A 907622-nucleotide genomic window follows, 5' to 3' on the forward strand; every position below is an offset into this window, starting at 1 on the left:
GGGGAAGAGGAGCCGGAATTTCCGCATCCCGCGCCACCGCATAATCCCCACGAATTGAGAACATTGCTTGGGGCCACCTATGGCGTGCCTCTGTTTCAGGAGCAGGCGATGAAGCTGGCCATCGTCGCCGCGGGCTTCACCCCGTCGGAGGCGAACCAGCTACGCCGCGCCATGGCGACCTTCCGCAATGTCGGCACCATCCACCATTTCCGCGAAAAGCTGGTCAAGGGCATGACCGCGCGCGGCTATCAGCGCGATTTCGCCGAACGCTGCTTCAAGCAGATCGAAGGCTTTGGCAGCTATGGCTTCCCCGAAAGCCACGCGCTCTCCTTTGCCCGGCTGGTCTATGTGTCGGCCTGGCTCAAATGCCATCAGCCCGCGGTCTTTGCCTGCGCGCTTCTCAATTCGCAGCCGATGGGCTTCTACGCGCCCGCGCAATTGGTCCGTGACGCGCGCGTCCATGGCGTGACCGTGCAGGGTGTCGATGTGAATGCCAGCCAATGGGATAATGGGCTGGAGCCGATCGACCGGGCGCGCCGGACCGATCGGGGGGAGGGGACGGGTAAGGCCTTGGCGCTGCGGCTGGGGTTGCGGCAGGTTGACGGGTTTCGCGAAAGCTGGGCGGCGCAGATGGTGGCGGCGCGGGCCGACGCCCCCTTTACCAGCATTGAGGATCTGGCGCGCCGGGCGGGCCTGCCTGCGCGCGCGCTCCGCCTGCTCGCCGACGCCGATGCCTGCCGCTCGCTGGGGCAGGACCGGCGTGCCGCCTTGTGGGAGGCGCGGCGCACGCCGTCCGACGAACTTCCCCTCTTCGCGGCGGCGCGCCGACAGGACCGGGCCGCGCGCGAACTGGGCGAGGAACCGGACGCCATGCTGCCCGCCATGCCGCTCGCCGAGCAGGTGGCGACCGATTATCAGGTGACGCGCCTGTCGCTCAAAGGCCATCCGATGCAATTTCTGCGCCCGGCCTTCGCCGCTGAGGGTGTGCTGAGCTGCGCGCAGGCGAGCGCGGCCAAAAATGGCGCGCGGGTGCAGGTGGCGGGCGTGGTGCTGGTGCGGCAACGGCCGGGCAAGGGCAATGCCGTCTTCATCACCATCGAGGATGAAACCGGCGTCGCCAATATCCTGCTCTGGGCACGGCTGTTCGAGATGCAGCGGCGCGCGGTGATGGCATCGCGGCTGATGCTGGTGGAGGGTGAAATCCAGCGCAGCAAGGAAGGCGTCGTCCACCTGATGGCTGTTCGCGTGCATGACCGCAGCGACGCGCTCGGCCGCCTGACCCACAGCGGCGACGGCACCGGCAGCCCCCCACCGCGCAGCGCCACCCACCCGCGCCAGGTACGGATATTGCCGGGCTCGCGCGACTTTCATTGAGGGGATGGCGAGTGGCTCAACAAAAAAAGGGGCCGCGCACCGCGCAGCCCCTCCCTTTACGACCTGATGCTGGATCAGAAGGCGTAGCGCGCCATGATCTGGAACACGGGGCCGGCCTTTTCGCTTTCCAACTCATATTCGTCGAAGTTGCGATCGATCTGGTCGGCCAGATTGTCGAACTTGTTGAATTTCTCGGCCTTGGCACCGTTCAGCAGGTTGGAACCGACCGCGCGAATGGTGAAGGTCTTGCCGAAGCGCTTTTCAACGAAGATTTCGAGGTCCGCGCCATAGGTGGTGGTCACTTCCTCGGCGATCACCCGGCCAAAGGCGCTACCCTGTTTGCGATAGGTCGCACCGAACGCCGCGCCCGCTTGCGGCAGATCCTGGATGAAGCCGAAATTATAGACATATTTCGACTGATCGTTGAACCGCCGTTCCCCCAGCGCGTCGGTGATCTTGCTGTCGAGCAGCGAGAGGTTGCCGAAGATGCCGGTATTGGGCAGGCCGATGAAGCCAAGGTCCGACGACAGATCGAACTCCACGCCCCATACCTTGCCGTCGCCGACATTCATCGGCTGGTACACGAACGTACCTTCGCCTTCGGAGCCTTCTTCGCCGGTATTGGTCAGTTCGATCAGATTCTTGACGTCGCGATAGAAGAAATTGACGCCGAAAATGCCGCCCGTTCCCATGCGATGTTCATAGCCGATGTCGAAGCCCCAAGCGGTTTCCGGGCCAAGCTGCGGATTGCCGAGCAGGTCGCTGTCACCCACTTCTTCTTCCAGAACCGCCGGGGTCAGATAGTTGAATTCAGGGCGACGCAGCGTGCGCGCGACCGATCCGATGATGCGGTCATTACTGGTCAGCGAATATTTGAACGACGCCGATGGCAGGAAAGCGTCATAGCTGCTGTCCTGGTCAGCGATCGCCGCCGCGACCGTATAGTCGGTGATACGGACCTTGGTATTTTCATAGCGCAGGCCCGCTTCCCACTTCAGGCTGCCGCTGTCACCCTCGATCAAGGCAAAGGCATCGCGACGCTTTTCCTTGATGCGGTTATCGCCGCCGTCGATCGCTTCCACATCATCAAAGGCGGTGGCAAGATCGGTCGGATCCTGGCTGAACTGATCCCAGGTGAAGCTGCCAGTGCCTTCCTGCTCAGATTCGAAAATGCCGCTGCGGCGATTCTTGTCCTGATAGAAGCCGCCGAATACGAATTTCATGCTGTCGTTCAGCGGAACCTCATGCTCCAGCTTGGCCGAAAATTCGCTGTCCTTGATATCCGTCTGGGTCAGCGTGCCTTCAAATTCAGGATCGTCCCCTTCGTCCACGTCGAAGCCGATCTCATATTCGGTTTCGGCCCGGTCTTCGATGAACTTGGCATAGCTCAAACGCAGCGACGTTTTACCCGCCGCCCATTCATGGCTTAGCTTGCCGTCGATCGAGAAATTCTCCTGGTCGATCTTCGAGACGTTCGCGTTGTCGCTCAGCAGATTGCCGACGGGAACCGGGCCATTGATTGCGGTCGGATCGTCATATTCAAAGCTGCGTTCCGTTTCGGTCCGGTCGGTCTTCACATAAAAGCCGTTGAGCTTGAACGTCGTGTCGCCAGCATCGATCTGATAGCTACCGTTGAAGCTGTAATCCTTGCCGTCGCGGGTATCGCTCTGGTCCTCGCGATTGTCGAAATCGTCGGTCACATAGTCGGCGTTATTTTCCGGCGAATCGCCGTAGCGCAGGCTCTTCTTCTGCTTGGGATTGTGACGGCCCTGCAGGTTCGCGCCCAGCAGCAGACGGCCGGGACCAACTTCCCCGCCCCAGACCAGGCCCAGGCTAGGCTCGATTTCCTTGTCGTCATAATAGAGGCCGCCCGCACGGACATAACCGCCATTCAGTTCATAGCCGTCACGCAGATTGATGTTGAGCGATCCCGCAACCGCATCACCCGTGCGACGCGCGGAGGAGGAGCGGACGATCTCGACGCTGGAGATCAGTTCAGCCGGAATGCGGTCGAGGAAGAAACTGCGGTCGGCGCTGCCGCCGGGGACGCGCTCGCCGTTGATCAGGATCTGGGTATAGCCCGGCGGCAGGCCGCGCAGACGCGGCGCGTCGCTTTCGATCACGTCCGACAGGAAGGTGACGGAGGGCACGCGCTTGAGCGCATCGCCAGCGGTCAGCGGCTCGAAACGCTGGAAATAGTCGGTGCCATATTTCAGCACGGGTTCGGGGGTGTCGGTGCGATCACGATAGCCGATGCCGGCGATGACGACGATGTCGGCCGCCTGGGTAATCGGCCCGTCCGTCTTGGCGATCTCGTCGGCGGCAGCAGGTGCCTGCGCCTGCGCGGAAACGGAAAACAACGCAATCGATGCGCAACCAAACAACAGCCACTTACTCGCGACCATATCTGCCCCCTATTGAGAATAGTTTAATTGACCAGCGGGCCGTGTCTTGTATCTAGCCCGTCGAATTGGGCCGCTAGGAGGTATTCGTGACCGCATCGCGAAAGAAATATTACAGTTCGATGATTTCGGGTTTCACTTTTATTACATTGTCGGCCTGTGCCGCCGGCGAAGTCGAAGTGCCTATCGCCGTGCGCATCGCCAACGCCACCCCGGCGGTGTCGGTGACCGCGCGTGGCGAAACGACGCCGGTCGGCACCACCAATGCCGATGCGGCCGATGATCCGGCGATCTGGCGCAATGCGGCGAACCCCGCCGCCAGCCTGATCGTGGGCACCGACAAGAAGGCGGGCGTCTATGTCTATGGGCTGGACGGCAAGGTGCGCGACTTTCTCGACGCGGGCCGGGTCAATAATATCGACCTGAAGGATGGCGTCGCGATCAACGGCGGCACGGGCATCCTGGTCGTCGCCTCCGACCGCAACGATGTGGCCCGCGCCAAGCTGGCGCTGTTCCGGCTTGATCCGGCGACGGCCAAGCTGACCGCGCTCGGCACCATCGATGGCGGTGCGGGCGAAGCCTATGGCTTGTGCATGGGGTCGGACGCGGCGGGCCTCTATGCCTTCATCGTGCTCAAGGACGGGACGATCAACCAGGTCGCGCTCGATGCGTCGGGTGCGACGCCCACGGGCCGCATCGTGCGAACGATGAAACTCGGCACCCAGTCGGAAGGCTGCGCGGTCGATGACCGTACCGGCACGCTCTATGTGGCGGAAGAGGATGTCGGCTTATGGCGCTTCGACGCGCGGGCGAGCGGCAGTACCACACCCACGAAGATCGCCGCTGCAGACGACAAGAATATCGTCGCCGATGCCGAAGGCGTCGCCATCGCCCCGATCGGAGAGAAGGACGGCTATGTCCTCGTTTCCAGCCAGGGCGACAATGCCTATGTCGTCTATCGCATCAGCGACGACAGCTATGTCGGCCGCTTCCGCGTGGTCGACGGGGCGATCGGCGGGTCGGAGGAAACCGACGGCATCGAACTGATGTTGGGCGATTTCGGCCCCGCCTATCCCGGTGGCCTGTTCATCGCGCAGGATGGCCAGAATGGCGCGGCAGCGCAGAATTTCAAGCTCGTCGCCTGGGCCGATATCGTCAAGGCCCTGGGCCTGCCGCAATAAGGCTTCGGGCCGGGACGACCTAAACCGTCCCGGCCCGGCGACTGCCCCCTTGGTCTTGACCGGGGCTTCCTCTATGGCGGCAAACGTCTTGCCACTAAGGAAGCCGATTTGATCCTGGACCTTGCCGCCGCCGCTTCGAGCGCCATTCGTTTCGAGGATCTGGGGCTTAGTCCCGTTGCCCTCGACCTGGGGTTCTTCACGCTGAAATGGTATAGCCTTGCCTATCTGGCGGGCATATTGATCGGCTATTGGTATCTGCTGCGGCTAATCGCGCAGCCAGGATCGCCGATGGCCCGGCGGCATGCCGACGACATGATCTTCTATGCGACGCTGGGCATCATCATCGGCGGGCGGCTCGCCTATGTGATCTTCTACCAGCCGGAAATCCTGCAAAATCCGCTCGATATCCTCAAGCTCTGGAATGGCGGCATGTCCTTCCACGGCGGCGCGGCGGGCGTGTCGCTCGGCATCCTCTACATGGCGCGCAAGGAGAAGCTGTCCTGGCTGCGCATCCATGATTATGTCGCCTGCTGCGTGCCCTTCGGCCTGTTCTTCGGCCGCCTCGCCAATTTCGTGAATGGCGAATTGTGGGGCAAGGAAACCGATGTGCCATGGGGCATCATCTTTCCCACCGGCGGACCGTTCCCGCGTCATCCAAGTCAACTCTATGAAGCCGCGCTGGAGGGGGCCGTGCTGTTCGCCATCCTCGCCTTCGCCTTCTGGCGCACCCGCGCCCGCTATCAGCCGGGGATGCTGGTCGGCATCTTCCTGCTCGGCTATGGCTGCTTCCGCTTCGGCGTCGAATATGTGCGCGAGGCCGATGCCCAGTTGATGGAATTCGCTGCGCGCACCGGCCTGCATATGGGCCAGTGGCTGTGCGTGCCGATGATCCTGGGCGGCCTCTACCTCATCTTCACCGCCAAGGGCCGCCGCGTGCGGGTGGAGCCGATCGCGGGCAGCGCGAGTGTCAGCTGAGCCGCTACCGCTGGCGGAACGACTGACGCGGCAGATTGCGGCGGGCGGGCCGATCTCGGTCGCCCATTATATGGCCGAATCGAACCAGCATTATTATGCGACCCGCGACCCGCTGGGGCTGGAAGGCGACTTCACCACTGCGCCTGAAATCAGCCAGATGTTCGGCGAGCTGGTGGGCTTGTGCCTGGCCGATGTCTGGATGCGGTCGGGGCGGCGGCCCGGTGCGCTCTATGCCGAGCTGGGGCCGGGCCGCGGGACGTTGGCCGCCGATGCGCTGCGGGCGATGGAGCGCGCGGCGCTTGCCCCCCGCGTCCACTGCGTCGAGACCAGCCCTGTCCTGCGCGACCGGCAACGCGGGCTGATCCCCCATGTCACCCATCATGAGACTATCGACAGCTTGCCCCATGAAGGGCCGCTGCTGGTCGTCGCCAATGAATTTTTCGATGCGCTGCCAGTCCGCCAATGCATCCGCGTCGGCGACGAGTGGCGCGAGCGGGTGGTGATCCGGCGCGAGGCGGATACCGCCTTTCTGCCCGTGCCCGGCTATCGCCGCATCGAATCGGGCCTACCGCCGATCGCCGCGCAGGCGCAGGATGGCGCGATCATCGAAACGCCGATCGTTGGGGCTGGCATAGCCTATGCCCTGGCGCAGCGCATCGCCAAGCAAGGCGGGGCGGCGATCATCATCGACTATGGCTATGAAGGGCCGCTGCTGGGCGACACGCTCCAAGCCGTCAAGGCGCACAAGTTTGCTGATCCCTTTACCGATCCGGGCGAGGTGGACCTGACCACCCATGTCGATTTCAGCGTCATCGGCAATATGGCGCGACAGGCGGGGCTGCGGGTGCATGGCACGGCGGGGCAGGGCGATTTCCTGCGCCAATTGGGCATCGATCCGCGCGCCGAGCAACTGGCCCGCGCAACGCCCGCGCGCGCGGGAGAGATCGAGGCGGCACGGGTGCGGCTGACCGATGCAGCGGCGATGGGCACGTTGTTCCGGGTGATGGCCTGGACGCACCCCGACTGGGCCGACCCGGCGGGCTTTGCCGCCTGACCCTAAAAACGGTCGTCAATCGTCCTGATGATAGCGGCCAAGGCGACGGATGAAGCCAATCAGGCCGGTCTGGCGGCTGCGCTTCATGCGTTCGGCATGCAGGATGGTCTGGACCCGGCTGAAACAATCATCGGCATCGACATTGCACAGTACATAATCATAGCCGTCCCAATGCGCGATTTCGCCCGCCGCGCGCGCCATGCGGCCTTCGATCACGGCGTTGCTGTCGGTTCCGCGCCCGCGCAGGCGGCGTTCCAGTTCTTCCATCGAGGGCGGCAGGATGAAGATGCGGACGACATCGCCCCCGGCAATCTGGTGCAATTGCTGTGCGCCCTGCCAATCGATGTCGAACAGCACGTCCTTGCCGGACTTGAGCATCGCTTCGACCGGCGCGCGCGGCGTGCCGTAGCGCTGGCCAAAGACATGCGCCCATTCGAGAAATTCATGGTCGGCCGTCATCTGGCGGAAGGCTTCCAGATCGACGAAATGATAATCCTTGCCATCGACCTCGCCCGGCCGCATCGGCCGAGTGGTGGCGGAAACGGACATGGACAGGTCCGGTTCGGCGGCGAGCAGCTTGCGCGCGATCGTGGACTTGCCCGCGCCCGAAGGCGAGGACAGAACGAAGAGAACGCCACGGCGCTGGAAATCGGGCGTTTCGATCGGGATATGCTCGGCCATGGCCGCTAGTGACGCTTGGGACAGGCTTTGGCAAGAGGCCGGATGACGGAAGGAACAGGATATGCGCCGCAAGCACGCCGCCAATCGTCGGGGTTTCATCCTTGCGGGGCTGATCGTCGTGATGACCGGCGTCATCCTCTTCCTGATGCAAAGGCCGCCGATTTGCGCCTGTGGCACCGTGGAATTATGGCATGGCGCGCTCGATAGCGGCAATAGTCAGCATATCGCGGACTGGTATAGCCTCAGCCATATCATCCATGGCTTTCTCTTCTACGGCGGCACCTGGATGGTGCTGCGGCGGCGTCCCATCGGCATTCGGCTGGCGGTTGCGGTGGCGATCGAGTCGGCCTGGGAAATTCTCGAAAATTCGCCGATCATCATCGACCGGTATCGCACTGCGACGATCGCGCTTGGCTATTCGGGCGATTCGATCCTCAATTCGGTGAGCGACATCGGCATGATGGCCTTGGGCTTCCTATTCGCATCGCGCGCGCCGGTCTGGCTGACGGTCGTGGTCGGCGTCGGGTTCGAGCTATTGGCGCTCGCCGTCATCCGCGACAATCTGACGCTCAATATCCTGATGCTGACCTGGCCGATCGACGCCGTGCGCGACTGGCAGGCCGCGCTCTAACCTTCGCGGGCCTTGCGCGCCTTATCGATCGGGATCGGTTCGGCTGGGGTCGGCTCGGCGCTAAGATCGGGCAGCAATTTGGTGGCGCGCTTGCGGTCGGCTTCGCGCTTCGCCTCATAGAGCTTGCCCGCCATATAGGCCCCGGTGACGAACAGCGCCCCGGCCGGGAACCGCATGATGACCCGCTTGGCCCCCATGCCTGCGACCAGCCCCAATATGCCGGCCTTGCCTGTTGCTGCGGCTACACGCGTCGCCACGACGGTTGCGCCGACGCGGGCGACCTTTCGCAATATGCCTGCGCGCTTGGGCGAACGGACGGTGACGAGCGGGGCGGAGGGGGTGCGCAGCTTCTTCATAGAGGGTTAATGTATCGGAGGCCCACGGGTTCCACCAGCGCCATATGGATCACACCATATTTTCCGGGCGCACCAGCGCATCGAAGGTCGCCTCGTCCACCAGTCCCAGTTCCAGTCCGGCTTCTTTAAGCGTCTGACCAGTCTTGTGGGCCTGTTTGGCGATCGCCGCCGCCTGGTCATAGCCGATCGCAGGTGCCAGCGCCGTGACCAGCATCAGCGACCGATCGACCAGTTCGGCGATCCGCGCCTCGTTCGCCTCCAGCCCTTCGACGCAACGTTCGGCGAAACTGTCCATGCCGACGGCAAGCAGGTGGATCGAGCGCAGCACCGCCGCGCCGATCATCGGCTTGAACACATTGAGTTCCAGATGCCCCTGCATGCCCCCCACCGTCACCGCCTGATGATTGCCGATCACCTGCGCGGCCACCATGGTCAGCATTTCGCACTGGGTCGGGTTGACCTTGCCCGGCATGATCGAACTGCCTGGCTCATTGGCGGGCAGGTCCAGCTCACCAAGGCCGGAGCGCGGGCCGGAGCCAAGCAGGCGGATATCGTTGGCGATCTTGGTCAGCGCGACCGCCAGCGTGGCGAGGGTCGAGGAGAGGTGAACCAGCGGATCATTGGAGGCCAGCGCCTCGAACTTATTGTCGGCGGTGCGGAACGGCAGTCCGGCAATCGCCGCAATCTCCGCCGCGACCGCGACGTCGAAGCCTTTGGGTGCATTCAGCCCCGTGCCGACCGCCGTGCCACCCTGCGCCAGCGCCATCATGCCGTGCATCACGGCCGGTTCGATGCGGCTTTTTGCGCGATAGAGCTGATGCGCATAGCCCGAAAATTCCTGCCCCAGCGTCAGCGGGGTCGCATCCTGCAAATGGGTGCGGCCGATCTTGACGATATTCGCCCAGGCCTGCGCCTTGGCATCGAGCGCGGCGTGCAGCCGGTCAAGCGCGGGAAACAGCGCTTGCACCGCCGCCAAGGCCGCCGCGATATGCAGCGCGGTGGGAAAGCTGTCATTGGAGGATTGGCCGAAGTTCACACCGTCGTTGGGATGCACCGGCACCTTGCCGCCACGCGTGCCGGTCAGCGCTTCATTGGCGATCCCGGCGATCACTTCATTGACGTTCATATTGGTCTGGGTGCCGCTGCCGGTCTGCCAGATTACGAGCGGAAACTGATCGTCATACTCCCCCGCCGCAACCGCCGCCGCCGCCGTCTCGATCGCATCGGCTTGTATGGCGTCCAGCCCGTGATGCCGGTTCACCCTCGCCGCCGCCTGCTTCACGATCGCCATGGCATGGACAATGCCGATCGGCATCCGCTCGGTATCGCCGAACGGAAAATTCTCCATGCTCCGCTGCGTCTGCGCGCCCCAATAGGCGGCGGCGGGAACGTCGATCGGGCCGATACTGTCGGTTTCGGTACGGGTGGCGGGCATGGGCTTCTCCTGGTCGATGATCATGCGCATCAACATGGTCAGCATGTGGGGCCGGGCGAGAGAAAACCAAGAGTGGTCGCAGGGTGGCACTATGCGGATATCTAACCGGTGGCCATGGTTGTCCGACCACATCATGTCATGGGCTGATACGCCCTAAAGGCCGTATAGAAGATGCAAGAAATTGGTTCGATACCGGCATGATCGAGGCAAGATGCTTCGTGCTATCCCACGGTGTTATGGGTATCTTCTCTATGCCCGCCTAATCCATATGATCACGTGGCCAGCGAAGTAAAGATGCATCGATATAATGCTCATCATTCGCTTATCGCGATTTTGTTCAGGGGTCTATTATGGATATGATTACGGCAGGCCAATATCTATTGGTCTATAACGCATTTTCGTTCACATTCGCCTCGATGGCTGCCGCCACATTATTCTTCTGGTTTGGACGATCGCAGGTCGGGCCAGCCTATAAGACGGCATTGACGATCACGGGATTGGTCACGGCGATCGCGGCCTATCATTATTACCGCATTTTCGAGAGCTGGTCGGAAGCCTATGCTTTGACCGATGGCGTCATCACGGCGAGCGGCGTCGCCTTTAATGATGCCTATCGCTATGTCGACTGGCTGTTGACCGTCCCGCTGCTGCTGATCGAACTGGTGCTGGTGATGCGCCTGTCGCAAAGTGCGACGGTGTCCACGTCGGTTCGCCTGGGTTCGGCTGCGGCGCTGATGATCATCCTGGGCTATCCGGGCGAAATTGCCGACAACAACAGTACGCGGGCCTTGTGGGGCACCTTGTCGTCCATTCCCTTCCTCTACATCGTGTGGGAATTGTTTAAGGGCCTGGGCGATGCGATCGAGCGGCAGCCGGAAAGCGCACGCGGGTTGATCAAGCAGGCACGGTTGCTGACCTTCGCGTCATGGGGCTTCTATCCCATCGTCTATATGATCCCCTACACCAACCTGGCCGGTGGTGCCGTCGAAACGGGCGTGCAGATCGGCTACACCATTGCCGATCTTATCGCCAAGGCCGGCGTGGGCATCCTCGTCTACATGATCGCCGTGCGCAAATCGGCGGCCGAATATGGTGAGCCGGGCAAGCCCGCCGCCGTAACGGCGACGCATTGAGACCGGCTATGAACCGGCAGGTTGCAACTAACCTGCCGGTTCATGCCAGGGAGATGGTGATGGGGCAGAGCCCGACCCGATGGGACGATTGGCGCATCGCCGGTCTGCTGGTAATTACCGCGACCGCCATCTGCCTATATTGCTTTGGCGTGTTGCTCGATACGTCGACGATGACTGCCCTGGCGTCGGCGACATTGCTGATTTTTGGCATGCCGCATGGCAGCTTCGATCTGGCGTTGCTGCAAAGGCATTCAACAGGCAGGGGCCTGTTCGGGTCGCGGATCGCGCTGATCCTCCTCTATCTGACCTGTGCGGGTGCCATGTATCTTCTGTGGCGCGTCGCACCCGTTGCGGCCTTGATGGCCTTCCTCTTCATGTCGGTGATCCATTTTGCCGAGGATTGGGAAGGATGCGGTTCGCCGTTCATTGCCGGTGGAATCGCTCTCGCCTTGATTTCCGCGCCATCCCTGTCGCACGGCGACAGCCTCGGCACCCTGTTCGTGACATTGTCCGGGCGCGCCTCGGCCGCCATCCTCGCTGACTGCCTGCTTCTGGTAGCGCCTACGATGATGCTGCTCGCCATCGCAGGGTTTGCGATGCTGTGGCATATCGACCGCCGCAGACTGGCGCTGTCGGCGGCCTGTGCCTTGCTGGCGATGCTGGTGCTGCCGCCAGTCATGGGATTCGCCCTATTTTTCTGCCTCGTCCACTCACCCATCCAGTTCCGGTCTCATGCCACCGCGCTCGGATTGCGGGGGATCGACCAATGGGGTGGGACCGTCATTCCGCTCAGCCTGGGCGGACTGGGCATTGCCGTTGCGATCTTCGCCTTGGGTAGCGGGCAATCCCTGCCCGAAGGCATTTTCGCCAGCAGCTTCATGGCCCTGTCGGTCCTCACCGCGCCGCATATGGCCGTGCCGATGATCCTTCGGATGGCGCAGGGCCAGAAAGCCCCAGTCCATATGTGACAGGGGAACGTGCCGTTTTGCTGCAATGATGCAGCCGCCCCGACCTATTTCTTTTTGCCGAAGTCCACGCTGACGACGTTGGAGCCGTCTTCACTGGTGACGACCGGGCCGTCATTTTCGGCTTCGTCATGCGGTTCGGGCAGGGCGTCTGTCTGCACCTGGAACTGCAGGGCGAAGTTGACGGCGGGGTCCACGAAGGCGGTGATCGCGGCAAAGGGGATGTAGAGGTGGGCAGCGACCTGGTTGAAGGTCAGGCTCACCTCGACATGCTGGTCGCTGACCTTCAAATCCCAATATTTATTCTGCAGGACGATGGTCATTTCGTCCGGGAAGCGCTCGATCAGCCGCTTGGGAATGTCGACGCCGGGTGCCTGCGTCTTGAAGGTGATGTAGAAATGATGGGCGCCGGGCAGGCCGCCGCTGCGTTCTACCTCACCCAGCACGCGGCCGACCACGGCGCGCAGGGCTTCCTGCACGATTTCGTCATAGGGAATCAGGCTGTCGGGCAGGTCATCGCTCATGGCCCAATGTCCTAACGGCGCGAATCATGCGGTCAACCCCCGCACGCGCAGATTGCATGGCGCGCACCACACGCTATAGGGCAGCCATGCGCACGGCCGAGATTCACCGCAACACGGCGGAAACCCAGATCGACGTGACCGTCAACCTTGACGGCACTGGCCTCTATTCGGTGTCGACCGGCATCGGTTTCCTCGACCATATGATCGAACAATTGTCGCGGCATTCGCTGATCGACATGACAGTCAAGACGGTGGGCGACCTGCATGTCGACCAGCATCACACGACCGAGGATACCGGCATCGCCATCGGCGAAGCGGTGGCGCGGGCGCTGGGCGACAAGCGGGGCATCAGCCGCTACGGCAGCGTCTATTCGCCGATGGATGAGACGCTCAGCCGCGTGGCGCTCGACATTTCAGGCCGTCCCTGGCTGGTGTGCAAACTGCCCTTCACGGTGCAGAAGATCGGCGAATGGGACGCGGAGATGGTGGAGCATTTCTTCCACAGCTTTGCGCAAGCCGCCGGGATCACGCTGCATATCGAATTGCTTTATGGTGCGAACAACCATCATATCGTCGAAAGCGCGTTCAAGGGGCTTGCCCGCGCGCTGCGTCAGGCGGTCGAGATCGACCCGCGCAAGGCGGATGCGATCCCTTCGACCAAGGGCATGTTGTAAGGCATGACCATTGCCCTGATCGACTATGGCGCGGGCAATCTCCATTCGGTGCATAATGCCTTGCGCAAGGCGGGGGCGCAGGATGTGGTCATTACCGCTGACGCCGATCTGGTCCGCCGGGCCGATCGCATCGTGCTGCCCGGTGTAGGCGCATTTCGGGCGTGTCGCGACGCGCTGGTGGTGATCCCCGGCATGGTCGAGGCGATGGGCGAGGCGGTGGGCAGCCGCGCGGTGCCGTTCCTGGGCGTATGCGTGGGGATGCAGTTGTTGGCGGACGCCGGCGAGGAATTCGGGCGGCACGAGGGACTAGGCTGGATACCGGGCACAGTGCGGCTGATCGAACCGGCCGAGCCTGGTATCAAGGTGCCGCATATGGGCTGGAACGATGTGATCCTGCAGGGTTCGCCGCCGTTGCTGGAGCCGGGCGAGGCGTATTTCCTGCACAGCTATCATTTCGAAGCGACCGACCCGGCCCATGTCGCGGCGATCACCAGCCATGGCGGCCCGCTGGTCGCGGCGGTGGCGCGTGACACGATCATCGGCTGCCAGTTCCACCCGGAAAAGAGCCAATCCTATGGCCTTTCCTTTCTTTCGCGCTTTCTGGAGTGGTGTCCTTGAGCCTTATCGTCTTTCCCGCCATCGACCTGAAAAATGGCCAGGTCGTCCGCCTGGCCGAGGGCGATATGGACCGTGCCACCGTCTATGGTGACGATCCCGCCGCGCAAGCGATGCTGTTCGCGCAGGCCGGCGCGCAGCATATCCATGTCGTGGACCTGGACGGCAGCTTTGCGGGGCGTGCGGTCAATGCCGATGCGGTCGAAGCGATCGTCGAGGCGTTTCCGGGCCATGTGCAATTGGGTGGGGGCATTCGCAATCGCGAGGCGGTGGAGCGCTGGTTCGATCTGGGTATCTCGCGGATTGTGATCGGCACGGCGGCGCTGAAAGACCCGGCGTTCGTGAAGATGGCGGCGCGCGACTTTCCCGGTGGTATCGTCGTGGCGGTCGATGCGCGCGACGGTTTCGTCGCGACCGACGGCTGGGCCGAAAAGTCCGACATGCCGGTGATCGACCTTGCCCGTCGGTTCGAGGATGCAGGCGTCGCCAGCCTGCTCTTCACCGATGTTGGCCGTGACGGGATGCTCAAGGGCTGCAACATCGACGCCACCGTCGAACTGGCGCGCGCGACCGATATTCCGGTGATTGCCAGCGGCGGCGTGGCGGGCATCGCCGACATCCGCATATTGAGCCTGCATGCCGACGACGGGATCGAAGGCGTGATCACGGGCCGCGCCCTCTATGACGGGCGATTGGACCTGAAGGCCGCGATGGCGGTGGCGCGGGCGGCGGCGTGACCGTTCGCACGCGGGTCATACCCTGTCTCGACGTCGCCAATGGACGCGTGGTCAAGGGCGTCAATTTCGTTGATTTGAAGGACGCAGGCGATCCGGTCGAACAGGCGCGGCTCTATGATGCGGCCGGGGCGGACGAACTATGTTTTCTGGATATCACCGCGACGCATGAAGCGCGCGGGACCATTTTGGACGTGGTGCGGCGCACGGCGGAAGTCTGCTTCATGCCGGTGACCGTGGGCGGCGGGGTGCGCAGTGCCGAGGATGCGCGCGCGCTGCTGCTGGCGGGGGCGGACAAGGTGGCGGTCAACAGCGCGGCGGTGGTGCGGCCCGAACTGGTGGCCGATATCGCCGATCGCTTCGGCAGCCAGTGCATCGTCGGATCGGTCGATGCGCGCCAGGTTGCGGAAGGCCGCTGGGAAATCTTCACCCATGGCGGGCGTCAGCCGACCGGAATCGACGCGCTGGACCATGCGCTGCGGCTGGCGGACCTCGGCGCGGGCGAATTGCTCGTCACCTCGATGGATGGCGATGGCACGCGCAAAGGCTATGACCTGGCGCTGACCCGCGCGATTGCCGATGCGGTATCGGTGCCGGTGATTGCCAGCGGAGGCGTCGGCACGCTCGATCATCTGGTCGAGGGCGTAACGCTGGGTCATGCCAGCGCGGTGCTGGCGGCGTCGATCTTCCATTTCGGCCAGCATACGATCGGCGAGGCGCATCAGGCGTTGGCGGCGGCCGGCGTGCCGGTTCGCGGCGGCTGAGCACCGCCAAAACGTCGATTTACTTTACAGTAACCATATTCGCCATCGCGCTGTTAACCGTTATTTTCGGCGTAAAAGCTGGCATTTTGCGGTTCGGCACGCGCTCTGCATTATCCTTCTGCGTCTATCGTCAACCAATGGGGGTTTGGCGCAGGGAGGGTAAGGAAATGACTTTGAACAAGATGCTTTTGGCGGTCGGCGCGGCGGCATTCATGGGCGTTGCGGTGCCCGCACCGGCGCAGGCGACATGGTGCTGGTTCGGCAAGTGCGGCGGCACCAGCACGGGTGGCAACACGTCCACCGGCGGCACCAGCACCGGCGGCTCGTCGGGCGGCACGCCGACCCCGGTGCCTGAGCCGGAACAGATGGCGCTGTTCGCGATGGGCGCAGCGGTTCTGGTCGGTCGCGTCATGGTGTCGCGCCGCAAGCGCAAGTAAATTTAGATTGACGGGTCGCGCGCTCGGCGCTTGATGCGCGGCATGCGCGCGACCCTTCACACCCTTGAACAAACCATCCGCCAGCGGCGGACGGCGGACCCTTCCACCTCCTATGTTGCCAAGCTGACGGCGCGCGGCCGTGGCAAGATTGCGCAGAAGGTCGGCGAGGAAGCGGTCGAAACGGTGATCGCCGCGATGGCGGGCGATCGGGACGGCGCGATCGGCGAAAGCGCCGATCTATTATTTCATCTCATCATATTGCTGGCCGACCTCGACATCAGCCTGGACGAGGTGATGGACGAACTCGACCGGCGCGAAGGGGTGTCGGGGATCGTTGAAAAGGCCGCGCGCCCCGCAGACTGACTCTTTTCCATCGGATAGATGTTGCGCGCCAAGCGTTGGGGCGTCAGCTTATTATCCTTACGGGGGAGATTATCATGGTGCGTACTGTTATCGGCGGCCTGGTCGGCGGGTTCGCCTTGTTCATTACCGGCTTCATCTTCTGGGGTACGCCCTTGAGCGCGCTGGCGCTCAGCCGCACCGACGAACAGGCAAGCGCCAATCTGCAGGCTGCCATGGCCCAAGCGCTGACGCCGACCGGCACCGGCGTCTATACCATTCCCGATCCCTCCTCCGCGCAGGGCACCGTGCTCTATGGCAAGGGACCGGTCGCCCAGATTTTCTACAATGAAGGCGGCTTTCCGGTGATGGACAGCGGCGCGCTGATCGGCGGGTTGATCCTGGCGCTGATCGTCGGCGTGATCATCGCCATGGCCTTGCGCTTCATCGCGGCGAATTTTGGCGACCGGATGCGCGTAGCGATCTTGTTCCCGCTGGCCGCCGTGCTGTGGATGCATGTCGGCCAGGCCGTGTTCAACCACGCGCCCTGGGGCTATATCCTCTATCTGGCGTTCAGCGACTTCGTCGGCGTCGCGATTGCGGGCGTGATCGCGGCCAAGCTGATGGAGACGAAGGCGACCATGGTGGGCACCGATCCCATCCATTAAGCCGCTTCCTGCGCCAGGCGGATCATGCAGGCGGCGTGGCGGCGGGCGATCAGCATCCGGTCCTCGCCATAGCCGCCGCCCATGGTGCTGGCGAGCGGGATGCCGCGCGCTCTGGCCTGGCGCATGACATAGCGATCGCGTGCATCAAGGCCCGCATCGGTCAGCGCCAGCCGCCCCAGTCGGTCGTCGGCATGGGGATCGACGCCAGCCTGATAGAGAATGAGGTCGGGCGCAAAGTCATCGAGAATGGGTGGCAGCGTGTCGGCGAGGATGGCCGCATAGGCGGCATCCTCCAACCCATCGGGCAGGGCGATGTCGAGCGTCGAGCGCGCCTTGCGCACCGGGAAATTCTTGTCGGCATGGATCGACAGGGTGAAGATGTCGCCGCGCCCCGCCAACAGGGACGCGGTGCCGTCGCCCTGATGCACGTCGAGGTCGAGGATCAGGATGCGCGCCGCGTCACCCTCCGCGATCAGGCGGTTGGCGGCGATGGCAAGATCGTTGAACACGCAATAGCCCGCGCCGCTGTCGGCCAGCGCATGATGGCTGCCGCCTGCCGCATTGGCGCCATAGCCATGCGCCAGCGCCAGCTGCGCCGCGGCCCAGGTGCCGCCGGGCGACAGCAGCGATCGACGCATCACCCGTTCCGTGACGGCAAAACCGATCCGCCGTTCCTTGTCGGGCGGGACGGACAGGGTCACGACCTGCTCGACATAGGCGGGATCATGCACTGCCTCAATCCAGGCACGCGGCATCGGATCGGGCTGATGCACGGTGATGGGTGCGCCGGATTCGCGCAGCGCCTCCATCACCAGTCCATATTTGTCGAAGCGGAAGCGGCTGCCGGGTGTTGCTGGAGAGACATAGGCGGAATGGTGAACAACGTGCAGCATGATCTTTTCCGCTATGGTCGTTTGAACGATGGCCGCTTTGCGCTATCTGGTCCAGCATGAACCGCTCCCCCCTGATCCGTATCTCGTTGCTGGCCTTGCTTGGTGCCAGTGCCCTTTCCTTGGCCTCACCGAGCATTGCTGCACCGCCTGTCGTAGCACCGACCCTACCCACGCCAGCGCAGCCAGCGCCGACTTCGCCCGCGCCCGGCATGGTGCAGGCGATTCCGGCCGCGCCCTTGCCCGCACCGATCCCGCCCTTGTCGGCGGCGCAGGAGGCATGGGCCAATGACTGGCTGAAGCAGGGCGCAGCGCAGGGATTGATGGCGCGGCAGAAGGCGAGCGGGCCATTGTCGGGCGAGGCGCTGGTGCGCGCACTGCTCGACCGCGCCAAGGCGCTGTCCACCGGGCGCGTCGATACCGCCGATTTCCTCGAAGTCTGGGCGCTGCGCCCCGCGCCGTTCGATCCGCGCCCCTCGCTCGCGCGCGCGGTGGCTGAGGACCGGCTTGCGCAATGGGCGAGCAGCCTGACGCCGCCCTATGCGGGCTATGAAGGATTGCGCCAGGGTCTGGTCCGCTACGAGACGATTCGCGATCAAGGCGGCTGGCCGACGCTGACCGCGCAGTCCGCGCCCGACGTGGTGCGCGCGCGTATCGCGATCGAGGATAGCGCCGTGACGCCAGGCGAGAAGCTGAGCAACGTGTTGCAGCGCGCGCAGCGCCGCTATGGCCTCAACCCCACCGGCCTGCTCGACACCCGCACGCTGGCGGCGCTCAACGTCAGCGTGGATGACCGGATCGCCGCAATCATGGCGAATATGGAGCGGTGGCGCTGGATGCCGCGCAACTTGCCGGTCAACCGGGTCCAGGTGAATATCGCGGCGGCCGTACTGACCATGTTCGAAGGCGACCAGCCAATCAGTTCGATGCGCGCCGTCACGGGCAGCCCAGACAATGCGACGCCGATGCTGATGTCGAACATCCATTCGATCGTCGTCAATCCGCCGTGGAACGTGCCCATGTCGATCGCCCGGCGGGAACTGTTCCCCAAGGGGCGGGCGACGCTGATCAAGCAGGGCTACAAGATCGTCAAGACGCCCGAAGGCGGCGAGCGGATCGTCCAGCCTGCCGGACCCAACAGCGCGCTTGGCCGATTGAAGTTCGATTTCGCCAACCCATTCGCCGTGTATCTGCACGACACGCCCTCGCGGGGCAAGTTCTCCAGCTATGACCGGCTCGCCAGCCATGGCTGCATCCGCCTCGAAAAGCCGGTATCGCTGGCCGAACTGATGGTGGCGAGCGACCCGGCGTTAAATGGCCAGATCCAGAGTCTGATCGACGAAGGCAAGACCCAGCGCGTGTCCCTGCCCAAGGATGTGGCAGTCTATCTGCTCTATTGGACTGCCTTTGCCAGCAACAATGGCACGATGAGTTTTCGTGCCGACCCCTATGGCTGGGACAAGCTGCTCGCGAGCAAGATCGAAGCGTCGAGCCGTCGCGTCGATCCCACTGCTGCCCCCGCCGCCACCATAGCTTTGAAGGATTGATCCCCCATGCGTAAAATTGCCTTTGCCGCGCTCATCGGTGCCCTTGCCTTGTCGGCGTGCGGCAAGAAGGAAGAAGAAGCGCCAGTCGTCAACAATCTGGTCGAACCGCCGGTCGAAAATGTGATCATCGAAGAGCCGGATACGGCGATGCCGATGCCGTCGAACAATGCCGTCGCGCCGACGCCCGCAGCGCCGCCATCGGTGTCGGAGCAGCAGCAGATTCTCGACGACGCCGATGCGACCGGCATGACCGCGCGCCTGCCCGATATGCGCGATGATGCGCAGCCAGCGGACGAGGCGAGCGGTACGGAGGAATGAAGCGCATCGCCCCGGTCTTGGACCGGGGCGTTCCTTTTGGTATAGCGTGCGGATGGATCGCCGCTATTTCACGAAATTCGCCTTAAGCGGATTCGCCCTGACATTTCTGCCCGACACGATGGGCAAGGCTGCGCTGCCGACGGCGCCCCAACCTGTACCCGTTCCCGCGATGCCGCGCGCCGCGCCGCTGCCCCCCTATGCGGGACTGCTCGCACGCGCGAAAGCGGCATTGGACCGCCATGCCGGTGCCGTCCTGCTGCGAGACCGGGTGGCCATCGCCGATTTCGATGCCCCGTCGAAGGATTTGCGCTTCCATGTCGTTGATCTGATGAACGGCCAGTCCAGCAGCTATCTGGTCGCGCATGGTCGCGGGTCCGACCCCGCCCATTCCGGCTGGCTCCAAAGCTTCTCCAACGAGCCCAATTCGCTCGCCAGTTCGTCGGGCGCATTTCGGACGGGTGAGATGTATGTTGGGCAGCATGGGCAGGCGATGCGGCTCGCGGGCCTCGACCCGCAGAATAATAATGCGGAGCCGCGCGCCATCGTCCTGCACGGTGCGGATTATGTGGGCGAGGACCATATCGCCGCATGGGGAAAATGCGGGCGCAGCGAAGGTTGCTTCGCGGTCGCGCCGCATATGCTGCCGCACTTGCTGGGGCTTCTCGGCACGGGTCGCCTGCTCTACGCCGACAAGATCGGAGCGGGTTGAGGGAGCTTCAGCGCCCCCTCAACCCTTCAACCTCTTAGCCAGCCTGGGGCGCGCCGGTCAGCGCCTGTGCCGAAGGCTTGTTGCTCGCATCGACGCTGCCGTCAGCCAGCATCTTCTTGGACATTTCGACGGCTTCGGCCTGAAGCGCGGTGTCGCTGGTCGACTGGCTGGCACCGATCAGCGCGGACAGCAGGATATTCTTGCTGACATTGTCGGTGGCATTTTCGGCAACCGACTTGCGGGCCAGTGTCAGCGCTTCGCTATAGAGCGGGGCCGATCCAGCCTTGTCCTGCGCGCCCAGTTTCTGATTGCCCATCTGGATCAGGATACCGGCCAGGATGTTGCGGCTGGCCGCGTCGGTTGGCTTGGCTTCCACGACCTTGCGCCAATAGGGCAGCGACTCGCCATAGAGGGCGATCGTCTTGTCCAACTGGCCCATCGCGCCATAGGCAGCGGCGTTGGCGTACAGCGCGTTGGCGAGGAAATTGACATTGTCCATCTTGGACGGGTCGGATTCGACCGCCGTCTTGATGGCGGGGATGGCCGCTTCATATTTGGTGATGGCCGTCGCGTTGTCGCCGCTCTGCTGCGCGCTCTGCCCGGCGGTGAAATCGGTGACGGCCGTGTTGAAGGCGGCGATCTGTTCCGGCGTCATCGCGGTTGCTGCAGGCGCGGCCTCTGCGGGCGCGGCGGGATCGGCCGGCGTCGTGGCGGCGGGTGCCGAAGCGGCGGGCGCGGCGGGCGCTTCCTGCGCAAATGCAGGGGCGGTCATCGCCGTCGAAAGGGTCAGAAATGCGATCAGTGCGGACTTTGGCAACGTCAGGGTCTCCTTGTTCGTCGTCTAAAAATATCGGTTGGGCATCATTGCTGCCCCGCAACATCTTTAATGAACGAAGGAACGATGGAGTTCCCACCCCGTCAAACTCAGCTCATCGCGCAAAAGGCTCCGGCCATGGAAAATTCGCTTTTACGCCGTGCGCTGCGGGCTGCCGCTTGCGCATCTTCGCCCCATTGTTCGACCTGCCAAGCCTCGTCGATCTCGGCGATCGGCCATATTGCTTCAGCACTATGGCTATTTTCCACCACCGCCAAGCCGCATACAAGCGACCCGCTCAGCGTTACCAGCGTGGACAGGCCTGCCAATCGGAACGGATCATGCCCTGCAACCACGGCGTGAAGCCGGGCGAGCGTCGCTTCGGGCTGGGCGACTGGCAGGATGCCCTGCGTCACCACGAAGGCCACATCATAGCGCGCGCGCGCCCAGTCGAGCAGTGGATCCCACGCCGCCGCCTGCCGCGCGACCAGCGTTTCGGGCGAATGGGCACGATAGCAGAGCAGGTCGCTTTCGCCATAGCGCGCGATCCCGGCGGCAAATTGCGCGCGATTGGGTACGATATGATCGATCGCCGCATTGGCGAGGCCGGTGAACGGCATGGACGCTGGATCGACCGTATCCCCCTGCGCCCGCCATTCCTCGGCAACCGCCTGCGCCAGCGCCAATGTCGGCAGCGTCAGCAGCGCGCGGGCGGGGGTGCGGACCGGACGATCATCGAGGCGAATGGCATGGCCATCACTCTCGGCCACGATCGTCACATCCTTGTAGAAGCGCTTCATGCGCCCGTCCGCTTGAACAGGGCCAGCATCAGGCGCGGCACCACCAGGAACTGGAACAGGCCGACCACGACCATGATCGCGCCGAACGCCTTGGCCTTGTCGCCTTGCACCCAGGAAAAGCGCTGCATGATGGCGAGGAAGCCGATCATCACGACGAACGCGCCCGACAGGCGGAACAGGCCGATGGCGAAGTGTCGCTGGCGCGCGATCTTTTCGCGATCGATGGGCGGAATCGGGGGCATATCGGTCATGGCGCGCCGATATGGCCGCGCAAAGCCGCGCTGTCCATCGCCACGGCCTGCGCGCCCGATGCGAGCAGTTCTGCTGGCGGGTGATAGCCCCAGGCGACGCCGATACTGCGCACGCCCGCCGCGACCCCCATGTCGATGTCGAAACTGGTGTCGCCGATCATGACCGTTGTGTCGGGCGCGGCTCCGGCCTCGGCCATGGCGGTCAGCAGCATGGAGGGATGCGGCTTGGACGGGTGGCGATCGGCGGTCTGGAGCGTCACGAAACGGTCGATCAGGCCATGATGGGTGAGGCACAGCGCCAGCCCGCGATCGGACTTGCCGGTCGCGACACCCAGCAGCCAACCTGCCGCATCCAGTTCCACCACCAGATCCGCGATACCGGGATAGAGCGGTTCGCATACGCCCTCCTCCCGCCGCATCGCCTGAAACGCCAGCTTGTAGCGGTCGGACAGATGATCGTGGAAATCCGCCTCCGCGTCGGGCAACAGCCGGGCGATGGCGAGCGGCAACGACAGGCCGACGACCGAGAGGATGGCGGGCCGGTCGGGCGGGGCCAGCTTTGCCTCCTCGAACGCTCGCGTCATGGCGGTGCAGATGCTATGCTGGCTATCGACCAGCGTGCCGTCGCAATCGAACACGACAAGCGGATTGCTCATGCCAATGTCCCCCGCATCAGCGACCCCAGCGCGCCTTCGCCCACGGCATCCAGCGCGTCGGCGACGCCGATACGCGCCGCTTCCGGCTTGTCCTGCCCCAGCTTGGCAGTGCCGTGGATAGCCTCGACCTGCATCGCAAAGCCGACCAGCCCGGTCATGGTCTTGTCGAACAGGCCATCGCTCATCTTGTCGCGCGTCCATAATGGCTTGGGTGCCAGCCGCTGCTCCTGCTCGTGGCTCAGCGCGTCGATCTGCGCGATGGTTTCGGCCTTGTCCAACCGCACCATCGGCCCGCGCAGTTCAGCCGCGACATAGTTCCAGGTCGGCACCTTGTCGGGCAGGCCATACCAGTCGGGACTGATATAGGCCTGATCGCCGGTGACGACGATCAGCGCGTCCTGCCCGTCCAGATGCGGCACGATCGGGTTGGCGCGATGGAGGTGCAGGCCGATCCGCCGCTCGTCCAGCCAGATGAGCGGCAAATGGACGGCATGCATCCGGTCGGGCGCAGCGACGCAGAGCAGGCCGAAGCCCGTCTGCGTCACGAAATCACGGATCGCGGCCTCATCGGTCCAGCGATAGGGCGCGCCTGGCGTCATTCGTCGCGAGAACCTCCGCGCGACCGGCGCTCGCCCTTGCGGTCCTTGCGGACCTGCTTGGCATGCTGGCGCGCAAACTTCTTTTCATCCTCGCGGGTCGGGGTCCGGTCGATCTCATCGTCCAGCAGCATGTCGCCAAGGCTGAGGTCGAAGCCCATGTCCGCGAGGCTGGCGGCGAAATGCGTCGGCGGCTCAGCCATCACGTCGACCCGTCCACCATCGGGATGATCGACGCGGATGCGGCGGGCGTGGAGATGCATCTTGCGGCTGATCGACCCGGTCAGGAAACTGTCCTTGCCGCCATATTTGCCGTCGCCCACGATCGGATGGCCGATCGCCGCCAGATGCACGCGCAACTGATGCGTGCGGCCGGTATAGGGCTGCAGTTCGACCCAGCAGGCGCGGTTGCCAGCGCGCTCGATGATGCGATAGCGGGTGCGGGCGGGCAGACCTTCTTCCTCATCGACATGCATCTTCTCGCCACCGGTGCCCGGCTGCTTGGCGAGCGGCAGTTCGATCATCCCGTCGGAGATGGACGGCACGCCGATCACCAGCGCCCAATAGACTTTGCGCGCGGTGCGGCTGGAAAAGGCCTTGGCGAAATGCGCGGCGGCGCGGCTGGTACGCGCGATCAGCAGCGCGCCCGACGTGTCCTTGTCCAGCCGGTGGACCAGCTTGGGACGCGATTCGGAATCGAACATCAGGCCGTCGAGCAGCTTGTCGACATGCTCGTCGGTCCTGGTGCCGCCCTGCGTCGAAAGGCCCGGCGGCTTGTTGATGACAATCGCCTGCGCGTCGCGATGGATCACCATCTCCTGGACAAAGGCAATCTCGTCCTCGGTCAGGTCGATGACGCGCTCGCGCTTGGGGCGTTCGGCGGCGGGTGCCTTGGCTTCGGCGGGCGGTACGCGGATCATCTGCCCTTCGGCAACGCGGTCCCCCGGCGCGGCACGCGCGCCGTCGATGCGCAACTGGCCGGTGCGCGACCAGCGCGACACGATGTTGAAGCCGACATCGGGCAAATGCCGCTGGAACCAGCGGTCGAGGCGGATGCCGTCATCGTCGGGCTGCACCCGATATTGCCGCACGTCGAGCGAGACGCCCTTGGCCACGCTGGGCTTTGCAGGCGTGGATGGTACGATAGCGACTTTCGCCACGGCCGCTTTGGCGGCGGGCTTGCCCGCTGGCTTAGCGCCGGATTTGAAGGGAGCCTTGAAGGCGGGTTTGCCGCCTTCGCCCTTGCGTGCGGTTGCGGCCTTGGCCCCGCCACGGGCGCGACCGGGCGCGCCCGATGGCTTGGAAAAGGATCTGGCGCCGCCGCCGGGCTTGCCATCAGCGGCCTTGCCGAACCCCGACTTGCTCCCAGCGGGTTTGCCGCCAGTGGATTTGCCAGGCGCGGCAGGCTTGCGACCGCGCGGGGCGTCGTTCTTGGGTGGGGGACGACCCTTCATGCCACGACACTCCGCATCACGGTGAGGCCGAGCGCAAGCGCCACGACTGCGCCGATCACCGACGCCAGCGCATAGCCCAAGGCGACGATCATCTGGCCGCGCTCGAACATCAGCAGCGTTTCCAGGCTGAAGGCGGAAAAGGTGGTGAAGCCGCCAAGTAGGCCGACGCCGAGCAGCAGCCGGATCGGTTCGCCCGCCACCGCGCTGCCGCGCGCCAGCCATCCGGCGAGCAGTCCCATGGCGAAGCCGCCGATCAGATTGGCGGCGAACGTGCCCCAGGGCCAGGTCGCGCCAGGCGTCAAATGCCCGGCGAAGCGCCCAAGCTGGTAGCGCAGCGCCGCGCCAATCGCGCCGCCGCCCATTACGAGAAAGATATTGGTCATGACTATCGCCCTATAGCGATTCCGCCAAAGGGGAAAGGTCGATGGTGAAACAGTCTTTCCGCGTCTGAAGCGCAGAGAGCAGACGCCCGTTACTTTCCGTTGTCGGCGATGATGTCCACGCCGGTCTTGCCGCCGGGCGCATCGGTGAAGAGGATGAAATAGGCGCTGCCATCGGCCTTGCGCGTGCCGCCCAGCACATGGTCGCCGCCCAATATCTTATGCTCGCCGTCATAGCCCGCGCGGCGGGCCACGGTATAATAATAGTCCATCACCCCCTGGCGTGGGGCGGGGGTGACGAAGCTGGCCGCGCGCAGGGTGCAGCCGTCGGTCTCCGCGCCGGCCGCTTCGGTCAGCTGCGCGCCGGGATAAAGGGCGAAGGGGTCGGGCAGGCGCTGCGCCCATTCCATGCCGTAAGCGAGTTTCTTCGAGCAATTGGCCGTGCCGCCACGCCGGGTAGCCTGTTCGCGCGCGACCGCGCCCAGCGTGACGCTCGACGCCATGGCGGTGCCTTCGCTGGCGGCAGGCGCCGGGAGCAGCTTGCCGCCCGCCTGCTTGACCGCTTGCGCCTGCGCCTGCGCCGCACCGGCATCGCCCGACAGCACCGGCACTGCGCCATTGGCGGGCTGGTCGGCGGGGCGCACGGCGTTGCGGTTGGACTGGCCCACCAGTTGCGGATCAACGACGATCGGGTCGGCCAGCGCGCCCTTGAGCGCCGGGTCGACCGCATTGTTGGTGAGTTGCGCATCGAGCGCGGCGAGATTGGCGTCCTTGTCGCCCTTGCCGCAGGCGGCCAGGCCAACCATAAGCGTGAGCAGGGAAACAGACCGGAAAAACGCCATTCTTCACTCCTTCGTAAACAAGCCATGAAGAACGGAGGTTAATTTTTCGTTAGGACATTTGGTGAATCCCGAAAAATTCCCCTATCGCAAGGCCAGTTTCTGCGCATTGGCCCTGTCGACCGACTTGTTCGCGCGCGGCGAAAGGATCATCTGACCATCATGCTCAACATATTGTCCGGCTTTATCGGCCTTGTCACCCTTATCATGATGATCCCGGCGGTCTTTCCGTTTCTGGGCGCGCTCAACTGGATCTTCGTGCCCATGGCGCTGTTCGGCGCCTTTATCGGCATGTTCTCCTCGAAAAATGGCGGCCGCAATTTCTGCCTGATCGTCGCGGCCTTCGGCGCGTTGCGGCTGTTCATGGGCGGGGGGCTTATCTGACCGACGCGGACGCCAGTATACGCCGGGGATTGCTCGCGGCGCTGGGCGCTTATGGGCTTTGGGGGCTGCTGCCGATCTTCTTCCGGCTGCTGCACCATGTCGATCCGGTGGAAATCATCACCCAGCGCATACTCTGGTCGCTGCTGCTGATCCTGACGCTGCTGGCGCTGCGCAACGGCATCGGCCCGATGATTGCCGTGCTGCGCGACCGTCGCCTGCTGCTGGCGCTGGCCGGGTCTGCGGTGATGATCGCGATCAACTGGCTGGTCTATGTCTGGGCGGTCAATGACGGCCATGTCGTGGCGACCAGCCTTGGTTATTTCCTCAACCCGCTGGTCAATGTGGCGCTGGGCGTATTGGTGCTCAAGGAACGCTTGCGGCGTGGGCAGATGCTGGCGATCGGCTTTGCGGCGGTGGGTGTCGCCATCTTGGCGGCGTCCGCGATTACGACGCTGTGGATCAGCCTGACGCTGGCTTTCAGCTTCGCCTTCTATGGCCTCATCCGCAAGATGACGCCGGTAGCCCCGATGACGGGGTTGGGGGTCGAAACGCTGCTCCTTGCGCCGCTGGCGGTCGCCTATCTCGTCTGGGAAGCGAGCCATGGTCCCATCGGCTTTGGACAGGATGTATCGACCACCGCCTTGCTCATCATCGCAGGCGTAGTGACCACCGTGCCGTTGGTGCTGTTCGCCACGGCCGCGCGCAGCCTGCCCATGGCGACGCTGGGCGTGCTGCAATATCTGGCGCCGACGCTGCAATTTTTTTGTGGCGTCCTCTTGTTCGGCGAGACGCTGAGCCGGAGCCAAATGCTGAGCTTCGGCCTGATCTGGGTCGGCCTGATCCTGTTCGCGACGGACAGCGTGAAGGCCGCCCGCCGCAATCGGGTCGTGACGGCTTAGGAAAACTCCGTCGCTTCGAACCGCACGGGTTCGCCCACCGCAGCATTGGCGAGCGCATCCTCCCACATCACACGATGGCCGCGGATGATGGTGCCGACCGCCTTGCCGGTCAGGTCCATCCCCTCGAACGGCGACCAGTCGCAGCGCGAGGCAAGCCAGTCCTTGCCCACGGTCCAGCGCTTCTTGAGGTCCACCACGGTAAAGTCGGCATCATAACCAAGCGCGATCCGGCCCTTGCCGACCAGCCCGAACACCCGCTGCGGCCCCGACGAGGTCAATTCGATGAAGCGGCGCAGCGTCAGCCGCCCCTCCGCCACATGGTTGAGCAGCAGCGGCACGAGCGTCTGCACGCCCGGCATCCCGCTGGGGCTGGCGGGATAGGTCTTGGCCTTTTCCTCGATCGTGTGCGGCGCATGGTCACTGCCCAGCACGTCGGGCACGCCCTGATTGAGCCATTGCCACAGCCCGTCGCGATGCGCGGCGCTGCGGATTGGCGGGTTCATCTGCGCATAGCTGCCAAGGCGCGGATAGGCATCCTCCCCCGCCAGCGTCAGATGCTGCGGCGTCACTTCGCAGGTCGCAATATCCTTGTTCTGGCCGATATATTCTAGTTCTGCCGGCGTCGTGATGTGCAGGATGTGGATGCGTCGCCGCGCGGCGCGGGCGAGGGCGATGATCCGCTTGGTCGCGATCATCGCGCTTTCATCGTCGCGCCAGACGGGATGCGACGATGGATCGCCCTCGACCCGATAGTCCTTGCGCGCGTTCATCCGCGCCTCATCCTCGGCATGGATGGCGACGCGGCGGGTACCGCTGGCCAGCACGCGCGACAGGGCATCATCATCATCGACCAGCAGGCTGCCGGTCGAGGCCCCCATGAAGATCTTGACGCCTGCCGTGCCGGGGATGCGTTCCAGTTCGCGCAACTGTTCGGCATTGTCCGCCGTCGCGCCGACATAGAAGGCATGGTCGCACCACATGCGATGCCGGGCGCGGACCAGCTTGTCATGGACGCGCGCGGCCGTGTCGGTGTTGGGGTTGGTGTTGGGCATTTCGAACACGGCGGTCACCCCGCCCAGCACCGCCGCGCGGCTGCCTGATTCCAGGTCTTCCTTATGTTCCAGGCCCGGCTCGCGGAAATGCACCTGGCTGTCGATGCAGCCGGGCAACACGTCCAGCCCGCTACAGTCGATCACCTCGCCCGCATCACCCAGGCCGGAACCGATCGCCACGATCTTCCCCGCGCGCACGCCCACGTCCGTCTGCTCCGCGCCACCCGGTGTATGGACGGTGCCGTTCTTGAGGATCAGGTCGAAAGTCTGGGTCATGGCGTGGTTCCGCTTGTCAAAACCCGTTCGGCCCGAACGGGTTGGTTATTCAGCGCGACTGTCCTACCTAAAGCCGATGACCGGCACCACCCTCACCGACCGCGCGCTCCTCAGAATTTCGGGCGAGGAGGCCAAGCCCTTCCTGCAAGGGCTGCTGACTCGCGACGTGCTGACGCTCAAGCCGGGGGAGGCGCGCTGGACCGGGCTGCTGACGCCGCAGGGCAAGGCGCTGTTCGACTTCCTGCTATGGAGAGACGGCGAGGATGTGCTGATCGACTGTGAGGCGGCGCAAGCCGATGCGCTGGCGAAGCGCCTCACCCTCTATCGCCTGCGCCGCAAGGTCGTGATCGCGCGGGACGATGCGTTGGCGGTGCATTGGGCGCCCGACGCGCAGGACAAGCCGCTTGACCCGCGTCTGCCGGCGCTTGGCCATCGCTGGATCGCGCCAGCGGGGGAGGGGGACGCCTCTGCCGCCTTCCGCGCGCATCGGCTGGCGATCGGCGTGTTCGAAGGTGTGGGCGAACTGGGACAGGATCAAACGCTTTGGCTCGAAACCAATGCCGGGGAGCTGCATGGGGTCGATTATGACAAGGGCTGCTATGTCGGTCAGGAAAATACCGCGCGGATGCATTATCGCGCCAAGGTGAACCGGCGGCTGGTCGCGGTGCCGCTGGCGCAGGCCGAGGAGAAGCGCCAGCGCGCCGCCTTGCCCGAGCTTGGTCTGTCGATCGAATTGCGGCGGGTGGAAGATCTGGACCCCGCGCTACTGCCGGACTGGCTGGCGCAAGCCATAGCGGCGCAGGTGGCGGAATGACCTGCCGACGCATGGGGCGGATGCTCCTTCTCGCCCTACTCGCCCTCATCGCCACGCCAGCCCTGGCCGATACGCCTTGGACGCTGGTCAAAACATACCCGCATGACGAGACCGCCTTTACCCAGGGTCTCTTCTTCCACGACGGCGCGCTTTACGAAAGCACTGGGCTGGAAGGGCGGTCGGACATCCGCAAAGTGGCGCTGCGCACGGGCAAGATACTGGCCCGCCGCACGATCGAGCGGCCCTATTTCGGGGAGGGCATGGTCAATTGGAACGACCGGATCGTCAGCCTGACCTGGCGGCACCGGCGCGGCTTCGTCTGGCGGCTCGATGATTTCGCGCCGATCGCCGACTTCCGCTATGAGGGCGAAGGCTGGGGCCTGACGCAGGATGGCAAGAGCCTGATCATGAGCGATGGCACCGCGCAGCTGCGCTTCTTCGATCCTGACACGATGACCGAACAGCGCCGCATCACCGTAAGCTGGAACGGTCGGGCGGTCGATCGGCTCAACGAGCTGGAATATGTGCGTGGCGAAATCTGGGCCAATATCTGGTATGACACGAAGATCGCCCGGATCGACCCCAGCAATGGCGCCGTGATCGACTGGGTCGACATCGCCGCGCTGCGCAAGGCGGCGGGGGTGACGGACAGCGAGGCGGTGGCCAACGGCATCGCCTGGGACAGTAAAAGGGATCGCCTGTTCGTGACCGGCAAGAACTGGCCCAAGCTGTTCGAGATAAAGGTCGCCCGCGCGGCCGAATAGACCAGCCATGCGGTTGACAGGAAGCGGCCGAATCGCTAGTGGCGACCGATCCCGACACGCAGGTGACCGGCAGTGCTCTGCGCACTGACCGTCTTTTTTGCGTCTCGGAGGATAGTATGGATCGTGCGTTTCCGCCAGGAAAACCGGCCTTTGACGCTTTGAGATGGGGTGACGCCAATCGCCCCGTGGAGCAGGAGATTTAAGTACCATGGCACGTATTGCGGGTGTTAACATCCCGACCAACAAGCGCGTAATCATCGCGCTCACCTACATTCACGGCATTGGTCGCAAGACCGCCGTTGACATCGCCACCAAGCTCGGCATCGACCAGAGCCGTCGTATTCAGGATCTTTCGGACGCCGAAGTGCTCCAGATCCGTGAAACCATCGACGCCGACCTGACGGTCGAGGGCGATCTGCGTCGCAACACCGCGATGAACATCAAGCGCCTGATGGATCTGGCCTGCTATCGCGGCCTGCGTCATCGTAAGGGTCTGCCGGTTCGCGGCCAGCGCACGCACACCAATGCGCGCACCCGTAAGGGCAAGGCAAAGGCGATTGCCGGTAAGAAGAAGTAATCGTTGAGGGTCGCAGGCTTTTTGGCCTGACCCTCCGGCGACTTCTCCTTTTAAACGATTTCAGTAGGATAGAGCAAAATGGCACGCGAACCCCAGCGCATTAAGCGCCGTGAGCGCAAGAATATCTCGGCCGGCGTCGCGCACGTCAACGCCAGCTTCAACAACACCATGGTGACCATTACCGACGCCCAGGGCAATGCGATTTCCTGGTCCTCGGCCGGCATGATGGGGTTCAAGGGCAGCCGCAAGTCGACCCCGTACGCCGCCCAGGTTTGCGCCGAAGACGCGGGCCGCAAGGCCGCCGAACATGGCGTCCGTACCCTGGAAGTCGAAGTCAAGGGCCCCGGTTCGGGTCGTGAATCGGCTCTGCGCGCGCTGCAGGCCGTCGGCTTCCACATCACCTCGATTCGCGACGTGACGCCGATCCCGCACAACGGCGTGCGTCCGTCCAAGCGCCGCCGCGTCTAACCACGGCTGAGCGATATGGCGGGCGGCGGACGCGCCGCCCGTTACCCGTCTGCATCGGCCGCAACGTCCTGTCGGGTCCAGGATCATAAGCGTTTCGGCCACATCCCCAGGGGAATTACATGACTGTCAACATGAAGAACTGGCAGGAATTGAAGAAGCCCAACGCGCTGGAAATCAAGCCAACCAGCGACGGCAAGCGTAAGGCGACTTTTGTCGCCGAGCCACTAGAGCGCGGTTTCGGCCTGACGCTTGGCAACGCGCTACGCCGGGTTCTTCTTTCCTCGCTCCAGGGCGCGGCGGTCACCTCGATCAAGATCGAGAACGTCCTGCACGAATTTTCGTCGCTCGCTGGCGTGCGTGAGGACGTGACCGATATCGTCCTCAACATCAAGCAGGTTGCGCTGCGGATGGAAGGCGACGGGCCAAAGCGCCTGCAGCTTTCCGCCACCGGCCCGGCCGTGGTCAAGGCAGGCGACATCAGCGTCGTCGGCGATATCGAGGTTATGAACCCCGATCTGGTCATCTGCCATCTCGACCAGGGCGCCACGCTCAACATGGAACTGACGGCTGACATCGGCAAGGGCTATGTCCCCGCCGTTGCCAACCGCCCGGCCGACGCGCCGATCGGCCTCATCCCGATCGACGCGCTTTACTCGCCGGTCCGTCAGGTCGCCTATAAGGTGGACAACACCCGCGTCGGCCAGGAACTGGACTATGACAAGCTGTCGCTGACCGTCGAAACCGACGGCACCGTCACGCCGGAAGACGCGGTGGCCTTCGCTGCCCGTATCCTGCAGGACCAGCTCCAGCTGTTCGTCCACTTCGAAGACGCACTGCCGACCGCAGCGCCGTCGCAGGGCGGACATGCCGTCGCATCGACGTCGGACAGCGAAGGCGACACCAACCAGATCAACCGCTATCTTCTCAAGAAGGTGGACGAACTGGAATTGTCGGTTCGCTCGGCCAACTGCCTCAAGAACGACAACATCATCTATATCGGCGATCTGGTCCAAAAGACCGAAGCCGAGATGCTGCGCACCCCCAATTTCGGCCGCAAGTCGCTGAACGAAATCAAGGAAGTGCTGTCGTCCATGGGCCTGCGCCTGGGCATGGACATCCCCGGCTGGCCGCCTGAGAATATCGAGGAAATGGCCAAGAAGCTCGAACAAGAGCTGCTGGGCTAAAGAAAACTCCGTCATCCCCGCGAAAGCGGGGACCCATCTCCTGGCCTTGCGCCTGGGGATGGGGTGGGAGATGGGTTCCCGCCTGCGCGGGAATGACGAACAATGGGGCGGTCCCGTCACCGCCTGGTCTGGGGTACCTCGAACGGCCCCTTAACGAACGAAGGAAGAGATTATGCGTCATAAAATGGGTCAGCGTAAGCTGCAACGCGCCACCGGCCATCGTAACGCACTGCTGCGCAACCTCGCCGCCTCGCTCATCAAGCATGAGCAGATCATGACCGGCACGGTCAAGGCAAAGGCGCTGCGTCCCTATGTCGAAAAGCTGATCACGCTGGCGAAGAAGGGTGGCCTGTCCAACCGTCGTCTCGCCCATGCGCGGCTGCAGGACGACACGCAGCTGATCAAGCTGTTCGAGACGCTGGCCGAGCGCTACAAGGATCGTAACGGCGGCTATACCCGCGTGATCAAGGCCGGTTTCCGCGCGTCGGACGCTGCGCCGATGGCGATCATCGAACTGGTCGATCGCGACGTCAGCGCCAAGGGTCAGGATTCCGGCCCGCTGCAGAATGAAGACGAGGACGAGCTGGAAGCAGCCTGATCCGTCAGTTTTGACTGTCGGCATGACCTGACAGTCGGACCATATTGCTTTATCAACAGGCCGCGGCTCTCAAGGGAGCTGCGGCCTGTTGGCGTTGAAGAAGACTGTGAGAGGATGCGCGCGTGTTTCGCCTGACCCTGCTGCCGCTGCTGCTGGCGGCGACGCCTGCGCTGGCCGGGCCGAACGCAGCCATCATCGACGCGGGCGCGCAGGATAGCAGTCTGCGCTACCCCGCCGCGCGACGGCTCGATCTGGTCGAGGATCATTTCGGCGTGAAGGTCGCCGACCCCTACCGCTGGCTCGAAAACGACCTGCGCGCCGACCCGGCGGTGCGCGACTGGGTGGCCCAGGAAAATGCGCTGACTCGCCGCTATATCGACGGGCTGCCCGGCCGCGATGCGCTCAAAGCGCGGATGCAGGCCTTGTTGTCGCATGGTCGCTACACCGTGCCGCGCAAGGCGGGTGGCCGCTATTTCTACGGCTATAACAAGGGTCTGCAGAACCAGACCCCGCTCTATGTGCGCGACGGGCTGGCGGGTGCGCAACGCTTGCTGCTCGATCCCAATGATTGGGCCAAGGACGGCGCGAGCGCGCTCGCCGAATGGGCACCGTCCCCCGACGGCCGCTACCTTGCTTATGCGATGCAGGAGGCGGGGAGCGATTGGCGCACCCTGCGCGTGCTGGACGTGGACAGCGGGCGGACGCTGGACGAACGGGTCGAATGGGTGAAATTCTCGCAGATCGCCTGGGACGGGCGGGGTGAGGGGTTCTTCTATTCCCGCTATGCCCCGCCAGCGGACGGCGAGACGTTTCGCTCCGCCAATGAGGGGCAGCAGCTTTTCTACCATCGGATCGGCACGGAACAGGCGCAGGACCAACTTGTCTACGAAACGCCCGACCGGCCCAAGCTCAGCCATCAGGCGCAGGTGACGAGCGATGGCGGCTGGCTGGTCATCAACAGTTTCGAAGGCATCGACAGCCGACGCGAAGTCCATGTCGCTGCGCTGGATGGCGGGCCAGTCAAGCCGCGCCAGCTGGTCAAGGGACCAACGCATGACTGGCGGCTGGTCGGCAGCCGGGGGACGATGCTCTACTTCATCACCAACAAATCCGCTGCTCGATCGCGGCTGGTGACTCTGGACGCCGCGCGGCCGCGCCGGGGGGCGAGGGAAGTGGTGGCGGAGCGGACGGAAACGCTGGCGGGCGGGTCGCTCGTCGGCAACCGGCTGGTCCTCGCCTATGTCAGCGAGGCGGAGACGATCGCCGAACTGGTCGAGCTGGACGGACGCAAGGTAGCGGATGTCCCCCTGCCGGGCATGGGCACAGCGGCGGGCTTTGGCGGGCGTGACGGCGACCCGGAAACCTTCTTCAGCTTCTCCGGCTTCGTAACGCCGTCCAGCATCTATCGGTTCGACACCGCGACCATGGAAAGCAGCGTGTTCGCGCAGCCCGAACTGCCCTTCAACCCCGATGATTTCGGTATCGAACAACGGCTCTACCCCTCCAAGGATGGCACGCCGATCCCGATCACCATCATCCGCAAGAAGGTGCTGGCGGACCGGGCGATCGCCGCGCCGACCATCCTCTATGGCTATGGCGGGTTCAACATCAGCCTGACGCCCGGCTATTCGGCGACGCGGCTTGCCTGGCTGGAGCAGGGCGGGGTCTATGCCATCGCCAATCTGCGCGGCGGTGGCGAGTTCGGCAAAGCCTGGCATGAGGCCGGACGCGGGGCGAACAAGCAGAATGTGTTCGATGATTTCATTGCGGCGGGCGAATGGCTCAAGAGCAATGGCTATACGCCCAAGGATGGCCTGGCGATCGAGGGGCGCTCCAATGGCGGGCTGCTGGTCGGCGCCGTGGTCAACCAGCGGCCCGACCTGTTCGCCGCTGCCCTGCCCGCGGTCGGAGTCATGGACATGCTGCGTTTCGACCGTTTCACCGCCGGGCGCTATTGGATCGATGATTATGGCTCGCCGGGCCGGGCCAAGGATTTCCCGCTCCTCTACGGCTACTCGCCCTATCACAATATATTGGACGGAAAGGACTATCCTGCCATCCTGGTGACCACGGCCGACACGGACGACCGGGTCGTGCCCGCGCATAGCTTCAAATATGCGGCGGCCCTCCAGGCGGCAGCGGTTGGCGACAGGCCCCGGCTATTGCGGGTGGAAAATCGTGCGGGCCATGGCGCGGGCAAGCCGATTGACAAGCTGATCGACGAATATGCCGACAGCTATGCCTTCGTGGCGCATTTCACCGGACTGACGATCCAGCGAAAGCCCCAATGACGCGCCCTCAATAATCCTTCGAATAGCGAAGGTTGGCTGACGACCCGGCGTTGGTTCCGGTCTTGGACAGCAGGCTGAGCGTCTTCGACAGGGCGATTTCCAACTGGGTCGCCGTGAAGCCGCGCGAATCGGTGATGATCTCCACATAAATATCGTTGGAGATGCGCTGGCCGACCGCGAGTGACGTGCCGCGTCCGGTCTGCTCGTCGCCTCCGACGATGCCGATCCGATCGATGCCGGTCGCGCCCTGCAGCTTGCCCATCGGGTTGAGTCCCCCGCTGCCGCCGCGCAAGCCGTTCAAGGCCGCTGCCAACTGGATCGCCTGCGTCGCCGACAGGTTGGCGACATTGTCGCCGAACAGGATGCGCGAGAGGATTTCGTCCTGCGGCAGGCTGGGTGTCGAGATGAAGGCGATGTCGGGCTGTTGCGCGCTGCCGGTGACTTGCAGGCCCGCCGTGACCGTATCGATCCGCGTCTCGGCCTTGATCGCCAGCGTCGGGTTCATCATCGGCCCGTTGAAGGTGATGATGCCCTGCTCCAGGTCGAACTGCTTGCCGGAGAAGCTGTAACGGCCCCGCAGCACTTCCAGCTTGCCGACGACGCGCGGATTGGCGGTGGTGCCGGTGACGCGCATGTCGGTCTTCCATTCGGAATCCAGCCCCATGCCGGTCACATAGATTTCATTGTCGGCCCGCACGCGAATGTCGAGCTTCCAGTCGGCTGGCTGTGCCGCAGTCTTGCGCGCGGCCATACGCTGGTCGAGGATATCGACACCCTCGCCCTTGCGACGCACACCCTGGAGCTGACGGATTTCCGTGCCGCCCTGCCATGCCACCTTGTAGCGGGTTTCGGGCAGGCTGAGGTCGCCCTTGATCAGCCCGCCATTGGCCGCGCTGTTGGTGATGGCCAGCGACCCGCTGACCACGCTGGTAATCGCTTCGCTGCGCGCGAGGCGTGCGCGGTCGAGCTTGACCGCAATGTTCATCGGGAAACCGCTCTCGGCCGCCAGTCCGACCGTGCCGGATGCCTGCACCGTGCCGTCGCCAGCGCGCCCTGAAAAGTCGCGAATGTCGAGCCGGTCGTTGGTGAAACGCCCGTCGAGTTTCATCTGCGTGACGCGGGTGCCGAACGTCTCATTCTCATAGGTCAGCGCATTGGCGCGGGCGATGCCGTTGACGCGCGGGGCCGTCAGCCGCCCGCTAAAGTCCGCAGCAACGGCGAGGCCGCCGGTCAGCTGCTGGTCGGCGAGTCCTGCGAAGGAGAAGAGGACATCGGCCGGGCCGGAATAGCGGATGCCGCCGCCCAGCGGGGCGGACTGGAGCTGTTCGCTCCAGCTTGCGCCGGGGCCGGGGGGGGCGAGCGTCGCGACGAAGCGGCCAAGCGTCGCGCTGCCGCGCCGGATCAGCCCGCGCATGTCGCCGCCTGCGGCGGACAGTTTGCCCTCCATCGTCATCGACACGGGGTCGGATACGGCCGACAGGCTCGACCGGCGGAAATCGGCGATGGCGAGGCGCGTGGTCGCGGTCGGGAAGGCATTGCCCTCCTGCACATAATCAAGCGCGCCCGTCATGCGACCGCCAATGCCCATGCCGGGGGCCGCCATGTTGACGATGGCGAGATCGAAATCCTTGAAGCGCGCCTGCACCGCGGTCGTGCCGCCGAAGCGCCCGGCCAGATCGACCTTGCCCTGCGGCAGGACCAGTGTCGCCGGGTCGAGGCGATAGCCGCTCGGCTCGGTGCGGATGATGGCGGGCTGGGCTAGGCGGAACGGGATGTTGCCCGCCTTGCCCTGCAACGCCACGGCGTAGAGATTGGAGCGTAGCGCGGCGTTGGCGGCGATCGAGAAGGGCACGCCACTGGAGCCGTCCGCAACCAGCTGGGCCTTGCCGCGCCCGCCCTGATATTCGAGCTTCGCCCGCGCCTTGCGGACGATATAGTCACCATAGGCGGCGTTGGCGATCTGGGCATCGGCGATGATGCGCGGTTGGTCGGTCAGCACCATCGATGCGGTGACGATCGCACGGCCGATCAGGATTTCTGCGTCGCCGGGCAATTTGGCGTTGCTGGCGGTCGCATTGACGTTCACGCCCTGCGCCTGACCGACGGCGGCGAGCCGGATCGCACCGGTGATGCCGGAGCCGTTCATCGCCAACTGGCCGGTAAAGGGACCGGCGGCGCTCTGCTGGATGCGGCCGTTCATGTCCACACCGGCAAAACGCGCGCGGGTGACGTCAATGGTGAGTGGACCTTGGGCGGTGCGGATCAGCACATTGGCGAAGAAAGGCCCATAGGGCGACCCACCGGTGGCTTCCAGGCGATAGCCCGCCGCTTCGCCATTCAGTTTTGCGACCACGTCGGACAGTTGCACGCCGACATTGGGCCGCGATGCGCGCAGCACCGCCTGCGGCCGTTCCATCGTCCCGCGCACGGTCAGCGCAAGCGGGCCATATTGGCGCGAGGAAGCTGTCGCGTCGAAGGCGATCGCGCCATCCGTATCATAGCTGCCCGACCCCGATTGGATCGTGAAGTTGGGCGCTGCGCCCTTGAGGCCTGCGAGCGTGAACTTGCCCTCCGGCGTCATGCCGATGCGGCCGCTGGCCACGGCATTGCCGCCCAGGAAATCGCGGACGGAGGCGTTCTCCCAGCGCGCGGTGCGCACGCCGAAGCGACCGGACAAGCCAAAGCCGCCCTTGGGGCCGGGCACCAGTTCGACATCGGTATTGAGATTGACGATACCCACACCGTCGATCTTATAGTCGTTGACCCTGCCTTTAAGCGCGCCGCGATAAAGGGCGTTGTCGAGATCGGCGAGGATGATCGCGGTGGCGTCGATCCGGTCGCTGTCGATCTTGAGATTGTCGCTGATCAGCTTGCCGCCCGCATAGGCGAAGTCGCCCTTCACGCGCAGATTATTCATCAGACCGCCTGCCGCGGCATTAAGGCCGGTTACGCGACTCGCCGTGGCGTTTACGGGAATGCGGATGCGGTCGGTGTCGATCACCGCGCGGCCAGAGGCCTTCAGATTTTCGATGCCGGTTGCATCGAACGCCAGATTTCTGGCGGTGATGTCATAGTCGATGAAGGGCGTCGCCATCGGCCCGTCGAGAATGATCGAGGCGCGCACATCGCGGCCGCGCACCTTCTCCATGATCGCGCCGGGGGTCAGCAGCGCGGCGTTGATCCGCAGCGCGCTAAAACGGCTGGCGGCAAGGTCGATGACGCCCTGTGCATCGGCGGATAGAGCAGGCGAGCGCAGCGTGCCTTTGAGGTTCACACGGCGTTCGTTGAGACCCGCAAACAGATCGACATCTAGTTGCGGTGCGGTCAGGCGATCGACGGTGCCCGCCATGACCAAGCCCGGACGCACCGGACCTTTGGCGGTGAAATTGCCATCGCGCGCGGCGATGGCGACGTTGGCAAGTTCGCCCCTGGGGCTGGTGGCGACGATGCGCCCGTCCCACGCCTGCCATGTGCCCTTGCCATCCAGGGTCGCAGTCATGCCATCGGTCAGGCCCGACATGGCGGCGATGACGCCGCCCTTGGGCGCGGTCAGCGTGCCGCTCATGGCCAGGCGGTTTTGCGACGGCACGGCGTCCAGCTTCGCCTGCAAACGGTCGCCGCTATCGACGATCGCATCGGCGGACAGGATCGCGCGGCCATCGGCGATATGCGTGACGCCATCGATAGCGATCTCGCGCTTCTGGCCAATCACGGGCCGGGCAAGGATGAACTTGTCGATCTTCATCCGGTCAACGTCGATGTCGAGGTCGGGCAGGATCGGCGCGTTGGGGTCGGTCGGCGTTTCGTTGAATTGGGGGCTGCGCGCCAGCACCACCAGCGGGGTTTCGAGCAGGCTGACCGAAATATGATTGTTGATGTAGCGGAATGGCTTCCACACCACATGCACGCGCGGGCTGACCGCGAACACGCCCTTGGGGTCGCGCAGGATCAGGTCGTGAATGACCATGTCGCTATAGATGGACCCGTCGATCCGCCCGACCTCGATTGCCATCCCCGATTCCATCTGGAACGCGGCGATCTGCTGGATCAGGAATTTCTTGCCCGGCTGGGTGTTAAGGCCAAGCAGCAACACGCCCGTCAGCAAGACCAGTGCGACGATCAAGCCGACAACGCCGATCACGATCTTTTGCCACAAGGGGCGACCCTGACGCACGGTGTCGATCCGGTCGGGGGTGAGGGTGTCGTCCTGCGTCATCAGAAAGCCTGCCCGATCCCGATATAGACGGCGAATTTGGATTCGCCCGGTTGCCGGTTGATCGGCATGGCGATGTCGGCGCGGAACGGACCGAAATTGGTATAGAAGCGCCCACCCAGACCCACGCCATAGCGCATGTCGGAAAATTCGGGGACCTGGCTTTCATACACCTGCCCCGCATCGACAAAGGCGACCACGCCATAATTGCCGAAGCGATAGCGCCCCTCGACCGCAAATTCATTGACGGATCGGCCGCCGATCGGGTCCGCGTTTACGTCCTTCGGTCCCAATTCCTGGAACCCGAAGCCGCGCACCGATCCGCCGCCGCCGGCATAGATGCGCCGCGATGGCGCGACATCGTCACGGGCCACACCGTTGATGGTGCCAAGGCGCGTGCGCGCGGCAATGACCAGGCTGTCCGACACCGGGAAATAGCCGCTCAAGTCGAACGTGCTGCGCACATAGGGCGAAACATTGCCCTGCAGCGAGGCTTCGGGCGACACGCGCAGATTGGCGCGGAAGCCCCTTGTGGGGTTGAGCAGGTCGTTGGACCGGTCATAGCCGACCTGCACCGGCAGCGCGCCGATGAAATAGGTCAGCCGGTTATTCTCGCCGGTGGCGGCGTTAATCGTGGTCTGTTCGTTCGACAGCAGGATTTCCGCGCCATAGCTATAGGTCCAGCGCTTCTGAAAGATCGGCGTCGATTGGCGCGCCCAGGTGATGTTGAGGCCAGCGGTAAAGGCTTCATAGGCATCATATTTCTGATGGTTGAGCAGCGCGCCCGCCTGGAACGTGCGGTCACGCTTGCCTGCATTGGAGCGGCGGAACGTGCCTGCCACGCCCTGTTCCTGCGTGCCCGCAACCACGCTGGCGATCAGCGCGCCTTCGGCCGGAAAGAGGTTGCGGTGGGTCCAGGTGCCTTCTGCGCGAAAGCCCTGGCCGGTGCCATAGCCAGCTTCGCCAGCCAACGTGCGCGGCGGACCTGCCTCCTGCTCGACATGCAGATCGACATATTCAGTTCCGTCCGGCCCGGCTTCGCCCGTGCGCACCGGATCCACGCCGACGCTGGCGAACAGGCCCGTCGCCACCAGTGCCTTGCGCAGGTCATCGACCTTGCGGCTGTCATAAAGTTGGCCTGGCTTGTAGCGGCGGATGACCTCCATATGGTCGGCGCCAAAGGCCTGCTTGTCGCCGCTCGTGGTGATCTTGCGGAATGTGCCACGCGGGCCGGTGTCGACGGGCAGGGTATAGTCGCCCGTTATGGTCGCCGGGTCGAGCAGGATGTCGCGCTCGCCCACCTTGGCAAAGGCATAGCCATTTTCCGGCAGCTTCAGCGCGACATTGGCTTCTGCACCCTCGATCGTGGTGGCGACGATATAATCGCCGGTCTTGAGCGGCAGGCTGTCACGGACCAGCCCCGGCGGTACGGTTTGCCCGGCGGTGATGACGATATCGCCGAGCGTGTAGCGTTTGCCAGGCGTCACCGAAACGACCGCCTTGAGCGTGCCGTCACCGGTCTGATCGAGGCTGGCGAGCGCGGTCGCGTCATAATAGCCTTCGGAATAGAGCAGCCGCACGGCGAGCTCCTCATCCTCCTGCGCGCGCGCCTGCACCATGGCGGCGGTTTCCGCCTTGCCATCGCCGTCGATCAGGGTCGATGCGTCCTTGAACGCATCCTCCAGGCCGGTCTTGCCGAACCCGTCGATGCTGGTCGCATAGCGGATGTCGGGCTGCTCGGCATTGGGATCATCGTCGGACGCGGCATTGGCGGGCACGGTGACGCTGTCGAGCGGGGCCAAGGGCTGGGCGAGTTCCACCTCCTGCGCGGGTTCGGTCGCAGGCGGCAACTGCGTCGGGGCGTCGGCCTGTAGTGGCATCTGCTGGTCGATCCAGCTGTCGATGGAAGGAAGAGGCGCCGATGAATCCGTATTTTCGACCTGCGGCAGGCGCGCCTCGAACTGATCGTCGGGCAGGATCGGTTCTTCGCTCGATGCCGCGTCATAGGGGAGCGCAGGCACAGGATCACTGGTCGTCTGCGCCATGAGAGGCAGGGGCGATGCGGTGACGAGGATAAGGCCCAACATGCGCCGGACATGATGTGCCTGCCGTCTGATCATGAAAATGCGATGCCCCTTCATCGCCAGCCCTGCAATTGGCCGACGAACTTCCAATACGCGCAACGGGTTGCGACGGTTCCGTTCCGGCGACGATTAGCCGCGACGGGGGCGCTTCCCACCGGCCCAAGGCCCGTCTAGAGCAAGCGCATGACATTTGCGCTCAATATTTCGCGATCCCTGATGGGCCAACCCTGGCGTTGGCGGGGGGAGGGGGCGGACGCGCGCGACCCCGGCTATCTGCCCGATGACCTGGTGACGCAATTGCTGATGGCGCGCGGCTGCCCGCGCGAGGCGCTGGAGGCGCATCGCAACCCGACGATCCGCGCCTTCATGCCCGATCCCAGCCTGTTCCGCGACATGGACGCGGCGGCCGAGCGATTGGCCGATGCCGTGCAGCGCGGCGAGGATGTGCGCATCTTCGGCGACTATGATGTGGACGGCGCGACCAGCGCGGCGCTGCTGATCCGATTGCTGCGCGATCTGGGGCTGGAGGCCAAGCCCTATATCCCCGATCGCCTGATGGAGGGCTATGGCCCGTCGGGCGAGGCCCTGGTGCGCCTGGCGGGCGAAGGGGCGACCCTGATCGTCACCGTCGATTGCGGTGCGCAGGCGTTCGAGGCGCTGGCGATGGCGAAGGCCACCGGCGTCGATGTCGTGGTAGTCGATCACCATAAATGCAGCGCGGCGCTGCCCGAAGCCCTGGCGCTGGTAAACCCCAATCGGCTGGACGAGGGGGACGAAGCGGCAACGCATGGCCATCTGGCTGCCGTCGGTGTCGCATTCCTGCTGGGCGCGGCGCTGGTGCGGCTGTTGCGCGGGCGCGGCTGGTTCGCGACGCGGGCGGAACCCGCGCTGATGGAATTGCTTGATATTGTCGCGCTCGGCACGGTGGCGGACGTAGCGCAACTGCGCGGCCTCAACCGCGCCTTCGTGGCGCAGGGGCTCAAGGTGATGGCCAAGCGGCGCAACATCGGCCTCGCCGCCCTGATCGACGCCAGCCGCCTGACCCGCGCGCCGCTGTGCCATGATCTGGGCTTTGCATTGGGGCCGCGCATCAACGCGGGCGGGCGCGTGGGGCAGGCGGATCTTGGCGTGCGGTTGCTTACGACGCTGGACCCGTCGGAGGCGGCGCGGATCGCGGGACAGCTCGACCATTATAATGAGGAGCGCCGCGCGATCGAATCGACGGTGCAGGAACAGGCCGAAGCGCTGCTCGACGCGCAGGGCAATCGCGCCGTCGCGGTGATTGCCGGGCTGGGCTGGCATCCGGGCGTCATCGGCATCGTCGCGGGACGGATCAAGGAAAAGACTGGGCGACCGGCGATCGTTATCGCGCTGGACGAGGATGGCGTGGGCAAGGGGTCGGGCCGGTCGATCTCCGGCGTGGATTTGGGCGCGGCGGTGATGGCGGCCAAGGATAGCGGTCTGCTGGTCGCGGGCGGCGGTCATGCCATGGCGGCCGGGCTGACCGTCGCGGCAGACAAGGTCGATGCGCTCGCCGATTTTCTGGACGAACGACTGGCAAGCGCTGTGGCGCGCGCGCGCGACGACCGGGCGTTGTTGATCGACGCGGTGCTGGCCCCGGCGGGCGTGAACCCGGAATTTGTCGCCGCGATCGAGCAGGGCGGCCCCTATGGCGCGGGCTGGCCCGCCCCCCGGATTGCCGCTGGCCCCATGCGCGTGGTCAAGGCCGATGTGGTCGGCAATGGCCATCTGCGCGCGATCATGGCGGGCGCGGACGGCCGGTCGATCAAGACCATCGCCTTTCGTCAGGCCGAAAGTGACATGGGCCAGGCGATATTGGGCGCGTCCTACGACCGGCGGCTGTGGGTTGCGGGACGCGCGAAAATCGACGACTGGGGCAGCCGTCCCGCCGCCGAACTGCATCTGGACGACGCCGCCTGGGCCGACTGAGTGGCAGGCGCGTTTTTGCCCGCAAAAGGGGTTGACCGCCGCGCCGTCTCCTCCTAATGCCCCCCTCACTTCGCAGCGCCGCTTGGCCGGTCGTTGTATGTGGTCCCATCGTCTAACGGTTAGGACACTGCCCTTTCACGGCAGCGATACGGGTTCGAATCCCGTTGGGATCACCAGTTTCTCTACAGCGAAGATGCCGGAAAGCGCCTGAATGGCATTTCCCTCAATGTCATTTACGCAAAACGTTCCATACCAAAGCGCTCGTCGTCGTCATATGACTACAGGGCGCTGATGATGGGTGCCGATATGACCGGTTTCCTGGCTTCTGATCCGGCCAGAACATCCAAGGCATGCAGGGTTGTTCCCTCCCCTAACTCAGGCGAAACAACGCGCTGGCATGCGGCGCAAGGCGCGTGACTACATGGCCCGTGACCGGACCCATGTCGCGTCGCTTCCACAGATCGCGCGCCGCTGCAGAACCGTCGACACCGACATTCGCCAGCGGCACCGAAACGTCCCGCGTCTTGGTCCCAAGGTTGAACAGCGCAAGATAGCGCGCCTTCCCGTCCTCGGACGCCGCCGACCAGACCCGCAATCCGTCTTCAAGGAAGTGCGGGCGGTTGTCCTGGCTTGCCTGGTTGACTGCCAGCACTTCGGGGTTGGTCAGCAGCGCCAGCGTGGCCGCATCGAGGTGGCGCAGGTCGCCGCCCATGATCAACGGCGATCGGGTGATCGACCATAAAGTCATCAATGTCTGCTGTTCGTCGGGCGTGAACCGCGACATCCGCTCGCCCAAGGCAATGCGACCGAGCGGCAACATGTCCGCATCGGGCCAGGCGCCGGGACCACGAAACGGCGTCCAATTCTCCAGCCGGGTGAACTGCGCTTCCAATTGCGCCCATTCGTCCCAGAAATCGTCGGAAATGCGCCACATCTGCGCATGACGGCGGACATGGTCGCCGCGCAGAAGCGGCGTCTCGCCGGGCGACAGGCTCAGGATCATTGGCCGCCCGCAGCGGGCAATGGCTGTCGCCGCCGCTTCGATCTCCGGCGCGCGGCTGTCATAGGGACGGCTCATATCGTCCATCTTGATGAAATCGACACCCCATGAGGCATAGAGTTTGAACAGCCCGTCATAATAGGCCTGCGCGCCGGGCTTCGTCATGTCGACGCCATACATGTCCGGGTTCCACGCACAGATGGATGTGGTGTCGGCGATATCCTGCGCGCGGACATTCGTGCCGAGGATCGGCAGGTTCAGCTTCACCGCTTGGCGCGAAATGCCGCGCATGACATGAATGCCAAATTGCAGCCCCATCGCATGGACCTTCGCGGCAATCGGCGCGAAGCCCTCACCACCCTTGGCCGATGGAAAGCGATTGGGCGCGGGCACCAGCCGCCCATGGGCGTCCAGCGCCGGAACCGGGTTGGCATTATAGGTGTAGCTGCTCGCTTCCGGCTCATACCACTGAATGTCGATCGTGAAGACGTTATAGCCCGATGGCAGCAAGGCGTCCCGCATGATCGCAGCGGTCTCCAGCGCCTGATCCTCAGTGATGGTGCCCGCAAAACTGTTCCAGCTGTTCCAACCCATGGGCGGGCGCGGGGCCAGTACAGCCCCTTGCGAGCCTGAGCGCGAGGGGGACATCGGCGTCTCCGCGACGGCTCGTTGTGCAACGCCTGCAAGAGAAGCCGCAGCCGTAGCGAATATAGCTGTTCGACGGGAGATATCCATGAGTAGGCCTGTCCTCTGCCAGCAGAAATCAGGCCATATTTGTCAGACAATATCCGGCGGCGCAACTTGGGAGGACAAGGTCTCGGATCAACACCGCAGACCTAGAGCTGAAAATGGATGAGCGCAGCGTTAATAATGGCTTAGTCCCTCCCGGCGACCTTGATCTCTTTGCCCAGCATCGATTGCACATACAGGCGCTGCACCGCGACGAACACGACCACCGTCAGCGGCGCGGCCAGCAGCACGCCGAGGAAGCCGAACAGCAGGCCGGCGGCGAAGACGGCGAACAGCAGCACCGCCGGGGGCACATCGACGGCATGTTTCTGGATCATCGGCTGCAGGAAATTGCCCTGCAATTGCTGGATCACCAGAAAGAGCAACAGGGTCCACAGCGCGGTCATCGGCGACACGGTGAAGGCCAGCAGCACGGCGGGTACGCCCGAAATGACCGGTCCGATCATCGGAATGATGTCGAGCAGGCCAGCGATCACGCCCAAGCCGCCCGCAGCAGGTACGCCCAGCAAGGCAAGCCCCGCCCAGGTGAACGCAGCGACGACCAGCGAGGACACCGCTTGCCCCACCATCCATCCGCGCAGCCCGCCCGACGCATCGTCCAGCGCCAGCGCGACCGTCTCCTCGGCCCTCTTCGGGATCAGCAGCAGCAGGCCCCGGCGATAGGTGGCGGGATCGCCCGCCAGGAAGATCGCGCCGACCAGGACCAGCACGAAATCGGCAAGGCCGCTGCCCGCTGCCAACGCATAGCCGCCCGCCTGCGACACCAGTTGCGACACATCCTTGCCGCCACCCTCGACCAGTTGCCGCGCCCGTTCGCCAAGGCCATAGCGGTCGAGCAGCCCCTCCACGCTTTGCAGCGCGCGGGGGACGGTTTCGCGGATCGTATCGAACTCCTGCGCCAGTTGCGACCCGAACAGCGCGAACGCGCCCACGAACAGGGTGATCATGCCGATGACCGACAAAGCGAGCGCCATCGACCGCTTCATGCCGGTGATGCGGCACAACCAGTTGGCGATCGTGTCGAACACCGCACCAATCACGATCGCCGCGAACACCAGCATCAGGAAGCGGGTCAGTTCGACCATGATCCATGCCAGGCCGACGATACCGACGACCACCAATGCGGCATTGGCAACCCGGCCGGGGCTGTAGGATGTTGCGGAAGACGCCGGTGCCGGCTGTGATTGCGCCGTGGCGGCGTCGTCATGATCAAGGGTCATGCACGCCTTCTATCGTGCATGATCCATCGTGCAACCTGTTGCTGGCGCGAATGCGCCACGGGCTATTCCGCGGTCGGCCCGGCCAACGCCTCGCGCATGATATAATAGAGGCTGTGCTGCTCGATCGTGCCCTTGACCAGATGTGCCATCGGCCCTGAAGCACGGGCGAGGACATCGTCGCCGCCATGGGTTTCGGACCCCAGCGGCACCAGCGCCTGCTGGCGATAATCGAGTGCGGTGGTGTCGGTCTGGAGCGGGTCGGCGCGCGGCGTGTCGATCGTCGCGCCCGGTCCATTGGCATAGCCCAATGTCGTATAGCCCTTGCCGTCCTTGGCCTTGAGCGCCTGGCCGCCATTGGTCACCGCGCCCAGGATAGGGTTGCCCCGGCCGGGATAGCCGCTCATCGCGAACGTGTGGCTATGGTCGGCCGTGACCAGCACCAGCGTATCGGCGCGATTGGTCATGTCCATCGCGACCTTCACCGCCTCATCGAGCGCGATCGTGTCTTCCAGCGCGCGGCGGGCGTTCCCGGCATGGTGGGCATGGTCAATCCGGCCCGCTTCCACCAGCAGTATATAGCCCTTGTCGCGGCTGCCCAACATCGTGATCGCCGAACGGGTCATGTCCGCCAGCGACGGTTCGCCGCCTGTGTCCTTGGCGCGGTCGGCCTCATATTGCATATGGTCGGGCTCGAACAGGCCTAGCAGGCGGGGCGTGCGGGTCAGGTCGACCTTGGCGAAATCCGCGCTGTTCCAGACATAGGCCCCGCGCGGATTGCGCCGCTGCCAGGCCTTGGTCAGGTCTTTGCGGTCGGTGCGCTTGCCCGTCATGGCGGCATATTCGGGATCGCGGCTGGTGGTCGGCAGGAAATTGGCGCGCCCCCCGCCCAGGATCAGGTCGAGCCGCGCGCCGACGTCGCCCTCCACCATCTGCCGCGCAATGTCGATGCAGCCCTGCGCGCGGGCGTCGGGCGTCAGGTCGCCATCGGCTTCCCAGTCGCGCTGGGCGGTGTGGGCATAGGTGGCGGCGGGCGTCGCATGGGTGATGCGCGCGGTCGAGATCACGCCGGTCGCCATGCCCTGACCCTGCGCAAAGCCGAACAGCGAGGGCAGGCGATGCGCCTTGCTCGTCGCGCAGTCATTTTCCGGCACTTCCGGGCCGACGCCGATGACGCCGTTGCGGGTCTTGACCCCGGTCAGGATCGCCGTCGCGGTCGGCGCGGAATCCGACACTTGCCCGTCATGCGAATAGGTTTTGACCTGCGCCGTGCTGGACAGCCGGTCCATGGTCGGCACGAAGGATTCGCCGTCCACGCCCTGGCGCTGCCCCTGATGGATGCGCGCCGCCGTCAGCGTGCTGACCCCCATGCCATCGCCGATGAACAGGATGATGTTGCGCGCCTTGCCGACGACCGGCGCGTCTGCCTTGATCCGCTCCAGCTCGGCCATCGCCTGCGCGCGATAGGCGTCAGTAGTGCTGGCATGTTGCGCCAGCGCCGGGCTGGCAGCGAATAGCAAAGCAAGAACGGACGAACGGGCAAGACGGCGGGCAGCGACCATGAAGAGACTCCTTTGCCGCACCCCCTTTCATCCAATCATGACAGAGATGCTACATTATCGGAATATTTCGATACCTCTCGAAATGTCGTTGACGAGCCCTTGGCAGCGCCATATTTCGACAAATATCGAATAAAGGACTCGCCATGGATCAGGACAAGGCCGTCGCGGCGCTGGCCGCGCTGGCACAGGACACCCGCCTTTCGGTCTTCCGCCTGCTGGTGAAGGCCGGTCCTGATGGCATGATTGCTGGTGCCTTGGCCGAAGCGATGGATGTCCCGCCCTCGACCATGTCGCATCATCTGGCAAAGCTGGAACAGGCAGGCCTCACCACCTCCTGGCGCACCAGTCGCCTCATCCATTATGCCGCCGACTATGCCGGGATGCAGGCGCTGCTCGGCTTTCTGATGGCCGATTGCTGCCAGGGCGATCCGACGCTGTGCGCCGGCCTTCTTTCTTCCATTACGTGCGACGCCGTTTCCGAAGGAGCCCCAGCATGACCGACAAAGTCTATAATGTCCTGTTCCTGTGTACCGGCAATTCGGCCCGCTCGATCCTGGGCGAAGCGCTGATGAACAAGCTGGGCGCGGGCCGGTTTCGCGCCTGGAGCGCGGGCAGCCAGCCCAAGGGTGCGGTCCATCCCATGGCCCTGTCCGTCCTGTCGGGGTTTGGGTTCGAGACGGAGGGCATGCGCTCGAAAAGCTGGGACGAGTTCGCCGCGCCCGGTGCGCCGCAGTTCGATTTCATCTTCACCGTCTGCGACAATGCGGCCGGCGAGGCCTGCCCGGTGTGGATCGGCCACCCCATGACCGCCCATTGGGGCATCGAAGACCCGGCTGCTGTGGACGGGGAGGGGCAGCGCGACGCTTTCCTCACCGCGCTGCGCTATCTGCGCAACCGCATCACGCTCTTTTTGGAACTGCCGCTCGACGCGCTGGATGCCATGGCGACGCAGCGCAGGCTCAAGGAAATCGGCCAAGGCGAGGGTGCCAGCGCGCAGGCGGGAGCAAACGCATGACCCACGACATCATCATCTATCATAACCCCGAATGCGGCACATCGCGCAACACGCTGGCGATGATCCGCAATGCGGGCATCGAACCGCATGTGATCGAATATCTGAAAACGCCACCGTCGCGCGCGCTGCTCGAAAGCCTGATCGCCCGCGCCGGGATGACGCCGCGCGCCCTGCTGCGCGAAAAGGGCACGCCCTTTGCCGAATTGGGGCTGGACGATGACAGCCTGTCCGACGCCGCACTGATCGACGCGATGATGGCGCACCCCATCCTCATCAACCGCCCGCTGGTGGTCTCGCCGTTGGGCGTCAAACTCTGTCGTCCCTCCGAAGCGGTGCTGGATATCCTTCCGGCGGCGCAGCAAGCGGCCTTCGCCAAGGAAGATGGCGAGCAGGTGATTGACGCCATGGGCCAGCGCAGCCCCAAGCCGGTCGGGAGCGAATAATCATGGCCACCGCATCCGCCTCGCCGCTCGGCCTGTTCGAACGCTGGCTCTCGCTCTGGGTCGCGCTGGCGATCGCGGTTGGGATCGTGGCGGGCAATGTCGCGCCCGGTGCCTTCGCGATGCTGGCCGGGCTGGAAATAGCCTCGGTCAACCTGATCGTCGCGGTGCTGATCTGGACGATGATCTATCCGATGATGGTCGGCGTCGATTTCGGCAGCATCCGCGACATCGGCCGCAAGCCGCGCGGCCTCATCATCACCATCGTCATCAACTGGCTGGTCAAGCCCTTCACCATGGCGGCGCTCGCCGTCCTGTTCTTCGACTATCTCTATAGCGGCCTTATTCCGCGTGGCGATGCCGACCAATATATTGCCGGGCTGATCCTGCTGGGCGCCGCGCCCTGCACCGCGATGGTGTTTGTCTGGTCGCAGATGACGCGCGGCGACCCGGCCTATACGCTCGTGCAGGTGTCGGTGAACGATCTGGTGATGATCGTCGCCTTCGCACCCATCGTCGCGCTGCTGCTCGGCGTCACGGACATCGTGGTGCCGTGGGAAACGCTGCTGCTCTCGACCCTGCTCTATGTCGTGATCCCGCTTGCGGCGGGGGCTTTGACGCGGCATCGCGTGATCGCCGCGCATGGCGGCGATGCGGCCGCGGTCGACGCCTTCACCGCCCGGCTCAAGCCCTGGTCGATCATCGGCCTGTTGGCGACCGTGGTGCTGCTCTTCGCTTTCCAGGCCGAAACCATCGTCGGGCAACCGTTGCTGATTGCGCTGATCGCGGTGCCGATCATCCTCCAATCCTATGGCATTTTCGCGCTCGCCTATGCCTGGGCCTTCGCCTGGAAGGTGCCGCACCGAATCGCGGCACCCTGCGCGCTCATTGGCACGTCCAACTTCTTTGAACTGGCGGTCGCGGTCGCGATCGGCCTGTTCGGCCTGTCGAGCGGCGCGGCGCTGGCGACGGTGGTGGGCGTGCTGGTCGAAGTGCCGGTGATGCTCTCGCTGGTCGCCTTCGCCAACCGCACCCGCTCGCGCTTTGCGGAGGATGCTGCATGAGCGCCACTATGCCGTTCGCCTATCTCCGTCCGCTCGCCGATCCCGACCATCTGCCCGCGCTGCACCCCGACTATGCGCATCGCCAACCCGCGCTGGGCTTAGGCGCTCTCGACCCACCGCCGCGCATCCTGCTGCTCTATGGATCGCTGCGCGAGCGCTCCTATTGGCGGCTGGTGGTCGAGGAAGCCGCGCGCCTGCTGCAGTTTTTCGGCTGCGAAACCCGCATCTTCGACCCGCGCGACCTACCGCTGCCCGATCAGGTGGCGGGCGACGATCACCCCGCCGTCCATGAACTGCGCGCCCATTCGCTCTGGTCGGAAGGGCAGATCTGGTGCAGCCCCGAACGCCATGGCCAGATCACCGGCATCATGAAGGCGCAGGTCGATCATCTGCCGCTGGCCTATAAAGGACTGCGCCCGACACAGGGGCGCACGCTGGCGGTGATGCAGGTGTCGGCCGGATCGCAATCCTTCAACAGCATCAACACGCTGCGCGTCCTTGGCCGCTGGATGCGGATGTTCACCATTCCCAACCAGTCCTCCGTCGCCAAAGCCTATGAAGAATTTGACGAGGCCGGTCGGATGAAGCCATCCCCTTATTATTACCGCATCGTCGATGTGGTGGAGGAACTGGTCCGCTTCACCGTCCTGCTGCGACCCCATGCCGAGCAGTTGGTGGACCGCTATTCGGAGCGCAAGGATCGCAACGAGCCGGTGGCGACCCATGTCGAGAAGGCCGGGCTGGCGACATCCGACTGACTCGTCGTCCGCGCCCGTCACTCTTGCGCCGATCAGGCATCTTGGATAAGGCGACCGCATCCATTGGACCCGGCATCGTCGGGTGGCTCGGCCCGGCGCCTATCCCCGGGATAACCATTAGCGAATTTGGGCTTCGCTTTTCCGAGTTTTGAGCGTTTCCGCGCACACACGCGATGCCCCGCTAGCCAATCTAGGTTTTTCAAATGCTGTCCATCGCCTCGCTGCAACGCGAATGGCTCGCCAATCCGCGCGCCGACATCCTCGCCGGGATCGTCGTCGCCCTGGCGCTGATCCCCGAAGCCATCGGCTTTTCCATCATCGCCGGCGTCGATCCGCGCGTCGGCCTCTACGCCTCCTTCTCCATCGCCTTCATCATCGCCTTCGTCGGCGGCCGCCCCGGCATGATCTCCGCCGCCACCGCCGCCGTCGCGGTGCTGGTGGTGCCGCTCGTGCGCGACCATGGCATCGAGTATCTCTTCGCCGCCACCATCCTAATGGGCATCATTCAGGTCATCGCTGGCTTCCTGCGGCTCGACATGCTGATGCAATATGTGTCGCGGTCGGTCATCACCGGCTTCGTCAATGCGCTCGCGATCCTGATCTTCATCGCCCAATTACCGCAGCTTATGGGCGTGACCTGGATGACCTATGCGATGGTCGCGGGTGGCCTTGCCATCATCTACCTCTTCCCGCGTATCACCAAGGCGGTGCCCTCGCCGCTGGTCGCGATCGTCATCCTGACGATCCTGTCCATCTATGGCGGGCTGAATGTCAACACGGTGGGCGACATGGGCGAACTGCCCTCGACCCTCCCGGCCTTCCTCATCCCCAACGTCCCGCTGACGCTGGAAATGCTCCAGATCATCCTGCCCTATTCGCTGACCATGGCGGCCGTCGGCCTGCTGGAATCGATGATGACGGCGCAGATCGTCGATGACCTGACCGACACCGGGTCGGACAAGCGCCGCGAGATGAAGGGCCAGGGCATCGCCAATTTCGCCACCGGCTTCCTCGGCGGCATGGGCGGTTGCGCGATGATCGGCCAGTCGGTCATCAACGTGAAGTCGGGCGGTTCGACCCGCCTGTCGACCCTCGTCGCAGGCACCTTCCTGCTATTCCTGATCGTCGTGCTCGGCCCGTTCGTGGCCCAGATCCCGATGCCCGCGCTGGTCGCGGTAATGATCATGGTGTCGATCGGCACGTTCAGCTGGCGCTCGATCAAGGATCTGCGGACCAATCCGTGGCAATCCTCGGTCGTCATGATCGCCACCGTCGTCATCGTCGTGTGGACGCATGACCTGGCGCAGGGCGTGCTGGCGGGCGTCATCCTGTCGGGACTGTTCTTCGCGAGCAAGGTCAAGCGGCTCTTCACGGTCACCTCCGAAATATCAGCCGATGGCAATGCGCGCACCTATCGCGTCGCAGGCCAGGTCTTCTTCGCCTCGTCGGACAGCTTCACCTCTGCCTTCGACTATAAGGAGGTTCTCGACCGCGTCGTGATCGACGTGAGCGACGCGCATTTCTGGGACATTTCGGCAATCGGCACGCTCGATAAGGCGATCCTGAAATTCCGCCGCGAAGGCACGGCGGTCGAGGTGATCGGCCTCAATGACGCCAGCGCCGCGATGGTCGAACGCTATGCCCTGCACGACAAGCCGGGTGCGGACGCGCGACTCGGCGCGCATTGAGGAGAGACGCCATGACCAAGATACTCGCCTGTATCGACGCCTCGGCCTATGCGGCCAGCGTCTGCGACCTCGCCGCCTGGGCGTCTAAGCGCCTCGATCTGCCGGTCGAACTGCTCCATGTCGTCCAGCGCCGCGATGCCGTGGCACAGCGCCATGACCTCAGCGGCGCGATCGGCCTGGGGGCCAAGAGCGAACTGCTGGAGGAATTGACCCGGCTGGAGGAAGCCGACTCCCGGCTTCAGATCGAACGCGGTCGCGTGCTGCTCGCCACCATGGCCGATCGGCTGCGCGCCGACGGGGCCACCGCCATCGCGCCGCTCCATCGCCATGGCGGCATCGTCGAAACGATTATCGAGCGGGAAGCGGATGCCCGCGTCGTCGTCATCGGCAAGCGCGGCGCGAGCCATGAATTCGCCACCGACCATATCGGCTCGAAGATCGAGCGCGTCGTGCGCGCCAGCGCCAAGCCGGTGCTAATCGCCGCGCGTGCGGCGCAAGCCCCGCAGTCCGTGGTCCTCGCCTATGACGGCAGCAAACCCGCCGACCGCGCGTTGGAACGGGTCGCCAATTCGCCCTTGTTCGCCGGGCTGCCGATCCAGGTCGTGACGGTCGGCCCCGACGACGACAAGCATCGCGCCCTACTCGACAAGGCCCGCACTGCTTTATCGGCCAGCGCGACCGTCACCCTGACGATCCTGCCGGGCAAGCCGGAGGATGCCATCGCCGAACTGATGGCCGCAACGCCGCAAGCGCTATTGGTGATGGGCGCCTACGGCCACTCCCCGCTCCGCACCCTGATCGTCGGCAGCAGCACCACCACCCTCATCCGCACCGTCCACGCACCGGTTCTGCTGGTGCGGTGAGAAGGGCTGGCCCGTCAGGCGGCGTCGCGAGTGTCGATGTCGCCTAGCCCCGTCAGCGTGAACGGGCCAGTGCCAGGCAGTTCGACGCGCAGTTCGAGCGTCCCGCCCGCCGCCTCCACGAAGCGGCGCAAGGTCGAGAGGTAGAGATCGGTCTGCCGCTCGATCTTGAGGACGGAGGGTTGCTTGATGCCAAGGCTTTGCGCGATTTGTTCCTGGCTGCGTCGGGCGAGCAGGCGCAGCGCCTTCAACCCTTCCACCTCGGCGTAAAGCTCCGCCGCGCGCGCCTTGATTCGGTCCTGCCGCTCCTGGGGGAGGCGGGCCATGATTTCGTCGTGGGTGACTGCCATGTTGCTTATCCTTTCAATGTTTCCAGATGCTCGGCAAAGCGGGCATCGGCTTTGGCAACCAGCGTCTTGTAAAAGCGCTTCTGGGCGACCCCGGCCTTGTCGCCTGCGACAAGGATTATGGCGCGACGTTTGGGGTCGAACGCAAAGGCCACCCGCCACACCCCATCCTGGGCCGTAAAGCGTAGCTCCTTCATATTGGCATGGCGGGATCCCGCCAGTGTGTCGGCATGAGGGCGACCCAGCGTTGGCCCAGCCAATATCAATAACTCGGCGATGGTCAGCAGCCCGTCTTGAACCACCTCTGGCAGCGCCTCCATCTCCGGAACAAACGCCTGATGATAGAGGACCGTCCACGCCATAAGCGGATAATAGCTTATAGCCTATATTATGTCCATAGGCTTTAGGCTATATACCTCAGGCCGCCTTCCCCTTCAGCGCCTTCTGCCGCCGCCGTTGCACCGACGATCCAATCCCCATCGCCTCGCGATATTTGGCGACGGTGCGGCGGGCTATGTCCATGCCGCGCGCACGCAACAGCTCGACCAGCGTGTCGTCGGACAGGATGGCCTGCGGCTCTTCGGCCATGATCAGCGTCTTGATATGGCTCTTGACCGCTTCGGCCGAGACGGAGCCGTCGCCTTCCGCGTTCGACACGCCGCTGGTGAAGAAATATTTCAGCTCATATTGCCCGCGCGGGCAGGACAGATATTTGTTCGATGTCACCCGGCTGACGGTCGATTCATGCATTTTGATCGTGTCGGCGACGGTGCGCAGCGTCAGCGGTTTCAAATGCGCCACGCCCTTGCGAAAGAAATCCTCCTGGCAGCGGACGATCTCGCTCGCGACCTTGATGATCGTCTTCTGCCGCTGGTCGAGCGCCTTGACGAGCCAATTGGCGCTGGCCAGGCAATCGGCGAGCCACGCCTTGGCATTCTTGTCCTGCTTGCCCGTCGCCAGTTCGACATAATAGCTGCGGTTGACCAGCACGCGGGGCAGGGTGGCGCTGTTGACCTCGATGCTCCATCCCTCGGCGGTCGGGCGCACGAATAGGTCGGGCGTGACCGGCGCAGCGCGATCGCTGGAGAATTTAAGGCCAGGCTTGGGGTCATAGCCGCGCAATTCGGCGATCATGTCGGCCATATCCTCCTCATCCACCCCGCAGATGCGGCGCAACTGGGGCAGCGCGCCCTTGGCCAGCAGGTCGAGATTGGCGAGCAGGCGCGCGATGCACGGGTCGTAGCGGTCGGCTTCCTTGGCCTGCAGCGCCAGGCATTCGGCCAGCGACCGTGCGCCGATCCCGGTCGGGTCGAAGCTGTGGATGACGCCCAGCACCCGTTCGACCTCGACCAGCGGCAGGCCCATCGCATGGGCGGTCTGCAACAGGTCCGCCTCCAGATAGCCCGCCTCGCTGATCTGGCCGATCAGTTGCGCCGCGACGATCAGGTCCACGCCCGACAGCGCGGCGCGCGCCTGATCCATCAAATGTTCCTGCAGGCTGGCACTGGGCGCGGCGAAACTGTCGAAGTCCGGGGCTTCGTCGCCATAACCGCCCGTCATCGCGTCCATGCCGCCGCCACCGGCGCCGAGTGCGCTCGCCATCCGGTCGCCGGGGCCATCGTCGATGAACGTGTCCGCGCCATGATCGACGTCGAGCGGGCTGTCCGCGCCGCCCAGCCCCTGCGCGATCAGATCGTCGCTCGCCCCGGTTTCGGCGGCCAGCGTGGGGCGCTCAAGCTCGCGGTCGATGCCGTCGGCGGGCGGGGGACCGTCATCGCCGCCACCCGATTCGAGCAGCGGATTTTTCTCCAACTCGCCCGCGACGAACGCCTCGATCTCCAGATTGGACAGCGCCAGCAGCTTGATCGCCTGCTGCAACTGCGGCGTCATGACAAGCGACTGGCTCTGCCGAATGTCGAGGCGTGGGCCGAGCGCCATCAGGCAGCGCGCCTTGTGCTGGCGCACCGGCTCGCGCCCCCACCCGGACGCCCAGCCAGCCTATACTGTGGGAGGCCGGGTGGGGGTGCGGGCCGGTGCGGCTCAGAAAGAAAATGCCCCCGCTTCATCTTACATCACAACGAGAAATTCTCGCCGAGATACAGGCGGCGGACGTCGGCATTGGCGACCAGTTCGGTCGGGCTGCCTGTGAACAGCACTTGCCCGTCATAGATGATGCAGGCGCGGTCGACGATTTCTAGCGTCTCGCGGACATTATGGTCGGTGATCAGCACGCCGATGCCGCGCGTCTTCAACTGCTTCACCAGGTCGCGAATATCGGCGATCGACAGCGGATCAATGCCCGCAAAGGGTTCGTCCAGCAGCACGATCGAGGGATTGGCGGCCAGCGCGCGGGCAATCTCGCAGCGGCGGCGCTCGCCCCCCGACAGCGCCATCGCCGCCGAATCGCGCAACCGGGTCAGGCCGAATTCGTCGAGCAATTGTTCCAGCCGCGCGGCGCGCGATGCCTTGTCGGGCTCCGCCATTTCCAGCACCGCGCTGATATTCTGCGCGACGGTCAGGCCACGAAAGATCGAGGTTTCCTGCGGCAGATAGCCAAGGCCCAGGATCGCGCGGCGATACATGGGCAGGCTGGTAATATCCTGCCCGTCGAGCAGCACGCGGCCGCGATCGGGGCGGACGAGGCCCATGACCGAATAGAAGCAGGTCGTCTTGCCCGCGCCATTGGGGCCAAGCAGGCCGACGACTTCGCCTTTGCCGACGGTCAGCGACACGTCCGACAACACCACGCGATTGTCGTAGCTTTTGGCGATCGAGATGACCGACAGGCCATCGCCCAGCTCGTGCGGGACGGGAGGGCGGGGGGCGGCGGGCCGTTCCTGGGTGGTGACGTCGTGCATGGGTCCATCCTTGCGGCCGGACGGCGAACCGCCCGCGCCAGTTGGCATCCTTTGTGCATGGGATCGCCGCCGGGGCAAGGGGAAAATGGCGCGACCGCCGCGCTGCGAGGTGAGGCGACGTCGCCTTTCACCCTCGCTCAAACAAAAATGGCGGTCGTTCCGGGGTTGGAGAGGAACCCGGAACGACCGCCATATCATCATGGAGCGCAGCGAGGAGACGCCACGCCCCATGGGCACTCAGTCAAACTTGAAGCGGACACCCAGAGCAAAGGTCCGGTCGATCAGCAGCGTGCTGGAGTTGAACTCGGTCGGATTGCCGACATCGCCGAACTTGTAATAATTCTGCTGCTTCGCCTTGGATGTGTTCACCGCGTCGAAGGTGATGCCGATATCTTCGTTCACGTTCAGCGTCAGTTGGAAGTCCAGGCTCTTTTCAGGCGCACGCCACATGCCGATCGGGTTGGCAAAGGCCCGCGCTTCATTGTTGTTCAAGAAGCCCTTGCGCCAGATGTAGGACAGGCGCGCGCCGATCGGGCCTTTGTCATAGGCCAGCGTGGCGTTGTAGGACAGCTTCGACACGCCGAAGAAGGCGGACTTGGCCGTGCCGGTGATTTCGCCTTCATTGTTGACGACCGGGATCGTCTGTTCGGAATCCAGGATCGTCGCGCTGCCGGTGAAGCCAAGGCCGTCAAGCACGGAGGGGTAGGTAGGAGGGGAAGTAGGTCAGCCCCAGTTCCAGCCCCTTGAGCGTGCCATCGGAAGCGTTCGCCGGACGGGTGATGTTGAAAAAATTCGGTATAGGTCTCGTTGCGCGGCAGATAGTTGTTCGGGATGAACTCGCGAACGGTCAACGGCACGACCAGACCTTCGATCTTGCGGCGGAAGGCGGTCGCATAGATGGCGCTGTTGCGGTCGAAATACCATTCGATCGCCAGATCCATATTCTCCGACTTGGTCGCCCGCAAATTGGGGTTACCCGAAGACCCGGTGCCGAAACCGATGCGCGACAGATCGCCGCCGAGCGCCAGATTGGGATTGAGGTCGCCGAACGCCGGACGACGCAGCGTTTGGCCATAGTTGAACCGGATGCGCAGATTGTCGGTGATGGCATAGCGCGCGGTAAAGGACGGCAGGAAATCGTCGGAACCGGTCGACACGCCGGTCCGGGCGAAATTCGCGCCCCGGTCGAAATATTCATAGTCGGTATCGATCGCGACATAGCGCACGCCACCCTGCAATTGCAGCGGACGCCCGAAAATCTCGACCTCGGCATCGGCCACGATATAGGCGGCCAGGTTGCTTTCCTCGATGCCGAACACGCGGCCGAAGCTCAGCTGGTCAGACAGCAGCAGACCGGGCGCGACGGCGCGATACAGGCTGCGCACGCCATCCCTGTCCATGCTGCGCGGATCGGCCAGCACCCAGCTGGTCGGGATATTGGCACGGCCGTCGAAGAAGCCTTCGTTGGTGAAGGGGCTGCCTTCGCCAAATTCCAACAGACAGGGGAACGGGGATGCGGTCCGGGTTCGCCGGACTGACTGGGCGCGTTGGATCATAGGCAGGGGTTGGGCAACGTATGCACCGGCACCCTGATCGCGGACATAGCTGTCGGCCGAACGCTTGTCATAGCGCCAGCCCGCCTTGATGCGGCGCAGGAAGCCCTCGTCCCACTCATATTCGCCGTCCAGCATCATCGTCAGCGCGCTACCGGTATTCTTGGTGCCGCTGTCGAACAGGTTGCCGACAGTCCACTTGCTCGCGTCGGTCAGGACGTCCTGATTGCCAAAGCTATAGGCGGGCAGGCCGCCGCCGGCGTTGAAATCGACATCGATGTCGAGCGGGCCGCGATCGGTACGGATGGCAAAGAAGCTCGTCTCGTTCTTGCTGTCCTGATAGGCGATGTCGGCCGAAATCTTGCCGCGCTCACCCACATCCCACTTGGCGTTGAAGGCATAGACATAGCTGTCGGTGCGGCTGGTCGCCCGGTCGCCGCTGTTGAAGCCCGCGACCGCGCCGGCTCGCCGCGACTTGATGATGTTGGTGCCTTCGAACAGTTCGAAGCTGTTGGCCACGTCAGTAGGCAGGTTGCCCCACCAATCGACAAAGCTGAAGTTCAGGCTGTTGAACGTCTCGCCCTTGAACCCCCGTGTAGAAGACCTCAGCGGTGTAGACCGAGCTGTCGTTCGGCGCCCATTGCAGCGCGGCGTTGATCGCCTTCCGATCGCGCTTGCCATAGACATCGGATGCGATGACGTGTATGCACCGGCACCCTGATCGCGGACATAGCTGTCGGCCGAACGCTTGTCATAGCGCCAGCCCGCCTTGATGCGGCGCAGGAAGCCCTCGTCCCACTCATATTCGCCGTCCAGCATCATCGTCAGCGCGCTACCGGTATTCTTGGTGCCGCTGTCGAACAGGTTGCCGACAGTCCACTTGCTCGCGTCGGTCAGGACGTCCTGATTGCCAAAGCTAAAGCTATAGGCGGGCAGGCCGCCGCCGGCGTTGAAATCGACATCGATGTCGAGCGGGCCGCGATCGGTACGGATGGCAAAGAAGCTCGTCTCGTTCTTGCTGTCCTGATAGGCGATGTCGGCCGAAATCTTGCCGCGCTCACCCACATCCCACTTGGCGTTGAAGGCATAGACATAGCTGTCGGTGCGGCTGGTCGGTCGCGGTCGCCGCTGTTGAAGCCCGCGACCGCGCCGGCTCGCCGCGACTTGATGATGTTGGTGCCTTCGAACAGTTCGAAGCTGTTGGCCACGTCAGTAGGCAGGTTGCCCCACCAATCGACAAAGCTGAAGTTCAGGCTGTTGAACGTCTCGCCCTTGAACCCCGTGTAGAAGACCTCAGCGGTGTAGACCGAGCTGTCGTTCGGCGCCCATTGCAGCGCGGCGTTGATCGCCTTCCGATCGCGCTTGCCATAGACATCGGATGCGATGACGGCGTCGCGGGCGAGATAATAGGGGGTTTCGACGCCATTGATGTTGAGCGTCGATCCCGGCGCGGTCGGCAGGCCCGCGTCGAGACCAGGCGTCCAGTTTTCATTGGTAGCACCGGGGAAGATGCGTTGCAGCGGGGTCAGGCCCGACCCTTCCGGCGGCGTTTCGGTGGCGAACGGCACCATGGCACCGGCCTGCAAATTCTGGTTGCGAAATTCGGCGCGGGTGTAGCTGCCATTCACCAGGAAGCCGATGTCGCCGATGCCGGTTTCCCAGCGGTCGCTGACCAGCAGCGCGACATTGGGGTTCACCTTGTCGGCAAGTTCCGAATAAACGCCGCGCGCCAGGCCCGAAATGGTGAAGCCGTCAAAGTCGAGCGGGCGACGGGTCTGCACGTCGATCTGGCCCGCCAGGCCGGTTTCCAGCTGGTCGGCCGAACGGGTCTTGTAGACATCGACCTGCTTGACGAGGTTGGCGGAGATGTCCTGCAACGCGAAGGACGTGCCAGCAGCGGTGAAGATGTTGCGGCCATTGAGCGTGGTCAGCGGATCGGTCAGGCCGCGAATGGTGATGGTCGCCGCTTCGCCGCCGGCGCGGTCGGTGACCTGGATGCCGGTCACGCGCTGCAGGGCTTCGACGACATTATTGTCGGGCAATTTGCCGACATCTTCCGAAACGATCGAATCGACGATCTGGGTCGATTCCCGGCGCACGTTGAGCGCGCCGACGATCGAGGCGCGGACGCCGGTCACGACGATATCGGCGACTTCCTCTTCCGGCGCTGCCTGCGGCGTTGCGGGGGCGGTTTGGGCCTGGGCAGCGCCCGCCAGCATCAGCGCGAAGAGCGATGCGGAACCCATTACGATCGGCTTGAGGGCCATGTCAGATATCCTCCCTGGAGCTGGCCCTTGGCCATGCGTGAATTACTCGGACTAATTATTGCTCCGACAAATGAATCGCAAGCGGAAAATGAGGGCGTCGCGACACGAATGTCCGGCGCTAGTTACATTATTGCCACAGGCCACGAGCTATCGGGTGTCGATCGGATACCCACATAAGCGAAGGGGCCGGTCTCCTGCTGGAAACCGGCCCCTGGCACCACCTATTTGTCAGACATATTATGGAATGTCAGTCCGCACGCCAGTAAGCCGTAGCGTCCCGGCTCGGCACCAGCCGCAACTGATCGCCGACGGTGCCGATCGCCTTGCCCGGCGCGGAGATGGCGACGAAGCGCAGCGCGTCGCTGGCCTTTTCCTCGAAGCGGACGAACTGGCTGCGCAGCGCGAAATCGGCGCTCTTGCTGTCCTTTTCCAGGCTGATCGACCCATCCTTGGCCGCGACCAGATAATGATCGGGCATCAATATGGGGGACAGCATGATGCTCTTGGCCCCGGCACGGCCGGGCGACTGGCGGAACTGCGTCTGAGGCAGGGCCGGGTTGCCCGCGACCAGGCGGGTGCCGTCATGCGCCATCAGCCGCTTGGGGTCGGCCACCGCGATGAACCGTTCGGGCAGCGGGCCATTGCCCACCGGCACGCCGAAATCGGGCGTGCCATCGGCGGTATAATAGAGCCGCTGGACGCGGGTATGGCGGTCGGGGTTGAGCAGCGGATCGCCCTGGATCGTCTCATAGTCGCGCCCATGATAGACCAGGATGTCACGGCCCTGCTCATCCACGGTGAAGCTGTTGTGGCCCGGCCCATAGACGCTCGTCGCCGCATTGGTGACGAACACCGGCTGCGGCGATTTGACCCAGCTCTTGGCATCCAGCAGGTCGGCATTCTCGTCCGCCGTCAACAGCCCCAGGCAATAGCGCGCATCGGTCGCGCTGGCCGAATAGGTCATGAACAGGCGACCATTGCGATGCAGGACGGCGGGCGCTTCGGCGACCTTGTAGCCGCGGATTTCCCAATCCAGCGTCGGCACGGCGATCCGCGTCGCCTTGCCCAGCTTGAGCGCCGATTCCAGCTTGGCGATGTACAGGTTGCTGTTCGTTTCGATGCCCGGCTCGCGCTGCGCCCACGCCATATAGCGCGTGCCCTTGTGCGTGAAGATGGTCGAATCGAGGTTGAAACTGTCCCAGGGCGTCTGCAATTCGCCCAGAACGCTCCATTTGCCGACCATCGGGTCGGGGCCGTCGCACACCACCGCATAGGTGCGGATGCGAAACACATCCTCGCCACCGCCGCTCGGACCAGCGGCGAAATAGACGATCCATTTGCCGTCCACCATATGCAGTTCGGGCGCCCACAGGAAACCCGACATCGGCCCGGTCTTTTCATGCCGCCACAGCACGGCTTCGGTCGCGGTAGCGAGGCCCGCGATTGTCTTCGACCGACGCAGCACCAGCCGGTCATATTCGGGGACCGACCCGGTCATATAATAATAGCCATCGTCATGGCGGAAGATCTGCGCGTCGGCGCGCTGCTTGATCAGCGGATTGACCGGAACGGGGCCGTCAGCGGTCGGTGCAACGGGTATGGCGCCCAGCTTGCCGCAGGCAGTCGGTAATATCGCGGCACCGGCCAGGAAGAGGCGGCGGTTGATGTGGTTCATAGCGTCGTTTCCTCAATAATCTGCGACGGGCCAGCCGTCCGCGCCCCAGCGCACCGGCGCGATGCGCAGGGTGGGGGCACCGTCGGCTTGCTTGTCATAAGCGTGGTAGACGACATAATCTTTGCCGTCCTTATCGTGCAGCCACCCGGCATGGCCGGGGCCACGGAAACGCTGCTGCTCCTGCAAATCCGCGCGCAGGAAGATGGTGCCGCCACCCTCCATCATCGCACTGCCATCCTTGCCGAGATACGGCCCGGTGATGTCCTTGGACCGGCCGATCACGGTATAATAGGTGCTGTTCACGCCCTTGCAGCAATAATCATAGGACGCCATCAGCCAATAATAGCCGCCATGATCGACGATAAAGGGCGCTTCGACAGGAGCAGGACCACCAGCCGGAGCCGCGCGGCGCGCGATCGACACAGGCTTGGCCGTCGCATCCTTGGGCTTGCCGCTCTTGGGGTCCAGCTCGAACAATTTGAGGCCGGTCCAGAAGCTGCCGAGCGAGAGCCAGTGGCGGCCTTCGCGGTCGATGATGAAATTGGGGTCGATGGCATTATAGTCATCGTCCTTGGTGGACATGACGACCATGCCTTCATCGCGCCATTTGAAGTCCGGCGACTTCGGGTCGAGCGTCGGACTGGTGGCCAGGCCGATCGCCGAGCGGTTCGAACCAAAGGTCGAGACGGAGTAATAAAGCCGGTAGCGGCCATCCACGAAGCTGATGTCGGGCGCCCACATGCCATCGCTGCCGGGGATCGCCTGCTTCGCCCAATCGGGCAGCGCGGTGAATACCGGCGGCCCGGCCGTCCAGCGCACAAGGTCGGGCGAGGTGCGCGTTTCGATCAGCCGCTGGCCATGGCCAGTGCCGAACACATGATAGACATCACCCTGCCGGATGATCACCGGATCATGGGTAGGGGCGAGGTCGCCGGTCAGGCGGCTGTTGAGCGTCGGCGCGCTCGGCGGGGCAGCGGCGGGCTGGGCGAGGGTCGGGCCAGCAAGGCTGATCGCCGCAAGACAGGCGAATTGAGCAATTTTGAACAATGTCTGTCCTCTTCACAGATAGGGGTGGCGAAAAATTCCGTCCCACCAACCCGTTCGGGCTGAGCCTGTCGAAGCCCTGCACTTTTACCCGAAGGGAAGTGCGGCCCTTCGACAAGCTCAGGGCGAACGGGGAGGGGAGGTCGAACCTCCCCTCCAGATCGCCTTATTGCAGGTCCAGCACCACCACCGACATCGGCGGCAAGGTGACGGTCAGCGTGCCGCCATTCACCTGCGCGCCGGTAAAGGCGGCGGGCTTGACGGTTTCGGGCGCATCGAACGTGTTATGCGCGTTCATCGCGCCAGCGGTCAGGACGCGGCCCGATACCGTTCCGGCGGTCAGGCCATCGAGCTTGACGGTCACCGTATTGGGCTGGGTCGGGTCGAGGTTGGACAGGCCGACATGGACCTTGCCATCCTTGCCCCGCACCGCCGAACCGCTGACCGCGGGCATCACGAACTGGTCCTTATTATACCAAGGCGTGTCGATGCTGATCGGTAGAACCGTCGCATCCTGCCAGGGCTTGTACATTTCGAACACATGATAGGTGGGGGTCAGCACCATCTTCTTGCCGTCGGTCAGGATCATCGCCTGCAACACGTTCACCATCTGGGCGATGGCGCTCATCTTCACCCGGTCGGCATGTTTGGCGAAGATGTCGAGATGGATGGACGCGACCAGCGCATCGCGCAGCGTATTCTGCTGACGCAGGAAGCCAGGGTGCGTGCCGGGGTCTTGCGCATACCAGGTGCCCCATTCGTCCACCGCCAGGAAGACGCGCTTCTTGGGATCATATTTGTCCATGATGGCGGTATGCTTGGTGATAAGCTCATCCATATGGACGGCCTTGGCCAGCGTGTCGGCCCACAAAGTCTCGTCGAAATTCACCGGGTCCGCCTTGGGCGGCCAGCCACCCTGGGGCAGGGTGTAATAATGGAGCGAAACGGCGTCGAGCTGATCGCCCGCCTCCCGCATCATCACCTCGGTCCAGTTATAATCATCGACATTGGCACCCGCCGCGATCTTGAGGATCTTGGTGCCGGCAGGCGCCTTGATGAAGGTGGCATAGCGGCGCGTCACGTCGGCGGCATATTCGGCGCGCATATTGCCGCCACAGCCCCACAGCTCGTTGCCGATGCCGAAATAGGGAACCGCCCACGGCTCCTTATGTCCGTTCTTGGCGCGCTCGTCGGCCAAGGTCCCGGCGGGCGAGGTCATATATTCGACCCATTCGCCCATTTCCTGCGGGCTGCCATTGCCGACATTGCCCGCGACATAGGCCTCCGCGCCGATCTGGCGGATCAGTTCGAAAAATTCATGGGTGCCGACCGTATTGGGTTCGGTCACGCCGCCCCAATGGGTGTTGATCTTGACCGGGCGCTTGGCCTTCCCGCCAATGCCTTCCCGCCAATGATATTCGTCGGCAAAGCAACCGCCCGGCCAGCGCACGACCGGCACCGACAGATTCTTGAGCGCCGAGATCACATCGTTGCGAAAGCCGTTGGTGTTGGGAATCGACTTGTCGTTGCCGACCCACAGCCCGCCATAGATGCCATTGCCCAGATGCTCCGCAAATTGCGTGAAGATGCGCTTGTCATAGACCGGGCCGGGCTGCGCCGCATTGATCGTCGCGGTGGTCGGCTTGCCGTTGGTGTCGGCAAAGGCACTGGTCGTCAGAGCACTGGCGCAAAGCAGCAGTGCGGCGGTGGTACGGCGCAGGGTTTTTATCATGTCGTCCTCTCCCATTTGGAAATCAGTCGTGAAAAGCGTCGGTCGGTTCGCGGCGGCCGCGCAGGAAGGCGTCGGCGACCAGCCGCAACGGGCTGGTATCGACATCGCAGCGCCCACCCCGGATCAGCGTGGCGAACCGGCTGTAGAGGCCCGGATATTCGACATCCTCGCCATGTTCGGTGCCACTGGGCAGCGTCAGCACCGCGCCGCCATGCGCCAGTTTCAACGTACCGGCATCGGTGTCGATGATGATGTCCCAGCTTTGCGGCCCGGTCTGCCGCCAGTCGAGATCCATGTGGATCGGCGCGCCGCCGGTATCGCGGAAATGCAGGTCGGCGGCGATCGGCGCAGCGCGGTTCTCCGGCAGCACCAATGTCGCCTCTTTCAAGAAGAAGGGGCGCGGCAGGATATGGGTGACGATCGAAAGCGCGTTGATCCCCGGATCGAACACGCCAAGTCCGCCCGGCTGCCAAATCCACGCCTGACCCGGATGCCATACGCGCACATCCTCCCGCCAGACGATCGATACCTTCTCGATTCGGCGCTCGGACAGCCAGGCGCGGGCCGGGGCGACCCCCGCCGCGAACCGACTATGCCAGGCGGCGAACAGCGTCGCATCGACCTTGTCGGCCTGGACTTTCAGCGCCTCGACCTCCGCCAGCGTCGCGCCGGGGGGCTTTTCCAGAAAGACGTGGATGCCTTTGGCCAAGGCCTGCGCCGCCAGATCATAGCGAACCTGCGGCGGGGTGCAGAGCGCCACAGCGTCGACCGCCGGACCTTCGGCCAGCAGCGCATCGAGGCTGGCCAGATGCGGCACCCCCGTCAGCCCGGCATCATGCGGGCTGACGGTCGCGGCCAGGCTGAAGGCATTATTGCCCCGGATCGCCGGGACATGCTGGTCGCGCGCGATCTTGCCGATGCCGATGATCGCGATACGGATCGGGTCCATCGCTTCAGAGCGCCTTGACGGCCACTTCCTGCGGCGCGGCGCGCGTCAGCACATTGCGCACCGGCAGGGTGAAGGGCGCGGCGAGGATTTCGAACACATCGCCCTCTTGGCAGGCGACGCCGTCGCTGAACGACAGGGTCGCGGTGCCGAAGAAATGGACATGAACGTCGCCCGCGCGACGGAACAGGTCATATTTGAAATGATGATGTTCCAGGTTCGCGAAGCTGTGCGACATATTCCCTTCGCCCGACAGGAACGGCTTTTCCCAGATCGTCGCGCCGTCGCGCCTGATGCGGCTCGAACCCTCGATATGCTCCGGCGGTTCGCCGACCAGCAGTTCGGGGCCAAGCGCGGCCTGGCGCAGCTTGGAGTGGGCCAGCCACAGATAATTATGCCGCTCGGTCACATGGTCGGAAAACTCGTTGGCGAGCGCGAGGCCGAGGCGATAGGGCGTGCCATCCTCGCCGATGATGTAGATGCCTGCCAGCTCCGGTTCCTCGCCGCCATCCTTGGCAAAGGCGGGCATGGTCAGCGGATCGGTCGGACCGACCAGCTGCGACCCGTCGCCCTTGTAGAACCATTCGGGCTGCTGTCCCGTCTCGCCGGGGGCAGGCTTGCCGCCCTCCAGGCCTTCCAGGAACATGCGCATCGAATCGGTCTGCTTTTCGACCGCCGCCGCCTCGCGGTGCATCTTGTCGCGACCTTCGGCGGAGCCGAGATGGGTGAGGCCGGTGCCGGTCAGCAGGATATGCGCGTCATCATCATGGTCGATCGGCGCGAGCAGGCGGCCCGCTTCGAATTCGGCGGCGATGTCCACCGCGTCGCCCTTGGGCGCGGCTGCCACGGCGGCGGTCAGGCTGATGCCCTGCGCGATGGCATGCAGCGCCAAAGCGCGGATCGAGGTGAAGCCGACCACGAAGGCGGCGCTGTCGCCTTGCGCGGCGATAACGCCCCGTTCGCCGCTTGGGGCACGGTGCTGCAACAGGCGCAATGTCATGAAAATCTCTCCTCCCGCGCGCCACTGACGGCGCTGAACGCTTGCCGAAGACACGCCATCGTCCACCTCGACCAAAGCCGGGGCGGCAGTGAATCTCCGAATTACTCCGACATATTACAGGAAGATGGTAATGGCAATGCTTGTATTATAGACGGAGTTGTGCCTGATAGTTGGGGGGCGAGAGGAGCAGGAATGGCGAAGGAAGATCCGTCTTTGCACGGGGATGGGGCGGAGACGGGCGCATCGGCGAAGATTGCGCGTGGCCCCGGCAGGCGGCTGCACGGCGCGATCGCGCACAAGCTCGGCACCGCCATCTTGTCCGGCCAATATGCCCCCGGCGACGTCCTGTCGGGCGAAGTCGCCTTCGCCGAGGAACTGGAAGTCTCGCGCAGCGCCTATCGCGAAGCGATCCAGGTGCTGACCGCCAAGGGGCTGGTGGAAAGCCGCCCCAAGGCCGGAACGCGGGTCTTGCCGCGCACCCGCTGGAACCTGCTCGATCCCGAAGTGCTGGCCTGGGCCTTTGCCGGGGAACCGGACATCCAGTTCGTGCGCGACCTGTTCGAACTCCGCGCCATCGTCGAACCGGCGGCGGCGCGGCTGGCGGCACAGCGGCGTGACAAGGAAGATCTGCGGCTGATGAAGGAAGCGCTCGCCGCGATGCGCCGCCACACGCTGGCCACCGAATTGGGCCGCGCGGCCGACCGCGATTTCCACAATGCCATCCTGAACGCGACCCGCAACGACGCGCTGCAGGTGCTGTCCGCCAGCATCGGCGCGGCGGTCAACTGGACCACCCAATATAAACAACGCGCCCGCGCCCTGCCGCGCAACCCTATCCCCGACCATGTCCGCGTCTATGACGCGATCGCCGCCGGCGACACGGCCGCCGCGGCCGAGGCGATGGGCGTGCTGGTCGACCTGGCATTGGAAGACACCGCCAGCGCGATGGGCGGCTAATCCTCCCCAATATCTAAATCCTCCCCTGTAAGGGGAGGGGGACCGTTCGCGAAGCGAATGGTGGAGGGGTGTCACGCTATCGATAGGGCAACACCCCTCCGTCAGGGCTACGCCCTGCCACCTCCCCTGCCAGGGGAGGATTTCATACAAATAAAAAAGGCCGGAGCGGACATCCCGCTCCGGCCTTTTCAGCGCCTCAACTGCGACCCCTGGGCTTTATTCCGCCACGGCCTGTTGATCGGGCAAGGCGTTCGTAACCTTCGACCCCCACAGCGCGTAGAAGAGAATGTACAACTCGCACGCAGCGGTCAGCAGGAACGACCATTGCAGACCATATTCGTCCGCCAGCCAGCCCTGCACCACCACCAGCGCGCCACCGGCGATCGCCATGATCAGCAGGCCCGAACCCTCTTCGGTCAACGGCCCCAGGCCCTTGATGCCGAGCGTGAAGATGGTCGGGAACATGATCGAATGAAACAGGCCGACGAGGATCAGCGCCCACATCGCGATCGGCCCCGTGGTGAACACGGTGACCAGCATAACGATGAACGCGCCGATCGAGAAGGCCGCCAGCACATGGCCCGCATCGAACTTCTGCATGATCGCGGCGCCCAGGAAGCGGCCGATCATCATGCCCGCCCACAGGAAGGTCAGATAGCGCCCGGCCTGTTCATAGGTCAGGTTGGCAATGTCAGGCTGGCTGACGAAATTGATGAACAGGTTGGCGACGCCGATTTCCGCGATTAGATAGATGAAGATCGCGGGCACGCCCCACACCAGATTGCGATGGTTCCAGAGGGAATGTTTCTTGCGCTCTTCCTTGCTGTGGCGCGACGTCGCATTGCCCATGGCGGGCAGGGGAAAGCGCGCGATGATCACCGCCAGCGCCACCAATATGACGGCGACGATGATATAGGGCAGGATCACCGACTGCGCATCGGCCAGCCGTTCGGCCTGCGTCAGCACCGTGCCGGTTTCGGCCGTGCCACCCTTGGACCGGCCCAGGATCAGATAGGCCCCGAACAGCGGCGCGAGCATCGTGCCCGCCGAGTTCATCGCCTGCACCAGATTAAGGCGCGAAGAGGCGGTTTCGGGCTTGCCGACGACCGCGACATAGGGGTTGGCCGCGACCTGCAACAGCGTGATGCCACTCGCGATCACGAACAGCATCAGCAGCGTGACGCCATAGGAGGGGATCGACGCCGCCAGCGTCATGCCCAATGCGCCCGCCGCCATGACGAGCAACCCCACCACCAGCGATTTCTGATAACCGACCCGCTCGATCAGCTTGGCCGACGGGATGGAAGCGACAAAATAAGCGATGAACCATACCGATTCGATCAACGTCGTCTGGGTGTAGCTCAAGTCGAACACGCTGCGCAGATGCGGCAGCAGCGTGTTGTTGATGACGGTGATGAAGCCCCACATGAAGAAGAGGCTGGCGAGCAGGCCCAGCGCCGGGCCATAGCGCGTTGCGGGATTATGCGTCGCGGTGACGCCCGCGCCTGATGTTACGGGTCCTGCCATCCATCCTTCTCCACTGCATTTCCGGGGACGGGCGACCCGGATAGGGGTTGCGCCCGCTTATTTTGTCGGAGTATATTCCCCGAAACCGCGCGTCAATGGGCGGTCGGTATCGGGAGGAAGTCCATGCAAAAGGTCATCATCAAAACAGCGCTGTCATACGCATTGGCCATGGCGCTGACAAGCACGGCGGCGCTGGCCGCCGACGCCAGCCGCGCGCCCGCAGGCACGTTGGCGGACGGTACGGCAGTGGAAACGATCACGCTGACCAATGCTGCTGGCGTATCGGCCAAGATCCTGACCTATGGCGCGACGCTGCAGTCGCTGTCGGGGCCGGACAAGGATGGCAAGATCGCCGACGTGCTGCTCGGCTATGATGATCTCAAGGGCTATGTCGATCATCCCAATTATTTCGGCGTGACCGTGGGCCGCTATGCCAATCGCATTGCGGGCGGCACCTTCAAGCTGGGCGACACCAGCTATCAGCTTCCGCTCAACGACAAGACCAATTCGCTGCATGGCGGCGACAAGGGCTTCGACAAGCTGCCCTGGAAGGTCGTGTCGGTAAAGAGCGGCCCGACCGCCACCGTGGTCCTCTCCCTCGTCAGCGCCGATGGCGATTCGGGCTATCCGGGCAAGCTCGACACGACCGTCACCTATACGCTCGACGAAGCGGGCAATCTGGGCATCGTCTTTGCCGCCAAGACCGACAAGCCCACCATCGTCAACATGACCAACCACGCGATCTTCAACCTCGCGGGTGAAGGATCACCCGATGGCGCGCTCGGCCATATGCTGACGATTCCGGCCAAAGCCTATACGCCGGTGGACGAAAAGCTGATCCCGACCGGCGAATTGAAGTCGGTGGACGGCGGCGTGTTCGATTTCCGCGCGCCCCGCCGCGTCGCCGATGGCATTCGCGACGGCCGCGACCAGCAGATCGTCTATGGCCGCGGCTATGACCATAATTGGGCGCTCGACAAGGGCGCGACCAAGGCACCCGAACTGGCGGCCCGGCTGGAAGATCCCGTGTCGGGCCGGGTGCTCGAAGTGCTGACCACCGAACCCGGCGTGCAATTTTACGCCGGCAATTTCCTCGACGGCACATTGGTCGGCAAGGGCGGCCATCTCTACCGCATGGGCGACGGCATCGCGCTGGAGCCGCAGAAATTCCCCGATGCGCCCAACAAGCCCGCTTTCCTGTCGGCGCAGGTCGATGCCGGCAAGCCCTATCGCCATGCGATGGTCTATCGGCTGTCGGTCAAGCGCTGATGACGGCCTGGCGTCTGATCGAACGGGGCGTTGCCGACACGCTGGGCGAGGGCACGCTCTGGTCGGCGCGCGATAATGCGGTCTATTGGGTCGATATCCTGGCCCCGGCGCTCAACCGGCTGTCCCTTGCGGACGGCACGGTCGAGCGCTGGGCCATGCCCGAACCGCTCGGCTGGGTGGTGGAACGCGAAGGGGGCGGCTTTGTCGGCGGCTTCCAGAGCGGCTTTGCCGACATCCGCCTCGATCCGCTCACGATCACGCCCTTCGGCGACCCCGAACCGCATTTCCCCGGCAATCGCATGAATGATGGCAAGGCGGATGCGCAGGGGCATATCTGGTGCGGCACGATGGACATGGCCGAGGAACATGATCGCGGGGCGCTCTACCGGCTCGCACCCGACCGCAGTTGGAGCGTGATCGACGCCGACTATCGCGTCCCCAATGGCCCTGCCTTCTCGCCCTGTGGCCGCTGGCTCTATCATAGCGATACCGCCAAGCGGCAAATGTATCGCTTCGCCCGAACGGCGGATGGCGCGACCGATCGCCAGCCCTTTATCCGTTTTGCCGAGGAATATGGCTATCCCGACGGCATGACCGTAGATGCTGACGGCCATATCTGGGTTGCCCATTGGGGTGGCGGGCGGGTGAGCCGTTTCACCCCCGACGGCGTGCTGGACCGATCAATCGCGCTGCCCGCGCGGCAGGTGACCAATATCTGCTTTGGCGGGGCCGATCTCGACCGCATGTTCGTCAGTTCGGCGACCATCGGGCTGGACAATGCCACGCCGCACGACGGCGGCTTCTTCGAAGTCGATTGCGGCGTGCGCGGCCTGCCGACCCACCAATATGCAGGCTGACGCCTAAAGAGCGCGCGCAAAGGGGCTTGCGGCCCGGCGCGGAATCTGTTTTATGGCGCGAGACAGCGTTGTCATACCTCTCCAAAGTGAGGCAGCGCTGCAATCCCGGACGGCCCGCTACGGCGAACTGCACGCGCCATGGGTCGTCCGGGACGATTTTTTCCTTATCCCTGCTTCAATCGCGCCAGCCCTCGGCGGACCATCGGCATGGTCAGCATCGTGCTGCCGATCGCCATCAGCAGCAGCGCTGTAAAGCTGGTCCCGGTGATGATCTGCCGGTCGAGCAGGATATTTGCGAAGATGATCATGATCAGCGCCTTGGTTTGCAGCAGCCAGCCGATCACCCCGGCCTCGCCCTTGGGCCAGCCCAGGATTCGCCCGGCCAGCGCCACCCCGGCCAGCTTGCCGACCACGGCAGCGGCCAACAGCAGCAATGCGCCGCCGATCACCTCGAACCCGCCCATATCCCATTGGGTGCGCAGCCCCGTGCTGAGGAAAAAGACCGGCATCACCGTCAACAGCATATGGTCGCGCAGCATATCCATCTGCGCTTCGTCGAACCACTCCTTGTCCAGAATCGCGCCCGCCAGGAAGGCGCCGACCATGAAATGCAGCCCGGCCCAATCGGCGGCAAAGCCCAATAGCGCGAGCGAGAGCATCCCCAGATACAGCCGGTCGCGCCCGCCGATTCGCCGCATCACCGCGCGCAGCCCCCAGGCGACGAACGGGAACAGCAGCAGGAATCCCGCCTGCCGCTCCACCCGCGCCCAATCGAGCAGGATCAGCGCCAGCACACCCCAGATGGCGATATCGTCCAGGCTGGCATAGCGCAGCACCCGTTGGCCCAGCGGCTGGCGCAGGATGGTGAGCCGATCCATCAGCAAAACCAATATGGGCAGGGCGGTCACCGCGCACGCCATCCCCATCCCCAGCAACGCCTGCCAATGCTGCCCCTTCGCGCCGATCCAGCCCGGCTGCGTCAGGATCAGCGCGGCGGCCAGCGCCCCCAGCGCCAGCGGCGTCACCAACGCCAGCCCCGCCGTCGTCCATGTCTCGCGCCGCGCGACCCAGGCCTGGTGCAAGTCCAGTTCGATGCCCGCCAGCCAGACGAAGATCATCACCGCCCACCAGGCGATGCCGTTGAGCGCGGCGATGACGCCGGGCGGAAACAGGAAATCATGCACTTGCGGCAGCGCGACGCCCAGCACGCCGGGGCCAAGCAGCACGCCCGCAACGATCTGCACCACCACCAGCGGCGCCCAATTGTCGGTGCGCAGCACGCGCCACACCAGCCAGGGCAACCCCATGACAAGCGCCAGCGCGAGCAGAAAAGTCTCCGTGATCGTCATGCCCCGCTCCCCTTATCGGCAGGCAGGATTAGCGACGACCCGCGCGCTACGCCAGCGCTATGCCCCAAGAGCGTCGGCCCTTCGCAGCCGCAAAAAACATCCTATATGGATGCCGAGCCTTTTAGGGAGATTTTATGGACACTGACCCCCGCGCCGTCACCCGGCCCGTCGACCCCCTGTTTCTCGACCGCTGGTCGCCCCGCGCCTTTGACGCGTCGGCCCTGCCGCAGGCGGATCTCGACACCTTGCTCGACGCGGCCCGCTGGGCACCGTCGGCCTTCAACTATCAACCTTGGCGCTTCCTCTACGCGCATCGCGACAGCGCCGACTGGGCGCGGTTCCTTGGTCTGCTGCTGCCCTTCAACCAAAGCTGGGTGCAGCATGCCTCGGTCCTGACCTTCATCCTGTCCGACAGCCTCTCTTCGGCCCCCGGCTCGCAGGAAACCAAGCCCTCGCACAGCCACAGTTTCGACGCAGGCGCCGCCTGGGCGCTGCTGGCGCTGCAGGCGACGCGGATGGGCTATCATACCCACGCCATGACGGGCGTCGATTTCGACGCCGCCCGCCGCGAACTCGCCGTGCCGGACCGTTTCCGCATCGAAGCCGCCGTCGCCATCGGGCGCATGGGCGACAAGGCGACATTGCCTGAAGCCCTGCAGGCGCGCGAAGCCCCCAGCGGCCGCAATCCGATCGACAGCTTCGCCTTTGCCGGCAATTTCGTCGCCTAAAACGCCACTTAAGTCACTTGCCCCCGGCACCTGGACCGATCGACCGCCTCGAAACCGCGTGTTTTCGGCAATATGTCACCGGAAATGCGCCGAAATTCGCCGTTAGGCGATGGACCGGCGGATGCGAACGGGCTAGGGCAGGGGGCATCACACTTGAAGAGGACGTCCTATGAATAACAGTGACCTGATCGACACCGTCGCCACCGCCCACGACCTTTCGAAGGCGGACGCCAAGAAGATCATCGACGGCGTGATCTCGGCGATCGTCGACGCGGCGGCCAAGGGCGAAGAAATCTCGCTCAACGGTTTCGGCAAGTTCAAGGTCAAGGAAAGCGCCGCGCGCGAGGGCCGCAACCCCGCCACTGGCGAGACGATCCAGATCGCCGCGTCCAAGAAGCTGGGCTTCACCGCTGCCAAGGCGGTCAAGGACAAGCTGAACGGTTGATCCACTATGCAATTTGACGACCAACTGCGTCGCTATTTCGGCCGCACGGACATTGACGCCGTGCCCGCCGAAGCGATCGCAGCGGGCGTTGAGCGCATGCGCGTCGACCTTGGTCTGGAAAAGGACCGGGGTCGACGTTTTGCGTTGTGGTGCCTGCTCTTCCTGATGGGCGACGCCCCCGACCTCGACATCGCCTTCAAGGACGCGGCCGATCGCGACGCCGCCCGCAATTTCATGGATCTCGCGCAAGGCGATCCACCGCTCGATTAGGCCTCTTCGGGCCATTCAAGCGTCCAACGATCCACATCCCCCTTTCCGCCATCGGGCGATCATCCACTGTGCGCCTGTCATTTTCCGGCACATGCTGCCTGCGCACGCCTGAAAAACGGCATCCGGCGGGCCGTCGCTGACATAGCCTGTGTGCCAGGGCCATTAGGGCCACGGGAGATGATCGATGAAACTGTCACGCATCCTTGCTGTCACCGTCGCCGGATCGGCGCTTCTGGCCATGGCCGCCCCCTTGAGCGCGCATGGCATCTGGTTCGCCCAGCGCGCGACGCAGATCGCCCTCATCTATGGCGTCGGCGCTGACGATCTCGACGCGGTCAAGCGCCTGCCGCTCATCAAGACCGTCACCGGCTATGATGCCGACTGGGCACCCGTCACCACCAGCCTGCGCACCGCCGGGCCGATCCCCGTCGTGGACAGCGAAGAGCCGGTCGCGGCGGTTGCGGCGATCATGGACTATGGCCTGTGGAGCAAGACCCCCGACGGCAAATGGCACAATAAGGGCCGCGACGAAGTGCCTACCGCCAGCCTTGCCGAACATAATTGGAAATATGCCGTCCACCTGACCAAGGTGCCGACCAGCCCCGTGCCCCTGTTCGAAGGACATAAGCTGCAGATCGTCCCCGTCGATCCCGCCATCCCGCAGAAGATGGGCGAACCGATGAAAGTGCGCGCCTATTATGAAGGCAAGCCGATCGCGGGCGCGACCATCATGTCCGACTATGTTAACGATCCCGACGAAGTCGCGGTCAAGACCGGCGCAGACGGCACTGCCACCATCACGCTGCGCAATCAGGGGCTGAACGTGCTGATGGGCATCTATGTCGGGCCGGCCGACGACAAGGCGAAGGTCGACCATGTCGAATATCGCTCGTCGCTGTCCTTCGTGCTGCAGCATCTGCCCGAATAAGGCCGCACCGCCACCTTTTGTCGCTACCCTGTAAGGAGACACCCATGAAACTCGACCTGATGAAGCTCGGCCTCGCGGTTGCTGCCCTCGCCCTGACCCCCACCGCCGCCTTCGCCCATGGCAGCATGAAGCCCCAGCATGGCGGCCTCGTTCAGATGTCGGGCGAAACCATGGTGGAACTGGTCGCCAGTCCCAAGGGCGTCGATGTCTATATCAGCGAAGAGGATGAGCCGCTGCCCGCATCGGCCTACACCGCCACGCTGACGCAGACCGCATCGGGCCAGAAAAGCCAGGCCGCGCTCAAGCCCGCCGGTGGCAATAAATTGTCCGCCCCCGGCTTCAAAGCGGCCAAGGGTGCCAAGATCGTCGTCGCGCTCGTCAACAAGAGCGGTGCCAAGGTCTTCACCACCTTCCAGACCAAGTAAGCGGCGATCATGCGCAGCGCGATCCGCCCCTTGCCCATCCCCCTCGGTATGCGGCGGGTCGCGCTGCTGCTGCTGGGGCTCATGCTGGCCTGCATCGGCCAGGCGCTCTTGGCCCATGGCGTAAACGAGAATGACCGCGCCTTCATCGAAGGCGCATCGGGGGTCAACATCATCCCCTATATGTATCTGGGCGCCAAACATATGGTGACCGGCTATGATCATCTGCTCTTCCTCGCCGGGGTCATCTTCTTCCTCTATCGGCTGAAGCAGGTCGGCACCTACGTCACCCTGTTCGCGATCGGCCACAGCACCACCTTGTTGCTGGGCGTCATCCTCGACCTGCGCGCCAATCCTTTCCTGATCGACGCGATCATCGGCCTGTCGGTGGTCTATAAGGCGATCGACAATCTCGACGGCTTCCGCACCTGGTTCGGCATATCGCCCAATCCCAAGGCGGCGGTGCTCATCTTCGGCTTCTTCCACGGCTTTGGCCTCGCGACCAAGCTGCAGGATCTCACCCTGTCGAGCGACGGGATGATCCCTAACCTCGTCGCCTTCAACATCGGCGTCGAAATCGGCCAGTTCATCGCGCTCACCTTCATCCTGCTCGCCATGACCTTCTGGCGCAGGACCGACAGCTTCCGCCGCAGCGCGGTCCTCGCCAATGCGGCGCTGATGACCGCGGGCTTCGTCCTCGTCGGCTATCAATTGACCGGCTATCTGATCGAAAGGGGCCTGACATGACCAGCAGCCACCAACCCGCGCCACCCACGCGCATCACGACCCCGCCCGCCACGCTCGCCAAGGCCACCGGTGCCGCCGCGATCGGCGCGGTCGCCATCCTGACCCTGTTCGTCCTGCCCGCCGAATATGGCATCGACCCGACCGGAGTCGGTGGCGCGCTCGGCCTCACCGCCATGGTGGCCGAACCAAGTGCGCCTGCGCCAGCAGCCGCCCAGCCCGTAGCCAGCACCGCGCCGACGCTTCCGACCAAGGACAATATCGCCCGCACCGCCCCGTGGCGGCAGGACAGCATGACCATCACCCTCGCGCCGCACAGCGGTCAGGAAGTGAAGGCGCATATGCAGCAGGGCGATAGTTTCGTCTTCGAATGGCAATCGACCGGCGGCCCGGTCAAGGTCGACATGCATGGCGAAGCCCCCGATGCAACCGACGGCGCCTTCACCAGCTATTGGGAAGAGCGCGAACAGACCAGCGCCAGGGGCAGCTTCACCGCGCCCTATGCCGGCACCCATGGCTGGTATTGGCGCAACAAGGGCGACACGCCCGTCACCGTCACGGTCAAGACGACCGGATTCTACAAGGATCTGTTCCAGCCCGCGGGCGCATGATCCCATCAAACGCAACCTGCGCCGGAGCATCCCGCCCCGGCGCAGGCCTTTCAGCTTAGAAGCGATAGCCGACCGTCGCGCCATAGGTGCGCGGCGGCAGGTAGGTCACACCGATGATGCGGCCCGTCGAGATGGCGAAGGTGCTGCTTTCGCGCAGCGTATCGCCGATATTCTTGACCCACAGCGACGCCGTCACCGTATCGGTCTTGTCCACCCAGCGCAGCGACGCATCGAACATCGTGTAAGCGCGCGTGCCTTCCACCAGCCGCTTGAACTCGGTGAAATAGATGTTGCTGCGCCCGGTCATGTCGCCGCTGATGGTGAAGGTGCCCGCCTCCTGCATGATCGGCAGGTCGACTTCGATCCCCGCGCTGTAGGACCAGGTCGGCGAATTGCGCGTCGGGTTGCCCGCCAACTGGATGTTGCACGGCGCATTGGCATTGAGCGCATCGGCCCCGCATGGCGCGCCAAAGGCGGTGGGATCGGGATTGGTGACCGGGTTGTAAGCAGGCTGCCCCGCCTGCGCCACGTTCACTGGATCGAGCGGATCGACCGTGATGAAATCATCATATTTGCTGTCGGTATAGGAAACCGACCCGCGCAAGCGCACGCCATCGACCGGCCGTGCCAGCAGGTCGGCTTCGACGCCGGTCGCCGATGTCTTCGCCGCATTTTCGAATATGGTGGTGAAGCCCGCCGGGCCACCGCCGATCGTCTTGTTGATCTGCAGATCGTCCAGCTTGTAATGATAGGCGGCCAGATTGACTTGCAGGCGACGGTCGAGCAGTTCCGCCTTCACGCCCAGTTCGTGGTTCTTCATCTTTTCCGGCCGCACGATCGTCGTGCTGCCCGCCGCATTCTCACCCGACCCGGCCTTGAAGCCTTCGGAATAGGTGTAATAGAGCAGCAGATCGCTGTTGGGCTGCCATTGCAGGCCGATTTCCGGGGTGAAATCCTTGAACGTGCGTTCGCGATAGGTGCCCTCGATGGTCGTCTTGCGCACCTGCGCCACGGCGGGATTGCCGTTGGCGGTCAGGATGATCGACGGGTTGGCGCTGTCCACCTTTTCATGGCTGTAGCGTCCGCCCAGTTTCAGCGACACGCCATTGAGGCCGAACGCAGCGCCCAAGTCGAAATTCAACTGCCCGAACGCCGCATAGGCGCGGGTGCCAAGGCTGGACTTCAGGCAGACGCGATTGGGCGATGTGCCCGCCGGGAAATTGCACATCGCTTGCGCTTCGGCCAGAGTCACCGATCCGACGGGAGCGGCCACATTGTCGATGAAGGTCGGCCGCGTTGCCAGCACGGTGATGTTGGACGCCAGATCGTTGGTCGAACTCAACCCCACCTGATCGCGCGGCCGCTGCCGCTCGTGGAAATAATAAAGGCCGACGACACCCTTCACGATGTCGCTGTCATATTTGAATTGCAGCTCGTTGCTGAACTGCTGCGCGTCGATCGTGCGCGTCTGGATCGACGTGGAGTTGGGCAGGGTGGCGACCAGCGCCGACCCGTCCAGATCCTGGATCAGCTGCGTCTTGAAATCGCGATAATTGGTGATGTTGCCGATGCTGAACGCATCGCTCAGCTCGATGTTGAGCGTCCCGGTGACCGAATAGCTTTTGGTATCGACCGAGGGCGGCTCGTCGCTGCCCAGATCGCGCGGGTTGGTCGCAAAACCGCCGGTGCCGGTGGGCGCGAGGCGCGGCACGCCGGGGAAGGCGGGGCCACGATAATGGACCGCGCCGCTATTGTCGTTCTGGCGGAAATATTCGCCCGAAATCAGATAGTCGATTTTCTCCGACGCGATCAGGTGGATCTGGCCGCGCACCATGTAGCGATTAAGGTCATCGACATCGGCACCGCCCTTGAACGGGTTGCCGCCATAGCCGTCGCGCGCCTCGACCTTGCCCGCCAAACGAAAGCGGATCGCATCGATGATCGGCCCGCCGATCGCCGCTTCGCCGGTCATCGCATTATAATTGCCATAGCCCAGCCGGCCATAGCCTGTGAACTCGGCGGTCGGCTTGGCGGTGATCAGGTTGATCGACCCGCCGACCGCGTTACGGCCATAAAGGCTGCCCTGCGGCCCGCGCAGCACTTCGACCCGCTCCAGATCGAACAACGACGTCAGCTGCGCTTCGGCGCGCGCGACATAGGCGCCATCGACATGCAGCGCGACGCCGGTGCTGGACCCGGTGGTGGAGGTATTGGCGCCCACGCCGCGAATGAACACCTTGGCCTGGTTGAAATCATTGCCGAACGTGACCGACGGGACGAGCTGCTGAATGTCCTGCAAATTGCTGACCCCGGCATTGGTCAGCGCGTCGCCGCTGACCGCCGACACCGCGACGCTCACATCCTGCAACGACTGGCTGCGCTTCTGCGCGGTGACGATGATGTCCATGCCATCGGTCTGCGCCTGCGCCATCGAGGCGAGGCCAAGGCTCGAAACGGAAGCGAATAAGGCGCAAATCGCCCGCGAATTACTGGATGCAATCATGGCGTCCCTCCCTGAAACCGGACATCGTGTTAATTGTGTCCCGCTGAAACAATTAGCATGAGTGCTACCCCCACGCAATTTGCATCCAGCGACTGTCCCAAGGTGCATGTGAATTTCGGGTGATGTGCTAAAATTGCATCAGGCCTTGCCCAGTTGCCTTGGCGTCGAAGAAAGGCAAATGCAGGATTGATGTGCATTTCGGCGCAATTATGCCTCGGCGAAGAGGCGCTGTGGCATTCGACGAAAAAGCGCGCGCTCTACCCTGCGCGCGCCAGCATTAGCGAAAACAATCCCTCCTTATCGGTCCATTCACGCACCGGCTCCCAGCCACCCGACCGCAGCAGCAGTCGCCCGTCGCGCTCCCCATATTTATGGCTGCTTTCGGTGTGGATCGTCTCGCCCTGTCCCATGCGGAACCCTTGGCCCGCCACATGGAAATGCAGCGGCTGCACCGCCTCCAGATGCATTTCGACCCGCGCCTTGTCGTCATTCCAGATCGCGCGATGGGCAAAGCCGTCGATCGGCAGGTCGCCCTCCAACTCGCGGTTGATCCGGGTGAGCAGGTTCAGGTTGAACGCAGCCGTCACTCCCGCCGCATCGTCATAGGCCGCGATCAGCCGGTCGCGATCCTTGATCCGGTCCACGCCGATCAGCAGCATCGCCTCATCGCCCAGCAGGCGGCGCATGGCGCGCAGCAGGTCGACCGCCGCATCCGGCTCCATATTGCCGATGGTCGATCCGGGGAAGAAACCCAGCCGGGGCATGGCTTCGATCGCATCGGGCAATGTCAGCGGCCGGTTGAAATCCCCTTCCACCGGAATCACCGGCAGGTCGGGAAAGGCCTGCGCCAGGGTCGCGCTGCTCGCCCGCAGAAAATCGCCGCTAATGTCGATCGGCACATAGGCACCCGGCGCGATCGCGCGCAACAGATGTGGCGTCTTGCGCGAACTGCCCGCGCCAAATTCCACCACCGCGCGGCCTTCGCCCACCGCGTCGGCAAAATCTGCACCATGATTCTCCAGCAGCGCCGTTTCGGTGCGCGTGGGATAATATTCGGGCAGGTCGGTGATCGCCTCGAACAATTCCGACCCATGCCGGTCATAGAACCAGATGGGCGGCGTCGCCTTGGGGCTGCGCGACAGACCTTCGATGATGTCGCGGCGAAAGGCCGGGTCGACCGCATGGGCTACGGTCGGAGCGTCGTCTGTCAGCAGCATGGTCGTTACAGATCCTTCGCCAGTCGCAGCCCGGTGAACTGCCAGCGTTGATGGGGATAAAAGAAGTTGCGGTAGCTCGCCCGCACATGCCCGCGCGGCGTGGCGCAGCTACCGCCCTTCAGCACGAACTGGCCCGACATGAACTTGCCATTATATTCACCGACCGCGCCCGGCGCAGCGCGAAAGCCGGGATGGGGACGGTAGGCGCTGCCGGTCCATTCCCACACATCGCCGAACATTTGCGTCAGCGATGCGGTGGCATCGGCGGGGTGGGGACGGGGGCAGGCGGCATCATCCAGCAGATTGCCCGACGTCGGCGCGATATTCTGCGCCGCACTTTCCCATTCCGCCTCGGTCGGCAGCCGCGCGCCCGCCCAACTGGCATAGGCGTCGGCTTCATACAGGCTGATATGCGTCACCGGCGCGGCCGGATTGACCGGCTGGCGGCCATCGAGGCCAAAGCGGGTCCAGCCCTGTTCGCCCTGCGCCCAATAGGCTGGCGCATCGACGCTTTCCGCCTGCACCCAGGCCCAGCCATCGGCCAGCCAGTGCGCCGCCGTGCGATAACCACCATCCTCGATAAAGGCGATCCATTCGCCATTGGTGATTGGCCGGTGCCCCAGCGCATGAGGATGCAGCAACGCCTTGTGCCGTGGCCCTTCGCAATCGAAGGCGAAACCGCCCCGGCCTTCATCGCCAATCTCGACCAGCCCTTCGCGCCCCTCGATCCAGTGCAGCGCATCGGGCAAGTCCATGGAGGCAGCAGCGGGTCCGGCGAACAGCGCGGGTTCCATCGGATTGAGCGAAAACAGATGCAGCAGGTCGGTCAGCATCAATTCCTGATGCTGCTGCTCGTGATGCAGCCCCAGCGTCACCAGCGTCCTAGCCTCGCGCGACAGCATGGGGATTGCCGCCAGGAGCGCCGTATCGACATGCGCGCGATAGTCGCGGACCTCGTCCAGCGACGGCCGCGTCAGCATCCCCCGCATCGGCCGCGCATGGCGCGCGCCTTCGGCCTCATAATAGCTGTTGAACAGGAAGGCGTAGCGCGGATCGAACGGCCGATAGCCCGGCATATGATCGCGCAAAACGAAGGTTTCGAAGAACCAGGTGCCATGCGCCAAATGCCATTTGGCAGGGGACGCATCGGGCATGGACTGGACCGTCGCATCGGCGTCGGACAGGGGAAGCCCAAGCGCCTGTGTCAGCGCCCGCACCTCGCGATAGCGCGACATCAGCGCGTCCCTGTCCAACTCGGTCCAGCTTCTGGCCATGCCTGCCCCTTACGCTATGCTCGCATGATGATGGAGCAAAAAGCGCATGACTGCCCTTTAGGGTTCCCCGCCTTTTTCAGCAGCAGACCGGTTGGGCGGCGCGGCAGACGCGGTCGCGGCCCTGTTGCTTGGCATCGTAGAGCGCCTGATCCGCGCTCGCGATCGTCTCGTCGATCGGCGTTCCCTGCCAGCGGGCGACACCGGCGGAAAAGCTGATCGCGCGGCCATTGACCTGGCCGATCGGATCGTCGCGCATCTGCGTGGCGATCCGCGACAGCGACCAGCAGGCCTCATCCTCGATACAGTCGGGGAAGAAGACCATGAACTCCTCGCCGCCCCAGCGCGCGACATGATCGACCCGGCGCAACTGCGCCGCCAGCCGTTGCGCAAAGGCCGCCAGCACCCGGTCCCCCTCGTCATGGCCCATCCGGTCGTTGACCTGCTTGAAATGGTCGATGTCGATGATCGCCACGCACCCCTTGCGCCGCGCCTGCGGCAGCATGTCGATCTGCATCAGGAAGCCGCGCCGGTTGGCGATACCGGTCAGCGGGTCTTCATGCGCGGCGACGTTCAGATCCTGCATCTGCGTGCGCGTCACATGGGCGGCGCGATGCACCCCGGCATAGAGCGTCTGGATGACATCGCCGACTTGGGGCAGGGGCGTGGGGTCGCTATCTTGCCCCTGCAATGTCTGCGCTAGCGCATGGATGGGATTGAGCAACGCGCCGATCCCGTACAGCGCAATGCCGGTGCCGATCACCGTCGCCAGCGTCAGCAGCACGAACTCGGCCAGCGCCAGCCGCCCTGTCGCCAGCCCCCAGGCCATATAGCCCAGCAGCGGCAAATGGGTGGCGACGAAGCAGAGGGTGAACAGCCGGAGCCTGAGCGAGCGGGGGAAAATGAAGGAGGTCGCGAGGTAGAAATGCATATCAGCCCAGTCATGATTATAGACCGGGCGGAAAGTCGTCGGCGCGTCTAAACGCATCCTGAAGAAACAGGGTTAACGCGCATCCCTGCGACCAGCCGTGCCGCGCATGAGTCGAGCGACCCGACCGCTCAGCGCGATGCGCCCGGCACCCATTTGACGTCGCGCGCGCCATTGTCGTTCAGGCGGCGTGCCATGACGAACAGCAGGTCGGACAGACGGTTGAGATAAATGAGCGCCTGCACGTTCAGCGTCACATCGACCGCCGCCGCCGTCGCGCTGCGCTCGGCCCGCCGCGTGATCGCGCGCGCCAAATGCACCGCCGCCGCTGCCGCCGATCCGCCCGGCAGCACGAAACTGTCGAGCGGCGCCAACTCGGCGTTCATCGCATCGATCTGCTGTTCCAGCCGCTCGACCTGGCTTTCGATGATCCGCAAGGCCCAGGGCGGGTCGCCCGCATCGGTGATCGGCGTCGCCAGATCGGCCCCCAGGTCGAACAGATCATTCTGGATCATCGTCAGCGACGCCGCTTCGGGCGCATCGCCGATCGCCAGCACGGCAAGGCCGATCGCGCTATTGGCTTCATCGACATCGCCCACCGCCTGCATGCGCGGCGCATATTTGGGCAGGCGCGTACCGTCGGCAAGGCCGGTGGTCCCCGCATCACCGGTGCGGGTGTAAATCTTGTTCAGCTTGACCATGTAATCTTACCCGTTGCCCTTCATCAGCAGCAGGAGCGCGACGATCACGATCGCGATGGCCTGAAACAGCACGCGGTTCATCATCGCCTTATTCTGCTTCAACCGCGATGGACCGGGACCGCTGCCTTCGGGCGCGTTCAATTCTTCCTTCGTCGTCTGAAGGAAGCTGATGATGCCACGGATCAGCGCGAACAGCGTCGCGGCCATGGCAAGGATGAGGGCGATGACGAGGACAATGTTCATGAATGCAATCTAGGCGCTTGCCAGCCTGATTCCAACCGGAAAGCGTCTGCCTCTTAGGGCAGCCGCAAGTTCCGCGGGATCGACGCCCTGCGCGCGCAGATCGGCAAGCGCGATCGACCCGTCCCGCTTGGCCAGCCGCCTACCATCCGGCCCGACCAACAACGGATGGTGGCAATAGGTCGGGGAGGGCAGGCCAAGCAACGCCTGCAACAGCCGATGAATATCCGTCGCCCCTTTCAGATCATCGCCGCGCAGCACATGGCTCACCCCCATCGCCGCATCGTCCAGCGTGCAGGACAGATGATAGCTCGCCGGCGCATCCTTGCGCGCCAGCACGACATCGCCATGCGCCAGCGGATCGGCGGAATGCAGCGTCTCACCCTTTTCATCGTCATCCCCGCGCAGGCGGGGACCCATCTCCCAACCTGGCGTTGACATGATAACGTGGGAGATGGGTTCCCGCCTGCGCGGGAATGACGACAGAGACAAAAAATCCACCGCCCGCCACCGTACCGCCCCAACCCGCGCCACCGCCGCCGCCATATCGATCCGCCACGCATGCGCGTGCCCCGCCGCGATCCGCCGCGCTCGCTCGTCCTCGCCCAACCCCCGGCATGTCCCCGGATAGACAGGTCCCTCCGGCCCATGCGGCGCGGTCAAACTCGCCTGAATGTCGCTGCGCGTGCAGAAACAGGGATAGAGCAGCCCCATGGCCCGCAACCGGTCGAGCGCCGCTTCATACGCCCCCAGCCGCTGCGACTGGAACAGCACATCGCCATCCCACGCCACGCCCAGCCAGCGCAAATCCTCGATGATCCCCGCCACATGCTCGGCCCGGCTGCGTGTCCCGTCAATATCCTCGATCCGCAGGCGAAAAGCGCCCCCCGCCGCGCGCGCCATGTCCATGGCCAGCAACGCCGACCAGCCATGGCCGACATGCAGCCGCCCGGTCGGGCTGGGGGCAAAGCGGGTCACCATATGCGGTAGGGTGTTCGTATCGGTCATACAGGCTCTTGACGGACGATATTGGTTGATGCTGTCATGCGGATGTCATGTTGCTGGTTAATCAGCGGCGTCGGCAAGGGGGTAGAAGGTTTCTATGTACCATCCCGACCTTATACGGCACCCGGAAAACTGCCCGGCGCTCGTACTCAATGCGGATTACACCCCGCTCAGCTATTATCCGCTGAGCCTGTGGCCGTGGCAGACGGCGATCAAGGCGGTATTTCTCGACCGCGTGGACATCATCGCCAGCTATGAGCGGCAGGTGCATAGTCCCAGCCTGGACATGAAAATCCCCTCGGTCATCGCGCTCAAACAATATGTGCGCCCGTCCGAACATCCCGCCTTCACCCGCTTCAACCTGTTCCTGCGCGACAAGTTCGCCTGCCAATATTGCGGCGTCAGCACCGACTTGACCTTCGACCATGTCGTGCCGCGCCGGTCGGGCGGGCGCACCACCTGGGAAAATGTCGCCACCGCCTGTTCGCCCTGCAACCTCAAAAAAGGCGGACGTACGCCAAAGCAGGCAGGCATGCGCCTCCATGTTGAACCGATCCGCCCGACGACCTGGCAGCTACAGGAACATGGCCGTGCCTTCCCGCCCGGCTATCTCCACGACAGCTGGCGCGACTGGCTCTATTGGGATGTCGAGCTGCTGGCATGACACGGATGCTGCGGCTTGCTCTGGCCGTGCTCCTGCTTGGCCCCGGCCCGCTCGCCGCGCAGGAGGACCATAGCGGCCTGACCCGCGCCAAATATGTGCAAAACTGCCTGATGTGTCATAATCGCGCCGCGCCGGAAGGCCTGTCGCCCGACATCCTCGCCCGCCTTGCGCCGCAACCCGAGCTCAAGCCAGCAGTCGCCATGCCCGGCGTCACCTGCTGGCGCCGCTGCGACCGCTGCTTCGCGCCCGCGCCACGGCAGGAATAGAAGGTTAAGCCTCTCAAAAAATACCGTTCGTCCTGAGTAGCCATTGAGCGAAGTCGAAATGGCGTATCGAAGGATCATGCGCAGCCGCCAGGTGCTTCGATATGAGCCTTCGACAGGCTCAGGCTCTACTCAGCACGAACGGAAGGAAGAGTGCCTGCATCAAGATCAGATCGCTATCCGACCGGCAACCAGTCCAGGTCCATATCCTTCTGCCGATTGGTATAATGGCCGATTTCCTCCAGCCGTGCCAGATCGCGCAGCGTGATGCGGCCGTTCGTCCGGCTGATCAGCCCTTCCTCCTCCATCTGCCGGATCATACGGTTCACATGCACCGATGTCAGGCCGATCGAATCGCCGATTTCCTCCTGCGTCAGCTTCAGGTCGAAACTGTCGGTGATGGCATCGTCGGTGACGCGCAGCCGATCGAACATGTCGAGCAGGAAGGCGGCGACCCGCGCCTTGGCCGATGTCCGCCCCAGCGACGCGAGCCGGTCGGTCATCGCCACGCGCTCCGCATTGGACAGCAGGAACAGCAGCGCGGCAACACGCGGGGATTCATCGAGCAGTCGGCGCAGCGCATGCTTGTCGAACGGACAAATAATCGCGTCGGTCAGCGCGATAAGCGATTCGGGCGCGCGGCTATAGATGGTGCTGGCCGACCCGATGAAGTCGCCCGGAAAATAGACGCGCAATATCTGACGGCTGCCGTCGGGCATGATGACGAAGCTCATCATCCGGCCTTCGCGCAGTACGAACAATTCTGTCACCGTATCATTGACACGCTGAACCATCGCCCCGCGCTTTACCTTACGGGGGTTTTCCTCCAACCGTGCCAGTGCCGTCTTTTCCGCGTCCGACAGCGGCACCTGTTTGGCCAGCCTTGCGGCGAAACAACTCGTTGCCACCAATAACACCTTCTTCCAATTCTCGTTACGATGGCAGAACGCCTCAAGCGCCTTTTGGCTGCATTTGCGCCCGTCGCACTAAACTCGATCAAGCTGGCGACGAATGTTGCCGTTATATTGCGCGCGCACCGCGCATGGGTGACGAATGCTACGGCGTCCGCCTTGCGCGGCGCGCATTTGCCGCTATTAACCCTGTCCGATGGACCGCATTGATATTCGCGGCGGCAACGCACTGAACGGCCGCCTTCCCATTTCCGGCGCGAAAAATGCGGCTTTGACGCTGCTGCCCTGCGCCTTGTTGACCGACGAACCGGTAACTCTGCGCAATCTGCCGCGCCTGGCCGATGTCGACAGTTTCGGCCACTTGCTGAACCAGTTGGGCGTCTCGACCATGATCGAGGGGGCAAGGCCGGAGGATTTCGGCCGCGTCCTCACCATGCGCGCAGGGCGCGTCACCTCGACCGAAGCGCCCTATGACATTGTGCGCAAGATGCGCGCGTCGATCCTGGTGCTTGGCCCCTTGCTTGCCCGTGCAGGCGAAGCGCGGGTCTCGCTGCCGGGCGGCTGCGCCATCGGCAACCGACCGATCGACCTGCATTTGAAGGCGCTCGAAGCCTTTGGCGCGGTGCTGGAGATTACCGCAGGCTATGTCCGTGCCAGCGTGCCCGATGGCGGCCTGCCCGGCGGTCACTTCACCTTCCCGGTGGTGTCGGTCGGTGCGACCGAAAATGCGCTGATGGCCGCATCCTTGGCCAAGGGCACCTGCATCCTCGACAATGCCGCGCGCGAACCGGAAATCGTCGATCTGTGCAACTTGCTGATCGCCATGGGTGCCGATATCGAAGGCGTGGGCACCGACCGGCTGGTGATCCATGGCCGCGAACGGCTGCATGGCGCGACCTACAGCGTGATGCCCGACCGGATCGAAGCGGGCAGCTATGCCTGCGCCGTCGCCATCGCCGGGGGCTCACTCGATCTCGCCGGGGCCAATGAAAACGACATGCACGCCATCATCGTCGCGCTGCGCGAGGCCGGCGTGCAGGTCGATCCCTATAAGGGCGGCATCCGCGTCGCCTCGGACGGCAAGCTGCGCCCGCTCACCCTTTCCACTGCACCTTTCCCGGCCTTCCCGACCGACATGCAGGCGCAGTTCATGGCGATGCTGACCATGGCCGATGGCGCATCGGTGCTGACCGAAACCATCTTCGAAAACCGCTACATGCATGTGCCCGAACTGGCGCGCATGGGGGCCGACATCGCCGTCAATGGCCGCACGGCCGTCGTCCGCGGCGTGCCCCGCCTCGTCGGCGCGCCGGTGATGGCGACCGACCTGCGCGCCTCGATGAGCCTCATTCTCGCGGGCCTCGCTGCCGAAGGCGAAACCCAAGTCAACCGCGTCTATCATCTCGATCGCGGCTATGAACGGCTCGAAGAGAAATTGTCCGCCGTCGGCGCGGATATCGAACGGGTCAGCGATGGCTGAGGGCCGCGGCCTGGAGACGGATCGTGCCGCGCTGCTCGCGCTCTACGATCTCGATGCCGGTGGTTTCCGCAATCTGGACGAGATCACGGAGTTCGCGGCAACGCTGTGCGACGCGCCGATCGCGCTGGTCAGCATTGTCGAGGATGTGCGCCAGCGCTTCCTGGCCCGCACCGGGCTGGATGCGGAGGAGACCCCGCGCGACGTCTCCTTCTGCGCCCACGCCATGCTGGGGTCGGACATTTTCGTCGTCCCCGACGCGACGCAGAATCACCGCTTCGCCGACAATCTGCTGGTCACTGGCCCGCCGCATATCCGCTTCTATGCCGGGGCACCGCTGGTCGGGGCCGATGGCGTGCCGCTCGGCGCGCTATGCGTCATCGATACCAAGCCGCGCGCCGACCTGACACCGATGCAGCGGCAGGGCATGGTCCTGCTCGCGCGGCAGGTAATGGTCGAACTGGAAGGGCGTCGCCGCGACCGCGACATCATCACCTTCCAGAATGAAAGCGCAGCGGCGCTCGCCACCAGCGATCGCATGTTCCACACGCTGGCCGACACCATGCCGCAAATGGTCTGGTCGACGCTGCCCGATGGCTTTCACGATTATTATAATGCGCGCTGGTACGAATATACCGGCACGCCTGCCGGCTCGACCGATGGCGACGGGTGGAGCGGCGTCTTCCACCCCGACGATCAGGAGCGCGCCTGGGGCCGCTGGCGCACCAGCCTCGTCACCGGCGAACCCTATGAGATCGAATATCGGCTGCGCCACCATAGCGGCGAATATCGCTGGACCCTGGGCCGCGCCTTGCCGATCCGCGATGCGGAAGGCACGATCACCCGCTGGATCGGCACCTGCACCGACATTCACGAACAGAAATTGATGATGGAAGAGCGCGAGATGATCGCGCACGAACTCTCCCATCGGATCAAGAACATCTTTTCGGTCATCGCTGGCCTCATTGGCCTGTCCGCGCGCCAGCATCCGCAGATCAGCGATGTCGCCGACGACTTGCGCGACCGCATCCTCGCCTTGGGTCGCGCCCATGATTTCGTGCGCCCGCACAGCGCCGAATCCGCGCCGCAGCCGGGGCAGGGGGTCGGCAGCCTGTCGGGTATCCTCAAACAGATTTTCGCGCCCTATCGCGGCACGGACGGTTCGCGCATCCTGCTGTCGGGCGACGATGCCGCGATCGACGACCGTTCCGCGACGCCGCTCGCGCTGCTCTTCCACGAACTCGCCACCAACGCCGCCAAATATGGCGCGCTCTCGGTGCCGGACGGACGCGTGCTTCTCCATGTCAGCGTGGAGGGCGATGACGTACGCATCGACTGGCGTGAAGAGGGCGGGCCGAGCGTGGCGCCTTCCAGCACCGACGGGTTCGGCAGCCGCCTGATGACGCTCAGCGTCGAACGGCAGCTGGGTGGCAAAATCGAGCGCGAATGGCGCTCGGAGGGCCTTGCGATCAGCCTCTCGATTCCGCGCCGTTCGATGAGTCGGACGGCAGGAAAGGAATAAAGCCCGCAATATCGGCGGCGCAGGGTTCCGGCGTTTCCTCTGCCGCCAGCTGCAGCGCGGCGACGATGCTATGCGCGCGAAACGGCTTGGTGATGACGCCCAGCGCCGCCACCGAAGCCGGGCCGATCTGCGCGGGATTGGCGGTCACATAGATGACCCGCACGCCATGCTGCATGGCCAGTTCCATGCCGATCGCCGGACCCGTCGGTCCATCGCGCAGGTTCAGATCGACGAGCGCGATGTCGCACGAATCAGCGCAGGCCAACGCGGCATCCCGGTCGGCCGCGATCGCGCCGACGTCGAATCCGGCGTCCTCGACGATCTGCTCGATTTCCAGCGCGACGAATATCTCGTCCTCGACGATCAGAACCTTCTTGCTCATTCCCATTTCCATATAACCTGGATCAACGGAATGTCCCGCGCGCGGATTCAGTTCCCCCGCTGGCGGATAAAGCCTTGAAAACTACACTATTGGACAGGCCTCACGCCGCCTCGCTGGTCCACAGCGTCTCGAACTCGGTGCCCTTCATCAGCAGCACCGACGCCGGATAGCCGCCCTCGCTTGCCTGCCGCGCCGTCGCCGTCGCGCTCTCGACCGCCGCCTCTTGGGTCGCGAACGGGCCATAATAGCTGTTGTTCAGATTGATCTTCCACGCCCCATCATGGTGCAGGACAATGTAGCGGGCATGCGGCAGTTTGGGGGGCAGTGTCTTGGTCATAATACCTCGATGTTATAATGGTGCCAGGCCATGATCGCCGCCGCGCCGCGATGCGGTCGCCAGGCGTCGGCCAAAGCGCGGGTCGCTTTCTCGCTCGGCCGTTCGGGCAATCCCAATATCCGCCCGGTCTCGATCTGCACCGCCAGGTCGCCCGCAGGCCAGATATCGGGTCGCCCTTCGGCAAACAACAGATAGATTTCCGCCGACCAGCGCCCGATCCCCTTGATCCGCACCAGTTGCGCAATCGCGTCCTCGTCATCGGCGGGCAGGTCGTGGAGGTCCAGCGCGCCCGAAACCACCATTTCGGCCAGGCTCCGCGCATAGCCCTGCTTCTGCCGCGACAGCCCGCACGCGCGCAACGCATCATAGTCCCGCGCCAGCAGCACGTCCGGCGCGCACCCTTCGCCCAGTTCCGCCTCCAGCTTGCGCCACACCGCACCTGCCGACGCGACGCTGACCTGCTGTCCGACGATCGTGCGCAGCAACGTCTCATAGCCCGGCTCCCGCACCCGCGGCTCAGGATAGCCCGCCCGCGCCAGCGCGGCGGCGAAGCCCGGCTCGATGGCGGCGATCGCGTCCAGGCTGTCGCGCAGCTGTTGCGCCGTCGTCACCATGATGTTTCCCTCAGCAGCGCTTGATTTCCGGCCGTCCCTCCGTCAGAGCAGCGGATATAATTTCCTAGGGGACTGGATAGATGCCGAAACTGATCGTGGTCAACCGTGCGGGCGAAGAACAGGCTGTCGAAGGCGACAATGGCCTGTCGGTGATGGAAGTCATCCGTGACAACGGCTTTGACGAATTGCTCGCCCTGTGCGGCGGTTGCTGCTCCTGCGCCACCTGCCACGTCTATGTCGATCCCGACTTCGCGGACGTCCTGCCCGCGATGACCGAGGATGAAAACGACCTGCTCGACAGCTCCGACCATCGCAACGACACCAGCCGCCTGTCCTGCCAGGTCGTGCTGAGCGACGCGCTCGACGGTCTGCGCGTCACCATCGCCCCCGAAGACTGATCTCAAAAAATCCTCCCCTGCAAGGGGAGACGGAGGGGTGTCACCCTATCAACAGGGCGACACCCTTTCCTTTCTGCTACCGACTCGCCGCCGCATAGAGCGCGATCGCCGCCGCATTGGAGACGTTCAAACTCTCCATCCGCGGACTGATCGGCAGCTTCGCCAATATGTCGCAATGCGCCATGCTGTTGTGCCGCAAGCCTTCGCCCTCGGCCCCCAGCACCAGCGCCACGCGCGATTCGCCGATGGCGTCGCCCAGCACCGTATCCGCATCGCCATCCAGGCCGATGCGCCAATAGCCTGCCTCGGCAATCTCATCGAGCGCCCGCGCCAGGTTCACCACCCGCACCCACGGCATGATTTCCAGCGCGCCCGACGCCGCGCGCGCCAGCACGCCCGATTCGGGCGGCGCATGCCGGTCCTGCGTGACGATGCACAAAGCGTCGAACGCCGCGGCCGACCGCAGGATCGCGCCGACATTGTGCGGGTCCGTCACCTGGTCCAGCACCAGGATCGGGCGCTTGTCGTCGCGGCCCTGTTCCAGCACTTCGTCCAGCCAGACATCGTCCAGCGGTTCGACTTCGGCGACGATGCCCTGGTGCGGCGCGTCCGACGGGACCATCCGGCCCATGTCGGCGACGTCGGCATAGACGATCGGCAGCACCGGGGGCAGGTCAAGCGGGGCCAGCGCTTCGCGCGTGCCCCATATCTTGCGCACGACGCGATTGGGGTTGGCGAGAGCCGCGATAACGGCGTGACGCCCATAGAAGCGCGGGAAGGCGCCCTTGGGCTTGGCGGAGCGATGACCTCTTTTCATGATTGCGCTCATTTCACATCCACCCATTGACAGGCAAGCCTCGTTTCGCCATTGAGCCGCCTCCGGCGCGATGAAAGGCAGTTTTCTGTCATCGCACAGGGTACTGGACAGGTGGCCGAGTGGTTAAAGGCAGCAGACTGTAAATCTGCCGGGCTACGCCCTACGTTGGTTCGAACCCAACCCTGTCCACCACCCTTGCGCGTTGCGCCCCGGCGCGCGGCCTCTTCCGGGTTTCCGGCTGGCGCGCCCTCCCACCGAGCCCGCTGAGAGACGAAAGGGAAGCGCCCATGGCGTGGCTTATCCTCGGCATCGCCGTGTTCACTGAAATCTGCTGGGCCTTGAGCCTCAAATGGGCCGCAGGGGTCGCCACCTGGCAGGCATCGATCGTGCCGATCGCGCTCAGCTTCCTCAACATGGGCCTCCTCGCCCTCGCCATGCGCGGCATCCCCGCCGGCACCGCCTATGCCGTCTGGACCGGCCTTGGCGCCGTCGGCGTCATCATCGGCGGCATCCTCTTCTTCGGCGACCGCGTGAACGGCGTGCAGATGATTTTCATGGCGCTGATCGTGGTGGGCGTCGTGGGGACGAAGTTTTTCGCGAGTGCGTGAGGGGGGGGGTGGATATGCGCCACTCTTGGTATTCGTCATTCTAAAATCCAATTTTGGGGTAATTTCTGTTTTACCCCCAAAGCGGTATAAAATTATAATTGACCCAATTTCGGTTGAATGGCATTGAAGTGATATGGTTCAATCTACTTCATCCTTTGCCGTTCTCATGGGCGATCTCGTAGGTAGCGAAAGACATACGAACCCTGAAAATCTCCATGCCCAATTCAATGCTGCGATTGATCGTCAGAACAAATCTCTCCGCGCGGACATGATGTCGCCTTTAACGATAACTCTTGGTGACGAATTCCAAGGATTACTCAGTTCGCTCGTAGCTGCTGCTCACGCAGCGCGTGAGATCCGCTTTGAGTTGATGCGGGAAAATATAGACTGCCGATTCGTGATCGGTGGCATTGAACTAAAGACCCAAATCAATCGCGAGCGCGCCTGGAACATGATGGGACCAGGCTTTGCTGACGCCCGCGAACGCCTCGGTGAGAAACGGTCTCCAAGTCGCTATCGTTTTTCCATTCAGCAAGACGAACTTCTCGAAACTATGCTTGAAGCGAGCGGCGCAAGCGTGACCGCTATCGAGCGCGACTGGTCCGAGGTCCAGCGTGATGACATTATCAAGTTGCTGGCTGGCGCTTCTGTCGCTGAAGTAGCGCGCGCGCGCAATGTCAGCGCGCACAATGTTTACAAGGTACGAAGCGCTGGTGATTTTGACCTTTATGTGATGCAATGGAATGCAATCTACAAAGCTCTTGCCGAGCTTGACCATCGTTATCAAATGCCGGGGGCTGATAAATGGGGCACGCACTATTTTACACCAGCATAGCTCTGGTACTGTTAACTTGGGTCGGCAACCTAATCTGCCGGAGCATTTTCCACCTCACCGGCTTGAAGCAAGCGATAGCGAATCTCCCTACGCCTACGCATAGCGCGGGGCGCTGGATCGGTGTCTTCGAACGTTTAATTCTAGCTCTTGGCATCATCATCCATAGCTGGGAAATCCTTGCCGCAGTGATCGCATTAAAGACTGTTGCGCGTTTCAAAGACATGGACGAACGCGACTTTGCTGAATATTTCCTCGTAGGATCGCTGTTCAGCATACTTTGGACGATGCTCGTGACCAGTGCGTGGCTGGCCTATGATCACAGGATCGGGATCGACATAAGGACGCACACCGAACAATGGCTTGGTATCGAGACAGATAAATAATGACCGAGCTTTGACGTCCGATCAAATTTGCGCAGTTCAAATTTTGGGGCGGGTAAGGTCTGCTTCCGCAATCGAAGTGCCTGGCAGCAACCAATCCCCTACCAGCCAAAAATCCCTGTCCTACATCCCCCACCCCATGCCACACTCCCCCCACGCTCTTTCTCCCCGTCAGCCTCTCCCCACCCTGCGGCCCGTCCTCCGCACCCACCCACTTCGCAAAAATTCGCCTATTGCGAAATTCGCGCCACCCGTCTGTCCCCACGCTTTTGCGTCGGCCACGACACTGTATACCCGCAACCAGCCGCGCCCTTGCAAAACGCCGCTTCCTGCCTTTGCTGCACCGCACGCCCATGCTAGGGGCGCGCCATGCTTAATCTGAATGCCATCACCGTGCGCCTGGGCGGCCGCATCATCCTTGACCGTGCCGCCGCCGCGCTGCCGCCCCGGTCGCGCGTCGGCCTCATCGGCCGCAATGGCGCTGGCAAGTCCACGCTGATGAAGGTGATGATCGGCCAGCTCGACCCGGACGAAGGCAGTTGCGACATGCCGCGCGACACGCGCCTTGGCTATATCGCGCAGGAAGCCCCGTCTGGCACCGCGACCCCGTTCGAAACCGTGCTGGAGGCGGACAAGGAACGCGCCGCGCTGATGGAAGAGGCGGAGCATACGCAAGATCCCGACCGCCTCGGCCATATCTATGAGCGGCTGACGACGATCGACGCTTACACCGCGCCCGCCCGCGCCGCCCGCATCCTGGTGGGCCTTGGCTTTGACGAGGAAATGCAGGGCCGCCCGCTCGACAGCTATTCGGGCGGCTGGAAGATGCGCGTGGCGCTCGCTTCCCTGCTCTTTTCCAACCCCGACCTGCTGCTGCTAGACGAACCCTCGAACCATCTCGATCTCGAAGCGACGCTCTGGCTCGAAAATTTCCTCAAAGCCTATCGCGGCACCGTGGTCATCATCAGCCATGAACGCGACCTGCTCAACAATGTGGTCGACTATATCCTCCATCTCGAAGGCGGGAAGGTCACCCTCTATCCCGGCGGCTATGACGCCTTCGAACGGCAGCGCGCCGAACGGCTGGCCCAGCTCGAATCGGCCCGCACCAAGCAGCAGGCCGAGCGCGAGAAGTTGCAGGAGTATGTCGCCCGCAACTCCGCCCGCGCCTCGACCGCGAAACAGGCCCAGTCCCGTGCCAAGGCGCTGGCCCGGATGCAGCCGATCGCCGCCGCCATCGAAGATCCGACGCTGCATTTCGGTTTCCCCAGCCCTGCGGAACTACGCCCGCCGCTCATCACCATGGACATGGCCTCGGTCGGCTATGGCGACACGCCGATCTTGAAGCGCATCAACATGCGCATCGACCCGGATGACCGGATCGCGCTGCTGGGCCGCAACGGTAACGGCAAGACGACGCTGGCCCGCCTCATCGCCGCGCAACTCGCGCCGATGGAAGGCGAAATGGCCAGCAGCCCCAAGATGAATGTCGGCTATTTCACCCAATATCAGGTGGAAGAACTGGACGTCACCGACACGCCGCTCGAACATATGACCCGTGTCATGAAGGGCGCGACCCCCGGTGCCGTCCGTGCCCAACTTGGCCGCTTCGGCTTTTCCGGCGAGCGCGCGGTGCAGAAGGTCGGCTCCATGTCCGGCGGCGAGCGCGCCCGCCTGGCGCTCGCCCTCATCACCCGCGACGCCCCGCACATGCTGATCCTCGACGAACCGACCAACCATCTGGACGTCGACAGCCGCGAAGCCCTGGTCCAGGCACTCAATGACTATTCGGGCGCCGTGGTGATCGTCAGCCATGACCGCCACATGATCGAACTGGTCGCCGACCGGCTGGTGCTGGTCGACAATGGCACGGCCCAGCCGTTCGACGGCAGCCTTGACGATTATACCGACATCATCCTGCGCAAGGCCGACGGCAACAGCAGCAGCGGCGACGCGCCCAAGGTCGATCGCAAGGCCGACAAGAAAGCCGCCGCCGAATGGCGCGAAAAGCAGAAGCTGCTCAAGAACGCGGTCAACAAGGCCGAACGCGAAATGACCGCGCTCGCCGCCGAACGCACCCGCATCGACGCCGCGCTCGCCAACCCCGCCAAGGCAACGGCCAAGACCAGCGACCTGATGGTCCAGCGCGCCGCGATCGAAAAGAAACTCGCCGCCGCCGAAGAAGTGTGGATGGAAGCGGGCGCGGCGCTCGAAGCGGGCTAGAAGCAGCGCTCCAGCAGCATCAGCGCCGGGTCGCCCTCGACCGCGCGGGCGGTAAAGCCCATTTCCCGCTCCAGCGAGATCGCGGCATGATTGTCGCGGCTCTCGATCGACTGGAGCTTCTTGATGCCCCAATGCCGCGCTTCCTGCGCCATATGGTCGAGCAGGGTCCAGCCAATCCCCTTGCCCTTGAGTTCGGGCAGGATCGAAATGGCGACCTCGCCAATGTCGCCCGCCTTGTCAGCCGCCAGCGTCGCCGCCGCGATGATCGTCGCGCCGCCCGGCTCGAATGCCAACACCGTTTCATGCCGGTGATGCTCGAACGCGGTAATGTCATGCAGTTGCGCCGGGCTGACATGACGCACCGCGCTTAGAAAGCGGAAGCGCCGGTCCTCGTCGGACACTTCGTCGAAGAAGGCGGCGAGTGCGACCTCATCGTCATGGGTGGCCGGGCGCACCGTGAAGGGAAAGCCGTACCGGGTTTCAAGCGCGATCATCAGATAATATCCTTTTGCATTCAGGCCGCCGCCAACGCTTTCACCAGGAAGGGCAGGGCAGCGCCATCGGGTTCGATCAGGGTGATCATATTGCCCGCCCGGATCGCTTGCGCGTCCAGCCGGAACAGCCGTTCGTCATCCTCCTTGCCCGGCGCATAGGCCAGCGCCCAGCCTTCGGCCGTGCGCAACAGGCTGCCGTGCCGGTCGGGTTCGTTGGGCCAGAAACGCCGCACCGTCGCCAGTTCAGGATGGGCGCGATAGGCTGGTTCGTCGATCACGCCATCCTCTCCCAGCGGCAACCGCAGCACATAGCTGCGCGCCACTGACCCCTTGGGAAAAGCAGGAGAGCTGGCCAGTTCCAGGCGTATCGTGGTCCACGTCATGCTGGAGTGAATCGGATTTAGGCGCAGAAAATTCTATAAGGACTATCCCTGATGGTGCGCGCGCCGGGGGACGCCTAGCCATCAAGGGGCGATAAACCCTGCCGGGAGACGTGCGATGAAATCGATCCTGCTGCATATTCATGATGATGTCGGCGCGGACAGCCGCCTGCAGGCCGCCTGCGACCTCGCCCGCGCCTGCGATGCCCATGTCCATTGCGTCCAAGTGACGCCGCTGCCCGATTTGGTCGCGGCCGACGTCTATGGCGGCGCGGGCTATGCCCCCTCGATCGCGGCCGAACTGCATGAGATTGACGAAGCCTATCGCACCAAGATGGAGGCGCGGTTGGGGCAGGAGGATATCGCCTGGGACTGGCGGCAGATCGACGGCGACAGCGTCGCGGGCCTGCTCTCCGCCGCGCGGCTGAGCGACGCGATCGTCGCGACCCTGCCCGAAGGCGGGCGGGTTCACCTGTCCGATCCCTTGCCGATCGTCGCCGACCTGGCGCTGGGCGGACGGACGCCCGTGCTCGCCGTGCCGCAGGCATGCAAGGGCTTTGCCGTTACCGGCACCGCGCTGGTCGCCTGGGACGGGTCGCCCGAATCCTGTGCCGCCCTGCGCGCTGCCGTTCCGCTGTTGCAACGGGCGCAGGCGGTGGAGATCGTGTCCGTCGAGGAAGCCGACAAGGCGGAATTTCCCTCGACCGCCGCACCCGAATATCTCGCCCGCCACGGCATCAAGGCGCAACTGCATAGCTGGCCGCGCAAGGGCCGGGCGGTGGACGCGGCCCTGCAAGAGGCGATCGGCACGCTGGCGGCGGACTGGGTGGTCATGGGCGCATTCGGCCACAGCCGCTGGCGCGAACTGGTGTTCGGCGGCGTCACCCGCGCCATGCTGCGCGATACGCGTGTGCCCCTCTTGCTGGCGCACTGAAAGAGGGTCATGGTCGGCGCATGGCTGTAGCGGATGATGATAGCGATGCGCTGACTGACGCGCACAGTCTGGAACAGGCTTTGCTGGGGTCCATCCTGGCGACCATTCCCGATGCGCTGATCGTCATCGACATGCGCGGGCGCATCGTGTCGTTCAGCGCCGCGGCGCAACGCATGTTCCAATATAGCGAAGCCGACGTGCTGGGCGAGAATATCTCGATGCTGATGCCCTCGCCTGATCGCGAGCGGCATGACGGTTATATCGGCCATTATATCGACACGGGCGAAAGGCGGATCATCGGCATCGGCCGCCTGACCGCCGCGCGGCGGCGCGACGGGTCGACCTTTCCCATCGAATTGTCGGTGGGGGAAGTGAATGATCAGGGCCAGCGCCTCTTTACCGGCTTCATCCGCGACCTGACCGAACGGCAACAGGCCGAACGGCGCGTCGCCGACTTGCAGGCTGAACTCGCCCATGCGGGGCGGGTGACCGCGATGGGCACGCTCGCCTCCGCGCTGGCGCATGAACTCAACCAGCCCTTGACCGCCATCGCCAATTATATGGAGGCAGGCCGCGACCTGCTCGCCGCCCCCGGCGACATTGACCGCGCCATGCTGGGCGAAGCGATGGACGAAAGTGCGCACCAGGCCCTGCGCGCGGGCGAGATCATTCGCTCGCTGCGGGAGTTCATCAAGCGCGGCGAAACCCTGCGCCAGCCCGAACCGCTGCGCAGCCTGCTGGCCGAAGGCGCAGCGCTGGCCTTCATCGGCACCGACAGCCGGGGCATCGACATGGACGTGCAGGTCGACCGCCACGTCGATCTGGTGCTGGCCAATCGCGTGCAGTTGCAGCAGGTGATCATCAACCTCGTCCGCAATGCGGTGGACGCGATGCAGGACAGCCCGGCCCGCATCCTGCGCCTCACCGCCGCGCCCGCCGACGATGGCAAGGTGGAGGTGGTCGTCGCCGACAGCGGCCCCGGCCTTGACCCCGGCATGTCGCGCACGCTCTTCACCCCCTTCACCACCACCAAGGCCAATGGTATGGGGGTCGGCCTGTCGATCAGCCAGACGATCGTCGAAGGCCATGGCGGGCGCATCTGGGCCACGCCCTCGCAATGGGGCGGCACCGCCTTTCATTTCACTTTGGACCGGGCGGACGACCTATCATGAGCGAACCCTATCCCCTCTATGTCGTGGATGATGACGACGCGATCCGCCGCTCGCTCTCCTTCCTGCTCAAGACCAGCGGCTTTGGCGTGCAAGTCTTCGAAGGCGGACTGCCCTTCCTGAAGGCTGCTGCGACGCTGCCGCAGGGTTGCGTCCTGCTCGACGTGCGGATGCCCGACATAGACGGGCTGGAGGTGCAGCGCGAACTGCGCGCGCGCGGCATCATGCTGCCGGTCATCATCATGACCGGCCATGGCGACATCGACATGGCTGTCGCGGCGATGAAGGCGGGGGCGAGCGATTTCATCGAAAAGCCTTTCGAAAAAGCGACCCTGCTCGCCTGCATCGAATCGGCCCGCAAACAATCGATCGCCACGCGCGGGGTCGGCGCGCGGGCGCAGGAGGCGCAGGCCCGCCTCAACATCCTGACCGACCGCGAACGCGAAGTGCTGGACGGGCTGGTCGAAGGCCTACCCAACAAGACCATCGCCTATGACCTGGGCATCAGCCCCCGCACCGTCGAAATCCACCGCGCCAACCTGATGCAGAAACTGGAAGTCCGAAGCCTAGCCGAAGCCCTCCGCATCGCCTTTCACGCTGTCGAAGGGGCACCGGTGGGATAGGGCGATCCAAGCGCCAGGCCGCATGAACTAAAATCCTCCTCTGACCGGAGAGGAATTTTTAGAAACTTGCTTTCAGGCCGTCGATTACGAATTGGGCGGCAAGCGCCGCCAGCAGGACGCCGAGCAGGCGCGTGATGACGGCTTCGATCTTGCGGCCGAGCAGTGCCATGAGCGGGCCCGCCGCGAGCAGCGCGCCGAGCATCAGCGCTAGCGTCAACAGCACAGCGCCCAGCACCACCATCCGCTCGGTCAGATCGTGGGCGCGCGACATCAAGAGCATCACCGTGGCGATCGATCCCGGCCCGGCGATCATCGGCATGGCCATCGGAAAGACCGACACATCCTCGACATGGGGTTCTTCGTCGGTGAGCTTCTGCGCTCGGTCCTCGCGCCGCTGGGTGCGTTTTTCGAAGACCATGTCCATGGCGATCATGAACAGCATGATGCCGCCCGCGATGCGGAAACTATCGAGTTCGATGCCCAGCACGCCGAGCAGTTGCTTGCCCCACAAAGCGAAGACCAGCAGGATGGCGGCCGCGATGCCGACTGCGCGGATCGCCATGGCGCGCCGTTCGGCGGCGCTCGCCTCGCCGGTCAGGCTGGCATAAATGGGCGCGCAGCCGGGCGGGTCGATCACCACGAACAGGGTGACGAAGGCCGACAGGAATAATTCGATCATGTTCCGGCCCCTACCCTGTCCGCGATGACGACATCATAGCTGCTGCCATTCCATATTTGCACATTGACGGTGCGGCTGCCATCGGCGGCGACGTCAGCGCTCCAGAGCAGGCTGTCGTCGGGCGGTGGCGGCAGGTCGTTCTTGCCCGTCTTCCCCCCCGGCGGTGGCCCCCCGGCACGCGGCGGCCGCTTGCAGGTCGCGACCTTGCCGGTCAGAAATTCAGGCGCGGCGCGGGGGCTGGCGAGCGGGGCGCGATGATCGAAGATCCATTCCCACCTGCCCTTCTTGTCGCGCCGCCAGATGGTGGTGAAATAGCCGACCGATCCGTCCGTGGCGGTCCAGTTGCCGGTACTGGCGGCGAGGCCACCATCGCAGCCGACATAGACGATCGAGGGGGACCAATTCATCGGCGCGGGCGGGTCGGCACGGCCCTTCAGCCAGTCCTTTGCTACTACACGCTGCGGCACGACCATCACCGCGTCATCGGCGGCGGCGTCGCGAAAGGCGGTCCATTGCCCCTTTTGCTTGGCCAGCCGGTTGAAGGCGATTTCGGCGGCGATGACCGAACTGGGGTCGGGCTGAAAGCGCAGCGGCGGGCGGGCGGAGACCGGCACCGCGAGCAGCGCCAGCGCGCTGAGCGTCAGGAGGGCGGCGCGCGCCCTCACAAGCCCTCCGGCTTGGGCAGCCCCGCGCGGGCATGGGCCGCGACCAGCGTGTTGCGCAGCAGCACCGCGATCGTCATCGGGCCGACGCCGCCGGGGACGGGCGTGATCGCGCGGACATGGGCGAGCGCTTCGGCGGTGGCGACGTCGCCGACGATCCGGCTCTTGCCATCCTCGGTATCAGTCACGCGGTTGATGCCGACGTCGATCACAGTGGCGCCAGGCTTGATCCATTCGCCCTTGACCATTTCGGCCCGGCCGACGGCGGCAACGACGATGTCGGCGCGGTGGACGATGCTGGCAAGGTCGCGGGTACGGCTATGCGCGATGGTCACGGTGCAGCTTTCGGCAAGCAGCAACTGCGCCATCGGCTTGCCGACGATATTGGAGCGGCCGACCACGACCGCCTCCAGCCCCGACAGGTCGCCCAGTTCATCCTTCAGCAGCATGATGCAGCCCATCGGCGTGCAGGGGACCAGCGCCTCCTGCCCGGTCGCCAGACGGCCGGCATTGACGACATGGAAGCCATCGACATCCTTGGCCGGGTCGATCGCGGCGATGACGCTGGCTTCGTCGATATGGTCGGGCAAGGGCAACTGAACGAGGATGCCGTCGATGCGGTCGTCCTGATTGAGTTCCGCGATCAGGTCGAGCAGGTCGTCCTGGCCGATGGTAACCGGGCGTTTGAATTCATAGCTTTCCATGCCGACCGCGACGGTCAGCTTGCCCTTGGAGCGGACGTAGACGCTGCTGGCCGGGTCTTCGCCGACCAGCACGACGGCGAGGCCGGGCTTGCGCCCCGCCTGTGCGGCGAAGACGGCGACGCCCTCGGCCACCGTGTCGCGCAGCCCCGCCGCATAAGCCTTGCCGTCGATGATCTTGCCGATGGTCATGTCGCTTGCACCCATATGTCGATGATGGTGGTGAGGCGCGCCGCAGCATTCGCCCCATCCCGTATTCGCAGCCGCTTTAGCCGGTTGGTGTCGCCCGATTCCAGTAAAATCGCGCTTTTGGGCCAATCGAGCGCCTTGGCCAGCAGCGCGATCAGCGCGCCATTGGCGCGGCCCTTTTCGGGTATGGCGCGCACGCGGGCTGATAGCCACGCCGCACCCTTCTCGTCTGTCCAGCCGCCGCCGATCGCATCCTTCTTAGCGCCCGGCGTCAGCCGGACGGCGAGCAGCAGATCGTCGCCCGCCAGCGACCAGACCGCGGTCAGATCGTCGCGCGCATCAGCGCCCCGAACAGATTTTCGCGCACCGGCCCCTGCAGGATGATGACCGCGAGCAGTACGACCATCGGCGACAGGTCGAGCGCGCCCAGATCCGGCAACACCTTACGCACCGGGCGGTAGAGCGGCTCGGTCATGCGATCGAGCGCGTAGAGGCCGTTGCGCACATATTCGTTGGAGGTGTTGATGACGTTGAAGGCGATCAGCCAGCTCAGCACCGCCTGGACGATGATGATCCACCACACCGCTTCCAGCACGATATAGACGATGCCGTTGAGGGCGTTCAGAAGTTCGTACAAGCTATCGTTCTCCGCTGGTCACCCGCCACGGGGGCGGGTTCTTCGGTCTATGCTTTAGCGCAGGCGGCAGGCCGTCCACAAGCGGCAGCACGCGCCCTTAGCGCCGGATCAGCGTGCCTGCGCCGCGGCGGGTGAAGATTTCCAGCAGCATCGCGTGGGGTACCCGACCGTCGAGGATGACGGCGGCGTCCACCCCGCCCTCGACCGCGCGGACGCAGGTTTCGAGCTTGGGGATCATGCCGCCACTGATCGTGCCGTCCTGTTGCAGGACTTCGATCCCCTGCGGATCGAGGTCGGTCAGGAGGTTCTTATCCTTGTCCAGCACGCCCGCGACGTCGGTCAGCAAGAAGAAGCGCGATGCGCCGAGCTCGGCGGCGATCGCGCCCGCCATCGTGTCGGCATTGACGTTATAGGTATGGCCATCCGCGCCGATGCCAACGGGGGCGACGACGGGGATGATGCCGTCCTGCGTCAGCGTGTCGAGGATGCGGCGGTCGACCTTCACGGGATCGCCAACGAAGCCCAGGTCGACATTGCGCTCAATCCCCGAATTGGGGTCGGCCTCGCGCTTGCCCAGCACTTTTTCGCAGATGATGAGATTGCCGTCCTTGCCCGAAATGCCGACCGCCCGGCCACCGGCCCCGGCGATCCAGCCGACGATTTCCTTGTTGATGGAACCGGCCAGCACCATTTCGGCGATCTTGGCGGTTTCCGCATCAGTGACGCGCAGGCCGCCGACGAACTCCGATTCGACGCCCAATTTCTTGAGCATCGCGCCGATCTGTGGTCCGCCGCCATGGACGACGACGACATTGATGCCGACCGCCTTCATCAGCACGACATCCTCGGCGAAATCACGCGCCGCTTCGGGGTCGCCCATGGCGTGGCCGCCATATTTGACGACGAAGGTCTTGCCCGCATAGCGCTGCATATAGGGCAGTGCTTCGACCAGGGTTTCGGCCTTGGCGAGGAGCGCGGGATCGGGGGCGTGATTGCTGTTCATGCGCGGGCGCATAAGCCCTAAGCGGGGGTATCGCAAGGCCGGGACCGTACAGCGACCCGGACAAGGGTCGCGTGTTTTTCGATTTTGATTAGTTAGCCAACTAATCAAAGTGTCACCCCTCAGGCGCGATCGAGCCGCCGACCAAGGCCCACCAGCTCAGCCATGCCGTGACCGAATAATTTCGCTATCGTATCTTTTAAAATTACTATAACATTAACCATAGGGGGATCTTACAAAGAGTATCTTTGTGTTGATTGATCTTCCGTCACTGTGCCTTGTTCTCGATGAATCCAAAAATGCCTGCCTTTGACTGACACCTCTCTATTTTCTTATCTTTACCATGAAGATGCCGGAGGTTCTCTGAAGGGCCGGATAATTGAAAATAGTGGGAGAGAGCCATGTCATACCCTTATCGCGGTGCAGCATTTACTTCGCTAATTCTTATGGGTTCCGCATTGATGGCCTCAAACGCGCTCGCTCAGCAGGAGCGGCCGTGTGAGACATGCGAAGCGAGCGATCCGGCTAATCGATCGGCCAAGGCTATCGGCATGCCGATGCAAATGCCAAGAGGCCCGGCTGGCCCGGAGCGACCTGACTGCTGCCCGCCGGTGATCGCGAACAAAGCCTATCTGGGGACCAGCTTCGCCTTCCATCAGCTTCCTGGCGAAAATTCAAACCAGCATTACGGTCTGAGCTACACGCCCAATGCGGCGTTCAATGCGCAAATGACGCTGTGGGCGCCCTATGCCGCCAGCGCCTTGGCAGTGCCGGGCTGGACCCCCCAGGCGGTCGTCATGGCGGCGGAAATGCGAACGGACGCGCCATCGACCATCGCCGTCAACTATTCTACCCATCCAGCCTGGAACAACTGGCCGCCTACGATCGCGGATTTCGCCGCTGGTACGACGGTGCGCGCGCCCGTCTATATCAGCGCGTGGTGGACCAATTCCACAACCTGGCATGACAATAACGAATTCCATGATCAGGCATCTGGCTGGACCGCACCGCCCAATTTCCACATGGTACCCGATGGCCGCCGCTACATGATGGCCTTCTCCTTCTACATGTTCGAATGGAGCCACGACCGGTGGCGCTTGCGCCCGATCGACTGTCAGACGCCGATGCTGAGTTGGCGGTTCAATGGTATGAACCTGCGGGCGACAGGTGGCGCAAAGCCGATGCTGCAACCGATCATGGCAGTCGGTAGGCTCAAGGCACCCGAATTGCAGCCGGGCAAGGACTTGATCGAGCAAGCCCAGCGTATGAGGAAATAATCGGCCAATTCCTGTAATCCGAAACTGAAGTGCGTTGCATAACCCTGCCCGGCAGGAGCGACGCACTTTGGCTTCGGGTCATGCGCGATCGAGCCGCCGTCCGAGGCCCACCAGCAGATAGATGACCGGCGGGACGAGCAGCGCGGACAGCACGACCTTGGCCAGCATCTGGCCCAGCAGCAGTTCGCCGATCGGGAAGATGCCGTAAAAGGCGATCGAGACGAACAGCAGCGTATCGACGATCTGCGAGAGGATGCTGGCGACGGCGGCGCGGAGCCAGAGCATCCGGCTGCCCTCCTGCCCCTTGAGCGCCGCGAACAAAGTGACGTTGAGCGTCTGCGAAATGCCATAGGCGATGATGCCGCCGAGCCAGATACGCGGCGTGCCGCCCATCATCATGGCAAAGGCTTCGGCACGGGCCGGGTCCATGTCGCCCGCCGCGGGCACCGACAGGACGATGATCGACAGCAGGATCGAGGCGATGAGCGGGAGAAAGCCGATCTGCACCAGCCGGTTGGCGACCGCGCGGCCATGCAATTCGGCCACCGCGCTGGAAATCGTCACCAGCAGCAGAAAGGCGAAGATGCCCGCCTCGACCGCCAACGGTCCCAAGCCAACCATAGGGCCAAGCGCCGAAATCGGCCCCAACGTCACCTGCTTGTTACCCAGCACGCCCGCGATGCAGACCATGCCACCATAAAAGATCGCGAAGGAAAAGAGCGAGCGGCTGATCAGCGCGGGAGAGGTGGTCATCGTCAGCCTTTAGCTAGATTTGCGGACGTGGGAAAGATAGCGCGGGTCAGGCGGTCAGTTGATATTTGACGCTCATGGCCTGGGCCAGATGGCGCAAGCGGCGTTCGACGGCTTCGCCGAACAGGTCCGCATCGTCCTTTTGCAGCGACAAAGTGAGCAGGTCGCCTTCGCGCGCCAGCCGCGATAGGTTCAATGGCCCTTCGACACCGCCCGATAGACGCTGTGCGAGGCGGATCGCGAGGCCCCATAGCGCGGCGTGGTGTAGCGCTTCGGGCGAAGCGAGTTGTTCGACGCCGAGCGGGGTGGACAGGCCGCCGCCGAAATTGCTGTGGAGCGCCTGCGCCAGCATGGCGCGTTCCGCTGCGGTAATGCCGACCCAATTGCTGTGCAGCGCGATCTCCACCCCGCGTTCGGCGCGGAAATCGGGGTTGGCGCGCCAGCCGACATCGGCGAGCAGGCAGGCGGCGCGGCGGATGCGGCGCAGATCGGCGCTGTCGTCCAGAAAGAGCGGCGCGATCCAGCGTTCGATGCGGTCGCCATGGCCGCGGAAGCGCGACTGGGCCTCGCCTTCCGCTTCAGCCGCGACCAGCAGGGGGTCATCCTGCCGAATATCGGCGGGCAGATCTTCGTAGAGCAGCCCTTCGCGCAGGCCATAGGCCGACACTATCAGGCGGCTCGACCGTAACTGCCGCACGACGACCGACAGCAGGGCAGCGGCGTTGGGCAGGGTCGGGATACGCGATCCGCTCATCGCCGGGATGCTTTTGAGCCGGGCGCGGCCGACATGCGAGACGATGCGGGTCAATTGTTCGGCGCGCGCGGCGGTCATCTCATATTGATGGACGACGGGCAGCGGGAAATTGGTCAATTGCATGTCGAACCGTGCCAAGGCACGCCACGATCCGCCGACTAAGTAGAAAGGCAGGTCGGGTTCGGGCTGCCAGCCCGCTTTCTCCATCATCCCCTTGACCCGCCGTTCCAGCGCGCCCGGTCCCTTGGCGCGGATGGCGGGCAGGCGCAGGACGCCCAAGGGCAGCGATATCGTCTGTTCGACCGCGCCGTCGCGAATCCGCGCCAGTTCCAGGCTGCCGCCGCCCAGATCGCCGACGATGCCGTCTGCGCCCGGAATACCCGACAGCACGCCCATGGCCGCGCCGATCGCTTCCTGCGCGCCGGTCAATATTTCGACGGTCAGGCCCATGGCGGCGGCACGGGCGATAAATTCATCGCCATTGGTCGCATCGCGCACCGCCGCCGTGGCGACGCAGCGGATATGGGCGACCTTCATATCCTGGCACAGATGGGCGAAGCGGCCGATCGCGCGCAGGCCGCGCTCCATCGGCTCTTCCTCGATCCGGCCGGTCCGGGCGAGCGAGGCGCCCAGCCCCGCCATCACCTTTTCATTGAACAGGATGAAGGGCAGCCGCCGTGGGCCGTCATAGACGACGAGGCGCACGCTGTTGGAACCGATGTCGATGATCGCCGTGCGCGCAGTGGCTGGCTGGGGCGAGGTCGCCATGGTCTGGGCAGCGGCGCGGACCCGGCTGAGCATCGAGTTCATGAGGGTCAAACCCGCCCGCGCAGGCGCAGGGTCGGCACCGCTTCATTGTCGAGCGCGGCGCCGCGCCCGGACAGCGACGGGTTGGTCATGAAATAGCGGTGCAGGTTGAACGGCTTTTCGCCCGCATCGACGCGCGCATAATGGCCATCGCTATCGAGTTCCCAGCTTTGTTCGGTGTCGATGAGGTTGGCGACCATCACCTGGTCGAGAATCTGGTCATGGACGGTGGGATTTTCGATCGGGGCCATGAATTCGACGCGCCGGTCGAAGTTGCGCTGCATCCAGTCGGCCGAGCTGATATAGACTTTCGCGCCATTATTGGGCAGCGCCTTGCCATTGCCGAACACGGCGATGCGGCTATGTTCCAGGAAGCGGCCGACGACCGATTTCACCCGGATATTTTCCGACATGCCCGGAACGCCGGGACGCAGGCAGCATATGCCGCGCACGATCAGGTCGATCTGAACGCCCGCATTGCTGGCGGCATAGAGTTTTTCGATGATCGCCGGGTCGACCAGGCTGTTCATCTTCGCCCAGATATTGCCGGGTCGGCCGGCACGGCAATGCTCGATCTCGTCATCGATCAGCTGGCACAGGCGGTCGCGCAGGTCGCGTGGCGACATGACCAGCTTTTCCAGCCGCTTGGGTTCGACATAGCCTGTGATATAGTTGAACAGCGCGGCGGCATCGCGGCTATAGGCCGGGTCGGCGGTGAAGAAGCTGAGGTCCGTGTAGATGCGCGCAGTGATCGGGTGATAATTGCCCGTGCCGAAATGGCAGTAGCTGCGAAACTGCTCGCCCTCGCGCCGGATCACCATCGAAATCTTGGCGTGGGTCTTCCAGTCGATGAAGCCATAGACGACCTGCACCCCGGCGCGTTCCAGCGCATCGGCCCACAGGATATTCTGTTCCTCGTCGAAACGGGCTTTCAACTCCACCACGGCGGTCACGGACTTGCCCGCCTCCGCCGCGTCGATCAGCGCGCGGATGATCGCCGACTGTTTGCCCGCGCGATAGAGCGTCTGCTTGATCGCCACCACATCGGGGTCGATCGCCGCCTGTTTCAGGAAGGAGACGACGACGTCGAACGCTTCATAGGGGTGGTGGACGACAATGTCCTTGGCACGGATCGCGGCGAAGCAATCGCCGCCATATTCGCGGATGCGTTCGGGGAAGCGGGGCGCATAGGGCTCGAATTTGAGGTCGGGCCGGTCCTCGTCAACGATGCCGGACAGGTCGCCGATGCCGACAAATCCTTCGACCTCGGCGATGATCGCCTCATGCCCCTGGATCATGTCCTGCAGCATTTCCTCGACCGGTTCGGGGATACGCTCTTCGATTTCCATGCGGATCACGCGGCCACGACGGCGGCGCTTGATCGCGCTGCGGAAGTGGCGAACCAGATCCTCGGCCTCTTCCTCGATTTCGATGTCGCTGTCGCGGATGATGCGGAACACGCCGCTGTTGCGCACCTGATAGCCGGGGAAGAGATCGCCCGAAAAGCGCCGCACCACCGCTTCCAGCGCGATATAGCGGGCCGTTGGCCCCGGCACGCGCACGAAGCGGTCAAGCGTCGCGGGGATCATCACCAGTTCGCGGATCGGCTGCTTGTCCGACAGGCGTTGCAGGTCGAAGACGATCGACAGCCCCTGATTGGGGATGAAGGGGAAGGGATGCGCCGGATCAAGCGCCTGGGGCGTCAGGATCGGGAAGATTTGCGTCAGGAAATGGTCGCGCAGCCAGGCTTCGCACAAGGGGTCCATGGGGCTGGACGGGCCGATGACTTCGATGCCGACCTGCCCCAGCTCGCCGTGCAATATGCCCCAGACCTTTTGCTGCGCCGCCATCAGCCGGGCGGTTTCGGCGGCGATCGCGGCGAGTTGCTGCCCGGCGGTCAACCCGTCGACCGAGCGCAGGTCGACATCCTGCAACTGCTGCCCTTTGAGCCCCGCGACGCGGACGGAGAAAAATTCGTCCAGGTTCGCGCCGGAGATGGACAGGAAGCGCAGCCGTTCCAGCAGCGGATGGGCGCGGTTCATCGCTTCTTCCAGCACCCGCTGGTTGAAAGCGAGCCAGGAGAGTTCGCGGTTGAAATAGCGTTCGCTGTGCAGCGACAGGCTGGGTGTGGGATCGGCTTCGGCCACGGATTACTCGCGGTTGGCGGTGGAAGGATCGGGCGGCACTATAGGCAGAAATCCGGCAGCTTGCAGAGCCTCTTTCGCCAGTGCGGTGGAAATCTTACGACCAGATGACAGCGCCGCCGCGTCGAGCAGACGGGTGACGGCGTCGATCGCGCCATAGCTACGCTCTATCCGGCGCAATAGCCAGTCCGGCAGATCGGCGGCATAGCCCGCACCGGCGTGGTCGAAGGCGCGGGCGATCAGCGCTCGGGCAAGCGCTTCGTCGGGTTCGGTGATGGCGACATGCGGCACCGCCGCCAGTCGGGAGCGCAGGTCGGGCAAGGCGACGGTCCAGCTGGCGGGCGGAGTGCGCCCCACCATCAGCAGCGGTCGCCGGTCGGTCTGCGCCGCGTTCCAGGCGTGGAACAGGCGATGTTCGTCCTGCCCCTGCGCCTCGTCGATGATGGTGCCGCCGCTCAAGCGCGCGAAATGGCGGGCGAGCGTCGAGCGCCCCGATCGCGGCGGGCCGGTCAGGACGCTGACCGACAGCGGCCAGTCGCGCCAGCGTTCCAGATGGGTGACGGCCTGGGCATTGGCCTCGCTGACCAGGAAATCCCCGTCGCGCGCATCGCCATGCCAGTCGAAGGGCAGGCTGATCTGGCTCATTGCGCGGCGGGGGCGGGTCCGGCGGGCGCGGCGCGACGGCTGATCCGCAGCGTGGTACCGGACGCCGCGACGGTATAGCCGCGTGCCTGGAGGCCCGCGCGGAGCATTTCGACCGTGCCCTCGAAACTGACCTGCATCACCGATGTCCCGCCGAGCGCCAGGCTGCTGGTCGTCGCCGAGCGGACGCCCGGCACCGCGCGCACCGCCGCCTCGCCTTGCGTCACCGATCCGACATCGGGCGTGTCGAACTGGATCGCAAAGCTGGTGCCGGTCGTGGCGGCGGTGGGCAGTTCGGTCGTTTCGACGATCGCCTCGGTCACATTTTCCAGCTCCAGCGTGGCGGGATCGACCGGTTCCTCGATGATCAGCGAGGGGTCGGGCCGCAGGCGGCCGTCGTTGAGCGCGCGGATATAGAGTTCATCGAGCCGCCGGGCGCCTTCGTCCAGCATCTTGGGCAAGCCGCTGTCGTTGGACGCGCGTAGCGTGACGCTGCCGATCAGACTGTTGTCGGGGCCATAGCGCGCAGTGAAGGTGGCGGTCACGGGGCCGCCGGGATAGGCGCGGTCGAGCCGGGCGATCGGGATCACCACATCGGCCGCGCCATATTGGTCGAGCAGCACGCGCCACCATAGCCGCCCGCGCCGTCCGGTCTGTCCGGCGTTCAGCAGGATCGGGTCGGCGATCGACCCCGCGACGCGGACATAGTCGATGGCGCTGTCACCAGTGCGATACCGTGCCCAGGCCTTTTGCCATTCATTGGTGCGTTCGTAGGAGACCGCCGAGCCGCCATCCCACATTACGGGAATGACGAGGAGAGGCGGCGAACGCATCGCATTGCCCGATACGCCAAGCAACTGGCCGGTGCGGGCGCGGTCGAACAGGATGCTGAGCGTCGCGACATAGCGCGTCGGCCCGGCCTGTTCATAATCAATCTCGATGCCCGACACCATCGCCTCGATCTGCGAATCGGACAGGGCTGGCGCACCCGCGCCGCTATGCGTGCGGCTCCACAGCATCCGCCACGCCTGCCGCTGGGCCATGCGCCAGCCCGCATAGCGGGCGGTATCGGCATCCTTGGCGACGACATCGACCTTGACGCCGCGCACTTCGAAATCGCCGCCGCTGGCGATCGGCGGTACGCCACGCTCCCCCTCCATCTGCGCGAACAGCGCGGCGGCCGCGAGGCCGAGCGCGATGGCGAACAGGATCTGTGCCGGACGCGACAGGGCACGCAGCATGGTGCCGGGCGACAGAGAAAGGCGGGACAAGGTCTGGGCAAGGCTCACGCGCGCCCTTTTGGCGGGATTTGCCCTATATGCCAAGCGCCAACCCATGCATCCTTCCGTTTTCGCATCGATTGCTCTAGGCGCGTCTCCCATGACCGATACCGAATCCTACAGCTACGCCAAGGCTGGCGTCGACATCGCCGCCGGCAATGCGCTGGTGCGCGCCATCGCTCCTTTGGCCAAGGCCACCCGCCGTCCCGGTGCGGACGCCGAACTGGGCGGCTTTGGCGGCTTTTTCGACCTCAAGGCGGCGGGCTTTACCGATCCACTGCTGGTCGCGGCCAATGATGGCGTGGGCACGAAGCTGAAGCTCGCGATCGACCATGGCCGCCATGATGGCGTGGGCATCGACCTGGTTGCCATGTGCGCCAACGACCTGATCGTGCAGGGTGCCGAGCCGCTATTCTTCCTCGATTATTATGCCACCGGCAAGCTGGAGAGCGGCGTGGCCGAGCGCGTCATCGCCGGGATTGCCGAGGGTTGCCGGATCGCGGGCTGCGCGCTGATCGGCGGCGAAACCGCGGAGATGCCGGGCATGTATGCGCCGGGCGACTATGACCTGGCGGGCTTTTGCGTCGGCGCGGTCGAACGGACCAAGGTGCTGACCGGCAACCGGGTGAAGGCGGGCGACGTGCTGCTGGGCATTGCTTCGTCGGGGGTTCATTCCAACGGCTTCTCGCTGGTCCGCCGCCTGGCCGCCGACAAGGGGTGGAAGCTCGATCGGCCCGCCATCTTCGACAATGAAGTGCTGCTGATCGACGCGCTGATGGCGCCGACGCGCATTTATGTGAAAAGCCTGCTGCCGCTGGTCCGCGCGGGCATGGTCAATGCGCTGGCGCATATCACAGGCGGCGGTTTGCTGGAAAACATCCCCCGCGTGCTGCCCGATGGGTGCCATGCGATGGTCGATGCCGACACCTGGGAACAGCCGCGGCTGATGGCGTTCCTGCAGGCGCAGGGGCATATCGACCCCGCCGAAATGGCGCGCACTTTCAACTGCGGCATCGGCATGGTGCTGGCCGTGGACGAAGCCCATGTCGCGGGCGTCACCACGTCGCTGGCGGCGGCGGGCGAGAGCGTCCACCGCATCGGCGTGGTGCAGGCGGGCGACAAGGGCTGCACCGTGCGCGGATCGACCGAGACCTGGAGCGCGAAGGCCGACTGGTCAGCGACGCATTTGGGGTAAGATAAGACAAATTTGCTCCGTTCAGGCTGAGCCTGTCGAAGCCCTGTTCTTTCTTTTAAGAAAAGTAAGGCCCTTCGACAGGCTCAGGGCGAACGGAGTTAAACTGATGGCTAAAGCCAAAGTCGGCGTCCTGATTTCCGGGCGCGGGTCCAATATGGCGGCGCTGCTCTACGCGGCCAAGGCTGACGACTGTCCCTATGAAATCGTGCTGGTCGCCGCCAATGATCCGCAAGCACCGGGGCTGAAACTCGCCGCCGCCGAAGGGATCGCGACCTTTGGCCAGAGCCATAAGGGCTTGAAGCGCGCCGATTTCGACCAGATCATCGATGCGCAGTTGCGCGCGGCGGGTGCCCAATTTGTCGCGCTGGCGGGCTATATGCGGCTGCTGTCGCCCGAATTCGTCGCGGGATGGGAAGAGCGGATGCTCAACATCCACCCCAGTCTGCTGCCCAAATATAAGGGGCTGGACACGCATCAACGCGCGATCGACGCGGGCGACAGCCATACGGGTTGTTCGGTGCATATCGTGACGGCGGCGCTGGACGATGGCCCGGTGCTGGGCCAGACGCCGGTCGCGATCCTGCCCGATGACGATGCCGATACGCTGGCCGCCCGCACACTGATCGCGGAGCATCAGCTCTACAGCCGCACCCTCGCTGCGTTCGTCAGCCGCGAGCGCCACCCGGACTGGCTGCTCAACAAGGTGCGCGAAACTGCGCTGGCCTTGCCGCAGGCGGACGAGATCCTCTCCCACGGCATGCCCTGCTTCGGCATCGTCAAAGGCAAGAAATTCGCCTATTTCACCCGCGACCATCATGGCGACGGCATCCTCGCCCTGCTGGTCAAGACCACCGCGCCCGAAGAACAGGCGAGCCTGATCGAAGCCGACCCGGCGCGCTATTATCGACCCGCTTATTTCGGCACCGATTGGGTCGGCATCCGCCTGGACCTGGGCGATACGGACTGGGAGCATATCGCAGAACGGCTGCGCGCCAGCTGGCGGCAGGTTGCGCCGAAAAAGCTGCTGGGGCTGATGGATATTGCGGAGGAGTTTTAAGGGGGGGCTTTTTAGGGTGGGAGAATTTCCCCCGCCCGCTGGCAGGACTGTTGCAAATGCCTGCGATCGGGATCGCATCGAAGGGGGCTAAACGTCTTAAAATCGGCGCATTTAGTAATCTACCCCTGGTAGGGGAGGTGGCTGCGCAAAGCGCAGGCCAGGGGTGTCGCCATCTCGATAGGGTGACACCCCTCCATCTCGTCGTGGTCCTCAAACCGAGGCACATGACTCCGCTCGGCCCCTTACAGGGAAGGATACACTATCAGCTCCGAACGTCAGCCTCGGTCACCGGCGAGATTTTGATCTCCACCCGGCGGTTGGCGGCCTTGCCTTCTTCGGTCGCGTTCGACGCGATCGGCTGGGTCTCGCCGAAACCGCGCGTGCCCATGCGGGCCGACTGGACGCCACGGCTCACCAGATAGCTCGACACCGCCTGGGCGCGGCGTTCGGACAGGATCTGGTTGTAGGCGTCGGCCCCGTCGCTGTCGGTGTGGCCGAACACGTCGATATAGGTTTTGGGATATTGCGCCAGAACCGACGCGACATCGTTCAACGTCGGCTGGAACTGGGGCTGCACATCGGCCCGGTCATAGGCGAAGGTGATGCCCGACGGCATGCGCAGAAGCAGGTCGTCGCCATCGCGAATCACATCGACGCCGGTGCCGGCTGTTTCTTCGCGCAGCTTGCGTTCCTGCGCATCCATATAGGCGCCGATGCCCGCACCCGCGACCGCGCCGATGCCCGCGCCCAGAATCTTCTCGGTCCGATCGCTGCGCCCGCCGACCAGATCGCCCAGCAGATAGCCGCCCAATGCGCCGCCGATGCCGCCGATCGCGGCCTTCGAAATCGTGCGCTGACCCGTGGTCGGGTCGGTGGTGCAGGCGGTGGTGGCCAGCATGGCAGCCAAACCGGCCGCACCGATGATGCGATGTGAAATCCTCATGAAACTATTCCCTTATCTTATCGCCCTGTGGAGCGGATGTCCCCAAATCGCTGAGCGGGCATCTTTGTTCCACAAGCGAACTGAACTCTTGATGATGGGATGGTTGTGCAAATGAAAGAATAGAGGGTATAGCCTTTTCCTGACCACCATGGCCACGATACCCCTCCCCAATCCGACGCCCTTTCCTTGGGCCGATCTTGTCATCATCCTCGCGCTGGTGGCGTTGAACGGCGTCTTCGCGATGTCCGAACTCGCCATCGTCTCCGCGCGCAAGCCCCGGCTGCAGGGCTTGGAGAAGGCCGGGCGCAAGGGCGCGACGACGGCGATCGCGCTCGCCAGCGATCCCGGCAAATTCCTCTCCACGGTCCAGATCGGCATCACCCTCATCGGCATCATCGCCGGTGCCTATTCCGGCGCGAGCCTGGGCGGGCCGGTGGGCGAGCGGTTGCAGTGGCTCGGCCTGTCGGCCGATGCCTCGCAGACGTTGGGCTTCGCCGTCGTGATCGGCCTGACCACCTATGCCTCGCTCATCATCGGCGAACTGGTGCCCAAGCAATTCGCCCTGCGCGCGCCCGAACCGATCGCGGTGCTGGTCGCGACGCCGATGCTGTGGCTCTCGAAGATCACCGCGCCGATCGTCTGGATATTGGACGGGTCGAGCAGCCTGATCTTCAAGCTGTTGCGCATGGACCGCGAATCGGAAAGCCATGTCACGGCCGAGGAACTGCATCTGATCGTCGCCGAAGCGAGCAAGTCGGGCGTGATCGAGGAAAGCGAGCGGGCGATCATTTCGGGCGTCGTGCGCCTGGCCGACCGTCCGGTGCGCGAAGTGATGACCCAGCGGATGGACGTCGACTGGATCGACATCGCCGCCGACGAAGACACGATTCGCGCCCGCCTGCTGGAAACGCCGCATACCCGCCTGCCGGTCGGCCGCGGATCGGTGGAAGACATTATCGGCATCGTCCAGGCCCGCGACATCATGAGCGCGCTGTTCCGGGGCGAAGCGCTCAATGTCGGCGCGCTGATGCGCAAGGCGGAGGTCGTGCCCGATCAGGTCGATGCCATGGATGCGCTCGAAGTGCTGCGCCGCTCCGACGTGCCGATGGTCATGGTCCATGACGAATATGGTCATTTCGAAGGCATCGTGACCCCGGCCGACCTGCTGTCGGCGATCGCCGGACATTTCGCGTCGGACCGCGATGCGTTCGACGAACCCGATCTGGTCGAGCGCGAGGATGGCAGCCTGCTGGTGTCGGGCCAGATGCCGATGGACCAACTGGCCGAACGCATCTGCATCGACCTGTCCGAAGACCGCGACTATGCGACCGTCGCCGGCCATGTCCTGTGGCTGATGAAGCGCTTGCCCGAAGTCGGCGACTATATCGACGATCAGGGCTGGCGCTTCGAGATCGTCGACATGGACGGACGCAAGATCGACAAGCTGCTGGTAGCGGAACGCTAAGCGAGACCAAGTTCCTCCCCGGTAAGGGGAGGGGGACCGGCGAAGCCGGTGGAGGGGTGTCACCCTATCGATAGGGCGACACCCCTCCGTCTGGCCTGCGGCCATCCACCTCCCCTGCCAGGGGAGGATGCAAGCGACAGACGTCAACCTTGCCCTCTCCCGTCTTCACGGGAGAGGGAGGGGCCCGCGCCGCAGGCGTGGGAGGGTGAGGGTCTTACAGGCATCTGGAAGAAAGGACCCTCACCGACATCGACTAGGCAGCAAGCTGCCAAGTCTCCGTAGCCTCTCCCGTGAAGACGGGAGAGGTGTACATCAGTCGCCACCTTCCGGCACGCCCACCCCACAAACAAAACGGGCGCGACAACAAGTGCCGCGCCCGTCAAATCCGCAAGGCGGATGGTGCCACCTGAAACCGATTATTCCGCCGCGTTGGCTGCGTTCTCGGCCGGGGCTTCGGCGGCGTTGGCGGCATTGCCTGCCTCGGCCGCATTGTCACCCTCGGCGGCCGGTTCGGCATCGGCAGCGGGCAGGGGCAGGTTGGAGCCCTGCGTGTTGAGCCAGGCGATCAGGTTGGCGCGATCGACGGGGTTGCCAAGGCCAGCAAAGGTCATCTTGGTGCCCGGCGCATATTCGCGCGGGCTCTTGAGCCACTTGTCCATCGCTTCGAAGGTCCAGTCGCCTGGAACCGACTTGAGCGCTTCGGAATAGGCAAAGCCTGCGACATGGCCATGCGCCTTGCCGACCGTCGCCCACAGATTGGGGCCAATGCCGTTCGCACCGCCCTGGTTCACGGTGTGGCAGGCGGCGCACTTGGCGAACACCTTTTCGCCCGCCGCGACGTCCGCGCTGGCGAGCAGGGTGTTGAGGCTGGGACCGGCAGCGCCGCCTTCGCCTTCGGCTTCGACGCCCTCGATCGCATAGCCCATGGTTTCGGGCCGTTCGTCATGGAAAACTTTGGAACTGACGATCGCGCCGCCAAGCGCGATGATGCCCGCGAACAGTGCCCAGCCCGCTACGGTATTGAAACGATCGCCCATTTCGCTCGATTTCCCTTGCGTATCTTTTCGGGCGGCTATGTTCCGGCCCCCTCTTGAGGGCTGCCATAATGGCGGACACGCCAAGGTGCAAGCCGGGTTGACGCGGGAAATATGTCAGTCCTGTTCACTGCCGCCCTGCCGATGCTTGCACAGCGCCAAGCAAATGCATAAGCGCGCAGCCACCCATGGACAATTATCCCGCCCCCGCCCGCATCATTGTCGCCGACCTCGCGGCCAAGGCCGCCGCCGATCCGGCCCGTGCCGTCGCCTATCAGGGCGCGCCGGGGGCCAATTCGCACCTCGCGGCCTTGGGCTATGCGCCCGATTGCGTGCCTTTGCCCTGTTTCGCGTTCGAAGATGCGATCGATGCGGTGCGCAATGGCCTCGCCGCGCGCGCCATCATCCCGATCGAAAACAGCCTGCATGGGCGGGTGGCGGACATGCATTTCCTGCTACCCGAATCGGGGCTGGCGATCGTCGACGAATATTTCCTGCGCATCCGCCATTGCCTTATGGCGCCCGACAATAGCCCGGTGAAAAGCGCGATCAGCCACCCCCAGGCGCTTGGCCAATGCCGCCACTATCTGCGCGAGCGCGGTATCCAGCCGGTTGCCTATGCCGATACGGCGGGCGCGGCGGCGCTGGTGGCGGAACGCAAGACGCCGGGCGAAGGGGCGATCGCGCCTTATCTGGCGGCGGAACTCTACGGCCTGCGCCTGATCGCCGAGAATATCGAGGATAGCGACGATAATATGACGCGCTTCCTGGTGCTGGCGCGCGAACCCAAAATGCCGATCGCCAATGTCGGCCCGGTCATGACCACCTTTTTGTTCGAGGTGAAGAATGTCCCCGCCGCGCTCTACAAGGCGATGGGCGGCTTTGCGACCAATGGCGTCAATATGACCAAGCTGGAAAGCTACCAGCGCGGGGCGAGCTTCGCCGCGACCGAATTTTTCTGCGATATCGAAGGGATGCCGGGCGATCCGGCGGTCGACCGGGCGCTCGCCGAACTGGAGTTCCATACCAAATGGGTGCGGGTGCTGGGCAGCTATCGGCAGGCGCGTCCCCGCACTTAAGTGCAGGCTCCCGCTTTCGCAGCCGCGCAATCGCGCCTATAGGCGCTTCATGGTCGCAGCTATTCTTTTGTCCGCCCTGGCGATGAGCGCCATTGTCGGCGTGCGGTATCTGTTGGCGAGCGGGGGCTTTGCGCTGGCGACCCGGATTCGCCAGCCAGGCCTGTATCGCGGCCTGGAAAAGCAGATGGGGCGGGAGATCGCCTGGTCGCTCGCCTCCGCGCTGATCTATGGCATACCCGCGGGCGTGGTCGCCTGGGGCTGGCAGGCGCATGGCTGGACGCGCATCTACACCGATGTCGCCGCCATGCCACTCTGGTATCTGCCGCTGTCGGTGCTGCTCTATCTCGCCGCGCACGACACCTGGTTCTATTGGACCCACCGCTGGATGCATCGGCCCAAGCTGTTCCGCGTTGCCCATGCGGTGCATCATGCCAGCCGCCCGCCCACGGCCTGGGCAGCGATGAGCTTCCACCCCTGGGAGGCGCTGACCGGCGCGGTGGTGATCCCGGCGCTGGTGTTCCTCATCCCCATCCATGTCGGCGCGCTTGGCGTTGTGCTGACGATCATGACGGTCATGGGGGTCAGCAATCATATGGGGTGGGAGATGTTCCCGCGCTGGCTGGTGCGCGGGCCGATCGGCGGATGGCTGATCACCGCGACGCATCATCAGCGGCATCATGACCGCTATAATTGCAATTATGGCCTCTATTTCCGCTTTTGGGACCGACTGTGCGGCACCGACCAGGGGCTGGGCGATTTCACGACGAAGGCGCGCGCATGATCGGGCGGTTGGCGATGGCTGTCATCGCGCTGGCGGGATTGAGGGGGGCTGCGCCGCTGGGCCAGCCCCAGTCGGTCAGCATGGCGCTGGAAGGCCTGCGATCGGGCAAGGGGCAGATATTGGTCTGCGTCACCCGGATGCCGGAATATTTCCCCGACTGCACCAAGGATCCCGACAAGCGCCATTTCGCCGTCGCGGCGCAGGGCGGGGCGGTGGCGTTGGGTGCCATGGCGCCGGGCCGCTATGCCATCGCCATCATCCATGACGAAAATGCCAATGGCAAATTGGATACCTTCGCCGGGATACCGCGCGAAGGCGTCGGCTTTTCCCGAAACCCGGCGCTGCGCTTTGGCGCGCCGAGCTTTCAATCGGCCAGTTTCCCGGTCGCGGGGGCGCCGGTCGAACAGGATATAAAGCTCAAATATTTCCTGTGACTTGATCGGTTGGCCGCATCGGCGGGAACCTGTCACCCGCCCGAAACATTCAGAACCCTGAACGCACGTTAAAAAACAACAGGGTCATTCATGCCATTTTTCCGCTGCTCGCTGGCCGCGACATTCGTCGCGACCCTGTCCCTCGCCGCGCCCGCACTGGCGCAGGAAGAAGAACAGCATAGCACGCTGACCATCGGGGCCGGTGCCGCCATGATCCCGAGCTATGAGGGGTCGGACGAATATCGTGTCCTGCCCATTGCCCAGGCGCGCGGCAAGGTGAACGATATCGCCTTCTGGACACGCGGCACCGCCCTCTATGTCGATGCCATTGCCGATCCGACCGGGCCAGGCGTCGATTTCGAACTGGGGCCGGTCGTCAACCTGCGATTTGACCGTACCAGCCGCAAGGCCATCAAGGATGACGCCGTGCAGGCGTTGGGGAAGCGGGACTTCGCGCTGGAAGTGGGCGGCTTTATCGGCATCGGCAAGACCGGGGTGATCACCAGCGATTATGATAATCTGTCGGCCCGCGTCGCCGTGACCAAGGATGTTGCGGGCGCCCATGGCTCCTTCGTCATAACGCCGTCGGTCGAATATTTCACGCCGCTGTCGATGACCACCTTTGTCGGCCTGGGCGTGTCGGCCGATTATGTCGGCAAGAAATATGGCCGCTATTATTTCGACATCACGCCGCAGGATAGTCTGGCCAGTGGGCTGGACGTCTATGACCGTGCAGGGCGCGGATCGGGCTTTCGCCGGATGAACGTCAACCTGTCGGCAGGCAAGTCGCTGTCGGGCGATATCCGCACGGGCTGGGCGATCTTCGGTGTCGCCGGCTACACCCGCTTGCTCGGCAAATATGCCGATTCGCCGATCGTGTCGGATGTCGGATCGCGCAACCAGTTCGTCGGGGCGGTCGGCGTCGGCTACACCTTCTGACAGGCGATCTTGCGGGACAAGGGTGACGCGCCCCATATGGCGATATATGGAGGCGGCGACACACCGCATTGGCAGGAGATTGAAGCGTGGCGACCCTGGGATTGAGCGAGGCCGACAAGGCGGCGATTGAGGCGTTTCGCCAGGACGTGGTGGAGCCGTCGCGCACCCAGCTGGTGATCGTCGATTTCTGGGCCGAATGGTGCGGCCCGTGCAAGCAACTGACCCCGATCATCGAGAAGGTCTGCGCCGACTATGCGACCAAGGGCGTCAAGCTGGTCAAGGTCAATGTCGACGACAATGGCTTCATCGCCAGCCAGTTTCGGGTCCAGTCGATCCCGACCGTCTATGCCGTGTTCCAGGGCCAGCCCGTCGCGGATTTGACCCAGGCGCGGACCGAAGGCGCGCTCAAACAATATCTCGACCAATTGCTGTCGCAACTGCCGATCGAATCGGAAGAAAGGTCGCAGGCGCAGGAAATCGCGCCGTTGATCGCCATGGGCGAGGAATTGCTGGCCGAGGGCGACGCCGAGCGCGCGCTGTCGGTGTTCACGCAGATCGCGCAAATGGCCCCCGACATGGTCGAGGTGGTCGCAGGACAAGCGCGGGCGCTGGTGATGCTGGGCCAGCTGGACGAGGCCGAAGCGCTGTTGGCGGCCTTGCCCGCCGAGATCGCCCGGCATGGTGCGGTCGATCAGGCGCGCGCGGCGATCGCGCTGGCGCGCGACGTCAAGCCATTGGCCGACCTCTCGGCGGTGGAAGCGAAAGTTGCCGCCGATCCCGACGATCATGAAGCCCGGTTCGAATTGGCGGGCGGTCTGATGGCCAATGGCGACCGCGACGGGGCCGCCGACGCGCTGCTGGAAATCGTGCGGCGCGACCGGACCTGGAACGAAGGCGCGGCGCGCGCGCAACTCGTCACCATCTTCGAAGCCGTTGGGCTGGAAGATCCTTGGGTATCCGCGCAGCGTCGCAAGCTGTCGCAGATTCTCTTCGCCTGATGCCCCTCGCGCGCGTCTCGATCTTTCCCTTGTCCGGCGCCTTGTTGTTGCCGGGCATGGACCTGCCGCTGCATATTTTCGAGCCGCGCTACCGGGCGCTGATCCATGACGCGATGGCGCGCGACCGGCGCATCGGCATGATCCAGCCGCGCGAAGGCGGCCCGGTGCCTTCGCTGTTCGACATGGGGTGCCTGGGCCATGTCAGCCATATCGAGGCGATGGAGGATGGGCGGTTCAACATCATCCTGACCGGCCTCGCCCGCTTCCGCTTCGTCCGCGAACTGCCGGTGGCGACGCAATTCCGCCAGATCGAAGCGGACATTGAGCAGGCGCCGCAGGAAGAAGAAGTGCTGCACGCGGTCGAACGCGCCGCGCTGGAGCAGGAATCGCGGCGCTTTGCCGATGCGCTCGGCTATGTGGTGGACTGGACCGCCGTGTCGCGGCTGGACGACACGTCGCTGGTCAACGGCATCGCTCAGATCGCCCCGTTCGACCCCGCCGCCAAGCAGACCTTGCTGGAAGCCGACACGCTGTCCGAACGGTCGGAGCGCATCATCCAACTGATGCAGATCGTCGGCCGCGCCGACCGCGATGGCGGCGCGACGATGCAGTGAGCGAGACTGCAGTAAGCGAGGCTGGGCCAATCGACCCCTGGCTCTTCGCCAAGCTGGTATGCCCGGTAACCCGCACGCCCTTGCGCTGGAACGCGGTGCGCGGCGCGCTCATATCGGAAGCGGCGGGCCTGGCCTATCCGGTCCGCGACGGCGTCCCGGTACTGTTGGCGCGCGAGGCTGTGGCTATCCCATGATGCCTTTCACAGTCCCCCGTTCGTCCTGAGCCTGTCGAAGGACGCGCAAAAGCGATGGCCTTCCACGCCTATCTTCTTCGATGCAGCGACGGCAGCTTCTATGCCGGGCATACGGATGACCTGGAGAGCCGGATCGCGGCGCACGAAATGGGGATGATCCCCGGCTATACCTTCGCGCGTAGACCGCTCCATCTGGTCTGGACCGAAAGTTTCGGCACCCGCGACGAAGCCTTGACGGCAGAGCGGCGGATCAAGGGCTGGAGCCGGGCGAAAAAGCAGGCACTGATTGATGGTGACTGGGCGCGGTTGAGCCTGTTGGCACGCAATCGGCAGAGTCAGGGATAGGTTGGCGCGCGTCCTTCGACAGGCTCAGGACGAACGGCGGTTGGTGAAGCATAGGCCGCGATACATTCCACTTCCAGCGGCGCGCCGAGCGCCAGGCCGTCCGCGCCGAAAGCACTGCGCGCGGGCAAGCGCTTGCCGGCAAAATAGGGCATATAGGCGGCGTTGAAGCGGGGCCAGTCGGCCATGTCGTCCAGCATGACCGTGCATTTGACGACATCGCCAAAGTCGAGACCATTATCCTTGAGGATACCGCCAATCGCATCCATCGCGCCCCTGACCGCCGCGTCGAACCCTTCCTTATGCGCGTCCATGCCTTCGGGCACCTGGCCGATCTGCCCCGACATATAGAGAATATCGCCCACTCGGATGGCGGGGGAGAAGGGCAGGCTGGCGGGCATCGGCTGCGGCGCGGCGGCAGGCTGCGCAAACGAAGGCGTGGTAGCCAGCAGCAGGGCGGCGGGGATCAGGCGGACCATCAGTCTCTCCAAATATCAGGCACGGGGCAGGGCGGCGAGCAGCCGTTCGGCATCTGTCGCATCGTTGAACACCGAAGGCGAGACGCGCAGATGATGATCGTGCAACGACACCCGCACCCCCGCCTTGGCCAGCGGGTCCGACAGCCGCGCCTTGGCATCGGGCAGCAGCGCGGTCAGCAGCGGCGCGGTGGTGCCGGATGGCGTGATGATCGCATAGCCCTTGGCGCGCAGGCCTTCGCGCAAGGGGGCGATCAATTGCTGGGCATGGGCCTGGATGGCGGGCACGGTAAGGCGGCCGATATAGTCGAGCGAATGGTCGAGCGCGGCGACGATCGCCTGCGCATAGGTGCCGGTCGCGAAATGGCCGAGCGCGCCTGTGCGGACGGCATAGCTGACCGGCGCGTCGCCCGGCGGGTCGAGTGGATAGGCGTGGGTCTGCGGCGGCGACAGGCCGATGCCCGGCGGGGCGTCGGGCGCGGCAAAGCCATAATAGCCATATTCGGTGCGGGGTAGCTCATCCCACACGCCGCGCCGGGTATAGAGGAAGCCAAGCCCGAAATCGCCCATCAGCCATTTATAGCTGGCGCAGGCGGCGAAATCGACGCCGCTGGCATGGAGATCGACCGGGACCGCCCCCGCCGCATGAATGATGTCGGCATAGACCAGCGCGCCGACCTTGTGCGCCAGGTCGCACACGGCCTTCAGGTCATGTTGGAAGCCATTATAGGTCGATACGAGCGAGAGGCTGACGAGCCGGGTGCCGGGCGTAATGGTGCGGGCCATGTCGTCCAGTTCGATGCGCCCCGCGCGCGCCTGAACCCAGTCGACATCGACGCCCTGTTTGGCCATTTCCAGATACATGGGGAAGGCGGCATAGAAATGCAGCGTGTCGGTGACCACGCGGCCCTTGCTGCCGGGAAAGCCGAGCGCGCGCAGCACCGCCTGCTCGCCCATGGTGGTGGATTGGACCCAGGTGATTTCATCCGCGTCGGCGTTCACCAGGCGCGCGAATTTGGCGATGACTCCTGCCCGATCAACCGGCTTGCGCGCGAGCGCGGCAGGATCGAGCGTCCGCGTCGCGACATAGGCGTCCATCGCGGCGCGCGCGCCCAGGCTGATTGGGTGCGTCGATGCGCTGTCGAGATAGGCGACCTGGGTGGCGGCAAAGCTGCCCCTGTCGGGAAGGGTGGGCGTCGCGGCGCGCGCTGTCCGCGCGGCCAGCGGCAGGGCCACCGCCGCGCCCAGCGCCTCGCGGCGGCTGAGGCTCATGCCAGCGCCTTGAGCAGTCCGGTTTTGAACGCCTGCATTTCGGCTGGCGTGCCGAACGAGACACGGACCCAGTCGTCCATATGCTTACGCGGCCCGCCAATATAGATTTTCTGCGCCGCCAGCGCGGCGGTGACGTCTGCGCCCGAACGGCCGACATGGATCATCGCGAAGCTCGCCTGCGAGGGCAGGTAGCGCAACCCCTGCGCGTCAAGCCAGCGATAGAGATCATCGCGCACCGCCTTATTCTCAGCCTTGCGCGTGGGCAGCAGCATGGGATCGAGCAGGCTCGCCTCCGCCGCGACCACGGCGGGCATGGGCGTGATGTTGGTGCCATAGCGGGCCATGCCGTCGAGCAGATCCTTGCGCCCCGCGATCAGGCCGCAGCGCAAGCCCGCCAGGCCGTAAATCTTGGAAAAGGTCCGCGTCACCAGCACGTCCGCGCCGCTGGCCACCAGATCGAGGCAGGTGCGGGCATCGCTGAAATCGATATAGGCTTCATCGATCAGCAGGACTGCGCCCTTGGGCTTGTTGGCGAGCAGCCAGTCGATGTCGGTGCGCGCGGTGACAAGGCCGGTCGGGTTGTTGGGATTGCACAGATAATAGACGCCCGCATTCGGTGCAGCGGCCAGCAATGTGCGGGGGTTCCCGGCGAAATCGCCCGACAGCGGCACGGCGACCGATCGCGTCACGCTCTGGTTACCAAGGCCCAGAAACCCCTGGTCGAAGGTCGGCTCGAAATAGGCGATGGGCCGGTCAGTCGAGGAATAGGTCAGCGCGACCGAGCGGAGCGGCATGAAGGAGCCGGGATGGACCTGCACCTGTGTCGGCGAGAGGCCATTCTGCCGCGCGAACAAGCTTTCCAGCTTGCCCGCGAACGCCATGCCATAGCGCCCCGACAAGGGCGGCAGCTTGGCCAGTGCGACAAGCGCCGCAGCGCCGGGGCCGATGGGATGTTCATTGCTATTGAGGAAGATGCCGTCGGTCAGGCTGGCGACCATTGCGACGGGATCGTCGGGCAGATCGACCTTGGGCCCGCGCTGGGCGAGGGCGGGCGTGGCCGTCGCGATGGCGGTGGCACCCATAGCCCCGCGCATCAGCATGCGGCGGGACAGGCTGTCGGACGATCCGGTCATGCAGGCACCCTCCATAGGAAAAGGGCCGGTTCGTTCCCGAACCGGCCCTTCGTCATGATATGATTTAGAATTTGAAGTCGATACGCGCGTAATAATAGCCGCCCGCCGAACCATAGGCACCATGGCCATATACCGCGTTCCAGGCACCCGATCCGCTTTCATAGGGCGACTGGCCTGGCAGTACCGTCACGCCCTCCAGCAGCTTGGGCGTTTCCGGGCGCTTGTCGAACAGATTGTTCGCGCCAAGCGAGAAGCTGACATAATCGGTGAAGTTATAGCTCAACTCCAGATCGGTAATGCCAGTAGCCTTCACGATACCGTCACGCAATTGGGGCTGGCCGTTCATCGCCGCAGCCGACAGAGCGGAGCGGACAAGGATGCTGGTCTTGCCATAGAAGGTCTGGCGCAGATTGGCATTGAACGGCCCGCTGGCGAAGTTGATGCCCGCGACGACCTTATATTCAGGCGATGCGTCTTCGATATAGCTTTCCGACTGGGCGTTGAACAAGGCCGTGTTCTTGTTGTCGGTGATATTGGTCTTGTTGTAGTTGGCCAGCAGCGACAGGTCGAGCTTGCCAAAGTCCAGCGCGACCGGATAGCGGGCGGCAAAATCGATGCCGTAGGTTTCCGTATCGATCAGGTTGGTGAAGCTGGCTACGCCCAGTGTTTGCAGGCCGGTATCGAGTACAAGTCCGGTCGAGGCGATCGCGGCGAGGATGCTTTCGGCACCCGCGACAGGAAGGCCACCCTGGATGGCAGGCAACGATGCGGTGGCCGAGATGCGATCCTTGATCTTGATATAATAGCCATCGATCGTGATCGCGAGGCGCGGAATCGGCCGCACCACGATACCGGCCGAGAAGTTGGTCGATTTCTCCGGCTTCAACGCATTGAAGCCCAGCAGCAACGCAGCAGGCGAGCCAGCCGGAAGTTGCAGAACGGCGCTGGTCGGTCCGACATTCACGGTGGAATAGAAGGATTCGGCCAATGTCGGCGCGCGGAAGCCGGTGCTGGCCGTAGCGCGGATCGCGAAGGCGTCCGAGAAATCGTAGCGCGTGGTGATCTTGCCGATCTGGGTATCACCAAAGTCGCTATAATCTTCGTAGCGGCCGGCAAGATCGAGGGTCCAGCCTTCGATCGGGTTGGCGATCAGGTTGAGATAGACCGCCTTGGAACTGCGGCTATGGTCACCGGCATCGACATCCTTATAGCCAGGGAAGGACTGGACGCCTTCCTTATAGGTGGAAGCGAAATCGCCCTGCACGATTTCATAGGTGTCGCGCCGATATTCGCCACCGAAGGCGAGGGTTAGTGGACCCGCCATGCCAGCATCGAATTCCTTGCGGATGTCGAGCGTGTTCGTGAGCTGGCTGAGCTTGAACCCGCCGTCATAGGCGTCGGATACGGTGCTGGGGGTTACGGTCGATCCGGGCAGCAGTGATGCCTGGTAGGATTCGATCCACAGCGCGCGATGCGCCGATTCGATGGTCCAGATCTTGTTCTGGTCATAACCATAGGTGGTGCTGACATCATAGTTCCAGCCGCCACCGAATTCACCCTTGGCCCCGACCGTGAAGCTATATTCCTTCTGCTCCACCTTCTGCTGCGGAACCATGCCGAATGTGCCGGTATCGCCGAAGCAGGTCGACAGGTCGGTCGTGCTGGCGCAGATACGGTTGGGCGGGCGATAGCCCTGCTTGGCATAGCCTACGCGGCGGGACACGTCACCGAAGCTGTAGAGTTCGACGCCGCCGAAATCATAGCCCATATTGTAGAAGAGCAGGTTGAGTTGCGACTTGGCCTGTCCACCATTGATACCGTTCAGGTCGAGGTCGGCCCAGGCGGGATCATAATAGCCGCTCGTGCCGCCGAACCAGCCGGTCGGCGTTGCGCCTGCAGGGACCGTGTAGGGATTGCCGTTGATGTCGGCCATCGAAACCTGGCCGGTGCCGTTCGACGTATAATTTTGGCGGCGATGGAAGGCGGTGACATTGAAGAAGCCGTCTTCACCCAGTTTGAAGCCGACATTGCCCGATGCGGAGAAGAGTTCGCCTTCGCTGTTATAATATTGGCCACCGGTAACCTTGAAGCTGCCGCCTTCGCTTTGATCCTTGAGGATCATGTTGATCGCACCGGCAATTGCGTCGGTGCCGTACACGGCGGCCGCGCCGTCCTGCAGCACTTCGATGCGTTCCACCGCGTCTGGCGGGATCAGGTCGATGCTGGGTGCGGCCGAACCCTGGAATGGCCCCGCGATCACTTGCAGAATGGCCGAACCGTGGCGGCGCTTGCCATTGACCATGACCAGCGTGTGGTTGGGGCTGAGGCCGCGCAGGCGAGCCGAGAGCGCGAAGTTGGACATGTCCGTGCCCTGCGTCTGGGCGGTGAAGGACGGGACCAACTGGGTCAGTGCCTGATTGAGGTTCGGCTGGCCGACGCGGCTCAGGGCCTCCTGGCTGAACACCTGCACGGGTGCGGCGCTGTCGGCGGCCTGCATGCCAACGGCACGGGTGCCGGTGACGATGATGGTGCCGCCGTCCTCGGTCTGTGGTTCCTGCGGTGCTTCCTGCGCCAATGCGCAAGCGGACCAAGACGAAGCGAGAATCAATGAAAGTTTAAGCGCTGACAAGCGTGTCATTCATGCCCCCTGTTATTGCATTGTTGATGACAGGGGGTTTGACGATTGGCTCAGGCAAAGCCTCTATTGCGCCGCACAATTTTTAAGTAAAAATGCAATAATTGCCGCTGCTTATCTGAGCAGCGACTCAACAGGATAATTTTCTTCTACACTCTTACGCAATTGCCAATTTTGCACTGACGATCATGCATTTTGCACGCAGCTGGCATGGTGGATTTTTTCGCTATGTTCGTTTTAGTGCGCCTTGGTCTTTCGGATCAGGAAGCCATCGCGGCGTCGATCAGCGCCTTGGCTTCCGCCCCTTCCCAATCCATCGCGCCGATGACGCGCACCATTTCCTTGCCCTGCGCATCATAGAGGACGGTGGTGGGCAACAGGCCGGTGGCGTAGTCGAAACCGAACTGGTTGTCGGGGTCTGCCCAACCCTTCAAATGCGGCAGGTCATGCTTGGCGAAAAAGGGTTTTACTGCCTTTTCACCCTGATTGTCCTGCGAGATGGTGAGGACGGCCAGCCCCTTGGGACCATAGGTGGCCGCGATCCGGTCAAGCGTGGGCATTTCCGCAACGCACGGCGTACACCAGGTCGCCCACAGATTGACCAGCATCGGCCGCCCGGCAAAATCCTGCAGCGTCGCCTCGCCGCCATCGGGGTTCTGGAAGGCGAAGGTCGGCGCGGCCGTCCCCGCCTTGCTGCGATCGAGCCGATAGTTGAACGCTTCGCTGTCCGTTGTCGCATTTCCCGATGCCGGAACCTCGCCGCTCATGCTTGCATTGGCTTGCCCAGCGGGCGGCGATTGCCTATCGCAAGCCGCCAGACCGGCAGCCAGGAGCAGTATCATTAGCGCGCGCGAAACAGGTTCCAAGGGAGAAGGCTCCAACAGCATGTGGGGTGGCCGGTTTGCGGCCGGCCCCGCGTCGATCATGCGCGAGATAAATGCCTCCATCCCGTTCGACAAGCGTTTGTGGCAACAAGATATCGCCGGGTCAAAGGCGCATGTCGCGATGCTGGCCCAGCAGGGCATCGTCGATGGCGAGGATGCGCAGGCGATTACCGAGGGGCTGAACCGGATCGCGGCGGAATATGCAGCCGATGGCGTGCCGGTCGATCTCGACCTCGAAGATATTCATATGGTCACGGAATCGCGGCTGGCGCAGCTGATCGGGCCGACCGCCGGACGGCTGCATACCGCGCGCAGCCGCAACGATCAGGTTGCGACCGATTTTCGCCTGTGGGTGCGCGATGCGATCGACGAAGTGGCGGCGGGCCTGCTTGGCCTGCAACGCGCGCTGTTGGCGCGGGCGGAGGAGCATGCCGATGCGGTGATGCCGGGCTTCACTCATTTGCAGTCGGCGCAACCGGTGACGCTCGGCCATCATCTGATGGCCTATTATGAAATGGTCCGTCGCGACCGCAGCCGCTTTGCCGATGCGCGGGCGCGCGCCGACGAATGTCCGCTGGGTGCGGCGGCGCTCGCTGGCACCGGCTTCCCCATCGATCGCCAGGCGACGGCGGAGGCGCTGGGCTTTGCCCGGCCAACCGATAACAGCCTGGACAGCGTATCCGACCGTGACTTCGCGCTCGATTATCTGATGGCGGCAACGCAGGCGTCGCTGCATCTGTCGCGGCTGGCGGAGGAATTCATCATCTGGGCGAGCCAGCCCTTCGGCTTTGTGAAGCTGCCCGACGCCTATTCGACCGGCAGTTCGATCATGCCGCAGAAGCGCAATCCCGATGCCGCCGAACTGGTGCGCGGCCATGCCGGGCGGATCATGGGCTGCATGACCGCGCTGTGCGTGACGATGAAGGGCCTGCCGCTCGCTTATTCCAAGGATATGCAGGACGACAAGCCGCCGGTGTTCGAGGCGCACGACCTGCTCGGCCTGTTGATCGCGGCGATGACCGGCATGATCGAGACGGTGACCTTCCGCACCGACCGGATGCGCGGCCTCGCCGAAAGCGGCTTCGCCACCGCGACGGACTTGGCCGACTGGCTGGTGCGCGAAGGCGGCATTCCCTTCCGCGAGGCGCATCATATCACCGGGCGCGCCGTGGCGGCGGCGGAGGCGGCAGGCGTGCCGCTTGATCAACTGCCGATCGCGACGCTCAAGGATATCGACGCGCGGATCGACGATCGCGTCTATGCGGTGCTGACCGTCGATGCCTCCGTGGCGAGCCGGACGAGCCATGGCGGCACGGCCCCGGCGCAGGTTCGGGCGCGGATCGCCCAGGCGAAGAAGGAACTGGACTCATGAGGACGCGCACGCTCGCCGGGTTGGCTGTGGCCACATTGGTGCTGGCGGGCTGCGGCGGACGGCCTGCGCTCAAGCCGCTCAAGGACCAGAAACTGCCCGCCGTACCCGTGGGCGCGGCGACCGCCCCCACCGGCGGCGAACTGATGGCACCGTCCATCCAGGCGCGGCCCGAACGCAACGTCGAATTGCTGACCCAATCGCGCCAGCGGAGCGACGACCCGTTCGACCTGCCGCCCGAAAAGCAGCCGCAATAAGCCTGTAAGGACTGGAAATTGGACCATTTCGACTATGTGGACGGCACCATGCGGGTGGAGCAGGTGCCGATGGCGGTGATCGCCGATGCGGTCGGCACGCCGGTCTATGTCTATTCGACTGCCACGCTGGAACGCCATGTCGGCGTGTTCCGCGAAGGGCTGGCCGCGCTCGACAATCCGCTGATCGCCTTTGCGGTCAAGGCCAATCCCAATGCCGCCGTCCTGGCGACGCTGGCGAAGCTGGGTCTGGGCGCGGACGTGGTGTCCGGCGGCGAACTGCTGCGCGCGGTGGCGGCGGGCATCCCGGCCGACCGCATCGTCTTTTCTGGCGTCGGCAAGACCGCAGACGAAATGCGGCTGGCGCTTGACCATGGCATTTTCCAGTTCAATCTGGAGAGCGAACCGGAAGCCGAGATGCTGTCGCAAGTCGCGCTGTCGATGGGCAAGCGCGCGCCGGTCGCCTATCGCATTAATCCCGATGTCGATGCGGGCACCCATGCCAAGATCTCGACCGGCAAGTCGGAAAACAAATTCGGCATCCCCTATGACCGCGCGCTGGAGAGCTATGCCGCCGCCCGCGATCTGCCGGGGCTGGATGTGCAGGGTGTCGCCGTCCATATCGGTAGCCAGCTGACCGATCTCGCCCCGCTGGAGGCCGCCTTTACCAAGGTCGGCGCACTCATCACGGCGCTGCGCGAAGCGGGCCATGACATTCGCACCGCTGACCTGGGTGGTGGCCTGGGCGTCCCCTACGACCCGTCGCAGCCGCTGCCGCCCAGCCCCGCCGATTATGGCGCGATGGTGTGCCGCGTGACGCAGGGCTGGCCCGTGCGGCTGATGTTCGAGCCTGGCCGCGTGATCGTGGGCAATGCGGGCGCGTTGCTGTCGCGCGTGGTGCGGGTGAAGCAGGGGGCCAAGGCACCCTTCGTCATTGTGGATGCGGCCATGAACGACCTGTTGCGGCCCAGCCTTTATGACGCCTGGCATGATATTCGCGCGGTCGCGCCATCGGGCAAGCAGGCAGCCGCCAATGTCGTCGGACCCGTATGCGAGACGGGCGACACCTTCGCCATGGGACGCGATATGGACGTGGTGGAAGCGGGCGATCTGGTCGCCTTCATGACCGCAGGCGCTTATGGCGCGACGATGGCGGGCACCTACAACAGCCGCCCGCTCACGCCTGAAGTGCTGGTGTCGGGCGACCGCTGGGCCGTGGTCCGCGCGCGTCCGCCGATCGAGACGTTGATCGAGGGCGATTCGATCCCCGACTGGCTGGCAGATTGATGCACAGCCTGCCCGTGTTCTTGCGCCTGACGGGCAGGCCCGTGATCCTGACCGGCGAAGGCGAGGCGGCGGACGCCAAGCGCCGCCTGCTGGAACGGGCAGGCGCGCGGATCGTGGGCGAAGAAGATGGCGATGCGCGGATCGCGATCGTGTCCGATGGCGATGCGGTGACGGCCCAGCGCCTGCGCGTACGCGGCGTGCTGGTCAATGCGACCGACAATCCCGACCTGTGCGACTTCACGCTGCCCGCGATCGTCGATCGCGATCCCGTACTGATCGCGATCGGGACGGGCGGCGCGTCGGCGGGATTGGCGAAGGCGTTGCGGCAAAGGCTGGAGACGCTGTTGCCTGCGGGCCTTGGCGCATTGGCGAGGGGATTGTCAGCGGCGCGGGGCGCGATCCGCGCGCGTTGGCCCGATGGGGGCGATCGACGCCGGGCGATCGATGCCGGGCTGGCGGCGGGCGGCATGATCGATCCCTTGCGCGCGGGTGCGGCCGATGCCGTGCCGCGCTGGATCAAAGGGCAGGGCGATGCGGATGCGACGCGGCTGGAGCCGATCCGGCTGACATCCAACGATCCTGACGATCTGACCTTGCGGGTGGCGCGGCTGTTGGGGGAGGCCGACCGGGTCTATCACCAGCCAAGGGTCGCGGCCGTGATCCTCGACCGGGCGCGGGCCGATGCGGTGCGGATCGCGGTGGACGCGCCCCCTGCTGAGCCGGGTGTGGGCCTGTCGCTGTGGCTGGCCCTGGGCTGATGCCTAGCCCTGCTGGGCGGTGACCCGTTCGAGCTCGTCGTGCAAGGCCTGGATCGAGGAGACGAGCCGAGCACGATCGATCTGTAATTCGCGCAGCGTTTCGCGGGTTTCGCCCAATTCCACGGCACGGCGCGCGATGCGGGCGTCGAGTTCGGCATTGTGGCGCGAGAGCGCGCCCATCTGTTCGGCACGCTGGCACAGATGGCGCAGTCGCGCGTCGAATATGTCGAAGTCGAACGGTTTGACGACATAGTCGTCCGCGCCCGCGTCCAGCGCTTCGACAGTCGCCTGGCTGTCGAGCCGCCCGGCGATCATGACGAAACAGGCGGAGGCGGCGAGATTGGCGGCGCGGATCTGCTTCATGGTCGCGACGGCGGGCAGCATCGTCAGCCCCATGTCGATCAGGATGATATCGGCCCTATGCGTTACGAGCAGGCTGAGCGCGCTGAATCCCGTGTCGGCGAGGGCGACGTCATAATTGAGGTGCGACAGGCGACGGGCGATGACAGCGCGCGCGGTCGGATTTTCGTCGATCAGCAGCACGCGCAGGCGGCGCTGGGCGCGCGCGCGACCCTCCGCATCGGGTGCATCGAACTGCGAGGCTTCGTTCCGTTTGAAAAATGGCATCGTCTGTCCTTCCGCCCGTCATGGAAGGATAGGAACGCACCGCAAAGAAATGGTTAACGGTTCGCGCTGTTCGGTTCGGGCGCATAGCCGCGCAGGAACAGGTCGACGGCCAGATCGACATCGGCCTGCATCTGCGCTGACGAGGGTTCCGTAATCTGACCGATCATCAACTGCTGATGGCTGCCAGCCATGGTCAGGGCCATCAGGACGCGCGCCGCGTCGGCGGGGTCATCCCGCCGCAACTGGCCCCGGTCCATTGCGCCGCTTATATAGTCGGCGAGCAGGGCGCGGGTGTGACGGGGCGCAAGTTCGAAGAATATCCGGCTGAGTTCGGGAAATCGACCACTTTCGGCATAGATCAGCCGATGCAGGGCGATCGCTTCGGTCGAGCAGACCTTGTCGAGCAGGCTGCGACAGGCGCGCAGCAAAGTGGGTTCCAGCACGCCGCACGGGTCGAGGATTTGCGACAGTTGCGCGCGATAGGCGGTAGCGACGCGATCGAGGACCGCCGAAAATAAGTCTTCCTTTGAAGGGAAGTGATTCCACAAAGTGCCCTTGGACCCGCCCAGCGCCGCGGCGATGCCCGACATGGTCGTCCCGGCATAGCCATGTTCCAGGAAATAGGCCTTGGCCACGGTCAATATGGCATCGCGCCGATCCAGTCGACGTGCTTCCCTTCGGCTAGTGGGGGGGATGGTGGAAGCGCCTGTCATGAAACCGTACCATAGAGTATGATAAAGATCTTGACAAGCGGGAGCCGCGACGCCAGATGCATTTTTCATACTAGATGGTACGGTTTTTATGTCGGTGAGTCGCCTTTCCCCGCCCGTTCGTCCGCTGGTCCTGGCGACGATGATGTCGTTGCTGGCGGGGTGCGCGGCGGTCCCTGACCTTGGCACCAAGCCCGAAATTCGCGCGGCGGACACGATCGCCGCGCAGCAGAGCCTCGCCGCACCGCAGGCGGCATGGCCCGCTACGGACTGGTGGCGCGCCTATGGCGATCCGCAACTCACCGCGCTGATCGAGGAAGGGTTGCGCAACGCGCCCGACATGGCGATCGCCGCCGCGCGTTTCCGCCAGGCGCAGGCGCTGGCGCAACAGTCCGGCGCGGCATTGCTGCCTTCCGCCAATCTCGATGCCAGCGCGGCCGCCACCAAGCAAAGCTATAATATGGGCATGCCCAAGGAGTTCGTGCCGCAGGGCTGGCTCGGCACCGGACGGCTGGCGCTGGACCTGGGGCTTGATCTCGACCTGTGGGGCAAGAACCGCGCGGCACTGGCGGCGGCTACGTCGCAGGCGCGTGCGGCAGAACTCGACGCGCAGCAGGCGCAACTGGCGCTGACCACGGGCATTGCCGACGCCTATGCCGACCTTGCCCGGCTTTATGATGAGGCGGACATTCAGCAGCGCACGCTCGCCATCCGCATGGCCAGCCAGAAGCTGGTTGCGGATCGGCGGCAAAATGGGCTGGAAACGCGCGGCAGCGTGCGGCAGGCCGACGCCACGGTCGCGTCCGCGCGCGCGCAACTGGCCGGTGCGCGCATGGCGATCGCACTGCGCCAGCATCAGATCGCGGCGCTGATCGGCGCGGGGCCGGATCGCGGCGCGGCGATTACCCGGCCCACGCCCGGCGCACTGGCACCGCTTGGGCTTCCCGCCGACGTCACCACCAATCTGATCGCGCGCCGTCCCGACATCGCGGCGGCCCTCGCCCGTACCGAGGCGGCGGCCAAGCGGATCAAGGTCGCGCGCGCCGATTTCTTCCCCGCCGTGCGGCTGAGCGCGCTGATCGGTTTGCAGTCGCTGGGCTATAACACGGTCTTCGCCAATGGCGGCGCGATCGGATCGGCCCAGCCGTTCACGAACAATCTGTTCCAGAAAGACTCGATCTTCGGCAATGCCGGGCCAGCGATCAGCCTGCCGATCTTCCACGGTGGCGCGCTGCAAGGCCAGTATCGCGGTGCGCGCGCGACCTATGACGAAGCGGTTGCAAGCTATGACAAGGCCGTACTGACAGCCTATCAGGAGGTGGCGGACGCCGTCACCAGCCGCCGCACGCTGGACGCGCGTCTGGTCGATGCCCGTGCGGCCGTGGCCGCGTCGCAGGACGCCTATGGCATCGCCAAGAAACGCTATGATGGCGGCCTGTCCACCTATCTGGATGTGCTGAATGTCGAGGATCAACTCCTCGCCGCGCAGCGTACCGTTTCCGGGCTGGAGGCAAGCGCCTTTTCGCTCGATATTGCCCTGATCCGCGCGCTGGGTGGTGGTTTCGCCCCTGACGCCGCCCTGTCCAAGGACGCACCCCATGGCTGACGCCACTCCCGAACTTCCCGCCCCGACCGATGAAACCCAGGCCGATCGCAGCAGTGCGCGCAAGACCTGGCTGACCCGGCTGGCGCTTGCGGTGATCGTCGCTGGCCTCCTCTGGACGGCCTGGTATGTCCTAGTTGGCCGCAACCATGTCAGCACCGATAATGCCTATGTGAATGCCGAGATGGCGCAGGTAACGCCGCTGATTTCCGCGCAGGCGATCGAGGTGCTGGTCAGCGATACGCAGGCGGTCAAGCGTGGCGACATATTGGTGAAGCTCGATCCCACCAACGCCCGCATCGCCATCGCGCAGGCACAGGCGGACCTGGCCGAAGCACAGCGCCGCTTCCGTCAGACGTCGGCCACCAGCGGCGCGCTCTCGGCGCAGGTCGATGCGCGCGGCGCGGATATCATCCAGGCGCGGGCGCAACTCGCCAGCGCGCAGGCCGATGTCGAAAAGGCGCGGGTCGATCTGCAACGGCGTGAAGCGCTGGTCGGCGACGGGGCGGTATCGGGCGACGAAGTGACGAGTGCGCGCACGGCCTTTGCCGCCGCCCGCGCCGCGCTTGATGTCGCGCGCGCCAGCGTGACCACGGCGCAAGCGACGCGCAGCGCGGCAAGCGGGCAACTCGCCGCCAATGATGCACTGGTGCGCGGATCGCAGGTCGATACCGACCCTGCAGTGATGGCGGCGCAGGCAAAGCTCGACGCGGCAAAGCTCGACCTGGAGCGCACCGTCATCCGCGCGCCGATCGACGGCGTCGTGACCAAGCGCCAGGTGCAGGTCGGCCAGCGCGTCGCGCAGGGCAGCCCGATCATGACGATCGTCCCGCTCGCCCAGGTCTATGTCGACGCCAATTTCAAGGAACGGCAGCTGGGCAAGGTGAAGGTCGGCATGCCCGCCAAGGTGACCGCTGATATTTATGGCGGCGACGTCGTCTATCATGGCAAGGTTGTCGGCTTTTCCGGCGGCACCGGCGCGTCGCTCTCGCTGATCCCGGCGCAGAATGCGACCGGCAACTGGATCAAGGTGGTGCAGCGGCTGCCTGTCCGCATTGCGCTCGACCCCAAGGAATTGGCGGCGCACCCGCTGCGCGTGGGCCTCTCCACGGAGGTCGAGATCGACCTTTCCGGTCACTGAAGGGTCGACAGGTGAGCGACGAGGACAGCATCTTTTCCCGGCTGACGCCGCGCCAGCGCACGCTCGCCGGGCTGGTGCTGGCGCTCAGCAATTTCATGGTCGTGCTCGACCTGACCATCGCCAACGTTTCGGTGCCGCACATAGCGGGCAATCTGGGCATCACGCCCGATCAGGGGACGTGGATCATCACCTCCTATGCGGTGGCGGAGGCCATCTGCGTGCCCTTGACCGGCTGGCTCGCCCAGCGGTTCGGGGTGGTGAAGATGTTCATCTCGGCGATGATCGGCTTCGGCATCTTCTCGGTGCTGTGCGGCCTGTCCATGTCGCTCACCATGCTGGTGGCGTGCCGCATTGGCCAGGGGCTATGTGGCGGCCCCATCATGCCGATGTCGCAGACGCTGTTGCTGCGCATCTTTCCGCCCGATCAACGCGCGCGGGCGATGGGCCTATGGGCGATGACCACGCTGCTCGGCCCGGCAATGGGGCCGATCATCGGCGGCTATATCAGCGACAATTGGAGCTGGCACTGGATCTTCTTCATCAACGTGCCGATCGCGATCCTGTGCGTGGTGGCGGCGATGGCGCTGCTGCGGCCGGTGGAAACGGAAACCGCGCGCGTGCCGATCGATCGCATGGGCCTGTTCCTGCTGGTCTTCTGGATCGGTTGCCTGCAAATCATGCTCGACATCGGCCGCGACCATGACTGGTTCGGCGATCCGCTGATCGTCATCCTGGCGATCCTGGCCGTGATCGGCTTTGCCGCCTTCATCATCTGGGAATTGACCGAGGAGCATCCGATCGTCGATCTGCGGATATTCCGCCACATCGGCTTCACATCGGGCGTTTTCTCGCTGGCGCTGGGCTTTGGCGCCTATTTCGCGGGCATCGTTGTCATTCCGCAATGGCTGCAAACGTCGATGGGCTATACCGCCACCGACGCCGGCATATTGACCGCCATGACGGCGGTGGCGGCCCTGATGGCCGCGCCGATCGCCGCGCGCATGACGGGGCGGGTCGATCCGCGCATCATGATTTCGGGCGCGCTATTTTGGCTGGGGCTGATGACCCTGTGGCGGGCGCATTGGACCAGCTCGATCGATTTCTGGTCGATGGCCGCGCCGCAATTCGTCCAGGGCTTCGCCATGCCTTTCTTCATGATCCCGCTGACGACCCTGACGCTAGGGTCGGTGCGGCCCGACGAGACGGCATCGGCGGCAGGGTTGCAGAATTTCCTGCGAACCATGGCGCTGGCGATCGCGACGTCGCTGGTGCTGACCGGCTGGGGCAATGGCCAGCGCGTCTCACGCAGCGAGATGGCGGGCACGTTGCAACCGGCCGATACGCAGGCGCAACTGAGCGGCATGGGCATGTCCTTCGAGCAAGCGCGGCAGGTCATCTCCAATCTGGTCGATCAGGAGGCGTTGGCGATCGCGGTGGATCATGTCTTCTTCCTGTCGGCGCTTGTGCTGTTCCTCGCGACGGCGATCGTCTGGCTCGCACCCAAGCCGACCGGGCCGGTGGATACGTCCGCCGCGCACTAAAGCGGCAGGGCGATCCGCCGAGTGATGCCGATCGCGTCCAGAAAAGCCGCATCATGGCTGACCACCAGCAGCGCGCCGTCATAGGCGTTCAACCCCTGTTCGATCGCGGCGATCGAATCGAGGTCGAGATGATTGGTCGGCTCGTCGAGCAACAAGAGCGGCGGCGGCGCGGCCCCGCCGAGTACGCAGGCCAGCCCCGCACGCAATCGCTGCCCGCCGCTTAGCGTCCCTACCTGTTGCAGCGCCAGGTCGGCGCGAAACCGGAAGCGGGCCAGCGCGGCATGGACCGCATTGCGGGTCGTGCCGGGGTGCAGCCGGGCGAAATTGTCGGCGATACTGCGTGCCGGATAGAGCAGCGCAACGTCCTGATCGAGCAGCGCGCAATCGACAGGGCGGTGAACCCGGCCCGCCATGGGTGGTAGGTCACCCGCGATCAAGCGCAGCAGCGTCGATTTGCCCGATCCGTTAGCCCCGGTGATCGCCACCCGTTCCGGGCCGCTGATCGTCAGGCTGATGTCGCGCAGGACCGGGCAGTCCGGCGCATGGCCCGCCGTCACCGCGTCGAGCGTCAGGATGATGCGACCCGCCGCGACGTTGGCGGAGGGCAGGGCGATGCGGATCGGCTCCAATATCTCGATCCGCGCGCGCGCCGCGTCGATCGCCTGCCGCGCTTCGCCTTGTTGCTGCCCGGCGCGGCGCACGGCATCGCCGCCCGATTGTTCGGCCTGCTGCTTGCGCTGGCCAAGCAGGATGCGGGGCATGCCGCCCTTGGCCGCGTCGCGCTTACCTGCGCCATCGCGCCGCTGCTTGCGCTCGGTCAATTGCTGGGTCTTGCGCGACAGGGCCGCCGCCTGCTTTTCGGCATGGTCGAGATCATGATGCGCGGCGGCCAGTTCGAGCGCCTTGCGCGCCGCATAAGCGGACCAGTTGCCGCCATAGCGGGCGATACCCAGCGTGGTGAGTTCGGCGATGGCGTCCATCGTCTCCAGCAGCGCGCGATCATGGCTGACGACGATCGCGCCGCCGCGCCAGCGCGCGAGCAGCGTGATGACGGCCTCGCGACCCTCGGCATCCAGATGGTTGGTCGGCTCGTCCAGCAGCAGGAAATCGGGCCGGGTAAAGAGCGCGGCGGCGAGCGCGGCACGGGTGCGCTGGCCCCCTGACAGGGTCGTAAGCAGCGTTGCCGGATCAGCGCTCAGCGCCACGTCCGCCAGCGCATCGGCAATGCGCGCGGGCAGCGTCCAGTCGCAGGCATCTAGTTCATCGAGCGTCGCGCTGCCCACCTCCGCCCGGTCGATCACCGCCAAAGCCTCGCGCGCGTCGAACAGGTCGGCAATGGTCGCGCCCGGCGCTGGTTCAAGATTTTGGCGCAGCACGGCGATGCGTCCGTCGATCGTGACATGCCCGTGCGTCGGGGTGCGCTCCCCGGCGATCAGCGCAAGCAGGCTGGATTTGCCGACGCCATTGCGACCGATCAGGCCGATGCGTTCGGATGCAAAGCGGAAATCGAGCCCGGCCAGAACGGCAGTACCGTCGGGCGCGGACCATCCAAGGGTCGAAAGGATAATGGCAGGCATGGACACAGGCTTTCCTGAAGGCAGAGCGGGTGGGCTAAGCGGTCAGGGCGATGTCCATGGCGGGTTCCTTTTAAGATGATTGGGCAATGTAGAGGCTAAGGCATCGGTTGGCAAGATAGGCGGCGGCACGCCATCCCTCCACATCATGAAAGCTAGGGATATTTACGCATAGGTCGGTGTCCGCCGTCGCGTCATGCAGCGGACATGGACATGCAATTTGACGTGGCGCAAAATGGCGCTCTTTCGCTGATGACGCGCCCTTGTGCGCCCCAGTCCTGCGACCAGTGCGGGGTGCGCGATCGGGCGATTTGTGCTGATCTGTCAGAAACGGATCGCGACGCGCTCAGCCGGATCGGCCGGCGGGTGACGTTGCATGCCGGGCAGACGGTGATGTGGGAGGGGGACGACAGCATGGTTGTCGCCAATGTCATCGAAGGGACGCTCAAACTGGCGACATCGACCGGCGATGGGCGCGAGCAGATCGTCGGCGTGGTCTATGCATCCGATTTTATCGGCCGCCCCTTTGGCGCGCGCACGCCCCATAGCGTCACCGCGCTGACCGATGCGCGGCTGTGCCTGTTTCCGCGTGGGCGCTTCGATGGCTTCGCGCGCGACCATGGCGACCTTCAGCATCGGTTGCTCCAGCGCACGCTCGACGATCTCGACCGGACCCGCGCCTGGATGCTGCTGCTCGGCCGCAAGACGGCGCGGGAGAAGGTCGCGACCTTCCTGCTCGACATGGCGCGGCGGTTGCAGGTCGACCCGACAGGGACGATCGAACTACCGCTCTCACGCCAGCAGATTGCCGATATTTTGGGGACGACGATCGAAACCGTGTCGCGGCAGATGAGCGACTTCAAGCGGCGCGGGATCATCGCGCTGGTCGGGCGACGCGGCGTGCGGCTGGTCGATAGCGCGGCGCTGGAGGCATTGGCGGAAGGGGTTTGAGGTTAAGATTTGGCGGGCTTCGTAGTATTTCGCCGCCCGCCCCCACCCCAACCCTTCAAACGAGTCACGTGCCTCGTTTGAACCTGAAGGGGAGGGGCTTTAAGTGTCGCGCCCGTCGCGTCAGGCTACATCCCCCCCTCTCTACGCACTATCCCGTAAAGACCCGCGCCCGGCGGTTTGACAGAGGTCAATGCATGGGGGCGGCCTGTCGAACAGAGGGACCGCCGAGCCTTTGACGGGGAATATCATGGACCGATTGGTAATGAGGACGGGCGGCTGGTTCGCGCTCGCGCTGGCGGCCTTCGCGGCGATGCTGGGCGCGGTGGACAGCGGGTTTGCCGTTCATATGGGGATCGTCTGCGCGGTCGGACTGCTGCTGGCGATCCTGACGATGCGCGGCGCGGATTATGCCGGGATGGCGCGCGGCATGCTCAAAATGCCGGCCGACCAGGGCAAATATGATGATGACCCGATCCGCTGGGGGGTGATCGCGACCGTGTTCTGGGGTCTGGCGGGTTTTCTCGTCGGGCTGGTCATCGCATTTCAGCTGGCCTTTCCAGCGCTCAACCTTGGGCTGGAATATACCAGCTTCGGTCGTATGCGGCCGCTGCATACATCTGCGGTGATCTTCGCCTTTGGCGGCAACGCGCTGATCGCGACGAGCTTCTATGTGGTGCAGCGCACTTGCCGCGCGCGGCTGGCATTCCCGTCCATGGCCCGCTTCGTCTTCTGGGGCTATCAGTTGTTCATCGTGCTGGCCGCGACCGGCTATCTGATGGGGATTACCGAGGGCAAGGAATATGCCGAGCCCGAATGGTATGTCGATCTGTGGCTGACGGTCGTGTGGGTCTGCTACCTGCTGGTGTTCGGCGGGACGATCCTCAAGCGCTCCGAACCGCATATCTATGTCGCCAACTGGTTCTACCTCGCCTTCATCATCACCATCGCCATGCTGCACATCGTCAATAATCTGTCGATGCCGGTCAGCCTGCTGGGGTCCAAGAGCTATAGCGCCTTTGCCGGTGTGCAGGATGCGCTGACCCAATGGTGGTATGGCCATAACGCGGTGGGTTTCTTCCTGACCGCCGGCTTCCTGGCCATGATGTATTATTTCGTGCCCAAACAGGCGGAACGGCCGGTCTACAGCTATCGCCTGTCGATCATCCACTTCTGGTCGCTGATCTTCCTCTATATCTGGGCGGGGCCGCACCACCTTCACTATACCGCGCTGCCCGACTGGGCGCAGACGCTGGGCATGGTCTTCTCGGTCATGCTGTGGATGCCGAGCTGGGGCGGGATGATCAACGGTCTGATGACGCTCAACGGCGCCTGGGACAAGATCCGCACCGACCCGATCATCCGCATGATGGTGATGGCGCTGGCCTTCTACGGCATGTCGACCTTCGAAGGGCCGCTGATGTCGATCAAGGCCGTCAACAGCCTGTCCCATTATACCGACTGGACGATCGGCCATGTCCATTCCGGCGCGCTGGGCTGGAACGGCATGATCACCTTCGCCTGCCTCTATTATATGACGCCGCGCCTGTGGGGCCGGGAACGGCTCTATTCGCTGCGGCTGGTGAACTGGCACTTCTGGCTCGCGACGCTGGGCATCGTTCTCTACGCCTCGTCGATGTGGGTGGCGGGCATCATGCAGGGCTTGATGTGGCGCGAATATGGGGCCGATGGCTATCTGGTCTATGCCTTCTCCGAAGTCGTGACCGCCATGTTCCCCATGTATCTGATCCGCGGTGCCGGTGGCCTGCTTTACCTGGCCGGGGCGATCATCATGGCCTGGAACATCGGCAAGACCATCGCAGGCAGCAAGCTGCGCGAAGAGAAGCCGATGCACGACGCCGCCTTCGATCCGGCGGCCGACAAGCCGCTCCTCGCTGCCCAGCCTGTATAAGGAGACGCCGACATGGCATCCAAATTCTTCGACCATGGCAAGCTGGAGCGGAATGTATCGCTGCTCGGTATTGCCGCCCTGATCGTCGTCGCCATCGGCGGGATCGTGGAAATCGCGCCCCTCTTCTGGATCGACAATACGATCGAGAAGGTGGAGGGGATGCGGCCCTACACCCCGCTGGAGTTGGCCGGGCGCAACATCTACATCCGCGAAGGCTGCTACAACTGCCATAGTCAGATGATCCGCCCGTTCCGCGACGAAACCGAACGCTATGGCCATTACAGCCTGGCCGCCGAAAGCATGTATGACCATCCGTTCCAATGGGGGTCCAAGCGGACCGGGCCGGATCTGGCGCGGGTCGGTGGGCGCTATTCCGACGAATGGCATGTCCAGCATTTGAAAGACCCGCGCGCCGTGGTGCCGGAATCGATCATGCCGACCTATCCTTTCCTCGCCGAGCGCGAGCTGAAGGCGGGCGACATGACGGCGGACCTGACGGCGCTGAGCCGGGTCGGGGTTCCGTACAGCGATGCGGACATAGAAAAGGCCAATGACGACCTCAAAGCCCAGGCCGATCCCAACGCCGATACGACTGACCTGATCAAACGCTATCCCAAGGCGCAGGTGCGCGATTTCGATGGCGATCCGAACAAGCTGACCGAGATGGATGCGCTGGTCGCCTATCTCCAGATGATCGGCACGCTGGTCGATGTCGATGCCGCCAAGCCGCTCGAAGGCCAGCCGCAGCCAAAGGAGGGGACGCGATGAGCTACGACGCCTTGCGGCATTTCGCCGATAGCTGGGGCCTCGTTTTCATGGCCCTGACCTACATCCTCCTCATCGGCTGGCATTTCCTGCCGCATGGCCATCACGCCAGCAAGCGGGCAGCCGCGATGATCTTCGACGCGGACCCGGAAAAGACGGAGGCCGACCATGGCTGACGACAAGAACCCCAAGATCGACGCCGCCACCGGCACCCAGTTCAAGGGGCATGAGTGGGACGGTATTCAGGAACTGGACACGCCGCTGCCGCGCTGGTGGCTGTGGACCTTCTATGCCAGCATCATCTTTGCGATCGGTTATGTGATTGCCTATCCGGCGATCCCGATGCTCAACGACTATACGCGCGGGATGCTCGGCTGGTCGAGCCGCGGGGCGCTGGAACAGGAACTGGCCGCGCGCGCCGATCAGGTGGCGCCCATTCACCAGGCGATCGCTGCGACGACGATCGAGAAGCTGGCCGGGCAGCCGCAATTGATGCAGGCCGCGATCGAGGGTGGGCGCGCTGCGTTCAAGGTCCATTGCGTACAATGCCATGGCTCTGGCGCAGCGGGCGGCAAGGGCTATCCCAACCTCAACGACGATGACTGGCTGTGGGGCGGCGATCTCGCCACGATCGAAAAGACGCTGATCGACGGCATCCGCAATCCGGGTCATGACGCGACGCGCGTGTCGATGATGCCCGCCTTTGGCCGCGACCAGTTGCTCACTGCGCCGCAGGTCGATGATGTCGTCGCCTATGTCCGGGTCGCCAGCCGACAGGATAAGCCCAGTGCCGCCGCGCAGCGCGGGGCGACCCTGTTCGCCGACAATTGCGCGGTCTGCCACGGCACGGATGCCAAGGGCAATCGCGCGCTGGGAGCGCCCAACCTGACCGATGGCATCTGGCTCTATGGTGGGGACACCGAGTCCATCCACCAGAGCGTGTGGAACAGCCGCCAGGGTGTGATGCCGCGCTGGGACGACAAGCTCAGCCCCGCGACCATCCGCATGCTGGCCGTCTATGTCCATAGCCTGGGCGGTGGCGAAGCGACGCTGGTGGAAGCGGCGGCTGCGGCGGACAATGGAGTAGAAGGCAATGTGGCCCAATAAAGCCCCGATCCTTGCCTGGAAGGGGAGGGGGTGCGCCTTTAGCGCAAGGCTTGCGCAGCATTGCCTGCCCCCTCCGTCTGACCTGCGGTCAGCCACCTCCCCGTGCCGGGGAGGGTTGGGCGCATGTTGATGCCGACCGACACGGGCGATCTCTATGAGAAGCGCAAGGGCGTCTTTCCCAAGGCGGTGGATGGTTTTTACCGCCGCCTGAAATGGGCGATCATGGTGGTGACACTCGGCATCTATTGGGTGACGCCGTGGATACGCTGGGATCGCGGCCCCTATGCGCCCGATCAGGCCGTGCTGGTCGATATGGCCAATCGCCGTTTCTACATGTTCGATATCGAAATCTGGCCGCATGAATTTTACTATGTCGCCGGGCTATTGGTGATGGCGGGCGTCGGGCTATTTCTGGTGACGTCGGCGGTGGGTCGCGCCTGGTGCGGCTATGCCTGTCCGCAGACGGTGTGGACCGACCTGTTCCAGCATGTCGAACGCTTCATCGATGGCGACCGCAATGCGCAGGTGCGGTTGGCGAAGGCGCCCTGGACCCCGTCCAAGCTGGCGCGGCGGCTGGTCAAATGGAGCGTGTGGCTGATCATCGCCTTCCTGACCGGGGGGGCGTGGATTTTCTATTTCGCCGATGCACCGACGTTGCAGCAGGAATTTTGGAGCGGCACCGCCGCGCCGGTCGCCTATGGCACTACCGCGCTGCTGACCGCGACGACCTTCGTCCTGGGCGGCTTCATGCGCGAACAAGTGTGCATCTATATGTGCCCGTGGCCACGCATCCAGACCGCGATGCTCGACGAGAAATCGCTGGTCGTGACATATAAGGACTGGCGCGGCGAAAAGCGCGGCAGCGTCAAGAAGGCGGCGGCGCATCCGGGCGAATTTGGCGACTGCATCGATTGCGACCAGTGCGTCGCGGTCTGCCCGACCGGCATCGATATTCGCGAAGGGCCGCAGATCGGCTGCATCACCTGCGCCTTGTGCATCGACGCCTGCGACAAGGTGATGGCGCAGGTCGGGCGGCCACGTGGGCTGATCGATTATTGTACGCAGGATGATGCCGATGCGGAGAAGCAGGGGGCTAAGCCCCGACCGGTACTCAAGACATTGCTGCGCCCACGCACCATCGCCTATCTGCTGGTATGGAGCAGCATCGGCGCGGCGATGCTGTTCGCGCTGGGGGCGCGCACCCGGCTGGACATCGCCGCACAGCAGGACCGCAATCCCATCTTCGTGACTCTGTCCGATGGGGCGGTGCGCAACGCCTATACCATCAAGATTCGCAATATGGAGACACGCCCTCGGCCGATGACGGTGCGCGCCGAAGGCTTGCCCGGCGCGCTGCTATGGACCGATGCGATGGCGCGGGAGCAGGCCCGCGCGGCGGTGGACGTCACCGTACCGCCGGACAGCGTGGCCAAGTTGCGCCTCTATGCCGCCGTGCCCGCCGCCGGACCACAGCGGCAGGATTTCCGCTTCGTCCTGACCGCCACCGACCGCGAAGGCGGCACCGCCAGCGAACCCGCCCGTTTCGAAAGGCCTCAATGATGCGTAGCTCCACCCCCCGCCGCTTCACCGGATGGCATATGACCGGCATATTGGTGGCCTTCTTCGCCGTCGTCATCGCCGTCAACATGCTGATGGCGACGCTTGCGGTGCGGTCCTTTGGCGGGGTGGTGGTCGACAACAGCTATGTCGCCAGCCAGAAATTCAACGGCTGGCTGAAGGCGGCGCGGGCGCAGGAGGCGCAGGGCTGGCGCGAGACGATCGCGATCGACGCGCAGCGGCGGGTGCAGGTCAGCCTCGCCGATGTGGCGGGCGCGCCGCTCAACGGCGTGGCGGTCACCGCTACCGCCGCGCATCCACTGGGCCGCGCACCCGACATTGCCTTGTCGTTCCGTGAGGTGGCACCTGGTCGATATAGCGCCGACCGGACACTGCCTGCCGGGCGCTGGCGGTTGTCGCTCACAGCTGCCGATCATCGCTTCGTCCAAGAGATCGACTGATGGCCAGCCAAGCCCTGATCCTGCCCGCAACGGACACCGAAACGGACATAGGCACGACGCAGATCAGCCTTTTCGCGGTGCCGGGGATGCATTGCGCGGGCTGTATCGGTAAGATCGAGAATGGCCTGACCCGCACCCCCGGCATCGCGTCGGCGCGGGTCAATTTGTCGGCGAAGCGCGTCACCATCCAGCACGATCCCACGCTCAGCCCGCCCGACTTGCGCGCTGCCATCGCCGCGCTGGGTTTCGAGGCGGAGCCGCTCGCCGATCCCGGCGTCGATGTGGCGGCGGCGGAAAACCGCATGCTCATCCGCGCGCTGGCGGTGGCGGGCTTTGCCGCGATGAACATCATGCTGTTGTCCGTGTCGGTCTGGTCCGGGGCGGAGGGCGGCACGCGGCAGATGTTCCACTGGCTGTCGGCGCTGATCGCGTTGCCGACGGTGGCCTATGCGGGGCGGCCCTTCTTCCGCTCGGCCTGGGCGGCGGTGCGGCAGGGGCGGACCAATATGGACGTGCCGATCAGCATCGGTGTGCTGCTGACGACCGGCATGAGCGTCTATGAAACCCTGATCGGCGGCGAAGACGCCTGGTTCGACGGGGCGGTGATGCTGCTCTTCTTCCTGCTCGCCGGGCGCTGCCTCGACAGCCTGATGCGGGGCCGGGCGCGTGCTGGTGTTGCCGCGCTGCTCAAACAATCCGCGCCGGGTGCGATGCTGCTGGACGATAGCGGGCAAAGCCGTTGGGTCGCGGCGAGCGCGCTGCGGCCGGGCATGATGATGCTGGTCGCCGCGGGCGAAAGGCTGGCCGCCGACGGGCGCGTGATGGAGGGCGACAGCGGCATCGACATCGCTTTCCTGACCGGGGAGAGCGCGCCGGTGCGCGTGCGTCCGGGGGATTTGGTGCAGGCCGGCGCGCTCAATATCGATGGGCCGATCCGCGTCGTGGTGACCGCCGCCGGGCCAGACACAGTGATCGCCGACATCGCCCGGCTGATGGAGGAAGCGGCGCAGGGCAAGTCGCGCTATGTCCGCCTCGCTGATCGGGCGGCGCGCTATTATGCGCCGAGCGTGCATCTGCTGTCGGCGCTATCCTTTGCCGGGTGGATGATCGCGGGCGCGGGCGTGCATCAATCGCTGCTGATCGCGGTCGCTGTGCTGCTCATCACCTGCCCCTGTGCGCTGGGGCTGGCTGTGCCGGCGGCGCAGATCGTGGCTTGTGGGGCGCTGATGAAACGCGGGGTGCTGGTCAAGGACGGTTCGGCGCTCGAACGGCTGGCGGAAGTGGACGAGGCATTGTTCGACAAGACCGGCACGTTGACGCTCGGCCGACCGGTGCCGCGCGACTTGGCGGGACTGGCGGCGGAGGACCGCGCCGTCCTGCTGGCCCTGGTGCAGGGCAGTCGTCATCCGTTGAGCGTCGCGCTCCGTCAGGCTTTGGAGGGCGAGGGTGTCGTCCCGGCGGCGCTGACCGACCTGCGCGAACAGGCTGGCGAGGGGATGACGGGCCGGTTGCGCGATGAGGTGGTAGCGCTTGGCCGCCCGCGCAGCCTCATCACCCTTTTCGATCTGGCGGCGGAATATCGGCGCGGCGACCGGGCCGTGCTACTGCGCTTCACCGATGCGCTGCGGCCCGACGCGGTCGAAACGCTCGCTGATCTGCGCGCCATGGGCCTCAAAACGCTGATCGCCAGCGGCGACCGGCCCGAAGCCTTGACCGAGATTGCGCGCCAGACCGAGACCACCGCGATCGGCCATCTGCGCCCGCAGGACAAGCTGGCGCTGATCGAGCGGCTGCGCGCGTCGGGGCATAGGGTGCTGATGGTGGGCGATGGCCTGAACGATGGCCCCGCGCTCGCCGCAGGCCATGCCAGCATGGCACCGGCCTCGGCGAGCGACGCGAGCCAATTGGCGGCAGATGCGGTGTTTCTGGGCGATCGGCTGGCCCCGGTGGCGATGGCGGTGCGCGCGGCGCGGCGGACGGTGCGGGTGGTGAAGCAGAATTTCGCGCTCGCGATCGGCTATAATGTCTTTGCCGTGCCGCTGGCGATCGCGGGCCATGTCACCCCGCTTGTCGCCGCGGTCGCCATGTCGACCAGTTCGCTGATCGTCATCGCCAATGCGCTGCGGCTCAAGGGGGCGGCGCGATGACCGGCCTCACCGTCCTCATCCCCATCGCTCTGTCGCTCGGCCTGCTGGGCCTCGCCGCCTTTTTTTGGGCGCTAGGCAGCGGCCAGTTCGACGATAGCGATGGCGCGGCGGCGCGCATCCTGATCGACGATGACGAGTGATCAGCGCCCAACGAGGATGAAGGGCGCCCAGATATAGGGCTGCACCGCGCCGGGGCGCTTTGACCGCATCAGTTTCAGCATCGCGCGTTGCAGCGCGACCGCGCGGGGCAGGCCGCGCTCCGCCCCCTTCACCGTTTCCAGCGTGACGAAGGCGCTGGCATCGTCGCGCACCGGCCAGTGCGAGACGAGTAGCGAACCAGCGCCCGCATAGCGGAACGCCTGCGCCAGCCCCGAATAAGCGGGCGCCTGCGCACTGTCACCCGCCGCTGTGTTGCAGGCGGACAGGATCACCCAGTCCGCGCCGATCCGCATCGCGGCGACTTCGGATGCGGTGAGCAGCCCATCCTCGCCGGTCGCGCCGGGGGCGGGGGGCGAGAGGACCAAGGCGGGTTCGGTCACGCCCTCCATCTGTCCGCTCACCAGCCCGTGCGTTGCGAACAGGATGACGCCATAGTCGGACAGGTCGAGCGCGCGCAGGGCGCTTTCGCTGGCCGCTTCGCCCAGCATCAGGGTCGCGCGTTGCGCGCCATAGCGGCTGGCGACGCCGCGCACTTCGTCGGCTGATCCCGGCAGCGGCGGCAGGTGCGAGAGCGCTTCGCCATCGGCCGCGCCGCCCCGGAAATACTGGTTCGCGGCCATCAGCGCGGGACGGGGTGTGGCGTTCGCCGCCGCTGGAAAGGGAAGCGGCGCGCCGATGCCCAAGAAGCGGGATGCGGCGACCTGCATGGGGCGCTTGTCCGCCTCCATTGCGAAGGAGGGCTGCACCGCCAGCGCATAGCGGCGGATCAGCCAGGGCGTGTCGCGCTCGGCGGCGGCGACGGGCCGCTCAGGCAACAGCGCGAAGGGGAGCGAGGCGAAGGCGCCGGTCGGTACGATCCGCAATGACCGTGCCTTGCTCAGCGTCGCGCGGATGGCGGGGGTGAAGATCTGGCCATAGAGCGTATGGGCGGCGGGCAGGTCCATGCCGCCCGGCGTCATCGTCGCGCGCAGCCGATCGACCAGCGCGACCATGGCGGCGCGGCTCATCACCGTGCGTTCGACCCGCGCGCCGGTGCGACTGATCGCCAGCAGATAGACATGGCCAAAGGCGGGCGTGACCGCCAGCAGTGCCTCATCCTTGCCAAGCCCCGCCTGCACCTGCGCCAAATCGGGCTTCACCCCGCCGCGCGCTTCGGCCCAGCGGGGATAGTCGCGGCTGATCGCGGCGCGCAGGCCGTTCACTTCGGCATCGAGCCGGTCGCGCGCGCTGCGGGTGGCGGCGACATCGCCTGCGGTCGCCAGCGCCCGCAGCATCGCGCGGTCTGCGGTCTGGAGCGCGCGCACCTTGTCCTGCAATGCCCGCACCCGCTCGCCAAGCGCCGGATCAGCGACCAGCCTTTCGGTGACGAGGCGGTTGGCCTGCGCGATCTTCGACCCGGCCAGGATCGCCATGGCGTCCAGCGCCAGCGCCGCATCCTGGCTGTCCGCCGCGATGGCGAGGATCGAATCGAGCGCCGCGCGCTGTTCGTCGGCCAATTCGCCATCGTCGCGCAGATTCTGCTCGTCGCGCAGGAGGGCGGCAAGCTGGGCCGCAGAGGCGGTGCGGCCCGGATCGCCATCGGCCCAGCGCTGCATCATGGCGGCATTGGCCAGCGCGAAGGCGGGGCTATTGTCGAGCGCGGCGGTTTCGTCGGCATAGTCGCGCGCCGCCGCCGCTGCCTTATCCCGCTGTTGTAGATCGAGCAGCACCGGGATGAGATGCGGATAGACGCGCTGGCCCATGTCGCGGTCCTGCGTCGTGGCCGCGCGCACGCGGGCGAGAGCGGTTTCCAGCTTCGTCGCGGCCTCTTCCGGCCGTCCGCTGGCCTGGTCGATCAGGCCCAGTAAAGCGAGCGATCGGGCCGCCTGCGGGCTGGCTTCGCCCTCCACTGCGCGAAACCCCTTTTCCGCTTCAACGTAGAGCGGCGCGGCATCGGCATAGCGTTCCAACGGCAGCAATATGCCGCCCAGATTATAGAGGCCATAGTGGAAATAAAGGCTCTTAGTCCCCACCGTCTCGCGCTTGATCGCAATCGCGCGCTGCAGATAGGCCAGGCTTTCCACCCGTCGCCCGGTGCGCGACAGGAGGATGCCCAGCATTTCCAGCGCCCGGGCATAGCTTGGATGTTTGGTATCGATATGGGCGGTCGCGACCTCCACCGCCTGGCGCGCATAGCGTTCCGCCTCGGCATTGCGGTCGGCGCGAAGCAGCATTTGCGCATAGGTATAATAGGAAGCGACCGTGTCGGGATCATGCGGCCCAAGCCCGGTGATCCGCGCCTCCATGCTGCGCTTCTGCGCCTCCACCGCATCGCTGTTGCGGCCAAGGCGCGAATAGGCCTGCGCCAACGAGAAGGCGATATTGGACTTGAGCATATAGTCGCCCTTGTCCAACGTCTTGGGATCGACCTGCGCGAAATGGCGGTCGGCATAGGCGCTGCCCTCCGCCAATGTCTGCGCGCCGGTCGCGACGTCGCCATTGATCGACTGGATATAGCCCTTGATCGACAGCCCCTGCATCCAGGGGATCGGATAGGCGTCGCTAAAGGGGGCGAGCAGCGCCAGGCCCTTTTCGGCCATCGCCAGCGCTTGCGGATTCTTGCCTTCGATCTGGTCCATCGACGCCAGGTTGATCGTCGCCACCGCCGCCAGCGGATGGGGCAGGCCGTTCACCTTGACCCGGCTGGCCGCGGCGACCAACTTGTGCCAGGCATCGCGCGTCGCCGGACCCATCGCCTTGTCGAAATCGTCATTTTCGAACAGGGCCGTGCCGCGTGTCTCCATCGCGCGCAGATTGGCATAGCGGGCATCGTCGCGCTCAAAACCGCGCATCGCGTCCGGCGCGGCCAACGCCTGTGGCGCGGCCAGCGCCAGGAGCAGACTGATTGCGCGCGTCGAAAGCCTCATGCCCATGCCCCCAAGGATTCCCCGGCGTCAGCATAGGCGCGCGGCGCAGTGCCGCGTCAAGTCACAACCGCAGCCGTTACGATCCTTGCGTCAGCGTCAGCCGCCAGTCCCAGCGCAGCGGATCGCCATCCATCACATCGACGCCCTGCGCGATCAGCGCGTCGCGGATCTCGTCCGACAGGGCGAAATCCTTGTCGGCACGGCCAGCGGCACGGCGCTCCAACTCCGCCTCGATCGCGTCGGGGGTGATGGCGGCATCCTTGGGTCGCAGGCGCAGGTCGGCGCGGCTGAGCGTCATCAGGTTCAACCCCAGTGCCGCGTCGAAGGCGGCGATCAGGCAGAGCTTTTCATCCACCGGGATCTTCTTGATCGCGATCGCTTCCTCCAGCAGCGGCAGGGCGCGGGGCGTCATCAGATCGTCGGCGATCGCTGCGTCGAATTGCTCCAGCAACGGCACCAGCTTGGGATGGAGGTTGGCGCGCAGATAATCGAGCCGTGGCGATTGCCAGGTCACGCCCTCGGCCCGTGCCTTCAACCCTTCGACGCCCATCACCAGCCGCTTGAGGCGCGTCAACGCAGCGGCCACGCCCTCGGCGCTGAACTCCAATTCGCTGCGATAATGGGCACCCAGGCACAGCAGGCGATAGGCGAGCGGATGCACGCCTGCGTCGATCAGCGAGAACAGGGTCGTGAAGCCGCCCTTCGACTTGCTCATCTTGCCGCTGCGGTCGACCAGGAAATTATTGTGCATCCACCAGCGTGCGCCGGTGAAGCCCGCCTCCGCCGCGCCGACATCACCGCCGCAGCAGGCGTGGAACGCCTGATTCTGGGCAATCTCATTGGGATGATGGATTTCGCGATGGTCGATGCCGCCGGTGTGGATGTCGAACGGATGGCCGAGGCGCGCCTGACTCATCACCGAACATTCCAGATGCCAGCCCGGCGCGCCCTTGCCCCATGGGCTGTCCCATTCCATCTGCCGCTGTTCGCCGGGCGGTGATTTACGCCAGATCGCGAAGTCGGATGCGTTGCGCTTGCCCGCGACCGGATCGATCCGCGCATGCGCGGCATCGTCGCGGCCGCCCGCCAGCGCGCCATAATCGGGCACCGTCGAACTGTCGAAATAGAGGCCGCTGTCTAGCTCATAGCAATGGGTCGGCGCGATCTTTTGCGCAAATTCGATCATCTGCGGCACATAATCGGTCGCGACCGTCCACTCGCTAGGCGAAAGGATATTGAGGTCGGCGATATTCTGCTTGAACGCCTGGGTATAATGGGCCGCGATGTCCCAAATGCTCTTGGCACTGGCGCGCGCCGCCGCTTCCATCTTGTCGTCGCCCACATCGGCGTCCGACGTCAGGTGGCCGACATCGGTGATGTTGATGATGTGGGTGACCGACAGGCCCTTCCACAACAGGGTGCGGCGCAGCGTGTCGGTGAAGACATAGGCGCGCAAATTTCCCAGATGCGCATAATTATAGACGGTCGGCCCGCAGCTATAGATGCGCGCATGGCTGTCCTCGATCGGCGCGAACGGCGCGATCGTGCGGGTCAGGCTGTTGAACAGGCGCAGCGGCGCGGTGATATGCTGGTCGTCGGACATGGCGCAAAGCGATGGCGCGAAGCGGCGCGGGGGTCAACAACAAGAAATCCTCCCCCGGCGGGGGAGGGGGGCCATTTGCGCAGCAAATAGTGGAGGGGTGTCACCCTATCGATAGCGTGACACCCCTCCGTCAGGGCTGCGCCCTGCCACCTCCCCTGCCAGGGGAGGATTTGAATATTTGTAATAAAATGTTACATCTGCGCCCGGCCCTTGCACCGGCGCGTTCCTCCACCAATATGCTTGATGCGGGCCGGGCCCCTCTGACGATCTGGATTTCTCCCCCTTGTCCATATCGTGATGTCGGACCGCATCGGGTGCGCCCGGTGCAGGTTTTGCGGCAGTTGCCCCCTCAATGTCGCAAGAGACCGCACCGGGCCACTCGATCCACCGTCTTGATGGAGTAAGAGTAGCCGTGAATAATCCCGTTCGTATGCCGGGCTATGGCGCGAGCCGGACGGCGCAGACCGACGCCGGGCTGCGCGCGCATATGCTGGGCGTTTTCCGCAATATGGGCCTGGGGCTGGTGATCACCGGCCTGGTCGCCGCGTTCATCGGCAATACGCCGGTGCTGGCCGCCGCGATCTTTGGCACGCCGCTCAAATGGGTGGCGATCTTCGCGCCGCTGGCCTTTGTGTTCTTTTTCAGCTTCCGCATCGACAAGATGACGACGGCGGGCGCGCGGATGGCGTTCTTCGCCTTCTCCGCCGTCATGGGCGTATCGCTGGCCAGCATTTTCCTGGTCTTCACCGGCGGCAGCATCGCGCAGGCCTTCTTCTCGGCGGCGGTCATGTTCCTCGCCATGGCGCTGTGGGGCTACACGACGCAGCGCGACCTGACGAAGATAGGCAGCTTCCTGATCATGGGCCTGATCGGCATCATCGTCGCCAGCCTCATTAACCTGTTCATCGGCTCGTCGGCGATGCAGATGGTCATCTCGATCCTCGGCGTCGTCATCTTCACCGGCCTGACCGCCTGGGATACGCAGCGCATCAAATCGGATTATTTCGCCTATGCAGGCCATGAAATGGCGGCCAAGATGCAGGTCATGGGCGCGCTGTCGCTGTACCTCAATTTTGTCAACCTGTTCCAGATGTTGCTCAGCCTGACCGGCGAGCGGGAGTAAATCTATGCGTGATCAAGCGGCGGTCTCCGCCATGCTCTGCCCGGTCTGTCATGTCGGATTGGCGATGACGGACCGGCAGGGGGTTGAAATCGACTATTGCCCGCAATGCCGGGGCGTGTGGCTGGACCGGGGCGAACTGGACAAGATCATCGAGCGATCGGGGCCGGGCAATGTCGTTGCGCCGCCGGTGGCACCGCCAAGCTATCGCCCGGATCGCGATTATCGTGACGATGGGCAGGGCTATCAAAAGAAGCGGAAGAAGAGCTTTCTGGAAGAGCTGTTCGATTGAGGGGAGGCCGGTCCGGCGAGGATCGGCCTTTTCGTTAGCGCCGGTCCTTCACCTTCATGCTTGGAGCCAGTTGGTTCGCGCCGATCTTCACCGCGTCGTCGGTGAAGTTGGCGACGAAGGTGGAGCCGCGTTCCAGGCCGGGCACGAAACCGGCCTTGTTGCCTTCGATCACCAGCCCGCTGCTGTCATGTTCGCGGCCTTCGGGGGCGACGGTGATGAAGGCCGACCAGTTATCCTTGTCCTTGCCTTGGACCATTTCATTGCCGCGGATGAGGCCGCTCGCGCCGTTGGACAGGTCGATCATGTAGTTGGTCAGCTTGCCGCCGCTATCATCGAAACTATTGCCGGTGATGGTGACGCGGGCGGTGCGGGTCTTGAGATAATGGCCGCCATCGCCGAGGTCGAAGCGGCTGTTGGTGACGGTCAGGCTGTCGAGCCGCCCGATATAGATGCCGTGCGCGCAATCGAGGTCGCGGTCGCAGCGGCCCAAGTGGCGGAAGGTCGACTTGTCGATGCTGACCTGGCCGCCGTCATAGTCGCCGGTCAAAATCCCTTCCTCGCTGTTGCGGAACAGGCTGTTGCGGACGGTGAGATTGCCGCTTTCGAGGCGGATGCCCGCGCCATTGCCATCGGGCACGCGGATGTTCTGGAAGATGATGCCATCCACCACGCTCGCCCGGCCGCGCAGCACGAAGGCGCCCTTGCCCTCGCACGGCACGCCGTCGAATATGACGCTGCCCGGCGTCGCGGCGCGGATGGTGACGTCGCCGCCCTGCTGCACCGCGCATTGGCGATAGGTGCCCGGCGCCACGACCACCGTGCCCCGCCCGTCGCCGATCGCGCCCAGCGCATCGGCCAGCGACCCGAAGGCGCGGCCCGATTCGGCGATGGTGAAGGGGGCGGGATTGCCCTGTGCCAGTGCGGTCGAGGCGATGGCGAGGGAGACGAGCAGGCTGGTGGACATGATGCGCATGGCGCGCAGGATAGGCGCGGGCGACGCGCCGACCAAGGCGAGAAGGGGGTTAATGGCGCGCTGCCCCGCTATGGGACAGAGTGACAGGCAAAGGTTGCGGGCGGCGGTGGCGGTTGCCGGTGCCCTGCCCGTCCGCGTGCCGATCAGGGTCACAGCCACGCGACGGCGGGGAAGTTCACACCGTTGCAGCACCCTATTTTCGGGCGAATCCGGGCGTAAAGTGCCGATAAAGCCCCCGCGACGCGACGGTGACGCGCCTGTTGGGTCACAATGACGCGACAGGGACGCGCCACCCACGCGTCAGCGACGCGCCGCCCTGGGGGCGGGTGGCGGGGCGAAGGGATCGGCCAGGCTTTGCGCATGAAGCGCTAATGCGCGGTCCCATGTCCGGTCGAACGGCGTGCCCGCCAACCGCCGCCGCAACCGATGCGCGCTGGCGCGCGACATGCCCGCGGTGCGGGCGGCGTGCGTGACATTGCCGGTGGCGAGCAGCGTGGCGAGGAAAAGCCGCTGCCGGTCCGGCGTCCAGCGGGCGCGATCGGTGGAGGCGGGCGCGGGGCGCGCGGGCGGATGGGGGGTGGGGTGCTGGTCCATCTATGAGGATAGACCAGAGGATTTCCTACATTGGAAGGGGGATTTTTGGGTGGATTCATGACAGGGTCTTTTCAAGTAGCCAGACGCCGAAAGCCGTCGTTTATTTGCATGACGCATGCTAAACTGTATCTATGACGACCGCTGAAATCATCTCCATTGGCGCAGCCACTGTAGCGCTAATCGGTGCATCGGCTGCATGGGGCGCAATTGTGGCAAACCGCCAGATTGCTACCAAAACTATACGCGCGCAAATCGACATCGCAGCACGCAACTCGCGTGCAACGGTCGTGAGCGCGAATAGGCAAAAGTGGATCGATGCTGTCCGAGAAGATGTAGCAGATTTTATCTCCATCCGGTCGCAGATTGAGACATTGAAGTCTGCCGGTAGTTTCCACGGTGCAGGACAAGACGCGCTACTCACAGAGGAGCGAGGCCTTCGGACTAAATTGGTGATGTTACAGGCCAGAATCGAGATGCGGTTGAACCACGGTGAGGAAGATCACCTTGCGCTGCTCGCAGCGTTAGACCGTTACGATCAGGAAGTATCCACCGAAGCGGCTACAACCTTGCGAGCGGCGGGCCGCAAAATATTCAAGGAAGAGTGGACCCGGCTCAAGAAGGAAGCGAGCGGAATCAATCCGTTTGCAAAAGAGGGCGTCCCGTCCCGGCGGGTTTAGGGCTCCCACGCGATCGCTGTAAACGGTAAGACTTGGTCATCCTCAGTCATCCTCCCCCTAGCACGGAGGTGGCTGGCGTAGCCAGACGGAGGGGTGTCACCCTGTCAATGGGGTGACACCCCTCCACCATTTCGTGGCCCCTTCAACAGATTCACGTGCCTCTGTTGAACCCTACAGGGGAGGATTTTCGGGCAAACGCGGGCATTACGCTTTGCCTTCCCCCTCTCGTCATGCCGGGCTTGACCCGGCATCCCGCTTTCCTTCGGTTGCGCCGGAGGAGAAGCGGGACCCCGGCTCAAGGCCGGGGTGACGTTGATTGGGGGCGAGTAGGAGTGAACGGTTGTTTGTGTCGGGCTTGGCTGGTTGGGTGGTCAAGTCAGCGTGTCGAACAGGTCGCGCCAGTTCGGGTTGCCCTGTTCGACAAGCGCGAACTTCCAGGGGCGACGCCAGCGTTTTATACGCTTTTCATGGTCGATGCAGTTTGCGATGTCATCGCCGCGCTCCGCCCAGACGAGGCGATGCAGGCCGTAGCGCGCGCAAAAGTCTGAGCCGGTGCCGGAGCGATGCTGGTGGATGCGGGCGGCGAGATCGGTGGTGACGCCGACATAGAGCGTGCCGCGATAGCGGTCGGCCATGATGTAGACCCAGCCGCCTTTATGTTCGCGATCCATGGGGCGGGTTTTAGAAGGCAGCGGGACCCCGGCTCAAGGCCGGGGTGACGTAGCGTTGGACGGTGGGATGCTGCGCATTTTCAGTCCGACTGATCACCCGACGCATCTCCTTCCATCCCGCTCAACTTCTCTAATTCAACACATCGCAATCATGTCTGCTTGCGGGCGGATCAGCAAGCCAGATAAGCGGCAAGAAATGGCTGATGTCAGCCAGTAGGCAGATGCCGTGCAAGCCGCTCCTCCAGCAATGCCACCAGCGCCGGGTCCATGAATACGAACTCATCTGGTATGTCGAGACAGATCATCCGCTTTCCATTGAGCGAAGAACGGAAGCGTTTTTGGACCTTGGTGCGGTGCATCTTTTCCATGACCACGATCACGTCGGCCCACTTGATCAATTCCGATGTGAGAGGGTTCTCAGCATCATTATTTGTGCCTGCCGATGAAACTTCGAGGTCCGGTCGCCCAGAAAAAACCTGCTCAGCAGTCGGGCTGCGAAGACGGTTCTGACTGCAAACAAACAAAATATTTTTCACGGGCATAGCCTCCCGGCCCAACGGATGCCCGCGATGTACTGTCAGCTTTGGGGGAAGGTCAATTGAGCTGGAAACAGCTTGATGTGGTCGTTCATTCCCATCCGCCTTCCTCATGCCGGACTTGATCCGGCATCCCGCTTTCCTTCGGTTGCGCCGGGCAAGAAGCGGGACCCCGGATCAAGTCCGGGGTGACGTGGAGTGGGATGGGGAGGTCGTGCCGATTTTCAGTCCATCTGGTCACCAGACTTACCCTCCTTTCGTCATGCCGGGCTTGACCCGGCATCCCGCTTTACATCGATAGAAGGGGTGATGCGATACAGCGGTTCCCTACCGAACCGGCCCACTCACCCCCGCCCATTCACTCCCACTTGGCCGTCGCCTTTTGCGTCTTGGCGTTCCAGAAGATCTGGATTTTGCTGATCGTGCAGAGGTCGAAATTGGTCCACTGGGCTTCGTCGCCATCGGTGAAGATGACTTTGAGGTCGTAGTTGCAGACGGCGTTCTTGGCGTTGAAGGTGATGGGGACCGAGGCGGTGTCTTCCAGCACTTCGTCTTCCATCACGTCGTCGCCCCAGGCCTTGGCATCGGCGGGTGAGACATAGACTTCGGCGATGTCGTAGCCGGTCTTGTTGAACAGGGTGAAGTCCTGGTCCCCGGCGATGGCGGGCGCGGCGAGAAACAGGGCGCAGGCACCCAGGATGGTGGCAATCGGTTTCATGAATAATCCCCCCCGTGCCGATGCATGCCATCGGCGCGGGGTGGGTGTAGGATATTGCGCTGACCGTAACAAGCGCCTGTTTCGGGGCGCTTAATCCAGATTGGGACGCAGATAGCGTTCGGCCGTTTCCAGGTCGATGCCGCGCCGTCCCGCATATTCCTCCAACTGATCGCGGCCGACGCGGGCGACGCCGAAATATTCCGATTGGGCGTGGCCGAAATAGAAGCCGCTGACCGCCGCGGTGGGGAGCATCGCGAAACTCTCGGTCAGGGTGATGCCGGTCGCGTGATGGGCGTCGAGCATCTCGAACAGGATCGTTTTGAGGCTATGTTCCGGGCAAGCGGGATAGCCGGGCGCGGGGCGGATGCCGCGATATTGTTCCTTGATCAGCGCTTCATTGGTCAGTTGCTCGCCCTCGGCATAGCCCCAGAGCGCGGTGCGGACATAATGGTGGAGGCGTTCGGCGAAAGCTTCGGCGAGGCGGTCGGCCAGGGCTTTCAGGAGGATGTCGGAATAATCGTCGATGGCCGCCTTGAACTTGGCGAGATGCGGCTCGATGCCGTGGATGCCGACCGCAAAGCCGCCCATCCAGTCGCCATCATGGCTGATGAAATCGGCGAGGCACATATTGGCGCGGCCTTCGCGCTTCTGGATCTGCTGGCGCAGCATGGGGAGGGTGTAGTGTTTCTCATCCTCGACATGGACGATGATGTCGTCGCCCTGGCGGCGGCAGGGCCACAAGCCAGCGACGCCGCGCGCGGTGAGCCATTTTTCGGTGACGATTTTGTCGAGCATCGCCTGCGCATCGGCGAACAGGCTGGAGGCGCTTTCGCCCACGACCTCGTCGGTCAGGATCGCGGGATAATTGCCCGCCAGTTCCCAGGCGCGGAAGAAGGGGGTCCAGTCGATATATTGCACGAGATCCTTCAGATCCCAGTCGGGGAAGCGATGGACGCCGGGCAGGCGCGGGCGCGGGGCCTTGAGGCTTTCGTCGATCTCGAAGGCGTTGGCGCGGGCGTCCTCGATCGACACGAGCGCGCTTTGCCCCTTGTTGGCGCGGGCGACGCGGACATGCTCATAATCATCCTTGGTCTTCTGAACGAAGGCGGTCTTTTGCGTGTCCGAGACGAGGGCGGTGGCGACGCCGACGGCGCGGCTGGCGTCGAGCACATGCACGACCGGGCCGGTGAAGGCGGGGTCGATGCGCAGCGCGGTGTGGACGCGCGAGGTGGTCGCGCCGCCGATCAGCAGCGGCATGGTCATGCCCGCGCGCTGCATTTCGGTCGCCACGGTCACCATCTCGTCGAGCGAGGGGGTGATGAGTCCCGACAAGCCGATCATGTCGGCGTCATTCTCGTTCGCGGCCTTGATGATGTCCTGCCAGGGGACCATCACGCCCATGTCGATCACGTCGAAGCCGTTGCATTGCAGGACGACGCCGACGATATTCTTGCCGATGTCATGGACGTCGCCCTTGACCGTGGCCATGATGATCTTGCCCTTGCCCTTGGCGCCCGGTTCCTTGGCGGCCTCGATATAAGGGAGCAGGTGGGCGACTGCCTTCTTCATGACGCGCGCGGATTTGACGACCTGGGGCAGGAACATCTTGCCCGCGCCGAACAGGTCGCCGACGACGTTCATGCCGTCCATCAGCGGGCCTTCGATCACTTCGATCGGGCGGGCGGCGACGAGGCGGGCTTCCTCGGTATCCTCCACCACATACATGTCGATGCCCTTGACGAGCGCATGTTCGAGGCGGCGGGCGACGGGCCAGCTGCGCCACTCCTGCGCGGCTTTTTCGGTGGCGGCGTCCTTGCCGCGATAGCTTTCGGCGAGGGTGACTAGGCGGTCGCCAGCTTCGGGATCGCGGTTGAGGAGGACATCCTCGCAGGCGGTGCGCAGCGCGGGGTCGATGGCGTCATAGACGTCGAGCTGGCCGGCGTTGACGATCGCCATGTCGAGGCCGGCTGGGATGGCGTGGTAGAGGAAGACGCTGTGCATCGCCCGGCGGACGGGTTCGTTGCCGCGGAAGGAGAAGGAGAAGTTGGACAGGCCGCCGGAGATATGGACATGCGGGCAGCGCGCCTTGATCTCGCGGCAGGCTTCGATGAAGTCCAGGCCGTAATTATTATGCTCCTCAATGCCGGTCGCCACCGCGAAGATATTGGGATCGAAGATGATGTCTTCGGGCGGGAAGCCGATGCCCATCAGCAGGTCATAGGCGCGGGCGCAGATTTCGACCTTGCGTGCTTTGGTGTCCGCCTGGCCGGTTTCGTCGAAGGCCATGACCACGACGGCGGCGCCATAGGCCATGCATTTGCGGGCGTGGAAGAGGAAGGCTTCCTCGCCCTCCTTCATGCTGATCGAGTTAACGATCGGCTTGCCGGAGACGCATTTGAGGCCTGCTTCGATGACGTCCCATTTGGAGCTGTCGATCATCACCGGTACGCGGCTGATGTCGGGTTCGGAGGTCATGAGCTTGAGGAAGGTCGTCATCGCCTCGACCGCGTCGAGCAGCCCCTCGTCCATGTTGACGTCGACGATCTGCGCGCCATTTTCCACCTGCTCGCGCGCAATGTCGATCGCGGCGGCGTAATCGCCCGCCATGATCAGCTTCTTGAACTTGGCCGATCCGGTGACGTTGGTGCGTTCGCCGATATTGACGAAGGTGGCGGTGGATTTGGTGGTCATTTTTTCATGGTCCGTTCGCTTCGAGCGAAGTCGAGAAGCATTCGCGCCCGTGTCTCGACTACGCTCGACACGAACGGAGGTTGGGTTCAGGCGGCGATGTGCATGGGTTCGAGGCCCGCGAGGCGGGTGACGACTTCCAGCTTTGGCACCACGCGCGGCTTTTCGCCCGCCAGCGCCCTCGCCACCGCGCCGATATGCTCCGGCGTCGTGCCGCAGCAGCCGCCGACCATGTTGACCAGCCCTTCATCGACCCATTGGCGGATCAGCTTTGCGGTGGTTTCGGGCAGTTCGTCATATTGGCCGAGTTCGTTGGGCAGGCCTGCATTGGGATAGGCCAGGATCAGCGTGTCGGCATTTTTCGACAGGTCGGCGAGATAGGGGCGTAGCAGGTCCGCGCCGAACGCGCAGTTCACGCCGATGGTCAGCGGCTTCAAATGGCGCATCGAATACCAGAAGGCGTTGATGGTGTGGCCCGACAGGTTGCGGCCCGACATGTCGGTGATGGTGAAGCTGAGCATCAGCGGGACCGGGCGGCCCGCCGCTTCCTCCGCCTCGCGCGCGGCCATGCCAGCGGCCTTGGCGTTCAGGGTGTCGAAGCAGGTTTCGACCAGCAGGAAATCGACGCCGCCTGCGATCAGCGCTTCGCACTGTTGCCGATAATCGGCCTTGAGCGTGTCATAATCGACCTCGCGATAGGCGGGGTCGTTGACGTCGGGCGAGATGGACAGCGTCTTGTTCGTCGGCCCGATCGAGCCGCACACGAAGCGGGGGCGGCCATCCGCCGCGGTCGCGGCGTCGCAGGCGTTGCGCGCCAGCGTGGCGGCGGCGATATTGATGTCCCATACCAGATGTTCGCAGCCATAATCGGCCATCGCGATCTTGGTCGAGCTGAACGTGTTGGTTTCGATCATGTCCGCGCCCGCCGCCAGATACGCGGCATGGATGCCCTGCACGATGTCGGGCCGGGTGAGGCAGAGCAGGTCGTTATTGCCCTTCTGATCCTTGGGCAAATCGAGGGTGCCGCGATAATCGGCTTCGGTCAGGCCATGTTTCTGGATCGACGTGCCATAGCCGCCGTCGAAGATCAGGATCTTTTCGGCGGCCAGGGCGCGTAATTGTTGTTCAGCGTTCATCAGTCAAACTCCGTTCGCCCTGAGCCTGTCGAAGGGCCCCACTTAACTTCAAGAAGGATTGGGCTTCGACAAGCTCAGCCCGAACGGGGAGGGACATCATCGTCATGCCGCAACGTCCGCTGTCGCCTTTGCCCGCAGCCCCAGCAAATGGCAGATGGCAAAGCTCAATTCCGAGCGGTTGAGCGTGTAGAAATGAAAGTCGCGCACGCCGCCTGTGTAGAGTTTCTGGCACAGTTCCGCCGCGATCGTGGCCGATACCAGCTGGCGCGAGGCGGGGTGGTCGTCCAGTCCTTCGAACAGGCGCGCCATCCAGCTGGGCACCTGCGTATTGCACATGGCGGCCATGCGCTGGGTCGCGGCGAAATTGCTGACCGGCATGATGCCGGGCACGATGTCGGCGGTGATGCCCGCGGCCAATGTCTTGTCGAGGAATCGGAAATAGGCGTCGGGCGTGAAGAAGAATTGGGTGATCGCGCGGATCGCCCCGGCGTCCAGCTTGCGCTTGAGATTATCCAAGTCGCTTTGCGCGCTGGCGGCTTCGGGGTGGACTTCGGGATAGGCCGATACCGAAATTTCGAACGGGTGGCGCTTGATGAGGCCTTCGACCAGTTCGGCCGCGCCCCTATAGCCCTGCGGGTGCGGTTCGAACGTGCCACCGACTTCGGGCGGGTCGCCGCGCAGCGCGACGATGTGGCGCACGCCCGCGTCCCAATAGGCATCGGCGATCTCGCCAATCTCATCCTTGCTCGCGCCGACGCAGGTCAAATGCGCGGCGGCGGCCAGCGGCGTTTCCTTCGCGATCCGCGCGACCGTATTATGGGTGCGTTCGCGGGTCGATCCGCCCGCGCCATAGGTCACGGACACGAATTTGGGAGCGAGCGGCGTCAACGTCTCGATCGCGGACCAGAGTTGCGCTTCCATCTTTTCCGACTTGGGCGGGAAAAATTCGAAGCTGACCTGGCAGTCGCCCGCCAGGTCGGCGTAGAGCGGGGCGGCAGGATCGTTCAGGGTCATGCGGAAATCCGTCCTTCGATGGGCAGGATGCGGGCGCCCTTGCGCCGTCCCAGCCAGAGTTGCACCGTCAGTTCCTGGCCCGGCAAAGTCTCCACCCGCTCCAGCACCAGCCCTGCGGCCGCGAACCAGCCGCCGATCTGATCGTCGGAGAAGCCGAGGCGGGCATGTTGGTCGCGCAGGCGCAATTCCTCACGCTCATGCGGGGCGAAGTCGGCGATCAAAACGCGGCCGTCGAGCGCGGTCACGCGCGCGGCTTCGGCAATCACCTGTTCGGGGGCCTGCGCATAATGCAGCACCTGATGCAGCACGACGGTATCGACGCTGCCCGGTTCGAGCGGCAGGTCGAGGAAATCGCCCAGCAGCAGCGCATATTTGTCGCCGGCATCTTCGGGCAGCTTGGCGCGCGCGAGGCGCAGCATGTCCGGGCTGCGATCGATCGCGGTCACGGCGCGGGCGGCGGGGCCGAACAGTTCGACCATCCGGCCGGTGCCGGTGCCGATGTCGAGCAGATGGCCGATCGGGGCGCTGGCGAGCAGCGCGGTCATCGCGGTTTCCACCTGCGCCTCGGCAACGTGGAGCGAGCGGATCGCATCCCATTCCTCGGCATGGTCGGCGAAATAGCTTTCGGCGGCGCGGGCGCGATCGGCGCGCACGGCAGCAAGGCGCGCCAAATCAGCCTGTTGCCATAATTTTTCGGCGTCCGATGGCGTCAGATGATCGAACAGGGCGATGAAGGGGGCGAGGCCTTCGCCTTTGCCGAGGCGCAGGAACACCCAATTGCCCTCCTTGCGCCGCTCGACAAGCCCAGCCTCGGCCAGGATGCGGACATGGCGCGATACGCGCGGCTGACTTTGCCCCACGACCTGTGCGATTTCGCCGACCGCCAGCTCCATCGCGCGCAGCAAATGAATGATCCGCAAGCGGGTCGGATCGCCAAGGGCGCGGAAAATGTCGAGCGAAGCTGCCATGCCAGCATCATATAAAGAAATCTTTATATGCGTCAACAACTCTCATTTTCCGGCTTTTGACCGGCAAAAGCATGGGCCTATCGCCTTGCTGTTGCATGAATGGGATTGCCTTGCCCCGTCCAAGGCATTACGAATCGCCCCGCAGGCGCAATGGGGGGTGAGCTTTTCTCCGAGAGTGGTCTGCACCGTTTTTTTCTCAGAGAGGGGTTTTTGCCCATGACCAAGTCTATCGCTCTTTCGCTCGTTCTTGCCGCTTCGCTCGGCCTGGCTGCCTGCTCGGGCGCCGAAACCGAAAACGCCGCCAACGCCGCTGCCAACTCGGCCGAGAACGCGTCGAACGCTGCCGACAACGCCATGAACGCGGCGATGAACGCTGCCGACAACGCCGCCAACGCCGCGTCGAACGCCACCAACAACGTCGCCAACGCGATGTAAAACCCGCAAGGGTTTGTTGGACGAATGTGATTGGGGGTCGCACCGGCAACGGCGCGGCCCCTTTTCTATTGGGGACAGAAAGATGATCCGCGCCTTACTCATCGCTACAGCACTGCTATCGCTTGGTGCCTGTGGTTCAGAGCCGTCCGATGGAGTCGGTGGGGTGAGCGCCAGCGAGGCAGAAGCGCTGAACGATGCGGCCGCGATGCTCGATGCGCAAAGGGGTGTGGCGCAGAGCGGTGATGCTGGTCTTAATCCCGCAGCCAGCGCGGCCGCAGGGGCCGATCGTGGCCGGGTTGCGCCGCAGCCTGATCCCAAACCTTGACGCAAAAAGGCCGCCCCTGACGGGACGGCCTTCTTACTTGGCTCAGAATTCAGCAGTTACGGTCGATCGCCCGGCCGGCGAGGGCACCAACGCCTGCGCCGATGATCGCGCCGGTCGTGCCGTCACCGCGACGGCCATAGCGGCCCGAACCCTTGCCCACTTCATTGCCGAGCAGGCCACCGGCGATCGCGCCGATGATGGTGCCGCCCGTGCCATTGTCGCGGCAGCGATAGCCGCCCCGATAGCCATTATTGCGATAATAGCGGTCGCCGCGATAATATTGGTTACGGTTGCCGCGATAGCCACGGTCACCCCGGTAGCCGCGATTGTCGCCGCGATAATAATCGCCGCGATCATAGCCACGGTCGTAACCGCGATAATAGCCATTTTGCGCCATTGCGGGTGTGGCGGTCGCCACCATGGAGGCTGCGCCCATTGCCAGGGCTGCGCCCAAATTCAAAAGAAACTTCATCTTCATCGCGCTTCTCCTTCCTGTGTCAGCATCAGAGGGGCGATGTCCGATTACGGGATTGCCCATCGAGTGACGTCTTTATGGCCGATTCGGGTTGAGCCATCCCTGAATGGCGATGACAGCCATTGTTCACATGGCAGGTCACGTGGCAGGGGTTGGCCATTGCCCTGCTGCGCTTCGTCGACGGAGCCGCTATGGCGGGCGGGATGACGCGAATCCTGATCGTGCTGGCGCTGGCCATCCTGCTGTTGCCAGCGCCGCATCCCAGCAAGCCGGAAGCGGTGCAGGCAGGGGCGTTGCTGGTATCGGCGCGCGCGCTGCCGCTCAGCAGCATCGACCCCGCGCTGCGGCGCGTGGGAGCGCTGGACTATCTCGGCGGTTGGGAATTGCGCAGCGCCAATCCGGGCTTTGGCGGCATTTCAGCGCTGCGGGCGACCGGCGGGGGCGACATATTGGCGTTGAGCGATTCCGGTATCCTGATGGGTTTTCATGTGGGGTCGGGCGAGGCGTCGCGGCGGCCGTTCATCGCGCCCTTGCCGGTGCGGCCCAAGGACCGGGACCGACCTTGGTGGGCGTGGGATTCCGAAGCGCTGACCTATGATCCGGCCACCGACCGCCACTGGGTGGGGTTTGAACTGCAACAGTCGATCTGCCGCTATGCGCCGGGTTTCGCGCGGGTGGAGGCGTGCCGCGTCTGGCCCGCCATTCTGCGCTGGCCCAAGACGGGATCCATCGAATCGCTGGCGCGGTTGCCCGATGGCCGGTTCATCGCGATTGCGGAGATGGGGATGACGTCGGACGGGGCGCATCAGGCGCTGCTGTTCGCGGGCGATCCGGCCGAGAGTGCGACGCCCGACCCCATTCCGCTGCGCTACACGCCGCCGCAGGGTTATCGGCCGACCGATGCGGTGGCGCTGGACGATCGGCGGTTGCTCGTGGTCAATCGCCGCCTGACGCTGCAGAATCTGTTTACCGCCACCATCGCGATCGTCGACCTGCCAGGGAAGTTGGCGCCGGGGGCAACGCTCAAGGCGCGGACGCTGGCCCACCTCGCGCCGCCGTTGCTGGCCGATAATTTCGAGGGGATCGCGATCAGCCGGGAGAGCGGGCGGACAATGCTATGGGTCATCTCCGACGATAATCACGAATTTTTCCAGCGGACATTGCTGTTGAAGTTCGGGCTGGCGGATCAACCATCGGCAAAGCCGAACGGCGCGCGCGTTCCGCGATAATCGTCGGGCAGCATGTCGCGGCCGATCGGCGGGGCGGCGCGGGCGAGGCAGTGGGGCCGGTGGCAGAGGCGACAAGTGACGCCGATCGGCGTGGGGTCCGGGGGCGGGCTGCCTTGGGTGTAGATCAGGCGATGGGCATGATCGGCGGCGCAGCAGAGCGCGATGGCGCGGTCGACCTTGGGCGATCCCCAGCCACCACCGCCCGCCGTCACCGTGCGCGCGATCGAGAAGAAACGCTGGCCGTCGGGCAATTCGAGCCATTGGGTGACGACCTGACGTGGGGTTTCGAACACGCGATGCACCGACCAGAGTGGGCAGGAGCCGCCATGGCGAGCGAAGGGGAAGCCCGCGCCGTCGAGCCGCTTGGAGACATTGCCCGCCGGATCGACGCGGAGAAAGAAGAAGGGGACGCGCTCTTGTCCCGGTTTTTGCAGGGTGGTGAGGCGGTGGGCGGTCTGTTCGAAACTGGTGCCGAACTGGCGGGCGAGCGCTTCGACATCATAGCGGCGCGCTTCGACCGCTTTGGCGAAGGCGGAATAGGGCATCAGGATCGCGGCCGCGCCATAGCTGGCGAGCGCGCGGCGGGCGAGGCGGCGGCTGCTTTCGTTGGCGAACTGGCCGTCCTTGAGGATGGCGTCGAAGGCCTTACGCATTTCCAGATAGGCGATCTGGAGCGCCAACTGGAATTGCGCGCTGGCGGTGTCGAGCGTGTCGTCGAGGAGTATTGCGTCGCGATGCCGATCATAGCGGCGGAGCGACCAAGCCATGACGTCGGCAGGCAGGCGGCGGACGCGGAGGCTATGCCGGGCGCGCAGCCAGCCGGTGAGGCCGCCTTCCGTCTCGGCATCGGCGGCGAGTTTTTCGGCCATGTCGTCCAGCGTCGGGAAGCTGTTGCGGCGGGCGGCGAGGAAGCGGCGCGATTCGGCGACCGGATCGGGCGTATCGTCGGGGGCGGCGCCCTGGTCGGCGAGGGCCAGATGCTCCTGGCGATAGCTGGTGTAGAGGCGCAGCAGGGCTTCGGTGATGCCGGGATAATTGACCGCGACATCACCAGTGGCAAGCGCGGGCAGGTCGAGGTCTGCGAACATCGGGTCTTTGAGGACAGCGTGGAGCCGCGCGGTCTGTTCGGTGCCGCCGTCGCCCGCGACCTCCGCCATGTCGAGTTTATAGGTGCGCGCGAGGCGCAGCAGCATGTCGGCAGTCAGCGGCCGCTGGTTGCGTTCGAGCAGCGCGACATAGGAGGGAGAAATGTCGAGATCGGCGGCCATGTCGGCTTGCGTGAGACCGAGGTCGCGGCGCAGCCGCCGCAGGCGCGGCCCCATATAGACCGGACTATCTTTACGCATCGGGCCGACTCCTGTCTAGGCTTTACAACTTTACAGCAGATTTTTGTAAAGATCGACAACTGAACTTCACAAGGGCTGCCGCGCCGTGCGGGCGGGGGGTAGGGGCTGTGCATCAAGCCCATAGCTCAAGAGGGAACGGCCCATGTCCTACCAGGAAAATATCGCAAAGGCGCAGGCACTGATCGGCAGCCATCCCGGCACCTGGGACGGCATCAATGCGGAATCGGTTGCGCGCATGCAATTGCAGAACCGGTTCAACACGGGGCTCGACATCGCCAAATATACCGCGGGTATCATGCGCCGCGACATGGCGGCCTATGATGCGGACCCGGCCGAATACACCCAGTCGCTGGGCTGCTGGCACGGTTTTATCGGCCAGCAGAAGATGATCGCGATCAAGAAGCATTTCGGCACGACCAAGCGCAAATATCTCTATCTGTCGGGCTGGATGGTCGCGGCGCTGCGCAGCGACTTTGGCCCGCTGCCCGACCAGTCGATGCATGAGAAGACCAGCGTTCCGGCGCTGATCGAAGAGCTTTACACCTTTCTGAAGCAGGCCGATGCCCGCGAATTGGGCATGTGGTTCCGCGATCTCGACGCGGCGCGCGCTGACGGTGACGAGGTCAAGGCGCAGAAGGCGCAGCATGCGATCGACAATTTCGAAACCCATGTCGTCCCGATCATCGCCGACATCGATGCGGGCTTCGGCAATGCCGAAGCGACCTATCTGCTCGCCAAGAAGATGATCGAGGCGGGAGCCTGCGCGCTCCAGATCGAGAATCAGGTGTCGGACGAAAAGCAGTGCGGGCATCAGGACGGCAAGGTCACGGTGCCGCATGAGGACTTCCTCGCGAAGGTCCGCGCCTGCCGTTACGCCTTTCTGGAACTCGGCGTCGATGATGGCATCATCGTCACGCGGACGGACTCGCTGGGCGCTGGCCTGACCAAGCAGATCGCGGTCAGCAACGAGCCGGGCGATATCGGCGACCAGTATAACAGCTTCCTCGATTGCGAGGAGATCGACCCGGCGACGGCGAAGAATGGCGATGTCATCCTGAACCGCGACGGCAAGCTGCTGCGCCCCAAGCGGTTGCCGAGCAACCTGTTCCAGTTCCGCGAGGGCACTGGCGCGGATCGCTGCGTCCTCGATTGCATCACCAGCCTGCAAAATGGCGCGGACCTGTTGTGGATCGAGACGGAAAAGCCGCATATCGAGCAGATCGCGTCGATGGTCGACCGCATCCGCGAGGTCGTCCCCAATGCCAAGCTGGTTTATAATAATTCGCCCAGCTTCAACTGGACGCTGAATTTCCGTCAGCAGGTGTATGATGCCTGGGTCGAAGCGGGCAAGGATGTCAGCGGCTATGACCGGGCGCGCCTGATGAGCGTCGATTATGATGCCACCGATCTGGGTCGGGAAGCCGACGACCGCATCCGCACCTTCCAGAAGGATGCGGCGGCGCGGGCGGGGATTTTCCACCACCTCATCACCTTGCCGACCTATCATACGGCGGCGCTCAGCACCGATAATCTGGCCAAGGAGTATTTCGGGGAGGCCGGGATGCTGGGCTATGTCGAGGGCGTGCAGCGCAAGGAAATCCGCCAGGGTATCGCCTGCGTGAAGCATCAGAACATGTCGGGCAGCGACATTGGCGATGATCATAAGGAGTATTTCGCGGGTGAAGCGGCGCTGAAGGCCGGTGGCGCGCACAATACGATGAACCAGTTTGCGGCCTGAGACTCTCGCGCTTTGTCAGGGGGCGATGTCGGGAGATCGGTCCCCGCCTGCGCGAGGATGACGGCCGCTTTACGGGCCAGCTCGCGGGGAATTCGACACTCCCTTCGCGGGTTTGGGTGGAAGGACTGGACGGCCCGGCGGGAAACTGCCGGGCCGTTTTTTCAACGTTGAAATCCTCCCCCTGGAAGGGCAGGGGAATCGCATATGGGCTTGAACGATTGATCGAATGGGATTCTTGGGTGGTCTCCATAGTTGGAGGCGACCGATGGATGATTTTTTCGGCATATTTCGGTGAGGTTGACGATCCGCGCGCGGGCAATGCGCGGCACAATCTTCTCGAACTGATCTTCGTTGCGCTTGCGGCGGTTCTGTGCGGTGCCGAAGATTGTACGGATATGGCGGAGTTTGCCCGTGCCAAGCTGGGCCTGCTGGTCAGGTGGTGGATCTGGAGCATGGTCCACCGAGCCACGACACGTTCAGCCGGGTCTTCCGGTTGCTCGATCCCGAGCCGTTCGAAGCGGCGTTTGCACGCTTTACGGCGGCATTCGCAGGTGCCCTCGAAGGCGTGGGTGGCGATTGATGGCAAGGCGTTGCGCGGGGCGTATGAACGTGGGCGCAAGGCGACGCCGCTGCATCTCGTCAATGTCTGGGCAGCCGAGAAGCGTCTGGTCATTGGCCAGCGGCTGGCACCCGGTCGCAATGAAGTCGCCGGCGTGCTGGAGGTGCTGACGCTGTTGCGTCTGGACGGCTGTATCGTCACCGCCGATGCCCTGCATTGCCGACCCGACACAGCGCAGGCCATTCTCGCAACCGGTGCCGACTATGCCCTGGCGATCAGGAAAAAACCGGCCAAAGCTGCTAGCCAGCGCCAAAGCGCTGATCGCAATGGGCGAGCAGGCGGATGTCGCCACGATCCGGTCAGGCCCGGCCCATGATCGCACGGAAATCCGACACGCGATCGTGGTGCCCGCCGAAGCCCTCGACTTCCCCGGCATCGCGGCGGTGGGGCAAGGTGGAAACGTGCCGCCGCAACGCTGGTCGGGACGAGCCACCGGTCAAACGCTGGTTCCTTCTGTCCCGACCTTTGACCGCCAAACGGCTGATCGAAGTCGCGCGTGCGCATTGGACCATCGAAAACCAACTGCACTGGGTGCTCGACGTCACCTTCGAGGAAGACGCCGCGCGAAGCCGAAAGGACTATGCCCCGCAAAACCTCGCGCTAATCAGGAAACTTGCGCTCAACATCTTGAGAACCCACCCGGACAAGGGATCAATCAAAGGCAAAATCAAACGGGCGGGCTGGAACGATGCATTCCTTCTCTCAATGCTTGGTCATATGCGATAGCCCTGCCTGGAAGGGGAGGGGACCGCGCCCGAAGGGCGTGGGGAGGGCGTCGCCCTATCGAGAGCGTGACACCCCTCCGTCTGGCCTGCGGCCATCCACCTCCCCTGTAAAGGCAGGCAGGGGAATCGCATATGGGCTTGAACGATTGATCGAATGGGATTCTTGGGTGGTCTCCATAGTTGAGGCGACCGATGGATGATTTTTTCGGCATATTTCGGTGAGGTTGACGATCCGCGCGCGGGCAATGCGCGGCACAATCTTCTCGAACTGATCTTCGTTGCGCTTGCGGCGGTTCTGTGCGGTGCCGAAGATTGTACGGATATGGCGGAGTTTGCCCGTGCCAAGCTGGGCCTGCTGCGTCAGGTGGTGGATCTGGAGCATGGTCCACCGAGCCACGACACGTTCAGCCGGGTCTTCCGGTTGCTCGATCCCGAGCCGTTCGAAGCGGCGTTTGCACGCTTTACGGCGGCATTCGCAGGTGCCCTCGAAGGCGTGGTGGCGATTGATGGCAAGGCGTTGCGCGGGGCGTATGAACGTGGGCGCAAGGCGACGCCGCTGCATCTCGTCAATGTCTGGGCAGCCGAGAAGCGTCTGATCATTGGCCAGCGGCTGGCACCCGGTCGCAATGAAGTCGCCGGCGTGCTGGAGGTGCTGACGCTGTTGCGTCTGGACGGCTGTATCGTCACCGCCGATGCCCTGCATTGCCGACCCGACACGGCGCAGGCCATTCTCGCAACCGGTGCCGACTATGCCCTGGCGATCAAGGAAAACCGGCCAAAGCTGCTAGCCAGCGCCAAAGCGCTGATCGCAATGGGCGAGCGAGCAGGCGGATGTCGCCACGATCCGGTCAGGCCCGGCCCATGATCGCACGGAAATCCGACACGCGATCGTGGTGCCCGCCGAAGCCCTCGACTTCCCCGGCATCGCGGCGGTGGGGCAAGTGGAAACGTGCCGCCGCAACGCTGGTCGGGACGAGCCACCGGTCAAAAACGCTGGTTCCTTCTGTCCCGACCTTTGACCGCCAAACGGCTGATCGAAGTCGCGCGTGCGCATTGGACCATCGAAAACCAACTGCACTGGGTGCTCGACGTCACCTTCGAGGAAGACGCCGCGCGAAGCCGAAAGGACTATGCCCCGCAAAACCTCGCGCTAATCAGGAAACTTGCGCTCAACATCTTGAGAACCCACCCGGACAAGGGATCAATCAAAGGCAAAATCAAACGGGCGGGCTGGAACGATGCATTCCTTCTCTCAATGCTTGGTCATATGCGATAGCCCTGCCCTGGCAGGGGGAGGATTTTTAGGCTATCCCCGCCCGTTGCCGGACAGTCTGCTTCAATATGTCGAGCGGCATCGCGCCCAGCGTCAGCACATCATGGAAAGCCTTGATGTCGAAGGCGTCGCCCTGCTTCTTCTGCACTTCGCCACGCAAATCGTTCCAGACGGTGTGGCCGATCTTGTAGCTGCAGGCCTGACCCGGCCAGACGGTATAGCGGTCGATTTCGCCCTGACTGCGGCCGCGGGCTATGCCGGTGGTGGCGATGAGATAATCGGTGGCCTTTTCGCGGCTCCACCGTTTGACGTGCATGCCGGAGTCGACGACGAGGCGGGTGGCGCGGAAGAGGAGCGACTGGAGATAGCCGACCTGACCCAGCGGGTCGCCTTCATACATGCCCATTTCGTCGGCGAGCTGTTCGGAATAGAGCGCCCAGCCTTCGCTATAGCCGCTATAGCCGCCGCGCCGACGGATCATCGGGATGGCGTCCGATTCCAGTGCGACCGACACCTGGAGATGATGGCCGGGCACGGCTTCATGATGGGTCAGGGTCGCGAGGCCGAATTTGGGCCGGTCGAACGTGTCACGCAGGTTGATATAATAGATGGCGGGGCGTGAGCCGTCGAGCGAGGCGTTCTGATAATAGCCGCCCGGTGCGCCCGCCTGGATGGTGACCGGCACGCGGCGGACCTCCACCGGGGCCTTGGGTACGGTGTTGAAGGCTTCGCCGAGCCGCTTCTGCATGGCGATGATCTGGACATTGAGCTGGGCGAGCAGCGCTTCGCGGCCCGGATCGGTATTGGGGAAAAGCTGGTCGGGGCGCTTGTTGAGCGCGACGAGGCGATCGCCAACCGTCCCCTGGCTCATCCCTTCGCCCTTGAGGATCGTGTCGATCCGGGCGCTGATCTGCGCGACCTGATCAAGGCCGATCTGATGGATTTCGTCGCCGGTGAGCGCGGTGGTGGTGGCCGCTTCGGCGGCGGCAGCGTAGAAGGCCTCGCCTTCGGGCAGACGCCACACGCCCGCGTCATGGGTCGCCTTGGCGCGGAGGTCCTGCACCAGGGCGCGCTGGCGATCGAGCGCGGGGAAAATCTTGTCGGTGACGATCTTTTCGGCCTGCGCGGCGCGTTCTGGCGGCAGGCCGGCGGCGGCGAGCTTCTTCACGAAGGAGGCGACGAGGACGGTCTGCGCGGCGGGCTGATCGCGCAGCGACGCCTGCATCTTGAGCGTCGTGTCGAGAATATAGTCGGGCGCGAACACGCCCTTGGCCGCATCCTCCTTCTGCCGGGCCAGTTCGCCGTCCATGGCGGCCGGGAAGGCTTCGAGGCGGGCGAGATAGGCGTCGGCATCGGCGGCGTTGGCGACGCGATGCTGCGAATCGAGGAAGTCGGGGGTTTCGCGATAGCTGCCAGTGAGTTGGCTCAGCACATAGGGGGCGTAGCGGCCCGCCGTCTCGCCATAGCCGAAACGTTCGCCGCCGATCGCGCGGTCAAGCTGATAGGTGACGACGTCATAGTCGAGCTTCGAGGCATCGCTGAGCGATGTGCGGTCGATGGTCGCGAGTTGCCTGGCCTGCGCCTTGCTGCGGGCGAGGTCGCGGGCGACCCCGGCGGCGGAGGTGTCGCTGAGCTTGCCGCGCAGCGCGGCGCGCTCGCCGGTGTCGAGGCCAAGGCGGGTCGCCTGTTCGGGCGAGTCGGCGAGCCGTTCGTAGAAGAAGCCGTCGAGCATGGCGCGCAGCCGGGCGTCGGCGGAGCCAGCTTGGGCGAAGGCGGGGGAGGCTGTGGCGGCGGTCAGCGCGGTGGCGCCGCTGGTGGCGAGAAATTGGCGTCGGTTCACGACTATGGGCTCCACAAATCGGGGAAGGGCGGCGAGGGCGTCGCCCGTGATGCCCCCTTGTGCCGCGATCCCAAGGGCTTGGCTAGGGGCAGTCCGATGCAAAGCCACTGGCGCTATACGCTGCGATGTCGATGGGATAAGCGACCCGCGCTTCCAAGGGAGACTTGCCATGGCCTACACGCTGATCACCGCGAACCGCAATTATAGCAGCTGGTCGCTGCGCCCCTGGGTGCTGATGACCGCGTTGGGCATCCCGTTCATCGACCGGATCGAGCCGTTTTTGCAGCCGACCAACTATGCCGCCTTCCGTAGTTTTTCGCCGACGGGGCAGGTGCCTGCGCTGATCGATGGCGAGCGGACGGTGTGGGATTCGCTGGGGATCATCCTCTATCTCGCGGATCGCTATGCCGAAGTGTGGCCGCGGGACGAGGCGGCGCGGGCCTGGGCGCTGTGCGCGGCGGCGGAGATGCATAGCGGCTTTGCGACGCTGCGGAATGATTGCACCATGAACGTCGGTGTGCGGGTGGAACCGCATCTGCCCTCGCCCGCGCTCAACAAGGATATCGCCCGGCTGACCGAGCTTTGGGCGGAGGGCCTTGCGCGCTTTGGCGGGCCGTTCCTGGCGGGGGATGCCTTTACCGCCGTCGATGCTTTTTATGCGCCGGTTGCCTATCGGGTGCGGACCTATGGGCTGGATGTCGGCCCGGGGGGGCAGGCCTGGGTCGAGCATATGCTGGCGCTGCCCGCGATGCAGGAGTGGGAGACGGCGGCGCTCGCCGAAACCTGGCGCGAGGATGGGCATGAGGCGGAGATCGGCGCGGCCGGGCGCATCGTGGCGGACTATCGCGCCTCATAAAATCCTCCTCTGCCCCGCTGGGGGAGGATGAATTATGCCTGTCCACCGCCTCAATCGTAACATTCTTGCCCGCCAGATAGATAAAAGGGCATATTGCGGCGCGCTTCCCCCTTTTCCCCCTGCCATTCCGGGTCTAGGGGGGAGCCACTATGGTTAAACCCCGCACCCTCTATGAGAAGATCTGGGACGCGCATGTCGTGGAGCGTCGCCCGGATGGCACTTGCCTCATCTATATCGACCGGCACCTTGTCCATGAAGTGACGAGCCCGCAGGCATTCGAGGGGCTTCGTCTTGCCGGGCGCAAGGTGCGGCGGCCCGATCTGACGCTGGCAGTGCCGGATCATAATCTGCCCACGACCCCGCGTCGCGACGCCGATGGCAAGCGTATTCCGATTGCCGATCCGCAGAGCGCGCAGCAGCTGGAAGCGCTGGAACGCAATGCGCCGGAATTTGGCGTCCGCCTGATCGGCGACGCCGATGTCGAACAGGGCATCGTCCATGTGGTGGGGCCGGAACAGGGCTTCACGCTGCCGGGCACGACGTTGGTATGCGGCGACAGCCATACCAGTTCGCACGGCGCGCTCGGCGCGCTGGCGTTCGGGATAGGCACGTCGGAGGTCGAGCATGTGCTGGCGACCCAGACCCTGCTGCTCAAACAGTCGAAGACGATGGCGGTCGTGGTCGAGGGCGAACTGGGCTTTGGCGTTACGCCCAAGGATGTCGCGCTGGCGATTTGCGGGCGGATCGGCACGGCGGGCGGGACCGGCTATGTCATGGAATATCGCGGGTCCGTGTTCCGCGACATGTCGATCGAAGGGCGGCTGACGGTCGCCAACATGTCGATTGAGGCGGGCGCGCGGTCGGGCCTGTTTGCGCCAGACGAGACGACCTTTGCCTATTTGCAGGGCCGTCCGATGGCACCCAAGGGCGCGGATTGGGACGCGGCGGCCGCCTGGTGGCGCACGCTCGTCACCGATGAGGGCGCTGTCTTCGACAAGGTGGTGGTGATCGACGCTGCCGATATCGTGCCGACCGTGACTTGGGGCACCAGCCCTGAAGATGTGGTTGCGGTGACGGGCGTGGTGCCCGACCCCGACAGTTTCGAGGATGCGTCCAAGCGGGCGGCCGCGCAAAAGTCGCTCGATTATATGGGCCTTACCGCCGGGCAACGGCTGGCCGACGTGGCGGTGGAGCATATCTTCATTGGCAGTTGTACCAACAGCCGGATCGAAGATCTGCGTGCGGCGGCGGCGTTGCTGGACGGTCGGCGGATCGCCAGCGGGATCAAGCATGCCATGGTCGTACCAGGCTCTGGCCTGGTCAAGCGACAGGCGGAGGCCGAAGGGCTGGACCGCATTTTCGTGGCGGCCGGGTTCGAATGGCGCGAGCCGGGCTGTTCGGCGTGCCTGGGCATGAACCCGGACAAGGTGCCTGCCGGCGAGCGCTGCGCATCGACCAGCAACCGCAATTTCATGGGCCGTCAGGGACCGGGTGCGCGTACGCATCTGGTGTCGCCTGCGATGGCTGCGGCGGCGGCGCTCACCGGGCGTCTGACGGATGTGCGCGAGTTATTGAAAGACCAAGAGGGGATGACGTTGTGAAAAAGATATTCTGGCTGCTGACGCTGGGCGCGCTGGCAAGTGCCGCGATGGCCGCCACGCTCGGCCGGGCCGAAGATCTGACCGCAGCGGAAGCCAAGCAGGCGCGCTGATGGAGAAGCTGACGACCGTCGAGGGGAAGGCCTATCCGTTCGGGATGAAGAATGTCGACACCGACATCGTCATCCCCTCGCACTGGCTCAAGACCATTTCGCGCACCGGCCTTGGCAAGGGCGCGTTCGAGGTGTTGCGCAAGGAACCGGGCAATGTCTTTGACGATCCGGCCTATGCGGGCAGCCCGATCCTGATCGCGGGCGACAATTTCGGTTGCGGGTCGAGCCGCGAACATGCCGCCTGGGCGCTGGGTGACCTGGGCATCAAGGTGGTGATCGCGCCGAGCTTTTCCGACATCTTCTCCAGCAATGCGTTCAAGAACGGCATATTGACTGTGGTGCTGCCGCAGGCGGCGATCGACCGGCTGATGGAAGTCGCACGGACCGACGAAATCCATGTCGACCTGGAGCAACAGACGGTCACGACGCAGTTTCAGGACCGTTTCGCGTTTGAGATCGACCCTTTCCGCAAACATTGCCTGTTGGGCGGCTTGGACGAGATCGGCCTGACGCTGGGCGATGCGGACGGGATTGCCGTCTATGAAAAGAGCGTCGCGCAGGATCGCCCCTGGATGATCCCTGCCGTTGCGTAATTACGCGCTTCTGCCTATCTGATTTTCGATATCCGCTTTGAACAGGGCTTTTGGGCATGACGACTTTCGACGATCGCGAACGGGCATTCGAAAATATGTTCGCGCATGACCAGGAAATGCAGTTCCGCATTCAGGCGCGCCGCAACCGTCTGCTGGGCGAATGGGCGGCAGCGAAGATGGGCCTGACGCCCGAAGAGACCGACGCCTATGCCAAGGCGGTGGTGCAGGCCGATTTCGAGGAAGCGGGCGACGAGGATGTGATCCGCAAGCTGGTGGGCGACATGACATCGGCCGGGATCGAGATTGACGAGCCGGGCGTCCGCGCCGCGCTGGAAGAGCAGGCGGTCGTCGCGCGCCGTATGTTCATCGAAGCGCAGTAAGGCCGCCGCGATGCCGATGGCCGCCGACGAAATTGCCGACATGATCCGCGCTGCCATTCCCGATGCGCAGGTTGAGATTACCGACCTGGCCGGTGACGGCGACCATTATGCCGCGCGCGTGGTGGCGGAGAGCTTCCGGGGCATGAGCCGGGTGGCGCAGCAGCGCGCCGTCTATGCTTCGCTGGACGGGCGGATGGGGGGCGTGCTGCACGCCTTGCAACTGACCACGGCGGTTCCCAACTAAGATCGCATGGATAGTATGCGTCCGCCTATCGCGACGCCAGACAGGAATGGACTTTCGATCATGACCGACGCCGTGCATCAGCGGATCGCCGAACTTGTGGGTGCCCATGACGTGGTGCTTTTCATGAAGGGCACGCCGCTCTTTCCGCAATGTGGCTTTTCGAGCCGCGCCATTGCGATCCTGGAGCATCTGGGCGTGGCCTATGACACGGTCGATGTGCTGCAGGATCAGGCCGTACGGCAGGGGATCAAGGCTTTTTCCGATTGGCCGACCATTCCCCAGCTTTATGTGAAGGGCGAATTTGTCGGCGGCAGCGACATCATGATGGAAATGTATGAAGCGGGCGAACTGCACCAGCTGATGACTGATCAGGGCGTTGCCGCCGCGAGCTGATCGCGATGGATAAGGCGAGATTGAAGGAGGCGGTCCAGTGCGGGCCGCCTTTTTTTGTGGCTGATGGGATTGGCCGCCGCTTCTTCGCTTTTCTGCGTTGACTACGCATGTAATCGATGCGATTACAGATGTAGTTGAACGGGAGACGCAGGCGCGTGGCGGACATAGGCGACAAGATCAGTGAAGCCGAGCTGGTGGTGATGGAGGCGCTGTGGGAACAGTCGCCGCAGACCGCCACTGATGTCGCCGACCGCGTCGCGGCTGCGCGCGACTGGAGCGTCCAGACGGTCAAGACATTGCTGTCGCGGCTGATGGCCAAGGATATCATCGCCGCCGACCAGGATGGTCGCCGCTTTCTCTATCGGCCGATGGTGGCGCGCGATGATTATGTCGCGGGCGAATCGGGGCGGCTGGTCAATCGCCTGTTCGGCGGCCGCATTTCGCCACTGGTCGCGCAGCTGGCGAGCCAGGATCAGTTGACGGCGGAGGACATCGCCGAGCTGGAGGACATCCTCAAAGGGCTGAAATCATGAGCGTCTGGATCGTCGAAACGCTGATCGCCACCAGCTTGCTGATGGCGCTGGTGATGCTGCTGCGCCGCCCGGTCGCGCGCTGGCTGGGGGCCGGGGCGGCGTACAGCCTCTGGGTCTTGCCGTTGCTGCGCATGGTTTTGCCGGTGCTGCCGCAGGAGGTGGCTGCGCCTTCGCCGCTGCATATCGCGGTCGATCAGTCGGGCCTGCCCGGATTGCTGGCGCTTTCAAATAACCCGCAAGCGGCCTCGGCATCAGGTTTCCCTTGGCTGGAAACGGGGATTGCGCTCTGGTTCATCGGGTTGCTGGCGTTTCTGCTGTTCCAGGCGGTGGGCTACATCCGTTTCCGTCGCCATATGCTCGATGGCTCCGTATTGCTGGGGCAGGAGGGGCGCATCCGCACGATCGCCAGCCCGCAGGCATCGGGGCCGCTGGCCTTTGGCGTGCTGCGGCCGATGATCGTCCTGCCGGTCGATTTCGCGCAGCGCTATGACGATCTGGAGCAGGAAATGGCGGTCGCGCATGAGCGCGCGCATCATGAGCGCGGCGACCTGCTGGCCAATATGGTCGCGCTGCTGCTGCTTGGCGTTCATTGGTGCAACCCGATCGCCTGGATCGCCTACCGCGCCTATCGCGCCGACCAGGAAACCGCCTGCGATGCGCGCGTCCTCTCGCTTTATGGCCGCGACCAGGCCCATGCCTATGGCCGCGCCATCCTGAAAGCCGCAGGCGGGCGGCAATTCGTCGCCGCCTGTCATCTCAATCGCATTGCTACACTCAAGGGGAGGCTTGCCATGCTTTCGCACCATGAAATTTCGCTCCAGCGGATCAGTTGGGGCATGGCGGCTGTCGCCATCGTCACCGCCACCGGCCTCGCGCTCACCGCATCGGGCAGCCGCGCCGCGCAGCAAATGGCGGCGATCAGCGAGACCGTCGAATCCGCTGATCTGGCCCGGCTGGGCGATCTGGTCGCCCGGCCCGCCGCTGCGACCGTGCCGGAAGTGCCAGCCGTTGCAACCGTCCCCGACGTGCCGACCGCTGCGACCATCGCGGCCGAAACCGCGCCGATGACGCCCGTGCCGCCAGAGCCGATCGTGCCTGCCGCCGACATGATCGCACCTGTGCCGCCAGTGCCCCCTGCGCCGCCGGTGACCTGGCGCGAGGAAAGGGCGCGTATCAGCGTAAGTCGTGCCAATCAGTGGGGACAGACCCCTGCCATCCCGACCGAGGCGGACATTGCCCGGATGGTGCCGGTGGTGGATGTCCGCAAGGGTTGCGATGGCGACCGGACGGTTAGCCAGCGCGAGACGGTGGACAGCAATGGTCGCCGCGCCATCCGCATCCGCATTTGCGAGGCGCAGATCGAAGCACAGGCGCTGCGATCGGCGCGCGCGGGGTTGATGAAGGCGCGGGCGAAGGTGGAACGGGCAACGCATATGTCCGATCGTATTCGCGCCGACGTACTACGCGACCTGGACGAGGAAATCGCGCAGATCGACGGTCAGCGCAACTGATTGCGCGCCGTCAGCGGCTGAGGATGCGGGCCACGGCTACGAAATCCTCGACGCTGACGGTTTCGGCGCGGCGCTGCGGATCGATGCCGACTTCTGCCAGCGCGTCGAGCGCGCCGGGTAGGCCCTTGAGGCTTTGCCGCAGCATCTTGCGGCGCTGACCGAAGGCAGCGGCGGTCAGGCGTTCGAGCATCTTGAGCTGGACGCCGTCCGGCGAGGGTTTCGCGGTGATATGCACGACCGCCGACATGACCTTAGGCGGGGGAGTGAAGGCGCTGCGATGCACCTTCATCGCGATCCGCGCCTCGCTGCGCCACTGCGACAGGATGGCCAACCGGCCATAATGGTCGGTGCCGGGCTGAGCGACGATGCGTTCGGCCACTTCCATCTGGAACATCAGCGTCAGGCTGGACCACCAGGGCAGCGGTTCCCAGGCCGCCGACAGCCAGCCGACGAGCAGGGGCGTGCCGACATTATAGGGGAGGTTGGCGATGATATGCGCGCCCTCACCAGCCTCGGCACGGGCATCCACTTCCATCGCGTCGCCGGACATCACACGCAACTGACCCGGAAAGGCCTCCTCCAGTTCGGCAAGCGCAGGCAGGCAGCGATGGTCGCGCTCGACCGCGACGAGCCGTGCGCCTGCGCGCAGGATGGCACGGGTCAGGCCGCCGGGTCCGGGGCCGACCTCGAAGGCGGGCTGCCCATCCAGGGGGCCGGGAATGGCAGCGATCCGGTCGAGCAATTGTTCGTCGAGCAGGAAATTCTGACCCAGCGCCTTGCTGGCGGCGAGGCCATGGCGCGCGATCACGTCGCGCAGCGGCGGCAATGCCGGGCGGGTTTCAACCATAAGCGATGCGGGCGCGGGCGGCCGCTTCGGCCATGCGGATCGCTGCGATCATCGCGCCCGGATTGGCGCTATCGGTCCCGGCGATACCGAAGGCTGTACCATGATCGGGCGAGGTGCGGACGATCGGCAGGCCGAGCGTGATGTTGACACCATCGTCGAAATTCAGCGTCTTGATCGGGATCAGCGCCTGATCATGATACATGCACAGCGCCACGTCATAGGTTTCGCGCGCGCGGGCGTGGAACATGCCGTCGGCGGCCAGGGGGCCGACAATGTCCATACCCTCGGCGCGCAACTGTTCGATCGCAGGGCGGATGATCTCGATCTCTTCACGTCCCAGTGCGCCATTTTCCCCGGCATGGGGGTTAAGCCCAGCCACCGCCAGGCGCGGGCGGGCGATGCCGAAATTCTTCTGCATCCCCTTGGCCGTGGTGATGGCGCGGGCGCGGATCAGATCGATGGTGAGCGCGGCGGGCACATCGGCCAGCGCGATATGGATGGTGATCGGCACGACCTTGAGCGATGGTCCGGCCAGCATCATCACCGCATTATGGGCAGAAACGCCGCAGCGTTCGGCGACGAATTCGGTCTGGCCCGGATGGGTGAAGCCGACGCCATACAGCTGTTCCTTGCCCACCGGCGCCGTGACGATGCCAGCGGCCGAACCGGAACGGGCTAGGCCAACCGCGACTTCGAGCGCCTGAAAGGCGATGCGCGCGCCATCGACGCTGGGCGCCCCCGGCACGATCTCGCCCGCCTTGGCGATTTCGAGACAGGGGAGGCCGGTCGCAAAGGCCGCCGTCGCTTCTTCCGGCGCGCTGATCGGGATGATCGGGCCGAGCCACACGGCGCGCAGGGCGGCGGGGTCGCCCACCGCGAAGAAGGGGGCAAGGCCGCGTGCCTCACGCATGACCCAGCTTTTGGCGACGATCTCCGGCCCTATCCCGGCCGGATCGCCCAGCGGCACCGCGAAGGGTGCTAAAGAGACGGCCTCAATTATATTCGATCACCGCATCGCGACGCAGATCGCGCAGATAGATGCGCGCACGCCGGTTGACCCGTTCTTCTTCCAGTTGCGCCTGGATCTGTTCGGCATTGGGCGCATTGGCCGATGCCGGATCGTCGCGACCGCAGACGATCAGCACGCGCACGCCTTCGGTAATGGAGCCGAAGGGCGGCGTGGCTTCGCCGACCTGGAGGTTCAGCAAAATATCCTGCAACTGCGGCGGCAGATCGCGGATTTTCACATTGTCATTGTCGACCACGTCGGCCCCGATCCGCGCACCGACTTCGTTCGCCTGGCCACAGCCTTTGATCTCCTTGATCGCGGCGGCGAAGCTGGCGGCCTTGGTGCTGGCCTGTTCCTTGGTCGTGCCCTTGGGGAAGAGGACCGAAAGCTGCTTGAGGCTGAGCAGCGAGTCGCGCGGATCGGCGGTCAGCACCTTGCGCTTGTCCATGACGTAGAGCAGCGACACGCCGCCGACGGTTTCGATGGGGCCAGCGATCTGCCCGACCTGCATTTCGGCGGCTGCCTGTGCCAGTTCGGGGGGCAACTGCGCGGGGCGAACCCAGCCCAGGTCGCCGCCGACTGCCGCCGTCGAGGCTTCGGAAAACTGGCGGGCATAGGCAGGGAAGCTGCCGCCCTGCTGGATCTGCTGAATGATGTTGCGCGCATTGGCGATGATCTGCGCCCGATTTTCCGGCGTTGCCGACAGATAAATTTCGCCGATCCGATATTCGTCGCTGCCCTTGGCGGCGTTCAGCCGGTCGATGACCGATTGCACTTCGTCTTCCGACACGTTGACGAAGGGCTGGACATTGCGACGGAGCAGGCGGCTCCACGCCAGTTCGCCCTCGATCTGGCGTTTGATGCTGGCCGATGAGCTACCCTGCGTGCGCAGATAGGCTTCGAACTGGGTCGGCGACTGGCGGAAATTCGCTGCGACCCGCTCATAGCTTTGCTGGATTTCGGCTGGATCGACCTTGATGTCGTTGGCGGCGGCTTCCTGGATCTGGAGCGTTTCGTCGATCAGGTTGCGCAGCACCTGCAGGCGCAGCCGCTCCTTTTCTTCCGCTTCGACCTTGCCGCCATTGGCGGTGATGATCAGCGCAAGCCGCTGGTCGATGTCGGTGCCGGTCAGGATGCGGCCGTTGATGATCGCGGTTGCCTTGCGCACATTGGGATCGCTCTTGCCAAAGACGGTGACTTCCTTCGGCAGGTTAAGCTGCTGGTTCGCGACATCGCCCCCGTCATCGACGGTCTGTGCGACGACGCCCTGAACCCCCATGCTGAACAGCGCGCTGGAGGCGAGCGCGGTGCGCAGGCCGGAGCGCAGGGAATGGCGGATGCGGTAAGGCAGGGGAACCAGGGGCAGCATCGTCGGCAAAAATCTCCAATACGGTCCTGCGTCAATGCGCGGGGCCGCCTTAACCAGTCCTGACGGGACGCGGGAAGGCTGATCCTTATATGCCAATATTGCGGAAAGCTAGCCGTAGCTGGAAGCCATTGCCCTTTCGCGCGTCGCCATTGGCCACATAATCGCGGCGCCAGGTGAGGCCAAGCGTCAGGCAATCATCCTCATAAGCGACGCCCAGCCGGTGGCGTACCGGCTCATAGCCGTCCGCCGCGCTCAACGGATCTTCCTTGGCATCGGTCAGGTCGATGACGGTCGACCCGAACACCGACCAGAAGCGCGCAAACTGCACCCGGCCGCCCAGCCGCACTTCCTCGCGGTCCTGCAGATCCTCCAACGTGTCGTCGGCATCGCGGTTGAGGCGCAGATAGCCGACCATGACATAGGTGCTTTTGCTGCCGACCGTCGCATCGACTTCGTTGCGGCGGACCGCCAGATTGTCCTTGTCCGCGCGGAAGCGGTGGGTGAGGCTGATGAAATCCTTGTAGCGTGCGGTTACCCGGCCGACGATGTCGGATGTGCGACCCGACAGGCCGGTGCCGTCGGGCAGGATATTTTCCCGGCTGTCCAGGCGATAGCTTTGCCCGACGATGCTCTGGAGCGAGAAGTCGGGGAGATCCAGGCCATATTCCAGGCCATAGGTGATGCGCGTCGAATCCTCGAACCGATCATAACCGGCGAAGCGATTGAGCGCGAAGAGGTTGCTGTCTTCCAGATCGACGGCGCGGGCGTCTTCATTGGGCAGCGACAAATTGGCGAGACGTGGCGCAGCGACGATCTGGATGCGGGGCGCGATGCGCTGTACCCCGCCAAAGGCTTCGCCCACGAACGGCCAGCGCATATCGACGGCGGCCGCCGCAATACCGCGACCCTGCCAGCCCGGACTGCCCGCATAGGTGTCGACGGTGGTCAGATCATTGTCGCTACTATGATAGACGTCGCCGCGCAGATAGCCGGTGAAGGTCACTTCCTGGCCAAGGCCGGTCAGCGTGCGCAAATTCCATTCGGCGGCGGTGAAGGCGCGCTGCGTATCCTGCCCATGGGTGCGGGTGATGGCCAATGTGTTCGCCTGCAATTGCAACACACCGCCCAGCAGCGGGTCTTTCAGCCGCAGCCGATAGTCGATCAGCGGCAGGGCGATCGGGGTCTGGCCCTGCGAATCGCCCGCGCGCAGCGTCTGCACGGCCCAGCCGCGAATCGAGAAATAGCTGTTGTCGCCGATCCGTTGTGCGCCAAGGGTCGAACGGAGCCGGTCATCGCGGCTGATGTCGTAGCGGCGAAGGAAGGTGCGGTCGGACGCGAAGCGGATCGACCCGTCCAGGCTCCATTCCGGCGTCAGCTGCATCGCCCCGGTGGCGTCAATATAGCCACGAATATCTTTTTGCGCGTCGACCGGGGTGGTGCCGATCGGGCTGTCGCCGGTCGCGACGCGGCTGCCATAAGTGAGGAAGCCGGTGGCTTGATAGGCGCCGCGATCATAGAGATGGCGGTAGTTCGCCTCCAGCATGGGCAGCGCATTGGTATAGACATGCGGCGTGAGCGTCAGGTCGCGGTTGGGCGCGAGCTTGAAGAAATAGGGCAGCGCGACTTCGAAGCCGTTATTGCGGTCATAGCGCAGATTGGGCATCAAAAGACCACTGCCGCCCGCTTCGCCGACCGGATGGGAGAGGCCCGGCAGCGGGATGAGCGGCAGGCCGAACAATTCGATATTGGCGTTAGTATAGCTGACCCGTTCGCGCCTCGGATCGTAGATGACCTTGACCGCATTGATCTGCCAGGTGGGTTCCTTGGGGCAGCCCTTGCTGTCTTCCACCGCGCAGCCGGTATAGGCGGCGCGGTTGAGCGTATAGACGCCGTTGACGCGCGTGCCCGTCGCCGATGCCAGCCGCCCGCCCGACTGCAGCACCAGCAGCATATTGTCGACCATGCCGTCCTTGAGCGTGTCGGTTACGTCGAACCGGTCGCCATAGGCGATATTGCCCTCCGCGTCGGTAAGCGAGACATTGCCCAGCGCTTGGACCTTGCCGGTATCGCGGTCCCACACCACCTTGTCGGCGCGCAGGCGGTTGCCCTCGCGCAGCAACTGGACATTGCCGCTGGCGGTGACGACTTCCTGATTGCTGTCATATTCGAGCGCGTCGGCGGCGAATCCGATCTGGTCGTCATTGGTGGGCACGGGCGCATCGGGCGCGCTTATGGGTGTTGGCGGCTCGTTGAGTTGCTGGGCCAAAGCCTGCGGGGCCAGCGCCAGCAGGGGCAAAGCGCTGCCCAGCAACAAAGCGGAACGAAACGGGAAAAGGGGCGTGACCAACAAAAAGAGCCTCAAAACGGGGGCGCATATCGTCCCGCCTATCGCATTGCTTCGCCCGCGCCGCAATCATGCGACCATGGTCTTTTGCGGTAAATCGGTCGAACGGCTTTGCCAGACACGGTTCGCCGCACTATCTGACGAACATCAGCGGGCCAGACGCCCCCAAAGCCGTCCCCATAGCAAGAAAAGGTCCATCCATGGATATCGTCATCAGCCCGACCCGTCCCGACACTGACAGCCTGGCCTTTGCCGTTGCCAAGGGCGCGCTGGCCAGCCTGCCGCTCGTCGCGTCCGCGACGCTGGTGGCAGGCGCCGCCGCTGCGCGCTTCACCGGTGAAGCCGGGTCCAGCTTCGAGAGTTTCGTGGAAGAGGGCGGCAAAATCCTGCGTATCGTGCTGGTGGGCACCGGCAGCGGCAGCGACGCCGACATGGAGCGCGCGGGCGGTGCGCTGACGGCGAAGCTGCTGAGTAGCGGCGCGACTCATGTCGCGGTGGAGTTCGTCGGCGACGTGACGGGCGAGGGCGCGGCGCGGCTGGGCTTCGGCGCGCTGCTGCGCAGCTGGCGGATCGACACCTACCGCACCAAATTGGCCGAAAAGGCCAAGCCCACGCTGGAAACGGTGACGATCGTGTTGGACGATGCGGGCGCGGCCTGGGATCGTTGGGCAGCGGTGGCGGCGGGCGTTGCCTTCACCCGTGAACTGGTGTCGGAGCCCGCCAACATTCTTTACCCCGAAAGCTTCGTGGAGCGCTGCCGCCACCTGGCGGACCTCGGCATCAAGATCAGCGTGCTCGACCGCGCGGCGATGGAAGAATTGGGCATGGGGTCGCTGCTCGGCGTGGCGCAGGGGTCGGTGCGCGAAGCGCGACTGCTGGCGATGGAATGGGACGGCACCGGCGGCACTTCGGACAAGCCGGTCGTGTTCGTCGGCAAGGGCGTGACCTTCGACACCGGCGGCATCTCGATCAAGCCGGCGGCCGGCATGGAAGACATGAAGTGGGACATGGGCGGCGCTGGCGCGGTCGCAGGCGCGATGAAGGCGCTGGCCGGGCGCAAGGCCAAGGCGCATGTCGTGGGCATTTGCGGCCTCGTCGAAAATATGCCCGACGGCAATGCGCAACGGCCTGGCGACATCGTCACCTCCATGTCGGGGCAGACGATCGAAGTGCTCAACACCGACGCCGAAGGGCGGCTGGTGCTGTGCGATGCGCTGACCTGGGCGCAGAAAACCTATGTGCCCGAAGTCGTCATCGATCTGGCGACGCTGACCGGCGCGATCCTGGTGTCGCTGGGCGACCAATATGCGGGCCTCTTCTCGAACGACGATGGCCTGTCCGATGACCTGATCGCGGCGGGCAAGGCCAGCGGCGACGAATTGTGGCGGTTCCCGCTGTCCGACGCCTATAACAAGCTGATCGACAGCCCGATCGCCGACATGAAGAATATCGGCGGGCGCTATGCCGGGTCGATCACCGCCGCGCAGTTCCTCAAGCGCTTCATCGACGATGGCGTCAAATGGGCGCATCTCGACATCGCCGGCATGGTATGGTCCGACAAGCCCGGCGCGACATGGGACAAGGGCGCGACCGGCTATGGCGTGCGCCTGATCGACCAGCTGGTGGCGGACAAGTTCGAGCAGTAAGATACCCCCACGCCCGTTCGGGCTGAGCTTGTCGAAGCCCTGTCCTTCTGTGCAAAGAAGAACAGCCCCCTTCGACTGCCTGCTAAGGCAGGCGCTCAGGACAGGCTTCGACAGGCTCAGGGCGAACGGGGTTAGGATTTTACGATCATGCAGGTCGATTTCTACCAGCTGAGCCGCGATCCGGTCGAACAGGTGTTGCCCGCCATCGCGGCGCGCATCCTGGGGCTGGGTGCGCGGCTGCTGGTGGTGGCGGATACGGCCGATCGGCGCGAGCGGATATCGCAAGGCTTGTGGGCCGGGCCGCCCGAAAGCTTCCTCGCCCATGGACAGGCAGGCGAGGGGGATGAGGCGGTGCAGCCGATCCTGCTCGCCCCGACCTGCGCGGCCGCCAATGGTGCGCGGCATGTGGCGCTGGCCGATGGCGTGTGGCGCGACGAGGCGCTGGAATTCGAGCGGGCCTTCTATTTTTTCGATGTTGATACGATCGATGGTGCGCGGGCAAGTTGGCGGACCCTGTCGAAGCGTGAGGGCGTCGAACCGCGCTTCTGGCGGCAGGAGGGCCGCAAATGGGTGCAGGGGCCATAGATCACCTCCGGTTTAAGCCTCTTGCAGCGCAGCACGGCCCCGTCTAAAGGCGCGGCCAGCATTTCCACCCATTCGGAGTATCGAGGGCCATGGCCGTCACGCGCACCTTTTCCATCATCAAGCCCGACGCGACCCGTCGCAACCTGACCGGCGCCGTCACCAAGATGCTGGAGGAAGCAGGCCTGCGCGTCGTCGCTTCCAAGCGCATCCGCATGAGCCGCGAACAGGCCGAAGGCTTTTACGGCGTTCACAAGGAACGCCCCTTCTTCGCCGACCTCGTCGCCTTCATGATCTCCGGCCCGGTCGTCGTCCAGGTGCTGGAAGGCGAAAATGCCGTGCAGCGCAACCGCGACATCATGGGCGCGACCAACCCGGCCAATGCCGACGTCGGCACGATCCGCAAGGAACTGGCCGAATCGATCGAAGCCAATTCGGTCCATGGTTCGGACAGCGAAGAAAATGCCGCGATTGAAATCGCCTATTTCTTCAAGTCCGAAGAAATCGTCGGCTAAAGCCCGATCCTTTCGAGCGGGAAAAGCCCGGTCCTTCCACGAAGGGCCGGGCTTTTTCGTGGAGCCGCGTCAGTTGCGCGCGGTGACGACGGCCGCCCAGCGCGCATCGACGGTCGCGGCGGGGGACTTGCCGTTTTCGCGCGTGACCAGCGACAGGCCGCGCAGCGTCACGTCATGGCCCGACAGCCAGCGGCCCGATATGCCATAGCCGATATCGTAGATGGCGCGATCTTCGCGTGCCTCGCCATTCACCACGAAGCGGGTGGTGATGAACACGGGTAGCTTTTCGTCGCCCACGCTATTGTCGGGCAGCTTGGCCTTGTCCCGCGCCCGTTTGAGCGCATTGTCGAACCAGCGTGCCTCGATCCGCGCTTCGCCGGTGGTCGATACGGGCGCAATATCCAGCGCGGTGGGGAAGAGAAAGGTCTGGCTCTGCACGATCTGGTCGGCAGCGGCCGGGGTCAATATCAGCCGGTCGTCGCCATCCGCGCGGGCATTGAGCACCAGCTTGGCGGCGCGGACGGATGCCTGGCGGCTTGCGATCGCCTTTTCCGCGCGCTCGTCTTGCTTGTCCGACCAGTTGAGATAGAGGGTCAGCCCGGAAATGCTGACCGCCAGCAGCGCCAGCATTTCGCCCAGCGTGATCCAGCGGCGGCGAATCGCGGCGGCTTCAGCGGCACGTTGTTCGGTGGGGGTGTCGGGCGTGTCCGTCATTGCCTCACGCCACCTGGGGCGGCACCTCGAACTTGTCGATCACCCAGTCCTCCGCCTGTGCCCCGCCGATCCATTCCTGCATCCAGGGATGGGCGATGATCGCCTGCATATAGGCCTGGGCAAAGCGGGCGACGGGCAGTTGGTAGGTGATGAAGCGGGTGACGACCGGCGCGAACATCACATCGACCGCGCTGAACGCGCCGAACAGAAATTCGCCCTCGCCACCATGGCGCGCGCGGGCCTGCGCCCACAGCTGCATCATGCGGAAAATATCCTGCGCCACCGCTTCGGAGGGCGGCACGGCGTCGTAGATGCGGCGGATGTTCATGCTATGCTCGCGACGCAGTGCGGCAAAGCTGCTGTGCATTTCTGCCGCCATCGAGCGGGCCATGGCGCGCGCGGCAGGGTCGGTCGGCCAGAACAGGTCGCCGCTGGTCTTTTCATTGAGATATTCGATGATGGCGAGGCTGTCCCACACGACGATATCGTCGCCATCCCACAAGATCGGCACCTTGCCGGAGGAGGGTGCGAACTCGTCGCCCTCGCGCCTTTTCTCCCACGCCTCGTCATAGAGGGGGACCACGACTTCCTCGAATGGCAAGCCCGACAGCTTGCACGCCAGCCAGCCGCGCAGCGACCAGCTCGAATAGGCCTTGTTACCGATAAACAGCTTCATCATGTGCCCCTCTTAGCCGGGAGCGGCGCGGCAAGTCGAGGCCGAGATGGAATTCAATGCAGAATGGCTCTGCTTTAATTTTCAACTATGTAGTGAAAATCAGATGAGAGTGATAGGCCGCCAGAAAGGCCCAGTTTGGTCATGCTGCAATCTGGAATCAGATCGGCGTCCTAACCACTTATACCATAGGGCTGGATCAAAGCGGACGACACGCGCAGGCGGCTTGGGGAAGGAATAAAACAGGAAGGTCGGCCTTGTTCGGGGCGCCCTTTTCATCGGCTGACTATGCCGCCTCTTTCTCTTCGTTGAATCCATTCAACGTCCCATCGGACAGACGTGGCTTTGTGCCAGATCGGCATCAGCGCAGTCATTCTCCGGTGCGGAGGGCAATCAAATTTTAAATCGCTACTTATTTGCGCTTAGCCCCTGAGCTACAAGATCGCGTACTGCTTCAGGCGCGCTCATTGGGCACCCATATTCGTGTCACCTCGTCGGCACGGCCTTGCGCGCGTCAGTGGCGCGGGAAGGGGAACTTGCCCGCATCAACCGCCGCGAACCCTGTGCGTTGCCAGCGTGCGGATCGCGGCGCACTTCCATGAATAGGTCGATTTGATCCTTTCGGTTTGACCGGATCGCGCTGCGGCATGATCCTGTGATCCAGAAAAACGGCGGAGGGGTAAGACGATGCGCGCTGATACCATATTGCGGCTGGGCGATTAGCGGCATGGCAGGCCAAACCGCGTCTGACCCTGTGCCCGGCACGCTGACCGGGATCGCGCTGCTGTTGCCGATCACCCTGTCGACCATGGCGATCGTGCTGCTTGCGCCGATCCTGCCGCAACTGCTGCATGAATATCGCGCAGTTCCGGGTTTTGAATTTTGGGTGCCGATGATCCTGACGGTCCCGGCGCTCTGCGTCGCTTTTCTCTCGCCGATAGCCGGATTGCTGGGGGACCGCTTCGGCCGACGCCGCCTGCTGCTGGCCGCTTTCCTGCTCTATGCGATGACCGGCGTTGCGCCGGTCTTTCTCACCAGCCTTCCCGCCATCCTGGTGTCGCGCGTTGGCGTGGGCATTTCCGAAGCGCTGATCATGGTATTGTCGACAACATTGATCGGCGATTATTTCACGGGTGCGGCGCGCGATAAATGGCTGGCGGGGCAGACCGCCTTCGCGTCCATGTCGGCGCTGCTCTTCTTCAACATCGGTGGCCAACTCGGCGTCTTCGGCTGGCGTATGCCCTTCTGGGTCTATACCTCCGCGCTGCTCATGTTTGCTCTGGTCTTGCGCTTTACCTGGGAGCCCAAGGGGGACCGCAGCGGCCCAGCGGCGGTGGCGCAGGCGCCTGTTGCGCCGCTGATGTTCCCCTGGCGACGCATGATGATGATCCTCGCGATCACCGTCTATGGTTCGATCTTCTTCTATGCGGTGCAGATACAGGCATCGTCGGGGCTGGTGCATCTCGGCCTGACCGACCCCGCCCGTATCGGCCTGTTGACCTCGATCGCCAGCATCGGGGTACCGCTGGGCACATTCGTCTATTCCCGCATCGGGCGTTGGTCCATTCGCCGCCTGCTGCTGATCGAATTCGGCCTGCTGGCGGCGGGCTTTGCGACCATGGGGCTGGCGACGGGGGCGACGTCCTTCCTCGTCGGCTGCTTCCTCAATCAAGTCGGTGCCGGCCTGCTGCTGCCCACGCTGCTCGTGTGGTCGATGAGCCTCTTGTCTTTCGAGATACGGGGGCGGGGCGCTGGCATGTGGCAGAGCGCCTTCGCCTTCGGCCAGTTTCTCAGCCCCGTCATTGTCACCCTGCTGGCACGGCCGGCTGGCGGGTTGATGGGGGCGTTCCTGCTGTTGTCGGTTGGCGCGCTGTTTGGCGCGGGCATCGCGCTCGTCGCGCCCTTCCGCCGCGGCGCGCAGCCAGTGGAAGGCATGGTCGTCCATGGCTGAGCGGCTGAAGGGCAAGGTGGCGGTGGTCACAGGCGCGGCCAGCGGCATTGGCCAAGGCTGCGCGCGGCTCTTTGCAGCGGAAGGTGCCAAGGTCATTGGCTTCGACCGGGCAGGGGCCGACGAGCACTGCGACCTGCTTGACGAAGCGACGACCGATGCGCTGTTCAACAGGATCGGCACCGACCATGGTCACATCGACATCCTCGTCAACGCCGCTGCTTTCGCCATCTTCGATTGGATCGAGCATCTCTCCTACAGCCATTGGAGGACGACGCTGAGCGGCGAACTCGACATCGTCTTCCTTGCGACCCGCGCCGCCTGGCCTTGGCTCAAGGCAAGCGGTCGTGCCTCCATCATCAATTTCGCATCGGCCAACGCTCGCCACGCGCTCGAAGGCTCGCCTGCGCTCGCCCATTGCGCCGGCAAGGGCGGGGTGCTGGCGATGACCCGCCAACTCGCGATGGAAGGCGCGCCGCATAATATCCGCGCCAACAGCATCGCGCCCGGCTTCATCCGGACGGCCGCGACTGGGCGTCATCTGGATGAGGATCCGGCGCTCGAAGCGAAGGTGCTGGCGAAAAATATGCTCAAACGGCTGGGCGAACCCGACGACATTGGCTGGTGCGCGCTGTGGCTGGCCTCCGATGAGGCCCGCTATGTGACCGGGGCCGACATCGCGGTCGATGCGGGCGCGACCGCCTGGTGATCCGACGAAGGAAGGAATGGACATGATCAAGGAGATAGCCCGGATCGACATTGATCCGGCCAAGGCCGCTGCCTTTGAAGCAGCCGTCGCGCAGGCGCAGCCGCATTTCCGTGCGGCACCTGGTTGCCGCAGCTTCGCGCTGGAGCGCGCCGTCGATCGGCCAGGCCATTATCTGCTGGTGGTGGGCTGGGACAGCATCGACGCGCATGTGGTCGATTTCCGCGCGTCCGACGGCTTTCAGGCGTGGCGCGCCCTTGTCGGCCCGTTTTTCACAGCGACGCCCGACGTCTTCCACATCGAAACCGCGATCGACGGATTTTGACGCATTTTCGGGCCGGGACGGCCCCCTCAGAAGGAACGAACATATGGCACATTATCTCAAGCGCGGTGCCACCGCGCAAGCGAAGGCCGATGCCGACCGGAAGGTCCGCGACATCGTCGAAGCGACGCTGGCCGACATCGAACAGCGTGGCGACGCAGCGGTGCGCGACCTGTCGATCAGGTTCGATGGCTGGGATCGGGACGATTATCGCCTGAGCCAGGCGGAAATCGACGCCTGTATCGACAGCCTGACGCCACAGGCGCGCAAGGACATAGAATTCGCCCAGACCCAGGTTCGCAACTTCGCGCAGCTTCAGCGAGACAGCCTGCATGATGTCGAAGTCGAGACGATGCCGGGCGTGATTCTGGGCCACAAGAACCTGCCGCTCAATTCCGCCGGTTGCTATGTGCCGGGGGGCAAATATCCTCTGCTCGCATCTGCCCACATGTCGGTCATCACCGCCAAGGTCGCGGGCGTACCCCGCGTCATAACCTGCGCCCCGCCCTTCCAGGGGCAGCCTGCCCGCGCGATCGTGGCGGCGCAGGCGATGGCGGGCGCAGACGCCATCTATGCGCTGGGCGGCATCCAGGCGGTGGGCGCGATGGCGCTCGGCACGCAGAGCATCGACCCGGTCGATATCCTGGTTGGCCCCGGCAATGCCTTCGTCGCCGAAGCCAAGCGCCAGCTTTATGGTCGGGTCGGAATCGACTTGTTCGCCGGGCCGACCGAGACGCTGGTGATCGCCGACGAGATCGGCTGCGACGCCGAACTCGCGGCGACCGACCTGCTGGGCCAGGCCGAACATGGCCCGGACAGCCCGGCCGTGTTGCTGACCACGTCGGAAAAGCTGGCGCGCGAGACGATGAAGGAGATCGAACGCCTGCTCCAGATCCTGCCCACCGCCGATTATGCACGGCAGGCGTGGGAGACGTTCGGCGAAGTAATCGTGGCGGAAGATGAGGCCGAAATGGTGCGGATCGCCGATGAGCTGGCATCCGAACATGTCCAGGTAATGACTGCCAATCCCGATTATTTCCTGCAAAACATGACCAATTATGGCGCGCTGTTCCTCGGCGCGCGCACCAATGTCAGCTTTGGTGACAAGGTGATCGGCACCAACCATACCCTGCCGACGAAGAAGGCCGCGCGCTACACCGGCGGGCTGTGGGTCGGCAAATTCATCAAGACCTGCACCTACCAGAAGGTGCTGACGGACGAAGCCTCCGCGCTGGTAGGCGAATATTGCAGTCGGCTCTGTGCGCTGGAAGGCTTTGCCGGCCATGGCGAGCAGGCCAATATCCGGGTACGCCGCTATGGTGGCCGCAATGTCCCTTATGCCGGGACGGCTGAACCCACGTCGGCGACGGCCGCCTGACGATGGAGGCCTTGCCGAAGACACCCAGCTTCCGGCTGGATGGCAGGCGCGCGCTGGTGACGGGGGCGGGGAGGGGCATCGGCCTCGCCTGCGCCGCCGCACTGGCGCAAGCCGGCGCGCATGTGACTCTGGCCGCCCGCAGCGGCGAGGAGATCGCGGCTGGTGCTGAGGCCATCCGGGCCGCGGGCGGGCAGGCGGATTGGGTCCGTCTGGACGTCAGCGACGTGGCGGGCACGGCCCGATCGCTCGATGCGCTGGCGCCCTTTGACATCCTGCTCAACAATGCAGGGACCAATCGCCCCAAGCCTTTCACCGAGGTATCGGAGGAGGATTATGACGCGGTGCTGGGCCTTAACCTGCGCGCCGCTTTCTTCGCCGCGCAGATCGTGGCGCGGGGCATGATCGCGGCGGGCCTGCGCGGCTCCATCATCCATATGGGCTCGCAGATGGGCCATGTCGGCGGTGCGCGAAGGTCGCTTTACTGCGCATCCAAATGGGGGCTGGAGGGGCTGAGCAAGGCGATGGCGCTGGACCTCGCGCCGCATGGCATCCGCTCCAACACCATCGCTCCGACCTTCATCGAAACCCCGATGACCCGGCCCTTTTTCGAGGACAAGACGTTCCTTGCCAGTGTGCTGGACAAGATCAAACTGGGTCGGCTCGGCTCGGTCGAGGATTTGATGGGCGCGGTGGTCTTCCTCGCGTCCGACGCCAGCGCGCTGATGACCGGCACCAGCCTGATCGTCGATGGTGGCTGGACCGCCGAGTAATGAAAGGCCCGGCGGCTGCGTCCGCCGGGCCTTCAGCCGCGCTCAATAATGGTTCGCCAGCCGGTGCAGTCCCGCGCCCAGCGCCGCGCCGACCGCTTCGGGCGGATCGCCTGCCAGCTGCATCTTGCCGACCGCGATGCTGGTTTCCACCACATGCCGACACCGATCGTAACGTCGCGCTTCATAGGCCTCCAGGCCCGCCTCGATACTCGCCGCCCGGTCCAGTTCCTCGGCCAATACCAGCGCGCTTTCCACTGCCATGCCTGCGCCCGACGCCATGTGCGGGGTGGTCGCGTGAACCGCGTCGCCCAGCAGCACGATATGCCCCATATGCCAGGGACCAGGCTGCAAGGCGGCGGCCAGCGGGCGATAGTTGATCCAGTCATGGCGGGTCATATTCTCCCGCACCCACGCGATATTGCCGCCGAAATCGGCCAGATTGTCGTGCAACCGCGTGAACAGCTCCTCGTCGGTGAAGTGAACCTCGCGATGTTCATGCGGCGTCAGCATCCACAGATAGACCATGTCCTGCGCGCACCGATTGATGCCGACAGGGAAGCGATGACCAAGATAGATCTCGCCGTTCTCCAGCGCCGGCGGCCGCTTCATCGACACGCGCCAGCATCCCTGGCCGGTGGGTTGCGCTTCGGCCATGTGCGGGAAAGCCATGCGCCGCACCGCCGAATAGATGCTATCAGCACCAACGACCAGGTCGAAGCGCCCTTGCGTTCCGTCGGTGAAGGCCACGTCCACGCCGCCATCGCGGTTGTCGAGCGCGCTGACCGACAGGCCCAGCCGGACATCGATCCCTAGCGCATTGACCCGCGCCTGCATGATCCGATGCAATTTCGGCCGCATGATGCCACCGGTGGCGGGCAATCCTTCCTCCAGCGCGGGTTCATCCAACTGCTGCAAGCGCAGCCCGTCATAGCGGAAGATGGTCGCCCCCTCGGCAATTGCGCCCTGCTCCTTGATCGCGTCGAGCAGCCCCAGATGGCGATAGGCACGCAATGTCGGCCCGGTAATGGTGATGCCCGCGCCATAGACCCGCCATTCCGGGTCGATGTCGATCAGCGTAACCTTCGCGCCCAGTTCGGCGAAGCGGATCGCCGACGCCATGCCGCCAATGCCGCCGCCGACGATCAATATCTGTTTACCCGCAATCATGATGTCGTGCCTCTCCCGGAAAACCTTCTGACCCTTGCTGCTATCGGGAGCCGGACGGCGGCGAAAATGCTTTGCCTCAATATCTGCTATCGGAAAGCTGGATAGACAGGCCGATCGTTTCGCCGTCGTTCGTGCGTGCAGATAGGTCGCATCCAGAAAATCAATGCGACAGCAGCCCGCCTCAGCGATCAATATTGCGCCAAATCAAAACCATTCAGGGAGAGGGCAATGCTCAAGATTCTGTTCGCCACGACGGCCTCCGTCGCTACGATGGCTATTATTCCGGCCGCTTGGGCGCAGGTCGCCGAACCGGCTGCCGACCAGTCGTCGGCCGGCATCGACGAAATCGTCGTGACGGCCCAGCGCAAGGCGGAAAGCGCTCAAAAGGCTGCGATCGCGATCGACGCGGTCACCGGCGACACACTGATCCAGCAGGGCATCGCCAAGGCGGAGGATATCACCAAGAGCGTCCCCGCGATTACCGTTACCAATGGTGGCGGCTCCAACACCTCCATCTTCATTCGCGGCGTCGGCAATATCACGTCGAGCAGCTATAACGACCCCGCGGTCACCCCCAGCTATGACGGGGTCGTGCTGGGCCGTGCGGCGGGTGCCTTCGGCTCCGCCTTCTATGACCTTGCCCGTGTCGAGGTGCTCAAAGGGCCGCAGGGCATTCTCTATGGCCGCAACGCGACCGGCGGTGCGGTCAACATCATTCCTGCGCGCCCCGAACTAGGCAAGAATGGCGCGGGCTTCAACGTCTCCCTCGGTAATTACGACGCGGTCAGTGCTGACGGCTATCTGAACCTCGCCACCAGCGACACCAGCGCCCTGCGCGTTGCCGCCACGCGCCAGGTGAGCGACGGCTACAACCGGGACGGCAGTGACGACTTGAAGCGCACCGGCCTGCGCGGGCAGTTCCTGATCGAGCCTTCCGACGCGATCAGCCTGCGCATCGGCGCGGACTGGACGAAGATTGGCGGCGTCGGACCGGGTGGCAGCTATATCGGTTCCTACTCGCCTGGCCCGTCGGGCTACACATTCACGCCCAGCGGATTCGACACGTCGGAAGGGTTCAATACGGACGCCGCCAACGCCTATCGCCAGACCTTGGTCGGCGCGCCAGGCTTCGGCTTCCTCGATGCGATGAACCAGCAGCAATCGGTCGACTACACCTATTGGGGCGTGAACGCCGAACTCAACTGGAAGACCGACATCGGCACCTTCACGCTCGTCCCCGCCTTCCGCAAATCGAAGGGCGACAGCTTCTTCTACGGTCCTGCCTTCAATACCGCCTATAGTGCTGAAACCGACAAGCAATATAGCCTGGAAGCGCGGCTGGCCGGGTCCGTCGGCATGGTCGATTATGTGCTGGGCGGCTTCTATTTCAATGAAAGGATCGACGCGCAGACGGAATATAATCAGGAATTCGTCCTGCCGATCCAGTCCTACACGCACAAGACCAAGAGCTGGGCGGCTTTCGGCCAGCTGACCGCCAATATCAGCGACCGCTTCCGCCTGGTCGGCGGCGCGCGCTATACCCGCGACAAGAAGTCGATGGACGGCATCATCAACAATTTCATCACCTTCTGCGGCGGCCTGCCGCCTGCCAACATCACCCCGCCTGCCTCCTTCGCCGCGGGTTGCGCCGCACCGGGCGCGCTGCCGCGCTATCCTAATCTCCTGACCACCGGGGGCACGGTTAACTGGCTCGTCAGCAATGGCTGGATCGCGGCAGGCAGCACCGATCAGGCCAACCCGCAGGTGTTTCCGCTGCTGAACGGCGTCGGCACCATCCTCAAAACCTATAATCCGGTGGTCGACAGCGGCACCTATTCGCGCATCACCTGGAAGGCGTCGGCGGAATTTGATCTGGGTCCGCAGAACCTCCTCTATGCGACCGTCGAAACCGGCTATCGCGCGGGCGGCTTCCAGTTGGCCGAAGGCAAATCCAGCTATGATCCGGAATTCATCACCGCCTACACGGTGGGATCGAAGAACCGCTTTTTCGACAACCGCGTCCAATTGAATGTCGAGGGCTTCTACTGGAAATATAAGGACCAGCAGATCACCTATTTCACCGTGGATACCAGCGGCACGCTCATCAACTCCAACGAGAATGCCGGCAAGTCCACGATCAAGGGTTTCGACGTCGATGCCATCGTGAAGGCAACGCCGACGACGACTCTGAACGCCAAGGTGCAATATTTGAGAGCCACCTATGACGACCTGCATCTCTACACTGCTTCGCCCCGCGACAATATCGCCTGCCCCTTCACTCTGACGGGGGCCAGCGCAGGGGGTGCGCCGGTCAAGGACTTCAACTGCTCCGGCAAACCCCTGCTCTATTCGCCCAAATGGACCGTGAATCTGGGCGCGGAACAGGTTGTGCCGCTCGGCCGCTCGCTCGAACTGGTGGGCAATGTCGCGACCGCTTGGCGCGACGATCAGTGGGGCGCGTTCGAATATCTCGATTTCGAACATATCCGCGCCTATTGGCAGACCGACCTCAACCTGACCCTGCGCGCGGCCGACGGCGGCTGGTCGCTCGGCGCCTTCCTCTACAATCTGGAAAACAAGCGCCGGGTCGCCACGCCGCAACGCTCGCCGATCGGCATGGCGATCGCCCGCTACACCGCGCCGCAAACCTATGGCGTGCGCTTCTCGGCGAATTTTTGAGCGAACGGTGGATGACGAAAAGGTGCGGGATCATTATGCGGATCGGTATTAGATCATGACAGTCATCGTCACTGGCGCAGGCGGTTTCGTCGGCCGCCAACTGGTGCGGCGGCTGTTGGCGGCGGGTCATGACATTGTCGGCATGGACAGCGCAGCGGGCGGCATCCCCGCCGGTGCGCGCGCGGTCGCGGGTGACATCGCGTCCCCCGCCGTCCGTGCCGACGCCTTGCGCGACGGGTGCAGTGCGATCGTCCACCTCGCCACCGTGCCGGGCGGTGCAGCCGAAGCCGATCCCGCCGCATCGCGCCGCATCAATATCGACGCGATGTACGACCTGCTGGACGAGGCGAAGGCAGCGGGCCATCGCCCCCGCATCGTCTATGCCAGCTCGATCGCTGTGTTCGGCGATCCGTTGCCCGCCGGTGGCGTCGATGACCAGACCCCGCTTGCTCCGCGCATGGTCTATGGCGGGCATAAAGCGATGATGGAAATCGCTGTCGCCATGATGCACCATCGCGGCGAAATCGACGGGATCAGCGTCCGCCTGCCCGGCATCCTTGCCCGGCCCAAGGGACCGTCGGGCATGAAATCCGCTTTCATGAGCGACCTGTTCCACGCCCTGCGTGCGGGCCAGACTTTCGTCTGTCCGGTGTCGCAGGGCGCGACCATCTGGGCGCAATCGGTCGCCTGCTGTGCCGACAATCTGGTCCACGCGCTGACCATGGACGCATCGCTGATGCCTGCCACCCGCGTCGTGACCCTGCCTGCTCAGCGCATCACCATGGGCGATCTTGCCGCCGAAATCGCTAGCCAGTGCGGCGTATCGGCCGATCTTGTCAGCTATTGTCCCGACGTCGGGCTGGAGGCGGCATTTGGCGCCCATCCCCCGCTCGCCACGCCCGCCGCCGACCGTGCCGGCTTTGCCCATGATGGCGACCCTGCTACATTGGTCACCAACGCATTGTCGGTGATAGCGGCAGGCTGAACGGGAGACGGACATGCGCTTCGACAGGCTGGACCTCAACCTTCTGGTGGCGCTCGACGCGCTACTGGCTGAGCGCAGCGTCAGCCTCGCGGCGGATCGCATCTGCCTGTCCCAGTCCGCTACCTCATCGGCATTGGGCCGCCTGCGCGATTATTTCGCCGACGACCTGCTGGTGCAAAAGGGGCGTCAGATGGTGCTGACCGCGCGCGCGGAAGGGCTGGTGGAGCCGGTCCGCGCAGTGCTGGAACAGATCCGCTCGACCATCGCCGTGCCGCCGCCGTTCGACCCCGCCACGTCCGACCGGACGATCCGCATCATGGCGTCGGACTATATTACCGAAGTGCTGCTGGCCGTCTCCATGATCGACCTGCAACAGCAAGCGCCCGGCATGCGGTTCGAAATCCAGTCGCTGAGCGAGTCTCTGCTGGAATCGCTTGAGCGCGGCGCCGTCGACCTTCTCATCACGATCGACTATGCGATTTCCGCCGACCATCCCAGCCAGATTTTGTTCGAGGATGACTATGTCGTCGTCGGCTGGAACGGTAATCCGGCCATGGCCGGGCCGATGACCAAGGAGCTTTATTTCGCGCTTGGCCATGTGACCGCCCGTTTCGGCCGCGCCCGCGTTTCCGCGTTCGAGGACTGGTTCGTGCGGCGGCAGAAGCGCCAGCGGCGGCTGGAGATCGTCACCCATAGCTTCCTGTCGCTTCCCGGCCTGGTCATCGGCTCCCAGCGGATCGCGACGATGCACCGGCGATTGGCGACCCGTATGGCGGCCTATCTGCCGCTGACCCTGCGCGAAGTACCGATGGATATCCCGCCCATTCGCGAAGCGATCCAGTGGCATATCTCCAGCAACAATGATCCGGCCATCCGCTGGGTCGTGGAACGGATCATGTCCGATGCGCAGATGCCCGTTGTGCCGAAGCGCGATCAGTCCGTCATATCGCTGGACGAAGCGCGTGTGTCGCGCGAGGAATTGGCGGCGCAATTTCAGAGCGACACGACACCCAAGTCGCGCGGCTAAAGCCTTTGTCAGGCAGGTGGAATTACCGGCTGACCCGGAAAAATGCGGCAAACCAAAAACGTAGAGCAGCTACGCCGATGCAATCGGATCGGAAGCGGCTCTAATCCTCGTCCATCCTGTCGAAGGCCGCTCGCGCCTCATGGATGCGCGCGCCGCTGGCCTGCACCCAGCCCAGCAGTCGGCGCGCTTCCCCGACCAGCTCGATGCCTAAAGGCGTCAGTGCATAGCCCACCTTGGGGGGCACGTCTCCGCTCACTGATCGCGCCACCAGGCCATTGCGCTCCAGCAGCCGCAATTTGAGCGTCAGCATCCGCTGGGAAATCCCGCCTTCCGCGCTCAACCGGTCGAGCAGCCTGCGCAACTCCGCATGGCGAAAGGGCGCAACCGCCAGCAACAGCAGCAGCAGCATCGACCAGCGATCCCCCAGCAGCCCGAATATGCTGCGGATCGGCCCATCGCGCTCTGCGCCATGATCCGCCATATCCTGTGCCAGCGCCGCCAGCCCTGCGCGCGCGGGCGCGTCGAAATCGTCGAAATCCATGGTCCGTCCACATTATGGAGGGCACAAAAAAGTGCCGTCTTCCCGCCTTTGCTGCGCAGCATATGATGCCCGCCGACAAGAGCAAGAGAGGAGAGGGCGATGCAGGCTGATGCGATCCGGCTGGACGGGAAAGTGGCGATCATCACGGGCGGCGCGGGCGGGATCGGCGCAGCGACGGCGCAACTGATGGCAGCGCGTGGCGCGCGCGTGGCGATTGCCGACATCGCCTTTGACGCCGCGCAGGCGCTGGCGGCGACCTTGCCCGATGCGCTGGCCATTGCGCTCGACCTGGAGAGCGAAACCTGCACGCAGGACATGATCGCTGCCACCGTCGCCCATTTCGGTCGGCTCGACATTCTCCACAATAATGCGGCCCTGCTTGGTCCCGACATCGCGCAGCAGGATGGCGATATCGAGCATATGGCGACCGCGCTGTGGGATCGGACCTATGCCGTCAATGTCCGCGGCACCATGGTCGCCTGCCGCGCTGCGCTGCCCCATTTGCGCGCCACGCGCGGCAATATCGTCAATACCGTCAGCAATCTGGCGCTGCAGGGGCATATGATCCAGGCGGCCTATAGTTCGTCCAAGGCAGCGATCATCCAGATGACCCGCTCGATCGCCGCCAGCCACGGCCCCGATGGCATACGCTGCAACGCGGTCGCGCCCGGCATGACCATGACGCCCGCACTCCGCGCCGCCTTCCCGCCACCCTTGCGCGAAGCGGTGGAGGCCGAAACCCTGCGTGACCAGCTCGGCGACCCGGACGACATAGCGCAGGTCGCCGCCTTCCTGGCGTCCGACGCCGCCCGCAACGTCACCGGCCAGTTGATCGTCGCCGATGGCGGCTGCGCGTCGCACGTCCCCGGCATCGCCCAATTCCGCACCTTCTTTGGAGAGCATCAATGAGCAATTACGACATCGTCGTCATGGGTGCGGGCCATAATGGCCTGACTGCGGCGGCCTATATGGCGAAGGCCGGCAAGAAAGTGCTGGTTCTCGAACGCAAGCCCCATTTCGGCGGCGGCGTGTCGACCCGCGAACTCATCACGCCGGGCTACTGGCATGACGAACATAGCAATGTCCACATCATGATTCAGGGCAATCCCATGATCCGCGAGGATGAACTGGGACTGATCGGCAAATTCGGCCTCGATTATATCTATCCCGAACTGCCCCATGTCAGCATCTGGGACGACGGCACGGTCATGCGGTCGTGGAAGGATCTCGACCGCACCTGCCAGGAAATCGCGCAATATAGCCCGCGCGATGCGGAGGCCTATCGCACATTTGTCGGCATCAGCCAGGGCGTGCTGCCGATGTTCATGGGCGGCCTTTATGCGCCACCTTTCCCGATGGGCGCGTTCGTCGCGATGATGGACCAGTCCGACGAGGGCCGCTTCCTGCTCGACGTGATGCAGCGCTCCGCCCTCGACGTGGTGAACCAATATTTTGAAAGCGACCGGCTGAAAATCCATATCGTCCGCCTCGTCACCGAAAATCTCCAGATGCCCGACGAACTGGGCACCGGCATGGGCGCGCTGCTGATGCCCGGCATCATCCACACCTATGGCGTGTCGATGCCAAAGGGCGGATCGGGCGAACTCAGCAAGGCGCTGGTCCGCGCGATCGAGCATATGGGCGGCGAAGTGCGCTGCAATGCGGAGGTGAAGCGCGTCATCGTCTCGTCCGGCAAGGCGACGGGGCTGGAGCTTATCGACGGCGAAACCATCATGGCGAAGGATGGCGTCATCGGCGCGATCCATCCCCATGTCCTGCGTCGCTTCGTGTCCGAAACGCCAGAGCCGGTGCTGGCGCGGGCCGAGCGGGTCACGCCGTCGACCTTCTCGATCAACCTGCTGCACATGGCCTTGAAGGAAAAGGCGAAACTGCGCTGGAGCGAAGGAGAGGGCGGCGTCATGACCGAATTGCTCCAGACCCACACGATGCGCGACATGCTGCTCGATTATGATCATCTGCGCCGGGGCGTGGTGCCGCCGCGCCGCCTGATCGCGGGCGGCGACAATAGCTCCAACGACCCCAGCCGTGCGCCAGCGGGGGGCGGCATATTCTATGGCGTAACCTTCGCGCCCTACGATCTGCACGAAGGCGGTCCGGCGGCCTGGGACCGGATGAAGGAGGAGATCGCGGCAGAAAGCCTGCGCCAATATCGCCTCTTCTATAGCAATCTGGACGAGGATAATATCATCGGATCGCTGGTCCGTTCCCCGCTCGACCATGAACGCGACAGCCCGGCCAGCTTCGTCAAGGGCGACATCCATGGCTGCGCGCCCTTCATGTACCAGACGGTCGGTCACCGCCCGACGCCGGATCTCGGCCATTTCCGCGTGCCGGGGATTGAGAGTCTCTATCTCGTCGGTCCCTTCATGCATCCGGGCGGCGGCGTGTTTGGGGCGGGGCGCGCCACCGCGATCCAGATGATGGACGATATGGGCATGGATTATGACAAGGTCTGCGCAGGAGCGGTGCAATGAAAAATGGCAAACCCCCGATCATGAAAATCCTCGACGGGCAGGACAAGGAACTGATGACCGTCCGCAAGATCGAGCGGGACGGCAACGCGCTGATCATCCGGGGCAAGATTTTCGGCGCGATGCCGATGGTGGCCAAACTGACCCCCGGCGAAGCGCGCGCCGCGCTCAAACTGCTGGACGCGCGCACGATCCTGTTCCTGCTGACGATGCTGTTCCGGCGGGGGTAGGAGCCATAATAGCCCCTCCCCTTCAGGGGAGGGGTTGGGGTGGGGCCATCGACAAAAAGCAGCGCGCGAGACACGCCCCACCTATCCGCCCCACCGATAGCAGCCCCCCATGAAATGCGTTTCCGCGCTGCCAGCCTCACCGCCATGATGACGCTCAGGATGAGGAGTCATGCATGAGTATATTGGGCGTTGAGAGCGCAATTTTCGGGGTCGCGGACTTGGGCGAACATACCCGTTTCTGGACTGATTTCGGCCTGCCGCTGGAGCAGGCGAGCGATGAGGAGGCGACGTTTCGCCTCGCCTCCGGTTCGCGCATCATTCTTTATCGGCATGGCGATCCGCGCTTGCCCTCGCCCGATCCCTTCCCCGGCGATGGCTTGAAAGAAACCGTCTGGGGTGTGGACGGTGCCGACGCGCTGGACCGGATCGCCGCCAGCCTCGCGAACGAAGTCGCCGTGCGCCGCGACGATGACGGCACCATCCATTGCACCTGCCCCGACGGCCAGCCGATCGCGCTGCGCGTCTGGGCCAAGCGCCCGGTGGTCAGCGAAGCCAGTCCGGTCAACACGCCGGGCAACTATCCCCGCTTCAACCAGCACCGCATCTGGCGTCAGCGAGCCATTCCCAAGACGATCAACCATGTCGTCTTCTTTTCGCCCGACTATGTCAGCAGCTTTGAATTTTACGAACGGCATATGGGCTTTCGCTATGTCGACCATAGCAAGGGCACCGGCATCTTCGCCCGCGCTGATGGCACGTTTGAACATCATGCGATCTTCTGGGTCAATTGCGACCTACCGATCGCGCCGGACCATTTCAAATTCATGCATATCGCCTTTGGCATGGACGATATTGACGAGGTGATGCTGGGCGCCAACATCATGGAGGCAAAGGGCTGGAAGAACCGGTCGATGAACAGCAGCGGCGGCATATCGCGTCACCGCATTTCGTCTGCCATCTATTATTATTGCGACATGCCGGGCAAAGCGGGTGAGGCGGAATATCACGCCGATACCGATTATCTCGACGATAATTGGGTGCCGCGCGCCTGGGATTTCCGCTTCGGCTCTCTGCTCTGGTCGAACAATGCGCCGCCCATCTTCCGGGGTGACGATATCCCCTGGGACATGGCCTTCGACGCTGACCGCGCCAGCTTTGAAGCCTATCGCAAGACCAGCCCCGGCAAGCGGCCGGTGGAGGGCAAGCTGGCCGACATCACCGAAGCGGACGAACACGCTCTCTGAGGAAAGACCCTCTCCCCAGCGGGGAGAAGGATATGCAGCCTTACCCGCGCGGAGGGTTAGGCGAAGTCGGATGCGGGGGATCGCCGCTTGTGCCTATGGCAAGCTCATCCCTCATCCTGTCCTACACGCCTCGATTCTGTTAGGCTTGGCCATGGCTCTTTCCCACCGTCCGACCACGCCTGAATGCACCATAGAGGATAGGGGCGCAGTCAGTGCGGTTCTGTGATACAAAATGTCGCAATGGCGCACTATAATGTCGAAATTGGCGGGAAATATGCGAAGTTAAGCGCCGACAATCCTATTTCTCAAGCCGCCGCTTCCTCGACAAATTCGATCAGATTGCCCGCAACATCGCGCAGGAAACATCCCTTGCCGAATGCTTCGAGCACGACAAAGGCGATGTCCGCGCCCTTGCCTTCCATCTCGACCAGAAACGCCTCCAGATCATCGACCTGAAAGGCGACATGCTTGTTGCCATGGGTCTTGAGGTCGGACGGCGGATGGCGGCGTTCTTCGGGCAGCGGGGCCGCGCCCTCCACCTCGAACAGCTCGAAGCGCAACGCGCCCTTGCGCATCATCGCCGCATGCGCCCGCGCCGCTTCGATATGGAAGCGTTTTTCGACCGCAAAGCCCAGCACCCGAGCATACCAGTCGATCGCGGCGTCCAGGTCTGGCACGCTGACCCCGCCATGATGAAAGCTGAAATCGGCCATCAGTCCATCTCGGCGAAGGTCTGCGCGCACCAGTCGGCGATATAATCGCGCATCCCCGTGCCATTGTCCGCGCCGCAATGCTCCACCTCGAAATCGGCCTTGGTGAACATGCGCAACGTCCGCTTGGGGCTGTTGACCGCCTGGTCGTAACTCAGCTGCGCGTTGAACGCGGGAATCTGCCGGTCATTCTCGCCATGGGTGATAAGGAAGGGCACCCGGATCTTTTCGACCTGCCTGTCCAGCGTGATCTGGTCGGCATAGGCCAGGAAATCCGCCTGATTGTCGAAGCCGAACACCCACATGACATGATCCCAATAATGGGGAACGGGGTTTTCGCCTTCATTGGCGACCCGCTCGCGCTGCCGCTGGCCCCAGACATGGTTCGCGCCCATGACCGCACATAGCGCGTAGCGCGGATCGTTGGCGGCAATCCGCGGCGCATGATAGCCGCCAAAGGACAGGCCGAAGATGCCGATCTTGTCATGGATGACATCCGGCCGTGTCAGCAGATAGTCGAAGGCGGGCGATCCCCAGCGCTCGGCATCGAACACCGCCGTCAGCCCGCGCTTGCGCAGTGCCTCGCCCGTGCCTGGCTGATCCACGAACAGGGTGTTGATCCCCCGCTCCAGATTGGACGCGCCATGGCCCGCCATATTGACCTGTTCCTTCATGGAATCGAGGCCGTTGACCGACACCAGGGTCGGTCGCGGCGTCCCCGACCCATCATGGACGAAGATGGCGGTGTAGGCGCTCCCTTCATAGGGTATCTCGACGAAGTCGACATGCAGGCCGCGCAATGCGCACCCTTTGCGATAGAGTTCCAGCCCGCGGTCATAAGCTGCCCAGCGCGGCGCATAGTCGCGGCTCTGCATCCGTTCGGCCGCCAGATAATAGCCTGACGCACGCAGATATTTGGAGCCGGCCGACAGATCGAAGCCCGCCACTTCGTCCGCCGCCGCATTGGCAGCGACCTGGTCCGCCACGCGCAGCCAACTGTCGAACATCAGCGCGCTGCCCGCGTCCGCCCCAGCCTTGGCGGCCTCCATGATCGGGCGGTTCGCTTCGTCGATCTCGCCATGATTGCCACCGCATACCAGCGCCAGGTTGGTGGCAAGATTCCAGACGTAATTTCCGGGGAAGGGCTCGAACATGCAGATCCTCTCGACTGTCGCGCCGCCGATATGCGGCAGCTTCATCCATCGCATCACAGACGCGCATGCATCGCGCGGATCAAATTGAAACCGTGGAAGCCCACTATCCACCATTTGGCTTTGACCATGCCGCCGCCCTGTCCCATCGGTTTGGCGACAAGAGCGAGAGGAGAAGCGATGCGGCTGGCGACGATCAGAAATGGCGGCAGGGACGGGCGACTGATCCTCCTGTCACCCGACGGCAGCAGCTATGCGGAACCCGCCGTCACCACGCTTCAGTCGGCGCTCGAACAATGGACGGACATTGCGCCAGCGCTCGCGGCAATTACGGATTTCCCGCATCCTGTCGATCCCGCCCAACTGGCCGCGCCCCTTCCGCGCGCCTGGCAGTGGCTCGATGGCTCGGCGTTCGAAAGCCACGGCGCGCTGATGGACAAGGTGCTGGGCATTGCGCCTGAAAAGACCGGGCGTCCGCTCATGTATCAGGGCGTCTCGGATCATTTCTACGGTCCGCAGGACGATGTCCCCATGCCTGACGAGAGCCTCGGCATTGATTTCGAGGGCGAGTTCGGCGTCATCGTCGATGCCGTGCCGATGGGTGTCACGCCTCAAGATGCCATGGCGTATATCCGCCTGATCGTTCAGATCAATGACTGGTCGCTGCGCGCGCTCGCCGGTCCTGAAATGAAGACCGGCTTTGGCTGGGTCCAGGCCAAGCCTGCCTGTTCCATGGCGCCCTTTGCCGTGACACCGGACGAACTGGGCGACCAGTGGCGCGATGGCCGGGTGGCCATGGACCTGCTGGTCGATTGGAACGGCCAGCGCTTTGGCGCGGCCAATGGCGACGCGATGGGCTTTGGCTTCCATGACCTGGTCGCCCACGCCGCGCGGACCCGCCATCTGGTGGCGGGCACGGTGATTGGTTCCGGCACTGTTTCCAACGCCAATTTTCGTGAAGTCGGCTCCTCCTGCATCGCCGAACGGCGCGGGATCGAGATTGTCGATGAAGGCGTCGCCCGCACCGCCTTCATGCGCTTTGGCGACCATATCCGCATGGAGGGACGCCTCGCAGACGGCCGCGCGCCCTTTGGCATCATCGACCAGCAGGTCATCGCCTATCGAGGAGAGCAATAATGACCGAGCTTAGCGATTCAGGCCTGCCCCCGATCCAGTGCGTTGTCACGGGTCACGACGCCGACGGCCGAGCGATCTTCAAGTCTGAAGATGTCACGCCCACCCGGATGATCCCATCGGGGGATGCCGCTTTCCTGCTTATTTGGACGACGGCGACGGTGCCGGCTGACAATAATGACGAGACGGACGGCCGCCTGCGCGACGCCGGCCTCACCCTCAACCAGGGATCGGTGATCCGCATCGTCGACATGCTTCCGGGCAAGGAATCGCCGATGCACCGTACCAACAGCATCGATTATGGCATCGTCATGTCTGGCCAGGTCGAGCTGGAACTGGATGACGGCCGCAAGACGACGGTGCGGGAAGGCGGCGTCATCATCCAGCGCGGCACAAATCATCTCTGGCGCAACATAACCGACAGGCCCTGCCGTATCGCCTTCATCCTGATCGAGGCACCCGCTTATCGGCATGACGGCCAGCCGCTCCCGGAGGAGAAGCCAGAGGACAAGCATTGATGGGCCTGTTCGATCTTTCCGGCAAAGTCGCGATCGTCACAGGATCGACCCGCGGCATAGGGCTCGCCATCGCGCAGATGTTTCAGGGCCATGGCGCGCGGGTCACGATCTCCAGCTAAGATCCTGCAGACTGCGAGCGGGCCGGGTATCGGCTGAAAACGCTGGCGATCCCGGCTGATGTCGCCGACGATGCGCAACTCGCGGCGCTGGTCGATGGCACGATGGCCCATTTCGGTCGTCTCGACATTCTGGTCTGCAATGCCGGGATCACGGGGCGCGCCGGCCCCTTCGCGACTATCGACATGGACGATTATGACCGGGTCATGGCGGTCAATTTGCGCAGTCAGGTTCGGCTGTGCAACCTCGCCTTGCCCCATATCGCCGCAACGGGTGGCGGCGCGGCAATCCTCGTTTCCAGCCTGTCGGGCCTGCGCGGCAATGGCGCGATCAACGCCTATGCGCTAGCCAAGGCGGGGGTGGCGCAACTCGCCCGCAACCTCGCGGTCGAGTGGGGCCCGCGCAATGTGCGCGTCAACGCCCTGTCGCCGGGCCTCATCCGCACCGAACTGTCCGCGCCGCTTCTGGCCGACGATATATTCATGGCACGGCGAATGCAGATGACGCCGTTGCGCCGACCGGGCGAAATGGACGAGGTGGCAGGAAGCGCCCTCTTCCTCGCTTCACCGGCTGGTGCTTTTGTGACTGGCCACAATCTCGTTGTCGATGGGGGCACCCTGATCACCGATGGCAGTTAGCGAAAGGACACATCTGCCATCTGGCTACGCCCAAAACGCAATTTCCGATCCACCCTGTTGATGCGATAATTGATTCGCCACAATTTGCCGCCCCTTTGGGGTTGACGAGCAAATGCGAACCTTGGGCGGCGGCGACCTTGCACAGCTGGTTCGCAGGCTTTGCGTTTCGGATAGCGGTATCGGTCAGCACGGTTGGGGGCATAGCGAAGCCCCCAAATTAGGCCCCACCGTCCGCACCTGCGAACAATCAGCGAATACCCATAAACTACCGGAAATCAGGGATTTTTCAACTGTTGGCAGGCTTCGCCAGACAGGATTTTGGAGCGAGCCGGAATCCAATCCACGATGTTTCTGTTTTTATTTTCAAATATGTAATGAAAATGAGGTGGTTAATAAGGCCCCCAGAAAGGCCCCAGTTCGTTCTTGCTGGAATCGGGAATCACATTGGGTTCCCAATTACTTACCGCAAGGCTAGGCACAAGGGAACGGACCATGAATGGAGCCAGGTAGCAGTGAATGCCCGCCGCTCATCGTCGCGCGACAGATCATCTTCTTTACGACAATGCAGCCGACGACAGACGTAAAAAGGACGCGGCATCTTTATCCCGCGCCCTTTCCTATGCGATGGCGTCGCGCTTACAGCTTATCGGTCAATTCCGGCACGATCTTGAACAGATCGCCCACCAGACCGATGTCCGCCACCTGGAAGATCGGTGCATCCTCATCCTTGTTGATGGCGATGATGGTCTTGCTGTCCTTCATCCCCGCCAAATGCTGGATCGCCCCGGAAATACCCACGGCAACATAGACTTCGGGTGCGACAATCTTGCCGGTCTGCCCGACCTGATAGTCGTTCGGCACATAGCCCGCATCGACCGCGGCCCGGCTCGCCCCGACCGCAGCACCGAGTTTGTCGGCCAGCGGATAGATGAATTCCTCGAAGGTAGGCCCATCCTTGAGCGCCCGGCCACCCGACACGATGATCTTGGCACTGGTCAGCTCCGGCCGTTCCAGCTTGGCGATCTCCGCCCCGACAAAGGACGACAGCCCCTTGTCCCCGGTCGAAGCCACCGCTTCCACCGTGCCGGAACCACCCTCACGAGCCGCCTTCTCGAACGCCGTACCGCGAACGGTGATGACCTTCTTGGCATCCTTGCTCTTGACCGTGGCAATCGCATTGCCCGCATAGATCGGCCGCGTGAACGTGTCTTCGCTCTCGACCGACAGGATATCGCTGATCTGCATCACGTCGAGCAAAGCCGCGACGCGCGGCGCGATATTCTTGCCGTTGCTGGTGGCAGGCGCGATGAAGGCGTCATGATGCCCCATCAGCTCGACAACCAGCGGCGCGATATTCTCGGCAAGCGCATGGCCATAGGCGGCATCGTCGGCAACATGCACCTTGCCCACGCCCGCAATCTGCGCAGCGGCGGCGGCAACGCCATCGACGCCTTCGCCAGCGACGAGCAGATGGACTTCGCCCAGCTTCGCAGCAGCGGTGATGGCGGAAAGCGTCGCGTCCTTGACCGCGCCGCCCTCATGTTCAACCCATACAAGCGTCTTCATGCGGCAACTCCCATGGCCTTGAGCTTGGCAACCAGTTCATCGACATCGGCGACTTTGACGCCAGCGGTTCGCTTGGGCGGTTCGACCACCTTCAGCGTCTCCAGCCGTGCGCTGATATCCACGCCATAATCGGCCGGCGTCTTCTGCGCGAGCGGCTTGGACTTGGCCTTCATGATGTTGGGCAACGACGCGTAGCGGGGCTCGTTGAGGCGCAGGTCAGTGGTGATGATCGCCGGGGTCGACAGCTTCACCGTCTCCAGCCCGCCATCGACTTCGCGCGTCACCGACACGCTGCCGCCTTCGACCTCGACCTTCGAGGCGAACGTGCCCTGCGGCAGGTTCAACAGCGCCGCCAGCATCTGGCCGGTCTGGTTGCTGTCATCGTCGATCGCCTGCTTGCCCAGGATGATCAGGCCAACGCCTTCCTCTTCCTGCACCTTGGCCAGCAGCTTGGCGACGCCCAGCGGTTCGACGTCTTCATCGGTCTGGATCAGGATCGCCCGGTCAGCGCCCATGGCCAGCGAAGTCCGCAGCGTTTCCTGCGCCTTGGCAACGCCGATGGACACCGCAATTACTTCGGTCGCCACGCCCTTTTCCTTCAAGCGGATGGCTTCTTCGACCGCGATTTCGTCGAACGGGTTCATGCTCATCTTGACGTTCGCCAGATCGACGCCCGTACCGTCCGCCTTCACGCGCGGCTTTACATTATAATCAATCACCCGCTTCACGGGCACAAGGATCTTCATGGCTCGCTCCATTTTCATAATGGTCCGACCATTAAAGAGTGATAGGCGTCTGTCAATCCCGTTCGGTCCGGCCATTGCGCCTTTCTCGGCGTCGGCTATAGATTTGCGCATCTCTATCGGAGCGTACTCTATGGCATCGTCCCCGTCCTCCAAGCCCAGTTTCGCTCCCATCAAGACGCGCCGCGCGTTCGAGGTGATCTGTGAACAGATACGGGAGCAATTGGCGGCGGGGACGCTCAAGGCGGGGGACAAGCTGCCTGCCGAACGGGAATTGGCGGTCGAGTTTCAGGTCAGTCGCAGCGCGTTGCGGGAAGCGCTACGCAGTCTGGAGGTCGCAGGAATCATCCGCAATGTGAAGGGCGCGAAGGGCGGGGCGTTCGTGCAAACGGCCGAGCCGGACCGGATCGTGCAGGCGATGCAGGATTATGTCCATCTGAGCGATATTTCGCTTGGCGAACTGACCGAGGCGCGGCTGGCATTGCAGGATATCATCGTCCGCCTGGCGTGCGCGCGCGCCACGGAAACCGACCTGGCGGACTTGGAGGCGATTGCCGAACGGACGAAGCGGGAAACCAGCGTGGAGGCGCGCTATGCCTGTGCGGTGGAATATTATGCGGTGCTGGCCCGCGCGACCAAGAACCGCATCTTTGGCATCTTCGTCGATTCGCTATCGGCGATCCTGCACGAATTTGTGCGGGGGCCGGACTATGAGACGTTGCAGCAGTCATTGATCGAATCTCGGTTCAAGCTGGTGCGGCATTTGCGGGCGAAGGATGAGGAAGCGGCCGTTGCGGAAATGCGCAAGCATCTGGAACGGGTGCATCGCCATGTCCGCAAGAACAGCAAGGCCGCCGCCAAGGGCTGATTGACCGCGCCATCTTTGCCATGCAATAGGTAGGACCATTAAATATATGGATCCATAGGTAGGTGCGGCATGGCGGATGATGGCAAGATTGTGATGGCGGGCGCGCTGGACGGCGTGCGGGTACTGGATTTCACCAGCGTCATGGCCGGGCCTTTCGCCACCCGGATGCTCGCAGACCTTGGCGCGGAGGTCATCAAGGTGGAATCGCTTGAGGGCGATCAGGTCCGTGCGCGGCCGCCCAAGCGAGACGGGCATAGCGCCTATTTCGGCAATCTGAACGCGGGCAAGCAGTCGATCGCCTGCAACCTCAAATCGCCCGAGATCATCGCGCTCATGAAACAGCTCGTCGCCACCTGCGACGTGCTGGTGGAGAACTTCCGGCCCGGCGTCATGGCGCGCTTCGGCCTCGACTTTGCGACGCTGGCGGCGATCAATCCGCGGCTCATCTATTGCTCCATCTCCGGCTATGGCCAGACCGGGCCAAAGGCGCTGTTCCCGGCCTATGCGCCGGTCATCCATGCGGCCAGCGGTTTCGACATGGTGAACCTGCGCTATCAGGACGGGGCGTATCGGCCCGCGACCAGCGGCATTTTCATCGCTGACGTGCTGGGCGGCACCCATGCGTTCGGCGCGATCCAGGCCGCGCTCTATCAGCGGGAGCGAACGGGGCAGGGGCAGCATATCGACCTGTCGATGCTGGAAGCGATGGTCGGCATGCTCGTGTTCGAGACGCAGGAGGCGCAATTTCCGGGCGACGCGCGGCGGCCGCTCTATACGCCGCTCAAGACCAATGACGGTTTCATCATGGTCGCGCCGACCAGTCCGCGCAATTTCGAGCAATTGTCGGACGCCGTAGGTCATCCCGAATGGCGCGACGATCCGCGCTTCCTGACCAATGCGGATCGCAATGCCAATTGGGCGACGTTGCTGGCGCTGACCGAGGCGTGGACGATAGAGCGCAGCGCGGCGGAGGCCGAGGCGATCCTGTCGCGCCATGGCGTGCCATGCGCCCGCTATCGCGAGATTGGCGAGTTGCTGGACGACCCGCAACTCGCGGCGCGCGGCGCGTTCGCGCAGGTGCATGACGGCGCGGGTACGTTCAAAGTGCCCAATCCGCCTTTCCGCATGAGCGGATCGCGGGTCGAGGCACGGGATCATGTCGCGCGACTGGGCGAGGATGGCGCGACGGTGCTGGCCGGGCTGGGCTTGAGCGCGGAGGTTGTCGCGGCGTTGCGGGCCAGCGGCGATCTGGGCTGACACGCGCGTTTGTAAAAGGTGCGAAGTTCACACCGTCGTGGGCTACGCATTTGCGTGGATGCGGAATGGTGGCGTGAATTTCGCAATAGGAGATTTTTTGCGAAGTTAATGCGTGTCCCTGTGCGGACGGCGCGCGGGGTGGAGACGGACGGTTGGAAAGAGCCGGGGTGGATTATGGCATGAGGTCGGGATGTAGGACAGGGGGAGGAGGGCCGATTTCGGAATGTCGCCTTACCGGCGGGTAGGAAGGGATAGCCGCCGGTCCCCCTTAGGGCAGGCGACACGATCATGAACGGAAGTGGCTGCCTGTCGCCCATCGACCAAGGTAAGACTTCTGTCCCTATCGATCCAAGCATGCCAACGTCAGCCCAACGATCCAAGCGTGACCGCGCGTTTGATCCTGCTATGGCCGAGCGCGGGCAGTGTTCAATCATGGCGTAGCCCTAGTAGGAGAAGATGCATGCTTTTTCACACGATGGTGGGGTCGAACGACATCGACCGGGCGAAGCGCTTTTACGACACGGTGCTTGGTACCCTCGGCGTTGGGGAGGCGACGATCAACGTGGCCGACAGTGGCCACACGCGCCTGATCTACAACAGCGGGAATGGGGCCAATTTCATTGTCACCCAGCCGATCAATGACGAACCGGCAACTGTCGCGAACGGCAGCACCATTGCTTTTTCATGCAATTCGTCAGAGCAGGTGAAGCAGTTTCATGATGCTGCAGTTGCCAATGGTGGCATGTCGATCGAGGTAGCGCCCGGTCCTCGCGAAACAGCGTCTATGGGTACGATCGTACTCGCGTACTTCCGCGATCCAGATGGAAACAAGCTATGCGGCATCCACTTCCCCAAATGACGCTGCTTGGCATCGTTTAGCCTGATTCAGCTGCCCGCCAATGATTTGGTGGGGCAGCTGGTCGCTCTCTTCCCGTTCCATTTTGGCCGATTGCGGAATGTCGCGTTACCGGCGGGTAAGAAGGGATAGCCGCCGGTCCTCTTTAGGGCACGCGACACGATCGTGGGCGGAAATAGCTGCCTGTCGCCCATCGACCATTGTTGGTCACCCCTTCACACCATCCCCATCCCTGATACCGGTCATTCATTTCGACGGCGGGTCGAAGAGTGAATGACGAAATCTCATGGTTAGCGGACAGCCGAAGCTCAGGCCCGCCAGTTCTCCAAGCGCCTCAAAACATAAGCAGGAATAAGGCTGGCAGTGCCGATATTCTCTCGGCGCAGCGTGAAGTCGAACGTCAGGCCCTTATCGCGAATGGTGAAGCTACAATCGAACCTCTCATGCCCATTGATGTCTGGCGAACCTTGGCACGAGGGAACTCGCCAGTTGGGCGGTAGGCTTTCAACACCCTCGCGGGGAACGAGGTAGAAAAGGGAACCGGCCTGTCCCGGCGTCCCCTCCTCGCCCACGAGCCAATACACCCTGTCCCACCCGGTAGTGGGGTCACGCTGTCGAAGTTTGCCGTTGGCGAGTTCCTCTCGAACCTTAGTAATGTCGCTGCTCCGGTCAGCAGGAAACTCGCGCGCTTCCATTCCGCCAAGCACATTGACCACCATGTCGGCTTCAACATCGCTCGAATACCCGTGAAAGAAGCGATTGTAGCCCTGCACACCGCCCGAAAGTTCAGAGGCCGGAAGCAAGAGCCAAACGGACTCATCCGGTTCCTTATCCAGCCCTTTGACGCCTACGAGCCACGGCACGCTGAAGTTGCGCACGAACTCGTATTTGTGGGGAACAGCGTAGGGCGCGTCGTTGAGCCGGTAGCGCGTAGAGCCGAGATAGGATTCGGCCATAGCTGCCGCGCCGATGCTTGCGATTGCGAGGACAAAGATGTGGGCGCGTTTCACCGCCGCATGGTTCCCCATTTGTCGTATGTCCGCAATGGGGCGGTGGCCGACCGTCTGCTTTTCTAACACCTGAACCTGAACGAATGACCGCTTCCAAGAAGCAGAAATCGCCCTCTGAACGGCGACAAGTGGCGCATACCAGCCATTAGGCGGGAGACGCCCTACAGCCCTCCCGCCCACACCCTCTTTACCGCAACAACTCCCGCGCAATCGTATTGCGTTGAATCTCCGACGACCCCTCGTAGATCCGCGTAATCCGAATGTCGCGGTACAGGCGCTCGATCGCAAAGCCCCGGCAATAACCTGATCCACCGAAAATCTGGACTGCCGTGTCGACCGTGCGGCTGCCGGCTTCGGTGGCGAACAATTTGGCCATGGACGCCAGCTCACGTTTTTTCTCACCCTGGTCGTAGCGCCAGCAGGCGTCGAGCAGGATCAGGCGTGCAGCGCGCATGTCCGTCGCCATGGTGGCGATATAGTGGCGGATCGCCTGAAAATCGGAGATGACGCCGCCAAAGGCGGGGCGCTGTTTCGATTCCTCGATCGCCAGTTCCAGCGCATATTCGCCCATGCCGACGGCGGTCGCGCCGACATTCATGCGGCCCTCGTTCAGGCCTTCGAGCGCATAGTGGAAGCCGCGCCCTTCTTCGCCGAGCAGGGCGTCGGCGGGCAATTGGCATTCGTCGAAGGTCAGTTCATAGACGCCCGGCGTTGCGGTGCCCATCAGTTCGATCGTGCCAGTGACGGCAAAGCCGGGCGTGTCGGCGGGCATTAGGAAGGCGGAAATGCCGCCGCGTGGCCCGGCGGCCTTGTCGGTATAGGCATAGACGATCACATATTTGGCGTTCTTGCCGTTGGAAATATAGGTTTTGGAGCCGTTGATGACCCAGCCGTCGGCATTGCGGGTGGCGGTGGTGCGCATCGAGCCCGGATCGGAGCCGCTATTGGGTTCGGTGAGGGCAAAGGCGATCGGGATTTCGCCTGACACCATGCCAGGGATCAACTGCTGCTTTTGCGCTTCCGAGGCATGATAGACGATGTTGCGCGCGCCCGGACCCATGAGCGGGCGCAATTCGGTCCAGAATTGGGGGGGAAGGCGGGCGAGTTCTATCTGCACTGCCGCCTGCGCGAGTGCGCCGAGGCCCAGGCCGCCATATTCTTCCGGCAGCGACAGGCCGAAATAGCCATTATCGACCAGCGTTTGCCGCACGATCGGCGGCACTTTGCCGGTGGCCTGAAATTCCGTTTCATAAGGCAGCAGGTCGCGCACGATGGCGCGGGTGACGTCGCAAAATTCCTTGATGTCGTCGGGCAGTTCAAAGTCCATGGGTGCCTCCTTTTTATCCGAATCCGTCGGGCGGCCGTGCGCGCCTCTCGCTAATGGTCCTACCATTACGGTAATGGTCAGTCCATTAGAATTTCGGCTGATTTGGGCAAGGGGCCGCTGTCCTTTGGGGCAGTTGTCCGGTAAGGCCGCGGTCGCCCGATGACGCCACAGCGCGCGGGCGCAGGGTAACAAGAGTAAGCGGCATGGCGACCGATCCATTCGACCTCAATTTGCGCCACCTGCGCGCGCTGCTGGCGATCCGCGAACATGGCAGCATCACCGCCGCCGCCGATGTGGTCAGCCTGTCGCAACCGGCGCTGACGCAGGGGCTGGCCAAGCTGGAGCGGCAGTTCGGCTACACCTTTTTTGAGCGTCGGTCGGGCGGGATGGTGCCAACGCCCATGGGCGAGATCGTGATCGAGCGGGCGCGCGCGGCGCTCGATCATCTGTCGCAGGCGGCCAAGGGCTTGTCGGGCGTGTTCCATTATCCTGAGCGGCTAATGACGATGACGCAGTTGCGCGCCTTTCTGGCGTTGGCGGAGGCAGGGAGTTTCGCGGCGGCGGCGCATGGTAGCACTCTGTCGCAGACGGCGGTGCATCGCGCGGTCGGCGACCTGGAGCAGATGATCGGCGGGAAGCTGGTCGAACGGCGGGGGCGGGCGGTGTGGCTCAATCCGGCGGGGAAAAGGCTGGCGCGCGGGACAAGGCTGGCGGTGGCGGAGATCGTCGCGGCGCTGGCGGACATCGGGCGCGATAGCGGGAGCGGGAGCGAGCTGATCGCGTTCGGGGCGCTTCCATTGGCGCGGCCTTATCTGGTCCCCGCCGCCATGGCGCGGATGGCGCGGAGCGATCCGCGCGCGGCGTTCAAGGTGCTGGAGGGAAGCTGGCGCGAGCTGGTGGAGCCGCTGCGCGACGGAGTGATCGACATGGTGGTCGGCGCGTTGCGGCCGTTCGAGATTGCTGATCTTTATCAGTTGCCCTTGTCGGAGGATCGACTGGTGATTGCGGCGGGGAGCCAGCATCCGCTGGCCAAGGTGGACAAGCCGACGATGGAGCAACTGGCCAGCTATCCCTGGATCGTCGCGCCTGCCAATTCGCCGTTGCGCGAACAGTGGGAAAAGCTGTTCGGGGAAGGCAAGGTGCCAGCGACGCCGGTCGAGTGCGGGTCGGTGATGATCATCGGGCGGTTGCTGACGGAGGGGGATTTCCTGACGCTGCTGTCGCCCGATCAGGTGGCGCTCCAGATCCGCAGCGGGCTGCTGACGCAGGTCGGGCCGCCGCTGGAAGGCAGCAAGCGCGTGGTGGGGATCACGACGCGGCGCAGTTGGCGCCCCACAGCGACCCAGCGCCGCTTTCTCGACATGCTGAGCGAGGCGGCCAAGGGCGAGCGCGTGGCAGGCGCGCCGCCGGACTTGCGGGAATCGGGCTGGGTGTGAGGCTATCGCGGGTTGTTGGCCTCAAGCGCGGCGATGCGGCCCTTCAGACGATCAGCGAGCGAAGGGCGGATCGGCTGTCCGGCGAGCAATTTGCGCCATGTATTGTAACTGATGCCGAAGCGGGCGTTAAGCGCTTCGTCGGTGCGGCCAGTCACCAGCCTTTGCATCTGGAGGATCATCTCCTCCTCCAGATGCACGCCATTGCTGTTGTCCTGCTGCACGATGCGCGCCTCAGTCCAGGTTGATCCAGACCGCCTTCGTTTCCAGATAATCCTCGATATGGTGCGCGCCGGACTCGCGGCCGAAGCCGCTCATGCGATAGCCGCCGAAGGGGACGGCGGGGTCGAGCATCTGGTAGCAATTGACCCAGACGGACCCGGCGCGGATGCCGCGCGCCATGCGGTGCGCGGTGGCCAAGTCGCGGGTCCATACGCCGCCTCCCAGGCCAAATTCGGTGGCGTTGGCGCGGGTTAGAACCTCCTCTACGTGCTCGAATGTGAAGGCGGAGAGCACCGGGCCGAAAATCTCTTCCCGCGCGATCGTCATGTCGTCGGCGACATGGGTGAAGATGGTGGGTTCGATGAAATAGCCTGCATCATAGCCCGCGCCGCTCATGCGATTGCCGCCGGTCAGCGGGCGGGCGCCTTGCGTGTTGGCGCTGGCGATGAAGCCGAGGATCTTGTCCATTTGGGGCAGGGAAACGACCGGCCCCATCTGGGTGGTCGGGTCCAGGGGGTCGCCGACCTTGATCGTCTTCGTGAAGGCGGCCAGGCGCTCCATGAATTCGTCGTGGATTGTGCTTTGCACGAACAGGCGCGTGCCCGCGCTGCAAATCTGCCCGGCATTGGCGAACACGGCCATGGCGGCGGCAGGGACGGCCTTGTCGAGATCAGCGTCGGCAAAGACGATGTTGGGCGACTTGCCGCCCAGTTCCACCGTTACGCGCTTCATCGTTCCGGCGGCGGCGTGCAGGATTTTTTCACCGACGCCGGTGGAGCCAGTGAAGGCGATCTTGTCGACGTCCGGGTGGCTGGAGAGCGCCGCGCCTGCATCGCCAAGGCCCGTGACGATGTTGATGACGCCGTCCGGTACGCCCGCTTCCAGGCATAGTTCGCCAAAGCGCAGCGCGGAAAGGGGCGTCTGTTCAGCGGGCTTCATGACGAGGGTGCAGCCGGTAGCGAGTACCGGCCCCGCCTTCCACACCGACATGCCGATCGGGCCGTTCCATGGGTTGATTGCTGCGACCACGCCGATCGGTTCCTTGAGCGTCTGGGAGAGGACGTCGCCCATCGCGCTATTGTCGATCGTGTCGCCCGCGATCAGCGTTGCCTGCCCCGCATAATAGCGCAGCAATGCGCCTGCGCGGGCTTTGCCCATGATCGTGCGGCTATAGGGTGCGCCAAGGTCCAGCGTGTCGAGCATCGCCAGTTCCTCGAAATGCTGCTCCACCAGATCGGCGAGGCGCAGCATGATGCGCTGGCGCTCCACCGGCTTCATGCGCCGCCATGGTCCCTCGAACGCGGCGCGGGCCGATTTGACCGCGCGGTCGACATCCTCCGCCCCGCCCTGCGCAACGGTAGCCAACAGATCGCCGGTGGCGGGGTTGCGGGTCTCGAAACGCTGCCCCGACAAAGCGGGGACGCGCTGGCCGCCGATCAGCATGTCCTGATGCGGGGTGTCGAGCAAGGCGGGGCGCGGGGGGATGATGAGTTGGGTCATGGGAGCTTCTTTCAGGCGGCGATGTTGGATGTGACGGCGTCTTGCAGGATGAACTGTGCCGCGCGCTGGGCGATCATCATGGTGGGGGCGGAGGTGTTGCCGCTGATGATGTCGGGCATGACCGATGCATCGACGACGCGCAGGCCGGATACGCCGCGCACGCGCAGGCGATTGTCCACGACGGCCATCGGGTCGCTGTCCGGCCCCATCTTGCAGGTGCCGGTCGGATGATAGGCAGTGTTGACGATCTTGCGCAGGGCGGCGCCGATCTCGGCGTCGCTTTGATGCTGCGCGCCCGGTTCGATTTCTGCGCCGGTCATGGCGGCGAGCGCGGGCTGGGCGAAGATATGGCGGCAGGCGCGAAACCCGGCGATCAGCGTCTGCATGTCATAGGGATCGGCAAAGAAATTGGGATCAATGACCGGCTTGTCCTCCGGCCGGTTGCTGGCCAAGCGGACCGACCCGCTGCTTTTGGGACGCAGCAACTGAATGAGCCCCATATAGCCGTGGCGGCGGGGGACCGAACGGGCGTCGAGCTTCAGCCCGGCGAGGAAGGTGATCTGGATGTCCGGGCGACCCGTTCCGTCGGTGCAAAGGAAACCGCCGGCCTCCGCGACATTGGACGCCAGCATCCCTTCGCGTTTCAGCAGATATTTGAACGGGCTGGCCAGGATGCGGGGCAGAACCTTGGCCGATACGGCATAGGATTCCGCCGACGGGTTCTCCATCGCGACATGGACGGTGGGATGGTCCTGCAAATGCGCGCCGACGCCGGGCAAATGGTGGACCAAGTCGATGCCCATCTCGCGCAGATGATCCTGCGGCCCGATGCCTGACAGCATCAGCAGTTGCGGCGAATTGGTCGCACCCGCGCACAGGATGATTTCCCGCCGGGCGGCGATGGTGCTGCGCGCGCCGCCCGTCTCGATCTCCAGCCCTACCGCGCGACCCCGGTCGAACAGGATGCGGCGGACCATGGTGTCCGCCATGACGGTCAGGTTGGCGCGATCCAGCACGGGGTGGAGGAAGGCGCGGGCGCTCGACAGGCGGGTGCCGTTGCGTTGGTTGAGGTCGTAACGGCCAAAGCCGTCCTGCCGATCGCTGGCGAAATCATCATTGCGGCGATGCCCGGCTTGTTCTGCCGCGTCGACGATGGCGGCGCTGACGGGGTTCCAGCTTTTGGGCTTCTGCACGTCCAGTTCGCCGCCCTTGCCGTGCCAGGGCGTATCGGGACCGGCGTAATTTTCGACCGCCTTGAACGCGGGCAGGACATCGTCATAGGCCCAGCCATCATTGCCCGCATCGGCCCAGGCGTCATAGTCCGCCCGTTGCCCGCGAATGTAGACGCCACCGTTGATGGCGCTGCATCCCCCGAACAGCTTGCCGCGCGGAAAGTTGATCGTACGGTCGTTGACGGCGGCGTTGCCGGTCAGCGCCTGTTTCCAGTTATATTTTGCGTGCGGCAGCAGGAAGATATTGCCGACCGGCATCGCGGTCTTGAGGTTCACCGGCCATTGTTTGTCGGATGGCCCGGCTTCGATCAGAGTGACGCGGTTGGCCGGGTCGGCGGACAGGCGATTGGCCATCAGGCTGCCCGCCGAGCCGGAGCCGATCACGATATAGTCGAAGCTGTCGCTCATATCTGTGCATCCTTGCGGCCGATGGCGGGCACATGGCCCCGCACGGCGATGAAGCCCAAGGCGTTGACCAGCATCAGGGCGGCGAGCGCGCCGAAGAAGCCGAGATTGCCCCAGTCGATGAGGAGCGCGCCCGCCACCGCGCTGACGATCGCGCCGACCCGGCCCGCCGCGCCCATCAGGCCCAGGCCACGGGCGCGCAGGCCGGTGGGGAAAGCGTGTGCGCCCACCGCGAACATGGCCGACTGGGCTGCACTGGCGAACAGGCCGAGCGCACCGAGGCAGGCAAGGACAGCCCCTTCGTTCCGCGCGCCGCTGATGGGGAGCAGGGCGAGGGTGGCGCAGACGGCCGCCCCGACGATCGCCATCAGGATCAGCACCGGGCGCGATCCGAAGCGGATGATGGCCAGCGACGCGATCATCGCGCCGGTGGTGCCACCAATGTTAAAGCTGGTCAGGCCAAGGCTGGCGGTCTGGAGGCCGAAGCCCGCGCTGGTGAGCATGGTCGGCGCCCAGTTGAACATGAGATAGATCATGAACATGCCGGAGAACATCGCCACCGACAGCGCCAGCGTGTCGCGCAACAGCGCCTTGCCGAACAGGTTGCGCATCGGTTCGTAGCGGGGCGCTTCCCCGGCGGCGAGGGGGCTGTGGGCGACAGAGGTGGGATCAGGGTGGCCGATGCGGCGCAAGATGCGGTCGAGTTCAACGGCGCGATCCGGCCGGTCCGCCAGATAGCGGGGGGATTCGGGCAGGATGAACCAGAGCCATGCGACGAAGATCATCGTCACGCTGCCGCCGATATAGAAGAGCCATCGCCAACCAAGGCCCGGCAGGATAAGCGCGGCCGCGACCCCGCCCAATATCCCGCCGATCGACACGCACACCACGCCGAAGGTGACGGCGACGCTGCGCCAGCGGACGGGGGTGAATTCGGCGATCATGGCGCTAGCGGTGCCGGGGACGCCGCCAAGGCCCACGCCCGCCAGCGTCTTGAGCGCAGCAACCTGCCACAATGCCGTGGAAAAGCCGGTAAGCAAGGTCGCAATGCCGAAGATGGCGACGCCGATGATGAGCGCGCCGCGCCGTCCGAAACGGTCGCCGACCCAGCCCGACGTCAGCGTGCCGATGGCCATGCCGACAAAGCCCAGCGCGAACACGGACCCCAATGCCGTGCGGTCGATGCCCCATTCCTGGAGCAAGGAGGGCGCGGCTAGGCCAAGCATCTGATTGTCGAGGCCGTCGAGAATGACGGTCGCGGCGATCATCAGCACGGACCAGATCTGGTAGGACGACATGGGTATGTCATCCAGCATCCCCTTACTGCTGCCTTTCATTGGGACGACCGCCAACACCTTCTCCTTATCCTGGGCCATGTGTGGCCGCTCTATTCATTTATCGACAGGCAATTGAAAAACCGGAATATCGCAATCAGATGTCGAGGACGAGGTTGGCACTTTTCGACCCCGAACAGCAGACCATGATCGACCTGTTGGCGGCTTTGTCGTCATCCGACAGGAAATGGTCGCGATGGTCGGGAATGCCGTCCAGCACCTTGACCTCGCAGGTGCCGCAAATCCCTTCGGAACAAGCGAAGCCGACATTGACACCGGCGCTGAGCAGCGCGTCGAGCATCGTTTCGCCTTCTTCCACCGCGATGGTCTTGCCGCTCCTGGCCAGTTCCAATGTGTAGCCGCCCTCGGTCGCCATTTCGGTTTCGGCCGAGAAATATTCGATATGGGCATGCCCCTTGGGCCGGTCGCAATTGATCGCCATGAAAGCATCGAGCATCCCGCCCGGACCGCAGCAATAGAGATGCGCGTCGGCCGGCGCAGCGGCGCAGATGGCTTTCAGGTCCAGGCGGTGGCCGCCCGGAATGCCGTCATAGGCGATTTCCACCTGGTCATAATCGGACAGGCGATCGACATAGGCGGCGCGCTCAGGCGAGGCGGCGACATAATGGAGTTCCCAGCTACGTCCAAGTTTTTCGAGGCGCGCGATCATGGGCAGCATCGGCGTGATGCCGATCCCGCCACCGATCATCACGGTGTGGCTGGCATCCTCCACCATCGGGAAATTGTTTTTCGGTTCCGAAATGTCGAGGATCTGGCCGACCTGCCATTTTTCATGGATGTGGCGCGATCCGCCGCGACCGTCGATCGCATGATGGACGGCGATCTCGTAATAGCCGCGAATGGCGGGGTCATTGACCAACGAATAGCTGCGCGCCAGACCGGGGGAAAGCTGGACGTCGATATGCGCGCCGGGATCGAAGGGCGGCATCAGCCCGCCATCGACGGCTTCGAGGATGTAGCTGTTGATCCCTTCGGCCTCCCAGCGGATATTCTTCAATCGTACGCGCATCACCCTCTCCGTCCGGTGCGATGCGTCTCTTGGCAGGGCCGGGGCGCCATGGATCGGCGAACCGGACAAACCGCAATGCGTGTCGTCACCTCTATCATCCTTGTCCGAGGCACCGGGGCATGGATCGCCCCGGCCCTTATATATGTGTCACTCAGCCGCTTCGACCTTGTCGGGCCAGCGTACCGCCTTGGCCAGTGCCGATTCATAGGCGTTGGCGAGCGTGTCGCTGGGGTCGTGCAGGAAGGAGCCGGCGCGCGCACGGTAGAAGATGCTGGGGTCTTCGATCCCCGGTGGCAGCTTGCCCTTGTTGGCGAGCGCGCGGGCGGCGAGCAGCACACGGCGGCGCACGCGGGCGATCATCTGGTCGGTCGGCGCCAGATTTTCAAAGCTGTGGTCGGTGATCGGTCCCATGCTTTCGGTCACCGCCTGATCCTGCATCGTGATGTTGGGGATGCCGGTGAACTGGGTGCCGTTGCGCTGGGATTCCCGGTCGATCGCCCAGTCATTCTTCTCGCTATCGGGCGAGCGCCAGCGGCCAAACCAGTCGGTGGTCGTCGGCGCATATTCCAGCGGCGCGAACAAGGGCGTGCCGTCCTTGAGTGTCGACGTATAGGCCGGGTTGCCCGCGTCCACGCCGCAGGTGATGTCGAACAGCATCGAATGTTCGTCGTCCATCGGCACCCAGGCGCGGGCGATCGCGCGGGTGGCGAAGCGATTGTTGGGCGTCTGCGTCCAGAAGGGGAACATATAGTGGGCGACGCGCCAGCTCATCTGGCCATCATCATTCGGGCGATAGCCTCCATACATGACGCCCCAGTCGGCCTGCGCCACTTCATAGTCGGGCGCGCGGTTGAGGACGGTGGGACGCATCGGATGATCCTCATCCAGATCGTCCGCCTCGATCGATCCGACATGCAGGAAGCCGACATGGCTGGTGTCGATGTCGCCCTCCAGCGCCTGAAGCCAGTTGCAGTCGCGCTGCAGGCACCAGATTTCGGCGTCCGAGTGCATCGTTGCTTCGATTTCCGGCAAGGGCGGCGGCGCGGACTGGTTTTCGCCCATATAGACCCAGATCAGGCCGTTGGCTTCGTGCGTCTTATACGCTTTGGCATGGACCTTGTCCTTGAAGTCCATGCGGGCGGGGACGGACGGCATGTCGACGCACTTGCCGTCGACGTCGAACTTCCAGCCATGATAGACGCAGCGTATGCCGTTTTCTTCATTGCGGCCGATGAACAGCGATGCGCAGCGATGCGGGCAGCGATGGTCCATGATGCCCACGCGGCCTGAGCTGTCGCGAAAGGCGATCAGCTTTTCGCACAGGATCATCAGGCGCAATGGATCGCCGTCAGCGGTAACTTCGGACGAAAGGCAGGCGGGCAGCCAATATTGGCGCATCATCGTGCCCATGACCGTGCCCGGTCCTACCCTGGTCATGTCTGCGCTATCTGTGGACTGCATGAGTTTTTCAGCCTCTTCCTTGCTTTTCGTTATCGGCGCGGCGTGAATCGAAGCCAGCGCCATTCCCTGATCCCTGACTAGAGCCACTGCACGCCCCGCCCCAATCGGAATGTGGTCGGACCATTCAATAACCGGGACGATGCTATTGCGCCTCTTTTGTTTTTGCTGCTTCACGGTTGGCAGACGGCATCAAGCCGTGTTGTCAAGGGAGAGTCCGGGAATGCCTTTCAGCTTCAAAACATCCTGCGCCATGGGCGCGATCATCGCCGCGATGACGAGCGTTTCGGCCTTTGCGCAGGCCGATCAGCCAGTGCCGCAGGACGCCGCGCCCCAGCAGGCGATCTTCCCCGAAGACATCGTCGTCACTGCCGAGCGGCGCGAATCGACGGTGCGCGAAGTGCCTTTTTCCATTGCGGCGTTCGGCGGCGAATTGCTGCGCGAAGCGCAGGTCTACAGCCCCGCCGCGCTGACGCAGCAGATGCCGGGCATCACCATCAACACCGCCGACAAGTCGCTGTCGATCGTCGCGATCCGTGGCAATGTGTCGACATTCCGTACCGCCACGCTGGACACGCCGGTCGCCTTCTTCATGGACGACGTCTATTATGTGTTCAACAATGACCTGAACGCCAATTTCTACGACACCGACCGCGTCGAAGTGTTGCGCGGCCCGCAGGGGACATTGTTCGGGCGCAACGTGGTAGGCGGCGCGATTGCCGTCATCACCAATAATCCCAAATTTGAGGACGACTATTTCGCGCAGGTCACTGGCGGCAATGGCGGCTTCGTGCGGACCGAAGGGATGCTGAACGGCGCGCTGGTCGAGGACAAGATCGCCGCTCGCTTCGCGTTCAGCACCGAACATAGCGATGGCCTGATCGACACGCCCAACCAGTCGGGACGTTACGGCAAATATGACAGCTATTCGGCGCGCGGCAAGCTGCTGTTCCAGCCGACCGATAGGCTGCAGGTCGTCCTGTCGGGCGACTATAGCTATACCAAAGGCAATGGCGGCGCGATCCAGCTCGGCATTGGCGGCAATCAGGTCATCCCCGATACGTTCGGCGCCTATACCGACGACGAATGGACCAATAACGACTTCGTATCGTCACCCTATCGCCAGCGGCTGCGCGGCGGCTATCTGCGCGGCGACCTTGACCTGCTCGGCGGCACGCTGACGTCGATCACCGGCTATCGCATGAACGACAGCCGCGCGATCAATGACGACGTGCCGGTGGGGACGGTCGTGCCGGTGTTCGACCGCCGCCAAGTGGTCAAGAACCGCAGCTTCACGCAGGAAGTGCGCTTCGCATCGGCACCGGGCCGCTTCTCCTATGTCGTGGGTGCCTATTTCCTGTCGGCGGATGTTTCGACGACCAACATCTTCTTCTACAGCCCGCTGCCCGGATCGGCCGTGCCCGGCAGCATCCGCCGCAATCCTGACGTCACCAACATCACGCGCGTCCAGGACGGCAATGTCCGCAGCCTGGCCGTGTTCGGCGAGGCGACGTTCGAAATCACTGACAATCTGGCCGTGGTCGCGGGCGGTCGTTATACGTCGGATCGCAAGAAGGTCGATTATCGTGCCTTTTCGACGACGGATGCAGGGACCATTCCCGGTTTCGGTTTCCCCGGCGAAGTGCGCGCATCGGGCGGCCGCACCTGGGATGCCTTCACGCCGCGCTTCACGATCAAGTTCGAGCCGACCGAACAGATCAACATGTATGCGACCTATGCCAAGGGATTCAAATCGGGCGGCTTCGTCGACAATGCCTATCGCGACCCGACCATCCCGCTGGCGCCGGAAAATGCCGAAAATTATGAAATCGGCGCAAAGTCCCGCCTGTTCGACAACAGACTGGATCTGAACGTCGCGCTGTTCCACCAGACGACCAAGAATCTCCAGAATTTCTCCGGCGCGGGCGGTATTGCCCATACCTATAATGGCACGCTCAAGATGAAGGGCATGGAGGTCGAATCCGTCATTCGACCGGTCGAGGATCTACGCCTGACCGCCAATTATACGCATCTGGTCGGCACCTATACCGATCTGCGCGATCCGCTGGTGAACCTCGATTATTCGGGCAATCCCGCCAAGTTCGCACCGCGCGACAGCTTCACCGTCGGCGCGGCCTATACCGGGCGGCTGGGCAATGGCGCGACGCTGACGCCGCAGGCGGATTTCAACTTCTCCACCCGCATTTCGACCGACGACGCCAATACGCTGCGGCTTTATGACAATCTGCATCGCGATACGCGCGGCCGGACACTCAATGCCCGTCTGAATTATGAAACAGCCGATGGCCGGTTCCAGATCGGCCTGTGGGGCAAGAACCTGACCAACAATTATCAGATCGTGAATGCGGACGACATCACCGCCTTCCTGGCCGTACCGGGCAATGGCACGACTTATTGGAAGATCTTTACCAACACGCCGCGGACCTATGGCCTGACGCTGTCGATCCGCCGCTGACGAACGGCATGGGCGGGGAGGGCGCGGCCTTCCCCGCCATTTTATTGCAGGACGATATCATGAGCGATCATTTCACGCTGCCTGCCAATGGCAGCTTTTCCTTTGCAGGTCGCACCGCGCTGGTGACCGGCGGCGGCCGTGGTGTGGGCGAGGCGGTGGCGCGCGAAATCCACGCCGGGGGCGGTCGCGTGGCCGTCAGCGATGTGGACAGCGCTGTGGCGCAGGCGGTCGCGGCCTCGCTCGATCCGTCGGGCGCGACGGCGATCGCCTTGACGCTGGACGTGCGGGAGAAGGCGCATTTCCTCGCTGCGCGGGATCAGATGGCGGGCCTGTGGGGCAAGGTCGACATCGTGGTGAACAATGCCGGCTTCGCCAAGCGCACGCCGACGCAGGACATCAGCCCCGAAGAGTTCGACGCGATCGTGCAGATCAACATGCGCAGCGTATTCCTGAGCTGCCAGATATTTTCCGACCATATGCGCGAGAATGGCTATGGGCGGATCGTCAATATCACGTCGCTCGCCGGGCAGAATGGCGGGACGGTGGCCTCCCCCCATTATGCCGCGTCCAAGGCCGGGGCGATCATGCTGACCAAATATTTCGCCCGCTATCTGGCCGGGACCGGCGTGACCGTCAACGCCATCGCGCCGGGACCGATCGACACGGCCAAGGCGCGACTGTCGGCGGAACAGATCGCACAGGTCGAGGGCGAGGTGCCGGTCGGCCGCTTCATGGAGGTGGGCGAGATTGCGGCGGCGACCGCACTGCTGGCTTCGGATCGCGGTGGGTTCTTCGTGGGCGCCACGCTGGACATGAATGGGGGGCTATATTTGCGGTGATCCCGCTTTACCGTCTTTGTTTCCCGCTTTTCTTATGGCGTTATGGGATTGCGATTGGCGGTTCTGCGCGGGCTATCCATAATCACCACCAACAATAGGGTAGCGCCGGAGCCGTGAACGGCCCGGCCGGATAATGGAGAGCAGCATGTTCATTTACAACGCATGGTATGTGGCCGCTTTCGCCGCCGATATCGAAGCCGGCAAGACGCTTGGGCGCAAATATCTGAACAAGGCGGTCGTGCTGTTCCGCACCGAAAGCGGCGAGATCGCCGCGCTGGAGGACCGGTGCAGCCATCGGGCGATGCCGCTCTCTTCGGGCCATGTCGATGGCGACGTCATCCGCTGCTGCTATCATGGCGTGGAATTTGACGGCAAAGGCACCTGCACCCGCATCCCCAACCAGGCGCGTATTCCTGCCGCCGCCAATGTCCGCCATTATCCGGTGGTGGAAAAGGATCATCTGATCTGGATCTGGATGGGCGAACCGGCGCTGGCCGATCCGTCGATCATCGTCGACAGCCCGGAACATGATGATCCGGCCTGGACGTGGCGGCCCTATAATTTCCCGGTGAAGGCCAATTGGCAGCTGATCATCGACAATATCATGGACCTGACCCATGTGCCTTATATCCATGCGCGCACGATCGGCGGGAACCCGGAGCAGCATTATAATGCCGATACCAAGGTCGAGTTTGACGGTCGCAAGGTCACGTTGCTACGCAAGATGCCCAATTCGATCCCGCCCAAATCCTATATCGACGCTGGCGGCTTCAAGGGCCGGGTCGATCGCTGGCAGGAAGTGCGGTTCGAGCCGGGCATCGGCATGACGTGCCGCGTCAACGCGGGGGGCTGTGACGCTGGCACCGGCGCCTATGAAGGCAAGCGCGACCATGGCTTCATGCTGGCCAACAACCATTTCATCACGCCGGAAACGGAAACGACCAGCCATTATCTGTGGACTATCTGCACCACCGCGCCAAAGGAAAGCGGTGTGCCGGACGTGCTGTTCGACCAGTTTTTCGATACCATCACGGAGGATGAGGTGACGCTCGAAGCGCAGCAGCGCCGGATCGACGACGAACCGGAACGGGCATTTGTGGGCATCGCCAGCGATGGCGCGGTCAACCAGGCGCGGCGGCTGCTCAGCGCGATGCAGGAAGCGGAGGATGGCGGCAAGGTCGCGGCCTGAACCACCAAGCCTTGCGTATATAAGTAACATAGCGGCTTGCCCTGTCCGGTGCGCCATGCTGTAGCGCCATCATGAAGATGCGCGAACTGGAGGATCGGACAGGGGTTCATCGGGAGACAATCCGTGTCTATCTGCGCGAAGGATTGATCCCGGAGCCAGAGCGGCCGCGCAAGACGGTTGCCGATTATGGGGAGGAGCATGTCCAGGCGATCCTGTCTGTGCGTCGGCTCCAGCGTGAGAACCGGCTGACACTGGCACAGATTAAGGCGATCATCGGCGGCGAGGGCACCGAAGGCCGGGTCGAGGCCAGCGCGTTCGACCAGCTGGAGCAACTGGTCGCGCATCGCGTCGGCGTGGACGGGCCGCCGGTGACGATCGCGTCGCTGCTGGAACGCCATCCGCATGCGGCGGAGGATGCCCGCACGCTGGCGAAGATCGGCATATTGGATATCATCGAAACGGATCAGGGCGAGGCGCTGAGCATCACCTGCGCGCAGCTGGTGCGTATCTGGGGCGACATGCGCAAGGCCGGGTTCGATCAGCGGCTTGATTATACGCCCGACATTCTGGGTTTCTACACAGAGGCAGCGGATTTCGTCGGACGCTGGGAAGCGTCGACCTTCATGGAGCGGGTCGACGGGCATATCGATGTGGCTGAGGCAGCCACCATGGTCGAACATGCGCTTCCGCTCATGCTCGATTTCTTCGGCCTGATGCGGCAGCGCGCTTTCTTCCGCCATGTCGAGGCGATCCGCGCCGGCAAGGAAACGGATCGCCCGGCGGGCAAGGTCACGCCATCGTCAGTACAGCCTTGACGCAGCGGCCATCATGCTGGTCCTCGATCGCTTGGTTGATGTCTTCCAGCCTGTAGGTCGTTATCAGCTTCTCGAATGGGAACAGCCCTTTGGCATTTAGCGCGATCAGTTCGGGCAGGAACGTCTGCGGGTCGGCATTGCCTTCGGTCACGCCGCAGATCGAGATGCCAAGCGACAGGAGGGTCAGGATGTTGAGGCTGATCGCCGCATCCAGCGCCTTGGGCACACCGACGATGGCAAGACGCCCCAGAGGGGCAAGAGAGGCCACGCCGGCGTCGATCGCCGGGACCGCGCCCGACGTGTCCAGCACGCAATCGACGCCTTGGGGCAACAGCTTGCGCAACTGTTCGGCGGTGTCGCTCGCGGTCACGTCGATGACATGGGTCGCGCCCAGGTCGAGCGCCATGGCGCGGCGTGTTGCCAAAGGATCGGCGACGATGATCTCCCCTGCGCCCGAAGCCTTCGCCGCCATGACGGCGCTCAGACCGACGGGGCCGCCGCCAGTGATCAGGATGGTCTCGCCAGTCTGAAGTTTGAGCGCCTTCATCACCGCGCCTGCCCCGGTCATGATACCGCAGCCCAGCGGGCCAAGCAGTTCGAGCGGTGCTTCGGCCGGTACCTTCACCAGATTATGGGCGGCCGCGATGGCGTGGCTGGCGAAGGAGGATTGGCCGAAAAAGTGACTGCTGACCGGCGCTACGCCGTCATGCAGGCAGGTCGAGCCGTCCGCCCGGCAGCCACCGAAGTTGAGTGCGGAAAAATCGCGGCAATAGGCTGGGTGCCCCGCAACACATTGGGGGCATTGGCGGCAGGCGGCAAAGCCCATCACGACGCGATCACCCGGCACGAGTGTGGTGACATCCGCGCCGACTGCCTCGACGATGCCTGCACCTTCATGGCCCAGCACAGCGGGCAGGGGCGTCGGCAGCAACTGATCGCGCACGACGATATCGGTATGGCACAGGCCCGTCGCGACGATCCGCAACAGCACTTCGTCGGCGCGCATATCGGACAGGGTGAGCTGCTCTAGCGTAAAGTCACCACCCGCTATCCGGGCGACAGCTGCCTTCACTTCCATGGGTCTTCTCCTATTCAATCTTTGGGTTCGTCATTCAGTTTCGGGAATAGGAACGGATGATTTGCGCCGTAAAGCCGCGTATTTTCTGCGATTTCCGTCCCTGAAAGGCTGAATGGTCCGACCTCTTTTTACGATTGACGAATTCGCTTGTCTATAGTTACGTAATGACAATACGCAATACGCAAGTGTCCTTGGGGCATCGTGTAGGAGAGGGTAGTTTCATGGCGACTTCGCTGGATGCCGACGTGCGTCCCATCATCCCCGACGACATTGCGCGGATCGTGATCGCGCCTAAAAGCTATACGGACGACGCGACGATCTATGGCGCTTTTCGCTGGCTGCGCGAACATATGCCGCTGGGTATCGCACAGGTGCCTGGCTATGACCCGGTCTGGGTCGTCACCAAACATGCCGACATCAAGGAAGTGGAACGCAACGGCAAGCTGTTCCACAATGCCGATCACAACCCGATCCTGGTCGATCAGGCATCGGACGCCTTCACGCGGGACATCAACGGCGGGTCGATCCGCATCTTGTCGTCGCTGACCTTTATGGACCCGCCCGAACATGCGTCCTACCGCACGCTGACGTCCAACTGGTTTCTGCCCGGCAAGATCAGCAAGCTGGAGGATCAGATCCGCGTGCTGGCGCGCCAGTCGGTGGACAATCTGCTGAGTTTTGACGGCGAATGCGATTTCGTCCGCGATTTCGCGCTGCACTATCCGTTGCGCGTCATCATGACGCTGTTCGGCGTGCCACCCGAAGACGAACCGCGGATGCTCAAGCTGACGCAGGAATTTTTCGGCGTGCATGATCCCGAAGAACAGCGGCCCGAAATGGCGGCGGACCCGGTGGTCGCGGCAAAGCAATGGGCAGCCTCGATCGAGGATTTCTACACCTATTTCGACAAATTGAGTGCCGACCGCCGGGAAAGGCCGACCGATGACCTGTTGTCGCTGATCGCCAATTCGCGGATCAACGGCGCGCCGATCCCGCGCGATGAGGCGAACGGCTATTATGTCGCGATCGCCACCGCGGGCCATGACACGACGTCGTCCTCGACCGCCGGTGGGCTGCACGGGATGATGGTCTATCCCGAAAATTGGGCCAAGGTGAAGGCGGACCCGTCGCTGATCCCTGGCCTCGTGGATGAGGCGATCCGCTGGACCAGTCCGGTCAAGCATTTCATGCGCAATGCCACCGCCGACACGCAGGTGCGCGGCATGGATATTCGCGCGATGGAACGGCTGATGATCTGTTACCCGTCGGGCAATCGCGACGAGGCGGTGTTTGACGACGCTGACCGCTTCGACATCACCCGCTCGCCCAATCCGCACATCGCCTTCGGCTTTGGTCCGCATATGTGCCTGGGCCAGCATCTCGCCAAGCTGGAGATGCGCATCCTGTTCGAGGAATTGCTGCCGCATCTCAGCTCGGTCGAAATGGCGGGCGATCCCCGCATGGTCGAGACGAACTTCGTCGGCGGGTACAAGGCGCTGCCGATCCGCTTCACGAAGAACTGACGCACATCGCCGCGGGATCACCGCCAAGGCGGGACCGGCGCACAGGCCCAGGATGGGAACATCCGGGCGATAAATGGGAGGAGTCTGAACATGACCAAGAGGTTTATCACGCTGGCCGCCACCGTATCGGCCGTTGCATTGCATGCTCAGGCCTGGGGCCAGACCGAAGCTGCGCCACAGGTGACATCCTCAGGCCTTGGCGACATCGTCGTGACGGCACAGAAGCGCGAGCAGGCGATCAACGATGTGCCGCTGTCGATCACCGCGGCATCCGGCGAGAAGCTGGCGAACCAGGGCATCACCAATGTCGCGGATCTGGTAAAGATCGTGCCGGGGTTCAACTATACCGAGAGCGCGTTCGCAACGCCAGTCTACACATTGCGGGGTATCGGCTTTTACGACACCAGCCTGGCCGCCAAGCCGACGGTCAGCATCTATCAGGATCAGGTGCCGATCCCCTTTTCCATCATGACGCGCGGCGCGACGCTCGATCTGGAGCGCGTGGAAGTGCTGAAAGGGCCGCAGGGCACGCTGTTCGGATCGAACGCGACGGGCGGTGCAATCAACTATATCGCCGCCAAGCCGACATCGACCTTCAAAGCCGGTCTTGACGCGGGTCTGGACAGTTTCGGACAGGTGTCGGGTGGCGGCTTCATCAGCGGGCCGATCAGCGATACGCTGTCCGCACGCGTGGCGGTGCGGACCGAGCAGGGCGGGGCATGGCAACGCAGCTACACGCGCGATGAAAAGCTCGGTGATCGCAACTTCACCACGGGCCGTATCCTGATCGACTTCGAGCCGTCCGACAGCGCACGCTTTTCGCTTAACCTCAACGGTTTCATCGACAAGAGCGATGGGCAGGCTGCGCAACTGATCGGCGTGGTGCCGCTGGGCAATCCCGCGCGGCTGGGGCCTCTGGCCACCTATCCTATCGCGCCGCGTAACAATCGTGATGCCGACTGGACGCCGGAACAAAAGCCCCAGCGTGACGACTGGTTCTATCAGGCCTCGTTTCGGGGGGATATCGATCTGGCCGACGATGTGAGCCTGACCTCGATCAGCAGCTGGTCGGAATATCATAATGACCAGGATATCGACCCGGACGGCGTCGCCCTGCGTGACTATTTCTACAACACCACCGGAAAGATCACGGCACTGTCGCAGGAATTGCGTCTGCAAGGGCGGACTGGCGGCCTGACCTATATTCTGGGTGCCAATTATGCGCGCGAAAAAACCTATCAGCAGGATGATGCCGGTCCCTATGACCAATCGACATCGGCCTATAATTTCGTCGACGCCGGCCTTGGCATCCCCTTTTTCGTCTATAGCCAATATGCGCGCCAGAAATTCGTGAACAAAGCGGTGTTCGCCAATCTGGACTATGACATCAGTGACAGCATCACCCTGCATGGCGGGGTGCGTTATACCAAGACCAATATCGATTTTGCCGGTTGCACGGCCGATCGCGGCAATGCGTTGGGGCTGGGGATCGAAAATCTGATCAACTTCATTCGCGGCGGCGCAGGGCTGGCGCCCATCGATATTCCCACCAATGGCTGCGTCACGATCGACGGAGCGACGCTGACCGTGGGCGAGGTGCGCAAGTCGCTGGACGAGGATAATATTTCCTGGCGTGCGGGTGTCGATTACAAGCCGAGCAGGGACGTGCTGCTCTACGCTTCCGTCAGCAAAGGGTACAAGTCGGGTAGCTTTCCGCTGCTGTCGGCCAGCGATGCCAACCAGTTCAATCCCGTCACGCAGGAATCCGTGACCGCTTATGAACTCGGCGCGAAACTGACCTTGCTGGAGAACACCGCCCAGATCAACGGCGCACTCTTCTATTACGACTATAGCGACAAGCAGTTGAAGGGCCGCGTGATCGCAAGTCCCAATGTGTTCGGCCCTCTCGAAGCGTTGGTCAATGTCCCGAAAAGCCGGGTAAAAGGTGCGGAAATTCAACTTGACCTCGCGCCGACCGATGGCCTGCGCGTCAGCATCGGCGCGACCTATCTCGACACGCGGATCAAGGGCAGTTTCGTCAACTATGACAGCTATGGCAGCCAGCTGGATTTTGGCGGATCGGCCTTTCCCTACACGCCCAAATTTCAGATCGTGACCGATGCCCAATATGACTGGGCGCTCAGCGACGATGTCGAGGCTTTCGTCGGTGCCAATCTGAATTTCCAGAGCGATACCAAGGCGGTGCTGGGCAACGCCCGCGCTACGCCATCGGCGGACCTAAGCGCGCAGGGTGGCCTGACGATCGAGGATTATACGCTGATCGATCTGCGCGCTGGCCTGTCCTTTGCCGACAAGCGCTACAAGATCAGCGCCTTCGTGCGGAACCTGTGCAACACCTACTATTGGTCCAACGCCACGCGCATCACGGACACGACGGTCCGTTTTGCCGGACGACCACGCACATTCGGCGCGACCCTGTCGGCGCGCTTCTGACCTGCTCCCCCTGGGCCGCGCCCTGAAAGGCGGGCGCGGCTCTTTCTTGATCCCCGGAGACATGTTCCATGACTGCACCCGTTTTGATCGCCGCTGGATTACATGGTGACGCCGGTTTCAAGGTCCGCCTTCCACAGCAAAAAATGTTGATCGGCCAATCATGGGAAGCGGCCGCGGACGGCCGCGTCATCGATGTGGAAGACCCAGCTACCGGCAAGGTGTTCGCCGCTGTTCCCGCAGGAACGGCCGCCGATGTCGATCGCGCCGTCAGGGCAGCGCGGACCGCGTTCGAATCAGCCGCCTGGAGCCGGATGCGCCCGCTCGATCGCGGCCGGATCATCGAGGCGATCGCGCGCAAGATCGAGGATCATTCGCAGGAACTGGCGCTGCTCGAAAGCTATGACAATGGCAAGGCGGTGCATCATGCGCTGGCGGTGGACGTGCCCGCCGCCGTCGATATTTTTCGCTACATGGCGGGCTGGGCATCTAAGATTTATGGGCAGGTGAACCCCATTTCCGGCGATGGCCGCCAATATCACAGTTACTCGGTGCGCGAGCCGATCGGTGTTGTCGGCCAAATCGTGCCGTGGAATTATCCGCTGGCGATGGCGGCCTGGAAGATCGCGTCGGCGCTGGCGGCGGGCTGCACCATTGTGCTGAAGCCGTCCGAAGTCACCCCACTGACCGCGCTGCGCCTCGCGGAACTGGCGCTGGAGGCGGGGCTGCCTGACGGTGTGCTGAACATCGTCACCGGCTATGGGCATGAAACTGGGCAGGCGCTGGTTGAGCATCCCGGCATCGACAAGATCGCCTTTACCGGATCGACCCGCGTCGGCAAGCGGATCGTCCAGACCTGTGCGAAAGACCTCAAGCGCGTCACGCTGGAACTGGGCGGCAAGTCGCCCTCGCTCATCTTCGCCGATGCCGATCTCGACAAGGCGGCGATCGGCGCGGCGCTCGCCATTTTCTTCAACTCGGGCCAGGTTTGCTTGGCCGCCTCGCGCCTCTATGTCGAACGGTCGGTGTTCGACAAGGTGATCGACGGTATCGCGCAGGTCGCTAAGAGCTTCAAACTTGGCCATGGGCGCGATCCTGACACGATGCTCGGACCGCTGGTATCGAAGGTGCAGCAGGGGCGCGTGCTGGACTTTATCGCGCAAGGCAAGGCGACCGGCGCGGACCTTGTCACAGGTGGCGGGACCGGGGACCGGGACGGCTATTTCGTCGAGCCGACGATCTTCGCCAATCCCGATGCTGATGCCAGCATCGTGCGGGAGGAGATTTTTGGCCCGGTACTGGTTGCGACCCCCTTTGACGATATCGATGACGTGGTCAGGCAAGCCAATGACACCCGCTACGGCCTGGCTGCCAATATCTGGACCCGCGACCTGTCCCGCGCTCATCTGACCGCAAGACGGCTTCAGGCCGGCACGGTCTGGATCAATACGCACGGGATGAACGATCCCTCCGCCCCCTTTGGCGGGGTCAAGGAATCAGGCTGGGGCCGGGAGGTTGGCGAAGAAGGTGTCCTCCATTACACGGAGACAAAGACCGTGACAGCACTTTTGGCCGATTGAAGCCGCGCCGCGAATGATGGTTGTGGCGGGACGAGGATGATCGTTTTAAGCGTGATCGTCGTAGACGACCCATGAGGGCAAAGAACGTCTGGCGCTGTCTGGGAAACAGGGAAATTATTACGGGCGAGATCGTGGTCGATCTTCCCCTCTCCAAATAGGCGCGCTTTGCAAATCGTCCCATCGGTATTGCTTCTCCGAATCAGGATGTTAATCTTGCTTCGCGTCGCGAAGGCGGCGCCGAGGCTTGAGAACCTCGCTTGGGAAAATGAATTAACCCGCCATCGACGCGGCCGGGTGGCCGACGCGCATGTCCAAGCCGCTTGCGGCCAAAGGCGTCGGCGCATGTCTCAAGTCGATTTCCACACCTGGGCGCTGCTCAAGGGCGTAGCGATATCGACATTGCTCGGCGTCGGGGCGAACGTCACCTTCTCCGGTGAAAGCGATCTTGTCCAAGCGATCCGTCAATCCACGCAGCAGAATGTGTCCCGCGCCGGAGACCAGATCACATCCCGCAATCTTCAGATCCAACCGACCATCACCATTCGGCCCGGTGCCCCGGTCCGACTCATAGTGCATCGCGATCTCATTTTGGCCCCGTGGACAGAATAGGAGCACGATATGACGGATATTAAACTTGGTCGTCTGCCCGACAGAACGCCGGTCAAACTAGCTATCAGCGTCCCGCCAGACCTTCATTTGGCGTTGGCGGATTATGCCACCATCTATCATGAGACCTATGGCGATGATCAGGCGATCGCCGATTTGGTCCCGCATATGCTTTCTGCCTTCCTCGCGAGTGACCGCGGCTTTGCCAAGGCGCGGGCAGGGCTAGCCGCACGGCGTAAATAACGACAGGCAGCGACAAAATACAGCATGTCGACTGAGCCGGTTATCCCTATCGGTATGTGTCAAACACCGCGAAGGCTTTAGAAGATCGTGACAATCTCAGCATTCTGACATCCGGCCGCAGGCGTAAATTTAGCTAATGGCCAGCATCAATGGTTCAGCGTGTGAGCCGGAACGCACGCTTACCTTGGTAATCGATAAGCAAGGAGATGCACATGGAAGTGCTAGCAATCTCTATTAACGACACCGCTAAGGTGCTCGGTATCGGTCGGTCGTCGGTTTATGCCTTACTCAAATCTGGCAAACTTGATGCGATCAAAATCGGTAGGCGAACCTTGCTGACCACTGAGTCCATCAAGCGGCTGGCACAATCCCGAGATATGGCTTGATACGCCAGCGCTACACGGCTCTTGCTGAAAAATTGCCCGCGGTAGAGTAGGGCAGGGCGGGCCTGTCATCTGTTTCCGCCCTTTCGCAGTTCATCCATATAGTCGCTCCACCACTGCGCCATTTCAACACGTTCGGCCCAATAGGCGGACTGGTTATATATGCGACGTACGGACCCGGCCACCATATGTGCCAGTGCGCGCTCGATGGCATCCGGGTTCCATTTGCCGGATTCGTTCAACAGCGATGATGCGGACGTGCGGAAGCCGTGGGCCGTCATTTGCTCTTTGGAATAGCCCATGCGCCGCAATGCCGCGTTGATGGTGTTTTCGCTGATCGGTCTTGCTCGGGTGCGGATCGAAGGGAACACATAGCGCCCGGAGCCGGATAAGGATCGCATGGCTTGCAGTATCGCGAGAGCCTGCCGAGACAGAGGCACCGAATGGGGCTGGCGCATTTTCATCTTTGTTACCGGGATCGTCCAGACAGCTTTGTCGAAATTGACCTCAGCCCATTCCATTTGCCGCAGTTCGCCCGGACGCTGGAAGACATGGGGTGTCAGTTTCAAAGCATAAATGACGGCGGGGTCACCCTGATAATCTTCGATAGCGCGCAGGAGAGCGCCGAACTCGTCCGGATCGATGATAGCGGCGAAGTGTTTGACCCGCGGCGTGGTCAATGCGCCGATCAGAAGTTGCGCCGGATCACGTTCTGCACGGGCCGTTGCAACTGCAAAGCGGAAAACACGGCTGGCAAAGGCGCGCAGGAGATTGGCGGTTTCCAAGCGGCCCCGCCGTTCATGCTTCTGCAGTTCATGAAGAAGTTCTTGAGGCGTGATATCGGCGACAGGCCGCTTTCCGAAGTCTGCTCCCATCAGTTTTACAAACCAGCGCATCTTCTCCAGCGTTGGCTCAGCCAACCCCTCGCGCGCTTTCTTCTCTATCAATTCCTCGGCCACGCTAGCGAAGCTGTTGCTGGCCCGAATGCTCGCCTCAATGCGGGCTTGTCGTTTGGCTACGTTGGGATCGATCGCATGAGCCAGCTGCCTACGGGCGGCATCCCTGGCAGCGCGCGCCTCGGCCAAGGTAATCTCGGGATACGCCCCGAGCGACAATTTCCGTTCTACGCCGTCGATCCGGTATTTGATTCGCCACAGCTTGCTGCCTCTTGGATTGACGAGCAGATACAAACCTTGGGAGTCAGTAACCTTGTAAGGCTTATCTGCGGGCTTGGCATTGCGGATAGCGGTATCGGTTAGCACCATTGGGGGCCTCGATTCTGCTGGGGCCTTTGAGGCCCCCAAATTAGGCCCCCATCATCCGCAATTGCAGGCAAACAAGGGCATCCACTGACAATCAGCGAATGCCCATAAACTACCGGAAATCAGGGATTTTTCAACTGCTGGCAGACGTCGCCAGACAGGATTTTGGAGGCCCGAGCCGGAATCGAACCGGCGTGCAAGGATTTGCAGTCCTCTGCGTAACCACTCCGCCATCGGGCCTCAGTCAAGTGGGTGGCCGCAAATGTGCGGCTTTGGCGGCAAAGTCAAGCGGAAGGGCAGCGGCCCGCCCTAAGAATCTCGCATGCCGTCATGTAAAGCCGCTTGGCGCGGGGGCTGCGCTGATTTAGAGGTCCGTTGATCCCCTTACTGTATTGCATTGCCAATACAGTTGTGCCAAGCCCACTGGACCAAGCGAGAAACTATCGTGACCGAGCAGAAACATTCTTCGATGCGGGCCGCCATGGTCGAAAGCCAGCTGCGCACCAGCGACGTCAACGACCCGCGCGTGATTGCGGCGATGGCGAAGGTGCCGCGCGAGGACTATGTGCCCGCGCATCGCCGCGCCATGACCTATATCGACCGCGCTATTCCGCTGGACGGCGGGCGGGCGATCAACCCGCCGCTGGCCACCGGCCGCTTATTAACCGAGGCGCAGGTCGTGCCGGGTGACAAGGTGCTGCTGATCGGGGCGGCGACCGGCTATTGCGCCGCGCTGCTGGCCGAAATGGGCGCGCAGGTGGTTGCGGTCGAGGAAGAGGGTGGGCCTGAGAGCGTTGGCGCTGCGGTTACGCGCGGGCCGCTGAGTGCCGGGGCGGTCGATGGCGCACCCTATGACCTTCTGGTCATAGATGGCGCGGTAGAGGAAGTGCCCGCGACGCTCGTTCAGCAGCTTGTCGATGGCGGACGGGTGGTGACCGGCCTGGTCGAGCGTGGCGTGACGCGCTTGTGCAGCGGCCGCGTGGTCGGCGGCGTGCTGGGGCTGTCCAGCATCGCCGACCTGGAAATGGTGGTGCTGCCGGGTTTTGCCACGCCGGAACAGTTTGTTTTTTGAGACAGGGATCATGACAGCAAAGCGACCATCATTTGGGCGGGTCACCGCTACAGCCTTGCTGTTATTGTCCACCAGCCTGTCGGGGCAGGCCATGGCCGAAACCCTGCAGGGTGCGCTGGCCAAGGCCTATGCCTCGAATCCCACGCTGACCGGTGCGCGCGCCGGGCAGCGGGCGACGGATGAGAATGTGCCGATTCAAAAGGCGGCGGGGCGTCCCGGTGCCGAAGTGACCGGCAGCTATTCCGAAAGCATCCTCAAGCCCACCATCAGTTTCACCTCGCCCCAGCGGACGGTGAATGCACAGGCACAGCTCAACGTGCCGCTCTATGCCGGGGGTGCCGTGCGCAACGGCGTCAAGGCGGCGAAGGTCCGGGTCGAAGCAGGGCAGGCGAACCTGCGCGGCACCGAGGCGAGCATTTTTTCGCAGGTCGTCGCCGCCTATATGGATGTGATCCGCGATAGCGCGATCGTGTCGCTGAACCTTGCCAATGTGCGCGTGCTGGAGGTCAATCTTCAAGCGACCAATGACCGCTTCGAAGTTGGCGACCTGACCCGCACCGACGTGGCGCAGTCACAATCGCGCCTCGCGCTGGCGCAATCGGATTTGCAGACGGCGCAGGCCAATCTCATCACCAGCCGGGAAAATTATATCGCGCTGGTCGGCAGCGCGCCGGACGATCTGGCACCGCCCCCGGCGCTGCCCGGCCTGCCTGCCACGCCGCAGACGGCGGTGCAGGTCGCGCTGGCCGACAATCCCGACATCATCGCGGCGGAAAAATCCCGCGACGCGGCCCGTTATGATGTGAAGGTGGCCAAGGCCGGCAATCTGCCGACGCTATCGGCCTTCACCCAGGCGGGCTACACCAACTATCTCGATACGCTGGAAAATGGCACGGTCGGCGGTGGGTCGCAGATCAACAAGCAGGCGCAGGCCGGGGTGCAGCTAAGCATTCCGCTCTATCAGGGGGGCCGAGTGGCGGCGCAGGTGCGACAGCGGCAAGCGCAACTGTCGCAGACGATGGAGCAGGAGATCGAGACGGAGCGCAGCGTGATCTCCCAGACCCGCGCTGCCTATGCCAGCTGGCAGGCGTCGCTCCAAACGATCGAATCGAGCCAGAAGGCCGTCGATGCATCGAGCCTGTCGCTGGAAGGCGTGCGCGCGGAAAATTCGGTCGGCAGCCGCACCATTCTCGACATCCTCGATGCCGAACAGGAAGCGCTTAACGCTCGTGTCCAACTCGTGACGGCGCGGCGCAATGCCTATGTCGCAGGGTTCAGCCTGCTGGCAGCCATGGGCCATGCCGAAGCGGATGATCTGGGTCTGGAAGGGGGCGCGCTCTACGACCCGATGGTCAATTATGACCGGGTGAAGGGCAAATGGTTCGATTGGGACTATGGCATTACGCCTACGCCCGCCGCGACACGCACCGTTGACAGCGTGCCACAAAACGCCAATGTGAATCCCGAAACGGCACAGCGGCCCTGATCGGCTGCGGTCGGCGGCCGGACAAATTGGGGGCGACATGGGCGATATGAGCAAAGAACCCTCGATGGAAGAGATACTCTCGTCCATCAAGCGGATCATCGCCGAGGAAGGCGAGGAAGCGGCGCAGGCTGCTCCCCGCCGGGTTCGCGCCGATTCGGTGCGCCCGGTCGCAGCGCCTGCGCCCGTCGATCTGGACAGTGATGAAATATTGGAACTGACCGAAGAGGTCGGTGTAGAGGACGCCATGCCTGCCCCCAAAGCCGCGTCGCCTAAGCCCACCAAGCCAACCACTGCGGCTGCCACCCCGAGCGCTGAGACGATATTGTCGGTCGAAAGCGAAGTGGCCGCGCGCCACTCGCTCTCCGCTTTGTCCTCAATGCTGGTCGCGCCGCAGGATGGTGGGGACAATACGCTCGACGGGCTGGTGCGCTCGCTGCTCAAGCCCATGCTCAAGGAATGGCTGGACGCCCGGCTGCCGGCCTTGGTCGAAGAGATGGTGGCCAAGGAGATTGCGCGGATTACCGCGCGCTGATCCTGTCCTAGCGCAAACCGCTGACGCAATTCCTTTTATCATGCTATATCTAACCCGGTTCTGATGGCTGGGGGGATGGCAGCATGATGGTCCTGATCGCGGCGACGGCCTTTGTCGGTACGCATTTCATATTGTCTCATCCCTTGCGTGCGCCACTGGTGGCGCGCCTTGGGGAGAAGGGCTTTCTTGGCGTCTATTCGCTGGTTGCGGCGGTTACGTTGATCTGGATGATCGTCGCCTATCGCGCTGCGCCGGTCACGCCGTTGCTGTGGCCGGTCGGCGATGGATTGTGGGTGATCGCGACCCTCATCATGCTTGTCGCCTCGATCCTGCTGCTGGGGTCATTGGTTGGCAATCCAGCCATGCCCAACCCGGACGGGCCGATCATGGTCCCGGCGGAGGCGAAGGGCGTGTTCGCCATCACCCGTCATCCGATGATGTGGGCTTTCGCGATGTGGGGACTGGCGCATATCTTGGTTTATCCCGTGGCAGCGAATATCATCGTATCGGCGGCGATCATCCTCCTGGCGCTGGTCGGCGCCGCCTTGCAGGACCGCAAGAAGAAAGTGCTGACCCCTGCGGCCTGGCAGCATTGGGAATCGCGGACAAGCTATTGGCCCTTTGCCGCGATCCTGGCTGGGCGCGCGCGGTTCGGACGGTTCGGGATGCATGCGCTGGCGGGCGGGCTGGTCGTCTGGTTGGCGGCGACCTGGGCGCATATGCCGCTGGCGGGCTGGCCTGCGGGCATATGGCGCTGGTTGGGCTGATCTTTCGGCTGGAATGGGGCGGCAAGGCGCATTAAGGCCCGTGCCATGACCGAACTGCCCAAAACATTCGACCCCGCCGCAATCGAAACCCGCTGGTACGCCCATTGGGAGGAAAAAGGCCTGTTCCGCCCCGAACGGCCGGACGCGCAGCCCTATACCATCGTCAATCCGCCGCCGAACGTAACCGGCAGCCTGCATATCGGCCATGCGCTCGACAATACGTTGCAGGACATCATGATCCGCTACGAGCGGCTGCGCGGCAAGGATGCTTTGTGGGTGGTCGGCACCGACCATGCAGGCATCGCGACGCAGATGGTGGTCGAGCGGCAGATGAATGCGAAGGGCGAGAAGCGCACCGATTATAGCCGCGACGAATTCATCGCCAAGGTCTGGGACTGGAAGCAGGAAAGCGGCGGCACGATTACCGGCCAGCTGCGCCGGCTGGGCTGTTCGATGGACTGGAGCCGCGAACAATTCACCATGGATCCGCATTTCAGCAAGGCCGTGGTCAAGGTGTTCGTGGAACTGCACCAGCGCGGCCTGCTCTATCGCGACAAGCGACTGGTGAACTGGGACCCGCATTTCCGGTCGGCCATTTCCGATCTGGAGGTGGAGACGAAGGAGACGCAGGGCGGCTTCTGGCGGTTCAAATATCCGCTGGCCGATGGCGTTCGTCTGGCCGACGGGGCGGACCATATCGTCGTCGCGACGACGCGGCCCGAAACGATGCTGGCCGACATGGCGGTCGCGGTCCATCCCGACGATCCGCGCTATCAGAGCGTGATCGGCAAGGAGATTTTGCAGCCGATCACCGGGCGGCGCTTGCGGATCGTGGGCGACGATTATGCCGATCCGGAACTGGGGTCCGGCGCGGTCAAGATCACGCCGGGGCATGATTTCAATGACTTCGAGGTCGGCAAGCGCGCAGGGATCGCAGCGGGCCAGATGCTCAACATGTTCGATGCCGATGCGAAGGTGGTGCAGACCGCTGACGGGCTGGTGCCGGAGGCGTTTCTAGGGCTGGATCGGTTCGAGGCGCGCAAGGCAGTGGTCGAGGCGATGAAGCCAGATTTCTTGGTGCCGCATGTCACCAGGAACAAGGAAGGCGAGGAAGTCGCCGCCGACTCCGAGCCGCGCGTGATCCAGACGCCTTTCGGGGACCGCTCCGGTGTTGTGATCGAACCGTGGCTGACCGACCAATGGTATGTCGATGCGGCTAAACTGGCGGTCGCGCCGATGCAGGCGGTGCGCGACGGGCGGATCGAGATCGTCCCCAAGACGTGGGAAAAGACGTTTTTCAACTGGATGGAGAATATCCAGCCCTGGTGCGTGAGTCGCCAGCTTTGGTGGGGGCATCGGATTCCGGCTTGGTTTGGGCCGCCAATTTGGGAAAAGGATGGCGTTCGCTACCATTTTTATCCGAACGATGAACACTTTGATTCAAACCGTAATCAGCTTGAAGATCAGCAAGCCTTCGTTGGTGAAACTGAGCAAGATGTCTTCAGTCAAGCGAAGGAGTTTTATCGCAGCGAAAAGCTGCCCAACCCTAACATTATTTTCGCCAATGATCGGGCTGAAGCCGCTCAAATTAGCGATGGGACGACTATAGCTCTTGTTCGCGACCCCGACGTCCTCGACACCTGGTTCTCCTCGGCGCTGTGGCCGTTCGGGACGCTGGGTTGGCCTGAGGGCGCAACAGAAAAGCCCCTCCCCTTTCAGGGGGAGGGGTGGGGTGGGGCCATCGACCAGGCACAGGATTTGGGGCACGCCCCACCCCAGCCCCTCCCCCCAAAGGGGAGGGGAGCCAATCACTCGTATCCCGCCACTACCCCAACGACCTCCTCATTTCCGGTTTCGACATCCTGTTCTTCTGGGACGCGCGGATGGCGATGCAGGGCATGGAGTTCATGGGTGACGTGCCATGGCGCAAACTCTATCTCCACGGCCTCGTCCGGGCGGCGGACGGGCAGAAAATGTCCAAGTCCAAGGGCAATGTGGTCGATCCGCTCGGCCTGATCGACAAATTCGGGGCCGATGCGCTGCGCTTCTTCATGGCGGCGATGGAGAGCCAGGGCCGCGACGTGAAGATGGATGAGAAGCGGGTCGAGGGCTATCGCAACTTCGCGACCAAGCTGTGGAACGCCGCACGCTTCCTGCAGTCGAACGGCGTGACGGCCTCGACCAGCCATGAGGCTTCCGCCGCACAACTGCCGGTCAACCGCTGGATCATCGCCGAGACGGTCGCGACCGTGCAGGCGATCGACAGCGCGCTTGCCGACCTGCGTTTCGATGCGGCGGCCAACGCCATCTATCATTTCGTCTGGGACCAGTTTTGCGACTGGTATATCGAGCTGACCAAGAGTGCGATGGACGATGAGACGCGCGCGGTCGCGGGCTGGGCGTTCGATCAGATATTGGTGATGTTGCACCCCTTCATGCCCTTCATCACCGAAGAGTTATGGCACCTGACCGGCGCGCGCGCGAACGAACTGATCGTTGCGCAATGGCCGCAGGCGCTGGCCGCGGTGGACAGTGAAGCACAGGCGGAGATCGACTGGCTGATCCGGCTGGTGAGCGCCATTCGTACCGCGCGAACCGAACTCAACGTGCCGCCGGGCGCAAAGCTGCCGATGGTGGTGAGCGACGGGTCGGAGGAGACGCATCGCCGCCTCGATCGGCAGGGCGCAGCGCTCGCACGGCTGGGTCGGATCGAGAGCCTGACCTTTGGCGAAGCGCCGACCGGCGGCGCCGCGCAGATCGTGGTGGATGAAGCGACCTTCATCCTGCCGCTGGAAGGCGTGATCGACATCGCGGCGGAAAAAGCGCGGCTCGCCAAGGCGCTGGCTGCAGCGCAGAAGGAGCGCGATGCACTGGGCGGGCGCCTGTCCAACCCCAGTTTCGTAGAGAAGGCCAAGCCCGAAGCGGTCGCCAAGGCGCGTGAGGACCATGGCGAAAAGAGTGCCGAGGCGGAACGGTTGCAGGCGGCGCTCGACCGGTTGGGGTGAGATTGGGGCACGCCTATTGAAATCCGTTCGGGCTGAGCTTGTCGAAACCCCTTTCTTTGAAGAAGAAAGACCCTTCGACAGGCTCAGGGCGAACGGGGGGACGGGAATCTTCTCCAAGGCGTTGGTGGGATTGAGGAATGAGCATGGCGGCAGGCAAGACGGGCGCAAAAGACCTGACGCAAGGGCCGATCGCGTCCACGCTGATGTTGTTCGCCATGCCCACATTGGCGTCGAACATCCTCCAGTCGCTCAATGGATCGATCAACGCCATCTGGGTCGGGCGTTTTCTGGGGCCGGAGGCGCTGGCGGCGACGGCCAATGCCAATATCATCATGTTCCTCATGTTCTCGGTCGTCTTCGGCTTCGGCATGGCGTCCACGGTGATGATCGGCCAAGCCATGGGCCGGCGCGACTTAGACGCGGCGCGTCGCGCCTTTGGGTCGGCTGTGGGCTTCTGCATGGGCCTGGCGCTTGTCGTATCGACCCTCGGCTGGGTGGGTGCGCCCGCGCTGCTGCGGCTGCTTTCGACCCCGGTCGAAGCCTATGCCATGGCGCTCGTCTATCTGCGCGTCATCTTCATCGCCATGCCCGCAACCCTCTTGTCCGTCATGATCATGATGGGCCTGCGCGGCGTCGGCGATGCGCGCACGCCGCTCATCTTCATGATCGTCAGCGTGGCGGTGGACCTGATATTGAACCCTGTGCTGATCCTGGGGCTGGGACCGTTCCCGGCCATGGGGATTGCGGGGTCGGCGACGGCGACCGCTGTGGCCGGTTTCGTCAGCCTGATCGGGATCATCGCCTATACCTATGCCAAAGATCTGCCGTTGCGGCTACGCGGATTGGAGCTGGCCTATCTGCGCCCGGCGGCCGAACAGATGCGCGTGCTGCTAGGCAAGGGGCTGCCAATGGGCCTCCAAATGATCGTCATGTCGGCGTCGGGGCTGGTGATGATCGGCCTCGTCAACCGTGAGGGACTGCTGGTGACGGCGGCCTATGGCGCGTCGCAGCAGCTATGGACCTATCTCCAGATGCCGGCGATGGCGATGGGCGGCGCGGTCAGCGCCATGGCGGCGCAGAATATCGGCGCGGGGCGGTGGGACCGGATCAGCCGCATTACCGGCTATGGCATCGGCTATCAGTTGCTGATCACCGGCACCATGGTCGCGGTGATGCTGACCTTCCACGAAGCGTTGCTGGGCCTGTTTTTGGGCGACAATGACGCCGTGATCGCGGAAGCGTGGCATATGCAGTTGCGGGTGAGCTGGAGCTTCATCGCTTTTGGCTGCACCATGATCCTGTTCGGCGTGATGCGCGCCAATGGCGTGGTGATAAAACCGCTGATCATCCTGATCTTCACCCTGTTCGCGGTGCGGATCGGTTTCTATTATCTCGCTTATCCCCGGATCGGTGCCGATGCGTTGTGGTTCAGTTTTCCGGCGGGATCGTTCGTCTCGCTGCTGCTCGCCTATCTGGTCTATGCCCAGGGCGACTGGCGCAAGGCCAAGCTGCTGGTGCCGGTGCATGAAGAAGAATGTCGGGAGAGTGTGAACAGCGACGCCGAACCCGCCGGACGGATTGCGCCGACTGGGTGATTAGCGCCCCTGGTTGCGCCAGCGGGTGATGGTGCGGTCGAGGATAGCCTGCTCATCGCCCGACTGCCGCCAAAGCTCGGTAAAGCTTGGGTCGCCGGACGCGGGGCGGCGATGTTCTTCCAGATTGTCGAGCGCGACGCGGATCGGCACTGCGACGCCTTCGCCGCAGATGATCGCTTCGCGGTTGCGCAGCGCGGGGATCGAATCGAGGAAGCCGCGCGCCCCTTCGGGCATGGCGGCCTTGACGAAGGCCTGATCGCGGTCGTTGTTCAGGCGCATCGCGATGATCGTACCGCATTGCGACAGCACGCCTTCGGCCAGATCCGACGGACGCTGGGTGATGAGGCCCAGCGAAACGCCATATTTACGGCCTTCCTTGGCGATCCGCTCCAATATCTTGCGCACCGCCTGGCCGTTGCCGCTGGTCGAATTGGGGATGTAGCGATGCGCTTCTTCGCAGACGAGCAGGATTGGCCGTTGCGGTTCGTCGCGCGCCCAGATGGCATAGTCGAACACCAGCCGCGACAGTACCGACACGACGGTCGAGGTGATGTCCGACGGCATGGCGGACACGTCGATGATCGAAATCGGCTTGCCGTCCGATGGCAGGCGAAAAATCTTCGCGATGAAGTCCTGCATCGTGTCAGCGACCAGCATGCCGGAGAACATGAAGCTGTAGCGCGGGTCGGCCTTGATCTCGTCGATCTTGGTCTTGATCCGCATATAGGGTAGCGACCCGGTGCCCTTGTCGAGCTTGCCCATTTCATTCTGGAGAATATTGGTGAGGTCCGAGAGTAGATAGGGGATCGGCGAATCGACGGTCAGGCGACCAATCTGTTCGGCAAGCCTGTTCTTCATGCGCGCCGCGAGCAGGCATTTGGCCAGAATGTCGCAATCCACCGTGCGTTCGGAGCCGGAAGAAGTGACAAACACCTCGCAATGTTCCTCGAAATTCATCAGCCAATAGGGCAGCGCCAGATTGCTGATGTCGAACACCGCGCCATTGCTGCTGAAGGCCGCGCCATATTCGCCATGGGGGTCGATCATCACGATATGCCCCTGCGGCGATAGGTCGCAGATACGGTGCAGAATCAGCGCGGCACTGGTCGATTTGCCGGTGCCGGTGGAGCCAAGCAACGCGAAATGCTTGCCCAGCATCTGATCGACATAGAGCGCGGCGCGCGTGTCGGTGGTGGGATAGACGGTGCCGATCTGGACATGCGGCCGGTCATCGGCGGCGTAGATCTGCTGCATATCCTTGCTCGACACCGGGAAAATCTCGGTGCCGGGCGTTGGATAGCGGGTGACGCCGCGCCGGAAGTGAAAGATGCGACCAGTCAGTTTCTCCTCATCACCTTCGCCCAGAAAGTCGATGTCGGCGACGATGCTCTGGCTCGCCTGGTCCAGCATCATGGCGCGGACGCTGGCAACCAGCCACACCGTGCCGACGCGCATCTTGACCTGGCTGCCGACCTGGCCCGCCATGGCGGTGCAGGGGTCCATGTCCTGCCCCAATAGGGCGAGCCGTTGCGGATCGATCAGAATCTTGGAACTGGACCCGGCGATCTGGAACACCATGCCCATAGATTGTGCCATGGCCAGGGACGCGGGCGTCGCTGTCGGCGTGAAGTGATGCGCACCCGGCATATGGGTCATGAGCCTTTGTCGTCCCTTGGCCCGGAAAGACTTCCGGCAAACACATGACGTCTAGGCGGCGAAGGTAAAGATTAGCTTATGCATGGGTCGATCATCGCTTGATCGGACAATTTGGGGCATGGCTTCTTACCAAAAGGTAGCGGTTGGTCCGAAACGGATCGGATCGGATCGGGGCCGGGGAACAGGACAGGCTTTGGGGAATTGAGCCTGCGCCACTACAGGATATTTTCGTGCCCGAAACGATACCGGACCATGGAGCGCGACGCTCCGACGCGATTGCCATAGCCCGTGTCATCTGCATCCTCGGCGTGGTCTATGTCCATGCCTGGACCGGCTTGAACGGGGAAGCGCTCGATGCCTTGCGCGGAACGGCGCAGGAAAATCTGCGCTGGCTGTTGATGGAATTATTCGGGCGTAGCGCGGTGCCGTTGCTGGGCCTGATATCGGGCTGGCTGGTGGCGGGGTCGAGCGGTACGCGCAACTGGAGCGGGCATGTCCGGCGCAAGGCGCGGACGATCCTGCTGCCCATGATCCTGTGGAATGGCATTGCTATCCTGCTGGTATCGAGCGCCGCGCTGACGCTCGGCCTTTCCGCACCCGTGCCCCAGTCGCTCTGGTGGACGGTGGATGAAATGCTGGTCCTCACCCACAATCCCGACATCAATGTCCAGATGGGATTTTTGAGCGACCTGTTCCTGTGCATGGTCGCCGCGCCGCTGCTGGTGCGGGCGCCGGGCTGGGCATTAGGGATCATCGCGCTGGTTGCGGCGGCCTGCCACGTCACCGGATTGGGGCCACCCGTGCTGATGCGCGCGTCGATCCTGTTCTTCTTCACACTTGGCATAGTGGCACGGCGCGGCGCGTGGGAGGGGCGGATCATTCGCTTGCCCTTGTTGTTGGCGCTGTTGCCCTTCGCGCTGCTGATGGGAGCGCAGCTGTATCGTGCGATCATGGTCGGCGATGGCGAGGCGGTGCTGGCGCAGCGGACGTTGGATTTGGCCGTTCGCTTGAGCGCCGTGGTTGCCTTCTGGCGTATTGCCTGGGCACTGGCGCGCAGCAGGGCGCGCGCAACGCTGCTGCGGATCGAACCGTTCGTCTTCCTGCTCTTTTGCGCGCACCTGATCCTGATCTGGCTCGGCGGACCATTATTGGGCAAGCTGACTGGCCCGCTGGGATCGCCGCTTTATCCGCTCTACCTGATCCTTCAGCCGCTCTTGGTGCTGGTCGCAGTGGTGGCGCTGGGCAGGATACTCCGCCGGGTCGCGCCGCGCGCCGCCGCCTTGCTCAGCGGCGGCCGCTTATAGCGCGAGTTCGGGCGCGGTGATCGCCTGCGCTGCCGCCATGGCGATGGCGAAGCTGCGCTTGCGGGCTGCGGTATCGAAAATCTGCCCGGTCAGGATCAGTTCGTCCGCGCGCGTGCGGCGCAGGAAGGCACCCAGGTCACGCTCGATATCGGCTTGCGTGCCGATGCTCGATGCGCTCAGCACATCTGCCAGAATCGCCTGCGCCTGAGGCGGCAGCATGTCGTAATAATCCGCCACGGGGGGCTGAAGCTTGCCCGGCTGGCCCGTGCGCAGCCGCACGAACGCCTGCTGCATCGAACTGGCGAGCAATTGCGCGTCAGCCATGCTGTCGGCGGCGAAGACATTATAGCCCGCCATTACATAAGGCTCCTTCAGCTGGGCCGAGGGGCGGAAATCGCGGCGATAAATTTCAATCGCTTCATCCAGTGCAGCGGGCGCGAAATGCGAGGCGAAGGCGTAGGGGAGGCCCAGCGCCGCAGCGAGTTGCGCGCCATAGAGGCTGGAGCCCAGAATCCACAGCGGCACGTTCGCGCCTGCGCCCGGTGTCGCCTGAATACCCAGCCGATCGTCGGCAGCGAAATAGGCCTGTATTTCCATCACATCGCGCGGGAAATTATCAGCGCCACCGACAAGCGTGCGGCGGATCGCCTGTGCCACTCGCTGGTCCGACCCCGGTGCACGACCCAGCCCCAGATCAACCCGGCCGGGGAAGAGCGCGTCGAGCGTGCCGAACTGTTCGGCGATCAGCAGGGGCGCATGATTGGGCAGCATGATGCCGCCCGCGCCAATACGGATCGTCGATGTCGCCTGACCGATATGTGCCAGCACCACAGACGTCGCGGCCGATGCGATGCCCGCCATGCCATGATGTTCGGCGACCCAGAAACGTTGATAGCCCAGCCTTTCGGCATGGGCGGCGAGGTCAGCTGTATTGGCGAGCGCGGTAGCAATGCTGTCGCCTTCGCGGACGGGGACGAGATCGAGCAGGGAAAAGCGTGTCATGCTCTCCATATGGGGGCATGATGGGTTTTATTTCAATACGTAAATTCAGATGGCGCGGCCAAAGCCCTGGGCCGGCGTTTCGGTACGGCGACCGAACGTCACGGGACGGCGCGCGACCAGCGGGTTGGCGTCGCGATCCAGCAGCGCCAATGTTTCGGTGAAGCAGGGGCGTAACGCTACGACCGTTTCGATCAGTTCGTCGGGCTGTTCACGGTTTTCGACGCAGCGGCGGGCGACCATTTCAATCTCTTCGGCCATGGCGCTCAAGCGATAGGCACCGAACTGCGCCGATTCCCCCTTGAGCGTGTGCGCGGGCGTGACCAGTGCGACGGCGTTGCGCGCGCGGAATGCCTGCTCGATTGCCTGGATCGACTTCACGCCATCTTCGCGAAAATAGCCCAATATGCGCGGAAATGCGGCACCCAGCTCATGCCGGGTCCGGGTAAATTCGGTCCAGTTGACCAGATCGGTCTCTTGATGGGGCACGCGCACCGCTCCTTTGGCTACCGTCTGGAAATAGGCAGGCTGCGTAAACAGGCGGTTAAAGCGGGATGATGATCAGCCTGGGCGGCGCAGTGAAAAGCGATGGTCGCTCAGCGCCTCGAACGCCCAGCCTTGCGCCGTTGCCAGCGCCGCGAGTTCGGCAGGCGCCATCGGATCATCGGCCTCCACCAGCACCGCATCGGCCCCGCGCATGGCCCGTGCTGCGCGCAGCACGGGCCAGGGGCATTTCATGCCGCGCACGTTGACCGACACCGGCTCATTTGGTGGCATAGGGATTCTTGGCGCTCCGCAGCGTCAACCGCACCGGCACCGCGCCAAAGCCGAGTTCCCGCCTTATGCCGTTCACCAGATAGCGGCGATAGCTTTCGGGCAGATCATCCAGCCGCGTGCCAAACAGCACAAAGGTCGGCGGGCGGGTCTTGTTCTGGGTGATGTAGCGCAGCTTGATCCGCTTGCCGCCCGGTGCCGGCGGGGGATTGGCCTCCAGCGCGGTTTCGAACCAGCGGTTGAGCACGCCGGTCGACACGCGCTGCGACCAGGCGGTGCGCGTTTCGAATGCGACGTGGATCAGGTCGTCCAGGCCCTTGCCGGTGGCAGCCGACACGGTCATGATGGGCACGCCGCGCACCTGCGCCAGCCCGTCGTCCAGCGCTTTCTTGATGCCCTGATACAAGGCCGAACCATGTTCGACCGTATCCCATTTGTTGAGCGCGACGACGAGCGCGCGCCCTTCCTCCAGCACCTTGTCGGCGATGCGCAGATCCTGCGCCTCCAGGCCACGGGTCGAATCGAGCAGCAGCACCACGACTTCGGCAAAGTTCACAGCGTTCAGACCGTCGGTCACGGCCAGCTTTTCCAGCTTGTCCTGCACCTTGGCATGTTTGCGCATCCCCGCCGTGTCGATCAGGCGGACGGGGCGCTCCACGCCCTCCCGGCTGGTCCACATCCAGTCCACGGCGATGCTGTCGCGGGTGATGCCTGCTTCCGGCCCGGTCAGCAGGCGATTTTCGCCCAGCAGGCGGTTGATCAGCGTGGACTTGCCCGCATTGGGGCGGCCGACGATGGCGAGCTTGAGCGGCGCGCTCTCGTCATCCTCGTAAAATTCCCGCTCGAACGGTTCGTCGCCTTCGCGCTCGACATGGGGCAGCAACGCCTGGAACAGGTCGGCCATGCCCTGGCCATGTTCGGCCGAAAAGGGGACAGGTTCGCCAAGTCCCAGGCTGAAGGATTCCATCACGCCATCATCGGCGGCTTTGCCCTCCGCCTTGTTGGCGACCAGGATGACCGGCGCATCATTGGCGCGCAGCCAACGGGCGATTTCTTCGTCCAGCGGGGTGATGCCCGCGCGCGCGTCGATCATGAACAAGGCGACGTCACAATTTTCCACCGCCGCTTCGGTCTGCATCCGCATCCGGCCGGGCAGGCTGTTGGCGTCCTCATCTTCATAACCGGCGGTATCGACGATGGTGAAGTCGAGGCCGAGCAGGTGCGCCTCGCCCTCCCGCCGGTCGCGGGTGACGCCAGGCTGGTCGTCGACCAGCGCGAGCTTCTTGCCGATCAGGCGGTTGAACAGGGTGGACTTGCCCACATTGGGCCGACCGACAATGGCTACGATGGGCAGCATGGAGGCCCGTTTCCTTCTTATCTAAAAAACGCAATGCTCCTGCGAAGGCAGAAACCCAGTCCAAAAGCGGAGGAACTGGGCTCCGGCCTTCGCAGGAGCATGCTTAGCACGAATATTGGGTTTAGCGGAACGCCGTCAGTTTGCCGTCATCCGCCAGAACATAAAGTATATTATTGGCGACGATCGGCGAGAGCGACATGGAATGTTTCATGTCCACTTCCGATTGCACCGTCCCGGTTGTGGGGTCGACATAGACCATCTGGCCGCGCGTCGACACGACGATCAGGCGGCCACCTGCCAGCACCGGGCCAGTCCAGCGGATCGCCTTGTCCTTCTTCTTTTCCTTCTGCCAGCGGCGCAACTGGCTGACCCAACGGATCTTGCCGGTCGCGCGGGCGACGCAGAGCAGGCGCGCATCGCTCGTGACCGCGAACACCCATTCGCCCACCACCCAGGGGGTGGAGATGCCCGCAATATTGATTTCCCACAGGCGCTGACCGCTGGTCAGTTCATAGGAGGCCATGCGGCCGCCCTGGCCGATCGCGAAGACACGGCCACGGTCGATGACCGGATCGGCGTCGATGTCAGTCAGGGTCGCAACCGCCGTGGAAATGCTGGTGCGCGAGAGCGCATCGCCCCAGAGCGTGCGGCCATTTTCGTAGCGATAGGCGTTGATTTCGCCAGAGCTATAGCCCGCAACCACCGTGCCCTGCGCGGCGGCAGGGGCGGCGACGCCGAAAATGCCGGTGACCTGCAAGGTGCCGCTGTCGGTCCACTGGGTTTCGCCATCGGACTGGTTCAACGCAAAAATCTGGTTATCCTGGCCCATCACATAGACATGGCCATTTTCCAGCGTCGGCGCGCCGCGCAGCGGCCCGGCCAGATGCTTTTTCCAGATGATTGCGCCATCGGTGGCATTGAGCGCAAACACGTCGCCAAGACCCGTGCTGGCGAACACGCGATCGCCGACGACGCTGACGCCGCCGCCGAACAGCGACCGGCCATTGCCCTTGCCCTCGGCAGGCAGGTTGGTCTGCCACAATTTCGATCCGCTGGCGGCATCGAACGCAATGACATGGGCGCCCGCATCCGTCACGAACAGCTTGCCACCCGCCACGACGGGCGAGGCGGCGAGCCGGGCCTGCGGCGAACTGCCATCGATGCTCGCGGTCCATAGCTGCGTCGGAGAGCCGCCCAGCGCGACATGGCCCATCGCCTTGGACGGATCACCGCCTGGCTGCGACCAGTTTTCGTTGACGGCGGGGGCGGGGAGGGTGACCTGCACGTCGGCTAGGCTCGGTTCGACCTCGACACCCTGTTCGCTGGTCAGGATGGATACGCGATTGCCGACCACGGGGGTCTTGGGTCCGCCCTTCTTGCCGCCGATGATGCCGCACCCGGCGACCATCATGATCATGGCGGTGAGCGTCAGGGCGCGGCCCATGGGCGCAAATCTCTTCATCTTATGCTGTCCCATTTGCTCGTTACCCTTCCGTCGGTTCGGCCGGTATTTCTACCGCGTCGATCCCCATGACGCCTGCCATCTGACGCGCGCGTGAACGGATCGACTGCGGCACATTGCTGTCCTTGGCCAGCGCGGCGAACATGGGGCCTGCCAGATCGGTCTTGCCCATCTTGGCATAGGCGATGGCGACCAGTTCGCCTGCGCTGCCAAACCAGGGCGCACCCTCGACCGCGAGCGGCTTGAGGCGATCGACCACTTGCTGGGGTTTGAGCGTCTCAAATTCCAATGCGGTCTGGCGGATCAGCGCCAGGTCGCGATAGGGTTGGTCGAGGCCAGTGTCGGCGGCCATGGCTGCGTATAGCGCGATCGCGCTCTTGGCGTCGCCCTTGCGCGCGGCCACGCCCGCCTTGAGCAATTGCGCCGACGCGCGGTAGCCCGGTTGGTCAGCCTTGGTCAGCGTGTCGAGCTGCTTGGCATCGGGCGTTCCGCCACCAGCAGCTGTCGTCAGCACTGCGTCCATCTCTTCGGACACGGCATGGGACTGGCTCTGCTGATGCTGCTGCCAATAGAGCCATCCGCCAAAAGCCGCGAGGCCCAGCACCAGAACGACCAGAAGCACGCGGCCATAGCGCTGCCAGAAGGATGTCAGCTGGTCCTGCCGGACGGCTTCGTCGACTTCACGCATGAAGGCTTCACTATTTTGCGGCGTCAGGGCCACTGCATTCTCCGGGACATGGATCAGAAATATGTGAGGGCAGAAGGCGCGACCAATAGCGGCGCTTATGCCACAGGCAAATCACTTTTTCGGGCGATAGACCTGTTCTTCGGTGGGGAAGGCGCGGCTGCGCACATCGGCGGCGTAACGCTGGGCGGCGCCGTCGATGCTTTGGGCGATATTGTCGAATCGCTTTACGAACCGGGGGACGCGCTCGAACATGCCCAGCATATCCTCCGTCACCAACACCTGTCCGTCGCAATGGGCGGACGCGCCGATACCGATCACCGGCACATCGACGCTGTCGGTGATGGCGACGGCCAGTTCCTCCATCACCCCCTCCAGCACCATGGCGAAGGCACCGGCATCGGCGACGGCGCGCGCATCGGCCATGATCTTGGCATGTTCCTGCTGGCTCTTGCCCCGCGCGCCATAGCCGCCCAGCGCATTGACCGCTTGCGGGGTCAGGCCGATATGCGCCATCACCGGGATGCCGCGCTGGCCAAGGAAGCTGATCGTCTCCGCCATGGCCTGCCCGCCCTCCAGCTTGACCGCCGCCGCGCCGGTTTCCGCCATGATGCGGCTGGCGCTGGCAAAGGCCTGCTGCGGGGAGGCTTCGTAGCTGCCAAAGGGCATGTCGATGATGACGACGCTATGATAGCTGCCGCGCACGACGGCGGCGCCATGGGCGCACATCATGTCGAGCGTGACGGCCAGCGTGGATGGCAGGCCATAGATGACCTGTCCCAGCGAATCGCCGACCAGCAGCATGTCGCAATGCGGATCGAGCAACTGCGCCTGGCGCGCGGTGTAGGCGGTCAGCATCACCAGCGGCTCTGTCGTCTTGCCCTCGAACTTGCGCCGCTGGATGGCGGGCACGGTCAGCCGCTTCATGGGGGCCGGGGTGGGCGTGGCGCGGCTGGTCGCCGTGTCGATCGTGAAGGTCGTGGACATGGGTGCGCTCTACCCCACCCTGGGCCGGGCCGCAAATGCGCAAAGAAACGGGTGCGATCCAGGGAATCGCACCCGCAGGGTGGGAGCCTGTCAGAAGGAGAATTTGATCGTACCGCCCCAGGTTTGCGGATCGCCGGGCTGGCCCGCGATCAAGCCGGTATTGCCCGGCGCGACCTGCAATGTTTCGATATAGTTGACGTCGAAGGCATTGCGGACCCAGCCAAAGACATCGAATCCCTCGCCCCGGAAGCCCGCACGGACGTTGGTGAGCGCATAGCCCTTGACCTCGGTATAGATTGAAGGCGAGGCGTTCGAATTCCAGCGCGACCGATAATTGCCATCGACGCCGAGATAGACCTGGCCCTCCTTCGCCAGCAGCGTGATCGGTGCATTGACCTCCGCGCCGTAGGAGAAAGCCCATTTGGATACGCCGGGCAGTTCCTGCCCCGAAATATCGCACTGGCGCGGGCTGAGCGCGCCGGGGACACCGGCTTGCGAATAATCGGGCGTTGCGCTGGCTGGCTGAAGCGTACCGCCCGACAGTTCGGGCGGGCAGGGTGCGTTGGTGAATCTCTTATACTTCGCATCCGTATAGGCACCGTTGGCATAAGCGCTGAAGCGATCGCTCGGCGTGATCTTGAAGTCGGCTTCGATACCTTGCGACCTGACCTTGCCCGCATTGGCGAGATAGCCGCGCACCGTGCCGAACTGGCCGCCATTCACCGTCGCCTGAAAATTCCTGATGTCGGTGCGGAAGGCGGAGAGGTTGAAGGTCGCCCGGCGATCCCACAACTGGGTCTTGAGGCCGATTTCATAGTGGTTGACCGATTCGGGCTTCACCGTCCCGGCATCGTAATTCACGCTATTGTCGGCGTTGAGCGGCAAGCCGTTCTGGTTGATGCCCAGCGTCTTGAAGCTCTTGGCATAGGTCGCATAGGCGAGAACATCGCGCGCGAACTTGTAGTTCACGTTGAAGTCGTAGGTGAAGTTCCAGGCGCTGTCCGATGGCGCGCTGACCTGCGGCTGGTAGACGCCGCATTGCGCGGCCAGCACTGATCCGGTGGCCGGGGTCGGGGAGCAGCTGATGAGCTGGCCCTGGCCGTTGGTCACCACACGCTCGTAGAAGCCCGACTTCTTGTCATAGTTGATGCGTGCGCCCGGCTGGATGGTCAGCGCATCGGTCACCTTCCAGCTGAGCTGCCCGAACAGCGCTGCGCTGTCACTCTTGAGATATTGCGTGTTGCTGGCGGTCAGGCCTTGCAGCACGCTGGGATCATGGGCCAGCGCACCGGTCAGGCTCCACCGGGTGGCGTCGGCACCTTGCTGTTCCGTGCCTTGGGTGTCGATCCGCTGCTTGAAGCCGAACAGGCCGACGACAAAATCGATCTTTTCGCCTTCCTGGCTATAGCGAAATTCCTGGCTATATTGATCCTGTTGCGAGGGGTTTTGCGATCGGGACACGATCGACAGGCCGGTAAAGTCGCGATCATTTTCCGGCTTCCAGTCCCAGAACCGCCAGGCGGTCACGGAGGTGAACTTGCCCGCGCCAAGATCCCAATTCACCTTCAGCGATGCGCCACCGATCTTGTTGCCGGCGTTCAAGCTGGAGTCGAGATCGGTCAGCCGATCATAGACATTGCGGCTGGGCGTATAGGTACGACCGGGATTGGCGGCGTTGATCGCGGCAACCAGGGCGTCATATTGTCGGTTGAGCGCGCGCTGGGTGCGGCCGACCCGCACGAAGGCGGTGCCGAACCCTTCTGGGTCTTGCTTGCTGTAATCGCCCGACAGGGTGATGCTGAGGTCTTCATTGGGCTTGAACAGCAACTGGCCGCGGAGGCCCAGATTGTCCTGCTCGTTGATCCACCGGTCGCTAGTGGTGTTGAACAATGTGCCGCGCCGACTGGTCGAGGCGATGGCGATGCGCGCCGCGATCGTGTCGGACAGCGGGCCGGATATGGCGGCCTTGGCCTGCTTATAGTTGAGATTGCCGACGGTCAGTTCGGCGCGCCCCTCGAAGTCGAAAGTCGGCTGGTTGGTGGTGATGTTGATCGCGCCGGCGGTGGTGTTCTTGCCGTACAGCGTGCCCTGCGGCCCGCGCAGGACTTCGACCTGGGCCACGTCCAGAAAATCGAACGTCGCAGCGGCGACGCGCGAATTATAGACGTCATCGACATAGATGCCCACGCCCTGTTCGAACCCGTCGCTGGTCAGCCCGAACGGCACGCCAAGACCACGGATATTGACCGACGTGTTGCGCGGGTTGGTGGTGTAGACCTGCAACGTGGGCGCAAGCTGTTGCAGCTTGACGATATTGAAATTGCCGGTGGACTCGATGCTGTCGCCCCGGATGACCGAGATGGCGAGCGGCACTTCCTGCGCCGTCTCCTGGCGACGCCGCGCAGTGACGACGATCACATCGCCGCGCACCTGCTGCGCCTCGGCGTCGGTCTGGTCCGGCGCCCCGTCGGGGGCTTGCGTCTGCGCATAAGCGGCAGGCGCGATGATGGAAGCACTCGCCACGCTGGCGAGCAACAGGAAACGCGCAATCATAAATATCCCCTTGATGTCCGGCTGTTCGGTGGATGTGTGATCGCGGCGATTCCGGTGGTCCGGTCATAGCCGATAGGTCGGGCTTCAAGGCCCCGTTGTAATGCCCCGGTCCTGTTGTCAGGCGGTGAGGCGGGTCTTTTCCGTGACGTCGATCTGCACCACGCGGGCGTCATGCACGGTCAGCGTGATCGAGCCGAAGCGCAAATCCTGGAGGACGTCGCGCACCTTTTCGATGCTGGCAGCGATGTCGATGCGCGGCGTGTCGGCGCGGCCATGGTGCAAATCGAACGGTCGTTGGTCGGTCATCTGTACCTCCTGCCCCTTCTTATCTCAACTCATTAAGTAGACAAAATATGAAAAGTAGCAGGCCGACAATCAGAGCTTCTCGCCTTTCGGCTTAGCGAGGGGCGACGCCAGATAGGAAAAGAGGAGCATGACCGCCTGGTCATGCGCCTCCCGAAGTACATCGAACGCGCCGAACCTACCAGGGATAGATCAGCCCATAATATTGATAGACGTTGCGGCCATAGCCATCGTCATATTCAGGCCGCTGTGCATCGGCATAGCGGGGGGCATCGTCCAGCACGGACTTGTCCAGTTCCACTACATAGCCGCCCTGCGCGACATCATAGTCGAGCATCGACCAGGGCAGGGGATAATGATCCTCCCCCATGCCCAGAAAGCCGCCGAACGACAGGACGGCATAGCGCACCTGTCCGCTCTTCTTGTCGACCATGAAGTTGGAAATCTTGCCGAGTTTCTCGCCTTGTTTGTTGAAGACCGTGGTGCCTTCGACCCGGTCCGATGCGATCAGGTCGCCGCGATTGTGCATAGCCAGTTCGGCCATCGTCACTCTCCTCACATAATGTCGCTATACTGATGCAACCATGCGGGCGGGCTGGGGTTCCATGGCTGACACAAGAGGAGTGACACGATGAAGATCAATCGCAACGGTTCGGCGGCCTGGAGTGGTGGCCTCAAGGACGGCAAGGGCAGCATCTCCACCCAGAGCGGCGCGCTCGACGCCTACCCTTATGGCTTTGCCACGCGCTTTGAAGGCGTGCCGGGCAGCAACCCCGAAGAACTGATCGCCGCTGCCCACGCCTCCTGCTTCACCATGGCGCTGTCGCTGATCCTGGGCGAGGCCGGGCTGACGGCCGACAAGATGGAAACCAATGCCGTCGTGACGCTGGAAAAGCAGGATGACGGTTTTGCCGTGACGGCCAGCCACTTGACGCTCAAGGCGACCATCCCCGGCACCGACGATGCGACGTTCCAGGAACTGGCGGGCAAGGCTAAGGCGAATTGCCCGATCTCCAAATTGCTGAAGGCCGAGATCAGTCTGGATGCGGAACTGCTGAACTGACGACTAATTGCCTGGCGCGACGATGTTCGCGCCAGGCAATGTAAAGCCCGCTGGCGATGATCAGGCTCGCGCCGATCCAGGTCGTGATCATGGGCCAATCCTCGCCGATCGCCACGCCCAGCAGGGTGGTCCAGATGATCGCACTATAATCCATCGGCAGCACCACCGACACCGGCCCCCACCGCAACGAGGCGGTGAGACAAAGCTGCGCGATCCCGCCGACACAGCCGATCAGCAGCAGCAATCCCCATGTCAGCGGATCATGGCTCTGCGCAAAAAAGGGCATGGCAATGCCCAGCGGGATCATCGACAGCGTCGTGAACCAGAACACCACCACCCCAGCATTTTCCGTCCGGCCGAGCGCGCGCAGCACCAGGCTGACGCTGGCGGTCACGATCGCGGCGACGATCGCGACGGCGACGCCTTGCATCGGGAAATGCCCCGCTTCGGGCCGGATCATCACCAGCACGCCGACAAAGCCGATCAGTACCGCACTCCAACGATGCACGCCCGTCGCTTCGCGCAGGATCAGCGCCGACAGGATCGTGCCGAAAATCGGCATGGTGAAGCCGATCGTGGCCGCTTCGGCAGGCAATAGCAGGATATAGGACAGGAAATTGAGCAGCATGCCGGTCATGCCCAGCAGCATCCGGCTGGCATGCACGCCGATCCGCTGTGTCCGCACCGCACCCAGCCCACCGGACAGGTACAGCCAGGCAATGACGAAGGGCAGGGCAAGCGCCTGCCGGTAGAAGAGCGATTCGACGATATGCACGCCGCGCTGATCGACGATCCGCACCGTCACGAACATCGCCGACAGGCAGATTACGGCGGTCAGGCGCAGGCCGATGGCCAGGAGCGGGCGATGGGGGCGGGCGGCAAGGGTCACGCCCCCGCCTTAGCCCGGTCGCGCGTTGACGCAACCGGGCTTGGTCAGGAAAGACCTATGCCGCAGGCTTGCGGAATTTGAGCGTCATCCGGTCACTCTCGCCAATAGCGAGATATTTGTCGCGATCGACCTCCTTCTGGCTGAGGCCCGGCGGCAGGGTCCACACGCCCTTGGCCCAATCGGCCGTATCCTTGGGGTTGGCATTCACCTCCGACGCCTCGACAAATTCAAAGCCTGCCTCCTGCGCAATCCGCTTGATGGTCGAGACTTTGAGATAGCCGCTGCTCTTTTCCAGCGCGCTGTCACGATCTTCGGGCAGGCGGTGATCGACCACGCCCAGCGTGCCGCCGGGCTTGAGCATCGCGAAGAAGGCCTTGAACGTGGCCGCCTCATTGCCCGCCATCACCATATTATGGACGTTGCGGAAGGTCAGCACCGTATCCACGCTACCCGCCGGGATCGTGCCGGCTGCATCGGGATGGGCGACCAGCGTCACCTTGTCATAGACGGTCGGCTTGGCGGCCAGGAACGTCTTGTAGCCATCCAGATAGCGGCCGCTAGGCTGGAGCGCGTAGAAACGCCCCTTGTCGCGCAGCAGGGGTGCGAGGATTTCGGAATACCAGCCACCGCTGGGGCTATATTCCACCACGGTCTGGGTGGGGGTGACGCCGAAGAAGGCCAGCGTCTCGGCCGGATGGCGATATTGGTCGCGCGCGACATTGGCCGGGGTACGGCTCGGTGCGGCGACAGCGGCCGCGATCGGGTCGGCAGCCTGATGCGCGGCATGATCGGCATGCTGGGCGGCCAGCGGCAGGAGGGGAAGGCAAAGGGCGGTTGCAACAAGTGCGGTACGGGCGAGACGGTTCATCGGGGATCCTCTCTTATAGGGAGAGGCTGATGTGCCGTCCGCCCGTGCCAAGCGCAAGGGGAATGGAAGGGAAAACCCCTCCCGAACATCATAACTTACAGACACGCCTCCAGAAACGGCTGGTCGAAGCCGAACATCCGCGCCTTGTCGAGCGTATAGGGACGCAAGCCCATCGAGCGATATTCGCCGACGATCTTCCCGCTGTCATCCTCGTCATGATATTCGAATTTGAACAATTCCTGGGTGACGATGACGTCGCCCTCCATACCGATGACTTCGGTGACGTTGGTGATGCGGCGGGATCCGTCGCGCAGGCGTTTCACCTGGATGATCAGGTCGACCGAATCGGCAATCTGCTTGGAAATTGCTTCCTTGGGGATTTTGATGTCGCCCATCAGGATCATATTTTCCATACGGCCCAGGCATTCGCGCGGGCTGTTGGCGTGGAGCGTACACATGGAGCCGTCATGGCCGGTGTTCATCGCCGCCAGCAGATCGAAACATTCCGCGCCACGAATTTCGCCCAGAATGATGCGGTCCGGCCGCATACGCAGGGCGTTCTTGACGAGATCGCCGATGGTGATGGCGCCATTGCCTTCCAGATTGGCTGGGCGGGTTTCGAGCGGCAGCCAATGCGGCTGTTGCAGGCGCAGTTCGGCAGCATCCTCGATCGTCAGCACGCGCTCACCCGGATCGATCATTTTCGACAGGGCGTTAAGCATCGTCGTCTTGCCCGAACCGGTGCCGCCCGAAATGACGATGTTGAACCGGCAGGCACCGGCAATCTTGAGCGCGGTCGCCATTTTGGGGCTCATCGCGCCCCAATTGGCCAGCATGTCGAGCGTAATCGGCTTGGCGGAAAATTTACGGATCGAGATCGCCGTGCCCTTGAGGCTCAGCGGCGGCACGATCACGTTGACGCGGCTGCCGTCGGGCAGGCGGGCGTCGGCCAGCGGTGTAGTCTGATCGACGCGGCGGCCGACCTTGTTGACGATCCGCTGCGCGATCTGGAACAGATGCTCCTCATCGCGGAACTTGATCGGGGCGATGACCAGCTTGCCCTTTTTTTCGATATAGGTCTGGTCCGGGCCGTTCACCATGATGTCGGTGATGTCCGGGTCGTTCAACAATTCTTCGAGCGGGCCGAGGCCCAGCAATTCATCGACCAGCACCTTTTCCAGCGCGAATTGTTCGCGCCGGTTGAGCGTGAGCTTGAGTTCGGCCAGCACCTCCAGGATGATCGGGCGGAATTCCTCCGCCAACTCATCCTTGGTCAGCGTCGCCGCGGCTTCGGGATCGACACGTTCCAGCAGGCGGGGCAGCACCTGCTCCTTGATCTTGTGGACGCTCGCCTCGAACCCTTGCGGCCCGGCGTCGGGCAGATGCTCGGCATTGGCGCGATCGGACAGGCGCATCATCGCATCGGCATTGCGCTGCATCTGGCTGGTCGGGGCAGACAACGAGTCGAAACTCTCGCCCGGCAGCGACGCTATGTCGAGCGGCGGGAACTGGTCGCCGCCGCGCGGCTCCTCCTTCGCGCTGCCGCCGTGCATCGGTCGGGCGACGCCAAAGCCGGGCTTGATCGCGGCAGGCCCATTTTTCCGTCCAAAGGCGCTCATATATCTCCGCCAGCAATTCGCGACCGTCGCCGGCCTGATGGTGTCGGATAAGGTGAATAGATTGGAAACTTTGACAAATGGCTAATGGCGCATTGGCCAATCAGTGCCCGCCCCTTGGTGGTGGACATAGGGCTACAATAAAAAGGGGCGCCAACAGCGCCCCTCCTCATGCGGTTGGGCCAATGCCCGCCGCTCTATCGCTGAAGGATCAACCGGCCTTTTCGGCCAGCACCGTCAGGCCCTTTTCATTGACCTCGGCAAAGCCGCCCTGGACCGGAATAATCTCCGGCGTGGCCCCTGCCGACGCATAGATCTGGATGCTGCCATCGCGCACAGTCGACATGAAAGGCGCATGGCCCTCCAGCACGCCGAAGTCGCCATCGGTGCCCGGCACTACGACCTGCCACACGTCCGCCGCGCGAACGAGCTTTTCGGGGGTCACGAGTTCAAAATGCAGTGCCATGTTTTCGATCCTCTTGCCCTCTCCCGCCTTAGCGGGAGAGGCTACGAAGACTTGGCAGCTTGCTGCCTAGTCAAAGTCGGTGAGGGTCTTCCTGTCTTTCCGCTCATTGCCAGAAAGAGAGAAAGACCCTCACCCAACCCTCTCCCGCGAAGGCGGGAGAGGGCTAGATAGGTTCTGCTTATGCCGCTTCGGCCGCCAGCTTCTTGGCCTTCTCGACCGCTTCGTCGATGCCGCCGACCATGTAGAAGGCGTTTTCGGGCAGATGGTCATATTCGCCATCGACCACGGCCTTGAACGACTTCACCGTGTCTTCGATCTGCACGAACTTGCCGCTGATGCCGGTGAAGACTTCGGCGACGTGGAAGGGCTGCGAAAGGAACTTCTGGATCTTGCGCGCGCGGGCGACGGTCAGCTTATCCTCTTCGGACAGCTCATCCATGCCCAGAATGGCGATGATGTCCTGCAGCGACTTATACTTCTGCAGGATCGACTGGACCGCGCGGGCGGTGTCGTAATGTTCCTGGCCCACGGTACGGGCGGTCAGCATGCGGCTGGTCGAATCGAGCGGATCGACCGCCGGATAGATGCCCAGTTCCGAAATCGCGCGGTTGAGGTTCGTGGTCGCATCAAGATGCGCGAACGAGGTGGCCGGCGCCGGATCGGTAAGATCGTCCGCAGGAACGTACACGGCCTGGATCGAGGTGATCGAGCCCTTGTTGGTCGAGGTGATGCGCTCCTGCAACTGGCCCATGTCGGTCGCCAGCGTCGGCTGATAGCCCACGGCCGAAGGAATACGGCCGAGCAGAGCAGACACTTCCGCGCCCGCCTGGGTGAAGCGGAAGATATTGTCGACGAAGAACAGCACGTCCTGATTTTCGACATCGCGGAAATATTCGGCGATGGTCAGGCCCGACAGGGCGACGCGGGCACGCGCGCCTGGAGGCTCGTTCATCTGGCCATAGACCAGCGCAACCTTGGAGCCTTCGCTGATCGCATTGCCATCGGCATCCTTGGCGATGACGACTGCGTCGAGGAATTCATGGTAGAGATCGTTGCCCTCACGGGTCCGCTCACCCACGCCTGCGAAGACCGACGTGCCACCATGGCCCTTGGCGATGTTGTTGATCAGTTCCTGAATGAGAACCGTCTTGCCCACGCCCGCGCCGCCGAACAGGCCGATCTTGCCGCCCTTGGCATAGGGGGCGAGAAGGTCGATGACCTTGATGCCGGTGACCAGGATCGAGCTTTCGGTCGACTGGTCCACGAAATCGGGGGCCTTGGCATGGATGGGCGAGCGCATCTCGGTCTGCACCGGGCCGCGTTCGTCGATCGGTTCACCGACGACGTTGAGAATGCGGCCAAGCGTGGCCGGACCGACGGGAACGCTGATCTGCGCGCCGGTGTCGGTGACTTCCTGGCCGCGGGTCAGACCTTCGGTCGAATCCATCGCGATGGTGCGGACGGTGTTTTCGCCCAGATGCTGGGCGACTTCGAGCACCAGCCGCTGTCCGTTATTGCTGGTTTCCAGCGCCGAGAGAATGAACGGGAGCGCATCGGGGAAGGTCACGTCGACGACGGCGCCGATGACCTGCGAAATGCGGCCTACATTGTTGGTGGTTGCCATGACTGCTTCCTTGCGTGCGTGTACTTAGAGGGCTTCCGCGCCCGAGATGATTTCGACCAGCTCAGTGGTGATCGCGGCCTGGCGGCTGCGGTTATACTGGATGGTCAGCTTGTTGATCAGATCGCCGGCGTTGCGCGTGGCATTGTCCATCGCATTCATCGATGCGCCCTGTTCGGATGCGTTGTTTTCCAGCAGCGCCTTGAACAGCTGGATCGCGATGTTGCGCGGCAGCAGATCGTCCAGGATCGCTTCCTCGCTCGGCTCATATTCCACCGTCGCGCCGATGGCGTTGCGGTCGGCGTCGGCCGGGATCTTGACGGGAATGATCTGCTGCTCGGTCGGGATCTGCGACAGGGCAGACTTGAAGCGCGAATAGAAGAGGTGCGCCATGTCGAACTTGCCGTCCAGATACATGGTGGTCAGCTCGTTCGCGATCGCCTGCGCCTGATCATAGCCGGGCTGTTTCGCGCCGGTGGTATCGAACTGGGCGACGATCGCACCGGGGTAGAGGCGATTGATCACCGGACGACCCTTGCGCCCGATCAGGTAGAATTTCACCGTCTTGCCCTGCTCGATCAGGGCATCCGCCTTGACCCGCGCGGCCTTGACGATGTTCGCGTTGAACGCGCCTGCAAGGCCACGGTCGGAGTTGGCGACGACCAGCAGATGCACTTCATCCTTGCCGGTGCCCGCCAGCAGCGGCGACGCGCCTTCGCCCGAACCGCCCGCGATCTTCGAGGCAAGGCTGGCGACTACGGCTTCCAGACGGCTGCTATAGGGACGCGCGGCCTCCGCTGCGGCCTGCGCCTTGCGCAGCTTCGCGGCGGCGACCATCTGCTTCGCCTTGGTGATCTTCTGGGTCGATTTGACCGACCCGATCCGGATCTTCAGTTCTTTCAGACTTGCCATTTCACGTCAGTCCATCAGCGAGTTCGGTCATATCGACTGGCGCAGCGAGCCAGTCCTCGTAGCTCTTGAACACCGCGCGCGTGTAGGGTTGCGCGTGATGCATCTCGAACGCTGCCTTGTCAGCCCAGCGCTCGTAGATGAAGATCGTCGGTGACCCGTCCGCAGCCGGATGGGGATCGAAACGCTCGCACCCCGTTTCCGACCGAGTCTCGGCAACGATCGACCCTACGGCCCGACAGGCTTCATCGAAGCAGTCGGGCTTGAGGCTGATCTTGGCGAGATAGGCCAAAGCCATTAGGCGAACGTCTTGCCGAAGCTGTCGAGCGCGGCCTTGAGCTTGCTCTTGGCTTCGTCACCCAGATCCTTGGTATCGCGGATCATGCCCAGCACGTCGGCATGTTCGTGGCGCAGATAGCCCAGCATCATCTCTTCATAGCGGTTCACGTCGCTGACGGCGATGCCGTCGAGATAGCCGTTGGTGCCAGCGAAGATCGACGCGGTCTGCTCTTCAAACGGCAGGGGCGAGAATTGCGCCTGCTTGAGCAGCTCGGTCAAGCGCGCACCCCGGTTCAGCAGCTTCTGCGTCGAGGCATCAAGGTCCGAACCGAACTGGGCGAATGCCGCCATTTCGCGATATTGCGCCAGCTCCAGCTTGATCGAGCCGGACACCTTCTTCATCGCCTTGGTCTGCGCGGCGGAACCGACGCGCGACACCGACAGGCCGACGTTGATGGCCGGGCGGATACCCTGGTAGAAGAGGTTGGTTTCGAGGAAGATCTGGCCGTCGGTGATCGAAATCACGTTGGTCGGAATATAGGCCGACACGTCGCCCGCCTGGGTTTCGATGATCGGCAGTGCGGTCAGCGAGCCCGAGCCATTGTCGCTGTTCATCTTGGCGGCGCGCTCAAGCAGGCGGCTGTGCAGATAGAAAACGTCGCCGGGATAGGCTTCGCGGCCCGGAGGACGACGCAGCAGCAGCGACATCTGGCGATAGGCTACGGCCTGCTTGGACAGATCGTCATAGACGATGACGGCGTGCATGCCGTTGTCGCGGAAATATTCGCCCATGGTCACGCCGGTATAGGGCGCGAGATACTGGAGCGGGGCAGGCTCGGAAGCGGTCGCGGCGACGACGATCGAATATTCCATCGCGCCATTTTCTTCGAGCTGCTTGACGATCTGCGCCACGGTCGAGCGCTTCTGGCCGATCGCGACATAGATGCAATAGAGCTTCTTGCTCTCGTCATCGCCCGCATTCGCGGTCTTCTGGTTGATGAAGGTGTCGATCGCGACGGCGGTCTTGCCGGTCTGGCGATCGCCGATGATCAGTTCGCGCTGGCCACGGCCGACGGGGACGAGCGTGTCGATGGCCTTGAGGCCGGTCTGCACGGGCTCATGGACCGAGGTGCGCGGGATGATGCCGGGCGCCTTGCGCTCGACGCGCATGCGCTGGTCGGACACGATCGGACCCTTGCCGTCGATGGGATTGCCAAGGCCGTCCACGACGCGACCCAGCAGGCCCTTGCCGACGGGCACATCGACGATGGTGCCGGTGCGCTTGACGGTGTCGCCTTCCTTGATCTCGCTATCGGACCCGAAGATCACGACACCGACATTGTCGGCTTCCAGGTTCAGCGCCATGCCCTGAATCCCGTTGGCGAATTCGACCATTTCGCCCGCCTGGACGTTGTCGAGGCCATGGACGCGGGCGATGCCGTCACCCACGGTCAGAACGGAACCGACTTCGCTGACCTGCGCTTCGGTGCCGAAATTGGCGATCTGGTCCTTGATGACCTTCGAAATTTCTGCGGCGTTGATATCCATGTTCAGCCTTTCATCGCCATAGCGAGACTATTCAAACGGGTACGAATGGAGCTGTCGATCATCTGGCTGCCGATCTTGACGACCAGCCCGCCCAGGATCGCGGGGTCGACCTTGGCATCGACGGCAACGGTGCGGCCGACGCGGGCGCGCAGATTTTGTGCCAGCGCGGCGATCTGCTGCGCGTCGAGCGGATGCGCGCTCGTCACTTCGGCGCGGGCCTCGCCCTTGTGATTCGACAGCAGCGTTTCATAGGTGCGGATGACCGCGCCCAATTGGCTGAGGCGACGGTTCTGCGCGAGCACGCCCAGAAATTTTGTCGTCAGCGGATCGATGCCCATGGCGGATGCCACGGCCGCGATCGTCTTGCCCGATGCGTCCCGGCTCAGCACGGGGCTGTTGATAAGGCCCTTGAAATCAGGGGATTGGGCGATAGCCGCCTTCAACCCGGACAGGCTTTGCGCCACCGTGTCGAGCGCGTTCGCGTCGCGAGCCAGATCGAACAGCGCCACCGCGTAGCGGCCGCTGAGGCTGGCCTGTATGCCGCCATTAGTCTCCACGCGCTTGCCGTCCTCCGTTGACTTCCCTGGCAGGTGATTTGCCGGTCATGCAAAAAGAGAGGGGAGCAGTTACGCCCGTCCCCCTTGTTGTCGGGCCGGTTAGCAGCGCGATTATGACTATGCAAGTCATGGTGCGCGATTCCATCATTAGTCGGAAGGGCGCGCCATTTGCCTGAGTTTTTATCGCCCGCGCGAATCGGCTATTGCGCCGCTTCGGCCGGGGCAAGCCGTCCCTTCTGGCAATGATAGACGATCCGCTCATTGGGCTGGGCGGGCAGCAGCGCGGTCAGGTCCGATTGCAGCGTGGCGATGCGCGCCAGGGCTTCTGGGTCACTGCCGCAACCGGGGAAAGGCTTGTCGCCCAGCAGCGCGCGCGCCTTGGCCATGTTCTCCATGTCGGGCAGCCAGCGCTGCACGCGCAGGGTGCCGCTGACCGGATCGAACGCGCTCATGGTCACGAAATTGCCCTGCGCAGGGATGCTGGCGCGCTGCCATTTGGTCCCACTCGCGACATATTGCGTGTCGCCATCGACGCAGCCACCTTCGGCCCAGTTGAACCCGATATCATTGGGCTGCGATACGGTGAGGCGGCTGCGCTGCAGGTCGACCCGGCAGATATTGTCCCCGGCCCAGGCATAGGCACCATTGCCGGTAATGCTCTTGTCCTGTGGCAGGGCCGTGCGTTCTTCGATCGTGTCGAAACTCGGCTTGAACACGAACAGGGCCAGGGCGGCGAACAGCAACGCCCCGCCGCCGCCAATGCCCCATATGGCGGGCTTTTCCTTGCCCTGGCTGTAGAATAGACCGCCTGCGCCCAACCCCAGCACCGCGAGTGCCAGCAGCACGGCCGCTCCCGCCATGGCGTTTTCGCGCGCGGTGATGACATCGCGCTCGGCGGCGTCGCGCGCGCGCATCATCGCTTGCTCGCGCGCATCGGCGCTGGCCCGGTTCTTCTGCTCGCTGGCCTGCGATTCGCGCTGGGTGATCGATGCTTCGGCGGCGTCCGCCTCCGCCATCGACCGGCAGGGGACGACGGTGCGTAACGACGCGACGCCGGCCTGCCGCAGGAAAGAGGCGATCTCGCGCCACGACACGGCGAAGCCGAATTCGGCGTCATTGCCGTCCGAAATCGAGCCGAAACTGTTGACCCCCAGCACCCGGCCGCAATCGTCCACCAGCGGCCCGCCGCTATTGCCCGCGGCCAAAGGTGCTGTGTGCAATACCGTTTCGAAGCTCTGGCTCGCGCGCCCCGCCGACACAGTGCCGCTGGTCTTCACCGTCGCCAGCGGCTCTACCAATTGCTTGAGGCCAAGCCCTTGCGCCCGATCGACCGTGCCGGGATAGCCGATCGCGGTGACATGCTGCCCGTCCGATATCGCCCCGGCGTAAAAAGTGCTGACCGGCAGGCTGCCTTCCTCAAGCTGAATGAGGGCAAGGTCGTTACCCGGCGAAAAGGCGATGATGCGCCCGCCATAGGTCTTGGTGCCCTCCGACGGGATCACGCCGATGACCAGATTCTTCTCCTCGCGCGCCAGTTCGACAACATGGGCGTTGGTCAATATCTTGTCGGGCGCGACCGCCAGGCCGCTGCCATGGCCGACGAAATAGGCTTCGCTGCCGTCGGTCGCGACCAGCACCACCCGCACCACCCCGCGCGCCGCCGCAGCAATATCCTGCTGTTCGGCGTGGGACGTTGCTGGCACAAAAAGCGCGATCAGCAGGGCGAAGCGGCGGAGGAGGGCGATCATGAGCGGGCATACATATTGGATGGCGGGCGCGGCGCAATCGGGAAATGCCGCAATGGTTTGAAAGCAAGACGCGGGAAGCATGGCCAAGCGCCAGCGTCTATTCCATAGGCATGACCCTGATGACCGCCCTTGCCGACTCCATGCCTGACGATGCGACCTGCTGGGCCGCCTTCGTTGCGCGCGACCGCACCATGGACGACCGCTTCGTCGGCTGCGTCGCCACTACCGGCATTTATTGCAAGCCAAGCTGCGCTGCCCGCCATCCCAAACGCGAGAATATGCGCTTCCTGCCAGACCCGGAGGCCGCGCGGGCAGCAGGGTTCCGCGCCTGCCTGCGTTGCCGCCCGGACGAGGTTGGCCGCGACCGAATCGCCGTCGCGGCGGCGTGCGCGCTGATCGAAGCGGCGGAGGACGCGCCCCGGCTGGAAGCGATCGCCGCTCATGTCGGCTATGCCCCGCATCATTTCCACCGCCTGTTCAAGCGCGAGACGGGCCTAACCCCCGCCGCCTATGCCCGCGCCCTGCGCGCCGACCGACTAAAGGCGGCGCTTGATTCGCCTGGCAGCGTGACGAGCGCCATCTATGCAGCGGGCTATAATGCGCCGAGCCGCGCTTATGCCGACGCCGACCGCCATCTCGGCATGACGCCCAGCGCCTGGAAGGATGGGGGGCGCGGCGCGCTGATCCGCTGGCGCACGATCGACAGCAGCCTGGGACCGCTTTTGGTCGCGGCGACGGCGCGCGGCCTGTGCCGTATCAGCTTCGGCGAGGGCGAGCCCGAACTGCGCGCCCGCTTCCCCAACGCCGATCTCCAGCCTGCCGACGCCACTCTCGACCAATTGGCGCAAGCCGTCGTGGCGCTGGTGGATCACCCCGGCGAAACGCCCGATTTGCCGATCGACGTGTGCGGCACCGCGTTCCAACAGGCCGTCTGGGCCGCGCTGCGCGCCATCCCGCCGGGCGAAACGCGCAGCTATAGCGAGGTCGCGGCCGCCATCGGTCGCCCGCAAGCCGTCCGCGCGGCGGGCAGCGCCTGTGGCGACAATGTGCTGGCGGTCCTCATCCCCTGCCACCGCGTCCTGCGCAGCGATGGTACGCTGGGCGGCTATGCCTGGGGACTGGACCGCAAGCAGGCGCTGCTCGCTCGCGAAAAGGGCGAGTAGCGGGCCGATTGTATCTTTCCTTCGTGCCATCGCTCGGCCACTCTGAAGGCTGGGCCAAATGGGGGATAGGATGCGATTCTGGTTGAAAGCGCTGGCGACGATGATGCTCGCGCTGCCCGGCGTCGCACACGCGACCTGGTGGCAGGCAAAGACCGACCATTTCACCGTTTACAGCGAGGGCAAGGACGAAACGCTGCGCGGCTTTGCCGAACGTCTGGAGAAGTTCGATTTCCTCCTGCGCCGCCTCTATGGCGTCACGGATCGGCAACAGGGCAGTCCGGTCAAAGTCTACCTCTTGTCCAACGACCGCAAGGTGCAGGATCTGGCGGGCAACCGCAATCTCAAGGGCTTTTACACCACGTCGCAACGGAACGCCTACGCCTTCCTCTCACGCGAAACGAAAAGCGGTCGTTTCGGCATAGGGGCGGAGGAAATTCTTTTCCACGAATATGCCCATCATTTCATGCTGCACTATTTTCCAGCCGCCTACCCTGCCTGGTTCGTGGAGGGGTTTGCCGAATTTTTCTCCGTCGTGAAGTTCCCCAAAAACGGATCGATCGAGTTCGGCCATATCCCGATGGCGCGGGTGCCGGGCCTCGTGCTGGGCCAGCCCTATCCCCTGACGCAACTGCTGGCGCGCGAAACCAAGGGACTGAACCTGCGAGACGGCGATCGCTTCTATGGCACCGCCTGGTTGCTGACCCATTTCTATTTTCAGCACGCGTCGAATCGGAAGGCGGAGATCAACCGCTATCTGACAGAGATCGCCAAGGGCACGACGGACGGCGATGTGGCGCACTATTTTGAGGGCGGGCTGGACGGTCTCGAAAAAGACCTCAAAGCCTATATGCGTAAAAAGCATTTCATCAGCGTGCTCACGCCCAAGGATATGGCGATCGGAGCGATTACCGTGACCGCTGTTGACCCAGCGCAGGCGGCTTTGGTCGAGGATGAGCTACGCTTGACCCACCGCCCCAAGACGGAAGACCTGCCCGGCATTGTCGCGGCTATCCGCGCCATTGCCGACCAATATCCCGGCGACGCCTATGCGCAGGCGTTGCTCGCGGAAGCGGAATGGAAGGCGGATCAGGCAGACGCAGCGCTGGCCGCCGCTGACCGCGCCATCGCCAGCAACCCCCAATCCGCGCGCGCCCAAGCTGTTCGCGCAGAAGTGTTGCTGGAACGCGCCAATGACAGCGACAAGGCGGACCACTGGAAGGCTGCGCTGACGGCGATCGTGCGCGCCAACCGCGCTGATACCGAGGACCCGGTGCCGCTCGCGCTCTTCTATCGCTATCATGCGATGCGGGGCGGCAAGATGCCGGACCTTGGCTATGACGGTCTCTACAAGGCGTTCAGCCTGCTACCGCAAAACCCCGGCTATCGCTTCAATTTTGCTCAGGCGATGGCTTTTAGGGGTGACTATGCCAGCGCCTCGACCCTGCTCGATCCGATCGCCTATTCGCCCCATGAATCCGGGATGCGCGAAAATGCGCTCAGGATGAAGGCTCAGTTCGACGCGGAGGCGGCGAAAAAGCCGAAGGATGCGGCGAAGGCGCAAAGTCCTGCACCCGCGTCATGACGGCGGCGCGCTGCGCGTCGGTCATGCTGCGCCAATGGACGATCTCGTCGATCGTCCGGCCGCAACCGGTGCAGGTCGCGCGCGCCGCATCCAGCGCACAGAGGTTGCGGCAGGGTGTCTCCATCACATGAAGCTGTAGGGATCGACGTCCACCGCCACCCGTGTCCCTGATTTCCACACGATCTGGCTTAGCCACTCACGGATCGCGGACTGGATATCCACCTGCCGCGTGGCGTGAATCAGCAACCGGTGGCGATGCCGCCCGCGCAATACCGACAGCGGGGCCGGGGCCGGGCCATAGACCCGCATCCCCTCAATAATCGGCGCGGACTTGCCGATCAGCCGGGCGACCTGCGCGGCTTCGTCGGCATCCTCGCTCGAAATGATGATTGCGGCAAAGCGGCCAAAGGGCGGTGCGTTGGCCCGTCGCCGATGCTCGGTTTCCACCGCATAGAATCGCTCGGTATCGCCATCGATCAACGCCTGGATGACTTCGCTGCTTGGCATCCGCGTCTGGATGAATACCCGCCCCGGCTTGGCACCGCGCCCCGCACGCCCCGCGACCTGGACGATCTGCTGGAAGGTCCGTTCGGCCGCGCGCAGGTCGCCGCCCTCCAGCCCCAGATCGGCGTCGATCACCCCCACCAGCGTCAGGTTGGGGAAATGATAGCCCTTGGTGACCAACTGCGTGCCGACGATGATGTCGATTTCGCCCGCCTCCACCGACTTGACGAAATCGGCGGCCTTGGCGGGCGAAAACAGCGTGTCCGACGTAGCGATCGCAATCCGGGCCAGCGGCCACAGCGCCTTCACCTCGTCCGCGATCCGCTCGACCCCCGGCCCGCAGGCGACCAGGCTGTCCTCTTCCTTGCAGTCCGGGCAGAAACGCGGCGCGGGCACGACATGGCCGCAATGATGGCAGGCCAGCCGATGCGACAGCCGATGCTCGACCATCCAGGCGGTGCAATTGGGGCATTGGAAGCGATAGCCGCAATGGCGGCACAGTGTCAGCGGCGCATAGCCACGCCGGTTGAGGAAGAGCAGGCTCTGCTCGCCCTTTGCCATCGTCTCGTCGATCGCCTTGACCAGAGGCGGGGCGATCCAGCGCCCGCGCTCGGGCGGATCGGTGAGCAGGTTGATGCCCTCGATATGCGGCATTTCCGCCCCGCCATAGCGCGACGGCAATTTGATCTCGGCATAGCGGCCCAGTTCCACCTGATGCCGCGTTTCGATCGCGGGGGTGGCGGATGCCAGGATGACCGGGAATTTCTCGATCAGGCCGCGCATCACCGCCACGTCGCGCGCGTGATAATGGACGCCATCCTCCTGCTTGAAGCTGGCCTCATGCGCCTCATCGACGACGATGAGGCCAAGATTGGGATAGGGCAGGAACAGCGCCGACCGGGCACCCACCACCACCTGCGCTTCGCCTGCTGCAATGGCCCGCCACGCCCGCCGCCGCTCGGTCTGGCGCAGCCCGCTATGCCAATTGACCGGCACCGTGCCGAACCGCTTTTCGAACCGCTCCAGAAACGGCTCGGTCAGCGCGATTTCAGGCAGCAGCACCAGTACCTGCCGCCCCGCCCGCATGGCGGCCGCAATCGCCTCGAAATAGACCTCGGTCTTGCCCGACCCAGTGACGCCGTCGAGCAGGAAGGGCGCGAAGTCGTGTGCCCGCACCGCATCGGCCATGGTGGTCGCCGCCGCCATCTGCGCGTCCGACAAGGCAGGGGGCGCATGATCGGGGTCGGGCAGGGGAAAGGGCGTATCGACGCTGACCTCGACGGCCTCGAACACATCCTGATTGATGAGGCCACGGATCACCGCGTCGCTGACCCCGCCGATCATCGCCAGTTCGCGCACCAGCCCTTGCCGCTCGCCGATCCGCTCCAGCGCCTGCGCGCGCTGCTCGGTCATCCGTTCCGGCACGGCGCCGGTCGCCTTATATTCGATGACGGTGCGCGTCCCCTCCAGCGCCGCCATCGACGCCAGCGCCATCCGCAGCACCGCGGCGGGCGGGCTCAGATAATAATCCGCCGTCCATTCGATCAGGCGGCGCAGCGGCGCGGGCAGGGGCGGCGCATCGACCAGTTCGAGCAAGTTGCGCAGCCGGTTGTCGCCCACGCTCTTCACATCGGGGAAGCTCTCTTCCTCCCACACCACGCCCACCAACTGGCGCGGCCCCAGCGGCGCGACGACGACGCTGCCGGGTTTCACGTTCATCCCGTGCGGCACGCGATAGTCGAGCGGCCCCAGGGCGGCATTGAGCAGGAGGACACGGGCGCGGGACATGGGACCGTCCTTAGCCCCTCCCGCCCGCCACGCAAATGCCGTGCGTCAGATCCGCCAGCTCAGCGTCAGCCACGGCACATGCGATACGACATCGGGCCGCCCATCGCGAAAATTCTGCTGCCGCATGTAGAGAAGCTGCGCATCGACCCCCTTGGCGATCGGATGACGCAGGCCGATCTGGTGGCGCATCGTCGCCAGGCCGGTCTTGTCGCTTGGCCGCCCGCGATTGAGATGGAAGAAGATTTCGGTCGCGGCGATCACCCTCCATTGCTTGGCCGTATCGATCGGGACGCTCGCCTGCAGCCGTTGGCGCAGCCGCCACACCGGCGCATCGACGGTATCGAAGAAACGCTGCTCCATCCGGGTGCGCGCCATCCAGATGCCCTTGGTCAGTGTTACTTGCTGGAACAATCGCAATTCTTCGTCCTCCTCGCTCTTGAGATAGGCAAAGCCGCCACCCAGTTGCACGGCCGGGGCGATGCGGTGGTCGATGGCGATCCGGCTGAGAAACTGCTCGCCGCCGCTCCGACTGTCCGACCGCGCGCGCTGGCTCGAATCGATCGTGATGATGTCCGCCGGACCCACCTTGATCGTCACCATCTCGGTCAGCCACGCCTGGCTTTCCTGTGTCGCCGCATGAACGGGCAACGGCATGGCCAACACTGACACGGCAATAATCAGGCGGCACAGCATCATGGCATATCCTTTGGCTGGGTGCCCGCGGCTTAGGCATGTTGCTGCTTTGTTGCAATTGCCGCCCTGCGCCGCCGACGATGGCGAAACCGGCGGCCAGCGGCTAAAGGGGACCGACTCATTCATCCCCGGAGCGTTAGACCCATGAAATTCTTTGTCGACACCGCCGACACCGCCGACATTCGCGACCTGGCCGCTACCGGCCTGCTCGATGGCGTCACCACCAACCCGTCCTTGATCCACAAGTCGGGCCGCGCCTTCCTCGAAGTGGTCGAAGAAATCTGTGGCCTGGTCGACGGCCCCGTCTCCGCCGAAGTAGTCGCGCTCGACCATGAGACGATGATGAAAGAAGCAGAAGTCCTGCGCAAAATCGCGGACAATGTCTGCATCAAGGTGCCGTTGACCATCGACGGGCTCAAGACCTGCAAGGCGCTGACCGACGAGGGCACGCTGGTCAACGTCACGCTCTGCTTCTCCGCCAATCAGGCGCTGCTCGCGGCCAAGGCCGGCGCGTCCTTCATCTCGCCCTTCGTTGGCCGCCATGATGATAATGGCTTCGACGGCATGGCGCTTATTCAGGACATCCGCCTGATCTACGACAATTATGGCTTCGACACCGAAATCCTGGTCGCCAGCGTCCGCCATCCCATCCATGTGCTGGAAAGCGCGCGCATCGGCGCCGACGTCATGACCGCGCCGCCCGCCGTCATCCGCATGCTGTCCAAGCATGTGCTGACCGACAAGGGGCTCGAAGGCTTCGCCGCCGACTGGGCCAAGACCGGCCAGTCGATCCTGTGATCTGAACAGGCGGGGCGGCAACCGCCGTCCCGCCTTAAGGAAAATCCCATGAGCCACGATCCCGACAAGCCCGATTTCGGCTTTCTCTGGTTCTCGCTGCTGCTCACCATCGTCGGAATGGCGCTGCTCATGGTCATGGGTGGTGTCGGTTGTCAGCAAGACTGCTCCTGACCCCCCAGAGTTTCCGGTGCTTTTGTCATCAGAGGATCACGGCTGATTTTCAACTTCTGCTCCTCTGGAAGGGGGGCATTGTCAACTTCTGCTCCGATCCTTGTTTTATGGGCGCGGCAAAGGGGTCTGCTGGCGGACAAGTGTCGCTGGCGGCCATGCCGACAAATCAGATTCACGAAGATCGCGGCGAGGTCCGGGGTAGATCGCGGACACGTTCGGCGCTCAGCGGCATCATATCAATGATGACGAATGACGGAGCGCTTCTGAGGTCCATGTAGGCATTGCCGATGAAGCGGCCTCACAAAGCCTCTGCCTGATGTGCTGTGTTATTCCGATGGTTCTGTAATGCCCATAAGACGGGGGTTGGCTATTTTGGCAAATTGCGCCTTGTGTCTGGGCTGGTATGTAAATTTATTCGAATGATACTTATCGGCGCCATGATGTATATTCGATCGCATCATAGTTTAGGTAAAGTTAATCCGTGATGATATGGTGTATCAGTGCGCTATCATGGCACAATGATCTGATGTAACATTCAGAAACAGTCCAATATGCCGCGATTTTACTTTTGCAGATGACATTCTGCGGAAAGCCTACTATGTAGCCTGTCATGCGCCGCTTGGGACGTTTCCTGCTCTGCCTGATTTCGTTGTCCATGCTGACGACGACGATGGTGCATGCTCAGGAAGTTCCTAACGCTCAGGCGCCCACGATCGAATGCTCCGGTTACGTGCATAGCGATGGCGATGCCGACCAGACGCAGGGTGATGCCGACAAGGGCATGCCGCACCATCATGGTGGTTGTCAGGGCGCTCCGGCGTTTGTGCCGGCTTCGGCCAGCGATGATGTGCTCCCCTCCGCGGTGAACGCTCCTGCGTTCATTCCTGCGCCGATCCCGTCCAAGCGCTGGGCCATCGGTCCCGACCTACGCCCACCCATAGCCTGACAGAGCCATAGTGGACCGTTGCGCCTGAATTCAGGCCGCCGGTCGTCCATGACTCGTGTTCAGGATTCCTATTCATGTTCCGATCCATTGCAGCCTTATTGGCTGCCGTGTCCTGCGTCGCTGTGGCGCAGGCACAGGAGATGCCCGCTGCGGTAGCGGGGGCATCACCCTATACGCTTGATCAGGCGGTTGCCGCCGCTGGTGGCAGCGCCCCGGCGGCTGAAGCCGCGCAGGCCAATGTCGAAGCGGCCCGCGCCGCACGTACCGTCGCTGGTCTTCGTCCCAATCCCACCGTGCAGACGCAGGTGGAGAATATCGCAGGAAGCGGACCGTATCGCGGCGTTGGTAGCGCCGAGTCGACGGTCAGCATGGCTGTTCCCATAGAACTGGGTGGCAAGCGGTCCGCACGCATCGCGGTCGCTAATGCCCAGACCGACAAGGCGCTGCTAGTCTCGGCGATCACGCAGGCAGACATCAGGCTGCAGGTCACGCAGCTGTATATCGAAGCGGCTGCTGCCGAACGGCGTGTCCAGACGGCGCGCGATCAGGCGCGCATAGCCGGCGACGCCGCGAACGCTGCGAGTGTACGGGTAAAGGCCGGGCGGGCCTCTCCAATCGAGGAGCAGCGCGCCAATGTCGCGAAGATCAACGCCGATGCCGAACTGGTTCGGACTATCCGGCTGGCACAGGCCAGCCGCGCCAATCTCGAGCGTCGGATTGGGCAACCGATGGGCGGACCGCTCGATACGGCCTGGTTGGAGCGTTTGCCACGTGGTTATGGTCCCGAAGTCCCACCGAGCGCGGTAGGTACGCTGGCCCTGGCGGCCGCAGATGCGGACCTTGCCGTGGCTGATGCCAATGTTCGACTCGCCAATTCTCAACGAGTCCCCAATCTCGAAGCTGGCCCCGGTTTACGCAGGCTGTCAGCCACCAACGACACGGCCTTGATCTTCACGGTCACGATGCCGATCCCGATCTTCAATTCGGGCAAGGCAGCTGTCGCGCAGGCTCGCGCGCAGCGCAATCAGGTGGAAGCCCAGAAGCGGATGACAGTGCTCGATGTCGAGCAGGCAATCACCGACGCGCAGACATCGGCATCGAATGCCGCAGTCACTGCACAGACGGCTATTGGTCCTGCCCTTGAGGCGGCCCAGGAAGCAGCCCGTATTGCGCGCATCGGCTATCGCGAAGGCAAGTTCGGCCAGCTCGATCTGCTCGATGCCGAACGCACGCTGGCCCAGACGCGCCTCGCCGCCATCGACGCACTTGCCTCTTATCAGAATGCCCGCGCGCAACTGGAGCGCCTGACAGCGCCCGCGCCGGAACAGGGGAACTGATCCATGACATCCAAGAAGATCATCTACGCCGCCTTGCCCCTGTCCCTGATGCTGGCGCTCGCCGCTTGCGGAAGCGGTGCCGAGGAGAACCCGACCAACGAGGCGGCGCCCGCTGCTGAAGCAAAGACAGGGGATAAAGCCGAAGAGGGCAAGATCACGCTCTCGGCCGATCAGATCGCATCGGCTGGCATTCAGACGGCGCGCCCGATGATGGGCGGCTCGGGCACGATCGAGCTCCCCGCTACCATCGATGGCGACCCTCAGGGCACGCAGGTGGTATCGGCCGCGATCGGTGGCCGCGTGGTTTCGCTGACCCGTAACCTTGGGCAGTCGATCGGTCGCGGCCAGACGCTTGCCGTGATCGAGAGCCGCGAGGCCGCCTCGCTCAACGCCGAGACCGAAGCTGCTCGCGCACGGCTGTCTCTGGCGAACAGCAATCTCGCCCGCGAACAGCGTCTGTTTTCGCAGCGCGTCTCGCCTGAGCAGGATCTCATCGCTGCACGCACCGCAGCGACCGAAGCCCGCATCGCCCTTCGTCTGGCGCAGCAGCAGGTTTCTGCTGCGGGCACGGGTGGCGGCGGCCTCAATCGCATCGGCATCGTGGCGCCTATGTCGGGTCAGGTTATCGGCCGCAGCGTGGTGCTGGGGCAGACGGTCGCGGCGGATGCTGAATTGTTCCGCGTCGCCAACCTTTCGAGCGTGTCGCTTTCGCTCAACCTGCAGCCGCAGGATGCGGGCCGGGTGCGTCCGGGCGCAACGGTGAATATCAAGGCAGCTGGTCGACAGGCGACCGCGAAGGTGACGTTCGTGTCGCCGGCGCTCGATGCCAATACGCGACTGGTTCCCGTCATCGCGACTCTCGACAATCGTGATGGCCTCTGGCGCGTCGGCGAGCCGGTTACGGCATCGGTCGCGCTCACCGGCAGCGGCGGCGATGGCGCGATCCGTGTGCCGCTGACTGCCGTGCAGACGGAAGAGAGCCGGTCGGTCGTCTTCGTCCGGACCAAGACCGGGTTCCAGGCAACCGCCGTCCAATTGGGCGACAGTGCCGGCGACAGCGTGATCATCAAGTCGGGCCTGAAGGGCACCGAGGAGATCGCCACCGTCAATAGCTTCACGCTCAAGGCCGAACTCGGCAAGAGCGAAGCCGCGGAGGACTGAGCCGATGATCGCCCCAATCGTAACATGGGCGGTTCACAAGCGCTGGCTCGTCCTGCTGCTGACCGCCATTGCCGCCGTGATCGGCGCCGCCGCCCTGTCTCGCCTGCCTATCGACGCAGTGCCGGACATCACCAACAATCAGGTGCAGATCAACGTCCGTGCGCCCGCGCTTTCGCCCGAACTGGTCGAAAAGCAGGTGGCGTTCCCGATCGAGACTGCGCTCGCCGGCATTCCGGGCCTCGAATATAGCCGTTCGCTTAGCCGCAATGGTTTCGCGCAGGTGACGGCGGTCTTCTCCGATCAGACGGATATCTTTTTCGCCCGCCAGCAGGTCGGCGAGCGCCTGACAGGCGTGTCCGAGAACTTGCCCGATGGCGTAACGCCCGAAATGGGCCCGATCGCCACCGGTCTGGGCGAGGTCTATATGTGGACCGTCCGTCTGGAGCATCGCAAGGACGACAAGCACCAGCCGGGTGAACCCGGCATGCAGCCCGATGGCAGCTACATCACGCCGGAAGGCGAACGGCTGACGAACGACACCGACAAGGCGACCTACCTGCGTACCGCGCAGGACTGGATCGTTTCGCCGCTGCTGAAGAACACTCAGGGCTTGGCCGGCGTCGATTCGATTGGCGGCTATGCCAAGCAGTTCCTCGTCGTGCCCGACGTCCAGCGCCTGGCTTCGATGGGGATCACGCTGACGCAGCTCAGCACAGCCCTCGAACGCAACAACAACAGCGTCGGTGGCGGCTTCGTCAATCGCAATGGCGAAGGTCTGGCAGTCCGTGCGGACGCTCTTGTCCGTAACGCCGACGAACTTTCCAAGATCGTGGTGGCCACCCGGGAAGGTGTACCCATCACCCTTGGTCAGGTTGCATCTGTTCGTACCGGTCAGGCGATTCGCATGGGGTCGGCGTCCGAAAACGGAACTGAGGTCGTCGTCGGCACCGCCATCATGCGGATCGGCGAGAATAGCCGCACCGTCGCGACCGCAGTCGCCAACCGGCTGGAGGAGATCAACGCCTCACTGCCGCCAGACGTAATCGTCCAGCCTGTGCTGAACCGTACGGCGCTGGTGAACTCGACCATCAAGACGGTCGCCAAGAATCTGGGCGAAGGCGCGGTCCTTGTCATCGTGGTGCTGTTTCTGCTGCTCGGCAACTTCCGTGCCGCGCTGATCGCCGCCGTCATCATCCCGGTGACCATGATGCTGACCGGCTTTGGCATGTTGCGTGCCGGGGTGTCAGCGAACCTCATGAGCCTTGGCGCGCTCGACTTTGGCCTCATTGTCGATGGCGCCGTCATTATCGTCGAAAATGCCCTGCGACGCATGGCTGAGCATCAGCATCACGAAGGGCGTCTGCTCACCGTGAAGGAACGGCTGGATACGGTCGCTTCTGCTGCCCGGGAGATGATCAAGCCGTCGGTCTATGGCCAGGCGATCATCATCCTCGTTTATGTGCCGCTCCTCACCCTGACCGGTGTCGAGGGCAAGACCTTCGTGCCGATGGCGCTTACCGTCATCATCGCGCTGGTCTGCGCCTTTATCCTCTCCCTGACCTTTGTTCCCGCCGCGATCGCCCTGTGGCTGTCCAAGCGGATCGAAGAGAAGGAAGGACGGATCATGAGCTGGCTCAAGGCCCGCTACGAACCCGGTCTCGACCGGGCGATGAAGCGGCCTGTCGTCACTGTCGGCGCGGGTGTCGGCGGCTTCGTCCTTGCAATCCTGGCCTTCATGTCTCTGGGACAGGTTTTCCTGCCGCAGCTCGATGAGGGCGACCTGTTGATCCAGGCCCTGCGTATTCCGGCGACGTCGGTACAGCAGAGCCAGGCGATGCAGGTGCCGCTTGAACAGATGATGTCGAAGCAGCCGGAGGTGAAGTTCGTCTTCTCCAAGACGGGTACGGCCGAACTGGCATCCGACCCGATGCCGCCAAATGCCACGGACATGTTCGTCATCCTCAAGGACCGGAAGGAATGGCCGGACCCCAGCCTGAAGAAGGAGGAACTCATCTCTCGGATCGAGGGTGAGCTCGCCAAATTCCCGGGCAACGCCTACGAGATCACTCAGCCGATCCAGATGCGCTTCAACGAGCTCATCGCCGGCGTGCGCGGTGATATCGCGGTCAAGGTCTTCGGCGACGACTTCAACTCGATGAATGCGACGGCGGAGAAGATCGCCAGCGTCCTGCGCCGCACGCAGGGGGCGGCTGACGTGAAGGTCGAGCAGACCACGGGCCTTCCGATGCTCGACATCCGCGTCAATCGCGATGCCATGGCCCGCCTCGGCGTTACCGCTCAGGACGTGCAGGACATCGTGAACGCAACGCTGGGCGGCCAGCAGTCGGGCATGATCTTCGAAGGCGACCGCCGTTTCCCGGTGGTGATCCGTCTTTCCGAAGCGCAGCGCGCCGACATATCGCTGCTGAGCCAGGTTCAGGTGCCGACTCCGGGCGGGCAGTTTGTCCCGCTGGCCAGCGTGGCGGATATCCGCGTCGTTGACGGTCCCAACCAGATCAGTCGTGAGAACGGCAAGCGTCGCGTCGTCGTCCAGGCGAACGTGCGTGGGCGTGACGTCGGCGGCGTGGTCGCAGATGCGCAGGCTGCCATTGGTAAGGAAGTGCGTCTTCCTCCAGGCAGTTATCTCGAATGGGGTGGCCAGTTCGAGAATCTGGCATCGGCTCAGGAACGCCTGCAACTGGTGATCCCGGCCTGCTTTGTCCTGATCCTGCTGCTCCTCTATGGAGCGTTGGGGTCGGTCCGTGATGCAGCGATCGTGTTCACCGGCGTTCCGCTCGCTCTGGTGGGTGGCGTGCTGGCCCTCTTCTTGCGGGGCATGGACTTCTCCATCTCCGCAGCGGTCGGGTTCATCGCGCTGTCCGGCATCGCGGTCCTGAACGGCCTCGTCATGGTGTCCTCCATTCAGGATCTCATGCGAACCGGCATGGACCGCGCCGAAGCCGCTCGGGTGGGCGCGCTTCAGCGTCTGAGGCCGGTGGTCATGACGGCGCTGGTTGCGAGCCTTGGCTTCGTGCCGATGGCCCTGGGCAGTGGTGCTGGCGCCGAAGTCCAGAAGCCGCTGGCGACGGTCGTAATCGGCGGCCTGATCTCCGCGACGCTCCTGACCCTGTTCGTCCTGCCGACGCTCTACGCGCGATACGGCCGCACGACGATGGTCGAGGAGGATGATCCAGAGATCGAGGTCTCCCCGTCTGTTCAACCGCAGCACTGATGTGACGGGAGGGCAGCAACTGCCCTCCCGCCTCTTCCTGATCGAAGGAAAGGATCAGACCGATGAGAGAGGAAACCATGTTCAGTCCTCAGATCTCGCGTTTGCGGGCGTGGACGCTGTTGGCCGACCTCAATCGCTATGAAGCATGGCATCCCCACTATCGCTTTGGCGCGGGGGTCGTCGAACTTGGGAACAAGATCGACATGACCTGGACGCTGATGGGCAAGCAGGCATCGCTGGAAGCCAGAATTGTAGCCAATGATAAGCCCGATATCATCCGCTGGAGAGCAGCCACATTGCCGCTTTTCAGCATCGAAGAGGGGTATGAAATTTATGAGGATGAGACCGGTCTGCATGTCCGGCATAGCTTCGAATGCAAGGGTATCCTTGGATTGTTGGCACGCCCGCTAGCCACAGGCCTTCGCCGTCAAATGAGAACGCAGGATGCGAGTTTCATGGCGGCGGTGAAGCGCACGATCCGCGCAGTCTCTCCAGTCAATCGCCACAAGCGGCGCTCGCTCAGCGTGATCAAGGGCAGGGGGAAGAGCGATGGTTGAGACCGTACGTTCCGGCGATCAGAGGATGGAACGCAAGACGCTCTGGATTGTGCTGATCCTGAATGTCCTCATCTCTGCTGCCTTCTTTGTCGTGGGCTTTACTGGAGACTCCAGCGCGCTCATCGCCAATGGCGTCGACAATCTGTCGGATGCTCTCGTCTATGCGCTGAGCCTTGTAGCTTTGAGCCGAGGACTCATGTGGAAGAGCAGGGCGGCAATGTTCTCCGGCTCCATGCTGCTGGTCTTTGCAGTCGGCATCCTTATCGATGTCGGCCGTCGCTATGTTTATGGCAGCGAGCCGATCGGCACAGCGATGATGGCGATGTCGGCTGTGGCAGCCGTCGTCAACTTTATCTGCCTGAGGCTGCTGCAACGGCTCGAGCAGCCCGACGTCAACATGCGTGCTGCGACCACCTTCAGCTTCAACGACTTCATCTCAAATGGCGGGATACTGATCGCAGGCGTGCTGGTCTGGTGGCTCGGCACAAACTGGCCGGATCTTCTCGTTGGCGTCGCGACTGCGCTGATCGCCATCAAGGGCGGGATCGAGATCCTCAAGGATGCCCGTAGCGAAATTCGGGAGGCCAAGGGCCGCCCAGAAATCAAGGAAGCCTGACATGACGAACCCTACCCCTTCGAACGGACTGCCCTGTCCGGTGTGCAAAGTCGACCTGCTCATGAGCGAGCGGCAGGGCATCGAAATCGACTATTGCCCCCAGTGTCGTGGCGTTTGGCTCGATCGTGGCGAACTCGACAAGATCATCGAACGCAGCATCAGCGAAACTCAGCCGGTCGAACGGCGTGAAAGCACGCTTGGTGTGTTCGGCTCAAAGCATGGAAGCGATCGTGGTGACGGCCATGGATCTCGGGGCGGCCACCACGGTCGTCGCAAGGGCTTCCTGCGTGAACTGTTTGACTGATGACCAGTTTGGCCGCCGCACCCACCCCTGTGTGTGAGAACGGCCCGCGTCATGGGCGGCCTCCATTGCCGCCCATGACGACAGTTTACCCTCCGGATCCGGGAAACAACATGCGCCTGAAACAGTATCGTTTGAGCCGTCTCTCCCTGACTGGAGGAGTTCTGATGCTCAGCCTGATGGGATGTCAGCAGAATAGCGGCGGTGATGAAAGTCGCCATGATCGTAATTCAACGCCAGCGTTAGTGGGCGAGCATCTCTATGTCTGCGAGGATGGCACCCAGATCGATGGGGATTTCCTGGTCGACGGACTGACGCTAGATCTCGCCATCCTACCGGATCAGAAGCCTATCCGGCTGACCGCACCCGACACGGGCCTGACCTATGTCGGCAACAAGCTTAACGTCAGCCTAACCGGCGTAGACACGTTGAAGCTGGTACGCGCCGATCAAAAACCGCTGATCTGCAGGAGAACTCGGACGATCAGCAAGCAGGGACGCCTGCATCCACCCTGATGGTAACTGCTTTTACCGAAGATAGCGTGCCCCAACCAGGATTATGGTCATGATTGAAAAACTCCGCCTCGATGTCCCCCTGCTGCTCCCCGAAGTCATCGACACGGCTGATGGCTGCGTTTCGCGCCTGATATCCTTGATCGAAAGCCGTCCCGGCGTCGCTGAAGTGCATGTAACCAAGGAGTCAGCGGGCACACTGCCGCAGCTGTGCATCCATTATGATCCGGACGCGATCTCACTTCCGCGTATCCGGGAGCTTGCGAAGGCGGCGGGGACGCAGATCGCAGAGCGCATCGGCCATGTGGTGTGGGAGGTCGACGGCATCGGCCACCAGAGGCGGGCCAGGTCCATTGGCGAAACGCTTCGCGCGCTGTCAGGCGTGCTCGAAGCCGAAGTGAAGCGCCCCGGGTTTCCAGGAGGCTCCAACTTGTGAGAAGGAGCATCCGTTATGAGCAAGACAACCAACAAATTTTCACCTGAAGTCCGCGAGCGGGCGGTTCGTATGGTGGTGGAGCAGCGGGCCGAGTACGGCTCGGAATGGGAAGTGATGAAGTCGATCGCGGCGAAGATCGGCTGCTCGCTGGAGACGCTGCGCCGGTGGTGCCGCGAGGAGGCGAGCCGACGAGCGGGGCCAGCGGCGCTGGCGGCGGATGACCGGGAACGCCTGAGATTGCTGGAGCGCGAAGTGAAGGAACTACGCCGGGCCAACGAGATTTTGCGCAAGGCATCTGCGTATTTTGCGATGGCGGAGCTCGACCGCCCCGGGAGATGATGATGGCGTTCATCGACGTCCATCGCGAGGATTTGGGTATCGAGCCGATCTGCCGGGAACTGGCAATCGCCCCATCCTCCTACCATGAACACGCCGCGCGTAGTGCCGATCCCGGCAGGCGTCCAGCACGTGCGCAGCGTGATGACGAGATCAGGGAGCAGATCAAGCGGGTCCATGAGGCCAGCTTCGGTCTCTATGGCGCACGCAAGGTCTGGCACCAGATGCGGCGTGAAGGCATCATGGTGGCGAAATGCACGGTGGAACGATTAATGCGCGCCATGGGGCTGGCAGGCGTCCGTCGTGGGAAGAAGACGATCACCACCATCAGCAACCCGAAGGCGCCGTGTCCGCTGGACAAGGTCAATCGGGCATTTCGCGTCAGCCGGCCAAACGCCCTGTGGGTCGTCGATTTCACCTACGTGCATACTTGGGCAGGCTTCGTCTATGTCGCCTTCGTGATTGATGCTTTTGCCCGGCGGATTGTCGGATGGAAGGTCAGCACGTCAGCCACTGCCAGCTTCGTTCTGGATGCCCTGGAGCAGGCGATTCATGCCCGCAGGCCAGATCCCGATGATGGACTGATCCACCATAGCGATAGGGGAGTTCAATATCTTGCGATGAACTATACCCAGCGCTTGGCCGAGGCCAAACTCGTCCCCTCGGTCGGTAGCGTAGGTGATTCCTACGACAACGCCTTAGCCGAGACGATCAACGGCCTTTACAAGGCCGAGGTCATCTGGCGGCAGCGATCATGGCCAAGCGTTTCGGCCGTGGAAATGGCAACGCTGCGCTGGGTCGATTGGTACAATAATCACCGGCTCTTCGGCCCTATCGGGCACATCCCGCCCGCTGAGGCCGAAGACAATTACTATGCAGCCCTCGAGAACCTCGATATGGCTGCATAGCCAAATGAAAACTGCCTCCTGAAAACCCGGGGCGCTTCAAAGCCATTCTTCCTGGGACAGTGCGGGTCGAGTTCGATCGTATGCTCACTTCGGAAGATGGAATTCTTACGGCGCTTCGCGATGCAGGTGTAAGCCCGAGGGCTCTCACCGCTCCGGACAAGAAGCCGTCGGCACATGACCATGACAAGGATCACGATCACCCGGCAGGCGAGAAGCACGATCACGATCATGGGCATGGCGGACTGCTTGGACCCAACACCGAGCTGATTTTCGCTTTGGCCTGCGGCGGCGCACTGGGCGTGGGTTACCTCATCGAGACGTTCCTGACGGCACCCGCCTGGGTTCCGTTCGCTCTCTTCATCGCAGCTTATGTCTTCGGCGGCTTCTACACCGTGCGTGAGGCTATCGAAAATCTGCGTCAGAAGCGCTTCGAGATCGACACGTTGATGCTTGTGGCAGCAGCAGGTGCGGCCGCTCTTGCGGCATGGGCCGAAGGTGCTTTGCTGCTGTTCCTCTTCAGTCTGGGGCATGCGCTAGAGCACTACGCCATGGGTCGCGCAAAGCGTGCAATCGAAGCGCTGGCCGAACTGGCGCCGCGGACGGCTACCGTTCGACGGATGGACGGTGGCTCCAGCGTCGTACCGGTCGAGGAACTGGTCCTTGGCGACGTGGTCATCATCAAACCGGACGAACGCATCGCGGCCGATGGCTTCGTCATCAAGGGCAATTCTGCGGTCAATCAGGCGCCTGTCACTGGCGAAAGCATCCCGGTCGATAAGGAGCCGGTCGAAAGCGCGGACGCTGCTCGGGCCAATCCTGATCGCGTCGCTGCAGCCAGCCGGGTCTTCGCCGGGACGATCAACGGCAGCGGCCTGATCGAGATCGAGGTCACGCGGCTGTCGAGCGAAAGCACGCTGGCCAAGGTTGTGAAGATGGTCAGCGAGGCGGAGACGCAGAAGTCGCCCACGCAGCGGTTTACGGATCGCTTTGAGCGCTTCTTCGTGCCCGCAGTCCTTGCACTCGCCTTCCTGCTGCTATTCGCATGGGTGGTCGTCGACGAGCCTTTCCGCGACAGTTTCTATAGGGCGATGGCCGTCCTTGTGGCCGCCAGCCCTTGCGCGTTGGCCATTGCGACGCCGAGCGCCGTGCTGTCGGGTGTTGCCCGTGCGGCGCGTGGCGGCGTCCTGGTGAAGGGCGGTGCCCCACTCGAACTGCTGGGTTCGCTCGACGCTATCGCATTCGACAAGACCGGCACGCTGATGATGGGCGAGCCGCGCATCCAGCAGATCATCCCGGCGCCTGGCGTCACCAGGGAAGAGCTGATGGCGCTGGCGGTGGCTGTAGAAAGCCTCAGCGACCATCCCTTGGCCCAGGCAATTGCGCGAGATGGGCGCGAGCATATTGGCGATCATCCAGTTCCGGAGGCTGAAAATCTGAAAAGCCTCACGGGTCGCGGCATCTCGGCTCTTGTCGGTGAGGACGAAGTTCTCATTGGTAAGGCCGAGATGTTCGGCAGCGACGGCATCGCCCCGCTGTCCGCCGAGATGGATGCTGCGATCAAGACGCTCCGGGAGGCAGGACAGACCAGCATGGTCGTGCGCAGCGGCTCGCGGGATATGGGGGCTATCGGTCTTCTGGATACGCCGCGCGAAGCAGCCCGCGCGGCGCTGGAACGCCTGCGCGAGATCGGCATCAAGCGGATGATCATGATCTCGGGCGATCATCAGCGTGTGGCTGATGCCATAGGCAAGCAGGTCGGGATCGATGAAGCCTGGGGCGATCTCATGCCTGAAGACAAGGTCGAGGCCATCAAGAAGCTGCGGGCCGAGACCAAGGTCGCCATGGTCGGCGACGGCGTGAACGACGCACCAGCTATGGCGACCGCAACCGTGGGTATCGCCATGGGCGCAGCCGGCTCAGATGTTGCTTTGGAGACAGCCGATGTGGCGCTCATGGCCGACAATCTGTCGCACCTGCCGTTTGCGGTGGGCCTCAGCCGGAGCACGCGCTGGGTTATCAGGCAGAATGTGTTCGTCAGCCTGGGTGTCGTCGCCTTCCTCGTACCGGCGACCATCCTGGGTCTTGGCATCGGACCGGCTGTCGCCCTTCATGAGGGGTCAACGCTGTTGGTGGTTATCAACGCGCTGCGGCTTCTGGCGTATCGAGATCCGGTCCGTGTCTAAGCAGAACGCGGACCACCATCGAGAAGCGACGTGAGGATCGGAAGATTCGACGCCATCTTCGTCGGGACAGGCATACTGATATGCGTCGCTCTCGCTGTGGTGGGAGTGTGGGCGATGTCCGGCGGACTGCACGCATCACTCAATGATCCTCCCGCCACGAAGCGTGTGCACTTCACGATCCAGCCGGGCGAGACGCAACGCGTAGCAGCCTATGTCGCCGGAGCCGGGACCGTAAGGTTCGTAAGCGAGAGCCGCGGCGCGAAGGTCCGCTATCGCCTTCGCCTGGAAGATGGGCACCAGGGCTCCATCCTCGCCGATACAATTGCGTCGGGCGCTCAGCGTGGGGAATTACGACCGCAGCATGGCAGCTTGTACGAATGGTCTTGGAACAACCTATCGCCCAAGCCGGTGCACATTGGCTTCTTTGCCGAGGGCAACTTCGACATCCTGAACCGAACAGGCGCTCGTCAACCTGAATCCGCGCTCATCCCCTGATTTTAAGGATTGGACGCTATATTTCTCATATCATAGACAATGGAGCACCGCGATGATCGTCGGAGCGCGTCCCCGCCTGCAGCAGATCATACTCGAAATCTGGAAGCCACTGACCATCCTGTTCGCTTGGGATGTGGCGGTCACCATCTTTCACCGATACATGCCGATCAAGGAGCCGGCGCTGCCGGTCGCACTGTTCGGCACGGCCATCGCCTTGTTTCTCGGCTTCCGGACTAACGCGGCCTATGCTCGTTGGTGGGAGGCGCGCACCTTATGGGGCGCCTTGATCAACGCCTCGCGCAGTATGGCTCGGTTATGCCGCAATGTGCTGCCAGCTGGCCCGGAAGCGGAGGCCATCGTGTTGCGGCAGATATCCTTCGCGCACGCGATGCGGTGCCGGCTGCGGGGGCAGGATCCGACAGAGGATATTGAGCGGCTGGCGGGTAAGGAGGCGGCCGAAGTCGCTGCTGAGCGTACTAACCGCCCCAATGCGCTGCTCGAGGATATGTCCCGCATTGTGTCTGGAGCGCGGGTTGACGGGAAGATCGACACCATACAGCAGTCCCTGTTTGAACGAGTGATGATCGACATCGCCAATGCCCAGGGTGGCATGGAGCGGATCAAGAACACGCCGCTGCCCAGCGGCTTCGAGTTCATGCCGAACTTCTTTACGCGACTGTTCTGCGTGTTGTTGCCGATCTCGTTGGTGGAGACGTTGGATCTCTACACACCGATAGGATCGACCCTGATCGGGATGATCTTCTTGGCTGCGTTGCGGATCGGACAGGATCTGACGGATCCGTTTGCCAACACCGTCCATGACGTGCCGCTATCTACGATGTGTCGGACGATCGAAATCGACCTTTTGGAGTCTCTGGGGCGGAAGGGGCCTGGGCCGCTTCCTCCTGTGGCGGGAACGCAGTGGTAGGGGAGGGTGGGACAAGCTCACTCGACTTACGAATGCACGCTGCTGCATTAATTCGTCGGTTGGCGGGGACTAAGTGACTCGATGATGAGGCAGTTGCCTATGGTGCTGCCGGTGCAAGCGTCGAGCCGTAAAAGCAGTTGGTCGCGTAAGGCTGTCAGATCTTCGATCTTCCGGTCGATTTCAGCGATGTGGCTGGCCGTTATGGCATCGACTTGCGCGCACGGAGCGTCCCGGTCATCTGCCAGCTTCAGCAGTTTGCGAACCTCATCCAATGTGAAGCCAAGATCGCGGGAGCGGCGAATGAAGGATAGCCGCTTGAGATGGGAGTCTTCGTAAATCCGATAGTTGCCAGCATTTCTTGACGGGACAGGGATCAGGCCTTCCTTCTCGTAAAAGCGAATGGTCTCTACCCGTGTGCTGGTCAGTTTTGCGAGATCGCCAATTTTCATAGCTTGACCCTATAGTCACTTCAGGGTGCATAAGACAGGTCCGACATCGTGAAGGACCGCATAAATGGCGCATGATTGCTGCTCGAAGAAAGGCGATACTCTCGCAAAACTGGCTGAAAAGCGGGATCAGCGGCGCGTCCTGATCATTGTTATGGTGATCAATCTCGTGATGTTCATTGCTGAGTTCGGCGGCGGCGTTGTTGCCCGCTCCTCGGCCTTGATGGCGGATTCCGTCGACATGCTGGGTGATGCGTTTGTCTATGCTCTTAGCCTCTATGCACTGCATCGCGGTAGCCGGTGGGAGGCTGGTGCCGCGATTGCGAAGGGGGCAATCATTCTGGCATTCGGCGTCGTCGTAATCTTCGAGATCGCGGACAAGATCGTCAACGGAGTGCCGCCATCGTCCGGCCTGATGATGATCTTTGGAAGTATTGCCCTAGCGGCCAATCTGGCTTGCCTGGCGCTCTTGTGGCGGTTCCGCAAACTCAACGTCAACATGTCCAGCACCTTCGAATGCTCCCGCAACGACGTCGCGTCGAATGTGGGGGTACTGGTAGCTGCGGGCCTGGTAGGGATCACGGGTGCGGCATGGCCAGACATCGCCATTGGCGGGATCATTGCGATTATCTTCCTACGCTCGGCGTGGAAAGTCCTGGCGGAGGCTATACCCTCTTGGCGACGGACGTCTGCCTGATGAGCTTGGATCAAAGGCTGAGCGTGGCCGTTACATCTTCCAACGAGCGCTAAGGGCTAGAAATCAATCGTTACGATCGCGTTGGGCGCCGGCGATAGACGGTTCCTATCTGCTTCGCGCGCCCATTCATGTGAAGGAGTAAGAAGTGGCAACTGCAAGCGTAATCAGCACGCAACCGGCCCCGGACGAGGCCTTGCAGCGTCTGGTCGACGGCAATGAGGCATTCGTGGCCGATGCGCCGGTGCCGGCCGACTTGTCACGCGAGCGGCGACTGGCGCTCGCCGAAGGTCAGCAGCCGTTCGCGACGCTCGTGGGCTGTTCGGACTCTCGCGTTGGCCCAGAACAGCTGTTCGGCGCCGGCCTCGGCGAACTGTTCATTGTCCGGACTGCCGGTAACAACGTGGACACCGCCGGCATGGGGTCCATCGAATATTCGGTGGCCGTGCTGAAGGTGCCGCTCATCGTCGTGTTGGGGCATGAGAAGTGCGGCGCCGTTGCGGCTGCGGCCGACGTCGTGACGAAGGACACACGATTCCCGGGCAGCATCGCTCGTATGATCGAGCCGATCGTACCGGCCGTTCTGGCTGCTCAGCGCAATGTCGGCGAAGACAAGCTGGTCGATACCGCTGTCGAGGAAAATGTCCGGCGCATGGTCGAACGCCTGCAGAAATTTTCGGAGCCGATGCTGATCGAACCGCAGGAGCGTGGCGAGTTGAAGGTCGTGGGTGCTGTGTACGAATTGTCGACCGGCCGGGTTCGCTGGCTCTGATGAATTCGTGATGCTGCCCCACATCTTCGCATCTCGAAGATGTGGGGCAGAGTCGGGCAAGCAAAGGTTCAGAGGAAGGCGGGCGTCTGATTAGCGCGAGGCGATAGCCCGATCGAAGCGAAGATCCCTTCGAGCATCAAGCTACTGAGATGAGCGGCACATGCGAGGTGCAGCCAAGCGCAAGGATGCTGGGGCCAACACAACAAACTGCTGACCATTTCGGTGCTGGACAACGAGCAGGGTATGCACAAGAAAGTCTTGAGATGGAAAATCCGCATATGAAACTTTATTTTGGGACGTATGAGCAGCACATTTCCTGACGTTGTCATATTTCTGCCTGGGATAGCCGGATCCACATTGGTCCGGGGAGGCAAAGTCCTTTGGAATTTAACGTCGGGTTTCATTCTAAAGACGCTGCGAGAGCATCAGCTTGAAGATCTAATCATCTCAAGCGAATCACACGACATTGATCTTGGAGATGGGATTCGACCGGGAGAGGTGATTGGTGGCATTTCCATGATCCCAGGGCTCATGAAGTCCGATCTGTACGGTGGTTTCGGGCAGATGCTGCGGCAGTCAGTAGGGCTGAGGCAGGGAGAGAATTTCTTCCCGTTCGCTTACGACTGGCGTCGCGACAACCGTGTCAGCGCCAAGCGGCTGGCTACCTTCGTCGATGAGAAGCTGGCCAATTGGCGCAAAGCCTCGGGGAATGACGCTGCGAAGGTCATTCTTATCGGCCACTCGATGGGTGGGCTGGTATCGCGGTACTACATCGAATGTCTTGGCGGCTGGCAGAACGTCCGCCGGCTGTTCACCCTAGGAACGCCTCATAGAGGATCTCTGAACGCGCTGGGTTTCCTAGCTAATGGTTTATCGAAAGGGATTGGACCGCTCCATGCCGATGCCACCCTTCCGCTTCGATCTTTTGCGTCGGTTCACCAGTTGCTGCCGACATATCCGTGTATCATGCAGGGAGGGCAGCATCATCGCGTTAGCGAGACTGAAGTACCGAATCTAAATCGGGCTATGGTGGAGAAGGCTGCGTCCTTCCATAGCGAGATCCAGGACGCGATCGCACAGAACCGGCAGCTTGACGGCTATAGGGCGGATTATCTTTCCCCTGTGATCGGAGTTCGTCAGCCGACATTCCAGTCGGCAAGTCTCACCAGCAACGGCGTCGAACTGCTGACCGATATGGAAGGCATCGAACTGCGCGATATCGGTGGTGATGGAACGGTGCCAGCACCATCGGCGCTCCCCGTCGATCTGGACGCTGGCGTGGCGACCCATGTTTGGGGTGCCCATTCCAGCCTCTGCAAGGAAGAGAGCGTTCGTGAGCATATGCTAGCGGCGGTAAAATTCATGGGGCTGGATATGGACAAGTTCCGATCAGCACCCCCACGGCGTGGCGTGAGTCTCTGGTTGGACGACGCATACGAAGCTGGGATCGCATTTCCATTGATCGCCACTGTGCAAGGTGGCGTGAACGAGCAGCAATTGGTCGCTCAGGCCGAGACCGAAGATGGATCGCCGGGGCCATCGACCGTACTTCACAAAGATGGCGAGAGCTATGTCGGTGAATTGACACTACCAGAAGGCGCATGGCGACTGCGAGTTTCCGGGAATATTGTCCCCGGGATTGAAGATGTCGTCTTGGCCGCCTAGGCGCGCGCGGTGGGGGCATACATGACCGATGACCATATCGACTACGGCGTTTTCAGTTGGGAGACGGTCGAGGAATTGACCGCAAAAGTGCTTGCGCGTCTTGCACGCGAGATCCCCGGCCAGGTCGACTCTTTGAAGATCACCTTGAGCGGCAAGTTCGCTCGCATCGAAGGCCAGGTTCATTCTGAGCATGCGCGAACGGTAGCGATCCGCATGGTGGCGGCCTTTCTTACAAAGCATGAGATCAAGGCTGAGATTGAAGTTGCAGGAACCCTGGAGCCTGCAACCAACGATTGGTATCTCGTCGACCCCTGGGATAATTCGGGTGATGATGGGAAAAAAGGCTCCTCCGGGAACGTGCCGCCTAATGCGAGCCCGGTAATTCGATACCCGGAAGTTTCTACCTCGGATAAGCTGATAGCAGGGCACGAGGTGACGATTACGATCGACCTGAAGGTTCACTGCCCTGATGTTGCAACTTCCCCGCTCAACCTGGGTATATTTGAGCAAGGTTGGAACAAGATCGAGGTGATGGCACAGGTTTCATCCTCTGCCTTCGAGGCCGTGGGCGGTGAAGGCAGGATCACCATTTTTGAAGATGGCTGTTGAGTTGCACTGAGAAGTGACCCGGGATTTTCATTGAGAAGTGACCCGGGTGGGCGAGGTTGATGTGCTGCCTGCGACGAGCAGGGTCAAGCGGGTGATTTGTCCTTTCTGGGTTTTGGGGCGGCGGAACTGGCCCTAAAGCGGAAGCTGTCATTGCCGGTTTCAAGGATGTGGCAATGATGCGTGAGGCGATCCAGCAGGGCGGTGGTCATTTTCGCATCGCCAAAGATACTGGACCACTCGCTGAAGCTCAGGTTGGTGGTGATAACAACGCTGGTCCGCTCATAGAGTTTGCTGAGCAGATGGAACAGCATGGCCCCGCCTGAAGGGCTGAAGGGTAGATATCCCAGCTCATCAAGGATGACGAGGTCGAGGCGCAACAGACGCTCGGCCAACTGGCCCGCCCTGTTTGCGGCCTTTTCCTGCTCCAACGCATTGACCAGATCGACGGTAGAGAAGAAGCGGATCTTTTTGCGGTGATGCTCAACCGCCTGGACGCCCAAAGCCGTCGCGATGTGGCTTTTGCCGGTGCCTGGTCCGCCGATCAGTACGACGTTGTCGGCGCTATCCATAAAGTCACCACGATGAAGTTGACGCACGAGCGCCTCGTTGACCTCACTGACGGCAAAGTCGAAGCCTGCCAGATCCTTGTAGGCCGGGAACCGGGCTGCCTTGATCTGGTAAGCAATGGACCTGACCTCGCGCTCGGCCATTTCCGCTTTGAGAAGCTGGGAGAGGATCGGAACGGCAGCGTCAAAGGCTGGCGCGCCCTGCTCGATCAGATCGCCGGCGGCTTGCGCCATGCCATACATTTTGAGGCCGCGTAGCATGACAACCACAGCGGCGCTGGCGGGATCATGACGCATGGCGTAACGTCCTCAGCGTGTCGTAGCGTTCGACATCGGCCACAGGCTCCTGGGCGAGGCGCAGGGCTTGCGGGGCATCGATTGGGGATGCCGGTGGAGCCTTGCCATCGATCAGGCGGTGCAGAACATTGAGGATGTGGGTTTTGGTCGGCACCCCGGCTTCAAGGGCCAGTTCGACTGCGCTGAGTACAGCCTGCTCATTATGCTGTAGAACGAGGGCGAGGATTTCGACCATCTCCCTGTCACCACCAAGCCGTTTGAGCAGATGCCCCTGCAGTTGCCGGAAGGCTTCGGGCATTTCCAGGAATGGCGCTCCATTGCGCAAAGCGCCAGGCTTGCGCTGAACAACTGCCAGATAGTGCCGCCAGTCATAGATCGTCTGCCCCGGCTTCTGGTGAGAGCGGTCGATAATTCGGTTGTGCTCGCACAAGATTTGCCCCTCGGCCGCGATAACCAACCGATCGGGATAGACCCGCAGGCTCACTGGCCGGTTCGCAAAGGAAGCAGGCACGCTATAGCGATTGCGCTCGAACGCGATCAGGCAGGTGGGCGACACGCGCTTGGTATGCTCGACAAAGCCATCGAAGGCCCTTCCCATCGGCATCAGGCTGATAATCTCAGCGGCGTGCACATCGGCAACTGTGCCGGGCAGGACGCCATGCTGGATTTCTCCCCATTGTGCGATGCACCGCTCTTCCAACCAGGCATTGAGGGCATCAAGATCCGGGAAGCTGGGCATTGGCTGCCATAACCGCCGACGCGCATCCTGAACGTTTTTCTCGACCTGGCCTTTCTCCCAGCCTGAGGCCGGATTGCAAAAATCCGTCTCGAACAGGTAGTGACTGGCCATGGCAGCGAACCGCGCATTGACCTGCCGGATTTTACCCTTGCCGATCCGGTCTACAGCCGTCTTCATATTGTCGAATATACCACGCTGCGGCACGCCGCCCAGCACCCGGAATGCATGCGTCAGCGCATCGAACAACATCTCGTGGGTTTGAAGCAGGTAGGCTCGCGTAATGAACGCCCGACTGTGGGAGAGCTTGGTATGGGCCACCTGCAGCTTGACAGGTCGGCCATTCAGAAGGGCATAATCCTCACTCCAATCGAACTGGAAGGCCTCACCGGGCTGGAAGATCAGCGGTACGAATGTACCGCGCCCGCTGGTTTGCTTTTCATATTGGCGTTCGGTCTTCCACGCTCGGGCGAAGGCGGCAACACGGCCATATGACCCCTCGTAGCCCAGCATAACCAGATCAGCATATAGCTGCTTGGCTGTTCGCTTCTGCTTGCGCGACTTGCCGGATTCCACCCGCAGCCACGTCGTCAATTTTTCTGCAAACTGATCAAGCTTGCTCGGCCGTTTGGGAACCTTGAACGTCGGCTCCACCGCGTCATCGCGCAGATATTTGCGGATCGTGTTGCGCGATAATCCAGTCCGCCGCCTGATCTCGCGAATGGGGATGCCTTGCCGAAAATGCCAGCGGCGGATCACACTGAGTAAGTCCATGTCGATCACTCCGATGCCTCCTGACTGTCAGCCAGGGGCTAGGAAAACATGGGTCAATTCTCAGTGAAAACTTATAACCCTTCCGGGTCACTTCTCAGTGCAACTCAACATGCACCGGACTTGTATCTGCGTACCGCCCAGCTTCCTGAGGGCATCGTCGGGCCATGGAAGTTTGAAGAACTTCATTTCGTGGAGCTTCGAGCTGGTCTTTGTCCGCTCGTAAGGTTGCATGGTGTCTTCAACCAGTAGCGTGAGGGCGTTGTCGGCGCTGTTAAACAGGCGGTCTTCGTCTGGGATGCCCCAGCCATAGCAGGAAAGGATATGATAGGCGGCACGCGATTCCGACATCCCACGGCGAACGAGCAATTTCATCCGCGCTTCCATGGCTTCGGTCCAGCGCGCCGAATTCACGATGAGGCCACGTACTGTTTCTGGGCGGATTCCCGGATAGCGATGCATCACCTTCGCTGCGAGCCGGGCAGCGGCTGCCGTGGCCGCACTGGTTTCGCCTGTTATGGTGATTGGCATCTTCTGGAAGTCGCGGCCAGTGGTCATGACCATATCGTTCGGGTGCGGCTGTGATGTCTTACCGCAGCTGCGGATTATATGATTCCCGCCTTCCATGACGATGTCAGGCTTGTGCGCGCGCTCGTCGTCCCAACTCAAGGCCGTGCGTGACGTAGGCGACAAATCACCGACCGGCGCTACGAGATTGGCGATAGAGCGCAATTGGGTAGCAGCCCCGACAGACAGCGCATTGAACGATTGAGCTGGCGATTGAATTCCATGAAATTCGTTCAGGCGATCATATTGGCTGATCTGGTAGGGGTTGGTTGCAGCGGTATCGACGTTTCCGACCGCTGTACAAAAGAGACGAGTGTCTTCCCCATCGCCGAATGCTAATTTGTCGAGTGTTGCCGACGTGCTGGTAGGAATCCCGGATTCTGCTTCACCTACGGAAGTGGCAGCCAGACAATAGACACGATTACCGGGATTTCGTTCCACCAGATTTACCGCCCGCGCCAATGCATCCCTCGCTGGTAGCCGTGCGTTGCTTCCAGGTTCGGAGACGGTCACGCTTTCGAGGTTTGCAGTGAGAGTTATCGGCCCTGTGGAGTTGAGTGCTGATGAAAGGTCTCCAAACAAGGCCACACCGGCCATGCAGGTTCCGTGACCATTGGAATCGAATGGGTCCCAGCGCGGATTGACTGTATAGCATCGGTTGGCAGGTAGTGACTGCTTGAGGAGAGGATGCGTCCGGGCAACGCCCGTGTCTAGCAGAGTGACGATTGGATCTGTCACCTGCGCAGATTGCACTCGTGCTGCCAGTTCGTGGACTCGTTCTTGGCGCAGACTCGGGGGTATGTCGTGATCCCGTGCCACGAAATTCGAAGCGCCCCGTAATTCTACGATTGCGCCAGTGCCAATGATGAGCTCTTGGATTTGGGCACGTGTGGCAAGCATGTTGTGAACGGCGATATCTTGGAATTCTGTCACATTCCCACGACTGCTGATTTCAAGCTCACGCATGGCGTCGTCGAGCTCTTCGCTTAACGAAGCTCGGGTCCAGACTTCCCATTCCGCGCGCTTCGCGGTCCTGGGCATTCTGCCGCGATCGTCGTTCCAATATCCTTCGATACCCATCTCGTCGAATGACTCAGCACCTTCGAACAGCCAGAAGTTTAAAGGTCGACGAGGCCTGCCCGGCTTCCAGTCGATGTATTCGTCCAGACGGTTCAGCAACTGCTCGAACCCTTTTTGGGTGTAGAAAACACGGGCCTGCTGGCGCGTAGTTTCATTCTCGTTGCTATCGTGATTACGCCTTGTTTTGATTAGTTTGACGCCGAGGACAGAGTAATCACGGGTTTCGAGTTTAAGGGTGCCGACATCAAGGGGCTGCCCTGGTCTGGACGTTATCGATATCGCACTGCCGCGCTTTTTCTCCGGAATGCCATAAAGTGCTTGGCGCTCCATTGAACTGGCGAACATGGCGCGGAGCTGGTCGAGATCCCGTGCCAACCGTTGACCGTGCTCACGCCGGCGCTCGACAAACGTCGGGCGTGATTTACGTCCGACGTCGGGAGATGCGAACTCTGCAGATGCAACGCCCAGGTTGCGAAGACGAATATGATCGTAACGTGCCATTTGGCCCCCTTTCCGATGTGATTACTCACATTGGATCGAAGGTCAACGCGCTCAATGCTTCAAGTGCTTGAGTTCGAATGAAGTTGTGCTCGATCGCTTATCGACCTCGAGAGATTTGCCGTTTCGATGACACCGTCATTGTCGAGTACAGCATGGCGGGCTGCATCTTTCGCGGCAGCTGCAAGGTCCGCTTGGCTGAGGCCCAGCGCAACGGACGTTAACTCATGCCAGTTGATGTTGCCTAAGTCGAACTGCAGGAGATTAGAACATAGGACGCGTTCGATCTCATCGGAGGTCGGATGCTGGTAGACTAGGGCGGCATCAAAACGGCGGAATATTGCTGAATCGAGCAGGCCGGGATGGTTGGTCGCTGCAATCAGAATGCTTCCGGAGGAGTCCTCGTCGAGAAACTGCAGCAAGGAGTTCAGCATCCGCCGAGCTTCGCCGATGTCGTTGTCAGCGCCTCGGCTGGTCGCCAAAGCGTCGACCTCATCGAAAAGGTATACGCCCCGCACCGATTGGACGGCGTCGAAGATAAGGCGCAGCTTGGCTGCGGTTTCACCCATGTACTTGGTGATCACGCCGTCTAGCATAATGGTGAACAACGGAAGCCCGAGTTCGCCAGCCAGTACAGCAGCAGTCGTGGTCTTGCCCGTCCCCGGGGGGCCGGAAAGTAGGATTTTTCGGCGCGGAGTGAGGCCGTGCTCTGCCAAGGTCTCACGGGCGTTGTGTTCCCGAACGATACTGCGGATGCGTGCATCAAGCGACTCGGGCAAGATTAGATCCGAAAGGCGTGCCTCGGGATAGGCGGCCCGCATCAGTCCGGCGAGTTCACCGCGCGGTGCCGAAATGGGTGTGGGTCGGGTCGCTGGTCGACGCGTCTCGGTTTCGGCGCGCAAGTTCTTGATCAGACCGAGAAGTTCGCCGGCCATTCGTGTTCGGCCAGCTTTCTCAGCGTCAAGTGCGATGTGTTCCGCGATGGCCAAGAAACGAGAATCGTCCCCTGCGGCGTGACTGCGGATCATTCCGATGAGTTGCTTGCTGCTCGCCATCTTCAGACTCCTACCGCGCGGCCTCTAGGCGGTTCAATGCTCTACGGACAGTCATTTCTACTTCGCTTCGAATTCTATCCACCTCTGCCAGAATATGCAATGCTTTATGCAACGATTCGACAGGGTTCTCATAATTTCCATCGAGCTCCTTAGAGAGTTTTTCACTTAGGCCTTTTGAAAATTCTTTGAGCTTCATCGAGCGGGTCAAAGTGCTAACGCTAATATTCAAGCTTTTTGCCAGTTTTGTCGCCGAAATGCCCTGATTTTTGAGGTGTGCATCGACCTGGGCGGCAAGGTCGGCGTCTGATTTGCGGGCTGGGCGAGGCATGGCGCACTTATTGCAGTTTTGAATAAAAAAGCAACAGTTTATGCAACGAACTGGTGCTGCATCGTCGTTGCTGTTTCAAGGCCAGCTGGTCATTAGGATCGGCAAGCCGTATGCGTTCGGCTACAGCGGCGCCCAGGTGGGCTGTTAAGGCCGTAAGGGCCGGCGCATTCTCAGTCGCAAGGGCGATCGCCTCTTCTCAGGTTAACTTAGAATGACGAGATCAATGTGTCCCGCGAACCGGGCTTTTCTCTGTGTTCGATGAGAAGGTAGCGAGATGCAGGCGGCTTTCGTGCGATAAATCTCATCGCTTGGATCACGCGTTCCAAAATTTATCCCACATTTTCGCGATTCAAGAAAATGTGGGATAAATCACTGCATTCCTGTCGGTTATGCCACGGTTGCGACTTCGACGGTGAGGTGTTGAAGCTCATGAACGGGCACAAGGCGTCGCCGGATTTCCGTCGCATCTACGCCCGGTTGGGCAGAGACGCCGACGATCGCTGAGTGGGCTTCGGGGCCGACCTTCCAGACGTGCAGATCCGTGATCCGGGCATCGCCTGTCGTTTCGACCAACTCGCGGACTTCATCGGCTACGTGGCGATCTGTGCGGTCCAGGAGAATGGCGGCCGTGTCGCGCATCAGCGACCGTGACCAGCGCGCAATCACGATGGCGCCGACGATGCCCATGATTGGATCCATCCACACCCAGCCCAGATAGCGGCCGGCCAACAGAGCTGCGATTGCCAGCACCGATGTCAGGGCATCAGCGAGAACATGCATATAGGCGGAACGCAGGTTGTTGTCGCCACCATGGCTGTGGCCATGCGAATGCCCATGATCGTGGTGGTGGTGATGACCATGGTCGTGCCCATGACCACCAGATAGGAGGAAGGCCGACGCTATGTTCACGAGCAGTCCGAGGATTGCGATCCATGTGGCTTCCGCGAAGGCGACGTTGATAGGCTCAAACAGCCGCATGACGGACTCAACGCCGATAGCGAGGGCGATGATGCCCAGGACGAGGGCCGATGCGAAGCCGGCGAGATCCCCGACTTTCCCGGTGCCGAAGCTGAAGTCGCCGTTATGAGCATTGCGTTTCGCGTAGGCATAAGCCGCGGCTGCAACACCAAGCGCTCCGGCATGGGTGGCCATATGGAAGCCATCAGCCAGTAGGGCCATCGATCCAGTAGTGTAACCAGCGACAATCTCTGCCACCATCATGAGGGCGGTGAGCACCACGACCCAGAGTGTCCGGCGGGCATTGTCGTCATGGCTGGCGGCCAGGAACATATGTTCGTGCGTCAGGTGGCCGGTGTCGGCCAGCACGGCGGTCTTGGTGCTCACTTGCTGTACCTCCGGATGATCGTGACGAGGTCCTCTGCGCCTTGCTGGCGTTCTTCGGGCGACAGACCGTCGCGTGCGACATGGGCCTCCAGATGTTCGACGATGATCTCATCGAGAAGCCCATTCACGGCGCCGCGAACGGCTGCGACCAGATGAAGGACTTCGGTGCAATTCGCATTGCCGCCAAGCGCGCGCTCTACTGCGCCAACCTGGCCCGCGATGCGCTTGATTCGCCCGAGTAACGCGTCTCGGTTTTCATTGATGTGAGCCATTTTCCCTCGACAGCCTCGATGTCATGCAGCAAATTGCTGCTGGTAGGATGATGCTGTATAGGGTAGGGGGGTATGGTATTCAATTAAATTCGATGGAACGATCTGTGCGCTCGCCTTGCATTGACCTTTGTGGTTTCGACGCCTCGTCCGGCTGGTGCCGTGGTTGCGGCCGTTCTCGTGAGGAAGTGCGCCGTTGGCGTAATCTGCGCCCGGGCGAGGCGCGCAAGGTTGCTGCGGATCTACCGCAGCGCCTGTCCAAGCTGCGCGCAAAGGGCCTGACGAATGATCGCACCGATGACTGACCGGCCTTTCGGCTGATGTCGTCGGTGCGATGGGTGGCAAGCGGAAGCTGTTAGCCAGGCGCGACCTTCAACTGATGATCGTCGCCGTACCGGATGCGGCAGGAATAGCCGTGGCCGCACTCGGTGTGCATCTGAGACACAGCGGCTTTGGTAAGACGCTGTGTCTGGCCACTATCTTCGATTTCAATCCGTTCGACCGATTGGAAATCGAATGGCGCAACGGGGACATTTTCCCGACCCTGTTTGATGAGCACCCCATAGTGCGCCGTGCCTTTGAAATAGGTCACACGGATGTCATGGGAGCTTTCGTTCTTCCATCTGGGATGGACGGGACCGCATGCGGACAAGCATAGGGCCAAGGCGGTCAGTAAGATCGTCGGTTTCATGGTCTCAATTTCTTGCGGGATTGCTGTTCCTAACAAATCCGCCCTAACCGGGCATGAATGCCTAACCCTCAGGGGCGACGCGATCTGGTCGCATCAGCGCCATGTTCACCACATCGATCCAGTTCCCGCCCATGAAGAGCGCGTTGCGTGAGGTGCCCTCTTCGACAAAACCCAGCCGATGGTACAGCCGCCGTGCGGGTTCGTTATGGGCGAAGACGTTCAGTTCGAGCCTGCTCAGGTTGAGATCACGCCAGCAATATTCAATGGCGACTGCCATCGCGTCTGCTGCCAAGCCTTTGCCGCGGTCTTCGACCTCACCGATGCGGATGCCGATAAGGGCCGATCGATGGATGGCGTGGATTTTGTGGATTTGGATGAATCCCACAATATGCGGAGCGTCCTGCACGCGAATAGCGAAGAAGACGCGTGAGGCGTCCTGATCGGCATTTAGCCAGAATGCTTCCTGATGCTGCCAGTTAAGCGGTCGGTAGGGTTCATTCAGGCGAGCGTCGTCGGCATTGTCCATCCAGCGGAACAGGCGCTCGAGATCGACAGGGAAAATGGGGCCGAGGGCCACGGTGTTGCCAAAGAGCATATTGGGTCTTTCATGATGTGCAGATGGCCGCGCGGATGGCGACCGAAGAGGAAGCTCGATCAGACTGGCTGGGGGCTAAGAGCCCGATCCAAAAGTTGTTGAGCAATACCAGCATGTTATGATTCACGCCGTCCTTGCGAGAGATGGAGTGATCAATGGCATGGACTGGCATTGCTCGAGATGAGCATAGCCGCAAAGGACTGCGGTATCCAAGCGACATGACGGACAGAGAGTGGGCGCTGGTGGCACCGTTCATTCCTCCGGCAAAGCACGGCGGTCGGCGTCGCAGCACGAATATGCGTGAAGTGGCCAACGCGTTGCTCTACCTGGCCTCGGCCGGATGTGCCTGGCGCCTGCTGCCCAAGTGCTTTCCACCGGTCTCGACGGTCCGGCGCTATTTCTACGCCTGGCGTAACGCGGGATTGTTTGAGGTGATGAACACGCTGCTGGTCATGAACCTGCGAGAGATCGAGGGGCGCGAAGCCTCTCCCAGTGCGGGCATCATCGATAGCCAGAGCGTGAAAACGACCGAGAGCGGCGGTCCGAGTGGGTATGACGCAGGCAAGAAAGTCAAAGGTCGAAAGCGTCATATCCTGACCGACACCTCCGGCTTTCTGATCTCCATCCTCGTGCACACCGCCGATATTCAGGACCGGGATGGCGCCGTCGACGTGCTCAAAAGGATTTGCCAGCGCTTCCCTTGGCTGCGCCATATCTTCGCCGATGGTGGCTACGCCGGTGACAAGCTCAGAACGGCACTCGCCAAAGCCGGGAACTGGGTGATCGAGATCATCAAACGATCTGATCAAGCCAAGGGCTTTGAAGTCCTCCCGCGCCGCTGGGTCGTCGAGCGCACCTTCGCCTGGCTGGGACGGTGTCGCCGCCTCGCAAAGGACTGGGAAGCGACCATCGCCTCTTCAACCGCCTGGGCTATGATCGCTTCTATCCGCATGCTCATCCGCAGAACCGCAAGGTATTGCTACGCCTGAGAAACTTTTGAATCGGGCTCTAAGGCGCCTGAGCCACCATGTTCGGATGGCCCGCTCCGCAGGTGCCTCGATGCTGTGGTGCAGGAGGGCTGCCAGACCAAGCATCGTTGCCGACGTGACGATGACCCCCGCGAAGGGGCCTATCTGTGCGCGGTCGATTGCCCGGAGCAGCACGAAGCCGGCGTGATGGTGGATGAGATACAGCGGGTAGCTGAGAGCGCCGAGATACAGCAGAATAGGATGAGTGATCGCGGACAGGCGGCCGTTGATGGCCAGCCAGAGCATCACCTGAATTCCAACCCCGGCGATCAGGAAGGCGGCGCCGCCATTGAAGCTCAGTATCGCCAACGCCATCGCGAAATAGGGAAGTTGGTCGAGATAGCGCCGTTGTGCTGACCACGCTCTGTAGGTGAGCACACCAATGGCGAAGAACGGGCTGTATTGGTTCACCAGGAGCATCTGTACCCGATACGGCGCTATCTCGGAGACGGAGGCGATCGCGCCAACTGCCATCCAACCAGAAAGCAGGTACTCGATGCGCACCCGCCTGCGCGCCATCCATGCGAGGGCGGCGCAGATGTAGAAGGCAAGTTCGACAGTCAACGTCCAGTACACGCCATCGACCGACGGGACGAAGAAGAAGCCTTGCAACATGGTGAGGTTGATCAGGATCGTTTCGAATTCCGCCTGTAGACGTTCGGTCCCGCTCCATTGCACGACCAGCGTCGTGATCAGCACCGCCGCCCAATAGGCTGGGAAGAGCCGGGCAACACGCTTGATGGTGAAGTCGGCGATGCCCGCGGTGTTTTCCAGCGTCCGACTGATCACGAAACCGGAGATGCCGAAGAACAGGAAGACGCCATAGCCTCCGGCATCGAATCTCACTCCGATGTTGCGGTGCTCGGGAAAGAAGTCGGGATAGATCGAGGTGTAGTGGAACAGCATCACGCTGATCGCTGCGATCCCGCGCAGGGCGTCGAGTTCCTTCAGCCTGTTCCTGAACGGGCCGCTGACCGGTTGTTGTTCAAGCCGATCAGAACGCACATCGACCTTCTGTTCAACGAGGGTCATGGCCGCCCCCCTTGAAAATCTTCCCAACCATGTTGCGGACATCTTGATAGAATGGGCCGGTATCGTCCTTGTCGAAGACATAGTAGCGCATGTTCGGGCGCACGAAGTCTGCGAGGTAGGATCGTAGCTCATGCAGGCGGCTATATTTAGCGACGCGCTCATCTACGCTCGATTTCCCGACGAGCAGGCGCATCAGCCTTTTCGTTTCAGGGATCATGTAGCGCGCCTGAATTATGTCCTGTCGGCCCATTGGCGCGTCGACGACCTGGCCCAGGACCGACCGGCGATAGGCTTCCCAGGCGAAGAGTATGTCACAGTGGCGAGCGAGAGGGAGGCTGCCCCAATAACGGCCGTTTACTTCCATGAGCCAATAGCGCTTCCGCGCAGCATCATAGCGATACTCGACCATGGCCGGGCCCTCCCACTCCAAGTCCTGAAGCAGGCGCTCCGACAATTTCATCTGCGCTTGATGTTGATAGAGTGGCTCGTTGTAGCAGAGCGTCGACACCCCACCTTCTGGCGGCCATTCATGTAGGCGCACATGCTGAAAGCGCAGCGTCGCGCGATTGCGCGCCATGTAGAGCATTTGACCGAGCCCCACGCCATCGCAATAGGACTGGATCAGCGGCCAGCGGCCTATTGTTTGGAAGCGATCAAGCAAACGGTCGAGTTGGCCGACATTGCTGATGAACTCTGCCTTCTCCCATTTGAGGCCAGCCTCTTCGAGAAGGGGGAGGATGTCATTTGGGTTGTCCCACTTGGCGATAGCGGGGAAGGTCTGCTCAGCGATCCGCGCGGCGAAATCTTCGCCGGCTCGAGGTTGCCATGTCTGCGGCACGTCGAACCCGAGCTTTCTGGCTGCGCTCAGTGTGTCGCTCTTGCTGAGCGCCCGCTGCAATTGCTCCAAGCGGGGCGTCAGAACTTCGCACTTGCCGATGTACTTCGGACCTGACGCCAGTTGCAGCAAATCGGTTTCGGACACAGCGAATAGTGCCATCGCGCCCGTGCGACGTACGATGTCGGGCATCCAGGACATGATTGGCCCGGCCGGACGGATGATGGCTTGCGAGCAATGTCGTGAGGCTGCAGCCATTGAGGTTGCGGCCGTCCCGACGCCGATGACCGGCACGCCCTTTTGGCCGAGTTCACGGATGATGCTGAGATTGATCGCGCTATCGAGCCCGAGCACGATAGCAGGTGGGTGCGGGCGCAAAGGACGCCCGCCAGAATGCAGTGTTGCCACAGAAGATGCCTTTCGAACGTGCCGAAGGCAGCGACGGACGCAAAGCATCACAGCCGCTGCCAGACTGGCAGGTCAGACCAATCGGAAGATCGGGCGCCCTACGAAAAGGGCGCGGCGGCATCAGGCGGAGGGCGGCTCTAGTAGCGGAGGGGAGGGGACGATCGTCAGCTGTTGGTCATCAGACCGACGGAACTGACGCTTGAGAATACGGCGGTGCCGGTCGCCCACACCAGCTATCCTGACGTCGTCTGCTGATCCGTGCGTGTGATGGCCGGTGTGACGGTGAGAACCGTCAGGGAGTTCGTCCGTCTGCCCGTCAACCAGATCCGCCGGCTCAGTGTGCGCCTTACCTACTGGATCGGTATGGGTATATTCGTAATGATGTCCCTGAAGCGGCGCGTGCGGCAGGGCGGCTCCAGCCGCTCCTTGAGCGAGGATCGCCAGAACTGTCAGCATTATGCAGCGGATCAGCTGTGTCATGTCGCCTCGGCTCACATGCTCAGTTCGGGTTGCGCTCGGAGGCCTATAACAGAAATGGCCTCACAGATATCGTGAGATTGCCCGGAATTCTTCAACAGCCTTGGAGACGCCGCCGCTATCCTGGCTATGGCTGAGGCAATGATCGATATGGTCGTTGATCAGGGTCTTCTTGGCGTTGACGATCGCACTCTCGACTGCTTGCAGCTGCTGAGCGATCTCGACGCAGGAGCGTCCTTCTTCGATCATCGTCACGATGCTGCGCAGGTGGCCGCCAGCGCGGTTCAATCGCTTTATGATCGCAGGGTGCGTCTCGTGCTGATGATCAGCCATGCAGAATCTACTCCAGGAATGAGGCTTGCAGTATCCTCCCCGGGGGGATACTGCAAGCCTCATTCATATCCCCCCGGGGAGGATGATTCGTGATGAGGTCATGCAATGCTTTCGGTGTTGAGCAATCGGACATACCGTCACCTGTTCCTGGCGCAGGTGGTGGCTTTGGTCGGAACCGGGCTGGCTACGGTCGCGCTGGGGCTGCTCGCCTATGACATTGCCGGCGGATCGGCAGGCGCAGTGCTGGGGACCGCGCTGGCCATCAAGATGATCGCCTATATTGGTGTGGCTCCCGTCGTAGGCGCCTTTGCCGACAGGCTGCCGCGTCGCGCCTTTCTCGTCACGATGGATGTGCTGCGCGCCGCCGTCGCGATCTGCCTGCCGTTCGTCAGCGAGATCTGGCAGATCTACGTCCTGATCTTCGTGCTTCAGTCTGCATCGGCAGCGTTCACGCCCACTTTTCAGGCGACCATTCCCGATGTCCTGCCGGAAGAGCGCGACTATACCAAGGCGCTCGCCCTGTCGCGGCTGGCTTATGATATGGAAAGCCTGACGAGCCCGATGCTTGCGGCTGCCCTGCTGACTGTCATCAACTTCCACTGGTTATTCTCGGGCACGGCGGTCGGTTTCGTCGGTTCGGCCATTCTGGTCCTGTCGACCACCTTGCCTCGAGCGCTTAACCGTAAGGAAGTGCGCACCGGCATTTATGCCAAGACCACCAGGGGTATGCGGATTTACCTCAAGACGCCACGGCTGCGCGGCCTTCTCGCTTTGACCTTTGCGTCGGCGGCGGCGAGTTCGATGGTGATCGTCAACACTGTCGTCATTGTCCGGGACCAGCTTGGCCTTGGCCAGCGGGACGTTGCCTTCACACTAGCAGCCTTTGGTGGAGGCTCTATCCTCGCTGCGCTGGGGTTGCCCCGTATTCTCGACCGCATATCCGACCGCTCGATCATGATCACTGCCGCAGCAGTGCTGGCTTGGGGGCTTGCGATCATGGGTGCCCTCACGCACTGGTTCGGCAGTTCTTCCAACTATTGGTCCATACTGCTCGCGGGTTGGTTCGTCCTGGGTATGGCCTATTCGATGAGCGTCACCCCGTCGGGACGGCTATTGAAACGGTCGGCCAATGCGGAAGATCGGCCTGCACTCTTTGCGGCGCAGTTTGCCCTGAGCCACGGAAGCTGGTTGATCTGCTATCCGCTTGCTGGCCAGCTTGGCGCGAGAGAAGATCAGGTAATGACGTTCATTGCCATGTCGATCATCGCGCATTTTGGTGTGATCGCTGCTTATTTGCTGTGGCCGAGCGCGGATCCTGACGAACTTCCGCATGATCACGTCGATCTCGATGCAGACCATCCCCACCTTCGGGACAAGCATGGCCAAAGCGCTGGCCACGCCTATGTGATCGACGATCTTCATCAGCATTGGCCAAGATCATGACTCGTTCTTTCGGTCGATCCGGCTTGCCGAGCGCATGTGACGAAGATAGCGTGCGCGCCATGCGAGCATTGCACTCATCCCGGCGTAACAGCACGGCGCTCATATGGCGTCGGCGCGTGTCGACGCTGTGCGGCCTGCTCGCTTTGTTGGGTGTGACCCTGTTGACCACTTGGCATGACACCCTACCTCAGGCGCATGCGGCCCAGCAGGTCGCGTCCAGCGTCGCCGATCACGATCATCACCATGACCGGCATGAGACGAAGGACCAGCCTGACCTGGCAGACATGATGCACATTGCTGCACATGCCGCGCATCAGTCGACAGATCTCCCGTCGCAGCCCGTAATAGTTGCAGATGTTGCGCCGGTCGCTGGGCGTTGGGAGCTGTTCCACGCTGCCGCGTTGGGTTCCACGGGGCCAGCCTCTCTCTTGAGACCACCCGAGGCCTGATCCCTGGCGCGCATCTGCGCGCATCTTTTGATCAGACCTACGAGGGAATTACACAATGCAAGCCTTTCGAGGCTGGCTGCCGCGTATTGCGGTATCCGGCGCGGTCGTTGCGACCTGCCTTATGGCGGGTGGCACGGCTGCAAGCGCGCAAGTCGCGCCACCATTTGCCGAGCTTTTTCGGCAAACCAGCGAAGCGCCACGTCAATTGGAGCTCGAAGCCGAAGTAGATCGTGCCGAAGGATTGGCACGGCAGGCACGCGCCTATCCCAATCCGACCGTGAGCGTCATGACGGAGAATGTGGGGGGGCAACGCCCTTACAACCGCTTCGGTCGTGCGGAAAACACGCTCCAGGTAAACCAGCCGCTTGAGCTGTTCGGAAAGCGCTCCGCTCGCATCGCGGCAGGCGAAGCAGGCGTGGTCGCTGCTCAGGCGCGTACGCGTGACGGGCGGCTGTCCTATGCATATGAACTGGCGCGTGCCTATGCTGGCGCTGAAGTAGCCGATCGCAGGATCGGGCTGGCTGAAGATGAACTGGAAGAAGCAGAAGCCGATCTTAAGGCCGCCCGCGCTCTGGTTGAAGCGGGCAAGGAAGCCCGGCTTCGCGGCCTTCAGGCTGAAACCGAAGTGAATTCGCTAAAGGCTGTCGTCGATACGGCCAAAGCAGAGCGGGTTGGCGTCTATTCCCGCCTGACTGCGCTCAGTGGTCAGTCGGTGTCTTATTCGACGCTTGCCGAACCCATGTTGGACCGGTTGGCGCCGATGAAGGGGCAGGGGCCCATCGACCCGACGCAGACGGCGCCGTATCTGGCAGCGAAAGCTGACGCAGAAGCCGCCGCGCGGCGGGTGACATCCGCCAAGCGGCAGGCCATTCCTGATGTGACGGTGTCCGTCGGCGTCAGACGGCTTGAGGTCGATAACGCGAATGCTCTGCTGGCAGCTGTGAGCGTGCCATTCCCGCTCTTCGACAGGAATCGCGGCAACATCGATGCTGCGCAGGCCGAACTGCGCGGCGCGCAGGCACGGGAGGCGGCAACCCGGTTGGAGGCCGAGGCTGCAATCCAGGCTTCGCTTGCTCTCAACGAAGCGGCAGACGCCAGAGCAGCGGCTGCGGATAGAACGCTGTCTACGGCCGAAGAAAGTTACCGGCTTGCACGCATCGCCTATGAAGCGGGGAAGTCCCCGCTGATCGAATTGCTAGCTGCCCGCCATGGCCTGGGAGCTGCTCGCGGCGTGGTGCTCGATGCCCGCGCTGCCCAGTTTGACGCCCGCGCCAGCCTTGCACGGCTTGAGGGCCGCACCATCACCGGAGAACCCGTCCAATGAAGTCCGACAACAAACTCTATGCCGGCGCTGCGGTCGGCCTCATTCTGGCGGCACTGGCCGGCTTCGGCGTTGCACGCATGACAGCGCCCAGCGCACCGGTGGCTGAGGAAAGCGCTGCGGAAGCAGAGGCCCAGCCTGCCGATACCGTGGAGATCACTGCGGACGGCATCAAGACCTCGGCAATCTCGGTTGAAGCTGTCTCCGGCTCCAGTCTCTCGGGGATCGTCATGGCGAGCGCCACGGTCGAAGCCACGCCTGATGCCGAAGCTGTTCTAACCGCGCGAGCGCCAGGCACGGTGACGCGCATCTTCAGGCGTATCGGTGATACGGTTCAGGCCGGTGAGGCGATCGCGCTGGTGGAAAGTCGTGATGCCTCGGCAATCGCGGCTGATCGGGGAACTGCGGCGGCGCGGGCGACACTCGCTGCGCGGCAATTGGCCCGCGAGAAGAGCCTGCTCGCGCAAGGTGTATCGGCGCGGGCGGACTATGAAACGGCCGAAGCCAATCTGGCGGTAGCTCGGGCCGAAGCGCGCCAGGCGGACGCGGCTGCGCGTGCAGCACGGGTTGCTGGCGATGGTCGGTCCGTATCGGTCGTGAGCTCGGTCTCCGGTCGAATCACGTCGGCGACGGCCAGCCTTGGTTCGTTTGTGCAGGCGGAGACCGAACTGTTCCGGGTCGCAGATCCGCGCAGCATCCAGATCGAGGCCGCGGTGCCCGTGGCTGATGCTGGTCGGGTCAAGGCTGGGGATCGGGTGGAACTCACGACATCCGACGGCCAGAAGGTGGAAGGGCGCGTGCGCTCGGCGACGGGTGTTGTCGACACGCAGACCCGGCAAGCCACGGTGGTCATCACCCCGAGCGGTGGTGGCAGCGCGATCGCTCCGGGACAGCTTGTGCAGGCACGTATCTTTGCCAGCGGTGGTCAGGGCGCGAGCGGTGTCACGGTGCCGCAGGATGCGGTCCAGACAGTCGGCGAACGGACAGTGGTTTTTGTCCGCACGCCCAAGGGCTTCAAGGCACAGACCGTTCAGGTCGCCAGTCGCAGTGGCGGCATGGTTGCGATTGCGGCTGGCCTGAAGGCGGGACAGCAGATCGCGACGACCAACGCCTTCCTCCTCAAGGCTGAGCTTGAGAAGGAGTCGGCAGAATGATTGCGCGCATCCTCAGTCTATCCGTCAGGATGAGATGGGCGGTGTTGTTCCTGACACTCGCCATTGTCGGATTTGGCGGCTGGCAGATAACCAAGCTGCCGATCGATGCCGTGCCGGACATCACCAACCGTCAGGTGCAGGTCAACACCTTCAATCCCACGCTCGGCCCGGTCGATATGGAAAAGCAGGTGACTTATCCGGTCGAGACGGCCCTTGCCGGCATTCCAGGTCTCACCATGACCCGGTCGCTCACGCGTAACGGGTTCAGCCAGGTGACGGCGATCTTCACGGATAGCACAGACATCTTCTTTGCTCGTCAACAGGTCACCGAACGTCTTGCGCAGGCAAAGGATAGTCTGCCTTCCGGCGTTCAGCCCAATCTGGCGCCGCTCAGCACCGGCCTTGGTGAGATCTTCTTCTACTCGGTGGCGTTCCGTCATCCCGATGGGAAGAACGTCAAGATCGTCAATGGCCAGCCTGGCTGGCAGTCGGACGGCAGCTACCTCACGCCTGAAGGCGAGCGACTGACCACCGAACTGGCAAAGGCGGCCTATCTGCGCACCGTGCAGGACTGGATCATCCGTCCGCAAATGCGCAATGTCAAAGGCGTGGCCGGCGTCGATTCCAACGGTGGCTTCGTGAAGCAGTATCTGGTGCAGCCCAATCTCAACGCGCTGGCCACCTATGGCCTGTCGGTGACGGAACTGGCTGATGCACTGCAGCGGGCGAACCTGTCGGCAGGGTCCAATTACATCAAGCGGGCCGGGGAGAGTTTTCTGGTTCGTGCCGATGCGCGTCTGAAGTCGATCGAGGAGATCGAGGAGGCGGTTGTTGCGACCCGTGCTGGCGTGCCGGTGCGTGTGCGTGACGTCGGCGAAGTGGTTATCGGTGGCGCGGTCCGCACCGGCTCCGGCAGCCGCATGGGATCCGAAGCTGTGATCTCGACCGTCCTGATGCTGGTGGGCGACAACAGCCGCATCGTGGCGATGAGCGCGGCGGAAAAGCTCACGCAGATCAACAAGGGGTTGCCGCCAGATGTCTTTGCAGAGCCGGTTTATAACCGCTCGAAGCTGGTGAATGCGACCATTTCGACGGTCGAGAAGAACCTGACCGAAGGCGCGCTCCTCGTCATCGTGGTGCTTTTCCTGCTGCTGGGCAATATCCGGGCGGCGCTGATCACGGCGGCGGTCATTCCGGTGACCATGCTGATGACGGCCAGCGGCATGAACGCCATCGGGGAATCCGGCAACCTCATGAGTCTTGGCGCGCTCGACTTCGGTCTGATCGTCGACGGCGCCGTGATCATCGTGGAAAATGCGCTGCGACGGCTCGCTGAACGGCAGGAGCATGAAGGGCGTCTGCTGACGTTGTCGGAGCGGCTGGGCGAGACGACGGAGGCTGCGGTCGAGATGGTGCGACCTACCGTTTACGGGCAGCTCATCATCTTCCTCGTGTTTGTGCCGTTACTGACCTTCCAGGGTGTCGAGGGCAAGACCTTCTCGCCGATGGCGGTCACGCTCATGATCGCTCTGGCCTCGGCCTTCATCCTCTCGATTACCTTCATCCCTGCGATGATCGCCATCGTGATCAAGGGGAAGGTGAGCGAGACGGAAGTGAAGCCGATCCGCTGGTTCAAGGAAAAGTACGAGCCGCTGCTGAAGAAAGCCGTGGCGCGTCCCTTGCCGTTCATTGCGGCCGGCGGTGGCATGTTCCTGGCAGCCGTCCTGTGCTTCGGCCTGCTGGGCGAGGAGTTCATGCCCCAGCTTGACGAGAAGGACATAACGGTCACCAACTTCCGCGTACCATCGGCCTCGATCGACCAGTCGACCGAGATGCAACTGCGGATCGAGAATACGCTCAAGACCTTGCCGGAAGTGGCGCTCGTCTTCTCGAAGAACGGCAACGCGGATCTGGGTACCGACCCGATGCCGCCAAACGCCTCGGACACCTATGTCATCCCCAAGCCCGAAAGTGAGTGGCCGTCGGATGTGAAGAGCAAGGACGATATCCTCAAGCGCATCGAAGCGAGGATGAAGCCCCTGATTGGCAACCGGACGGAAATCCAGCAGCCGATCCAGATGCGCTTCAACGAGCTTATCGCCGGCGTTCGGGCTGACGTGGCCATCAAGCTTTATGGCGATGACCTCGATCAGATGAGCCAGCAGGCGCAGCGCATTGCCGCGGTGGTTCGGAAGATCCCCGGTGCTGGCGATGTCAGTGCCGAGCAGACGTCTGGTGCGCCGACGTTTGACGTGAAGATCGATCGACTGGCGGTCGCGCGTTACGGCCTTTCGGTCGAAGAGGTCGCCAATACCGTTGCGGCTGCTCTTGGTGGCCGGGAAGCCGGGCTGCTGTTCGAAGGTGACCGTCGCTTCTCAGTCGTGGTCCGTTTGCCCGACGCGCAGCGCGATGATCTGGAAACGCTGGGGTCCATCCCGGTGATGTTGCCTACCCCCGAAGGTCAGGTGGCAAGGTCCATCCCGCTCCGCGAGGTGGCACGGTTCAGCTTCACTTCGGGGTTGAACCAGATCAGCCGCGAGAATGGCAAGCGTATGGTGATCGTGCAGATCAACGTGCGTGGTCGGGATCTGGGCGGCTTCGTCACAGAGGCGCAGCAGAAGGTGGGCGAACTCCAACTGCCTGCTGGCATGTACACCGATTGGGGCGGCACATTCGAAAGCCTTCAGTCGGCGCGTCTGCGCCTGCTGATCGTGGTGCCGATCTGCTTCGCCGCGATCTTCGCACTTCTCTACATGGCATTGGGCGGCGCTATCCCAGCAGCGATCGTGTTCAGCGCCGTGCCGATGGCTCTGGCGGGGGGTGTCTTCGCCCTGCTGCTGCGCGGGATTCCGTTCTCCATCACAGCTGCGGTGGGCTTCATTGCTCTCTCCGGTGTCGCGGTGTTGAATGGCCTCGTCATGATGAGCGCCATCCGCAAATATCGGGAAGATGGGGCAGAGGAGGATCAGGCGATCATCGGCGGCGCGATGGAGCGCGTGCGGCCGGTGCTGATGACTGCGCTTGTGGCCAGCCTCGGCTTCGTGCCGATGGCCCTCGCCACAGGAACGGGTGCCGAGGTGCAGCGACCGCTCGCTACGGTGGTCATCGGTGGCCTCATCACCTCGACGGCGCTGACCTTGCTCGTGTTGCCGGCGATCACGGCATTCATGGGGCGCCTCAAGAAGAAACAGGCGCAAGAGTCGTCGGGTAATTCCGAACCGGCAACTGCGTAATCGAAAGGCAGACGGCGGCGGAGCTGCCGCCTGCTTCATCTATGATTTGCTCAACGCCAGACCCTCGAGGATTGGAAAGTGCCATGTTCCTTGACGAACGTTCTCGATTTTCTGTCCGGTCAGGCCAGCTGGCTATCGTAATGATGGCGGCGCTGGCGGCCGGGGCATGTTCATCTGGCGATGGCAATGGCCAACTCAGTCCCGACGACCAGGCGCTGCTCAGTGATCGCGAAGCGCATCATGAATTTCAGTGCAATGATGGCTCCCTTCTCCACGCGGCGTACCGCGATGAGGGGCTGGTGATGATCCTGAGTGGACCCGCGCAACCGCAGCCGATCCGCCTGACTGCTCCGGCTCAGGGGCTGACCTATGTCGGGGAAGGCATCACTGCCACGATCACCAATCGCGTCCTGCGCATCAGCGAAATAAACCGGCCGGAGCGCATCTGCACCTCGGGCAAGCCCTTGGGCCTTAGCCCTGTAGAACCAGCCGACGACTTGGTTCGTGACGAGAATAGGTCATCTGGCGCTCGCAATTTTGTTGAGAATCATTCGCGATAATCTATCGTGTGTGCGGTTTGGCGCCCGTTGAACGGCCGTTTGGATGAATGAGAGAAGGAAGGAGTGACGAATGCGAACTTATCCATTCCTCTCTGTCCTGCTCGTAATCGCTATGATGATCTCACACGGCTCGTTGCTGACCGTGTCACAGCATTTCCACAAAAGCGACCGATCATCCGTTGAGGCTACTACAGAGCATCAACATTTTTCAGAAAACCATGAGGAGCCGGGCAGCGCTACAGGAGGCGGTCACGTTCATCTAGTCGGTGATCGCGTGCCAGATGACCATGGGCTGAAACCTGTCCCAACTGGGAAGGCTATCCATAGCGGCGCGCATCGCCAGCCTTTTATGGCGCCATTCACCATGGCTCCGCTACTCGAGCCGCCATCGATATCCTGAAGCATGGCAGTGCGAGGCGTTGGTCTCGCACTTGGTGCTGATCTGCCGGCGTCGAGGCGCTGGCGACCATACGGATATCTATATGAAACTCAGACTGGCTCGACCGTGGGCATGTTATGCTGCGGTCTTTACAGCCTTGGCGTTTTTCGTCGTCGATGTGGCCTTGGCCCATGGCGTTGCGGAAGGCGACAAAGGCTATATCGAAGAAACGACCGGCCCTCAGATAGGAGCGTTTCTCTATCTTGGCGCCAAGCACATGGTCACCGGATACGACCATTTGCTGTTCCTGTTCGGCGTCATCTTCTTCCTCTACCGGATGCGCGAAGTGGCATCCTATGTCACGCTGTTCGCCATCGGTCACAGCACGACCCTGATTGCAGGGGTGCTGCTGGGAACGAATGTCAGCGCCTATCTTGTTGATGCGATCATCGGCTTGTCGGTCGTTTACAAGGCGCTCGACAATCTTGGCGCGTTTCAGCGCTGGTTCGGGTTCCAGCCGAATACGAAGGCGGCCGTGCTAATCTTCGGCTTCTTCCACGGCTTCGGTCTGGCGACGAAGCTGCAGGATTTCGCGCTATCGTCTGATGGTCTGATCACCAATCTCATCGCTTTCAACGTCGGCGTTGAGATGGGTCAGATCCTGGCTTTGTCGGCCATCCTCATCATCATGGGTTATTGGCGGCGTACTCGCAGCTTCGCCCAACATGCCTTCACCGCGAACGTCGTGCTGATGACCGCCGGCTTCGTTCTCACCGGCTATCAGCTTGCCGGCCTGTTCTTGGGAGACCCCTCATGACCCGACCCCACTCGCCCATGCCGGGCGAACTGCCCAGCCTTGGCCAACTGAATCGGGCTACACTCATCGCTTTCGGTGCCGCTGCGGTCATCTTGGTGACGACCGTGCTGCCTGCGGAATATGGCGTCGATCCGACCGGCGTCGGTGGCGCCCTCGGCCTCACCCCGATGGGCGAGATGAAGCAGGCTGAACATGATGCTGCGCCAGTGGCGTCGTCCGCACAGGCTACGCTAACGGCGTCCAAGCCGGCCGTGGCTGCCCCGGGTGAACCGGTCCAGGTCGTCATTACGCTCAAGCCCAACGAAGGGCGCGAAATCAAGGCAGTAATGACCGCCGGCAGCGCGATGCGCTACGCTTGGAAAACCGATGGCGCGAAGATCCGCTACGAATTGCATGGCGAGGAATTCAACGCGCCTGAAGGCGAATACACCAGCTACGAGAAGGGCACGTCGGCCGGTGAAAGCGGATCTTTCACAGCCCCCTTCGACGGTACGCATGGCTGGTACTGGAAGAACAAGACCAGCGAGCCTGTCACCATCACTGCATCTGCGACCGGTGGCTTTTCCGCCTTCGCAGCCAAGCCCTGACCCAATTCATAAAGAGAGAAGGAAAATCTGATGCGTAAATTCATTATCGCAGCTGCCGTTGTTCTCGCCCCCGTGTCCCCGTTGATGGCGCATGGCAATCATGATGAAGAAGAGCAGGATCGTCCTGTTCAGCAGGTGGCGAAGGACAATGTCATCAAGCTCATCACCAAGGGTACATTGCCGGCGAGCTGGTCAAAGGCGAAGTTCGTAGAAACGAAGTCGCGTACCGTTCAGGGCGCCCGTCAGGATGTGGTGATCTTCCGCAACGACGCTGAACCGGAAGCTCGCAAGCTGTTGTACGTTGCGTTGAAGCCGGACGGCACCTTCGTTTCGGCGAACCATAAGCTGAAGTGAGAAGTGATGGGCGCGGTCGATTGGCCGCGCCCATATTTCTGTCGTCATGAAGATCCGACGGCAACGATATCCAGCAGGAAGTCGGATCTTCTGATCAAGCCCGGAATTAAGCCGTTGGAGCCCTGCGACCATCGGCGGCACCTTTTAGAGATCGATTTCAGCGGACGGCATGTCCATATCTCTCTTATTGCGCACGCTTATCGCTAGGCAGCGTTGACAAAGTGGATTCCCAATCTGCCTGATTTCTGATTCACAGCTTCTCTTTGCGAGGAGCGATGATGGGCCGAGGCGATCTGACGGACGAGGAATGGGATGTGATCGCGGGGCTTCTGCCGTCGGAGCGCGGCCGCAAGTCCCGTCCTGCCCATGACAACCGGCGTTTCCTCAACGGCATGCTGCATGTTTTGCGGGTCGGCTGTCCGTGGCGGGATATGCATGAACGCTATGGTCTGTGGAATTCGGTCTATGTGCGGTTCCGGCGCTGGGCCGAACAAGGTGTGTGGGATGCAATCCTGGCGACATTGGTGGAATTGGGACTGACCGACGACTGGCAGCACATGATCGACAGCACCATAGTTCGCGGCCACGTATCGGCAGTGGGCGGAAAAGGGGGGCTTGTGCGCAAGCTCTTGGTCGATCACGCGGCGGCTTTACGTGCAAGGTCCACGCCCGCTGTGACAATCAGGGTCGCCCTATCGGCTTCATCCTGACGGGCGGTGAAGCGTCCGACTATGGCGCTGTCGATGCCCTGATGGCGATCCCTGTCACCAAGCCAAAGGCGCTGTTGGCCGACAAGGGCTATGACGGTGATGCTGTCCGCGAAAATCTGCTGATGCACGGCATCCTGCCGATCATCCCGCCCAAGGCCAATCGCCGAGAACCCATTCCCTGCGACTTCCGTCGCTATCGTGACCGCAACCGCATCGAGCGCATGTTCGGGCAACTCAAGCAGTTCCGCCGTATCGCAACCCGTTACGACAAAACCGCCTTATCCTTCGCAAGCTTCCTGAACCTCGCCGCCATTCGCAAATGGCTGCCGCACTTTGTCAACGCGACCTAGGGAAATTATGCCGAATGAGACAGACTAAGCCGTTTCAACGCGAATGGATTGTTTCAATCCTGGTTATGACATTCGCGCTAACGCTTGCCATCGGGATTGGTTTTCTGGCGGGTCATTATATCCCGTCGGCTTCTGACGATATGTAGGAGATCTGTCGAAATTTGCCAAAGAAAGGACCGATGGCGGATTGTATCGCTCTACGTTCAGCAGTTGCTACTGAGCAGGCGACATCGACAGCGCAATGGGGTCTGATGATCGCGGTTGGCTCGCTTTGCGCTAGCAGCGCGGCGCTGTTGGGATTGATCAGCGCCTTCAAACAAGGGCAGCGTACGATCGGGATAGCCACCGACGCGAACCGCATAGCTATGGAATATGGGCGGGCGCAGGCCCGCGCATATGTCGTGGTTCAGTCGGTGGAGGCAAAGCTTAGTGAGCTGGGCGATCTGACTGCCAAGGTAACTTTCCAGAATTCTGGCGCATCGCCTGCGCGCCGGTTACGCTGGCTATACAACGCACATATTGTCGCTGTTTATGGCGATAACACTCGGCGCGGCATGATGCTTGGCGATCAACCAGACCTGGAAAGATCGCACTGGCGGCAGGACATACCTTCGGCGGATTCCTGGACATCATATCCGCTTGGATTGCGTTCTCAGGATGGCGTTGCGGCCCTGCTCGAGAAGGCTACCTTTGTCGCGATCACGATAAAGGTTGTGGCAGATTTTCAGGACGTGTTCGGCGAAACACACCGGGAGATCGCCTGTTTTGAGGGACGGGTAAATCCCAGCGAGCGAGACGCGTCATACACAGCGCTACATAGTGCGCATGACAACGCATTGGACGACAAAACAGAATCCCCTGCAGCTTGATCTGCTGCCAGGCACTTGCGAATTTTGCCACTAATCGCGCAGGCGTCGAACCAGCCGTTTCCAGCTTACCTCGCTGTTTATGCAGTCAGGCCGGTCCGGCTGTCGAGGCTCTGAAGACGCGCTTACTTCTGTCAGTCGTCGGCAAGGAGAGACGCGAAGCCATGAATCGTGAATGGCATGGCGGCGTCAGGCACTTTCGCCTCACTTGGAACTTCATGCATGAGCAGCAGCATGCCCTCATGCGGGAGATAAGCGCAGCCGAAGCCCTTCTCCCGTCGCTGTTGCGCGGCTTCGAGAACGGCTGCGCGGTAGGCGTCATGAACCTTATTTCCGACATGCAGCTTGGTTAGATCGATAAAGCCCAGTGCATCGCCATTCGGACCCTCTTCGCTGACGCCGAAGATCATAGTTTCATCGGGCATTTCGAATCCTCATTTCATTTCGCGAACATTCGCGAAGTGTGTTTCCAAGCATGATGACGTCGGCGCGCGGGGCCTCAATGATCATCTGGTCGCGCGCCATTGCGCCTTTAATCGCGGCCTCGACCGCGAGGCATAGCAAAGCTGTGCTGTTCGCTTGCATCTGGATCTGTGCGGCCTTTCGGCTTGATGGCCAATTCGAACTTGATGTGGCTCGCCTGCGAGGCGATCCCGTGAGTAACTGCCTCAGATAGGTAGGAGCCCTCCGCGTCACCCCCGGCAATTTCAGATTCCCGATCAAGGTCACTGGGCGCCGGCTCTCGCGCTTGAGAAGCAAGGCGCTCCAACCGCGCATCCAATGCTGCAGCCCCAGGGCCACCGGTTCGCGCCCAAGTAGCCCCTAAATCGATCCCCGCCCGATGGAATTCTGACACTCGCTCATAACGGCCGACGGCTGCCATCGCGATGTCCTGTTGACCCAGGCCGTCCTTCTCCAGTGTTCGGATGCCCATGCTGGATACGAGTTCCTGAGCGGGCTTGGCGATCGCCATGCCTCGGCTGACGCTTAGGACTCCGCCTCGGCCGATCAGTTCGAGGCCACGCGCCTCTTCCTGAGTGGCGACGTCGTAGAGGATCATCCGGGCCTTTTCATTTGGCGAGAGGGTCCCATTCGCCGCCTCGTGGATTTCCGCACGGACGAAGGCGCGTTCGGTCGCCGCAAAGCGGTGCTCATTGAGAGGCATCCCGGCATCGCCAAGGGTCAGGACCGCGCGTTCAAGGGCTGGATCAACAGCGATCGTATCGTCGCGGTAGCGAAGCTTGTCCTGAACGGTTCGAATTTCAGCGGCGGCGCGGACCAACTCAGCAAGCGTCAAAGTCCGGAAAGGGCGATACTCTTCCGCCTGAGGGCCGGTGGCCATCTCCAGCCGCGCCAAATCGAACGCTTCAACGCCGGAAGCTGCGGCTGTCTTCGCCGCAGCGCCTATGGCAGCTGTCGTGGCATTCTGTCGTTCCTTCGGCATCGCGTGCCGTTCAGGCGCATCAGACAGCCATTCCTCAATTGCTCTGAAGTCCATTGTAATGCTTCCCTGCAAGACCGGGAGTAATTGTCTCAGACCGATTGGGCAAATTCCAGACCCCCTTCAGCACAGGTTGCATTGGATATGGAACAGGATGCTTCGAATCCTACGGAAAGCGGCTTATGCGTCGCAGTTATCGGCGGCGTTGGATTGAACCGATGGGCTGACCAGGCTAGTCCAATGGGGGACTATTCGTTATGGACTTCAGCGCTTCCGAGGCAAGATAGAGTTCGTCTTGGGCTGCTTCCCATTCACGGCGGGCTTCATCCCAGCGCCGCTTAGCGATGAGCAGGCGATCTTGCGCTTCCTGTTGTTTATTCCGTGTACGGGTGCGTTCCCTCGTTCGGCTCAGCGGCAACCGATAGACGTCGTTGTCGGTCAGCTTTCGACCGCACGACTTTGGGCTATGTTGATTGCGTATGTGGCCCCATGATCCTTGCAGCTTGCGGACGGAATTACCGCAGCGCTTGCAAAACCATTCGCGCTCAATGCGATCGGCCCTCACAGCAGCACTCCGATCATCAGGCCGACGAGCATCCATGCGAGGCCGGTCATGACTTGCACGGGATCGCGCCAGTATGCGCGTTCAATTATGGCAGAGCTGCCGCTGGCCACATCCCTGAGATCGTCGCGACACCCGGGATAGGGATATTCCTCATCCAGATGGTTTGCGAGACGTTCGAACGCGGCTTTCTTGTCGGGGGGAATATTCCCGGGCATGCTTTCCTCAATCGCTATCGGCTATACGATAGTAATCGTCGGATTTTCCGGCGAGACCCTCGTTGAGCTTTTGCACTGGTCTGCAGCAGGACCGCGGGTTCGGATTTGCGGCAGTCAGGCATCGCACCTGGGCAGTGGACGCAGCTGGCACATGCATCTTGCATGGGATATTATCGGTACCGGAGCAGGGATGTCGCAGGCGGGCTGCACATTTCTAAGATGGACCGGGATCCACGGAAGGGATGGAGCGGTATGATCATCACCCTCTCAGACCTTTTAGCGGGAATCCGAGAGCGCAAGGCTGCCTTGGGGTTAGCGTCCGCGCTCGTGGTGTAATTTCCGGTGTAGATTGAGGTTGTCGCATGGGGTGGGGCATGCCCCACCCCATGCGATTTCGATCTCGGTGGCCACCGGGCTCATCGGTAAGGTGGAGTTACCACACTTCACACGCCCACCGAGGAGTTGATCCCGATGACCGACGACAGACTACCGCTTGCTGAACTGATGGCGAAGACCGGAGATGGAGATTTCCTGCGCACGATCGCCGAGAGCGTGCTGCAGATCATTATGGAGGCCGATGTCGACGGTCTCGTCGGCGCTGGCCGGCACGAACGCTCCGGCGAGCGCACGACCTGGCGCAATGGCTACCGTGACCGCAGCCTCGATACCCGGCTCGGCACGCTCAACCTGAAGATCCCCAAGTTGAGGACCGGCGCCTACTTTCCCGGCTTTCTGGAGCCCAGGAAGACCGTCGAGAAGGCGTTGGTCGCGGTCATCCAGGAGGCATGGATCGCTGGCGTCAGCACCCGGCGCGTCGATGAGCTGGTGCAGGCAATGGGCATGACCGGCATCTCCAAGTCCTCCGTGTCGAAGCTGTGCAAGGACATCGATGAGCGCGTCCATGCCTTTCTCAAGCGACCGCTTGCCGGCGACTGGCCCTACCTCTGGCTCGATGCCACCTATCTCAAGGTGCGCGAGGGGGGGCGGATCGTCAGTGTCGCCGCGATAATCGCCGTGGCCGTCAACACCGAGGGCAGGCGCGAGATCGTCGGCCTGCACATCGGCCCTTCCGAAGCCGAACCGTTCTGGTCGACCTTCCTCAAGGACCTTACCCGCCGCGGCCTGACCGGCGTGAAGCTGGTCATCTCCGATGCCCACGAGGGCCTCAAGGCCGCGATCACCCGTGTGCTCAGCGCCACCTGGCAGCGCTGCCGCGTCCACTTCATGAGAAACGCGCTGGCCTACGTGCCCAAGGGCCAGAACACGGTAGTCGCTGCTGCCATCCGCCAGGTCTTCCTTCAGCCCGACCATGCCGCCGCAACACAAGTCTGGCGTCAGGTCGCTGATCAGTTGCGCGCCCGCTGGCCAAAGCTGGGCGCGTGCATGGACGATGCCGAGCATGACGTCCTCGCATACATGACCTTCCCCGAGCAGCACCGGGTCAAACTCCACAGCACCAATCCGCTGGAAAGGCTGAACAAGGAAGTGAAGCGCCGCGCCGATGTCGTCGGCATCTTCCCCAACGAGGACAGCATCATCCGCCTCGTCGGCGCCGTCCTCCTTGAGCAGAACGACGAATACCAGCTCCAGCACCGCTACATGCAAATCGAGGGCATGGCCGCACTTGCCACACCAACAATCGAGGAGGTTCAGCCGCTACAGATTACACCCAAGGCCGCCTGACAATGCAGCCCGCTGGCCACACCCGAATTTACACCACGTTGACGGACGCGACCGCCTTGGGCATCATCGATACCCCAGAGCGTACCGATGCCATGCGCAATAGCGGATCGCGCCGAACAGCGCGCAAGCGTGCTATGTTGGCCCGGATCGAGGAGCGCTCACGCGACGCGGGCGCCGTCTAGCCTGACCAAGCGCCTTGTTTTGTGATCTTGGCGAAGCTCATGCGGCAGTAGCCAGCATCATGTATCGTCGGCAGACCGACCTTCCGCGCCCATTTTTGTGCTGACTGGGGAGGCAGTCCCATCCTGTAGCCGATCTCGACCGATCCTATGATCTCTGCCGCGGTCTGAAGAACATCCGCCGCGAGATATGCTTTGCCGTGGCGACGTATGAGGCCGGTGGCGACAAATTTGAGAAACTGTTTGGCGGCCAGGTTGAGTATCTCGCTGGCATCGGCGCCTGATAGCTCATCCTCGACATGGGCGCCGGACAACGGGTTTTCCAACATCCGCAAAGTGTCGATGAGTTCGGCCGGGATTAGTATCTGGTGGGACAGGTCCGTCGCCTCGGGGGCCAGACCAAATCGACCATCCGGCCCCAGAAGCCAGGCGAAGATGCCGGCCCAGGGCTTGGCGCGACCGCCAATAGCTCGTGCTGCGATTTGCAGCGGAACGCCGTCAATCATAGCGGGATCGGCTTTGGCTTGGATCTTTGCCTCGAATGCCGCCCAGGCCTGCGTGGTGGTATTGCGGACGCCATATCGCGCCTCCCAATAAGGGTGGGTCAGCGGGGCGAGCAATCCAGATTGCATCAACTGCGCTATGGCATAGCGGGGCAACTGAGTTGACTGCGACACGGCGGTCAAAGGCAGACGGTCAGGCTTGGTACGTGCCAGTTCCTCGATTTCTTCGGGATCATGGAACGGTCTAACCACGCCATGAACTCGCACGTCGGTTAGCTTGAAGACGCCGGCGGCTCGCAGCTTCGCGATAATGGTATCCGTCTCGCGCAGCACACGCACGGCTGATTTGGCGGAAATCAGTCCAATTATGTCATTCCCCTCGTCGGCCGACGGGAGGTCGGTCAGATCAGGGCTTTGACTGAGATCGGGCTGCTCTTGCTGCAGGCCATGTAGAAACATCGCGAACAGGGCTTTGACGCGGGGCGAGGAGCGGCCGATCCTGGCTTGCTTGACGGCGTGTCCCAGCTTGTTCGACCAGTTGTCCCCTTCGCCTGGAGTTGGAAGTAGCTGGGCTGGAACGATGGGCCATTGGCGCAGCAGCGTTACAGCGTCATGAAGCGCGCTGATGACCGCCATGGTAAGGTCAAGATTGGTCAGCCATTTTCCGCGCAGTTGGTCGTTTAGCCAGGGGGAGAGCTTCAAAGCCAAGTCGGCAATGTCGTGCGGCTCCAAACGCGCAATCGGGTCAGGAAACTGTGATCGCGAAGCGGTACGTACATCGGAATCATGGCTGAAGAGGCCAGCATAGATGCCCAAATTGTCGCGCATCTCGAGAGGGATGAACTCGGCCGGTCCCTCACGCAGGTCCGCGCTGCAGACATCTTGGTCGCAGGTGGCAATGCCGTTGGCGTAGCGCCACCGCTGGGTGACGCCGCATTCGTGACACTCACTGCGCAAGACCTGAAAGGTTTCCGGGCAGAATGGGACGGAGGCCAACTGCCAAATCGCACGATGATGAGCCGATAGGGCAAGGCTGGCCGGTGCATATCGGCGGATGGTGGTTCTCAGTTCGCTCTGCCACGCGCGTCCACCAAACCAATGTATGATCGCGCTGCCTTCTGGACCGTGGGCATGGTGCAGTAATTGGGGGTAGGGCACCACCAGAATGTCAGCCAGCGCCGGTAGCTGTTCGGCGTTGGTTGTGGCCGCCGTCGGCTTGTTGTCGTAAACCCAGCCAGCCTCGGACAACAGCGTTCCCGTCCGTGGATACCCGTTCTCGGCAGTCACACGGGCGACAAGGCCCATGAGACTTTCGCCAGCGATCGGCGCGAGCGGGTATTTTACATGGCTCAAGCTTCGATCTCCACGAACGGATTATAGTCGATGAAGCTATGGGCGATGGCCCAGCTGTTCACCGCCATGGCGAGATCGTTGCGGGTAATAGCATTCCGACCTTCACGCACCACGTTTATGGCCGCCGTTTCCACGATGCGGCACGTACGGCCGATGATTCCGCTGCTTGCGAGACAAAGGGGACGAGCGATGTCCTCTTCGACCAGGCCGCTGGCGACCTTCATGATCTGCTTGTCGACCATGGCGGTATCGAGGTCTTCGACGAAGTCCAGGAACAGATCCCGATCGTCATCCGCCCACCAATCAAGCGGCGGGAGCGTAAGAGGCGGGAACAGGCGGCTGTTCAGCTCGTGGCTGGACTGGAACAGCTTGTCCGCGTCGTGGGTGCCGAAAAAGGCGATAGGCACAAGGCCAGAATCAAGGAACGTCTTAAGGCTGTCCGTGACATGGGTTGCGGCTGATGACCGGCGCGACAGATGTTGGATTTCATCGATGACGAGCAACTGCACGTTATCCCGTTTGATGGCTTGCACGGCGCGCTTGTGCAGGTTGGGTTCGGTGCCGCGGTCATAAAAGGGGTCGTCCAGGGCCTGCAGGATGGAAGAGAATAGCGACCTGGCGGTGCCAGTGCTCATGAGCTTGACGATCAGGACGGGTCGGCTGCCTTCGGGAAGTTCGCCCAGGCGTTCGATGCCGTCCCGGAAATGTTCGGCTGCTGTCGTTTTGCCGGAACCGCTTTCAGCCAGGAGGGTGATGCCATATTGCCGCTCGCCACGGGTGGCGATGCCAGAGCGCCTGACCTCATCCAGCCCTGCAATGATAGCCTCTTGGCGAGGATGAACAATCTTGATCTGGCGGAACGCGCTGCGGGCATCTGCCACGCGTTGAGAGCGGGCAGCGGCTTCATTCGGCCGTACAACGGGCGGGTTTGATGTGGTGGTAGTCATGTGTTGCCTTTTAGGTAGGGGTTAGAAGTAGCTGCTGTCGTTTGAGCGCTTTTTGCGTTCACGGCGTGGTTCGGGGTCAGTGGTCGACGCGTCCGGGGTGGGTGGCGGCGCAGGAGCACGCCGGTCGCGATCCGGCATGTCCTCTGGCGTCGCCTCTCGGGCATTGGCGGCTTTCGCCTTCTGCCGGTTGCTCCGCCGTTTAGCCGCGGTAGGGGCAGCTTTCTGTGGGGCGGGGCGACGAGACAGGGTGTCGGCATCGTGCATCTCGTGCTCGATCACGTCTGCATAGATGATCGGGATGTCGACAGGTTCAGGGCGCTCCCGCTGCAGGCTGGCGAGTTCACCGGTGATGCTGCGGATGCGCTTGTTTTCGTACAGCTTGGCCAGAAGCTTGCGTTCACGCTCCTTGGCTTCGGGCGTCAGCTGGTCGATGGCGTCGAGAAGCTCGGCGCGGCAGGCGTCACGCCATTCCCGTGAGTTGAAGTCGGCGGCTTCCGCCTTGGCCTTCTCACGGATCTGCTCGTGCATCCACAGGCTGATCGGCTCGTCGGTATAGCCGGCCGTCTGGCAGTACAGCTCGACGTCCTGATTGGTTTTGCGGTTGATCACCCAAATCTTGCGCAGATCGTATGGGTCATAGCGGAACGACACCGTTGCAGTGGCATTCTTCAGGCGCTGACGCTTGCCTTCCAAGGGGACAAGATCGGCGAGAAGGTCAGGCACGGCTTTATAATCGCCGAAGCGCAGGCCATTCCACTCGATGCCAGCGTGGGTCAGCCGGTGCGAATTGATCTTGGGGAGGAGGGCCTTCTCGAAGATGCGAGGGTCACGCGGTAGAACGATCCCGTACTGGGCGGTGCCCTGTTTCCAACAGAGCAGAGGCTGTTTCTCGTTCAGGCCGCCATGCGGGGTCGTGTGATAGACCGCGATGGCGAACATGATGAGTGCCTCGAGTTCGTCGAGTGTCAGCACGGCATCCACGGCGGGGTCGTAATCATACTCGCGGGAGAGGGCGATCGGCAGATGGGCGCCGGCCACCTTCGATGACACGTAATTGTGGATGGTGAGGAAGATGCGCTCAACAAGGGCTCGTTCGCGCGGCTTCTTCCGACCACTGATGCGGATCGTTGCACCGGTCGCCTTGCTCATGCTCTCCATATCGTGGCTGCGGAATTCCATACCGCCATCCACGTGATATGTGCTGCACAGGCCGCAAACGTCCTGGGCTTCAGGGTGCTTGTTCTTGATGATCGGCGGCACGATCTTGGGCAGAACAGACCGGCGAAGCAACTCCGACACAGTGGCGTATGATGGGGCGTTGAATGACAGCATGTGCGAGAGCACGACCCTGCTGAATCCATCAACAAGTGCGGAGAAAGTCGGGCGGCCCAGGATGATGGCGCGTTCCACGTCGATGACGAGGAGAGCGGGTATGGGTGTGTGATCCATAAGCCCGAATTCCAGAGGGCGCTCCGCCTGATGGCCTTTCCCTGCGCCACGCCACCGAGAGTAGGCCGCTTGCTTGCCGTGGCGGGCCGCAACCGTCTGTTCGCACTCCAGCTTTTTGATATCGCGATATGTGGTGCTCATGCTCACCGGGAGGAGCGGCTCTGTAGGCATCTCGTATTCGAGCGAAGTGCCATCGTTAACGCGGCTAATCTCGGCGTTGGTCAGCACATTGATATCGGTGACGCTCTTCTTCGACACATAGTAGGTCAAAGCCAGGCGCTGGCGGATTTCCATGCGAATGCCATCTTCATCATAGCAATGGTGCCCCTGGGCGCTTGTGGCCTCACGAGCATCGCGATCGCCAACTTTACCGCGCTCCCGCATCCAGCGTTTCACGGTGTGCGGATTGGGTGCCTCGCCATATTTGGCGTGCAGCTCGGGTGTCCAGTGCTCGGCAAATCCCGCAGAGATTGCCTTCACGCCGGTCATTACGCCGTTCCGGTCGAGCAGCCGTAACGTTGCCAGCCGAAGTGCGCTTTCGGGATCGAGTTCCTCACATTCGGCGGGCGTGAGATGTGATTCAGCGATCTTGTTCTTGGCCGGCGACTGCCCACGATCTGCCATCTGGAAGAATTGACCGTTCTGAAGCAGCTCTCGAAAGCGCTCCTGGTCCATTGGACGGACGACGCCGGCGTCATCGAGATATTCGACGGGCTTGCCTGTGGCAGCATGTTCGAAGTTCAGGCGGGTGCCATATCCGTGTGATGTAAAAACACAGGGTTGACCTTCGATACTGTATAGCTGATTGCGTTTGAGCTTATAGGGGAAGTAATTCACGTATCTCTCCCGAGATTTGGGCATTCTGAGGGCGCGCAAAATCCATCAGCAGTAGATATTTCTACGCTGCGAATGGCATTGCTTCTGTTGTGATGGGTGCCTGCGGGTTCGTCAGGTAGTTATGATTTCACTCTAGGTCATGGTTGAATCCTTCCTGGGGTATTTGATCTATGATCAGATGAAGCTGACAGGCATCTCATCGATGAAAGGCTGCGTGAGATCGATCGACACGATGCGCCTCACCAGCATGGCGAAAGTGATTGCCCGCCCTTGGACAAAATTTCCGGGCGCCATCAGCTCAGCGAATTCGCCCAACTGCATGTCATCGCCTTTGCTGCGGAGGCTTTCGACGAGCCGCTTCTGCGACGATGAGATGGCCGTGCGGCGCATCGAGCTGGCGAGGCGTACGTTGAAGCGGTGGCGGCTATTCTCGAAAATTTCGGAACCGAAGGTGATACGGAATTCGTGGCCTACCCGGCGGCAAATCTCTGCGACGCCGGCAAGCTTCAGCCGATATTCCGGATCTCGGAGGTCTGCATCGTCGCCTTTGACCTCGACAACCGCCAGGCGGCCATCGGCGTCCAATATGTCGACGTCGCTTGTGTACCGCTCCTTCTTCCTCAGGATGAATTCGAAGCGGCGAGCCTCTGATTGGTAGTGGACGACATTGGGGTCCGTCTCGCACCGCTCGATCAGTGCAAGCTGATGCAGGCTCTCATAATGCTGTGTGCGGCCGACCTTCACGGAAGGGTACCAGCCACTCGCATGGTGCGTTCCGCCAGAGACTGTTCGGAGCGATCCATTGTCGTTGGCGACCACAATGCGAGCCATGGTGTTGACCAGGCTGTTGTGCTTCCTCAGCAAGGTTTCGGCGCGCAACCGGCCAGCGGAAGGTTCGTATGACGGGTTGCGCAGCATGAGGTTGATAGCGGCGCGAACGTCGATCTCAGCCAGTTCTTCATATGCGTCAGTCATGCCAGAACGTCCAACCGCGACGGTTGCTGTTGGGCCATTTGGAGCGAGAACGACTCCACGTCTTAACGCGCTGCTGTCGTTCAAAATGTCGAATGATCTCGATCAGATACTCTGTATAAACGATTGAAACGAGGTTGTTTTGATCTGCACTTCGCGGTTTAGTCGTCATCGCACTGTCTCCATGTTGGTCACGATACTGTGCATTTAGGAACGCTAAAATGACCGTGATGGCAACAGGAATGTGGTTTCAACTGCACAGTATCGTGACCAACTCACTTGACGATGCGTGCCTTACTGTTCTAATAAGTCATGGATGAACAGTAAGAAAAACGGCACGCGCGACGTTGGTTCGGACCGGTCGGCCCTCGAAACTGACGAGGAGTTGGTCAAACGGCATGCCGCTTCAGGCTTTTCTGGCGAATCAGAGTACGCCCTGTTCCTGTCTCTGGATGATTCTAAGCGGGAGGCGGTGATCGCCAGACTGAGGACGATGGACCTCTATCTTCGCGACGATGACCCCATGCCCGTGGGCGACGCGTGCAGCGCGCTCGATATGGAGCAGCGCAATTTTTACCGACTGCTGAAGAAGCTGAAGGATCTGGGCCCGACACGAGGTCTGTCACCGAGCTTCCGGGTGAAGGCTGTCGCGGCACCAGCACAGAAAGGCTTCGCACCCGTTGCCGAGCGTGCGCTGCGCTGGAAACTGCAGCATGAGCCCGCGGCTTCGCCCGCGTCGATCATACGCTGGATATTTGAATCCTGCGCGGACGCGGGCGAGGCGCCTCCGTCTGCATCCTCGATCCAGCGACGCATAAAGGTACTCCGCCGGGAAGGTGTCGCAGAGCCGGCGGCTGGGGCTGCTGGTCTTCAGATCCTGGTGGACCAGACCGCAGTCGATGTGATGGTTCAGATCAGCGGCCGGGTGGAATTGGCTACGGCTACGTTCATTGTCGATACCAGCTCTAGGATGATCCTTGGATTGGGGGTGGGCGATCCGCTGATTCCGGAAGACGGGCTCATGCGCGCTACCCGCAATATGGATGACGACCTCATGCGCCATCTCGTGCAGCACACGCAGGTGCATTTCGATCGCGTGGAGTCGATCGACTTTATCGCGCCTCCAGGCGGGGCGCGGCAGAGCAAGCAGTTGCAGAAGCGCTTTCGGGTCTTCAACCGCCGAGTGTCGTTTGACATTCATGCAGGCGGAAAGTGGCGTCACGGCACACAGCTGGTCCGCTACCTGGGCGACACGCTGGGGCCGTATCAGTTCAAACCGCGGTTTACAGAGGAGGGGGCTCCTCTCAGCAACTCGATCAGCGAGGGGATTGAGCAGGAGATCATAGAGCGGGCGTTGCTCGTGGAGGCGATGCGCTGGAACGAAAGCCAGTGGCAGCAGGTGGAGCCGACGGTCGAAAAGTCGCAGCGCATGCGTGAAGAGCGCGCGAGCGCGATCACGGCGCTATTCCGCGATGTGGTGATGCGGCCAGAATTTTGATCGAAGCTATTAATCGGTAGTGCGGCATGGAGTGGATCAGACTGAAATGCTGTTCAACTTCATGCCCCACTCGAGTTTCTCGACCGTGATGGCCGTACATATGCGAGCTTTGAGGCTGGTAGACAGATTGTTAGGTGCTGCGTAGCCGCCGCAGGATCCTACCTAAATGTCAAAGCCATTGTGAGCCTGGGATCTCGCTAGTCCCTTTGACGGCGACAAATTATACGCTGCCTATTTTAAGTCGGCCCCACCCGCCATCGGGATCGATGGCATTCAGGCGGTCGATAAGCGCTCGCCATTCTTGACCTGCGCTCGTTGACGGAATGGCCTGAATAACGGGCGCGTCTGAGGCATAACGCGCCTGCATCTTGCGGTTCATGGCGAGAGCGTAGGCAAAGCTGTCAATTAAGATGTCGAAATCTGACTGACTCATATGTTTTTGCTACCTTATGTATTGCGCCGGATTGCTGGAATGCCAGTTTTGGCCTCTCAATATTACTCTGCCATTTCGATAAGAAGCGCGATCGTGTGTCCCATGGCGGTCACTGTAACGGTTTCAACATCATTGATGAGGATACCGTCATTGCGGTCGGCAATCACATCGCCGACTTGCACCCTTCCGGAGAGCGGCACGACATAGCCGAAATTGCCTGCCTCAAAGCGGTAATCCGCAGCGCCGCCATCAGCCAGCACAACTCGCGATAGACGGGCGTTGGCTCGCATCGGCAGTGAATTACCTTCATTGTCGAACCCGCTGGCTAATGTAGCGAACTGGCCCTGCTCACGATCGTCAGCGAACCCCCTTACAACAGAGAAGGGCTCGCCGCCCTGATGGTTGGGTATCAGCCAGATCTGGACGAATTCGACCGGGTCGGCCTCGTCTGGATTGCCGCGCCGGATAGCGACGCCCGTACCAGCGGATATGACTTGGCAATCGCCTGCTTGAAGCGCCCCGACATTGCCCAGGATATCTTCGTGATAGAGCATTCCGCTCGTGACGTAGGTCAGTATCTCGGTGTCGGAATGCGGAGTTTGCGGCAGTCCGGCACGGGGAGAGATCGCCTCCTGATTCCACATGATCATATCGCCCCACTGCATCGGGTGTCCGCCACAGCTTTCAGGCCCGAAATGCTGGAGGCTTTGGAAATGCTCCAGGCGGAATATGCCGAAGTCACGGGCCGGGCGTAAGGCGATCATCAGGGTTCCAGTGCGAATAGGTGTGGCTAAAGCGGGTTTGAAAAATCCCCTCAAGCTTTGGACAGGCAGTTGCTATGCAACTGCGCTGCATTTCCGGGTGGACGCGCAGCTAGACGCTGGCGTTGGGCAAAGCCTTGCCCACCCTGCGACCCAAAGCGGCCGCATGCGCAGAGAGCCCGCGCGCAAGGATGTTGATTGCATTGTTGGTGCCTCGTGGGACATCGACGCCGCAGGCACAGATGTGCCGCTCACCGTCATTGCTTTCAGAGGATGGTGATCCGCATGCATTGCACTTTGGCGCAATGCGTCTCGGATCCACAATGATGACCGCGCCGCCAGCCTTTTCAGCTTTGTAGCGGATCATTTCGAGAAGGCGCTTTGGTCTCACCTCCGCCAATATTTGACCGTTTTCCCGCGTCGCGATTGCCCCGATGCCGTCTGACGGGCGTCGTGTGCGTGATGGACGGGGAAATTGTTTGAGGTCGAGATCTTCGACCACGATCGTCTCAAATCGATTAGTGATCGCCGCCGAAATCTGATGAAGCCGCGTGGAACGGAGGTTTATCACGCGTTGACTGGCGCGGTCTCGGCGTTCGCGCAGCATTTTGCTTCGGCGGGAGTTTTTCTGGCATCTTGCCAGTGCCCGGTGGGCCCGCCGCAACGCAGCATTTTGAGTCGTCCATCGGACTGTATCGTTGAAGAGCGAGCCGTCCGATAGCGATGCCAGGTGATCTATGCCGAGATCGACGCCACACGCGCTGCCAGGATTTTGGTGCTCTTGGCCGCCGGCTTTGCAATCAACCAGGATTGTGACATGCCATCGACGCGCTCTGCGGGTGAAGGTGAGTCCGGCGAGGCGAGCGTCAGCTGGCAACGGGCGATGCATGCGCACCCGCAATTTGCCCACGATGCCATCCACCGACAGGTAGCTGTCCGCGACGACACAGCCTCGTACGCCGTGGACGCCAAAACTGCGCCAACGCTCTTCGGAGCGGAAGCGCGGGAACCCGGCGTTGGGGTTGGCCGTCAGGCGATCACGATACCTCGTCATTGCGGTATCGACGCAGCGCAAGGTCCAATTGTTAATGCCCCAGGGCAGGGCAGTATGCTGGCGGTTGGCCATTCTATACGCAGGGAGAGACTTGGTATCGTCTTCGTATGTGAGATGGACGCCGCGCTGATAGGCTGCACGCCGATTTTGGAGCGCGTCGTTGTACAAATTTCGCTGTAGCTGCAGGATCGACGCCAAGCGCGCATGTTGCGCCCTGCTTGGTTCGATCGGAAATTTATACTGCAAGAACATGTGCTTGCATGTGACGCGCAAAAGTTAACGCAAGGTGGATGTTCGAAGATCAATCAGGCGGAATGGGGAATGACGGTTGGGATCCCATTCAGCCAGCGCGCTGCGACAATCCCACCTGCCGCTAAAGTGCTACCTGGTCGGGGACAGAGGTCGGGCATAGGCGACTTCAGTTGGCTTTGCTTTCGCTGGCCCCTTGGTAATCGCTTGGATCGCTGCTGCGGCTGATACGGCGGGCTCGGCCTCGCGATTGATCTGCAGGCCAGCGTGATAGCGTTCCAGAAGCAGAGCAACGGCTGGACGCACGACAGGCAGAGGCAGAGTTTCCCGAATTGCGAATGGGATGGAAGGATTGCGGCGAGGATTGAGTGGCACGCGGCCGAGCTTGGTGCCAAACATAGCAGTGAGGGCCAATCCTGGCCGACGAGAATCTACCTGAACGTCTGACTGGGTGATGCCGAGTGAGCGTAACTGGGCTTTCGTACGCGGGTCATCGACAGGAGCGTTCCGGTACATCGCCAAAGATGCGCGTGCGGGTGATGCGGAACTCGTCTTCTCAGCTGCCTCGGTGACCAACTGGAGGATGTCGTCGGCAGTTGGCCGATCTGCAGTCACCACATGGGCAAGAGCGATACCACGGTTGACGTCGATGAACGCGGTGAGGACAGCGTGATAGGGGATGTTATCGGGGCCATCGACCGCCACATCGAGTGGCGACATATCGATGGCGTAGTCGGTATTCATGCCGGTGTAGGACGCGATATCGGTCACTTCCATGGGCAGATTGAGTCTCGTGCGGACTGCCCGTTTGCTTGGTGGACTTATTTTACGCTTCTCGCACAAGGCTTCGGCGGCAGACTGGATCGCCCCTGGCCGAGCGCCCGGGCCGGCGTGCGCGATGGCTTCTTCGAGAGCTGCTCTCGTTTCAGCAGGAAGCTGACGGGGGTAGTTGGACAGAACCTGATCGTTCAGCTGGAGCGAGTCCTTGTACGCCCGAATGATCTTGAAGAAGTTGCGCTCCTTATACCCCAGCCGAGTGGCGGCAGCGGTAACAGCTGCTGCCATTCGCCGACTGCCCTTCCTGGGGAGCTCTTCAACTTCCAGAGCACGCCGGTAAGCTTCCGGCCATTGCTGAGGCGTGAAGGTCACCATGTAGTGGGCAATGCGATCTTCCATTTTTCTTCACTCCTGAGTTTCGAGGAGCGAAGCAGAGCGTATTCAGAAAATTCAGGGCGTCACTGAGGCTAAGCCATTGAGGTATGTGCCGATGGACGACGCTGCGGCTGTATCAGCCCGATAGATCACCTGTTTTCCCGCACGGCGCGAGGAAACAAGGTGGGCGCGCGATAGAATTCCCAGATGGGAAGATAGCGTGTTTGCAGCGACATTGAGGTGGCGCGCAATTTCTCCCGCCGGCAGGCCTTCAGGCGCCCGGGCGAGTAGGCGGTAGATATCATGGCGAGTCGGTTGCCCTAGCGCAGCCAGGGCCTCGACCATTGCTGATGAGTCCATGGGCCAGACTATCAGCGATCCATCCCAACCGGTCAAACGGTTAGTGACGGACAGATCCGTCAGCCAAACCAACAATGTACCGGCCGATGTCCGTTTCGACGTCCGTTGAAACAGAAAATCGGACACCGTTCAATTCTATAATTCCAGAATCATTGAAATGAATGTACAAGTCTGCAAGTGGAGCAAGCGACTCGCGCAGGCTTCTTTTGAAAAGGATGGTGACAGAAAGGGTTTCGCAATGCTGACGCATGAGATGTACGAACAGAGAATAGCTGCCCGGACCCAGCGCTCAGCGCTGGATTACTTTACCACTTCAGCTCTGTTGGGACGCCCTGATCCGCTAGCCAGCGATAGCCCCGACGATGTGTCATTCGATTTGACCTACAAGATGGTCGATCGCCTCGTGATCGCGGCCGTTGAAACCGGCGCTCGGTTTGAGCGTGACAGCTTGCCGTCCGATCCATTGGCCTGGCTGTATAGCCCGCAGCCTCCGTTTGACGGGGCGCGACCGCTGGAAGCGTGTTTGACCGCGCCGGGGTTGATGAGGTGCATCATGTTCCACTCGCTCGATCTGGAACTGGGCATGCCAAGTGATCTGGTCGATCAAATCCTCCGTCGTGACGCGGGCATGACCGGAGAGACGGTGGCCGGGGGGCTCTGGAATATCGGCAGGGACCGGGACAGTGTCGAACATGGTCGGACGCTTTACACCGCGACGATCGTCGATGTGCAGGTGAGCCAAATCCATCATGTCTACCATGCGATGATGGCCTGCGATCTCGCCGAGGCGAGAGGATTGCTCAGACTTCGTTATGGAAGACAGTTGGCGGACCAGGCTGAGGTCCGCAGAGGGTACGACGCGAGCAACCCGCTGGCGGTCTCTATGGTGTCGGACGCGATGGGCGCGATCTTGGCGATGGTGGCCAGCAACCCCCAAAGTGCGTTGGCTGAGGGGCTGGACCTGCAGCTCGAGTCTAGGTTCGCGCCGTAGAGATGGCGCGCAGGCCATGATGGTCGTCACGATCACAATCTGGCCGGGTGGCGATGAGGCAGCGGCTTTCGATATCGCTCAGATGAAGATCGAGAACGAGAGCAGGCTGGCGGACGTCAGCGACTATACCGCCCGCATCGTCCAGTGCGAAAACCGCCGGCTAGGGGTGCAGGGGATAGATACCCGGGTGGAGATATTATCGCATCCTAGGCGAGATGGGCCTTGGGCGTTGCTCAAGCGGATACTCGATCAGGTCCAGTTTCATCGAGTTGGCCAGACTCCCGCGACCTGACGGAGCGGGAGGTGGCGTGTGGTCCAGATTACGGGTATCTGGTGCACCGCTCAGAGGAGGGGCGGGAGGCCCCGCTGCCAAGCGAAGGTCAGACAGAAAGGGAGTAGAATGATCATCACACTCTCCGATCTCCTATCCGGTATCCGGGACCGCAAAGTGCAGTTGGGTGTCCGGCGTCAGCACCCATGGCACAGATTATGGGTTGAGATTTAAGGAGGGTTTGGGCTTCGTCGTAGTGACGAAGGAACGCATCTATGGACGCCTCCCGCGCAAGGTAGTGTCTCGATGTTGCTCCGGCATTGGATGCGTGAATCTATCCGGCCTGTTGATCGAGGCAGACTTGCCCCTGGCCATGATGGGAATCCGCTCGTTTCAGTGCCTTTTAAGATGAGCGGCCTCGAAGGCCATCGTTCCTTTCAGGCTGTGAAGCGGCGGTCCGTGCCGTTACACCATCAAGTCTTCCACCTCGCATTCGAACCTCTGATCAGATTGCGGCCTGCTGCCAAACGGTCAGGCCATTTTGTAGCTTTCGCCGCTTCGCAACATCGCCCAGGCCATGCGAGCAGTCTTGTTCGCCATGGCGACGAGTGTCTTGTTGTGACCGGCCCTCGATTGCAGTTCCTGCGCCCATTTTGAACGCCGGTCGTCATGCTTGGCGATCCGCAGCAACGCAGACCGTGCACCATGTATCAGCTGGCGCCTCAGGTAATGATTGGCTCTGTTCCCGATACCACCGAGCCTTGGCTTGCCGCCAGTCGTGTATTGTCGCGGAACCAGCCCAATCCAGGCAGAAAGGGCTCTGCCCGAATTGAAGTGCCGACCATCGTCAATCGCGGCGACGAGGGAGGTTGCAACGATCGGTCCCACACCGGGTAGTGTCATGAGACGTTTGCAACGTTCGTCTCTCCGACAGATATCAACCAGCATGTCATCCAGAGTGGATACTCTGGCATCCAAGTCGCGATACTCCTCGACGAGCTTCAGGAACAGGTCCTTCGCCAAGTGCGAGAGTTCGGCAATTTCGATCATCTTGTCGACCTGCAGCCGGAACCGGGACGCACCTGCCGGCATGACGACGCCATACTCGGCCAGAAGGCCTCGAGTGTGATTGATCAACGCGGTGCGCTGCACAATCAGCCTGTCGCGCGTGCGGTGCAGAGCTTGAAGATCCTGCTGCTCGACGCTCTTCAGCGGCACGAACCGCATGGTTGGCCTGTTGGCAGCTTCGAAAATGGCTTCGGCATCAACCGCATCATTCTTCGATCCCTTCACGAATGGCTTTACGAAGCGCGGATGGATCAGTTGTACAGCGTATCCCTGAGCGTCGAAGACGCGGCCCCAATGGTGCGAGCTGGCGCAAGCTTCCATCGCGACCGACTGCGGTTGCAATCTGGTCACCGCACCGACCAGCTTTGCCCTGCTAACCTTCCGCGAGATTATCTCACCTTCGCAAGTAATCCCGTAGATGTGAAAGGATTGCTTGCCCAAATCGATCGCTAGCATTTGCATGTGATGAACTCCTCTCCCCGGTCGCTGTGGCAACATGCTCGGCCCGATTGCGGGAGGCGTCCATCCCATAAGATGAAGCCCAAACCCTCCTTGCGAAAATCGCCGACGAAGGCCTCTGCCGAAGCCGTGGTGAAGGATATTCGCCGACAGACGCGGCGGCATTTCTCGGCCGAAGACAAGATCCGCATCGTGCTCGACGGATTGCGCGGCGAGGACAGCATCGCCGAACTGTGCCGGCGTGAAGGCATTGCCCAGAGCCTCTACTACACCTGGTCGAAGGAGTTCATGGAAGCCGGCAAGCGCCGTCTTGCCGGTGACACCGCCCGCAGTGCGACAACGGGCGAGGTTCAGGACCTGCGCCGCGAAGCCCGTGCCCTCAAGGAATGCGTGGCCGATCTGACGCTGGAAAACCGTCTGCTCAAAAAAAGCATGATCGCGGATGGGGGCGACGACGAATGAGGTACCCTGCCGCAGAAAAGCTGGAGATCATCAGGATCGTCGAGCAGTCGCACCTGCCCGCCAAGCACACGCTGGATAAGCTCGGCATTCCCCGCCGGACGTTCTACCGCTGGTATGATCGCTTCCTCGAAGGCGGCCCCGAATCGCTGGAGGATCGCCCCTGTGCGCCAGGCCGGGTGTGGAACCGCATTTCCGAGGATGTCCGCGAGCAGATCGTCGAGATGGCGCTTGATGCGACCGAACTCTCCCCCCGCGAACTGGCCGTGCGCTTCACCGACGAGAAGCGCTACTTCGTGTCGGAGGCCACGGTTTACCGCCTGTTGAAGGCGCACGACCTGATCACCAGTCCGGCCTATACCGTGATCAAGGCCGCCGACCAGTTCCACACGAAGACCACCCGGCCGAACGAGATGTGGCAGACAGACTTCACCTACTTCAAGATCATCGGGTGGGGCTGGATGTACCTTTCGACCGTGCTCGACGACTATTCGCGCTACATCATCGCCTGGAAGCTGTGCACCAACATGCGCGCCGAGGACGTCACCGACACGCTCGACCTCGCTCTCAAGGCCTCGGGTTGCGATAGTGCCACGGTGCTGCACAAGCCCCGGCTGTTATCGGACAACGGCCCCGGCTACATCGCGGGCGAACTCGCCGAGTACATCGAGGCCCAGCAGATGAGCCACGTTCGCGGAGCCCCGTTGCATCCGCAAACTCAGGGCAAGATTGAGCGCTGGCACCAGACCTTGAAGAACCGCATCCTGCTGGAGAATTACTTCCTGCCCGGCGACCTCGAGGCCCAGATCGAGGCGTTCGTGGAGCACTACAATCACCAGCGCTACCACGAGAGCCTGAGCAACGTGACCCCGGCAGACGCCTACTTCGGCAGGGCTCCCGCCATCATCAGGCGCCGCGAAACCATCAAGCGAAAGACCATCGAACATCGCCGCTTGCTTCACCGCAAGCTCGCCGCCTAACATCAAGCCCCAGACGAGGCCCGCTCTCCGCTAATCCACGATCCCATCTGTGCCAAATGTTTCGACGACGGACATCCGGGACCGCAAAGTGCAGTTGGGCATCGTCGACACGCCTGAGCGTACCGAAGCTATGCGCAACAAGGGGTGCAATCGGACCCCGCAAAAACGCGCAATGCTGGCTCGGATTGGTGCGCGTGCCCGTGATGACAGCGCGGACTGCTCGATCTAGGTCTGCTTGGGTGAGAGGCGTGCTTTCGCCATTCGCCACGTTTTGACCCTTTCGCTTGTCTCACGCTCTCCGATGAGGGTGGAGAATGGATTGTTGGAACGCAGCAATCTTCCTTCCGCATCGTCGGCGGTCATGCATGCAAGAATGAAGCTGTGCGGCTGGTCGAGTAGTGCGTGCCACAGGCGTTGACCTAAGGTAGCTTCGCCATCGTCGATCAGGTGTGCGATCTGCTGCTTGGCTGATGCAACCAAGGCAGGGTTCGTCAGAATGACGTCGCGGTAGGTCTCGGCGCGGATCAGGCGTTCCATATCGGTGATGTCGTGCGCGGTGACCTGCGATTCCGACGGACTGGTGGCCGGCAATCGACGCGCACGACCGACGGACCGCCGGGTATTGGCGGGCTGAGCCGTTGAGCGGCGTTGATCGAGCTGTTGGGCCACGCTTTTCCTCCTCACTTTTGGATTCTAGCCGACACGCTGAAAGAAGTGAAGAAGGGCAACGAATGGCGTTGGGCAAAGCCTTGCCCGCACCGCGACCCGTAGCGGCCGCGTGCGCGGTGAGGCCGCGCGCAAGGATGTTTAGGGTGACAATCCGCGCGTTCCGGAGGGCCAACAACGGCGTTTCAATGAGGCAAAGAAAACCGAAAATGGCAGAAATTGGCCATTCTTGCAGCTCAGAGGATCACGAAAATGAAGTAAAGGAGCAGTCTTACTGACAACCGAAAGGTGGATGGTGACCCCGGCGTGACTCGAACACGCAACATCCCGCTTAGAAGGCGGGTGCTCTATCCAGTTGAGCTACGGGGCCTTGGGCAGGCTCGATAGCGACGCTGGGGACAGCTTGCAATCACCCGACTGTGCGATATGCAGGGCGTTATGAACGACGGGGCGGTTCACAGGGTCGATGCAGGCGCGCTGGGTGCGCGGCCGCTACGCTATTATGATTTCGTGATGGCGGCCTTCGTCGCGATCCTGCTGCTATCCAACCTGATCGGCGCGGCTAAATTGTCGAGCCTGGGTGGCTTCACCTTCGGCGCTGGCATCCTCTTTTTCCCGCTCGGCTATGTGATCGGCGACGTGCTGACCGAAGTCTATGGCTATGCCCGCGCGCGCCGCTGCGTCTGGGCGGGCTTTGCCGCCATGCTGTTCATGGCGGTGATGAGCTGGGTCGTGGTCGCGCTGCCGCCTGCCGAAGGCTGGGCGGGCCAGGCATCCTATAAAGCCGTGTTCGGCAGCACCTGGCGCATCGTCTTTGCTTCGCTCATCGCTTTCTGGGCGGGCGAACTGGCCAACAGCTTCGTCCTCGCCCGCATGAAATTGCTGACGCAGGGCAAGCATTTGTGGATGCGGACGATCGGATCGACGATCGTGGGGCAGGGCGTGGACAGCCTGCTCTTCTACCCGCTCGCCTTTTACGGCAATTGGACCGATGCGCAGGTGCTGACCGTCATGGTCACCAATTGGGCGATGAAGGTCGGCTGGGAAGCGCTGCTTACGCCTGTCACCTATGTCGTCGTCAATGCGCTCAAGCGGCGCGAAGGGCTGGACGTTTACGACGCAGGCACCAACTTCACCCCGTTCCGTGCGCGGCTCTGATTTCTTTCGTCCAGCGAGCATGAGATAAGGCCCTGTTTACCCTCCCGGTCGCATGAGGGGGTATGAGCAGGCAGTCGCATCGGCATTTCGATCAATCGAACATCGAAGGAGGCGTCGCCTCCATTTCTCACGACCATCTCGTCGCCGAATTGGCGCTTGCGCAACGCCGGTTCGAGGCGACCTTTTATCATGCGCCGGTGGGCATTGCCCATGCGGGCCTGGATGGCCGCTTCCTGCTGGTAAATCCCCGATTCTGCGAAATCAGCGGGCATGATGCCGATACGCTGTTGCAGGTCGGTTTTCAGCGGATTACCCATCCCGACGATCTCGATACCGACGAAGCCTTACTGGCGCGTCTCCATGCCGGTGAGATACCGCGTTATACGCTGGAAAAACGTTATATCCGCGCCGATGGCGGCATCGTCTGGGTCAACCTGACCGTGTCGATGGTGCGCGATGCAGCGGGGCAGCCCGAATTGTTTGTCGCCGTGATCGAGGATCTGTCCGACCTGCGCCGTGCCAGTTTCGAAGCCGTGCATGATCCGCTGACCGGCCTGCTCAACCGGCGCGGGCTGGCGAACCGCGCTGACGCCATTCTGGCCGACGCCGCGCATACAGGGCAGCCGGTCAGCCTCATCTTCCTCGACCTCGACGGGTTCAAACAATTGAACGACAGCCGCGGCCATGCGGCGGGTGACGCCTGCCTTGCCGATGTGGCAGCGTTGTTGATGGATCATACCGGGGCCATCGATGCGGTCGCGCGGGTGGGTGGCGACGAATTTCTGCTCCTGCTGCCCCTGCGCGACGCGCCGACCGCGACGGCGCTGGGCGATCAATTGCGGCATGCGCTCACGGCGCGCTGCGGCGGGATCAGCGGCTCGTTCGGGCTGGTCACCGCAAGCGGTGCGCTTGATCTCGAAGCGCTGATCGATTGCGCCGACACCGCCATGCTCGCCGCAAAGCGCGGCGGGCGCAATCAACTCAGGACGGGTTATCTTCCCTGACCGGATAATGTGCCGCCGCGAAATAAAGCCCATCGGGCGGGGCATTGAGCCCCAACGCGGCGCGATCCTTCGCCTCCAATGCCGCGCGCAGATCGTCGGTCGACCACCGTCCATAGCCCACCAACGCCAGGCACCCGACCATCGATCGCACCTGATGATGCAGGAAGGATCGCGCGTCTGCGTGAACGGCGATGCGTTCGCCATCGCGCGCGACGTGCAAGCGGTCGAGCGTCTTGACGGGGCTGGCCGATTGGCAATGGGCCGACCGGAAGGTGGTGAAATCATGCAGCCCGACCAACAACTGCGCCGCCGCCTGCATCGCGTCGGCGTCCAGCGGCTTGGCCACTTGCCAAGCCAGCCCCCGTTCGACCGTCAGCGGCGCCCGCCGATTGACGATGCGATAGACATAGGAACGGCCAAGGCAGGAAAAACGCGCATGCCAGTCGTCCGGCACGATCTCGCACGCCAGGATCGCCACCGGATGCGGCCGCAATCGCGCATTGATCCCCCCCATCAGCCGGAATGGGGTGATCGCCTTGGCTATGTCGGCATGCGCCCGCATCGCCAGCCCATGCACGCCCGCATCCGTCCGCCCGGCGGCATGCACCGCCACCCGTTCGCCCGTCACCGCATGGATGGCATCCTCGATCGCCTGCTGCACGCTTGGTCCATGGTTCTGCCGCTGCCACCCCATGAAGGGCCGCCCGTCAAATTCGACCGTGAAGGCGAAGCGGGTCAGGCCCGTCTCCGGCTCATCCATCCACCCGGCTCCTCGCGGGCATGTCGAACCCGCGCAGCAGATCGTCCGGCGTCATCGCTGCCTTGCCTGCGCGCTGGATCAGCGTCGGGCGGATCGCGCCATGACCGCACCCGATCAGCAGCGCATCGTCCAGCATTGCGCCCGCTGCGCCATCCTCATGCTCGACATGCGCCGCCAATATGCGAAACCGCTCGCCGCCATATTCGAAAAAGGCACCCGGAACGGGATTGAAGGCGCGGATCTGGCGCTCGACCTGAATCGCCGGGCGCGTGAAATCGATTCGCGCTTCGGCCTTGTCGATTTTGGCGGCATAGGTCACGCCTTCCTCCGGCTGCGGCATCGCCGGGTGCAGGCTGATGTCGTCCAGCACCTCGACCATCAGCGCCGCACCCGCCTGTGCCAGTTCCTCGTTCAACGCGCCCGCCGTTTTCCCCTCGACCGACGTCACATATTTCGCCCGCATCGGCCCGGTGTCGAGGCCCGCTTCCATGTCCATGATGGTGACGCCTGTGACATTGTCGCCCGCCAGCACCGCCCGCTGGATCGGTGCCGCCCCGCGCCAGCGCGGCAACAGCGACGCATGGATGTTCATGCAGCCATGACGCGGCGCATCGAGAATCGCGCGCGGCAGGATCAACCCGTAAGCTGCCACCACCGCGACGTCGGCGTCGAGCGCGGCAAAGGCCGCCTGCACCTCTGGCTCTTTCAGCGACACCGGCGTCCGCACCTCTATCCCCAGCGCTTCGGCACGCTGATGGACGGGCGAGGGCCGCAAGGCCTTGCCGCGCCCGGCGGGCCGGGGCGGCTGACTGTAGACCGCAACGACCTGATGCCCGGCCGTAACCAGCGCGTCGAGCGCGGGAACGGCGAAATCGGGAGTGCCCATATAGATGATACGCATAGCTTTATCCGGGTTTCCGCACCGGCCCGTTCCCCCACCCGGCCGCCCGCAGGATAATGCCATTGGGTGGTCGGGTGGGGGAGCGGGCCGGCACCGCATCCGAAATGCGCAATTCGCGCATTTCCAAAGAAGCTTCTCAAAGCTCTTGTCGGGACGGGTTGCAACCCCTTATCTCGCAGCATGGCCTCTCCCGAAATCGAAGCGTTGACCCAGGCGCTCTCCCGCCTGCCCGGCCTTGGCCCGCGTTCGGCGCGGCGCGCGGTGCTGCACCTCATCAAGAAGCGCGAGGCGGCGATGGCCCCTTTGCTGCGCGCGCTGGAGGCGGTCAACGAGCGGCTCGTCACCTGCCATGTCTGCGGCAATGTCGATACGGTCGATCCCTGTGGCATATGCACCGATGCGCGCCGCGATCCCCGCGCGCTCTGCGTGGTAGAGGATGTCGCCGACCTGTGGGCACTCGACAAGTCGCGGCTGTTTCCCGGCCGCTTCCATGTGCTGGGCGGAAGGCTGTCCGCGCTTGAAGGCATCCGGCCCGAAGACCTGACCATCGACGCGCTGGTCACCCGGCTGGAACAGGGCGGGGTGGACGAAGTCGTGCTGGCCATGAACGCCACGCTCGAAGGCCAGACCACCGCCCATTATCTCGCCGAACGGCTGGAACGCTTCCCCATCCGCTTGACACAACTGGCCCATGGCGTGCCCGTCGGCGGCGAACTCGACTATCTCGACGAAGGCACCCTCGCTCAGGCACTCCGCGCCAGAAGGCCGGTGGGGTAGGGGGCAACCTCTCCAGTCATCATGATCCTCTCAATCCGTCATCCCGGACTTGATCCGGGATCCATTAGCCTCACCCTGTCGATAGCGAACGACCATCAGGCCCGGTCGGAAACACCGTCACCGCAAAAGCTGGCCTATCGCGCCAGTCCTGCTATGCGCAGGCCATGCAAAATATGCACAACCTTGCTGGCAGCATCGACGTCGATGGCGAATCCTATGAATGGGAACTCCGCCGCGAACCCCAATGGAGCGACATCGACGGGTGGAAAGGCATGGCCATCGCCTTGCAGCAGAAAGACACGCAACGCGGCGCGCTCCTCGAATTTCCGCCGCCCAAGCGCTTGCTGAAAGGCCTGCAACGCGGCCGCCTGCAGATCAACGACGCCATCATCGCCCGCGGCATCCGCGCCGCGCTGGAAGCCGGCTGGGAACCCACCTCGCGCGGCAAACCCATGGTGTTCACCGTCGACGCCGAGGGCAATTAGGGGCAGGGTCGGCCTTCCTGGCCGGCCCTCCCTGCGAAAGCCACTAGCTGACCTGTTCTCCACCTTCCGCTAGACCCACCTCAAGAACCACAGGAGGGATGCCCCGATGATCGACCTGACCCGCACCCATCACAAGGGTATTGCCGTTGCCGATATCGACCGCGCCGTCGCGGACTATGGCGCGGCGCTCGGCCTGACGTTCGCGCCCGTGCGCGATTTCGATCCGCTGCCTTTCTGGACGCCCGAAGACGGCCTGCGCGACCTTCGCGTGCGCGCCACCTATTCGCTGGGTGGCCCCATTCATATCGAACTGGTGCAGGGACAGGGGCCATTCTACGATCCCGCCAGTGCCGAAACGGCCCGCCATATCGGCGTCTGGGTCGATGATCTGCCGACCGAAACCGCACGGCTGGTTGATCTCGGCTGGATCGTCCGCGCCGCCAATGCCGCGCCCGCCGATGGCTATGGCCTCATCGCCTATCTCGCCTCGCCCGATGGCGCGCTGCTGGTCGAACTAATCTCCACTGCGCTCAAGCCCGCTATCGACGAATGGCTGGGCGAATAAGCGGAGGCGACTCGGCGGGCGGCTTGAAATTCCGTGCCATTCCGCTATTTTGTCACGATGGCCATACTTCCTATCCTTGAGGCGCCCGATCCGCGCCTGCGTACCATTTCGACCCCGGTCGAAGCGATCGATGACGATCTGCAACGGCTGATCGACGATATGTTCGAAACGATGTACGACGCGCCCGGCATCGGGCTGGCCGCGATCCAGGTCGGTGTGCCCAAGCGGGTGCTGGTTATGGACCTGCAGGAACCCGAATCCGACGAGGAAGGCGCGCCCCCGGTCAAACGGCCGATGGTCTTCATCAACCCGGAAATCCTGCGCGAATCGCAGGATCTATCGGTCTATAATGAGGGCTGCCTGTCGGTTCCGGAGCAATATGCCGAGGTCGAGCGTCCCGCGACGATCCGCGCCAGCTGGATGGATCGCGATGGCCGCATCCATGAGGAGCAGCTTGAAGGCCTGCTCGCCACCTGCCTTCAGCATGAGATGGACCATCTGGAAGGCGTTTTGTTTATCGATCATCTCTCGCGCATGAAGCGCGACATGCTGCTCAAGAAGCTGACCAAGGCCCGCCGCGCCGCCTGATCCGATATAAAGGGGAAGCCCCGGTCATGCCGACCGGGGCTTTCTGTCATGTCACGCTACGCCGTCGGTATCCAGCGCATAACCCGCTGACCGTACCGTGCGGATGATGTCGGTATAGACGCCATCGGCATTGATCGCCTTGCGCAGACGACGAATATGCACATCGACCGTGCGCAGCTCGATATCGCTATCCTGCCCCCACACGCTGTCGAGCAGCCGTTCGCGCGAGAAGACCCAGCCGGGATGCTCCAGAAAATGCTTGAGCAGCCGGAATTCGGTCGGTCCCAACGGGATCACCTGTCCGCCGCGCCGCACCTTATGCCCCACCGTGTCCATCTCGACATCGGCAAAGGTCAGCGTCTCGCCGGCCAGGGCCGGACGCACCCGCCGCAGCACAGCGCCGACGCGCGCCACCAGCTCGCGGGGCGAGAAGGGCTTGGTGACATAATCGTCCGCGCCGGTTTCCAGGCCACGAACGCGATCCTCTTCCTCGCCGCGCGCGGTCAACATGATGATCGGCACATTCGCCGTGCCGGTCATCCGCCGCAGCCGACGGCACACCTCGATCCCCGACAGGCTTTCGACCATCCAGTCGAGCAGTACGATGTCAGGCACATTTTCCTGCGCCATCAGCAAGGCTTCTTCGCCATCGACCGTATGGGCGACGTCGAAATCCTCGCGCTTGAAATGCCAGATGAGCAATTCGGCCAAAGCCGCGTCATCCTCCACCAGCAGCATCTTGGCCCGTCCCATGGTCAGATCTCCGCCTGGACTTCAGTGCCGCCGCGTTCCCGCTCCGGCATGGTCTGGCCAGTCGCGGCATAATAGACCATCTCGGCGACGTTGGTGGCATGGTCGCCGATCCGCTCGATATGTTTGGCGACGAACAGCAATTGCGCGCATTCGCTGATCGTCTTGGGGTTTTCGACCATGAAGGTCACCAGCGTGCGGAACACGCTATTGTAGAAATCATCCACTACCGCATCGCGATCGACCACCGCCTGCGCCAGATCAGGGTCGCGCGCGGCATAGGCGTTCAGCACGTCATGCACCATCTCGGCGGCCACCTGTCCCATGGAGGGGAGGAGCGACATGGGTTCCAGCAACCGCTTGTTGGTGGCGATCAGCGGCACCCGCTTGGCGATATTCTTGGCATAGTCGCCGATCCGCTCGATCACGCTGACGATCTTGAGCGCGGCGATCACGTCGCGCAGGTCGTTGGCCATCGGCGCGCGCAGCGCGATGACTTCGATCACCAGCTTCTCGACTTCGGCCTCGATCGCGTCGATCCGCTTGTCGCCCTGGACGACCTCGGCCGCCAGCGCCAGATCCTGCCGTTGCAGCGCCAGCATCGCATTTTCGATCGCCGCTTCCGCGCGACCGCCCATTTCGGCGATCAACCCGCGCAGCCGGTCGATTTCGTCGTCAAATGCCTTGATCGTATGTTCAGCCATGTCTTGTCTCTCTCCGCCCGATCAGCCGTAACGACCGGTGATATAGTCCTTGGTCCGCTCCTGGCGCGGATTGGTGAAGATGTCCGACGTCACCCCATATTCGACCAGTTCGCCCAGATGGAAGAAGGCGGTCCGCTGCGACACGCGCGCGGCCTGCTGCATATTATGGGTAACGATGACGATCGCGTAGCGGCCACGCAGTTCGTGGATCAGTTCCTCGATCTTCGCCGTCGCGATCGGATCGAGCGCCGAACAGGGCTCGTCCATCAGGATGACTTCGGGCTCGACCGCGATCGCGCGGCCGATGCACAGACGTTGCTGCTGCCCGCCCGACAGGGCCGTGCCGCTGTCATGTAGACGATCCTTGACTTCTTCCCACAGCCCGGCGCGGCGCAGTGATTTTTCGACCACCACGTCCATGTCCGCCTTCGATGCGGCCAGGCCATGAATGCGCGGCCCATAAGCGATATTCTCGTAGATCGACTTGGGGAAGGGGTTGGGCTTCTGGAACACCATCCCCACCCGTGCGCGCAACTGCACCACGTCCATGGACGAGGCATAGATATCCTCGCCGTCCAGCGTGATCTCGCCTTCGACCCGTGCCGAAGCGACGGTGTCGTTCATGCGGTTCAAGGTCCGCAGGAAGGTCGACTTGCCACAGCCCGACGGGCCGATGAAGGCAGTGACATTGTCCATGTCGACATCGATCGACACGCGCTTGATCGCCTGCTTCTCGCCATAGAAGACGTTGACGTCGCGGGCCGACATTTTCGGATTGGCGATCGCCAGGTTGATTTGGTCTTGGGTCATGGGTGTGGTTACCACCGTGTTTCAAACTTGTTGCGCAGATAGATGGCGAGGCCGTTCATCGCGAGGAGGAAGGCCAGCAGCACGATGATCGCGGCCGATGTCTTTTCGACAAAGCCCTTCGACACTTCGTCCGACCATAGGAAGATCTGGACCGGCAGGACGGTTGCCGGATCGCTGATCCCGCCGGGCGGGGTGGCGATGAAGGCGCGCATGCCGATCATCAGCAGCGGCGCGGTTTCGCCGAGCGCACGGGCCATGCCGATGATCGTGCCGGTGAGGATGCCGGGCAGGGCGAGCGGCAGCACATGCTGGAACACCACTTGCACGGGACTGGCCCCGATGCCGAGTGCCGCGTCGCGGATGCTGGGCGGCACCGACTTGATCGCGTTGCGCCCGGCGATGACGATAACCGGCATCGTCATCAGCGCCAGCGTCATGCCGCCGACCAGCGCCGCCGATCGCGGCAGGTGTAGCAGGTTGAGGAAGATCGACAGGCCGAGCAGACCGAAGATGATCGACGGCACCGCTGCGAGGTTGTTGATCGACACTTCGATGATGTCGGTCCACCACGCCTTGGGCGCATATTCCTCCAGATAGAGGGCGGTTGCCACGCCCACAGGGAAGCTGAGCAACAGCGTCACCAGCATCGTCAGCAACGTGCCCTTGAACGCACCCCAGATGCCGACCTGCGCCGGATCGGTGCCGTCACTGGCGGACAGGAAATTCCAGTTGAAACCCGTCGTCAGCACGCCTGCCTTTTCCAGCCGCGCGACGGCGGCCTCGGCTTCGGGGGGGCCTTCGCTCTTGGCCGCCAGGTCAATGCCGGTCGACGCGGGCAGGGCGATCGTCTCGGTCCGGCTCAGGATCGAGGGATCGGCCTTGATCGCGTCGCGGATGGTGATCCAGGCGGTCGACGACAGGAGAGAGTCGGCGTCCGGCCCCAACGCCTGCTTGGCAACCGCGCTGGTCACCATCGGCAGGTTCGCCTGATTGAGCGATTCGTCCGTGATCGCGGCGGGATCGAGCAGCAGCGGCGAGGCCGGGAAATCGACCGTCAGCGCAATCTCCGTCCGGGTAAAGCCGCGCAGGCCATTGCCCATCATGGTGAAGAGCAGAAAGGCGAGGAAGGCGGCGGACAGAACCACGGCGCCAAGGCCGATCAGCCGGAAACGGCGTTCCTTGGCATAGCGTCCCGCAATCCGCTTGCGCATCGCCTCCGACTTCCAGTCGGTGGGCAGACGTTCGACGGTCATTCGTAAGCCTCGCGATATTTCTTCACGACCCGCAGGGCCACGATGTTGAGCAACAGAGTGATGATGAACAGCACCAGCCCCAGCGCAAAGGCCGCCAGCGTCTTGGCGCTGTCAAACTCCTGATCGCCGGTCAGCAACTGGACGATCTGCGTCGTCACCGTGGTCACGCTGGAAAAGGGATTGAGCGTCAGGTTGGCGGCAAGTCCTGCGGCCATCACCACGATCATCGTCTCGCCGATCGCACGGCTGACGGCGAGCAATACGCCGCCGACGACACCCGGCAGGGCGGCGGGGATGAGGACGCGCTTGATCGTCTCGCTGGTGGTCGCGCCCATCGCCAGGCTGCCGTCGCGCATCGACTGCGGCACGGCGGCGATGCTGTCATCGGCCATGGAGGAGACGAAGGGAATGATCATCACGCCCATGACGAGGCCGGCCGCCAGCGCGCTTTCCGACGATGCACCGGAAATGCCGATCATCACTGCAAAGTCGCGTAGCGCAGGCGCAATGGTGAGCGCCGCGAAATAGCCATAGACGACCGTGGGCACGCCCGCGAGCATCTCCAGCGTCGGCTTCATCCAGCGGCGCACCGTGGGACTGGCATATTGGGTCAGGTAGACCGCGCTCATCAGGCCCAGTGGAATGGCGACGATCATCGCGATGATCGCGCCGACGAAGATCGTGCCCCAGAAGAGCGGGATCGCGCCGAACGCATCCTCATTGCCATAGCCCATCGCCGCCGATTGCGGGCTCCACTTGGTCCCGAACAGGAAGTCGATCGGGTTGACCATCGAGAAGAAGCGGAAACTTTCCCACAATAGCGAAGCGACGATGCCAACAGTGGTCACGATCGCCAGCAATGATGCCACCAACAGCAGAGCCATCACAAGCCGCTCGACCCGCGTGCGCGCCCGGAAATCGGGACGGATGCGGGTAAAGGCATAGGCGCCCCCGGCGAAAGCCAGCACCAGCGCCAATATCGCGCCTGCCAGCCCGAACTTGTCGAGCGCCCGCGTATAAGGCTCGACCAGCGCTTGCGAGGCCGGATTGAAGGCACCCGCCTGCATCCCCGTCGCGATCGCCCGTGCCTCGCCCAATATGGCGGAGCGAGAGAAGTCGTCGAGCGGCAGAGCCTGCGCGGCCGGATCAGCCAGCACGGCCTGCGTCACCAGACTGGGTGCCACATTGGCCCAGACGACCAGGAAAAGGGCAGCGGGCAGCAGCGTCCACAGCGCCACATACCAGCCATGATAGCCCGGCAGGCTGTGGACGGCGTCACGCCGCCCGGTTGTCCGCGCCACCGCCTGCAAACGCATGGCGCGGGCGCGGGCACTGACCCAGGCGATCGCGCCCAGGCCTGCCAGCAGCAGGAGGATTGCGGGTCCGGTCATGGGGTCTCGCTTATTTCAGCTGCGCGCCGTCAAGCACGGTCAGCGCCTTGACGGTTTGCTCGTTCGCCTTGCGGACATCCTCCGGCGCGGCGACCATGCCGCGCTTGGTGAGTGCGCCGCCCGGCGCCCAATTGGTCGCAAAGGTGTTCAAGAAGCCCTGAAGGCCCGGAATGGCGGACATATGCGCCTTCTTCACATAGATGTAGAGCGGGCGCGCGCCAGGATATTGGCCCGACGACACCGTCTCATAGGAGGCTTCGATCCCGTCGATCGGAATATCCTTCAGCGTGGCGCGATTTTCTTCGAGGAAGCTGAAACCGAACACGCCGACCGCATTGGGATTCGCACCCAGCTTCTGCACGATCAGATTGTCATTTTCGCCCGAATCGACATATTTGCCGTCTTCGCGCACGCGGGTGCAGGTCGCCTTATATTCGTCCTCGCTCTTTTCCTTGAGCGCTTCCATTGCCGGATCGCTCTGGCATCCTTTTTCCAGGATCAACTCGGCGAGCGAATCGCGCGTGCCGCTGGTCGATGGCGGGCCGAACACCGAAATCGCGATGGCGGGCAGGCTGGGGTCCACATCCTTCCAGGTCTGCGTCTTGTTCGGACCCTTGCCATAAGGATTGGCGGCCAGCGCCTCATAGACGATCTTGGGGGTCAGCTTGTAGCCAGGGCCATTCTTCGCTTCGGCAAAGGCCAGACCATCGACGCCGATCTGCACTTCGATGATGTCCTTGACGCCATTCCCCGCGCACAGGTCGAACTCGGCCTTCTTCATGCGGCGCGAGGCGTTGGCGATGTCGGGATATTGCGCGCCGACGCCGCTGCAAAACAGCTTCATGCCGCCGCCGGTGCCGGTCGATTCGATGATTGGCGACTTCATGCCGGCATTGGTCTGCACGAACAGTTCGGATGCGGCCGTGGCGAAGGGATAGACGGTGGAGGAACCGACCGCGCGGATCTGATCGCGGGTCGCCCCCGCGCCGCCCTGATCGCCGCAAGCGGACAGGCTAAGGACGCTCAGCGCCGTGGCGGCGAGCAAGGCGAATCTCTTCACGGAAAACCTCCATCAACTAAGGCCGCGATTCGCATGTCGCCGCCCCCCATGGAGCAAGCGTCTAGCTGCGGACCATCGCGCCTTTGTGACAGTCAGGTTGCAGTTTCATGACACCGTGCCCGAAAGCGCCGATGGCCGCCTTCGTTCATCGGCCTTTGCCACCCCTTCATCGGCCGCTGGCGGCAGCAATATGGTGATCGTCGTGCCCTTGCCCAACGTGCTGGCAATATCCAGCCGACCGCGATGCCGCTCGATAATATGTTTGACAATGGCGAGGCCAAGCCCCGTGCCGCCCATCGCACGGCTGCGGCCTGAATCGACGCGATAGAAACGCTCGGTCAATCGCGGCAGGTGATCGGGGCCTATGCCTTCGCCCTCGTCCGCCACGGCCAGCCGCGTCATGCCGCTCGGTCCCTCGGTCAGCGTGACGCGGATCGGCGTGTCGGGCCGACCATATTTCACCGAATTGCCGATCAGATTATGCACCAGCTGCGACAATTGCGCGCGGTCACCCAGCACGGGCGGCAGCGAATGGGCGATCTCCATCTCCACATCGCGGCCGCGCGGCCCATGGCTGGACCGGAATATGCCGACCACTTCGGCAACCAGTTCGGACAGGTCGACAGCACCATCTGGCGCCCGATATTTTTCCGCCTCGATCCGCGAAAGCGAGATGAGATCGTCGATCAACCTCTGCATCCGCCGCGCTTCGCCATCCATGATCTTGAGGAAACGCTGCCGCGTCTCATGGTCCTTGCCCAGTTCGGGGTCGGCCAGCGTCTCGATGAAGCCCAATATCCCGGCCAGCGGCGTGCGCAGTTCGTGGCTCGCATTGGCGACGAAATCGACCCGCATCCGCTCCGCCGCATGGGTGCCGCTATGATCGACCAGATGCACCAGCCGCCGCATCGACGTCACCGCGCCCACCGGTGCCACGCGCATCTGCCAGCGCTGCTCGCGACTGCCGAGGCCCACCAGTTCGATCATGAAGGGATCGGCCAGCGGCGCGGTGCTGGCCAGCCGTTCGGCTGCAGCTGGATGACGAATGGCGATCCGCGCATCGTCGCCTTCTATGTGCGCGCCCAGCAACCGCTGCGCCGCCCGATTGGCGCGCACGATCTTGCCCTTTTCCACCAGCATCAGCGGATCGGAAATCCCTTCCAGCAATGTCGGGAAATCGGGATGGTCGATCAGGTCGGGCTGTTCGGGCGGCGGCGCGGGCTGGTCCGGCTCCGGGTCATGGCCGTGTGCCGCGATCAGCAACACGACCAGCCCCGCCAGAATCGGCAGGGCAATGCCGACGGGCGAAGCGCCAAGCAACAAGGCGCCGCCCGTGCCTAGCATAAGCACGGCCAGCGACGCGGTGATCTGGGAAATGCTGAGTCGATTCATGGTTACCGCACTGGATTTGTCGCGCAAACACTGCGAAGACCTAAGCCCAATAGCGTGCAATCATTACGCTTTGGCAAGCGCGAGATGCGGAACAGGACGATATGAGCGAGCAGATGCCCGATCAGGACGGTCCCCAGATGGACGAAACCGCCGCTGAACCGGCCGTCGCCTCGCGTCGCCAACTGTTGATGGGCGGGGCCATGGCGGCGTCCGCCATCGTCTCGATCCGCCCCGCGCTCGCCAACACCGCCGCCTCGGTCCTGAACTGCACAATCCCCGTGCCCGACAATGGCCGCGCTGGCAATTTCATCGCGCCCAACGGGCATGTGGTGCCTGCGGGCACCCCCGGCGCTTTTCCCGGCACGGGGCGCAGCTTCACCGGCGAACAGGTGAAGCAAGCCCTGCGAGGCCGTCCGCTGCCTGGCACCAGCTATCAGCAGAACCAGGCCTATCTCAATTATATCCGCCGCCTCCAATCGGGGCAGAGCGGCTTCACCTGCTACGCCTCGCTGCAGATGCCGCGCTGAAGCGCCGCTTTTCCGCGACTACGATACCTGTAGCGATCAGGACGAATACGGCTTCGCCGCGTTGAGGACGTCGAACCTGCGAAGGTTCGATCCAACGCAAGGGCAGCCCCATGTTCCACTTCCGCCAATCCCCGGCGCATGCCCTGTCGGTCGCAGTCTATCTCTACGAGCCGGGCGATGGCGGGCTTGATCGGGTCGCGATCCTGCTTGCCAATCATCTTCTGCGTCGCGGCGTTCGCGTCGAACTGTGGATGACCCGCACCGATGGACCAACGGCGCATCTTATCGACCCGGCGCTGACCGTCCGCCGCCTTCCCGCGCCGGGCGGCAACCGGCGGCTGGCGATGATCGCGCAATGGCCAGCACTCGCCCGACTGGTCCGGCGTCATCGTCCCGACATCCTCTATTCGGCGGGCAACCAGAGCAATATGCTGGTCGCGCTCGCTGCGCTGGGTACTGCGACACAGGCGGTCGCACGGATTTCCAACCCGATCCAGCGCCCCGGCAGCCACGGCGTAGCGGCCCAGGCCCGGCTTGTCCGCTTCCGCACGATCGCGCGGCTCAGCGCCCTGACGATCGTGATGGGCCAGCATGACCGCGCCCTGCTGGCCGACAGTGGCCCCGTGCGCCTGCTCTCCCGTCCGACCGTCACCCCCATGATGGATCAGGCCCGCGCCGCCCGCTTGCCCCGCGATCCCGCCGCGCCCGTGCGCCTGCTGATGGTAGGCCGCCTGACCGCACAGAAGGATCAGGCAACGGCGCTCGAAGCCTTGGCGCTGCTCCCCCATTGCGACTGGCAGTTGACGATCGCAGGCCAAGGGCCACTGCGCGCCGCCCTCCAGCAGCAATGCGCCACGTTAGGCATCGCCGACCGCGTGCATTTCACCGGCTTTATCAGCGACCCACATGAACTCGCCGCCCTGATGGGCCACGCCGACCTGCTGCTCCAGCCTTCTCGTTGGGAAGGCCTCTGCGCCACCCTGATCGAAGCCCTGGCTTGCGGTGCGGGTGTGGTCGCGACCGACAGCACGCCCAACATCCACCCGGTTCTCGCCGCCGCCGCCCAGCATCCCCCGGTGCCAACCGGCGACGCCGTCGCCTTCGCCCGCGCCATCGAACGCGCGCTGCGCCAGCCCGCCGACCCCTCAACGCTCGCCGCCGCCGTGCGCGACCATCATGTCGATCGTGCGCTCGACGGCTATTGGCGCGCCTTCGCCGCTCTCGCCGATCGCCCCGAAACCCACGCCCTGCCATCGCCAGCCCTGCGCTGATACGTTAGGCACTTGGCTACGCTTCCGCGCTAGAGGGAGCCAAAGCAGCAGGGTGCCGGACTATGGACAACAGCCTATCCTATCGACGCGATCCGGCCGACGCGCTGCTCAGTTGCGCGCTCGAAGATCTGACGCTGCTCTATCATCGCCGGTCGGGCCAGACCCATATGGTCATCAGCCCCGTGCCCGAACTGCTCGACCGCATGGCCGACGGCACCCCCGTCACCGCGCAGGCGTTGCATGACCGACTAGCGCAGGACTTCGACCTCGGCCCCGCCGACGAAGCGCTCGCTGAAATCGCCACCCATCTCTATGCGCTGGCCGCGCTCGGCCTGGTGCGTCCGGCATGAACCACGCGCTGACCCTGCGCATCGGCCCCGCCACTTTCCGTATCGGTTCGGCCTGGCCCCAGCCGATCGCGCAGTTGCAACACCTCTACGCCGCCTATCCCGATGTGACGGAACAAATCGCCGACTTCACCGTCCGGCTCCAGCCGACCAGCATGGTGCGCCGCTGGGTCCGCCCTTCCATCTTCATCACCGGCGACCATGGCCTTGCCGATGCCGCGCCGATGAGTCTGTCCCACGGTCTGCTGGCGGCGGAGATGGGTATGAACCTCCAGATGGCGCTCGGCTGGCGACGGCATCTGCTGCTCCACGCATCGAGCGTCGAAAAGGACGGCCGCGTGCTGGTGATGACCGGCGAGTCGGGGTCGGGCAAATCCACCCTGGCGGCGTTGCTGGGCGAGCGCGGCTGGCGCTTCATGGGCGACGAATTTGCCCTGCTCGATCTCGACAGTGGCGCGATCCTGCCATTTCCCCGCCTTGTCAGCCTCAAGAACCGCGCGATCGAGGTCGTCGCCGATACGGTCGGGCAAGCCCGCATGGGTCCACTACTCGCCGCGACCGCCAAGGGCGACATCCGCCACATGGTCCCCCGCGCCGATGCCGTCGCGCGCATGGGGGAGGGGGCGATGCCCGCCCTGCTGCTCTTCCCTCGCTTCGGCCATGCCGCCGATATCCGTCCGGTCGGGCAGGGCGAAATCTTCATGCGTCTGACCCAGGCCTCGACCAACTATGTCGCGCTCGGCGAACCCGCCTTCGCCGCCCTGACCCGCTTCGTGCGCGACGTTCCTGCCCGCGCCATCGACTTCCCCACCGGTGAGGACGCCATCGCCATGGTGGAACGGCTGTGGGAGGAGCGGGCATGAGCGCCGCGCTGTTGGTAAGCGCGCTGCGCGACCCCGCGTCCGTCACGACACTCGATGCAACCGGCTGGAACGGCCTGATCGCCGCAGCCCGCGCCGAACGGCTGATCGGCACGCTGGCCTTCCGCCTCGCCGACGTCGCCGTGCCGCCAGCGGTGCAACCGATCCTCGCCGACGCGCGCACCGACGCAGCCCGCGAAGCGCGCCAAGCCCTGTGGGAAGCCGACCGCGCGGTCCAGGCGCTGCGTCCCCTCGACGTGCGGGTCATCCTGCTCAAGGGCACCGCTTATGCAGCGGCCGGACTGCGTGCCGGGCAGGGGCGCTTCATCGGCGACCTCGACATACTCGTGCCGCGCGACCGGCTCGCGGCGGTCGAGCAGGCGCTGATCGCGGCGGGCTGGGAATGGGTGAAGGAAGACGCCTATGACGACGCCTATTATCGCCAGTGGATGCACGAACTCCCCCCGATGATCCACCGCACCCGCGACCGGATGATCGATGTGCATCACACCATCCTGCCGCTCACCGCCCGTCCCAAGCCCGATGCAGCGGCGCTGATCGTTGACGCTGAACCAATAGCCGACGGGTTATATATGCTCTCGGCGGAAGACCGCGTCTGTCACGCCGCCGCGCATATGCTGGCCGACGGGGATCTCCAAGGCGGGCTGCGCAACCTGTGGGACATATATGGCCTGCTAGCCGAATGCGATCCGAGCCTGTTGGACCAGCGCGCCGCCCACCACGGCCTGCGCGCCCATGTGCAGCAGGCGCGGCGGCTGGCGCTGGCGCTCTATGGCGACGGCGCACGCCTGACTCTGTGGGACCGCCTCGTCCGCGCCCGCCTCCTCGCCCGCGACGGCTGGGGCCGCGAAACCCGCAAGGCGCTCGTCTTCGCCTTCTTCCTGCGCTCCCACTGGCTCCGCATGCCCCCCCTGATGCTCGCCCGCCACCTCTGGACCAAATGGCGCAAGGGCCACCGGCCGACATGATATGTTCGCTGTTCCGTTCGCCCTGAACCTGTCGAAGGGCCTTGCTTGTTCCCGCTCTACCGACATGATATGTGTATGATTCTCTAATCGGATACACATCATGCGCACCAATATCGTAATTGACGACGAACTCATGGCGCAGGCCATGCACGCGACCGGCATCAAGACCAAGAAAGAGGCCGTGGAACAGGGGCTGCGCACCCTGCTGCGCCTGAGCGAGCAAGCGGAATTGCGGTCGTTGCGCGGCGCGATCGACTGGGACGGTGATCTTGACGCCCAGCGCTGCGACGGATGATCCTCGTCGATAGCAGCGTCTGGATCGACTATTTTCGCGGCATCGCGACGCCACAAGTCGACCGTCTCGACACTCTGCTGGGACGGGAACCCTTGCTGTTCGGCGATCTCATTCTCGCTGAAATATTACAGGGCATTAGTGCCGACCGGGAGTTCGATCGAGTCCGCCGCCTGCTCCTGACTATGGATGTGATCATCATCGGCGGAGCGGAGGTGGCGGTCGATGCTGCTCGGCACTTCCGCCACCTCCGCGCATTGGGCATCACTGTCCGCAAGACGATCGATACGCTGATCGCCACCCGATGCATCCGCGACGGCCATGCGCTGCTTTTCAGCGATCGTGACTTTGATCCCTTCGTAGCGCATCTGGGGTTGAGGACCGCGATGGCCTAGAAGCAGGATGCGGCGCTAAGCCCCGCTCCCCTATTTCTCCTTCAATATATCTAGCGCCAGCACCGTCATCGCCTCGCTTGCCGAGGCGATCACCTTGTCGGCCTGCGGTGCCCAGAAGGGACTGTGGAGTGACGGAAGCGTCGCCTGTCCCGCAGCGGCCGCCGCCATCTTGTCGGCCGGCACGCCACCGACCCAGAAGATGAAGCTGTTGATGCTCTTGTCCGCGCGATAAAATCGTCCGAAATCCTCGCCCCCCATCACCGCCGGGGTCTTGACCACCCGATCATCGGCGAAATGGGCTTTCAGCACGCCTGCCATCTGTTCGGCAAATTCGGGCGGGTTGAACGTCGACGGGGTGAACTCGTCCTTCACGCTCACCACCGGCATCCGGTTGTCCGGGATGCCCGCCGCAATCGCCTCGCCGCGCGCGATCCGTTCGATCCCCTTGATCAGCTTCTCGCGCGTCTCGTCCGAATAGCTGCGGATCGTCAGCAGCAGCTTGGCTTCGTCGGGGATGATATTATGCTTGGCCCCGGCCTGGAAACTGCCGACCGTCACCACGGCGGGGTCTTGCGGCTCCTGCTCACGGCTCACCAACGTCTGCAGCGACCCCACGATCCGCGATCCCAACACGATCGGATCCTTGGTCGTTTGCGGATAGGCCCCATGGCCGCCGACGCCCTTTACGAGGATGTCCACGCTGTCGACATTGGCCAGCGCAAAGCCCGGCGTATAGCCGATCTTGCCCGCCTCCAGATTGGCGGCATCATGGAAAGCGATGGCATGGGTCGGCCGGGGGAAGCGCGTGTAAAGCCCGTCTTCCAGCATCAGCCGCGCGCCGCGCCCGACTTCCTCGGCGGGCTGCAGGATCATGACCAGCGTGCCTTTCCAGTCATCCTTGCGCGTCGCCAACAGCTTGGCGGTCTGGATGAAGGCGGTCATGTGCGTGTCGTGGCCGCAGGCGTGCATCACGCCCGTTTCCACGCCTTCGGGCGTCTTGGTGCGGACCTTGGACGCAAATTCCAGCCCCGTCTGCTCGACCACCGGCAGGCCGTCCATATCGGCGCGGATCAGCAGCACTGGCCCCGACCCATTCTTCATCACCGCCACGACGCCGGTGCCGCCGACCTTCTCGGTCACGTCATATTTCATCGCCTTCAACCGCTTGGCGAGCTTGGCGGCGGTGTTGACTTCCTTTTCAGACAGTTCGGGGTTGGCATGCAGGTCGCGATAGAGCGCCATCAGCCCGTCCATATCCTTGGCGATCGCCGCACCGATCTCGCTTTGCGCCGGCGGCGCTGCGGCGACGGGGGCATCCGTGGTCTGGGCCGTGGCAATGGACGAAAAGCTGACGGCGGCCATGATGGCCGTAAGCGCGTGGCGCATGCTGATATGTCTCCCTTGGATCGGGGGAGCATAAGCCTATTTTGCGCCGGTTAAAAAGGGGCTGTTTCCAAGGCTGCCCTTGTAAACTTGCGCATAAGAGACTATTTCACATGTGAAAGGAACGATCCGTCGCACGACGCGGCCCGATGATCGTCCTCCCTGCGGCACTTCTCCTTTTTTGGCCCTGATTTTGGCCCTGCCGCCACCAACGCCCCATTCCTCGCACTAGGAGCCTGATCCATGGCCCAGACATCGGCATTCTGCCTCACCCAGCAGTCGCTCCATATCGCCCGTTCGCAGTCGGAAACCTTGCCCAACACCCGCCGGATCGCGCTTGCCGCTGCCGATGCCTGGGGCAAGGAAGCGGCGCTCGCCGCCAATGCCGAACGCCGCCGCGCAACCCGCACGGTCGCGAGCGAAGATGAAGCCATCGTCGCAGAATTTCAGGCCGAAGACGAAGCCGCCGCGCGCGCGGCCGGCTGACCTTTTCCCCTAATCGAAGGAATGGACGATGGCCAAGAGCCAGAAGAAATCGAACAAGGAAGTGCGCAAACCCAAGGCGGAAAAACCGCCCAAGGCCAATGCGTCCAACCCATCCAGCAAGCCTGCGCCGGTCGGCATCGTGACGTTGAAGAGCTGATCGATGACGACGCAAACACCTGACGCCGCCGCCACGCCAACGCCCGCGCGCACCGCGCCCGGCCGACGTTTCACGCCCCGCAACGCCGTGCGCCTCGCACCCGATGCGGCGGAACGGCAAGGTCGCGTCACGCGCCTTGCCATCGAGGCACTAGGCGCTTCCGCCGCGATCCTGTTCCTCAACAGCGAACATGACGGCCTGTCCGACCGGCCACTTCCGCTGGCGACCGCCAGCGAAGATGGCCTGCAATCGGTGCTGCGCCTGCTGGAGCCAGCGGCCGCCTGAACGAACCGGCGACGGCGCTTTATTGCGCCGTCCAACCCCCATCGATGCTCATATTCGCGCCGGTGATGTTCGCAGCGGCGTCGCTGCACAGGAACAGAGCCATGGCCGCGACCTGTTCCACCGTCACGAACTCCTTGGTCGGCTGTCCCGCCAGCAGCACGTCGTTCATGACCTGCTCGCGCGTCATGCCCCGCGCCTTCATCGTGTCGGGAATCTGGTTCTCGACCAGTGGCGTCCAGACATAGCCCGGCGAAATGCAGTTGGCGGTGATCCCGAACGTCGCGACTTCCAACGCGACCGTCTTGGTGAAGCCAGCCAAACCATGCTTGGCGGTGACATAAGCGCTCTTGAACGGCGACGCCGCCTTGCTGTGCGCGCTTGCCGTCTGGATGATCCGCCCCCATTTCTTCGACTTCATATAGGGCACGGCCAGCCGGGTCGTGTGGAAGGCGCTGGTCAGGTTGAGCGCGATGATCAGGTTCCATTTGTCGACCGGAAAATCCTCGACCGGCGACACATGCTGCGTACCGGCATTGTTGATCAGGATATCGACCCCGCCAAAGGCCTCCGCCGCCTGCGCCATCATCGCCTCGATCTCGTCGGCCTTGGTCAGGTCATGGCCGCTATAGAGCGCCTTGACACCGCTCAGCGATTCCAGTTCCAGCCGTTCCTTCTCGATCGCATCGGCATCGCCAAAGCCGTTGATGACGACATTCGCGCCTTCGCCCGCCAGCACCTTGGCATAAGCGAGGCCAATGCCCGACGTCGAACCGGTAATGAGGGCGGTCTTACCTGTCAGGGACTTGCTCATGCCTTTTTCTCCTTGAGATGATCGGGGGCGTCGAGGTCAAAGGTCGAACTCTTGCCATTCAGGATGTTGCGCGCGATCAGGTCGCCCTTGTGCATCACTTCCTCGACGGCATCGCGACCCTGCGCCCAATGGTCGAGCATGGTCGAGCGCGAAAATTCAAAGTCCTTCGCCCCGCTTTCCCAGTCGCGCGTGCGGTAGATGAGGTGGACGATGTTGACCGACCCGACATCGAGGATGTCGCGCAGCGTCTGCGCTTCCGGTTCGCCCTGCAAGGCGGGCGGCAGCTTGTCGAGCAACGCCTTGATCGCGCCATGCTCGCGCCGCAGCCGCAGATATTGGTCGGTCACCTGGCGGGTACGGCTGGAAAATTGAATATCCTTCGCCCGCGAATAGACGTCGGTCATGTGGCGCGGCATCGGCCCTTCGGCGGGGAAGAGGTCGACCTGGAATACCAGCATGTCGTCGGTCTGGTGATCGAGCACATGGGCGAGCGGCGTGTTCGACACGATGCCCCCGTCCCAATACCAGCGCCCGTCAATCTCGATCGGCGGCAGGCCAGGGGGCAGCGCGCCCGACGCCATGATGTGCCGCGCGTCGATCCGCGTATTGCCGCCGGGGCCGCGCGTATCCCAATAGGCGAAATTGCCGGTCTCGACATCGACCGCGCCGACCGACAAGCGCACCGGGCCGTCGTTGAGCAGATCCCAATTGACGCAGGCGTCCAGCGTCTCCTTGAGCGGCGCGCTGTCATAGAAGCTGATCGCACCTGCCGTGCCTTCGGGCATCAAAGTCGCGGGCCACAGGCGGGGGCGGAACATGCCCGGCACGCCGAAACTGGCCACTGTGCCCGCGGCGAGCAGATGCATTGCCTCGCGGATCTGGTCGATTTCGGGCAGGATGATGTTCGGCATGCCGCCCGACACCGTATACCAGAATTTCTTGAGACGGCTGATCCGGCGGTGCGGTTCGTTCCCCGCGATGATCGCCGCGTTGATCGCGCCGATCGAAATCCCCGCGACCCAGGTGACGTCCACGCCCAGTTCGTCGAGTCGCTCATAAGCGCCGGACTGGAAGGAACCCAGCGCACCGCCGCCCTGCAGCAACAGCGCGACTTCGCGGGGAAGGGGGAGCGGCGTGCGCGCACGGCGCAGCGGCTTGGGGTGGATGGGGGGATCACTGTCAGCCATGTCGCACTGCAATATAGGGTTTAGGCCTGGCAATCCAACGCATAGTAGCAGGTAAATTATTCACCGCCTTGCAACCGCATGACCCTTGCGGTGGTTTCCAGCCGTCAGGGAATCGCGTAGGCCGCGATGACGAGAGGGAGGGCATCATGCGGCTCGACGACGAACAGGAAAGCGGCAATTTCGAAGTGCAGGACGGCCGGGGCGGAGGCGGCGGCCTTGGCGGAGGCCTCGGCATGTTGTTGCCGCTGATCGGCAGCCGCTTTGGCTGTGGCGGCATCGCCGTGGTGTTGGTCATCATGGTGGTGATGGGCATGAACCCGCTCAGCCTGATCGGCGGCGGTGGTGGTGGCCAGTCTGTTCAGACGGAGCGCCCGGCGACGACCGAACTGACGGACATCCAGCGCACCTCGCTGAAGGTGCTGGGATCCACCGAGCGCCGCTGGGCGGACATCTTCGAGGCAGAGGGGCAGCAATATCCGCCGCCCACCTTGGTCTTCTACACGCAGAACGGCCAGTCGGGCTGCGGTGCGGCACAATCGGCCATGGGACCATTCTACTGCCCGGCCGATCAGCGCATCTATATCGACACCGACTTCTTCAACGAGATGGAAAGTCGCTTCAACGCGCCGGGCGACTTCCCGATCGGCTATATCATAGCGCATGAGGTAGGGCATCATATCCAGACCATTACCGGCACCGCCGAGAAGGTCCGCGCCGCCCAAAGCCGGGCCAGCGAGGCGGAAGGCAATGCGCTCCAGGTCAAGATGGAGTTACAGGCCGACTGTTATGCCGGCGTCTGGGCCGCGCGCGATACCAATTTGATGGAAGCGGGCGATCTGGAAGAAGGCATGCGCGCCGCCGAAGCGATCGGCGATGACACGCTGCAAAAGGCGGCCGGGCGTCGACCCGTGCCTGAGAGCTTTACGCATGGCAGCGGCGAACAGCGCATGGTCTGGCTACGCAAAGGCCTGTCGACCGGCGACCCCGCTCAGTGCGACACGTTCAGCGGCGCGATCTGACGGTCATTCCGCGTTGGGCGACCCCGGCGGCGCGGAACGGGACGAAAAGATCGGCCCGCTGGCTGTCGTGGGCATATTTGAACTGGGCACGATCAGCGGCTGGCCCGCGCCCGGAAGCGGCTGGCCATAATCGGGCATCGCCGCGACGGGTGGCGCTTGAGGCATGACGATGGGAGGTGATGGCGGGACCGGCGTGACTGGCGCGGGGGCCGCCGTCGCCGCGCTGGTCTCCGCTGCAGGTTGCGACTTGGGCACCACCGCTTCCACGACCATGACAAGCAAGGGCGCGCCCAACAAGGTGGCAATGGCAAAGTTGCGATAGAGCATGGAGCCGTCCCAAATCCCGACGATAATGCCGTCTGCTATTAGGGATCAGAGGTAAAGAAACTGCTGCCTTACTAGGCGACGAACCATTTCAATGATGGTCGAGCTTCTTGAGCAGCGCCATCATATCGTCGGGCAAACTGTCTCGCGGCGGGCTGTAGGTCTTGCGCAAGGCATTGCCGATCCCCTCATAAGGGGCGGGCAGCGCCACGGTGACGATCCGGCCTTTGTCGCCGTCTCCACCGATTGCCGATCGGCAAGCATATTTGCGCTGCATTTCCATAATCCACAGAACGGTCGTCGGGCCAAAAAGTTGCTGGCATTCGTCGCATGGTCACGCGATAGCCCGCGCAAAGACGGGAGAGAGTGCGTGACGGACTGGCCGCAGACACAAGCACGGATACGGGCACATTCGCCCTTTTTGGCGCGGGTGGTGGATCGCTTGCCGACCCTGGCCGATTGCCTCGCGACCGGGGATTTCGACGCCGCGCTGGCCATGGCCCATGCGGCGGGTAGCCCGGAGGACGGGGTGGCCCGATCGCTGCGGCGGCGGCGCAACGCCATCGCCCTGACCGTTGCGGCCGCCGACCTGTCGGGGGCGTGGGATCTGGACCGGGTCACCCGCACTTTGTCCGACTTTGCCGACACCGCGCTGGAAGAGGCGCTCGCCGCCGCCATGCAGGAACGCTATCCTGACATGCCCCATCGCGGCTTCGTCGTGCTGGCGCTTGGCAAGCATGGCAGTCGCGAACTCAATTATTCCTCCGACATCGACCCGATTCTCCTCTACGATCCGGCGACCCTGCCGCATCGCGATCGAGAGGATGTCGCCGATGCCGCCGTGCGGATCGCGCGGCGGATGACAGAGTTGCTGAGCGCACCCGATGGCGACGGCTATGTCTTTCGCGTCGATCTGCGGCTGCGCCCGTCACCCGAAGCGACGCCGATCGCGCTGCCGGTGGAGGCGGCGATCGGCTATTATGAATCGATGGCGGTCGGCTGGGAACAGGCCGCCTTCATCCGTGCGCGTGCTGCGGCGGGCGACATGGAACTGGGCGACTATTTCCTGCGCCAGATCCGCCCCTTCGTGTGGCGGCGCAGCCTCGACTTCGGCGCGATCGACGCCATCGTCGACATCAGCCGCCGCATCCGCGACCATTATGCGCAGGGACAGGCGTTCGGCCTGGGCTATGACTTGAAGCGGGGCCGTGGCGGCATCCGCGAAGTCGAATTTTTCGCGCAGGTGCATCAGTTGATCCATGGCGGGCGCAACCCCGCGCTGCGGTCAGGCAACACGCGCGAAGCGCTTAGCGCACTGGCCGACGCGGGCGTGATAGAACCCGACGTCGCGGCGCGGCTCGATGCCGCTTACATCCTCCTGCGTACCATCGAGCATCGCCTCCAGATGGTCGAGGACCTCCAGACCCACGAATTGCCCAAGAGCGACGCAGCGCTCGACAATGTCGCGCGGCTGCACGGCCTTGCCGATGGTCCGGCGCTGCTCGACCTGCTGACACCGCATGTCGAGTGGGTCGGCCGCAATTATGACCGGCTTACCCCGCAGACCGATGACACATCGCTCTCGCATGACGAGGATCGGCTGAAGGACCAACTGCTCGCCATGGGTTTTGTCGATGCTGACACACCGCTCGCCCGCATCGCCCGTTGGCGCGGCGGCACGATCCGCGCGCTGCGCAGCGGCCCCTCGCGCGAGGCGCTGGAAGCGCTGCTACCCGGCCTGATGCGCGCGATAGCCAAGGCACCCGATACCGCCCGCGCGCTCAACCGGCTCGACGACATGATCGCCCGGCTGCCGAGTGCGATCAATTTCTTCAAACTGCTTGCCGCTCGCCCGGCTTTGGTCGAACTGCTTGCCGAGATACTAAGCCATGCCCCAACGCTGGCCGATGCGCTCGCGCGCCGGGTCGAACTGATCGACGGGCTGATCGACGCCACCGCCTTCGACCCGCCGCCCTCGGTTGAAGGGCTTACCGCCCAGCTTGGCGCGCTGGAGCCGGGCGAGGATTATCAGGCACTGCTCGACCGCGTGCGCCAGCGGGTGGGCGATCGCCGCTTCGCGCTGGGGGTACAGATCATCCGTGGCGGCGATCCGCTCGAAGCCGCGCGCGGCTATGGCCGCGTGGCCGAGGCTGCGATCGAGACATTGGCCAATGCCACCATCACCGAGTTCGAATCCGCCCATGGCCGGGTGCTGGGCGGCGAGTTGGTCATATTGGCGCTGGGCCGGATGGGCGGCGGCTTACTGACCCATGCCTCCGACCTTGATCTCATCTATCTCTTCACCGGCGATTTTCAGACCGAGTCCGACGGTGCCCGACCGCTCGGTGCGACGCTCTATTTCAATCGCCTCGCCCAGCGCGTCACCAATGCGCTGTTGGTCCATACCGCCTCTGGCCCGCTCTATGAGGTCGATACCCGGCTGCGGCCATCCGGTGCGCAGGGACTGCTGGCGGTCAGCTTCGACAGTTTCGCCAAATATGAACGCGAAGCCGCCTGGACCTGGGAGCATCTGGCGCTCACCCGCGCCCGGCCGGTGTTCGGATCGCCCGAAGCCCGCACCGCGCTGAACGCCATCCTCGCCGAAACATTGCACCGGCCCCGCGACTTCGATGAACTGGCGCGGCAGGCGGTGCAGATGCGGCGGGACATCGCCACCCACAAGCCGCCTGCCAGCGACCTCGACGTCAAGCTGGTGCCCGGTGGCCTGGTCGATCTCGAATTTCTAATCCACGTCTCGCAATTTCGTTACGGCATGGCGTTCGACCCGGATCTGGGCAAAGCGCTCGCGGACCTCGTCGCTGCGGGGCATCTGCCCGCCGATCTCATCGCCGCGCATGACCTCATTACCCGCTATCTCGTCGTCTCGCGTCTCGTCGCGCCCGGATCGACCGAACCGGCCGAAGCGACCCGTCCGCTCGTCGCGCGCGCCTGCGGGGCTGACCATTGGGACAGTCTGCTTGAAAGCTATGCGCAGGCGCGGCAAAGCGTCGGCCAGGCCTGGGCCGCGCTCGCCGCGCCCTATTCGGAGGATATATGATGCTGCAACAGGGCGACGCCATCCCCACGGGGACGATCAAGGATGCCGATGGCGTGGAGTTCACGCTGGACCGCTATGCAGGCAAGCCGCTCGTCGTCTATTTCTATCCCAAGGCGGACACGCCGGGCTGCACCAACGAAGCCAAGGATTTCACCGCGCTGGCCGACGAATTTGCGGCGGCGGGCGTCCCGGTCGTCGGCGTGTCGAAGGACAAGCCCGCCAAGCTGCGCAAATTCGCCGACAAATATGGCCTGTCGGTGATCCTGGCCTCCGACGAGGAAGGTACGCTGTGCGAAGCCTTCGGCACCTGGGTCGAAAAATCCATGTATGGCCGCTCTTATATGGGCATCGAGCGCGACACCTTCCTGTTCGACGCCGATGGCCGCCTGCAGCGTGTCTGGCTCAAGGTGAAGGTCAAGGGCCACGCGCAGGAGGTGCTTGAGGCGGCGCAGGCACTTTGAGCCTGCCTGCTGGCGTTACCAGCGTGGGCGCCGCCTGTGCCCATGTCCTGCTGACCGCCGATCCCATCGCCAAGCTCATGGCCGCCCGCGCGACCGCGCGGGCGTGGCGGCTCGGACATCTGGCCCATGATTTCGATGTGGCCATGCCCGATCGACCCGCGCGCCCGGCCACGCCTGAACTGCTGCCGCCAGCCCAGATGCCCCGGCGCGGCAAGATCGGGTCGGAACGGGCGCGGATCGCCATGATCCACGCGCTCGCCCATATCGAATTTGTCGCAATCGACTTGGCTTTCGACCTGATCGGCCGCTTCGGCAGCCAGTTCCCGCCGGCCTTCACCGACGAATGGATGCGCGTCGGCGCGGACGAAGCGATGCATTTCGCCTTGCTCGACCGGCGGTTGCGCCAGATGGGCAGTCATTATGGCGCGCTGCCTGCGCATGACGGTCTGTGGCAGGCGGCCACCGAAACAGCGGAAGACGCGCTCGCCCGCCTCGCCATCGTGCCCATGGTGCTGGAGGCGCGCGCGCTCGACATCACGCCCGCGACGGTCGCGCGCTTCGACCAGGCAGGCGACGCGCCCACTGTTAAAATCCTTGAGCGCATCCTCGTCGACGAGATTCGCCATGTCCAAGCCGGGACGAACTGGTTTGTCACGGAGGCGAACCGAAGGAACCTAAATCCACCGATTCATTACCAAATGCTGGTGAAACGCCATTTTCGGGGCAGCGTTAAGCCGCCGTTCAACGACTCGGCGCGTCGACAGGCCGGTTTGACCCACGAATTCTACGCCGCGCTTGCAACCTGACCGCCAATTTGCAGTCTATGTCTGGCGGGGGCGATCTAGGTCGCCAAGAAAAACACGGGAAGCGCCGACGGGCAATCAAGCCTGCGGTGACATAAGTCGGGGTCGGCATGCTGTTTCTTCAATCGATCAATGCTGGTGCATCCAATTTGTTCCAGAGTGCAGCGAAAGCCGCGAAAATTTTTGGAAGCATCGCAATGGTCGGAACGCTCTGCGCGGCGATGCCCGCGCACGCGACCGAAGATGACGATCCTTATGGCGAAGTGACCGACGCGGCGGCGACCACGCCTGCCGCGGTCGATCTCGCCTTCTCCAACATCTTCTCCAGCCTGCAGCGCATGGATGGCACGCCCAAGGCGACCGCCTACATCCCGTCGGGCCGCCCGGTCGAAAAACTTTCGCTTACCTCCAACTACGGCACCCGCTCGGATCCGTTCAATGGCCGCGCCCGTATGCACAAGGGCATCGACATTCCCGGTCCCGTCGGCACCCCCATTTACGCGACCGCCGACGGCATCGTCAGCCGCTCCGGCTGGGCCAGCGGCTACGGCAACCTCGTCCAGATATCGCATGGTGGCGGCATGGAAACGCGCTACGGCCATATGTCGAAGCTGGTCGTTGCAGCCAACAGCTATGTGAAGCGCGGCCAGGTCATCGGCCTCATGGGCTCGACCGGCCGTTCCACGGGCAGCCACCTTCATTATGAAGTCCGCGTCGATGGCGCTGCGATCAACCCCATCCCCTTCGTTGCCGGTCCCGACTATCTGGTCGCAGCCAACACCAAGCCGCCGGTCGCCATGGGCGGCCCGACCACGGCGCAGGAAAAAGCGGCCGATTGATTGCCCTTTTTCGACTTTCGCAAAAGGCCGGGCGCCCCATGGGTTGCCGGGCCTTTTGCTTGATCCTATCTAAGGTCCATGACCGACATTGATATCACCCCGTCTGCCGCCGCGCGTGTCGCCGCGATCGCTGCCAAGCAGGGCAAGCCCGCGATCCTGCGGCTGGCCGTGGAGGGGGGCGGCTGTTCGGGCTTCCAATATCGGTTCGGCCTCGCCGATCAGATCGATGCCGAGGATATATCGGTCGAGCGCGACGGCGTGACGTTGGTGGTTGATGACGTGAGCCTCGACCTGGTCCGCGGATCAGCGGTGGATTTCGTCTCGGACCTGGGCGGCGCGGCCTTCAAGGTGACCAACCCCAATGCGACCGCCGGTTGCGGCTGCGGCACCAGCTTCTCGGTCTGATAGCCAAGCGCCGTTCCAGCCTCTAGGGACGGGGACGAGGAGAATCGTCCATGCGTATCGCCACCTTCAACATCAACGGCATCAAAGCGCGGCTGCCGCGCCTGCTGGAATGGCTGGACGAAACGCGGCCCGACATCGCCTGCCTGCAGGAGATCAAGACCTCCGACGAAACCTTCCCGGTCAAGGATATCGAAGAGGCCGGCTATGGCGTGATCTGGCACGGGCAAAAGGGCTTCAATGGCGTCGCCATCCTCGCGCGCGGCGAAAGTCCGGTCGAAGTCCGGCGCGGCCTCGACGGCGAGCCGGAGGATGAGCATAGCCGCTATCTGGAGGCTGATGTGAAGGGCGTACGCGTCGCCAGCATCTACCTTCCCAACGGCAATCCGCAGCCCGGCCCCAAATTCGATTATAAACTCCGTTGGATGCAGCGCCTGCGCACCCGCGCCGCCGAAATATGGGCGGAGGAAGTGCCCGCGATCCTGGCAGGCGACTATAATGTCATTCCCCGCGACGATGACACCTATTCCGTCAAGGCGATGGCAAACGACGCGCTGATGCAGCCCGAAAGTCGCGCCGCCTATCGCCGCATGCTGGCCGATGGCTGGACCGACGCGCTGCGCAGCCGCCACCCTGCGGGCGGCGTATGGACCTTCTGGGATTATCAGATGAACAGCTGGCCACGCGACGCAGGCTTCCGCATCGATCATCTGCTCCTAAGCCCCGCCGCCGCCGACCGCCTGATCGACGCACAGGTAGACCGGGACTTTCGCGGCCGGGAAAAAGCCAGCGATCATGCCCCAACCTGGGTGGAATTACGCGACGCTTGAAGCGGGGACGCCGACCATCCTACGCACCGCCGTCATCCCGCACTTGATGCGGGATGCATTGGCCTCAACTTCTCCATGACGCTCGACCGCAGAGCGAATGGATGCCGGGTCGAGGTCCGGCATGACGGCGAATGGCATTGGCAGGGTAGCCGTCAACGATCAGACTATCACGCCGCCAACCGCAAAAACGGCACCGGCTGGGTCGATCGCAGCACGATCGGCTTGCCCTCCGACGCTTCGAACAATTCGCCGTCCAGTATCACGCTGCTATGATTGCCTTCGATACGGATGGTGTCGCCCTGTTCCAGGTGGATGCCCTGCATCTGCCGCTTGCCCACCCGCTTGAAGATGCTGGCCCACATCAGCCGCAACAGCGCCGGCAAATTCTGGTCCACGGCCATCAATTTCATATTGCCGCGCCGACTGTCGCCCGGCTGTACGCCCAGCAGCAACCGTTCGAGCGTTGTGACGATCAGCACTGAAAAACGCCCGACCAACTGGCCGTCGCGGATCAGCGAGATGCTGACCGGCTTGCTCGATGGCGGCAGGAAACGGGCGCTGATGCCGAACAGCAGCGACACCAGCACCGCCATCGCGGTGATGAAGTGGCTCAGGCCATTGGAAAGCCCCAGCGGATAAATCTGGTTGCGGCAATAAAGCATATAGTCGGCCAGCCCCGCGCCGCCCAGGAACATGCCCAGCACCGGGCGGCTGCCGACCTGTCCGTCCGACAGGGCAATAAGCTCCCGCGCAACGACATGATCGTCCACGCCCGCCTTGGCGATCGCGACGATCCGCTCCAGCGCCTTGATCGGGTCGCCATGGATGCCCAGATCCAGCGCGATCAGGTTGGTCTTGCCATTGGGCAGCACCGCGATCGGCGGCACCCGGCCCTTGAAATGCTCACCCTGATAGAGTTCGGTCAGCGACGCCTGCACCGTCCCGTCGCCGCCGTTGATGACGATGACGACCGGATCGACGCGGGCGATGGTCTGAAATGCGCGGCCGATCTGTTCGACATGCTCCACTTCATAATGGAAGATGTCGGGGTTGCTTGCGCAATAGCTGCGCACGCGCGGAAGCGACTGCCGGTTGCCCGTGGATTTGGGATTGGACAGGAGGGCGACGCAAACCATGGCTTTGGGGTCACATATATTTGAGGGTGATCGTGATTTTCGTCACGCCGGGACCGGCATAGAAAGCGGCTTTCTCGACACCGGGCTTGCCCAGGTTGAAGATGCTGATCGACGGATTGTTGGAAAACCCGCCGCCGTCGCTGGAAATGTCGGTCTTGCCATTGCCGTTGCGGTCATGCCGCACGGCGATGCCATATTTGCCCGGCTGCGGCACCGGCATGCAGAATCGCATGGCACCGTTGGCGGGACGCACCGCGGTATCGATGCGGTGCAGCCATTGACCCTTGTTCAGCCAGGCGGCCTTGGTGCCGGGATAGGATTGGACGCGCACCTTGCCGGTGGCGGCGGCAAAACCGCGTACATCGACCAGCACTGCCGGTCCGCTGGCGCTTGCCGCGCAACGGTCCAGATCATTGGCAATTTCCTGGCCATGGGCGAATGCGGGCGTCGCAGCGACCAGCGCTGCTCCCGACATCAAACCCATTGCAACTTTTATCATGACCATCAGACTCCTGGAAGCTATAGCCACCGGCATGGGCCGGATGGCGAGCCCCTGTTCGCCCCGCAACGCTATGCCGTTTGATATGGGCGGGGTTTGCGGCCAAAACATGGTGATGGGACGACGACTTAGAGAATGCTGACCGCCACCGACCGTTATCTCGCCCGCCTGATCGCGGTGCCCATGCTGGGTACGCTGGTGATCGCCGCGATGCTGCTTGTCCTCGACAAGATGCTCAGCCTGTTCGACTTCGTCGCGGCGGAGGGCGGGCCAGTCAGCGTCGTGTGGCGCATGCTGGCCAATATGCTGCCCGAATATCTCTCGCTTGGCATCCCGATCGGCCTGATGCTCGGCATATTGCTGGCCTTTCGCAAGCTCGCCATGTCGTCGGAGCTGGACGTCATGCGGGGTGTCGGCCTGTCCTACGGCCGCTTGCTGCGTGTGCCCTATATGTATGCGATCGCGCTGGCGCTGCTCAATTTCGGCATCGTCGGCTGGGTCCAGCCTTTATCACGCCACGCCTATGAGGCATTGCGCTTCGAACTGCGGTCTGGTGCGCTCGGCGCGTCGATCAAGGTCGGCGAGTTCACGAATCTGGGCAAGCGGATGACGATGCGAATCGAGCGCAGCCTGGACGAAGGCCGCAATCTCCAGGGCATTTTCGTGCGGGCGACAAGCCGCGACGGCCAATCGGTGGCGGTAACGGCGGCGCAAGGCATGTTCCTGGCGACCGACGATCCGGACACGATCATCTTCCGCCTGCGCAACGGCGTGCTGGTCAATGATGCGCCCAAATATAAGACGCCGCGTATCCTGTCCTTTTCCAGCCATGACCTGCCGATCGACCTGCCGCAGATCGAGAACTTCAGGGGCCGCGACGTGGATCGGGAAAAGACGATCCCCGAACTGGTGGTGATCGGCCGCAGCGCCGCCACGCCCGACAAACTGCGCGACGAAGTGCGCGCTAACTTCCATTTCCGCATGGTCGAAGTGGCGATGATGCTGCTGTTGCCGCTTGCCGCGCTGGCCTTTGCCATTCCGCCGAAGCGATCGACATCGGCGCTCGGCGTCTTCCTCTCGATCGTCTTCATCGTAACCTATCACAAGATCAACCAATATGGCGAAGGCATCGGCGCGCTTGGCAAGATCGATCCGATCATCGCCCTGTGGGGACCGTTCGTGCTGGTGTCGGGGCTGATCTTCTGGATGTATCATGTGGTGGCGCATCGCCCCGGTGGGCAGCCGATCGGCGCGCTGGAATTCGCCTTCGCCAAATTGGGCAAGCAGGTCGCGCGCCTGCTGCGGCTGGGCCGTAAACGGCGACCTGCTATGACCGTGGAAGGAGCGGCCTGAGGCCATGCAGTTTAATTTCTTCCCGTCGACGCCCATCACCCTCTATATGGCGCGCCTGTTCCTGACCCGGACGTTCGCCGTCCTGGCGCTGCTGGTGGTGGTGCTGCAGACGCTCGACCTGCTCGGCAATTCGGGCGACGTGCTGGCCTATCCCGGCAATGGCGACGCGCAATTATGGCATTATGTCGGCCTGCGCGCGCCGCAGATCATCGCCCGCTTCCTGCCCTTCTCGGTGTTGCTCGGCACGCTGGTCATGCTGGCCACGCTCAACCAGAATAGCGAGATCATCTCGATGAAGGCGGCGGGCCTGTCCGCGCATCAGATATTGGCACCGCTGATTGCCGCGGCGCTGGGCGTCTCGCTGATCAGCTATGTGTTCAACGAGCGGGTGGTGGCGCGGTCGACTGCGGCGCTCAGCGCCTGGGAAGATGTGGATTATGGACCGATCCCGCGCGACAGCGGGGTCAAGAGCAACCCCTGGGTCCGCGACGGCAACAATCTCGTCAACGCTGCAATCGTGGCGGGGCGGGGCACGGAAGTCCAACTGCGCCAAGTTCGCATCTACAACCGCATCAACAACAGCCTTACGACCATCGTGGAAGCGCCGCGCGGTCGCTACGACGCCGCCAGCCGCAGTTGGCTGCTGGAAGGCGCGCGGCAGTTCGACGTCGCGCGCGGCACGGTCACCAATGTCGGCACCGTCCGCTTCGGCCGCGACATTCGCCCCGACCAGTTCACCCTGGCCAAGGTCGATCCTGACGCGCTGACTTTCGCGCAGCTCAAGGCGGCGATTGCCGACCTGCATGACGCCGGGCGGCCGACGGCGGAGCTGGAGGCAAGCCTGTGGCACAAATTATCGGGGCCGCTGTCCGCACTGCTGATGCCGATCCTGGGGTCCGTTGCCGCCTTCGGCCTCGCCCGGTCCGGCCAATTGTTCGTGCGCGCGGTGATGGGCATGGCGCTTGGCTTTGCCTATTTCGTCGCTGACAATTTCTCGCTGGCGATGGGCAGCCTGGGTGCCTATCCGCCCTTCCTTGCGGCTTGGGCACCCTTCTTCCTGTTCCTGCTGGTCGGCGAAACGGTGCTGTTCAGGACCGAGGAATAAGGCTCAGCGCGCGCCCATCGTGCTGCGCGCGATCTTGCCTACCAGCGGGGTCATCCCCGGATAATTGCCACGATGATAGGGGGAATTGACGTCCAGCGTCGCAATCAGCCGGGCATGCGCCTTGCCCAGCGCATGATAGGGGACGCTCGGCAGCAGATGGTGGAGCGCATGATAGCGCAGGCCCACCGGCGCCCATAGTTCGGGCAAGGCACCGGGCGGCGGCACATTGACCGAATCGAGATATTGCGCGGTCACCGTCATCGGGTCGCCCTCATTCTCCCACAGATGCGCGACCAAGGTGCGCAACTGGTTGACGACGGTCATCGCCGAATGGATCGCCATATAGACGAGCAAAGGCTTCCAGCCGAAGACGAATACGCTGCCCACCAGCGCCAGCGCGAACAGGCAGGCACCCGCTTCCTGCCACGCCCACATGCGCGCAAAGTCACCCTCCGGCGCGCGGCGGCGATAGGCAGGATTAATCGACAGCGCCGACAGTTCCGCCACCACCTTGCGGCGCAAGGGCGGCAGGATGAGGCTGAGCGGCGTCAGCAGCCCGAAGCGCAGGATCAGGCCGACGGGCGCCAGCGACGCGACCAGAATGAACAAAGGCAGCGACCAGGGCTTCATCAGCGCCAGCGGCAGATATTCGGGGTCTTCCGCCGTGCCATAGCGGGTGCGGGCATGATGCTGGGTATGCACGCCTTCATAGAGGAAGGACGGGATCATCAGCGGAATGCCGACGATCAGGTTCCAGCCGAAGCGAAAGCCCGGCAGCGCACCTTTACGGATATGCGTCAGCTCATGGATGAAGCTCGCCGCGCGATACAACGCCATCATCGCAACCAGGCCACACACAATAGCGATCGCCATATTCTCCGCCACGATCGCGCCTGCCATCGCGGCCCAGCCGATCAGCGCTGAACCCAGCATGTCGGGCCAATAGATGCGCGGATTGGCGACGCTATAGTCGCGCATCAATTCCGCTGCGGCCCGCAGCATGGCGGTGTCGTCGGGAATGGTCGCCCGCGCGCGCTGGGCGGCGGCCAATATGGGATCATGCACTGTCATAAGACCGTCCTAAACTCCAAATGCGCTGATATCGTGGCAGCACCATGACATCCGCGTCCCGATACGCCGCCAACCCGCGCCCGTGATTGACATTGCGCAAACAAGCGGCGAACTGCATCCCATTCCCATCATCAAGGCGGCAACCGTGGCGCAATCCGATCTGGTCATCACTCCCGTTTCCGGCAAGGCCGACCTCAAGGCTTTTATCGACCTGCCCTGGTCCCTCTATGCGAACGATCCGAACTGGGTGCCCCCGCTCAAGGCCGAGGTGAAGGCGCTGCTGACGCCCGGCGACAATCCCTTTTTCGACCATGCCGAAGCGCAATATTTCCTCGCGCGCCGCGGCAACCGCGTTGTCGGCCGCATTTCGGCGCATATCGATCGTCTGGCGCTGGCCCAACCGGCCGAACAAGGCATGGGGCCGGGCACGGGCAATTTCGGCCTGTTCGAAGCGACCGATGCGGACGTAGGCGCGGCGCTGATCGCGGCGGCCGAGGACTGGCTGCGCACCAAGGGCATGACCCGCGTGCTGGGGCCGATTTCGCTGTCGATCTGGGAAGAGCCTGGCTTGCTGATCCAGGGCCATGATCATCCCCCAACGGTCATGATGGGGCATAACAGCCCGACCTATCAGGGGATGATAGAGGACGCAGGCTATGCCCCGGCCAAGCAATTGCTTTGCTACGAACTGGACATCACCAACCAATTCCCGCCGCTCATCCAGCGGATCGTCGCGTCGGGGCAGAAAAATCCGCGCATCCGCATCCGCAAGGTCGAAAAGGCGAAGTTCGACAAGGAAGCGGCGATCATCCTGTCGATCCTGAACGACGCCTGGGGCAGGAATTGGGGCTTCGTGCCGATCACCGATGCGGAAGTCGCGCATACCGGCAAAAAGCTGAAACCCATCGTGTTCGAAGATCTGATCATGATCGCCGAACTGGATGGCGAGCCGGTCGCCTTCATGATGACCCTGCCCGACCTCAACGAGGCGCTGGGTCCGCTCAACGGATCGCTTTTCCCGTTCGGTTGGCTAAAATTGCTGCGCTGGCTGCGCAAGCCCAAGGTCCGCACCATGCGCGTGCCGCTGATGGGCGTGGTGCAACGGCTGCAATCCTCGCGCATCGCCAGCCAACTCGCCTTCATGATGATCGAACATATCCGGCTCGACGCGATCGAACATTATGGCTCGACGCGGGGCGAGATCGGCTGGGTGCTGGACGATAATCAGGGGATGAATGCGATTGCCGAGGCGATCAACAGCACGGTCAACAAAGTCTATCAGATATACGAAAAGCCGCTCTGATCACGTCTCGACCGGCACCGCCACCTCGATCGCGCCCGCCGCGATCCGGGCGGTGACCGGCGTTTTCGCCAGCACTTCGCCATCGATCGAGATGCGCTGGGTCGGGCGGGTCGAAATCTTGAACGATTTGCCGGTAAATTCCTGCGTGTGGGAATCCCGGTCGCGCAGCTTGAAGAATTTGGCATACCAGTCCCAGGCGAGCCGGACATGGCTGCGTCCGACCACCGCCTGGACAACGATTTCGCCCGTGTCCACATCGGCATGGTCGGACAATTCGACCCCCCCATGAAAGGGGCCGTTGAGAATACGGACTTCGGTCGACCAGAGCCGATGCTCCTTCTGCCCATCGTCGATCACGAGGCGAAAGGCACGGAACCCAACCGAGCATTTGACCGCCCAGACCAGATAACCGATCCGGCCGAGATAGCGTTTGAGCTTGTGCGGCACGGTCTTGCCGATCATCGGCGACAGACCGAGCGAGGCGGCGTTGACGAAATAATCCCGGTCGATCATGCCCAGATCGACACGTCGGCGGCGGCCATGGGCAATCACCTGCACCGCGCCGCCCAGATCGAGCGGCAAGCCCAATGTGCGGGCAAAGCTGTTCGCGGTGCCGAGCGGCAGCACGGCAAAGACACAATCCTTGCCCACCAGTTCATCGACCGTGCCCGACATCGACCCATCGCCCCCGCCGACGATCACCATCGGCGCGCCATCGGCAATCGCCTGGCGGACCGTCCTATCCATTTGGCTGGGATCTTCGACCGCATGCGCGGCAACCAGCCGGACGCCTGCCTCTTCCAGCTTCTGCTTGGCTTGCGCGTAAAGATCCTGGCCCCTGCGGCTATGCGCGTTGACGATCAGCGCGGCCTCGCGGGGGAGGGGGCGAAGAACAGGGCTGGGGGGCGCTTTCGTTTCCATGGCACAACAACACGGCAAGAGGGGATTTGGGTCCAATGGAAACCATCTGCTTACACTTCGTTACCCTTTAATGGCCCGCATCGCACATCTCTCCGACATTCACTTTGGCGCGAACGATCCCAGGATCGTCGACGCCGCCACCGCCTGGCTGGAGGAGCGCCGACCGGACCTGGTCGTCATCAGCGGCGATTTCACGCAGCGCGCCCGCGTCGATCAGTTCCGGGCGGCGTCCGCTTGGCTCAACCGCCTGCGCAGCGCAGGCCTCAAATTGCTGGTCGTGCCGGGCAATCATGATGTGCCGCTCTATGACGTGGTGCGGCGCTTCATGGCCCCGCTTGATCGCTACAAACGCTATATCAGCAGCGACCTGTGTCCCTTCTATGAAGATGCCGAGGTCGCCATTCTGGGCCTCAACACCGCGCGCTCGCTGACGATCAAGGATGGCCGGATCAATCATGATCAGATGGAAATATTATGCCAACGCCTCGCCACCGTCGCGCCGGACAAGACGCGGATACTGGTGACCCACCACCCGCTGTTCGCCATGCCGATCGGCCGGGGCGGCGAATTGAGCGAAGCGGTCGGCCAGCATGAGGACGCGATACAGGCGGCGCGCGAAGCTGGGGTGCATCTCGCACTGGCGGGCCACTTCCACCAGACCTATGCCGAATCGGCGACCAAGATGGTCGAGCAGGCGGGCGGCGCGCTGGTGATCCAGGCCGGCACCGCCACCTCTACACGCCTGCGCAACGACGAACCACAAAGCTTCAACTGGCTGCACGTCCACCGAAACAACGAAGTGGAACTGCAGGTGATCGTCTGGGACGGCACAGGGTTCCAGCGCGCCAGCCATGTCGCCTATCATCAGCATGGCGATCGCTGGACCGGCGAGGCGGTTGATCATCCGGCGAGCGTGGGTGCCATCGCCTGACATCGCCGTGGCTGCTTTTGTCGGATAGCGCGATACGCTAGGACGCGGCCTATGAGCGTTCGCAACCGGAATCCGCGCTGAGATGGCGATCGTCAGAAGCCTGTGCGGCCAGTGCGGCATGGGGTGCGGCGTGCGGGCGATGACCGGCACTGATCGCGACCTGCGGACCGAGGGTGACAAGGCGCATCCCGCCAATGCCGGGCGGTTGTGCGATCGGGCAGACATGCTGACCGCCATGGCGGACCTGGGCGGGCGATTGCTGCATCCGCTGGTCGAAGGTAAGCGCGCGACATGGGACAAGGCCATCGCGCTGATCGCCCGGCGTCTGGCCGCCGTGCAGGCGCGTCATGGACCAGGCAGCATCGCACTGCATGTCGGCGGCGGCTTGCTGACCGAGGACTATTATGTCGCCAACAAGCTAATGAAGGGCTTTTTGGGGTCGGCCCATATCCATGCCCCCTGGCGCGGCGTGATCGGCGGCGTGCAGCGCGCCGCCTATGGCGAAGATGTGATGCCCGCCACGCTGGAGGATATCGACCGCGCCGACCTGATCCTGATCGCCGACGTGCCCGCGTTGCTGGCGCATCCGCTCTTGTTGGAGCGGGTGCAGGAGGCGCGCACGACGCGCGGTACGCGGCTCGTGGTGCTTGGCACGGGGATCGACGCCGACATGCAATTGCCGGTGCGTGCAGGGAGCGTCGCCCGCTTGCTCTCGGGGTGGCTGCTGCACAGCATCGATGGCGGCCTGATCGATGCGGATTTCGTAGCCGCGCATGTAACCATGCCCGATGACTTTCGGGATCGGCTGGCACCCGGCCATGATCTATGGTCGGTGGCGCGGGCCTGCGGCATCGAGCCGGGACAGGTGCGGGATTTCTACGATGCGATCGGGCCGGTGGATCGGCTAGTGACCCTGTTCGGCGAAACGGCGGGCGCGGAGGTTGCGGCGGCGGCGATCAACCTGCATCTGCTGTCGGGGCGGATCGGACAACCGGGCGCGGCACCCTTCGCGCTGCCTTCCGGCGCGAACGGCATGGGCGCGCGCGAGGTGGGTTGTCACGCCGCCGACCTTGCCGCCCATGGTGATTTCTCCGAGCTGACGCGCGCCAATGTCGCCCGCTTCTGGGGCGCGCGGCAGTTGGTGGAGCAGCCCGGACTGGAGGACGACGCGCTGCTCGACGCCGTGCGCGACGGGCAGGTGCGGGCGTTATGGAGCATCGGCGCGGATGACGGGGCAACGGACTGGTTGCGCGCCGCGCGAGCGGTGGTGCCACTGTCGATCCGCTCGACCGACCGTGCGAAAGAAGCCGAGGACGGCTGGACCCTATGCCTCCCTTCGGCGAACTGGATCGAAAAGGATGGCACGATAACGGGGCTTGACCGGCTGGTCAGTCGCCAGCGACGCTTGTTCGACCTGCCCGGCGAGGCGCGGCCCGACTGGTGGATGCTGACGCGGGTGGCGCAAGCCATGGGCTGGGGCGATGCTTTTCATTATGAACAGCCTGCCGATATTTATCGCGAACATGGGCGGCTGACCGCCTATCGCAATGATGGCACGCGGCTGCTCAACCTGCGTCGCCATGCGCCCATTTCCAACCCCGCCTATGCCGAGTTGACGCCCTGGCGCTGGGGCGAAGTGCCGTTCGACGGCGGGCATTTTCCGACGCCCGACGGCCGGGCGCGGCTATTGCCGATCGCGGGTCAGGCCGATGCCGCGATCCCCTGAAGATGCGCTAGCAGCGCGTCGCCATTGGCCGCCCAGGTAAAGCGCAGCGCCGCCTCGCGCACCGTTTCGGGTGCGGGTGGATCATCGAGGATAGTACGAATGGCCGCCGCGATGGCCTGCGGATCGCGATCGACGATCTGCCCAGCTTCGGGCCGATCGAGCAGTTCGCGCGCGCCGCCCACGTCGCTGATGACGATCGGCGTGCCGCAGGCGAGCGATTCGACCCAGGCATTGGCCAGGCCTTCGGACGATGAAGGCAGCGCCATCACATCGGCGGCGGCAAAGATGCGTGGCAATTTATGATGCGGCACGGACCCCAGGAAACCGACGCGGCGTTCGACGCCCAATTCCTGCGCCAGATTTTCCAGCGTCCGCCGATATTGTCCCTGACCCGCCAACAGCAAGGTGACATCGGGCAATGCGGGCAGCGCGCGGACGAGCAGTTCCTGCCCCTTGCGCGGGATCAGCGCGCCGACGCACAGCACCACCGGCCCGCTGAAATCGAGCGCTTCCTTCGCCGCTGCGCGATCGGACAGTTCGAACGTGTCGAGATCGACCCCGGTATAATGGACCCGGATCTTGTCGGCATCCATCCCCATCCGCGCCATCGACCGGCGCATCGCGTCGGACACGGCGAGCAGGCCCGCCGCCTGGTCGCCCGCTTGGGCCACCATCTTGCGGGTACTGCGCTGCGTGCCCCAATGGTGAATATCCGCGCCGCGCGCCTTGACCGAATAGGGGATGCCGAGCGCTTTCGACAAGCGCTGCGCCACTGGCCCATCGGGGAAGAAGAAGCTGGCATCGATCACATCGAACGGCGTCTGCGCGTGGAGCCGACGCACCAGCGGCAGGATCGCCCGTGTCATGGTGATGACATTGGTACGCCCGCCAAATTTGGGGATGATCGGAAAGGTCGGACGATAGACGGTGAGTTCGCGCCAGCGTTCCTTGCGCGGCAGCGCGCGCAGCGGCGCATAGCGGGCGCTGAGCGACAATGGCCATGGCGGCAGGCCGACCGGCGCGACGACGGTGACCGTCGCCTCCGCCCGGCTGGCCAGTTCGCGCGCCTGCCGTTCCACGAACACGCCGAAATTGGGGCGGCTGATATCGGGAAAGAGGGTCGATAGCATGAGGACATTGAGCGTCATGGTCTTGTCTTTCGCGGATCAGCCATTGCCATCGGGTTAAGCGGCGCTTGTGCTTTTGGCTAGAGCCGCCGGACGAGTTGCACGGCGACTGCGGCCCATGGCGGGTCAGTCAGCACCAATTGCCGCGCGCCCGACCCCAGCGGCAGCAGTTGCAGCCGGTCGCCTTCCCGCCCGATCAGCCGCCCGAACAGGAAGCGCCCGGCGGGACGCGGAAAGAGAATGTCGCGGTTGAGCGCGCTGGCGAATTCTTCCGGCCCGATGCGGCGGCACCAAATCGCGTCACCGCTGCGATAATCGCCGATGCTGGCGCTGACATGCACGCCGACCATGCCGTCGCTTGGCGCGGGCGAGGGGAAGGCGAGCGGCCGGGTCGGCGCGCGCACGCCATCAGGGCCGAGCAACGCGGCGACCGGCACTTCGGCCTGGCCCGGCAACGCGACCAGTTCGGACGTGGTAACGCCCAGCGCCAGCGCGATGCGGTTGAGCCATTTCACCGATACGGTGCGCGTGCCCGTTTCCAGCCGCCCGATCGTCTGCGCCGTCGTCGGCGGATCGCACAGCGCCCCAACCTGTTCGAGCGTCAGCCCCTTCGCCTTGCGGACTTCGCGGATGCGGGTGATCATCCCATACCTCAATAATAACCTATTTGGTTTTCTCTTTCCTACAAATGATCCTCCATGGCAAGAGCGGCTCTTCCGATTCTTGGGCGACAGGAGGTGGTGATGGCCGCAACGCATATCGAACAGACGATCGAAGGCCCCGATGGCCGGGCGCAGCGGGTGATGGTCAATCTCGGCGAATCCCCGCTCGCCTGGCTGCACGCGCGCGGGCATGTGAGCGAACGCCAATATCTGGCGGGCGAACGCCTGCGCGCCGACTGGGAGAAAGCGGGCCTCGGCGCACGGGTGACGATGTGCTGGGACGAGGCCCCGCGCGAGGGCGGACGGCGTGGACCGGGACGGCAAGCCGACCCGACCAGCGCGCAACTGTCGGCGCGCGACCGTTTCGATGGCGCGGTCACGGCCGCCGGGCCGGGCCTCGCCGACATATTGTGGCGCGTGGTCTGTGCAGGCGAAGGCCTCGTCGCGGCGGAAAAAGCGCTGGGCTGGCCGAGCCGCGCAGGCAAGCTGGTGCTGACCCTCGCCCTGGAGCGCGTGGCCGACTGGTATCGGGTGGCCTAAGCCATCATCCCCGCGCCCAGCAGCAACAGCAGCTTAACGTCCATCGCATAGCCCTGCGCGCGCCACTCCGCGATCTGGTCGGGCAGGGTGGCAAGCGGGATGCGGTGAACGATAATATCCTCGCCCTCCACACCGCCGCCGTCGCCGGTCTTCTCCAGGCCATGGGCGCGGAACAGGGTGAAACTTTCCGACACCATGCCGGGCGAGCTGAAAAACTGGCCAAGCGATTCGAGCCGGGCCGGGCGATAGCCCGTCTCTTCCTCCAACTCGCGCGCGGCGGCGATGCTGGCGTCCTCGCCCGCTGCCTCGTCACCCACCAGGCCAGCGGGCAGTTCGATGCAGCGCCGACCCAAAGGCACGCGATATTGATCGACCAGCAGGACATGGCCGTCATCGATCGCCAGGATCACGGCCGCCCGGATGCCGCGCGCGCGCCCCACATATTCCCATTTGCCGCGCTGTTTGGCGGTGATGAAGCGGCCCTGCCACATCACCTCTTCGGGCGCATCGCGATCCGGGTCGGTCATAATTCGATCAGCCTGTCGGGCAATTCGTTGATGTCGTCTTGCGCGCGCGGGAAATGCGTCGCCAATATCGCGCCGACCTGCCGCACTTCGGCCGCCAGCCCTTCGCCGGGGCGACCGTCGCGGATCGCCACGATCAGCGCCGCCATCGCCTCGCCCCAGGCTTCGGGCGCGACCTTGTCGTTGATGGCGCGGTCGGCCACCAGTTCGGCGCGATGTTCGTCGAGCGAGAGATAGAGGAGAACACCGGTGCGGCCATGAGTGCGCGCCTCGACCGCCGAACGGAACAGCAGGATGGCCCGGCGGCGCACGCGACGCGCCTTGGTCGCGCGCGGCGTGGCCCACATCCGCAGCGCCGGGATCGCCAACAGATAACGGATGACCAGGAAATTGAGCAGCAAGTCGCCCAGCAACACGGTCAGCAATTTCCAGTCGGCAACCTCATGCTCCCAGTCGCTGAGCAGCATCGCGGACAGATCGCGCAAATGGTTAGGGAAGGTCGCGAACCAGCCTAGCGTCAGAAACACTGCCGCCACGGCCCAGATCAAGCCGACATCATGATAGGCGTCCGACCGGCGCGCGACGATGGTGACGATTTCGCCCGACGTCAGCGCTTCGGTTTCCGCGACCGCGGCGGAAACGAGGTCATGGTCGGCCTGGCTAAGGTTAAGCTGCATCACCAGTCCCCCGACGCGCCGCCGCCGCCGAAGCTGCCGCCGCCCGAAAAGCCGCCGCCACCACCGCCAAAGCCGCCACCACCGCCCCAGTTGGAGCCGCCGCCCGACCCCCCAGCCGGACCCGCCAGCACCCGGACCCAGGGATGATCGGCATGCTGCTCCCGCCTCGGCGATAGCGCTTCCCGCCGCCCCCGCCGGTGCCGCGCGACATCAGCCGCATGGCGATGAAGAGGATGATGAACAGGATCGGCCACAAACCCAATATCGCACTGCCGCCGCGATCGGCGGCCCGCGCTTCGGTTTCTGCAGCGGCCGCGCGGGCCTTGGCCTCTTCGGGCGGCAGGGCGAGCAAGGCGGTGATCTGCTCCACGCCCGCCACGATGCCACCGGGCATGTCGCCCGCCTTGAAGCGCGGGGTGATGGCATTGCGGATGATCTGGGACGAAAGCGCGTCAGTCAGCACACCTTCCAGGCCATAGCCGACCTCGATCCGCACCTTGCGATCATTGGGTGCAATGATCAGCAATGCGCCATTGCTGTCCTTGTCACCAATGCCCCAGGCGCGACCCAGCCGATAGCCATAGTCGGCAATATCATAGCCCTGCAGATCGGCTATGGTCGCGACCACCAGCGAACGTCCGCTGGCCTGCTTCTGCGCGATCAGCGTCTGGCTAAGCGCCTGTTCCTGCGCCGGATCGAGCAGGTTGGCGGCATCGACCACGCCCTTGTCGTCGAACTTCGGAAAATCCTGCGCCCACGCCGTCGAGGCGAGCGCGAGGAGAAGGAGAAATAGGCCAGACAGTGCCGTGCGGAGCAGGCCTGTCGATACTCCTCCCCAACGAAAGGAAGGGGCCTTCGACAGGCTCAGGCCGAACGGAGAGGAAGGCATGGTTCCTATGCTCAACTACCGAAATCGACCTTGGGGGCTTCTTCCGCGCCGGGGGTGGTGGCCTGGAACGGCGTCATCGGCTTGGCCCCATGGATGATCTTCGCGCCGATCGCATCGGGGAAGGTGCGGATGCGGGTATTATAAGCCTGCACCGCGCCATTATAGTCGCGAATGGCGACGGCGATGCGGTTTTCGGTGCCCTCCAGTTGCGACTGGAGCTGCAGGAAATTCTCATTGCTCTTGAGGTCGGGATAGGCTTCGACCGAGGCGAGCAAACGGCCAAGCCCCTGGCTCAACTGCGCCTGTGCTGCCTGGAACTGCGCGACCTTGGCGGGGTCGGACAGGTCTTCGGCATTTACCTGTACCGACGTGGCCTTGGCCCGCGCTTCGGTTACCTGGACCAGCGTGTCCTGCTCCTGCTTGCCCGCCGCCTTGACCGTGGCGACCAGATTGCCGACCAGGTTGGAGCGGCGCTGATATTGCGCCTGCACGTCGGCCCATTTGGCCTTCGCCTCTTCCTCGGCCGTCGGAACACTGTTGATACCGCACGCGGACAGGGCGAACGCCCCAAAGAGCGGCAGCAGAAAGGTGGAGAAGCGGCGCAGGCGCGTCATGGGACATCCTTGGCGATTGTTTCGCTGCTGGAAATAGGGCGTTGAACTGATCCGCGCAACGGGCCATGCAGATATTATCGCAGATGGTAAAAGGGCTTAAACCATGGGGCTGCTTTCGGAATTCAAGACTTTCATCAATCGCGGCAATGTGATGGACCTCGCGGTCGGCGTCATCATCGGTGGTGCCTTCGCGACCATCACCAAGTCGCTGACCGATGACCTGATCATGCCGGTGGTCGGCTATATTTTCGGCGGCGCCGACTTTTCGCGCTACTTCATCCGCATGGGTGATCTGCCGGCGGGTTTTCAGGGCAATCCCGAAAGCTATGCCGATCTGAAGGCTGCGGGCGTTGCCATGTTCGGCTGGGGCGAATTTCTGACCGTGCTGGTCAATTTTATGATCCTCGCCTTCATCATCTTCCTGCTGGTCAAGCTGGTCAACAGGCTGACCGCCAAGCAGGAGGCCGAAGCCCCCGCTGCGGCACCCGCGCCCACGCCCGAAGACATCATGTTGCTGCGCGAAATCCGCGATTCCCTCAAAAAATAATCGTTTATGCGACGAAGCGAGACTGCGACGGGAACCATCCCCGGCGCGACCGGTTGATCGCGGTCAGGGCTGAAGGCTGCGTGTGCGGCCTGGAAGCCTTGCGAAGTAGGTAGCCCCAGGGGGCGCAACAGGAGAACAACGCCGTGAAAACCTTCGTCAAAGTCCTTGGCCTCGCCAGCCTTGTCGCGCTCGCAGCGTGCGATTCCGCCAAGGAAAACCAGGTCGAGAACGCTTACGAAAATCAGGCGGACGCCCTCGACAACCAGGCTGACAATATGGAAGCCATGGCCGACAACCTGACCGGCAACGCCGAAATGTCGGCTGAAAATGCTGCCGATGCGCTGGAAAACAAGGCCGACGCCACCCGCGAAGCGGGCGAGAAGGCTGAAGAAGCGGTCGAAGACCAGCAGTAATCTGCTCTCGTCATTCAAGCGGAGGGGCGTCGTGACATGGTCACGGCGCCCCTTTTGCCGTCTGCGTCCCGGCTTTTAACGGCCCTTTAACCACGTCCCGCCAAAGGTGCCTGTCGCGCGCATCGGTGGGGCCATGGCAATGGACGAGTTACTGCAGGAATTCATATCGGAAACCCAGGAAACGCTTGAAGCGTTGGCTGGGGAGGTCGTGGCGTGGGAAGCCGACCCGTCCGACCGCGACCGGCTCGATGCGATCTTCCGTTTCTTCCACACGGTCAAGGGCAGCTGCGGCTTCCTCAACCTCCCCCGGTTCGAACGGCTCAGCCACGCTGCCGAAGATGTGCTGGCGGATATTCGTGCCGGCAAGCGCGGCGCTGATCCCGCAACGGTGAGCGCGGTACTGGGCCTGATGGACCGGATCGGCGAACTGACCGAAGCGGTGGCCATGGGCGCGGCGCTCCCCAACGAAAATGATGATTATCTGATCGCGGCGCTCAACGCCCCAGTGGACCAGCCCACGCCCCAGGTGCAGGCGGCTCCGGTCGCGGTGGCGCGGCAAGCGGGACAGGCTGGCCCCCGCACCATCCGCCTGCCCTTGAGCCTCATTGACCAGTTGATGAACGGCGTGTCGGACATGGTGCTGGCCCGCAACGAATTGTCGCGCAAACTGCGCGAGCGATCCGCCGATCCTGAACTCGACAATGTGTTCGAACGGCTGTCGACCTGCGTCGCGGACATGCGCGACGTGATTTCCAAGACGCGGATGCAGCGGGTCGAACGGCTGTTCGCTGCCATCCCGCGCATGGTTCGCGATCTCGGCCGGGATCTGGGCAAACGCATCGACCTGACGCTGGAGGGCGGCGATGTCGAAATGGACCGCGAAATGGTGGAGATGGTCGTCGATCCGCTCACCCATATCGTCCGCAACGCCATCGACCATGGCATCGAATCCCCCGAACAGCGTCGCGCGGTCGGCAAGCCGGAAGCCGGCGCGCTGCGCGTGGAGGCCCGCCAATCAGGCAATCAGATCGTCATCACCATCAGCGACGATGGCGCAGGCATCGACACCGCGCGGCTGGTGGACAAGGCGATCGGCGCAGGTCGCCTGACCGCCGAAGCGGCGGCGCGGATGACCGAGGTGGACAGGTTGGACCTGATCTTCCACGCCGGACTGTCCACCGCCGATCAAGTGACGTCAATCTCCGGCCGCGGCGTCGGCATGGACGTGGTGCGCGCCAATGTGGAGCGGATCGGCGGCGTCATCGCGCTCGACAATCATCCGGGCCAGGGGCTGTGCATCACCCTGCGCGTGCCGCTGACGCTGACAATCATTCCGGGGCTGGTGGTGCGGGCGGGCGGCCTGCATTTCGCCATCCCGCGCGCTGCCGTTGTCGAAATACTGCATGATAACAATGCGATGCTCCAAATCAGTTGCATCGGCGGCGCACAGATCGCGACGATCCGCGGCGTGCGGCACTCGATGATCGAGCTGGAGGATGTGCTGGGCATGGACCGACCAGCACAGGCCGGACCCCGCGCCATCATGGTGGTGCGGTCGGGCAGCGGCGTGCCCTATGCAATGGGCGTCGCCGCAGTGGACAATCATGAGGAACTGGTAATCCGGCCAGCCTCGCCATTGATCATGGCGACCGGCGTCTATGCTGGCATGACTTTGCCGGACAATGGCAAGCCGATGCTGCTGCTGGACGCGGCGGGCATTGCCAGCGCGGCCCAACTGCCCACGATCCTGGACGATCAGGCCGCACGGCGGACAGAGGAGCAAGCGGACGCCAACGCCGGGGTCGAAATGGTCGCGGCGCTGCGGTTCGAGGAAATGACCGGCGAAAAACGGCTGCTCAAACTGGCGCTGATCGACCGGGTCGAAGATATCGATGTCGGGCTGTTCGGCCGGTCGGGCGACCAGGCCTATGTCCGGCTCGACGGGCGATTAATCCCCGTCGTCAATGGCTTGTCCCAGTTCGATCGGGCCAAAGTGTCCGCTTTGCGCCTGCGCGATGGCACGCAGGAAGCCTGCTACCCGGTCGCCGCCGTGCTGGACATCGTCCAGATGCCGCTGGTCCCCGACATGGTCGCCATGCACGGAATCCTAAGCGGCGTTGCCGTGATCGAAGGCGAGCATCTGGAGGTGATAAACCCGTTTGCACTGTTCGCTTCGCTGTCCGGTTATGACATGGTCGAGGGTCAGGGCGGCCGTTGCCTGCTGGCCGATGCCGAGGATGGTTGGACCCGCGAGATATTGGCACCGCTGTTGCGGCAGGCGGGCCACGACGTGGTGCTGGGCCTGCCGGAAGACGGCGTGATCGACCCGCGCGACGTATTGCTATGCCATGATGGCGAAGGGTCGAAAGTCGCCGGGATCATGGCGGAGATGACCGGATGCCGCGTGGTGCAACTGCGCGCCTCGCCCCGTGCCGCCGGGCCGCGCGACGCCAGCATCTATCGCTATGACCAGGACGCACTGATGGCGGCGATCACCGCCGGACAGGGATAGGGCCATGAACCGACTATATCTTTTCGCCACTTTGGCGGGCACCCGGATCGCGGTGGAAACCGACGAGGTGGAGGCGGTCGTCAAGCTGACCGAAATTTCGCCGGTGCCGGGCATGGGCGCGCATGTCGCGGGCCTTTCCGCCCTACGGAGCCGGGTGCTGACGATCATCGATACGGCGGCCTTGATCCAGGGGATGGCGTCGCCGAGCCGCGACGCGGGCCTCGCCATCATCGCCAATATCGCCGGGCACAGCTATGGTCTGATGGTCGACAGCGTCTCCGACATCTGCCGCGTGCCGGAGGGAGAATTGCCGCTGCGCGGTCAGTTGGATCGGCCCTGGGCACCCTATGGCCGCGCCATCGTGGAACAGGATGGTCATCCCTGGCTGCTGGTATCCTTGGCCAGCTTCATCGACGGCGGCTGCCAGGCCCAGGCGGCCTGAACTGTTTTCCAGCACGTTTACCAAAAACTCGCTTTTGCCCGTTAGGTCTCGATTTTCGGGCCATAAATTCCAAAGGGACGCATCATGAAGAACTGCCTGGTCGTCGACGATTCGAAGGTTATCCGCAAGGTGGCCCGCCATATTCTCGAATCGCTCGACCTGTCCGTCACCGAAGCGGTGGATGGGCAGGACGCCCTGACCCAGTGCGAAGCCTCCGCACCGGACGTGGTCCTGCTCGACTGGAACATGCCGGTGATGAGCGGGATGGAGTTTCTGCAGGCCCTGACGACCGCCAAGATGACCGCCCGTCCCAAGATCATCTTCTGCACCACGGAAAATGGCATCAGCCATATCAAGGCTGCGGTCGAGGCGGGGGCCGACGAATATGTGATGAAGCCTTTCGATCGCGAAACGCTGGAAAGCAAATTGGTGATCGTTGGGGTCATCTAGCCCGACAGCCTGCACTCCAATCCAGGGAGCAACCTCCTACCTTTTCGTCTTCGTGCAGAGAGCCTCGTGATGACCGTCAACATGCCGATCATGACCAATATAAGGAGACAGCAGGGTGCCGTGCGCACCTTGATCGTCGATGATTCGGTGGTGGTCCGCACGGTGATCGAGCGGATACTCAACAACGAGCCAGCCTATAGCGTGGTTCACAAGAGCAACAGCGCGGAACTGGCCCTGGGCTATCTGGCCGATCATGCGGTCGATCTGGTTCTGCTCGACATCGAACTGCCGGGGCAGAGCGGCCTGGCCGCGCTCCCGGCGATATTGAAGGCGCAGGCCGACGTGAAGGTCGCGATCCTGTCGGGCAAGTGCGAGGAGGGCAGCGCGGCGGCGGTCGAAGCGCTGGCGCTTGGCGCCAGTGACATCGTGTCGAAGCCCGGCAGCGGCAGTTTCGGCTACCAATTCTCCCAGGGCTTGATCGACCGGCTCAACCGCCTGTTCGACCAGCGCGTCATGGCTGTCCTGTCCACCGCACCGGTTGTCCCGCCGGTCGCGCGCCCTGCGCTCCAGCCGCTGGCTTGTCTGGGCATTGGCGCTTCCACCGGCGGTATCCATGCGCTCGGCCAATTGTTCGAAGGCCTGTCAGCGCCGATGGGGGTGCCGCTGCTGCTGACCCAGCATCTGCCCGCGAGCTTCACCGTTTATTTCGCGCAACAACTGATGCGCATGACCAGCTTGCGCGTGAAGGTGGCTGAAACCGGGGATATCTTGCTCCCCGACACCATCTATGTCGCGCCGGGCGATGCCAATCTGCAGGTGCGCCGCGGCCTCCACGGCCGGGTCATGGTGCAACTCAATCCCGAACGCACGCCAGCGGGCAACCTGCCCGGCGTCGATCCCATGTTCGCCAGCATGGCGGAGGTCTATGGCGCGGGTGCAGCCGGGGTCGTGCTGACCGGCATGGGGCGGGACGGCACGGTCGGCGCGCGCGATATCGTCGCAGCGGGCGGCTGGATCGTGGCGCAGGACGAAGCCAGCAGCGTCGTTTGGGGCATGCCGGGATCGGTGGCGGGCGCTGGGCTGACCTGCGCCTTGATGGAGCCGCACCAGATGATGGACTTCGTCGCCCGACGCGGCAGGGTCGGCGCATGAAAATGGCGCAACCGGCCGCCATCTTCGAAGGCGCAGCCCGCGTTCTGGCGGCGCTGCTCGAAGCCCGCACTGGCCAGGCCTTGTCCGAAGGGCGTGCCTGGCGGATGGAAACCGCGCTACGCCCGGTGTTGCGACAGCATAAGCTGGCGGACATGGACGAACTGGCCGGACGGTTGACGCGCAAGAGCGACCCCCGGCTGGAGGAGGATGTGGTGAACGCGCTGCTCAACAATGAAAGCAGCTTCTTTCGCGACCTTCAGATCTTCGACATGATCCATCGTCAGATCCTGCCTGCGATCCAGGCGGATCGGTCCAATCGCACCTTGCGCATCTGGAGCGCGGGCTGTTCGACCGGACAGGAAGCCTATTCGCTGGCGATCCGCCTGCGTAATGATGCCGCGCGTTGGAGCGGCTGGCGGATCGAGATCATGGCCACCGACATTTCGACCGCGGCGATCGATCAAGCGCGCGCCGGCATTTTCTCGCAAATGGACGTTCAACGCGGCTTGGCGGTCGGCGACCTCATCAAATGGTTCGAACCTCATGGCGAAGATTGGCGCGCCAGCGCGGAACTGCGCCGCATGATTGATTTCCGCCACGACAACCTGTTCGATGCCAAGGCACCAAGCGGCGAATATGATCTTATCCTGTGCCGCAACGTCCTGCTCTATTTCTCGCCGGAGCGGCGGCAGGCGGTGCTGCGGCTGCTGGGCCGACACAGCCATGCCCGGTCGGTATTGCTCTTGGGTGCAGGCGAAACGGTGATTGGGCAGGGCGACGATTTCACCGCCCATCCTGAATTTCGCGGTGCCTATGTTCGGCAGGCGGCGTTGCCGGAGGGGACGATCGGCCGGACGCGGTTGGCAGGCTGACCGTTCCGGCCCCATAGGCAAGGCTGCCCGTTCTTAACCATGCTTGATTGCGGCGTCGCGCTGCGCCATTGTCATGGTCAGGCCGCCGGATCGACGGTGCAGGCCGAAAGGGCGTGATGACCAAGCTGCCGATGATCGAGACGCCGTCGCCCAATTATGACGAGCGCAGCCTGCCCATCACCATGTTGGTGCTGCATTATACCGGGATGCCCGACGCGGCGAGCGCGATCAACTGGCTGGCCAACCCGGAATCGAAGGTGTCGGCCCATTATGTCGTGACCGAGGATGGCCAGATCATCCGCATGGTCGATGAGGCCAAGCGCGCCTGGCACGCCGGGCGGTCGCACTGGCGCGGTATCGACGACATCAACTCGGCCAGCATCGGCATAGAGATTATCAATCCGGGGCATGAATGGGGCTATCGCCCCTTTCCCGAAGCGCAGATGGGGTCGCTGATCCCGCTGGTGCATGACATCACCCAGCGGCACCGGATCACGCGCGGCAATATCGTCGGCCACAGCGATATCGCGCCTGCGCGCAAGCAGGATCCGGGCGAGTTGTTTCCCTGGGGCCAACTGGCGCGGCTGCGACTGGCGCTGCCCCGGCCGACCAAGAATCTGATGGACCCACACTGGACCGATGGCGGCTTCATGCTGGCGCTCGAACGCTTCGGCTATGACATTGCCGAACCGCAGGCGGCGGTGGTCGCGTTCCAGCGCCGCTTCCGCCCGGAACGGATCGACGGGGTGATCGATGGCGAATGCCGCGCCATCCTGCTCGCGCTGTTGCTGCCCAAGCCCAGGGGCGATGAATAAGCAGGTGACGCCGGACCCGAACGGCGCTAGGGACGTGTCTGCCAGAGGGCTGGGCGGCCGCGGCGTGGCGGGTAACTTCCACGGCGAGGAAAGTCCGGGCTCCACGAAATGACGGTGCCGGTTAACGACCGGCTGGAGTGATCCAAGGGACAGTGCAACAGAAAGCAGGTCGCAACGGCTTAGGCCATGCGAAATTGAAAGGGTGCGGTAAGAGCGCACCGCGTCTGCGGCAACGCAAGGCGGCACGGTAAACCCCACCGGGAGCAAGACCGAATAGGGACGGCGCGCAGTTTCGGCTGCTAGGTCTGTTTCGACCGAGATCGTCCGGGTTGGTTGCTTGAGGGGCGGAGTAATCCGTCCCCTAGAGGAATGGTCGCACATCTCCGCAAGGAGAGGACAAAACCCGGCTTATAGGCCCTCTGGCACATTTTTTGGCGATCCCTTTTGCGCTGCAGCGGGGTGGCGTTTTTCTGACGGAATCCTTACCTGTAACTAATGTCTCGTAACGGCCGATCCAATGACTGGGGCTTTCCCCGCTGGCGCAGCTATGGCGCATCGCGTGAAGCCCAGGCGGTGCGCGGCTGCGATCGCTTTGGCTGTGACCAGCCGGGCAACTGCCCCGCGCCCAAATCCCCCAACAGCCCGGAACGCTGGTATTTCTGCCCCGAACATGCGGGCGAATATAACCGGAACTGGGATTATTTTCAGGGGCTGGACGACGAAGAGCGGGCGAAGCGCGAACATGATGAGCGGCGCGATGCAGGCGGCTTTCAGTCGAGCGCCTATCATGGCTGGGGTGGGCCGGGCGATGGCAACCGGTCGCGCGACGAACTGCATGCGCTCCAAGCGCTGGAGCTGGAAGATGACGCCGATTTCGAAGCGGTGAAGAAAAGCTGGCGTCGATTGGCCAAGGAATTCCACCCTGACGTAAAGCCCGGCGATGCCAAAGCGGCGGTCCAATTCCAGACGATCCAGGCCGCCTATGAAGTTCTGCGCGCCGCCGAGGAGCGGCGGACGTGGAAACCGCGTGGCGCGGTAGATTGAAGGCCGATCGATGAAGGATCATGTCCGTTCCAACTGGCGCAACGCCGTGCTGGTGTGCCGCAAATGTGCCAAGAAACTGGACGGTGGCTTTGGCCCAGATGGCGATGAGCGGCTGGCCAAGGCGCTGCGCAAGCATCTGACACTGGGCAAAGGGCGCAAAGCGGCGGCCGGGATTATCGAAGTCGATTGCCTGGGCATCTGTCCCAAGGGCGCGGTGACGGTGGTCAACGGCGCGGCGAGTCGCGAATGGTTGCTGGTGAAACCGGGCGCCGATCTGGATGAACTAGCTGTCACTTTGGGCATCGGTGCGGCGAAACAGCCTTAATATTATCCTTACCATTCAATCCTATCCGGATGGAATGACATTTTTTGCGCGCTTGCGTCCTGGCACGTCCCTATCCGTTCAATGCTGCTTGGTGATGAGCAGCCTGGCCATGCTTTACGCCATGCCCCCCGTCAGCGGACGCATGCTGCTGATGCCGATGACCCAGGATGGGCGCGCGGGGCTTGCGCGCGTCGCAGTGGCCCATGGTGCGCGGCTGATCGCTGCCGGGCCATGGGCGGGATCGCTGGTGGTGGAGGGACGGCGTGACGCCTTGGCGCGGCCCTTGTTCATGGCAGGTGTCCTGGCCATTGCGGCTGACGCTGGTGGTTGCGGAGATCTGGGCTGATGAACGCGATCAGCAGTCTTGGCCGTCTGCGCTTGCAGGGTCTGCGTATCCTGTTGCTCGCCAACTGGGTCTGGACCGTGGTGCTGGGCCTGATGGCCATGGCGATGGGCGAAGAGGACAGCATCAAGGCGATGTTCCTGTCCGCCTTGGTCAATGCGCTGCCCACGGTGATGGTCCTGCGCGGACGTCGGGATCTGGAAGCGCGCATGGTGATGGGCACACTCGCGGCGGTGCAGCCTGCCATCGGTGTCGTGCTGCTGTCCGGCCATGGCTGGCAAATGGACGGCCATATGTATTTCTTCGTAGCGCTGGCGGGGCTGGTGCTGCTCTATGACTGGCGGCCGATCGTGCTGGGTGCGACATTGGTTGCGCTCCATCATCTGCTGCTCAACTATCTTGCGCCGTCGTGGGTCTTTCCGGGGCAGGGCAATCTTGAACGGATCGCGCTCCATGGTGTGGCGGTGATCCTGCAGGCGTCGGTGCTCTGCTATCTGAGCGTTCGCCTGCGCGAAATGCTGCTGGCATTGGACAGCCATGTTGCGGGCTCGGCGGAGTTGGCCGAACAGGCCCAGGCCGGGCGCGCGGCTGCGGAAGCGGCGATGGCGGCGCGGCGTGAGGCTGATGCGCGCGAAGCGGCGCTGCGGATCGAAAGGGAGCGGGAACGCGAACAGATGATGGCGGATCGCCGCGCCGAAACGCTGGCATTGCTCGCGGCCTTCCGCCAGTCGATCGCCGAAGTGGCCGATGCCGTCAGTGCAGCGACGGGCGAATTGGAGGAGTCGGCCCTGTCCCTGAACGATCTCGCGCGTCGGGCAAGCGCGGGCACGGGCGAGACTGTCCATGCCGCCGAACAATCCTCGGCGCGGGCTGCCATGCTGGCGCAGCGGATCGATCAATTGTCCGAATCCATCACGGCCATTGCCTCGGCCGCGCATCAGCAGGCGACGCTGGGTGGCGAGGCGCAACGTGTGTCCAACGCCGGACATGAAGCGATGCGCGACATGGAAAATCATACCGCTTCCATCACCAGCTTTGCCCATTCGATCACCCAGATCGCGTCGCGTACCAATTTGCTGGCGCTCAATGCCACGATCGAAGCAGCGCGCGCCGGGGATGTCGGACGTGGCTTTGCCGTGGTGGCGGGCGAGGTGAAGCAATTGGCGGGGCAGGCGGCCAATGCGACAGGGGAGATCCAGTCGCTGGCGTCTTCGGCGCAGCAGGGCGCAGGAGTCGCCCAAAACGCGCTGTCCGATGTCGCGAGCGCAGTCGAGCAACTGGCCGATGCCGCCGATGCGATCCAACGCGCGGTGGCGGATCAGCGGGATGCGACGGCGGCCATTGGTGCGACGGCGCGGGATACGGCACAGGACGCCACCATCATGGCCGGACGAATGGAGCAAGTGGCGGACATGGCCCGCAGCACGGAAAGCCTGTCGGGGCGGGTGTCGAGTGCCGCTTCCGGTCTGTCGCGCACGGCGCAGGATTTGCAGCGCGCGACAGACCTGTTCGTGGCGCAACTCGAAGCGGCCTGAGCCCGGTCAGCTTGCCCGTGCGACCGGTGGCATGGGGCGTCGTTGCTGGTCCGCCAATGGATAGAGGGTGCGATTCTCGCGGTCGACCTGTTCGGCCAGCGCCGCCAGGATCAGCCGGGTTTCCGCACAGAAAGCGGACCATTCGCGGGCGATGCGATCATCGCTCCACTCGGCCATATAGCGGGTGAAGCGATCGGCCAGTGCGCCGGTTTCGCTCTGCAATTGGGCGGCTGTCTTGCGTGCGGCCAAGTCCGGCGCCCGTTGCATGGCGGGATAGAGGATGCGATCCTCCAGCGCGAGATGCGCGATCAATTGTCGCGCCAGTGACCATCGCAGCGCCGCAACGCTTTGCGGTGTGCCTGTGTCACTCGTGGCCTGCGCCAGTTGCCGGGCGGTCAGGCTGATTTGTTCATGCTGCCCCCGCAGCGCCGTCATATCCATCATATGTCGCCCCTCCCTAAAGGACAGGCGATGATGCGCTTCGGGGTTTAACAAAAGATTGTGTAAGGTCCGTAACGGCGCAAAAAAGTGGGCGGCCCTTTGTAGGACCGCCCTTGTGCATCAGGCCGGCTGGTCGGCGCGGCTGGCGCCTTCGCCATCCAGGTTCAGCGCCGCAAAGTCCCAGTTGATTGCGTCTTTGAGGATGCGGTCGGCATAGCCGGGGCGTGCGTTGCGATAGTCGATATAATAGGCATGTTCCCACACATCGACGATCAGCAGCGGGGCATGGCCCTCATGCGCGACCGGCGTGTCGGCGTCATGATAGCTGGTGACTTCCAGCTTGCCGTCCTTGAGGATCAACGCGGCCCAGCCGCTGGCGAAGTGGCCCACGGCCTCCGCCTTCATCTTCTCGATCAGCGCATCGACCGAACCGAACGCCTCTTCGATCTTGGCCAGCAGGTCACCGGTCGGCGCGGTCTTGGTCGGCGACAGCGACTGCCAGTAGAATGTGTGGTTCCAGATCTGGCCGACCTGGTTGAACAGGCCGCCCTTGGTCGACTTGATCAGCTCGACCAGCGACTTGCCCTGATGGGCGGAGTCGGCGGCGACCAGTTCATTGGCCTTCACCACATAGGCGTTATGATGCTTGCCGTGGTGATAGTCGAAGGTTTCGGCCGACAGGATGTCGCCAAATGCATCCTTGGCATAGGGCAGGTCGGGCAGAACAAAAGCCATGGCGGAACTCCTAAGGTTCGGTGGGACGGCCGCACGATGACTGGCGCGGTCGATCTATTATGGGTCCAGGCGGGACGCGAAACGCCGCCGCGCCCTTCCATATGCGCACCCGCACGCGGAAAAAAAGGCCTATATGCCTATTGCGAAACGATCGCAGAAATAAGGGCTTAGCGGGCGGTTCAACCCTGGGGCGGGGTCGTCTCGCCCAGATCGTCGCTGGCAGGCTCGTCGCCCAGTTTCAGTCCATGGCGCATCAGCATCGGGATATTGGCGGCGGCGAAGATCACCGACACGATCGTCACGCCCCAAACCTTGACCGCGAGCCAGGTGTCGAAGCTCAGCGACCGGCGCATCGCTTCGTTCGCGATCGCCATGGCGACGAAGAAGAGCGCCCAATTGCGCGACAGCTTCATCCAGCCGGGGTGGCTGAGGCCATCATAGGCGGCCTGCAACAGATATTTGAGCAGCGGCTTGCCCCGTGCCAGCCCGGCGAACAGCATCAACGCGAAAAAGGCGTAGATGATGGTCGGCTTCAACTGGATGAAGCTCTGGTCATGGAAATAGATGGTCAGGCCGCCGAAGAACAGCACCAGCGCCGCCGATAGCCAGAGCATGGGCGAAACTCGACCCAGCTTCCATTTCGACACGATCACCGCGATGACGATGGCGATCATGAAGGCCGCCGTGCCGACGATCATGCCGAGAAATTTATAGCCGAGGAAAAAGACCAGCAGTGGCCCGAAATCGAGCGCGAGGCTGAGCGTGCCGCTATGGGCGGGCTGTTGCGTGGATTTGCGCTGGGTCATCAAAATTGCTCCGTCATCCCAGCAAACGCTGGGATCCCACTTTTCTTCGCGGCGATCAGAAGGAAGGGAGATGCCAGCTTTCGCTGGCATGACGAAGGGACTGCATCAGCGGGCATAGGCTGTTCCTGCGATAGCGCGCGCCATGTCGCCGGGATCGAAGGGCCGCAAATCCTCGATCTTTTCACCGACTCCGATGGCATGGATGGGCAGGCGGAATTTCTCTGCCGCCGCGACCAGCACGCCGCCGCGCGCCGTGCCGTCGAGTTTGGTCATGACCAGGCCCGTGACCTGTGCGGTTTCCTTGAACACTTCGATCTGGTTCAGCGCATTCTGGCCAGTGGTCGCATCCAGCACCAGCACGACGTCATGCGGCGAAGCCGGGTTCAGCCGGCCCAGGATGCGGCGGATCTTGGCCAGTTCGTCCATCAACTCGGTCTTGTTCTGCAAGCGCCCTGCGGTGTCGACGATCAGCACGTCGATGCCGGTGGCGGTCGCCTGCTTGACCGCATCGAACACGATACCCGCCGCGTCGCCGCCTTCCTTGCCCGCGACGATCGGGATGCCCAACCGCTCGGCCCACACCTTGAGCTGGCCGATCGCCGCAGCGCGGAACGTATCGCCCGCCGCCAGCATCACGCCATAATCCTGTTCCAGGAAATTATGCGCGAGCTTGGCGATGGTGGTGGTCTTGCCCGATCCGTTGACGCCGATGACCAGGATGACCTGCGGCCGGGGGAAGGCTTCGATCTCCAATGGCCGGGCGACGGGGGCCAGTACCTTCTCGATTTCCTCCGCGATGATCTCGCGCAGATAATCTTCGGTCAGTTCCTTGTTGAACCGGCCTTCGGCAAGCCGCTCGCGCACCCGCACGGCCATGGCCGGGCCAAGGTCGGACAGGATCAGCGCTTCCTCGATCTCGTCGAGCGTCTGCGCGTCCAGGGCGGCCTTGCCGAACAGGCCGGTGAGATTATCGCCGAGCTTGTCGGACGTGCGCTTCAAACCGCCAAAGAGGCGGTCGCGCCAGGAAATGTCAGCCATGTTCATCCACCATCGTCATCCCCGCGCAGGCGGGGATCCATCTCCCGACGCAGCATCAAGCGCGGCGGTTGGGAGATGGGTTCCCGCCTGCGCGGGAATGACGGAAAAAAGAGCGTCATTCTTGAACCGCCTCTTGCGCGATCAGCGTGTCCTTCTCAAGCCCCGTGATGCGGGCGGTGACGATGGTCGAGGGCAGTTGCTGGCTTGCAAAGCGCACGGGGGCGAAGTTTTCGGCATGGCCCGACAGGCCGCTGCGTTCGACCAGCACCGACTGGGTCGTGCCGATCAGGCTGCGTAGCCAGGCTTCGCGTTGGATCGTGCAGGCAGCGCGCAACTGGGCGGCGCGGGCCTTGATGGCCGTGCGATCGACCTGCGGCATCCGTGCGGCGGGTGTGCCAGCGCGCGGCGAATAGGGGAAGATATGGCCATGGACGATGTCGCAGTCGGCGATCAGCGTCAGGCTCCGTTCGAACATCGCCTCATCCTCGGTCGGGAAACCGGCGATGATGTCCGCGCCGATGCTGATGGCGGGGCGGGCGGTCTTGAGCCGTTCAACGATGCGGACAGCGTCGGCGCGACTGTGGCGGCGCTTCATCCGCTTGAGGATCATGTCGTCGCCCGCCTGGAGCGAGAGGTGGAGGTGCGGCATCATGCGCGGTTCGTGGGCGATCAGGTCGAACAGGCGGTCGTCTATCTCCACGCTGTCGATCGAGGAGAGGCGCAGGCGGGGGAGGTCGGGGACGCCGGTCAGGATGCGCTCGACCAATGAGCCAAGCGACGGGCTGCCCGGCAGGTCGGGGCCGTAGCTGGTGACATCGACGCCGGTCAGCACGATCTCGCGATAGCCCGCCGCGGCCAGTTCGCGGGCCTTGTCCAATACCGCGCCTGCGGGGACGGAGCGGCTGTTGCCCCGGCCATAGGGGATGATGCAGAAGGTGCAGCGATGGTCGCAGCCATTTTGCACCTCCAGGAACGCGCGGGCATGGTCGGCAAAGGCGGACGCCATGTGGGGCGCGGTGTCGCGCACGGCCATGATGTCGGCGACACGGACTTTGGGCATCGCTCCAAAAGCGCCGTTCGCTTCGAGCGAAGTCGAGAAGCGCTTCTCGACTTCGCTCGAAGCGAACGGACGTTGGTATGTTTCCGCCTCTAGCTTCTCCCGGTTGCCGATCACCGCATCGACTTCGGTCATCGCCGCGAAGGTCTCCGGCTCGGTCTGGGCGGCGCAGCCGGTCACCATGATCCGCGCGTCGGGCCGTTCGCGCCGGGCGCGGCGGATCGCTTGGCGGGTCTGGCGCACGGCTTCGGCGGTGACGGCGCAGCTATTGACGACGATCAGGTCGTCCTGCCCCTGCGCCAGGTCACGGATCGCCTCGCTCTCCGCAATGTTGAGGCGGCAGCCCATGGTGATGATGGCGGGGCCGCTCATCAGAAGCGCGCCCAGTCAGCCTCGCCATCGAAGACATGGGTGGCGGGGCCGGTCATGCTGATCGTGCCGCCCGGTGCCCAGCCGATGACCAGATCGCCGCCGGGCAGGCTGACAGTAACGGGGCCGCGTACCAGCTTGCGGCGGATGGCGGCGACGGCGGTGGCGCAGGCGCCGGTGCCGCAGGCGCGGGTCAGGCCAGCGCCGCGTTCCCACACGATCAGGCGGATATGATCGTCGGCCATGACCTGCGCGAAATTGACGTTGATGCGGGCGGGAAAGAGCGGGTCGGTCTCTATGAGCGGGCCGAGCCGCTCGAAGTTCACACCGTCCCAAGCGTCCATGAAGAAGATGACATGGGGGTTGCCGACATTGACGGCGGCAGGCGGGGGCAGGTCTTCCCAACTCGCGCTCATGGTCAGCGTGTCCATGGGGTAGGCGAGCGGGATCGCGTCCCATGCGAAACGTGGCGCGCCCATGTCGACGCTCACGCCGCCATCGACGGCCTTGGCTTCGAGCAGCCCTGCCTTGGTGCGGATCGACACGTCGCGGCCGACGAACAACGGCACGCAGCGGGTGGCGTTGCCGCAAGCCTCGACCTCGCTGCCATCCGCGTTGAAAATCTGCATCGAAACGTCCGCATCGGGCGCGTTGCCGATCAGGATCAGTTGGTCGCAGCCGATCCCGGCATGACGATCGGCAATGGCGCGGGCGAGATTCGGGGTCATTTCGATCGCGTCGCTGCGCGCGTCGATCACGACGAAGTCGTTGCCCAGACCATGCATTTTCGAGAAGCGTCCCATGATCGCGCATGTAGGGGGTGGGGCGGAAAAAGGCCAGTGGGGGCATTCCCCTTCATTTCGTTCAGCCTGAGCTTGTCGAAGGCCGTCTCTATTTTATGATGTCACGGGTGTCTGGAAATCGATTAACGATAGCTTTCAGTAAAGGGCTTCGACAAGCTCAGCCCGAACGGAAGGGGGAGGTCAATAATGGCGCTTAAGATGCACGCTTCGCTGGCGGTTCATCCCAGCGACTTGATCGTCACTGGACCGCAGTCGCCCGTTTCTGCCCGTACAGAAAATACACGACCAGCCCCAGCGCATTCCACCCGAAACACGCCAATATCGTGTCCCTCGGCAGGCTGATGAACAGATAGGCGCAACCGGCGATCGCGCCTAACCCCACGAACCAGGCGGCGGGGGTGCGGAAGGGGCGGCGCAGGTCGGGGCTGCGGCGGCGCAGGACTAGGAGGCAGGCACCGACCGCGGTGAAGGCGATCAGGGTGCCGGCATTGGCGAGGGCGGCGATCTCATCGATGGGGAGCAGGCCCGCGATGATGGCGACCAAGACGGCAGTGACGATGGTGATGCGCACAGGGGTGCCGCGCCTGGAGATTTTGGCGAGGCTTTGGGGCAGGAAACCGTCGCGCGCCATCACCAGGAAGATGCGGCTCTGGCCGTAGAGGAAGCCCAGCAGCACGGTCGGCAGGGCGATGACGGCGGCGATGGCGACGATCCGCGCCACCTCTCCGCGACCCATTTCGCGCAGGATCAGCGCGAGGGGTTCGGGGCTGTCGGCAAAGCGGGTGAAGGGCATGGCCCCGATCGCGGCGGCCGCGACCAGGACATAGATCAAGGTACAGACGATCAGCGACCCGACGATGCCGATGGCGAGGTCGCGGTCCGGGTTCTTGGCTTCCTCCGCCGCCGTCGAAATGGCGTCGAAGCCGTAGAAGGCGAAGAAGATGATCGCGGCGGCCGCCATCACGCCGCGCTCGACCCCGTCCGGTCCCATGGCCTTGGCGAAGCCGAAGGGCATGAACGGTTCAAGATTCTGCGCATCGAAAGCGGGCAGGGCGACCCAGACGAACAGGCTCAAGGTCGCGATCTTGATGAGGACGAGGATGCTGTTGAGGCGGGCGCTTTCATGGGTTCCGAGCATGAGCAGGCCAGCGACCACGGCGATGATGAAGATGGCGGGCAGGTTGACGAGGCCGCCCAGTTCCGGCCCCTGCGTCAGCCCTTCGGGAAAGCCGATCCCGGTCAGCAGCGGCGCGGCATAGCCCGACCAGCCGACCGCTACGGTCGAGACGACAAGGCTATATTCGAGGATCAGGCTCCATCCCACGATCCAGGCAATGCCTTCGCCCAGCGCCACATAGGAGTAGCTATAGGCGCTGCCCGCTGCGGGCATCATGGTCGAGAGTTCGGCATAGGCTAGCGCGGCGCAGGCGCAGATCGCGCCGGCTATGGCGAAGGAGAGGAGGACGGCCGGCCCGGCACGGTCCGCGCCGACGCCGATCAGCGTCAGGATGCCGGTGCCGACGATCGCGCCGACGCCCAGCGCCAGCAGATGCGGCCAGGACAGGGTGCGGGCCAGGCGATGCTGGTCCCCCGTCGGCGTCATCGCTTCGATCGACTTGCGGCGTGTCCAACTCATATGTCTCAGGCTCCCCTCATCTTGTCGCCCTTCGCTTCGCACATTTCCCGCAGATTTCGACATAAAATTACGCGGCCTTGATCCTATCGGAAAGTCGGGGGCGGAGCGCATGGGGTGCGGGGGGAGTATAGCGGCTCAGGTGCGGGTAGGACAGCGGTGCGTGATGGGGATTATTTTAGGACGCCGGATCGAGCAAAATTAACAAAAATTTGATGCTGTAAGATTACGCCTGCAGCATGACCGATCGAAGCAAAATCCAGCTATTGTGCGTGGCCTTAGTGGGTATCATCGCGTTCGGCGTTTATAAAATTGGGTTGGCTCTCAGCACCGGAATTTTGGAAACAAGGTTGGCGCGCGCTTCGTGGATCGACAACCCGGCTGGCTTTATTTTCTATCTAACTATTTTTGTGGTGGGCACCGCGGCATTTTCCGCCTGGTTGTTTGTCATCATTCATGGTGAGCGGTCCGCACGCCAGCACGTCAAAAACCAGTTGCCGACGTTCGACAGACCAGAATACCGGTCACCCGCCCCCGACAAGTCGCGCTGCGACGAACGTCCGTAATCAGCCCTCTGCCGTCATGCCGGGCTTGACCCGGCATCCATTGGCTCACGGGTGAGACGTCATTGCTAGGTTGAGGCTCATGGACCCCGGATCGAGCCTGTTCTGAGCCTGTCGAAGGGTCCGGGGTGACGGCGGGGGATGGGTGTCTGCGAACCACCCATCTCGTCATTTCCCGCGAAGGCGGGAAGCCATCTTCTTGCAGCCTCCCAAGTGCGGCGCTGGGGAGATGGATCCCCGCTTTCGCGGCAATGACGACCGTGGCGCGGCTCTTCCACCAGTCCGTCCGCGCGCTGCGCTTGCCATTCCGCCCGCTTTCCTCTAAGCGCACGCCAGCAATCGGGCGGTTTGCCGTTCGGTCCCTGACAAATCCATTGAGCGCGCATCCTGAAAACAGGATGCACCAGGCGTTTTGTATGGACGCTGGTTGGCGAGGTTTCGCCCACCGGCGATTTTGTCGTTTTGGCAGGGTAGCTGCTGTTTTCCGGGCCTTTTGGCCCAATTGAGGTGATGATGTTCGATTCGCTGAGCGATCGTCTGGGTGGGGTATTCGATAAACTGCGGGGGCGTGGTGCGCTCACGGAGGACGATGTCCGCGCCGCGATGCGCGAGGTGCGAATCGCGCTGCTCGAAGCCGATGTCGCCTTGTCGGTCGTGCGTCAGTTCGTCGATCAGGCGACCGAACGGGCCGTTGGCAGCGACGTGCTGCGGTCGGTTACGCCGGGGCAGATGGTCGTCAAGATCGTTTCCGACACGCTCACCGAAACGCTGGGGTCCGAAACGTCGGACCTGATGATCGACGTGACCCCGCCCGCCGTTATCATGATGGTCGGCCTCCAGGGGTCGGGCAAGACCACGACGACGGCCAAACTCGCCAAGCGCCTCAAGGAGCGCGAGCGCAAGAAGGTGCTGATGGCGTCGCTCGACGTGCAGCGCCCGGCCGCGCAGGAGCAGTTGGCCGTGCTGGGTACGCAGTGCGATGTCGCGACGCTGCCGATCATCGCCGGGCAGCAGCCGGTCGATATCGCCAAGCGCGCGCTGCAGGCGGCCAAGCTGCAGGGCTTCGACGTGGTGATGCTCGATACCGCCGGGCGTTTGCATGTCGATCAGGCGCTGATGGACGAGATGAAGGCTGTCGCTGACGCGAGCAGCCCCGCCGAAATCCTGATGGTGGTCGATTCGCTGACCGGCCAGGATGCGGTGAATGTCGCGCAGAATTTCACCGCGCAGGTGCCGCTGACCGGTGTCGTGCTGACCCGGATGGATGGCGATGCGCGCGGTGGTGCGGCGCTGTCGATGCGGGCCGTCACGGGTCGCCCGATCAAATTCGCGGGCACGGGCGAAAAGCTCGACGCGATCGAGCCTTTCCATCCGCAGCGCGTGGCGCAGCGCATTTTGGGCATGGGCGATGTCGTGTCGCTGGTCGAGCGGGCGGCTGAAAGCATCGACGCGGACGAGGCCGACAAGCTCGCCAAGAAGATGGCCAAGGGTCAGTTCGACATGAACGACCTGCGCAGCCAGTTGAACCAGATGCGCCGCATGGGTGGCCTGGGCGCGCTGGCGGGCATGTTGCCGGGCCTCAAGAAGGCGCAGGCGGCGATGGCGAACAGCGGCGCGAACGACAAGACGCTGATCCACCTCGACGCGATGATCGGGTCGATGACGCCCAAGGAGCGGGAACGGCCCGCCCTGATCAACGCCAAGCGCAAGATCCGCATCGCCAAGGGCGCCGGGCGGACGGTGCAGGACGTCAACCGCCTCCTGAAAATGCATCAGGAGATGGAAGGCGCGATGAAGAAGATCCGCAAGATGGGTGGCCTCAAGGGGCTGGCCAAGATGTTCACCGGTGGCGGTGGAATGGGCGGATTGGGTGGTCTTGGCGGGCCGGATGGCGGCGCTGGTGGGCCTGACCTGTCGGGCCTGGGCGGGCTGGGTGGCAATATGCCAAAACTGCCGCCGGGCTTTCAGAATTTCATGAAGAAGTGAAGTAACCTGTCATCCCAGCGCAAGCTGGGGTCTCACTTCTTCAAGGGGAAGAGAGATCCCAGCTTACGCTGGGATGACGAAATCAAACATATATATTCAAGTCAGAAAGGTTAAGTTCCATGGCAACGTCCATTCGTCTCTCGCGCGGTGGTTCCAAGAAGCGTCCCTATTATCGCATCGTCGTGGCCGACAGCCGCGCGCCGCGTGATGGCAAGTTCATCGAGCGTATCGGCAGCTACAACCCCGTCCTGCCCAAGGGCGACGAAAAGCGCGTCATCCTGGACGTCGAGCGTGCGAAGCATTGGGTTGCCGCTGGTGCGCAGCCGACCGACCGCGTTGCCCGTTTCCTCGACGCCGCTGGCGTGAAGGAGCGGATCGTCCGCAACAACCCGAACAAGGCCGTGCCGGGTCAGAAGGCCAAGGATCGCGCCGAAGACCGTGCGACCAAGCTGGCCGAAGCCGAAGAAGCGCGCATTGCCGCTGAAGAAGCTGCCAAGGCGCCTGCTGAAGCGCCGGCTGAAGAGGCTCCCGCCGAGGAAGCCGCGACCGAACAGGCCGAGGGCTGATTGTCTTGACGGACAAGCCCGTCACGCTCGCCGCGATCGTCGGGGCGCATGGGGTGGCGGGCGAAGTCCGTCTCAAGCTGTTTGGCGAAGGGGCCGAAAGCCTCAAAGCCTATGGCAGCTTCGATGCGGCGGGGCGCACATTGACGTTGAAGTCGGTGCGCCCCGGCCCCAATGGCGCGGTCGCCCGCTTTGCCGAGATCGGCGATCGCGGCGCGGCCGAAGCCCTGCGCGGCACGGCGCTGACCGTCCCGCGATCCGCCCTGCCGCCGCTGGCCGAGGGCGAATATTATCATGCCGACATTATCGGCCTGCCTTGTCTTTCGAGCGAGGGGGAAGCGCTGGGCGAGATCATCGCGATCGAGAATTTCGGCGCGGGCGATATTGTCGAAGTGCAGCGACCATCGGTCGAGGGCAAGCCCGGCAAGCGTTTCATGGCGCCGATGCATGCGGTGACGCTGGAGGCGGAGCGGGCGGTGATTGACGCGCTGTTCGTGGAGTAGTATATACGCTCCGTGCATACGGAGGCGTGGCGATGGGCGAAGAATATCGAGCCAAGATTTTCAAGTCTGGCAATTCCGTCGCATTGCGTTTGCCCAAGGCTTTGGGCCTGTCCGACGGCGAAGAGGTCGTACTGGTCCCCCATGAGGATGGCAGCTTCTCCTTCTGGAAGGAGGATCAGGCCCGCGACATCTTCCTGGCGCTATATGGCAGCATGTCGAGCGACTTCATGCAGGAAGGGCGCGGCGATATCGACCAGGGTGAACGGGACTGGACGTCGAACACGCCCCAAGCCGCATGACCAGTCGCTATCTGCTCGACACCAATGTCTGCATCGATTTTTTGCTGGGGCGAAGCGCGTCCTTGGCCGAACGGGTCGGTCAGGCTTTTGGTGGCTTGGCGGTATCGGCCATCACCGCAGCGGAGCTACGGGTTGGCAGTCGCGCGTCCAGTGATCCGAAGGGCGACATGCGCCGGGTCGATGCTTTCCTGGCGATGCTGGATGTCCTGCCGTTCGATGATCGGGCGGCGGCGACCTATGGCGCGGTCGTCCGACAGGTCGGCGTGCGCCGCAAGAGTTTCGATCGGCTGATCGGGGCACAGGCGCTGTCGCTGGACGTGCCGCTCGTCACGCGCAACGAACGCGATTTCGCCGACATACAGGGGCTGAGGCTGGAGAATTGGACGATATGATCCGCGCGATTGTCGCTGCCTTTTGCATCGCGGCGGCCCCGGTGGCCCATGCCGCCGACGCACAGAAGATCGCCGCAGCCATCCCTGAGATCGACCGGCTGTTTGCCGATTTTCAGGTGGATAGTCGGGCACCGGGACTGGTTTATGGCATCGTCGCGGACGGCAGGCTGGTCCATGTGAAGGGCTTGGGCGTGCAGGATCTGGTGCATAAGCGGGCCGTTACGCCCGACAGCCTGTTTCGGATCGCGTCGATGACCAAGGCGTTTACCGCGCTCGCCATCCTGAAATTGCGGGACGAGGGCAAGCTCGGCCTCGATGATCTGGCCGAAACGCATGTGCCGGAAATGCGGGGATGGACCTATCCGACCAAGGACAGTCCGCGTATCCGTATCCGCGACCTGCTGACGCACAGCGCTGGGCTGGTCGATGATAACCCCTGGGGCGATCGGCAAACGCCTCTGCCCGAAGCCGACTTTACCCGGATGTTGCAAACCGGCGTGCCGTTCAGCACTACACCCGGCACGCGTTATGAATATAGCAATTTCGGCTATGCGCTGCTGGGGCGGATCATCGCCAATGTGTCGGGCCAGCCTTATCGCCTTTATGTCGAAGGCGAGCTGCTGGCCCCGCTCGGCATGGCGTCGAGTGGCTATCAGGTGCGCGAATGGCCGGTTGAACAGCGCGCGATGGGCTATCGTTGGGAAGAGGGGCGCTGGACGGTTGAACCGACCATGGCGGACGGGGCGTTCGGGGCCATGGGGGGCTTGCAGACCAGCGCCAAGGATTATGCGCGCTGGGTCGCCTTCCTGCTGTCCGCCTGGCCCGCGCGCGATGATGCGGAGGCGGGGCCGGTGGCACGCGCGTCCGTGCGGATGCTGGCGCAGGGGAGCAATTTCATGGGGGTCGCCCAGCGCAATGGCGCGAGCGGGGCGACGGCATGCCGACAGGCGGCGGCCTATGGCTTTGCGATGCGGGTGGCGCAGGATTGCGACCTGGGGCTGACGCTGGCCCATGGGGGTGGCTATCCGGGCTATGGCAGCCATGTCATGTTGATGCCGGACTATGGCGTGGGCATCTTCGTCTTTACGAACCGCACCTATAATGGCGGCAGCGGCCCGGCCTGGGACGCGGCGGTGGCGCTGCACAAGGCGGGGGCATTGATGGCCCGAACGATCCCGGTGTCGGCGCTGCTGGCGGACGGTTACGCAGCGGCGGGGCGCATCTATGCGGCGGGCGATGTGCTGGCGGCGCGCGATCGGCTGGCGATGAATTTCCTGATGGATCACGACGCGGCGCAATGGGGTAAAAGGATCGCGGCGGTGAAGCAGGAGGTGGGCGCATGTGCGAGCGATGCGCCGGTTGTTGCGACTGGCGCTCTGGCGGGGCGGTTCACCTGGACATGCGAGCGCGGACGGGTGGCGGGTACGATCTTGCTGGCCCCGACGCCCGATGCGCAGATACAGGAACTGTCCTTCACGGTGCGGGCACCCTGACAGCAGCCGTCTGGACGCTGCGGCTGGCATCGCCTAAGCGCAAGACATGCCCCAGATATTCACCGCCCTCTATCTGATCGCCATGCTGGCCGCTGGCTGGCGCTTGTTCGGCCTTGGCTGGTCGCGCGGCCTCAAGATCGCGGCTGCGGTGGCGCTGGTCTGCCCGGTGCCGCTGCTGGTGCTGCTGCCCGGCCTCATTCATCCTGAGCGGCCTTTTGCCGACCTGTTGCGGACCATAGGCCTCACGCTGCTGTTGTGCGGGGCATTGTGCCTGGGCGGAGGCTGGTCCGCCGCCAAGATGCGGGCGCGGCGGCGATGAGCTTTACCGCGCAAGTCCTGACGCTCTACCCGGAGATGTTTCCGGGGCCGCTTGGTGTGTCGTTGGCTGGGCGGGCGCTGGCGGAGGGGAAATGGGCCTGCGATCCCATCCACATCCGCGATTTTGCGGCCGACAAGCATCGCACGGTTGACGATACGCCCGCAGGCGGCGGCGCGGGGATGGTGCTGCGCGCCGACATATTGGCAAAGGCGGTCGATCATGCGCTGGAGCGGCGACCTGACCTGCCCGTCCTCGCCATGACGCCGCGCGGGGTGCCGATCACGCAGGCGCGGGTGCGCGAACTGGCGGAGGGGCCGGGCGCGACGATCCTGTGCGGGCGGTTCGAAGGGTTTGACGAGCGGATTTTCGATGCCCGGCCGATCGAGCAAATCAGCATGGGCGACATCATATTGTCGGGCGGCGAGATGGGCGCGCTGCTGCTGCTCGATGCTTGCGTCCGGCTGCTTCCCGGTGTAATGGGCGCGGCTTCCAGCGGAGTCGAGGAGTCCTTTGAAACGGGGCTGCTTGAATATCCGCATTATACCCGACCGGTCGAATGGGAGGGACGTATGATCCCGCAGGTGTTGCGATCGGGGGATCATGCGAAGATCGCCGCCTGGCGGAAACAAAGGGCGGTCGATGATACACGGCTAAGGCGGCCGGACCTTTGGGAACGTCACAGCGGCGTTCGGGTCCAGTCGCCCTCTGGTGCGCAACGCGACTTGAAGGACTGACGTTTCATGAACATCCTCCAGCAGATCGAGGCGGAAAACATCGCCGCCCTCGGCAAAGAAATCCCCGAATTCCGCGCCGGCGACACGCTGCGCGTCGGCGTGAAGGTCGTCGAAGGCGAACGGAGCCGCGTCCAGAATTACGAAGGCGTGTGCATCGCGCGTTCGAACAAGGGCATGGGTTCGAACTTCACCGTGCGCAAGATTTCGTTCGGCGAAGGCGTGGAGCGCGTATTTCCGCTCTATTCGCCCAACATCGATTCGATCACTGTCGTCCGTCGTGGCGTGGTGCGTCGTGCGAAGCTCTATTATCTGCGCGGCCGCACCGGCAAGCGCGCTCGCATCGCCGAGCGCCGCGACGTGCGCACCGAGGGTTGATCCTTCGGCTGTCCCACGGGATAGCGTAGAAACAGGAAAGGGCGGCGCTCCATCGGAGCGCCGCCCTTTTTCTTTTGCGGCGGATTAGCGGCGGCTGGTCCACCACAGGCCTGCCAGGCTGATCGCGGCGGCGGCGGACATATAGAGGCCGACAAATTCGACGCCCTGGACTGCGATCAGCCAGGTGGCGACGATCGGGGCGAGCGCGCCGCCCAATATGCCGCCCAAGTTGAAGGCGAAGGACGCGCCGGTGTAGCGGAGCTGGATCGGGAAGAGGGCGGGGAGATAGGCCCCCAATGGCCCGTAGACGAAGCCCATCAGGAATAGCGCGAGGCTGAGGATCAGGAAGATTGGCAGCAGCGTGCCCGCGCCCATCATCGGGCCAAAGATCAACCCCATGAAGACCGTGCCGACACAGCCCCAGGCAAGGACGCGGGTCGGGCTGGTCTTGTCCGCCCACCAGCCTGCAATGAGGATGCTAAGCGCCATGAACAGGATCGCGCCAAGCTGGATCGAGAGGAAATCGCTGCGGTCGATGTCGAGCGTGGTGGTGCCGTAGCCGAGCGCGAAGGCGGTCGCGATATAATAGATGGCGAAGCAGGCGACGACGGCGAAGGTGCCCGCGATCGCTGCGCCCAGATGATGTTTGAACAGCGATGCGAGCGGCATGGCAGGTGGCGGTGCTTCGGCCTGGGCGGCGGCGAATTCCGGGGTTTCGGTGAGCTTGAGGCGGACCCAGAGGCCAAGGAATACCAGCACAGCGCTGCCGAGGAAGGGCAGGCGCCAGCCCCAGGCGAAAAACTCCTCTTCGGTGAGGATGGTGCCCAGGATCAGGAACAGGCCATTGGCGGCGATGAAGCCGACCGGCGCGCCCAGTTGCGGGAACATGCCGAAGCGCGCGCGCCAGCCGGGCGGGGCATTCTCCACCGCCAGCAGCGCCGCGCCGCCCCATTCGCCGCCCAGGCCCAGCCCCTGGCCAAAGCGCAGCAGGCACAGGATGAGCGGCGCCCACCAGCCGATCTGCGCATGGGTGGGCAGGAAACCGATGGCCAGCGTGCAGCCGCCCATCAGCATCAGCGAAGTGACCAGCGTTACCTTCCGCCCGACGCGGTCGCCATAATGGCCGAAGACAGCGGCACCCAGCGGCCGGGCGAAGAAGGCGAGCGCCAGGCTGCCATAGGAGGCCATCAACTGCGCCGTGGGCGAGGAGGAGGGGAAGAAGAGCGCCGGGAAGATCAGGCTGGCGGCGGTGGCGTAGATGTAGAAGTCGTAAAATTCGACCGCCGTGCCGACCAGGCTGGCCGTCAGCACGCGCTTGTGCCGCCACATTTCGCCTATGCCGCTCATCTGTTTCATCTCGCTTTCCCCCCTCGTCATTCCAGCGAACGCTGGAATCTCCCTTCTGTTAGCCACTCCCAAAAGAATTGAGATCCCAGCTTTCGCTGGGATGACGGCTATCCTTTTTTGCGTTTCTGGTTGAGCAGTTCATAGGCCATCACTGCCGTCGCTACCGCCGCGTTCAGGCTGTCGGCCTTGCCCAGCATGGGCATCTTCACCAGCAGGTCGCATTCGGCTTCATAGGCTTCGGGCAGGCCCTGCGCTTCATTGCCGACGAGCAGGAAGGACGGGCTTTGGTAGCGCGGTTCCTGATAGTCGTGGGTTGCCTTGAGGCTGGTGCCGATCAGTTCGCCGGGGCCAGCGCGCAGCCAGGTCATGAATTCGGGCCAGCGCGCCTGGGTGATCGACTGGGTGAACAGCGCGCCCATGGAGGCGCGGACCGATTCGACCGAGAAGGGGTCGACGCAATCGTCGATCAGGATGAGGCCGCCTGCGCCGACCGCGTCGCCGGTGCGCAAGATGGTGCCAAGGTTGCCGGGGTCGCGCAGCGATTGCGCGACGATCCAGATGTCCGCTTTGGTACGATCGAGCGCATCCAAGGGCGTCAGCCGGTCGCGATAGACGCCGACCACGGCCTGCGCATTATCCTTGCCGCTGATCTTCGACAGGATGTCCGCGCTGGTTTCGATGACGTCACCGCCCGCCGCTTCCATCGCCGCAATCAGCTCGGTCGCCAGCGGATGGGTGGACCCGGCGTGGAACAGCATTTCGGGCAGCACGCCTTCCTCGCGCGCTTCGGTCAGGATGCGCAGGCCTTCGGCCAGGAACAGGCCTTCGGCCTTGCGGAACTTCTTTTCGCGCAAGGATCGGACACGCTTCACCAGCGGGTTTGAAAATCCGGTGATTTCGCGTGCCACGGTTGCTCGACGTCCCAATTGCCCAAGGAATGGGCTTCTCTATCGACGGAAACGACAAAAGGACAGAGGGCAGGGTCGGCTGGTCGTTCGGAGATGGATTTGATTGCCGAATCTTGCGAAGGAGCGGGCATGGATTCCCAAACGCCCCCACCGCCGCTGCACGTCTCGCCCAAGATAGAGGATGGCTTTTTCCTGGGCGTCGTCGTGCTGGTGTCGATCGCTTTTCTGCTGGTGATCCAGCCCTTCTTCGCGGCGATATTGTGGGGGGTGATCGCCGCCATTCTGTTCGCGCCGATCTATCGCAATATATTGGAGAAAATGCCGACCCATCGCAACGGGGCGGCGTTGATCACGCTGTTCCTGATCCTGGGGATCGTCATCATCCCGGCCTTCGTGCTGGGGGCGGCGCTGTTGCAGGAAGCGGCCTATTTCTACGGCAAGGTCCAGTCGGGGGAGATCGACTTCGCCCGGCTCTTCTCGCAGATGATGGCGGCACTGCCCGACTGGTCGCGCCCCTATTTGCGACGGTTGGGCCTGAGCAATTTCGATGCGGCGCAGGCGATGGTGACGAAGGGCATCACCAGCAGTTTCCGGGTGCTCGCGGCGCAGGCGTTCCAGATCGGCCAGAGCGCCTTCAGTTTCTTCATGGCGCTGGGCGTGATGCTGTACCTCTCCTACTTCCTGTTGCGCGATGGCGAAAAATTGTCGCAGCGCATCGTCGCCGCCGCGCCGTTGCGGGCCAGCCAGCGCCAGGCGTTGATCCAGCAATTCGTCATCGTCATCCGCGCGACGATCAAGGGCAGCATCGTCGTCGCCATCGTCCAGGGCTTGATCGGCGGCATCGTCTTCTGGGCCTTGGGAATCGAAGGCGCCTTGCTCTGGGCGGTGCTGATGGGGGCGTTTTCGCTGTTGCCCGCGGTCGGCACGGCGATCGTGTGGGTGCCTGTCGCCATCTACCTGTTCGCCAGCGGCGCGATCTGGCAGGCGATCGTGCTGGTGGCGTGCGGGGTGCTGATCATCGGGATGGTCGACAATGTGTTGCGCCCGATCCTGGTCGGCCGCGATACGCGCATTCCCGATTATGTGGTACTGATCACGACGCTGGGCGGGATCGAGCTGTTCGGCTTCAACGGCATCGTCATCGGCCCGGTGATCGCGGCGCTGTTCATCGCGACGTGGAACATCTTCACTCGGATGCGGCAGGTGGGTGGCCTCGCGGAAGGGTAAGGCACCGAGCGCTGGCCCGGCCCGCCGGGTGGCCGGCCGGGTGACGCTCGCTTTCCGTTAATCCCCGAAGCTGCGGGGCGCGGGCGCGATGACGGTCATGTTGCCTGCGCCGATTTCGGTCACTTCGAGCGCGCGTTCGGCAACGCCGGAGCGCGAGAAGCGGAATGCGCCGTCGATGCCGGAAAAGCCGCCTGCGTCGCGCAGGCGCGCGGCGGGGAAGGCGCTGCCGGGCTTCCAGTCCTGCGCGATCCGCACCGTCAGCAGCACGGCGTCATAGCCAAGCGAGGACAGGCGGAAGGGCGCGCTGCCGTAGCGGGCGCGATATTTGGTGGCGAGCTGGCGATAGAGGCTGTCGGAAACGCTGGCGAACCAGGCGCCGCGCAGCACCGGGCTCGCCGACAGCGAGCCTTCGGTATTCCATAATTCGGTGCCGAGCAGCCGCGCCGTCGCGCCGCCATTTTTGCGCACGATCGGCGCGATCTGCAACGCGACGCGGCCACTGTCGGCGATCAGCAGCGCGTCATAGCTGGAGGAAGCCTGCAATTTCTTGACCGCCGCCGTCATCGACGCGGGGCTGCGGTCGAAGGTCTGCATCGATACGACCGTGCCGCCCGCCTGCTCGACCGCGCGCAGCAGGGCGTTGCCCGCCCGCTCGCCATAGGTGCCGCGCGGGATCAGCGCGCCGAACTGGCTCAGCCCCTTTTGCCGGGCAAAGCCGACGACGCGCTCGATCGACTGATTGGGGTTGTAACCCATGATATAGACGCCGCTGCCCGCAACGCCGCTGTCGTTGGAGAAGCTGATCACCGGCACATTGGCGCGCGCCGCGATCGGCCCGATCACGCGGGCGTCGTCGGCCAGCAAGGGACCAAGGATCAGGCGGTTGCCATCGGCCAGCGCCTTGTTGGCCGCCGCCGCAGCACCCAGCGCGGTGTCATAGGTGGTGATGCGGACCTTGTCGGTCTTGGTGTCCATCAGCGCCAGCGTGGTGGCGTTGGCGATCGACTGGCCGACGCCCGCATTGGTGCCGCTCATCGGCACCAGCAGCGCGACGCGATGGCGCATGGTGTCGGTCGGCAGGCCTTCGGTCACGGTCGGGCCGGACGGTTGGGCCGGGCCGGTGGGCGTCGTCGGGGCCGGTCCCTTGGGGACGATCGACTGACAGGCGGCGAGCATCAGGGCGCTCGCGGCGAAAGCCAGCCGTGCGCCGCGTTTGAGGGAAGCGAACAAGTCCGCTTGCCGGGAGGCATCCGTCTCTGTCATCTGGCGTCCTTATGGAAACTCAATCATCGGGTCTTGAACCTGGGCTTTATATCGTCGCGGGGCCGATCGGCAACCTTGGTGACCTTACTCCCCGCGCGGCGGAGGTGTTGCGGCTGGCCGATGTCGTCGCGGTCGAGGATACGCGGGTCAGCGCGCGGCTGCTCCGCCATGCAGGCTCTGATCGGCCGATGCTGCCCTATCATGACCATAGCGGCGAAAATGTGCGCCAGCGGCTGGTCGAGCGGATGGCGGGCGAATCAGTCGCCTTGCTGTCGGATGCGGGCACGCCGCTGATTTCCGATCCGGGCTACAAGCTGGTGCGCGACGCGCGGGCGGCGGGGCGCAGCATCACGACGCTGCCAGGGCCAAGCGCGGCGATCGCGGCACTGACCTTGTCGGGCCTGCCGACCGATCGGTTCCTGTTCATGGGTTTCCTGCCGAGCAAGGCCAAGGCGCGGGGCGATGCGCTGGATGAGGTGGCGGGATTGCGGGCGACTCTGGTCTTCTACGAAAGCGGGCCGCGCCTGTCGGAAAGCCTGTCGGCGATGGCGGCGCATCTGGGCGACCGGGAGGCAGCGGTCAGCCGGGAAATCAGCAAGACGTTCGAGGAAACGGCCTGCGGGACGCTGAGCGAACTGTCCGCTCGCTATGCCGATGCCGCGCCCAGGGGCGAGATCGTGGTGACGGTCGGGCCACCGGGCGAAGCGCCCCCCGCCACCGCCGAAGATGCCGACGCGGCGCTGCGCGAGGCGCTGACCCGGCTGTCCGTGTCGAAGGCGGCGGGCGAGGTGGCGAAGAAACTGGGGCTGGACCGGCGCACGCTCTATGACCGGGCGACGGAATTAAAGGGGTGAAGCGCGAAAGCGCCGAGCGACGCGGACGGCAGGCGGAGCGGATCGCGGCCTGGTGGCTACGGCTCAAAGGCTGGCAGATTGTTGGGCGGCGGATGCGGACGGCAGCGGGCGAGGTCGATCTGGTCGCGCGCAAGGGCACGATGCTGGCGTTCGTGGAGGTGAAGGCGCGCGCCACGGCGGCGGAACTGGACCTGGCGATCGACGAACGGCGGTTGCGCCGGGTCGCGGCGGCGGCGGAAATCTTGTGGCATGACCTCGGCAAAGCGGGCGACGATATGCGAATCGACGTCATCCTCCTTGCGCCGGGCCGCGCGCCACGCCATCTGGCGAATGTCTGGCATGGGGGGTGATCTGTCCTTCCATACACCCCTTCGTCACCCTGAACTTGTTTCAGGGTCCATTGGCTCTGCGGCTGCGGATATACGCGGCGGTAGGACGAATGGATGCTGAAACAAGTTCAGCATGACGAGTCATTATATGAGGATGACCCCAATGACGCAGCTCAACCCCCTGACCGTCGCGGTGCAGATGGACCCGATGGAGGGCATCAAGATCGCGGGCGATTCGACCTTTCACATCATGCTGGCGGGGCAGGCGCGGGGGCACAGGCTCTACCATTATCTCGCCCATGACCTGACGTTCCGCGACGGCCGGGTGCTGGCCAAGGCGCGGCCGGTGCATGTGCAGAAGGTGGATGGCGATCATTTCGCTTATGGGCCGGAAGAGATGATCGACCTTGGCCGCGATGTCGATGTCGTGCTGATGCGGCAAGACCCGCCCTTCGACCTGTCCTACATCACCGCCACCCATTTGCTGGAGCGGGTGCAGGATGAGACGCTGGTGGTCAACGACCCTGCCAGCGTGCGCAATGCGCCGGAAAAATTGTTCGTGCTGGATTATGCGCGCTTCATGCCGCCGACGATGATCACCCGCGACCTCGCCGAAGTGCGATCTTTCCTCGCCGAACATGGCGAGATCGTGGTCAAGCCGCTATATGGCAATGGCGGCGTGGCGGTGTTTCATGTCGGTAAAAATGGCGCCAACCTCTCCTCGCTGGTGGAACTCTTCAACGCCTCATGGGTCGAGCCATTCATGGTTCAGGCTTTCATTCCCGGCGTCGCGGAGGGCGACAAGCGCATCGTGCTGGTCGATGGCGAAGTCGCGGGGGCGGTCAACCGCATTCCCGGCGCGGGTGAGATCCGGTCCAACCTGGCGGTCGGCGGCTCTGCGGCCAAGACCGTGCTGACCGACAAGGAGCGCGAAATATGCGCGGCGATGGGGCCGGAACTCAAGCGGCGCGGCCTGCTGTTCGTGGGTATCGACGTGATCGGCGGCGAATGGCTGACCGAGATCAACGTGACCTCGCCGACTGGCATCGTGTCGATCGAAGCGTTCGACGGGACTGACACCGGCGGGCTGATCTGGGACGCGATCGACGCCCGACTCGCAGCGCGCGTGGCGGTTTGAGGCTTTTGTGTTACCCTTCGCCCGTTCGGGCTGAGCCTGTCGAAGCCCTGTCCTTTCTTTCAGGAAGTGCGGCCCTTCGACAAGCTCAGGGCGAACGGAGGATAGGTCGGTACTTCGTTGCGGACGTCAGCGGCCTGCTGGCTGGTGGGCTGTGAGCGATATATGACTGACTGGGTGCTGCGCCTGATCGATGCGGGCGGCTATTGGGGCATTTTCCTGCTGATGGTGCTGGAAAATGTCTTTCCGCCGATTCCGTCCGAACTGATCATGGGCATTGGCGGCATTCGTGTCGGCCAAGGGCGGATGGACATGGGCTGGCTGCTGCTGGCGGGCACGATCGGCACCACGGTTGGCAATTATTTCTGGTATATGGTTGGCCATGTGCTGGGCTTTGCCCGGTTGAAGCCGCTGGTCGATCGCTATGGCCGCTGGGCGACGCTGGAGTGGGGCGATGTCGAGGCGCTGGACCGCTTGTTCGGCAAATATGGCCAGATCGTCGTCTTCGTCTTCCGCTTCATGCCCGCGCTGCGGACGATGATCTCGCTGCCCGCCGGACTGTTTCGGATGGGGCATATCCGCTTCCTGCTGTGGACTACCGGCGGGGCGCTGATCTGGAACATCATCCTGGCTTATGCTGGCTTCGTACTGGGCAAGAATTTCAGCGAGATCGACAAATATATCGGCCCGGCCGCGACAATCTGCGTCGTAGGGGCGGTAATCCTCTATCTGTGGCGTCTAGCAACATGGAAGCCCAAGGCGCCTGTTTGCGAGGAGCGATAGCCACAGCGCTTCGTTCGTCGGTCAGGTGCCTAAACCCGGCTGACTATCGGAGTTTGTTTTGATGTTGATGAAAACCGCGACACTATTGAGCGCTATGTTTCTGGCGCTTGCCCCTACCTCTGTTCTTGCCCAGCCGGGACAGCAATCGGGGAGCACTATCGGACGCAAGGACGATGACCGTCGCGGACCGCAGAAGGCGCAGACCAGCAACCGTGACGACCGCCGCGCTCCCGCCGCCAGCCGGAACGACAATGGGCGGAACAGTGGCCAGAGCCGCCATGGCAATTGGGACAGCAAATGGGGCATCCGCCCGTCCGATCCGCCGCGCAGCTGGGGCAATCGCAGCAACTGGTATCAGCATGTGCGCGCCTGCCAGCAGCGCTATCGCAGCTATAATTCGCGTACCGACCAATATTTCGTGCGTCGGGGCGTAAGCCGCACCTGCACGCTCTGACGCCGCTTCACGCCCGCGGATGGGCGTTACGATAGACGTCCATCAAATGTGCTGCATCGACCTGGGTATAGACCTGGGTCGATGACAGGCTGGCATGGCCGAGCAACTCCTGCAAACTGCGCAGGTCCGCGCCCCGCCCCAGCAAATGCGTCGCGAAACTGTGGCGCAGCGCATGGGGCGTGGTGCGGTCCGACAGGCCCAGTCGACCACGCGCGCCCTGCACCGCGCGGCGGATCAGCGCAGGCGACAGCGGACCGCCGCGCGCGCCGCGGAACAGCGCTTCGTCGCGGGTCATGGGGAAAGGGCATTGTTCGACATAGGCCTCGATCGCCTGGCGCACCTGCGGCAGCAGCGGGACTTGCCGGGTCTTGTTGCGCTTGCCGGTGACGCGCAGCGTATCGGCGAGCGGCAGTGCCGCACCGGTCAGCCCCATGGCCTCGCCAATGCGCAGGCCCGCGCCATAAAGCAGGAGCAGCACCGCCCAGTCGCGCGCGCCGATCCATGGCAGGCGCGCGGTTTCGGCTATGTCCTGCGCCAGCGCGACGGCTTCGTCGGGCGAGATGGGGCGGGGGAGGCCGCGCTTGACCCGTGGCCCCTTGAGCAGCGGCACGCGCGCATCCTCGCCGCCGATAAAGCGTAGAAAACCGCGCACCGCGGAAAGCTCGCGCGCCGCTGACAGATTGCCGATCCCGTCCATCCGCCGCACCGTCAGAAAGGCGCGCAGGTCCGCCTGGTCGATCCGGGCCAGACTGGCGGGGGTCACCGCCGCGCCATGATGGCCCTCCAGAAAGGCGACCAGCCGCTCCGCCGTCGCGACATAGGCGCGCACCGTATGCGTCGACCGGCGGCGGTCGAGCGCGAGATGGTGACGCCAGCGGTCTATGAGGTCGGGGGAGGGCATGGGCGGAAGGATAGGGCAGGTTGGGGGAAATGGGAAATGCGGGATCGGCTTCGCGCATGTCCCTAAAATCCTCCCCTGCAAGGTTCAACAGAGGCACGTGACTCTGTTGAAGGGGACCGGCGAAGCCGGTGGAGGGGTGTCACCCTATCGAGAGGGTGACACCCCTCCGTCAGGGCTACGCCCTGCCATCTCCCCTACCAGGGGAGGATGACAACAAGCAGCCCCCACCTTGAAATCCGGCCGGAAATAGGCACATGGGAAGCATGGCACCTCCTTTCGATCCGGCCGACCTGCCGACCGGCGTTCAGATGCCGCTATCCCCCCTGGTGGGGCGGGTGCTGGCGCCCAATCCGTCGCCTTTCACCTTTACCGGCACCCAGACCTATGTGGTCGGGGCGACCGATGTGGCGGTGATCGACCCCGGACCCGATGCGCCCGATCATCTCGCGGCACTGACGGCGGCGATCGCAGGGCGGCCCGTCGTGGCGATCCTCTGCACCCACACGCACCGCGATCACAGCCCGGCGGCGCGACCGCTGAGCGAGGCCACGGGCGCGCCGGTGATCGGCTGCGCGCCGCTGACGCTGGAGGATGACGGGCCGCGCGCCGATGCGGCATTCGATGCGGCCTATCGCCCCGACCGGGTGCTGGGGGATGGCGAACAGGTCGCGGGCACCGGCTGGACCCTGGAAGCGGTGGCGACGCCGGGGCACACGTCCAACCATCTCTGCTTCGCGTTGGCCGAGGAAGGCGCATTGTTTACTGGCGATCATGTCATGGGCTGGTCGACCAGCGTGATTTCGCCGCCCGATGGCGACATGGCCGCCTATATGCGATCGATGCAGCGGCTGCTGGAGCGCGAGGATGGGATCTATTATCCCGCCCATGGCGACCCGATCGACAATCCGCAGCGGCTGGTGCGTGGCATGATGGGCCATCGCAAGCAGCGCGAAGGGCAAATTTTGCGCTTTCTGGCGCGCAATGGCGACAGCCTCATCCCCGACATGGTGCTGGAAATGTATAAAGGCGTCGACCCGCGCCTGCATCCCGCCGCCGGGCGATCGGTGCTGGCGCATCTGATCGACCTGGATCAGCGCGGGCTGGTGACCGCGACGGAGGACCGATGGCAGATGCGCTGAAACGCTATGCCGGACCGATTGCGGCGGCGGTCATCCTGTTGCTGGTCGGCGGCGCGATGCTGATCGGCTGGCAGCGCTATGACCGCGACTATGTGGTCGCGGTCGAGGAGGATGGCGTCGCGGTGACCAAGGTGATCGCGGCGAAGATCGCCGGGGTGAGCAGCCTCAAAGTCTCCGAACTGTCCGGCACGGTCCAGAGCACGGCGCAGGATGTGCGCGGCTTTGGGCTGTTGAAGTCCGATCAGGTCGTCAAAATGCCCTTCTCCGTCGATTATTTCGTCGAGGTCGGCGGCCTTGGCGAAGGCGATTTGGAATGGAACGAGGCGACCCGCACGCTGATCGTCAATGCGCCCGACGTGAAGCCGGGCAAGCCCAATGTCGATGAGAGCCGGCGCACGCTGGTCCGCACCCAGGGCATGTTCGTGACGCGGCAGGCCGGCGAGGAATTGAGCCGTCGCGTGTCCGCCCATGCGCAGAGCCGCGCCCAGCGCGAGGCGCAGGCACCCGAACGCATGGCGCAGGCGCGCGATTATGGCCGCACGGCGCTGACCACATTGATGGCCGCGCCGTTGGCGGCCGCAGGCTATGGCGACGCGCGGGTGATCGTGACCTTCCCGCCCGAACGGGCCGGGCGCAATCGCGAACGATGGGACGTCACCACGCCCGTCAACGAGGTGCTGGCCAACCGGCAGGCTCGGCGCTAGGGCGCTGTTAAGGGACCGAGGAGTTTTAGGCACATGAACGCTTTTACCGGCATTCCGCAGGGCATCGACCTGCGCGGCGAGATCGAGCGGCTGCGCAAGGAGCGCAATGCCGTGATCCTGGGCCATTATTATCAAAGCCCGGAAATTCAGGACTTGTCCGATTTCGTCGGCGATTCGCTGGAACTCTCGCGCAAGGCGGCGGAGACGGACGCGGATGTGATCGCCTTTTGCGGCGTGCGCTTCATGGCCGAGACCGCGAAGATCCTGTCGCCCGACAAGATCGTCGTGCTGCCCGACATGGATGCCGGTTGCAGCCTGGAGGACAGTTGCCCGCCCGCCCAGTTCAAGGCGTTTCGCGAAGCCCATCCGGACCATATCGCGCTCAGCTACATCAACTGTTCGGCCGAGGTAAAGGCGCTGTCCGACATCATCGTGACATCCTCGTCCGCTGAAAAGATCCTGTCGCAAATCCCGCTGGACCAGAAGATCATCTTTGGCCCCGACAAGCATCTGGGCGGCTATCTCGCGCGCAAGCTCGGCCGTGAGATGCTGTTGTGGCCGGGCGTCTGCATCGTGCATGAGGCGTTCAGCGAGACCGAATTGCTCAAGCTCAAGGCGCAGCACCCGGACGCGCCGGTCGCGGCCCACCCCGAATGCCCGCCCTATATCGTCGATCATGCCGATTATGTCGGGTCCACCAGCGGCATCCTCGACTTTGCCAAGACGATGCCCGGCGACACGCTGATCGTCGCGACCGAACCGCATATCATCCACCAGATGGAAAAGGCGGTGCCGGATAAACAGTTTATCGGCGCGCCGGGTGCGGACGGCAACTGCAACTGCAACATCTGTCCCTATATGGCGCTCAACACGATGGAAAAGCTGTACCTCGCCCTGCGCGACCTGCAGCCGCGCATTGAGATGGACGAGACGCTGCGCCTGGGCGCGAAGAAGAGCCTGGACCGGATGCTCGAAATGGCGAGCGCCACGGTGGGCCTGGGCGACGTAGGACCACGGTGAAGGGGCGCGCGGTGAAGGCCGCACGGCGATGATCGCCCGGCTGCGCGCGCGCTGGCAGGAAACCCGCGCCAGCTACTGGTTCTATCCGGCGCTGTTCACCACGCTGGCGGCCATCATGGCGTTCGCGACGGTGTGGATCGACCGCCATGGCGGATCGGTCTGGCTGGCGCGGCACGAGTGGATCGATATCGCCCGGCCCGAAGGCGCGCGCAACGTCCTCAATGTCATCGCCGGGTCGATGATCGGCGTCGCCTCCACGGTCTTTTCGATCACCATCGCCGCCGTCGTCTATGCATCGGGCAGCTATGGTCCGCGCTTGCTGTCCAATTTCATGGAGGATCGCGGCAACCAATTGTCGCTGGCAACCTTCATCGCGACCTTCGTCTATGCGGTGCTGGTGTTGCGCGTGGTGCGCGATGCGCAGGAAAGCGCGGGCGATCCCGGATTCGTGCCGCAAATATCGTTGCTCATCGCCACACTGTTGATGGGCATATCGATCGCCATCCTGGTCTATTTCCTCAACCATGTGCCGTCGAGCATCCGTATCAACGCCGTGCTGGAAGGCATTGGCGACCGCCTGCTGCGCGAAGTCCATGGGCGCTTCCCCGACGATTGCGTCGAGGAGACCGCCGATGCCCCGCCCCAGGGGGAGCCGATCGTCGCAGCCGATACCGGCTATATCCAGATCGTCGATTTCGCCGGGTTGAACGAGATTGCGCGCGATGCCGGATGCCGGCTGGAGTTGCGGTTGCGGCCGGGCGATTTCGTCCATCCCGGCATCGTGCTGGTCGGCGTCGTCGGCGCGAAGATCGACAGCGCGATGCGCGACGCCGTCCGGTCCTGCTTTTCGACCGGGGCGATGCGGTCGCCTGCGCAGGATATTGAATTTCTGATCGACGAACTGGTGGAAATCGCGTTGCGCGCCTTGTCGCCGGGCATCAACGATCCGTTTACGGCAGTGACCGCGCTCCATTGGCTGGGCGCGGCGACGGCGGCGATCGGCCAGCGCGACCTGCGCGGCGGGCCGGACCGGGGCGATTATGACTGGAACCGGGTGGTGCCGCTCAATGACGATTTCGACCATTTCGTTGCGCGCGGTTTCGGTGGGATCATGCCCGCTGCTGCGACCAGCCCGATCGCGGCGGCGCAGTTCCTCGATGGCCTGCGGGACGCCGCAGCCCCGCTGACGCTTGCCTCCCGGCGCGCGCGGTTGCAGGCGGAGGGCATGCGCCTGATCGCGCAGGCACGCCTGGCGCTGGACGGCCCGGCATTGGAGGAATTGGAAGCGCGCTATTGCGATTTTGTCCAAGCCATGGAAAACGGCGCGCATGACCGGCTTTGCTCTTGATGGTTTCGATCTGAACGCCTTTGTGACCGCCACGCTGGCCGAGGATCTGGGGCCGGACCGGCGCGATGTCACCAGCGAGGCGGTGATTCCCGCCGATGCTATCTTCGATGGAGTCATGGATGCGCGCGATCCGGTGACGCTGGCGGGGCTGCCGATCGCGGTCGCCTTTTTCCGGGCGCTCGATCCCGATGTCGAGATCGAACAGCTGCACCAGGATGGCGAGCAGGTGGCGGCGGGGACCGACATATTGCGCATCCGGGGACGGGCGCGCGCGATGCTGACGGCGGAGCGGTCGGCGCTCAACACCGTGCAGCATCTCAGCGGCATCGCGACCATGACGCGCGCCTATGTCGATGCGATCGACGGCACCGGCGCGATCCTGCTCGACACCCGCAAGACCATCCCCGGCCTGCGGAGGCTTGAAAAATATGCGACGCGCATGGGCGGGGCGACCAATCATCGCATGGGGCTGTGGGATGCGGCGATGATCAAGGATAATCATGTCGCTGTGGCGGGGTCGGTCGAGGAAGCGGTGCGCCGCGCGGTCGATGCCGGGGTCGAGCGCATCATCGTCGAGGTCGACCGGATCGACCAGATCGAACCCGCGCTGGCGGCGGGGGCGACCCATTTGCTGCTCGACAATATGGATGCGGCCATGCTGCGGCAGGCCGTAGGACTGGTCGATGGCCGTGTCCCGACCGAGGCGTCGGGCGGCGTGACGCTGGACACGATCCGCGCGAAGGCCAGCACGGGCGTCACCTATATCAGCGTCGGACGGCTGACCCAGTCGGCGCCTGCGGCCGACATCGGGCTGGACTTCGCTTATGCTTAAGGCGCTGGCAGTCTTGGCTCTGGTCGCGCTGCCGGGCACCGCGCTGGCGCAATCGGCCCAATGCCGCCCGCCATCGCAGATCGCTCGACCCACGATCGAAGGACCGACTGCCAAGGAACCCAAGCGCGTGCTGCCGATCGGCAGCTATACGCTGGCGCTCAGCTGGTCGCCGCAATTTTGCTCGACTGCGCGCGGCAACAAACATGCGCTGCAGTGCGGGGGCAAGGCGGGGCGCTTCGGCTTCACTCTGCATGGCCTGTGGCCCGACGGGTTCGGCAAGGAATGGCCGCAATATTGTCGCCCCGCCGACCTGGTCCCGCGCGAGGTGATCCGCGCCAATCTCTGCACGACGCCGTCGGTGCAACTGATCCAGCATGAATGGGCCAAGCATGGCACCTGCATGACGACCAAGCCGGAACTCTATTTCAACCTGTCGCGCGCCTTCTACCAATCGATGCGCTACCCCGACATGACCGCGCTCGCGGCAACCAAGAATTTGACCGTCGCGAAATTCGCAGAGGCCTTTGCGCGCGCCAACAAGGGGCTGCGCGCCGACATGCTGCGGGTGACGACGACGCGCGGCAATTGGCTGAGCGAAGTGTGGCTGTGCATGGACCGGGCGATGGCCTTCACCCGCTGCCCGGCGCATCAGGGCGGTGCCACCCCGGCCAGCCTGTTGCGGATCGAGCCAGGCCCGCGCATCGCCTATAGCCGTCCGGCAATCTCCGTGCCCAGGCAAGCCAAGCCCGCCGTCACGCCCGCCCGCAAGCCGGGACTGATCCTCGACCTCGATCCCAACGTCCAGCCGCTCTCCAACGCCAGCGCGCCGTAGAGTATGATGACTTTAAATCGCATCACTCCGTTCGCCCTGAGTAGGGGCTGAGCTTGTCGAAGACCCGTATCGAAGGGTCGGCTGCGCTTTATATCCTTCGATACGCCATTTCGACTTCGCTCAATGCCTGTCCTGAGCGCCTGCCTTGGCAGGCAGTCGAAGGGGCTACTCAGGACGAACGGTTCTGAGTAAAGTCATCACGCTCTAAGGATCAGGCGTCGATCGTCGCGGTCGATGGGTGATGCTTGTCGAGATGCTTGCGGATGATGCGCAAATTCTTGGTGTTCGACTTGTAGAGAAAGTCGAAAATGTCGCCCGCAAAGGGAATCGCGCCGATCAGCGTATCGACGCCGACATTGCCCGCCATGCGCGTCAGCTGCCATTTCGACATGCCAAGGTTGCGCGCTTCCCACACCATCCACGCGCCCATGGCGGCGGTGGCGAGGTCGCCGACCACCGGCACCAGGCCGACGAGGCTGTCGAGGCCGACGCGGCGATTGGTGCCGGGGATGACGAACAATCCCTCCAGCACCGCTTCCATTGCCTCTATCCGGCGGCGGATCGACGCGGGGTCGCGGCCGAAACCGGGCATGTCGCGCACCACGCGCTCGAACTGATCCTGTGATACTGCCATCTGCCTGTCTCCTTCCCCCTTAATTGGGGCGACGGAACAGATGGTTCAATGGGTGGCGCGCACGACGCGATGGCTGAAAGCCGCTCAACCGTTTGGACACCAGCGACCAGCGGATCGGCGCACCCAGCGCGATATAGCCATTATGCGCCTGCATCAGCGCTTCGGCCTGGGAGATATGGGCGATCCGATTGTCGCTATCGCTGGCAAGGCTTGCGGACTGCAACGCCGCGTCGGCGGCATCGCTGCAATGGACCGCACGGGCGCATCCGACGCGGCCGAGATACCAGAGCGCACTGTCATAGGGTGCCACCTCGTCGATCAGGCGCAGGTCCGCATCCTTCTGGTTGATCGCCACGCGCACGGCGGTCAGCCCGATCGCGGCCAGATCGCGCCGCAACAGCCCGAAGATCAGCGTAGCGCCCGGTCCCTGCGGCAGGGCGATACGCAGCGGCGGTGGATCGCCATTGTCGGCCCGCCACCGCGTCATGGTGGCGCTGGCCAGCGCGCGGCGCTCATCCATCGACTGCCCGGCCCAGGCGGGGGCGGTGGGCGAGCGGCCAAGGTCGAGCGCGGAGGGCAATATCTGTTCGCTGGTGGCCCAGCCGCCGAGCGGGAACAGGGCGGACAGGCTGGCGCGGTCGATCGCCATATTGATCGCCGCGCGGACATAATCATCATCCAGCAGCTTGCCGCGCCCGGTGACGGCCAGGCCCAGCAGGCCCTGGACCGGGTCGGTCCGCACCGTATCGCGCTCGACCCCGGCGGGCAGCAGCAGCGGCAGGTCGGCAAAGCGCCCGCCCAGCACCAGCGCCGCCTGTTCCTCGCGAAACCGGATGATGGCGAGCGCGGCATTTTCGGCGCGCAACACTCGCGTCTGCGACGGCGGGATCGGCTCGTCATCGGCCGTTTCATCGTCCCCGGTCGCGCGATCGATGGGGGTCAGGAACAGCGCCTGGCCCTGTTGCGCGCGGCGATAGGGACCAGTGCCCCCCTCGCGCGCCAGGATCGCCATTTGCGGCTGGGCCAATATCTGCAGCAGGAAGGGGCGTGCGACCGTCAGTTTGATTTCGATCACTTCGCCCGTCATCGGCACGACGCTCTGCACCGCGTCGAACGGCCCATCCGGGTCGAGCCGCCGCTGCGCCACGATCCGCGACAGCAATATCCGCGCGACGTCGCGCGCCGTGACGCGCGTACCATCGGGCCAGAAAGCACGACGCAGGCGGAAAATATAGCTGCGCCCGTCATCCTCGACGATCCAGCGCTGCGCCAGCGCGGGCAGGATTTCGCCACTGGCGTCGAATGCAACCAGACCTTGCGCGGTCGCTTCCAGGATCAATTTGGCCGCCGGGTTGGGCAATCGCTGCAACGGCTTGGTCACATCCGCCCGGTCGCCCACCACACTGACGACAACCGGCCCGCTCCCCTCCCGCGAACAGCCGCCAATCGCCGCCAGCGCAGCGACGGCGGCGAACAAGGGGCGATAACGACGCGGCAGGGCAGGGCGGACGAACATGGCGATAACCAGACCTACCCCGCTATCGCCCCGCCGCCAACCATCATGGCGGGAAGGGGAGGGGATGGGGTGATTTTTTACGGTCCGGGATATTGCGACCTCACTGGAACGCCCCTTCTCCCCGCCGGGGAGAAGGATAGGAAGCCTCACCGACTACCGTGAGGATAGGTGTAGTTGGATGAAGGCGGACGCTGATGCCGCGCGCGCTCCGACATACTCAACCTGTTCCGACTAGGCCGCGTGCAATTAGCAATGTCCCGATGAAAATACTCCCCTGCCAGAGGAGGATCATCGAAACGACCATTTGTTTCCTTAGACATGAGGCGCTTACTGCCTAATTGCAGACGCTGGCTGGCGGTCTCGGCGTTCGGGAATCAGAGATGTAGAAGGAATGATTGCAGAGAATGCCATTAGGGCGCACGGACGCACATTGTGAGCGTTTGCTCTCTCACGTTCAGGTCCCTAAGCAGCTAGTCCCCTTCCAACTCCCTTGCCGTCATGCCGGGCTTGACCCGGCATCCATTGGCTCTAGGGTCCGGCGTCATTGCGAGGGTGAGGCTCATGGACCCCGGATCAAGTCCGGGGTGACGGCGTTTGATGGATGTCTGCAACCCACCCTTTGCCATCATGCCGAGCCTTAATTCGGCATCCATGGATGCAAATCTGGCGCTGATATGATCGGTCAAAACCAAACGCTGCCACCTCTCATCCCACGAAAAAGGGCGGCCCCGCGAGGAGCCGCCCGATATCGCCCGGCCAAAACCGGAACGTTGTGCCCCGCATGACGCGGGGCGCACCGATTACTTGAGTTCGACGGTCGCGCCAGCTTCTTCAAGCTGCTTCTTGACCTTCTCGGCCTCGTCCTTGTTGACGCCTTCCTTGACGGCCTTGGGAGCCGATTCGACCAGCGTCTTGGCTTCGGTCAGGCCCAGGCCGGTGATGGCGCGGACTTCCTTGATGACGTTGATCTTCTTGCCACCGTCGCCGGTCAGGATGACGTCGAATTCGGTCTGCTCTTCAGCAGCCGGGGCAGCGGCAGCGGCCGGGCCAGCGACGGCGACGGCAGCAGCGGCGCTAACGCCCCACTTTTCTTCCAGAGCCTTCGACAGGTCGGCGGCTTCGAGGACGGTGAGGGCCGAAAGCTGTTCGACCAGTGCGTTGATGTCTGCCATGTGCAATATTTCCTTACTTTGGGGCCGTTTGCCCCGTCAGATAATGAGTCAAACGAAAAGGGGTCGGGGGCAGCCCTTAGGCTGCGTCCTTCTCCGCATAGGCGTTGAAGACCCGCGCGAGCTGCGAAGCCGGTGTCTGGATGACGGTAGCGAGCTTGGTTGCCGGCGCCTGGATGAGGCCGATAATCTTTGCACGCAGTTCGTCCAGCGACGGCATCGATGCGAGCGCCTTGACGCCCTCTGCATCGAGCAGCATTCCGCCCATCGCGCCGCCAACGATTTCGATCTTGTCGTTGGTCTTTGCGAATTCGACTGCAACCTTGGCGGCTGCAACCGGATCGGCCGAGGTGGCGAGGCCGACAGGACCGGTCAGCATGTCGCTGAGGCCGGCATAGTCGGTGCCATCAAGGGCGATACGAGCGAGGCGGTTCTTCGTAACCTTGTAGGTCGCGCCCGCTTCCCGCATCTTCTGGCGCAAAACCGTCGACTGGGCGACGGTCATGCCGAGGTTGCGGGTCACGACGACCACGCCAACTTCTGCCAGCTCTGCGTTCAGCTTGGAGACGACCTCAGCTTTCTGATTACGATCCATGCCATTCTCCACTTTCTGTTCGGCGGAAATCCGACGAACGCTTAAAACCCGTGGGGTAAGCCACGGGGCACTAAGTCCGAAGGGGAGAGATCGACTGGCCCGCATCCGTTTGACGGGAACAGGCAGACCCGAATCAGGCACGCGGCCCGTTCGGTAAAGAACTTTTCCCCGTCTAGGCTGGACATTAAGAAGGGCATATTCCCTTCACCAACTGTCTCGGACGGTGAACCCCGAAGGGTTCGCTGCCGGGCCGTTAGCGGAAGGGGCGCGCTTTGTCACGCGGAAAGTGGATAAGAGCGGCCTGCTGGAGCCCTGGCTGCGGGATGGCGAAGCAAGCAAAGCCTACGGCATTGACCGGCCACCGCGCTATGGCCAGACGGAGACGAACGACCTGGTTCGTAAAGGAGAGGCATGATGCGGACGAAGATGAAGCTGGCTGCGCGCGCGCTGCTCTGTGGCGGGCTGATCATCGTTACGCCCGTTTACGCGGTGTCCGCCGCGCGATCGGCCCAGGATACCGCGCAGCCCAGGTTGATTGTGCTGACCGACATCGGCAACGAGCCCGACGATTCGGAATCGATGGTCCGGCTGCTGACCTACGCCAATGACATACAGATCGAAGGACTGGTCGCTTCAACATCACGCCATCTGCCGGTCGGCACGAATAAAGGGATGATCGAAGAACGATTGGCCGCTTATGGGCAATCTTTGGCCAATCTGAAGATTCACGATGATCGCTATCCCAGCGTCGAGCGGTTGCGAGCAGTCACACTGTCGGGGAGCGCGGTCTACGGAATGCTCGGCGTGGGACCGGGCAAGGACAGCGCGGCTTCCCGCCTGATCATCGAGGCAGTGGATCGGCCTGACCCGCGCCCGGTGTGGATCGCGATTTGGGGCGGCGCAGCGGATCTTGCCCAGGCGCTCTGGACCGCGCGCGCAACGCGAACGCCGGCGGAACTCGACCGGTTCGTCGCCAAACTGCGCGTCTATTCGATTTCCGACCAGGATGATGCAGGGCCGTGGGCGCGGGCCTATTTCCCCAAATTATTCTGGGTCGCCAATGTTCATGGCTTCACGCGCTATCGGCTGGCGACCTGGACCGGCATTTCCGCACCGGCGCTGGGTGCTGATCCAGAGCCGGTCAGCAAGGCGTGGCTGAGCGCCAATATCGTCGCCAAAGGCCCGTTGGGGGCCAGCTATCCGCTGCCCGCCTACATCATGGAGGGGGACACGCCGTCTTTCCTGAACCTGATTTCCAACGGCCTTTCGGTTCCGGAGCGGCCGGATTGGGGCGGTTGGGGCGGACGCTACGAACGGCTGACGGACGATCTGGGGCTGTGGACGACGACGGCGGACACGGTCGTCGGCGCCGACGGGGCGTCGCATTCCACGCCGCAGGCAACGGTCTGGCGCTGGCGTGCGGCTTTCCAGAATGATTTCGCCGCGCGAATGGCTTGGTCCGTGTCGCCGCGCTATGCCGATGCCAACCATGCGCCAACGATTGTGATGAATGGCAAGGATGGTGTGGCCCCCGTCGAAATAACAGGGTGCGCGGGCGTGCCCATCAGCCTGTCGGCCATCGGGTCGCGCGATACCGACGGCGATGCGCTGACATATCGCTGGTCCTGGTATCGTGAAGCGACCGGCCTCTTCGCGCCGGAGGTCACGCTGTCCGCGCAAACGGGGACTGAAACCAAGATTGTCATCGGCCAGACCGTCCAGATTGACCAGTTCACACCCCCATCGACCTACCAAATCCACGTCATATTGGAGGTGCAGGATTCCGGCACGCCAAAGCTGACGCGCTATCGGCGGGCGATCATCACGGTTCCGGGTGCCGACCATGGCGACAAGGCCAATTCCTGCGCGGTGACGCCTAACCCGCCCGGCCATTAATCGCTACGCAAGACGCTAAACCCTGTCCGCCTGCACGACCACGTCGATCGCGCGCAGCGCTGACAATATCCGCATCAGATGCTGCGCGTCGGCGACTTCCAGGTCGATGACGTCGGTGTGGAACGGGCCTTCGCGGTTGACCAGTTGCAGGTTGAGGATGTTCGCCTTGGTCGCGCCGAACACATTGGCGACGGCGGCGAGCGCGCCGGGCTGGTTCTTGACGATGACCGAGAGGCGGGCGGTGCCGCCCTTGGACTTGCTGTCCCAGCTCAGATCAATCCAGTCGTCGTCCTGCCCCGCTTCGAGCGCGCGGCAATCGATGGTGTGGACCTCGATCGGCTCGCCGGTGCGGCGCACGCCAACGATGCGGTCGCCCGGCACCGGATGGCAGCAATCGCCCAGATTATAGGCGATGCCGGGCGTCAGGCCGCGGATCGACACCGGGGCATGCTGGCGGGGGTGGGTTTCCTCCATGCCGATGGCGCTGGTCGAACCGGGGACGAGCGCTTCCATGACTTCGGAATCGAGCAGGCGATGCGTAGCGATGGCGACCATCAACGCGGCGCGATCCTCCAGCTTCAAGCGTTTCAGCGCCCCGGCCAGCGCCTTGTCCCCCAATTCCTTGGCCAGGTCAGGCGAGAAGCGGCCGAGAATCTCGTCATAGAGTTTCTCGCCCAGCTTGATCTCCTCGCCGCGCTGCTTCTGGCGGATATAGCGGCGGATCGCCGCGCGCGCCTTGCCGGTGATGGCGAAGGTCAGCCAGCCGGGCTGCGGCTCCTGCCCGTCCGATTTAAGGATTTCGACCTGATCGCCATTTTCGAGGGAGGTGCGCAGCGGCACGACCCTGCCATTGACCTTCGCCCCCACCGTCTGATTGCCGAGCGAAGTATGGACTGCATAGGCGAAGTCGACCGGGGTCGATCCCTTGGGCAACTGGTGCAACTCGCCCTTGGGCGAGAAGGCGAAGATGCGATCCTGATACATCGCCATGCGCGTATGTTCGAGCAGCTCGTCGGCATCCTGGCTCTGTTCCAGAATTTCGACCAGGTCGCGCAGCCAGGCGGCCTGCTGATCCGTGGCGTCGCCCTTCTGCTTATAGGCCCAATGTGCCGCCAGCCCCAATTCGGCATGATTATGCATGTCGCGGCTGCGGATCTGTACCTCGATGCGGGCATTGTCCTGATGGATGACCGTGGTGTGGATCGACCGATAGCCGTTACGTTTCGGGGTGGAGATATAATCCTTGAAGCGGCCCGGCACCATTTTATAGGTCTGGTGGATGACGCCCAGCGCGCGATAGCAATCTTCCGGGCTGTCGGTGATGACGCGAAACGCCATGACGTCGGTCAGCTGTTCGAAGCTGATGTGGCGTTCCTGCATCTTGCGCCAGATCGAATAGGGATGCTTCTCCCGTCCCGACACGGTGACCGGCAGGTCGCGGCTGCCCAGCAATAGCTGCAATTCCGCGCCGATGCGATCGACCTTGTCATGGCCGCCTTCCTTCAGCTGCTCCAGCCGCTTGGTGATGCTGTCATAGGCATCCGGTTCCAGCTCGCGGAAGGACAGAAGCTGCATCTCGCGCATGAAATCATACATGCCGATCCGCTCGGCGAGCGGGGCATAGATGTCCATCGTCTCCTTGGCGATGCGGCGACGCTTGGTTTCATTCTTGATGAAATGCAGCGTGCGCATATTGTGCAGCCGGTCGGCGAGCTTGACCAGCAGCACGCGGATATCGTCGGACATGGCGAGCAGGAATTTGCGCAGATTTTCCGCCGCCCGCTCATTTTCGGACATGGCTTCGATTTTCGACAGCTTGGTGACGCCATCGACCATGCGGGCGACATCCTTGCCGAACGCGGCCTCTATCTCTTCATAGGTGACCAGCGTGTCTTCGATCGTGTCGTGCAGCAGGGCAGTGACGATGGTCTGATCGTCGAGATGGAAGTCGGTCAATATCCCCGCGACTTCAATCGGATGGCTGAAATAGGGGTCGCCGCTCGCGCGTTTCTGGCTCCCATGTTTCTGCACCGAAAACACATAGGCGCGGTTGATCATCGCTTCGTCCGCATCGGGGTCGTAGCGCTTTACTCGTTCGACAAGTTCATACTGGCGTAACATCGTTTCCCGATTGTGTGGGAAGTGCCTTGTTACGCAACAAAAAAATCCCATTTCCTCAAATAAGGCTGCACTTTTGCAACGCCTGTGGCTTTGCGCTATATGCTATGACGATGAAACATAATCTCGCCCAGGATCTGGAACAATGCGCGCTGCCCAGCGCGCTGGAGATGATGGGCGAACGCTGGTCCTTCCTGATCCTGCGGGGCGCCTTGTCGGGCATCCGCCATTTCGAGGAATTTCAATCGACGCTGGGCATCGCCCGCAACATCCTGGCCAACCGCCTGTCGCGGCTGGTGGAAAATGGCATCATGCTGCGCCAGCCGATGCAGTGCGACCGGCGCAAGGTCGAATATCGCCTGACGCAAAAGGGCGAGGATCTCGTACCGGCAATGATCGCGCTGCGCCAATGGGGCGAACGGTGGGGATGCGGCACCATGTCGTGCCAGGTGCTGGCCGACAAGCGCGATGGCCAGCCGATCCGTCCCATCGCCATCCACGCGCATGACGGACGGCCGCTCAGCTTCGCCGATCTGGTGTGGCTGTGCCCGGATGAAATCACGCCGATGGCGGAAGAACCGGCAGCCGCAGCCTGAACCCGGCTTCACCCCCGCGCGGAAATCGCCTAGTCTCCCGCGCGATGTCCGTACCCCGTATCCAGCCTCAGCCCTTTTTCGCTGACAAGAACCGTGCTTTCTGGAACCTGCAATCGCTGGGATGGGCTGGTGCCTTCCTGCTGCGGGGCTCGTCCACGATCGCCAATGGCCAGTCCTTCTCCAGCCTGGTGCCGGTGATGATCTCCACCGCGACCGGCTATTCGGTCACGCTGCTGATCGCGGTGATGTTCCGCTTCCTGCTCAAACAGCGGCCGATCATCACCTGGGGCGTATCCATCCTCGCCGTGCTGATCGCCGCCGGGCTGGTAGCGTTCATCGACGCCTGGGTCTTTTCGACGCAGAATAAGGGCAGCGAGACGGCCGGGGTGCAATTGTTCCTGGGTGCTTTCTACCTGTCAGTCACGCTGATCGGGGCCTGGTCCGCGCTTTATTATGCGATCAACTTCTATCTAACGGTGGAGGAACAGGCCGACCAACTGCTCCGGCTGGAGGCGCAGGCGGCGAATGCGCAACTCGCGATGCTGCGCTATCAGCTCAACCCGCATTTCCTGTTCAATACGCTCAATTCCATCTCGACGCTGGTGCTGCTCAAGCAGACCGATCGCGCCAATGCGATGCTCTCGCGCCTGTCCTCCTTCCTGCGCTACACGCTCGTCAACGAACCGACCGCGCAGGTGACGATCGAACAGGAGATCGAGACGCTCAAACTCTATCTGGAGATTGAGAAGATGCGCTTCGAGGAGCGGTTGCGGCCGGTCTTCATCATCGATCCGGCGGTCGGCCATGCGCGCCTGCCATCGCTGTTGCTGCAGCCGCTGGTCGAAAATGCCATCAAATATGCGGTCACGCCCAAGGAGGAGGGGGCGGAAATCTCGGTCAGCGCGCAGCCTGCCGGTGAAAATGTGCGGATCGTCGTATCGGACACCGGTCCGGGATTGAACGAAGGTGGAATGAAGCCGCACATGATGGTGAGCGAGGGCATGGGCGTGGGCCTGCCGAACATCCGGGACCGGTTAATTCAGGCTTTCGGGGAACGACAGCGCTTTGAAACACGTTCCAGCCCAAGCGGATTTTCGGTCATCATCGAAATTCCGCTGAACATGGAAGACAAACCGAAAGTGGCCGCATGACCATCAGAACTATCCTCGTCGATGACGAAAGCCTGGCCATCCAGGGCCTTGCCCTGCGTCTGCAAGCGCATGAGGATGTCGACATCATCGAAACCTGCACCAATGGCCGCGAAGCCATTCGTGCGATCAAGACGCACAAGCCCGACCTCGTGTTCCTCGACATTCAAATGCCTGGATTCGATGGATTTTCCGTCGTGCAGGGGATGATGGAAGTCGAACCACCGCTGTTCATCTTCGTGACCGCCTATAGCGACCATGCCATCCGCGCGTTCGAAGCGCAGGCGATCGACTATCTGATGAAGCCGGTGGAAGAAGGCCGCCTGGCCGATGCACTCGACCGCGTGCGGCTGCGCCTGTCCGACAAGCGCCAGGTGCAGGAAGCGGAAAAGCTGCGCGAAGTACTGGCCGAAGTCGCGCCCCAGGCGATGACCGATTTCGCCGCGGGCGATGAAGAGGGGCCAGCCTCCAACCGCTTCGAAAAGCTCATCAACATCAAGGATCGCGGCCAGATTTTCCGGGTCGACGTTGATTCCATCGAACGGATCGACGCGGCCGGCGACTATATGTGCATCTACACCGCCGACAACAGCCTGATCCTGCGCGAAACGATGAAGGATCTGGAAAAGCGCCTGGACCCCCGCAACTTCCAGCGCGTCCACCGCTCCACGATTGTCAACCTGAGCCAGGTGAAGCAGGTCAAGCCGCACACCAACGGCGAATGTTTCCTGGTCCTGGAATCCGGCGCCCAAGTCAAAGTCAGCCGCTCTTACCGCGACGTGGTGGCGCGTTTCGTGCATTGAGGTGAGGACTCTGCCCTCTCCCGCCTTCGCTTACTGCGATCGGTAAGGCTTCCTATCCTTCTCCCCGATGGGGAGAAGGGACTTTTGTTTAGGGGCCTGCCAAAAAAGGCGGTCGGCGCGGTCAATGCCCCTCCCCAACTTTGCCGAATCGCTTTAGGCACATTGCCATGATCCGTTTTGCCGCAATTCTCGCCCTTGGCCTGCTCGCCGCCTGTTCCGCCCCGCAAGCCGCGCCCGACAATGGTGCGCAGGCGCAGGCCGTGCCTGCGTTGCTGCCGGTGGTTATCCGCACCGCAAAGGGGGCGCATCGGTTCGATGTCGAAGTTGCGGATACACCGCAGGCGCAGGAGAAGGGGTTGATGTTCCGCAAGGAGCTTGGCCCCAATAGCGGCATGTTGTTTCCGATGGACCCGCCGCGCACGGCGAGTTTCTGGATGAAGGACACGCTGATCCCGCTCGACATGATCTTCATCCGCACGGACGGGACGATCGCGTTCCTGCAGGCCAATACCGAACCCTATTCGCGCGTGCCGGTGTCGGCGGGCGTGCCGGTGGCGGCGGTACTGGAACTGGCGGGCGGGCGCGCTGCGGCGCTCGGCATCAAGGAAGGCGACCAGGTTGCGTGGGGCGGGTGCGCGGTGTCGGGGGACAAGGTGACGACCGAGCGCAATTTCTGCCCGTCCGCCTCTCGGTAAAAGACGCACAGCCACCAACCGTTCGCTTCGAGCGTAGTCGAGAAGCCTCTCGCGCTGTGCCATGCGTTTCTCGACTTCGCTCGAAACGAACGGATAGGGATGGATCGACCCCGGCCCTCCGCATCCCCATCCGCCTCTCGATTCTCGCATATCCGCCTTGCCAACGCCCCGCTCCAGCGGCTAAGCGCTTGGGCCATGGGAATCCTCGGCAAGATCTTCACCTGGTGGGATGGCGCGACCATCGGCACTTCGCTCTTCACCGCTCGCAAGGGCAGCAAAGTGGGCGAGGATCATCAGGGCAATGTCTATTATCAGGGCGGCGTCGATGGGAATGGCCTGACGCGGCGCTGGGTCATCTATAATGGTGCCAATGACGCCAGCCGGGTGCCGGCCGAATGGCATGGCTGGCTGCACCATTCGATCGAGGGTGCGCCCGAAAGTTTCCTGCCGCCGCCGCGCATCTGGGAACGCGAATATACCCCCAACGCGACCGGCACGGTCAATGCCTATCGCCCGTCCGGCGCGATGGAAAAGGGTGGCCTGCGCCAGAAGGCGACGGGCGATTATGAAGCGTGGAGCCCCGACGCATCATGATCGGGCGTGCGGCGGGCATTGCCCCGTCGATCCTGATCGGCGCGTCGCTGCTCGCGCTTGCCGCCTGTAGCGATGGCGAGGTGCCCGTGGCCAACCAGACCGGCCCGGTCAAGGTGCAGGGCACCGCGATCCGCTCCGCCGACAAGGACAGCCTGCCCGGCACGCCGATGGCCGAACGTAGCGCCGTCGTCGGCCTGCTCAACAAGCGCAACGGGCTGACCCGCGACCTGACGCTCAAGCCCGGCGAAGCGGTGCGGGTCGGGGACGCGATCGTGCGCCTGCAGGCCTGCGAAACCAGCGCGCCGTGGGAAAATGTGCAGGACACCGGCGCCTTCGTGCAGCTCGACGTGCGTAGCAGCGCCGATGGCAAATGGCGGCGCAATTTTTCCGGCTGGCTGTTCCGCGACCGGCCCGACCGCAATGTCGTCCAGCACCCGATCTATGACATCTGGGTCAGAAGCTGCACGATGGCATGGCCCGAAAGCGGGCCTGAATCTGTGACATTGGGCGCGAAAGGCGAACCGGCATCGGCGCGCCCGGCGAGCGGCGCGAATGCCAGTTCGGCGGCGGCCCCGGAACCCGAACCCAGCGCCTCGGCCCCTGCGCCCAGCGCCGCATCGCCCACGGCCGCGCCCAGCAACTGAAGATAGTCGCGCTGGCTGATTTCGACCGCGCCCATCGAATGGAGATGGTCGGTCATGAACTGGCAGTCGAGCAGGGTGAAACCGCCAAAGCGTAGCCGCGCCACCAGCCAGGCGAGCGCGACCTTCGACGCATCGGTGCGCCGCGACACCATCGATTCGCCGAAAAAGGCGCGGCCCAGCGCCACGCCATAGAGGCCGCCGACCAGTTCCTCCCCGTCCCACACTTCGACCGAATGGGCGTAGCCGATCGCATGGAGGTGGCGATAGGCGGCCTCGATCTCGCGGTTGATCCAGGTCGAGGGCCGATCCGGTGCGGGCTGGGCGCAGAGCGCCAGCAGGTCGGGGAAGGCGCGATTGGCGGTGACGCGGAACGGATCGCGGCGGATGGTCTTGGCGAGCGAGCGGGACAGATGGAAGCCGTCGAGCGGCAATATCGCGCGCTGCTTGGGTTCGACCCAATAGACTTCGGCGGCATCGCGGTCGTCCGCCATGGGAAAGACGCCGATCGAATAGGCCTGGAGCAATATCGCGGGATCGATCATCATTGCCCGTCTTATGGCGCACATTCGGCACCGGGCGAAAGCGCTTTGGGCGGCGCGGGCGATTTTTAGCCATTGACGTGGGGGGGGGCCACCATAGGCTCCAGCGCCATGATCCTGTTTCGCCTGATGGCCCTGTCGCTGCTGCTCGCCCCGCTGCCGCTCCACGCCGCTCCCGATCCTCATGCGGCGCGCATCGCCCGTATCTTGAGGGCCACGCCGCTGATCGACGGGCATAATGACTGGCCCGAAGCGCTGGCGGAAAAGGCGAAGGACGCACGCTGGACGATGGACCTGACCCGGCTCGATCCGGCGACCTATCATACCGATCTCGATCGACTGCGCGCGGGTGGGGTCGGCGGGCAGTTCTGGTCGGTCTGGGTGTCGGCGGACCTGCCGCAGGTGCGGCAGGTCAAGGATACGCTCGACCAGATCGGCATGGTGCATAGCCTGGCCGCCCGCTATCCCCGGCGTATCGCGCTGGTCCGCACGGCGGCGGAGCTGCGCGCGGCGCACAAGGCGGGGCGGATCGGTTCGCTGATCGGGGTCGAGGGCGGTGGCCAGATCGACGGCAGCCTCGCGGTCTTGCGCGCCTATCACCAGCTTGGCGCGGCCTATCTGACGCTCACCCATAGCCGTACTATCGCCTGGGCCGACAGCGCCACCGACAATCCGCAGCATGACGGGCTGACCCCGTTCGGCGAAGAGGTGGTGCGCGAACTCAATCGGCTGGGCATGTTGGTGGACCTCAGCCATGTCAGCGAAGCGACGATGCTCGACGCGCTGCGCGTGACGAAGGCGCCGGTGATCTTCTCCCACTCCAACGCCCGCGCGCTGTGCGACACGCCGCGCAACGTGTCGGACACGGTGCTAAAGGCAGTCGCGGCCAATGGCGGGGTGGTGATGGTCAATTTCGCTGCGCAATATGTCTCCGAAGCCCGGCGCATCTGGGGCGCGGATCGCAGCGCCGAAATCACCCGCAACAACGCCCCGCCCTTTGGCGGCCTGCATATCGGCGATCCCAAAGGCGCGGCGCAGGCGCTGGCCGACTGGGAAAAGGCGCATCCAGAACCCGTCACCACGATCGCGCAAGTGGCCGACCATATCGACCATATCGTCAGGGTGGCAGGCATCGACCATGTCGGCATCGGCAGCGACTTCGACGGCGTCGGCGCGTTGCCGCAGGGGTTGGGCGGCGTCGAGACCTATCCGGCGCTGCTGTCCGAACTGATGCAGCGCGGCTGGAGTGATGAGAATATCGCGAAGCTGGTGGGCGAAAATGTGCTGCGCGTGATGACGGCGGCGGAGAAGGTGGCGTCGGAGAAGTAGATGCTGCCTGTTTTTCCCTCTACAGCCCTCGCCGACATGACGTGGGAAAATTACGGCCGGTTTTTAATGCGTCCGACGGACACAGCAGCAAAGGCGGAGAAAAAAGGACAGGCTGCTAACGACCATCTGTTGCCGTCTATGCCGCTTGCGGCGCTGCCCAGAAGCAGACACATATAGCTGGCATATTCAACGTGAAGAAATATGAAGGCGGCATTCTGGCGTTTCGCACATATGCGTTACCAAGGGCACCATGCCTTACTCCACCTGATCCACGCGCCAGTGAATCAGGAAAACCATCCCCTCTTAAGATGCTGATTGGGTTTGGATCCTAGCGACAGCTTTTGAAGTCACATTTTGATATCTGGCGCGGATCTCCGAAAGGCAAAGAACGATACCAGTTGTCAAAGCCAGTCTCTGGCCCAAAGCTAGGTAACGTCGGTTCAATACCTTCTGTCACTGGATCGTCGGTAATTTCTACATAGACGCGCGTTAAACGGGTGCCTGAGCCAAAGCTATTGGTAAGATCGGATGGGTCGACAATTTCGATTGTTTTAGGATCGTTTTGATCGCGAAATCGGACCATTTTTGGGCAGCTTAGGCCGATCCATGCCGGGTTTACACATTGTAAATCGCCGGTGGCACCTACCATCGTTTTTATGTGACGAATGTCATCCATGCGATCTTTGAAACGGGGTTTGATCAGGCGATCGCCTAACGGTGCTCTACGTCGATCGCTAAAGATATTTTCCGGATACCCGGAATCTGCAGCCACTAAAGCGTAAAGATAGCCACGGCCCGGAATTACCACCCTAACCGCTTCACCTCGAAATCGAGCATTATAGGGGCTTGCTAATGGAAGGATGGCCTTGGCTACAGCAATGGACCAGACCGCCGAACCAGACCGTTTAGTACCTCGATCATCGACCTCTACAGTTACGCGATAGCGCACTTCGGCAGCCCGCTGACATCCTGCAAGCGTTGCAAAGGCTACTGCCATGACGGCTACGAGCCATAGTCGATTAGATTGTCGCATCGTCGCTCTGATACTTTCTTTCGATGAACAAAATATGCTTCTGCCAGCCTTTCGCTAACCATAGCTGCGACCGCATATGCTTGATCGTATAGACCTCAAAAAATGGGCGATGTCGGTTCATGCGATGTTGCTCTCGTAAGCCGACAGTCCGCCATCCACCCCTCTTCGTCATTCCCGCGACCCGAAGGGCGGCCGCAAGCCAACGCGGGAACCCATTTCCTGCGCTCACCCCACGCACGACGCTGCGGAGATGACTCCCCACGTAGCCCTGCCGTTCACGGGGATGACGGGATAGATGGTGCGTGCCCACTCCACCCAAAACCCTCTTCCAAAATAGGATTTCGTCTGATCTATCCTTATCGATGAACCCCGATCCCGCCGCCGATCCGCCCGCGCCGTGCGCGACAGCCTCCCGCCCCCACGACCCCGCAGTCGCGTCGCCGACGCGCAGGTGGCGCGTCCCTGTGACCCTACAGGCACCTCATTGTGACCCAACAGGCGCGTCACCAGGGCTTCGTCGGCACTTTCCGCGCCTTTACACCCCATTTTCCCGCGCAAAATCACGCCAGCGACGGTGTGAACTTGCGCCCTGTGACCCTGCCGTGCCCCAGGCCCGCTATTCCTCCTCCTGCGCCAGCGCCTCGCCCGGCGCGGCGTCCACCCAGCGGCGCGCCACGGCATAATCATGGCCTGCGCGCAAAAAGGCGGCGATCGCTTTCTCGCGCTGCTTGGGGTCGAGCGGCGCGGTCGCATAGGGGCCGACCCGCTTGCGCCGGGCAAAGCGGTCCGCCGCCGCCCAGGCTTCGGCCGCGATCTGTGCGTCGGCCTGCACCCGGTCTTCCTCGCCGATGCCGGCCGCGCGCAGATCCTGGTCGATCCGCCGCGCGCCATAGCCGCGCCGGGCGAGCGCCCCGCTCTTCATCACCGCATAGCCTGCATCATCGATATAGCCGATCTCCACGAAGCGATCGGCCAGCCCGTCCGGGTCGGCAGGCTGTTCACCGCCCCAGCCACGCTCCTTGATCTTGCGCTTCAAATAGCTGAGCAGCTTGCCCCGGCTGGTCGCAAAGCGGGCGACATGGCGCAGCGCCATGTCGCGCATCGTCGCCTCATCGAGCGGCGGAGGGAGGCGTTTGCCGGACATATTCGCTTTCATGGGCCATGCGCCATGTTTATGCCACAGTCGGGCCGGAATTTTACCGTTCCTGGTCCGCTAAGAAGGAAAGCTGGAGTGCAATATCCGGTGCATGTCGCAGTCAAAGATGATAGCGGCCGCGCTTTCACGATTTTTAGACCATATGGTCACGCCAATATGACGGGTTCGCAAGAGATGATGGCACCAACGCCGACCACCGATGACCTGCCGCGCCGCTTCTCGGACTTCGAGACGCTGGGCGAGGCGCTGGACTATGCGGCGCGCGGCAAGCGGGGCCTGAATTTCCATGATGCGCGCGGCAATCTGGCGCGACCCTATCCGTTCAGCACGTTGCGCGACGATGCCGTCGCCTGCGCCCATCGCCTGATCGCTCATGGCGTCAAGCCCGCCGACCGCGTCGCCCTGGTCGCCGAAACCGGGGCGGATTTTGCCCAGCTCTTCTTCGGCATCGTCTATGCCGGGGCCTGGCCCGTGCCGCTGCCGCTGCCGACCAGCTTCGGCGGCAAAGAAAGCTATATCGACCAGCTCAATGTCCAGCTGACCAGTTGCGATCCGATGCTGTTCCTCTTCCCCGCCGAACTGGCCGACATGGCCGGGGAATCGGGTCGGCAAAAGGCGGTCGAAAGCATCGCGTTCGAGGATTTCATTGCCCGCGACGCCACGCCCTGCGCTTTGCCGCAGGCGCGCAGCGACGAGATCGCCTATCTGCAATATAGCAGCGGATCGACCCGCTTTCCCCATGGTGTCGCGGTGACGCATCATGCGCTGCTGTCTAACCTGTCGGCGCACAGCCACGGGATGCAGGTGCAGGACAGCGACCGCTGCATCAGCTGGCTGCCTTGGTATCATGACATGGGCCTCGTCGGCTGCTTCCTGTCCGTCGTCGCCAATCAGGTGTCGACCGATTATATGAAGACCGAGGATTTCGCCCGCCGTCCACTCGCCTGGCTCGACCTTATCAGCCGCAACGAAGGCACCTCGATCAGCTATTCGCCGACCTTCGGCTACGACATTTGCGCCCGCCGCATGTCGAGCCAGACCAAGGCGCAGGATCGTTTCGACCTGTCGCGCTGGCGGCTGGCGGGCAATGGCGCGGACATGATCCGCCCCGACGTGATGCAGAGCTTCGTCGATGCCTTTGCCGATGCAGGCTTTTCGCCCAGCGCCTTCCTGCCAAGCTATGGCCTCGCCGAAGCGACGCTGGCCGTCACCATCATGCCGCCGGGCGAGGGGATCATCGTCGAACTGGTCGAGGAAACCGACCTGTCCGGCGGTGACGCGACCGAAGGACGGCCGCAACGCTTCCGCTCGATCGTCAATTGCGGCAAGCCCGCCAAGGACATGGTCGTGGAAATTCGCGACGAAGATGGCGGCCCGCTGCGCGAGCGCCAGATCGGCAAGGTCTGGACTACGGGGCCATCGCTGATGGTTGGCTATTTCCGCGATCAGGCCGCGACCGACGCCTGCATGGCCGCCGATGCCTCTGGCCGCGTCTGGCTCGACACCGGCGACATGGGCTATCTGAGCGACGGCTATCTCTACATCGTCGGTCGCGCCAAGGACATGATCATCATCAACGGCAAGAATCACTGGCCGCAGGATATTGAATGGGCGGTCGAACAATTGCCCGGCTTCAAGCAGGGCGACATCGCCGCCTTCGCCATCACCACGCCGGGCGGCGAGGAAGCGCCCGCCGTGCTGGTCCATTGCCGCACCTCCGACAATGAGGAGCGCTCGCGGCTGCGCGACCAGATCCGTGAGCGCGTGCGCGCCATTACCGGCATGAACTGCGTCGTCGAACTGGTGCCGCCGCGCACCCTGCCGCGCACCAGTTCAGGCAAATTGAGCCGGTCCAAGGCGCGCAACCTCTATCTGACCGGGGAAATCCGCCCCTACGACATCGCCGCCTGACAAAGTCGGATCGAGGTTACCAAATCATAACCCATAGCCGTTATCGCGGCACGGTGGGCAAGAGGGATCATCAGCAACGCGACGCGGATGGCCGGGCGCGGATAAGTCTCCGGGCGATGACGGGTCTGGGCACCATTGCCGACGACGCGCAATATCGCGTGCTGGAGGCGCAGTTCCGCGCCGCCGACAGCGTCGCACTGCTCCGCCATGTGATGAACCTGCTGGGCCTGATTTTCGTCTGGACCGTTTTCGCCCATTGCTGCTCGCCGATCTTGCTGGCCGGGTGGAGCGTGGCGCTGATCGGCACGATAATGTTGGGACTATGGCTCGACCGCAATCGTCGCCTTTCAGCCAATGTCGGCCTGACTGCACGGGATTTGCGTCGCCATGGGATGGGGGGCTTGGCGCTGGGCCTGTCCTGGGCGGGATGCATGATGATCGTGGCCCATGCCGGGGAGACAGAGGAACTGGTCGCGCTCTGGACGCTGGTCAGTTGCATCATGGTCTGCAGCGCGATCAGCTATGCCGCCACGCCGCTGGCGGCGACGGCGTTTCTGCTGCCCTGCATCGGCGGCTTGTTCGCTATGTTCGGCGACGGCCTGCAACTGCCGCTGCACGCGCTCGCGACCAGCTATGCGCTCTCGCTGCTCGCTGGCTGCTTCATCTATGCGCGCACATTCGCGCACCAGCATAGCAGCACCGCGCAACTGGCGGAAAAATCCGAAGTCGTCAGCCTGCTGCTGCGCGAATATGAAGAGGGCGGCTCGGATTGGCTGTGGCAGACCGACACGATGCGCCGCATCAACGGCGCATCCAAGCGCTTTGCCGAGACGCTGGGATTGCCGCCCGAACAGTTAGAGGGCGTGCCGCTGGTTCAGATATTGGCGGGTAGCGCGTGGGAAAGCGGACGCTTCGCCGCCGGACTGCACAGCCTGGCCGACCATCTCAAGCGGCGCGAAAGCTTTTCCAATCTGGTGCTACCGGTCGAGGTGGCAGGCAAGACACGCTGGTGGGAATTGTCGGCCTCGCCCCGCTATGACGATAATGGCGCATTCCTTGGCTTCCGTGGCGTCGCCTCGGATGTGACGGTACAGCGCGAATCGGCGGACAAGATTGCGCAACTGGCGCGTTTCGATCCGCTGACCGGTCTGCCCAACCGCAGCCATCTGCGCGAAGTGCTGGACCAGGCGGTGACCGCCGCAGGCGCGCGCCGCCCCGGCTGCGCTTTCCTGATGGTCGATCTCGATCGGTTCAAGTCGGTCAACGATACGCTAGGCCATCAGATTGGCGATAAATTGCTGAGCGAGGTCGCACGCCGTTTGAGCAAGGCCTGTCGCGGACAGGAATTTTGCGGACGGATCGGCGGCGATGAATTTGCCGTGGTCGTGCCGTCCGCTCTGGACAATCATGCGATCGCGCAACTGGCGGACAGCATCATCGCCATATTATCGGCCTCTTATCAGATCGATGGCCATATCCTCTATATCGGCGCGTCGATCGGATCGGCGCTGTCACCGGTCGATGGTCGGGATTCCGAAGCGCTGATCCGCAGCGCGGACTTGGCGTTGTATCGCGCCAAGGATGATGGCGGCGGTGTCCATTACGCCTATGAGCCACAACTCCATGCCAAGGCCGAGGAGCGCCGCCTGTTGGAACTGGCGCTGCGCGCGGCGTTGGAAAAGAACCAGATGCACGTCCTCTATCAACCGGTGGTGCAGGCCGATAGCGGTCGGGTCGTCGGTTTCGAAGCTTTGGCCCGCTGGACGCATCCCGAACTGGGGCCGATCTCGCCCGCCAAATTCGTGCCGGTGGCCGAAGAAGCGCGGTTGATCACACCCATCGGTGAGTGGGTTTTGCGCACCGCCTGCATGGAAGCGGTGAACTGGCCCGATGACGTGCGGATCGCGGTCAATGTATCGGCCGAACAGTTGAGCCATCCGAGCTTCGTCGCGACCGTCGTGTCCGCCTTGGCGCAGAGTGGCCTGGACGCACGGCGGCTGGAACTGGAAGTCACCGAAAGCGTGTTCATGAACGAAGATGCGGGTGCTTTGCGCGTGCTGGATCAGTTGCTTGGGCTGGGTATCCAGCTCTCGCTCGACGATTTCGGCACTGGCTACAGCTCGCTTGGCTATCTCAGCCGCACGCGCTTCACCACGATCAAGATCGACCGCAGTTTCGTGGTCGGCGCGTCCAAGGATGTGGCGGAAAGCCTGGCCATCATTCGCGCCGTCGTTACACTGGCCGATAGTCTGGGGATGGCGACGACGGCGGAAGGCGTGGAGACAGAGGCGGAACTGGCGATGGTATTGGCGCTGGGCTGCAAGAAGGTACAAGGCTTCTATTTCGGACGGCCCATGTCCGCCGACGACGCAGGCGCTCTGTTCCTGGCGGCGCCCGAACGGCTGATCGCTTGATCAACCGCCCCGCAGCAACCGTTCGACGGTAGTCCAGAGCGCGGCAAAATCCTTGGCCGGGGGCGAATTGGGCGCGAAGCTCCCCAGCGGCTTGCGGCGCACCGTCATCTGCTCGATCATACTGGCCATCGGGATAGCGGGCCAACCAGGATGTTCGTCCAGCGCCTTGCGATGCAGGCTGCGGCGGCGATCGACCATCGAATAGACCGGCAGGATAGGCGCATGCGCCCCGCCGCGTTCGACCAGATAGCGTGCGACCTCGCCCATGGCCCGCTGCGACAAGGGGGAGGGGATGACCGGAATGACGATCAGGTCAGCGGCGCGCAGCACCTGCTCGCTGGTTTCAGTGAGGCCCGGCGGGCAATCGAGAATGATGCGGTCATAATCCTTGCCCAAGCTCTCGATCAGCTTGGACAATCGCTTCTTCTTGTCCATCTCCCGGAAAAGATGATCGAGGCTGCGCAGCGACGTGTCCGCCGCGATCAGGTCCAGCCCCGGCACGGTCGAAGGCTGGATCAGTTTCCTGACCTCGACATCCTTGCTGAAGATCGCCTGCGCGGCATCGCGACTCTTGCTGTCGGTGGACACAAGCCAGCTGGACGCCGCCTGCGGGTCGAGATCCCACAATAGGGTGCGCCGCTTCGATATGCTGGCCGATGCCCAGGCGAGGTTGATCGCGAATGTGGTTTTGCCCACGCCACCCTTGAGACTGTAGACCGCGATGGTCGCCAATGCCGGTTCCTTTGCCATGAGGCGTGAAGCTACGGCTTCCGTCCGCCAAAGCAAGCGCTCAATCATCCTCATGTTACGCGACGGTGACGGTGACGCAATCCATGGCGATTGACAGTGTGGGCGCGAAAACGCATATGGCGACCGCGAATCATTCGCAATATCAATATAAGCAGATCATCGGGGGGCATCGTCATGCCAAAGTCGCACGTCATTCTTTTGTCCATCACGGCATCGCCGCTTGCGCTGTTGCTCGTCGCGCCCGCACAGGCGCAGACCTCTGCGCCGACCGATCCGACGGAAGCAGACCAGATCATCGTCACGGGTTCCTACACCACCAATGAGAAACTGGGGTCAGCGACGGGACTGGGCCTAAGCATTCAGGAGACGCCCCAGTCCGTCACGGTGATGACGGCGCAGCGGATGGAGGATCAGGCGATCCGAACGCTGAGCGATGTCATGAACAATGCGGCGGGCGTTTCGGTCAAGGCGCTGGACAGTTCGCGCAACGGCTTTTCGGCGCGCGGCTTCGACATCAATATCTATCAGATTGACGGCATCCCTGTGCAATGGGACCAGGGCTTCAGCGCGGGCGAATCCAATCTGGACGTCATCATCTATGAACAGGTCGAGATCGTGCGCGGGGCCACGGGTCTTCTGACCGGCGTCGGCAATCCCTCGGCTTCGGTCAACCTGGTGCGCAAACATGCCGACAGCGACCATCTGACCGGAACGTTGACCGCTTCTGCAAGCCGCTGGGACAATATTTTCGTCATGGGCGACATCAGTGCGCCCATCACCGCCGATGGCGCCGTGCGCGGACGGGTCGTGGCCAAATATGAGGAAGGCGACAGTTTCATTGACCGCCTCCACAACAAGAAACTCGTCCTGTACGGCGTGATCGACGCCGATGTCACGGTGGACACGCATCTGCGCTTGGGGGCCAGCTATCAGGATCATGATGCCAGCGGCACCCAATGGGGCGGCTTGCCGACCTGGTTTTCCGATGGTTCGCGCACGGATTGGAGCCGGTCCCAAAGCATCGGTGCGGACTGGACGACATGGCCCGCGAAAAATGCCACCTATTTTGCCGATGCGACGCAGCAACTCGGCGAACGGTGGCAATTGCGCGTTTATGGCAATTATACGCAGAACAGCAGCGACATGCGATTGCTGTTCCTGTCGGGGCAGCCGGACAAGGATACGGGTCTTGGCATGACGGCCTCGCCCAGTCGCTTTGACGCGCGGCGCAACCAGTTCGATGTCGGCATCCGGCTGAATGGCAGCTACGCGCTGTTCGGTCGCGACCATGAATTGATGGTCGGGGCAAGCTATGCCAAGCAGGATATGGACTTTTTCGGCTATGCGCGCAGCAATGTCGCGACGCCGGGTAATTTCCTGACCTGGGATGGCAGCTATGCCGAACCGACCTGGGGCGCGCGCAGCCATCAGGTGGACCTCGCCACCAAGCAATGGGGCTATTTCGCATCGACGCGGGTCAATCTCGCGGATTCGCTCAACCTCATATTGGGCGGGCGACTGAACAGCTGGGATCGCACCGGCGGCTATTATGGCATGGCGATCGATTACGGCATCCGCGACAAGTTCACGCCCTATGCCGGGCTGCTGTACGATATTGCACCGGGCCATACGCTCTATGCCAGCTATACCGACATTTTCCAGCCGCAGCAGATACGGAACCGCAACGGCCAGTTCCTCGATCCACTATCGGGCAGCACCTATGAGGTCGGGCTCAAGAGCAGCTTCTTTGGCGGGCGACTGAACACGGCGCTGTCGGTTTTCCGCATCGAGCAGGATAATTTCGGCGTGCTGGACGGCGACGTCCCCGTGCCGGGTACGGAAAATGAGCAAGCCTATCGCGCGATCAAGGGCGCGAGAAGCACCGGATTCGAAGTCGAGGCCAATGGCGAACTGCTGCCCGGCTGGTCGGTCAGCGGCAACTACACCCAGTTTCGGGCCAAGGATGCGAACGGCGCGCGTATCAACACGCTGTATGCGCAAAAATTGTTGCGCCTGTTCACCACCTATAAGTTGAACAGCCTCACAATAGGCGGCGGGGTCAATTGGGAAGGGTTAAGCTATACCGACGCGGTCAATCCGGTGACGGGCGCGGCGGAACGGTTGGAGGTCAAGCCCTATGCGCTGGTCAACCTGATGGGCCGATATGAGTTCAAGCCTGGCCTGTCGGCTCAGGTCAATGTCGAAAATCTGTTCGACAAACATTATTATTCGCAGATTGGTTTCTACAACCAACATGCCTTCGGTGAGCCACGCAACGTCACGCTGACGCTGCAATATCGCTTTTGAGAAGGCGGAGGGCAGGCACATCGCCTGCCCTTCGCTCCAGCGTCACAGAACGTCACGCGCCTTTTCGGGCGGCCGGGCAATGACCGCGCCCTTTTCCGTGATCACGATCGGTCGCTCGATCAGGATCGGGTGCGATGTCATTGCATGAAGTATGTCCGAATCGCTGTCCGTATTGAGGCCGATCTCCTTCACCACGGCCTCTCCCTTGCGCAGCGCCTGCGCGGGGGTGACGCCAGCCTTGGCGAACAGCGCTTCCAGTTCGGCGCGGCTCGGAGGGGTCTTGAGATAGTCGACAATCTCGACCTCCACGCCCGGCGTCGCTTGCAGGATCGCAAGCGCCTCGCGCGATTTCGAACAGCGGGGGTTATGCCAGATGCTTGCCTTCATGGCTGGCCATCGCGGGCCAGCCATTCCTCCAGCCACTTGATCGTATAGTCGCCGTTGAGGAACTCAGGATCGCGCAGCAGCGCCTGATGCAGCGGAATGGTGGTCTTCATCCCCTCGATCACATATTCCTCCAGCGCGCGTTTGAGGCGCATGATCGCGCCCTCGCGGGTGCGGCCGTAGACGATCAGCTTGCCGATCATGGAGTCATAATAAGGCGGCACCTTATAGCCTTGATACAGCCCGCTATCGACGCGGACGTGCATGCCGCCGGGGACGTGATAGCTGGTCACGGTGCCGGGCGAGGGGGCGAAGGTACGGGGGTCTTCGGCATTGATGCGGCATTCGATCGCATGGCCCGAAAAGACGATATCTTCCTGCGCGACTGACAGCGGCCTGCCCTCGGCAATGCGGATCTGTTCGCGCACCAGATCGACGCCGGTGATCATCTCGGTGACGGGATGTTCGACCTGCAGCCGGGTGTTCATTTCGATGAAGTAGAATTCCCCGTCTTCCCACAGGAATTCGATCGTGCCCGCGCCGCGATAGGCCATGTCGGCCATCGCCTTGGCGCAGATGCCGCCGATACGCTCGCGATCGGCCTGGCCCAGCACCGGGGAGGGGGCTTCTTCCAGCACCTTCTGGTGGCGGCGCTGGAGCGAACAGTCGCGCTCGCCCAGATGGATGGCATTGCCCTTACCGTCACCGAACACCTGGATTTCGATATGGCGGGGGTTGCCCAGATATTTTTCGAGATAAACGGTCGCGTCGCCGAACGCGGCCTTCGCTTCCGACCCGGCCTGCTGCATCAGCGTTTCCAGATCGTCGGGCGAGGTGCAGACCTTCATGCCGCGACCACCGCCGCCGGACGCGGCCTTGATGATGACCGGATAGCCGGCCTTCTCCGCGATCGCCTTGGCTTCTTCCAGGTCGCTGATCGCGCCATCGGAGCCGGGGACGAGCGGCAGGCCGAGCGCGCCAGCGGTGCGCTTCGCCTCGATCTTGTCGCCCATGGTGCGGATATGTTCGGGCTTTGGCCCGACGAAGGCGATGCCATGCGCTTCGACGATCTCGGCGAATTTGGCGTTTTCGCTCAGGAAACCATAGCCCGGATGGATCGCGTCCGCGCCGGAGATTTCGGCGGCGGAGATGATCGCCGCGACGTTCAGATAGCTGTCGCGCGCAGCGGGCGGCCCGATGCAGATCGCCTCGTCGGCGAGGCGCACATGCATGGCGTCGGCGTCGGCGGTGGAATGGACCGCGACCGTCTTGATGCCCATTTCATGGCAGGCGCGATGGATGCGGAGCGCGATTTCGCCGCGATTGGCGATGAGCAGCTTTTCAATGGCCATGGGGTATAGCGGCCTTATTCGATCACGATGAGCGGCTGGTCGAATTCGACCGGCTGGCCGTTGTCGACGAATACGGCCTTGACCGTGCCCGACACCGGCGCGGGAATTGCGTTCATGACCTTCATGGCTTCGACGATCAGCACGGTTTCACCCGCAGCAACCTGCGACCCGATGCGGGCGAAGGGCGCGGCGCCGGGTTCGGCCGACAGATAGGCGGTGCCGACGATCGGCGAGCGGACCAGCGTGCCGGCGGGCATGGCGGGTTCAGCGGCTGCCGTTACAGGCGCAGCGGCGGGAGCGGCCGCTGCGACGGGCGCTGCGGGCGGCGCGGCATAGACGGGGGCCATGGCCCCGGCCTTGCGGGCGACGCGGATCTTGCGATCGCCGTCTTCGACCTCGATTTCGGTCAGGTTGGTGTCGTCCAGCAGCGCGGCCAGTTCGCGCACCAGGGTAACGTCCACCTGCATCGCGCCCTTGTCTTGCTTGTCGTTCATGGTTGACCCTTGTTTGCCATTCTAACGTATCTCTAGCGGCCAGCGCCTATGCCGGTTTGCGGCAAAGCGCAACTTTGTAACGTCCGGCCGATCGAGCGCAACGCCGTATCCGCCGATGCTATAGTTCCAGCGCAGCTTCGAGCGCGAGCATATAGGAGAGCGGCCCGAAGCCCGCGATCGTCCCCTTCGCCGCCATGCCGACATAGCTTTTATGGCGAAAAGGCTCGCGGGCATGGGGGTTGGACAGGTGAATTTCGATCACCGGCACGCTGATCGCCTTGATCGCGTCATGCAGCGCGACCGAGGTGTGGGTCAGGCCGCCGGGATTGATGATGACCGCATGTGCCCCTTCGCCATGGGCTTCCTGTAGCCAGTCGATCAGATGGCCTTCATGATTGGACTGGCGAAAATCGAGGACGACATGGGCGCGGGTTGCGGCATCCTCCATTCGTTCGGCGATGTCGTCGAGCGTGTCATAGCCATAGATTTCTGGCTCTCGCGTGCCCAGCAGATTGAGATTGGGGCCGTTGAGAACATAGATTTTGCGACTATCCGCCATGGCGATCCCCCTTGCATGTTGCGGCTGGGGCGATGCCGCCCCTATATGCGGCTCAATCCTTAGCCTTTCGTGCCGCGCCAAGTCGAGGCACGTTTCCTTTTTGCAAGAACGGGACCGCATATCGTGAGCGTCGACGGCACCATATCCATCCACATCAATGGCGAGCATCGGCGGGTGCGTGAAGGGCTGACGCTGGCCGCGCTGGCGAGCGAACTGGGCTTCGTGCCGGAAAAGGTGGCGGTGGAACGCAATCTCGCGGTCGTGCCGCGCTCGACGTTGCAGGACGTGATGGTCGAGGATGGTGATGAGCTGGAAATCGTGCATTTCGTCGGCGGTGGCGACATCGCTCCAGCGGCCGACGATAGCTGGAGCGTCGCGGGCAAAACATTCCGCTCGCGGCTGATCGTCGGCACCGGCAAATATAAGAGTTTCGAGCAGAATGCGGCGGCGGTCGCTGCGTCGGGGGCGGAGATCGTCACGGTCGCCGTGCGCCGCGTCAATGTGTCGGACCCCAAGGCACCGATGCTGACCGACTATATCGACCCGAAGGTCATCACCTACCTGCCCAATACGGCGGGCTGTTTTACGGGCGAGGACGCCATCCGCACGCTTCGCCTAGCGCGGGAAGCGGGCGGCTGGGAATTGGTGAAGCTCGAAGTGCTGGGCGAAGCGCGGACGCTCTATCCTGACATGGTCGAAACGCTGCGCGCGACCGAAATATTGGCCAAGGAAGGCTTCAAGCCGATGGTCTATTGCGTCGATGATCCGATCGCGGCCAAGCGGCTGGAGGATGTCGGCGCAGTGGCGATCATGCCGCTGGGCGCGCCGATCGGGTCGGGGCTGGGTATCCAGAACCGAGTGACGATCCGGCTGATCGTGGAGGGCACCAAGCTGCCGGTATTGGTAGATGCAGGGGTCGGCACCGCGTCGGAAGCGGCGCAGGCGATGGAACTGGGCTGTACCGGGGTGCTGATGAACACGGCAATCGCCGAGGCGAAAGACCCGGTGCTGATGGCTGCGGCGATGAAGGCCGGTGTCGAGGCGGGCCGTATGGCCTATCGCGCCGGGCGCATGGGCAAGCGTATGTATGCCGACCCGTCCAGCCCTTTGGCAGGATTGATCTGAGCGCGGATTTCGCCATCGCAGCAAATTGACCGGTGGCCCGCTTGTCCCCTATGGGCAGGATCAAGTTGAGGAGGAGAATAAGCGATGGTGAACAAGCTCTACCCTGATGCGGCATCGGCTCTGGAAGGCCTCCTCTTCGACGGGATGCATCTATGTGCGGGCGGATTTGGGCTGTGCGGCATTCCCGAACGGCTGATCGATGCGATCCGCGATTCGGGCGTCAAGGATTTGACCATCGCGTCCAACAATGCCGGGATCGACGGCGAGGGGCTGGGCAAGCTGTTGCGCACCCGGCAGGTCAAGAAGATGATCTCCTCCTATGTCGGCGAAAACAAAGAGTTTGAGCGGCAATATCTGGCGGGCGAGCTGGAGGTCGAGTTCTGCCCCCAGGGGACGCTGGCCGAACGTTGCCGCGCAGGGGGCGCTGGCATTCCGGGCTTCTACACCAAGACGGGCGTCGGGACGGCCGTGGCCGAGTGCAAGGAAGTCAAGAATTTCGACGGGCAGGATTATATCCTGGAGCGCGGCATCTTCGCCGACGTGGCGATCATCAAGGGCTGGAAAGCCGATGAGAGCGGCAACCTGATTTTCCGCAAGACCGCGCGTAACTTCAACCAACCGATGGCGACTGCCGCGAAGATCTGCGTTGCCGAGGTCGAGGAAGTGGTGCCGGTCGGCTCACTCGATCCCGATACGATCCATCTGCCCGGCATTTATGTGAAGCGCATGATCGTCGGCGCGCCCTATGACAAAAAGATCGAATTTCGCACCGTAAGGCAGCGGGAAGCGGCGTGAGAGCAGTGGCGCTGCGCGCGTTAGCGGTAGCATCGTCGTTGGCGATGCTTGCCGCCTGTGCGCCCGGCCCCCAGACTGTCACCCCGCCGCCCGCCAATCCGCCCGCCGGGATGCAATATCTCTACGGGTCGGGCGAGGCGGCTGCGCTGTCGGTGCAGGCCTTTGCCATGCTGGTGTCCCATGCCACCGCGGCGGCCAAGGCACGACCGGCGCAGTCCGTCGTGCTGGCATCGGGTGCGTCGCTCGACCAGCCGCGCTTCGTGCCGTGCGGAGACAAGCCTTTGGCCGCCGTGTTCGATGTCGATGAAACCGTGCTGCTGAACATCGGCTATGAATATCATGATGCGCGGTCGGGCAAAGGCTATGACGAAGCGGCCTGGGATGCGTGGGAGCGCACCGGCGCGGGTGCGGTCAGTCCGGTGCCGGGCGCGGTCGCGGCGCTGGCGCAATTGCGGGCGGCGGGCGTGACTGTGGTCTTCAATACCAATCGGTCTGCCGCCAACGCAGCTGCCACGGCGCAGGCGATCAGCGCGGCGGGCCTTGGGCAGGCGGTGCATGGCCAGACATTGTTCCTGAAGGGCGATGATGCCATGGGATCGGGCAAGGATGGCCGCCGCGCCACGATTGCCGGGCGCTATTGCGTGATCGCCATGGGTGGCGACCAGCTCGGTGATTTTTCCGATCTGTTCAACGCTGGTCAACCGGTTGCCGCCCGACGTGCGGCGACGGCATCGCCTTCGATGGCGGCCTTATGGGGGAGGGGCTGGTTCATCCTGCCGAACCCCGTCTACGGCAGCGGCCTCAAAGGCGGATTTGACGATGTTTTTCCAATGGATAGAAGGTGGGCCTTGCCCACCGATGGGGAGAAGTGAAGATGCCCTGGACTCGTGACGAAATGGCCGCGCGTGCGGCAAAGGAACTCAAGGACGGCTTCTACGTCAACCTAGGGATCGGCATCCCCACGCTGGTGGCCAATCATATCCCCGCCGGGGTCGAAGTGATGTTGCAGTCGGAAAACGGCATGTTGGGCATTGGCCCGTTCCCGTTAGAAGGCGAGGAGGATGCCGACCTGATCAATGCGGGCAAGCAGACGATCAGCGAATTGCCGCAGACCGCCTATTTCTCCTCCGCGGACAGCTTCGCGATGATCCGCGGCGGGCATATCGACCTGACCGTGCTGGGCGCGATGGAGGTCGCGGAAAATGGCGACATCGCCAACTGGATGATCCCGGGCAAGATGATCAAGGGCATGGGCGGCGCGATGGATCTGGTCGCTGGCGTCAAGAAGATCATCGTGGTGATGGAGCATACATCCAAGAACGGCGATCCAAAATTCATTCCCGCATGCACCCTGCCGCTGACCGGCCGCAATGTCGTGGACATGATCATCACCGACCTGTGTGTCTTCCAGCGCCCCGACCATGACAGCCCGTTCAAGCTGGTCGAACTGGCCCCCGGCGTCACGGCCGAGGATATCGCTGCGAAAACCACCGCGCATTTCGTGCAATAAGGGGCGGCTGATGAGCCTCGATGGCACCTATGATGCGGGCAATCCATTCGCCCTGATCATCGCGGGGAAAATCCCGGCGACCAAGCTGTATGAGGATGACGACACGCTCGCCTTTCTGGACATACAGCCGCAGTCTAAGGGCCATGCGCTGGTCATTTCCAAATGGTCGAAGGCGCGCAACATCCTGGAGATTGAGCCGGAGGCGCTGGCGCAGGTGATGGCGACGGTGCAGAAGATCGCGCGTGCCATCCGTTCCGCACTGAAGCCCGACGGATTGCATATCGCGCAGTTCAATGGCGCACCGGCCGGACAGACGGTGTTCCACCTGCACGTCCATATCGTGCCCCGCTGGGATGGGCAGGCCGTCGGCTTTGCCGCGCATGGGCAGGGCGCGTTCGCCGATGCCGACGCGCTCGGCGCGCTTGCCGACGAGATCCGCGCGCAACTTTGATGGTCTGGCTCCCGATCATCGGCGCGCGCTGACATGGTGCTGCGTCCTTTCAATGCTCCCGGCGCGCGGCTCGCGCTGCGGTCCAAGCGTGCCAGCCCAAACCTGACCGGCGGCGCGGGCGATAGCGAGATCATCCTCGATCTGTCGCGGCTGCTCTCGCGCTCCTTTCATGCAGCACCCACCGGAATTGACCGGGTCGAATATGTCTATGCGCGCGAATTGCTGGAGCGCATGCCCGATCGCCTGTCCTTTGCGGCGGTTCATCCGGCGGGCGGCTATTATGGGCGGCTGAACAGCGCCGCGGTGCGCCAATTCCTGGCCTCGACAGCGGCTAAATGGCGCAATCCGGGCTTATATGATGCGGCCGAAGGCAAAGCGGCGGCGATCCGCCATATGTTCGCCACCCGGCCGCGCCCGGTGCCGCGCGCTACCCGACCACGCATCTATCTGCAGGTTTCCCCACACCATCTGGACGATCCCAAGCAGGTCGGCGCGATCCTGCGGGCGGAAGGCGCGAAGCTCGTGACCTTGGTGCATGACGTGATCCCGCTCAGCCATCCAGAGTTCGCCCGACCGCAGGGGGCGGAGGAGCATGTGCGGCGCGTGCGGTCCATCGATGCCTTTGCCCATGGGATCATCGGCAACAGCCAGGCGACGATTGACGCGCTTGCCCCGCATATGCGGCGCGGGCTGGAGGGACGAGCGATCCGCGTCGCCCATTTCGGCGCAGACGCGCCCGACATATTCGGCGCCCCGCGCGAGGACGTCCCCGACCGCCCCTATTTCGTCTACATCTCCACCATAGAGCCGCGCAAAAATCACCTGCTGCTGCTCAATATCTGGCGGCGCTTGATCGAGACGATGGGCGATGACGCACCCATGCTGGTGCTGATCGGTCGGCGCGGCTGGGAAAACGAGAATGTCATCGACATGCTGGAGCGCGGCGAAGTGCTGCGTGGCCATGTGATCGAAGCGGGCGAGGTTTCCGACAACCGGATGCAGGCCTTGCTCGCCCATGCCCGCGCGATGCTGATGCCGTCCTTCATCGAAGGGTTCGGGATGCCCGTCGTCGAAGCGCTCGCGGCGGGTGTGCCGGTCATTTGCAGCGACATTATCGCCCATCGCGAAGTGGGCGGTGATGCACCCGATTATCTCGATCCACTCGATGGATTAGGCTGGATGCGGATAATCTGTGCCTATGTCGCTGAGGATTCGCCGGAACGCGCGGCGCAGCGCGCGCGTATTGCGCAGTGGCGCGCGCCGACCTGGCGCGACTATTTCGACATTATCACGGGTCTTCTGGAAGAAGTGACAGAGTCTGTTTCTTGACCTGCGACTGGCCGCCGCGCATGGATGAACAGTGACGCTATCGCCTTCGGATATGACAGCAGGGGCTGCGCGCCAGCCCCTAACTTTCCCGCCCTTTCTGCGGTCGCCCCCGTTTCCCGGCATTGCGCCATCGGTCGCTGCGATCAGTGAGGCGGCCATCGAGTGCGAAGGCGAGGTTGCTGACGACTTGCTCGACCTGATCCGAGACGCGCGCGTCGGTGGGGCATTCTGGGCCGGAGCGAACGACCCTTGGACACAGGTCGCGCAAGCACGGCGCATAAAGGCAAGCGCCGACGATGACGTGGCGCTGGTTGCTGGACTGCTGGATGTGCCAGTGATTGGCCCGGATGGCGTGCGGATCGATCCTGCCATGCTCCGCGCGACGCTGAAACGGCGCATTGCCGCGGCCCGCTACCGTGACTGTTTCAGTGGCGCGCCTGTCGATGTGGTGCAGGCGGTAGCGCAACTGGCGGAATGGCGGCGGCATTTGGACGGCAATCGAGGGATCGCAGCCGCCTGTGGCATGGCCTTCTGGAAGCGGGAGGCAATGCGCCACTTTCTTTGGGATGGACAGCGTTCACCGCCGTTCCTGTCTGCAGCGCAGGGGTTGCGTCGTGCCCGTTATGGGCGCGGTGCGCTGGCCATCTGGCCTTCGCGGGTGCCATCGACGCTGGTGGCGGACGCGCAGGCGCAGGGCGTGCAACTCGTGCGGGTGGAGGATGGCTTCCTGCGCTCACGCGGGCTGGGTGCGGCGCTGCATCCGCCGGGATCGATCGTCGTGGACCGCAGCGGCATCTATTATAATGCACTGGCCGCCAATGACTTGGAAACGTTGCTGGCGACGCAGGATTTCTCCCCCGCTCTTGTGGAACGTGCCGCACGCCTGCGCGCGCGTATATGCGTCAGCGGGGTCACCAAATATGGGCAGGATACGGGGCGGTTGCCTGATTTACCCACCGGACGCCGCACGGTGCTGGCGATCGGGCAGGTCGATGATGATTTGTCGGTGCAACTTGGCGGGGCAGGGGTCGCGGGCAATCTCGATTTTCTTGACCGGGTGCGACGCGCCGAGCCCGATGCCTGGATCATCTATCGCCCCCACCCCGATGTGGAGGCGGGGCATCGCAAAGGGCATCTGGCCGATGCGACCGTGCTGACATATGCCGATGCCATCGACCGTGGCTCGCCGCTCATGGCTCTGGTGCAGACGGTCGATGAAGTCCATGTCCTGTCTTCGCTGACCGGGTTCGAGGCTCTGATGCGAGGGTGTCGCGTGACGGTGCATGGTATGCCTTTCTACGCAGGCTGGGGTTTGACGCGCGATCTTGCCCCACCGGTTGCGCGGCGCGGGCGGCAATTGTTGCTGGACGAACTTGTCGCCGCCGCCCTCATTCTCTATCCACGGTATCTGGACCCGGTAACCCGGTTGCCCTGCGGCCCTGAAGTGATGACGGATCGCTTGGCAAATGGCGCTGTGCCACCAACGACATGGCTGATCCGGTTGCGGTCCATGCAGGGAAAGTTACGACGGTTTATGACTTTGACGGCTGAGTATCTTCATGGCTGACGTGCCAACCAAGACCTTTCTCTTTCTGCAAGGGCCGCACGGCCCCTATTTCGCAATGCTGGCGGATGCCCTTCGGACGCGTGGGCATATAGCCCTGCGGATCAATATCAATGGCGGCGACAAGATCGACTGGCCGGGGGACGCCACGGACTATCGCGGCACGTTCCGCAACTGGCCGCTATTCTTCGATGATTTCGTCGTCAATCATGGCGTCACCGACCTTATTCTCTACGGCGATTGCCGCCCCTACCATGCGTCCGCGCATGGCATGGCGCGGCTGCGGGGCTTGCGTGTCCATGTGATGGAGGAGGGCTATATCCGCCCTGACTTCCTGACCTTGCAGGATGACGGAGTGAACGGCAATTCCACCCTGCCGCTCGATCCGCAATGGTATCTTGATCAGGCCGAGCAGCTCTCTCCCTATGATGGCGACTTGCCGCCGGTGCCATCGACTTTTCGAGCGCGCGCGCGCAATACCATGCGGAACGGCATGGCATCGGCCTGGATGCGGCCCTATTTTCCCTATTATCAGACCCATCGTCCGCACAGTTTCCTGCTCGAATCCGTTGCCTGGTGCTACAAGCTACTGACGCGGCAGAGCGAAATTCAGCGTTCGGCGGCCGTTTGGGAAGCGGTCAAAGACAAGCCCTATTTCACGCTGCCGCTCCAGCTCAATTCCGACTATCAGATCCGGGTTCATTCGCCCTTTGGTAACATGCGCGCCGCGTTGCGTTTCGTGATCAAGAGCTTCGCACAGCATGCGCCCGAAGGCGTTTCTCTCTTGGTGAAACGGCATCCACTGGATGCAGGTCTTGTCGCCTGGCGCAGGCTGACACACCGGATTGCTAAACATTACGGCGTGGCAGACCGTGTATCCTACCTACCTGACTGGGACATTGCCGAGGTAGTGAGCAAATCTTTGGGCGTGGTGACCGTCAACAGCACTGTGGGTACGCTGGCTCTGAACAGCGGCAAGCCAGTCGTGGTGCTGGGACATGCAGTCTACAAAGTGCCAGGTGTTGTGCACCAGGGCAATTTGGATGATTTTTGGGTGGCACCCCGTCAGCCGGACCTGAAACTCTATTCAGCGTTTCGTCGCGTTTTGGTGGATCGGTGTCTGATCCGTGGCGGTTTGCTGAGCGAAGAAGGGCTTGAGCTGCTTGTAGCCAATGCGGTTGAGCGCCTTGAGAAGGACCCGTCGGAAGTCCTGGCTCTTCCACGGCAAAGTCGCCGAAGTCAGCGCCAAATAGCTATTGTACGGGGCGATGCAGCCTGATGGACGATGCATCCTAGCTAAACTTCTACTGGATGGATGGAAGTATTTTGGATGCCCGACGAGGATTCGAACCTCGATTAACGGAGTCAGAGTCCGTTGTCTTACCTTTAGACGATCGGGCATTATAAGCGAGGATGCGCCGCGCTTGGGAGGTCGCAGATAGGCGGCGATGCTCATTCGGTCAAGAGCTTCTCGATGATCTGGAATGACTTTTTGGCCGATCACCTAGCCCACCGGGATCGAAAGATTAGCTCAATCCCGTGATATTAACAATCGGCGACGCTTGCTCTTACGCTTTAATAATTCTCCGCCAATCACCGTAATGCTCGCGCGTCGCTCCTTAAATTCCGGCGACTCAAGGATTGAACGAAGCATGTCGATCTTTGTCACGCCACTGCTTAACAGCGCAAGATGGTGCGAAAGACCAGCGGGATCAGCGCGACGACCAAGTGCGTGTTGATAAAATTTCTCAATGAACGCTTCATTATCTAGCGCAAGGATCGAAGCAACATCGACAGTGGCATCGGATTCGCGCCAAATTTTTTGCGTTGCACCTCCACCCACATCATCTCTTGCAGAAGGCGAAGCGAGGGAAGAAGATTGCGATGCCGCATTTCCGACCGAATGACGAAAACGCAACGTGTCCCCGTCCTCAATGCGGTCCATCAGTCGATCATATAGGTCAGGACTAGACGTCAGGCTGGTGGCAAATTCGAATAGTCCCCGTGACCACTCATTCCAGTCGCTTGGTTCACGTTCGACCACGGCAGAATGGCCGAAAGCCACAGCAGCCCGCACTAATTCAGGTAGTTCGCTGTCGCTTTCATAGAGATATATGCCTTCAGCCGATGAAAAGGTGGCAAGAATCTCGCGTGTAGCTGGAATGTCGCGAGCAACCACAGGCTTACCTAGTGCGAGGGCGTGCATAAGTGAAAGGCCAAACCCCTCATAATATGATGGTAGAATGACCACACTACTTCCTGCCAAAATATCGTTCATGTCTTTTTCAGGAACGACGCCAGCATGGAGTTCGCGTAGATTTCGGAGAGGCGTTTCGCTCCCATGCCCCATAACAATGACGGAAACGCTTGGAATAGCATTGGCAATGATTCTGCCGGTGCTACCAGCCGCCTTGTGTGCAAAATGGTTCCCCATCACAAGTACATGCTCTCTCCCGAACGTGACGCCCTCATAGCGAGAGGCATAGGATTTCGGGCTGGTAGGCAAAAGACGGGTAAATTTTTCAGACCGGTCTTTCCGAAGAAATCGATGGCGGAAGGTGTCTTCGGCAAATTGACTGATGAAAAACAGGCCGCTCGCGTTACGTGCAACGTAGGACCACAACGGCTCCACGTTGCTATCATGGCGAAGATTGCTGCAATCCAGCGCAATTACATCCAGCATTCCATATATATTAATGGGAGCCAGATGCTCCATCACGTTTATATGGTGTAGGTCAAAAGGCTGTCCAAAGAAGATAGCCGCGGCATATGTTGGCGATATTTCAGCTCGAACTTTAACATGTTCAAGTTGATCAATGCCGTGAAATTCAGCGACGGAATTATCACAAATGGCATAAACTTCAAATTCGTCAAATTCTCTTTTATCGCACCAGCGTAAGAAATTAACGATTAGTTCGTTAGTACCATTGTGATGACGTCCCATTGTCAGTAAGTTCAGAGCAACCTTAAGCTTACCTTCAACAGTGGGTACCAAATTTTTGACTTGGGTCATGGCCCGATATTCTGGCGACCGCTCAAAATCTCGAACTAGCGGCAAAAATTCGGGGTGCCGCTCCATAATCTTTTGAAGATTATGTTGTTGCTGGCCTTTCAGGTCGATTTCGTGAAGCATGAAAGACGCCGATCCCGAATGATAGGCGTAGGCGTGATTAGCGAGCGCAGCGCGATAACCTACTTTGCCAGCACGCATAACGAGATCATTTTCTTCTTCATAGCCTGTGCCAAAGGCCTCTTCGAGATAGCCAAAATTGGCGACGACTTGGGGCGAAATGAGCATGTAGAAGCCGACAGCTGTGGGCGCTAAGGTATAGCGGGGTAAATATCGGTAGACTGTTTCCCAACTGATATAGCATATTTCCGGGGTGGTCGCGATGCCGGATAAATTATTTGGAGCCTGGGGGAATGTTGCGATAGCGGCGTTGTTTGACCGCGGGCAGACAAAACCTATCTGTGGATCCGATAACATCACCGCAACGCATTCCATCAACGTATTTTTGTAGGTAATGGTGTCGCTGTTGATCAGTAGGGCGCCAGCGCCATCTTTCCGGCTAATTGCTAACCCTTTGTTGACGCTCTGAACGAAGCCGACGTTGGCAGTGTTACGAATATAGATGTCAATCAGACCCGTTGCGTGACAGTCGGCAAGATACTTATTGACGGCCTGATCATCAGGCGAATCGTTAATAACGATGACCTTAGGATTATATGCCCGAATTTCATCCAGATTTGCGCTTATCGATTCGAGGCAAGTCTTAACCAACTCGACATTGCGATAAACGGGTATGATGAGATTGAGTTTCATCAAAGGTCCTTGATAACTTGCTCACTCCGCCTTGGTTCAGGCGGTTCGAAGGAGGTCGGGTTCTATTAGCCACCCAACTCAGCACGGTTCATCAATGGACGCCACCAGTCTTGGTTATCCAGGAACCAGTTGAGCGTATCAGCAAAACCCTGCGGGAAATCACGCGATGGAGCGTAGTCCAATTCGCTGCGAATTTTGGTTTCGTCGATGGCATAGCGACGGTCATGGCCCTTGCGGTCCTGCACATAGGTCATCAGGTCGATCGACGGGCGGCCCTGCGCGGCGGGTGCATCGGGGAAGATGGTGGCAAGGCCTGGATTGCGCTCGAAAGCGGCATCCACACCGCGACAGATTTCGCGAATCACTTCGATGTTAGGCAATTCCTGCCCGCCGCCGACATTATAGGTTTCGCCGATCCGGCCCTTGCGCAGAATGAGTTCGATGCCGATGCAATGATCTTCGACATGCAGCCAGTCGCGGATATTCATGCCATCGCCATAGATAGGCAGATTTTTGCCCGACAGCGCATTGATGGTGAACAGCGGGATCAGCTTTTCGGGAAACTGGTAGGGACCATAATTGTTCGAACAATTGCTGGTCGTCGTTTCCAGCCCATAGGTGTGATGGTAGGCCCGAACCAGATGGTCCGATCCCGCCTTCGACGCCGAATAGGGCGAGTTGGGGGCATAGGGGGTGGTTTCGCTGAACGCCGCATCATCCAGTTCCAACGTGCCATAGACTTCGTCGGTCGAGACATGGTGGAAGCGATGGGGGCGGCCGGTGCCCTTGTCGAGCCAGGCGGTCTTGGCCGCCTTGAGCAGGCTGTGCGTGCCGATGACATTGGTCGTCACAAAGGCGTCAGGGCCAGTGATGGATCGATCAACATGGCTTTCCGCCGCGAAATGAACGATCGTGTCGATATCATGATCGGCCATCAGTCGGGAAACGAGGTCGGTATCGCAAATGTCGCCGACGACCAATTCGACGTTGGGCACATCGGTAATGTTGGCAGGATTGCCTGCATAGGTCAGCGCATCTAGGACGACGATCCCGTCATCGGGAGACGCTTTGCGCCAGTGACGGACGAAATTCGCGCCGATGAAGCCGGCTCCTCCAGTGATGATCAGATTGGCCATATGCCCGTATTTCGCTCCCTCAAGATCCCCGCGCCGAAGAAATAGCCCACCTAGCCTGTTCGGATCACGAACGACTTGTGATTCCCCTACGCCTGGTAAAGCAGTAGCCGTAAAATACGCCGCACTGCAATCAGAACGCCTATTTTTTCGTCACTTGACGAAAGGTATCAATGCTCGACATAAAATTCTCCTGCGGGGGTATTTTGCGTCCGTTCACGTCGCCCGGCGAGGACATAATCCTGATTGCAATAAGGAAGCCAACCGGGATTTCGTATCGTGGCCAAATTGGGAGACGTAGAAAGACCGGATAGTCGCCCTTGCGGGCGAAAATGACCAACCAAACTTTGCTGGGTCAAGTCGAAGTTTCTCACTGATATATCGCTATGCTCTAGATCTACATTTCATACCAATAGTTCGCCCTTTTTGAGAAGGAAGTATAGGGCTGCATATTAGCTTTTTTTGACATGTTACGTCAGATTCCGAGTCCGCTGATGACTGCCGGAAACATGTATCAGTTCGCCTGAACTGCTGAATACCTTCCAACGTGATCCAGCAGGCATCTAGGATCAGGACCTAGTAAATTGCTTAAATAGGTGATGTTTGGTTGATTCAATAGCGGTGCAAGGAGGCGCAGCAATGAGTGATTTGATCTGGCTTTCGCAGGCGCAAATGCGCTGGATTGAGCCGTATTTTCCGTTATCGCACGGGGTGACGCGTGTCGATGATCGTCGGATCATCAGTGAGATCATTTTTGTGACCAGGAACTGATTGCGGAGGCGAGATGCGCCCGCAGAGTACAGTCCGCCCAAGACGATCTACAATCGGTTCATCCGGTGGAGCCGCCTTGGCGTTTTCAACAAGATTTTAGCAGGCTTGGCACAAAGGGCGGGAAGCCAGACCAGTTGATGATCGATGCAACCCACCTAAAAGCACACCGGACGGCGGCAAGCCTACTTAAAAAGGGGATGTTCCCCGACGTATCGGACGCACCAAAGGCGGCCTGAACTCCAAGCTACACGCTGTCTGTGATGGTCGTGTCCCAGGAGGTGGTGTAGGTTTTGAGGGTAGCGAAGCTGACCGGACGCGCGCTCATCGATAAAGCGCTGTAGCGGCCGGTCAGTTTCGCGGGTGGTCACCGGCGAACTTCGGATAAGTTTGGGTTGCGAAGCTCAACTTACGGAGACCTCCGATGACCAATGACAAGATGGACCTGCACGCTCTGGTTGGGAAGACAGCCGACGGCGATTTTCTACGCGACATGATCGGCTTTGCCGCGCAGCGGCTGATGGAACTGGAAGTGGGCGGTGCGACCGGCGCTGCCTATGGTGAAAAAGATCCTGAGCGCCTCGCGCAGCGCAACGGCTATCGGGATCGGGACTGGGAGACGCGAGCAGGGACGGTCGAGCTGCGGATCCCCAAGCTGCGCAAGGGAACATATTTTCCAGGGTTTCTGGAGCCCCGCCGTATGGCAGAGAAGGCACTGACGGCCGTCATCCAGGAAGCTTATATCCAGGGGATCTCGACCCGCTCTGTGGACGATCTGGTCAAAGCCATGGGCATGAGTGGGATCTCAAAGAGCCAGGTCAGCCGACTGTGCGTGGAGATCGACGAGCGGGTGAAGGCCTTTCTCGATCGTCCGATCGAAGGCGACTGGCCCTATCTCTGGATGGACGCGACCTACATCAAAGTGCGGCGAGCCGGTCGCATCGTCTCTGTCGCGGTCATCATTGCCGTTGGCGTTAACAGCGATGGCCGGCGCGAAGTGCTCGGCATGGCGATCGGTCATTCCGAAGCGGAGGTCTTCTGGACCGAGTTTCTACGCAGCCTTGCTCGTCGCGGTCTGCGCGGCGTGAAGCTGGTGATCTCAGATTCCCATGAAGGCATAAAAGCCTCCGTCGCCAAAGTGTTCAGCGCCACCTGGCAGCGATGCCGGGTTCATTTTATGCGCAATGCGCTGGCCCATGCCGGCAAGAGTGGACGCCGGGTCGTGTCGGCATTCATCGCCACCGCTTTCGCCCAGGAAACTCCAGAGGCCGCAAAGGCCCAATGGCGTAGCGTCGCCGATCAATTGCGCCCTACCGTGCCAAAACTCGCTACTCTGATGGACAGCGCCGAGGAGGATGTGCTGGCCTACATGACCTTCCCAGCCCAACACCGCACGAAGTTGCACAGCAACAATCCGATCGAGCGGCTCAATGGCGAGATCAAGCGGCGCACCGATGTTGTCGGTATCTTCCCCAACGAAGAGGCGATTACCCGTCTCGTCGGCGCTATCCTTCTGGAACAGAACGACGTGTATGGACCACCCCCACCTTGCAAGGCTTTTCAACAGATTTCGACGATTTCGGATCTTGCGGTCGTGTATCCGGCCTTGTTGTGCGGCATAACACGCCGCAGGCCCCTATGGTTTCCGCGGATCGACGGCCGGACAAATGGACGAACTCAAATTGGTTCGCATCATTTCAGTGACCTTTGTCGATCCCCGGTGATACCGGTTCGCCATACTCTGTCGTTGCCCTCGCAAGTCGGCACCATCACATCGGCGCCGAACTGGTTAGGCCGCCATCGGCAAAGGCGATGGACGGCGGTATACCTCATTCCTGGTCAACATGGCCCAGATCGAGCGAGCCGTCTTGTGAGCGACGGCTGTTGAGGCTACATTCACGGGCCTCCTGTCGACCAAAGCTTTAAGCCAGGGCCGAGGTGTCACGTCCTTGCGGAACGTTGTTCCTACAACGGCCCGAGCTCCATGGATCAAGAGCGTTCGGAGATATCGATCGCCGCCTTTGCTGATCCGACCAATCTTCTCTTTTCCCCCGCTCGCTCGAATCCGTGGCGTCAGGCCAAGCCAAGCTGCAAAATGACGGGAAGACTTGAACTGACTGCCATCGCCGACGGCTGCCACAATCGCTGTCGCCGTAATTGGGCCCACGCCCGGAGCAGTAGCCAGACGCTGGCTGTCCGGGTTTGATTTGTGCCAGGCGACGATCCGCTTCTCCATCTCGCCAAGCTTATCGGTTAATGTGTCGATGTGCCGGAAAAGACATCGCAACGCTTCTCGCGCTTCGTCCGGGACGACGGTCTTGTCCGAGGTTGCAAGACGCTCGCTCAATATCGCGAGCTGTCGCACGCCCTTGCCCGCGATAAGCCCGTATTCGCCCAGCAGTCCGCGCAGTGCATTGATCGTCGCCGTTCGCTGTCGGACCAACAGGCTGCGGACACGATGCAAAGCCAGAACCGCCTGTTGCTGCTTCGTCTTGATAGGAACAAACCGCATGTTCGGCTTGGCGACGGCCTCGCATATGGCCTCCGCGTCGGCGGCGTCCGTCTTGTTCCGCTTCACGTACGGCTTAACGTACTGAGGTGGAATGAGCTTGACCGTGTGGCCGATCTCCACAAGCAAGCGCGCCCAGTGATGCGCGCTAGAACACGCTTCCATTCCGACTAGGCACGGCGGCTGCTTTTTGAAGAAGGCCGCCATATCGGCCCGAGAGAGCTTTCGGCGAAGCACGGTTAAGCCGGCCTCATCTACACCGTGAACTTGGAAAACCGTTTTGGCCAGATCAAGGCCAATCGTAACAACTGACATCGCGCTTCCTCCACTTTAATGGCACCATATAATATGATCGTTTGCATGGGGGTGGTCCATGCCATCAAATGGGCCGTCCAACGCTGCCGCTACATGACACTTGAGAGCGTCTCAGGTTTAAGCGATAATCCCATCATCACGTTGCCTGCCATGGCAGCATGATCAATCCGGCTTAGCCGGAGGTCGCTGTGGCTATCCCAGCGAACCTACACCACGCTGTGGGACACGATCGTCTGTGATAGCAGAGGCCGACCGCTCATCATCCTGCTCAGTGAAGGCCAGATGAGTGATTATAAGGGCGCTGCGCTGATAATCGATGTCTTCTCGAAGGCAAAGGTCCTGCTGGGCGACAAAGGCTATGACGCCGACTGGTTCCGCGCGGGACTGGTCGACAGCAGGATCGCGGTCTGCATCCCGTCAAAGGCAAACCCGGAAGTGCCCATTCCACACGACACGGCGCTCTATCGACAGCGGTACAAGATCGAGAACATGTTCGGCAAATGGGCCGTCCAACGCTGCCGCTACATGACACTTGAGAGCGTCTCAGGTTTAAGCGATAATCCCATCATCACGTTGCCTGCCATGGCAGCATGATCAATCCGGCTTAGCCGGAGGTCGCTGTGGCTATCCCAGCGAACCTACACCACGCTGTGGGACACGATCGTCTGTGATAGCAGAGGCCGACCGCTCATCATCCTGCTCAGTGAAGGCCAGATGAGTGATTATAAGGGCGCTGCGCTGATAATCGATGTCTTCTCGAAGGCAAAGGTCCTGCTGGGCGACAAAGGCTATGACGCCGACTGGTTCCGCGCGGGACTGGTCGACAGCAGGATCGCGGTCTGCATCCCGTCAAAGGCAAACCCGGAAGTGCCCATTCCACACGACACGGCGCTCTATCGACAGCGGTACAAGATCGAGAACATGTTCGGCAAGTTCAAGGACTGGCGGCACATTCACACGCACTACGATCGTTGGGCCTATACATTCATGTCCGCCATTTCCACCGCCGCAACCGTTATATTCTGGATCAATTAATGAGCCCGGGCCCTAGTTCCAGCGCTTATCTAACAACGATATAAGTAATACCTTGATGAAGACCTCGCTGTTACCTCTGATCGAAAATCAATATCCTATGTAGCAGGAGTCAAATGTAAAATTTGTCTGCAAATATAACAATAGAAATGCAAAATCGGAAATAGAGAAATCAGAAAAATAATAAAATGAGAAAATTTAGCATATAGCCTTATTATCATGCAAATTTTTTTGAAAATTATCGTATTTTTGTAATATTCATACAGAAAATTTCTGTAGATTTAAATAAATATAGTTCAATATATATTAAGTTTCGTCTGTCTTTATATCACCATATGAAATTACTGAATAAAATTCAATTTTATCTATTTTATCTGATGTCAAACGGTCGAATTTGATCAGTTGGTACCGTTCATTGTGGTCTGCCCATAAAATAATAAATCGTAAGTCAAGGGCAGTGCAAATTAATCATGAATACCATAATTTCAGGCCAATCTTAGGCCTCAAAATATCATGATAACGCGTATGCTTGCCTAACCGCAATACTCATTGGATCCTTCAACCAACGTCGATAGATATGAGTCCAATCCCTAACACTCTGGTGTCTAGACTGTCGCCAAAGGCGGCAGGAGAGAATGATTTATCTTGTTGAGTTTGCAACAAAATATCACCGTTACAGATGCAAGAGGGAGGTAACCGCAACCTTATTATCTGCAATCCTCCAGGTAGATCGAAACTGCCGAGGAAATAGCCATTTGCTAAAATATCGATATTCTGATGGCTCATGCCTGGTGGTACGAAGCATTGGAGGGCGAGGTGGACGGTTGCATATCCGCCGCCGTAGCCTTCCATTGCGAACCGCAGTTGCTGAATTGAATCACGACCCCACACACCCCATTCTTCTCGGGCGTACCAACCGCTGACCAATATATCATCGACACCGACAGTTTGGTTATCGCGAAGCGTGCCGAAAAATACCGGCATGTTGCGGGGGATGAGGGGAAAGCCTGCGCTGGACCAGCTTGATTGGCCTTGAGGCTTCGTCGCGTCGTCACGGCGACGGGCGTGGGTTTCTGCAAATGACAATTCAGCCAGATGCTGCAATTGATCGATCCGACCAATAATCTCCGCCGTCATCTGCTCTAGAGTCGTCAAACGTTGCCGCATCTCCTCTATGACAAACAAAGTGCCTGCGGGTTCAACTGAATCAGCGGTTCGGCCATCGCCGCCTGGCAGATCAATTTCTGGCTCTTGCATCGCGTTTCCAATGACTGGCAATTGGCATGTTGTCGACCGCAAAAAAGGAGAAATGCGTCAGTCTATTGGCATTTCCAAGGTGAGATCTGGCTGAGTGGACGTGTATGGCTCTTCGCTCGGCGAGGAAGCGAAACCTTCGCAGATATTTCCGCTATCATGATCAGCCTTTACCCTTGAGCGCCGCGGCGAGCGACACGGTGGCGCTGCCGCGTCGAGCAGGGGCGGCCTGGCTGGCGTCGGGTTTCCAGCCGGACAGATAGACGATCGCCATCTGTTCAGCCGTCCGGCCGTCCGCGTCCGCTGCCTGCGCGAAATGCGCGCCTGCGCTTGCCAGCGTTTCGCGGTTCAGTAGCGGTGGTTGCTCGGCCAACCGGTTGCCCGCGCCCATGCCGCGCAAGTCACGCATCAGCCGCACTATGTCGCCATAGCGCACGACGAGCGTCTCGCCATCGGCGACCGGCATGGCAAAGCCCGCTCTGCTGAGCAAATCGCCGGCCGCGCGGACATCAATCTGGGGATGGATATGCTGGCCTGGCCGGTCGCCCTCGCCCGCCAGCAATGCGGCCTTGAGCCTTGGCAGGCTGCCCGCGCCACTGAAGGCGGCGAGCATCAATCCGTCGGGTCGCAGGATGCGTCGCATCAGGATCAGCGCGCCGGGCAGGTCGTTGACGCTGTCCAGCGTGCCGCAGGCGATGATGAGGTCGAAACTGTCATCGGCAAAGGGCAGGGCATCTTCGTCGCCCTGCACGCCGTTTGCCCCGCGCGCGGCGAGGAAGCCAGGATCGATGCAGGCGACGCGCTTGCCCATCGCTTCCAGCGCCGCCTTTGCACTGCCATCTGGGCAGCCGATCATCAGTGCTTCGGGCAGGTCGCGCTGCACGTCGGCCAGTCGGTCGAGCAATTCCTCCAGCATGGCGCGATAGAGAAAGTCGTGATCGGCAAAGCGGGCGATCATACGGTCGCGACCCTGGGCGCGGCGCGATCGGTCGAATATGTCGGGGGCGGTCATGGCGGGCCTTGTGCATCGGGCGGCAAGCGGGGACAAGCAGATGATGTCCGTCTTGCCGCTTCTCAAGGGCGCGATCCGTCCGCTGGTCGATTATGCGCTGCCCCCGCGCTGTCCCGGTTGCGGCGCGATCGTGCAGGAGGATTTTGCTTTCTGCCTCGATTGCTGGGGCGGAATGGAGTTGCTGGGCGAACCTTGTTGCGCGCGCTGCGGCCTCCCCTTTCCCCATGATATGGGGGAGGGGGCGGAGTGCGCGCGGTGCCTCGCCGATCCACCGCCCTTCGACAGCGCGCGGGCGGTGCTGGCCTATGGCGATGTCGCGCGCACCGTTGCGCTACGGCTCAAATATGGACGACGGATCGGCCTGGCGCGGCTGATTGCGCGACAGATGGTGCGGCATGTGCCCGATCATGGCGACGATCCGCCGCTGATCGTGCCGGTGCCGCTGCATCGCTGGCGATTATGGGGGCGGGGGTTCAACCAGTCGGCGCTGATCGCCGATCATCTGGGCCGCCTGACCGGGTTCCGGGTCGAAAAACATCTGTTGCTGCGGACCCGTCGGACCCAGCCCTTGCGGGGCATGAACCCGGCGGCACGGGCGAAGACGGTGCGCGGTGCTTTTGCGCTGGCGGATAGGCATGGAGTGAAGGGGCGGCGCATACTGCTCATCGACGATGTCCACACCAGCGGCGCGACAGCCGGAGCCTGCGCAAGGGTTTTGCATCGTGGCGGGGCCAGTCATGTGCGTTTATTGTGCTGGGCGCGGGCCTTGCCGCGCGACGCTGCGGATTGACAAAGCGGTGCGCGCGCCCAATTTCGGACGCTAAGGAGTATGACAGGCATATGGCGAAGGTCGAAATCTATACCAAGGCATTTTGCGGCTATTGCGCGCGCGCCAAGGCGTTGTTCCGCGACAAGGGCGTCACGTTCGAGGAATATGACATCAGCATGGGCGGTCCCAAGCGCGAGGAAATGCTGGCGCGCAGCAATGGCGGGGTGACCGTGCCGCAAATCTTCATCGATGGCGCCCATATCGGCGGCAGCGACGACATGGCGACGCTCAACCGACAGGGCAAGCTCGACGCCTTGCTCGGCCTCTGACCATCATGCGCGCCGCGCTGTTCCAGATGACCAGCGGCATCGACCCCGCCGCCAATGCCGCCGCGATTGTGGAGATGATCGCGCGCGCCAAGGGCGAGGGGGCGGACATGCTCTTCACGCCCGAAATGGCCGGCTATCTGGATCGGGACCGGGTGCGCGCGGCGGCGACCTTGCGTTGCCAGGCGGAAGATGGCGTGCTGGCGGCAGTGTGCGAGGCGGCGGCGCGCGAAGGGCTGTGGGTGCATATCGGTTCACTGCCGCTCAAGGACGAGCGAACGGACGGGCGCTGGGCCAATCGCAGTTTCCTGATCGACGATACCGGCGCGATCCGCGCGACCTATGACAAGATCCATCTGTTCGATGTCGATCTGGCGACGGGCGAGAGCTGGCGCGAATCGTCGGTCTATGGACCGGGGGAGCAAGTGGTCGCGGCGGATACACCCTGGGGCCGGATGGGTTTTTCGATTTGCTACGACATGCGCTTCCCGGACCTGTATCGCGCGCTGACTAATGCTGGGGCAACGATCCTGTTGGCACCGGCCGCCTTCACCGTGCCGACGGGGCAGGCGCATTGGCATGTGCTGCTGCGTGCCCGCGCGATCGAAGCGGGCTGCTTCCTGATCGCGACAGCGCAGGTCGGTCATCATGCGGATGGCCGGACGACTTATGGCCATAGCCTGGTGGTCGATCCATGGGGCGATGTTCTGCTCGACATGGGCGAGACGGCCGGGCTGGCGCTCGTCGATCTCGACCTGTCGCGGATCGAGGCTGTGCGGGGGCGGGTGCCCGCCATTGCCAATCGCCGCCCGATCCCGGCGCAGGTGACGCTCGCATGATCGTGTTCGACCTCAAATGCGAAGGGCAGGGCCATGTGTTCGAAGCCTGGTTCGGCTCCAGCAACGACTATGCCGACCAGCAGGCGCGCGGCCTGATTGCCTGTCCGCTTTGTGGTGACGCGCGCGTGATGAAAGCGGTGATGGCCCCGGCCGTTGCGGCCAAGGGCAATAGTCGCGCGGTGGTACCGCGCCCAGAAGCCACAACCCCGGTGGTCGCCAATGGCGGCGACGAGGCGAAGATGCGGGCGCTGGTCGATGCGCTGGCGCAGGCGCAAAGCAAGGCGCTGGAGGGATCAACCTGGGTCGGGCGCGGCTTTGCCGAACAGGCCCGCGCCATGCATTATGGCGAGCAGGATCGCGCCAGCATCCATGGCGAAGTCGCGCCGCAGGAGGCCAAGGCGCTGATCGCCGAGGGGGTCGAAGTCGCGCCGTTACCTTTCCCGGTCATCCCGCCCGAAGCGAAGAATTGACCGCACCGTTCGCGCATAATAGAGCGACCGATGTGTGCACCCGTAGCTCAGCAGGATAGAGCATTAGATTCCTAATCTAAGGGCCATGGGTTCGAATCCCGTCGGGTGCACCATCTTTTTTGGCCTCAAGCGCCGGCGCGGGCATCCGCCCGCTTGTCTATCCTCGCATAAGCTCGGGCGGCCGTTCGGCCTTGCGAACCCTGACGGGTTCGAAATCGCTCTTACCGGGTGCACCATCTTCCTACAGCCATTTGAGCTTGCGGAAGCGGGCATAGAGTAGGCTGCAGATGATTGTGATCACGCCCAACACGACGAAATAGCCGTAGCGCGTCCGCAGTTCGGGCATATTGTCGAAATTCATGCCATATATGCCCGCGATCGCGGTCGGCACCGCCAGAATCGCGGCCCAGGCGGCAAGTTGCCGAGTGATCGCGCCGGTCCGCTGCTGTTCGAGCAGGTTGCTGAATTCGAACACGGACATCAATATCTCGCGCAGATCATCGACCATGGTCTGGACCCGGCGGACATGATCGCGCACGTCGCTGAAATAGGGTCGCGTATCCGCGTCGATGCACGGCAGGTCCAATTTGACGAACTTGTTGGCGACTTCATGCATGGGCGTCAGGATACGCTGGAAACGCATGACCTGTCGGCGCAGATTGAAGATCCGGGTTATATCTTCCCGCCCCAGGAACTGATCGACGGTCTGTTGCTCCATCGCCAGCACTTCGTCCTCCACGCCCTCGATGACGGGCAGATAGCCATCGACGATGAAATCGAGGACGGCATGCAGCACATAGTCCACGCCTTGCGCCAGTCGATCCGGCACGGCTTCCAATTCCTGCCGCAGGGCGCGATGGGCACGAGCCGATCCATGGCGGACGCTAATAATATGGCTATGGCCGACGAAGATCGCGGTCTCGCCATAACAGATGCTGCCTTCCTCGACATGAGCGGTGCGCGCGACCACGAAGATTTGGTCGCCATAAATATCGACCTTGGGCAGCTGATTGGCCTTGATGGCGTCTTCGATCGCCAGCGGGTGCAGGTCGTAGCTGCGCCGCAGAGTCTCCATTTCCGCAATCGTCGGTTCGGCCATGCCGATCCAGACAAATTCGGATTTGTCATGCGCGCAGTCGATCCGCTCGTCGATCGTCACCGGCCTGACGCGGCGGCCATTGCGATAGAGATAGGCGGCGATGACGGTCATGAGTGATCCTACATGTGGAGTCGGACATGCCGATTAGCAGATGGCCTTTCCCGCGTCCTCCAGGCACGCCCATCTGTTCGTCGCTCGCCAGCCTCGCCCGGCGCAATTTTATCGGGAACTATCGCTAGCTGACTTCGCTCTGACACAGTCGAGCGCGAAAGGGATGTATCGATGCGGGCACCCAGGCCGGGATAAACCGGGTCACGCGCACAGTGGAGCTACATCCGTGTCTATCCTGACCATTGATTTCGAGGCGTCCTGCCTCCCGCGCCATGGTCGGTCCTTCCCGATCGAGGTCGGCATTGCGGTGGAAGGCTGGTCGTGCAGTTGGTTGATACGGCCGCATCAGGATTGGGAAGATTGGGGCTGGACGCAGGAGGCGCAGGCTTTGCACGGTCTTGATCGATCGACGCTCGTGCAAAAGGGCTTGGATGTCGATGCGGTATTAGCCTTGCTGAGCGATGCCGCAATCGGTCGGCGCGTGGTGGCCGACAGCCGCATCGATCAACAATGGCTGGACACGCTCGCCACCGCTGCGGGGCGACCTACGCCCTTCCTGATCGAGCATGTGTCCGCGATTGTTGCGGAACGGCACGCCGACGATGCGCAAGTCCGTGAGTCCGTGGCGATCGCCGATCGCCGATGCCCCACACGCCATCGCGCGGGCACCGACGCCTTGTGGCTCGCCACCATGCTGGCGCATCTCCCCGCCGCTGCACCACCGCAGATTGGGACGAAAATGCCGGAATTATCGTCGGTTTGACGCTGCTGTGTCGCCTGCGCAATAATTTGTAACGTTCGGCAAATTTCAGAGACATTCAGGCGATCTAAGTCCGGCCGCGTTGTGGGCGCATTGGGGGCGTCTGTCTGTTTCTGGAGGTACGCGCATGATCGGCGATCGAGGCAAGTGTGGATGGCACGATCTTTGGGCATGACCCCGCCGCTCATCCTGGTGACGGAAACGGAAGCCGCGCAGCAGCAAGCGGTCCGCACGCATCTGGAGGAAACCGGCTTTAGAGTTGTGCCAAGCGGTGGTGCTGCCCAAATTTTTCAGGCGCTGGCCACCATGCCCGTTGGCGTCATAGTGCTGGACGCCGCGCTTCGCGGCGCGGATGGCATGGACTTGTGCCGAGACGTGCGTGCGCGGAGCGAGGTGCCGGTGATCCTGGTGGGGGCCAATAGTTCGGAGGTCGATCGCGTCGTCGCATTGGAGCTTGGCGCGGACGACTATATCAACAAACCCTATTCCGCGCGTGAACTGGCTGCGCGCCTGCGTGCCGTCCTGCGGCGGGGGCGGGGCGAGCGCGCGATCGGCCTGCCGCGCCAATCCATGGCGTTCTTCGACGGATGGACTGTGGATTTTTCGCGCCGCTCCCTGGCTGATCCGGCCGGCGCGACTGTTGGTCTGACGGCGGCCGAGTTCGCGTTGCTTGGCGTATTGCTTGATCATCCGCAAATCGTGCTCACGCGCGCGCGACTGATGGAGTTGGCAGGTGTGCGCGACGCGCCATCGTCCGATCGCAGCATCGACGTGCTGGTCAGCCGTTTGCGTCGAAAGCTGCAATGGGGCAACGAACCTGCCCCAATTGTTACCGTAAGACGTGCAGGCTATATGTTCAGCGCGGCAGTGGAGCGACGCTGACCCACTAAAACGCCCGGAATTGCTGGTTTTTCGCGATGGCGATCACCCCGTAACGATTTTGCCATCCAGACATGTTTTTTAACAAAGCCGCTGCGACGCAGCAAAACCCGACCTCTATTGTCCGAGACTGAGCCGGTGCCCCCTGACCGGCATAGCAATAGAAGGATAGACCCCATGAACGAGCTTCTAGGCCGCGTCTTCAGCTTCGAAAAGCATGTGTTTCCTAATGAAAGCGCGCTTTACAATCGGCTGGCCAGCGATGGGCAGAGCCCCAAGGCGCTGATGATCTCCTGCGCCGACTCGCGGATCGTCCCCGAACATATCATGCAGGCACAGCCGGGCGATCTGTTCGTATGCCGCAATGCCGGCAATATCGTGCCGCCGCATGCAACGCAGAATGGCGGCGTCACCTCCACCGTCGAATATGCGGTGATGGTGTTGGGCGTGCGCGACATCATCGTATGTGGCCACAGCGACTGCGGTGCGATGAAGGCGATGTCGACCAATGCCGACCTCTCCAAAATGCCCAACGTGGCGGCTTGGTTGCGTCATGCCCATGCCGCGCAGCAGGTTTGCAGCGAAAGCTATCCCGACACGCTGACCGACGCGGAAAAGTTGCGTAACATGGCGCTGGAAAATGTTGTCGTCCAGCTGGCCCATCTGCGCACCCATCCATCGGTCGCTTCGGGCATCGCGCGTGGTGATATCGCCTTGCACGGTTGGTATGTGGACATTCATGCCGGGCAAGTTCTGGGCCTCGACGGCGATACCGGCCGCTTCATGCCGCTCCGCGAGGATCAGCCCATGCCGATCGCGCTTCCCCACGCCCGTCGACTGGCTGGCGATAGCGAATATGCCCTGGCGGCGGAGTAAATCATGCTGAAAGCCTTTTCCGGCGGCACCTTCGGCCGCGACTTCACGGCGTCGATCGTCGTCTTTCTGGTGGCGATGCCGCTCTGCATGGGCATTGCCATTGCCTCCGGCGTTCCGCCGGAAAAGGGTCTGATTACCGGCATCATCGGCGGCATCGTCGTTGGCCTGCTGGCGGGTTCTCCGCTGCAGGTCAGCGGACCCGCCGCTGGTCTTGCGGTCATCGTCTTTGAAATCGTGCGCGAACAGGGTCTCTCCGCACTTGGGCCGATCCTGATTCTGGCGGGTGCCATCCAGGTGGTGGCGGGCCTGATGCGCGTCGGCGGTTGGTTTCGTGCGATTTCGCCGGCCGTCGTCCATGGCATGCTGGCTGGCATCGGCGTGTTGATCGTCGTTGGCCAGTTTCATGTGCTGTTCGACGATACGCCCCTGTCGAGCGGTCTAGCCAATTTGCTGGCCATGCCTGCGCAGTTGCTCGGTCTTTCCACTGGCGACACGGTAACGGCCTTCACCGTCGGCCTGGTTACCATTGGCGGCATGCTCGGCTGGGAGAAGTTCCGCCCTGCGTCGCTGAAGCTCGTCCCCGGCGCACTGGTGGGCGTCTTGCTTGCGACCCTAGTTGCCTTCTTCCTCGCCCTTCCCGTCGCGCGGGTCGTAGTGCCCGAATCGATCGTGGCGGCTGTGAGCCTGCCGGACGCAGGGTTGTTCGCGACGATGATGGACCCTGCGGTCATCACGATCGCCATCGCCATTGCGTTCATTGCCAGCGCCGAAACATTGCTGTCGGCCGCCGCCGTCGACCGGATGCATGATGGCGTGCGTACCGATTATAACCGGGAACTCAGCGCTCAAGGCGTCGGCAACCTGCTGTGCGGCTTTGCCGGTGCATTGCCCATGACCGGCGTTATCGTTCGCAGCTCGGCCAATGTGCAGGCGGGCGCAAAGACCCGCATGTCGGCGGTGCTGCACGGCGTCTGGATTTTGGGCTTTGTCGCCTTGCTGCCTTGGCTGCTGCGCGAAATCCCGATGGCTGCCCTGGCTGGCATTCTCGTCGTGACCGGCGTGCGCCTCGTCAGCGTCGATCACGTCCGGCACCTGCTTCACCGTTACGGTCCGTTGCCCGCGATCGTCTGGGCGGCCACGCTGATCTGCGTGGTTACCATGGACCTGCTGACGGGTGTTCTGGTGGGTATCGGCCTTTCGATGCTGGAACTCATCCCTCACCTCAGCCGCCTGCGCCTCAAGCTGGAGGATGAAAGCCGGGGTGATGCGCATGAAGTGGCTCTGCGCGGCAGCGCGACCTTCCTTACGCTACCCAAATTGTCGGCAAAGCTCGATTCGTTGCCAAAGGGTGGCCTTGTCATCCTCAATGTCGAACGTCTGGGCCATATCGATCATACGACCGCAGAGATGGTCCGCGAATGGGTCGAGCGTCGGCGCGGCAGCGGGCTTCCGGTGGAATTGTTCGGTGCGACCGGACGGATGCGCCAACTGGTCGCCTGATTTTTCAAAATATCGGGCGATACAGGGTGTCGCCGCGCCACTACCCCCGGCGCGGCGGCATTTTTTTGATTTTGTATCAGCGTGGCAACGCATTGAACTGTGCCCGTTATGCAACAGCGATACGCGCCATCTCGCAGATGCGAGAAAAACCTGTTTGACTGTGGGGCTATTTTGAATAGGCAAGGGTCATCCACCGGCACTGAGTGCGCAAGCAACAGACTTTCGGGTTGAGTGGAAGCAGGACGGAACATTCTTTCGTAAAGGGGAATGTTCATGAAGTATAAAATCGCCTGTGCCGCCCTTGCGCTCATGTCCAGCGTACCGGCCTTTGCTCAGGAAGAACCCACCAGCCCCGTCACCGTGACCGGCAGTGTAGCGATGGTCTCTGACTATCGTTTCCGCGGCGTTTCCATGACGGACAAGGGTATGGCTATTCAAGGTGGCTTGACTGTCAGCCATGAATCCGGTGCTTATGCTGGTGCCTGGGGTTCCAATCTTTCAGGCTGGGGCACATTCGGCGGCGCGAACATGGAACTCGACCTGTTCGCCGGTTACGCTATTCCGCTCAACGAGACGACGACGCTCGATGTTGGCTTGACTTGGTATATGTACCCCAGTGGTCTCGACATCACTGATTTCGCAGAGCCTTATGTCAAGCTTTCCAGCCAAATCGGGCCGGTCAAGGGTTTGGTCGGCGTTGCTTACGCGCCTAAGCAGGAGGCGCTCGGCAACTGGTCGAATACGCCGCAGAGCCGCGTGGGAGATAAGGAAGACAATCTCTACATCTGGGCAGATGTTAGCGGTTCTGTGCCTAACACGCCGGTCACTTTGAAAGCGCATCTCGGTTATTCGAATGGCAACCCAGGCTTGGGGCCAAATGGTACGTCACTGGCTCCAACCGGTAAGTATGTCGATTGGCTGGTAGGCGCGGATGTCGCTGTTCCGGGTACGCCGCTTACGCTGGGCATCGCCTATGTCGATACGGATATCGCGCGCGTCGAGGAAAATTATTTGCGTCCGAACTTCTCTGACGCTGACGGTTCTTCGATTGCCCGCAGCCAGGTGGTCTTCTCGATCTCGGCCGCATTCTAATAGCCTAAGGAACGCCGGGGCCAGCAACTGGTCCCGGCGTTTTCGCATCTGCGTGGCTTTACTTCACGCATGACAAATTGTTGCTAAGCCGCTGGCAAGCGTCCGGTGCGTCTGATCCGGTTGACCCCCGAAACGGTCGGCCCTATCCCATGGCCATGACATCACGCGCCTTGCAGCATTCATGACCGCTCCGTCGATCATCCTCGTCGAAGACGACCCGCCGCTTCGCACTCTGACCGCCCGTGCTTTGCAGGAGCATGGTTATGAAGTGCGTCCCGCTTCGTCTGGCCCGGAAATGTGGGTTGCGTTCGATGCTGGCCCTGTCGATCTCGTCGTGCTCGACGTCATGCTGCCCGGCACCAACGGCATCGACCTGTGCCGCCAGATCCGCCGCAAGAGCGATGTCCCCATCATTTTCATCAGCGCCAAGGGCAGCGAAACGGACAGGATTGTCGGCCTGGAATTGGGTGCGGATGATTATCTGCCCAAGCCATTCGGCACGCGCGAACTGATCGCCCGCATCAGGGCCATCCTGCGCCGGGTGGGACTTGAGCGTGGCCCGGACGAACATCGCGAGAATGAAGCGCGGTTCGACGGCTGGGTCGTGAATTTTCCGCGCCGCGAGTTGCGATCCCCGACCGGCGGGCTGGTCGATCTGACGGGCGCGGAATTCGATCTGCTTGGCAGTTTTCTGAGCCATCCACAGCGGGTCATCGCCCGCGAGCGCCTGATCGAACTGTCGCGGACCCGCATGGGTGACAGCAGCGATCGCAGCATCGACGTGCTGGTCAGTCGCCTGCGTCGCAAATTATCGACCGAGGATCGGGGCGCTCCGATCACGACCGTGCGCGGCGTAGGCTATATGTTCAATGCAGAGGTCAGCCGCGCTTGAGGTGGCACATGCACGGATCGCTGGGGCTGGTTGGCCGCCTCTTCGCGATCCTGCTCCTGACCTTGACGCTGGAATTTGCCGTCGGCACGCTGATCTACGAACGGGCAAGCCAGATATCGCTGCAGGATGACGAAGCACGGCGGCTGGCCGAACATCTAGTCATCGCCCGAAAATTATTGACCGAACAGCCGCCTGCTGAGCGACGCGCCATGGGCGTTCAACTGACCACCGATCGCTACGATGTCCACTGGTCGGCTGCATCGCCGCCGCCGCCGCCGCTGTCGCCTGAACTGGAACGGATGCGGCAGCAGATCATCGCGTGGGAGCCGACACTCGAACGCTCGCGCCTCTGGCTGCGGCTCACGTCGCCCAGCCGCCATTCGGAAATCAACGGCGGACTGCAACTGCCCGATGGCAGTTGGCTTTATTTCGGCATGCATCATGGCGGTGGCAAATGGGCCTTCACCATCGGCCGAATGGGCCTCGCCCTGATCCCGGTGCTGGCGCTGTTGGTGGCAGGATGGATATTGATTCGTCGCACATTGGCACCACTACGGGAACTGACGCGCGCAACGGAAAAGATCGGGCTTGGTGCCGAAGTCATCCTGCCGGAAGCGGGAACCAGCGACGTGCGCGAACTGATCCGCGCTTTCAACGCGATGCAGACCCGCATCCATCGCCTAATCAACGAACGCACCGAGACATTGGCGGCGGTCGGCCATGACCTGCGCACCCCGCTTTCCCGGTTGCAGTTGCGGCTGGAAACGGTACGGCAGGATGATGTCCGCGAAGCCATGGACGGCGATCTCGAAGAGATGGGCGCCATGATCGAATCACTGCTCGATTTTCTGGGCGGCGAGAAGAATCCTGAGCCTCTGGTCCGGGCGGACCTGGCCGTCACGATCGCGACCGTGGTTGATGCTTTTCAGGATCATGGGCAGGATGTCGATTATAGCGGGCCGGACCATCTGGAGATGGAGATCCATGCGCTTTCGCTGCGACGCGCGGTGCGCAATCTGATCGAAAATGCGCTCCATTATGGGCAGCGGGCGCGCGTCTCCCTGCTGCGGGTGGGGGATGAGGTGCTGATCCGTATCGACGATGATGGCCCCGGCATACCGCGCGACCAGATCGGCGAAGTGCTCAAGCCTTTCGCCCGGCTCGATACCGCGCGGCAGCGGAATACGCGCGGCCTGGGGCTGGGACTGGCGATCGTACAGAAAGCGGTGGAACTGGAACGCGCGCAGTTGACGCTGATCAATCGCCCCGAAGGCGGGCTGCGGGCAGAAATCTGCCTGCAGCGGCCCAAGAACGTGCGGCGCTAACACCGCGTCATCTTCCCACGCAGCTATCTCCCTCGCCCGCGATCAGATCCAGGCAGCGCCCATCGATCTGGTCCTGCGCGATCGACAGGCCGATCAGCGCGGCCAGACTGGGCATGATATCCACCGTCTCCACGCCCAGCGGCTGCTCGAAGCCGCGCATACCCTTGCGCCAGAACAGGATCGGTACGCGGCGGTCACTATCCCATGGGCTGCCATGGGTGGCGACTGAACCCATTACCGCCTGTTCGGGGATCGACATGACCCGCGATTTGAGCAGCAGGAGCAGGTCGCCCGACCGCGTCGGATCGAAGCTGGCCCGCGCCTTCTGGATCAGAGTCCAGTTTTCGGGCGGACCGGCAGGGGAGGGGGTGGCAGCGATTTCCGCCTTGGTAAAGGCAGCGGCGACCTGCGGATGGACGCGTAGCAGCGCGAGCGTGGCAGCCTCCACCTTCGCGCGCTGGGCGGACGTCAGCCCTTTGTCGAAATAAAGGTCGCCCGACGGTCCATCGCCCCAGATCAGTGTCTTGCCCGCCAGGCCGGTGCGCTGCGCTATGGCCGCGTTCAGCGCCTTGGGCGTCAGCGCGGTGTCGACGCGGCTCTCCATCGGCATGGCGTTCAGGCGATGCCGTTCGGGCAAGTCATGCCCGCCATGATCCGCGGTCAGCACCACGACATAATCGATGCTGTCCTTGTCGAGCCGGTCGAAAAAGGCACCCAGTTCCCGGTCCAGACGATCGACCTGGATACAGCTTTCGGTCCCTTCGGTGCCGTAGCTATGGCCGATATAGTCGGTAGCGGACAGGCCGATGGAGATGATGTCGGTCTGTGTCTGCTGGCCCAGCGCCATGGTCTCGACGGCGGCCGCCGCGAACGCGAGCGTCATGGCATCCTGTTCCGGCGAGATGCGGAAGCCCTTATAATCGCCCGCAGCACGCGCAAAGCGACCTGTGCCCACCGTGCGGTCGCCTGCGCGTACCGCAAAATCCTTGGCCACGCATTGGGCGGGCAGGTCGAAGCCGGGATTGGGCTGTGCCAATTGCCGGGCCATCGCCTCATTCACCTTGGCGACCAGCGGCGGGGTAGCTACACCCTTGTAGCTGACATAGCCCTGAGGCCCTCCCAGCCACCAGACCTGGTCTGCGGTCGGCCCGCCCATCATGATCGCGGCCCGATCCTTGCCGGAAATCGACACCACGCGGGTCGCCGGATTGGCGGCTTTCATGCGTCCGCCCAATGTCGGCACTTTGAGATGTACGGGCGACGCGACATAGGCGTCGCTGCTGCTGTCCGGCTGGGTTTCGTCCTCGGCGCAGTAGATCGCTTTGTCGGGGCGCGCGGCGTTCAGGTCGAACCAGCTATTGGCGATGATGCCCGTGCGCGACGGACGGCTACCGGTCAGGATGGTGCTGTGGCCGGGGCAGGTTTCGGTCGCGGCATGGCTTTGAAAGCCGTTCGGAAAGACCGCGCCCTGGGTCAGTCGCTTGAGACCGCCGCTATAATATTGGCGATATTCGCTGAACAGGTCGGCGGAAAATTGATCGACGCTGATTGCGACGATCAGCTTCGGCGGAGCGGCGGTTGTCGCCGGGGCAGGCGTCTGCGCCGCAATCGGCATGGCGGTGGCCAGCAGCAGGGCGGCGGCGACATGTTTCAACATTTCCTGTACCTTCTCCAGCCTTGACGGCGAACGCCCCCGGACCTAGCCCGCTCTCACCCACTCGACCAGAGGCCCGATGCGGATTTTTCATGGCATATTGATGACGTTGGCGTTGCTGTTCGCCGCGCCCGCTGCGCTGGCCCAGGGCGCGTTCGGCGGCGGCGCACCGCATATCGCCGCGCGGCTGATGGCCGAAAGCGCTGCGCCGCAGCCGGGTAAGGGCACGACCATCGCCTTTGCCATGACGCCGGAGGCGGGATGGCACGGCTATTGGGAAAATCCGGGCGATGCAGGCCTGGGGATGAGCGTCGAATGGACGCTGCCGAAAGGCGTCAGCGTTGGGGCGTTGCGTTACCCCGTCCCTGAAACGCTGCTGATCTCCGGCCTGATGAACCATGTGTATGAAGGCCCCTATGGCCTATTGGCGAACCTAACCGTCGCGCCCGACGTGGCACCGGGCACCCGTATGCCGGTCCGGGTGAAGGCGCAATGGTTGGCTTGCACCGACAAAGTGTGCGTGCCTGAACGCGGGGAAATGGCGCTCGATCTGGTGGCGGGTGAGGGGCAGGCCAGCGCCGCTGATCGCGCCCGGTTCGATGCCTGGCGCACGCATCTGCCTCGGCCTTTGGGCAGTATGGCGACCTATGCCATCGCCGACGGCAAGTTGCGCCTGTCAGTGCCGTTTCCAGCGAATGCCCAGGCGCGCGATGTCCATCTCTTCCCGTTGGCAGAGGGGCTTACCCGCTATGCCGCGCCGCAAAGCATCACCCGCGATGGTGATCGCCTGCTGATCGAGACGGACGCGGGCGAAGGCGGCAAGGGCGGTAATGTTCAGGCGGTGTTGCGAACCGACGAGCATGTCGGTTTCCTGGTGACGGCGCAGCCGGGCGCGGTTGCCGCATCGTCGGGCGGGGGGCAGGCGGTGGCGATCCTGGCCGCGCTCGGTGGCGCCTTGCTTGGCGGCTTGCTGCTCAACATCATGCCCTGCGTCTTTCCGATCCTGGGCCTCAAGGTCATGAAACTGGCCAAGGCCGGAGGCGACGAGCGCGTGGTCCGGCAGGAAGCGCTGGCCTATACGGCGGGTGTCATCATGACCTGCCTTGCCCTTGGTGGCATTTTGCTCGCCTTGCGCGCTGCGGGGACGGCGGCTGGCTGGGCGTTCCAGTTGCAGGATCCACGCATCATCCTCGGCCTGTTGTTGCTGGTGACGCTCATCGCCTTTAATTTGGCGGGCCTGTTCGATTTTCGCGCAATTGGCGGCGGTGATCGATTGGCGGGGAAGGGCGGCTTGGCCGGGTCGTTCTGGACCGGCGCGCTGGTCGCTTTCGTCGCGACTCCCTGCACGGGGCCGTTCATGGCGGCTGCCATGGGCGCGGCGCTGCTGCTGCCGCTGGTCGCCGCGCTGGCAGTGTTCGCTGGCTTGGGGCTGGGACTGGCGTTGCCCTTCCTGCTGCTCGCCTATGTCCCCGCTTTGCGGCGGCGTTTGCCCAAGCCCGGCGCGTGGATGGGTCGCCTTCAGAAAATTCTCGCTATCCCGATGTTCCTCACCGCGCTCGGCCTTGCCTGGCTATTGGGGCAGCAGCGCGGCGTTTCGGGCATGACGATCGGTCTGGCGGCAGCGCTCCTGCTGGCGCTTCTGCTCTGGTGGCTGGGCATGCGGCAGCGCGCAGGTCGGGGGGGCGGACTGATTGCGGCGTTGCTCGGTGTGGTGTTGCTGGCCGCAGCAGCGGTGACATTGCCGACGCAAGCCCCCGCGGAAACAGCAAGCGCCAATCATGTCGCGTTCGACGAGGCGCAGCTGGCCAGTCTGCGCGCGGCGAACAAGCCCGTTTTCCTCTATTTCACCGCCGACTGGTGCCTGACCTGCAAGGCCAATGAAGCCGCCGCCATCGACCGTGCCGAAACGCGAGCGCGTTTCGAACAAGGCGGTGTAACCGTCATGGTTGGCGACTGGACCAATGCCGACCCCGCCATCACCCGCTTCTTGGAAGCGCAGGGCCGTTCGGGCGTGCCGCTCTACCTCTGGTATGCGCCGGGTAAGGAGGCGCAGACCTTGCCGCAATTGCTGAGCGTAGCGACGCTGACCGGACTGGTACGCTGATGGCCAAGATACGCGCCGATCAGTTGCTCGTCGATCTGGGCCTGGCGGAAAGCCGCGCCCGCGCGCAGGCGTTGATCCTGGCAGGCCATGTCTTCCTCGGCGATCGCAAGGTGGAGAAAGCCGGTCAGCAGGTCGCGCCGGACGCTGCGATCGACGTGCGCGGCCGCGACCATCCCTGGGTCTCGCGCGGGGGCATCAAGCTTGCCCACGCGCTCGATACATTCGCTATCGACGTGACCGGCCAAGTTGCGATCGACGTGGGCAGTTCGACCGGCGGCTTTACCGACGTGCTGCTGACAAATGGCGCGGCCAAGGTCTATGCGGTCGATAGCGGCACCAATCAGCTCGCCTGGAAATTGCGCTCGGACGATCGGGTGATCGTCCACGAACAGACCAGTGCGCGCATATTGACGGAAACGCACATCCCGGAGCCGGTCGATTGTATCGTCTGCGACGCGAGTTTCATCGCTCTGTCCAAGGTGCTGGAACGCCCGCTGACCTTTGCCCGGCCCGGCGCGGCCCTGGTAGCGTTAATCAAACCGCAGTTCGAAGCGGGACGTGGCGAAGTCGGCAAAGGCGGGGTCGTGCGCGATATCGCGATCCACGATCGGGTTTGCGCGGAAGTCCGGGCATGGATCGATGCGCAGGGTTGGACCGTTATCGGCCTGACACAAAGTCCGATTACGGGTCCACAGGGCAATGTCGAATTTCTCATCTACGCCCGGCTTGGTGGATAAACGCCCCATGTTCGTTTCTCGCCAGTAAGTTCATCCAGCGGCAAAAGGTCATGTTGTGCCGCTTGCAAAGGCCCGTTAGCCCCCTCCTATGCGATTTCCCCATCTCCTCGCCTTTACAGCGCTTTGCCTTGCCGGTTGCGGCAGTGAAAAGGCGCAGCAACCGCGCGCCGTTCCGCTGGTGGAGGCGGCACCGGTCGCCACCGCAACCTTTACCGACCGCCTGGAAGCAGTCGGCACGGCCCTTGCCAACGAGCAGGTGGTTTTGTCCGCGCCGGTGACGGAGCGGATCACATCGATTAATTTTGCCGATGGCGCTTATGTCAAAAAAGGGCAGGTGATCGCGACGCTGGCGGTTGGCCAGGAAAAGGCCGAGCTTGCGGCCGCCGAAGCGCAGGCCTTGCAGGCCCGCCAGCAGTTGGAGCGGGTCCAGTCGCTCAAGACCCGCGGCTTTGCGACCGCGTCGTCGCTCGATCAGCAACTCGCGCTGGCCAACGCAGCGCGCGCCACTGCCGATCAGGCGCGTGCGTCTATCGGTGACCGGGTGATCCGCGCGCCCTTCGCGGGTTGGGCCAGTCTGCGGATTGTCTCGCCCGGTGCGATCGTGTCCGCAGGCACCGCCATCGCGACGGTCAGCGACGTGTCACGCATCAAGCTGGACTTCACCATCCCGGAGACACGGCTATCGTCGATCCAGGCCGGTCAGTCGATCAAGGCTATTTCCGCCGCCTGGCCCGACAGGCCCTATACTGGCACGATCGCGACGATCGATCCCGTGATCGACCCCGCCACGCGGGCAGTGCGGGTCCGGGCGATCTTGCCTAATCCTGACCGGACCCTGAAACCCGGCATGTTGCTGACCGTCAGCGTCGCATCGCGCCAGCGCCAGTCTCTGGCCTTGCCCGAACTGGCGATCGTCGGTGATGGCGAGGACCGGTTCGTGTTCCTTCTCGAAGGTCGCAAGGTGAAGCGGGTCAAGGTCGATACCGGCATTCGCCAGGATGGACAGGTCGAGATTTTGGGCGGCCTGAAGGCGGGGCAGCAGGTCGTGACCGAGGGTGTGGTGAAGCTGAGCGATGGCGCGACCGTGCGCCTGGCGGGTGACAAGCCAGCGCCTTCGCGCAAGCCTGCGGGCTAGAGCAGTCATGCAACTGTCCGATCTCTCCGTCCGCCGCCCGGTCTTCGCGGCTGTTATCGCCATCTTGCTCTGCATCGTCGGCGTGGTCGGCTATTTGAGCCTGTCGGTGCGGGAATATCCCGATACGGACCCGCCGATCGTCTCGGTGGAAACAGGATATACCGGCGCCGCCGCGTCGGTTGTCGAAACCCGTATCACCCAGTTGATCGAGGATGCGGTCGCGGGTGTGCAGGGCATCAGGACGATCACCTCCCGGTCGCAGGACGGCACATCCGACATCAGCATCGAGTTCGATCCGTCACGCGACATTGATACGGCGGCTAATGACGTGCGCGACCGTGTCGGTTCCGTGGTGGAGGACTTGCCCGAAGACGCGTTGGCTCCGGAAATTCGCAAGGTCGATGCGGATGCGCGGCCGATCCTGTTTCTGGCCTTCTCCCGCCCCGGTTGGACCTCGATTCAACTCAGCGACTATATCGACCGCAACGTTGCGGACCGCTTCTCTGCCATCGATGGCGTGGCGCGGGTTACCATTGGTGGCGAGGCGCGGCCTTCGACCCGTGTGTGGATGAATGCCGAGCGGCTGGCCGCGTTCGGCCTGACGCCCGCCGACGTGGAAAACGCCCTGCGTGCGCAGAACGTCGAACTGCCGGCCGGGCGCTTTGAGTCGAAGGATCAGAATCAGACGCTGCGCGTCGAACGTGCCTTTGCCACGACCGCGCAGTTCGCCAGCTTGGTCGTCGGCCGTGGTGCCGACGGCTACCAGGTCAAGCTGGGCGACGTAGCACGGATCGAGGAGGCGGCGGAAAATCCCTACAACAGCTTCCGCTCCAACGCCGGGACGGCGGTAGGATTGGGCATCGTGCGCCAGTCGGGTGCCAATACGCTGGACGTCGCCGACAAGGCGAAGGCTTTGGCGGAGGAATTGCGACCGACCTTGCCCGAAGGCATGCGCGTTGCCGTCGGGTCCGACGAGTCCCTCTTCATCAGCCGTGCCATCGCCAACGTCTACGACACGCTGATCGAGGCGGCGCTGCTCGTCATTCTCGTCATCTTCCTGTTTTTGGGCTCGGTGCGGGCTACCATCATCCCGGCCATCACCGTGCCGATCTGTCTGTTGGCGACCTGTGCTGTCATGTGGTTAGCGGGCCTGTCGATCAACCTGCTGACATTGCTGGCGTTCGTGTTGGCCATTGGCCTCGTCGTGGATGACGCCATCGTCGTGCTTGAGAATGTCTATCACCGCATCGAACAGGGCGAAGATCCGCTGGTCGCGTCCTATCTTGGTACGCGGCAAGTAGGTTTCGCCATCATCTCGACCACTTTGGTCGTGTGTGCGGTGTTCGTGCCGGTGATGTTCCTGGCCGGACAGACGGGGTTGCTGTTCCGTGAACTGGCTATCGCGATGGTCGCGGCCATTGCTTTTTCCGGCTTCATTTCCCTCAGCCTCGCACCGATGCTCTGCTCCAAATTGCTCAACAATGCGGAGCGCGGGCGTTTGGCGCGCTGGGTCGATGCACGGTTTCAGAGGATCGAAGGGGGCTATCGCAAGTGGCTGGACCGGGTGCTCAACAAGCCCCTGATCCCACTCATCGGGGTCGGCCTTTTCCTCGCCATTGCAGGTGGTTTGTTCACCCTGTTGCCCAACGAATTGGCACCGGCCGAAGACACGGGTGTCGTCGACAGCCAGATCAGCGCACCCGAAGGCACCGGCTATGCCCGGATGCTGACCTATATGCGCAAGATCGAGGATGAACTCTCGCCGTTGCGCAAGGATGGCACGCTTCAAAATCTGATTATCCGCACGCCAAGCGGCTTTGGTACGACCGATGACTTCAACGGCGGCAATGTCATCGCCTTCCTCCGACCATGGGAGGATCGCACGATCACCACGGCGGAAGTCGCGACCATCATCAACAATGTCATCGCCAACCAGCCAGGCGTGCGCGGCAACGCCGCACCGCGCTCTGGCTTGGGACGCGGGCGCGGCCTGCCGGTCAATATCGTGCTTGCAGGCTCTACCTACGAAGGCCTGGTCGCGGCACGCGATCGCATCACCGCGGCCGCCGCCAACTATCCGGGTTTGATCAACCTCGACAGCGACTATAAGGAAACCAAACCGCAAATGCGGATCGACGTCGATCAGCAGCGCGCCGGCGATCTGGGCGTGTCGGTTAACGATGTCAGCCAAGCGCTGCAAAGCCTGCTCGGCTCCCGCCGCGTGACTACCTATGTCGATCGGGGCGAGGAATATCGTGTCATCGTGCAAGCCGAAGACGAAGGGCGGCAAACCCTCGCCGATCTGGAACGCATCAATGTTCGGACCCGTACCGGGGCGCTGGTGCCGCTGTCTTCCGTAGTCACGGTGCGCGAAGTCGCAGGGCCACGTCAGCTTAACCGGTTCAACAAGCTGCGCGCGATCACTTTGACCGCGGCCCTTGCACCGGGAACCTCGCTTGGGGACGCGCTCACATTTCTGGAGAATGAAGCAAGGCAAGCGCCCGAAGTGCTGGCCGTCGGCTATCGCGGCGAAAGCCAGTCGTTGCGGGAAACCGGCGGGTCGATCTGGTTGATTTTCGGCCTCACCATCCTCGTCGTCTTCCTGCTGCTCGCAGCGCAATTTGAGAGCTTCATCCATCCCGGCGTCATCATCGCTACAGTGCCGCTCGCCGTGGCCGGCGGCGTGATCGGGCTGATCATCACCGGGGGCACGATCAACCTCTACAGCCAGATCGGTATCGTGATGCTTGTGGGGCTAGCAGCCAAGAACGGCATTTTAATCGTCGAGTTCGCCAACCAGTTGCGCGACGAAGGCATGGAGGTGGGGCAGGCCATTCGCGAGGCCGCGACCCGCCGCCTGCGCCCCATTCTGATGACCTCGATTGCAACGGTCATCGGCGCGGTGCCGCTGGTCATACGCGGCGGGGCAGGGGCGGCGGCGCGCCAGTCGATCGGTGTGGTCATCGTATCGGGGGTCAGCCTGGCGACGCTGATCACATTGTTCCTCATCCCCATCTTCTATTCGCGCGTTGCCAAGCGCACTGTTTCCCCGCAAACCGTCGGCCGAAAGCTGGATTCGGCGCTGAAGGACGCGCCTGAACCGGCGGAATGAGGGTTATGGAGAAGCGTTGCCGATGAACGAGATCGCGTCCCCCGGCCAGTTGCGCCTCGCTTATCTGCGGTGGTCCCTGCTTACCGTTCCGGCCATTGTACTGTTAGGCTTCCTGTCGGGGCGCCTCGCCAATAGCGGCTATGGCAATCGTTGGTTCGATGCGTTGGAAAAGCCCGCATTGATGCCGCCCGGCTGGCTGTTCGGTGTCGCCTGGACCATTCTCTACATATTGATGGGTCTGGCGCTGGCTATCGTTCTGCATGCGCGCGGCGCGAAGGGGCGGGGGCCGGCGATTGTCCTGTTCCTGGTGCAGCTGGTCATGAACCTTGCTTGGTCGCCGCTCTTCTTCCGCGCGCATCAGGTCGGCAGCGCGCTGATGTTGATATTGGCGCTGATCGTCGTTGTCGCGATAACCATATGGCTGTTTGGCCGGATACGCCGTGTCGCCGGTTTGCTCCTGCTTCCCTATCTGGCGTGGCTCGCCTTTGCTTCCTTCCTCAATTATGAGATCGGACGGCTCAATCCCGATGCCGAGACCCTTGTCGCACCGGCGCTTAGCACCCAGATATGATTTTTGGCGCAGGTTCCATCGCGCCGCCGCAAAGGACAAGAGCAATGCAGAGCGAAAACCGCTTTTTCGACGATCTGGCCAAGCTGGTGAACGGTGCCGCCGGTACGGTTGCGGGCATGAGCCGCGAGTTCGAGGCCAATGCCCGTGAAAAGGCCAAGGAATGGATTGGCGGCATGGAGTTCGTGTCGCGCGAGGAATTTGATGCGGTCAAGGCCATGGCCGCCGCCGCGCGCGAAGAGGTTGAATTGCTCAAGGCCCGCCTTGACGCGCTGGAGGGGCGGACGTCCGAACCCGTCACCAAGACGGTCAAGGCGAGCAAGCCAAAGGGAAGCGACGCGCTCTGATCCTGTCTGTCCTTTCGCCTTATCCGGTGATAAGGCGCGGCGATGATGGATAGTGACGAGTTTGAACATGGCGGTCAGGAGGCCGCTCCGATCGATATGCTGGCGGCCTTTTACGAGGCGCATGGCTGGAGTTACGAGCAGGTTGGCGAGGATGAGATCGTCGCCAACACGCAAGGTTCTTGGGCGCAATATGAATTGCGCGGCATTTGGCGCGACGAAGACCAGGTGTTGCAGCTATTGGCCATGCCCGACATCCGCGTCACCGATGAGAAGCGCAGCGTCATTTACGAGACGCTGGGCCTAATCAACGAACAGCTCTGGCTCGGTCATTTCGAACTCTGGTCTTCGAGCGGCATCATCCTTTTCCGTCATGGTGCGCTGCTGGGCGCAGGCGGCACGCTAACGCTCGATCAGGCGCAACTGCTGGTCGAAACGGCGATTGACGAATGCGAACGCTTCTATCCCGTGTTCCAGTTCGTGCTGTGGGGCGGCAAATCCCCGTCGGAAGCGATTTCCGCCAGCCTGATCGAAACGCGCGGCGAAGCCTGAGCCGATGCCGGTGACGCTCTGGCCCGATCATCTCTTTCTTGTCGGCTGTGGCAATATGGCGGGGCAGATGCTGTCGCGCTGGCTCGCCTGCGGCCTTGATCCCGCGCGCGTGACCGTCCTGCGGCCAAGTGGCAAGGCGGTAGCGGATGGTGTGACGGTGAGGACGGATTATCCCGCCGCATTGCCCGCTGGAACCACGGTGCTGCTCGGCATGAAACCCTATCAGATCGGCGGTGTGGCGGAATCACTTGCGCCCCTATGCGCGGCCGACACGAGGATCGTGTCGATCCTGGCCGGCACGCTTTTGGCGGATCTGCGCGCATGTTTCCCGCAGGTTCGGGACATTGTTCGCGCCATGCCCAATCTGCCCGTGGGGCTGGGCGAGGGCGTGACCGCGCTGTTCACGGATAGCCGCACTGCGCCCTCGGCGAGGGATGCCGTCGATGCCCTTATCCGTCCGTTGGGCCTTGCCGAATGGGTGACGGACGAAGCGTTGTTCAACCAGGTCACGGCGCTGTCCGGTTGTGGTCCGGCGTTCGTCTTCCGCTTCATCGACGCGCTCGCCCAGGCAGGCGAAGCGCTTGGCATTCCCGCCGATCAGGCCGCTCGGATGGCGCTGGCGACGGTTCAAGGTTCGGCCAATATGGCGGCCCGCGCCAGCGATAGCCCTGGCCAGTTGGCCGACCGAGTCGCCAGCCCCGGCGGCATGACGCGCGAAGGCATGAACGTCCTCGACGCCAACGACCGCCTGCGCACGCTGCTGGTCGACACATTGACGGCGGCGCGGGATCGCGGCGAAGCGATGGCGCGGGGGGAATAGGCCGGTTCCGGCACGGGCGGATTTGCGCTAGGGGCATGTCTTCCCTGTTTGGAGCTTTCCCATGCTGTCGCCCGACACCCCCATATTGCTGCTGACCACCGGCGGAACGATCGACAAAGTCTATTTCGATGCGCTGTCCGACTATCAGGTGGGCGAAACGGTGATGGCCAAGCTGCTGGACGTGGCACGGGTCAAGCGGCCGTTTCGGATCGAGGAAGTGACCCGCAAGGATAGTCTGGAACTGGACGATCGCGATCGCGCGCTCATCTATGCGCGGATCGCCGCAGCGGCGGAAAAGCATATCGTCATCACCCATGGCACCGATACGATGACCGATACGGCCAAGGCGTTGGCGGGCATCGAGGGCAAGACGATCGTCCTCGTCGGCGCGCTTGCGCCCGCGCGCTTTGGGGAGAGCGATGCGAGCTTCAACCTCGGCATGGCCTTCGCCACTGCGCAGGTGGCGGAACCCGGCGTTTACATCACCATGAGCGGTTCCGTGTTCCGCGCCGACAAGGTCGTCAAGGATCGCGCCAAGGGGGCCTTCGTGTCGATACCAACCTGACAGCCATGGCCTTTCGGGTTGGTTTACCGCGTGGTCGAGCCGTTTAAATCAGCGACATACACAGGATCAGGACCAGCATGATGCGTCACAGGATTGCCGCTACCTTAGCCCTCTCTTTTCTGGCGACGCCTTTGGGCGCGCAGGCGTCGGATATTTCCACCCATGTTCTCGATCTGGCGCAGGGCGTTGGTGGGGCCGACATTCCTGCGACGCTGGAGCGCAAGGATGCGGCCGGCAACTGGACCCGCGTCGCCACCGCGCGCACCGATGGCAATGGACGCATCCGCAGCTTTGGCGAAGGGATCGATACGCCGCCCGGCATCTATCGCATCAGTTTCGACATGACCGCCTATACAGGGTCGGCGGCGAAGCCATTTTTCCCGGAAATCAGCGTCACGTTCCGCGCCGACGAGGCGAAGGCCCATTATCATGTGCCGGTTGTCGTCAGCCCCTATGGCTATAGCAGCTATCGCGGCAATTGACCGGCCCGGACGAGGAAGGGGCGCCCCGATGATATCGGAACGCCCCTTTTCCGTTAGGCCAGCCGCTAGCGGCCTAAGCCAAGCCGATCAGCCTTCGACCTTGGCATATTTGGGTGCGGCTTCGTTGAGGATCGCGAGGATCTTTTTGAGCGCGGTAGGCTCGTCGGTTTCTTCCATCGCAGCCAGTTCGCGGGCGAGGCGGCTGGACGCCGCTTCGAAGATCTGACGCTCGGAATAGCTTTGTTCGGGCTGGTCGTCGGCGCGGAACAGGTCGCGGGTCACTTCGGCGATCGACACCAAGTCGCCCGAATTGATCTTCGCTTCATATTCCTGCGCGCGGCGCGACCACATGGTGCGCTTGACCTTTGGCTTGCCCTTCAATGTTTCCATCGATTCTTCGAGCGTCTTGTTGGACGACAGCTTGCGCATGCCGACGCCTTCGGCCTTGTTAGTCGGTACGCGGAGCGTCATGCGCTCTTTTTCGAAACGGAGCACGTACAGTTCCAGATCCATGCCTGCAATCTGCTCTTTCTGCAGTTCGATTACACGGCCTACGCCATGCTTGGGATAAACGACATAATCACCAACGTCAAAGGACAGCGCTTTGGCAGCCATTTGCAACCTTTCCAATTCAACCGGGGAACGGGGCCGACGCAGGGCACATGCGATAGGGGTCACATGCAGGGAAGACCGCGACACCACCGTCAAGACATGAAGCTAATACTCCAGGGGCGAGCGCATATGCCCGTCCGTTGTGACGGCTTTTAGCAGATTCGTAACAAAATTACCACCCCCGGACATAAAGGGCGGGCGTGTGGCGCAAAATGGGACGGCGAAGGCGGCGACAGCGCGCCCGTCAGCTACCCGTGCCGGGTTCCGGCGAGAAGAACTGTTCCAGCTTGTTCTCGACGCCCTTCATGGCGTCTGCGTCGACTGGGGCATCGCCCTTGACCGTGATGTTGGGCCATTCGGCCGAATATTTGGTATTCAGCTCCAGCCATTTTTCCAGGCCATTTTCGGTATCGGGCAGGATCGCTTCGGCCGGGCATTCAGGCTCGCACACGCCGCAGTCGATACATTCGCTCGGATTGATGACCAGCATATTCTCACCCTCGTAGAAACAATCCACGGGGCAGACCTCGACGCAATCCATATATTTGCAGCGGATGCAGTTGTCGGTCACGACATAGGTCATTGTCTGGTCACTCTTGGTTGGAAAAGCGCGGTCCTGCTATGCGCAGGCACGGCCAAGGTCAATGAGGATAATGTTGCCGGGGGTTTAGGCCCGGTTTCCTGCGGCCCGACTCGAAAGTTCACACCGTCGCAGGGGTGCGTCGCGGGGGCGGGGTGGACGAAGGGGAAGAGCGGTGCCGGGCAGGGATAGCATGGCTCCGCCTAGGTGCCTTCGGCACCAAGGCTGCATATCCTTCTCCCCGGCGGGGAGAAGGGGGTAATGCGCCGGGGGAGGGGTACCGTTGCGGACGGTTGGCATGGTGAGAAGGTGAAGCCTCTCAAACTGCGTCACCCCGGACCCTTCGACAGGCTCAGGACAGGCTTGATCCGGGGTCCATGAGCCTCTCCTTCTCGGTGACGTCGAATCGTTGAGCCAATGGATGCCGGGTCAACCCCGGCATGACGGCAAGGGGTGGTTGGCGGACTGACGGCTTTCCAGCCCGAAAGTGCGAAAGCGGACCTTTAGTAGGCGGTCAACATATCGTTGTCGTTGGTTACCGTATGACCGACGCTTGCGCTATGGTGGAGCCAAATGGTTAGAGAGATTGAGGGCAATTGTCTTGGCGGCGTTAGTAGATTCGACAACTTTAGACCTGTAGCCCCTGAGAATGAGTAACTCCCGAACTCGTTCATGGCAGGCTGCAGCCATGGCCACCGCCGCGATCACAGGATCGGTCTGCCTTTACGCAGGGTTCTGGCCGGGCTGGATATCTGCTGATTGGACCAGCACCGAGGCAGTGCCGTTTCCTGTGAGGGCAAAGCTGGAGATCGCATCACGGTGGTATCCGCTAAAGCGGAGCGCGGTGTCATTGTTGTGCGGACCAGACGGAACTTATCTTATGCTGAGGACCCGGCTTCCGATGCCGAATTTCATTCGTGAAAATATGCGACCTTCGACAGCTTTTACCTCACACACCGAAATTATCCTCGATTGGCAACGCGTCCCCGGTGGCATCAGTGTTCATTCATTCAAAACGAAATCAGCAATCGTTGCGTTAGTATCCATTGATACTATCGTTAGCCAGCCGCTGACGAAGATCGACCAAACTACGCTGCTGGACTGGCTTCACCGGGGAGCGCCTCAGGGGCTAACATACGCAGTGTTTGAAAGCAGCGTCGGCAAGCACAAGACCGTAACTGACGCGGGAACCGTCTCGACATTCTTCCAAAAATGCGGGTCGCGCTCTTAGTGGCTGACAATAGATGTCCGGTTTCGAGCGGAGCAATCCGTCAAGCGAAGAGCAAGAAGTGGTCGATTGCGGATGGCCCACCCGCCCCCGCCCGTCACCCACCCACCGTCAGTTCCTCATAGCAGCCGCGCGCTTCCGTTGCGGGGCCGCGTCTGGTGGGGAGGTGGGTGATGCGGACGACGCGGACGGTGGTGCCGTGGGGGAAGGTGATGAGATCGTGCGCGCGCACGGGGGCGTGGGCGCGGTCGATGCGGCGGCCGTTGAGGCGGATATGGCCGTCCTCCGCCAGTTTCTGGGCGCTCGACCGGCTGGAGCAGAGCCGGACGAACCAGAGATATTTGTCGATGCGCAGCGTCGGCGCATGGCCGGGGGCTGCGCCCGGATCAGCCATTGCGACCAAGCAGCTCGGCCAAGCCGGCAAAGGCATTGTTGGCGGGCGCGGGGCTGCCGCCGGTGGGGTTCGGGCGCGAGGGCGCGGGTGTGCCGTCCTTGCCGCCGCGACGGCCATGGGCGGGCTTGTCGCTGCGTGGCTTCTGCTCATTGTCTGGTCGGCCGGTGTGCGGACGGGTGTGCTGGGCGCGTTCGGGGCGGGGCTTTTGGCGGCCCTTAAACACCCAGTTGGCGGCGCTGACGGGGGGCGCTTCTGCTGGCTCAGCTCCTTCGACAGCTTCCTCGGCCGGGGCCGGGGTGGGCGCTTCGACCGGACGGAAGCCAGCGGCGCGCATCAGTTGCAGGAAAGCGGGTTCGAGCAGGCCAAGCGAGACGATCTGCGGGCTGACCGCGGTGAAGGCTTCGCCCTTGGCGATCGCCTCATGCGCGGCGCGGGCCATGCGTTCGGCCATGTCGATGCGCAGCATCTGGTCACCAAAGCCGCGAAAGCCAGCGATTCGCGCGCCCATCTGCGCGAATTTGTCGCCAACCGGCAGCAGGGTGAGGCCGGGCAGTGGCAGCGGCAGGCAGGGCTTGCCGAGTCGCGCCGCCAGCAAGGCGGAGCGCCAGCGCGCCGCGCCGGGCTTGAGCAGGCCGGGATGATAGATGTCGAGCACGCCGATATCGATGCCCGCGCGGCGCAGCAAATGGCGCTGGTCCTTGTCGAGATGGCCGAGCGCGGCGTCGAGATCGATCCGTGCCATCACGCCGCCGCCATCGGCGAGCTGCGCGAACACCGCGCGCACCACGGCGGGGACTGCCGGATCGGCGGCGCTTTCGGCCATTTTTACCAGTGGTAACAGATGCTTCTGCTTTTGCGCGTCAAGCCAGGTGGCGAGCCGCGCGGCGACCTGCTTCTGCAAATCGGGGGCCAGTTCGAGCAGGGCGCGGTCGAGCCGGATTTCGGGCGTCAGCAGGGTCGGCCCCACCAGCAGGGTCGCGACCGTCGCCTGCCCCCAGGCGATGCCCGGCACCTGTCCCGCTTCGTCCAGCAGGGCAAAATCCGCATCCGCCGCCGCAACCAATTCATCTGCCTTCACACGCAATACCTTTCCAAGGCGCCTTTCCGCCGCCGCCAACAGCATCTTCCTGTCCTGATGCCGCGTAGCGGGATCGACCGAGAAACGAAATCCGTCAAGTCGCCCAATCGATTCTCCATCGACGCACACATTGCCGTCGGGTTCGACCGTAACCGGCAGGCTGCTCGCATTTTGACCCAGATCGCGCAACAGCACGGTGGTGCGCCGGTCCACGAAACGCTGCGTCAGCGCGGCGTGGAGCGCATCGGACAGCTTCTCCTCCAGCGCGCGGGTGCGTTCGGCCATTTCGGCGGGATCGGCGAGCCAGTCGGCGCGGTGGGCGATGTAGGACCAGGTGCGCGCCGCGGCGATCCGGCCGGCGAGCGTGTCGATATCGCCCTGCACCGAATCGAGCCGGGCGATCGCCTGCGCGAACCAGTCGCGGGGGATGTGGCCATTGCCTTCGGACAGGAAGCGCCAGATCCGCGCGACCGCCCGGCCATGATGTTCCGTGCCGAGCTTCTGGAAATCGGGCAGGCTGCACGCCGCCCAGAGCCGTTCGACCTGCCGCTGGCCACGCGCGCGGTCGATGACGAGGGGATCGTCAGCCAGCCGCTTGAGGACGGACAGGTCGACTGCCTGCGGCGCGGCGCGCAGTTCGGGGCGGTCGGGCCGCTCCTCCAGATCGGCGATCAGATGGTCGAGCCGGTCGGTGCGCGGGGTGCCGTCGCGCCAGAAAAGATGGTCCACCGGCGGGAAGCGATGCGCCTCGATCGCTTCGATCTCTTCGGGGGTGAAGGCAGCGTCGCTATCTTCGCCGCCCAGCGATCCGAACGTGCCATCCTTGTGATGCCGCCCGGCGCGCCCGGCGATCTGCGCCATTTCGCTGACGGTCAGGCGGCGGGTGCGGCGGCCGTCGAACTTGCGCAGCGAGGCGAAGGCGACATGGGCGACGTCGAGGTTCAGCCCCATGCCGATCGCGTCAGTGGCGACGAGATAATCGACCTCGCCATTGAGGAACATCTGCACTTGGGCATTGCGGGTGCGGGGGGACAGCGCGCCCATCACCACGGCGGCACCGCCCCGGAACCGTCGCAGCATTTCGGCGACGGCATAGACTTCCTCGGCCGAGAAGGCGACGATGGCGGAGCGTTTGGGCAGGCGCGAGAGCTTCTTCGCGCCCGCATAGGAGAGGGTGGAGAAGCGCGGGCGGCCGATGATCTCGACATCCTTGACCAGCGCCTTGACGGTGCGGGCGATGCTGGCGGAACCCAGGATCATGGTCTCTTCGCGCCCGCGCGCGCGGAGCAGCCGGTCGGTGAAGATATGGCCGCGTTCGGGGTCTGCGCCCAGTTGCGCTTCGTCCAGCGCGACGAAGGCATAATCGCCGGTGATCGGCATGGATTCGGCGGTGCAGAGGAAATAGCGGGCGTGGGGCGGGACGATCTTTTCCTCGCCGGTGATCAGCGCGACCTGCGCCGGGCCTTTGATCGCGACCACCCGGTCATAGACTTCGCGGGCGAGCAGGCGGAGGGGGAAGCCCATCATGCCGCTGCTGTGCCCGCACATCCGCTCGACCGCGAGATGGGTCTTGCCGGTATTGGTTGGCCCCAGGACGGCGGTGACGGGCGATCGGGCAAAGGCAACCATGGTAGCCCTCTGTCGAGCATGGGGGGCGATGGAGCAAGGAGATTCGCGGGTTCCCTACCATGGTGCATTCCTGTCGGGTCCGTGGCACGGGTCGTCGCAGGCGCGTGCGTCATCGGCGCGTCTTAAATTGACTTTAACCCTGTCGCTTCACAAGGGTCTGGCCCGACGCATGGCGCGGGGGCCGTTGCGTCGCCAAGCAATGCTATCATGCCCCTGGGGGTCGCGGTTTGTTTCAGGATAGCCAGTTCGGATCGCAGCAGGGCGGCGCCACCATGTCGCTATGGCTGGCCGACTCGCTGCGCCAGCCTGCGCCGGTGCCGCCGCGCGACTGGCGGATGCGGCTGCGCGAATGGGCGGACGAGGTGGAACTGGTCCCCGACCTTGCCCAGCGGATCGGCAGTCCGACCTGGTTCCGGGGGCTGGCCACCTGTTTCGGGCTGTGCGCGACGGCGCTGTATCTGTCGCCCGGTTTCAAGCCGATTCCGGGGCTGCCCGGCCGGACGATGGCCGAAGCGCACTATGACGAAGTGCGCAGCCAGATGATCACGCCGCTGGCGCTGGGCGCGGATAGCGGGCGGCGGATGGGCGCGACCGATGCGGTGCAGCCATTGCGCCAGACGCCCGAACGGCCGCAGATCGAACTCAATGCCCAGGTCGGCAGCAGCGACACGCTGGCACGCGCCTTGTCGCGGGCGGGGGTCAGCAGCGGGGACGTGGCGACGATCAACGCGCTGGTTGGCGCGGACATCAGCGACGGGGTGAAGCCCGGCACGCGGCTCGATATCATATTGGGCCGCCGCGCGAGCCGTGACCGGCCCCGGCCGCTTGATCGGCTGGCGTTCCGCGCGCGGCTTGACCTGGCGCTGGAACTGGAGCGGGCGGGCGGCGTGCTGTCGGTACGGCGCATCCCGATCCGCGTCGATAATACGCCGCTGCGCATTCAGGGCGTGGTGGGCGACAGCATTTATCGCTCGGCGCGTGCCGCCGGTGCCCCGCCCAAGGCGGTGCAGGCCTTCCTGCGGGTGATTGCCGGGCAGGTCGATCTGGGCGGCATCGGCGCAGGGGACCGCTACGACATCGTGACCGAATATCGTCGTGCGGAGACGGGCGATATCGAAGTGGGCGAGCTGCTCTATGCCGGGTTGCAGCGCGCGCGCGGCAAGTCGGTCGATATGCTCAAATGGACCAGCAATGGCCGCACCGAATGGTTCGAAGCGTCGGGCGTGGGCGAGCGGCGCGGCGTGTTGTCGGCCCCGGTCGCCGGGCGCATGTCGTCCAGCTATGGCATGCGGCGGCACCCGATTTTGGGCTATAGCCGGATGCATGCGGGCATCGATTTCGCGGCGCGCTATGGTTCGCCCATCTATGCGGTGACCGATGGCGTGATCGCCTATGCCGGGCGGCATGGCGGGCATGGCAATTATGTGCGCATCCAGCATGGCGGCGGCATCGCGACGGGCTATGCGCATATGAGCCGCATCGCCGCCGCGCCGGGCCAGCGTGTGCGCCGGGGCCAAGTGATCGGCTATGTCGGCTCGACCGGCCTGTCGACCGGGCCGCATCTCCATTATGAACTCTATCGCGGCGGTGCGACGGTCAATCCGCTGTCGGTGAAGTTCACGACGACGGCGCAACTGGCGGTCAATGATTTGCGGGCGTTCCGCGCGCAACTGGCGCGCTACAAGGGGCTGCCTGTGGGCCAGCGCCAGGCCTTTGCCGAAGTGCCATCGGCCGCGCCGGTCGCCAGCGGTAAATAAGCCGCTTCCCGCGCGGGTGTCGCTTGGGTAACGAGCGGGGATGATTGCTTCCGCTCCGGCTTCCGTCACTGCCATCCTGCTTGCGGGTGCGCGGCCCATTCCCGATCCGCTGGCGATCGCCGCCGGCGTGCCGGTCAAGCCGCTCGCGCCGGTCGCGGGCGAGCCGATGATCAATCGCCCGGCGCGCGCGCTGCTCGATCATCCCGCCATCGGGCAAGTGATCGTCCTGACGCAGCGGGCCGATGCCTTTGCCGCTGATCCGGCGACGGCGTGGCTGGGCGCGCATCCGCGCGTGCGGTTCGAACGGGGCGGGGCGGGGATTGCCTCGTCGTTGCTGGCTTTGATGGAGGCGGGCGATCTGCCCTTTCCGCTGTTGCTGACCACGGCGGATCATGTGCTGCTGGATCGCGCGATGCTGGACCAGTTCATTGCCGAGGCGACGGGCGCGGATATTGCCGTGGCCATGGTCGAGCGGGCGACGCTGCTGGCGCGCTATCCGCAATCGCGGCGGACCTGGCTCAAATTCCGCGATGGGGGCTGGTCGGGTGCCAATATCTTTTGGTTCGGCAGCGACAAGGCCCGGCCGGTGATCGCGCTGTGGCAGGAGGTGGAGCAGGACCGCAAGAAGGGCTGGAAAATCCTGTCCGCCTTCGGGCCGCTGGCGCTGATTGGCGCGCTGTTGCGGATTTCGACGTTGCGCGGCGGCATGGCGCGGGTCGGGCGGCGCTTTGGCCTGGTGGCGCGGCTGGTGGCGATGGCGCAGCCCGAGGCGTGCATCGACGCGGACAAGCAGGCGGATGTGGATCTGATCGCGGCGATATTGGCGGGTCGGTAGGCGCTATTCCTGGTTCCGTTCGTTTCGAGCGTGGTCGAGAAACCGGCGCGAGGGTTTCTCGACTGCGCTCGAAACGAACGGCAGGTGGTGGCTTACTTGTCGCCCGCCACGGCCCGACGACTGGCCCAGCCCATCATCGCGAAACCGCCAAGGGCAGCGACGATATTCGCGACCGCCGCGCCGATCGTGCCGTAGAGCGGCAGCAATGCGGCTTGCAGGCCGAGCAGCAGCAGGGTCGCGACGAAGGTGATGCGCAGCGACAGGCCCGCGCGATCGGTCGCCATCAGCAGCGGGCGGTAGCTGACGCCGATCAGTTCGATGCAGGCAGCGATGCCGAGCAGCAGCAGCAGCGGATAGGCGGGCAGGAAGTCCGGCCCGGCGATGAAGCCCAGCAACGGACGGCCGATGGTGGCAATCAGCGCGATGATGACCGCGCCCGCGATCAGGGCCAGCCGGTTGGTGCGGCGGAACAGCGCGCCGAGCGCTTCCTTGCCATGACTGCTGGTGCGCGACAGTTCGACGAAGATGCTGCGCGACAGCAAGCTGCTGATCTTGGTCAGCGAATTGGCGAGCTGATTGGCGAGGCGGTAGAGGCCAGCGCCCACCGGGCCGACGAAGGCGCCCACGATCAGCACCGCGACCTGCTGGCCGATCGAGGACAGGCTGGTCTGGAGGTTGGTGGCGGTCAGGAAGCCGATGATGCCGGGATTTTCGCGGCGCGCATCAATCGCCCTTCCGGCGCGCCAATGGCCGATGCGGCCGTGGCCGACACGCAATGCCAGTCCCCAATAGCTGAGCGCGCAGAGCAGTTCGGCAAAGGCCCAGGCGATAAGGAAGCCCGTAATGTCGGGCATCCACAGCAAAGCCGCTCCCGCGCCGATCATCCGCCCCACCGGAATCATGGTTTCGGCGAGCGCGGCGCTGTCGAACCGGTCGAACAGGCGCAACAGGCCGGTCGGGCTGGAGCGGATGGTGATCATCATCACCATGCAGAAGAGCCAGACCTGCCAGGCCATATGCGGTCCGACCTCCAGCAGGTCAGCGAACAGGAGCAGGATGGCGGCGGCGATGAGCCCGCCCGCGACCGCCGATGCGAGATCGATGAGGATGCAGAAGCGGAGCACCCGGTTGAGCGCATCGCCATGGCCCGCAGTCAGATGCGGCTGGCCATAGCGCACGACGATCTGCCAGCTGTCGAACGACACCAGCGTCTTGATCACCTGCGCGGCGCTCAGCACCAGGGCGAAGCGACCGAAATCGGCGACGCCGAGCGTCCGGGTGACGATAGCGAGATAGGCGATGCTGAGGATCGCGCCGACGCCCTTGCCGCCCAGCAGCCAGCCGGTATTGGCCAGGATGCGCGAAAAGCCGTCGCCTGCCTGCCCCGATCCGCGTTTGACCTTCACGTCTGCCCTGGCCTTTCACCCGGATGCCGGTCATCCGGCGTGCGCCTGTCTAGGGGGTTCGGGCCGTCGTGCAAACCCCGCCTTTTTTTCGGCCAAATTGCGGTTTAAGGCCGCGCGCTATGACGATCAGCAAAGCCATCATCCTTTCCGCCGGGCAAGGCTCACGCCTGTTGCCGCTGACCCGCGACGTGCCCAAATGCATGATCGAATTTAACGGGCGTACCCTCATCAGCTGGCAGGTCGCCGCGCTGGTCGCCAATGGCGTGACCGACATCGTGGTGGTGACGGGTTTCCGCACCGAGCGGGTCGAGGATCATGCGTTGCAGCTCTATCGCGAGACAGGCGCGCGCATTCGCACGGTGTTCAATCCTTTCTTCCAGGTTGCCGATAACCTTGGTACTTGCTGGATCGTGCGGGAAGAGATGGACCGCGACTTCATCATCCTGAATGGCGATACCATCGTGTCGGACGAGATCGTCGCCAAGCTGATCGCCGGGGCGACCGATGCGATCACCGTCACCGTCGATGTGAAGCCGGATGGCGACTATGACGACGATGACATGAAGGTGAACCGCGACGAGAGCGGCCGCCTGCACCATATCGGCAAGCGCTTGCTGCCGCCCGACACCAATGCCGAATCGATCGGCATGTTGGCTTTCACCGGCGAAGGCCCAGCGATCTTCCGCAACCAGATCAACCAGATGATGCGGACGCCCGAAGGCGTCGAGCGCTGGTATCTGCGCGCGATCGACATCATCGCGAAGGGGAACCGGGTCGGGACCGTGTCGATCGACGGGCTGCCGTGGCAGGAGGTCGATTTCCCGCAGGATGTGGAAGCGGCGGCGGCGCTGACGGCGCGGTGGGTCGATGAGGGGCGCTATCGGCGATAGGGCTTAACTTCGCACTTTTCCCGTAGATTTCGACATTTAATTTCTTGTTCTCGATATTTTATTACAAACTTATCGGGATGTCGGATTTTAGCATTGTTGCCGGTTGTAGGACAGAGGCAGGCCGCGTTGGCCGGTCCGGCGCAGGTGCCTACATGAAAAAAGGCCTCCGTTTTGCGGAGGCCTTTTTCATTTGCGCGAGGTGGCGGCGATCACATGTGGATCGGTTTGCCGGTGACCGCCATGGCGGCTTCCTTGATCGCTTCGCTGTGCGTGGGGTGGGCGTGGCAGGTGTAGGCGATGTCTTCGCTCGATGCGCCGAACTCCATCGCCTGTGCCGCCTGCGCGATCATCGTGCCGGCGGGGGTGGCGATGATCCAGACGCCCAGCACCTTGTCGGTTTCGGCATCGGCGATGATCTTCACGAAGCCTTCGGGTTCGTGGTTGGTCTTGGCGCGGCTGTTGGCCATCATCGGGAATTTGCCGACCTTGATCGCGCCCTTTTCCTTGGCGGCTTCTTCGGTCAGGCCAACGCCTGCGATTTCGGGCTTGGTGTAGACGACCGAGGGGATCAGGTCGTGGTTCACGATGCCGGTCAGGCCCGCGATATTTTCCGCGACCGCAATGCCTTCATCCTCGGCCTTGTGCGCCAGCATTGGGCCAGGAATGACGTCGCCGATGGCCCAGACGCCGGGCACCTTCGTGCCGAATTCATGATCGGTTTCGATCTGGCCGCGCGCGTTCAGTTCCAGGCCGATCTTGTCGAGGCCAAGGCCATAGGTGTTGGGCCGACGGCCGATCGATACCAGCACGACATCGGCTTCGATCGTTTCAGCATCGCCACCGGCGGCGGGTTCGACGGTCAGGGTCACGCCCTTGTCATGCGCCTTCGCGCCGGTGACCTTGGTGCCGAGCTTATAGTCGAAGCCCTGCTTCTTGAAGATCTTGTTGGCTTCCTTGCGGACTTCGCCGTCCATGCCGGGCAGGATCTGGTCGAGATATTCGACGACGGTGACCTTGGCGCCCAGGCGACGCCATACGCTGCCCATTTCCAGGCCGATGACACCGCCGCCGACGACCACGAGATGGCCCGGCACCTTGTCCAGCACCAGCGCGCCGGTCGAATCGACGATCTTGGCGCCGTCATTGTCGACTTCGACACCGGGAAGTGGCGTGACCGACGAGCCGGTGGCGATGACGATATTCTTCGCCGTCACCTTTTCGCCGTTGATTTCAACGGTGTTGGCTCCGGTGAAGCTGGCCAGGCCTTTGAGCCAGGTCACCTTGTTCTTCTTGAACAGAAATTCGATGCCGCCGGTCAGGCCCTTGACCGCATCGGCGCGCTGGCCCTGCATGGTCGTGAGGTCGAGGCTCATCTTGTCGATCTTGACGCCGAGCTTGGCGAGCGTGCCATTGGCCGCTTCGTCATAGAGTTCGGAGGCGTGCAGCATCGCCTTGGACGGGATGCAGCCGACATTGAGGCAGGTGCCGCCCAGCGTATCGCGGCTTTCGGCGCAGGCGGTCTTGAGACCCAACTGCGCGGCGCGGATCGCGGCGACATAACCGCCGGGGCCGGACCCGATCACCAGAACGTCATAGTCGAAATCGGACATGTTATTCTCCGTTCGCCCTGAGCCTGTCGAAGGGCATTACTGCTTCTTTTGTCCTTTGCACAGAAAGGACGGGGCTTCGACAGGCTCAGCCCGAACGGATATGGTGTCTGATTGTGACTTTTACAGGTCGATCAGCAGGCGGGTCGGGTCTTCGATCGCGTTCTTGACCGCGACGAGGAAGGTTACCGCTTCGCGACCATCGACCATGCGATGATCGTAGCTGAGCGCCAGATACATCATCGGACGGATCACGATCTGGCCGTCGCGAACGACCGGGCGGTCCTCGATCCGGTGCAGGCCGAGAACGCCCGACTGGGGTGGGTTGATGATCGGGCTGGACAGCAGCGAGCCGAACACGCCGCCATTAGAGATGGTGAAGGTGCCGCCCTTCATATCTTCCATTGTCAGCTTGCCTTCCTTGGCCTTCTTGCCAAAGCCGCCGATGGTCTTTTCGATCTCGGCAACGCTGAGCGATTCCGCGTTGCGGATGACCGGAACGACGAGGCCGGTGGGGGCCGACACCGCGACCGAGATGTCGCAGAAATTATTGTAGACGATCTCATCGCCTTCAATCTGCGCATTGACGCCCGGAATGTCGCGGAGCGCCATGCAGACGGCCTTGGTGAAGAAGCCCATGAAGCCCAGACGGACGCCATGCTTCTTTTCGAACAAGTCCTTATATTTGGCGCGCGCTTCGATGATGTTGGTCATGTCCACGTCGTTATACGTGGTCAGCATCGCCGCCGTATTCTGCGCTTCCTTCAACCGCTTGGCGACGGTCTGGCGCAGGCGGGTCATCTTCACCCGTTCCTGCGCGCGGGTCGGGCCAGCGGCAGGGGCATCGGCGGCAGGGGCGGAGGCCGGCGCGGACGCGGCGGCCTTGGCGGTGCCGGCGGCGACGGCGGCGGTGACATCGTCCTTGGTCAGGCGGCCGTCCTTGCCGGTGCCCTTGATCTTGGAGGGATCAAGACCATGCTCCAGCACCAGGCGGCGCACGGCGGGGGAAAGCGTCAGATTGCCGCCTTCATCGTCGTCCGACGCGGTTGGCGCAGGGGCCGATGCGGCAGGTGCGGGGGCCGCAGCCTCCGCCTTGGCGGCGGGGGCAGGCGATGCAGCAGGGGCGGCGGCTGCGGCCGCGCCCTCGTTGACCGTGGCCAGCAGCGCGCCGACATTCACGGTGTCGCCTTCCTTGGCGATGATGTCGCCCAGCGTGCCCGCGACCGGCGAGGGCACGTCGACCGCGACCTTGTCGGTTTCCAGGCTGACGATGGGTTCGTCGAGCGCGACGGCTTCACCGGGCTTTTTGAGCCACTGGCCCACGGTTGCTTCGGTAACGGATTCGCCCAGGGTAGGGACTTTGACTTCGGTAGCCATGAGCTTGTTCAGCCTTTCTTCTGGCGTCGGATTTCTTCACGGACGCTGTGACCCAGCGCATCGGCGACGAGGGCGCCCTGTTCGGCGACATGGCGTTTGGCGAGGCCCGTTGCGGGCGACGCCGAGGCCTTGCGACCGGCATAGCGGGCGCGCATCGGTGCCTTGCCGACGTCCGCCAGAGCTTCCTCGATATAGGGCTCCACATGGAACCACGCGCCATTATTGCGTGGCTCTTCCTGGCACCAGATCACTTCTTCCAGCTTGGGCATACGTTCCATGCGGATGGCGAGTGCTTCGGTGGGGAAGGGATAGAGCTGTTCGATGCGGACGATCTGGGTGTTCTTGTCCCCGGCCGCATCGCGCGCTTCCATCAGGTCGTAGGCGACCTTGCCCGAACAGAGCACCAGCCGCTTCGTTTCCGCATCGGGTGCCGGATTCATGTCCGACAGGATGCGCATGAAGTGGGTGTCGCCCTGGAAATCCTCGGCCTTGCTCACCGCCAGCTTGTGCCGCAGCAGCGACTTGGGCGTCATGATGATCAACGGCTTGCGGAAGGGACGCAGCATCTGGCGGCGCAGGACGTGGAAATAGTTGGCCGGGGTCGTGATGTTGGCGACCTGGATATTCCCTTCGGCGCAGAGCTGAAGGAAGCGTTCCAGACGGGCCGAACTATGTTCCGGTCCCTGGCCTTCATAGCCGTGCGGCAACAGGCAGACGAGGCCGTTGGCGCGCAGCCACTTGCTTTCCGACGAGGCGATATATTGATCGAAGATGATCTGCGCACCATTGGCGAAATCGCCGAACTGCGCTTCCCACAGGACCAGGCTCTTGGGGTCGGCCAGGGCATAGCCATATTCGAAACCAAGCACGCCATATTCGGACAAGGGGCTATCCAGCACCTCGAACCGGCCATGACGGACGGTGGAGAGCGGGATATATTTCTTTTCCGTATTCTGATCGACCCAGACCGAGTGACGCTGGCTGAACGTGCCGCGTCCTGAATCCTGGCCCGACAGGCGCACGCCATAGCCTTCCGACAGGAGCGAGCCAAAGGCCAGCGCCTCGCCGGTTGCCCAGTCGAAATTCGCGCCGGTCTTGAACATCTCCGCCTTGGCATCCAGCACGCGCTGGAGCGTCTTGTGGACGGCATGGCCTTCGGGAACGGTGGTCAGCGTCTTGCCCAGGCTTTCCATCAGCTTGGGCGCGATGGCGGATTCGACGCTGCGGCGTGTGGTTTCCGCGTCGGCCGGCTTGTGCAGGCCCGACCAGCGACCGGCGAACCAGTCGGCCTTGTTGGCCTTGTAGCTCTTCGACGCTTCGAACTCGTCTTCCAGATGGGTCACGAACTCGTTGGTCGCGCTGGCCACGAAATCGTCGCCGATCACGCCCTGTTCCTTGAGGCGCGAGGCATAGACGTCGCTGACCGGCGGATGCTGGCGGATCTTCGCGTACATCAGCGGCTGGGTGAACGAAGGCTCGTCGCCTTCATTATGGCCAAAGCGGCGATAGCACCACATGTCGATCACGATGTCGCGGTGGAAGGTCTGGCGATATTCGACCGCCAGTTTGCAGGCGAAGGTCACCGCTTCGGGATCGTCGCCATTGACGTGCAGGATAGGCGCCTGAACGCCCTTCGCCACGTCGGACGGGTAGGGCGAGCCGCGCGAGAATTGCGGGCTGGTGGTGAAGCCGACCTGGTTGTTGACGATGAAGTGGATGCAGCCGCCAGTGTTATAACCGGCCACACCGGAAAAGCCGAGGCATTCCCAGACGATACCCTGACCCGCGAACGCTGCGTCGCCATGGATCAGCACGGGCAGAACCTGCTCATGCTTGTCGAGGTCGTCGCGGAAGGTCTGCTGCGCGCGGACTTTGCCGAGGACGATCGGATCGACCGTTTCGAGATGCGAGGGGTTGGGCACCAGCGACATATGGACCTTGATCCCGTCGAACTCGCGATCGGTGGAGGTGCCCAGATGATATTTCACGTCGCCCGAACCGCCGACATCTTCGGGGTTGGCGGTCCCGCCGGAAAATTCGTGGAAGATGACGCGGAAGCCCTTGGCCATCACATTGGCGAGGACGTTGAGGCGGCCGCGATGGGCCATGCCATAGACGATTTCGCGCACGCCCGACTGGCCGCCATATTTGATGACGGCTTCGAGCGCGGGGATCATGGATTCGCCACCGTCGAGGCCGAAGCGCTTGGTGCCGACATATTTGCGGCCCAGGAACTTCTCATATTGCTCGCCCTGGATGACCTTGGCCAGGATCGCCTTCTTGCCTTCCGGCGTGAAGATGATTTCCTTGTCCTTGCCTTCCATCCGGTCCTGCAGGAAGCGGCGCTCCTCCACATCGGCGATGTGCATATATTCGAGGCCGACATTGCCGCAATAATTGGCGCGCAGAATCGCGACGATCTCGCTGACGCTGGCAAATTGCAGGCCGAGCGTGCCGCCGAGATAGATTTTCCTGTTGAGGTCGGTCAGGCCGTGAAATTCCGGCGTCAGGTCCGCCGGCAGATCGCGATGGGTCAGACCCAACGGATCGAGATTGGCGGCCAAATGACCGCGCACGCGATAGGTGCGGATCAGCATCATCGCGCGGATGGAATCTTCGGCGGCCTGCGCTATGTCGGCATCCGACACCGCCTTGCCCGCAGCTTTGGCGGCGGCCTTGACCGCGACCTGCATCTGCGTGGGGTCAAGCGCCCCGGTGAGGTCGTCAGTGTCCGACAACGGCCAATTCGGGCGCGCCCAGCTGGGGCCTTGCTCGATCTCGAAATCCTGGTTTTCGTAACCCATAATATCTTGTCCGATCCGTGCCGCGTGCAGTCGCGGTGCGGGAAGTGAGCGGCCAGGGTGCAGCCCGGCCGCCTCTATATATAGTCGCTTTTTAGCCGTTCAGCACTTCGAGCAGAGTCGTGCCGAGTTCCGAAGGGCTGGCGGCGACCTTGATCCCGGCGGCTTCCATCGCCGCGATCTTGCTTTCCGCGTCGCCCTTGCCGCCCGATACGATCGCACCGGCATGGCCCATGCGACGGCCCGGAGGGGCGGTGCGGCCCGCGATGAAGCCGGCCATCGGCTTCTTGCGGCCACGCTTGGCCTCATCCATCAGGAACTGGGCGGCCTGTTCTTCCGCATCGCCGCCGATTTCACCGATCATGATGATCGATTCGGTTGCGTCGTCGGCCAGGAACAATTCCAGCACGTCGATGAAGTTGGTGCCGTTGACCGGATCGCCACCGATGCCGACAGCCGTGGTCTGACCCAGGCCCGCGTTCGACGTCTGGAACACGGCTTCATAGGTCAGCGTGCCGGAGCGCGAGACGACGCCGACGCTGCCCTTCTTGAAGATGCTGCCGGGCATGATGCCGATCTTGCACTCGTCGGGGGTCAGGACGCCGGGGCAGTTGGGGCCGATGAGGCGCGACTTGCTGCCCGACAGCGCGCGCTTGACGCGCACCATGTCAAGGACAGGGATGCCTTCGGTGATGCAGATGATCAGCGGGATTTCCGCGTCGATCGCTTCGAGGATCGAGTCGGCGGCAAATGGTGGCGGCACATAGACGACCGATGCATCGGCGCCGGTCTTGGTCTTGGCTTCCAGCACGGTGTCAAACATGGGTAGGCCGATATGGGTCTGGCCGCCTTTGCCCGGGGTAACGCCGGCCACCATCTGCGTGCCATAGGCCAGCGCCTGTTCGGTATGGAAAGTGCCGGTGGCACCGGTCATCCCTTGCGTGATGACCTTGGTATTCTTGTTGACGAGAATGCTCATAGACGGCCTCTGTCCTTAAAATTCGCGCCCAGGCGGTGGCTGAGGGCTGGATGAGTTGTGGGACTGGACCCCGGCCTTCGCCGGGGGAACAGTTAAACGTTAGGCCAGCGAAGGATCGATCGCCTTGCAGGCGTCCAGCAGTTCCTTGACCGCGTCGACCGACACCTGGAGGTTGCCCTTGGCTTCTTCGTTCAGCTCGATCTCGATGACCTGCTCGACGCCGTCCTTGCCGATGATCACGGGCACGCCGACATAGAGATTGTCGACGCCATATTGGCCGGTGAGGTTGGCGGCGCAGGGCAGCAGGCGCTTCTTGTCGCCCAGATAGGCTTCAGCCATGGCGATCGCGCTGGTGGCCGGCGCATAGAAGGCCGAGCCGGTCTTGAGCAGGGCGACGATTTCGCCGCCGCCCGAACGGGTACGCTGCACGATGGCGTCGATGCGCTCCTGCGTTGAGCGGCCCTGCTTGATCAGGTCGGGGACGGGGATACCGGCTACGGTCGAATATTCGATGACGGGGACCATGGTGTCGCCATGGCCACCCAGCACGAAGCTGGTGACGTCCTTGGCCGACACCTGGAATTCCTCGGCGAGGAAATGGTTGAAGCGCGAGCTGTCGAGGACGCCCGCCATGCCGACGACCTTATTGTGGGGGAGGCCGGAAAATTCGCGCAGCGCCCATACCATCGCGTCGAGCGGGTTGGTGATGCAGATGACGAAAGCGTCGGGGGCGTTGGCGGCGATGCCTTCGCCCACGGCCTTCATCACCTTGAGGTTGATGCCCAGCAGATCGTCTCGGCTCATGCCCGGCTTGCGGGCGACGCCGGCGGTGACGATGATGACGTCGGCGCCTGCGATGTCGGCATAGTCGTTGGAGCCAGTGATCTTGGCATCGAAGCCTTCGACCGCGCCGCACTGCGACAGGTCGAGCGCCTTGCCCTGGGGGATGCCTTCGACGACGTCGAACAGGACGATGTCGCCAAGGCCCTTCAGAGCGGCGAGATGCGCCAGCGTGCCACCAATATTGCCAGCGCCGATGAGCGCGATCTTCTTACGGGCCATATATCTGTCATCCTCCAAGTCTTGACTACTGGAATTGATGCCTCGCCTACGCCCTTCGACCGGGGGTTTCAACCTGTCAAAGGTGGGAAGTCGGATTTATCTTTGCAATTCATTCGCAGTTGCATTAAAGGCGATTCACACGCTGTCGCTCCCGGCTCCTACCCTGGCCGGTGAGCCTTCCCTGCAGCGCTACCCTGCCGGATGCCTTCCCGACGGAAGGCATCCGGTCTATTTTTCGCAGGATTTGGACAAGAAGATTGCGCCGTGATGACGGCGATGCGCGCTATAACGTGCTGCGCAACAGGCAGTTAGGGGTTGGTTCGTGGGGCAGGGGTGGCGTGTCGCTGATGGGGTGATACCCCTCCGTCAGAGCTTCGTCCTGCCACCGCCCCTGCCAGGGGAGGATGTTATTTGGGGCCGTGGCCGAGCGCCAGATAGTCGTCCGACTGCATTTCCATGAGGCGCGAGACGGTGCGTTCAAATTCGAATGCGCCATCGCCCTGCGGATAGAGCTGGGCCGGTTCCGCGTCGGCCGAGGCCAGCAATTTGACCTTATATTCGTAGAGCGAGTCGATCAGCGTGACGAAGCGGGCGGCTTCGTTGCGGTTTTCCGGGCCAAGCACCGGGATGCCGACGATGATGACGCTGTGATATTTGCGCGCGATCGCCAGATAGTCGGGTGCGCCGCGCGCCTCCGCACACAGGCGCTTGAACGAGAAGACGGCGACGCCCTTAAGGCTTTTGGGCACATGCAGTGTGCGGCCGCCCTGCACGGGGATGTCTTCGGACGGGACATGGGCGCGGTCGGACGGCGGATAGTCGGTCAGGCGGAAGAAAGCGGTGCTGAGCGCGGCGGTGGCGGCATCGCCATTGGGGCAATGCCACAGCGTCGCATCGCCCAGCCGGTCGCGACGATAGTCGGTCGGGCCGTTCAATGTCTGCACATCGAGCCGATCCTTGATCAGGTCGATGAAGGGCAGGAACAACTGGCGGTTGAGGCCGTCCTTGTAGAGATCGTCGGGGACGCGGTTCGACGTGGTGACGATCGTCACGCGCTTTTCGAGCAGTCCGGTAAACAGCCGCGACATGATCGCAGCGTCGGCCATATTATTGACCACCATCTCGTCGAAGCATAGCAGCCGGGCATTCTCGGCCAGCGCCTCGACCACCGGCGGGATGGGGTCGCCGCTTTCGGACTTGCGCGCCTGCGCCAAGCGGGCGTGGACGTCGAGCATGAACTCGTGGAAATGGGCGCGGGCCTTGCGCGGGATTTTCACCGTGTCGAAGAACAGGTCCATCAACATGGATTTGCCGCGCCCGACGCCGCCCCACATATAGAGGCCGCGCGGCGGTTCGGGCGCCTTGCGCAGCAATCGCCATAGCGTCGAGCCGCGTTCGGGCGCGGCTTCCAACTGCTGTTGCAGGGTATCGAGCCGCACGGCAGCGGCGCGCTGATCGGGATCGGCGCGCAATTCTCCGGCAGCGATCAACGCTTCATAGCGAGCAAGGACACCAGTCATTTTGCGGGCGGCGCCTTGCGGATGGTGGCGGTGGAAGCGGCGACGGGTTCGCCATCCTGCGTCATCAACATCCGCAGGAACAGCAGGCGACCGGTTTCGCGCAGCAGGTCGACTTGCGCCAGCAGCAGCGGGCCGACGCGCCCGGCGCCCAGATATTGCATCGACAGGTCGATGGTCACGCCATGGATCTGATCCTTATGCCCCATCGCCCAGAGCGCGCCAAAATAGGCGTGGTCGGCAAAGGCGGCGAGGAAGCCGCCATGGAGCGTGTCGAGCCGGTTGCGATGGCTGGAGCGGGTTTCCAGCGCAACTTCCGCCCGGCCGGGCGAAAGTTCGCGCATATAGCCACGACCGATCGCTTGCAAAAACGTATCGGGGTGCGGGTCGGACCATGCGATCCAGCCCGCCCATTGCCCGTCCGTCAGTGGCTGACCCCCGGCGACACCATCACTGTTCAAGATCAAAGCTGCCGTTCGACCATCATCTTCTTGGTCTCGGCGATCGCCTTGGCCGGCGACAGACCCTTGGGGCAGACATTGGCGCAGTTCATGATGGTGTGGCAGCGATAGAGGCGGAAGGGATCTTCCAGCTCGTCGAGGCGGTCCCCGGTATATTCGTCGCGGCTGTCGGCCAGCCAGCGATAGGCCTGGAGCAGGATCGCCGGACCCAGGAACTTGTCGCTGTTCCACCAATAGGAGGGGCAGCTGGTCGAGCAGCAGGCGCACAGGATGCACTCATAAAGGCCGTCGAGCTTTTCGCGATCGGCGGGCGACTGGAGTCGCTCCTTGCCCGATGGCGGCGGCGACACGGTCTTGAGCCAGGGCTGGATCGAGTTGTACTGGGCGTAGAAATGCGTGAAATCAGGCACCAGATCCTTGATCACGTCCATATGCGGCAGTGGCGTGATCTTCACATCCTTGCCCGAACATTCGTCGATCGCGGTGGTGCAAGCGAGGCCGTTCTTGCCGTTCATGTTCATCGAACAGGAACCGCAAATACCTTCGCGGCAGGAGCGGCGGAAGGTCAGCGTGGTGTCATATTCATTCTTGATCTTGATCAGCGCGTCCAGAACCATCGGTCCGCACTGGTCGAGGTCGACCTCGAACGTGTCGTAACGCGGGTTTTGCCCGGAGTCGGGATCATAGCGATAGACTTTGAAGCTGCGCACATTGGTTGCGCCTGCGGGGGCGGGGTGGGTCACACCCTTACCGCTGATCTTGCTGTTCTTGGGCAACGCAAATTCGGCCATCGCTCGTCGAGCCTCTTTCAGAGTGTCGTTCGGTTGCGGCCCGCATACCAAAATATGGGCAAAGGTCCAGCACCTACAAAAGGGAATGCGACGCGCGCCCTTGCAAAAGCCCCTATATCGCCGCTAGGCCTCCAGCCCGTCTGGAGTGGCTTTCGCGCATGGACATCGCCTTTCTCGCCATTGCCGAAGCGCAGCAGCTTTATCACTGGCTGCCCGCCGCGCTGGAACTGGCGCGGCGTCCGGGGGTGCGGGTGCATGTGCTGTCGCCATCGGACGCCATACTGGATCTGGTGGCGGGGTATGACACAGAGCAGCGGTTGCGGCCGGTACGGCTGCGGCGCTTTTCGGGCCAAGCCGACTCGCTATTCCGCCAGCCTTCGCGGATATGCACGCTGCTCTGCAATTACCGCGCGATCGCTGCTTTTCCGCTGCTGGTGACGACGGAGATTTCCACCGCTTGGTTGCGGCGGGTGCCGGGTTTCAAGTCCCGGCTGGTCTTGATCAAACATGGCGCGGGCGACCGGGAGGGGGGCTATAAAAAGCGCCATGCCGATTTCGACCTGACGCTGGTGGCAGGTGAGAAAGACCGTCGCCGGATGATCGAACGGGGGCTGTGCGCGGCGGACAAGGTCGTGGTCGGCGGCTATGCCAAGTTCGAGTTGAAGGCGGCGCGGCAGCGATTCTTCGCCGACGACAAGCCTGTGCTGCTCTATAATCCGCATTTCGACCCTGATCTGTCCTCCTGGGTGCGGCATGGCCCGGCGATGCTGGCGGCACTGGAGTCGCTCAAGGGCTGGAATGTCATCATCGCGCCGCACACCAAGCTGGCGCAGGCGGTCGCGCCGATCGTCAGCGCCGCGCCGCATATCCGTGTGGACATGGGCAGCCGCCATGCGATCGACATGAGTTATACGATGAGCGCCGACGTCTATCTGGGCGATGTATCGAGCCAGATATATGAGTTTCTGATCCAGCCGCGGCCGTGCATCTTCCTCAATCTCGACCGGCGCGATGCCAGTGGCGACGCCTTTGCGCATTGGCGGTTGGGGCAGGTGATCGAGACGCCGGACGCGCTGGCCGATGCCCTGGCGCGGGCGCAAGACTTGCAACCCGGCTTCGTTGCTGCGCAGGAAGCGGCGATGGAGCAATCCATCGACCTGTCGCCGATTCCCGCGTCGCGGCGGCAGGCCGACATCATAATGACCTTCGCGAAAGCGCCTGCATGACTGAGACGATGACCACTGCCCTTGGCCCCATTCGCATGCTGGGGCAGAATACCACGCCGATCTGGGGCATGACCAATGCCGAACGGAACCGCCGGATGGCGGAAAGCGCGGCGAAGAATGGCAGCGCGCTGGCACCGGGGCATGAACTGATCTTCAACCTCACCTATGCGTTCGATCCGTTGCTGCTGCGGCTGGTGCTGGAGACGCCGGGGACGGTCTTTGCCTGGGGTGGCGTGCCGGTCGTGGGGCAGGTGCCGCAGGGACATGATCCGATGCAGGTAGCGGTGATCGACCTGTCGGACGGGCGCAAACTCTATAACCGGCAGTTGCGCAAGCTGGAGCAGCCGATGGTGCGCGAACTGACTCCCGCGACCCGGCGCGCGATCGAGCGGCACAGCTATTTCGGCGCCTATAAGGGCGTGACGGATGTGCTGACCAAATATCTGTGGCCCGAATTGGCGCTGGTGCTGACGCGGATCGCGGCGCAGCTCAAGATGACGCCCAATATGGTGTCGGTGATCGGGGTGACGCTGTGCCTGATCGCGACCTTCCTATTTTCAGAAGGGATGTACTGGACCGGCTTCCTGTGCGGTTTCATCTTCATGGTGCTGGATACGGTGGACGGGAAGCTGGCGCGCTGCACCATCACCTCGTCCAAATGGGGCAATGTGATCGACCATGGCGTCGATCTGGTTCACCCGCCCTTCTGGTGGTATTTTTGGGGAACGGGGTTGGCCGCCTGGGGCCTGTCGCTGACGGGGCAGGCGTTCATCCTGGTGATGGCGGCGGTGGTCGTCGGCTATGTGCTGCAGCGGTTGATCGAGGGGGCGTTCCTCAAGGATTTCGGCATGGACATTCATGTCTGGCGGCCGTTCGACAGCCAGTTCCGGCTCGTGACGGCGCGGCGCAACCCGAATATGGTGATCCTGTTCGTGGCGCTGCTGTTGGGGCGACCCGATATCGGGCTGGTGGCGCTGGCCTGGTGGACGGTGATTTCGCTGGTCGTCCACGCGGTGCGGCTGGCGCAGGCCTATGGCGTGAAGCGGTCGGGACGGCCGATCGTCAGCTGGATGGATGAGGCGGCAGCATGAACGAGACGATACTGAAGTTCGGCTGGCCCGGCAGCCTGATCGCAGAGTTTGAGCATTGGGTGATATTGCTACGCCCGGCGCAGCCGACGCTGGGGTCGCTGGTGCTGGCGGCCAAGAGCGATGCGACGGCGTTCGGGGATTTGCCAGCGGAGGCCCATGCCGAACTCAAGACCGTGACCGGGGCGATCGAAGCGGCGTTGCGGGCGGCGGTGGGCTATCAGAAGATCAACTATCTGATGCTGATGATGGTCGACCCTTATGTCCATTTCCATGTCCTGCCCCGTTATGAGGGCGAACGCAGCGGCGGCGGGCTGACGGTGCGTGACGCGGGCTGGCCGGGGCAGCCGGATTTGAGCGCGGCGGTCACGTCCGATGCAGCGCTGCGCGATTGGGTCGCATCCTATTTCGAGGCTGCGCAGGCCTGAGGCCTTAGCCGCCGAAATCGGGTTTTCGTTTGGCGCGGAAGGCGGACACCCCTTCGGCGAAGTCGGGCAAGGTGAAGGCGTCGCGGAAGAGCGCGAGCGTGCCTTCGTCATCGTCGGCCTGGCCATCCAGGATGCGGCGGATGATCGCCTTGGACGATCGCACGCTGTGCTGGGCGTTGGCGGCGATGGTGTGGGCAAGGGCGTCCGCTGCCGCCAGCGGATCGGCGGCGATCTGGTCGATCAGGCCGATGGCGAGCGCGGCGTCCGCGTCGTGCAGCGCGCCGGTGAAGAGGATGCGCTTGGCGCGGGCCGGGCCGACGAGATCGACCAGCAATTTCGTGTCGAACAGCGAATAGACGATGCCGAGCTTGGCGGGCGTGATGCCCAGCCGCGCGGCGGGGGCGGCGATGCGCAGGTCGCAGGCGATGGCGAGGCCACAGCCGCCACCGACGCAATCGCCGTCGATCGCGGCGATAACCGGCTTGTCGGCATGGGCGAGCGCATATTGGGTATTACGGATCGCTGCCTGGTTCGCGACGCGCCAGTCGGGGTCGCCGGAGCAAGTCGCAAATTCATCGATGTCCGCCCCGGCGCAGAACAGGCCGGGGGTGGCTGAGGCGAGGATCAGCACGCGGATGGCCTCGTCGGCCATGGCTTCGCCGACGAGGACCGGTAGCATCTCCCACATTGCCTGCGTCATGGCGTTGCGCCGGGCCGGGCGGTCGATCAGCAGCCGGGCGACCGGGCCGTCGCGCTCCAGCCGGAGGGTCATTGCGGCCAGCCTTGCAGCAGGGGCAGCAATTCGTCGAAATGGTGGATGATGGCGTCGGCCTGCAACTCTTCGACCGGGCCGTCGAGGAAGCCGAAGCTGACCGCGACGCTGGCGACACCCGCATTGCGCGCGCCCGCTATGTCGTTGATCGTGTCGCCGATAAAGATCGTGCGGCCGCCGCCTGCGCGTTCGATCATGGCGTGGATCGGCGCGGGATCGGGCTTGCCGACGCCGACCGTATCGCCGCCGATGATGCTGGCGAAGCGGTGCGACAGGCCAAGCTGATGCATCAGCGGCAGCGCGAAACGCTCCGCCTTGTTGGTGCAGATGGCGAGCGTGACGCCCGCCGCCGTCAGCGCATCCATCGCGTCGATGAGGCCGGGATAGGGGGTGGAATGGGCGCTGAGATTCGCCTGATAATAGTCGAGCAGCACCGGGAGCAGTTGCGCGAGCAAGGCATCGTCCTGCGCGTCTGACGCCGCCAGCGCGCGTTCGAGCATGACTTTTGCGCCCTTGCCGACGAAAGGGCGGATCGCCGCGACGGGGAAGGGGGGCAGGCCGACCGTGCCGATGGCATAGTTGACCGCGGCAGCGAGATCGCCGCTGGTGTCGATTAACGTGCCGTCGAGGTCGAAGCCGACGATATCGAAAGGAATAGTGGCCATGGCCGCGCCATGCCGCGTGGGCGGTGGCAAAGGCAAGCCAAACATGGCAGAGCCGCATGATCCAACGCACTTATCAGGGACAAAGCCATCGTGACTGCCGCCCGCCCTCTCGCCGTCATCATCCTTGCCGCAGGCCAAGGCACGCGCATGAAATCCGCGCTGCACAAGGTTTTGCACCCGGTCGCCGGGCGGCCGATGCTGTTGCACCTGCTCGCTAGTGTCGCCGCGCTGGAGCCGGAGCGGCAGGTGGTGGTCGTCGGCGCAGGCCGGGAGCAGGTGGAAGCGGCGGTAGCGGGCACCGGCGCGGTGATCGCGGTGCAGGACAAGCAGTTGGGCACTGGTCATGCGGTCGCCCAAGCCCATGAGGCGCTGGCCGGATTCGCGGGCGATGTGCTGATCCTCTATGGCGATGTGCCGCTGGTGAGCGCCGGAACGATGCGGGCGATGCTCGATCGGCTGAACCGGGGCGATGATCCGCGCGCGGTGGTGCTGGGCTTCCGCCCCGATGACGCCGCCGCCTACGGCCGGATCATCGCCGACGGACAGGGCATGATCGGCAAGATGGTCGAATATAAGGATGCGAGCGAGGCCGAGCGCGCGGTGACGTTGTGCAATAGCGGGCTGATGGCGGTGCGATCGACCGACCTGTTCGTGCTGCTCGACCAGATCGGCAATGACAATGTAGCTGGCGAATATTATCTGCCCGACATCATCATGCTGCCCGGCGCGCAGAGCGCCGTCATCGAGACCGAAGCTTGGGAAGTGGCGGGGGTTAACAGCCGGGTCGAACTGGCGGGCGTGGAAGCGATGTGGCAGGCGCGCCGCCGGATCGAGGCGATGCGCGAGGGCGTGACCTTGGTGGCGCCGGAGACGGTGTTCTTTGCCCATGATACGGTGCTGGGCCGCGACGTGGTGGTGGAGCCGAACGTCGTGTTCGGACCGGGCGTGACGGTGGCCGATGATGTCGTGATCCACGCCTTCTCCCATCTGGAGGGTGCGCGCATCGAGCGCGGCGCTGCGATCGGACCCTATGCGCGGCTGCGGCCTGGTGCGGAGATCGGGGTCAAGGCCAAGGTCGGCAATTTCGTCGAGATCAAGAAGGCGCGGCTGGGCGAGGGGGCGAAGGTCAATCACCTGTCCTATATCGGCGATGCGGGCGTGGGCGCGGGGGCCAATATCGGCGCGGGGACGATCACCTGCAATTATGACGGTTTCTTCAAATATCGCACGGAAATCGGCGCGGGGGCGTTCATCGGATCGAACAGCGCGCTGGTCGCGCCGGTCAGGATTGGCGATGGCGCGATCGTGGCGGCGGGCAGCGTGGTGACGCAGCCGGTGGGCGATGATGCGCTATGCCTGGTGCGGCCCGCGCAGGTTGCAAAGCCCGGCTGGGCTGCGGCGTTTCGCGAGCGGATGGTGGCGAAGAAGGCGGCGAAGTGAGCAGCAGGACGCTATCGGCGTCGTGAGGCTTGTTGGCCCATTAGGAAAGTGGAGCATTGCTCAGTGGATGATGACCTCGCTTTGATAATTTCTGCCACGTGTATCAAGGCTGCGCGAGACATTGGTGACTTGGCGCGATTGATACCAGAAGACAGAAAGGATCTGAAAATAGCGATCGCATCTGCCGTTCATGAAATTCATGCCAGCATTATTGATCCATTATTCAATGAAAATCCGGCGTTGAAGGACGGTATGGCGAGAAGATTGTCGCAATATGATCGCTATATATGATGGTAGCCGTGAGGTGAGGAAGGATTTGGTGCTCCTGCGAAAGCAGGAGCCTAGTGTGCAGGGCAATCCGATCGACCCTGGGCTCCTGCTTGCGCAGGAGCACGTCGTTCTTTGAGCATACGCCGTAAAATTCTTTGGACGCTGCTGGCGCTGGTTCTGCTTGCGGGCGGGCTCGCTCTCTGGCTCATCCTCAATGCGCGCGCCATGCCGGTGGTGCGGCGCGCGGAGGTGGCGTTGCCCTTTCCGGCCGATGCGCCGCGTAGCCCGGTCACGGTCGCCTTGCTGACCGACACGCATTTGTCGGGGCCGGACAATAGCCCGGCGCGGATGGCGCGGATCGTGGCGCAGATCAATGCGCTCAAGCCTGACCTCATCCTGCTGGGCGGCGACTATATCGGCGATGCCAAGGGTGGCGCGACCTATGATGCGCGGGCCAGCATCGCGCCCTTTGCAGGGCTGCGCGCACCTCTGGGCGTGGTCGCGGTGCTGGGCAATCATGACAGCCGCAGCCAGAAGAACCAGCGCGCTTTGCGTGGCGCGGACTGGCAGGCGGCCTTTGCGCGCATGGGCATCACCCTGTTGCAGGATGGCGCGGTGCGGCGCGGGCCGCTGGCGATCGGCGGGTTGCAGGATGTCTATACGCGCAGGATCGACCTGCCCGCGACGCTGGCGGCGATGGCGCGGGTGGGCGGTGCGCCGCTGATCCTGTCGCACGGGCCGGATGTGTTTCCGGCTTTGCCCGATGTGCCGTCGCTGACGCTGGTGGGGCATACACATTGCGGGCAGGTAGCGCTGCCCTTTGCCGGAATCGTCTACGTCCCGTCGAAATATGGCACCCGCTATGCCTGCGGCCTGTATCGCGACCGGGCTAGGACGATGATCGTGGCGGGCGGGGTCGGAACCAGCGGATTGCCGATTCGGATGCTGGCACCGCCGGACATCTGGCTGATCACTGTCCGGCCACAGTGAGACGCCTGTTGACATGATATCATGATATGATATCAATCTATCATCATGCGCTTCCTGGCCGATATTCCCGACGAAGACGTCAAATGGCTCGACCAACTGGCCCGCGAGCAGGGTAAGTCGCGCGCGGCGGTGTTGCGGGAGGCGGTGCGGGATTACCGCGTGGAAACGGAGTCCGTGACCAGCAAGAAATGGCTCGATATTGGCTTTGGCGCATGGAAAGAGAGTGTCGATATAGGCGATGCGGTCGCGTGGCAGCGGCGGGAGCGGGCCTCATCGACCCGGCCCTGGGACGACGACTACGAAGACACCAAGGCGGAGTTCCCTGACTTGTTCGACGCGGAGGATGATCGCCAGCGCCAGATTTATCTCGATATGGTGGCGGGCAACTATCCCGGCTCTCAAAAGCCGGCGTCCCGGTGAGCGGATTTAGTTTCGATACCAACATCATCATCGATGCGCTGGCGGGCTTTCCACCGGCGCGCGCGGAGATTGATCGCGCGACCGATTTTGGCGCGCGGGCATGGATCAGCCGGGCGGTCTGGATCGAAGTGATGTCGAAGGGCGTGGGCGACGGGCTGTGGCGGGCCGAAACTTTGTTGTCCGGTTTCGGGGTCGATGAGATCGATGCGGAAGTCGGCCGACGCGCGGCGGCCTTGCGCCGCGAACGCGGTCGGCTCAAAGCGATGGACGCCATCATCCTGGCCACGGCCCAGTTGCGCGGCCGCGTGTTGGTGACCCGCAATATTAAGGATTTTCCGGCAGAGATGCCGGGCATTCGCGTTCCCTATATCCTCTGAAAGGCTCTCCGGCACATGTGCGGCATTATCGGTATCATCGGCAGGGACGACGTGGCGGAGCGGCTGGTCGATGGCCTCAAGCGGCTGGAATATCGCGGCTATGACAGCGCGGGTGTCGCCACGGTCCATGACGGCGCGATCGAGCGGCGGCGGGCGGAGGGGAAACTCGCCAATCTGGTGACCGAATTGCGCGACGAACCGCTGCCCGGCACCACCGGTATCGCTCATACCCGCTGGGCGACGCACGGCGCGCCGACGACCAGTAACGCGCACCCGCATGCGACGCGCGAAGTGGCGCTGGTCCACAATGGCATTATCGAGAATTTCAAGCCGCTGCGCGCCGAACTCATGGCGCGCGGGCGCATCTTCGACAGCCAGACCGATACCGAGGTGGTCGCCCATCTGGTGAGCGAACTGGTGGAGCAGGGCGTGTCGCCGCGCGATGCCGTCGCGCAGGTTTTGCCGCGCCTGCACGGGGCCTTTGCGCTGGCCATATTGTTCCGCAGCCATCCCGACATGTTGATCGGCGCGCGGCTGGGGTCGCCGTTGGTCGTGGGCTATGGCGATGGCGAGACCTATTTGGGGTCCGATGCACTGGCGCTGGCCCCGTTGACGCAGCGGATCGCCTATCTGGAGGAGGGCGACTGGGTCGTCATCACAGCTCAAGGCGCGGAGATTTTCGACAAGGATAATCAGCCGGTCGAACGGCCGGTGACGCTGTCCGGGGTGTCGGGGGCGATGATCGACAAGGGCAATCATCGCCACTTCATGCAGAAGGAGATTTTCGAACAACCAGTGGTCGTTGCCCAGACGCTGCGCGCCTATCTGCGCCGGATGGAAAATGAGGTCGCCATGCCCGACATGGATTTCGACCTGGGGTCGGTGAAGCGCATCACCATCGTCGCTTGCGGCACCAGCTATTATGCCGGGCTGGTCGCCAAATATTGGTTCGAGAAATTCGCCCGCGTCGCCGTCGATATCGATGTGGCAAGCGAGTTCCGCTATCGCGACCCGGTGCTGGAGCCGGGCGGGCTGGCGCTGTTCATCAGCCAGTCGGGCGAGACGGCGGACACGCTGGCGGCGCTGCGCCATGCCAGGGCAGAGGGGCAGATCATCGCGGTCGTGGTCAATGTCCCCACCAGTTCGATGGCGCGCGAGGCCGACCTGTTGCTGCCTACCCATGCCGGGCCGGAGATCGGCGTCGCGTCTACCAAGGCGTTCACCTGCCAATTGGCGGTGCTGGCGGCGCTGGCGGCCAATCTGGCGCGGGCCAAGGGCAAGTTGAGCCCTGAGGAAGAGGCCGAGATCGTCTGGCACCTGTCCGAAGCGCCCGCTGCGCTCAACGAGGCGCTGAGCCGCGACGGCCAGATCGAGGCGATGGCGCATCTGATCGCACCGGCGCGCGACGTGCTGTATCTGGGGCGCGGGCCGGACTATCCGATGGCGCTGGAAGGAGCGCTCAAGCTTAAGGAAATCAGCTATATCCATGCCGAAGGCTATGCCGCTGGCGAGATGAAACATGGGCCGATCGCGCTGATCGACGAACTGGTGCCGGTGATCGTCATCGCGCCGAGCGGGCCGTTGTTCGAAAAGACCGTCAGCAACATGCAGGAAGTGCAGGCGCGCGGTGGCAAGGTGGTGCTGATTTCCGACGCGGAAGGCATTGCGCTGGCCGGTGAGGGCTGCATGGCGACGATCGAAATGCCCAAAGTGCATCCGCTGATCGCGCCGCTCGTCTATGCGGTGCCGGTGCAGTTGCTGGCCTATCATGTCGCGGTCGCCAAGGGCACGGATGTCGATCAGCCGCGCAACCTCGCCAAGTCGGTGACGGTGGAGTGAGCGAGGATATGTTCGCGTCGCCGGTCATCCCCGGCCCGGACATATTGACCGTCAGCTTCGACCATTGGGAAGGCCCGCTCGACCTGTTGCTGACGCTGGCGCGGGGGCAGAAGGTCGACCTGCGCGAGATTTCGATCCTGGAACTGACCGAACAGTATCTCGCCTTCATCGATGGCGCGCGACAATTGAAGCTGGAACTGGCGGCCGATTATCTGGTGATGGCGGCGTGGCTCGCCTATCTGAAATCCTCGCTGCTGCTGCCCCGGCAGGAACAGCCCGATCCCAGCCCCGAAGAAATGGCGCTGCGCCTGCAATTGCGGTTGCAGCGCCTGAACGCGATGCGCGATGCCGCCGCGCGGCTGATGGCGCGGGATCGGATCGGCCGCGACGTGTTCGTGCGGCGCAAGCCCGAAGGGCTGCGGCTGGTGCGCAAGACGCAGTGGCGCGCAAGCCTCTACGACCTGATCCAGACCTATGGCCAGATCCGCGCGCGCACACGGCCGGTCGTTCACACCATTGCGCGGCGACCCGTGATGACGCTGGACGAGGCGATCCAGCGCGTCGGCGCGCTGGTCGGCACGGCGATCGACTGGACGCGGCTGGAGTCGTTTCTGCCCGAAGATCTGGACGGTCCCAAGGCGAAGTCGGCGCTGGCGAGCAGTTTCGTCGCGGCGCTGGAACTGGCGCGGCAGGGGCGGGTGGAATTGCAGCAGGACGGGATTTTCCAGCCGCTCTATCTTCGCGCGGCGACACCGGGGGCAGGGGCATGAATGAAGAACCCGACGATTTCCGGCGCGCGGTGGAGGCGGCGCTGTTCGTGGCGGAAGCGCCGATGACGCCTGCGGACCTCAAACTGCATGTCGGCGAGGGCGACCTGACGGCGGCGCTGGCGCGACTGGCGGATGACTATGCCGGGCGGGGCGTCAATCTGGTCGAGCGCGGCGGGCGCTGGCATTTCCAGACAGCGCCGGACCTGGCGCATATCCTGCGCCGTGAAAAGGATGAGCCGCGCAAATTGTCGCGCGCGGCGATGGAGACGCTGGCGATCATCGCTTATCATGAGCCGGTCAGCCGCGCCGAGATCGAGGCGATCCGGGGCGTACAGGTGGCCAAGGGGACGCTCGACGTGCTAATGGAAGCGGGCTGGGTGCGGCCCGCCGGGCGGCGCGAAGTGCCGGGCCGTCCGCTCATCTATGCGACGACCGTAGACTTCCTGTCACATTTCGGGCTTAGCAGCCGCCGTGACCTGCCGGGCGTGGACGATCTGCGCGCGGCCGGGCTGCTCGATCCGGTGGATTTGGCGCTGGAGGGTCTGGGCGGCCAATCCGTTCTGGAAACTGACGATGATGTGGCCTAGATAGGTCTGCTTGCTGGAGTATTGAAAATGGGTTCCTTTTCGCTGATGCACTGGGTCATTGTACTCCTGGTCGTCATGCTGCTGTTCGGTGGCGGTCGGATTTCCGGCCTGATGGGTGACGTCGCCAAGGGTATCAAGAGCTTCAAGAAGGGCATGGCCGACGATGATGACGCCACGCCGACCAAGCCTGCCAGCCGTATCGAGGGGCAGCGCGTGTCCGAACAGGATGCGAGCGTGACCACGGAAGACAAGACCAAGGTCTGATTCGCACAATCTGGTAGACCAGTCCCATGTTCGGCATCGATTCCACCGAGTTTCTGGTGATCGTGATCATTGCGGTGATCGTGATCGGGCCAAAGGACTTGCCGCGCGCGCTCTACAAGGTGGGGCAGTTGATCGGCAAGGCGCAGGGCATGGCCCGCCATTTCCGCACGGGCCTGGACGCGATGGTGCGCGAAGTCGAACTGGAAGAACTGGAAAAGAAATGGGCCGACCAGAATAAGCGGATCATGGCCGAGCATCCGCCCGAAAGCGCCGCCCCTGCTATGGAAGCGCTGGACGCGCCAGCGGCGGCTGACGAGCATCCACCCTATGTCGCGCAGTCGGCCGTGCCTGCGCCAGTGGAAGTGCCGCCGTTCGTGGCAGAGTCTGCGCCTGTCGCCGCCGCGCCGATCGCGGCATCGGATGGTCCGCCCTATGTCGCCGACGCATCTGCGGCCTCCAAGGGAGACGCAGCGGCATGATCGGCGATATTGACGAGAGCAAGGCCCCTCTGCTCGACCATCTGATCGAATTGCGCGGTCGGCTGCTCAAATGCGTCTACGCGTTGGCTCTGACCGGGGCGCTGTGCTTCTATTTTTCCGAACAGCTTTTCGCGATCCTGGTGCATCCGCTCAAGGAAGCCTTTGGCGATGGCGGCGGCAAGCTCGTCTATACCAAGCTCTACGAAGCCTTTTTCGTGCAGGTGAAGATCGCCTTTTTCGGGGCCTTCTGCCTGTCCTTCCCGATCATCGCCAACCAGCTTTGGGCGTTCGTGGCGCCGGGGCTCTATGCCAAGGAAAAGAAGGCGCTGCTGCCCTTCATCCTGGCGACGCCCTTCCTGTTCGGCCTAGGCGCAAGCCTCGCCTATTTCGTGGTGATGCCGACGGCGTTTCACTTCTTCCTGGAGTTTCAGGGCAATAGCAGCGGCCTGCAGGTCGAGGCGCTGCCCAGCGCGGACGCGTATCTGGGGCTGGTGATGCAGTTCATCCTGGCGTTCGGGATCAGTTTCCTGATGCCGGTGCTGCTGATGCTGCTGAACCGCGCGGGCTTTGTCAGCCGGGCGCAATTGATCGGCCTGCGCCGCTATATGATCGTGGCGGCCTTCATCGTCGCGGCCGTATTGACGCCGCCCGATGTCGTGTCGCAGCTGATGCTCGCGATCCCGCTGCTGCTGCTGTACGAAATCACGATCATGGCGATCTGGTTCACCGACCGGCGCAAGGCCAAGGGTGAAGAGGCGGAAGAGTCGGCGGCCTGAACTCGCAAAAAAGAGGCCTGCCCCTTGGGGGCAGACCTCATTGATGCCTGGGAGGCAAATCAGAAAATCGTGCAGGTCAGTCGACCGCGCGTTCGACCGCTTCGCCCGCGCTCTGTACGTCGCGGCCAGCGCCTTCGACGGTGTTGCAGGCGGCGACCATCAGCGAACCGGTGAGCAGCAGGGCTGCGAAAATCTTCTTCGTCATAGACCGTCTCCTTGAGAAACTTCGCGACCGGTTGGTTTGCGCCATGCCGGTGACGCAGATCAGAACCCGCCGCCCGACAAAGCGTTCCGGCGGTGGAAAATATAATGATTTCAAATATTATCTTGCCCGGAAAAAGGTTGAGCCCGGAACGCGTCGGGGGGGGAAGCATTCCGGGCTCATAATATTGGACAGCAAGAGCGGGGGGCAAAAGATTTGCTGTCCTGAATATAGAACCCACAAGCCCGAAATCTGGTTCCAAACCGGGGTCAAAAATTTGCACTTTTTATCGCGCGTCTTTTCAAGGACTTTGATGGTCAACCGGCCGTTAAGATTAAAACAGGGTGCCGGCCATCATCAAAAGTCAGATCAGCGGCCGGCCGCTATTGCGATATTCCGGGCGGATCGTCGATTCCGGCAGGCTGTCATCGACCTGGGGCGCAGGCGGCGTCCAGCCGATTGCAGGCGCAGCCTTGGCTGGCGCTGGGGCGCTATAGGCGGGGGCAAGCAGTTCGACGGGGGCCACTGGGCGGGTAGGCCAGACGCGGCGCGCCGGGCCGGACTGGGTTTCCCGGCCCAGATAGACCGCGCGAAAGGCAGCGGGTGTGCCGTTGAAGCCGGGATTGCGATAGAAGATATGCGCGCCGATGACCGCCACGGCATGCAGGCGCGACGACCAGTCCGGGCGGACGGCGAGCGTGTGATAATGGGTGGCGAGGCCGACCGGCGCATAAACGGTGCCGCTCAGCGCCTCCTGCGCGACGCGGCGGGCGCGGTTCCATGAAGCGGCCGCAGGCAGCCTAGCCATCGCGCCGTCGCAGCTGAAGGTGAATTGGCAGCGATAGTCGGTGCGTTCGGACCCTTCATAGACGACGCCGCACACGGTATCGGGCCAGAGCTGGCTGCGCACCCGGTTGAGCACGACTTGCGCGACGGCGCGCTGGCCGTCTTCCGGTTCGTTTCCGGCTTCATAATAGATGGCCGAGGTCAGGCAGTTGACCGCGCGATAGCTGTCGAGCGGGGTGAGGCCGCGAAAGATGGTGGCGGGGGCGGCCTTGACCGCATCGAGGCCCAGCACATGCTGGCTCTGCACGGTTTCGACGCCCGGCACGGGATCGAACGCGCCTTGTGCGAAGAAAAAGGCGGAGCCGGGAAAATTCGCCGCCGATTCTTCGGCGGGGTCGGCCGACGCGCGGCCCTGATCGCCATCGAGCATGTCGAGCGGTGCGGCGGTGATGAAGCGCGGCGCGGCCAGCGCCAACAGCGCAAGTCCTATGACCGCGCTGCGTCCCTTACATCCGCTGAACCGTTCGAGCCGCTGCATTTCAAGACCTTATAGCCGCAGCCATGGGCTGCCTGCGCTGCCCCATAAGCCAAAATGCTAAAAATTGCCTGCCGGATTTTGCGCTGTGCCGCGATGGGACGTTAACCAGCGGCCGCGTTAACAATCGGCTCTTTCACCGGGCCATCATTCCCTTGCTTGGCAAAGGTGCATGGCGTCCGCTATGCGTCACGCCATGCTGCTCCAGAACAATAGTCTCGCGCTGATTGGCAACACGCCGATGGTGCGCCTCACCGGCCCTTCCCAGGAAACGGGCTGCGACATCTTCGCCAAGTGCGAATTCGCCAACCCCGGCGCGTCGGTCAAGGATCGCGCCGCGCTGTTCATCGTCAATGATGCCGAGGAACGCGGGCTGTTGAAGCCGGGCGGGACGATCGTCGAGGGGACGGCGGGCAATACCGGCATCGGTTTGGCGCTGGTCGCCAATGCCAAGGGCTATAAGTCGATCATCGTCATGCCCGAAACGCAGAGCCGCGAGAAGATGGATACGCTGCGCGCGCTGGGCGCCGAATTGGTCACGGTGCCGGCTGCGCCCTATTCCAACCCCGGCCATTTCGTCCATACCTCGCGCCGCATGGCGGAGGAGACGGAAGGCGCGATCTGGGCCAACCAGTTCGACAATATCGCCAATCGCAAAGCGCATATCGTCGGCACGGCGGAAGAGATCTGGACCCAGATGGAGGGGCGGATCGACGGCTTCACCTGCGCGGCGGGGACCGGCGGGACGATTGCGGGCGTTGGCCTCGGCCTCAAGGCCAAGGATGAGGGCATCACCATCGCGCTCAGCGATCCGCACGGCGCGGCGCTGTTCAACTATTATGCCCATGGCGAATTGAAGGCCGAAGGGTCATCGGTCGCCGAAGGGATCGGGCAGGGCCGGATCACCGCCAATCTGGAAGGCGCGCCGATCGACACCCAGTTCCGCATCTCGGACGAGGAAGGGCTGGAATGGGTCCGCCGCCTGCTGAGCGAGGAAGGGCTGTGTCTGGGCCTCTCGTCGGGGATCAATGTCGCGGGCGCGGTAGCGCTGGCGCGGCAATTGGGGCCGGGCAAGCGGATCGTCACCATATTGTGCGACACGGGTTTCCGCTATCTCTCGACGCTCTATAATCGCCAGTGGCTCGAAGCGAAGGGGTTGACGGTCTTCCCTTGGCTCGCGCACAATGGTTAATGCGCCGACACGGGTCGCGGCGACAAGAAAATGAGCAAGTTCATGGCTGAGACACCCCGCCGCGTGGAAGGGTTGCAGCGCGTCCAGATCGGCCTGACCGGACTGGCGGGCGTCGTGTTGCTGGTGGGCCTTGCCAATATCGTGATCGAAAAGGCGCGGGTGGACGATGCGGCGCTGCCGCCGCCAGCGGTGCCGACGATGGCCAGCAATGCGGCCGTGTCGCCCAGAGACCCGCTCGCCGAACTCGGGGTACAGCCCGCGCCGGAGCAGGCGCCTCTGGTCCCCGATCTTGAGCCGGACCCCAATTTGCGTAATCCCATGGATCGCGACCCCGCGCAGCCGTCGCGCTGACGCCGATGAACAGGATCAGGGGAAGCCGCCCATGATGGCGGTGCTGAAGCGAGTCCTGATCCTGTGGCTGCCGGGCCTGGCGATTTTGCTCGCCGGACTGCAGCGCGCTTTTGTGACTGGTCAGACCGACCCATGGGAGTGGGCTTGGCCCGCGCTGGCGGTAATGGCGGCGATGGGGCTGTTGCTGGCAAGGCGGGGATGGCCGTTGCTGGCCTGGGCCATGGGCGGCGTCGTGTCTGCTTTGCTTTTCTGCGGGGTTGCGGCGGGGCGGTGGCCTGACCCTGTGGCGGCGATCGGGTTGATCCTGGTTGCATTATCAGCGGCTTTTGGTGGCGCGTTGGTCCGGCAGGGTGCGCCATTGCGCGCAAAACGTGTGGCCGGTGGCATTGCCTTGCTGGCTCTGGCGGCCCTGTTGGCGTGGCGCGGCCCGGCGCAACCGATCGAACCTGTCGTCGATCGCCCGGCCCTGGCGGTGATCACCGCCCTGCCTTTGTTCTGGGATGCGCAGGGACGGGCCGACGCGGCGATCGTCACCGTGCTGCGCACCCGTTTCACCGTCCAGCCGATCGATGATGCACAGCAATTGGAGCCGTCGCGTGCGCGCCTGCTGCTGCTCGTCCAGCCGCGCGCGATGACGCCCGAAGCCTTGGTGGCGGTCGATCGCTGGGTGCGGGGCGGGGGCAGGGCGGTGGTGCTGGCCGATCCGCTGCTGCGCTGGCCGTCCGACCTGCCCATGGGCGACCGTCGCCGCGCGCCCGCCACCAGCTTGTTGGAGCCGTTGCTGGGCCATTGGGGCTTTGCGTTCGACCGCATCGAAGACGGGGAGCGGCGCTGGTTCCTGCCGGATGGCGCCCTTCTCACCCTGTCGGGCGCGCAGATGGCGGGGGACATGGTGCAGCGCAAGCGGATCGGCCGGGGTGAGGTCGTGCTGTTGGGCGATGCGGACCTGATCGATGATCGGCTGTGGCTTGCCGATCCCGCCCGTCCGCTCGACCCCCGCGTCTGGAGCGCCGACACGCCCGCGCGCATTGGGCAATGGTTGGGCGCAGCGATCCCCGACGACCGGCGCTGGATGCGCGAAGGGGCGGATGTGGTCGCGGCGCTGCGCTGGGCGATTCTGGCTGGGCTGGGCTGGGCCGTGATGGGTGCGGGGCTGTTGCGCGGGGTCAGGCCGGGCGGCGGCACGAGAACAAAGAAGGTATATCCCGAAGGAGAAGCGCCAGAAAGCGGTTGATCCCATTTTTGACCGGGTTTTCCCGGTAAATCCCGAAAATTCCCTTTGCAGCCCAGCCCATGCTTGATAGGTAATCTCGCATTGGGGTTCATCAGGCGTTGATCAGTCCTGTGCATCGGGATTCGCGATCGCGGTTCCGTGGGCAGGAAATCTGTGCCCCATGGAAAAGGGGCCGCTAGTCGCCGTGTCGGACGCAATTCTCTATTCAGGCAACGCAATCAGCGTCGCGGACGGCAAAGGCCGGTTCGTGCTGCCTCTGGAGATGCGCAAGCAGGTCAAGCAGGCGAGCGGCGGCGAGAACCGGCTGTGCCTGTCGATCCACATGGCCAATGGCTGCGCCACCGGTTTTGGCCTGTCATACAAGCAGTTCCTGTATGATGAAGTCGCCGAGCTGGAACGGCTGGCGCGCGAGGCGAACCGCCCCTTCAACGGCGATCTGGAGCGCGAAAATCGCCTGAGCATGATCGAAGACGTGAATTTCGACGATGGCGGCCGCTTCTTCCTGCACCCCGATATCAAGGAAGAAGTGGGCATCACCGACGCGGTCGTCTTTCTGGGCGTTGGCCTTTATTTCCAGCTCTGGGACCCCAAGGCGCTGGTCGCCAGCCCCGATCGTCCGGCGGTCATCCGCAACAAGGCGAAGCGCTGGCTCGACGCGCGCGCGGCAGAGGGCGGCAAGTGACCGAGGCCGTTCCGCATATCCCCGTACTGCTGGATGAAGTGCTGGACGCCCTGGCCATCGCGCCGGGCGAGACCCATGTCGATGGCACGTTCGGCGCGGGCGGCTATTCGCGCGCCATGGCGGGCAAGGGCGCGCGCGTCATCGCCTTCGATCGCGACCCCGATGCGATCCGCGAAGGCCAGGCCGTCGCCGCGGCGAACGACATCCTGCTGATCGCGGGCGAGTTTTCGCGGATGCGCGAATTGCTGGCCGAACAGGGCATCGAATCGGTGTCGGGCCTGACGCTCGATATCGGCGTATCCTCGATGCAGCTCGACCGGGCCGATCGCGGCTTTTCCTTTCAGGCTGACGGCCCGCTCGACATGACGATGAGCCAGGCGGGCATGAATGCCGCCGATTTCCTGAACGAAGCGGCCGAAGAAGAGATTGCCGACGTCATCTATCGCTATGGCGACGAGCCACGGTCGCGCCGGGTCGCTCGCGCGATCGTGATGGCGCGTCCGCTGGAGCGCACGGCACAGCTTGCCAGCGTCGTGCGTCGGGCGCTGGGCCACAAGCCGCATGACAAGAAAGACCCCGCGACCCGCACCTTTCAGGCGATCCGCATTCATGTGAATCGCGAACTGGAGGAGCTGGAGCGCGGGCTGGAAGCGGCCGAAGCGCTGCTGGAGGAGGGCGGTCGCCTGGCGATCGTCACCTTCCACAGCCTGGAGGACCGCATCGTCAAACAGTTCCTGCGCAATCGCAGCGGGGGCGAGGGGGGCGGATCGCGCCATATGCCTGAAAAGCAGGCGAGCGCCGCCCCGACCTTCGCCAAGCCGGCCAAGGCGGTGCGGGCCGGTGAAGCGGAACTGGCGCGCAACCCCCGCGCCCGGTCCGCCACTTTGCGCAGCGCCGTCCGTACCGCTGCCCCCGTTGCCCAATCCCCCGTTATCCCGTCCGCCCGGAGTGCCCGTCCATGATCGCCGTCAAGAGGTTGCAGAGCCTGATCTGGGTGATCCTGGTCGCGCTGGGCGCGCTGGGGGCCTATATGGTGTCGCTCAAGGTCGCGACCGAGCGCAACGAATTGATGCGGGTACGCGCGCAGATCGCGCGGACGCAGGGTGAGATCCGTTATCTGGAAACGGAATTCAGCGCGCGCGCCTCGATGCGGCAGCTCGAAAGCTGGAACCAGCATGATTTCATGTATGGCACGCCGACCGCCGGGCAATATCTGGCGGGTGAGCGCGCATTGGCGCAGCTGGACGGCGTGCAGCCCAATGGCCCCGACTATGTCGCGCCACCCGTGATGGTGGCGATGGTGGAAACCCCCGCCGACCTGCCGTCGGCGCCGCAGGCCGCGCCCGCCAGTCCCGCCGCGACCCAGATCCGCAGCGACATCGCCGTCATTCGCGAAGCCCATGCCGCCGACAATGTCGAGAAGCTGGCCAAGGCCACGCCAGCCCGCACGCCTGCGGTACAGGCCAAGGTTGATGCTGATGTGTCGAAGCCCAATCCGGTCGCGCGCAAGGCGGAACGGATGGCGATGCTCGACGCAAAGTTGCTGGATGACAGTACGTTGGGCGATTTGAGCGCCAAGGCGGCGCGCGAACGCAAGAAGGGGGCGCGCTGATGGCCACGATCATCGTTCAGCCCGGCCATGCCCGTGTCGGGCGGCAGCGCGTCAGCCTGACCGCCGTCGCGCATAACCGGCTGATGCTGTTGCTGATCCTGTTCATGCTCATCACGTTGATCGTGATCGGGCGGCTATTCTGGGTCGGTATCTTCACGCAGAGCGGGCAGGGCGATGATGCGCTGTCGGCCTTTTTGCCCGCGCGCGCCGATATTGTCGATCGTAACGGGGTGCCGCTGGCGCGGACGATGGATGCCTATTCAGTGGCGGTGCGCCCGTCCAAGCTGATCGGCGAACCGGCTGAACTGGCGCGCAAGCTGCACGAAATCTTCCCCGACGAAGCCGAGGCAGTCTTCTACAAGAAGCTGACCGGCAAGGGTTGGGCCTATCTGCGCCGCCGGGCGCTGCCCGAACAGGTTGCGGCGGTAAATGCGCTGGGCGAAATCGGCATCGAATTTCCGCGCGAAAAGGAACGTCTCTATCCGCAGCGGACGCTGGCAGCGCATGTGCTGGGCTTTGCGCCCAACGCCAACGGCGTCGGCGGGATGGGCGTCGAATCGGCGTTCAACGATCGGCTGACCGACGCGACGCTGCGCGGCAAGCCGTTTGCCATTTCGATCGACAGCCGGGTACAGGGCGCGCTGGAAAGCGAGCTTTATGCGCAAATGGTGTCGCAGCGCGCGCGTGGCGCGGGCGGGATCATCCTGGACGTCAACACCGGCGAAGTGATCGCCATGGCCTCCATCCCGGTGTTCGACCCCAACAAGCTGCAAAATTATGCGGGCAAGAGCTGCAGCCAGTCGCCGCTGTGCAACCAGATCGTGCAGGCGCGCTACGAACTGGGTTCGACCTTCAAGCCGCTGTCGATCGCCGCCGCCATGGACAAGGGCGTCGTGACGTCGATGAGCAAGCGCTATGATGCGACCGCGCCGATCGCCATCGCCGGGTTCCGCATCAAGGACGACCACGCCATGGGGCGTTGGATCAACGTGCCGGAAACGCTGGTTCATAGTTCCAACATCGCGACCGCGCGCATCGCCGACGAACTGGGGGCGGCCCCGTTGCAGGATTTGTTCCGCGCCCTGCATTTCGACCAGCGCGCGCCGATCGAACTGAAGGAGCGCGCCGGGACGCTGTGGCCCGCCAATTGGGGGCGGATCACGACGATGACCGTATCCTATGGCCATGGCATCGCGGTGACGCCGCTGCATCTGGCCAGCGCCTATGCCGCGCTCGTCAATGGCGGGATGTGGCGGCCCGCGACGTTGCGCAAGCTGGATGCGGACGATGTGCCGCAGGGTCGCCGCGTTTTCACCGCCGCAACGAGCGCGCGGATGCGCCAGCTGTTGCGGATGATCGTGTCGGAGGGTACAGGACGCAGCGCCGACGCCAAGGGTTTCCGGGTGGGAGGCAAGACGGGCTCCGCCGAGAAGCCCGAAGAAGGTCGCTATAACAAGAGTTCGCTGGTGACGACGTTCGCCTCTACCTTTCCGATGGATAATCCCCGCTATGTCGTCCTGGCGATGATGGACGAGCCTAAGGGCAATGCGGAGACGTTCGGCCTGCGCACCGCCGCCTGGACCGCGTCGCCCGTGGTCAAGCGCGTGGTCGAACGGGTCGGGCCGATGCTGGGCGTGATGCCCGATGAGCGGCGCGACGTGGATATTTCGGACCTGATGCCGCTGCTGTGGAAGGCCAAGGGAGAGAGCGAATGACACGGCTGGGTTCCCTGATCGACGGTCTGGACCCTCATGTCGGGGCGGACGCCGACCTCGACCGCAATGTCACGGGTTTCGCGATCGACAATCGCAAGGTCGCGCCGGGCACGGTGTTCGGCGCGTTCCAAGGGCTGCGCGTCAATGGCGAGGATTATATTGCCGATGCGGTGAAGGCAGGCGCGATCGCCGTGGTCGCCCGGCCGCAAGCGGTGGTCGAGGGTGCGATCCATATTGCGCACGCCAATCCCCGTCGCCTGTTTGCGCAACTGGCCGCCCGCTATTTCGCGCCTTTTCCCGATGTAACCGTGGCCGTGACCGGCACAAACGGCAAGACGTCGACGGTGGAACTGGCGCGGCAATTGTGGCGGATGATGGGGCATCATGCCGCCTCCATCGGCACGCTGGGCGTCACGACGTCGGTCGATCAGGTTTCCACGGGTCTCACGACGCCGGACATCGTCACCTTCCTCGCCAACATGTCGGGCCTGCGCCGTGAGGGCGTCAGCCATGCCGCGTTCGAGGCGTCGAGCCATGGGCTGGACCAATATCGGACCGAAGGATTGCCGGTCGTCGCGGGGGCGTTCACCAATTTGTCGCGCGACCATCTCGACTATCATGGCGATATGGACCGCTATTTCGACGCCAAGATGCGGTTGTTCGATGAAGTGGTGGCGGCAGATGGCGCGGCGGTTGTGTGGGCCGACGATGCCTGGTCGGACAAGGTGATCGCGCGGGTCGCGGCGCGGGGGCTGAAACTGCTGTCGGTCGGCGAAAAGGGGGAGGCACTGCGCCTCGTCTCACGCACGCCGACGCAATTGGGGCAATTGCTGGAGATCAATGTCGAGGGCAAGCGTTACACCGTCAATCTGCCGCTGATCGGTGCGTATCAGGCCGCCAATGCGCTGACCGCAGCCGGGCTGGTCATCGCGACCGGCGGCGACGTGGTCAAGGTGCTGGAATTGCTGGGCCGGGTGCAACCCGTGCGCGGGCGGCTGGAACGGGCCGTCATCAGCAAGACGGGTGCGCCGGTCTATGTCGATTATGCGCATACGCCCGACGGCCTGAAAGCCGCGATCGAGGCCTTGCGCCCGCATACCAAGGGGCGGCTGATCGCGCTGTTCGGTGCAGGCGGGGATCGCGATGCGGGCAAGCGGCCATTGATGGGGCAGGTTGCGGCGGAACTGGCCGACCATGTGATCGTGACGGATGATAATCCGCGTTCCGAAGAGCCTTCCGCGATCCGTGCCGCCGTGATGGCGGGCGCGCGAGGAGCCGAGGAAATTGGCGGACGACGTGCCGCCATTGCCGCCGCGATCGCGCTGGCGGGCAAGGACGACATCGTGCTGCTGGCCGGCAAGGGGCATGAGCAGGGCCAGATCATTGGCGACCGGGTGCTGCCCTTTGACGATGTGACCGTGGCGCGGGAGTGCGCGGAGTGATGTGTCTGTTTAGGCCTTCTCATTTCCTAAAGCCCCTCCCCTTCAGGGGAGGGGTTGGGGTGGGGGCTGTCGTCTTGGCATTGCGTCTGGGGCACGCCCCCACCCCCCTCCCCTGAAGGGGAGGGGCTATAATGTTGCTCTGGACCTCCGCAGACATCGCTCAGGCAACGGGCGGCGCCGCGTCGGCGCCTTTTGCCGTTTCGGGCGTGGCGTTCGACAGCCGCGAAGTGACGGATGGCGACCTGTTCGTCGCGATGAAGGGCGAAGCGACCGACGGGCATAAGTTCCTCGACAAGGCCTTTGCCCAGGGCGCGGCCGGGGCGATCGTCAGCGAGCCGGTGGACCATCCCCATATCCTGGTGCCCGATAGCGCCGCCGCGCTCGAAGCGCTGGGCCGCGCGTCGCGCAAGCGCATGAGTGGCAAGGTGATCGGCATCACTGGGTCGGTCGGCAAGACCGGGACCAAGGAAGCGCTGTTCCAGGCGCTGGATCGCGCGCATCCGGGGCAGGTTCACCGTTCGGTCAAAAGCTACAACAACCATGTCGGCGTGCCGCTGAGCCTGTCGCGGATGGCGGGTGACACGGCGTTCGGCGTGTTCGAAATGGGCATGAACCATGCGGGCGAACTGGCCGCGCTGACTCGGCAGGTGCGGCCCCATGTCGCGATCGTCACTGCCATCGCGCCCGCTCATATCGAATTTTTCGGCACCGAGGCTGCGATCGCCGAGGCCAAGGCGGAGATTTTCGAGGGGCTGGAGCCGGGCGGCACCGCGATCATCCCCTATGACAGCCCGCATGTGGCGCTGCTCTACAACAAGGCGGAGCGTCATGCCGGGCGCATTCTGACCTTCGGCACCAGTCCGCAGGCCGATGTCCATGCGCGCGAAACGGTGCCCGCGCCGGGCGGCGGCACGCTGGTCACGGCCAAGCTGCCCGACGCCGAACTCTGCTTCACGGTTGCCGCGCCGGGCGATCATTGGGTGTCCAATGCGCTGGCGGTGCTGGCGGCGGTCGATGCGGTCGGCGGCGATCTGGCCGCAGCGGGGCTGGCGCTGGCCGAGATGCCGGGCCTGCCGGGCCGGGGCGAGCGGCGGACCGTCTCGGTTGGCGGCGGCACGGCGTTGCTGATCGACGAAAGCTATAATGCCAATCCGCTGTCGATGGCGGCGACGCTGCGCCAGTTGGGTCGCGAGACGGCCGACCGGCGCCTGGCAGTGCTGGGCGGGATGCGCGAACTTGGCAGTCGCAGCGCGGAACTCCATGCCGACATCGCGCCCGTGCTGCGCGACAATGGGATCGACTACGTCATTCTGGTCGGCACGGAAATGCAGCCGCTCGCCGATGCGCTGGACGGCGTGCTGCCCTTCGCGCATGTCGCCGATACGGCGAGCGCCATCCCCATCATCCAACAGGAACTGCGCGCGGGCGACGCGCTGCTGGTCAAGGGATCGAACGGCATCGGCCTGTCCCGGCTGGTCGCGGCCCTTGCCGAGGGAGAACAAGACTGATGCTGTACTGGCTTGCCCAGACGATGGATTTCGAGGGTATTTTCAACCTCATCCGCTATTTGTCCTTTCGCGCGGGCGCGGCGATCTTCACCGCGCTCATCATCGGTCTGGTGATCGGCCCCAAATTCATCGGCTGGCTGCGCGTGCGCCAGGGTAAAGGGCAACCCATTCGCGATGACGGCCCGCAGACCCATCTGGCCAAGCGGGGCACGCCGACCATGGGCGGGCTGATGATCCTGACCTCCATGATCATATCGGTGCTGCTGTGGATGGACCTGTCGTCCACCTATGTCTGGGCCTGTCTGTTCGTGACATTGGGCTTTGGCGCGATCGGTTTTCTGGACGATTATGACAAGGTGACCAAGGCCAGCCACAAGGGGCTGTCGGGCAAGATGCGGCTGGCGTTCGAGTTCCTGATCGCGGGTGTCGCGGCGTGGATGATCGTTAACAGCCATGGCAATACCGCGCTCTACGTGCCCTTCTACAATGGCCCGGCGATCGAGCTTGGGCCATTTTACTTCTGCTTTGCTGCCTTCGTCATCGTGGCGTTCGGCAATGCGGTGAACCTGACCGACGGGCTGGACGGGCTGGCGACGATGCCAGTGATCATCGCCTGCTTGGCTTTCATGCTGATCGTCTATCTGGTGGGCCGCGCTGACTTTGCCGAATATTTGGGCATCCCGCATGTGCCGGGTGCGGGCAACCTGACGATCTTGTGCGGCGCGATCATCGGCGCGGGGCTGGCCTTCCTGTGGTTCAACGCGCCGCCCGCCGCCGTGTTCATGGGCGATACCGGATCGCTGGCGCTGGGTGGAACGATCGGCGTGATCGCGGTGACGGCGCATCATGAGATCGTGCTGGGCATCATTGGCGGCCTGTTCGTGGTCGAAGCGATGAGCGTCATCATCCAGGTCTTCTTCTACAAGCGCACGGGCAAGCGCGTGTTCAAGATGGCGCCGATCCATCATCATTTCGAGCAATTGGGCTGGGCCGAGCCGACCGTGGTGATCCGCTTCTGGATCATCGCCTTCGTGCTGGCGCTCGCCGGTCTTGCGACGTTGAAGCTGCGATGATCGTTTCGGACGTCTTTGCGGGCAAGACCTATGCGGTGCTGGGGCTGGCGCGGTCCGGCCTTGCCACGGTCGAGACGCTGCTGGCCAGTGGCGCGCGGGTCGTGGCGTGGGATAGCCAGGAAACGGCGCGGGCGCAGGTCGAAGGCCGCGCTGAACTGGGCGATCCGATGGAGATCGACCTGACCGGCTTCGATGGGATCGTCGTGTCGCCGGGCGTGCCGCTCAATCGGCATCCCATCACGATACGCGCCAAGATTGCGGGCGTGCCGATCATCGGCGACATCGAACTGTTCGCGCTGGCCCGCCCGACGCTGCCGCCGCACAAGGTCGTCGGCATCACCGGCACCAACGGCAAGTCGACCACGACCGCGCTGATCCATCATATCATCGAACAGGCGGGCTATCCGACGGTCATGGGCGGCAATATCGGCCTGCCGGTGCTGGGCCAACCGCCGCTGGAGCCCAATTTGCAGGGCGTGGGCGTCTATGTGCTGGAATTGTCCAGCTATCAGATCGACTTGACCTATAGCCTCGACTGCGATGTCGCGGTGCTGCTCAACATCACGCCGGATCATCTCGACCGCTATAATGGGTTTGAGGGTTATGTGGCGTCCAAGGCGCGGCTGTTCGCGATGCAGTCGGCAGGGCATGTCGCGGTGATCGCGACCGAGGATGAATCGAGCCGAGCGATTGCTGAAAACCTCCGTCATTCCAGCGCACGCTGGAATCCCACTTCTTCTTCGGCAACGGACGAAAAGAGAGATCCCAGCGTTCGCTGGGACGACGTGATTGAGGTTGGGGTCAGAGACATCGATCCCGATACCCAATTGGGCTGGCCCGCGTTGCAAGGCCCGCACAACGCGCAGAATGCGGCCGTCGCCATCGCTGTCGCCAAGGCGCTCGATATCGATGACGCGACGCTGGCCAATGCGCTTGTCAGCTACGCCAGCCTCCCCCACCGGATGCAGGCGGTGGCGACCCGTAACGGCGTTCTTTACGTCAACGACAGCAAGGCGACCAACGCCGCCTCGACCGCGCCCGCGCTCGCCGCCTGGCCCGCGAAGGACGGTAAGCCCCGCATCCACTGGATACTCGGCGGTGTCGCCAAGTCCGACAATCTGGACGAGTGCGCGCCCCATTTCGGCAATGTCGCCCATGCCTATACGATCGGCGAAGCGGGGCATATGTTCGCTGACTTGCTGCGCTCCTCTATGGCGGTGGACGATAGCGAGATGCTAAGCGCCGCCGTCCGCCGCGCCGCGCGCATTGCGCAGCCCGGCGACGTGATATTGCTCTCGCCCGCCTGTGCCAGTTTCGACCAGTTTCGCGATTTCGAGGCGCGCGGAGATGCGTTCGTCGCCGCCGTCGCGGCGCTCGACTAGACGGCATCGGGGGGCAGGGCATGAACAGGGAAGGGACGACGCGCATGTCTAGAGCTGGCGACCTGGTGAAGGGGTTTCGCACCCGCACCGTGCCGCGCGAACGCACCGCGCTCGCCATCTGGTTCTGGGAGATTGACCGCGTCCTCCTGTCGCTGATCGTCGCTTTGATGGCGATCGGGCTGGTGGCGGTTGCCGCTGCCTCGCCGGTGGCCGCGATCGATCGGTCGACCGCGCAGATCGCGGTCAATCCGCTTATCTATTTCTATCGCCAGCTCTTCTTCGTGCTGCTGGGCCTGCCGATCATGCTGGTCATTTCCATGCTGCCCCGGCCGCAGGCGCGGCGGCTGGCGACCTTCATGGCTATGTTCTTCTTCGTGATGCTGCTGGTGGTGCCGCTGCTGGGCAGTACGGTGAACGGGGCGAAGCGGTGGATCGACTTGCCGGGCTTCCGTTTCCAGCCGTCGGAGTTTCTGAAGCCCGCTTATGTGGTGACGCTGGCCTGGTTGCTGTCGCTGCGCGGCAAGGACCAGACTTTGCCGGTCATCCCGCTGACCGGCGTGACCACGGCGCTGATCGCGCTCGTCCTGATGCGCCAGCCCGATTTCGGCCAGACGGTGATCTTCTGCGCCTGCTGGGGCGTGTTGCTGCTGTTGTCGGGCGTGTCGATGCGGGCGATCGGCGCGCTGATCGGCGCAGGCCTCGCGGGGTTGGTCGCGGTCTATATGTTCTATGAAAATGGCCGTCAGCGTTTCAACGACTTCCTGGGCATCGGCGTGGACGAGAGTGCGGGGCCGGACCAGACCGACCTTGCCTTCCGCACCATCACCCATGGCGGCTTTACCGGCGTCGGGCCTGGCGGGGGGCAGCATAAGTTTCGCCTGCCCGAAGCGCATACCGATTATATCTTTTCGGTGATTGGCGAGGAGTTCGGGCTGCTCGCCTGCATCGCCATTGCCTGCGTCTATCTCGCCATCATCGTGCGGGTGCTGCTGCGCCTGCTGGACGAGGAGGATGTGTTCACCATTTTGGCCGCGGCGGGCCTCACCACCCAGTTCGGATTGCAGGCGATCATCAATATGGGCGTCAATGCGCAGATATTTCCGTCCAAGGGCATGACGCTGCCCTTTATCAGCTATGGCGGCTCCTCTATGCTCGCGCTTTGCATCGGCGTCGGCCTGTTGCTCGCCTTCACGCGACGCAACCCCTTCATGGGTCGGCATACGGTCGTCAAATGGAGTGGTCGATGAGCATTTCCCGTCACTTCGTCCTGGCCGCTGGCGGGACGGGGGGTCATATGATTCCCGCCCATGCGGTGGCCGAGGAACTGATGGCGCGCGGCCATCATGTCGCCTTGGTCACGGATGAGCGGGGCGCGAAGATCCCCGGTATCTTCGACCGGGCGCAAGTCCATATCATGCCGGCGGGGCGCATGACCAAGAACCCGGCGAGTTGGCCGGGGGCGTTGAAGGCGATCCTCGCCGGGCGCGCCATGTCGCGGCGGCTGAACGAGACGTTTCGGCCCACGGCGGTTGTCGGCTTCGGCGGCTATCCCGCCATGCCAGCCTTGCTGGGTGCCTTGGCCGATGGCATCCCGACCGCGATCCATGAACAGAATGCGGTGCTGGGCCGGGTCAACCGTCTCCTCGCCGGGCGGGTCGATGCGATCGCGACGGCCTATCCGGGGGTCGAGCGGCTCAAGCCCAGATATGATGCGAAGGTCCATCTGATCGGCAATCCGGTGCGCGAAGAGGTGAAAGCCCTGCGCGACGAGGATTTCCCGGCGTTGACCGACGAAAGCGTGTTCCGGGTGCTGGTGATCGGCGGCAGCCAGGGGGCGTCTATCCTGTCAAGCGTCGTGCCCGAAGGCCTGTCGATGCTGCCGGTCGCGCTGCGTCGGCGGTTGCAGGTGACGCAGCAATGCCGCGCCGAGGATATCGACCGGGTGCGCAAAACCTATGCGGAGATGGAAATCCCCGCCGACCTCGCCACCTATTTCAACGATGTGCCCGAAAAGCTGGGCTGGGCGCATCTGGTGATCGCGCGGGCGGGGGCTTCGACGCTGGCGGAGCTGACCTGCGCCGGGCGGCCCGCGATCCTGATCCCCTTACCAAGCGCGATGGACGATCACCAGACCGCCAATGCGCGCGAGATGACCGAGGCAGGCGGCGCGCGCACGATCACCCAGGCGCGCTTTACCGCCGTCGAACTGGCCAAGCAGATGCAAAAGATGGCGATGGAGCCAGGCGCGTTGCAGAACGCTGCCAAGCGCGCATGGAACTGCGGCCGTCCCAACGCTGCGCGCGACATGGCGGACCTGCTGGAAAGCATCGGCCATGCGCCGATCGTCAATGATCCGGTGCGGGTCGGGCCGATGCCGACGACGCTCAATCTGGCGGGGGTTCCGGCGTGATGGCTTCCCTCTTCCGTCATGCCAGCGAACGCTGGCATCCCACTTCTTCTTTCTCCGTCGCTCTTGAAGAAAAGAGAGATCCCAGCCTGCGCTGGGATGACGGTATTGTTTCGGAGATTATCGCATGAAGGGTGTCGGCACGGACATCGGCACGATCCATTTCATCGGCATTGGCGGCATCGGCATGTCGGGCATTGCCGAGGTGATGCACAATCTGGGCTATGATGTTCAGGGATCGGACGTGGCCGAAGGCTATGTGGTCGAGGGACTGCGCGCCAAGGGCATCCGGGTGATGATCGGCCACAAGGCGGAAAATCTGGGCGATGCCGCCGTGGTGGTGACGTCCACCGCGATCAAGCGCGGCAACCCGGAGGTCGAGCTGGCGCTGGAAACACGCGTGCCGGTTATCCGCCGGGCGGAGATGCTGGCCGAGTTGATGCGCCTCAAATCCACCGTTGCCGTTGCAGGCACGCATGGCAAGACCACGACGACGTCGATGGTCGCGGCGTTGCTCGATGCTGGCGGGGTGGACCCTACGGTCATCAATGGCGGCATCATCAACAGCTATGGCTCCAACGCGCGGCTCGGCAATAGCGACTGGATGGTGGTGGAGGCCGATGAGAGCGACGGCAGCTTCCTGCGGCTGGACGGCACCATCGCCGTCGTCACCAATATCGACCCCGAACATCTCGACCATTATGGCAGCTTCGACCGGGTGAAGGACGCTTTTGTCGAGTTTGTCGGCAATGTGCCTTTCTATGGCGCGGCGTTGCTGTGCCTCGACCATCCCGAAGTGCAGGCGATCTTGCCGCGGGTGCAGGACCGGCGGATCGTCACCTATGGCTTTTCGGCGCAGGCCGATATTCGCGGCGACAATGTGGTCAGCTTCCCCGGCGGCAATCGCTTCGACATTCAGGTGCGTGAGCGCGACGGATCGACGCGGAAGATTGAGGGCATCGAAATGCCGATGCCCGGCCGCCACAATGTGCTGAACGCCATGGCGGCGATCGGCGTGGCGCTACACATGGGCATTGACGATGCGACCATCCAGACGGGCTTTGCCAAGTTCGGCGGGGTCAAGCGGCGCTTTACCAAGGTCGGCGAGATTGTAGTCGGCGATGGCAGCGCCATCGTGATCGACGATTATGGCCACCATCCGGTCGAGATCAAGGCCGTGCTGGCGGCGGCGCGCGAAGGCGCGCAGGGTCGCGTGATCGCCGTGGTCCAGCCGCACCGCTTCACGCGACTGCGCGATTTGATGGATGATTTCCAGCAAGCGTTCAACGATGCGGACATGGTTTACGCAACGCCGGTCTATACTGCTGGCGAGCAGCCGATCGAGGGTGTGGACAGCGCGGCGCTGGTCGCGGGGTTGAAGCGCCGGGGGCATCGCCATGCTTCGACCGTGGCGGATATGGACGAACTGGTCGATGCGATCGCCGTCGATATCCAGCCGGACGACATGATTGTCTGCCTGGGCGCGGGCGACATCACCAAATGGGCGGCAGGCCTTGCGACGGCGGTGTCCGCCAAGGTCAAGGAGGCGGTCTGATGTTCGAACTCTTCGCCGTTGGCCTGGAAATGCAGAAGCGGATGATCGACGTGCAGATGCAGGGCGTGGAAGCCGCGCGCGACATGATCGATGCCGCACAGCAAAACGTACAGGCAGGCATGGCCGCGACCCAGGCGCAAGAGGCTGGCATTAAGTCCATGAAAAAATGGATGAATATGTGGGGAGTGCGCGGTTGAGCCTGGCCCTTCCTGCTGTCCGTGGCACGATCAAGCCCGATGCGCCGCTGGCCCCGCTCGTCTGGTTCAAGGCGGGCGGCGCGGCGCAATGGCTGTTCGAGCCGAAGGATGCGCAGGACTTGTCCGATTTGCTGTCCGCGCTCGATCCGGCGGTGCCGGTGATGGCGATCGGCCTTGGCTCCAACCTGATCATACGCGATGGCGGCGTGCCGGGCGTGGTGGTGCGGCTGGGCAAGCCCTTTGCCACCGTCGAGGCGCTGGACGCGACCACCCTGGTCTGCGGCGGCGGGACGTCGGGCATTCTCGTGTCCTCGACCGCGCGGGACAAGGGCATAGCGGGCCTCGAATTTCTGCGCTCCATCCCCGGCACGGTCGGCGGGTTCGTGCGGATGAACGGCGGTGCTTATGGTCGCGAGACATGCGACATTTTGGTGTCGTGCGACGTGGTGCTGCGGTCGGGCGAGCGGGTCACGCTTTCCAAGGATGAACTGGGCTATAGCTATCGCCACTCGACCCTGCCGGAGGGGGCTGTCGTGGTCAGCGCTTGTTTTCGAGGCGTTCCGGGCGAACCCGCTGCGATCCAGGCGGAGATGGACAGGATCGCCGCTGCGCGCGAAGCCAGCCAGCCGCTGCGCAGCAAGACCGGCGGATCGACCTTCAAAAACCCCGATGGGCACAAGGCCTGGGCGCTGGTGGACGAGGCGGGCTGTCGCGGGCTGCAACTGGGCGGCGCGCAGGTGAGCGAGAAGCACACCAATTTTCTGCTCAACCTGGGTGACGCCACCAGCGCGGACATCGAAGCGCTGGGCGAAGAAGTGCGGCGGCGGGTGAAGGACAAGAGCGGCGTGGAACTGGAATGGGAAATTCAGCGGGTGGGGGTGCGGAAGTGATGATGGGTAGCCAATTCCTCCCCGGTACGGGGAGGTGGCAGGCCGAAGGCCTGACGGAGGGGGCTCGCCCCGCTGTACGCCCCCTCCACCACTGGCTTCGCCAGCGGTCCCCCTCCCCGTGCCGGGGAGGAATGCGATGACCCGTGGTCCGTGGCATGTCGCCGTCCTGATGGGCGGCTGGTCGGCGGAGCGGCCTGTTTCCCTTATGAGCGGGGAGGGCGTTGCCAAGGCGCTGGAATCGCGAGGGCATAGGGTCACGCGGATCGATATGGATCGCGATGTCGCGGCGCGTCTCGCCGAGGCCAAGGCCGATGTGGTGTTCAACGCGTTGCATGGTGTGCCGGGGGAAGATGGCACGGTGCAGGGTATGATGGACCTGATGGGCCTGACCTACACCCATTCGGGGCTGGCGACGTCGGTCATCGCGATCGACAAGCAACTGACCAAGCAGGCGCTGGTGCCGCATGGCATCCCCATGCCCGGCGGCAAGATCGTGGCGAGCGAGAGCCTGTTTGCGGGCGATCCGTTGCCGCGTCCCTATGTGTTGAAGCCGGTCAATGAAGGCAGTTCGGTCGGCGTGGCGATCATCACGGCGGAGGGCAATTATGGCGATCCCATCGGTCGCGACAGTGTCGGTCCATGGCAGGATTTCCTCGAATTGCTGGCCGAACCCTATATTCGCGGGCGCGAATTGACGACCGCCGTGCTGGGCAATGAAGCGCTGCTGGTCACGGAATTGCGCCCCAAGAGCGGCTTTTACGATTTCGATGCCAAATATACCGATGGTATGACCGAGCATGTCTGCCCGGCCGATATTCCGCCCGACATCACTGAAGCCTGTAAGGCGATCGCGCTGCGCGCGCATCAATTGCTGGGCTGCCAGGGGGCGTCGCGCGCCGATTTTCGCTGGGACGACGAACAGGGGATCGAGGGGCTTTATCTGCTGGAGGTCAATACCCAGCCGGGCATGACGCCCTTGAGCCTCGTGCCTGAACAGGCGGCGAAGCTGGGCATTGACTATGCCACGTTGGTAGAGACTATTGTCGAGCAAGCGCTGTCGCGCGCCGGGGGGACGGAACATGGCTGAGACACGCATCAGACGGGGCGGCTCCACGCGATTGAGCAGCGCGCGCGATACCGCGGCCAAGGGTCGGCGCGGCCGCACGCTCAAGCGGCAATCGACGCTGGACCGGGTGATCGAGGCACTGCCGGTCAGCGAAGCGACGCTGCAACGCATGGCAAGCTGGGCGATCGTCGGCATTTTCGGCGCGGGCGTGGTCGGCGTCGCGATGTTCTTCGGCGTGCCCGCCATGGCGCACAAGCAGGCGGCGCTGCTGGCCGCGCGCGCCGGGTTCGAGGTCGACAAGGTCGAGGTGCGCGGCGTCGAGCGGATGGACGAGCTGCCGGTCTATAATATCGCGCTGGGCCAGGTGGATCGGTCGATGTTGTCGCTCGACCTGCCCAAGGTGCGCAGTGAGATGCTGAAACTCGGCTGGATCAAGGATGCGCGCATTTCCCGCCGCCTGCCCGATACGCTGGTGGTGGACATCGTCGAGCGCGATCCGGTCGCGGTGTGGCAGCATGGCGGGCGGCTGCACCTGATCGACGTGACGGGCGTGGTGTTGCAGCCTGTGTCGGCCAATGCGATGCCTGACCTGCCGCTGGTGGTGGGGCCGGACGCCAATCGGCAGACGGCGGGGCTGAATGCGCTGATGGACAATGCGCCGGCGTTGAAGCCGATGCTGGCAGGCGCAACCTGGGTCGGCAATCGCCGCTGGGATCTACGCTTTCAGTCGGGCGAAACCCTCTCCCTGCCCGAAGGCGACAAGGGGAGCGCGGCGGCTCTGGTGAATTTCGCGCGCATGGATGGTGTCAACCGCCTGCTTGGGCGCGGGATCGTGAAGTTCGACATGCGTGACCCCGATCGTTTCGTCCTGCGCCTGCCGCAGGGCAAGGTCGAGGACAAGCCGATGGCCACCGACGGCAAGACCGCGAGCGCTGCGCCCGCGGAGGAAGAGGGCTAAACCGCATGGCGCAGCCCAAGGTCGAAAAGCTGATCACCGCGATCGATATCGGGTCGTGGAAGGTCTCCGCCTTGATCGCGGGGCGGACCGACACGGGCGAGCTGGCGATATTGGGCACCGGCCAGCGCGAGAGCCGGGGCGTGCGGCGGGGTTTCATCGCCGACATGGAGCGCACCGAACTCGCCGTGCGCGAAACCATCGAGCAGGCCGAGCGGGTTGCGGGCACCAATATCGAAGATGTCTGGGTCAGTTTTTCGGGCGGTAGCCTGGTCAGCGATGTCGTCACGGTCGAGCGCGACATGGCGGGCTATCGCATCGAACAGGCGGATATCGATGATCTGCTGACCACCGGACAGCAGGGCATCGACCCCGATGGCCGCGTCGTGCTGCATGCGCAGCCGACCTGCTTCACCATCAATGGCCGGGTGCCGGTGAAGAAGCCATTGGGGATGCATGCGGACCTTTTGGGCGTGGATATCCATGTCGTGCTGGCCGATGGCGCGCCGCTCGCTAATCTCGACCTGTGCGTGCGGGGAGCCTATCTCAACGTCAATTCGATCGTCGCCGCGCCCATCGCGACCGGGCTTGCCTGCCTGTCCGAGGAAGAGCGGGATCTGGGCGTCGCGCTGGTGGAGATCGGGGCGGGGGTGACCAATGTCTCGCTCTATGCGGGCGGCATGCTGGTGGGGCTGCACAGCATCCCGATCGGCGCGGCGGACATTACCGACGATATTGCGTCGGCCTTTGGCATTCGGCGCAGCCAGGCAGAGCGGATCAAATGCTTCTATGGCTCGGCGATGCAAAATCCGCGCGATTTCCGCGAGATGATCGAGATTGCCGCGCCCCATGGCGAAAGTGCGGCGGCGGGGCAGGCGGCCGGGCCGAATGCGGAAGGCGGCAAGATCACCCGCGCGGCGCTGGTCGGCGTCATCTGTGAACGGTTGAACCAGATCATGGCCGAAGTGAATACGGCGCTGGCGGGCATGGGGTTCAACACGCCGACAGGGCGGCAGGTGGTGCTGACCGGCGGCGGCGCGGAAATGAAGGGCATTGCCGATTATGCGCAGGGCGCGCTGGGCCGCGCCGTGCGGATCGGGCGGCCAAGGGGCTTGTCCGCCATGCCCGAAGCGCATAGTGGCCCCGCCTTTGCAACTTTGGCGGGTCTGGCGCTTTACGGTGCTTCCAACCCGGTTGATCTCCGAACGATGGCGCCGTCGCCGCAGACGGTGCATCGTCTGGGGACTCCGCTCTGGTGGCAGCGGATGATGCGCGCGATGAAGACAAACTATTGACCGAATTTGGAATGAAACGAAAATAGCTGGTGAAATCCCCTATTTTCTGGTGTTAACAATTAATGACGGTTTCGCTTCCTGACGAGGAAGCTGAGGGAGCAGAATATATGAGCATTGAGATCAGCCCACCGCATGTGGACGAACTGAAGCCGCGGATCGCGGTGATCGGCGTCGGCGGCGCGGGCGGCAATGCCATCGCGAACATGATCGCCGCCAATGTCGAGGGCGTCGATTTCATCGTCGCCAATACTGACGCGCAGGCATTGAACAGCTCGCCGGCCGAACGCCGTATCCAGCTTGGTCCGCAGATCACCGAGGGCCTGGGCGCAGGATCGCGTCCCGAAATCGGCAAGGCGGCGGCGGAAGAAACCATCGCCATGGTCGAAGCGGCGCTGGAAGGCGCGCATATGTGCTTCATCACGGCGGGCATGGGCGGCGGCACCGGCACCGGCGCTGCTCCCGTCATCGCCAAGGCGGCACGTGAGCGCGGCATCCTGACCGTTGGCGTCGTGACCAAGCCCTTCACCTTCGAAGGCAATCGCCGCATGAAGTCGGCGGAAAGCGGCATTGACGAGCTGCAGAAGCATGTCGACACGCTGATCGTCATTCCGAACCAGAATCTGTTCCTGATCGCCAACCCGAACACGACCTTCAAGGAAGCGTTCCAGATGGCGGACGAAGTGTTGCAGCAGGGCGTGCGCAGCATCACCGACCTGATGATCATGCCCGGCCTCATCAACCTCGACTTTGCCGACGTGCGGTCGGTGATGGGCGAAATGGGCAAGGCGATGATGGGCACCGGCGAAGCGGAAGGCGACGGCCGCGCTTTGCAGGCGGCAGAAAAGGCGATCGCCAACCCGCTGCTCGACGGCGTGTCGATGCGCGGCGCGAAGGGCGTGATCGTCTCCATCGTCGGTGGCGAAGATATGCGCCTGATGGAAGTGGACGAAGCCGCCAACCATATCCGCGAGCTGGTGGATCCGGACGCGAACATCATCTGGGGCAGCGCGTTCAACGACAATCTCAACGGCAAGATCCGCGTGTCGGTGGTCGCCACTGGCATCGACAATGAGATCGGCAACCATGCCGCGCCGTTGACGCAGCCGTTCAGCTTTGCCAGCCGTCCCGCCGTGTCGGTGCCGCAGCAGGGTGGTGCGCCCAAGGCCGCAACGCCCGCGCCGCAGCCTGCGCCGGTCGCAGCACCTGCGCCGGAACCCGAAACACTGGAACTGGACGTCCCCGCGCCGCCTGCACCTGCGGCCGTCGAAGCGGCCCCCGCGCCCTTCGCCGCGCCCAAGCCTGCAGCGGTGTTTTCCGACGAAGGGCCGGATCAGGACGAACTGGTGCTGGGTGCCGACAATGCCGCGCCAGCCGCTGCACCTGCCGCACCGCGCGTTGCGAGCGGCGGGACATTGTTCGAGCGGATGGCGGGTTTGACCCGTGGCGCGGACAAGGTGCCGGGTGGCGATGACGCTGCCGGTGTCGACATTCCGCGCTTCCTGAACCGCCAGAACAACCAGTAAGATCATCGCGCGCGGTTCGCGCCGCGCCGGTCATGCAGCGCGCCGTCTGTCCTATGGGGCAGCACGGCGCGCTTTTTTGTTTGGGCGATTTCCTATTCGCGCCTTGTTCCGCTAGAGGGCGGATGTGACACAATATCTTTCATGGATTCTTGGCGGCCTGCTGATGGCCGGAACTGCCCAGGCGCAAACCGACCAGGCCCAACTGGTCCGTCCCCTTGGCGCCGCCGACCTCAACAGTAATTTGGCGCGCCTGTCGGCCAATCCGCGCGACGTGGATGCGTTGATCGGGGCAGGGGAGGCGGCGCTTGCGCTGGACGATCCGCGCGCGGCGGCGGGTTTCTTTGCGCGTGCCGATACGATCACCAGCGGCAATGGCCGGATCAAGGTGGGGTTGGCGCGGGTCAATCTGAAGCTGCAAAATCCGGCGGAAGCGGTGCGGCTGTTCGATCAGGCGGGGCGGTTGGGCTTTGCCGACGCGACGATTTTGGCGGATCGCGGGCTGGCGCGGGACATGACCGGCGATCAGGCCGGGGCGCAGCGCGACTATCAAGCCGCGTTGCAGCGGACGCCCAATGACGCTGAACTGATCCGCCGCTATGCCGCATCGCTGGGCATATCGGGGCAGGTAGCGGCAGCCGAGCGGGCTTTGGAGCCTTTGCTCTACAAGAGCGACCGGGCGGCATGGCGCTATCGCGCGTTCATTCTGGCGATGAACAACCAGCAGGCCGAAGCGCGCAAGGTGGCCGACCAGACCATGCCCGCGCCACTGGCTGCGGCGATCGTCCCTTATATGCAGAAAATGCCTTATCTGACCGCGCCGCAAAAGGCGGCGGCGGTGCATTTCGGGCAATTCCCGGCGCAGACCGGCACGCGCATAGCGGCGATCACGCCGACCCCGCCAGCGCCCGGCACGCCGCAGGTCGTGGTGCCAGCCGCACCGGTTGCGGTCGCCGCCGCGCCGACCAGTCGGCCACAAAGCGCGCGGGAGCGTCGGGCCGAACAGCAGCGCCAGCGGCGCGAGGCTGCACGCCTGGCCCGCTCTGAAACACCCGCCCGCGTGGCGATGGCACGGGCGCAAACGCAACGTCAGGTGATGCCGACGGTTCGGCCCACGCCCACGCCCACGCCCACGCCCACGCCCACGCCCACGCCCACGCCCACGCCCACGCCCACGCCCGCGCCGCCTTCGACGCCGATGGTTCAGCCGACCCCAAGCCCTGCGCCAGCGCAGACGGCACCGGCGGCGGTTGCGCCATCCGTCCAGGCAAGCGTGCCGACCCCGGATCAAACGCCGCCGCCAGTGCGGCAGGCGAGTGCGCCAGCTACAGCGGTGCAGGGGCCGCCCGCACCCGGCTTCGAATCGGTAGCCACTGTCGCGCCTTCGCCTCAGGCCGCGCCGCAGCCGGCCATGGTCCAATCCGTGCCCGCTGCGCCGCCGCAGCCGGACCCGGAGGCGACGCGGACGCTGGCCGACATCATCCGCGCGATCGACGTTCCCGAAGCGGAGCGGCAGACGCGTGTCGCCGCCGTCGATCTGGAGGAGATTGCTGCGCTGCAGGCAGCGCGCCGCGCCGAACGGCAGGCGGCCGCCGAGAAGGTGAAGAAGGCGGCACTGGCCAAGGCCAAGGCGGAAGCCGACGCCAAGGCGAAGAAGGAAGCCGAAGAAAAGAAGAAACTGGCCGACAATCCGTCACGCAACTGGCTGCAGATCGGCATCGGGGCGAGCAAATCGGGCCTGGCTTTCACGCTCAATGCGCTGCGCAAAAAATATGACAGCCTGTCCGCGCAGGATGGCTGGAGCGCGAGCTGGGGCCAGACCAACCGCCTGCTGGTCGGGCCATTCCCCAACTTTGCGCGCGCCAAGGCGCTGGAGGACAAGATCAAGGCTGCCGGTGGCGATGCCTTTGCGTGGAAAAGCAGCGCGGGAGAGGTGGTCGAAAGGCTGGGCGGCCAGTAAGAGGACGTCCCATGACGATCCTTGCTTCCTATGCCTGCCACCCCGCCGCCAGCCGGGGTCGGCTTCACGCCGAACCGGGCGGAGAGGTGCGCGGGCCGCGGGACATGTTCCAGCGCGACCGCGACCGCATCATCCATTCGATCGCCTTTCGTCGGTTGCGCCACAAGACGCAGGTGTTCGTGTCGCCCGATGGCGATCATTTCCGCGTCCGCCTGACCCATAGTCTGGAGGTTGCACAGATCGGCCGCACCACGGCGCGGACGCTGGGCCTGAACGAGGATCTGACCGAGGCGCTGTGCCTGGCGCATGATATCGGCCATCCGCCCTTCGGCCATGCGGGCGAAGATGCGCTGGAAGTGGCGATGGAGGATCATGGCGGGTTCGACCATAATGCCCATACGCTGCGCACGCTGATGCTGCTCGAAAGCCCCTATCCGCGCTTCAAGGGGCTGAACCTCAGCTGGGAGATGCTGGAGGGGTTGGCCAAGCATAACGGGCCGATCGACCATCCCGGCTGGGCGATGCGCGAACTGGATGCGCTGTTTCCGTTGAACCTGAAGAGCCATGCCTCGCTGGAGGCGCAACTGGCGGCGATTTCGGACGATATTGCTTATGATAATCACGATATTGACGATGGGTTGCGGGCGGGGCTGTTGACGCTGGAACAGTTGCTGGAGGTGCCGTTCGTCGCCTCCTGCTGGGACCGGGTGCGGACCCGCTATCCCGATGTGCCGCAGGACGGCCTGTTGCGCGAACTGGTGCGCGAGCAGATCGGCGTGATGGCCAATGACCTGCTGGCGGCGACGCGGGCGAATATCGCGGAATCGCGCGTCGAAACGGTCGAGGATGTGCGGGCGCTGGGCCGCACGCTGGTCGGCTTTTCGCCGGAACTGGCGGCGCAGGAGCGCGACCTCAAACGCTTCATGTATGCCACCCTCTATCATCATCCAGAGCAAATGGCGGCGGCAGACAGGGCGCGGGTGGTCGTGACCGACCTGTTCCGCGCCTATCAGGAGGAGCCGGGCCTGATGCCGCCTGAATGGCGCGACGAATGCGCGTTGGCCGAACCGGCGCGTAGCCGCCACATCACCGACTTCATCGCCGGGATGACGGACCGTTATGCCGAGAAGCGCCACGCGGAGATTTTCGGGTAGGCCGGGAAAGGCCGTCCTCGTTTCTTGAAGAAAGGAAGGGGGCTTCGACAGGCTCAGCCCGAACGGGGTGGGGTTGGGGAGATAGGCGTAGCTTCCGACATGCTGCCCGCCGCAGCCATCCCGCCCCAAGGAGAGGATGATAGGCGATTGACGTGCCCTGTCCTTTGACGCAATGCCCTATGTGTCTCCGGCGTCGAGGATTCGGCGCTGGGCATGATGCGGGAGAGCATGGGTGGCCTTTGAGGTCGTGCCCGTCGCCGAAGGAGCAACCGCCCCGGAATCTCTCAGGCCAATGGACCGCATCGCGCGCAAGGCACTCTGGAAAGCGGACGGGCTATCTCGTCCCACCGAAGGGGTAAGCCATGTGGCCGCAAGGCTGCTGGTCAAAGCTCTCAGGTTCCCGTGACAGAGGGGGTGACGAACAGAAGCGGTCCGGTGCGGGCCGGGCTGAACGTCGCTATTACCCTCTCACGGAAAGGCCGTCCGATGACCGCCACCTATGACTCAAATGATGATGTAGCTACGCTCGAAGAGGCCTTGCCGCTCGAAGCGCTGCCGCTCGACGCCTGGAACCGTGCGCAGGGCGCGCGCATGGTCGGCTTTGCGGGCTATCATATGCCGATCCACTATGAGGGCATCATGGCCGAACATAGCTGGACCCGCGAACATGCCGGGTTGTTCGATGTCAGCCATATGGGGCAGATCGGTTTTTCCGGCGAGGGCGTGGACGAAGCGCTGGAAATGCTGTTGCCGAGCGACATCAAGGGGTTGAAGCCCGGTCGCCAGCGTTATTCGATGCTGCTGGATCAGGATGGCGGCATTCTCGACGACCTGATGGTCGCGCGCCCGGCCGATGGCGCATTCGATGGCGCGGCGATCTATATGGTTGTCAATGGTGCGACCAAATATGACGACATGGCCTGGATGATCGAGCATCTGCCCGACGAGGTCGTGATGAACCATATGGACGAGCAGGCGCTGCTGGCGTTGCAGGGACCGGAGGCAGGCGAGGCGATGGCTACGCTGGTGCCGGGTACGGCGGACCTGACCTTCATGCAGTGCGGCGCGTTCGACTGGAACGGCGTGGCGCTGTGGATCAGCCGGTCGGGCTATACTGGCGAGGACGGGTTCGAGATCAGCCTGCCCGCGGACGCCGCTGTGGCGTTGGCTGATGCGCTGTGCGCGCTTCGCCAAGTCAAGCCGATCGGCCTTGGCGCGCGGGATTCGCTGCGGCTCGAAGCCGGGTTGCCGCTTTATGGTCATGACCTGACCCCTGCCGTCAGCACGATTGGCGCGGATCTGGGTTTTGCGATCGGCAAGCGTCGCCGGGCGGAGGGCGGCTTCATCGGCCATGGTCGGGTGATGAAGGAACTGGCCGATGGCCCCGGCACGAAGCGCGTCGGCCTGAAGATCGAGGGGCGATTGCCAGCGCGGGAAGGCGCGCAAATCTTTGTCGGCGACAATCTGGTCGGGGAAGTGACGTCGGGCGGCTTTGCGCCGAGCCTTGGCGCGCCGATCGCGATGGGCTGGGTCAGCCTGCCGCACAGCGCGCTCCACACTGCGCTGGAGATCGACGTGCGCGGCAAGCGCATCAGCGCGACGGTGGTGCCGATGCCGTTCGTGCCGCATCGCTATCGCCGCGCGACCGCCGCCTGATTTTTCGTTCCGACTTTGTGTCAGTCATGATTTTCAAGCACATCATTCCGGGAGTATCATCATGAGCCGTTATTTTACCGAAGAACATGAGTGGATCGACGTCGAGGGCGAGATCGCCACGGTCGGCATCACCGATTTTGCCCAGGAGCAATTGGGCGACATCGTGTTCGTCGAACTGCCGGTCGAAGGCGCGACCTTCGACAAGGGCGATGACGCCGCCGTGGTGGAATCAGTGAAGGCCGCGTCCGACGTCTATGCGCCGATTTCGGGCGAAGTCGTCGAAGCCAATGGCGCGTTGGAAGACGAGCCTGCGCTGGTGAACAGCGATGCCGAAGAGGATGGCTGGTTCTTCAAGCTGCGCATCACCGACATGAGCGAGCTGGAAGGGCTGATGACCGAAGCGGCGTATAAGACGTTCGTCGCTGCGCTTTAATCATATCACCGTCATCCCCGCGAAAGCGGGGATCCATCTCCGCCACGTTCGTCTTGGCGCACCGTTGGGAGATGGGTTCCCGCCTACGCGGGAATGACGCCGCAGGAAAATATCATGCGCTACCTACCCCTTACCGACATTGACCGGCAGGCGATGCTTGCCACTATCGGCGCGGCGTCGATCGATGATCTGTTCGTGGATGTGCCTGCCGAGGCCCGGCTTTCCGGCCAGATCGAAGGCCTGCCCGATCATGCCAGCGAATTGGCGGTCGAGCGGCATATGAGCAAGCTGGCGCGGCAGAATTTGTCGGCGGGGGAAGCGCCCTTTTTCCTCGGCGCGGGTGCCTATAAGCATCATGTGCCTGCCAGCGTCGATCATCTGATCCAGCGCGGCGAGTTCCTGACCGCCTACACCCCCTATCAGCCGGAAATCGCGCAGGGGACGTTGCAGGTTCTGTTCGAGTTCCAAACGCAGGTGGCGCGGCTGCTGGGCTGCGACGTCGCCAATGCGTCCATGTATGATGGCTCGACCGCCTGCTGGGAAGCGATCGGCATGGCGCGGCGCATCACCAAGCGGGGCAAGGCGATCCTGTCGTCGGGCCTGCACCCCCATTATGTGTCGGTCGCGCGGACGATGGCGAAGTTCACTGGCGACATGCTGGCGCATGAGGCACCCACGCTGACCGCGCAGACGGACATCGACACGCTGATTGCGGCGATCGACAAGGATGTAAGCTGCGTCGTGGTGCAATATCCCGACATTTTGGGGCGCATTGCCGACCTGACGCCGCTGGCCGATGCGGCGCATGCGGCGGGTGCCTTGCTTGTGGCGGTGGTGACGGAGCCGGTGGCGCTGGGCGCGCTGGTGCCGCCGGGCGAGATGGGCGCGGACATCGTCGTGGGCGAGGGCCAGTCGATCGGCGTCGGCCTGCAATTTGGCGGTCCCTATCTCGGCCTGTTCGCGTGCAAGCAGAAATATGTGCGGCAGATGCCGGGGCGCCTGTGCGGCGAGACGGTGGACGCAGCGGGCAAGCGCGGCTTCGTGCTGACGCTGTCCACGCGCGAGCAGCATATCCGCCGCGAGAAGGCGACGTCGAACATCTGCACCAATTCGGGCCTGTGTGCGCTGGCATTCAGCATTCACATGACCTTGCTGGGGGAACGCGGCTTGCGGGATATGGCGACCTTGAACCACGGCCTGGCGGTGCAGGCCGCCGATCGGCTGGCGCAGGTGACGGGTGTGACCTTGCTCAACGACAGCTTTTTCAATGAGTTCACCCTGGTCCTGACCAAAGACGCACGCGATGTGGTGCGCAGCCTGGCCGACAAGGGCGTGCTGGGGGGCGTGTCGCTGGGGCGGCTGTTCCCCGATGCACCCGCGATCGGCAAGGGGCTTGTCGTCGCAGTGACCGAAACGGTGACGGCAGAGGATATAGAGGCGCTGGCCACGGCGCTTGAGGAGGAACTGGCATGACGATCTCTCCTTATTCCGTTCGGGCTGAGCTTGTCGAAGCCCTGTCCTTCTCTCCGAAGAAAAGTGCAGCCCTTCGACAAGCTCAGGGCGAACGGTTTGTGGTGAAAGGTTTGTTCGTATGACCATGCTCAAGGAAGGCCGTCCCACCACGCCGGTCGCGGTTGCCCACGCGCATATGGCTCCGGCGACGGTGACGGGTAATCGCGCGCTGATGCTGGAAGAGGCGCTGATCTTCGAGATCGGATCGACCGAGACGACCGGCGTCGATTTCGCGCCCGCGCCCAAGGTTGTCAGCCGTCTTGGCGGGCTGGAACGCAAGGCGATCGGGCTTCCGGGCCTGTCGGAACAGGAAACGGTGCGCCATTATACGCGGCTGTCGCGGCAGAATTATGCGATCGACCTGGGCCTGTTTCCGCTCGGCAGTTGCACGATGAAGCACAACCCGCGGCTGAATGAAAAGGTCGCGCGGATGCCCGGTTTTGCCGACCTGCATCCGCTGGCCCCGCAATCGACGGTGCAGGGCGCGCTGGCAGTGATCCATGAACTGGCACAATGGCTGGTGACGCTGACGGGGATGCATAGCGTGGCGATGAGTCCCAAGGCGGGGGCGCATGGCGAATTGTGCGGGCTGCTGGCGATCCGTGCAGCATTGGAGGCGCGGGGCGATGCGCGCTCGGTCGTGCTGGTGCCTGAAAGCGCCCATGGCACCAATCCGGCCACGGCGGCCTTTTGCGGCTATCAGGTCGAAGATATTCCCGCGACGCCCGAAGGCCGCGTCGATCTGGCGGCGCTGACGACGCGGCTTGGCCCCGATGTGGCGGCGGTGATGATCACCAACCCCAATACGTGCGGCCTGTTCGAGCGCGACCTCAAGACGATTTCCGATGCCGTCCATGCGGTCGGCGCGTTCGTCTATTGTGACGGGGCGAACTTCAACGCCATCGTCGGGCGGGTGCGGCCGGGCGATCTGGGCGTCGATGCGATGCATATCAACCTGCACAAGACCTTCTCGACGCCGCATGGCGGCGGCGGTCCCGGCTCTGGCCCGGTGGTGTTGTCGGAAGCGTTGGCCCCCTATGCGCCGCTGCCATTCGTCGAAAAGCAGGGTGACCAGTTCGTCCTGATCGAGGAGGAATCCGCGCAGGATCATCATGGCGGCACCTTTGGCCGGATGGTCGCTTTCCACGGGCAGATGGGCATGTTTACCCGCGCGCTCGCCTATATCATGAGCCATGGCGCGGACGGGTTGCGGCAGGTGGCGGAGGATGCGGTCCTCAACGCCAATTATATCCTGCGCAGCTTGGACGATGTGCTGGACGCGCCGTTCGGCACCAGCGGGCCGTGCATGCATGAGGCGTTGTTCAGCGATAAGGGGCTGGCCGAGGGCTTCACCACGCTCGACATCGCCAAGGGACTGATCGACGAGGGCTTCCATCCGATGACCATGTATTTCCCGCTGGTCGTCCATGGCGCGATGCTGATCGAGCCGACCGAGACCGAGAGCAAGGCGGCGCTCGACCAGTTCATCATGGCGCTGCGGTCGTTGGCGGAACGGGCCAAGGCCGGAGACGAGGCGTTGAAGGGCGCGCCCTATCATGCGCCACGTCGTCGCCTGGACGAGACGCTGGCGGCGCGCAAGCCGGTGCTGACTTGGGAAGCGCCGGTGATGGCGCAGGCGGCGGAATGACGGCCTGGATTCCGGGCGAAGCGGACGGCGAAGCGTACAAACGTTACGCCCCCGCGACGCTGCGGAACCGGGATGCGATATTGGCGGTGCTGCGTGCGGCATTGCCATCGTCCGGGTTGGTGCTGGAAGTGGCGAGCGGGAGCGGCGAACATGCGGTGCATTTCGCCGCTGCGCTGCCTGCGCTCGACTGGCAGCCGAGCGATCCCGATCCGGCCGCGCTGGCGTCGATCGAGGCGTGGCGCGCGGAAGCGCGTCTGCCCAATCTGCGTGCGCCGATGCTGCTGGATGCAGCGGCGGACTGGCCGATCGACCGGGCGGATGCGATGGTGTGCATCAATATGACCCATATCAGCCCATGGGCAGCGACGGTGGGATTGTTCACGCATGGCGCCAGGCTGCTTCAGACGGGCGCGCCGCTGATCCTCTACGGTCCCTATTTTCAGGCCGATGTCGCGCCAGCGCCCAGCAATGTGGAGTTCGATGCCAGCTTGCGCGCGCGCGATCCGCGTTGGGGGATAAGGGCGTTGGAGGATGTGGCTGCGCTGGCGACGACGCAGGGCTTTGCGCTTGATTGCGTTGAGGCGATGCCCGCGAACAATCTGACGCTGATCTTTCGCCGCAGCTGACCTGCCGCTAGTCACAGCTTGTCAGCGCGTGGCCCTGCGATAGCTTCTCGCCCGATAAAGAGGGCAAGGGGAGGCAGGGTTAATGCAGAGCATGATGGTGCGGCCGGCCCATGTTCCGGCAGACCGAATCGTCGATTTCGACATTTTCGCGCCGCCCGGTGTCGAACAGGATTATTTCGCGGCGTGGCAATCGCTGGTGCGGGAGGATGGTCCCGGTATCGTGTGGACCAGCGCCAATGGCGGCCACTGGATCGCGACGCGCGGCGAGATTGTCCGCGCGCTCTGGGCGGACAATGTCCGGCTGTCGAGCGAAGTGCTGGCGGTGACGCCGGGGCTTGGTGAGGTGATGCGTTTCATTCCGCTGCAACAAGACCCGCCGGAGCATCAACCCTTTCGCATGGCGGTGATGAAGGGCTTTGCCTCGCGCTTCGTCGTCGCGATGGAGCCGCAGGTGACGCAGGTCGCGCGCGAATTGATCGACGGACTGATCGACCGGGGGTCGTGCGATTTTGTGGCGGATTTCGCCGAAATATTGCCGCTGCACATCTTCCTGACGCTGATCGATGTGCCCTTGTCCGACCGGCCGCGCTTGCGGGCGTTGGGGTCGCAACTGACGCGGCCCGATGGGTCGATGACCGTCGAGCAACTGCGCGATGCGGCCGATGATTATCTCGCCCCCTATATCGCCGCGCGCATGGCCAATCCGGGGACCGACCTGTTCAGCCGCATCCTGTCCGAACCGGTCGAGGGCCGGGCATGGAGCGAGGATGAGGCGCGGCGCATGTGTCGCAACCTGCTGTTCGGCGGACTGGATACGGTGGTAGCGATGGTCGGCATGGTTGCGCTGCATCTGGCACGGCATCCGCAGGATCAGGCCTTGCTACGAGATCGGCCGGACCTGATCCCCGATGCCGCCGATGAATTGATGCGCCGCTATCCCACCGTTTCGGTCAGCCGCAACCTCGTCACCGATGTCGAGGTGGATGGCGTGACGCTGAAGGCGGGCGATATCATCTATCTGCCGAGCGTCCTCCATAATCTGGACCCGGCGAGTTTCGACGCGCCCGAAGCCGTGCGGTTCGACCGCAAGCTCAATGCGACGCGGCATACGACGATGGGCGTGGGCGCGCATCGCTGCGTGGGGGCGGGGCTGGCGCGGATGGAGGTGATCGTGTTTCTGCGCGAATGGCTGGGCCGGATGCCGACCGTTCGGCTCGATCCTGATCGCCCGGTGACGATGAAGGGCGGCAATGTCGGTGCCTGCACTGCGCTGCCCTTGCGCTGGGACTGATTGCCCCTCTTCATTTCGCGCGCGATCCGCTCTAAGGGCGGGCCAATGCCCAACTCCCTTGTCGATCTTGTCCGCGCCGAATTGCTCCAGCCTGCCGATCCGCGCGCGGCGGCGATGGCGGGCGCGATCGCGGCGCGTTATCCGCAGGCGTCACGGGCGGTGCTGTTCTATGGATCCTGCCTTCGCGAAGCCAATCTCGACGGGCTGATGCTCGATTTCTACCTGATCGTGTCGGACTATCCGGCGGCCTATGGCAAAAGCTGGTTGGCGCGCGCCAATGCGCTGATCCCGCCCAATGTCTTTCCGTTCGAACATCAGGGGTTGATCGCCAAATATGCCGTCCTGTCGGAAGCGGACTTTGCGCGGTTGAACAGCGTGGCGGCGGACAATGTCTCGGTGTGGGCGCGCTTTGCCCAGCCTGCGCGGCTATTATGGGCGGCCGACGATCTGGCGCGGCAGCGGGCGATCGTCGCGGTGGCGCAGGCCGCGCCGACGCTGTTGTCGCTGGCCCGGCCGATGGCCGATGGGAACGACGACGTGCTGGACCTGTGGCGCTGCGGCTTTACGCTGACCTATGCGGCGGAATTGCGCGCGGAGCGGAAGGGGCGATCGCTCTCGATCGTCGATGCCGATCCCGATCGCTACCGGCGGTTGGGCGAGGCGGCGCTGGGGCAGGGCCTGCCACCGTCGCCCGCCGATGCGCCGGGACGCTGGCAGGCGCTGCAGCGGCGCGGCAAAAGGCTTTCGGTGGTGCGCCTGGCCAAGGCGAGCTTCACCTATGCGGGCGGGATCGATTATCTCGCCTGGAAGATCAACCGCCATGCCGGGACGGCGATCACCATCAAGCCGTGGCAGCGACGCTGGCCGCTGCTGGGTGCCATCACTCTGCTGCCTGCGCTGTTCCGTTCCGGGGCGATTCGCTGAGCGCTTGGCCCAGCGCCTGGCCCAGCGCCATCAGCGTATAGGGTTTGCGCAGCACGGCATGGCCCGCGAAATCGGCGCTTTCGGTCATGTCGCCGGCATAGCCGGTCACGAACAGCACAGGGATATGGGCATAGGCGGCGGGCAGCGTCTTGACCATTTCCGGCCCGGTCAGGTCGGGCATCAGCACGTCGCTGATGATGAGGCCGATGTCGCTATTATGGGATAGCAGCCGGGCGGCCTTCGACGGATGATCGCAGGCGATCGGCAGATGGCCAAGTTCGCCGAGCGCCGCCATCGTCTGATTGAGGACGCGCGGGTCATCCTCTACCACAAGGATGCGGGTCGGCGGATGTTCGACGGCGGTTTGGGCGGCCTGCGCCTGTTGGCCCAGCGCATCGGCAGCGTCGCCGGTGCGGCGGGGCATGTAGAGATGGACGCTGGTGCCTTCGCCCGGTTGCGAGTCGATGCGGATTTCGCCCTCGCACTGGCGCACGAAACCGAAAATCTGGCTGAGGCCAAGGCCGGTGCCCTTGCCCACCGGCTTGGTGGTGAAGAAGGGTTCGAACACGCGCGTCAGCACGTCAGCGCTCATGCCGCAGCCGTCGTCGGTGACGGTCAGCGTCACATAATCGCCCGCGGGGCACTCGCCAATCTCGTCCGCCGCCAGCGTTGCGCGGCCGGTAGACAGGGTCAGTTGACCGCGCCCGTCCATCGCGTCGCGGGCATTGACGCACAGGTTCAGGATCGCATTTTCCATCTGATGCTGATCGACGAAAATGCGCCACCCCTGCGCATTCTGCGTGAAGCTGACGCGGATCTGGTCGCCGATGGTGCGGTCGATAAGGTCGGCCATGCCTGACAACAGCGCGTCGGGATCGACGGCGCTGGGCAGCAGCGGTTCGGCGCGGGCGAAGGCGAGCAGGCGGCGGGTGAGCGCGGAGGCGCGGCTCGCCCCCTCCATCGCATTGTCGAGATGACGACCGGCTTCCTCCGGCTGTACCCGCATCTTGCGCTTGGCCAGTTCCAGTCCGCCGACCACGACCGCCAGCATATTGTTGAAGTCATGGGCGATGCCGCCGGTCAGCTGGCCGACCGCATCCATTTTCTGCATTTGCCGCAGATGGTCTTCGGCCGCTTCGCGTTCGGTCGATTCCTGCTTCAACCGTTCATAGGCTTCGGTCAGTTCGGCGGTGCGCGCGCGGACGGCGGTGTCGAGCCGGTCGGCGCGTTCGCTTTCCGCTTCGGCGAGCCGCCGGGCATTACGCCGGTCGGTCAGCGCATTATTGGCAAACCAGGCGGCAAAGAGGACGCAGACCAGCAGGGCGAGGCCCAGCAGGCCAGAGGTGCGGCCCATCGTCTGGGTACGATCTCCTGCCAACGTCACCGCCAGGCTGCGTTCGCGCAGGCGCGCATTTTCGGCCTTGATGACGATGTCGAGCAGGGCGGTGATACGCTTCAAGTCGCGCGAACTGCCCGCCTGATGAAAGCGGCCGAGCGCGCCGATCTTCTGACCATAGGTCGTGCGCAGGGCGATTTCGTTCAGCGTCTTGGTGCGGTCGTCAAAGGCCCGTTGCAGCGCCTGCACATTGCCGCGCTGCCAGCCGCTGTGGCGCGTGGCATAGTTCAGCGCCTTGAGCTGGCTGGCAGCGCCGCGCCACTGGTCCTGGAAGAGCCGGCCGGTGTCGGTGTCCAGGCTGATGACATAGCGCGCCAGCGTCACTTCGGCGCGGGCGGTGCGCGCTTCGAACGCGCGGGCGAGGGCGATGATGTCGAAGCTGCGGCGCTGCTCCACCAATGCCTGCTGATGATCGCGGGTGGCGTTGCTGGCGCTGTAGATGAGCGCGCCGAGCGAGCCGATCAGCAGCAGGACGAGCAGCAGCGGCAGGGCGCGGCGGGCCATGCCGCGCGCGCCGCTACGCTCTGTGTCGGTGAAGTCGCCCTGTGCCATAGCTTTTCACCGTAGCCCAACCGCACCGCGAGCGAAACAACCTAGCGCAATTGTCAGGCGATGGCGCCCGTCGCCTTGCCAGCGACTTCGAACATCTTGATGATCTGTTCGACCTGTTCGTCGCTATGCTCGGCGCACAGCGAACAGCGCAGCAGGAAGGTGCCGGTCGGGGTTGCCGGAGGGCGGGCCATGTTGACGTAGAGGCCGAGTTCCAGCAGCGACTGCCAGATGGCGACGGCCTGCGCCTGATCGGTCAGGATGACCGCGATGATCGCCGATTGCGGGGTCTTGGTGCCCAGCGTGAAGCCGAGATCGGTCAAGCCCTGGTGCAGCCGCTTGCTGTTCTTCCACAGATGCGCGCGCTTGTCGCTCGCATGCATCAGCTTGCGGATGCTGGTGGCGGCGGTGGCGACGACGCTGGGCGGCAGCGAGGCGGTGAAGACATAGGGGCGGCAGACGAGGCGCATGATCTCGAACTTGGGATGGTTGGAGACGCAGAAGCCGCCGACCGTGCCGACCGATTTGGAGAAGGTGCCGACAACGAAATCGATATCGTCCTCGACGCCCTGCTCCTCATAGACGCCCCGGCCATTGGGGCCGAAAAAGCCCATGCCATGGGCTTCATCGACCAGGATCATGCAATTGGGATGCTGGCGGATCGCGGCGACCATCTCAGGCAGCGGGGCGATGTCGCCCAGCATCGAATAGACGCCCTCCAGCACGACGAGCTTCAGCGCATCGGCGGGCAGGCGGGCCAAGCGCTTGGCCAGATCCTCGACGCTGTTGTGGCGGAAGCGGACGATCTCGGCGTCGCCCAGGAAGCAGCCGTCATAGATGGAGGCATGGCTGTCGGCGTCGAGGATGATATAGTCGCCCTTGCCCGCCAGCGTCGAAATGATGCCGAGATTGGCCTGATAGCCGGTCGAGAAGACCATCGCCGACGAGGTGCCGTAAAATTCCTTGAGCGCATCCTCGACTTCGCGATGGCCCTGATAGGTGCCGTTGAGGACGCGGCTGCCGGTCGTGCCCGCGCCGAATTCGTCGAGCGCCTTCTTGCCGGCGGCGACCACATCGGGGTCGAACGTCATGCCCATATAATTATAGGTGCCGAGCAGGATGGTTTCCTTGCCCTTGATGATCGCGCGGGTGGGCGAGAGCACCTGGTCCATCACGATCGAGAAGGGATCGCGCACGCCGGTCGCGAGCAGCGCTTCGCGCTCCGCGATCAGGGGATCGAATTTGGAAAACAGGTCGCGCGTGGGGGTGAGCGTTGCGGCGTCGGTCATGATATGGTCCTCAATCCGTTCGTGCTGAGTAGGGACTGAGCGAAGTCGAAGGCCCGTATCGAAGCATCTGTGCTCCGGCCGGTCCTTCGATACGCCATTTCGACTGCGCTCAATGGCTACTCAGGACGAACGGTATAAAATTAGTTAGGCGGACTTCAGCTTCGCTACCGCGTCCACCAGCTGGCCGACCGTTTCGATCTCCGCCTGCATGTTCATGGTGATGAGGATGTCGAATTCATCCTCGATGGCGGCGACGAAATCCATCACGGTCAGGCTGTCCCATTCCAGGTCGCCTGCAAAGCTGGTGGTTTCGGAGAGGTCCACGCCCTTTTTGTTGAAGGGAGCGATCTGCGCCGCGACGCTGTCGAAAATTTCGGTGCGATCCGTCATTCTGGTCATTCTTTCCGTGAAAGCACGGCTTTTGCCGCCCGTGACCGCTCTTTGGCAAGGGAATAAGGCGGCAATCGGGCAGCATCGCGCCCGGAAATTGCGCGAGGGGCGCGGCGCTTAGCGGAAATTGTCGGCGTAGGCCTGCAATTTCAGTGTCTTGGGTGGGGTGGGGATGACGGTGTAGGCGATCCCCTGCTTTTGGGCATAGGCGATGGCGGCTTCCTGCGACGGGAAGCTGAGCTTCAATTGCTGCTGCGTGTCGCCTGATCCTGCCCATCCGGTCAACGGATCGGGCGTCTTGGCTTGCGCGGGCGCATAGTCCAGCACCCATTTATGGGTCAGCGCCTTGCCCGACTGCATGGCATTTTTCTGGATCTGATAGATGCGCGCGTTCATCGCGAAGGACTCCGGTAAATCGTCCTGCTGCGTTGCACCACGGAGCGCGCGCAAGTCAAGACTTGCGGCGGGCATCTGCATTTTTGGTGCGCAATGTGGCGCTGGCGGCGGTGGGATCGTCGGGCCAGGGGTGGCGCGGGTAGCGGCCGCGCATTTCCTTGGCGACGTCGCGCCAGTTGCCCGCCCAGAAGCCCGGCAGGTCGCGGGTGGTCTGGATCGGGCGGCCCGCGGGCGAGGTGAGCGAAAGGACAAGCGGGATGCGCTGATTACCGACGGTCGGATGATCGGCGAGGCCGTAGAGTGCCTGGACCCTTAATTCGACGCGCGGGCCGCCTTCGGCCGCATAGTCGATCGCATGGGTGCTGCCTGCGGGGGAACGGAAATCGGGTGGGGCGAGTCGGTCGAGCTGTTGCTTGCCGTCCCAGCCGATCAGGCCTTCCAGTACGGTGGACAGATGCGCGCGGTCGATGTCGGACAGGCGGCGCTTGCCCGCCAGGAGCGGGGGGAGCCAGTCTTCGAGGCTGGCGAGCAGCGTATCGTCGGATAGCGCCGTGATCCCGGCGAAATCGGCGCGCATCCGCAGCGACCGGGCGGCCTCCGACCAGGGGAGGAGGGTTAGGCCGCCTTGTCGCACGCCATCGATCAGCGCGGCGACCACGGCTTGCGGGTCGGGGCTGTCGTCGGAGCCGGAGGAGAGGCGCACCGCGCCCAGGCGGCGTTCGCGCAGCGCTTCGATCCCGCCATTGGCGGCGCGAAAGCGGACGGTGCGGGTGGTCGCGATCCGATCGGTGAAGAGGGCCAGCACAGATTCTTCGCTGATCGGCGCGGCGGACAGGATGCGCGCGCCCGCCGCGCTGCCCTGCACTTCGCCCACGGCCAGCCATGGTTCGCGGGCGAGGGGCGAGAGCGGGTCGAGCCGGAAGCCGCGTCCGCCGACGCTGGTCCAGTCCGCGCCGTCGGCGGAGCGGCGTTTCGATACGCGATCGGGGAAGGCGAGGGCGAGGCAGAGGCCGACATGGTGGTCGATAGAAGTAGCACCCACCCCAACCCCTCCCTTTGAAGGGAGGGGCTTAGGAAGGTTCGCCCATCTCTTTGCCAAGGCGCGTCCCGCGTCCGCGCGTTTGCCGGTTTCGCGGCGCCAGCGCTGGAGGCGCTGGGTGAGGTCGGTGTCCTGGCCGCCGATGCCGCGTTCGCCGAGCAGGACGGCGATCTCTGCGGCGGTCTGGGCGAGGCCCATTTCTCCTGCGCGCACCAGCATATGCGCGATGCGCGGGCTGAGCGGCAGTTTCGCCAGCGCCTTGCCATGGGGGGTGATGCGGCCATCGGCGTCGAGCGCTTCGAGTGCGGTCAGGCGGGTGCGGGCTTCGGACAGGGCGGCGGGCGGCGGCGGATCGAGCCAGCGTAGCGTCGCGGGATCGTTTACGCCCCAGAGCGCGCAGTCGAGCAGCAGGCTGGAGAGGTCGCTTTCCAATATTTCCGGCGGGTCGAAGGGGGGCATCCCGGCATTCGCGGCGGCTTCCCACAGGCGATAGGCGACGCCGGGCCGCTGACGCGCGGCGCGACCGGCGCGCTGAGTGGCCGACGCTTGGCTGGCGCGTTCGGTGACGAGGCGGGTGACGCCTGCGGCCCGATCATAGCGGGGGCGGCGGGCGAGGCCGCTGTCGACCACGATCCGTACGCCGTCGATGGTCAGGCTGGTTTCGGCGATGGAGGTGGCGAGAATGACCTTCCGCGCGCCGGAGCGGGACGGGCGGATCGCGGCGCGCTGGGCGGCGGGATCGAGCGAGCCGTGCAACAGGTGGACGTCGAACGGGCCGCCCTCGATCCGTTCCGCCGTCCGTTCGATCTCGCGCACGCCGGGCAGGAAGGCGAGCAGGTCGCCGTCGGCTTCCTCGCTGATCGCGCGGCGGATGGCGGCGGCCATCTCATCCTCGATCCGCTTTTCGCCGTTGCGGCCGATATGGCGCAGGTCCAGCGGCTGGATGCGGCCCTCGCTCTCGATCACCGGCGCGTCGCCCAGCAAGGCGGCGAAGCGCGCGCCGTCGAGCGTGGCGGACATCGGCACGATGCGCAGGTCGGGGCGCAAGGCTTCCTGGGCGTCGAGCGCGAGGGCGAGGCCGAAATCGCTGTCGAGGCTGCGCTCATGGACTTCGTCGAACAGGACTGCGGATATGCCCGCCAGTTCGGGGTCGTCCTGGATACGGCGGACGAAGATGCCTTCGGTCAGCACGAGCAGGCGGGTGCGGGCCGATTGCTTGCTGTCCATCCGCGTCGCATAGCCGACCGTGCCGCCGGGCTGTTCGCCCAGCATTTCGGCGATCCGCTCGGCCGCGGCGCGGGCGGCGAGGCGGCGGGGCGAGAGCAAGAGTATCTGTCCGCTGCACCAGGGCTGGTCGAGCAGGGCGGGGGCCACCGCCGTCGTCTTGCCCGCGCCGGGCGGCGCGACCAGCACGGCGTTGCTGCCGGTGCGCAGTGCGGTCAGCAATTCTGGTAGAACGTCATGGATCGGCAGGGCGGTCATGGCCGGTGCTGTTGCGCCAATCGGCCGCCTTCGCAAGCCCAGAACGGGCAATTTCTCATTGGGATTATAGTGTTCCCCGGCGCAGACCGGGGGCCAGTCCCATGCTCCGAACTGGACCCCGGCCTGCGCCGGGGAACAGATGCGGTCAGCCGAACAGGTAGATGTGGATCGGGTTTTTGGGGTCGATCAGCATCTTGGTGGTCAGCGCGAGCGACATGATGATCAGCAACGGCTTGATGAGCGTCGAACCGAAGCGCATCGCGAGGTGCGAGCCGATCTGGCCGCCGATGATGCTGCCGATCGCCATGGTCAGGCCCGCGATCCACAGCACATGGCCGCCCGCGACCATGGTGAGCAGGCCCGCGACATTGCTGGCGAAATTGGCGGCTTTCGTCTGCGCGGTGGCGCGCAGGATCGACAGGCCGCCCAGCGCCAGGAAGATGGTGGTGTAGAAAGCGCCCGCGCCCGGCCCGAAGAAGCCGTCATAAAAGCCGATGACGCCGACCAGGCCGCTGAGCGCCCAGATGCCGACGCGGGCGTGCCGGTCTGCATCGCCGAGCTTGGGCGAGAAGGTGAAATAGGCGGCGATGATGATCAGCAGCGCGGGCATCAGGCCGGCCAGGATCGAGGGATCGACTCGTTGCAGCAGCCATGCGCCACCGACCGAACCGATAAAGGCGGCGATCACCGGCCCTTTATAGGTTTTGAGGTCCATATGGCCGCGCCGGGCATAGGCAAGGCACGCGCCGAAGGTGCCGAAACAGCTTTGCAGCTTGTTGGTCGCGACCGCCTGCACCGGGGGGATGCCCGCCGCCATCAGCGCGGGCAGGGTGATGAGGCCGCCGCCGCCCGCCATCGCATCGATACAGCCAGCCATCAGCGCGGCGGCCATGAGGAAAGCGATGGTTTCGGGGGTCAGGATCATGGGCTGCTTGGCCTGCCAGCCTCATCCCGTTCGGGCTGAGCCTGTCGAAGCCCTGTACTTTCTCAAGGAAGGCCCTTCGACAAGCTCAGGGCGAACGGGGTGTGTTGGGTTGGACGAAATACTGGCCCGAACCCTCAATAGGCGCGCAGGGTGGCGAACTCCACCGCTTCGGTCAGCGCGGCTTTGGCCTTGCCATTGTCGAACATGCCGAGCGCGTCGATCGCGCGCTGGCCATAGTGGCGCGCACGGGCGAGGGTGTCGGCGATCGCGCCGGTGCGGCGCAGCAGGCCGGTGGCGTGGGCGAGGTCTTCGTCGCTGATCTTGTGGCCAGCGATCGCCGCCTTCCAGAAAGCACGATCCTCGTCGCCGCCGCGCGCATAAGCGAGGATGACGGGCAGCGTCACCTTGCCATCGCGGAAATCGTCGCCCGCATCCTTGCCCATGGTCGCGCCATCCGATTCATAGTCGATCGCGTCGTCGATCAACTGGAAGGCTATCCCTAAGTTGCGGCCATAGACGTCGAGCGCATGCTCCTCCTTGTCATCGCGGTCGGCGACCACGGCGGAGATACGGCAGGCGGCAGCGAAGAGCGCGGCGGTCTTGGCACCGATAATGTCGAGATAATGATCTTCGCTGGTGTCGATGTTGCGCTGGGCGGTCAACTGGTTGACCTCGCCCTCCGCGATCACGGCCGAGGCATTGGCGAGGATCTTCAACACCTTGAGCGATTCCGCCTCGACCATCAGTTCGAAGGAGCGGGAAAAGAGGAAGTCGCCGACCAGCACGCTGGCGCTGTTGCCCCAGATGATGTTGGCGGTCTTGCGGCCCCGACGCAGGCCAGAGCCATCGACGACATCGTCGTGCAGCAGCGTGGCGGTGTGGATGAATTCGACGGCGGCGGCGAGCTTGTAATGGCGGCTGCCCGCATAGCCGACCAGGTCGGCGCAGGCGAGCGTCAGCATCGGTCGCAGCCGCTTGCCGCCGCCAGCGATCAGATGCCCTGCCAATTCCGGGATCAGCGGAATGCGCGATTGCATCCGGTCCAGAATCACGGCGTTGACCTGGTTCATGCCGTCGGCAACCAGATTCATGATGGGGGCCAGCGATGGCGCGCTCTTGGCGCGGCCGATCGGGTGGACGTTACCGGGGGCGGGTGCTGTCATGACAAGCGCCATGTGGCGGTGCAAAAAGCTAAAGGCAAGCGGGAATAGCTTGCCTGTAGGGCCATATGGCGCAAAAAGCCCGCGAGTGGAACCAAAGGAGCATCCCGTGACCGACATGCTGCAACGCTATCGCGAAAGCATCGACAATATCGACGCGGCGCTGGTGTTCATGCTGGCCGAACGGTTCAAGGTGACCCAGGCGGTGGGCGAATATAAGGCGACCCATGCGCTGCCCCCCGCCGATCCTGGGCGGGAGGAGCGGCAGGTTGCCCGGCTGCGGCAACTGGCGCTCGATGCGAAGCTGGACCCGGATTTCACCGAGAAATTCCTGCGCTTCATCATCGACGAAGTGATCCGCCATCATGAGCAGTTGCGGGACGGCTGATCCCCTGTGCGGCGGTCAATCCGCCGGGTAGCTTTCGTGCCCGGCATTGGGCCAGAGGAAATTGGTGTAGGTCAGCATGGTGCAGAAACTCTCCGACCGGACCTGATGCCACCAGCCGATGGGAATGAAGAGCAGGTCACCGGGCGTCAGCAGCAGATCATAGCGTAATATGTCGCGCGCCGCCGGATGGGCGGCCAGTCGCGCGGGGTCGGTCACGTCATGCACGTCGCTGAACACATGGCGGCGATGGGCCAGGTGCCTGGTCTGCGATGGCGGGATCAGGACGATCCGCTTGGTGCCGGTCAGTTGCGCCAGCAGATTGTTGGTGAGGTCGAAATGGAGCGGAGTGAAGGCGCCCTCGCCGCCGATCCATAACATGCCGGGTGCCGGGGTCAGATAAGCATCGATCGTGCCGAGATCGGATTGCAGCGGTGCGAGCGCGGGGCCGTTTGCCGCGCTATTATAGGCGGTGAGATAGGCGTCGTTGCCGCCATCGCGCACCAGGTCGATAAAGGCGCGGAACGGGCCGCGCTGCCGGTGGCGGTCCTTCATCAGTTCATAGTCGCCAGCGGCGGTGCGGCCGCCCTGATATTCCACGGTCGCGTCGCCCACCGCATTGGCCAGATAGTCGGGCGTCCAGCGCGTGAGCGCAGGCCAGTCCGCCAGCGCACCTTTGATCAGCACCGGGCGTCCGGTCGCGTAGAAGCTGTGCAAGAAATCCTCGCCCGACAGATTTTCCGCGGTCAGCAGGCCGGAGGCGTAGGGGGACAAGGCGCGTTGCCGCTCCATCACGTCGAGCAGCCATTCGCGGCGGCGCAGCGTGCGGGTGAGATCGGGCGCGGGTGGCGCGGTCTTGGGCGGATCCTTGATCGCGTCGAAGCCGGTCTGTCGCAAGGCCATCTGCATCCGCATGTCGACCGGCGGGAAGGGGCGGGAGGGGGGAGGTTTGGCCATATTGTCCCTTATCGCCCGATCATGACGGGCCTGTTGCAGAGGATGACAATCAGGTGACGGTTTCGGCGGGGTCGGCGACGGGCGGCCGCTTGCCGCGCGAACGGCCGAGCAGCACGCCGCCCAGCGCCAGGGCAAAGCCGATCAGCTGGATCGGGCCGAGCCGTTCGTTGAACAGCAGCCAGGCCTCGATCGCGGCGAGCGGGGGCACGAGCAGCAGCAGCATCGACATGGCGGTCGGTCCCTGATGCCGCACCAGCCAGACGAGCAGGCTGAGGCCCGCGGCGGACAGGCCGAAGATCGACCAGCCAAGGCCGAGCCACAGAACCGGGTCATTGTCCCAACGCCATTCGCCCACGATCAGGGTCGCGGCGATGGCGACCAGCGCGCCGCCTGCATTCTGGACTGTGCCCGAAATCAGGATCGGATCGCCCGCGATCGCGCCGCGCTGAATGAGCGTGCCGCCGGTCATGCCGATGACGGCGACGATTCCAGCGACCGCCGGAATCAGGCTGATCGAGCCTGCGCCACTGCGCAGGATGATGGGCAGGAGGACGCAGGCGACGCCTATGATGGCGATGGCGAGGCCGGTCCAAGTGCGGGCTGGCAGCCGGTCGCCCAGCAGTGCGACGCTGGCGACCGCGACCATCAACGGCTGGAGCGAACCGAGCAGCGACATGACGCCTGCGGGCATGCCATGGCTGACCGCCCACCAACTGACCGTGAGATAGACGCCATGCAACATCGCGCCAGCGCCCAGATGCAGGGCGAGCCGCCGCCCGCGCGGCAGTGCCTGCCGAGCGTAGAGCGCCGCGCCTCCGAGCAGCAGTGTCGTGAGGGTGAGGCGGATCGCCAGCACCAGTTCGGGCGCACCATGGGGCACGACGGCACGCGCGACGATGAAGCCGGTGGACCAGATGAGGACGAACAGGATCGAGGCGGCGAGCGCGAACATCACGCGCCTTTGGCGCAACCGCAGGATAATGTCGAGCGAGGGCAGGCCGGAAACGGGCGCGCCCTAAGTCGTCCATTTTCCTCCAACGCGATAATGGCGACGGGGACTATCGGCCGGTCTGGGGCATCCAGATCAGGGGCGATGGCGGCGGGTTGCAGGCACGCGGCGCCTTGGGCGTGCAGGTGCGGGCGCGATCCCGGTTCGATTTTTGCGCATACCAGTGGAGTTGCCCCTGCGCGGGGCCGCTTACGCCATTCTGGCGGACGGTTGTCGAGAGGGTCGTGGCGTCGTCCAGGCCCTTGGGGATAGCGATGGCAGCTGCCTTGGCAGGTGTGCGGGCGGAAGCGAGCATCGGGGCGCGCCACGGTGCGGTATCGAGTGTCGCCGGATCGAGCGCTAGTTCCTGGCGATCCTTGGCTGATGGCACAGCCCGGACATGCATGGTTCCACCGCGGCCCTCTTCGTCGATGAATGTGGCCGACGGCAGGTTGGGGATGGAGCCGCCACCTTTAATTTCGCTTCGCGAACGGGCCGTCGCAATCGATTTCGACACCCAGCCGCGTCCGTCGTAGCGGGCGGCGAACACGGCATTGCGGCCCCCGTCGCCATATTTGGTGTAGAGGATGAGGGGCTGGCCCGATGGCGCAATCGCGATCTTGGCGTTGTTGACCAGGCCTTTGCCTTCGCCAGGCGCATCGACGCGCTGCATGGTGCCGGGTGCCAACGGCCCAGTCGCGCTTTTGCCCCCGCTGCCGACCCACCAGGACCGGAAATCGGCGGTAGAGGCGTAGGTCACCGCAAAGTTGGTGGCCACGTCCGACGTGCGGCGCCAAACCACCGCGACATGGAACCGGCCGTTTGAATCTTGGACGAAATCGCTGGGATAGGCGCTCACCGGGCCTTTTTCGTCCCGGTTGGCGAAGAGCGCACCGATATGTTGCCACTGCCCGTCCTGCCATCGGTTCAACCGCCATATGCCGTTGCCCGAACTGCCGTCGCGATAGAGAAAGAGGAGATTGCCCCGGCTATCCTGCATGAAGCGCGGATAGGTGACCGCCTTTTCGTTCCGCCCGGTCATGGGCAGAAGCCGCAGCTTGCCAAGGTCGTTGACCGGGCCGCGCGCGTAGACGAGTGCGCTGTCATGCATGTTGCCCGACACATGAATCTGGTCGTTGCGGTCGATGGCGACGACCAGCGCATTATGCGCGTCCCAGCCAGCGAAGCGGGACTCCAGCCTTTGGCTGCATCGCTTGCCGGAGCGTGGATCATAGGTCGCGACGGTCAGATAACGGTCGGGATCATAGTAAGCGACGACAAGGCGGCCATCGCGAGTCGTGGCCGACCCGGCGCCTGTACTGACGCCCGCCCAGGTTTTACCCACGGTTACGGTGTTGGAACCGGATTGCGGGCTGATCACGGCGCAGTTGGACGCCGACTGCGCACCGGAGCCACAGGCGGCGATCGCAAAAGCGACAGCAACGGAAAGGGGGCGGAGCTGGCGCATCATGCTGTCATGTCCTTCGGGTCGTCTTGGCGGTATCGTCAGGCAAACCCGGCCGACGGGCAAAGGGTTGCATCGGCACTTTAGCGACTGCCCCTATTCCCGTCCCGCGCGGATCGCTGCGCCGCCTGCGAAGGGGGTGAGGGCGACCAGCAGGAGCGAGGCGGCGGCGAGGAATTTGAGGGCTGCGCCGCTGCCGTCGCCGAGCGTGCCTGCGCCGAAGATCAGCAGCGGCACGGCGAGCGGCAAGGCGAGCAGGCCGGCCAGCGCGCCGCTCGATCGGAGGCCAGCGGTCAGCGTGGCGACCAGCAGGCCGAGCGCGGCGAGCGCGGGGGTGCCGACCAGCAGGCCGAGTTCCAGCATCCAGATGGTGCCGCCGTCGAGCTTCAGCAGCGCAGCGGCGGGCAGGGTCGCGATCATCAGGGCCGGGCCGAAGCCCAGCCAATGGGCGATCAGTCGGGCGAGGACGACCATCTCCTCGCCGATGCCGCGCAGCGCGATCTGGTCCAATATTCCGGCGTCCCGGTCCGGCGCGATCAGGCGATCGACGGGCAACAGGCTGGCGAGCAGCGCGGCGATCCACAGCATGCCGCCGCCCGTCCGCGCCAGCAGCGCGGCGTCCGGGCCGACCGCGAAGGGGTAGAGGCTGGCGACGAGCAGGAGGAAGGCGACGGGGAGCCAGAGGCCGCCCGATGCCCAGGCTTGGGCCAGATCGCGCCGCGCGAGGAGCCAAAGCAGCCTCATAGCGTGTCTTCCAGGGCGCCGGGCAGATAGTCGGCAAGCGCTAACGTCAGCGGGGCGGTCATCGGCAGCGGCTGGTGCGAGGCGGCGACGACGATGCCGCCGCTCGCCAGATGCGCGGCTACCGCTGCGCCGAGCAGGTCGGTCGAGGCGCTGTCCAGCCCGTTGCCCGGTTCGTCAAGCAGCCAGATGGGAGCATTGCTGGCGATCACCCGCGCCAGCATCGCGCGCTTGCGCTGACCGGTGGAGAGCATGCGGACCGGCACATCGGCCAAGCGCGTGAGCGCCATCGCGTCGAGCGCCGCCGACACAGCCTCCGGCTCGGCCCGGTCGAGTTGTGCCCAAAAGGCGAGCGCCGTGGCGAGGGGCAGGTCCATGTCCAGCGCGAGCCGCTCGTCGGTCAGCGCGATGCCGCCGCGCCGATCGACCGTGCCGGCAAATGCGGGGAGCAGCCCGGCGCACAAGCGCAGCAGGCTGGATTTGCCGACGCCATTGGGGCCGGTCAGCAGCGCACTTTCGCCCGGTCCCAGCGTCAGGCTGACGCCGCGAAACAGCATCCGCCCGCCGCGCAGGCAGGCGACATCGGTCAGCCGCAAGGCCGCGTCGCTCATGACCCGACCATATCCTCCAGCACATGCATGTCGAGGTCCGACAGGCCGAAATGATGGCCGATCTCATGCACCACGACATGGGTGATCAGCGCGTCGAGCGGGACGCCGGTTTCGACCCATTCGTCGAGCAGCGGGCGACGGAACAGATGGACGGTCGGCGGGGTGTCGCCGGTCTGCGGCTCATGGCCCACCGGGCGGCCGGTATAGAGGCCGGTCAGGCCATAGGGATCGCCGATCTCCATCTCCTTCAGGATCGCCGGATCGGCAAATTCCTCGACGAACAGCACGACGTCGGACAAATGATCGCGGAAGGTTTCAGGCAGGCGCGCCAGCGCGCCAAGCGCCAGCGTCTCGATCTCCTGGATCGTGGGGGCAAAGCGGGGCGGTTGACCATGATGCGACATGGCTGCCACATAAGCCAAAGCATATTAAGAGGATAGGGACATGATTGCCACATTGACGCAAGAACAGCGCGCCGCAGCCTTGGCCGAACTGCCGGAATGGACGGTGGTGGCCGAGCCGGACGGCATAAGCCGACGCTTCGTCTTCCGCGATTTCGTCGCAGCGTTCGGTTTCATGACGCGGGTGGCGATAGTGGCAGAGAAGGCCGACCATCATCCCGAATGGTCGAACGTTTATAACCGGGTGGACATTATTCTGACCACGCATGACGCCGGTGGCCTGTCGCAGCGCGACGTCGATCTGGCGCGCGCGATCGACGGGTTGTTAGTATAGCCCAGCCTGTTTCGGCATGCGCTTTTCGATCTGATCCTCATAGCTGCGCAGGGCAGCGGTGACGGACGGATCGGCGGCGTAGCGCTGGCGCAGCAGCGCCAGTTTCGTATCGGTGCCGCGACACAAAGCGGCGATATTTTCCGCGATATAGGCGCGGCGTTCGGCGTCATAGGGCTCTTCGCCCCGGAAATGGTCGCAACTGTCGCGCGACACCATGAACTCGGTGACTTCGCGCGGGAAGGGCGCGGCGCTGGCGGCGACGTCTGAAGGGGGCAGGTCGAGCGGGAAATAGGGCGCGGGCTGGGCGCGGACCGTGACGGTCGGCGAAACCCGCGCCGGTGCGGCGGGTGGCGGCGTCGGCGCGGCTACGGGTTCGGGTGGCGGCGGGGTCGCATTGTCGGCGATTTGCGCCACGGCGGTCGCGACAACGCCATTGTCCGCCTGCGCCGTATCATCCGACGCGCGGCAGCCAGCGACCAGCGCCAGCAACATGATAATCGGCACCAGCACAACAGGCCTGCTCACCCGATTTCCTCCCGCAAGCTGGCGATCAATTCCGCGACATGCGGCAAGCGCGATTCTTCCTCGTCCAGGATCGCCAGAAACGCAGATCGCCTATAGGCGTGGACCCTGTCGGGCGAAAGGCGGCTTGCGGTGGGTATGGCCGAATTCACGATGTCCAGCAGCCGCTCGACCCCGTGGAGACGACCCCAGAGATAGTCATTCTCCCGATAGGCGCGGCTGAAAAAAGCACCGAAATTGTTGAATTCTATGCCTTTCAGCGTCGCCTGTGCGCCGCCTGCGCGGATGGCGGAACAGTCTTCGGGCGAAATCCGGTCGACCTTGACCGGATCATATTCGTCCAGAGTGTCACCCTGGAGCAACGGTAACGTAGCGATATCGGTGAAGGGGAAGCCGAGATAAGCGAGCAACATGGTGCGCCGGGCCGGCTTGGGCAGCGCGGCAAAGGCTTCGGCGAGCAGTGTGTCGGCCGAATCATCGCGCGCCTGAAGGTTGCGGGCTTGTGCGACGGCCTCCAACGCAGCGGCGGCGTCGGTCGGCACCTGGCGCGCGGCGGCGATGACGGTGGGGCCATGAAAGTCGGCATCCTCGCATTCGGCATAGAGGGCGAGGGCGGCGTAGATCGCGTCGTGCATGGCCTGCACCTCGACCGCTTCCACCGCGCTCTCGCGCTCCAGCGTTTCGGCGAGACGGCGCGCGAGGAAGCGCAGGCGGCGGATGCGGAAGGCGAGGTCGTGGGTGCGGAAGAAGGTGACCGGGGCGGAGGCTGACCCGCCATGGTCGGTCAATTGGTCCGCGCCGGTCGCGCGCACCTGTGCCCAAATCGCCCGGCGATAGGTTTCGCGCATCATTGCGCTGTCCTCCCCCGACAGGCGGAACAACAGAGTCGAAAGCGCCTCGACAATGCCCGACAATTTGAGGTGGCCATAAGCGGGGAAGGCGAAGCCCGCCGATCCGGCGGCGCGCTGCTGTGCCTTGGCGCGCCAGGCGGAGAGGCGCGCGGGCGTCGGGCGATCGAGAAAGAGCATACGCCCGATCGCGCTTTCGACCTCCGCCTCCATGCCGGGCCTCAGCGTGTCGAGGATGCGGCGCATGCGGCGGATATGCGCCGAATGACGGTCGATCACTTCCAGATTGTCGCGGATCGGCTGTTCGCGCGGAATGTCGGACAGCGCGCCGAAGATGGTGCGGAAAAAGCCGGGCAGGGGGGCGTCCGCGCCGGTCGGCGCATCCTCGGCGTCGCCATGGCGATTGAGCCGGATCGAGCGGTGGCCGGGCTTGGGATCGATATAGACGAAGCGGCGATCGACTTCCCGGCGGGAGGGGCGGTTGCGCAGCGCGCCGATCGCCTGGGCGAAGGGGGCGTTGGCCAGCACCGATCCGTCGATCAGCACGGCGTCCTCCGCCGTCCCGCGCGCTGCATGGCGGGGCAAGGCGCGGTGGAGGAAGGCGTCGCGCGTCGGCCAGGCGCGATGGCGGCGTTTGAGGACGCGGTCGAGTTCGCGCACGGTGAAGGGCGGGAAGGCACCGGGAAAGCTGGCGGTCGCGCGGGCGGCGAAGACCAGTTCGGCGGCATCGGCGAAGGCCCGCGGGTCGCCATTGGCTGCCCGGCCGCGCGCGCGAAAGCCGATCGACAGGCGATGCTCGGTCTCGATCACCTGGGGCGGGCTGTTGAGATTGAGGCTTTGCGGATGGCCCTCGAAATCGGTGACGGTGACGAACAGGTCGAGCGGATGCCCGGCCGGGAGCAAAGGCGGGCCACGCTCCGCCGCCGCCATCGCATCGAAGGCGTCCATCAGCATGCCGGAGAAAATCTCCCCGCCAAAGGGCGGTTCGAACCAGCGCGAGCGGATGAAGCGGGAGAGTTTGTGCCGCACCTCCTCGCGGGTGTCGGGGGCGACGGTGCGTTCGATGGCGTCGCCAGGGCGGCGGGCGGCCATCCAGACAAGTGGGGTGGCCCAGAATTTGGTGAGCGCGCGGGCGGGGCGGGCGTCAGGGTCGAGCAACCGATCGACATCGGCATTGTCGAGCCACATGTCGGTCAGTGGATCGAGCGACTGGCCGGTCTCGATCGCTTGCGCCAGGAAAATGCCGTTGATGCCGCCCGCGCTCGCCCCTGCGATGATGTCCGGCATGACGCGCAGGCGGATGCCGGCCTTGGCCTCGATCTCCTGCAACATCTCTCGATAGACGGATTCGCTGCCGGTGGAGGCAGGCGCGCCATCGTGAAAGGCACGGCTGGCGCGGGCGAGCCGCCACACTTCCTTGGTGATGCCATGCATGTAGATCGCCAGGCTGATGCCGCCATAGCAGACCAGCGCTAACCTGAGTTCCCGCTCCTTCATGGCCCATGGATCGCAGAGGGAGAGGATATTGTCGAGAGGCGGATCAAAGGCGGAATTCGGCCCAGATCGGCAGATGGTCGGACGCCTTGCGTGCCGCCGCGCTCATATGGACGCCGCATTCGACCAGGGTGAGGCGATCGCAATGCATGATCCGGTCGAGCTGGGCCACAGGCGCGCGGGCGTGGAAGCTGCGTCCGCAGGGCGCGAAGCTGTAATGGCGGGCAAAATCGGCGAGGCAGCCGCGACCCGCGCTCCATTCGTTGAGGTCGCCCATCAAAATGGTGGGCATGGCTTCGCCCTGCGCAGCGGCGTTGATGACGGCGGCCGCCTGCCGCCTGCGCCACAGGCCCGACAGGTCGAGATGCATGCCGAACACGCGGACGGTCGTGCCGCCCAGCGTCACTTGCGCCATGGTTGCGCCGCGTGGCTCCAGATAGGGGATATGGAGGACGTCATGCGCGTCGATCTCGGCATCTTTGCGCACCAGGATGGCATTGCCATGCCAGCCCATCGAATCGGCCTGCACGTCGAGCGGGACCGCCTTATAACCACTATGGCTTTCGAGCATCCGGGGTGGAATGGCGGCGGAGCGGATGCCGAAGCGCATGTCGGCCTCCTGTAAGGCGACGATGTCTGCGTCGATCTCGCCCAGCACCTCCAGCACCCGTTCCGGCATGCGTCGCCGGTCGGTGCCGACGGCCTTGTGGATATTATAGCTGGCAACGCGCAATGTCTTCATGGGGCACCAATGCCCAAGGCGCAGGCATGTTTCCAGTGGCGAACGGATGTTCTTGCAATGTTCGCGTCTCAACGGCATATCCGGGCCATGGCCAAGACAAAGCGCAAATTCGTCTGTCAGCAATGCGGCACCGTTGCGGCCCGGTGGCAGGGGCAGTGCGAGGATTGCGGCGAATGGAACAGCATCGTCGAAGAAGCGCCACAGACCGCCTTTTCCGCGCGGCATGACCTGCATACGGGCGGGCGCGCGATCACGCTCGTCGGGCTGGACACGCAGGTCGAATTGCCGCCGCGCACCAGCACCGGCATTGCCGAGTTCGACCGGGCGCTGGGCGGGGGAATCGTCGCGGGATCAGCCATATTGATCGGTGGCGATCCGGGCATCGGCAAATCAACCTTATTGCTCCAGGCGGCGGCGCGGGTCGCGGCGCGCGGATTGTCGGTGGCCTATATCAGCGGCGAGGAAGCGGCCGACCAGGTACGGTTGCGCGCGCAACGGCTGGGGCTGGGCAACGCGCCGGTGATGCTGGCGAGCGCGACGTCGGTGCGCGACATTTTGACGACGTTGAGCCAGGGCGAGCCGCCCGCCTTGCTGGTGATCGATTCGATCCAGACGATGCACAGCGACCTGATCGAAGGCGCGCCGGGGACGGTCAGCCAGGTGCGCGCCTCGTCGCAGGAATTGATCAAATTCGCCAAGCAGCGCGGTACCGCGCTGATCCTGGTCGGCCATGTGACCAAGGATGGCAGCATCGCCGGGCCGCGCGTGCTGGAGCATATGGTCGATACCGTGCTGGCGTTCGAGGGTGAGCGCAGCCATCAATATCGCATCCTGCGTGCGATCAAGAACCGCTTTGGCGGCACCGATGAAATCGGCGTGTTCGCGATGGTGTCCGAAGGACTGGAGGAGGTCGCCAACCCATCCGCGCTGTTCCTGACGCATCGCGACGAGACGGTGACGGGCGCGACGGTGTTCCCCGCGCTGGAAGGCACGCGGCCGGTGCTGGTGGAGATCCAGGCGCTGGTGGTGCGGCTGTCGAGCGGGGCGACGCCGCGCCGCGCAGTGGTCGGATGGGATAATGGGCGGCTGGCGATGGTGCTGGCGGTGCTGGAAGCGCGCTGTGGCCTTAGCTTCTCGACCTGCGAAGTTTATCTGAACGTAGCGGGTGGTTATCGGTTGTCGGACCCGGCGGCGGATCTGGCGGTGGCGGCGGCCTTGGTGTCGGCGCTGTCGGAAAAGCCCTTGCCCTCCGACGTCGTGCTGTTCGGCGAGATCGCGCTGTCGAGCGAAATTCGCCCCGTGGCGCATGCGCCGCTGCGGTTGCGCGAGGCGGCGAAGCTGGGGTTCAACCGCGCCTTCATCCCGGCGTCGGCGACCGACGGGGTGAAGGGGATAGCGGTCAGCGGCTTTCGGACCCTCGCGCAACTGGTTGACCAGATGCTGGGCGGGGGATAGCCACGCGGGCGATGAACGCCGTCGATATCATCGTCCTGCTCGCCATTGGCGGCAGCGCCATATTGGGCCTGCTGCGCGGGTTCGTGCTGGAAACCCTGTCGCTGATGGCGTGGGTGCTGGCGATCTTCTGCATCCGGCTGTTCCATGCCTCGGTGGCCGATCTGCTGACCCCCTTCGTCGGCACGGCGAGCGGCGCCGCCATATTGGCGCTGGTGCTGGTGTTCGGTGTTACCTTCGGCGTCGGCAAGATGGTCGCGCACGCGATCGGTCGGCGCACCCGTCAGTCGGTGCTGGGCCCGGTCGACCGGGTGCTGGGCGGTGGATTCGGCGCGGTCAAGGGACTGATCGGGGCGACGCTGGCCTTCCTGGCGTTCAGCCTGGTCTATGACACCATGTATGGCAGCGGCGCGCGGCGTCCCGACTGGCTGTCGGATGCGCGGACCTTTCCGCTGCTCAATGCCAGCGGGCAGGCGGTCAGCGAATTTCTGGCGGAACAGCGGGCGAAGAAGCCGGTCGAGGCCGACTAGCCTCCGTTCGGTTCGAGCGTGTCGAGAACGACCTTGTTTTCGACAAACTCGAACCGAACGGCATGAGGCGATGTGCGCCGCCTAGAGCCAGCCCTTGGTGCGATAGGCCTGCGCCGTCGCCTTCAATCCCTCTTCGGTCGGGATTTGCGGCATCCATAGCTGCTTGGGGACATGCGCATCGGCGGCGGCGACCCAGTCGGCGTGGCAGAAATAATCGACACGGTCGGGGGTCAGCTTGGCCCCATTGCCGCGAAACAGGCGATCCGTGCGCGCAGCGACGCCGAGCAGCCAGGCCGGAGTCGCCAAGATACGCACCGACCGGCCCACCGCGCGACCGATGGCGGCACCGAAATCCCTATGGTCCCAGCCGGTGGGCGTGCCGTCATCGGGTTCGTAGGTCTGGGCGAGGCTGAGGTCGCGATCGTCGGCCAGCGCCAGCAGCAACTGGGCAAGATCGGCGACATGGATCACCGACAGCCGTCCGCCCGGCGGCAGCAGCATGATGCCGCGTTTGGCCATGCGGAAAAGTTCGAGCATTTCGCGATCATTGGGGCCGTAGATGGCGGGTGGACGGACGATGGTCCAGTCGAGGCCGCTAGCCCTCACATGGCGTTCGGCCAAGTCCTTCGACCAGCCATAGTCGGACAGGCCCGGCTCGCGCGCGGCGAGCGAGGAAATGTGGATCAGCCGCCGGACCCCGCGTTTGCGCATGGCGTCCACCACCGCCATCGTGCCGCGCGCATTGCCCATTTCAAAGCCGTCGCGATCGGGCGCATTTACCACGCCTGCAATATGGATCACGACATCGGCGTCGCGCACCAACGTATCGAGGCCCGCCGCCTGGTCGAGCGAGCCAGGCACCCATTTGAGGCGCGCGCGCGGCGGCTGCGCCCGGCGGGTCAGCGCGGTAACATGGTGCCCGACGGTCAGCGCCTGATCCAAGGTTCCAGCACCGACGAAACCCGTCGCGCCGGTCATGGCAATGCGGAGGGACATGCGTGTCAGACCATTGCCATATGGTCGCGATGGACCAGGACCGATCGCGGCATTTCGCCCAGCAGCGCGGCGATATCCTCGCTGCGGCGGCCCGCAATCTTGGCGGTGGCATCGCTATCATATTCGATCAACCCGCGGGCGATAACCCGGCCGTCCTGCGCCACGATATCGACCACATCGCCGCGCGCGAACACGCCTTCGACAGCGGCGACACCGGCGGGGAGCAGGCTGTTGCCCTTGGACAGCGCGGTTTCCGCGCCCGCGTCCACGATGATGCGGCCGCGCACGGTGAGGCGGCCGGCGAGCCAGCCCTTGCGCGCGCCTTTGCCTTGCGCGGCCAGGAAGATCGAGCCCTTGCCGCCCTGCGTCCAGTGCGACAGCGGCGCATCGACCTTGCCGGAGATGATGGCGAGGTGCGCGCCCGCGCCAGTGGCGATCCGGGCGGCCTCGATCTTGGACGTCATGCCGCCCGATCCCATGCCGGAGGCGGAGCCACCATCGGCCATGGCCGCGATTCGCGCGTCGATGCGGTCTATGGTTTCGATCAGCATGGCGTTCGCATCGACGTGCGGGTTGGCGGTGTAAAGCCCATCGACATCGGAAAGCAGCACAACCGCGTCAGCCCGTGCCGCCTGTCCGATACGCGCCGCCAACCGGTCATTATCGCCGAAGCGGATTTCGGCGGTGGCGACGCTGTCATTCTCATTGACCACCGGCACGACATGCAAGGCCATCAGCCGTTCGAGCGTTGCCGAGGCGTTCAAATAGCGGCGGCGATTTTCAAGGTCATCGAGTGTCACCAGCATTTGCGCGGCCGTAATGCCGCGCTCGTCGAGCAGGCTGGCCCAGCATTGCGACAGGGCGATCTGTCCCGTGGCGGCAGCGGCCTGCGCATCCTCCAGGCTGCCGCGCCCGCCCTTCGACAATTTGAGGCGGCGCGCACCGAGCGCGATCGCGCCGGACGAGACGATGATGATCTGCTGCCCCGCCCGAGTCCGCGCCGCGACGTCTGCGACCAAGGTGCGCAACCAGTCGATCCGCACATTGCCCGCCGGATCGACAAGCAGAGCCGAGCCGATCTTGATGACCAAGCGGCGGATCAGGGTGGGGGGGAAGCCGGAGAGGGAGGGAGTCACAGGCAAATGGTCCGTTCGGTTCGAGCGAAGTCGAGAATCGCCATGCACCCGCTTCTCGACTTCGCTCGAAGCGAACGGGTGTCATGCAGGTCGCTTATAGCGGCGACCATGTCCCGTCTTCGTCGTCCTGTGCCTCCTGCCGCGCGGCGGCGCGGGCTTCGCCCAGGATCGGCAGGATGGCGTCGAGCAATTTGCCCACGCCATCGCCGGTCGCGCCGGAGATGATGAACACATCCTCCACGCCGACCTGATCGCGCAGTTGCTCGGCAATGTCCTCCATCAGTTCGGGCCCCAACAGGTCACCCTTGTTGAGCGCGACGATCTGCGGCTTTTCGTCCAGCCCCTCGCCATAGGCGGCGAGTTCGTCGCTGACGATCTGAAACGCCTCGACCGGATCATCGACAGTGGCGTCGATCAGATGCAGCAAGACGCGGCAGCGTTCAATATGGCCCAGGAACCGGTCGCCAATGCCGACGCCTTCGGCCGCGCCCGCGATCAGGCCGGGGATATCCGCCAGCACAAATTCGCGATCCTTGTGCAGCACCACGCCCAATTGCGGCTTGGTGGTGGTGAAGGCATAGGCGCCGACCTTCGCCTTGGTATTGGTCACCTGGTTGATCAGGGTCGATTTGCCCGCATTGGGCATGCCGACGAGGCCGACATCGGCCAGCAGTTTGAGCCGCAGCCACACCCACATTTCCTGGCCCGGCCAGCCCGTGCCATGCTGACGCGGGGCGCGGTTGGTGCTGGTCTTGTAGGACATGTTGCCGCGGCCGCCATCGCCGCCGCGCAGGAAGGTGACGCGCTGGCCGACTTCGGTGAAATCGGCGAGGATGTCCTGATCCTCATAATCGGGGATGCCGTCTTCGTCCTCGCTGCCTTCGATCGGTTTGGGGTCGGAGAGGATCTGAGTGCCGACCGGCACCTGGATGATCAGATCCTTGCCGCCCGCGCCATAGCGATTCTTGCCCATGCCGGGCGTGCCGCGCTGTGCCTTGAAATGCTGGGTGTAGCGAAAGTCGATCAGGGTGTTGAGGCCCTGGACCGCTTCGAAAATAATGTCGCCACCCTTGCCGCCGTTGCCGCCGTCGGGGCCGCCATATTCCTCATATTTTTCGCGTCGGAAACTGACCGCGCCGGGGCCGCCCCAGCCGGATTTGATGAAGATTTTGGCTTGATCGAGAAAATGCATGGGCGGCCCATAGCGCCATCGCGCGAAAAGTTAAACCTCGGCCTGCGCGGCAAGCGTCGCCGCCTCCTGCATCAGGGCAAAGCTGAGGCTGCGCGTGGCCATTTCACGCGCCTTTTCGCGGGGAAGCCCCAGCGCGCCCGCCATCGGCCCGCCCATTTGCGAATCACCCAGCGCCAGCAGGACGAGCATCAACGTGTTGTCGCGGATGAGGTCGGCGAGATGCGGGGTCAGTGCGGTGGCGGTCAGCTTGTCGACCAGCCGGTGGATCGCCTCCACCACCGGGTCGAGCGCGTCTTCATTGCCGAGCGCCAGCATCCAGCTCGCCAGCGCGCCTGCGCCTTCGCGGTCGAAGGCGTCGAAGGTCATGTCGACGATCGTGCGCGGACTGACCTTGCCGCGCCGTGCCGCGTCCACGGCTTCGCCGATGGTGGCGGTGATGGTGTCGCCAAGATAAGCGGCGAGCGCTTTGTGCAGCCCTGCCGCCGATCCGAAATGGTGGAGCAGATTGGCATGGGTGCGGCCGATCTGCGCGGCGACGGCCTTGAGGGTCACGGCCTGGGGGCCAGCTTCGATCAACAGGATGCGCGCGGCCTCCAGCGCGGCGAGGCGGCTTTCATCCGGGCTGAGGCGGACACGTTTTATTGACATAGGTGTCAGTAACTCTTATTTACATCAATGTAAGTAAGGAGTGCGAGATGACCCCGACCGACCTCACTATCACGCCGCGCGACCGCCGTTTCGGGCGGGACCGCGCTGCGGCCCGACATTGGCTGAATGGCGATCCGATCGCCACGGCTTTCTTCAACGCCCTGTCCGTGACCTTTCCGCGCGGCGAAGCCTATTTCATCGAGAGTGTCCGCGCCTTTCGCGATGGCGCGCCGGACCGGCTGGCGGGCGAGATTGCGGCCTTCATCAAGCAGGAGGTGGTGCATAGCCGCGAGCATCTGGCCTTCAACCGGCAGGTGGCGGATCATGGTTATGAATTGTCACGGCTCGACGCCGATGTCGTGCGGGTGCTGGACCTGGCGAAGCGGCGTCCGCCGATCGTCAGCCTGGCCGCGACCATGGCGCTGGAACATTTTACCGCGATCCTGGCCCATGAACTGTTGCGCGACCCGCGTCTGCTCGACGGGGCGGACCCGGAGATTGCAGCGCTGTGGCGCTGGCACGCGGTCGAGGAGATCGAGCATAAGGGCGTGGCGCATGATACCTGGGTCCATGCGACGCGCGACTGGAGCGGGTTTGCGCGCTGGCGGCTGCGGTCGCTGATGATGCTGATCGCCACCAAACATTTCCTGCATCATCGTGCGCGGGGGATGATGGACCTGTTGCGGCAGGATGGCGTGACGGGCGTGCGCGCCTGGGGCGGATTGCTCCGCTATGCGCTGGTGCGGCCGGGTATCTTGCGCCGGGTGGCCGGGCCGTGGCTCAGCTATTTCAAGCCGGGCTTTCATCCTTGGTCGGTCGATGACCGGGCGCTGATCGCGCTGGTGGACAGCGACTATGCCGACGCGCGGATGACCGGGCCGCTGCCGTCGGCGGCTTGACGGGCAGGGTGGGGCGCGATCTTATCGAGCCATGACCGATGCGCCCACGCTCCACACCGACCGCCTGATCCTGCGCCCGCACGGCATCGCCGATTATACGGCGTGCCGCGCCTTATGGGCGGACGCGCAGGTCGTGCGCCATGTCGGTGGCGTGCCGCTGGACGCGCAGGCGGTGTGGTTTCGCCTGCTCCGCTATGCCGGCATGTGGTCGCTGCTGGGCTATGGCATGTGGGCAATCGAGGATCGGACGACCGGCGCGTTTTTGGGCGAGGGCGGCCTGCTGAGCGCCGCGCGCGGCCTGCCCGAACTGGAGGGGGTGCCGGAAGCGGGCTGGGTGCTGGGGCCGCAGGCTTGGGGCAAAGGCGTGGCCAGCGAAGCGATGGGTGCGGTGGTCGGCTGGGCCGACGCCCATCTCGATGCGCCATCCCTACGCTGCATCATCGCGCCGGACCATAGCGCGTCGATCAGGGTCGCCGAGAAACTGGGTTTTGTTGCGCTGGTCGACAGGATGCTGGGTGACAAGCCGACGCGAGTGTTCGATCGGCCCCGGCGGCCGCACTCGGCGTGACGGGCGGGGAAAACTCCCCCGCCCGCATTATCAGGCCGCCATCGCCTGTGTGGCGTCGCGATAGAGGTCCATGGCAGGGTCCGGGTGCATGCCGTGGGTTTCGCCTTCTTCGAACAGCAGCGAATCGACCATCGTCTGGCGGGCGAGGCTGTAGCGTTGCTCGACCCGGCCGGTGAAGCGGAAGCCGATCTTGCGCAGGACATTGCCCGACGCGGGATTGTCGAGGAAATGCGCCGCGCGAACGCCTTGGACACCATGGGCGCGCGCCATGCTGAGGACCGCGCGGGCGGCTTCGGTCGCAAAGCCAAGTCCCCAATAGGGCCGCGCGATCCAATAGCCCAGTTCCGGCGTGCCATGCGCGTCCAGATGAATATCGCAACCGCCGACCAGACGCGGCGCGCCGCGCGTGCGGGTGAAGGCGAGCAGGCGCGGCAGGCGCGAATCATGGGGCAGCGACAGGAAGGCCTGCGCATCATCCAGAGCATAAGGAGCAGGCGCGTGGGTCAGGTTGCGCAGGATGGCAGGATCACTGATCGCATGAGCCAGCGCGGGCGCGTCTTCCATCCAGCCTGGACGCAGCAGCAGGCGGGGGGTGCGGGCGAACATTCTTCTCTCTCCTCTTGGGCGTGCCCATAGCCGCCAATGATGACGGCTTGACGACGGTCGATGTCTGGCATGTTCCCCGCCTGCATGACGCGTGAGAAGGCGTGGAGTTCCAGTGGGTTGAGGGAATTTAAGAGGATGTTTCGCCCAACGGAAAAAGGGCGCCCCTCTGATGGAAGGAGCGCCCCTTAATCCCTCGAACATCGTCACTTGAACCTAAAGGCTCGCGTAACGAAAGGACCGCCCCTTGAAAGGACGACCCGTCATTCGTCGTCCGTTATTCTGCCGCTTCGGCCATCGCGTCGACCGACACATATTTGCGGCCGAGCTTGCCAGCGTGGAATACCACGCGGCCTTCACCCAGCGCGAACAGCGTGTGGTCCTTGCCCATGCCGACATTGCGGCCGGGATAGACGCGCGTGCCGCGCTGACGGATAATGATGTTGCCGCCGATCACTTCCTGACCGCCGAACTTCTTGACGCCAAGGCGCTTCGATTCCGAATCACGACCGTTGCGCGACGAACCGCCAGCTTTCTTATGTGCCATTGTCTAAACTCCTAGAATATCAGGCGCGAAGCGATCAGGCTTCGGCAGCAGCCGGGGCTGCGTCTTGGGTCTTGGCCTCGGCCTTGGCGGCCTTCTTGTCTTCGGCACCGATTGCGACGATGCGCAGGATCGTGTGGCGCTGACGATGGCCGTTCTTGCGGCGATAATTGTGGCGGCGGCGCTTTTTGAAGACGATGACCTTCTCGCCCTTCGCCTGCGCGATGATCTCGGCTGCGACGGTCAGACCGGCCACATCCTTCAGATCGCCGCCTTCACCGGCCAGCAGGACGTCGTCCAGCGTAATCTTGTCACCGGCTTCACCGGCCATCTTTTCGACGACGATCTTGTCTCCGGCGGCGACGCGATACTGCTTGCCGCCTGTGCGCACGATAGCGAACATGGCTTGTCTCTTCTCGTTCAAATCTGCTTTACGCAAATCACCAAAGACATGACGCCTTGCCGACCCGCGCGGGAATGTGGCCCGTTAGTGGAATGACTCGCGGGTGTCAACCGATGGCGGCGCGGAACCGGGGTGGTTTTCGGTTCGCACAGGCCCTATCTTGTCCGCGAAAGGACCGAAGCGAGCGATGCGGCATATAACAGGCGAGACAGGAAAGGGCGATCGGCAGCTTAGCCGCTATAGCCTATTCGTCGCCTTGTGGATGCTGATCCTGGTGACGCTCCTGTCCGCGCTGGCGCCCATCGGCCCGCCGCTCAGTCGCCCGACCGGCTCCGCTTTCAATCCTGCAACGAGCGATGTGGTGATCAAGGCGCGCGCACCGACGCCGCCGCACGTCGCGCAGGCCGCGCGCGTGGATGGCGATGACACGCCGCCTATCCTTCTTTTCTGCATCATCGCGACGTTGGCGCTCGTCGCCTCCGTAGGCCGCTTGCGAATTTTCTTTTCGCCGCCGCAGATTGCGGCGGCACCTCTGCTATTGTCCGGCGGCCATCGTGCGCGCGCCCCGCCTGCCGCCTTCTGACGATCTGAACGGCCCGTTTCGACGGGCATCGTCGAAAGGAGGACCATGAAGATGTCCGATAAGCCTGAGCCCGGCGGCAAGCGTCGTCGTCCGCCCTGGTGGTTCATGCCCGCTATCATGACAGGTCTGGCTGCGGCCGCCCTGCTGCTGGCGGTCCTGCTCCATCCCCTGACGTTCTGATATAGCGTGATTCGCATCGAAAGGCTTGCATGCCCCATCACACGCCCCTGATCGGCACCATCGTCGCCGGCCTCGTCGTCGCCTTCATCATGGGCGCGATCGCCCACAGGCTCCGCATGTCGCCCCTGGTGGGCTATCTCGTCGCCGGGATCATGGTCGGTCCCTTCACGCCGGGTTTCGTCGCCGATAGCGGACTGGCCAATGAACTCGCCGAAATCGGCGTCATCCTGCTGATGTTCGGCGTCGGGCTGCATTTCTCGTTCAAGGATCTGATGTCGGTCAAACATATCGCCGTGCCGGGTGCGCTGGTGCAGATTGCGGTGGCGACCGGCCTTGGCATGGGGCTGTCCGCCCTCATGGGATGGCCGCTGATGGGCGGCATCGTCTTTGGCCTGGCCCTGTCGGTCGCCAGTACGGTGGTGTTGCTGCGGGCCTTGCAAGGGGCCGATCTGGTCGAAACGCGGCGGGGGCGGATCGCGGTCGGCTGGCTGATCGTCGAAGATCTGGTGATGGTGCTGGCGCTCGTCCTACTGCCTGCCCTGGCCGCCGTCATAAGCGACGCGGACTCCGGGGCCGGGGCGGGCGCGCTGATCGCGCCGCTGGTCGGCACGCTGCTCAAGGTGGCGGGCTTCGTCGCGCTGATGATGATCGTGGGGCGGCGGGTCATTCCCTGGACGCTGCATTGGGTCGTGCATACCGGATCGCGGGAGCTGTTCCGGCTGGCGGTCTTGGCGATCGCGCTGGGTGTCGCGTTCGGTGCGGCTTATGCGTTCGACGTATCCTTTGCGCTGGGTGCCTTCTTTGCGGGCATGATCCTGGGCGAAACGCCGCTCAGCCGTCGCGCGACGGAGGAGACGCTGCCGCTGCGCGATGCCTTTGCGGTGCTGTTCTTCGTGTCGGTCGGCATGTTGTTCAATCCGGCCGTGCTGTGGGAACAGCCGCTGCCGCTGCTGGCGACGGTCGCGATCATCATCGTGGGCAAATCGATCGCCGCCTATGCCATCGTCCGTTTGTTCGGCAAACCGGGCGACACGGCGATGACCATCGCGGTCAGCCTGGCGCAAATCGGCGAATTTTCCTTTATCCTGGCGACGTTGGGCACGGGGCTCGGCGTACTTCCGGCCGAAGCGCGCGACCTGATCCTCGCAGGCGCGATCGTGTCGATCTTCCTCAACCCCATCCTCTTCTCGCTGGCCGTGCGCGGCCGCAAGCAGGAAGAAGTCGTGGCGGAGGCCGCGCGCGTCGCGGCGGCGCGGCCCGCGATCGGACATATCATCCTGGTCGGCTATGGCCGGGTCGGCAAGCTGATCGCCGATCGGCTGACCGAGCGGCAGATGCCCTTCACGGTGATCGAGGATGATGCCGAGAAGGTGGAGGAAGCGCAGGAGGCCGGGCTATCCGTCGTGCGCGGCAATGCGTTGGAAGACAAGGCGCTGCTCAGCGCGGGGATTACCGAGGCCCATCATCTGCTGATCGCGGTGCCCGAAGGGTTCGAAGGGGGCGCGATCCACGAACATGCTCGCCACCTCAACCCCAAGCTGGAAGTGATCGCCCGCGCCCATTCGGATGCGGAGGTCGCGCATCTCGAAACGCTGGGCGTGCGGCATATCGTGATGGGCGAGCGGGAACTGGCCGGGCGGATGCTGACGCTGTGCGGTGCGACCTAATCGAGGGAGTCGAGGAACCGTGCCGCCTGTTCCCGGATGGCGGTACGGTCCTCGACGGGCATCCTGTCCAAATTGCGATAGGGCAGGGCCATGCGCGGGTTGGACGCCAGCTTGCGCTGGTTGCGGGCCAGGAAGTCCCAATAGAGCGCGTTGAAGGGGCAGGCGTCCTTGCCGACGCGCTGCTTCACATCATAGCGGCATGACCCGCAATAGTTGGACATGCGGTTGATATAGGCACCGCTCGACGCATAGGGTTTGGAGCCGAGCAGGCCGCCATCGGCAAATTGGCTCATGCCCAGCGTATTGGGCAGCTCGACCCATTCATAGGCGTCGGCATAGACTTCCAGATACCAGATATGCACCTGATGCGGGTCGACACCGGCGAGCAGGGCGAAATTGCCGGTGATCATCAATCGCTGGATATGATGGGCATAGGCATGGTCGATCGTCTGGCCGATCGCCTGGGACAGGCAGTGCATGTCCGTGTCCCCGGTCCAGTAGAAGCCGGGCAGGGCGCGGGTCGCCCCCAGCGCATTGCGCTGGGCATAGTCCGGCCCTTCATGCCAATAGATGCCGCGCACATATTCGCGCCAGCCGATGATCTGGCGAATGAAGCCTTCGGCGGCGTTGAGCGGCACCTTGCCCGCCCGATAGCGTTCCTCGACGGCGCGGCACAGCGCCAGCGGATCGAGCAGCCCGGCGTTGATATAGGGCGAGAGGATCGAGTGCCACAGGAAGGGTTCGCCGGTCAGCATCGCGTCCTGATAGTCGCCAAAGCGGGGTAGCGCTTCATCAAGGAAATGGCGCTGTTGGCGCATCGCTTCCTCATGCGTCACCGCGAACTGGAAATGGTCGAGACTGCCGATATGGTCGGCAAAGCGCGTGGCGACCATGGCCAGCACATCCTGCGTGATCGCATCGGGCTGGAAGCGGATGGGGCGGGGCATCAGCAGGTCGCGCGCGGGTGGCGGTTTGCGATTGTCGGCGTCGTAATTCCACTGGCCGCCTTCGGGCTGGCCATCCTCGGTCAGCAGCAGCCCGGTCTTGCGCCGCATGTCGCGGTAGAAAAATTCCATCCGCAACTGCTTGCGCGCGGCGGCCCAGCTATCGAATTCGGCATGGGTGCAGAGGAAGCGGTCATCCTCATGGATGGTGACCGGCAGGCCGAAGCGCAATTCCCAGCTTTCCAGCATCGCCCGGACGCGCCATTCCCCGGCCTCGGTCACATGGATGGCGGCGGGCTTGTGCCGGTCGATGGCACGCGCGACTTCGCCGGTGAAGCTGCCGCTATTGGCCGGGTCGTCTAGCTTTACATAATCGACCGTCCAGCCCAGCCCGCGCAGCCGATCGGCATGATGGCGCATGGCGGACAGGATGAAGGCGATCTTCGCCTTATGATGGCGGACATAGGTGGTTTCTTCGGCTACCTCCATCATCAGCACCACGCTGCGCCCTTTATCAGCGTGGCGCAGCGCGGCGATGTCGGGGTCGAGCTGGTCGCCCAGTACGGGAATAAGAAAAGGGCCGTCGGTCATGCGTGCTGCAATGACCGACGGCCCCGATAGCTCCCACCTGTCTTTAAGGGGCGTCAGGCCTTCATCCACACCGTTCGTCCTGAGTAGCCGCTGAGCGAAGTCGAAGCGGCGTATCGAAGGAGGGGGCCGGGCGATGCTTCGATACGGGACTTCGACTTCGCTCAGCCCCTACTCAGCACGAACGGGTGTTGAAATATCCTACATTTAGCCCCGGCTGCGCGGCGGACCCTTGCGCGGGCCACCGGCGCCAGCGCCCTTGAAGGGACGTGGGCTGTGCGGCGACGCGCCGCCGCGCGATCCGGCACCGGGACCGCCACGGGGCGGGCCGCTGCGGTTGGGACGATCGCCATTGGCGGGGCGCAACTGCTTGCGGTTGCCACGGGCTTCCTCGCGCGGTGCGCCATCGATGGGATCGAACATCACATCCGCGCCCTCGTCACCCGCTTCGCCCGTGCGGCGGACAGCGGCCAGGAATTTGGCCGAGATCGCCTTGGGGATTTCGAACATCGTGTCAGTGGCGGTGATGCGGATCGCGCCGATGTCGCCGCGCGACACATGGCCGCGACGGCAGATCAACGGCAAGATCCAGCGCGGATCGGCATTTTGCGTGCGGCCGATATTCATGCGGAACCACTGGGTATCCTCGAAACCGGGACGCGGTCCTTCACGGCGAGCCGGGGCGTCGCTACCGTCGAGCAGCTCTTCGGGCGCAGGCAGCGCGCCGCGCGCCGACCGCACCAGCATCGCCGCAATTTCCTTGGCGCTCTTGGCTTCGAGCAGTTCGCCGCCCAGCGCCCAATCGGACTCTTCCAGTTCCATGGGTTCGAGCAGGCGGGTGCGCAGCCGTTCGGCGTCCTGCGCCGCAATGGCTTCCTTGCTGGGTGCGGACGTCCATTCGACCGGGATCTTGGCGCCCTTGAGCATCCCTTCCACCCGGCGACGGCGCGGATAGGGGACGATCAGGACAGCGGTGCCCTTTTTGCCGGCACGCCCGGTACGACCCGACCGATGCTGCATGGTTTCGGCATCACGCGGGATTTCGACATGGACGACGAGCGTCAGCGTCGGCAGATCGATACCGCGCGCGGCGACGTCGGTGGCGACGCAGACGCGAGCGCGGCGATCACGCAGGGCCTGCAACGCATGGTTGCGTTCATTCTGGCTATGCTCGCCCGACAGCGCGACGGCGGCAAAGCCCCGCTCGGTCAGGCTGGCGTGCAGATGGCGGACATTGTCGCGGGTGGCGCAGAACAGCATCGCCGTTTCCGCCTCATGGAAGCGCAGCAGGTTGACCACGGCATTTTCAATGTCGGACGGGGCGACGGTCATCGCCTGATAGCTGATGTCGCCATGGCCACGCTCGGTCGAGGTGGTCGCGATCTGCAGCGCGTCCTTCTGGTAGCGGCGGGCCAGCGCCACGATGGGCTTGGGCATCGTCGCCGAGAACAGCAGGGTGCGGCGGCCATCGGGGGTGGCGTCGAGAATGCCCTCCAGATCTTCGCGGAAGCCCATGTCGAGCATTTCGTCGGCTTCATCCAACACCGCAGTCTTGAGCGCCGAGAGGTCGAGCGCGCCGCGCTCGAGATGGTCGCGCAGACGGCCCGGCGTACCAACGACGATGTGCGCGCCCTGCGCCAGCGCCTTGCGCTCGCGGGCGGCATCCATGCCACCGACGCAGGTGGCGATTCGCGCACGCGCACCAGCATAGAGCCATTCGAGTTCGCGGCTGACCTGCAGCGCCAATTCGCGCGTCGGCGCGATCACCAGCGCCAGCGGCCAGGCCGGTGGGGGCAAGCGGCCTTCTTCGTTCAGCAACTCGCCCGCCATGGCGAGGCCGAAGGCGACGGTCTTGCCCGATCCGGTCTTGGCCGACACGATCATGTCGCGGCCAATCGCTTCGGGTTCGATCACGGATGCCTGCACTTCGGTCAGGGTTTCATAACCCTTGGTCGTCAGCGCCTGGGCGAGGATGGGCGGGAGGGTATCAAATGCCATGTCTAGTTTTTCTCGTCGGTTAAGCGACCCGCCTCTTCCGACGGATACTCGTAAGACCTGTGCCTTACGCCTGCCAAAGCAGACGTTCAGAGTGATAGGCCACACACCCTGATTTTCACATTCCCACCCGGCAAGGGCAGGAGCCGCCAGCATGGCTGGTGGCGAAGGGGTTTGCCCCTTTCGTTCGCGTTGCATCTCTCCGTCCGGCTTTCCGCCAGCTGCCTCCCGGTCAGGGGAGGATCATTTGAAAACAGGAAAGCCTCCTTCCCCATTTCGAGGAAAGAGGCTTGTCCTTAGTCTATAGCATGAAAATCAGACGGCGGCGACTTCTGCCACGTCGACCTTCACGCCCGGACCCATCGAAGACGACAGGGCGATCTTGCGGACATATTTGCCCTTCGAACCGGTCGGCTTTGCCTTGACGATCGCATCGACGAAAGCGTCGAAATTCTTGCGCAGGTCTTCGGCGGTGAAGCTCGACTTGCCCAGGCCCGCATGGATGATACCGGCCTTTTCGACGCGGAATTCGATCTGGCCACCCTTGGCGGCCTTCACGGCTTCTGCGACGTTCGGGGTCACGGTGCCGAGCTTGGGGTTCGGCATCAGGCCCTTGGGACCGAGGATCTTACCCAGGCGACCGACCAGGCCCATCATGTCCGGCGTCGCGATGACGCGCTGGAAATCGATGTTGCCAGCCTGGATCGATTCCAGCAGGTCTTCGGCACCCACGATGTCGGCACCGGCGTCGAGCGCGGCTTGTGCCTTTTCGTTGCGCGCGAACACGGCGACGCGAACGTCCTTGCCGGTACCTGCGGGCAGGGTGACGACGCCACGGACCATCTGGTCCGCATGACGGGGGTCAACGCCCAGGTTGATCGCGATTTCGACGCTTTCGTCAAACTTGGCGGTCGCATGGGTCTTGATCAGGCCCAGGGCCTCGTCAACGCCGTGCAGCTTTTCGCGGTCAACCGCGGTGGCCAGCGCCTTCGCCTTCTTGGTCAGCTTTGCCATGATAATCAGCCCTCCACCACGTCGAGGCCCATCGCGCGAGCGGAGCCTTCGATGATCTTCGTTGCAGCGTCGATGTCGTTCGCGTTCAGGTCAACCATCTTGGCCTGGGCGATTTCCGCCAGCTGCGCACGGGTGATCTTGCCAGCGACGATCTTGCCCGGTTCCTTGGAACCCGACTTGAGGTTCATCGCCTTCTTGATGAGGAAGGTGGCAGGCGGCTGCTTCATCGTGAAGGTGAAGCTGCGATCGGCATAGACGGTGATGATCGTCGGCAGGGGGGTGCCCTTTTCGACGCCAGCGGTCTGGGCGTTGAACGCCTTGCAGAATTCCATGATGTTCACGCCGCGCTGACCCAGTGCTGGGCCGATCGGCGGTGCAGGTTTGGCGTCTCCAGCGGGCACCTGGAGCTTGATGTAGCCCGTAATCTTCTTGGCCATTGTCACTCACTCTGTTGCTGGGCGTACCCGAAGGCGCGCCCGGTTCAAGTTTAGCGGTCCAAACGAAGGCCAGACCTTCTCCCGCATCCATTCCCGGTTGCCCGGAAATCTCTTTGATCGTCATGCCAGCCAAAGCTGACGAAACGAAAAATCTTCTTCTCCGTCATCCTGACGAAAGTCAGGATCCATTTGCTCTACGCTGGCTTGTTCCTGCCGCGCTGAGGCTCATGGACCCCGGATCAAGTCCGGGGTGACGGAAACATCGTTATTTCGATAGTTCGACCTGTTCGAAATCCAGTTCCACAGGCGTTGCGCGACCGAAGATCGACACCGACACCTTGACCCGGTTCTTTTCGAAATCCAGTTCCTCGACCACGCCGTTGAAGCTGGCGAAGGGACCGTCGAGCACCTTGACGCTGTCGCCGATTTCGTAATCGACGCTGACCTTGTGCTTGGGTGCGGCTTCGGCTTCCTTGCGGGCGCCGAAATAGCGCGCAGCCTCGGTCTCGCTGATCGCCTGCGGCTTGCCCATCGACCCCAGGAAACCAGTCACCTTGGGCGTGTTCTTGACCAGGTGATAAATATCGTCGTTCATCGCCAGCTTGGCGAGGACATAGCCCGGCATGAACTTGCGTTCGACCTGGACCTTCTTGCCGCGCTTGACTTCGGTGACGGTTTCAACGGGCACTTCGACCTGTTCGACCAATTGGGTGAGGCCCATGCGCTCGGCTTCGGACAGGATCGATTCCTTGACCTTGTTCTCGAAGCCCGAATAGGCGTGGATGATGTACCAGCGCGCCATGTTACCGTGTCAAACTCCCAAAAACCAAGGCTGCCATGCTCAAGCCTGACCCGCCGCAAGGCCCAGCAGCCACTGGACGATCGCGCCGAAGAAGGTATCGATGCCAAAGAAGAACAGGCCGAGCAGCGTCGTCATGATGACGACCATCACGCCGGTCATCATCGTTTCGCGGCCGGTAGGCCACACGATCTTCGACGCTTCGGTCTTCACCTGATTGACGAATTCGCCGGGGGATACCTTCGCCATCGCCTGCCTCTATCTTCAAAACCAACGCCAATTCGCGAAGCAACAGTCCGCCCTCCCGTTCCCGTCCTATGGGACGTCCGGGGGAAGCGGCCGCATGCTTCGCGACACATGTTCGCCTGCGCACCTAGTCGCGAAACCCTGATACTACAAGGTTTAGCGGACTTGGCGCTTGGCAGGAGTGGAGGGACTCGAACCCACGGCATTCGGTTTTGGAGACCGACGCTCTACCAACTGAGCTACACTCCTGTGCCGGCGAAGGAGGGCGCTTTAGCGTGGCATGGGTGGTAGGGCAAGCAGGATTATGCAGCATCCGTTACGGGCGTGGCAACGCTGGTATCGACGCTGGTCTGCCGCTCCGCTTCCGCATTGATCTGCGCGCCGAGCAATACGACGTAAGCGGAAACGAACAGCCATAGCTGCAGCACGACGACCGCGCCCAATGATCCATAGGTCTCGTTATAATTGCCGAAGGTCGAGACGTAGAAGGACACGCCAAGCGTCACGATCAGCCAGAACAGCGTCGCCGTGACCGACCCGACCGTCAGCCATTGCCACTGCGCCTGTTGGCGATTGGGGCCGAAGCGGTAGATGAGGCCGAAGATGACGCTGGCGAGCAACCCCGCACAAATCCAGGTCGCAGCCTTGATCGCGAACAGCACGCCCGGTCCCCAGTCGGTCAGGAATTTCTGGATGAGGCCGATCACCGTCGCAGTGAACACGCCCGCTACCACGACCAGTACGGCCGAACAGGTGATGCCCAGCGACACGCGGTAAAAGGCAAAGATATTGCGCCGTTCAAGCTGGCCATAGACGATGTTGAGCGATTGCATCACCGCCGACGCCGCGCGCGTCGCGCCATAGACGGCGATGGCGAGGGCGGTCAGCAGGCCGAAACCGATTGCAGGCTTGGCGGTGCTGACGACACCCAGCAACTGATCGTTGATGAGTTGGGCGGCGTCGGTGGGCACGACGGCGATGATCGCCTGCATATGCCGCCCGACCATCGCCGGATCGCCGAACAGGCCATAGGTCAGCACGACGGCGGCGAACATCGGCGCGATCGAGAGAAAGGCATAATAGGCAACGCCCGCAGCTAGTAGACCGACATTATTGGATCCGAGCGACGCATAGACGCGCTTCAATATTTCCCACCAGGCCCGTGGCGGAATTTTCCACGGCGCATCGACATGCACCTGCTGCGCGATCTTCTCGGTCATGGACGTCCCCTGCTGCTCCATAGGGCAAGCGCATGAAGGGGGAGGGGGTTCCGCCGCAGCTTGGGTCGTTTCTAGCGACGCCGGGAAAGGGGTGGTTAGCGGAAAGGCGGCTTTTGGTGCCAGTCGAACGATTACTGCCGCCAAATCGTAGCGGCGAGTTCATCGCCTCTTCGGATGCATGGTCAGTGAGGGGACTGCTTTGAGCCTAGCAATGAGGCACGATCTCGCAGCGTCATCGGTCGCTTCGTCGAAACGAAAACCGATATAGCTGAATTGTGGCGGACGCGGCATGTGGTGGTAAATGAAAACGCTTATATTCGCCTTGCAAATTTCAGAGGCGATTTTTGTTTCGTTTTCAGTTTCCTTTGGCAGCCAGTAAGTGCCTGTTTCTGGCACGTCCCAATCGACCGTGTAACCTTCAGGCCCGGTGATACCGCGCTCCGAAAATTGATGCTGCGCTGAGGATGTTGCACATCCCGCCAGCAGGCCCAACATCACAATAAAAACGAGACAAGTTGTTGAACGCATTCGAGCAGCTCCAAGGGAACGTGTCTTTGTAGCTCGTTGCCGAACGTCTGCAATTAGTGATGCCCTGAGCAGCCTTTAACGGCAAAAATGCTCGATCCTGATCAATCCGCTTTCTTAGTGACCTTATCGGCATTGCGCCTGTGCATCTCAGCGACTTTTATTCGTCCTTTTTCGACCCATTCCATCGCGTCGTGATCACCCTCAGCGAACATGGCATCAACCTCGCCTTTGGACTGATTACCTGAGATGCTCTTCAAAGTTTGATGCTTGCTTCTGCTCATGACGGCAGATCGTGCCAGAGCAAAAACATGTCCGCAATCGGCAAGTCTATAAGAGGACGGCAACGGCAACAAATGTCTGTAAAGGGCCTCCCTTCGATCCTACCCCCTACAGGAACACCCCACCCTTCATGATCCGCCGCGCGCGGCCCTGTACCGGCATGCGGTCGAATGGGGTATTGCCCGCCGCCGCCGCCATCCTGGCCGAATCCACGATCCACGGCGCGTCGGGATCGATGAAGATCAGGTCGGCGGCGCTGCCCGGCGCGAAATGGCCGGCATCGACGCCCAATATCCGCGCGGGATTGGCGCAGAGCAGGGTCATCAGCCGGTTAATGCTCACATGCCCCTCGCGCACCAGATTGAGCGAAAGCGCCAGCAGCGTCTCGGCCCCGGCCATGCCCGGTGCGGCGTCGGCGAAGGGCAGGCGCTTGTCCTCCGCCCCGCGCGGATCGTGGCTAGAGGTGATGACGTCCACCGTGCCGTCGGCCACCGCCGCGATCGACGCCTTGCGGTCATCCTCCGAACGGAGCGGGGGGGAGAGGCGGGCGAAGGTCCGGAAATCGGTGACGGCATTGTCGGCCAGGAACAGATAGGCGGGGCTGATGCCGCAGGTGACGCGCAGCCCTTCCGCCTTGGCCGCGCGGATGAGGTCGAAGCCCGCCTTGGTCGTCACCAGCCGGAAATGGATCGCCGCGCCCGTGTGGCGCGCGAGCAGCACGTCCCGCGCGATCGCCATCGCTTCGGCGCAGGCGGGAGCGTGGGGCAGGCCAAGCCGCGTGGCGGTTTCGCCGCTGGTCGCGACCGCGCGCGCGGTCAGCCCGCTATCTTCGGCATGGGATATGACAGTGAGGCCAAGGCCCGACGCATAGGACAGGACGCGCAGCATCACGCCCGAATCGGCGATCCACTGGCGACCCGTGCCGACCGCCTTGGCACCTGCCGCCTGCATCATGCCGATCTCGGCCAGTTCGGTGCCTTTGAGGCCGCGCGTGGCGGCGGCGATGGGGTGGACCCAGAAATCGGGCTTGCCCGCGCGCGTCGCCTGCCGGATCAATGCAGCATCATCGAGCAGCGAGGATTGGTCGGGCATCAGCGCCGCGCGGGTGATTCCGCCGAAATGGAAAGCGGGCTTGTCGGTGGCGAACACGCCAAGGTCGACGAGGCCCGGCGCGACGACCAGCCCCGCCGCGTCGATCCGTTGCGCGTCGTCGGGCAGCGTGACGTCACCGGACGCGACGATGCGGTCGCCCTCGATCAGGATCGCGCCGGGGACGAGCGCGTCGCCCGCCGGATCGGCGAGGCGGCCGTTGATGATGGCGATCTTGGTCATGCCCATCCCTCCACGCCGCGCGCCCGCCGCGTCAGCACGTCCAGGCACGCCATGCGGATGGCGACGCCCATCTCGACTTGTTCGGTGATCGCCGACCGATCGGGATCGTCGGCAACGTTACTGGTAATTTCCACGCCCCGGTTCATCGGCCCTGGATGCATGACGATCGCGTCGGGTTTGGCGATCGCCAGCCGTTCGGGTGTCAGCCCATAGAGCATATGATATTCGCGTGCCGAAGGGATGAACGCGCCGTCCATCCGCTCATTTTGAAGCCGCAGCATCATCACCACGTCCGCGCCCTCCAGACCTTCGTCCAGCCGGGTGAAGGGCGTCGCGCCCAGCATCTCGACCTCAGGCGGCATCAGCGTGGGCGGCGCAACCGCGCGCACCTGCGCGCCCAGCGCGGCGAGGCACAGCATGTTCGACCGCGCCACGCGGCTATGCAGCACATCGCCGCAAATGGCGACGATCAGCCCCTCGAACCCGCCCTTGCGCCGCCGGATGGTGAGCGCGTCGAGCAGCGCTTGCGTCGGATGCTGATGCCAGCCATCGCCAGCGTTCAGCACCGCACAGTCCACCTTGTCCGCGATCAGCGCGACCGCACCCGAACTGGCATGGCGGATGACCAGCACATCGGCGGCCATGGCGTTGAGCGTCATCGCCGTGTCGATCAGCGTTTCGCCCTTCTTCACGCTCGACTGGCCCGCATGCATGTTGACGACATCCGCCCCCAGCCGCTTGCCCGCAATCTCGAACGACAGCAAAGTGCGCGTGCTGTTTTCGAAGAAAGCGTTGATCTGGGTCATGCCCGCCAGCCGATCGTCATGCTTGCGCGCCTTGCCGCGATTGGCCGTCGCCCATTGCTCGGCTTCGTCCAGCAGGAAGCGGATTTCCCAAGGCTTCAAGTCAGCGATCGACAGCAAATGCCGATGCGGAAACAGCGCCCGACCGGTGAGGTCAGACGAAAGCGGCGCGGCGGTGATGTCGGGCATGGCCGCGCTTTAGGACAGCAGGACGCGAAGGGCAAGCTGGCGCGCGGCGGGATGGCGTAGAGAAGAAGGATTGGCTGGGGCGGCAGGATTCGAACCTGCGCATGGCGGCATCAAAAGCCGCTGCCTTACCGCTTGGCGACGCCCCAGCAGGCCGACCATCGTCGGCGCGGGTCGCCATATAGCGCGTCGGGCGCGAAAGGAAAGCCTAGTCATCACAGTTTCGCGACGGCACTATGACGCTTCTTGGCTTCGTACCGGATTACCACAACCATGTCCGCTTCCTCCTCCCCCACATCCGCGCAGATGGCGCCTGCATCGCCGCTCTTCCTGCGCGAGGATGAAATCCGGCGCGGCATCGAAATGCTCTATTTCGGCTATTCCGCGCTGACCCGCTCGATCGACGAGGGGCTGGCGGCGCAAGGGCTGGGGCGGGCGCATCATCGCGCGCTCTATTTCATCTCGCGCCAGCCCGACCTGACCGTCAAGGATCTGCTGCGGCTGCTGTCCATCACCAAGCAATCGCTGGGCCGGGTACTGAACGACCTGATCGAGCGCGGCTATATCGAGACGCGGCCGGGGGCCAGCGACCGGCGGCAAAAATTGCTGCGGCTCAGCGCGGAAGGGGCGGCGCTAGAGGCCGAGCTGTTCCGGGCGTTGCGGGAAAAAATGGCAGCGGCCTATGCGCAGGCAGGGCAGGGATCGGTCACCGGATTCTGGCGTGTGCTGGAAGGATTGATCCCCGAATCGGATCGTTCGATGGTGTTCGGCCTGCGCGGGCGATAGCGCACGGGACGCAACCTAATCGGCCTTCCTGCGCTTATCGGACTCCATTCATTGGCAAGAGGAGCCATCATGCGTCACAAATTTCTCGCCGCACTGGCGGTCGTTTCGGCGGTCAGCCTGTCGGCCTGTTCGGAAAAGACCGAGGACAGCATCGAAAATGCCGGTTCGGCGATCGGCAACGACATGAGCAGCGCGATGGATCGCGCGGGCGACACGATCGACAACGGGCTGGATGATGCGGGCCGTGCGATCGACAATGGCGCGGCGCGGATGGGTGCTGCGACCGACGAAGCGGCTGAGGATGCGGATCGCACGGCGGATGAAGCCAAGCGCGATGTCGGCGATACGCTGCAGGAAGCGGGCAGCGACCTCAAGAACGACTGATTCGATGGGCCACGCATGACTGTGCGGTTATGCGTGGCCCATGCGCGCGCTTGACGGCGCGCTGTATTGCGGACAGCGCGGCATTATGTCGTCCGCTGCGCCCGCCCCAACTAGCACCCGCCTGATGATCGGCCGTGCCGAACTCGCCCTGATCGGCATTACCATCCTGTGGGGCGGCACATTCCTGATCGTGCATCATGCGATGCGCGAATCGGGTCCATTTTTCTTCGTGGGATTGCGCTTCGGGACGGCGACGCTCGTCACTCTGCCGCTTGCCTGGCCGCTGTTGCGCGGCCTCACGCGGCAGGAACTTGGTGCTGGCCTCATGATTGGCCTTAGCATTTTTGCGGGCTATTCGCTCCAGAGCTGGGGCCTGCAAACCATATCGAGCAGCACGTCTGCCTTCATCACCGCCGCTTATGTCCCGTTGGTGCCGATCCTTCAATGGATCATCCTGCGCAGGCGACCGCGAATCGCCAGCTGGGTCGGGGTCGCCCTGGCGTTCGCTGGCCTCATGCTGATCGCCGCGCCGCAGGAGGGGATGGCGCTGGGCACGGGAGAGGTGCTGACCCTGATCAGCACGCTCGCCATCGCGCTGGAGATCATTTGCATCAGCCTGTGGGCGGGGCGCGTGAATGTCGCGCGCGTGACGCTGGTGCAGTTGGCCGTGACCGCGCTGCTGGCCTTCGCCTGCATGGTCCCGGCCGGAGAAGCGGTGCCGCCCTTGTCCTGGACGGTCATCCTGTCGGCCTGCGGGCTGGGGCTGGTCACGGCGCTCATCCAGTTCGTGATGAACTGGGCACAGCGCAGCGTGTCGCCGACCCGCGCCACGCTGATCTACGCGGGCGAGCCGGTCTGGGCCGGGATCATCGGGCGGATCGCGGGCGATCGCATGCCGCCTTTGGCGCTGGCGGGCGGCCTGCTGATCGTCGCCGCCATGATCGTGAGCGAAATGCGGTTCGGAAAGCGCGACCGCGCCTCGACCTAGCCCCGCCGAAACACCGGCGCGCGCTTTTCGAAGAAGGCGGCAAAGGCTTCCTGCGCTTCGGCGGATCGCAGCGTATCGCGGAACAACCCCGCTTCTTCCTCGATCCGGGCGGTGAGTGCCGCCGGATCGCCCTTCATCAAGCGGCGGGTGGTGGCGAGCGCCTGGGGCGGCTTAGCCACCAATATTCTGGCCTTTGCGCGCGCATGCGCCAGCAGTCCGTCGGCGGGCACGACCGCCGTGACCAGCCCCGCGCGATCGGCCGCCTCGGCATCCATCGGCTCGCCCAGCATCAGCATCGCCGCCGCCTTGGCATGGCCCAGCGTTGCAGGCGCAAGCAGGCTCGACCCGGCTTCGGGGACCAGCCCCAGATTGACAAAGGGCATGATGAAGCGGGCGTCGGGCGCGGCATAGATGAGGTCGCAATGGAGCAGCATCGTCGTGCCGACCCCTACGGCCAATCCCTGCACGGCGGCGACGATCGGCTTGTCGAAGGCGGCGATGGCGCGGATGAAGGCGAACGCCGCCGCGCCGCCCTCCGGCCCGGCCATGAAGTCCTTGAGGTCGTTGCCCGCGCAGAAGGCGTCGCCATTGGCGGTGAACAGTACCACCGCAATGTTCGCGCGCGCCGACGCATCGGCCAGCGCGGCAGTCATCGCATGATACATGGGGGCGGTCAGGGCGTTCTTCTTGTCGGGGCGGTCGATATGGATTTCGATGACGCCGGCGATATCTTCGATGATCGCGATGGACTCGCTCACGATGCGCTCTCCCTTATGTCTCTGTCACTACCGATGGGCATTGATCGGACGATGGAGACTATTGTTCCCCGGCGAAGGCCGGGGTCCAGTCCCACGCTCTGAACTGGGCCCCGGCCTTCGCCGGGGAACAGCTTACCATCCAGATCACTGACCACGCCTGCATGTCTCTGGCGAAACTGTTGGCGCAAGCGGCGGGCCGCGTCTATCCCCCCGCCGTCTGTCAGCCCAAGGCCTAGCTTCATGATGAACCGACTGCGCCAAGCCCTCGATCCTTTCCTGTTGCTGCTGCTGGCAACCGTTGCCCTAGCGTCGATCCTGCCTGCACGCGGCGAGGGCGCGCAGATCACCGGGATGCTGGCGGACGCTGGCATCGTGCTGCTTTTTTTTCTGCATGGCGCGAAATTGTCGCGTGCGGCGATCTGGGACGGGACGCGGGCGTGGAAGTTGCATCTGGCGGTGCTGGGGACGAGCTTCCTCCTGTTCCCACTGATCGGCCTCGCGACCCAGCAGATCGGTATCATCCCCGATGACATGCGCGTGGGCCTGCTGTTCCTGACGCTGCTGCCCTCGACCGTGCAGTCGTCGATCGCCTTTACCGCGATCGCACGGGGCAATGTCGCCGCCGCTGTGGTCAGCGCGTCCTTCTCCAATCTGCTCGGCATCGTCGCGACGCCGCTGCTGGTCGCGCTGCTGATGCGGCAGGGCGGGGCGAGCGTGTCGCTGGCGTCGATCGAGGGGATCGTGCTGCAACTGCTGCTGCCCTTTCTGGTCGGCCATTTGGCGCGACCTTGGATTGGCGGGTTCGTGGCGCGGCACAAGGCGAAGATCGGATGGGTGGATCGTGGATCGATCCTGCTGGTCGTCTATGCCGCTTTCTCGGCGGCCGTCGTAGAGGGGCTGTGGCAGAGCGTGTCGGGCGGCGAACTGGCGCTGCTGGCGGGTGTCTGCTGCCTCATGCTGGCAACCGTACTGGTTCTTACGTTCGGACTGGGGCGGCTGATCGGACTAAGCCGCGAAGATGCGATCGTGCTGCAATTTTGCGGGTCGAAGAAAAGCCTGGCGACCGGCGTTCCGATCGCGGGCGTGTTGTTTCCCGCGGCGGCCGTCGGGCCGATCCTGCTGCCGCTGATGCTGTTCCACCAGATCCAGCTGATGGTCTGCGCCGTGCTGGCGCGGCGCTATGGGGCGCAGGTCGCTGAATGACAAAGGGCGGAAAGCGCGATGTTGCGCCTTCCGCCCCTTTCGTTTCAGTGGGGGTTTCCTCCCCACGCTTTTGTGCGCAGGGAGGATCGATCATCAGAACCGCACGCGGCTTTCAATACCGATGACGCGGGGCTGTGCGACGGACTGGGCGTAGCCACGATAGATCACGCCATCATTGACGAAACCGTAGCGGGTCAGGTCGTTACCCACGCCAGTGATCGCATATTTATCGAAGATATTATTGGCGAACACACCGATTTCGTATGCCTCGGTCTTATAGGTCACGTTGGCGCGGCTCATGGTGTACGACGGAATGCGTTCACCGCCACCACGAAGGCCTGGTCGAGTATAAATGCCGCCGGAATAGGTGGTCGTCCAGCCCAGTACCAACGCGTTGTCGCCCATCGGCATTTCGTAAGTCACGCCGATCGCACCGCTATTCTTGGTCGAACCCGGCAAGCGATCGCCCGCAAAGACATCGACTAGGTCGCCGCCCTGGACAGACAGAAGCGCGGGTACGTCTTCGGTCAGTTTCGCGTCCAGATAGCTATAATTGCCCCGGATGCTGAGACCTTCGATCGGACGGGCATCGAAGGAGAGGTCTATCCCCTTGGACTCCGCAGCACCGCCATTGGAGATGATACCGATCGCACCGTTGACCGTCTGGCCATCAAGCTGAATCCCTTCCCATTTGATCTGGAATGCTGACAAGCTCACTGACAGTTTACGATCGAACAATTGCGCGCGAACCCCGATTTCGGCGTTCTTCACTTCATCGGGGCCGTAGAAAAGCTCATTTTCCAGCGCGCACAAATTTTGCTTATCAGGATCGAGCGGCAATACGCAGGGCGCAACCCGGTTGACGCCGCCGATGCGGTAGCCTTTCGAATATGTGCCCCATATCATCAAGTCCGGCGTGATATTGTAGGAAGTGTTGAACTTCCAAACCGTCCCATCCTGGCCCGTTTCGCCTGCGCGCGACCGGAAGTTGATGGCAGGAAAGGTCTGGAACAACGGCAACGCGGTGCCGCCAATGACATCGGCCTGATATTTGAAATAACGGATACCGGCCGTGACCTGCCATTCCGGTGTGATCTTGAAACTGCCTTCGCCGAAGATCGCCTTCTCATCGAGCTTGGTGTTGACATAGGATGCATATTCGACCTCGTCGGGACGATCGATGCCTGCATAGGCTGGATAGCCGGGGACGATTTCACGATAGTCCGAAGCTGTACTTTGTCGATTCCAGAAGCCGCCCACGACCCAGCTGAATGGACCGCCATGGGTGGAGATGAGGCGAACTTCCTGATTATATTGCTCGTCCGTACCGCGTGAGCGGGTATAGCCGTTGAAGGCGGGGAAGAGTTCGTAGTCATAATCGAGATCGAGCAACAGATCGGTGACGTCAACGGAACTGCGGCGCTTTTTGTTGGTGTAGGCGGAGACGAACACGGCTTGAGCGACATCCGCGATGTTGCCCTGCACTTCGAGCGAGATGAGGTGCGATGTACGCTTGGACGGTTCTTCGGACCGCCATGGCGCTTCATATTTGCCTTCGCCTACGATGTTTCCACCGGTTGCCTGACGTCCGCCGGTCTTGGTCTGCTGGAAGGCATAGGTGAAATAGGCTTCGAAGTCAGGACTGACGAAGCCCAATTGGTTGCGGCTGGTGAAGGTCTTCTCGAAATTCAGATCCTTCTTGCCGGCAAAGTTGGCCGCTTTGTCAGCATCACTGCCCATGGGATTGTCCACCCCACCTGGCTGGGGCAACGAGACGCCCGGTTCCTTGAGCAGGAAGGGATAATCGATAAAGCCGGGATCATAATAATAGCCGGTCACTGTGCGGAAGGCGATAGAGTCCGCAACAATCGGGAGGTTCAGGACGCCATAGCCGACATAGCCAAGCCCCTTCGAATGGGCGACATCATAGAGGCGGCCATAAACTTCGCCGCTGAATTTCGTTGGGTCGGGCCGATTGGGAATGTAGCGGATCGCGCCCGCCAAAGTGCCCAGACCATAAAGCGTACCCTGAGGCCCTAGCAGCGTTTCTACGCGCTCCAGGTCGATCAATTTATAGTCGGTATAAAGCGGTACATCGCCCAAATAAATGCCGATGGCAGTATCGCTGTTGCCGCCTGTTGAACTGGTGTCGCTGGCCGACAGGCCGCGCATGACGATGTTCGCCGCGCCATAGGGACCAGTATCGGTGATGGTAACGCCGGGCGTGAAGGCCGCAATGTCCCGAATGTCGTCAATGCGCTCATTGGCGAGTTGCTCGGCACCTACGGCCGAAATATTGATCGGCGTTTCCATCAGCGTGGTGGAGCGGCGGGTGCCGGTGACGACGATGACGTCGCTTTCTGCGTCGGCGGCGGCCTGCGGCTCCTGTGCCAGGACCGGCGTGGCGAAGGCGGCGCCCGATATGATGGTGGCGGACAGCAGCCCCATTTTGAGTTTTGCGCGATACGACATGGTCTTCCCCTTTTTGTCCATTGTCTTCCCTGCTTTCGATCCCCTCCCGGATCGACCGCCCCGCGCTTGGTGCGGCGGCAGCGGCTGGCATCGGACGGCACGGACTGCCGCCTCCTTTTCTTCTGATCTGGGGTAGAGGCTATGGAGTGCGCAGGCAGTCAGACATGGGGCATTTGACGTAGCCTGTTCGTCCGGGTCACCATGGGCCTATCCTACGTCAAATGCCCCATTGGGCTTGGGGACCGTCCCCGCCTACCCCTTGGGCGAGGGGCGGGAAAACCTGCTCCATATCTGTTGCCTATGCCCGCATCGCGCGATTGCGGTGGACCGGGCCGGAGAATGACATGCCGTCTTTGAGCGCCGTCACAGGATGGAGCATGGCCGGGATCGCGGCCATCGGGGCTGCGGTCGCGGGCGACCTGCCGCTGCAAATGCCCAATGCAGGAACACCCGCGCCGCAAATGCCGGCCGAGGATGATATGGGACGGCCCAAGCCGCTCGAACTGCCCAAGGATGTCGAGGCCAAACTGGCAGGCGTCGACAAGGCGAAGATCGATTTCCTCAAGAGCGGCGTGACCGGGCGCTATGTCGAAAAGGACGCGCTCTTCGCCCGCATCCGCACCGGCAAGCCCGAAGAAATCAGCGCCTATATCGACGCGATGCAGGCGCTCCATGCCCAGGTCGAGTTCAAGGCCGGGCGCGATGTCGCGGCGATCCCGCTCGACACCCGTTCCCCTTGGTTCAACGCCTGGAAGGCCAGGCGACCGAACAGTATGGACCCCAAGCGGGACGTCGGGCCGATCGAACTGACGCGCTATGTCGGCGGCTGGGGCGGTGGCTTTGCGACTTTTGCGGGCGCGCCGGTGGCGATGACGCCGGAGGATTTGAAAGCGGGCAAGGTCGATGTCGCGATCGTCGGCGCGCCGCTGGACATGGGGTCGGGCTGGCGCAACGCGATCGACGGGCCGCGTGCGATGCGGATGACCGGGGGCGCGGCCGGCAACGACATGTATTCGATGATCAACCCCAATGCCGCGCTCAAGATCGTCGATTATGGCGATATCGCCATCGACCAGAACAGCACCGAGCGCAGCGTCGATCATGTGCGGGAAATGGTGGCGGAGATCGCGCGCACCGGCGCGATCCCGATCGTCATCGGCGGCGACCATAGCCTGGAATATCCCAATGTCGCCGCCGCCGCCGATGTGCATGGCAAGGGCAATGTCGGCGTCATCCATTTCGACAGCCATTATGACATTGGTCGCGGCCGCGTTCATCTGCTCGACCATGGCCAGCCGGTCTATCGCGTCATCAACGAAGGCCATGTCCGCGCCAGCGACTATATCCAGGTGGGCCTGCGCGCGCGCGGGCCGGATCTGGAGACGTTCGGCTGGATGCGCAACAAGGGCATGAAATACCACACGATGGTCGAAGTCGAGAAATGGGGCTGGGACAAGGTGATGGCCCGCGCGCTCAAGGAAGCACGCGGCAGCACCAAGAAATTGTGGATCAGCTTCGACATCGACGTGCTGGACCCGGCCTTCATGCCCGGCACCGGCACGCCGGTCCCCGGTGGGCTGACGATGCGGGAGGCGCAGCCGATCATGCGCAACCTGTGCGCGGAAAATGACATTGCCGGCATCGATATCGTCGAAGTCGCGCCCTATCTCGACACCAGCTACAAGACCGCGCTCAACAGCAATTTCCTGTTGAACGCCTGCCTGGCGGGGATCGCCATGCGCAAGAAGGGCTTGAAGCCCGGCTATCTCAACCCTGTCTCGGTCGATCACGGCCTCGACAGCTATTATGGGAAGAAGAATTGATGGCACGCACCCCCTTGCTGGCGCGGTGCGCCGCCGCTGCCCTGGCGATCGCAACCCTGTGCGGCCCGGCCCATGCGCAGGCCAGCGACCCGCTCGCCACATTGTCGCCGGAAAAGAAGGCGTTTCTGTCCGATCCCGTGATGCTGACGCGCTTTGGCCTGACGGCGGAGAAACTCCAGGTCGCGCTCACCGGGCGCAGCGCCGCTGATGTCGATGCCTATGCCACCGCGCTGATGGCGGTGGTCGAGGACAGCAAGTTCAAAGCCGGGCGCGACCCGTCGGAGATCGCGCTCAACCCGCAGGCGCGCGGATGGAATGCGGGCACCACCGTTCGCCCCAAACTGTTCGACAAGTTGAAGCGCGACGACGGGCCGTTCAGCCTGAAACGCTATCAGTTCCAGAAGGGCGGCATCCCGACCTTCGCCGATGCGCCCGTCGCGATCCGCAAGGAGGATCTTGTCGCGGGCAAGGTGGAGGTCGCCTTTGTCGGCGTGCCGCTCGATTTCTCGTCGGGCTGGCGCGACGCCAAACATGCGCCAATGGCGCTGCGCGGCATGGATGGGCTGGTCGGGGCGGATGCCGATGGCGGGATCGATCCGGGCCTCATCCTGTCGATCGCGGACTATGGCGACCTGACGCCCGACTATATGGCGCCGGACCGGGGGCTCGATCATATCCGCGCGATGATCGCTGAGATGGCAAGCGTAGGCACGATCCCCTTCATCGTCGGCGGCGATCATACGGTCATGTTCCCCGACGTCGCGGCGATGGTGGACACCTATGGCGCGGGCAAGGTGGCGCTGGTGCAGTTCGATGCGCATGCCGATGCCGACCTGAACGACGCGCATATGATTTCCGATACGCAGACGCTGACCCGGCTGATGGAACAGAATCTGTTGCGCGGCAGCGACGTGACGCTGGTGGGCCTGCGCGGGCGCGGCGCGGACGTCGCCACGCAAAAGCGGCTGACCGACAGCGGCGTGCGCATCCTGTCCACCGCGGCCGTGACGGAGCGCGGCTGGCAGGCGGTGACCGACGATATCCTCTCCGGCCTCAAAGGCGGGCCGGAAAACATCTTCATCTCGTTCGACATGAGCGTGCTGGATCCGGGTGATGCGCCCGCGTCCGGGCGACCGGTGCCGGGCGGCATCTCCATGCGGGAAGCGATCCCGATGGTGCGGCAACTCTGCGCCCAGACCAAGGTGGTCGGTTTCGACCTGCTCGACGCCGCGCCGATCCTGGACCCGACCTATGTCAGCCGGATGAGCGCCAATTACATCTTGCATGCCTGCCTGTCGGGCATCGCGATGCGCAAGACGGGCATGCCGGTCAAGACCGCCAAGCGTTGAGGGAGAAGAAGCGATGCCGTCGATCAACGCCATAACCGGATGGAGCATGGCGGCGGCCGCTGCCGCGACCTCCGTTCTGGCGGGGGATGCGTTCGACACGCCCAACCCGCCACCGCCCATCCCGCAGGAAGACATCATGGGCGAACCCAAGCCCGTGGAGCTTCCCGCCGATGTCGCGGCCAAGCTGACCGGCATCGCGCCGGAAAAGGTCGCGCTCATCAAGCAGGGGCGCACAGGGCGTTACGTCGAAAAGGACGTGTTGTTCGACCGCATCCGCACGCTGCCCGCCGCCGAATTGGTCACCTATATCGACGCGATCGCGGCGCTGCATGAGCAGGTCGAATATAAGGAAGGGCGCGACGCCAAGACGATCCCGCTCGATACCCGATCGGCCTGGTTCAACGCGTGGAAGGCCAAGCGGCCGCTGGTCATGGACCCCAAGCGTGATCCGGGGCCGATGGACCTGGGCCGCTATATCGGCGGGCGGCGCGGCGGCTTTGCGACCTTCGCGGGGGCGCCCGTCGCGATGACGCCCGAAGATCTGCGCGCGGGCAAGGTCGATGTTGCTATCGTCGGCGCACCGCTGGACATGGGTTCAGGCTGGCGCAACGCGATCGACGGGCCGCGCGCTTTGCGCATGACCGGCGGGGCGGGCGGCAACGACATGTATTCGATGATCAACCCCAGCTCCGTGCTGGAGATCGTCGATTATGGCGATATCGCGATCGACCAGAACAGCACGGAGCGATCGGTCGCCCATGTCCGCGAGATGGTGCGCGAAATCGCGCAGACGGGCGCGATCCCGATCGTCATCGGCGGCGATCATAGTCTGGAATATCCCAATGTCGCCGCCGCCGCCGATGTCCATGGCAAGGGCAATGTCGGCGTCGTCCATTTCGACAGCCATTATGATGTCGGTCGCAACGGCGTCCATTGGATCACCCATGGATCGCCAGTCTATCGCGTGCTGCATGAGGGGCATGTCCGCCCGCAGGATTATGTCCAAGTGGGGCTGCGCGCACGCGGGCCGGACCTCGAAACATTCGGGTGGATGCGCAATAAGGGCATGAAATATCACACGATGGTCGAAGTCGAGAAATGGGGCTGGGAAAAGGTGATGGAACGCGCGCTCAAGGAAGCACGGACCAACACCAAGAAGCTGTGGATCTCGTTCGACGTCGATGTGCTGGACCCCGCCTTCATGCCCGGCACCGGCACGCCGGTTCCCGGCGGCCTGACCATGCGGGAGGCGCAGCCGATCATGCGGCGGCTGTGTGCGGAGAATGACATTGCCGGCATCGATATCGTCGAAGTCGCCCCTTATCTCGACACCAGCTACAAGACCGCGCTCAACAGCAATTATCTGCTGAACGCCTGTCTGGCGGGCATCGCGATGCGCAAGAAAGGCCTGCCGCCCGGCTATTTCAACCCGGTGTCGGTCGAACATGGCCAGGACGCACATTACGGGCCGCAGAAGAAAAGCTGAAAAATCTTGACGGTCGTCCAGTTTGATATGGCGGATTGTCATCGGGCCATACGTCATTTGGGCAATGGCGCTGCCGGGGCACCTGCCTAGGCTCTGGGTCGACGCGGACAGGGATCGCGTAAAGGGGGACATAGGGTGAAGCGGACAACGGTCTCGAAATTCGGCTTGCTGGCCCTGTTCTCCGCGTCGGTCGTCTTTGCCCAGGCGGATGGCGGGCCGGACGGCGTGGCGATGAAGGAAAGCGATCCGGGCATTCCGGTCACTGACCCGCTGGTTCAGGAGAAATGCGGCGCCTGCCACGCGCTCGATGCCAAGGGGAATATGTCGCGGATCAGCTGGGTGCGGACCACGCCCGAAGGCTGGGCGCAGGTGATCAAGCGGATGGTGCGCCTCAACGGCCTGCCGATCACACCCGAAGAATCCCGCGCCGTGGTCAAATCGCTGTCCGCCTCGCATGGCCTCGCACCGCAAGAGGCGTTGCCGGTCATGTATCTCGCCGAAAAGCGTACAATCGACGAAACCAACATCCCCAACGAAACGATGCGCGGCGCCTGCGCCGTCTGCCACAGCTTCGCCCAGCCGCTATCCTGGCGTCGGTCCAAGACGGAATGGAAGTCGCTGCAGGATCTGCACGTCGCCATGTATTCGCAGGCGGACGCCCAATATCGCCGCCCGGCCGAGGACAGTGAGCAGCCTGCGGGCCGCGATCCCAAGGACAAGATGCTGCGCGGCGAATATGCACTGGGCTATATGGCCAAGGCCGCGCCGCTGCACACGCCCGAATGGGCCGCCTGGCGATCGCGTCAGAGCGTGCCGCGCCTGGCGGGCGAATGGCTGGTCGTGGCCTCCGCACCGGGGCAGGGGCGCTTCGTGGGGGCGTTCAGCGTCAAGCCCGGCAAGAGTGCCGACGAGTTCGTTACCAGCAGCACCCTCAAGTCGCTGACCAATGGTGGAACCGTCAGCCGCAGCGGCGCTGGCATCGTCTATGCTGGCTATAGCTGGCGCGGCTCGTCCAAGGGCGCGGCCGCCGCAGGCAAGCCCGACGATCTCGCCAGCGCCGCGCGCGAAACCATGTGGTTCGCGCCCGATCAGCAAAGCGCACAAGGTCGCTGGTATTGGGGCGACTATCAGGAATTCGGCCTCGACGTGAAACTGATCCGCGCCACCGCCGCGCCCGCCGTGCTCGCGGTCGTGCCGGGGCCGGTCAAGGCCGGAACCAAGGGCGCGCAGTTCCGCATAATAGGCCATAACATGTCCGCTTCGCTGTCCGCTTCCGACATCGACCTGGGTGCAGGCGTCACCGCGACGAAGATCGTTTCGGCCAATCCGCAGGAACTGGTCGTGACCGCCGATGTCGCCGCGAACGCGCCATCGGGGCAGCGCGACGTCGCGATCGGCGGCGCGGTGCTGGAAAAGGCCTATCCGGTGTACAGCAAGATCGACTATATCAAGGTGACACCCGAAACGGCCGTGTCGCGCCTCGGCGGGATCAAATTCCCCAAGGGCTATGCCCAGTTCGAGGCGATCGGCTTCGAAAATGGCATGGATGGGAAGCAGGGAACGCCCGATGACGTCGTGGTCGGTCCGGTCGATGTCACCTGGTCGACGCAGGAATTCCTGGCGGTCTATTATGACGACGACGCCAAATATGTTGGCGCGCTCAGTCCCGCCGCTTTGTTCACCCCCAATGTCGAAGGGCCGAACCCCGAACGCCGCTTTGGTCGCAACAATTATGGCGACGTCTGGGTCGTCGCGACGGCCAAGAGCGAGAAGGACAAGTTCGGCAAGCCGCTGAGTGCGCGCGCCTATATGGTGGTGACCGTGCCCGCCTATCAGAAATGGGATCAACCGGAGGTGTCGCAATGACCGTGATGCAGGCACCCACCTATCGCCGGGCGGAATATCATGGCTTCGATGCAGGCGGCAGGGACTTCGTCTACCTCGTCAGCGCGGGCGCGATCTTCGAAATCGACGCGGATGTCCGCGCGGTGCTCGACCGGCTGGATGGGCAGGAACTCACCCACGCCATGCTGGTGCGCGAACTGGTGAGCGAAGGGCGGGCGCAGGAGGAAGCCGACGGGCTGGTGCGCGAATTGCGGCAGGCGCGGCTCATTCATCTCGGCCATGGCATGCCGGTAGCGGAAGTGCCGCAGGCGCCGCCCGCCGACTTCCCGCTGCAGGCATTGGTTCTCAACGTCACCAACCAGTGCAACCTCGCCTGCACCTATTGCTATGAGTTTGGCGCGGACAAGATTGCGACGCCCGCGGGCAAGCCCAAATATATGACGCTGGATACGGCCAAGGCGTCGGTCGACCTGCTCATCGCCGAGGCGGTCGGGCGCAAGGCGGTGCATATCACCTTCTTCGGCGGCGAAACGCTGATGAACTTCAAGCTGCTGCGCGATGTAGTGGACTATGCCAATGCAGCGACCGCAGCGGCGGGGAAAGCGATCACCTATAGCCTGACCACCAATGCGACGCTGCTGACGCCGGAGATCGTCACCTTCCTGTCGGACAATCGGGTCGGCGTGACCGTCAGCATGGACGGCCCGCCGGAATTGCAGGACAAGCATCGCGTCTACAAGAATGGCAAGGGCAGCTATGCGGTCATCGAACCGCGGCTGCGCACGCTGATCACGCATCACAAAACGCGCGCCATCACCGCGCGGGTGACGCTGACCGAGGGTGTGACTGATGTGGTCCGCATATTCCGCCATCTGAAGGATGATCTGGGCTTCCACGAAGTCGGCTTTGCGCCGGTCACGACGGGGGAGGAGCGCGCCTATTCGCTCGACGGCAATGGCATGGACAGCGTGCTGGCGCAGTTCAACCTGCTAGCCGAAGAATGGCTCGAATATGCCCTCCGCGGTGAGTCCCACGGCTTCACCAATGTCAGCGAAACGATCAGCGAGCTGATTTCGGGCGTCAACAAATCGCATCCATGCGGCGCAGGCTTGGGCCTGATGGGGGTCAGCCCATCGGGCGACCTGTCGCCCTGCCACCGGTTCACCGATGCCGACACGCACAGCATGGGCCATGTCTCCAGCGGCATCGACCGCGCCAAGCAGGGCGAGTTTCTGGCCAAGGGGCATGTCGAGGCGAAATATGATTGCCAAAGCTGCTGGGCGCGGCCGCTCTGCGCGGGTGGGTGCCACCATGAGGCGTTCGTGCGCTATGGCGACACGGGCCATGCCAACCTCCATTATTGCGACTGGATACGCCAGTGGACCGACACTTGCCTGCGCATCTACGGCGTGCTGTCGGTGCGTAATCCAGGCTTCCTCGAACGCTTTGCCGAAAGAAAGGGGCTGTCATGAAGCATCTTCGGGCCATCAATAAAAAGGCGCAGCGGATCGACGAGGCCGTGACGCAGATGAAGGCAGCGGTATCGCCCGACGCCGACATGGAGGAGGATGTCGTCGCCCTTCAGCAGGCCCCGCGCCCGCATGTACCGATGGGCTGTTCTCTCTCTTTTTCGCCCGGCTGGGAAGTCGATGCAGGCGGCGGCACGGCGGGCCTTTGCCAGCCGGTCGAGCGCGACATTTACGACTGCTATGTCACCTGTTTCTGGCCGGTGCAGGTGCCCGACCATGTCAACTACTCCCCCGACTGGGCCAGCAATTGCGCCACCGCCACGAAGGACTGGCGCAGTCTTGATCTCGTTTTTCCATGAGGCGCGCGATGCAAAAATATCGTCTGATGCTGGGCGCTGGCCTGGCCCTGTTGAGCGCCATTCCCGCGTCCGCCGCGACGCTGTTCATGGGCTCCTATCCCGACCGGCTGCTGGTGTTCGAAGAGGGCAAGGGCGCGGTCACCGGCACGATCAAGCTGGACACGGGTCTGCCTACATCGATGCAATTGTCCGACGATGGCAAGCGCATCTATGTGACCACCATTACCACAAGCGGGATCGAGGTGATCGACACCGCGACGCGCAAGGTGATCAACAAGTTCAGCCTGAACGACGGCACCACCCGCTATCGCTTCTGGGGCGGGGTGCCCGATCCGACCGGGCGCTTCTTCTACACCGTCATCTCGAAGTTCGAGAAGGGCATTGATCGCTATACCGTCAGCAAGCCGATGTATGGCGTCATCGACCTGAAGCTGCAAAAGGTCGTCCGCACCGCCGCGCTGGAAAAAGAGGAAGAGCGGGCCGGGGGACGCGGCGGATACAAGGTGTCGCCCGATGGCAAATATCTCTATTCCTTCGGCGAGAAGATCGTGATCGTCGATCTGGCGACATTGAAGGTCGCCGACCGCATCGACCTCGCCAAACCCGAAGGCATGGGGATGGAGAATATCGGCTTTGGCGGCATGCTCGATGCCGTGCGCTCGTCGGGGCAGTTGGTCGCCCTGTTCAACGCGGCCGACCCCTATGTGCATAACAAGATGTTCGGCATGGCGCGCTTCGACCTGTCCACCCGGCAGTTCGATTTTACCCCGATTGGCCCCGCGCCCGATGCCATGGCGGGATTGCAGGTCACGCCCGACGGCAAACACGCCTATACCGTGGTGACGAACGGGAAGCTCGGCAATAAGCGCTGCGAATTCTGGCATATGGACATGGCCACCAATGCCGTGGTCGATAAGGCGGAGTTTCCTTGCCGCTCGCGCTTCCGGCTGGGCATGTCGATCGATGGAGCCAAGCTCTACATCTATGGCGCGAGCTATGACCTGGAGGTCTATGATGCCAGGACGCTCAAGCATGAGACGACGCTGGACCTGGGCTATGACACCACCGGCGCGGGCATGGTTGCGGTGGAATGACCGACAGGCGCATGATCGTCGGCATAAGAGGCAGCGGGATTGCCGCGACGACATGCGCGTATTTGCTCAAGGCAGCGGGCCTCCGGGTCGCAACCAAGGTCGTTCATCGTCCGCCCGTCCCAACGATCATGCTGAGCGATGCGGCTCTCGCGCTGCTGCGCGACATATTTCAGCGGCCTGACCTGTTCGCCGACAGTCCCCGGATCAAGCGCCGTGTTGTCGCCTGGGGGGGCGGCGCGCCGGTCGTCGTGCCCCATGGCGCGGCGCTGGCGTCGGAGGACCAGGTGCAGGCTGTGCTGGCGCAGGACCAGCCTGCACCGGAGGATAGTCCCGTGGATTTCACCATCCACGCTGCGCCGCCGATGCCGGAGGGGGAGACGCATGTCTTCGGCGACCGGCGGGCCGTTGCGGCCAAGGTCGGGCTGCTCGATCCGTCGTGCAGCGAAGAAGGCCGGGTCGAGGCAGTGGCCAGCGGCTGGCTGTTCCTGGTCCCGGCGGGAGCGGGGAAGGCTGGCTGCTGGGGGTGGGCGGCGCGCTGGACGATCTGCTCGCTGACAGCCGCCTGATCGCGCCGGTGGTCGATGCTGTGGGGCCGCATCGACGCCATTCCTCGCCGCGCCGCGCCTGCATTTGCCGTTGCGCGGCGAGGACTGGCTCGCCTGCGGCACGGCGGCGCTGGGCTTCGACCCGATCTGCGGGGACGGAACGGCGCAGTCGGTGCGCGAGGCGATCCTTGCCGCTGCGGTGGTGACCGGCATCGCCGAAGGGCAGGACGCCACTGCGCTGCTGACCCATTATCAATCCATGCTGATCGCGGCGATGCGGCGGCATCTGTTGCTCTGCGCCCAATTCTACACGACCGGCGGCACGGGGGATTGGTGGCGGGCGCAACAGGAGGCGCTGCTGGAGGGGCATCGCTGGTGTACCGGGCTTCTCGCGAAGATGCCGGAGCCGGCCTTCCTGCTGGAAGGGACGCGGCTCGCGCCCCGGCAGCAGGCGGCATGAGCGACGGGACGCGTGCGCCGGTAGCGGACTGGGGCGCCTATAAGCGGCTGACCCCCTTCCTGAAACCCTATCGCGGGGCGCTGGTGGTCGTGCTGGCGATCAGCCTTGTGTCGACCATGCTTGGGCTGGCGCAACCTTATCTCTCGAAACTCATGATCGACGAAGCGCTGTTGCGCCGGGACATGGGTGCGCTGGTGAAGATCGCGGCGATCATGATCACGGTCACCATCGCCGGGTTCGCGGTCAATATCCTCGCCAGCTATCGCTATGTCGCGCTGTCGGCGGCGATGCTCTACGACATTCGCGCGGCGCTGTTGCGCCATCTCCAGACGCTCTCGCCGCGCTTTTATGGCAGCTTCCGGCTCGGCGATCTGGTGTCGCGGATGAACAGCGATGTGAGCGATGTGCAGCGGATCGCGTCCGACACTCTGCTATCGGTGGTCAGCAATCTGCTGTTCTTCGTCGGCTGCGTCGCGATGATGCTGTGGCTCGACTGGAAATTGTTTCTGGTGAGCGTCGTGTTGGTACCCGCCAGCCTTGCGACCTTCGCTTATTATCAGCGCCGCCTGACCGCGCTGACCCGCGACATGCGCGAAAAGGGCGCTGACCTTGGCAGCCTGCTGGTCGATACGGTGATGGGAATGCGCGTCGTCGCCTCGCTGCGCGCGGGCGAGCATGAGGTGGAGCGGTTCAAGGGACGCAACGATGCCTTTGTCGGCGCCATGCTCAGGATGCAGGTTGCCTCCTTCATGACCGGCGCACTGCCCGGCACGCTGATGACGGCGGCGACATCGGCGGTGATCCTCTATGGCGGCTGGCGCATCATCGAAGATGGGATGAGCATCGGCACGCTGGTTGCCTTCATGACCTATCATATGCGTCTGCTCTCGCCGATCCAGACGCTGATGGGACTGACATCGGGCCTCGCATCGGCGCGGGTGTCGCTGGGGCGGATTTTCGAACTGTTCGATACGAAGGCGGAGGTAGTCGAACGGGATGATGCGGTCGCGCTGGACCGGGCAGGGGCGATGCGGTTCGAACAGGTGGCGATGCGCTATGATCGCGATGCGGTGTTGCGCGACATCGACCTGACGATTCCCGCTGGCAGCCTGTGCGCCATTCTCGGCCCCAGCGGCGTGGGCAAATCGACCATGGCGGACCTGATGGTGCGCTATCTTGATCCCGATGCCGGGCGGGTGCTGGTCAATGGTCGCGACCTGCGCGCCTATCGGCTCGACGATGTCCGGCGCGAGATCATCCTGGTCGATCAGTCGCCCTATCTGTTCAACGATACGATTGCGGCGAATATCGGTTTTGCCCTGCCCGACGTGAAGCGCGAGCAAATCGAAGCGGCGGCGCATGCGGCGGGGCTGGATGGCTTCATCGCCAAGCTGCCGCTCGGCTATGCAACGCGCGCCGGGGAGCGGGGCATGGCGCTGTCGGCGGGCGAACGGCAGCGGATCGTGCTGGCGCGCGCCTTGCTGCGGTCACCCAGCATCTTGATATTGGACGAGCCGACATCGGCGCTGGATGGCGAGACCGAGCAATTGATTGCCGGGCGGCTGCGCGGCGCGCTGCCCGATGCGACGATCATCATCATCACCCACAAGCCTGCCATGGCGCGAATGGCGGATATGGTCGTCACCCTGGCCGACGGTCATGCGCGGGTCGAGCAGCGCGGCGAAATGGTCGATGCCTGATCCGGTTCGCGTCGCCATCATCGATAGCGGCGTCCATCCCGACCATCCGCATATCGATGCGGCGCGGCTATTGTCCGGCTTTGCCGTGGCGCGCGATGGTGCGGTAACGGAGAACGATACGCTCGACCGGCTGGGGCATGGAACGGCGGTGACGGCGGCGATCATGGAGCAGACCCCCGCTGCGCTATGCCTGCCGATCCGGGTGTTTCACGATGGGCTGCGGGCCAGCGCGCGGGCGCTGGTGCGCGCGATCGACCTGGCAGTGGAAGCGCGGGTCGATATGATCAACCTCAGCCTTGGCACCGTCAACCCGGCGCACGCTGCGGCCTTCGCGGCGGCGGTGGAACGAGCGGCAGCGGCAGGCGTGCTGATCGTGGCCGCGCACGATACCGAAGGGCAGCAATGCTATCCGGGCAGTCTGGATGGGGTGTTGGGCGTCGCCCTGGACTGGGACTGCCCGCGCGAAACCTATGATGTGCGGGACGGGATCGCCCATGCCTCCGGCCATCCCCGCCCGATCCCCGGCGTGGAGCAACGGCGCAACCTCTATGGCGTAAGTTTCGCGGTAGCCAATGTCAGCGGGATCGTCGCGCGGGACCGTTTGGACGATCAGGCGATGCCAAACCCCGCAACCCGCTCGACCATCCAGAAGCAGCCGATCACGCCGACGGCGTAGAGCGCCGCGACCCGCACCGGCGCGGCCAGCGAGAGAACGCGCAGGCCCGCCAGCGTCGCCATGATGGCCCCGACGAACAGCAATTGCCCCGCTTCCACGCCGATGTTGAAAAAGATGAGCGCAGGCAGTTTCTCGCCCGCCTGCACGCCGAGTTCGCCCAGTGCGGTTGCAAAGCCCAAGCCGTGGAGCAGGCCGAAGAGCGACACCACGGTCAACTGACGACGGAAGGCGAAGGCTTGTTCGCCTTTCCCGACCAGCAAAGCCTCACGTGCCATGAAGGCGATCGACAGGGCGATGGCGGCTTCGACCGGGGGAACGGGAACATGGACCAACTCGAAAAAGGCGACTGCCAGCGAGATGGAATGTCCGGCGGTGAAGGCGCTGACCAGCCAGAGCAAATCTCGCCCGCGCGCCAGCAGAGCGAGGCAGAGAACGAACGCCAGATGGTCCCAGCCCAGCCAGATATGCCAGACGCCCTGGGCCAGAAATTCCGGCGCGATCTGCGTCAGGGCGCGTTCGCCGACCGCGGTTTCGCCCACTGGAACGGCGATGCCTTTCGCGTCGCCGGTCAGGCTGCGATCGACCTGGCTGCCCATGACATTGGTGACGAAGCGGCCGCCATCGGCCTTCCACGGCGTCTGGATGACGTCGCCCGCGCTGAAAGGACGTTCGCAGGCGAATTCATAGGCATATTGCGCCCGGCCGCCGCTGGATTGGCGCGTCATCGCGGTCTGGCGACAGCCCTGCGGCCAAACGATCGGCGCGGGCTGGCCCACCGTTTCGGGCATGGCGGCGGTGAATTCATAGCTGTTCGCATCCTCGCCCCGAGTCAGCGCGAAATCAGCGGACAGGAAGATGTCGGCCATCGCCGTGCCCGGCAGCAAGGCCGCCAGCGCGAGCAGGAGGGCGGCCAGACTATTCTTCCACATCATATTTCTCCTTGAGGCCCGACAACGCCTTGTCGATGGCGGCTTCGCTATGGGCAATCATATAATCCTGCCGCACCTGGTCCTTGATCGCGGGGAAGGGGACCATGGCGGCGGGGATGCTCTCGCTCTTGCGCACGAAATGCCAGCCGCGTGGCGACTGGACCGGGCCGAACCAGCGCCCATCCGGGGCGGTCTTGAGCGTGGCGACGAAGGGCTGGCCGAATATGCCGCGCACCATCGAATCGCCATAGCGCGGGAAGGCGCGACCCAACCAGAAATCGTCGCCGGGGATCGTCTCCCCGGCATTGAGCTGCGCCAGCAGCAGCGCCGCGTCGGCGGGCTTTTGTGCCCGGTAAACCTGGGTGAAGCTGGTGCGGGGTTCGGCGCGATACTGCGCCAGATTATCGGCATAATGATTGACCAATTGTTCGTCAGTCGGTTCGGGCGGAGCGCCCGCGATCAGGTAGCGGACCTTGTCGACCAGCCGCTTACGGGTTTCCCCGTCGGTCAGGTGCATGTTGCGGTCGATCGCTTCGCGGAACAGCAGTTCCTCGGCCAGATAGTCGCGCTTGATCCGCGCCTTGTCGGCGGCTGTGGCAGGGCGGCCGACAAGCAATTCATAGTCTTCGACCATCGCCTGTTCGACCTGGGGCGTGAAGACGACCGGCGGCTTTTGCGCGCGTTCGATGATCTGATAGCCGCCGAACAGAGCCACGCCCGCGACCAGAAAAGCAAAGAGCGGATCGCGCACGGCTTTGCCGACCCGGCTGCGCATGGGGCGCAATGCTTGGCCGGGCGTCGCCCCCGCGCCGTCGCTGTCGATCCCCATACTCTCTGCCCTGCCCGCCATGGTCCCAACTCTAGGCGCAAGCGCTTCGCCCTGCCTACGTCAAATGACGCATACGGGGGATAGCCCGCATTCCATAGCCTTGATCCCATCCAGAGTGCCGCAGCGCCACCACCGGCCTGCCAGGGGGAGACCTACACATCATGATCCGTTCCAGGCTGCTTATGCTTGCCACTTCCGCCTGCGCGCTGGCGCTGGCCTCCTGTTCCGGCGGCGGCGACAATGCGAGCGCGCCTGCGGGCGACAGCGTGTCGGTGGGCGTGCTCCAATCGCTGACCGGCACGATGGCGATCAGCGAGATCACGGTGAAAAATGCCGAGATGCTGGCGATCGAGGAGATCAACGCGACCGGCGGCGTGCTGGGCAAGCAGATCAACGCCCTGGTCGAGGATGGCGCGTCGGACCCGTCCACCTTCGCGCAAAAGGCGTCGAAGCTGATCGAAAGCGATGGCGTGTCGACCGTGTTCGGCGGCTGGACCTCGGCCAGCCGCAAGGCGATGCTGCCGGTGTTCGAGCGGACCAAGAATCTGCTCTGGTATCCGGTGCAGTTCGAAGGCAACGAATGTTCGCCCAACATCATGTATTCGGGGGCGCAGCCCAACCAACAGGCGCTGCCCGCGCTCGAATGGGCAGTGGCGCAGGGCTATAAGAGCTTCTTCCTCGTCGGGTCCGACTATGTCTATCCCCGCACCGCCAACCTGATCCTGAAAAAACATATCGAAAAGGGCGGGATGCAGGTGCTGGGCGAAGCCTATGTGCCCTTGGGCGGCACCGATTTTTCAGGCGTGATCGCCAAGATCGCGCAGGCCAAGCCGGCGATCATCATCAATACGCTGAACGGTGACAGCAATGTCGCTTTCTTCAAGCAGATGCAGGCCGCCGGGATCAGCCCCAAGACGATGCCGGTCATGTCCTTCTCGATCGGCGAGCAGGAAGCCCAGGCGATGGGTGCGGGCCTGGTCGAGGGCAGCTATGCCGCCTGGAATTATTTCCAGAGCCTGACGGGCGAGGCGAACGCCAAGTTCATCGCCGCCTATAAGGCGAAATTCGGCAAGGATGCGGCGATCACCGATCCGATGGTCCATGGCTATCTCGACGTCTATGCGTGGAAGGCGGCGGTCGAGAAGGCCAAGAGCTTTGAGCCGGATGCCGTGCGCAAGGCGGCGGCATCGCTGGGCGGCTTTGTGACCCCCATGGGCACGGTCAGCTTCGCGGCCAACCAGAGCCTGGTGCAGAAGGCCTATATCGGCAAGCTCAATGCCGATGGCCAGTTCGAGATCATCGCCGACAGCGGCAAGGACATCGCGCCGGAACCGTATGACGCGCTCGCCTTCCCCGGCAAGACTTGCAAGCTGTAAAATGCCCAACAACGCCGTCATCCCCGCGAAGGCGGGGTTCCATCTCCGGCCCTATCGAAAGACGGAAGGTTGGGAGATGGGTTCCCGCCTTCGCGGGAATGACGGAGGGCGATGATATGCCACAGCCCCTTCTGATCGCGAGAAGCGCAGCATAATGGACGCCCTCTTCCTCAACCAGTTGTTCAATGGCGCGTCGCTCGCGTCGCTGTACCTGCTCGCGGCGCTTGGCCTGGCGCTCTCCTTCGGGCTGATGCGCGTCATCAACATGGCGCATGGCGAAATGCTGATGCTGGGCGGCTATCTTGCCTGGATGACCCTGCTGGTGGTGCCGGGGGCGATGGGGATCATCCTCGCCATTCCGGTCGCCTTCATCGGCGCTGCGGCCATGGGCGGGTTGATCCAGTCGACGTTGATCCGCCGCCTGTCGGCACGGCCGCTCGATACGCTGCTGGCGACCTGGGGCGTCAGCCTGATCCTGCAACAGGGCGCGCGCGACCTGTTCGGTGCGGTCGGTGTCGAAGTGCGCGCGCCCGAATGGCTGACGGGCAGCTTCGTGGCGTTCGGCGTGACGCTGCCATCGGCACGGCTGTTCATCATCGCGATCGCCGCGCTGGTGCTGGGCGCGCTGGCGCTCGTGCTGCTCAAGACCCGCATCGGGCTGCTGGTGCGGGCGGTGAATCAGGACCGGATGATGGCGTCGGCGACCGGCATCGATGTGCGCCGGGTGGACCTGACCGTCTTCTGCCTGGGTTCAGGCGTAGCGGGTCTTGCGGGCGTCATGCTCGCGCTGCTTGGGCCGGTGACGCCCAATGTCGGGCAAAGCTATATCATCCCCGCCTTCCTGGTCGTCGTGATGGGCGGGCTGGGCAGCATCGTCGGCACGACCGCGTCGGCGATCATCCTGGGGCTGTTCGCCGCGCTGGCGCAGATTTTCGTCGATGTCAGCGTCGCGCAGATGCTGCTGCTCGTCTTCGTCATCCTTTTCATCCAGGTGCGCCCGCAAGGCGTCGTCGCCGTAAAGACCCGCCAACTCGATGCCTGATATTTCCGCCCTCACCGCGCGCTTCGCGCCGGTCAAGCCGCTGCTGCCCTGGCTGCTGCTGGCGCTGGCCCTCGTCGCGCCGTTCGCGCTGTCCAGCTATGACCTCAACCTGCTCGCCCGTTTCATGGCGATGGGGATATTGGCGCTCGGTCTGGTTCTTATCTGGGGCCATGGCGGGATATTGAGCCTGGGGCAGGGCGTGTTTTTTGGCCTTGGCGGCTATGCCATCGCCATCCATATGAAACTGGCCGACCTGCCGGATGGCGAGATCCCCGATTTCATGGTGTGGAGCGGGCGCGAAAGCCTACCTATATGGTGGGAGCCGTTCACCAGCCCGCTCTTCACGCTGGCCGCGATCGTCATCATCCCGACGCTGGCCGGGGCGCTCTTTTCCTGGGCGGTGTTTCATCGCCGCGTGGGCGGCACCTATTTCGCGCTGATCACGCAGGCGCTGAGCCTTGCGTTCGCGACACTGATCATCAGTCGGCAGGATGTGACCGGGGGCTTTAATGGCCTCACCGACTTCTACTCGATCTTCGGCGTAGGGCTGGCTAGTCCCGGCACGGGATCAGCGCTCTACTGGGTCACGCTGGCGGTGCTGTGCGTCGCGTTCATTGCGCTGCGCTGGCTGCTGGCATCGCGCTTTGGCATATTGCTGCGGGCGTCGCGCGATGGCGAGAACAGGGTGCGGTTCCTGGGCTATAATCCGACCCCCTTCAAGGTGACGGCCTTCGCCATCGCAGCGATGCTGGCGGGGATTGGCGGCGCATTGTTCACGCTGCATGCGGGCGTCGTGTCGCCCGCGCTGATCGGGGTCGTGCCCTCGATCGAGATGGTGGTGTGGGTGGCGATCGGCGGGCGCTACAGCCTGGCGGGCGCGATCGTCGGGGCGCTGCTGGTCAATCTGGCGCGCGATGCGGTGTCGAGCGCTTTCCCCGAATTGTGGCTCTATCTGATGGGCGCGCTGTTCATCTTCGTCGTGACCCTGCTGCCGCGCGGCCTGGCTGGCCTGGCCAAGGGGAAGGCGGCATGAGCGGTTCGGCGGTTTCCGAGCTTCTGCTCAGCGTAGACGGTGTCACCGTCGACTATAGCGGGTTCAAAGCGCTCGATGGTTTTTCGATGACGCTGAACCGGGGCGAGACGCGGGTCGTGATCGGTCCCAATGGCGCGGGCAAATCGACGCTGTGCGATACGATCATCGGCCGGGTGCGGCCGAGCCAGGGGCGGGTCGTCTTCAAGGGCGAGGACATCCAGAATCTGCCCGAACAGGCGATCGTCGGTCGCGGCATTTGCCGCAAGTTCCAGGCGCCCGGCGTGTTGCCGACCTTGAGCGTGCGCGACAATCTGGCGCTGGCGGCGCGGCGCGACCGGCGCTGGTGGAAAAGCCTGGGCACCGGCATCCCGGTGGAAGAGCGGGCGGCGGTCGAAGAAGCGCTGGAGGCAGTGGCGCTCACCCATCGCGCCGATGTGGAGGCGGGCACGCTGGCGCATGGCGAGAAGCAATGGCTGGAAATCGCCATGGTGATGGCAACGGGCGCGGAACTGCTGCTGCTGGACGAGCCGACCGCAGGCATGGGACCGGCCGAAACGAGCCGTACCGCGCAATTGATATTGGGCCTGGGGGATAGCCGCACCGTGCTGGTGATCGACCATGATATGAGCTTCGTTGAGCAATTGGCCGCGCCGGTGACGGTGATGCATCAGGGCAAGTTCTTGAAGCAAGGCAGTGTCGCCGAAGTGCGCGCCGACCCGCAAGTCGCCGCCGTCTATCTGGGCCATACGGCATGAGCGCGCTGCTGGAGATTGCGGGCCTTTCGAGCGCCTATGGCCAGAGCCGGGTGCTGTGGGACGTCGACCTGCCGCTGGAACGCGGGCAGGTGATGGCGCTGATCGGGCGCAACGGGGTCGGCAAGACCACCTTGCTGCACACGATCATGGGCACGCGGCCGGTGACCGGTGGGACGCTGCATTTCGACGGGCGCGACATGACCGCCATGCCCGCGCATGGCCGGGCGCGGGCGGGCATCGGCTTCGTGCCGCAGGGACGGCATGTGTTTCCGCAACTCACCGTCATGGAAAATCTGGAAACCGGGCTGTCGGCGCTGGCGGGGCGCGGCAAGCGCGGTGCCCAGGTGCCGCAGCATATTTTCGACCTCTTCCCCAAGTTATGGGATATTCGCGGTCGGGCGGCAGGCTTCCTGTCCGGCGGCGAGCAGCAGCAATTGGCGATCGGTCGGGCGCTGGCTGGGGAACCGAGCCTGTTGTTGCTCGACGAACCGACCGAGGGCATCCAGCCCAATGTCGTGCAGCAGATCGAAGCGGCTTTGGTTCATGTGCGCGACGAACTGGGCATGACGGTGCTGGTGGTCGAACAATATCTGGATTTCGTGTGGCGCTTTGCCGACCGCTATTGCGCTATGCAAAATGGTCGGATCATCCGGCAGGGCAAGATCGCCGACGAGAGCGCGAAGGATGTCGCGCATCTGGTGCAGATTTAGCAGAAGCACATAGAAACTTTGTCATTCCCGCGCAGGCGGGAATCTATCTCCCGACTTTGCACCAGTGGATAGCGACGGAGATGGATCCCCGCCTTCGCTGGGATGACGATAAAGGATCGGGGAGGAATATCAGCCGCCCGGTTCGGCCAGCGCGATGTCCATGTCGGCGAGGGCCAGGCGCAGCAGTTCGGCCATGCCCGCGCGAGCCGCCGCCGTGTCGCGCGACGCTATGGCCTGATAGACGGCGCGGTGGTCGGGCAGGGGGTCGCGGGGGAGCAATTTCTTGCGATGCTTGAAGGTGGTGGTCCAGCTGACCGCTGCGCCGACCGAACTGGCCAAAGCCTCCAGCGCATCATTATGCGTCGCCGCCAGGATCATATTGTGGAAGCGCTGGTCGGCGGCGCGGCCTTCGGGCGTGGACAGGCCATAGCGGCCCATTTCCGCCAGCGCCGCTTCCATCACCGCCAATTGCTCATCGGTGCGGCGGCGCGCGGCGAACTCCGCTGCTGCCGGTTCGATGACGCCGCGCAGTTCGAACAGGTCGCGGATGAAGTTGGCATCCGGCTCGCCCGCAAACATCCAGGCGAGCATTTCAGGATCAAGCACGTTCCAGCGGTTGCGCGGCAGGACGCGGGTGCCCGCCTTTGGGCGGCTTTCCAGCATCCCCTTGGCGATCAGGATGCGGACAGCCTCGCGATAGGCGGTGCGCGATACGCCGAGGCGATCGGACGCCTCGATCTCGCCTTCGAACAATTCGCCCGGTTTGTGCTTGCCGGTCAGGATGGCCGTGCCCAGGTCGCGGGCGATCGTCTGATGGATGCGGAGCGTGCTTTCGTCCGATCCGAACTTGCGCCCGCTGCCCAAAACCTTGCTCCCTTATCAGTCCTCGAACACAGCCGTAGGACAATGTCGGCCGCAAAGGAAGGCATCGGCGACAAGACGGAGCGGGGCAATATCGGCGTCGATCGCCCGGTCAGCCACCAGAGCGACGAAACGGCGATACATGGCGGGATATTCCTCGTCCGGGGCCTTGAGTTGAACTTCACCGTCCAGCCGCAATGTGTTGCCGCCTTCGGACAGGAGCAGGCTGCCATTGTCGGTGTCAACGGCGATGTCCCAGGTCTGCGGCCCGGTCTGACGCCAATCGAACACGGTATCGATCGGTGCGCCCGACGCGGTGGCCATGGCGAGCGTCGCCCCGATCGGGGCGTCCTTATTGGACGGCACTTCCAGATTGGCGGACAGGACGGTGACGGGTTCGGGCACGATCTCGGTCAGGATCGACAGGGCGTTGATGCCCGGATCGAACACGCCAAAGCCGCCCGCTTCCCAGATCCAGGGCTGGCCGGGGTGCCAGTGGCGCACATCCTCGCGCCATTGGATCGAAATCCGTTCGATTTGGCGCTGCGCGATCCAGGCTTTGGCCTGCGCCACGGCGGCGGCATAGCGGCTGTGCCAGCTGGCATAGAGGGTGACGTTCTGCGCCTTTGCCAGTGCGATCAGCGCCTCGACTTCGGAAACGGTCGCGCCCGGCGGCTTTTCGAGGAAAACATGTTTCCCCGCCAGCAACGCCTGCCGCGCCGCATGATAGCGGGCCTGCGGCGGCTGACACAGGATCACGGCGTCGAGGTCGGGCTCGCCCGCCAGCATCGCGCCGAGGTCGGGGTAATTATTCACCCCTTCCCCGTGCGCGTTGCGGCTGGCGACGGCGACCAGATCGATACCGTCGGTCTTGGCTATTGCGGGCAGGTGCTGGTCGCGCGCGATTTTACCCAGCCCTACCAGACCTGCCCGGATGCTCATGCCGCAGCGACCAACTTGCCATCGACGCGGCGCGTCAGGCCGAGCGGGTTGGCGTCCTGCAAGGCGGCTGGCAACAGCGCGTCGGGCACGTCCTGATAGCAGACGGGACGCAGGAAGCGCATCATCGCCAGCGTGCCGACCGAGGTCGAGCGGCCATCGGCGGTCGACGGGAAGGGACCACCATGCACCATGGCATGCGTCACTTCGACGCCCGTGGGCCAGCCGTTGGTCAGGATGCGGCCGACCTTGCGCGACAGTACGGGGAGCAGCTTGGCGGCATCCGCATTGTCGGCTTCGGTCAGTTGGAGCGTTGCGGTCAACTGGCCTTCGAGACCGGCGATGGTCGCAATGACTTCCTCGATGCTGCTGCATTTGATCAAAACGGACGACGAACCGAACACTTCTTCGGCCAGAAGCGGGTTGGCCCCGAAGGTCGCCGAGTCGGTCGCGAAGAAGGCAGCCTGGCCACGGTTGCAGCCTTCCGCTTCGGTGCCGCGCGCGACGGTGGTGACGCCATCCGCGCCGGACAGGGCAGCGACGCCCTTTTCATAGGCTTCGTGGATGCCGGGCGTCAGCATGACCTGCGGCTGGGCGCCGGACATGGCCTGGGCTGCGGCTGCAACGAACGTGTCGAGGTCCGGGCCGTCAAGCGCGATGACGAGGCCGGGGTTGGTGCAGAACTGGCCCGACCCCATGGTCAGCGAGCCGACGAACGCCGTGCCCATGGCTTCGGCCCGCTCGGCGAGAGCGCCAGGGAGCAGGACGACCGGGTTGATGCTCGACATTTCGGCATAGACCGGGATCGGCTCGTCGCGTTCCGCCGCGATCTTCATGAGCGCAACGCCACCACCGCGCGATCCGGTGAAGCCGACCGCCTTGACGCGGGGATCAGCGACCAGGGCGCCACCCAAAGCGCGGTTGGCGCCGGGCAGGTAGGAGAAGACGCCTTCGTGCAGGCCACATGCCTTGACCGCTGCCTGAATGGCGCGGGCGACCAGTTCGCCGGTGCCGGGATGGGCGCTGTGGCCCTTCACTATGACGGGCGAACCAGCGGCGAAGGCCGATGCGGTGTCGCCACCCGCGACCGAGAAGGCGAGCGGGAAGTTGGACGCGCCGAACACGGCGACCGGGCCGACCGAATGGTTGACGCGGCGCAGGTCTGCGCGCGGCATCGGCGCGCGATCGGGCATGGCGGGGTCGATCGTGGCATCGAACCAGTCACCAAGGCGGACATAGCTGGCGAACAAGCGCAACTGGCCAACGGTGCGGCCCCGCTCGCCTTCCAGACGGGCGCGCGGCAGGCCGGATTCGGCCATGGCGGTTTCGATCAGCAGGTCGCCGATGGCGACGATATTGTCCGCGACGGTTTCCAGGAAGGTCGCGCGGGCGTCGGGTGCCAGGGTCGAAAAGCTGTCGAATGCGGCATCGGCCAGCTTGGCGGCTTCTTCGACTTCGGCGGGCATGGCGCTGGAGAAGGCGACGTCGCCCTTTTCGCCGGTCGCCGGGTTGATGGCGTAGAAAGTCTCTCCGCCCTGACGCTCGTTTGCGCCGATGAGGATGGCTCCGTTGAACATGGGATTCTCCTGAAATGGGTTCATGATGCTGTTCCCCGACGTGGGCCGGGGAACAGGGAAGGGGTCAGTGATTGTCGCGCGGCAGGCCCATGGTCTGGGCGATGCGCTGATATTTTTCTGCGCCTTCGAGGATCGCGCCGGTATCCATCTGGCCAACGACCGACCGCTGGATTTCCTGCCACGGCGTTTGCGACGCGGGATATTTGAACCCGCCAGCGGCCTCCAGCTTCGCGCGGCGTTCCGCCAGCTCCTCGTCCGAAATCAGCACGTTGACCGTGCCGGTGTTGAGATCCATCCGCACCCGGTCGCCGGTTTCGAGCAGCGCGAGGCCGCCCATGGCCGCCGCTTCGGGCGAGGCGTTGAGGATCGACGGGCTGCCCGACGTTCCCGATTGGCGACCATCGCCGATGCAGGGCAGGGCCGAAACGCCTTCGGTGATGAGATAGGCAGGGGGACGCATATTTACAACTTCGGCTGCGCCCGGATAGCCGATCGGCCCAGCGCCGCGCATGAAGAGCAAGGTCTGATCCGTGATGCCGACCGAGGGATCATCGATGCGGTGATGATAATCTTCCGGCCCGTCAAACACGACCGCCGGGCCTTCAAAGGCATTGGGGTCTTCGGGATTGGAGAGATAGCGGTCACGGAATTCCGGGCTGATGACGCTGGTCTTCATGACGGCGGCGTCGAACAGATTGCCCGACAGGACCAGGAAGCCTGCATCCTCGACCAAAGGCTGGTCGAAGGGACGGATGACCTTTTCGTCTTCAATCTCCACGCCGCGGCAATTGTCGCCCATGGTCTTGCCATTGACGGTCATCACATCCTCGTGGATCAACCCCTGCGCGATCAGCTGTGCGACCACGGCAGGGACGCCACCGGCGCGATAATAATCCTCGCCCAGATATTCGCCCGCCGGCTGAAGGTTGACCAGCAGCGGAATCTTGTGACCGACCGTCTCCCAATCCTTGAGCGGCAGGTCGACGCCGATATGGCGGGCGATCGCGGCGAGATGGATCGGCGCGTTGGTCGATCCGCCGATAGCGCTGTTGACCATGATCGCATTGTGGAAGGCATCACGGGTCAGGATGTCGGAGGGTTTCAGATCCTCGGCCACCATCTCGACGATCCGCTTGCCGGTCAGATAAGCGACTTCCTGGCGATCGCGATAGGGGGCAGGGATCGCGGCCGATCCGGGCAGCATCATGCCCAGTGCTTCGGCCAGCGAGTTCATGGTGGAGGCGGTGCCCATCGTGTTGCAATAGCCGGTGGACGGGGCGGAGGAGGCGACGAGCTTGATGAAGCCTTCATCGTCAATCTTGCCCGCCGCCAGCAACTGGCGCGCTTTCCAGACGATCGTGCCTGAACCCGTGCGTTCGCCCTTGAACCAGCCGTTCAGCATCGGGCCGACCGACAGCGCGATGGCGGGGATGTTGACGGTTGCCGCCGCCATCAACAGCGCAGGCGTGGTCTTGTCGCAGCCGGTGGTCAGGATCACGCCATCGAGCGGATAACCATACATAGCTTCGACCAGGCCGAGATAGGCAAGGTTGCGGTCAAGGCCGGCGGTCGGGCGCTTGCCGGTTTCCTGGATCGGATGGACCGGAAATTCGAGCGCGATGCCGCCCATTTCGCGAATACCGTCGCGCATGCGTTCGGCCAGGACCATATGGTGGCGGTTGCAGGGCGACAGGTCGCTGCCGGTCTGGGCGATGCCGATGATCGGCTTACCGCTGCGCAGTTCGTCGAGGCTGAGGCCGAAATTGAGATAACGCTCCAGATAGAGCGCCGTCATGTCGATATTGTCGGGGTTGTCGAACCAGGCGCGGCTACGCAGTTTGGGGGCGGAGTTGGACGAATCGCTCATTGGGGCATCCTGACGAGAATAAGGCATGGCGCTTTTTGCGCGCTCGCCATTCCGATATACTCATACAAATACAGTTTCAAGCGTGCATGCGACCGATGCGGCAAATTTGGCGTCGATCCGGGGTGCCCATCGCCGCTTGCGTACCCGGCCCGGCGGCTGGCCTGCCCATTTGTCCAGCGCATGCGCTCTTGAAACGCGCCAGGCATCGGCGCATGGACCGGCCATGACCGCGACCTTCCCCCGATCGTCCGCCGCGCCTGCGCCGCGCGCCATCGCCCGCTGGCTGCTATCGGTAGCAGCGCTTGTGTTCCTCATGGTCGTGGTCGGCGGGATCACGCGCCTGACCGAATCCGGCCTGTCGATCACGCAATGGAAGCCGATCACCGGGGCCATTCCCCCGCTGACCCATGAACAATGGATGGAGGCGTTTCGCCTCTACCAGCAAATCCCCGAATATCAGCAGATCAACCGGGGCATGAGCCTCAATGATTTCCAGTTCATCTTCTTCTGGGAATGGGCGCATCGGTTGCTGGGGCGGCTGATCGGATTGGCCTTTGCTGTGCCCTTGCTCTGGTTCGCGTGGAAGCGCGCCATTCCGCAGGGCTATGGCTGGCGGCTGGTGGCGCTGCTGGCGCTGGGCGGATTGCAGGGGGCGATCGGCTGGTGGATGGTGCAATCGGGCCTTTCGGAACGCACCGACGTCAGCCATTATCGGCTGGCCGTGCATTTGCTCAATGCGCTGCTGATCATCGGTGGGTTGGTGTGGACCGCGCTCGACTTGTTGATGTTGGCGCGGGACCGGAATGCGCGCCCGGCGACGCTGCGGCCCTTCGCGTTGGTCGTGTTGATTGGGCTGTTCGTGCAATTGCTGTTCGGGGCATTCACCGCCGGACTGAATGCGGGCTATGTCGCCAACACCTGGCCGCTGATGAATGACCGTTTCGTGCCGGACGGCATGGCCTGGATGGGGTCGCTATGGGCGACGCTGTCAAGCGACCCTTATCTCGTCCATTTCATCCATCGCTGGTGGGCCTGGGGTGCCGCCATCCTGGCCGTGATGCTGGCGCGCCGGGCGAAGCGGGCTGGACAGCGCGGTGCGTCGATCGCGATCAATGCCAGCGTAGGTACGCAAATCCTGCTGGGGATAGCCACGGTGATGAGCGGTATCGCGCTGCCGCTCGCCGTGCTGCATCAGGCGGTCGGCGCGATCGTCGTGGCGGCGCTCGCATGGGGCGCGCACAGCATCGGACGACGCCGGGGTTAGAGCGTCAGCCTCAGGGCTTCGGCGCGCTCGCCGCATTGGCGGCGGCTTCGGGCGCGGCGGCCGGTGTCGCGGCGGGCAATAGTCGCAGGCTCCGCAACAGCGCGTCCGAAATACTCTGATATTGTTCACTCAGCATTTCGGGATAGACGAAGGTCGCGGTCACGATCGATCCGTCCGGCTGGCGCAGCAGGCGCACGGCGACATTATTGCCTTCGCCGTCATTGGCGGTGCCGCGATATTCATTGTCGCCGATGAAATCGCCATCGACGCCTTCGGCCCCGTCGCTGACCGCCTCGACAATCTGTTGCAATGTCTGGTCGCCGTCATTCTTCTGCCAGAAGACGCGCACGTCCGCGCCGGCACCGGGATCTTCATAGACCACGCCATCGGCATTGCTGGCGCTTTCATCCTTCACCCAGCCTTCGGGGAGCGTGACGGAAAAGCCGCGCGCGGCATTTACATAATCGAGCGATTCCAGGCCTTCGTCGCTCTGCTGCGTGGCGAGCGCTTCTGCCGCGGCGGCATTGGCGGCGGCGGCCAATTCCTCCTGGCTCGGCATATCGGCAACCGGCTCGGTGCGGCCGCAGGCGGCGAGCAACAGGAAGGGCAGGCAAGCGGTAAGGGGAAAACGGTTCATGCGCGATCCAAAGCATAGGCGCGGCCATAATTCAACGACATTGCCCGAAAGGAGGCGACAGGACGTCATGTTCACCGGTCAGGCGGCGCTGTCGATGCCCAGTTCGGCCAATTTGCGGTACAGGGTCGATCGCCCGATCCCTAGCCGTCGGGCGACTTCGGTCATGCGACCGCGATAATGGCCGATGGCGAGGCGGATGACGTCCGCTTCGATGTCCGCAAGCTGGCGAACATGGCCGTCGCCCTCGAACAGGGTGATGCCTGCGCCGTCTCGATGCGACTGATTGGCGGCACGCGGGCGGATGGACAAGCGATCGAGCGGGTCGCTCGCCTTGATCTGGGCAGCGATCTGCGGGAAATCCTGCGGCGTCAGGGCGTCGCCCTCGCACAGCACGGCGGCGCGGAACAGCGCGTTCTGGAGTTGGCGGACATTGCCGGGCCAGCCATGCTGCATCAGCAGCGCGAGCGCATCGTCGGTGAGGCCCAGGCCACGCAGACCCGGCTGGGCGGCGATCCGCGTCAGCAGGTGGCGGCACAAAGCCGGAATGTCGCCCATGCGTTCGCGCAACGGGGGAATGGTAAGCTGGACGACGTTGAGGCGATAATAAAGATCCTCGCGGAAGCGCCCGGCCTCAATCTCTTCGGCCAGCTTTTTGTTGGTGGCGGCGATGACTCGCACATCGACATGGATCGGACGGCGCGCGCCGATCGGCTGGACTTCGCCATCCTGTAGTACGCGCAGCAATTTGACCTGCGCATCCATGGGCATTTCACTGACTTCATCGAGGAAGAGCGTGCCCATGTCCGCGCTGGCAAATTTACCGACATGCCGGTCGAAGGCACCGGTGAAGGCACCACGCTCATGGCCGAACAGTTCCGACTCGACGAGGTTGGCTGGGATGGCACCGCAATTGACGGTGACCATCGCCTGCTTGTGGCGCGGGGAGGCGGCGTGGATGGCGCGCGCGATCACATCCTTGCCGACGCCGCTTTCGCCTTCGATCAATACCGGCACGCGGGCGCGCGCTGCCTTGGCCGCGATGGCAAGGGCCGCGCGGAATTGCGGCGCGGACCCGACGACATCCTCGAAGGATAGGGGGGCGGTGATCTTTTCCGTGAGTGGGCGCAGTTCGCCGTCGCTGCCATCGGTGAGCGTGGCATTGAGTGCGGCGAGCAGGCGTTCGGGCGCGATCGGCTTGGAAAGATAGTCGGTGGCCCCGGCCCGCATGGCATCGACCGCGACGGCGACATTATTATGGGCGGTGAGGATCAGGATCGGCAGCGCCGGGCGACGGGCACGAATCTCGCCGACCAAGCCGGCTGGCTCATAATCCGGGCTCCATTGGTCGAGGATGATCGCGTCAAGCTGCATCCCGTCCTGCGTGCCGAGCATCGCGATGGCGGTTTCATTGTCGCCTGCAAAGATGGTGCGCCAGCCCGCACGCGCCGCGAGCGCCGATACCAGCCGCCGCTGCGCCGGTTCGTCGTCGATCAACATCAGCATTGGTATGCCGTCGCGCGCCATTCGCACCCCTCAATTGCAACAGGCGACCGACGATAAGGACGCGGGGTAAAGGCGCGCTTAACTGCGAAAGATTTTCTTGGCCTTGGGCGGGTTGAGGGGGGGGCAGGTTGCGGATAAGAGGTTGGCCTGATTTTACCACAATAGGGAGACCCAGCATGGCCACGGACGGAAATATCAAGGATGCGACCCAGACCTATTCGGGGTTTGTGGGGCTGATGAAGTGGGGCACGATCGCCTCGGTGGCGGTGGCCGCGATCGTGGTGCTGCTGATCTCCAGCTAAGCACGGCGCGACGTACAGGGAGGGGATGCCATAATAATGAAAATAGCAGTGGTGAAAGAACAGGCAGCGGGCGAAGCCCGTGTTGCCGCGACGCCGGAAACGGTGAAGAAATTTATCGGCCTTGGCGCGCAGGTCGCCGTCGAGGCGGGGGCCGGGCTGACCGCGTCGATCGCCGATGCCGACTATGCGGCGGCGGGCGCGAGCGTCGCCGATCGAGCCGCGACGGTTGCAGGCGCGGACATCGTGCTGGGCGTGCAGGGGCCGGATGTGGCCAGCCTGTCCGGCGTGAACCCAGGTGCCTGGATCGTGGCAGGGCTTAACCCGTTCGGTGACCGGGCACGGGTCGATGCCTATGCGGCGGCCGGCTATGAGGCGCTGGCCATGGAGTTCATGCCGCGCATCACCCGTGCGCAGTCGATGGACATATTGTCGTCCCAGTCGAACCTGTCGGGTTACAAGGCTGTGCTGGATGCTGCCGCCGAATATGGCCGGGCCTTTCCGATGATGATGACGGCGGCGGGCACGGTGTCGGCCGCGCGCGTCTTCATCATGGGTGTGGGCGTGGCAGGCCTGCAGGCGATCGCCACCGCCAAGCGGCTGGGTGCGCAGGTCAGCGCGACGGACGTGCGCGCCGCGACCAAGGAGCAGATCGAGTCGCTGGGTGCCAAGGCGATCTTCGTCGAGAAGGTCGCGGGCATCGAGGGCGAAGGATCGGGCGGCTATGCCACCGAAATGTCCGACGAATATAAGGCCGCCCAGGCCGAACTCGTGTCAGCGCATATCGCCAAGCAGGACATCGTCATTACCACCGCGCTCATTCCGGGGCGGCCCGCGCCGCGCCTGATCAGTGACGCGCAGATCGCGACGATGAAGCCGGGCAGCGTGATCGTCGATCTGGCGGTCGAGCAGGGCGGCAATGTCGAAGGCGCGGTGCCCGGCGAAGTGGCCCTGCGCCACGGCGTCAAGATCGTGGGCCACCGCAATGTGCCGTCGCGACTGGCGGCGGACACGTCCGCTTTGTTCTCGCGCAACCTGTTCAACTTCCTGTCCGCCTTCTGGGACAAGGAAAAGGGGGTGCCGGTGCTGGACGAAGAAATCGGCAACGCCATCCGCCTGACGCAGGGTGGCAAGGTCGTGAACGAGCGGCTGTTGGCGAGCTGATGGCGAATTTTGCCCCTATAATCCTCCCCCATGGGGGGAGGTGGCAGGGCGAAGCCCTGACGGAGGGGTGTCACCCTATCGATAGGGTGACACCCCTCCGTCACGCTGCGCGTGCCACCTCCCCTTACAGGGGAGGAATATAGGTGCTGCAAGGCGGCGATGTCGGCATGTTGAGGGCCAAGTCTCTCAGGCAGGCCATGTCGCTACCCGAAGTGTTGCTGTGGAATGCGTTACGCGATCAAACTAATGGCCTGAAATTTCGCAGACAGCATCCATCTGGTCCTTATGTGGCAGACTTTTACTGCCATCAGGCCCGGATGATCGTTGAAGTGGACGGCGAAGCCCATAATCGTGGCGATGCGCCACAAAGCGATGCAATTCGCGATGCTTGGTTTGCGGAACGCGGCATTCATGTCCTTCGCATACCCGCCATCGCAATATTGAACGATCTGGACACAGTCGTCGCCGGGGTAAAGGCGATGGCCAAAGAGAGAATAGGGGAGGACTAGAATGGACTTTATTTCCATCCTGTCGGTTTTCGTGCTGGCGTGTTTCGTCGGCTATTATGTGGTGTGGTCGGTGACGCCCGCGCTGCATACGCCGTTGATGGCGGTCACTAACGCCATTTCATCCGTCATCATCGTCGGCGCGCTGGTCGCGTCGGCGGAGGCGGGGAGCGCGGCGGCCAAATATCTGGGGCTGCTCGCGGTGGTCTTTGCATCGGTCAACATCTTCGGCGGCTTTGCCGTCACGGAACGGATGCTGGCGATGTACAAGAAGAAGGAGCGCAAGTGATGCATGAGATCGCACAGATCCCATGGGGCGTGAGCCTCGCTTATCTGGTCGCAGGCGTCCTGTTCATCCTGGCCCTTCGTGGCCTCTCCAGCCCGGCCACCAGCCGTCGCGGCAACCGTATGGGCATGATCGGCATGGCCATCGCCGTCGCCACAACGCTCTACACCCATGACGTAGTGAGCCTGCCCGAAATCATTGGTGCCATCGTCATCGGCGGCGGCATTGGCTTCATCATCGCGCGGCGGATCGCGATGACCGACATGCCGCAGCTTGTCGCGGCGTTTCACTCGCTCGTCGGCATGGCCGCCGTGCTGGTGGGCGCAGCGGCGTTCCTCAACCCTGGAGCGTTCGGGATTTTGGATGCCGTGACGGGTGAAATCCATGGTGCCAGCCGCATCGAAATGGGTCTGGGCGTGGCGATTGGCGCGATCACCTTCTCCGGCTCGGTGATCGCCTTCCTGAAGCTCAACGGCAATATGTCGGGCAAGCCGATCATGCTGCCGGGTCGTCATGTCATCAACCTGGGCACGCTGGCGGCGATATTGGGCCTGATCGCCTATTTCGTGACCGACCAGAGTCCGTGGATCTTCTGGACCGTGACGGTGCTCAGCTTCATCATCGGCTTCCTGCTGATCATCCCGATCGGTGGGGCGGACATGCCGGTCGTCGTGTCGATGCTCAACAGCTATTCGGGCTGGGCGGCCGCCGCGATGGGCTTTACGCTGGGCAACAGCGCGATGATCATCACCGGCGCGCTGGTGGGATCGTCGGGCGCGATCCTGTCCTACATTATGTGCAAGGCGATGAATCGCAGCTTCATCAGCGTGATCGCGGGAGGCTTCGGCGCGGAGTCCGGGCCCTCGGGCGCAGGTGGGCCGGTTATCGACCGTCCCTACAAGCGCGGCTCGGCCGAGGATGCTGCCTTCCTGATGAAACAGGCCGACAGCGTCATCATCGTGCCGGGCTATGGCATGGCGGTGAGCCAGGCCCAGCATGCGCTGCGCGAGATGGGCGACCTGCTCAAAAAGGAAGGCGTCAGCGTCAAATATGCGATCCATCCCGTCGCGGGCCGGATGCCAGGACATATGAACGTGCTGCTGGCCGAAGCGAACGTGTCCTATGACGAAGTGTTCGAACTGGAGGACATCAACAGCGAGTTCGGCCAGTGCGACGTCGCCTTCGTCATCGGCGCGAACGACGTCACCAATCCGGCGGCCAAGACCGACAAGACGTCGCCCATCTATGGCATGCCGATTTTGGACGTCGCCAACGCCAAGTCGGTGCTGTTCGTCAAACGCTCCATGGGCGGGGCTGGCTATGCCGGCGTCGACAATGAAGTCTTCTACATGGACAACACTATGATGCTGCTCGCCGATGCCAAGAAGATGGTCGAGGAAATCGTCAAGGGGCTTGCCCATTAAGCCGGGCTTCCCCTAACCATCATGGGGACGGCCGGGCGACCGCTCGGCCGTCCCTTTTTCATTGCGGGGCAAGAACATCAGATGCGCAAGATCGGCCTGATCGGGGGAATGAGTTGGGCGTCCACGGCGCGCTATTATCAGATCATCAACGAAGCGGTGCAGCGGACCAAAGGCGGCTTGCACAGTGCGCCACTGGCGATCGAAAGCCTGGACTTCGCGGCGGTGGCGCAATGCGTGTCGGACGATGATTGGGACTGCGCGTCCGTCCCGTTGGTGACGGCGGCGCGGCGGCTGGAGGCGGCCGAGGCGCAGGCGCTGCTGATCTGCGCCAATTCGATGCATCGCGTCCATGACCGGGTGCAGGCGGCTGTATCCATTCCGGTCATCCATATCGCCGACGTGGTGGGGCAGGCGATGAAGCGGGACGGCATCACCACCGCGGCGCTGCTCGGTACGCGCAATGTGATGATGGAGAAATTCTATCGCCAGCGGCTGGTGGGCCATGGCATGTCGCTGCTGCCGCCCGATCCCGCGTTGGCCGACCGGATCAACCACATCATGTATGAGGAATTGTCGGCGGGGCGGATCAACAAGGATTCGCAGCGCTTCATGAAAAGCGCGCTGACCGACATCGCCAAGCAGGATGTGCAGGCGGTGGTGCTGGCCTGTACCGAGCTGGAACTGATCGTCGACGTGAAGGCGAATGTCTTGCCGATCTACGACTGCACCAGCATTCACGCGATGGCAGGCGTGGATTTCATCCTGGGGGAATGAAGCGGCACGTGTGACCGGTCGTCAAGCCAAGCGACCGGTATGCGCACGTTCAGGCCAAGGGCGTTGCTACGTTTTTACCGCGTTGGCGTCCAGGTCTGGGTTTTGCAAAGGAACGCGATGCAACCCTGAACCTTCAAGGTACCATTGGGGTTGCGGTTTATCTTGGACTTGTAGCTCTTGCCGCTTTCGGGATCGTAGATCGTCCCTTTCCAGATGTCGCCCGCGTCAGAAAAGCCGGTCAGCAAGGGCAGGCCCACCAGCGGGCGCGAGCGTAGCGCAGGATCGCTGTTTTCCGCGTCGGTGTGCGGACGGCCGGGGGTGGGTTTGAGGATCTTTTCGATCTTGCCGCACAGGCTTTTGCCGCACGGTGCGATGTGGACGATCGCCTTGCCATCGACGGTGGTCCAGCGGCCGGTCACGGGCTGAGCGGCCTGGGCCGGCAGGGCCGTGACGGCGGCCAATGTGGCGATGGTGAATGCGATGCTCTTCATGCGATCCTCTCTCTTGGTCTTGGGACCAGAGATAGGCGGGATGCGCGGTGCCCGCCACCGCCATTTATGGCGGAAGCAGGCAGTTTGGCGCGAAACGCTACGGCATCGCGCAGCACGTGGCCGCAATTTTTTAGAAGGCCTCGCTGATCGAGCAGGCCGCTGGCCCCAGGATGACGACGAACAGGGTCGGCAGGATGAAGAGGATGAGCGGCACGGTCATGATCGCGGGCAAGCGCGCGGCCTTTTCTTCCGCGCGCATCATGCGATCATGACGAAATTCGGCGGAGAGGACGCGCAGCGCGGAGGCAAGCGGGGTGCCATATTTTTCGGTCTGGATCATGGTCGTCACCACGCCCTTGACCGCATCCAGCTTTACGCGCGTCGCGAGATTTTCAAACGCCATGCGCCGTTCGGTGAGGAAGGACAGTTCGATCGCGGTCAGCTGAAATTCGTCGCCCAGTTCGGGATAGGCCTTGCCCAATTCGCGCGCGACGCGGTTGAAGGCGGCATCTACGGTCAGCCCCGCCTCGGCGCAGATGACCAGCAGGTCGAGCGCATCGGGCAGTCCCTTGCGGATGGCGGCCGAACGCTTGGTCACCTTGTTGTCGATGTAGAGATCGGGCGCCTTATAAGCGAGTATCAGGGTGATGGCGAAGGCGAAGAAGCGCTTCAACGGTCCCCATTCCGGCTGGATGCCGACGACATAGAGCAGGGTGACGGCCAGTCCGCCGATGATGATCGGCATGAACATGCGGCCGAAGATCACGGCGACAGCGAGATCCTTGGACCGGATCCCGGCCTGGGCCAGGCGGATCTGGGCGTCCTTGAGCTGGTCGTCCTGCAAGACCTTCAGGCTCGACAGGAAGGAGCGCATATTGTCGGTCGTCTGGTTCTTCTTGACCAGACTGGCGCGGCGCTTGCCGGTGGAGGCGGTGATGCCCGCCTTCAACTGTTCGCGCCGTTCGTTGAGCGCCTTGACCCGCTTGGCCATCGGATCGCGCACGGTCATCACCGCATAAAGGGCAAAGAGCATGGCGAGCGTCGCCAGCGCGGCCAGCAGGGTGCCGACGTCAGTGGCCGTCAGGCCAAACAAGGTGCCGACTGGGGCAGGGGCGTCCATATCTTTTCTCCCGTCCCGATCAGATTTCGAAATTGACCATTTGCGCCATGATGAACGCGCCGATGCCCATCCAGCAGAAGCCACCTATGCCCACGACCTGCATCAGCGAAAGGCCAAAGAGGCCCGCCGGGTCTGGTGTGAAGAAAGGGCTCATATAGTCGAAGTTGATGTAGCAGATCATCCCGAACACCAGAAAAGGCAGCGCGCCGATGATATAGGCCGACGCCTTGGATTCCGACGACATGGCGCGGATCTTGAGCTTCATCTGCGCGCGCTGGCGCAGGACCGTCGCCAGATTGGACAAGGTTTCGGCCAGGTTGCCGCCGGTTTCCCGCTGGATCGACAAGGTGATGACGAAGAATTGAAATTCAGGCGTGCCCAGGCGATCGGCGGTTTCCTGCAACGCCTGTTCCATCGACCGGCCGATCTTGATCCGTTCGGTGATGAGCTTGAACTCTTCGCCCACTGGTCCGGGCACTTCGCTCGACACGATGCCCAATGTTTCCGCGATCGGCAGGCCAGAGCGCAGGCCGCGCGTCAGCAGTTCCAGGGCATCGGGGAATTTGGCGGTGAACTGATTGACCCGCTTGGTGATCAGGCGACCGACCCACCAGTGCGGCAGGCCAAGGCCCGCGGCGAGACCGAACATCAGCGCCATCAGCGGCGGAAATCCGCGTAGCATCAGCAGGGCGGCAAGCCCCAGGAAGATGAACGCACTGGCCGTCATATATTGGCTGAGCGTCCATTTCTTGCCGGTCATCACGATCCGCTTGGTCAGATTTTCCGGGTTGGGGATGAGCGAAACCAACATCTTGGTTTCGATGGTGGTGGAGCGGTTGGAAATCGCCTTGCGCATGCGCGCTTCCAGCAATGCTTCGGCCGAATCGCTGTGACGGCCGCGGATCATCGCGACGCGGCGCTTACGCGCCTTTTCCGGTGATGGACCGGCAAAGGCGACGACGGCGAGGCCCATGAGGGTCGCCATCAACACCATGATCAGGATGAAATTGCCGTCCATTATCTACCCCGTCCTTCATGGGCTGCCGTCGCCACCGGGCGACCTGCGTCGTCAATCTTCCAGCGCGGCGGCCTTGTCCTTGCGTCGCGACGGCATCATGGCCCTGAAGTCGATCTTGCCGAGCAGGGAGTCGCCCTTTTTCGCGGCAGATTTTCCACCGGATTGGGCCGATTCCGACTCTGCTGCACCCAATATCTCTTCGAGCAGGCTGGAGCAGGCTGCCCCGATTTTGCTGCCCTTGGCGGTTTCGGCCAGCGTCTTGCCGAGCTTTGCCGCCTGCGATGCCACGCGCAGGTCGAAGGGGATGAGGACATCGACCTTGCGCTCGATCGACTGTTCGAAATCCTTGCGGCTGATCTCCGGCGATCCAGGGTGGACGCGGTTGGCGACCACGACGACGCGACTGTTGGGCGCGTTCGTCTTGAGCCAGGACAGAATGCGGATCGTGTCGCGCGCTGACGCCAGCGTCAGTTCCGTCACGACCATCGTGACTTGAATCTCGCTGATCAGATGGGGGTGCTGAATCAGCATGGCGCGCGGCAGGTCGATGACGCTGCATTCGAAGACCGAGCGGAACTCCTCCAACAATTGGTAGAAGGCACCGCCATCGGTCAGCATCGGCTGGCTGATGGGGGCTTCGGCCGAGAGGATCGCTAGCGTGTCGCTAGCGCGGACCATGGCGCGTTCGATGAACAGGCCGTCGATCCGGCTCGGATTTTCGATCGCGTCGGTCAGGCCACGGCCCGGCTCCAGGTCGAGCGCGAGCGCATCGGTGCCGAAATGCACGTCGAGGTCGAGCAGCGCGGTCTGGCGCTTCTTCTTGTCCGACAGCAACCAGGCAAGCGAGGTCGCCAGGCTGGACGCGCCGACGCCGCCGCGCGTGCCGATGACCGCGACGGCCATATGCGGCCGGTCCGGCGTCGCATCGCGCGGGGCCATGAACACGGCCTGCGCATTGGCCAGCGCATCGCGCAACTGGTCGGCGCCGAACGGCTTAAGCAGATAATCCTGAATGCCGCTGGCAACGAGATCGCGATAGAGGCGCACGTCGTTGACTTGGCCCGCCGCGATGACGACGGTGCCCGGTTCGCACACTTCGGCGAGGCTGTTGATGTCGTTGAGCGGATCGCCGCTTTCGGACATGTCGACGAACAGGATCTGGGGCGAAGCGGTGATCGACAGGCTCTGGACGGCATTGCGCATCCCGCCCTTGTTCACTTTTTCAGGCGCCCAGCCCATTTCGGCCGCCACGGCGCGAACCATGTCGAAGCTATGATCGTCGCAGACGAAGGCGTGGAACGGATCGCGTGGACCAGCCGCGCCGGGTTTCCAGGGTGCGTTCATGTTACTCGCCTCCTCCGGCTTGCATTTCCTTGAGTTCGCCAGCACCGGTCGGCGGCTTTTCGCGATACGTCGTGATGGCGCGGTTGGAGGTCGCCGTCCGCAAATTGCTGTCGGTGCCCTGGCCGCGGACCAGATCTTCGGGATTGGCGACCATCGCCGCCAAATTGCTGTTGACGCCGCAGCCATAATTGCTCGACGCGCCCATATTCATTTCGGCTTCCTGCTTGGCCGACCAGTCGGGACAGCCAGGCACGGTTGCCGTGGCGCGGCGCACGACCAAGCGGAGCATGCCCTGCGGCGCGACGCCGGCCGCTGCCGAACTGTCGGTGCCGACCAGGAGACCCCGGCGCGCCGCCACGTCGGCGATGCCGTCATGCAGGGCGGGACCATAATAGCCGTCCGATACGATCGCCACCTGATCGCCATAGCTGAGGCCAATGGAGGTGAACCAGTCGTCCAGTCGACGGGTTTCGGCGGGCGTCAGCATATCGCCAGCGCCAGCCTGCACATCATAGGTGTAGGCGGCGTAGCTGACGACCGGTTGATGAACCGAATCGACGCTGCGGTTCTGGCTATCGGTCACGCAGGCTGTCAGTGGCAAAGCCATCAGGGCCAATACGGCCAGGGACTTGCGCGATAGACGGGTCGGGAGAGGGGAGGTCATGTCGTTCGTCCTTCCGTCAGAAACTGAAGCCAGGGGCGGCCGCGCCGGATTTCCCGGCCTTGCGGCTGTCGGCGCTGGCAACGACCGGGGCCGGGGTCGCCATCGCCTGCGGGCCGGGGGTCGGCACGCCGCCACCAGGCGCGCGGGTCGGCATCGGCGCGCGAGCGCCGCTGACGCCGTCATGGCCCTGCTGCAGGAACAGACCCTGGCCGACATCCGCGTTGCGGAAGCCATCGGTCGGCAGGCGCACGTCCGATGCGTTCATCGGCTTCACCAGATAGGGGGTGACGACGATGACCAGTTCGGTCTCGCTGCGCTGGAATTGGCGCGATTTGAACAGGCTGCCCAGGATCGGGATATTGCCGATGCCGGGCACCTTGTTGATGCCGTTGCTGGTTTCATTGTTGAGCAGGCCAGCAATCATGAAGGCCTGGCCCGACCCCAGTTCCACCGTGGTTTCGGCGGTGCGGCTCTTGAGCGCGGGGACGTCGGCATTTAGCGTGAAGTCGAGCGTCGACACGGTCGGGCGAACCCGCAGCGAAATGCGTCCATCGGCCAGAACCGTGGGGGTGAATGCCAACTGCACACCATATTGTTTGAACTCGATGCTGTTGCCCTGCTGACCGTTGTTGATCGTGTAGGGATATTCGCCGCCTGCGAGGAAGCTGGCGGTTTCGCCCGACAAGGCGGTCAGGTTCGGCTGGGCCAGCGTGCTGGCAAGGCCGCTCGATTCGGCGAGGTCCAACGCACCGGCAATGTCCATGCCCAGGATGCGGGCCACGCCGCCGAGGCTATAGCCGCCGTTTGCTGGCGTCGTGAACTCCCAGAAGCCTTCCTCGCGGTTGTAGGTTGCGAAATCCCTGGTGCCGCCGCCGACATTACCGGCAACGCGGCCGCCGGAACCATCGATACTGGCGAAATTCGTGCCGATCTTGTGCCCGACATCCTTGGCGACTTCGGCAATCTTGACTTGCAGCATGACCTGCAACGGCGTCGCCATGCGCAGGCGGCTGACCACGGTCACATCCTTGCCGACGAAAGCCTGCGTCAGCCGTTCGGCTTCGGCGGCGTCTTCGGGTGCCTGGATCGTGCCGGTCAAAAGGACCATGCCGTTCATCTTGTTGACCGCGACCTGCGCGCCGGGCATCGCCAGACGCAGCATGTCGTCGATGCTGGTCAGGTTGTTGCCGACCCGCACCGTGCCGGAAAACAGCACCTTGCCATTGGTGGCGGTGGCAAAGACCGTGGTTTCCCCCGGCTTCTTGGCGATCAGATAGAGCTGGTTCTGCGAGCGGACATGCACGTCGACCACATTAGGATCGCCGATGACCACATCGGACATCTTGGCACCCAGATTGACGACCCGGCTGCCGCCGACCGACATGAGGATGGCATTGTCCTGCGCGCTGGACGGGGCGGCGTTGACGGCCGTGCCGGGAACGGCGGTCGCCAGAATGGCAAGGCCGATGGCGAGGGCCGGGGCAGCGAGCGGCTTGACCGCGATGCGCCGTGCGAAGCTGTGCATGGTCTTCATCTTACTTCCCCCCGACCGGAACTTCGGTCACGCTGGTGCCGCGGGCCACGCGGATGACTGGGCCTTTGAAGGCGACCGTGCCCATCGGTGCGCCATTGGCGGCGACCATCGGTGGCATAGGCGCTTCGGCCTTGGCGGGGACGGAACTGCGCTGATAGCGCGAGACGTCGGCGCCGGTGGAATAGGTGGCACCACGATCGACCGGGCGCGACGCGAGCTTTGCAAGCAGTGCCTTTTCGGCGTTCGGGCTGGCCCCATCGGGCAGATCGACATCCGTGCCGGCAATGGCGGCATCGAGGTCCGATGAGTTGTCGGCCAGCGACCGCAGCGACAGCGACAGGGAGCCGACCGTCTGGGCAACCGCGATCTTCTCCGCGATCTTGGGCGTCACTTCGATCGTAACGTTGGAATAGGTCTGTACGACCGGCTTGCCGTCTGGCCCCATGGCATCCATGCGCTGGTCGGTAGCCAGGACGCGGATGTTGCGCAGGATGGTTTCGGACACGCGGAGCGGTTCGCCATCGCCCCCGCCCGCAACGCTTTGCGTCAGGACGAGGTCGATGCGGTCACCCGGAAAGACGAAGCCTGCGACCGAGCTTTGCGCCGAAACGGGCACGGTCACGGCGCGCATGCCAGCGCCAAGGGCGGCGGCGAGGAAGCCCCGATCGCCCGGCTTGACCAGGCCACCCTGGGTCAAGGGCTGACCGGCGGAGATGGCGGTGCGCACGACGCTGCCTGCAAGCTTGACCGGATCGGCCTGCCCCTTGAGATAATAGGCCTGTTCGATCAGATCCTTGGGCCAGGGCTGGAAGCGGAAACTTTCCGCGTCGAGGATGGTGCCGACGGGCAAGGCCTTGGTCGCAACCAGCACATGGGGCTGATCCGCTTCGGTCGGCATCGACGAGGCGGTGGCCTGCGGCGTGCTCGAAGAACTCAACATGTTGCGTGCAAGCAAGGCTGTAGTGACTGCTATGATAAGCGCCCCCACCAGCAGCACGATCTTCTTGGCATCCATGACGAAATTCGCCTCCCTCAAGCGGCTACACTGCCCCCAGTGCCCTACTCATCCCGTAAATTGGTTAAGATATCGTTGGCCAAGGTAGCAGCCATAAAGCGGCGAGCGAGATCGCCACGCCATAAGGTATTTCGGGCTGGCCCAGCCGCCGGGTCATGCGGTGATGGATCACCGTTATCAGGGTGACGAGACCGCCCAGCAGCGCCATCAGCACCAGCAGCGAGATGACCGCCTGCCAGGGAAACCAAAGCGCCAAAGCCGCGAGCAGCTTGACGTCGCCACCGCCCATCATGCCCATCGAGAATAGAGCGGCGAAGAGGATGAAGACGATGCCGCCCACCAGCAGTTGCACCGCGACATCGGGCCACAGGTTGAGGCCGCAGGCGATCCACCAGAGCGGTGCGAGAGCGGCGATGACGAAGTTGAGCCGGTTGGAAATGATCCGCGCGCGCAAATCGGTGATCGCCGCCGCAATCAGCAGCGCGCCCAGGGCGGCGATCAGCGCCAGCCGGAAATATTCCCCTAACATGGGCACTATTCCCTAGACCTGATGACTTACCAAACCGTAACCATGCGGTTCATGGATTCGCCCCTTTCTCCGGCTCCGGCCTTCGACACACCGGTTCTGGACCGGCGCGCCTGGCCGATGGGCGGGCGGCTGGACTATTGGACCGCGCCCGACGGCTGGCCGATTCGCCGTTACCAATTGGGCAGCGGCGCGCGCGGGCGCATGCTCGTCATGGGCGGGCGCGGCGACATGATCGAAAAATATTTGGAGGTCATTGCCCATTGGGCGGCGCGCGGTTGGGCCGTCACCAGTTTCGATTGGCGCGGGCAGGGCGGGTCGGGGCGTCTGACGGATGACCTGCTCTGCGGCCATATCGACGATTTCGCCGACTATATCGCGGACCTTCGCGCGCTGGCCGATGATTGGCGGGCGCTGGGTAGCGGACCAAGCGCGATGGTGGCGCATAGCATGGGCGGCCATATGCTGTTGCGGGCGCTGGCCGAGGGGATGACGCCACCCGATGCGGCGGTCGCGATCGCTCCGATGCTGGGCCTGCACAGTGCGCCGCTGCCCCGCTGGCTGGCGGTGATGGTCGCACAGCGAATGATACGACGCGGCAAGGGGCGGCTGCGTGCCTGGACGCAGAAGGAGGATTCGGAGCGGCAGCGGCGGATGCGGCAGAAGCGCCTGACGCATGACCCGGAACGCTATGCCGACGAACTATGGTGGCGCGACCATAGTCGCGAGATTGCCCTGGGGCCGCCAAGCTGGAACTGGGTCGCGCAGGCGCTCGAATCGACGCGGGCACTGAGCGAAGGCGATGGCCTCACGCAGATCGACGTGCCTTTGTTGATATTGGCGACGCGCGTGGATCAGCTGGTGTCCACCCCCGCCATCCGGGCGGCGGCGGCCCGCATTCCGGGCGCGCAACTGCATGTCTATGGGCGCGAGGCGGCGCATGAAATCCTGCGCGAACTGGACGGGGTACGTCTGGATGCGCTGGGGCGGATCGATGCTTTTCTGGATGAGGCCGCCCGGTGAGCCTGCCCGATATCGTGATTGTCGGTGGCGGGATGGCGGGGGCCAGCCTGGGCGCTGAACTGGCGGCGCATGGCCGCGTGCTGGTTCTGGAGATGGAGCGGCAGGCGGGCTATCATGCGACCGGCCGGTCCGTGGCCTTTTGGGAAGAAACCTATGGCGGTCCGGCAGTCCAGCCGCTGACCACGGCATCGGGGCCGATGCTGGCGGCCCCCGATCCCGACTTTCATGACGGCAGCTTCCTGTCGCCGCGCCGCACCCTGCATATCGGGCGGGCTTCGGATGAAGCGGCGCGCGATGCGCTGATCGCCGATTTTGCGGGCAGGGTGGATTTGCAGCTGGTCGATCCGGCCGCCTACGTGCCGGGTCTAAGGCCCGACTGGACGCTGGGCGTGATGGAGGCGAGTTGCCGCGATATCGATGTCGCGGCGCTGCATCAGGCCTGGTTGCGGCAATTGCGTCGGCGCGGCGGGGCGATGCAACTGGGCGCGCGGCTGATCAGCGCACGGCGCGAGGGGAGTGGCTGGCGGATCGAGACAGCGGACGGGCCGCTGGATTGTGGGCTGATCGTCAATGCAGCGGGCGCCTGGGCGGATGATGTCGCGCAGGCCTGTGGTGTCGCGCCGGTCGGGATCACGCCGTTGCGGCGGACGGTGGCGCAATTGCGGGTGCCGTCCTTGCCATCGCCTGACCTGCCACTGGTGATGGACCTTGGTGGCGGCTTTTATTTCAAGCCGGAAGGGCGCGACCGTGTGTGGCTGACCCCGCATGACGAAGTGCCTTCACCGCCCTGCGATGCTGCGCCGGAAGAGATGGCCGTGGCGCAGGCGGTGGCGCGGTTCGAGGCGGTGGTGGACTGGCCGGTGGCAGGCATTGAACATCGCTGGGCCGGGCTGCGCAGCTTCGCGCCGGATCGCGCGCCGGTCTATGGCTTCGATCCCGACATGCCGGGCTTTTTCTGGTTCGCGGGGCAGGGCGGTTTCGGCATCCAGACGGCACCGGCTGCTGCGATGTTTGCGGCCAGCCTGATCCGGGGTGTGGCACCGCCAGATTCTCTCGCGCCAATCGATGCTGCTACCTATGATCCGGCCCGGTTTCGATCGTCAATCGCGCGGCTTGTGCTTTGAAAGCAGATAGCGCCACACGCCGACGGCGTTGATGACCAGCAGCGCGACATTCTGCCAGCCAATCCCCTCGCTATCCTCGGCCAGAAAGCCCCAGCCGATCAACGCGATCGAGCTGGTGACGAACAGCACGAAGGCCCAGCCGGTGATCCGTCGGCCAAGGTTCAGTGAGACGATCAAGGCCGCCAACGTAGCGGCGCCCGCGCCATAATATTGCAGGGCAGTGAGGATGGTGTCGGACATGGATCTTTGAACGCCGCGCCAGCGCCATGGTTGCGATCAGGCAGGCAGCGGCCTAGGCAGACGCGCATGATCGCCAGCATCGACCCGTTCCACGCCATCGCCATCAGCCGCGAGGCCCATGCCCTCGAAGCGCAGGGCCGTTCCATCCTGCATATGGAATTCGGCCAACCATCGACCGGCGCACCCGCCGCCGCTATCGCCAGGGCGCATCATGTGCTCGACACCGATCCGATGGGCTATTGGGAAAGCCCGGCGCTCAAAGAGCGGATCGCGCGCCTTTATGCCGAACGGCATGGGGTGGCGGTGGAGGCCGAGCAGGTGCTGTTGACCTGTGGCGCGTCGCCGGGTCTGGTGCTGGCACTGACCAGCCTGTTCGCGCCCGGCGCACGGGTGGCGACGGCGCGGCCGGGCTATGTCGCCTATCGCAATACGTTGAAGGCGCTCTACCTGGAGCCTGTCGAGGTCGGATGCGGCCCGGCCGAACGCTATCAGATCAGTGCCAAGGCGCTGGCGGCGATCGATCCCGCGCCCGATGGGCTGATCCTGGCCAGTCCGGCCAATCCCACCGGCACCATCATCCCCGCCGACGAACTCGCGCGGATCGCGCAGGTCTGTGCCGATCGCGGCATCCGCATCGTGTCGGACGAAATCTATCATGGGCTGAGCTTTGCCGAGCCGGCCCATTCAATGCTGGAATATGCGCCCGACGCGGTGGTCGTGAACAGCTTTTCCAAATATTTCAGTATGGCCGGGTGGCGGCTGGGGTGGATCGTCGTGCCGCCCGCGCTGATCGACGCGGCGCGGGCGCGGATGGGCAATCTGTTCCTGACGCCGCCGGTGCTGGCGCAGCAGGCGGGGCTGGCCGCGTTCGATTGCGCCAACGAGTTGGAAGCGCATGTCGAAACCTATCGCCGCAACCGGCAATTGCTGCTCGACGCGCTGCCAGCACTGGGCCTGGCACGGATCGCGCCGCCCGATGGCGCTTTCTATATCTATGCCGATGTCGGGCATCTGACGCAGGATAGCCTCAGCTTTTGCCAGCGGCTGTTGCGCGAGACGGGGGTGGCGACCGCGCCGGGGATCGATTTCGATCCGGTCGACGGGCATCGCTTCATCCGCTTCAGCTTTGCGGTGTCGACCGACCGGGTCGAGGATGCGATCGCGCGAATGATCCCCTGGTTCGCGGCGCAGCGCCGCGCTTAGCCCCGCGTCCGGTCGAACGTCGCCATCTCATAGGCGATCGACGCTTCGACCAGTTGCTCCCATAATTCAGCGATGATGTCGGCGGGGGCACCCAGCCGCTCCGCCTCGGCGCAGGCATTGGCGATGACCTGCGCCTTGCGGGCTTCGTCGCGCACGGCGCTGCGATCGGGCTTGATGCGGGCGGCGGCGCGCATATGCGCAAAGCGCTCGGCAAGCAGCGCGACGAGCTGGCGATCCAGCGCATCGACGCCCGCGCGCACCTGCGCCATGGAGGTATAGTCGTCAGGGTTCATGACCGCCGGATTAAGCCGCGCGTCCAGCCCTGTCGAGGGTTGACATGCCCGGCCCTTCTCTCCATAGGCGCGCCTTCGCGATTGGTCCCGCATCCCGGTGAAGCGGTGGCCCTGCCCCTGAGCGTTTCGACGCAATACGGACGTAGGCGATACCGGGGGTAACATTCACCCTCCCCGAAAAGTGGGAACCGGTTTTCGGATCAGGGGGGTGAACAAACGTCGTTAGCAGTTGTTAGGAAATATCTATGACGAAGCGCACAAGCGCCAAGTATAAACTCGACCGTCGCATGGGCGAGAACATTTGGGGCCGTCCCAAGTCGCCTGTCAACAAGCGCGAATATGGTCCGGGTCAGCATGGCCAGCGCCGCAAGGGCAAGGTGTCCGACTATGGCATCCAGCTGCGCGCCAAGCAGAAGCTCAAGGGCTATTATGGCGACATCACCGAGAAGCAGTTCAAGAAGAACTATTTCGAAGCGAGCCGCATGAAGGGCGACACCGGCCAGAACCTCATCGGTCTGCTGGAGCGCCGCCTGGACGCCGTCGTCTATCGCGCCAAGTTCGCGCCGACCATCTTTTCGGCCCGCCAGATCGTTTCGCACGGCCACATTTATGTGAACGGCGTCAAGTGCAACATCGCGTCGCGTCTGGTGAAGCCGGGCGACGAGATCACGCTGGGCAAGAAGGCGCAGGAAATGGCGCTGGTGATGGAAGCACAGGCCCTGGCCGAGCGCGACATCCCCGACTATGTCGCGCCCGACGGCGCCGCCAAGGTCAGCTATGTCCGCGTGCCGACGCTGGATGAAGTGCCTTATCCGGTGAAGATGGAACCGAACCTGGTCGTCGAATTCTATTCGCGCTAATCGGTTTTCCGACAGGCTCCACGAAAAAGGGCGGTTCCGCAAGGAGCCGCCCTTTTTCTATCTGGGGCTATTTCCCCGCCGCCAGCAGGAAGTCGGCGCTCTGCTGGAGCATGTCGGCGCGCGCATCGCTGTCGTTCAGGCTGTGCGCCAGCCCGTCATAGATGACCAAGCGGCTGCGCTTGCCCGCGCCTTCCAGTTTGCCTTGCATGATTTTTGCCTGGCTGATGTCGACATTGCCGTCGTTTGTGCCGTGAAACATCAGGACCGGGGCGCGGAACTGCGCGGCATGGCTGGATGGCGAAGCGTCTTCGGCCTCCGGGCCAGTGCCCATGCGCTGCTGCTGAACGAGGTAACTGCTGTCATATTGCGCGCGGCGCAATCGATCGCCGAAATCCGTGACGGGCGCGATGGCGACCACCGCCTTGAACAGATCGGGGTCGATGACCTGCGCCTGCAGCGCCGCATAGCCGCCATAGGACCAGCCCGCGATGGTCAGCTTCGCCGGGTCGGCAATGCCCTGTGCCACCAGCCATCGTCCGGCGTCCACGACGTCGCCGATCGCCTTGCGCCAGGATCGATAGCCATTTTGCATCAGCCATTGTTCGCCAAAACCATAGGAACCGCGAAACTGCGGCTGGATGACGGCGAAGCCGCGTGCCGCATAATATTGCACCAACCAGTCGAAACCCCATTCGTCCCGCGACTCCGGGCCGCCATGGGGCAGGACGATGGCGGGCAGACCCTTGGCGCTTTCTTTGCCGGGCGGCAGCGTCAGATAGGCTGGGATCGTCACCCCATCGCTTGCCTTGAAGCTCGTCGATTGCATCGTGGCCAGTTGGCGGCCAGCCAGTTCGGGGCGATCCGGCATCAGGGGTGACAATTTGCGCGCCGTCCGATCGAACAGATAATATTGGCCCGGATCGATGTCGCTACCGGCCCATACCAGCACCCGCTGCCCATCGCTGCTCATGTCGCCGATGTGAACAGCCTTGCCACCCAGCGCCTTACCCAATGAGGTAACAAGAGAAGCTGCGTCTTTGTCGAAATACACGGCTTCGCGATGCTCCAGCACATAGCTGACGCCCACGACCCGGCGCTCCCGCCCGACGCGGATCAAACCGGCGACATCGACTTGCGGATGGGCGAAGACGACTTTCTTTTCCTGCCCAGGGTCAAGCGCGATCGATACGAGCGCCCTACGCCCGTTGGTCTTTTCAAAGCCATAGGCAATATTCTGCTGCGGCTCGACCGCGAGAGGATAGAAGCCGCTATAGTCGCGCACGTCATAGGTGGAAAGGTCGTCCCAGCCCGACTTGCCTAGCGGTCTGTAGAGGAATTTATAGGTGCCCCTGGCATAGCCCGTGCCCTTATTCTCTTGCAGCCCCATGATCCGGACAGTGCCGGTACCATCCGAAATATAGTCGATCGCCAGTTTGGCCGGTGTTTCAACCCGCTTGCCGCTGCCACTGCGGGTATCGATGCGATCGACACCGAGCCCCTCCAGCCGCTTCTCTACAAGGCTGCCGATCTTGGCTTCAGGGACATAGGATCGGGTCATCAATATCGCGCCGTCTTCGCCGGGCAGCAGATCGACGATGTCACCCCCGCGAAAATCGGCATGCAACGCATTTTGGCCCCGCCGCTGGCTCAGCAGTTTGGCGTTGCCGCCGGATGCATCCACCGCGAAAATGTTGCTGAAGCCATAGACGTCGTCGGCATAGCGGCTTTCGCCATAAATCTGGCAAGCTAGGCGATCGGTCGCGACCCAATCGCAGCTGGAGAGATATTCCGGTTTACCGGTGGTCGTGGCCGCCACCGTCAACTCCGCACCTTCCTTGGCCTCCAACACATAAGCGCGGCTCGTTCGTCCTGGCCCCGCCGAAATCAGTGCGATTTTCTGGCCATCGGGCGAAATGCTGGCGGAAATCACAGTTTCGCGCGCGCCAAAGGCCTTGGCGAGGGCATCAGGCGGGGTTTGCGCCAGCGCAACCGGCGCGGTTCCGGTGGCCAGCGCCGCCATGATCACTGCCTTGCGAAATCCGATCATGCCCATTCACTCCCCCATTGCCCCAGTAACAAATGGCTAGGCGAGCGCTGCAGACTTGGCAACGGCCTTGCTTGCCCTGTGTCCCGCACAGTGGCATCACCCTGCTATCACAAGAATAAAGGGTGCCTTTCATGCGTAGCTCCATCGCGGCGATTGCCGCCGTTCTCGCCCTTTCCGCCTGTGCCACCGATGGCATGGATGCGCCGCCCGCGTCGGTCGCTGCGGCACCCGATGCCGCCGAGCCATCAATCGATACGATGAAGCGGCTGGTGCAGGAAATGTCGTCCGACGCCTATGAGGGCCGCGCGCCTGGCTCTGCGGGCGAGGAGAAGACGCTGGCGCTGCTGGTGGCGGAGTTCAGCAAGCTGGGGCTGAAGCCGGGCAACAAGGGCAGCTGGTTTCAGGATGTCCCGCTGGTCGAGATCAATGCCAAGAATGTGTCGCCGCTGACTTTCATGGGCGGCAAGAGTGCGGTCAGCGCCAGCTATGGCCCCGAAATGGTGGTCGGCACTTATCGCACGACCCAGCCCAGCATCGCGGTCAAGGACAGCCCGGTCGTGTTCGTGGGCTATGGCATCAACGCCCCCGAAAAGGGGTGGAACGACTATGCGGGCGTGGATGTGAAGGGCAAGACCGTCATCATTCTGGTCAATGATCCCGACTATGAAGCGACGGGCCTGACCGGGCCGTTCAATGGCCGGGCGATGACCTATTATGGCCGCTGGACCTATAAATATGAGGAAGCGGCGCGGCAGGGCGCGGCCGCCGCGATCATCGTGCATGATACGGTGCCCGCCGCCTATGGCTGGAACGTCGTGCAGTCGAGTTGGACTGGCGCGCAGCATGTCGCCGACAGTGCGGATGGCAATGCCAAACAATCTTCGGCGATCGGCTGGATTCAAAAGGACAAGGCAGCGGCCATGTTCGCCAGCGCCGGGCTGGACCTGACCGCGCAGATGGCGGCCGCCAAGCAAGTGGGGTTCAAGGCGGTGCCGCTGGGCGCGGTCAAGGCGTCGGTGTCGTTCGACAACGACCTGCGCAAACATAGTTCGAAGAATGTCGTCGCGCTGCTGCCCGGCAAGACGCGGCCCGATGAATATGTCCTCTACAGCGCGCATTGGGACCATCTGGGCCGGTGCCAGGCCGCGCCCGATGGCGATGACATCTGCAACGGCGCGGTCGACAATGCGACCGGCACGGCGGCACTGGTGGCGCTGGCGGAAGCCAATGTGAAGGCGGGGCCGACCGATCGCAGCCAAGTGTTCCTGGCGGTGACGGCGGAGGAATCGGGGCTATTGGGGTCGGCCTATTATGGCAGCAATCCGGTGGTGCCGTTCAACCAGACCGTTGGTGGCGTGAACATGGATGCACTGTCGGTCGCGGGTCGCGCCAAGAATGTGGTGGTGATCGGCAAGGGCAAGTCGCAGCTAGACGCCTATCTCGACCGCGCCTTGGCCGCGCAGGACCGGGTGGCCACGGTGGAGCCGACGCCGGAAAAGGGCTATTATTATCGCTCCGACCATTTCAGCTTCGCCAAGCACGGCCTGCCGATGCTCTATTTCGAAGGCGGCGAGGATCTGGTCAATGGCGGCACGGCGGCGGGCATGGCCGCAGCGGAGGATTATACCAAGAACCGCTACCACGGGCCAAAGGATGAATATGATCCCAATTGGGACTGGACCGGCGTGCTGGCCGACCTGAAGCTCTATTATACGGTCGGGCGCGATCTGGCGAATACGACCGACTGGCCCAATTGGGTGGATGGCGACGAATTTCGCGCGATCCGCGACAAGGATCGGGCAGGGAAATAGTCAGTCAACAAAGCTACGTTCGTTTCGCGCGAAGTCGAGAAACGCAGGCACCGCGCTTCCGCTTCTCGACTTCGCTCGAAGCGAACGGCGATTTTGTGCGTCACTCACCGGCCGGGGCATAGGTCCAGTTCTGCGCCCGGCTGCCGTCCATATTCGCCGTTTCGGCCATGAGTAGGCGCCCCTCCCGCCAGTAGCGGATGCGTTGCGGATAATCATGGGTGGGATTGGCAAAGCTGATGTCGCGCACCCCTTCGGCTATCGCAGGGAAAATGGTTGCAGGACCACCTTCGGGGGCGCCGTGGAATGCGAGCGATCCGTCGGCTGCGCGAACGATGCGCATCACTTCCCAGGATTGCAGCTTTTCGCCGCGCCCGGTGCGTCCCACGCCGATCATCACGCCGCCGCGCGGCAGCGTCCACACTTCCTCGCTCCAGCGATCGTCGCGCTTCTGCACCCATTCCCCGGTCAGCCAATCGGGCAATTCGCCTGCGCTGCCGTGGACGGGCAGCGCCAGCAGCAGCGCCGCTATGATCGTCGAAACTCTTCTCTTCATGGCTCCCGCCCTCTGTCCAGACCCGATCCGGCACGCTATGGAGCGCGCCTAACGCCCGCTATCACGGATCGGCCTTTCCGCCGAGTAAGGACGACATTGCATGACTTTTCGTATGCCTGCCGAATGGGCACCGCACGACTGGACCTGGATCGGCTTCCCGACCAACCCGCAGGAATGGCCCGGCGCATTTGACGAAGCGCGGGCGCAGATCGCCGCCTTTGCCAGTGCGCTCCACGCTGAAGGACGCGGCGAAGAGGTGCGGCTGGTCGTGGCGAACGAGGGGGACGCCGACGCCGCGCGCGCCTTGGTCGCGCCCGGCGTGTCGATCGTCGTGCAGGCGCTGGGCGACGTCTGGCTGCGCGATACCGCGCCGATCGCCGTGTTGGACGGCAAAGCGCGGGCTTTGGTCGATTTCGGCTTCAACGGCTGGGGCGGCAAATATCAAATGGCGGGCGACGAGGATATCGGGGCGCGGCTGGCGGCGATGACCGGCGTGCCCACATCGACGCAGCATTGGGTGTTCGAGGGCGGGGCGGTCGATACCGATGGCACTGGCCTGTTCGTGACCACCGAACAATGCCTGCTCCATCCCAATCGCAACCCGGACCTCGACCGGGGCAAGATCGAAACGCTGCTGGCCGGGAGCCTCGGCCTCTCCGACATGCTCTGGCTCGGTGATGGATTGCTGAACGATCATACGGACGGGCATGTCGACAATCTAGCGCGCTTTGTTGGCGAAGGGCTGCTGGCGCTGCCGATCGCGACGACGGAGGATGATCCCAATGCGGCGATCTACGCAGATGCGCGCGCGCGGGCGAGCGCCCATGGCGTTACCGTGGTGGACATGCCGTCGCCGGGGCGAGTGATCGTCGATGGCGAGGCGATTCCCGCGAGCTACATGAATTTCTATGTCGGCAACGCGGCCGTCATCGTGCCCATCTATGGTCAGCCCAATGATCAGGCGGCGCTCGATACGCTGGCTCCTTTCTTTCCGGGGCGGGATATTGTCGGGCTGCGCAGCGATGCCATATTGTCGGGCGGCGGCAGTTTTCATTGCTGCAGCCAGCAAATGCCAAGTGTTTAACATCAACCGTTTGGGCTGAGCGAAGTCGAAGCCCGCGCCTGAGCGCAAGCGAAGGTACCTCGCTATCGCTCGGTGGAGCCCTTCGACAGGCTCAGGGCGAACGGAGAAATAGACGACATGACCAAAGTGACCGTTGCCGCGCTCCAGCTCAGCTTTTCGGACGATATGGGCGAGAATATCGCCAAAGTGGCCGAGCATGTGACCAAGGCCGCTGCGCGCGGCGCGAAGATCATCCTGCCGCCCGAATTGTTCGAAGGCCCCTATTTCTGCCGTGTCGAGGACGAAGCGCTGTTCGCGCTGGCGCAGCCGACCGACAGCCATCCGGCGGTGCAGGAAATGCGCAAGCTGGCCAAGGATCTGGGCGTTTATATCCCGACTAGTTACTTTGAGCGTGACGGCCCGCATCATTATAATTCGCTCGCGATGATCGACGATCAGGGCGAGATCATGGGGGTTTATCGCAAGAGCCATATTCCCGATGGACCGGGCTATGAGGAAAAATATTATTTCCGGCCCGGCAATACGGGCTTCAAGGTGTGGTCGACTAAATATGGCACCATCGGCGTCGGCATTTGCTGGGATCAATGGTATCCCGAATGTGCGCGGGTGATGGCGCTGATGGGTGCCGAGATGCTGTTTTATCCGACCGCCATCGGATCGGAACCCTATGATGCGGACCTCGACACCAGCCGCATGTGGCGGCGGGCGATGATCGGCCATGCGGTCAGCAATTGCATGCCAGTGATCGCCGCCAACCGCATCGGCGAGGAGGATGGCCAGCGTTTCTACGGCCACAGCTTCATCAGCGACGAATGGGGCGACCTGATCGCCGATGGCGATGCCAAGGATTTCGGTGCGCTGGTGGCGACGCTGGACCTAGCGCAGGCGCGCACCCATCGCGCAGGCATGGGCTTCTTCCGCGATCGGCGGCCGGAGCTGTACGGGCGGATCGCGCAGGATATCTGACGCGAGGCAGGCGTCAGCGGCGGAAGCTCTCCGCCGCGGCGCAGGCGAGCTGGTCGGCGCGCTCATTTTCCGGGTGACCGGCATGGCCCTTGACCCATTGCCAGGTCACTTGATGCCGCGCAGTGGCTTGCACCAATAGCTGCCAGACTTCGGCATTTTTGACTGGCTTGCGGTCGGCGGTCTTCCAGCCATTTTTCTGCCAGCCGAAAATCCATTTGGTGATGCCGTCCATCACATATTTGCTGTCGGTATAGAGCGTCACGCGGCAGGGTTTGCTCAGCGCATTGAGCGCCTCGACCGCGGCCATCATTTCCATCCGGTTGTTAGTCGTCTGCGCCTCGCCCCCCGATATTTCCTTTTCCATGCTCCCAAAGCGGAGCACCGCGCCCCAGCCGCCGGGGCCGGGATTGCCCTTGCACGCGCCATCGGTGAAAATCTCTACGGTGGGCAGGTCGGTCATGCTGTCTCCTCCGATCGCGTCGAAAGAGGCGATCGGATCATGGGTTATGCGCCGAGCAGGTCGGCTGCGTCGGCGTTGGCGTAAAAGTCGAGCCTGCGCAGATAGGCGAGCGGGTCTTTGCGCGTCACCAGCGCGTCGGCCGGCGTGTTGATCCAATCATAGGCGCGGGTCAGCAGGAAACGCAGCGCCGCGCCCCGGCACAGGACCGGGAAGGCAGCGCGTTCCGCATCGGTTAGACCGTGCGCCTGGGCATAGCCCGCACCCAGCGCCACGGCCCGGTCGCCAAAGAAGGTCGCGCCATCATGGCTGAACGTCCAGGCGCTATGGGTGATGGCCAGGTCATAGGCACGGACATCGGTGCAGCTGAAATAGAAGTCGATGAGGCCGGTCACCCGGTCGCCCAGCATCAGCACATTGTCGGGGAACAGGTCGGCATGGATGACGCTTCGCGGCAGGTCGGCTGGCCAGTGGGCGTCGAGAAAAGCCAGTTCATCGGCGACCCGCGCGGCGAGGCCGGGGGCAATCTGGTCGAAATCGGCACCGCATTTGCGTGCCAGATCATGCCAGCCCGCCTTGTCGAGCGCGTTGGGGCGTTCGCTCGCAAAGCCGTCGGCCGCGCGATGCAGTTCGCCGAGCGCCTGGCCCGCCGCGCGCGATTGCGCCGGGGTCGGCTCGGTCACGGAAATGCCGGTCAGGAACTCGATCAGGCAGGCCGGGCGTCCCGCCAACTGCTGCAATCGCTGGCCGCTGCGATCGGCGATGAAGCGGGGGACAAGGCAGCCGCGCGCGCCCAGATGGTCGAGCAGGTCCATGAAGAAAGGCAGGTCGGCTTCATCCACCCGCTTTTCATAGAGGGTCAAGATGTAGCGATGGCCTGACCCGTCCGCGCCGGTGGTTTCGAGCAGATAATTGCTGTTTTCGACCCCTTCGGCGATCCCCTTGGCGGACACGAGGCGACCAGCGTCATAGCGGGTGAGGAAGGCGTCGATCTCTTCGGCCGGAACCTGGGTATAGACGGCCATGGATCAGACGGCCTCCAGCCCGCGCGGCAGCTTGAAGGCGATGCTTTCGCGCGCGGTTTCGACGATCTCCTCGGTCACGTCATAGCGCGCCGCGAGGCCATTCACGACTTCGCGGACCAATATCTCCGGCGCGGACGCCCCAGCGGTCAGTCCCAAAGTCGTCACGCCGTCGAGCCAATCGAAGTCGATTTCATCGGCGCGCTGGATCAGCCGGGCGCGGGTGCCCTCGCGCTCGGCGACCTCCACCAGTCGCAGCGAGTTGGAGCTATTGGGCGCGCCGATGACATAGAGCGCATCGCAACGAGGCGCGATCGCCTTGACCGACGTTTGGCGGTTGGACGTGGCGTAGCAAATGTCCTCGCCCTTGGGCGCGGCGATATCGGGGAAGCGGCGCTGGAGGACGGCGACGATCGCGGCAGTATCGTCCACCGACAGCGTCGTTTGCGTCAGGAACGCCAGATTGTCGGCATCGGTCGGCGCGAACGCTTCTGCGTCCTCCACCGTTTCGATGAGCGTCATCGATCCGTCGGGCACCTGGCCGAACGTGCCGATGACTTCGGGATGCCCCTTATGCCCGATGAAGAGGATGTGGCGGCCAAGCTCTACCTGCCGTTCGGCCTGGCGATGCACCTTGCTGACCAGGGGGCAGGTGGCGTCGAGATAGGACAGGCCGCGCTCCTCCGCCTTGGCCGGGACCGCCTTGGGCACGCCATGGGCGGAAAAGACGACCGGCACGCCATCGGGCACCTGGTCCAGTTCCTCGACGAAGATCGCGCCCTTCGCCTTCAGGCTGTCGACCACATATTTGTTATGGACGATTTCATGGCGGACATAGACCGGCGCGCCATAGGCTTCGATCGCCTTTTCCACGATGATGATGGCGCGGTCGACCCCGGCGCAAAAGCCGCGCGGGGCAGCGATCAAGAGAGTCATTGGCGGGCGGGCGGCGGTTGGCTCGGTCATGTCTTCGCGCTTAGGCGAATGTAAGCCATGAGGAAAGCCGCTTCCTTCCGGTTGCGTGGGGGGCGGCGGATGGATAAGGAAGCGCGATGCTTTCGGCCGATGGGCCATGCCAAGGATTATCTGCCTGTGCCAAGGAACGTCTGTCTGTCTCGTGTCGCCCTGACTGCCATGCTGGCTTTGACTCTGGCGGGCTGTTCGCGCCGGGGAGAAATCGATGCGTCCGGCGGTATCGTCGCAGTGCGGTCTGCTTGCCCGGTGGCGGCGGTGCCAGCCTATACCGGTGACATTACGCTGTTCAACCCGGCCAACAGCACGGATGCCTCGGCGATCGACGTGGTGGCGAACATCACCGACCTGCGATCGACTTGCACCGACGGCGCGCAATTCTATACCGAAGCGACCTTCACCGTGAACGCCCGGCGCAGCGACGCGAGCGCGGCGCGACAGGTGACGCTGCCTTATTATTCCGCCGTTGTGCGCGGCGGCAATGCCGTGGTCGCCAAGCGGGTGGGCCAGGTGACTCTGAATTTTGCGCCCGGCGATTATCGCGCCAGCGCGCAGGCGAAGGCCGCCTCCTATGTCGAGAAATCCTCGGCCACGCTGCCCGCCGACATCCAGGCGAAGATCGTCCAGAAGCGCAAGGCCGGTGACGCCGATGCCGCGATCGACCCCTTCGCCCAGCCGGACGTCAAGGCCGCGCTGGCACGAACCAGTTTCGAACTGCTGGTCGGGTTCAACCTGACCCAGGATCAGTTGCGCTATAACGCGACCCGCTAATCTTACCCGATTAACCTATCTCCGTTCGTGCTGAGTAGGGACTGAGCGAAGCCGAAGGCCCGTATCGAAGCATCACACGCTGCGCAGATCCTTCGATACGCCATTTCGACTTCGCTCAATGCCTGTCCTGAGCGCCTGCCTTAGCAGGCAGTCGAAGGGGCTACTCAGGACGAACGGCATTTTGTGATGCAGGATATAATCTGATGTCCCTTTACACCCGTTTTACCGCTCACCTCGATGCCGTGCTGGACGCGCTGGAGGCTGATGGCATTCTGCCCGCTGGCCTCAACCGCAAGCCGGTAACGGTCGAGCCGCCGCGCGACCCCAGCCATGGCGACATGGCGACCAATGCGGCGATGGTGCTGGCCAAGCCCGCGGGCACCAACCCGCGCGCCTTGGCCGAAGCGATCGTTACCAAGCTGCAAGCGCTCGAAGAGGTCGACAGCGCCTCGATCGCCGGGCCGGGCTTCATCAACCTGACATTGACCGATGTGACATGGCGCGCGGAACTCGCGGCGATCCAGACCGATGGCGATGATTATGGCCGGTCCGATGTGGGGCAGGGCATCACCGTCAATATCGAATATGTCTCCGCTAACCCGACAGGCCCCATGCATATGGGCCATTGCCGGGGCGCAGTGGTGGGCGACGCGCTTGCCACGCTGCTGGAATATGCCGGGCATAAGGTGATCCGCGAATATTATATCAATGACGCGGGCGGGCAGGTCGATGTCCTCGCCCGGTCGGCGCACCTGCGCTACCGCGAAGCGCTGGGCGAAACGATCGCCATCCCCGAAGGCCTGTATCCGGGCGATTATCTCGTCCCGGTGGGCCAAGCATTGGCCGCCGAATATGGCGATCGGTTCGTGGATGCGCCGGAGGGTGATTGGCTGGTGACCTTCCGCACCTTCGCCGTGGCGAAGATGATGGACATGATCCGCGATGATCTCGCGCTGCTCGGCATCCATCATGACATTTTCTCGTCCGAGGCGGAATTGCAGGCGGCGGGCAAGCCGGAACAGGCCGAAGCCTGGCTGCGGGCGCAGGATCTGGTCTATGATGGCGTGCTGGAAGCGCCCAAGGGCGAACTGCCCGACGATTGGGAACCGGTCGAACTGCCGCTGTTCCGCTCGACCAAGTTCGGCGACGATCAGGACCGGCCGATCAAGAAGTCGAACGGCAGTTGGACCTATTTCGGCGCCGACATGGCCTATCATTACCAAAAGGCGCAGTATGCTGACCAGTTGATCGACATTTGGGGCGCGGACCATGCCGGGACTGTCAAGCGCATTCAGGCGGCAGTCGCTGCGCTGACGGAAGGCAAGGCGCGGTTCGACGTCAAGCTCATTCAGATGGTCCGCCTGCTGCGCGATGGCGAGCCGGTGAAGATGTCCAAACGCGCGGGTAATTTTGTGACGCTCGCCGATGTCGTGGGCGAAGTGGGCAAGGATGTCGTGCGCTTCACCATGCTGACGCGCAAGGCCGATGCGCAGATGGATTTCGATTTTGCCAAGGTGGTGGAGGCCTCGAAGGATAATCCGGTCTTCTACGTCCAATATGCCCATGCGCGCATCTCGTCGCTCGGACGGCGGACGCAGGAGGCAGGGATTGCGCTTCCCGCAGCCGACCTGTCCCTTCTTGGGACGGCGGAATTGGGCTTGGTCAAGCTCGCCGCGCAATTCCCGCGCGTGGTGGAAGGGGCAGCGCAGATGCGCGAGCCCCACCGTATTGCCTTTTATCTCAATGACTTGGCGTCCGCGTTCCATGGCTGGTGGAATATGGGCAATGACGATCCGCGCGCGCGGGTGATCCTGGCCGACGATCCGGCGATGACGGCGGCACGGCTTTCCCTGGCGCAGGGAATAGGGCAGATTATCCGCAACGGCCTCGCCCTGATGGGCGTGGTCGCGCTGACCGAAATGCAGTGAATGAAAGCGGAGTGAAGTGACGATGAGCGACTATGGGCGCGGTCGACTCGATTTCGACGATGAGGACCGGCTGCCCTGGCTGGAGCCCGCGATCGACGATAGCGACCCGGAAAGCCTTTCGCCGCTGCGTCTGCTCGGCTTGATCCTGCTCGGCCTGATCCTGGTGGGCGCGGTCGTCGCCGGTGTGTGGTGGGTGCAGAATCGCAACGGCGCTAATCTGGCTGGTGAAGGGCAACTCATCGCCGCGCCGCCGCAGGACTATAAGATCGCCGCAAACGAAGCCGATGCGCGCAAGTTCGATGGCGAGGGCGATGCCAGCTTCGCCGCGAGCGAAGGCGTGGCGCGTGACGGGCGGATCGACCCCAGCCGCGTGCCTGAAACGCCGATGGCCAAGGGCACGCCTGCGCCCACCGGCACTAGGCCAGTCGTGCCGGTCAAGCCTGCGCAAAGCGTCTCCGCGCCCGTGACCGACGGCACGAGCGACACGCCCGTTGCCGTCACCAAGGCCGCGAGCGGCGGCGCGATGATCCAACTGGGCGCCTATGGCAGCGCGGCGGGTGCCAAGGATGCGTGGAGCCGTCTATCCAAGCGCTTCGCCTATCTCGCGCCGCTCGCCATGACCGTCGAACCGGCCCAGGTCGGCGGCGGCACCGTCTATCGCCTGCGCGCCAGTGCGGGCGGACAGGCGAGCGTCATTTGCGGCAAGCTCAAGGTAGCGGGCGAAAGCTGCCTGATGGTCAATTAGGATCGGATAAAGCCCTTCGACAGAAGGGCCGCATATCGTTACCGTCGATGCCATGAAGCCTGTCATTTTCGGCCTGTCCGGCCCAGCCCTGACCCCTGACGAGCGCGCCTTCTTTGCCGAGGCGCAGCCCGCAGGCTATATCCTGTTCAAGCGCAACATCGTCGATCGGGCGCAACTGCGCGCGCTGACCGACGATCTGCGCGCCTTGCATGGGCGCGACGATCTGCTGATCATGATCGATCAGGAAGGCGGTCGCGTGGCGCGGATGGCCCCGCCGGTCTGGCCAGCCTTTCCGCCCGGCGCTGTGTTCGATCGCCTCTATGATGTTGCGCCGTCGAGCGCGATTGCGGCGGCGCGGGCCAATGCCCATGCTATCGCCCTGACGCTCGCCGAAGTCGGCATCACCGTTGATGCGCTGCCGTTGCTCGATGTGCGGCAGGAGGGCGCAAGCGACATCATGGGCGACCGGACGCTGGGGGCCGAACCGATGCGGGTCGCTGCGCTGGGCCGCGCGACGCTGGAGGGGCTGGCGCAGGGCGGCGTGGTCGGCATCGTCAAACATATGCCGGGGCATGGTCGCGCCCTGGTCGATAGCCATCTGGAACTGCCGGTGGTAAAGGCCGACCTCAATGTGCTGGAAACCGATCTTGGCCCGTTCCGCACGTTGAACTGGGCGCCGATGGGGATGACGGCGCATGTCGTCTATACCGCCTGGGATGCAGAGCAGCCCGCCAGCCTGTCGCCCAAGGTCATCGGCGGGATCATTCGCGATGCCATCGGCTTTGACGGCCTGCTGATGTCCGATGATCTCGACATGAAGGCGCTGGATGGCAGCATCGCGGAGCTGGCCGCAGGTGTCGTTGCGGCCGGATGCGACCTCGCGCTCAACTGCTGGGGGCGGATGGACGACATGGTCGCCATTGCCGGGGCGCTGCCGGACATGCAGATAGAGTCGCGGGCGCGGCTCGATCGTGCGATGGCCAGCGCCCCGCGCGGCGCGGATCAGCCGCCGCTCGAAGCGCTGCTGGCGACGCGCGACCGGCTGCTGGAACCGGTCGCGGCCTGATCGCCTCAGCCGCCGCCCGGTGAATTATGGCCGCCGGCGGGAACGGGGCCGCCATTGGGCGCATGGCCATGGTCGGGATTGCTGTCCCATTCGATATGATAGAGGTCGAAGCGCCGGTCGCGCAGGTTGCGGACCGTCCCTTCGGCCCGTGCCCAGCTAAGGTCGGCCAGGTTCACGTCGGCCATCGTCAACGTCTCGACATTTTCGGTCGATTCCGCCGCAATGCCATCGCGCGCAAAGGGCAGGTCGCACGGCGTCAGGATCGCGCTCTGGGCATATTGAATGTCCATATTGTCGACATTGGGCAGGTTGCCGACATTGCCTGACATCACGACGTAGCATTGATTTTCGATCGCCCGCGCCTGCGCGCAATAGCGCACCCGCATATAGCCAAGCCGCGAATCGGTGCAGAAGGGCACGAAGATGATCCGCGCGCCCTGATCCACCAGGCGGCGGGCCAGTTCGGGAAATTCGCTGTCATAGCAGATCAGCACGCCGATCGGCCCGCAGTCGGTCTGGATCACGTCGAGCGAATCGCCACCCTTGATGTTCCACCAGAAGGATTCGTTCGGGGTGGGGTGGATCTTTTCCTGCGTATGGACGGAGCCATCGCGCAGCGCGACATAGGCGATATTCTGGATATCGCCATCGTCGGCGCGGGTCGGGTGGGAGCCGCCGATGATATTAATATTATATTGCAATGCCATCCGCGTCAGTTCCTTGGTCAGGCGCGGGGTATAGCTGGTGAGCTTGTCGATCGCCTCCATCGGGTTGAGCTTCTTGGTCTCGAACGACAGTAGGGGCAGGGTGAAAAGCTCAGGGAAGACGATGAAATCGGAGCGATAGTCCGCTGCGACATCGACGAAATATTCGATGTTGCGGACGAACCCTTCGAAATCCTCGACCGCGCGCGCCTGCAACTGGCAGGTGGCCAGGCGGACGCTTTCGACGCCGCGCGGCACGCGCATTTCGGGCGCTTCGTCGGGATCGACATAGGGGTTGCGCCAGACGAGATGTGCGGCGTGGCCATCGGACTGCTTGTCTTCGGGCAGATAATTTTCCAGCACGCCCAGCGGTTCGAACTGGTTCTTGAGCTGGAAGCTGACGACCTGATCGCGGATCTTGCCCGCGGCGACCTTGTCCAGATAATCTTTGGGGCCTTCGACCTTGCGCTTGGCGCGCAGATAGCCCGGCATCCGGCCGGCAATGACGATGCCGTGCAAATCGAGTTGCTCGGCCAGTTCCTTGCGTTCGTCATAGAGGCGCTGGCCGATGCGCAGGCCGCGCAGCTTGGGGTCCACCGCCATCTCATAGCCATAGAGCCATTCGCCCGCCGCGCTGTGGCGCGTGCCAAAGCCGTTGGCGGTGATTTCCTCCCAATCATGCCAGGCAAAGGCCATGCCCTTGCTGACCCGCATCGTCGCGCAATAGCCCACGACCTTGTTATCGTAGAGCGCGACGAAGCAGCCATCGGGGAAATTGTTGATCTGGCCGCGCACGGTGGCGGGGGAATAATTGGGTAGGCCCGGATAGACGCGGGCGATAAGTCGGATGATCGCGCGCACGTCGGTCGGCACCGCCGGGCGCACCTCAAGGCGTTTCTGCGTGGCTGTCGTCATGGCTTCATTCCCTCGGCGCGATGGCTATGGAAAAGGCGGCACCGAATAATCGGCACCGCCTCATTCCGTTTCCGTACTGAAAGCTTCAGAAGCCTATCAGTTCCACTTGCCCATTTCGGCTTCCAGATTGACGCGGATCTGTTCGAAGAACTGTTCCGTCGTCATCCATGCCTGTTCCGGGCCGATCAGCAGCGCCAGATCCTTGGTCATCGCGCCATCTTCGACGGTCTTGATGCAGACGCGCTCAAGCGTTTCGGCGAATTTGGTGACTTCGGGCGTGCCGTCGAACTTGCCGCGGAAGGACAGGCCCTGCGTCCAGGCGAAGATCGATGCGATCGGGTTGGTCGAGGTCGCCTTGCCCTGCTGATGCTGGCGATAGTGGCGGGTCACGGTGCCATGCGCCGCTTCGGCTTCCACCGTCTTGCCGTCGGGCGACAGCAGGACCGAGGTCATCAGGCCGAGCGAGCCGAAGCCCTGCGCCACGGTGTCGGACTGGACGTCGCCGTCGTAATTTTTGCAGGCCCAGACGAACTTGCCGCTCCACTTGAGCGCGGACGCGACCATGTCGTCGATCAGGCGATGCTCATAGACAATGCCCGCCGCCTTGAACTTGTCGGCGAATTCGGCGTCGAACACTTCCTGGAACAGATCCTTGAAGCGGCCATCATAGGCCTTGAGGATGGTGTTCTTGGTCGAAAGGTACAGCGGCCATCCGCGATCGAGCGCATAGTTCATGCTCGCCTTGGCGAAATCGCGGATCGATTCGTCCAGATTGTACATGCCCATGGCAACGCCAGCGGCCGGGAAGTCGAACACTTCCTTTTCGATCTTCTCGCCATTTTCGCCGTCCCAGATCAGGCGCAGCTTGCCGGGGCCGGGGACCAGGAAGTCGGTCGCCTTATACTGGTCGCCAAAGGCATGACGGCCGATGACGATCGGGTCGGTCCAGCCTGGGACCAGACGGGGGACGTTCTTGATGACGATGGGTTCACGGAACACCACGCCGCCCAGGATGTTGCGGATCGTGCCGTTGGGCGACTTCCACATCGACTTGAGGTTGAATTCCTCGACGCGCTGTTCGTCGGGCGTGATGGTCGCGCACTTCACGCCGACGCCATATTGCTTGATCGCATTGGCGCAATCGACCGTGATCTGGTCGTTCGTCTCGTCGCGCTTCTGGACGGACAGGTCATAATATTTGAGGTCGATGTCGAGATAGGGGAGGATCAGCCGCTCGCGGATCCATTCCCAGATGATCCGGGTCATTTCATCGCCGTCAATCTCAACGACCGGGTTCTTCACCTTGATCTTCGCCATGCGCCTGTTCGCCTTCTTCATCGTGGGTGGATTTGGCAATCGCCCTAGGCAAAGCGGGCAGAATGTTCAACTCCGCACGCACAGTTATATGACAGAGCGGAGCCTTCGCCGGGATCGGCCGTTGTCAGGGGGAAGCTCTCTCCCTAAAGATGGTGGCCATGGACAATAACGAAATCACGATCGCCGCTGGCGGCAATGTCAAATGGCGCTTTCCTTCGGTTCACCCGGAAGGGATGAAATTCGGCCTGATCGCAGTCGCGATCACGGCGCTCCTGTTCCTCGTGGGATGGGAGGTGCTGGGATGGCTGATGCTGATGGTGACGATCTGGGTCTTCGCCTTCTTCCGCGATCCCGTGCGCGCCGTGCCACAGGATGAAGGCGCGATCATCGCGCCTGCGGACGGCCTGGTGACGCTGATCCAGCGCGTGCCCCCGCCGCGCGAGATGGCGGGCGTCGATGGCCTTGGCGATCAGCCGATGATCCGCGTGTCCATTTTCATGAGCGTGTTCGACGTCCATATCAATCGCACGCCGATTGGCGGCACGATCAAGTCGGTCGTCTATATTTCGGGCAAATTCCTCAATGCCGATCTCGACAAGGCGAGCGAGGATAATGAGCGCCAGCATATATTGGTCGAACGCCACGATGGCGTCCGCATTGGCTTTACCCAGATTGCGGGCCTCGTGGCACGCCGGATCGTGCCTTTCGTCAAGCCTGGCGACATGGTTGCTGCGGGGCAGCGGATCGGCCTCATTCGCTTTGGCAGCCGGGTCGATGTCTATCTGCCCGCCGGAACCGCGCCGCGCGTGATCCTGGGCCAGCGCACCATCGCCGGGGAAACCATCCTGGGGCAAATGGGTGATCGCCGGGTCGTCGCCGGTATTCAGCAATGAGGCGGCGGCGCGCCGTGCCTCAGGGCATGCGGCGGGGCATCACCCTGCGCATGCTCGCGCCCAATGCGGTGACGGCGATGGCCTTGTGCTTCGGTCTGACCGGCGTTCGCTACGGCATATCGGGCGATTGGGAACGGGCCGTGCTGTCGATCATCTTTGCCGGGGTGCTGGATGGCCTCGATGGCCGGATCGCGCGGATGCTGCGCGGCGAAAGCCGATTCGGCGCGGAACTGGATTCGCTGTCCGATTCGATCGCCTTCGGCGTTGCGCCGGCCTTGATCCTCTATCTCTGGTCGCTGCACGCCATGCCGAAATTCGGCTGGATCTTCGCGTTGGCCCACGCCTTGTCCTGCGCGCTGCGCCTGGCGCGCTTCAACGCCAATATCGATGCGGAACAACAGCCGCATAAATCCGCCGGTTTCATGACCGGCGTTCCCGCGCCGGCCGGGGCGGGCCTGTCCTTCGTGCCGCTCTATCTGTGGTTGGTGACGGGCGAGGATCTGTTCCGCGCCTGGTATGTCGTGGCACCCTGGACGGCGTTCGTCGCCTTCCTGATGATCTCCAACATCGCAACCTATAGCTGGTCGGCGCTGCGGTTGCGCAAGCGTATCCGGTTGGAAGTCATTGCCTTTGCCGGGTTGCTGGCGGCGTTGCTGGTAACTGATCCTTGGCTGACGCTGCTGTTGCTCTGCGCCGTCTATGTGGCCCTGATACCGTTCGGCATCATCTCCTATGCCAAGGTCGTGCGGACCCGCGAGGCGGAACCGCCAACGCCCGCCTGAGAAAATGATCAGGCCGCGAAAATGCCGTTCGGTACTCGGACGGCGGAAACGCGGTCTGCATCGGCGGCACGGGGACGACGGATACGCACATGGTAAACAGGCGTGTGCGGGATCGGCTCGAACTGGAGCGCGGCGATCATCTTGTCATGATAGAGCAGGAACATCCATGCGATGGTTCCCACGGCCATCAGGAATGCGCCAAGAAACAGGGTCGCTGCAACGAATGTGAACATAACGGTCACTTTCCATCTTGCCATTTGCACGGCTGGCCTCACTATGACGGTTTCAACGGCAGCTAACCGCCTTTGTTCCGTTTGTTCACTTTATGTTCCGGTTTGCGGTGCAAGTCAAGCCTTGCACATTATTTTCTGCGGCGTTAAAGGCGCGCCTCATTCCACATGGGGATCATCATATCCGGTGCTGGCAGTGGTCTTTCAGACCATCTGCGGTTCCCGATTCCCAGAGGCATTAACCGGAAGGAGATTATCTTATGGCGGCTCCTGTTGTCACCATGCACCAATTGATCGACGCTGGCGCGCATTTCGGCCACCAGACCCATCGCTGGAATCCGCGCATGAAGCCGTATATTTTCGGCGAGCGCAACGGCATCCACATCCTTGACCTGTCGCAGACCGTGCCCCTGTTCGGCCGCGCGCTCGATTTCGTGTCGGGTACGGTTGCCGCCGGTGGCAAGGTGCTGTTCGTCGGCACCAAGCGCCAGGCGCAAGACCCGATCGCTGAAGCCGCGCGCAAGTCCGGCCAGCATTTCGTCAACCATCGCTGGCTGGGCGGCATGCTCACCAACTGGAAGACGATTTCCGGTTCGATCAAGCGCTTGAAGACCCTTGAGGAAAAGCTGCAGGGTGACACCCACGGCCTGACCAAGAAGGAAGTGCTTCAGATGACGCGCGAGCATGAGAAGCTCGAAATGTCGCTCGGCGGCATTCGCGACATGGGCGGCATTCCCGATGTCATGTTCGTGATCGACGCGAACAAGGAAGAACTGGCAATCAAGGAAGCCAACACGCTGGGTATCCCGGTCGTCGCGATCCTCGATTCGAACGTCTCGCCCGACGGCATCGCCTTCCCGGTCCCCGCGAACGACGACGCCAGCCGCGCCATCCGCCTCTATTGCGACGCCATTGCGGCCGCCGCGACCAAGGGCAACCGTGGTGCGCAGCAGGCTTCGGGCGTCGACCTTGGCGCGATGGACGAGCCGATGGCGGAAGAGGTTGTCGCCGAAGCCTAAGAGCGTCGCGCAACTGAAAGAATGACAGGCTAGGGCGCGCTCTTTCAGAGACGCGCCCTGCCGCATATTTGAACCACACTGATTTAGGAGCCGAAACATGGCCGATATTACCGCCGCTTCCGTCAAGGAACTTCGCGACCGTTCGGGCGCGGGCATGATGGATTGCAAGAAGGCGCTCACCGAAGCCAATGGCGACATCGAAGCGGCAACCGACTGGTTGCGCGCCAAGGGTCTGGCCGCTGCGCAGAAGAAGTCGAGCCGCACCGCGGCCGAAGGTCTGGTCGGTGTTGCCGTTGCCGGGACCAAGGGTGTTGCCGTCGAAGTGAACAGCGAAACCGACTTCGTCGCCAAGAACGAACAGTTCCAGGATTTCGTCCGCACCGTCTCGACGATCGCGCTCGAAACCGGCGCTGCCGACGCCGAAGCGCTGTCAGCCGCTGCCTATCCGTCGGGCGGCACGGTCGCTGAAAAGCTGGTCGCCAACATCGCCACCATCGGCGAGAACCAGACCGTGCGCCGCGTCGGCCATGTCGAAGTGAGCCAGGGCGTCGTCGTTCCCTACGTCCACAATGCTGCTGCGCCGGGCCTCGGCAAGATCGGCGTGCTGGTCGCGCTGGAAGGCGATGCCTCGGCTGAGGTCATGGAGCCTTTGGGCAAGCAGATCGCGATGCACATCGCCGCTGCCTTCCCGCTGGCGCTGGCCGCGTCGGACATCGATCCGTCGCTGCTGGAGCGTGAGCGCGCGATCGCTGCTGAAAAGGCCGCCGAATCGGGCAAGCCTGCCGAGATCGTCGCCAAGATGGTCGATGGCGCAGTGGCCAAGTTCGCCAAGGAAAACGCGCTGCTCTCGCAGCTGTTCGTGATGGACAACAAGACCCCGGTCGCCGACGTCGTTGCCAAGGCCGCCAAGGAAGCCGGCGCATCGATCAGCCTGAAGGGCTATGTCCGCTTCCAGCTGGGCGAAGGCATCGAAAAGGAAGTCAGCGACTTCGCGGCGGAAGTCGCGGCGGCTGCCGGCGTCTGACATACGGACGTACAGTCTGAAACAAGGAAAAGAGCGCCCCGCTGGGCGCTCTTTTTTTTGGCGACCGTCGCATCGGGCGATAGGCGCCATTGAGCAATCTTCTCGTCTACTGAATTGCCAACACCGTGCCGTCTCTGCCGCAGACGTGGCTTCGGGGGCGTGCGCGGCTGGATGGCTATCCGCCTGCCTGTCTCCGACTTTGGCGGAGTTTGCATTGTCGATGCACAAGATATTGTCCGGCGCGCTGGCGTCGCTGCTATTATGTACGGCCCCCGTGCTGGCGCAGGGCGGGATGGGTGGCGATATGCAGGGCGGCGGCACTGGTGGCCCTCCCGGCGGCGGCGGACCACCCGGCGTTAGGGGCGGGCCGCGCCAACCTACGCCGCCCAAGCCGATCAAACGGGCGCAGTTCGACAAGGTCGTGACGGCGATGTTCCGGGAAGGCGACGTCAACCGCGATGGCATGGTCATGATCGCCGAATTGCGTAGCCTGTTCGATGCCCGGCGCGAGACCCTCATTCGCGCGCGCTTCACCAGGATCGACAGCAATCATAATGGTGCGGTGAGTTATGAGGAATTCGTCGCCTGGCAGCGGCAAATGGGTTCGGTGGCCTCGTCGGAAGTGGCCGGGACCGGTGACCGGGACGGTCCGATCGCCGAAGTCCTCCTGCCCGATGTCGGCGATGACCCTGGCAGCATGAGCCTCGCCGCGCTTATCGAGCCGCTCAGCGTCGGCCTGATCACCAACGCCAACAGCAATTATGACGCGGGCCTCTCGCTCGAAGAATTGCTGGCCTATCAAGGCAAACGGTTCGATGCGGCCGATGCCAATCATGATGGCTGGCTGACCATGGATGAGTTGCGGCCCCCGTCGCGGGGCGGGAAGGCTCCACGGGGCAGTGGCGGACCGCCCTGCCTGCCCGATCGTCCCTGCTGACGGTCCCACGGGATGACGGTAATTGCGGGACAGCAAAGGCCATCCCATGGCGCTGCGTAATATTTGACGACAAACGCCCCTTGGCATTGGGCGCTGGGCTGACTAATGATCGCTGGCCTTCCCGCTAGCAACATGGACTCCCCACCGCCTATGACCCGGCCTGCCTACAAGCGCATCCTGTTGAAGTTGTCCGGTGAAGTCCTGATGGGGCAGGGCCAGTTCGGCATCGAGCCGGAAACCGTCAATCGTGTCGCAGGCGAGATTGCGGCGGCGCGTGATGCGGGATTCGAGCTGTGCGTCGTCGTGGGCGGCGGCAATATCTTTCGGGGGCTGGCTGGTGCAGCGAAGGGGTTCGACCGAACCAGCGCCGATTATATGGGCATGCTGGCCACGGTCATGAACGCGCTGGCGGTGCAGAATGCGCTGGAAAAGCTCGGCTACGACACCCGCGTACAGTCGGCGATCCCGATGGCGTCGGTGTGTGAACCCTATATCCGGCGCAAGGCGGTGCGGCATATGGAAAAGGGCCGGATCGTCATCTTCGCGGCGGGCACCGGCAACCCCTTCTTCACCACCGACACGACCGCCGCTTTGCGGGCCGCCGAAATGAATTGCGACGCGATCTTCAAGGGCACCAGCGTCGATGGCGTCTATAATGCCGATCCCAAGAAGGTGGCCGACGCGACCCGCTATGACGAGATCAGCTTCGACCAAGTGCTGACCGATAACCTAAAGGTTATGGACGCAAGCGCCATTGCCCTTTGCCGCGAAAATAATATTCCCATCGTCGTGTTCAACATCCGCGAAACCGGCAACCTGGCGACAGTGTTGGCGGGGCAGGGCGTCGCGACGATCGTGCATAATCAGGAGCGCTGACATCATGGCCCAATATGACAAATCCGATCTGGAACGCCGCATGGCCGGTGCCGTCGAATCGCTGCGTGGCGATCTGTCCGGCCTGCGTACCGGCCGCGCCAATGTGATGCTGCTGGATCCGGTGACCGTCACCGTCTATGGCGCATCCATGCCGTTGAATCAGGTCGCGACCGTGTCCGCCCCTGAGCCGCGCATGTTGTCGGTCCAGGTGTGGGACAAGACCAATGTCGGCCCGGTCGACAAGGCGATCCGCTCGGCGGGCCTCGGCCTCAACCCCATTACCGATGGCCAGACGCTGCGCCTGCCGATCCCCGATTTGACCGAAGACCGGCGCAAGGAACTGGCCAAACTCGCCAGCAAATATGCCGAGGGTGCACGCATCGCTGTCCGCAACGTCCGCCGCGACGGCATGGACAGCCTGAAAGCCGATGAAAAGAAGGGCGAAATCAGCGAGGACGAGCGCAAGCGCCTGGAAACCGAAGTTCAGAAGTTGACCGACAGCATCATCGCCGACATCGACGCCGCTGCGACGTCGAAGGAAAAGGAAATCCTCGGCCAGTAAGCCGGGGCTTTCCTTTCGTGGCCATTGCCCGCATCCTGATCTGATGGCCACGCAAGCCAAACCCGACCTGACCAGCACCGCGCTTGCCCATGGCGCACGCCATGTCGCCATCATCATGGATGGCAATGGCCGCTGGGCCAAGAAGCGCCTGCTGCCGCGCATCGCCGGTCATCGTGCCGGGGTGGAAGCGGTGCGCCGGGTCGCGCGCGCGGCCCGCGACATGGGGCTGGAATGTCTGACGCTCTACGCTTTCTCGTCCGAGAACTGGAAGCGCCCACCCAGCGAAGTGGCCGACCTGATGGGTCTGCTGCGCCATTTCATCCAGGCGGATCTGGACGAATTTCACGCGAATGGCGTCCGGCTGCGGGTGATCGGCAATTATCGCGTGCTCGACCCGTCGCTGGTTGATCTGATCGAGGCGGCCGTTGCGCGTACCGCCGCCAATAGCGGCCCGGTCATCGCCATCGCGCTCAACTATGGCGCGCAGGACGAAATGGTGCGCGCGGCCCAGCAACTGGCGCAGCGTGTCGCCTGCGGCGAGATACGCGCGGACGAGATTGGCGTTGAGACGATCGGCGCGGCGCTCGATACCGCCGATCTGCCACCGCTCGACCTGCTGATCCGCACATCGGGCGAACAACGGCTCAGCAACTTCATGCTGTGGCAGGCCGCCTATGCCGAACTCTATTTCACCGACATGCTGTGGCCCGATTTCGATGCGGCGGAACTGGCACGCGCGCTTGATGCCTTCCGTCTAAGGGACCGCCGTTTCGGCGGCTTGTAGGCGATGGCGAGCGAATTGAAGACCCGCGCCATCGTCAGTGTCGCCTTGATCGCGATGGCGGTCGGTGCCTTGCTGTCGGGCGGTCTGCTCTTCTGGCTGCTGCTCGCGGTCGCTGGCGTATTGATGCAGGGCGAATGGGCGGACCTGAATGGCGCAACCGCCGAACAGCGAAAGCTGTCTATGTTCGCCGTCTCGGTGCCGCTGGCGATCCTGTGCCCGCTGGCGGCTGGCGTGGACGGCTTTGCAGTCGGCCTGATGATCGCGGCCTTCCTGTTCGTGATGGCCGCGACGCGCGGATACAGGCTGGCGTGTGGCATATTCTATGTCTGCGTGCCGGTGATGGCCTTGCTGTTCCTGCGCGGGCAGGAACCCAATCTTTACGGACTTCTGCTCGCCTTCTGGGCGCTGGCGCTGGTTTGGGCGACCGACATTGGCGCCTATTTCGCGGGTCGCTCGATCGGCGGTCCCAAGCTCGCGCCGCGCATCAGCCCGTCCAAGACCTGGGCGGGGCTGGCCGGGGGTGTCCTTGCGGCTTTGATCACGGGCTTTCTGTTGCATCGTTTCGCTGGCCTGCCGATCCAGTTGGCGGCGGCGAGCGGCCTGCTGGCGGTGGCGGCGCAATTGGGCGATCTGTTCGAAAGCGCGATGAAGCGGCGCGCAGGGGTCAAGGATAGCGGGATGCTGCTGCCCGGCCATGGCGGGGTGATGGACCGGCTGGATGGCGTAGTGGCCGCCGCGCCACTCGCTGCCTTGCTCTATCTGATGGTGGGACAGGCGTGATGCGGACGGTGTCGATCTTTGGCGCGACCGGCTCGGTGGGCATGTCCACGCTCGACCTCATCCAACGCGAACCGGATGCTTATCAGGTCGTCGCGCTGACCGCGAACAGCGATGTCGAGGGGCTGGCGCAAGCAGCTAAGGCAACCGGCGCGCAGATTGCTGTGATCGGCGACCCGGCGCGCTATGACGCGCTCAAGGCTGCACTGGCCGGGTCGGGTGTCGAGGCGGCCGCGGGTGAAGAGGCGCTGGTCGATGTCGCGGGGTCCGGGGCCGACTGGACCATGGCGTCGATCGTGGGTTGCGCCGGGCTGCGGCCTACCATGGCCGCGCTCAAGGCGGGCGGTACGGTGGCGCTGGCCAACAAGGAATCACTGGTGTCGGCGGGCGGTCTGATGATGGAGGCGGCGCGCGCTTCCGGCGCGACATTGCTGCCGGTGGACAGCGAACATAATGCGATATTCCAGTGTCTTGCAGGCGGCACCCTGGACGATGTCGCAAGGATCATCCTGACCGCCAGCGGCGGCCCGTTCCGCACCCGCAGTCGCGCCGAGATGGCGGACATCACGCCGCAGCAGGCGGTCGCGCACCCCAACTGGTCGATGGGCGCGAAGATCAGCGTCGATAGCGCGACGATGATGAACAAGGGGCTGGAATTTATCGAAGCGGCCTATCTCTTCCCGGTTGGACTCGATCGGATCGAGATATTGGTCCATCCCCAATCGGTGATCCACTCGATGGTCGAATATCGCGACCGGTCGACCTTGGCGCAATTGGGCTCGCCCGACATGCGTATTCCGATCGCCCACGCCCTGGCCTGGCCCCGGCGGATCGCTACGCCGTGCCAACCGCTCGATCTGGCGCGGATCGGTCGGCTTGATTTCGAAGCGCCAGACCCCGATCGCTTCCCTGCGCTGCGCTTAGCGCGGCAGGCGGCCGAGGCGGGCGGGGCCGTTCCGGCAATCCTGAACGCTGCCAACGAAGTCGCGGTGGCCGCTTTTCTCGCCGGGCGCGTCCGCTTCCTTGATATCGCCATGATTGTGGAGGAAGTGTTGACCCGCTATAGCGCGCCTGCGCCTCATGCCATTGCGGATGTGCTGGCGGCGGATGCTGCGGCGCGCGTCATGGCGGGCCAAGTGATGGAAAGATTGACGGCTTGTTAGAAAATCCCGGTTTCCTGCTGACCGTTCTCGCTTTCGTCGCGGTCATAGGGCCGCTCGTTTTCGTGCATGAGTTCGGCCATTATATCGTCGGGCGCTGGTGCGGCGTGAAGGCGGAGGCCTTCTCCATCGGCTTTGGCCCCGAACTGCTGGCCTGGGTGGACAAGCGCGGCACGCGCTGGCGGCTCGCGGCGCTCCCCTTGGGTGGCTATGTCCGCTTCAAGGGCGACATGAACGCGGCCAGTCAGGCCGATCCCGCCTGGCTGCAAATGTCGGCGCAGGATCGGGCCGAGAGCTTTCCCGCCAAGCCGGTATGGCAGCGCGCAGCGATCGTCGCGGCGGGGCCTGCGGTCAATTTCCTGTTCGCGATCCTGCTGCTGGGCGGCCTTGCCTATTGGAAGGGCGATCCGGTCAGCCCGCCCGTGGTCCAGCAGGTCGCGCCCGCATCGGCCGCTGAAAAGGCAGGCCTGCGCCCCGGCGACCGCATCGTGTCGATCATGGGGCGTCAGATCGACAGCATCACCGACATCGCGCCGATCGTGTCGCTGCGTCCGGGTGAAGTCCTGCCCTACGTCATCGAACGCGATGGTCAGCGCACCGCCATGACGATCGCGGCTGGCGAGCGGATCGAAAAGGACCGGTTCGGCAATATCTTCCGCCTCGGCCAATTGGGCGTGATGTCCGACAAGGTCGAATTCCGCGACATCGCGCTGTGGGAGATCCCGGTGGTCGGTACATTGCGGACGGGCCAGATGTTCGTGTCCGCCATGGACGGCCTCGGCCAGATCATCACCGGACGCCGATCGGTCAAGGAATTGGGCGGACCGCTCAAGATCGCCGATGTCTCCGGCCAGGCCGCGATGATGGGGCTGTTCGGCTTCCTCACCTTCATGGCGCTCATCTCGATTAACTTGGGGTTCATCAACTTATTGCCAATCCCGATGCTGGATGGCGGGCATCTGCTGTTTTACGGCATTGAGGCGCTGCAGCGTCGGCCGGTCAGCCCGCAGGTGCAGGAATGGGCCTATCGATCGGGCTTGGCGCTGCTGATGACGGTAATGGTTTTGGTGACTTTCAACGATTTGTCGTCTTTCGGGCTGTGGAAGAGCCTGTCCGGCTTGATCGGTTGACGCGCATCGGGCAGGGAAGCCCGGTTTGGCGACGTCTGTTGCGGCGGAAACAAAATTTTTCGAGTTTTTGAGGTGATGCGGGTGACAGCGATGAACAGCAGCAAAAGGCAGCGCCCGGTCATGGTCGCCCTGTTGGCGACGACGATGATCGCAGGTCTGTCTGCGCTCCCGGCCATGGCACAGGATGCTGCCGCGCCCGCGCCCGTGGTTGCGCCCGCGTCGCTGCCCGCAGCACAGGGCACGATCAGCAGCATCACCGTCACCGGCACGCAGCGGCTCGAATCCGGCACCGTCCTGTCCTACACCAAGCTGCGCATCGGCCAGCCCTACAGCCAGGAAAGCCTCGATCAGGGCTTGCGCGACCTGTATGAGACGGAATTGTTCGCCGACGTCCAGATCCGCAACGACAATGGTGCCCTGACCGTCGAGGTGAAGGAAAATCCGGTCATCAACCGCATCGTGCTGGAAGGCAATAAGCGGCTGAAGGACGACAAGATCCGGCCGGAAATCAAGCTCGCCCCGCGCCAAATCTATACCCGGTCCAAGGTGCGCGCCGACGTCGCACGCATTGTCGAACTCTATCGCCGCCAGGGCCGCTTTGCCGCGACGATCGAGCCGAAACTGGTGCAGTTGGACCAGAACCGCGTCGATATCGTCTATGAGATCAGCGAAGGCCCTAAGTCCAAGGTCCGCCAGATCAACATCATCGGCAACGAGAAGTTCAAGGACGGTGCGCTGCGCAGCCAGATGGTGACCAAACAGTCACGCTGGTTCCGTCTCTTCTCGTCGGGCACCAGCTATGATCCCGATCGCTTGGCCTATGACCAGCAGAAGCTGCGCCAATATTATCTGACCGAAGGCTATGCCGACTTCCGCGTGATTTCGGCGGTCGCCGAACTGACGCCGGACAAGCAGGACTTCATCATCACCTATGTGGTGGAAGAGGGCGAGCGCTACAAATTCGGCGATGTGAAGGTCGAATCGGACATTCGCGACCTGTCGGGCGATGGCCTGACCAAGCGTCTGCCGATGAAGAAGGGCGATTGGTATAACGCCAAGCAGGTCGAGGATACGGTCGATACGCTGAGCGAGACTGCCGGCCTGTTCGGCTATGCCTTTGCCGAAGTGTCGCCGGACTTCAACCGCGACAAGGATACGCTGACGATGGGGATTAATTTCCGGATCGCCAACGCCCCGCGCGTCTATGTCGAGCGCGTCGACATCAACGGGAATACGCTGACGCAGGACAAGGTCGTCCGTCGCGAATTCCGTCTGGCCGAAGGGGATGCGTTCAACAGCTTCCTGGTCAAGCGGTCGAAGGACCGGATCAATTCGCTCGGCTATTTCCAGGAAAAGCTCGATGTCGAGCAGAAGCCGGGTTCCGCGCCCGACCGCATCGTCCTCGAAACCAACGTGCAGGAAAAATCGACCGGCGAATTGTCGCTGTCGGCGGGCTTCTCGTCGCTGGAACGCTTCATCGTGTCGGCGTCGATCACCCAGCGCAACTTCCGCGGCAAGGGCCAGGAACTGCGCACCTCGGTCAATTATTCGGCCTATTCCAAGTCGATCGAACTGGGTTTCACCGAACCCTATTTCATGGACAAGAATATCGCGCTGGGCGGCGACATCTATCGCCGTGACCTCAACAGCTTCCGCTATCTGACCAGCAACACGCGCGACACGACCTATGAGAATACGTCGACGGGTATCCAGTTGCGTGCGGGTGTGCCGATCACTGAATATATGTCGCTGGCGCTGCGCTATCAGCTCAATTTCGATGATACGACGCTGGACGAAGATACTTATTATTCGGACACGGACGGCGACGGCACGCGCGAGTGCGATCCCCTCATCGCGGGTCGTTATCTGTGCGATGCGATCGGCAAGCGCACCACGTCGTCGCTTGGCTATTCGCTGATCTACGACACGCGCGACAACCGCATCCGCCCGACACGCGGGCACAACGTCGTGCTGAGCCAGGATTTTGCCGGGCTTGGCGGTAACGTCAAATATATCAAGACCCGGATCAACGGCTCCAAATTCTTCCCGCTGGGCAGTGGCTTCATCTTCTCGGTCTCGGCCGAAGGCGGCTATATCCACAGCCTGGAAGGCGAACGCCGCGATGCAACCGGCGAACTGGTCGAAAAGGTCCGGCTGGTCGATCGCTTCTTCCTGGGTGAACCGCAGTTCCGTGGCTTCGACATTCGCGGTGTCGGCCCGCGCGTAAAGCGCTTCTATCTGCAACCGCAGACCAACGACGATGGTTCGACCAGCTATGTTCGCGACAATAGCAACAATAACGTGTCCGATGACGCGCTGGGCGGCAAGATCTACTATCTCGCTCGCGCCGAAGTCGAAATTCCGCTTGGCTCCGGCGCACGCGAAATGGGCCTTCGTCCGTCGATCTTCATGGATGTCGGTGCCGTCGCTGGGTTGAAGAACCCGACCCTTGTGAATGGCGATGGCACATTTGCGGGCTATTGCACCGTGGCGCCTGCACCGGGCAATACCGGTTCGACGACACAGGTCCGGGCGCCTTCCATCGGCAACTGCGACGCGGCGCCGACCGGGTTCGTGGCCAGTTATGCTGGTGGTGCCTTCGAAGAAGTCTATCTCGGCGATACGCTCAAGCCGCGTCTGTCGGTTGGCTTTGGCGTCAACTGGAATTCGCCCTTCGGCCCGTTCCGCATCGACATTGCCAGGGCGCTGCTCAAGGAACCTGGCGACGATAACAAGCTCATTACCTTCAACGTAGGGACTCAATTCTGATGAAGACCATGTTCAAAGCCGCGGCGCTCGCTCTTGCGCCCATGACCGCCATCGCCCTGACCGCCATGCCGGCCGTTGCCCAGACCAAGTCGGGCCTCGCCGTCGTCGATCTGGAAGAAGCTGTTGCCAAGAGCACGGCCTACACGACCGCGATCAGCCAGATGCAGACCACCTACAAGCCGCAGATCGACGCGCTCAACACGCGCCGCACTGCGATCGAAGCGGACCTCAAGACCAAGGGCGATGCGCTCCAGGCCGCATTGACGGCAGCGGGCAACAAGCCGACCCCGGCGATCGAAACCCAGTATCAGCAATATCAGCAGACGCAGCAGACTGCGCAGGCCGAACTGCAGCGCATGGGCCAGCCCATCGCCATCGCGCGCGCCTATGTCGAGGAACAGCTCGTCGCCAAGCTAAACGATGCGCTGAAGGCGGCAACCGCCAAGACCAAGTCGGAAATCGTGGTCAAGAAGGCCGCGACCGAGAGCTTCGGCGCAGGCGCGGACATCACCCCGGCCGTCATCACCGAACTTAATGCACTGGTTCCCAGCGTGTCGATCACCCCGCCTGCCGGTTGGCAGCCCGGTGGTCGCCAGGCAGCGCCCGCCGCTGCCCCGGCGCAGGCTCCCAAGTCGCGCTGATAAGAATGACGGGAGAGGTTGAAACGACCGCGCTTGGCCCGATGGATGTCCGTCGGGTCATGGCTGCGCTGCCGCATCGCTATCCGATGCTGCTGATCGATCGCGTGGTGTCGCTGGTGCCCAACCAGTCGATCCACGCGATCAAGGCAGTTTCGGTAAACGAACCCTTTTTCCAGGGGCATTTCCCGACCCGGCCGATCATGCCTGGCGTCCTGATCGTCGAAGCTATGGCGCAGGCGGCTGGCGTGCTGGCGGTGGAATCGATGCAACTCGCCGACACCGGCAAGCTCGTCTATTTCATGAGCATCGACGGCGCGAAGTTCCGCTCGCCGGTGGAGCCGGGCTGCCTGCTCGACCTGCATGTCGAAGTGACGCAGAATCGCGGCGCGATCTGCAAGTTCAGCGGCAAGGCGATGATCGGCGACAAGCTGGCCGCCGAAGCGCAGTTCGTCGCGATGATCGCCGATCCGCCCAAGGATTGAGCCAACCCTCCGTCATCCCAGCGTCCGCTGGCATGACGACTGGGGGTTATCCCTTGCCAAGGCGCGCCGAACCCGCTAACGGCGCGCCTTCGCTATTTACAGCATCCACAGCCGGTCGGAACCGGCACATACGGAGCGTTACGCCATGAAGGCCAATACCCACCCCGACTACCACATGATCACCGTGCAGATGACCGACGGCACGACCTTCCAGACCCGCTCGACCTGGGGCAAGGAAGGCGACACGCTGGCGCTCGACATCGACCCCAAGTCGCACCCGGCCTGGACCGGCGGCAACCGTCAGATGGACACGGGTGGCCAGGTGGCACGCTTCAACAAGCGTTTCGGTGGTCTGACGCTGAAGAAGTAATCGGCCTTCCATGGTTGAACGAAAAGGGCGCCCACTGGGCGCCTTTTTTAGTTTTGGGAAGAGAGGTTCCGTTCGTTTCGAGCGAAGTCGAGAAACGTCCGCACAGTGCTTGCCGCTTCTCGACTTCACTCGAAGCGAACGGAAATGACTTCCGATAATATATGTCGTTGCGGGCGCGAGGGCGTTACCCCGCCCGATCCGCATCCAGAAATGCTGCCACATCGTCCAGCACGACATCCTTCGACAGGAATGTCTGGCCGACGCCGCGCGCCAGCAGGAAGGGCAGGGTGCCCGCCGCCATCTTCTTGTCGTGCAGCATATGGCCCACCAATGCTGCGCCGTCGGCGGTGACATGCGCGGTGGCGAGATCGTAGGGCAGGCCGACCGACCGCAGATGCGCGGTCACCCGGTCGGCATCCGCCTGCGGGCACAAGCCAAGCCGCGCCGAATAGCGAAACGCCAGCGCCATGCCCGCCGCAACGCCTTCGCCATGGAGCAATGTGTCGGAAAAGCCGGTATCCGCCTCCAACGCATGGCCGAATGTGTGGCCAAGGTTGAGCAGCGCGCGGCGACCCGATGTCTCGCGTTCGTCATCGGCGACGATCGCCGCCTTGGCGCGGACGCTGCGTTCGATCGCATAGGTCCGCGCGGCGGGGTCGCCCGCCAGCAGGTCGCCGGCATGCGCCTCGCACCAGGCGAAGAAGGCGGGATCGTCGATCAGGCCATATTTGACGACCTCGGCATAGCCCGCGCGGGTTTCGCGCGGCGGCAGGCTGTCGAGCGTCGACGGATCGATCAGCACCAGAGCGGGCTGGTAGAAGCTGCCGACCAGATTCTTGCCCGCCTGCGTGTTGATCGCAGTCTTGCCGCCCACCGATGAATCCACCTGCGCCAGCAAAGTGGTCGGCACCTGGATAAAATGGCAGCCGCGCTTGAGGATCGACGCGGCAAAGCCGACCAGATCGCCGATCACGCCGCCGCCCAGCGCCACGACATGGTCGCCGCGCTCGATCTCCAGCGCTAGCAGCGCGTCGAGCAATTGCTCCAGATGCCGCCAGCTTTTGGTCTGTTCGCCCGGCGGCAGGATGATCGGCTCGGCCATGATACCAACCGCGCGCAGGCTGGCGTCCAGCCGTGGCAGTTGCGCGGCCGCGACATGCGCGTCGGTGACGACCACCAGCCGCCCGTTGCGGGCATAGGGGCTGAGGAGATCGCCCGCACGATCGAGCGCGCCCTGTTCGATCGGGATGTCGTAACTGCGCGCACCCAGCGCGACCTGCACTATTGCCATGCCGTCAATTGCTCCATGATGCGTTCGACCGTCACTTCATGCGGTGCGGCGACGCTTTTGACGTGGATGGGGGCGAGCGCATAGACCGGATTGCGCACCGCCGTCAGTTCGGTCAGCACCGTGCGCGGATCGCGATCCTTGAGCAACGGCCGCCCCTCCCGCCGCGAAACCCGGTCCACCAACACATCGATATCCGCATCCAGCCAGATCGCCGTCGCCTGCTCCAGGATCAGCGCACGGGTGTCCTCCTGCATGAAGGCGCCCCCGCCAGTCGCGATCACCTTGGGCGCGCCATCCATCAGCCTTGCGATCACCCGCCGCTCGCCATCGCGGAAATAGGCTTCGTCATAGCGGGCGAAAATCTCGCTCACGCTCATGCCCGCCGCCTTTTCGATTTCCTCATCGGCATCGACGAACGCCAGCCCCAGCCGGGCCGCGAGCCGCCGCCCGACCGTCGATTTGCCCACGCCCATCATCCCCACCAGGACGATGGGACCGCGCCGGTCGACGGATGGGAGGAATTTGCTGTTTCGCTGCATGCCGAGCGGGGCTATACAGCCCCCCGTCACAGAGGCAAATCGCATCTTTTGCTCGTCGCCCGGCTCAGCCGCAGAAGGACACATGAAGAAAAATCGCAATTTCAGCAGTTTTGAAGGCAGCAGCCGCCGCCGTGGCACCAACTTGCCGATCCTGCCCATCGCCCTTGTCCTGCTGGTCATTCTTCTGCTCGCCTTCTTCTGGTCACGCGGCGGCGAACAGCCGCAGGTGCAGGTCGAAAAGGCCATCCCCGCTGAGAAGCTGGGCCAGTAAGGCATATGCGGGTCAAGGGGGGCACGTCTAAAGGGAGCAGAGCGAAATGGGCGCTGGGCAGCTTTGCCCTGGCCCTCGCTTTGCCTGTGGTCGCGCAACAGGCACCCGAATCGCTCTTGCCGCCGGGCTTTGGCGATGCGCCCGAAGCGCCGACGCCTGCACCAACGCCCGCGCGTCCGGCACCTGGCACGCCCGCAGCGCCCGCCTTGCCGACCCTCAACCCGGCAACGCCGCCGGATCTGTCGTTGCTGGCCGAAGCGGACAATGCAACCGCCGAAGAAGAACTGACGCCCGAAGAACTGGCGGCGGAAAAGGCGAAATATGATCTGCCGGATAGCGCGCGCCGTTCGCTCGCCCGTATCGGCGCACTGACGCCGCAGACGCGCGGGCTGGAGCCGGATGCGTTCGGCAACCAGTCGGGCAAATATCTCGCCGCGCTGATGAAGGAGACGCATGCGCCGATCCTGTCGCGCTGGGCGTCGATCCTGCTGCGGCGCACGCTTTTGTCGGCGACGGATACGCCGGCCGACATTGATGGCGCGGACTGGGCGGCCGAGCGCGCCTGGCTGCTGCTGCGCATGGGGGAGGCGGACAGCGCCCGAACCATGGTCCAAAGCGTCGATCCCGATCGCTACACCCCGCGCCTCTACGCCGTTGCCATGCAGGCCTATCTTGGCAGCGCCGATCCGGCCGGGCTTTGCCCCCTGTCGGAAGGCGCGCTGCGGGTCAGCAAGGAACCCGGCTGGGACATGACGCGCGCCATATGCGCTGCCTTGTCGGGGGATCAGGGCACCGCCAGCGGCGCGCTCAACCAGGCGCAGCGACGCGGCGTGGTGCGCGGCATCGATTACCGGCTGGCGGAAAAGGTCGTCGGCACCGGCTTCAACGCGCGCCGGTCCGTTAAGATCGAATGGGACACGGTCAGTCAATTGACTGCCTGGCGCTTTGGCCTCGCGACGGCGCTCAATGTCGAGATACCCGATACGCTGTTCGGCACGGTGGGTCCGCATGTCCGCGCCTGGGAAGCGCGCGTGCCTGCCCTGAGCGCCGTGCGGCGGCGACCCGGTGTCGAAGTCGCGGCGCGCCTTGGCGTATTTTCCAGCGCGGCGCTGGTCGGCTTCTATGGCCAGATGAGCACCGAAGGCGACACGCCTGCCGACATGGCGGACCGGATCGACGCGCTGCGCACTGCCCATGCCGGGGCGACGGTGGGCAATCGCATCGGCGCGATGCAGCGCTTGTGGCGTGACAATGGCAATCCCGACTATGTCGGCCTGATCACGACCGCACGGGCGGCAGCGGCGCTGCCGGTGGCGCAGGCCGACGCCCGCGATGCGGCCAATCTGGTCGCATCGATGCTGACGGCAGGCTATGACCGCAATGCCGCGCGTTGGGCGCGGGCGCTGGGCCAAATCGACGGCGATGGCGCGGCCCAATTCTGGGGCCTGCTCGCGGTTGGCGCACCCAGCCCGGTGGTTGACATCAGTGACAGCCGCATATCGACCTATATCGGTGAGGCCGGACCAGAAAAGGGCCGGATGCTGATCGCGGCGTTGGCAGGCCTTGCGCGACTGTCGGCCGACGATGCCGCATCGCTGGCACAGGACAATGGCGTGACGCTGGCTGCCAACAGCCGCTGGGCGCGCGCGATTGGCGCCGCGGCGCAGCGTGGCGAGAAGGCGACCGTGGCCCTGCTCGCGGCCGTCGGCATGCAGGGGCGCGACTGGCGCCGCCTGCCGCCTGCGCATCTCTATCATGTCGTCGCTGCGCTTCATCGTGTCGGGCTGGACCCCGAAGCGCGGATGATCGCAGCGGAGGCGATCAGCCGGACCTGACGATGGCGGATGATGACGCCCTGATCGACCGCTTTCTGGAAATGATGGCGGCGGAACGTGGTGCGTCGCGCAACACGCTGCTGGCCTATCGCGCGGATTTGAACGGCGCCGCTGCCATCGTCGGCGGCCTGGTGGCGGCGAGCAAGGAGCGGCTGGGCGATCTCGCCGGGGCATGGGCGGCACTCGCCGCCTCGTCGGTCGCGCGCAAATCCTCTGCCCTGCGCGCCTTCTACGCCTTTCTCGAAGAGGAAGGGCTGCGCCTCGATAATCCCGCTACCGCGCTTCCTCGTCCAGTGACGCGGCGATCCCTGCCCAAGATCTTGTCCACCGCCGAAGTTGATTCGCTCTTCGCCTTGATCGACGAGCGGTTGGCGGTGGACCATCCTGCGCCGCACGACCGGCGGCTGTCGGCCCTGATCGAACTGCTCTATGGGTCGGGCCTGCGTGCGACCGAACTGGTGTCGCTGCCGCGCCGCGCGCTGGCGTCGGATCGACCCTTCCTGATCCTCAAGGGCAAGGGCGGGCGGGAGCGGCTGGTGCCGATCTCCGATCGTGCCCGCGCCGCCGTCGCAACCTGGCTGACCCATGTGCCGCTCGACAGTCCCTGGCTCTTCCCCTCCGGCAAATCCTATCTCAGCCGCATCCGCCTCTATCAGCTGGTCAAGGCGTTGGCCGCCGCGGCGGGTATCGCGCCGGAACGGGTTAGCCCCCATGTGCTGCGCCACGCCTTCGCCACCCATTTGCTGGAGGGCGGCGCGGATCTGCGCGCGTTGCAATCGATGCTGGGCCATGCCGATATCGGCACCACGCAAATCTACACCCATGTCGACAGCCGTCGCCTGATCGAATTGGTCAATAGCCGCCATCCGCTGGCGACGATGGTGCAACGCTGCGTTGACGACGGCGCGTCGCCGCCCTAACGCCAGCGCCATGGTTAGCTTTCTGGAATTTGAAAAGCCCATCGCCGAACTGGAGGCGCGCATCGTCGAATTGCGCGCCACGGCGAGCGCGGGCGACATTAACATTGACGGCGAAATCGCGACGCTGGAGCAGCGCGCGGCCAAGATGCTGGGCGACACCTATGCCAAGCTGACGCCGTGGCAGAAGACGCAGGTCGCCCGCCACGCCGAACGGCCGCATTTCAAGGATTATGTCGCCGGTCTGTTCGACAATTTCATGCCGCTGGCGGGGGACCGCGCTTTCTCTGACGATCAGGCGATCGTCGGCGGCTTTGCAACGCTTGGCGATCGGCGACTGATGGTCATCGGCCATGAAAAGGGCGACGATACCGCCAGCCGGGTGCGGCATAATTTCGGCATGGCCAAGCCCGAAGGCTATCGCAAGGCGATCCGCCTGATGGAACTGGCCGATCGCTTCGGCCTGCCCGTCGTCACGCTGGTCGATACGTCCGGTGCCTTTCCGGGCGTGCAGGCCGAAGAGCGCGGCCAGGCTGAAGCGATCGCACGCTCGACTGAAGCTTGCCTCAAGCTCGGCGTGCCGATGGTCGCCGCCGTGGTTGGCGAAGGCGGATCGGGCGGTGCGATTGCGCTGGCGGCTGCCAATCGCGTGCTGATGTTCGAACATGCAGTCTACTCGGTGATTTCGCCCGAAGGCTGCGCCTCGATCCTGTGGCGCACAGCGGCCAAGGCCAGCGAAGCGGCGACGGCGATGCAGGTCACGGCCCAGCATCTCAAGGCGCTGGGCGTCATCGACCGGATCGTGCCGGAACCGATGGGCGGCGCGCATCGCGACCCGGTTCAGGCGATCGCCAATCTGGGCACCGCGATCGAAGCTGAACTGGATGCGTTGTCGAACATGGATGCCGGGGCGCTGCGCACTGACCGGGCCGATAAATTTCTGGCCATAGGCGCCTGAACTACCGTCTTTTTTGGAACAGCTGACCCCTTTTTCTCGTTACGTGTCGGTAATGGGAATGGGATGGGATAAAGTGATGAACCGGAAGATGATGTTTGGCTGTTCGGCCGCCGCCCTGGTCGTGGCCGCCAGCGCGCCTGCCGTGATCGGGCAGCAGCGGGCGATCCGCACGGTGAGTTCGATCAGCGCGCAGGACAAGAGCAGCGGGGCCAAGCAGCACCCCGAATTGCTCAAGGAATTTGGCGGCGGCTATAGCGGTGCCCAGGCGAAATATGTCGAAAGCGTCGGGCGGCGGATCGCTGTCCAGTCCGGTCTCTCGAACGCGCAAAGCGACTTCACCGTCACCCTGCTCAACTCGCCGGTCAACAACGCTTTCGCGATTCCTGGCGGCTATGTCTATGTCACGCGCCAGCTGATGGCGCTGATGAATGACGAGGCGGAACTGGCCGGCGTGCTGGGGCATGAGGTCGGCCATGTCGCCGCCCAGCATGGCCAGCGGCGGCAAAAGACCGCGCAGCGCAACGCGATCGGCGGCGCGCTGCTCGGCGCTTTGGCGGGCGCCTTCCTGGGTGATTCGGGCTTCGGCAACCTCATTCAGAAGGGCATCGGCACCGGCAGCCAGTTGTTGACGCTCAAATTCTCGCGCAGCCAGGAATATGAGGCGGATGATCTGGGCATCCGCTACCTGGCATCGGGCGGCTATGATCCCCGCGCTTTGTCCGACATGCTGGCTTCATTGGCGGCACAGAGCAATCTGGACGCCCGTCTGGCGGGCAGCGCCCGATCGACCCCGGAATGGGCCAGCACCCATCCCGATCCCGCTTCGCGCGTCAACCGCGCGGCACGCGGCGCGGGCGGTAGTGGCTCAAAGGCCACTGTGCGCAATCGCGATGTCTTTCTCGCCGCGCTCGATGGCATCCTGTACGGCGATGATCCCAAGCAGGGCATTATCGAAGGCAGTCGTTTCCGCCACCCCGACCTGCGCCTCAGCTTTGCCGCTCCCAGTGGCTTCGGCATGGAAAATGGGTCTGATGCGGTGTCGATCATGGGCTCCGGCGGGCAGGCACAATTCAGCGCTGCCCCTTATTCGGGCAATCTGGCCAGCTACATAGACGGTGTCTTTGCGCAGATGGGCGGCGGGCAGGGGAATGTCCCCACCGGCACCGTCAGTCGCACCACCGTCAACGGCCTGCCCGCGGCATGGCGGACCGTGCGCGCCACCAGCCAGTCTAAGCAGGTTGATGCCACGGTATTCGCCTATGATTTCGGGGGCGGGAAAGCCTATCATTTCCTGCTGCTGACGCCCGCGGGCCAGGGGATCGCGCCATTCAGCGCGATGGTCCAGTCGATGCAGCGGCTATCCGCACAGGATGCAGCGACCATCAAGCCGCGCCGCATCGATGTCGTGACTGTAAAATCCGGCGACACCGTCCAGTCGCTGAGCCAGCGGATGGCCTATCCCGACTATAAGCTGGAACGGTTTTTGACGATCAACGCGCTGAACGCCAACGCATCCTTGCGCGCCGGGCAAAAGGTGAAGATCGTTATCTGATTCAATGCAAACAAGGGGGAGAATTGCTTCTCCCCCTTATTCAAACAGTAATAGCATCGAGCCAGATAAATCTTAGGTACCGCTTTTCGTGTTGCCATTGGCGATAGCAGTTGACGTCTTGGTGAAGGTCGTCTTCAGATTGTCGCCGAGGCTCGTCATGGCAGTGATAGCCGCGACAGCGATCAAGGCAGCAATCAAGCCATATTCGATCGCGGTCGCGCCTTCTTCGTTCTTCAACATCTTGCGAATGAACTGCATTTTAAATCTCCTGATGGGAAACGTTGTGTAACTACCCGGCCGCCCCGCCTTGGAAGTTCGTGGTCAGCGAAAATTTTTCTAGCGAATATCAGTTGATGAATCTTTAATGCCGAGAAAAATTGTAAATTGATTATGGTTAAATCGCATTAACTTCCTCAGCCATGTTGTTCCACATGCTTGTAGTGTTGCTCGCCATGCTCTCGACCGCGACCATGATCAATAGCGTGATCATCGCGAGAATGAAGGCATATTCTATCGTCGTTGCAGCTCGTTCACACCGTAGCGATTGCAAGCGGTCGATGATTTTACTCAGCCCACGCATACGGCCCCCAGTTCGCTACAGACAGTCCCGCGTAGGCCTGTAAAGCATGCGTAGTTAACAAAGCCCTTGTCTGGATGAAGATGACGAAAATTTCGCCGTTGCTCGTGGTCGCGGTCGCCCTGATCGACGCGGATGGCCGCGTCCTGCTGCAACAACGCCCGCCGGGGAAGGCGATGGCTGATCTGTGGGAATTTCCGGGGGGGAAGGTCGAACTGGGCGAAACGCCCGAAGCCGCGTTGATCCGCGAACTGGAAGAAGAACTGGGGATCCGCACCCACTCCAGCTGCCTCGCCCCCGCAACCTTCGCCAGCGAGCCGCTTGATGACCGGCATCTACTGCTATTGCTCTATGTCTGTCGCAAGTGGGAGGGGGTGCCGCATCCCCATCATGCGACGGCGCTCAAATGGGTGCGCCCCGCGCAAATGTATGCGCTTCCCATGCCGCCGGCAGACCTACCGCTGATCGGCATATTGGAAGCCTTGCTGTAAAGCGAAGGGCACCGGTGTCCCGGTGCCCGTGAAGATCAGTCTTCCTTCGCCTTGCTTTGCAACTGGATATAATTCTGAATGCCCATGCGTTCGATCATTTCGAACTGGGTTTCCAGCGTATCGACATGCTCTTCCTCGCTTTCGAGGATATATTGGAACAGGTCGCGGCTGACATAGTCGCGGATCGTCTCGCAATAGGCGATGGCGTCGCGCAGCACCGGCAGCGCCTCATATTCCAGTTCCAGATCCGACTTGAGGATTTCCTCCACCGTCTCGCCGATTTTGAGGCGGCCGAGCAGCTGGAAATTGGGCAGGCCGTCGAGGAAGAGGATGCGCTCTGCTACCTTGTCGGCATGCTTCATCTCGTCGATCGATTCGGAATATTCGAACTTGGCGAGCTTTTCGATGCCCCAATGATTGAGCATGCGATAGTGCAGGAAATATTGATTGATCGCGGTCAACTCGTTGCGGAGCACCTCGTTCAGATAATCGATGACTTTCGGGTCGCCTTTCATGGCGTTTACTCCGGCTGTTAGGAAAGCCGGATGTATAACCCCTGTGCAGGGTGCTGTTAAGTCAAAAAACCTAGGAAAATCAAGGTTTTTTGGGACGCTATTGCGTCAAGGTCGCGATTGTTTCGTGCGGATGATTTGCAATGCTATCAGGCCGAAGCGCGCTCCGCCGCGATGATTGTGCGGGCAAAGGGAACGCACTGGCCGCATTTGGGGCGACGCCCAAAACGCGCATAGGCGCTGCACGGCGTATCCGCGCCATCGCGCACGGCTTCCTTCAGATCCTTCTCACGAATGGCATTACAGATGCACACGACCATCGAAGCACTCTCCTGTTTGGACAGAGATAGCGCGGATGATAATGGGTCGCAATAGTAAAATGCACGTTTTTGCGACGCGGTCTCACATTTATATGATTTTGCGTTCAACGAATCCATAACGTTGAGCACGGGGTGACGTAAGTATTCTTTGAAAGCATCGTCACTAAACATAAGGTCTATGATCGCAACGTTAGTCAGCATATTTACATAGCTTACATTTCCAGAAAATGTAAAGTTTTTCAAAATATCTTACGTATGCGCGCCAAATTTTTCTAGCAGTATCGATTTTGGATAGGTTAATGTCCCATAATTGGTTATAGAAACAGATAATAATTTTAAAGGAAGACAGCGATGACGACCTTTACGGGCCAACCTAATTCCGATGACTTCTTTTTGGGTAGCGCTACAGACGATATTTTCCAATATGCGGTAGCTAATCTAAATGCGGCCGACGTGTTTCGAGGAAGGCAGGGTACAGATACGCTGCTTTTTACAACTGCTGGTGCGCTTGCAGCAAGTGCGTTGGCAGGCATGACAGGAATTGAACGCATCACCTTGGCGAGCGGCGGCAATAGCATCACGCTCCTCGATACCAATTACGAAGCTGTGTCCGATGGGATACTGATAACAGGCAGCGCCGCGGCTGACGTGGTCGATGCGTCGGGGTTGAGCGGCGCAAATGCTGTAGGGATCGTTAGCGGCGGCGGCATCGATACCCTGCTTGGTGGAGCCGGGAACGATCGATTCTCGTTTTACGGTGCAGATCTTAGCGCAGATACAGTGCGAGGTAATGGTGGTAGCGATACGATTGCGATTCGGTCGGCAGGTCTTTTTAGCTATTTCGACCTCAACGATGTGCAGGGTATCGAGCGGTTCGAGCTTGCTACAGGTCGCAACCTCATCCAACTCTCCAATATTAATTATGTCGACGTCGCAAACTCAACCATCACCATCGTCGGCAATGCGAGCGGAGATGAGGTGGATGCTACGGCACTGACAAGCGCGAACAAAGTCGTGATGTTTGGCGGTGGCGGTGCCAATGTGTTTCGCGGCGGCGCAGGAGATGATTCTGTTTCTGTCACCGTTTCGGAACTTCTGGACGATGTGATTCACGGTAATGGCGGCAACGATGTCCTCAGGCTGACGTCTTCGGGCATACTTTCGGCGGCGGACCTGCGCGATGTGCAAGGAATGGAGCGCATAATCCTGGCTTCCGGCGCCAATGACATTGGCGTTGGTGACATGACTCTTGTCGGGGTAGCCAACAACAGTCTCCAAATTATTGGATCGGCTGGCGATGATCGAATCGATGCAACTGCTCTTTCAGCCCCTTATTCAGTCATATTGAGCGGTGGCGGAGGAAATAATTACCTCGCAGGTGGTAACGGCAACGATCTGTTCCGAGGGGCAGGCTCCGAGTTGACAGAGCAAGATATCATATTGGGGAATGGCGGTATTGACATTCTGGAAGTGACGACTGGCTCAATACCCTCTCTCGTCGGTATGCAGGGCGTCGAACAAATTATACTCGACAGAAGCGGCATCGTAATAATCACAGATGTTAACTTCGTTAATATTGAGAGCATCAGGATTAAAGTAATCGGTGGTACTGGCGACAATGTCGTAGACGCCAGCGACTTGGGTGCGTCGAATGCTGTTGAGTTGCTCGGCGGCGCGGGCATTGATACACTGCGGGGTGGCTCCGGCGACGATTTGTTCCGGTCGGCTGCATCGCATTTGTTCGGTGATCGGTTGTTCGGCAACGGCGGCCACGACATTCTGGCGATTGAAACGCCTGTCACACAATCGGGCAACATTCTCTCCGGCGTGCGCGGGATCGAGCAAATCAATCTGGCGGACGGATGGAACAGGGTCGTTCTGCACGACGCCAATTTCAATGGGGTTGAGGGTGCGTATATTGTCATATCAGGCGGGACTGGGCGTGACATCATCAGTGCCCTGCCGGTGACTGGCGCGCGAACGGTTTTGTTTGAAGGTAATGGTGGTGATGACGTGCTGAAGGGCGGTGCGGCAGCGGATCGGCTGGTCGGCGGCCTGGGTGCGGACGAATTAACTGGCGGGGGCGGCGCTGATCATTTCATCTGGTATGCGCCAGTGGAGGGCGGTGACGTCCTGATCGATTTTCAGCCAGGGATCGACAATCTGGAGTTTAACGGTGCGGCTTTTGGCCTTACCGACGCCAGCTTCGATGTTCGCAGCCAGGGAGGCAGCGGTACCAACCTCGCCGCGACCGACCTGTTCGTCTATACCGGCGTGCTGAACGATGGGGCGGCGGTACAGGCGATGCTTGATGCTAACGGCACGGGCCGAACGGATGAGGGACTGTTTGTCATCGCGCTCGACGCGCAAAACAACGCGATCGTCTATCATACAGCCTTTGCCGACGGCAGCGGTGCAGTGAATGAGATCGCATCACTGGGTTCTAACATAGCACCCGTCACGATCGGACTGGCTGATTTCGTCATTGGCTGACGACCCTCACCGCTGCCCGATCCGCGCTAGCCCGCGCCATACCCGCTCCATCGGTCCCTGACCAAAGCGCGCCGCCCACCAGGGCGACCAGAGCAGCATCACCGCCCAGGACGCGAGGACGAACAACGGCAGCAGGGCCGGGGGCACATGCGCGAACAGGCCTAGTCCCCAGCCATAGAAGATGGAGGTCATGATCAGGCTGGTGCCGAGATAATTGCTGAGCGTCATCCGCCCGGTCGCGGCGAGCCGCGTGGCCAGGCTGTGGTCCCGATGACGCGCCAGGAGCCACAGGATCAGCGCCGCCCAACCCACGGTCAACGGAATGCGGAACGGCAGCGACCAGGTCAGTGCCACGCCATAGGCGGGCAGCGGCGCAAATCCGCTCCACCACGCCCACAGCGCCAGCGCCGCCATGGGCGGCACGCCGATCAGGAAGCAATGGCGCGCGGTGCGGCGATATTGTTCGCTGTCCCACTGGCCGGTCAGGAAGCCGCCCTTGAGCATCGCCATGCCAAGCAACATGAAGCCGAGCGTTTCAAAGGCCGTAAACAGGAACCCCCACAGCCATTCGCCCGGAATCCCCGCAATCTTGTGCGCCAATATCGTGCCATAGTCGCTGCGATAGGTGGCGATCTCGCTCTGGATGGCGGGGCTGGCCGGGTCCGACAAGGTGCCCATGAACTCGACAAAACCGGCGCGGGTGGCCGCGCTGGCGTCCGGCAAACCAGCGGCATGGCTCCACAGGTAGAGACTGCCGATGAACGCCGCGACCAGCAGGAATTGCAGCAGGAAGAACAGGAAGGCGCGCTTGATCAGCGCAAGCGGTTCGAGATGCACGAACAGCAGCGCGAACAGGCTGACCAGCGCATAGACCCGCAATATGTCGCCCCACCAGAGCAGCAGGAAATGCGCGGCGCCGATGACGAACAGCCAGCCCGCACGGACCATCTGCGCGCGGCGCCCGTCGCGACCCGCCATTTCCTCCCGGTCGATCAGCAACAGCATCGACGCGCCGAACAGCAGCGCGAACAGGCCGCGCATCTTGCCATCGACCAATATCAGGCTGACAGCCCAGAAACCAATATCGCCACCCGAAAGCGGTCCGACCGCGGCCGGGTTGAAATAAGCGGTCTGGGGCAGGGCGAAGGCGGTGATGTTCATCCACACTATGCCCATCACCGCGCAACCGCGCAGCACGTCCATGGCGGGGATGCGGGGGGCTGGGGTCATGGGCGGCGATTTCCTCTTGGGGTGACTGGTCAAGCGGGGCTGGCTCTGCCATTCGCCTAGCCATGATTGATGGCTCCAGGCAATGGCGCAAGCAACGGATAAGCGACGCCTTCGGCGCGGCGGCGGCCCGCTATGAGGATCATGCCGGGCCGCAACGGCTGGCCGCCGGACTGGTCGCGGAGCTGGCGCAGCGGCAAAAACCCCAAGGGGTAGAGCGGATATTGGAAATCGGCTGCGGCACCGGCTTCCTGACTCGTGACGTGCAGGCGCGCTGGCCCGGCGCGGATCTGGTGGTGACCGACCTGTCGCCCGGCATGCTGGCCAAGGCCGCGTCGGGCGGACTGGTGGCGGGCAGGTTCCTGACGATGGACGGCGAAGCGCCGATCTTCGAGGGACCATGGTTCGACCTCATTCTGTCCAGCCTGACCTTCCAATGGTTCGACGATCTGGCGGGCGCGATCGCGCGGCTGGCGGGCCTGTTGCGGCCGGGGGGCAGCCTGATCTTCTCGACCATGGGGCATGGCAGCTTCGCGCAATGGCGTGCGGCCCATGTGGCGTGCGGTGTCGCCAGCGGCGTGCCGGATTATCCGACCTTGGCGGCGTTAAGGGCAATGCTGGCCGGATATGACGACGCCTTCGCGTTCGACGAGACGGTCGCGCTTGATGGTGTCGGCGCGCGGGCGCTGCTGGCGCATCTCAAGGGCATCGGCGCGGTCGTGCCTGGCGAAGGGCGGCAACCGCTGGACGTCGGCACATTGCGGCGCGTGATGGCGGCTTATGACGCTGGCGGCGGGTGCGACAGCTATGCGTTGCTGCTGGGCCGAATAACCCGGACGAAGTTTTAGCGACGACCTTTAGAAGTCCGCTTCCGGCGGAAGCCGCTCTGCTCGCCATTCACCAGCGTTGAACGTCAATCATCTCCATCCTTGCGCGCACCTCTGGTTCCGCTGGCGAAGAGCCATGACCGCCGTAACGGGCATGGTTTCTTGGAAATGTGGAACGATCATATTCCACCATGTGGGATTTCTATGATTTTCGTTCTCAAATAAACAGTTCGCCGCGCATATTATTCGCTTCATCGCAATTTTTACCTCTGAGAAAATGTCCATATATAGATATGTAAGTCCAACATATGGAACTAATGGGTTTGAACGAGGCGGCAGGTCAAGTCGCCCACTGGCTCAACGCCCAGCATTATGTGCATTAATTTGGGGAGGATGGTTGATGAAGTTTTCCAGGAACGGCGCCTTGGTTTCGAGCGCCGCCATGGCTGTGTTTCTGCTTTCCGCCGGTACAGCGACCGCGCAGCAGCAGGAGGCGGCGAGCGATAGCGACATCGTCGTCACCGGTATTCGCAGCAGTCTGCAGGGCGCGTTGAACGCCAAGCGCAATGCGCCGCAGGTGCTGGACGCGATTTCGGCCGAAGATATCGGCAAATTCCCCGACAAGAATATCGGCGAAGCGCTGCAGCGCGTGACCGGTGTGCAGCTTTCGCGCGCCGATGGCGAAGGCGCTGGCGTGACCATCCGCGGTGCCGACCCGTCGCTCAATCGCGTCGAAATCAATGGCACGACCGCCCTGTCCACCACGGTAGGCGGCGGCCGCGATGTCGATTTCCGCGATCTGCCCTCCGAATTCGTCAACCGGCTGGAAGTCGTCAAGTCCGCCACGGCCGACATGACGGAAGGTGGCGTCGGTGGCACTGTGCGCGTCATTACCCGACGCCCGTTCGACAATGGCGGCAAAACCTATGTCGCGGGATCGGCGCAGGCGATCTATTCCGACATTGCCGATCATATGGACCCGCGCGTTGCCCTGATTGCCAGCGACACCTTTGCCGACGGCAAACTCGGCATATTGGTGTCGGGCACGTTCGAAAACCGCAATGTGGAAAGCCATCAGGCGCGTACCACCGGCTGGGTTCGGTTGGACAGCGACCGGACGACGCCGGGCTTGCAGGCCTATGATTTGAACGAAGACGGCGCGGCCGACTTCTTCCCCGACATTCCCCGTTACGTCATCAACCGCCTCGAAACGCGGCGTTATGCGCTGAACGGCATTCTCGAATGGCGGCCGAGCGATGATCTGACCGCTTATATGGAGGGGAATTGGACCCGGTCCAACCAGTCGGTCACATCGCAATTCCTGCAGACAGGGACCAGTGGCGGATTGGTCGATGTCGCCAATACCGTCATTGGCCCGGACAATACCGTCACCCATCTTGAGATGATCAACAACCCGGCTTTGGCGCAGACCAGCCAGCTGGGCGTATCCTATCGCAACATATTGGGCGACATCCGGCGCACCACCTATAATCTCGCCGTGGGTGCCGATTGGACCAGCGGCAATCTGAAGCTCAGCCCCAAAATCTCCTATTCCAAGGCGCAGGCCTATAATAATGAGATCAACGCGACGGCGGCGGTGACCGGCATGTCCCGCCTGATCGTCGACTATGACAATCCCCAGCAGGCGCCCCAGATCATCCTGCCCAATGATCCGACGACGATCGCCGGGATCAACCAGCTGACCGTGCTGCGTCGCCCGCGTTACGACGATCAGGCGGAAAAAATGGCGAAGCTCGACGCTGAATATACGTTCGACACCGGCTTCCTCACGTCGATCAAGGTGGGTGGTCAATATCGCGACCTGACCGTCAAGAGCCGCTTCTTCAGCCGGACGACAACGCTGAACGGCTTTAGCGATCCTGCGGTGCAGAGCCAGATCAGCGCGATCGTCGCCGGCAATGCGGGCCTTGGCACGTCGCCCTTCTTCAACACCGGAAATCTGGGCTTCGATGGCGGCTATACCGGCTGGCTGAACATGACCCAGGCGGTCGCGGATGCGGTGGGTGTGCCCGACCCGTTCGCGCCCGGCGGCTGCCCCGCCAATGCGGACGGCACATGCCAGGTCTTCACCGACACATGGGAAGTGGGCGAGCGCAACATTGCCGGCTATGCCCAGGCATCATTCGCCTTTGATGTCGGATCGGTAGCGGTCAGCGGCGTTGCCGGTGCGCGTGTCGTCAATACGCAGGTGGATACGTCCGGTTTCCTGCGGACGGCGCAGCCAGGCGGTCAGCCCGCGCTGATCAGCCCGGTTGCCTTCGACAGCAAGAACACCGAGTTCCTGCCATCGATCAACCTCAAAGCCGAGCTGATCCCGAACACGCTGATGGCGCGTTTGACGGCCAGCGAAGTGATGGCCCGACCACTGCCGCAGCAGCTTGCGCCGCGGTTCACTTTGGATGTCGTGGGCCTGTCGGGTTCACGCGGCAATCCCGCGCTCCAGCCGTTCCGGGCACGCCAATATGATGCGGGTCTGGAATATTATATCAACAAGACGAGCTTTGCCTCGGTCACCTATTTCCGCAAGGAAATCGGTTCCTTCATCCAGAATACGACGGAGCCGTTCACGGACGCCAATGGTGTCACCTATGCGATCACGGTGCCGAGCAACGGAACGCAGAAGGTGACGATCAACGGGATCGAGGCGGGCGCACAGGTCGCGTTCGACTTCATCAACATACCCGTGGTCAAACATATGGGCGTGATCGCGAACTTCACTTACTCGAAGGATAGCGGTTATGAAGGCAAGGACTTCTTCACCGGCGATTCCCTGCCGTTTCAGGGCCTGTCGCGCAAAAGCTACAATATTTCGGCCTATTATGAGGATGATGTCTTCAGCATCCGTGGCGCCTATAATTGGCGCTCGAAATATCTGATCACCGCGGTCGGGCGTGGCAATAATCCGGAATTCGGCGAAGCCTATGGCCAGCTGGACGCATCGCTCAACCTCAATCTGATGAAGGATGTCTCGCTGTTCCTGGAAGGCGTCAATCTGCTCGATGCCACGCGCAAGGAGAATGCCAACAGCATCTATCGCCGCACGATCATCGAAACCTTCGGGCGTCGTGTCTATGGCGGTATTCGGTTCAAGCTCTGATCCGCTCCCCCGTGGTTCCCCTTCTGGACCACGGCTCTTGCTGCGGGATCTCCCCCTTCTCCCGATCCCGCAGCATTTCTTCGTTCAGCCTGAACCGGGAATAGCGCCATGTTCAACCGCCGCACGATGCTGATGTCGCTGATGCTGGCACCGGTCGCCGCACGCGCGGATGGCGGACGTACCGTGTCGGGCGATGACTTTCGCGGCGGCCTCCAACAATGGCGGATGGAAGCGATCGGCGATGCCCGCGTCTCGGCGCGGGATGGCATTTTGGACATCGACGCCCCCGCCGGGGCCACGCTCTGGTTTCTGCCCGCCCTCGTGGCTCCCGTCGCGATCCGCTATGAGGTACGGGCGGTGGCCCAAGGCGGACCCCATGATGCGGTCAGCGACGTCAACGCCTTCTGGATGGCGACCGACCCTGCTGTGCCCGACGGGTCGGTGCTGGGCCGACGGCGCAGCGGCGCGTTCGAGGATTATGATAGGCTGAAAACCTATTATGTCGGTATCGGCGGCAACCGCAACAGCACGACGCGGATGCGCCGCTATGTCGGCCGGGTGGGCGAACGACCGTTGCTGCCCGACCATGACCGACTGGCAAAGGCGGACATGCTGACACCGAACGCCTGGTTCGCCATTCGCCTGATCGCCAACGGCCATCATATCGCGGTCGAGCGCGATGGCGCGCCCCTGTTTGAGATGGACGACCCCGCCCCCTATCGCCGTGGTCATTTCGGGCTGCGCACCACGCAGAGCCACATTCAGGTCCGCAACCTGACCATCACCCATGGCTGACAAAAGGAGCGGAACGCCGATGAAGACCGGGATCATAGTCAGCCGCCGGGACAGCCTGAGGCTTGGCCTGCTGACCGGCGCTTCGGCGCTCCTGCCTGCCGCTGCACGGGCCGCGAACGCACGCGGCAGCAACGTGCCGCCGACACCCGTGCGCTGGATCGACGATGCCGCGCCGCCGCTTTCGCTGGGCCAGACCTTTGGCGTGCCATGGCCGCAAGGGGCATTGCGCGCCGGAACCGCCCTGTCCGTCAAGGACGCCGAGGGAAACGCTCTGCCGTCGCAGCATTGGCCCTTGGCCAGCTGGCCGGATGGATCGCTCAAATGGACCGCACATGCGCTGCCAGCCGGAGACACCCCAACCGCAAGCATGACGGTGGTTCAGGGCAAGCCAGTCGCTCCTCCAGCGCCGGTCTTGTTACGCGAAACCGCCGACCGGATCGTCATCACCGTCGGATCGGTCCAATGGACGATCGGCACGTCGGGCAAGGCCATCATCCAGTCGGCCAAAGCAGGCGAGCGGACCGTCATGGGATCGCTGGCGCTGATCGCCAGCGTGGACAACGCACCGCAAGGCGGTGCGCGCAGCCATTTTACCGGCAGGATCGACAAGGCGACGGTCGAGCAGAAAGGGCCGGTGCGCGCCGTCGTGAAACTGGAAGGAATGCATGAGGGGCAGGGGCGCGCTTGGCTGCCGTTTGTCCTGCGCCTTTATGCCTATGCAGGGGCCGATCATCTGCGGGTCGTGCATAGCTTCATCTTCGACGGCGATCCGGCCAGGGACTTCATCAGCGGCCTCGGCCTGCAGGCGCAAGTGCCGATGGATGCTGCCCCGCATGACCGTCATGTGCGGATCAGCACCGGCGCGGACGGATTGTTCAGCGAGGCGGTTCGGCCGCTGACGGGCCTTCGCCGCGATCCGGGTGCGGCCGCGCGCAAGGCACAGATTGCGGGCCAAGCCGTGGCGTTGGATAGCATGGCACCGACGGTCCGCAATCTGCTCGGCCGCATCCCGACCTGGGGCGATTTCACGCTGAGCCAGCTCTCCGCCGACGGCTTTGCCATCACCAAGCGGACCAAGGCCGGGCAGGCGTGGATCGATGCGGCGTCGGGAACGCGCTCGCAAGGCCTGGGCTATGTCGGATCGCCCACCGGCGGCGTCGCGATCGCAGCGCGCTATTTCTGGCAGCGGCATCCCGCGCAGATCGACATTCGTGGCGCCGACACCGACCAGGCGTCGCTCACCGCCTGGCTCTGGTCCCCCAACGCACAGCCGATGGACATGCGCCCTTACAGGGACGTCATGGGCATGGAAGCCTATGCCGCCCAGAATGAAGGGCTGGACATCACCTATGAGGATTATGAGCCCGGCTGGGATGACGCGACCGGCGCGGCCCGCACCAGCGAACTGACCCTCTGGGCCTGCGCGGCGACGCCTGGAGCGGCGCATCTGGCAGCGATGGCGCAGGCCAATGCGACGCCGCCGCAACTGATGGTGACGCCCGAACGCATCCATGCGGCCGATGTGCTGGGCATCTGGAGCCTGCCCGACCGCTCCAGCCCGTTGAAGGCGCGGATCGAAGATCAACTGGTCAATCTGGTCGATTTCTATGCCGATGAGGTCGACCGGCGCGGCTGGTATGGCTTCTGGAACCATGGCGACGTCATGCACACTTATGACGAGGATCGGCACGTCTGGCGCTATGATATCGGCGGCTATGCCTGGGCCAATAGCGAATTGTCGCCTGACCTGTGGCTTTGGTATGATGTGCTGCGCAGCGGCCGGGCGCGTGCATTCCGCCTGGCCGAAGCGATGACCCGCCATACAGGCGAAGTCGATGTCTATCATCTTGGCCGCTTTGCGGGCCTTGGCACGCGACATGGCGTTCAGCATTGGAGCGACAGCTCCAAACAGCCGCGCGTCAGCAACGCTGCCTATCGTCGCATCTTCTATTATCTGACCGGCGACGAACGGGTGGGCGACCTGATGCGCGCTTTGGTTCCCTCGGACCAAGCGCTCACCCATGTCGAGATCGGCCGCAAGGTGCCCGGTGCCGAGCGCAAGACCCTCCCCGAAGGCGTCGTGGATTTCAGCTTCGGTACCGTCTGGGGGTCGCTCGCGGCGGCCTGGCTGACGGAATGGGAACGGACGGGCGACGTGCGGTGGCGGGACCGGCTGGTCGCCGGCATGGATAGTATCGGGCGATTGAAATATGGCTGGCTGGCGGGCAGCGCCTCCTATGATCTCAAATCCGGGCGCTTCATCGGGTCGGGAGACAAAATATCCATCTCGCATCTCAACGCCGTATTCGGGGCGTTTGAAGTGAATGCCGAATTGTTGCAACTGATCGACGTGCCGCGCTATCGGGCGGCATGGCTCGATTATTGCCGCTGGTTCAACGCTTCGCCGCAGGAATGGGACGCGCATTTTTCTCTGCCCTTCGGCAAGCGGAACCTGAAGGAAGGGCATTCCCGCCTGACGGCCTATGTCGCACGGGAAACCGGCGATGCCGCGTTATCGACACGCGCCGCGCGGGAGTTTTTGGGCGGCGAGGCCGGGTTGGGGCTGTCGGATGGCGATCCGCGGGTCTCTCTTAGCGGCCCCGATTTCGTCGGTCCGACCGTCGAGTGGCCTGGGGTCTCCACCAACGCCGCATCGCAATGGGGATTGGCGGCGATTCAGAATCTGGCACTCATTCCCGACGCACTGGAATGGGCCGCCGCAGAAAAGAGGAATTGAGGATGCGCAAAGCGATGATCGGATGGGCCGCGATGGCGGCGGTTGGCCTCGCCGGGGCCGCGCAGGCAAAGCCGGCCGCCGAATGGATCGACCAGACGACCGGCCACCGTGTCCTGCGGCTGACCGACCAGCCGGGCAGCGCCAGCCTCTATTTCCATCAGAACAGCTATACGCCCCAGGGCGACAAGATGGTGATATCGACGCCGGACGGCATCGCGGTGATGACGCTGGCCGACTGGACCATCAAGCCGCTGGTCAAGGGCAAGGATCTGCAACTGCTGTTCACCGGGCGCAAGACCCGCACGGCCTATTATGCCAGCCGTAAACGCGATGACGGGGCGGGGGGCACCACCATCTTCGTGGCGGATATCGACAGCGGCAAGACCCGCAAAATCGCGACGGTCGATGGCGGTTCGATAGGGTCGATCAATGCCGACGAGACGCTGCTGCTTGGCCAATGGGCCGCCAGCGACAAGCCGCTTCAACCCGACGGCACGCAAAAGGCTGGGACGCCGGAGATCAAGCAGACCTTCGGCCAGGCCCATTATGCCGCCAATGGACCGGACGGAAAGCCACTCAGCTTTGCCGAGGCGAAGGAAGTGCGGCTGAACGAACGGCTGGAAGCAAAGATTCCGATGGAGATCTTCACCATCGACATCCGCACGGGCGAGCGGAAGGTCGTCGTCGCCTCGACGGATTGGCTCAACCATATCCAATTTTCGCCGACCGATCCCGGCCTCATCATGTATTGCCACGAAGGGCCGTGGCACAAGGTCGACCGGATCTGGACGATCCGTACCGATGGCAGCGGCAAGCAGTTGATCCATAAGCGGATCATGAACATGGAAATTGCAGGCCATGAGTTCTTCTCGCCCGATGGCGCCTGGATCTGGTATGATCTGCAGACGCCGCGCGGCGAAGTCTTCTGGCTGGCGGGCTATGAGATCGCCACCGGACGGCGGCAATGGTATCATGTCGATCGCAACCAATGGTCGGTCCATTATAATCAGGCACCCGACATGCGCCATTTTTCAGGCGATGGCGGCGATAGCGAGATGGTCGCCCATGCGCCCGATGGCAAATATCTCTACCTCTTCACCCCGCGCGCCATACCCGATGTCGCCGGCATCCACGCGGACAACGCCGCCGACCTGATCGCGCCGGGCACGTTCGGGGTCGAAAAGATCGTGGACATGCGCAAGCATGACTATCGGCTGGAACCCAACATCACCTTCACGCCCGACGGCAAATGGATGATCTTCCGCTCCAACATGAACGGCGCGCCGCACACTTATGCCGCCGAGATAAAGAAGGGTAGCGGTTCATAGCTTTGCCGTGGCCGGGTCGGGTACTGCGCGCTGAACTGGCCCGATCCCGGCTTGCCCTTGATCCCCCGTCGCCCCGCGCCTAGACCGGCGGCATGACCCATGCCCCCTATCCGGCGCTGCGCTTGCGCCGCACTCGTGCCTCGGCTTGGAGCCGGGCGATGTTTGCTGAAAACCGGTTGGCGCCTGCCGACCTGATCTGGCCGTTGTTCGTGACCGAGGGGCAGCAGGTCGAGGAACCGATCGCCGCGTTGCCCGGCGTGTCGCGCTGGTCGGTGGACGGCATCGTCGACCGCGCCCGCGACGCGCGCGACGCGGGCATTCCCTGCCTTGCGCTATTCCCCAACACCCAGCCCGACCGGCGCAGCGACGATGGAGCCGAAGCGCTCAATCCCGATAATCTCATGTGCCGCGCCATCCGCGCGATCAAGGATGCAGTGCCCGACATCGGCATCCTGACCGATGTGGCGCTCGACCCCTATACCGCCCATGGCCAGGACGGGCTGCTCGACGGCACCGGCTATGTCGTCAATGACGCCACAGTCGATGTGCTGATCGGCCAGTCGCTCAACCAGGCGGCGGCGGGCGCAGACATTATCGCGCCGAGCGACATGATGGATGGCCGGGTCGGCGCGATCCGCGCGGCGTTGGAAGAAAGCGGCCACGCCAATGTCCAGATCATGGCATATGCCGCCAAATATGCGAGTGCCTTTTATGGCCCGTTCCGCGACGCAGTGGGGTCGCGCGGGCTGCTCAAGGGCGACAAGAAAAATTATCAGATGGACCCGGCCAATAGCGAGGAAGCGCTGCGCGAAGTGGCGCTCGACCTGGCCGAAGGGGCGGATAGCGTGATGATCAAGCCCGGCCTGCCCTATCTCGACATCGTCCGACGGGTGAAGGAGCGGTTCGAGGTACCGGTGTTCGCTTACCAGGTGTCGGGCGAATATGCGATGATCGAACATGCCGCTGCTGCGGGCGCGGGCGACCGCGATGCGCTGATCCTCGAAACGCTGATGGCGTTCAAGCGGGCGGGCTGTTCCGGGGTGCTGACCTATAATGCGCTGCACGCCGCGCGCCTGCTGGGAGCATAAGATGCGCTACTATCCCGATGTTTCCGTCATCCCGTTCAACGGCAAAGCACCGCTGATCCACCCCAGCGCCTTCATCGCGCCGGGATGCCGCATCATCGGCGATGTCGAGATCGGTGAGGATGCCAGCATCTGGTATAATTGCGTCATCCGCGCCGACGTGAACCACATACGCATCGGCGCGCGCAGTAATGTGCAGGACGGCACGGTGATCCATTGCGACAGCCCCGGCGATGGCATCAGCCGTCCGACCGAAGGCTGGCCGACGATCATCGGTGAGGATGTGCTGATCGGCCATATGGCGATGATCCATGGCTGCACCCTGCAGGACCGGTCCTTCGTCGGACTGGGCGCGATCGTCATGGATGGCTGCGTGGTCGAAAGCGACGGGATGCTGGCGGCGGGCGCGCTGCTGTCGCCCGGCAAGACGCTGCCCCATCGCCAGCTATGGGCGGGGCGTCCGGCCAAATATATGCGCGACCTGTCGGATGATGCGCTGGTCCAGTTGCGCGGCGGGGCGGACCGCTATGTCCACTATGCCAAGGCGCATAAGGGCGCGGTGAAGGACGCGCTGGGCTGACGGCTGGTCAGGGTTGGGCGAGGCGGCTCTTCATCGCGTCGATCCGGTCATTCTGGCTGTCCACCATCGCCAGCGTCGCGGCGCGGGCGGTGTCGATTTCCGCCAGGCCACCCCGTTCCCGGCCATCAGCAATGGCATTGCTACGCTGGACATAGAGGGTGTCGAGGCTGGCGAGCGCCGACACGCTGTCGTTGCGCGCTGCTTCGAGCGCGCTGATCGCGACTTGCGCCGCAACCCAGGCATCGCTCGACACGGTTGTGCCCGACGCGGCCTTTGCTGCCCGATCGGCCCGGACAAAGGCGTCATCGAAGGCGCTGCGCCCCTTGTCCGCCTGCGCCACATAGCGGGCGATTTCCGCCGTCAGTGGCGCATCGGCCGCGATCGGGGCAGGGGGCGGTGCGATCTCCGCCATCGGCGCGCCCTCCACCGCCCGCTTGGCAAGCGAGGGATAGCCCTGTTGCGATCCGGTACAACCGGACAATAGCAGGGCAAGCGTGGCAAGAAGGCGGCGCGGGTTCATAGCGTCCATCTAGGCAGGCGGGCGGGCAGGCGCAATGGCGTCAGCGGGGAAGCGCAGCGGCTTCCCTTGCCAGGGCTTCGATCTTCGCGCCATCGACTGGCCCCTTGGGCACGATCCAGCTGCCGCCAACGCATTTGATGAAGGGCTGAGCGAGCCATTCGGGCGCGGATTTGGCGGTGATGCCGCCGGTCGGGCAGAAACGCGCCATGTGCAGCGGCGCAGCCAAGGCCTTGAGCGCGGGCAGTCCGCCGGATGTTTCGGCGGGGAAGAATTTGAAATGGGTCAGCCCCATGTCCAGCCCCCGCATGATGTCGCCCGCCGTCGCCGTGCCGGGCAGGAAGGGGATTTTCGCCGCGATCGCTGCCTTGCCCAAGGGTTTGGTGAGGCCAGGGCTGACGATGAAACGCGCGCCCGCTTCCATCGCGGCATCGAGGTCGGCGGGGTTCAGCACCGTGCCCGCGCCGACGACGGCGCCCTCGACCTTGCTCATCTCGCGGATCACATCCAGCGCGGCGGGGGTGCGCAGCGTCACTTCCAGCGCGGGCAAACCGCCCGCCACCAGCGCGCGCGCGATCGTGAGCGCATCTTCCACCCGATCGACCACCAGCACCGGAATGACCGGGGCGAGTTCCATCACCTGTTCGACGGTCAGCTTGCTCATTTCTTCATCTCCCTAAAGGCGGCGGCGGCCCCGAACAGGCCGATTTCATCATGGACGGCCAAGCGGATCGGTACGCTCGCCATCAGGCTTTCGAACCGGCCCTTGGCCTTGAAACGGGTATGGAAACCACTGTGCGGCAGGAAGTCGCGCATCCGCTGCGTCAGCCCGCCTGCCAGCACGACGGCATGGGGTCCATGCGCCAGCGCCAGGTCGCCCGCGACCGACCCGTAGCAGAGGCAAAAGCGTTCGAGCGCGGCGCGGGCGAAGGGGTCGGTCCCATCGAGCGCGCTCTGCCACAATTCGGGGTCTTCCATCAGCATGACGCGATCATGGCCGATCGTTGCCATCGCCTTGTAGATATAGTTGAGGCCCGGCCCCGACACGATCCGCTCGGTCGATACGCGCAGGAATTTGTCGCGCAGATAGGAGAGGATCTTCTCCTCCATATGATCGAGCGGCGCGAAGTCGAGATGCCCGCCTTCGGTCGCGATGACATGGGGATGATCATCGTCGTAGGCGATCATCGCGACGCCAAGGCCTGTGCCGGGGCCAAGGATCGTCACCCCGCCATCGCGCGGGAAGGGCCGGTCCTCCCCGAACAACAGGGGAAGATTCTCATCGGGCAGGCGAGATACGGCATGGGCCACCGCCTCGAAATCATTGACCAGCCGCACCTGGCTCACGCCCAGATCTTCGGCCAGCGTGTCGGCGCGGATCACCCAATTGCTGTTGGTCAGCTTGATGACGTCGCGCCCGATCGCCGTGGCAAAGGCGATGGCGGCGGCGTCCGGCAGCGGCGTGGGGTCAGCCGCCGTCTCGTCATCCACGAAAGCCTGCCAGCAGGATTGCAGGCTGGGATAGTCGGCCACCTTATATTTGCGCACGGTGCCGAGCGTCGGCACGCCGCGGTCGTCGAGCGATGCACGGGCGAAGCGCGCATTGGTGCCGCCAATGTCGGCGGCGATGATGTCGGTCATGGTCAGGCCCCTCAAACATATTCTGGTCGTCATCCCCGCGAAAGCGGGGATCCATCTCCGGCCTTGGCCTTGGCCGCAACGCTGGGAGATGGGTTCCCGCCTTCGCGGGAATGACGGCGGTTAGTGGGTCAAAGCTCGGTTTCCATCGCGGCGAGCAGCGGCGATGCGCCCTGTTCCGCCAGATCGCTATGATGGCGGAACAGCGCGAACAGCTCCCGGCCCGTATCATAGGGCGCGGGCGGGGCAGGCGGCATATCGCGCGCGTCCCACTCCGCTGCATCGACCAGCGCCTCGATCACGCCCTGCTGCGCGCAGACCCGCACGATGTCGCCATCGCGCAGCTTGGCGATGGCACCGCCGCCAAGGGCTTCGGGCGACAGATGGATGGCGGCGGGCACCTTGCCGGATGCGCCGGACATGCGCCCGTCGGTGACCAGCGCGACCTTGAACCCGCGATCCTGCATCACGCCCAGCGCTGGGGTCAGCTTATGCAGTTCGGGCATGCCGTTCGCCTTTGGCCCTTGGAAGCGGACGACGACGACGACATCCCGCTCCAGTTCGCCGGCCTTGAACGCGCGCAGCACGTCATCCTGCGTATGAAAGACGGCGGCCGGGGCTTCGATCGTCCACAGCGCCGGATCGACCGCGCTGACCTTCATCACGCAGCGGCCAAGATTGCCTGCCAGCAAACGCATGCCGCCATCCGCGCTGAACGGATTGGACACGGGCCGCAGCATATTCTCGTCGCGCGATGCGGGCACGTCGCGCCACTGCAGCGCTTCATCCTCCAGCATAGGCTCCTTGCCATAGTCGGTCAGGTCGCCGCGCGCGACGGTCAGGATGTCACGGTGGAGCAGGCCATTGTCGAGCAACTCGCGGATGATGAAGCTCATGCCGCCTGCCGCATGAAAATGGTTCACATCGCCCGATCCATTGGGATAGACCCGCGCTAGCAGCGGCACGACATCGGAAATTTCGGCGAAGTCGGTCCAGTCGATGCTGATGCCAGCGGCCCGCGCGATTGCAGGCAAATGGATTGCATGATTGGTCGATCCGCCGGTCGCCATCAGGCCGATGATAGCGTTGACGATCGCCTTTTCATCGACGCAATGGCCGAGCGGGCGATAATCATCGCCGTCCCACCCGATGCTGGTCAGCCGATGCGTCGCCGCACGGGTCAGTTCGCTGCGCAGCTTCGTGCCCGGATTGACGAAGGAGGCGCAGGGCATGTGCAGGCCCATCACTTCCATCATCATCTGGTTGGAGTTGGCCGTGCCGTAGAAGGTGCAGGTGCCCGCGCCATGATAGCTGGCGCTTTCGGACTCCAGCAATTCGTCGCGCCCGACCTTGCCTTCGGCATACAACTGCCGGATGCGGACCTTTTCCTTGTTGGCGAGGCCGGATGGCATCGGCCCGGCGGGGATCAGGATGGTCGGCAGATGGCCAAAGCGCAGCGCCCCCATCAACAGCCCCGGCACGATCTTGTCGCAAATGCCAAGCAGCGCGACGCCCTCGAACATCGCATGGCTGAGCGACACGGCGGTCGACAGCGCAATCGTGTCGCGGCTGAACAGCGACAATTCCATGCCCGACTGGCCCTGCGTCACGCCATCGCACATGGCGGGCACGCCGCCTGCGACCTGCGCCGTAGCACCCACTTCGCGTGCGGCGATCTTGATCTGTTCAGGATAGCGGCCATAGGGCTGATGCGCCGAAAGCATGTCGTTATAGGCGGTGACGATACCGATATTCATCGCCTGGCCTGTGCGGATCGCTGGCTTGTCCTCGCCGCTGGCGGCAAAGCCATGGGCCAGATTGCCGCAGGACAGTTGATCGCGATTGGTGCCCGCTTCGCGACCGCGCTCGATCAGGTCGAGATAAGCGCGCCGCCGCTTGGCGCTGCGCGCGACGATGCGCTCGGTCACCTTGGCGATTACGGGGTTTAGTTCACTCATGCCAGCTTGCTCCGTCACGTTCGATAAGGGCAATGGCCGATGACGGCCCCCAGTTCCCCGATGAATAGGCGGCGGGCTTCATATTGGCGTCCTTCCACCCGTCGATGATCGAATCGATCCATGTCCATTGCGCCTCCACCTCGTCACGGCGCACGAATAGCGTCTGGTCCCCCGCCAGCAGGTCCAGGATCAGCCGTTCATAGGCGATCCGGCGACGCTGTCCGGCAAAGGCAGCGGTCAGCGATACGTCCAGCGTCACCTCGTCCAGCAACACCTGCCGCTCCAGCCCCGGCCGCTTCGACATGATGAGCAGGCGGATATATTCCTCCGGCTGCAACCGGATGATCAGCGTGTTCGGCTCCAGTCCGGTCCCATGCCCGTCGCGGCCGAAGATGGAGTGGCGCACCGGCTTGAACTGGATCATGATTTCGGACTGGCGCGCGGGCATCCGCTTGCCGGTGCGCAGGTAGAAGGGCACGCCCTGCCAGCGCCAATTGTCGATATGCGCCTTCAAGGCCACGAAGGTTTCGGTGTCCGATGGCTGGCCCAGCTCGTCGGCATAGCCGGTCACGATCTGGCCGCCGACCGCGCCCGGCGTATATTGGCCGCGCACGCTGTGCGTCTTGACCGTCTCCGCCGTCATCGGCCGCAACGACCGCAGCGCCTTCACCTTCTCGTCGCGCACGGCGGTCGGGTCCATGCGCGCGGGCGGCTCCATCGCGATGATCGACAGGATTTGCAGCATATGATTCTGCACCATGTCGCGCAGCGCACCGACGCCGTCATAATAGGATACCCGGCCTTCCAGCCCCACCGTTTCGCCCACGGTAATCTGGACGTGGTCGATCGCGGTGGCATTCCACAGCGGCTCGAACATCACATTGCCGAAACGCAGCGCCAGCAGGTTCTGGACCGTTTCCTTGCCCAGATAATGGTCGACGCGGAAAATCTGCTCTTCGGCGAACATCGCGCCGATGCCGTCATTGACCTCCTTGGAAGAAGCCAGGTCCTTGCCGATCGGCTTTTCCATCGCGATCCGCGTCAGCGGCGTGATGAGTCCCGCTTCGGCCAGCCCTTGCGCGGTGGGCGCGAACAGGGACGGGGGGGTGGAAAGATAGACCGACAGGCCGCGCTCCAACCGCCCATCGATGCGCTCAGCCAGCGCGACGAACTGCTCGGCCTTGCCCGCCTCGACCGGCTGATAGACGATCATCTCGCCAAATGTCGCGGCGGTCGCGGCATCATAGCGATCCGACGCCAGGAACTGGCGTAATGCGGCATCGACATCACTGCGAAAATCATCATCGCTCATCGGTGACCGTGCCGACGCGACGATCAGGAAATCGTCGGGCAGCAAGCCATCCGCCAACAGATTGTAAAGCGAGGGGAAGATCATGCGGCGCGCCAGATCGCCGGTGGCGCCGAATAACAGGAACGTGGCAGACGATTCGGTCAAAGGATGGTCCTTCTCCGTTGAAATTATCTATGTCTGCACGAAGCGGCTCTTATAACGCGGGCGGATCATAGCGCAAGTCAGGCTATCGCCCCTTGGCCCGCATCGCAACATATGCCGAAAACCGCCGCCAATTGATGTTGGCGACAGCCAAAGCCATTTTCGGCTGGACGCCCGCGTCGGATTTTGCCATTTGGCCTCTCCCAGCCGTGCGGGCGTGGTGAAACTGGTAGACGCGCCGGACTCAAAATCCGGTTCCGCAAGGAGTGTCGGTTCGATTCCGACCGCCCGCACCAACATCGTCTCTCTGACGACCCTGCTGGATCACGCTCTTTCCTGCCCGTCTCCAATCTCGTCAGGCTTCCATCAATAGCCTACCGCATATCCCATGCGGCGGGGATCGCTGCCGCCCATGCGTGCGCCTGACGGATCGACCATGACGCCCTGGATGCTGCCGATGGCGAAGGCGCCGACCATCTCGACGCTATGGCCCTTGGCCTTCAACGCCGAGACATCCGCGGGCGCGAAACGGTCTTCCAATTGTATGGTGATGGCGGCACCCGGCTTGTAGAAACTGGGTTTGGCATTCAGCGCGAAACGGGGCGCTTCTATCGCCTGCTGGATCGGCATGTCCAGGTCGAGGGCGTTGACGAGGAATTGGAACTGGGTCTGCCCGATTGTCTCGCCGCCGGGCGTGCCGCACACCAGCTTCAATTGCCCCTTGTCCAGCACGATGATGGGGCCATTGCCGAGCAGCGCACGCTTGCCCGGTGCCACGGCGTTGGGATGACCGGCATAGGGAGCCGTCGACCCGACGCGCAGGCCATTATTGCACAATAGGCCGGTGTCGCCCATCACCACCGACGTCCCAAAGCCGCCGCCGATCGTCGTCGTGACGGCAATGGCATTGCCTTCCTTGTCCACCACCGACAGGCTCGTGGTGTCGCCGCCGCGTGTGTCTTCATCAGCGGCCGCCTGTCGATCAGGCTGCTTGATGCTCGCCAGCGTAGCGCCTTCGGGAAAGGCGATGGCTTGCAGGCGGTCGATCAGTTTGCGTCGCGTCGCGGCGAAATCCTTGGATAGTAATGTCGCGACGGGCACATCGACAAAGCGGGGATCGCCCGCATAGCGATAGACATCGGCCTTCGTGATCTTGATCGCCTCGATCAGCAGATGGGTGAGGCTGGCGCGATCGCTGGCAAGGGACGCGAGATCCCAGCCTTCCACGATGTTGAGCTTTTCGCATAATTCCAAACCGGTGCGCGATGTTAGTGGGCTGCAATAGACGTCCAGCCCGCGATAGACTGTCGAAACCGGTTGTTCCCAGACCGTGCGATAGGCGCGCATATCCTCCATGCGCAGCCAGCCGCCGTTGGCCTGCGAAAAGCGGGTCACGTCCTGCGCGATCGGGCCGGTGTAGAAATGATCATAGGCGGCGGACAGCGCCTTGTCCCGACTGGCCCCGCCTTTGAGCGCCCGCGTTTCCGCATCGGCGAGACTTTGGAAGGTGCGCGCCAATTGTAGATTGCGAAAGATGGCGCGCGGCGCAGGCGGCTGGCCACCGGGCAGGAAGATGGCCGCGCTGGTCGGGTGGCGCGCCAGCACCGCCTGCTGGCGGCGGATGAACATCGCGATCGAGGCATCGAGCGGATGCCCATCGCGCGCATAGCCGATGGCGGGTTCGAGCAATGTCGCCAGCGGCAGCCGCCCATATCGCCGGGCCAGCGCGATCCACCCACCGAACGCGCCCGGCACCGCCACAGCCTTATGCCCGCTGTCCAGTTCCTTGGGATCGACGTTCGGGTCGAGCAAGGCAGGCGCACCGCCCGTAAAGGCGAGCGACTGAACCTTGCCGCTGCGTCGTTCGAAACAGGTGGCAAAACCATTGCCCGCCGCGCTCGACGCCCAGGGTTCGACCACGTTCATCACCGCCATGGCGGCAACGGCGGCGTCCGCTGCCGTGCCGCCCTGCATCAGCATGCGCGTCCCCGCCATCGCTGCCAGCGGGTGCCCCGCCGCGACCCCGCCATGGGGCATGGGCACTTCAACGCGGTGCGCTCTTGCCACCGCCGGGCTGCTGCGCGGCGCATCGGGTGCCTTGTCCCCCGACTGGGCCAGAGCCGTTCGACCGGGCAGGCCGAGCAGCGCTGCGCCCGCGAACCCCGCCGCGATCAGATCGCGACGGGCCAGACCTTCATCCCGCATCAGAAGGACTTTTTGATGCTGGTGTACCAATAGCGCGCCTGCGGCTGATACAGGCTGGACAGGTATCCTCCCGACGCGAGCGGTGGATCCTTGTCGAAGATGTTGCGCGCGCCCACGGTGATCGCCGTTCCCTTCATCATGCCGCTGTCGAATTTATAGGTGGCATAGAGGTTCACCGTCGTCTGCCCCTTGACCACGAACCGGTTGCCGTCCGCATCGAACACCGCGTCCTGATAAACATCATCGATGAACTGGGTGAAGGCACCGATGGTCACCGGGCCATAGTCCCAGGTCAGGTTGGCGGAAATGCGCCAGCGTGGCTGACCGTCGCGTCCGACGACATCGCCACCGCCGGGAACAGGCACGGCCGCGTTGATTTCGCCTGCCGCCTGGCCATCGGTAACCGCCTGCACGGCAGCCGGGGCGTCGAGCTGATATTTGATGAGGCGCGCGGCGTTCACGTTCAGCCCGAACTTGCCGAAATTGGTGGTGCCGACGCGATAGTCGAGGTTGAAGTCAATGCCATCGACCTGGATCGGCAACAGGTTCTGGAAGGGGGCCGTCACGTAGAGCAGCTCGCCCACTGGTGCCAAGCCCGTGCCCGCCACCAGCGCGATGTCGTCCGCCGTCGGTTCGCGGCGCACGACGGCAGGATTGCTGCTGCCCTGGACCCGCAGCAAATAGTCGAGATTGAGCGCATTCTGATAATCGAGCAGGCCCACGACACCCTTCTGCTTGATGCGCCAGCGATCGACGGTGAAGGTCACATTGCCCCAGCCTTCGGGCAGCGGCGGCTGGAACACGGCACCGAAGTTCCAGCTGGTGGATTCTTCGGGCTTCAGATCAGGATTGCCGCCCGACCGCCGCAGCACCGACACGTTGCGCGCGCATTGGGAGAAGCTGCTGATGCGCCCGGCGCGCAGGTCGGCTTCGCACAGCACATATTCGGTGCCGCCATTGACGCGGTCCAGCGTCGCGGTGTTGATGACTTCCAGGTTCGGTGCCCGGAAACCCTGTGACCAGGAACCGCGCAAGCGGAAGCCCTGCAACAGATCCCAGCTCGCCGCGATCTTCGGCTTGGCTACATCGCCCACATCGCTATACCGCTCATAGCGTCCGGCGATCTGGATATCGAAGGAACGGATCATGGGGATTTCCATGTCCGGGCTGACCAAAGGCAGGGCGATTTCGGCATAGGCCGACCAGACCTTGCGCTTGCCCGAAACGTCAGGGCTGGGGCTGGCCCCCATCAGGTCCGACCCGTAGAAGATGCCGGTCACGGCATCGGTATAGGTGATGTCGACACCGGCCACACCGCCTTGCCGAGGATCGCGATTGTCGTCGAAGGTTTCGCGCCGGAACTCGACGCCGGTGGCGATGCCGATGCTGTTCCCCGCCCACAGACCGATCAGATTGGCATTGGAAATCTTCAAATCCCAAAGCGCCAGCGACGTCTTGTTGCGACGGGTCGATTGAATGCGGAAGCTGTCGACGATCGCATCAGCATTGGGCGTGCCGTCACCAACCGAGGGATCAGACAGGCTGCCGCCATTGAATGGGTTATAGGCATCAGACGTCGTCTTGTTGATCGCCGCTTGCAGCAGGCTGCTGGACGTGCCGTCCATAGTGTCCTTGACCGTCGCCCAGCTATATAGCCCCGCCGACTCCCAGTTCCAGTCGCCGAACATGCCGCGCAGGCCACCGAGAATGCGATATTGCCGGTTGGTCACATTGACGTTGCGCAGCCCTACATCGACATAGTTGAGGCTGCGGATGGTGACGGGCAGTCCTTCGTCGGGGATATTGAGGCCTGGAAGACGATTGGGCGAGCCGACCGGGCCAAAGGGGTTCCAATAGGCGTCCGCCGCCACCGTGATCGGGATGTTGGCGAGCGATCCGCCCGTGCCGATATTCGCTTCGGTCTTGCCCTGGTAGAAACCGAGTTCGCCGAAGAAGTCGAGATTGTCCGTCAGTTCATAATTGATGAAGCTGAACAGGTTGATGCGCTTGACCGATGGCTGGGTCGTCAAGTCCGTGAATGTGGCATTGGGGTTGAAACGGAGGTTGGAATCGACGTTCGCCATCTGCGTCGTGCCGCTGCCATCATCATAGCACATGCCCGGCGTACCGGCCGCAACCTGGCAACCGGCATTGGTCGATGGCTGGATGTGGAATTGGCGCGATGCATTGGTAAGCGCGACGCCATTGCTGGTGATCACTCCGGTCCCGGTGGCCTGGAACGTGCCCCAGGGTGTACTGGTCGATGTCCCGTTGAAGCTCGCATTGTTGGCAAAGGGCGTGCCCGCGACGAAGGATCGCCGGTCGGCCGTGGCCGTATAGTCCTGGTCACGCAGATAGAGTTTGGACTTTTGCGCATAGCCGCCAAAGAGCGAGACATTGCCCCGGCCGCCGCCGAAATTGAACCCGACGAGGCCATTGACGGTGAATTCGCGCAAATTGGTGCCTTCCGCCCCGCCATATTGCGCGTCGAATGTCGCCCCGGTGAAGTTGGATTTTAGTACGTTGTTGACGACGCCCGCAACGGCATCCGACCCATAGAGCGCCGCCGCGCCATCGCGCAGCACCTCGACGCGCTCGATCGCGCCGACGGGGATGGTGTTCGCGTTAAAGCCGAAGGTCGGCACACCGGAATCGATCACCCCGGTAATCGCCTGCGATGTGGGATGCAGGACGGTGCGGCGGCCATTGATCAGCAGCAGCGTGTTGCCTTGACCCAGGCCGCGCAATGACACGGTGGACACGTCGCCGCGCGCGGCATTGCCCGATCCCCCGCCCAGCACCTGCTCATTGAAGGTCACGCCGCCGAGCTGCGGGATGGAGCGGAACAGGTCCGCGCCGGAAACGGCCGCGACGGCATCGACCTGTTCCTGACCGACGACGGTGACGGGCAGGGCACCGGTCGTCTTCGCGCCCCTGATCTGGGTGCCGACGACGACGATTTCGGCGCGGCTTTCGCCTTGCGGCTCGGCGGGCAACCCCATGGTCGGCGCGTCCGACATGGTGCCGCCCGTCTCCAGTTGCGCAAACGCAATCGGCTTCAACGCCGCGACCGCGCCGGGTTCGGCGCTGAGGCTGCGATCGCGCAAGGTGACGACATCGTTGCGGTCGGAGGAGATGACGAGATCGGTGCCCCGGATGATATGCTTGAGCGCCTGCCGCGCATCATGCGCGCCATAGAGACGGGGCGTGCGACTGTGGCGCAGTTTCTTGGACGGCGCGATGATCTGCAGGCCGCTTTGCAACGCGAAGGAGGGCAGCGTATCCACCGCGCGGCCTTCTGGCAGGTCGAAATTGCGTTGCTGGGCGCTGGCTGTCCCACTTGTCAGCGCCAGTGCAGCGGCGCTGCTCCCCAGCAGCATGGCAAAGATCTTCGTCTTGGTCATCATGTTCCCCCATTTCCCTCCCACACGGACGCGCGCCAGCGGACGCACGCATCCAAGGCGCCACGCGATGGTCGATCACTCACTGAAAATTCCGTTTCTGGGCCGACTCATTCGCCCGGCCAGGCGATGCCGATCGGCCCCTTTTCCGGGTGCCCGACATCCTCTCCAGATCACGGCTTGGAGGCGAATGCTGCCGCAGATCACAGTGGAAAGACACGAGAGCGGAAAATATCCGCCATCGTGCCTGTCACATTTTTTTCATGCTGTTCTAGCGGCGGATTTGGGCGTGCCTTTCGTTGCTACAGAGGATCGTCGATGTAAGGGGTCGACCTATTCTGGATAGCAGAGCCATATGGCTGGCACGCCACATCTGTCCGCATGAGCCAGCGCTGCGCCGCTGGCTGGCGGGGCGCGTGCAATATGGCTTTCTGCTCGATGATGTCGTGCAGGAAACCTATGCGAAGCTCGCGACCCTGCCGTCGGTCGATCATATCGAAAATCCACGCGCCTATTTCTTCCGCGCTGCGCTTTCGGTCATAGTCACCGAAGTGCGACGCGCGCCGGTCGTCTCGATGGAGACGCTGACCGAGATTGATCGTTTGAGCATCGAATCCGGGGTTCTGCCGCCTGACGTGCAAGCCGAGCAGCGCGAGGAGTTCCGGTTGGTGGCGGAGGCGATCGACCAGTTGCCGGCCAAATGCCGCGAGGTTTTCATCCTGCGCAAAGTCCATGGATTGTCGCAGCGCGAAACCGCGCAAAAGCTGGGTTTGTCGGAAAGCACGGTCGAAAAACATGTCGGCCGCGGCATTCGCACCCTGATAAATATTTTCGGACGTGGCGGAAAAACCGGCCATGTCGCGTCTAACGACCGAATTTCAAATGCAGAGCCATATGACAGTCAGGGAAAGCAGCGCGGAGATAGAACAACAGGCGACCCTCTGGGCGGCCCGCTGTGACGCGACTGGTCTCAGCGCCGCCGACAAACGAGAGTTGGACGCCTGGCTCGCCGGGGACAGCCGCCGCATGGGTGCTTGGGCGATGGCCCGCGCGACGCTCGCCCGCGTCGAACTGGCGCAAACCGACGAACAGGGGGGCCATGTCGCACCAACCAAGGTCGGCGCGACGCGTAGGCAAATTCTGTGGGGCGCTGGCGTGGCAGTTGCGGCCTCGGCGGTAGGAGCCGTCGGACTGCACCTGTCGGGGCAGGGCACCTATTATGAGACAGCCAAGGGCGAAATGCTGCGGGTGGCGCTTCCCGATGGCAGCGTCGTCAATCTCAACACTGCCAGCCGCATCGAAGTGCGATTCACGCCGCAGACCCGCACCGTGATATTGACGCGGGGCGAAGCGCTGTTCGATGTCGCGAAAAACAAGGTTGTCCCTTTCGTGGTGGAGGCGGGGGATGCGCGGGTTCGTGCCGTCGGCACGGCTTTCACCGTCCGGCGGCAAGCGGATCGCGCCGTGGGCGTGATCGTCAGCGAAGGCGTGGTCGAACTGAGCCGTCGCAACGTCGCGACCCAACCGGTCAGGCTGGTGCAGGGCATGCGCGCAGCGGTCGATCCGGCGGCGGCCAGCCCCATCGAAACGGCCCGGATTTCGCCCGATGCGATCGCGCAGGAACTCTATTGGCGCGAAGGGATGATCGCCTTTCGCGACACCACTCTCGCGCAGGCGGCCGCGGAATTTGCGCGCTATAATGACGAGAAGATCATGATCGCCGACCCGCTGATCGCGCAGGAAACGATCACCGGGCTGTTCGTCGCCAATGATCCGCATGGCTTTGCGAAGGCGGCGGCCGAAAGCCTGGGCCTGGCGACGCGGACGGACGGCAACCGGATCATCCTTGGTCCCATCTGACATATTGGCGCCGGATGAAGCGTATCGGCGCAGGAAAAAACGGGGAGTTTCAACGATGAACGATGAGAACCCGATTACGGGAATGAACCGTCGTGCCTTGGGCAAATGGGCTTTGGCAACCGGAGCCGCCGCTATCGCTGGGCCGATCGCCACCAGCGCCCAGGCGCAGACGCCGCCGCCGGAGCCGACGCGCCTCAAAAGCGCGGGCGAAACGCTCCGCCCCGAAATCGTCGGCCAGTTCGGTATCGTTGCGGCCGGCCGCCATTATGCGGTGGCGGCCGGAACCCGTATCTTGATGGCAGGCGGCAACGCCACCGATGCGGGCGTCGCCGCCGTCTTTGCCGCCGCCGTTACCGAAATTTCCCATTTCGGCTTTGGCGGCGAAGCCCCCACCATCATCTATGATGCGGCCACGAAGAAGGCGTCGGTCATCAATGGTCAGGGAACGGCCCCCGCGCTGGCCACCGTCGATCAGTTCGCCGCGCTGGGCGTGATACCGGGCAACGGCCCCAATGGTGGCACGGTCCCGGCGATGGTGGACGCCATGGCGCTGGCGCTGCAGCTAAACGGCACGATGACGCTGGACCAGGTGTTGGCACCGGCCATCGAACTGGCGGACGGCTTCGTCATGTATAATTTCCTGGCCGAAGTGTTCGTCAGCCAGCAGAAGCCGACATCCAAATATAAAAATGCCTATGATGCCTATTATCCCGGCGGCAGGCTGCCCCGCACCGGCGAGATATTTCGCCAGCCCAATCTCGCACGCACGATGCGGACGATCGTGACCGCCGATCGGCAGGCCTTTGCCCGGACGAAGGACCGCAAGGCCGCGATCCAGGCCGGGCGCGATGCCTTCTACAAGGGCGACATCGCCCGCCGCATCGGTGCCGCTATGGAGGCGGACGGCGGGCTGATGCGCTATGCGGATCTGGCCAATTATAAGGGTAGGGTCGAACCACCGGCGACTGCGGAAGTGTTCGGCTATACCGTGTGCAAGGGTGGTTTCTGGAGCCAGGGACCAGCGCTGCTGCTGGCGCTGAATATTGCCGAAGCCGCCGGGATCGGTGCGATGGAGCCGGGCAGCGACGCCTATCTGCATATACTCGCCGAGGCGATCAAACTCGCCTTCGATGATCGCAATGCCTTCTTTGGCGATCCCGATTTCGCCAGCGTGCCGATGCAAGGTCTGTTGTCCAAACCCTATGCCGCCGCCCGCGCCAGGGACATCCTGCAAAGGGCGTCGATAGAGCATCGCTATGGCGACCCATGGGCCTTTGAGGGGCGCAAGCGCGACACGCCTTCCTTCCTACCGCGCATGTTGAAAAAGCCGCCGGTGCCCACCGCCGATACGACCGCGATCGAAGTCGTGGACCGCCACGGCAACCTGTTCAGTTGCACGCCAAGCTCCGGCTGGATGCTGGGCGGTGCCTATATTGCGGGTGATACCGGCGTGCCGATGAGCAACCGGATGACCATATTCGATCTCGATCCCGACAGCCCCAACGTCCTTGTCCCCGGCAAGCGGCCACGCACCACGCTGTCGCCGTCCCTGGTGTTGAAGGATGGTGCGCCCTTCCTGGCGATTGGCACGCCGGGCGGCGACAATCAGGACCAGCAGATCATGAATGTGTTGCTGCGCGTTCTGGCCTTCGGCGAGCCGCTGCAGGCAGCCATCGAGGCACCCCGGATCAATTCCAATCATTTCCATGGCTCCTTCGGCGTGAAGAAAGACGAGCCGGGCGTGCTGGAGATTGAGGATCGCGTGCCCCCGGCGGTGCGCGATGCGCTGACCGCGCGGGGGCACAAGCTGGATGTATTGGGGCCATTTGGCGTCTCGACGGGCATCGTCGCTGCGGGCGTGGTGCCTGAAACCGGCACCTTGCGCGGCGGCGCGGACGTGCGGCGGGAACGCTACGTCTTTGGCTGGTAGGGAATGATCGGGGAAATTATCATGAACATACGGCTCACACCCTTCGTTATCGCCCTGATGGCCAGCACTGCCAATCCGGCCATCGCCCAACCTGCCAATCTGCCCCCGCCCGGTGGCGAGACACCGATCGCCTTCGACGTGCATGAAGGGACGTCGATGGCCGTGTCCGTTTCGCCGAACGGCAAGTGGCTGGCGGTCGATCTGCAGGGCAGTCTGTGGATCATCCCGGTCAAAGGCGGGAAGGCAAGGCGGATCACCGACTATTTCAATGACGCGCGTCAGCCGGTTTGGTCGCCCGATGGGGAGCGGCTTGTCTACTTCGCCTATCGCGATGGTGGCTATGACCTGTGGAGCATCAAGCCCGACGGCAGCGACATGCACAAGCTGACCGAAGGCACGTTCGATGATCGCGAGCCGGTCTTTTCGCCGGACGGCAAGACGCTCGCCTTTTCGTCGGATCGTAGCGGCAATTACGACATCTGGACGCTCGACATCGCAACCGGCGCGATCAAGCAGGTCAGCAGCAACGCGCGCGAGGACCGGTTGCCGACCTGGTCACCCGATGGCGCGCGGATCGCTTATTCCGGCGGGCAGGGGATGGCGAGCGCCATCTATGTCGTCGATCTCGCGACGGGGCAGGAAAGCCTGTTGAAACAGGCCGAAGGAAGGGCCGAAGCGCCGTCATTCGGGCCATCGGGGCAACTGGCTTATGTCGTGCAGGACGACACGGGCAGCCATCTGGCAATCGACGGCAAGATCGTCAGTGGCAAGGAAAATGTCTTTCCTTTCCGCATAAGCTGGGATCAGGCAGGCGGCTATTTCTACGTGTCGGACGGCAAGATCCGCCGGGGCGGGGCAAAGGCGACCTCAACGATCGACTTCGCCGCCACGCTGGAGGTCGTGAAACCCAGTTATAAGCGGGCCAAGCGCGATTGGGATTCGACCGCGCCGCGCAAGGCGCTGGGCATCGTGCATCCGCGTATCTCCCCCGATGGCAGTCGCATCGCCTTCGTCGCGCTCGGCGATCTCTATGTCGTCTCGTCCAAGGGCGGGGTGCCGGAAAACCTGACCAAGGACGCCGCGCTCGACGCTGATCCCGCCTGGTCGCCCGATGGGCAGAGCATTGTGTTCAGTTCGGATCGGGTCGGCGGTCTGCCGCAGCTCTGGATCAAGGATCTGAAAACGGGCACGGATCGGCAACTGACCAAGCTCGATACGCAGCCGCTCGGCGCGGCCTGGTCGCCCGATGGCACGCGCGTCGCTTTCATCGACGTCGATGGTCGTTGGGGCGTGGCAGGTGTCTGCGTGGTGGATGTCGCGACCGGCAAGGTCACACGGCTGCAGACCTCGCTTGGCCAGCCGGGCAGTCCGAGTTGGTCGTCGGACGGAAAATATGTCGCGATCAGCCTGTCCTACAAATTTTCCAACAGTTTCCGCGAGGGCACCAACCAGGTCTATGTGATACCGGCTGATGGCAAGGGCGAGCCATTCTGGCAGATACCTCAGGCCAATATGTCGCTCGATACGCGCAGCGGCAGCGGCCCCGCCTGGTCGCCCGACGGCACGAAGATGGCGGGCATCTATGAAGGACTGCTCAAGGTCTGGCCCGTGGACAAGGCGGGCAAGCCACTGGGGCCAGTGCGCAGCCAGACGAACGACACGGCCTTCTACCCGACCTGGACAGCGGATTCGAACACGCTTCTCTATCAATCCAACGACATGCTGAAGACGATCAACCTGGCCACCGGCGTCACGACCGACGTGCCGATCAACCTGAATTATCGCCTGGCCAAGCCGACGGGCCGCACCGTCGTCCATGTCAGCCATCTGATCGACTCGGTCACCGATGCGACCCAGCATGACAAGGACATCATCATCGACGGCAACCGCATCGCGCAGATTCGCGATCATGACCCGGCGCTGCATGAGGGGGGCACGTTCGTCGACGGCACCGGCCTGACCGCCATGCCCGGCCTCATCGAATATCATTCCCATGTCCAAAAGGATTTCGGCTCGAACCTGGAAAAGGCGTGGCTGGCCTATGGCATCACCACGGTCCGCGATCCCGGCACGCAAGTCTATGACGCCGTCGAGGATCGGGAAGCGGCGGAGGCAGGCGTGCGCCCCAGCCCGCGCCTCTATGTCGGGGGACCGCTGCTCGAATGGCAGCGTGTCTATTACAAGATGGGTGTGGCCGTTTCCGGACCAGCGCATCTCGAACGCGAACTCGAACGCGCCCGGCTGCTGCAATATGATGTCGTCAAAAGCTATGTCCGCATGCCCGACCTCTACCAGCGGCGCATCGTCGAGGCGGCGCACGACATGGGCATTCCCGTATCGGGCCATGAAATCTATCCGGCCGCCTATAGCGGCGTCGATGGCACCGAACATATGGGGGCGACCAGCCGCCGCGGCTATTCGCCCAAGCAAGGACCGGGCGGCATGGCCCATGACGATGTCATCCAACTGTTCGGCCGAAGTGGCCGGACGCTGACGCCCACCAATTTCGGGGCGCTGACCGGTTATCTGGAAAAGAACCCCGACTATCGAACCGATCCGCGCGTGAACCTCTATCCCAGCTGGGCGCGGGAAAGCGTGACGGGCGACAATGATCCCATGGCACGGATGGTTCGGCCGCTACTGGCAGGGGGCCTCATCAGCCTCAAGAAAATCTATGATGCAGGGGCGCAAGTCGTCGCGGGAACCGACACGATGATCGCGACCAATCTCCACGCGGAAATCGCCTCCTATGTCGATGCAGGCCTGACGCCATTCCAGGCGCTGCAGACGGCTACGGTCAACGCGGCCAAGGCGCTCAACCTTGATGCCGGGACACTGGAAGCCGGGAAGCTCGCGGACATCGCGCTGGTGGAAGGCGATCCGCGCGAGAATATCGCCAACAGCTTCAAGGTGCGCAGCGTGATCGCCAATGGAGTCGTCCACCATGTCGATGATCTGGTGAAGCCCAACCCGTGAAGGTCGCCCGATCGGGAAATAATTGGTGACCCCTACGAGAATCGAACTCGTGCTTCAGCCGTGAGAGGGCCGCGTCCTAACCGCTAGACGAAGGGGCCATGTGACCGCGCTCAGGCGGTCCACAGAGGCGCGCTTTAGGAAGACGGCGTAATCGCGTCAAGCGAAACAGCGTCCCACCGCCAACCGAGCCTCATAAAAAACCACCCCATGCAGAGCATGGGGTGGCCAAGGTTCAGGGAGGAGACGCCTCCAAAGGGGGAGGCGCCCATACGATACACCCGAAAGGGGGGCAGGTGCACCGCATGATTGATAGATAGGGCAGGATGCTTCGCCTTACAAGGGGGGAAGCAACGCCCTTTCTATCAATTATTTGAACCGTTTCGGGTTAATAGCTGGTTCAGGCTTCGACAGGCTGCGGTGCGGCGGGAAGGGCGATCGGCCCCTTGCCCTGCGAGACCTGCGTTTCGAAAATTTCGCGCATCAACTGCAGCGAGAAGAGATGGGCGTAGATCAGCGGCAGCATGCCGTTCTGGTTGATCTTGCGCAGCTGGTCGCCGCGCATGTCGCGCAGCTTTTCCTCGTTGATCATGCGGAAGCCGCGATAGACGAAGGGCTGTTCGTTGACGGGCGTCTGGATCGACACTTCGCCATCCATCAGCAGGTCCATGTCCTGCAATTCGCGCACGAACTGGCTGGTGCGCGCGGCGGCCTGCTCGAAATCCTCGCAGAATTTCAGCACGCCCTGGGTCAGTTCGCTCGGCTTGCCGTCCTGGAACAGCGCGGTGCCTTCCTCGAACGCGCCAATCGCCGAGCTGGTCGGGTCGAAGCACAGCGACAATTCTTCGCTGTCGGGACGCAGCTTGGCCAGCATCCAGGGATAGCGACGGACATAGGCGGGCACATAGGCCGGGCCGCGCAGCTTGCCTTCGTCATCGACGAACACGTTCACGCCTTCGTTCAGGCCCATCAGCGCCAACGGCACCGAATCGGCACCCGACGAAAAGATGATCGGCACGAAGCGCTGGGCCGACACGAACTCGTCGATCGTCAACGGCACGGCATGCTGGCTGACCAGGAAGGGGGCGGCGTCGACCGTGCGGCTATGAAAATCGACATGGTCTACGCTGCTGAGCGGCAGCAGGTCATTGTAGAAGATCGGCAGATTGTTCGCGGGCGCGCTGGCCATGATCAAATATCCATTCTTGCAGGCAGCGGTTTTTCAGGCACGCCGCAGGTCCGATGATTGGGGCAGGGCGATAATCACCTTGGCGACGCCGTGCAATCGCTTTGTCGCGCTCAGGCTTCTCCGGGCAGTGGTATCAGCTTGCCGGGGTTCATGATGCCCTTGGGGTCGAACGCCGTCTTGATCGCGCGCAACGCGCCGATCCGCGCGGGACTGGCCAGTCGTCCGAGTTCCGCGCGCTTCATCTGGCCGATGCCATGCTCGGCCGAAATCGATCCGCCCGCTGCTACCACCGCATCATGGACGAAGGCGTTGATCGCCTGACCCTGCGCCGCGATCCACGCCGGACCGTCGCTGGTGCCCTTTGGCGCGCGGACATGAAAATGGACATTGCCATCGCCCAGATGCCCGAAGGAGGAGGCGGTCGTGCCGGGGAAGCGCGCCTGCGCCGCCTGCGCCGCGTCGATCATGAAGGCCGGCATCCGCGCGACCGGCACGCTAATGTCATATTGCAGCGCTGGCCCCTGCGCCTTTTCCGATTCCGACAGGGATTCGCGGATGCGCCAGAAAGCATCGGCCTGCGCCTCATTCGCAGCGATGGCCGCGTCGATCGCCAGCTCCCGCTCGAACGCATCGGTCAGCGCCTGTTCCAGCCGCTCGGCCGGGCTGGGGTCGTTCAGGTCGGGGTGGTCAACCTCGATCAGCACATGCCAGGGCGTGCGCGTCTCGATCGGGCTACGCGTGCCGGGGATGTGCCCCAGCACGAAGCCCAGCGTCTCATCGGCGATCACCTCGAACCCCTCGACACTGTCACCCAGTTGCGCCTCGACCAGGCGCAGCAGCGCCAGCGCATCGGTGGGGGAGGCGACGCCGACCCAGCCGACCGCGCGGGCGGCAATGGCGGGCACCAGCCGCAACGCCGCAGCCGTGACGATGCCCAGCGTTCCCTCCGCGCCGATCAGCAATTGCTTGATGTCATAGCCGCGATTATCCTTCTTCAGCGCATCCAGTCCGTCGAAGATGCTCCCATCGGGCAGCACCGCCTCCACTCCCTCGACCAGCGCGCGCATCGTGCCGTGGCGCAGCACCTGGGTTCCGCCCGCATTGGTGGACACCAGCCCGCCAATCGTCGCCGATCCCTTGGCGCCCAGGCTCAGTGGAAAGCGCCGCCCCGCATCCTCCGCCGCGTCATGCAGGACGCTCAGGATCACGCCCGCCTCGCACACTGCCAGATTATAGTCGGCCGACAGGCTGCGGATCGCATTCATCCGCCGCAACGACAGGATCAGCGCCGACCCGTCGGCAGGCGGCGTCGCGCCGCCGACCATCGACGTATTGCCCCCCTGCGGCACCAACGCGACGCCCAGTTCGGCGGCCAGCGCGACCGTCGCCGCCACCTCCTGCGTCGATGCAGGCGCCAGGATCGCTGCCGCGGCACCATGATAGCGGCCGCGCCAGTCGCTCGTCCATGGCGCGATGTCGTCCGGGTCGGTGACCACGCCCTTGGGGCCAAGCAACGCGGCGAAGCGCGCAATGATGTCCTGTCCAATCATGGGACCGTCTATGCGCGCAAATTCATCGACGGTTCAACCACTCGTCGATAGCGTGCCATTCCCATAAGGGGTCCGCTTTGTTTCATTCCATCCTGCTACTGCTTGCCGCGCCCGGCGCGCAGCCCGTGCAATGGGCGCAATTGACCATCGAGCGGCGCGTGATCATGCGCGTGCCCATGGTCCGCAAGGGGAAGGCGCCCGCGCGGATCACGCCCGATGCCGCCGATGACTGGGACGAGAAGAAGGGGCCGCGCTGCGTCGCGCTCCGCTCGATTCGCGCCGCCAGCATCATCGTGCGCAATGGCGTCGATCTCATCCTCGCCGATCAGCATCGCTACCGTGCGCGGCTAGAAAAGGGGTGCGATTCGGCGGGCTTCTATTCCGGCTTCTATGTCGAACCGGATGCGGACGGCTCGCTCTGTTCGGGACGCGACGAATTGCAGGCGCGCAGCGGCATGAGCTGTGCGATCGACAGTTTCCGCCGCCTCGTCGCCGCCGACGACTGATTGTGATCCTCAAGGCCCCGAATTACGGGATTTTCTTGACAAGTGGCCGATATTTCCGCAATGCGCGGCCGATTTCCATCGTGCGGACTGGCAGGATGGGGCAACCTCCTGTTCCCGGACCATTGAATGACTTTTGCCGATCTCGGCCTTTCCGACGAATTGCTCAGGGCCGTAACCGAATCCGGTTACGACACGCCCACCCCCATTCAGGCGCAGGCAATTCCTTCCGTCCTGATGATGCGCGACATCATCGGCATTGCGCAGACGGGAACGGGCAAGACGGCCAGCTTCGTGCTGCCGATGATCGACATTCTCGCCCATGGCCGCAGCCGCGCGCGGATGCCGCGCTCGCTGATTCTGGAGCCGACGCGTGAACTCGCCGCCCAGGTGGCGGAGAATTTCGAGAAATACGGCAAATATCACAAGCTCTCGATGGCCCTGCTGATCGGTGGCGTGTCGATGGGCGACCAACTCGCGGCGCTCGAAAAGGGCGTGGACGTGCTGATCGCGACGCCGGGGCGCCTGATGGACCTGTTCGGTCGCGGCAAGATCATGCTCAACGGCTGCTCGCTGCTGGTCATCGACGAAGCCGACCGGATGCTCGACATGGGTTTCATCCCGGATATCGAGGAAATCTGCACCAAGCTGCCCGCGCAGCGCCAGACCTTGCTGTTTTCCGCGACGATGCCGCCGGTGATCAAGAAGCTGGCCGACAAATTCCTGTCCAACCCCAAGTCGATCGAAGTCGCGCGGCCAGCCAGCGCCTCGATCAACATCACCCAGCGGTTGGTAAAGGTCGATGCACGCAAGAAGCGGACCGTCCTCGCCAAGATGCTGGCGGAGGCTGACGTCACCAGCGCGGTCATCTTCTGCAACCGCAAGACCACGGTGCGGGATCTGAACAAGAGCCTGCAACGCGACGGCTTCAAGTCGGGCGAAATCCATGGCGACATCGACCAGGGATCGCGCATCGCCGAACTGGAACGCTTCCGCGCGGGCACCGTCAACATCCTCGTTGCATCGGACGTCGCGGCGCGCGGGCTGGACATCAAGGGCGTCAGCCATGTGTTCAACTATGACGCACCCTGGCATCCGGACGATTATGTCCACCGCATCGGCCGCACCGGCCGCGCGGGCGCATCGGGCGTCGCCTACACCTTCGTCACCGAAGCGGACGCCGAAGCGATCGACAATATCCAGAAGCTGATCGGTACCAAGATCGAAGTCGTCGGTGCGGCGGAAGCGCCGAGCGAAGCCGCGCCGCCCCGCGAAGAAGCGCCCGCCGCGCCGAAGCCCGCCGCCGAACCGATCCGCGAAGCCCGCCCACCCCGCACCGAACGCCCCCGCGAAGAGCCAAGAGGCCGCCCCGCCGCCGCGCCCCGCGCGCCGCAGCAAAACCGTGGCCGGCGCAACGAGATGGCCGATGACGGCCCCGACGATGGCTGGAACGGCCCGGTCCCCGAATTCCTGAACTTCGGCTTCGACGCCTGAATTTGGGGGCGACGGGCTGTGAGCCTGTCCGCCAACGCGCAAGCCCAGCGTGACAGAGGCAAACCATAACCGACCTTATTCCCCCTCCCGCAAGCGGGAGGGGGTTAGGGGGTGGGCCACCGCAACGGCTGCGCTGGCCCACCCCGCTGCGACTAAATTCCCCCGGCGCAAGGCCAAGGTCATCAAGTTTCGCTGCCCAGCGTCGGGTGAACAGTCCCCCGGACTGTTCAGGTCATGCCGGGGGCATGACCGACCCAACGCTCGCAAGCGGTAGGGGCGACGGATGCAGCCCGTAACCAACCGACCATCATTCCCGTAAAATCCTCCCCTGTAAGGGGAGGGGGACCGGCGCAGCCGGTGGAGGGGTGTCACCCTATCGATAGCATGACACCCCTCCGTCAGGGCTACGCCCTGCCACCTCCCCTGCTAGGGGAGGATGATTGACACCGACCAGTTATAGGCAGAACGGGCTAAATCACGGATGCCGATGAGTGGCCGCATTTGGGTCATCCGCAAACATCACACCAGCACTCTGATCCTGTGGATAGCCATGGGCGAATTTGTAGGCGAGCAATGCCTCAACTATAACCTCCTTAAAGGTGGAACGTTGTTCCGGAGGACAGGAAACCGAGTTAACGATCCAGATAAAATCGCATGCTTGTCTCAACGCATCGTTAGCCGTTGGGGTGGCAATGTATGCAGCGAAGCGTCCTGCGATCCGTTCACCTCTTATTTCAAAATATCGATCGCCTTCCGACGAACTGCCAGCGGGAACCAGTTCAAGATGACGTTGAGAGTCAACTGTCTGTCTCGCTTTGTTGTTCGCTAAAAATGCCATATGGCTGCCTTACATCAACACCCCTAATGTCTGCTTAGCGTAAGAAAAAATGTAAAGCCGACTGACCGCTTCTCACCCAGCCCCCCCCTCACAACAACCCCTTAGCCCGCATGCTCACATGCCCCTGTGCGCCGACGATGATATGGTCATGCACGGCGATATTCAGCCGCTTGCCCGCCTCGATGATCTGCCGCGTCACGTCGATATCCTGGCGACTGGGTTCGGGCGAACCGCTCGGATGGTTATGCACCAGGATCAGCGCCGCCGACCCCAGGTCGATCGCGCGCCGTATAACCTCACGAACATAGATCGCCGCCTGGTCGATCGACCCATCGCCCATATTTTCATCGCGGATCAGCATGTTGCGGGTGTTGAGGTGCAGCACGCGCACCCGCTCCACCCCCAGATGCGCCATGTCGGCACGCAGATAGTCGAGCAGCGCCTGCCAGCTCGCCAGCACTGGCCGCGCCGCGACCTCGTTGCGGAGCATCCGCAGTGCGCTCGCCTGCACGATCTTGATCGCGGCGACGCTGGTGTCGCCCATGCCCGGCACCCGCGCGATCGCATGCCAATCCGCCGCCATCAGCCCGCCTATGCCGCCAAACTCGCGTAGCAACGCCTTGGCCAGCGGCTTGGTGTCGCGCCGGGGGATCGCCAGCGCCAGCAGATATTCGATCAGTTCATGATCGTGCAGCGCGTCTCCGCCCGTCTCCGCCAGCTTCTGGCGCAGCCGTGCCCGGTGGCCTGCGCCGTCATGCGTGACTTTTGCGTCCTGCTCGGCCAAGCTCGCCCCCTTGCTACCGATGGCGACGCTATGCGTTGCGGAATCGCGGGGCAAGGATATTTAGGACGGGTCGGACGTTCTGGTCCCGTCACGGACCATAGAGTGTCGCACGAAAGCCGGGGTTGGCCATAAGCATGGAAGAACAGGACGGCGAAGAGGCGATTCGCCGGGGTTGGCTGCGCTGGCTGGGTGTCGGCACGGGAACGCTCGCGCTGGTGCTGGTCGGGCTGTGGACGCAGCGTGCGCCGATCGCCGAAAATTTCGTCAGCCGTGAACTCAACCGGCGCGGCGTGCGGGCCAATTACGACCTGGTCGATGTCGGCCTGCGCACCCAGCGGATCGAGGCTATCGTGCTGGGCGACCCGGCCAAACCCGATTTGACCGCCGACTGGGTCGAAGTCGATATCGCCTTTACCGGGGTGACGCCGGCGGTGGCGGCGGTGCGGGCAGGGGGCGTGCGCCTCCATGGCAGCTACAAGGGCGGCGTGCTGAACCTGGGCGAGCTGGACAAGTTCAGCGATCCCAATTCGACCGCGCCCTTCAGCCTACCCGACATTCTTCTGTCGCTCACCGACGCCCGGCTGCGGCTGGATACCGACGCGGGCCAGCTCGGCCTGCGGATCGACGGCGATGGCGGGTTGCAATCCGGTTTCGACGGGAAGGTCGCCGCCGTCATGCCGCGCGGGACCATGGCGGGTTGCGCGATGACAGATGGCAGCGCGCTGCTCGATATCGCCATGCGCCAGGGTCAGCCCCATCTGACCGGCCCCATCCGCGCGGCCGCGTTCGCCTGCCGCGAGGCTGCCACCGCTATCGCCCAACCGGTCGCCGTCATCGACCTGACGCTCGGCAAGGCGTTCGAACGCTGGACCGGCCATGTCGACCTGTCTGGCGAAGCACTCAAGTCCAACGGCCTGGTCCTCGCCAGCCCGGCAGGCCGCATCGATTTCGACGGCAGCAAGGCCGGGTCGCAAGGCCGCGCCCGCATCAACGCGGCCACGCTGGCGGGTGGTGGTAGTTTGATCGAGCAGGCCGCGCTCAATGGCGTCTGGACGTTCAAGAGCGATGAAGCGACGATGCAGGGCGATGTGTCGGGCCGGAACATCCGCCTCGCTTCGCGCGAATCGCTCGCTGCCTTCCGCGAATCGACGGCGGGCACCCCCGTCGCTCCGCTAGCAGCGCGCTTTGCCGACGCCATGGCGCGGGCAGGGGACGATAACCAACTCCGCACGAATTTCGCGCTCGTGCAACGCAGCGCCAAGGGTAGCCTCGTCCTTACCAACAGCCGCCTCGCCGCCCGCAGTGGCGCACAAGCGGCGCTCTCGCCCGACGGCCGGGTGACGCTGGGCTGGCCGGGGCAGGGGCGGGCAGCACTTGATTGGGCGCTTGACGGCGCGATCACGACGCGGGGCGGCGGCTTGCCCCAGGCCGCGCTGCGCCTGGTGCGCCGACCCGGCGGCGGCTTTGGCGGCGATCTGTTTGTTGATCCCTTTGCGGCGGACAATGCGCGCCTGGCGCTCGATCGCGTCCGTTTCACCGCTGCGTCCGATGGCACGACTCGCTTCGCCACCTCGCTCCGGCTCGATGGTCCGCTGCCCGACGGCCATCTGCGCGGCCTGACGCTGCCGATCGAGGGACAACTCGCCGCCAATGGCGCGCTGCGCATCAATCCGCGCTGCGTTCCCTTCTCGGTCACCGAGGCCCGCTATGGCAGTTTCGCCGTCGGGCAGACCCGCCAGACGCTCTGCCCGCTCGACGGCGGCGCTTTATTCGCCATGGGAGCGGGCGGCATCAGCGGCGGTGCGGACATCCGCAAACTCGCCCTCTCCGGCACCAGCGGCGACAGCCCCATGCGGCTGACCGCCGACTATGCCCGTGTCGCGCTCGGTCAGACCGGCTTCACCCTGGCCAATGCCGACCTGTCGATTGGCCCGCAGGACGCGCCGGTTCATCTCACCGCCGCCAACCTGGACGGCCGCATGACCGCCAAGGGCTTTGGCGGCAAGGCCAGCGGCGCAGGCGGCCGTATCGGCACCATCCCGTTGATCCTCGAACAGGGCAATGGCGATTGGCGCTTCGAAACAGGCGCGCTCGCCTTCCGCGCTGCCATGACCGTGCGCGATTCGCAGGTGCCCGCCCGCTTCATTCCGCTCGCCGTGCCGGATTTCACGCTGACGATGCGTAATAGCCGGATCACCGCCACCGGCACGCTTACGGCATCCCGCAATGGCGCGACCGTCGCCCGCACCGACATTGTTCATGATCTGACCAATGGCAAAGGCCATGCCGACCTGAATGTCCCCGACCTCGCCTTTGGCCAAGATCTTCAACCCGAAGATGTGACGCCGCTGGCGCTCGGCGTGGTCGCGAATGTGAAGGCCAAGGTTAACGGGCAGGGGCGCATCGACTGGACCGGCTCCGACGTGACGTCCACCGGCACCTTCCGCACCGACAATGCCAGCCTCGCCGCTGCTTTCGGTCCGGTCGAGGGGCTAAGCGGCGAACTGCGCTTCACCGACCTCATCAATCTCGTCTCCGCACCCGGTCAGGAAGCGCGAATCCAGTCCGTCAATCCGGGCATCGAAGTGCGCGACGGCATCGTGCGCTATCGGCTGGAAGCGGGCCAGAAGGTGCGGATCGAGGGCGGCGGCTGGCCCTTTTCCGGCGGCGAACTGGTGCTGCTCCCCACCACCATGGATTTCAGCGCCGACGTCGATCGCTACATGACCTTCCGTGTCATTGGCCTTGATGCGGGCGCTTTTATCCAGGCGATGGAACTGGACAATGTCTCCGCCACCGGCACGTTCGACGGCATCATGCCGCTGATCTTCAATGCCCAGGGCGGTCGCGTCGCGGGCGGCGTGCTGGTCGCGCGGCAGGAGGGGATGGCGCCGCTGCTCATGCCCGAAGGCGTGCTGCCCTCCATTCCCTGCGACCCTGCGCGACAGTCCGGCGTCCTGTCCTATGTCGGTCCGGTATCGAACGAGCAATTGGGCGCGATGGGCCGCATCGCCTTCGACGCGCTCAAGAATCTCCAATATAAATGTCTGACAATCCTGATGGATGGCGCGCTCGATGGTGAAATGGTCACGAATGTCGTGTTCAACGGCGTCAATCGCGGCCAGCTCGGCGGCGCGCCCGCAGGCCTGGCGCGCAATTTCGTCGGCCTGCCTTTCCTCTTCAACGTCCGCATCTCCGCGCCATTCCGCGGGCTGATGAGTACGGCGCAGTCCGTCATCGACCCGACCCAGACGATCCGCGACGAGATCGGCAAGCAGGCTCAGGAAAAGATGCGGGCGTTGTCAGTGGAAGGGCTTGCGGTTCAGCCTGTGGACAGCGACAAGATGGCAAACGGGGAGCCGAAATGAAGAAACACGCAATCATCATGGCCGGATTGGCCGCATCGGCACTGGGGGGCTGCATCCAGGTGAAGGCGCCCGACAAGCCGATCGAGATCAATCTGAACGTCAAGGTGCAGCAGGAAGTCGTGGTGCGCTTGCAGCGCGATGCCCAGGATCTGATCCAGAATAACCCGGAGTTGTTCCCGCAATGACACGCAAGATGCTCATAATCGCCGCTGGCGCTGCCGTTGCGCTTGTCACGGGATTCGCCATGACGGCGCCCGCCCGTGCGCAGACCGGTGCTGTCGCATCGGCCCTGGCTGCCGGAACCGTGGGCGAGCAGGCCGATGGTTATCTCGGTATCGCCGGTTCGGTTAGCGCCGATGTGCGCGCCGAGGTCGAATCGATCAACATCAAGCGCCGCGCCGCCTACACCCAACTGGCCAGCCAGCGCGGCGTGACGGTGCAGGATGTTGCCGCCGCCACCGGTTGTCAGACGCTCAGCAGCCGGGTCAAGACCGGCCAGGCCTATCGCATCGGCGCGGGCGCTTGGCAAACCAAGGGTGCAGGCGCAATCGCGCTGCCTTCCTATTGCGCGACGGCAGGCTGACCATTCAATAATCCTCCCCTTGTAGGGGAGGTGGCTGGCCACAGGCCAGACGGAGGGGTGTCCCCCTATCGAGAAGGTGACACCCCTCCTCCATTTGCTACGCAAACGGTCCCCCTCCCGTTGCAGGGGAGGATCATGGTTTGCTCTGGTGGCTTGTAAAATCCCGCTCTGGCGGACTTTTCTCCTTCCTTCGTCCAGGGCTTCATTCTCTGCCCGAACCATGGTTGACTATCCGCCATCCCCTTTCTAAACGGGCCGCGCCTTGACGGGTGCAGCCGCAAGCGCCATGCCGCCTGCCATAAGGGGTCAACCCCCGGTGGAGGACGAACATGGTTGCGGAGACGCCCGGACAGGACCCGGCAGGGGAAGACGCGCGGATCGCTTCGTTGGAGGAGCGGATCGCACGGGCCGAATCTGTCGAAAAGGTCAGGCAGGGGGCTACTGAGCAAGCGGCGGACGATGGGTCTCGCCTCGGCAACAGGGTTCTTGCGGAACTGATCGGCGGTCTTGTCGGCGGTGCGTTGATCGGCTGGGTTCTTGACCGGCTGCTTGGCACATCCCCATGGCTCCTGCTCGTATTCCTCGGTCTTGGGATCGTGGCGGCGTTCAGGAACATCATCAGATTGACGACGATAAAGCGTCCCCCGCAATAAGGGACGCTTTCTTCTTAGTCCGACGGTAAAGACGTTACAGGGGTCCAGCGTGGCAGAATCCGGCAAAATCGATCCGATGCACCAGTTTGCGATCGAACCCTTGTTCGGTACGGATCAACTGTCGCTCGGCGGTTTCAACATCGCCTTCACCAACAGCGCGCTCTATATGGTGCTGGCGGCCATTGTGCTGTGGATCTTTGTGATCGGCGGCATGAAGCGCGAATTGGTCCCAGGGCGCTGGCAGATGGCGGTCGAATATATGACCGGCTTCATCAAGAATTTGCTGATCGCAAACGTGGGCGAGGGCGGCAAGAAATATATCCCTTACGTCTTCTCGCTGTTCATGTTCATCCTGCTGGCGAACCTTCTGGGTCTGCTGCCGCTGGGTCTGGTCGGGCTTCACCCCTTCACCTTCACCAGCCATTTCACCGCAACCGGCGTATTGGCGATCATGAGCTTCTCGATCGTCCTGATCGTCGGCTTCGCCAAGCATGGCTTCCACTTCTTCTCGCTCTTCATTCCGCACGGCACGCCCGCGCTGATGGTGGCGCCGCTCTTCCTTATCGAACTCGTCTCCTTCATGGTGCGTCCGTTCAGCCTGGGCCTGCGACTGTTCGTCGCGATGACCGCTGGCCACGTCCTGTTGAAGGTGCTTGCCGGGTTCGTCATCAACAGCGCAAACGCATCGCCCGCTCTCGGCCTGACGGTCGGCACGGCCAGCTTCATCCTGATGATCGGCATCAGCGCGCTGGAAATGCTGGTCGCGGTCATCCAGGCTTATGTGTTCGCGCTGCTGACCTCGGTCTATCTCAACGATGCCGAGAACCTGCACTGAGTTTCATCTAGTTTCGTCAACAATCACTATATTCTAACGAAGGAGTTTACGACATGGACGCAGAAGCCGCAAAGCTGCTCGGTGCTGGCCTGGCCGCCATCGGTGCGGGCATCGCTGCCCTCGGTGTGGGCAACGTGTTCAGCGCGTTCCTCGAAGGCGCGCTGCGCAATCCGGGTGCCGCTGATGGCCAGCAGGGTCGTCTGTTCATCGGTTTCGCCGCGGCGGAACTTCTGGGTCTGCTGGCGTTCGTTATCGCCATGATCCTGGTGTTCGTGGCCTGACACGCCTTACGGGACGGGCAGGGCGGCCTTCACGCCACCACGCTCGTCCCGCACTATTGACCGCGCCCTGATCGGACGGAAAAAATGCCTCAAATCGCGCAAATTGCCGAAACCTACTCCAGCCAGATTTTCTGGCTGCTGCTGACCTTCGGCTTCGTGTTCTTCGTCATCGGCCTCGGCATGGTGCCCAAGGTGCAGGGGACTGCAGACGCGCGCGACGCGAAGATCAGTGGTGATCTGGACGCGGCAAAGGCTGCCTTTGCCCGTGCCGATGAAGCCGAAGCGGATTATCGTGTCCGTGACGCGGAAAGCCGCACCGCCGCGCAGGCGATGCTGGCCAAGGCGAAGAGCGAAGCCGCCAAGGCTTCCGAAATCAAACTTGCCGCCGCCGATGCGGAGGTTGCCACGCAAATCGCGGCCGCCGAAGCCCGCATCCAGGCTGCCTCCACCGCAGCCCTGGCAGAAATCGAAACCGTCGCCGCCGAAGCAGCGCGCGACATGGTGGCTCGCATTTCCGGCGTGGAAGCGTCGGACGATGCAGCCCGCAACGCAGTAAAGGCGGCACTGGCCCATGGCTGAGGCAGCAGCACAGCATCAAGGGGGCACGCCCCCCACGCTCGACGAGGCAATTCACGCCGAAGGCATGGAGCCGGTCGGCACCGTCGCGCATGAAGGCGTGGCCCCCCACACCGATCCGGAAGCGGTCGGCATGGACGCCACCGCCTGGGTGAGCCTCGCCATGGCGGCGTTCATCGCCATCCTGCTGTTCAAGAAGGTGCCTGCCCTGATCGGCAGCGTGCTGGACGGCCGGATCGCGCAGATCAAGGAACAGCTTGCCGAAGCGACCCGGCTGCGGGCCGAAGCCGAAGCGCTCAAGGGCGAATATGAAGCCAAGCTGGCCGCTGCGGCCGGTGAAGCCGACGCCATGCGCAAGGCGGCCGAGCATGAGGCCGAAGGGCTGATCGCCGATGCCAAGGTGAACGCCGACGCATTGATCGTCCGCCGCCAGAAAATGGCCGAGGACAAGATTGGTGCGGCCGAACGCGCCGCCATCGTCGCCATCCGCGCCAAGGCCGTCAATGCCGCAACCACCGCCGCCGCGGTTCTGATCGCCCAGGGCCATGATGCGCAGGCGGACAAGGCGCTGGTGGACCGCGCGATCAGTGGGCTCGGCACGATCAACTAAGCCCGCCGCCACCTGGATTAGATAAAAAGACCGGCACAGACATCTGTGCCGGTCTTTTTCTTATATCAGGCTGCCAATGTCGCGTTGTCGATCACGAAGCGATATTTGACGTCGCTTTTCTGCATCCGGTCATAGGCGTTTTCGATGTCCTGAATGCGGATCATCTCGATATCCGCGACGATGCCCTTCTCCGCGCAGAAATCGAGCATTTCCTGCGTTTCGGCGAGGCCGCCGATCAGCGACCCGGCAATGGCCTTGCGGCCAAATATGAGCGCGCCGATATTGGGTGACGGGTGGGGATGTTCGGGGACACCCAACATGCACATCGTGCCGTCGCGCTTCAGCAGCGCCGTGAAGGCATCCAGATCATGGCTCGCGGCAACGGCATTGACGATCAGGTCGAAACTGCCGACATGCGCGGCCATCTCGTCGGGATTGCGCGACACGACGACTTCGTCCGCGCCCAGGTCCAGCGCATCCTGCCGCTTGGATTCGGATGTGGTGAAGGCCACGGTATGCGCGCCCATCGCATGGGCGAGCTTGACCCCCATATGGCCCAGGCCACCGATGCCGACGATGCCAACCTTCTTGCCCGGCCCGGTATTCCAGTGGCGCAGCGGCGAATAGGTGGTGATGCCGGCACAGAGCAGCGGCGCGACGGCGGCAAGCTGATCGACCGGGTGACTGATTTTCAACACGAAATGGTCATTGACGACGATCTGTTGCGAATAGCCGCCCAGCGTATGGCCGGGCGCGTCGTCGGTCTTGCCATTATAGGTGCCGGTCCAGCCCTTTTCGCAATAATTTTCCAGATCCTCTTCGCAGCTGGCGCATGTGCGGCAGCTATCGACCAGACAGCCCACGCCGACGACATCGCCGACCTGGAAGCGGGACACCTCTGCCCCGACCGCCCGGACATGGCCGACGATTTCGTGGCCCGGAACACAGGGGTAAAGCGTGCCGCCCCATTCGGCGCGGACCTGATGCAGGTCGGAATGGCAGACGCCGCAATAGGCGATGTCGATCTGCACATCGCGCGGACCTACCGCGCGCCGTTCGATCGTCATGGGTTCTAGGGGTTTGTCGCCAGCAGGGGCGCCATAGGCAAGGAGGGCCATGGATGAATATCCTTCAATGAAGAGACTATGCGACAATCCCACGGGATAGAGGGATGATGGCGAGGCATATGTAGGAACGATGGGCGGCCGGGGTTAGGCCTCGCAGACCATCTCGACCGATGATTTGCTCGCCGATCGCGAAACAGGTCGAAGTGCGCCCATTGTCATATTCGCCACCACCGCTATTTCATCCCCATGTCGCAACCCCAATCTCCCGACCGTTTCAACGAAGACAAGGCCAGCTACACGGTGCGCGGGTCCGGCGTGCCCGATCTCGATCAGGGCGTCGAGGCGATCCGCACCACGCTCAAAACGCTGCCGACGCGGCCCGGTGTGTACCGGATGCACGATGCGCGCGGCGATGTGCTCTATGTCGGCAAGGCTCGCGCGCTCAAAAATCGCGTCGCCAACTATACCCAGGTCGATCGGCTGCTCCGGCGGCTCCAGCGGATGGTCGCGCAGACCCGCAGCATGACCATCGTCACCACCAACAGCGAGGCGGAAGCGCTGTTGCTGGAAGCGCAACTGATCAAGCGCTACCGCCCGCCCTACAACGTCCTGTTGCGCGACGACAAAAGTTTCCCCTTCATCCTGTTGCGGGAAGACCATGCCTTCCCCCGCGTCCAGAAGCATCGCGGCGCGCGCAAGGCACAAGGTCGCTATTATGGTCCCTTCGCCAGTGCAGGTTCGGTCACGCGCACCATCAACGCGCTGCAAAAATTGTTCCTGCTGCGCTCCTGCACCGACAGTTTCTTCGCCAACCGCTCGCGTCCCTGCCTGCTCTATCAAATCAAGCGCTGCTCGGCCCCCTGTGTCGATCGGATCGACCCGGAAGGCTATGCCGAACTGGTCCGCGACGCGCAGGATTTTCTGGGGGGGAAGTCCACCGCCGTCCAGAAGAAGCTCGGCACCGCTATGCAGGCGGCGTCCGATGCGATGGACTTTGAACAGGCCGCCGTCATTCGCGACCGTCTCAAGGCACTGACTTTCATTCAGGGCAGCCAGGCGATCAACGCCGAAGGGCTGGGCGATGCCGACATTTTCGCGCTGGCGGCGAAGGGCGTGGCGATGTGCATCCAGGCCTTCTTCATTCGTGGTGGCCAGAATTGGGGGCATCGCAGCTTCTTCCCGGTCCACACCGCCGAAGTTGCCGAAGATGAGGTGCTGGCCAATTTCATGGCGCAATTTTACGAGGAAGTACCGCCACCCAAGCTGGTGCTGACCGATCGCGCGCCTGCGGAATGCGACCTGATCGCCCAGGCCCTGACCGAACGCATCGGCAGCAAGGTCCGCATCGAAGTCCCCCAGCGCGGCGACCGCACCCGCCTGATCAAACAGGCGCAGCGTAACGCGGTCGAAGCGCTCGACCGTCGCCTCGCTGAAACCACCAGCCAGGGCAAAGTGCTGGACGACATGGTCGAAGCCTTCGGGCTGGAAGGCATACCCGACCGCATCGAAATCTACGATAACAGCCACATTCAGGGTGCCCATGCGCTCGGCGCGATGGTCGTCGCGGGACCGGAAGGCTTCCGCAAAAATGCCTATCGCAAGTTCAACATGAAAGACCCCGTCATCTCGAACGATGATTTCGCGATGATGCGCGATATGTTCGAAAGGCGCTTTGGTCGAGCGCAACGGGAAGACCCGGATCGCGACAGCGGCGAATGGCCCGACCTTGTCCTGATCGACGGCGGCAAGGGCCAGCTATCGGCGGCGCGCACGATGCTGGAGGAAATGGGCATTGAGGACGTTACCATGATCGGCGTCGCCAAAGGGCCGCATCATGGCCGCGACGGCCGCGAAGTCTTCCACCTGATGGACGGTCGCGAAGTCACCTTCCCGATCAACCATCCCGTCCTCTTCTATCTGCAACGGCTGCGCGACGAAGCCCACCGCTTCGCCATTGGCGCGCATCGCGCCAAGCGGAGCAAGGCGATCACCGTCAGTTCGCTGGACGAGGTGCCGGGCATCGGCCCGGCCCGCAAGAAGGCGTTGCTGATGCATTTCGGCACCGCCCGCGCTGTTCGCGATGCCGCGCTGGAAGACTTGGCGCGCGCGCCTGGCGTGTCCACGGCGGTAGCGCAGCAGGTCTATGACTATTTCCATGGCTGAGGCGGCGAAGGCCAGCTAGTTGCAATTCTCGTACATTATGCTACATGCACTGGGCTGACGTCCTTTGATGACGATCTATGTTTCCTCCTCCGGCCCTCAATGTGCGTGGACGAGGCCTGTCTCGAAGCCTTCGCTTCTCTTCAGTTCATGGGTCGCTCCGGCGACACTCTAGCCATGCGTTCGTTATTGCACGCCGCATGTTCATTTTATGGCGGCAAAGGCCGTCCAGGATTCGATGACTATTATTTTTCCTTCCTCTACCCGTTCTTCGCTTGCTCATGGGCTTGATCGCCTTTCGCCGACCCACCGCGTCGCATCGCCGTTGACCGGCCTGTTGAGCAATCGCGAATTGAAGAAAATCGTGGCCGACATGGTCGACTGACACTTTGCCGGGCACCGCGTTTGCGCTGCCCGGCTTTCTATCGTTACTCTCTACTGAAAGGCACATTATGAGCAGGGAAACCCTCAAACCATTTTTGATCAGCAAGAATGAAGAAGGCGCATTCCGCCTGACCGTCCGCGACACCCGCTTCAATTCGCAGGGCTATCCGATCGTCACCGCGACGATGCAGGACGAAATTTTCAAGTCGGCCTCGGCTGCCCGCGCCTATGCGCGTGATAATTTCAAGGCCGAACCGGGCCAATATTCGACCAAGTAAGCTGACAGGATAGCGGGCGGATGCGTAGCTAAGGCCGATTGGTGCCAACGCTCGTCACCCCCGCTCTCGTCTGCGCCTTGCGCCCCCATGGCGAACATGGGGCCATCGCCCGCCTACTGACGCCTGACCATGGTCTGGTTGCAGGCTATGTGCGCGGTGGACGATCCCGCCTGATGCGCCCCGTGCTCTTGCCGGGCAACAGCGTCATGGCGACATTCCGCGCCCGGACCGAGGATCAACTCGCCGGGCTGACGGTCGAAATGGCGCATAGCCGCGCGCCCCTTCACGCTGAACCTTTACCCGCCACCGCGATCGACTGGAGCTGCGCGCTCACCGCCGCTGCCCTGTCCGAAGGCACGCCACATCCTGCGCTATATCGCGCGCTTGACGGCGTGCTGGGTGCCATTGAGGCGGCACCGGCGGCACGCGGCTGGGCCGTCGCTCTGGTGCGTTATGAATTGCTGCTGCTGGCGGAACTGGGCTTCGGCCTCGACCTGAGCCGATGCGCCGCTCTGGGCGATGCCGAAGATCTCGCCTATGTCAGCCCGCGCAGTGCGGCCGCAGTCAGCCGTGCGGGCGCGGTCGGCTACGAGCATCTGCTCCTGCCGCTGCCGCCCTTCCTGCTGGCGGGCGGGACCGGCGAATGGGCCGACATCATGGATGGCTTTGCCCTGACCGGCTTCTTCCTGGAGCGCTCCATCCTGACCGATCGGCGCATTGATATATTGGCCGCGCGCGAAAGGCTGGTCGATCGCCTGAAAAGGGCGGTTGCCTGACTGTCCCTGCTTCCATAAGGGGCAAGCGACCTATTTGGTAAGGAGCTTCCCATGTTGATCGCCCTGTTTCCCGGAGATGGCATCGGTCCCGAAATCGTCGATCAGGCGAAGCGGGTGCTGGACGCGCTGGCGATCGACGGCCTGACTTATGAGCATGGGTTGGTCGGCGGTGCTGCCTATAAGGCAGTCGGTCACCCCCTGCCGCCTGAAACACTGGAGATCGCCAAACGGGCGGACGCTATCCTCTTTGGTGCCGTCGGCGATCCGGATTGCGACGCGCTGGAACGCCATTTGCGCCCGGAACAGGCGATTTTGGGCCTGCGCAAGGAACTCGGCCTGTTTTCGAACCTCCGCCCGGCCAAGGTCTTTCCCGAACTGGCCGGTGAGTCCGCGCTCAAGCCCGAAGTCGCCGGCGCGATCGACCTGCTGATCGTGCGCGAGACCAATGGCGACGTCTATTTCGGCGAAAAGGGCTTCCGCACCACCGCCGATGGTCAGCGCGAAGGCTATGACGTCATGTCCTATAATGAGGGCGAGGTGCGCCGCATCGCCCATGCCGGTTTCCAGGCCGCCCGCGCCCGGCGCGGCAAGCTCTGTTCGGTGGACAAGGCCAATGTGCTGGAAACCAGCCAATTGTGGCGTGACGTGGTGATCGAAGTCTCGGCCGACTATCCCGACGTCGCCCTCAGCCATATGTATGTCGATAACGCCGCAATGCAGCTGGTCCGCAACCCCGGCCAGTTCGACGTGATCGTCACCGGTAACCTGTTCGGCGACATTTTGTCGGATCAGGCCAGCATGTGCGTCGGATCGATCGGGATGCTGGCGTCTGCAACGCTCAACGGCAGCGGGCAGGGGCTGTATGAACCGATTCACGGCTCCGCCCCCGACATTGCGGGCACCGGCAAGGCCAATCCGCTCGCGACGGTGCTGTCGGCGGCGATGTTGCTGCGCTATTCGTTGGGGATGGCGGATCAGGCCGACCGGATCGAACGGGCCGTCGCCAAGGCGCTTGCGAACGGCGCGCGCAGCCCCGATCTGGGCGGCACGATGAATACGGTGCAAATGGGTGACGCGGTGCTGGCGGCGCTGGACTGAGGAACAGACGATGAAGCGGAAAAGCGGGCAAGACCCAGAAATCACCAAGCATTGGAAGCCCGCGACGATCGCGGTGCGGGGCGGCACGGCGCGCACCGAATATGGCGAAACGTCCGAAGCGCTCTTCCTGAGCAGCGGCTATTGCTATGACCGGGCGGAGGATGCCGCGGCGCGCTTTGCCGGTGAGCAGCAGGGCATGACCTATAGCCGCCTGCAAAACCCCACGGTCGAGATGCTGGAACAGCGTATCGCGCTGCTGGAAGGGGCCGAAGCCTGCCGCGCCACCGCGACCGGCATGGCGGCGATGACGGCCGCCTTGCTGTGCCAATTGTCGGCGGGCGACCATGTCGTCGCAGGCAAGGCATTGTTCGGCTCCTGCCGCTGGCTGACCGACACATTGCTGCCCAAATTCGGGATCGAAACGACCACGGTCGACGCCACCGACAATGCGGCATGGGAAGCGGCGATCCGGCCCAATAGCAAGGTCTTCTTCTTCGAAACCCCCGCCAATCCGACGATGGACGTCGCCGACATGGCGGCGATCTGCGCCATCGCCAAGGCGCATGGTATCACCAGCGTCGTCGATAATGCCTTCGCCACACCGGCGCTGCAGCGGCCGATGGAATTTGGTGCCGACGTGGTGGCCTATAGCGCGACCAAGATGATGGACGGGCAGGGTCGGGTGCTGGCAGGCGCGATCTGCGGTACGCGGGAATGGATCACCAATATATTGCTGCCCTTCCACCGCAACACCGGGCCGACGCTCAGTGCTTTCAATGCCTGGGTCGTGCTCAAGGGGCTGGAGACGCTGGACCTACGGATCAGGCGGCAGAGCGAAAATGCGCTCAAGGTCGCACAATTTCTGGAAAGCCGCGTTGCCAAGGTGCTGTATCCGGGGCTGGAGAGCCATCCGCAACATGTGCTGGCGATGCGCCAGATGGAGATGGCCGGGCCGATCTTCTCGCTCTATGTCGGCGGCGGCCGGGCCGAAGCGCATGGGCTGCTCAACGGGCTGCAACTGGTGGATATCAGCAACAATATCGGCGATTCGCGGTCGCTGATGACGCACCCCGCTTCGACCACCCATTATGGCATGGCGGAGGCCGCGCGGCTCGAAGTCGGGATCACCGAAGACATGCTGCGGCTCAATGTCGGGCTGGAGGATGCGGACGATGTGATCGCCGATCTGGATCAGGCGTTGCGGACGATCGGGCGTTGACGGGCAAGGGGGTAAGGGCGCATTCGTAAGGCCGTGAACGCACTTTTCCCCTTCCACGCCAAGACGCAGGACGTCATCGTCCATGTCGCCGTTTCCTTCCTGCCCGAACAATCGGAGCCGGACCGGGGCCGCTGGTTCTGGGCCTATCATATCCGCATCGAAAATCAGGGCAGTCAGCCGGTCCAGTTGCTGACCCGGCATTGGGTCATCACCGACGGGCGCGGTGCCCAGCATCGGGTCGATGGCGACGGCGTGGTCGGCGAACAGCCGGTGGTCCAGCCGGGCAAAAGCTATGATTATGTCTCCGGCTGCCCGCTCAATACCCCGACCGGGTCGATGAAGGGCAGCTATCGCATGATCGGCGTCAGCGGCGAGACGTTCGAGGTCGCCATCCCTCATTTCGCGCTGATTGCGCCAGCGGTGGCCGAATGAAGCGGACGCATTTGCCGCTTAACGGCCTGCGCGTGCTGGATGCGGCGGCGCGGCATTTGTCGTTCACGCGTGCCGCGGACGAACTGGCGGTGACGCCTGCAGCAGTCGGTCAGCAAATTCGCGCACTGGAAGATCTGCTGGGCGTGGTGTTGTTCCGCCGCACGCCCAAGGGGCTGGAATTGACGCCGGAAACCGAAGCGGGACTCGATGCCCTGCGCGCCGGTTTCCTGGAGTTTGAAGATGCCGTGCGGGCGATGCAGGCAGGCCAGGCCAGCAGCGCGCTGACCATCGCCGCGCCGCGCGACATCACCGCCAAATGGCTCCAGCCGCGCCTGGCCGCCTATGCCGCGCATCAGCCCGACCTCACCTTCCAGCTGATCGCGGCGGACGAGGCGCTGGACTTTACCGAAGCCAATCTCGATCTCGCGCTACGCCTGACCGATGCGGCGGGCGAGCATGAAGGGGTGAAACTAGGCGAGGCGGCCTTCGTCACGGTGGAAGCGGCCCAAGGTGGCCCGGAACAGCGGATCGACTGGCCCGGCTGCCCGGCGGGGGACAAGCCCGCGATCATCCGTGTCGCCGATGGCGGGCTGGCGATCGAAGCGGCCGCCAACGGCTTTGGCCGGGCGCGCGTGCCCTTGCTGCTTGTGCAGGCCGATCTGGCCGCTGGCCGGGTGCGGCAGGTCGGGGAGGCGACGCCGAGCCTGCTCAGCTACTGGCTGATCGCGCCTTTGCCGCAATGGCGGCAGAAGAAGGTCAAGGCGCTGGTTGAGGCGCTGACCGACTAAGTTGCTTCAATCGAGAACCTGATGTTTGATGTAGATTATGACGCCCGGACCAACTGCCTGACGATGAAGGTCGAAGGCTTCTGGAAGCCTGAAAACGTAATGGCTTTCGCCAAAGAGGTCGGGTCGAAGGCGCATCAGGCGAAGGCGATCCGGGACGATTTCAACGTCCTCGTCCTATCCTTCGACTTCCCGGTGCAGGCGAACGACGTCGCCGATCTGCTGGCGGGCATCATGCGCGGGGGCATGACCCTTACCAGCGGACGAACGGCGGTGGTTGTGGGCAGCCAATTGAACAAAGCGCAGGCGGAGCGAACCCTGGTCCACCCCAGAGTGCGGGTGTTCCTGACCATGGAAGCGGCACGAGGCTGGCTAGCGGAAGCGGCCGATACCATTCCCGCCAACCAGACAAACCTCATTCCGCCAGCACGTTAAGCGCCCTCGTCATCAGCGCCACCAGCTTTGGCTCGTCCAGCCGGGCAGACGCATCGTTCCAGCTGCTGCTGACGGCATACCAGGTGCCGTCCTGCCTTTGCGCAAGAAAGCTCATCGCCATGACGCCGGGTTCGCTGCCGCCCTTATAGCCCAGATAGCGCCAGCGTTTCGCGTCGGCGGGCGGGATGCCTGGATTGACGGCCAGAACCGGCAGCGCCTCGCCGCCATGCAGACGCAGCCAGTCGAGCAGGCCGATCATGTCCTTTGGCGATGCGAACCATTCGATGCTGTCGATCGCCGTGGGGACTTCGGCCACGCTGCCCACATCCACCTTGTCGGCGGTCAGGCGTGACGCCGCATCGCGTAGCAGCGCCCCGCGTGCGTCGGGCGCTGCCATGGCATAGCGCCCTCGCAGATCGGCATTGGCGGGCATTTTGAGCGCAAAGGCTTCGGCGGTGGTGAGGAGGGGCAGCGCCCGATCCGGGTTCGCGTGCCCCGTCGTTGCAAGCATCGCGTCCACCTTGTCGCGGCCCAGCGCCAGCAACAGCGTATCGGTCGCGCTATTGTCGCTTTCGGCGATCATCGCCGTGGCGAGGCTGTGCAGCGTCATCGGCGCGCGGTCTGGCCAGTGCAGCAGGCGACCAGAAAAACTCTTCGGGCCGAGCGGGATGACGTCGCTCCATCGCCGTTCGCCCGCGTCTACGGCGCGCGTAAGTTCAGCCAGGATGGTCAGCTTGAAGCTCGAACCGATGGCCATCGCGGCATCGGCGCGATGCGCCGCTCGCAGCTGGGGCGGACCCTCGCCCAACGTCGCTACCGCGAAACTGGTCGCGCCGGGGAGGGCGGCGATCTCCGCCATGACCTTGGCCATGCTGTCATTGGCCGTTCGCGCCCCGACGATGCGCAGCCCCACCACGCGGCTCGGCGGCTGTGGCGCGACGACCAGGGTGAACCCGACTGTAGCGCGTTCGTAACGGATTTCGACCTGCCCGGCAGTGGCGCTGTCCTGCCGCACGGCCCCCAGTGCGAGCGGCTTGCCATGCTGCGCGCGCAGATCGGCAGCAACGGCGTGCCAGCGGTCCACAGGAACAGCATCGAGGAAGAGGGAGGAGAAATAATCGGCCTCGTCACCGGGCGATGTGAGAAGACGAAGCAGTTGTTCGGCGCGGGCTTGATAAGTGGGATTGGGGGCCGCCTGCGCAGGGAGGGCGATGCTCAACAAAAATAGAAAAACCAAGCTCAAAACCTGTCGTGCTCCTGCGAAAGCAGGAGCCCAGGGCGCTTCGTCAGGCACTTATCAACGCCGGTTCAAGCATCGATCGCTTCTTCATCCACCGCGGCCGCATTCTCCTGAATGAACGCGAAGCGATGCGCCGGGTTCGTCCCCATCAGGCGGTCGACCAGGTCACGCACCCCCGCACGCTCCTCGACATCGGCGGGCAGGGTGATGCGGATCAGCATCCGCGTCTTGGGGTCCATCGTGGTCTCGCGCAGCTGCATCGGGTTCATTTCGCCCAACCCCTTGAAGCGGCTGACATCGACCTTCTTGCCCTTGAACTCCTTGGTCTGCATCAGCGCGGCGCGATGGGCATCATCCTTGGCATAGGCGCTCTTGCCGCCCGCGACGAGGCGATAGAGCGGCGGCTGGGCGAGATAGAGATGGCCGCGCCGCACCAGTTCGGGCATTTCCTGAAAGAAGAAGGTCATCAACAGTGTCGCGATATGCGCGCCATCGACATCGGCGTCGGTCATGATGACGATACGCTCATAGCGCAGATGATCGGGGTTGCAGTCCTTGCGCGTGCCGCAGCCCAAGGCCAGGATCATGTCAGCGATTTCCTGATTGGCCAGGATTTTCGCATTATTGGCCGATGCGACGTTCAATATCTTGCCGCGCAGGGGCAGGATCGCCTGCGTCTTGCGGTCGCGTGCCTGCTTGGCCGAGCCACCGGCCGAATCGCCTTCGACCAGAAAAATCTCGGCGCCTTCCGGGTCGTCGTTGGAACAGTCCGTCAGCTTGCCGGGCAGGCGCAGCTTGCGGCTGTTGGTCGCGGTCTTGCGCTTGACCTCCTTCTCCTGCTTGCGCTTCAAACGCTCGTCCATGCGATCGAGCACATAGGCGAGCAGCGCCTTGCCCCGGTCCATATGGTCGGTCAGATAATGGTCGAAATGATCGCGCACGGCATTTTCCACCAGGCGCGCGGCTTCGGGTGATGTCAGCCGATCCTTGGTCTGGCTCTGAAATTGCGGCTCGCGGATGAAGACCGACAGCATGATTTCCGACGACGTCATGATGTCGTCGGCGGTGATGTCCTTCGCCTTCTTCTGGCCCACCAGGTCGGCAAAGGCGCGGATGCCCTTGACCAGCGCAGCGCGCATCCCGGCCTCATGCGTGCCGCCATCGGGCGTCGGGATGGTGTTGCAATACCAGCTATAGCTGCCGTCCGACCAGAGCGGCCAGGCCACGGCCCATTCGACACGCCCCGCGCCGTCGGGAAAATCCTGATTGCCCGCGAAAAAGACGCTTGTCGCGCATTCGCGGTCGCCGACCTGTTCCTTCAGATGATCGGCAAGTCCGCCGGGAAACTGAAAGACAGCTTCCGTCGGGGTGTCGTCGCTGACCAACTCCGGCGCGCATTTCCAGCGGATTTCGACGCCCGCGAACAAATAGGCCTTTGACCGCGCCAGTCGATGCAGGCGCGCAGGCTTGAACTTCTGTTCGCCGAAAATTTCTGTGTCAGGCGTGAAGCTGACTGACGTGCCGCGCCGATTAGGCGCTCCGCCGACCTTTTCCAGCGCAGTGACCGGCAGCCCCTGAGAGAAGCTTTGGCGGAACAGTTCTTTGTTCCGCGCGACCTCGACCACGGTGCTGCTCGACAGCGCGTTGACCACGCTGATGCCCACGCCATGCAGGCCACCAGACGTGGCATAGGCCTTGTCGGTGAACTTGCCGCCCGAATGGAGCGTGGTCATGATCACTTCCAGCGCCGACTTGCCGGGAAATTTCGGGTGCGGATCGACCGGAATGCCGCGCCCATTATCGATGATGGTCAACCGGTTGCCCGGTTCCAGCGTGATTTCGATCCGGGTGGCATGCCCCGCCACCGCCTCGTCCATGCTGTTGTCCAGCACCTCGGACGCGAGATGGTGCAACGCGCGCTCATCGGTGCCACCGATATACATGCCGGGACGGCGACGCACCGGCTCCAGCCCTTCCAGCACCTCGATGGCGGAAGCATCATAATCAGGCGTGGTCGATGGTGCGGCAGCGAACAGATCGTCGGACATGACAATAGCTATAGGCGGGCAGGCGTGGCGCGCAAGCACTGTGTCTTATGCGGCACAGCAACGAAAAGTTACGATTAAGCGTGAAACAAAGCCCGCATTCAAACCGTTAGCGCCGTGCAAGAGGGTTTTTGACGCCCCCAGGCGAGGAGAATTTTACATGAAGTTGAGCCATTTTGCACCGCTCGGTGCCACGCTGGCATTTGTGCTGGCAACCCCTGTGATGGCGCAGGACAGCACCGGTGCCGTCGATTGGACCGGTCCCTATATCGGCGGTTCGTTCGGCTATAACTGGCAGAAGAATGACGGCGAAGAACATATCCGTTTCGATGCCGATGCTGACGGCGAATATGACGACGTCATCCGCACTGGCGCTGGTGCCAATGCCTTTTCGCCCGGCACATGTGGCGGTTCCGCCCGTGGCGCAACGCCGGGTGCGGGTTGTAACGATGACAAGGACGCCATCGGCTGGATGGGTCATGTCGGTTACGACCGTCAGTTCGGCAGCATCGTCGCCGGTGTCGTCGCCGAAGCCGGTAAGGCCTATATCAGCGACAGCGTGACCGAATATTCCACGACCCCGGCCTTCTATGAAATGACGCGCCGGATCGACTGGAATGGTAACCTGCGCGCGCGCCTGGGCTACACCACGCCCGGCGGCATCATGCCCTATATCACTGGCGGTCTGGCTTATGCCAAGGTGAAGAACAGCTTCGCCACCAGCAATGGTGCCAACAGCTTCACTGAAGTCGATCGCAAGGAAGACGCCTGGGGCTACACCATGGGCGGCGGTATCGAAGCCAAGGTTTCGGACAATTTCTCGATCGGTGCCCGCTATCTGTGGACTCGCTACAATGTCGATGACTATCGCGTCGATGTCGGTGCAGGCAGCGCGCCTGCGACCAATCCGTTCCGCATCACCCCTTCGGGCGGCGCGAGCATGAACCGTGGCGACAAGTTCGACACGCAGAGCGTGATGGTCACGACCAGCTTCCGCTTCTGATAGACAAAAAGGGCGGGGGTTTTCGCCTCCGCCCTTTTCTATCGGACAATGAAAAGGCCGCCTTTCGGGGCGGCCTTTTTTCTATGGCTTAGCGGACGCGGGGGCCGCCGAACGGTAGCGGCGGGGGAGGACGACGCGTGCCACGCGGCAACTGTGCCTGATAGGCGCGACCGCAATGTTCCACGCAATAAGGGAAACCCGGATTGACCGCGACCCCGCAGAAGTGGAAGTCGGGTTCGCCCGGATGCCCCATCGGCCATTTGCAGATCCGCTCGGTCAGGTCGAGCAGCGACGTCTTGTCGGCAATCTCTGCGCTGGGCTTGGCCGGAACCAGGCGACGCGGCGGTGCTGGCGGGATCGGCGCCTGCTGATCGCCCGGACCCTGACGCAGGAAGCCGCCCGGACCGACGGAAACGATGCGTGGCTGCGGCGGGGGAGGCGGCGCGTCGGACACCACCGGATCGGCCGCAGGTGCAGCGGCCACTGGCGGCGGCGTCGGTGCGGCGGCGCGCGCCGGTGCTGGCGTTGCAGGGGCTACCGGCGCAGGCGCTGCGCGCTGCGCGGGCGCTTCGGGTTCGGCGGCTGCCACGGGCTTACGCGCTGCTGCAGCCTTTTTAGGCGCGTCATTGGCCTTCACGGGCGACGGGCGCGATTGCAGGCCCAGGCGATGGGCCTTGCCAATCACCGCATTGCGGCTGACGCCGCCCAATTCTTCGGCGATCTGGCTGGCGGTCAGGCCGCGCTCCCACATCCCCTTGAGCTGGTCGATACGCTCGTCGGTCCAGGACAATGAAAAACTCCTCACAAATTCCAATATGCTTCCCTATATGGGAACGAGCGCGTGAGGTTCAAATCCTTGAACGGCGCGCTTGCAGCACAACGCACCAGCCGATAGTCGATCCCACCATGAACGACCAGTCCAAAATTGTCCCCGCAACCCCGGTTGCCGCCCCCTTCGCCGAACCTGGCGTACCCGTGATCCGCAACATCAACTGGGCGGGAACGTGGGCGCTGTATCGTAAAGAGGTGCATCGCTTCTTGAAGGTGCAACTCCAGACGGTATGGGCACCGGCGATCACGACGCTGATGTTCCTGGTGATTTTCATCGTCGCGCTGGGCGGGAGCGGCCGGACAGTCGGCTTGCGCGGCGAAGCGGTGCCCTTTGCCGACTTCATTGCGCCGGGCCTGATCGTCATGGGCATGATCAACGCCTGTTTCGCCAATGCCAGTTTCGCGCTGATGGTAGGCAAGGTGCAGGGGACGCTGGTCGATTATCTGATGCCGCCGATTTCCGTCGGCGAATTGCTGTTCGCGCTGGCGGGGTCGTCCGTGACGCGCGCGGTGTTCGTGGGTTGCGCCTTGTGGGGAGCGATGGCGCTCTGGCCGGGCGTGCATGTGACCCCGGCGCATCTATGGGCGGTGGTCTGGTTCGGGCTGCTCGGCACCAGCTTCGTCGCCTTTCTCGGCGTGCTGACGTCGATCTGGGCGGAGAAGTTCGATCATGGCGCGGCGATCACCAATTTCGTGATCGGGCCGCTCGCCTTGCTGTCGGGCACCTTCTATTCGATCGACCGCTTGCCGCCCTTTTTCCAGGCGATCAGCCACGCCAATCCCTTCTTCTACATCATATCGGGCTTCCGCTATGGCTTCGTCGCGGCGGCCGACACCAATATCGTCGTCGGCAGCATCGTGCTGCTGACGCTGAACCTGATCTTCGGCGGGCTATGCTATGCGCTGTTGCGCCGTGGCTGGAAGATCAAGGCCTGACTGGTCAGATGAAGGCCGCAAAGATTGGGATAACGCGCATCGCAACCCCGATCAGCAACGCTGCCAATATCCAATGATGCCAGCGGGGAAGGGCACGGTCATCGCCGCGCCCTTCATGCCATGGCCAGATCATAGCGGTCTGATCACTGGGGCGCGCCGCCACCGACGCGCGCGAGCGTAAAGCCAGCCTCGGTGACTTCGGCGAGCGGATAGATGTTGCGCAAGTCGACGAGCGCATTGCCGTTCATCGCGCTGGCAAGGCGCTTCATGTCGAGTGCGCGGAAAATGTCCCATTCGGTGACCAGCACCAGCACATCGGCCCCTTCGGCGGCTTCATAGGCGTCCTTGGCCATGGTGACGCTGGGCATCATCGGTGCGGCGACGTCCATGCCTTCGGGATCATAGGCGACGATCTTCGCGCCCGCATCCTCCAGCGCCTGGACGATGGCGAGGCTTGGCGCATCGCGCATGTCGTCGGTATTGGGCTTGAAGGTCAGGCCCAGCAGCGCGACTTTCTTGCCGCGCGCATCGCCCCCCAGCGCCTTGACGATCTTGCGGCCCATGGCGCGCTTGCGCAGGTCGTTGACCTGCACCACCGTCTCGACGATGCGGATCGGCGTGTCATGATCCTGGCCGGTCTTGACCAGCGCCAGCGTGTCTTTGGGGAAGCAGGAGCCGCCATAGCCCGGCCCTGCATGCAGGAATTTGGAACCGATACGGTTGTCGAGGCCGATCCCGCGCGACACGTCCTGAACGTCCGCGCCGACTGCTTCGCACAGGTCCGCCATCTCGTTGATGAAGGTGATCTTGGTCGCCAGGAAAGCGTTGGCGGCATATTTGATCAGCTCGGCGGTACGCCGCCCGGTGAACATCAGCGGTGCCTGATTGAGATTGAGCGGGCGATAGACCTGGCTCATCACCGCGATCGCGCGTTCCGAGCCGGTGGTGCCGACGACGACGCGGTCGGGCCGCTTGAAATCGCCGATCGCCGCGCCTTCGCGCAGGAATTCGGGGTTGGACACGACCTGGATATCAAGGTCAGGCTTCAATTCCCGCGCGATTCGTTCGACCTCGTCGCCGGTGCCGACGGGCACGGTGGACTTGGTGACGATGACTGCCGGGCCATCGAGCGCAGCGACGATTTCCCGCGCTGCAGCATAGACATAGGAGAGGTCGGCATGGCCATCCCCGCGACGCGAAGGCGTGCCGACAGCAATGAAGATTGCGTCCGCGCCCTTGACCCCTGCGGCGAGATCGGTGGTGAAGGTCAGGCGGCCCGATGCGGCATTGTCGCCGACCAGCTTGTCGAGGCCCGGCTCGAAAATCGGCATCCGCCCCGCTTCGATCGCCGCGATCTTGCCCGCATCCTTGTCGACGCAGACCACATCATGGCCGAAATCCGCAAAACAGGCCCCTGACACAAGGCCCACATACCCCGTGCCGATCATCGTGATTTTCATGAGATAGTCAGGCTCCGTATAGAATTAGACAGGTGCAATGGCGGTTTAACATAGTCTTTCTATATTACAATTCGCCGCATTGCAGCAACGACACAAGCATAGCGTTTAGCCCCTATACACTTTTATCTGCCAAGGCAGGCCGGTCGGCAATCGGGCAAGGGATGAATGATGAAAGTCGCCATGGTATTCGGGACTCGCCCGGAAGCGATCAAGATGTTCCCGGTCGTCCACGCCCTGCGCGCGCGATCCGGGGTCGAGACGCGGGTCATCGTGACCGCGCAGCACCGCGGGTTGCTGGACCAGGTGCTGGCGATTGCAGGGATCGTGCCCGATATCGATCTCGACGTGATGGTGCCGAACCAGACGCTCGACGGGTTGACCGCCAAGCTGATCGTCGAACTCGGCAAGGCCTTCGACGCCGAAAAGCCCGACCGAGTCGTCGTGCATGGCGATACGCTGACGACCATGGTGGCCAGCCTCGCGGCCTATTATCGCAAGATTCCGGTGGCCCATGTCGAGGCAGGCCTGCGCAGCGGCGACATTCATCACCCCTGGCCCGAAGAGGTGAATCGCCGCGTGGTCGCCTGCATCGCCGACATGAATTTCGCGCCGACGCAGGCGGCGGCCGATGCGCTACTGGCCGAAAGCCGCTCGGCGGCCAGCATTCATGTAACCGGCAATACCGTGATCGACGCTTTGCTGGCGACGCGCGAGCGCGTGCTGGCGGACCCGTCGCTGGCACAAGGGCTGGATGCCTTGGCCGCGCGTTTCGCGTACAAGCGGATCATCGCCGTCACCAGCCACAGGCGCGAGAATTTCGGCGGCGGCATGGAAGCGATCGCCCGGTCGATCGCGGACATTGCAGCGCGGCCCGATGTCGCGGTCATCTTCCCGGTCCATCCCAACCCCCATGTCCGGCCGGTCATGGATGCGGTGTTGGGCGACCTGCCCAATGTCGCGATGATCGAGCCGCTCGACTATCCGCATTTCGTGCGATTGCTCGATATGTGCCATCTCGTGCTGACCGACAGCGGCGGCGTGCAGGAGGAAGCCCCGTCATTGGGCAAGCCGGTGCTGGTGATGCGGGAGACGACCGAGCGACCTGAAGGGGTGGATGCGGGCACGGCAAAGCTCGTAGGCGCAGATCGCGACCGGATCGTCTGCGAGGTGCTGGCGCTGCTGGACGACCGCCAAGCCTATGACGCGATGGCACGCGCGCATAATCCTTTTGGCGACGGCAAGGCGGCGGAGCGGATTGCGCGCGTCATCGCAGGGGAATAGGCCACACCGTTACCGAAATATTCAGCCTTTCCGGGCAGAAGGTCGGCCAGATCATCGCCGTAAAAGGACTGCCGCTTCATGCCCGTCGACACCAAGCAGAAGGTTTCCGTCATTGGCCTTGGCTATATTGGCTTGCCGACCGCTGCACTGATTGCGCGCGGGGGCTGCCAGGTGGTGGGCGTTGATGTGTCCGCCCATGTGGTGGAGACGGTCAATTCGGGCCGGGTGCATATCGAGGAAGTCGATCTCGACGGGCTGGTGCAGGGCGTCGTGGCGCGCGGCAATCTGCGCGCGTCGCTGACCGTCGAGGAAAGCGATGTCTTCATCATCGCGGTGCCGACGCCCGTGTCGGAAGACCATGCGCCCGACATCAGCTATGTCCTGCAAGCGGCCCGCACCATCGCGCCGGTGTTGAAGGCGGGCGACACGGTCATTCTGGAATCGACATCCCCCGTCGGCACGACCGAGGCGATGCGCGACGTGATCGGCGACATGCGACCGGACCTCAAAATGCCGGGCCGGGGCGTGCAGGGCGACATCGCCATTGCCTATTGCCCGGAACGAGTCTTGCCCGGCCGCATCCTCGTCGAACTGATCGACAATGATCGCTGCATCGGCGGCATAACCCCACGCTGCGCGCGCAAGGCGCTGGGCTTTTATCGCCAGTTCGTGCGCGGCGCCTGCATCACCACGACCGCGCGTGCGGCCGAAATGGTCAAGCTCGTCGAAAACAGCTTCCGTGACGTGAATATCGCCTTCGCCAACGAATTGTCGGTCATCGCCGAGAATATGGACATTGACGTGTGGGAGGTGATCCGTCTCGCCAACCGCCATCCGCGCGTCAATATCCTCTCGCCTGGTCCCGGCGTCGGTGGCCATTGCATCGCGGTTGACCCCTGGTTCATCGTCCATAGCGACCCGGAAAATGCGCGCATCATCCGCACCGCGCGCGAAGTGAATGACGGCAAGACCGACTATGTGGTCGCGAAGGCATCCGACATGATCGACGCCTTCGCGCATGAAGATGTCGCCTGCTTGGGCTTGGCCTTCAAGGCGAATATCGATGATTTCCGCGAAAGCCCGGCGGTGAAGGTCGCGGCCCGGCTCGCGCGTCGCTATGGTCGTCGCATCAAGCTGGTCGAACCCTATGCCCAGGCATTGCCGATGGAATTTGCCGGGACCGGCGCGGAATTGATGGATCTCGATACGGCTCTGGAACAATGCGGCGTCTTCGTCATTCTTGTCGATCATGACATGTTCAAATCGGTTCCCGTCGACGAGCGCGCCGACAAGGCGGTCTATGACACGCGCGGTATCTGGTCGGATCAACCGCGCCGGATCGCGGAGCCTGCGCCGGGACGCATGGCGCTCTAAGCGCCGGGAGCCATCCTCGGTCCGTCCCGCCTTTGGTTGCCATGTCCCTGTCGCGTCGTTAACCCCCGGTTTCAATTGGGGCATGACGGGGTGGCAGCGCCTATGACGCGCACGAACAGCATCAAAAATGCGATCGCGACACTGGCGGCCTGCGGGCTGGTCGGGGGCTGCGCGACCGTGGAGGATGCGCCGCGCGGAGATGCGGCCTATGCCATTGTCACGGCACCGCCCGAAGTCGGTATCGATTATCGCATCGCGCCCGACGATGTGCTGCGCATCCAGGTCTATCATGAGCCCGGTTTGTCGCTGGAAGATGCGCAGGTCAGTGCGAGCGGCATGGTCCGCATGCCGCTGATCGGCGATGTCCCTGTGGCAGGGCTGTCCGCCGGGGACGCGGCCGACGCGATCGCCGGACGGTTGGGCGAACGCTATCTGGTGTCGCCGCAGGTCACCTTGTTCGTGAAGAAGGCGGTGGGCCGTCGCGTCACGCTTGACGGCGAAGTCCGCGAACCGGGCCTTTATCCACTCGAAGGACGATTGACGCTGAGCCAAGCGGTGGCGCTGGGCAAAGGGCCGACCCGGCTCGCCAGCCTTTCGCAAATCGTCGTGATCCGGCAGATCGAAGGCGAGCGGCAGGCCGCGATGTTCGACCTCGGTGCCATCCGCAAGGGCGAAGCGCCCGATCCTGAAATTCTGCCGGGCGATAGCATCATCATCGGCCTGTCGCGGGCCAAGGCGATCATTGGCGGCGGCCTGATCGCGCTGCCCGCTCTGGCAACGGGCTTCATTGCACTGGATGGGGGGCGATGATGACACCGATCTTGACCGATCGCGATCTGGACGCGACGCCGGGCCATGGCCGCGCCGCGCGGATGACGGCTGCGGCCCGGCGGGGATGGCTCGTGCTACGCCGCCATCGGGTCATATTGTTCGTAACGATGGCGCTGTGCCTGCTGGCAGCGGTGCTGGCCATCCTGATGTCGACGCCGGATTATCGCGCGACGGCCTCGGTCGAGGTCGAGGATGTGCCGGCCGGGGCTGCAGGCGCAGGCACCACGCCGCGCGCGGCGACCGACAATATCGACGCGATGATGCAGACCGAACTCGAAGTGCTGCGCAGTCGTGCGCTGGCGGAGGCGGTGGCCCAGGATCTGGCGCTGGTCGGCACGCCGACCTTTTTGAAGGGCATGGGGCACAGACGTCCGACCGGCGGCACCGGGAGCCTGAGCCAGCGCCAGGTCGAGCAGGAGCAGGTGGTGGCGTTGCTGCGCGACAATCTGGAAGTCGAACTACCCGGCAAGTCGCGCGTGTTGCGCATCAGCTTCGTCAGCGCCGACCCGGTGCTGTCGGCGCGGGTCGCCAACAGCTATGCCGACAATCTGATCCGGGCTGATCTCAAGCGCGGGTTCGAATCCGGTGTGCAGGCTCGACGTTTCCTGCTGGGCGAACTGGATGGCGCACGCCGCGATCTGTCGCGGGCGGAACGGGAACTGGCGGTCTATGCTGCCCGATTGGGGATGGAGCCGGGCAAGGATGCACCGCCGTCCGAAGATAGCATCACCACCCGGCTGGCGCAGCTCAATGCTTTTCGCGCGCAGGCGCTGGCGGACCGGATCGCCGCGCAAAAGACATGGGAGGGCGCAAGGCGCGCCAGCGTCGAGACGCTGCCCGAAGTGTTGAATAATGGTGCGATGCAGACCTTGATGGCGGAGCGGGCACAGGCGCGCGCGGCCCTGGTCGAAGAACGGCAGTTCCGCAAGGACGCCCATCCCGAAATGCGCGAAGCCCGCGCACGCCTCGCCGCGCTGGACGATCAGGCACAGGAAATGGCCAACCGCATCCGTGCCTCGCTCAAGGAACGCTATGATGTCGCCGTCCATGGCGAAACCCAGATCACCGCCGAAATCGCGGATCTGGAGCGGCAGGGACAGGCGGCGCAAGGGCGCGACGTGCAACTGGGCATCTATGAACGCTCGGTCGATACCTATCGGATGCTGCATGACAGTTTGCTCCAGCGCTATCGCGACATGGCATCGCAGGCGGGGTTTCAGGCAGGGCGCATTCAGCCACTCGATCGCGCCGCCATTCCGACCAAGCCCTTTTCGCCGCGCATCGGCGTGACCTTGTTGCTCGCGGCGATCGGCGGCATTCTTCTTGGACTGCTGTTGGTGGCAGCGCGTCACATATTCGATGACGCGGTAACGTCAGCGGATACGCTGGCCGAGCGGGTCGGGCTGCCTTTGCTGGGTTCAGTGCCCGTAACAGGCGACAATCCGCAGCCGCCGGAGATTTTCGCGCCGATCGCCTCGTCGCTGCTGTTGGCATCGGCGGCTGGTTTGCCACGATCGATCCTGGTCACCAGCGCGCAGGAAGGGGAGGGCAAGTCGCTGACGCTCCATGCGCTGGCACTGGCTTTGGGGCGGATGGGCAAGCGCGTGCTGGTGATCGACGGCGACATGCGCCGCCCGGTCCAGCACAGCCTGTTCCGCGTTACGCCCGCACGCGGCATCAGCGAAGTGCTGACCGGGCAGGCAAGTGCGCAGGAGTCGATCATCGACAGCGGCGTGCCGGGCGTGTTCCTGTTGCCTTGCGGTGCGGTGCCGCCCAATCCAGCCGAGTTGCTGGCGACCCCGGCGCTGGACGCCCTGTTGGATTCGGTCCGCGATGCCTATGATACGGTGCTAATAGACGCACCCCCGATCCTGGGGCTGGGCGACACGCCTCTGCTCGCCGCGCGGGTGCAGGCGAGCTTGCTCGTGGTCGAATGGGGCCGCAACCATCATGGCGGCCTGCGCGCCGCCGTTGAGCGACTGCGCCAGGCTGGCGGCACGCTGATCGGTGCAATCCTGACCAAGCAGCAAGGTCGCATGATGGAATATGATTATCACCGGGGCGGGTAGCATTCTCCCACATCCGTTCGGCCTGAGCTTGTCGAAGGCCCTTACTGCTCAATAAAAAAGCGCCGTCCCGATGGGAGGCGCTTTTTCTTTACGTCGCAGCGTAATGAGCGGGTCAGGCCCGCGCCATCAACCCTTCGACCAGCCCCTCGAACAGGCGCTTGCCGTCGGTCGCGCCATGGGCTGGTTCGATCACCCGTTCGGGGTGGGGCATCATGCCCAGAACATTGCCCTTGTCGTTCAATATGCCCGCGATGTTCCGCGCGGAACCGTTCACGCTTTCCGCATAACGCAGCGCAACCCGACCTTCGCCTTCCAGCCGGTCGAGCGTCGCGTCATCGGCGAAATAATTGCCGTCATGATGGGCGACGGGATAGGCAATGCGCTCGCCCGCCGCATAGCGGCTGGTGAAGGCGCTCTGCGCATTCTCCACCGTCAACGCGACGTCGCGGCACACGAAATGCCCACCGGCATTGCGCAGCAGCGCACCGGGCAGCAGCCCGCTTTCGGTCAGCACCTGGAACCCATTGCAAATGCCCAGCACGAATGCGCCGCGATCGGCTACCTGTGCCACTGCCTGCATGACCGGCGAGCGCGCCGCCATCGCCCCGGAGCGCAGATAGTCGCCATAGGAAAAGCCGCCGGGCACGCCGATCAGGTCGATATCGTCGGGCAATTCCGTGTCACGATGCCACACCATGACTGGCTTGGCACCCGTAGCCGCCTCGAACGCCACCGCCAGGTCGCGGTCGCAATTGCTGCCGGGAAAGACGATGACCGCGCTCTTCATGGCTCAGGCGACCTTTTCGATGCGGTAGTTTTCGATCACCGTATTGGCCAGCAGCTTGCGGCACATGGCGTCGATATCCTCTTCGCTGGTGCCGTCGGCCAGGTCGAGTTCGATCAGCTTGCCCGCACGCACGTCATTGACGCCGTCGAACCCCAGGCCTTCAAGCGCATGATGGATCGCACGGCCCTGCGGATCGAGCACACCGCCCTTGAGGGTGACGAAGATACGGGCTTTCATGAAGGGCGAACTCCTTGGGATCGACTTTGCGGTCCCCTAGTCCCGGTACAGCGGGGAGGCAAGCCATTATCCCGGCGGATAGCGTGGCGACAGCGGCAAAAGTCATTTTGCAAGAGGCGGCATTTTGCCTAAGCGACGGGCATGAACCCCGAAATATCCTATTATGTCTTTGCCATCATCGCGGTCATCCTCGCGGGCCTTGCCAAGGGCGGCTTTGCCGGGGTGGGTGCGCTTGCCATGCCGGTGATGGCGCTTGGCGTCGATCCGGTGCGCGGTGCGGCGATCCTCCTGCCCATATTGATCCTGCAGGATGCGGTGAGCGTCTGGGTGTATCGGCGCAGCTGGGACGGGGCTATCCTCAAGGTCATGTTGCCGGGGGCGGCGATCGGCATCCTGCTTGGCTGGTTTTTTGCGACCCGCGTGTCGGAAACCGCCGTCCTCGGCGTGCTGGGCGCGATATCGATACTGTTCGGTTTGCAGCGCTTGTGGGTGGAACGGGGCAATGCCGTGGTGCTGCCCTCCAATTCCCCCGGATGGGTCGGCGTCCTGTTCGGCATCGCCAGCGGCTTCACCAGCCAGATCGCCCATGCCGGGTCGCCGCCGTTCCAGATGTGGGTGCTGCCCAAGCGGCTGCCGCGCGATATGCTGGTCGGGACGACGGCTTTGGCCTTTGCCGCGATGAACTGGATGAAGATGCCCACCTATGCCGCGCTGGGGCAGTTTACCCGCGCGAACCTTATGGCGACCGCCATGCTGGTGCCGGTCGCGGTCGTCTCGACGCTGGCCGGGGTGGCGCTGGTGCGGCGGGTGGATCCGGCGCGCTTTTACACGCTGATTTATGGATTGATGGTGTTGCTGGGCATCAAGCTGGTGGCTGACGCCCTGACGGCCTGACCATCCATCCGTTCGTTTCGAGCGAAGTCGAGAAACGTCCGAATAACGCTTCCCGCTTCTCGACTATGCTCGTAGCGAACGGCGGAAGAAGGGTCAGCCCTCTTCCTTCTCCCGCTTCTTGCGATGGGTGTCGAGGTCGAGGACGGTGGTGTCCAGTCCTTCGGGCAGCAGGCCCAATCGACGCGCGACTTCCTGATAGGCTTCGACTTCGCCGCCCAGGTCGCGACGGAAGCGATCCTTGTCCAGCTTCTCGTTGGTCACCATGTCCCACAGGCGGCAGCCATCGGGGCTGATCTCGTCGGCCAGGATGACGCGGCTATAATCGCCGTCATACAAGCGACCGAACTCCAGCTTGAAGTCCACCAGGCGGATGCCGATGCCCGCGAACAGCCCGCACATGAAATCGTTGATGCGGATCGCCATGTCGGCAATGTCGTGCATCTCTTCCTGCGTCGCCCAGCCAAAGCAGGCGATATGCTCTTCGGAAATCAGCGGGTCGCCCAGCGCATCATCCTTGTAGCAATATTCGATCAGGGTGCGCGGCAATTGCGTGCCTTCTTCGATCCCCAGCTTCTTGCTGAGCGATCCGGCGGCGACATTGCGCACCACGACTTCGATCGGCACGATTTCGACCTGGCGCACCAACTGCTCACGCATGTTGAGGCGGCGGATGAAATGGGTCGGCACGCCGATCTGGCCGAGCAGGGTGAAGATATGCTCGGAAATCCGGTTGTTCAGCACGCCCTTGCCGGAAATCGTGCCCTTCTTCTGGGCATTGAAGGCGGTGGCGTCATCCTTGAAATATTGGATGATCGTGCCAGGCTCAGGGCCTTCGTAAAGGATCTTTGCCTTGCCTTCGTAGATCTGGCGGCGACGGGCCATGCGCGTTCCTGTCTGGTCAAAAATACTGCGCCCCGACAATCGCGAATCGATAAGGATCAGCGGGTGCCGGGGCTGCTTGGGCCTCGCCCATAGAGCAAAGCGCGCGAGCGTGCAATTGTGCGCCCCTGCGCTACAGCACGTCGCCGAACATCGCCCATAACAAACCAAACCATGCGATCATGCCGACCGTCGCGATGACGACACCCGATCTGGCCTGCAAAGCGGCCACAAAGCTGTTGGGTTCATCGTCATCCTGGGTCATGCACCGGGATTAGCCTTCCGCCGGCTCCGGCTCAACCCGCGCCGTGTCCCGATCGACCGCCATCAGCCGTTCGGTAAAGGATTGCCGCCACCAGCTGATATCCTGCTGTTCCACGCTGTCCATCATCGCGCGCCAGCGCCGCTCGCGCTCGTCGAGCGGCATGGCAAGCGCGCGGTTGATCGCGTCGGACATTTCTTCCGGGCTGTAAGGGTTGATGAGCAGTGCGTCCTTGAGCTGCAACGCCGCCCCCGCAAAGCGCGAGAGGATCAGTACGCCGGGATCTTCCGGGTCTTGCGCCGCGACATATTCCTTGGCGACCAGGTTCATGCCATCGCGCAGCGGCGTCACCAGCCCGATCTTCGCAGCGCGATAGATGCCCGCCAGCTTGTCGCGCGGATAGCCTTGATTGACGTAGCGGATCGGCGTCCAGTCCACATCGCTATATTCGCCATTGAGCCGCCCGGCGAGCGAATCGAGGGTGGCGCGAATCTGCTGGTAACTCTCCACGTCGCCGCGCGAAGGCGGTGCGACCTGGGTCAGCAGCACCTTGCGATGATGTTCGGGATGGTCCTTGAGGAAGCGGGCATAGCCGTTGAAACGCTCTTCCAGCCCCTTGCTATAGTCCAGCCGATCGACACCGACGATCATGGCGCGATCCTGCAGCGACGCGCGCAGGCGATCGCCCATGTCGCGTGCGGCTTTGCTGACGGCGGCTTCGGCAAATTCCTTGGCATTGATCCCGATCGGGCAGGCCACCGCCTGGATGGTGCGATCGCCCACGGTGACGAAATCACCCTCGACCCGGCCGCCCATTTCCTTTTCGACATAATGGCGGAAGGATTCGAGCCATTCCTCGGTATGGAAACCCACCACATCATAAGCGAACAGGCTGGACACCAGCTTGCTATGATGCGGCAGCGAGACCAGCAGGCGCGTCGGCGGCCAGGGAATGTGGAGAAAGAAGCCCATCCGGTTGCGATGACCGCGATCACGCAACATCTGGCCCAGCGGGATCATGTGATAATCATGAACCCAGATGATGTCTTCGGGTTCGATCAGCGGGGCCGCGGTATCGGCAAAGCGCTGATTGACGCGGTTATAGCCGCCCTCGAAATCGCGGGCATATTCGGCTAGGTCGATGCGGAAATGAAAGAGCGGCCACAGCGTCTTGTTCGCATAGCCGTTATAATATTCGTCGATATCCTGTTCTTCCAGGTCGATCGTCGCGGTCTTGACCCCGTCATCCTCGGCAAAGCCGATATGCCCCGTGAAATGATCGGTCACTTCCCCCGACCAGCCGATCCAGGTGCCCCGGCTCTCGCGCAAGGCTTCAGCGAGCGCGACCGCGAGGCCACCCTGATTGCCGGCCTTGGACGGGCGCGACACGCGGTTGGAAATGACTATCAGGCGGCTCATCGCATCATGCTCCACGGTTTGCTCAGCAGGACGGCGCAGTTGATGATGCCGACCAACGAGTAGGTCTGGGGATAGTTGCCCCATAATTCCCCGGTTACAGGGTCGATATCCTCCGACAGCAGCCCGGCGGCGGTGCGCCGGGTCAACATCTCCTCGAACAGGGTGCGGGCTTCCTCCTGTCGTCCACTGCGATGCAGCGCTTCGATCAACCAGAAGGTGCAGACATTGAAGGCCGTGACCGGCTCACCGAAATCATCGGGTGCGCTGTATCGCAGCATATCATTGCCCCGGCGCAGGTCCGCCTCCAGCGCCGCGAGCGTCCCCTGAAACATCGGATCGTCCGCCGTCAGGAAACGCAGGTCCAGCAATTGCAACAGCGAGGCGTCGCGCGAATCGTCCTCGAAATTGGCGGAGATGGCGTTGCTGTCGCTGCGCCAGGCGGCGTCGAGAATATGGGCCTTCATCGTCTCGGCCCGATTCTGCCAGAGACCGGCGCGGACCGGCAAGTCGAGCGCCGTGGCGGCGTGCGCCAACCGATCGCAGGCCGCCCAGCACATGACCGCACTATAGCTGTGGACATGGGCGCGCGTGCGCAATTCCCACAAACCCGCGTCTGGCTTGTCATAGACCGCCCAGGCCCGTTCACCCACGGCTTCCAGCGCCTCGAAATCGGCGTGGCCTGCCATACGGAGCAGACGCTGGTCGATGAAGCCCTGCACCGAGGACAGCACGATCTGGCCATAGGCGTCATGCTGGACCTGTTCATAGGCGGCATTGCCGACCCGCACCGGCCCCATGCCGCGATAGCCCGGCAGGCTTTGTGCCTCCCATTCGGTCAGGGTCGCATTGCCGCGCACATCGTAGAGCGGCTGAATATGCCCACCTTTCGCATCATCGACGATATTGCGCAGATAGACGAGATAGCTTTCCAGCACGTCGAGCGCGCCCAGGCGGTTCAGCGCCTCGACGGTGTAATAGGCGTCGCGCACCCAGCAATAGCGATAGTCCCAGTTCCGGCCGCTATCGGCATGTTCGGGGATCGATGTCGTGAGCGCAGCGACGATCGCGCCGGTTTCCTCATGTTGGCATAGCTTGAGCGTAATGGCCGAGCGAATGACGGCTTCCTGCCATTCGGGCGGAATAGCGAGGCCACGGACCCATAGCCGCCATTCCTCAATCGTATCTTCCAGCATCCGTTCGATCGCTGGACGCAGGGCGTCGGAAAATCCCTCATCCGGCCCCATGAAGAAATGCATGTCCTGTTCCAGCCGGAACCAGCTTTCCTGCGCGATCAGGCCGATGGGGGCGTTGGTCGATACCCGCATCGCCATATAGGACAGCACCATGCGGATATGGTTGGAGCCGTAATTGATCGGCACCGGCTCGTTATTCCAGTTAGTGGTCGGGCGCAGGCGCACGCGAATGCGGGGGCTTCCGGCTACCGGACGAACAATCCTGATGAACGCCACCGGGCGATACATTCGCCCCTTATGCTTGTGGCGCGGGCAGAAATCGAAAATCTCGATCGCATTGCCCTGCGCGTCGGCCTGGCGGGTGACGAGTATGGGGGTGTTTCGCAGATAGGATTGCTCGACCGAGACGCAATCTTCCAGTTCGATCGCCCAAAAGCCGCGCGCTTGCGGATCGTCCCAATCCTTGTCGTCCAGCAGCGCGGAAAAGACCGGGTCGCCATCGACGCGGGGGACGCAGCCCCAGACCATCCGGCCCTTCCGGTCGATCAGGGCAGACGCCTGACAATTGCCGATTGGCCAGAGATCGAGCGAACGCGCCGCTCCGGCCATGAAAGTCTCGCTGGAATTTAGGATCGTTCTGCCCCCTTGCTGTCTGGTCGCACAGGCGCACCCCGATCAGTCTGACCGGGCGGCCCCCTCGGCGAGATAATGCCTGACATCGGCAACCTGTTCCAGAGAGAAGGTCGCTAATGTGTGTCGCGGCGGCCCGACCAGGATGCCCGAACCACCATGATCGACGGCAGCGGCAAAGCCTTCCTCGTCGGTCACATCATCGCCGATGAAGACGGGTCTACCACCTTTCATTGGTGCTTCGCGCATCAATTGTGTGACGGCGCTCCCTTTGTCGGCCCCACCAGGTCGCAGTTCGAACAGCATCTTGCCCCGCTGGACGGACAAGCCATGTTGTGTCGCCAAGGCATCGGCCAGGTCGCCCGCCGCCTGCTGCCAATCGGGCGCGCCGCGAAAATGCAACCCGACGCTGATCGATTTGCGCTCCACCAGCACGCCGACCTTATCCTGCGCAAAGACCTGAAATGACTCTTCTACCGCGTCGATTGCCGCGAGGCGCGGCGGGGCGTCGGCCGCTTCGCCAGGACGCGCAAATTCCAGGCCATGCGTGCCCGCCAGCAGGAAATCGCCAAAGCCCAGATCCCGTAGCGTCGCGATCGACCGACCGCTGACGATCGCCAGCCGCCCGTCCAGCCGCGCCCGCAATCGGTGCAGCATCGGCAGGAGGTCATCGCCCAGCACGACCCCATCGGGCGTGTCCGCAATCGGGGTCAGCGTCCCGTCGAAATCGAGGAAGAGCGCGGCGCCAGAGAGTAAGGCGGGTGGCGGGGAGGTCGGTGATCAGCACGGGAGCAAAATGGCGTCTGTGCGCGAAACCGCAACCCTTGTTTTGTGCAGATTGCAGGGTTTCCGCAGACCCTAAGGGAAGCCTCCTGCTCACGCAAAAGCCAATAACAATTGTAACGTGAAGCAAAGTCTGAAATCATCTTGATTCAGGTAGGAATGAGATGACGTTGGAGCCTCATGATTGTCGATAAAACTGGCAGAACGACAAATATCGAGGATGATGCCGTTCGGCCCAAGCTGGTGATGCATGCAGGTCCCGGAAAAACAGGGACGAGCGCCATTCAAAAGTGGCTGAAGGATAGCAGATATCTTCTGCAACATGATGGATATCATTATCCAGAACCATCGATTCCGGGGAAATTTTCAGGCAATGCCAGTGAACTTATTCAAATTTTGCTGAGACCCTCAAATTTGTTAAATACTGATTTGCGGCCAGAATTGGACCAGATACTGGCGCTTTATCGTGACGACTTGGCCCGAAATAGTTGCAGAACGCTGATCCTGTCCAACGAACTATTTTCATCGGTCAGCGAAAACAGGCTTCACCTGTTAAAGGAACGGATTGCCCCATTATTTGAGATGGATGTAATTCTCGTCGCTCGTGAACCTTATGGATGGCTGTGGTCGGCATGGGGGCAATGCGTCAAACGATTGGGTGAGGCCGACTCATTCATTCCATTTCTGGAGCGAGCCATTGGTTTCTACGAACGAGCCTATACGACAGTGCTGGATATATTTGATCCGGTAACACTCATTCCTTATAGTCGCGACGCTTTGCTGTTCGACATGGCAAAGGCAATGGGCCTTGATCCCGTTCTTTACCAGACGAGAGCGGCCTCGGTACAAACCGTCAATCGGTCGATGACCGCCGATGAGCTTGAAATTCTTCGCCGAATTAACAGTATCAATGGAAATCCCGGCGTTAGCCAGCGAATTTCGGACTATCTGATCGAGCAATCCCCTGATGCAGCAACCGAAATGGTGATCGATCCAGACGCTATATCGTTGATAGAAAAGTGCTGCGGGCCGGTATTGATGCGATTGAGAAAATCCTTGCCGGATTTCGATATGCCACGTGCGGCCACTATTCCCAAGGAGCGCAACGGGCCGATTGCAATTGGACTAGATGTGATGGAACATATCGCCGCGGTCATTCAATCCGATGACGGTGCGCGCAATCATTTGGTTCGATTGCAACAAATGCTGTCTTCGGAAATTCCGCAATCGGGGTACGGCGATCTCATCCCCCCGGATTTCGATCCCGCCATTTATTTGCTCCTCAATCAGGATGTGCTTAATGCTGGTGTCGATCCGACGGACCATTTCGTATCATATGGTAAAGCTCATAGTCGCCCCTACAAGCGGCCAGGCTTGGGTCAGGTGCCATCACATTTGTCTGATGGCGAGCCGGACATCATGCCGGAAGCGACTAAAGAGTTGCCAGCCTTCAGTAGGGAGCGCGTTATTCCGCTACCGGAGCGTTGGAATGAGGTCATGCAACATTTTGCGAGACGCCCTTGGTAAAGCAATCGGCAATCCCCGTTTGCCAAGCGGCGCAGCCCTGCTATTCCCGCCGCAATGACCGATTTTCGCGATCCCTTCGACAGCATCAAGGACCATCCGTTCGACGCGGCGCTGTCGCAACGCTATCTCGTCTATGCGCTGTCCACCATCACCGCGCGATCCTTGCCCGACCTGCGCGATGGGTTGAAGCCGGTCCATCGTCGGCTGCTCTGGGCCATGCGGCTGCTCAAGATGGAGCCGGGCGGCGCATCGCCCGATGTGCTGGTCGCCAATCCGGCACGCAATACGACCAGTTACAAGAAATGCGCCCGTGTCGTCGGCGACGTCATCGGCAAATATCACCCCCATGGCGACACATCGGTCTATGACGCCATGGTGCGGCTGGCGCAGGATTTTTCGCTGCGCACGCCCTTGGTCGATGGGCAGGGCAATTTCGGCAATATCGACGGCGATAATGCCGCCGCCATGCGCTATACCGAAGCGCGCCTGACCCAGGCGGCCGCCGATCTGATGGCGGGGCTGGACGAAGGCACGGTCGACTATCGCGCTACCTATAATGGCGAGGATGAAGAGCCGGAGGTTTTTCCCGGCCTGTTCCCCAATCTGCTCGCCAACGGGGCCAGCGGCATTGCGGTCGGCATGGCCACCAGCATCCCGCCGCACAATGTCGCCGAACTGATCGACGCCGCCAATCTGCTGATCGATAATCCCGATACCGATCATGCCAGGCTGATGCAGGTGGTGAAGGGGCCGGACTTCCCGACCGGCGGAGTCGTTGTGGAAAGCGCAGCGAGCATCGCGGAATCCTATGCCACCGGCCGCGGTTCGTTCCGCACGCGGGCACGGTTCGTCGGTCGCTTGGTCGATGGCAAATGGGAGGTCGTGCCGGAGAAGTTGTCCAACGGCACTTGGCAACTGGTGATCGACCAGATCCCCTATCAAGTGCAAAAGTCCAAGTTGATCGAGCAGATCGCTGCGCTGATCAACGACCGCAAACTGCCGATCCTGGCCGATGTGCGCGACGAGAGCGACACGGAAATCCGCATCGTCATCGAACCGCGCGCCCGCACGGTCGATCCGCAGATGTTGATGGACAGCCTGTTCCGCCTGACCGACCTGGAAAACCGCTTTTCGCTCAACCTCAACGTGCTGGACGCCACGCATACGCCGCGCGTCATGGGGCTAAAATCCGTGCTGGTCGAATGGCTCAAGCATCAGATCGAGGTGCTGGTCCGGCGCGCCCAGCATCGACTGGAAAAGATCGCCGCCCGGCTCGACCTGCTCGACGGCTATATCATCGCCTATCTCAACCTCGATCGGGTGATCGCCATCATCCGTACCGAGGATGAGCCCAAGCCCGTGATGATCGCCGAGTTCGCGCTCAATGACCGGCAGGCCGAAGCCATCCTCAACATGCGGCTGCGCAGCCTGCGCAAGCTGGAGGAGATGGAATTGCGGCGCGAACATGCCGAGTTGGTCAAGGAAAAGGACGAGTTGGAGAAGCTGGTCGGCGACACCGGCCTGCAGCGCAAGCGCCTGAAGCGCGACCTGGCGGCATTGCGCAAACGCTATGGGCCAGAGACCGATCTGGGCCGCCGCCGCACGCTGGTCGAAGAAGCCGCCCCGGCCCGCGAAATCCCGCTCGAAGCAATGATCGAGCGCGAGCCGATCACGGTGATCCTGTCGGAGCGCGGCTGGATACGCGCGATGAGCGGCCATCGCGATCTGGCGGCGGCTGATACGCTCAAGTTCAAGGAAGGCGATGGCCCGCATTATGCGTTCCACGCCTATACGACCGACAAACTGCTGCTGGCGACCAGCACCGGCCGCATTTACACGCTGGGGTCCGACAAACTGCCGGGTGGCCGCGGCTTTGGCGATCCGGTGCGGTCGCTGGTCGATATGGACAATGAAGGGACAATCGTCGCCTTCATGCCCGCCCGGACCAGCAAGGAATTATTGCTCGCCTCGTCCGATGGGCGGGGCTTCATCGCGGCGGCCAGCGATATCATTGCCGAAACGCGCAAGGGCAAGCAGGTCGTGAACATTCGCGCAGGCGCAAAACTGGCCATCGTCCACCCCATCGCTCCGCAAGCGGACAGCGTAGCGATCATAGGGGAGAACCGCAAATTGCTGGTCTTCGCGCTGGACGAGATGCCGAAGATGGCGCGGGGGCAGGGCGTACAGCTACAGCGCTATCGCGATGGCGGGCTGTCCGATGCGATCGCCTTCCGCCTGGCCGACGGGTTGAGTTGGACGATGGGCGGCGACAGCGGTCGGACGCGCACCGAATCGGACATGACCCCCTGGAAGGTCGCGCGGGGCGCGGCCGGACGGATGCCGCCGACCGGATTTCCCCGTGACAATCGCTTTTAATGTCTGATTTATCCAAAGAGCGACCAGACGTTTCCTGAAAATTTACCGGTTCCCGATATCGCGGGGCCATGGAATCCATTGCGGCGTGCAATTGGCCAGTGAAAAGGTCCAGCGAAGATCCCCTCGGCGGGGGGGATGCTGCACAGGTCGATCAGATGGTCGCCAGCCGCCAATGGTTGGCAGCCTTGCCACAGCCGTCCGCCATCTTATCTGTGCAGGATGATGACGACATCGTCGTGCTGGAGGCCAACGCCGCGTTCACCGAGGCCTTCCGATCGCGTGGACTATCGCACATCATGGAACAGGTCGCTACCGAATGGCGCGATCGAGTCAAAAGTTTCATAAGGTCGGATCGACCCTGCGATAGCTTCGAACTGCGGCGCGACGGCGCGTTGGGGCCGGAATATTTCATGTGTACGATCGGGCGACTCCCCTCCGATGGTCCACCCCATTTTCTCTTCACGGCGATCGATCGCACCAGCGACCGGACGATGGAGAAGAATCTGCGCCGCGAGCTTCTGTCGGATGGCTTGACGGCGCTCCCCAACCGGACCGGGTTCGGTGAAGAGATTGACGATCGGCTCAGTAACAGCGTCTGGCCGGACAATGCCCAATTTGGCATCATTGCAATCGATCTCAGTCGTTTCAGCCGTGTCAATGAATCGCTCGGCCCGATGGCGGGCGACGAACTGCTGATCACGGTCGCCAAGCGCCTGAAATCCAGCCTCCGCCAAGGTGATGTGCTGGCACGCATCGGCGGCAATGATTTTGCTATTTTTGCGCGTCTTAACAATGGTCTATCAGACGCTTTGCATATCGTGCAGAGGATCAGAGAAGCGCTCAGCTCCCCGATTCGGCTAAGCGATCTGCAGATCCGGGTGGACTGTGCCATTGGGTGCGCCCTGTCGATCGACCTGGACGATGATCCGGACGATGTGGTGCGCAAGGCACAAGCGGCAGTCAAGATCGCCAAGCGCAGCGGCAAGGTCGAAATCTATCGCAACGGCGTATTGAAGGAAGCGCAACGGCGCTTTTCGATCGAGAGCCGGTTGCGCGAAGCGCTGGCCCATGGTGGCCTGACGCTGGCCTATCAGCCGCTCATCCATCTCCAGACCGGCGAAATCACCGGTTTCGAAGCGTTGGCGCGCTGGCACGACCCCGAATTGGGGCATGTCCCGCCAGTCGAATTCATTGCCGTCGCCGAGGAAAGCGGCCTGATCACGTCGCTTGGCCGCTGGGCCGCCTATGAAGCGGCACAGGCGCTATCACGCTGGGACGTGCGTTATGGCCAGCCCTTGCCGGTCGGCGTCAACGTCAACCTCTCGCCCATTCAGATGGCGCGCGATGATGTCGCCTCGATGTTCGAGGAAGCGTTGCGCTATTCGGGCGTCGCGGGCAGCCGATTGACGGCGGAACTGACCGAAAGCGCGATCATCGCCGACCCTGACAAGGCGCGCAAACTCTTGTTCGCGCTCAAGGATTTGCAGATGCCGATCGCGATGGACGATTTCGGCACCGGCTTTTCCAACCTCGCCAGCTTGCACAGCCTGCCGATCGATATTCTCAAGATCGACCGCAGTTTCGTGTCGTCCATGGCGGAGGATCGCGACAAGGCGGTCATCGTCCGCACCATCCTGTCGCTGGCCGAATCGCTTAACCTCAAGGTCACGGCCGAGGGTATCGAGACGCAGGAACTGGCGCTCGCCTTGCAGCAGATGGGCTGCTGGCAGGGGCAGGGCTATTATTTCGCCAAGCCGATGAACGAGGCGGATGCCTTCGATTATTGGCGCGCGCGTTGGAATTTCGAAACCGTCTGATCGGCGATCAGGCCGACGCGCGTCGCATCGGGAAAACCCTCTTCCACCCAGATTTTCTGCACCTCGTGCAAGGCCTTGGCGACATCCGGGCCGGGCGGCAGGCCGCGCGCGATCAGCGCACCGCCGCTGATCGGCAATGTCGGCGGCGTCCATCCGTCAAGCGAAACGAGCGCCGACAAGGGCCGGTCGACATCAAGCAAGAGCCGGTCGATCGCGCTTTCCATTCCCACTCGGTAGGCCAAGGCACGCGGCGCTTCATCCGCAGGGCCTGGTTCGACCGCCAGCGCCAGCCGCTTGCGCGCCTTGTTCGACAGTTTGAGCCGGGCGCCGATCTGATCCACGGCAGCCGGGTCAGGCGGTAACAGGGCGGCCAGTCGCCGGAGCGCCGAGGGTGGCGTCTCCGAAGCCGCCTCGCGCGCCATCACCGTCTCGACCCGGTCGATGCCTGCCATATCGACTTCGGGCAGAACCGCCCGCAATATGCCGCCATCTACCATCAGCCGCAGCGCGCGGAGAGGCGCGGCAACCGCCAGCAATTTGATCAACTCATCGGCAATGCGTTCGCGCGACAAAGCCATCAGGCTGTTGGCAGCAACGCGGCAGGCGGCATAGGCGTCATCGTCCACCACATCGCCGCCATAGCGGGCGAGAAAACGGAAATAGCGCAGGATGCGCAGATGATCCTCGGCAATGCGCGCCTCGGCGTCCCCTATGAAGCGCAGGCGTCGCGCCTCCAGATCGGCGACACCGCCGAAGAAATCCGTGACCTCCCGGCTCAACGGATCGGCATAGAGCGCATTGATGGTGAAATCGCGCCGCGCCGCATCTTCGCGCCAGTCGTCGGTATAGGCGATGGTCGCCCGGCGGCCGTCGGTGCTGACGTCCCGCCGCAGCGTCGTGATCTCCACCGGCCAGCCCGACAGGACGGCCGTGATGGTGCCATGGTCGATGCCGGTCGGCACCGCCTTGATCCCCGCCGCCTTCAGCCGATCAACCACATCATGCGGATCGAGCGTGGTGGCTATGTCCAGATCGTTGACCGCAAGCCCGAGCAACCCGTCGCGCACCGCCCCGCCGACGAAGCGTGCCTGCCCCTGGGCCGCACCCAGCGCGTCGAGGAGGCCGTCGAGGCCCGGCCGGTGTCGCCACTCGGCGTCAGGCAGCAGGATGGTCATGGCCGAGCCTGCGCGAGAGGTTGGCGAGAATGGCAGCCGTCACGCCCCAGATGCGACGCTCCTGCCATATAATCTCATAATAATGCCGCATAACCCCATCAAATTCCACAACATGGCGGGTACGGTTGGCAGGGTCCAGGGCATAGGCCAGCGGCAGTTCGAACCAGTCGGCAACCTCACTCTCCTGCGCCCGTAAAGGCAGGTCGGGCGGCACCACCGCCAGCACCGGGACGATGTCGAAACCCGTGAAGGTATGATAGCGATCCGATGTGCCGATGACCTGCGGCACATGGCGCGGCAGGCCGATTTCCTCCTCCGCCTCGCGCAACGCGCCGGCAATCTCGTCCGCATCCTCGGCATCCACGCGGCCGCCCGGAAAAGCGATTTGTCCCGCATGTTTGCGCAACGCTGCCGACCGCTGCGTCAGGATCAGGCCCGGCTCGCGCCGGTCGGTGACCGCCACAAGCACCGCCGCCGGGGCTAGCGCAAGCGTCCCGTCGATGCGCGGATCGCGCGTGTCCGACAACAGTATATCCGTTTCGCGCTGATGCCCTTCCCGAAGCGCGGCGCGCAACCGCTCCGCCAGCGTCATGCGGTCCCATCCAGCGGAAAGAAGCGGCCATGGCTCCACAGGCCGACCCGATCGCCCGCTTCCTCCAGCGCCATGTTCATCATCTCATAATAGACGCTGCGGTTGATCAACGCTTCCAGCCCGCCCCGAACATGGAGATAGGGATGGGGACCATCGCCCGTTTCGCGCACGACCAGTTGATGGTCCGGCCCCGCTGCGATAAGGTCGCCCGTGTTGAGGCGGAAGGCGAGCGCACGGTCCCGCCCTTCGCCTTCGCTCTTCAATTCGACGGCGACGAACGGCGCATCTTCCACCAGTATGTCGAGCTTCTCGACCGGCGTGACCAGCACATAGCTGCCGTCCGGTTCCCGGCGCAGGATCGTGGAAAACAGCCGCACCATCGCTTCTCGCCCGATCGGCGACCCCTGATGAAACCAGGTGCCATCGCGCGCGATCCGCATCTCGCTGTCGCCGCAATGGGCGGGATTCCATTGCTCAACCGGCGGCAGGCGCTTTTCATCGGCCAGCCGGGCAATATCGGCCAGGGACAGGGTGGCGAGGTCGGGGAGGGGCTCCATGGGCATGGGATCGAGATAGGCACGGCCTTGCCCGAAGGCAAAGGGGTAATCAGGCCGCGACCGCGATTCTGGGGCCAAGCATCCCGATACCGCCCACGGCACGGCCATCGACCGACAAAGCCAGCAGGCGGCGCGGTTCGAACGGGCCGGGCGCGTCCCATCCGCCGGTGCCCTGCGCATCAAAGCCCCAGAATCGGCCATAATATTCCGGGTCGCCGATCATCATCAGCGGCTCGCTGCGCCGGGCGCGGGCGGCATCGATCACGGCGTCCATCATCGCGCGGCCATGGCCGCCCTTCTGATGGGCGGGATCGACCGCGACCGGGCCAATCATGATGAGCGGCATCTGCGTGCCATCCGCCTGCGTCAGCGCGACGGGCCAGCTTTGCAGCGATCCGATCAGCGCTCCGTCAGCGTCCAGCGTGGCGACGGACAAGTCGGCCAGCCAGGGCATCCCATCCCTGATCCGATACGCCGTGCGACCATGGCGATCCGGTCCGAAGGCGGCATCCAGCAGCGCCTCGATCGCCATGACAGGCTGACTATTCAAGGGAACAATCTGAGACACGTCTTGCCGATCCGCCATCAATGGCGCATGGACCGCGCCGGAAGCGGCGGGCTTTAGCGCTCGCGTCGCAAAATGAAAGACTAAAGAGGCCCGTCGCAACAGCAGCAACGGGCCGCATATGGCGGACCATGCAGACTGGATTTGACGATTTTCTGACGTTGGAGGTCAATAATCTCCATGTCGACGTGCTGACCGGCATCTATTCGGAGGAGACGCATCTCCCCCAGCCGTTGCGCATTTCCGTCCGCGCACGGCTGAAGATCGCCGATCATTATGCGCCGGACACGCCGCTTGGCCAGTCCAAAAATTACATGGACCTCAAACATGCCGCGTCCACCGCGCTGCCCGAAGGCGTGCATTTCACACTGATCGAAGCGGTGGCCGACCATATCATCGACACCATTTTCATGCAGGATGCGATGGTCAGCCATGTCGAGGTGAAGATCGTCAAGCTCGCGCTGTCCGAGCGTGGCGAAGAAATCGGCATCACGCTCGGACGCGGGCGGAAATAATCGCCGCCCGGTTCTAGGCCTTTTTGATCAGCCCGATCTCGATCAACCGCTCGGTCAGATAGTCATGCGCGGTGATCGGCGGATCGCGGCGCGGATTTTCGTTGCTCACGCATTGCGGCAGCGCATCGATCAGGAAATCGGGACGCAGATGCAGGAAGAAGGGCATCGAGTAGCGAGAATGGCCGCGCCGCTCCGGCGGCGGATTGACCACGCGATGGCTGGTCGACGGCAGCAAATGGTTGGTCAACCGCTGCAGCATGTCGCCGACATTGATCGCCAGCGCACCGGGCGGCGGCACCACCGGCAGCCAGTTGCCATTGCGATCCTTCAACTCCAGCCCGCCTTCCTCCGCGCCCAATAACAGGGTGATGAGGTTGATATCCTCATGCGCGCCCGCGCGAATGCCCGGTGCCTGCGGTGATACGGGGGGATAATGGAGCAGGCGCAGGATCGAATTGCCCTTGTCGATCGGCCCGTCGAACCAGCGTTCGGGCAAGTCGAGATAGAGCGCGATCGCCGACAGCAATTCCGCGCCGACGCGATCGAACTCGCGATAGAGCGGGGCGAACACTGCCTTGAACTCCGGCATGTCGTCCGGCCAGACATTGGGCGGCATGGTTTGCGCCAAAGGATCGCCCGCGGGCAGGTCACGGCCGACATGCCAGAATTCCTTGAGGTCATTCTCGCTCGCGCCCTTGGCGATTTCCGTGCCGAACGCCGTATAGCCGCGCTGCCCGCCATTATTCTTCGCGTCGTAACGGCGCTTGGCCGTATCGGGCAGGGCGAAAAATTCCCGCGCCATCGCCCATCCGGCGTCGATCAGTTGCTGGTCCATCCCATGGTCGCGCACCATCGCGAAACCGAACTGCTGAAAGGACCGGCCGAACGCCTGGGCAAAATCGGCTTTGTCCAATTCTGCCATGGACAGGACCGGGACTTGGTCGATCATCGTCTGCGACACGTCATTATCTCCAAAAAATCGTCGCTGCGCGCCCTTTCCTGGCGGCGCGGCGGTGCATGAAGCCATCCTTGATCGGCCAACGACGCTGATGCAAGGAGGCAGAATGAACTATTGGCTGATGAAATCGGAACCCGACGTGTTTTCCTATGACGACCTGGTCGCCAAGGGGAAGGCGGAATGGGACGGGGTGCGCAACCACGCGGCGCAGGGGCATATGAAGGCGATGCGCAAGGGCGACCTGGCCTTCTTCTATCATAGCAATATCGGGGTGGAGGCGGTCGGCATCATGACGATCGTCGAAGAGGCCGCGCCCGATAGCACCGACGATAGCGGCAAATGGATCGCGGTGCATGTCGCGCCGCACCGGAAACTGGATCGCCCGGTCACGCTCAAGGCCATGAAGGCCGATCCAGCCTTGGCTGACATGGTCATGCTGCGCCAGTCGCGCCTGTCGGTGTCGCCCCTGACGCAGACCCAGTTCGAGCATATCGTCGCCATGTCGAAAGGATGAATGGCTCATCATGCGGATTGCGTTCGGCGCAACCGCATGGTCGTTCTTTGCGATTGCTGTCATGCCGCGCTGCAACATAGAAGCGTCGTTAACAGAACAAGAATATACAGAGGTGTTTGATCGGCATTCACAAGGAGAAAACCCATGCGAATGCTGTCCAAGTTTGTTGCCGCCAGCGCCCTGAGCGCTTTTGTTGCCATCGCTACCCCTGCCCAGGCTGAAGAAGCCGGTAAGCAGCGCTTCACGCACGAAGGTTATACCTATGTGTATGAAGTGAAGGACACGAAGACCGGCAAAGTTATTTCCGGCCGTCGCTTCCCTGATGCCGTCGCGTTCAACCTCTCGGTCAAGAACGGCCGCGTGTCGGGCGTGTCGGGCGGCCAGAATGTCGCGTTCAAGGTCGATGAAGCGCGCGGCGCAGCGTCGAACTGATCTTTCGATCCGTCGAATAAAAAGGGCGGCGTCCGACGGGACGCCGCCTTTTTTGTCAGCGGCAGCGACGCTTGCTGTCGATTTCCTTGCCCAACAGCGCGCCGCCAGCGGCACCAAGCAATGTGCCGGTCGTACGTTCGCCGCGCGTATCGATGGCGCGACCCAGCAGGGCGCCGCCCACGCCACCGACGATCAGGCCGGTCGTGCCGTTGGATTTACGGCAATAGGTCCGCCCGTCGCGACCGCGCCACTCCTTGTAGCGATGATTCTTGCGTGCTTCCGCGCCTTCGATGGGGATCGCCATCGACATCGGAATGGCCAGCGAAACGGCCGCCAGGGCCAGCATTGCTTTACGCATGAAATTCTCCTCCATTAGCGTGACTTGATGCTTGAACCCCTGCATATTGATCGAGGTTGCATTAACGTCTGACAACGACGTAAGCAGTTGTATTAAAATCAATAAAAGTTGAGGTAAGCCGATGCGCGCGGACGACGAACGGGATGGACGGGCGCTGATCGCCGCGCTCGATCTCTCGCCCCACCCCGAAGGCGGCTGGTATCGCGAAACCTGGCGCGCCGCCGCTGAACCCGGCAAACGCGCAGCGGGCACGGCGATCCTGTTCCTGCTGGAGGCCCATCAATCCTCGCACTGGCACAAGGTGGACGCCGACGAGCTGTGGTTCTGGCATGCCGGTGCGCCCTTATCGCTGTCCGTCGCGGCAGAGGGCGAACCAGCGCAGACGATCCCCCTCGGCCCGGACATCATGGCTGGGCAGATGCCGCAGGGCAGCGTGCCCGCTTATCACTGGCAGGCGGCGGCACCCCAGGGCGGCTGGACGTTGGTGAGTTGTACGGTGACGCCGGCCTTCGATTTTGCCGGTTTCACGCTGGCCCCGCCGGGCTGGGCACCGCCGCAATAGGGGCGGGGAAAACTTATCCACAGTTATCCACAGATTTGCGTGCGGCGCTGTCATGATTCTGTCCGATTTCGCTTGGAACGACTCGGACGAGGTGAGACCATCTTCCTATCGGAGTATAGGGAAATGGCGCGATCCATTTCAGAAAATACTGATTTATCAGTATTTTGCCTGTGTGACTGATGGTCCGGCGACAGGGTAAGCCCGCAAGGGCGCAGCCAATAGCCGGATCGGTCGTCATGGCCGCTGCCGGGTACGCGCGAAAGTGAACGTCGGGCATCGGAACAGATACGACCAGCGACGGGAAAGCAGCCCTTGGCTCACCCCGAAGCACCCGATGCGACAGTCTTTCTTCGGGAAGGCGGTCGGATCGCAAACGCCGGGCCGATGATCGCATCCTGCCAGGGACGCGGATCGCTTGACCCGACGGACGTGGGGATCGGCAGCAATGCCGGTCCCCATTTTTGGTCAGGGTCTGATCAGGCGGACAATGGTGCCGGATGCAGGATTTGAACCCGCGACCTTCGGTTTACAAAACCGCTGCACTACCCCTGTGCTAATCCGGCGCGCCCATCGGGCCGAACGCCCTTACTATCAGATGACGCCGAACGTCCAGCCCTCTGTTGCAGCGATATGCGGCATCAGGGGCGCGGGCGACCATAACGATGGCTCCATCGCCGCCCGTCGCATCCAGGCCGCCGTGACGATGGCATCCGCGCCATGATCATCGGGCAGCGATTCGGCATAGGGCGCAGACCCCAGCACCGCCAACGCCGCATTGATCGCCTCCAGATCTCGCATCTTGCTTCGCCCGTTGGGCCGCCCCGCCGCGCGGGCCGCAATGCTGGTGTAGATTTCGACGATCAGCGAACCGGCGGCGGGCAGGGGATCGAACGGCCATATCGGCACATGCGGGCGCAGATGGTGCAGCAACCGCATACCCGCAAAACTGGCCTTGGCGACCTGCGCCGCGCCGATCGCGTCATAGACGGTGGACGGCTTGCCCCCGCCGCCCGCATTATAATGGGCTTCGCAGGCGCGGTTGTGCATGTAATCGGCCTTCACCCCGTCCGCCTTGCCGAAATAGAAGTGGCGGCGATGGGCTACCTCCAACAGGCTGGCCGCGCCCAGGTCGACATCGTCGCACACCGACTCGACATAGGCCCAGAAGGAGGGCGCATCCTGCGGCACCACATCGCCCGGCAGATAGGCCCCGCGCGCAACATAAGGCGGGGCAAAGCTGAAATCGAAGCCGAACAAGGTCGAGGCCTGCGCGCAAGTCGCGATTAGCCAGTCGGCGACCGCCTTGCGTGACCAGAAACGCTCGGCCGGTGCGACCAGGCGCGGCGCGTCATCGCCTCCATCACAGACCGCCACCGCAATCCCCTTGTGCCGCACCCCCTTCGCGCCCGACCAGTCGATGGCAACGAAGCGCTCGAAGCGCGGCGTCATCCCTCCTGCCGCTCGGCGCGCAGCCGGTCCCAATGCGCGATCCGCTCGGCAATCCGCGCTTCGAAACCGCGATCGCTCGGCGCGTAGAAGGTCTGCGGCGTCATCTCCTCCGGCCAGTAATTGGCGCCGGAAAAGCCTTCGGCCGTATCATGGTCATATTGATAGCCCTTGCCATAGCCGACCTGTTTCATCAGCTTGGTGGGCGCGTTGACGATATTCATCGGCGGCATCAGCGATCCGGTATCACGCGCCGATTTGAACGATGCCTTCATCGCCGCATAGGTGGCATTGGATTTGGGTGCAGTCGCGCAATAGAGACAGGCCTGCACGATCGCCAGTTCGCCTTCGGGGCTGCCCAGAAATTCATAGGCATCCTTGGCGGCCAGGCACTGGACCACCGCCTGCGGATCGGCGAGGCCGATATCCTCGGTCGCGAAGCGCACCAGGCGGCGCAGCACATAGAGCGGCTGTTCGCCCGCCGTCAGCATCCGCGCCATATAATAAAGCGCGGCCTGCGGGTCCGACCCGCGCAACGATTTATGCAGCGCCGAAATCAGATTATAATGCCCCTCCCGATCCTTGTCATAGACCGCGACGCGGCGGTGGAGCAGGGCGGACAGCCCTGCCGGATCAAGCGGTTCGGGCAGGTCGATCGCATAGAGCGTCTCGACCTGGTTGAGCAGGAAGCGCCCGTCGCCATCGGCGCTGGCAAGCAGGGCATCGCGCGCGGCGGCGGTGAGCGGCAGCGGGCGCTGCGTCAACACCTCCGCCCGATCGAGCAATTGTTCGAGCGCGGTGGCGTCCAGCCGCCGCAGGATCAACACCTGCGCGCGCGAAAGGAGAGCCGCGTTCAGTTCGAAACTAGGATTCTCCGTCGTCGCGCCGACCAGCGTCACCGTGCCATCCTCGACGAAGGGCAGGAAACTATCCTGCTGGGCGCGGTTGAACCGGTGGATCTCGTCCACGAACAGCAACGTCTTGGCGCCCTGCCGCGCATGGTCCTTGGCCGCCGCAAACACCTTCTTGAGGTCCGCCACCCCTGAGAACACCGCTGAAATCGGCTCGAACCGCATCGCCACGGCATCGGCCAGCAGCCGCGCGATCGTCGTCTTGCCGGTGCCGGGTGGTCCCCACAGGATGATGGACGACAGCCGCCCCGCCGTAACCATCCGCCCGATCGCGCCGTCCGCCGCGGTCAGATGCTCTTGCCCGACCACCTCCGCTAAAGTGCGCGGCCGCAACTGGTCGGCCAGGGGCGCACTATCGCGCGCAGCATCGTCGGAAGCGAACAGGTCAGCCATGAGTACTATATAGGGAGGGCAGGGCGCTCAGGGAACCGGGCTGGATCGCAGCACCATGCCCTGCGCCCGCTGGCGGATCACACGCAGATAGGTGTCGACCAGCGCCTGATTGACCTGGTCCCAGCCATTGCGCTCCGCCCGTGTGCGCGCCGCTTCACCTGCGCGAGCGCGCGCGGCGCCATCGTCGCAATAATGTTGCAGCGCATCGGCAAAGTCGCCGATCGCGCCGGGGCGGATCAACCGCCCGGTGACGCCATCCGTCACCAGGCTTTCGCTGCCGGTCGCGCGCGCGGCCACGGTGGGCAAGCCACAGGCCATCGCTTCCAATGTCACATTACCAAAGGTCTCCGTAACCGACGGATTGAACAACATGTCCATGCTCGCAACCGCGCGTCCCAGATCCGGCCCGCCCTGAAAGCCGGTGAAGACAGCGTTCGGCAAGCGGTTCTGGAACCATTCGCGCGCCGGGCCTTCCCCCACGATCAGCACCTGATGCCGCACCTGCCGCGCCGCCAGCTGGTCGATCGCGTCGGAAAAGACGTCCAGCCCCTTTTCCATCACCAGCCGCCCGATAAAGCCGATCACCGGCGCGTCATCGGCCATGCCCAGCGATTGCCGCCATTCCAGGCTGCGGCGGCCGGGGTTGAAGATGTCGCGATCGATACCCCGCGTCCAGATGCCGACGTCATAGCTCATCCGCTGTTCACGCAGCAGCTGCGCCATCGAATCGGACGGCGCGACGATCGCATCGCAGCGGCGATAGAAACGGCGCAGCATCGATTCGATCAACGGCTCCAGAAAGGCGAGGCCATAATAGCGCGGATAGGTTTCGAACCGGGTGTGGACAGACGCCACCGTTGGCAGGCCATGGTCGCGCGCCCAGCTGAGCGCCCGATGGTTGAGCGGGTCAGGGCTGGAAAGATGGATGAGATTGGGCTGGAACGCCTTGAGATCGCGGCGAACCTGCACCGACATGCGATAGGGGACACGATATTCCTTGCGCCCCGGCACCGGGAAAGACGGCGTGCTGACCAGATCGCCCGCAGGCGCGAACGCCGGCGTTTCGGTGGTCGGCGCATAGACGCGCACCGCCGCGCCCTGCCGCAGCAGATAGCCGACAAAGCGGTTGAGCGCTTGGTTCGCCCCATCGCGCACATAATTATAGTTGCCGCTGAACAGGGCAACGCGAAGGCCGGATGCATCCATCGCCGCCCCTTAGCCCAACAGAATGTAAAACCCAAGGGAACCGGTTAAGCCGTTGGGAATTTTGACCTTCGCTTGTCATGTAAACCGGCTGGCGCAGCATGCGCCCGACAGGAAGAGGATGCCCTGATGACCGAGACATTTCGGAAGGGAAAGCGGGTCAAATGGAACTGGGGGCAGGGCGTCGGCCGGGGTCACATTACCGAGCGGTTCGACCGCCATGTCGAACGCACGATCGAAGGATCGCTGATCCGCCGCAACGGATCGCCCAACGATCCCGCCTTCCTGATCCATTCCGACAATGGCGGCGAAGTCCTTAAGCTCCGTTCGGAAATCAGCCCGGCCTGACGCCACCGGCCGCCGATCGGCCCTCGCCAGCGGTCCGCAGCCATGGCAACACGGTGGCATGGATACACCCTTCATGACAGTCGATGCCCTGCTCGTCGGCAAACCGGCCCCCTTTCGCGGCCCCGACTATAGCGCCATCGCCAAGAGCCCCGTGACCGGCCCGGTGCGGATCGGCTGGGGCGGCCTGGAGGGCGATCAGGTCGCCGACCCCATCCATCATGGCGGCTGGGACAAGGCGATCCATCTCTACGCGCAGGACCATTATGCCTGGTGGCGCGACCGCAAGCCCGGCCATCCGTTGCTGGACGCGCCCGGTGCCTTTGGCGAGAATATCGCCGCGCGGGGCATGACCGAAAAGACGATCTGCCTGGGCGACCGCTTCACGCTAGGCAGCGCGATCGTGGAGGTCAGCCATGGTCGCCAGCCCTGCTGGAAACTCGACCATCGCTTCGGCGCGCGCGATGTCATGGCTACCATCGTCAAGACCGGCCGTAGCGGCCTGTATTTCCGCGTAATCCGCGAGGGCGAGGCGCAAGCGGGCGAGCGAATGGCCTTGCTCGACCGCCCCTTGCCGGACTGGCCCATCGCAAGGGTCTTTCACCTGCTGATCGGCGGCGGACACAAGGCAGACCGCGGCGCGGTGGCGCAACTGGCCGATATGCCGGTCCTGGCGGAAGCATGGCGGGACCGGGCGCGACGGCTTTCGATTTAGGACCGATCTGCGCAATCCTCTAAACCCAGCGCTTTCCTCTGAAATTATAGTCTTTAAAGATCGGTCGCGTAGTCTTTCCACTCAAAACGTCGAATAAACTACCAAGATCCAAAGCCACTGCGCCATGACGCTTGGCTACGTCGCAATAAATTTTGCCGAATAGCCCGGCGCCAACCAAAACGAGTTTGCAACTCAGATCTTTTGACAGGATTGAGCAAACTTCGTCGAATCTTCCTCCAAAATGAGATTCTTCGAAGCTTTCAGGTATGTACCGCTGTACCGGAACCGGGATAAAATCGATCAGGCGATTTCCTAGTTTTTCTTTGAAGATGTGGTGTAGCTCGTGTCGGCCGGTGATGACAATAATCTCACGGCCTAGCGCAAGGAGTGCATCGAACTCGTCAACTAGATCGAGATGAATCCAGGCGGACGTGATAATAGTGTTACGTAATGCATCGCCTTCCAGGCTTTGTCTGAGATAATCACGTGCATATGTAAGGCCTAGCGCAGCATAGGCACTTTTTTTCTCGATGACCTCTGGGATGAGCTTCAATTCATTCATGCGAAAGCTTCGGACGCCGCGCCAATCGGCATTATCGATCGCAATGACTACCCGTTTGCAGAACTGTTCAGCCACTTGTTCGCTAATTGGAAAATGATTTTGACCGTTAAACTCATGACAAAATGTCTCGAACAATGCCGGATGAGACCTCGGTTGCGTCATACTAAAGGCATTACCTTCGCCATTTCCAACTCTAATCAGAGAAAAAGCACGACGATTCTTTAAATGCTCCTCAACAGTTGAAAGGAGCGTCGGTATGGACCCGGATTTATGATAAATGAAGGCGGATGACCGTTCGATTGTCATCTGTTTTAGCGCAGGATTGCTGATATGAAGTCGCCTAAACTCATCAAGGCAAAAAGCCATCGTATCTTGCATCGTATTGATCCATTCTCTGGGTCAAAGTGACATTGCTTAGGCAGGCTACTGCCATCTTCTATAAACATCGGTGCAAAGATAGCCGATATCGAAGAAGCGATTTTCATGGGCGGAGATATGAAGCAACTTTTTACAAATGTCGTCATCCTCACCGGCGCGGGCATTTCCGCCGAGAGCGGCCTTGCCACCTTTCGCGGCCCCGATGGCCTCTGGGAAGGACATCGCGTCGAGGATGTCTGCACCCCCGAAGCGCTGGCGCGCAATCCCGCGTTGGTGCATCACTTCTATGACGAGCGCCGCGCAAAGCTGGCAACCGTCTCCCCCAATCCGGCGCATAAAGCGCTGGCCGCGCTCGATGCCGCCTGGCCGGGCGAATTGCTGATCGTGACGCAGAATGTCGATGACCTGCACGAGCGCGCCGGGGCAAAGCGGCTGATCCACATGCATGGCGAACTGCAATCGGCGCTCTGTGCCGCCTGCGGCAAGGCGGTGCCGTGGACGCAAGCCTTGCCGCCGGGGACGGTCTGCGCCGGATGCGGGCAGCCCCGCTTGCGCCCCGACATCGTCTTCTTCGGCGAAATGCCCTATCAGATGGATGCCATCGACGAAGCGGTGCGCCGCGCCGACCTTTTCGTGTCGATCGGCACATCGGGCGCGGTCTATCCCGCCGCCGGGTTCGTGCAGACGGCCCGCCATTTCGGTGCCCGAACAATGGAACTCAATCTCGATCCATCGGCCGGCAGTATCTATTTCGAGGAAAGCCGCCTCGGCCCGGCCAGCCACCTCGTGCCGCAACTGGTGCGGGAGCTATTGGGTTAAGACCTGTCGCCCTCGCTCGCCTGCGTCGGTTCTTCGTCACGATAGAGCAGCATGACCGATCCATCCTCGCCCCGCACGGTACGCACCGGCAATGTCCGTTCCAGGGCGGATAGGAATGCGCGACTGTCATGCACGCGGAAGCGGCCGCCGATTCGGAGCGGAGACACGCGGGTATCGCCGATCAGGATCGGCGCTTTGCGATAGCGGTTGAATTCGGACGTCGCCTGCTCGATGGTTTCGCCATCCAGTTCCAGCATTTGATGGCGCCAGGCGATGCGCTGGCTGACCAGCCGGTCGCCCAGCCGCGTCAGCGCAATGCTGTGCGGTTGGATCACCGCGCCATTGCCAGCGGTCACCCGTTGCTGCGCCTTGTTGCCGCAATGGACCGTCACCGTGCCGTGCGTCACGGTCAATTCGGTCAGCGCTGGCCGCATCCGCACGTTGAAAGCCGTGCCAACGGCGCGGATCAGGGCGGATCGCACTTCCACGTCGAACGGGCGTTCGCTGTCGGGGGCCACCTCGAAAGAGGCCTCGCCCTTGACGATCCGCACCTTGCGGCCATGGCCGGTAAAGCGGACTTCAACTTCGCTGTCGCTGTTGAGGTGAACGATCGAGCCATCGTCGAGCGTGACGTCGCGAATTTCGCCAAGCGCCGCTTCATAGCGATCGACGCCGCTGAACGTGCGGACGGTGACGATGGCGGCAAAGATGAAGAACAGGATCGCGACGGCGGCGGCGATCATGATGTTGCGCGACAGGCGGCGCTGCTGCTCTTCGCTGACGATCTCCGGCATCGAAGGCAGGGTGACATCGGCGGCGGCGCTCTTGAGGCGCTCGGCCGCATCCCATGCGGCTTCGGCACGGGCAAAGGCTACGGCATGGCGTGGGTCGCACTCGACCCAGTCGCAAATCTCGGCTTCTTCCTGGGGTGTCGGATCGCTATGGAGCTTAGCCAGCAGGCGCGCGGCTTCCGCTTCGATCGCGTCCCTGGGACCGCTGCTTGAAGTTGGCCCCGACGCCTGCACGCTCGAAATCCGTTTCCTCACGTTCCGCCCAGGCCCGCATAACTATTGCGATTGCTTTGGCTAGATGTTTTTCAACTGTAGAAACGGATAGCGACATGTCCTCCGCTATTTCCAGCATCGATTTTTCGTGGATGCGACGAAGAATGAAGACGCGACGACATTGCGGCGGCAGCGATTCGACAATGGTTTCGACCTGACGCAGCGCTTCGCGGGCGTGCAATTGCGCTTCGATATTATTGTCGCCGCCCAGCAATTCCAGATCGGCGATCGTTTCGAAACTGACCACCTTGTTGCGGCGGGCCGTGTCGATGACGAGGTTGCGGGCGATGGTGAACAGATAGGCGCGGCCCGTCGTCACATTTTCCCAATTATCGGTGGCATAGGCCCGTGCCATGACTTCCGCACACATATCCTCCAGCTCATGGGCTGAGGGAAGGATGCGGCGAAGGCGACCGCGTAGCGCGGCCTCCTGCGGCAAAATCACGGTCTTGAACCATTCTAATTTGGCGCGAACCTTATGCACGTCGACCCCCTTATTTTGTCAGCCGCGCCTCTCCCGATTTCTTTTTTCTTTCACAATTCAATCATGCTTGCAGGGGGCTGTCCAGCGGCGCGGCGACGAAATTTTTGCGATCGACCAAATTGTTCCAGCTTTGAGTAAGAAAATTATCGATATGTGGTTTTGATCACACTGTTCGTTACTCAGTCCGGGGGAAACTCTGCCGGTGCGCGGTTGGGCTGGTCATAATCCGGGCCGACAGGCACGATTTCGTCCGGCTCGGTCATCGGCAATTCGACCGGAGTCGCGGGCGGGGGCATCTCATCGGGGACTGGGGCTCCTGATGATGTCGGGTGGGGGCAGGCCGTCGGGATTGGGATCGGGCTGGGTAGCCATGATTGCGGCGCTCCTTTATGGGGTTGGTCGATAGGCTACGCACGGCCCGGCAACAGGGTTCCCGGCATCATGCCACTATCCCTTGCCTCTTTCCCCGCTTTTCTCTATGCCGCGCCGACCGGCGACCGATGCGGGCGTGGCGAAATTGGTAGACGCGCCAGATTTAGGTTCTGGTATCGCAAGATGTGGGGGTTCGAGTCCCTTCGCCCGCACCAGTGCGCCAGGCCCCGGCCCATCGCAGGCGCCACCGAAATTCAGCTGAAGAAAGCGTTTGAGAGAAGAGATGCAGACTGTCGAGACGTTGAACGAGGGCCTTAAGCGCGCCTACACCGTAACCATCACGTCGAAGGATATCGACGCGCGAGTGGAAAAGGAAGTCAAGACCATGGCGCCGCAGGTGCGGATGCCTGGCTTCCGTCCCGGCAAGGTGCCTGCCAACCTGGTCAAGAAGATGCATGGCGAGGCTTTGCAGCGCGACGCGCTCAACAACAGCATCCAGGAAAGCATCCAGAAGCTGATCGCCGACCAGAAGCTGCGTCCCGCGATGCAGCCTTCGGTCGAGCTGGACGAGGGTTTCGAGTTCGGCAAGGATGCCGAGATCAAGGTCGCGCTGGAAGTGCTGCCTGAAATCGCCGCCCCCAGCGTCGATGGCCTCAAGCTTGAGCGCCTGACCGTTCCCGTGAGCGACGAACAGGTCGCGGAATCGGCCGGTCGTATCGCCACCCAGCAGGGTGCGCTGGAAGAACATGCCGACGATCATGTCGCGCAGGACGGCGACACGCTGGTCATCGATTTCGTCGGCAAGGTCGATGGCGAAGCCTTTGAAGGCGGTTCGGCCGACGACATCCGCCTCAAGATCGGCGCGGGCCAGTTCATCCCCGGTTTCGAAGAACAGCTGACCGGCGTGAAGAAGGGCGAAGAAAAGACCATCGAGGTCACCTTCCCCGAAGATTATGGTGCGGAACATCTGGCCGGCAAGGCGGCGACCTTCGACGTCACCGTCAAGTCGATCCTGGACGGCGACAAGCCCAAGCTAGACGATGATTTCGCCAAGTCGCTGGGCCTGGAAGGCCTCACGCAACTGAACGACCTGCTCAAGGGGCAGATCGAGCAGGAGCATAATGGCCTGACCCGCACCCATATGAAGCGCAAGCTGCTCGACCAACTCGCCGCCTCGCACGACTTCGACGTGCCACCGAGCATGGTCGAAGCCGAGTTCGAGCAGATCTGGGCGCAGCTTCAGCATGAAGCCGGTCATGAAGAAGACCCGGCCGCCGCGCTCGCCGAGATGGAAGCCGAAAAGGAAGACTATCGCGCCATCGCCGTGCGTCGCGTTCGCCTCGGTCTCCTGCTTTCGGAAATCGGCCAGGCCAATGGCGTGACCGTGTCGGAACAGGAAATGAACCGCCTGATCATGCAGGCTGCGCAGCAGTACGGTCCGCAGGATCGCGAGCGTTTCGTGCAATATGTCCGTCAGGACGCGATGGCCGCCGCCCAGCTGCGCGCGCCGCTCTATGAGGACAAGGTCGTCGACTATCTGTTCGACAAGGCCGAAGTCACCGAACGGACCGTGACCAAGGAAGAGCTGGAAGCGGCGATCGAAGCCGAGGACGGCGACCTCAAGCCGCATGTCCATGGCCCCGATTGCGGTCATGACCATGACGAAAAGCCCAAGGCCAAGAAGGCTGCGCCCAAGAAGAAGGCCGAGGCTGAAGACGCCCCTGCTGCCGAGGACGCTGCTGTAGCCGAAGAAGCACCCGCCGCCGAAGAGGCCGCGCCCAAAAAGGCCGCACCGAAAAAGGCTGCCGCCAAGAAGGACGTCGCCGAGGACGCGGTCGCAACCGAGGCGGCACCCGCCGCCGAGGCCGCGCCCAAGAAGAAGGCCCCTGCCAAGAAGGCCGCTGCCAAGGCCGAATAAGGCCCTTGCCCGATGAAAAGAGCGCCCGGCTTCCTCGTGAAGCGCGGGCGCTTTTCATGTCTGGCCCGCTATGGCAGAGGAAATATTAACCCTGCCGGTCCATGTCTTGGCGCGCGGACGACCAGAGGATAGGCTGACGATGAAGGAATTTCCGCCCGTGGATATGGCTCTCGCCAGCGATGCTGCCGCCGGATCGCCGCGCATCGCGGTCATCCTGCCCTGTTATAATGAGGCCGGGGCCATCGTGCAGACGGTGGCCGACTTCCGCCGCGCGCTCCCGCAGGCGGTCATCTACGTCTTCGACAATAACAGCAGCGACGGCAGCCGCGACTTGGCTGCCGAAGCAGGCGCGATCGTCCGTCGCGTATCGCAACAGGGCAAGGGCCATGTCGTGCGCCGCATGTTCGCCGACGTCGATGCCGACATCTACATCATGGCCGATGGCGACGCGACCTATGAAGCCGCCGCCGCCCCGGCGATGGTTGCCGCCATGCTGGCGGACAATCTCGACATGGTGGTCGGCTGTCGCAAGAGCGAGGCGGAGGAGGCCTATCGCCCCGGCCATCGCCTCGGCAACTGGGCGCTGACCGGCTTGCTCAAGCAATTGTTCGGCCGCAGCTTCACCGACATCCTGTCGGGCTATCGCGTCTTTTCCCGCCGCTTCGTCAAGAGCTTCCCGGTGCTGTCCGCCGGGTTCGAGATCGAAACTGAGATCAGCGTCCACGCGCTCGAACTCGCCATGCCGGTGGCCGAAGTCATCACCGCCTATGGCGCGCGACCCGAAGGATCGGTCAGCAAGCTCAGCACCTATCGCGATGGTTTCCGCATCCTGCGCACCATCATCACCCTCTATCGCATCGAGCGGCCGGTGCTGTTCTTCGGCATCATCGCCGCCTTCCTGGCTCTGCTCGCGCTCGGCCTCGCCGCACCCCTGATCGTCACCTATATGGAAACGGGCCTCGTGCCGCGCTTCCCGACCGCGATCCTGGTGACTGGCCTCATGATCCTCGCCACCCTGTCGGCGATGTGCGGGCTGATCCTTGATACCGTCGTGCGCGGGCGTCGCGAAGTGCGTCGTCTGGCCTATCTCGCCCACCGCGCGCCGTCCGATTACGCCGCGCGCGACTAGCCCGATCCCACTGCACCTGTTCCCCCTTGAACCTGCCGCCTTTTGTGACGATGTAGGGGCGGGCAAAAGCAGCTGACTGAAAGAGCATAATGACCGATATCATGACCAACCCCATGGCCGCGCTGGTCCCCATCGTGATCGAACAGTCGAACCGCGGCGAGCGCAGCTTCGACATCTTCTCGCGCCTGTTGCGCGAACGGATCATCTTCGTGACCGGCCAGGTCGAAGATCATATGGCCTCGCTGATCGTCGCCCAGCTGCTGTTCCTCGAATCGGAAAATCCGAAGAAGGACATCTGGATGTACATCAACTCGCCCGGCGGCGTGGTGACGTCCGGCATGGCGATCCATGACACGATGAAATATATCCGGCCCAAGGTCGGCACGCTCTGCGTGGGCCAGGCCGCCTCGATGGGCAGCTTCCTGCTGGCCGCGGGTGAGCCGGGTATGCGTTTTGCCACCACCAACAGCCGGATCATGATCCACCAGCCTTCCGGCGGCGCACAGGGCATGGCGTCCGATATCGAGATCCAGGCCAAGGAAATCCTGCGTATCCGCCGCCGCCTGAACGACCTGTATGTCAAATATACCGGACGGTCGTTGGAAGAGGTCGAGAAGGCGATGGATCGCGACACCTTCCTCGAAGCGGACGAGGCCAAGGCTTTCGGCCTTGTCGATGAAGTGTTCGACCAGCGGCCTTCCTTGGCCGATCCGTCGGATAGTTGATGGCCGACTTTGCCGCGGCGCGCCACTTCTCCCCTTGTGGAAACGGCGCGCCACGGTCTAGGATGGCCTTTGGACCAGAATATCCCTCGCCGATGCGATCAGGTCGATCGTCAAAGCGGCAGGGAAGAAAGAATGGCGAATGACTAAGCTTACCGGCTCCGATTCAAAAAGCACGCTTTACTGCTCCTTCTGCGGCAAGTCGCAGCATGAGGTGCGGAAGCTGATCGCGGGGCCGACCGTGTTCATCTGCGACGAATGCGTGGAACTGTGCAACGACATCATTCGCGAGGAGACCAAGGGCGGTCTCGTCGGCAAGAAGGATGGCGGCGTACCGACCCCGCAGGAAATCTGCGATGTGCTGGACGATTATGTGATCGGCCAGAACCGGGCGAAGCGCGTCCTGTCGGTCGCGGTCCATAACCATTATAAGCGCCTCAACCATGGCTCGAAGCCGGGTGAGGTCGAACTCGCCAAGTCCAACATCCTGCTCGTCGGTCCCACCGGTTGCGGCAAGACCTTGCTCGCGCAGACGCTGGCCAAGACGTTCGACGTGCCCTTCACTATGGCCGACGCCACGACGTTGACCGAAGCGGGTTATGTCGGCGAGGATGTCGAGAATATCATCCTCAAGCTGCTCCAGGCCTCCGACTATAATGTCGAAAAGGCGCAGCGCGGCATCGTCTATATCGATGAGATCGACAAGATCAGCCGCAAGGCCGAAAATCCCTCGATCACCCGCGACGTGTCGGGTGAGGGCGTGCAGCAGGCGCTGCTCAAGCTGATGGAAGGCACCACCGCGTCGGTGCCGCCACAGGGCGGGCGCAAGCATCCGCAGCAGGAGTTCTTGCAGGTCGACACGACCAACATCCTCTTCATCTGCGGCGGGGCGTTTGCGGGTTTGGAAAAGATCATCGGCGACCGTCTGGAAGCCAAGTCGATCGGCTTCGGCGCCTATGTCGCCGCGCCCGAAGAGCGCAAGACTGGCGAACTGCTGCGGTCGAGCGAGCCGGAGGATCTGCTCAAATTCGGCCTGATCCCTGAATTTGTCGGTCGTCTGCCGGTCATCGCGACGCTCGAAGATCTGGACGTCTCCGCGCTGGTCAAGATCCTGGTCGAGCCGAAGAACGCGCTGGTCAAGCAATATGGCAAGCTGTTCGACATGGAGAATGTCGACTTGAGCTTCACCGACGACGCGCTGACCGCGATCGCCAAGCGCGCCATCGAACGCAAGACCGGCGCGCGCGGGTTGCGCTCGATCCTCGAATCGATCCTGCTCGACACCATGTTCGATCTTCCCTCGATGCAGGGCGTCGGCGAAGTGGTGGTCGACAAGGAAGTGGTCGCAGGCAAGAAAGAGCCGGTCCGCGTATTCAGCGAAAAGCAGAATCGGGCCGAAGACGCCGCCTGACGTCTTCCTGTCCATAACTGATCCCAAAAGGGGCCGACGCACGATCGTCGGCCCTTTTTTATGATCTGCGGGTGCAGCGCACAAAAATTCCTGCCGCGTTGCAAAATTGCACCACTGTCAAACTAAGTCCCCACCGCACCATTAAGTCACTAAAATGCAATGATTTATGGCCAGAGGCGGGGCGTCCCCAAGCGCAACGGCGCGGGGTGGTGGAGGAATGTGACAGTCTGGATGCTGCATTGTAACAAATTTGCAATCAGAGCATCACAGGGCCGTCGCCAGTAACCGCCAAATGCGGTCCCGGCTTGAGAGAACAGCACAGCACAGGCGCCCACGCGCCACCTTTGAAAAAGGGAAAAGGGTCAAATGAAACAGTTTCTAATGGGCAGCGCCGCGATCATCGCCGTCGCCATTCCGGGCGCCGCCTTCGCGCAGTCGACCGGTTCGCAGGATTTTGAAGACACGATCGTCGTCACCGGCGCGCGCGTCAATGCAGGTGTCGGCGGCGTCGTTCTGCCCGACACCACCAAAGCCAAGGGCGTCCTGACCCAGGAAATCATCGCTAAGCAGGGTTCGGGCAACAGCATCCTGAACGCGATCAACCTGATCCCAGGTGTCAGCTTCCAGAACAACGATCCTTATGGCTCGGCCGGTGGTACGCTGAACATTCGCGGCTTCGGTCCCGATCGCGTGTCGCTCACCTTTGACGGCATGCCGCTGAACGATACCGGCAACTATGCCATCTATTCCAACCAGCAGCTCGACCCCGAACTGATCAACGAAATCAACGTCAACCTCGGTTCGACCGATGTCGATAGCCCGACGGCGGCGGCTTCGGGCGGCACCGTCAACTATCGCTCGATCAACGGGTCGGACGATTTCAAGGTTACCATGGTCGGCGCGGCCGGCGACTATGACTTCTTCCGCCTGTTCGGTCTCGTTGAAACCGGTGTGTTCACGCCGTTCGGCACCAAGGCTTGGTTCTCGGCCTCGACCACGCGCAACGACAATGTGTTCAACAATTTCGGTCAGATTGACAAGCAGCAGTATAACGCCAAGATTTATCAGCCGATTGGCAGCAACGGCGATTTCGTCTCGATCGCTGGCCATTGGAACGCCAACCGCAACAACTTCTTCGGTTCGCTTCCCCTGCGCGTCGATACCGACCAGGGCCGTGTCGCTGGACCGAATTCGGCCAACCGCTATCCCATCACCAAGGATGAGCGTTTCTACAACATCGCCCCTTGCACCGTTCCGACGGGCGTAGCTGGCGTTGCCGATGCTGCGGGTAGCTGCGGCACCCTGTTCGACTATCGTTTCAACCCGTCCAACACCGGCAATATCCGCATCAACTCGCGTTTCACGCTGACGGACAAGCTGACCCTGACGGTCGATCCCAGCTATCAATATGTGAAGGCGAATGGCGGCGGCACCGCAACGGCGCGTGAAGCTCTGTACGATCTCGATCCGGGTTCGGCATTCGTCGGACAGGCGGGCTATTTCGGTGGCGCACCCTATTTCGGTCGCGATCTGAATGGCGACGGTGATCTGCTCGACCAGGTCAATGTGCTGGCACCCAGCCAGACGACGACTGACCGTTACGCTGTCCTCAGCTCGCTGCGGTACGACATCGATGACAACAACCGCGTTCGCGTGGCTTATACCTTCGATCATGGCCGCCATCGTCAGACCGGCGAAGTCGGCTTGCTGGGTCGCACCGGCGAAACGCAGGACGTGTTCCCCGTCGATGACCCGCAGACCGCGGTCAACGGTTCGATCCTGCAAAAGCGTGATCGCCTCTCCTATGCGATCCTGCATCAGATTTCGGGCGAATATATCGGCAAATTCTTCGACGAAATGCTGACGGTTCAGGCGGGCGTTCGCGCACCGTTCTTCAAGCGCAAGCTGCAGAACAACTGCTTCACCAGCAGCGCAGCCGGCTTCGTCGAATGCTTCGGTACGGACGGCGCAATTCCAGGCAACACGTCTGCCTTGCGTCCGACATGGGCGGGACCGCAGGAACGTACCTATAAATATGACAAGGTGCTGCCGAACGTCGGCCTGAACGTCAAGATCACGCCCGAAGCCAGCGTGTTCTGGAACTATTCGAAGGGACTGTCGGTACCGGGCACCGACTCGCTCTACAACGCCTTCTTCTTCCCGCAGGATACGGCAAGCGCGAACCCGCAGCCTGAAACGACCGACAGCTTCGACCTTGGTGCTCGCTACTCGACCTCCAAGTTCCAGGCACAGGCAACCTTGTGGTACACCGCATACAAGAACCGCTTGGCCTCGGCCTTCGACCCTGAACTCAACGTTTCGGTCTATCGTAACCTGGGTGAGGTGGAGAAATACGGGTTTGATGGCAGCATCGGCTACACGCCGATCGAGAATTTCACCCTCTACGTCTTCGGTTCCTATCTGAAGTCGAAGATCAAGGATGACATCGTGATCGGCGAGGTGACCACCGGCGGCGTGACGACGGAAGTTTTCGCCCCGACGGCTGGCAAGCGTGAAAGCGGTGCCCCCGTCTTCACCCTGGGCGGTCGCGCCGAGGTCAACTTCGAGGGTGTGACCTTGGGCGTTCAGGCGAAGCGCACCGGCAAGCGCTTTGTGTACGACACGAACCTGCCGACCTACCGCAACACTGCGGCTGCTCTGACGCCTGTGGAAATCTACAGCGCGGCGGCACCTGCCTACACGCTGGTCGATCTCGATGCCCGCGTCTCGCTCGCTCGCTTCGGTGCGAAGGACACTTGGTTCCAGCTCAACGTCAGCAACCTGTTCGACAAATTCTATGTCGGCGGTTTCGGCGGTGGTCTGAACCAGTCGGTCAATACGACCACGGGTGTTTATGGCAGCCCTGGCTTCGTGCAGATCGGTTCGCCACGCGCGGTATCGGGTTCGCTGCACGTCAGCTTCTGATCCGACCAGAACCAACAAAACAGAAAAGGGCGGGGAGCAATCCCCGCCCTTTTTCTATGCCTGCAATCGCGCTGTCCTACTTGGCTAAGCCCGCCTATAAAAGGCTATCACCCATCAGGTCGCACTTGCCGATAGGATCAGCCACGCACAACTTTATGTCGAAATCTGCGGGAAATATGCGAAGTTAAGAGGGGGCGTCACCGCAAACAGCTATCCAGCCCGTCCCGCTGCACCGCGCCGATCCGTGCCGCGATCGTATTGCCATAGCGGCGGGTGAAGCCGGTCGGAGCGACAGCGGCGCGCTTCTTGGGGAGGGGGAGGACGGCGGCGATGCGGGCGGCTTCCGCGCGCGTCAACTGGCCTGCGCCATGATTGAAATAGCGGATCGCGCCCGCCTGCGCGCCATAGGTGCCGATGCCGGTTTCCGCGACGTTGAGGTAGACTTCCATGATCCGCGGCTTGCCCCAGATTGCCTCGATCAGCACCGTGAACCAGGCCTCCAGCCCCTTGCGCACGAAGCCGCCGCCCTGCCAGAGAAACACATTCTTGGCCGTCTGCTGGCTGATCGTCGATCCGCCCCGGATGCGCCCGCCGCTGGCATTGTTCAACGCGGCCTTGGTGATGGCATCGACATCGAACCCGTGATGCGTGCAGAATTTGCCATCCTCCCCGGCGATCGCCGCGCGGGCCATGTCCGGGTCCATCTCGTCCAGCGGCATCCACTCCTTGGTGATGCCATTGGGATCGAGCAGCATCGTGATGGTCACCGGCGGCGGCACGAACCGATAGACCACCACCATCAACAGCGACAGGACGACAAAGCCGAGAATAATCTTGAAAGGAAGGACGATCCAGCGCGAACGGCGACGGGGGGAGCGGAGGGGTTTTGCGGTCATGGCATGAGCGTAACGCACTCCCGCCACGCCGCTCAACCCGCGCGCACAAAAAAGGCCCCGGCTTTACGCCGGAGCCTCTTAATGTCGGTAGTGCTATCCGTCAGGCAGCGGCGAAACGCGCCATCTGGCCCAACCGATCACCGGCAATCCGCATCATCGCCTTTTGCAGCTTCTCGAATGCCCGCACCTCGATCTGTCGCACCCGCTCGCGGCTAACGCCATAGACCTGGCTCAGTTCTTCGAGCGTCTTGGGCTCTTCGGCCAGACGCCGTTCGGCCAGGATATGCTTCTCGCGATCATTGAGGTCGGTCATCGCCTCTTCGAGCATTTCATGGCGCTGGGTGCGCTCCTGCTCGTCGGCCACACGCTCGTCCTGCAGCGGGTCATGATCCTGCAACCAGTCCTGCCACTGACCTTCGCCATCCTCGCGCATCGGCACATTGAGCGACGTGTCGCCGCCCATCGCCATGCGACGGTTCATCGACACGACATCCTGTTCGGATACGCCGAGATCAGTAGCGATTTTGGTGACGTCTTCCGGCTTGAGATCGCCATCCTCGAACGCTTCGATGTTGTTCTTCATCCGGCGCAGGTTGAAGAACAGCTTCTTCTGCGACGCGGTGGTGCCCATCTTCACGAGCGACCAGGACCGCAGGATGAACTCCTGGATCGAGGCGCGAATCCACCACATGGCGTAGGTCGCCAGGCGGAAGCCGCGCTCGGCCTCGAATTTCTTCACGCCCTGCATCAGGCCGATATTGCCCTCGGAAATCAGCTCGCTGACCGGCAGGCCGTAGCCGCGATAGCCCATCGCAATCTTCGCCACGAGGCGCAGATGCGAGGTGACCAGCTGCGCCGCCGCTTCAGGATCCTGATGTTCCTCATAGCGTTTCGCCAGCATATATTCCTGCTCAGGGGTGAGCAGCGGAAATTTGCGAATCTCCGACAGATAGCGGTTGAGGCTGGCTTCACCGCCCAGCGCCGGCACCGCGGGGACATTGCTCTTGTTGGCCATGTCGCTTCACCTTTCCCTTTCATGCGCGGCGGGACCCAGAAGAGGCATCCAAATCGCCGTCGCAAACGTGTCGAAACCTATACTCTAAGCTCGCTTAACAGTTCCTGCATGTCCATGGGCAATGCACTTTGGAACAGGAGGGGCGAGCCCGTCACTGGATGTATGAACCCGAGGGTTTTGGCGTGCAATGCCTGCCTTTTGAAACCCAGCGTTTCCAGTATTGATTTGAAACCTTTTCTATCCCTACTGTAAACCGGATCCCCGATCAAGGGGTGCCCGATGTGCGCCATATGCACGCGCACCTGATGCGTTCGGCCGGTTTCCAACCGACATTCCACCATCGCCGCGCCTGTCAGCCGTTCTTCTATCTTATAGAAGGTTATCGCCCGTTTTCCCCGTCCCTCACGATGAACCGCCATTTTCTTTCGATCAGCGTCGGACCGGCCGATCCATGTATCGATCGTCGCGCTGGGCGGGACGGGATGGCCATAGACGATCGCGGCATAGAGACGATCGATGCTGTGATCCTTGAACTGGACGGACAGGCCTTCATGCGCCCGGTCTGTCTTAGCAACGACCAACAGGCCCGATGTATCCTTGTCGATGCGATGAACGATGCCGGGACGGGCCACACCGCCGATGCCCGACAACTGTCCTGCGCAATGATGAAGCAGGGCGTTGACCAATGTGCCATCGAGATTGCCCGCCGCCGGATGAACCACCAGGCCAGCGGGCTTGTCCACCACGATCAGGTCGGCATCTTCATGGACGATGGTGAGCGGAATATCCTGCGCCACCGCATCCAACGCCACGGGGGCCGGGAGGGTGATCGCGAAACGCTGCCCGGTTGTAACCTTGATCGAGGCGCTGAGTTTGATTGTCTCGTCCGTCGCGCGGACATGCCCCTCGCCGATCAGCGCCTTGATCCGTTCGCGCGACAGGTCGGGCAAAAGGTCGGCAAGCGCGCGGTCGAGCCGCTGGCCATGCTGGCCCGCGTCGATAATTGCTTCGATGATGGAAACCCCCGCGGCCATTGGCTAGGGATGTAGGCATGAGCGTGACTATTTCAAGCCTGTTACGTGACCGGATCGTGGCGCTGGCAGCGGCGGACGATGGGGAAATTTGCGGGCTGTTGCTGGGCCAGGCCGGGCGGATAGAGGCGATCGCTCCGGCGGCCAATGTCGCGGCAGACCCGGCGCGCCATTTCGAACTGGACCCGGCGGTGCTGATCGCTGCGCACCGGGCGGCGCGGTCGGGCGGACCGAGCGTGATTGGCCATTATCACTCGCACCCGTCGGGCGTCGCTGTGCCGTCCGCCACGGACGCGGCCTGTGCGATGCCCGATGGAACGCTATGGCTGATCGTGGCTGGCAAGGAGGTGCGTCTGTGGCGCGCGCAGCCGGGGCAGGGTGGGACCGTGGCGTTCGCGGAGGCGTTGCTCGACATAAGGTGAGGGAAAGGCGGCGAGCCGGGGTTGCATCGCGCGGCGGGGCAGCGCATTAGCCGTGAGAGCCCATTTTCCTGACCACTATCCGGCGATCCAGACCCCGCATGACCAACCCGACCGACAGCATCGAATTCGCCAGCCTGCTCTGTTCGCGCCTGTGCCATGACGTGCTCAGTCCGGTCGGCGCGCTCAACAATGGCCTGGAACTGATGGCGGACGAGACGGACCCGGAAATGCGCCAGCGTTGCCTGGAGCTGCTTGGCGATAGCGCGCGAACGTCGGCCAACAAGCTCAAATTCTTTCGCCTGGCGTTCGGCTCTGCGGGCGGGTTCGGCGATGTGGTGCCGCCTCATGAAGCGCGGGTCGCGATCGAGGGCATGTTCGTCACCACCGGTCGGGTGAAGGTCGGCTGGATGGTCGATGAACAGATGCTGGGCAAGCTGGCGGTCAAGGTGCTGCTCAACCTGGCGCTGATCGCGGGCGACGCACTGGTGCGTGGCGGGCAACTCGACATCGGCGCGGAAGTGCGGCCGGGCGTGACCGAGATCGTGGTGCGCGGCGAGGGGCCAAAGGTCGTGCTCGACCCCGATCTGCGCGCGGCGCTGGCCGGCACCTTGCCGATCGAGGGACTGGCATCGCGGACAGCGGCAGCCTGGATGGTGCGCGCGCTGGTGACTGGCGCGGGCGGCGAGATCGCGCTGTCACCACCGGGTGACCCCATGCTGCTCTTCGGTGCGTCGATACCGGGCTGAACCCGGCGGCGCGCGGCACTTGCCGCGCGCTGACGATGTCCGGCGTCCACACACTGGGTATGCGTGGGAACATCTGACTATCTGAAAAATGGTAGCGGAGGAGGGACTTGAACCCCCGACACGCGGATTATGATTCCGCTGCTCTAACCAGCTGAGCTACTCCGCCCCTTGGGGCTCCGCAAGACAACATGGCCCTGCGGTGAGGCGGCGCTATACGCAGCGGCGGCGGGTCGGTCAACGGGGGTTTTTGCGATTATTTGCGCCGCACGCGCCAACCCGCTGGCAGCGTGGCTGGATAGCCCGCCATCGCGCCCGAATCGATCGCGCCGATCGCCGCGCTAACCATCGGACCAAGCTCCGCCATGTTGGGATTATGGCCTGCGCCCGGCACCGTCAGCAGGGCGGCAGGCGCACGAGCAGCAGCGAACAGCGCATCAGCCTGCGCCATGTCGATCCGGTCGTCGGCGGACCCCTGTATCATCACCAACGGCGCGCCGATCTTCGTCACCGCGTCCAGATTATTCCATTTGTCAGGCAGCAGCAGGCCGACGCCGCCGGGCGCCGATTCCTCCAGCTTGTCGAAAGTCGAAAGGGTAACGACCCCCGCCACCTTCACCGTCGCCGCGACATGCAGCGCCACCGCGCCACCCAGCGAATGGCCGACCAGGAACAGCCGCGCATCCGGCCCGACCAGATCGCGCGCGGCCGCCACGAAGCTGCGCCCGTCCGCCACCAGCCCGGCCTGCGTCGGCGTGCCCGGATTGCCGCCAAAGCCGCGATAGGACACCACGACCACATGGTCGCCCTTGCCCGCCAGATGTTCGGCATAGCGCGCGCCGATCCCCTGATGCGATCCCCGGCCGTGGAAGAAGAGGATGACGTCGCGGTCGGCTGGGTCGCCCGGCCAATAATAGCCGCTCAGCGCCAGGCCGTCCTCGCTTCGCACCGGCAGGGCCACAGGGGCCGTTTTCGTCCATTGCGCGACCTGCACCGGCGCGGCGTCGGCGCGGTAGATCTGCTCGCGCACGGTCGAGGCGCAGGCGGTCAACGCCAGCATGGCGGCCAGCGGCCCGCCGATCATCCTGTTCATGCCCCGCCTTCTGCCCGATCCTCGCTCTGGCGCAAGGAATAATGAAATCGCCCGATCCGTGTCATTTTTCTGTTGCAATCCTTTTTGCCCCACGTCCTAATGTTGCGACGCACAACCGGCCGTCCTGGCCGAGGGAGGAACGTCCACTTGCCCTTCCACGAAATGTTTGAGCCTGATGGTTCGATACGCGCCTGTTACGCCGAAGTGCAGAAATGGGTGGAACGAACGGGCATATCCGGGCTCAACCGTCGACTGGATGAGGCAGAGGCGATCTTTCGCCGCATCGGCATCACCTTCGCTGTCTATGGCGAGGGCGGCGACCCGGAGCGGCTGATCCCCTTCGACCTGTTGCCGCGCATCTTCACCGCGCAGGAATGGCGCGTGCTGGACAAGGGCATCCGCCAGCGCGCCCGCGCGCTCAACGCCTTCCTGCACGATGTCTATCATCGCGGCGAGATCGTGAAGGCCGGCATCATGCCCGCCGACATCATCTACAAGAACAGCGCCTATCTCGCCGAAATGGCGGACTTTTCCCCGCCCGGCAAAGTCTACAGCCATATCGTCGGCATCGACATCGTGCGCACGGGGCCGGGCAGTTTCGAAGTGCTCGAGGATAATTGCCGTACCCCGTCGGGCGTGTCCTACATGCTCGAAAATCGCGAGATCATGACGCGCATGTTCCCCGAACTGTTCGCCGCCGGGATCGTCGCGCCCGTCGATGATTATCCCGCAGAATTGCTCAAAAGCCTCAAGGAAGTCGCGCCGCCCGCCTGCAAGGGCGATCCGGTCGTGGTCGTCCTCACCCCCGGCTCGCTCAACAGCGCTTATTATGAGCATAGCTTCCTCGCCGACCTGATGGGCGTCGAGCTGGTCGAACCCGCCGACCTGTTCGTCGACAATGACCGGGTGTGGATGAAAACCACGCTGGGGCCAAAGGCGGTGGACGTGATCTACCGCCGCATCGACGATGAATATCTCGACCCGCTCGTTTTCCGCGCCGACAGCCTGCTCGGCGTCCCCGGCATCTTCAACGTCTATCGCAAGGGCGGGGTGACGCTCGCCTCGGCGCCCGGATCGGGCATCGCCGACGACAAGGCGGTCTATATCTACGTGCCGGAGATGATCCGCTTCTATCTCGGCGAAAAGCCGATCCTCGACAATATCCAGACCTGGCAGTGCGGCAAGCCCGACGAATGCGCCTATGTGCTGGAACATCTGCACGAGCTGGTGGCCAAGGAAGTCCATGGGTCGGGCGGATACGGCATGTTGATCGGTCCCAAATCGACCAAGGATGAGGTCGCCGCCTATGCCGATCGCATCCGCGCCAATCCCAAGGAATTCATCGCCCAGCCGACGCTCGACTTGTCGACCGTCCCGACTCTCGGCCCCGCCGCCGTGGTCGGCCGCCACGCCGACTTCCGCCCCTATTGCTTGGTCGGCAAGCAATTGCGCCTCGTCCCCGGCGGCCTGACCCGCGTGGCCCTGACCGAAGGGTCGCTGGTGGTCAATTCCAGCCAGGGCGGCGGGGTCAAGGACACCTGGGTGTTGCAGGATTGATGGGGCGGCGCGACAACCCCCCCCCTTCAGGGGGGGCCGGGGGCCGGGGGGGGCCACTGGCGCAGCGCGCGGGGAAGCCCCACCCCAACCCCCCCCCTGAAGGGGAGGGGCTTTAAGAACGCAGTTTTTGAGGTTATCCCATGCTGAGCCGGACCGCCGAAAATCTCTTCTGGATGGCGCGCTACATGGAGCGGGCGGAGGCCACCGCGCGCCTCCTCACCATGGGCCAGCGCATGGCGATTCTGCCCGGCGCGCATCATCGCGACGAATGGCGATCGGTCGTCCGCGCGGCAGGCTGCGGCCACCAGTTTCCTGAAGGATCGACCGTCACCGAAAGCGACGCCGTCGCCTATCTGATGCTCGACCTCGACAATAGCAGCTCGATCCGCTCTTGCCTCGCCAAGGCGCGCGCCAATGCCAAGTCGGCCCGCACCATGTTGACGCAGGACATGTGGGAAGCGCTCAACGATGGCTGGCGCAAGCTCGACAGCTATGATGTCGGCGAAGCCCGCCAGCAACTCCCGGCGCTCATCGACTGGGTCAAGACCCGCGTCATGACCTTCCGCGGCGCGACTCATTCCGGACAGTTGCGCAACGAAGGCCACGATTTCCTGCGCTGCGGCTCGGCGCTCGAGCGGGCGCAGATGACGCTGCGGCTGCTCGACGTCAAATATTATGTCCTGCTGCCCGAAACCGAAGTGATCGGCGGCAATCGCGACCATTATCAATGGACCTCGGTCCTCTACGCCCTGTCCGGCGCGCGCGCCTATCATCATGTCTATGGCGGCACCTACACCCCTTGGCAGATCACCGATTTCCTGATGCTCAACCGCATGTTCCCGCGCAGCGTCGCCTTCTGCTATGACCAGCTCGCCTATCGGCTCAACCGCCTGTCGGGCTGGCATGACAAGCGCGGCCCGTGCAACGACACGATCGAACAGATGGTGAGCGCGCTGGAACAGCTCGACAGCGGCGAAATCTTCCGCTTCGGCCTGCATGAAACGGTGCAGCAGGGGCTGGCGATGACCAACCAGTTGGGCATCGAAATCGCCCAGACCTATCATTTCGGCTGATCGGGGGAGGGGGCGCTCGCGATGAAATTGCTGGTCCGGCATCAGACCATCTATTCCTACGATCCGTCGGCGGGGCGGGTGGTGATGCGGCTGAAACTGATGCCGGTCGACACGCCCGCGCAGACGGTGCTGGACTGGAAGGTCAGCGTCAATGACGCCCCCGTCACCGGCTTTCACCGCAACAGCAATGGCGAGATGGAGGCGCTGTGGGTCCGACACGATCAGCTCGGCCAAGCGGTGATCGTCGCTGAAGGCCTGGTGGAAACGCGCGAAACCCATGGCGTCGTCGGCGGCCCGATCAGCCGCGTGAACCCGCTCTATTTCCTGCGCGACACGCCGCTCACCCGCGCATCCGACGCCATCGCCGCCATGGCCCTGGCGCTGCCCGACGGCAATGGACCGCTCGCCCGGCTCCACGCGCTGGCCGCTGCCGTCACCGACGCGGTCGCCTATCGCGCCGGCGTCACCACATCGGCCACCACCGCGGCGCAGGCCTTTCAGTTGGGCGCAGGCGTATGCCAGGATCATGCTCAGATCTTCATCGCCGGCGCGCGCGTCCTTGGCATCCCCGCCCGCTATGTGTCGGGCTATCTGCTGACCAGCGAAGGCAATGAACTGCACGAAACCCATGGCTGGGCCGAAGCGCTGGTGCCGGGCCTTGGCTGGGTCGGTTTTGACCCCTCCAACCGCGTCTGCGTCACCGAACGCTATCTGCGCGTGGCGAGCGGCCTGGATGCCGACGACGCAGCACCGATCCGGGGCACCATCTTGGTCGCGGGCGATATCACGATTGACGCGGACGTCCGTATCGCGCAGGCGGATGACGGGATCGAGGAACGGCAGTTGCAACGGCAACAACAGCAAAATAGTCCGCCGCCCGGTCTACAGGGTTGAGTCAGATATTTCGGGAGCCTGCGGGGAATGACCTATTGTGTGGCGGTGCGCGTGGACCAGGGGTTGGTCATGCTGTCCGATACCCGCACCAATGCGGGCATGGACAATATCGCCCGCTTTCGTAAGAGCTTCACCTATGTCGTGCCGGGCGAACGCGCGATCACCCTGCTCTGTTCGGGCAATCTGTCGATCACCCAAGGGGTGAAGGCGACGCTCAGCAAGGCGATCAAGGACGCCAAGCTCGACCCCGAGATCGAAACCATCCTCAATTGCAGCACCATGTATCGCGTGGCCCAGATCGTCGGCGACGCCATGCGCGCGATGCAGACCCGCTATCGCGAAAGTATCGAAATGGGCGGATCGGGCGCCAGTGCCTCGATCATGATCGCAGGCCAGCGTCGCGGCGGCAAACCGCGCCTTTACCTCGTCTATTCCGCCGGCAATTTCATCGAAGCGACCGAAGACACGCCCTTCTTCCAGATCGGCGAACATAAATATGGCAAGCCCATCCTCGACCGCATCATCGCCCGCGAAACCAGCCTGGAGGATGCGACCAAGGCGGTGCTTGTCTCGATGGACTCGACCCTGCGCTCCAACCTCTCGGTCGGCATGCCGCTCGACCTCGCCGTCATCCCCACCGACGCCTACGACTTCCGCGTCCGCACCCGCATCGAAGCCGATAATGAAGAATTCGCCATGATCTCGCAAAGCTGGAGCGCTGCGCTGCGCAAGGGCTTCGAGGATCTACCCAACGTCCTGGATTGAGCGGGCGGGGAATAGCCTGATCCGAAATTAGCGCGGCGACCATTGTCTCGCCTCGCCCGGCGGCTTATCGCGCCTTCCATGAAGATTCTGGTCGATGCCGATGCCTGCCCCGTCAAGGAGGAGATCTACAAGGTCGCCTTCCGCCATGCCGTGCCGGTGACGATCGTCAGCAACAGCCCGATCCGCATCCCCCCGCATGACCTGCTCGACCGGGTGGTGGTCAGCGACGGCTTCGATGCGGCCGATGACTGGATCGCCGAGCGGGCGGACGCGGGAACCGTGTGCATCACCGCCGATATCCTGCTCGCCGATCGCTGCCTGAAGGCTGGCGCGGTGGTGATCTCGTCCAACGGCAAACCCTTCACCAATAGCTCCATCGGCGCGGCCATCGCGACCCGCGCGATCATGGCGGACTTGCGCGCGGGCGGCGATCAGATTGGCGGGCCACCCCCGTTCGGCAAGGCCGACCGATCGCGCTTCCTCTCCGCGCTGGACGAGGCGCTGGTGCGCCTCAAGCGAGTCCGATAATGGCGGATTGGGACGCGATCATCCTGGGCGCGGGCGCGGCGGGGATGATGTGCGCGGCGACAGCGGGCCAGCGGGGCAAGCGCGTGCTGCTGGTTGATCATGCCGATCAAGTGGGCAAGAAGATCCTCATTTCCGGCGGTGGTCGCTGCAATTTCACCAACATCCACACCGCCGCCGACCGCTATCTGTCCGCCAACCCCCATTTCGCCAAATCGGCGCTGGGCCGCTACAGCGCGCAGGATTTCATCGCGCTTGTCGATCGCTATGGCATCGCCTGGCATGAAAAGACGCTGGGGCAATTATTCTGCGACGGCTCCGCCAAGCAGATCGTCGCCATGCTGGAAGAGGAATGTGCCATCGGTGGCGTCACCATGGCACTGGCGCAGCCGGTGGGTGACGTGGCCCATGGCGACGGCCTCTACCGGGTCAAGCTGGGCGCGGTCGAGCATCGCGCCCCCGCCTTGGTGCTGGCGACCGGCGGGCCATCCATCCCCAAAATGGGCGCGACCGGCTTTGCCTATGATGTCGCGCGACAGTTCGGCCTCGCCATCGTCCAGCCGCGCCCCGCGCTCGTCCCCTTCACGCTGGGCGAAGAAGACGCGCTGTTCCAGGCATTGTCGGGCGTGTCCGCTCCGGTCGAAGTGCGCTGGAACAAGACCCGCTTTCGCGAGGCGGCGCTCTTCACCCATCGCGGCCTGTCGGGTCCGGCCATGCTTCAGATCAGCAGCTATTGGCAGCACCGCACCCCCATTCAGGTCGATTTCCTGCCCGACCTCGATGCCGACTGGCTCATCCAGGCAAAGCGCGACCGCCCCCGCGCTTCCTTACGCAAGGTGGTAGGGCAGGCGCTGACCGAGAGGCTCGCCGACGCGTTGCTGGAGCGGGTCGGACTTGAAGGCGAAATGGGGAATCTCTCCGACAAAGCGCTACGCCAGCTTGGTGCCCGCCTCCACGACTGGCCCTTCGCCCCGACCGGGACGGAGGGCTATGCCAAGGCCGAAGTGACCGTCGGCGGCATCGCCACCGCTGGCCTGTCGTCGCGCACGATGGAGGCGACCAAGATGCCCGGCCTCTATGCCATCGGCGAAGCGGTGGACGTCACTGGCTGGCTTGGCGGCTATAATTTCCAATGGGCCTGGGCCAGCGGCTGGGCGGCGGGTCAGTCAGTCTGACTCCCGCCACCGCTCTCACTCCACCTTCGCGAAAATTTCCATGATCGCCTCCAGCGCCGCCGGGCTTTCGATCGTCGCGGGCATCGCCATCGTCTCGCCCGCCGCGACCTGACGCAGCGCCGCGCGCAATATCTTGCCTGACCGCGTCTTGGGCAGCGCGCCGACGATATGCACGTCCTTCAGAGCCGCCACTGGCCCCAGTTCGTCGCGCACCGCCTTGATGATCTCGGCCCGCAGCGTCGCCGCGTCCCACTCACCTGTCCGCGCGACGACGAAGGCCATCGGCACCATGCCTTTCAACGCATCGTCCACGCCGATCACCGCGCATTCGGACACCAGCGGATGACAGGCGACGATCTGCTCCATCTGCCCGGTCGACAGGCGATGGCCCGCGACATTGATAATGTCGTCGGTGCGCCCCATGATGTTGACGAAGCCATCGGCATCGACATGGCCTGCATCACCCGTCTCATAATGGCCGGGGAAACCGGCAAAGGCCTTGGCGAAACCCGCCTCGTTATTCCACAATCCGGCATAGCAGCCCGGCGGCAGCGGCAGCGTCATCACCACATTGCCCGTTTCGCCCGGCGCGACGTCCACGCCGCCATCGTCCACCACGCGAAAGCCATAGCCCGGCACCGGGAAGCCCGCGCTTCCTGCCTTGCGCCGCGTATCGCCCAGGCCAAAACAGGTCGCGAGCGCAGGCCAGCCCAATTCCGTCTGCCACCAATGGTCGATCACCGGCAGGTTGAGCTGCGCTTCGGCCCAATGGATCGTGTCCGGGTCGGCCCGCTCGCCCGCCAGGAACAGCGCGCGCAGATTCCCCGTGCCGATCTGGCGGATATAGTCGCCCTCCGGGTCTTCCTTGCGCACCGCGCGGATCGCGGTCGGCGCGGTGAAGAAGATGCGGACATCGTTGCGGACAATGGTCCGCCAGAAGGTGCCTGCGTCCGGTGTGCCCACCGGCTTGCCCTCGAACAACAAGGTCGTCGCGCCCGCCAGCAACGGGCCATAAGCGATATAGCTATGCCCAACGACCCAGCCGACATCGGACGCCGCCCAGAAAACCTCGCCCGGACGGATGCCATAGATATGCGCCATGCTCCAGGCGATCGCCACCGCATGACCGCCATTCTGCCGGACCACGCCCTTGGGCGTGCCGGTCGTGCCCGACGTATAGAGAATATAGAGCGGATGGGTCGCCTCGACGGCCAAGCACTCGACCGGCTGCGCCTCTGCCAGTGTGTCCGCCCAGTCGAAGTCGCGCCCCTCCTGCATCGGCGCGATCGCCTGCGGCCGTTGCAGCAGGATGACGCGCTCGATCCGGTGGGTCGCCATTTGCAGCGCCTTGTCCACCAGGGGCTTGTACGGGATGACCTTGCTGCCCTCGATCCCGCACGATGCCGTCATCAGCAAGGTGGGCGTCGCATCGTCGATCCGCTTGGCGAGTTCGGGTGCGGCGAAGCCGCCGAACACCACCGAATGGATCGCGCCGATCCGCGCGCAGGCCAGCATCGCGATAACCGCCTGCGGCACCATCGGCATATAGAGGATGACCCGGTCGCCCTTGCCGACGCCTTGGGCGGCGATCATGCCCGCCGTGCGCGCCACCTCGTTTTGCAACTGGGCAAAGCTGAAGGTCAGCCGCGTATCCGTCACCGGGCTTTCATAGATCAGCGCCAGTTCGTCGCCGCGCCCCGCCGCGACATGGCGGTCGACCGCATTATGGCATGTGTTCATCAGGCCGCCAGCAAACCAGCCTTCGCCCTCGGTCCAGGCGCGCACCGGCGGCACCTGCCACTCGATCGCCTGCGCCGCGTCCAGCCAATAGGCTTCGCGATCGTCCTGACTGCGCATCTGTGCGTCGAGATAGGCCTGGGCCATGATTTTCTCTCCCATGTTGGAAATAATCCTGCCGCAAATCCGTAGGAAAGGCCATTCGACGTTAGTCGGGCGCGGCCTGCGCGACATAAAATAAGGGCGGCCTCCTATTGGCGGCCGCCCTCTCAACCATTGTACGGGTCGCTGTACTAGTCGTCGATATTGCGCTTGAACGTCTCCGGCAGGAACAGCAGGCCGATGACCACCGTGGCGGCTGCGACGACCACCGGATACCATAGACCGTAATAGATGTTCCCGGTCGCCGCGACCATCGCGAAGGCCGTCGTCGGCAGGAAGCCGCCGAACCAGCCATTGCCGATATGATAGGGCAGCGACATCGACGTGTAGCGGATGCGGCTGGGGAAGAGTTCCACCAGCATCGCGGCGATCGGCCCGTAGACCATCGTCACCAGCATCGCGAGCGCCCACAGGATCGCCACGACCGCGACCTTGTTGATCTTCGCGGTGTCCGCCTTGGCCGGATAGCCCGCATCGACCAGCCCTGCCTGCAACTGCGCCTGATAGGCCGCGATCGCCGCTTTCTTGTCCGGTCCCGCCAACGTGGCGGCATCGGGCGCGGTCAGGCTGACGCTGCCGATCCTGACCACCGCAGGCGTGCCTGCTGCGGCTTCGACATTGTCATAGCTGACCCCGGTCTTGGCCATATAGGTCTTGGCGACGTCGCAGCTCGACGTGTCGAACTTGTTCTTGCCGACCGGATCGAACTGGAACGAACATTCGGGCTTATAGGCAACGATCGTCACAGGCGCGGAGGCCTGCGCCGCCGCCAGCGCGGGATTGGCTGCATTGGTCAACGCCCCGAACAGCGGGAAGTAGGTCATCGCCGCCAGCGCACAACCGCCCAGGATAATCGGCTTGCGGCCGATCTTGTCGGACAGCCAGCCGAAGAAGACGAAGAAGGGGGTAGCCAGCGCGAGCGCGATGGCGATCAGGATATTGGCCGTCGCCCCATCCACCCGCAGCGTCTTTTCCAGGAAGAAGAGCGCATAGAATTGCCCGGCATACCAGACCACCGCCTGACCCATGACCGCACCCAACAGCGCGATGATGACCCAGCGCAGATTGCCCCATTTGCCGAACGCTTCGGTCAGCGGTGCCTTCGACGTGGTGCCTTCGTCCTTCATCTTCTGGAAGACGGGGCTTTCGTTGAGCTGCAGGCGGATCCACATCGACACGCCGAGCAGGAAGATCGAGATCAGGAAGGGCAGACGCCAGCCCCAGGCGGCAAAGGCTTCCTCGCCCAGCGCGAAGCGGAAACCGATGACCACCAGCAGCGCGGCGAACAGCCCGAAGGTCGCGGTGGTCTGGATCCAGCTGGTATAAAGGCCGCGTTTCCCCTCCGGCGCATGTTCGGCGACATAGGTTGCCGCCCCGCCATATTCGCCGCCCAGCGCCAGGCCTTGCGCCAGACGCAGGACCAGCAGGATGACCGGCGCCGCGACGCCGATGCTGGCATAGTTGGGCAGGATGCCGACCGCGAAGGTCGACAGGCCCATAATGCCCATGGTGACCAGAAACGTATTCTTGCGCCCGACCATGTCGCCGATCCGCCCGAACACGATCGCGCCGAACGGCCGCACCGCAAAACCGGCGGCAAAGGCGGCGAGGGCAAAGATGAACCCCGTCGTCTCATTCACGCCGGAGAAGAATTGCGCCGAAATATAGGTGGCCAGCAGGCCATAAAGATAGAAGTCATACCATTCGAACACCGTGCCCAGCGATGACGCGGCAATGACGAGCTTCTCATTCTGCCCCGTCACGCTGCGCTTTGGCTGGCCGTCATCATATGTTGTCGCCATCTGCCCTCTCCCTTAAAATGTATATTTCGCGGCCATCTCGACACGGTCCATCTGGCCCTTCAGGCCACTGACGACTTCCCGCTGAGCATGACGATATTCGATCCCGAAATCCAGATTCTTGACCGGCGACCAGAACAGGTTGCCGGCCAGACTATAGGCCGCCTTGTTGGCCAGATCCGGCAGCAGGATGCCGCCGGGATAGTCGGCATGTTGATAGCCGACCATGAAGGTCGACCGGATCGTCGGCGTCCAGCCGAGCTTGAGCGCGGCAAAGCCAGCGACATTGTCGACCACATGCAACTGGTTGCCGATCGCGCTGTCGTAGATGGCGTCGGGCGCATAGCCGACGGTGAAGTAGCGGCCCATGCCATGGCCATAGGTGGCCAGAAAGCGCAGGTCGTGGCGCCCTTCCGGCCCGAACGGAATCTTGCCGCCCGTCGTGATGCCCCAGCCCATCGCCGTGTCGCCGACGCCATTGTTGCGCACCGACAATTGCCGCACCAGCCCGGCTACATGCAGTTCGCCGATCGCGCCCTTATAGGCGAGCTTGGCGACGAGATCGGGAATGCGATCCTGGTCATTGTCCACCAGGGCAGGGGCGGTCGTCGTCTCCGTCTCGGTCTGCGGATTTTCCGCCGCCAGATAGAGGTCGAAGCCGCCGCCCAGCGGTTGCTTATACTGCACCATCATCTGCCGCACGAAGATCGCGCCGTCCATCGGTCCCACGAAATCGGTGGTTTCGGGCAGATGGCCGGGGTTTTGGAAGGTCGTCCATTCCTGCCCGATCAGCCAGTTGCCATAGCTGATGAAGCCGCGGCGAAAGGTCGGCGTATAGGGGTTGGTCGCCCGCTGCGCGCCCAGCGGCGCGGCCGCCAGTGCGAAGTCGAACTCGACCACGCTCTTAATCTCCTTGCCACCCAGCGGCGTGGAGGTGCTGAACGACAGCCGCGTCTGGCGCGCATGGCCGATGATGTCGCGGCTACTTTGCCCGCCCACCGGAATCTGCTGCGGCAGGTAGAATTCCTTGCCCAGCGATCCGCCCGGCACCGCGCCATCATCATAGCGCGTCGCGCTGCCGACCACCTTGACGAAACCGCCCAGCTTGAAGGTGGTGGAACCGACCTTGAAGCCGTCCGACGCTGGCTTGGCTTCCAGCGTCGCGACGCGGCTGTCGGCCTTCTGCGCGATCTGCGTCGATGTCTGTTGTTCGGCGCGCGCCTGCGTCAATTCGCTGCGCAGCGCCGATACCGCAGCTTCCAGCTGGTTGAGCCGCGCTTCCAGCTCCGCCTCGCGCGCCGTCTGTGCCATAGCACTAGGGGCGTTGACGATAGCCACCGCCATCGCCCCCATCGCAATCCCACGCCTTAGATTTATGAATGCTCTATTCGTCATCATTCATCCTCTCCCCGCCGGTCGCCCCTTTCTGCGAAGGGGTGTGGCGATCCGGCCATGCTTGCATCATGCGGGTCGGGGCAGGGGAAGGATAAGGCGGACCATGGTCGCAAGTCCCTCCAACTTTGGTCGAGGATGGCGGGCGGGCCTGGCTTCGTTACGCTAGTGCGAAAGAGTTTGGAGAGGCCAAAACCATGAGCGAATCCCTCTATCCCGTTCCCGCGTCCCTCGCCGCCGATGCGCGGGTCACTGCCGCGGACGCCGCCCGGATGCATGCGCAGGCGCTGGCCGATCCCGACGCCTTCTGGCGCGATCAGGCGCAGCGGCTCGACTGGATCACCCCCTTTACCAAGGTCGATGAAAGCAGCTTCGATGAAGCCGATTTCGGCATCAGCTGGTTCGCCGACGGTCAACTCAACGTCTCGGCCAACTGCATCGACCGGCATCTGGCCGAGCGCGGCGACCAGCCCGCGATCATCTGGGAAGGCGATAATCCGAGCGAAAGCCGGGTCATCACCTATGCACAACTCCACGAGGAAGTCTGCCGCTTCGCCAATGTGCTGAAAGCACAGGGGGTCCGTCGCGGCGACCGGGTGACGCTCTATCTGCCGATGATCCCCGAAGCCGCCTTCGCCATGCTGGCCTGCACCCGCATCGGCGCGGTCCATTCGATCGTCTTCGGCGGCTTCTCGCCCGACAGCCTCGCCAGCCGCATTCGCGACTGCGACTCCCGCCTGGTCATCACCGCCGACGAAGGGCTGCGCGGTGGCAAGGCTGTGCCCTTGAAGGCCAATGTCGATGCGGCACTCGCCCATTGCAACTCGGTCGAAACCGTAATCGTTGTCCAACGCACCGGCGCGGACGTGCCGATGGTGGAAGGGCGCGACCTCTTCTATGGCCCAGCCCGCGATGCAGCCGCGCCGGATTGCCCGGCCGAGGCCATGGGCGCGGAAGACCCGCTGTTCATCCTCTACACCTCCGGTTCGACCGGCACGCCCAAGGGCGTCCTCCACAGCACGGGCGGCTATCTGCTCTGGGCGGCGATGACTCATGCGCAGGTGTTCGATTACCGGCCCGGCGAAGTCTATTGGTGTACCGCCGACATCGGCTGGGTCACTGGCCACAGCTATGTCGTCTACGGCCCGCTCGCCAATGGCGCGACCACGCTGATGTTCGAAGGCGTGCCCAACTATCCCGATCATAGCCGCTTCTGGCAGGTCTGCGACAAATGGAACGTCGCGATCTTCTACACCGCCCCCACCGCGCTGCGCGCCTTGATGCGCGAGGGCGACGCCTTCGTGCAGGCGACCAGCCGCGCCTCGCTGCGCATCCTGGGCAGCGTGGGCGAACCGATCAACCCGGAAGCCTGGCAATGGTATCACCGCGTCGTCGGCGAAGGCCGCTGCCCGATCGTCGATACCTGGTGGCAGACCGAGACCGGCGGCATCCTCATCGCCCCGCTACCCGGCGCGACGGACCTCAAACCCGGCTCTGCGACCAAGCCGCTATTCGGCGTCCACCCCTTGCTGGTCGACGCCGATGGCAAGGAACTGGACGGCGCGACTGAGGGCAATCTGTGCATCGCCAAAAGCTGGCCCGGCCAGATGCGGACCGTCTATGGCGATCATGAGCGTTTCTTCCAGACCTATTTTACCACCTATCCGGGCCGCTACTTCACCGGCGACGGTGCCCGCCGCGATGCCGATGGTTATTATTGGATCACCGGCCGGGTCGATGATGTCATCAACGTGTCGGGCCACCGCATGGGCACCGCCGAAGTCGAAAGCGCGCTGGTCGCCCATGCCAAGGTTGCCGAAGCCGCCGTGGTCGGCATGCCGCACCCGATCAAGGGGCAGGGCATCTACGCCTATGTGACGCTCAACGCGCATGAGGAGCCGTCCGAAGAGTTGCGCAAGCAACTCGTCGCCTGGGTCCGCAGCGAGATCGGCCCGATCGCCACGCCCGACATCATCCAGTTCGCGCCCGGCCTGCCCAAGACCCGATCGGGCAAGATCATGCGCCGCATCCTGCGCAAGATCGCCGAGGGCGAGACCGATACGCTGGGCGACATTTCGACCCTCGCCGACCCGTCGGTAGTCGAAGCGCTGATCGCCGACAGCCAGATGGCAGCGGCCTGAGCCGCTTGCCGGGCTAGGGGACAACCCCTATTTGCATCGCTGCCCAATGCAGGGCAGGATGGCGGCGGAGAGGGAAGGATAAGCCAACGGCAATAGGCACCATCTTGGTGGCGGACGATCATCCGCTCTTCCGTCAGGCGTTGGTCATGGCGGCCGCCAACGTCGCGCCCGATGCGCGGATCGTGGAGGCGGCGACGCTGGACCGCGCGGTGGAAACCGCCACAGCCGCCAGCGACTTGCTGCTCATCCTGCTCGACCTTAAAATGCCGGGATCGGCGGGCTTTTCCGGCGTGGCGCTGCTCCATGCCGAACGCCCCTCGGTCCCCATCCTCGTCATTTCCAGCGCCGATGCGCCGATCGCCGCCGCCGAAGCGCGCCGCTATGGCGCGGTCGGCTTCATCGGCAAGGATCAGGATCTAAGCGTCATCGAAGACGCCATCGCCGCCGCCTTGGCGGGTGAAACCCCCGCCGTCGCGCCCCTGATGCCCGATGAGGTGGATGAGATGGCCGGCAAGGTCGCCTCGCTGACGCCGACCCAATTGCGCGTCCTGCTCGGCGTGCTGGACGGCCAACTCAACAAGCAGATCGCCTGGGAACTGGGGGTCGCCGAATCCACGATCAAGTCGCACATGACGACGGTCCTCGCCAAACTCGGCGTCCAGAACCGCACCCAGGCGGCGCTCGCGGCTCGCGCGCTGGGATTAGGGAACCGCTGACCCACCAGCGCCGCGCCGCGCCACGTCTGCGATCCAGTGTTCCAGCACCGCCGCCGCCAAAGGCTTGGCGAGCAACGGAATATCCCGTTCGGCGAGGCGCGCCAGCATCGCTTCGCTACGCTCGGCCGTCACCAGCGCTACCGCGAGCCCCGGCGACCGATCGCGCAGCGCGTCGATCAAGTCGATGCCATCGCGCGCCGTGCCCAGCGCGAAATCAACCAAAGCGCCATCAAATGGCCCGCTGGCCGCCAACGCCTCGCTTTCCGTCGCCGCCACCACACAGTCATGTCCCATGCTTTCCAAAGCCGCCTGCATCGCCGCGCGATTGGCCGGGTCATCGTCCACGACCAACAGGCGCAGGCCTGTCGTCGGCGCTAGCACCGCCGCCGCTACGGTTGCCGCCGCTACCGGCGACGCTTCCGCCAGCGGCAGGCTGATCGCAAAGCAACTCCCCTTGCCGGGCCAGGATCGTACCGCCACTGTCCCGCCGATCAAAGCGGCCGATCGCTCCACGATCGCCAGCCCCAGCCCGATGCCGCTCTCGCTCCCCTGACCCAGCCGCTCGAACTCGCGGAAGATCAGCGCCAGCTTGTCGGGCGCAATGCCGATCCCGCTATCCCATATCTCGATGCGCACCGCCGCACCCCGCCGTCGCACGGCAACGAGGATGCGGCCCTGGTCGGTATAACGGATGGCGTTGGACAGGAAATTCTGGACGATCGACCGCAATAGGCTCCGATCCGTCTCGACCCAACCATCCCCCGGACCAACCCGCAACAAAAGTCCCTTTTCCGCGGCCAGCGGCTGAAAACTCTCGGCAAGATCAGCCAGCATCGGCCGCACGGCAAAGCGGGTCGGCTGCGGCTTTACCCCGCCCGCATCCAGCTTCGATATGTCGAGCAAGGCGCGCAACAGGTCGTTCGCCCCCTCGATCGATCGATCGAGCCGCGATAGCATCGCCCGCTCCGGCTCCCCCAGTCGCCGCCGCAAGGCTGACGAAAATAGCATCGCGGCATGGAGCGGTTGCAGCAGGTCGTGGCTCGCCGCCGCCAGGAAGCGGGTCTTGTCCGCCATCGCCGCCGCGAGCTTCACATTGACTTCGCTCAGCTCCGCTGTCCGCGCCGCCACCGCTTGCTCCAGGTCGCGCCGCGCCGTCTCGGTCGCTGCCCGCGCCTGCGCTTCGACCGTGATGTCGGTGAAGGACATGACATAGCCGCCATCGGGCATCGGCCCGCCCACCGTCTTGATCCAGCGGCCATCGGCGCGATGTCGCTCGAACGCATGCTGGCGACGGCTGCGCATATGCGCCAGCCGCCGGGCGACATGATCCTCCACTTCGCCCGGACCGCAATCGCCGCGCTCGGCGTTGAAGCGGATCAGATCGGCGACCGGCACGCCGCCCCGGATCAGGCCGGGGGGATAGTCGAACAGGTCGAGATAGCGGCTGTTCCACGCCACCAGCCGCAGGTCGCGATCGACCACGCTGACGCCCACATCGATATTTTCCAGCGTCGCCGCCAGCAGACCTTGCGAAAAATGCAGCGATTGCCCCGATGCGTCCAGCACCTTGGCAATCTGCGCAAAGCCCATGCCCTGGCCGGAAATGGCCGACGCCATGATCGCCCGCGCCGACGATGCCCCAACCACACTGCTTATCAGCCGCTCGGCCGCGCGCGCGCTGGCCCGGTCGATCGGCGCGTCACTGTCTTCGGTCGCGCCGAACGCCTCGATCATCGCCTCCGCGCCGACGAAGCGGGTTACGAGATCACCCAGCGCCGCCATCGTCGATACCGGCGCGATGCCACGTTGCCGGACCAACCGTACCGTCCCGACGCTCCGCACCGACACCAGCAGGAAGGCCAGCAAATTGCCGCCCAGGCTGATGATCGTGCCCGCCGTCACCGCGCTGATGCCGCGCCAGGCAGGCGGGGCGATCGTCTCGCTGCCGATCGCGGGCAGGAACAGGATGACGAACCACAAGGCAAAGCCGGTCAGCAGCCCCGCCTTGGCCGCCAGCGGATCATTATGCGGCCGATAGACGGCGCAGATCAGCGCAGGCGCGCATTGGGCGATCGCGACGAAGGCGACCAGGCCGACAGAGGCCAATTGCGTGGTGGACGGCAGCGCCAGCGCATACAGCACCGCCGCGCCGATCAACGCGATGATCGCGCCGCGCCGTATCCACAACAACCGCTCGCCCAGATGGGAATCTTCGGTCGATCGCCGCAGCAGCACCGGCGCGAACAGATCGTTGGAGATCATGCTCGAAATCGCCACAATTTCGGTGACGACCATCGCCAGCGCGGCCGACACGCCACCCAGAAAGACGAGCAAGGCCAGGCCGCGATAACCGAAATCCTGCGGCAGGCTCAGCACGAACAGGTCGGGCGTCGCCCCTTGGCCGAGCAGCGCCACGCCCGCGGCGGCAATGGGCAGCACCGCCAGCACCGTCACCAGCAGATAAACGACGAAGCCCCAACGCGCGGTCAATATGTCATCGGGCGTGCGTGACTCCGTGACGCTGATGAAGAAATGTCGTGGCAGGCAGATGATCGTCAGCACCGACAACAAAGTGGTGACGGCGAAATTCACATCCAGCCGAGAGGGCGCAAATCCGCTGCGAAAGGTCGCCATGCCATCGGCGATCCGATCGACAGGGGCGGTCCACAGCAGCCAGACCGCCAGCCCCGCAACCAACAGCAACGCGACCAGCTTGAACAGCGATTCGAACGCGACGGCGAACAATATCGCCTCATTCTGCCCCGCCACCTGATAGCGCCGCGCACCAAAGGCGATGGCGAACAGCGCCAGGGCCGCCGCCGCCACGGCCAGCGGCGCGGTCGGCTGCGTAATGCCGGAAACCAGCGCGAAACTCAGCGACACCGACCGCAATTGCAGCGCGATATAGGGAATGGTGCCGAACAGTAGGATCAGCGTCACCAGCGCCGCCACCGTGCGGCTCTTGCCAAAGCGCGATCCGATGAAGTCGGAAATGGACGTAGCGCCATCCTCCTGCACCTCGGCGTTCAGTCGGCGCAGGAACGGCCCGCCCGCGATCATCAGCAGGATCGGCCCCAGATAGATGGGCAGATAGCTCCATCCCCCGGTCGCCGCCGTGCCCACAGCACCGAAATAGGTCCAACTGGTGCAATAGACCCCCAGCGCCAGCGTATAGGCGTGGATGCGCCAGCGCGATTGGCGCAGCCGATGGCGATGGACATGCGCGAACGCCGTCCCCCCGAACAGCAGGGCGACATAGGCGAGGGCAATGAACAGCTGGGCAGATATGGCGATGCTCCCCCGGTCCACGACAGTCGGGCTACCGGCATAGGCGTCTGCGCGCAAACGCGCCAGTTGGCTGCGATCTTGCGGTTAACGAAAAAATAAAGGGAAACTGCGAAGAGGGGTCAGGAACCGGAGACCGGCCATTTGGGCGCTTTGAGGACATTGCTGGAAAAGCGCAAAGCGCTCTCTTCGGAACAGGATGCCGATGTGCGGCGGAGCCTGGTCGAAACGCTCTATGCGTCGCCCGCATCGCTGACCATCGGCGCGGCGACCGGCACGGCCGTCGGCCTCGTCATCAGCAGCATATCCGATGGCCTCGCCATCCATGCCGTCGTCGCCACCCTGTGCATCGTCGCGGCGCTGCGCGTTTTTTCCGCCATCTTCTTTCATCGCCAGTTGGTGCGCGGCACCGCCGTCGCATCGCGCAACTGGGAACTCGCTTATGAATTGGGTGCCTGGGCCTATTCCGGGCTGCTTGGCCTCATGGGATTCGTCACCTTGATCGGATCGGCCAATCCGATCACCCATATGCTCAGCGTGTCGATGGCGACCGGCTATGCCGGCGGCATTTCGGGGCGCAACGCCGGGCGGGTGCAGATCGCCATCGGTCAGGTCTGCCTCGCATTGCTGCCAACCGCGCTCGGCCTGTGGCTGGAGGGATCGACCGGCTACCGCGTTCTGTCCATCGCGATGGTCGCGATGATATTGGGCCTCGCCGAAATCAGTTCGACCACGCACCGCATCGTCGTCCAGGCGCTGATCGGCAAGCGCGACAAGTCGCTACTGGCCGAGAAATTCGAGCGACTGGCACGCTACGACAATCTGACCGGTCTTGAAAACCGCATGGCGATGCAGATGCGCCTGCGCGAAATTTTCGAAACCACCGAAAAGCACGCCGATGCCGTCGCCATCCTGTGGATGGATGTCGACCGGTTCAAGGAGATCAACGATTCGCTCGGCCATATGGTCGGCGACCGGCTGTTGCGCGCCGTCGCGGAACGCCTGGCCGACGTGGTGCAGGGGCGGGGGCGGATCGCCCGTTTCGGCGGCGACGAATTCGTCATCATCTGTCCCGATACCGATCGCGTCACCGCAGCGGCGATCGCGCAGGAAATCATCGCCTATTTTGCCCATGGCTTCGACCTGTCCGACCATCATCTCCAGGTCACGGCTTCGATCGGCTATGCCGTCGCGCCCCAGGATGGCCGCGACATGGACGAACTGATGCAACATGCCGACCTCGCGCTCTACGAAGCCAAAGGAGCTGGGCGGAACCGCGCATCCAGCTTCAACTGGTCGCTCAAGGAACGGTTCAACCGCATCCATGAGATCGAGACCGGCCTGCGCCGCGCGCTGGATGGCGACGAACTCAAGCTTATGTTCCAGCCGATCGTCGCCCTCGACGGTGGCGACATCGACGCCTGCGAAGCGCTCATCCGCTGGAATCATCCCGTGCTGGGGGCCATCCCCCCGTCCGAATTCATCCCGATCGCCGAAAGCATGGGCCTGATCGAAGCCTTGACCGGCTGGGTGCTGCGTCAGGCCTGCATCGCTGCGGCGGCCTGGCCCGGCGACGTGCGCGTGGCCATCAACATTTCGCCGGCCTCGCTCAAATCGCACGACTTGCCCGGCAATGTCATCGCGGCGCTGCTGGAAACCGGCTTGCCCGCCCGTCGGCTCGAACTGGAAGTCACCGAATCCATCTTCCTCGACGATAGCGGCCAGACCAGCACGATCCTGCGCGAACTCCAGCGTATCGGCCTGCGCCTGGCGCTCGACGATTTCGGCACCGGCTATTCCTCGCTCTCCTATCTGCGCTCTTATCGGTTCGACACGCTCAAGATCGACCAGAGCTTCATGGCGGGGACCAGCGCCAACGCCGAAGATCGCGCCATCGTCCGCGCGATCGGAAATCTCGCGCGCGACCTGTCGATGGACACGGTCGCCGAAGGAATCGAGACGCAGGACCAACTCGCTCACGCGCGCGAAGCTGGCTTCACCAATGTCCAAGGCTATTTGTTCAGCCGCCCGGTCACCCATGAACGGATCGTCGAACTGATCGAGGCTGGCCCCCTCCATGGCGAGGAACGACCCGACCCGGCCATCCGGCGCCGCCGCCTCGCCTGAACCGACGCCGCTTAGCGCAGACGGGTCTGTGCCGCCGCCAATCGCCGCATCATCCGCAGGTCACGGTCCGACAGGGCAAGGGCCGTGTCGGTCCAGGTCGTCACGATATCGGTCAGTTCGTCCAGCGTCATCGGATTGACGCGCCGCCCGGCGCGATTGATGCCGACATAACCGGCATGATGCGCCCGGTGATCCTTGATCCAGGCGATGGTCGCAGCTTCGCCTTCGCCCTCTTCGACGACCTGGGTGACGATGCCCATGTCGAACATCTCTTCCGCGCTATAGACGCGCCCGTCGGTAATCATCTGGCGCGCCAGCACCGGGCCGACCCGGCGTGACAGGATGGAATAGGCACCCATGCCGGGGAACAGGCCGAACAACACTTCAGGCAGGCCAAAGCGGGCCTGCCGCTCGGCAATGATGACGTCGAAGCACATCAGCGCTTCCAGCCCGCCGCCCAGCGCATCGCCCTGCGCCAGCCCGATATTAATGATATTCATGTCGTTGCAGTGCCAGATGCGATCGACGATCTCGCAACAGGCGATGCCATAGCGCAGCAGCGTGTCCCGGTCGCGGCGCTGGATGCATTCGGCGAACATCTCCAGATCGCCACCCAGGTTGAACACGCCCGGAAAGCGCGACCCCAACACCATGAATTTCAGCATCCCGCCCTTGTCTTCGAACAGGCGGCGGCTCTCGCGTTGCCAGGACATCGTATCGCGAATCAGGGACAGGTTGGAATTGGGCCGTTCGAGCGGCGTCATGAACGCCCATAACGTCGCCAATGCCGCGTCCCACCGCACATCGATCTGCCCCAGGTCGAACAGGGTGGAGCGCGCAATATCCTCCACAAGCGCACGTTCCGCAGCGTCTTCGGTAACCATATTCCTCTCGGCGGCCATCGGTTTCGCCCCTGTTTCGCTCGCGGAATTAAATTGTCCTGAATCAATCATGTGCGCCCCCGATTTTTCGTTGGGTCTCAACAAAACAGGCCGGTAAGCCGGATGCAATCGGCGGTTCACTCGACCGCGCCCGTTAACCATCTTTATACGCAACTGTTGCACCCCGGTCGCCCAAAAATAAGGTTATGCACGCGGATAGTTGCGATATTGCAACAAAGTGCCCTGTCGGACGATCGTAAAGATGGGTCACAAGCATCTTGTTAATCTTTGCCGATTATCCCAGCTCTCATGCGTCGAGAGCGATCCGATCCCCAAATGGCCACCCTGGCTTTGCACGACCACACGGGCGCGCATTGGCCCTTGCGCCTTTCGACCGACTGCCTGCGCTTCATCGGTCCCTATCGCCGGGTCGAGGGCTTCAATATCGACGCGCTGGCGCTGTTTGACGGCGTCCGCAAGGCGGGTTGAACGCCTGCACGTTCGCTCCTAGAGCGCGCAGATGACCCAGCCCCGCTTCTCCTTTTCCATCACCGCCACCGACGGCAAGGCCCGTACCGGCGCAATCAGTATGCGCCGGGGCGAGATCCGCACGCCCGCCTTCATGCCGGTCGGCACCGCCGCCACCGTGAAGGCGATGCGCCCGGCCGAAGTGCGCGCCGCGGGTGCCGACATCATCCTGGGCAATACCTATCATCTCATGCTGCGCCCCGGTGCTGAACGCATGGCGCGTCTTGGCGGGCTGCATGGTTTCATGGGCTGGGACCGGCCGATCCTGACCGACAGCGGCGGCTATCAGGTGATGAGCCTATCGGCATTGACCAAGATGAGCGAGCAGGGCGTCGCTTTCTCCAGCCATATCGACGGGTCCAAGCATATGCTGACGCCGGAGCGATCGATGGAGATCCAGCGCCTGCTCGACAGCGATATCGTCATGGCCTTTGACGAATGTACCAAAAATGGCTGCACCCATGAGGAGGCGACCAAGTCCATGGAGCGTTCGATGCGCTGGGCCAAACGCTCGCGCGACGGTTTCGATGCTGGCGGCGACCATGCCGACCGCGCGGCGCTGTTCGGTATCCAGCAGGGATCGCTCGATGAAGGGCTGCGGCGGGAATCGGCGCAGCAGCTGATCGACATCGGCTTCGATGGCTATGCCGTGGGGGGGCTTGCCGTGGGGGAGGGGCAGCAGGCGATGTTCGCCACGCTCGACTTCGCGCCTGACATGCTGCCCGCCGACAAGCCCCGTTATCTGATGGGTGTGGGCAAGCCCGACGACATCGTCGGCGCGGTGGAGCGCGGCATCGACATGTTCGATTGCGTGCTACCGACCCGGTCGGGCCGCAATGGCCAGGCCTTTACCTGGGCCGGGCCGCTCAACATCCGCAATGCCCGCTTCGCCGAGGATCAGGGGCCGCTCGATCCGCGCTGCGCCTGCCCGGTCTGCACCACCTGGAGCCGCGCTTATCTCCATCATCTCGTCAAGGCTGGCGAAATGCTGGGCGCGATGCTGATGACCCAGCATAACATCCATTTCTACCAGGCACTGATGCAGGGGATGCGCGATGCGATCGCGGCCGGGCAGTTCGCCGCCTTCGCCGCCGACTTCCGCCGCGACTATCAGCGGGTGACTTCTAAGGAATGATGGTGATCGCGATGGCGTAGCTGCCCGCCTCGCCATCATGGTCCAGCGCAGAGCGCAACTGGCGCGACAGGCCAGTCAGCACCCGGCCATAGCGTTCGGACAGGTGAACCGTCATCTCATCGGACGCCCGCAGGCCCGACGACACGACACTCAGCAGCGCCCGATTGGCTTGCTCCGGCAACACATGCGCGGAAATCCGCATCGTCCCCTGGGGATCGAGCATCATCGCCAGTTCGACCAATTCGGTCAGCAGGAACGCGATCGGCACGGCCACATCCTGGCTGATATGCAGATTGTCGCTATCGATCTGGATGGCAAAGCGTCGCGCGGCGGCGGGTGCCGTGCCGCGCAGGCTGGCCGACAATTCGCTGATCAACGGACGAATGCCGACCCCGCGATTTTCCTCCAGCTCGGCAAAATGATTGCGATGCACCACCGACAGGGCATCGACGCGCCGCTGGATCGAGGCATAGGCTTCGACCGCTTCGGGTTCATGCGCCGACCGGGCGTGAAGGTTGATGAGGCTGGCAATGATCTGAAGGTTATTCTTGACCCGATGATGGACTTCGCGCGTCAGCTTGCGCTGCGTTTCCAATCCCTCGGCCATCTCGGCCTCATGGGTCGCCACATCCTCGCTGATTTCGCGGAACGTCTCGCCCAGCGCGACGATCTCCTGCGCTGGCGTCCGCATCCGCTGCAACGGCTCCAGCACTTCGCCGGGCTGATACGCCGCCACCGCGCGCCGCAAGATGACCAGCGGCCGGATCAGCACGCGATTGACCACGAACCAGCCGATCGCCGCCGCCGCGAACCACATGACCAAGGGCAGGAACAAGGACAACATGCGGGCGATCGTCGCGGGCGGCTCCCGCACCGTCATCGTCAATTCCACGTCATAGGGGTCGAGCCGCGCAGACAGGCTGCTTCTTTTGCCGCCCGGCGGATCCTTGCGGACATGGCTGATCGCCAATCGGCGATCGCCCTGGCGCAACGTCAATTTGCGGTTCTGCAGCGCCGTCGCCGGATCGGCGACGCTTTCGAGATGGGTGCGCGAATAATAGATCAACGCGGTGATGCGCTTATTCGCGCTGGGCACGCGGCTGACCAGATAGGGGGCATCGGCCAGCAACTCGGTCGCGGGACCATCGAAACGCGCCGTCGGCGTCATCGACGCGGGCTCGCGTGCGCTGGAGTTGCACAGGCGACGGCCTGCGCTGTCGTAGATATAAAATTGGCCGCCCTCGGCGTCATTGGCGGCCAGAAACAGCGAAAGCCGGTTGCAGATGGCGCGGTCGGCGCTGTTGGACGCGAGACTATCGACCGTGAGCTGCAGCGCGGTGCGATCGGACTGGAGGTCGGCGGTCAGCTTGCGTGCACTCTGCGTCACCGCGATCCGAAGCAATGCCTCTTTTTCCAAATCAGCGGTACGGATCGCCTGTAGCGAGGCGATCAGGGCGATCAGCCCCAATGGCAATAGGGCCAGCGTCAGGATGAGGAACATCTTGACGCCGGTTGACCGGAAAAGTCGAACAATGGGTTCCGTCAGCGATCGGGCTGCCGGAGGAAGGCTGCCCCGGATCATCTGCTACTCAGTCCAGTTTGCTTAACAGGTCCAGCATCTCGGCGGGAATATCCTCATCGACGGCGCGCTGATACACATTGCGCAGGACTTGCGACACATGGCCATCATCCATAGGGGGCGCGGCTCGGCCCTTGCGAGGGGAAGCGGCTATCTTTGCGCTTTCCTTCCCATCCGCTGCAGTCGAACTATGTTCCGTGGTAGAAGAAACCAAAATCTGCCCCTCTGAAGCAATCTCTGTCACGCCAGCCAGTCCGTATTTGCGGGAATCTTGCGGCGCGTCAATTCGTCGTTCCGCATTAAAGCCACGATAATCGCACCCTTGCCGAAAAAACCATGTGACTGCGAAACAAATTCCCCCTTCGTTGGTTCCGGCCAAGCGAGCGTTTTTTTAGCGCTGCCGGTTTCGGGGGGCATCGAAGGGTGGGGGGTTGCCATATGGGCATCGACATTCCATCCTTTCGCATATCCTTCCCCGCGTCGGATACAACAGGCCCGCACATGGGCAGGGAGACGAATTGACGATGTCGCTTGGACAGCAACTACACCCCCATCTTCCGTTTCTGCGTCGCTATGCGCGCGCACTGACCGGCAGCCAGACGCATGGCGACGCCTATGTTCGCGCTGCGCTCGAAGCGATCGTTGCCGCGCCGGAGGAGTTTCCGTCTGACGTCGATCCGCGTCTTGGTCTCTACCGCACCTTTCATGCCATCTGGTCGTCGTCCCATCTGGAAGACGTGCCACTGACCGTCGATTGCGATCGGGAAGCCATTGCCCAGGCGCGCCTCGCCCGCCTGACGCCCCTGCCGCGCCAGGCCTTGCTGCTGACCGCGCTGGAAGGCTTCACGGTCGATGATGTCGCCTATCTGATCGACATGGACAGCACTGATGTCGAAGGTCTGGTCGAAGAAGCATTGAGCGAGATCGAGGCGCAGACTCGCGCCAAGGTGCTGATCATCGAAGACGAGCCGATCATCGCGATGGACATCGAAACCATCGTCCGTGATCTGGGTCATGACGTCACCGCCATCGCCGTGACCGCCGAAGACGCGGTGCGCGAAGCGCTCGCCGATCGTCCGGGGCTGGTGCTTGCCGACATTCAATTGGCCGACGACAGCAGCGGCATCGATGCGGTCAAGGACATCCTTGCCGAGTTCGCGGTGCCCGTGATCTTCATCACCGCCTTCCCCGAACGATTGCTGACGGGGGAACGGCCAGAGCCGACCTTCCTCATCACCAAGCCGTTCCAGCGCTCGACCGTGAAGGCCGCCATTTCGCAGGCGTTGTTCTTCGATCAAGCGACCGCGCCGGTCTGATCGTTACGCTTATATCCATGTCGTTTGGAACTCCCCGCCGGTCGTTGCGTTAGTCATGCGTAACGATCGGGGAGAGAATTTATGACAGACAAAGAAGAGCATATCACGACGAACGAAGCGCGGGGCGGTTCGAAGGAACATGTCGTGCGTTATGTTCTCGGCATTTCGCTGGGGCTAGTGGTCATCGGTATGCTGGTGGTGCTTTGGCTCTGACCAATGCTTCTCAGGCCTTATGGCCTTTGGCAAAATTCTGATTAGGGTATAGGCGCATTTATGGCTTTGACGACGTCGGTTCCTGCGGCGAGGGCGACAGCCAATATGGGGGTTGTTTCCATGGATGAGGACGTAGAGCCGATCGAGGAGCGCGCTGCGCTTTCGGATTCGGATTTCAAGCGTGAACTGGCCGCGGTCATCCCGCATCTCCGTGCTTTCGGCCGTTCCTTGTCGGGCAACCGTGATGTCGCGGATGATCTGGTGCAGGAAACCCTGCTCAAGGCATGGGCGGCACGCGCCCGGTTTCAGGCCGGCACGAACATGCGCGCCTGGACCTTCATCATCCTGCGCAACCATTATCTCTCGCAGATGCGCCGTTCGCGCTTTCGCGGCGAATGGGACGACCTGACGGCCGACCGCATCCTTGCGGCACCGGCCAGCCAGGACAAGCATGTCGAACTTAGCGACATGCAACGCGCCTTGCTGCAATTGCCTCAACCGCAGCGCGAAGCGCTGATCCTGGTGGGCGCAGGTGGCTTCGCTTATGAAGAAGCCGCCGAGATTTGCGGCGTCGCCGTCGGCACGATCAAGAGCCGCGTCGCTCGCGGGCGCGCTGCGCTCGAACTGCTCATGGAAAGCGGCGATCTACCCTCGCGACGCAGCCAGGAAACGACCGATACCGCCGTGCTGGATGAGATTATGGAGGATGTCGATCGTCTCAGCCGGGGGCGGGGTGGTCAGTCCGTAGAGGACTGATCTGGAACGATAGCATGGTGCCACCCGTTGTCCTTTTACCAAAGGAGATGAGTGTGCGTATCGACCCCAACCAGCCTGTAAAGCCCTTCGTGGAGGACGCGGACAAGCGTCCACGCACGGGCGGGGTCATATTCGCACTGGTGGCGATTGCCCTCATCCTGGCCATCGGCTTCTTCTACCTGACCGAACATCGCCGCAACGACAGGCGGGCCGACGCCGTTACTGGCGCGGCCCAGTCCGTCGATGACGCCGCGCGCGTGATGGAGGAGGCGGCCCGCAACGCCGCCGACAGGCTCCGCAAATAATCTGATCCATTCCCCGATCTCGCGCGGGATTCAGGAAATCTTTGCCATTTTCCGGCAGGGTGCCGCCACTGTCGGATTTCCTTACAGCTGGTTGTAAGGCTTTTCCCGACCTTGTCAGTATCGCTTGTGGCGACTGGGGAAATGGGCGCGACGCATGATCAGGCTGTTCAAACATTATGTGCCGCACGCTGTGCTGCTGCTTGGACTGTTCGATTTCGTCCTGCTGCTCTGTGCGGCGGAAGGCGGCTGGATCTTGCGCGCGCGGCAAATCGGCATGGATATCGACCATGTCATGACCCGCATGGGCCCACTGCTCAGCTTCGCCTTTGCCGTCCAGACCGCGATGATCGCCGTCGGCGTCTATGGCACCGAAGCGCTCCAATCGATCCGCTTTGCCTTTGCGCGCTTGCTGGTCGCTGTTTCGCTGGGCGTGATCTTCCTTTCCGTTCTCTATTTCCTCATGCCGGGCATGACCTTGTGGCGCTCCAATTCGCTCTACGCCATGGGCCTCGCCATGGCGCTGCTGATCGTCGTTCGCCTGCTGCTCGGCTCGATGCTGGGCGGCGAGGCGTTCAAGCGGCGGCTGGTCGTGCTGGGCGCGGGCAACCGGGCCGATCGCATCCGCGAGCTGGAAAAGAAACGGGGGGCGGGCTTTCTCGTCGTCGGCTATATCGCCATGAATGACGGGCCGCAGGTGGTGCAGGAAGCCATCAACCGCAGCGCCATCTTCAACATGTCCGATTTCGTCGTCCGCCTGAACGCCAGCGAAGTGGTACTGGCGTTGGAAGAGCGGCGCAACGCCATCCCCATGTCTGACCTTTTGCGCATCAAGACTACCGGCGTCCATGTCAACGATCTCTCGACCTTTCTGGAACGCGAGACCGGCCGTGTCGACCTCGACAGCGTCAACCCAAGCTGGCTGATCTTCTCCGACGGCTTCTCGGCCGGTCGCCGCCTCTCCAGCATCGCCAAGCGTCTGTTCGACATCATCGCCAGTTCGCTGCTGCTGCTGCTGACCGGCCCCATCATCCTGCTCGCCGCATTGCTGGTGAAGCTCGACAGCAAGGGCCCCGCCTTTTACCGCCAGGAACGGGTCGGCCTGTTCGGCCAGGAATTCTGGATCGTCAAACTGCGCACCATGCGCCAGGACGCGGAAGTCGCGGGCAAGGCGGTCTGGGCGGAAAAGGATGATCCGCGCATCACCCGCCTTGGCTATTGGCTGCGCAAGCTGCGCATCGACGAACTGCCCCAGACCTGGACGGTCCTCAAGGGCGAGATGAGCTTCGTCGGTCCACGCCCCGAACGGCGCCAGTTCGTCGAGGATCTGGAACAGCATCTACGCTATTATGCCGAACGGCACATGGTAAAGCCCGGCATCACCGGCTGGGCGCAGATCAACTATCCCTATGGCGCGTCGATCGAGGATAGCCGCCACAAGCTCGAATATGATCTCTATTACGCCAAGAATTACACGCCTTTCCTCGACCTGTTGATCCTGATCCAGACGGTGCGGGTCATCCTCTGGCCCGACGGCGCGCGCTAAGGGCGGCGGGCGATGGGCCTATTGCTCCAATTTGTCGGGAACTGGGGCCACGCCCTGGCGGCGGTGCTGTTCGCGGCGCTGGGCATCTTCCTGTTTCGTCGCCGCAACGATGCGGCGGAAATGCGGATGTTGTCGGTGGCGATGCTGCTCACCTCCTGCTGGGCGCTTTATGTGTCGTTCGGTGGCGTTGCCAAACCTTTGTCGGGCCTTGGCGAAAATATGCGTAACGCCGCATGGCTGATGACGATGTTCGTCATGCTGCGGCGCGGCCCGGTCGGTCGGGGCGGGAAGGCCGGGGGGATCGTTGCCGTCTATGTCGCGGTTGCGGGGCTGATCCTGCTCCAGACCTTCACGGATCTCGCATGGTACGAACTTGCCCTCGACCCGGATCTGCATGGCGCGCTGGTCACCGTGTCGCTGATCCTGCGCATGATGACCGCGATCGGCAGCCTGTTGCTGCTCCATCATCTCTATGCCGCATGGCCATCGCGCGAACGGGGCGGCGTGACCCTATTGTTCGGCGCGCTGGCGGCGATGTGGGCCTACGACCTGATGCTCTATGCGATCGGCTATCTCGTGCCCGGCCGCGCCAGCGAGCTTTTCGCGTTGCGTGGCCTGCTGATGGCCCTGCTGGCACCGGTGATCGCCATCGGCCTGCGCAAGGGGATGGCGGAGCGGCTCACGCTCTCGCGCACGCTCACCTTCCAGTCGCTCTCGATCTTCGCCGTCGCGCTCTATGTCATCCTCCTGACCGCCACCGCCGTCCTGATCGAACTGATCGCTGGCCCTTATGCGCGGGTGGTGGAGATCGCCGCAGTCTTCTTCGCCGCCGTCACCGCGTTGGTGCTGCTGCCATCACCACGCCTGCGCGCGCTGTGGAAAGTGCAGGTCGCCAAGCATTTCTTTCAGCATCGTTACGACTATCGCACCGAATGGATGCGCTTTGGCGAAACGATCGGCCGCCCCGGCGAAAACCCCGCCCCGTTGGGCGAGCGCGTGGCCAAGGCGATTGCCGACATCACCGATTCGCCCGCCGCGCTGTTGATGTTGCGTGACGATCAGGGCGGGTTGATGCTCGAAACCGACTGGAACTGGGGCGATGACCTGCCCGAAGGCGCGTCCCTGTCGCCCGCTATCGTCGCCCGACTGGAACAGAGCGGCTGGATCATCGACTTGGGCAAGCGCCGCGCCGCCGACGCCGCCTTGCCGCTGCCCGACTGGATGACGCAGGATGCCCGCCTCTGGGCGCTGGTGCCGCTCATCCATTTCAACCGTCTGACTGGCGCGATCCTGCTTGCCCGTCCGCCCATCGACCGGCGGCTCGACTGGGAGGATTTCGACATGCTGCGCGCCGCCGGGCGGCAGGTCGCGACCTATATCAGCGAGGCGCAGGGCCAGCAGGCGCTCGACGACGCCGCCCGCTTCGACGAATTCAACCGCCGTTTCGCTTTCATCATCCATGACATCAAGAATCTGGTGAGCCAGCTTTCCCTGCTGGCCCGCAATGCCGAACGTCATGCTGACAACCCCGAATTTCGCGCTGACATGATCCTGACGTTGCAGGAATCGGTCGGCAAGATGAACGACCTGCTCGCCCGGCTGTCGCAGCATAATAAGGGCCGTGCCGAAGACCCGCGCCCGTTCGCGTTGCGCGGCCTGCTCGACCATGCGGCCGCCACGCGCGCGCGCCAGCATCCGATACGGGTCAGCGGGGACGCCCCCGACGCGCTGGCCGACCCGGCGCGCGTCGAGTTGATCGTCACTCATTTGCTGCAAAATGCCATCGACGCCAGCGCTCCCGACGCGCCGGTCGAACTGCGCCTGTCCGCCGATGCCAACGACATTTTGGTCGAGATCATCGACCAGGGACGCGGCATGAGCGCTGAATATGTCCGCCGCGAACTGTTCAAGCCCTTTTCGTCCAGCAAGGCGGGCGGTTTCGGGATCGGTGCGTTCGAAGCCCGCGCCCTGGCGCAGGCGATGGGCGGCCGGATCGACGTCGACAGCCGCCCCGGCGTCGGCAGCCGCTTCACCTTGCGCCTGCCACGGGCATCCCACACACAGGAAAAGGCCGCCTGATGAGCGACACCCGCCCCAAATTGCTGATCGTCGAGGATGATCCGGGCCTTCAGCGGCAATTGCGCTGGGCCTATGAGGATTATCAACTCTTCATCGCGGGCGACCGGGAGGAGGCGATCGAACTGCTGCGCGCCCATGCGCCCGATGTCGTGACACTCGACCTTGGCCTGCCACCAGACCCGGACGGCACCAGTGAAGGGTTCGCCACGCTCGCCGACATCTTGCGGATCAAGCCGGACACGAAGGTCATTGTCGCATCCGGCCATGGTGCCCGCGAAAGCGCGCTCGACGCGATTTCGGGTGGGGCCTACGACTTCTATCAAAAGCCCGTCGACATCGACGAACTCGGCCTCATCGTCCGCCGCGCTTTCCACGTCCATGCGCTGGAACAGGAAAATGCGCGCCTCGCCGAAACCGCGCCCGCCGATGGCCGGGTGCTGGGCCGGGTGCTGACCGGCGCGCCCGAAATGATGAAGGTCGCCCGCATGATCGAGCGCGTGGCCAGCGCGCAAGTGTCAGTGCTGTTGCTCGGCGCAAGCGGCACCGGCAAGGAATTGCTGGCGCAAGGGCTGCACGATGCCAGCCCCCGCCGCCATGGCGCCTTCGTGGCGATCAACTGCGCCGCCATCCCCGAAACGCTGCTCGAATCCGAACTGTTCGGCCATGAAAAGGGCGCGTTTACAGGGGCCATCAAGACGACGCTCGGCAAGATCGAGCAGGCACAGGGCGGCACGCTGTTCCTGGACGAAGTTGGCGACATCCCGCTCGCGCTCCAGGTCAAGCTGCTCCGCTTCCTGCAGGAACGGGTGATCGAACGCATCGGCGGGCGCACGCCCATCGCCGTCGATACCCGCATCGTCTGCGCCACCCATCAGGATCTCGACGCCATGATCGGCGCGGGCAGTTTCCGCGAGGATCTCTATTATCGCCTCGCCGAAATCGTCATCCGCATCCCGGCGCTCAAGGACCGGGCGGGCGATCCGGCGCTGCTTGCCCGCCATTTCCTCACCCGCTTCGCTGCCGAGATGAATCCGGCGGTCAAGGGCCTCGCCCCAGATGCGCTCGCCGCGCTTGATGCCTGGCCATGGCCCGGCAATGTGCGCGAACTGGAAAACCGCATGAAGCGCGCGGTCATCATGGCCGATGGCAAGCTGGTGACCGCCGCCGATCTCGACCTGGATGAGGAGCGGGCCGAAGGCGGCGAACTGGTGAACCTGAAAGCAGCGCGCGAAATGGCCGATCGCCGCGCGATCCGCCGCGCGATCGCCCGCACCGATGGCAATATTTCGGGCGCGGCCAAGATTTTGGGCATCAGCCGCCCCACGCTGTACGATCTTCTCAAACAATATCAGATGCAGGGATAATCCATGAGCCGCACCCGCATCGCCCTCATCGTCGGAATAATATTGCTGCTGCTGGGTGTGGCAGGCCTGTGGCAATGGCGCGCGCATGAACGTGACGGCAGCGCCGCGCTGGCCCGTGGCCTCACCGCACTCGACAAGGGCGATGCCCGCACCGCGCGCGTCGAATTGATGAACGCGATCAGGGGCAATCCCCGGTCGGTCGTCGCGCGGCAGGCGCAGGCGCGGGCACTGGCCGAACTGGGTGACGGCGCAGGCGCGCAGGCAGAAGTCGAACGCGCCCGCAAATTGGGCGGACCACCCGCCGAAACCCGCGACTTGATGGCACACGCGCTGTTGTTGCAGGGCGAAGTCGATGCCGCTTTGCGCGAAGCCCGCGCGCCCGATGTGCCCGCCGCGCATAGCCTCGCCGCCGCGCGGATCAGGGCGCGCGCCGCCATGGCAAAAGGTGACATGCGCGCGGCGCAGGCGGAACTGGCCCGCACCCTCGCGACGGCACCCAATGACGTCGAAAGCTGGGTCGATCTTGGCCACCTGCGCCTCGCAACCGGCGATCAGGCAGGCGCGATCGGCGCGGCCGACCGGGCAGTGACCCTGGCCCCCAGCAATGCCAAGGCGCTGACCCTGCGCGCTGAACTGACGCGCGGCCAATATGGCCTCACCGCCTCGCGCCCCTGGTTCGAACGCGCAATGGCCGCCAACCCCGAATCGGTGCCGACGCTCGAATCCTATGCCGCGACGCTCGCCGACGCGGGGGAAGCCGGCGCGATGCTCGGCCTCACCCGCCGTATCCTCGCGCTGGAACCCGACAACGCCCGCGCCTGGATGATGCAATCGATCATGGCCGCCCGCGCTGGCAAGGCCGATCTCGCCCGGTCGCTGCTGGCCCGGACGCAGGGGCGGCTCGATGGCGAGCCCGCCACAATGTTGCTGCGCGGCGTTCTGCATATGCAGGATGGCAATGCCGTCCTCGCCGCCGACACGCTTGCCCCGCTGGTCGCGATGCAGCCCGACAACCGCACCGCCCGCACCCTGCTGGCCCGCGCCTATCAGATGGGCGGCGACACGCCATCGGCCGCCACGATACTCGCCCCAATCGTCGCCCAGCGGGACGCCGATCCCTATGTGCTGACCCTAGCGGCGCGCGTGCAGGAGGCGTTGGGCAATCGCGATATGGCCGCCGACATGCTCGCCCGCGCCGCATGGCCGGTGCGCGCCGCTGCCGACCCGTTCGCCGGGCCACGCGACGCGCAACTGGCCGATGGCCCGCCGCCCGCCAACGCTGCCACCGCACGCGACAATATCCCCTATATCCGTGCTTTGCTCAGCACCAACCGCACCGATGCGGCGGTCGATCGCGCCCGGATGCTCAGCCGCGCCAACCCCGGCGCGCCCGATGCGTGGATCGTGCTGGGCGATACGCTGGGCGTGGCCGGACGGGCAGGGGAGGCGGCCCGCGCCTATGAAAGCGCCGCCAATATCCGCTTCGATCGCACCGTCGCGCTGCGCCTCGTTGCGACATGGAACCGCGCGGGCGATCCCGCCCGCGGCGCGCAGATCGTACAACTCTTCCTGACCCAGAACCCGACCGACAGCGCCATGCGCCGTATCGCCGCCGCCGTCGCGATGGAGGCGGGCGACTGGCGCGGCGCGCTGCGGATGCTGCAGGCTGTACGCGCACAACTGGGCGATAATGACGCGCTGCTGATGGCGGACTTAGCCCGCGCCTCCGTCGAAACCGGGGATCGAGCGGCGGCGCGCGCCTATGCCGCCCATGCCTATCGCCTGATGCCCGCCAACCCCATGATCGCGGACATCTATGGCTGGACGTTGCTGGAAACCGGCGAAAAAGGCCCGGCCGCGGTCGATCTGCTGGAAAAGGCCGTCGCCCGCGCCCCCGGCCATCCCCTGCTCAACCTGCATCTGGGCCAGGCCTATGCCGCTGCCGGGCGCAAGAATGACGCCAAACTGGCGCTGGGACGAGCGGTCTCGGTCAGGAATTTTGCAGGCCGCCAGGATGCCGTCGACGCGCTGGCAGCGCTTTAGCTAACGCCCGTTCGTTTCGAGCGGAGCTGAAACCCTCAAGCCTTCTGCAAGTCCAGATCGTCGGCCCTTATTCCCAGCCGCCTTATCTGCGCCGCCACCGGCGGCCATACCGTCTCCAAAAAATGCGCGCGCTCCGCTATGCGCAGTCGCCGGGTCGCGCCATCGGCCACGAACATGCCGACCCCGCGCCGCACGACGACCAGCCCATCATCCTGAAAGCTCTGATAGGCCTTCGCCACGGTCAGCGGATTGGCCCCCTGCGTCGCGGCAAAGGCGCGCACCGATGGCAGCAGGTCGCCATCGCTATAATCCCCGTCCAATATGGAAGCGGCAATGATCTCACGCAGGCGGAGATAGACGGGTTTTGAGTCGTCGGCCATGGGTGCATCACTGCCATAATACAGCCATGCGGGTCAAGTCAGACCATTGCGCGAATCATGGTTAAAGCGGCAATTATCGGTCCCAAACCGATACGATGGCGTCATAATCTGGCCGGGGGCGCTCTTCCTGTGGTTTGCCTGGCGTGCCGATGAAGACGAAGCCCGCAATCGTCTCGTCCCCCTGCGCAAAGGCCGCGCGCACATCTTCATTATAGGTCGGCCATCCCGTCAGCCAGCCACCGGCAAAGCCCAGCGCGTGGGTGGCGTGCAGCAGGTTCATGATCGCCGCGCCCACCGACAATTGCTGTTCCCAGACGGGGATCTTGCTGCCCGCGACCGGCGCGGACAGGGCGACCACCAAGGTCGGCGCCTGATGCGCGAACTGGTGCATCGCCTCGATCTCCAGCCGCCCCGCATCGGGCTTTTCGGCGCGATAGGCATTCTCCAGCAATTCGGCCAACGCCGAGCGCCGCGCCGAAGGCACCACCACGAATCGCCATGGTGCCAACTTGCCATGATCGGGCGTCCGCAGCGCTACTTCCAATATCTGCCGCAACTGCGCATCATCGGGACCGGGCGCGATCAGGTCGCGGGGTTTGCCTGACCGGCGGGTCTGGAGCAGGGCGAGCGGGGAGGAAAGGTCGTTGAACATCGCCGCGACAAATGGCCCGGCCACCGCCATGACGCAAGGGCCGCCTGTGTTTTTGACAGACGCGAATTTGGCTCTACTCTCTGGCCATCATTCGGCCCCCGTTCGGCGGGCCGGTCAAACCATATGACAAGGGTTCCCGATGGCGACCTCGATTCCTGGCGTGGAGGCAGCGGGCAAGACCTGGCTCGGCCATCCGCGCGGCCTGTTCCTGCTGTTCTTCGCCGAAATGTGGGAGCGTTTTTCCTACTATGGCATGCGCGCCATCCTCATCTTCTACCTCACCAAACATTTCCTCTTCGGCGAAGATCGCGCCTATCTGCTCTACGGAGCCTATACCTCGCTGGTCTATATCACCCCGGTCATCGGCGGCTATCTCGCCGACCGGTTCCTGGGACCGCGCAAGGCGGTGCTGGTGGGCGGTGTCTTCATCGCCATCGGCCATTTCCTGATCGCCATTACCGAAGGGCCGGGGGGGCAGGATGGCTTCTATCTCAACGGCTTCTACCTCGCGCTTGCCAGCATCATCGTCGGCACCGGTTTCCTCAAGGCCAATATCTCGGTGCTGGTGGGTGAACTCTACCCCCGCGACGATGCCCGCCGCGATCCGGCTTTCTCCATCTTCTACATGGGCATCAATGTCGGCGGGATGATGGGGCCGATCATCTGCGGCCTGCTCGGCGAATTGTACGGCTGGAGCTGGGGCTTCGGCGCGGCGGGTGTCGGCATGCTGCTTGGCCTCATCATGTTCGTCTGGCTCAAACCCTGGCTGCTGGGCAAGGGGGAGCCACCCGCGCCCGCTCAGTTGCGCGCGCCCGTGGCGGCAGGCCTCAGCCAGGAATGGACCATCTATCTCGGCGCAGCGCTTGGCGTCGTCGCCATCTGGCTGGTGATCCGCTATGCTGAATTGCTGGGCTATGCGCTGCTTGGCTTTGCCGCGCTGACCGTCCTCTATATCGTCTGGCGCACGATGAAGACGCTGGGCAAGGTCGACCGCGACCGCATGTTCGCTGCGCTGTTTCTGATTGCACTCAACCCGCTCTTCTGGGGATTGTTCGAACAGACCGGCTCCTCGCTCAACATCTTCACCGACCGCAATGTCGATCGCGTCCTCTTCGGCTGGGAAGTCCCCGCTTCCATGTTCCAGTCGGTCAATTCGGTCTTCATCATCCTGCTCGCGCCTTTGTTCGCGGTGCTGTGGACCATCCTCGACAAGCGCCGCCTCGAACCGTCATCCCCAGCCAAATTTGGTATCGGCCTCATCCTGTGCGGCGCGGGCTTCCTGGTGCTGGTGGCGGGCGCGGCCATGGCGGGCGAAAATCTCACCCCCGTCCTGTTCGTCTTCCTCATCTACCTCTTCCACACCATGGCCGAACTCTGCTTCTCGCCGGTCGGCCTGTCGGCGATGACGCGCCTGTCGGTGCCCAACATGGTCGGCCTCGTCATGGGCACCTGGTTCCTCGCCATGGCGGCGGGCAATTTCATCGCAGGCCTCATCGCCCGCGCCACCGGCAGCGGCGACGCAGGCGGCGTGACCCAGGTGCTGGATGTCTATAGCCGCATCGGCTGGTTCGCGATCGTGGTGGGCGGCCTTGTCCTGCTCGTCTCGCCCTATATCAAACGCCTGATGCATCTCGACCTGATCGCTTCGGAGGATAAGCCATGAGAAAAAGCGCAACACCGTTGCTGATCGCCGCCCTGCTGGCCGGAGTAGCCGGTCCCGCCGGCGCGAAGAAGGACAAGGATGCCCCGGCCGCCACCCAAGGCAACTCGGCCGAACCCGAAAACCCTTATCCGTCCACCTACAAAGCCTATCCCGGCACCGCCACCGCCATTCGCGGCGCGACCATCTTCGACGGGGAGGGCGGCCGCATCGACAATGGCGTCATCTTCCTGTCGGACGGCAAAGTCACGGCGATCGGCGGCGCGGACACACCGATCCCCGCCGACATCGCCGTGTTCGACGGCACCGGCAAATATGTCACCCCCGGCGTCATCGACATTCACAGCCATTTGGGCAACTATCCCTCGCCCGGCGTCGATGCCCATTCCGACGGCAATGAAGCGACCGCGCCCGTCACCGCCCATGTCTGGGCCGAACATAGCATCTGGCCGCAGGATGCAGGCTTCAGCCGCGCGCTCGCCAATGGCGGCGTCACGAGCCTGCAAATCCTCCCCGGCTCTGCCAACCTGTTCGGCGGCCGCAGCGTCACGCTCAAGAATGTCCCCGCCCGCACCATGCAGGGCATGAAGTTCCCTGGCGCACCCCATGGCCTCAAAATGGCGTGCGGCGAAAATCCCAAGCGCGTCTATGGCAGCAAGGGGCGCGAACCCTCGACCCGCATGGGCAATATGGCGGTCAACCGCGCCACCTGGATCAAGGCGCGCGATTATCAAAAGAAGCGCGCCGCCGGTAAGGATCAGTCCCGCGACCTCGGCATGGAAACGCTGGCCGATGTGCTGGAGGGCAAGATCCTCGTCCACAATCATTGCTATCGCGCCGATGAAATGGCCAATGTCATCGATATGGGCAAGGAATTCGGCTATCGCGTCACCGCCTTCCATCATGCGGTCGAAGCGTACAAGATCGCCGACCTGCTGCGCGACAATGGCGTCTGCTCGGCCCTGTGGGGTGACTGGTATGGCTTCAAGATGGAAGCCTATGACGGCATCAAGGAGAATGTGCCCCTGGTCCACCGCGCCGGTGCCTGCACCATCGTCCATAGCGACGATGACAACGGTATTCAGCGCTTGAACCAGGAAGCCGCCAAGGCCTTGGGCGCGGGTCGCCGCATGGGCATAGACATTCCCGACGAAATCGCCTGGACCTGGCTCGCCATCAATCCCGCGCGCGCCATGGGCATCAGCGACCAGACCGGCAGCCTCAAAGTCGGCAAGATGGCCGATGTCGTGCTGTGGAACGGCAATCCGTTCAGCACCTATACCCGGCCAGACAAAGTCTGGATCGACGGCGCGCTGCTCTACGACAGCGCCAACCCCAAATTGCGCCCAGTCAGCGACTTCGAAGTCGGCCAGATCGGCGCGGGAGACGTGAAATGAGTAAGCGCACCCCCAAAATTCCCTTCGGTTCGAGCTTGTCGAGAACCGTGTCTGGGCGCAGTTCTCGACCGACGCTTCTCGACTTCGCTCGAAGCTGCTCGAACCGAACGGCGGTAGGAATTGCCGCCTTGGCGCTGCTCTCCACCCCGGCCTTCGCCCAATCCCTCGCCATCACCGGCGCAACCCTCGCCATCGGTGACGGCTCCGAACCCATCCGCAACGGCACGGTCGTCATCACCGCTGGCAAAGTCACCGCAGCAGGCGCAGGCATCGCCATCCCACCCGGCACGAAAACCATCGACGCCGCTGGCAAATGGGTCACGCCGGGCCTCGTCTCCGGCTTCTCCCGCGTCGGCCTGGTTGAAGTCCCGGCCGTCAAAGAAACCAATGATGCCAGCGCCCGCTCGCCCTTCTCCGCTGCGATCGACGTCGCGCCCGCGATCAACCCGCTCGCCAACCCGGTGGCGATCAGCCGCACGGCCGGCATCACCCGCGCCGTTGTTGTCCCCTCGACCGGCACCGGCATTTTCGCTGGTCAAGGCGCGGTCGTGGACCTCGGCGCAGACATGAACCCGATCACCAAGCCGCGCGCCTTCCAATATGTCGAAATGGGCGAGGAGGGGGCCAAGGACGCCGGTGGCAGCCGCCCCGCCGCGATCCTGACCTTCAAGACCATGCTGCGCGAGGCCCAGGAATATGCCAAAGCCCCCGCCAGCTATGACGGTCGATCGAAGGACGCCTTGCTCAACCGCATCGATGCCGAAGCCTTGGTTCCGGTCGTTACCGGTGCCATGCCGCTGATGGTCCATGTCGAAAGCGCACGCGACATCTTGGCCGTCTTGGCGCTCAGACAGGATTTCCCTGCGCTCAAACTGATCCTGGCGGGCGCTGCCGAAGGCTGGATGGTCGCGCCGCAAATCGCCGCTGCCAAGGTGCCGGTGATCGCGGGCGGCCTCGACGATCTCCCCTCCAGCTTCGAAAAGCTCGCGGCCACCCAGAGCAATGTCGGCCGCATGGTCAAGGCGGGCGTCGCCGTCTCGATGGGCCTCATGGACCGCGACGAAGGGCTGCAACTGCGCCTTGCCACACAGCAGGCGGGCAATATGGTCGCGCTGAACAAAGTGCCCGGCGCAACGGGCTTGAGCTGGGGCCAGGCCCTCCGCACCATCAGCTCCGCGCCTGCCGAAGCCATGGGCTTGGGCGATCGTATCGGGTCGCTCAAGGCCGGACGGGCAGGGGACGTCGTGCTCTGGGACGGCGACCCGCTGGAAATGACATCCGCCCCGCTCGCAGTCTGGATCGACGGCATCGCCCAGCCGCTCGACAACCGCCAGACCAAATTGCGCGACCGCTACGCAACACCGGAGGAAGGCGCGCTGCCCAAAGCCTATGCTTGGTGACGCAGCAAATATTGCTGTCCTACAGGCCGGGTTTTCGCCATCTTGGGGCTGGCAGTGAGGCCGCATCGTCGCGTCGCGATTTTGCAATAAAGTTACAAGGGGGTATGCGATAATTTCAAGATTTGCGGGAAATATGCGAAGTTAAGCGCGTCCGATCCTATTGGTCGGTCGCGCCCCAGACGTCGCTGGCCTTCACATAGCCGCGCCGGCCCCGCACGTCGAAACTGCACCAGCCGCCCGAACAGTCGGACAGCCGCCCGACCACGCCGCGCTCCGCCCGGAACAATGTCCGCGCGCCATCGCTCGCCGACTGCCGCAGCGGGGCGACCTCTGCCTTGACGATGCCGGTCGCGGTGTCGCTGAGCAGGCGCACATGCATCCACCCTTGCGCGCCATCCGGGTCTTGCACCTTGCGCCACAGTCCCAGCACCTGCACGACCTTCACCGGCAGGTCGCGGCGGCGATAGACCCAGTTGGAGGGGTAATCCAGGCTCGGCCCCACGCGCATCCGTGCCTCATCCTGCGCGATCGACGCCCAATAGGGCACCGGCTTGCCCGGCGCGGCGACACTCGCCGCCGTCATAGCCAGCGCCATCGCCACACCAGCGCCCCGCATCAACAGCTTCATTCCAGACCCATTTCCCATGTCACCCATGATCGTCCCTTAGCCCGCCGCGCGCCGTCGCGACAGTCATTCCCGCATAACCGCTTGACCGACGCCGCAGGCGGGCATAGCGGCAGGGCCATGGCCAAGAAACTGCGCCCTGCCAAGCCGCGCGTCATCGTCACGCGCCGCCTGCCGCCCAATGTGGAGGCGCGCATGGCCGAACTGTTCGACGCCAGCTTCAATGTCGGCGACGCCCCGATGAGCCGCACCGAACTCGCCCGCGCCATGGCGCAATGCGATGTGCTGGTGCCGACGATCAACGACAATATCGACGCCGCCCTGCTGAACGGCGCGCCGGAGCGATTGCAACTGATCGCCAGCTTCGGGGCCGGGGTCGATCATATCGACCTCGCCGCGGCACAGGCGAAGCGGATCATCGTCACCAACACGCCGGGCGTCCTGACCGAGGACACCGCCGACATGACCATGGCGCTGATCCTGTCCGTGCCCCGCCGCCTGGCGGAAGGGGAAAAGCTGGTCCGGTCCGGTCAGTGGCGCGGCTGGAGCCCGTCGGGGATGCTCGGTCACCGCATCGGCGGCAAGAAGCTCGGCATTATCGGCATGGGCCGTATTGGTCGAGCCGTTGCCCGCCGGGCGCGCGCCTTCGGCCTGTCGATCGCCTATCATAACCGCCACCGCCTGCCGTTCGAGGTGGAACAGGAACTGGAAGCGGAGTGGGTGGGCGATGTCGATGCCCTGCTGGCCGCTTGCGACATCATCTCGATCCACTGCCCGCTCAACGCCGATAGTCGCGGCCTGATCGATGCGCGGCGGATCGCGCTGATGCGTCCCGACGCCTATCTCATCAACACCTCCCGCGCCGAAATCACTGACGAGGCTGCGCTGATCGTCGCGCTGGACGAAGGGCGGATCGCTGGCGCAGGCCTTGACGTCTATACCCATGAACCAGCGGTCGATGCGCGCCTGTTCGACCTCGCCAATGTCGTGCTGCTGCCCCACATGGGTTCGGCCACCTTCGAAGGCCGCGACGCGACCGGCGCGCGGGTCATCGCCAATATCCGCAGCTGGGTCGATGGCCACCGTCCCCCCAACCAAGTGCTGGAAGGCTGGGTCTGACGGGAACCCCGTGCGCTGTCATCCGTTCGGAAATCATAGCATTTCCATCGAAAGGGACGGATCACCATGTTGAAACTCGCAGTCATCTCACTCGTCATCGCCGCTGTGCTGGCGGTTCTCGGCTTCGGCGGCGCCGCTGGCACCTTCGTCGGCATCGCCAAAATCCTCTTCTTCATCGCGCTCGCCGTCTTCGTCCTGTTCCTCGTCCTCGGCATCCTGGCTGGCAAGGGCATCAAGGATGCGATAGACTGACCGCATGATAGAAAGTGGCGCTGACGTAGATGAAACCGGGCGGCTCGTGCGCGACGCCGCCGGTTTTCTGCTCCGGCGCGATCAAGGCGGCACCTACCGCCTCGTCCTGCTCCGCGTACCCGTCGATCTTGTCGAAAAACGGGTGCGCGTTCAGGGCTTTTATATGGGCGACGATATTGTCGAGGCCGATGGCGTAGCGCCCGCCTGAAACCCCTTGCCAAAGCAGCGGGGACACGCGATCCCCTTGCGTCATGCGCAAGATCCTTCCACTTCTCCTCTCCGTCGCCACGCCCGTTTTCGCCCAGGCGCAAACGCCCCGCGACACACTCACGCAGGTCATGGACGATCATTGGACATGGTGGCTCTCCACCCATCCGGTCGAGGCGACCGCGCGTGGCGTCCGCACCTATGATGACCGCATCTATGACCTGTCGCTCACCGCCCGCGCCGCGCAGATCAAGGCCGAGCAGGCCTTCGTGGCCCGGCTGGAAGCGATCGGCGAAACGACGCTCGATCCCGCCGATCGGGTCAACCGCGCCGTATTGTTGTGGATGCTGCGCGACGACATAGCGGGGGAGGCGCATCAGGCCGAACGGCTGATGCTGTTCACCACCTATTATGGCTGGCACCAGGGTTTTGCAGGCATGGGCGATGGCCAGCCTTTCTACGACCGCGCCGACTATGACAGCTATCTCACTCGCCTGTCGCTCTACCCGAAACAAAATGGCGACGCCCTCGCCATCACCCGTCAGGCGATCGAGGGCGGCTATGTTCTGCCTTGCTCAGTGCTGGGCAATTATGCGGCCACCATCAGCGGCATCGTGGCGGGCAAGCCGGAATCGACCCGCTTCTACGAGCCGTTCACCCGCCCCAAGCCCCGCACGATCAGCGATGCCGATTGGTCCGCGATGCAGGCGCGCGTCATCGCCCTGATCCGCGACGTCATCACGCCCGAATATGGCAAATGGCATGACCTGTTCGTGAAGGATTATCTGCCCGCCTGCCGCAAGAGCGACAGCGCCTCGACCCTGCCGGGCGGCGCGGCCTGGTATGCCAGCCGGGTTCGGACGCATACAACGACTGACCTGACCCCCGACCAGATTCACGCCATCGGTCTGTCCGAAGTCGCCCGCATCCGCGCCCGCATGGACGATGTGGCGGCGAAGGCCGACTATCCCAGCCGCGCCGCCTTCATCGCGCACCTGCGTACCGACCCACGCTATTATGCCAAGACGCCGGAGGAACTGCTCCAGGTCGCCGCGCGTCAGGCCAAGGCGATCGACGGCCTGCTGCCACGCTATTTCAACACCCTACCGCGTCTGCCCTATGGCCTCAAACCCATTCCAGAGGCCGAGGCCGAAGGCACGACCACTGCTTATTATATGCCCGGTGCGCCGGAGAGCGGCATAGCGGGCACCTATTTCGTCAACACGTCCAGGCTCGACCAGCGCCCCTTCTGGGAACTGCCCGCGCTCACAGCCCACGAAGCCGTGCCCGGCCATCATAACCAGATCGCCCTGCAACAGGAATTGCCGCTCCCGCCCTTCCGCAAATATCTCGCGGGCTTCACCGCCTATGTCGAAGGATGGGCGCTCTACACCGAATATTTGGGTGAGGAGATGGGCCTCTACGACACGCCCGAAAAGATGATGGGCCGCCTGTCCTACGAAATGTGGCGCGCCTGCCGTCTGGTGGTCGATACCGGCCTCCACGCCAAGGGCTGGGACAAGGCGCGCGCCGTCGCTTTCATGGCCGACAACAGCGCGCTGTCCGCGGCCAATATCGATGCCGAGGTCAATCGCTATATCAGTTGGCCGGGTCAGGCGCTGGGCTACAAGCTCGGCGAAATCAGGATCAGGGCATTGCGGACGAAGGCCGAAGCGGACCTGGGCGCAAAGTTCGACCTCCGCCGTTTCCATGACGCGGTTCTGGCCCAAGGTGCCGTGCCGCTGACGGTGCTGGAAAGCCAGATCGATGGTTGGATTGCGGCCGAAAAAGCGCGTTGATCAGAGGCGCAGGGATCGGGGCGGGGCGTTGGTGATATCGAGCCACGCCCGATAGCCAAGATCCAGCGGCAGGGCCGCTTCGCAACAGGCGCATTCCGCCATTACTCGACCGATCAGCCACTGGCTCTGCCCGCAATCGGGACAGCGCATTACGCCACCTGGGCGATAGACGGCGATCATGTCGCGGGTCGGCAGGACTTGGGAAGGGTGCATGTGGAAAATCCCCCATTGTCTCGCACTAACGTCATTATAGGCGGTTGTTTCCCGCTTTGGTCAGGCAAGCGCAAAAAATGCGCCTCCTCCAAAGGTGCAACGGTTGCTTTGTCCATTTGACTTGGGCGCGGCAGTCTGTATGGCGCTGCAACATCGGGACATACCCGCTTCGGCCGACGGTTGGGGCGCATCCCTCCACCTTGCTGCCCGGACCATCGGGCCGGTCGGCGAGAGACGGGTGGAAAGCGTCAACTTGCCTCCGCATGGCCGCGGCATTTGCGAGGAGACGCACAACTTATGACCGCCATCGGACAGGACACGCTCGGCACCCGCGACATTTTGAATGTCGACGGCAAGGACATCGCTTTTTATTCGCTCGAAAAAGCCGCCGCGAAATTGGGAGACGTTTCGCGACTGCCTTTCTCGATGAAGGTGCTGCTCGAAAACCTGCTCCGCTTCGAAGATGGCGTCACCGTGACGGTCGAGGACATTCAGGCGATCGTCGATTGGCAGAATGACAAGGGCAAGGCCCAGCGCGAGATCCAGTATCGCCCCGCGCGCGTGCTGCTGCAGGATTTCACCGGCGTACCATGCGTCGTCGATCTGGCCGCGATGCGCGACGCGATGAACGCGCTCGGCGCGGACGCCAGCAAGATCAACCCGCAGGTGCCCGTCCATCTCGTCATCGACCACTCGGTCATGGTCGATGAGTTCGGCACGCCCAAGGCGTTCGAACAGAATGTCGAAATCGAATATCAGCGCAATATGGAGCGCTACGACTTCCTGAAATGGGGCAGCAAGTCGCTCAACAATTTCTACGCCGTGCCCCCCGGCACCGGCATCTGCCATCAGGTCAACCTGGAAAATATTGCCCAGGCCGTCTGGTCGAGCGAAGATGCCGATGGCAATATGGTCGCCTATCCCGACACCTGCGTCGGCACCGACAGCCACACCACGATGGTCAACGGCCTGGGCGTCCTGGGCTGGGGCGTCGGCGGGATCGAGGCGGAAGCGGCGATGCTGGGCCAGCCCGTCTCCATGCTCATCCCCGAAGTCGTCGGCTTCAAGCTGGTCGGCACGATGAACGAAGGCGTGACCGCCACGGATCTGGTGCTGACCTGCACCGAAATGCTGCGCAAGAAGGGCGTTGTCGGCCGTTTCGTGGAATATTTCGGCCCCGGCCTGGCCTCGCTCAGCCTCGCCGACCGTGCGACGCTGGCGAACATGGCTCCCGAATATGGCGCAACCTGCGGCTTCTTCGGCATCGACGACAAGACGATCGACTATATGCGCCTGACCGGCCGCAGCGACGAAAATCTCGCGCTGGTCGAAGCCTATGCCAAGCAGCAGGGCTTCTGGATCGACCCCACCGCCGATCTGGTCTTCACCGACACGCTGGAACTGGACCTCGCCACCGTCGTCCCCAGCCTCGCCGGCCCCAAGCGCCCGCAGGACCGCGTCTCGCTGCCGCAAGTCGATGACGTGTTCAACGCCGACTTGGCCAACGTATACAAGAAGGCGCAGCAGCGCGTTCCGGTCGAAGGCGAGGATTTCGACATCGGCGACGGCGACGTCACCATTGCCGCCATCACCAGCTGCACCAACACGTCGAACCCCGGCGTCATGGTCGCCGCGGGCCTCGTCGCCAAGAAGGCGAACGAATTGGGCCTCAAGCCCAAGCCCTGGGTCAAGACCTCGCTGGCCCCCGGCAGCCAAGTCGTCACCGACTATTTCAACAAGGCAGGCCTCCAGGAGCATCTGGACGCGATCGGCTTCAACCTCGTGGGCTATGGTTGCACCACCTGCATCGGCAATTCCGGGCCTCTCGCCCCTGCGATCAGCGCGGCGATCAACGAAAACGGCCTGGTCGCGGCTGCCGTCATTTCGGGCAACCGCAACTTCGAAGGCCGCGTGTCGCCCGACGTGCGCGCCAACTTCCTCGCCAGCCCGCCGCTGGTCGTGGCTTATGCGCTCAAGGGCACGGTGATCGAAGACTTCATCACCACGCCGATCGGCGTCAGCACGGCGGGTAACGACGTCTATCTCAAGGACATCTGGCCCACCAATGCCGAGGTCGCCTCGACCATGGCAGGCTGCATGGACCGTGCGATGTTCCAGGCGCGCTACGCCAATGTCTATAAGGGTGACGAGCACTGGCAGGCGATCGACGTGACGGGCTCCGACACCTATAGCTGGCGCGCAGGTTCCACCTATGTCGCCAACCCGCCCTATTTCGAAGGGCTGAGCATGACGCCGGCGCCGGTCAACGACATCATCGAAGCCAAGCCCTTGGCGATCTTCGGTGACTCGATCACCACCGACCACATCTCACCCGCCGGTTCGATCAAGGCGAGCAGCCCGGCCGGCCAGTGGCTGAGCGAGCATCAGGTCGCGCAGGCCGACTTCAACAGCTATGGCGCGCGCCGTGGCCATCATGAAGTCATGATGCGCGGCACCTTCGCCAACATCCGCATCAAGAACCAGATGCTCGACGGCGTCGAAGGCGGCATGACCCGCTATGAAGGCGAAGTCATGCCCATCTATGACGCGGCGATGAAGCATAAGGCCGACGGCACGCCGCTGGTCGTCATCGGCGGCAAGGAATATGGCACCGGCTCGTCGCGCGACTGGGCGGCCAAGGGCACCAACCTGCTGGGCGTTCGCTCGGTCATCGTCGAAAGCTTCGAGCGTATCCACCGCTCGAACCTGGTCGGCATGGGCGTGCTGCCGCTCCAGTTCAAGGATGGCGAGAGCAAGGACACGCTGGGCCTGACTGGCGATGAAACCTTCACCATCCAGAATGTCGCGGGCCTCAAGCCGCGCCAGGACGTGGACGTTATCGTCAAGCGCGCCGACGGTTCGACTTTCACCTTCACTGCGCTGTGCCGGATCGACACGATCAACGAGCTGGAATATTTCCTGAACGGCGGCATCCTGCAATATGTGCTGCGCAAGCTGGCCGCTTGATCGGCTGACAAGCTAGGCTGAAAAAAAAGGGCTTCTCCCATGCGGGAGAAGCCCTTTTTTCTTGGCCGCGCTCCGGTGCCCCGATCGCGTGGAAAGTCTGCCTGCCTTCAGGCGTCAGCGGCGCGCCGCCGCGCTCTTGTCCCGCACCGCCTTGAATTCCGATCCCGGCTTCCATTGCGGCCAGCGGGTCGAACTGGCGAGGTCGCGGCCGATGTTCAGCAGCAAGTCGACATCCTGCGCCGCGCCATCCAGCTTCCAATCCGGGCCGATCGCGTCGCACGCCTGATGATAGCATTGGCCGGTATAGGCATCGACCCAGGCCTGTCCCGCCGCGCGGCCGCCTTCGACTAGGTCGGACGCCCCGGCAATGCCCATCAGCAGCAACACGGGAACGCCTTGCTTGGCCATTGAGAAATGGTCGGCGCGATAGAAGAGGCCGCGTTCGGGCAGGCTTTCCTGCGTGACGACACGGCCTTGGGCAGCGGCGACTTTCGCCAGATCATCCTCCAATGTGCTTTGGCCCTTGCCGACCAAAATGACATCTTTCGCCTTGCCGGCAGTCTGGAGGATATCGAGGGTCAGGTTGGCGACGGTGCTGTCCAAGGGCCACACCGGGTTCTGGGCATAATGTTCGGAACCGAGCAACCCGCGCTCCTCCGCCGTCCAGGCCGCGAACAAAACCGATCGATCGGGGGCCGGGCCAGCCTTGAACGCGCGCGCAATCTCGAACAGACCTGCGATGCCAAGCGCATCGTCATTGGCCCCGGCGCGATAGATGCGTCCCTGGGCGTCGGGCGCCCCCTTGCCATAGGCATCCCAATGCGCGCCATACATCACCGTTTCGTCCGGCCGCTTGGTGCCGGGGATGCGCGCCAGCACATTGGCGCTTTGCACCACTTCCTGCGTCACCGGGAAGGCGGCGGAGAAGCGCGCGCCGGTCAGTTCCACCGGCCGGAACGCCTTGCTGCGCGCCTGCTTGCGCAGCGCAGCCAGATCGAGGCTCGCGCCATCGAACAAGGCATTGGCGGCATCTCCCTCGACCCAGCCCTGTACCGCCAGGCTGGTCAACTTGTCTGCCGGACGAACCAGATCGTAATTTTCGCCACCGGGACTGACGACCACATTCCAGCCATAGCCCGCGCCGGGCGTGTCATGGACGATCAACGCACCGATCGCCCCGCGCCGCGCGGCTTCCTCGAACTTGTAGGTCCAACGGCCATAATAGGTCATGGCGCGTCCGCCGAATGCGCCAAACGCATCCTCGCCTTTGGTCGCTTCGAAATCGGGATCATTGATCAGGAAGACCGCGACCTTCCCCTTGAGGTCCACGCCCTTATAATCATCCCAGCCGCGTTCCGGTGCGGAGACGCCATAGCCCACGAACACCAACGGCGCGGCCTCCACCGCAACCTTGTCCTTGGGCTGGAGGGTGGAAAGATAGACGTGGCTGCCAACGGTCCAGTCCGTCGTGACGCCGCCCTGCGCGACGCCCAGCCTCTCAGCCTTGCCGAGGCGGGTGTGGAGCAGGGGCACGCTTTGCACCCACTGGCCATCGGGACCACCCGGCTCCAATCCCAAAGCCTGAAAGCGCCCGACCAGATAGCCGATCGTTCGCTCCTCCCCAATCGTGCCAGGCGCGCGCCCTTCGAACAGGTCCGATGCCAGCGTGCTGACGGAGTGGGCCAATTGCTGCGGATCGGTCGTCTGCGCAGCGAGAGAGGCGGGAAGGGCGGCAGTGAGGGCCAGAGCCAGGCCAAGCGTGCGTATCGTCATGACCCGCTTCTATCCCCACGCCGCCGCAGGGGGAAGGGCGCGTCAGAATTCGATATCGAGTTCCTCGACTTCGTCCGGCTCGATCCGCGCTTCGTCGATCCATTCGCGCATCAGCGGCCAGCCATTGATCGTCTGGCAATAGGCTGCGGCGGTCGCCGACACTGGCACGGCATAGGTCAGGAAACGTTCGGCGACGGGCGCGAACATCGCATCGGCCACGGTGGGCTTGTCCCCGAACAGCCAGGGACCGCCGTAGCTGTCGAGGCATTCCGCCCAGATTGCTTCGATTCGCTCGATATCCGGCTTCGCGCCGGAAAATATGGGAAAGCGCGCATGCCGGACCTTCAGGTTCATCGGCAGGGCGGAGCGCAGGTTTGCAAAGCCTGAATGGATTTCCCCCGACACCGACCGGCAATGGGCGCGGGCGATGCGGTCGGCGGGATACATGCCCGCATCGGGATAGAGTTCATGCAGATATTCGGCGATCGCCAGCGTATCCCACACACTCGCCCCCTCATGGGTCAGGCGCGGGACGAGTACGGAGGGCGATAACAATAGCAGTTCCGCGCGATTCTCCGGATCATTCAGCGCGATCATTTTTTCTTGGACATGCAGCCCGGCAATCCGGCACAACAGCCAGCCGCGCAGCGACCAGGAGGAATAATTTTTGCTGGATAAAGTGAGTTCCGCGATAGCCATGGCAATCCCTCCCGCTGACAAGAACCTCCCATTTATGATGATGCGGCGCAACATAAAAAGATTGTATAGCGTTACATGATAAGACCGATTCGTTGGCGGTGATGTAACAAGGCAAGATTGCGATTATGCGAATGCTCTACAGCGGTTATCAGGCCTGGAACGACATGTTGGCGCCAGCGCGCTTTGGCGCGCAAATTGCGCTTGGCATGCGAGACAGAATGGGACCGATGGCGCAATGGGCGATGCCTCGCCGCCTGTTCGCGCTGATGGATGTGTTCCAGGGCGCCAAGCTCACGCACAAACGCCCCGCCTATGATATTGGCACTGTTACCAGCGGCAACGCACAGGTGAGCGTTCGTGAAGAAGTAGCTCTGGATCTGCCGTTCGGCGACCTGCTGCACTTCGTCAAGGACGAAGTCGATGCGGCCCAGCCCAAGGTGCTGGTAGTCGCGCCCATGTCCGGCCATTTCTCCACCCTGTTGCGCAGCACGGTCGAAACCCTGTTGCGCGATCATGACGTCTATATCACCGACTGGAAGAACGCCCGCGACGTGCCGCTGTCCGCAGGCCGCTTCGGGTTCGAGGATTATGTCGACTATGTGATCCAGTTTTTCCAGCATATGGGGCCGGGCGCGCATATGGTGTCGGTATGCCAGCCCTGCGTTCCGGCGCTCGCCGCCGTGGCGTTGATGGCGGAAGACAAGGATGCGGCGACGCCCCGGTCGATGACGCTGATGGGCGGGCCGATCGATCCCAATGCCGCGCCGACCGCGGTCAACGATCTGGCCAATGAAAAGCCGATCGAATGGTTCGAGAAAAATCTGATTTCGGTCGTGCCGTTCCGTTATGCGGGGCACGGGCGCGAAGTCTATCCCGGCTTCATCCAGCTTGCCGCCTTCATGGCGATGAATATGGAGCGCCATGGCGCGCAGCATCGCGAACTCTATCAGCTATTGGCCGACGGCAAGACGGTCGAAGCCGACAAAATCAAGAATTTCTACGAGGAATATTTCGCGGTCCTCGACATGACCCGCGAATTCTACATCGAAACCGTCGATCTGGTGTTCCAGAAAGCCTCGCTCGCCAAGGGCGAATTGATGCACCGGGGCCGCTTGGTCAAGCCGGGCGCCATTCGTCACACCGCCTTGCTCACCGTCGAAGGCGAAAAGGATGATGTCTGCGCCGTAGGACAGACGTCAGCGGCGCATGGCCTATGCACAGGCTTGCGCCCGCATCTCAAACGCCACCATCTCCAACCCGGCGTCGGCCATTATGGCGTCTTTTCCGGCAGCAAATGGGAAAGCCAGGTCTATCCCCAGGTGCGCAACATGATCTTGGCGATGAACTGATTGCGATCAGGCCGCCGACCGATCCGCATGGGATCGGTCGGCGGCCTATGGATCACAGGACGTAGCGGCTAAGGTCGGTGTCGCGCGCGATCGCATTCAGTTGCTTTTCGACATAGGCGGCATCGACCACCAGCGTTTCACCGCGCCGATCCTCCGCCTCGAAGCTCACATCCTCCAGCAGCTTTTCCATCACTGTCTGCAGGCGGCGGGCGCCGATATTCTCGACCTCGCCATTCACTTCGGCCGCGATCCGCGCCACCGCGCGGATGCCTTCGGGCGTCAGGTCGATGGTCACGCCCTCGGTCGCCAACAGCGCGCGATATTGCGCCACCAGGCTCGCCTTGGTGTCCGACAGGATCGCGACGAAATCCTCCTCGGTCAGCGCCTGCAACTCGACCCGGATCGGCAAGCGCCCCTGCAATTCGGGCAGCAGATCGCTGGGCTTTGCAACATGGAAAGCGCCAGACGCGATGAACAGGATATGGTCGGTCTTGAGCGGGCCATATTTGGTCGCGACCGTCGTGCCCTCGATCAGCGGCAATAGGTCGCGCTGCACGCCTTCGCGGCTGACCGATCCGCCACGCACATCGCTGACCGCAATCTTGTCGATCTCGTCCAGGAAAACGATGCCATTCTGCTCGGCGCTGGTGATGGCGACGCGCGCGACATCATCCTGGTCCAGACGCTTGTCCTGCTCTTCCTCGACCAGCTTGTCCCAGGCATCGGCGACGCGCAGCTTGCGGCGCTTCTTCTGATTCTGGCCCAGCGCCTTGGACATCATGTCGGACAGGTTGATCATGCCGATCTGGCCGCCCATGCCGGGAATATCCATCGGCATCGACGGGCTGTCGGCGATTTCCACCTCGACCTCGACATCGTTCATCTGGTGCTGTTCGATCCGCTGGCGGAAGGACAGGCGGGTCGCTTCGCTCGCTTCCTTGCCCGTAAGCGCGTCGAGCAGACGGTTCATCGCCGCCTCCGACGCCGCTTCGCGCACGGCTTCGCGGCGACGGTCCTTCTCCAGCCGTACCGCTTCCTCGACCAGGTCGCGGACGATCTGTTCGACGTCCCGGCCGACATAGCCGACCTCGGTGAACTTGGTCGCCTCGACCTTCACGAAAGGCGCATCGGCCAGCTTCGCAAGACGACGGCTGATCTCGGTCTTGCCGCACCCCGTCGGCCCGATCATCAGGATGTTTTTGGGCGTCACCTCGTCGCGCAGATCGTCGGGCAGATGCTGCCGCCGCCAGCGATTGCGCAGCGCGACAGCGACAGCGCGCTTGGCATCCTTCTGGCCGATAATATGCGCGTCAAGCGCCGCGACGATGGCTTTGGGGGTCAGATTGTCGTTCATCTCTATGTCGATCTCTTCTTTTCCTCTCCCGCTTTCGCGGGAGAGGCTACGGAGACTTGATCGCGAAGCGATCTAGGCGAAGTCGGTGAGGGTCTTATCCTTGCAATCAAGAAAGACCCTCACCCATCCCTCTCCCGCGAAGGCGGGAGAGGGCTAGGAAATATCAGGCGACGGAATCCAGCGTCTCGATGGTCAGTTGATCATTGGTATAGACGCAAATGTCCGCCGCCACGGCCATCGCTTTGCGCGCCAGCGCCTCGGCATCCGCCTCATAGTCCACCAGCGCCCGCGCCGCCGCCAATGCGAAATTGCCGCCCGATCCGATCGCCGCAACGCCGTTCAACGGCTCCAGCACGTCGCCATTACCGGTCAGGATCAGCGTCACATCCTTATCCGCGACGATCATCATCGCTTCCAGATTGCGCAGATATTTGTCGGTGCGCCAGTCCTTGGCCAGTTCGACGGCCGAGCGCATCAACTGCCCGTTATGCCGCTCCAGCTTGGCCTCCAGCCGCTCGAACAAGGTAAAGGCGTCCGCCGTCGCGCCGGCAAAGCCGCCAATGACGGAGCCGTCATGCAGGCGGCGCACCTTGCGCGCATTGGGCTTCATGACGGTCTGGCCCATCGACACCTGGCCATCGCCAGCGACGACGACTTTGCCATTTTTGCGGACGGACATGATGGTGGTGCCATGCCAGACCGGCATGGTGCTGCGATGTTGGTCGTTCATGGGCGGCATATGGGAGGGGAGCGCGTCCGGTGCAAGCGGGTGCCTGCGCTACGTCGAGCCGTGGCATTCGCAAGACAATATTATGACAAATAGTGTCGGAACCAATGTCGGTTAATTGACATTGTGCAGCGCAGCATCAACTATCGACGCCTAACAAGAAGGTAGGACTCGCATGTCTCTCAAGGCCATGGCCCAGGAAAAAGTCGAGCGCGCGGGCATTTCCAACTATAGCTTTGACCGCGATACGCTGGTCATGTGCGGTGTCCGCTATACGCTCGAAGCCTGCACCTGCGGCGAGCCGGACTGCGATGGCGTGCGCCTGCGCAAGGCCATGCCTATGATCGCGCGCATCCTGCAATAGAAAGGAGCCGATCCTGTCGGTCCATCGCTGATCATCCCCCTCCCTTCGAACGCGCCTTCCGGCCTCGTCGAAGGGAGGAGGCGACAATCAGTTCTTTTCCTGATCCACCAGCTTGTTGGCACCGATCCAGGGCATCATCGCGCGCAGCTTGGCGCCGGTTTCCTCGATCGGGTGGCGCTGGGCGGCGATGCGGCTGGCCTTGAGTTCGGGCTGACCGGCACGGTTGTCGAGGACGAAGTCCTTGACGAAGCGGCCCGACTGGATGTCGGCCAGGACGCGCTTCATTTCCTTCTTGGTTTCTTCGGTGATGATGCGCGGGCCGGTCTTGATATCGCCATATTCGGCGGTGTTCGAGATCGAATAGCGCATGTTGGCGATGCCGCCTTCATACATCAGATCGACGATCAGCTTCAATTCGTGCAGACATTCGAAATAGGCCATTTCCGGCGCGTAACCGGCTTCGACCAGCGTTTCGAACCCGGCCTGGACCAGCGCGGTCGCGCCGCCGCAGAGGACCGCCTGCTCGCCGAACAGGTCGGTTTCGCATTCTTCGCGGAAATTGGTTTCGATGATGCCGCTGCGACCGCCGCCGACGCCGCTGGCGTAGGACAGGGCGATGTCATGCGCGTTGCCGGTCGAATCCTGATGGATGGCGATCAGGCAGGGGACGCCGCCGCCCTTCACATATTCGCCGCGAACGGTGTGGCCGGGGCCTTTGGGCGCGATCATGATGACGTCCACATCCTTGCGCGGCTCGATCAGGCCGAAATGGACGTTGAGGCCATGGGCAAAGGCCAGCGCCGCGCCGGGGCGCAGATTGGCGTGGACGTCGTCGGCATAGATGGCGGCCTGATGCTCGTCGGGGGCCAGGATCATGAACACGTCGGCCCAGGCGGCGGCTTCCGCGTTCGGCATGACCTTGAAGCCTGCGCCCTCGGCCTTCTTGGCGGAGGCGGAACCGGCGCGCAGTGCGATGGCGACTTCGGCGACGCCGCTGTCACGCAGATTCTGCGCATGGGCATGACCCTGCGAACCATAGCCCAGGATGGCGACCTTCTTGCCCTTGATCAGGCCGATGTCCGCATCGTGATCGTAATAAACCTTCATGACTGTCTCTTCCCTCGAACGTATCTCCTCGCCCCGCCGGGGAGAGGATATGAAATCTTGGCTCGGCGCGGCCGGGCCTAGATGAAGTTGGAGCGGGGGTGGGGACGCTGAAACGTCGTGCCCCCTCTCCCAGCTTCGACTAGGCAGCAAGCTGCCAAGTCTGCGCAACCCTCTCCCCGCAGGGGAGAGGGGAAGTGGTTAAACCGGTTCTTTTCCCCGGATCAGGCCGACGACGCCGGTGCGGCCGACTTCGACCAGGCCGATCTGGCGCATCAGCCCGACGAAATTGTCGATCTTGTCGGTGGTGCCGGTGATTTCGAAAATGAAGCTTTCGATCGTCGTGTCGACCACCTTGGCGCGGAACACGTCGGCCAGGCGCAGCGCTTCGATCCGGTCCTCGCCCGTGCCCTTGACCTTGACCAGCGCCAGCTCGCGTTCGACGAAGGGGCCGACTTCGGTCAGGTCGGTGACCTTGTGGACGGGCACCAGCCGGTCGAGTTGGGCGATGATCTGGTCGATCACCTTGGGCGGGCCGTTGGTGACGATGGTGATGCGGCTGACGCTGTGATCGTCGGTGATGTCCGCCACGGTCAGGCTGTCGATATTATAGCCGCGCGCGGTGAACAGGCCCGCGATGCGCGCCAATATGCCCGCTTCGTTCGAAACGGTCAGCGACAGGACGTGCCGCTGGTTCAATTCTTCCTGGATATGCATCACATGCTTGTCCCGTCATTCCTATCGTCATGGGCGTCACTGGGATCTGCCCGTTCCGAAATCATCGCCGTAAAGGCATAATGCCAGCCATCATCCTGCCGGTGGGCGACGCGGACGGGCAGGCCCGCCACCGCATCGAACATCCGGTGGAGATGTTCGCCGACATAGCGGGGACCGACCAGCAGCGTGCCGATATGCCGCTCGTGAAAGTCGAATCCCTCGTCCAGATGCACGACCCATTCGTCATTGGCCGGGTCGGCATGGTCGATGGTCCAGCCCGACAGCTCGGCCGTGCCCGCGATCCGCTCGAAATCCCACGGTTCGCTGACATGGACGCGCAGTTGGAGGTGCTGCGTCACACCCCCATCCTCATACTAAGGCTTTCGCCTCATCCGACATGATGCCGGCGATCTGGTTGGGATCGAGCATCATTTCGGTATGGGCCGCGCCCGACGGGATCATCGGGAAGCAGTTGGACAGTTTGGCCACGCGGCAATCGACGATCACCGGGCCTGGCGTTTCCAGCATCTGGCGGATGCCGGCCTCCAGATCGCCCGGCTGTTCGATGCGAATGCCGGTCCAGCCATAGGCCTCGCCCAGCTTCACGAAGTCGGGCAGGCTGTCCGAATAGCTGTTGGAATAGCGGCTTTCATAGGTCAGTTCCTGCCACTGGCGGACCATGCCCATATATTCATTGTTCAGGATGAACAGCTTGACCGGCAGACGATATTGGCTGGCGGTACCCATTTCCTGAATGTTCATCTGCACCGAGGCGTCGCCCGCGATGCAGATGGCGAGGCTGTCGGGATTGCCCATCTGCGCGCCGATGGCGGCGGGGAAGCCATAGCCCATCGTGCCCAGGCCCCCGGAAGTCAGCCACTTATTGGGGGCTTCGAAGCCGAAATGCTGCGCCGCCCACATTTGATGCTGGCCGACTTCGGTGGTGATGATGACATCCTTGCCGGTCGCCTGGCAGGCTGTGTAGAGGTCCGCGATCGCGCGCTGGGGCATGATTTCGGTGCCGTTTTCGACATAGGCGAGCGACTTCTTCGTCCGCCATTCCGCGATCCGGTCCCACCATGCCGACAGGTCGGCCTGCTCATGGCCGCGCTGCTTCCACAGGGCGATCATGTCGTCGAGCGCGCTGGCGACGTCGGCCTGGATGGCGACATCGACATCGACGATCTTATTGATCGAGCTGCGGTCGATATCGATATGGACCTTGCGGCTGTTGGGCGCGAAGGCATCCAGACGCCCGGTGACGCGATCATCGAAACGCGCGCCGACGCACAGGATGAGGTCGGCCTGGTTCATCGCCCAATTGGCTTCATAGGTGCCATGCATCCCCAACATGCCCAGCCACTGGTCGGACGATGCGGGAAAGGCGCCCAGGCCCATCAGGGTCGAGGTGACGGGCGCGCCGGTGAGCGCGGCGAGTTCGCGCAACAGGGCGCTGGCCTGCGGGCCGCTATTGATGACGCCGCCGCCGGTGTAGAAGATGGGGCGCTCCGCCGCGGCCAGCATTTCAACGGCCGCGTCGATGCCCGCCGCGTCCGCCTTGATCTGCGGACGGTAGCTGGCATGCTGGACCGGTTCAGGACGCTTATAGGGTGCGGTCGCGATCTGGACATTTTTGGGAATGTCGATGACGACCGGGCCGGGGCGACCCGTCGTGGCGATGTGGAATGCCTCATGAACGACGCCCGCCAGCTTGCCGGGGTCTTTCACCAGATAATTATGCTTGGTGCAGTGGCGCGTGATGCCGACCGTGTCCGCTTCCTGGAACGCATCGGTGCCGATCAGTTGCGTCGGCACCTGTCCGGTGATGACGACCATCGGGATCGAATCCATCAGCGCGTCGGTGATGCCGGTGACGGCATTGGTCGCGCCGGGGCCGGAGGTGACCAGGACGACGCCGGGCTTGCCGGTCGAGCGGGCATAGCCCTCCGCCATGTGGGTCGCGCCCTGTTCGTGGCGGACCAGCACATGCTTGATCGTGGGGTGATTGTAGAGCGCGTCATAAATGGGCAGCACCGCGCCGCCGGGATAGCCGAACACGACCTCGACACCGAGATCGATCAGGCATTCAACCAATATGTCCGCGCCGCTCTTTTCGGCCACGATAAATCCTTCTCATATGATGCAAGCCCCGTCCTTTGCGACAGCGGACCTGCGATAGCAAGGTGGCAGCCTCTAATGGACATAAAATGACGGGTCAAGCGCTATTGTTGTAATTTAATTGCTAATTCATCGATCAGATTGTTATCAATTTCCCTTGTTTCGCGCGGCCAATGTGATGGGGGCTGGTTGGTGAACCAGGTATATTGGCGCTTGGCATATTGGCGGGTGGCGAGCGCGCCGCGTTCGATCATCGTTTCCCGGTCGATCTCGCCGCCCAACCAGGCGCGGATTTCGGGCACGCCGATCGCGCGCATGACCGGCAGGTCGGGGTGAAGGTGGCGGGCGAGCAGCGCCTCGACCTCTTCGATCGCACCCGCGTCGATCATCTGTACGAAACGCCGGTCGCAACGGTCGATCAGCCAGTCGCGCGGCGGGCGCAGGATCATGGGGACGAGCGTGATCTGGTCGGCGATGCCGCCGCTCTTATGCTGCTGCCACTGTTTCAACGGCTTGCCTGTGGACCGTACAACTTCCAGCGCGCGGGCGACGCGGGTTGTGTCGGCGGGTGCCAGCCGGGCGGCGGCTTCCGGGTCTTCGTGGGTCAGCGCGGCATGGGCTTCCGCAACGGGCAAGGCGCGCACTGTCGCGCGTATGTCCGGGTCGATGTCCGGCACCGGCGCGATGCCGTCGAGCAGGGTGCGGATATAGAGGCCCGTGCCACCGACCAGGATGGGCAGGCGGCCCTGCTCCTGGGCGGCGGCGATCTGCGCCTTCGCCTCGGCCGCCCAGCGCGGCGCGGTGCAGGCCTGTGCCCCGTCGATATGGCCGAACAGGCGGTGGGGCACATCGCCCATCTCGTCCGCGCTTGGCCGTGCGGACAGGATGGCAAGGTCGGCATAGACCTGGCTTGCGTCGGCGTTGATGACGATGCCGCCTGTGGCTTTGGCAAGGGCAATGGCGAGCGCGCTCTTGCCGCTGGCGGTCGGCCCGGCAATAAGCGCGACCCGTGGGCGGGATTCGCCCTGCTGTGTGTCAGGAGTGTTCATGTTCGTCGCGACCTTAGTGGCAAGTGGCTCGATCGGGCAGGGGGATATTGCGGCCGCCGCCGATAGGCTGGCGCAGGCGGGGTGCCAGCCGGGGCAGAGCCTGTGGCTCGACCGCGACAAGGCGGCGGACCTGTTCTTCGCCGCCGACCCTGTATCCGCGCGCGCGGCACTGGCCGATATCGGGCAGGGCATCGACGTGATCGTCCAGCCGGTCGAGGGGCGCGAGAAAAAGCTGCTGATCGCCGACATGGATTCTACCATGATCACCGTCGAGTGCATCGACGAACTGGCCGACTATGCCGGAATCAAGCCGCAGATCGCCGAGATCACCGAGCGGGCGATGCGCGGGGAGCTGGATTTCGAAGGCGCGCTGCATGGCCGTGTCGCTTTGCTCAAGGGCTTGCCCGACAGCGCCATCGACCAATGTCGGCAAGAGCGGGTCGTCATCATGGGCGGCGCGAAGGCGCTGGTCCGCACGATGAAGGCGCGGGGCGCGCGGACCTTGCTGGTGTCGGGCGGCTTCACGCGCTTTACCGGACCCGTGGCAGAAGAAATCGGCTTCGACATGCATGTCGCCAATGTCCTGGAGATTGCCGATGGCGCGCTGCTGGGCACCGTCACCCGTCCGATCGTCGATGCGGCGCGCAAGCGGGCGGAACTGGAAGCGGCCATTGCGGATGGTATCGATCGCGCCCTGACCCTGGCTGTGGGCGACGGCGCGAATGATATTCCAATGATCGAAGGGGCGGGGCTGGGCGTTGCCTATCATGCTAAGCCAGTGACCCGCGCCGCCGCCGCCGCCGAGATCGTCCATGGCGACCTGTCGGTGCTACTCTATGCGCAGGGGATCGCCTCGGCCGATTGGGTTGTCTAATGAGGTCGTCCCCGGCCTGGACCTTTGCATCACCCTGCACGACCCGTTTAATGGATGCCTGCCGTCATCCGCGCTTTTTGTTTAATGGATGCTTGTCAGCATCCGCGCTTTTTATTTAATGGATGCCTGCCGTCATCCATACTGCCATCGCCACCATCATCACATTTTCGGTGAGCGACACGAAGCCGAGCGGGACGTTGCTGCTGCCGCCGACGCAGGCGCATTTGAGCGTGCGCTTTTCGAGATAGACGGCCTTGAACACCGACACCGCCCCGATGCCGCCGATGGCGAGCGCGACCGGGATCGACAGCCAGTTCAGCGTGCGCGTGAGCATCAGCACGCCGGCGCCCAGTTCCAGGAACGGGTAGGCGCGGCCATAGGGTGGCAGGCGGCGGGCAAGCAGGTCATAGTTCAGGAACATCGTCGCGAACCGATCGACATCCTGCAATTTCAGCATGGCGAGCAGCATCATGGCGATGGCGATGAAGCGTTCGACCGTGACGAAGGCGATGAGCGGGGCGAAGGTCAGCCAGTTGACCGCCAGCGCCAGCAGCGCGGCCACCGCGAACACGGCGAGAACGGGCACATAGCTGGTCGCATCGGGATCGCGCAGCTTGAGGCCAAGGAAGCGGCGCAGATCGTCATGGCCGCCGATCCGCTGGCCATCGATGAAAATTTGCGGCGTGGTCTTGACGTCATGCGCCGCCTTGAACGCATCGGTTTCCGCGCGGCTGGTGAGCCAATGATCCTCGACCTGGTAGCCGCGCCGCTTGAGCAGCCAACGTGCCTTGATACCATAGGGACAGATATGGTCGGGCATCACCATGCGGTAGATGGCGGCGGATCGAGCTTGGGTCATGACGGCATATCCTTGGGCAAAGGGGGCATGCCACCCATATAGGGTGCGGACCATGGTACGGAGTCAAGGGATGAGCATGACGATTTCTGCACTTGCGCGCAGCAGCGGGGTCGGGGTGGAGACGGTGCGCTATTATCAGCGGCGCGGCCTGCTCGCCACGCCGGAGCGGGGCGAGGGCATCCGGCGCTACGATGCGGCGGACGCGCGGCGGCTCGGCTTCATCCGGGGCGCGCAGCGGGCGGGCTTCACGTTGGAGCAGATTGGCGAACTGCTGCATCTGGATGCGGGGCAGGATCGGGCGCGGGCGCGGGAATTGGCGTCGGAACGGATCGCGGCGCTGGACGCGAAGATCGCCGAGATGCAGGCGGCGCGTGCGGCGCTGGAGCGGTTGGCGCGGCAATGCCATGCGTCGGACGAGGGGCCATGCCCGATCATCGCGGCGTTCGAGGGGTGAGCTATTCCAGCCCGGAGACTAGCCCGTCGATGGCACCCTGAAGGATATAGCTCGCCGCCAGCTTGTCGACCAGCACGTCGCGGCGGGCGCGGCTGGCGTCGGCCTCGATCAACGTGCGGGTGACCGCCTGGGTTGACCAGCGTTCGTCCCAGAGCAGGACCGGCAGGCCGAAATCCGCAAGATTATGCGCGAAGGCGCGGCTTGACTGGCTGCGCGGGCTGCCGGTGCCGTCAAGGTTGAGCGGCAGGCCGATGACGATGCCCTTGACCTGCTGCTGCGTGATGAAGGCGGCCAGCAACAGCTTGTCCTTGCTGAATTTACCGCGCGTGATGGTGTGGGCGGGACTGGCGATCGACCAGCGCGCGTCGCATAGCGCAAGGCCGATCGTCTTGGTGCCGACATCCATGCCGACCAGGCGGCCGCCTTCGGGCAAAGCCTCGCGAAAGGCGACGCGATCCGTCGTTACCAATGGCATGTTATCGGGCTGTCACTTCTGCTGAAAGGCGGCGAGCCTTTGTTGCGCGTCGGCGCGGACATTGCCCCAGAACAGGCTGTAATCATAGACATGATAATTATTGCCGGGCAGGGTGAACGGCCCCATGTCAACGGGCTCGCCGATCATCAGCACGCCGCTGGTGTCGCAGCGCGCGGGGACGATGCCGGTCAGCAGCTTGGGCGGCTGGCCCTGCTCGCGCGCGTCGAGCGTGCCCTTGTTGGCGCTGGCCGGGGCCGCGCCGTTGAACGCGCCGGTGATGGGGTTGGTGCAGAGCATGTGCGTGCCCTTGCGGGGCTTGCCGGTATAGCCGGTCCTGCGCTCGAAACTTTCGACCACGGCGGACGGATCGGCGGGTTCGGCATAGCTTTGCCAGCTGACGATGCAATGGGACTGGGCCGCGCGGGCGCAGGCGGGCAGGCCGAGCGCGGGCAGATCGGCCTCCACCGACACCGGCCAGCCGACGGCATAGACCGCCGCCACCCGATCGGCCACCGGCTTGCCTGCGACTTCCTCGCGCAGCAATTGCATCAGATGGCGTGACCCCTGGCTATGCCCCGCCAGCATCAACGGGCCGGTCGGGTTCGCTGCGAGGAAGGCGGCAAAGGCCTGGGCGACGTCGCGATAGGCGGCGGCCAGCGCCTTGTCACCGGCGGGCTTGTCGGTCAGGAATGCCCCATAATTGGCCTGGCGATAGCGCGGTGCCCAGACGGTGCCGGCCGCGTTGAAGGCGCTGGCCTGGCCCATCACGAAGCGGCGGGCGGTGGCGTCAGCTTCCTTCTCGCCCAGCGCGGCATTCCAATGGGCGTCGCCAAAGGTGGTGATATAGCTGGTCGGGTGGATGAAGAAGATCGCGGCCTTGGGCAGCGTCGCGGGAAGGGTGACGCCTGCGGGCGTCCACAGCGCCGGATTATTCTGCGTGATGTCCGGGCGGGCGACCCACATTTTGGGGTCGGCATAGGCGTTGGCGGGCAGGGGCGCGAGTTCGGTAAAGTCTTCGCGCGGCACCATCACCGCACGGATAAGCTGCATGCCCCAGATCGCATAGATGGCGAACGCCGCGATCACCAGAACCACAAGGGTTGCGATGACATAGAGAAATTTGCGGGCCACCCATGCTCTCCGATTTTCAAGGGCGACGCAGCCCCCATTTGCGCGCCCCTGTCTTACGCAAGCTACCGGCGTGCGCAAGAGGCGCGAAACCGGCTTGAAGCGGAGGGAAGCGGGTGGTAGCGGCATGGCCCATGTCGATAGACCTTCAGACCGTAAAAAAGATCGCCAGCCTCTCGCGCATTTCGGTGAGCGATGCCGAAGCCGAGGCGATGGTGCCCGAACTCAACAACATCCTTGGCTGGGTGGAGCAATTGGGTGAGGTGGACGTCAGCGGCGTCGAGCCGATGACCGCCGTCATCCCCAACCATCAGCGCTTGCGCGACGACGTCGTGACCGACGGCAATGTCCGCGACAAGGTGCTGGCGAATGCGCCCCAGGCCGAACACGGATTTTTTGCGGTGCCGAAAGTTATAGAGTGACCATCACTTTCACCGTTCGGGCTGAGCTTGTCGAAGCCCAGCCCTTTTTTGAAGTGAAGTACGGCCCTTCGACAGGCTCAGGGCGAACGGAAGTTTTTGCATGACTGACCTTACAGACCTTACCGTAGCCGAAATCCGCGACGGGTTCCGCGCAGGTGATTTTTCCGCGCGCGAAGTCGCCGAGGGCTTCAACGCCAATGTCGCCGCGGCCAAGGCGCTCAACGCCTTCATCGTCGAGACCCCGGAAAAGGCGCTGGAAGCCGCCGGTGCCGCCGACAAGGCGCTGGCGGCGGGCGAGGTGAAGCCCCTGTCCGGCGTGCCGATCGGCATGAAGGATCTCTTCTGTACGCAGGGCGTGCAGACCACGGCGGCCAGCCACATGCTCGAGGGGTTCGTGCCGACTTACGAGTCGACCGTGTCGGCCAAGCTGTGGGATGCGGGCGCGGGGATGCTGGGCAAGCTGAACCTCGACCAGTTCGCCATGGGATCGTCCAACGAGACCAGCTATTATGGTAACGTCATCAGCCCGTGGAAGCGCGACGGCGGCGGCGCTATTGATAAGGATGGGGCGGCCCTGGCCCCCGGCGGTTCGTCGGGCGGTTCGTCGTCCGCGATCGCGGCGCGGCTCTGCCCGGCGGCGACCGGCACCGACACGGGCGGATCGATCCGTCAGCCTGCCGCCTTTACCGGCATCAGCGGCATCAAGCCGACCTATGGCCGCTGCTCGCGCTGGGGCATCGTCGCTTTTGCCTCGTCGCTCGATCAGGCCGGGCCGATGGCGCGGACCGTGCGCGACAATGCGTTGCTGCTGGAGGTGATGGCCGGGTTCGACCCCAAGGATTCGACCTCGCTCGAACGGCCGGTGCCGCAGTGGGAAGCGGGATTATCGAGCAATCTCAAGGGCAAGACGGTCGGTATTCCCAAGGAATATCGCCCCGATGGGCTGAACCCGGAAATCGCCGCGCTTTGGGATCAGGGGATTGCCTGGCTCAAGGACGCGGGCGCCACCGTGGTGGAGGTGTCGCTGCCGCGTACCAAATATGCGCTGCCGACCTATTATATCATCGCCCCTGCCGAAGCCTCGTCCAACCTCGCCCGCTATGACGGCGTGCGCTATGGCCAGCGCGACCTGCCCGATGGCGCAGGCCTGCAGGACATGTATGCCGCCACCCGCGCCGCCGGGTTCGGGCCGGAGGTCAAGCGCCGCATCATGATCGGCACCTATGTGCTATCGGCGGGTTTCTACGACGCTTATTATACCCAAGCGCAGAAGGTCCGGGCGCTGATCGCGCGCGATTTCGATCTGGCCTTCGAACAATGCGACCTGCTGCTGACCCCGACCGCGCCGAGCGCAGCCTTCACGCTGGGCGAGAAGCAGGCCGATCCGCTGGCCATGTATCTCAACGACGTCTTCACCGTGCCCGCCTCGCTGGCAGGGCTGCCCGCCATGTCGGTGCCCGGTGGCGTGGACAGTCAGGGCTTGCCGCTCGGCTTGCAGATCATCGGCAAGGCGCTGGACGAACAGACGGTGCTGAACGCCGGTTTGGCGATCGAGGAACGAGCAGGCTTCGTGGCGCGGCCGGACAAGTGGTGGTGAGATGGATCGGTGAAATCCTTGTCCAAATTATTGGAGAGGGATTCATCGAGGGTCTGATGCGGCGAAAATTTGGGCGAGGAAAGTCTCAGCCTTTGACGCGCGAAAGACAAAAAATTCTCGAACGGCGCGCTCAACAGCGTGCGAACAGACGGAAAAAGCGATGATTGAATCACCCCATCGCATCCAGCGCGTAACCGGCGATTGTAGATAGGGTTGCAAAGTGTTACCTTGGTAACACTGGAGATTGGGCAATGAACGCGCAGAGCAAGATCGACACCGGAACCATGACGAGCAAGGGTCAGATATTGATCCCCAAAGCCATGCGCGATGCCGCCGGTCTGGTGCCGGGACAGCCTTACAAGGTTGTGCTGAATGAAGCGGGGCAAGTGGTGGTTGCACCGCTGGGGTTCAGCCCTGAGGAAGCAGCGGAGCGAAGCCGACGGGTGCGCGAAGCGATCAACGCGATCGCCGGAAAATATCCCAATCCTGACGGCATGAGTACGGATGAGTATATGCGGGAGATACGGGGTAATTACGAACCGTGATCCTTGTCGACTCCAACGTTCTCATTGATGTTTTGGATCGTGATCCCCATTGGTTCGAATGGTCCGCTGCCAATATCAATCGTGCCGCATTTGGTGCCTATCTATTTGTAAACCCGGTAGTGATTGGCGAAATGGCGCCAAGGTTCGAGGCATTGGATGATCTGCGCGTTCTTTTGGCTGCGATGCTTATCGATGTGGAACCCTTGATGCCGGAGGGGGCATTTCTGGCGGGTAAAGCCTTTCAGGTTCATCGTCGTCGAAAGCAACCGATGGCGGCTAAATCCATCCTCGCCGACTTTCTGATCGGTGGCCACGCGCAGTCTCTGAACGCGACCATCCTGACCCGTGACCCGCGTTTTTATCGCAGCTATTTTCCCGGCGTGCCGTTGATCACGCCTTCAAAGGACGACTGATGACTGAATCAACCTATCGCATCCAGGGCGCAACCGGCGAGTGGGAGGTCGTGATCGGCCTGGAGGTGCATGCCCAGATCACCACCAATGCCAAGCTGTTTTCCGGCGCCGCGACCGCGTTTGGGGCTGAGCCCAATACGCAGGTCAGCCTGGTCGATGCGGCGATGCCCGGCATGTTGCCTGTGCCCAATCGCGAGTGCATCCGTCAGGCGGTGCGCACCGGCATGGCGATCGAGGCACAGATCAACAGGTGGTCGCGGTTCGACCGGAAAAATTATTTCTACGCCGATCTGCCGCAGGGCTATCAGATCAGCCAGCTCTATCACCCGATCGTAGGCGAAGGGCAGATCGAGATCGTGCTGGACGAAAAGAACCCGGACACCAGCACCAAGGTGATCGGGGTCGAGCGTATCCATGTCGAGCAGGATGCGGGCAAGCTGATGCATGATCAGCATCCGACCAGCTCCTATGTCGATCTCAACCGGTCGGGCGTGGCGCTGATGGAGATCGTGTCGAAGCCGGACATGCGGTCGCCTGCCGAAGCAGGGGCTTATCTGGCGAAGCTGCGCACGATCCTGCGCTATGTCGGGTCGTGCGACGGCAATATGGACCAGGGGTCGATGCGCGCCGACGTCAACGTGTCGGTGCGCAAGCCCGGCGAGGAGTTCGGCACCCGCACTGAAACGAAGAACGTCAATTCCGTCCGCTTCGTCATGGCCGTGGTCGAACATGAAGCGAACCGCCAGGTCGACGTGCTGGAGGCGGGCGGCAAGATCGTGCAGGAAACCCGGCTCTACGATCCCGACCGGGGTGAGACGCGGTCGATGCGGTCGAAGGAAGATGCGCATGACTATCGCTACTTCCCTGATCCCGATCTGTTGCCGATCGAACTGGACGAGGCGTTTCTGGCCGAATGCCGTGCCTCGCTGCCCGAACTGCCCGATGCCAAGCGCAAGCGCTATGAGCAGGCGCTGGGCCTGTCGGCCTATAATGCCGCGACGCTGACGGCGGACGCCGACACTGCGCGCTGGTTCGAACTGCTGGTGACGCAAAGCGCCGCCGCGCAGAAGAAGAGCGGGAGCGATGTCGCCAAGGCAGCGGCCAACTGGCTGCTGTCCGACCTTTATGGTGCGCTCAACCGGCTTGGCAAAAGCCTGGAGGAAAGCCCGGTCAGTCCCTCACAGGCGGCCGAATTGCTGGCGCTGGTCGCCGACGGCACGCTGTCGGGATCGCTCGCCAAGCAGGTGTTCGAGATCATGCTGGAAACCGGCGACGCGCCAGCCAAGATCGTGGAAGATCGCGGCATGAAGCAGACGTCGGACACCGGCGCGATCGAAGCGGCGGTGGCCAAGGTGCTTGCCGACAATGGCGACAAGGTCGCGCAATATAAGGGCGGCAAAGAAGCGCTGTTCGGTTTCTTCGTCGGTCAGACGATGAAGGCGATGCAGGGCAAGGCCAACCCGCAGGTCGTCAATGAACTGGTGAAGAAGGGGTTGGCGGGCTGATCGCTCGCTTCCCTCTATACGACTGTAAAGGCGCGCGATAAGCATCTGTTCACGCCATAGCGAATCGGGGGATTGGCTGCGTGAACAGGGGGATTTGATGAAGCATATCGTTTGTTTGGCCGTGGCAATCACTTTGTCCGGCTGTGCTTCCACGCAGAAGGTGCTCGACAAGGAGCCGACGGAAGTTTTCCATTCGCAAAAGTCTGTGAACGAAGTGGCCTTCTGCCTTTCCAACAAGAATAACGTACCAGCCATGGATCGCGATAATGGCTCCAAAGTCGTTCTGATCAAAAATGGCTATGGAGGCGTTTCCCTCGCATTTTCGATATTCCCGGAAGGGACTGGGAGCCGCGTCGAATATCGTAAGCAGTTTGGTACCATCGGCGGCGTCTGGAAACAGTGCATCGGCCTAGAGGAAGAAAAATAGGCGATCGACGCGGACTGGGACAGACCCCAAAATGTATGACCACGCATGAATTAAGGGGCGCCACCGGGTCTAGCGGTGACGCCCCTCTTTATATCCGGCGCCCTTGGGGAGGGATATTGCCGGATCGGAAAGGACGGACCGGGAGGGTCTGTGGGGTGTGGCCCGTCCTTTCATAGTCAGGACGTCACAGCACGAAGTTTACCGTCGCTCTAAACGATATGGCGACGTGATTTTGTTGCTCCTCCGCGCCGAATTCGCCGCCCACGCGGAATGTTTCGGTGCCGCCATAGAGGCGGGCGCGGCCGGTCCAGCCATTGGTGCGATCTTCGGCGGTCAGGGTGAAGCGGTCGCCATCCTTGAAATAGGCCACCGTATCGCCAAGCGATCCGCCGATGATCTGGCGGCGGCCGCCCTCCAGTTCCAGCCGCAACCAGCCATCTTCCGGGTTCAAGCTGCCAAAGTCATAGCCCGCCGTGACCGTGCCGTTGGCGGTGGTCTCGTCGCTGGTGCGGTCCAGCACCGTCAGGTTAAAGGCATCGCCGCCGCCGGTCTCGCTATAGCCATTCTCGGAAAGGCGATAATAGTCGATGCCGAGCGCCGGACGCAGGCTGAACCGGCCCATCTGCATCTGATAGGCGGCACCGGCGGTCGCCGAATAGAGTTTGCCGCTCCAGTCGCCATCGGCGGTACGGGTGACATCGCCATTGGAGAAATGGCGGGTGCCGGTGAAACCGATATGCGCCGCCGACAGGCGGGCGAAGGCCAGCAGCGGTCCCCAGTGGCCGCGCCAGTGGGCCGCCAGCTCATATTGGTCGGAATCGACGGCATTGTCGGTGCCGCCGCCGGTATCGCTACTATGGATATAGGCGAAGGAGCCACCGAATGCGCCGAGATCGGTCAGATATTCGGCGCCACCGCCCGCGCCCCAACCGTTGATATCGTAGGACGCGGTATTGCCCACGCTCTTGCTGCTGCCAAAGGCGACCTGTTGCAGCCAGAAGCCGAGGCGGCCGTCCTTGGTACGATAGATGCCGTTGGGGTCGGACAGGATGCGCGCGGTGGCTCTGGAACCCGATGTCACCGCTTCGAACGTGCCACCGGCATGATCGGGCAGCATCTGGCGCAGATTGGCGTTCAGCGTCTCGCCATCGCTGATGGCGAGATAGGCGTCGGCGATATCGGCGTCATTGTCGAGCGCATTGAAGATGGCGGAATAGGCGCTACTGAGCGAGCCGGTGAGGCCCAGGTCGGTCACGCTCTTGGCCGCGATCGAGAGGGTGACGGTGCCTGCCGTGGCATCGCCCGCGACGCTGCCCTTGAACATATAGGGCAGCAGGGTGGCGGTGCCGAGCGTCGGCGATCCGCTGAGCGATCCGGCGCGGACGATGACATAGTCGCCTTCCGCATCGCCGACCTGGCTGAGTTGCACCTTCACCTGCGATCCGCTGGCGAAGCTGGCCGCGCCTGCTACGTCATAGACGGTGTTGGCACCGGTCGCCGCATCGATGGCAACGCCGATGGTCGAGGTGCCGCTGGCCGACAGCGAACCCAGCGCGATGCTGCCCGTGCTGGTGGTGCTGAGCGTCCCGCCATTGAGCGTCACATCGACGTTGCCGCCATTGTTGATCGCCCCCGACAGGGACGAAGTGCCGTTCAGGATGAGCGTCCCGCCGCTGCCGCCGAAATCGACATTGCCGGTCAGGCTGGCGCTGTTGGCCAGGGTCAGGCTGGACGTGCCGGTTCCGAACGCGACATTGCCGGTCAGGCTGGACGTGCCGGACAGGGCGACACTATCATTGCCAGCGCCGAGGCTGAGGTTGCCGGTGATGCTGCCTGCCGACACGGTCATGACGTCATTGCCCGACCCCAGCCGGACATCGCCGACGATCTGCGGCGCGGTGGCCGTGGCGGAGGCAAGCGCCTGCGTCAGGGTGACGCCGCTGCCGTTGGCGCTGAGGTCGATCGCGGTGTTGGTGAGGCCGCCGGTCGCGCTTATCCGGCCGCTGTTGGACAGGCTGGATACCGTACCCGACGAATCGAGAATGGCGATGGCGGTGCCTTTTGCATTGTCGAGCGCCGATGCGGTGACAGCGCCGCTGACCTTGATCGCCGAGACCGATGCGCCTGCGTCGATTACGAGCCCGCGCGCGCTGGTGCCGGTCTTGGCCGATCCGCTCGCACCGACGGTGCCGCTGACTTCGACCGTGTCTGCATTCGCGCCCGAACCCAGCCGCAGGGCGGTGGCATTGCTGTCGTAGGAGACGGCCGCGACCGTGCCTGCGACCAGCACGCCCTTGGCAATGTCGACATCGCCGCCCAGCCCGCCAATGACCAGGCCATTGGCCGCGACCCCGTCATAAACGCCATAGCCGCCAATGCCGCCATTGACGATCAGGCCATAGCCCGACGTATCGGCGGCTACCGCACCTATGTCCGTGTCGCTGTCCGCCGCGCCGATCTGCACGGCGGCTGCCGAGCCATAGGTGATGACCGAGGCCGTGCCTTCCGTGCTGTCGGTCAGGCCGTCATCGTCAATATCGGTGTCATCTTCATCATCATCGTCGCTGGCGGTGGGGGGCACGTCGAAGATAATGCCGCCGCTGACATTGCCCGCGATCACAAGCGCCGATCCGCCCTGGAGCAGGTCGTCCGCGTCGAGATCGGTTACGTCGTCCGGCCGCGTGGTCGTGCGATAGCCGGTGCTGGCGATGCTGCCCTGAATCTTGAGTGCGCCGTCGATGTCGCCAAGCAAGGCTGCGCCGATGCTGTTCGCGCCAACCGCCGTCGTCGTCCCGCGCAGGGTCACATTGCCGGTGACGTCGTTGGCGATGATGCCGTAGCTGTTGTCGCCGGTGACGGCGATCGTGCCGCTGGTGGCGAGGTTGCCGGTCAGAGGGCCGTCGAGGCGGATGCCGTCCGACTGATTGCCTTCGATGCTGATGGTGCCGCTATGGGTGATGTCGCCGATATGAGGCGCGCCCGCTTGGAGCCAGATGCCCTTCTTGTTCGTGCCTTTGGCGAAGGGACCGTCGATATCATCGTCATCATCGCTATCTTCGGCGGTATAGTCTTCGGTCAGGGTGATGGTGCCGCTGTTGGTGATCGCCCCGCTGGTGCCGGGGGCGATCAGGATGCCGGTGACATTATTGGCATCGTTGATGGTGATGGTGCCCGCATTCGAGACTTTGTTGTCGCTGTCGGCGGTGATCGCCGTGCCGCTGGTCAGGGTGATCGACCCGGCCGAACTGATGGTGATATCGTCGCGCGCGCCGCTGGCGATGGTGGAGGTCTTGACGGCTGCCGTCGTGGCGGTGCTGATGGTCGTTTCCGCCATCGCCTGGGCCGCTGTCAGGGCCACCAGAACCGGCGCGATGGCCGTGCAGGCCAGTAGATGTCGCATATAGTCTCCTCTGCGTGCCGCGCTTGATATTCTGTGCGCGCGTGCGGGAGGGACGATGCTGAGCTTGGTTTTCCGTGCCGTTTTGCGATGAATGGATGTTCAGAAAGCGAAATCGACGCCGATGCGCAGCGTGCGTGGGCGCAGCGGCGTATAATAGTCGGTATTAAGGTCGAACGGCGTGCCGAGCGAGAAGCGGTTGCCGTCGCTGTCGAACAGGTTGGTGAGCGATAGCGAATATTGCACCGGCCCGCGCGTCACGCTGGCCGAAAGGCTGGTATCGACATAATCGCCCTGGGTCTGGCCCAGTATCGGCCCGACGCCCAGCCGCGATTTGCCGACATAGCGGGCGGACCCTGTAAGATGGAGATTCATCCGGTCGCTCAGCGGCGCGCGATAGTCGAAGGCGAGCCGTCCGCCTAGATTGGCGACATTGGGCACGGCCAGCGATTGGTCGTCATAGGACAGCGCCCGAATGAAGGCTGCCTGCCGGGTCAGGCGGCTATCATTATAGATGATGCTGCCGTCCAGCGTCAGGCGCGGGGTGGCGCGGGCGACGATGCGCCCTTCGAGCGTGTAGATGCGCCCGTCGCCGATATTGGCCGTGGTCGGCAGGCCGATCCGGTCGGTGACGTCGGCCTGGATATCGCGCCAGTCGGTATAGGCGATATTGGCGCTGAGCGCGATCGTGTCGCGGCCGGGCAGGCCCATGCGAAAGCCGCTTTCGATGGTCGATATGCGGTCATTCTGGAAACGCCGCACCCGCTGATCATCGACGGCGAGGCCGCCGGGGCGAAAGCCCTGCTGAAAGCGGGCGTATAGAGTGACGTTGGGAATCGCGTCGGTGAGCAAGGAGGCGGAGGGTAGGAAGATCGTCTCGCTGCGATCGGCCTGTGCTTCTGCCCGTGCAAGGTCCGCCGAGGAGAGGGCGGCGACGGGATCGAGCGCTTCGCCGGACAAGCGGCTGTTGGTCAGGCGGCCGCCGAAGGTGGCGATCAGTCCCCGGACCGGTTCGAACGAGGCTTCGCCGAACAGCGTCGCTTCCTTCACGCTGTTGCGCACGCCCGTCGCCGCCGCTGGTTGGCCCCGGCCGAAAACGGGTACGCCGGGTAGCACCTCCGGCTGGATCAGGGCGGCGCCAAAGCCGGTCAGCGAGCGATAGATTTTCGACGTGCTTTGCAGGTAGGAGCCGCCCAATATCCAGCCCAGCCCATTGTCGAGATCGCGCACCAGCCGGTTTTCGGTCGAGAAGATATCGACTTCATTGCGCTGGCGGAACAGAGCGGGTGGGCCGCCGGGTTGGGTCGCGTCATAGCTTTCGGACAGGTCGTGCCGCACAAAGCCGGTGGATGAGACGAAGCGTAAGCTGTCCCATTGTTTTTCGATGCGGACATTGCCGAGCAGATAGTCCGAGCGATAGGGTTGGGCGACGGCGGAGGCGCGTTCTAGTCGGCCGACCGACCGGGTCGCATATTGCGCGTCATCACCCTCTATCTGCTGGTAGACGCCATTGAGATCAATCGTCCAGTCATCGTCGGGGGCAAAGCGCAGGGCGGCGCGGCCGCCCCAGGTGCGGGTCCGGTTGACGTCCTCCTTCCCGCGATTGACGTCGTCGATATAGCCGCCGTCCTGCACGCCATAGCCCACGACCCGCAGCGCGAGTTTTTCAGCGACGATCGGCAGGTTGAGCGTTGCCGACAGATCGCCGCCAGGATCGCCATGCTGGGTCGCGGACAGGCCCGCCGATACTTGCCCGCCCATTTCGCCCAGATTGGGGGCGTTGGGCATGATGCGGATGATGCCGCCCAGCGATCCCGCGCCATAGAGCGTGCCCTGCGGCCCTTCGAGTACCTCGACCCGGCCGACATCATAGAGTTTGAGGTCGGGGTCGGGCGCGGCGTAGTTCAACCGCATGTCGCCCAGATATTGCCCCGTAGTGGCCTGAGTCGGCCCGGCAACGCCGGAATCGGCGATGGCGCGGATGAACAGCTTGTTGCGGCCTGCACCGGCATGGGTGGAACTCAGACTAGCGACCCGCGCCAGCAAGGTGGCGGTGCCGCCTGCCGCTTCGCCGCTGGAAAAGGCGCGGCTGTCGAGCGCTTCGACCATGCCGGCATAGCGGGGCAGGGGCGTTTCGCGCTTCGAGGCGGTGACGATGATCTGGGCTTCGGGCTGATCGTCGGCGGGGGCGGCGGGGATCGGCGCTGGAGCGCTCACGGGCGGCGCGGGTCGCGTGCGGACGATGCGCCATGTCGCGCCGTCGATGCGCCGCGCGGTTGCGCCGCTGCCCTTGAGCAGCCGCTTTAGCGCGGCTTCGACCGAGAGATTGCCCGTAACGGCGGGGGTGCGGATGCCAGCGAGCGACTGGTCGGACATGCCGATGCTGGTCCTGGTCTGACGGGCGAGCGCGATCGTCGCCTCGCCCAGCCGTCCGGGGGCGATGCTGATCGTCTGTCTATCCGCCCCATGCGCGGGCGCTGCGCTCGTTATGGCAAGGGCGGTGACGAGGAAGAGGTCAGCTTTGCGGCCCATCCCCTTCTTTCAGCAGCCAAGTGTCGCCCTGGCGCACGGCGGAAAGCCCCATCAGCGGCGCGGCACCGGCAAAGAATCGGGCCGGGTCTTTATCCAGCCGGATCGTGCCGGTGAAGCGTATCGCGCGCGCGCCCGGCGTGGTGCGGAGCGCGATACCGAGCGAGCGGCCGATATCGTCGCTGATGTCGCTGACGGCGGCATTGGCGTAGACGAGGCGACCCTGCCGCCAACTGGCGACGGCCGCGGGTGCGACATCCATCACGCGCAAGCCCTGCGCATCGTCGGCCAGGGCGCGCCCGGCGGGCAGGCTGATCGCCTCTGCGCCGGGATTATAGATGACTTCGCCTTCCGACACGCCGATGCGGACCGCGCCGGGGGTATGAACGATGTTGAACACCGTTCCGGCATCTTCGAACACGGCATCGCCCACCGTCACGCGGAACGGATCGGCGGCGTCATGGCGCACGGTGAAGGCAGCCTCGCCACTGTCGAGCGCGGCGAAGCGGGTGTCGTTGCGGTCGAGGCGCAGGCGGGTGCCGCCATTGACTTCGATGCGGGTGCCATCGTCCAGCGCGATGCTGAGCGTTTCGCCGGGGCGGGTGGTGACGGTATAGATGTCGGCCCGGTTCATCATGCCGACCGACACGGCCGCGACCAGCGCGGCGGCGATCGCGCCGCCGCCGATCCAGCGGAGCGGGCGGCGTTGCGGCACGCCGACATCATTGGCGGGGACAGGCATCGCGACGGGTTCGGGCGGGATGATCGCCTCGAGGTCGGCATCGGCCGCCATCAGCACATCATAGGCTTCCGCGTTAGCAGGATCGCGCTCCAACCAGGCGGTGAAGCCGTCCCAGTCGGTAAAGGCGGGATCGCGCGTGCGGATGACCCACGCCATTGCCTCCTCGTTCGTCATTGCTCCAGCCCTGTTCATTTTTTGCCCCTTACAGAGACTGACGCCGCCGACCCCATCATTCCGTATCCAGTTTTTGCTTGAGCGTCAGCATGGCGCGATAGGCCTTTTGCAAGTCCTTCTCCACCGTCGTCAGGCTGACCCCCAATTCCTCGGCAATGACTTTTTGCCCCACGCCTTCGATGCGGAAGCGGCGGAAGATGAGTTCCACGCGTGGGCCAAGGTCGCGCAGGACAGCGCGCGCCTCGTCCAGCCGTTGGGCAAGGATCATCCGCTCGTCCACCGGCACATCGTCGGTCGGGTCGGCCATGACGCCGCCAGCCCCTTCGGCCCAGTCCTGCTCGCGCCGTTCGCGCCGGATCGCCGAACGATAGCGGTCGAGCATGAGGTTGTTGGCCATGCGATAAAGATAGGGCACGGGGTCGGAGACGGGGCCAAGATCCTTGGCCTCCAGCTTCATCCACATATCCTGCAAGAGATCTTCGGCATTCTCGCCCGCGCCGCGTGCGCGCAGGAAGCGCAGCAGGGCCGCGCGGTTGGCCATGAAGATCGCGGAAAGGCCAGTGGCCATGCCTGTCGGGGTCCAGTGCTGAAATTGCTTGCCGTTCGGATAGCCTGCCATAGAGGGCGGGGTGGTCCCTTGGCAATCGCCAAGCTGTTGTCCTGCGCGCGTCGCTGCTTTAGCGCGGAGCCGGACAAGCATCGGAGCGGCGCAGGCATGACGAACGGCGTGGACAGGGTGGCGGCACAGGCGGCGGGGATGGACCCTGACCGGCTGGACGCGCTGGTGGATTTTCTCGACCGCACCTATCTGGCCAGCGGCCGGTTGCCGCATATGCAATTATTGGTGTCGCGCGACGAGCAGCCGGTGGTGTCGTGGGCGCGCGGGGCGGCGCGGGCGAGCGGTGAACCGCTGCGGGCCGATGCCCTCTATCGCATCGCGTCGATGACCAAGCCGGTGACGTCGGTCGCCTTCATGATGCTGTTGGAAGCGGGCAAGGTTGCGCTCGATACGCCGGTTGTCGAGCTTATCCCCGAATTTGCGGATTTGCGCGTCGGGCGCGCCAATCGGGCGCGGTTGAAGCGGCCGATGCTGATGATCGATCTGCTGCGTCATACGTCGGGGCTGACCTATGGGTTGCAGCGGCAGACGCCGATTGATGCGCGCTATCGCAAGCTGGGGCTGGACGAGTTTCAGCAGCCGCGCACGTCGGACCAGTTCATCGCTGATCTGGCGACATTGCCGCTGGAATTTTCGCCGGGCGAACAGTGGAATTATTCGGTGGCGACCGATGTGCTGGGCGTCGTGATCGAGCGGCTGGAGGGGCGCGACCTGGAAAGCGTGTTTCGCGAGCGCATCTTCGCGCCGCTGGGCATGGTCGATACGACTTTCGCACTGCCCGATGCCAAGGCGGATCGCATGACCGATGCCTGGCGGCTGGACGAGAAGGGCGAGCGGCAGGTCGCGGATTTGGGTGGGCGGAGCGGCTGGCGGCGGCAGGGGCGCTTCCTGTCGGGCGGCGGCGGGCTGGTGTCGGGGGTGGCGGACTATCACCGCTTTGCCCGGATGCTGCTGCGCGGGGGCGAACTGGACGGGGTGCGGCTGCTGCGGGCCGATACGGTGGCGCAGATGCGGTCCAACCAATTGCCCGGCGGCGGCGACCTTGCCAGCCTGTCGAGTGCGATGTTCAGCGAGGCGGATTATCAGGATGTCGGTTTCGGCCTGGGCTTCGCCATGGGTTTAGAGCGCGGCGAATATTATTGGGGCGGGGTGTTTTCGACCTATTTCTGGGTCGATCCAGTCGAGCGGTTGATCGGGGTATTCATGACCCAATTGCTGCCGTCGAGCGCCTATCCGGTGCGCGCGCAATTGCGCGCTGGGGTGGCAGAGGCGCTGGTGCGCAGGGGGTAGGCCCAAGTCCCGCGAAACAGCGGAAATAATTGCTGCGCTGCAAAATTTGGCGTTGGCGCGGGCTTGTCGGCTGTGCCATCATCCCTGCCGATCAGATAGGGGGACCGTGTGCCATGAACCTCAAGGGCCAGACCAAACTTCCCAAACCCGCGCCGCGGCGGATGGACCCGGAAATCCTGGCGCATGAGATTGTCGAGCGGCTGACTTATCGCATCGGCAAGAATGCCGCTGCTGCCAAGCCGCATGACTGGCTGCACGCAGTCATCCTCTCGATCCGCGACCGGGTGATCGACGCCTGGATCACATCGACCCAGAAAACCTATGAGGAAGAAGGGCGGCGGGTCTATTATTTGAGCCTGGAATTTCTGATCGGGCGGTTGATGCGCGATGCGGCGTCCAACATGGAAATGCTGGACGATATGCAGGCGGCGCTGGCCTCGCTGGGCGTCGATATCGACATCATCGCTGCGCTGGAGCCGGATGCGGCACTGGGCAATGGCGGTCTGGGACGCCTGGCGGCCTGCTTCATGGAGAGCATGGCGACGGTCGATGTGCCCGCCTATGGCTATGGCATCCGCTATGTGAACGGCATGTTCCGGCAGGAGATTTCGGACGGCTGGCAGGTCGAGCTGCCCGAAAACTGGCTGGCGCATGGCAATCCGTGGGAGTTCGAGCGGCGCGAGGCGAGCTATGAGGTCGGCTTTGGCGGGCTGGTCGATCCGGCCGAGGGCGAGGATAGCGGGCCGCACCAGATGCACTGGAAGCCCAGCGAGCGGGTCATCGCCACCCCCTATGACACGCCGATCGCGGGGTGGCGCGGCAAGCGGGTCAATACGTTGCGGCTATGGGAAGCGCAGCCGATCGACCCCATCCTGCTCGACAAGTTCAATGCCGGCGACCATGTCGGCGCGCTGTCCGAAAGCAATCGGGCCGAAGCGTTGACGCGGGTGCTGTACCCCGCCGACAGCTCGGCCGCTGGCCAGGAATTGCGGTTGCGGCAGGAATATTTCTTCTCGTCCGCGTCGCTGCAGGACATCGTCCGGCGGCATATCCAATATTTCGGCACCATCGCGACGCTGCCAGACAAGGCGGCGATCCAGCTCAATGACACGCATCCGGCGGTCGCGGTGGCCGAGTTGATGCGGATATTCCTGGACGAGCATGGCTTCGATTTCGACGAGGCGTGGGACATTACCCGCCGGACGTTCAGCTATACCAACCATACGCTGCTGCCCGAAGCACTGGAAAGCTGGCCGGTGCCCCTGTTCGAGCGGCTGCTGCCCCGGCACATGCAGATCGTCTATGCGGTCAACAGCCGCCTGCTGGCCGAAGCGCGACGGGCAGGGCAATTCGATGACGCGGCGATCGGGGCGATCTCGCTGATCGACGAAGGCGGTGACCGGCGCGTGCGAATGGGCAATCTGGCTTTCGCCGGATCACACAGCATCAATGGCGTGTCGGCGCTCCACACTGACCTGATGAAGGTCACGGTCTTTGCCGACCTGCACAATCTTTATCCCACCCGGATCAACAACAAGACCAATGGCGTTACCTATCGCCGCTGGCTGATGCAGTGCAATCCGGGGCTGACCGGCCTTATTCGCGAAGCGATCGGCGAGGCGTTTCTGGACGATGCGGAAGCGCTGCGCGACCTGGACGCCTTTGCCGACGACGCGGCGTTTCAAGAGAAATTCATCGCGGTGAAGCGGGCGAACAAGGCGGCGCTGTCGGACCTTTTGCGCAAGCGGTTGAACGCGCGGATCGACCCGTCGGCGATGTTCGACATCCAGATCAAGCGCATCCATGAATATAAGCGGCAATTGCTCAACATCATCGAGGCGGTGTCGCTCTATGACCAGATCCGCTCGCATCCCGAACGCAACTGGGTGCCGCGCGTCAAGCTGTTCGGCGGCAAGGCGGCGTCGAGCTATCATAATGCCAAGCTGATCATCAAGCTGGCGGGCGATGTCGCGCGCGTGGTCAATCATGATCCGGCGGTGCAGGGGCTGCTCAAGGTACAGTTCGTGCCGAATTACAATGTCTCGATGGCGGAGATGATGATCCCGGCCGCTGACCTGTCCGAACAGATTTCGACGGCGGGCATGGAAGCGTCGGGTACGGGCAATATGAAGTTCGCGGTCAATGGCGCGCTGACGATCGGCACGCTGGATGGCGCGAATGTCGAAATGCGCGATCATGTCGGGGCCGACAATATCATCATCTTCGGCCTGACGGCGCAGGAGGTGAATGACCGCCGCGCCAAAGGCTATGTGCCGATGGACGTCATCGGCAAGAGCCGGGAACTTGCCCAGGCGCTGCATGCGATCGCCAGCGGCGTCTTTTCGCCCGACGACCCGGATCGGTACAAGGGACTGATCCAGGGCATTTACGACCATGACTGGTTCATGCTGGCAGCCGATTTCGACAGCTATTCGGTCGCGCAACGGCATGTCGATAAGCTCTGGACGGACGAGGCCTTGTGGGCAAAGATGGCTATCCACAATGTCGCGCGCATGGGATGGTTCTCGTCCGATCGAACCATTCGCGAATATGCGCGGGACATCTGGAAGATCGGCTGAGGATGGGAGGCTGGGTGACAGGATCGTGCTGACAGGCGAGCAGATCGACCGGCTGGTCGAAGGCCGCGATGACGATCCCTTCGCCACGTTTGGCGTTCATCCTGCCGACACGGGCTTTACCGCCTGCGTCCTGTTGCCTGGAGCCCTATCCGTCGTTGCGCAGACGCTGGATGGCAAGGCCGTGGGCGACCTCACCGCGCTGCACCCGGCCGGGCTGTTTCATGGCAAGGTCGCCCTTCGCAAGCGGCAGCCGCTGCGCTATGTCGCGCGCTATGCCGATGGCAGCGATTATGCGCTGATCGATCCTTATGGCTTCGGTCCGGTGCTGGGGCCGATGGACGATCATTTCCTGGCCGAGGGTGCCCACGCCCGATTGTTCGACAAGATGGGCGCGCATGTCATGACCCATGAAGGGGTGGCGGGCGTGCATTTCGCGGTCTGGGCGCCCAATGCTCGGCGCGTGTCGGTGGTGGGTGACTTCAATCAGTGGGATGGCCGCCGGGGCGCGATGCGCCATCGCGTCGATAGCGGTGTGTGGGAAATCTTCCTGCCCGCGATCGAACCGGGCGCACCTTATAAATTTGAGATTGTCGGCGCGGATGGCGTGACGCTGCCGCTCAAGGCCGATCCGTTCGCCTATAAGAGCGAGTTGCGGCCTTCCACCGCCTCGATCGTCGCTGGACCGCTCGACCATAGCTGGGGCGACGTGCGCCACCGCGACTATTGGCAGAAGGCCGATGCACGGCGCGAGCCGATCTCCATCTACGAGGTTCATGCCGGGTCGTGGCAAAAGGCTGATGATGGCGGCTTCCTCGACTGGGACGAGATGGCGCGGCGGCTCATCCCCTATGTCGTGGGCATGGGCTTTACCCATATCGAATTTCTGCCGATCAGCGAATATCCCTATGATCCAAGCTGGGGCTATCAAACGCTGGGCCTGTACGCGCCGACGGCGCGCTTTGGCGATCCGGCTGGTTTCGCGCGCTTCGTGGATGGCGCGCACCGGGCCGGGGTCGGCGTCATCCTCGATTGGGTGCCAGCGCATTTTCCAACCGACGAACATGGGCTGGCGCATTTCGACGGCACGGCGCTGTACGAACATGCCGATCCGAAAAAGGGATTCCACCCCGACTGGAATACCGCCATCTATAATTTCGGGCGGCGCGAGGTCGCGCAGTTCCTGGTCAACAACGCCTTGTTCTGGGCCGAGCGCTATCATATCGACGGGCTGCGCGTCGATGCGGTCGCGTCGATGCTCTATCTCGATTATTCGCGCGAACCGGGCGAATGGATACCCAACGACCATGGCGGGCGCGAGAATGTCGAGGCGGTCGCTTTTCTGCAGGAGATGAACCGGGCGCTCTATGCCGCGCAGCCCGGCATCATGACGATCGCCGAGGAATCGACCAGCTGGCCCAATGTGTCGCATCCGGTGGAGAGCGGCGGGCTGGGCTTCGGCTTCAAATGGAATATGGGCTTCATGCACGACACGCTGCGCTATCTGCAGCGCGAGCCGGTGCATCGCGCCCATCATCATGACGACATCACCTTCGGTCTCATGTACGCCTTTGCCGAGAATTTCGTGCTGGCGCTGAGCCATGACGAAGTGGTGCATGGCAAATCGTCGCTGCTGCACAAGATGGCGGGCGACGATTGGCAGAAATTCGCGACGCTGCGGGCCTATTATGGTCTGATGTGGGGCTATCCCGGCAAGAAGCTGCTGTTCATGGGGCAGGAATTTGCCCAGCGCGGCGAATGGAGCGAGGAGCGGGCGCTCGACTGGCATTTGCTCGACCATGCCGCGCATCTGGGGGTGCAGCATCTGGTGGGTGACCTCAACCGCCTCTATCGCAGCCGCGCGGCGCTTCATGCCCGCGATTGCGAGCCGGAAGGTTTCGAATGGGTGCTGGTCGACGGTGCGGCCGATAGCGTCTTCGCCTGGCAGCGACGCGCGCCTGGCGCGAAACCAATTGTCGTGATCAGCCATTTTACCCCGGTGCTGCGCCACGGTTATCGCATGCGGCTGCCTTCGGGAGGGCGCTGGCGCGAGATATTGAACAGCGATGCGGCCGACTATGGCGGTAGCGGCGCGGGGAATATGGGCATGGTGATGGCGGATGAAACGGGCTGGGCGAACATCACCCTGCCGCCGTTCGCCACGCTGATGTTCGAATTGGATATGTGACACCAACGGGCGCGTGCAGGCGATCGTGGGCGATAATGAGGAGAGGCCCATAATGCAGATAAGACACCAGCCGATCGCGCGCGATGCCATGGCCTATGTGCTGGCGGGCGGGCGTGGCAGCCGCCTGGCTGAACTGACCGACAAGCGCGCCAAGCCTGCGGTCCATTTCGGCGGCAAGGCGCGGATCATCGATTTCGCGCTGTCCAATGCGCTTAATAGCGGCATCCGGCGCATCGGCGTGGCGACGCAATATAAGGCCCATTCGCTGATCCGCCATTTGCAGCGCGGCTGGAACTTCCTGCGCCCCGAACGCAATGAAAGTTTCGACATCTTGCCCGCCAGCCAGCGCGTGTCGGAAAGCCAATGGTATGAAGGGACCGCCGACGCTGTGTTCCAGAATATCGACATCATCGAAAGCTATGCGCCCGAATATATGGTGCTGCTGGCGGGCGACCATGTCTATAAAATGGACTATGAGCTGATGCTGCAACAGCATGTCGACAGCGGTGCGGATGTCACCGTCGGCTGCCTGGAAGTGCCGCGGATGGAGGCGGTTGGGTTCGGCGTGATGCATGTCGATGAAAAGGACGTCATCACCGCCTTCATCGAAAAGCCCAAAGACCCGCCTTCTATCCCCGGCCAGCCGGACGTCGCGCTGGCGTCGATGGGCATTTATGTGTTCCAGACCCGTTTCCTGATCGAACAATTGCGGCGCGACGCGGATGATCCGCACAGCAAGCGCGATTTCGGCGGGGACATCATTCCCTATATCGTCAAACATGGAAAAGCGGTCGCCCACCGCTTTTCGGCGAGCTGCGTGCGCGCCGAAAGCGAGCTGGAACCCTATTGGCGCGATGTCGGCACGATCGACGCCTATTGGCAGGCGAGCATCGACCTGACCGACGTTGTGCCTTCGCTCGATCTGTATGACCGCAGCTGGCCGCTCTGGACCTATTCGGAGGTCACGCCGCCTGCCAAGTTCGTGCATAATGAGGATGGGCGGCGCGGGTCGGCGACCTCTTCGCTGGTCGCAGGGGGCTGCATCGTGTCCGGCTCTTCGCTGCATCGCAGCCTGTTATTCTCCGGCGTCAAGACACACAGTTTTTCGTCGGTGACCGATAGCGTCATCATGCCCAATTGCGAAATCGGGCGGGGCGCGCGGCTGCATAAATGCGTGCTGGATTCCGGCATCATCATTCCGCCGGGGCTGGTCATCGGCGAGAATCCGACAGAGGATTCGCAACGGTTCCGGCGGACGGACAGCGGCATTTGTCTGGTCACGCAGCCGATGATCGAACGTCTGGTCGCCTGATCGCCATGCAATTGCTCTCGGTCGCGTCCGAAATCTATCCGCTGATCAAGACCGGGGGACTGGCCGACGTCACCGGCGCGCTGCCCGGTGCGCTTGCCGGGGAAGGGGTGGCGACCCGAACGCTGGTGCCGGGCTACCCCGCCGTCATCGCGCGAATGGGCAAGGCGAAGGTCGTGCGCCGTTATGTCGCTTTGTTCGGCGTGGCCGCGACGGTGCTGGCCGCGCGCGTCGACGGGCTGGACCTGCTGGTGCTGGACGCGCCCGATTTCTTCGCGCGCGAAGGCGGGCCTTATGGCGACCAAGCAGGCAATGACTGGGGCGATAACTGGCGGCGCTTTGCCGCGCTGTCGCGGGTCGGGGCGGATATCGCGGCGGACGGGATCAACGGCTGGCGGCCCGATATTGTGCATGTCCATGACTGGCAGGCGGCCCTGACGGCGGCCTATATGCGCTTTGGCCCGGCCCATGCGGTGCCCAAGATCGTGACGATCCATAATCTGGCGTTTCAGGGGCGCTATGGGGCGGATGTGTTCGGGCAATTGGGCCTGCCGCCCGAAGCCTGGGGCATGGATGGCGTCGAATATTATGGCGGGGTGGGCTATCTGAAGGCGGGGCTGGTGTCGGCCGATGCCATCACGACGGTCAGCCCGACCTATGCCGAGGAAATTCGTTCGCCCGTTCACGGCATGGGGTTGGACGGCCTGATCAATGGCCGGGTGGAGCGGCTGCACGGGATATTGAATGGGGTCGATACCGCGATCTGGAACCCGGCGGACGATGTGCTGATCCCCAAGGCTTTCAGCGGTCGGGCGCTGGCAGGGCGAGGGGCCAATCGGCGGGCGTTGGAGCGGCAGTTCGGGCTGGATGCCGATGGCGCGCCGATCTTCATCATCGTCAGCCGCCTGACCTGGCAGAAGGGCATGGACCTGATGGTCGATGCGCTCGATCATCTGGTGGGGCTGGGCGCGAAGCTGGCGCTGCTGGGGTCGGGCGATCATCCGCTGGAGGGCGCTTTTTTGGGTGCCGCCGATCGCCATCGCGGGCGGATCGGCGTCCGAATCGGCTATGACGAGCCGCTCTCGCATCTGATGCAGGCGGGCGGCGATGCCATATTGATACCGTCGCGCTTCGAGCCGTGCGGGCTGACGCAGCTTTATGGGCTGCGCTATGGCTGCCTGCCGGTCGTCGCGCGGGTCGGCGGGCTGGCGGACACGGTGATCGATGCCAACGCGGCGGCGGTGGCGGCGGGCGCAGCGACGGGTGTGGTGTTCGCCCCATCGGACCCGCTGGCGTTGCATGGCGCAATCGCGCGCACGGTGGGGCTGCATCGCGATCGGCCGGTGTGGCAGGCGATGCAGCGGGCGGCGATGCGGACCGATGTGTCATGGGGCCAGAGCGCGGCGCGCTATGCGGCGCTTTATCGCAGTCTGCTAACGGAAGCGGCGTGAGCGCAGGTCCGGCCGTACCGCGACTGAGCGCAAGTGGCGCGCATTTTTCGGTCTGGGCATCGGAGGCGAGCCATGTCTGGCTCTGCCTGTTCGATGCGGACGATCGCGAAACCCGGATACCGATGACGCGCGGCGAGAGCGGCGTCTGGCAGGGCGAGGCGACGGGCGTGGGCGCAGGCGCGCGCTATGGCTATCGCGCCGATGGCCCTTATGATCCGGGGGCGGGGCTGTGGTTCGATCCCGACAAATTGCTGCTCGATCCCTATGCGAGGGGGATCGACCGGGCTTTCATCTATGACCCCGCCCTGGCCGCGCCGCGCGGGGAGGGGGCGGATACCGCGCCGCTGATGCCCAAGGGCGTCGTCGAAGCGCCCTTGGCGCCCTTGCCGGGCGCTCCGCCCTGTTTCTGTCCCGGCGGCCTGATCTACGAACTGCATGTGCGCGGGTTCACCATGCTGCAACCCGATGTGCCAGCGGCGCAGCGTGGCACCATCGCCGCGCTCGCGCATCCGGCGGTGATCGCGCATCTGCAACGACTGCATGTGTCGGCCATCGAACTGATGCCGATCAACGCCTGGATCGATGAGCGGCATCTGGGGCCGCTCGGCCTCACCAACTATTGGGGCTATAATCCGGTCAACTGGTTTGCGCTCGACCCGCGCCTTGCCCCTGGCGGCATCGCGGAACTGCGCGAGACGGTGGCGGCGCTGCATGCGGCGGGGATCGGCGTCATCCTCGACATGGTCTATAATCATGATGGGGAAAGCGATGCCCAGGGGCCAACGCTGTCGCTGCGCGGCCTCAATGCGCGCGACTATTTCCGGCATGCGGCCGACAGGCAACTGATCAACGATACCGGCACCGGCAACGCCATTGCGTGCAACCAACCGATGGTCCGCCGCCTGATCCTCGATTCGCTGCGCTATTTCGTGACGCAGGCGGGGGTGGACGGGTTCCGCTTCGATCTGGCGCCTGCGCTGGGGCGGATGGCGGATGGGTTCGATCCGCGTGCGCCGTTGCTGGAAGCGATGCGCGCCGATCCGATCCTGGCCGACCGGGTGATGATCGCCGAGCCGTGGGACATTGGGCCGGGCGGCTATCAACTGGGGCATTTTGGCGACAATTGGCTGGAGTGGAACGACCGCTATCGCGACGATATGCGCCGGTTCTGGCGCGGCGACACGGGGATGCTGGGCGCTATGGCGACACGGCTGGCGGGATCGTCGGATATTTTCAGCGGCGCGGCGACCCGGACGGTCAATTTCCTCGCCGCCCATGACGGCTTCACGCTGGCGGACGTTACATCCTACGAACAGCGGCATAACCATGCCAATGGCGAGGAAAATCGCGATGGCCATGGCGAGAATCTGAGCTGGAATAATGGCGTCGAGGGGCCGAGCGACGACCCCGCCACACAGGCCGCGCGTCGTCGCGATCGCATCGCGCTGCTCGCTACGCTTTTTTGTTCGCGCGGGACGATCATGCTGACCGCGGGCGACGAGTTTGGACGGACGCAGCAGGGCAATAACAACGCCTATGCGCAGGATAATGCAATCGGCTGGGTCGATTGGGCACGGCGGGATACCGCGCTGGAGGCGGAGGCCTTTGCGCTGGCGGCCTTGCGGGCGAAGAATACCGAGTTGGGCGATACGGCGATGTTGTCGGATGCCGATGTCCTGTGGCTGGACGAGGGCGGCGAACCATTGCGCGTTGGGCAATGGGAAGACCCGCAGCGGCGGCGTTTCGCGCTGCACTATCGCGGCAGTGGGTTGGCGATCTGCGTCAATGGCGACGGGGAGGCGTGTCGGTTCCTGCTGGAGGGGCAGGCGGTGAACGTTGCCGCCCGCTCCGTGAGGGTCATTCCACCGGCACGCTGAACAGGTCGGGCCGTCGCAGGCGCAGCGCCATCAGCGTGATCGCCAGCTTGCCATCGTTGATCTGCTTGTTCGCCATCATCGTCCACAACGTATCGAGCGGCAGTTCGTGGACGGTGATATTCTCCTGCTCCTCGTCAAGGCCGCCACCTGCCGCGATCCGGTTTTCGGCGCGATATTCGGCGAGATAATAATCAATCTTCTCGGTGACGACGCTGGGGATGCTCCAGATTTGCCCCAAATGGATGAGCGTCCCCAGTTCCACGCCCGCTTCCTCCATCGCCTCGCGCCGGGCGCAGTCTTCGGGTTCATCCTCCAGCAGGCCCGCAATCGCTTCGAGCATGTCGGGCAGGCCAGCCATCATCACGGGGGCGCGCGGCATCGATACAGTCAGCGCGACACGCCGCTCCGGATCGAAGGGCAGCAACGCCACCGCGCGGCGCATCTCCACCACATGCCGGTCGCATTCCTGCCCATCGGGCGCACGCATCCTCACCATCAGCAGGTTGAGCCAATCCTGGTAGAGGGGGTTGATCGACAGGATTGCGGTCACGCGCTGGTCTTGCTCCTGGATCAAGCCACGATGAATATGTCGGCTGCGCTAAGGTCGAACAGGTCGCGCGCCTGTGCGACATGGCGCGCGGCGGTCGGCCCCGATCCGTCCGCGTCATATGCCAACAGTCCGGACGCGACGTCATAGAGGATGCGGTCATCGGCGTCGATCGCGGCGTTGCCGAGACGAAAGGCACCAGCATCCAATGTGCCGATCGGCCCGATGTCGGCGAAGGCGGCCTGGGACAGGGCAAAACGATCTTCGCCCAACTGGAAGTCAAGGATGATGTCGAACCCGACAGCCTGCGGCGCTGTGCTGAACAGGAATGTGTCAGCGCCCTCGCGCCCCCTAAGCCGGTCATTGTTGCCGCCGCCGTCGATCACATCATTGCCGCGTGTGCCGATAATCTCATTATAGGCGGCATTGCCAATCAGGGTCTGACCCGAGGATGCCCTGGTGCCGATGAGATGTTCAATATGCTCCGGCAGGGTGTAGGTCAGCAATGCCGTGCGGACCGTGTCGCTGCCTTCATCAGCCAGTTCGATCACCGTATCCGCCACATGATCGACGATCAATATGTCATCGCCCGGCCCCCCTGCGATCTGATCGGCCCCCCGGCCGCCATTGAGAATGTCGTCGCCGAAGGATCCGGTCAATATGTCTGCGCCGTCGCCACCGGCGATGCGATTGTCCAACTGATTGCCGTTCAGCGTCTGGCCGCTGTCGAGCATGCCGTAAAGATTTTCGATCGGCCCTCTCAATGTGTAGGTCGGGAGTGTCGTGCGGACGGCATCCATGCCGTAACCGTCTTCGATGACATCGCCGACATTGTCGACCATATACACGTCGCCGCCCCAGCCGCCGATCATCCGGTCGGCCCCAAGGCCGCCGTCGATCACTGTCTCGCCATCGCTACCCTCGATGACATTGTCCAAGTCGTTCCCGGTAAGCCATTGTTTATACTGCGATGTGCCAGTCAGCTGTTCGACATGGTCCGGCAGGGTGTAACGCATCATGTTCGTATGAATGACATCCGTGCCTTCACCGGCCTGTTCAGTGACCATATCCCCTGCGTCATCAACAAGATAGAGATCGTCGCCACTGCCGCCAGCCAGTTGATGTGTGCCGAACAGACCGTAGAGGCGATCGTCCCCCGTTGTACCGATCAGGCTGTCCGCCTGCGACTGCGGCAGAAAGACGAGGCCGTCAGGCGGCGTCATGCCGCCCAAGTCTGTGCTGGTCAACATAGTGGCGAGGACATTTTCAAGCACCAGCACGACGAAAAAAGGCCTGGCGGCCGCATAATCATATTGCAGCACCAATGTGTCTGCGCCGCGCTGGGCGAGTGCCAGTCGACCATCGAGGAACAACTGGCTGGAGTTCAGGGAGATGCCCATGGCACGAGCGTCCAGCACCAGACTGTCCTCGGCGAGGTGGAAGTCAGTCACAACCACTGGGGCGTTTCGGTTACCTTCCAGGGAAAGCCGGTCCGCGCCCGCGCCCAGCGTCACGCGAAAATCGCTGCCCTCGCCAATGGTCACCCGATCATTACCGGCGCCAGCGTCGATCCTTCCGGTCGCAGCCCCGTCCACCAGTATGATGTCATTGCCATCACCGCCCAAAGCGGTGACGATGTGATAGGGGTCAACCGCGCGGAAATTAATCTGATCGGCCCCGATGCCACCGTCGAGCAGTAGCCGGTCTGGCACGGCATAGCGATTGCCACGCGTTACCTCCAGAAGATCGTCGCCGCCCTGGCCGAACAGCCGGTCATCGCCGCTCGTCCTGTCATAGAGCCGGTCGGCACCGCCGCCCGTATCACTGCCGGCGCTGTCGCCATGCATGATATCATTGCCCGAACCGCCCGTGATCTGGTCAGCGCCAGCGCCGCCCTCGAACAGATCATCGCCATTGCTGCCCATCAGCGTGTCGTTGCCGTCGAGACCGCGGATCAGGTCATTGCCGGTCGATCCGGTTAGCCGATCATTGCCGGTCCCCCCGTCATCGACGGCGCGGGCGGCCACAAGGCCCGCCGGATCATAGCCAAGCTGCCATGCTGTTAGATCACTCGCCATGAATGCATCGAACGCCAATAGCGTGGCATAGCCATGGACGCTGCCAGCGCTGCCGTCCCGGTCCAGTTGCAACAGCGCGTCCGGCCCGGACTGGACAAGACGCAGATAGCCATCGGCAAAGGGATTGGACAGGCCGTTCCAGCCAAGCAGCGTGTCGCGGAGAAACGTGTCGAGGTCGACGCGATCGCTTGTGTAAAGGGACGTACCGATGGCGAAGTCGGTGACATGGATGAGGCCGCCGGGCGACCAGGGGACGCTGGAGGGTGTAAGGGTCAGCTTGTCTGCGCCGCTGCCTAGTGTAACCGTCACAAGGCCATGCGAGGGGGTGACATGAACGCGATCACTGCTGCTGCCTGCGTCTATGTTTGCACGTCGGACCGATCCGATCTCGATCCGATCCTCGCCGTTTCCGCCGAGGGCGGTGACACTGTCCAGCGTCCGACCGACCGCATCGAACAGCAGCAGGTCGCTATGATGACCGCCATCCATCATTATGTCGCTGGCTGCCATCATGCCCGACCGCCGGACGATCAGCACATCTTCCCATGCCTGGCCGAATAGTTGATCATTCCCGCCGCGACTGTCGATCAACGTGTCGGCGGCCCCGTAAACGACGCTCGGATTTTCGGGATCGTCGCCATAGAGGATGTCGTTACCGATCCCGCCGACGATAGAATCGCGGCCGGTGTGACCGATCAGGAGGCCGTCGCCGCCGCGATTTTCAATCCGGTCGGAGCCGTCCAACCCGCGCATCTCCACCGTTCCACCCCATGCCAGCAGCAGGTCGTCATTATAATAAGAGCGATCCACGCCCAGAACGACCTGTCCCGGCACTGCCATGCCGAAATCCGCAGCCGACAGGGTAGAGGGAAGGGTAGCGTCGAACGTCAACAGGCTCTGGAAATCATAAGCGGTACCGCCGCCGTCCTGGTCGATGTCCAGCCGTGTGTCTGCACCGTCCTGCACCAGACGCAAAAATCCCGCGTCAAACGGATCGTCGCTTCTGGTCCATCCAGGCACGGACGTCCAGAACAGCGCCTGCAGGTCGATCCGATCCGTGCCACTGTCAAAGTCCGTCACATGGATGGTCGGGCCGACAAGCAGGCCGTCAGACTGGCCCGCGAGCAACAGCACGTCTGCACCGTCGCCCAGCGTGACCGTCACGTCGCCAAAGCGCGGGTCGATGGTGACAAGATCGTCGCCGCTTCCCGCATCGATCATGCCCGTCAGCACGCCCTCGATCATGATCCGGTCATCGCCGCTACCGCCCAATGCGGTGACATGGTCGAAGAAACGGCCATGCGTGCGCAGGGTGATCCGGTCGTTTCCGGCACCGCCATCCATCAGGATGATGTTGCTGTAGAGGTCGCGCCGTTCGACTTCGAGCAGGTCGTCGCCCGCCTGACCGTAGAGCATGTCGCTGCCGCCATGCCGGTCAATCACAATGTCGGCCCCATCACCGCCATCATTGGCGATGCTGTTGCCATATAGCCGGTCATGGCCGCTACCGCCGTTGACGATGTCCTGGCCCATGCCGCCTTCGACCAGATCATCGCCCGCTGCGCCGTAAAGCAGGTCTTCGCCGTCAAGACCGCCAATCTCGTCATCGTCCGCGCCGCCACGAATTAGATCATTGTCACTGGTTCCCAGCAATTGGGCATAGGCCGCAGCATCGAACCATGGATCGGGCGTGGCCGTTTCAGCAGCCGCAAATGGCCGGGCGGCAAAGGCACGGGCGGGCGCATTGATGATGGTCATGGATAGGGGCCTCGCATTGACACAGGGGGTGACAATCCTGTCACGGCATAGTGATGCGACCGAGAGGAGAATGCCCGCTCAGCGGTGTCGAGGCAAGCGCTAAAAAGACCGACGCGCGGATCGGCTTGATCATCAGGCACATGGGGGAAGGCTATGGTGAGTCCAGCTGGGTTCGAACCAGCGACCTACTGATTAAAAGTCAGTTGCTCTACCGACTGAGCTATGGACCCGTTTAGCGGTGGAGGTCGCCCTAATAGGGGGAACCGCGATGGTCAACCTCTTCGCGTGTGCTTTTGCAGGCGGGCGTGCAGATGGCGGACGGTGAGGCCCGAAAGGGGATCGCGCCAGCGCGGAGCGATCGCGACCAGCGGGGTCAGGACGAAGGCGCGCTGGCGGAAAGCGCTATGGGGGATGGTGAGCAAGCGGCTGGCCCATGTGCCGCCGGACCAGAGGATGATGTCGATGTCGACGCTGCGCGCCCCCCAACGGCGATGGCGGCGGCGGCCGAGCCTATGCTCGATCGACTGGAGCAGGGCGAGCAAAGCGGGCGGGGGCAGGGGGCTTTCGACCAGCAGCGCGCTGTTGGCATAGAGGCGCGAGGATGGCCCCATGGGCGGCGTTGCGATGGTGGGGGCGAGCGCGATGACGCGCATCTGCTGTCCGATCAGCGCGGCTGCTTCGTCGAGCAGGCGCGCAGGCGTGCGACGTGCGGAGAGCGGCCGGTTGGACCCTAAGGCCAGGGCATAGGTATGCGTGCTTGTGTCGGCCATCGATCAGCGCCTATCTGCTGCCCATGATCCTGGAAAGCCCCCTTGAACCGACCGAACCGCCGCGCGACTGTCCGCTCTGTCCCCGCCTTGTCGCCTTGCGCGAGGAATGCCGTGCCGAGCATCCCGATTGGTGGAATGCGCCGGTGCCGGCCTTTGGCGATCCGTTGGCGCGGATCGGCATCATCGGGCTGGCACCGGGCAAGCAGGGGGCGAACCGGACGGGGCGGCCCTTTACGGGCGATGATTCGGGCCTATTGTTCTTCGAGACGCTGGCGAAATTCGGGCTGACCGAGGGCGTCTATGATGCGCGGGTCGATGATGGGCTGGTGCTGAAGGACGCGATCATCATCAATTCGGTGCGCTGCCTGCCGCCGCAGAACAAGCCGGTTCCCGACGAAGTGCACAAGTGCCGACCGTTTCTGGCGCAGGGCGTGGCGGCATTGCCCCATGCGCGGGTGTTCGTGGCGCTGGGCCAGATCGCGCACCAGTCGGCGGTCAAGGTGTTGGGCGGCCGGTTGCCCAAGGCGCGCTTTGCCCATCTGGCCGAACATCGCATGCCCGACGGGCGGATGCTGATCGATAGCTATCATTGTTCGCGCTACAACCAGAATACCGGCCGACTGACGGCGGAGATGTTCGAGGCAGTGTTTGCGCGGGCGGTGGAACTGGCCGGGCTTACTGGCTGATCCAGACATCGACCGGCACGGCGTCCTGGCACAGGGCGACGCGGATCGGCAGTTCCTCGACGGGGCCGCCCGCCAAGGCGCGATCATAGACCGCCTTTTTCGCCGGGCCGCTGATCTGCAGGAAGATGTGGCGGCTGGACAGGATGGCGTGGGCGGTCAGCGAGAGCCGCTGGTGCGGGGCGGCGGGCGGCGTGACCGCGATGGTCAGCGCCGTGCTGGACAGGCCTTCGTCCAGTTCCTTGGCCTCAGGGAAGAGCGAGGCGGTGTGGCCGTCATCGCCCATGCCGAGCAGGATGATGTCGAGCGGCCAGGGGAGGGCGGCGAAGGCCGCTTCCGCCGCTGGCTGGCCGAGATAGGCGTCGGCGGCGGCGTTTTTCATCGGCACGAAGCGCGCGGCGGCGGCTGGTCCTTGCAGCAAGGTGTCGCGAACGAGCTTTTCATTGCTGTCGGCGTCGGTCGGATCGACCCAGCGTTCGTCGACCAGCGTGACGATCACTTTGCTCCAATCGGACAGCGAAGCGGACAGTGATTCGAGTACCGGGCGGGGTGAGCGGCCACCCGACAGGGCGAGGGTCGCGACGCCGCGCGTGGCGATGGCTTGTTCCAATGTGGCGGCGATGCGGGTGGCTATGTCGGCGGCGGCCTGGGCGCTGTTGGTGAAATGATGTTCGGTCGGCATGGAATTAATCCCCTGTTTCCGGGAGGGTGCAGATGTCGATCCATTGTCCGCCGGTCAAGGCGGCGAGCCGGTCGGGCGTCAGTTCGACCGAGGTGGTGCGGGAACCGGCGGCGGGGAAGACGGTATCGAAGGCCTGCAAAGATATGTCGCAATATATCGCAAGCGGCGCGGTCAGGCCGAACGGGCACACGCCGCCGACCGGGTGGCCGGTGATCGCCTCGACCTCGTCCGCGCCCAGCATCCGGGGCTTTGCGCCGAGGACAGCCTTGGCCTTGCCATTGTTGAGGCGGGCGTCGCCGCGGGTGCAGACGAGGACGACTTGGTCGCCAACGCGCAGCGACAGGGTCTTGGCGATGCGGGCGGGTTCGACGCCGAGCGCGGCGGCTGCTTCCAGGACGGTGGCGGTGCTAACGCCCTGATCGATTATGGCGATGTCCGGCGCATGGGTGGCGAAGAAGGCGCGGACCGAGGCTTCGCTCATGCGCGAGTCTCCAGGGCGCGCTCCCAGGCGAGCGCATGGGCGACGATCAGGTCTAGATCGGCATAGCGGGGCTGCCAGGGGAAGGCGGCGAGGATCGCGCGATTGTCCGAAATCAGCGCGGGGGGGTCGCCCGCCCGGCGCGGGGCCATGATGCGCTGGATGGGATTGTTGGTGGCGCGGTCGACGGCATCGAGGACGTCCAGCACCGAAAAGCCCCGACCATAGCCGCAATTGAGCAGATGATTGCGCTCCGGCTCCGCCATCAGCGCTTCGAGCGCCAGCACATGGGCCGCAGCCAGATCGCTGACATGGATATAGTCGCGGACACCGGTGCCGTCGGGCGTGGCGAAGTCGGTGCCGAAGATGGCGACGCTCTCACGCTTGCCCAAGGCGGCTTCGACGGCGACCTTGATCAAATGGGTCGCGCCTGCCGTGGACTGGCCGGTGCGCCCTTGCGGATCGGCCCCCGCGACATTGAAATAGCGCAGCGCGCAGAAGTTCATCGGATGCGCGGCCGCGACGTCGCGCAGCATATATTCGGTCATCAGCTTGGACATGCCGTAGGGATTGATCGGCTGTTGCGGGGTGTCTTCCCGCACCGCTTCCACATCCGGCGTGCCATAGGTGGCGGCGGTGGAGGAAAAGATGAAATGGGGCACGCCGACGCGCACCGCGCTGTCGATCAGGTCGCGGGTCTTGGCGCTGTTGTTGTGATAATATTTGAGCGGGTTTTCGACCGATTCCGGGACCACTACGGACCCTGCAAAATGCATGATCGCGGTGATGCCATGGTCGCGCAGCGTCGCTTCAACGAGCGGCTGGTCGGCAATATCGCCCTGCACGAAGGGCACATCGTCGGGGACGGCCCAGCGGAAGCCAGTGACCAGATTGTCGATCACGACCACACCATAGCCAGCATCTTTGAGCGCCAGCACGGCATGGCTGCCGATATAGCCAGCGCCGCCCGTGACCAGTACCGTCGGCTTTTCGCGCATAAGAAAAACGTCTCCCCAACTGCTGCCGGGGAGACGTAGCTTAGCGTCGTTAAGATTTACAGTCCGATCATGCCGCTGCGCGGTCTGGCACCGACTGGTAGAAGGTTGCGCCGGTGGCGGCCATGGCGCGCAATTGCTCGGTGGCCGCGAAGCGGTCGCCATGGACGGCCCGCAACCGATCCAGCACGGCGACGACATGGGCGATGCCGACCGTGTCCATATGCGCAAAGGGACCGCCGGTATAAGGCGCAAAGCCCCAGCCGAAGATCGCGCCGATGTCGCCATCTTCCGGCGTTTCCAGCACGCCTTCCTCATAGCAGCGGGCGCATTCGATCAGCTGGCGATAGAGGAGGCGTTCCTTCACCGCTTCGACATCGGGCTGATCGTCGGCGCGGGGGAAGAGGTCGGCAATGCCCGACCACAGCATCTTCTTGCCGCCTTCGGGATAGTCGTACCAGCCCTTGCCATTTTTGCGGCCGAGACGGTCGCGTTCGACCATCTGGGTCATGACGTCGTCGGAGCGCTGCACGACATAGGCGTCGCCCAGTTCCTTCTTGGCCGCCGTCATCACCTTATAGCCCAGCTCGATCGAGACTTCGTCGCTGACTGCGAGCGGGCCGACCGGCATGCCGAGTTGCTTGCCCGCATTTTCGATGAGCGCCGGGTTGATCCCTTCGGCGACCAGTTCCGCGCCTTCCTGCACATAGGTACCGAAGCAGCGCGAGGTGTAGAAGCCACGGCTGTCATTGACGACGATCGGGGTCTTCTTGATCTGGGCGACGAAATCGAGCGCCTTGGCAATGGCGGCCGGGCCGGTTTCCTTGCCCAGGATAATTTCCACCAGCGGCATTTTTTCGACCGGCGAGAAGAAATGGACGCCGATGAAGTTGGCGGGCTTGGACCAGGCGGTCGCCAGCTTGGTGATCGGCAGGGTGGAAGTGTTAGAGCCGAAGATGACGTCCGGGCCGAGGATGGCTTCGACCTGTTTGGTGACTTCGGCCTTGATCGTTACATCCTCGAATACCGCTTCGATCACGAAGTCGGCACCGGCGAGATCGGCATAGTCGGCGGTGGGCGTGACGCGGGCGAGCGTTGCCGCCATCTTCTCCGGCGTCATGCCTTTGCCCAGGCGCTTCTTGAGCACCGTTTCGACATGGGCCTTGCCCTTTTCCGCATAGGCGATGTCACGGTCGAACAGCACGACCTCCATCCCCGCCTGCGCGGCGACCGTGGCAATGCCAGCGCCCATCATGCCCGCGCCGAGCATGGCCAGCTTCATCGTGGGGGCCTTGGGCTCAGCCTTGGGACGGCGCGCGCCGCGTTCGGCGGCCTGTTTGTTGACGAACAGGCTGCGGATCATGTTGCTTGCCTGCGGATCGGCGGCCACTCTAGCGAAATATTTGCTTTCGATGCGGATTGCGCGGTCGAAGGGGAGTTGCGCGCCTTCATAGACCGCCGAGAGCAGGGCGACGGGCGCGTTCATGTTGCGCTGGGTCTGCTTGAGGGTCATGGGCAGCGCGCCGACCATGGTTTGCACGAAGCCGGGGTTGAACTGACCGACGCCGCCGGGGAATTTGAAGCCCTTGACGTCCCAAGGCTGGGCGGTGGCGGTGGGGTTCGCCTTTACCCAGGCCTGCGCGGCTTCCAGCGCCGTGCCCTGCGGCACGACCTGATCCACCACCTTGAGCATGGCGGCTTCGGCAGGGCGGAACAGCTTGCCTTGCAGCATATACATGAGCGCGGCCTGCACGCCCATGAGGCGCGGCAGACGTTGCGAACCGCCGCCGCCAGGGAAGAGGCCAATGAGGATTTCGGGCAGGCCAAGCTGCGTTTTGCTGCTGTCGCCGACAAAGCGGCGATGGCAGGCGAGGGCGAGTTCGAAACCGCCGCCGACGCAGGTGCCTTCGATTGCGCAGGCCACCGGCTTGCCGCAGGTTTCGAGGCGACGGAACAGTTGGTTGAGGACGAAAACCTGGTCGAAGATGGCGGCCGGTGCAGGACGGCTGCCATCCTTGGTCGCGAGCATGGAGCCGAAATATTTGAGGTCCATGCCGGCCATGAAGCCGCTGTCCTTGCCCGACGCGATGACCGCGCCCTTGATCGCGTCCTCGGACGCGATGCGGGTGATGGCGGCGTCGAGATCGGCCAGGAAGTCCGGGCCGATGACGTTCATCGACTGGTCGGGAACGTCGATCGTCAGCGTGGCGATGCCGTCGGCGTCGGTGGTGAATGCGATGGTCTGCATGATGATGCTGCCTCTAAAATTCCGTTCGGGCTGAGCTTGTCGAAGCCTTGCACTTTTCTTCAAGAAGAAAGGCCCTTCGACAGGCTCAGGGCGAACGGAGAAGGGGGTTAGATACGCTCGATGATGATGCCGGTGCCCATGCCTGCGCCGACGCACAGGTTGATGAGTGCGGTGCCCTTGCCCGATCGTTCCAGTTCGTCGAGCGCGGTGCCCAGCACCATCGCGCCGGTCGCGCCCAAGGGGTGCCCCATGGCGATCGCGCCGCCATTGACGTTGATCTGGCTGTGGTCGAGCTTCATCGCCTGCATGTAGCGCAGCACGACGCTGGCGAAGGCTTCGTTCAGTTCCCACAGGTCGATGTCGGCGGTGGTCATGCCAGCACGGGCGAGCAGCTTGCCCGCGACAAATTCGGGGCCGGTCAGCATGATCAGCGGTTCGGAGCCGATCGAGGCCATGGCGCGGATGCGGGCGCGGGGCTTGAGGCCATATTTGTCGCCCATATCCTTGTTGCCCACCAGCACGGCGGCCGCACCATCGACGATGCCACTGCTGTTGCCGGCATGGTGGATGTGGTTGACCCGCTCCAGTTCCGGGTAGCGGAGCAGGGCGACGGTGTCGAAGCCGGGCATTTCCTCGCCCATCGCGGTGAAGGCGGGCTTGAGCGCGCCCAGCGACTGCATCGTCGCTTCGGGACGCATATGTTCGTCATGGTCGAGGACGACCTGACCCATCACGTCGCGGACCGGGACGATCGACTTGGCGAAGCGCCCTTCGTCCCACGCCATCTTGGCGCGCTTCTGGCTTTCGACGGCATAGGCGTCGGCATCGTCGCGGCTGATGCCGAATTTGGTGGCGATGACGTCTGCGCCGATGCCTTGGGGCGCGAAATAGGTTTTGTACGCGACCGCCGGGTCCATGGCGAGCGCGCCGCCATCCGACGCCATGGGCACGCGGCTCATGGATTCGACGCCGCCACCGATGGCGAACAGGGCTTCGCCCGACAGAACCTTGGCCGCGGCGATGTTCACGGCTTCGAGGCCGGAGGCGCAGAAGCGGTTGATCTGCACGCCCGGCGTGGTGAGGGCATAATCGGCGTTGAGGACGGCGGTGCGGGCGATGTCCGCGCCTTGCTCACCGACCGGCGTGACGCAGCCCAGAATGACGTCGTCGACATCGACGGTGTCGATCGCGGTGCGATCGCGGACCGCCTCCAGCACCTGGGTCGCGAGTTGGATAGGGGTGATTTCGTGCAGCGAACCGTCCGGCTTGCCCCGGCCACGGGGTGTCCTGACGGCGTCGTAAATATAAGCTTCCATGTGGCTTTCCTCTCCGTGGGTCGCCCCTGCCGGGCGCATCGGATACCGGCACTGAATGTATTTACGTTTACGTAAAGTGCAAGCAGGAAATATGTTTTTCTGCCCCTGCTGGCCGTGACGTAGCGGCAGTTTGCGCCCGTTGTGGGTTTGACGCTGCGGTCCAATTCCGCTTCATGGGGGGCGTGTCCCCAGCCGAGTCTCCCCCCGCGCCGTCGCCCTTTTCCGTCCCTACCTTTCGCGCGATCTGGATGGCGAGCCTGGCGTCCAATTTCGGCGGCCTGATCCAGTCGGTCGGTGCGGCGTGGATGATGATTTCGCTGTCGGCGTCGCCGATGCTGATCGCGCTGGTGCCTGCGGCAACGACGCTGCCGATCATGCTGCTGTCGCTATGGGCGGGGGCGGTTGCCGACAATCTGGACCGGCGCAAGGTGATGATCGCCTGCCAGAGCTGGATGCTGGTGGTGTCGGCGTTGTTGGCGGTGACGGCCTGGGCCGGGTGGATGACGCCCTGGCTGCTGCTCGCTTTCACTTTTGCGCTGGGATGCGCCACCGCGATCAACGGGCCAGCCTGGCAGGCAGCGGTCGGTGACATGGTGCCGCGCGCGATATTGCCGAGCGCGGTGGCGATGAATTCCATGGGCTTCAACCTGGCGCGCAGCGTCGGCCCGGCGCTGGGCGGCGTCATCGTCGCGACGGCGGGCGCGGCGGCGGCGTTCCTGACCAATGCGGTCAGCTATGTCGGGCTGCTTGTGGTGCTGTCTCGCTGGGAGCCGGAGCTGCCGCCCAAGATATTGCCGCGCGAGCGGCTGGCCTTGGCGATGCGGGCGGGGGTTCGTTATGTGGCGATGTCGCCCAATATCCAGCTGGTGCTGCTGCGCGCGGCGGTGTTCGGTATTGGCGCGAGCGCGGTGTCGGCGCTGATGCCGCTGGTCGCGCGCGACATATTGGGGGGCGGCGCGCTGACCTTTGGCCTCACCAGCGGCGCCTTCGGGGTGGGCGCGGTGACGGGCGCGCTGTCGACCCGGCACTTGCGCGCGCGGCTGTCGGTCGAACATATCGTGCGCTATGCGGCGCTGATGCTGGCGCTGGGAACCGCGATCACCGGCATGAGCAGTTGGCTGGGGCTGGCGCTGCTTGGCTATCTGCTGGCGGGGTTCGGCTGGGTCACGGCGCTGTCGACCTTTAACGTGTCGGTGCAGATGTCCGCGCCGCGCTGGGTGGTGGCGCGGTCGGTTTCGCTCTACCAGATGAGCGCTTTTGGCGGGATGGCGATCGGTGCCTGGCTGTTCGGCTGGCTGGCCGAAAGCCAGGGCGTGGTCGAGGCGCTCTACGCATCGGCAGCGGTGCAGTTCGTGGCAGCGCTGATCGGCCTGATGCGCCCGCTGCCGCAGATTGGCGACGATAATCTGGACCTGCAGAACCGGTGGCGGGAGCCGGATACGGCGGTGCCGGTCGAACCGCGCAGCGGGCCGGTGGTCGTGACGATCGAATATCGTATTCCGGCCGGATCGGTCGTGCCCTTCCTGACCGCGATGAGCGAGCGGCGGCGGATCAGGCGGCGCGATGGCGCGCATGGCTGGTCGTTGATGCGGGATTTGAGCGATCCTGAACTGTGGATCGAGCGCTATCATGTGTCGACCTGGCTCGATTATGTGCGGCATAATCAGCGGCGGACCGTCGCCGACATCGCCAATAGCGATGCCATCTGGGCGTTGCATACCGGGCCGGTGCCGCCGGTGGTGCATCGGATGCTGGAACGGCAGACCGGATCGCTGCCGCTCAGCCGCGCGCCCGATCCGCGCGAAATGGCCGATGCGATGACCGACCCTACCCGGTCAAGCTGAGTCGTCGGACAGGGGCGGTACGCTGCTCACCAGATCCTCCGGCGTGTCGATATCGTGCAGGATGCCGACGCTGGTGTCGATCTGGAGCCCATGGCTGAGCAAGGCGCGCGCGCCCTGATCCCCGCGCAGGCGCAGCAATTCGGGGAAATGCTTGCGGCCGATGAAGGCGGGGGGCGAGGAGGAGAAGCCGTCGGTGCTGGCGACGACCGAGCGGATATCCTCGGCCGCGAGGCAGATGCGGTTATAATGGCTTTGCGGCACGTCGGGCATGTCGGCGAGGCAGATGAGGATGCCGCGCACGCTGTTGATCGGCATGAGATGTTCGACCGCGCGCACGATACTGCCCGAAATGCCGTCTTCGGGGCGGTCATTGACGATGATAGTGTAGCCGCGTCGATCCAGTTTGCGGTGGAGGACCGGGGCGACGTCGATCGGCCGGACCACCGCGACCAGTTCGGCAAAGGCCATGGAGGCGACGGTTTCCAACGTGTGCGCTGCGACGGGCTTGCCACGCAGGTCGGCCATGAGCTTGTCATCTTCGCCAAAGCGGGACGACATGCCCGCGGCCAGAAGCACGGCGGCGATCCGTTCAGTGCGCATGAGGTATTTGTTTGAAGGTCATTATTGTTCGTTCACGATCCCGTTCGGTGCCGATTTGCCACCCGTGCGATACCATGTCCAGTCATCCCGAAAGGGCTGGCCATTACAGGATCAAATCCTCATATGCGGGGCAATTAAGAAGGAGTGGCGCTGTTCATGGCATGTGATCCCGATGCGGAAACCGTTGGCAACGGCAAGGAGCCGGTTCCGTCCGAAGTGGCGGATGCGATCCGCACGTTGATCCGATGGTCGGGCGACATGCCGGAACGCGAAGGCTTGGTGGAAACGCCGGAGCGGGTCGCGCGGGCGTGGCGCGAATATTGCCGGGGCTATGGCGATGACCCGGCCTATCATCTGTCGCGCATCTTCCATGAGGTGGGCGGATATGACGATGTCGTGTTGCTGAAGGACATTCCGTTCCAGTCGCATTGCGAACATCATATGGCACCGATCGTAGGCAAGGCGCATATCGCCTATCTACCCGGCGATTATGTGGTCGGCATTTCCAAGCTGGCGCGGGTTCTGCATGCCTTTGCCAACCGGCTGCAGGTGCAGGAACGGCTGACGTCCGAAGTCGCCAACTGCATCTGGGAGCATTTGAAGCCTCAGGGCGTGGCCGTGGTGATCGAGGCGACGCATGGCTGCATGACCGGGCGCGGCGTCCGCACGCCCGGCGTCATCATGAAGACGAGCCGGATGCTGGGCGTGTTCCGCGACGATGAAAAGTCGCGCGAGGAAGTGTTGAAGCTCATCGGTTCATGATCGAAGAGGAGCGTCCCTATCGTCCATTGGGCAGCGCACGGCCTTCGGTGGAGCCGGTCGGTTCGTTGCCGCTGGCGACCAAGCGGTTGGCGCTGGTCACGGGCGGGCATCGGCGGCTGGGCGGGATCATAAGCGGGGCGTTGGCCAAGGCCGGTCATTCGCTCGCGATCCATGGCAGCCATGATACGCGGCTCGATTCCCACCTGGCGCTGACGCTGGAGGCGCAGGGCACGGAGTGGGATGGCTTCGTGGTCGATTTCGCCGACCCGGAAAATGCGGAGGAATTGATCGCGCGGGTGGCCGAGCGGTTCGGTCGTCCGCCCGACATATTGGTCAACAGCGCCGCGATGTTCGGGCAGGACCGGATCGACACGGTGACGGCTGATGAGTTGATGCGCCATTATGCGGTCAATTGCGCCGCGCCCGCGATGCTGACCAAGGCGTTCGCGACGGTTCCTGCGGGCACCGGCGATCGCTGCATCATCAATATTCTGGATCAGCGGATCGACCATCCGCATGGCGATCAACTGGCCTATACGCTGTCAAAGCTCGCGCTGGCGGGACTGACGCAGACGAGCGCGAACGCGCTGGCGCCCAGGGTGCGGGTCAATGCGGTCGCGCCGGGGCTGACCATCGCCACGCCCGACTATGATCCCGACCAGATGGCCCGGCTGGAAGCGATGATGCCGCTTGGCCGGTTGCCGCAGGCCGAGCAGATCGCGCAGGCTGTCCTCTATCTGGCCGATGCGACGGCGGTGACCGGGCAGACGCTCTATGTCGATGGCGGCGCGCACCTCAAAAGCTATGACCGGGATTTCATGCATCTGTGCCGATAGGCTTGGCGGAAATGCTAGGGCGCAAGGGGGTGGCGGATGGCGTCGCTTGTCCATAGAGCAGAGTGGATAATTGATCCTGCCCTGGAAGGGGAGGTGGCTGGCGCAGCCAGACGGAGGGGTGTCCCGCTATCGAGAGGGTGACACCCCTCCGTCAGCCCTTCGGGCTGCCACCTCCCCTTGCAAGGGAGGATTTATCGGAATTGATGCGGTCTTGATTGGCAACGCAATAATGGGAGATGGCAATGACCTATGAAACGATCCTGGTCGAACAGCGCGACGCGGTCACGCTGATCACGCTCAACCGGCCGCAGGCGTTGAATGCGCTCAACGGCCAGGTGCTGAGCGACCTGAGCGCCGCTTTCGCCGCTTATGATGCCGACCCGACCCAGCATTGCGCCGTCCTGACCGGCAGCGAAAAGGCGTTTGCGGCGGGCGCGGATATCAAGGAGATGGTCGACAAGGATGGCGCCGATTTCTTCCTGCAGGATTTCTTTTCCGGCTGGCAGACCCATGTGGTCGCCACCCGCAAGCCGTGGATCGCGGCGGTCGCTGGCTTTGCGCTGGGCGGCGGGTGCGAACTGGCGATGATGGCGGATTTCATCATTGCGGCCGATACGGCGAAATTCGGCCAGCCCGAAATCAAGCTGGGCGTGGCGCCGGGCATGGGCGGATCGCAGCGCCTGACCCGCGCGGTTGGCAAGGCCAAGGCGATGGACATGTGCCTGACTGGCCGGATGATGGGGGCTGAGGAAGCGGAACGATCGGGCCTCGTAAGCCGGATCGTGCCCGCTGCCGAGTTGCTGGACGATGCGCTCAAGACGGCGGCGGCGATTGCCGCGATGCCTCCCATGGCGGCGATGGTGAACAAGGAAATGGTCAATATCGCGTTCGAGACGGGCCTTGCCCAAGGATTGCTGACCGAGCGGCGCATGTTCCAGATCCTCACTGCGACCGAGGACAAGAAGGAAGGCATGACGGCCTTTGTCGAGAAGCGGCCGGGCGTCTGGAAGGGCCGCTAAGTCTGTGTGACTGATCGGCAACAGGCACGGATTTTGTGACAGATTGATGGCGGCTTTTCCCAGCACCCTCGTTTCAGAAGGAAACTGAATAACGAAATATGGAGAGGTGCGACGCCCTGCGCGTCACCCTGATCGGCTCATGACACCCAGGGAGCCTCTTCATGTCCGTCCATTTTGTCGTCCGTCCGTCCACTCGCGCGCTGCTGCTGGCCTGTGCCGCCGCAGCCCTGGTTCCTGCCGCCCATGCGCAGGAGCCGGTCGGCGATGACGAGACGAGCATCACCGTCACTGGCCGCCGCATTTCACAATCGTCGGAGGCGATCGGTGAGGATAAGGTGAGCAATGTCGTGGCGGTGACGCGTGAGGCGCTGCTATCCGCGCCATCGGGCATTTCGGGCCTGAAAATGCTGGAGCAATTGCCCGGCTTCAACGTCCAGACCGACGGGGCGCTGGGCCTCTATGAATTCGGCAACAGCGTCCAGACCCGCGCGTTCAACCTGGACCAGATCGGCTTCATCGTCGATGGCATCCCGACCGGCCGCAGCGATGCGTTCGGCGGCAGTCCGGTGTTCCGCTATGTCGACAATGAAAATCTGGGCGTGGTCGAAGCGGCCGTCGGCGCAGGCGATGTAGGCCTGCCCAGCTATTCGACGCTGGGACCAGTGGTGCAATATAACAGCATCGCGCCGCAGGAGGATATGGGCCTGTTCGTGTCGCAAAGCTTTGGCGATTTCGGGCTGAAGCGGACCTTCATCCGCGCCAGCACGGGGCAGGTTGGGCCGTTCCGCGCCTATGTGAGCCGCACCAAGCTGGACAGCGACCTGTGGCGCGGTGTCGGCACGGTCGATCGCGAGCATTGGGAGGCGCAACTCCACGCCGATCTGGGCGGCGATAGCTGGGCGCGGTTCAAATTCGTGTCGAATGACTTTTTCGACTATGACTCGCCGACGCTCAGCCGCACACTCTACAATTCCGCGACGCCGGATGTGGGCGGCAACACCGGCCGGGATCGTGGCTATATCGCCGTCGTGCCCAACAGCACGCCGGGTTTTGCGCCGGTGGCGGGCGGCCCGGCCTTTTCCAACAGCAACTATACTTACACCTATAATCTCGCGCTCAACGTGCGGAAGGACAAGCTCTATGGCGGCACTGTCCATCTGGGGATAGCCGATGGTGTATGGGCCGAAGCGACGGCCTATTATGAGGATAAGGGCGGTTATGGCGTGTCGCCCGACAGCTATGCCAACAGCCTGTTGCAATATACGCGGCAAACGGCGGCAGGCCTGACGCTGACGGCGCCGCGCGGTACGCAATATGGCCTGTCGACGGTGGGCGGTGACCGCTATGGCCTGACCACCAAACTCCATTGGGATATGGGCGTGCATAGCGTGGAGGCGGGCCTGTGGGCCGAGGTCGACAGCTATAATCGCACCCAGGCACGGTTCAACACGACGGACGGGTCGCCCGCCAGCGCGCCCAATCTGGACGAACTCGTCTATGCGCGGCGCGACTATCAGTCGGAACAGCATACGACGCAGGCGTTCGTCAAGGACCGCATTTCCTTGATGGATGACAGCCTGATCTTCGACCTGGGGATCAAGGCACTGCATATCGACTATCGCCA

865 protein-coding genes, 14 tRNA genes, 1 other RNA gene, 13 pseudogenes, 1 riboswitch and 2 other annotated features (2 of these 896 running past the window's edge) are annotated in these 907622 nt (G+C 63.3%); of the genes and pseudogenes, 513 read left to right on the plus strand and 380 right to left on the minus strand.

What is annotated here, in order from left to right:
* Positions 1-1374 carry the 3' portion of an error-prone DNA polymerase gene (locus tag OVY48_RS13135; RefSeq protein ID WP_313923149.1) on the plus strand. 2205 nt of this gene lie to the left of the window's left edge, so the window shows 1374 of its 3579 coding nt (coding positions 2206-3579); its start codon lies beyond the left edge, outside the window; the stop codon is at positions 1372-1374.
* A 74-nt stretch (positions 1375-1448) separates the two neighbouring features.
* On the opposite strand, the gene OVY48_RS13140 is transcribed toward OVY48_RS13135, so the two are convergent.
* Entirely contained in the window at positions 1449-3779 is a 2331-nt protein-coding gene (locus OVY48_RS13140; RefSeq protein ID WP_313923150.1) for a TonB-dependent receptor, read from the minus strand.
* Between the two features lie 119 nt (positions 3780-3898).
* On the opposite strand from OVY48_RS13140, the gene OVY48_RS13145 reads away from it, so the two are divergent.
* The 3 genes from OVY48_RS13145 (at position 3899) to OVY48_RS13155 (ending at position 6986) form a co-directional block, all read left to right on the plus strand.
* A complete protein-coding gene (locus OVY48_RS13145; RefSeq protein WP_313924774.1) occupies positions 3899-4957 on the plus strand; it encodes a phytase in 1059 nt (352 codons plus the stop codon).
* A 108-nt stretch (positions 4958-5065) separates the two neighbouring features.
* Positions 5066-5932, plus strand: coding sequence for a prolipoprotein diacylglyceryl transferase (lgt, locus tag OVY48_RS13150; protein ID WP_037473071.1), 867 nt, complete (start codon positions 5066-5068; stop codon positions 5930-5932).
* Positions 5922-6986 carry a class I SAM-dependent methyltransferase gene (locus tag OVY48_RS13155; RefSeq protein ID WP_313923151.1) on the plus strand — a complete coding sequence of 355 codons (1065 nt, stop codon included), beginning with the start codon at positions 5922-5924 and terminating at the stop codon, positions 6984-6986. Before lgt ends, OVY48_RS13155 begins: the two co-directional genes overlap by 11 nt.
* Positions 6987-7001: 15 nt before the next feature.
* Here OVY48_RS13155 and gmk read toward each other — a convergent pair whose 3' ends face one another.
* Positions 7002-7667 (minus strand): guanylate kinase, encoded by a 666-nt coding sequence (gmk, locus tag OVY48_RS13160; RefSeq protein WP_069065420.1) that lies wholly within the window; start codon positions 7665-7667, stop codon positions 7002-7004.
* Positions 7668-7728: 61 nt separating this feature from the next.
* Between gmk and OVY48_RS13165 the strand changes: the two genes are divergently transcribed.
* Complete coding sequence (locus OVY48_RS13165; RefSeq protein WP_313923152.1) at positions 7729-8298, plus strand: DUF2585 domain-containing protein; 570 nt, start codon at positions 7729-7731, stop codon at positions 8296-8298.
* On the opposite strand, the gene OVY48_RS13170 is transcribed toward OVY48_RS13165, so the two are convergent.
* Together OVY48_RS13170 and fumC are read right to left on the minus strand one after the other, a co-directional pair.
* Positions 8295-8654, minus strand: a complete 360-nt coding sequence (locus OVY48_RS13170) for a hypothetical protein (protein WP_069065418.1) — start codon at positions 8652-8654, stop codon at positions 8295-8297. The two genes, OVY48_RS13165 and OVY48_RS13170, sit on opposite strands and share 4 nt — an antisense overlap.
* A gap of 49 nt (positions 8655-8703) precedes the next feature.
* Positions 8704-10089, minus strand: a complete 1386-nt coding sequence (gene fumC / locus OVY48_RS13175) for a class II fumarate hydratase (RefSeq protein ID WP_313924775.1) — start codon at positions 10087-10089, stop codon at positions 8704-8706.
* A gap of 350 nt (positions 10090-10439) precedes the next feature.
* Between fumC and OVY48_RS13180 the strand changes: the two genes are divergently transcribed.
* Both OVY48_RS13180 and OVY48_RS13185 read left to right on the plus strand, forming a co-directional pair.
* Positions 10440-11222 (plus strand): bacteriorhodopsin-like, encoded by a 783-nt coding sequence (locus tag OVY48_RS13180; protein WP_313923153.1) that lies wholly within the window; start codon positions 10440-10442, stop codon positions 11220-11222.
* Between the two features lie 8 nt (positions 11223-11230).
* Entirely contained in the window at positions 11231-12190 is a 960-nt protein-coding gene (locus tag OVY48_RS13185) for a Brp/Blh family beta-carotene 15,15'-dioxygenase (RefSeq protein ID WP_313923154.1), read from the plus strand.
* A gap of 44 nt (positions 12191-12234) precedes the next feature.
* Here the strand turns inward: OVY48_RS13185 and OVY48_RS13190 are convergent, their stop codons facing one another.
* On the minus strand, positions 12235-12711 hold the full coding sequence (locus OVY48_RS13190) for an SspB family protein (RefSeq protein WP_037479831.1): 477 nt from the start codon (positions 12709-12711) through the stop codon (positions 12235-12237).
* Positions 12712-12797: 86 nt separating this feature from the next.
* On the opposite strand from OVY48_RS13190, the gene hisB reads away from it, so the two are divergent.
* From hisB to OVY48_RS13225, 7 genes are all read left to right on the plus strand, one after another.
* Positions 12798-13385, plus strand: a complete 588-nt coding sequence (gene hisB, locus OVY48_RS13195; protein ID WP_037479833.1) for an imidazoleglycerol-phosphate dehydratase HisB — start codon at positions 12798-12800, stop codon at positions 13383-13385.
* 3 nt (positions 13386-13388) lie between these two features.
* Positions 13389-14003 (plus strand): imidazole glycerol phosphate synthase subunit HisH, encoded by a 615-nt coding sequence (gene hisH / locus OVY48_RS13200; protein ID WP_313923155.1) that lies wholly within the window; start codon positions 13389-13391, stop codon positions 14001-14003.
* Complete coding sequence (gene hisA, locus OVY48_RS13205) at positions 14000-14737, plus strand: 1-(5-phosphoribosyl)-5-[(5-phosphoribosylamino)methylideneamino]imidazole-4-carboxamide isomerase (protein WP_313923156.1); 738 nt, start codon at positions 14000-14002, stop codon at positions 14735-14737. Before hisH ends, hisA begins: the two co-directional genes overlap by 4 nt.
* A complete protein-coding gene (gene hisF, locus OVY48_RS13210) occupies positions 14734-15498 on the plus strand; it encodes an imidazole glycerol phosphate synthase subunit HisF (protein WP_313923157.1) in 765 nt (254 codons plus the stop codon). The genes hisA and hisF overlap by 4 nt, the downstream gene beginning before the upstream one ends.
* Positions 15499-15665: 167 nt before the next feature.
* A complete protein-coding gene (locus tag OVY48_RS13215; protein WP_313923158.1) occupies positions 15666-15935 on the plus strand; it encodes a PEP-CTERM sorting domain-containing protein in 270 nt (89 codons plus the stop codon).
* 42 nt (positions 15936-15977) lie between these two features.
* The gene (locus OVY48_RS13220; protein ID WP_037479619.1) at positions 15978-16298 is read left to right on the plus strand and encodes a phosphoribosyl-ATP diphosphatase; all 321 of its coding nucleotides are present in this window, start codon (positions 15978-15980) and stop codon (positions 16296-16298) included.
* A gap of 74 nt (positions 16299-16372) precedes the next feature.
* Entirely contained in the window at positions 16373-16942 is a 570-nt protein-coding gene (locus tag OVY48_RS13225; RefSeq protein ID WP_176482754.1) for a hypothetical protein, read from the plus strand.
* On the opposite strand, the gene OVY48_RS13230 is transcribed toward OVY48_RS13225, so the two are convergent.
* Entirely contained in the window at positions 16939-17835 is an 897-nt protein-coding gene (locus tag OVY48_RS13230) for a histone deacetylase (protein WP_313923159.1), read from the minus strand. The genes OVY48_RS13225 and OVY48_RS13230 overlap by 4 nt on opposite strands.
* Before the next feature lie 56 nt (positions 17836-17891).
* Between OVY48_RS13230 and OVY48_RS13235 the strand changes: the two genes are divergently transcribed.
* The 3 genes from OVY48_RS13235 to OVY48_RS13245 are packed head-to-tail and all read left to right on the plus strand — an operon-like array spanning position 17892 to position 20406.
* Positions 17892-19379, plus strand: a complete 1488-nt coding sequence (locus OVY48_RS13235; RefSeq protein WP_313923160.1) for a L,D-transpeptidase family protein — start codon at positions 17892-17894, stop codon at positions 19377-19379.
* Between the two features lie 6 nt (positions 19380-19385).
* Entirely contained in the window at positions 19386-19697 is a 312-nt protein-coding gene (locus OVY48_RS13240; RefSeq protein ID WP_313923161.1) for a hypothetical protein, read from the plus strand.
* Between the two features lie 52 nt (positions 19698-19749).
* Positions 19750-20406, plus strand: a complete 657-nt coding sequence (locus OVY48_RS13245) for a murein L,D-transpeptidase catalytic domain family protein (protein ID WP_313923162.1) — start codon at positions 19750-19752, stop codon at positions 20404-20406.
* A gap of 34 nt (positions 20407-20440) precedes the next feature.
* Here the strand turns inward: OVY48_RS13245 and OVY48_RS13250 are convergent, their stop codons facing one another.
* The 8 genes from OVY48_RS13250 to OVY48_RS13285 form a co-directional block, all read right to left on the minus strand.
* Positions 20441-21178 (minus strand): hypothetical protein, encoded by a 738-nt coding sequence (locus OVY48_RS13250; RefSeq protein WP_409593684.1) that lies wholly within the window; start codon positions 21176-21178, stop codon positions 20441-20443.
* Between the two features lie 152 nt (positions 21179-21330).
* The gene (locus OVY48_RS13255; protein WP_313923164.1) at positions 21331-22020 is read right to left on the minus strand and encodes an ATP12 family chaperone protein; all 690 of its coding nucleotides are present in this window, start codon (positions 22018-22020) and stop codon (positions 21331-21333) included.
* Positions 22017-22271, minus strand: coding sequence for a hypothetical protein (locus OVY48_RS13260; protein WP_096062286.1), 255 nt, complete (start codon positions 22269-22271; stop codon positions 22017-22019). Before OVY48_RS13260 ends, OVY48_RS13255 begins: the two co-directional genes overlap by 4 nt.
* Complete coding sequence (locus tag OVY48_RS13265) at positions 22268-22927, minus strand: HAD-IA family hydrolase (protein WP_037474391.1); 660 nt, start codon at positions 22925-22927, stop codon at positions 22268-22270. The genes OVY48_RS13260 and OVY48_RS13265 overlap by 4 nt, the downstream gene beginning before the upstream one ends.
* Positions 22924-23526 (minus strand): FMN-binding negative transcriptional regulator, encoded by a 603-nt coding sequence (locus OVY48_RS13270; protein ID WP_313923165.1) that lies wholly within the window; start codon positions 23524-23526, stop codon positions 22924-22926. The genes OVY48_RS13265 and OVY48_RS13270 overlap by 4 nt, the downstream gene beginning before the upstream one ends.
* The gene (locus OVY48_RS13275; RefSeq protein WP_313923166.1) at positions 23523-24977 is read right to left on the minus strand and encodes an RluA family pseudouridine synthase; all 1455 of its coding nucleotides are present in this window, start codon (positions 24975-24977) and stop codon (positions 23523-23525) included. The genes OVY48_RS13270 and OVY48_RS13275 overlap by 4 nt, the downstream gene beginning before the upstream one ends.
* Positions 24974-25360, minus strand: coding sequence for a fluoride efflux transporter CrcB (gene crcB / locus OVY48_RS13280; RefSeq protein WP_313923167.1), 387 nt, complete (start codon positions 25358-25360; stop codon positions 24974-24976). The genes OVY48_RS13275 and crcB overlap by 4 nt, the downstream gene beginning before the upstream one ends.
* Before the next feature lie 89 nt (positions 25361-25449).
* Entirely contained in the window at positions 25450-26199 is a 750-nt protein-coding gene (locus tag OVY48_RS13285) for a hypothetical protein (protein ID WP_069065401.1), read from the minus strand.
* 159 nt (positions 26200-26358) lie between these two features.
* Between OVY48_RS13285 and OVY48_RS13290 the strand changes: the two genes are divergently transcribed.
* Complete coding sequence (locus OVY48_RS13290) at positions 26359-26580, plus strand: hypothetical protein (protein ID WP_043150086.1); 222 nt, start codon at positions 26359-26361, stop codon at positions 26578-26580.
* A gap of 29 nt (positions 26581-26609) precedes the next feature.
* Positions 26610-27479 (plus strand): EamA family transporter RarD, encoded by an 870-nt coding sequence (gene rarD, locus OVY48_RS13295; RefSeq protein ID WP_313923168.1) that lies wholly within the window; start codon positions 26610-26612, stop codon positions 27477-27479.
* On the opposite strand, the gene OVY48_RS13300 is transcribed toward rarD, so the two are convergent.
* Positions 27476-28807, minus strand: coding sequence for a dihydroorotase (locus tag OVY48_RS13300; RefSeq protein WP_313923169.1), 1332 nt, complete (start codon positions 28805-28807; stop codon positions 27476-27478). The two genes, rarD and OVY48_RS13300, sit on opposite strands and share 4 nt — an antisense overlap.
* A gap of 76 nt (positions 28808-28883) precedes the next feature.
* Between OVY48_RS13300 and OVY48_RS13305 the strand changes: the two genes are divergently transcribed.
* From OVY48_RS13305 to OVY48_RS13335, 7 genes are all read left to right on the plus strand, one after another.
* Positions 28884-29621, plus strand: coding sequence for a folate-binding protein (locus OVY48_RS13305; protein WP_313924776.1), 738 nt, complete (start codon positions 28884-28886; stop codon positions 29619-29621).
* A gap of 11 nt (positions 29622-29632) precedes the next feature.
* Entirely contained in the window at positions 29633-30385 is a 753-nt protein-coding gene (locus OVY48_RS13310; protein ID WP_409593686.1) for a glutaminyl-peptide cyclotransferase, read from the plus strand.
* 208 nt (positions 30386-30593) lie between these two features.
* Positions 30594-30962, plus strand: a complete 369-nt coding sequence (gene rpsM, locus OVY48_RS13315; RefSeq protein ID WP_037477457.1) for a 30S ribosomal protein S13 — start codon at positions 30594-30596, stop codon at positions 30960-30962.
* Positions 30963-31040: 78 nt separating this feature from the next.
* A complete protein-coding gene (gene rpsK / locus OVY48_RS13320) occupies positions 31041-31430 on the plus strand; it encodes a 30S ribosomal protein S11 (protein ID WP_004208752.1) in 390 nt (129 codons plus the stop codon).
* 119 nt (positions 31431-31549) lie between these two features.
* Entirely contained in the window at positions 31550-32614 is a 1065-nt protein-coding gene (locus OVY48_RS13325; RefSeq protein ID WP_037477455.1) for a DNA-directed RNA polymerase subunit alpha, read from the plus strand.
* Positions 32615-32786: 172 nt separating this feature from the next.
* Complete coding sequence (gene rplQ, locus OVY48_RS13330) at positions 32787-33212, plus strand: 50S ribosomal protein L17 (protein WP_037477453.1); 426 nt, start codon at positions 32787-32789, stop codon at positions 33210-33212.
* Positions 33213-33334: 122 nt separating this feature from the next.
* Complete coding sequence (locus OVY48_RS13335; RefSeq protein WP_409593246.1) at positions 33335-35503, plus strand: prolyl oligopeptidase family serine peptidase; 2169 nt, start codon at positions 33335-33337, stop codon at positions 35501-35503.
* Positions 35504-35510: 7 nt separating this feature from the next.
* Here the strand turns inward: OVY48_RS13335 and OVY48_RS13340 are convergent, their stop codons facing one another.
* Complete coding sequence (locus OVY48_RS13340) at positions 35511-39719, minus strand: translocation/assembly module TamB domain-containing protein (RefSeq protein ID WP_313923171.1); 4209 nt, start codon at positions 39717-39719, stop codon at positions 35511-35513.
* Positions 39719-41836, minus strand: coding sequence for a BamA/TamA family outer membrane protein (locus tag OVY48_RS13345; RefSeq protein ID WP_313923172.1), 2118 nt, complete (start codon positions 41834-41836; stop codon positions 39719-39721). The genes OVY48_RS13340 and OVY48_RS13345 overlap by 1 nt, the downstream gene beginning before the upstream one ends.
* A gap of 147 nt (positions 41837-41983) precedes the next feature.
* On the opposite strand from OVY48_RS13345, the gene recJ reads away from it, so the two are divergent.
* Both recJ and OVY48_RS13355 read left to right on the plus strand, forming a co-directional pair.
* Positions 41984-43750: a single-stranded-DNA-specific exonuclease RecJ gene (gene recJ, locus OVY48_RS13350; RefSeq protein ID WP_313923173.1), complete on the plus strand. Its 1767-nt coding sequence runs from the start codon at positions 41984-41986 to the stop codon at positions 43748-43750.
* A 101-nt stretch (positions 43751-43851) separates the two neighbouring features.
* Positions 43852-43926: transfer RNA gene (locus tag OVY48_RS13355), tRNA-Glu, on the plus strand.
* A 194-nt stretch (positions 43927-44120) separates the two neighbouring features.
* Here OVY48_RS13355 and OVY48_RS13360 read toward each other — a convergent pair.
* The 3 genes from OVY48_RS13360 to OVY48_RS13370 all read right to left on the minus strand — a co-directional run bounded on the left by OVY48_RS13360 (position 44121) and on the right by OVY48_RS13370 (position 48279).
* A complete protein-coding gene (locus tag OVY48_RS13360) occupies positions 44121-45485 on the minus strand; it encodes a glycoside hydrolase family 27 protein (protein ID WP_409593249.1) in 1365 nt (454 codons plus the stop codon).
* A gap of 140 nt (positions 45486-45625) precedes the next feature.
* On the minus strand, positions 45626-46720 hold the full coding sequence (locus OVY48_RS13365; protein ID WP_313923175.1) for an AI-2E family transporter: 1095 nt from the start codon (positions 46718-46720) through the stop codon (positions 45626-45628).
* Between the two features lie 62 nt (positions 46721-46782).
* Positions 46783-48279, minus strand: coding sequence for an alkaline phosphatase (locus tag OVY48_RS13370; protein WP_313923176.1), 1497 nt, complete (start codon positions 48277-48279; stop codon positions 46783-46785).
* Between the two features lie 143 nt (positions 48280-48422).
* On the opposite strand from OVY48_RS13370, the gene OVY48_RS13375 reads away from it, so the two are divergent.
* The 7 genes from OVY48_RS13375 (at position 48423) to OVY48_RS13405 (ending at position 54107) form a co-directional block, all read left to right on the plus strand.
* Positions 48423-48776: a helix-turn-helix transcriptional regulator gene (locus OVY48_RS13375; RefSeq protein ID WP_313923177.1), complete on the plus strand. Its 354-nt coding sequence runs from the start codon at positions 48423-48425 to the stop codon at positions 48774-48776.
* Positions 48773-49294, plus strand: a complete 522-nt coding sequence (locus OVY48_RS13380; protein WP_313923178.1) for an arsenate reductase ArsC — start codon at positions 48773-48775, stop codon at positions 49292-49294. The genes OVY48_RS13375 and OVY48_RS13380 overlap by 4 nt, the downstream gene beginning before the upstream one ends.
* Positions 49291-49737, plus strand: coding sequence for an arsenate reductase (glutaredoxin) (gene arsC, locus OVY48_RS13385; RefSeq protein WP_313923179.1), 447 nt, complete (start codon positions 49291-49293; stop codon positions 49735-49737). The genes OVY48_RS13380 and arsC (OVY48_RS13385) overlap by 4 nt, the downstream gene beginning before the upstream one ends.
* 2 nt (positions 49738-49739) lie before the next feature.
* Positions 49740-50798 carry an ACR3 family arsenite efflux transporter gene (gene arsB / locus OVY48_RS13390; protein WP_313923180.1) on the plus strand — a complete coding sequence of 353 codons (1059 nt, stop codon included), beginning with the start codon at positions 49740-49742 and terminating at the stop codon, positions 50796-50798.
* Positions 50795-51556, plus strand: coding sequence for an arsenical resistance protein ArsH (arsH, locus tag OVY48_RS13395; protein WP_409593251.1), 762 nt, complete (start codon positions 50795-50797; stop codon positions 51554-51556). Before arsB ends, arsH begins: the two co-directional genes overlap by 4 nt.
* A gap of 62 nt (positions 51557-51618) precedes the next feature.
* Positions 51619-51672 (plus strand) — a sequence feature (sul1 is cis-regulatory element that is thought to sense ions involved in sulfur or methionine metabolism; They are found in Alphaproteobacteria).
* An 87-nt stretch (positions 51673-51759) separates the two neighbouring features.
* Positions 51760-53244, plus strand: a complete 1485-nt coding sequence (locus OVY48_RS13400; protein WP_313923181.1) for a SulP family inorganic anion transporter — start codon at positions 51760-51762, stop codon at positions 53242-53244.
* Positions 53245-53255: 11 nt separating this feature from the next.
* The gene (locus OVY48_RS13405) at positions 53256-54107 is read left to right on the plus strand and encodes a universal stress protein (RefSeq protein ID WP_313923182.1); all 852 of its coding nucleotides are present in this window, start codon (positions 53256-53258) and stop codon (positions 54105-54107) included.
* A 14-nt stretch (positions 54108-54121) separates the two neighbouring features.
* Here the strand turns inward: OVY48_RS13405 and OVY48_RS13410 are convergent, their stop codons facing one another.
* The 11 genes and pseudogenes from OVY48_RS13410 to araD1 form a co-directional block, all read right to left on the minus strand.
* Complete coding sequence (locus OVY48_RS13410) at positions 54122-54454, minus strand: XRE family transcriptional regulator (RefSeq protein WP_313923183.1); 333 nt, start codon at positions 54452-54454, stop codon at positions 54122-54124.
* 5 nt (positions 54455-54459) lie between these two features.
* A complete protein-coding gene (locus tag OVY48_RS13415; protein WP_313923184.1) occupies positions 54460-54813 on the minus strand; it encodes a type II toxin-antitoxin system RelE/ParE family toxin in 354 nt (117 codons plus the stop codon).
* Between the two features lie 55 nt (positions 54814-54868).
* Positions 54869-56389 carry an RNA polymerase factor sigma-54 gene (gene rpoN / locus OVY48_RS13420; RefSeq protein WP_313924781.1) on the minus strand — a complete coding sequence of 507 codons (1521 nt, stop codon included), beginning with the start codon at positions 56387-56389 and terminating at the stop codon, positions 54869-54871.
* Positions 56390-56523: 134 nt separating this feature from the next.
* Complete coding sequence (gene lptB, locus OVY48_RS13425) at positions 56524-57309, minus strand: LPS export ABC transporter ATP-binding protein (protein ID WP_043154571.1); 786 nt, start codon at positions 57307-57309, stop codon at positions 56524-56526.
* Between the two features lie 237 nt (positions 57310-57546).
* Positions 57547-59562: pseudogene (locus OVY48_RS13430) on the minus strand (TonB-dependent receptor); the annotation flags it as partial.
* Positions 59563-59570: 8 nt separating this feature from the next.
* Positions 59571-61129 (minus strand): annotated as a pseudogene (locus OVY48_RS13435) (TonB-dependent receptor plug domain-containing protein); the annotation flags it as partial.
* A gap of 247 nt (positions 61130-61376) precedes the next feature.
* Positions 61377-62804, minus strand: a complete 1428-nt coding sequence (locus OVY48_RS13440) for a glycoside hydrolase family 43 protein (RefSeq protein ID WP_313923185.1) — start codon at positions 62802-62804, stop codon at positions 61377-61379.
* 12 nt (positions 62805-62816) lie between these two features.
* The gene (locus OVY48_RS13445; protein WP_409593254.1) at positions 62817-63851 is read right to left on the minus strand and encodes an arabinan endo-1,5-alpha-L-arabinosidase; all 1035 of its coding nucleotides are present in this window, start codon (positions 63849-63851) and stop codon (positions 62817-62819) included.
* Positions 63852-64014: 163 nt separating this feature from the next.
* Entirely contained in the window at positions 64015-65580 is a 1566-nt protein-coding gene (locus tag OVY48_RS13450) for an alpha-L-arabinofuranosidase C-terminal domain-containing protein (protein ID WP_313923186.1), read from the minus strand.
* Positions 65581-65602: 22 nt separating this feature from the next.
* The gene (locus OVY48_RS13455) at positions 65603-66529 is read right to left on the minus strand and encodes a Gfo/Idh/MocA family oxidoreductase (protein WP_313923187.1); all 927 of its coding nucleotides are present in this window, start codon (positions 66527-66529) and stop codon (positions 65603-65605) included.
* Between the two features lie 4 nt (positions 66530-66533).
* The gene (araD1, locus tag OVY48_RS13460; protein WP_313923188.1) at positions 66534-67526 is read right to left on the minus strand and encodes an AraD1 family protein; all 993 of its coding nucleotides are present in this window, start codon (positions 67524-67526) and stop codon (positions 66534-66536) included.
* Positions 67527-67718: 192 nt separating this feature from the next.
* On the opposite strand from araD1, the gene OVY48_RS13465 reads away from it, so the two are divergent.
* On the plus strand, positions 67719-68483 hold the full coding sequence (locus OVY48_RS13465) for a FadR/GntR family transcriptional regulator (protein ID WP_313923189.1): 765 nt from the start codon (positions 67719-67721) through the stop codon (positions 68481-68483).
* Between the two features lie 216 nt (positions 68484-68699).
* On the opposite strand, the gene OVY48_RS13470 is transcribed toward OVY48_RS13465, so the two are convergent.
* Complete coding sequence (locus OVY48_RS13470; RefSeq protein ID WP_313923190.1) at positions 68700-70010, minus strand: sugar MFS transporter; 1311 nt, start codon at positions 70008-70010, stop codon at positions 68700-68702.
* 123 nt (positions 70011-70133) lie between these two features.
* Between OVY48_RS13470 and OVY48_RS13475 the strand changes: the two genes are divergently transcribed.
* The gene (locus tag OVY48_RS13475) at positions 70134-71279 is read left to right on the plus strand and encodes an aldose epimerase family protein (RefSeq protein WP_313923191.1); all 1146 of its coding nucleotides are present in this window, start codon (positions 70134-70136) and stop codon (positions 71277-71279) included.
* The gene (locus OVY48_RS13480) at positions 71279-72136 is read left to right on the plus strand and encodes an SMP-30/gluconolactonase/LRE family protein (protein WP_313923192.1); all 858 of its coding nucleotides are present in this window, start codon (positions 71279-71281) and stop codon (positions 72134-72136) included. Before OVY48_RS13475 ends, OVY48_RS13480 begins: the two co-directional genes overlap by 1 nt.
* Positions 72137-72300: 164 nt before the next feature.
* On the opposite strand, the gene OVY48_RS13485 is transcribed toward OVY48_RS13480, so the two are convergent.
* Positions 72301-73485: a cation:proton antiporter gene (locus tag OVY48_RS13485; protein ID WP_313923193.1), complete on the minus strand. Its 1185-nt coding sequence runs from the start codon at positions 73483-73485 to the stop codon at positions 72301-72303.
* Positions 73486-73619: 134 nt separating this feature from the next.
* On the opposite strand from OVY48_RS13485, the gene OVY48_RS13490 reads away from it, so the two are divergent.
* From OVY48_RS13490 to OVY48_RS13520, 7 genes are all read left to right on the plus strand, one after another.
* On the plus strand, positions 73620-74213 hold the full coding sequence (locus OVY48_RS13490) for a nitroreductase family protein (protein WP_313923194.1): 594 nt from the start codon (positions 73620-73622) through the stop codon (positions 74211-74213).
* Positions 74214-74382: 169 nt separating this feature from the next.
* Positions 74383-74658 carry an HU family DNA-binding protein gene (locus OVY48_RS13495; protein WP_037476661.1) on the plus strand — a complete coding sequence of 92 codons (276 nt, stop codon included), beginning with the start codon at positions 74383-74385 and terminating at the stop codon, positions 74656-74658.
* A 6-nt stretch (positions 74659-74664) separates the two neighbouring features.
* A complete protein-coding gene (locus OVY48_RS13500; RefSeq protein ID WP_037476660.1) occupies positions 74665-74928 on the plus strand; it encodes a hypothetical protein in 264 nt (87 codons plus the stop codon).
* A 184-nt stretch (positions 74929-75112) separates the two neighbouring features.
* Positions 75113-75856 (plus strand): DUF4198 domain-containing protein, encoded by a 744-nt coding sequence (locus OVY48_RS13505; protein ID WP_313923195.1) that lies wholly within the window; start codon positions 75113-75115, stop codon positions 75854-75856.
* Positions 75857-75900: 44 nt separating this feature from the next.
* Positions 75901-76281 carry a hypothetical protein gene (locus OVY48_RS13510; protein ID WP_313923196.1) on the plus strand — a complete coding sequence of 127 codons (381 nt, stop codon included), beginning with the start codon at positions 75901-75903 and terminating at the stop codon, positions 76279-76281.
* Positions 76282-76290: 9 nt separating this feature from the next.
* Positions 76291-77025 (plus strand): HupE/UreJ family protein, encoded by a 735-nt coding sequence (locus OVY48_RS13515; protein ID WP_313923197.1) that lies wholly within the window; start codon positions 76291-76293, stop codon positions 77023-77025.
* Positions 77022-77633 (plus strand): hypothetical protein, encoded by a 612-nt coding sequence (locus tag OVY48_RS13520; protein ID WP_313923198.1) that lies wholly within the window; start codon positions 77022-77024, stop codon positions 77631-77633. Before OVY48_RS13515 ends, OVY48_RS13520 begins: the two co-directional genes overlap by 4 nt.
* A gap of 55 nt (positions 77634-77688) precedes the next feature.
* On the opposite strand, the gene OVY48_RS13525 is transcribed toward OVY48_RS13520, so the two are convergent.
* The 7 genes from OVY48_RS13525 to gluQRS form a co-directional block, all read right to left on the minus strand.
* Complete coding sequence (locus OVY48_RS13525; RefSeq protein ID WP_313923199.1) at positions 77689-80136, minus strand: TonB-dependent receptor; 2448 nt, start codon at positions 80134-80136, stop codon at positions 77689-77691.
* 257 nt (positions 80137-80393) lie between these two features.
* Positions 80394-81353 (minus strand): L-histidine N(alpha)-methyltransferase, encoded by a 960-nt coding sequence (gene egtD / locus OVY48_RS13530; protein WP_313923200.1) that lies wholly within the window; start codon positions 81351-81353, stop codon positions 80394-80396.
* A gap of 5 nt (positions 81354-81358) precedes the next feature.
* The gene (gene egtB, locus OVY48_RS13535; RefSeq protein WP_313923201.1) at positions 81359-82627 is read right to left on the minus strand and encodes an ergothioneine biosynthesis protein EgtB; all 1269 of its coding nucleotides are present in this window, start codon (positions 82625-82627) and stop codon (positions 81359-81361) included.
* A gap of 76 nt (positions 82628-82703) precedes the next feature.
* Positions 82704-83555 (minus strand): GGDEF domain-containing protein, encoded by an 852-nt coding sequence (locus OVY48_RS13540; RefSeq protein ID WP_069066983.1) that lies wholly within the window; start codon positions 83553-83555, stop codon positions 82704-82706.
* A gap of 128 nt (positions 83556-83683) precedes the next feature.
* On the minus strand, positions 83684-84253 hold the full coding sequence (locus tag OVY48_RS13545) for a cob(I)yrinic acid a,c-diamide adenosyltransferase (protein ID WP_313923202.1): 570 nt from the start codon (positions 84251-84253) through the stop codon (positions 83684-83686).
* 6 nt (positions 84254-84259) lie between these two features.
* Positions 84260-84496, minus strand: coding sequence for a twin transmembrane helix small protein (locus OVY48_RS13550; RefSeq protein ID WP_037473323.1), 237 nt, complete (start codon positions 84494-84496; stop codon positions 84260-84262).
* A gap of 9 nt (positions 84497-84505) precedes the next feature.
* Positions 84506-85474: a tRNA glutamyl-Q(34) synthetase GluQRS gene (gene gluQRS / locus OVY48_RS13555; protein WP_313924783.1), complete on the minus strand. Its 969-nt coding sequence runs from the start codon at positions 85472-85474 to the stop codon at positions 84506-84508.
* A 121-nt stretch (positions 85475-85595) separates the two neighbouring features.
* On the opposite strand from gluQRS, the gene OVY48_RS13560 reads away from it, so the two are divergent.
* Together OVY48_RS13560 and OVY48_RS13565 are read left to right on the plus strand one after the other, a co-directional pair.
* Entirely contained in the window at positions 85596-86162 is a 567-nt protein-coding gene (locus tag OVY48_RS13560) for an HNH endonuclease (protein ID WP_313923203.1), read from the plus strand.
* Complete coding sequence (locus OVY48_RS13565; protein ID WP_313923204.1) at positions 86159-86428, plus strand: hypothetical protein; 270 nt, start codon at positions 86159-86161, stop codon at positions 86426-86428. Before OVY48_RS13560 ends, OVY48_RS13565 begins: the two co-directional genes overlap by 4 nt.
* Before the next feature lie 173 nt (positions 86429-86601).
* On the opposite strand, the gene OVY48_RS13570 is transcribed toward OVY48_RS13565, so the two are convergent.
* Positions 86602-87336 (minus strand): Crp/Fnr family transcriptional regulator, encoded by a 735-nt coding sequence (locus OVY48_RS13570; RefSeq protein WP_313924784.1) that lies wholly within the window; start codon positions 87334-87336, stop codon positions 86602-86604.
* 196 nt (positions 87337-87532) lie between these two features.
* Here OVY48_RS13570 and murA point away from each other — a divergent pair, with 196 nt between their 5' ends.
* On the plus strand, positions 87533-88816 hold the full coding sequence (gene murA, locus OVY48_RS13575) for a UDP-N-acetylglucosamine 1-carboxyvinyltransferase (protein ID WP_069065958.1): 1284 nt from the start codon (positions 87533-87535) through the stop codon (positions 88814-88816).
* Positions 88809-90335, plus strand: a complete 1527-nt coding sequence (locus OVY48_RS13580; protein WP_313923205.1) for a PAS domain-containing protein — start codon at positions 88809-88811, stop codon at positions 90333-90335. Before murA ends, OVY48_RS13580 begins: the two co-directional genes overlap by 8 nt.
* Here OVY48_RS13580 and OVY48_RS13585 read toward each other — a convergent pair.
* The 3 genes from OVY48_RS13585 to OVY48_RS13595 all read right to left on the minus strand — a co-directional run bounded on the left by OVY48_RS13585 (position 90283) and on the right by OVY48_RS13595 (position 91668).
* Positions 90283-90717 (minus strand): response regulator, encoded by a 435-nt coding sequence (locus OVY48_RS13585; protein ID WP_037473308.1) that lies wholly within the window; start codon positions 90715-90717, stop codon positions 90283-90285. The two genes, OVY48_RS13580 and OVY48_RS13585, sit on opposite strands and share 53 nt — an antisense overlap.
* A 100-nt stretch (positions 90718-90817) precedes the next feature.
* Positions 90818-91054 (minus strand): DUF2188 domain-containing protein, encoded by a 237-nt coding sequence (locus OVY48_RS13590; protein ID WP_313923206.1) that lies wholly within the window; start codon positions 91052-91054, stop codon positions 90818-90820.
* Positions 91051-91668, minus strand: a complete 618-nt coding sequence (locus OVY48_RS13595) for a DNA-3-methyladenine glycosylase 2 family protein (protein WP_313923207.1) — start codon at positions 91666-91668, stop codon at positions 91051-91053. The genes OVY48_RS13590 and OVY48_RS13595 overlap by 4 nt, the downstream gene beginning before the upstream one ends.
* 80 nt (positions 91669-91748) lie before the next feature.
* On the opposite strand from OVY48_RS13595, the gene OVY48_RS13600 reads away from it, so the two are divergent.
* A complete protein-coding gene (locus tag OVY48_RS13600; RefSeq protein ID WP_037473305.1) occupies positions 91749-92066 on the plus strand; it encodes a 2Fe-2S iron-sulfur cluster-binding protein in 318 nt (105 codons plus the stop codon).
* A gap of 76 nt (positions 92067-92142) precedes the next feature.
* Here OVY48_RS13600 and OVY48_RS13605 read toward each other — a convergent pair whose 3' ends face one another.
* Positions 92143-92883 carry an RNA methyltransferase gene (locus OVY48_RS13605; protein ID WP_313923208.1) on the minus strand — a complete coding sequence of 247 codons (741 nt, stop codon included), beginning with the start codon at positions 92881-92883 and terminating at the stop codon, positions 92143-92145.
* Positions 92884-92988: 105 nt separating this feature from the next.
* On the opposite strand from OVY48_RS13605, the gene OVY48_RS13610 reads away from it, so the two are divergent.
* The 5 genes from OVY48_RS13610 to OVY48_RS13630 all read left to right on the plus strand — a co-directional run bounded on the left by OVY48_RS13610 (position 92989) and on the right by OVY48_RS13630 (position 96929).
* Positions 92989-93075: transfer RNA gene (locus OVY48_RS13610), tRNA-Tyr, on the plus strand.
* A 95-nt stretch (positions 93076-93170) separates the two neighbouring features.
* On the plus strand, positions 93171-93491 hold the full coding sequence (locus OVY48_RS13615; RefSeq protein WP_313923209.1) for a multidrug efflux SMR transporter: 321 nt from the start codon (positions 93171-93173) through the stop codon (positions 93489-93491).
* Positions 93492-93624: 133 nt separating this feature from the next.
* A complete protein-coding gene (locus OVY48_RS13620) occupies positions 93625-94326 on the plus strand; it encodes a SatD family protein (RefSeq protein WP_313923210.1) in 702 nt (233 codons plus the stop codon).
* The gene (locus OVY48_RS13625; RefSeq protein WP_313923211.1) at positions 94296-94709 is read left to right on the plus strand and encodes a hypothetical protein; all 414 of its coding nucleotides are present in this window, start codon (positions 94296-94298) and stop codon (positions 94707-94709) included. Before OVY48_RS13620 ends, OVY48_RS13625 begins: the two co-directional genes overlap by 31 nt.
* A gap of 366 nt (positions 94710-95075) precedes the next feature.
* On the plus strand, positions 95076-96929 hold the full coding sequence (locus OVY48_RS13630) for an ABC-F family ATP-binding cassette domain-containing protein (protein ID WP_069065963.1): 1854 nt from the start codon (positions 95076-95078) through the stop codon (positions 96927-96929).
* On the opposite strand, the gene OVY48_RS13635 is transcribed toward OVY48_RS13630, so the two are convergent.
* Both OVY48_RS13635 and OVY48_RS13640 read right to left on the minus strand, forming a co-directional pair.
* Positions 96926-97423, minus strand: coding sequence for a GNAT family N-acetyltransferase (locus tag OVY48_RS13635; protein WP_069065964.1), 498 nt, complete (start codon positions 97421-97423; stop codon positions 96926-96928). The genes OVY48_RS13630 and OVY48_RS13635 overlap by 4 nt on opposite strands.
* 20 nt (positions 97424-97443) lie before the next feature.
* The gene (locus OVY48_RS13640; RefSeq protein ID WP_037473292.1) at positions 97444-97806 is read right to left on the minus strand and encodes a hypothetical protein; all 363 of its coding nucleotides are present in this window, start codon (positions 97804-97806) and stop codon (positions 97444-97446) included.
* A gap of 115 nt (positions 97807-97921) precedes the next feature.
* Between OVY48_RS13640 and OVY48_RS13645 the strand changes: the two genes are divergently transcribed.
* Genes OVY48_RS13645 through fixJ form a run of 3 tightly spaced genes read left to right on the plus strand, consistent with a single transcriptional unit; the run spans position 97922 to position 100529 of the window.
* Positions 97922-98737 (plus strand): universal stress protein, encoded by an 816-nt coding sequence (locus OVY48_RS13645; protein ID WP_313923212.1) that lies wholly within the window; start codon positions 97922-97924, stop codon positions 98735-98737.
* A 20-nt stretch (positions 98738-98757) separates the two neighbouring features.
* The gene (locus OVY48_RS13650; RefSeq protein WP_313923213.1) at positions 98758-99909 is read left to right on the plus strand and encodes a PAS domain S-box protein; all 1152 of its coding nucleotides are present in this window, start codon (positions 98758-98760) and stop codon (positions 99907-99909) included.
* Positions 99906-100529: a response regulator FixJ gene (fixJ, locus tag OVY48_RS13655; protein ID WP_313923214.1), complete on the plus strand. Its 624-nt coding sequence runs from the start codon at positions 99906-99908 to the stop codon at positions 100527-100529. Before OVY48_RS13650 ends, fixJ begins: the two co-directional genes overlap by 4 nt.
* Positions 100530-100587: 58 nt before the next feature.
* Here fixJ and OVY48_RS13660 read toward each other — a convergent pair whose 3' ends face one another.
* From OVY48_RS13660 to argB, 6 genes are all read right to left on the minus strand, one after another.
* Positions 100588-101208, minus strand: a complete 621-nt coding sequence (locus OVY48_RS13660; RefSeq protein ID WP_037473284.1) for a MarC family protein — start codon at positions 101206-101208, stop codon at positions 100588-100590.
* Positions 101205-101873: a hypothetical protein gene (locus OVY48_RS13665; RefSeq protein ID WP_313923215.1), complete on the minus strand. Its 669-nt coding sequence runs from the start codon at positions 101871-101873 to the stop codon at positions 101205-101207. Before OVY48_RS13665 ends, OVY48_RS13660 begins: the two co-directional genes overlap by 4 nt.
* Positions 101870-102763, minus strand: a complete 894-nt coding sequence (gene folD / locus OVY48_RS13670; protein WP_313923216.1) for a bifunctional methylenetetrahydrofolate dehydrogenase/methenyltetrahydrofolate cyclohydrolase FolD — start codon at positions 102761-102763, stop codon at positions 101870-101872. The genes OVY48_RS13665 and folD overlap by 4 nt, the downstream gene beginning before the upstream one ends.
* Positions 102760-103086, minus strand: coding sequence for a DUF167 family protein (locus OVY48_RS13675; RefSeq protein ID WP_313924785.1), 327 nt, complete (start codon positions 103084-103086; stop codon positions 102760-102762). Before OVY48_RS13675 ends, folD begins: the two co-directional genes overlap by 4 nt.
* The gene (locus OVY48_RS13680) at positions 103083-103397 is read right to left on the minus strand and encodes a YggT family protein (RefSeq protein WP_150125798.1); all 315 of its coding nucleotides are present in this window, start codon (positions 103395-103397) and stop codon (positions 103083-103085) included. The genes OVY48_RS13675 and OVY48_RS13680 overlap by 4 nt, the downstream gene beginning before the upstream one ends.
* A gap of 97 nt (positions 103398-103494) precedes the next feature.
* The gene (gene argB, locus OVY48_RS13685) at positions 103495-104412 is read right to left on the minus strand and encodes an acetylglutamate kinase (RefSeq protein WP_313923217.1); all 918 of its coding nucleotides are present in this window, start codon (positions 104410-104412) and stop codon (positions 103495-103497) included.
* 536 nt (positions 104413-104948) lie between these two features.
* Between argB and OVY48_RS13690 the strand changes: the two genes are divergently transcribed.
* Positions 104949-105674, plus strand: coding sequence for a hypothetical protein (locus tag OVY48_RS13690; RefSeq protein ID WP_313923218.1), 726 nt, complete (start codon positions 104949-104951; stop codon positions 105672-105674).
* Positions 105675-105752: 78 nt separating this feature from the next.
* Here the strand turns inward: OVY48_RS13690 and OVY48_RS13695 are convergent, their stop codons facing one another.
* From OVY48_RS13695 to OVY48_RS13715, 5 genes are read right to left on the minus strand one after another with little or no spacing between them, the layout of a single operon-like run.
* Complete coding sequence (locus OVY48_RS13695; protein ID WP_313923219.1) at positions 105753-106427, minus strand: queuosine precursor transporter; 675 nt, start codon at positions 106425-106427, stop codon at positions 105753-105755.
* A gap of 46 nt (positions 106428-106473) precedes the next feature.
* Positions 106474-107988 carry a Ppx/GppA family phosphatase gene (locus tag OVY48_RS13700; RefSeq protein ID WP_313923220.1) on the minus strand — a complete coding sequence of 505 codons (1515 nt, stop codon included), beginning with the start codon at positions 107986-107988 and terminating at the stop codon, positions 106474-106476.
* A gap of 5 nt (positions 107989-107993) precedes the next feature.
* Positions 107994-110132, minus strand: coding sequence for an RNA degradosome polyphosphate kinase (locus OVY48_RS13705; protein WP_313923221.1), 2139 nt, complete (start codon positions 110130-110132; stop codon positions 107994-107996).
* 3 nt (positions 110133-110135) lie between these two features.
* A complete protein-coding gene (locus OVY48_RS13710; protein ID WP_096060807.1) occupies positions 110136-110774 on the minus strand; it encodes a chromosomal replication initiator DnaA in 639 nt (212 codons plus the stop codon).
* A complete protein-coding gene (locus tag OVY48_RS13715; RefSeq protein WP_069066989.1) occupies positions 110771-112060 on the minus strand; it encodes a hypothetical protein in 1290 nt (429 codons plus the stop codon). The genes OVY48_RS13710 and OVY48_RS13715 overlap by 4 nt, the downstream gene beginning before the upstream one ends.
* Positions 112061-112151: 91 nt before the next feature.
* Here OVY48_RS13715 and purM point away from each other — a divergent pair, with 91 nt between their 5' ends.
* Together purM and purN are read left to right on the plus strand one after the other, a co-directional pair.
* Positions 112152-113246, plus strand: coding sequence for a phosphoribosylformylglycinamidine cyclo-ligase (purM, locus tag OVY48_RS13720; RefSeq protein ID WP_037473269.1), 1095 nt, complete (start codon positions 112152-112154; stop codon positions 113244-113246).
* A gap of 106 nt (positions 113247-113352) precedes the next feature.
* Positions 113353-114303, plus strand: coding sequence for a phosphoribosylglycinamide formyltransferase (gene purN, locus OVY48_RS13725; RefSeq protein ID WP_313923222.1), 951 nt, complete (start codon positions 113353-113355; stop codon positions 114301-114303).
* Between the two features lie 262 nt (positions 114304-114565).
* Here purN and OVY48_RS13730 read toward each other — a convergent pair whose 3' ends face one another.
* Entirely contained in the window at positions 114566-115246 is a 681-nt protein-coding gene (locus OVY48_RS13730) for an OmpA family protein (protein ID WP_313923223.1), read from the minus strand.
* 148 nt (positions 115247-115394) lie between these two features.
* On the opposite strand from OVY48_RS13730, the gene OVY48_RS13735 reads away from it, so the two are divergent.
* Complete coding sequence (locus OVY48_RS13735; RefSeq protein WP_037473266.1) at positions 115395-116711, plus strand: hemolysin family protein; 1317 nt, start codon at positions 115395-115397, stop codon at positions 116709-116711.
* A 416-nt stretch (positions 116712-117127) separates the two neighbouring features.
* On the opposite strand, the gene OVY48_RS13740 is transcribed toward OVY48_RS13735, so the two are convergent.
* Positions 117128-117748, minus strand: coding sequence for a cytochrome c family protein (locus OVY48_RS13740; RefSeq protein ID WP_313923224.1), 621 nt, complete (start codon positions 117746-117748; stop codon positions 117128-117130).
* Between the two features lie 185 nt (positions 117749-117933).
* On the opposite strand from OVY48_RS13740, the gene OVY48_RS13745 reads away from it, so the two are divergent.
* The 8 genes from OVY48_RS13745 (at position 117934) to OVY48_RS13780 (ending at position 123129) form a co-directional block, all read left to right on the plus strand.
* Positions 117934-118824: a prephenate dehydratase gene (locus tag OVY48_RS13745; protein WP_313923225.1), complete on the plus strand. Its 891-nt coding sequence runs from the start codon at positions 117934-117936 to the stop codon at positions 118822-118824.
* Positions 118825-118873: 49 nt separating this feature from the next.
* Positions 118874-119605, plus strand: a complete 732-nt coding sequence (locus OVY48_RS13750; RefSeq protein ID WP_313923226.1) for a sterol desaturase family protein — start codon at positions 118874-118876, stop codon at positions 119603-119605.
* The gene (locus OVY48_RS13755; protein WP_069065981.1) at positions 119602-120039 is read left to right on the plus strand and encodes a DUF2141 domain-containing protein; all 438 of its coding nucleotides are present in this window, start codon (positions 119602-119604) and stop codon (positions 120037-120039) included. The genes OVY48_RS13750 and OVY48_RS13755 overlap by 4 nt, the downstream gene beginning before the upstream one ends.
* A 90-nt stretch (positions 120040-120129) precedes the next feature.
* On the plus strand, positions 120130-120978 hold the full coding sequence (locus OVY48_RS13760) for a MipA/OmpV family protein (RefSeq protein ID WP_313923227.1): 849 nt from the start codon (positions 120130-120132) through the stop codon (positions 120976-120978).
* An 86-nt stretch (positions 120979-121064) separates the two neighbouring features.
* On the plus strand, positions 121065-121976 hold the full coding sequence (locus tag OVY48_RS13765; protein WP_069065983.1) for a tetratricopeptide repeat protein: 912 nt from the start codon (positions 121065-121067) through the stop codon (positions 121974-121976).
* On the plus strand, positions 121976-122590 hold the full coding sequence (locus tag OVY48_RS13770; protein WP_313923228.1) for an LON peptidase substrate-binding domain-containing protein: 615 nt from the start codon (positions 121976-121978) through the stop codon (positions 122588-122590). The genes OVY48_RS13765 and OVY48_RS13770 overlap by 1 nt, the downstream gene beginning before the upstream one ends.
* Positions 122587-122784, plus strand: a complete 198-nt coding sequence (locus OVY48_RS13775) for a Trm112 family protein (protein WP_313923229.1) — start codon at positions 122587-122589, stop codon at positions 122782-122784. Before OVY48_RS13770 ends, OVY48_RS13775 begins: the two co-directional genes overlap by 4 nt.
* A 54-nt stretch (positions 122785-122838) precedes the next feature.
* Positions 122839-123129, plus strand: coding sequence for a GIY-YIG nuclease family protein (locus OVY48_RS13780; RefSeq protein ID WP_313923230.1), 291 nt, complete (start codon positions 122839-122841; stop codon positions 123127-123129).
* Here the strand turns inward: OVY48_RS13780 and OVY48_RS13785 are convergent.
* The 5 genes from OVY48_RS13785 to OVY48_RS13805 all read right to left on the minus strand — a co-directional run bounded on the left by OVY48_RS13785 (position 123120) and on the right by OVY48_RS13805 (position 129484).
* The gene (locus tag OVY48_RS13785) at positions 123120-123605 is read right to left on the minus strand and encodes a RidA family protein (protein WP_313923231.1); all 486 of its coding nucleotides are present in this window, start codon (positions 123603-123605) and stop codon (positions 123120-123122) included. The two genes, OVY48_RS13780 and OVY48_RS13785, sit on opposite strands and share 10 nt — an antisense overlap.
* Before the next feature lie 15 nt (positions 123606-123620).
* Positions 123621-124874: an aminotransferase class V-fold PLP-dependent enzyme gene (locus OVY48_RS13790; RefSeq protein ID WP_313923232.1), complete on the minus strand. Its 1254-nt coding sequence runs from the start codon at positions 124872-124874 to the stop codon at positions 123621-123623.
* Positions 124871-126007 carry an aminotransferase class I/II-fold pyridoxal phosphate-dependent enzyme gene (locus OVY48_RS13795; protein WP_313923233.1) on the minus strand — a complete coding sequence of 379 codons (1137 nt, stop codon included), beginning with the start codon at positions 126005-126007 and terminating at the stop codon, positions 124871-124873. Before OVY48_RS13795 ends, OVY48_RS13790 begins: the two co-directional genes overlap by 4 nt.
* Positions 126008-126071: 64 nt before the next feature.
* Positions 126072-128645 carry a TonB-dependent receptor gene (locus OVY48_RS13800; RefSeq protein WP_313923234.1) on the minus strand — a complete coding sequence of 858 codons (2574 nt, stop codon included), beginning with the start codon at positions 128643-128645 and terminating at the stop codon, positions 126072-126074.
* A 257-nt stretch (positions 128646-128902) separates the two neighbouring features.
* A complete protein-coding gene (locus OVY48_RS13805; RefSeq protein WP_313923235.1) occupies positions 128903-129484 on the minus strand; it encodes a TlpA disulfide reductase family protein in 582 nt (193 codons plus the stop codon).
* A gap of 43 nt (positions 129485-129527) precedes the next feature.
* Between OVY48_RS13805 and argH the strand changes: the two genes are divergently transcribed.
* Genes argH through OVY48_RS13825 form a run of 4 tightly spaced genes read left to right on the plus strand, consistent with a single transcriptional unit; the run spans position 129528 to position 133194 of the window.
* Positions 129528-130898, plus strand: coding sequence for an argininosuccinate lyase (gene argH, locus OVY48_RS13810; protein ID WP_313923236.1), 1371 nt, complete (start codon positions 129528-129530; stop codon positions 130896-130898).
* Positions 130895-131152, plus strand: coding sequence for a hypothetical protein (locus OVY48_RS13815; RefSeq protein ID WP_313923237.1), 258 nt, complete (start codon positions 130895-130897; stop codon positions 131150-131152). The genes argH and OVY48_RS13815 overlap by 4 nt, the downstream gene beginning before the upstream one ends.
* Positions 131153-131170: 18 nt before the next feature.
* The gene (gene lysA / locus OVY48_RS13820) at positions 131171-132436 is read left to right on the plus strand and encodes a diaminopimelate decarboxylase (protein WP_096061182.1); all 1266 of its coding nucleotides are present in this window, start codon (positions 131171-131173) and stop codon (positions 132434-132436) included.
* Positions 132436-133194, plus strand: coding sequence for a siroheme synthase (locus OVY48_RS13825; RefSeq protein ID WP_313923238.1), 759 nt, complete (start codon positions 132436-132438; stop codon positions 133192-133194). Before lysA ends, OVY48_RS13825 begins: the two co-directional genes overlap by 1 nt.
* Before the next feature lie 3 nt (positions 133195-133197).
* Here OVY48_RS13825 and OVY48_RS13830 read toward each other — a convergent pair whose 3' ends face one another.
* Together OVY48_RS13830 and OVY48_RS13835 are read right to left on the minus strand one after the other, a co-directional pair.
* Complete coding sequence (locus OVY48_RS13830; protein ID WP_313923239.1) at positions 133198-133821, minus strand: response regulator; 624 nt, start codon at positions 133819-133821, stop codon at positions 133198-133200.
* 53 nt (positions 133822-133874) lie between these two features.
* Positions 133875-134534: a TetR/AcrR family transcriptional regulator gene (locus OVY48_RS13835; protein ID WP_313923240.1), complete on the minus strand. Its 660-nt coding sequence runs from the start codon at positions 134532-134534 to the stop codon at positions 133875-133877.
* An 88-nt stretch (positions 134535-134622) separates the two neighbouring features.
* Between OVY48_RS13835 and OVY48_RS13840 the strand changes: the two genes are divergently transcribed.
* From OVY48_RS13840 to OVY48_RS13850, 3 genes are read left to right on the plus strand one after another with little or no spacing between them, the layout of a single operon-like run.
* Complete coding sequence (locus tag OVY48_RS13840) at positions 134623-136137, plus strand: efflux transporter outer membrane subunit (RefSeq protein WP_313923241.1); 1515 nt, start codon at positions 134623-134625, stop codon at positions 136135-136137.
* Positions 136130-137275 carry an EmrA/EmrK family multidrug efflux transporter periplasmic adaptor subunit gene (locus OVY48_RS13845; RefSeq protein WP_313923242.1) on the plus strand — a complete coding sequence of 382 codons (1146 nt, stop codon included), beginning with the start codon at positions 136130-136132 and terminating at the stop codon, positions 137273-137275. The genes OVY48_RS13840 and OVY48_RS13845 overlap by 8 nt, the downstream gene beginning before the upstream one ends.
* An 11-nt stretch (positions 137276-137286) precedes the next feature.
* Complete coding sequence (locus tag OVY48_RS13850; RefSeq protein WP_313923243.1) at positions 137287-138816, plus strand: DHA2 family efflux MFS transporter permease subunit; 1530 nt, start codon at positions 137287-137289, stop codon at positions 138814-138816.
* Here OVY48_RS13850 and OVY48_RS13855 read toward each other — a convergent pair.
* The gene (locus tag OVY48_RS13855) at positions 138813-140393 is read right to left on the minus strand and encodes an ABC-F family ATP-binding cassette domain-containing protein (RefSeq protein WP_313923244.1); all 1581 of its coding nucleotides are present in this window, start codon (positions 140391-140393) and stop codon (positions 138813-138815) included. The two genes, OVY48_RS13850 and OVY48_RS13855, sit on opposite strands and share 4 nt — an antisense overlap.
* A 204-nt stretch (positions 140394-140597) precedes the next feature.
* Here OVY48_RS13855 and OVY48_RS13860 point away from each other — a divergent pair, with 204 nt between their 5' ends.
* The 9 genes from OVY48_RS13860 to ccoS all read left to right on the plus strand — a co-directional run bounded on the left by OVY48_RS13860 (position 140598) and on the right by ccoS (position 149427).
* Complete coding sequence (locus OVY48_RS13860; protein WP_313923245.1) at positions 140598-141341, plus strand: Crp/Fnr family transcriptional regulator; 744 nt, start codon at positions 140598-140600, stop codon at positions 141339-141341.
* Positions 141342-141588: 247 nt separating this feature from the next.
* Complete coding sequence (ccoN, locus tag OVY48_RS13865; protein WP_313923246.1) at positions 141589-143250, plus strand: cytochrome-c oxidase, cbb3-type subunit I; 1662 nt, start codon at positions 141589-141591, stop codon at positions 143248-143250.
* A 12-nt stretch (positions 143251-143262) separates the two neighbouring features.
* Complete coding sequence (gene ccoO, locus OVY48_RS13870) at positions 143263-144018, plus strand: cytochrome-c oxidase, cbb3-type subunit II (RefSeq protein WP_313923247.1); 756 nt, start codon at positions 143263-143265, stop codon at positions 144016-144018.
* The gene (locus OVY48_RS13875) at positions 144015-144191 is read left to right on the plus strand and encodes a cbb3-type cytochrome c oxidase subunit 3 (RefSeq protein WP_313923248.1); all 177 of its coding nucleotides are present in this window, start codon (positions 144015-144017) and stop codon (positions 144189-144191) included. Before ccoO ends, OVY48_RS13875 begins: the two co-directional genes overlap by 4 nt.
* Entirely contained in the window at positions 144184-145122 is a 939-nt protein-coding gene (gene ccoP / locus OVY48_RS13880; protein ID WP_313923249.1) for a cytochrome-c oxidase, cbb3-type subunit III, read from the plus strand. Before OVY48_RS13875 ends, ccoP begins: the two co-directional genes overlap by 8 nt.
* 123 nt (positions 145123-145245) lie before the next feature.
* Positions 145246-146682, plus strand: coding sequence for a cytochrome c oxidase accessory protein CcoG (gene ccoG / locus OVY48_RS13885; protein ID WP_313923250.1), 1437 nt, complete (start codon positions 145246-145248; stop codon positions 146680-146682).
* Positions 146679-147140 carry a FixH family protein gene (locus tag OVY48_RS13890; RefSeq protein WP_313923251.1) on the plus strand — a complete coding sequence of 154 codons (462 nt, stop codon included), beginning with the start codon at positions 146679-146681 and terminating at the stop codon, positions 147138-147140. The genes ccoG and OVY48_RS13890 overlap by 4 nt, the downstream gene beginning before the upstream one ends.
* The gene (locus OVY48_RS13895; RefSeq protein WP_313923252.1) at positions 147140-149287 is read left to right on the plus strand and encodes a heavy metal translocating P-type ATPase; all 2148 of its coding nucleotides are present in this window, start codon (positions 147140-147142) and stop codon (positions 149285-149287) included. The genes OVY48_RS13890 and OVY48_RS13895 overlap by 1 nt, the downstream gene beginning before the upstream one ends.
* On the plus strand, positions 149284-149427 hold the full coding sequence (ccoS, locus tag OVY48_RS13900) for a cbb3-type cytochrome oxidase assembly protein CcoS (protein WP_037476351.1): 144 nt from the start codon (positions 149284-149286) through the stop codon (positions 149425-149427). The genes OVY48_RS13895 and ccoS overlap by 4 nt, the downstream gene beginning before the upstream one ends.
* On the opposite strand, the gene OVY48_RS13905 is transcribed toward ccoS, so the two are convergent.
* Both OVY48_RS13905 and OVY48_RS13910 read right to left on the minus strand, forming a co-directional pair.
* Positions 149428-152352, minus strand: a complete 2925-nt coding sequence (locus OVY48_RS13905) for a CHAT domain-containing tetratricopeptide repeat protein (RefSeq protein ID WP_313923253.1) — start codon at positions 152350-152352, stop codon at positions 149428-149430.
* A 76-nt stretch (positions 152353-152428) separates the two neighbouring features.
* Positions 152429-153955 carry a cysteine--tRNA ligase gene (locus OVY48_RS13910; protein ID WP_313923254.1) on the minus strand — a complete coding sequence of 509 codons (1527 nt, stop codon included), beginning with the start codon at positions 153953-153955 and terminating at the stop codon, positions 152429-152431.
* 430 nt (positions 153956-154385) lie between these two features.
* On the opposite strand from OVY48_RS13910, the gene OVY48_RS13915 reads away from it, so the two are divergent.
* Positions 154386-155078, plus strand: a complete 693-nt coding sequence (locus OVY48_RS13915; protein ID WP_313924786.1) for a Bax inhibitor-1/YccA family protein — start codon at positions 154386-154388, stop codon at positions 155076-155078.
* A gap of 4 nt (positions 155079-155082) precedes the next feature.
* Positions 155083-155367, plus strand: coding sequence for a zf-TFIIB domain-containing protein (locus OVY48_RS13920; RefSeq protein ID WP_037475774.1), 285 nt, complete (start codon positions 155083-155085; stop codon positions 155365-155367).
* 34 nt (positions 155368-155401) lie between these two features.
* Here OVY48_RS13920 and OVY48_RS13925 read toward each other — a convergent pair whose 3' ends face one another.
* Together OVY48_RS13925 and OVY48_RS13930 are read right to left on the minus strand one after the other, a co-directional pair.
* Positions 155402-156340, minus strand: coding sequence for a right-handed parallel beta-helix repeat-containing protein (locus tag OVY48_RS13925; RefSeq protein WP_313924787.1), 939 nt, complete (start codon positions 156338-156340; stop codon positions 155402-155404).
* A 300-nt stretch (positions 156341-156640) separates the two neighbouring features.
* Complete coding sequence (locus OVY48_RS13930; protein ID WP_313923255.1) at positions 156641-156934, minus strand: LysR family transcriptional regulator; 294 nt, start codon at positions 156932-156934, stop codon at positions 156641-156643.
* A gap of 131 nt (positions 156935-157065) precedes the next feature.
* On the opposite strand from OVY48_RS13930, the gene OVY48_RS13935 reads away from it, so the two are divergent.
* The gene (locus OVY48_RS13935; protein WP_037475769.1) at positions 157066-157611 is read left to right on the plus strand and encodes a hypothetical protein; all 546 of its coding nucleotides are present in this window, start codon (positions 157066-157068) and stop codon (positions 157609-157611) included.
* A 371-nt stretch (positions 157612-157982) separates the two neighbouring features.
* Here OVY48_RS13935 and OVY48_RS13940 read toward each other — a convergent pair whose 3' ends face one another.
* From OVY48_RS13940 to OVY48_RS13970, 7 genes and pseudogenes are all read right to left on the minus strand, one after another.
* A complete protein-coding gene (locus OVY48_RS13940; RefSeq protein ID WP_037475766.1) occupies positions 157983-158282 on the minus strand; it encodes a GIY-YIG nuclease family protein in 300 nt (99 codons plus the stop codon).
* 206 nt (positions 158283-158488) lie between these two features.
* Entirely contained in the window at positions 158489-158824 is a 336-nt protein-coding gene (locus OVY48_RS13945; protein ID WP_037475764.1) for a low molecular weight protein tyrosine phosphatase family protein, read from the minus strand.
* Positions 158825-159176: 352 nt separating this feature from the next.
* Positions 159177-159536, minus strand: coding sequence for a hypothetical protein (locus OVY48_RS13950; protein ID WP_052027663.1), 360 nt, complete (start codon positions 159534-159536; stop codon positions 159177-159179).
* Between the two features lie 90 nt (positions 159537-159626).
* A pseudogene (gene metH / locus OVY48_RS13955) lies at positions 159627-162230 on the minus strand (methionine synthase); the annotation flags it as partial.
* An 83-nt stretch (positions 162231-162313) separates the two neighbouring features.
* Complete coding sequence (locus tag OVY48_RS13960) at positions 162314-163360, minus strand: homocysteine S-methyltransferase family protein (protein ID WP_313923256.1); 1047 nt, start codon at positions 163358-163360, stop codon at positions 162314-162316.
* A gap of 102 nt (positions 163361-163462) precedes the next feature.
* Positions 163463-164374: a methylenetetrahydrofolate reductase gene (gene metF / locus OVY48_RS13965; RefSeq protein ID WP_313923257.1), complete on the minus strand. Its 912-nt coding sequence runs from the start codon at positions 164372-164374 to the stop codon at positions 163463-163465.
* Positions 164371-165342 carry a metalloregulator ArsR/SmtB family transcription factor gene (locus tag OVY48_RS13970; protein ID WP_313923258.1) on the minus strand — a complete coding sequence of 324 codons (972 nt, stop codon included), beginning with the start codon at positions 165340-165342 and terminating at the stop codon, positions 164371-164373. Before OVY48_RS13970 ends, metF begins: the two co-directional genes overlap by 4 nt.
* A gap of 216 nt (positions 165343-165558) precedes the next feature.
* Between OVY48_RS13970 and OVY48_RS13975 the strand changes: the two genes are divergently transcribed.
* Both OVY48_RS13975 and OVY48_RS13980 read left to right on the plus strand, forming a co-directional pair.
* On the plus strand, positions 165559-165777 hold the full coding sequence (locus OVY48_RS13975) for a circumsporozoite protein (RefSeq protein WP_313923259.1): 219 nt from the start codon (positions 165559-165561) through the stop codon (positions 165775-165777).
* A 163-nt stretch (positions 165778-165940) separates the two neighbouring features.
* Positions 165941-166102, plus strand: coding sequence for a hypothetical protein (locus OVY48_RS13980; RefSeq protein WP_313923260.1), 162 nt, complete (start codon positions 165941-165943; stop codon positions 166100-166102).
* A 49-nt stretch (positions 166103-166151) separates the two neighbouring features.
* Here OVY48_RS13980 and OVY48_RS13985 read toward each other — a convergent pair whose 3' ends face one another.
* A complete protein-coding gene (locus OVY48_RS13985) occupies positions 166152-166580 on the minus strand; it encodes a glycine zipper 2TM domain-containing protein (protein WP_037475748.1) in 429 nt (142 codons plus the stop codon).
* 200 nt (positions 166581-166780) lie between these two features.
* On the opposite strand from OVY48_RS13985, the gene OVY48_RS13990 reads away from it, so the two are divergent.
* Positions 166781-167806, plus strand: a complete 1026-nt coding sequence (locus tag OVY48_RS13990; RefSeq protein WP_313923261.1) for an esterase-like activity of phytase family protein — start codon at positions 166781-166783, stop codon at positions 167804-167806.
* On the opposite strand, the gene OVY48_RS13995 is transcribed toward OVY48_RS13990, so the two are convergent.
* Positions 167764-169152 carry a short-chain fatty acyl-CoA regulator family protein gene (locus tag OVY48_RS13995; RefSeq protein WP_313923262.1) on the minus strand — a complete coding sequence of 463 codons (1389 nt, stop codon included), beginning with the start codon at positions 169150-169152 and terminating at the stop codon, positions 167764-167766. The genes OVY48_RS13990 and OVY48_RS13995 overlap by 43 nt on opposite strands.
* A gap of 142 nt (positions 169153-169294) precedes the next feature.
* Between OVY48_RS13995 and OVY48_RS14000 the strand changes: the two genes are divergently transcribed.
* The 3 genes and pseudogenes from OVY48_RS14000 (at position 169295) to OVY48_RS14010 (ending at position 173510) form a co-directional block, all read left to right on the plus strand.
* Positions 169295-170890, plus strand: a complete 1596-nt coding sequence (locus tag OVY48_RS14000) for an isocitrate lyase (protein ID WP_313923263.1) — start codon at positions 169295-169297, stop codon at positions 170888-170890.
* A gap of 269 nt (positions 170891-171159) precedes the next feature.
* Positions 171160-172235, plus strand: a pseudogene (locus OVY48_RS14005) (ISAs1 family transposase).
* Positions 172236-172426: 191 nt separating this feature from the next.
* Positions 172427-173510, plus strand: a pseudogene (locus OVY48_RS14010) (ISAs1 family transposase).
* 25 nt (positions 173511-173535) lie between these two features.
* On the opposite strand, the gene OVY48_RS14015 reads toward OVY48_RS14010, so the two are convergent.
* On the minus strand, positions 173536-175347 hold the full coding sequence (locus OVY48_RS14015; protein WP_313923264.1) for a DUF885 family protein: 1812 nt from the start codon (positions 175345-175347) through the stop codon (positions 173536-173538).
* Between the two features lie 169 nt (positions 175348-175516).
* Between OVY48_RS14015 and OVY48_RS14020 the strand changes: the two genes are divergently transcribed.
* The 8 genes from OVY48_RS14020 (at position 175517) to OVY48_RS14055 (ending at position 181568) form a co-directional block, all read left to right on the plus strand.
* Positions 175517-176203 carry a glutathione S-transferase family protein gene (locus OVY48_RS14020; protein WP_313923265.1) on the plus strand — a complete coding sequence of 229 codons (687 nt, stop codon included), beginning with the start codon at positions 175517-175519 and terminating at the stop codon, positions 176201-176203.
* A gap of 149 nt (positions 176204-176352) precedes the next feature.
* Positions 176353-177804, plus strand: coding sequence for a 3-isopropylmalate dehydratase large subunit (leuC, locus tag OVY48_RS14025; protein WP_313923266.1), 1452 nt, complete (start codon positions 176353-176355; stop codon positions 177802-177804).
* A gap of 109 nt (positions 177805-177913) precedes the next feature.
* Positions 177914-178507: a 3-isopropylmalate dehydratase small subunit gene (gene leuD, locus OVY48_RS14030; protein WP_069066019.1), complete on the plus strand. Its 594-nt coding sequence runs from the start codon at positions 177914-177916 to the stop codon at positions 178505-178507.
* A gap of 56 nt (positions 178508-178563) precedes the next feature.
* Positions 178564-178887: a DUF1476 domain-containing protein gene (locus OVY48_RS14035; protein ID WP_037475734.1), complete on the plus strand. Its 324-nt coding sequence runs from the start codon at positions 178564-178566 to the stop codon at positions 178885-178887.
* Between the two features lie 10 nt (positions 178888-178897).
* A complete protein-coding gene (locus OVY48_RS14040) occupies positions 178898-179131 on the plus strand; it encodes a BolA/IbaG family iron-sulfur metabolism protein (protein WP_037475732.1) in 234 nt (77 codons plus the stop codon).
* Positions 179132-179191: 60 nt separating this feature from the next.
* Entirely contained in the window at positions 179192-179524 is a 333-nt protein-coding gene (grxD, locus tag OVY48_RS14045) for a Grx4 family monothiol glutaredoxin (protein WP_069066020.1), read from the plus strand.
* A gap of 164 nt (positions 179525-179688) precedes the next feature.
* Positions 179689-180057 carry a BlaI/MecI/CopY family transcriptional regulator gene (locus OVY48_RS14050; RefSeq protein ID WP_069066995.1) on the plus strand — a complete coding sequence of 123 codons (369 nt, stop codon included), beginning with the start codon at positions 179689-179691 and terminating at the stop codon, positions 180055-180057.
* Entirely contained in the window at positions 180054-181568 is a 1515-nt protein-coding gene (locus tag OVY48_RS14055; RefSeq protein ID WP_313923267.1) for a M56 family metallopeptidase, read from the plus strand. The genes OVY48_RS14050 and OVY48_RS14055 overlap by 4 nt, the downstream gene beginning before the upstream one ends.
* A 10-nt stretch (positions 181569-181578) precedes the next feature.
* Here OVY48_RS14055 and rsmA read toward each other — a convergent pair whose 3' ends face one another.
* From rsmA to OVY48_RS14075, 4 genes are all read right to left on the minus strand, one after another.
* Positions 181579-182415 carry a 16S rRNA (adenine(1518)-N(6)/adenine(1519)-N(6))-dimethyltransferase RsmA gene (gene rsmA / locus OVY48_RS14060; protein ID WP_313923268.1) on the minus strand — a complete coding sequence of 279 codons (837 nt, stop codon included), beginning with the start codon at positions 182413-182415 and terminating at the stop codon, positions 181579-181581.
* The gene (gene pdxA / locus OVY48_RS14065; protein ID WP_409593690.1) at positions 182408-183415 is read right to left on the minus strand and encodes a 4-hydroxythreonine-4-phosphate dehydrogenase PdxA; all 1008 of its coding nucleotides are present in this window, start codon (positions 183413-183415) and stop codon (positions 182408-182410) included. The genes rsmA and pdxA overlap by 8 nt, the downstream gene beginning before the upstream one ends.
* A complete protein-coding gene (locus tag OVY48_RS14070; RefSeq protein ID WP_313923269.1) occupies positions 183408-184793 on the minus strand; it encodes a peptidylprolyl isomerase in 1386 nt (461 codons plus the stop codon). The genes pdxA and OVY48_RS14070 overlap by 8 nt, the downstream gene beginning before the upstream one ends.
* Positions 184794-184878: 85 nt before the next feature.
* Complete coding sequence (locus tag OVY48_RS14075; RefSeq protein ID WP_313923270.1) at positions 184879-187143, minus strand: LPS-assembly protein LptD; 2265 nt, start codon at positions 187141-187143, stop codon at positions 184879-184881.
* Positions 187144-187337: 194 nt separating this feature from the next.
* Here OVY48_RS14075 and OVY48_RS14080 point away from each other — a divergent pair, with 194 nt between their 5' ends.
* The 3 genes from OVY48_RS14080 to ndk all read left to right on the plus strand — a co-directional run bounded on the left by OVY48_RS14080 (position 187338) and on the right by ndk (position 189880).
* Positions 187338-188783, plus strand: coding sequence for a leucyl aminopeptidase (locus tag OVY48_RS14080; RefSeq protein ID WP_313923271.1), 1446 nt, complete (start codon positions 187338-187340; stop codon positions 188781-188783).
* Between the two features lie 147 nt (positions 188784-188930).
* Positions 188931-189368, plus strand: a complete 438-nt coding sequence (locus tag OVY48_RS14085; protein ID WP_313923272.1) for a DNA polymerase III subunit chi — start codon at positions 188931-188933, stop codon at positions 189366-189368.
* Positions 189369-189457: 89 nt separating this feature from the next.
* Positions 189458-189880: a nucleoside-diphosphate kinase gene (gene ndk, locus OVY48_RS14090; protein ID WP_313923274.1), complete on the plus strand. Its 423-nt coding sequence runs from the start codon at positions 189458-189460 to the stop codon at positions 189878-189880.
* A 69-nt stretch (positions 189881-189949) separates the two neighbouring features.
* On the opposite strand, the gene OVY48_RS14095 is transcribed toward ndk, so the two are convergent.
* Positions 189950-190594, minus strand: coding sequence for a hypothetical protein (locus tag OVY48_RS14095; RefSeq protein ID WP_313923275.1), 645 nt, complete (start codon positions 190592-190594; stop codon positions 189950-189952).
* A gap of 4 nt (positions 190595-190598) precedes the next feature.
* Positions 190599-191273, minus strand: a complete 675-nt coding sequence (locus OVY48_RS14100; RefSeq protein ID WP_313923276.1) for a glutathione S-transferase family protein — start codon at positions 191271-191273, stop codon at positions 190599-190601.
* Between the two features lie 721 nt (positions 191274-191994).
* Between OVY48_RS14100 and OVY48_RS14105 the strand changes: the two genes are divergently transcribed.
* Genes OVY48_RS14105 through OVY48_RS14125 form a run of 5 tightly spaced genes read left to right on the plus strand, consistent with a single transcriptional unit; the run spans position 191995 to position 196391 of the window.
* The gene (locus OVY48_RS14105) at positions 191995-193218 is read left to right on the plus strand and encodes an MFS transporter (RefSeq protein WP_313923277.1); all 1224 of its coding nucleotides are present in this window, start codon (positions 191995-191997) and stop codon (positions 193216-193218) included.
* Positions 193211-193924, plus strand: a complete 714-nt coding sequence (locus OVY48_RS14110) for an SDR family NAD(P)-dependent oxidoreductase (protein ID WP_313923278.1) — start codon at positions 193211-193213, stop codon at positions 193922-193924. Before OVY48_RS14105 ends, OVY48_RS14110 begins: the two co-directional genes overlap by 8 nt.
* Before the next feature lie 22 nt (positions 193925-193946).
* Positions 193947-194246 carry an antibiotic biosynthesis monooxygenase gene (locus OVY48_RS14115; protein WP_313923279.1) on the plus strand — a complete coding sequence of 100 codons (300 nt, stop codon included), beginning with the start codon at positions 193947-193949 and terminating at the stop codon, positions 194244-194246.
* Positions 194247-194289: 43 nt separating this feature from the next.
* The gene (hisD, locus tag OVY48_RS14120) at positions 194290-195621 is read left to right on the plus strand and encodes a histidinol dehydrogenase (protein ID WP_313923280.1); all 1332 of its coding nucleotides are present in this window, start codon (positions 194290-194292) and stop codon (positions 195619-195621) included.
* A 2-nt stretch (positions 195622-195623) separates the two neighbouring features.
* The gene (locus OVY48_RS14125) at positions 195624-196391 is read left to right on the plus strand and encodes an SDR family NAD(P)-dependent oxidoreductase (protein WP_313923281.1); all 768 of its coding nucleotides are present in this window, start codon (positions 195624-195626) and stop codon (positions 196389-196391) included.
* A gap of 42 nt (positions 196392-196433) precedes the next feature.
* On the opposite strand, the gene OVY48_RS14130 is transcribed toward OVY48_RS14125, so the two are convergent.
* Positions 196434-197558 carry an FAD-dependent monooxygenase gene (locus OVY48_RS14130; protein WP_313923282.1) on the minus strand — a complete coding sequence of 375 codons (1125 nt, stop codon included), beginning with the start codon at positions 197556-197558 and terminating at the stop codon, positions 196434-196436.
* A gap of 228 nt (positions 197559-197786) precedes the next feature.
* Between OVY48_RS14130 and OVY48_RS14135 the strand changes: the two genes are divergently transcribed.
* Genes OVY48_RS14135 through OVY48_RS14145 form a run of 3 tightly spaced genes read left to right on the plus strand, consistent with a single transcriptional unit; the run spans position 197787 to position 202249 of the window.
* On the plus strand, positions 197787-200237 hold the full coding sequence (locus OVY48_RS14135) for a TonB-dependent receptor domain-containing protein (protein WP_313923283.1): 2451 nt from the start codon (positions 197787-197789) through the stop codon (positions 200235-200237).
* 55 nt (positions 200238-200292) lie between these two features.
* Positions 200293-201222 carry an NAD-dependent epimerase/dehydratase family protein gene (locus OVY48_RS14140; protein ID WP_313923284.1) on the plus strand — a complete coding sequence of 310 codons (930 nt, stop codon included), beginning with the start codon at positions 200293-200295 and terminating at the stop codon, positions 201220-201222.
* Positions 201223-201235: 13 nt separating this feature from the next.
* Complete coding sequence (locus OVY48_RS14145; protein ID WP_313923285.1) at positions 201236-202249, plus strand: LysR family transcriptional regulator; 1014 nt, start codon at positions 201236-201238, stop codon at positions 202247-202249.
* 100 nt (positions 202250-202349) lie between these two features.
* On the opposite strand, the gene OVY48_RS14150 is transcribed toward OVY48_RS14145, so the two are convergent.
* A complete protein-coding gene (locus OVY48_RS14150; protein ID WP_313923286.1) occupies positions 202350-202790 on the minus strand; it encodes a helix-turn-helix domain-containing protein in 441 nt (146 codons plus the stop codon).
* 99 nt (positions 202791-202889) lie between these two features.
* Here OVY48_RS14150 and OVY48_RS14155 point away from each other — a divergent pair, with 99 nt between their 5' ends.
* The 4 genes from OVY48_RS14155 to OVY48_RS14170 all read left to right on the plus strand — a co-directional run bounded on the left by OVY48_RS14155 (position 202890) and on the right by OVY48_RS14170 (position 206756).
* Positions 202890-203699, plus strand: a complete 810-nt coding sequence (locus OVY48_RS14155; protein WP_313923287.1) for an SDR family oxidoreductase — start codon at positions 202890-202892, stop codon at positions 203697-203699.
* On the plus strand, positions 203696-205285 hold the full coding sequence (locus tag OVY48_RS14160; protein ID WP_313923288.1) for an NAD(P)/FAD-dependent oxidoreductase: 1590 nt from the start codon (positions 203696-203698) through the stop codon (positions 205283-205285). Before OVY48_RS14155 ends, OVY48_RS14160 begins: the two co-directional genes overlap by 4 nt.
* Entirely contained in the window at positions 205282-205512 is a 231-nt protein-coding gene (locus tag OVY48_RS14165; RefSeq protein WP_313923289.1) for a hypothetical protein, read from the plus strand. The genes OVY48_RS14160 and OVY48_RS14165 overlap by 4 nt, the downstream gene beginning before the upstream one ends.
* A 173-nt stretch (positions 205513-205685) precedes the next feature.
* Complete coding sequence (locus OVY48_RS14170; protein WP_313923290.1) at positions 205686-206756, plus strand: VOC family protein; 1071 nt, start codon at positions 205686-205688, stop codon at positions 206754-206756.
* 305 nt (positions 206757-207061) lie between these two features.
* On the opposite strand, the gene OVY48_RS14175 is transcribed toward OVY48_RS14170, so the two are convergent.
* Together OVY48_RS14175 and OVY48_RS14180 are read right to left on the minus strand one after the other, a co-directional pair.
* On the minus strand, positions 207062-207469 hold the full coding sequence (locus OVY48_RS14175) for a VOC family protein (protein WP_313923291.1): 408 nt from the start codon (positions 207467-207469) through the stop codon (positions 207062-207064).
* On the minus strand, positions 207469-208665 hold the full coding sequence (locus OVY48_RS14180; protein ID WP_313923292.1) for an alpha/beta hydrolase: 1197 nt from the start codon (positions 208663-208665) through the stop codon (positions 207469-207471). Before OVY48_RS14180 ends, OVY48_RS14175 begins: the two co-directional genes overlap by 1 nt.
* 132 nt (positions 208666-208797) lie before the next feature.
* On the opposite strand from OVY48_RS14180, the gene OVY48_RS14185 reads away from it, so the two are divergent.
* The 3 genes from OVY48_RS14185 (at position 208798) to OVY48_RS14195 (ending at position 211024) form a co-directional block, all read left to right on the plus strand.
* Positions 208798-209754 carry a fumarylacetoacetate hydrolase family protein gene (locus OVY48_RS14185; RefSeq protein WP_313923293.1) on the plus strand — a complete coding sequence of 319 codons (957 nt, stop codon included), beginning with the start codon at positions 208798-208800 and terminating at the stop codon, positions 209752-209754.
* Positions 209754-210269 carry a cupin domain-containing protein gene (locus OVY48_RS14190; protein ID WP_313923294.1) on the plus strand — a complete coding sequence of 172 codons (516 nt, stop codon included), beginning with the start codon at positions 209754-209756 and terminating at the stop codon, positions 210267-210269. The genes OVY48_RS14185 and OVY48_RS14190 overlap by 1 nt, the downstream gene beginning before the upstream one ends.
* 161 nt (positions 210270-210430) lie before the next feature.
* Positions 210431-211024, plus strand: coding sequence for an SDR family oxidoreductase (locus OVY48_RS14195; protein ID WP_313924789.1), 594 nt, complete (start codon positions 210431-210433; stop codon positions 211022-211024).
* Positions 211025-211660: 636 nt separating this feature from the next.
* On the opposite strand, the gene OVY48_RS14200 is transcribed toward OVY48_RS14195, so the two are convergent.
* Together OVY48_RS14200 and OVY48_RS14205 are read right to left on the minus strand one after the other, a co-directional pair.
* A complete protein-coding gene (locus OVY48_RS14200) occupies positions 211661-212590 on the minus strand; it encodes an FAD-binding protein (protein WP_313923295.1) in 930 nt (309 codons plus the stop codon).
* Positions 212587-213336 carry an electron transfer flavoprotein subunit beta/FixA family protein gene (locus tag OVY48_RS14205; RefSeq protein WP_313923296.1) on the minus strand — a complete coding sequence of 250 codons (750 nt, stop codon included), beginning with the start codon at positions 213334-213336 and terminating at the stop codon, positions 212587-212589. The genes OVY48_RS14200 and OVY48_RS14205 overlap by 4 nt, the downstream gene beginning before the upstream one ends.
* Before the next feature lie 130 nt (positions 213337-213466).
* Between OVY48_RS14205 and OVY48_RS14210 the strand changes: the two genes are divergently transcribed.
* The 3 genes from OVY48_RS14210 (at position 213467) to OVY48_RS14220 (ending at position 216317) form a co-directional block, all read left to right on the plus strand.
* Complete coding sequence (locus OVY48_RS14210) at positions 213467-214201, plus strand: GntR family transcriptional regulator (RefSeq protein WP_313923298.1); 735 nt, start codon at positions 213467-213469, stop codon at positions 214199-214201.
* 69 nt (positions 214202-214270) lie between these two features.
* Entirely contained in the window at positions 214271-215458 is a 1188-nt protein-coding gene (locus OVY48_RS14215) for a CaiB/BaiF CoA-transferase family protein (RefSeq protein ID WP_313923299.1), read from the plus strand.
* A 460-nt stretch (positions 215459-215918) separates the two neighbouring features.
* Positions 215919-216317 carry a VOC family protein gene (locus tag OVY48_RS14220; protein WP_019051541.1) on the plus strand — a complete coding sequence of 133 codons (399 nt, stop codon included), beginning with the start codon at positions 215919-215921 and terminating at the stop codon, positions 216315-216317.
* A gap of 305 nt (positions 216318-216622) precedes the next feature.
* Here the strand turns inward: OVY48_RS14220 and OVY48_RS14225 are convergent, their stop codons facing one another.
* Together OVY48_RS14225 and OVY48_RS14230 are read right to left on the minus strand one after the other, a co-directional pair.
* Positions 216623-217270, minus strand: a complete 648-nt coding sequence (locus OVY48_RS14225; protein WP_313923300.1) for a hypothetical protein — start codon at positions 217268-217270, stop codon at positions 216623-216625.
* 241 nt (positions 217271-217511) lie between these two features.
* Positions 217512-218651, minus strand: a complete 1140-nt coding sequence (locus OVY48_RS14230) for an acyl-CoA dehydrogenase family protein (protein WP_017181774.1) — start codon at positions 218649-218651, stop codon at positions 217512-217514.
* Positions 218652-218854: 203 nt separating this feature from the next.
* Between OVY48_RS14230 and OVY48_RS14235 the strand changes: the two genes are divergently transcribed.
* Positions 218855-220087 carry a LysR family transcriptional regulator gene (locus tag OVY48_RS14235; protein ID WP_069066034.1) on the plus strand — a complete coding sequence of 411 codons (1233 nt, stop codon included), beginning with the start codon at positions 218855-218857 and terminating at the stop codon, positions 220085-220087.
* Between the two features lie 2 nt (positions 220088-220089).
* On the opposite strand, the gene OVY48_RS14240 is transcribed toward OVY48_RS14235, so the two are convergent.
* From OVY48_RS14240 to OVY48_RS14265, 6 genes are all read right to left on the minus strand, one after another.
* The gene (locus OVY48_RS14240; protein WP_062732878.1) at positions 220090-220308 is read right to left on the minus strand and encodes a hypothetical protein; all 219 of its coding nucleotides are present in this window, start codon (positions 220306-220308) and stop codon (positions 220090-220092) included.
* A gap of 10 nt (positions 220309-220318) precedes the next feature.
* The gene (locus OVY48_RS14245; RefSeq protein ID WP_069066035.1) at positions 220319-221806 is read right to left on the minus strand and encodes an aldehyde dehydrogenase family protein; all 1488 of its coding nucleotides are present in this window, start codon (positions 221804-221806) and stop codon (positions 220319-220321) included.
* A gap of 11 nt (positions 221807-221817) precedes the next feature.
* Positions 221818-223446: a GMC family oxidoreductase N-terminal domain-containing protein gene (locus OVY48_RS14250; protein ID WP_313923301.1), complete on the minus strand. Its 1629-nt coding sequence runs from the start codon at positions 223444-223446 to the stop codon at positions 221818-221820.
* Complete coding sequence (locus OVY48_RS14255; protein WP_313923302.1) at positions 223443-224819, minus strand: MFS transporter; 1377 nt, start codon at positions 224817-224819, stop codon at positions 223443-223445. The genes OVY48_RS14250 and OVY48_RS14255 overlap by 4 nt, the downstream gene beginning before the upstream one ends.
* Positions 224820-224874: 55 nt before the next feature.
* Positions 224875-225807, minus strand: a complete 933-nt coding sequence (locus tag OVY48_RS14260) for a PDR/VanB family oxidoreductase (RefSeq protein ID WP_313923303.1) — start codon at positions 225805-225807, stop codon at positions 224875-224877.
* Positions 225808-225954: 147 nt separating this feature from the next.
* Entirely contained in the window at positions 225955-227244 is a 1290-nt protein-coding gene (locus OVY48_RS14265; protein ID WP_313923304.1) for a Rieske 2Fe-2S domain-containing protein, read from the minus strand.
* A 244-nt stretch (positions 227245-227488) separates the two neighbouring features.
* Between OVY48_RS14265 and OVY48_RS14270 the strand changes: the two genes are divergently transcribed.
* From OVY48_RS14270 to OVY48_RS14285, 4 genes are all read left to right on the plus strand, one after another.
* Complete coding sequence (locus OVY48_RS14270) at positions 227489-229741, plus strand: TonB-dependent receptor domain-containing protein (protein WP_313923305.1); 2253 nt, start codon at positions 227489-227491, stop codon at positions 229739-229741.
* A gap of 59 nt (positions 229742-229800) precedes the next feature.
* Complete coding sequence (locus OVY48_RS14275; protein ID WP_313923306.1) at positions 229801-230580, plus strand: SDR family NAD(P)-dependent oxidoreductase; 780 nt, start codon at positions 229801-229803, stop codon at positions 230578-230580.
* A 145-nt stretch (positions 230581-230725) separates the two neighbouring features.
* Complete coding sequence (locus OVY48_RS14280) at positions 230726-231769, plus strand: aromatic ring-hydroxylating dioxygenase subunit alpha (RefSeq protein WP_313923307.1); 1044 nt, start codon at positions 230726-230728, stop codon at positions 231767-231769.
* A gap of 71 nt (positions 231770-231840) precedes the next feature.
* The gene (locus OVY48_RS14285; RefSeq protein ID WP_051034284.1) at positions 231841-232584 is read left to right on the plus strand and encodes a MerR family transcriptional regulator; all 744 of its coding nucleotides are present in this window, start codon (positions 231841-231843) and stop codon (positions 232582-232584) included.
* On the opposite strand, the gene OVY48_RS14290 is transcribed toward OVY48_RS14285, so the two are convergent.
* Entirely contained in the window at positions 232559-233662 is a 1104-nt protein-coding gene (locus OVY48_RS14290) for an NAD(P)-dependent alcohol dehydrogenase (protein WP_313923308.1), read from the minus strand. The two genes, OVY48_RS14285 and OVY48_RS14290, sit on opposite strands and share 26 nt — an antisense overlap.
* 221 nt (positions 233663-233883) lie before the next feature.
* Between OVY48_RS14290 and OVY48_RS14295 the strand changes: the two genes are divergently transcribed.
* From OVY48_RS14295 to OVY48_RS14320, 6 genes and pseudogenes are all read left to right on the plus strand, one after another.
* Entirely contained in the window at positions 233884-235185 is a 1302-nt protein-coding gene (locus OVY48_RS14295; protein ID WP_313923310.1) for a cytochrome P450, read from the plus strand.
* A gap of 90 nt (positions 235186-235275) precedes the next feature.
* Entirely contained in the window at positions 235276-237639 is a 2364-nt protein-coding gene (locus OVY48_RS14300; protein ID WP_313923311.1) for a TonB-dependent receptor, read from the plus strand.
* Positions 237640-237707: 68 nt separating this feature from the next.
* A complete protein-coding gene (locus tag OVY48_RS14305; protein WP_313923313.1) occupies positions 237708-239216 on the plus strand; it encodes an aldehyde dehydrogenase family protein in 1509 nt (502 codons plus the stop codon).
* A 348-nt stretch (positions 239217-239564) separates the two neighbouring features.
* Positions 239565-239825: pseudogene (locus OVY48_RS14310) on the plus strand (TrbI/VirB10 family protein); the annotation flags it as partial.
* A gap of 9 nt (positions 239826-239834) precedes the next feature.
* Positions 239835-240065: a DUF2274 domain-containing protein gene (locus OVY48_RS14315; RefSeq protein WP_310226077.1), complete on the plus strand. Its 231-nt coding sequence runs from the start codon at positions 239835-239837 to the stop codon at positions 240063-240065.
* Between the two features lie 212 nt (positions 240066-240277).
* The gene (locus tag OVY48_RS14320; protein WP_313923316.1) at positions 240278-240451 is read left to right on the plus strand and encodes a helix-turn-helix domain-containing protein; all 174 of its coding nucleotides are present in this window, start codon (positions 240278-240280) and stop codon (positions 240449-240451) included.
* Between the two features lie 65 nt (positions 240452-240516).
* Here OVY48_RS14320 and OVY48_RS14325 read toward each other — a convergent pair whose 3' ends face one another.
* Positions 240517-241713, minus strand: coding sequence for an integrase arm-type DNA-binding domain-containing protein (locus OVY48_RS14325; RefSeq protein ID WP_313923317.1), 1197 nt, complete (start codon positions 241711-241713; stop codon positions 240517-240519).
* A gap of 163 nt (positions 241714-241876) precedes the next feature.
* Positions 241877-241950 (minus strand) — tRNA-Cys (locus tag OVY48_RS14330).
* Between the two features lie 205 nt (positions 241951-242155).
* Here OVY48_RS14330 and OVY48_RS14335 point away from each other — a divergent pair.
* From OVY48_RS14335 to OVY48_RS14360, 6 genes and pseudogenes are all read left to right on the plus strand, one after another.
* On the plus strand, positions 242156-242782 hold the full coding sequence (locus OVY48_RS14335; protein WP_069066049.1) for a protein-L-isoaspartate O-methyltransferase family protein: 627 nt from the start codon (positions 242156-242158) through the stop codon (positions 242780-242782).
* Between the two features lie 10 nt (positions 242783-242792).
* The gene (locus OVY48_RS14340; protein ID WP_409593287.1) at positions 242793-244268 is read left to right on the plus strand and encodes a TolC family outer membrane protein; all 1476 of its coding nucleotides are present in this window, start codon (positions 242793-242795) and stop codon (positions 244266-244268) included.
* A 37-nt stretch (positions 244269-244305) separates the two neighbouring features.
* Positions 244306-244800, plus strand: coding sequence for a DUF2497 domain-containing protein (locus OVY48_RS14345; protein ID WP_313923320.1), 495 nt, complete (start codon positions 244306-244308; stop codon positions 244798-244800).
* A gap of 86 nt (positions 244801-244886) precedes the next feature.
* Positions 244887-245567, plus strand: coding sequence for an NnrU family protein (locus OVY48_RS14350; protein ID WP_313924791.1), 681 nt, complete (start codon positions 244887-244889; stop codon positions 245565-245567).
* A 45-nt stretch (positions 245568-245612) separates the two neighbouring features.
* Positions 245613-248572: pseudogene (locus OVY48_RS14355) on the plus strand (valine--tRNA ligase).
* Positions 248573-248715: 143 nt separating this feature from the next.
* Positions 248716-250167, plus strand: coding sequence for an MATE family efflux transporter (locus OVY48_RS14360; RefSeq protein ID WP_313924792.1), 1452 nt, complete (start codon positions 248716-248718; stop codon positions 250165-250167).
* Here the strand turns inward: OVY48_RS14360 and OVY48_RS14365 are convergent, their stop codons facing one another.
* A complete protein-coding gene (locus OVY48_RS14365) occupies positions 250168-251823 on the minus strand; it encodes a helicase HerA domain-containing protein (protein ID WP_313923321.1) in 1656 nt (551 codons plus the stop codon). It lies immediately after the preceding gene.
* 230 nt (positions 251824-252053) lie between these two features.
* On the opposite strand from OVY48_RS14365, the gene OVY48_RS14370 reads away from it, so the two are divergent.
* The gene (locus OVY48_RS14370) at positions 252054-253127 is read left to right on the plus strand and encodes an acyltransferase (RefSeq protein WP_313923323.1); all 1074 of its coding nucleotides are present in this window, start codon (positions 252054-252056) and stop codon (positions 253125-253127) included.
* Here OVY48_RS14370 and OVY48_RS14375 read toward each other — a convergent pair.
* The 10 genes from OVY48_RS14375 to OVY48_RS14420 all read right to left on the minus strand — a co-directional run bounded on the left by OVY48_RS14375 (position 253122) and on the right by OVY48_RS14420 (position 262791).
* Positions 253122-254129, minus strand: coding sequence for an LLM class flavin-dependent oxidoreductase (locus OVY48_RS14375; protein WP_313923324.1), 1008 nt, complete (start codon positions 254127-254129; stop codon positions 253122-253124). The two genes, OVY48_RS14370 and OVY48_RS14375, sit on opposite strands and share 6 nt — an antisense overlap.
* Before the next feature lie 45 nt (positions 254130-254174).
* Entirely contained in the window at positions 254175-254615 is a 441-nt protein-coding gene (locus OVY48_RS14380) for an Hpt domain-containing protein (protein ID WP_313923325.1), read from the minus strand.
* A gap of 72 nt (positions 254616-254687) precedes the next feature.
* Entirely contained in the window at positions 254688-254903 is a 216-nt protein-coding gene (locus OVY48_RS14385) for a sulfurtransferase TusA family protein (protein WP_313923326.1), read from the minus strand.
* On the minus strand, positions 254890-256257 hold the full coding sequence (der, locus tag OVY48_RS14390) for a ribosome biogenesis GTPase Der (protein WP_037480361.1): 1368 nt from the start codon (positions 256255-256257) through the stop codon (positions 254890-254892). Before der ends, OVY48_RS14385 begins: the two co-directional genes overlap by 14 nt.
* A gap of 121 nt (positions 256258-256378) precedes the next feature.
* A complete protein-coding gene (locus OVY48_RS14395; protein WP_313924793.1) occupies positions 256379-257701 on the minus strand; it encodes a PQQ-binding-like beta-propeller repeat protein in 1323 nt (440 codons plus the stop codon).
* A gap of 40 nt (positions 257702-257741) precedes the next feature.
* The gene (locus tag OVY48_RS14400; RefSeq protein WP_313923327.1) at positions 257742-258440 is read right to left on the minus strand and encodes a tetratricopeptide repeat protein; all 699 of its coding nucleotides are present in this window, start codon (positions 258438-258440) and stop codon (positions 257742-257744) included.
* Positions 258441-258518: 78 nt separating this feature from the next.
* The gene (panB, locus tag OVY48_RS14405) at positions 258519-259391 is read right to left on the minus strand and encodes a 3-methyl-2-oxobutanoate hydroxymethyltransferase (RefSeq protein WP_037477487.1); all 873 of its coding nucleotides are present in this window, start codon (positions 259389-259391) and stop codon (positions 258519-258521) included.
* 90 nt (positions 259392-259481) lie between these two features.
* Positions 259482-261944, minus strand: a complete 2463-nt coding sequence (locus OVY48_RS14410; protein ID WP_313923328.1) for a TonB-dependent receptor — start codon at positions 261942-261944, stop codon at positions 259482-259484.
* 117 nt (positions 261945-262061) lie between these two features.
* Entirely contained in the window at positions 262062-262250 is a 189-nt protein-coding gene (locus OVY48_RS14415) for a YezD family protein (protein ID WP_313923329.1), read from the minus strand.
* A gap of 175 nt (positions 262251-262425) precedes the next feature.
* The gene (locus OVY48_RS14420) at positions 262426-262791 is read right to left on the minus strand and encodes a PRC-barrel domain-containing protein (protein WP_313923330.1); all 366 of its coding nucleotides are present in this window, start codon (positions 262789-262791) and stop codon (positions 262426-262428) included.
* An 87-nt stretch (positions 262792-262878) separates the two neighbouring features.
* Between OVY48_RS14420 and OVY48_RS14425 the strand changes: the two genes are divergently transcribed.
* Positions 262879-263310, plus strand: coding sequence for an OsmC family protein (locus tag OVY48_RS14425; protein WP_037477476.1), 432 nt, complete (start codon positions 262879-262881; stop codon positions 263308-263310).
* Here OVY48_RS14425 and OVY48_RS14430 read toward each other — a convergent pair.
* The 10 genes from OVY48_RS14430 to OVY48_RS14475 all read right to left on the minus strand — a co-directional run bounded on the left by OVY48_RS14430 (position 263282) and on the right by OVY48_RS14475 (position 273811).
* On the minus strand, positions 263282-264166 hold the full coding sequence (locus tag OVY48_RS14430) for a DMT family transporter (protein WP_313924794.1): 885 nt from the start codon (positions 264164-264166) through the stop codon (positions 263282-263284). The genes OVY48_RS14425 and OVY48_RS14430 overlap by 29 nt on opposite strands.
* An 88-nt stretch (positions 264167-264254) precedes the next feature.
* Complete coding sequence (locus tag OVY48_RS14435) at positions 264255-265067, minus strand: methyltransferase (protein ID WP_313923331.1); 813 nt, start codon at positions 265065-265067, stop codon at positions 264255-264257.
* A 95-nt stretch (positions 265068-265162) separates the two neighbouring features.
* Positions 265163-266686 carry a CpaF family protein gene (locus OVY48_RS14440; protein ID WP_313923332.1) on the minus strand — a complete coding sequence of 508 codons (1524 nt, stop codon included), beginning with the start codon at positions 266684-266686 and terminating at the stop codon, positions 265163-265165.
* A 208-nt stretch (positions 266687-266894) separates the two neighbouring features.
* A complete protein-coding gene (locus OVY48_RS14445; RefSeq protein ID WP_037477469.1) occupies positions 266895-267149 on the minus strand; it encodes an ATP synthase F1 subunit epsilon in 255 nt (84 codons plus the stop codon).
* Between the two features lie 178 nt (positions 267150-267327).
* Positions 267328-268773 (minus strand): F0F1 ATP synthase subunit beta, encoded by a 1446-nt coding sequence (gene atpD, locus OVY48_RS14450; RefSeq protein ID WP_313923333.1) that lies wholly within the window; start codon positions 268771-268773, stop codon positions 267328-267330.
* Between the two features lie 24 nt (positions 268774-268797).
* Positions 268798-269682, minus strand: coding sequence for a F0F1 ATP synthase subunit gamma (locus OVY48_RS14455; RefSeq protein ID WP_037477465.1), 885 nt, complete (start codon positions 269680-269682; stop codon positions 268798-268800).
* A gap of 1 nt (position 269683) precedes the next feature.
* On the minus strand, positions 269684-269977 hold the full coding sequence (locus OVY48_RS14460) for a putative quinol monooxygenase (protein ID WP_313923334.1): 294 nt from the start codon (positions 269975-269977) through the stop codon (positions 269684-269686).
* Entirely contained in the window at positions 269977-271506 is a 1530-nt protein-coding gene (gene atpA / locus OVY48_RS14465) for a F0F1 ATP synthase subunit alpha (RefSeq protein ID WP_037477463.1), read from the minus strand. The genes OVY48_RS14460 and atpA overlap by 1 nt, the downstream gene beginning before the upstream one ends.
* A gap of 2 nt (positions 271507-271508) precedes the next feature.
* Positions 271509-272063, minus strand: a complete 555-nt coding sequence (locus tag OVY48_RS14470) for a F0F1 ATP synthase subunit delta (RefSeq protein WP_069067004.1) — start codon at positions 272061-272063, stop codon at positions 271509-271511.
* A gap of 200 nt (positions 272064-272263) precedes the next feature.
* A complete protein-coding gene (locus OVY48_RS14475; RefSeq protein WP_313923335.1) occupies positions 272264-273811 on the minus strand; it encodes a serine protease in 1548 nt (515 codons plus the stop codon).
* A gap of 110 nt (positions 273812-273921) precedes the next feature.
* Between OVY48_RS14475 and ada the strand changes: the two genes are divergently transcribed.
* Entirely contained in the window at positions 273922-274974 is a 1053-nt protein-coding gene (gene ada, locus OVY48_RS14480) for a bifunctional DNA-binding transcriptional regulator/O6-methylguanine-DNA methyltransferase Ada (protein WP_313924795.1), read from the plus strand.
* Positions 274975-275044: 70 nt separating this feature from the next.
* Positions 275045-276556: a hypothetical protein gene (locus tag OVY48_RS14485; protein ID WP_313923336.1), complete on the plus strand. Its 1512-nt coding sequence runs from the start codon at positions 275045-275047 to the stop codon at positions 276554-276556.
* Here the strand turns inward: OVY48_RS14485 and OVY48_RS14490 are convergent.
* From OVY48_RS14490 to OVY48_RS14500, 3 genes are read right to left on the minus strand one after another with little or no spacing between them, the layout of a single operon-like run.
* On the minus strand, positions 276471-276680 hold the full coding sequence (locus OVY48_RS14490; protein WP_313923337.1) for a DUF1289 domain-containing protein: 210 nt from the start codon (positions 276678-276680) through the stop codon (positions 276471-276473). The two genes, OVY48_RS14485 and OVY48_RS14490, sit on opposite strands and share 86 nt — an antisense overlap.
* Positions 276680-278848: a primosomal protein N' gene (locus OVY48_RS14495; RefSeq protein WP_313923338.1), complete on the minus strand. Its 2169-nt coding sequence runs from the start codon at positions 278846-278848 to the stop codon at positions 276680-276682. The genes OVY48_RS14490 and OVY48_RS14495 overlap by 1 nt, the downstream gene beginning before the upstream one ends.
* Before the next feature lie 45 nt (positions 278849-278893).
* The gene (locus tag OVY48_RS14500) at positions 278894-279544 is read right to left on the minus strand and encodes a DUF2490 domain-containing protein (RefSeq protein ID WP_313923340.1); all 651 of its coding nucleotides are present in this window, start codon (positions 279542-279544) and stop codon (positions 278894-278896) included.
* A 141-nt stretch (positions 279545-279685) separates the two neighbouring features.
* On the opposite strand from OVY48_RS14500, the gene fsa reads away from it, so the two are divergent.
* The 15 genes from fsa (at position 279686) to OVY48_RS14575 (ending at position 294458) form a co-directional block, all read left to right on the plus strand.
* Entirely contained in the window at positions 279686-280339 is a 654-nt protein-coding gene (fsa, locus tag OVY48_RS14505) for a fructose-6-phosphate aldolase (RefSeq protein WP_037480038.1), read from the plus strand.
* Between the two features lie 48 nt (positions 280340-280387).
* Positions 280388-280510 carry a hypothetical protein gene (locus OVY48_RS14510; RefSeq protein ID WP_313923342.1) on the plus strand — a complete coding sequence of 41 codons (123 nt, stop codon included), beginning with the start codon at positions 280388-280390 and terminating at the stop codon, positions 280508-280510.
* Positions 280511-281120: 610 nt separating this feature from the next.
* Complete coding sequence (locus tag OVY48_RS14515) at positions 281121-281456, plus strand: hypothetical protein (protein WP_120249339.1); 336 nt, start codon at positions 281121-281123, stop codon at positions 281454-281456.
* Between the two features lie 74 nt (positions 281457-281530).
* Positions 281531-282793: a TolC family protein gene (locus tag OVY48_RS14520; RefSeq protein WP_125986064.1), complete on the plus strand. Its 1263-nt coding sequence runs from the start codon at positions 281531-281533 to the stop codon at positions 282791-282793.
* 3 nt (positions 282794-282796) lie between these two features.
* Positions 282797-283954, plus strand: coding sequence for an efflux RND transporter periplasmic adaptor subunit (locus OVY48_RS14525; protein ID WP_125986063.1), 1158 nt, complete (start codon positions 282797-282799; stop codon positions 283952-283954).
* A gap of 4 nt (positions 283955-283958) precedes the next feature.
* Positions 283959-287186, plus strand: coding sequence for an efflux RND transporter permease subunit (locus tag OVY48_RS14530; RefSeq protein WP_279729079.1), 3228 nt, complete (start codon positions 283959-283961; stop codon positions 287184-287186).
* 62 nt (positions 287187-287248) lie between these two features.
* Positions 287249-287743, plus strand: coding sequence for an SRPBCC family protein (locus OVY48_RS14535; RefSeq protein WP_279729080.1), 495 nt, complete (start codon positions 287249-287251; stop codon positions 287741-287743).
* Positions 287736-288359: a cation transporter gene (locus OVY48_RS14540; protein WP_279729081.1), complete on the plus strand. Its 624-nt coding sequence runs from the start codon at positions 287736-287738 to the stop codon at positions 288357-288359. The genes OVY48_RS14535 and OVY48_RS14540 overlap by 8 nt, the downstream gene beginning before the upstream one ends.
* A gap of 61 nt (positions 288360-288420) precedes the next feature.
* On the plus strand, positions 288421-288663 hold the full coding sequence (locus OVY48_RS14545; protein WP_409593693.1) for a zf-TFIIB domain-containing protein: 243 nt from the start codon (positions 288421-288423) through the stop codon (positions 288661-288663).
* 164 nt (positions 288664-288827) lie between these two features.
* Positions 288828-289175 carry a hypothetical protein gene (locus OVY48_RS14550; RefSeq protein WP_313923343.1) on the plus strand — a complete coding sequence of 116 codons (348 nt, stop codon included), beginning with the start codon at positions 288828-288830 and terminating at the stop codon, positions 289173-289175.
* 49 nt (positions 289176-289224) lie between these two features.
* Complete coding sequence (locus OVY48_RS14555) at positions 289225-289608, plus strand: hypothetical protein (protein ID WP_313923344.1); 384 nt, start codon at positions 289225-289227, stop codon at positions 289606-289608.
* A gap of 15 nt (positions 289609-289623) precedes the next feature.
* A protein-coding gene (locus OVY48_RS14560; RefSeq protein ID WP_096064161.1) for an IS3 family transposase occupies positions 289624-290852 on the plus strand; the annotation gives its coding sequence in 2 pieces (ribosomal slippage) (positions 289624-289912 and positions 289912-290852; 1230 coding nt in all).
* Positions 289905-290019: a sequence feature (AL1L pseudoknot), on the plus strand. (Overlaps the previous gene by 115 nt.)
* 80 nt (positions 290853-290932) lie before the next feature.
* Positions 290933-293035, plus strand: coding sequence for a heavy metal translocating P-type ATPase (locus tag OVY48_RS14565; RefSeq protein WP_313923345.1), 2103 nt, complete (start codon positions 290933-290935; stop codon positions 293033-293035).
* 114 nt (positions 293036-293149) lie between these two features.
* Entirely contained in the window at positions 293150-293530 is a 381-nt protein-coding gene (locus OVY48_RS14570; RefSeq protein ID WP_279729932.1) for a hypothetical protein, read from the plus strand.
* 52 nt (positions 293531-293582) lie between these two features.
* Positions 293583-294458 (plus strand): bestrophin family protein, encoded by an 876-nt coding sequence (locus OVY48_RS14575; protein ID WP_279729931.1) that lies wholly within the window; start codon positions 293583-293585, stop codon positions 294456-294458.
* Between the two features lie 47 nt (positions 294459-294505).
* Here the strand turns inward: OVY48_RS14575 and OVY48_RS14580 are convergent, their stop codons facing one another.
* The gene (locus OVY48_RS14580) at positions 294506-294907 is read right to left on the minus strand and encodes a MerR family transcriptional regulator (RefSeq protein WP_279729929.1); all 402 of its coding nucleotides are present in this window, start codon (positions 294905-294907) and stop codon (positions 294506-294508) included.
* A 64-nt stretch (positions 294908-294971) separates the two neighbouring features.
* Here OVY48_RS14580 and OVY48_RS14585 point away from each other — a divergent pair, with 64 nt between their 5' ends.
* The 4 genes from OVY48_RS14585 to OVY48_RS14600 all read left to right on the plus strand — a co-directional run bounded on the left by OVY48_RS14585 (position 294972) and on the right by OVY48_RS14600 (position 298644).
* Positions 294972-295601 (plus strand): cation transporter, encoded by a 630-nt coding sequence (locus OVY48_RS14585; protein ID WP_279729927.1) that lies wholly within the window; start codon positions 294972-294974, stop codon positions 295599-295601.
* 145 nt (positions 295602-295746) lie between these two features.
* Positions 295747-296370, plus strand: a complete 624-nt coding sequence (locus tag OVY48_RS14590; RefSeq protein ID WP_279729926.1) for a carbonic anhydrase — start codon at positions 295747-295749, stop codon at positions 296368-296370.
* Positions 296371-296670: 300 nt separating this feature from the next.
* Positions 296671-298035 (plus strand): esterase/lipase family protein, encoded by a 1365-nt coding sequence (locus OVY48_RS14595; protein WP_228223023.1) that lies wholly within the window; start codon positions 296671-296673, stop codon positions 298033-298035.
* 21 nt (positions 298036-298056) lie between these two features.
* The gene (locus OVY48_RS14600; RefSeq protein ID WP_313923346.1) at positions 298057-298644 is read left to right on the plus strand and encodes a hypothetical protein; all 588 of its coding nucleotides are present in this window, start codon (positions 298057-298059) and stop codon (positions 298642-298644) included.
* 83 nt (positions 298645-298727) lie between these two features.
* Here OVY48_RS14600 and istB read toward each other — a convergent pair whose 3' ends face one another.
* The 7 genes from istB to OVY48_RS14635 all read right to left on the minus strand — a co-directional run bounded on the left by istB (position 298728) and on the right by OVY48_RS14635 (position 306158).
* Positions 298728-299507, minus strand: coding sequence for an IS21-like element ISRsp3 family helper ATPase IstB (gene istB / locus OVY48_RS14605; protein ID WP_313922336.1), 780 nt, complete (start codon positions 299505-299507; stop codon positions 298728-298730).
* Positions 299497-301017 carry an IS21 family transposase gene (gene istA / locus OVY48_RS14610; protein WP_313922344.1) on the minus strand — a complete coding sequence of 507 codons (1521 nt, stop codon included), beginning with the start codon at positions 301015-301017 and terminating at the stop codon, positions 299497-299499. The genes istB and istA overlap by 11 nt, the downstream gene beginning before the upstream one ends.
* 87 nt (positions 301018-301104) lie before the next feature.
* Positions 301105-303162, minus strand: coding sequence for a S8 family peptidase (locus OVY48_RS14615; protein ID WP_313923347.1), 2058 nt, complete (start codon positions 303160-303162; stop codon positions 301105-301107).
* A 59-nt stretch (positions 303163-303221) separates the two neighbouring features.
* Positions 303222-304214 (minus strand): AAA family ATPase, encoded by a 993-nt coding sequence (locus OVY48_RS14620; RefSeq protein WP_228223020.1) that lies wholly within the window; start codon positions 304212-304214, stop codon positions 303222-303224.
* A gap of 10 nt (positions 304215-304224) precedes the next feature.
* A complete protein-coding gene (locus OVY48_RS14625; protein WP_228223019.1) occupies positions 304225-304542 on the minus strand; it encodes a helix-turn-helix domain-containing protein in 318 nt (105 codons plus the stop codon).
* Positions 304543-304929: 387 nt separating this feature from the next.
* Positions 304930-305832, minus strand: a complete 903-nt coding sequence (dmeF, locus tag OVY48_RS14630) for a CDF family Co(II)/Ni(II) efflux transporter DmeF (protein ID WP_279729938.1) — start codon at positions 305830-305832, stop codon at positions 304930-304932.
* Positions 305833-305882: 50 nt separating this feature from the next.
* A complete protein-coding gene (locus OVY48_RS14635; RefSeq protein ID WP_004210808.1) occupies positions 305883-306158 on the minus strand; it encodes a metal/formaldehyde-sensitive transcriptional repressor in 276 nt (91 codons plus the stop codon).
* 92 nt (positions 306159-306250) lie between these two features.
* Here OVY48_RS14635 and OVY48_RS14640 point away from each other — a divergent pair, with 92 nt between their 5' ends.
* Positions 306251-306460 (plus strand): DUF1289 domain-containing protein, encoded by a 210-nt coding sequence (locus OVY48_RS14640; protein WP_279776204.1) that lies wholly within the window; start codon positions 306251-306253, stop codon positions 306458-306460.
* A gap of 74 nt (positions 306461-306534) precedes the next feature.
* On the plus strand, positions 306535-306813 hold the full coding sequence (locus OVY48_RS14645) for a hypothetical protein (protein ID WP_279729919.1): 279 nt from the start codon (positions 306535-306537) through the stop codon (positions 306811-306813).
* Between the two features lie 94 nt (positions 306814-306907).
* Here the strand turns inward: OVY48_RS14645 and OVY48_RS14650 are convergent, their stop codons facing one another.
* Complete coding sequence (locus OVY48_RS14650; RefSeq protein WP_009821101.1) at positions 306908-307441, minus strand: GNAT family N-acetyltransferase; 534 nt, start codon at positions 307439-307441, stop codon at positions 306908-306910.
* A gap of 155 nt (positions 307442-307596) precedes the next feature.
* On the opposite strand from OVY48_RS14650, the gene OVY48_RS14655 reads away from it, so the two are divergent.
* On the plus strand, positions 307597-308430 hold the full coding sequence (locus OVY48_RS14655) for an IS5 family transposase (protein WP_038293239.1): 834 nt from the start codon (positions 307597-307599) through the stop codon (positions 308428-308430).
* Here OVY48_RS14655 and OVY48_RS14660 read toward each other — a convergent pair.
* The 3 genes from OVY48_RS14660 to OVY48_RS14670 form a co-directional block, all read right to left on the minus strand.
* On the minus strand, positions 308359-309501 hold the full coding sequence (locus OVY48_RS14660) for an acyltransferase (RefSeq protein WP_313923348.1): 1143 nt from the start codon (positions 309499-309501) through the stop codon (positions 308359-308361). The two genes, OVY48_RS14655 and OVY48_RS14660, sit on opposite strands and share 72 nt — an antisense overlap.
* The gene (locus OVY48_RS14665) at positions 309488-310537 is read right to left on the minus strand and encodes a carboxylate--amine ligase (protein WP_409593694.1); all 1050 of its coding nucleotides are present in this window, start codon (positions 310535-310537) and stop codon (positions 309488-309490) included. Before OVY48_RS14665 ends, OVY48_RS14660 begins: the two co-directional genes overlap by 14 nt.
* Positions 310538-311284: 747 nt before the next feature.
* Positions 311285-311554 (minus strand): metal-sensing transcriptional repressor, encoded by a 270-nt coding sequence (locus OVY48_RS14670; RefSeq protein ID WP_004210814.1) that lies wholly within the window; start codon positions 311552-311554, stop codon positions 311285-311287.
* 105 nt (positions 311555-311659) lie between these two features.
* On the opposite strand from OVY48_RS14670, the gene OVY48_RS14675 reads away from it, so the two are divergent.
* On the plus strand, positions 311660-312997 hold the full coding sequence (locus OVY48_RS14675; protein WP_120249351.1) for an MFS transporter: 1338 nt from the start codon (positions 311660-311662) through the stop codon (positions 312995-312997).
* Between the two features lie 182 nt (positions 312998-313179).
* Here OVY48_RS14675 and OVY48_RS14680 read toward each other — a convergent pair whose 3' ends face one another.
* Positions 313180-313389, minus strand: a complete 210-nt coding sequence (locus OVY48_RS14680) for a hypothetical protein (protein WP_145986180.1) — start codon at positions 313387-313389, stop codon at positions 313180-313182.
* Between the two features lie 178 nt (positions 313390-313567).
* Between OVY48_RS14680 and OVY48_RS14685 the strand changes: the two genes are divergently transcribed.
* From OVY48_RS14685 to OVY48_RS14725, 9 genes and pseudogenes are all read left to right on the plus strand, one after another.
* Positions 313568-314770: a TolC family protein gene (locus OVY48_RS14685; protein ID WP_313923350.1), complete on the plus strand. Its 1203-nt coding sequence runs from the start codon at positions 313568-313570 to the stop codon at positions 314768-314770.
* Entirely contained in the window at positions 314767-315921 is a 1155-nt protein-coding gene (locus OVY48_RS14690) for an efflux RND transporter periplasmic adaptor subunit (RefSeq protein ID WP_120249353.1), read from the plus strand. Before OVY48_RS14685 ends, OVY48_RS14690 begins: the two co-directional genes overlap by 4 nt.
* Complete coding sequence (locus OVY48_RS14695; protein ID WP_279728991.1) at positions 315918-319154, plus strand: efflux RND transporter permease subunit; 3237 nt, start codon at positions 315918-315920, stop codon at positions 319152-319154. Before OVY48_RS14690 ends, OVY48_RS14695 begins: the two co-directional genes overlap by 4 nt.
* An 83-nt stretch (positions 319155-319237) precedes the next feature.
* Complete coding sequence (locus tag OVY48_RS14700; protein ID WP_120249354.1) at positions 319238-319714, plus strand: hypothetical protein; 477 nt, start codon at positions 319238-319240, stop codon at positions 319712-319714.
* 482 nt (positions 319715-320196) lie between these two features.
* Positions 320197-320910 (plus strand): HupE/UreJ family protein, encoded by a 714-nt coding sequence (locus OVY48_RS14705; protein WP_120251935.1) that lies wholly within the window; start codon positions 320197-320199, stop codon positions 320908-320910.
* Complete coding sequence (locus OVY48_RS14710) at positions 320907-321497, plus strand: hypothetical protein (RefSeq protein ID WP_120249355.1); 591 nt, start codon at positions 320907-320909, stop codon at positions 321495-321497. Before OVY48_RS14705 ends, OVY48_RS14710 begins: the two co-directional genes overlap by 4 nt.
* A 30-nt stretch (positions 321498-321527) precedes the next feature.
* Positions 321528-321851 carry a DUF6488 family protein gene (locus OVY48_RS14715; protein ID WP_232015812.1) on the plus strand — a complete coding sequence of 108 codons (324 nt, stop codon included), beginning with the start codon at positions 321528-321530 and terminating at the stop codon, positions 321849-321851.
* Between the two features lie 278 nt (positions 321852-322129).
* Positions 322130-322911, plus strand: a pseudogene (locus tag OVY48_RS14720) (IS5 family transposase).
* Positions 322912-323090: 179 nt separating this feature from the next.
* Entirely contained in the window at positions 323091-323780 is a 690-nt protein-coding gene (locus tag OVY48_RS14725) for a hypothetical protein (RefSeq protein ID WP_145986181.1), read from the plus strand.
* A gap of 131 nt (positions 323781-323911) precedes the next feature.
* On the opposite strand, the gene OVY48_RS14730 is transcribed toward OVY48_RS14725, so the two are convergent.
* The 3 genes from OVY48_RS14730 to OVY48_RS14740 all read right to left on the minus strand — a co-directional run bounded on the left by OVY48_RS14730 (position 323912) and on the right by OVY48_RS14740 (position 325998).
* Positions 323912-324202, minus strand: coding sequence for a hypothetical protein (locus tag OVY48_RS14730; protein ID WP_120249357.1), 291 nt, complete (start codon positions 324200-324202; stop codon positions 323912-323914).
* A 107-nt stretch (positions 324203-324309) separates the two neighbouring features.
* The gene (locus tag OVY48_RS14735) at positions 324310-325275 is read right to left on the minus strand and encodes a hypothetical protein (RefSeq protein ID WP_120249358.1); all 966 of its coding nucleotides are present in this window, start codon (positions 325273-325275) and stop codon (positions 324310-324312) included.
* Positions 325276-325779: 504 nt separating this feature from the next.
* Entirely contained in the window at positions 325780-325998 is a 219-nt protein-coding gene (locus tag OVY48_RS14740; RefSeq protein WP_004210831.1) for a hypothetical protein, read from the minus strand.
* Positions 325999-326469: 471 nt separating this feature from the next.
* Here OVY48_RS14740 and OVY48_RS14745 point away from each other — a divergent pair, with 471 nt between their 5' ends.
* Positions 326470-327681 carry an IS256 family transposase gene (locus OVY48_RS14745; protein WP_120249359.1) on the plus strand — a complete coding sequence of 404 codons (1212 nt, stop codon included), beginning with the start codon at positions 326470-326472 and terminating at the stop codon, positions 327679-327681.
* 178 nt (positions 327682-327859) lie between these two features.
* Here the strand turns inward: OVY48_RS14745 and OVY48_RS14750 are convergent, their stop codons facing one another.
* The 4 genes from OVY48_RS14750 to OVY48_RS14765 all read right to left on the minus strand — a co-directional run bounded on the left by OVY48_RS14750 (position 327860) and on the right by OVY48_RS14765 (position 333924).
* Complete coding sequence (locus tag OVY48_RS14750; RefSeq protein ID WP_279728999.1) at positions 327860-329716, minus strand: TniQ family protein; 1857 nt, start codon at positions 329714-329716, stop codon at positions 327860-327862.
* Positions 329713-330663 (minus strand): ATP-binding protein, encoded by a 951-nt coding sequence (locus OVY48_RS14755; protein ID WP_120249362.1) that lies wholly within the window; start codon positions 330661-330663, stop codon positions 329713-329715. Before OVY48_RS14755 ends, OVY48_RS14750 begins: the two co-directional genes overlap by 4 nt.
* A 21-nt stretch (positions 330664-330684) precedes the next feature.
* Positions 330685-332949 carry a Mu transposase C-terminal domain-containing protein gene (locus OVY48_RS14760; protein ID WP_120249363.1) on the minus strand — a complete coding sequence of 755 codons (2265 nt, stop codon included), beginning with the start codon at positions 332947-332949 and terminating at the stop codon, positions 330685-330687.
* A 174-nt stretch (positions 332950-333123) separates the two neighbouring features.
* Entirely contained in the window at positions 333124-333924 is an 801-nt protein-coding gene (locus tag OVY48_RS14765; RefSeq protein ID WP_010338245.1) for a hypothetical protein, read from the minus strand.
* Positions 333925-334237: 313 nt separating this feature from the next.
* Here OVY48_RS14765 and OVY48_RS14770 point away from each other — a divergent pair, with 313 nt between their 5' ends.
* Complete coding sequence (locus tag OVY48_RS14770) at positions 334238-335419, plus strand: hypothetical protein (protein WP_120249364.1); 1182 nt, start codon at positions 334238-334240, stop codon at positions 335417-335419.
* 220 nt (positions 335420-335639) lie between these two features.
* Here the strand turns inward: OVY48_RS14770 and OVY48_RS14775 are convergent, their stop codons facing one another.
* From OVY48_RS14775 to OVY48_RS14795, 5 genes are all read right to left on the minus strand, one after another.
* Entirely contained in the window at positions 335640-335852 is a 213-nt protein-coding gene (locus OVY48_RS14775; protein ID WP_313923351.1) for a hypothetical protein, read from the minus strand.
* A gap of 62 nt (positions 335853-335914) precedes the next feature.
* Entirely contained in the window at positions 335915-336616 is a 702-nt protein-coding gene (locus OVY48_RS14780) for a pirin family protein (protein ID WP_120249366.1), read from the minus strand.
* 109 nt (positions 336617-336725) lie between these two features.
* Positions 336726-337913 (minus strand): transposase, encoded by a 1188-nt coding sequence (locus OVY48_RS14785; protein ID WP_313923352.1) that lies wholly within the window; start codon positions 337911-337913, stop codon positions 336726-336728.
* A 135-nt stretch (positions 337914-338048) separates the two neighbouring features.
* Positions 338049-339092 (minus strand): hypothetical protein, encoded by a 1044-nt coding sequence (locus tag OVY48_RS14790; protein ID WP_120249368.1) that lies wholly within the window; start codon positions 339090-339092, stop codon positions 338049-338051.
* Between the two features lie 51 nt (positions 339093-339143).
* Entirely contained in the window at positions 339144-339554 is a 411-nt protein-coding gene (locus OVY48_RS14795; RefSeq protein WP_279729004.1) for a helix-turn-helix transcriptional regulator, read from the minus strand.
* Between the two features lie 112 nt (positions 339555-339666).
* Between OVY48_RS14795 and OVY48_RS14800 the strand changes: the two genes are divergently transcribed.
* Entirely contained in the window at positions 339667-340419 is a 753-nt protein-coding gene (locus OVY48_RS14800) for a hypothetical protein (protein ID WP_313923353.1), read from the plus strand.
* A 16-nt stretch (positions 340420-340435) separates the two neighbouring features.
* Positions 340436-340711, plus strand: a complete 276-nt coding sequence (locus OVY48_RS14805; protein WP_279729006.1) for a hypothetical protein — start codon at positions 340436-340438, stop codon at positions 340709-340711.
* A 510-nt stretch (positions 340712-341221) separates the two neighbouring features.
* On the opposite strand, the gene OVY48_RS14810 is transcribed toward OVY48_RS14805, so the two are convergent.
* A complete protein-coding gene (locus tag OVY48_RS14810; RefSeq protein ID WP_313923354.1) occupies positions 341222-342220 on the minus strand; it encodes an IS110 family transposase in 999 nt (332 codons plus the stop codon).
* 72 nt (positions 342221-342292) lie between these two features.
* On the opposite strand from OVY48_RS14810, the gene OVY48_RS14815 reads away from it, so the two are divergent.
* A protein-coding gene (locus OVY48_RS14815; RefSeq protein WP_139278864.1) for an IS3 family transposase occupies positions 342293-343656 on the plus strand; the annotation gives its coding sequence in 2 pieces (ribosomal slippage) (positions 342293-342640 and positions 342643-343656; 1362 coding nt in all).
* 225 nt (positions 343657-343881) lie between these two features.
* On the opposite strand, the gene OVY48_RS14820 is transcribed toward OVY48_RS14815, so the two are convergent.
* Both OVY48_RS14820 and OVY48_RS14825 read right to left on the minus strand, forming a co-directional pair.
* On the minus strand, positions 343882-344325 hold the full coding sequence (locus OVY48_RS14820) for a hypothetical protein (protein ID WP_313923355.1): 444 nt from the start codon (positions 344323-344325) through the stop codon (positions 343882-343884).
* A gap of 290 nt (positions 344326-344615) precedes the next feature.
* Positions 344616-344692 (minus strand) — tRNA-Arg (locus tag OVY48_RS14825).
* A 68-nt stretch (positions 344693-344760) separates the two neighbouring features.
* Here OVY48_RS14825 and OVY48_RS14830 point away from each other — a divergent pair.
* Positions 344761-345480, plus strand: a complete 720-nt coding sequence (locus tag OVY48_RS14830; RefSeq protein ID WP_313923356.1) for a queuosine precursor transporter — start codon at positions 344761-344763, stop codon at positions 345478-345480.
* A 62-nt stretch (positions 345481-345542) separates the two neighbouring features.
* A complete protein-coding gene (locus tag OVY48_RS14835) occupies positions 345543-346484 on the plus strand; it encodes a GGDEF domain-containing protein (RefSeq protein WP_313923357.1) in 942 nt (313 codons plus the stop codon).
* On the opposite strand, the gene truA is transcribed toward OVY48_RS14835, so the two are convergent.
* Together truA and fmt are read right to left on the minus strand one after the other, a co-directional pair.
* Positions 346462-347223 carry a tRNA pseudouridine(38-40) synthase TruA gene (gene truA / locus OVY48_RS14840; RefSeq protein WP_069067007.1) on the minus strand — a complete coding sequence of 254 codons (762 nt, stop codon included), beginning with the start codon at positions 347221-347223 and terminating at the stop codon, positions 346462-346464. The genes OVY48_RS14835 and truA overlap by 23 nt on opposite strands.
* Before the next feature lie 13 nt (positions 347224-347236).
* Positions 347237-348145 carry a methionyl-tRNA formyltransferase gene (fmt, locus tag OVY48_RS14845; protein WP_313923358.1) on the minus strand — a complete coding sequence of 303 codons (909 nt, stop codon included), beginning with the start codon at positions 348143-348145 and terminating at the stop codon, positions 347237-347239.
* A 180-nt stretch (positions 348146-348325) separates the two neighbouring features.
* On the opposite strand from fmt, the gene recR reads away from it, so the two are divergent.
* The 4 genes from recR (at position 348326) to def (ending at position 350560) form a co-directional block, all read left to right on the plus strand.
* Positions 348326-348922, plus strand: coding sequence for a recombination mediator RecR (gene recR / locus OVY48_RS14850; RefSeq protein WP_313923359.1), 597 nt, complete (start codon positions 348326-348328; stop codon positions 348920-348922).
* Positions 348923-349095: 173 nt separating this feature from the next.
* Positions 349096-349407: a hypothetical protein gene (locus OVY48_RS14855; protein WP_409050381.1), complete on the plus strand. Its 312-nt coding sequence runs from the start codon at positions 349096-349098 to the stop codon at positions 349405-349407.
* Between the two features lie 106 nt (positions 349408-349513).
* Complete coding sequence (locus OVY48_RS14860) at positions 349514-349972, plus strand: VOC family protein (RefSeq protein ID WP_313923360.1); 459 nt, start codon at positions 349514-349516, stop codon at positions 349970-349972.
* A gap of 57 nt (positions 349973-350029) precedes the next feature.
* Positions 350030-350560: a peptide deformylase gene (gene def / locus OVY48_RS14865; RefSeq protein WP_313924796.1), complete on the plus strand. Its 531-nt coding sequence runs from the start codon at positions 350030-350032 to the stop codon at positions 350558-350560.
* 51 nt (positions 350561-350611) lie between these two features.
* On the opposite strand, the gene phoB is transcribed toward def, so the two are convergent.
* The 7 genes from phoB to OVY48_RS14900 all read right to left on the minus strand — a co-directional run bounded on the left by phoB (position 350612) and on the right by OVY48_RS14900 (position 357920).
* On the minus strand, positions 350612-351313 hold the full coding sequence (gene phoB, locus OVY48_RS14870; RefSeq protein ID WP_313923361.1) for a phosphate regulon transcriptional regulator PhoB: 702 nt from the start codon (positions 351311-351313) through the stop codon (positions 350612-350614).
* A 2-nt stretch (positions 351314-351315) separates the two neighbouring features.
* Positions 351316-352014, minus strand: coding sequence for a phosphate signaling complex protein PhoU (gene phoU / locus OVY48_RS14875; protein ID WP_313923362.1), 699 nt, complete (start codon positions 352012-352014; stop codon positions 351316-351318).
* A gap of 21 nt (positions 352015-352035) precedes the next feature.
* On the minus strand, positions 352036-352824 hold the full coding sequence (gene pstB / locus OVY48_RS14880; protein ID WP_037477006.1) for a phosphate ABC transporter ATP-binding protein PstB: 789 nt from the start codon (positions 352822-352824) through the stop codon (positions 352036-352038).
* A gap of 8 nt (positions 352825-352832) precedes the next feature.
* A complete protein-coding gene (gene pstA, locus OVY48_RS14885; RefSeq protein WP_037477004.1) occupies positions 352833-354077 on the minus strand; it encodes a phosphate ABC transporter permease PstA in 1245 nt (414 codons plus the stop codon).
* On the minus strand, positions 354074-355468 hold the full coding sequence (gene pstC, locus OVY48_RS14890; protein ID WP_313923363.1) for a phosphate ABC transporter permease subunit PstC: 1395 nt from the start codon (positions 355466-355468) through the stop codon (positions 354074-354076). The genes pstA and pstC overlap by 4 nt, the downstream gene beginning before the upstream one ends.
* Positions 355469-355478: 10 nt before the next feature.
* Positions 355479-356528, minus strand: a complete 1050-nt coding sequence (locus OVY48_RS14895; RefSeq protein WP_313923364.1) for a substrate-binding domain-containing protein — start codon at positions 356526-356528, stop codon at positions 355479-355481.
* Between the two features lie 105 nt (positions 356529-356633).
* Complete coding sequence (locus tag OVY48_RS14900) at positions 356634-357920, minus strand: ATP-binding protein (protein ID WP_313923365.1); 1287 nt, start codon at positions 357918-357920, stop codon at positions 356634-356636.
* Between the two features lie 101 nt (positions 357921-358021).
* Here OVY48_RS14900 and OVY48_RS14905 point away from each other — a divergent pair, with 101 nt between their 5' ends.
* The 7 genes from OVY48_RS14905 (at position 358022) to OVY48_RS14935 (ending at position 362601) form a co-directional block, all read left to right on the plus strand.
* Positions 358022-358447, plus strand: a complete 426-nt coding sequence (locus OVY48_RS14905; RefSeq protein ID WP_069066074.1) for a hypothetical protein — start codon at positions 358022-358024, stop codon at positions 358445-358447.
* 110 nt (positions 358448-358557) lie between these two features.
* Entirely contained in the window at positions 358558-359718 is a 1161-nt protein-coding gene (locus OVY48_RS14910; protein ID WP_313923366.1) for a glycosyltransferase, read from the plus strand.
* Between the two features lie 62 nt (positions 359719-359780).
* Positions 359781-360068, plus strand: coding sequence for an HPr-rel-A system PqqD family peptide chaperone (locus OVY48_RS14915; RefSeq protein ID WP_313923367.1), 288 nt, complete (start codon positions 359781-359783; stop codon positions 360066-360068).
* The gene (locus OVY48_RS14920) at positions 360065-360928 is read left to right on the plus strand and encodes an HprK-related kinase A (protein ID WP_313923368.1); all 864 of its coding nucleotides are present in this window, start codon (positions 360065-360067) and stop codon (positions 360926-360928) included. The genes OVY48_RS14915 and OVY48_RS14920 overlap by 4 nt, the downstream gene beginning before the upstream one ends.
* Complete coding sequence (locus OVY48_RS14925; protein ID WP_313923369.1) at positions 360925-361914, plus strand: nucleotidyltransferase family protein; 990 nt, start codon at positions 360925-360927, stop codon at positions 361912-361914. Before OVY48_RS14920 ends, OVY48_RS14925 begins: the two co-directional genes overlap by 4 nt.
* Before the next feature lie 100 nt (positions 361915-362014).
* A complete protein-coding gene (locus OVY48_RS14930; RefSeq protein WP_313923371.1) occupies positions 362015-362209 on the plus strand; it encodes a type II toxin-antitoxin system VapB family antitoxin in 195 nt (64 codons plus the stop codon).
* Positions 362206-362601, plus strand: a complete 396-nt coding sequence (locus OVY48_RS14935; protein WP_313923372.1) for a PIN domain nuclease — start codon at positions 362206-362208, stop codon at positions 362599-362601. Before OVY48_RS14930 ends, OVY48_RS14935 begins: the two co-directional genes overlap by 4 nt.
* 30 nt (positions 362602-362631) lie before the next feature.
* Here OVY48_RS14935 and OVY48_RS14940 read toward each other — a convergent pair whose 3' ends face one another.
* Positions 362632-363987: an amidohydrolase gene (locus tag OVY48_RS14940; protein ID WP_313923373.1), complete on the minus strand. Its 1356-nt coding sequence runs from the start codon at positions 363985-363987 to the stop codon at positions 362632-362634.
* Positions 363988-364227: 240 nt separating this feature from the next.
* Between OVY48_RS14940 and OVY48_RS14945 the strand changes: the two genes are divergently transcribed.
* Genes OVY48_RS14945 through OVY48_RS14955 form a run of 3 tightly spaced genes read left to right on the plus strand, consistent with a single transcriptional unit; the run spans position 364228 to position 364912 of the window.
* On the plus strand, positions 364228-364470 hold the full coding sequence (locus tag OVY48_RS14945) for a hypothetical protein (protein WP_313923374.1): 243 nt from the start codon (positions 364228-364230) through the stop codon (positions 364468-364470).
* A gap of 28 nt (positions 364471-364498) precedes the next feature.
* Positions 364499-364627, plus strand: a complete 129-nt coding sequence (locus tag OVY48_RS14950; protein WP_255245595.1) for a hypothetical protein — start codon at positions 364499-364501, stop codon at positions 364625-364627.
* A gap of 3 nt (positions 364628-364630) precedes the next feature.
* Positions 364631-364912, plus strand: a complete 282-nt coding sequence (locus OVY48_RS14955; protein ID WP_037475024.1) for a hypothetical protein — start codon at positions 364631-364633, stop codon at positions 364910-364912.
* 19 nt (positions 364913-364931) lie between these two features.
* Here OVY48_RS14955 and OVY48_RS14960 read toward each other — a convergent pair whose 3' ends face one another.
* On the minus strand, positions 364932-365723 hold the full coding sequence (locus tag OVY48_RS14960) for a 3-hydroxybutyrate dehydrogenase (RefSeq protein WP_313923375.1): 792 nt from the start codon (positions 365721-365723) through the stop codon (positions 364932-364934).
* Positions 365720-366910 (minus strand): patatin-like phospholipase family protein, encoded by a 1191-nt coding sequence (locus OVY48_RS14965; RefSeq protein WP_069066083.1) that lies wholly within the window; start codon positions 366908-366910, stop codon positions 365720-365722. The genes OVY48_RS14960 and OVY48_RS14965 overlap by 4 nt, the downstream gene beginning before the upstream one ends.
* Before the next feature lie 146 nt (positions 366911-367056).
* Between OVY48_RS14965 and OVY48_RS14970 the strand changes: the two genes are divergently transcribed.
* Positions 367057-367929: a neutral zinc metallopeptidase gene (locus tag OVY48_RS14970; RefSeq protein ID WP_069066084.1), complete on the plus strand. Its 873-nt coding sequence runs from the start codon at positions 367057-367059 to the stop codon at positions 367927-367929.
* Between the two features lie 3 nt (positions 367930-367932).
* Here OVY48_RS14970 and OVY48_RS14975 read toward each other — a convergent pair whose 3' ends face one another.
* Together OVY48_RS14975 and OVY48_RS14980 are read right to left on the minus strand one after the other, a co-directional pair.
* Positions 367933-368256 carry a hypothetical protein gene (locus OVY48_RS14975; protein ID WP_313923376.1) on the minus strand — a complete coding sequence of 108 codons (324 nt, stop codon included), beginning with the start codon at positions 368254-368256 and terminating at the stop codon, positions 367933-367935.
* Between the two features lie 88 nt (positions 368257-368344).
* Complete coding sequence (locus tag OVY48_RS14980) at positions 368345-368530, minus strand: hypothetical protein (protein WP_313923377.1); 186 nt, start codon at positions 368528-368530, stop codon at positions 368345-368347.
* 93 nt (positions 368531-368623) lie between these two features.
* Between OVY48_RS14980 and OVY48_RS14985 the strand changes: the two genes are divergently transcribed.
* The 6 genes from OVY48_RS14985 (at position 368624) to xth (ending at position 374646) form a co-directional block, all read left to right on the plus strand.
* Positions 368624-371311, plus strand: coding sequence for a bifunctional [glutamine synthetase] adenylyltransferase/[glutamine synthetase]-adenylyl-L-tyrosine phosphorylase (locus tag OVY48_RS14985; protein ID WP_313923378.1), 2688 nt, complete (start codon positions 368624-368626; stop codon positions 371309-371311).
* The gene (bcp, locus tag OVY48_RS14990) at positions 371311-371772 is read left to right on the plus strand and encodes a thioredoxin-dependent thiol peroxidase (RefSeq protein ID WP_313924797.1); all 462 of its coding nucleotides are present in this window, start codon (positions 371311-371313) and stop codon (positions 371770-371772) included. The genes OVY48_RS14985 and bcp overlap by 1 nt, the downstream gene beginning before the upstream one ends.
* A complete protein-coding gene (locus OVY48_RS14995; RefSeq protein WP_313923380.1) occupies positions 371769-372578 on the plus strand; it encodes a ferritin-like domain-containing protein in 810 nt (269 codons plus the stop codon). Before bcp ends, OVY48_RS14995 begins: the two co-directional genes overlap by 4 nt.
* A gap of 107 nt (positions 372579-372685) precedes the next feature.
* A complete protein-coding gene (locus OVY48_RS15000) occupies positions 372686-373414 on the plus strand; it encodes a M23 family metallopeptidase (protein WP_083217133.1) in 729 nt (242 codons plus the stop codon).
* 78 nt (positions 373415-373492) lie between these two features.
* Positions 373493-373819, plus strand: a complete 327-nt coding sequence (gene erpA / locus OVY48_RS15005; RefSeq protein ID WP_313923382.1) for an iron-sulfur cluster insertion protein ErpA — start codon at positions 373493-373495, stop codon at positions 373817-373819.
* Between the two features lie 50 nt (positions 373820-373869).
* On the plus strand, positions 373870-374646 hold the full coding sequence (xth, locus tag OVY48_RS15010; RefSeq protein ID WP_313923383.1) for an exodeoxyribonuclease III: 777 nt from the start codon (positions 373870-373872) through the stop codon (positions 374644-374646).
* Positions 374647-374813: 167 nt separating this feature from the next.
* On the opposite strand, the gene OVY48_RS15015 is transcribed toward xth, so the two are convergent.
* Together OVY48_RS15015 and OVY48_RS15020 are read right to left on the minus strand one after the other, a co-directional pair.
* Entirely contained in the window at positions 374814-375782 is a 969-nt protein-coding gene (locus OVY48_RS15015; protein ID WP_096061083.1) for a diacylglycerol/lipid kinase family protein, read from the minus strand.
* 10 nt (positions 375783-375792) lie between these two features.
* Positions 375793-376287 carry a DUF2141 domain-containing protein gene (locus tag OVY48_RS15020; RefSeq protein ID WP_037472144.1) on the minus strand — a complete coding sequence of 165 codons (495 nt, stop codon included), beginning with the start codon at positions 376285-376287 and terminating at the stop codon, positions 375793-375795.
* A gap of 129 nt (positions 376288-376416) precedes the next feature.
* Between OVY48_RS15020 and lptF the strand changes: the two genes are divergently transcribed.
* Complete coding sequence (lptF, locus tag OVY48_RS15025; protein ID WP_313923385.1) at positions 376417-377634, plus strand: LPS export ABC transporter permease LptF; 1218 nt, start codon at positions 376417-376419, stop codon at positions 377632-377634.
* Between the two features lie 4 nt (positions 377635-377638).
* A complete protein-coding gene (gene lptG, locus OVY48_RS15030) occupies positions 377639-378739 on the plus strand; it encodes an LPS export ABC transporter permease LptG (RefSeq protein ID WP_313923387.1) in 1101 nt (366 codons plus the stop codon).
* Positions 378740-378742: 3 nt separating this feature from the next.
* Here the strand turns inward: lptG and OVY48_RS15035 are convergent, their stop codons facing one another.
* A complete protein-coding gene (locus OVY48_RS15035) occupies positions 378743-379810 on the minus strand; it encodes a fatty acid desaturase (RefSeq protein WP_313923388.1) in 1068 nt (355 codons plus the stop codon).
* A gap of 145 nt (positions 379811-379955) precedes the next feature.
* Between OVY48_RS15035 and OVY48_RS15040 the strand changes: the two genes are divergently transcribed.
* On the plus strand, positions 379956-381113 hold the full coding sequence (locus OVY48_RS15040) for a GNAT family N-acetyltransferase (protein WP_313923389.1): 1158 nt from the start codon (positions 379956-379958) through the stop codon (positions 381111-381113).
* On the opposite strand, the gene OVY48_RS15045 is transcribed toward OVY48_RS15040, so the two are convergent.
* Positions 381114-382034, minus strand: a complete 921-nt coding sequence (locus OVY48_RS15045; protein ID WP_313923390.1) for a diacylglycerol/lipid kinase family protein — start codon at positions 382032-382034, stop codon at positions 381114-381116.
* A gap of 70 nt (positions 382035-382104) precedes the next feature.
* Between OVY48_RS15045 and OVY48_RS15050 the strand changes: the two genes are divergently transcribed.
* Complete coding sequence (locus tag OVY48_RS15050) at positions 382105-382965, plus strand: metallophosphoesterase (protein WP_313923391.1); 861 nt, start codon at positions 382105-382107, stop codon at positions 382963-382965.
* Between the two features lie 82 nt (positions 382966-383047).
* Entirely contained in the window at positions 383048-384691 is a 1644-nt protein-coding gene (locus tag OVY48_RS15055; protein WP_313923393.1) for a molybdopterin-dependent oxidoreductase, read from the plus strand.
* On the opposite strand, the gene OVY48_RS15060 is transcribed toward OVY48_RS15055, so the two are convergent.
* Together OVY48_RS15060 and OVY48_RS15065 are read right to left on the minus strand one after the other, a co-directional pair.
* Complete coding sequence (locus tag OVY48_RS15060) at positions 384667-385839, minus strand: glycosyltransferase (protein ID WP_313923394.1); 1173 nt, start codon at positions 385837-385839, stop codon at positions 384667-384669. The two genes, OVY48_RS15055 and OVY48_RS15060, sit on opposite strands and share 25 nt — an antisense overlap.
* A 59-nt stretch (positions 385840-385898) precedes the next feature.
* Positions 385899-386462 carry a helix-turn-helix domain-containing protein gene (locus OVY48_RS15065; protein ID WP_037472155.1) on the minus strand — a complete coding sequence of 188 codons (564 nt, stop codon included), beginning with the start codon at positions 386460-386462 and terminating at the stop codon, positions 385899-385901.
* Positions 386463-386561: 99 nt separating this feature from the next.
* Between OVY48_RS15065 and OVY48_RS15070 the strand changes: the two genes are divergently transcribed.
* Positions 386562-387020: a DUF6456 domain-containing protein gene (locus tag OVY48_RS15070; RefSeq protein WP_313923397.1), complete on the plus strand. Its 459-nt coding sequence runs from the start codon at positions 386562-386564 to the stop codon at positions 387018-387020.
* Here OVY48_RS15070 and OVY48_RS15075 read toward each other — a convergent pair.
* The 4 genes from OVY48_RS15075 to OVY48_RS15090 are packed head-to-tail and all read right to left on the minus strand — an operon-like array spanning position 387017 to position 389724.
* Positions 387017-387547, minus strand: coding sequence for an NUDIX hydrolase (locus tag OVY48_RS15075; protein WP_313923399.1), 531 nt, complete (start codon positions 387545-387547; stop codon positions 387017-387019). The two genes, OVY48_RS15070 and OVY48_RS15075, sit on opposite strands and share 4 nt — an antisense overlap.
* Entirely contained in the window at positions 387544-388221 is a 678-nt protein-coding gene (locus tag OVY48_RS15080) for a hypothetical protein (RefSeq protein WP_313924798.1), read from the minus strand. Before OVY48_RS15080 ends, OVY48_RS15075 begins: the two co-directional genes overlap by 4 nt.
* The gene (locus OVY48_RS15085) at positions 388211-389110 is read right to left on the minus strand and encodes a TPM domain-containing protein (RefSeq protein ID WP_409593312.1); all 900 of its coding nucleotides are present in this window, start codon (positions 389108-389110) and stop codon (positions 388211-388213) included. The genes OVY48_RS15080 and OVY48_RS15085 overlap by 11 nt, the downstream gene beginning before the upstream one ends.
* An 11-nt stretch (positions 389111-389121) precedes the next feature.
* Positions 389122-389724 carry a LemA family protein gene (locus OVY48_RS15090; RefSeq protein WP_037475382.1) on the minus strand — a complete coding sequence of 201 codons (603 nt, stop codon included), beginning with the start codon at positions 389722-389724 and terminating at the stop codon, positions 389122-389124.
* 103 nt (positions 389725-389827) lie between these two features.
* Between OVY48_RS15090 and mscL the strand changes: the two genes are divergently transcribed.
* The 13 genes from mscL (at position 389828) to OVY48_RS15155 (ending at position 400174) form a co-directional block, all read left to right on the plus strand.
* The gene (gene mscL, locus OVY48_RS15095; protein WP_313923401.1) at positions 389828-390271 is read left to right on the plus strand and encodes a large conductance mechanosensitive channel protein MscL; all 444 of its coding nucleotides are present in this window, start codon (positions 389828-389830) and stop codon (positions 390269-390271) included.
* Positions 390272-390414: 143 nt separating this feature from the next.
* Positions 390415-390684, plus strand: a complete 270-nt coding sequence (locus tag OVY48_RS15100) for a hypothetical protein (protein ID WP_037475378.1) — start codon at positions 390415-390417, stop codon at positions 390682-390684.
* A gap of 139 nt (positions 390685-390823) precedes the next feature.
* Positions 390824-393196 (plus strand): chemotaxis protein CheA, encoded by a 2373-nt coding sequence (locus OVY48_RS15105; protein WP_313923402.1) that lies wholly within the window; start codon positions 390824-390826, stop codon positions 393194-393196.
* 4 nt (positions 393197-393200) lie between these two features.
* Positions 393201-393638 carry a chemotaxis protein CheW gene (locus tag OVY48_RS15110; RefSeq protein WP_313923403.1) on the plus strand — a complete coding sequence of 146 codons (438 nt, stop codon included), beginning with the start codon at positions 393201-393203 and terminating at the stop codon, positions 393636-393638.
* Positions 393639-393722: 84 nt separating this feature from the next.
* Positions 393723-394088 carry a response regulator gene (locus OVY48_RS15115; protein ID WP_037475370.1) on the plus strand — a complete coding sequence of 122 codons (366 nt, stop codon included), beginning with the start codon at positions 393723-393725 and terminating at the stop codon, positions 394086-394088.
* A 69-nt stretch (positions 394089-394157) separates the two neighbouring features.
* Positions 394158-395240: a chemotaxis protein CheB gene (locus OVY48_RS15120; RefSeq protein ID WP_313923404.1), complete on the plus strand. Its 1083-nt coding sequence runs from the start codon at positions 394158-394160 to the stop codon at positions 395238-395240.
* Positions 395237-396112 carry a CheR family methyltransferase gene (locus tag OVY48_RS15125; RefSeq protein ID WP_409593315.1) on the plus strand — a complete coding sequence of 292 codons (876 nt, stop codon included), beginning with the start codon at positions 395237-395239 and terminating at the stop codon, positions 396110-396112. Before OVY48_RS15120 ends, OVY48_RS15125 begins: the two co-directional genes overlap by 4 nt.
* A 116-nt stretch (positions 396113-396228) precedes the next feature.
* Positions 396229-396927: an N-acetylmuramoyl-L-alanine amidase gene (locus tag OVY48_RS15130; RefSeq protein WP_037478310.1), complete on the plus strand. Its 699-nt coding sequence runs from the start codon at positions 396229-396231 to the stop codon at positions 396925-396927.
* A 41-nt stretch (positions 396928-396968) separates the two neighbouring features.
* Positions 396969-397354, plus strand: an RNA gene (gene rnpB, locus OVY48_RS15135) — RNase P RNA component class A.
* 68 nt (positions 397355-397422) lie between these two features.
* The gene (locus OVY48_RS15140; RefSeq protein WP_037475360.1) at positions 397423-397971 is read left to right on the plus strand and encodes a J domain-containing protein; all 549 of its coding nucleotides are present in this window, start codon (positions 397423-397425) and stop codon (positions 397969-397971) included.
* Between the two features lie 10 nt (positions 397972-397981).
* On the plus strand, positions 397982-398296 hold the full coding sequence (locus tag OVY48_RS15145; protein WP_313923407.1) for a (2Fe-2S) ferredoxin domain-containing protein: 315 nt from the start codon (positions 397982-397984) through the stop codon (positions 398294-398296).
* 94 nt (positions 398297-398390) lie between these two features.
* A complete protein-coding gene (locus tag OVY48_RS15150; RefSeq protein ID WP_313923408.1) occupies positions 398391-398642 on the plus strand; it encodes a hypothetical protein in 252 nt (83 codons plus the stop codon).
* The gene (locus OVY48_RS15155; RefSeq protein WP_313923409.1) at positions 398642-400174 is read left to right on the plus strand and encodes a methyl-accepting chemotaxis protein; all 1533 of its coding nucleotides are present in this window, start codon (positions 398642-398644) and stop codon (positions 400172-400174) included. Before OVY48_RS15150 ends, OVY48_RS15155 begins: the two co-directional genes overlap by 1 nt.
* Before the next feature lie 6 nt (positions 400175-400180).
* Here the strand turns inward: OVY48_RS15155 and OVY48_RS15160 are convergent, their stop codons facing one another.
* The 7 genes from OVY48_RS15160 to OVY48_RS15190 all read right to left on the minus strand — a co-directional run bounded on the left by OVY48_RS15160 (position 400181) and on the right by OVY48_RS15190 (position 407059).
* The gene (locus OVY48_RS15160) at positions 400181-400618 is read right to left on the minus strand and encodes a hemerythrin domain-containing protein (RefSeq protein WP_313923410.1); all 438 of its coding nucleotides are present in this window, start codon (positions 400616-400618) and stop codon (positions 400181-400183) included.
* 117 nt (positions 400619-400735) lie between these two features.
* Entirely contained in the window at positions 400736-401350 is a 615-nt protein-coding gene (locus OVY48_RS15165) for a superoxide dismutase (RefSeq protein WP_313923411.1), read from the minus strand.
* A 179-nt stretch (positions 401351-401529) separates the two neighbouring features.
* Positions 401530-402156 carry a septation protein IspZ gene (gene ispZ / locus OVY48_RS15170; RefSeq protein ID WP_313923412.1) on the minus strand — a complete coding sequence of 209 codons (627 nt, stop codon included), beginning with the start codon at positions 402154-402156 and terminating at the stop codon, positions 401530-401532.
* A gap of 105 nt (positions 402157-402261) precedes the next feature.
* Positions 402262-403194 (minus strand): signal recognition particle-docking protein FtsY, encoded by a 933-nt coding sequence (gene ftsY, locus OVY48_RS15175; RefSeq protein WP_096061204.1) that lies wholly within the window; start codon positions 403192-403194, stop codon positions 402262-402264.
* A gap of 115 nt (positions 403195-403309) precedes the next feature.
* A complete protein-coding gene (mtaB, locus tag OVY48_RS15180) occupies positions 403310-404623 on the minus strand; it encodes a tRNA (N(6)-L-threonylcarbamoyladenosine(37)-C(2))-methylthiotransferase MtaB (RefSeq protein WP_313923413.1) in 1314 nt (437 codons plus the stop codon).
* Entirely contained in the window at positions 404623-405423 is an 801-nt protein-coding gene (gene dapF / locus OVY48_RS15185) for a diaminopimelate epimerase (protein WP_313923414.1), read from the minus strand. The genes mtaB and dapF overlap by 1 nt, the downstream gene beginning before the upstream one ends.
* A gap of 238 nt (positions 405424-405661) precedes the next feature.
* Positions 405662-407059: an amino acid permease gene (locus OVY48_RS15190; RefSeq protein ID WP_313923415.1), complete on the minus strand. Its 1398-nt coding sequence runs from the start codon at positions 407057-407059 to the stop codon at positions 405662-405664.
* A gap of 236 nt (positions 407060-407295) precedes the next feature.
* On the opposite strand from OVY48_RS15190, the gene OVY48_RS15195 reads away from it, so the two are divergent.
* The 10 genes from OVY48_RS15195 (at position 407296) to rplS (ending at position 414283) form a co-directional block, all read left to right on the plus strand.
* Positions 407296-407622: a hypothetical protein gene (locus OVY48_RS15195; protein ID WP_313923416.1), complete on the plus strand. Its 327-nt coding sequence runs from the start codon at positions 407296-407298 to the stop codon at positions 407620-407622.
* A gap of 507 nt (positions 407623-408129) precedes the next feature.
* The gene (gene ffh, locus OVY48_RS15200; RefSeq protein WP_313923417.1) at positions 408130-409605 is read left to right on the plus strand and encodes a signal recognition particle protein; all 1476 of its coding nucleotides are present in this window, start codon (positions 408130-408132) and stop codon (positions 409603-409605) included.
* Positions 409606-409724: 119 nt separating this feature from the next.
* Entirely contained in the window at positions 409725-410171 is a 447-nt protein-coding gene (gene rpsP, locus OVY48_RS15205) for a 30S ribosomal protein S16 (RefSeq protein ID WP_096061049.1), read from the plus strand.
* 5 nt (positions 410172-410176) lie between these two features.
* Positions 410177-410671: a ribosome maturation factor RimM gene (gene rimM / locus OVY48_RS15210; RefSeq protein WP_069066116.1), complete on the plus strand. Its 495-nt coding sequence runs from the start codon at positions 410177-410179 to the stop codon at positions 410669-410671.
* 32 nt (positions 410672-410703) lie between these two features.
* The gene (locus OVY48_RS15215; protein ID WP_313923418.1) at positions 410704-410970 is read left to right on the plus strand and encodes an AbrB family transcriptional regulator; all 267 of its coding nucleotides are present in this window, start codon (positions 410704-410706) and stop codon (positions 410968-410970) included.
* Positions 410967-411362 carry a type II toxin-antitoxin system VapC family toxin gene (locus OVY48_RS15220; protein ID WP_313923419.1) on the plus strand — a complete coding sequence of 132 codons (396 nt, stop codon included), beginning with the start codon at positions 410967-410969 and terminating at the stop codon, positions 411360-411362. Before OVY48_RS15215 ends, OVY48_RS15220 begins: the two co-directional genes overlap by 4 nt.
* Complete coding sequence (locus tag OVY48_RS15225; protein ID WP_313923420.1) at positions 411359-412855, plus strand: serine hydrolase domain-containing protein; 1497 nt, start codon at positions 411359-411361, stop codon at positions 412853-412855. The genes OVY48_RS15220 and OVY48_RS15225 overlap by 4 nt, the downstream gene beginning before the upstream one ends.
* 46 nt (positions 412856-412901) lie before the next feature.
* Entirely contained in the window at positions 412902-413174 is a 273-nt protein-coding gene (locus OVY48_RS15230; RefSeq protein WP_313923421.1) for a hypothetical protein, read from the plus strand.
* Positions 413171-413908, plus strand: coding sequence for a tRNA (guanosine(37)-N1)-methyltransferase TrmD (trmD, locus tag OVY48_RS15235; protein WP_313923422.1), 738 nt, complete (start codon positions 413171-413173; stop codon positions 413906-413908). Before OVY48_RS15230 ends, trmD begins: the two co-directional genes overlap by 4 nt.
* Positions 413909-413914: 6 nt before the next feature.
* Positions 413915-414283: a 50S ribosomal protein L19 gene (gene rplS, locus OVY48_RS15240; protein WP_037479649.1), complete on the plus strand. Its 369-nt coding sequence runs from the start codon at positions 413915-413917 to the stop codon at positions 414281-414283.
* An 84-nt stretch (positions 414284-414367) separates the two neighbouring features.
* Here the strand turns inward: rplS and OVY48_RS15245 are convergent, their stop codons facing one another.
* The gene (locus OVY48_RS15245) at positions 414368-415630 is read right to left on the minus strand and encodes an MFS transporter (protein WP_313924801.1); all 1263 of its coding nucleotides are present in this window, start codon (positions 415628-415630) and stop codon (positions 414368-414370) included.
* A gap of 107 nt (positions 415631-415737) precedes the next feature.
* The gene (locus OVY48_RS15250; protein ID WP_313923423.1) at positions 415738-416538 is read right to left on the minus strand and encodes an RNA methyltransferase; all 801 of its coding nucleotides are present in this window, start codon (positions 416536-416538) and stop codon (positions 415738-415740) included.
* Positions 416539-416667: 129 nt separating this feature from the next.
* On the opposite strand from OVY48_RS15250, the gene OVY48_RS15255 reads away from it, so the two are divergent.
* Positions 416668-417765, plus strand: coding sequence for an AI-2E family transporter (locus OVY48_RS15255; RefSeq protein ID WP_037479535.1), 1098 nt, complete (start codon positions 416668-416670; stop codon positions 417763-417765).
* A 57-nt stretch (positions 417766-417822) separates the two neighbouring features.
* On the opposite strand, the gene OVY48_RS15260 is transcribed toward OVY48_RS15255, so the two are convergent.
* Positions 417823-419028 carry a penicillin-binding protein activator gene (locus OVY48_RS15260; RefSeq protein WP_313923424.1) on the minus strand — a complete coding sequence of 402 codons (1206 nt, stop codon included), beginning with the start codon at positions 419026-419028 and terminating at the stop codon, positions 417823-417825.
* 11 nt (positions 419029-419039) lie between these two features.
* Between OVY48_RS15260 and rsmI the strand changes: the two genes are divergently transcribed.
* From rsmI to OVY48_RS15285, 5 genes are all read left to right on the plus strand, one after another.
* Complete coding sequence (gene rsmI / locus OVY48_RS15265; protein WP_313923425.1) at positions 419040-419882, plus strand: 16S rRNA (cytidine(1402)-2'-O)-methyltransferase; 843 nt, start codon at positions 419040-419042, stop codon at positions 419880-419882.
* Positions 419879-420232 (plus strand): YraN family protein, encoded by a 354-nt coding sequence (locus OVY48_RS15270; protein ID WP_313923427.1) that lies wholly within the window; start codon positions 419879-419881, stop codon positions 420230-420232. The genes rsmI and OVY48_RS15270 overlap by 4 nt, the downstream gene beginning before the upstream one ends.
* Positions 420233-420374: 142 nt before the next feature.
* Positions 420375-421349, plus strand: a complete 975-nt coding sequence (gene gshB, locus OVY48_RS15275) for a glutathione synthase (RefSeq protein ID WP_313923428.1) — start codon at positions 420375-420377, stop codon at positions 421347-421349.
* A gap of 162 nt (positions 421350-421511) precedes the next feature.
* The gene (locus tag OVY48_RS15280; protein WP_313923430.1) at positions 421512-422129 is read left to right on the plus strand and encodes a DedA family protein; all 618 of its coding nucleotides are present in this window, start codon (positions 421512-421514) and stop codon (positions 422127-422129) included.
* A gap of 61 nt (positions 422130-422190) precedes the next feature.
* The gene (locus tag OVY48_RS15285) at positions 422191-422583 is read left to right on the plus strand and encodes a BA14K family protein (protein ID WP_313923431.1); all 393 of its coding nucleotides are present in this window, start codon (positions 422191-422193) and stop codon (positions 422581-422583) included.
* A 7-nt stretch (positions 422584-422590) separates the two neighbouring features.
* Here OVY48_RS15285 and OVY48_RS15290 read toward each other — a convergent pair whose 3' ends face one another.
* The gene (locus OVY48_RS15290) at positions 422591-423484 is read right to left on the minus strand and encodes a tyrosine recombinase XerC (protein ID WP_313923432.1); all 894 of its coding nucleotides are present in this window, start codon (positions 423482-423484) and stop codon (positions 422591-422593) included.
* 263 nt (positions 423485-423747) lie between these two features.
* Between OVY48_RS15290 and OVY48_RS15295 the strand changes: the two genes are divergently transcribed.
* The 6 genes from OVY48_RS15295 to OVY48_RS15320 are packed head-to-tail and all read left to right on the plus strand — an operon-like array spanning position 423748 to position 429359.
* Positions 423748-424623: an MBL fold metallo-hydrolase gene (locus tag OVY48_RS15295; protein WP_313923434.1), complete on the plus strand. Its 876-nt coding sequence runs from the start codon at positions 423748-423750 to the stop codon at positions 424621-424623.
* Positions 424608-425327: a DUF4230 domain-containing protein gene (locus OVY48_RS15300; RefSeq protein ID WP_313923435.1), complete on the plus strand. Its 720-nt coding sequence runs from the start codon at positions 424608-424610 to the stop codon at positions 425325-425327. The genes OVY48_RS15295 and OVY48_RS15300 overlap by 16 nt, the downstream gene beginning before the upstream one ends.
* A 33-nt stretch (positions 425328-425360) precedes the next feature.
* Positions 425361-426347: a quinolinate synthase NadA gene (gene nadA, locus OVY48_RS15305; RefSeq protein ID WP_313923436.1), complete on the plus strand. Its 987-nt coding sequence runs from the start codon at positions 425361-425363 to the stop codon at positions 426345-426347.
* 28 nt (positions 426348-426375) lie between these two features.
* Entirely contained in the window at positions 426376-427695 is a 1320-nt protein-coding gene (locus tag OVY48_RS15310; RefSeq protein ID WP_313923437.1) for a DUF2254 domain-containing protein, read from the plus strand.
* On the plus strand, positions 427676-428527 hold the full coding sequence (gene nadC, locus OVY48_RS15315) for a carboxylating nicotinate-nucleotide diphosphorylase (RefSeq protein WP_313923438.1): 852 nt from the start codon (positions 427676-427678) through the stop codon (positions 428525-428527). Before OVY48_RS15310 ends, nadC begins: the two co-directional genes overlap by 20 nt.
* Positions 428520-429359: a ribonuclease T2 gene (locus OVY48_RS15320; RefSeq protein ID WP_313923439.1), complete on the plus strand. Its 840-nt coding sequence runs from the start codon at positions 428520-428522 to the stop codon at positions 429357-429359. Before nadC ends, OVY48_RS15320 begins: the two co-directional genes overlap by 8 nt.
* 211 nt (positions 429360-429570) lie before the next feature.
* Here the strand turns inward: OVY48_RS15320 and OVY48_RS15325 are convergent, their stop codons facing one another.
* The 4 genes from OVY48_RS15325 to rplJ form a co-directional block, all read right to left on the minus strand.
* Positions 429571-429993, minus strand: coding sequence for a DUF4112 domain-containing protein (locus OVY48_RS15325; protein WP_037475911.1), 423 nt, complete (start codon positions 429991-429993; stop codon positions 429571-429573).
* A 19-nt stretch (positions 429994-430012) separates the two neighbouring features.
* Positions 430013-431509: an ABC transporter substrate-binding protein gene (locus OVY48_RS15330; protein WP_313923441.1), complete on the minus strand. Its 1497-nt coding sequence runs from the start codon at positions 431507-431509 to the stop codon at positions 430013-430015.
* Between the two features lie 800 nt (positions 431510-432309).
* Positions 432310-432681, minus strand: coding sequence for a 50S ribosomal protein L7/L12 (gene rplL, locus OVY48_RS15335; RefSeq protein ID WP_037476909.1), 372 nt, complete (start codon positions 432679-432681; stop codon positions 432310-432312).
* 76 nt (positions 432682-432757) lie between these two features.
* Positions 432758-433273 carry a 50S ribosomal protein L10 gene (gene rplJ / locus OVY48_RS15340; RefSeq protein WP_069066137.1) on the minus strand — a complete coding sequence of 172 codons (516 nt, stop codon included), beginning with the start codon at positions 433271-433273 and terminating at the stop codon, positions 432758-432760.
* A 411-nt stretch (positions 433274-433684) separates the two neighbouring features.
* On the opposite strand from rplJ, the gene OVY48_RS15345 reads away from it, so the two are divergent.
* Positions 433685-435169 (plus strand): DUF1593 domain-containing protein, encoded by a 1485-nt coding sequence (locus tag OVY48_RS15345; protein WP_313923442.1) that lies wholly within the window; start codon positions 433685-433687, stop codon positions 435167-435169.
* 15 nt (positions 435170-435184) lie between these two features.
* On the opposite strand, the gene OVY48_RS15350 is transcribed toward OVY48_RS15345, so the two are convergent.
* Positions 435185-437290, minus strand: coding sequence for a RelA/SpoT family protein (locus tag OVY48_RS15350; protein WP_037476901.1), 2106 nt, complete (start codon positions 437288-437290; stop codon positions 435185-435187).
* 110 nt (positions 437291-437400) lie between these two features.
* Between OVY48_RS15350 and OVY48_RS15355 the strand changes: the two genes are divergently transcribed.
* The 6 genes and pseudogenes from OVY48_RS15355 to OVY48_RS15380 all read left to right on the plus strand — a co-directional run.
* A complete protein-coding gene (locus tag OVY48_RS15355) occupies positions 437401-437883 on the plus strand; it encodes a winged helix-turn-helix transcriptional regulator (protein WP_037478935.1) in 483 nt (160 codons plus the stop codon).
* Between the two features lie 44 nt (positions 437884-437927).
* Positions 437928-439034, plus strand: coding sequence for a sensor histidine kinase (locus OVY48_RS15360; RefSeq protein WP_037476898.1), 1107 nt, complete (start codon positions 437928-437930; stop codon positions 439032-439034).
* The gene (locus tag OVY48_RS15365) at positions 439031-439834 is read left to right on the plus strand and encodes a LytR/AlgR family response regulator transcription factor (RefSeq protein WP_037476896.1); all 804 of its coding nucleotides are present in this window, start codon (positions 439031-439033) and stop codon (positions 439832-439834) included. The genes OVY48_RS15360 and OVY48_RS15365 overlap by 4 nt, the downstream gene beginning before the upstream one ends.
* A gap of 167 nt (positions 439835-440001) precedes the next feature.
* Positions 440002-440529, plus strand: a complete 528-nt coding sequence (locus OVY48_RS15370) for a DUF192 domain-containing protein (RefSeq protein ID WP_313923444.1) — start codon at positions 440002-440004, stop codon at positions 440527-440529.
* 195 nt (positions 440530-440724) lie between these two features.
* Positions 440725-441123, plus strand: coding sequence for an NADH:ubiquinone oxidoreductase subunit NDUFA12 (locus OVY48_RS15375; RefSeq protein ID WP_037476915.1), 399 nt, complete (start codon positions 440725-440727; stop codon positions 441121-441123).
* 167 nt (positions 441124-441290) lie between these two features.
* Positions 441291-441527 (plus strand): annotated as a pseudogene (locus OVY48_RS15380) (DUF2155 domain-containing protein); the annotation flags it as partial.
* Positions 441528-441562: 35 nt separating this feature from the next.
* Here OVY48_RS15380 and aat read toward each other — a convergent pair.
* Positions 441563-442312, minus strand: coding sequence for a leucyl/phenylalanyl-tRNA--protein transferase (gene aat, locus OVY48_RS15385; protein WP_313923446.1), 750 nt, complete (start codon positions 442310-442312; stop codon positions 441563-441565).
* Positions 442313-442417: 105 nt separating this feature from the next.
* On the opposite strand from aat, the gene OVY48_RS15390 reads away from it, so the two are divergent.
* A complete protein-coding gene (locus OVY48_RS15390) occupies positions 442418-443635 on the plus strand; it encodes a dipeptidase (RefSeq protein WP_313923447.1) in 1218 nt (405 codons plus the stop codon).
* A 328-nt stretch (positions 443636-443963) separates the two neighbouring features.
* On the opposite strand, the gene OVY48_RS15395 is transcribed toward OVY48_RS15390, so the two are convergent.
* Positions 443964-444632: a hypothetical protein gene (locus OVY48_RS15395; RefSeq protein ID WP_313923449.1), complete on the minus strand. Its 669-nt coding sequence runs from the start codon at positions 444630-444632 to the stop codon at positions 443964-443966.
* 652 nt (positions 444633-445284) lie between these two features.
* Positions 445285-445812, minus strand: a complete 528-nt coding sequence (locus OVY48_RS15400; RefSeq protein ID WP_313923451.1) for a RecX family transcriptional regulator — start codon at positions 445810-445812, stop codon at positions 445285-445287.
* A gap of 186 nt (positions 445813-445998) precedes the next feature.
* On the opposite strand from OVY48_RS15400, the gene OVY48_RS15405 reads away from it, so the two are divergent.
* Both OVY48_RS15405 and OVY48_RS15410 read left to right on the plus strand, forming a co-directional pair.
* A complete protein-coding gene (locus OVY48_RS15405; protein WP_313924802.1) occupies positions 445999-447735 on the plus strand; it encodes a fatty acyl-AMP ligase in 1737 nt (578 codons plus the stop codon).
* Positions 447736-447851: 116 nt separating this feature from the next.
* A complete protein-coding gene (locus OVY48_RS15410; protein WP_313923452.1) occupies positions 447852-450149 on the plus strand; it encodes an EAL domain-containing protein in 2298 nt (765 codons plus the stop codon).
* Here the strand turns inward: OVY48_RS15410 and OVY48_RS15415 are convergent, their stop codons facing one another.
* On the minus strand, positions 450150-450899 hold the full coding sequence (locus OVY48_RS15415) for a ParA family protein (RefSeq protein WP_037479079.1): 750 nt from the start codon (positions 450897-450899) through the stop codon (positions 450150-450152).
* A gap of 174 nt (positions 450900-451073) precedes the next feature.
* On the opposite strand from OVY48_RS15415, the gene OVY48_RS15420 reads away from it, so the two are divergent.
* Positions 451074-453206 carry a TonB-dependent siderophore receptor gene (locus OVY48_RS15420; RefSeq protein ID WP_313923454.1) on the plus strand — a complete coding sequence of 711 codons (2133 nt, stop codon included), beginning with the start codon at positions 451074-451076 and terminating at the stop codon, positions 453204-453206.
* 42 nt (positions 453207-453248) lie between these two features.
* Here OVY48_RS15420 and arsC (OVY48_RS15425) read toward each other — a convergent pair whose 3' ends face one another.
* From arsC (OVY48_RS15425) to aroQ, 4 genes are all read right to left on the minus strand, one after another.
* Positions 453249-453593, minus strand: a complete 345-nt coding sequence (gene arsC / locus OVY48_RS15425) for an arsenate reductase (glutaredoxin) (protein WP_069067017.1) — start codon at positions 453591-453593, stop codon at positions 453249-453251.
* A complete protein-coding gene (gene accC, locus OVY48_RS15430; protein WP_037477272.1) occupies positions 453590-454942 on the minus strand; it encodes an acetyl-CoA carboxylase biotin carboxylase subunit in 1353 nt (450 codons plus the stop codon). The genes arsC (OVY48_RS15425) and accC overlap by 4 nt, the downstream gene beginning before the upstream one ends.
* Positions 454943-454956: 14 nt before the next feature.
* Positions 454957-455436 carry an acetyl-CoA carboxylase biotin carboxyl carrier protein gene (gene accB / locus OVY48_RS15435; RefSeq protein ID WP_313923456.1) on the minus strand — a complete coding sequence of 160 codons (480 nt, stop codon included), beginning with the start codon at positions 455434-455436 and terminating at the stop codon, positions 454957-454959.
* Between the two features lie 118 nt (positions 455437-455554).
* Entirely contained in the window at positions 455555-455995 is a 441-nt protein-coding gene (gene aroQ / locus OVY48_RS15440) for a type II 3-dehydroquinate dehydratase (RefSeq protein WP_313923457.1), read from the minus strand.
* A 123-nt stretch (positions 455996-456118) separates the two neighbouring features.
* On the opposite strand from aroQ, the gene thiS reads away from it, so the two are divergent.
* From thiS to OVY48_RS15480, 8 genes are all read left to right on the plus strand, one after another.
* Entirely contained in the window at positions 456119-457120 is a 1002-nt protein-coding gene (gene thiS, locus OVY48_RS15445; RefSeq protein ID WP_313923458.1) for a sulfur carrier protein ThiS, read from the plus strand.
* 84 nt (positions 457121-457204) lie between these two features.
* Positions 457205-457915 (plus strand): CoA transferase subunit A, encoded by a 711-nt coding sequence (locus OVY48_RS15450; protein ID WP_313923460.1) that lies wholly within the window; start codon positions 457205-457207, stop codon positions 457913-457915.
* A 44-nt stretch (positions 457916-457959) separates the two neighbouring features.
* Positions 457960-458787 carry a 5'-nucleotidase, lipoprotein e(P4) family gene (locus OVY48_RS15455; protein ID WP_313924803.1) on the plus strand — a complete coding sequence of 276 codons (828 nt, stop codon included), beginning with the start codon at positions 457960-457962 and terminating at the stop codon, positions 458785-458787.
* A gap of 2 nt (positions 458788-458789) precedes the next feature.
* On the plus strand, positions 458790-459425 hold the full coding sequence (locus OVY48_RS15460) for a CoA transferase subunit B (RefSeq protein WP_313923461.1): 636 nt from the start codon (positions 458790-458792) through the stop codon (positions 459423-459425).
* A gap of 10 nt (positions 459426-459435) precedes the next feature.
* On the plus strand, positions 459436-459876 hold the full coding sequence (locus OVY48_RS15465) for an HIT family protein (RefSeq protein WP_313923463.1): 441 nt from the start codon (positions 459436-459438) through the stop codon (positions 459874-459876).
* A 33-nt stretch (positions 459877-459909) separates the two neighbouring features.
* Positions 459910-461205, plus strand: a complete 1296-nt coding sequence (locus OVY48_RS15470) for a glycosyltransferase family 1 protein (RefSeq protein WP_313923465.1) — start codon at positions 459910-459912, stop codon at positions 461203-461205.
* Positions 461206-461257: 52 nt separating this feature from the next.
* Positions 461258-462772, plus strand: coding sequence for a beta-3-deoxy-D-manno-oct-2-ulosonic acid transferase (locus tag OVY48_RS15475; RefSeq protein WP_313924804.1), 1515 nt, complete (start codon positions 461258-461260; stop codon positions 462770-462772).
* The gene (locus tag OVY48_RS15480) at positions 462765-464048 is read left to right on the plus strand and encodes a capsular biosynthesis protein (RefSeq protein WP_313923466.1); all 1284 of its coding nucleotides are present in this window, start codon (positions 462765-462767) and stop codon (positions 464046-464048) included. The genes OVY48_RS15475 and OVY48_RS15480 overlap by 8 nt, the downstream gene beginning before the upstream one ends.
* A gap of 48 nt (positions 464049-464096) precedes the next feature.
* Here OVY48_RS15480 and OVY48_RS15485 read toward each other — a convergent pair.
* The 3 genes from OVY48_RS15485 to rfbB all read right to left on the minus strand — a co-directional run bounded on the left by OVY48_RS15485 (position 464097) and on the right by rfbB (position 467728).
* A tRNA-Gln gene (locus OVY48_RS15485) sits at positions 464097-464170 on the minus strand.
* Between the two features lie 130 nt (positions 464171-464300).
* A complete protein-coding gene (locus OVY48_RS15490; RefSeq protein WP_313923468.1) occupies positions 464301-466592 on the minus strand; it encodes a glycosyltransferase in 2292 nt (763 codons plus the stop codon).
* Between the two features lie 65 nt (positions 466593-466657).
* On the minus strand, positions 466658-467728 hold the full coding sequence (gene rfbB, locus OVY48_RS15495; protein ID WP_313923470.1) for a dTDP-glucose 4,6-dehydratase: 1071 nt from the start codon (positions 467726-467728) through the stop codon (positions 466658-466660).
* A 636-nt stretch (positions 467729-468364) separates the two neighbouring features.
* Here rfbB and OVY48_RS15500 point away from each other — a divergent pair.
* Together OVY48_RS15500 and OVY48_RS15505 are read left to right on the plus strand one after the other, a co-directional pair.
* Positions 468365-468764: pseudogene (locus OVY48_RS15500) on the plus strand (transposase); the annotation flags it as partial.
* A 153-nt stretch (positions 468765-468917) separates the two neighbouring features.
* A pseudogene (locus OVY48_RS15505) lies at positions 468918-470021 on the plus strand (IS256 family transposase); the annotation flags it as partial.
* 261 nt (positions 470022-470282) lie between these two features.
* Here the strand turns inward: OVY48_RS15505 and OVY48_RS15510 are convergent.
* The gene (locus OVY48_RS15510) at positions 470283-471317 is read right to left on the minus strand and encodes an IS110 family transposase (protein ID WP_107126479.1); all 1035 of its coding nucleotides are present in this window, start codon (positions 471315-471317) and stop codon (positions 470283-470285) included.
* A 228-nt stretch (positions 471318-471545) separates the two neighbouring features.
* On the opposite strand from OVY48_RS15510, the gene OVY48_RS15515 reads away from it, so the two are divergent.
* Together OVY48_RS15515 and OVY48_RS15520 are read left to right on the plus strand one after the other, a co-directional pair.
* Entirely contained in the window at positions 471546-471911 is a 366-nt protein-coding gene (locus tag OVY48_RS15515; protein ID WP_409593698.1) for a transposase, read from the plus strand.
* Between the two features lie 66 nt (positions 471912-471977).
* A complete protein-coding gene (locus OVY48_RS15520) occupies positions 471978-472352 on the plus strand; it encodes a transposase (protein WP_313924805.1) in 375 nt (124 codons plus the stop codon).
* Positions 472353-472907: 555 nt separating this feature from the next.
* Here the strand turns inward: OVY48_RS15520 and OVY48_RS15525 are convergent.
* Both OVY48_RS15525 and OVY48_RS15530 read right to left on the minus strand, forming a co-directional pair.
* Positions 472908-473606, minus strand: a complete 699-nt coding sequence (locus OVY48_RS15525; RefSeq protein ID WP_313923473.1) for a hypothetical protein — start codon at positions 473604-473606, stop codon at positions 472908-472910.
* A 160-nt stretch (positions 473607-473766) separates the two neighbouring features.
* On the minus strand, positions 473767-474615 hold the full coding sequence (locus tag OVY48_RS15530) for a methyltransferase domain-containing protein (protein ID WP_313923474.1): 849 nt from the start codon (positions 474613-474615) through the stop codon (positions 473767-473769).
* 40 nt (positions 474616-474655) lie between these two features.
* Between OVY48_RS15530 and OVY48_RS15535 the strand changes: the two genes are divergently transcribed.
* From OVY48_RS15535 to OVY48_RS15555, 5 genes are all read left to right on the plus strand, one after another.
* Positions 474656-475405 carry a ComF family protein gene (locus tag OVY48_RS15535; protein WP_313924807.1) on the plus strand — a complete coding sequence of 250 codons (750 nt, stop codon included), beginning with the start codon at positions 474656-474658 and terminating at the stop codon, positions 475403-475405.
* Between the two features lie 50 nt (positions 475406-475455).
* The gene (gene grxC / locus OVY48_RS15540; protein ID WP_313923475.1) at positions 475456-475713 is read left to right on the plus strand and encodes a glutaredoxin 3; all 258 of its coding nucleotides are present in this window, start codon (positions 475456-475458) and stop codon (positions 475711-475713) included.
* Positions 475714-475718: 5 nt separating this feature from the next.
* Positions 475719-476549: a carbon-nitrogen hydrolase family protein gene (locus tag OVY48_RS15545; protein ID WP_313923477.1), complete on the plus strand. Its 831-nt coding sequence runs from the start codon at positions 475719-475721 to the stop codon at positions 476547-476549.
* A complete protein-coding gene (locus tag OVY48_RS15550; protein WP_313923479.1) occupies positions 476546-477019 on the plus strand; it encodes a DUF1178 family protein in 474 nt (157 codons plus the stop codon). The genes OVY48_RS15545 and OVY48_RS15550 overlap by 4 nt, the downstream gene beginning before the upstream one ends.
* A gap of 36 nt (positions 477020-477055) precedes the next feature.
* A tRNA-Arg gene (locus OVY48_RS15555) sits at positions 477056-477132 on the plus strand.
* Between the two features lie 128 nt (positions 477133-477260).
* On the opposite strand, the gene OVY48_RS15560 is transcribed toward OVY48_RS15555, so the two are convergent.
* Positions 477261-478229, minus strand: coding sequence for a magnesium and cobalt transport protein CorA (locus OVY48_RS15560; protein WP_313923480.1), 969 nt, complete (start codon positions 478227-478229; stop codon positions 477261-477263).
* 226 nt (positions 478230-478455) lie between these two features.
* On the opposite strand from OVY48_RS15560, the gene OVY48_RS15565 reads away from it, so the two are divergent.
* The 7 genes from OVY48_RS15565 to OVY48_RS15595 all read left to right on the plus strand — a co-directional run bounded on the left by OVY48_RS15565 (position 478456) and on the right by OVY48_RS15595 (position 485553).
* On the plus strand, positions 478456-478992 hold the full coding sequence (locus OVY48_RS15565; RefSeq protein WP_313923482.1) for a hypothetical protein: 537 nt from the start codon (positions 478456-478458) through the stop codon (positions 478990-478992).
* A gap of 168 nt (positions 478993-479160) precedes the next feature.
* Positions 479161-479871 (plus strand): response regulator transcription factor, encoded by a 711-nt coding sequence (locus tag OVY48_RS15570; RefSeq protein ID WP_313924808.1) that lies wholly within the window; start codon positions 479161-479163, stop codon positions 479869-479871.
* Positions 479872-480045: 174 nt separating this feature from the next.
* Positions 480046-480744 carry a carbonic anhydrase gene (locus OVY48_RS15575; protein ID WP_313923483.1) on the plus strand — a complete coding sequence of 233 codons (699 nt, stop codon included), beginning with the start codon at positions 480046-480048 and terminating at the stop codon, positions 480742-480744.
* A 3-nt stretch (positions 480745-480747) separates the two neighbouring features.
* Entirely contained in the window at positions 480748-482244 is a 1497-nt protein-coding gene (locus tag OVY48_RS15580; RefSeq protein WP_096062921.1) for a SulP family inorganic anion transporter, read from the plus strand.
* Between the two features lie 267 nt (positions 482245-482511).
* A complete protein-coding gene (locus tag OVY48_RS15585; RefSeq protein ID WP_313923486.1) occupies positions 482512-483336 on the plus strand; it encodes a TorF family putative porin in 825 nt (274 codons plus the stop codon).
* A gap of 181 nt (positions 483337-483517) precedes the next feature.
* Complete coding sequence (locus OVY48_RS15590) at positions 483518-484228, plus strand: response regulator (protein WP_037477295.1); 711 nt, start codon at positions 483518-483520, stop codon at positions 484226-484228.
* An 8-nt stretch (positions 484229-484236) separates the two neighbouring features.
* Positions 484237-485553: an ATP-binding protein gene (locus OVY48_RS15595; protein ID WP_037477296.1), complete on the plus strand. Its 1317-nt coding sequence runs from the start codon at positions 484237-484239 to the stop codon at positions 485551-485553.
* A 7-nt stretch (positions 485554-485560) separates the two neighbouring features.
* On the opposite strand, the gene OVY48_RS15600 is transcribed toward OVY48_RS15595, so the two are convergent.
* Complete coding sequence (locus OVY48_RS15600; protein WP_313923487.1) at positions 485561-487210, minus strand: alkaline phosphatase family protein; 1650 nt, start codon at positions 487208-487210, stop codon at positions 485561-485563.
* Between the two features lie 76 nt (positions 487211-487286).
* Between OVY48_RS15600 and OVY48_RS15605 the strand changes: the two genes are divergently transcribed.
* The 10 genes from OVY48_RS15605 to uraH all read left to right on the plus strand — a co-directional run bounded on the left by OVY48_RS15605 (position 487287) and on the right by uraH (position 497626).
* Positions 487287-489311 (plus strand): protein-disulfide reductase DsbD domain-containing protein, encoded by a 2025-nt coding sequence (locus OVY48_RS15605; RefSeq protein ID WP_313923488.1) that lies wholly within the window; start codon positions 487287-487289, stop codon positions 489309-489311.
* Positions 489311-490048, plus strand: coding sequence for a TlyA family RNA methyltransferase (locus OVY48_RS15610; protein WP_096062917.1), 738 nt, complete (start codon positions 489311-489313; stop codon positions 490046-490048). The genes OVY48_RS15605 and OVY48_RS15610 overlap by 1 nt, the downstream gene beginning before the upstream one ends.
* Before the next feature lie 88 nt (positions 490049-490136).
* Entirely contained in the window at positions 490137-491183 is a 1047-nt protein-coding gene (locus tag OVY48_RS15615; protein WP_313923489.1) for an efflux RND transporter periplasmic adaptor subunit, read from the plus strand.
* 7 nt (positions 491184-491190) lie between these two features.
* Entirely contained in the window at positions 491191-494295 is a 3105-nt protein-coding gene (locus OVY48_RS15620; RefSeq protein WP_313923491.1) for an efflux RND transporter permease subunit, read from the plus strand.
* 22 nt (positions 494296-494317) lie between these two features.
* The gene (locus OVY48_RS15625) at positions 494318-494866 is read left to right on the plus strand and encodes a TspO/MBR family protein (protein WP_313923492.1); all 549 of its coding nucleotides are present in this window, start codon (positions 494318-494320) and stop codon (positions 494864-494866) included.
* Positions 494867-494910: 44 nt separating this feature from the next.
* Positions 494911-495210 carry an accessory factor UbiK family protein gene (locus tag OVY48_RS15630; RefSeq protein ID WP_096062913.1) on the plus strand — a complete coding sequence of 100 codons (300 nt, stop codon included), beginning with the start codon at positions 494911-494913 and terminating at the stop codon, positions 495208-495210.
* 42 nt (positions 495211-495252) lie between these two features.
* A complete protein-coding gene (locus OVY48_RS15635; protein ID WP_037477312.1) occupies positions 495253-495759 on the plus strand; it encodes a YbjN domain-containing protein in 507 nt (168 codons plus the stop codon).
* Between the two features lie 4 nt (positions 495760-495763).
* Positions 495764-496579 (plus strand): pyrroline-5-carboxylate reductase, encoded by an 816-nt coding sequence (gene proC, locus OVY48_RS15640; protein WP_313923494.1) that lies wholly within the window; start codon positions 495764-495766, stop codon positions 496577-496579.
* A 61-nt stretch (positions 496580-496640) separates the two neighbouring features.
* On the plus strand, positions 496641-497144 hold the full coding sequence (locus tag OVY48_RS15645) for an asparaginase domain-containing protein (RefSeq protein WP_037477612.1): 504 nt from the start codon (positions 496641-496643) through the stop codon (positions 497142-497144).
* 77 nt (positions 497145-497221) lie between these two features.
* Entirely contained in the window at positions 497222-497626 is a 405-nt protein-coding gene (gene uraH, locus OVY48_RS15650) for a hydroxyisourate hydrolase (RefSeq protein ID WP_052027747.1), read from the plus strand.
* Between the two features lie 87 nt (positions 497627-497713).
* Here the strand turns inward: uraH and OVY48_RS15655 are convergent, their stop codons facing one another.
* Both OVY48_RS15655 and fdxA read right to left on the minus strand, forming a co-directional pair.
* Entirely contained in the window at positions 497714-498241 is a 528-nt protein-coding gene (locus OVY48_RS15655; protein ID WP_037477608.1) for a CarD family transcriptional regulator, read from the minus strand.
* Between the two features lie 241 nt (positions 498242-498482).
* Entirely contained in the window at positions 498483-498821 is a 339-nt protein-coding gene (gene fdxA / locus OVY48_RS15660) for a ferredoxin FdxA (protein WP_313923497.1), read from the minus strand.
* 685 nt (positions 498822-499506) lie between these two features.
* On the opposite strand from fdxA, the gene OVY48_RS15665 reads away from it, so the two are divergent.
* Positions 499507-500049, plus strand: a complete 543-nt coding sequence (locus OVY48_RS15665; protein WP_313923498.1) for a hypothetical protein — start codon at positions 499507-499509, stop codon at positions 500047-500049.
* A 94-nt stretch (positions 500050-500143) separates the two neighbouring features.
* Here OVY48_RS15665 and OVY48_RS15670 read toward each other — a convergent pair whose 3' ends face one another.
* Both OVY48_RS15670 and OVY48_RS15675 read right to left on the minus strand, forming a co-directional pair.
* Entirely contained in the window at positions 500144-500440 is a 297-nt protein-coding gene (locus tag OVY48_RS15670; protein ID WP_037479277.1) for an RNA-binding S4 domain-containing protein, read from the minus strand.
* The gene (locus OVY48_RS15675; protein WP_313923499.1) at positions 500433-503147 is read right to left on the minus strand and encodes a helicase-related protein; all 2715 of its coding nucleotides are present in this window, start codon (positions 503145-503147) and stop codon (positions 500433-500435) included. The genes OVY48_RS15670 and OVY48_RS15675 overlap by 8 nt, the downstream gene beginning before the upstream one ends.
* Positions 503148-503419: 272 nt before the next feature.
* On the opposite strand from OVY48_RS15675, the gene OVY48_RS15680 reads away from it, so the two are divergent.
* Together OVY48_RS15680 and OVY48_RS15685 are read left to right on the plus strand one after the other, a co-directional pair.
* Positions 503420-504904, plus strand: coding sequence for a M23 family metallopeptidase (locus OVY48_RS15680; RefSeq protein WP_313924809.1), 1485 nt, complete (start codon positions 503420-503422; stop codon positions 504902-504904).
* A gap of 40 nt (positions 504905-504944) precedes the next feature.
* Positions 504945-505739 (plus strand): nucleotidyltransferase family protein, encoded by a 795-nt coding sequence (locus OVY48_RS15685; protein ID WP_313923501.1) that lies wholly within the window; start codon positions 504945-504947, stop codon positions 505737-505739.
* A 92-nt stretch (positions 505740-505831) separates the two neighbouring features.
* Here the strand turns inward: OVY48_RS15685 and OVY48_RS15690 are convergent, their stop codons facing one another.
* Entirely contained in the window at positions 505832-507145 is a 1314-nt protein-coding gene (locus OVY48_RS15690) for an oligosaccharide flippase family protein (RefSeq protein ID WP_313923502.1), read from the minus strand.
* Positions 507146-507264: 119 nt separating this feature from the next.
* Here OVY48_RS15690 and OVY48_RS15695 point away from each other — a divergent pair, with 119 nt between their 5' ends.
* Entirely contained in the window at positions 507265-508035 is a 771-nt protein-coding gene (locus OVY48_RS15695; protein ID WP_037477105.1) for a sugar phosphate nucleotidyltransferase, read from the plus strand.
* Between the two features lie 209 nt (positions 508036-508244).
* Here OVY48_RS15695 and lpdA read toward each other — a convergent pair whose 3' ends face one another.
* The 8 genes from lpdA to OVY48_RS15735 all read right to left on the minus strand — a co-directional run bounded on the left by lpdA (position 508245) and on the right by OVY48_RS15735 (position 518630).
* Positions 508245-509645 (minus strand): dihydrolipoyl dehydrogenase, encoded by a 1401-nt coding sequence (gene lpdA, locus OVY48_RS15700; protein WP_313923503.1) that lies wholly within the window; start codon positions 509643-509645, stop codon positions 508245-508247.
* Between the two features lie 120 nt (positions 509646-509765).
* Complete coding sequence (odhB, locus tag OVY48_RS15705) at positions 509766-511019, minus strand: 2-oxoglutarate dehydrogenase complex dihydrolipoyllysine-residue succinyltransferase (RefSeq protein WP_313923504.1); 1254 nt, start codon at positions 511017-511019, stop codon at positions 509766-509768.
* Positions 511020-511027: 8 nt separating this feature from the next.
* Positions 511028-513823 (minus strand): 2-oxoglutarate dehydrogenase E1 component, encoded by a 2796-nt coding sequence (locus tag OVY48_RS15710; RefSeq protein ID WP_313923505.1) that lies wholly within the window; start codon positions 513821-513823, stop codon positions 511028-511030.
* A 91-nt stretch (positions 513824-513914) separates the two neighbouring features.
* A complete protein-coding gene (gene sucD, locus OVY48_RS15715; protein WP_096062546.1) occupies positions 513915-514799 on the minus strand; it encodes a succinate--CoA ligase subunit alpha in 885 nt (294 codons plus the stop codon).
* Between the two features lie 99 nt (positions 514800-514898).
* Entirely contained in the window at positions 514899-515861 is a 963-nt protein-coding gene (mdh, locus tag OVY48_RS15720) for a malate dehydrogenase (RefSeq protein ID WP_096062545.1), read from the minus strand.
* A 407-nt stretch (positions 515862-516268) separates the two neighbouring features.
* Positions 516269-517381, minus strand: a complete 1113-nt coding sequence (gene zapE / locus OVY48_RS15725; RefSeq protein WP_313923506.1) for a cell division protein ZapE — start codon at positions 517379-517381, stop codon at positions 516269-516271.
* Positions 517378-517839 carry a PaaI family thioesterase gene (locus OVY48_RS15730; RefSeq protein WP_037480764.1) on the minus strand — a complete coding sequence of 154 codons (462 nt, stop codon included), beginning with the start codon at positions 517837-517839 and terminating at the stop codon, positions 517378-517380. The genes zapE and OVY48_RS15730 overlap by 4 nt, the downstream gene beginning before the upstream one ends.
* Before the next feature lie 2 nt (positions 517840-517841).
* On the minus strand, positions 517842-518630 hold the full coding sequence (locus OVY48_RS15735; protein WP_037480303.1) for a succinate dehydrogenase iron-sulfur subunit: 789 nt from the start codon (positions 518628-518630) through the stop codon (positions 517842-517844).
* A 158-nt stretch (positions 518631-518788) separates the two neighbouring features.
* On the opposite strand from OVY48_RS15735, the gene OVY48_RS15740 reads away from it, so the two are divergent.
* From OVY48_RS15740 to OVY48_RS15750, 3 genes are read left to right on the plus strand one after another with little or no spacing between them, the layout of a single operon-like run.
* The gene (locus tag OVY48_RS15740) at positions 518789-519856 is read left to right on the plus strand and encodes a CDP-glycerol glycerophosphotransferase family protein (RefSeq protein WP_313923507.1); all 1068 of its coding nucleotides are present in this window, start codon (positions 518789-518791) and stop codon (positions 519854-519856) included.
* Positions 519853-520947, plus strand: a complete 1095-nt coding sequence (locus OVY48_RS15745) for a CDP-alcohol phosphatidyltransferase family protein (RefSeq protein ID WP_313923508.1) — start codon at positions 519853-519855, stop codon at positions 520945-520947. The genes OVY48_RS15740 and OVY48_RS15745 overlap by 4 nt, the downstream gene beginning before the upstream one ends.
* Complete coding sequence (locus OVY48_RS15750) at positions 520944-521372, plus strand: HIT family protein (protein ID WP_313923509.1); 429 nt, start codon at positions 520944-520946, stop codon at positions 521370-521372. The genes OVY48_RS15745 and OVY48_RS15750 overlap by 4 nt, the downstream gene beginning before the upstream one ends.
* 4 nt (positions 521373-521376) lie before the next feature.
* On the opposite strand, the gene OVY48_RS15755 is transcribed toward OVY48_RS15750, so the two are convergent.
* Both OVY48_RS15755 and gph read right to left on the minus strand, forming a co-directional pair.
* Positions 521377-522144 (minus strand): enoyl-CoA hydratase/isomerase family protein, encoded by a 768-nt coding sequence (locus OVY48_RS15755; RefSeq protein WP_313923510.1) that lies wholly within the window; start codon positions 522142-522144, stop codon positions 521377-521379.
* On the minus strand, positions 522141-522809 hold the full coding sequence (gene gph, locus OVY48_RS15760; RefSeq protein ID WP_313923511.1) for a phosphoglycolate phosphatase: 669 nt from the start codon (positions 522807-522809) through the stop codon (positions 522141-522143). The genes OVY48_RS15755 and gph overlap by 4 nt, the downstream gene beginning before the upstream one ends.
* Positions 522810-522956: 147 nt before the next feature.
* On the opposite strand from gph, the gene glmU reads away from it, so the two are divergent.
* The 11 genes from glmU to tatC all read left to right on the plus strand — a co-directional run bounded on the left by glmU (position 522957) and on the right by tatC (position 531021).
* The gene (gene glmU, locus OVY48_RS15765) at positions 522957-524249 is read left to right on the plus strand and encodes a bifunctional UDP-N-acetylglucosamine diphosphorylase/glucosamine-1-phosphate N-acetyltransferase GlmU (protein ID WP_313924810.1); all 1293 of its coding nucleotides are present in this window, start codon (positions 522957-522959) and stop codon (positions 524247-524249) included.
* Positions 524250-524312: 63 nt separating this feature from the next.
* Positions 524313-524540, plus strand: coding sequence for a hypothetical protein (locus tag OVY48_RS15770; protein ID WP_313923512.1), 228 nt, complete (start codon positions 524313-524315; stop codon positions 524538-524540).
* A gap of 117 nt (positions 524541-524657) precedes the next feature.
* Entirely contained in the window at positions 524658-525509 is an 852-nt protein-coding gene (locus OVY48_RS15775; protein ID WP_313924811.1) for a metallophosphoesterase, read from the plus strand.
* A 45-nt stretch (positions 525510-525554) separates the two neighbouring features.
* Entirely contained in the window at positions 525555-525929 is a 375-nt protein-coding gene (locus tag OVY48_RS15780) for a ribbon-helix-helix domain-containing protein (RefSeq protein ID WP_313923513.1), read from the plus strand.
* Positions 525926-526306 (plus strand): PIN domain-containing protein, encoded by a 381-nt coding sequence (locus OVY48_RS15785; protein ID WP_069066195.1) that lies wholly within the window; start codon positions 525926-525928, stop codon positions 526304-526306. The genes OVY48_RS15780 and OVY48_RS15785 overlap by 4 nt, the downstream gene beginning before the upstream one ends.
* A 15-nt stretch (positions 526307-526321) precedes the next feature.
* Complete coding sequence (gene glmS, locus OVY48_RS15790) at positions 526322-528145, plus strand: glutamine--fructose-6-phosphate transaminase (isomerizing) (protein WP_313923514.1); 1824 nt, start codon at positions 526322-526324, stop codon at positions 528143-528145.
* An 8-nt stretch (positions 528146-528153) separates the two neighbouring features.
* Complete coding sequence (locus OVY48_RS15795) at positions 528154-528915, plus strand: segregation and condensation protein A (protein ID WP_313923515.1); 762 nt, start codon at positions 528154-528156, stop codon at positions 528913-528915.
* Positions 528912-529502 (plus strand): SMC-Scp complex subunit ScpB, encoded by a 591-nt coding sequence (scpB, locus tag OVY48_RS15800; protein WP_313923516.1) that lies wholly within the window; start codon positions 528912-528914, stop codon positions 529500-529502. The genes OVY48_RS15795 and scpB overlap by 4 nt, the downstream gene beginning before the upstream one ends.
* Before the next feature lie 27 nt (positions 529503-529529).
* Positions 529530-529766, plus strand: a complete 237-nt coding sequence (locus OVY48_RS15805; protein ID WP_037476635.1) for a twin-arginine translocase TatA/TatE family subunit — start codon at positions 529530-529532, stop codon at positions 529764-529766.
* A gap of 26 nt (positions 529767-529792) precedes the next feature.
* Positions 529793-530245, plus strand: a complete 453-nt coding sequence (gene tatB / locus OVY48_RS15810) for a Sec-independent protein translocase protein TatB (protein WP_313923517.1) — start codon at positions 529793-529795, stop codon at positions 530243-530245.
* Entirely contained in the window at positions 530242-531021 is a 780-nt protein-coding gene (gene tatC, locus OVY48_RS15815; RefSeq protein WP_313923518.1) for a twin-arginine translocase subunit TatC, read from the plus strand. The genes tatB and tatC overlap by 4 nt, the downstream gene beginning before the upstream one ends.
* Before the next feature lie 76 nt (positions 531022-531097).
* On the opposite strand, the gene OVY48_RS15820 is transcribed toward tatC, so the two are convergent.
* Together OVY48_RS15820 and OVY48_RS15825 are read right to left on the minus strand one after the other, a co-directional pair.
* The gene (locus OVY48_RS15820; protein ID WP_037476638.1) at positions 531098-531226 is read right to left on the minus strand and encodes an entericidin A/B family lipoprotein; all 129 of its coding nucleotides are present in this window, start codon (positions 531224-531226) and stop codon (positions 531098-531100) included.
* Positions 531227-531587: 361 nt separating this feature from the next.
* Positions 531588-532547 carry a cell wall hydrolase gene (locus OVY48_RS15825; RefSeq protein ID WP_313923519.1) on the minus strand — a complete coding sequence of 320 codons (960 nt, stop codon included), beginning with the start codon at positions 532545-532547 and terminating at the stop codon, positions 531588-531590.
* Positions 532548-532740: 193 nt separating this feature from the next.
* Between OVY48_RS15825 and OVY48_RS15830 the strand changes: the two genes are divergently transcribed.
* The 30 genes from OVY48_RS15830 (at position 532741) to OVY48_RS15975 (ending at position 565824) form a co-directional block, all read left to right on the plus strand.
* Entirely contained in the window at positions 532741-533736 is a 996-nt protein-coding gene (locus OVY48_RS15830) for a cysteine synthase A (protein WP_313924812.1), read from the plus strand.
* Between the two features lie 42 nt (positions 533737-533778).
* Complete coding sequence (locus OVY48_RS15835) at positions 533779-534087, plus strand: hypothetical protein (protein ID WP_037479264.1); 309 nt, start codon at positions 533779-533781, stop codon at positions 534085-534087.
* A gap of 31 nt (positions 534088-534118) precedes the next feature.
* On the plus strand, positions 534119-535321 hold the full coding sequence (locus OVY48_RS15840; RefSeq protein ID WP_313923520.1) for a Gldg family protein: 1203 nt from the start codon (positions 534119-534121) through the stop codon (positions 535319-535321).
* A gap of 184 nt (positions 535322-535505) precedes the next feature.
* A complete protein-coding gene (locus tag OVY48_RS15845; RefSeq protein WP_069067024.1) occupies positions 535506-536003 on the plus strand; it encodes a division/cell wall cluster transcriptional repressor MraZ in 498 nt (165 codons plus the stop codon).
* Positions 536000-536965: a 16S rRNA (cytosine(1402)-N(4))-methyltransferase RsmH gene (rsmH, locus tag OVY48_RS15850; RefSeq protein WP_313923521.1), complete on the plus strand. Its 966-nt coding sequence runs from the start codon at positions 536000-536002 to the stop codon at positions 536963-536965. The genes OVY48_RS15845 and rsmH overlap by 4 nt, the downstream gene beginning before the upstream one ends.
* Entirely contained in the window at positions 536962-537615 is a 654-nt protein-coding gene (locus tag OVY48_RS15855) for a colicin transporter (RefSeq protein WP_313923522.1), read from the plus strand. The genes rsmH and OVY48_RS15855 overlap by 4 nt, the downstream gene beginning before the upstream one ends.
* A complete protein-coding gene (locus OVY48_RS15860) occupies positions 537615-539330 on the plus strand; it encodes a penicillin-binding protein 2 (RefSeq protein WP_313923524.1) in 1716 nt (571 codons plus the stop codon). The genes OVY48_RS15855 and OVY48_RS15860 overlap by 1 nt, the downstream gene beginning before the upstream one ends.
* Entirely contained in the window at positions 539327-540772 is a 1446-nt protein-coding gene (locus tag OVY48_RS15865; protein ID WP_313923525.1) for a UDP-N-acetylmuramoyl-L-alanyl-D-glutamate--2,6-diaminopimelate ligase, read from the plus strand. The genes OVY48_RS15860 and OVY48_RS15865 overlap by 4 nt, the downstream gene beginning before the upstream one ends.
* A 131-nt stretch (positions 540773-540903) precedes the next feature.
* Positions 540904-542280, plus strand: a complete 1377-nt coding sequence (gene murF / locus OVY48_RS15870; protein ID WP_409593341.1) for a UDP-N-acetylmuramoyl-tripeptide--D-alanyl-D-alanine ligase — start codon at positions 540904-540906, stop codon at positions 542278-542280.
* Positions 542280-543353, plus strand: coding sequence for a phospho-N-acetylmuramoyl-pentapeptide-transferase (gene mraY / locus OVY48_RS15875; protein ID WP_313923526.1), 1074 nt, complete (start codon positions 542280-542282; stop codon positions 543351-543353). The genes murF and mraY overlap by 1 nt, the downstream gene beginning before the upstream one ends.
* Positions 543350-544735, plus strand: coding sequence for a UDP-N-acetylmuramoyl-L-alanine--D-glutamate ligase (gene murD / locus OVY48_RS15880; RefSeq protein ID WP_313923527.1), 1386 nt, complete (start codon positions 543350-543352; stop codon positions 544733-544735). The genes mraY and murD overlap by 4 nt, the downstream gene beginning before the upstream one ends.
* Before the next feature lie 44 nt (positions 544736-544779).
* Entirely contained in the window at positions 544780-545982 is a 1203-nt protein-coding gene (locus OVY48_RS15885) for an FtsW/RodA/SpoVE family cell cycle protein (protein ID WP_037477654.1), read from the plus strand.
* Positions 545979-547145: an undecaprenyldiphospho-muramoylpentapeptide beta-N-acetylglucosaminyltransferase gene (gene murG, locus OVY48_RS15890; RefSeq protein ID WP_313923528.1), complete on the plus strand. Its 1167-nt coding sequence runs from the start codon at positions 545979-545981 to the stop codon at positions 547143-547145. Before OVY48_RS15885 ends, murG begins: the two co-directional genes overlap by 4 nt.
* Positions 547142-547273, plus strand: coding sequence for a hypothetical protein (locus OVY48_RS15895; protein WP_313923529.1), 132 nt, complete (start codon positions 547142-547144; stop codon positions 547271-547273). Before murG ends, OVY48_RS15895 begins: the two co-directional genes overlap by 4 nt.
* Positions 547270-548697: a UDP-N-acetylmuramate--L-alanine ligase gene (murC, locus tag OVY48_RS15900; RefSeq protein ID WP_313923530.1), complete on the plus strand. Its 1428-nt coding sequence runs from the start codon at positions 547270-547272 to the stop codon at positions 548695-548697. Before OVY48_RS15895 ends, murC begins: the two co-directional genes overlap by 4 nt.
* The gene (locus tag OVY48_RS15905; protein ID WP_037480099.1) at positions 548697-548894 is read left to right on the plus strand and encodes a hypothetical protein; all 198 of its coding nucleotides are present in this window, start codon (positions 548697-548699) and stop codon (positions 548892-548894) included. Before murC ends, OVY48_RS15905 begins: the two co-directional genes overlap by 1 nt.
* Positions 548864-549784, plus strand: a complete 921-nt coding sequence (gene murB, locus OVY48_RS15910) for a UDP-N-acetylmuramate dehydrogenase (protein ID WP_313923531.1) — start codon at positions 548864-548866, stop codon at positions 549782-549784. Before OVY48_RS15905 ends, murB begins: the two co-directional genes overlap by 31 nt.
* Positions 549785-549920: 136 nt before the next feature.
* A complete protein-coding gene (locus tag OVY48_RS15915) occupies positions 549921-550871 on the plus strand; it encodes a D-alanine--D-alanine ligase (protein WP_313923532.1) in 951 nt (316 codons plus the stop codon).
* Positions 550864-551808 carry a cell division protein FtsQ/DivIB gene (locus tag OVY48_RS15920; RefSeq protein WP_069066211.1) on the plus strand — a complete coding sequence of 315 codons (945 nt, stop codon included), beginning with the start codon at positions 550864-550866 and terminating at the stop codon, positions 551806-551808. The genes OVY48_RS15915 and OVY48_RS15920 overlap by 8 nt, the downstream gene beginning before the upstream one ends.
* Positions 551809-551813: 5 nt before the next feature.
* Complete coding sequence (ftsA, locus tag OVY48_RS15925) at positions 551814-553100, plus strand: cell division protein FtsA (protein ID WP_037480110.1); 1287 nt, start codon at positions 551814-551816, stop codon at positions 553098-553100.
* 107 nt (positions 553101-553207) lie between these two features.
* On the plus strand, positions 553208-554623 hold the full coding sequence (gene ftsZ / locus OVY48_RS15930; protein ID WP_313923533.1) for a cell division protein FtsZ: 1416 nt from the start codon (positions 553208-553210) through the stop codon (positions 554621-554623).
* Between the two features lie 163 nt (positions 554624-554786).
* Positions 554787-556580 (plus strand): SPOR domain-containing protein, encoded by a 1794-nt coding sequence (locus tag OVY48_RS15935; RefSeq protein WP_313923534.1) that lies wholly within the window; start codon positions 554787-554789, stop codon positions 556578-556580.
* Positions 556581-556591: 11 nt separating this feature from the next.
* Entirely contained in the window at positions 556592-557734 is a 1143-nt protein-coding gene (locus OVY48_RS15940) for a deoxyguanosinetriphosphate triphosphohydrolase (protein WP_313923535.1), read from the plus strand.
* Between the two features lie 209 nt (positions 557735-557943).
* Positions 557944-558044: riboswitch (glycine riboswitch) on the plus strand.
* Positions 558045-558220: 176 nt separating this feature from the next.
* Positions 558221-559390 (plus strand): glycine cleavage system aminomethyltransferase GcvT, encoded by a 1170-nt coding sequence (gene gcvT / locus OVY48_RS15945; RefSeq protein WP_313923536.1) that lies wholly within the window; start codon positions 558221-558223, stop codon positions 559388-559390.
* Positions 559391-559451: 61 nt separating this feature from the next.
* Complete coding sequence (gene gcvH, locus OVY48_RS15950) at positions 559452-559823, plus strand: glycine cleavage system protein GcvH (RefSeq protein WP_037480119.1); 372 nt, start codon at positions 559452-559454, stop codon at positions 559821-559823.
* A 114-nt stretch (positions 559824-559937) separates the two neighbouring features.
* Entirely contained in the window at positions 559938-561296 is a 1359-nt protein-coding gene (gene gcvPA, locus OVY48_RS15955) for an aminomethyl-transferring glycine dehydrogenase subunit GcvPA (protein WP_313923537.1), read from the plus strand.
* A 118-nt stretch (positions 561297-561414) separates the two neighbouring features.
* The gene (gcvPB, locus tag OVY48_RS15960) at positions 561415-562983 is read left to right on the plus strand and encodes an aminomethyl-transferring glycine dehydrogenase subunit GcvPB (protein ID WP_313923538.1); all 1569 of its coding nucleotides are present in this window, start codon (positions 561415-561417) and stop codon (positions 562981-562983) included.
* Positions 562980-563609 (plus strand): DUF938 domain-containing protein, encoded by a 630-nt coding sequence (locus tag OVY48_RS15965; RefSeq protein ID WP_313923539.1) that lies wholly within the window; start codon positions 562980-562982, stop codon positions 563607-563609. The genes gcvPB and OVY48_RS15965 overlap by 4 nt, the downstream gene beginning before the upstream one ends.
* A gap of 82 nt (positions 563610-563691) precedes the next feature.
* Positions 563692-564900: a cytochrome P450 gene (locus OVY48_RS15970; RefSeq protein ID WP_313923540.1), complete on the plus strand. Its 1209-nt coding sequence runs from the start codon at positions 563692-563694 to the stop codon at positions 564898-564900.
* A 45-nt stretch (positions 564901-564945) separates the two neighbouring features.
* Entirely contained in the window at positions 564946-565824 is an 879-nt protein-coding gene (locus OVY48_RS15975; RefSeq protein ID WP_313923542.1) for a hypothetical protein, read from the plus strand.
* Here OVY48_RS15975 and OVY48_RS15980 read toward each other — a convergent pair.
* From OVY48_RS15980 to OVY48_RS16010, 7 genes are all read right to left on the minus strand, one after another.
* Positions 565781-567772, minus strand: coding sequence for an ATP-binding protein (locus OVY48_RS15980; protein WP_313923543.1), 1992 nt, complete (start codon positions 567770-567772; stop codon positions 565781-565783). The genes OVY48_RS15975 and OVY48_RS15980 overlap by 44 nt on opposite strands.
* 53 nt (positions 567773-567825) lie before the next feature.
* On the minus strand, positions 567826-569058 hold the full coding sequence (spt, locus tag OVY48_RS15985; RefSeq protein ID WP_313923544.1) for a serine palmitoyltransferase: 1233 nt from the start codon (positions 569056-569058) through the stop codon (positions 567826-567828).
* A gap of 144 nt (positions 569059-569202) precedes the next feature.
* A complete protein-coding gene (locus OVY48_RS15990) occupies positions 569203-569448 on the minus strand; it encodes an acyl carrier protein (RefSeq protein WP_313923545.1) in 246 nt (81 codons plus the stop codon).
* A gap of 117 nt (positions 569449-569565) precedes the next feature.
* Positions 569566-569844: an ETC complex I subunit gene (locus tag OVY48_RS15995; protein ID WP_037480484.1), complete on the minus strand. Its 279-nt coding sequence runs from the start codon at positions 569842-569844 to the stop codon at positions 569566-569568.
* A gap of 55 nt (positions 569845-569899) precedes the next feature.
* Positions 569900-572365 carry an ATP-dependent helicase HrpB gene (hrpB, locus tag OVY48_RS16000; protein ID WP_313923547.1) on the minus strand — a complete coding sequence of 822 codons (2466 nt, stop codon included), beginning with the start codon at positions 572363-572365 and terminating at the stop codon, positions 569900-569902.
* 145 nt (positions 572366-572510) lie between these two features.
* Entirely contained in the window at positions 572511-573290 is a 780-nt protein-coding gene (locus tag OVY48_RS16005; protein ID WP_096062508.1) for a TSUP family transporter, read from the minus strand.
* Between the two features lie 134 nt (positions 573291-573424).
* Positions 573425-574453: a polyprenyl synthetase family protein gene (locus tag OVY48_RS16010; RefSeq protein ID WP_313923548.1), complete on the minus strand. Its 1029-nt coding sequence runs from the start codon at positions 574451-574453 to the stop codon at positions 573425-573427.
* Positions 574454-574559: 106 nt separating this feature from the next.
* On the opposite strand from OVY48_RS16010, the gene OVY48_RS16015 reads away from it, so the two are divergent.
* Positions 574560-574838 (plus strand): chorismate mutase, encoded by a 279-nt coding sequence (locus OVY48_RS16015; RefSeq protein ID WP_037478645.1) that lies wholly within the window; start codon positions 574560-574562, stop codon positions 574836-574838.
* A gap of 15 nt (positions 574839-574853) precedes the next feature.
* On the opposite strand, the gene OVY48_RS16020 is transcribed toward OVY48_RS16015, so the two are convergent.
* The 6 genes from OVY48_RS16020 to OVY48_RS16045 all read right to left on the minus strand — a co-directional run bounded on the left by OVY48_RS16020 (position 574854) and on the right by OVY48_RS16045 (position 580001).
* Positions 574854-575792: a cupin-like domain-containing protein gene (locus OVY48_RS16020; RefSeq protein ID WP_313923550.1), complete on the minus strand. Its 939-nt coding sequence runs from the start codon at positions 575790-575792 to the stop codon at positions 574854-574856.
* A gap of 49 nt (positions 575793-575841) precedes the next feature.
* Positions 575842-576744, minus strand: coding sequence for a DMT family transporter (locus OVY48_RS16025; RefSeq protein WP_313923551.1), 903 nt, complete (start codon positions 576742-576744; stop codon positions 575842-575844).
* 106 nt (positions 576745-576850) lie between these two features.
* Positions 576851-578251 carry a BNR repeat-containing protein gene (locus OVY48_RS16030; protein ID WP_313923553.1) on the minus strand — a complete coding sequence of 467 codons (1401 nt, stop codon included), beginning with the start codon at positions 578249-578251 and terminating at the stop codon, positions 576851-576853.
* Positions 578252-578341: 90 nt separating this feature from the next.
* Entirely contained in the window at positions 578342-578989 is a 648-nt protein-coding gene (locus tag OVY48_RS16035; protein WP_037476293.1) for a heme exporter protein CcmB, read from the minus strand.
* Positions 578986-579597, minus strand: a complete 612-nt coding sequence (ccmA, locus tag OVY48_RS16040) for a heme ABC exporter ATP-binding protein CcmA (protein ID WP_313923555.1) — start codon at positions 579595-579597, stop codon at positions 578986-578988. Before ccmA ends, OVY48_RS16035 begins: the two co-directional genes overlap by 4 nt.
* The gene (locus OVY48_RS16045; protein WP_313923556.1) at positions 579594-580001 is read right to left on the minus strand and encodes a metallopeptidase family protein; all 408 of its coding nucleotides are present in this window, start codon (positions 579999-580001) and stop codon (positions 579594-579596) included. The genes ccmA and OVY48_RS16045 overlap by 4 nt, the downstream gene beginning before the upstream one ends.
* 40 nt (positions 580002-580041) lie before the next feature.
* Here OVY48_RS16045 and OVY48_RS16050 point away from each other — a divergent pair, with 40 nt between their 5' ends.
* Entirely contained in the window at positions 580042-580332 is a 291-nt protein-coding gene (locus OVY48_RS16050) for a 4a-hydroxytetrahydrobiopterin dehydratase (RefSeq protein ID WP_313923558.1), read from the plus strand.
* Here the strand turns inward: OVY48_RS16050 and OVY48_RS16055 are convergent.
* Genes OVY48_RS16055 through OVY48_RS16065 form a run of 3 tightly spaced genes read right to left on the minus strand, consistent with a single transcriptional unit; the run spans position 580324 to position 583938 of the window.
* Entirely contained in the window at positions 580324-580824 is a 501-nt protein-coding gene (locus OVY48_RS16055; protein ID WP_313924814.1) for a hypothetical protein, read from the minus strand. The two genes, OVY48_RS16050 and OVY48_RS16055, sit on opposite strands and share 9 nt — an antisense overlap.
* Positions 580825-580853: 29 nt before the next feature.
* Positions 580854-583199 (minus strand): patatin-like protein, encoded by a 2346-nt coding sequence (locus OVY48_RS16060; RefSeq protein ID WP_313923559.1) that lies wholly within the window; start codon positions 583197-583199, stop codon positions 580854-580856.
* Between the two features lie 43 nt (positions 583200-583242).
* Positions 583243-583938, minus strand: a complete 696-nt coding sequence (locus OVY48_RS16065) for an endonuclease/exonuclease/phosphatase family protein (protein WP_096062501.1) — start codon at positions 583936-583938, stop codon at positions 583243-583245.
* Positions 583939-584025: 87 nt separating this feature from the next.
* Between OVY48_RS16065 and radA the strand changes: the two genes are divergently transcribed.
* The gene (radA, locus tag OVY48_RS16070) at positions 584026-585393 is read left to right on the plus strand and encodes a DNA repair protein RadA (protein WP_313923560.1); all 1368 of its coding nucleotides are present in this window, start codon (positions 584026-584028) and stop codon (positions 585391-585393) included.
* Between the two features lie 11 nt (positions 585394-585404).
* Positions 585405-585920: a CvpA family protein gene (locus tag OVY48_RS16075; RefSeq protein WP_096062499.1), complete on the plus strand. Its 516-nt coding sequence runs from the start codon at positions 585405-585407 to the stop codon at positions 585918-585920.
* 81 nt (positions 585921-586001) lie between these two features.
* On the opposite strand, the gene OVY48_RS16080 is transcribed toward OVY48_RS16075, so the two are convergent.
* The 4 genes from OVY48_RS16080 to OVY48_RS16095 form a co-directional block, all read right to left on the minus strand.
* Positions 586002-586916 carry an SDR family oxidoreductase gene (locus OVY48_RS16080; protein ID WP_313923563.1) on the minus strand — a complete coding sequence of 305 codons (915 nt, stop codon included), beginning with the start codon at positions 586914-586916 and terminating at the stop codon, positions 586002-586004.
* Between the two features lie 5 nt (positions 586917-586921).
* Positions 586922-588052: a glutamate 5-kinase gene (proB, locus tag OVY48_RS16085; RefSeq protein WP_313923565.1), complete on the minus strand. Its 1131-nt coding sequence runs from the start codon at positions 588050-588052 to the stop codon at positions 586922-586924.
* Positions 588053-588146: 94 nt separating this feature from the next.
* The gene (obgE, locus tag OVY48_RS16090; protein WP_037472313.1) at positions 588147-589244 is read right to left on the minus strand and encodes a GTPase ObgE; all 1098 of its coding nucleotides are present in this window, start codon (positions 589242-589244) and stop codon (positions 588147-588149) included.
* A gap of 30 nt (positions 589245-589274) precedes the next feature.
* Positions 589275-589892 (minus strand): helix-turn-helix domain-containing protein, encoded by a 618-nt coding sequence (locus OVY48_RS16095; RefSeq protein WP_313923566.1) that lies wholly within the window; start codon positions 589890-589892, stop codon positions 589275-589277.
* A gap of 47 nt (positions 589893-589939) precedes the next feature.
* On the opposite strand from OVY48_RS16095, the gene OVY48_RS16100 reads away from it, so the two are divergent.
* Both OVY48_RS16100 and OVY48_RS16105 read left to right on the plus strand, forming a co-directional pair.
* Positions 589940-590791 (plus strand): metal-dependent hydrolase, encoded by an 852-nt coding sequence (locus OVY48_RS16100; RefSeq protein WP_313923567.1) that lies wholly within the window; start codon positions 589940-589942, stop codon positions 590789-590791.
* 31 nt (positions 590792-590822) lie between these two features.
* On the plus strand, positions 590823-591359 hold the full coding sequence (locus OVY48_RS16105) for a GNAT family N-acetyltransferase (protein ID WP_313923569.1): 537 nt from the start codon (positions 590823-590825) through the stop codon (positions 591357-591359).
* 30 nt (positions 591360-591389) lie between these two features.
* Here the strand turns inward: OVY48_RS16105 and OVY48_RS16110 are convergent, their stop codons facing one another.
* From OVY48_RS16110 to rplU, 3 genes are all read right to left on the minus strand, one after another.
* On the minus strand, positions 591390-591965 hold the full coding sequence (locus OVY48_RS16110) for a GNAT family N-acetyltransferase (protein ID WP_313923570.1): 576 nt from the start codon (positions 591963-591965) through the stop codon (positions 591390-591392).
* A gap of 274 nt (positions 591966-592239) precedes the next feature.
* On the minus strand, positions 592240-592509 hold the full coding sequence (gene rpmA / locus OVY48_RS16115) for a 50S ribosomal protein L27 (RefSeq protein WP_037472317.1): 270 nt from the start codon (positions 592507-592509) through the stop codon (positions 592240-592242).
* Between the two features lie 34 nt (positions 592510-592543).
* Positions 592544-592909 (minus strand): 50S ribosomal protein L21, encoded by a 366-nt coding sequence (gene rplU / locus OVY48_RS16120; RefSeq protein ID WP_037472318.1) that lies wholly within the window; start codon positions 592907-592909, stop codon positions 592544-592546.
* A 187-nt stretch (positions 592910-593096) separates the two neighbouring features.
* On the opposite strand from rplU, the gene OVY48_RS16125 reads away from it, so the two are divergent.
* Genes OVY48_RS16125 through ybaL form a run of 3 tightly spaced genes read left to right on the plus strand, consistent with a single transcriptional unit; the run spans position 593097 to position 595339 of the window.
* Positions 593097-593492 (plus strand): hypothetical protein, encoded by a 396-nt coding sequence (locus tag OVY48_RS16125; RefSeq protein WP_313923572.1) that lies wholly within the window; start codon positions 593097-593099, stop codon positions 593490-593492.
* A gap of 45 nt (positions 593493-593537) precedes the next feature.
* Entirely contained in the window at positions 593538-593672 is a 135-nt protein-coding gene (locus tag OVY48_RS16130) for a hypothetical protein (protein ID WP_272945494.1), read from the plus strand.
* Positions 593673-593701: 29 nt separating this feature from the next.
* Positions 593702-595339, plus strand: coding sequence for a YbaL family putative K(+) efflux transporter (gene ybaL, locus OVY48_RS16135; RefSeq protein ID WP_313923573.1), 1638 nt, complete (start codon positions 593702-593704; stop codon positions 595337-595339).
* Here ybaL and OVY48_RS16140 read toward each other — a convergent pair.
* The 13 genes from OVY48_RS16140 to OVY48_RS16200 form a co-directional block, all read right to left on the minus strand.
* Positions 595336-596874 carry a cryptochrome/photolyase family protein gene (locus tag OVY48_RS16140; protein ID WP_313923574.1) on the minus strand — a complete coding sequence of 513 codons (1539 nt, stop codon included), beginning with the start codon at positions 596872-596874 and terminating at the stop codon, positions 595336-595338. The two genes, ybaL and OVY48_RS16140, sit on opposite strands and share 4 nt — an antisense overlap.
* Positions 596875-597078: 204 nt before the next feature.
* Positions 597079-598869, minus strand: a complete 1791-nt coding sequence (locus OVY48_RS16145) for a DEAD/DEAH box helicase (protein ID WP_313923576.1) — start codon at positions 598867-598869, stop codon at positions 597079-597081.
* A 312-nt stretch (positions 598870-599181) separates the two neighbouring features.
* On the minus strand, positions 599182-599880 hold the full coding sequence (gene rplA, locus OVY48_RS16150) for a 50S ribosomal protein L1 (RefSeq protein ID WP_037472325.1): 699 nt from the start codon (positions 599878-599880) through the stop codon (positions 599182-599184).
* Between the two features lie 5 nt (positions 599881-599885).
* Positions 599886-600317: a 50S ribosomal protein L11 gene (gene rplK / locus OVY48_RS16155; RefSeq protein ID WP_037472327.1), complete on the minus strand. Its 432-nt coding sequence runs from the start codon at positions 600315-600317 to the stop codon at positions 599886-599888.
* A gap of 265 nt (positions 600318-600582) precedes the next feature.
* Positions 600583-601119, minus strand: a complete 537-nt coding sequence (nusG, locus tag OVY48_RS16160) for a transcription termination/antitermination protein NusG (RefSeq protein WP_037472329.1) — start codon at positions 601117-601119, stop codon at positions 600583-600585.
* 39 nt (positions 601120-601158) lie between these two features.
* Positions 601159-601365 carry a preprotein translocase subunit SecE gene (gene secE, locus OVY48_RS16165; RefSeq protein WP_037472331.1) on the minus strand — a complete coding sequence of 69 codons (207 nt, stop codon included), beginning with the start codon at positions 601363-601365 and terminating at the stop codon, positions 601159-601161.
* A gap of 170 nt (positions 601366-601535) precedes the next feature.
* A tRNA-Trp gene (locus tag OVY48_RS16170) sits at positions 601536-601611 on the minus strand.
* A 53-nt stretch (positions 601612-601664) separates the two neighbouring features.
* Entirely contained in the window at positions 601665-602582 is a 918-nt protein-coding gene (locus OVY48_RS16175; RefSeq protein ID WP_313923578.1) for a YihY/virulence factor BrkB family protein, read from the minus strand.
* A 159-nt stretch (positions 602583-602741) separates the two neighbouring features.
* The gene (locus tag OVY48_RS16180; RefSeq protein ID WP_313923579.1) at positions 602742-603110 is read right to left on the minus strand and encodes a hypothetical protein; all 369 of its coding nucleotides are present in this window, start codon (positions 603108-603110) and stop codon (positions 602742-602744) included.
* 101 nt (positions 603111-603211) lie between these two features.
* Positions 603212-603391 (minus strand): hypothetical protein, encoded by a 180-nt coding sequence (locus OVY48_RS16185; RefSeq protein WP_313923580.1) that lies wholly within the window; start codon positions 603389-603391, stop codon positions 603212-603214.
* Between the two features lie 106 nt (positions 603392-603497).
* Positions 603498-604721, minus strand: a complete 1224-nt coding sequence (locus tag OVY48_RS16190) for a dihydroorotase (RefSeq protein ID WP_313923582.1) — start codon at positions 604719-604721, stop codon at positions 603498-603500.
* Complete coding sequence (locus OVY48_RS16195) at positions 604718-605713, minus strand: aspartate carbamoyltransferase catalytic subunit (RefSeq protein WP_313923583.1); 996 nt, start codon at positions 605711-605713, stop codon at positions 604718-604720. The genes OVY48_RS16190 and OVY48_RS16195 overlap by 4 nt, the downstream gene beginning before the upstream one ends.
* 71 nt (positions 605714-605784) lie before the next feature.
* Positions 605785-605859: transfer RNA gene (locus tag OVY48_RS16200), tRNA-Gln, on the minus strand.
* Between the two features lie 124 nt (positions 605860-605983).
* Here OVY48_RS16200 and OVY48_RS16205 point away from each other — a divergent pair.
* The 3 genes from OVY48_RS16205 to OVY48_RS16215 all read left to right on the plus strand — a co-directional run bounded on the left by OVY48_RS16205 (position 605984) and on the right by OVY48_RS16215 (position 607868).
* Complete coding sequence (locus tag OVY48_RS16205; protein ID WP_051519788.1) at positions 605984-606496, plus strand: MarR family winged helix-turn-helix transcriptional regulator; 513 nt, start codon at positions 605984-605986, stop codon at positions 606494-606496.
* 69 nt (positions 606497-606565) lie between these two features.
* Positions 606566-606880, plus strand: a complete 315-nt coding sequence (locus OVY48_RS16210; RefSeq protein ID WP_313923585.1) for a hypothetical protein — start codon at positions 606566-606568, stop codon at positions 606878-606880.
* Positions 606881-606965: 85 nt separating this feature from the next.
* Positions 606966-607868, plus strand: a complete 903-nt coding sequence (locus OVY48_RS16215; protein ID WP_409593701.1) for a DMT family transporter — start codon at positions 606966-606968, stop codon at positions 607866-607868.
* Here the strand turns inward: OVY48_RS16215 and OVY48_RS16220 are convergent.
* On the minus strand, positions 607865-608626 hold the full coding sequence (locus OVY48_RS16220; protein ID WP_313923586.1) for an enoyl-CoA hydratase-related protein: 762 nt from the start codon (positions 608624-608626) through the stop codon (positions 607865-607867). The two genes, OVY48_RS16215 and OVY48_RS16220, sit on opposite strands and share 4 nt — an antisense overlap.
* Positions 608627-608869: 243 nt before the next feature.
* Here OVY48_RS16220 and OVY48_RS16225 point away from each other — a divergent pair, with 243 nt between their 5' ends.
* Positions 608870-609829 carry a bile acid:sodium symporter family protein gene (locus tag OVY48_RS16225; RefSeq protein ID WP_313924816.1) on the plus strand — a complete coding sequence of 320 codons (960 nt, stop codon included), beginning with the start codon at positions 608870-608872 and terminating at the stop codon, positions 609827-609829.
* Positions 609830-609922: 93 nt separating this feature from the next.
* Here the strand turns inward: OVY48_RS16225 and OVY48_RS16230 are convergent, their stop codons facing one another.
* Positions 609923-612301: a TonB-dependent receptor gene (locus OVY48_RS16230; RefSeq protein WP_313923587.1), complete on the minus strand. Its 2379-nt coding sequence runs from the start codon at positions 612299-612301 to the stop codon at positions 609923-609925.
* A 377-nt stretch (positions 612302-612678) separates the two neighbouring features.
* Here OVY48_RS16230 and OVY48_RS16235 point away from each other — a divergent pair, with 377 nt between their 5' ends.
* From OVY48_RS16235 to OVY48_RS16285, 11 genes are all read left to right on the plus strand, one after another.
* Positions 612679-614124, plus strand: coding sequence for an agmatinase family protein (locus tag OVY48_RS16235; protein ID WP_313923588.1), 1446 nt, complete (start codon positions 612679-612681; stop codon positions 614122-614124).
* The gene (locus OVY48_RS16240; RefSeq protein ID WP_313923589.1) at positions 614124-615473 is read left to right on the plus strand and encodes an agmatinase family protein; all 1350 of its coding nucleotides are present in this window, start codon (positions 614124-614126) and stop codon (positions 615471-615473) included. The genes OVY48_RS16235 and OVY48_RS16240 overlap by 1 nt, the downstream gene beginning before the upstream one ends.
* A 13-nt stretch (positions 615474-615486) precedes the next feature.
* The gene (locus tag OVY48_RS16245; protein WP_313923591.1) at positions 615487-616959 is read left to right on the plus strand and encodes an agmatinase family protein; all 1473 of its coding nucleotides are present in this window, start codon (positions 615487-615489) and stop codon (positions 616957-616959) included.
* A 135-nt stretch (positions 616960-617094) separates the two neighbouring features.
* Positions 617095-618825 (plus strand): quinohemoprotein amine dehydrogenase subunit alpha, encoded by a 1731-nt coding sequence (peaA, locus tag OVY48_RS16250; RefSeq protein ID WP_313923592.1) that lies wholly within the window; start codon positions 617095-617097, stop codon positions 618823-618825.
* Positions 618822-620276 (plus strand): quinohemoprotein amine dehydrogenase maturation protein, encoded by a 1455-nt coding sequence (gene peaB / locus OVY48_RS16255; protein WP_313923593.1) that lies wholly within the window; start codon positions 618822-618824, stop codon positions 620274-620276. Before peaA ends, peaB begins: the two co-directional genes overlap by 4 nt.
* Positions 620273-620632 (plus strand): quinohemoprotein amine dehydrogenase subunit gamma, encoded by a 360-nt coding sequence (gene qhpC / locus OVY48_RS16260; RefSeq protein ID WP_313923594.1) that lies wholly within the window; start codon positions 620273-620275, stop codon positions 620630-620632. The genes peaB and qhpC overlap by 4 nt, the downstream gene beginning before the upstream one ends.
* A gap of 8 nt (positions 620633-620640) precedes the next feature.
* Positions 620641-621726, plus strand: a complete 1086-nt coding sequence (locus OVY48_RS16265; protein ID WP_313923595.1) for a hypothetical protein — start codon at positions 620641-620643, stop codon at positions 621724-621726.
* The gene (locus OVY48_RS16270; protein WP_313923597.1) at positions 621723-622292 is read left to right on the plus strand and encodes a hypothetical protein; all 570 of its coding nucleotides are present in this window, start codon (positions 621723-621725) and stop codon (positions 622290-622292) included. Before OVY48_RS16265 ends, OVY48_RS16270 begins: the two co-directional genes overlap by 4 nt.
* Positions 622293-622362: 70 nt before the next feature.
* Positions 622363-622731, plus strand: coding sequence for a hypothetical protein (locus OVY48_RS16275; RefSeq protein WP_313923599.1), 369 nt, complete (start codon positions 622363-622365; stop codon positions 622729-622731).
* Positions 622728-624431 carry an ABC transporter ATP-binding protein gene (locus tag OVY48_RS16280; protein WP_313923600.1) on the plus strand — a complete coding sequence of 568 codons (1704 nt, stop codon included), beginning with the start codon at positions 622728-622730 and terminating at the stop codon, positions 624429-624431. The genes OVY48_RS16275 and OVY48_RS16280 overlap by 4 nt, the downstream gene beginning before the upstream one ends.
* Complete coding sequence (locus OVY48_RS16285) at positions 624424-625107, plus strand: S8 family serine peptidase (protein WP_313923601.1); 684 nt, start codon at positions 624424-624426, stop codon at positions 625105-625107. Before OVY48_RS16280 ends, OVY48_RS16285 begins: the two co-directional genes overlap by 8 nt.
* On the opposite strand, the gene OVY48_RS16290 is transcribed toward OVY48_RS16285, so the two are convergent.
* Positions 625041-626039 carry a HupE/UreJ family protein gene (locus tag OVY48_RS16290; RefSeq protein WP_313923602.1) on the minus strand — a complete coding sequence of 333 codons (999 nt, stop codon included), beginning with the start codon at positions 626037-626039 and terminating at the stop codon, positions 625041-625043. The two genes, OVY48_RS16285 and OVY48_RS16290, sit on opposite strands and share 67 nt — an antisense overlap.
* The gene (locus tag OVY48_RS16295; protein WP_313923603.1) at positions 626023-626865 is read right to left on the minus strand and encodes a peptidylprolyl isomerase; all 843 of its coding nucleotides are present in this window, start codon (positions 626863-626865) and stop codon (positions 626023-626025) included. The genes OVY48_RS16290 and OVY48_RS16295 overlap by 17 nt, the downstream gene beginning before the upstream one ends.
* Positions 626866-627026: 161 nt before the next feature.
* On the opposite strand from OVY48_RS16295, the gene urtA reads away from it, so the two are divergent.
* The 5 genes from urtA (at position 627027) to urtE (ending at position 631781) form a co-directional block, all read left to right on the plus strand.
* Positions 627027-628241: an urea ABC transporter substrate-binding protein gene (urtA, locus tag OVY48_RS16300; protein WP_313923604.1), complete on the plus strand. Its 1215-nt coding sequence runs from the start codon at positions 627027-627029 to the stop codon at positions 628239-628241.
* A 154-nt stretch (positions 628242-628395) separates the two neighbouring features.
* Positions 628396-629283, plus strand: coding sequence for an urea ABC transporter permease subunit UrtB (gene urtB / locus OVY48_RS16305; RefSeq protein WP_037475088.1), 888 nt, complete (start codon positions 628396-628398; stop codon positions 629281-629283).
* The gene (urtC, locus tag OVY48_RS16310) at positions 629276-630316 is read left to right on the plus strand and encodes an urea ABC transporter permease subunit UrtC (RefSeq protein ID WP_313923605.1); all 1041 of its coding nucleotides are present in this window, start codon (positions 629276-629278) and stop codon (positions 630314-630316) included. The genes urtB and urtC overlap by 8 nt, the downstream gene beginning before the upstream one ends.
* Entirely contained in the window at positions 630313-631071 is a 759-nt protein-coding gene (gene urtD / locus OVY48_RS16315; protein ID WP_313923606.1) for an urea ABC transporter ATP-binding protein UrtD, read from the plus strand. The genes urtC and urtD overlap by 4 nt, the downstream gene beginning before the upstream one ends.
* On the plus strand, positions 631068-631781 hold the full coding sequence (urtE, locus tag OVY48_RS16320) for an urea ABC transporter ATP-binding subunit UrtE (RefSeq protein WP_313923609.1): 714 nt from the start codon (positions 631068-631070) through the stop codon (positions 631779-631781). The genes urtD and urtE overlap by 4 nt, the downstream gene beginning before the upstream one ends.
* 129 nt (positions 631782-631910) lie before the next feature.
* Here urtE and OVY48_RS16325 read toward each other — a convergent pair whose 3' ends face one another.
* The 4 genes from OVY48_RS16325 to OVY48_RS16340 all read right to left on the minus strand — a co-directional run bounded on the left by OVY48_RS16325 (position 631911) and on the right by OVY48_RS16340 (position 637025).
* The gene (locus tag OVY48_RS16325) at positions 631911-632645 is read right to left on the minus strand and encodes a FadR/GntR family transcriptional regulator (protein WP_313923610.1); all 735 of its coding nucleotides are present in this window, start codon (positions 632643-632645) and stop codon (positions 631911-631913) included.
* 15 nt (positions 632646-632660) lie between these two features.
* Positions 632661-633584, minus strand: a complete 924-nt coding sequence (locus tag OVY48_RS16330) for a Gfo/Idh/MocA family oxidoreductase (protein ID WP_313923611.1) — start codon at positions 633582-633584, stop codon at positions 632661-632663.
* On the minus strand, positions 633581-635158 hold the full coding sequence (locus tag OVY48_RS16335; RefSeq protein WP_313923612.1) for an aldehyde dehydrogenase (NADP(+)): 1578 nt from the start codon (positions 635156-635158) through the stop codon (positions 633581-633583). The genes OVY48_RS16330 and OVY48_RS16335 overlap by 4 nt, the downstream gene beginning before the upstream one ends.
* A 64-nt stretch (positions 635159-635222) precedes the next feature.
* Positions 635223-637025 carry an IlvD/Edd family dehydratase gene (locus OVY48_RS16340; protein WP_037476573.1) on the minus strand — a complete coding sequence of 601 codons (1803 nt, stop codon included), beginning with the start codon at positions 637023-637025 and terminating at the stop codon, positions 635223-635225.
* A gap of 223 nt (positions 637026-637248) precedes the next feature.
* On the opposite strand from OVY48_RS16340, the gene OVY48_RS16345 reads away from it, so the two are divergent.
* Entirely contained in the window at positions 637249-638289 is a 1041-nt protein-coding gene (locus OVY48_RS16345; protein WP_313923613.1) for a COX15/CtaA family protein, read from the plus strand.
* Between the two features lie 10 nt (positions 638290-638299).
* Here the strand turns inward: OVY48_RS16345 and OVY48_RS16350 are convergent, their stop codons facing one another.
* Positions 638300-638926 carry a hypothetical protein gene (locus tag OVY48_RS16350; protein ID WP_037476575.1) on the minus strand — a complete coding sequence of 209 codons (627 nt, stop codon included), beginning with the start codon at positions 638924-638926 and terminating at the stop codon, positions 638300-638302.
* A 78-nt stretch (positions 638927-639004) separates the two neighbouring features.
* The gene (locus OVY48_RS16355) at positions 639005-640450 is read right to left on the minus strand and encodes a sigma-54 dependent transcriptional regulator (RefSeq protein WP_313923614.1); all 1446 of its coding nucleotides are present in this window, start codon (positions 640448-640450) and stop codon (positions 639005-639007) included.
* Positions 640451-640605: 155 nt separating this feature from the next.
* Between OVY48_RS16355 and OVY48_RS16360 the strand changes: the two genes are divergently transcribed.
* The 6 genes from OVY48_RS16360 to OVY48_RS16385 all read left to right on the plus strand — a co-directional run bounded on the left by OVY48_RS16360 (position 640606) and on the right by OVY48_RS16385 (position 644882).
* The gene (locus tag OVY48_RS16360; protein WP_037476577.1) at positions 640606-640731 is read left to right on the plus strand and encodes an aa3-type cytochrome c oxidase subunit IV; all 126 of its coding nucleotides are present in this window, start codon (positions 640606-640608) and stop codon (positions 640729-640731) included.
* A gap of 36 nt (positions 640732-640767) precedes the next feature.
* Positions 640768-641892 carry an NAD(P) transhydrogenase subunit alpha gene (locus OVY48_RS16365; RefSeq protein WP_313923615.1) on the plus strand — a complete coding sequence of 375 codons (1125 nt, stop codon included), beginning with the start codon at positions 640768-640770 and terminating at the stop codon, positions 641890-641892.
* A 143-nt stretch (positions 641893-642035) separates the two neighbouring features.
* Complete coding sequence (locus OVY48_RS16370) at positions 642036-642401, plus strand: endonuclease domain-containing protein (protein ID WP_083217149.1); 366 nt, start codon at positions 642036-642038, stop codon at positions 642399-642401.
* 1 nt (position 642402) lies between these two features.
* Positions 642403-642687, plus strand: a complete 285-nt coding sequence (locus OVY48_RS16375) for a proton-translocating transhydrogenase family protein (RefSeq protein ID WP_006950157.1) — start codon at positions 642403-642405, stop codon at positions 642685-642687.
* Positions 642687-644108, plus strand: a complete 1422-nt coding sequence (locus OVY48_RS16380; protein WP_313923620.1) for an NAD(P)(+) transhydrogenase (Re/Si-specific) subunit beta — start codon at positions 642687-642689, stop codon at positions 644106-644108. The genes OVY48_RS16375 and OVY48_RS16380 overlap by 1 nt, the downstream gene beginning before the upstream one ends.
* Positions 644109-644189: 81 nt before the next feature.
* Positions 644190-644882, plus strand: coding sequence for an aspartate/glutamate racemase family protein (locus tag OVY48_RS16385; RefSeq protein WP_313923621.1), 693 nt, complete (start codon positions 644190-644192; stop codon positions 644880-644882).
* Between the two features lie 74 nt (positions 644883-644956).
* Here the strand turns inward: OVY48_RS16385 and OVY48_RS16390 are convergent, their stop codons facing one another.
* The 8 genes and pseudogenes from OVY48_RS16390 to OVY48_RS16425 form a co-directional block, all read right to left on the minus strand.
* On the minus strand, positions 644957-645373 hold the full coding sequence (locus tag OVY48_RS16390; protein WP_313923622.1) for a DUF2147 domain-containing protein: 417 nt from the start codon (positions 645371-645373) through the stop codon (positions 644957-644959).
* 130 nt (positions 645374-645503) lie between these two features.
* On the minus strand, positions 645504-646493 hold the full coding sequence (locus OVY48_RS16395; RefSeq protein ID WP_037476584.1) for a type II secretion system F family protein: 990 nt from the start codon (positions 646491-646493) through the stop codon (positions 645504-645506).
* 19 nt (positions 646494-646512) lie between these two features.
* The gene (locus OVY48_RS16400; RefSeq protein WP_069066268.1) at positions 646513-647511 is read right to left on the minus strand and encodes a type II secretion system F family protein; all 999 of its coding nucleotides are present in this window, start codon (positions 647509-647511) and stop codon (positions 646513-646515) included.
* Positions 647512-647562: 51 nt separating this feature from the next.
* Positions 647563-648855, minus strand: a complete 1293-nt coding sequence (locus OVY48_RS16405) for a pilus assembly protein CpaE (protein WP_313923623.1) — start codon at positions 648853-648855, stop codon at positions 647563-647565.
* A 1-nt stretch (position 648856) separates the two neighbouring features.
* On the minus strand, positions 648857-649519 hold the full coding sequence (locus OVY48_RS16410; protein WP_313923624.1) for a CpaD family pilus assembly protein: 663 nt from the start codon (positions 649517-649519) through the stop codon (positions 648857-648859).
* 16 nt (positions 649520-649535) lie between these two features.
* Positions 649536-651053, minus strand: a complete 1518-nt coding sequence (locus tag OVY48_RS16415; RefSeq protein ID WP_313923626.1) for a type II and III secretion system protein family protein — start codon at positions 651051-651053, stop codon at positions 649536-649538.
* A gap of 1 nt (position 651054) precedes the next feature.
* A complete protein-coding gene (gene cpaB, locus OVY48_RS16420; protein ID WP_313923627.1) occupies positions 651055-652068 on the minus strand; it encodes a Flp pilus assembly protein CpaB in 1014 nt (337 codons plus the stop codon).
* Positions 652069-652116: 48 nt separating this feature from the next.
* Positions 652117-652597, minus strand: a pseudogene (locus OVY48_RS16425) (prepilin peptidase).
* Positions 652598-652639: 42 nt separating this feature from the next.
* Between OVY48_RS16425 and OVY48_RS16430 the strand changes: the two are divergent.
* Positions 652640-653617 (plus strand): alpha/beta fold hydrolase, encoded by a 978-nt coding sequence (locus OVY48_RS16430; protein ID WP_409593703.1) that lies wholly within the window; start codon positions 652640-652642, stop codon positions 653615-653617.
* Complete coding sequence (locus OVY48_RS16435; protein ID WP_313923629.1) at positions 653614-654741, plus strand: FAD-dependent oxidoreductase; 1128 nt, start codon at positions 653614-653616, stop codon at positions 654739-654741. Before OVY48_RS16430 ends, OVY48_RS16435 begins: the two co-directional genes overlap by 4 nt.
* Here the strand turns inward: OVY48_RS16435 and OVY48_RS16440 are convergent.
* A complete protein-coding gene (locus tag OVY48_RS16440) occupies positions 654718-654981 on the minus strand; it encodes a hypothetical protein (protein ID WP_313923630.1) in 264 nt (87 codons plus the stop codon). The two genes, OVY48_RS16435 and OVY48_RS16440, sit on opposite strands and share 24 nt — an antisense overlap.
* 66 nt (positions 654982-655047) lie before the next feature.
* Here OVY48_RS16440 and OVY48_RS16445 point away from each other — a divergent pair, with 66 nt between their 5' ends.
* Entirely contained in the window at positions 655048-656184 is a 1137-nt protein-coding gene (locus OVY48_RS16445) for a pyridoxal phosphate-dependent aminotransferase (protein WP_313923631.1), read from the plus strand.
* Here OVY48_RS16445 and OVY48_RS16450 read toward each other — a convergent pair.
* A complete protein-coding gene (locus tag OVY48_RS16450) occupies positions 656181-656477 on the minus strand; it encodes a chorismate mutase (protein ID WP_313923633.1) in 297 nt (98 codons plus the stop codon). The genes OVY48_RS16445 and OVY48_RS16450 overlap by 4 nt on opposite strands.
* Positions 656478-656722: 245 nt before the next feature.
* On the opposite strand from OVY48_RS16450, the gene rpsD reads away from it, so the two are divergent.
* The gene (gene rpsD, locus OVY48_RS16455) at positions 656723-657337 is read left to right on the plus strand and encodes a 30S ribosomal protein S4 (RefSeq protein WP_037476595.1); all 615 of its coding nucleotides are present in this window, start codon (positions 656723-656725) and stop codon (positions 657335-657337) included.
* A 67-nt stretch (positions 657338-657404) separates the two neighbouring features.
* On the opposite strand, the gene OVY48_RS16460 is transcribed toward rpsD, so the two are convergent.
* Positions 657405-659384 carry a S9 family peptidase gene (locus OVY48_RS16460; RefSeq protein ID WP_313923634.1) on the minus strand — a complete coding sequence of 660 codons (1980 nt, stop codon included), beginning with the start codon at positions 659382-659384 and terminating at the stop codon, positions 657405-657407.
* A 131-nt stretch (positions 659385-659515) separates the two neighbouring features.
* Here OVY48_RS16460 and OVY48_RS16465 point away from each other — a divergent pair, with 131 nt between their 5' ends.
* A complete protein-coding gene (locus tag OVY48_RS16465) occupies positions 659516-661195 on the plus strand; it encodes a M28 family peptidase (RefSeq protein WP_313923635.1) in 1680 nt (559 codons plus the stop codon).
* A 100-nt stretch (positions 661196-661295) separates the two neighbouring features.
* Here OVY48_RS16465 and OVY48_RS16470 read toward each other — a convergent pair whose 3' ends face one another.
* Entirely contained in the window at positions 661296-661748 is a 453-nt protein-coding gene (locus OVY48_RS16470; protein ID WP_096061884.1) for a DUF6265 family protein, read from the minus strand.
* Positions 661749-661848: 100 nt separating this feature from the next.
* Between OVY48_RS16470 and OVY48_RS16475 the strand changes: the two genes are divergently transcribed.
* Together OVY48_RS16475 and aguB are read left to right on the plus strand one after the other, a co-directional pair.
* Positions 661849-662832: an agmatine deiminase family protein gene (locus OVY48_RS16475; RefSeq protein WP_313923636.1), complete on the plus strand. Its 984-nt coding sequence runs from the start codon at positions 661849-661851 to the stop codon at positions 662830-662832.
* Between the two features lie 117 nt (positions 662833-662949).
* Positions 662950-663798 carry an N-carbamoylputrescine amidase gene (gene aguB, locus OVY48_RS16480; protein WP_313923637.1) on the plus strand — a complete coding sequence of 283 codons (849 nt, stop codon included), beginning with the start codon at positions 662950-662952 and terminating at the stop codon, positions 663796-663798.
* A 13-nt stretch (positions 663799-663811) separates the two neighbouring features.
* Here aguB and rnhA read toward each other — a convergent pair whose 3' ends face one another.
* From rnhA to ispH, 3 genes are read right to left on the minus strand one after another with little or no spacing between them, the layout of a single operon-like run.
* Complete coding sequence (gene rnhA / locus OVY48_RS16485; RefSeq protein ID WP_313923638.1) at positions 663812-664258, minus strand: ribonuclease HI; 447 nt, start codon at positions 664256-664258, stop codon at positions 663812-663814.
* 44 nt (positions 664259-664302) lie between these two features.
* Complete coding sequence (gene thrB / locus OVY48_RS16490; protein WP_313923639.1) at positions 664303-665280, minus strand: homoserine kinase; 978 nt, start codon at positions 665278-665280, stop codon at positions 664303-664305.
* A 3-nt stretch (positions 665281-665283) separates the two neighbouring features.
* Positions 665284-666243 carry a 4-hydroxy-3-methylbut-2-enyl diphosphate reductase gene (gene ispH / locus OVY48_RS16495; protein ID WP_096061889.1) on the minus strand — a complete coding sequence of 320 codons (960 nt, stop codon included), beginning with the start codon at positions 666241-666243 and terminating at the stop codon, positions 665284-665286.
* Positions 666244-666411: 168 nt separating this feature from the next.
* On the opposite strand from ispH, the gene OVY48_RS16500 reads away from it, so the two are divergent.
* From OVY48_RS16500 to nagZ, 4 genes are all read left to right on the plus strand, one after another.
* Positions 666412-667020 carry a hypothetical protein gene (locus OVY48_RS16500; protein WP_037478756.1) on the plus strand — a complete coding sequence of 203 codons (609 nt, stop codon included), beginning with the start codon at positions 666412-666414 and terminating at the stop codon, positions 667018-667020.
* Positions 667021-667223: 203 nt separating this feature from the next.
* Positions 667224-668948 carry an arginine--tRNA ligase gene (gene argS, locus OVY48_RS16505; protein ID WP_313923640.1) on the plus strand — a complete coding sequence of 575 codons (1725 nt, stop codon included), beginning with the start codon at positions 667224-667226 and terminating at the stop codon, positions 668946-668948.
* 22 nt (positions 668949-668970) lie between these two features.
* Positions 668971-669693: an SPOR domain-containing protein gene (locus tag OVY48_RS16510; protein WP_313923641.1), complete on the plus strand. Its 723-nt coding sequence runs from the start codon at positions 668971-668973 to the stop codon at positions 669691-669693.
* 52 nt (positions 669694-669745) lie between these two features.
* Positions 669746-670759: a beta-N-acetylhexosaminidase gene (gene nagZ, locus OVY48_RS16515; protein ID WP_313923642.1), complete on the plus strand. Its 1014-nt coding sequence runs from the start codon at positions 669746-669748 to the stop codon at positions 670757-670759.
* A 5-nt stretch (positions 670760-670764) separates the two neighbouring features.
* Here the strand turns inward: nagZ and OVY48_RS16520 are convergent, their stop codons facing one another.
* Together OVY48_RS16520 and OVY48_RS16525 are read right to left on the minus strand one after the other, a co-directional pair.
* Positions 670765-672378, minus strand: coding sequence for a bifunctional GNAT family N-acetyltransferase/carbon-nitrogen hydrolase family protein (locus tag OVY48_RS16520; protein ID WP_096061893.1), 1614 nt, complete (start codon positions 672376-672378; stop codon positions 670765-670767).
* A gap of 96 nt (positions 672379-672474) precedes the next feature.
* Positions 672475-673695, minus strand: a complete 1221-nt coding sequence (locus OVY48_RS16525) for an NADP-dependent isocitrate dehydrogenase (RefSeq protein ID WP_313923643.1) — start codon at positions 673693-673695, stop codon at positions 672475-672477.
* A 158-nt stretch (positions 673696-673853) separates the two neighbouring features.
* Between OVY48_RS16525 and OVY48_RS16530 the strand changes: the two genes are divergently transcribed.
* Positions 673854-674588, plus strand: a complete 735-nt coding sequence (locus tag OVY48_RS16530; RefSeq protein ID WP_069067039.1) for a phosphatidylserine decarboxylase — start codon at positions 673854-673856, stop codon at positions 674586-674588.
* On the plus strand, positions 674585-675370 hold the full coding sequence (locus OVY48_RS16535; RefSeq protein ID WP_313923644.1) for a phosphatidylcholine/phosphatidylserine synthase: 786 nt from the start codon (positions 674585-674587) through the stop codon (positions 675368-675370). Before OVY48_RS16530 ends, OVY48_RS16535 begins: the two co-directional genes overlap by 4 nt.
* Positions 675371-675378: 8 nt before the next feature.
* On the opposite strand, the gene OVY48_RS16540 is transcribed toward OVY48_RS16535, so the two are convergent.
* Positions 675379-675603, minus strand: a complete 225-nt coding sequence (locus OVY48_RS16540; RefSeq protein ID WP_069066289.1) for a hypothetical protein — start codon at positions 675601-675603, stop codon at positions 675379-675381.
* Positions 675604-675860: 257 nt separating this feature from the next.
* Here OVY48_RS16540 and rpsB point away from each other — a divergent pair, with 257 nt between their 5' ends.
* The 13 genes from rpsB to rpmE all read left to right on the plus strand — a co-directional run bounded on the left by rpsB (position 675861) and on the right by rpmE (position 688131).
* Positions 675861-676619: a 30S ribosomal protein S2 gene (gene rpsB / locus OVY48_RS16545; RefSeq protein ID WP_043152929.1), complete on the plus strand. Its 759-nt coding sequence runs from the start codon at positions 675861-675863 to the stop codon at positions 676617-676619.
* 97 nt (positions 676620-676716) lie between these two features.
* Positions 676717-677643, plus strand: a complete 927-nt coding sequence (gene tsf, locus OVY48_RS16550; protein ID WP_037472056.1) for a translation elongation factor Ts — start codon at positions 676717-676719, stop codon at positions 677641-677643.
* Positions 677644-677863: 220 nt separating this feature from the next.
* Positions 677864-678580 carry an EF-hand domain-containing protein gene (locus OVY48_RS16555; protein ID WP_313924817.1) on the plus strand — a complete coding sequence of 239 codons (717 nt, stop codon included), beginning with the start codon at positions 677864-677866 and terminating at the stop codon, positions 678578-678580.
* A gap of 150 nt (positions 678581-678730) precedes the next feature.
* Entirely contained in the window at positions 678731-679456 is a 726-nt protein-coding gene (gene pyrH / locus OVY48_RS16560) for a UMP kinase (RefSeq protein WP_037472051.1), read from the plus strand.
* Positions 679457-679460: 4 nt separating this feature from the next.
* Positions 679461-680018: a ribosome recycling factor gene (frr, locus tag OVY48_RS16565; protein WP_037472049.1), complete on the plus strand. Its 558-nt coding sequence runs from the start codon at positions 679461-679463 to the stop codon at positions 680016-680018.
* A 43-nt stretch (positions 680019-680061) separates the two neighbouring features.
* A complete protein-coding gene (locus OVY48_RS16570) occupies positions 680062-680802 on the plus strand; it encodes an isoprenyl transferase (protein WP_313923647.1) in 741 nt (246 codons plus the stop codon).
* Between the two features lie 3 nt (positions 680803-680805).
* On the plus strand, positions 680806-681582 hold the full coding sequence (locus OVY48_RS16575; protein WP_096061898.1) for a phosphatidate cytidylyltransferase: 777 nt from the start codon (positions 680806-680808) through the stop codon (positions 681580-681582).
* Positions 681582-682742 (plus strand): 1-deoxy-D-xylulose-5-phosphate reductoisomerase, encoded by a 1161-nt coding sequence (locus OVY48_RS16580; RefSeq protein ID WP_313923649.1) that lies wholly within the window; start codon positions 681582-681584, stop codon positions 682740-682742. The genes OVY48_RS16575 and OVY48_RS16580 overlap by 1 nt, the downstream gene beginning before the upstream one ends.
* On the plus strand, positions 682736-683869 hold the full coding sequence (rseP, locus tag OVY48_RS16585; protein WP_313923650.1) for an RIP metalloprotease RseP: 1134 nt from the start codon (positions 682736-682738) through the stop codon (positions 683867-683869). Before OVY48_RS16580 ends, rseP begins: the two co-directional genes overlap by 7 nt.
* A 90-nt stretch (positions 683870-683959) precedes the next feature.
* Complete coding sequence (bamA, locus tag OVY48_RS16590; protein WP_313923651.1) at positions 683960-686638, plus strand: outer membrane protein assembly factor BamA; 2679 nt, start codon at positions 683960-683962, stop codon at positions 686636-686638.
* Positions 686638-687279 carry an OmpH family outer membrane protein gene (locus OVY48_RS16595; protein WP_069066295.1) on the plus strand — a complete coding sequence of 214 codons (642 nt, stop codon included), beginning with the start codon at positions 686638-686640 and terminating at the stop codon, positions 687277-687279. Before bamA ends, OVY48_RS16595 begins: the two co-directional genes overlap by 1 nt.
* A 5-nt stretch (positions 687280-687284) precedes the next feature.
* The gene (fabZ, locus tag OVY48_RS16600; protein ID WP_037476682.1) at positions 687285-687761 is read left to right on the plus strand and encodes a 3-hydroxyacyl-ACP dehydratase FabZ; all 477 of its coding nucleotides are present in this window, start codon (positions 687285-687287) and stop codon (positions 687759-687761) included.
* Between the two features lie 145 nt (positions 687762-687906).
* Positions 687907-688131: a 50S ribosomal protein L31 gene (rpmE, locus tag OVY48_RS16605; RefSeq protein ID WP_037476683.1), complete on the plus strand. Its 225-nt coding sequence runs from the start codon at positions 687907-687909 to the stop codon at positions 688129-688131.
* 184 nt (positions 688132-688315) lie between these two features.
* Here the strand turns inward: rpmE and aroB are convergent, their stop codons facing one another.
* Both aroB and OVY48_RS16615 read right to left on the minus strand, forming a co-directional pair.
* Complete coding sequence (gene aroB, locus OVY48_RS16610; RefSeq protein WP_313923652.1) at positions 688316-689422, minus strand: 3-dehydroquinate synthase; 1107 nt, start codon at positions 689420-689422, stop codon at positions 688316-688318.
* A complete protein-coding gene (locus tag OVY48_RS16615) occupies positions 689413-689961 on the minus strand; it encodes a shikimate kinase (protein ID WP_313924818.1) in 549 nt (182 codons plus the stop codon). Before OVY48_RS16615 ends, aroB begins: the two co-directional genes overlap by 10 nt.
* A gap of 82 nt (positions 689962-690043) precedes the next feature.
* Between OVY48_RS16615 and OVY48_RS16620 the strand changes: the two genes are divergently transcribed.
* The 5 genes from OVY48_RS16620 to OVY48_RS16640 all read left to right on the plus strand — a co-directional run bounded on the left by OVY48_RS16620 (position 690044) and on the right by OVY48_RS16640 (position 695494).
* The gene (locus tag OVY48_RS16620; RefSeq protein ID WP_043152902.1) at positions 690044-690232 is read left to right on the plus strand and encodes a hypothetical protein; all 189 of its coding nucleotides are present in this window, start codon (positions 690044-690046) and stop codon (positions 690230-690232) included.
* Between the two features lie 5 nt (positions 690233-690237).
* A complete protein-coding gene (locus OVY48_RS16625) occupies positions 690238-692067 on the plus strand; it encodes a hypothetical protein (protein ID WP_313923653.1) in 1830 nt (609 codons plus the stop codon).
* Positions 692068-692069: 2 nt separating this feature from the next.
* Positions 692070-692987: a tyrosine recombinase gene (locus OVY48_RS16630; protein WP_313923654.1), complete on the plus strand. Its 918-nt coding sequence runs from the start codon at positions 692070-692072 to the stop codon at positions 692985-692987.
* A gap of 10 nt (positions 692988-692997) precedes the next feature.
* Positions 692998-693942, plus strand: coding sequence for an acetyl-CoA carboxylase carboxyltransferase subunit alpha (locus OVY48_RS16635; RefSeq protein WP_069066302.1), 945 nt, complete (start codon positions 692998-693000; stop codon positions 693940-693942).
* Positions 693943-694018: 76 nt separating this feature from the next.
* Positions 694019-695494: a M48 family metalloprotease gene (locus OVY48_RS16640; protein WP_313923655.1), complete on the plus strand. Its 1476-nt coding sequence runs from the start codon at positions 694019-694021 to the stop codon at positions 695492-695494.
* A 72-nt stretch (positions 695495-695566) separates the two neighbouring features.
* Here OVY48_RS16640 and OVY48_RS16645 read toward each other — a convergent pair whose 3' ends face one another.
* The gene (locus tag OVY48_RS16645; protein WP_037476691.1) at positions 695567-695752 is read right to left on the minus strand and encodes a Flp family type IVb pilin; all 186 of its coding nucleotides are present in this window, start codon (positions 695750-695752) and stop codon (positions 695567-695569) included.
* 402 nt (positions 695753-696154) lie between these two features.
* Between OVY48_RS16645 and OVY48_RS16650 the strand changes: the two genes are divergently transcribed.
* Complete coding sequence (locus tag OVY48_RS16650; RefSeq protein WP_313924819.1) at positions 696155-696562, plus strand: (deoxy)nucleoside triphosphate pyrophosphohydrolase; 408 nt, start codon at positions 696155-696157, stop codon at positions 696560-696562.
* A 35-nt stretch (positions 696563-696597) separates the two neighbouring features.
* Here the strand turns inward: OVY48_RS16650 and bfr are convergent, their stop codons facing one another.
* Both bfr and OVY48_RS16660 read right to left on the minus strand, forming a co-directional pair.
* Positions 696598-697077, minus strand: a complete 480-nt coding sequence (gene bfr / locus OVY48_RS16655) for a bacterioferritin (RefSeq protein ID WP_037476693.1) — start codon at positions 697075-697077, stop codon at positions 696598-696600.
* A 146-nt stretch (positions 697078-697223) separates the two neighbouring features.
* Positions 697224-697394, minus strand: coding sequence for a bacterioferritin-associated ferredoxin (locus tag OVY48_RS16660; protein ID WP_037476694.1), 171 nt, complete (start codon positions 697392-697394; stop codon positions 697224-697226).
* A 351-nt stretch (positions 697395-697745) separates the two neighbouring features.
* Between OVY48_RS16660 and OVY48_RS16665 the strand changes: the two genes are divergently transcribed.
* Positions 697746-699887, plus strand: coding sequence for a calcium-binding protein (locus OVY48_RS16665; RefSeq protein ID WP_313923656.1), 2142 nt, complete (start codon positions 697746-697748; stop codon positions 699885-699887).
* Between the two features lie 6 nt (positions 699888-699893).
* Here the strand turns inward: OVY48_RS16665 and OVY48_RS16670 are convergent, their stop codons facing one another.
* Positions 699894-701117, minus strand: coding sequence for a DUF418 domain-containing protein (locus OVY48_RS16670; protein ID WP_313923657.1), 1224 nt, complete (start codon positions 701115-701117; stop codon positions 699894-699896).
* A 62-nt stretch (positions 701118-701179) separates the two neighbouring features.
* Between OVY48_RS16670 and OVY48_RS16675 the strand changes: the two genes are divergently transcribed.
* The 7 genes from OVY48_RS16675 to OVY48_RS16705 all read left to right on the plus strand — a co-directional run bounded on the left by OVY48_RS16675 (position 701180) and on the right by OVY48_RS16705 (position 711584).
* Positions 701180-701962 carry a methyltransferase domain-containing protein gene (locus tag OVY48_RS16675; RefSeq protein WP_313923658.1) on the plus strand — a complete coding sequence of 261 codons (783 nt, stop codon included), beginning with the start codon at positions 701180-701182 and terminating at the stop codon, positions 701960-701962.
* A gap of 379 nt (positions 701963-702341) precedes the next feature.
* On the plus strand, positions 702342-705059 hold the full coding sequence (locus OVY48_RS16680) for a TonB-dependent receptor (RefSeq protein ID WP_313923659.1): 2718 nt from the start codon (positions 702342-702344) through the stop codon (positions 705057-705059).
* A 108-nt stretch (positions 705060-705167) separates the two neighbouring features.
* Positions 705168-705854, plus strand: a complete 687-nt coding sequence (locus OVY48_RS16685) for a DUF6250 domain-containing protein (protein WP_313923660.1) — start codon at positions 705168-705170, stop codon at positions 705852-705854.
* 19 nt (positions 705855-705873) lie between these two features.
* On the plus strand, positions 705874-708591 hold the full coding sequence (locus tag OVY48_RS16690) for a Tat pathway signal sequence domain protein (protein WP_313923661.1): 2718 nt from the start codon (positions 705874-705876) through the stop codon (positions 708589-708591).
* A gap of 2 nt (positions 708592-708593) precedes the next feature.
* Positions 708594-709919, plus strand: a complete 1326-nt coding sequence (locus OVY48_RS16695; protein WP_409593378.1) for an oligogalacturonate lyase family protein — start codon at positions 708594-708596, stop codon at positions 709917-709919.
* 92 nt (positions 709920-710011) lie between these two features.
* On the plus strand, positions 710012-711007 hold the full coding sequence (gene hemB / locus OVY48_RS16700) for a porphobilinogen synthase (protein ID WP_313923662.1): 996 nt from the start codon (positions 710012-710014) through the stop codon (positions 711005-711007).
* Position 711008: 1 nt separating this feature from the next.
* The gene (locus OVY48_RS16705) at positions 711009-711584 is read left to right on the plus strand and encodes a gamma carbonic anhydrase family protein (protein WP_313923663.1); all 576 of its coding nucleotides are present in this window, start codon (positions 711009-711011) and stop codon (positions 711582-711584) included.
* 7 nt (positions 711585-711591) lie between these two features.
* Here the strand turns inward: OVY48_RS16705 and OVY48_RS16710 are convergent, their stop codons facing one another.
* From OVY48_RS16710 to zwf, 5 genes are all read right to left on the minus strand, one after another.
* Entirely contained in the window at positions 711592-712104 is a 513-nt protein-coding gene (locus OVY48_RS16710; RefSeq protein WP_313923664.1) for a hypothetical protein, read from the minus strand.
* 40 nt (positions 712105-712144) lie between these two features.
* On the minus strand, positions 712145-712765 hold the full coding sequence (gene eda, locus OVY48_RS16715; RefSeq protein WP_313923665.1) for a bifunctional 4-hydroxy-2-oxoglutarate aldolase/2-dehydro-3-deoxy-phosphogluconate aldolase: 621 nt from the start codon (positions 712763-712765) through the stop codon (positions 712145-712147).
* On the minus strand, positions 712762-713742 hold the full coding sequence (glk, locus tag OVY48_RS16720; protein ID WP_313923666.1) for a glucokinase: 981 nt from the start codon (positions 713740-713742) through the stop codon (positions 712762-712764). Before glk ends, eda begins: the two co-directional genes overlap by 4 nt.
* A 128-nt stretch (positions 713743-713870) precedes the next feature.
* Complete coding sequence (edd, locus tag OVY48_RS16725; protein ID WP_313923667.1) at positions 713871-715697, minus strand: phosphogluconate dehydratase; 1827 nt, start codon at positions 715695-715697, stop codon at positions 713871-713873.
* Positions 715690-717153 (minus strand): glucose-6-phosphate dehydrogenase, encoded by a 1464-nt coding sequence (gene zwf, locus OVY48_RS16730; protein WP_313923668.1) that lies wholly within the window; start codon positions 717151-717153, stop codon positions 715690-715692. Before zwf ends, edd begins: the two co-directional genes overlap by 8 nt.
* 208 nt (positions 717154-717361) lie before the next feature.
* Here zwf and OVY48_RS16735 point away from each other — a divergent pair.
* Positions 717362-717446 (plus strand) — tRNA-Leu (locus OVY48_RS16735).
* Between the two features lie 70 nt (positions 717447-717516).
* Here OVY48_RS16735 and OVY48_RS16740 read toward each other — a convergent pair.
* Together OVY48_RS16740 and OVY48_RS16745 are read right to left on the minus strand one after the other, a co-directional pair.
* Complete coding sequence (locus OVY48_RS16740; RefSeq protein WP_313923670.1) at positions 717517-719355, minus strand: gamma-glutamyltransferase; 1839 nt, start codon at positions 719353-719355, stop codon at positions 717517-717519.
* On the minus strand, positions 719355-722375 hold the full coding sequence (locus OVY48_RS16745; protein ID WP_313924821.1) for a TonB-dependent receptor domain-containing protein: 3021 nt from the start codon (positions 722373-722375) through the stop codon (positions 719355-719357). Before OVY48_RS16745 ends, OVY48_RS16740 begins: the two co-directional genes overlap by 1 nt.
* A gap of 797 nt (positions 722376-723172) precedes the next feature.
* On the opposite strand from OVY48_RS16745, the gene OVY48_RS23890 reads away from it, so the two are divergent.
* From OVY48_RS23890 to OVY48_RS16765, 4 genes are read left to right on the plus strand one after another with little or no spacing between them, the layout of a single operon-like run.
* The gene (locus OVY48_RS23890) at positions 723173-723715 is read left to right on the plus strand and encodes an RNA polymerase sigma factor (RefSeq protein WP_237748845.1); all 543 of its coding nucleotides are present in this window, start codon (positions 723173-723175) and stop codon (positions 723713-723715) included.
* Positions 723651-724616 (plus strand): FecR family protein, encoded by a 966-nt coding sequence (locus tag OVY48_RS16755; RefSeq protein ID WP_313923672.1) that lies wholly within the window; start codon positions 723651-723653, stop codon positions 724614-724616. Before OVY48_RS23890 ends, OVY48_RS16755 begins: the two co-directional genes overlap by 65 nt.
* A 55-nt stretch (positions 724617-724671) precedes the next feature.
* Positions 724672-726546, plus strand: coding sequence for a gamma-glutamyltransferase (locus OVY48_RS16760; RefSeq protein ID WP_313923673.1), 1875 nt, complete (start codon positions 724672-724674; stop codon positions 726544-726546).
* A gap of 21 nt (positions 726547-726567) precedes the next feature.
* The gene (locus OVY48_RS16765; RefSeq protein ID WP_313923674.1) at positions 726568-729522 is read left to right on the plus strand and encodes an LpqB family beta-propeller domain-containing protein; all 2955 of its coding nucleotides are present in this window, start codon (positions 726568-726570) and stop codon (positions 729520-729522) included.
* 23 nt (positions 729523-729545) lie between these two features.
* Here OVY48_RS16765 and OVY48_RS16770 read toward each other — a convergent pair.
* The 3 genes from OVY48_RS16770 to OVY48_RS16780 form a co-directional block, all read right to left on the minus strand.
* Positions 729546-729620 (minus strand) — tRNA-Glu (locus tag OVY48_RS16770).
* A gap of 299 nt (positions 729621-729919) precedes the next feature.
* Entirely contained in the window at positions 729920-730708 is a 789-nt protein-coding gene (locus OVY48_RS16775) for a SapC family protein (RefSeq protein WP_313923676.1), read from the minus strand.
* Positions 730709-730818: 110 nt separating this feature from the next.
* A complete protein-coding gene (locus OVY48_RS16780) occupies positions 730819-732258 on the minus strand; it encodes an FAD-binding oxidoreductase (RefSeq protein ID WP_313923677.1) in 1440 nt (479 codons plus the stop codon).
* 77 nt (positions 732259-732335) lie between these two features.
* On the opposite strand from OVY48_RS16780, the gene OVY48_RS16785 reads away from it, so the two are divergent.
* Positions 732336-732764 carry a hypothetical protein gene (locus tag OVY48_RS16785; protein WP_096063071.1) on the plus strand — a complete coding sequence of 143 codons (429 nt, stop codon included), beginning with the start codon at positions 732336-732338 and terminating at the stop codon, positions 732762-732764.
* Positions 732765-732890: 126 nt separating this feature from the next.
* Positions 732891-734255 carry a DEAD/DEAH box helicase gene (locus tag OVY48_RS16790; protein ID WP_313923679.1) on the plus strand — a complete coding sequence of 455 codons (1365 nt, stop codon included), beginning with the start codon at positions 732891-732893 and terminating at the stop codon, positions 734253-734255.
* 475 nt (positions 734256-734730) lie between these two features.
* Here OVY48_RS16790 and OVY48_RS16795 read toward each other — a convergent pair whose 3' ends face one another.
* A complete protein-coding gene (locus tag OVY48_RS16795) occupies positions 734731-735093 on the minus strand; it encodes a hypothetical protein (protein WP_150125806.1) in 363 nt (120 codons plus the stop codon).
* An 88-nt stretch (positions 735094-735181) separates the two neighbouring features.
* Positions 735182-735877 (minus strand): RadC family protein, encoded by a 696-nt coding sequence (gene radC / locus OVY48_RS16800; protein WP_096063112.1) that lies wholly within the window; start codon positions 735875-735877, stop codon positions 735182-735184.
* A 134-nt stretch (positions 735878-736011) separates the two neighbouring features.
* Between radC and OVY48_RS16805 the strand changes: the two genes are divergently transcribed.
* The 8 genes from OVY48_RS16805 (at position 736012) to OVY48_RS16840 (ending at position 742783) form a co-directional block, all read left to right on the plus strand.
* Positions 736012-739245 carry a YdbH domain-containing protein gene (locus OVY48_RS16805; RefSeq protein ID WP_313923680.1) on the plus strand — a complete coding sequence of 1078 codons (3234 nt, stop codon included), beginning with the start codon at positions 736012-736014 and terminating at the stop codon, positions 739243-739245.
* Positions 739242-739430: a YnbE family lipoprotein gene (locus OVY48_RS16810; RefSeq protein WP_096063075.1), complete on the plus strand. Its 189-nt coding sequence runs from the start codon at positions 739242-739244 to the stop codon at positions 739428-739430. The genes OVY48_RS16805 and OVY48_RS16810 overlap by 4 nt, the downstream gene beginning before the upstream one ends.
* Positions 739427-739828, plus strand: a complete 402-nt coding sequence (locus tag OVY48_RS16815; protein WP_313923681.1) for a YdbL family protein — start codon at positions 739427-739429, stop codon at positions 739826-739828. The genes OVY48_RS16810 and OVY48_RS16815 overlap by 4 nt, the downstream gene beginning before the upstream one ends.
* 329 nt (positions 739829-740157) lie before the next feature.
* Positions 740158-740481, plus strand: a complete 324-nt coding sequence (locus tag OVY48_RS16820; protein WP_310227718.1) for an AtpZ/AtpI family protein — start codon at positions 740158-740160, stop codon at positions 740479-740481.
* 49 nt (positions 740482-740530) lie between these two features.
* Positions 740531-741316: a F0F1 ATP synthase subunit A gene (locus OVY48_RS16825; protein ID WP_096063077.1), complete on the plus strand. Its 786-nt coding sequence runs from the start codon at positions 740531-740533 to the stop codon at positions 741314-741316.
* Positions 741317-741369: 53 nt separating this feature from the next.
* Positions 741370-741597: a F0F1 ATP synthase subunit C gene (locus tag OVY48_RS16830; protein WP_006961951.1), complete on the plus strand. Its 228-nt coding sequence runs from the start codon at positions 741370-741372 to the stop codon at positions 741595-741597.
* A gap of 84 nt (positions 741598-741681) precedes the next feature.
* Positions 741682-742176, plus strand: coding sequence for an ATPase (locus OVY48_RS16835; RefSeq protein ID WP_037475627.1), 495 nt, complete (start codon positions 741682-741684; stop codon positions 742174-742176).
* Positions 742169-742783: a F0F1 ATP synthase subunit B gene (locus OVY48_RS16840; protein WP_313923682.1), complete on the plus strand. Its 615-nt coding sequence runs from the start codon at positions 742169-742171 to the stop codon at positions 742781-742783. The genes OVY48_RS16835 and OVY48_RS16840 overlap by 8 nt, the downstream gene beginning before the upstream one ends.
* Before the next feature lie 65 nt (positions 742784-742848).
* Here the strand turns inward: OVY48_RS16840 and OVY48_RS16845 are convergent, their stop codons facing one another.
* Entirely contained in the window at positions 742849-743901 is a 1053-nt protein-coding gene (locus OVY48_RS16845; RefSeq protein ID WP_313923683.1) for an NAD(P)-dependent alcohol dehydrogenase, read from the minus strand.
* Between the two features lie 195 nt (positions 743902-744096).
* Here OVY48_RS16845 and uvrC point away from each other — a divergent pair, with 195 nt between their 5' ends.
* The 9 genes from uvrC (at position 744097) to OVY48_RS16890 (ending at position 751417) form a co-directional block, all read left to right on the plus strand.
* Complete coding sequence (uvrC, locus tag OVY48_RS16850; protein WP_313923684.1) at positions 744097-746013, plus strand: excinuclease ABC subunit UvrC; 1917 nt, start codon at positions 744097-744099, stop codon at positions 746011-746013.
* Between the two features lie 208 nt (positions 746014-746221).
* Positions 746222-746395, plus strand: coding sequence for a hypothetical protein (locus OVY48_RS16855; protein ID WP_156106190.1), 174 nt, complete (start codon positions 746222-746224; stop codon positions 746393-746395).
* Positions 746396-746462: 67 nt separating this feature from the next.
* On the plus strand, positions 746463-746672 hold the full coding sequence (locus tag OVY48_RS16860; protein WP_037475622.1) for a hypothetical protein: 210 nt from the start codon (positions 746463-746465) through the stop codon (positions 746670-746672).
* Between the two features lie 41 nt (positions 746673-746713).
* A complete protein-coding gene (gene recO, locus OVY48_RS16865; RefSeq protein ID WP_313923685.1) occupies positions 746714-747448 on the plus strand; it encodes a DNA repair protein RecO in 735 nt (244 codons plus the stop codon).
* Positions 747449-747499: 51 nt separating this feature from the next.
* Positions 747500-748546, plus strand: coding sequence for a 3-isopropylmalate dehydrogenase (leuB, locus tag OVY48_RS16870; protein WP_310227724.1), 1047 nt, complete (start codon positions 747500-747502; stop codon positions 748544-748546).
* Positions 748547-748556: 10 nt separating this feature from the next.
* Positions 748557-749765: a trans-sulfuration enzyme family protein gene (locus OVY48_RS16875; protein WP_313923686.1), complete on the plus strand. Its 1209-nt coding sequence runs from the start codon at positions 748557-748559 to the stop codon at positions 749763-749765.
* A 33-nt stretch (positions 749766-749798) separates the two neighbouring features.
* A complete protein-coding gene (gene apaG / locus OVY48_RS16880; RefSeq protein WP_313923687.1) occupies positions 749799-750197 on the plus strand; it encodes a Co2+/Mg2+ efflux protein ApaG in 399 nt (132 codons plus the stop codon).
* Positions 750194-750985, plus strand: coding sequence for a LysR family transcriptional regulator (locus tag OVY48_RS16885; RefSeq protein WP_313923688.1), 792 nt, complete (start codon positions 750194-750196; stop codon positions 750983-750985). Before apaG ends, OVY48_RS16885 begins: the two co-directional genes overlap by 4 nt.
* A gap of 21 nt (positions 750986-751006) precedes the next feature.
* Positions 751007-751417 (plus strand): hypothetical protein, encoded by a 411-nt coding sequence (locus OVY48_RS16890; protein WP_313923689.1) that lies wholly within the window; start codon positions 751007-751009, stop codon positions 751415-751417.
* Here OVY48_RS16890 and OVY48_RS16895 read toward each other — a convergent pair.
* Together OVY48_RS16895 and parE are read right to left on the minus strand one after the other, a co-directional pair.
* Entirely contained in the window at positions 751398-752654 is a 1257-nt protein-coding gene (locus OVY48_RS16895; RefSeq protein ID WP_313923690.1) for a serine hydrolase, read from the minus strand. The two genes, OVY48_RS16890 and OVY48_RS16895, sit on opposite strands and share 20 nt — an antisense overlap.
* A gap of 71 nt (positions 752655-752725) precedes the next feature.
* Positions 752726-754705, minus strand: coding sequence for a DNA topoisomerase IV subunit B (parE, locus tag OVY48_RS16900; RefSeq protein WP_313923691.1), 1980 nt, complete (start codon positions 754703-754705; stop codon positions 752726-752728).
* Between the two features lie 157 nt (positions 754706-754862).
* Here parE and OVY48_RS16905 point away from each other — a divergent pair, with 157 nt between their 5' ends.
* Positions 754863-755705, plus strand: coding sequence for an outer membrane protein (locus tag OVY48_RS16905; protein ID WP_069066332.1), 843 nt, complete (start codon positions 754863-754865; stop codon positions 755703-755705).
* 88 nt (positions 755706-755793) lie between these two features.
* Here OVY48_RS16905 and OVY48_RS16910 read toward each other — a convergent pair whose 3' ends face one another.
* Positions 755794-756495, minus strand: a complete 702-nt coding sequence (locus OVY48_RS16910) for a GcrA family cell cycle regulator (protein WP_313923692.1) — start codon at positions 756493-756495, stop codon at positions 755794-755796.
* A gap of 116 nt (positions 756496-756611) precedes the next feature.
* Between OVY48_RS16910 and OVY48_RS16915 the strand changes: the two genes are divergently transcribed.
* On the plus strand, positions 756612-757472 hold the full coding sequence (locus OVY48_RS16915) for an ABC transporter permease (RefSeq protein WP_313923693.1): 861 nt from the start codon (positions 756612-756614) through the stop codon (positions 757470-757472).
* Positions 757473-757615: 143 nt separating this feature from the next.
* On the opposite strand, the gene OVY48_RS16920 is transcribed toward OVY48_RS16915, so the two are convergent.
* Complete coding sequence (locus OVY48_RS16920; protein WP_313923694.1) at positions 757616-758932, minus strand: UDP-glucose/GDP-mannose dehydrogenase family protein; 1317 nt, start codon at positions 758930-758932, stop codon at positions 757616-757618.
* A gap of 168 nt (positions 758933-759100) precedes the next feature.
* Here OVY48_RS16920 and wecB point away from each other — a divergent pair, with 168 nt between their 5' ends.
* From wecB to OVY48_RS16940, 4 genes are all read left to right on the plus strand, one after another.
* Entirely contained in the window at positions 759101-760213 is a 1113-nt protein-coding gene (wecB, locus tag OVY48_RS16925; protein WP_313924822.1) for a non-hydrolyzing UDP-N-acetylglucosamine 2-epimerase, read from the plus strand.
* 78 nt (positions 760214-760291) lie between these two features.
* Positions 760292-761587: a UDP-N-acetyl-D-mannosamine dehydrogenase gene (gene wecC, locus OVY48_RS16930; RefSeq protein WP_313923695.1), complete on the plus strand. Its 1296-nt coding sequence runs from the start codon at positions 760292-760294 to the stop codon at positions 761585-761587.
* Positions 761588-761689: 102 nt separating this feature from the next.
* Positions 761690-762397 (plus strand): polysaccharide biosynthesis/export family protein, encoded by a 708-nt coding sequence (locus tag OVY48_RS16935; protein WP_313923696.1) that lies wholly within the window; start codon positions 761690-761692, stop codon positions 762395-762397.
* On the plus strand, positions 762397-764487 hold the full coding sequence (locus OVY48_RS16940) for a GumC family protein (RefSeq protein ID WP_409593706.1): 2091 nt from the start codon (positions 762397-762399) through the stop codon (positions 764485-764487). Before OVY48_RS16935 ends, OVY48_RS16940 begins: the two co-directional genes overlap by 1 nt.
* 112 nt (positions 764488-764599) lie before the next feature.
* Here OVY48_RS16940 and purQ read toward each other — a convergent pair whose 3' ends face one another.
* On the minus strand, positions 764600-765274 hold the full coding sequence (purQ, locus tag OVY48_RS16945) for a phosphoribosylformylglycinamidine synthase subunit PurQ (RefSeq protein ID WP_313923697.1): 675 nt from the start codon (positions 765272-765274) through the stop codon (positions 764600-764602).
* A 3-nt stretch (positions 765275-765277) separates the two neighbouring features.
* On the minus strand, positions 765278-765511 hold the full coding sequence (gene purS / locus OVY48_RS16950; protein ID WP_313923698.1) for a phosphoribosylformylglycinamidine synthase subunit PurS: 234 nt from the start codon (positions 765509-765511) through the stop codon (positions 765278-765280).
* Positions 765512-765652: 141 nt separating this feature from the next.
* Here purS and OVY48_RS16955 point away from each other — a divergent pair, with 141 nt between their 5' ends.
* Positions 765653-766405 carry a sulfite exporter TauE/SafE family protein gene (locus OVY48_RS16955; RefSeq protein ID WP_313923699.1) on the plus strand — a complete coding sequence of 251 codons (753 nt, stop codon included), beginning with the start codon at positions 765653-765655 and terminating at the stop codon, positions 766403-766405.
* Between the two features lie 93 nt (positions 766406-766498).
* On the opposite strand, the gene purC is transcribed toward OVY48_RS16955, so the two are convergent.
* The 5 genes from purC to otsB form a co-directional block, all read right to left on the minus strand.
* A complete protein-coding gene (gene purC, locus OVY48_RS16960; protein ID WP_037477075.1) occupies positions 766499-767287 on the minus strand; it encodes a phosphoribosylaminoimidazolesuccinocarboxamide synthase in 789 nt (262 codons plus the stop codon).
* Positions 767288-767417: 130 nt separating this feature from the next.
* Entirely contained in the window at positions 767418-767549 is a 132-nt protein-coding gene (locus OVY48_RS16965) for a hypothetical protein (RefSeq protein WP_313923700.1), read from the minus strand.
* A gap of 9 nt (positions 767550-767558) precedes the next feature.
* Complete coding sequence (gene otsA / locus OVY48_RS16970; RefSeq protein WP_313923701.1) at positions 767559-768965, minus strand: alpha,alpha-trehalose-phosphate synthase (UDP-forming); 1407 nt, start codon at positions 768963-768965, stop codon at positions 767559-767561.
* Positions 768962-770767: a glycoside hydrolase family 15 protein gene (locus tag OVY48_RS16975; protein WP_313923702.1), complete on the minus strand. Its 1806-nt coding sequence runs from the start codon at positions 770765-770767 to the stop codon at positions 768962-768964. The genes otsA and OVY48_RS16975 overlap by 4 nt, the downstream gene beginning before the upstream one ends.
* Positions 770768-770833: 66 nt before the next feature.
* Positions 770834-771502: a trehalose-phosphatase gene (gene otsB / locus OVY48_RS16980; protein WP_313924824.1), complete on the minus strand. Its 669-nt coding sequence runs from the start codon at positions 771500-771502 to the stop codon at positions 770834-770836.
* Positions 771503-771751: 249 nt separating this feature from the next.
* Here otsB and OVY48_RS16985 point away from each other — a divergent pair, with 249 nt between their 5' ends.
* From OVY48_RS16985 to OVY48_RS16995, 3 genes are all read left to right on the plus strand, one after another.
* Positions 771752-773098: a hypothetical protein gene (locus OVY48_RS16985; RefSeq protein ID WP_313923703.1), complete on the plus strand. Its 1347-nt coding sequence runs from the start codon at positions 771752-771754 to the stop codon at positions 773096-773098.
* Positions 773099-773152: 54 nt separating this feature from the next.
* Positions 773153-775474: a DNA topoisomerase IV subunit A gene (gene parC, locus OVY48_RS16990; protein ID WP_313923704.1), complete on the plus strand. Its 2322-nt coding sequence runs from the start codon at positions 773153-773155 to the stop codon at positions 775472-775474.
* Positions 775475-775542: 68 nt separating this feature from the next.
* Positions 775543-777291: a bifunctional diguanylate cyclase/phosphodiesterase gene (locus tag OVY48_RS16995; protein ID WP_313923705.1), complete on the plus strand. Its 1749-nt coding sequence runs from the start codon at positions 775543-775545 to the stop codon at positions 777289-777291.
* Here OVY48_RS16995 and OVY48_RS17000 read toward each other — a convergent pair.
* From OVY48_RS17000 to OVY48_RS17015, 4 genes are read right to left on the minus strand one after another with little or no spacing between them, the layout of a single operon-like run.
* Entirely contained in the window at positions 777255-778466 is a 1212-nt protein-coding gene (locus tag OVY48_RS17000; protein WP_313923706.1) for a CCA tRNA nucleotidyltransferase, read from the minus strand. The genes OVY48_RS16995 and OVY48_RS17000 overlap by 37 nt on opposite strands.
* Positions 778447-779058: a CoA pyrophosphatase gene (locus OVY48_RS17005; RefSeq protein WP_313923707.1), complete on the minus strand. Its 612-nt coding sequence runs from the start codon at positions 779056-779058 to the stop codon at positions 778447-778449. The genes OVY48_RS17000 and OVY48_RS17005 overlap by 20 nt, the downstream gene beginning before the upstream one ends.
* Positions 779055-779621, minus strand: coding sequence for a DUF1285 domain-containing protein (locus tag OVY48_RS17010; RefSeq protein WP_313923708.1), 567 nt, complete (start codon positions 779619-779621; stop codon positions 779055-779057). Before OVY48_RS17010 ends, OVY48_RS17005 begins: the two co-directional genes overlap by 4 nt.
* A 43-nt stretch (positions 779622-779664) precedes the next feature.
* Complete coding sequence (locus OVY48_RS17015; RefSeq protein ID WP_313923709.1) at positions 779665-780201, minus strand: N-acetyltransferase; 537 nt, start codon at positions 780199-780201, stop codon at positions 779665-779667.
* 110 nt (positions 780202-780311) lie between these two features.
* Between OVY48_RS17015 and OVY48_RS17020 the strand changes: the two genes are divergently transcribed.
* Positions 780312-780695, plus strand: coding sequence for a dihydroneopterin aldolase (locus tag OVY48_RS17020; RefSeq protein ID WP_313923710.1), 384 nt, complete (start codon positions 780312-780314; stop codon positions 780693-780695).
* A 13-nt stretch (positions 780696-780708) separates the two neighbouring features.
* Here the strand turns inward: OVY48_RS17020 and OVY48_RS17025 are convergent, their stop codons facing one another.
* Positions 780709-781656, minus strand: coding sequence for an isopenicillin N synthase family dioxygenase (locus OVY48_RS17025; RefSeq protein WP_313923711.1), 948 nt, complete (start codon positions 781654-781656; stop codon positions 780709-780711).
* A 103-nt stretch (positions 781657-781759) separates the two neighbouring features.
* Between OVY48_RS17025 and OVY48_RS17030 the strand changes: the two genes are divergently transcribed.
* A complete protein-coding gene (locus OVY48_RS17030; protein ID WP_313923712.1) occupies positions 781760-782167 on the plus strand; it encodes an EVE domain-containing protein in 408 nt (135 codons plus the stop codon).
* A gap of 150 nt (positions 782168-782317) precedes the next feature.
* Positions 782318-782599, plus strand: coding sequence for a hypothetical protein (locus OVY48_RS17035; RefSeq protein WP_313924825.1), 282 nt, complete (start codon positions 782318-782320; stop codon positions 782597-782599).
* Between the two features lie 55 nt (positions 782600-782654).
* Here OVY48_RS17035 and OVY48_RS17040 read toward each other — a convergent pair whose 3' ends face one another.
* Positions 782655-782957 carry a glycine zipper 2TM domain-containing protein gene (locus OVY48_RS17040; RefSeq protein WP_037479014.1) on the minus strand — a complete coding sequence of 101 codons (303 nt, stop codon included), beginning with the start codon at positions 782955-782957 and terminating at the stop codon, positions 782655-782657.
* 121 nt (positions 782958-783078) lie between these two features.
* Between OVY48_RS17040 and OVY48_RS17045 the strand changes: the two genes are divergently transcribed.
* The gene (locus OVY48_RS17045; protein WP_313923713.1) at positions 783079-783519 is read left to right on the plus strand and encodes a cupin domain-containing protein; all 441 of its coding nucleotides are present in this window, start codon (positions 783079-783081) and stop codon (positions 783517-783519) included.
* Between the two features lie 488 nt (positions 783520-784007).
* Here OVY48_RS17045 and OVY48_RS17050 read toward each other — a convergent pair.
* From OVY48_RS17050 to OVY48_RS17065, 4 genes are all read right to left on the minus strand, one after another.
* Positions 784008-784082, minus strand: a tRNA-Thr gene (locus OVY48_RS17050).
* A 28-nt stretch (positions 784083-784110) separates the two neighbouring features.
* Positions 784111-784968, minus strand: a complete 858-nt coding sequence (locus OVY48_RS17055) for a hypothetical protein (protein ID WP_313923714.1) — start codon at positions 784966-784968, stop codon at positions 784111-784113.
* Positions 784965-786269, minus strand: a complete 1305-nt coding sequence (locus OVY48_RS17060) for a replication-associated recombination protein A (protein WP_313923715.1) — start codon at positions 786267-786269, stop codon at positions 784965-784967. Before OVY48_RS17060 ends, OVY48_RS17055 begins: the two co-directional genes overlap by 4 nt.
* Positions 786270-786296: 27 nt before the next feature.
* On the minus strand, positions 786297-787475 hold the full coding sequence (locus OVY48_RS17065; protein ID WP_313923716.1) for a glycosyltransferase family 1 protein: 1179 nt from the start codon (positions 787473-787475) through the stop codon (positions 786297-786299).
* 126 nt (positions 787476-787601) lie between these two features.
* Here OVY48_RS17065 and OVY48_RS17070 point away from each other — a divergent pair, with 126 nt between their 5' ends.
* Positions 787602-787820 (plus strand): DUF2945 domain-containing protein, encoded by a 219-nt coding sequence (locus OVY48_RS17070; RefSeq protein ID WP_037473443.1) that lies wholly within the window; start codon positions 787602-787604, stop codon positions 787818-787820.
* A gap of 58 nt (positions 787821-787878) precedes the next feature.
* Positions 787879-788532, plus strand: coding sequence for an MOSC domain-containing protein (locus OVY48_RS17075; protein WP_313923717.1), 654 nt, complete (start codon positions 787879-787881; stop codon positions 788530-788532).
* Between the two features lie 19 nt (positions 788533-788551).
* Here the strand turns inward: OVY48_RS17075 and OVY48_RS17080 are convergent, their stop codons facing one another.
* Positions 788552-789472, minus strand: coding sequence for a hypothetical protein (locus OVY48_RS17080; protein ID WP_313923718.1), 921 nt, complete (start codon positions 789470-789472; stop codon positions 788552-788554).
* A 117-nt stretch (positions 789473-789589) separates the two neighbouring features.
* Between OVY48_RS17080 and OVY48_RS17085 the strand changes: the two genes are divergently transcribed.
* Positions 789590-790291 (plus strand): NAD-dependent deacylase, encoded by a 702-nt coding sequence (locus tag OVY48_RS17085; protein WP_313923719.1) that lies wholly within the window; start codon positions 789590-789592, stop codon positions 790289-790291.
* Here OVY48_RS17085 and OVY48_RS17090 read toward each other — a convergent pair.
* The 3 genes and pseudogenes from OVY48_RS17090 to OVY48_RS17100 form a co-directional block, all read right to left on the minus strand.
* On the minus strand, positions 790288-791316 hold the full coding sequence (locus OVY48_RS17090) for a FecR domain-containing protein (RefSeq protein WP_313923720.1): 1029 nt from the start codon (positions 791314-791316) through the stop codon (positions 790288-790290). The two genes, OVY48_RS17085 and OVY48_RS17090, sit on opposite strands and share 4 nt — an antisense overlap.
* On the minus strand, positions 791240-791839 hold the full coding sequence (locus OVY48_RS17095; protein WP_037472959.1) for an RNA polymerase sigma factor: 600 nt from the start codon (positions 791837-791839) through the stop codon (positions 791240-791242). Before OVY48_RS17095 ends, OVY48_RS17090 begins: the two co-directional genes overlap by 77 nt.
* A 179-nt stretch (positions 791840-792018) precedes the next feature.
* A pseudogene (locus OVY48_RS17100) lies at positions 792019-792211 on the minus strand (hypothetical protein).
* Between the two features lie 130 nt (positions 792212-792341).
* Here OVY48_RS17100 and OVY48_RS17105 point away from each other — a divergent pair.
* The 6 genes from OVY48_RS17105 (at position 792342) to OVY48_RS17130 (ending at position 800316) form a co-directional block, all read left to right on the plus strand.
* Positions 792342-792426 (plus strand) — tRNA-Leu (locus OVY48_RS17105).
* A 68-nt stretch (positions 792427-792494) separates the two neighbouring features.
* A complete protein-coding gene (tig, locus tag OVY48_RS17110) occupies positions 792495-794129 on the plus strand; it encodes a trigger factor (RefSeq protein WP_313923721.1) in 1635 nt (544 codons plus the stop codon).
* Positions 794130-794268: 139 nt separating this feature from the next.
* Complete coding sequence (locus OVY48_RS17115; RefSeq protein WP_313923722.1) at positions 794269-795258, plus strand: glycosyltransferase family 2 protein; 990 nt, start codon at positions 794269-794271, stop codon at positions 795256-795258.
* A gap of 89 nt (positions 795259-795347) precedes the next feature.
* Positions 795348-795983, plus strand: a complete 636-nt coding sequence (locus OVY48_RS17120) for an ATP-dependent Clp protease proteolytic subunit (protein WP_037475003.1) — start codon at positions 795348-795350, stop codon at positions 795981-795983.
* Positions 795984-796122: 139 nt separating this feature from the next.
* A complete protein-coding gene (gene clpX, locus OVY48_RS17125; protein WP_037475001.1) occupies positions 796123-797391 on the plus strand; it encodes an ATP-dependent Clp protease ATP-binding subunit ClpX in 1269 nt (422 codons plus the stop codon).
* 366 nt (positions 797392-797757) lie between these two features.
* Positions 797758-800316: a TonB-dependent receptor gene (locus OVY48_RS17130; protein WP_313923723.1), complete on the plus strand. Its 2559-nt coding sequence runs from the start codon at positions 797758-797760 to the stop codon at positions 800314-800316.
* Between the two features lie 197 nt (positions 800317-800513).
* Here the strand turns inward: OVY48_RS17130 and mtgA are convergent, their stop codons facing one another.
* The 3 genes from mtgA to OVY48_RS17145 form a co-directional block, all read right to left on the minus strand.
* A complete protein-coding gene (gene mtgA / locus OVY48_RS17135) occupies positions 800514-801212 on the minus strand; it encodes a monofunctional biosynthetic peptidoglycan transglycosylase (RefSeq protein ID WP_313923724.1) in 699 nt (232 codons plus the stop codon).
* A gap of 100 nt (positions 801213-801312) precedes the next feature.
* Positions 801313-802227, minus strand: a complete 915-nt coding sequence (gene rpoH / locus OVY48_RS17140; protein WP_037474994.1) for an RNA polymerase sigma factor RpoH — start codon at positions 802225-802227, stop codon at positions 801313-801315.
* A gap of 77 nt (positions 802228-802304) precedes the next feature.
* Positions 802305-803261 carry an RluA family pseudouridine synthase gene (locus OVY48_RS17145; protein ID WP_313923725.1) on the minus strand — a complete coding sequence of 319 codons (957 nt, stop codon included), beginning with the start codon at positions 803259-803261 and terminating at the stop codon, positions 802305-802307.
* 17 nt (positions 803262-803278) lie between these two features.
* On the opposite strand from OVY48_RS17145, the gene OVY48_RS17150 reads away from it, so the two are divergent.
* Both OVY48_RS17150 and OVY48_RS17155 read left to right on the plus strand, forming a co-directional pair.
* Positions 803279-803680, plus strand: a complete 402-nt coding sequence (locus OVY48_RS17150) for a M67 family metallopeptidase (RefSeq protein WP_313923726.1) — start codon at positions 803279-803281, stop codon at positions 803678-803680.
* Positions 803681-803778: 98 nt separating this feature from the next.
* Entirely contained in the window at positions 803779-804426 is a 648-nt protein-coding gene (locus tag OVY48_RS17155) for a histidine phosphotransferase family protein (RefSeq protein ID WP_313923727.1), read from the plus strand.
* An 89-nt stretch (positions 804427-804515) separates the two neighbouring features.
* Here OVY48_RS17155 and OVY48_RS17160 read toward each other — a convergent pair.
* Together OVY48_RS17160 and OVY48_RS17165 are read right to left on the minus strand one after the other, a co-directional pair.
* Positions 804516-804592: transfer RNA gene (locus tag OVY48_RS17160), tRNA-Met, on the minus strand.
* Between the two features lie 87 nt (positions 804593-804679).
* Positions 804680-805516, minus strand: a complete 837-nt coding sequence (locus OVY48_RS17165; RefSeq protein ID WP_313923728.1) for an alpha/beta hydrolase — start codon at positions 805514-805516, stop codon at positions 804680-804682.
* A 147-nt stretch (positions 805517-805663) separates the two neighbouring features.
* On the opposite strand from OVY48_RS17165, the gene OVY48_RS17170 reads away from it, so the two are divergent.
* From OVY48_RS17170 to OVY48_RS17195, 6 genes are all read left to right on the plus strand, one after another.
* Positions 805664-807073 carry a circularly permuted type 2 ATP-grasp protein gene (locus tag OVY48_RS17170; protein WP_037476536.1) on the plus strand — a complete coding sequence of 470 codons (1410 nt, stop codon included), beginning with the start codon at positions 805664-805666 and terminating at the stop codon, positions 807071-807073.
* A gap of 140 nt (positions 807074-807213) precedes the next feature.
* Complete coding sequence (locus OVY48_RS17175; protein ID WP_037476537.1) at positions 807214-808146, plus strand: alpha-E domain-containing protein; 933 nt, start codon at positions 807214-807216, stop codon at positions 808144-808146.
* Positions 808147-808167: 21 nt separating this feature from the next.
* The gene (locus OVY48_RS17180) at positions 808168-809040 is read left to right on the plus strand and encodes a transglutaminase family protein (RefSeq protein ID WP_313923729.1); all 873 of its coding nucleotides are present in this window, start codon (positions 808168-808170) and stop codon (positions 809038-809040) included.
* A 27-nt stretch (positions 809041-809067) separates the two neighbouring features.
* Positions 809068-809805: a peptidase gene (locus OVY48_RS17185; RefSeq protein WP_037476539.1), complete on the plus strand. Its 738-nt coding sequence runs from the start codon at positions 809068-809070 to the stop codon at positions 809803-809805.
* Between the two features lie 78 nt (positions 809806-809883).
* A complete protein-coding gene (locus OVY48_RS17190; protein WP_313923730.1) occupies positions 809884-810333 on the plus strand; it encodes a YaiI/YqxD family protein in 450 nt (149 codons plus the stop codon).
* Positions 810333-811505 carry an NAD(P)/FAD-dependent oxidoreductase gene (locus OVY48_RS17195; protein ID WP_313923731.1) on the plus strand — a complete coding sequence of 391 codons (1173 nt, stop codon included), beginning with the start codon at positions 810333-810335 and terminating at the stop codon, positions 811503-811505. Before OVY48_RS17190 ends, OVY48_RS17195 begins: the two co-directional genes overlap by 1 nt.
* A gap of 15 nt (positions 811506-811520) precedes the next feature.
* Here OVY48_RS17195 and OVY48_RS17200 read toward each other — a convergent pair whose 3' ends face one another.
* From OVY48_RS17200 to OVY48_RS17210, 3 genes are all read right to left on the minus strand, one after another.
* A complete protein-coding gene (locus OVY48_RS17200) occupies positions 811521-813389 on the minus strand; it encodes an AMP-binding protein (RefSeq protein ID WP_313923732.1) in 1869 nt (622 codons plus the stop codon).
* 146 nt (positions 813390-813535) lie between these two features.
* Positions 813536-815206, minus strand: coding sequence for an MFS transporter (locus OVY48_RS17205; RefSeq protein ID WP_037480366.1), 1671 nt, complete (start codon positions 815204-815206; stop codon positions 813536-813538).
* A 12-nt stretch (positions 815207-815218) separates the two neighbouring features.
* Positions 815219-816514 carry a DcaP family trimeric outer membrane transporter gene (locus OVY48_RS17210; protein ID WP_313923733.1) on the minus strand — a complete coding sequence of 432 codons (1296 nt, stop codon included), beginning with the start codon at positions 816512-816514 and terminating at the stop codon, positions 815219-815221.
* A gap of 278 nt (positions 816515-816792) precedes the next feature.
* Here OVY48_RS17210 and acs point away from each other — a divergent pair, with 278 nt between their 5' ends.
* Both acs and OVY48_RS17220 read left to right on the plus strand, forming a co-directional pair.
* Positions 816793-818736, plus strand: a complete 1944-nt coding sequence (gene acs, locus OVY48_RS17215; protein ID WP_313923734.1) for an acetate--CoA ligase — start codon at positions 816793-816795, stop codon at positions 818734-818736.
* A 104-nt stretch (positions 818737-818840) separates the two neighbouring features.
* Entirely contained in the window at positions 818841-819452 is a 612-nt protein-coding gene (locus tag OVY48_RS17220) for a response regulator transcription factor (RefSeq protein WP_313923735.1), read from the plus strand.
* Here the strand turns inward: OVY48_RS17220 and OVY48_RS17225 are convergent.
* On the minus strand, positions 819438-822797 hold the full coding sequence (locus tag OVY48_RS17225; RefSeq protein ID WP_313923736.1) for a PAS domain-containing hybrid sensor histidine kinase/response regulator: 3360 nt from the start codon (positions 822795-822797) through the stop codon (positions 819438-819440). The two genes, OVY48_RS17220 and OVY48_RS17225, sit on opposite strands and share 15 nt — an antisense overlap.
* A gap of 84 nt (positions 822798-822881) precedes the next feature.
* On the opposite strand from OVY48_RS17225, the gene OVY48_RS17230 reads away from it, so the two are divergent.
* Complete coding sequence (locus tag OVY48_RS17230; protein WP_313923737.1) at positions 822882-824864, plus strand: putative bifunctional diguanylate cyclase/phosphodiesterase; 1983 nt, start codon at positions 822882-822884, stop codon at positions 824862-824864.
* Between the two features lie 11 nt (positions 824865-824875).
* On the opposite strand, the gene OVY48_RS17235 is transcribed toward OVY48_RS17230, so the two are convergent.
* On the minus strand, positions 824876-825748 hold the full coding sequence (locus OVY48_RS17235) for a crotonase/enoyl-CoA hydratase family protein (protein WP_409593708.1): 873 nt from the start codon (positions 825746-825748) through the stop codon (positions 824876-824878).
* 333 nt (positions 825749-826081) lie between these two features.
* Here OVY48_RS17235 and OVY48_RS17240 point away from each other — a divergent pair, with 333 nt between their 5' ends.
* Together OVY48_RS17240 and tgt are read left to right on the plus strand one after the other, a co-directional pair.
* Positions 826082-826234, plus strand: a complete 153-nt coding sequence (locus OVY48_RS17240; protein ID WP_313923739.1) for a hypothetical protein — start codon at positions 826082-826084, stop codon at positions 826232-826234.
* A gap of 31 nt (positions 826235-826265) precedes the next feature.
* Positions 826266-827408, plus strand: a complete 1143-nt coding sequence (gene tgt / locus OVY48_RS17245; protein ID WP_313923740.1) for a tRNA guanosine(34) transglycosylase Tgt — start codon at positions 826266-826268, stop codon at positions 827406-827408.
* On the opposite strand, the gene OVY48_RS17250 is transcribed toward tgt, so the two are convergent.
* A complete protein-coding gene (locus OVY48_RS17250) occupies positions 827398-828909 on the minus strand; it encodes a sensor histidine kinase (protein ID WP_313923741.1) in 1512 nt (503 codons plus the stop codon). The two genes, tgt and OVY48_RS17250, sit on opposite strands and share 11 nt — an antisense overlap.
* Before the next feature lie 88 nt (positions 828910-828997).
* Entirely contained in the window at positions 828998-829366 is a 369-nt protein-coding gene (locus OVY48_RS17255) for a NepR family anti-sigma factor (protein ID WP_156106041.1), read from the minus strand.
* 145 nt (positions 829367-829511) lie between these two features.
* Here OVY48_RS17255 and OVY48_RS17260 point away from each other — a divergent pair, with 145 nt between their 5' ends.
* From OVY48_RS17260 to OVY48_RS17295, 8 genes are all read left to right on the plus strand, one after another.
* Positions 829512-830303: a response regulator gene (locus OVY48_RS17260; protein WP_313924826.1), complete on the plus strand. Its 792-nt coding sequence runs from the start codon at positions 829512-829514 to the stop codon at positions 830301-830303.
* Positions 830304-830384: 81 nt separating this feature from the next.
* The gene (locus tag OVY48_RS17265) at positions 830385-830516 is read left to right on the plus strand and encodes a hypothetical protein (protein WP_313923742.1); all 132 of its coding nucleotides are present in this window, start codon (positions 830385-830387) and stop codon (positions 830514-830516) included.
* Between the two features lie 120 nt (positions 830517-830636).
* Complete coding sequence (locus OVY48_RS17270; protein ID WP_037472440.1) at positions 830637-831272, plus strand: sigma-70 family RNA polymerase sigma factor; 636 nt, start codon at positions 830637-830639, stop codon at positions 831270-831272.
* A gap of 59 nt (positions 831273-831331) precedes the next feature.
* Entirely contained in the window at positions 831332-831577 is a 246-nt protein-coding gene (locus OVY48_RS17275; protein WP_409593710.1) for a hypothetical protein, read from the plus strand.
* Between the two features lie 154 nt (positions 831578-831731).
* A complete protein-coding gene (locus OVY48_RS17280; protein ID WP_069066378.1) occupies positions 831732-833120 on the plus strand; it encodes a TIGR03013 family XrtA/PEP-CTERM system glycosyltransferase in 1389 nt (462 codons plus the stop codon).
* A gap of 12 nt (positions 833121-833132) precedes the next feature.
* On the plus strand, positions 833133-835199 hold the full coding sequence (prsK, locus tag OVY48_RS17285; RefSeq protein ID WP_313923743.1) for an XrtA/PEP-CTERM system histidine kinase PrsK: 2067 nt from the start codon (positions 833133-833135) through the stop codon (positions 835197-835199).
* Entirely contained in the window at positions 835199-836563 is a 1365-nt protein-coding gene (prsR, locus tag OVY48_RS17290) for a PEP-CTERM-box response regulator transcription factor (RefSeq protein WP_313923744.1), read from the plus strand. The genes prsK and prsR overlap by 1 nt, the downstream gene beginning before the upstream one ends.
* 3 nt (positions 836564-836566) lie before the next feature.
* Positions 836567-838606, plus strand: a complete 2040-nt coding sequence (locus OVY48_RS17295; protein WP_313923745.1) for a tetratricopeptide repeat protein — start codon at positions 836567-836569, stop codon at positions 838604-838606.
* Positions 838607-838641: 35 nt separating this feature from the next.
* Here OVY48_RS17295 and OVY48_RS17300 read toward each other — a convergent pair whose 3' ends face one another.
* Together OVY48_RS17300 and OVY48_RS17305 are read right to left on the minus strand one after the other, a co-directional pair.
* Entirely contained in the window at positions 838642-838986 is a 345-nt protein-coding gene (locus tag OVY48_RS17300) for a GntR family transcriptional regulator (RefSeq protein ID WP_037472449.1), read from the minus strand.
* 73 nt (positions 838987-839059) lie between these two features.
* Positions 839060-839638, minus strand: coding sequence for a nitroreductase (locus OVY48_RS17305; RefSeq protein WP_313924828.1), 579 nt, complete (start codon positions 839636-839638; stop codon positions 839060-839062).
* 139 nt (positions 839639-839777) lie between these two features.
* Here OVY48_RS17305 and OVY48_RS17310 point away from each other — a divergent pair, with 139 nt between their 5' ends.
* From OVY48_RS17310 to OVY48_RS17320, 3 genes are all read left to right on the plus strand, one after another.
* Complete coding sequence (locus OVY48_RS17310) at positions 839778-841301, plus strand: peptide MFS transporter (protein ID WP_313923746.1); 1524 nt, start codon at positions 839778-839780, stop codon at positions 841299-841301.
* Positions 841298-842695, plus strand: coding sequence for an amidohydrolase (locus tag OVY48_RS17315; protein WP_313923747.1), 1398 nt, complete (start codon positions 841298-841300; stop codon positions 842693-842695). Before OVY48_RS17310 ends, OVY48_RS17315 begins: the two co-directional genes overlap by 4 nt.
* A 119-nt stretch (positions 842696-842814) precedes the next feature.
* The gene (locus OVY48_RS17320; protein WP_313924829.1) at positions 842815-844095 is read left to right on the plus strand and encodes an amidohydrolase family protein; all 1281 of its coding nucleotides are present in this window, start codon (positions 842815-842817) and stop codon (positions 844093-844095) included.
* Positions 844096-844252: 157 nt separating this feature from the next.
* Here the strand turns inward: OVY48_RS17320 and OVY48_RS17325 are convergent, their stop codons facing one another.
* Complete coding sequence (locus OVY48_RS17325; RefSeq protein ID WP_313923748.1) at positions 844253-844750, minus strand: SH3 domain-containing protein; 498 nt, start codon at positions 844748-844750, stop codon at positions 844253-844255.
* A gap of 90 nt (positions 844751-844840) precedes the next feature.
* Between OVY48_RS17325 and OVY48_RS17330 the strand changes: the two genes are divergently transcribed.
* The 4 genes from OVY48_RS17330 (at position 844841) to OVY48_RS17345 (ending at position 848097) form a co-directional block, all read left to right on the plus strand.
* The gene (locus OVY48_RS17330) at positions 844841-845839 is read left to right on the plus strand and encodes a D-glycerate dehydrogenase (protein ID WP_313924830.1); all 999 of its coding nucleotides are present in this window, start codon (positions 844841-844843) and stop codon (positions 845837-845839) included.
* Between the two features lie 66 nt (positions 845840-845905).
* A complete protein-coding gene (locus OVY48_RS17335; protein WP_037480476.1) occupies positions 845906-846091 on the plus strand; it encodes a DUF1328 domain-containing protein in 186 nt (61 codons plus the stop codon).
* A 4-nt stretch (positions 846092-846095) separates the two neighbouring features.
* On the plus strand, positions 846096-846299 hold the full coding sequence (locus OVY48_RS17340) for a DUF5818 domain-containing protein (protein ID WP_069066387.1): 204 nt from the start codon (positions 846096-846098) through the stop codon (positions 846297-846299).
* 43 nt (positions 846300-846342) lie between these two features.
* Positions 846343-848097, plus strand: a complete 1755-nt coding sequence (locus tag OVY48_RS17345) for a DUF885 domain-containing protein (protein WP_313923749.1) — start codon at positions 846343-846345, stop codon at positions 848095-848097.
* Here the strand turns inward: OVY48_RS17345 and OVY48_RS17350 are convergent, their stop codons facing one another.
* A complete protein-coding gene (locus OVY48_RS17350; protein WP_313923750.1) occupies positions 848098-848310 on the minus strand; it encodes a hypothetical protein in 213 nt (70 codons plus the stop codon). It lies immediately after the preceding gene.
* Between the two features lie 297 nt (positions 848311-848607).
* On the opposite strand from OVY48_RS17350, the gene acnA reads away from it, so the two are divergent.
* Positions 848608-851277 carry an aconitate hydratase AcnA gene (acnA, locus tag OVY48_RS17355; protein ID WP_313923751.1) on the plus strand — a complete coding sequence of 890 codons (2670 nt, stop codon included), beginning with the start codon at positions 848608-848610 and terminating at the stop codon, positions 851275-851277.
* A gap of 114 nt (positions 851278-851391) precedes the next feature.
* Here acnA and OVY48_RS17360 read toward each other — a convergent pair whose 3' ends face one another.
* Complete coding sequence (locus OVY48_RS17360; protein ID WP_313923752.1) at positions 851392-853050, minus strand: M28 family metallopeptidase; 1659 nt, start codon at positions 853048-853050, stop codon at positions 851392-851394.
* Positions 853051-853092: 42 nt separating this feature from the next.
* Positions 853093-853749 (minus strand): glutathione S-transferase, encoded by a 657-nt coding sequence (locus tag OVY48_RS17365; protein WP_313923753.1) that lies wholly within the window; start codon positions 853747-853749, stop codon positions 853093-853095.
* A 125-nt stretch (positions 853750-853874) separates the two neighbouring features.
* Between OVY48_RS17365 and OVY48_RS17370 the strand changes: the two genes are divergently transcribed.
* A complete protein-coding gene (locus OVY48_RS17370) occupies positions 853875-855098 on the plus strand; it encodes a polyhydroxyalkanoate depolymerase (RefSeq protein WP_313923754.1) in 1224 nt (407 codons plus the stop codon).
* Positions 855099-855150: 52 nt separating this feature from the next.
* On the opposite strand, the gene hslU is transcribed toward OVY48_RS17370, so the two are convergent.
* Positions 855151-856452, minus strand: coding sequence for an ATP-dependent protease ATPase subunit HslU (gene hslU, locus OVY48_RS17375; protein WP_313923755.1), 1302 nt, complete (start codon positions 856450-856452; stop codon positions 855151-855153).
* Between the two features lie 163 nt (positions 856453-856615).
* Complete coding sequence (gene hslV, locus OVY48_RS17380; RefSeq protein WP_037479814.1) at positions 856616-857182, minus strand: ATP-dependent protease subunit HslV; 567 nt, start codon at positions 857180-857182, stop codon at positions 856616-856618.
* A 172-nt stretch (positions 857183-857354) separates the two neighbouring features.
* Here hslV and OVY48_RS17385 point away from each other — a divergent pair, with 172 nt between their 5' ends.
* Positions 857355-857543 carry a hypothetical protein gene (locus tag OVY48_RS17385; protein ID WP_037479811.1) on the plus strand — a complete coding sequence of 63 codons (189 nt, stop codon included), beginning with the start codon at positions 857355-857357 and terminating at the stop codon, positions 857541-857543.
* Between the two features lie 87 nt (positions 857544-857630).
* On the opposite strand, the gene ilvC is transcribed toward OVY48_RS17385, so the two are convergent.
* The 5 genes from ilvC to miaA form a co-directional block, all read right to left on the minus strand.
* Positions 857631-858650: a ketol-acid reductoisomerase gene (gene ilvC, locus OVY48_RS17390; RefSeq protein WP_043152671.1), complete on the minus strand. Its 1020-nt coding sequence runs from the start codon at positions 858648-858650 to the stop codon at positions 857631-857633.
* Between the two features lie 198 nt (positions 858651-858848).
* A complete protein-coding gene (gene ilvN / locus OVY48_RS17395) occupies positions 858849-859364 on the minus strand; it encodes an acetolactate synthase small subunit (protein WP_037479805.1) in 516 nt (171 codons plus the stop codon).
* On the minus strand, positions 859364-859723 hold the full coding sequence (locus OVY48_RS17400; RefSeq protein WP_037479802.1) for a hypothetical protein: 360 nt from the start codon (positions 859721-859723) through the stop codon (positions 859364-859366). The genes ilvN and OVY48_RS17400 overlap by 1 nt, the downstream gene beginning before the upstream one ends.
* 10 nt (positions 859724-859733) lie before the next feature.
* Positions 859734-861485 (minus strand): acetolactate synthase 3 large subunit, encoded by a 1752-nt coding sequence (locus tag OVY48_RS17405; protein WP_313923756.1) that lies wholly within the window; start codon positions 861483-861485, stop codon positions 859734-859736.
* A gap of 101 nt (positions 861486-861586) precedes the next feature.
* Positions 861587-862531, minus strand: coding sequence for a tRNA (adenosine(37)-N6)-dimethylallyltransferase MiaA (gene miaA, locus OVY48_RS17410; protein WP_313923757.1), 945 nt, complete (start codon positions 862529-862531; stop codon positions 861587-861589).
* Here miaA and serB point away from each other — a divergent pair.
* Positions 862530-863405 (plus strand): phosphoserine phosphatase SerB, encoded by an 876-nt coding sequence (serB, locus tag OVY48_RS17415; protein ID WP_313923758.1) that lies wholly within the window; start codon positions 862530-862532, stop codon positions 863403-863405. The two genes, miaA and serB, sit on opposite strands and share 2 nt — an antisense overlap.
* Before the next feature lie 115 nt (positions 863406-863520).
* On the opposite strand, the gene OVY48_RS17420 is transcribed toward serB, so the two are convergent.
* Positions 863521-864264, minus strand: a complete 744-nt coding sequence (locus OVY48_RS17420; protein ID WP_313923759.1) for a glutaredoxin family protein — start codon at positions 864262-864264, stop codon at positions 863521-863523.
* 70 nt (positions 864265-864334) lie between these two features.
* Between OVY48_RS17420 and OVY48_RS17425 the strand changes: the two genes are divergently transcribed.
* Positions 864335-864718, plus strand: a complete 384-nt coding sequence (locus tag OVY48_RS17425) for a MerR family transcriptional regulator (protein WP_037480051.1) — start codon at positions 864335-864337, stop codon at positions 864716-864718.
* A 1-nt stretch (position 864719) separates the two neighbouring features.
* On the opposite strand, the gene ruvX is transcribed toward OVY48_RS17425, so the two are convergent.
* Positions 864720-865193 (minus strand): Holliday junction resolvase RuvX, encoded by a 474-nt coding sequence (gene ruvX, locus OVY48_RS17430; RefSeq protein WP_037480049.1) that lies wholly within the window; start codon positions 865191-865193, stop codon positions 864720-864722.
* Positions 865194-865205: 12 nt separating this feature from the next.
* Positions 865206-866324 (minus strand): DUF3089 domain-containing protein, encoded by a 1119-nt coding sequence (locus tag OVY48_RS17435; protein ID WP_313923760.1) that lies wholly within the window; start codon positions 866322-866324, stop codon positions 865206-865208.
* Positions 866325-866455: 131 nt separating this feature from the next.
* Between OVY48_RS17435 and gatC the strand changes: the two genes are divergently transcribed.
* From gatC to OVY48_RS17465, 6 genes are all read left to right on the plus strand, one after another.
* Positions 866456-866743 (plus strand): Asp-tRNA(Asn)/Glu-tRNA(Gln) amidotransferase subunit GatC, encoded by a 288-nt coding sequence (gatC, locus tag OVY48_RS17440; protein ID WP_037480044.1) that lies wholly within the window; start codon positions 866456-866458, stop codon positions 866741-866743.
* 100 nt (positions 866744-866843) lie between these two features.
* Entirely contained in the window at positions 866844-868340 is a 1497-nt protein-coding gene (gene gatA, locus OVY48_RS17445; protein ID WP_313923761.1) for an Asp-tRNA(Asn)/Glu-tRNA(Gln) amidotransferase subunit GatA, read from the plus strand.
* Positions 868341-868591: 251 nt separating this feature from the next.
* Positions 868592-868885, plus strand: a complete 294-nt coding sequence (locus OVY48_RS17450) for an AbrB/MazE/SpoVT family DNA-binding domain-containing protein (RefSeq protein ID WP_037477348.1) — start codon at positions 868592-868594, stop codon at positions 868883-868885.
* On the plus strand, positions 868882-869298 hold the full coding sequence (locus OVY48_RS17455; protein ID WP_037477349.1) for a type II toxin-antitoxin system VapC family toxin: 417 nt from the start codon (positions 868882-868884) through the stop codon (positions 869296-869298). The genes OVY48_RS17450 and OVY48_RS17455 overlap by 4 nt, the downstream gene beginning before the upstream one ends.
* Positions 869298-870803, plus strand: a complete 1506-nt coding sequence (gatB, locus tag OVY48_RS17460; RefSeq protein WP_313923762.1) for an Asp-tRNA(Asn)/Glu-tRNA(Gln) amidotransferase subunit GatB — start codon at positions 869298-869300, stop codon at positions 870801-870803. Before OVY48_RS17455 ends, gatB begins: the two co-directional genes overlap by 1 nt.
* A gap of 97 nt (positions 870804-870900) precedes the next feature.
* Positions 870901-871230, plus strand: a complete 330-nt coding sequence (locus OVY48_RS17465; protein WP_313923763.1) for a hypothetical protein — start codon at positions 870901-870903, stop codon at positions 871228-871230.
* 184 nt (positions 871231-871414) lie between these two features.
* Here the strand turns inward: OVY48_RS17465 and OVY48_RS17470 are convergent, their stop codons facing one another.
* The 4 genes from OVY48_RS17470 to OVY48_RS17485 all read right to left on the minus strand — a co-directional run bounded on the left by OVY48_RS17470 (position 871415) and on the right by OVY48_RS17485 (position 878640).
* The gene (locus OVY48_RS17470) at positions 871415-874630 is read right to left on the minus strand and encodes an autotransporter domain-containing protein (protein ID WP_313923764.1); all 3216 of its coding nucleotides are present in this window, start codon (positions 874628-874630) and stop codon (positions 871415-871417) included.
* A gap of 99 nt (positions 874631-874729) precedes the next feature.
* Positions 874730-877159, minus strand: coding sequence for a TonB-dependent receptor (locus OVY48_RS17475; RefSeq protein WP_313923765.1), 2430 nt, complete (start codon positions 877157-877159; stop codon positions 874730-874732).
* Positions 877143-878072 (minus strand): FecR domain-containing protein, encoded by a 930-nt coding sequence (locus tag OVY48_RS17480; protein ID WP_313924831.1) that lies wholly within the window; start codon positions 878070-878072, stop codon positions 877143-877145. Before OVY48_RS17480 ends, OVY48_RS17475 begins: the two co-directional genes overlap by 17 nt.
* Before the next feature lie 55 nt (positions 878073-878127).
* On the minus strand, positions 878128-878640 hold the full coding sequence (locus OVY48_RS17485; RefSeq protein ID WP_096062924.1) for an RNA polymerase sigma factor: 513 nt from the start codon (positions 878638-878640) through the stop codon (positions 878128-878130).
* 147 nt (positions 878641-878787) lie between these two features.
* On the opposite strand from OVY48_RS17485, the gene OVY48_RS17490 reads away from it, so the two are divergent.
* From OVY48_RS17490 to glgX, 6 genes are all read left to right on the plus strand, one after another.
* A complete protein-coding gene (locus OVY48_RS17490; protein ID WP_313923766.1) occupies positions 878788-879981 on the plus strand; it encodes a serine hydrolase domain-containing protein in 1194 nt (397 codons plus the stop codon).
* Between the two features lie 113 nt (positions 879982-880094).
* Positions 880095-882560, plus strand: a complete 2466-nt coding sequence (locus OVY48_RS17495) for a glycogen/starch/alpha-glucan phosphorylase (protein ID WP_313923767.1) — start codon at positions 880095-880097, stop codon at positions 882558-882560.
* 25 nt (positions 882561-882585) lie between these two features.
* A complete protein-coding gene (gene glgB, locus OVY48_RS17500; protein WP_313923768.1) occupies positions 882586-884745 on the plus strand; it encodes a 1,4-alpha-glucan branching protein GlgB in 2160 nt (719 codons plus the stop codon).
* A gap of 52 nt (positions 884746-884797) precedes the next feature.
* Positions 884798-886057 carry a glucose-1-phosphate adenylyltransferase gene (glgC, locus tag OVY48_RS17505; RefSeq protein WP_096062860.1) on the plus strand — a complete coding sequence of 420 codons (1260 nt, stop codon included), beginning with the start codon at positions 884798-884800 and terminating at the stop codon, positions 886055-886057.
* Positions 886057-887505 carry a glycogen synthase GlgA gene (gene glgA, locus OVY48_RS17510; protein ID WP_313924833.1) on the plus strand — a complete coding sequence of 483 codons (1449 nt, stop codon included), beginning with the start codon at positions 886057-886059 and terminating at the stop codon, positions 887503-887505. The genes glgC and glgA overlap by 1 nt, the downstream gene beginning before the upstream one ends.
* Positions 887502-889382 carry a glycogen debranching protein GlgX gene (gene glgX / locus OVY48_RS17515; protein WP_313923769.1) on the plus strand — a complete coding sequence of 627 codons (1881 nt, stop codon included), beginning with the start codon at positions 887502-887504 and terminating at the stop codon, positions 889380-889382. The genes glgA and glgX overlap by 4 nt, the downstream gene beginning before the upstream one ends.
* Here the strand turns inward: glgX and OVY48_RS17520 are convergent.
* The 4 genes from OVY48_RS17520 to folK form a co-directional block, all read right to left on the minus strand.
* A complete protein-coding gene (locus OVY48_RS17520; RefSeq protein ID WP_313923770.1) occupies positions 889363-889932 on the minus strand; it encodes an NUDIX hydrolase in 570 nt (189 codons plus the stop codon). The genes glgX and OVY48_RS17520 overlap by 20 nt on opposite strands.
* Before the next feature lie 20 nt (positions 889933-889952).
* Positions 889953-893765 (minus strand): M10 family metallopeptidase C-terminal domain-containing protein, encoded by a 3813-nt coding sequence (locus OVY48_RS17525; RefSeq protein WP_313923771.1) that lies wholly within the window; start codon positions 893763-893765, stop codon positions 889953-889955.
* Between the two features lie 154 nt (positions 893766-893919).
* Positions 893920-893995: transfer RNA gene (locus tag OVY48_RS17530), tRNA-Lys, on the minus strand.
* 42 nt (positions 893996-894037) lie between these two features.
* Positions 894038-894535 carry a 2-amino-4-hydroxy-6-hydroxymethyldihydropteridine diphosphokinase gene (gene folK, locus OVY48_RS17535; protein ID WP_037475857.1) on the minus strand — a complete coding sequence of 166 codons (498 nt, stop codon included), beginning with the start codon at positions 894533-894535 and terminating at the stop codon, positions 894038-894040.
* A 23-nt stretch (positions 894536-894558) separates the two neighbouring features.
* On the opposite strand from folK, the gene OVY48_RS17540 reads away from it, so the two are divergent.
* A complete protein-coding gene (locus OVY48_RS17540; protein WP_313924834.1) occupies positions 894559-895221 on the plus strand; it encodes a uracil-DNA glycosylase in 663 nt (220 codons plus the stop codon).
* Here OVY48_RS17540 and pgl read toward each other — a convergent pair.
* The 5 genes from pgl to OVY48_RS17565 form a co-directional block, all read right to left on the minus strand.
* A complete protein-coding gene (gene pgl / locus OVY48_RS17545; protein ID WP_313923772.1) occupies positions 895211-895900 on the minus strand; it encodes a 6-phosphogluconolactonase in 690 nt (229 codons plus the stop codon). The two genes, OVY48_RS17540 and pgl, sit on opposite strands and share 11 nt — an antisense overlap.
* Before the next feature lie 4 nt (positions 895901-895904).
* The gene (locus OVY48_RS17550; RefSeq protein ID WP_313923773.1) at positions 895905-896381 is read right to left on the minus strand and encodes a YbaK/EbsC family protein; all 477 of its coding nucleotides are present in this window, start codon (positions 896379-896381) and stop codon (positions 895905-895907) included.
* Positions 896378-897376 (minus strand): UDP-glucose 4-epimerase GalE, encoded by a 999-nt coding sequence (galE, locus tag OVY48_RS17555; protein ID WP_313923774.1) that lies wholly within the window; start codon positions 897374-897376, stop codon positions 896378-896380. The genes OVY48_RS17550 and galE overlap by 4 nt, the downstream gene beginning before the upstream one ends.
* A 67-nt stretch (positions 897377-897443) precedes the next feature.
* Positions 897444-899621 carry a 3-hydroxyacyl-CoA dehydrogenase NAD-binding domain-containing protein gene (locus OVY48_RS17560; protein ID WP_313923775.1) on the minus strand — a complete coding sequence of 726 codons (2178 nt, stop codon included), beginning with the start codon at positions 899619-899621 and terminating at the stop codon, positions 897444-897446.
* A gap of 107 nt (positions 899622-899728) precedes the next feature.
* Positions 899729-900937, minus strand: a complete 1209-nt coding sequence (locus OVY48_RS17565) for an acetyl-CoA C-acetyltransferase (protein ID WP_313923776.1) — start codon at positions 900935-900937, stop codon at positions 899729-899731.
* A gap of 173 nt (positions 900938-901110) precedes the next feature.
* On the opposite strand from OVY48_RS17565, the gene OVY48_RS17570 reads away from it, so the two are divergent.
* Complete coding sequence (locus tag OVY48_RS17570; RefSeq protein ID WP_313923777.1) at positions 901111-902781, plus strand: MFS transporter; 1671 nt, start codon at positions 901111-901113, stop codon at positions 902779-902781.
* On the opposite strand, the gene OVY48_RS17575 is transcribed toward OVY48_RS17570, so the two are convergent.
* A complete protein-coding gene (locus OVY48_RS17575) occupies positions 902773-903381 on the minus strand; it encodes a nucleotidyltransferase family protein (RefSeq protein WP_313923778.1) in 609 nt (202 codons plus the stop codon). The two genes, OVY48_RS17570 and OVY48_RS17575, sit on opposite strands and share 9 nt — an antisense overlap.
* Before the next feature lie 156 nt (positions 903382-903537).
* Here OVY48_RS17575 and folE point away from each other — a divergent pair, with 156 nt between their 5' ends.
* The 4 genes from folE to OVY48_RS17595 form a co-directional block, all read left to right on the plus strand.
* The gene (folE, locus tag OVY48_RS17580) at positions 903538-904143 is read left to right on the plus strand and encodes a GTP cyclohydrolase I FolE (protein ID WP_037480530.1); all 606 of its coding nucleotides are present in this window, start codon (positions 903538-903540) and stop codon (positions 904141-904143) included.
* Positions 904140-904979, plus strand: coding sequence for an SDR family oxidoreductase (locus OVY48_RS17585; protein ID WP_313923779.1), 840 nt, complete (start codon positions 904140-904142; stop codon positions 904977-904979). The genes folE and OVY48_RS17585 overlap by 4 nt, the downstream gene beginning before the upstream one ends.
* Before the next feature lie 242 nt (positions 904980-905221).
* On the plus strand, positions 905222-905998 hold the full coding sequence (locus OVY48_RS17590; RefSeq protein ID WP_037480527.1) for an enoyl-CoA hydratase-related protein: 777 nt from the start codon (positions 905222-905224) through the stop codon (positions 905996-905998).
* Positions 905999-906159: 161 nt separating this feature from the next.
* Positions 906160-907622: the 5' portion of a TonB-dependent receptor gene (locus OVY48_RS17595; RefSeq protein WP_313923780.1), read on the plus strand. It continues 925 nt past the right edge of the window; 1463 of the gene's 2388 nt are visible here — the first part of the coding sequence; the start codon lies at positions 906160-906162; its stop codon lies beyond the right edge, outside the window.

It is taken from the genome of Sphingobium sp. SA2, assembly GCF_032227065.1.
In the GTDB taxonomy this organism is placed as follows: domain Bacteria; phylum Pseudomonadota; class Alphaproteobacteria; order Sphingomonadales; family Sphingomonadaceae; genus Sphingobium.

Coding starts and splice junctions, on each gene's coding strand:
- OVY48_RS15085 (WP_409593312.1), bottom strand. CDS start 389,110: ATGCCTTCCTCTCCGTTCGGCCTGAGCCTGTCGAAGGCCCCTTCCTTT.
- OVY48_RS14770 (WP_120249364.1), top strand. CDS start 334,238: ATGAACAGTAAGAAAAACGGCACGCGCGACGTTGGTTCGGACCGGTCG.
- OVY48_RS14645 (WP_279729919.1), top strand. CDS start 306,535: ATGATCGTCGCCGTACCGGATGCGGCAGGAATAGCCGTGGCCGCACTC.
- OVY48_RS14710 (WP_120249355.1), top strand. CDS start 320,907: ATGACCCGACCCCACTCGCCCATGCCGGGCGAACTGCCCAGCCTTGGC.
- OVY48_RS14525 (WP_125986063.1), top strand. CDS start 282,797: ATGACATCCAAGAAGATCATCTACGCCGCCTTGCCCCTGTCCCTGATG.
- hisD (WP_313923280.1), top strand. CDS start 194,290: ATGGCACATTATCTCAAGCGCGGTGCCACCGCGCAAGCGAAGGCCGAT.
- spt (WP_313923544.1), bottom strand. CDS start 569,058: ATGACCGACGCCGCAACGCTCACCCCCACGCGCGACCTGTTTTCCAAA.
- erpA (WP_313923382.1), top strand. CDS start 373,493: ATGACCGACATTGATATCACCCCGTCTGCCGCCGCGCGTGTCGCCGCG.
- tatB (WP_313923517.1), top strand. CDS start 529,793: ATGTTCGGCATCGATTCCACCGAGTTTCTGGTGATCGTGATCATTGCG.
- folD (WP_313923216.1), bottom strand. CDS start 102,763: ATGACCATCGGCAAGATCATCGACGGCAAGGCTTATGCGGCGGGGCTG.
- OVY48_RS15255 (WP_037479535.1), top strand. CDS start 416,668: ATGGATTCCCAAACGCCCCCACCGCCGCTGCACGTCTCGCCCAAGATA.
- atpA (WP_037477463.1), bottom strand. CDS start 271,506: ATGGATATCAACGCCGCAGAAATTTCGAAGGTCATCAAGGACCAGATC.
- OVY48_RS14455 (WP_037477465.1), bottom strand. CDS start 269,682: ATGGCAAGTCTGAAAGAACTGAAGATCCGGATCGGGTCGGTCAAATCG.
- OVY48_RS14155 (WP_313923287.1), top strand. CDS start 202,890: ATGCAGGCTGATGCGATCCGGCTGGACGGGAAAGTGGCGATCATCACG.
- OVY48_RS13855 (WP_313923244.1), bottom strand. CDS start 140,393: ATGCCTGCCATTATCCTTTCGACCCTTGGATGGTCCGCGCCCGACGGT.
- OVY48_RS16175 (WP_313923578.1), bottom strand. CDS start 602,582: ATGACCGAGAAGATCGCGCAGCAGGTGCATGTCGATGCGCCGTGGAAA.
- OVY48_RS15090 (WP_037475382.1), bottom strand. CDS start 389,724: ATGACGCGCCTGCGCCGCTTCTCCACCTTTCTGCTGCCGCTCTTTGGG.
- argS (WP_313923640.1), top strand. CDS start 667,224: ATGTCCCTTTACACCCGTTTTACCGCTCACCTCGATGCCGTGCTGGAC.
- OVY48_RS17005 (WP_313923707.1), bottom strand. CDS start 779,058: ATGACGCTGGCGGAGCGGTTGCGCGCCGCGCTTCGGGAAGGGCATCAG.
- istA (WP_313922344.1), bottom strand. CDS start 301,017: ATGGACTTACTCAGTGTGATCCGCCGCTGGCATTTTCGGCAAGGCATC.
- OVY48_RS14640 (WP_279776204.1), top strand. CDS start 306,251: ATGGAACGATCTGTGCGCTCGCCTTGCATTGACCTTTGTGGTTTCGAC.
- OVY48_RS13285 (WP_069065401.1), bottom strand. CDS start 26,199: ATGGCGTTTTTCCGGTCTGTTTCCCTGCTCACGCTTATGGTTGGCCTG.
- OVY48_RS16245 (WP_313923591.1), top strand. CDS start 615,487: ATGCCGTCGATCAACGCCATAACCGGATGGAGCATGGCGGCGGCCGCT.
- OVY48_RS13915 (WP_313924786.1), top strand. CDS start 154,386: ATGCCGGGCTATGGCGCGAGCCGGACGGCGCAGACCGACGCCGGGCTG.
- OVY48_RS14440 (WP_313923332.1), bottom strand. CDS start 266,686: ATGAGCGCCTTTGGACGGAAAAATGGGCCTGCCGCGATCAAGCCCGGC.
- OVY48_RS15670 (WP_037479277.1), bottom strand. CDS start 500,440: ATGGCTGATCCGGGCGCAGCCCCCGGCCATGCGCCGACGCTGCGCATC.
- rplQ (WP_037477453.1), top strand. CDS start 32,787: ATGCGTCATAAAATGGGTCAGCGTAAGCTGCAACGCGCCACCGGCCAT.
- OVY48_RS17425 (WP_037480051.1), top strand. CDS start 864,335: ATGAGCATGACGATTTCTGCACTTGCGCGCAGCAGCGGGGTCGGGGTG.
- acs (WP_313923734.1), top strand. CDS start 816,793: ATGAGCGAATCCCTCTATCCCGTTCCCGCGTCCCTCGCCGCCGATGCG.
- OVY48_RS15225 (WP_313923420.1), top strand. CDS start 411,359: ATGATCCGCGCGATTGTCGCTGCCTTTTGCATCGCGGCGGCCCCGGTG.
- pstA (WP_037477004.1), bottom strand. CDS start 354,077: ATGACCGTCGAACGTCTGCCCACCGACTGGAAGTCGGAGGCGATGCGC.
- def (WP_313924796.1), top strand. CDS start 350,030: ATGGCCATACTTCCTATCCTTGAGGCGCCCGATCCGCGCCTGCGTACC.
- OVY48_RS15990 (WP_313923545.1), bottom strand. CDS start 569,448: ATGACGGATCGCACCGAAATTTTCGACAGCGTCGCGGCGCAGATCGCT.
- OVY48_RS14625 (WP_228223019.1), bottom strand. CDS start 304,542: ATGCCTCGCCCAGCCCGCAAATCAGACGCCGACCTTGCCGCCCAGGTC.
- OVY48_RS17240 (WP_313923739.1), top strand. CDS start 826,082: ATGGCCACCCTGGCTTTGCACGACCACACGGGCGCGCATTGGCCCTTG.
- gmk (WP_069065420.1), bottom strand. CDS start 7,667: ATGGCCGAGCATATCCCGATCGAAACGCCCGATTTCCAGCGCCGTGGC.
- OVY48_RS17465 (WP_313923763.1), top strand. CDS start 870,901: ATGAAGCATATCGTTTGTTTGGCCGTGGCAATCACTTTGTCCGGCTGT.
- frr (WP_037472049.1), top strand. CDS start 679,461: ATGGCCCAATATGACAAATCCGATCTGGAACGCCGCATGGCCGGTGCC.
- OVY48_RS15970 (WP_313923540.1), top strand. CDS start 563,692: ATGCAGAGCATGATGGTGCGGCCGGCCCATGTTCCGGCAGACCGAATC.
- OVY48_RS13785 (WP_313923231.1), bottom strand. CDS start 123,605: ATGGTCCGCCTGATCCCCGCCGCCCTGCTGCTGGCTACCACGCCTTCG.
- purQ (WP_313923697.1), bottom strand. CDS start 765,274: ATGAAGAGCGCGGTCATCGTCTTTCCCGGCAGCAATTGCGACCGCGAC.
- OVY48_RS15155 (WP_313923409.1), top strand. CDS start 398,642: ATGAACGCGATCAGCAGTCTTGGCCGTCTGCGCTTGCAGGGTCTGCGT.
- prsK (WP_313923743.1), top strand. CDS start 833,133: ATGGGCCTATTGCTCCAATTTGTCGGGAACTGGGGCCACGCCCTGGCG.
- OVY48_RS13825 (WP_313923238.1), top strand. CDS start 132,436: ATGCACAGCCTGCCCGTGTTCTTGCGCCTGACGGGCAGGCCCGTGATC.
- urtB (WP_037475088.1), top strand. CDS start 628,396: ATGGACGCCCTCTTCCTCAACCAGTTGTTCAATGGCGCGTCGCTCGCG.
- nadA (WP_313923436.1), top strand. CDS start 425,361: ATGAACGCTTTTACCGGCATTCCGCAGGGCATCGACCTGCGCGGCGAG.
- OVY48_RS17035 (WP_313924825.1), top strand. CDS start 782,318: ATGCTGTCCAAGTTTGTTGCCGCCAGCGCCCTGAGCGCTTTTGTTGCC.
- OVY48_RS16360 (WP_037476577.1), top strand. CDS start 640,606: ATGGCCACGGACGGAAATATCAAGGATGCGACCCAGACCTATTCGGGG.
- OVY48_RS16190 (WP_313923582.1), bottom strand. CDS start 604,721: ATGACCAAGATCGCCATCATCAACGGCCGCCTCGCCGATCCGGCGGGC.
- OVY48_RS16890 (WP_313923689.1), top strand. CDS start 751,007: ATGTTTGATGTAGATTATGACGCCCGGACCAACTGCCTGACGATGAAG.
- OVY48_RS13985 (WP_037475748.1), bottom strand. CDS start 166,580: ATGAAGATGAAGTTTCTTTTGAATTTGGGCGCAGCCCTGGCAATGGGC.
- OVY48_RS15290 (WP_313923432.1), bottom strand. CDS start 423,484: ATGCCCTCCCCCGACCTCATAGACCGCTGGCGTCACCATCTCGCGCTC.
- fdxA (WP_313923497.1), bottom strand. CDS start 498,821: ATGACCTATGTCGTGACCGACAACTGCATCCGCTGCAAATATATGGAT.
- OVY48_RS13310 (WP_409593686.1), top strand. CDS start 29,633: ATGGGGCGGATGCTCCTTCTCGCCCTACTCGCCCTCATCGCCACGCCA.
- OVY48_RS16290 (WP_313923602.1), bottom strand. CDS start 626,039: ATGATGTGGAAGAATAGTCTGGCCGCCCTCCTGCTCGCGCTGGCGGCC.
- OVY48_RS13370 (WP_313923176.1), bottom strand. CDS start 48,279: ATGGTCGCTGCCCGCCGTCTTGCCCGTTCGTCCGTTCTTGCTTTGCTA.
- OVY48_RS17190 (WP_313923730.1), top strand. CDS start 809,884: ATGAAGATTCTGGTCGATGCCGATGCCTGCCCCGTCAAGGAGGAGATC.
- OVY48_RS13745 (WP_313923225.1), top strand. CDS start 117,934: ATGGACAATTATCCCGCCCCCGCCCGCATCATTGTCGCCGACCTCGCG.
- OVY48_RS14860 (WP_313923360.1), top strand. CDS start 349,514: ATGATCGACCTGACCCGCACCCATCACAAGGGTATTGCCGTTGCCGAT.
- OVY48_RS16065 (WP_096062501.1), bottom strand. CDS start 583,938: ATGAAGACATTGCGCGTTGCCAGCTATAATATCCACAAGGCCGTCGGC.
- accB (WP_313923456.1), bottom strand. CDS start 455,436: ATGAACGACAAGCAAGACAAGGGCGCGATGCAGGTGGACGTTACCCTG.
- OVY48_RS14920 (WP_313923368.1), top strand. CDS start 360,065: ATGAACCACGCGCTGACCCTGCGCATCGGCCCCGCCACTTTCCGTATC.
- OVY48_RS16060 (WP_313923559.1), bottom strand. CDS start 583,199: ATGAAGGAGCGGGAACTCAGGTTAGCGCTGGTCTGCTATGGCGGCATC.
- OVY48_RS17315 (WP_313923747.1), top strand. CDS start 841,298: ATGAGAAAAAGCGCAACACCGTTGCTGATCGCCGCCCTGCTGGCCGGA.
- OVY48_RS15915 (WP_313923532.1), top strand. CDS start 549,921: ATGACCCGTGGTCCGTGGCATGTCGCCGTCCTGATGGGCGGCTGGTCG.
- OVY48_RS13290 (WP_043150086.1), top strand. CDS start 26,359: ATGCTCAACATATTGTCCGGCTTTATCGGCCTTGTCACCCTTATCATG.
- OVY48_RS15560 (WP_313923480.1), bottom strand. CDS start 478,229: ATGACCGTCATCGCCGCCTATCTCTATCGCAATGGCCGCCGCGTCAGG.
- rplK (WP_037472327.1), bottom strand. CDS start 600,317: ATGGCCAAGAAGATTACGGGCTACATCAAGCTCCAGGTGCCCGCTGGA.
- OVY48_RS16665 (WP_313923656.1), top strand. CDS start 697,746: ATGACGACCTTTACGGGCCAACCTAATTCCGATGACTTCTTTTTGGGT.
- OVY48_RS17350 (WP_313923750.1), bottom strand. CDS start 848,310: ATGCACCCTTCCCAAGTCCTGCCGACCCGCGACATGATCGCCGTCTAT.
- fumC (WP_313924775.1), bottom strand. CDS start 10,089: ATGCCCGCCACCCGTACCGAAACCGACAGTATCGGCCCGATCGACGTT.
- rplA (WP_037472325.1), bottom strand. CDS start 599,880: ATGGCAAAGCTGACCAAGAAGGCGAAGGCGCTGGCCACCGCGGTTGAC.
- OVY48_RS15035 (WP_313923388.1), bottom strand. CDS start 379,810: ATGACAGTGCATGATCCCATATTGGCCGCCGCCCAGCGCGCGCGGGCG.
- OVY48_RS13260 (WP_096062286.1), bottom strand. CDS start 22,271: ATGACCGATATGCCCCCGATTCCGCCCATCGATCGCGAAAAGATCGCG.
- OVY48_RS17300 (WP_037472449.1), bottom strand. CDS start 838,986: ATGGCCGACGACTCAAAACCCGTCTATCTCCGCCTGCGTGAGATCATT.
- OVY48_RS17065 (WP_313923716.1), bottom strand. CDS start 787,475: ATGGATGCATCCGGCCTTCGCGTTGCCCTGTTCAGCGGCAACTATAAT.
- pstC (WP_313923363.1), bottom strand. CDS start 355,468: ATGACCGGACCCGCAATCCTCCTGCTGCTGGCAGGCCTGGGCGCGATC.
- OVY48_RS13940 (WP_037475766.1), bottom strand. CDS start 158,282: ATGGATCGCGAACATAAAGGCGGCTGGGTCTACATCATGGCCGACCGC.
- OVY48_RS14515 (WP_120249339.1), top strand. CDS start 281,121: ATGCGCCGCTTGGGACGTTTCCTGCTCTGCCTGATTTCGTTGTCCATG.
- OVY48_RS16845 (WP_313923683.1), bottom strand. CDS start 743,901: ATGGCCCTCCTTGCCTATGGCGCCCCTGCTGGCGACAAACCCCTAGAA.
- ada (WP_313924795.1), top strand. CDS start 273,922: ATGACCCTGATGACCGCCCTTGCCGACTCCATGCCTGACGATGCGACC.
- gatA (WP_313923761.1), top strand. CDS start 866,844: ATGACTGACCTTACAGACCTTACCGTAGCCGAAATCCGCGACGGGTTC.
- aguB (WP_313923637.1), top strand. CDS start 662,950: ATGACCAAAGTGACCGTTGCCGCGCTCCAGCTCAGCTTTTCGGACGAT.
- OVY48_RS13700 (WP_313923220.1), bottom strand. CDS start 107,988: ATGAACTCGATGCTCAGCCGGGTCCGCGCCGCTGCCCAGACCATGGCG.
- OVY48_RS13790 (WP_313923232.1), bottom strand. CDS start 124,874: ATGAGCCTCAGCCGCCGCGAGGCGCTGGGCGCGGCGGTGGCCCTGCCG.
- OVY48_RS14735 (WP_120249358.1), bottom strand. CDS start 325,275: ATGGACTTCAGAGCAATTGAGGAATGGCTGTCTGATGCGCCTGAACGG.
- qhpC (WP_313923594.1), top strand. CDS start 620,273: ATGAAGCATCTTCGGGCCATCAATAAAAAGGCGCAGCGGATCGACGAG.
- OVY48_RS14275 (WP_313923306.1), top strand. CDS start 229,801: ATGAGCGATCATTTCACGCTGCCTGCCAATGGCAGCTTTTCCTTTGCA.
- OVY48_RS14285 (WP_051034284.1), top strand. CDS start 231,841: ATGAAGATGCGCGAACTGGAGGATCGGACAGGGGTTCATCGGGAGACA.
- OVY48_RS14910 (WP_313923366.1), top strand. CDS start 358,558: ATGTTCCACTTCCGCCAATCCCCGGCGCATGCCCTGTCGGTCGCAGTC.
- OVY48_RS17370 (WP_313923754.1), top strand. CDS start 853,875: ATGCGAATGCTCTACAGCGGTTATCAGGCCTGGAACGACATGTTGGCG.
- OVY48_RS13890 (WP_313923251.1), top strand. CDS start 146,679: ATGATGCGTAGCTCCACCCCCCGCCGCTTCACCGGATGGCATATGACC.
- OVY48_RS16860 (WP_037475622.1), top strand. CDS start 746,463: ATGAGCAGGGAAACCCTCAAACCATTTTTGATCAGCAAGAATGAAGAA.
- istB (WP_313922336.1), bottom strand. CDS start 299,507: ATGCGTCATGATCCCGCCAGCGCCGCTGTGGTTGTCATGCTACGCGGC.
- OVY48_RS13565 (WP_313923204.1), top strand. CDS start 86,159: ATGACACGGATGCTGCGGCTTGCTCTGGCCGTGCTCCTGCTTGGCCCC.
- OVY48_RS14685 (WP_313923350.1), top strand. CDS start 313,568: ATGGCGGGTGGCACGGCTGCAAGCGCGCAAGTCGCGCCACCATTTGCC.
- OVY48_RS14365 (WP_313923321.1), bottom strand. CDS start 251,823: ATGACCCATATGCCGGGTGCGCATCACTTCACGCCGACAGCGACGCCC.
- OVY48_RS14490 (WP_313923337.1), bottom strand. CDS start 276,680: ATGGAGACACCCTGCCGCAACCTCTGTGCGCTGGATGCGGCGCGCGCG.
- OVY48_RS16235 (WP_313923588.1), top strand. CDS start 612,679: ATGGCCGGGATCGCGGCCATCGGGGCTGCGGTCGCGGGCGACCTGCCG.
- OVY48_RS16470 (WP_096061884.1), bottom strand. CDS start 661,748: ATGAAGAGAAGAGTTTCGACGATCATAGCGGCGCTGCTGCTGGCGCTG.
- OVY48_RS15905 (WP_037480099.1), top strand. CDS start 548,697: ATGTTCGAACTCTTCGCCGTTGGCCTGGAAATGCAGAAGCGGATGATC.
- OVY48_RS13750 (WP_313923226.1), top strand. CDS start 118,874: ATGGTCGCAGCTATTCTTTTGTCCGCCCTGGCGATGAGCGCCATTGTC.
- OVY48_RS13600 (WP_037473305.1), top strand. CDS start 91,749: ATGCCGAAACTGATCGTGGTCAACCGTGCGGGCGAAGAACAGGCTGTC.
- OVY48_RS15080 (WP_313924798.1), bottom strand. CDS start 388,221: ATGCAGCTTAACCTTAGCCAGGCCGACCATGACCTCGTTTCCGCCGCG.
- OVY48_RS16650 (WP_313924819.1), top strand. CDS start 696,155: ATGACGAAAATTTCGCCGTTGCTCGTGGTCGCGGTCGCCCTGATCGAC.
- bfr (WP_037476693.1), bottom strand. CDS start 697,077: ATGAAAGGCGACCCGAAAGTCATCGATTATCTGAACGAGGTGCTCCGC.
- OVY48_RS17265 (WP_313923742.1), top strand. CDS start 830,385: ATGACAGACAAAGAAGAGCATATCACGACGAACGAAGCGCGGGGCGGT.
- OVY48_RS17000 (WP_313923706.1), bottom strand. CDS start 778,466: ATGACCATCCTGCTGCCTGACGCCGAGTGGCGACACCGGCCGGGCCTC.
- OVY48_RS13255 (WP_313923164.1), bottom strand. CDS start 22,020: ATGAAGCGCTTCTACAAGGATGTGACGATCGTGGCCGAGAGTGATGGC.
- OVY48_RS16645 (WP_037476691.1), bottom strand. CDS start 695,752: ATGCAGTTCATTCGCAAGATGTTGAAGAACGAAGAAGGCGCGACCGCG.
- OVY48_RS15195 (WP_313923416.1), top strand. CDS start 407,296: ATGACCGATCGAAGCAAAATCCAGCTATTGTGCGTGGCCTTAGTGGGT.
- OVY48_RS17145 (WP_313923725.1), bottom strand. CDS start 803,261: ATGGCCGCGGGGGTTTCCATCATCGAAGCAATTATCGACGCGGGCCAG.
- rpsM (WP_037477457.1), top strand. CDS start 30,594: ATGGCACGTATTGCGGGTGTTAACATCCCGACCAACAAGCGCGTAATC.
- OVY48_RS15980 (WP_313923543.1), bottom strand. CDS start 567,772: ATGGCACAGGGCGACTTCACCGACACAGAGCGTAGCGGCGCGCGCGGC.
- OVY48_RS14160 (WP_313923288.1), top strand. CDS start 203,696: ATGAGCAATTACGACATCGTCGTCATGGGTGCGGGCCATAATGGCCTG.
- OVY48_RS15230 (WP_313923421.1), top strand. CDS start 412,902: ATGCCCCAGATATTCACCGCCCTCTATCTGATCGCCATGCTGGCCGCT.
- egtB (WP_313923201.1), bottom strand. CDS start 82,627: ATGGCCAGAAGCTGGACCGAGTTGGACAGGGACGCGCTGATGTCGCGC.
- murA (WP_069065958.1), top strand. CDS start 87,533: ATGGACCGCATTGATATTCGCGGCGGCAACGCACTGAACGGCCGCCTT.
- OVY48_RS14565 (WP_313923345.1), top strand. CDS start 290,933: ATGCTCACTTCGGAAGATGGAATTCTTACGGCGCTTCGCGATGCAGGT.
- OVY48_RS15110 (WP_313923403.1), top strand. CDS start 393,201: ATGAACCGACTATATCTTTTCGCCACTTTGGCGGGCACCCGGATCGCG.
- OVY48_RS15820 (WP_037476638.1), bottom strand. CDS start 531,226: ATGACGAAGAAGATTTTCGCAGCCCTGCTGCTCACCGGTTCGCTGATG.
- tig (WP_313923721.1), top strand. CDS start 792,495: ATGCAGACTGTCGAGACGTTGAACGAGGGCCTTAAGCGCGCCTACACC.
- OVY48_RS16375 (WP_006950157.1), top strand. CDS start 642,403: ATGGACTTTATTTCCATCCTGTCGGTTTTCGTGCTGGCGTGTTTCGTC.
- OVY48_RS17185 (WP_037476539.1), top strand. CDS start 809,068: ATGACCTATTGTGTGGCGGTGCGCGTGGACCAGGGGTTGGTCATGCTG.
- murB (WP_313923531.1), top strand. CDS start 548,864: ATGGATGAATATGTGGGGAGTGCGCGGTTGAGCCTGGCCCTTCCTGCT.
- hisB (WP_037479833.1), top strand. CDS start 12,798: ATGCGCACGGCCGAGATTCACCGCAACACGGCGGAAACCCAGATCGAC.
- OVY48_RS15075 (WP_313923399.1), bottom strand. CDS start 387,547: ATGACCGACCCGGATCGCGATGCGCCCGAAGAGGTGATGTGGCAGGGC.
- OVY48_RS17045 (WP_313923713.1), top strand. CDS start 783,079: ATGCGCGCGGACGACGAACGGGATGGACGGGCGCTGATCGCCGCGCTC.
- OVY48_RS17525 (WP_313923771.1), bottom strand. CDS start 893,765: ATGACCATCATCAATGCGCCCGCCCGTGCCTTTGCCGCCCGGCCATTT.
- gshB (WP_313923428.1), top strand. CDS start 420,375: ATGACGCAGCTCAACCCCCTGACCGTCGCGGTGCAGATGGACCCGATG.
- OVY48_RS13845 (WP_313923242.1), top strand. CDS start 136,130: ATGGCTGACGCCACTCCCGAACTTCCCGCCCCGACCGATGAAACCCAG.
- OVY48_RS13345 (WP_313923172.1), bottom strand. CDS start 41,836: ATGATCAGACGGCAGGCACATCATGTCCGGCGCATGTTGGGCCTTATC.
- OVY48_RS13145 (WP_313924774.1), top strand. CDS start 3,899: ATGATTTCGGGTTTCACTTTTATTACATTGTCGGCCTGTGCCGCCGGC.
- OVY48_RS16760 (WP_313923673.1), top strand. CDS start 724,672: ATGAACGATGAGAACCCGATTACGGGAATGAACCGTCGTGCCTTGGGC.
- edd (WP_313923667.1), bottom strand. CDS start 715,697: ATGAGTGAACTAAACCCCGTAATCGCCAAGGTGACCGAGCGCATCGTC.
- OVY48_RS15470 (WP_313923465.1), top strand. CDS start 459,910: ATGGTGCTGCGTCCTTTCAATGCTCCCGGCGCGCGGCTCGCGCTGCGG.
- rnhA (WP_313923638.1), bottom strand. CDS start 664,258: ATGACCGACCTGCCCACCGTAGAGATTTTCACCGATGGCGCGTGCAAG.
- OVY48_RS15475 (WP_313924804.1), top strand. CDS start 461,258: ATGACAGCAGGGGCTGCGCGCCAGCCCCTAACTTTCCCGCCCTTTCTG.
- OVY48_RS13990 (WP_313923261.1), top strand. CDS start 166,781: ATGACGCGAATCCTGATCGTGCTGGCGCTGGCCATCCTGCTGTTGCCA.
- pgl (WP_313923772.1), bottom strand. CDS start 895,900: ATGCCGACCGAACATCATTTCACCAACAGCGCCCAGGCCGCCGCCGAC.
- OVY48_RS16520 (WP_096061893.1), bottom strand. CDS start 672,378: ATGACGACAGCCACGCAGAAACGCCTTGAGGTGCGCCCGGCGGTGCCG.
- glgC (WP_096062860.1), top strand. CDS start 884,798: ATGCAGATAAGACACCAGCCGATCGCGCGCGATGCCATGGCCTATGTG.
- wecB (WP_313924822.1), top strand. CDS start 759,101: ATGAAAGTCGCCATGGTATTCGGGACTCGCCCGGAAGCGATCAAGATG.
- OVY48_RS16995 (WP_313923705.1), top strand. CDS start 775,543: ATGGAATCCATTGCGGCGTGCAATTGGCCAGTGAAAAGGTCCAGCGAA.
- rpmA (WP_037472317.1), bottom strand. CDS start 592,509: ATGGCACATAAGAAAGCTGGCGGTTCGTCGCGCAACGGTCGTGATTCG.
- OVY48_RS16335 (WP_313923612.1), bottom strand. CDS start 635,158: ATGTTCAACGGAGCCATCCTCATCGGCGCAAACGAGCGTCAGGGCGGA.
- OVY48_RS15740 (WP_313923507.1), top strand. CDS start 518,789: ATGGACATCGCCTTTCTCGCCATTGCCGAAGCGCAGCAGCTTTATCAC.
- OVY48_RS17180 (WP_313923729.1), top strand. CDS start 808,168: ATGAAATTGCTGGTCCGGCATCAGACCATCTATTCCTACGATCCGTCG.
- rplL (WP_037476909.1), bottom strand. CDS start 432,681: ATGGCAGACATCAACGCACTGGTCGAACAGCTTTCGGCCCTCACCGTC.
- OVY48_RS14960 (WP_313923375.1), bottom strand. CDS start 365,723: ATGAGCAAGTCCCTGACAGGTAAGACCGCCCTCATTACCGGTTCGACG.
- OVY48_RS14095 (WP_313923275.1), bottom strand. CDS start 190,594: ATGACGGACACGCCCGACACCCCCACCGAACAACGTGCCGCTGAAGCC.
- OVY48_RS14255 (WP_313923302.1), bottom strand. CDS start 224,819: ATGGCCCAGGATAAGGAGAAGGTGTTGGCGGTCGTCCCAATGAAAGGC.
- urtE (WP_313923609.1), top strand. CDS start 631,068: ATGAGCGCGCTGCTGGAGATTGCGGGCCTTTCGAGCGCCTATGGCCAG.
- araD1 (WP_313923188.1), bottom strand. CDS start 67,526: ATGACATTGCGCCTGTTGCAGCACCGTGCCCCAAGCGGCGAACGGGGC.
- OVY48_RS13695 (WP_313923219.1), bottom strand. CDS start 106,427: ATGACCACCTCTCCCGCGCTGATCAGCCGCTCGCTCTTTTCCTTCGCG.
- der (WP_037480361.1), bottom strand. CDS start 256,257: ATGCTGCCCATCGTAGCCATTGTCGGTCGGCCCAATGTGGGCAAGTCC.
- OVY48_RS13300 (WP_313923169.1), bottom strand. CDS start 28,807: ATGACCCAGACTTTCGACCTGATCCTCAAGAACGGCACCGTCCATACA.
- OVY48_RS14555 (WP_313923344.1), top strand. CDS start 289,225: ATGATTGAAAAACTCCGCCTCGATGTCCCCCTGCTGCTCCCCGAAGTC.
- OVY48_RS15605 (WP_313923488.1), top strand. CDS start 487,287: ATGCGGATTTTTCATGGCATATTGATGACGTTGGCGTTGCTGTTCGCC.
- OVY48_RS14290 (WP_313923308.1), bottom strand. CDS start 233,662: ATGGAAGTGAAGGCAGCTGTCGCCCGGATAGCGGGTGGTGACTTTACG.
- gatB (WP_313923762.1), top strand. CDS start 869,298: ATGACTGAATCAACCTATCGCATCCAGGGCGCAACCGGCGAGTGGGAG.
- OVY48_RS17325 (WP_313923748.1), bottom strand. CDS start 844,750: ATGGGTGACATGGGAAATGGGTCTGGAATGAAGCTGTTGATGCGGGGC.
- OVY48_RS14105 (WP_313923277.1), top strand. CDS start 191,995: ATGGCAGGCCAAACCGCGTCTGACCCTGTGCCCGGCACGCTGACCGGG.
- OVY48_RS17575 (WP_313923778.1), bottom strand. CDS start 903,381: ATGCGCACTGAACGGATCGCCGCCGTGCTTCTGGCCGCGGGCATGTCG.
- OVY48_RS17235 (WP_409593708.1), bottom strand. CDS start 825,748: ATGGTTACCGAAGACGCTGCGGAACGTGCGCTTGTGGAGGATATTGCG.
- rsmI (WP_313923425.1), top strand. CDS start 419,040: ATGGAAACTCAATCATCGGGTCTTGAACCTGGGCTTTATATCGTCGCG.
- OVY48_RS16535 (WP_313923644.1), top strand. CDS start 674,585: ATGAGGCGGCGGCGCGCCGTGCCTCAGGGCATGCGGCGGGGCATCACC.
- OVY48_RS14500 (WP_313923340.1), bottom strand. CDS start 279,544: ATGATGCTGTGCCGCCTGATTATTGCCGTGTCAGTGTTGGCCATGCCG.
- zapE (WP_313923506.1), bottom strand. CDS start 517,381: ATGACTGGTGTCCTTGCTCGCTATGAAGCGTTGATCGCTGCCGGAGAA.
- OVY48_RS14325 (WP_313923317.1), bottom strand. CDS start 241,713: ATGGTGCTAACCGATACCGCTATCCGCAATGCCAAGCCCGCAGATAAG.
- OVY48_RS15550 (WP_313923479.1), top strand. CDS start 476,546: ATGATCGTGTTCGACCTCAAATGCGAAGGGCAGGGCCATGTGTTCGAA.
- OVY48_RS14435 (WP_313923331.1), bottom strand. CDS start 265,067: ATGAACCGTCTCGCCCGTACCGCACTTGTTGCAACCGCCCTTTGCCTT.
- OVY48_RS14695 (WP_279728991.1), top strand. CDS start 315,918: ATGATTGCGCGCATCCTCAGTCTATCCGTCAGGATGAGATGGGCGGTG.
- OVY48_RS16410 (WP_313923624.1), bottom strand. CDS start 649,519: ATGACCTCCCCTCTCCCGACCCGTCTATCGCGCAAGTCCCTGGCCGTA.
- OVY48_RS15585 (WP_313923486.1), top strand. CDS start 482,512: ATGTTCATGAAGTATAAAATCGCCTGTGCCGCCCTTGCGCTCATGTCC.
- OVY48_RS13490 (WP_313923194.1), top strand. CDS start 73,620: ATGGACACTGACCCCCGCGCCGTCACCCGGCCCGTCGACCCCCTGTTT.
- murC (WP_313923530.1), top strand. CDS start 547,270: ATGAAGGGTGTCGGCACGGACATCGGCACGATCCATTTCATCGGCATT.
- OVY48_RS15325 (WP_037475911.1), bottom strand. CDS start 429,993: ATGGCAGTATCACAGGATCAGTTCGAGCGCGTGGTGCGCGACATGCCC.
- lptG (WP_313923387.1), top strand. CDS start 377,639: ATGCAGTTTAATTTCTTCCCGTCGACGCCCATCACCCTCTATATGGCG.
- OVY48_RS16705 (WP_313923663.1), top strand. CDS start 711,009: ATGCGCTACTATCCCGATGTTTCCGTCATCCCGTTCAACGGCAAAGCA.
- parE (WP_313923691.1), bottom strand. CDS start 754,705: ATGTCCGACGATCTGTTCGCTGCCGCACCATCGACCACGCCTGATTAT.
- OVY48_RS15625 (WP_313923492.1), top strand. CDS start 494,318: ATGAACGAGATCGCGTCCCCCGGCCAGTTGCGCCTCGCTTATCTGCGG.
- OVY48_RS13760 (WP_313923227.1), top strand. CDS start 120,130: ATGCCATTTTTCCGCTGCTCGCTGGCCGCGACATTCGTCGCGACCCTG.
- OVY48_RS14300 (WP_313923311.1), top strand. CDS start 235,276: ATGACCAAGAGGTTTATCACGCTGGCCGCCACCGTATCGGCCGTTGCA.
- OVY48_RS16005 (WP_096062508.1), bottom strand. CDS start 573,290: ATGATCCTGACCCCCGAAACCATCGCTTTCCTCATGGCCGCCGCGCTG.
- OVY48_RS13605 (WP_313923208.1), bottom strand. CDS start 92,883: ATGAAAAGAGGTCATCGCTCCGCCAAGCCCAAGGGCGCCTTCCCGCGC.
- OVY48_RS14545 (WP_409593693.1), top strand. CDS start 288,421: ATGAGCGAGCGGCAGGGCATCGAAATCGACTATTGCCCCCAGTGTCGT.
- OVY48_RS16790 (WP_313923679.1), top strand. CDS start 732,891: ATGACTTTTGCCGATCTCGGCCTTTCCGACGAATTGCTCAGGGCCGTA.
- OVY48_RS14955 (WP_037475024.1), top strand. CDS start 364,631: ATGACGACGCAAACACCTGACGCCGCCGCCACGCCAACGCCCGCGCGC.
- OVY48_RS14215 (WP_313923299.1), top strand. CDS start 214,271: ATGGCGGATGATGGCAAGATTGTGATGGCGGGCGCGCTGGACGGCGTG.
- OVY48_RS15630 (WP_096062913.1), top strand. CDS start 494,911: ATGCAGAGCGAAAACCGCTTTTTCGACGATCTGGCCAAGCTGGTGAAC.
- OVY48_RS15480 (WP_313923466.1), top strand. CDS start 462,765: ATGGCTGACGTGCCAACCAAGACCTTTCTCTTTCTGCAAGGGCCGCAC.
- OVY48_RS14915 (WP_313923367.1), top strand. CDS start 359,781: ATGGACAACAGCCTATCCTATCGACGCGATCCGGCCGACGCGCTGCTC.
- OVY48_RS15300 (WP_313923435.1), top strand. CDS start 424,608: ATGGCAGATGCGCTGAAACGCTATGCCGGACCGATTGCGGCGGCGGTC.
- OVY48_RS15405 (WP_313924802.1), top strand. CDS start 445,999: ATGATGGCACCAACGCCGACCACCGATGACCTGCCGCGCCGCTTCTCG.
- OVY48_RS16575 (WP_096061898.1), top strand. CDS start 680,806: ATGGCGAGCGAATTGAAGACCCGCGCCATCGTCAGTGTCGCCTTGATC.
- rpmE (WP_037476683.1), top strand. CDS start 687,907: ATGAAGGCCAATACCCACCCCGACTACCACATGATCACCGTGCAGATG.
- OVY48_RS14210 (WP_313923298.1), top strand. CDS start 213,467: ATGGCATCGTCCCCGTCCTCCAAGCCCAGTTTCGCTCCCATCAAGACG.
- OVY48_RS14745 (WP_120249359.1), top strand. CDS start 326,470: ATGACCGACGACAGACTACCGCTTGCTGAACTGATGGCGAAGACCGGA.
- OVY48_RS14765 (WP_010338245.1), bottom strand. CDS start 333,924: ATGACTGACGCATATGAAGAACTGGCTGAGATCGACGTTCGCGCCGCT.
- OVY48_RS13550 (WP_037473323.1), bottom strand. CDS start 84,496: ATGAACATTGTCCTCGTCATCGCCCTCATCCTTGCCATGGCCGCGACG.
- OVY48_RS15390 (WP_313923447.1), top strand. CDS start 442,418: ATGATCCTGTTTCGCCTGATGGCCCTGTCGCTGCTGCTCGCCCCGCTG.
- OVY48_RS14130 (WP_313923282.1), bottom strand. CDS start 197,558: ATGATTGCGGGTAAACAGATATTGATCGTCGGCGGCGGCATTGGCGGC.
- OVY48_RS14315 (WP_310226077.1), top strand. CDS start 239,835: ATGACGGATATTAAACTTGGTCGTCTGCCCGACAGAACGCCGGTCAAA.
- OVY48_RS13415 (WP_313923184.1), bottom strand. CDS start 54,813: ATGGCGTGGACGGTCCTCTATCATCAGGCGTTTGTTCCGGAGATGGAG.
- OVY48_RS17175 (WP_037476537.1), top strand. CDS start 807,214: ATGCTGAGCCGGACCGCCGAAAATCTCTTCTGGATGGCGCGCTACATG.
- OVY48_RS15050 (WP_313923391.1), top strand. CDS start 382,105: ATGGCCCGCATCGCACATCTCTCCGACATTCACTTTGGCGCGAACGAT.
- OVY48_RS16340 (WP_037476573.1), bottom strand. CDS start 637,025: ATGAGCGATTCGTCCAACTCCGCCCCCAAACTGCGTAGCCGCGCCTGG.
- uvrC (WP_313923684.1), top strand. CDS start 744,097: ATGTCGCAACCCCAATCTCCCGACCGTTTCAACGAAGACAAGGCCAGC.
- OVY48_RS14165 (WP_313923289.1), top strand. CDS start 205,282: ATGAAAAATGGCAAACCCCCGATCATGAAAATCCTCGACGGGCAGGAC.
- OVY48_RS16875 (WP_313923686.1), top strand. CDS start 748,557: ATGAAGCGGAAAAGCGGGCAAGACCCAGAAATCACCAAGCATTGGAAG.
- OVY48_RS16630 (WP_313923654.1), top strand. CDS start 692,070: ATGGCGGATGATGACGCCCTGATCGACCGCTTTCTGGAAATGATGGCG.
- OVY48_RS13780 (WP_313923230.1), top strand. CDS start 122,839: ATGGCCTTCCACGCCTATCTTCTTCGATGCAGCGACGGCAGCTTCTAT.
- OVY48_RS17260 (WP_313924826.1), top strand. CDS start 829,512: ATGTCGCTTGGACAGCAACTACACCCCCATCTTCCGTTTCTGCGTCGC.
- mraY (WP_313923526.1), top strand. CDS start 542,280: ATGCTGTACTGGCTTGCCCAGACGATGGATTTCGAGGGTATTTTCAAC.
- OVY48_RS16330 (WP_313923611.1), bottom strand. CDS start 633,584: ATGAGCATCCGGGCAGGTCTGGTAGGGCTGGGTAAAATCGCGCGCGAC.
- OVY48_RS13480 (WP_313923192.1), top strand. CDS start 71,279: ATGACGGCCTGGCGTCTGATCGAACGGGGCGTTGCCGACACGCTGGGC.
- OVY48_RS14080 (WP_313923271.1), top strand. CDS start 187,338: ATGGATATCGTCATCAGCCCGACCCGTCCCGACACTGACAGCCTGGCC.
- murG (WP_313923528.1), top strand. CDS start 545,979: ATGAGCATTTCCCGTCACTTCGTCCTGGCCGCTGGCGGGACGGGGGGT.
- OVY48_RS16670 (WP_313923657.1), bottom strand. CDS start 701,117: ATGACCCCAGCCCCCCGCATCCCCGCCATGGACGTGCTGCGCGGTTGC.
- OVY48_RS14345 (WP_313923320.1), top strand. CDS start 244,306: ATGGGCGATATGAGCAAAGAACCCTCGATGGAAGAGATACTCTCGTCC.
- OVY48_RS14780 (WP_120249366.1), bottom strand. CDS start 336,616: ATGATCGCCTTACGCCCGGCCCGTGACTTCGGCATATTCCGCCTGGAG.
- peaB (WP_313923593.1), top strand. CDS start 618,822: ATGACCGTGATGCAGGCACCCACCTATCGCCGGGCGGAATATCATGGC.
- OVY48_RS13710 (WP_096060807.1), bottom strand. CDS start 110,774: ATGAGCCAGATCAGCCTGCCCTTCGACTGGCATGGCGATGCGCGCGAC.
- OVY48_RS14205 (WP_313923296.1), bottom strand. CDS start 213,336: ATGAAGATCCTTGTGCCCGTGAAGCGGGTGATTGATTATAATGTAAAG.
- ybaL (WP_313923573.1), top strand. CDS start 593,702: ATGCCCCATCACACGCCCCTGATCGGCACCATCGTCGCCGGCCTCGTC.
- OVY48_RS14930 (WP_313923371.1), top strand. CDS start 362,015: ATGCGCACCAATATCGTAATTGACGACGAACTCATGGCGCAGGCCATG.
- OVY48_RS13805 (WP_313923235.1), bottom strand. CDS start 129,484: ATGATACTGCTCCTGGCTGCCGGTCTGGCGGCTTGCGATAGGCAATCG.
- rsmA (WP_313923268.1), bottom strand. CDS start 182,415: ATGGTTGAAACCCGCCCGGCATTGCCGCCGCTGCGCGACGTGATCGCG.
- OVY48_RS16955 (WP_313923699.1), top strand. CDS start 765,653: ATGAACCCCGAAATATCCTATTATGTCTTTGCCATCATCGCGGTCATC.
- OVY48_RS13830 (WP_313923239.1), bottom strand. CDS start 133,821: ATGCCATTTTTCAAACGGAACGAAGCCTCGCAGTTCGATGCACCCGAT.
- OVY48_RS14340 (WP_409593287.1), top strand. CDS start 242,793: ATGACAGCAAAGCGACCATCATTTGGGCGGGTCACCGCTACAGCCTTG.
- OVY48_RS16620 (WP_043152902.1), top strand. CDS start 690,044: ATGAAGAAAAATCGCAATTTCAGCAGTTTTGAAGGCAGCAGCCGCCGC.
- OVY48_RS15245 (WP_313924801.1), bottom strand. CDS start 415,630: ATGAGCGGCATAGGCGAAATGTGGCGGCACAAGCGCGTGCTGACGGCC.
- OVY48_RS16430 (WP_409593703.1), top strand. CDS start 652,640: ATGCGGTTCATGGATTCGCCCCTTTCTCCGGCTCCGGCCTTCGACACA.
- rpsD (WP_037476595.1), top strand. CDS start 656,723: ATGACGAAGCGCACAAGCGCCAAGTATAAACTCGACCGTCGCATGGGC.
- OVY48_RS14510 (WP_313923342.1), top strand. CDS start 280,388: ATGAGCCACGATCCCGACAAGCCCGATTTCGGCTTTCTCTGGTTCTCG.
- OVY48_RS13170 (WP_069065418.1), bottom strand. CDS start 8,654: ATGAAGAAGCTGCGCACCCCCTCCGCCCCGCTCGTCACCGTCCGTTCG.
- rpsP (WP_096061049.1), top strand. CDS start 409,725: ATGGCAACGTCCATTCGTCTCTCGCGCGGTGGTTCCAAGAAGCGTCCC.
- OVY48_RS16915 (WP_313923693.1), top strand. CDS start 756,612: ATGAACGACCAGTCCAAAATTGTCCCCGCAACCCCGGTTGCCGCCCCC.
- OVY48_RS14550 (WP_313923343.1), top strand. CDS start 288,828: ATGCTCAGCCTGATGGGATGTCAGCAGAATAGCGGCGGTGATGAAAGT.
- OVY48_RS17030 (WP_313923712.1), top strand. CDS start 781,760: ATGAACTATTGGCTGATGAAATCGGAACCCGACGTGTTTTCCTATGAC.
- mscL (WP_313923401.1), top strand. CDS start 389,828: ATGGGGCTGCTTTCGGAATTCAAGACTTTCATCAATCGCGGCAATGTG.
- OVY48_RS13650 (WP_313923213.1), top strand. CDS start 98,758: ATGGCTGTAGCGGATGATGATAGCGATGCGCTGACTGACGCGCACAGT.
- rpoN (WP_313924781.1), bottom strand. CDS start 56,389: ATGGCGCTCGGCCCACGCCTCGACATTCGGCAGAGCCAGTCGCTTGTC.
- OVY48_RS15615 (WP_313923489.1), top strand. CDS start 490,137: ATGCGATTTCCCCATCTCCTCGCCTTTACAGCGCTTTGCCTTGCCGGT.
- OVY48_RS15400 (WP_313923451.1), bottom strand. CDS start 445,812: ATGTCCGGCAAACGCCTCCCTCCGCCGCTCGATGAGGCGACGATGCGC.
- OVY48_RS16415 (WP_313923626.1), bottom strand. CDS start 651,053: ATGAAGACCATGCACAGCTTCGCACGGCGCATCGCGGTCAAGCCGCTC.
- OVY48_RS14635 (WP_004210808.1), bottom strand. CDS start 306,158: ATGGCTCACATCAATGAAAACCGAGACGCGTTACTCGGGCGAATCAAG.
- OVY48_RS13770 (WP_313923228.1), top strand. CDS start 121,976: ATGCCCCTCGCGCGCGTCTCGATCTTTCCCTTGTCCGGCGCCTTGTTG.
- OVY48_RS16530 (WP_069067039.1), top strand. CDS start 673,854: ATGGACAATAACGAAATCACGATCGCCGCTGGCGGCAATGTCAAATGG.
- ispZ (WP_313923412.1), bottom strand. CDS start 402,156: ATGACCCAGCGCAAATCCACGCAACAGCCCGCCCATAGCGGCACGCTC.
- OVY48_RS14485 (WP_313923336.1), top strand. CDS start 275,045: ATGCGATTCTGGTTGAAAGCGCTGGCGACGATGATGCTCGCGCTGCCC.
- OVY48_RS16405 (WP_313923623.1), bottom strand. CDS start 648,855: ATGAACGCACCCTGGAAACCCGGCGCGGCTGGTCCACGCGATCCGTTC.
- OVY48_RS13740 (WP_313923224.1), bottom strand. CDS start 117,748: ATGGGCGATCGTTTCAATACCGTAGCGGGCTGGGCACTGTTCGCGGGC.
- OVY48_RS15370 (WP_313923444.1), top strand. CDS start 440,002: ATGATCCGTTTTGCCGCAATTCTCGCCCTTGGCCTGCTCGCCGCCTGT.
- OVY48_RS14570 (WP_279729932.1), top strand. CDS start 293,150: ATGTCCGGCGGACTGCACGCATCACTCAATGATCCTCCCGCCACGAAG.
- OVY48_RS15645 (WP_037477612.1), top strand. CDS start 496,641: ATGCTGTCGCCCGACACCCCCATATTGCTGCTGACCACCGGCGGAACG.
- OVY48_RS15415 (WP_037479079.1), bottom strand. CDS start 450,899: ATGGCAAAGGAACCGGCATTGGCGACCATCGCGGTCTACAGTCTCAAG.
- OVY48_RS17070 (WP_037473443.1), top strand. CDS start 787,602: ATGACCGAGACATTTCGGAAGGGAAAGCGGGTCAAATGGAACTGGGGG.
- OVY48_RS13635 (WP_069065964.1), bottom strand. CDS start 97,423: ATGATCGCGCTTGAAACCCGGTACGGCTTTCCCTTCACGGTGCGCCCG.
- OVY48_RS17480 (WP_313924831.1), bottom strand. CDS start 878,072: ATGACGAACGAGGAGGCAATGGCGTGGGTCATCCGCACGCGCGATCCC.
- leuC (WP_313923266.1), top strand. CDS start 176,353: ATGGTTAAACCCCGCACCCTCTATGAGAAGATCTGGGACGCGCATGTC.
- OVY48_RS14230 (WP_017181774.1), bottom strand. CDS start 218,651: ATGGACTTTGAACTGCCCGACGACATCAAGGAATTTTGCGACGTCACC.
- OVY48_RS17015 (WP_313923709.1), bottom strand. CDS start 780,201: ATGGCGGATCGGCAAGACGTGTCTCAGATTGTTCCCTTGAATAGTCAG.
- OVY48_RS15590 (WP_037477295.1), top strand. CDS start 483,518: ATGACCGCTCCGTCGATCATCCTCGTCGAAGACGACCCGCCGCTTCGC.
- OVY48_RS15595 (WP_037477296.1), top strand. CDS start 484,237: ATGCACGGATCGCTGGGGCTGGTTGGCCGCCTCTTCGCGATCCTGCTC.
- OVY48_RS15860 (WP_313923524.1), top strand. CDS start 537,615: ATGGCCACGATCATCGTTCAGCCCGGCCATGCCCGTGTCGGGCGGCAG.
- OVY48_RS15140 (WP_037475360.1), top strand. CDS start 397,423: ATGTCTCGTAACGGCCGATCCAATGACTGGGGCTTTCCCCGCTGGCGC.
- ndk (WP_313923274.1), top strand. CDS start 189,458: ATGGCCGTCACGCGCACCTTTTCCATCATCAAGCCCGACGCGACCCGT.
- OVY48_RS17335 (WP_037480476.1), top strand. CDS start 845,906: ATGTTGAAACTCGCAGTCATCTCACTCGTCATCGCCGCTGTGCTGGCG.
- OVY48_RS17085 (WP_313923719.1), top strand. CDS start 789,590: ATGAAGCAACTTTTTACAAATGTCGTCATCCTCACCGGCGCGGGCATT.
- arsC (WP_069067017.1), bottom strand. CDS start 453,593: ATGAAGGCAAGCATCTGGCATAACCCCCGCTGTTCGAAATCGCGCGAG.
- OVY48_RS13835 (WP_313923240.1), bottom strand. CDS start 134,534: ATGACAGGCGCTTCCACCATCCCCCCCACTAGCCGAAGGGAAGCACGT.
- OVY48_RS14975 (WP_313923376.1), bottom strand. CDS start 368,256: ATGCTCTATCGCAACTTTGCCATTGCCACCTTGTTGGGCGCGCCCTTG.
- purN (WP_313923222.1), top strand. CDS start 113,353: ATGGCTAAAGCCAAAGTCGGCGTCCTGATTTCCGGGCGCGGGTCCAAT.
- OVY48_RS16525 (WP_313923643.1), bottom strand. CDS start 673,695: ATGGCGAAGATCAAGGTGAAGAACCCGGTCGTTGAGATTGACGGCGAT.
- OVY48_RS14250 (WP_313923301.1), bottom strand. CDS start 223,446: ATGAGCGACAGCTTCGACTATATCGTGATCGGCTCCGGCTCGGCGGGC.
- urtD (WP_313923606.1), top strand. CDS start 630,313: ATGAGCGGTTCGGCGGTTTCCGAGCTTCTGCTCAGCGTAGACGGTGTC.
- OVY48_RS16935 (WP_313923696.1), top strand. CDS start 761,690: ATGACGCGCACGAACAGCATCAAAAATGCGATCGCGACACTGGCGGCC.
- OVY48_RS16500 (WP_037478756.1), top strand. CDS start 666,412: ATGCTGGCTTTGACTCTGGCGGGCTGTTCGCGCCGGGGAGAAATCGAT.
- OVY48_RS13265 (WP_037474391.1), bottom strand. CDS start 22,927: ATGAGCAATCCGCTTGTCGTGTTCGATTGCGACGGCACGCTGGTCGAT.
- OVY48_RS14220 (WP_019051541.1), top strand. CDS start 215,919: ATGCTTTTTCACACGATGGTGGGGTCGAACGACATCGACCGGGCGAAG.
- OVY48_RS17495 (WP_313923767.1), top strand. CDS start 880,095: ATGAACCTCAAGGGCCAGACCAAACTTCCCAAACCCGCGCCGCGGCGG.
- OVY48_RS14670 (WP_004210814.1), bottom strand. CDS start 311,554: ATGGCTGATCATCAGCACGAGACGCACCCTGCGATCATAAAGCGATTG.
- OVY48_RS13230 (WP_313923159.1), bottom strand. CDS start 17,835: ATGCTGCACGTTGTTCACCATTCCGCCTATGTCTCTCCAGCAACACCC.
- sucD (WP_096062546.1), bottom strand. CDS start 514,799: ATGAGCATTCTCGTCAACAAGAATACCAAGGTCATCACGCAAGGGATG.
- OVY48_RS16975 (WP_313923702.1), bottom strand. CDS start 770,767: ATGGCCGGAGCGGCGCGTTCGCTCGATCTCTGGCCAATCGGCAATTGT.
- OVY48_RS14070 (WP_313923269.1), bottom strand. CDS start 184,793: ATGCTGCCCCTGGTTCCCCTGCCTTACCGCATCCGCCATTCCCTGCGC.
- OVY48_RS16920 (WP_313923694.1), bottom strand. CDS start 758,932: ATGAAAATCACGATGATCGGCACGGGGTATGTGGGCCTTGTGTCAGGG.
- OVY48_RS16815 (WP_313923681.1), top strand. CDS start 739,427: ATGACACGCAAGATGCTCATAATCGCCGCTGGCGCTGCCGTTGCGCTT.
- OVY48_RS15450 (WP_313923460.1), top strand. CDS start 457,205: ATGGTGAACAAGCTCTACCCTGATGCGGCATCGGCTCTGGAAGGCCTC.
- OVY48_RS13495 (WP_037476661.1), top strand. CDS start 74,383: ATGAATAACAGTGACCTGATCGACACCGTCGCCACCGCCCACGACCTT.
- OVY48_RS14940 (WP_313923373.1), bottom strand. CDS start 363,987: ATGCGCCACGCGCTTACGGCCATCATGGCCGCCGTCAGCTTTTCGTCC.
- OVY48_RS14790 (WP_120249368.1), bottom strand. CDS start 339,092: ATGGAAGATCGCATTGCCCACTACATGGTGACCTTCACGCCTCAGCAA.
- OVY48_RS17165 (WP_313923728.1), bottom strand. CDS start 805,516: ATGAACAGGATGATCGGCGGGCCGCTGGCCGCCATGCTGGCGTTGACC.
- OVY48_RS17295 (WP_313923745.1), top strand. CDS start 836,567: ATGAGCCGCACCCGCATCGCCCTCATCGTCGGAATAATATTGCTGCTG.
- OVY48_RS15350 (WP_037476901.1), bottom strand. CDS start 437,290: ATGTTACGCCAGTATGAACTTGTCGAACGAGTAAAGCGCTACGACCCC.
- OVY48_RS14200 (WP_313923295.1), bottom strand. CDS start 212,590: ATGAAGACGCTTGTATGGGTTGAACATGAGGGCGGCGCGGTCAAGGAC.
- OVY48_RS14085 (WP_313923272.1), top strand. CDS start 188,931: ATGCAGGTCGATTTCTACCAGCTGAGCCGCGATCCGGTCGAACAGGTG.
- OVY48_RS14980 (WP_313923377.1), bottom strand. CDS start 368,530: ATGCAGCGCAAATATGCTTGCCGATCGGCAATCGGTGGAGACGGCGAC.
- OVY48_RS16380 (WP_313923620.1), top strand. CDS start 642,687: ATGCATGAGATCGCACAGATCCCATGGGGCGTGAGCCTCGCTTATCTG.
- OVY48_RS13235 (WP_313923160.1), top strand. CDS start 17,892: ATGAACCGCTCCCCCCTGATCCGTATCTCGTTGCTGGCCTTGCTTGGT.
- OVY48_RS14350 (WP_313924791.1), top strand. CDS start 244,887: ATGGTCCTGATCGCGGCGACGGCCTTTGTCGGTACGCATTTCATATTG.
- rpsK (WP_004208752.1), top strand. CDS start 31,041: ATGGCACGCGAACCCCAGCGCATTAAGCGCCGTGAGCGCAAGAATATC.
- OVY48_RS16710 (WP_313923664.1), bottom strand. CDS start 712,104: ATGAACCCGCGCCGCCTTCTTGCCACGCTTGCCCTGCTATTGTCCGGT.
- OVY48_RS17570 (WP_313923777.1), top strand. CDS start 901,111: ATGGGGGGCGTGTCCCCAGCCGAGTCTCCCCCCGCGCCGTCGCCCTTT.
- OVY48_RS17195 (WP_313923731.1), top strand. CDS start 810,333: ATGGCGGATTGGGACGCGATCATCCTGGGCGCGGGCGCGGCGGGGATG.
- OVY48_RS14970 (WP_069066084.1), top strand. CDS start 367,057: ATGCGGCTCGACGACGAACAGGAAAGCGGCAATTTCGAAGTGCAGGAC.
- OVY48_RS17360 (WP_313923752.1), bottom strand. CDS start 853,050: ATGACGATACGCACGCTTGGCCTGGCTCTGGCCCTCACTGCCGCCCTT.
- OVY48_RS13400 (WP_313923181.1), top strand. CDS start 51,760: ATGCTGTCCATCGCCTCGCTGCAACGCGAATGGCTCGCCAATCCGCGC.
- OVY48_RS14575 (WP_279729931.1), top strand. CDS start 293,583: ATGATCGTCGGAGCGCGTCCCCGCCTGCAGCAGATCATACTCGAAATC.
- OVY48_RS15465 (WP_313923463.1), top strand. CDS start 459,436: ATGAGCCTCGATGGCACCTATGATGCGGGCAATCCATTCGCCCTGATC.
- OVY48_RS15995 (WP_037480484.1), bottom strand. CDS start 569,844: ATGAACGCGCGCATCTATCAGATCCAGAAAAATGCCATGCAGTCGGGC.
- OVY48_RS13975 (WP_313923259.1), top strand. CDS start 165,559: ATGACCAAGTCTATCGCTCTTTCGCTCGTTCTTGCCGCTTCGCTCGGC.
- OVY48_RS17055 (WP_313923714.1), bottom strand. CDS start 784,968: ATGACGCCGCGCTTCGAGCGCTTCGTTGCCATCGACTGGTCGGGCGCG.
- OVY48_RS16830 (WP_006961951.1), top strand. CDS start 741,370: ATGGACGCAGAAGCCGCAAAGCTGCTCGGTGCTGGCCTGGCCGCCATC.
- OVY48_RS16625 (WP_313923653.1), top strand. CDS start 690,238: ATGCGGGTCAAGGGGGGCACGTCTAAAGGGAGCAGAGCGAAATGGGCG.
- accC (WP_037477272.1), bottom strand. CDS start 454,942: ATGGCCATTGAAAAGCTGCTCATCGCCAATCGCGGCGAAATCGCGCTC.
- ftsZ (WP_313923533.1), top strand. CDS start 553,208: ATGAGCATTGAGATCAGCCCACCGCATGTGGACGAACTGAAGCCGCGG.
- OVY48_RS17270 (WP_037472440.1), top strand. CDS start 830,637: ATGGATGAGGACGTAGAGCCGATCGAGGAGCGCGCTGCGCTTTCGGAT.
- OVY48_RS15780 (WP_313923513.1), top strand. CDS start 525,555: ATGCGCTTCCTGGCCGATATTCCCGACGAAGACGTCAAATGGCTCGAC.
- OVY48_RS15575 (WP_313923483.1), top strand. CDS start 480,046: ATGAACGAGCTTCTAGGCCGCGTCTTCAGCTTCGAAAAGCATGTGTTT.
- OVY48_RS13960 (WP_313923256.1), bottom strand. CDS start 163,360: ATGAACGCTGAACAACAATTACGCGCCCTGGCCGCCGAAAAGATCCTG.
- OVY48_RS15755 (WP_313923510.1), bottom strand. CDS start 522,144: ATGACCCTCCGGCTGGAGCGCGACGGCCCGGTCGCCCGGCTGCTGATC.
- OVY48_RS17205 (WP_037480366.1), bottom strand. CDS start 815,206: ATGGCGACAACATATGATGACGGCCAGCCAAAGCGCAGCGTGACGGGG.
- OVY48_RS13615 (WP_313923209.1), top strand. CDS start 93,171: ATGGCGTGGCTTATCCTCGGCATCGCCGTGTTCACTGAAATCTGCTGG.
- OVY48_RS14175 (WP_313923291.1), bottom strand. CDS start 207,469: ATGGCCGATTTCAGCTTTCATCATGGCGGGGTCAGCGTGCCAGACCTG.
- OVY48_RS16595 (WP_069066295.1), top strand. CDS start 686,638: ATGAAGACCATGTTCAAAGCCGCGGCGCTCGCTCTTGCGCCCATGACC.
- secE (WP_037472331.1), bottom strand. CDS start 601,365: ATGGCGAAGGTATCCCCCGGCGAATTCGTCAATCAGGTGAAGACCGAA.
- OVY48_RS14705 (WP_120251935.1), top strand. CDS start 320,197: ATGAAACTCAGACTGGCTCGACCGTGGGCATGTTATGCTGCGGTCTTT.
- OVY48_RS16030 (WP_313923553.1), bottom strand. CDS start 578,251: ATGATGCGCCAGCTCCGCCCCCTTTCCGTTGCTGTCGCTTTTGCGATC.
- OVY48_RS16635 (WP_069066302.1), top strand. CDS start 692,998: ATGGTTAGCTTTCTGGAATTTGAAAAGCCCATCGCCGAACTGGAGGCG.
- gcvT (WP_313923536.1), top strand. CDS start 558,221: ATGACCGCCACCTATGACTCAAATGATGATGTAGCTACGCTCGAAGAG.
- OVY48_RS13165 (WP_313923152.1), top strand. CDS start 7,729: ATGCGCCGCAAGCACGCCGCCAATCGTCGGGGTTTCATCCTTGCGGGG.
- phoB (WP_313923361.1), bottom strand. CDS start 351,313: ATGGGACGGGCCAAGATGCTGCTGGTGGAGGATGACGCGGCTTTGGCC.
- gph (WP_313923511.1), bottom strand. CDS start 522,809: ATGGCCACTATTCCTTTCGATATCGTCGGCTTCGACCTCGACGGCACG.
- OVY48_RS13580 (WP_313923205.1), top strand. CDS start 88,809: ATGGCTGAGGGCCGCGGCCTGGAGACGGATCGTGCCGCGCTGCTCGCG.
- OVY48_RS13945 (WP_037475764.1), bottom strand. CDS start 158,824: ATGCCCGTGAAAAATATTTTGTTTGTTTGCAGTCAGAACCGTCTTCGC.
- OVY48_RS14620 (WP_228223020.1), bottom strand. CDS start 304,214: ATGGCGAGCAGCAAGCAACTCATCGGAATGATCCGCAGTCACGCCGCA.
- arsC (WP_313923179.1), top strand. CDS start 49,291: ATGACCCACGACATCATCATCTATCATAACCCCGAATGCGGCACATCG.
- OVY48_RS13270 (WP_313923165.1), bottom strand. CDS start 23,526: ATGACGCCAGGCGCGCCCTATCGCTGGACCGATGAGGCCGCGATCCGT.
- OVY48_RS16835 (WP_037475627.1), top strand. CDS start 741,682: ATGCCTCAAATCGCGCAAATTGCCGAAACCTACTCCAGCCAGATTTTC.
- OVY48_RS14020 (WP_313923265.1), top strand. CDS start 175,517: ATGGCCTACACGCTGATCACCGCGAACCGCAATTATAGCAGCTGGTCG.
- OVY48_RS13560 (WP_313923203.1), top strand. CDS start 85,596: ATGTACCATCCCGACCTTATACGGCACCCGGAAAACTGCCCGGCGCTC.
- mtaB (WP_313923413.1), bottom strand. CDS start 404,623: ATGAGCGGCCCCGCCATCATCACCATGGGCTGCCGCCTCAACATTGCG.
- OVY48_RS14900 (WP_313923365.1), bottom strand. CDS start 357,920: ATGAATCGACTCAGCATTTCCCAGATCACCGCGTCGCTGGCCGTGCTT.
- urtC (WP_313923605.1), top strand. CDS start 629,276: ATGCCTGATATTTCCGCCCTCACCGCGCGCTTCGCGCCGGTCAAGCCG.
- OVY48_RS16350 (WP_037476575.1), bottom strand. CDS start 638,926: ATGAACCGTTTTCCCCTTACCGCTTGCCTGCCCTTCCTGTTGCTCGCC.
- OVY48_RS15510 (WP_107126479.1), bottom strand. CDS start 471,317: ATGTCAGTTGTTACGATTGGCCTTGATCTGGCCAAAACGGTTTTCCAA.
- OVY48_RS15745 (WP_313923508.1), top strand. CDS start 519,853: ATGACTGAGACGATGACCACTGCCCTTGGCCCCATTCGCATGCTGGGG.
- OVY48_RS14125 (WP_313923281.1), top strand. CDS start 195,624: ATGGAGGCCTTGCCGAAGACACCCAGCTTCCGGCTGGATGGCAGGCGC.
- argH (WP_313923236.1), top strand. CDS start 129,528: ATGTGGGGTGGCCGGTTTGCGGCCGGCCCCGCGTCGATCATGCGCGAG.
- OVY48_RS15145 (WP_313923407.1), top strand. CDS start 397,982: ATGAAGGATCATGTCCGTTCCAACTGGCGCAACGCCGTGCTGGTGTGC.
- OVY48_RS13895 (WP_313923252.1), top strand. CDS start 147,140: ATGGCCAGCCAAGCCCTGATCCTGCCCGCAACGGACACCGAAACGGAC.
- OVY48_RS17590 (WP_037480527.1), top strand. CDS start 905,222: ATGACCTATGAAACGATCCTGGTCGAACAGCGCGACGCGGTCACGCTG.
- OVY48_RS16280 (WP_313923600.1), top strand. CDS start 622,728: ATGAGCGACGGGACGCGTGCGCCGGTAGCGGACTGGGGCGCCTATAAG.
- uraH (WP_052027747.1), top strand. CDS start 497,222: ATGATGCGTCACAGGATTGCCGCTACCTTAGCCCTCTCTTTTCTGGCG.
- wecC (WP_313923695.1), top strand. CDS start 760,292: ATGCCCGTCGACACCAAGCAGAAGGTTTCCGTCATTGGCCTTGGCTAT.
- OVY48_RS14360 (WP_313924792.1), top strand. CDS start 248,716: ATGGCGGCAGGCAAGACGGGCGCAAAAGACCTGACGCAAGGGCCGATC.
- OVY48_RS16365 (WP_313923615.1), top strand. CDS start 640,768: ATGAAAATAGCAGTGGTGAAAGAACAGGCAGCGGGCGAAGCCCGTGTT.
- OVY48_RS14810 (WP_313923354.1), bottom strand. CDS start 342,220: ATGCAAATGCTAGCGATCGATTTGGGCAAGCAATCCTTTCACATCTAC.
- OVY48_RS15580 (WP_096062921.1), top strand. CDS start 480,748: ATGCTGAAAGCCTTTTCCGGCGGCACCTTCGGCCGCGACTTCACGGCG.
- OVY48_RS14535 (WP_279729080.1), top strand. CDS start 287,249: ATGAGAGAGGAAACCATGTTCAGTCCTCAGATCTCGCGTTTGCGGGCG.
- lptF (WP_313923385.1), top strand. CDS start 376,417: ATGCTGACCGCCACCGACCGTTATCTCGCCCGCCTGATCGCGGTGCCC.
- OVY48_RS14675 (WP_120249351.1), top strand. CDS start 311,660: ATGCTTTCGGTGTTGAGCAATCGGACATACCGTCACCTGTTCCTGGCG.
- OVY48_RS16230 (WP_313923587.1), bottom strand. CDS start 612,301: ATGTCGTATCGCGCAAAACTCAAAATGGGGCTGCTGTCCGCCACCATC.
- OVY48_RS14410 (WP_313923328.1), bottom strand. CDS start 261,944: ATGATTGCGCGTTTCCTGTTGCTCGCCAGCGTGGCGAGTGCTTCCATC.
- tatC (WP_313923518.1), top strand. CDS start 530,242: ATGATCGGCGATATTGACGAGAGCAAGGCCCCTCTGCTCGACCATCTG.
- OVY48_RS13470 (WP_313923190.1), bottom strand. CDS start 70,010: ATGGCAGGACCCGTAACATCAGGCGCGGGCGTCACCGCGACGCATAAT.
- OVY48_RS15935 (WP_313923534.1), top strand. CDS start 554,787: ATGGCCGGAACTGCCCAGGCGCAAACCGACCAGGCCCAACTGGTCCGT.
- OVY48_RS16460 (WP_313923634.1), bottom strand. CDS start 659,384: ATGATCGGATTTCGCAAGGCAGTGATCATGGCGGCGCTGGCCACCGGA.
- OVY48_RS14420 (WP_313923330.1), bottom strand. CDS start 262,791: ATGGCCGAACTGGCTATGCACAATCGCGGCGACCTGATCGCATCGGAC.
- OVY48_RS16905 (WP_069066332.1), top strand. CDS start 754,863: ATGAAGTTGAGCCATTTTGCACCGCTCGGTGCCACGCTGGCATTTGTG.
- ftsY (WP_096061204.1), bottom strand. CDS start 403,194: ATGGCTGACATTTCCTGGCGCGACCGCCTCTTTGGCGGTTTGAAGCGC.
- OVY48_RS15120 (WP_313923404.1), top strand. CDS start 394,158: ATGACCGTCAACATGCCGATCATGACCAATATAAGGAGACAGCAGGGT.
- OVY48_RS17365 (WP_313923753.1), bottom strand. CDS start 853,749: ATGGCTATCGCGGAACTCACTTTATCCAGCAAAAATTATTCCTCCTGG.
- OVY48_RS13800 (WP_313923234.1), bottom strand. CDS start 128,645: ATGACACGCTTGTCAGCGCTTAAACTTTCATTGATTCTCGCTTCGTCT.
- hisH (WP_313923155.1), top strand. CDS start 13,389: ATGACCATTGCCCTGATCGACTATGGCGCGGGCAATCTCCATTCGGTG.
- OVY48_RS13625 (WP_313923211.1), top strand. CDS start 94,296: ATGGGGCACGCACTATTTTACACCAGCATAGCTCTGGTACTGTTAACT.
- OVY48_RS14180 (WP_313923292.1), bottom strand. CDS start 208,665: ATGAAGCTGCCGCATATCGGCGGCGCGACAGTCGAGAGGATCTGCATG.
- OVY48_RS13240 (WP_313923161.1), top strand. CDS start 19,386: ATGCGTAAAATTGCCTTTGCCGCGCTCATCGGTGCCCTTGCCTTGTCG.
- OVY48_RS13465 (WP_313923189.1), top strand. CDS start 67,719: ATGGCGAAGGAAGATCCGTCTTTGCACGGGGATGGGGCGGAGACGGGC.
- aroQ (WP_313923457.1), bottom strand. CDS start 455,995: ATGGCGGATAGTCGCAAAATCTATGTTCTCAACGGCCCCAATCTCAAT.
- OVY48_RS14740 (WP_004210831.1), bottom strand. CDS start 325,998: ATGCCCGGGAATATTCCCCCCGACAAGAAAGCCGCGTTCGAACGTCTC.
- OVY48_RS13730 (WP_313923223.1), bottom strand. CDS start 115,246: ATGAGGATTTCACATCGCATCATCGGTGCGGCCGGTTTGGCTGCCATG.
- OVY48_RS16270 (WP_313923597.1), top strand. CDS start 621,723: ATGACCGACAGGCGCATGATCGTCGGCATAAGAGGCAGCGGGATTGCC.
- lptB (WP_043154571.1), bottom strand. CDS start 57,309: ATGCACGACGTCACCACCCAGGAACGGCCCGCCGCCCCCCGCCCTCCC.
- OVY48_RS13185 (WP_313923154.1), top strand. CDS start 11,231: ATGAACCGGCAGGTTGCAACTAACCTGCCGGTTCATGCCAGGGAGATG.
- OVY48_RS16140 (WP_313923574.1), bottom strand. CDS start 596,874: ATGACCGACGGCCCTTTTCTTATTCCCGTACTGGGCGACCAGCTCGAC.
- OVY48_RS17150 (WP_313923726.1), top strand. CDS start 803,279: ATGAGCGTGACTATTTCAAGCCTGTTACGTGACCGGATCGTGGCGCTG.
- OVY48_RS14835 (WP_313923357.1), top strand. CDS start 345,543: ATGAGCAGGCAGTCGCATCGGCATTTCGATCAATCGAACATCGAAGGA.
- OVY48_RS15360 (WP_037476898.1), top strand. CDS start 437,928: ATGTCCGTACCCCGTATCCAGCCTCAGCCCTTTTTCGCTGACAAGAAC.
- OVY48_RS15285 (WP_313923431.1), top strand. CDS start 422,191: ATGTTGATGAAAACCGCGACACTATTGAGCGCTATGTTTCTGGCGCTT.
- OVY48_RS13215 (WP_313923158.1), top strand. CDS start 15,666: ATGACTTTGAACAAGATGCTTTTGGCGGTCGGCGCGGCGGCATTCATG.
- OVY48_RS16695 (WP_409593378.1), top strand. CDS start 708,594: ATGCGCAAAGCGATGATCGGATGGGCCGCGATGGCGGCGGTTGGCCTC.
- OVY48_RS15260 (WP_313923424.1), bottom strand. CDS start 419,028: ATGACAGAGACGGATGCCTCCCGGCAAGCGGACTTGTTCGCTTCCCTC.
- OVY48_RS17115 (WP_313923722.1), top strand. CDS start 794,269: ATGAAGGAATTTCCGCCCGTGGATATGGCTCTCGCCAGCGATGCTGCC.
- OVY48_RS16810 (WP_096063075.1), top strand. CDS start 739,242: ATGAAGAAACACGCAATCATCATGGCCGGATTGGCCGCATCGGCACTG.
- OVY48_RS14150 (WP_313923286.1), bottom strand. CDS start 202,790: ATGGATTTCGACGATTTCGACGCGCCCGCGCGCGCAGGGCTGGCGGCG.
- OVY48_RS16095 (WP_313923566.1), bottom strand. CDS start 589,892: ATGTCAATAAAACGTGTCCGCCTCAGCCCGGATGAAAGCCGCCTCGCC.
- OVY48_RS17040 (WP_037479014.1), bottom strand. CDS start 782,957: ATGCGTAAAGCAATGCTGGCCCTGGCGGCCGTTTCGCTGGCCATTCCG.
- OVY48_RS13585 (WP_037473308.1), bottom strand. CDS start 90,717: ATGAGCAAGAAGGTTCTGATCGTCGAGGACGAGATATTCGTCGCGCTG.
- nusG (WP_037472329.1), bottom strand. CDS start 601,119: ATGGCGCGCTGGTACATCATCCACGCCTATTCGGGCTTCGAGAACAAG.
- OVY48_RS16385 (WP_313923621.1), top strand. CDS start 644,190: ATGCGCAAGATCGGCCTGATCGGGGGAATGAGTTGGGCGTCCACGGCG.
- OVY48_RS17420 (WP_313923759.1), bottom strand. CDS start 864,264: ATGACCCAAGCTCGATCCGCCGCCATCTACCGCATGGTGATGCCCGAC.
- OVY48_RS14140 (WP_313923284.1), top strand. CDS start 200,293: ATGACAGTCATCGTCACTGGCGCAGGCGGTTTCGTCGGCCGCCAACTG.
- OVY48_RS15530 (WP_313923474.1), bottom strand. CDS start 474,615: ATGACCGCCCCCGACATATTCGACCGATCGCGCCGCGCCCAGGGTCGC.
- OVY48_RS13500 (WP_037476660.1), top strand. CDS start 74,665: ATGCAATTTGACGACCAACTGCGTCGCTATTTCGGCCGCACGGACATT.
- OVY48_RS16685 (WP_313923660.1), top strand. CDS start 705,168: ATGTTCAACCGCCGCACGATGCTGATGTCGCTGATGCTGGCACCGGTC.
- OVY48_RS13180 (WP_313923153.1), top strand. CDS start 10,440: ATGGATATGATTACGGCAGGCCAATATCTATTGGTCTATAACGCATTT.
- hslU (WP_313923755.1), bottom strand. CDS start 856,452: ATGAACGACAATCTGACCCCCAAAGCCATCGTCGCGGCGCTTGACGCG.
- OVY48_RS17210 (WP_313923733.1), bottom strand. CDS start 816,514: ATGGCACAGACGGCGCGCGAGGCGGAGCTGGAAGCGCGGCTCAACCAG.
- fmt (WP_313923358.1), bottom strand. CDS start 348,145: ATGCGTATCATCTATATGGGCACTCCCGATTTCGCCGTTCCCGCGCTC.
- OVY48_RS15150 (WP_313923408.1), top strand. CDS start 398,391: ATGAGCAGCCTGGCCATGCTTTACGCCATGCCCCCCGTCAGCGGACGC.
- OVY48_RS17340 (WP_069066387.1), top strand. CDS start 846,096: ATGATAGAAAGTGGCGCTGACGTAGATGAAACCGGGCGGCTCGTGCGC.
- OVY48_RS15885 (WP_037477654.1), top strand. CDS start 544,780: ATGTCTAGAGCTGGCGACCTGGTGAAGGGGTTTCGCACCCGCACCGTG.
- murD (WP_313923527.1), top strand. CDS start 543,350: ATGATCGTTTCGGACGTCTTTGCGGGCAAGACCTATGCGGTGCTGGGG.
- OVY48_RS17560 (WP_313923775.1), bottom strand. CDS start 899,621: ATGCAGACCATCGCATTCACCACCGACGCCGACGGCATCGCCACGCTG.
- OVY48_RS15455 (WP_313924803.1), top strand. CDS start 457,960: ATGCTTGCCGCCTGTGCGCCCGGCCCCCAGACTGTCACCCCGCCGCCC.
- OVY48_RS16985 (WP_313923703.1), top strand. CDS start 771,752: ATGATTGTCGATAAAACTGGCAGAACGACAAATATCGAGGATGATGCC.
- OVY48_RS16450 (WP_313923633.1), bottom strand. CDS start 656,477: ATGAACCCTGACGACTATACCTCCATGGCGCAGGTGCGCGCGGGCGTC.
- OVY48_RS14135 (WP_313923283.1), top strand. CDS start 197,787: ATGCTCAAGATTCTGTTCGCCACGACGGCCTCCGTCGCTACGATGGCT.
- OVY48_RS14475 (WP_313923335.1), bottom strand. CDS start 273,811: ATGATCGCCCTCCTCCGCCGCTTCGCCCTGCTGATCGCGCTTTTTGTG.
- rpsB (WP_043152929.1), top strand. CDS start 675,861: ATGGCGGCTCCTGTTGTCACCATGCACCAATTGATCGACGCTGGCGCG.
- OVY48_RS15365 (WP_037476896.1), top strand. CDS start 439,031: ATGACCATCAGAACTATCCTCGTCGATGACGAAAGCCTGGCCATCCAG.
- glk (WP_313923666.1), bottom strand. CDS start 713,742: ATGACCGACATCATCGCCGCCGACATTGGCGGCACCAATGCGCGCTTC.
- OVY48_RS13505 (WP_313923195.1), top strand. CDS start 75,113: ATGAAACTGTCACGCATCCTTGCTGTCACCGTCGCCGGATCGGCGCTT.
- OVY48_RS14145 (WP_313923285.1), top strand. CDS start 201,236: ATGCGCTTCGACAGGCTGGACCTCAACCTTCTGGTGGCGCTCGACGCG.
- OVY48_RS13930 (WP_313923255.1), bottom strand. CDS start 156,934: ATGGACCAGCACCCCACCCCCCATCCGCCCGCGCGCCCCGCGCCCGCC.
- OVY48_RS13380 (WP_313923178.1), top strand. CDS start 48,773: ATGACCGACAAAGTCTATAATGTCCTGTTCCTGTGTACCGGCAATTCG.
- OVY48_RS16215 (WP_409593701.1), top strand. CDS start 606,966: ATGTCGTCCGCTGCGCCCGCCCCAACTAGCACCCGCCTGATGATCGGC.
- OVY48_RS15685 (WP_313923501.1), top strand. CDS start 504,945: ATGATTGCTTCCGCTCCGGCTTCCGTCACTGCCATCCTGCTTGCGGGT.
- fabZ (WP_037476682.1), top strand. CDS start 687,285: ATGACGGGAGAGGTTGAAACGACCGCGCTTGGCCCGATGGATGTCCGT.
- OVY48_RS15920 (WP_069066211.1), top strand. CDS start 550,864: ATGGCTGAGACACGCATCAGACGGGGCGGCTCCACGCGATTGAGCAGC.
- rpoH (WP_037474994.1), bottom strand. CDS start 802,227: ATGGCCAACAAGAGCAATGTCCCCGCGGTGCCGGCGCTGGGCGGTGAA.
- OVY48_RS17060 (WP_313923715.1), bottom strand. CDS start 786,269: ATGGCTGACCTGTTCGCTTCCGACGATGCTGCGCGCGATAGTGCGCCC.
- OVY48_RS16510 (WP_313923641.1), top strand. CDS start 668,971: ATGAGCGACTATGGGCGCGGTCGACTCGATTTCGACGATGAGGACCGG.
- OVY48_RS13545 (WP_313923202.1), bottom strand. CDS start 84,253: ATGGTCAAGCTGAACAAGATTTACACCCGCACCGGTGATGCGGGGACC.
- OVY48_RS16205 (WP_051519788.1), top strand. CDS start 605,984: ATGTCCGCTTCCTCCTCCCCCACATCCGCGCAGATGGCGCCTGCATCG.
- OVY48_RS16675 (WP_313923658.1), top strand. CDS start 701,180: ATGATTGATGGCTCCAGGCAATGGCGCAAGCAACGGATAAGCGACGCC.
- OVY48_RS14775 (WP_313923351.1), bottom strand. CDS start 335,852: ATGAGTCAGTCAGATTTCGACATCTTAATTGACAGCTTTGCCTACGCT.
- OVY48_RS13360 (WP_409593249.1), bottom strand. CDS start 45,485: ATGGATATCTCCCGTCGAACAGCTATATTCGCTACGGCTGCGGCTTCT.
- mtgA (WP_313923724.1), bottom strand. CDS start 801,212: ATGACCGCAAAACCCCTCCGCTCCCCCCGTCGCCGTTCGCGCTGGATC.
- OVY48_RS13995 (WP_313923262.1), bottom strand. CDS start 169,152: ATGCGTAAAGATAGTCCGGTCTATATGGGGCCGCGCCTGCGGCGGCTG.
- pyrH (WP_037472051.1), top strand. CDS start 678,731: ATGACCCGGCCTGCCTACAAGCGCATCCTGTTGAAGTTGTCCGGTGAA.
- OVY48_RS16680 (WP_313923659.1), top strand. CDS start 702,342: ATGAAGTTTTCCAGGAACGGCGCCTTGGTTTCGAGCGCCGCCATGGCT.
- OVY48_RS16555 (WP_313924817.1), top strand. CDS start 677,864: ATGCACAAGATATTGTCCGGCGCGCTGGCGTCGCTGCTATTATGTACG.
- OVY48_RS16745 (WP_313924821.1), bottom strand. CDS start 722,375: ATGTCGGACGCGCCGACCATGGGGTTGCCCGCCGAGCCGCAAGGCGAA.
- urtA (WP_313923604.1), top strand. CDS start 627,027: ATGATCCGTTCCAGGCTGCTTATGCTTGCCACTTCCGCCTGCGCGCTG.
- OVY48_RS15825 (WP_313923519.1), bottom strand. CDS start 532,547: ATGCAGCGGCTCGAACGGTTCAGCGGATGTAAGGGACGCAGCGCGGTC.
- gatC (WP_037480044.1), top strand. CDS start 866,456: ATGTCGATAGACCTTCAGACCGTAAAAAAGATCGCCAGCCTCTCGCGC.
- OVY48_RS13905 (WP_313923253.1), bottom strand. CDS start 152,352: ATGAGGCTTTCGACGCGCGCAATCAGTCTGCTCCTGGCGCTGGCCGCG.
- OVY48_RS13645 (WP_313923212.1), top strand. CDS start 97,922: ATGAAATCGATCCTGCTGCATATTCATGATGATGTCGGCGCGGACAGC.
- OVY48_RS13950 (WP_052027663.1), bottom strand. CDS start 159,536: ATGAAACCGATTGCCACCATCCTGGGTGCCTGCGCCCTGTTTCTCGCC.
- OVY48_RS14690 (WP_120249353.1), top strand. CDS start 314,767: ATGAAGTCCGACAACAAACTCTATGCCGGCGCTGCGGTCGGCCTCATT.
- OVY48_RS15710 (WP_313923505.1), bottom strand. CDS start 513,823: ATGGGTTACGAAAACCAGGATTTCGAGATCGAGCAAGGCCCCAGCTGG.
- OVY48_RS15635 (WP_037477312.1), top strand. CDS start 495,253: ATGATGGATAGTGACGAGTTTGAACATGGCGGTCAGGAGGCCGCTCCG.
- recJ (WP_313923173.1), top strand. CDS start 41,984: ATGACATTTGCGCTCAATATTTCGCGATCCCTGATGGGCCAACCCTGG.
- OVY48_RS16050 (WP_313923558.1), top strand. CDS start 580,042: ATGATTGCCACATTGACGCAAGAACAGCGCGCCGCAGCCTTGGCCGAA.
- OVY48_RS14445 (WP_037477469.1), bottom strand. CDS start 267,149: ATGGCACTGCATTTTGAACTCGTGACCCCCGAAAAGCTCGTTCGCGCG.
- OVY48_RS17200 (WP_313923732.1), bottom strand. CDS start 813,389: ATGGCCCAGGCCTATCTCGACGCACAGATGCGCAGTCAGGACGATCGC.
- OVY48_RS16580 (WP_313923649.1), top strand. CDS start 681,582: ATGCGGACGGTGTCGATCTTTGGCGCGACCGGCTCGGTGGGCATGTCC.
- purM (WP_037473269.1), top strand. CDS start 112,152: ATGACCGATACCGAATCCTACAGCTACGCCAAGGCTGGCGTCGACATC.
- OVY48_RS16840 (WP_313923682.1), top strand. CDS start 742,169: ATGGCTGAGGCAGCAGCACAGCATCAAGGGGGCACGCCCCCCACGCTC.
- gluQRS (WP_313924783.1), bottom strand. CDS start 85,474: ATGGTGACCCGCTTTGCCCCCAGCCCGACCGGGCGGCTGCATGTCGGC.
- OVY48_RS13735 (WP_037473266.1), top strand. CDS start 115,395: ATGGCCACGATACCCCTCCCCAATCCGACGCCCTTTCCTTGGGCCGAT.
- OVY48_RS15680 (WP_313924809.1), top strand. CDS start 503,420: ATGTCGCTATGGCTGGCCGACTCGCTGCGCCAGCCTGCGCCGGTGCCG.
- argB (WP_313923217.1), bottom strand. CDS start 104,412: ATGCGCCCGCGCATGAACAGCAATCACGCCCCCGATCCCGCGCTCCTC.
- bamA (WP_313923651.1), top strand. CDS start 683,960: ATGAACAGCAGCAAAAGGCAGCGCCCGGTCATGGTCGCCCTGTTGGCG.
- OVY48_RS16035 (WP_037476293.1), bottom strand. CDS start 578,989: ATGAGGCTGCTTTGGCTCCTCGCGCGGCGCGATCTGGCCCAAGCCTGG.
- OVY48_RS13525 (WP_313923199.1), bottom strand. CDS start 80,136: ATGATTGCATCCAGTAATTCGCGGGCGATTTGCGCCTTATTCGCTTCC.
- OVY48_RS16780 (WP_313923677.1), bottom strand. CDS start 732,258: ATGATTGGACAGGACATCATTGCGCGCTTCGCCGCGTTGCTTGGCCCC.
- leuD (WP_069066019.1), top strand. CDS start 177,914: ATGGAGAAGCTGACGACCGTCGAGGGGAAGGCCTATCCGTTCGGGATG.
- OVY48_RS14730 (WP_120249357.1), bottom strand. CDS start 324,202: ATGCCCGATGAAACTATGATCTTCGGCGTCAGCGAAGAGGGTCCGAAT.
- OVY48_RS16885 (WP_313923688.1), top strand. CDS start 750,194: ATGAAGCGGACGCATTTGCCGCTTAACGGCCTGCGCGTGCTGGATGCG.
- OVY48_RS13595 (WP_313923207.1), bottom strand. CDS start 91,668: ATGGTGACGACGGCGCAACAGCTGCGCGACAGCCTGGACGCGATCGCC.
- OVY48_RS15295 (WP_313923434.1), top strand. CDS start 423,748: ATGGCACCTCCTTTCGATCCGGCCGACCTGCCGACCGGCGTTCAGATG.
- OVY48_RS17490 (WP_313923766.1), top strand. CDS start 878,788: ATGACGAACGGCGTGGACAGGGTGGCGGCACAGGCGGCGGGGATGGAC.
- glmU (WP_313924810.1), top strand. CDS start 522,957: ATGAAATCCGCGCTGCACAAGGTTTTGCACCCGGTCGCCGGGCGGCCG.
- OVY48_RS16225 (WP_313924816.1), top strand. CDS start 608,870: ATGAACCGACTGCGCCAAGCCCTCGATCCTTTCCTGTTGCTGCTGCTG.
- OVY48_RS15395 (WP_313923449.1), bottom strand. CDS start 444,632: ATGGCAGTAGCCTTTGCAACGCTTGCAGGATGTCAGCGGGCTGCCGAA.
- OVY48_RS14115 (WP_313923279.1), top strand. CDS start 193,947: ATGATCAAGGAGATAGCCCGGATCGACATTGATCCGGCCAAGGCCGCT.
- thrB (WP_313923639.1), bottom strand. CDS start 665,280: ATGGCCGTCTATACCCAGGTTCCGGCCGAAGAGATCGACGCCTTCCTC.
- OVY48_RS14305 (WP_313923313.1), top strand. CDS start 237,708: ATGACTGCACCCGTTTTGATCGCCGCTGGATTACATGGTGACGCCGGT.
- OVY48_RS14225 (WP_313923300.1), bottom strand. CDS start 217,270: ATGGCCGAATCCTATCTCGGCTCTACGCGCTACCGGCTCAACGACGCG.
- OVY48_RS17330 (WP_313924830.1), top strand. CDS start 844,841: ATGGCCAAGAAACTGCGCCCTGCCAAGCCGCGCGTCATCGTCACGCGC.
- crcB (WP_313923167.1), bottom strand. CDS start 25,360: ATGACCAATATCTTTCTCGTAATGGGCGGCGGCGCGATTGGCGCGGCG.
- OVY48_RS16475 (WP_313923636.1), top strand. CDS start 661,849: ATGACTTTTCGTATGCCTGCCGAATGGGCACCGCACGACTGGACCTGG.
- metF (WP_313923257.1), bottom strand. CDS start 164,374: ATGACCCTGAACGATCCTGCCGCCCCGCTCTACGCCGACCTGGCGGGC.
- pstB (WP_037477006.1), bottom strand. CDS start 352,824: ATGACCCAAGACCAAATCAACCTGGCGATCGCCAATCCGAAAATGTCG.
- OVY48_RS16075 (WP_096062499.1), top strand. CDS start 585,405: ATGAACGCCGTCGATATCATCGTCCTGCTCGCCATTGGCGGCAGCGCC.
- phoU (WP_313923362.1), bottom strand. CDS start 352,014: ATGGCTGAACATACGATCAAGGCATTTGACGACGAAATCGACCGGCTG.
- OVY48_RS16110 (WP_313923570.1), bottom strand. CDS start 591,965: ATGTTCGCCCGCACCCCCCGCCTGCTGCTGCGTCCAGGCTGGATGGAA.
- OVY48_RS14715 (WP_232015812.1), top strand. CDS start 321,528: ATGCGTAAATTCATTATCGCAGCTGCCGTTGTTCTCGCCCCCGTGTCC.
- OVY48_RS15055 (WP_313923393.1), top strand. CDS start 383,048: ATGGCGATCGTCAGAAGCCTGTGCGGCCAGTGCGGCATGGGGTGCGGC.
- OVY48_RS17280 (WP_069066378.1), top strand. CDS start 831,732: ATGATCAGGCTGTTCAAACATTATGTGCCGCACGCTGTGCTGCTGCTT.
- ilvC (WP_043152671.1), bottom strand. CDS start 858,650: ATGAAGGTTTATTACGATCACGATGCGGACATCGGCCTGATCAAGGGC.
- OVY48_RS16145 (WP_313923576.1), bottom strand. CDS start 598,869: ATGGCATTTGATACCCTCCCGCCCATCCTCGCCCAGGCGCTGACGACC.
- OVY48_RS15855 (WP_313923522.1), top strand. CDS start 536,962: ATGATCGCCGTCAAGAGGTTGCAGAGCCTGATCTGGGTGATCCTGGTC.
- tgt (WP_313923740.1), top strand. CDS start 826,266: ATGACCCAGCCCCGCTTCTCCTTTTCCATCACCGCCACCGACGGCAAG.
- OVY48_RS16775 (WP_313923676.1), bottom strand. CDS start 730,708: ATGGCCAGCGCGCCCGCGAACAATCTGCCGATCTTCTACAATGACCTG.
- OVY48_RS17305 (WP_313924828.1), bottom strand. CDS start 839,638: ATGTTCAACGACCTTTCCTCCCCGCTCGCCCTGCTCCAGACCCGCCGG.
- OVY48_RS15330 (WP_313923441.1), bottom strand. CDS start 431,509: ATGTTCGTCCGCCCTGCCCTGCCGCGTCGTTATCGCCCCTTGTTCGCC.
- odhB (WP_313923504.1), bottom strand. CDS start 511,019: ATGGCTACCGAAGTCAAAGTCCCTACCCTGGGCGAATCCGTTACCGAA.
- ccoS (WP_037476351.1), top strand. CDS start 149,284: ATGACCGGCCTCACCGTCCTCATCCCCATCGCTCTGTCGCTCGGCCTG.
- OVY48_RS17485 (WP_096062924.1), bottom strand. CDS start 878,640: ATGGCCACTGGCCTTTCCGCGATCTTCATGGCCAACCGCGCGGCCCTG.
- OVY48_RS16740 (WP_313923670.1), bottom strand. CDS start 719,355: ATGCGGGATGAAGGTCTGGCCCGTCGCGATCTGATCGCGGCGGGGTTC.
- OVY48_RS14725 (WP_145986181.1), top strand. CDS start 323,091: ATGGCGGATTGTATCGCTCTACGTTCAGCAGTTGCTACTGAGCAGGCG.
- OVY48_RS14520 (WP_125986064.1), top strand. CDS start 281,531: ATGTTCCGATCCATTGCAGCCTTATTGGCTGCCGTGTCCTGCGTCGCT.
- OVY48_RS15865 (WP_313923525.1), top strand. CDS start 539,327: ATGACACGGCTGGGTTCCCTGATCGACGGTCTGGACCCTCATGTCGGG.
- OVY48_RS14375 (WP_313923324.1), bottom strand. CDS start 254,129: ATGACACGCTTTTCCCTGCTCGATCTCGTCCCCGTCCGCGAAGGCGAC.
- OVY48_RS13935 (WP_037475769.1), top strand. CDS start 157,066: ATGACGACCGCTGAAATCATCTCCATTGGCGCAGCCACTGTAGCGCTA.
- OVY48_RS15420 (WP_313923454.1), top strand. CDS start 451,074: ATGCCAAAGTCGCACGTCATTCTTTTGTCCATCACGGCATCGCCGCTT.
- folK (WP_037475857.1), bottom strand. CDS start 894,535: ATGGCCGACACAAGCACGCATACCTATGCCCTGGCCTTAGGGTCCAAC.
- aat (WP_313923446.1), bottom strand. CDS start 442,312: ATGATGATCGATCCCGCGATATTGCTCCAGGCCTATTCGATCGGCGTC.
- OVY48_RS17120 (WP_037475003.1), top strand. CDS start 795,348: ATGACCGATATCATGACCAACCCCATGGCCGCGCTGGTCCCCATCGTG.
- OVY48_RS16570 (WP_313923647.1), top strand. CDS start 680,062: ATGGCCACGCAAGCCAAACCCGACCTGACCAGCACCGCGCTTGCCCAT.
- OVY48_RS14945 (WP_313923374.1), top strand. CDS start 364,228: ATGGCCCAGACATCGGCATTCTGCCTCACCCAGCAGTCGCTCCATATC.
- OVY48_RS14190 (WP_313923294.1), top strand. CDS start 209,754: ATGACCGAGCTTAGCGATTCAGGCCTGCCCCCGATCCAGTGCGTTGTC.
- OVY48_RS16130 (WP_272945494.1), top strand. CDS start 593,538: ATGAAGATGTCCGATAAGCCTGAGCCCGGCGGCAAGCGTCGTCGTCCG.
- OVY48_RS16805 (WP_313923680.1), top strand. CDS start 736,012: ATGGAAGAACAGGACGGCGAAGAGGCGATTCGCCGGGGTTGGCTGCGC.
- OVY48_RS15600 (WP_313923487.1), bottom strand. CDS start 487,210: ATGTTGAAACATGTCGCCGCCGCCCTGCTGCTGGCCACCGCCATGCCG.
- OVY48_RS15750 (WP_313923509.1), top strand. CDS start 520,944: ATGAACGAGACGATACTGAAGTTCGGCTGGCCCGGCAGCCTGATCGCA.
- OVY48_RS13630 (WP_069065963.1), top strand. CDS start 95,076: ATGCTTAATCTGAATGCCATCACCGTGCGCCTGGGCGGCCGCATCATC.
- OVY48_RS14855 (WP_409050381.1), top strand. CDS start 349,096: ATGCACAACCTTGCTGGCAGCATCGACGTCGATGGCGAATCCTATGAA.
- OVY48_RS15805 (WP_037476635.1), top strand. CDS start 529,530: ATGGGTTCCTTTTCGCTGATGCACTGGGTCATTGTACTCCTGGTCGTC.
- recR (WP_313923359.1), top strand. CDS start 348,326: ATGGCCTCTCCCGAAATCGAAGCGTTGACCCAGGCGCTCTCCCGCCTG.
- OVY48_RS14270 (WP_313923305.1), top strand. CDS start 227,489: ATGCCTTTCAGCTTCAAAACATCCTGCGCCATGGGCGCGATCATCGCC.
- OVY48_RS16020 (WP_313923550.1), bottom strand. CDS start 575,792: ATGGCCAAACCTCCCCCCTCCCGCCCCTTCCCGCCGGTCGACATGCGG.
- OVY48_RS16055 (WP_313924814.1), bottom strand. CDS start 580,824: ATGTTGCTGGCGCTGGTCGCTGGCTGCCGCGCGTCGGATGATACGGCG.
- OVY48_RS13450 (WP_313923186.1), bottom strand. CDS start 65,580: ATGATAAAAACCCTGCGCCGTACCACCGCCGCACTGCTGCTTTGCGCC.
- arsB (WP_313923180.1), top strand. CDS start 49,740: ATGGCCACCGCATCCGCCTCGCCGCTCGGCCTGTTCGAACGCTGGCTC.
- ftsA (WP_037480110.1), top strand. CDS start 551,814: ATGGCGCAGCCCAAGGTCGAAAAGCTGATCACCGCGATCGATATCGGG.
- OVY48_RS13590 (WP_313923206.1), bottom strand. CDS start 91,054: ATGACCAAGACACTGCCCCCCAAACTGCCGCATGCCCGCTACATTGTC.
- OVY48_RS15460 (WP_313923461.1), top strand. CDS start 458,790: ATGCCCTGGACTCGTGACGAAATGGCCGCGCGTGCGGCAAAGGAACTC.
- OVY48_RS14965 (WP_069066083.1), bottom strand. CDS start 366,910: ATGGCTGACAGTGATCCCCCCATCCACCCCAAGCCGCTGCGCCGTGCG.
- OVY48_RS15070 (WP_313923397.1), top strand. CDS start 386,562: ATGGCCGCAACGCATATCGAACAGACGATCGAAGGCCCCGATGGCCGG.
- OVY48_RS17550 (WP_313923773.1), bottom strand. CDS start 896,381: ATGAGCGAAGCCTCGGTCCGCGCCTTCTTCGCCACCCATGCGCCGGAC.
- OVY48_RS13540 (WP_069066983.1), bottom strand. CDS start 83,555: ATGCATTTCTACCTCGCGACCTCCTTCATTTTCCCCCGCTCGCTCAGG.
- OVY48_RS14170 (WP_313923290.1), top strand. CDS start 205,686: ATGAGTATATTGGGCGTTGAGAGCGCAATTTTCGGGGTCGCGGACTTG.
- OVY48_RS16965 (WP_313923700.1), bottom strand. CDS start 767,549: ATGACCCAGGATGACGATGAACCCAACAGCTTTGTGGCCGCTTTGCAG.
- OVY48_RS15345 (WP_313923442.1), top strand. CDS start 433,685: ATGATGCGGACGAAGATGAAGCTGGCTGCGCGCGCGCTGCTCTGTGGC.
- OVY48_RS13365 (WP_313923175.1), bottom strand. CDS start 46,720: ATGACCCTTGATCATGACGACGCCGCCACGGCGCAATCACAGCCGGCA.
- OVY48_RS15310 (WP_313923437.1), top strand. CDS start 426,376: ATGATCGCCCGGCTGCGCGCGCGCTGGCAGGAAACCCGCGCCAGCTAC.
- OVY48_RS14040 (WP_037475732.1), top strand. CDS start 178,898: ATGCCGATGGCCGCCGACGAAATTGCCGACATGATCCGCGCTGCCATT.
- OVY48_RS16400 (WP_069066268.1), bottom strand. CDS start 647,511: ATGGACGGCAATTTCATCCTGATCATGGTGTTGATGGCGACCCTCATG.
- OVY48_RS15000 (WP_083217133.1), top strand. CDS start 372,686: ATGCTGTTTCTTCAATCGATCAATGCTGGTGCATCCAATTTGTTCCAG.
- OVY48_RS15545 (WP_313923477.1), top strand. CDS start 475,719: ATGCGCGCCGCGCTGTTCCAGATGACCAGCGGCATCGACCCCGCCGCC.
- galE (WP_313923774.1), bottom strand. CDS start 897,376: ATGCGCGAAAAGCCGACGGTACTGGTCACGGGCGGCGCTGGCTATATC.
- OVY48_RS17450 (WP_037477348.1), top strand. CDS start 868,592: ATGAACGCGCAGAGCAAGATCGACACCGGAACCATGACGAGCAAGGGT.
- OVY48_RS16240 (WP_313923589.1), top strand. CDS start 614,124: ATGGCACGCACCCCCTTGCTGGCGCGGTGCGCCGCCGCTGCCCTGGCG.
- OVY48_RS13925 (WP_313924787.1), bottom strand. CDS start 156,340: ATGCGCATCATGTCCACCAGCCTGCTCGTCTCCCTCGCCATCGCCTCG.
- gcvPB (WP_313923538.1), top strand. CDS start 561,415: ATGACCATGCTCAAGGAAGGCCGTCCCACCACGCCGGTCGCGGTTGCC.
- OVY48_RS15975 (WP_313923542.1), top strand. CDS start 564,946: ATGCCCAACTCCCTTGTCGATCTTGTCCGCGCCGAATTGCTCCAGCCT.
- OVY48_RS17010 (WP_313923708.1), bottom strand. CDS start 779,621: ATGCCCATGGAGCCCCTCCCCGACCTCGCCACCCTGTCCCTGGCCGAT.
- rplU (WP_037472318.1), bottom strand. CDS start 592,909: ATGTTCGCTATCGTGCGCACAGGCGGCAAGCAGTATCGCGTCGCCGCC.
- obgE (WP_037472313.1), bottom strand. CDS start 589,244: ATGCATTTTCTCGATCAAGCCAAAATCTTCATCAAATCCGGCTGGGGC.
- leuB (WP_310227724.1), top strand. CDS start 747,500: ATGTTGATCGCCCTGTTTCCCGGAGATGGCATCGGTCCCGAAATCGTC.
- OVY48_RS14385 (WP_313923326.1), bottom strand. CDS start 254,903: ATGCCACCAAATGAGCCGGTGTCGGTCAACGTGCGCGGCATGAAATGC.
- OVY48_RS14265 (WP_313923304.1), bottom strand. CDS start 227,244: ATGACCAGGGTAGGACCGGGCACGGTCATGGGCACGATGATGCGCCAA.
- OVY48_RS16345 (WP_313923613.1), top strand. CDS start 637,249: ATGACCGCGACCTTCCCCCGATCGTCCGCCGCGCCTGCGCCGCGCGCC.
- OVY48_RS14425 (WP_037477476.1), top strand. CDS start 262,879: ATGAAGATCAATCGCAACGGTTCGGCGGCCTGGAGTGGTGGCCTCAAG.
- OVY48_RS15795 (WP_313923515.1), top strand. CDS start 528,154: ATGTTCGCGTCGCCGGTCATCCCCGGCCCGGACATATTGACCGTCAGC.
- OVY48_RS17565 (WP_313923776.1), bottom strand. CDS start 900,937: ATGGAAGCTTATATTTACGACGCCGTCAGGACACCCCGTGGCCGGGGC.
- panB (WP_037477487.1), bottom strand. CDS start 259,391: ATGTCCACGACCTTCACGATCGACACGGCGACCAGCCGCGCCACGCCC.
- OVY48_RS16465 (WP_313923635.1), top strand. CDS start 659,516: ATGCGTAGCTCCATCGCGGCGATTGCCGCCGTTCTCGCCCTTTCCGCC.
- OVY48_RS13520 (WP_313923198.1), top strand. CDS start 77,022: ATGACCAGCAGCCACCAACCCGCGCCACCCACGCGCATCACGACCCCG.
- dmeF (WP_279729938.1), bottom strand. CDS start 305,832: ATGTTCCTGGCCGCCAGCCATGACGACAATGCCCGCCGGACACTCTGG.
- OVY48_RS15735 (WP_037480303.1), bottom strand. CDS start 518,630: ATGGCCGAATTTGCGTTGCCCAAGAACAGCAAGATCAGCGGTAAGGGT.
- ccoP (WP_313923249.1), top strand. CDS start 144,184: ATGGCTGACGACAAGAACCCCAAGATCGACGCCGCCACCGGCACCCAG.
- OVY48_RS14650 (WP_009821101.1), bottom strand. CDS start 307,441: ATGCTCTTTGGCAACACCGTGGCCCTCGGCCCCATTTTCCCTGTCGAT.
- OVY48_RS15835 (WP_037479264.1), top strand. CDS start 533,779: ATGGCTGAGACACCCCGCCGCGTGGAAGGGTTGCAGCGCGTCCAGATC.
- OVY48_RS13250 (WP_409593684.1), bottom strand. CDS start 21,178: ATGACCGCCCCTGCATTTGCGCAGGAAGCGCCCGCCGCGCCCGCCGCT.
- OVY48_RS15940 (WP_313923535.1), top strand. CDS start 556,592: ATGACGATCCTTGCTTCCTATGCCTGCCACCCCGCCGCCAGCCGGGGT.
- OVY48_RS17075 (WP_313923717.1), top strand. CDS start 787,879: ATGGATACACCCTTCATGACAGTCGATGCCCTGCTCGTCGGCAAACCG.
- OVY48_RS13190 (WP_037479831.1), bottom strand. CDS start 12,711: ATGAGCGATGACCTGCCCGACAGCCTGATTCCCTATGACGAAATCGTG.
- rplJ (WP_069066137.1), bottom strand. CDS start 433,273: ATGGATCGTAATCAGAAAGCTGAGGTCGTCTCCAAGCTGAACGCAGAG.
- OVY48_RS17585 (WP_313923779.1), top strand. CDS start 904,140: ATGATCGAAGAGGAGCGTCCCTATCGTCCATTGGGCAGCGCACGGCCT.
- murF (WP_409593341.1), top strand. CDS start 540,904: ATGTTGCTCTGGACCTCCGCAGACATCGCTCAGGCAACGGGCGGCGCC.
- OVY48_RS15830 (WP_313924812.1), top strand. CDS start 532,741: ATGCTGCTCCAGAACAATAGTCTCGCGCTGATTGGCAACACGCCGATG.
- mdh (WP_096062545.1), bottom strand. CDS start 515,861: ATGGCCCGTAAGAAGATCGCGCTCATCGGCGCTGGCAATATTGGTGGC.
- clpX (WP_037475001.1), top strand. CDS start 796,123: ATGACTAAGCTTACCGGCTCCGATTCAAAAAGCACGCTTTACTGCTCC.
- OVY48_RS14935 (WP_313923372.1), top strand. CDS start 362,206: ATGATCCTCGTCGATAGCAGCGTCTGGATCGACTATTTTCGCGGCATC.
- OVY48_RS15065 (WP_037472155.1), bottom strand. CDS start 386,462: ATGATCACCCGCATCCGCGAAGTCCGCAAGGCGAAGGGGCTGACGCTC.
- OVY48_RS15130 (WP_037478310.1), top strand. CDS start 396,229: ATGACCAAGCTGCCGATGATCGAGACGCCGTCGCCCAATTATGACGAG.
- egtD (WP_313923200.1), bottom strand. CDS start 81,353: ATGCTGCTGACAGACGACGCTCCGACCGTAGCCCATGCGGTCGACCCG.
- OVY48_RS13375 (WP_313923177.1), top strand. CDS start 48,423: ATGGATCAGGACAAGGCCGTCGCGGCGCTGGCCGCGCTGGCACAGGAC.
- OVY48_RS14665 (WP_409593694.1), bottom strand. CDS start 310,537: ATGTCCTGGATGCCCGACATCGTACGTCGCACGGGCGCGATGGCACTA.
- OVY48_RS14495 (WP_313923338.1), bottom strand. CDS start 278,848: ATGTCCCGCGCCCGTGTCCTCCTGCTCAATGCCGCCCTGGGGCCGCTC.
- OVY48_RS16660 (WP_037476694.1), bottom strand. CDS start 697,394: ATGGTCGTGTGCATCTGTAATGCCATTCGTGAGAAGGATCTGAAGGAA.
- OVY48_RS13660 (WP_037473284.1), bottom strand. CDS start 101,208: ATGATCGAATTATTCCTGTCGGCCTTCGTCACCCTGTTCGTGGTGATC.
- OVY48_RS13305 (WP_313924776.1), top strand. CDS start 28,884: ATGACCGGCACCACCCTCACCGACCGCGCGCTCCTCAGAATTTCGGGC.
- acnA (WP_313923751.1), top strand. CDS start 848,608: ATGACCGCCATCGGACAGGACACGCTCGGCACCCGCGACATTTTGAAT.
- OVY48_RS16100 (WP_313923567.1), top strand. CDS start 589,940: ATGACCCCGACCGACCTCACTATCACGCCGCGCGACCGCCGTTTCGGG.
- OVY48_RS16940 (WP_409593706.1), top strand. CDS start 762,397: ATGACACCGATCTTGACCGATCGCGATCTGGACGCGACGCCGGGCCAT.
- scpB (WP_313923516.1), top strand. CDS start 528,912: ATGAATGAAGAACCCGACGATTTCCGGCGCGCGGTGGAGGCGGCGCTG.
- rfbB (WP_313923470.1), bottom strand. CDS start 467,728: ATGGCCAATCTGATCATCACTGGAGGAGCCGGCTTCATCGGCGCGAAT.
- serB (WP_313923758.1), top strand. CDS start 862,530: ATGTTCGTCGCGACCTTAGTGGCAAGTGGCTCGATCGGGCAGGGGGAT.
- miaA (WP_313923757.1), bottom strand. CDS start 862,531: ATGAACACTCCTGACACACAGCAGGGCGAATCCCGCCCACGGGTCGCG.
- gcvH (WP_037480119.1), top strand. CDS start 559,452: ATGAGCCGTTATTTTACCGAAGAACATGAGTGGATCGACGTCGAGGGC.
- OVY48_RS13325 (WP_037477455.1), top strand. CDS start 31,550: ATGACTGTCAACATGAAGAACTGGCAGGAATTGAAGAAGCCCAACGCG.
- OVY48_RS14260 (WP_313923303.1), bottom strand. CDS start 225,807: ATGCGCGTACGATTGAAGAATATCCGCTGGGAGGCCGAAGGGATCAAC.
- OVY48_RS13440 (WP_313923185.1), bottom strand. CDS start 62,804: ATGAACCACATCAACCGCCGCCTCTTCCTGGCCGGTGCCGCGATATTA.
- OVY48_RS13875 (WP_313923248.1), top strand. CDS start 144,015: ATGAGCTACGACGCCTTGCGGCATTTCGCCGATAGCTGGGGCCTCGTT.
- OVY48_RS16855 (WP_156106190.1), top strand. CDS start 746,222: ATGGCGGCAAAGGCCGTCCAGGATTCGATGACTATTATTTTTCCTTCC.
- OVY48_RS16795 (WP_150125806.1), bottom strand. CDS start 735,093: ATGGCATTTTTAGCGAACAACAAAGCGAGACAGACAGTTGACTCTCAA.
- OVY48_RS14830 (WP_313923356.1), top strand. CDS start 344,761: ATGAACGACGGGGCGGTTCACAGGGTCGATGCAGGCGCGCTGGGTGCG.
- OVY48_RS15655 (WP_037477608.1), bottom strand. CDS start 498,241: ATGGCTGCCAAAGCGCTGTCCTTTGACGTTGGTGATTATGTCGTTTAT.
- OVY48_RS13795 (WP_313923233.1), bottom strand. CDS start 126,007: ATGACCGGATCGTCCGACAGCCTGTCCCGCCGCATGCTGATGCGCGGG.
- OVY48_RS14460 (WP_313923334.1), bottom strand. CDS start 269,977: ATGGCTTTGGCCTATCTCGCCAAGATCAGCCTCAAGCCCGACTGCTTC.
- OVY48_RS14540 (WP_279729081.1), top strand. CDS start 287,736: ATGGTTGAGACCGTACGTTCCGGCGATCAGAGGATGGAACGCAAGACG.
- OVY48_RS15060 (WP_313923394.1), bottom strand. CDS start 385,839: ATGACGCTCAATGTCCTCATGCTATCGACCCTCTTTCCCGATATCAGC.
- OVY48_RS16010 (WP_313923548.1), bottom strand. CDS start 574,453: ATGACAGCACCCGCCCCCGGTAACGTCCACCCGATCGGCCGCGCCAAG.
- ccoN (WP_313923246.1), top strand. CDS start 141,589: ATGGACCGATTGGTAATGAGGACGGGCGGCTGGTTCGCGCTCGCGCTG.
- OVY48_RS15840 (WP_313923520.1), top strand. CDS start 534,119: ATGATGGCGGTGCTGAAGCGAGTCCTGATCCTGTGGCTGCCGGGCCTG.
- aroB (WP_313923652.1), bottom strand. CDS start 689,422: ATGGCAATAGTGCAGGTCGCGCTGGGTGCGCGCAGTTACGACATCCCG.
- OVY48_RS15410 (WP_313923452.1), top strand. CDS start 447,852: ATGACGGGTCTGGGCACCATTGCCGACGACGCGCAATATCGCGTGCTG.
- OVY48_RS15695 (WP_037477105.1), top strand. CDS start 507,265: ATGACGATCAGCAAAGCCATCATCCTTTCCGCCGGGCAAGGCTCACGC.
- OVY48_RS16045 (WP_313923556.1), bottom strand. CDS start 580,001: ATGTCGCATCATGGTCAACCGCCCCGCTTTGCCCCCACGATCCAGGAG.
- OVY48_RS17385 (WP_037479811.1), top strand. CDS start 857,355: ATGTCTCTCAAGGCCATGGCCCAGGAAAAAGTCGAGCGCGCGGGCATT.
- OVY48_RS14295 (WP_313923310.1), top strand. CDS start 233,884: ATGGCGACTTCGCTGGATGCCGACGTGCGTCCCATCATCCCCGACGAC.
- OVY48_RS17470 (WP_313923764.1), bottom strand. CDS start 874,630: ATGCGACATCTACTGGCCTGCACGGCCATCGCGCCGGTTCTGGTGGCC.
- OVY48_RS16395 (WP_037476584.1), bottom strand. CDS start 646,493: ATGGACGCCCCTGCCCCAGTCGGCACCTTGTTTGGCCTGACGGCCACT.
- OVY48_RS14055 (WP_313923267.1), top strand. CDS start 180,054: ATGAGCGTCTGGATCGTCGAAACGCTGATCGCCACCAGCTTGCTGATG.
- OVY48_RS17475 (WP_313923765.1), bottom strand. CDS start 877,159: ATGGGCCGCAAAGCTGACCTCTTCCTCGTCACCGCCCTTGCCATAACG.
- OVY48_RS15535 (WP_313924807.1), top strand. CDS start 474,656: ATGATGTCCGTCTTGCCGCTTCTCAAGGGCGCGATCCGTCCGCTGGTC.
- OVY48_RS14245 (WP_069066035.1), bottom strand. CDS start 221,806: ATGACCCAACTCATCATCCCCCCGCGCCCCGCCTTGCTCGACACCCCG.
- OVY48_RS14000 (WP_313923263.1), top strand. CDS start 169,295: ATGTCCTACCAGGAAAATATCGCAAAGGCGCAGGCACTGATCGGCAGC.
- OVY48_RS13340 (WP_313923171.1), bottom strand. CDS start 39,719: ATGACGCAGGACGACACCCTCACCCCCGACCGGATCGACACCGTGCGT.
- ccmA (WP_313923555.1), bottom strand. CDS start 579,597: ATGAGCGACGCGGCCTTGCGGCTGACCGATGTCGCCTGCCTGCGCGGC.
- OVY48_RS15190 (WP_313923415.1), bottom strand. CDS start 407,059: ATGAGTTGGACACGCCGCAAGTCGATCGAAGCGATGACGCCGACGGGG.
- OVY48_RS13140 (WP_313923150.1), bottom strand. CDS start 3,779: ATGGTCGCGAGTAAGTGGCTGTTGTTTGGTTGCGCATCGATTGCGTTG.
- OVY48_RS15675 (WP_313923499.1), bottom strand. CDS start 503,147: ATGGTTGCCTTTGCCCGATCGCCCGTCACCGCCGTCCTGGGGCCAACC.
- OVY48_RS15020 (WP_037472144.1), bottom strand. CDS start 376,287: ATGGTCATGATAAAAGTTGCAATGGGTTTGATGTCGGGAGCAGCGCTG.
- OVY48_RS14100 (WP_313923276.1), bottom strand. CDS start 191,273: ATGATGAAGCTGTTTATCGGTAACAAGGCCTATTCGAGCTGGTCGCTG.
- OVY48_RS15045 (WP_313923390.1), bottom strand. CDS start 382,034: ATGGAAACGAAAGCGCCCCCCAGCCCTGTTCTTCGCCCCCTCCCCCGC.
- OVY48_RS13515 (WP_313923197.1), top strand. CDS start 76,291: ATGCGCAGCGCGATCCGCCCCTTGCCCATCCCCCTCGGTATGCGGCGG.
- OVY48_RS16355 (WP_313923614.1), bottom strand. CDS start 640,450: ATGGCGCGCGACGGCATACCAATGCTGATGTTGATCGACGACGAACCG.
- OVY48_RS14595 (WP_228223023.1), top strand. CDS start 296,671: ATGAGCAGCACATTTCCTGACGTTGTCATATTTCTGCCTGGGATAGCC.
- OVY48_RS15125 (WP_409593315.1), top strand. CDS start 395,237: ATGAAAATGGCGCAACCGGCCGCCATCTTCGAAGGCGCAGCCCGCGTT.
- bcp (WP_313924797.1), top strand. CDS start 371,311: ATGCTGCAACAGGGCGACGCCATCCCCACGGGGACGATCAAGGATGCC.
- OVY48_RS17020 (WP_313923710.1), top strand. CDS start 780,312: ATGCAGACTGGATTTGACGATTTTCTGACGTTGGAGGTCAATAATCTC.
- OVY48_RS17540 (WP_313924834.1), top strand. CDS start 894,559: ATGATCCTGGAAAGCCCCCTTGAACCGACCGAACCGCCGCGCGACTGT.
- OVY48_RS13275 (WP_313923166.1), bottom strand. CDS start 24,977: ATGAAGGGTCGTCCCCCACCCAAGAACGACGCCCCGCGCGGTCGCAAG.
- OVY48_RS14580 (WP_279729929.1), bottom strand. CDS start 294,907: ATGAAAATTGGCGATCTCGCAAAACTGACCAGCACACGGGTAGAGACC.
- dapF (WP_313923414.1), bottom strand. CDS start 405,423: ATGGGACGCTTCTCGAAAATGCATGGTCTGGGCAACGACTTCGTCGTG.
- OVY48_RS13920 (WP_037475774.1), top strand. CDS start 155,083: ATGCGTGATCAAGCGGCGGTCTCCGCCATGCTCTGCCCGGTCTGTCAT.
- ruvX (WP_037480049.1), bottom strand. CDS start 865,193: ATGCCATTGGTAACGACGGATCGCGTCGCCTTTCGCGAGGCTTTGCCC.
- OVY48_RS14905 (WP_069066074.1), top strand. CDS start 358,022: ATGAGCGAGCAGATGCCCGATCAGGACGGTCCCCAGATGGACGAAACC.
- OVY48_RS13690 (WP_313923218.1), top strand. CDS start 104,949: ATGCCGATGCAAATGCCAAGAGGCCCGGCTGGCCCGGAGCGACCTGAC.
- OVY48_RS13970 (WP_313923258.1), bottom strand. CDS start 165,342: ATGGCAGCTTCGCTCGACATTTTCCGCGCCCTTGGCGATCCGACCCGC.
- OVY48_RS14600 (WP_313923346.1), top strand. CDS start 298,057: ATGACCGATGACCATATCGACTACGGCGTTTTCAGTTGGGAGACGGTC.
- OVY48_RS14035 (WP_037475734.1), top strand. CDS start 178,564: ATGACGACTTTCGACGATCGCGAACGGGCATTCGAAAATATGTTCGCG.
- OVY48_RS15215 (WP_313923418.1), top strand. CDS start 410,704: ATGGGCGAAGAATATCGAGCCAAGATTTTCAAGTCTGGCAATTCCGTC.
- OVY48_RS13455 (WP_313923187.1), bottom strand. CDS start 66,529: ATGGACCCGATCCGTATCGCGATCATCGGCATCGGCAAGATCGCGCGC.
- OVY48_RS15220 (WP_313923419.1), top strand. CDS start 410,967: ATGACCAGTCGCTATCTGCTCGACACCAATGTCTGCATCGATTTTTTG.
- prsR (WP_313923744.1), top strand. CDS start 835,199: ATGAGCGACACCCGCCCCAAATTGCTGATCGTCGAGGATGATCCGGGC.
- OVY48_RS14950 (WP_255245595.1), top strand. CDS start 364,499: ATGGCCAAGAGCCAGAAGAAATCGAACAAGGAAGTGCGCAAACCCAAG.
- OVY48_RS15665 (WP_313923498.1), top strand. CDS start 499,507: ATGGCCACCGCCGCGATCACAGGATCGGTCTGCCTTTACGCAGGGTTC.
- OVY48_RS13245 (WP_313923162.1), top strand. CDS start 19,750: ATGGATCGCCGCTATTTCACGAAATTCGCCTTAAGCGGATTCGCCCTG.
- grxC (WP_313923475.1), top strand. CDS start 475,456: ATGGCGAAGGTCGAAATCTATACCAAGGCATTTTGCGGCTATTGCGCG.
- OVY48_RS16540 (WP_069066289.1), bottom strand. CDS start 675,603: ATGTTCACATTCGTTGCAGCGACCCTGTTTCTTGGCGCATTCCTGATG.
- hslV (WP_037479814.1), bottom strand. CDS start 857,182: ATGAACGACCAACATCGCAGCACCATGCCGGTCTGGCATGGCACCACC.
- lpdA (WP_313923503.1), bottom strand. CDS start 509,645: ATGTCCGATTTCGACTATGACGTTCTGGTGATCGGGTCCGGCCCCGGC.
- OVY48_RS13840 (WP_313923241.1), top strand. CDS start 134,623: ATGTCGGTGAGTCGCCTTTCCCCGCCCGTTCGTCCGCTGGTCCTGGCG.
- OVY48_RS14395 (WP_313924793.1), bottom strand. CDS start 257,701: ATGGGCCGCGCCCTGACGCTCACCGCCATGATCATGATGGTCGCCGGG.
- OVY48_RS16025 (WP_313923551.1), bottom strand. CDS start 576,744: ATGTTCGCGCTCGCCGCCTCGATCCTGTTCGTCCTCATCTGGTCCACC.
- OVY48_RS13410 (WP_313923183.1), bottom strand. CDS start 54,454: ATGGCAGTCACCCACGACGAAATCATGGCCCGCCTCCCCCAGGAGCGG.
- OVY48_RS13860 (WP_313923245.1), top strand. CDS start 140,598: ATGGACATGCAATTTGACGTGGCGCAAAATGGCGCTCTTTCGCTGATG.
- OVY48_RS13755 (WP_069065981.1), top strand. CDS start 119,602: ATGATCGGGCGGTTGGCGATGGCTGTCATCGCGCTGGCGGGATTGAGG.
- OVY48_RS16105 (WP_313923569.1), top strand. CDS start 590,823: ATGACCGATGCGCCCACGCTCCACACCGACCGCCTGATCCTGCGCCCG.
- OVY48_RS14585 (WP_279729927.1), top strand. CDS start 294,972: ATGGCGCATGATTGCTGCTCGAAGAAAGGCGATACTCTCGCAAAACTG.
- trmD (WP_313923422.1), top strand. CDS start 413,171: ATGAGCTTTACCGCGCAAGTCCTGACGCTCTACCCGGAGATGTTTCCG.
- OVY48_RS17155 (WP_313923727.1), top strand. CDS start 803,779: ATGACCAACCCGACCGACAGCATCGAATTCGCCAGCCTGCTCTGTTCG.
- xth (WP_313923383.1), top strand. CDS start 373,870: ATGCGTATCGCCACCTTCAACATCAACGGCATCAAAGCGCGGCTGCCG.
- grxD (WP_069066020.1), top strand. CDS start 179,192: ATGACCGACGCCGTGCATCAGCGGATCGCCGAACTTGTGGGTGCCCAT.
- OVY48_RS15015 (WP_096061083.1), bottom strand. CDS start 375,782: ATGGTTTGCGTCGCCCTCCTGTCCAATCCCAAATCCACGGGCAACCGG.
- OVY48_RS15165 (WP_313923411.1), bottom strand. CDS start 401,350: ATGGCTTTTGTTCTGCCCGACCTGCCCTATGCCAAGGATGCATTTGGC.
- ispH (WP_096061889.1), bottom strand. CDS start 666,243: ATGACCGAGCCAACCGCCGCCCGCCCGCCAATGACTCTCTTGATCGCT.
- OVY48_RS13485 (WP_313923193.1), bottom strand. CDS start 73,485: ATGACGATCACGGAGACTTTTCTGCTCGCGCTGGCGCTTGTCATGGGG.
- OVY48_RS16265 (WP_313923595.1), top strand. CDS start 620,641: ATGCAAAAATATCGTCTGATGCTGGGCGCTGGCCTGGCCCTGTTGAGC.
- OVY48_RS16640 (WP_313923655.1), top strand. CDS start 694,019: ATGAACCGGAAGATGATGTTTGGCTGTTCGGCCGCCGCCCTGGTCGTG.
- hrpB (WP_313923547.1), bottom strand. CDS start 572,365: ATGACCGCCCTGCCGATCCATGACGTTCTACCAGAATTGCTGACCGCA.
- OVY48_RS15570 (WP_313924808.1), top strand. CDS start 479,161: ATGACCCCGCCGCTCATCCTGGTGACGGAAACGGAAGCCGCGCAGCAG.
- OVY48_RS13475 (WP_313923191.1), top strand. CDS start 70,134: ATGCAAAAGGTCATCATCAAAACAGCGCTGTCATACGCATTGGCCATG.
- OVY48_RS14320 (WP_313923316.1), top strand. CDS start 240,278: ATGGAAGTGCTAGCAATCTCTATTAACGACACCGCTAAGGTGCTCGGT.
- OVY48_RS14805 (WP_279729006.1), top strand. CDS start 340,436: ATGATGGTCGTCACGATCACAATCTGGCCGGGTGGCGATGAGGCAGCG.
- OVY48_RS16185 (WP_313923580.1), bottom strand. CDS start 603,391: ATGAGCAGAAGCAAGCATCAAACTTTGAAGAGCATCTCAGGTAATCAG.
- purC (WP_037477075.1), bottom strand. CDS start 767,287: ATGGCCCGTCGCCGCCAGATCTACGAAGGCAAGGCAAAGATCCTTTAC.
- OVY48_RS16295 (WP_313923603.1), bottom strand. CDS start 626,865: ATGGGGATCGACAGCGACGGCGCGGGGGCGACGCCCGGCCAAGCATTG.
- OVY48_RS13815 (WP_313923237.1), top strand. CDS start 130,895: ATGAGGACGCGCACGCTCGCCGGGTTGGCTGTGGCCACATTGGTGCTG.
- OVY48_RS15610 (WP_096062917.1), top strand. CDS start 489,311: ATGGCCAAGATACGCGCCGATCAGTTGCTCGTCGATCTGGGCCTGGCG.
- ilvN (WP_037479805.1), bottom strand. CDS start 859,364: ATGCATATCCAGGAAGAATTGAACCAGCGGCACGTCCTGTCGCTGACC.
- parC (WP_313923704.1), top strand. CDS start 773,153: ATGACCGATTTTCGCGATCCCTTCGACAGCATCAAGGACCATCCGTTC.
- OVY48_RS14615 (WP_313923347.1), bottom strand. CDS start 303,162: ATGGCACGTTACGATCATATTCGTCTTCGCAACCTGGGCGTTGCATCT.
- OVY48_RS14280 (WP_313923307.1), top strand. CDS start 230,726: ATGTTCATTTACAACGCATGGTATGTGGCCGCTTTCGCCGCCGATATC.
- OVY48_RS15490 (WP_313923468.1), bottom strand. CDS start 466,592: ATGAAACTCAATCTCATCATACCCGTTTATCGCAATGTCGAGTTGGTT.
- OVY48_RS15375 (WP_037476915.1), top strand. CDS start 440,725: ATGGGAATCCTCGGCAAGATCTTCACCTGGTGGGATGGCGCGACCATC.
- OVY48_RS13910 (WP_313923254.1), bottom strand. CDS start 153,955: ATGTCCGACGACCAGCATATCACCGCGCCGCTGCGCCTGTTCAACAGC.
- eda (WP_313923665.1), bottom strand. CDS start 712,765: ATGAGCAAGCTGACCGTCGAACAGGTGATGGAACTCGCCCCGGTCATT.
- OVY48_RS16080 (WP_313923563.1), bottom strand. CDS start 586,916: ATGTCCCTCCGCATTGCCATGACCGGCGCGACGGGTTTCGTCGGTGCT.
- OVY48_RS17345 (WP_313923749.1), top strand. CDS start 846,343: ATGCGCAAGATCCTTCCACTTCTCCTCTCCGTCGCCACGCCCGTTTTC.
- purS (WP_313923698.1), bottom strand. CDS start 765,511: ATGAAAGCCCGTATCTTCGTCACCCTCAAGGGCGGTGTGCTCGATCCG.
- OVY48_RS14755 (WP_120249362.1), bottom strand. CDS start 330,663: ATGACTACCACCACATCAAACCCGCCCGTTGTACGGCCGAATGAAGCC.
- OVY48_RS13510 (WP_313923196.1), top strand. CDS start 75,901: ATGAAACTCGACCTGATGAAGCTCGGCCTCGCGGTTGCTGCCCTCGCC.
- OVY48_RS14530 (WP_279729079.1), top strand. CDS start 283,959: ATGATCGCCCCAATCGTAACATGGGCGGTTCACAAGCGCTGGCTCGTC.
- OVY48_RS13225 (WP_176482754.1), top strand. CDS start 16,373: ATGGTGCGTACTGTTATCGGCGGCCTGGTCGGCGGGTTCGCCTTGTTC.
- folE (WP_037480530.1), top strand. CDS start 903,538: ATGGCATGTGATCCCGATGCGGAAACCGTTGGCAACGGCAAGGAGCCG.
- OVY48_RS13640 (WP_037473292.1), bottom strand. CDS start 97,806: ATGACGTGGACCACGATACGCCTGGAACTGGCCAGCTCTCCTGCTTTT.
- OVY48_RS16285 (WP_313923601.1), top strand. CDS start 624,424: ATGCCTGATCCGGTTCGCGTCGCCATCATCGATAGCGGCGTCCATCCC.
- OVY48_RS14185 (WP_313923293.1), top strand. CDS start 208,798: ATGCGGCTGGCGACGATCAGAAATGGCGGCAGGGACGGGCGACTGATC.
- hemB (WP_313923662.1), top strand. CDS start 710,012: ATGACCCATGCCCCCTATCCGGCGCTGCGCTTGCGCCGCACTCGTGCC.
- OVY48_RS15355 (WP_037478935.1), top strand. CDS start 437,401: ATGAAACATAATCTCGCCCAGGATCTGGAACAATGCGCGCTGCCCAGC.
- OVY48_RS15280 (WP_313923430.1), top strand. CDS start 421,512: ATGACTGACTGGGTGCTGCGCCTGATCGATGCGGGCGGCTATTGGGGC.
- OVY48_RS14925 (WP_313923369.1), top strand. CDS start 360,925: ATGAGCGCCGCGCTGTTGGTAAGCGCGCTGCGCGACCCCGCGTCCGTC.
- OVY48_RS16765 (WP_313923674.1), top strand. CDS start 726,568: ATGAACATACGGCTCACACCCTTCGTTATCGCCCTGATGGCCAGCACT.
- ccoO (WP_313923247.1), top strand. CDS start 143,263: ATGGCATCCAAATTCTTCGACCATGGCAAGCTGGAGCGGAATGTATCG.
- OVY48_RS16615 (WP_313924818.1), bottom strand. CDS start 689,961: ATGCAGCGAAACAGCAAATTCCTCCCATCCGTCGACCGGCGCGGTCCC.
- OVY48_RS16195 (WP_313923583.1), bottom strand. CDS start 605,713: ATGCCCGACATCACCGCCGCGCCGCTTTCGTCTGACCTCACCGGTCGG.
- fsa (WP_037480038.1), top strand. CDS start 279,686: ATGAAATTCTTTGTCGACACCGCCGACACCGCCGACATTCGCGACCTG.
- gcvPA (WP_313923537.1), top strand. CDS start 559,938: ATGCGCTACCTACCCCTTACCGACATTGACCGGCAGGCGATGCTTGCC.
- tsf (WP_037472056.1), top strand. CDS start 676,717: ATGGCCGATATTACCGCCGCTTCCGTCAAGGAACTTCGCGACCGTTCG.
- ffh (WP_313923417.1), top strand. CDS start 408,130: ATGATGTTCGATTCGCTGAGCGATCGTCTGGGTGGGGTATTCGATAAA.
- OVY48_RS16125 (WP_313923572.1), top strand. CDS start 593,097: ATGCGGCATATAACAGGCGAGACAGGAAAGGGCGATCGGCAGCTTAGC.
- OVY48_RS16445 (WP_313923631.1), top strand. CDS start 655,048: ATGATCGCCAGCATCGACCCGTTCCACGCCATCGCCATCAGCCGCGAG.
- OVY48_RS14800 (WP_313923353.1), top strand. CDS start 339,667: ATGCTGACGCATGAGATGTACGAACAGAGAATAGCTGCCCGGACCCAG.
- OVY48_RS14415 (WP_313923329.1), bottom strand. CDS start 262,250: ATGACCGACCAACGACCGTTCGATTTGCACCATGGCCGCGCCGACACG.
- rplS (WP_037479649.1), top strand. CDS start 413,915: ATGAACATCCTCCAGCAGATCGAGGCGGAAAACATCGCCGCCCTCGGC.
- OVY48_RS16755 (WP_313923672.1), top strand. CDS start 723,651: ATGACAGTCAGGGAAAGCAGCGCGGAGATAGAACAACAGGCGACCCTC.
- nagZ (WP_313923642.1), top strand. CDS start 669,746: ATGAAGCCTGTCATTTTCGGCCTGTCCGGCCCAGCCCTGACCCCTGAC.
- OVY48_RS16440 (WP_313923630.1), bottom strand. CDS start 654,981: ATGTCCGACACCATCCTCACTGCCCTGCAATATTATGGCGCGGGCGCC.
- OVY48_RS15320 (WP_313923439.1), top strand. CDS start 428,520: ATGCTTAAGGCGCTGGCAGTCTTGGCTCTGGTCGCGCTGCCGGGCACC.
- OVY48_RS14660 (WP_313923348.1), bottom strand. CDS start 309,501: ATGACCCTCGTTGAACAGAAGGTCGATGTGCGTTCTGATCGGCTTGAA.
- OVY48_RS13220 (WP_037479619.1), top strand. CDS start 15,978: ATGCGCGCGACCCTTCACACCCTTGAACAAACCATCCGCCAGCGGCGG.
- OVY48_RS17080 (WP_313923718.1), bottom strand. CDS start 789,472: ATGCAAGATACGATGGCTTTTTGCCTTGATGAGTTTAGGCGACTTCAT.
- arsH (WP_409593251.1), top strand. CDS start 50,795: ATGAGCGCCACTATGCCGTTCGCCTATCTCCGTCCGCTCGCCGATCCC.
- OVY48_RS14700 (WP_120249354.1), top strand. CDS start 319,238: ATGTTCCTTGACGAACGTTCTCGATTTTCTGTCCGGTCAGGCCAGCTG.
- nadC (WP_313923438.1), top strand. CDS start 427,676: ATGACCGGCTTTGCTCTTGATGGTTTCGATCTGAACGCCTTTGTGACC.
- OVY48_RS14235 (WP_069066034.1), top strand. CDS start 218,855: ATGGCGACCGATCCATTCGACCTCAATTTGCGCCACCTGCGCGCGCTG.
- OVY48_RS13620 (WP_313923210.1), top strand. CDS start 93,625: ATGGTTCAATCTACTTCATCCTTTGCCGTTCTCATGGGCGATCTCGTA.
- radA (WP_313923560.1), top strand. CDS start 584,026: ATGGCCAAGACAAAGCGCAAATTCGTCTGTCAGCAATGCGGCACCGTT.
- proC (WP_313923494.1), top strand. CDS start 495,764: ATGCCGGTGACGCTCTGGCCCGATCATCTCTTTCTTGTCGGCTGTGGC.
- OVY48_RS16820 (WP_310227718.1), top strand. CDS start 740,158: ATGGTTGCGGAGACGCCCGGACAGGACCCGGCAGGGGAAGACGCGCGG.
- OVY48_RS15620 (WP_313923491.1), top strand. CDS start 491,191: ATGCAACTGTCCGATCTCTCCGTCCGCCGCCCGGTCTTCGCGGCTGTT.
- OVY48_RS15105 (WP_313923402.1), top strand. CDS start 390,824: ATGGACGAGTTACTGCAGGAATTCATATCGGAAACCCAGGAAACGCTT.
- OVY48_RS13405 (WP_313923182.1), top strand. CDS start 53,256: ATGACCAAGATACTCGCCTGTATCGACGCCTCGGCCTATGCGGCCAGC.
- OVY48_RS17310 (WP_313923746.1), top strand. CDS start 839,778: ATGGCGACCTCGATTCCTGGCGTGGAGGCAGCGGGCAAGACCTGGCTC.
- OVY48_RS16690 (WP_313923661.1), top strand. CDS start 705,874: ATGAAGACCGGGATCATAGTCAGCCGCCGGGACAGCCTGAGGCTTGGC.
- OVY48_RS15965 (WP_313923539.1), top strand. CDS start 562,980: ATGACGGCCTGGATTCCGGGCGAAGCGGACGGCGAAGCGTACAAACGT.
- cpaB (WP_313923627.1), bottom strand. CDS start 652,068: ATGGATGCCAAGAAGATCGTGCTGCTGGTGGGGGCGCTTATCATAGCA.
- OVY48_RS14655 (WP_038293239.1), top strand. CDS start 307,597: ATGGCATGGACTGGCATTGCTCGAGATGAGCATAGCCGCAAAGGACTG.
- otsA (WP_313923701.1), bottom strand. CDS start 768,965: ATGAGCCGCCTGATAGTCATTTCCAACCGCGTGTCGCGCCCGTCCAAG.
- OVY48_RS16180 (WP_313923579.1), bottom strand. CDS start 603,110: ATGCGTTCAACAACTTGTCTCGTTTTTATTGTGATGTTGGGCCTGCTG.
- OVY48_RS17250 (WP_313923741.1), bottom strand. CDS start 828,909: ATGTTCCTCATCCTGACGCTGGCCCTATTGCCATTGGGGCTGATCGCC.
- atpD (WP_313923333.1), bottom strand. CDS start 268,773: ATGGCAACCACCAACAATGTAGGCCGCATTTCGCAGGTCATCGGCGCC.
- OVY48_RS15525 (WP_313923473.1), bottom strand. CDS start 473,606: ATGCAAGAGCCAGAAATTGATCTGCCAGGCGGCGATGGCCGAACCGCT.
- OVY48_RS16390 (WP_313923622.1), bottom strand. CDS start 645,373: ATGAAGAGCATCGCATTCACCATCGCCACATTGGCCGCCGTCACGGCC.
- glmS (WP_313923514.1), top strand. CDS start 526,322: ATGTGCGGCATTATCGGTATCATCGGCAGGGACGACGTGGCGGAGCGG.
- OVY48_RS17130 (WP_313923723.1), top strand. CDS start 797,758: ATGAAACAGTTTCTAATGGGCAGCGCCGCGATCATCGCCGTCGCCATT.
- OVY48_RS15160 (WP_313923410.1), bottom strand. CDS start 400,618: ATGATGGATATGACGGCGCTGCGGGGGCAGCATGAACAAATCAGCCTG.
- ccoG (WP_313923250.1), top strand. CDS start 145,246: ATGTTGATGCCGACCGACACGGGCGATCTCTATGAGAAGCGCAAGGGC.
- OVY48_RS14110 (WP_313923278.1), top strand. CDS start 193,211: ATGGCTGAGCGGCTGAAGGGCAAGGTGGCGGTGGTCACAGGCGCGGCC.
- OVY48_RS15115 (WP_037475370.1), top strand. CDS start 393,723: ATGAAGAACTGCCTGGTCGTCGACGATTCGAAGGTTATCCGCAAGGTG.
- fixJ (WP_313923214.1), top strand. CDS start 99,906: ATGAGCGAACCCTATCCCCTCTATGTCGTGGATGATGACGACGCGATC.
- OVY48_RS16210 (WP_313923585.1), top strand. CDS start 606,566: ATGCGTCACAAATTTCTCGCCGCACTGGCGGTCGTTTCGGCGGTCAGC.